Here is a 917,256-nt window from a genome sequence, read left to right as displayed (position 1 = left end):
GGTGCTCGCGGTGCTCGACGCGATGATCGCGCGGCACAACACGGGCCTGATGTTCGTCAGCCACGACCTGCCGCTCGTGATGTCGTTCTGCGATCGCGTCGCGGTGATGTATGCGGGGCGCGTGGTCGAAACCTGCGCCGCGCGCGACCTGCGCGATGCGACGCATCCCTACACGCGCGGGCTGCTCGCGGCGAACCCGCCGCTCGTGAACCCGCCCGACGAACTGCCGGTGCTGCGGCGCGATCCGGCGTGGCTCGACGCCGCTGCGCCCGCGCCGACCGCTCACATACCGCAGGAGGCCGCACGATGATCGACGTCGATCACGCATCGATCCGTTTCCCGACCCGCACGGGTCACGTCGACGCCGTGCGCGATGCCAGCTTCGCGGTACGCGACGGCGAGGTGTTCGGACTCGTCGGCGAATCGGGCTCCGGCAAGTCGACGCTGCTGCGCGCGCTGACCGGCCTCGTGCCGCTCGCGGGCGGCAGCCTGTCGATCGACGGGCGGCCCGTCGGCGGCACGCCCGATCGCGCATTTCGCCGCCACGTGCAGATGGTGTTCCAGGATCCGTACGCGTCGCTGCATCCGCGCTTCACGGTGGACCAGACGCTGCGCGAGCCGCTGTCGATCCACGCGATCGACGACGCCGACGCGCGCATCGCCCGTGCGCTGTCCGAAGTCGGGCTCGGCCCGTCGTTCCGCTTCCGCTATCCGCACCAGCTGTCGGGCGGCCAGCGCCAGCGTGTCGCGATCGCGCGCGCGCTGATTGTCGAGCCGCGCGTGTTGCTGCTCGACGAGCCGACGTCCGCGCTCGACGTGTCGGTGCAGGCCGAAATCCTGAACCTGCTGCGCCGCCTGCATCGCGAACGCAAACTGACGATGATCCTCGTGAGCCACAACCTCGCGGTGATCGGCTTCCTGTGCCAGCGCGTCGCGGTGATGCAGCATGGCGAGATCGTCGAACAGCTGCGGATCGAGGACGTGCGCGCCGGACAGGTCGCACGCGACTACACGCGCACGCTGCTGCGCGCGACCGAAGGCTACCGCCGCCTCGATCCGGTCGCCTGACATGAGTGCGACGCGCGGGCGTGCGATACTCGGCACCCCGTGCGTCGGTGCGCCAGTGCACCGGCGCGCCCGCCGAATGGAACCCTTGCGCGCCGCGCGGGTCCATTTCCTTTCGTCAACAGCTATAGGGAGGCGTTCATGCTGCAATTCATCGAAACCCTGGTGGTCGGGCTCATCGTCGGCCTCCTCGCCCGTGCGCTCAAGCCCGGCGACGACAAAATGGGCATCCTGATGACCGTCGTGCTCGGCGTCGTCGGCTCGCTCGTCGCGGGCTACGTCGGCCGCGCTGCCGGCTGGTATGCGCCGGGCCAGGGCGCCGGCTGGATCGCGTCGATCATCGGCGCGATCGTGCTGCTCGTGATCGTCGGCGCGATGCGCAAGCGCGCGGGCTGACCGCCGCATCGCCCGCGTCGATGCGGAAACGGCCGCTCGTCACACGAGCGGCCGTTTTTCTTTCTGCACCCCGCAATTCGCACCCTCGTCGAATCGTTGAGTTCTCAACGATTCACCTGCAAAACCCCTGTCCGTTGGCCGGATTGCCGCGAGCTTACGCCATCGGCAATACCCTGACTTGCGGCCGCACAAATTTGAGATAAATTGATTGGAGGAATACGGCGTCATTTGCTCGTTGCCGTCATTTCCCGTTCTTTCATTCAAGAGGTCCAATGGAATTGCCGTTTACGCATACAGCATCGCAGCGTTGACGGACTGCCATTCGAGCGGCCCCGCTGCGACGCGCTTCCTCTCTGGAGCCTGTCATGAAGCATCGCCTGTTTGCCGCCTCGTTTGCCCTGGCTGCCTCGCTTCTGGCGTCGTCCTCGTCTTTTGCCGCCGGCGCGTCCGGCGTCGTCCACTTCACCGGCATGATCGTCGAGCCGCCGTGCTCGTTCGCACTCGACACGGCCGACGCCGCACACGCGCACGTGCGCCCCGACTGCCCGCGCCCGGCGAGCGGGCAAGTCGCGTTCGTCGACGCGGCCAGCCTGCGCACGATCAAGACCACGACCTTTACGCAGGCCTCGCGCGCAATCGTTTTACCTGACCGTGCGGGCAACGCGCATGCGCCGATGATCGCCGTCGTGACGTACCAGTAGCGCCTGCTGCAGGAGACGTCGCGCGTCAGTCGCGATGGCAGGCGATCCAGTCGCTGAACGCGCGGATCTTCTGCTGGCTGCCGATGCTCTCCGGATAGACGAAGAAATAGCGGGCGCCGGTCTCGAGCACGATGTCGAACGGCCGTTCGAGCCGGCGCGCGGCGACGTCGTCGTCGACGAGCGTCACGTCGCCGATCGCGACGCCGAAGCCCTGCATCGCCGCATTCGTCGCGAGATCGAGCGTGTCGAAGGTCGGCCCGCGCTCCGCGTCGACGGCGCGTTCGCCCGCGTGATCGAGCCACGCGCGCCAGTCGCGGTGGTCGCGCGTCGGATGCAGCAGCGTATGGTGCGCGAGATCGCCGACCGCATCGAGCGGCACCGCCTGCCGCAGCTCGGGCGCGCACACCGGCGTCAAGCGCTCGTCGAACAGCGGCAGCGCGAACACGCCGGCGCCCGGCGACGTACCGTAGACGACCGCCGCATCGAACGGCTCGGTCGAGAAATCGACGATGTGCTGCCACGCGGTCGTGATCTGCACGTGGAGCTCGGGATGCTCGCCCTGGAAGCGCATGATGCGCGGCAGCATCCAGCGCATCACGCAAGTCGGCACCTTCAGCGCGAGATCGGTGCGCTGCCGCGTGAGCTTCATCGAGATGTCCTCGATCCGCGCGAAGCTCTCGTTGACCACCGGCAGCAATTGCTCGCCCTCCGCCGTCAGCGTGAGGCCCTTCGCGTGCCGCTTGAACAGCGGAAAGCCGTAATGCGCCTCGAGTGTCTGGATCTGCCGGCTTACGGCGCCCTGCGTAAGGCACAGCTGCTCGGCCGCGCGCGTGAAGCTGCGGTGGCGTGCCACCGTCGAGAAGATCTGCAGCGCGTGCAGGGGTGGAAGTCGGCGCATGACGAAGGGGTAGACGGATCGATCGCACCCAACGAAGGCGCGGCAAGACCGCGCGCCGACACCGGCGCGCGCTGATCGACACGATAAGCCAAACGCCGGCTTTACGCGAGGTGCACCGGACGCTCAGGCCGTGGCGGCGAGCGCACCCGTCGCGATGCGCGCCGCCGACGCAACGACGTCCGCACGTGCCGCCGCATCTGCACGCGGCTGCGTGAACGACACGGCCAGCACGATCGGCGCGCGCGACGGCGGCCACAGCACGGCGACGTCGGTCGTCGTGCCGTAGCCGCCGGTGCCGGTCTTGTCCGCGATGCGCCAGCCCGGCGGCACGCCGGCCGCGATTCCGGTCGCGCCGCGCGCGCCGCCGGCCATCCATTCCGTGAGCTGCGCACGCTGCGGCTCGCGCAGCGTATCGCCGAGCAGCAACCGCTGCAGCGTGTCGACCATCGCGACCGGTGTCGACGTATCGCGCTCGTCGCGCGGCGCCGCCTGGTTCAGTTCGGGTTCCCAGCGGTCCAGCCGGAATGCGGTGTCGCCGCTTTCGTGCGCGAACGATGTGACGGCCTGCGGACCGCCGAGCACGCCCATCAGCAGGTTCCCCGCGCCCTTGTCGCCCGACTGCAGCATCGCCGTGCAGAGCTGCGCGATCGTCATCCCCGTGTCGACGTGGCTTTCCGTCACCGGCGAGCCGGCCACGACTTCATAGCGCCGATACAGGATGCGGCGCGGCAGCAGCGACGCGTCGAGCGAGCCGCGCGCGAGTATCGCGGCGGCGGCGACGACCGCGTAGGTGCCGCACAGCGGGAAGCGCTCGCGCGCGTGATGCGCGATGCGCGTGCCGCTCGACGTATCGAGTGCGGCGACGCCGAGCCGGCCGTTCGACGCTTTTTCGAGCGCGGCGAGTTCGGCCTGGGCGGCATGTGCGCGGCCCTGCTCGGCGACGGGTGCCGACGAGCACGCGGCGACGAACGGCGCGGCGACGGCGGCGAGCAACAGCGAGCGGCGTGTCGGAGAGTGTTCCATGGATGAAGGGTGTTCTGTCGGAAACGGTGGCACGAAGCAACATACGTGCGCATCGACGATGCACACGCATTCACGCCGACGGCCGGCTCGCGACGGCATACGCCGCGCATCCCCGAAGACGTCCGTCGGCCCCGCATGCGGCGGGACGCACATGAACAGGCCCTAGCGTAGCAGCGAGCGCCGCCGCGTACCAGCGGCGCGGCCTGCATCACCCTTGCGACGAAGGCAGGTACGGCATCGGATTGACGGGCTTGCCGTCGCGCCGCACTTCGAACAGCAGCGCGACACGCGAGTTGTCGAGGTCGCCCATCTCGGCGATCTCGTCGCCCCGGCGCACGATGTCGCCGGTCTTCACGAGCAGCTTGCGATTGTGCGCATAGGCCGTGAGGAAATCCGCGTTGTGCTGGACGATGATCAGGGTGCCGTAATCGTTCAGGCCGCTACCCGCGTACATTACGCGGCCGTCGGCCGCCGCGCGAACCGGGTCGCCCGGCCGACCGGCGATCTGGATGCCGCGGTTCTGCCCCGGCCGGAACGCGTCGACGATCTTGCCGCGCGCGGGCCACGTGAGCGCCACCGCACCCGTGTGCCGCCTGGTTTCCTTCACGACCTGCCGGTCGCTCGCCGTCGACGCGCTCGCCTGCGCGGCGCCCGCCGCATTGCTCGCGGCGGCCGGCGCGCTGCCATTCGCGCCCGATGCCTGCAACGGCTGCTGGCGAACGATGCGGAGCACCTGCCCCATGCGCAGCCTGCCGCGCCCATCGAGCTTGTTCCAGGTGCGCAGGTCGGCGACGCTGCAGTCGTTCGCGGACGCGATGCCCGACAGCGTGTCGCCGCGTTTCACCACGTACTTCTGCGCGACGAGAATGGGTGCGGGCGGCGGCGTCGCGGGCGTGGCCGCCGGTGCGGCGGCGGGCTGCCCCGACGGCGATCCCGCCAGCGTGTCGCTCGGCGGGACGGACTGCGTGCTGGCACAACCGGCCATGACGAGCACCGCGGCGAGGCCGGACAGCCACGCCGACTTGCGGCAAATCTCGCGCTGTTTCATGGACGATCGACTCCGGTTTGACAATCTTTCAAGCATCTCAAAAACGGAACGGCCGACGTGTAACCGGATGCAAACAATCATGACAAACGATCACGAACCAGGCGCCGGCGGACACTCGTTGCCGGTAATACGGTCAATTTCGGGAAAACTTGACGGTTTCTGGCGCGCGATGCGGAAGAAATTTCGCGATGGGCCGAAATTTCGAATGGGTTTCAATATCGATATAGCCGCATCGGACAGCCGATGCGGCTGCGATGGGCACCTGCTCAACGCAGCCAGTCGACCAGCTCCGCGCAGGCCCACCCGAGCCCGATGCACAGGAACAGCAGGTGCAACGCGATCTTGAACGACACACCCCACGACGAATCGACCCGCATGACAGTCTCCCCCGGTTGATATGCGGCCATGATCCGGCATCGATCCCGCCCCGAAAATGCGGAACCGGCGAACGGGGTCTCAGGCCCAGCCTGAGACCGGTGCGGCGGTTCCTGCTAAGTTATCGGCCATACCAATCCTTACGCGCCCCCACCCCGCCATGCGATTCGACCTGACCGACCTGCGGCTCTTCCTGAACATCTGCGAGGCCGGCACGATCACGGGCGGCGCCGAGCGCACGCACATCACGCTGCAGGCAGCAAGCGAGCGCATTCGCGGGATGGAGGACGAACTCGGCGTGCCGCTGCTGCACCGAAGCAAGTCCGGCGCGCAGGTGACCGACGCCGGCCGCGCGCTCGAGCATCACGCGCGCACGGTGCTGCAGCAGATCGACCACATGCGCGGCGAACTGCAGCAATACGGCCAGGGGCTGCGCGGGCATATCCGCCTGCTCTGCAACACGGCGTCGCTGAGCGAATACCTGCCCGACGCGCTCGCCGCGTACCTGCCGCATCATCCGAAACTGTCGATCAGCGTCGAGGAGCGCTCGAGCCAGGAAATCGTGCACGCGATCCGCAACAAGACGGCCGAGGTCGGCATCGTCGCCGATTCGGTCGGACTCGGCGGGCTCGCGCAGAAGCCATTCCGCGAGGATTGGCTGATCGCGGTCGTGCCGGCCGGGCATCCGCTCGCCGCGCGCGACAAGGTTGCGTTCGACGAGATCGCCGACGCGGATTTCATCGGGCTGACCGACGGCAGCGCGCTGCAGGTCCATCTCGGGGACCAGGCGCGTGCGCTCGGCAAGCGGATCCGCTACCGTGTGCAGCTGAAGAGTTTCGATGCGATCTGCCGCGTGATCGAAAGCGGCGTGGGGATCGGCATCGTGTCGCGCCACGCGGCCGAGCGCGCGATGCAGACGATGGACGTGCGGCTCGTCGAGCTGTCCGACGCGTGGAGCCACCGCAAGCTGACGCTCTGCGCACGATCGTTCGATGCGCTGCCCAAATATACGCAGGCGTTCGTGTCGTATCTGTCGGGCGAAACGGCATCGCGCTGAACACCCGCGCCATCCGCAACCGCCGGGCGATACACGAGGAGGTACCCCGTCATGACGAAACCCGATCTCGCCACGCACTACCGCGCCTACATCGACTGCCTGAACCGCCAGGACTGGCCGGCGCTCGGCCAGTACGTCGCCGACAACGTGATCCACAACGACCGGCCGCTCGGCCTGGCCGGCTACCGCGTGATGCTCGAGCAGGATTTCCGCGACATTCCGGATCTCCATTTCGCGATCCGGCTGCTGGTGTGCGAACCGCCGCGCATCGCGTGCCGGCTTCGCTTCGCGTGTGCGCCGAAAGGGACGTTCATGGGGCTCGCCGTCGACGGCACGCGCATCACGTTCGCCGAGAACGTCATCTACGAATTTCACGACGGCAAGATCCGGCAGGTCTGGTCGGTGATCGACAAGGCGGCGATCGAAGCGCAGCTCTAGCATCGCCGCGGGGCCGCCGCCGGACAGAATCGACAGTCGAGATCCGGCTTGATTCGATTTTAAGGGGTAACGTTTTCTCTTGCATCTCGTCGGAACCGCGCCGTCCGAGCACCTTTCCAACGCTTCCGTCGCTGCCGATATGTCACGCTGCATCGCAGCGAAAATAATAATAAATCGCGGTAATTCCGGCATCAACACCCCATCTTCACGACAGCTGCCGTTTCGGCCATCCGGGTTTTCACCGGCGTCTCCGGCGTGAAAGCGCATTGACATCGAAGCAATCGATGCCTAAATTTGGAAAACGTTTTCCTGCGCCTTCAGCGCGACGCCTTCGTGGCCCGCGCAGGGAGAACGCTTGCCTGCCCGAGTTGCGATTCAAGCCTTCATCACTATTCGAAAACCCGGAGACACAATGCATATGCGCAGCAGATTCGCGCTCGGCGCCGCGCTCAGCGCCCTTTCCGTCCTGTTCGTCAGCGCATGCGGCGGCAACGACGTGACCGCCCCGCCACCCTCGTCGCCCCCGCCGTCGACACCGGCGCTCGCGCCGAACTCGTTGCAGGCGCTCGTCTACGGCGCACCCGACACCAGCGTGCCGGCGGGCACGAGCATTCCGGTCACGATGATGGGCCAGATGCGCGCGCTGTTCGACCTGATCCGGAAGTCGCCCGACTTCACGCAGGTCGTGATGGATCTCGGCGACGGTTCGCCGGTTCACGTGCTCGACACGAACACCGGCGACAAATTCCTTCCCGGCAAGCTCGCGCTCGGCCTGTCGTACATCCTGATCGACATGAAGTCGAAGGGCGACCCGCAATACGCGAGCTATCTGGCGACGTACCAGACGATCACGACCGCGATGATGGCGCAGTCGGGCAGCGACTATGCGTATGCAAATACGTCATGGGGCGAGTACTACTACCTCGTCGCGCTGAACAACCTGAAGGCGCACGGCATGCTCAACGAGGTCTTCAGCGACGCGATGCTCGCGACGCTGCAGCAACGGCTCACCTTCTGCGACATGTTCGGCCCCGATGCAAGCGGCAAGACCAGCACCTGCCCGGCCGCCGGCACGCCGATCGACATTGCGTCGCTCAACACCGCGCAGAATTACTATGCGGTGTCCTACGGAATTGCCGGCCTGCGGCAAAAACTCGGCTGGAGCAATCCGTCGTTCTCGTCGGCGACCGATCCGGCCGTCGCGACGATGGGCGCGCGCGATGCGCTGCTCTACACGTTGACGAACCACATCCGCAAGGATTCGTCGGGCGGGTTCTCCGACGAAGCGTCGAACACGCACACGACCTATTACGACCAGGCGCGCTACGATCGCTACAGCACGCTGCTGATCGGCGAAGTGACCGAGCGCACGTTCGAGATGGGCAACGAGGCGAACCTCACGCCGGAACTGAAGGGCTATCTGCGCAAGTCGGTCGACCTGATCCTGCCGCAGCTGAACGCCGACGGCCAGGGCTTCGACTACGGCCGTTCGATCGGCCCGTACGGCGATTCCGCGTTCATGGAGATCCTGACGGCAGCGGCCAATGCGGGCGTGCTGACCGATCAGGAAAAGCAGATTGCGTACGCGTTCATCTACCGGGCCGCGCGTCGCTTCGACACGTACTGGTACGACCCGTCGCTGCCGACGCCGTCGGTGAACATGTGGGTCAAGGGTCGCGGCACGGACGCCTATCGCGGCAAGCCGCGCGTGATGGGCGAGAATTTCAGCCTGCTGCACCAGTACCTTTACGTGAACGCGTGGTGGAACAAGCTCGGCTTCGGCGGCAAGGCGCCGATGGACGATGCGGCCTACGATACGTGGCTCGACGCGCTGCCGCGCTACACGCTCACCTGGTACAACCAGCCCGGCGATACCGCGCATCCGTACGACGCGGCGCTGCTCACCGTGCGCGACGGCCGCCGCGTCATCAACCTGAATCTCAGCCAGGCGCCCGACTACAACTCGTTCACGCCGTACTACCCGGTGCCGTTCTCCGACAAGCTGATCTACGGGACGACCGATCTGGGCTATGCACTGCTGGTGCCGCAGGTGTCGTACAACGGGAAGACCTACGTTCCCGTCACGTACTACAAGAACCTCAACGTGCAGCAGGCCAACGGCCAGGTGGTCGTGTCGTTCGACACGGCGAAGTTTCGTCTCGCGTCGAAGAACGCGGCGTACACGACCGATCTCGACCTCCAGGTGCATACCGTGCTGACGTTCGCGCACGGCACGATCTCGCGCAGCGACACGCTTGCTTCGGGCACGCTCGCCGGTAACCTGTCGGTCGAGACGGACTTCGCGTCGTTCGCGGACTTCGCGTCGACGCAGGCAAACGGCGACGGCACATCGGTGACGTACGCGAACAGCGCGGCGACCGGCTATGCGGCGTCCGGGTTCGACACCTGCACGCTGTCCGCCTTCGACACGGTCAACGGCGCGACGAACCCGCTGTCGACGACGCCGATCGGCCAGCTGCATTCGAACTTCGCGTGCAAGACCGCGCCGTTCGCGCTCGGTGCGGGCGTCACCCGCACGTTCGGGTGGACGCTGAAGTACGCCGACCCGGCCTGAGCGGCCTGGCCGCCGCTCCGTGAGCGTCCTCGAAGCCGGCGCTCGAAACCGGCTTCGGGGCATTCATGCGCGGCGCGTGTCGGCGATGCCCGCTCACTGCCACGCCGAAGCGGCCATGCAGGCGCCGAGCGCGGTCATCCCGACGAAGAAGCAGCGCTTGAAAGTCTTCTCGCTCATCACGCGCCGCGCATATTGCCCGCCGATCATCCCCGCGAGTGCCGGCACGAGCGCCAGCGCCGATACGCCGAGATCGACCGTCTGCAGCGCGCCCGTCACGCGCAACTGCAGCCCGAGCGCGATCGTCGACGCGGTAAACGAGAGCCCGAGCGCCTGGATCAGGTCATCCTTCGACAGCCGCAGCGCCTGCAGGTACGGCACGGCCGGCACGACGAACACGCCGGTGGCGGCCGTCACGACGCCCGTCAGATAGCCGATCGCCGCCGACAGCCACTTTTCGTGTCGGCCCGGCGCGGGCAATCGCGCGGCGGCGAGCCCCCAGCCGCCGTACGCGACCAGCACGACGCCGAGCGCCGCGTGGGTCCACGCACTGCCGCCCGCGAGCGCGGGCAGCCCGCCCGTCAGCGTGCCGATCGTCAGCCCGGCGAGCAGCGGCCACAGACGCCGCAGCAACGGCCCGAACGACGGGCCGAGCCACAGCTGCCACACATTGGTGATGAACGACGGCACGAGCAGCAGGCTCGCGGCGGCCGACGGCGGCATCGCGAGCGTCAGCAGGCCCATCGCGATCGTCGGCAGCCCGACGCCGATCATGCCCTTGACCGCGCCGGCCAGCAGAAAGACCAGCACGATGATCGTCAGCGTATGGGTTTGCATGGAGGGCGTTCCGTCCGGTTGAAGACGGCGCCGATGATGAACCACCGTCACGCCGCCGGCCATCTGGCTTTGCCTGAGGCTGGCTCGGGCCCACCCGGCGGGCCGCGTCGCCTCATCATCCCGCCATGCCCGCCGTTCAGGCCGCGTGCGTCGGCCCCCGGCCATGCTCGCTGTCGAGGTGCGCCATCTGGGGTGCCGGATAACGCTCGCCGGCAGCCGCCCCGGCGGGAACCGCCGTTTCGATGCGAGTCAGATCATCGACCGTTAGTTGCAACCTAGACGCCTGCAACGCGTCCTGGAGTTGCGTGCGCTTGCGCGCGCCGACCAGCGGCACGATGTCGTCGCCGCGCGACAGCGCCCACGCGATCGCGATCTGCGCCGGGTTGCTGCCCTTTTCGTCGGCAATCGCGCGCAGTGCGTCGACCAGCGCGAGATTGTGCGCGAGGTTCTCGCCCTGAAAGCGCGGGCTGGCCGCGCGGAAGTCGCGCTCACCCTGCCGCGCCGCGCTCCAGCCGCCGCCGAGCAGCCCGCGCGACAGCACACCGTAGGCCGTCACGCCGATCCCGAGTTCGCGACACACGGGCAGGATGTCCGCCTCGATCCCGCGCGACAGCAGCGAGTACTCGATCTGCAGGTCGGCGATCGGCGCGACGGCCGCCGCGCGGCGGATCGTGTCGGCACCCACCTCCGAGAGGCCGATATGGCGCACATGACCGGCCTTCACGAGATCGGCGATCGCGCCGACCGTCTCCTCGATCGGCACCGCCGGATCGACGCGCGCCGGCCGGTAGATGTCGATGTGGTCGGTGCCGAGCCGCTTCAGCGAATACGCGACGAAATTGCGGATCGCCTGCGGCCGCGCGTCGTAGCCGACGAACGCGCCGGCCGGGTCGCGCAGCGCGCCGAATTTCACGCTGATCAGCACCTGGTCGCGCGTGCGGCCGCGCAGCGCGTCGCGGATCAGCATCTCGTTGTCGCCCATCCCGTAGAAGTCGCCCGTATCGAGCAGCGTGATCCCGCTGTCGAGCGCCGCGTGCAGCGTCGCGATGCTTTCGTCGCGATCCGCCGGCCCGTAGAGATCCGACATCCCCATGCAGCCGAGCCCGATCGCCGACACCTGCGGGCCCGTGCGGCCCAGTTGACGCTTGTCCATGTCCGTTTCCTTGCGGTGGTGAGTGAATGAACCGGATTCTGGACGCATCGCGGCGCGCGATAAACGCGAAACGCCCAACCAAATCATTCGACGCTGATTAACAATGGAGCCTGTCCCAATTCGCCCAGGCTTTCGCTCCGCATGGACCATCTGCATGCAATGCGCATCTTTGCGCGCGTCGCCCACCTCGGCAGCTTCACGAAAGCGGCCGAGCAGTTGCAATTGCCGCGCCCGACGGTCAGCAATGCCGTCCAGTATCTGGAAAAACACCTGCGGGTGCGCCTGCTGCAGCGAACCACCCGGCGCGTCGCGCTGACCGCCGAGGGCGCCACCTATTACGAGCGCTGCACGCGGCTGCTGGCCGATCTGGACGATGCCGAGACGCTGTTCGACGACGCCGGCGCCGCGCCGCGCGGCGTGATCCGCGTCGACCTGCCCGAACGCTTCGCCCTGAACAAGGTGATTCCGGCGCTGCCGGATTTCCACGCGCGCTATCCCGACCTGCGCGTCGTGCTGAGCACGACCGACCGCTTCGTCGATCTCATCTCCGACGGCATCGACTGCGCGGTGCGGGTCGGCGTGCTGTCCGACACGTCGCTGGTGGCGCGCCGCGTCGGCGAGATGGCGCAGATCAACTGCGCGTCGCCCGCGTATCTCGCGCGATACGGCACGCCGCGCTCGCCGGACGATTTGCCCGACCATGTCGCGGTCGGCTATTTCTCGAGCCGCACGGGCCGTGAGCTGGACTGGGAATATGCGGACATGGATTCGGGCGCGCTGCAGACGGTGAAGATGCGCAGCGTGGTCGCGGTAAACAGCTCGCAGGCGTATCTCGCGTGCTGCATCGCAGGCCTGGGTCTGATCCAGGTGCCGCGCGACGGGCTCGCGCCGCTGCTCGAGGACGGCTCGCTGGTCGAGGTGCTGCCGGAATGGCATGCCGCGCCGCTGCCGGTGTCGGTCATGTTTCCGAACGGCCGGCATCTGGCGCCGCGCGTGCGGATCTTCGTCGACTGGCTCGCGCAAACGCTCGACGACGCCCACCGGCCAGCATGACGAAAGCCGGCACCGGGGCAATCCGCCCCCGGGCGCCGGCAGGTCAGCGTCAGAACTTGTGGCGGATCGCGGCGCGCACCGCGAACTGGTTCGCCGACGACGACGGGCCGTCCGTCCCGACCACGTAGCCGCCATCGGCGGCGGTGCCGGTCTTGTCGCCGGCGACCTTCTGCCATGCGCCCTGCAGGTAGACGTCGGTGCGCTTGGACAGGCTGTAGTCGGCCATCAGCCCGACGGTGTGGTACTTCGGCTTGAACGAACCGGCCGCGGCGTCGAACTTGCCGTCCGTGTACACGTACTGCGCGCCGAGATAGAAATCGGGCGTGAGCTGGTACTTGCCGTTGATCTCGAAGTTCTGGAACTTGGTCGCGGTCAGCCCGAGGCCCGAGAACGTCGACGCCGGCAGGTAGACGGTCGACACCGGGTTCTTCACGTCGGTCTTGGTATAGACGAAGCCGACCGTCGCCGGGCCGAACGTGTAGTTGATGCCGCCGCCGAAGATGCGCAGGCGGTCGGCGACGAAGTTCGCATCGTCGGCCGCGATCGCGCCCGCGTTGCCGACGCCCGGGCTGTTCGCCTGCAGGTAGGCAGCCGCGACCTGCAACCCGGCCAGCGAATACTGCGCGCCGATGCTGTACTGGCGGTTGGTCGAGAAGCCCGTGCTGTTGCTGAAGCTGTAGGTGCCGCCGAACGACAGCCCGTTCCAGTCGGGGCTCGCATACTTGACCGTGTTGTTGACGCGGAACGAGTTGTCCGTGTTGTCGTTGTCGAACGGGTGCGAGAACAGCGTGCCGCCCCAGTTGCCGTTCGCGGTCAGCGGCGCGAGATAGTCGACGACTGAATCGTACTGGCGGCCGAAGGTCAGCGTGCCGAAGCGCGACGCGCTCAGCCCGACGAACGCCTGGCGGCCGAACATCCGGCCGCCCTGATTGAACCGGCCGTTGTTCACGTCGAAGCCGTTTTCCAGCGTGAAGATCGCCTTCAGCCCGCCGCCCAGGTCCTCGCTGCCCTTCAGGCCCCAGCGACTGCCCTGCGCGTAGCCGCTCGCGAGCTGGTAATTCGTTTTTCCGACCCCGCCTACGTTCACGTTGTTCGTGTAGTTGAAGCCCTCGTCGATCAGGCCGTACAGCGTCACGCTGTCCTGCGCGAAGGCCGGCGCGGCAAAAGCGGCCAGCGCGGCGGCAAAAATGACGTGCTTCTTCATGACGAATCTCCGGAGCCGGGTGCCGGGCAGGCCATGCGCCCGGCGATTGTTCGGTCTGTTTTATAGAGGTGGCCCGCAGGGCGGACTGCGCGGTGTGCGGCCGCGAGGACAAAATGGTGTCACGTCGCAAACCGCCCGTCCATATGGGCGTGGGACCGGCACGCAAAGCGTTGCGCTCGTCCAACTGCCCTGTCCTCGTCATGGCCTGACCAGGCTTGTCGGTAGCGGCTGGCCGGCCCACCATCCGCGTAAACCCGGACGGCGTCACATCGGTGGCACAATGCGCATCCGTTCGTCATTTCTTCACGAAGTCATGCTTCACCCCGATTCATGCGCGGCGGGTGCCGGCCGCGCACGCGGCGCGCGCCGGGAGGCGGCCCGATGACCGCCGCCGCCCGGGCCGGCCGCTACGCCGAGCTCGACTTCTTCCGCGGCCTCGTGCTGCTGGTGATCGTCGTCGACCACATCGGCGGCAGCATCCTGTCGCGCGTGACGCTGCATGCGTACGCGCTGTGCGATGCGGCCGAGGTGTTCGTGTTCCTCGGCGGTTTCGCGACCGCCATCGCGTACAACTCGCTCGCCGAGCGCCACGACGAGGCTGCCGCGCGCCAGCGTTTCATCCGCCGTGCCTTCGAGATCTACCGCGCATTCCTCGTGACGGCCGGCCTGATGCTGCTCATCACCGCCGTGCTGAACGCATTCTCGATCGACGGCCCCAACATGCCGACCAACGATCTCGACGGCCTGCTCCACAAGCCGCTCGCCGCGCTGCGCGACATCCTGCTGTTCCGCCGCCAGCCGTACCTCGCGTCGGTGCTGCCTATGTATGCGTTCTTCGCGCTGCTCGTTCCGCTCGCGCTGCCGCTCGCGCGCACGCAGCCGTGGTTGATGCTCGCGTTCAGCGGCTCGCTCTGGTACGCGGCGCCACACATCGCGCGCTTCTTGCCGACCGTCGAAGGCGCGCCGTGGGACTTCAATCCGTTCGCGTGGCAGTTCCTGTTCGTGCTCGGCGTGATCGCACGCTGCCAGCCCGTCTACCAGACGCTCGCACCGAAACCGCAGGGCTGGCTGCTGACGGCCGTGTCGCTCGCGATCGTCGCGGCCGGCGCGTACTACCGGCTGCGCATCGAGCCGTTCCCGACCGACCCGTCGATCAAGCAGAATCTCGGCGCGCTGCGGCTCGCGAACTTCCTCGCGATCGCGTGGCTCGCAGCCAAGCTCGTGCACCTCGGGTGGATGAAGAAGGTCGCGCATGCAATGCCGTGGATCGGCACGATCGGCCGCCAGGGGCTGCTGTGCTTCGTCGCCGGCACCGGCATCTCGCTCGCGGTCGACTCACTGCTGTACCAGGCGACCGAAGGCTATCTGAACGTGCCGCTCGGCCTGGCCGCCGACGTCGTCGCGATGGGCCTGCTGTATCTCGTCGCGAAGCTCTATGCGCCGCTCGTGTCGCGGCTGCCGTTCCCGTTCCGTCCGCGGTGATGATGCGCCGCGCCGTCATGCGCCGCTGCTACGATAGCGGGCGCCTCTCCTGAAACGGTTCACCATGCGCCGACTCGCCTTTCCGTTCGCCGCCGCCCTGATCGCCGGTGCCATCGCCACCGCCCACGCCACGCCGGGCGGGCCCGCGGTTTCGCCGGTGTCGTCCGCGCCCGCGGCCGCGACCGTCCCGCCCGCGACGATCGCGCCGGCCGCCCAGGAACCCTCGGTCAATCCGGGCAGCAGCGTCGTGCTGCGCGCGTTCCGGTCGGCGTCGCTGAAGCGCGACTGGTCTTACACGGTCTACCTGCCGCCCGGCTACAACCCGGAAGGCGCGCGCTATCCGGTGCTGTACCTGCTGCACGGCAACGCCGGCAACGCAAACGACTGGATCACGCAGGGCCGGCTGCAGGCCACCGCCGACACGCTGATCGAGCGCCGCGAGATCCCGCCCGTCGTGATCGTGATGCCGCAAGGCGGCACCGACTGGTACGTCGACCGCAAGGAGAAGATGCAGAGCGCGTTCCTCAACGACCTGCTGCCGGAAGTCGAAGCGCACTTCGCGGTGTCGAACCAGCGCGCGGGCCGCGCGATCGGCGGCGTGTCGATGGGCGGCTTCGGCGCGCTGCGTTTCTCGCTGCTCGAGCCGGGCCTGTTCTGCGGCGCGATGCTGCTGAGCCCCGCGATCTACGCGAACGAGCCGCCGCTCAATTCCGCCGCACGTTATGTCGGCGTGTTCGGCGACCGGCAGTTCGACCCGCGCGTGTGGCACGAGCTGAACTACCCGGCGCTGATGCGCGGTTATTTCGCGCGCAACTGGCGCGTGCCGATGTTCATCGCGGCGGGCGACGACGACCTGACGATCCAGGCCGAATCGAGCGTGCTGTACACGCACCTGCGCCGCGCGCAGAACCCGGCGGAACTGCGCATCGTCGACGGCGGGCACACGTGGGAAGTGTGGCGCGGGCTGCTCGGTCAGGGGTTGAAGTACGCACTGGAATGCGTGAAATGATGCGGGCCCGAGCGCGGCCCCGCCGTGGCGGGCGGTATGCGCGCGCCGCCGGCCGCCTTGCTTGCGTCAGACTTCCGCAGCGATCGTCCTTGCCATCCGCAGCGCCAGCGCATACCCGGTCAGCGTCGGATTGACCACCGACGAACTCGGATGCACGGCCGTGCTCGCGATGAACAGGTTCGGGTGATCGTGCGTACGGCAATCGCGGTCGACGACCGAATCGGCCGGATCGCTGCCCATGATCGTCGTGCCCATGATGTGCGAACTCGGCACCCACGCATGGATGTCGTTCACGATCTCGGTCGCACCGAACACCCGCTGGAAATCGCGGTAGTCGTCGAGCACTTGCGATGCCGCGCGCAACGCGTAGTCGTACACGTCGTAGTCGGTGCGCGGCGTCGGCAGCCCGAGCGCATCCTTGCGATCGCTCAGCGTCACGCGGTTGCGCGGGTCGGGCAGGATCTCGACGTAGCTGGCGATCTTCAGATAGCGCGCCGCGTCGTGACGGATCCGCGTATCGAGCGCGTCGCCGACGACACCTTGCGCGATCAGCCGCCGCGTGACGACCTCGTTGGGCACCGTGTTGTCGAGGAAATGCCGGATCGCGCCGTGTTCGCGGCGAAACGTGCCGTCGCGCCGCGTATTGATGCTACCCTGCTGCGTCGGGCCGCGCCCGGCCCACACCGGCTCGCGCGCGAGCATCGCGATCGCGCGGCCGGTGTGTCCCATCATGTTGCGGCCGACCTGGTCCGACGAATTCGCGACACCCGACATCAGCAGCAGCTTCGGAATCTCGACGCCATGCGCCGCGAGCACGAAGGTCCGCGCGGTCAGGCGCGTGCTCTTGCCGTCGGGCGTCATGTAATGGATCGCGGCGATCTTGTGATCCTCGCCGCGCTCGATCTTGTAGACGACCGCGTTCGTCAGCAGCCGCGCGCCCTGCGCGACGGCGCGCAGCACCGGGCGATCGCCTGAAAATTGCGCACCGATCGGGCAGATCGGCGCGCAGTTGTTGTTGCCGGCGCAGGTCGGTCGACCCTCGTAGGGCCGCGTCGCGCGCGCGTTGGGTTCGTCGACGAAACGATGACCGATCGTCGCGACCTTGTCCGCGACCTGCTGTGTCAGGTACGACCACGGTTGCTGCCGCATCGGATACGGCTTCGAGCGCGGCGGGAACGGCCCGCCGCCCTGGCCGCTCTGGTCGTCGGTATCCGAGCCCGATACGCCGATCTGCTCTTCGGCGAGCTGATACCACGGCTCGAGTTCGTCATAACCGATCGGCCAGTCGCGCCCCTGGCCGTAGAGGCTGCGCAGCCGGAAATCGTTCGGCAGCATGCGCCACGTCGCCCCTCCCCAGTGCCACGTGGTGCCGCCGACGAGGCGCAGGAACGACGGCTTCTGCAGCACCGGGCCGACGCTGTCGATGTAGCGATCGGAATAGCGCCCAGTGGACGATTTCGGCGCCCACGGCAGGTCCGGATACGGGCCGTTGTAGTCCGACTTGTTGCCGTAGTCGCGGAACGCGCGCACGAGCTCGGCGCGCTTCACCTCCGGCCCCGCCTCGAGCACGATGACGGACTTGCGTTCCTGCGTCAGCGACTGCGCAACGGCGCCGCCCAGGATGCCCGCGCCGATTACGATGACGTCCGCGTCATAGGTACTGCTCATGATTTCGATCCTCGTTCGATAGGCCGGTCAGCCGGCGGCGTCGGTCGGGCGCGCCGTCCAGTACTCGGGGCGCGCGCGGATGTAGGTCGGAATGACCGTGACGTCGGCGGTCGGCTCGAACATCAGCGCGGTTTCGTAGCCGACCATGCGCGCCTGCCCGCCATGGCCGACGCTGCCCGTGTAGAAGGCCTCGATGATGGCCAGCGCGGCGGTGCGCAACTCGGGGGCCGCGACGCCGAGCGTGCGCACGAGAGCGTCGAGCGGCTGCGTGCCCATGTCGATCGCGACGGCGAGCGCGCGCAGCCGCGCGGGAAATTCGCGGTCCTGCGCGACGAGACCGTCGTAGACGGATTGCACATAGCGAGATGGAAGCGTCGAGCGGCGCGTCAGGTAGGCGGCCACACCGGCAAAATCCCGCAGCGGCACGGCCTCTGGCGCAGCCGCTGCACGTGCGATCAGCATGCCGGCAGGCAGTGCGGCGGCAAGCGCCGCGCCGGCCGACAGCTTCACGAAGCGGCGACGCTGCGCGTTCGCGTCGTCGGTCACGTCGAAATCCTTCATCGCGTGCATCTCCTGTCAGTGGGCGGGGGCCGTGCGGATCTTCGCGACATCCGCCGCGCTCACGCGAGTCTTGCCATTGCCGAACCGGTCGCTCAAGTAGTTCACCAAGGTCGCCACTTCGTCATCCTTGAGTTCGGTCTGGAACGCCGGCATGAAATAGTGCGCGGCGCCGTTGTTCACGCTCGCGCCATGCATGACCACCTGCAGCAGGTTCGACGCGGTGGCGGTGCCGACCGCGCTGTTGGCGAACAGCGACGGGAAGAATCCGTCCGCCGTGCCGGCGCCCGTCATCCCGTGACAGCTCGCGCAATGATCGAGGTAGAGCGACGCGCCGGCCGGCGCCGGGCTGCCCATCGCGGCCGCGGCGCGTACCGCGACGTAGTCGTCGGTCTTGCGCCCCTGCGCGGAACGCGGTGCGATATCGGCGCCCTTCGCCGCCGGCACGGTCGACAAATAGGCGGCGATCGCATTCAGATCGCGGTCGCTCATGCGGCTGAAGCTGTGTTCGACCGCTTCCGCCATCGGGCCGGCCGCCTGTGCCTTGCCCGGCACGTTGCCGGTGCGCAGGTACTGGACGATCTGCGCGGTCGTCCACGTGCCAATGCCCGCGTCGCGGTCGCGCGTGATGTTGAACGCCTGCCAGCCCGCGAGCGGCGCGCCGGCGAGATAGCCGGCGCCGGTTTCGTCGTAGGCCAGCTCCTGCATCCCGATGCCGCGCGGCGTATGACAGGTGCCGCAGTGCGCGGCGCCCTGCACCAGGTAGGCGCCGCGATTCCACTCGGCGTCCCGCCCGTGCTTCGGCACATACGCGCCTTCGCGCAGATACAGCGCGTTCCAGATCTTCAGCGGCCAGCGCATGGTCAGCGGCCACGGGAAATCCGGCTGGCGGTTCGGCTGGTGTACCGGCGCGACGCCGTGCATGAAATACGCGTACAGGTTCGCGATGTCGTCGTCGCTGAACTTCGTGTACGACGGATACGGCATTGCCGGATACAGGTTGCCGCCGTCGCGCCGAAGCCCCTTGCGCAGCACGTTCGCGAATTCCTGCTCCGAGTAGTTGCCGATCCCCGTTTGCTTGTCCGGCGTGATGTTGGTCGAGTAGATATCGCCCATCGGCAACGGCATCGCGAGGCCGCCCGCGAACGGCTGCCCTCCCTGGGCCGTATGGCACGCGACGCAGTCGGCCGCGACGGCCAGCGCCTTGCCCGCGGCGACGCGATCCGCGGCCTGCACGGCCGCCGATGCGGGGTTCGTCGCAATAAGGAAAAGCGCGACAAGCGCGGAAAAGCCGGGTAAACGCATGGAAATCGTCCGTGAGAAATCCGGTGAGCAAAGCGGTTTCGGGGAGCCTCGCGATACGGCCCTCTATCTTCCGGAGAAATCGCTCGCGTGGTTTGGCCGCACTATATCATCTTCTGTATCGATACACTAAATCGATACAGAATCAACATTCGCGTAATAATCGGCGGATGCCGGATCAGCGTCGCGGGATTCCGGAAGACGGTCGAACGCCGCGCGGGCGCGGCCGCGCCGATCGACGTCCCGGGCGGGCCGGCACCGATTTCAGCCCAGCGGGACGAAAGAACGGCTCGCATGCCGCGCAGGACAAAGTCCGGGCGGCATGCGGCTCAGCGATGTGATGGAACGTTCGCCCGGGATACGGCACATGCTGCGCAGCATGGCTGGCGCGCGCGACATTTCGGCTCGCGAAAGCGTCGGTTCAATTCCACGCGTGACGCGCCGGCCGCACCCCGTTCAGGTAGTAGTTGCCGACGAGGTGATACTTCCACCGCACCGGATCGTGCAGCGTGTGCGTGCGCGCATTGCGCCAGTGCCGGTCGAGATTGTGCTCGGCGAGCGTCGACTGCGTGCCGGCCAGCTCGAACAGCTTCTCGCCCGCGAGCAGCGCGATCTCGGTCGTGAGCACCTTCGCCTCGCCGACCGCGACCGACGCACGCGCGACATCGTCGTCGGTCACCGTGCCGCGCGCGCCGATCTCGTCGAGCGTGCGCGCCGCGCGTTCGAGCAGCGCTTCCGCCGCATGCAGCTGGATATGCAGACGGCCGATCTCGCGGACGATCAACGGATCGTCGACCGCGCGCTCGACGCCGCTGTCGACCCAGGGCCGCGTGCGCGTGCGCACGAACGTCTCGGTATCGGCGATGGCGGCCCTCGCGATGCCGGCATCGATCGCCGCCTGGATGATCTGCGACAACGGGCCGTTGAGCGTCGGTTCGTCCGATACGCGCTGCGCGTTCAGCACATGCGAAGCCGGCACGCGCACGCCGTCGAGCACCACTGTGCCGCTTGCGGTCGTGCGCTGCCCGAAGCCCGACCAGTCGTCGATCACGGTCAGCCCGGGCGTCGGCTGCGGGACGTACGCGAGCCACGCCTGCCGCGCATGGTCGAGGCCGAGCACCGGCACGTAGTGCGCGAACAGTGCGCCGGTCGAGTAGAACTTCGTGCCGTCGACGAGATAGTCGTCGCCGTCGCGCCGCACGCGCGTCTTCAGGTCGAGCACGTGCTTCGTGCCCTTCTCCGAGAAACCGTTGCCGAAACGCTTGCCGCTGAGGATTTCGGCGAAGAAATGGCGCTTCTGCGCGTCGGTGCCGGTCAGCGCGATCACGTCGACCAGCCCGAAGTGGTTCTGCGGCAACTGCCCGAGCGACGGATCGGCCGCAGAAACGATCTTGATCACCTCGGTGAGCGTCACATGCGATACCCCCGCCCCGCCGTATGCCTTCGGCACCGTGATCGCCCACAGCCCCGACTGCGAGAACCATTCGATCTCGTCGCGCGGCAGCCGGCGCTCGCGATCGCGTTCGGCCGCCCCTTCGGCCAGCCGCTGCGCAAGCACATGCGCGACCGCGATCGCCTGCGCGTCGTCGGCGATTACGCGGGCAACCTGCGGTCCTGCGTCGGCCGGGCGCGCCTGAATCGTCGCACTCGTATCTGACATCGAGCTCTCCTGTCGAATGACGAAAGCACTCAATCTAGCAGCGTCCCGCAAGCCGACAAACCGAGCGATTCTCGTAACGATATTCCTTCGGATAACAAACGACATCGCACGGCACGACGTCCGCCTCCGCGCTTCGGCATCGCAATCGATGCCCGAGCGTCGACACCTCCCGTCGTTGATCCGCGTAATGCGCAGCGACGATAACGATCTGCGAATCCGTTATTGGAATGCGCGCAGCGTGCTTCCTATACTGGCATCCCGATGCAAACGGCCCCGCCCTTCGAGGAACACCGCATGACTTCGTCGCACGCAGATACCGATCTTTCCACCGGCACCGACTACGACGCACTCGCGAGCCGGTTTCGCCCCCTCTTCGAGCGCATCGCCGCCGGCACCGCCGAGCGCGAACGCCGCCGCGAACTGCCGCACGAAGCGATCGGCTGGCTCAAGGCCGCCGGCTTCGGCGCGATACGGCTGCCGGTGCGCGACGGCGGTGCCGGCGCATCGCTGCCGCAGCTGTTCCGGCTGCTGACCGAACTCGCCGCCGCCGATTCCAATCTGCCGCAGGCGTTGCGCGGGCACTTCGCGTTCGTCGAGGATTGGCTGAACGCGCCGCCCGGGCCTCTGCGCACGACGTGGTTCGACCGCTTCGCGAGCGGCCAGCTCGTCGGCAATGCATGGTCGGAAGCCGGCGACGTCCCGCTTGGCCAGACGATCACCAAGGTGTCGGAGCAGAACGGCCGGTTCGTGCTGAACGGCCGCAAGTTCTACAGCACCGGCAGTTTGTTCGCGGACTGGATCGACGTATTCGCTCAGCGCGCGCACGACGGCAGCGACGTGATCGTCGCGGTCGCCACCGCGCAGCCCGGCGTGATCCGCGACGACGACTGGGACGGCTTCGGCCAGACGACGACCGGCAGCGGCACGACACGCTTCGAGAATGCGGCGGTCGACGCCGACAACGTGATCGATTTCGCACGCCGCTTCAAATACCAGACCGCGTTCTACCAGCTGTTCCATGTCGCCACGCTGGCCGGCATCGGCCATGCGATCGTGCGCGATGCGGGCGAACTCGTGCGCAACCGCTCGCGCGTATACAGTCACGGCAACGCAGCGCGCGCCGGCGACGATGCGCAACTTCAGCAGGTGATCGGTGAAATCGCGTCGTGGGCCTATGCGGCCGATGCGCTTGCGCTGCGCGCCGCACAGCCGCTGCAGCAGGCGTACGTCGCACGCTTCGGTGGCGACGATGAGGCTGAACGTGCCGCGAACGTCGCGGCCGAAATCGAATCCGCGCAAAGCCAGCTCGTCGTGTCGGAACTCGTGCTGCGCGCGGCGACACGCCTGTTCGACGCGCTCGGCGCCTCCGCGACGCGCAGTACGACCGCGCTCGATCGTCACTGGCGCAACGCGCGCACGGTGTCGTCGCACAATCCGCTCGTCTACAAGGCGCGGATCGTCGGCGACTGGGTCATCAACGGACGCACCCCGCCGTTCGTCTGGCGCGTCGGCAATGGTGCAAGTGCAGGCGCCGGCACGGAATCGGGAGCCCCACGATGAGCAAGACCATTCGCTTCAACGCGTTCGAGACGAATTGCGTCGGCCATCAGTCGCCCGGCCTGTGGGCGCATCCGCGCGATCGTTCGTGGCAGTACAAGGATCTCGACTACTGGACCGATCTCGCGCGCGTGCTCGAGCGCGGGATCTTCGACGCGATCTTCATCGCGGACGTGATCGGCTATTACGACGTCTACCAGGGCAGCAACTACCACGCGCTGCATCAGGCCGCGCAGATTCCGGTCAACGATCCGCTGCAGCTCGCCGCGCCGATCGCGATGGCGACCGAGCATCTCGGCATCGGCATCACCGCGTCGACGACGTTCGAGCATCCGTACACGTTCGCGCGCCGGCTGTCGACCGCCGACCATCACACGAAGGGCCGGCTCGCGTGGAATATCGTCACGTCGTATCTGGAAAGCGGCGCGAAGAACGTCGGCGACAACGGGCTGCGCACGCACGACGACCGCTATGCGGTCGCGGCCGAATACGTGGAGGTGCTGTACAAGCTGTTCGAAGGCAGCTGGGAAGACGGCGCGGTCGTGCGCGATCGCGACGGCCGCGTGTTCACGCATCCGGAGAAGGTGCACGAGATTGGCCACAAGGGGCGCTTCTTCGACGTGCCCGGTTATCACCTGTGCGAACCGTCGCCGCAGCGCACGCCGGTGCTGTTCCAGGCCGGCGCGTCCGGCCCCGGCAAGGCGTTCGCCGCTCGACACGCCGAATGCGTGTTCGTCGCCGCGCCGACGCGCCCTCAACTCGCGCGCTATGTCGCCGACGTGCGTGCGCAAGCCGCGGCCGCGGGTCGCGACCCGCACGACGTGCTGATCTACAACCTCGTCACCGTGATCGTCGACGAGACCGACGAGAAGGCACAGGCGAAATTCGACGAGTACCGCCGCTATGTCTCGTACGACGGCTCGCTCGTGCTCATGTCCGGCTGGACCGGCATCGATTTCGGCCAGTACGCGCCGACCGATCCCGTCCGGCGCGTCGAGACGAATGCGATCGTGTCGGCCGTCGAGCATCTGGCCGGCGGCGATACCGCATGGACGATCGAGGAACTGGCGGCCTGGGGCGGCATCGGCGGGATGGGGCCCGTATTCGTCGGTTCCGCGCGGACCGTCGCCGACATCCTGCAGGAATGGGTCGCCGCGACCGACGTCGACGGCTTCAATCTCGCGTATGCCGTCGCGCACGAAACCTTCGAGGACATCGTGCGCTACCTGGTGCCGGAGTTGCAGCGGCGCGGTGTCTATCCGACCGAATACGCGCCGGGCACGCTGCGCGAGAAGCTGTTCGGCGGGTCGGCGCGGCTGCCGGACGCGCATCCGGCCGCGCGGTTTCGCGACATCGAACAGGTCAAGCGCGATGCGGAACAGGTGGCCGACTACGCGTGACGGCTGCGCGGCCGGACCGCATTCCCGACGGACGACCGCGTAACCGCCGCACCGGTCGCCCGGCGCACTGCCGCGGCTCGCGCCGCGCCTGTCAGGTCAAAGCCACGTCCCGCCTTGCCGCTCGCTCGGCTCGTCGGCGAGTGCGTCGAAATCGTGAATCCAGTCCAGGTGATGCAGCACGCTGTCGCGCTCGCCGAGCCGCGCATTGCGCGCCTGCGCGGCCGGCCCGTCGGGCAGATGCAGCACGTCGGCCGCGGAAATCGACGCGTACTGCACCTTGCGCGTGCGGCCGCGCCGCAGCCGCTCGTAAGCCTCCTGCGCCTCGCGCCAGTTGCCCGGCCCCGCCTTCGCCAGTTGCGCGGCCAGCACCATCGCGTCCTCGATCGACTGATTCGCGCCCTGCCCGTGATGTGGCACCAGCGCATGCGCGGCATCGCCGATCAGCGTCACGCGCCCGCGGCTCCAGCGGCCGAGCGGCGGCCGGTGGAACAGCCCCCAGCGCTGGCTGATCGGCACCGCGGTGATCATCTGCACCACCGCCGGATGCCAGTCCCCGAACAGGCGCAGTTGCTCGCCCTCCTCCGCCGGCATGACCCAGTCGCGCGACGGCCACGGCGACGGATGACGCTCGACCAGCAGGAAGTTCTGGTCGCCGTTGTCGCCGATCGGATAGTGCAGCAGATGACCGTGCGGCCCGACCCAGAACTGAATGGTCTCGGGATCGGGCAGCAGGTCCATCCGCTCGGCCGGCACCACGCCGCGAAAGCCCGAGCAACCCGAATACAGCACGTCGTCGTAGCCGAGCATCCAGCGTCGCGTGATCGAACGCGCGCCGTCCGCACCGATCACGAGATCGGCGTCGACACGTTCGCCGTTGGCGAAGGTCAGCGTGACGCGTTCCGGATGCTGCGCGAGATCGACGAGCCGATGGCCGAGATGAATCTGCTCGACCCCGACCGCCTTCGACAGAATCGCCTGCAGGTCCGCGCGGTGCACGCCCCAGTACGAGCCGCCGAACTGTCGTCGATAGTCGGGCTCCCCGCGATGATGGCCGATCACCGCGCCGCTGCGTCCGTCGCGATAGACGAGGCCCGGGATCTCCGCGCACACCGCGTCGAAAGCCGGGCGCAATCCCATCCGTTCATAGAAACGCGTCGCGTTGGCCGACAGCGCGACGGCCGCCCCCACCTCGCGCAGCACGTCGGTCTGCTCGTACAGCTGCGCGTCGATGCCCTGTTCGCGCAATGCAAGCGCCAGCGTCAGGCCGCCGATGCCGGCACCGACGATCGCGATCCTCAGTTTCGTCTGCATGATGAACGTGTCTCCGATATTCAAGTAATGCGTGGTCGAGGCGCGCGGCGCGCGTGACCTGCCCGGCGCGCCTGTCGAATGCCTGCGCCGTGTCGGTATTTTCAGCAGGGTCTCGTCATCCCACAATAAAATGCCGGGAATCCGCTTCATCACTGAACGGAATGACCGGAGGCCACGCCGAACCATGGAACTAAGCGAGATCGACCTCAATCTGTTGCTGCTGTTTCAGCGGCTGATGCAGGAAAGGCGCGTGTCGAGCGTCGCCGAGCAGATGAACATGAGCCAGCCGGGCGTCAGCAACGCGCTCGCGAAGCTGCGCCGCCGGCTCGGCGATCCGCTGTTCGTGCGCGGCCCGGGCGGCGTGGTCCCGACGCCGTTCGCGCAGCGCCTGGCCGAACCGGTTGCGCACGCGCTGTCGACGCTGCATGCCGCGCTCAACCCCGAGACCGGGTTCGATCCGCTGCGCGCGTCGCATAAGATGACGATCGGGATGACCGATATCGGCGAAGTCGTGTTTCTGCCCGCGCTGCTCGAACACCTGTCGCGCGCAGCGCCGGGCATCGCGCTCAATACGGTGCGCAACACGAGCGTCAACCTCCGCGACGAGATGGCCGACGGCCGCGTCGATCTCGCGATCGGGCTGTTGCCGCAGCTTCAGGGCGGGTTCTATCAGCGCCGGCTGTTCGATCAGCGCTACGTCTGCCTGTTCCGGCGCGGGCATCCGCTCGAAGACGCGCCGCTGACGGTCGACGCGTGGCGCGACGCCGAGCATCTGGTCGTGGTGTCGGCGGGCACCGGTCACGGGCAGGTCGACGAATGGCTGAAGCGGCGCCGCGTGAAACGCCGCGTGCGGCTGACGGTGCCGCATTTCATGAGCGTCGGCTACATCCTGCAGCGCACCGACCTGATCGCGACCGTGCCGGAACATCTTGCACTGCAGCTCGCGGCGCCGTTTTCGCTGGGCTGGCGCGCGTTGCCGGTCACGCTGCCAGGTGCGCCGATTCACATGCTGTGGCATGCGCGCGTGAATCAGGACGAAGGCAACCGCTGGTTGCGGGAGGTCGTGGTCAGCCTGTTCGCGGAAACCGGAACGCGCGCACGGAAGGCCCCGCCGGCGCGCAGGAAATAGTCGCGCGCGTCGCGAAATTCGGCGTGCGCGGTAGCATGTCGCTTCGACCGGCGCACGGCGAGTGCATCGCGCGGCCGCCGCCGCTTTCCTCACCCAACCCACAGGGAATCAAGCCATGTCTGTCTCGAAGAAGATCGCCGTCGTCACGGGCGCCGGATCCGGCATCGGTCGCGCGGCGGCAATCGCACTCGCGAACGCCGGATATACCGTCGCGCTGATCGGACGCAAGGAAGCATCGCTGCGTGAGACGAAAGAGGCGATCGTCGCCGCCCACGGCGACGCACACGCGTTTCCGGCCGACGTCACCGACGAAGCATCGGTCGAACACGCGTTCGCGCAGATCGCGCGGCAGTTCGGGCGGCTGGACGTCCTCTTCAACAATGCCGGCCGCAACGCGCCGGCCGTTCCGCTCGACGAATACGCGTTCGACGTATGGAACGACGTCGTCGCGACGAACCTGACGGGCGTCTTTCTGTGCGCGCGGGCCGCGTGGCGCGTGATGAAGGCGCAAACGCCGCAGGGTGGCCGGATCATCAACAACGGCTCGATCTCCGCCTATACGCCGCGCCCGAACACGATCGCGTATACGGCCACCAAGCACGCGGTGGCCGGCATCACCAAGTCGCTCGCGCTCGACGGCCGCGCGTACAACATCGCGTGCGGTCAGATCGACATCGGCAACGCGGCGACGTCGCTGACGGATCGCATGACGGAAGGCGTGCTGCAGGCCGATGGACGCATGGCGCCCGAGGCGCGGATGGACGTCACGCACGTCGCGAACGCGGTCGTGCAGATGGCGAATCTTCCGCTGGATACGAACATCCTGAACATGACGATCATGGCGACCACGATGCCGTTCGTGGGGCGCGGGTAACGCGGCGCCCCGCGCGTTTCAGCGGTCGTGATAGATCGCGAGCCAGACGCTCGGCTCGTCGGGATGCGTCCACGCGACGCGATGCCGGCAATGCGGTTCGATCAGCACGTAGTCGCCGGGGCGCATGTCGTGCAGCGTCGCGTCCGCTTCGAACTCGAGCACCGCGGCGCCCGACAGCAGCACCACCCATTCGGCGCGCGAATCGTCATACCAGAACCCGTCGGGGCTCGTGTGCCCCAGTGACACGATCCGCTCGACGTTCAGGCGCGCGCCGGCGACGAGCACATCGACCCGCTCGTCGTTGCCGCGCGTTCCTTCGACATTGAACAGGTTGCCGGTTTGAAGTTGCATGGTTCGACCTCGGGTCGGCCTTCGGCGGAAGGCGGATGACGCCAACTGTAGCGCGAAGGCCGGCGTTGCGGCGAACTTGTTTTGCGGATCCCGGCAAGGCCCGCCTTCACGCCGCCGCCTCGGCGTCGATATCGCGCGCCGTCGGTTCATGGCGCACGATCAACAGGAACACGATCGGCGTGGCCGCGCTGACTGCGACGACCCAGAACATGTCCGTGCCGAGACGGGCCTGCAGGATCGGCAGCACGAACAGCGCGAGCGCCTGGCCGATTCCGCACAGCGAGCGCCCGAAGCCGACCCCCGTGCCGCGGATCGCCGCCGGATAGGACAGCGTGGGATAGATCATCATCTGCGCACCCGGCCCGAAGCCCTCGGCGAACAGCCAGGTGCCGAGCATCAGCAGCACGAGGCCGACCGCGAGTGCGCCATGCGGATGCCCCGCCAGCGCGAGCGCGACGAGTGCGACGAACTGCAGCGCGAAACCCGCGATCGCGACGTGGCGCGACGGATATCGATACGCAAGGCGCATGCCGAGCAAGCCGCCGGTAAACGCGAACAGCACGTTCAGCGCAAGCGACGCCGCGATCGTCTCGAACACGCCGGCGCCGAGAAACTGCGACAGGATCGACGGCAGGAAGAACGCGATCGCCGTGTATTCAAACGGAATGCACAGGTTCATCACGCTGGCGACGATCGTTCGCCCGAGATACGGACGCTGGAACAGCACGCGAATCCGCACGGGCGGCTGGCTCGGCGCACGAGGCACATCGTCCGCTTCATGGGCGTGGATGCCGTACGACTCGCGAAGAATGCGCGCGGCATTGGCCAGATCGCCCTGGTTCGCGGCCCACAACGGCGATTCGTTCATGAAGCGATTCCGGACCAGGATGATGACGAGCGCGGGCACCGCGCCGAAGATCAGCGACGCGCGCCACAGCCATCCCGCATGCTCGGCCGGCAGGAGGAAATACATGCCGAAGATCAGCAGGAAACACACCGACGACGCGACATACCACATCGGGCACCATGCGGCGAGCCGCGACGCCTTGTTGCCGCGGCCGCTGAACTTCGAGAATTCCGCGAGAAAGGCCATCGCGACGGGCAGGTCGATGCCGACCCCGAGCCCCATCACGAAGCGCGCGCCGATCAGCACCCAGACGTTCGACGCGAGGCCGGCCGCGATCGCCGCGATCACGAAGAACAGCATGTCGGCCATGAACACCTGGTAGCGGCCGATCTTGTCGGTCAGCCATCCGCCGATCAGGCTGCCGAAGATCGTGCCGATCATGATCGCCGAGCCGACAAGCCCGGTCAGCGCGGGCGTCAGGCCGAATTCGCGCGAGACGTCGTCGATGCCGTAAGACAGCGTCGTCAGATCGTACGCATCGAGAAACACGCCGCCGAGCGCGAGCAGCACGATCATCCGTGCGTGGCCGACGGAGCTGTCCGTCGAATTGATCAGGCGCGCCACATCGCTCGCCGAGCGAATGGGTGCGGAAACCGGCGTGACAGCGTTCAGGTCGATCGAACTCATCGCATTCCCTTGTTCGCCGCATGGGCGGCGAAGTCTACGTGGAGACAGGAACCCGACACGTGCACACGCGGTCACCATCACAGGACAAGTGGATGCTGGAGCGCCGGCACACATGCATTCGGGTTCCGGAAGCGATGATTCTGTTCTCGCGATCCGGCATTCCCAACCGATATAAATCGATAAATTATTCGGTGTACGTCATAACGTCTTGCGGCCGCATGTCGTGGCCCGCGTCATGCCGGCGGCTGAAAGGCGGCAACCTTGTTCCGGCCGGTCGCCTTTGCGTAGTACAACGCCTCGTCGGCTGCCTTGATCACGGCGTCGGCCTCGGCATCGTGCTCGGGCGTCCAGCTCGCCAGGCCGATACTGGCCGTGACATGCCCGTATTCGCTGCCGGCGTGCTCGAGCGGCAGCTCGTCGATCGCCGCGCGAATCCGCTCGGCAATCTGGGCGGCGCCCGGCTCGGATGTATCGGGCAGCAGCACGACGAATTCCTCTCCGCCATAGCGGGCCGCGGTATCGGCCGGCCGTCGGATGTTCTCGCCGATGCAGCGCGCGACCGCGGCCAGCGCGTCGTCGCCCGCCTGATGGCCGTAGGTATCGTTATAGGCCTTGAAGCGATCGACATCGACGAACAGCAACGAGAAAACCGATCGTGCGCGCCGCGCGCGACGCCATTCGCGATCCAGCACTTCCGCGAAGCTGCGGCGATTGTTCAGGCCGGTGAGACCATCGGTGCGGGCGAGCAGCACGAGTTCCGACTCGGCGCGCATCCGGTGCCGGAGCTGCGTGCCGAGCATGAAGGACACCGCGATGAACGCGGCGCCGAACGTCGCCACCAGCGCGCCGATCGTCACGGCGCGGTGCCGCCATGCCGCATAGATATCCTGCTCCGCTTCCGCGACCATGACGATCAGCGGCAGCTTCGGCAGGTGCCTGAAGTAGTAGAGGCGACGCACGCCGTCGAGCGACGCGGTTTCGGAGAACACGCCCTCACGCGCGGCCTGGAACCGCTTGAACGTCGCGGCCTGGCTGATGTCGCGACCGATGGTGTGGACGTCGTACGGCTGACGCATCACCATCACGCCGTCGTTGCCGATCAGCGAGATCGATCCATGTTGCCCGAGCGACAGGCCGGCAAACAGCTGATGGAAATACTCGAGGTTGACCGCGATGAGCACGATGCCGGCAAACGAGCCGTCGGGGTTCGAGATCCGCCGCGTGAGCCCGATGCTGAGCGAGCCGCCGCGCAGGCGGGACGGGAACGGGTCGCTGACATAGAGCCCTGCATCCGGATTGTCGCGGTGGACGGTGAAGTATTTGCGATCGGCGAAATTGCCGCGGCGCGGCACGTCGCTGGCGGAATCGAGGACGATGTTGCCGCCGGCGTCGAGCACCAGCATCGAACCGAGAAACTGTGCCGTCATCGCGTTATCGAACAGCACCGCGCGCCGCAAGGTCGCCGGTGCAGCCATCACGTCGTGACGTTGAAGCCCGGCGATGACCGCCTGCAGCGACAGGTCGTAGAGTTCGAAATTGCGTTCGATGTCGCGCTCGGCGATCAGGCCCAGATTGCGGGAAGTTTCGCTCGCCCGCTCGAGCGCGTCGTTGCGGCTCTGGAACAACTGCAGCACGCACAGACCCATGAGCGCGCAGGCAATCACGACACCGATCACGACGATCGTCTGGGGCGCCGCCGACCTGAATTGCATGTGTCTCCTCGATGATCACGCTCGTGCGCGGCGCACGACGCGATTACGTCATACTAAATAACGCGCGGTGGCTTATCAAGCGGGGATGCACAGGTCACGGCGCGGCAGTGGCAGCCATGCCGGGTTATTGCGCAACCGGCCCTCACATGTCCGGGTCCGGAATCCTAGCCGACTGGATCACGACCAGCGTATCGCCCGCCTCGATCCGGCACGGCGGATCCTCGTAGAACGAATGGATCTTCCCGCAGCGATCGAGCCCGACGACGATCGCGCCCGGCACGACGTTCGTCATGCAGCCGATCTCGTGCGGCAATGCCTCGCGCTCCAGCAGCGTCGCCCGCCCGCGCGTCGACAGCATGTCGTTCACGAACGGCACGATATAGCGGCTATGCACCGCGTCCGCGAGCAGCAGCGCGCCGATCTTCGTCGACGACACGATCACGTCCGCGCCCGCCTGCCGCAGTTGCCGCTGATACAGGTTCTCCTGGATCCGCACGACGATCTTCGTCTCCGGCGCGATGCTGCGCACCGACAGCGTCAGCAGGATCGCGGTCGGGTCGTCGGTCACCGAGATGATCACGGCCTTCGCCGCGCGCACCTGCGCCTGCTGCAGCAGATCCTCGTGCGCGGGATCGCCAAGCAGCCCGGTCACGCCGAGCGACGTCGCGGCCTCGAGCGCCTGCTGCTGCGCGTCGATCACGATGATCGTCGACGGATCGACGCCGCTTTCGAGCAGCTCGCGCACGGCGATCGACCCCGACAGGCCGTAGCCACATACGACGATATGATCGGACAGCTGCTTCTGCAGGCGTTTCATGCGGAATTCCTCGATGACGCGCTGGATCACGAACTGATATGCCGTGCCCAGGAAGATGAACCAGATGCCGATGCGGATCGGCACGATGAAGAACGCATCGATCAGACGCGCGCGCGCGGTGACCGGCACGATGTCGCCGTAGCCGACCGTCGCGACCGTGACCATCGTGAAGTACACGAGGTCCGCGACGTTCATCGGCGTGCTCTTGGTCGAATCGCGCAGGCCGTCGCGATCGAGATACAGCACGAGAAACGCGAGCACGCACAGCACCATGACCGCGCCGAGACGGAACAGCAGCGTGCGCCGCGGCGACGTCGCCGGACGCGTGAACAGCGTGCGCGCACGCGGCGCCCGCCATGGATCGCGGGTACGACGCAGGCGTGAGCGCAACGAGCGGCGCTTGTCGGAGGGCGTTGCCAACGGGGAATCTCCTGAAGATTGCGGGCTCGATTCTACGACGGGAACACGCGCGCACGTCCGCTACAGCATGCTGCGCGGCCGGACCATCGTCCCGTCGGCGAAACGCCGTGCACGGAATGCCGACAAGTCGAGCGACGGCTCGCCCGTATCGACCCATTCGGCCAGCAGCCGTCCGACGATCGGCCCCATCGCGAAGCCGTGCCCGCAGAAGCCGGTCGCGATCGCGAGCCCGGACGGCGTGCCAGGCGCGTCGATCACCGGAATTCCGTCGGGCACCACGTCGATCAGGCCGGCCCAGGCCTCGACGATCTGCGCGTCCTTCAGCGCGGGAAAGATCGCCTTCAGCTTCGCGAGCGCGCGCGGCGCATGCGCGCGATTCGGCTGCGGCTGCGGATCGCGCGGCTCGATCGCGCCGCCGCCACCGCCGATGCGCGCGCGGACATCCCGCCACGCCGCCGCATTCAGATGCAGCCGGAACTTCTCGCGCTGCGACCAGAACTCCGGCCAGAACAGGCTCAAGCCGCGCAGGTGGCCGAGCGTCAGGTCGACGTCGACCTGCATGTCGTCGGCGAGATTGATCGCACCGTTCCTGCGTTGCCGAATGCCGAGGCCGTGCCCCCAGATCGTCGACGCGGACACGTCGGGCAGCACGTTGGTGCGCATGCAGGTGCCGCGCACGGCCTGCTGCGGCAGCCGGATGCCGACGCCGTCGAGCAGCCGGAAGCTGGTCGCGCCGGCCGCGCAGATCACGCGTCGCGTGCGGATCGTGCCGCGCTCGGTCACGACGCCGACGACCGCGCCGCCGGCGGTCTCGATCGCCGTCACGCCGCAGCCTTCGAAGAAACGCGCGCCGGCTTCGGTCGCGCGCGCCGCGAACGCGGCGGCCACACGGCGCGGCTCGGCCTGCCCGTCGGTCGCCGTATACAACCCGCCGAGCGTGCGCGCTTGCGCCGACAGGCCGGTCACGCGCGCGTCGATTTCCGCGCGTGTCAGCGTGCGCGTGTCGAGCCCGTGTTCGCGTGCGACCGCGAGCCACGCCTGGAACGATGCCCAGTCGTCTTCGTTGTCCGCCATATAGAGGCAACCGCCCTGCCGCCATTCGAGATCGAAGCCGAGCGCCTGCTCGAGCCCTTCCCAGATCCGCATCCCGGCCATCATCAGCGGCACTTCGGCGGACTCGCGGCCCTGCTGCCGCACGAAGCCCCAAGCGCGCGTCGATTGCTGGCCGGCGATGCGCGACTTGTCGAGCACGACGGCCTTCAGGCCGCGCAGGCCGAGGTAATAGGCTGCCGCGCAGCCCATGATGCCGGCGCCGGCGATCACGATGTCGGCTTCTGCCGGAAACGCCGTGTCGGCGTGCGTCAATGTGTCATGCAGCGGATAGGTTGTCGTCATTGTTCTCTGTTGGCGTTGATACGTCCGGCGCATCCATCGACGTTCGCGATGGCATGCACCGGATCATGCGGTCGGGTTCCGGACGGGGCTGGCGAACGTGCGGGACGCGCGATGAACGGACCGGCCGCAGCCCCGCTGCCGGTCGTTTTCCGCTCATCGGCCGTCCCCATTTTTTCGCCTTGACGGCGCTATGTTACCGCGCGATAAACTGTACATCCATACAGTATCGCTGCAGTAAAAATGATCCTCCCCCCATTCGATCCCCCGAAGCTGAACGACCTCACCGAATGGTGGACGAAGTGCACCTACGCAGACGTACAGCGCCTGATACTCGAAGTGCAGCACCTCCGCCTGACGCTGTGGGAACTGAAAGCGCACGTCGCGGATGCGTCGCGCCGGATCCGCGTGCTGGATCCGGCCATGCTCGCGCATGGCTCCGCGCTGCGGCGGCTCGGCTACCTGCTCGACAAGGAGATCGAACGCGCGAATCCGATCGGCCGCACGCGTGACGTGTATGCGCCGTTTTCGGATGAGTGGCGCGCCCGCGAAGCGCTGCGCTGTGCATTGCGTGCGCGTCCCGAGCCCGCGGAAGCCGGCACGCTCCCGCACGCGATTCCGGAATTTCAGCGCGTCACCTGGGCAGAGCTTCGCGATCGCTGGCGTCACCTGAGCGACAAGCAATCGAGCCGGCAGAACATCGAGCAACGCATGGTGCTCGAGATCGCGCGCCAGCGATCCGTGATCCTCGCGCGCGCGAGGAAACTCGTCGATGCCGCGATAGCCGAAGCGGCGGCGGAAGGCACGCAGCTGTTCGCGCTCGATCAACTCAAGCGGTTGCTGTCGGTCGAGCGCGAGGACGGCGAACCGTTCACGTACATGCCGGCGTAGGTCGATCGCATTCGGCCGCCGTCGATCGATGGCCGCGATGGCGCGCGCGTCGATCCATCGGTTCGCACTTCTCAAGAGATGGACACTGGAGGATCGCCGTGTAACCGGCGATCCTGCGGTGCTTCGCCAATGCCATCCACGCCGGGCATTCGGAACGTCCGTCGTGTTTTTCGCGTTGAATGAGCGTGCCCGTCCTGCAGGGGCGAACGACGCGCTACGCGTAGCGGCTCAGCCATTCTTCGGAGAACTTCTTCGCATAGGCGACGGCATCCGCTTCGGTATCGAATTCGCCCAGCTTGCGGAATGCCGCCTCGCGGCTGAAACCCAGCTTCGTGACCTCGACCTGGGCGGCGTACTTGCCGTCCTCCGTCACGCGCGGTTCGCAGTTCATCTCGTACCCGCGCATCACAAATTTCTTCTGCATCGCTTCAACACTATTTTTAGACCGCGAAATCGTAGCACGGGCCCCCGCCGCATTCACGCCCGCCCCCGAAACGGGGCAGCATCGGTTTTTTAGAGTAAACCGTCAAACAATCCGCGTATAAGACGCGACTCCGTCGAGCCCGACGCACGACGTCCTGTAAAAATTTGTCGCCGTCCGAGTGACATGATGCCGCGGTTCCCGGCCATGAATTCGCCCTACTTTGGTGCACTTCTTCGGCAGTGCGGCGCAATTACGCGCGGCCAGACAAGGAATCCTGTCCAGGTCCCTCGCGATCCGTGCCTGAAGGTTGCGAGCGGGGCAGCGGCGCGCGGCACACGCCGCCGGATCGCGCGTAACGTCGTGACACACCTTTCACAGAAACGCACCTTTTGCGACATTGAATGACAGTCGTTTTGCGGTAAAGTTATCTTTTCCGCGCGTGGCCGGTCGGCTCGCCCCTGGACGTCGTCAAGACTGTCCGCCGAGACTGCCGCAAGGCGTCGTTCTGAACGTCACGATCCGTTCCCGTAGCATGACCACTGAAGCAATCACCACGGATTCCCTCGCGGTTGCCGAGCGCGTGCGCGAGCTAATGACTCGCAACGGCATCGGCAAGCGCCAGCAAACCACCGAGCTGTGCCGCATCCTCGACCTGAGCTTTTCGCAGGGTCACCGCAAACTGCGCGGCAGCAGCCCATGGACGCTCGCGCAGATCAAGAAAGTCGCCGAAGCGTACGGCGAGCCCGCCGCTCAACTGTTCGGCGCGCAGACGCTCGACCCCGGCATGGTCGGCGCCTATTCGCAGGAAGCCGTCCTGTACGCCGGTGTCGCCGAAATTCCGTGTACCGCCTGGATCGGCGCGCCGCTCGAAGCCGGCGCGCGCCCCGAGTTCGTCGCGTACGAACAGAACGGCCGCTGGCGCGTGCTGCGCCATACGGGCGTGCTGTACCAGAACGCGTACGACGTGCACAAGATCGAGATCTATCCGCGCCGCGCGGAGAGCGACAAGCTCGTCGTCGCGGTGATCGATCCCGATCGCGTCAGCGCGACCGAGCTGTGTCGCTATCTCGAGCGGCAGGGTTTCGCGACGGCCGCATTCGACGGGCTCGCGCCGTTCGTCGACGCGCTGCAGGGCCAGGCGTTCGACGCGGTCGTCACCGAATGGCTGTTCGACGACGGCACGGCCGCCACCGCGATCAAGGCAGTGCGCACGTCCGACAATCCGGGCGCGCCCATCTTCGTGCTGACGGGCGACCTGCTCACGGGCCGCGCGAGCGAAGCGGACATCAGCGAAGTGATCCGCGCATTCGATGTCGTCTGCTACGAAAAGCCCGCACGCATGGCGATCCTCAGCGCCGATCTCGCGAAGCGGCTCGCACGCGGGTAATTCCCGCACGCACGCCCCTCTTTCGCATGGCCGGCGCCCGCGCGGCGCGGCGGCCGTGAACCGGTTCCTCAGTACAATAGCCGGACCCTGTTCACGACCGGCCTGCGCCGCCCGACTTCATGGCCCGCCTCATTCCCGACGACTGGAAAAACCTCGCCGCCACCGGTGCGGCCGAACGCGAGCGCGAGACGCTTGCCGCCCTCGAACACGCGCTCCCGGACAGCTACACCGTCTATCACGGCGTGCACTGGACGCGTGCCGACCAGGGCTTCTCGGTGTTCGGCGAAGCGGCGTTCGTCGTCGTGAGCCCGGCCGGCCGCGTGCTGCTGATCGAGCAGAAGGCCGGCTTCCTGCGCGAAACGCCGAAGGGGCTCGTGAAGGTCTACCTGCAGAAGGAGCGCAACGTCCCGATCCAGCTCGCGCGCACGCAGGAGACGCTGCACCGGCGGCTGACCGCCGCGCTCGGCGCGGGCGTCTACGGCGTCGAGGCGCTGCTGTACTGCCCCGACTACGCGATCCGCGAGACGGCGATCGCAGGCGTCGCGGCCGACCGCATCGTCGACGCGTCGCGCAAGGCGCAGCTCGCGCAGGTGATCCTGCAGATCCTGCCCGAGCACGACGAACCGTTGCCGAACGCAGCGAAGCTGCATCATTTCCTCGCGGACGAGCTGGCGCTCACGCCCGACACGAGCGCGCTCGTCGGGCAGGCCGGCACGCTCGTCACGCGGCTGTCTGGCGGGCTTGCCGCGTGGGCGCGCCAGCTCGAGTTCACGCCGTTCCGCTTGCGCGTGACGGGCACCGCCGGCTCGGGCAAGACGCAGCTCGCGGTGCAGGCGATGCGCGATGCGGTCGCGGCCGGCAAGCGCGTGCTTTACGTATGCTTCAACCGGCCGCTCGCCGACTACATCGCGCGCATCGCGCCGCCCGGCGCGAAGATCGCGAACTACCATCAGCTGTGCGACTGGGTGGCCCGCGACGGCGGCTATACGCCCGACTTCGACGCGCCCGGCGCGTTCGAGCGGCTCGAGGCGCACTTCGCGGAAGCGCCGGTTCCGGAACGCTGGCGCTTCGATGTGCTGATCGTCGACGAAGGTCAGGATTTCCATGCGCCGTGGGCGGCCGCACTGGAGCGCCTGCTGGCACCGGACGGCGCATGGTGGTGGCTGGAAGATCCGCTGCAGAACCTTTATCTGCGCGAGCCCGTCGCGCTGCCCGGCTGGGTCACGCTGAAGGCGCTGACGAACTACCGCAGCCCGCGCGACCTGCTCGAATTCGTGCGCGACGTCGTCGGCCGCGTCGAGCCGCTCGCGGCCGAACTGCGCTCGGGCAGCCCGTTCGACGGTTCCGATCCGACGGTGTCGTCATACGGGGAAGACGGCGCGGGCGACGCGCTCGCCGACGCGTGCATCGACGCGACCAAGCGCGCGATCACGCACGCGCTGTCGCTCGGCTTCCGCAAGCAGGACATCGCGGTGCTGTCGTATCGCGGTCGCGAAAGCTCGGTGCTCGCGCGGCTCGACCAGCTCGGCCCGCATCGGGTCAAGCGCTTCACGGGCAAGTACGACCTGTTCGGCAACCCTGAATATCGCGAAGGCGACGTGCTGCTCGATTCGATCTATCGCTTCAAGGGGCAATCCGCACCGTGCGTGATCCTCACCGAGATCGACTTCGACACGCTCGATGCGCGCGCGGCCCGCAAGCTGTTCGTCGGTGCGACGCGCGCGACGATGAAGCTGCTGCTCGTCGCGTCGGCGCGCTCGGCCGCGCAACTCACGGGCGGCTGACGCGGCGGGCGGCGGGTGCGCGCGGGACCGACCGCCCCGCCCGCCGCCGCACGTCACGCGACGCGAAACGCCCCCACCGCCCGGCGCAGCCCGTCGGCCTGCTCCTCGAGCGAAGCGGCGGCTGCCGCCGCCTGCTCGACCAGCGCCGCGTTCTGCTGCGACACCTGGTCCATCTGCGACACCGCGCGGTTCACCTGCTCGATCCCGTCGCGCTGCTCGTTCGACGCGGCCGCGATCTCGGTCATGATGCCCGTCACGCGGCCGATCGCCTGCTGGATGTCCTGCATCGTCGCGCCGGCCACGCCGACCAGCCGCGACCCCGTCGCGACACGCTCGACCGACTCGCCGATCAGCGTGCGGATCTCCTTCGCGGCCGACGCCGAGCGCTGCGCGAGCGTGCGCACTTCGCCCGCGACCACGGCGAAGCCGCGGCCTTGCTCGCCCGCGCGCGCGGCTTCGACCGCCGCATTCAGCGCAAGGATGTTGGTCTGGAACGCGATGCCCTCGATCGTGCCGATGATGTCGGCCACCTTCTGCGAGCTCTGGTCGATCTCGTTCATCGTGCCGATCACTTCGCCGACGACCGCCGCGCCGCGCGTCGCGATCTCGCTCGCGTTGTCCGCGCACGCCTGCGCCTCGACCGCGTGATCGGCGTTCTGCTTCACGGTCGCCGTCAGCTCCTCCATGCTCGCGGCCGTCTCCTGCAGCGCGGACGCCTGCTCCTCCGTGCGCTGCGACAGGTCGGTGTTGCCGGCCGCGATCTGGTGCGTCGCGGTCGAGATCGCTTCGGAGCCCTGGCTGACCTGGCGCACCGTATCGGCGAGGCTGCGCTGCATGCCCGTCACGCCCTTGACCAGCTCGGCCATCTCGTCGCGCGACGACCAGCGCACTTCCGACGTCAGGTCGCCGTCCGACAGGCGGCGGAAATGCGACAGCAGACGGTTCACCGGTTGCGTGATCGCGAAATGCAGGCCGATCGCGCAGCCGAGGCACGCGGCGAGACCGAACGCAATGCCGGCGATCGCGCCCGCGCGCATCCAGCCGTAATAGGTCTGCGCGGTGTCGTAGACGTCCTTGCCGCGCGCGGCCTGGTACGCGTCAAGCGCATCGGTCGCCTGCGTGAGCGCGACCGACAGCGGCGGCGCGACCGTCATCAGCAGCCGGTCGGCATCGTCGCGATGTCCCGCGCGAATCGCGTCGATCAACGGCTTCAACGCCTGTCCGATCAGCGCCTGGCGCGCGACGTCGAGCCGCGTCGCGAGCGGGCCTTCGTCGCCGTCGTGCGGCATCGTCGCGTAGGTGCGCCACGCGGCGTCGGCCTTCGCGAGATAGTTCTCGGCCTTGTTGACGAGATCGGGCACTTCCGGCGCCTCAGGATGCAGTAGCGCGCGGTCGAGCGTGGTGCGCACGATCGTCAGGTTCAGGCTCACGGCGGACAACGCGGTCTTCGCGACCAGCTGGCGCGTATAGGCCTCGTCGAGCGCACGGTTCGAGCTCTGCATGCCGGTCAGGCCGATCAGGCCCGAAGCAACGAGCAGCACGGCGACGAGGCCGAGCGTGGAAAAAATCCGCGTACGGATCGAGAAGCGGGAAAACAGGGCGTTCAGGTTCATGACGGGACGTGAGCGGTAAAGAGTGCCGCGGCAATCGGTCCGCGGCACTCTGGATTACGGTTAGCCTGCAAAAAACTTGAGCCCCGCCCGCTGCCGGGCTGAGCGCGATCAATTTTCCGGCCCGCAATCTTCTGTTACCGATGCAACAAATCCAGGTACGGCAGAAATTGACCAGGCAACGAATTGACTCTATATTTCGACCAATTCCCTGCCATGGCAGATATCTCGATGAGAACCAATACCCTCCTTGCCCCACCGGCCGCCGAAGCGGCCCGTCGCGACGCGCCGACCGGGCTGATCGTCGCCGCGCTGCTGCTCGTCATGCTGCTGTCCGCACTGGACCAGACGATCGTATCGACCGCGCTGCCGACCATCGTCGGCGAGCTCGGCGGCCTCGACCAGTTGTCGTGGGTGGTCACGGCGTATTTGCTGTCGTCGACGGTCGTACTGCCGCTGTACGGCAAGCTCGGCGACCTGTACGGCCGCAAGATCGTGCTGCAGGCGGCGATCGTGCTGTTTCTCGCCGGTTCCGCGCTGTGCGGCATGGCACAGGACATGACGCAGCTGATCGTGCTGCGCGCGCTGCAAGGGCTCGGCGGCGGCGGGCTGATGGTCGTCACGATGGCCGCGATCGGCGACCTCGTGCCGCCCGACCGCCGGGCGCGCTATCAGGGGATGTTCGGCGGCGTGTACGGCCTCGCGACGATCGTCGGCCCGCTGCTCGGCGGCTTCCTGGTCGAACATCTGTCGTGGCGCTGGATCTTCACGATCAACCTGCCGCTCGGCTTCGTCGCGCTCGCGGTGATCGGCGTCGCGTTCCGGCCGCACACCGCGCACGTGAAGCACCGGATCGACTATATGGGTGCCGCGTTCCTCGCAACGGCCCTTACCTGCGTGATCCTGTTCACGAGCGAAGGCGGTTCGCTACTGCCGTGGTCGTCGGCGCAGCTGTGGATGACGCTGGTGCTCGGCGTGGTCGCGATCGGCGGCTTCATCTACGAGGAACGGCTTGCGGCCGAGCCGATCATGCCGCTCGAACTGTTCCGCCAGCGCACCTTCGTGCTGATGAGCCTGATCGGCTTCGTCGTCGGCATCGCGCTGTTCGGTTCGGTCACGTTCATTCCGCTCTATCTGCAGGTGGTGAAGGGCTCGACGCCGTCGCAGGCCGGGATGCAGCTGCTGCCGATGATGGGCGGGATGCTCGCGATGTCGGTCGCGAGCGGCCGGCTGATCTCGCGGCTCGGCACGTATCGGCCGTTTCCGATCGCGGGGACGCTGATCGGCGGCATCGCGATGGCGCTGCTGTCGACGCTGACGCTCGACACGCCGCTGCACACGATGTACGCCTACATGGCGCTGCTCGGGATCGGGCTCGGCATGGTGATGCCGGTACTCACGCTCGCCGTGCAGAACACGGTCGAGTTCCGGCACATGGGCGTCGCGACGTCGGGCGCGACGCTGTTCCGCTCGATCGGCGGCTCGCTCGGCGTCGCCGCGTTCGGCGCGCTGTTCTCGCACGGGCTTCAGTCGCGAATCACGCAGGCGCTGCCGGCCGGCACGGAGCTGCCGCCCGCGCTCGGTCCGGCGGTCGTGCACCAGTTGCCGGATGCGGTGCGCGAGGCGTACCTGCATGCGTTCGCCGGGTCGCTGCACGTGGTGTATCTCTCGGCCGCGGGCGTGATCGCGATCGCTTTCGTGCTCGCGTGGTTCGTCGAAAGCGCGCCGCTGCGCAAGCATCACTGATCGGCGGGCACGCAGCGGCACCGTGGCTCCGCCGCCTGTCCGCAGAGCGGCGCTGCGCGGCGACCGTTCACGACGCGCGGTCCGCCGTCACGGCACCAGCACCACCCCACCCGTCGTCTGTCGCGATTCCAGCAAACGATGCGCGTCGGCCGCCTGGTCGAGCGGCAGCCGCGCGCCGATCTCCACGTGCATCCCGCCCGAGAGCCGTTCGAGCGTCGCGCGCGCCGCCTCCCGATACCCCGCCACGTCACGCGCGATGAAGCCCAGTACGCTCGGCCGCGCCAGCGCGATCGAGCGGACCGGGCCCAGTTCATCGAGGTCGATCGTCTGCCGGGCGCCGATCGCGGCAACCTGCCCGATGCTCGCGACCATCCCGAACGGCCGGACCGCACCGAGCGTGCGCGTCAGCACGTCGCCGCCGATCCCGTCGATCGCATAGTCGACGCCCGCGCCGCCGCCGAACGCACGCGCCGCCGCGACGAAATCCTCCTCGCGGTAGTCGACCACCACTTCCGCCCCTCGCGCGCGCACCCGTGCCGCCTTCGTGGCCGAGCCGACCGTGCCGATCACCCGCGCGCCGAGCGCGCGCGCCCACTGCGTCGCCAGCAACCCGACGCCGCCGGCCGCCGCGTGCACGAGGACGGTGTCGCCGGCCCCCACGTGGCGCACGCGGTGCAGCAGCATGTAGACGGTAATGCCTTTCAGTAGCCCGGCCGCGACCGCGTCGTCGCTCACGCCGTCGGGCACGGGCACCACGCGCTCGGCAGGCAGCGTGCGCAGGCTCGCGTAGCTGCCGGTCGGCAGCCCCGCATACGCGACGCGCTGGCCCGGCACCAGCCCCGTCACGCCGGGCCCGACCGCGTCGACCACGCCGGCCGCCTCGACACCCAGCGCGTCCGGCAGTGCCGGCAACGGATGCGCGCCGGTCCTGAAATAGATGTCGACGAAATTCACGCCGACGGCAGTCTGGCGAATCCGCACCTCGCCGGCGCCGGGCGGCGCGACGGGCGCATCGACGCGGCGCAGCACGCCGGCGTCGCCGTAGCGGTCGATCCCGATCCGGGTGGCAGTGGCAGTCTGGGTCATGACGTTCCTCGCAATCGAATGATGTGACACGATCATCTCATCGTGCATAATCGATCGGAATTCCCGTTTCACGCCCATCTACCGTGCAAAATTCGACCGATCCGACGCCGGCGTCCGCGCCGCCGATGAGCTGGGACGACCTCCGCTATTTCCTGGCGGTGATGCGCGGCGGCAGCCTGTCGGCCGCCGCGCGGACGCTGCAAGTCCAGCACTCGACGGTCGCCCGGCGCATCGATGCGCTGGAGTCCGCGCTCGGCATTCGGCTGTTCGACCGGCTGCCACGCGGCTGGCCGCCGACCGACGAAGGCCTGCACCTCGCCGAGCATGCCGCGCGCGTCGAAGCCGACGTGCATGCGTTCGCGCGCGCCGCGCAGGGGGCGGCGGCGCTCGACGGTGTCGTGCGCGTGTCGGCGTCGCCGGTATTCGCGAGCCACTTCCTCGCGCCGCGGCTCGCCCGCGCGCAGCGCGCATGGCCCGCGCTGCGGATCGACCTGATGGGCGAGATGCACGCGGCCAACCTCTACGCGCGCGAAGCCGACCTCGCGGTGCGCCTGTCGCGGCCGAGCGAGCCGGGGCTGGCCGCGCGCCGGCTCGGCACGATGCGCTTCGCGCTGTACGCGTCGCCCGACTGGGCCGCCGCGCCACCCGACACCTGGGCATTCCTCGGCTACGACGACGCACTCGCCCAAATGCCGCAGCAGCAATGGCTCGAACGCTTCGCGGCCGGGCGCCGCTTCGCATTCATCGCCAACGATCTGGCCGCGCTGCATCGTGCATGCGTGGCCGGCGCAGGAGTCGCGTTGCTGCCGCGCTTTCTCGTCGACACGTCGGCGACGGATGCGGACGCGGGCACGCCGGCTGCGGCCGATCCGTCGCTGTCGACTGCCGCCGCGCTCGTCGAGTTGACGTCCGCGCCCCGATGCGATGTCGAGCGCGAGATCTGGCTCGTCGTCCACCCGGACGTGCGGCGCTCGCCGCGCGTGCAGCGCGTCGCGGATGCGATCGCCGACGCGGTTCGCGACGCGGACGGCCATTTGTAGGCGCGGCTTCTCCTGACCGCGCGACGCGACCCATGTCTTTACGGCGCCGCCTCGCGGCCGGCATAGTAACGGTTTCGTCCGCCCGGTCCGCCACCATGTCCGCCGCCCCCGCCTGCGTCGTCCGCGACGCGACCGATACCGATCTCCCCACCATTCACGCGATCTATGCACACCATGTGCGCCACAGCGTCGCGTCGTTCGAGGAGACCCCGCCCGACGTCGACGAACTGCGCGCGCGCCGCGACGCGGTGCTGCGTCACGGGCTGCCCTATCTCGTTGCGGAATGCGACGGCCGCATCGCCGGCTATGCGTACGCGACGCCGTATCGCACGCGCAGCGCGTACCGCCACACGATCGAGGATTCGATCTACATCGACGACGCGCAGCGCGGCCGCGGCATCGGCCGCGCGCTGCTCGCGGCGCTGATCGCGCGGTGCGAGACCGGCCCGTGGCGGCAGATGATCGCGGTGATCGCCGACGGCGGCACCGGCGGCTCGACGTCACTACACCGCGCATTCGGCTTCGAGCCGGCGGGCGTGCTGAAGGCGGTCGGTTTCAAGCACGGCCGCTGGATCGATACCGCGCTGATGCAGCGCGCGCTCGGCGACGGCGCACGCACCCTTCCCGCCTCGCCCGAGCCTGGCGCGTCGCGCTAGAATGGCCGCATGCCAAGACAGACTCCAACCATGCCAGACGAGGCCGCACCGGATTCCCGCAACGAGTACACGGTCGACGAACTCGCACGCGTGTCCGACACGACCGTGCGCAACGTCCGCGCATACCAGGATCGCGGACTGCTCGCGCCGCCCGAGAAGCGCGGGCGCGTCGGCATCTACGACGACACGCACGTCGCGCGCCTGAAGCTGATCAACCACCTGCTCGCGCGCGGCTACACGCTGTCGAACATCCAGGACCTGATCATGGCGATCGACGAAGGCCACGACCTGCGTTCGATCCTCGGCCTGGAAAACGCGATCGGCGGCCGCTGGTCGCACGAACTGCCGAAGACCTATTCGCTCGCGCAGCTCGCGCAGATGTTCGGCCCGCAGACGGCATCGCAACTGTCACGCGTGACCGAACTCGGTCTGCTCGAACGGCGCGGCCTGTCGTTCGTCGCGAAAAGCCCCGCGCTGCTCGAAGCGGCAGCCGCGATGACGAAGGAAGGCATCCCGCCGCGCGAGCTGCTCGACGTGATCAGCCTCGCGCGGCCGCATTTCGACGCGATCGCGCGGCTGCTCGTCGATCTCGTCGTGAAGCGGCTCGACCGCTACGACGCCGGCACGCTGCCGCCGGTCACCGACGTGCCCGCACTCGTCGACGCGATCTGGCGACTGCGTCCGCTTGCGGCCGTGTTCGTCGAAGGCGAGACGAACCGAGCGCTCGAGACGGCGGCAAGCGCCTATCTCGGCGGCCGCGTCGCGACGATCCTCGACAAGAAGCTCAGCGACGAAGCGGCACGACAGACCGGCACGCCCGATCCACAAGGCGACGGCGACAAAGCATAGGACCGCCGCCGTCATATTCATATCGGCAATGCTTCGTTTGCGGGCCCGACCGCCCATGCGACGATTCTTCCGACCGAGCGGCACGCGCCGCTCCCCGAAGACGTTTCGCATGGAGCCTGTTCGATGATTCGTTTCACCCGCTGGATCACCCGCGCCGCTGCGACGGCGCTCGTCGCCGTCGCAGCCACATCCGCGTTCGCGCAGGGCGGCGCCGACAAGGTCGTGCGCATCGGCTACCAGAAGGCCGGCCTGCTGTCGATCATCAAGGCGCAGGGCTCGCTTGAAGCGCGCCTCAAGCCGCTCGGCTACAACGTCCAGTGGTTCGAATTCCCGGCCGGCCCGCAACTGCTCGAGGCACTGAATGCGAACAGCATCGACTTCGGCTATACGGGCGCGCCGCCGCCGGTGTTTGCGCAAGCGGCCGGCGTGCGCTTCGTGTACGTCGGCGCGGAGCCGCCGTCACCGCACAACGAAGCTGTGTTCGTGAAGGCCGATTCGTCGATCCGCTCACTCGCCGACCTGCGCGGCAAGAAGGTCGCGCTGCAGAAGGGTTCGAGCGCGAACTACCTGCTGCTCCAGGCGCTGAAGCAAGCAGGTGTGCGCTACGACGAGATCCGCCCCGTGTACCTGCCGCCCGCCGACGCGCGCGCCGCGTTCGAGAGCGGCAACGTCGACGCGTGGGCCGTCTGGGATCCGTACTACGCCGCCGCGCAGAGTTCGCTGAAGATTCGCACGCTGTCCGACTACACGGGTCTTACGCCCGCGAACAACTTCTACGAGGCGACGCGTGATTTTGCTGAGCAGCATGCCGACGTGATCGGCGCGCTCCTGAAGCAGGCGCGTGAGACGGGGCTGTGGGTCAACGGCCATCCAGCCGAGACGGCCGCGCTGATCGCGCCGAAGGTCGGGCTGCCGTCGCCGCTCGTGGAAACGTGGATCAAGCGCGTGCCGTTCGGTGCGGTGCCGATCGACGAGAAGATCGTCGCGGTGCAGCAGGGAGTGGCCGATGCGTTCTACGCCGCGAAACTGATTCCGCAGAAGCTGAGCGTCGCGGATAACGCGTGGACCGACAAGCGCGTGGCAACGGCTTCGGTGGCGAAGTAACGGGCGGCGCGCACGCATCTGGAAAAGGCCGACGGGTGCCCTGCCCGTCGGCCTTTTTTCGTTCTTCTGGGATTTCAGGGGGAACGTCGGGCGCACTGTCGTGCATTCAGCCATCTTGCAGCACTTTTGAACTGCCATTCGAACGTCGATTCCGCTCGGACAATTGATCTTCTGCGCGTGGTCCGGTGAGGCAGCTACGGACAGCTCGGCTATCGTGCCGATACTTCGCTGCGGGGCGCGACGCGTACTTCCGGGTTCGGCCATGAGTCGTCATTCTCCAGCACAGTCACATGGCGCGTGGACGTCCGCTCCGCACTAGTGTCCTGTTCCGCTGATTCGCGAGCAAAGTCGATGCAGCTTTTCGAGGATGGAATCGGCTGAGGCGGTCCAGACGAACGGTTTGCAGTTTTCGTTGTAGTGGGAAACGAATTGATCGATTCGCTTGACCAGTTGTTTGACCGAGCCGAACGAGCCTCTACGGATCGCTTTGTCGGTGATCAGCGCAAAGAAGCGTTCGACCTGGTTGAGCCACGAACTGTAGGTGGGAATGAAATGCATATGCCAGCGGGGGCGTGCCGCCAGCCACGCCTTGACCTTCGGATGCTTGTGACTGCCGTAGTTGTCGACGATGCAGTGCACGTCGAGTTCGGCTGGCACGGCCTTGTCGATTTCGCGCAGAAACGACAGGAATTCCTGATGTCGATGACGCGGCTTGCAGGTAGCGAGCACGGCGCCATTGAGCACATTCAGGGCGGCAAACAGCGTCGTGGTGCCATGACGGACGTAATCGTGAGTGACGCCTTCAACGTAGCCGAAACCCATCGGCAGCATGGGTTGCGTGCGCTCGAGCGCCTGACATTGGCTCTTCTCGTCCACGCACAGCACCAGAGCGTTCTCCGGCGGACTGAGGTACAAGCCGACCACATCGCGCAGTTTCTCGATGAAGAACTGATCGGTCGAGAGCTTGAAGCTTTCACTTCGGTGCGGCTGCAGACCCAGCAGTTTGAAGTAACGGTGCACGCTCGTCGGCGAGATGGCGGTTTCGGCGGCAATCGTGCGCACGCTCCAGTGAGTGGATCCATCTGCCGGCTTCGTGTGCAGGGTCTTGTGAATCAGTTGGGCCAGCCGTTCGTCGTCGATGGTGCGTGGCTTGCCGGGACGTACTTCGTCGTAGAGTCCGTTGATTCGCTGATCCAGAAACCGCAGACGCCACTTGCCCACCGTGGCACGCGTGAGTTGCAGGCGTTGCGCGATCGCGCTATTGGGCTCGCCGTCAGCCGCCGCCAGCACGATGCGCGCCCGCGAGACCAGCGCAGCCGAAATCGAGCGAGAGCGCGCTATCGACATCAGTTGCGAACGCTCGTCTTCGCTCAGCACCAGTTCCGCCTTCGGTCGTCCCATCACCATGCTGACGTCTCCCGTTCCGTTGACGTCAACATGCTACGCGAACATAGACCAGTTAACAACGGAACGGGACACTAGCAGGCCGTTGAAATACCCCCGCCGATCCGTCACGATGTAGCGAACCCGATCCCAAGGCACGAAAGCAGCATGCGAGGCACCGACAGCTACAACGAATCCCTGTTCAGTACAGTCAGACTGGAGGAGTTCGTACCGCAAACGCATCCGCTGCGCCCGATCCGGACTTGGATGAACGAGGCGCTGTCGAATATGGATGCCAAGTTCTCGGCGATGTACGAAGCGGACATCAAAGGCGGTCGGCCGAGCATTGCGCCGGAGAAGTTGATGCGGGCGATGCTACTTCAGGTGCTATACAGCATTCGCAGCGAGCGGCAACTGGTCGAGCAGATCTCGTACAACCTTTTGTTCCGTTGGTTCGTCGGCCTGTCGATCGAAGACGCGGTGTGGAATCACTCGGTGTTCAGCAAGAACCGGGATCGACTGATCGAGTTCGACGCAGTGACTGACCTGTTCAACGCGACGGTGGAAACGGCGCATAAACGCGGCTTGCTGTCGGGCGAGCACTTCAGTGTGGACGGCACCTTGATCCATGCGTGGGCCAGCCACAAGAGCATCCGGCGCAAGGATGGCGGGGACGATGATCGTCCGCCTGACAATTGGCATGGCGAATCGCGCAGTAATGAAACGCACGAATCGAAGAGCGACGGTGAGAGCCGGCTCTATCGCAAGAGCAATGCCGCGCCAGCCTTGCCGAGTTACCTGGGCCATGTGCTGACGGATAACCGGCACGGTCTGGTCGTGAACGTTCAGGCCAGCGAGGCGAATGGCCGAGCGGAACGCAAAGTGGCGACGGACATGCTGCGCGATGTGTCGGGTTCGGACGTGCGTATTACGGTGGGCGCAGACAAGGCGTACGACACGCGTGGATTTGTGAAGGCCTGCCGCGAATACAACGTGACGCCGCACGTCGCACGCAACACGAAGCGCACCGGCGGAAGTGCAATCGATGGTCGGACGACGCGGCATCTCGGTTACGCGCTGAGCCAGCGCAAACGGAAATGCATCGAACAGTGCTTCGGCTGGGGCAAACGGATCGGGCCGATCCGGCAGGTGATGGTGAGAGGCTTGGAGAAAGTTGATCAGTTGCTCACGCTGACGATGGCGGCCTACAACCTGACGCGGCTGAGAACGCTGGGATTCGTGCGTCCGCAGGGCGCGTAATGCAGGAAATCTGGCGGGAAATACCTTCGCCGGCCGGGCTCTACCGCTGAACCCGGCGTGACGCAACAAAAATTGCCGAGCCGTTGAGCGAATTCATGTCATTTGCGAGAGTGGTCTGAATCCGGTCGATGGGTATTTCAACGGCCTGCTAGCAAACGGCCATTTGGAGGCAACCCGATCCTCTCAGTTGCCGGGAGTCTTACGCTAGCGCGCAGCAGCCGTCCTTTCAGACGGAAAGCCGCTCGCCGGCGCTGCCAACATACGGCTCAAAACTCGCGCTAGTTTTGTCGGTCTCGAGCGCGCTCAAGCTCGCGCATCAACTTATGCATTTCATGTTGTCGCCCGAGATGCCAGTCGGTCATGATGTTGAAGATTCCTCGCGTCCACGAAAACGGTGCCCACCGGAACGGGGCGACGATACGCGGTTGGCGGGCTCGCAGCCCTTTGATGACGGCCTTGGCGACGTCATCCGGTTGTATCGGTCGCCGCAACGGTGCAGGAAACCCTTTTTCAATCAATTTTGTCGCCAGCGCATTTCCGCCAAAGCCGATCTTGGCAATTGCTGTAGCCACCCAACCCGGATAGAGCACGCTCGCGGTGGACCCGGTGACCTGCCCCCTACAAACAGGGCCAGCCGGAGTCTAGTAAAGTTCGTTTTCGGAGAAGAAGACGGACATGAAGAAGCGCTTTACGGAACAGCAAATCATCGGGTTTCTGAAGGAAGCCGAAGCCGGTATGGCGGTCAAGGAACTGTGCAGGAAGTACGGGTTCAGTGACGCGTCGTTCTACACCTGGCGCGCGAAGTTCGGCGGCATGGAAGTCTCGGAAGCCCGCCGGCTCAAGGACCTCGAGGTGGAGAATGCCCGGCTGAAGAAGCTGCTGGCCGAAGCAATGCTCGATATGGAAGCGTTGAAGGTCGTCGTCAAGGGAAAGCCCTGAGCCCGCAAGCCAAACGCGAAGCAGTGTCGGCGATTCGGGAGAAGGTCAATATCTCCGAGCGCCGCGCCTGCCGGCTTGTCGGGCTTTCTCGCAGCGTGCTGCATTACGACGCGAAGCCGGACCACGAGAATGAGCTGCTAGCGGCGCGTCTGGTGGAATTGGCACACGAACGTCGTCGATTCGGCTACCGTCGACTGCACGCCCTGGTGGAGCGCGAAGGCACGCACGCCAATCACAAGCGCATCTATCGCCTGTACCGTGAGGCAGGGCTGGCTGTGCGGCGCCGTCGCAAGCGCCATGGCGTCATGATTGAGCGCGAGCAACTGGCATTGCCGGGCGCGCCCAACGAGGTGTGGTCAATCGATTTCGTGATGGATGCGCTTTCCAACGGCCGTCGCGTGAAGTGCCTGACCGTCGTCGACGACTTCACGAAAGAGGCTGTCGACATCGTCGTCGACCATGGCATCTCAGGCTTGTATGTCGCTCGGGCATTGGACCGTGCAGCTCGCTTCCGTGGCTATCCCAAGGCGGTGCGAACAGACCAGGGACCCGAATTCACGAGCCGCGCGCTTGACCAGTGGGCATATGCGAACGGCGTCACGCTGAAGTTGATTCAGGCGGGCAAGCCAACGCAAAATGCGTACATCGAATCGTTCAACGGCAAGTTCCGCGACGAATGCCTTAACGAGCACTGGTTCACGACGCTCGCGCACGCTCGGGCTGTCATCGCGGCATGGCGTCAGGACTACAACGAGCAAAGGCCGCACAGCGCACTGAACTACCTTGCGCCGTCAGAGTTTGCGGCGAAACACCGGGCAACCGCGGATGCTCCTGCCGCTTTCCAGGAGCTGGTTTAACAGGACTTTGCTAGAAGCCCATTGGCCCTATTGAAGGGGGCAGGTCACCGGTGCCGCCCAGCTCGGCGCGCAGTGAACGCGCGAGCATCTCGACTCCGGCTTTGGACGCTGCGTAAGGTGCGTTGACCATTCCGTTCACGAACGCATAGACCGAAGCGGTGACCAGGACCTGGCCTCGATTGCGCACGATCTCCGGCAATACAGCCTTGATCGTGCGCCAGACACCGAGCAGGTCGACCTCGACGATTCGCTCGAACTCCTGTTCATCACAGCTGTACACGGTGGCGGGCACATCGTGCCATGAGATGCCAGCATTGGCGAACGCAATGTCGAGGCGACCGAATCTATCGACGGCGTGTTGCACGACCGCCTTGGTGGCGGCAGCATCGGTGACGTCGAGCGCCAAGGCGAGCGTGCGCTCGGCGTCAAACTCCGCGGCGAGGCGGTCCACTGAAGCCTGCGTCACATCGGTTAGAACGAGTCGTGCTCCACATGCATGCAACGCACGCGCGGTCGCGGCACCGATGCCGCCCGCAGCACCCGTGATAAGCACGACTTTTCCCTGAAGATCGTAAGCCACTTTGTACTGTTCCTCTGCTATTGAATTTCCATTGCCGCGCAAACGAGGGGCGATGGATGCCGGGCCATCGGCTCCGCTGATCGTGCGAAGCCGATCGATTCCCGCGGCCACAGGATTGCCATTCATTTCGCCGGAGCGTGCGCGGCCGAATCGTTCCAGCCTGTTGCCGACGCCAGACTGATGGCACGTTCAATGTCCTCGCCGCGAAAGCCGGCGCGTTCGACGAAGCTCCTGAAGAAGCCGGGTGCCTTGGCCACTATCGTGTTCATCTTCGGTACGACGATCATGTCCGCGCGGCGCTCAATGCCTGCCACGATTTCCCGCACGACCTGCTCGCGCGGGATCATCTTCCAGAAGCCTTGATCGTTGCCTCCCCACAATGCCCGGCCGGCAGGATCGGCAACGACATCGTCCATCAGGGGCGTCGGGAAGAACGTCGGATGCGCGCTGCCGACCCCGATTCCCAGATGACGAAGCTCCAGACGGATGCTGTCGCACATCGCCCAGACGCCCGCCTTGCTGGCCGTATAGGACGCCTGTAGCGGTGAATGCACAAACGCGGCCATTGACGAAATCGCCAGCATGTACCCGCGCTGTTGCTGGACGAATGGCAAGCCGGCCCGGAACGTACGCCACACGCCGTTGAGGTTGATGTCGATGACACGATCAAAAGCGGCCGGATCGATGGTGGCCATCGGGGCCATGGTGTCAATGCCCGCGTTTGCGATGACCACATCGATTTGACCGAAGTGATCCGCCGCATTCGCCATTGCGGCTTCCAGGCTTTCGAAATCGCGGACGTCGGCGGTCCAGCCAAGAACGTCGGAAGGGTGGCCGAAGCTGCGAGTTTGCGCCGTGAGCCTGTCTGCCTCCAGATCGAAAAGCGCGAGGCGCGCCCCTCGTGCGTGCAGCGCTTCGGCCAAGGCCGATCCCAGACCGCCGGTGGAACCGGTAATGGCCACCACCTTGTTCGCCAGCTTATAAGTCGACATGCGCGCCTCCTTGCTTCGTTGGAATGTGACGGTGGAGGAATGCCAGCTGGTCGGCGACCACCTGTTCGAAGTCCTTGCCCACATAGATGTCGAAGTGGCCTGCCTGATACGCGCGCACTTCCCCTTTGGGGGCGCGCCTGGCATACCGTTTCGTCGGCCCCGCTGGAGCGACGGAGTCGGCTTCGCAAACGCAAAACAGAATCGGACAGGAAATGTCGCCTGCTTTGCGACCGGGGCGGTGCCGAACGATGTTCAGGCCGAAGCGTGCTGTGACCTGATTGCGAAATGCAGTGCCGTCAGGGACAAGCGCGAGATAGCCATCCAGGGCATCCGGTGCGGTCATCAACGCGGCAGAACCGGGCGGACCCGCCGTCGGCACCATCACCGGTGCCCTGCCGACGAGGGATAGCAGTACATCGCATAGAGCGAGCGCGGTAACCTTGAGCGCGCTACGCCAGTTCAACGCGAACAACGACGCGACCCCGTCCGTGAACGGGCATTGCGCGATGGCAGCGGCAACGGTCCGGTCGCGTGCTGCGGAGAGAATCACATGACCGCCGCCGAAGGATGTTCCCCACAGGACCACCTGATCCGGCTGGAGATTGCTGTGCCCGCGTGCAAAAGCGATCGCACCGGACCAGTCCTCCAGTTGACGATCGATATCGAGCAATTGGCGAGGGGAGCCGTCGCTCGCACCGAAATGTCGATAGTCGAACACGAGGCACGCGTAGCCCTCCGCGCAAAAGCGTTGCGCATAGGCGTCGAGCCGCATTTCCTTGATTCCGCCCAGCCCGTGTGCCATCACGATGACAGGAAACGGGCCCCTCCCCGGAGGCTCGTACAGCCAACCACGGCAATGTTCACCGCGGCCGCCAGCCACGAACTCGACACTTCTCCGCCCGGCCATGTGTCCCTCCAAGGTGTAAAATCGTAGATTGAAATCCAATGTTGGAATGCATTCTATGTTTGTAGTTCGTTCCAATTAATGAGGGAAAACCCCGTATGGAATCCAGAACTCAGCGCCGGGCAGCCGCGACCCGCCTGGCGATCGTGCAAGCCGCCGAGACGTTGCTGACGGAGGGCGGACTGGACGCGGTCACGCCTGAAGCGGTTGCGACCCGGGCGGATGTCGCAGTGCAGACGCTCTATAACCGTGTAGGTGGCCGTTCCGCGTTGCTCATTGCCGTGGCGGAGCGCGCGTTGGAAGAAAACCGCGAGTACATGGACGCGGCCTATGCATCCGATGGCGATGTGGAGACGAAACTACGTTGTGTGGCAGCTGCGTACGCGCGGTTCGCCAAGGAGCGCCCGCACCAATTCCGTATCCTTGTCGAGCCACCGAATGAGCCGGAGGCGCTCGCGCGCATTGCTGCCCTGATCAGACAGCAAAACGCCAAATTGGCCGCATTGATCAGCCGAGGTATCGACGAAGGGTGGGTGCATGCAGACGTCGAGCCGGAACACGCCTCGACGGCGCTGTGGGCAATGATGAATGGCGTTATCAGCCTGATGTGGCGCCCCGATAGCCTTCGACTGGATGTCGATCACATCGACGATCTACTGCGTACCGCGATCTCATTGTTGACCGGCGGTATCAAGAGGCGGGGTGATTGACGCTTTGGGCCCAGGGAACTCCGGCGACTGCAAAAGCGTCAAGCAGTTCTCAACTGGTCTGCCGTCAGGCGGCCTTCCAAGGTGCCCGCACGCCAAGGGCTTCGGCTCGGAAGTTGGGAAATTATCACGAACGCGTGAACCGCAGGTAAGGACCCAACTTCCGCCGGTGTGGACGATGACGGAAATGGCCGTTGTACCTCGCAAGCTGCCGTTGATTCAGGCGGTGTCGAAGGGCTGAATTGTGTCGGCAGCGGTCAATTGCTTTTGACCGCAGCCGGTCAGGAAGAGACACTCGCTACAAGTACGGAGATGGTTGACAATGCTTCGTTCAAGAGTTCGATTGCCACGCGTTCGCACATGACGACCGAATCACTAATCTAGCCCGCCCCGAAATGAGACACTCCCTCGGATATCTGCATGAGATTTGGCTATGCCCCAACGGGCACGGACAATCGCTTCCAGCATGCATTCCATATGGACCAGATGGCGACGCAGCACGTGCGCTTAATGAACCCGGAAGTGAATGGGTCTGGACATTCTGGACGCGTTCACATGCCGAGACTATGGCTGTCTACTATGAATTTGTAGGCTACGGAGAATATAGCGTGCAGGCCGATCTTGATCGGCAACCCTATTCACCCGCTGCGTACGAGCGCCAGTCGGCCTACTTGCTTCGAGACGGCTCACTGAGGGCCTCAAGCTCAGAGGTCCGGCGCTGACCGCCAGTGAACAAATGGCGGATACGATGTTCCGCCAAGGAAGGCCAGAAATACTTCCACGACCTGATCGGCCGTGAACCATTCATCTGAGCGCATCGGAAGGTTGCCCGCTCGGAAGACCAGGATCGTGCCGTCAGGGCGTACAGGCGAAGGTTTGTTATGGAAGGCTCTCCATCGTTGCGCGCCGAATTCAAAGCGCTCGATCATACAGCTGGCGCCGCCGCCGGCTACTTGCACGTAATTGCCTGCATCGTCAGTCAATGACGCATAGGAGAGCCTATCCGAACCTTTGTGTGTGAGGCATAAACTGAAGGCCAAGGAGCCACTTTTATGCCACGCAAACGCAAGGAAGAAGTAACGATTGAGCCGGGCAAGGGCTTGAACCTGGACCCGGAACTGATCAAGCAACTGGTGCCCGGGACGCTGGACCGGGCGACGATCAACGAGCAGCTTGCTGCGCTCAAGAAGGCGATCTTCGAGCGCGCACTGGGCGGCGAGTTGGCCCACCACCTCGGCTACGAGAAGGGCGAAGCCAAGCCGGCCGGCAGCACGAACCATCGCAACGGCACCAGCCGCAAGCGCATCGCGACCGACGACGACCTGCTCGACGTCGAGATTCCGCGCGACCGCGCAGGCACCTTCGATCCGGTGCTGATCGCCAAGGGCGAGCGACGCTTCACCGGCTTCGACGACAAGATCATCGCGATGTACGCACGCGGCATGAGCGTGCGGGAGATTCAGGGCTTCCTGCAGGAGATGTACGGCATCGAAGTGTCGCCGGACTTCATCAGCACGGTCACTGACGCGGTGATCGACGAAGTGCGTGAGTGGCAGCAGCGGCCGCTCGAGCCGATGTACCCGGTCGTGTTCTTCGACGCCTTGCGCGTCAAGATCCGCGACGAAGGCGTGGTGCGCAACAAGGCGATCTATCTGGCGCTGGGCGTGCGCCGCGACGGCACGCGGGACGTTCTGGGCCTCTGGATCGAGCAGACCGAGGGGGCCAAGTTCTGGCTGCGGGTGGTGAACGACCTGAAGCTGCGTGGCGTGCAGGACATCCTGATTGCCGTGGTCGATGGCCTGAAGGGCTTCCCGGAAGCGATCAATACGGTGTTCCCGGAAACGACGGTCCAGACCTGCATCGTGCATCTGATCCGGAACTCGCTGGACTTCGCCAGCTGGAAAGACCGGAAATCGGTCGCAGCGGCGCTCAAGGAGGTCTATCGGGCACCGTCGGCCGAAGCGGCCGCCGTGGCGCTGGATGCATTCGACGCGAGCCCGTGGGGTACGAAATACCCACCGATTGCCGCCCTCTGGCGCCGGGCTTGGGATCAGGTGATTCCGTTCTATGCCTTCGCGCCTGACATCCGGAAAATTGTATATACGACCAACGCCATCGAGTCGCTGCACATGCAGCTTCGGAAGATCATCAAGGCGCGCGGCCACTTCCCGTCGGACGAGGCCGCACTCAAACTGATCTGGCTGGCGCTGCGCAACGTCGTTGCCAAGTGGACCGGCTCCCGGCACGATTGGAAGAGCGCGATGACGCAGTTTGCGCTGCTTTACCCGGAGCGATTCAACATCGGAATCTGAGTCTTAACCCGCCTCACACACAAGATTCCGGATACCTCCGCCGTCGCGCCGGCCTGCGAACCCTGTAGCGCGGCCGGGCGGGACAACGTCGATACGCGGCGATGATAGCAAGCCGAAACCTCAACGTTGCCCCGGTTCGACCGGGGCAAACGCATCGGAACAACCGGCGCGGCGGCAGGTGTACCGGCGCCGCATGGCCCGAACCGGCACCGCCGCACCGCCACATCGCCGAACCGTCGCACCGCCACACCGCCACACCGTCGCACCGTCGCACCGTCACCATGCCGCGCCTAGAAGGATTCGCCGGTTTTTACCCGGCCGTTCTTCCGGATAATGGCCAGCAGCCGCGCCCACGACGGCGCGCCGTCCACCGCGGACCACAACAATCCGGAGACACCCGCCTTGATCGCCACGCTTCCCGTCACCTATCGCCGGCTCTGGCCGCTCGCTGTCGCCGCCGCGCTGCTGTACGGACTGTCGCTCGCCGCCGCGCCTTATCCCGGCCAGGCCGCCGCGAAAGCCGCGATGGGCATCCTGTTGCTCGCGGCCGGCAGCACCTGCGCGGCACAGCGCGAACGCGCGTGGCTGTGCGCGGCGCTCGCCACGGCGGTGCTCGGCGACGTACTGCTCGCGCTGCCCGACTGGCCGCTGTCGTTCGTCCTCGGCCTCGGCGCGTTCCTGCTCACTCATCTGTGTTACTGCACGATCTTCGTGCGCTGGCGCGCGCGGCCGCACGGCTGGCGCATCGCGGCGCTGATCGGGCTCTGGATCGCCGCGCCAGCCTTCTACGTGGCCTTCCTTCCGCACCTGGGCGAGTTGCTCGCGCCGGTCGCCGTCTACATGCTCGTGTTGTGCGCGATGGCGAGCTTCGCGCTCGCGGCCCGCACGCGCGGCCCGCTGGTCGCCGTCGGCAGCCTGATCTTCGTGGGCTCCGACACGCTGATCGGCGTCGGACGCTTCCTCGGCGGCTTTCCCGGCATCGACTACCTGATCTGGGGCCTCTACGCGCTCGCGCAGGTCACGATCGTCGCGGGGGTTTTCCATGAGACGGTCGCCCGCTCGATCCGTCCCCGATAGCGTTTCAAACAGGCCGCCGCGCGCCGGCAGCCCCGCCTCTCGCTTCTCCCGCCCTGCCGACGGCCGTTTCCGCGCATCCCGCAATGCGGAAGCCGTCCCGTTCCAAACCCCGCTCAGCCTTTTCCCGCGCGGCTTCTGGCACTTAGAGCGCCGCTTCTAGCCTCTTGCGGTTTCCTGGCTCACCCACTATCGTTACATCAACCAATGTAACATTAAAAAATGAGCCAAATCGGAGACACCCGGATGAATGCTCGCACGTTGCCTTTCGGCCCGCCCGGCCACGACGGCCTGGACGAAACCATCGACATCGCCATCATCGGCACCGGCTTCGCCGGTCTCGGGATGGCCATCCGCCTGCGGCAGACAGGCGTGACCGACTTCGTCGTCCTCGAGAAGGCCGCGTCGGTCGGCGGCACGTGGCGCGACAACCATTACCCCGGGTGTGCCTGCGACGTGCAATCGCACGTCTATTCATTCTCGTTCGCGCCGAACCCGCGCTGGACGCGCATGTTCGCGCCGCAGCCGGAGATCCGCGCATACCTGGAAGACTGCGTGCAACGCTTCGGCGTCGGCCCTCACCTGCGCCTGAACCACGAACTGCAGCGCGCCGAATACGACGAGGCCGCGCAACGCTGGCGCCTCACGTTCGCGAACGGCAAGCGGCTGTCGGCGCGTGTGCTGGTGTCGGGGATGGGCGGGCTGTCGCGCGCCGCGCTGCCGGCGATTCCCGGCGTCGAGCACTTCAAGGGGCGCGCGTTCCATTCGCAGCAGTGGGATCACGACTACGCGCTCGAAGGCAAGCGCGTCGCGGTGATCGGCACCGGCGCGAGCGCGATCCAGTTCGTGCCGCAGATCGCGCCGCGCGTGAAGCAGCTCGCGCTGTTCCAGCGCACGCCGCCGTGGATCATGCCGAAGCCCGACCGCAACCTGACCGGCTTCGAGAAATGGCTGTTCCGCACGCTGCCGTTCACGCAGAAGGCGGTGCGCAGCAGCATCTACTGGATGCTCGAATCGCGCGTGCTCGGCTTCGCGATCCATCCGTCGCTGATGAAGAACGTGCAGAAGCTCGCGTTGCGCCATATCCGCAAGCAGATTCCCGATCCGGAACTGCGCAAGACCGTCACGCCAAACTACACGCTCGGCTGCAAGCGCGTGCTGATCTCGAACGACTACTACCCGGCGCTGTCGCGCAAGAACGTCGACGTGATCACGACCGGCATCGACCACATCGAAGCCGACGCGGTCGTGACGACCGACGGCAAGCGCCATGAAGTCGACTGCCTGATCTACGGCACGGGCTTCCAGGTCGCCGATCCGTATCCGCGCGGCGCGATCATCGGCCGCGGCGGCCTCGACATCGTCGACGCCTGGCGCGACGGCGCGCACGCGTATCTCGGCACGACGCTGCCGGGCTACCCGAACTTCTTCATGATCGTCGGTCCGAACACCGGCCTCGGCCACAACTCGATGGTGTTCATGATCGAGTCGCAGATCGAATACATCCTCGGCGCGCTGCAGGCGATGCGCCGCGAACGTGCAGACGCGATCGAGGTGCGCCCGCTGGTGGAGGCGCAGTTCAACAGCGACCTGCAGGGCCGGCTCAAGAAGGCGATCTGGTCGACGGGCGGCTGCAAGAGCTGGTACCTCGATCCGCGCACCGGCAAGAACACGACGCTGTGGCCGGGCTTCACCTGGCGCTTCCGCCAGGCGACCGCGCACTTCTCGATCGCCGATTACCACGCGTATCGCGCGCCGCACCACGACACGAGCGCGCGGCCCGTCGTCGCGCCCGCCGCTTCCGCATCCACTTCCGCCGAAGCGGCCTGAGTCAGACAAGGAGCCACCGACATGAGAGATTTCGCCAACAAGGTCGCCGCGATCACGGGCGCAGGCTCGGGCATGGGCCGCTCGCTCGCCGTGCAGCTCGCGCAGGCCGGCTGCCACGTGTCGCTCGCCGACAAGAACGGCGTTGGCCTCGCCGAAACCGAGCGGATCGTCCGTACGATCGCGCCGAACGTGCGCGTGTCGACGCGCGTGCTCGACGTCGGCGACCGCGACGCGATGTTCGCGTGGGCGGACGACACCGCGAAGGAACACGGCAAGGTCAACCTGATCTTCAACAACGCGGGCGTCGCGCTGTCGAGCACGATCGAAGGCATGGAATACGGCGATCTCGAGTGGATCGTGAACATCAACTTCTGGGGCGTCGTGCACGGCACGAAGGCGTTCCTGCCGCACCTGAAGGCATCGGGCGACGGTCACGTGATCAACACGTCGAGCATCTTCGGGATCTTCGCGCAGCCGGGGATGAGCGGCTACAACGCGACCAAGTTCGCGGTGCGCGGCTTCACCGAATCGCTGCGGCAGGAACTCGACATGATGAAGTGCGGCGTGTCGGCCACCTGCGTGCATCCGGGCGGCATCCGCACCAACATCGCGCAATCGAGCCGCGTCGCGAAGAACATGGTCGGCTTCATCGTCGAGAGCGAGCAGCAGGGCAAGGACAGCTTCGAGAAGTTCTTCATCACGACCGCCGACGACGCCGCGCGCACGATCCTCGCCGGCGTGCGCAAGAACAAGCGCCGCGTGCTGATCGGCCGCGACGCGAAGGCCGCGGACTGGATGGCGCGCACCCTGCCGGCCGCGTACCAGGCGCTCGTCGTGCTCGCGACGCGCCGCGAGGCCGCGAAGGCGCGCCGAGCGGCCGCGCGCTACGGCGCGCCGGCGGCCACGCCGCTTCACGCCACCTACAACAATGCAGGCAATCAGGGAGGAGAACAATCATGAAGACCCCGAACATGATGCCGGTGCGGCGCGACGTCCGTTTCGCGCTGCCGCCCGAACGCGCGAAGGACTGGCACGTCCAGGGCGTGCCCGTCACGCACTTCATGAACGCGCTGTCGCTGCTGTTCCCGGCCGGCGAGCGCTTCTTCATGGATTCGGTGCGCAACTACCGCGACCGCATCGAGGATCCGGAGCTGAAGAAGCAGGTGCTCGGCTTCATCGGCCAGGAAGCGATGCACACGCGCGAGCACATCGAGTACAACGACCTGCTGCAGTCGTCCGGCCTGCCCGCGCACAAGCTCGACAAGCGGCTGTGGACGATACTCGGCTTCTTCAAGAAGACGCTGCCGCATTCGATGCAGCTCGCGATCACGATCGCGCTCGAGCACTACACGGCGATCCTCGCGAACCAGCTGCTGTCGGGCCACGAACACCGGATCGACGGATCAGTTGAAGGCTATCAGCAGATGTGGATGTGGCACGCGATGGAGGAAACCGAGCACAAGGCGGTGTCGTACGACGTATGGAACGCCGTGATGAAGCCGGGCCTCGGCAGCTACCTGCTGCGCACGGGCACGATGCTGACGACGACGGTATTGTTCTGGGCGATCGTGTTCGACTTCCACGTTCGCCTGATGCGTGCGCACCGTCGCGAACACGGCAGGTTCGGCGGCATGTGGCGCCTCGTGAAGTATCTGTACAGCCCGAGGCACGGCGTGTTCCCGAGCATCGCCCGCGAATGGCTCGACTACTTCCGTCCGGGCTTCCATCCGTGGGACCACGACAACCATCAGTACCTGCAGGAGCTCGACACGCTGCTCGCGAACATCGACGCGACCAACGCGCGCCATGCCGCGCAGGCCGCCCCGCGCCGCGTGCCGCTGCATCCGGTTCCGCAGGCATGACCTCGTGGCGCGCGCACACGAGATGCTGACCGTCCGCTCCGGCGACGTGAAACTCGCCGTCTACGTCAGCGGCCCGCGGCGCGCGCCGCCGCTGATCCTCGTGCACGGTTATCCCGATTCGGCGGCCGTGTGGGCGCCGGTCCGCGCGCGGCTCGCGAAGCGCTATCGCGTGATCGCGTACGACGTGCGCGGCGCCGGCGCATCCGATGCGCCGCGCCACCGCGCGGACTACACACTTGCGCGGCTCGCGGAGGACCTGAAGGCGGTGGCCGACGCGACCTGCGGCAATCGGCCGTTCCATCTGGTCGGCCACGACTGGGGGTCGATCCAGTGCTGGGAGGCCGTGACAGATCCCGCGTTCCGCGGCCGGATCGCGTCCTACACGTCGATCTCCGGCCCGTGCCTCGACCACGTGTTCCGCGCGAAGATGCGGCTCAGGCAGAGCCTGAAGTCGTGGTACATCGCGTTCTTCCACCTGCCGGTCGTGCCGTCGCTGGTCTGGCGCCTCGGCGGCGCCGCGCTGTGGCCGCGCTGGCTGCAGCTGACCGAGCGCGTGCGGCCGGAACGCGACCCCGCGCAGTTGAAGAACGCGCTGAACGGGTTGCAGCTCTACCGCGCGAACTTCCTCGCGCGGGCGAGAAAGCCGCGCGAGCGGTACGCGCAGGCGCCGGTGCAGATCCTCGTGCCGGTGCGCGACCGCTACGTGACGCCCGAGATGTCGGTCGATCTCGATCGCTGGCTCGGCGAGCACGTGCGCGAGGAAATCGACGGCGCGCACTGGATCGTCACGCGCAACCCGGAGCTGATCGCGGCGCGGATCGACCGGTTCGCGGCGGCGCATGAAAGGCCGGCCGTCGCAGCGGCAACGCGAGCGGCGGTTCAGCGCAACGCCGGCAGGCGCTTGAACAGCGTTTCGTAGTCGATCACGAGCCCGTCGGCGTCGATGTCCATTTCCGCCGTGAAATTCCGGAAAATGCCTTCGTAGCGGTAGCGCCGGCCGGGCTCGATGCACGTGTACGCCTGCTTGACCGGCGTCACCTCCAAGTCCGGCGTCGAGATGTATGCGACGTCGATCGGCCGCCGCTCGCCGCGCGCGAGACCGAGGCGGCCGATCGGCAGCGAATTCGTGAACGGCGTCGCCGCGATGTCGATGTCGACGCAACCGTCCAGTTCCGGCAGTGCACGCCCTGAACCGTCGCGCCAGTGCCCGGCGCCGTCGCCGTGCAACGCCAGCGTGCCGCCGCCCATCACCTTGAGCACTGCGTACGTCACGCGCCAGTGCGGATCGCACTCGACGCGATACGCGAGCCCGTATGCGCGGCCGTACCGCTGGCCGACCACCGCGCTTTCGACGACGATGCCGCCGCCACTCCGGTCGAACGTCAGATGTTCGACGCCGTCGCCCTCGAGCGACGCCCAACGCACCGCGCGCATTCCTTCGCCTCCCGGTTGGTCCGATGCCGGGCATCGTCGCACGAATCCCCGCTCGAAGACGTGAGTCACGACGCGTATTTGGGCCAAAAGAACCGACCATTGCCCGAATTCGCGACCGAAACCAACAATTAGCCCGAATACGCCAATGCGCAGCCCCCCGGGCATTCCCCAATTCGGGGCATCCGCCACAAATCCTGACTATCCAGAATTCCCTATTCCGGTGCACGGGATTGTGTCCTATGCTCGCGGCTCGTCCTGCCTTACCGCCGCCATGCCCACCGCCCGCCCTGCCTCGCCGACGATCGACCTGCATACGCTGCTGCGCGGCATCGGGCAGATCGTCCTGCAGGCGAATGCAGTCAGCGGCGCGCTGCTGCTCGCCGCGCTGGCACTGACCGACTTGCGGCTCGCGTCCGCCGCACTGGTCGGCTCTGCCGCCGCCAGCATGACCGCCGTGCTCACGGGCGCCGAGCGCCGCGACGTCGAACAAGGGCTGCACGGCTTCAACGGCGCGCTCGCCGCGCTGATCGCCGTGCTGTTCGCACCTTCTTCGCTCGCCGCCATCGCGCTGGTGCCGGTGGTCTCGATCGGCGCGGCACTCGTGCAGCGCGCGATGCGCGTGCCGCTCGCCCGCTGCCGCCAGTGCCCGTATTCGAGCCCGTGCCTCGTCATCACCGCGCTGTGGCTACCGTTTGTCGCACCGCAGCATGCAAGCAACGCGACGGCAGGTGCCCCCCTTACGTTGCCTTCCATCGCCGACGCGCTGCTTTCGGGCATTGCGCAGATCACCTTCGCGCAAGGCCCATGGGCAGGCATGCTGATCGTCGCCGGCCTCGCCGTCGCGTCGTGCCGCGCGGCCGCATTCGCGCTCGGCGGCGCGATCGTGTCGACCGTGCTGCTGGTCGCGTCCGGCGCGAACGGTGCGTCGTTCGCGGATGGCCTGCTCGGCTTCAACGGCGCGCTCGCCGCGCTCGCGCTGATGTCGCGCGGGCCGCGCGCGGCGTTCGCCGCCGCTGCACTCGCCGCGCTGATGCAGTGGCTCGCGACGCGCGCGGGCGTCCCCGCCTTCACGGCCCCGTTCGCACTCGCGTCGTGGGTCACGGTGCTCCTCGCGCGCCGATTCACCCTCGGAGAACCCGATGTCGTCATTCGCACACCGTCCTGACACCGTGAAGCCCGGCGGCCCGATCTCGGACGCCGAGCACCGGTTGCGCGTCGATCTCGCCGCCGCCTATCGCCTCGTCGCGCTGAACGGCTGGGACGACCTGATCTACACGCATCTGTCCGCGACGGTGCCGGACGAACCCGGGCATTTCCTGATCAACCCGTTCGGCCTCATGTTCGACGAGGTCCGCGCATCGAATCTCGTGAAGATCGACCTGGCCGGCAACCGGATCGGCGACGGAGAACACGCGGTCAACGTGACGGGCTTCGCGCTCCACGCAGCCGTGCATGCCGCGCGGCCGGATGCCGTCTGCGTGATGCATCTGCACAATACGGCGGGCATCGCCGTGTCGATCCAGCGCGACGGGCTGCTGCCCGCGTCGCAGCACGCGCTGCGGTTTCACGGCGATCTCGCGTATCACGACTACGAGGCGCTCGCGTTCTCGCCGGCCGAAGGCGCGCGGCTCACCGCCAGCCTCGGCGCGAAATCCGCGATGCTGCTGCGCAACCACGGCACGCTGACGGTCGGCCGGACCGTTGCCGAGGCGTATGTATTGATGGATACGCTGATCAAGGCCTGCGACATCCAGATACGCGCGCAGGCCGGCGGCGGGCCGCTCGTGCTGCCCGAGCCGGCCGTCGCGGACCGCACAGCCGAGCAGTTGCGCGACGGCGGCGCGATCGAGGGTGAACTGGAATGGCCGGCGCTGCTGCGCCGCCTCGACCGGATCGATCCATCGTATCGCGACTGAACCGACACCATCGCCACGCTCTCTACGAATCGTTCACCCCAACCATCGGAGCATTCAGTCATGCCGACTTTCAATATCCAGTTGTTCGAAGGCCGCACGGTCGAGCAGAAGCGCGCGTTCGTCGAAGCGATCACGCGCGTCACGTGCGAGACGCTCGGTTGCGACCCGGGCTCGGTCGACATCATCCTCGCCGACGTGAAGAAGGAAAACTGGGCGACGGCCGGCAAGCTGTGGAGCGACGAGCGCTGATTCCGGCAACTTCGGCGCCGGTGCAACCTGCCCGGCGACGTGCGTTCGAATCGCGGTGAGATTGCGGGGACATCCGGACGCACGCACCGCACGATGCGGTGCGTCACGGAGACCGCATGATCGACGACAGCCGTATCGCCGCCGCACCTGGCCCGACCGCCCATGCGACGCCGGCTACCGGCGTTGCATGCGGCCTCCCTTCCCTGCCCCGCGTTGTGCGCCCGCACATCGCGCCGTCACGCAACCGGCACATCAATCGGCGCATAATGCCGAACACACGCAGCAGCCAGTGGCCACCCGGGAGACCGCCATGGAAGCGAAGAACGAGGAAGTCGTCGCACACCTGCTCTCCGATGTCGTCGAATTCGCGCGCGGGCGGCTGCCCGAAGCCACGTTCCGGATCGTCGAACCGTTCCTGCGTCATTACTACGATTTCGTCGACGCCGATGATCTGCAGAATCGCGGCATCGCCGACCTCTACGGCGCCGCGATGGCGCACTGGCAGACCGCCCAGAAATTCGTGCCCGGCAGCGAGCGGCTGCGCGTCTACAACCCGATCCTCGAACAGCACGGCTGGCACTCGGACCACACGGTGATCGAGATCGTCAACGACGACATGCCGTTCCTGGTCGATTCGGTGACGATGGCCGTCAATCGCCTGGGGCTCGCGCTGCACTCCGCGCTGCACCCGGTGTTCCGCATCTGGCGCGCCGGCAACGGCGGGATCGAGCGTGTCGACGCCGGTGGCGCGACGCCCGGCGACGACCATTCGCAACTCGCGTCGTTCATTCACTTCGAAGTCGACCGCTGCGGCGACGCCGCGCTGCTCGACACGCTGCGCGACGACATCGCGCGCGTGCTCGGCGATGTGCGCGCGTCGGTCGAGGACTGGCCGAAGATCGTCGACATCGCGCGCGCGACGATCAAGGACATGAAGGCCCGCGAATCCACCGCGGAAGACATCGAGGCGCGCGCGTTCCTCGAGTGGATGGCCGCCGATCACTTCACGTTTCTCGGCCAGCGCGACTACGCGCTCGTGTCCGACGGCACGGGCTTCGGCCTGCGCGGCGTGGAAGGCTCCGGCTTCGGCCTGCTGCGCGAATCGCTGCGCACGCCCGGCGCGCCCGACGTGACGCCGCTGCCGCCGGCCGCCGCCGAGATCGTCACCGGCCCCTGGCCCATCTTCCTGACCAAGGCGAACTCGCGCGCGACCGTGCACCGGCCCGGCTATCTCGACTACGTCGGCGTCAAACTGGTCGGCGCCGACGGCAAGGTGACCGGCGAACGCCGCTTCATCGGGTTGTACACGTCGACGTCGTATTTCGGTTCGTACACCGAAATCCCGATCGTGCGCCGCAAATGCGCGAACATCGTGAAGCGTGCGGGCTTCCTGCCGAAGGGACATCTCGGCAAGTCGCTGGTGACGGTGCTCGAAACCTATCCGCGCGACGAACTGTTCCAGGCCGACGAGGATCAGCTCTACGACATCGCGCTCGGCATCCTGCGCCTGCAGGAACACCAGCGCACGCGCCTGTTCGTGCGGCGCGACCGCTTCGACCGCTTCGTGTCGTGCCTCGCGTTCGTGCCGCGCGACAAGTACAACACCGACCTGCGCCGCCGCATCGCGAAGCTGCTCGTCGACGCGTACAACGGCGTGACCGTCGAGTTCACGCCGCTGCTGTCGGAATCGGCGATCGCACGAATTCATTTCGTCGTCCATGCGGAACCGGGCACGATGCCCGACGTCGACACGCGCGAGCTCGAAACGCGGCTCGTGCAGGTCACGCGCCGCTGGCAGGACGATCTCGCGGACGCGCTGCTCGACGCCTTCGGAGAAGAACAAGGCAACCGCCTGCTGCAGCGCTATGCGGACTCGTTCCCGGCGGGCTATCGCGACGACTACCCGGCGCGCACGGCCGTGCGCGACATCGAGTTGATCGAGCGCGTGAAGGAGTCGGGCCAGCTCGCGATGAACCTGTACCGCCCGATCGAGGCCGAGGCGCGCGCATTCCGCTTCAAGGTGTACCGCGCGGGCGATCCGATCGCGCTGTCGCGCAGCCTGCCGATGCTCGAGCATCTCGGCGTGCGCGTCGACGAGGAGCGGCCGTACCGGATCCAGACGCAGGATGCCGCGCCCGCGTGGGTGCATGACTTCGGCCTCGAACTCGCGGACGATACCGAATTCGACATCGAGCGCGTGAAGGGCCTGTTCGAGGACGCGTTCGACCGGATCTGGACCGGCCGGATCGAGAACGACGACTTCAACCGTCTCGTGTTGCGCGCGCACCTGAGCGCACGCGAGGTCACGATCCTGCGCGCGTATGCGAAATACCTGCGGCAGGTCGGCTCGACGTTCAGCGATGCCTATATCGAGCGCGCGCTGACCGGCAACCCGGCGATCGCACGGCAACTGGTCGAACTGTTCCTGCTGCGCTTCGACCCGGCCACCGGCGGCACGCGCGACGTGCAGGTCGAACACCTGCTGAAGGCGATCGAGACGGCGCTCGACCAGGTGCCGAACCTCGACGAGGACCGGATCCTGCGCCAGTTCCTCGGTGTGATCAACGCGACGGTGCGCACCAACTATTTCCTGCACGACGCGAACGGCGAATCGAAGCCGTACCTGTCGTTCAAGTTCAATCCGGCGAAAGTGCCCGGCCTGCCCGAGCCGAAGCCGATGTTCGAGATCTGGGTGTACTCGCCGCGCGTCGAGGGCGTGCACCTGCGCGGCGGGCGCGTCGCGCGCGGCGGGCTGCGCTGGTCCGACCGTCGCGAGGACTTCCGCACCGAGGTGCTCGGGCTGATGAAGGCGCAGATGGTGAAGAACGTCGTGATCGTGCCGGTCGGCTCGAAAGGCGGCTTCGTCGTGAAGAACCCGCCGCCGCCGAGCGATCGTGAAGCGTGGATGCGCGAGGGCGTCGCGTGCTACCAGACGTTCCTGCGCGGCCTGCTCGACCTGACCGACAATCTCGCCGGCAACGCAATCGTGCCGCCGCCCGACGTGGTGCGGCACGACCCCGACGATCCGTATCTCGTCGTCGCGGCCGACAAGGGCACGGCCACGTTCTCCGACTACGCGAACGCGATCTCTCACGAATACGGCTTCTGGCTCGACGATGCATTCGCGTCCGGCGGCTCCGTCGGCTACGACCACAAGAAGATGGCGATCACCGCGCGCGGCGCATGGGAATCGGTCAAGCGGCACTTCCGCGAGATGGGCATCGACACGCAGACGACCGACTTCACCGTGGTCGGCGTCGGCGACATGTCGGGCGACGTGTTCGGCAACGGAATGCTGCTGTCGCCGCATATCAGGCTCGTCGCGGCGTTCGATCACCGGCACGTGTTCCTCGACCCGAACCCCGATCCGGCGACGAGCTTCGCGGAGCGCCAGCGGATGTTCGCGCTCGAACGCTCGAGCTGGGCCGACTACGACACATCCGTCATCTCGGCAGGCGGCGGCGTCTACCCACGCACCGCGAAGACGATCCCGCTGTCGCCGGCCGTGCAGGCAGCACTCGGCATCGACGCGCACGCGCTGCCGCCGACCGAGCTGATCCGCGCCATCCTGCAGGCGCCTGTCGACCTGCTTTACAACGGCGGCATCGGCACCTACGTGAAGGCCGCGCGCGAAACCCACCAGCAGGTCGGCGATCGCGCGAACGACGCGGTGCGCGTGAACGGCGCGGACCTGCGCTGCAAGGTCGTCGGCGAAGGCGGCAACCTCGGCTGCACGCAGTTCGGCCGCATCGAGTTCGCGCAGCGCGGCGGCCGCATCAACACCGACGCGATCGACAACTCGGCCGGTGTCGATTGTTCGGATCACGAAGTCAACATCAAGATCCTGCTCGGGCTCGTCGTCACCGACGGCGAGATGACCGAGAAGCAGCGCAACGCCCTGCTCGCGGAAATGACCGACGAAGTCGGGCTGCTCGTGTTGCGCGACAACTACTACCAGACGCAGGCGCTGTCGATCGCGGGCCGCTACAGCGTCGATCTGCTCGACGCCGAGGCGCGCCTGATGCGCTGGCTCGAACGCGCGGGCCGCCTGAACCGCGTGATCGAGTTCCTGCCGACCGACGACGAGATCGCCGAACGGCAGGCCGCGAAACAGGGGCTCACGTCGCCGGAGCGCGCGGTGCTCCTCGCCTACAGCAAGATGTGGCTGTACGACGCGCTGCTCGAATCCGACGTGCCCGAGGATCCGCTCGTCGCCGCGATGCTCGTCGACTATTTCCCGAAGCCGCTGCAACAGCGCTTCAGCGAACCGATGCATCGCCACCCGCTGCGCCGCGAGATCCTCGCGACGCACCTGACCAACGCGCTCGTCAACCGGGTCGGCTGCGCGTTCGTGCACCGGCTGATGGAGGAAACCGACGCGAAGCCTGGCGACATCGTGCGCGCCTGCATCATGGCGCGCGACGTGTTCGATCTCGATGCGGTATGGCGCGACATCGACGCACTCGACAACCGCGTCGCCGACGACGTGCAGGCGCGCATGTTCGTCGACGTCGCGCGGCTGCTGGAACGCGCGGCGTTGTGGTTCCTGCGGCAGCTTCAGTCGGGCGCGGTGGCCAACGGCGGCGTCGCCGGACTGATCGCGCGCTGCCGCGACGCGGTGCAGCGCATTGCGCCGCAATTGCCGTCGCTGCTGCCGACCGACGATCTGGAAGCGCTGTCCGAGCGGCAGCGCGTGCTGGTCGATGCCGGCGTCGACAGCGCGCTCGCGGTGCGCGTCGCGAGCGGCGACATCTCCGCCGCGCTGCTCGACATCGCCGAAGTGGCCGCGACCTGCGATCGCAGTCTCGAACTGGTCGCGGGCGTCTACTTCTCGCTCGGCACGCTGCTGAACTACGGGTGGATCGGCGAACGCGCGGCCACGCTGCCGACCCCGACGCACTGGGACATGCTGGCGCGCGCGGCCGCGCTCGCGGAGGTCGCGCGGCTCAAGCGCACGCTCGCCACCAGCGCGCTCGCGGAATCGGCCGACTCGACGGCGCCCGAGACGATCGTCCATGCGTGGCGCGAACGCCGCGACGCCGCGCTGCAGCGCTACGAGCACCTGCTCGCCGACCTGCGCGCGTCGGGCGGCGCGAGCCTCGCGGTGCTGCTCGTGGTCGTGCGCGAGATGGCCGTGCTCGAACGCGCGTGACGGGTGAGCCCGGGTCGCGCCGGGATCACACCGTCGCGACGAGCAGTTCTTCCGCGTTGTCCGGCGGACGCAGACCGTCGCTGCGGTCGGCGAAGTAGCGACGTGCAAGCTCCGCGGCCGACACGTGCCCGGCCCGTGCGAAGCCGGCCTCCGTCGCGAGCGCGCGGATCTCCTCCGGCATGAAGAAGCTGATGAACGGCGTGCCGCTCGCGCGCGCGCCTTTGGCGGCCATTTCGAGCCCCGGCCGCACACTCGAATCTGCAAGCTCGAGCGGCAGCAGGAACGTCATCGCGAACGTCGAACCCGGCGCGAGCGACGCGACTTCGCGCAACGCCGCCGCGTTCGCGTCGCGCGTCAGGTACATGCTGACGCCGGTGGATACGACGACCGCCGGCTTGCCCGGATCGAAGCCAGCGCGCACGAGCGCGTCGCGCCACGACTGCTTCGCTTCGAAATCGAACGGCACGAGCCGCAGCCAGTCCGGCACGCCGAAGCCAAGCTCGGTCAGCCGGCGGCGCTTCCACGCCTGCGGCGCGGGCGGATCGACCTCGAAGACGGTCAGGCACGACGCCATCTCCGGCCGGCGCTGCACGAAGCTGTCGAGGCCCGCGCCGAGGATCACGTACTGGCTCACGCCCCGCGCGGCCTGCTCGATGACGAGATCCTCGATGAAGCGCGCCCGCGCGACGATCGATGCGCGAAACGGCTGCGTGAACCGCGGATCCATGTCGCCGCGCTGATGCCAGCCGGGCGCCGGCGCGAGCAGGCGCAGGCCGACTTCGTCGGCGAGCACGTGCGGCGGCGCATCGAGTTCGACGTGCAGCGCGCGCCACAGCGCGACGCGTTCGGCGGTGCTGTCGGGGGCGTCCCGATGGAGGTCGGTCATCGCCGCGGCCTCACGCGCCCGGCTTGCCCGGCGCCTGCAGGCGCCAGACACGGCCGTCGGGATCGCGCACGGTCATGTCGCGCGTGCCCCAGTGCGTATCCTCGAACGGAGTGACCACGTCGACGATCGGCTGCGGCCGGACCGCCTGCTCGTCGGGCACCTTCAGCACGACCTGCATGTCCGGCGTCTCGCCGGCCGGCACTTCGGCGATGAACAGAAACGGCCCGTCGCCGTTTCTCAGCTGGCCCGAGTTGTGATCGGTTTCGAATTCCAGCGTGAAGCCCAGCGCCTGGAAGAACTTTGCGGACTTGCCCCAGTTGTGCGTCGTGAGGTACACGGCTTCGATTCGCTCGGATGACATGTCATTCCTCCGTGGTGGATGGCCCGCCCCCCGGCTGCGGAGCGGCCAGATACGCGCGCAATGCGTCGGCCACCAGCGCGGACAGCGACTGCTCCGTTTCGATGGCGCGATGCTTGACCTGCCGGATCAGGCTCAGCGGCAGGTACACGTTGAATTGCTTCACTTCTTCGTCGGTCATGTTGGCTAGTATGCTAGCAATCTAGCAAATGTCAATCGGGAGACCAGAACCGGCGGCGCGGCGGACGTCGACGCCCCGCCGCTCGCCATGCCCTTACATCGGGTTCACCCGCGCTGCGATCCGGGTGAACAGCGCGTCGAGATCGAAGCCGCTCGTATCGATGCCGATCGTGTCGCGCAGGCACGCGCCCCACGCGGCCGCGTCGTCGAAGGTGACGGTGCGCCCCGCGCCCGCCGCGTCGCGCACCGTCAGCACGGTGTTGAACAGTGCCGCGCGGCCGTCCGGCAGCACGCGGCACGCGATCAGGTCGTTCACGAAGATCGATTCGGGATAGGTCGACGTGAACCAGTTCGCGGCGTCGTAATCGATCCACTCGGCCGGTTTCAGCGAGAAGCGGTAAGTCGTCTGCCAGCCGTCGGGGATCTCGAACTGCATGTCGAACTCGCCGTCGACTGGCGCGCCGACGATGCGAAACGCGCCGTGCGGCGTCAGCTGCCGCTCGCCCGGCACGAAGCGCAGCGGCGCGGTCAGCGTCGCGCTGCCGAAGCCGATGTCCGCGAGCCACGTCGCGCCATCGAGATCGATGCGCAGCAGCATGTGCGTCTGCGCGGTGACGACCTCGGGCGGCCGCATCCAGCGCACGCGCGCGATCAGCGGCGTCACGCGAAAACCGATCGTCGTAAGCGCGGTGTGGAAGAGCTTGTTGAGTTCGAAGCAGTAGCCGCCGCGGCGGCGCCCGATCACCTTGTCGACGATCGCGGGCAGGTCGAGCGCGACACGCGCTCCGGTCAGCGGATTGAGGTTTTCGAACGGGATCGCCTGCGGGTGCAGCAGATGCAGCCGGCGCAGCACGTCGAGCGTCGGCTCGGCCGGGCCGTCGTAGCCGATGCGGGCGAAGTAGCGCGGGAGGTCGAACGAGTCAGTCATGAACCGGCACCGGGAACGGGAAACGCACAACGATAGCATCGCGCGATATCCCCATGTTGCGCGGGGCCATCCCGGATCGCCGCGCGCCGCCGGCACCGCGGCGCGCGGGGTGCGGCTGCGTTACGGCAGCAGCTTCAGCGCGGACGACGCGACCGCCGGCACCGAAATGCCCTGGCTCGTCGCGAATTGCACGGCCTGGCTGAGCGTCGACGCGAGCGACTGCAACTGGCCCGGCGCGCTCTGCGCGATATACGACGCGGCCTGCATGTTCTGCGGATTCAGGCCCGACTGCAGCAGCGAAGCGGCGCTGGTCGAACCGAGATTGCCCAGCCCCGACTGCAGCTGCGAATACTGCGTGAGGCCCTGGCCAAGCGATGCGAGGCCGTTGCTGAACGCCTGCTTGTCGATCGGGCCGTGGGTCGGGCCGCCGCTCGCGAACGCCTGGCCGAGCGCCTGCGACACCGACTGCTGCGCGCCGCCCATCTGCGACAGCACGGCCGGCGTCAACGCGTTGCCGCCACCGAGCAGGCTGGCGGCCTGCTGCGCCTGCCCGGCCGCGCCGGTGAGCCCCATCGCCGACGCGAGCGACGACTGCCCGGCCAGCACCTGCTGGTTCGCGCCGACGTACGCCTGCATCAGCTGCGCGACGCCGCCCTGCGCGGGTGCGGCCTGTTGCTGCCCGCCGCCGAGCAGCGCCGAGCCGATCGACTGCAGGTCGAGCTGCGCATGCGCGGCGCCGTTGGCGCCCAGCAGGATGCCGAATGCGATGCCCGCCGATGCCAGGTGCTTGCCCGTCGCGCGAATATGCTTCATCTGTTTGCCTCGTACCCGAATGATTGAGGCCAATATTGTCGAAGCGCGTCGCGCGCCGCCGCAACGACTGAAACACATCGAAACGAAATCGCGCGCCGCAGCGGCTTGCAATTGCGCGGCCGTCCCGACTCGCCGTGCGCATTCGTCCGCGATTGCCGCGCGATGTCGGGCACGCGTCCGGATTCGTTCCTTTTCCGCATCAATAGCGCTTGTTCCGGACATCCGCGATCGACGCTGCGGCACGCATCACGCAGCCATCCACGCGGGCAGACGCTGGCCGACCCAGTCGGCCGCCTGCTCGTAGCCACGCGCGAGCTGCAGCACCGCGAGGTCCGCGCGCGGCCGGCCGATCAGCTGCATCCCCATCGGCAGCCCCGCGTCGTTGAAGCCGACCGGCACGCTGATCACCGGGCAGCCGGCCAGCGTCCACGGCACGACCGTTTCCATCCAGCGGTGGTAGGTGTCCATCGCGCGGCCCGCGATTTCCTTCGGCCAGCGCTGCTCGACGTCGAACGGAAACACCTGCGCGGTCGGTGCCGCGATGAAGTCGTAGCGATCGAAGAAGCTCAGCACCGCCTGGTGCCACGAGGTGCGCTCGACGCTCGCGTCGAACACCTCGGCACCCTGCATCGCGAGCAGCCCTTCGACCTCGTAGATCGCCTCGGGCTTGAGCAGCGCGCGCCGTGCCGGATCGCGATAGTGCGCGAGCAGCCCGCCACCGGACAACAGATGTCGATGCGCGAGCCACAGGCGCCAGATGCGCTCGGGGGCGAACGCCGGCAGCGCCGCATCGACGTCGCAGCCGATCTCGCGCAGCGTCGCGAGGCCCGTTTCGCACTGCGCGAGCACGCCCGGCTCCGTTGCGAGATAACCGTTCCAGTCGCCGACCCACGCGATGCGCTCGCCGCGCAGGTCCTTGTCGAGCGGCTTCGCGAACTCGGCCGGATCCTCCGCAAGCGACAGCGGATCGTTCGGGTCGTAGCCGGCCTGGATCGCGAGCAGCTGCGCGACGTCGCCGACCGTGCGGCCCATCGGCCCTTCGATGCCGAGCTGCTGCATGAACACGTCGACGCCCGGCCAGCGCGGCACGCGGCCCTGCGACGGACGGAACCCGTAGATGTTGCAGAACGCGGCCGGATTGCGCAGCGAGCCGCCGAAGTCGCTGCCATCCGCGACCGGCAGCATGCGCGCGGCGAGCGCCGCCGCCGTGCCGCCGCTGCTGCCGCCGGCACTCTTCGTCAGGTCGTACGGATTGCGTGTCGCGCCGTGGATTTCGTTGAACGTATGCGAGCCGAGGCCGAACTCCGGCGTGTTGGTCTTGCCGATGAAGATCGCGCCCGCCGCACGCATTCGACCGACGCCGACCGAATCGCCCTGCGGCACGTTTTCGCGGAAAATCGGCGAGCCGTAGGTCGTCCGCAGCCCTTTGGTCATCGCGAGATCCTTCGGCGCCTGCGGCATCCCGTGCAGCCAGCCGTGATACTCGCCGCGGGCCAGCGCGGCGTCCTTTTCCGCGGCTTCGGCGAGCAGCACGGCGCGATCGCGCAGCGAGATCAGCGCGTTCACCGCGCCGTTCACGCGCTCGATGTGATCGAGATAGGCACGCATCGTCTCGACGCACGACACCGCCTTGCCACGGATCGCCGACGCGAGCTCGCCGGCCGACAGGCGCACGATCGGGTCGATGGTGATGGAAGCGGGAGCGAGAAGCTGCGAGGCGCCGTGCGGCATGCGAGGTCTCCTGGAATCGGAATGGAATGGCTGGCCGCGCGGTGGCGGCAGTCCGTCCCGAACGGCCGGAAGGCGCCGGGAAGGCGCCGGAAAGCGGCCGCGCCGCGGTCGATGCTCTACTCTACGCGACGCCGGATGGCCAACCTCCGATATTTTCCGCCGCGATTCATTGAGGATTCGACTAAATCGGCCTGTGTCGGGCTGCCACTCGTTCGACTGGTGTAAACGTTTATGCGCATAAACTAAAATTTCTTATATTTCTAATAGGCGCAACACGAAGCGGCGGACGTTAACGACATTTTTACGCGGCCGCCAAATCTCTTTAGGTCGCACGATCCGGCGGCGCACTACGCTGGGAACATCTCGACTACGGGGCATTTTCCATGCTCAAACTGCTGGTTCCGGTCGGACATTCGCCTCGCTCGCTGCAGGCGGTTCGCCACGCGACCTTCCTGTATCGCGAACGCTGCGCATCCGAGATCGTGTTGATCAACGTGCAGGCGCCGCTCGAGGCGACGCGGCTCGAGGCGTTTCACCCGCTGTCGAGGCTTCAGTCGATCGAGGACAAGTTCGCGTGCGACGACCTGGCGATGGCGGAGCGGGTGTTGCGGGAAGCCGGTGTCCGATACAGCATCGTGAAGAAGGTCGGGCCGGTGGCCGACACGATCGCGGCCGTCGCGGCCGAGACCGGCTGCGACGAAATCGTCGTCGTCGCGCCGCGGCAGGATCCGTTTCACGCGATGCTGTCGATGTTCCGTCGCAGCGTGATGGATCGGCTCGTGCGGATCTCGAATGTGCCGGTGACGGCAGTGCGATGAACGGTGCGGCGCTTACTTGATGACCTTGCGCCAGAACACCAGATAGGTCGCGGCGGAAGACGCAATCAGCAGAATGGCCCACATCGGCGCGAGACTGATCAGCACGGAAGAGACGTTAAGCATTTGGATTCCTCACTATTTCGATAGCGATGTTCGGCACGTGCCTGTTGCGTTCGGATCCGCTGCGCCCATCGCTTGCGCGCATTGCGTTCCGTTGAAACATGCATTGATGCTATCGCTTTGAGTGCCGGCGCGACCGTCTCACCCTGCCCGTACCCTGACATTCGTCAAACTCGCGTCAATCGCGCGCCGGTGCGGCCGGCCACTGCCCCTTCCGCGTTCGCGCGGCACAAGAACGGGACGCAATTACAACAGGCATGTCGCCGTTTCAGCAGACGTTTACCGGGGGAAGCCCCAAGTGCTTCACGAAACGTGTCCGCGTTACGCTTCGGCAACGAGGAGACGAATCATGAGACGAGTGGTACACATCGCGTTTTTCGCGCTGCTGGCCTACCTGATCGGCGATCGGGCGCTGCTGCACGCGCAAGGCCGCGACGCCAGCCCGATGGCGTGTTCGCAGGGTGCCGAGCAGGTGAAATACGATGCGCTCAGCCGAGGCTTCGGCAACGCGGCCGCCAGCAGCCAGAGCGAGGCGTTCATGTCCGGCTGCCTGGTGACCGGGCGCAGCAATCGGGATGTTGCAATGACTGACCGTTGACGCCGAACGGGCGCCGCCGGACCTGTTGCGCTCATGGCGCGCCCCTGACCCGGAAACGGTCACACCCGGGGCTTTCCGTCTTTTGCATTCCGCACCGCCGGCACTGACGTGCCGCCGACACGCCGTCAATCCGGCGCGCGATGCACCCGTCGAGCGGCCGACGCGGCACGTCTGGCACGCCCCGTCGCCCGCGCCGACGCGTATCGCCGCTGCCGCGCCCTTCGCGCCGCGGACCGGCCGCCCTCGTTCGCGAGCACCCGGTCCGTTTTCTCCCGCAGCCCCGCTTCCCGCACCTCGGCCAAGCCGGTTTTCTGCTGCGCCGCGCTCGGCGTTCGACACGCATCAGCCGACCGGCGCCGCCCGTCCCATGGCCCGGGCACGCCGATTGCGGCTCGGTTGCCCCCTTCCCACGGGCCGCCGACATGAACGACAACGAGTCCCTCGATACCGCGCAGCCTCGTCCGCGCGCGGTAACGTGGCTCCGGCGCCTCGGGCCGGGCCTCGTCACCGGTGCCGCCGACGACGATCCGTCAGGCATCGGAACCTATTCGCAGGCGGGTGCGCAGTTCGGATTCGAACTGCTCTGGTCGCTGCTGCTGACCTATCCGCTGATGACGGCGATCCAGTTGGTCAGCGCGCGCATCGGCCGCGTGACGGGCAAGGGCCTCGCGTCGAATATGCGCGCGCACTACCCGTCATGGCTGCTCTACAGCGCAGTGGCATTGCTGTTGATCGCGAACGTGATCAACATCGCGGCCGACCTGTCGGCGATGGGCGCGGCGGTCAATCTTCTGCTGCATGGCCCTCAGGAACTCTATGTCGTCTGTCTGGGCGGCGTGTCGGCCGCACTGCAGATTTTCGTGCCGTACGACCGCTATGCGCGCCTGCTCAAATGGATCGCGCTGGTCCTGCTCGCGTATGTCGCGGTGGCGCTCATCGTGCCCGTCCATTGGGGCGAGGTCGGCCGCGCGATCGTGTGGCCGCATATCCAGCTGACCGCCGCCTACCTGACCACGGTCATCGCCGTGCTCGGCACCACGATCAGCCCTTATCTGTTTTTTTGGCAGGCGTCGCAGGAAGTCGAGGAACTGCATGCGAAGCCGAACGAGCACGCGTTGCGGCGCGCACCTCGTCAGGCACCCGCGCAGTTGCGACGAATCAACTTCGATACCTGGGTCGGCATGGGCGTATCGAACGTCATTGCGTTCTTCATCACGCTGACCGCAGCGGCCACGCTCAACATGCACCACATCGAAGTGAAGACGTCCGCCGATGCCGCGCGCGCGCTCGAGCCCATTGCCGGGCACTTCGCGTACATGCTGTTTGCGCTCGGAATCGTCGGCACCGGCCTGCTGGCGTTGCCGGTGCTCGCCGGATCGGCCGCGTATGCGGCCTCGGGCAGCTTTCGCTGGCGCAACAGCCTCGCGCTTCGGCTCGGCGTCGCGCCCGAATTCTATGCGGTGATCGCCTTGGCGATCGTGGGCGGCGTCGCGATCACGTTCATGCATTTCGACCCGATCCGCGCGCTCTACTGGAGTGCGGTCATCAACGGCGTGACCGCGGTTCCGATCATGATCGTGATGATGCTGATGGCCGGCAGCCGACGCATCATGGGCAAGTTCGCCGTGACGGGCGCGCTGGCGTGGGGCGGCTGGGCCGCGACGCTCGCGATGGCGATCGCGGCGATGGGGGTGTTCGTGCCGGGGTAAGCCGCATCGGTCACCTGCGCCAGACCGTGCGCACGATCAGCCTGACTCCCGACGAATCACCAGCTCGTTGAACCCGGTCCCTGCATCGGGTTCACGGGAGAAACGATATGCGGGCAACAGCACGAGCAGGATCTCGGCGGTCGTCCGCACCACGCAACCGCTCGCGACGTGTCCGCCCGACACACGGCCGTTCGCGTCGGACACCGACATATGAAGGTGCGCGCCGTCCGGCGAGACCGAACCGGCCAGCGTCAGGATCTCGAGGTCGCCGCGCAGTTCGGTCGGCGCGTCGACACCGGCAAAGCGCAACTGCGCGACGGTCAGGCTGCCGATCCCCTGGATCACGAATGCCGCGTGTGCGTCGAGCCGACACAATGCCTGCTCGATCGATGCGCGCAGATCGTCGCCGGGGGAAAGACGCAAAGGATGGGCTTGCATGGTCGATAACCTGCTGGTGGGCCGGGATGTCGACAAAGCGTACGTTCGACCGGGCCATCCGGCAAGCCGCCTGCCGGATGGTGCATCGCGCCTGCGTCACGGCAACGCGCGGCACGCACATCACACGGTGAATCGCTCGCTCGCGAATTGCGCGTCCGGCACGCCGGCCGCAACGGCAACTCCTCGTGCGCCCTCGACGAGCGGCGGCGGCCCGCATACGTACACATCCGGCAGCACTTCGGCCTGCGCAAGCGCCTCGCGCAACGCATCGACCGGCGTCCCGCGGAACCCGGCCCATGCCGTGGCCGGTCGCCATACGCACAAGTCGATCCGCAGTTGCGGCAACTCGGCCTGCAATCTCTCCAGCTCGTCGAGCATGAACAGTTCGCTTTCCTCATTGACGCCGAAGAACAGCCGTGCGTCGCCCGTCTCCTGATACTCGGCCATGCGCCTGAGCATCGACAGGACCGGCGCAAGCCCCGTGCCGCCCGCGACGAACCAGCGTGGCCGAAGGCTGTCCGCGAACAGGCCGAATCCGCCCATCGGCACGCGCACCGTCAGCGGGTCGCCGTGCTGCGCGCGCTCGCGCAGATAAGCCGAGAACCAGCCGCCCGGACGCAACCGGATCAGGAATTCCAGGCGGCCGCCCCAGTTGCTCGTGTTCGCGAGCGAATATGGGCGGCGCACACCGCTGCCCGGCACCTCCAGTTCCGCGAACTGGCCGGCTTCGAACTCCGCAGCCGCGCCGAACGCGTCGTCGGGCTCGATCTGCAGTTCGACGCGCATCGTGTCGCGCGCGATGGTATCGAGCGCCGCGATCCTCGCGGTGCGCACGGGCACCGGCTGCAGCAGCACCTTGGCGCGGTCGTACGGCGCGGCGACCCGCAGATCGCCGCGCGGCGTCGTACGGCACAGCAACACCGCGCCGGGCTGGCCGGCCGGCAACGCGTCGGCGCTGTGGCCCCGCATCTCGTACGGGCCGTCGACGACGGTCGCCTGACAGGCGCCGCAGCTGCCGCGTCGGCATTGCGACGGCAGCGTGATGTCTGCCTGCGCCGCCGCCGCGAGCAGATCCTGGCCGGGCTCGCAGTCAAAGCCGAACGGCGCGCCGTCGCGCGTCGTGATCTCGATCCGGTAGCTCATCGAACGATCCCGTTCATGCTGCCTTGCGCGCGAGCGCCGCGGCCAGATCCGTGTCTGCCTCACCGATCGGCTGGATCCCGAACTGATCGACCAGCACCGCGAGCACGCCCGGCGTGATGAACGCCGGCAGCGACGGCCCGAGCCGGATGTTGCGGATCCCAAGTGCGAGCAGCGTCAGCAGCACCGCGGCCGCCTTCTGTTCGAACCACGAGATGACGAGCGACAGCGGCAGGTCGTTCACGCCGCATTCGAACGCATCGGCGAGCGCGGTCGCGATCCGGATCGCGGAATAGCTGTCGTTGCACTGCCCGACGTCGAGCAGGCGCGGAATGCCGCCGATATCGCCGAACGCGTGCCGGTTGAACCGGTATTTGTTGCAGCCGAGGGTCATCACGACCGTGTCGTCGGGTGCCTGTTCCGCGAACTCGGTGTAGTAGTTGCGGCCCGGCGCCGCGCCGTCACAACCGCCGATCAGGAAGAAGTGGCGGATCTGCCCTGCCTTCACCGCGTCGATCACCTTGTCCGCGACGCCCAGCACCGCATGCCGGCCAAACCCGACCATGATCGTCTCCTCCGGCGCGGTGGCCGGGAATCCGGGCAGTGCTTGAGCGGCACGAATCAGCATCGAGAAATCGTGATGCTCGAGATGACGCACGCCCGGCCAGCCGACCGGCCCGGTCGTGAAGATCCGCTGCCGGTATTGCGGCAACGGCTCGATGATGCAGTTGGACGTCATCAGGATCGGCCCGGGGAAATGCGCGAAGTCGCTCTGCTGGTCCTGCCACGCGCCCCCGTAGTTGCCGGCCAGATGCGCAAAGGCTTTCAGCGTCGGATACGCGTGAGCCGGCAGCATCTCGCCGTGCGTATAGACCTGGATGCCTGTGCCCGCCGTCTGTTCGAGCAACGCATGCAGATCGCCGAGATCGTGGCCGGACACGAGGATCGCCTTGCCGGCCACCGGCGACACGCGCACGGCGGTCGGCTGTTGCGCACCGAAGCGGCCGGTGTTCGCGTTGTCCAGCAATTCCATCACCGTCAGGTTCAGCCGGCCAAGATCGAGCGCCTGCGCGAGCAGCGCGTTGACGTCGTCGGGATCGCCCGCGAGAAACGCGAGTGCCGCTTCGACGCCCTCGTACACGTCGTCGCGTTCGTAGCCCAGCACCTTCGCATGATGCGCATACGCGCACACGCCCTTCAGCCCGTACAGCACCAGCGCACGCAGCCCGACGATATCGGCACCCACCGTGTCAAGGCCCGCATCGATGCCGACGCGCGCCGCCTGCTTCAGCAAGCCGGCCAGATCGTCCGCCGGCTGCCACGCGGCGGACCCCGTCAGCACCGGCACGGCCGTGCCAGCCGCCCGTGCGTGCGCTTCGCACGCGGCCTTCACACGATCGCGCGTCTGTGCTGCTTCGCGCAGCAGCGCGACGAAGCGCGCCGCATGGAAGTTCACGTTGGTCAGCGTGGTGAACATCGCGTACAGCACGAAGCGGTCGGCCTCACGGTCTGGCTCGCCCATCGTGCGCGCGATCGCGGCGTACTGCGCGATGCCCTTCACCGCATGAACCAGCAGGTCCTGCAGATCGGCCGTCGTCTCGTCCTTGCCGCAGTTGCCCTTCGCCGATGCGCAGCCGGGCCGTGCGCCGGTCCGGTCGGTCTGTTCGCATTGATAGCAAAACACGGTGCTCTCCTTTCTCGATCATGGGGGCGCGGGTCGGCGCGAGCGGCGGTGGGAAGCGTGTTCCGGGCCGCCGGGCGTCTCGCCCGCCTCAAGATGCGTGCTTTATGCATCTTTTTCATGATGTTTCAGCGCGCCTTTCGCTAGCGTGATGCAGGTCAAGAAAGCGCGCGCACGCGGTGGGACAACTTGTCGCTACGACTGCCCGCCGGCCGGCGCCGCGGTTGCCTCGTCGTTTTCATCGTCCGCATAGTCGATGCCCCAATCGCCGTATCGATACCAGTCGTCGCCGAGCAGTTCGCTCGGGTGCTGCGTGCGGCTGGAGCCGTTGCCGCACCGCATCGCATGCGTCGGGCAGTAGTTGTCGCATCCCCAGCAAATCCGCTCCGGATGCACGGGATGCAGCGGAAATTTCTTGGCCATCGTTCGTCATCCTCCCTGTATCGTTGCGTTCGCTACCGTTCGACTCTAAGTCCACCGCGAAACGATGCCGATGCGACATTCGTTCGCACCGGACGCACCGCACTACCCGCGCCGCTCGCTCGCGAGCGCCGAACGCGGTCGCCGGAAAACAAGAAGGCCCGGACGATGTCCGGGCCTTCCACTTCAACCGTTGCGGCCAGCCGCGCTTACGCTTCGAGCGCCTCCAGCACCTTGCCTTTCGTCTCGATCCCGACGAAGTGCACGGTCACCGCCGCGATCAGCGGCACGACGCCGATCAGGTAGAACGCCGGCGCGAGGCTGCCGCCGATGATCGCGTGCGGCACGATCATCGGCGCCGCGAACGACGCAATCTTCAGCCACGCGCTGCCGAGTCCGCAGCCCGACGCACGGATGCTCGTCGGATACTGCTCCGGCGTATAGACGTACGCGGTGATGAACCCCGACGCCATCAGCCCCAGCGACAGCGAGCAGAACACCGCGACGACATACACCGACGCCGCGTGATAGATGCCCGCGAGCGCCAGCGACAGCGCACAGAGCACGAACGACCACACGATCACCGGCTTGCGTCCGAGCTTGTCGACGAGCAGCGCCGACGCAAGCGACCCGAGCACGCCCATCACCGAGCCGATCACCGCGAGATTCAGCGCGAGTTGCAACGGCGCGTGATAGAAGTTCTTGTAGATCGTCGGCAGCCAGGTGGACAGCCCGTACTGGATGAACCCGCAGGTCGCCCAGAGCGTCGCCACCGCAAGCGTGCGCTTGCGATACGCGGCGCTGAACAGGTCGCTCATCCGGCGCTTCGGGTGTTGGCGCACCATCTCGTCATACGCGGCCACCTGCGTGACCGGCGGCAGTTCGCCGCGCACCGACGATTCGAACACACCGACCGCGCGCCCGGCTTCGGGGAGGCGCCCACGCGATGCGAGCCAGCGCGGCGATTCCGGCACGAGATGCGTGAGCACCAGCGCGAGGATCAACGGCAGCCCGCCGACGAAGTACATGATCTCCCAGCCGAACCGCGGCACGAGCCATGCGCCCAGCGCCATCGACACCAGCAAACCGATCGGAAACACGATTTCATACAACAGCACGAAGCGGCCGCGACCGTGCGCACGCGTGATTTCGTTGATGTACGTGGCCGCGACCGGCAGTTCGCCGCCGAGACCGAGCCCCTGCAAAATCCGCAGCAGCACGAACACCTCGAATGTCGGCGCGAAGCCGCACGCAATGCTCGTGATGCCGATCACGGCGGAACTCCACGCGATCGCCTTCACGCGGCCATGCTTCTCGGCGAGCGCGGGGAACAGGAACGCACCGATCAGCTGGCCGATCGCGCCGGACGCGATCAGCATGCCGATCTGCGTCGGCGACAGCCCCCACTTGTGAATCAGCAGCGGCAGCGTCGCCGCGATCGTGATCACGTCGAAGCCGTCGAAGAACGTGGCGGTGCCGATCAGCACGCGCGCACGGATCTGCATCGCGTTGGTCGGAAGCCGCTCGAGCCGCGCGATGATCGCGCCGGGCGTGGAGGCGGCAGCTTCCATCGTGGCCCTGCCGGCCACGACGTTGTCGAAAGTGCTCATGCGGGGGGTCTCCTGGATCGTTCGCCGGTCAGGCAAGCGGTTTGGTCGTGTCCGCCAGGGCTTCCGTATCCACTGCCCGGCCCTGGTTCATCCACTTGCGTGCGAGCTTGAGCTCGCGTGCGTTGTTGACGGCGATGACACCTCTCACATGCCCATCGCCTACGAAAAACAGCGTCGCGCGGCGCGCGGCGAGATCGCCGCGCACGACGAGCTGCGCATCGGCCGGCAGATCGCCGAGGATCTGCAGGTTCACGTCGTACTGATCGGACCAGAACCACGGAATCTCCGCGTACGGCGCGCGCACGCCGAGCACGGCCTTCGCTGCCGCGATCGCCTGGTTCTGCGCGTTCGCCCACGATTCGAGCCGCACGCGCCGCTTCAGCCAGCCGTTGTGATGATTCGCGACGTCACCGCACGCGAAGATCGCCGGGTCGCTGGTCGCACCGAATTCGTCGACCACGATGCCGTCGTCGATCGCCAGGCCCGCGTCGCTCGCCAGCGTCGCGTTCAGCGCGAGGCCGATGCCGGCCACCGCGAAATCGGCGTCGATCGTCGTGCCGTCGGCGAGCGTCGCGCGCACCTTCGACGCGTCGTCCGGTTGCGCGTCGAGCGATGCGAGCGCCGCGCCGAGACGCACGTCGACACCGTTCGCGCGATGCAGGTCGAGCAGGAAGTCCGACACGATCTGCGGCACCGACCGTCCGCACAGACGCGGAGCGCCTTCGACGACGACCGCTTCGACGCCGAGCTTGCGTGCGGTCGCAGCGACTTCGAGGCCGATCCAGCCGCCGCCGATCACGAGCACGCGCCGGCTCGCACGCAGCTTCTCGCCGAGCGCGGCCGCTTCGTCGAGCGTGCGCAGGTAGTGCAGGTTCGGTGTCCTGACGATTGCGTCAGGCAAGCGACGCGACGTGCCGCCAGTCGCGATCACGAGACGGTCGTATTCGATCTCGAGCCCGCTTTCGGTCTTCACCACGCGGCGCGCGCGGTCGATCGACGCCGCGCGTTCCGGCTGCCACGCCTCGACGTTCAGCGCGTCGAATTCGTCGGGACGCACGACGCGTACCGTTTCGATGTCGGCATCGCCGGCCAGCACGGCTTTCGACAGCGGCGGGCGTTCGTACGGCAGGTGCGGCTCGTCGGCGATCATCACGAGGCGGCCCGCGAACCCTTCCGCGCGCAGCGTCTTCAGCACCCAGCCGGCGGCCTGGCCGCCGCCGACCACGACGACCGTGCCCGGCAGGGCCGGCTCCTGCGAGTTCGCTTCGGTCATGATTTGCGCTCCGTCATGAACTTGCCTTCCGGCGCCTTCGCGTCCTTTTGCCGGCGCGTGTTGCCGTCGAGGCCGCCGTCGACGGCCCATTCGGCGAACACGGTCGGGCCAGGTTCGAATTCGCGCGGCTGCCACTCGGGCGTCAGCACGTCTTCGTCCGCGTAGTACTCGATCAGCGCGCCAGCCGGGTTCTGGAAGTACCAGAAATACGCGGACGACACCGGATGACGGCCCGGGCCGAGTTGCGTTTCCCAGCCGCAGCGGTCGATGTGCATGCCGCCGCCGAACACTTCGTGGATGTCCCGCACGGTGAACGCGACGTGGTTCAGGCCGCGCTTGCCGTTCGGCAACGCGAGCAGGAACAGGTCGTGGTGGCCGCCATGCGGCGCGCAACGCATGAACGCGCCGCGGCCCGGATAGCGATCCGACGTCTCGAAGCCGAGCAGCTCGTGATAGAACGTTTCCTGCGCGTCGAGGCAGTTCGTGAAGAACACCACGTGGCCAACCTCGACCGGTTCCGCGCGCGGATAAATCGGGCTCGGCTGGTCGACGCGCAGCGTCTGGCCCCACACGTTCGACGGCGAGCCGGTGATGTCGAGTTCGCGCTTGCGCGTGACTTCGACGCGAATCGCCATGCCGTTCGGATCGATGCAACCCACCGCGTCGTCGTGCGCGTAATAGCCGGGCTGGCCAGCCAGTTTCGTGCGCAGCGCGTCGAGTTCCTGCTTCGTCGCGACACCCCACGTCACCTCGCGCAGCGTCGGACCCGCCTCGAACGCCGGCGGCAGCGACGGATCGTCGGCCTTGACGACCAGCACGGTGCAGCCGTTCAGCGTTTCGAAACGTGCGCGCGTGTCGTCGTGCGCGACTTCCTTCAGCCCCCAGTCGGCGAAAAAGCGCCGGCACGTCGCGAGGTCGTCGACACCGTACGTGATCTGCTCGATACCCAAGATGCTCATTGCGTCATTCCCCTTCGCTCAGTTCGCCCACGGCAGCGGCGCGTCGTTCAGGCCCCAGTAGAGGCTCTTCTGCTGCATGTACTCGCGGATGCCGAGCCGGCCCTTCTCGCGGCCCATCCCGCTCTCCTTCCAGCCCGAGAACGGGGTGGAGATCGAAAACAGCTTGTACGTGTTGATCCAGACGGTGCCCGTCTCGAGCGCGCGCGCAATGCGCCATGCGCGCTTGTAGTCGCGCGTCCAGATGCCGGCGGCAAGGCCGAACACGCTGTCGTTCGCCTGCGCGATCAGCGACGCTTCGTCGTCGAACGGCATCGCGACCAGCACCGGTCCGAAGATTTCTTCCTGGCAGATGCGCGCGGTGTTCGGCAAACCTTCGAGAATCGTCGGCTGGTAGAAGAAGCCGTCCTCGCGCCCGTCGCCCGACGGCCGCTCGCCGCCGCACAGCAGGCGGCCGCCTTCCTCCAGCCCGAGCGCGACGTAGCGCTCCACCGATTCACGATGCTTCGCGGTGATCAGCGGGCCCATCTGCGTGTCGGGCCGCGTCGGGTCGCCCACGCGCAGCTTGCGCGCGCCTTCGACGAGGCGTTGCATGAACGTGTCGTAGATCGCGCGTTGCACGAACAGGCGCGAACCCGCGATGCACGCCTCGCCCGACGAGCTGAAGATGCCGTACAGCACGCCATTGACCGCGTGATCGAGATCGGCGTCGTCGCACACGATCGTCGGCGACTTGCCGCCGAGTTCGAGCGACACGGGCATCAGCTTCTCGGCGGCGATGCGCGCGATGCCGCGGCCCACTTCGGTGCCGCCGGTAAACGACACCTTCTTCACGAGCGGATGGCGCACGAGCACGTCGCCGATCACCGAGCCCTTGCCCGGCAGCACGCTCAGCACGCCCTTCGGCACGCCGGCCTCCTCGCAGATGCGGGCCAGCGCGAGCGACACGAGCGGCGTGACTTCGGCCGGCTTGAGCACCACCGCGTTGCCGCCGGCGAGCGCCGGCGCGAGCTTCTGCGCGTCGGATGCGATCGGCGAATTCCACGGCGTGATCGCCGCGATCACGCCGATCGGCTCGTGCACGCTCATCGTCAGATAGTCGCCGCGCGACGGTGTCAGTTCCTCGTCGAGCGTTTCCAGGCACGCCGCGAAATAGCGGAACGTGTTGGCGGCGCTCGCCACCAGCACGCGCGTCTCGCCGATCGGCTTACCGTTGTCGCGGCGCTGCAGGTTCGCGAGCGCCTCGTGACGCTGCATGATCAGGTCGGCGATCCGGTACAGCACCAGCGCGCGCTGGTGCGGCTTGAGGCCGGCCCAGTCGGCGCGGCGCCACGCGCCGTCGGCGGCCACGACGGCTTCGGCCGCGTCTTCCGCGTTCGCCGTCGATACTTCCATGTTCAGCGACTGGTCGGCCGGGTAGATGCTCGCGTAAGGCGCGCCGCGACCGCGCCGCCACTCGCCGCCGATCAGGATGTCGCCGTTGGGTACGAGGCTCGTATCGAATGGAGTCATGTCACAAGTCCCACTAATCTGTCTCTGCGCAGCCGCCCGCGCCGTGGCGCCGGCGGCCGTTCAATGGCCCGAATGGCTGCGTCGCACGCTCAGATCACGCAGCGGGCCGCGCGGTTGCGCAGCGCGCGGATCGCGCTGTACGCGGTCAACGCGGACGTCTTCGGGTTGTCGGGCAACGGCTTGCCGCTCATTTCGAGCGACATTTCGCCGAATGCGCCGCGTGCGGTAATGCGGTGCACGTTACGCGCGACGGCCGGATCGGCGATCAGGCGCACGCGCGTCGCGTCGAGGCCGAGGCCCGCGAGCGCGACCGTCGCCGCGACGTTCGCGTTCTTCGGATACAGCCGCGCGGCGTCGCGTGCGGTGCCCTCGAAGATGACCTTCTCTTCGGTCATCGCACGCAAGTCGCACAACGCCTCGGCAGGTGTGCCGAGCCAGCCGAGCGGCGGCTTGCGGCCGACGTACAGCACCTCGTCGAGGCCGCCCTGCTTCGCCGACGCCAACGCGTCGATTCCGCCGATCGCGCCGGACAGCAGCGTCAGCGTCGCGTCGCCTTCGTCGGCGGCCTGCGACAGCACGTCGAGCAGCGCAAGGTCGGACAGCGCGCCGATCGATGCGACCGCGCAATCGGTGCCGGCCTTCAGCAGCGGCACGACGTGATCGACGAGCGCGCCGTGGCCCGCGCATTCGAGCGCGAACTCGGGCAGGTGGGCCAGTGCATCGACCGACGATACGACCTCCACCGCGCTTCCGAGCTCACGCTGCACCGCGTCGCGCTGGTGCTCGGGCACGATCACGTGCGCGACGCGCAACGATGCATCGTGCTCGACCGCGTGGTACACGGCCGCACCGATCGCGCCGAAGCCGATCATCGCGATGTCGACGGGCGCATGCCCGTGGGCGTGGTTGTTACGCATACTGCCGCTCCGACGGCGTTTCTTCCTTCTTCACCGGCGGGCCTGCGAACTGCGATGCGAACGAGCCGACCGACAGCATGTCGACCTCGACCATCACCGGCCCTTCCTTCGCCATCCCTTCGCGCACGATCGCTTCGGCCTGGTCGAGCGACGAGATCCGGTAGTGCGTGAGACCGAAACTCGCGCAGAACTGCGCGAAATCCGGCTGGTGCAGTTGCACGAAGCAGCGGCGGCCGCCATAGTGCGCGTCCTGGATGTTGCGGATCACGCCGTAGCACTGGTCGTTCATCAGCACGATCATCACGTTCGCGTTTTCCTGCACGGCCGTCACGAGCTCGCCGACGTTGACCATCAGGCCGCCGTCGCCGACCAGGCAGACCGTCTTCGCCGCCGCGCCGGCCAGTGCCGCGCCGATGCCCATCTGGATGCCCTGGCCGATGCCGCCGCCGAGCGCATGCACGCCAGCGCGCGGTTCGAAGATCTTCAGCAGGCGGTTGCCCCACGTGCTGTTCGAGATCGTCACGTCGCGCACCCAGTTGTAGTCGCGGCCCACCGCGCCCTGCAGCGTATCGACCAGCTTCTTGTAGGGCCCGAGACCTTCCGACACGCTGGCGACGGCCTGCTCGCGTGCCGCCGCGAGATCGCCCGCGAACTGCGGATCGACGGACAGGCGGCCTTCGAGGCGATCGGCCAGCTCGGCCAGCACGCGCTTCGAATCGCCGTGCACGAACAGCTCGTTGCGATAGCCGCGGTTGTCGGCGAGCGCGTCGGCGTCGATGCGGAACAGCGGCTGCGGCAGCGCGAGCTTGTACTTCAGCGTTTCGTTGCCGCGCAGGCGCGAGCCGACCACGACGAGCGCGTCGCAGGTCTTGTAGAACGCTTCGACGGACGCATGCACGTTGAACGCGCCGAGCGTCGCCGGGTGATCCTCCGGCAGCACGCCGCGCCCCTGCACGCTCGTCACGACGCCGAAGCCGACCTTCACCAGGCGTTCGACTTCCGCACGGGCGTGGCGCGCACCGCCGCCGATCCACAACAGCGGACGGCGCTTGGCCGCCAGCGCATCGGCGAGCTTCGCGACGCGTGCGTCGTCGTGCTCGCGCACCGCGACGTGCGCCGGCGCAAGATCTTCCGGCCATTCGATTTCGGCAGCCTGGATGTCGATCGGAATCTCGACCGACACGGGCCCCGTCGGCGCGGTCTGCGCGATGCGCACCGCTTCGCGGATCGTCGGCAGCACGGTCTCGACCGTGCGCACGCGGAACGCGGCCTTCGAGATCGCGTCGAGCATCGTGAGCTGGTCCGGCGCTTCGTGGATGTAGGCGAGATCCTGGTCGAGGTACGGCGTCTCGATCTGCCCCGTGATGTGCAGCAGCGCGGTGCCGGCCGTCAGCGCCTCGACCATCGCACCAGCGGCGTTGCCCGCCGCCGTGCCGGTGCTCGTGAACGCGACGCCGAGGCCGCCCGACACGCGGGCGAGGCCGTCGGCCATGTTCACCGCGCCCGCTTCACCGCGCGCGCCGACATACCGGATGTTGCCGCGCGAGTTGATCGCGTCGAGGATCGGCATGTTGTGGATCGAGATGACACCGAATGCGGTTTTGACGTCGCACTGCTCGAGAAAGGCGGCAATCAGCTCGCCAACCGTGGTTTTTTTAGACATGGCGTGCAAAGCCTCCAGAAACGTCGATATGGCTGCCCGTCGTGTAGGACGACAGATGCGTTGCGAGATAAAAAAGTGCCCAGGCTGCCTCGTCAGGCTTGCCGAAGCGGTTCAGCGGGATGTTCTTCTTGCGGGCGAGCGCGCCCGTCCAGTCCTCCCAGCTTTCGCCGGCCTGCGCCTGCGCTTCGTAGCGGCGGCGCCATTGACCCGACTCGACGATGCCGATCAGGATCGAGTTCACGCGGATGCGCTGCGGCGCGAGTTCGGTCGCGAGCGACTTCACGAGGCTCAGCACACCGGCGCGCGCCGACGACGTCGCGACCATGTGCGGCTCCGGCTGCAGCGCGAGCAGCGAGTTCACGCAGGTGATCGTCGGCGCCTGCGCGTCGCGCAGCAGCGGCAGGAAGGCGCGCGTCGGGCGGATGATGCTGAAGTACTTCAGATCGAGCTCTTCGCGCCATGCGTCGTCGGTCGTGTCCGCGAAGGTCGACACGCGGCCCTGGCCCGCGTTGTTGACCAGCATGTCGGCGCGGCCGAAGCGGTCGGACACGGTCTGCGCGAACGCGGCCACATCGGCTTCGTCGAGCACGTTGCAGCGCACGGCGAGCAGTTGCGCGTCCGGGTATTTCTCGCCGAGCAGCGCTCGCGCGCGCGCGAGGCGTTCGCCGTCGCGGCCGCAAATCGCGACCGACGCGCCGGCCTGCAGGAACCGTTCGGCAGTCGCGAGGCCGATGCCGGACGAACCGCCCGTCACCACCGCCACCTGCCCCGTCAGATCGATCTCAATCATCGGAGTCCTAAAGCCTTCATAAACGTGTGCTCGTCATCCGAGCGGTAATTGAGCCGCCGCGACAGTTCCGCCGCCGCGCGCTGCACCTTGTCGATCAGGCCGTCGGCGATCAGCGCCGCGTCGATCTCCGGCCGAGGCACCGTCACGGTGATGCACGCGACGATCCTCTGCGTGTCGTTGCGCACCGGCGCCGTGACCACCGAAATGCCGCGTTCGAACGACGAGTTGCTGACGCCGTAGCCGCGCAGCGCATCCTCGCGGATCACTTCGTACAGCGCGTCGACCGTCTCCGGCGTCGCGCTCGTCATCCGGTTCAGCGTGCCTTCCGGATACAGCGCGCGCAGCTCATTCAACGACAGGTCGCCCATCAGCACGTGGCCGTGCGTCGTCGCATACGCGGGCAAGCGTGTGCCGACGTTCACGCGAATCGAGCTGAACACCGGCGACTGGCTCTGCGCCTTCGCGACGAACACCACGTCGCGGCCGTCGCGGATCACGATGTGCGTCGTGAAACCGGTCGCGTCGCGCAGGCTCTCGATCACGGGCAGGCCGAGATCGGTCAGCTCGAGCGAGCTCAGGTATTCGAAGCCGAGCCGCAGTACGGCGATGCCGAGCTTGTAGTTTCGATCCTTGTCCGCGCGCTCGAGAAAGCCGAGCGATTCGAGCGTCTGCAGCAGACGGAACACCGTCGTGCGCGGAATGCCGAGCCGCTTGGACAACTCCGGCGCGCCCAGTACCGGCTCGCGCGGCGAGAATTCGGCGAGGATTCGCAAACCGCGTTCGAGGCCCGGCACCACGTAGTTGGCCTCGGACTTCGCGGAGTCCGCATCCTGCTGCTGCAACGGTTCGCTCATTCCAGCCCCTGTTGACGATCGCACTGACGGCAGAACGCGTCGATCAGCGACGAATAAACCCCCGGTGCTTCCACGTAACCCGCATGACCTGCCTGCGGAATCACCTGCAACCCGACGTGCGCTGCCGCGGCGATGCGCTCGCACGCGGCAGGCGGCGTGATCGCGTCGTTTGCGCCGACCGCCACCGCCGTGCGACCGCGAAAGCCGGCGAGATCGGACGCGAGATCGGCGTTCGCGAGCAGATGCGTGGCCTGCGCATAGCCGGCCGGCACGATGCGCGCCATGTTCCAGCGCACCCACGCACGCGCATCCTCGCTCGCGAAGCCCGACAGCATGTTGCCGCTGCGCTGCTCGGCGAGTCCGGCCGGGCCGAGTTCCTCGAGCATGGCAAGGCGTGCATCGCGGCGCGTGTCGCGCGTTTCCGAGGGCGCGCTGCCGTAACCGCCCGCGGGCGAGATCAGCAGCAGGCCGGCGATCCGCGCGGGCATCAGACGGGCCAACCCGCCTGCGACGATCGCGCCGAGCGAATGCCCGACCAGCACGCAGCGTTCGATGCCGAGTGCCTCGAGCCACGCGTTCAGCGACGCCGCGTAATCGGCGGCCGCCGGCGACGCGCCGTGCACGGGGGTCGACACACCGTAGCCGGGCGCATCCCACGCCAGTACGCGTCGCGACGCGCCGAGCGTGTCGAGCTGGCGCACCCACGATGCAGCGCCCGAGCCGATCCCGTGCAGCAGCACGACGGGCAGCGCGTGGCCCGCATGCTGCGCGCCGGCCTCGCGATAACCGATCGTGCCCGCCGCGCCGGCCGCGCAGCGCTGTTCGGGAAACTGCCCGAGCAGCGCGGCGAACGCCGCGGTGCGGTCGCGTTCACGTTTGTCGATGACACTCATTGCTTGCTCCGCCCCGTCTCAGCGCTTGATCTTCGCGAGCGGCGAATCCGGCGGATACGTCGGCGTGATGGGCTTCGGCGAACCGAGCATCACGCACATCAGCGCGTCTTCCTCGCCGATGTTGATTTCCGTGCGATACACGCCCGGCGGCACCGAGATCAGGTCGCGCTCGCCGAGGATCGCTTCCCAGGTCTCGCCGTCGCGCTCGCAGATCACCTTCATCTTGCCGCGCAGCACGAAGAAGATTTCCTCGACGTCGATGTGGATGTGGCTCGGGCCGATGTTGCCGGCCGGGATGACCATCGTCGAAAACGTGAAGTTGCCGGCCGGCACCGTGTTGACGTCCTTCGCGACGCCCGTGCCGCCCGTGCCGACGTAGCGCATCTGCGCACGGCGATACTTCGGGTCGTAGTCGGCCTGGAACTTCAGCGCATCCCAGTCGTAGCGCCGCGTCGCGTAGCGCGCGACACGCCCTTCCATCCAGTCGCCGAAGCTTGCGCCTTCCGGCTGGTCCCACGACTTGCGTTCGAGATCTGCATCCGCCATCGTCCTCTCCTTCATTCAGAGTGAAACTTCAATTCAATTCATTACGAAGCCGCCGTTGACCGGCAGCAGTTGACCCGTCACGAAGCGCGCGCCGTCCGACAGCAGGAACAGCACGGGGCCCGTCACGTCGTCGGGCACCTGCGCGCGCGTCAGCGCGCGGCCCTGCATGTAGAACGCGTGGCGCTCGGCCGGCACGTAGGCCGTCGCCTCGACTTCCGTCAGCCCCGGTGCGATCGCGTTGACCGTCACGCCGTGCGCGCCGAACTCGCGCGCCTGCGCATGCGTCATCGCGATCACGGCGCCCTTGCTCGCGACGTACGCGAGCAGCTTCGGCGCGCCCCAGAGCGCGGTGTCCGATGCGAGGTTCACGATCGCGCCACGGCCCGACTGCGCGAGGTACGGCAGCGCCGCGTTGCTGACGAGCCACACGCCGCGCACGTTCACGTTCATCACGGCGTCCCACGTCGACACGTCGAGTTCCGTCGACAGCTTGCCGCCCGAGTTCGTGATCGCCGCGTTGTTGATCAGCGCGTCGATGCCGCCGAGCGCCGCCGCGCCCTGCGAGACGAACGCGGTGACGCTCGCCGGATCGGCGAGATCGAGTGCGAAGAAATGCGCGACGTGGCCCGCTTCGCCGAGTTGTGCGGCAAGCGCACGGCCTTCGTCGGCCAGCACGTCGCCGAACGCGACCTGCGCGCCCGCGTCGACGAGCGCCGTCACGAACGCCGCGCCGAGCCCGCGCGCGCCGCCCGTGACGAGCACGCGGCGACCCGCGAGCGACACGACCGGAGCGCGCTCAGCCATTTGCCGGCTCCGATGCGGCCTGCGCCTGCGCCGCGCGATGCGCGTCGAGCGCGGAAAGATGCTCCTGCGCACGCGTGCGCAGCATCCGGCGCACGCGCGTCATGCCGACGTCGTGCTGGTACAGGTATTCGTGATCGCGCGCATTCGGCGCGAGGCTTTCGAGGACGTAGCGGTCCTGCTCGAGCACGTCCCAGTGCAGGCCCTCGAGGCGGTTGCGGTACATGAAGCGCCATACGTCGCGCTGCCAGCCGCTGACCTTGCGGGTGCGCCAGAAATAGACCTGGCAGTTGTCGCCGTCGACCGGCGTCGCGAAGCCAATGATCCCGAAGTTGCCGCCCGGGCCGAACTTCTGCTTGTACGGAATCGCGAGGCGCATCCACAGGCAGCCCGTTTCGCCGAGCTCGACCCAGTCGAAGTTCACGTCGCGTTGGCCGATCTTCTCGAACATCAGGCCCGTTTCCGTCTTGCGCACGCGCATGTCGGCCTGCTTGTCGCCTTCGGCCATCGAGTGCGAGGTGGCATGCAGGTACGCGCCGTGCATCGGGTCCATCACGTTGTCGATCGCGTACTGGTAATTGCACTTCCAGTTCGACACGCACAGGAAGTGGCCGTATGCGTCGTCGACCAGTTCCTCGGGCAGGTTCAGCGGCGCCGGCTCGCCGTGCGCTTCGTCGCCGAACCACAGGAAGATCGCGCCGGCCTTCTCTTCGACCGGATAGGACTTCACGCACTTCATGCCTTCGAGCGGACAGTTCGCGACCGCCGGCACGCGATTGACGGTACCGCCGCCGTCGACTTCGATGCCGTGATACCAGCAGGCGATGTTGCCGCCGAGGTTCCAGCCGAGCGACAGGCGCGCGCCGCGGTGCGGGCAGCGATCTTCCAGCGCGTGAACCTTGCCTTCGTGATCGCGCCACAGCACGATCTGCTCGGACAGGCGCGTAAGGCCGACGGGCGCGTTCGACACCTGCCAGCTCGGGGCGACGGGATACCAGTAGTTCTTGATGCCGCGGTCGAGATACGCGCGGACCGGGTCGTGTTGTGTTTCGTGTTGTGCGGGGGACGTCATCAGTGTGCTCCGGATGCGGTTGTCGTCGGGTCGGCGGTCACGCGGTGCGCGCGCTCATTCCGCCAGCGAGGCCATTTCGGCGCGAAAGCGCTCAGGCGTCCACGCCGTGCCGTCCGGCGCGCGAAAGCCGATGCGGTTCAGGCCCGCGACGACATCGTCCAGCTCGGTCGCCCCGCTCTCGAACACGCGTTCGAGCGCGTCGCCGAGGTCGTTTTCATATTGGGTGGGCTCGGCCTTGCGGTTCTGCCAGACCTGGTTCTCGACCTGGCCCGGGATCTCGATCTGCCCCTTGCCGGCGACGTTGTTCGGCTGCGGCGCCACCCACGGCTTCAGGAAGGGATTGAAGTTGACGGTCGCTTCTTTCATGTCATTCCACCTTGATCTGGATTTCCTCGCCGGCCAGCCGCACCGCGTACTGCTTCAGTGCGCGTCCGCCCGGACCCTTCAGGCATTCGCCCGTCTTGATGTCGAACACGGCCTCGTGCAGCGGGCATTCGACAGTGCCTTCGTCGACGAACCCCTGCGTCAGTAGCGCGTATGCATGCGGGCACACGTTCTCGAGCGCATACACCTCGTCGCCGACGCGGTAGATCCCGATTTCGACGCCGTCGGTCCGCTTGAACTCGATCGGCGTGTCTTCCGACAGCGCGCCGGCGTGCCCGGCACAAACCCATTGTTCAGACATCTCACACCTTTCCTTCTGATCGACTCTCGGTTCGCTCCGGATTTGTTCCATATCCGGAACAGCAGTTTATGGATGGTGATTATAGAAGTGACTTTCCGCGAGTAAAACAAAAAGCTGCACGTCCTAGGGAAAACACCGACCGTCGGGTCGGCGCTCACGCGCGCCGACCTCGCCAAACGAATTTTTTTGTTATATGGCGGGGATTTACCGGGTTTACGCGGGCTTCGCGCACCGACACCGGGCATCGGCCCGAAACCCATCCGTCCCGAAAAAATTATTTTTGATCCGGTGCAGGACGCCTCTATACTCCATTCCACCAGAGGCACATTGTTCCTTATATGGAACGCAAGAATGCCCACTCGATGGCGAAAACACGCGACGGCCGGCCGTTCCCGCGCGTGCCGCCACGGCACGTTTTCATCAGGTTGGAGATTCAGGAGATCAAATGGTCAAGCATGCGGTAGCAGCAGCAGTGATCGGATTGGGCGCCGCGTCGGGCGCGTGGGCGCAGAGCAGCGTGGTGCTGTACGGCAGCATGGATGCGGGCGTCGCGTACGTGAACAACGTCGGCGGCCATGCGAAGTGGGCGATGATCCAGGGCAATACGCAGCCCGATCGGTGGGGCCTGAAGGGCAAGGAAGACCTCGGCGACGGCCTGTCGGCGATCTTCCAGCTCGAAAACGGCTTCTATACGAACAACGGCCAGTTCGCGACCGCGAACACGATCTGGAACCGCGCGGCATTCGTCGGCCTCAGCTCGGAACGCTACGGCACGCTGACGCTCGGTCGCCAGACGCCGCTGACGTTCGACTATCTCGATCCGCTCAGCACGGCCTACCTCGCGATGAGCTGGTATGCGTTCCACCCCGGCAACATCGACGGGCTCGCCGCGACCGGCAACGTGCCGTACAACAATTCGGTGAAGTATCGCTCGCCGAGCTTCGCCGGCTTCTCGGCCGCGGCGACGATGGCGCTCGGCAACACGACGAACTTCTCGACCGGCAAGTCGGTCGGCGTCGCGCTGAACTATGCGAACGGGCCGTTCAAGGCGTCCGCCGCGTACTCGAACGAGCATGACCGCTCGATCCTGATCGGCACGACCGGCATCACGTCGTTCCAGGGGCAGAACACCGCGAACGGCTACATCGCGAGCAAGGTCGAGAACATCGGCGCGGGCGCGTCCTACCAGTTCGGCGACTTCCTCGTGCACGGCCTGTACACGCGCACGAAGATGCAGTCGAACGGCTTTTCGGATACGTTCCAGAGCTACGACGCGGGCGTGAACTACCGCAGCAGCGCGTTCAACACGATCGCGGGCGGCGCGGCGACCACGACGCTGGCCGGCCGCCGCTGGACGCAGGTCGAGCTCGGGGACATCTATTCGCTGTCCAAGCGCACGCAGCTGTACGCGAACGTGCTGTACGAGCACGGCTCGGGCGGCGCGAAGGCCGCGTTCTTCACGGCCGGCGCTTCGAGCACCGCGAACCAGGTGATCGTGCTGACCGGCATCCACCATTCGTTCTGAGCGGCGACGGGCGCACGCGTCCGAGGCCGGAAACGAAAAGAGCAGCCCGCGGGCTGCTCTTTTTCATTGGCGATGGATGGATAAAGCCGCACGGCGCGGCGCGTGCGACGGATCAGAACATCGCGACCCGGTGGCGCGCGTGCGCGAACGTCGGGTCGCTTTCGAGCGGCCGGTAGTTCAGGCGCTGCGACAGATCGACCGCCGCACCGCAAACCGCTTCGACGAGCCGCTCCTTCTCGCCGGCCTCGCCGATCTCCGAGCGCGGCACCGTCGCGGTGATCGCCGCGACGATCGCGCCCGAATGGTCGCGCACGGGCGCGGTCACGGCCGAGATGCCGCTCTCGAACGCGGCCTCGCTGACCGCGTAGCCGAGCCGCGCGTAGTGACGCACGCGCTCGTAAAGTTCGTCGACGGTGCCCGGCGTGCGTTCGGTAAATTGTTCGAGCCGCTTTTCCGGATACAGCTGACGCAACGCGTCGCGCGTGAGGTCGCCCATCAGCACGTGCCCGTGCACGGTCGCGTGCGCCGGCAGCCGCGTGCCGACGTGTACCTTCACCGAACCGAACATCGACGTGTTGCTCTGTGCCTTCGCGACGAACACGACGTCGCGCTGGTCGCGGATCAGCAGGTGCGTCGACAGGCCCGTCGCGTCGCGCAGCCGTTCGAGCACGGGTGTGCCGAGATCGGTCAGTTCCAGCGAATTCAGGTATTCGAAGCCGAGCCGCAGCACGCCGACGCCGAGCCGGAAATGGCGGTCGCCGTTCACACGCTCGAGAAAACCGAGCGCCTCGAGCGTCTGCAGCAGGCGGAAGGTGGTCGTGCGCGGGATGCCGATGCGCTTCGACAGCTCGGGCGCGCCGAGCACGGGTTCGCGCGCCGAGAATTCGGCGAGGATCCGCAGCCCGCGTTCGAGGCCCGGCACCAGATACGACGACGCGCCGCCGGACGATTCGTCGTCGCCGGCGCCCTGCTTCGGCGCGTCGTGGTCGACGTCGTCGCCCGCTGTCGCACGCGGCGCGCTTGCCGGCTTCGCCGGCGGTTTCGATGCGCCGCTCATCGTTGGATTGACCCTCTGCACATGGACGGAGTGGAAGCGTTCAAGAAAGACCCGCAATGCTTGATTATGGATTTTCGACCGGACCGGATCAACACGATCCGGCTCATGCGGCCGGCGGCCCGATGCGCCCGACCGGACCGCGGGGCCTTCATATAGCCTGATGCGATCGGAAGGATAACAGCGATAGACAGGACTGCCCATCGGAACGTCGCCGGGTATGACGGCGGCCTGCCGGCAATGCTCGATATGCGTTCGGGTGCGTCGTGCGCGGCATCGGGCGGCATAGTCCCGACCGATGCACGAAAGGAAACGGATGGAAAAGCAGATGGAAATAAACGACCGCGCCGATCCGCGAACGGGATCGGCGCGACGGCGTCAGGCCGTCACGGCGGCGTCGTACTCGACGCGCGCGAGCTGACCGGCGGCATAGGCGTCGGCTTCGCCGCGGAAGCCGTCCGTGCTGAATGCAACGACTTTCACACCGACGCCAGATGCCCGCTTCACCGTCAGCGCCCATTGCCATCCGCCGTCTTGTTCGAAGACGTGCAGCGAGGGTTCGAGGGATGAGTCCAGTACGGTCACGGGTTGTGCTCCTGCCCTGCGCGCCGCATCGGCAACGCGTCGGACATGTCGAAAAGATGCGCCGGCTCGCGGCGCGTTTCAGCTATTCGACAGTCTAGTCAAGGAATGTTGCGACGCACCATCAGGGCTTACACCTGCCTATCAGAACCGGGCGGTCGATGAAATCCACCTGAAATCCTTATGGCACGGGCCTTACGGGCCTATTCCCTCCGCACGCACACAACGTGTGCGGCAACGTGCCGCACGGAAGACCGATGGGCTGGATCGGTTGAAAACGGGTCGCGACCCCAGGTGGCGAACCATCCGATCGGCGCGGCTACGGGCCCGCCTCCGCCGTCACCACCCGCCGGAACGTCAGGTTGACGCGCTCGCCCTGCACGGCCGGCGCCTTCGGCACTCGGTGCTGCCATTCGGCCTGCGTGCGGCCGCGCATCACCAGCAGGCTGCCGTGCGTCAGCCGGTACGCATGCACGACGCCGGTCACACGATGACGCAGGTCGAACACGCGCATCGCGCCGAGGCTCACCGACGCGATCACCGGCGCGTCGCCGAGTTCCGGCTCGTTGTCCGCATGCCAGCCGAGACTGTCCTGCCCGTTGCGATAACGATTGAGCAGCACGCTGTTGAAACGCGCGCCGCAGGTCGCCTCGACCGCGCGCTTCAGGTCGAGCACGGCCGGCGTCCACGGCGCGGGCACGTTGCGGATTCCCGAATACACGTAGACGGCGTCGGGCTCGCCCTGCCACGCGGTGAGCCGCGGCAGCGGAATGCGTCCGCGTGGCGTGCGGATCGTGTCCTGCCGCCACGCGACCTCGTCGATCAGCGCGGCCAGCACGCGATCGGCCTCGGCCGGCGCGAGCCAGTCCGGGTACCAGTCCACGTCGGGCGCGGGCGTATCGGCGAAAAGATCGGGCGTCGACATGTCGGAATCAGGCAGGGGTGAACGATGCGGGCGAACCATGTCTGCATGGTAGCCAACGGCGACGCGCGCCGCCATGCGCTGTCATTCCGGCGCGTCACACGCCCGAGCGCTCGAATCGCCGATTGCGACGCCGGTGCGTTTTCGCGCGCCACGCTAGCATCGCGCCGTGTCGCAGCGCGCCCTTATCCAGGGCGCTGCGTTCTTCCGCCATGCCGGCCGGCGCGACCCGGCCGCTTTCTTTCCGGATCCCATCATGACGACGCTCTCCGATGCCGCCCTCGATCAACTGTTCCGCACCGCGCGCACGCACAACGCGTGGCAGGACAAACCCGTCGACGACGCGCTGCTGCACCGGCTGATCGACCTGACGAAATTCGGCCCGACGTCGGCGAACTCGAGCCCGGCGCGCTTCGTGTTCGTCAAGTCGCCCGAGGCGAAGGCGCGCCTGAAGCCCGCGTTGTCCGAAGGCAATCTCGCGAAGACGATGGCCGCGCCCGTCACCGTGATCGTCGGCATGGACTTCGCGTTCTACGATCACTTGCCGCGCCTCTTTCCGCACGCCGACGCACGGAGCTGGTTCGCCGGCAACGCTGCGCTGATCGAGGCCACCGCATTCCGCAACGCGTCGCTGCAGGGCGCGTACCTGATCCTCGCCGCGCGCGCGCTCGGCCTCGATGCGGGCCCGATGTCGGGCTTCGACGGCGCGAAGGTCGATGCCGAATTCTTCGCGGGCACCGCGATCAAGAGCAATTTCCTCGTGAATCTCGGCTACGGCGACCCGGCCGGCCTGTTCCCGCGCAGCCCGCGCTTCGACTTCGACGATATCGCGCGCATCGAGTGACGCCTCGCTAACCGCCGCGCGTCAGCCGGATCAGCGCGATCTCGGACGGCACGCCGAAGCGGTTCGGCGGCCCCCAGTATCCGGTGCCGCGGCTCGTATAGAGCCACAGATCGCCGAAGCGGCTCAGCCCGCCGATCACCGGCTGCTGCATCCGTACGAACGGCGGCCACGGCAGGAACTGGCCGCCGTGCGTATGCCCCGACAACTGCACGGTAAAACCCGCGCGGCTCGCCGCTTCCGCGCTGCGCGGCTGGTGCGCGAGCAGGATCTTCGTGCCGACGTCGCGCGGCGCGCCCGCCAGCGCCTGCTCGGGGTCGCTGCGATGCGCGGGATCGAACCCGCCGGCGGTGAAGTCGGTCACGCCCGCGAGCACCGCGCGCGCGCCGTCGTGCTCGATCAGCACGTGCTCGTTCAGCAGCACCGTCAGCCCGATGCGCCGGAATTCGTCGATCCACTCGTGCGCACCCGCGTAATACTCGTGGTTGCCCGTCACGAGAAAGCTGCCGTGCCGCGACCGCATGCGGCCGAGCGGCGCCGTATGCTCGCGCAGGCGCTTGACCGAGCCGTCGACCACGTCGCCCGTCACGACGACGAGGTCGGCCTCGAGCGCATTGACCGCGCGCACGATCCGTTCGATATAGGGCCGCTTGATCGTCGGCCCGACGTGGATGTCGGACAGTTGCACGATCGTCAGCCCGTCGAGCGCGGCCGGCAGCCCGTCGACCGGAATCGACACGCGCTTGACCGCCGCCGTGCGGCGCGCGCCGACGAACCCGATCGCGGTGACGAGCACCGCGGCCGCCAGGACGCCGAGCGCCGTGTCGGCTGCAGCGCCGCTCCACGCGCCGTCGTGCCCGAGATGCCGCCACGCGAACACGCCGAGCAGCACGAATTCGCGCAGGAACGTCAGCACGAGCAGCGACGAAAAGAAGCCCATCACGAGCGAGCCGGCCCAGCCGACCAGCGTCGCGGCCCAGCCTTCGTCGAAGCGGCGCGAGAACATGCCGACCGGAATCAGCACGACGAAGCTCGCCAGCACGAGCGCCGCGATCGTGCGCGCCGCCGGCGACGCGAATGCGTCGGGAATGATCCGCATCCCGACGTACAGATGGAACAACACGCCGATTGCAATGAACCGGACAAAGAAACTTCGCATGGAGCGCTCACCTTCGTTGCAATACGGCTTCCGCGAAATCCGTCACACGGGGCCGTGACGCCCCATGCCGCGCTTCGCGCCATACGTACGATGGTACACAGATCCCGGCTACGACGACCGGTCGCGACCACGGGTGGAGGTTTGCGTGGCTTCGGGCGGTGATCGCGCCGTTTCCACGCCGATTCCGCCGCGTCGACACGAGAAATGCAGCGCGCCCTCTTTAATCTGACGATCCTTTACAGTCCGTTAGCAACCCTACACGAGCGCACGCTGGCAGAATCGCGACGATCCGCACGCCGCTTCCGAAACGCGATTCCGGACGGCCCGATATGGCCGCCGGGCCTTTCACGGCCGGCCACGGGGCGTGCCGCACATGCGGGACGGACGGCTGGCGATCCGCATCGTGCTGCTTTATTATCGGCTCCGTATCGCGGAATCGTCGTCGCGGCGGCGAACCGCATTGTGCCGCGCCCGGCATCCACCCCCATCGTCGAGCTCGCCACACCATGAGAAAAACAACGCCGCGCGCGCCCTTGCGCGTCGCCGCCGCCCTGGCGCCCGCCCTGCCGCTCGCGGGCTGCGCATCGCGCAGCGCACCGTCGTACGTGCTGTTCGGCGCGTATTTCCCGCTCTGGCTCGTCAGCGCGATCATCGGCATCGTCGGCGCGATCGTCGCGCACCGCATATTCGTCGCGACCGGCTGGGCCGCCACGGTCCCTTACCAGCTTGCCGTCTGCACCGCGATCGGGCTCGTGGTCGCCGTGATCGTCTGGCTCACCGGCACGGGGCCGTTCGCATGAAGGCCGCCGGAACTGCCCGCCCGTCCATCAAAGGCCGCGCGATCGCGCTCGCGATCGTCGCGCTCGGCATCGCGGCGCTCGCATACGCGTACCACCGCACGACGGCCTACCCGTCCACCGACGACGCGTCGATCGACGCGGACGTCGTGCATGTCGCATCGCCTGTCGGCGGGCGCATCGTGCGGCTCGCGGTGCATGAAAACCAGCGCGTCGCCAAAGGCGACCTGCTGTATGAAATCGATCCGGTGCCATACCGGCTGACGGTTGCGCAGGCGCAGGCCGATCTCGAGCTCGCACGCGCATCGCTCGACACGCGCCGCCGGTCGCTGATCGGCGAGCGCTCGAACGCGGCGGTCGCCGCCGAGCAGGTCAAGCGCGCGACGCAGAACGCCGACCTCGCGACGCGCGACGTGAACCGGCTCGCACCGCTGGCCGCGCAGGGCTACGTCAGCGCGCAGCAGTTCGATCAGGCGAAGGTCCGCCAGCGCGACGCGGCCGTGTCGCTCGCGCAGGCGCAGGAGCAGCAGCGCGCGTCCGCGCAGACGATCGGCGACGACGCCGACGCGATCGCGACGCTGCATGCGCGCGAGGCCGCGCTGGCCCGCGCGCAGCACGCACTCGACGACACGGTCGTGCGCGCCCCGCACGACGGGCTCGTGACGGGCCTGAGCGTGCTCGCCGGCGAAACCCTCGCACCGAACCAGTCGATCTTCACGCTGATCGACGCGAGCGAATGGTTCGCCGTCGGCAATTTCCGCGAGACGTCGCTGAACCGCATCGAGCTCGGCGACTGCGCGACCGTCTATTCGATGATCGACCGCAGCCGCCCGATGACGGGCAAGGTCGTCGGCATCGGCGCGGGCATCGCGGACAGTGCTCGCATCAACCTGCCGCGCTCGCTGCCGATCGTGCAGAACTCGGTGAACTGGGTGCACGTCGCGCAACGCTTCCCCGTGCGCGTGAAGCTCGACGAACCCGACGGCAAGCTCGTGCGCGTCGGCGCCAGTGCGATCGTCGAGGTCCGGCATGGCTCAGCCTGCCGCTGAGGTCCGCTCGCCGGGCCCGCGCGAAGTCCTGCGACTGCTCGCGCCGTTTCCCGGGCGCACGGCGATGGCCGTGCGCGTCGCGCTGATCTGCGCGCTCGTCGTACTGGTGACGAGCGGGTACGGCACGCCGGAGGCCGCGATCTCCGTATACGTCGTGTTCTTCCTGAACCGCGCGGACCGCGTGACGAGCGTCGTGCTCGCGGTCGCGATGCTGCTGCTCGTCACGGTCGTCATCGCGCTCGTGATGGGCGTCGCGATCTTCAGCATCGACTATTCGATCCTCCGCGTCGCGTGCATGGCCGTGCTGTCGGTCGGCCTGCTCTACCTGACGTCGGCAAGCAAGCTGCGCCCGGTCGGCGCGATCCTCGCGATGATCGTCGGCTTCGGGCTCGACCAGCTCGGCCTGGCGCCGTTCGGCGAAGCCGCGACGCGCGCGCTGCTCTATGCGTGGCTGATGGTCGCGATTCCGGTCGGCGTCGCGATCGTCGTCAACCTGGTGATCGCACCGTCGCCGCGCAAGCTCGCGCAGGCGCAGCTCGCGAAACGGCTGCGGCTCGCCGCCCGGCGGCTGCGAGGCGATGACGGCGACAACGCGCGCGCCGCGTTCGACGCGAGCCTGCGCGAAGGCGACAAGCAGTTGCTCACGTGGCTCAAGCTGTCGAAGCTCGAAGGCTCGTCGGCGGCCGTCGACGTCGTCGCGCTGCGGCAGGCCATCGCGTCGAGCACCGCGCTGCTCGTCGCGGTCGCGCTCGCCGACCGCGAACCCGAGGCAACGCTGCCCGACACGTTTGTCGAGCCGATTGCAACGACGCTCGACGACATGGCCGCCATCCTCGAACGCGGCGGCTATCCGGTCGACGTGACGCTCGCGCTGCCGGCAGCCGATACGCTGGCGCCGCTCGCGCGCGTCGTCGCAACGGATCTGCACACGGCGATCACGCATTTCGCGGAACCGGCCTCGAACGACGCGTCGGCCGATACGGCCACCGCCGACACGCCTGCCGAGCCCGCCGCACCGCCTGCGCCGCCCGCCCCCGGCGGCGGCTTCTTCCTGCCCGATGCGCGCACCAATCCCGACCACGTCCGCTATGCGCTGAAAACGACGGTCGCCGCGATGTTCTGCTACCTGCTTTACTCCCAGCTCGACTGGTCGGGCATCCACACCTGCTTCATCACCTGCTACATGGTGTCGCTCGGCTCGACGGCCGAAACGGTCGAGAAGCTGACGCTGCGCATCGCCGGCTGCATCGTCGGCGCGCTGATCGGGACGGCCGCACTCGTGTTCGTCGTGCCGTCGCTGTCGTCGATCGGCGAGCTGATGGCGCTCGTGTTCGCCGGCGCGTGGCTCGCCGCGTGGGTCGCGTTCGGATCGCCGCGCATCGCTTACGCGGGCTTCCAGGTCGCCTTCGCGTTCTTCCTGTGCGTGATCCAGGGCGCGGGCCCCGGCTTCGACCTCACGCTCGCGCGCGATCGCACGATCGGCATCCTGCTCGGCAACGTGGTCGTGTATCTCGTGTTCACGCGCATCTGGCCGGTCAGCATCGGCAAGCATATCGACACGGCGCTTACGGCGCTGCTCGACCAGTGGCGGCGCCTCGCGCAGATCGCGCAGCCGGCCGAGCGGCGCGCACTGGCCGCCGAAGCGTTCGCACGCCACGGCGCGATCGCGCAGGAGCTCGGCCTGATCCATTACGAACCGTCGTGGGTGCGGCCGGCCGCCACGTGGCTCGCCGCGCGACGGCGCGCACTCGCGGAACTCGGCGCGCTCGAAGGCCCGCTGTTCCTGCTCGCCGAACGCGCACCGGGCGACACGGCGATCGGCGATCGGCTCGCACGCGTGGTCGACCTGCGTGACGGCGAAGCCGCGCCTCATGCGGACGCCCCCGCGCCGCCGGCCCCACCGCCGGGCACAGCCCCTGCCGCGCCCATCGACCCCGCACGCGACGCGCTGCTGAACCTGATCGACACGCGGCTCGCGCACATTGCCGACGACGCCCGTCAAGCCACACCGAAGGAGCCTGTTCCCCATGCGCCTACCTGAACCGCCGGCCGCCTCGATCGCCGCCGCCCTCGCGACCGCCGTCGCGCTGGCCGGCTGCGCGACGTCGTCGATCGATCTGGCGCCGGAGGCGTCCGACCGCCCGTGGCAGCCGCAAACATCGGCCGCGGGCGACATCGTGCCGGCACCGCCGCTCACGACCGCGCAAGGCGCGCACGACTACACGCTGCCGGCCACGCCCGCGCTCGCGTCGGTATCGCCGCCTGCCACGCTCGATGCCGCCCATGCGTACACGCTGCCCGAGCTGATCGATCTCGCCGAGTCGGCGAACCCGCTGACGCGCATCGCATGGAACGACGCGCGCAACGCGGCGCTCGCGGTCGGCATCGCGAAGGCCGCGTACCTGCCGAACCTTTCGGCGACCGCGATGGGCGCGTACCAGACGAGCCACGGCTCGACGTCGACGCTCCTCGGCGACGCGTCGAGCAACACGACCGTGCACGGCACGATCTCGGCGCTGTCGCTGCAATGGCTGCTGTTCGATTTCGGCGGCCGCGCGGCGCGCGTCGAAGCGGCCGAGCAGGCGTCGATCGCGTCGAACGTCGCGTTCACGGCCGTGCACCAGCAGGTGATCCACGACGTGACCGTCGCGTATTACCGGTACGAAGCCGCCCGCTCGCGCGCGGCCAGCGCGCAGCAGGGCCTCGCGAACGCGGACGCGATCCTCGCGGCGTCCCGCGCGCGGCTCAAGCATGGCGTCGGGACGGTCGTCGAGCTTGCGCAGGCGACGCAGAACCGTGCGCAGGCGAACCTCGCGCTCGTGCAGGCGAGCGGCACGGAAAGCGACAGCTACCTCGCCCTCGTCTCCGCGCTCGGCATCTCGCCGCTGTCGAAGCCGACGATCGCCGCGCTGCCGAAACGGCCGCTGCCGCCCGCGCTCGGTTCGTCGGTCGACGCGATCGTGTCGGACGCGATCGCGCGCCGCCCCGACCTGCAGGGCGCGTTTGCGCTCGAAAAGGCCAATCGCGCAAAGATCAAGGCTGCGGAAACCGCGTTCATGCCGAAAGTCTTCCTGTCCGCTTCGACGTCGTACGCAAGCGGCGGCACGGCCATCACCGCACTGCCCGCGATCGGCGACCAGGCGCCGACCGTCAACCTGAACGGCAGCCGCTACGGCGGAGGCGTGTTCCTCGGCGTGACGATTCCGCTGTACGACGGCGGCCTGCGCTCGGCGGTGCTGATGCAGGCGCGCAACGACGCGCAAAGCGCGTCCGCGCGCCTCACGCGGACCAAGGAGGAAGCCGTGCGCCAGGTCGTCGCCGCGCAGAACGCGGTGCAGACGAGCCTCGCGTCGCACGACGCGGCCAAGGCGCTCGTCGATGCCGCGCAGACGAGCTACGACGCGGCGCTGACCGCGTACCGCAACGGTGTCGGCTCGGTCACCGATGCGACGATCGCGCAAAGCCAGCTGCTCGCGGCCCGCAACGCGGAAGTCGACAGCTACGCCGGCGCGCTGTCGGCCGCCGCCGCGCTCGCGCTCGCGACAGGGACGATCGGCGCGTCGCAGTAGCCGTCGCCGTGACGCACCGGCCGTTCGCGGCCGGCCACCAGACGGGTTGACGCCTGCGCGGGCGGCCCACTAGAATGCCGCCCATTCTTCCTTCAGGAACCATCGTGGACAGTTGCAGCACTCCGTTGCGTGCGCCGCTTGCCGCCTGAACGCCTGTCCGACGCAGTTCTCCTGCCGCGGCTCGCGTTCCGCGAGCCCGCATGCCATCCGTTTCACACTGAATGACGCATTCGCGCGGTACAGTACCGCGCGATGACGGCCATCGTGCCGCGTTCGGCCTCGCGCCGCCGCGACGCGGGCCGGCATGCGCACTTGGCACGGCAGAACAAACATGACTTTCGATTTCGCACTCCGTCTTTTCACTGCGTTCGCCTGCGGCGTCGCGATCGGCCTCGAACGCCAGATGCGGCAACGCACGGCCGGCCTGCGCACGATCACGCTCGTCGCGAGCGGCGCCTGCCTGTTCGTCACGCTCGGCGTGCTGACCGGCAACGGCGTGGCCGGCGTCACGCAGATCGCCGCGTACGTCGTGTCGGGCGTCGGCTTTCTCGGCGGCGGCGTGATCATGCGCGACAAGGGCTCGATCCAGGGCATCAACACGGCCGCGACGCTGTGGTGCTCGGCCGCCGTCGGCGTACTGGCCGGCTCCGGGCACTTCGTGCCGGCACTGGCCGGCACGGGCGTCGTGCTGCTCACCAACACGGTGCTGCGCGGCGTCAGCCAGGCGATCAACGCAACCCCCGTGTCGAACGCCGACCTCGTGCGCGAATACCAGATCACGGTGATCTGCCTGGACGCCGACGAAGTGCACATCCGCACGCTGCTGTCGAATTCGATGTACGCGAAGCCGCTGTCGTTCCAGAGCCTGACGAGCGAAGACGTGCCCGACCAGCCGGACCGCCTGAAAGTGACGGCGACGCTGAAGCTGCACCCGAAGGATCAGCAGAAGCTCGAGCAGATCGCGAGCCGAATGAGCATGGAGAAGAGCATTTCCAGCGTGAGCTGGACCGCGAAGGAAGCGGAGCCGATGATGGAGTGAGCGGCGGCGGCGGCCGGCGCGGCACGATCGCCCCGCCGCCAGCGCCGGATCAGGGTGTATCGATGAGTCCGGCCGCGATCGCTTTGACGACCGCCTGGACCTTGTTGGTCGCGCCGAGCTTCTCGAGGATGTTGTTCACGTGGAAGTTGACCGTGCGCTCCGAGATGCAGAGGATCTGGCCGATCTCGCATGCGGTCTTGCCTTCGGCCGTCCAGCACAGCACCTCGCGCTCGCGCGCGGTCAGCGTGACGCTCGACTCGGGCGACAGCTTCGGCACCATGAAGCGGCTCATCAGCGAATGCGACAGGTTCGCGAGCCAGTTGGTCTGCAGCGTCAGCATGTTGATCTCGGCCGGCGTGAGCCGGTCCGCGTGACGCGCGATGCTCAACAGCCCGAACGCGCCGCGCGCCGCCCAGCTCGACTGCGCGACGCCCACCGACAGTCCGTAGTCGCGCGCGTCCTGCCACAACGGGCACGGATCGATCCGGTCGACGTCCGGCCAGACGATCATGTTGGTACTGAGCGCGCCGTCGCGAACCGTCGAGTCGATCTCGATGTAGTTCTGGGCCTGATAGTGCGCCATCCAGCCGTCCGGATAAGTATTGAAGATCGCGACGGCCGGCTTCGACACCGGCAGCGGCACGCGAATGCCGTAACAGCAATATTCGAAGCCGAGGCGTTTAGAATAAGCGGCGATCCGCTGGAAGAGCTGCTGCTCGTCTTCCGCGGCGCTGAATTGTTGGTAGGCATCCTGCCAGCGCAGTTCCATTCATTCTCCGACAACGTTACGCTGTCATACCTGTCAGGTGCCAGCGCCGGTTCGGGGCTGATACATTCCGCGCATGACTTCACCTTTGTTGCATCCGGTCCGCGGCCCGTCTCCGGACGGCTACGTGCGCCTGTCCGAAAGCGCACTGGCCGCGCTCGTGCTCGACCACGTCGCAAGCGGCCTCGATGCATCGCTGCTCGCGGAACTACGCGACAGCGCCATCGACGCGCGCCTGGCCGGCTACACCGAATGGCATCGCCCGGCCAGTGCCGGCGTCGCATACCTGACGGTCGGCTGGGACTGGTATCTCGAGCGCGCGACGGGCACGTTCGTGATCGCGGGCGGCGACGTGCGCAGCAACATCATGGCCGTCGACGCCACCGGCGCCGATCTCGGCATGTTCCGCACCGCCGTCGTGCTCGCCGCGCGGCTCGCACACGTCGACTGGCCGGCCGCGGTTGCATCGTCGCTGCTCGGTCGCAACGACGCCTATCATGCCGGTCCCACGCTCCAGTGACAACCGGCCGCGCTTTCCTCTGACATTTCCGTACGACTGGCGCTCTTTATAAGCAAAAGCCGCCCGCATTTCAATCCCGCCGATCAGGAAACCGATACCATCGGTCAAATGGTATCGGCCACCCTCACCCTGTAAGAGTTACTAGTTACCGCCCCCTCGGGACGCGCGCTGTAATGCGTGCATACCAAAGTACAGATCCGAGGACACCATGCGGACCTTCGTTCACGAGGAAGGGCGGTTGCCACACGAACTTGCAGCGGATCTCGGGCGCTATCGGCGCCGCGTGTTCGTCGAACAGCTCGGTTGGGCGCTCCCGTCGGCGAACGAAAGTTTCGAGCGCGACCAGTTCGATCGCGACGATACCGTCTACGTGTTCGCGAGAAACGCCGACGGCGACGTGTGCGGATGTGCGCGCCTGTTGCCCACCACGCGCCCGTATCTGCTGAAGTCGCTGTTCGCCGACCTGATCGCCGACGACGTCGCGCTGCCGGAATCGGCAGCCGTCTGGGAGCTGTCGCGGTTCGCGGCAACCGGCGACGAAGGCGCTCCGGGCAATGCCGAGTGGGCCGTCCGCCCGATGCTCGCCGCGGTCGTCGAATGCGCGGCGCAACTGGGCGCGCGGCAGTTGATCGGCGTGACGTTCGCGAGCATGGAGAGGCTGTTCCGCCGGATCGGCGTGCACGCGCACCGGGCAGGCCCCCCGAAACCGGTGGACGGTCGTCTGGTTGTCGCGTGCTGGATCGACATCGATCCGCAAACGTTTGCCGCACTTGGAATTGAGCCGGGACGGGCTGCCCGGCAGGCCATCGCCGCCTGAGCCGGAACGCGCGTAGTCCGGCCGGGCGGAACCGTAACGAAGGAGAACCACCGTGGACCAGTCTCAGGTCTTTCGCGCGATGATGCCCGGGTTGACGGGTACCGGCGGCGCCCGCATCACAGTCACCTACCCGTCGTTTCCGCGGCCGCTGCCGCTCGTCCGGCTCGATCGCAACGGGCTCGTGTTCCGGGCGGCCGGCGCGGCACCGCTCGTGTGCGGGTTGCCGCGCGCGGCGACGCTACTGGTTGCGGACGAGCCGCTCTGCTCGCTGCGCCTCGTGATCCGCGACGTCGCCGCTATCGGCGACGGCCAGCACGACCTGACGATGCAGCCGTCCGGGGCCACCGGCGACGAACTACTGTGGCACGCGCTGCGCGACCGCGAACCGTACCGGCAGATCGGGCAGCCGCTTGCGCCCGTCGACGCAGCCATGGCGCCGAACGGCGAGCCGCAGGCCGCCGGCGCCACACGGCGTCCGTCGCGCAGTGCGGCGTTCCGTCTGCGCTGCCGCAGCGATGCGCTGTTCTTCGCCGACTGGCTCGAATATCACTTCGACGAGCTGCGCGCGCTGTCGCAACGGCACGGGCCGCAATTGCAGCTCAAGCAGTTGCAGCGGCAAATCACCGACGACGAGGTGGGCGTGCGCTTCGTCTACGACATCGACGGACACGCGACGCGGCACGCACTGACCGACTGCGCGCGCGAGGCCTGCGCGTGGATCGAGATGGAAATGCGCGACAAGTACGCGGTGCCGGTTGCGCAGGAGCGGTTCGGCGCGTTTGCGGCGCATGCATGGGCGGCCGGAATGTGAGCGCGGCAGCGGCTTCGCGGACACAGCCAGGAAAACTCACCGACGTTGCGTTGCACAATTACAACTAGGGCTTGCCAGCCCCCCGGGTTTTCCCTTAAAGTTACATCCGTCTCCTCCATGTCTCCAAACATGGATTCAGCCCGCTCCAGTAGCGGGCTTTTTCTTGCCTGCGATAATTTATCGGGGACACATCATTTCCGCTATCCGCCCATGGTCCGCACACCTGGCCGGCCCCGGACAGCAGTATTGGGATACATCCGTACAGACGCTCGAGGAAGCAGACGGCTACCGGATGGTTGGCGCGCCGGCAGCTTGCTCGCGGTGTGGCATCGAAATCCAGATGAGACAAGGGGCTCCGACGAGCCCCTTGTTTTCGTTACTCGTTTTCTTCGAAGTAATGCCCGAACTTCGCCTGCTTGGTCCGGATGTAACGCTCGTTTTCCTCGCGTACGGGTACCGCAAGCGCCACGCGTTCGCAGACGGGAATGCCGTGCTTCACGAGCGTGTCGAACTTCTTCGGGTTGTTGCTCATCAGTCGCACCGACGTCACACCGAGGATCCGGAGGATCGCTGCGGCCGAGTCGTATTCGCGCGCGTCGTCGGGCAAGCCGAGATCGAGATTCGCCTCGACGGTGTCGCGCCCCTGCTCCTGCAACGCGTATGCACGGATCTTGTTGCTCAGGCCGATGCCGCGCCCTTCGTGACCACGCAGATACAGCAGCACGCCGCGGTCTTCCGCCGCGATGTAACGCAGCGCGAGATCGAGTTGCTCGCCGCAATCGCAGCGGTAGGAGCCGAACACGTCGCCGGTCAGGCATTCGGAATGCAGCCGCGTCAGCACGGACTGCTCGCCGGTGACGTCACCCATCACGAGCGCGAGATGTTCGGCATCGCTGCCCGATACGCGGAATGCGTACGACGTGAACGTACCGTAGCGCGTGGGCAGCGACGCGGTGGCGACGAGTGTCACGCACTCGTCGGCCTGGCCATTGCCCTGCGTGGGCGATTGGGGACGCGAAGACATCATGAATTCAATCGAAACGATCAGGAATGTAGGAGTTGTGTGGATAGTGCGTGCCCGGAGTTTACCGCTAATCTGGAAACGTCACGCGACTGCCGTAGCAGGCCCGGCTATACTGGGCCCATCGGGTGCCGCGCATCACGCCCTGCCTTCCCTGCATCGTCCCGCACACGGAGAAAGCAAATGAGCACGACTGTCGCGCAAATTCTCAAAGCCAAGCCGGATTCCGGCCGCACGATCTACACCGTCACGAAAGCCGATTTCGTCTATGACGCCGTCAAGCTGATGGCGGAAAAGGGAATCGGCGCATTGCTGGTCATGGAGGGCGACGACATCGCAGGCATCGTCACCGAGCGCGACTACGCGCGCAAGATCGTGCTGCAGGACCGTTCGTCGAAGGCCACCCGCGTCGAGGAAATCATGACGGCCAAGGTGCGCTACGTCGAACCTTCGCAATCCACCGACGAGTGCATGGCGCTGATGACCGAACACCGGATGCGCCACCTGCCCGTCCTCCAGGACGGCAAGCTCATCGGCCTGATCTCGATCGGCGACCTCGTGAAGAGTGTGATTGCCGATCAGCAATTCACGATCAGCCAGCTCGAACACTATATCCACGGCACCCCCGCGGTCACGTCCGTCTGACCCATCCCAGCAAAAAAGGCCCAAACGCGCGAGCGTCTGGGCGGAAAAGCCGCCGGAATGCGGCGACGGAGGTTCTGCTCTGCTGACGCAGACGCGCGCGAGTAGCGCGCGTCCCGTCGGTCACATGCTGTGCTCGGGCAGACCCGGGGATGTTCAGTTGCCGAAGTAGACGGAGTTCACGGGATTCGGGGCTTCACGCGTCATGCGGCGGCCCGACTGGCCTGCGCCCGTCGCCACCGCACCATAGCCGCTCGTGTCGGCTTGGGCGAGCATCGGCTGGTTCGGCTGGATGCGTTGTTCAGCGGCCTGGATGTTCTGCGGATATTGCGCATCGCTCGCGAGCGGCTTGTAGCCGTTCTGTTCGAGTTGCACGAGTTCGGCCCGGACCTGGTCGCGGGTCAAGCCCTGCTCGGACTGCGCGAACGATGCGATCGGGGCGGCAAGGACGGATGCAGCGATCGCTGCGTAGATGATCGACTTCATGGTGGACCTCCGAAATATGTTCTCTTTTGGCGTCGCTTCCGGCGGGACTGTCTGAAGCGATGGATCAAGTGTAGTGCTCGCAATACCAAGGGGAAACCCTTGGTTTGAACATACAGCGTTGCATTTTCGGAAAAAATCGACCGGTGTCACCGCGCGAGATCGTCATTACTTAAATCATTTCCACAACAATGCCTGACGAAAGGCCGACAGCCTAATCACCGATCCGGAAGGTTGTGTTGTAGAATCGTAAGGTTTTATTCGCCCGCCGATACCCTATTCACCATGCACGCGCCCACGCCTCACTCGGTTTCGCTGTCCGGCCCGGCCGGCGTGCGTGCGCGCGCCGGCCATCCGGCGCACCCCTGCCTTCGACGCACGGCCCAGGCACCGCTCGCCCCTGCCCGGCGCCTGATCTGACAGCACGGCCTCCTCCCGGAGCCAGGTCAGACAGGCTCCGGGCGATCCCCATAGGCACGCCATGCCTGCCCCTTGCCGATCATTTGGAGAACTGCCATGAAACAACGCCTTTACCAGTTGACCGAACTCGACGTCGCCCGTCTCGAGAAGCACGCCGAACACAACCCGCGCTTCCAGACGATGCTCGACACGCTGCTCGAGCGCGCGGATATCGTACAGCCCGACGCCATCAAGGCGAACGTCGTCACGATGAACTCGCAGATCACGCTGCTCGACGAAGCGTCCCAGGAACAGGCCACCTGGACGATTGTTTATCCGGATGCCGCCAATCTCGAACTCGGACGCCTGAATGTGTTCTCGCCGGTCGGCATGGCGCTGCTGGGCACGCAACGCGGTCAGTTGGTGAAGGTGTTGCAGCCGAGTGGCGTCGAAAAGCTGATGAAGGTCGCGGCGATCGTGTTCCAGCCGGAAGCCAACGGCGAATACACGCGCTGATCCGTCAGTCAGCCGCAACCTGCACGGAATGTAAAAAGCGAGGCCTGTGCCTCGCTTTTTACATCCCGACGATCCAGATTGTCGTCATCGCATTTCACAGGCGAAAAAAAGGCGCCCGAAGGCGCCTTTTTCGATGCTGCGAAGCTGGTTACCCAGCCGTCACGCTTAGAAGCGGTGACGCAGACCAACCGTTGCTGCGGTTTGGTTGATCGACGAGCTTGCCGGCGTCGTGTTGTCGCCGTTGTAGATCGACGTGCCGATCGCGTTGCCCTTCGCACCACGCTGGTACACAGCTTGTGCGTACACGTCCGTGCGCTTCGACAGCGAGTAGTCAGCTTGCACGCCGAACTGGTTCCAGTGCGAGCTGCCACCGTCGACCTTCGTGTTCGTGTACGTGTAAGCTGCGCCCAGGCCGAGAGCCGGCGTCAGGTTGTACTTTGCGTTGACTTCGTAGTTGTCCGTGCGGAACGCGCCGGTCAGGCCCGGGACGTTATCGATACGCGATTGCGTCCATGCAGCACCGACTTGTGCCGGGCCGAATGCGTAGCCAGCACCAGCACCGTACGTACGGATACGGCCTTGCGAAGCAATGTTCGTCGCGCCGTTGGCGTTGGTACCGTCACCGAGGTTGGCTTGCGAGTACGCTGCACCCAGCTTCAGGCCTTGGAACTGGTACGACAGACCGCCGCTGTAAGCACGGTTGTTGCCGAAGTTCTGGTTGTTCGAGAACGAGTACGTGCCGCCGAACTGCAGGCCAGCGTAGTTAGCGCTCGTGAACTTGACCGAGTTGTTCAGTGCGACGTCGCCGTTCGTGCTCAGGCGGTCGTTGTTGCCCGGGTGTGCGAAGTACGTGCCGCCCCACGTGCCCGTTGCCGTCAGCGGCGCCAGGTAGTCTTGCGTTGCGTCGTACTGCTTGCCCAGCGTGACCGTGCCGTACTGGCTCGACAGGCCAACGAATGCTTGACGGTTGAACATGCCGCCGTTGTTGCCCAGCTTGCCGTTACCGATGCCGAAGCCGCTTTCCAACGTGAAGATTGCCTTCAGGCCGCCACCGAGGTCTTCCGAACCACGCAGGCCGAAACGGCTCTGGTCGATACCCGAGCCCATCGACCACAGCGACTTGCCGGCGACGTTGCTTTGGTAGGTGATGCCTGCGTCCAGCACGCCGTACAGCGTGACGCTGCTTTGCGCGTGAGCGACGGTAGCGAACGATGCTGCAGCTGCTGCAACGATCAGAGTCTTGTTCATTCGTGGAGCTCCCTTCTAAAAAGAGGCAGGTCTCGCGACCTTGTTCATAAACGGTCTGCAACCGCCCGGGAACGCCATCGGTCCTTCTGGCCGCGCCCGGATAGTTGCCCGTTTGGGAACCGTGAGTTTAGGGGTGTACCCTAGGGGCGCGATCCGCAAATAAAGAAATAAGCTTTTCCGGAACTAGAAATAATGAAAGTGGGGGAGCGATATAAGTATTTGTTTTAACGTATTTTTTTGACTGATTGACGGATGCTTTTTGGAGGCCCTCATCCCACCATTCTTTCGTGTCATCGTCTTGACGGTTGCATAGAAACAACAAACGGAATCGATGGAACCACGCAAAAACGGTAATTTTTACCCAGATCAGTCTCAAATATTGGGCTTGCTCGCCTAAAACGCTGCGACCGAACTGTAAACACATGCCCGTGTGGCCGTGGCCGACCCTATTGGGCCGTCAGCGTCTGAAGCGTGGGACCGGCGGCCGGCGCCCCGGCTGCCCGCAAGCCGTCGTGACATGCGGTAACAGCCTTGATGACCCCGCGTAACCCGGCCGCAGGACCAGCAGGCCAACGTAAGGCGCCCCGATTACATATTAGATAGAGGACTCGCCATGAATCGGCGTTCGCTGTTGCGCGCCATCGGACTGAACGCCGCCGTCGCCGCCACCGCCGGTTGGCTGCGCCCCGCCTCGGCCCAACCCGCACCGCCCATGCATAGGCCTCCCGGCCCGCCTCCGGCCCCCGGCAGGCCGCCTCATGTCGATCGCCCGGGCTTCGCTGCCAGGCCGTCTCGCGCCGCCTGACCGCGTCAGGGCCGTCGTCCGCCTGCGCGCCGCCGCACACGGCTCGAGCCCGGCCGCACGCGCATCAGGCGACGTCGAGCGCGAGCACCTGTCCGGTCGTCAACACGTCGCCGAACGTGTCCGACAGCGCGGCCAGCGTGGCGCGATGGAGATCGCGGTGCGGCACCGTGCCGCCGTCCGCGACATCGAGGTCGCGCGTCGCGCACGCGTCGTCGACGACGATCACCGCGTAGCCGAGCGGGACGGCATCGCGGGCCGCGCCGGCGACGCACGCATGCGTCATCAGCCCGGTGACGATCAGCGTGTCGATGCCGGCCGCCTTCAGGCGCGCGTCCAGGTCCGTCGTCGGGAACACGCTCACCGACGTCTTCTTCACCACCGCGTGATGCGGCGCCGGCAGCAGGTCCGCATGAAAGCGGAAGCCGTCGCTGCCGTCGGCGAAGAGCGGGCCGCCGGCAGCACCGACGTGCTGGATGTGGAATACCGGGATGCCTGCGCGATCGGCGAACGCGATCACGCGTCGCGCATTGCCCAGCGCGCGCGGTCCTTCCGGAATCGGCAGGCGGCCGCTGAAATACTCGTTCTGGAAATCGATCACCAGCAGCGCGGTGCGGGCGGCGTCGATCGACCTCGGCGCGCTCGCGCCGGCCAGGGTACGGATGGTCGGATGTTGCATGGGTCGCTCTCTACTCAAGGTTGGCACACCGAACGGAACGGCGGCCCGGCACAGCCGCGCCGCCGCACGCGATCAAGGCAGGTTGCAGTCGTGAACCGGCTGCCGTGACCGCGAGGCGCCAGTGTCGGGCCGTGCGACCCTGCGCGACAGCGGACCGCGGGACAACGTCCGACAGGATCGGGCCAACCTGCGCGCAACCGTCCACGACAGCGCGGCTGCCCGCCACGAAAACAACGGATACGTGACGGTCGAGGGCCCGAACGCGCGATAACGCGCGGAGGCGCCCACTCGCTTCTCCCCCACCGCGCCGTGCCCCCGCGGCTCGTCCGTTTGGATGGCACGAAGCGCCAGGTTTGTTGTCATCATGGCCGTCATTCGTCGCATGTCGCATCGAACGGCGCCGCGCACGCTCGCGCCCCCGCCACGGAGACACCATGAACGCCCCCGTCCTCGGCCCCGTCGACCAGATCGGCTATGTGGTTGCCGATCTCGACCGCAGCATCGCGCGCTGGCGCCCGCCACGATGCGGTCCCGTCGTCTGTGTCCCGCGACGTGCGTCTCGACGGCTGCTACCTCGGTGAAGCGGTGACGGTCACGATCGATGTCGGTCTCTCGTATCCCCGCAACCTGCAGATCGAACTGATCCACGTGACGAACGACGCACCGTCGCCGCACCGCGACATGCACGGGCAACCGCTCGCGGGCCTGCATCACGTCGCATGAGCGGTCGACGATCTCGATGCCGCGGTTGCGCAGCTCACGGCGCTTGATCTGCGCGTCGTGTTCGAAGCACGCAACCCGGACACGCGTCTCCCTCCTCGACGACGCCGACGATCCCGGCGTGTGCGTCGAAGTGATCGAACGCGCCAGCATGCGCGACGCGAACGCGCGCGGCATCGCCGAAGCACGCGCACGGGATGTCGCCGATCCGGTCCGCATCATCGACGCGTCGGCCGCCGCATGAGCGGGTTCGCGCGTCCCCTTTCACTCACAGGAGAAAGCACGATGAAACGACTCGAAGGCAAGGTGGCGCTGATCACGGGCGGTGCCCGCGGCCAGGGCGAGGCGGAGGCACGCCGATTCGTCGCCGAAGGCGCACGCGTGGTGATCGCCGACGTTCTGGACGACACCGGACAACGCGTCGCGGCCGAACTCGGCAACGCCGCGCGCTACCAGCATCTCGACGTGACGAACGAAGACGACTGGCACACCGCCGTTCATGCGACGCTCGCGCACTTCGGCCGGCTGGACATCCTCGTGAACAACGCGGCGATCCTGAAGCTCGTGCCGATCGAGTCCTGTTCGCTCGACGACTATCGCAAGGTGATCGACGTGAACCAGGTCGGCTGCTGGCTCGGCATGAAATCGGCACTGGCCGCGCTGAAGGACGCGGGCGGCGGCTCGATCGTCAACGTGTCGTCGACGGCCGGGATGGAAGGTGTGGCCGGCGGCAGCGCGTATGTGGCGAGCAAGTTCGCGGTGCGCGGGATGACGAAGGCCGCCGCGCTCGAGTTCGGCCGCTATGGAATCCGCGTGAACTCGGTCCATCCGGGCGGCATCGACACGGTGATGGCACGCCCGCCGGAATACGCCGATTTCGACCCATCGTCGATCTACAGCGGGCTGCCGATCGCGCGCATCGGCAAACCCGACGAAGTGGCGAGTCTCGTGCTGTTTCTCGCGTCCGACGAATCCGCGTATTGCACGGGCGCGGAATTCATCGTCGACGGCGGGATGCTCGCAGGCAGCACGTTCCACTGATCCGCTGCGGGGTCGACGGACAGGTCAGGCCGCTCATCCGCACCGGCAATCACGGATCCGAAAACGATCATGCCGCCGGCGGCTTTCCCGCGCGGCGGCACGATGGCTACCGAAACGAAGCAGCAAGCGATGCGGCGCTCAATACCCCTTCGGCTGGATCGCCGGCGCGCCGACACCACGCGCCGCCTGCCTGCGGCCGCGCACGAGGAAGCGTCCGTTCGGGCCGTATACACCTTCCGCTTCCGGATGCAGCGTCAGCAACACGAAATACAGCAATCCGCCGACCAGCAGCGACACCGGCACGCTTAGATCGAACTCGCCAGCCAGGTTGCCGAGCGGCCCGACGAACTGGCCCGGCAGGTTCACGAACGACAGCCCGATGAACGCCGCCGGCAGCCACGCGCCCATCGCGCGCAGGTTCCACCCGTGCGTGAACCAGTAGTGGCCGCCGCGCAGCCCGCGGTTGAACACCTGCAGGTCGTCGGCGAGATAGAAGCCGCGACGCGTTACGTAGCCGATCACCATGATCGCCATCCACGGGCAGCTGAACGTGTCGATCAGCGTCGAGAACGTCGCGACGCTTTCGACGAGGTTGAACCAGAAACGGCCGACGAAAATGAATGCGATCGCGATCGTGCCGATCAGCAGCGTCGCACGCACACGATTCAGGAAGCGCGGAAACATGCTCGACACGTCGAGGCCCGTGCCGTACAGCGCGGTCGTGCCGGTCGACATCCCGCCAATGATCGCGATCAGGCACATCGGCAGCAGGAACCAGCGCGGCGACACGGCGAGCAGCCCACCGACGTAGTCGTTCGATGCGATGAACGCGGGCGCCTTCGACGCGATGATCGTCGCGGTCGCCAGGCCGAAGAAGAACGGCACGGAGGTCGCGATCTGCGCAGCGAACACGGCGCCCATCACGCGCCGCTTCGGCGTCTGTTGCGGGATGTAGCGCGCCCAGTCGCCGAGCGTCGACGCGAACGACACAGGGTTGCTCAACGCGACCAGCACCGCGCCGACGAACGCGGCCCAGAAACCTGCACTACCCTGGCTCAGCTTGCCCGCGTAGTTCATGTCGAACATCCCCGCGAACGCGAACAGGCCGGCGACGAACAACAGGCTCGCCGCCCACACGGCGATCTTGTTGACCCACAGCATGAAGCGAAAGCCGTAGATGCAGACGATCAGCACGAGCACCGCGAACACCATGTACGCGGCGCCGAGCGTGAAGCCGTTGACGGGCACGCCGACCATGTTGTGCGCGCCGCCGACGAGCGCGTCGCCCGAGCTCCACACCGCGAGCGAGAAGAACGCAATCGACGTGAGCAGCGCGAGGAACGAACCGACGATCCGGCCGTGGATGCCGAAATGCGCGCCGGACGACACGGGGTCGCTCGTACCGTTGCGCGGACCGAACATGCTCATCGGCGCGAGGATGCAGGTGCCGGCGAGCACGCCGAGCACGATCGCGGCGACGCCCGCCTTGAACGACAGCCCGACCAGCACGGGGAAGCTGCCGAGCACCGATGTGGAAAACGTATTGCAGCCACCGAACAGCAACCGGAACAGATCGATCGGCCGCGCATAGCGCGATGCGTCGGGAATCCGCTCGAAACCGAACGATTCAACTTGCGTAATCCTGCCTTCAGCCATTTGTCTCCAACTCCTCTCGTGCATCGGTACGGCCAGCGACTTCGGTCATACGACACATCGTCATCAATTTGCGGCCACTCTAAACCGGATCGGGCGGCGCAAATATCACGCATTCGAGACGTTTACGACGAAGGAGAACAATGTTTCGCGGCGGGAAATCGTCCGTTTGCCGCGCCGCGCATGCGGTGCGGGCGATTGCGGTGCCGGCGATGCAAGGCAGGTGCGACGGCGAGGCGCGGGGCTGCCGTCAGCGGACACCGGGTCAGCGCTCCGCCCCCTGTTGAACGGCGGGCGGACGACCCGCGCCAGCCTGCCTCGCGGCCCGGCGTGCTACTGCACCGATCGCGCGACCGGCCCCGGTGCGGCCTGCGCCGTTCCCGCCGGCCAGCCTCCCGCGAGCGCTTTGTACAGCACGACCGTCGACGCCGCGCTGCGCATCCGCCCGTCGGCCGCCGCGTCCTGCGCCTGCAGCAGCGTCCGCTGCGCGTCGAGCACTTCGTAATAGTCGATCGCGCCCGCCGAGAAGCGCGCCTGCGCAAGCTGCGCCGCGCGTGCGCTATCGTCCGCCGCCCGCACGAGGTGCGCGGTTTCGTCCCGCGTGCGGGCAACGCGCAGCAGCGCGTTCTCGGTTTCCTCCAGTGCGCCGAGCACGGTCTGCCGGTACTGCGCGAGCTGGCCGGCCGCCTCCGCGTCGCTCGCCGCGATCCGCGCGCGCACGCGGCCGACGTCGAGGAACGACCAGTCGACACCGAGCGCGATCAAGTTCGTGTCGCTGCCCGCACGGAAGAACCCGTAGCTGCTCGTCGCGCTGCCGAGCAGCCCCGACAGCGTAAAGCGCGGAAACAGGTCGGCCGTCGCGACGCCGACCCGCGCGGTCGCCGCGTGCAGCCGTGCCTCGGCAGCCGCGACATCGGGGCGCCTGCGCAGCAGGTCGCCCGGCGTGCCGGGATCGATGTCGGCGGCAAGCGCCGGCAGCGGCACCGGCGTGCCTTTCGATGCGTCGTCGTTCGGGATGTCGAACCGGCCGATCAGCGCATCCGGCGTCTGTCCGGTCAGCACCGCGAGCCGGTGCTCGTCGACGCCGATCGCCGATTCATACACGGCGATCCGCGACATCGTCGATTCGTACTGTGCGCGCGCACGCGCCGCATCGAGCTCGGAACCGCGCCCCGCGCCGACGCGCGCATTGATCAGCGCGAGCGTCTGCTTCTGGTTGTCGGCGTTCTCGCGTGCGATCCGCAACCGCTCCTGCGAGCCGCGCAGATCCACGTACGTGCTCGCGACCTCGCCCGCGATCACGACACGCACCGCGCGTACGTCGGCCGCGCTCGCGGCCGTTTCCGCGCGCTGCGACTCGATCGACCTGCGCACGCGTCCGAACAGGTCCAGTTCCCACGCCGCGTTGATCCCGACATTGGATATCGGCGTATCGCGCTGGCTGCGCGGTGCGCCGAACGCCTGGTCCTTGCTCATTAGTTGGTGGCCGATCTGGCCGCTCGCGGTAATCGTCGGATAGCGGTCGAACGTGGCATGCGACAGCAACGCGTTCGACGCGTCGTAGCGCGAGACGGCGACCTGCAGGTCGTGGTTCGCCGCGAGCGCCGAGTCGATCAGCTGCGTCAGCGCCGGATCGCCGAAACCGCCCCAGAACGTGGCATCGGCAGCAGCCGACGCGTCGGGCGACGTCGCGTCCTGCGTGGCCGGATGCGCGTCGCGTGCGAAGCGCGCGGCAGCCGCCGTGTCTGGCCGTTTGAAATCGGGGCCGACCGCGCACGCGGCGAGCGTCAACGACATCACGAGCGCGGAAAGACGGAAAGCGGCGCTCATCGGCTTTCTCCTTCGAGGGTGCCGTGCTGTTCGCTCCACACGGCCGGCGTGCCGCCCGCGAGCTTGCGGATCGCCACATAGAACACGGGCGTGAGGAACAGCCCGAACAACGTGACGCCGAGCATCCCCGCGAACACGGTGACGCCAGTGGCCGCTCGCACCTCGCTGCCCGCGCCGCTGCCGATCAACAGCGGCACCGCGCCCGCGATGAACGCGACCGACGTCATCACGATCGGCCGCAACCGCAGCCTGCACGCCTCGAGCGCGGCTTCGATCACGCCCTTGCCCTGGATTTCAAGCTCGCGGGCGAACTCGACGATCAGGATCGCGTTCTTGCACGCGAGGCCCATCAGCACGACGAGACCGACCTGCACGAACACGTTGTTGTCGCCGCCGGAAAGCCATACGCCGAACAGCGCCGCGCACATGCATACCGGCACGATCAGGATCACCGCGAGCGGCAGCGTCCAGCTCTCGTACAGCGACGCGAGCACCAGGAACACGAGCATCACCGCGAGCGGGAACACGACGATCGCCGCGTTGCTCTGCGTGACCTGCTGATAGCTGAGGTCGGTCCATTCGAGCGTGATGCCCGGCGGCAGCACGTCCTTCGCGATCTGCTGCAGCTTCGCGATCGCCTGCGACGACGACATCGCCTTCGGGTCCGCGTCGCCGATCAGGTCCGCAGCCGGATAGCCGTTGTAGCGGACGACCGGATCCGGCCCGTACGCGGGCACGACCGTCACCATCGAGCCGATCGGCACCATCTCGCCCTTCGCGTTGCGGGTGCGCAGATTCGCGATGTCGGCGGCCGTCTGCCGGTGACCGGCATCCGCTTGCGCCATCACGCGGTACACGCGGCCAAACAGGTTGAAGTCGTTCACGTACATCGAGCCGAGATAGACCTGCAGCGTGCTGAACAGGTCGGTCAGCGAGACGCCCTGCGCCTTCGCCTTCAACCGGTCGACCTTCATCTCGAGTTGCGGGATGTTCGCCTGGTACGAGCTGACCGGGTAGCTCATCCCCGGCGTCTTCGCGACTGCGGCCTGGAACGCGGTGAGCGCATTCTGCAAGGCGCCGTAGCCCAGCCCGCCGCGATCCTCCAGGTACAGCGAATAGCCCGAGCCGTTGCCGAGGCCCTGGATCGGCGGCGGCATCAGCGCATAGGTAATGCCGCCACCGATGGCCGAAAAGCGCGCGTTCAGGTCCGCGTTGATTTCCGCGGCGCTGCGGTGGCGCTGGTCGAACGGCTTCAGGATCACGTACGAGTTCGTGATGTTCGGCGTGTTCACGCCCTGCAACGCGTTCAGCCCGGCGAACGCCGGCACTATCTCGACACCGTCGGTGCCGAGCGCGACCTTCGTCATCTGCTCGGTCACCTCGCTGGTGCGCGCGAGCGATGCGCCTTCCGGCAACTTCGCGCCCGCGAACAGGTACAGCTTGTCCTGCACGGGGATGAAACCGCCCGGCACCGCGTTGAACAGCAGCGCGGTCGCCGCGAGCAGAACCGCATAGACGGCGAACACCACGCCGCGCCGCTTCAGCGCGCGACCGACGACGCCGTGATAGCGGTCGGAGCTGCGCTCGAAGAAGCGGTTGAACGGATGGAACAGCCAGCCGAATGCGCGGTCGAGCCCACGCGCGAGCGCATCCTTCGGCGTGCCGTGCGGGCGCAGCAGCTTCGCGGCGAGTGCGGGCGACAGCGTCAGCGAATTGATCGCGGAGATCACCGTCGAGATCGCGATCGTCACCGCGAACTGCCTGTAGAACTGGCCGGTCACGCCCGACATGAACGCCATCGGCACGACCACCGCGCACAGCACGAGCGCGATCGCGACGATCGGCCCCGACACCTCGCGCATCGCCTGATGCGCGGCGTCGCGCGGGCTCAGCCCCTGTGCGATGTTGCGCTCGACGTTCTCGACCACCACGATCGCATCGTCGACGACGATCCCGATCGCGAGCACGAGCCCGAACAGCGTCAGCGTGTTGATCGAATAGCCGAGCAGATAGAGCCACGCGAACGTGCCGACCACCGATACCGGCACCGCGACGAGCGGGATGATCGACGCGCGCCACGTCTGCAGGAACAGAACCACGACGAGCACGACCAGCACGACGGCCTCGATCAGCGTGTGCTGCACCGCGCCGATCGATTCACGCACGAACACGGTCGGATCCCACACCGGGCGATACGCGATGCCCGGCGGGAAACGCTTCGACAACTCATCGAACTTCGCATACACGGCCTTCGCGACCTCGAGCGCGTTCGCGCCCGGCGACAGGAAGATGCCGACCACGGCCGAATGCCGGTCGTTGAAATACGATCGCAGCGTGTAGTCGCCCGCGCCGAGCTCGACGCGCGCGACGTCGGATAGCTTCACGACCTGGCCGTCGTCGCCGTTGCGCAGCACGATGTCGCCGAATTCCTGCACCGTGCGCAGCCGGCCGCGCACATTGATCGACAGCAGGAAGTCGTTCTTCTTCGGCGTCGGCTCCGCACCCAGTTGGCCAGCCGATACCTGCACGTTCTGCTCGCGCACCGCGGCGATCACGTCGCTCGCGGTCAGCCCGCGCGATGCCAGCCGGTTCGGGTCGAGCCAGAGCCGCATCGCGTAGTCGCCGGAGCCGTACACGCCGACATCGCCGATGCCGGTCAGGCGCGACAGCTCGTCCTTCACGTTCAACGTCAGGTAGTTGCGCAGGTACAGCGAATCGCGGCTGTTGTCTGGCGAATAGAGGCTCACGTACATCAGCGGCGTCGGCGACTGCTTCTGCGTGGTCACGCCGTACTGGCGCACCTCGTCGGGCAGGCGCGACAGCGCCTGGCTCACGCGGTTCTGCACGCGCACGGCGGCCGTGTCGGGATCGACGCCCTGCAGGAAGGTGACGACGACCTGCAGGCTGCCATCCGAGCCCGCGACCGACTTCATGTACATGATCCCTTCGACGCCGTTGATCGCTTCCTCCAGCGGCTCGGCGACCGATTCGGCGATTTCCTTCGGGTTCGCGCCCGGGTACGTCGCACGCACCACGACGCTCGGCGGCACGACTTCCGGATATTCGCCGGCCGGCAGCATCGGGATCGAGATCAGGCCGAGCGCAAAGATGACGATCGACAGCACGACCGCGAAGATCGGCCGGTCAATGAAGAATCGGGAAAAATCCATCGCAGGGCTCCCGTTATTGCGCGACCGGCGCGCCGGCGTCGGCCGCGGCCTGCATGCCGCTGCCCGGCCCGGTGCCCGCGTCCGCATGCACGGCCAGCGCCTTCGGCTTCACCTGCGCACCTGGATAGTAGATCCGCTGCACGCCGTCGACGACCACGCGATCGCCTGGCTGCAGCCCCTTCTCGACGATCCGCTCGCCGTCCAGCACACGGCCGATCGTCACGTCGCGACGCAGCGCCTTGTCGCCGGCGCCGATCACGTATACGTACTTGCGATCCTGGTCGGTGAGCACCGCCTTGTCGTCGACAAGCAGCGCGTCCTGGTCACGGCCGCTGACGAGCTGTACCCGCGCATAGAGGCCCGGCGTGAACGTGTGGTCCGCGTTCGGCAGCCGCACGCGTGCACGGATCGTGCCGGTTTGCGGATCGAGCCGGTTGTCGAGGAAATCGACGGTGCCCGCGTGCGGGAAGCCCGTCTCGTTCGCCAGGCCCACGCGCACCGGGTCCGCGCCGATCGCCCGATGCTTCCGGTCGGCGCGCCGCGCGTTGTAGCGCAGGTAGCTCTGCTCGTCGCAGTCGAAATAGACGTAGACGGGGTCCTGCGACACGACCGTCGTCAGCAGCGTCTCGTCCGCGCGCGCGAGGTTGCCGGCGGTCGCGATCGCGCGGCCGACTCGCCCGGCGATCGGCGAACGCACTTCGGTGAAGCCGAGATTGAGCTTCGCGTCCGCGACGGCCGCGTCGGCCGCCCGCAGGTCGGCGCGCGCCTGCTCCGCGGTCGAGCGCGCGTTGTCGAGTTCCTCCTGGGAGGTTGCATGCGCATCGATCAGCGTCCGCACGCGCTTGAGCTGTACATCGGCGAGGCTCGCGGCCGCGCGCGCCCGCTGCTGCTGCGCGTTCGCACGGTCGAGCGCGATCCGGTACGGGCGTGGATCGATCTCGAACAGCACCGCGCCCTGCGCGACGAGGTCGCCCTCCTTGTACGCGATGCGCTGCAGGTAGCCGCTCACGCGCGGTCGCAACTCGACCGCGTCGACCGCTTCGACGCGTCCGTTGAATTCGTCCGCGAGGCGGACCGTGCGCGGCGCGACGGTCGTCACGCCGACTTCGGGCAGAGGATGGACCGACGATTCGCCTTTGCCGTCATGACAGCCCGACAACGTCAGCAGCAATGCGCAGGCGGCGCTCAAAGGCGACGTCCTGCCTGGGGATATGAAGAGCATGATGCCTCGCGACGGGTTAAACTGCCGCGTAGCATAAAAGTTGAAGTTAACTTCAAGTCAAGCTTTCCCGGAGGGCGTCATGGGTATCGACGAAACCACGCAATGGCCGCTGATGTCGATCCGCGAAGTAGCCGCGCGCAGCGGCGTGCCGGCGTCGACGCTGCGCTTCTACGAGAAGCGCGGGCTTATCAAGTCGCACCGCAACGGCTCGAGCCATCGTCACTATTCGCGTGCGGTGCTGCGGCTGATCGCGTTCATCGTGTTCGCGCAGAAGATCGGCTATTCGCTCGACGAGATCGCCGAGCAACTCGTGAGCCTGCCGGAAGACACCGCGCCGACGAACAAGGACTGGCAGCGGCTGTCGCGCGGCTGGAAGCAGCGCGTCGCGAACCGGATCGAGGAGTTGCAGCGGCTCTACATCAACCTCGACGAATGCATCGGCTGCGGCTGCCTGTCGCTGAAGCGCTGCAAGCTGACGAACCCGGAAGACCGCGCGGGCCGCAACGGGCCTGGCGCGCGGCGCTGGCTCGGCGATACGCCGCCGGATCTCGACTGATGCGCGCGGCCGGCACCACATTGCCCCCTCACCTCAACCGACACGCCAACCGTTCACCGCGATCGTCGCGCCGGTGACGAACGACGCACGCGGCCCGGCGAGCCACGCGGCGGCGTCCGCGATGTTGTCCGGATGGCCAGCGCGGCCGGCCGGCGTCTGCTCGCGGATGGTCGCCGCGATGGCCGGCGCGACGCCACCGTCGCCGAAGAAGCGCGTCTCGGCGATGTAACCGGGCGCAACCGTATTGACCGTTGCACCGCGCGGCCCGAGTTCGCGCGCGTGCGCGACGGTGAACCCTTCGACGCCGGCCTTCGCCGCCGCGTACTCGTGACGGCGAGCGCGCAGGCGGGCTTCGCGCTGCGCGTGGTCCAGCAGCCGCGCCAGATGCAGACGACGGCCGGGCTGGTCGCGGGCGGCATCGGCGTCGCGCTGATGCCGCGCCTGTTCGCGCCGATGCAGCCGCAAGATATTACGTTATGCGAACTGACTGGCACGTGCAGCCCGCTCGCGTATGAGCTGGCGATCGCGTACCGCACGCCGCCGTCCGCTCGTCGATGCGCTGCGCGAAAGCGCGCAATGCGGTGCACGAACTGGGGCTGATTGCGGCGACGTGACCGCGCGCGTCGCGCGCGCGGCGCTCAATCGCCGAGGATGTTGAGCGCGACCGCGAGCACGGCCTGCCTGAATTCGTACTGCCGCGTGGGCAGCGACGTGAACTCCCGCATCATGTGGCTGTACGACACGGTCATGCCGATCGCGCTCGCGATCATGAAGAACAGCACGTTCGGGTCCGCCGCCCGAATCTCGCCGGCCTCCACCGCTTCTGCCAGCAGCGGGAACATCACCTCGTGGTACGGGCGCACGAGCCGCTCCTGCAGCCGGTCGAGCCGCGCGCCCTCCTCGGTCGCCGCCGTCGAGAAGAACATGCCCATGTCGGGCTCGTCGAATTCGTGATCGACGCACAGCTCGAGCGCGCGCCGTACGCGCTCGCGATGCGGCAGCGACGACGTGCGCAATGCACGCAGCGCGTCGAACATCGGTTGGGCCAGCTCGACGATCTGCTCGACGACCGCCAGCCACAACGTTTCCTTCGTGCCGAAGTGATGGGCGATCAACGCCGCGTCGATGCCCAGCTCGCGCGCGACTTCGCGCACGCTCGTCGCGTCGTAGCCGCGCTTCGCAAACGTGCGGCGCGCGGCGCGCAGTATCACGTCCGGACCGACGGATGCGTCCGCCAGCGGCCGCCCGCGCGTACGCCGCTTCGACGGCGCGCGCTCAGTGACTTCAGCCACGTTTTCCTGCTCCCCTTGAATGGTTCGAATGCCCGCGTTCGGGCCCGGTTTCATTTCCCCGGCATTGGACGGCCGCCCCGCTCCGTTGACACGCGAAGCCGGGAAGCGCTAGGATCATACCTTATTCATCACGTGATGATTTATCCATGACAACCCCTACACGCATCGTCATCGTCGGCGGCGGAATCGCCGGGCTGCAGCTCGCGACCCGTCTGGGCGAGCGCCTCGGCCGGTCCGGGCGGGCGCAGGTCACGGTTGTCGACCGCAGTCCGACGCACATCTGGAAGCCGATGCTGCACACGATCGCGGCCGGTACGCGCGACGTCCAGCAGCAGCAGGTGATCTTTCTCGCCCATGCACGCGACCACGGCTACACGTACCAGCCCGGCGAACTGAAGGGGCTCGATCGCGCACGCCGCCGTGTGCAGCTCGGCGAGATCCGCTCGCAGGACGGCGAACTCGTGCTCGAGGCACGCGAACTCGAATACGACGTGCTGATCCTCGCGCTCGGCAGCCAGGCCAACGATTTCGGCGTACCGGGCGTGCGCGAGCACTGCTACTTCATCGACAGCCAGCAGCAGGCCGAGACCTTCAACGAAGCGTTGCGGATGCGCGTCTTTCGCAGCATCGCGCGCGACGAGCCGTTCCGCGTCGCGATCGTCGGCGCGGGCGCGACCGGCGTGGAACTCGCGGCGGAGCTGAGCCGCCTGCTGGAAGTGGCGCAGGCGTATGGCGACGCGACGGTGCGCGAGCGGCTGCAGCTCACGCTGCTTGAAAGCGGCCCGCGCATCCTCGCCGCGTTTCCGCCGAGGATTTCCGCGTCGGCGCAGCGGCGGCTCGAACAGATCGGCTTTCACGTGCTGACGTCGACCCGCGTCACGTCTGCCGACGCGAACGGCTTCCACTACGGCGACGGTTCGTTCGCCGAAGCGGACCTGATGGTCTGGGCGGCCGGCGTGAAGGCGCCCGATTTCATGCAGGCGCTCGACGGGCTCGATACGAACCGCGCGAACCAGATCGTCGTCGGGCCGACGCTGCAGGCCACGGGCGACGAGCACGTGTTCGCGATCGGCGATTGCGCAAGCCTCTTGCCCGACGGCCATGAACGGCCGCTGCCGCCGACCGCGCAGGTCGCGACGCAGCAGGCCGAGCATCTCGCGAAGCACCTGCCCGCCTGGCTCGACGGCACGCCGATTCCACCGTTCGCGTTCCACGATTTCGGCGCGCTCGTGTCGATCAGCGACTACGACGCGTTCGGCACGCTCGGGCAGTTCGGGTTCTTTCGCGGCGGCTTCATCCAGGGGCGCTTCGCGCAGTTCAGCCACCTGATGCTCTACCGGCGGCACCAGCAGGCGCTGCACGGCTTCTCCAAGGCGACCCTGCTGTGGATCGCCGAACGGATCAACGGCTGCGCGCAGCCGCGCATCCGCCTGTCGTGATGCCGCGTATGGCGGTGTCGCGCAACGTTTCGAGGAAAACTGACATGAACAACCGTTTAGCGCCCTGGCTCGTGACCGTCGCCGCGATCGGCAGCTTCGACATGCCGTCCGTCTCGTGGGGCGTGCCGCGGCGGCGCAGCGTCACGCGCGACCGGCTGCCGTCGTGGGACGCGACGAGCAAGCCGACGATCAGCGTGCTCGAGCGGCCCACGGCCGACACCGTGATGATTTCGTGGCGCGACGCATGCACCGGGCACTACGGTTATCAGAAGTGGCGGCTGTTCACCACGCGCAAGCGCGGCGTGTGCGCGCTGTCGGGGCAGCCGATCGAGATCGGCGACAGCGTCTATGCGCCGCAACTGCTCGGCTCGGCGCCGGGCAACGCCGCCGCGATGGTGCTGGCGGCGTGCATCGACGCGGCCCGCCCCGCCGAAGCGGCCTGAAGACCGGGCATTCGACCCGGGATTGCGCTTCAGGCAGCGGTGACGCGATCCGCGTCGCGGACCGCCTCGTTCATCCGTGCTTCGGCTTCCGCATCCAGTCGTGCCGCATTCGCGTCGGCTTCCGCTTCCGACATCAGCTCACCTTCCCACTTCGCGACCACGGCGCTCGCGATCGAGTTGCCCACCGCGTTCGTGGCCGAGCGGCCCATGTCGAGGAACGTGTCGACACCGAGGATCAGCAGCAGCCCGGCTTCCGGAATGTCGAACTGGTGCAACGTCGCCGCGATCACGACGAGCGACGCGCGCGGCACGCCGGCCATCCCCTTCGACGTCAGCATCAGTACGAGCAGCATCGTGATCTTCGTGCCGAGCGACAGGTGGATGTTGTACGCCTGCGCGATGAACAGCGACGCGAACGTGCAGTACATCATCGAACCGTCCAGGTTGAACGAATACCCCATCGGCATCACGAAGCTCGAGATCTTGCGGCGCACGCCGAAACGGTCGAGCGCGTCGAGGATCTTCGGATACGCGGCCTCGGAGCTGGCCGTCGCGAACGACAGCATGAACGCTTCCTTGATCAACACCAGCAGCTTGAATACGCGACGGCCGAGGAACAGCAGGCCAGCGATCACGAGTGTGCTCCACAGCAGGAACAGGCTCACGTAGAAGTCGCCCATGAACACCGCGAACTTCAGCAGGATCGACAGCCCGTTGATCGCGACGGTCGACGCCATCGCCGCCAGCACCGCGAGCGGCGCGAGCTTCATCACGTAGCCGGTGATCTTCAGCATCACGTGCGCGAGCTGGTCGATCGCGGCGACGAGGATCTTGCCGCGCTCGCCGAGCGCCGCGAGCGCAACGCCGAAGAACATCGAGAACACGACGATCTGCAGGATCTCGTTGTTCGCCATCGCCTCGGCGATCGACTTCGGCACCATGTGACTGACGAAATCCTTCAGCGTGAACTTCGACGTCGCGAGATGCGCGGACGCGCCAATGTCCGGCAGCGGCAGGCCGAGGTTCTCGCCGGGCCGCAGCAGGTTCGCCATCAGCAGGCCCAGCAGCAGCGAGATCAGCGACGCGGTGACGAACCAGCCGAACGCCTTCACGAACACGCGCCCGACCGACGATGCGTCGCCCATGTGCGCGATGCCGACGACGAGCGTCGAGAACACCAGCGGGCCGATCACCATCTTGATCAGCCGCAGGAACACGTCGGACACGAGCGAGATGTAGCCGGCGATCTCGGTCGCCGACTGCTTGTCCGGAAACTGCGTATAGATCATGTAGCCGATGAAGATGCCGGCCGCCATCGCGAGCAGGATCCAGCCTGCCGCAGACATTCGTTTGTTCATAACGGAGCTCGACGCACGGTACGGGAGTGGGAGTAAAAGGCGCGCGCCGGTGCCGTGCCACGATGCGCGCCGCGGGCCGGTCGGACCCGGCATGCCGGGCACCTGCCACGCTCGATCCCGTGGAAGTCCGCGAACGGACGCGCTGTTCGCCGTGCCGGCGTTCGCCCGATCGCGAACGCCGGTTGCAGCCCTTCAGCGCGGCGCGACCGCGATCAGGTCAGTACCCGATCGCCGAACCGGCCGGACGGCGCGGGTCGTTGACGCCGTAAATGTAGCCGACCCGCACGTTGCCGGACACCGACGAATCGTTGCCCGAACTCTGATGGCTCACCGCCTCTGTGCCGGGCAGGCCGACCAGGATCAGTTCCGCGGCGCCCCACGGCGTCTGCTCGACCATCTTGTAGCCCATGTTGCGCAGGATCGCGAGCGTGTCCGGCGAGAGGCCGCGGGTCTCGTAATAGACCTCGTCCGGCAGCCATTGATGATGGACGCGCGGCGCACCAACCGCATCCTGCGGCGTCATCCCGTAGTCGATCACGTTCAGCACGGTCTGCAGCGTGATCGTGATGATCCGCGAGCCGCCCGGCGAGCCGACCACCATGAAGACCTTGCCGTCCTTCTTCACGATCGTCGGCGCCATCGACGACAGCGGGCGCTTGCCGGGCGCGATCGAGTTGCGCGTGCCCTGCACGAGGCCGAACAGGTTCTGCGCGCCGACCTTCACGGTGAAGTCGTCCATCTCGTCGTTCAGGAAGAAGCCCGTGCCCGGTGCGATCACCACGGCGCCGAAGCGGCCGTTGACCGTGTAGGTCGTGGACACCGCGTTGCCGTCGCGGTCGATGATCGAATAATGCGTCGTCTCCGGCTTCTCGTGCACGCCAACGCCCGGCTGCACGTCGACCGAAGCCGTCGCCATGTCGCCGCTGATCTGCTTGCGGATCTCGGCCGCATATTGCTTGCTCGTCAGCTTCGCGACCGGATTGTCGATGAAGTTCGGGTCGCCGAGCAGCGTGTTGCGGTCTTCGTACGCATGACGCATCGCCTCGGTCATGAAATGGACCACCGACGCAGACTGGTAACCCATCTTCCGCAGGTCATAGCCTTCGAGCACGTTCAGCGTCTCGCACATCGTCACGCCGCCCGAGCTCGGCGGCGGCGCCGACACGAACTCGTAGCCGCGATACGTGCAGGTCAGCGGCGTGACGTCCTGCGCGCGATACGACGCGAAATCGGCTGCCGTGATCACGCCGCCGCCGCGCTTCGACGCCGCTTCGACGATCTTCGGGATCTCGCCGTGGTAGAACGCTTCGGGGCCCTGCTCCGCGATACGCTCGAGCGTGCGCGCCAGGTCCTTCTGCACCAGACGGTCGCCCGGCTGCAGCGGCGAGCCGTCCGGACGCAGGAAGATGCGCGCGGCTTCCGGATCCTTCCTGAAGCGCTCGATCGTCGTATCGAGGATGTCCGTATCGCCGCGCGTCAGTACGAAGCCGTCGCGCGCGAGCCGGATCGCCGGCTCCATCACCTGCCTGCGCGTCAGCTTGCCGTACTTGCGCTGCGCGAGGTCGAGGCCCGCGACCGTGCCCGGCACGCCGACCGCGCGATAGCCGTACAGGCTGTCGCCCGGAATCACGTCGCCCTTCGCATCGAGATACATGTTCGCCGATGCCGCGGCCGGCGCCGTCTCGCGGAAGTTGATGAAGCGGTCGCGGCCGTCGGCCAGATGCAGCGTCATGAAGCCGCCGCCGCCGATGTTGCCGCAGCACGGATTGGTCACCGCTTGCGCGTAGCCGACTGCCACGGCGGCGTCCACCGCGTTGCCGCCCGCCTTCAGGATGTCGACGCCGATCTGCGACGCGAAGTGCTGCGACGACACGACCATGCCGTTCTTCGCTTCCACCGCGGGTTCCGACGCGGCGAGCGCGCATGCGCTCATCGCCGACAACAGGGTGAGTACTACGAGCCGCCTCATGACGGGATCCTCCAGACGAGTAACCGGGCCATGCCGGGATGCGTGACTGGCCCGGAGGCTGGTCGGCGCTGTTGATCCGGAATGTAACAAACGATACATTCCGGTGAGGCCGCGATCATAGCATCGGCATTTCTCTGTCAAAACCTAGGGTTATCACTGAATTTTTCGCGAAATTCGACGCTTAGGCCGGCCACCGAATGTTCGTTTCATTACATATATGAATGGTCGACGCGCAGTGCGATGCGTCCCCCTAACCTTCGATCGCATGCGTGTCGCGCGGTGTCGATGGGCTAACATGCGTGGAGTTGCCGGCAGACGCACGTCTGCCGTTTGTCATTCAGCCAATAGAAGGTCGGGGTGCCCGATGGGGACAAGCATCAGGGCGTTGCTGCTATCGCAGATGGATAGCTTCACGCCGTCGGAACAGAAAGTCGCGCATGCACTGCTGGATCGCTATCCGAGCCTCGGGCTCGGGCCGATCGCGAGCTTCGCGAAGCAAGCCGAAGTGAGCGACCCGACCGTGTTTCGCTTCGTCGTGCGGATCGGCTTTCCGAACTACTCGTCGTTCCAGCAGGCGCTGTACGACGAGATCGACACCGCGATGAATTCGCCGCTCGCGCGAATGGATGCGTTCCACTCGGAATCCGGAATGCGCGACAGCCATGCGGCGATCTTTCAGCGGCTCTCGCAAGCGCTCGCCACGACGATCGACGGGCTCGACGCGGCGGCATTCGACGACACGGTGGCGTTGCTGGCCGATCCCGATATCCGCGTTTTGTGCGGCGGCGGCCGCTATACGGCGCCGCTCGCGTCGCTGTTTTCGTTCACGCTCGCCTATGCGCGCCCGCACGTGCAGTACGTCGAGCCGAACGTGAATCTCGCATCGGTGTCGCTGGCCGATATGGGACCAGGCGACGTGCTCGTCATTTTCGATTTTCGCCGCTATCAGAAGGACAGCCTCCGGTTTGCGCAGGCCGCACACCAGCTCGGCGTGCGCGTGCTGCTGATCACCGACGAATGGCGCTCGCCGATCAGCGCGTTCGCCGAGATCGTGCTGCGGATCCAGGGGCGGCCGTTCGCGATGCTGCAGACGAACGTGCCCGCGCTCGCACTCGCCGAGGCGCTCGTGATCGGCGTGACGAACCGGCTTCCTGAACTCGCGCGGCAGCGTATGGAGAAGATCGAAGGGTTGAGTACGGGTGGGGTCGAACGGGAGGCGAATCAGTGGGATTTGCCGGAGTGATGGTTGGGGCCGTGTTCGGACGTTGCGAGCTTTGCCGACACGCCTGCGCCCGGCGCCGCCACCCGCCCTCCCCATCCTGCTTCCGGTTCGCCTCGTCCGTGATCGTAACGTTGCACGCACTGATGACGCGCTTCGCGGTCGCGCTGCTGATATCGCTCTCGCTCACGTAGAGCGGCTGGCCGCCACCGGTATTCTTCCCGCTCGTTGAGCCATGCGTTGCATAGTTGTTCCCGCCATCGCCTACACCGCCGCCCGCACCAACAGGTCGTTGAATTGCTGTCAGGCCGGACGTATTTTCCCCTTGGCTGTTCGGCAGCGAATACGCGGACGCTCGCGCCTGAGCGATTCGCTCAGGCGCATCGTAAGAAGCAGCAGTTGCTGGCCTCGATGTCTGGCGCTCGGTCAAATCAAAGCCAGGGCTGCCTTACCCATCGACGGATCTCAACTCTCCACATCCTCGAGACTGAACACCTCGGTCTTGTCGTTGTACGAGAAGACTTCGCCGTAACGGCCCCAGTCGATCACCGCGTCGAGCGTTTCCTCCGCCGCGTCATCCGACAGGAAATCCTCCAGCTCCTGCTCGAAACGCACGCGCGGCGCGCGATGGCCGGGGCGCTCGTTCAACACCTTCTTGATCCGCGCGGCGAGCGGCACGTGCTTCAGCAGGTGATCCGCGAACATCAGCTTGCGCTCCTGCGTGCCGAATTCCGCGAACACGCGCGCGGGCGGCGTCAGGAACACGTCGCCTTCGCGCACGTCCGCAAAACCGAGGTACTGCAGCACTTCGGCGATCGGAAACAGTTCGTCCACTTCCAGATGCAGCGTGCGTGCGATTTCGGGCATGTCGGCGCGACCGTGATACGGCGCCATCGCGAGCGTCTCGATCAGGCCGGCCATCAGGTTGGTGGACACGCGCGGCATCCAGCTGCCGAGCTCGAGCCCCTTCTTCGTCGCCTCGCCGGTCTGGCGCGCGGTCATCTTCGCGTAGATGTCGTCGACGAGCTTGCGGAAATCGGGATCCAGCCGGTTGCGCGGATGCTTGAACGGCACCTTGATCTCGGCGATCACACGACCCGGGTTCGACGACAGCACGAGAATCCGGTCGCACATGAACACCGCTTCCTCGATGTTGTGCGTGACGATCAGCACCGACTTGATCGGCATCCGGCCTTGCGTCCACAGGTCGAGCAGGTCGGTACGCAGCGTTTCGGCCGTCAGCACGTCGAGTGCCGAGAACGGCTCGTCCATCAGCAGGATCGTCGGGTCGACCACGAGCGCGCGCGCGAAGCCCACGCGCTGACGCATGCCGCCCGACAGCTCACGCGGGTAGGCGTTCTCGAAGCCGTCGAGACCGATCAGGTCGATCGCGGCGAGCGCGCGTTCGCGCCGCTCGCGTGCGCCGACGCCGAGCGCTTCCAGCCCGGCTTCCACGTTCTGCAGCACGGTGAGCCACGGAAACAGCGCGAAGGTCTGGAACACCATCGCGACGCCTTCGGCCGGGCCGGTCAGCGGCTTGCCGAGATAGGTCACTTCACCGCCGGTCGGCTCGATCAGCCCCGCGATGATCCGCAGCAGCGTGGACTTGCCCGAGCCCGAACGGCCGAGCAGCCCGACGATCTCGCCTTCGCGCAGCGACAGGTTCGCGTCGTCGAGCACGAGCAGTTCGCCCTGCGTCTTGTTGAAGCCGCGGCAGACGTGATCCACGCGCAGGATTTCCTCACCGAGGCGCGGCGGCTGAAGCGGCTGGGACGTCTGGGCCGGGGCGTTGATTACGGTCGAATTTTGCATCGCGCTTACTCTCAATCGAGACGGAGCCGGGATTCCGCATAGGCGTACATCGGACGCCACAGCAGGCGGTTGAACAGGGTAACGAACAGGGACATCACCGCGATGCCCAGGATGATCTTCGGGAAGTCGCCGGCGGCGGTCGTCTGTGCGATATACGAGCCGAGGCCGTGCGCGACGACCTTCGTGTCGCCCCACTGCACGAACTCGGACACGATGCTCGCGTTCCACGCGCCGCCCGATGCGGTGATCGCGCCGGTCACGTAATACGGGAAGATGCCGGGCAGGATCGCCTGGCGCCACCACTGCCAGCCGCGGATGCGGAAATTCTTCGTCGCTTCCTTGTAGTCGTTCGGATAGGACATCGCGCCGGCGATCACGTTGAACAGGATGTACCACTGCGTGCCGAGCACGATCAGCGGCGACAGCCAGATGTCCGCGTTCAGATGGAAGTGGACGATCACGATCACGAACACCGGAAACAGCAGGTTCGCCGGAAACGCGGCAAGGAATTGCGCGAGCGGCTGGATCTTCTCGGCCAGCGCGGGGCGCAGCCCGATCAGCACGCCGAGCGGCACCCAGATCACCGAAGCGATCGCGATCAGCACGATCACGCGCAGCAGCGTGATCAGCCCGAGCATCAGCACGTGGCCGACCTCGCTCATCGTCACGCCGGTCGCGACGAAGCTGACGACGCGCCACGCGACGTACGCGGTCAGCACGATCACGAATGCGCCCCACACGATGTCGCCGATGCGCGACGGGCGATGGCTCGCTGCGCCACGCGCGCCGATACCGCCGAACGACGGCACGCGCAGCGGAATCCGCGCGGCCTGCGACAGCAGCCAGCCGGCCGGCACGAGCAACTGATGAATCAGGTGCGTGCGGCGCATCATGTCGAGCAGCCAGGATTGCGGCGCGTCGCCCGACGCGGTGTTCTCCATCCGGAACTTGTCGGCCCATGCGACGAGCGGGCGGAACAGGAACTGGTCATAGGCCAGGATCACGACCGACATCGCAACGATTACCCAGCCGACCGCGCCGATGTTCTTGTCCGAGATGGCTTGCGCGAGGTATGCGCCGATCCCGGGCAGCGTGATGGTCTGGTTGCCGACGGTGATCGCCTCCGACGCCACGACGAAGAACCAGCCGCCCGACATCGACATCATCATGTTCCAGATCAGCCCCGGCATCGAGAACGGCACCTCGAGCTTCCAGAAGCGCTGCCACGACGTCAGGTGGAAGCCGCGCGACACTTCGCTCAGGTCGCGCGGCACCGTGCGCAGCGACTGGTAGAAGCTGAACGTCATGTTCCACGCCTGGCTCGTGAAGATCGCGAAGATCGCCGCGAGCTCGGCCCCGAGCACGCGGCCCGGGAACAGCGCGAGGAAGAACGTCACCGTAAACGAGATATAGCCGAGCACCGGCACCGACTGCAGGATGTCGAGGATCGGGATCAGCACCATGCCGGCGCGGCGGCTTTTCGCGGCGAGCGTGCCGTAGACCAGCGTGAACGCGAGCGACGCGATCATCGCGGCGAGCATCCGCAGCGTGGTGCGCAACGCGTATTCGGGCAGGTTCGACGGATCGAGCGAGATCTTCTGCGTCTGCAGGGTCGCGATCGGCGCCATCGTCTCGTGAAAGCCGACGATCGCCATCGCGAGTATGCCGATCATCAGCGGAAACGCGACCGCATCCCAGCGGTTGGGAAGCACGCGCCACGCGGACGCGTTGGCGGTGCGATTCGGATCGAAGAAGCGGATATCCATCGGTAGCGTCTTGGTCGAATTGAAAATCGATGGGACCGGCCGCGTGCCGCGCGGCCGGGTATGGCATCGGCCGGTGCGGCTCAGAACAGCTTGTGGAGCGCCCAGTACAGTGCCGCCGACTGCGCGACGAAGAGCAGCACGATCGGCAGGACCGAACTTTCCTTGACCAGACCGGGATCCGCGCTCGGGTGAACGCCGACGTGGACGATGCCGCAGGCAACGATCGGAAAGAACGACGCGAGACTGATGGTGCGCGTGCTCCGACCGCCCGCACCGCTGGTTTCCGTTGCCGCGGGATTCGGCATGAGGGGCTCCGGATAGATGATTCGGTGTCGCAGGCTATCGGGCGAACATGACGCAAACGTGACGTGTCACTTACAGGACATTGACGGGCCATCCATCAGCGCTCCATCAGCGATCAGCAAGCATCGAACGCCCGCGTCAGGCCTCGCAAAGAAGCGGGAATAAATCCGTCGCCGCATCGGTATGGAATGCGAAGGCGCCGGCAAACTCCAGGACGATCCGGCCGTCCGGTTCCGTCATACGAATGCGAGGCTTACATGTCTTCATCGACTCCCATCCGCCCGTCGCGCCGCAAGGCCCTGCAATGCATGGCGTTCGGCGGCCTCGGCACGCTGTTTACGCTGTCGGGCGGCATCCTGACACCGTTCGATCTCGCGCTCGCGCAAAGCGGCGCCGCACTCCCCGCGAATGCGGGCCGGCCGCTGTTCGTGCAGATCAGCGACACGCACATCGGCTTCAACAAGGACGCGAATCCCGACGTCGCGGCCACGCTGCGGCAGACGATCGATCTGGTGAACGGGATGCCTGCCGCGCCCGCGCTCGCGATCCATACCGGCGACATCACGCACCTGTCCAAGGCGGAAGAATTCGACCACGCGTCGCAACTGCTGTCCGCGCTGCGCGTGCCCGAGTTGCACACGGTGCCCGGCGAACACGACGTGACCGACGGTTCGGGCGCCGAATATTTCAGCCGGTTCGGCAAGGCTTCCGACAACCGTGGCTACTACAGCTTCGATCACGCGGGCGTGCACTTCGTCGCACTCGTCAACGTGATGCATTTCAAGCCCAACGGGATCGGCAGCTTCGGCGACGAACAGCTCGCGTGGCTCGCGCAGGATCTGAAGGGGCAATCATCGAGCACGCCGATCGTCGTGTTCTCGCACATGCCAATGTGGACCATCTACGAGCCGTGGGGCTGGGGCACCGGCGACGCGCCGCAGACGATGGCGCTGCTGCGCCGCTTCGGCTCGGTCACCGTGCTGAACGGGCACATCCACCAGATCGTGTCGAAGGTCGAGGGCAACGTGACGTTCCACACCGCGCGTTCCACCGCGTTCCCGCAGCCGACCGCCGGCAACGGCCCGGGCCCGGTGCCGCTCACGGTGCCGCGCGACCGGCTGCCCGCGATGCTCGGCGTGACGACCGTCGACTTCGCCGGCCATCCCGTCGCTGCGTCGCTGCACGACACGACGCTGGCCTAATGCCGATACACAAGGAGACCGACATGACCTTCCTGAAGCCCTCGACGCTGACGGCCGCGCTGATCCTGAGCGCGGCCGCCGTCGGCACGCCGCTCGCCGCGTTCGCGCAGACCCCGGCCGGCCCGCTCGTGACGATCCGCAATTTCATGTTTTCGCCGATGTCGACCACGATCAAGGCCGGCACGACGGTCACGTGGAAAAACCTCGACGCGGAGCCGCATACCGTCGTCAACGACGCGGGCATCTTCCACTCGAAAGCGCTCGACCAGGACGAGACCTACTCGTTCCGTTTCGACAAGCCGGGGGTCTACAAGGTGTTCTGCGGGATTCATCCGTACATGAAGGAGACCATCACCGTGGAATGACGCGGCGCGCCGCAGCGCCCCGCGAACATCCGACGCCACGGATGCGGCCCGACGATCGCCTACACTGGTTCCATCCGGCCGGCCCCCGCCGGCCGTCACCGAACACGAGGCAAGCGATGACGGCAAGTCAACCCGCACATCCGAAACTGCCGGGCCAGGTCGTGCTCGTGCTCCAGGGCGGCGGCGCGCTGGGTGCCTACCAGCTCGGCGTATTCGAGGCGATTGAGGCGGCGGGCATTCAGCCCGACTGGGTCATCGGCACGTCGATCGGCGCGATCAACGCGGCGCTGATCGCCGGCAACGCGCCCGGACACCGCGCGCAACGAATGGCCGAATTCTGGCGACACGTCACCGAACGGCCCGCCGTGAACGTGCCGGGCTTCCCGACGAGCTGGGACAAGATCGGCTCGGAACTCGCGGTCATCGGCGCGGGCCTCCCGGGATTCTTCCGGCCGAATCCCGCCGCCTGGCTCGGGCCGCTGGCGCGGGTCGGCGTCGAGCGTGCGTCTTACTACGTGGTCGAGCCGCTGCGCGACACGCTTGCGTCGCTCGTCGATCTCGACCTGCTGAACGCGGGCCGGCCACGACTGACCGTCGGCGCGGTCAACGCGTGCACGGGCACGATGCGTTATTTCGATTCGCGCGACCGGCCGCTCGGCATCGATCATGTGATGAGCTCGGGCGCGCTGCCGCCCGCGTTCCCGGCCGTGCGGGTCGACGGCACGCCCTACTGGGACGGCGGCATCTACTCGAATACGCCGGTCGAGGTCGTGCTGGACGACGCGCCGCGTCGCAGCTCGATCATCTTCTCGGTGCAGATGTGGAATCCGGTCGGGCCGGAGCCGCAAAGCATCTGGCAGGTGTCGGAGCGGCAGAAGGACATCCAGTACGCGAGCCGCACGGACAGCAACATCGCGCGGCAGCAGCAGATTCACCGGCTGCGCCACGTGATCCGGGAACTGGTCATGCGGCTGCCGGAGGCGGAGCGCACGTCGGCCGATGTGAAAGCACTCGCCGCATGGGGCTGCCAGACCACGATGCACGTGATCAAGCTCGCGGCGCCCCGGCTCGACGGCGACGATCAGTGGAAGGACATCGATTTCACACCCGCCGGCATCGCGGCCCGCCGGCAGGCCGGGTTCGACGCGACGATGCAGGCGATCGCCGCGCGGCCCTGGGATCTGCCGATGGACCCGACGGAAGGGCTCAGCGTCTGGAGTCCGGAAGAAAACCGGATCGGCGAGCGGCACAACTGATGCCTGGCGTCGCGCGGCGCCTTCCGCTTACAGCGCGCGCACGATCCCGCCGTCGACGCGAATGTTCTGCCCGGTGATGTAGCCGGCGCCTTCCGACAGCAGGAACGTCACGGTCTGCGCGATCTCCTGCGTCCTGCCGAAGCGGCCGGCCGGAATGCGGGCGACGATCTCGGGCGTCGCCGGCCAGCTGTCGATGAAGCCGGGCAGCACCGAATTGATGCGGATGTTGTCCTTCGCATACCGATCGGCGTACAGCCGCGTGACGGAACTCAGCGCCGCACGCAGCGCGGACGACACCGGCATCGCCTGCTCGGGCGCGTCGGCCGCGAAGCTCGAAATGTTGACCACCGCGCCGCCGCCCTGCTTCAGGAACACGGGCGTCACCCGGCGCAGCACGCGAACGACGTTGAGCACGATCAGGTCGAGCCCTTCGTGCCACTTGTCGTCCTCGATGGCGAGCAGGTCGCCCTTCGGCGGATGCCCGGTGTTGTTGACGACCGCGTCGATGCGGCCGTACTTCGCGAGCGTCCCGTTCACGAAACGCTCGATGTCGGCGTCGTCGGTGACGGATCCCGCCATACCCAAACCGCCGAGTTCCCCGGCAAGCTCGACCGCGCTGCCGGACGGCGACATCAGCGAGACGCGATAACCGTTGCTCGCAAGATCCCGCGCGATCGCCGCGCCCATGCCCTTGCCCGCCGCCGTCACCAATGCCACTTTCTCTACAGTCATGCTGTTCTCCCGAATAGGTCGGCTCAACGCCGCGATCGTCGTCCTGAAGCGCCACTCTAGGACTCTATAATCGCCTTGTCGAACGATGATTTCTCCACACACACTGTAGATTTTCTACTGCATGAAGGCTCTGTCGCGTACCCGTCGCCTCCCGCCGCTCAATGCGCTTCGCGCGTTCGAGGCCGCCGCGCGCCACCTCAATTTCCGGCTGGCCGCCGACGAACTCGGCGTGACCCAGGGCGCGGTGGCGCAGCAGGTCAGGCATCTGGAGGACGTCGTGGAGATTCAGCTGTTCCGGCGGCTGCCCAGGGGGCTGGCGCTGACGCGCGAAGGGCTCGAGTACTTTTCGTCGGTCCAGCGCGCGCTGCAGATAATCGCCGATGCCACGGACGCACTGGGCCAGCGTCCCATGGTCCTGACGGTCAGCACGACGCCGTCGTTCGCGTCGAAGTGGCTGATCCCGCGCCTGTCGGACTTCGGTCGCCTGCACCCCGACATCGAGGTTCGCGTCATCGCCGACGAGCGCCTTGCGTCGTTCCGGGCCGACGGCGTCGACATCGCGATCCGGCTCGGCAAGCCCGCGTTCCCGGCCGGCCTGGTCGCGGAATTGCTGTTTCCACTCGACATCTTCGCCGTCGCCAGCCCGAAACTGCTCGAAAGCGGCCCGCCGATCCGCACACCCGCAGACTTGTCGAAGCATGCGCTGTTGCACGACGCGCACGACCTGTGGCCGGAGTTCATCGAGAAGCTCGGCGGAAAGGGGCAGACCGATCCCACGAAAGGGCCGCGGTTCAGCCAGTCGCTGCTCGCCATCGACGCCGCCGTCGCGGGTCAAGGCATCGCGCTGACCAGCGAGCCGCTCGTCGAACGCGATATCGCGGAAGGCCGGTTGCGCCGCGTGTTCGATTTTTCGTTTCCGATGTCGCTCGGGTTTTACGTCGTCTTTCCGCAGGCCAATGCCGATTCGGAAGCGCTCGAGGCCATGCGCCGTTGGCTGTTCGCGCAATACGGGGGCGCGTGATTCGCTGATGCCACGACCGATGAACAACCCCACTTCCATCAGTGCCTTCGTGCGTATCGTAATTTTCCGATATATGATTCGCCCATCGACGATACCTATTTGCACCGGTTTTCCGGACGAACGCCCCAAACACCACACCCTTCCATGCCGACCGAACTCGACATCGACGCGATCCTGAAAGCGCTTTCGAACCCCGTGCGCCGGGAAATCCTCGTCTGGCTGAAAACGCCGGGCGCGCATTTCCCGGAGCAGACGCTGCCGTACGACCACGGCGTCTGTGCCGGGCAGATCGACGCGCGCTGCGGGCTGTCGCAGTCGACCGTCTCCGCGCACCTCGCGACGCTGCAGCGCGCGGGGCTCGTGACGTCGACGCGGATCGGCCAGTGGGCGTTCTTCCGGCGCAACGAGGCCGTCATCGATGCATTTCTCGACGCCCTGCGCCGTGAACTCTGACCCAGGCCATGCGGGCCGCACGCCGCGCACGACGCGGCGGTAATCCCGCCTTTCTGAAAAGGTTATCTGCCATGCCCATTCTGTTCGATCCCGTTACCCTCGGCGACCTGACCCTGCCGAACCGCGTCGTGATGGCGCCGCTCACCCGTGCCCGCGCAGGCAGCGCGCGCGTGCCCAACGACCTGATGGCCCGCTATTACGCCGAGCGCGCATCGGCCGGCCTCATCATCAGCGAAGCAACCTCGGTCACGCCGCAGGGCGTCGGCTACGCGGACACGCCGGGCATCTGGTCCGACGAGCAGGTGGAAGGCTGGAAGCGCGTGACGCAGGCCGTGCACGCGGCCGGCGGCCGCATCGTGCTGCAGCTCTGGCACGTCGGCCGGATTTCGGACCCGGTGTTCTTGAACGGCGACCTGCCGGTCGCGCCGAGCGCGATCGCCGCCGGCGGTCACGTGAGCCTCGTGCGGCCGCCGCGACCGTTCGTGACGCCGCGCGCGCTCGAACTGGATGAAATTCCGGGCATCGTCGCCGCATACCGCAAGGGCGCTGAAAACGCGAAGAAGGCCGGCTTCGACGGCGTCGAGATCCACGGCGCGAACGGCTACCTGCTCGACCAGTTCCTGCAGGACAGCACCAACCACCGCACCGACGCGTACGGCGGCCCGATCGAGAACCGCGCGCGCCTGCTGCTCGAAGTGGTCGACGCGGCGATCGACGTGTGGGGTGCGGGCCGTGTCGGCGTGCATCTCGCGCCGCGCGGCGACGCGCATACGATGGGCGATTCCGACCCGGCCGCGACGTTCGGTTACGTCGCGCGCGAACTCGGCCGCCGCAAGATCGCGTTCATCTTCACGCGTGAATCGTATTCGGGCGACCAACTGAGCCCGCGTCTGAAGGAGGCGTTCGGCGGCCCGCTGATCGCAAACGAGCAATTCACGCTCGAATCGGCACAGGAAACGCTCGCGAGCGGTCACGCCGACGCGATCGCGTGGGGCAAGCTGTTCATCGCGAACCCGGACCTGCCGCGCCGCCTCGAACTCGGCGCACCGCTGAACAAGCCGGTGCCGGAGACGTTCTACGCCGAAGGCGAAACGGGCTACACCGACTACCCGGCGCTCAGCGACGCGGCCTGACGGGCGGCGACGCGTTCATGCGCGCACGTGAGCGCGCATGAACACGCGCTGCGTCTCGTCGAGCCCGCGTGCCACGTGATGCGCGCGAATCGCGCGCAGCGTGTCGTCGAGCGATGCGTCGTCGATGATGTCGAAGCCGAGGCGCGCGTAGTACGGCGCGTTCCATGGCGCGTCGCGGAACGTCGACAGCACGACCTGTGCGATGCCGTCTTGCGCGGCGCGCGTCATGATCCGTTCGATCAGGCGCGCGCCGATCCGCTGCCCCGCGTGCGACGGCGCGACATCCAGCTCCTCCAGATAAAACCGCCGCGCATCGAGCAGCCGGTAGAACGCAAAGCCCACGCACGTCCCCGCTTCGTCCGTCGCGACATACGCGCGACCGTCGTCGATGCGCATGCGCACGTCGGCCGCATCGGTCGGCTCGCCTTCGGCGATGTCGGGCATGCCGATGTCACGAAAGCGCTGGGCGGCGGCCACTTCCACGGCGGCCATCGCGGCCGCGTCTTCCCGCGTGGCGGGACGAATCCGGATCGATACTGTCATCACGACGAGGTAGGCAGGCGGGAACGGCCGTCACTATAATCGAAACTTCATACGTTTCGAACGCCCTGCCCACGAGGTCCGTCATGACGCTGTCCGCGCTCGCCGTGTTCGCCATCGCCCTGCTCGTCACCGCCGGCACGCCCGGCCCGAGCGTCGCCGCGCTCGTCGCGCGCGTGCTGACGAACGGGGTGCGCGACGTGCTGCCGTTCCTCGCCGCGATGTGGATCGGCGAGGCGCTGTGGCTCACGCTGGCGGTTGCCGGGCTGTCCGCGTTCGCGCGCACGTTCGCGACGGGCCTGCTCGTGCTGAAGTTGCTCGGTGTCGCGTACCTGCTGTTTCTCGCGTGGAAGATGTGGACCGCGCCGACCGACACGAAGGCCGGCGACCTGCCGCGCGGCCAGTCGCCGTGGCGCATGTTCGTCGCGGGCACGCTGGTCACGCTCGGTAACCCGAACGTTAGGCAAAATACATTTACCAAGTAACCGCGTAGAGCCTTAGTTTACGCACCTTCGGACCAGATCGTTCATGTCAGCAGCCAGCCTCGCCGCATTCGCCCTCGCCCTATTCGTCCTCGCCGGCACGCCCGGCCCAAGCGTCGCCGCGCTCGTCGCGCGCGTACTGACGAACGGGTTTCGCGATGTGCTGCCCTTCCTCGCGGCGATGTGGATTGGTGAGGCGATCTGGCTGACGTGCGCGGTCGCGGGTCTGGCCGTCATCGCGCACACGTTCGCGCCCGGCTTCTTCATTTTGAAGATCGCGGGCGTCGCCTACCTGCTGTTCCTCGCGTGGAAGATGTGGACCGCTCCGGGCGACGCGCCGACCGACGATATTCCGCGCGGTCGCTCGGGCTGGCGCATGTTCATGGCCGGCACCCTAGTTACCCTTGGAAATCCCAAGATTGTTCTCTTCTACCTCGCGCTCCTGCCGACCATCATTGACCTGTCGCACGTCACCACGGTTGGCTGGGCCGAGCTCGTCGCCACAATGCTGGCCGTCCTAATCACTGCCGACTGCGCGTGGGCGTTCGTCGCGATTCGCGTGCGCAAGTTCATTCTCACGCGGCGCGCGATCAAGATCGCGAACCGCACCAGTGCCGCCGCGATGGCAGGTGCAGCTATCGCCATCGCCACGCGGTAACTCGCAATGGCGAAGAAACTGAAGGGCAAGGTATACAGCTACCTCCGCTTCTCCGACCCGAAGCAGGCCGCCGGCAGCAGCGCCGAGCGGCAGATGGAGTATGCGTCGCGGTGGGCAGCAGAACACGACATGCAACTCGACGCTGCGCTGTCGTTACGCGACGAGGGGCTCTCGGCGTTCCACCAGCGCCACATCAAGCAAGGCGCGCTTGGGGTCTTTCTGCGGGCAGTCGAAGATGGCCGCATTCAATCAGGCTCCGTGCTGGTCGTTGAAGGCCTTGACCGGCTGAGCCGCGCCGAGCCGATTCAGGCGCAGGCTCAGCTCGCGCAAATCATTAACGCTGGCATCACAGTCGTTACCGCGAGCGACGGCCGCGAGTACAACCGCGAGCGCCTAAAGGCGCAGCCGATGGACCTCGTGTACAGCCTGCTGGTGATGATCCGCGCGCACGAAGAATCGGACACGAAGAGCAAGCGCGTAAAGGCGGCAATCCGCCGGCAATGCGAAGGATGGATAGCCGGGACGTGGCGCGGCATTGTGCGCAATGGGAAAGATCCGCACTGGGTACAGCAGCGGGAAGATGGAGCGTTCGAACTCTATCCCGAACGCGCGCTGGCGATAAGGACGATGATCGATTTGTTTTTCGCTGGCCACGGCGCGATGGAGATCGCACGCATCCTATCGGAGCGCGAGTTGTACGTCAGCAACGCCGGCAACTATTCGACGCACATGTACCGGATCGTCAGGAATCGCGCCCTGATCGGCGAAAAGTCGCTCACTGTGGACGGCGAAGAATTCAGACTATCCGGCTACTACCCTGCCCTCCTGACTGACGAGGAATTTGCGACCCTGCAGGATTCGATGAGCGAACGCGGACGCCGGAAAGGAAAGGGGGAGATTCCGAGCATCGTGACGGGGTTGACGATCACTACATGCGGATATTGTGGCATGGCAGTGGTGTCGCAGAATTCCACGAAGAAGCGCGCCAACGGCTCGGAAATCGTTCGTCGCCTCTCGTGCTCGGGCTCCACGTTCAATGCCGGCTGCCCGGTCGGCGGCACGTGTGACACGGAAACCGTTGAGCGCGCGCTGATGCGCTATTGCTCAGATCAGTTCAACCTGACGCGCCTGCTCGAGGGTGACGATGGGGCAGCACGCCGGGTGACGCAACTCGCCCTAGCACGACAGCGCTACGCCGAAATCGAAGCACAGATCCAACGCATAACTGATGCGCTTCTATCGGATGACGGCGCAGCGCCAGCCGCGTTCATGCGCCGAGCGCGCGAGCTGGAAGAGGAACAAGCAAAGCTGCGCCGGGAAATTGAAGCGCTCGAATATCAAACCGCGGCGAGCAACGCCCACGAGATTCCTGCAGCCGCCGACGCATGGGCGCAACTCGTTGACGGGGTTCTCGCACTCGACTACGACGCGCGCCTGAAAGCGCGTCAGCTCGTTGCGGATACGTTTCGGAAGATTGTGCTGTTCCAGCGCGGCTTCACACCACTCGACGACGCGCCGGCTGATCGGTGGAAGCGCAGTGGCACCATAGGGCTACTGCTTGTCACGAAGCGGGGCGGAATGCGACTGTTGAATATCGATCGAAAGACGGGGCAATGGGAGGCCGAGGATAACCTCGACCTCGCGCCACGCCACGCAGATGAAGTGCCGTTACCTCACGTAGTTCAGGGGATGGAATGATAAGCGCAAGGCTTGTCCAGCAAGGCTCCCACCCCCTGCTGTAGCAAATTTGTAGCACGTAAAAAAGCCCGCCCGCCGCGGGCTTTTTTGCTCCAGAGCATCGGTTCCGCCGCCGAGTTGCAAAGCAAGTTGCAATGTCCGATGATGCAGCAGTACCTGCGCCTTATCTGACAAGGCGTCGATCAGAAAGCTACGCCAAAACCCACGCTCGATATTTCCGGACCGGCCGGTGAACTGACATGAGGCAGGCTTTACTGCTTTTGGTGATCGGTGTGCACCGACTCGTTCGCCGGGATATTGGTTGAGCTCATCGCAGCAACTAATGCGTCCACCTTTTCTCGCAGCGAAGATGGGAGGTTTTTACTGCGGGATAACTGAATCAGCGGGTTTCGCATCGTTTCGAGTTCGCGCCACGCATCGGGACCACTATATTTTATGAGAGCTTCTGCCCTGCCTACCAGGTCGTACATTTCTTCGATGCTGGTGAACTTCGAATCGAAATATCGAGACCCGCTGTTGAAGGTCGTCCGCCGCATAATCCGGATTTCCTTTTGCATATCGGCCAGCATTTCGAACATAACTGTTTCTGCAGAGGCTTCCTTTTCGTTCAATTGCGCGACCTTGAATGTCCCGAAACTCTTTAAGAAGGTCGAATGTTCTTGATCGGTCGTAGCCGCAATATATGTCGCCAGGACTTTCTTAGCTAAGGTTTCTTTGAATGCAACAATGCGCTGGAAGCGAAGATCTCGCGGATACGTGAGGTGTTCGATTACCCCGGTGTCAAACATATAATCCGTTTTATCATCCTTGATGATAACGGTTGGTTTATCGAACGCAAGTCGCATACCCAACTCGAACAGGACGTTAGGATTCTTTCCACTAACGTCACAGACAACGATGTCTGCCTGATAGACGCCTTGGACAATCCTCTTGTGGATTACCCCAACATCGTCAGATTCGCTCACCAAAGCAGTGGTGAATTTAGGCGATTCTATCGTGCTTACCGCATCGATGATGATCGATTTCACTTCCAGCCAATGATCAGCAGGGAGGCCGTCCATCGATGCAATTGGCATCACGATTCCGCATTTCAACGGTTCCGGCTCCGGCTGATTGGTGGGTGCCTCTTTCGTAACGTCTTCCTTGGTCTTGGTCACAATTCCCCCGCGTGTTCTTTATGGCTTGGAGTTGCAAGAATACCCGACAACCTGGCGGGCCTGGTCGCCACATACGCATCTGGACATCGGAAACGAGGGTCATTACGGATGATTACCCGAATGTTGCGGCCAGAAGAAGGCCCCGCGTCGTGCAGGCTTTGCCCACCGTGACCGTGGGAAACTGGCCGAACGGCGAACTTCGCGCTTCGTCGTCACTGCCGCTGGTAAACCCAGGCAGCCAAAGCAACTTTTCCCGGTCACATGAGCATGCAACCCACCGCAGCACCTGCATCCGTCACTCCAATGATGCAGCAATACCTGCGCCTTATCTGACAAGGCTCGGCGCACAAACTTACGCCAAGGCCTACGTTCGCCCTTTTGAGGATCGTCCGCCAACGATCCGGAGTGGTCAGTCTGGGTTGCCGGCCATGAGCGGCCGATCGTCGCTTGTCCGTTTGACAATCTCTTCCAGAGCAATTTCAGTTATCGGTCACAATTGGCTATCGGACGTTTGAAAGACCGCCCCCTCATCGGAAGATGACGGCCATTCCTGCCTCACCATTGATGGCTCCCGACCACTGATGTAGCAAATCCGAAGCACGCGAAAAAGCCCGCTCGCAACGGGCTTTTTCGTAGGCGCGAGTCGGAGTCGACTCAGCCTAAACGGCTTTGCAGGCCGTCACCTCATTCACAAAATCAATATGTTGTGGCAATTGACCATCCACATTGACCGCTCTGCCGCTCGCCTCAACTCTTAAACCCAGCGAAACGTCATCGTATGCAACTACTGCGTGTTCGTCATCAAGCCTCGATAGCGCACCTTTAGATGCCACCGTGCGCGGCGATGAACATGGCGACGGCCGACCGGCAATAGGATTCGATTTCGTTGTCGTCCTCTGCTCTCGCCTCGTCGAAGCGAGCGATAAGCAGCAGATCGCATCCTTTGAAGAGCGCGCCAAACAAGCGGGCGGACCGGTGAGCATCGGGTACGTTCAGAATCGCTTTCGCGTGCAACTGACGCAACACGGCCTCGATTTGGGCGATGACATGGGCGGGCCCGGCTTCGTAATGGAGCTTGCTTAACGACCTTTGATTCGTCTTGTCGGCCAGAACCATGGCTTCGACACTGCGGACGTCCGGACTCAACAGCGTGCGAAGCAGCGATGATCCCACCGCCATGAGCTGATCTTCAGCCGAACCGGCGATGCCTTCGGTAAGGGTCTGCGGTGCAAACTGCTGGCAGTGGGCCGCCATGGCCGCGCTGAACAGCGCCTCCTTGTTCTCGAAGTGCCGATAGATGCTGAGTTTGGATATCTTCGCGCGCTGCGCAACCTTGTCCATGGTCGTCGCTTGAAAACCCAATTCCACAAAGAGTTCGCAGGCAGCGCCGACGATCGTTTGGCGAAGCGCCTCGTTGGCGGGCCGGCCGCGCCGGCCCTGGTTATTTTCGGTCACGACAATTCCAGTACTTGACAGTATTCAAATTTGCACATTACGATACCAAACAGTATCGCAATGTGCAAGCCAAGGGCAGGTTTCCCCGGGCCGCTCGGCGATATCGAGCGGCATTGTCGGGCGGGTCAATGCAGCCTTGGGCAACTGTCTTGCTTATGCCGAAGCCGTGCTCGCTGACCGTCTCAAGCGCGTATCGCCGGACGATATTGCACACCACGCTCGGCCCACCCTCCCTCCACAACACGGAGCCCATCACCATGAATGACGTCATCATCATCGGCGGCAGCTTTGCCGGCCTCGCCGCCGCCCTGCAGCTTGGCCGTGCTCGCCGCAAGGTCACTGTTCTCGATACCGGCCGGCCGCGCAACCGCTTTGCAGGCCACTCGCATGGCCTGCTTGGCCACGATCACAAGCCGCCGCTGGACATCCTGGTCGAGGCGCGGCAGCAACTGGCGCGCTATCCGACGATCAGCCTCGTCAATGCCCGGGCCGAGAGCGTGTCTGGTGCCATCGACGATTTCTGCGTCGTCACTGACGATCACGAAAGCCTGAGGGCGCGCCGCTTGATCCTGAGCTATGGCGTCGCCGACCAGATGCCTGATGTTCCGGGCTTTGCCGAAAGCTGGGGCACGTCCATTGTGCCCTGCCCCTATTGCGACGGCTTTGAAGTTGCCGGCCAGCATTGGGGCCTCGTCTGGTCCAGCCCGCAGTCGTACCAGTCCGCCAAGTTGTTCCGCGATTGGACTGACAAGTTGACTGTCTTCGCCGATGAGCATGACATTGCGCCCGATATCCAGACCGATCTGGCGCGCCGCAACATACCTCTCGTCGATGGCCGGATCATCGAGGTCGCCCACCGGAAAGGCCATATCACCACCGTCAATCTCGATACCGGTCGCAACGTGGCGGTCGACGTCCTGTTCGCCAATCCGCGCAACAAGCCGTCGGCAAGCCTGCATGAATCACTGGGCCTCGCCACGGTGGATACGCCCACCGGCATCGTTCTCAAGGTTGACGAGCGCCGCCAAACCAGCATGCCCGGCATCTACGCCGCTGGCGATCTCGCCACGCCCTTCTTGCCATCGGTTACCCAGGCATCCTCGCAGGGCGCGATGGCGGGCATCTTCGCCCAGCAGTCGATGGTGGTTTGAGAGCACAGATTCCCTTCTCTTGTTGCGTCGCCGCCTTCGAAAAGGTTGGCGTAGATCGACGCGGTGATGGGTGGATCGTCGAGTCAAGGAGATGACATGGCAAAGCAAAGTGCGGATCAGGTGGGTGACTGGAATGGTCAAAGCGGGGAGCGCTGGGTCGCCAACCAGGCCCGGCTCGACGCTCTGGTGGCGGTGTTCGGCCAGGCCGCGATCGAAGCCGCCGCGCCCGCGACGGGCGAGCGCGTGCTAGACATCGGCTGCGGCGCGGGCGCGTCGACTCTGGCTCTGGCAGCCCGCGTCGGCGCGGGGGGCCAAGTGCTGGGCGTGGACATATCCGAACCGCTGATCGACCGAGCGCGCGCGCTGGCGCGACACGATACGCCGGCCCTGTTTCAGGTGGCCGACGCCAGCAGCGCAGAGCTGCCCGAGGGCGCGTTCGATATCCTGTTCTCGCGTTTCGGCGTGATGTTCTTCGACGATCCGACAGCGGCGTTTACCCATATGCGACGCGCACTCCGGCCGGGCGGCCGGGTCGCCTTCGTCTGCTGGCGCGGTGCGGCAGAGAACGATTGGATGCGCCTGCCGGTGGGCGCGCTCAAGGGCATCCTCCCGCCGAGTGCGCTGCCCGATCCCGAAGCGCCCGGCCCGTTTTCGTTCGGCGACCGGGAGCGCGTGGCACGCATCCTGACGACGGCCGGCTTTACCGATATCGCTATCTCGCCCTTCGACGCGGCCGTCCCATTCGGAGAGGGCGAAACACGGGACGCTGCGATCGACGACGCAGTGAAGATGACGCTTGAGGTCGGCCCGCTCTCGCGTGCGCTCGCTGATCAGCCCGACGACATCCGCGCCCGCGCCTCGGCCGCAGTTCGTGCCGCCTTCGCGAGCCTCCCCGGCGAAGGTGCGGTGTTGATCAACGGCGCGGCGTGGGTCGTCATGGCACGAAATCCGGCAAGGTGACAGGGATTAACGGGGGAGACGCCTCCGCTTGGTAGAGCTGGGCGTCGTTGGCCGCTCAGATTGATGTCCCTTCTGGCCACTGAACGAGCGCTCGCCTTGCGACAATCAGATGGCCGGTTGCGAAGCAGAGCCGACGCCTGAGCGGCCTGCCGGCGGCGCATGTGACCGGCAGTTTGTGGCCGAAAAGGGACGGCATCGGAGATCTCGGCCCTGGTATTCCGCCCCGTAGTTCAGGGGGTGGAATGATAAGCACGAGGCTTGTCCAGCAGGGCTTCCGCCCCTTGCTGTAGCGAATCTGTAGCACGCACGATAGCCCACTCGCAGCGGGCTTTCGTGCCTCTGGGCACCCAATTCCACCGTTTGGTTGAAAAGCAACTTGCATCGCCTGATGATGCAGCAGTACCTGCACATTATCTGACAAGGCCCGGCGCACAAAGCTACGCCAAGACCTACGCTCAGGCTTTTCCGGATCAACAGCCTATCGATTAGGCTTCGGTCACATGCATTTCGATGTCGATCGACTTACTTGTTGGCCGCTGCTCGAATCTCTCGGCAAAAGTTCTTCAGAGTTCCAGGGCATTGTTTGCCCGCATTTCGGGCGATCCGCCGCAACCTCTCTGCCGGGACTGTAGTGTCAACATGCCGGACAATGAAGGCGCGGAAAGCTGGGTCCGACACGATCATGGGTTTCAACTGCTGAATGGTGCCCCAGTGATCTGCGAGCAAACGAGTGTTCGATTCGCTGAACCCCTCCGCGACTGCCCCATCGTCACAATTTGCGAACTTTCGAAATTGGCGATGCAACTGCTTCCACGACGTGGCGGCATCAGAAACAGCCTCGGCCTTCCGAGCTTGGTCTGAAGTGCAAACGTTCGGACTGGCGAACGCCGTTGACGAGTAGAAAATGGCCACAAACCATAGTCCGAAGTAGCGACGTGTCGTTTGGAAGGTTGCGGCGTCGACCGACGGAAAGTGGGCGCTTTGCGTCTCATGACCAATCCCGTTCACTCGGAAGCCGCCTCGATGGCCTTTAACATTGTTTGTGGGTCGTCAATTACACTCTCATCCCCGGAAAAACGCGACATCTCCATACGTCCATCGTCGAATACGTCGATCTCGATACGCTCACCTGGCACAGTTATCGAGATCAGAATGGTGTCTGGGCGATGCCGGCCCAATGTATAAAAGAGCCGGCGATCATCGAGGTCTCGAAGCAATTCGTACAAGGCATGCGTCATATGTCCTCCGTCACGGTCCGCAGATAACGACAAAGCCGAAAACGATACGGTAGGTCGATTCGTTCATGTAGGAGTCTGCGGTCGACATATCGAGGAGTTGGGCAGAACGTCCGAAATCCGATCAACGAACCCGCACAGTCACAATCTAAACTGTCGACCGCAATTGGCATGTCGGGGTTAGCACTACGTTGCAGGTTGCGCCCGCAGCGCCATGCCCGCGAGCTAGGACTGACCACGGTCGCTGCCAATTCCCCCCCCTGCACCTGGCCAAACGGCGAACTTCGCCCAGCCGCGTCCGGCCCACTGGTAAACTCTGGCAGCCAAAGCAACTTTTCCCTGTCACATGAGCACGCAACCCGCCGCAGCACCTGCGGCCGCCACTCCAATGATGCAGCAGTACCTGCGGCTTATCTGACAAGGCTTCAGATCAATAGCTACGCCAAGACCTACGCCGGCGCTCTTGTCGAGCGACCGTTAGACATCGAAACCTAATCGATGATGAACGTTCGCCAGCGCCTGTGCGCCGGCAACAACTGACCGAATTCCTCCTTACGAATCAGCTTCGAGGAAATCACTTCGACGGATCAAAACCCTTACCGGGCGCCAGAGGCGACGGTTTATCGACGGAATCAATGTTGCCGGGATCTCGTAAGGGCCTGCGGTGCGGAAATCAGCTGCGTGCAGGATCTGAGCCTGTCCACCGTTGAATTGCACGAACGCTTCGATCGTCGGGTCGTCCCGTATGGCCGCTTTCATGGCATCTTCATCCAACCAGTGTGACGAATAGAGGGTGAATGTCGGTGTATCGACTGGCGGAAGCGCCCGGAAACCAGCGTGAACGAGCCAGTCGAATTGCGCCCGGTCCACCTTGACGATACTGGACGCGCCGTAAAGACCGCTACCACTGCGCGCGAGATGGTCGATCCACCAGTCGTTTTGCCACGGCTCGTAACCGAGCAACGCACCTTCCAGGCGCTCCATGTTCTCGCAGCCGTCGCCCCGCCGGTTGACGTTCTGACGGAAAAATTCCAGCGCTGGGATGCGCCACTCCTCGCCTTTGAGCGTATACAGGATTTGCCCAATTCGACGCGCTGGACGGCCTGGTCGGGCCGGTGCATCAACGATGATTTCGTGCGAGTGCAAGACACCTTGAGCCACATACTCGTCAAAGCGAGCCTTCAGTAGGACCGACGGCCACCATTCGCTGTTGAATTCGATGAACCCGAATGGTTTGCGCCCTTGCACCATCAAAGCCAGCTCGTAACCTGTATGGACAAGGTAAGGGATACGAACACCAGTATCGACATACTTCGAGATGATGGCATCGCGCGAACCATGCTCAAACTCGATCGCAAAGGTGTCGCATACGGCGGCGACCTGTGTTGGCGACAGAAGATAGTAGTCGTCGAGGTCCGCATCCTCGGGGGCGTCCGGGTCGACCAGCCGACGCAGCGCATCCAGGTCGTCGGTTTCGAATCGAACCTCGAGGCACGGATACAGAAGATCCGGATCGATCGCCGACAGAATGAACGGGGTGCTCGGATAGGTCATGGCAGTTTCCGGTGCGTCAGTTCGAAGACTTCGATATACGCCAAATCCTTTGAGCAATGCGAGACTGCCGTGCCGTTGCACGACGCGCGTGCAGATTGTCGACGATCTGCTGGACGATGTCGAATGGCTGCCCGCCCCCATTTTTGAGACTTGACGGCCTCATCTTACTCCGCGATAAACTGTATATCCATACAGTGCTTTGCTCGCATCATGATCTTGCCCCCATTCGACCCTCCTCAGTTTGACGCTATGTCGCAATGGTGGCGCACGTGCACGTATGCCGACGTCCATCGCCTGATCCTCGAAGTGCTACACCTGCGAATTACGCTGCGCGAAATGGGCACTCTTACCGACAACGCCACGAGAATGATCGCGTACCTCGATCGTGCCGACGAGCTGCAATACGCAGCTCCGCTGCGCCGCCTGTCAAACAAGATTGACAAGGAGATCATGCGGGCCGGACGCATGGGCAATCCGCGCGCATCGGTTGCTCCGTTCTCTGACGAGTGGCGCGCTCGCGAAGCCATGAAATGCAGGCTCCACGACATCCCCGGCGAACCCGATCCCGGCTCCGACAAGGCAACAAAGTTGCCTGAATTCCAACGCCTGACATGGGCGGAGCTGCGCGACGCGTGGAGCGCGACTCCCTACAAGAAAAATCGTGCGCTCACGATCGAACAGCGCTTTGTGTTGGAAGTCGTGCACGTCCGCCGGACGCTGCGGCTCATGGAGAAAATGGTCTGCGCCGCCGAGCTGGAATTGAAGAAGAACGGCTATCCCGACTCGTTCGCACTCGACCAGCTCCGCCGCATGATTGACAGCGCTCGCTTCGATTGACGCTGCCGGCCTGCGCCAACCCGTGAACGCGATGCCGGTACGATTGATCGCACCGGCATCGTCGGTTAGAACAGCCCCACCGGCTGCGCCGCGTAATCCCAACTGAAGATGATCAGCTCGTTTCGTTCTGCGGCCCTTCCGCCTCCGCCGACGGTGTACTGGATTGGCACCGTCTCAATATGAAACCCATCAAACACGCTCCGAATGTCGGGATGGTCGTTGAGGCTCACGATAGCGCGTCCCTTGATCGCACGCAGCTTTGCGGCCATCTTCTCGTACTCGCCGAAGGGGAAAGCAACGCCGTACCCCTCCGTCTCGTAGTACGGTGGGTCCAGGTAGAAGAGCGTATGCGGCCGATCGTATCGATCGATGCAGGCCGCCCAATCCAGCCGCTCCACGAACGTGTTCGCGAGCCGCAGGTGTGCCGCTGATAGCTCCTCCTCGATGCGCAACAGGTTCAGGCCGGGCGGCGTTGTCGTCGCGGTGCCGAACGTCTGTCCCTCCAGCTTCCCGCCAAAGCAACTTTTCTGCAGGTAGTAGAACCGTGCCGCACGCTGGATATCGGTAAGGGTTTCCGGGACCGTCTGCTTCAGCCATTCGAACACCTGCCTGCTCGTCAGAGCCCATTTGAACTGGCGCACGAACTCCTCCAGGTGATGCTGTACGACACGGTAGAGGTTGATCAGCTCACCGTTGACGTCGTTGATCACTTCAACCTTTGCCGGAGGGCGCAGAAAGTACAGCGCTGCACCACCCGCGAACACTTCGACGTAGCAGTCATGCGCCGGAAAGCGCGGAATGAGATGGTCTGCAAGACGGCGCTTTCCGCCGATCCAAGGAATGATGGGATTTGCCATTGTGAAAGCCGTTTTTAAACTTGGTGTAGAATCCGGCCCGCCTACGTAGGTAAGCAGGGCCTTGGCTGATTCACTGGCTCAGACAGTGGAAAGGCGACCGGGGCAATGCGCGAACATTTCCCCGGTCGCCCTGTTTCTTTCGAGACCGCCCGGCCTCGATTGCCACGCTACTGCGGCGGATTGGTTTGCGCGTCGCCGATCAAGGCGTCGTAACTGCGCTCGCACTGTTGACCGGCGATGCCGCGCTCGTCAGCGATTCGCGCGAACTCTCCCGCAGCCTCGTCAGTCCGGCCGAGCACGTCGGCAAGCAGATCGAGGGCGTCGCCGGTTGCCGTGCTTCGGGTCGAAGCGGCGGCACGCCGGACGTCGACAACGAGTGCGGCGACTTGCTTGCGCAGGCTGACAGCAGCACCATCGGCAGCAGCCGCATCAGCGACCGCCTGATCACGTTCTTTCGCAGCATCAGTTGCGACCCCCTGTTGTGCCACCAGACGGCGGCGAAATTCATCACGTTCGACCCGCAGCTCGTCGATCTGCTTGGCCTGATCAGAGACCTTGGCGGACTGGTCCGCGTCACGTTGCCCCTTCGAATAGCCTGCCGCTGCTCCGACGATTACACCGACGATGACGGCGAGCCACACACGCGGATCGAACCAAGTCATGCGCCGCTCCGCATCATCGACGCAAGGCGCTTCGCACGATCCCCGACCTGCCGCGCCCACAGGCTGTCGAGCATTTCAGTCGCCGCCCCGTTCCAGTCGCCACGTTGCGCCGCCGCGAGAAATTTGCGAAACCCGAGCAGCTTCCCTTGCATGTTGAACGCCATGTTCATCATCACGCGTTGGCGAACCGGATCGAGCGACGACCACCACGACAGATTGCGATCGAGCCACGCCTCGGTTTCTGCGATGTCGTTCTGGTACATCAGATCGATCTCGTTATCGCGGAACCCCTTGTCGGTCAGATTGCGGCCGATGCCTCCCGATACCTTGCCGACTGTGTCGGTATAGATTCGATAGCGCCGATCCTCATCGCGCGTCAGTTCAGCCTTCAGTTTCGCCCCGTCGTACTTACCCATTCTTGCTTCCCCCAAAAAGTTGCTTTGCCTTCCTACGCAGCAGCACCTCCAGGTACTGCGACCCGACGATGCCGAATGCGCTGCCGATCCCGAGAAGCGCGATCGGCGGCAGATCCGGGATCTGCAATAGCGCAATGCCTGCGACCATCGACGTCGCTGAACCCAACACGGCACGGCCTGCAACGAGCCGGAACGTCAAATGTTCGTTACCCACCAACACCTTCGCGATGCCAATCAAACCGCCCATGATGATCAGCTCCAGAATCGTCTTTTCATGGTCTTGCATCGGTTCCCCTTGCCCGATAAAAAGAAAGGCCGCTCCGGTTTCCCGTGAGCGGCCTTCAAAGAACAGCGCGCGGCGTTACTTCGGCGCCGGCACCACCAGATCGATCTTCTTGCCCTTCTTCTTCCCGTGGCCGACCTTCGCTTTCCCCTTGTTCCCTCCATTCAATGTCACGACCGTGATCCATCCGCGTGATGCGAATGTGTGTTCGACCGACTCGATCAGAAACTCACCGTCCACTCCCTTCTTGAACCCCTTCAGCGCGATCGTCTTCTCGGCCGACAGATCGGCGCGGCCGCGCATCGTAAGGCGACTCGTCGACGTGTGCCGATTGAGCGTCGCCAATCGCGACGTCGCCCCAGCTTTCGCGGCCTCCGGACTCGCGAACGCATGCCGCTCGGTATGCACTGCGGACGCACCTGGCGGCGCATCCGGATTCGGGATCGTGAGATCGATCTTCTTGCCCGTCTTGCGATCGTGCACCTTCGTGCGAACGGCCGCGAAGCTCGCGCGGTCGGGGAAGTTGATGTCATAGTCGAGCAGCGCATCGGGCGTGAGCGTCACGACAGGCAGCGGCTTGCCGCTCGCGCTCTTGCCGCCGCCGCGCGGCAGGACAATCAGCTTGCCGGCCTTGACCGTCGCCGTCGCACCGTACTGGCGAGCCACGCGCGTGATGAAGTGCAGATCGCTCTCGCCGAACTGGTCGATGCGCGGCACGATGACGTCGACGTCGCACGCGGTCGACCACTTGTTACGACGCGCGACGTCGCCGACGATGTCGGCCAGCTTCGCGTTCGACCAGCTCCCGTATCGTTGCGTCTTCGACGTCGCACGCATATTCGCCGGCTTGCCCCGGATCACGACGCTGGCCGGCGGCCCGCGCACGCCGACCTCGTCGACGGCATACTCGCCGAGCATCGCCAGCCCCTGTCCCTCCCACCCGATCGACACCTTCAACGTCGCACCCTTCGGCGGAAACTCGATGCGGCCGTCGCGATCGTCGAGCGTGATCGTGCACTCGTCAGCGTCCAGACCGGGTTTGTCGATCGCCCGGATCTCCAGCACGCGATCCTGAATCACCTTCGTCACATCCGAGCCGTTCGCGATAACCTGAAAAATCGCTTCCATCACACCTCGCTACGTCCAGAGCTGGACCGATTCAACACGCGGCGCATCGAGATCCGGCAGCAGGATCTCGACGCCGGCCGGGAACGGCTGCGGCCGAGCCGCGAGCCCCGGATTCGCCTCGTACACGGCCTCGACCGTTCCTTGCAACGTGCCGTAGTACCGAAAGCAAAGCGTGTCGAGCACGTCGCCGTCAGACGTTCTTAAAGTCTTCGCCATAGCGGCCGAACTCCACCGAGAAAGTTTGCTTGCGCGGAATGCCGTCGACGAGCAGCGCGTCCTGCTCCTCCTCGATCGACTGCAACAGCCACCGGCCGAGCACCTCGCCGTCGCCCGTCGTGAGCTGCACGGGCTTCATGCGTCCGCCGATCGCCCGCAGCCGGTTGATCTGCTTCGTGCCGGCCCCGAGCGAGGGGAACACGACGCCAGACAGCGTGATCGTCTCGCCCCCTTCACTGACCGCCTGCAGCGCCTCCTGTCGGTTCAGCCGCTCCTGCGATGCCACGCGATACCGCGTCGCCCGACGCAACTTGTCGTGAGCGGCCGTCGAAAGATTGAAATGGAACGCGTCGCCCGCGTCGGTCGTCATCGACATCAGGTGCGGCGTGCTCGACGTCGCGCCGTCGACCAGTCCCGACAGCAGCGAGCCGACACCGGTCGACTTGATGACGTCCACCACCGCCGAGTCCTTCAGACCGACCGCCGCGTTGAACTGATTCCATGCCCCGCCGAGTGCTGACTTCACGCTGTCAGCGGCAGCCTGCACAAGGGGGAAATTCGAGCCTTCGACCGCCTTCAAAATCGAGCCGATCGACGCCTGCGTCGCATTGAAACTGCGCAGTACCGTGCCGACCTGCGGGAACAGATCGCCGGCCACCGCCAGCGCGCCCTTCGCGCCCGTCAGCAGCTGGGCTGCGCTGCTCAGATTGCCGGTCGCGAGACGTTGCAGCATGTCGACCGTCGACATGCTCGCCGCGCGATTCCGATCGAATATGCGGACCATCTGCCGCACGCGCTCGGTCGCGATTCCGGCCTGCGTTGCCGCCCCTGTGATCTGTCGGATTACATCCATTCGCCCTCCCGTTACATATGCGGCGAATCGAACATGGCCGTTCGACTGTTCGCCTTGCGTTGGTGCTCGTCCATCATTCGCGTCAACTGCGGACTGACCTGCGCGAGGAACTTGTTAGCCAGGTCCGTATCGCTCGCTTCAATCTTCACGTGGAAGACCGGGGCGAAGGTGTTCTGCTGCTCGATACGCGGCCCCGGTCGAGCTCCAACGCCGGCCGCCCCGTCTGTCGCGAGTGCCTTCGCTTTCGCGAGTGCTGCGACATTCGCTGGCGCCTCGTCCGGCTTGCGATCCAGCACCTTGCGCGAGATCGTGCTGAACAGCTTGTCGCCGGCAAACGTGCCGACGGCACCACCAATCACACCGAGCACCGCCGACCCGATCGGCCCGCCAATGGCCCCGATCATCGCGCCGACCTTCGCGCCCATCACACCTCCGGCAAGGCTGCCCGCGATACCCGCGAAGCGGTTCGCCTTCTCCTTGCTGGTATCGGTGCTCGACGCGACGGCGTACGCTTCCCGCGCCGCGAGACCCAACTTCAGCACCGTGCCCGCGACGGCGAGCTTCCCGGCATACGGCGCGACACGGCCAAACAGAGAACGGCCGGCATTGAAGACTCGACCGAGCCGCCCACCTCGAGCTGCCGCACGACGTGCAGCACGACGTGCACGTCCGCCCCCCATCAGATCGCCCAGACCGCCACCGTCGACGCCCCCGCCGGACATGTTCACGACGAAAACACGCTGCACCCCGCCAGAAGCACCCGCAGCCCCGCCGAGTGCATCGAGCGCCCGGCCCACGACACCACCTGCACCGCCAGCACGCCCCGCAGCCGCTCGACCGCCCCGCGCGAGCAAGGTGCCGCGCGCGATGTCGACCGCGCCCCGGCCAATACTCCAAAGTGCCTTTGCGCCGCGCAGCGCGAGGACAGCACCGGCGACGCCAACGACAGCCGCTGTCGCCTTGGGTGCGCCGTCTGCAACGGACTGGATGCCGCTACCGAGCGCCTTTGCGCCCTCACCGACGCGATCCGTAATCGGACGAAGCGCGTCGCCGATGCTGCGCATCGCGTCATCCCATCGCTGACCGACCTCGCTCCAGATCTGTTTGGACGTCTCGCGTCGCGCCTCCAGATCCTTCTGGATCTCGCCGCTCGCCTGCTGCGCGTTGCGCTTCAGGTTGCTGTACAGCTCCGCGTTCTGCATGTATGCCGTCAGCGCCGCCTTGACCTGCATGTCGTTGAACAGGTCGCCGGTCTTCATCGTCTCGGCGAACGCGGCCATCTGCGCCTGACGCTTGGCCGGGTCCATTTCCGAATTGAACTGCTTCGCCGCCGTCGCGAGCTGCTTCGCCTTGGCCGGGTCGACGCGCTCGATGTATGCGCGTGCGAGCACGAACGACGCTTCCAGCGTCGACCAGCCCTTGCCGATCGCCTCGCGCATCTTTGCCTGATAGTCGACGCCGGCCTTCGCGTAGTTGCGCTCGGTCTCCCCGGAACCGATCTTCGAGAACCAGTTTTTGAGGTTGTTCGCCGCCTCGTCGGAGCTGCCCGCCGTCTTCATCTGCACCTGGAGCATCGCCCCGAGCTGCGTCACCGAGTCTTGTCCCGTGATGCCGATCTTCTTCATCTCGGCGAGCAGCACCGGGAACCATCGCGCCATGTCGACCGATTCGAAAGAGCCTTCCTTGCCGAGATACGCGATCGCCTCCAACGCCTTAGCCATCTGGCTCGGGTCGACGATCTCCGCGTTTTGCTGCAGCGCTTGGATCATCTTCGCGGTCTCGACCGTCGTTGCCCCCTGTCCGATCGAGAACTTCGCGACCAGCGGCGCGAAGTTGAGCGCCCGATCCAGATCCATGCCGCCGGCAACCATCTGGTTGACGGCGTCGGCCAGCTCGTTGCGGCCGATACCGTTCGCCCCGGCGTCGCGCCGGATGCGCACACCCATTGCGGCCTCTTCCTGCGTGCGTGCGATACCGGCCTTGATCGCGATGTCGCGAATGATCGCCTGATAGTTCGCCGCAATCGTCGCTGGCACCGCGACCGCCGCCGTCAGCTTCACTGCATCACCGATCACACCGCGCCCGGCCTCCTGACCGGCTGCCAGCCGCTCGTAGCCTGACGCCTTCAGATCCAGCCCCCGCGTCGTCCGGCCGAGCCGCGCATACGCACGATCGAGCCGGTCGACCTCGATGCCGGCATCACGCAGCGACTTCAGATTGCTATCAAGCTTGCGGCGAATGCCGTCCGCCGCACTGTCGCCCGTCGCGTGCAGCCGGCGGAACTCATCCTGCAGGCGCATCGTCTCGCCGATCTGGCGCTGCCAGAGCCTCGAATCGTTCGCCCGCTTCTTCATCGCGTCGATCTTCGACGACGTGTCGGTAATCGCCTTGCCGAACGTCGCCGACACCGCCCCGCCGATCACGATGCCAAGTGCTAGGTCTTTCGCCATATCGGCCCCTTCAGTCCGTCAGCCACCAGAGCATGTCGTCGACCGTCATCTCGTCGATCGACGTCGGCGACATGCCCAACTCACGCAACAGCCGATTTGCCAGCGCCTTGAGCGTCTTTCGGTCCAGCTTTCCGTACGGATCGAAAGGAATAGTAGGCGTCCTGCACGCGCTCGTAATCGGCCATGTCCATCGCATCGAGATCGCTCGGTGCGATGTCCGCGAGGGACGCAAAGAGGATCAGCTCTTGTTCTTCGGAATCGTTCGGCGCGAGCTTCTGCGCACCACGCATGTCGCGCACCTTCGGCCGGCGCATCGTGAAGGTGTCGCACTCGACACCATTGAGCTTGATCGGATAGTCGAGCTTGACCGTAACCTTGTCCATTGCGGTTCCTGAAATGAAAAATGGCGAGCCGGCGGCTCGCCATTGATTGAGTAAAGTAGCTTTGCTGCTTGATGTGCAACGTGAGCGTCGAATGACGGTCACGCCATGCCGAGCTTCTTGCGAATGTCAGCGAGTTGGTCGACACCGTTGATCACGCGCTTGCACGCGAAAATGTCGATCTCGTGCACGACCGCGCCGTCGATCTCCAGCTTGTAGTAGTCGCACGATACGTTGAACTTCGCATCGACTTTGTCGCCCGGCTTCCATTCGCCCGGATCGACTTCGTAGAGCATGCCGCGCAGATACACAACAACACTCTTCGAGTTGCCGCTGCGATCCTTGAACACAGCGCGAAACACGCCGTTGAACGCCCCCTGATCGACCAGCCCGAAGAACTTCAGCACGTCGTACTCCATCGTCGCCATCGCGAACGACGCTTCGAGCGGTTCCATGCCTTGATCGACCTTGACTGCAGCGTCCATACCAGCCGCGCGGAAGTCGTCCGTCTTGAGTTTCAGCTTCGGCGGCGTCATGCTCGTTGCACGCCCCGCGTAGCTACGGCCGTCGACGAACGTGTTGCAGTTGTACAGAGTTTCCGGAATCATCGCTGCCCCTTAGATCTGGTTATCGAGCACTTCGGTCAGCCACTGGTTCGTGACCTCGAAGCGGAAAATCGGGTTCTCGGCCGGCGGGACATCCGTAAAGCGAATGTTCCAGTACACCTTGCCGTCTTCGAGCTGGCTCGCCGTGTTCAGATTCGGATCCGGGTAGACCTCGAAGTTGATCACTGCACCCTGACGCTTCAAATCGCGCATGAACGCCTGCAGCCCCTCGGTCACGTCGCTGACGTAGGTCGCCGTAATGCCACGGTCGACCGCCCACTTGTGCCCGGCCTGCACCGCATCCATGACGATGTCGAGCGTACGCACACGCGTGACGAACTTCCACTTGGGATCGGCCGACAGCGTGCGATTGCCCCACAAGCGAAAGCCGCCGTCTCGGATGATCGTCGTGATGTTCGCGTTGTTGAGCAGGTTCGCGCGGCACGTCTCGTCGCCGTCGAGATATTCGATCGGGCGCCCCGTTCCCGTGATCTCGACGATCTCCTTGTTCGACGGCGATGCCCAGAAACCGATCTTCGCGTCGGTCTGACAGAACAGACCCGCCGCGTATGCCGACGCCGGCAGCGCAATCTGCGCCTTTGCCGCCGTGTCCCATGCCTTAGCGCCGGGGTCGACCATGTACAGGCGCTTGCTGCCGAAATTCTTCGCGTACGCAATTGCCGCCGCGTCGTCGCTGTTCGGGCCGTCGATCACGGCGACCGCGCGCAGCTTGCCGGCCAGAGAATCAGCGGCTGTCGCAACCGGTTGCTTCGACGTGTGGCCCGGCGCGATCAGCAGACGCGGCTGCGTATTGAAAAGCGACTTTGCGTCGAGCAGCGCTTGCATGCCGGTGCGGACACCGCCTGCAGTGACACCGCCCACAATCGCCGACGTTAGCTGCGCCGCATCGGTGACGGATGCGACGCCGACTGCAACGACGACCGCGCTGCTCTGGGCGTAGATCGCACGGGCCGAGCGGGCGATCGCGCTCTTTTCGCCGAATGCACGCACCGCTTCGCCATAGCTCGTCAGTTGTACAGGTACGTTCGGCTGCGCCAATCCAGCGCCCGGCGTATAGGTGTCGGTCAGGCCAACGACTGACGATGACGGCACCGCGATCGTGCGCGGGCCGCTGTCGACGATGGTCGTCGTGATACCGTGAAAAAACGAAGTCGCTGCCATGCGGATCTCCAGAAATGAAAAAAGCCGCTCGACTGAGCGGCTTACGAAACGGGACAGCGCACGAATGCGCCGGGAAAGTTACTTTGCGTCGACCTCGACGCGCGGCTCGGTACCGCTTGAGCTATCACTGCCGGCAGGCACCTCGGATTCAGCTTCCGGAGCCGTCTCACCGGCCTCCTCGCGACGAGCGGCTTCCTCGGCCTCACGCGCGGCTTTCTCCGCACGCTCCGCCTCGACCTTGGCAAGCAACGCCGCCGGGTCCGGCTCGGCCGGCCACACGACGTCGTTCGGGAACGTCGGCAAATCGACCACGCCGACGAGCGCGACCTGATATGCCGCCCACGCGTCGAACGTCGCCGCTTCGATATCCGACAGCAACCCCGTCACACGCGCGTCGGACTTCCCGAGATTCTGCTGACGCGCTTTCTCCATGCGCGCGTAGAAATCCGCCATCGCGGCTTCGCGTACACGTTCCGCGACGACCTCCTCATCGAGCACCCATACGCCATCTTTCCAGAAGTATTCGTCGGACGGACGCGGCACCTCGGTCAATCCCGCGTCGTCGGGGCTAATACCCGCGACCGTGATCTCGCCCGGCTCGCCCGTATCGGTTCGATACAGGCGGACACCGCGATAGTCCGGCTGCATCATCCATTTGCCGTCCTGCCAGAAAGGCCAGGACCGAGTCGGTACTTCCGGCAGAGGCGTGAGCGTGCAGAAGGCAGGCACGAGATATCGACTCGCATCCATCGGGTCGCGTTCCGCGAGAAAGCTCGCGATATAGCGCCCGGTTTGATTGTCGTATTGATTGCAAAGCATGTTTGACCTCGAATTAATAAGCCCGAATCATGGCGAGCAGCGCAACGTTGCGCGGACGGGTTTCGTTACCGCCATCAGCCGCGACGCTGATCGTGTGCGAGTGCCCCCCGGCCGCGCCGATGCCGACGTTGTGGCCGTGCGTGCCGGCCCCTTCCGTATTGAATTCGTGCGCGTGATCGCCGACACCGACAATGTCCGCGGAATCGCCCACGCCCACTGCCTGCTCAGAACCGCTGCCCGCCGTGTCCGAACCCGTCATCGACCCACCATACGGCGGCCGAAGCATGCGACTAAAGATGCCGTTGTTGTGATTGTGGCCGCCCGCACCACCTGTCCACCCGTGGTGTCCGTGCCAGCCTTGTGTATCGGTCCATGCGGTATGCGAGTGATCGCCGACAGCGGCGGCAGACGCGCCGTGCGCGTGCGAGCGGTTCTGACTGTCCTGCCAGCTCCCGATCTGACGCCGCGCATCGGCACCGCGTGCGTCATCCCAACAGCGAATAAATTCACCACGCAGGTCCGGCAGTCGAAACGTTGTGTTGCCGTCGCCCGTGGAAAAGCAACCGTGCCGGCCCTTTCCCCAGTCGCCGTCCGCGACGATCGCGCCACTCGCCTGCGCGTAGGCCCACAACAGCGGATAGTCAGCCCTCTTCAGCTCAGTACCGTTCAGCTTCAGGAATCCAGCGCGCGGCGCAGTTCGGGCCTCCCATACGATCTGCCCGATCTGCACATTGGCGACTGCCGCCGCAAACCATGCCGACGTGATCAGCTTGTTCGAGTTGTCGCCGGCCGGCGGCGCAGTTGCCGTCACGGTTCCACCGACCTGAAGCAGCGCAGACCCGTTGTCCGCCACGCCACCAATCAGCACGCGACCGGACGAATTGATCGTTACCTTCTCCGTTGCGCCGATCAGAAACGAGTGTCGTCCGGCAAGATACTGAAGGTTCCCCGTCCCATCTGCCGCTGCGTCACCGCCCTTGGCAATAATTCGGGCATCGAAGTCACGCGGCGCACCGGAACTGTGAAAATCGATATAGGGTGTCCCTGCCTCGGTGGTACTGCCCATTTCGATATTTCCCTGCTTCGACGTCAGCGTAACTCGTGATGCGAAAGTTGCGCCCCCTCCGACCCGCAACAGATTCGATCCGTCATCGGCGACATCACCGATCAGTAGCCGTCCGGCCTGATTCAGCAACATTTTCGTTTTGCCGAGAATGTTGAATCCGATCCCGAGTCGACCGCCGGTCGGCGTCGTGTTGTTTGCGTCGGTGGTCGAGTTCAAATACAGGATCTTGCCACCCGCCGTCTGCGAGTACGCATCAATGTAGTTGTCAATCACGCCACCGGGTCCGTTCGGCGCTGCGCCGATACCGATGAATTGAGCCTGATTCCCCGAACGGTACGCGACCATTGCATAGCCGGTCGCATCGGCGACCACCTGAAACCTTCCGGTCTCCCGATCTGCCGCCGACGTGCCAACGATCAGATTTCCCGTCGGGCCGATCTGCGCCCGCGTGAGGCCGAGAATCGTGAATCGAATACCGAGCGCACCGTTCGTCGGAGCCGTGTTTGCGGCATCGGTCGACGCAGCAATGATCAGCGACTTGGCTGCGCCCGGATCGGAATAGCTCGCGAGCGTGTTGTCCTTCGGGCTGCTGCCAATGCCCGCAGCCGCACCAAGCGCCAGGTACTGCCCGCCAATATCAGGCCGCTTCGCGACGACGGCATATCCGATCGCAGGATTCTGGACAAGCATCGTGCTTAAGCCATCATCCGCCGCTCCACCGACCAACCAGCGGCCCTCCGACGTGATGCGACCGCGCTCGGTCTTACCGGCGATAAACGACAGCCATCCTGCTGCACCAAGCGTCATGTTACCGGTCAGCATCGCGATGTACGGCACACCCTGCGTACCGAGCTGCAGGTGCCCATCGGCCGGCGAAAACATCCCGGTATCGGGATCTCTGTCAAACGCAAAGCCGGCATTGTTCGTGTTGTTCGGTGTGATTGCACCGGCTTTGCCGAGCAGCTTACCCTTCAGCGTGTCGCCGGCCTTCGCGACCTTGTCGTTAGCGAGATCACCGATCTTCTTGTCGGCCGCATCGGCACGTGTCGTGAGATCAACAACCTTCTTGTCTGTCGCTTCCGCCCGTGTCCCAAGCCCCGAAGCAACTTTGTCGGCTGCATCCGCGCGGTCCCTCAAGTAGCGCGTGCGGTTGCCAAGTTGCTTGAGTGCGATGTTGTCGACGCCGTCCGGGCCGCCCTGCACCGGGTCCGACGTCTCGAACTGTCGAATTCCCGGCTCCCATTTACTCTCTTCTTTCAAATCGGCCATGTTCCGATTACCCCTCGCGTATATTGACCGTTGCGCGTCGCGACGCCGTTGTGCCGGATTGCGACCTCAGAAAAATCTAGCCACGCCAGCAAGCTGCGCGCCGGCGCGTAGCGCTCTATCGCGCGCTTCAGGCTTTCGCCTTGATCTCGCGTAACTGGCTGCTTCAGCGTCACGACGTACTCGGCCCAAGCGGATGACCTGCCATACAGATATCGACCGTTGCGCTTTACCGAGCCGTCCCGACGCTTAACCTGCCGCCCCTCCTGAATATCGATCGCGCCGAAGCCGAGCCGCCGCACGATCTCGCGGATCGCCCACGGCGTGCCCTTCCTCTGGTAGATCGCCAGCGACGATTTGATCAGCCCTCGGCGTGCGTCTTCAGATTCCGCCAGCTCCCACCCGTCGACTGCGAGCGACCATGCGAGCCACGGCAGGAACGCAGCCGGGCAGCGATCCGCATCCCAGAGCGTCCTGATCACGTCCGGGTCGACACTCGGGCGCATCACCTGCGCGAGCGCCGCTTCCAGAGTCGTCTGGTTTGTTGGCAACAACGCTTCAATCGTCATCTGCCACCTTTGGATTGAGTACGATCGACGTGCACCGCGCGAACTGGTCGATCGCGCATACGACGTCGGCAGCAGGTGCCTTCAGATCGACACGCACGACGCCCGAAGATTTGGGATGCAGCGCTCCCGTCACCGCTGAGCGAGGCATGCCGACGCGTAGCGCTTCGCCTGCCGCGACCGCGATATCCAGATCCTGCCGACGCGCGGCGATCACGACACCCGGATCCGGTCCCTGCCCGACGTACACGTCAGCAACAATCGTGTAATTGACGGGCCGGGCCGCAACGACCAGCAGCGTGTCGTTCAACGGCCGACGATCTTCCGGCGAAAGTGCGCGACGCACTGTGTCGAGCAATGCCGCACTCGCCACGCCACCGTTCGAGTAAGACTTCACGACCACGCGCACCACCCCGCCCTCCGGGCGATCGACGCGCACGTCGGCAACGTCCGGCGACGCGTCCATCGCGAGCGACCGATACGCGCCGAACGGCCCGGCCGTCGACGATCGCTCGATCCCCATCTGTGTGCGCAATCGCAGGCGCTCGTCGCGCTCGCCTGTCTCAGGAATCGGCGGATGCGCCTCAGGATCACCGGGATCAACAATCTCCCTCTGCAAATTCCAGAGCACCGCGAGGTGTTCCAGATCAGCACCCGTTGCGTAGGCCAGCAACACCGCTCTACCGGCGTCATTCACGCGCGCCCGAAACCGAATTTCTTCGTATGCCGCCAATTCCAGCAGTTTCACAACCGGATCGGATTCAAGCGCGGCCGTCCAATCCGGATAGATCCGCTTGAAGTGCGCGAGCTTGCGCTGATACGCTTCCTCGAAGTCCAGCGTTTCGACGAGATCCGGCGGATCAAGCGCCGACAGATCGATTACTGTCATGTCGTCACCTCGAATACAACGTCATCGCCGTTGTACTGCCCGGCGATTCGAAAAGTCACTTTGCCGTCCACCACCGACAGCACGTTGACGCGATCCAGCGCGAGGCGCGGCTCCCACCGGCCGATTGCCCGTGCGGACTCGGCCTGCGCGGCCGATATCCATCCACGCGTGACAGGCAAGTCAACCATCGCCGGGATATCCGAGCCGTAGTCGGGGCGCTCTCGACGGGTTCCCTTGCGTGTGCTCAGAATGTCCGCGACGCTCTGCACCAGATGATCGAGTCCGCCGATCAACCGGCCCGTACGGCGACACATGCCAACCAGCGCGACCATCACACCACCTTCGCCTCAACGCGCCTGAAGTCCGCGTGGTCGTCCATGTACCGGATGTGCGCCGGCTCCGTTACGGTCGCCTTACCCGCCAACACTGCGACTTGAGAGCCATCTGGGAACACAATCACGCGACTGCGATACTCGGTATCGATGTACGTCACTGGTGCTACCGCCCCACCTTGATGCGCGTCTTTCGCCATAACATCCCCCACAAATGAAAAGCCCCGCACTAGGCGGGGCAAAGTAGCTTTTGAGTGAATACGCCGTATCAACGAGGGATTGCCTGGTCGAAGTTTGGTCGTTCGACAGTTTTAATTTCCGAACCATCAAGAGCCAGCTGTACCGTATTACCTTCGTAGTACAGCGCAATGTGCGTCGATGATTGCGCAACGATGTAGCCCCGGGCAACTTCCTTACCACCTTTGACCACCGTCTGACATCTCGCTTGAGATACCCAGCACCCAAGAGAGAAATCGCGCATCTGATCTGTGGCGACTCCGTCACCGGCCAATTCCCCAATTACAGATGGAATTGCCATAACTGTAGGAAAGGACATACCAAGAATCGATCCGATTCCAACAGCCGTCCATATCCAAAAAAGGATAGTAAAGAATCGAAGTGCGATCGGCCAAAGCTTGATCGATCTGGTCGACCCGTCTGCTCGTTTGCTCGCCCGTTCAACTGCCCAAATCAGAGCCTTTTCGATCACGACCCAAGCAACAATACCGATCATGATCACCAACACGGATTCCATTACGTGAATCGTGTGTGCCGTGAGCCAAGCTTGAACACTAGCCACCGTGGTCAATGCGCCGAACAATGACAAAACGAGGTGCTGCGCCTTGTCAATTGGAAATGCACTAGGTTCGATCCAGAATTTCCTTAGATATGCGTTGTAGTATGCGTCGCCGAGCGAATAGGCAATACCCAAAGAAGCAAATCCAACTATCGATACGATTACTGGCCACGGCCAATCAAGTATTGATTTCTGCTTCGGCCGTTGCTCGAGTTGTTGCTCGAGTTGTTGCTCGAGTTGTTGCTCGAGTTGTTGCTCGAGTTGTTGCTCGGTCTGCTGCTCCGGTTGCTGCTCCGGTTGCTGCGCGGGCTGCCGCTCGGGTTGGCGCTCAGACTTTTCCTCAGGTTTCTGTTCCGACTCTACCGTGCTCATGCAAACACCCCGTTCCGTAAATATCGTTTCTAAAATCGGAAGACTGTCGAAGAAAACCTACATCACGCTCCGATATACGGGCAACTGACAATTCTGTCAGCTGTATACTAAATCGGCTTACTAACCAACTCACCATCCCCTTGTTCTCGATGGCTGTGCCGACTGACCGACTTGCCAGCAGCAACAACGTCGTCGCGATATTCAGCACCGCCCGCGATCTTCATCGCGACACCGCCACCCTCGCCTGCCTTGCCCTGCATGCCGCCGTTGAACGTCAGCAGTTGCTCGGTCGTCGTGTTGCCCGTGAACGTCGAGTCCGGCACGTCGGCGAGCAGCTTCGCGCTGCGCAGCCGCGCACCGTCCGCCTTCAGCTCGAACTCCGTTCCGCCGATGCGAAACACGATCCGACCGCCCGCCGGCACCGACAGCACGTATTCGTGGCTCGCATGGTTGTACTGTTCGAACGCACCGTCCGGGTAGTCGGTCGCCGTCTCGTCAGGATTCGACCGACCCGAGCCGCCGTGCTGCTCCGTGTAGTAGCCCGGTGCGACAAACGCACCAGCGAGATCCCCGGACGGTGCCCACAGCGCGACCTCTTCGTCGACGGACGGCGGACGCCACTGCCTGACCTTGCCCGCCGCGCCGGCTTGCCATTTGAGCCAGTCGCTCACCCAATCGCCGACACGCACCTTCACGCGCGGCGGATCGTACGTGACCGCCTCGACGACGGCCGACTGCGTCAGGCACGCCATGCGGCGATCCATCTCGCCAAGCTCGAAGTCGCTCACACGTCACCCCACGCCTTGATCCGCCGGATTCCAGTAACGGCCTTCGTTCCCCGGCCCGGTCTCCGGATCGACGCCCCACAGCACCGTGCGGCCCTTCGCCGGCGGCTCGAACACGTCGCCCAGGTCGAATTCGTGCACCCACTCGACCAGCCAGACGAGATACGTATCCAGCTCGGGCCGGAACGGATCAACGCCCGCCGAGCCTACCTGTTTGCCGGGTGTCACGGGCAGACCCCATGTTGCCCCATGTACCGTTTGCAGCACGCGAGCGGACAGCTCGCGCACCTGCAGCTCGGCATCGGCCACCAGCGGATCGACGATCACGCGGGCCTGCATGCGCGCGATCAGCGGCACGCGCCCGGTACCGTCGTCGTGTCCCGGGTCCAGCTCGGCCAGCTCGATCGCAATGAACGGCGTCTCGATCGCCTTGCCGATCTTCGGATACGCGTGAATCCGTTCGAGATCCGGCAGCTTCGCGCGCAGGCCGCACCCAATGCCGTCATGCAGTTGTTTCAGGTTATCGAGCACGGTTCATCGCCTTCTGCAGTTCATAGTTGACCTCCTGCCGTAGCACCGTCATCAGCCGGGCCTCGCACGCCCGTGCCGCGCGACGAAACGCCGGATCGCCCGTCTGCGACCACTCGACCTTCACGACCTCGAACGGCATACGCGCGTTGCCGATGCGCCGATAAATCGGCCCGTCCGGCTGTGCCGTCGTCTTGCGCCATGCACTCTCGAACAGCGATTTGCCGGCCCGCATGCCGTTCTTCGTGCGCCGAACAGAGCCGAGCCGGTGCGCCTCGATCGGGTTCAATCCGAGCCACACCTTTCCGGTATCCATCGACCGCATGAAGAAGTACATCCGCTGCCTCAGCAGCTTCTGCTGGATACCCGTCGCGTTGCCGACCTCCTTCGCGGTCTGACTTCGGATCCACGCGCCCGTCTTTCGTAGCGTGCGCCGCCATGCCGCCTGCATCGCGGCAGGCGGTAGGCCAGCGAGCGCTTCGAGCGCCCCCTTCACGTCAATCTCGACCTTCAGCAGATCCATCGTCACCTCAGAATCAGGATCGTCCAGCCCGTCCCATCGGGATGCAGCTCGAAGACGCGATTGCGTCCGCTCGGGGTCACGACGATGCTGCCCTCGGTCACATCGACCGCGTCGGCGTCGGTGATATGCAGGACTGGCGCGACGAGCTGCGTGCGCTGCGTGCCGAGATCCGGGCCGAGCCACGGCGACGTGAACATCCCGTCGACGGGCCGACCGTCGATCGTGATATCCACGTCGCCGAGATCACGCAGCACTGCCGCGTCGACGTCCGCGATCAGATCTCGGAACGCCATATCACGCCTTCAGCTTGACGATCGCCTTCGGGCGCGTGCACAGGTGCACCGGGTTCGACTGCGCCTCGATGTCGACGCCCTTGCCGAACTGCGCCAGTTCCTGCTTCGCGTAGTACGGCAGGCCGGTCGTATTGACCGCCTCGACGTAGTCGGCCGGCGCAAAGCGTGTGATGAACAGCTCGGGCACGCCCTCCGGCACCGCGTATGCCTCGTCATCGGCCACATAGCCGATGTCGCCGACGCGACCACGATAGCGCTCGAACGTGCAGCCGCCGAAGTCGAATGCGTCGCGCGCATCGCCGCGAAGCGATGCCGCCATCGCGGTTGCGAGATACGTTTCCTTTACCGTCTTCGCGACGATCAGCTTGTTCCAGAACGCCCGGCCGCAGAGCACGCGCACGCCGGTGTACGTCGTCGCCCCGAGCGCATCCTCGATTGCGTCCTGCACCTCGACGCACTTCACGCGGATTTCCGTGTCGGCCTTGCCCAACTCAAACTGAATCACGGTCTGGTCGATGCCGAAGTACTGGAGCAGGTCGATCAACACGGTCTTGCCGTCGGCGTCGAGCACCGCGCCCTTGATCGCGCCGATGCGGTGGAATTCATGCGTCGCATCGAGCTGGCGGCGCAGCTTCGCCAGACGCCGGTTCACCACGGTCTGCAGTGCCTCCAGCTCCGTTTCGGAGCCGAATGCACGCAGGTTCTGGATCTCGTCGGCCTTCACGAACGCACGCTGCGGCAGGTGCACCGTGTTGAACGGGATCATGCTGCGCTTGCTGCCGACCACGATCGCCGACGGCGAGCCGCGCTCGCCTGCCGAAACCAGCGACAGCGTGTCGCCGTCGCGCTCGATCTGGATCGTCGTCGTGGTGATGCCGTCCTCTTCGAACAGACCGAGCGCACCAACGCGGCCGGGTACGTGCGGCTGGTCATTGATCGCTGCGGTGAGCGACGACAGCGAGAACGCGTCATCTTGAAACAGGGCGATGTCCGCCATACAACCTCCAACAGGAAATGGATACAAAAAAGCCACGCAGTGCGAGGCCTTGGGTGTGCTTCTGGTGGCGTGTGCTGCGATCAGCGAACGATCACATGACGCTCGGCGAGATCGTTACGTCCGGTGGCATCCAGGCCGGTCAGGCGTGAGGCCGCGACCTCGGCAAGCCGCACGATGCCCGTTGCCGAGCGCGGGGCGTCGGATGCCGACAACGGCGCGTACAGCACCGCCGCTGCGACCTCCGATCCGTCGTTCGCCGCCTTGTCGTACGGGGCGTACTCGCCGGTGCTCGTCACGCCGAGCACCTGGCCGGCCGGCAGTGCCGGTCCCGCCTTGACCACGATGTGTTCGCGCGAAATCTGCCCGTTGCCTTCCGACACCAGAAATTCCGCCGTCTGGCTGCCCTGTACCTTCACGTTCGACATGAGTGTTTCCCTCCTCGGGTTTCGTCAAAGTTACTTGCCGCTCTTGCGAGCCGCATAGATGGACGCCGCGCGCGGCGCATTCGTGACCACGGCCGGCTCGTTTTTCGCTGTCGATTGAGCGCGAGGATTGATGTGCGATTGCGACGCGGTCATGCGCTCGAACAGCCGCGCACGTACGTGATCGGGTGTCAGCCCGTCGGCGACGAACTGCGCGGTCAGCTCCGGCACGTTCGCCGCAAGGCAGATTCCGGCGATGTCCGCCGCCTGCTGAATCGCCGCATCGACGGTTGCCCGATCCTTCAGGCCGGTCGCCGTCACGATCGCCTCGGCGCAATGCGACAGGCGCGCATCGCGGCAAGCCGCGAACACGCGCGACGCCAGCGCCGACACGTCAGGCGTCGGCAGCACCGGCTGCGGATCGGGTTGCGGATCGGGTTGCGGGTCAGGCTGCGGCTCGGGCGGCGTATTGGGTGGCGTATCGGGTGGCGTGCCGGGCTGCAGCGGATCAGTCGACTCGTCCTCGTCGACCAGCGCCCGCACGACATCGGGCACCGCCGAGAAGCGCGCGAGCAGCGCCGTCGAGTTGGCCGACGCCGACAGCTTCACCGCCGCCTCGATCGTGTCGCAGAATCCCTTCTCCTTCGCCTGCGCCGCCGTCAGCCACGTCTCGGCATCCATCATGCCCCGGATCTCGTCGACCGACTGCCCGCTCTTGGACGCATACGCGGCGAGGATCCCGTCGCCCGCGTTATCGAGCAGATCGGCAATGCGTCGCAGGTCTTTCGCCTCGCCCGCCGTCACCGTGTGCGCGTTGTGGATCATCAGCAACGCATTCTCCGGCATCACGATCTCGTCGCCGGCCATCGCGATCAGCGATGCGGCCGACGCCGCAACACCATCGACGCGCACCTTCACCTTGCCCTGGTGCCGCCGCAGCGCGTTATAGATCGCGAAGGCGTCGAACACATCGCCGCCCATCGAGTTGATTGCGACTACGATCGTCGAAGCGTTGGCCGCTGCTGCGTCGAGCTGCGTCACGAACATCTGCGCGTCCGTGCCCCAAAACCCGATCTCGTTATAAATCCGGATCTCGACCTCGCCGGCCGCGTTCGCCTGCGCCCGGATGTCCCACCACTTACGATTGCGCTTCATCTCACTCCCCATTCGTGTGCGCGAGCGGATCGGTGTCGTCCGCCGCGTGCGTGTCGTACTGCAACCCCAACCGTTGCGCTCGCTGCTGGTCGGCTGCGTTCTCGTCGTCGACCTGCTCCGGATCCTCGCCCTTCGCGAGAATCGCGCCGGTTCGGCTCGTCAGCCCCGCCCGGATCTCCGCACGCTTGGCCGACACGTCCTGCACCGGGTGGATATACGGCCAGCCCTGCGGCACCCACCGCACGCGCAGGTACTCGCGCCGCGCGCGGTGATAGTTCGGCATCGGCAACGCGCCGGACAGAGCGCATGCGTCGACCCACCAGCACCAGATTCGCCGGCAGAACTGGTGGATGAACACGTTCTGCTGCAGTTGCTCGATCGAGCGTCTGAACTCGTTGAGCAACACGCGCAGCACGCGGTCGCTGACGTCGCGAAGATCGCCGGTCAGCACTTCATACGGCATGCCGACCGACGCGGCTGCAGCCATCAGTTGCTGGCGCATGAACGGCGCGTAGTCGGCCCCCGCACCGGGCGGCGTTGCAAACTTCACATCCTCGCCAGGCGCCAGTTCCTGCATCGCGCCCGGCTCCAGCGACACGACCGGAGAGAAGCCGTCGACGTCGAAGTCAATCGGCGCACCAGAGACCGGATCGCCGAGCGGCCCGACCTCCGCTTGCGGCTTCACGATGAAGCCAGCGAAGAGGTTGCTCACTTCCTGCCGGAACAGCACCGCATCGTCGAAGTTGTCCAGCGAATGCAGCCGCAGCAGCACGGTCGATAGCTCCGGCACGCCGCGTACCTGACCGGGCCGCAATCCGTGGAACACGTGCGCGATTTCGTCGGCGGGCACACGCACCGTCTGCACCGCGTCGCCGGCATAGCGGTTGTATTCGCCCGGATGCCGGCGCAGCAGGTGATACGCGACGCGCTCGCCGTCTTCGTTGAACTCGACGCCATTGATGATCTCGCCGCCTGGAACCAGCTCGTTCTTCGTGACCGGTAGCAGGTCACCTTCGAGCAACTGGATCTGCATCGGCACTGCGAGACCGACATGGGGCGAACGCAGACGGCGGCGCACTAATACCTCGCCATCGCTGAAGAACGCGCGCGCGGCGAGCGTCTGCAAGCCGTACAGGTCGTGGTCGCCGTTCGGATCCAGCTCGCCCGAGCTGTCGTCCCAAAGTTGCTTTTGGGCGCGACGTACGTCCGCATTCGGGTGCTGCGGGTGCGCCTGAATGCCGGTGCCGATCGTGTTCGACACCAGTCGCGAAATCGCTGTCTTCGCCCACGGGTCGTTTCGGATCGCGTCCCGCGCGCGGTGACGCATCAGCGGCAGGTTCTGCACAACCGATGCATTCGGCCCCGCGCTCGATGCCTGCCACGACTTCGCCCGCGCCCCGCGCGTACCCGCCGATTCGTACGCTGCAGCCTTCAGCCGGGTCGGCACGACAAAGCCGCGTTGCGCCAAAGCCGGATACGTGCGACTCATCGCACCCCCTTGCCGGCGTGGCGCAGGCGAATGAGCCGCGACCGGCCGGTCGCGCCATCCAGCGCCCGGATGATCTCGGTTTGCGCGTCGCGCAGCTCGGCAATCGACCGGTAACGCACCTTGCGATCCGCGTACTGGACCTCCAGCTCGCCCTTCGCGATCGCCGACTGAATGCGTTGCAAGTCCGCCATCGTGTATGCCATGTGTTTCTCCTAGCGTCGCTTCAGGTACGTCGAGCGAGCGACACGCCGGCCCTGAATGCGCGAAACCCCGCTCGGTGGCGGGGTTTCGGGTGGTTTCGGTGCCGTCGTGACGACTGCGGTCGGTTCGGCTGACGGTTCGCCCGGCGGATCCGGCGGCCGCTCGAACGGTCGTGCGAGCGGCAACGTCTCGATCACCGGCACCGCGTCGAACAACGACACCTGCGAGATGCGGTGTTGCTCCAGCAACCAATGCTGCTCGGTCAGCAGGTGCGTCTTGAGACTGCGCGCTGCGTGCAGCGCATACACTTCGCAATCCAGCGCTTCGTTACGTGCACCGGCTTTCTTCTGCCAGACCCGCTTGCCGCCGATCCGGCCCGGCACCTTGACCTCGGCCGTGACCTGATTCAAATAGTCCGAGCGCACGTCGCGATACCAGTGCATCCGCCCCGGCCCGTCTCCATCTAACTTCAGCCGGTTGTCGAGGATCAGGTCTTTCGCCTTGCTGACGCCAACCATGAACGGACGCAGGCCGTATTTCGCGGCCTTGCTGTTGTTGCGCGTCGAGTCGATCGACGCCTTCGGTACGCTGAAAATCTCCGCACCGATGTCGGTACTGCCCTTGATCGCCATCACGTTCAGGCCCGCACGTTGCGCGGCCCGTACATACTTGTACACGGCGTCCGACGTGGAGCCGTCCGACGAGTCGATCGACGCCGCGCGGATGCGTACGAGGCCGCCGTTTTCGTGACGGTACGCCTGCGTCAGCAGGTCCGTCAGCGCGCCCCATACGCCGCCGACAAGCGGGTTCTCGCCCTGCTCCAGCACGTTGCCGTGCAGCTCGTCCCACAGCACCAGCCAGCTTTCCTCGCCCCGACCCCATGCGCGGATGACGACCGCAATACGATCGTGCTGCACGTCGACGCCGAACGTCAGCAGCAACCCACGCGACGGCACGGTGAACGACGCGTACGGCAGCGCCCGCTCGGCCAGTCGATCCAGCTCCGGCAAGTCCGACTTGTATTTGTACGGCCGGCCCTGCGTGTTGTTCACGAACGAACGCATCTTCGTGTCGTCGCCCGCGCGCAGCGCCCGCTCGGCGGTCAGCCACTTCTTGACCAACTCGCCCATGCGCGAGCCGGGAAACGGCGACACCAGCTCGTTCAACCGAAAGCCGGCCACACCGTAGAACGGTGCCGTCGCCAGCCACCGGCCACGCCGCACCGCGCGAATGCGCGCGTTGTCGTCCCACAGGCTGCCGCAGTGCGGACAGGTGTAACACGCAGTCTCCGGCTGCGCACGACCGAACACTTCGTGCTCGACCTCGGCCTCCTCCGACCAGGTCACGTTCTCCCACGCCAGTTCATGCTCCTCGCCGCAGTCCGGACACGGCACCAGATAGACACGCTGATCCGACGACTCGAACGCCTGCTGGATCCGCGAGAAGCCGTCAACCGTCGGCGTGCCTCCGAAAATCACTTTGCGACGGCTGTCCGAATAGCTCTTGTTGCGCTCCTCCAGCAGCGTGATCGAGTCACCCTGATCGCGCACGTTGGTGTTCGCGTCGTCCGGTTCCTCGACTGCGACGACCGGGGCCGGCGTCGACTTCACATCATCCGGCGCGTTCGACGTGATGAACTTCAGAAAGCCGCGCGGGAACGTCTTGTGATCCCACAGGTTGTTCTTGTCGCGGCCGGCGTGAACCGGCACCTTGGCAGCGAGGCGAGGCGTCACCTCGACCATCGGCTCGAACTTCTCCAGGTTGAACTTCTTCGCGGACTTCTCTTTCGCGAACATGATGATCATCGGGCACGGGTCGACATCGATACGCCGGCCGATGTAGTTCAGCAGCACGCCGTCCGTCCACGCGACCTGAGCGGATTTCATGCACACGATTTTCTGCACGCGCGGATCGTCGAGCGCCGCGTGCATGCCGAACACCCACGGCGTGATGTTCGGGTTATAGCGGCCGGGACTGGCTGTCGCCTTCGCGCTCATGCGCCGGTACTGACGTGCCCAGTCCGTCGTGCCGATCCGCTCGGGCGGGCGCAACAACAGCGCAATCCGGCGGATCACCGCGTGGACGGTCTGGATCGTATTGAGATAGCTGCTCAAGGCATCCATACATATGCTCGTTCAACCACTCGACGTCGACCTCGACGTCGTACAGTGCGCGCAGCTCCTGCACCAGCTTGTCGGGCAGCGCCAGCAGTTCCGTTTGAAATGCGCCGACCATCTGGCCGAACGCGTGTTCGAGCTGCGCGACATTGACGAGCTGGCCTTTCTTCTCGGCCAGCGTCAGCAATTTGATCTCGCGATCGACGATCTCGGTCTTCGCGCGTTCGGCAACCAGATCGATGCCGGTGCCGCTTGCGCGGCCAGCGGCCATCTCGCGCAGGTGCCGGATATACGCGATGCGAATCGCGTCGATGGTCGCCTGGCGATAGTCGAGCTGGATCTTGTCGACGAACCGGGAAACGGCTGACTGATCCATGTCGAGATGCTCGGCAATCTGTTGTTGGGTCGGCATGAATATGACCCCCTATGGATATTCGACAGTAGAGAAAAAACGCGGGTCTGAGCCCCCGCGTCTGGCGATGCCCGTAGGGTCCCCGCCTGCTCAAAAAATAGGCAGGCCCGCACCGATCGCGACATCGACACTCGCGCCGTCGCCCGCCCGGTCCATCGCGCACACGACACGGTCCATCGCGTCGTCAAACACGAAACACCGCGCTGTAACGCGCCCCATGCTTCGATCTTCATCCCACGTCACCCAGACCTCACGCGGCCCGGCGCTCGTCGACTCGATTCGCATTTCTGCGCCCCAATAGAAAAAGCCCCGACTGCTTTCGCACTCGAGGCTTCTGTACGGACTCGTCCGATTGTTACGCTAAAATCTTTACGGGCAAAAATTGCCCATAACGGAGACCCAATAAATGAGTCAAGATCGACCTACCATTCCGCAACCGACACCTGGCCGTCGGGAACAGGCTAACGTGCCGCCACGTGAAACGCCGAGGCAGCCCACACCATCCCACCCACAGCGGCAGAAATAACCGGAACCAGCACAGCATAGACGCGGACGCGCTCCAAGCGGTCCGCCGCTGCTCCGTTGCGGTCCTGAGCAGCCTTTATTCGCAGCTGTACGTTTTCCAGTTCCACTTCGCGCACTATCTGCAGCGAATACTTCGGAAGGTACAGATTCTTCGGCTCATTTGCAGGAGCTTGAATATTGTCGATGTGAAGACACCGAAGAACCAGTATCGCAGCGACCACCAATAGGCCAAGAGCAAACGCCAATGCTGCTGCCATCAGCCAATGTGCCACGTGCGCATCGAATAGCTTGACGGTATAAGCCGATGCCCCGCCGACGCCAGCGAGAATCACCGTTAGCGTGGTAGTCGCTTCCTTCTTTATTTGTTCAGCGCACTGAATATGGAATTGCAGATTCTCGATTGCCTGCTTTTCCACCCAATCGAGCATTCTGTCCTTCTCTTCGCTCGCCGACTGAAGCCCCGCATCTACGCTCGACATATACCCCTCATGCGAGAAAGCCCCAAGGCTTGCGCACTCAGGGCTTCGGTATTCATTTCGTAAGGGCGAACGCCCTCCCAACAGATCCCGACTGACAGTTATCGTTGTTGGTCGCGGCGCTCCCGCGATTCAGTACGCCTGTCGGGCAATTGTTGCGACACGAGTGTGCGGTCGCTCATTTATCCAGTGACGCGGTAAAGGATGTGCAGAGTTTACGCGATCCGCTCTTGAAATGGAATACGTTTCATCCTCGCAATTGACGACGCAATGTGTCGTACACCGATCCATCTACGGTATCCAAAAGCGCGAGCATGTCGTGAAAGCGCCACGACCAGTTCTTCCGATACTCGTCGAGCGATACGCCGAGCGCATGCGCCCGGCCAGCGTCGTCGACCTGACGCTTGCCGGAACCGGAGCAGTCAGGGCAAATATGCCGGCCCTTCGCAACCGGAGCGGGCAACGCCGCGATCCGGCCCATCCCACCGCAGTCGTCGCACGGTTCGTATTCCCGAAAGACCAGCGGCCCGTTACGCCCTTCGAAGAACGGGATACGCTCCTCCGATGCACACACCTTGCCGCTGCCTCCGCATACATCACACGCGTGCGTTGACGTCGTGACGGCACGCGCGCGACGCACGACGCCACGCCCCTCGCACTCGACACACTGGTCGTTCACCCACTCGTCCAGCAAGCGTAGCGCGAACCGCTCGACGATGTCGGCCTTCGCTCGCTCGACAGCGTGCCCCGCACGTTGATCGCGACGCTCGTCGCGCGAGAGGCCCGTGAACCGCGCACGCTTGAAGCGACCCGACGTCCGAATCATCTGCGCCAACAGCAACGTGGCACGGCGAACCATCGCAGGCGTCGGCAGCGGCCCGGCTTTGATTCGGGCCAGCAAGCTACCGAGATCGTTCGCGAAGGCGAGCGCGCCCAAAGTAACTTTAGGATCGGCAATCGGGTCGGTGAATTGACCACGAACGCTCATCGCAACGCCCACCCGCTCTTTCAAATCGATCATCACTCTCTCCTATTCGTCCTAATGTCCCAATGTCCCAAGGGAAAAGGCTTGCAGGGGTGCGCGCCTGCGACATGCGACATGCGCCGCTCACGTCGCGCATGTCGCACCCCTGCACCCGCGCCCGAGACCGCGCCTTGGGACGTTGGGACATGGGACGCCCATAGCGCGCCAAGACGGGGCAAGTGGCGCGCTTACCGTGTAGGCACAGCGCGCCACGCGATCACAGCGGACTGTCGTCATCACCCGCTGCGACCAGTTCGCGCTCCGCTTCCGGCTCTTGCTCTTCCTTCACGTAGTACCAACCGCGCGATCCGGTCGACTCGCGCTTGCGCACCCACCCGAGCGACTTCAACGCCTTGCCGATGCGGCGCTGCTCTGCCAGCGTCCACTTCGACGTGTCGAGCTTCAGGATGTCCGCGAGGATCTCTTCCATCGTCGTGCGCGACACGAATTCCAGGGCCTTGGCGATCTTGTCCTCGTACACGTCACCTTCGTAGCGCTCCGCCTGCTCGATCTCGAACAGCGGGCGTTCATGCTCTTCGACGTGCCACACAACACCCGTGCGATACAGGTGTACGGCTTCGGCCCAGAGCTGTTCACGAACGGCCACAATGCCATCGATGTCGACCAGACCACCGACACGCAGCGGCCAGTAGCGCCGGTTACCCGACTCGTCCTTCAGGTACGTGTCGAAGTTAACCGAGCCAGCGAACACGCACTGACGCGGTACGTCGGTCGCACGCTTGCCGTAGAAGTTGCGGAACCGGTCGACGGCCGTCGCAAAGAAGCTCTTCACCGCCGATGAGTCGGCCTTGTTCAGCGAGTCCAGTTCGGCCAGCTCGATCACCCACTTGCCGGCCAGCACCGCGTAAGTGTCTTTGTTGCCGATCTGGATCGGCGTATCGGTGAACCACGGAGCGCCGGCCAGCACCTTCAGCGCCGTCGATTTGCGATGCCCTTGCTTGCCTTCGAGGATCAGGACGTTGTCGACCTTGCAGCCCGGCTCCATCACGCGAGCGACGGCCGCGATCATCCACTTCATGAACGCGAGCTGCACATACTCGCTGTCGGCCACGCGCAGGTATGTCGACGGCATCGATCGCACGCGCGATACGCCGTCCCATTTCAGCCCTTCGAGATATTCACGCACGTCATGGAAGTGCGTCGCGTCCGCCACCAACAGCACCGCGTTCATCACGATATCGGTGCGCGTATCGAGGCCGTACCGTTGAGACAACCAGAGAACGGTGCGCTGGTCGTCCATGTCGGTCCACTCACCCGTGACACCCTGCGGGAACGGCGGCGCTTTGCGCTTCATCACACGACCACCGAAGTCGTCCTGCTCGATCACGCCCTGCCACGCCTTGTGGTTCGACAGGATCAGGTGCACGTTCCCGAGCGTCGGCAACAGCCTGCCCTTGTCCGACCGAGCCAGATCCTGCTCCCACGTGTGTGCGCCGCTCTCTGCCTCACTGCCATCCCATTCCGGCTGGTTCGCGGCAGCTGACGTCGCGACGGGTTTCGACGGCGTGACGTCCGCGGGCGACATGTCGACCGTCGCCGGCCGAATCTCTTCGTTCGCTGGCGCGATCACGCGCAAGATTGCCGCCTGCACCTGCGCCCCGACAACCTCGAAGCCCTCTTCGACGTGCAGGTCGTTGAAGTCGGTCAGCTTGCGCTCGCCGCGATTTGCGAACGCCGGATAAACGACGCTGACGTCGTCGACCGTCGCTGCCGCCTCGTACGCCCGTTTCAGTCCCGTGTTCTCGAAACGCTTCCGGCGCTGCGGCATCACGTCGTTACCGTAGCTCACCTCAACGTACGGCACGCCGTTGTCGTCACGACGGCGTGACACGGCAACCATGTACCAGGTGTTCTTCGCCTCGATCCGCACCGGGTCTGCACCAAACACCAGTTCGCCCCGGAAATTGAACTCGTCGGCGAGCCAATCACGCATGCGCTGCTCGATCTTCCAGTCGTCGTCGGCGCAGATCAGTACGTGCACATTCGGGTACGTCGCACGCAAGTAGCGCACGGCCGGGAGGATGCCGCCTGCGTCGAAGCAGACACTGACCGCGAACGCATCGTCGGTCGCCATGCGGATCGAACGCGCGGTCGCGTAGCCTTCGGCGACCAGCACGATCTGATCATCTGCGCCGACCTCGCCGAGCAGAAGCGATGCCCCCTTCTTTTCCATGCCCTTGTTGAAGCGCTTCGCGCCGTCCGGCGTGATCTTCTGCAGGCCGACGAGGCGAGCGTCGTCGCCGTACTGATACATTGGCACGAAGATTGTGCCGTCCGCGTCGAACCGCACGCCTTCGGCCGTGATGTGCTTGCGGTCCAGGTACGCGGACTCGCCATGCTCTGCCGCTCGGCTCCACTGATCGCGCGCGCGGTTCGCGGCGAGCTTCGCCTGTCGTGCATCACGTTCGGCCTGCTCGCGCTCGGCGGCTTCCTGCCGGCGACGTGTCTCGGCGAGCACTTCCTCGCTCAGCGGTGCGCCGCTCCATTCGAATCGCTCGGTGCCCGGATCGTCGCCCGAGAAATGGCCGAACGTACCGCCATAGCCGATAACCGCGCCCTTACTGATGACTTCGCGAAGCTGATACCAATATTTCTTGCGCGGCCCGTACCGGTGATGTTTGCCGTCCGCGACCGGATGGCCGGGAGGCAGGTCGGGATGCCCCGCAGCACGCAATTGCTGAATGATCTGGTCCAGTGTCGCCATACAAAAACTCCCTCGATCAAAGTTACTTTGGCCGCATGTCGCGGCCAGATCACAATCCGTTGAATGGTTCCCGGCTAACTCGCATGCCGAGCGGCCTCCAACTCTGCGAGGCGGCGGTCACGCTCGACCTTGTGAGAAAAGCTTCGCCACGCAGCCCGCCCCGCCGCATAACACTGCCGTCCGCTCGGCGAGCGGCTGTACTGCGATGCGCTGCGTCGCAACGCGCTACTGATTCCGTTCACGTTCACGTGTGTCTCCGGTTATTTGCCGCGCAGTCGACGCCACTCCGCCGACATGAGATCGTCGAACGCGGCAAGGTCCAGCGCGCAGAGACGATCGGTAAGCTGGTCGCGGAACGCATGACGTTCCGCCTTGGTCGCGAGCGCGGCGCATGCGCGCGCAGCTCGCTCGATGAACAAGCGCACGCGCCCGGCTGCGTTCGCTTCCGCAAGAATCGGAGCGAGGCGATCGGGGAACATGGCGAGCAGTTCGGACAGCAAGCGCCCCGCATCGGCGGGGGCGCACTCGAATCGGGATGCGAGCGTCGTGACAGCGCACGCCAATTGCTGCTCGGGCGAGCAAGAGAGGCTGATCTGCTCACGCTCGGGCCGGCAGCACCCCATGCCGGGCTTAAACCGTTCCATGACGACGACGGCGACGCGCGGCGAGGTTGCGAGCAGCGTGAATCAAACGCTGGAACAGACGCTGACCCTTGCGGCCGGTTGCGATGATCTGCTCCGCCCGGCCGTCATCGATGCGCTGTTCCCCAAGAACGCGCGTCACGTCGTCTGCGACGCGGCCGACGTGGGCCTGAAGGTGCAAAGCGGTCGAGACCAGATGCACGTCCACGCCCGGCCCGATGTCGTCATCAGCGCCATGCTCGTCGACGTATTCGGCAACCAGCCCGAAACGCGCATTCAGCGCATGGAGCGCATCGAGCGCGTGCGCCTTTGCCTCAGTCTTTTCCTGCATCCATTCGATCAGCAGCTCGAACATCTCCATCGACAAACGACTGTCGCCAACACCACGCAGGCGCAGGCGAAGTGATTCCGCTGTGATGTTCTTGCCGCGCCGGATCGTGAGGTGGTTCGCCGCGTCGGCGACGCCACCGGGCGTGTTGCGGATGGATGTATAGAGCACGTCGAGCCATTCAGTGCTGTCGTATCGGCAAGTCATGCGCCGCCCCTGCGAAGCATTTTTGAGAAAAATGCGAATGGCGAGCGTGCGAGAATCTCGATCACCTCATCCTTCGCCCACACTTGTTTTTCATCATGGACACAACCACCGTCGCCGCACTCTCGAGCACAATCGGCGCAATCTTCGGCGCCACTTGCGGGGCGATCACGACGCTGATTACCGCTCGGCAGACCGTTCGACAGAGACATCGAGAGCACCTTGTCGAGCGAGCGTATGACGCTGCGCGAGCGGAGCATCTCGCGCACCTTGAAATCGCGAAGATCGAGGGCGAACGCGGGGCCAGTCGACCGATAGCGGCGTTTAGCCGCTACTTGGTCTACCACCTTGTCCTTCTCGACCGGCTCGTCGACCTCAATAAAGCGAAAGAACTTGATGCGAGCACCATTACGAGTGCGCTTGACGATGCAGCGCGTCTTTCGCGCACCGATCGCAAGGGAGACATCCGAGCCGGGGCCGAGCGCGGAACCTGAGAATTGCTGTTCCGCAGCGCAGGGGCTGGAGTACGCATCCAGCCATTCGGTACTGTCGTATCGGCAGGTCATATCGGATCTTTGAGATTGAGCCGCTTTCATGCTGTCGCGGCAGAGTCGCGTCGCTTACGATTCAGCAAGCAACGGTTGGAGCGGACGTCAGCTCTACGCTGTTAGTGCATGGCACGGACGCTTCGGCCTTTACGAAGTAGTCGTAAAGCGCCTGCACGTTGGATACGCGCGGGTCAGCGACTCGGGAAAGCGCGATCTTTGTCAGGGTGTCGTATGGAACGCCCGCTTCCTTTGAGATTCGACGCCACTTGCCCTTGTTTGCTTGAAGCTTCTCGATTACGCATTCCAACCAAGAACCCGCGCACTGACTCATATCGTTCCCCTATTAGGTGCGCCCCGATTTTAAGTCTTATTTGGCTATTTTTCAATCTGAAAGCACGCAGAGGAAAGTAACGAATGTCTAGCCAAATTTGGCAATATCGAGACATGAACAAGATGCCCGCCCGCGAGATCCTCGCGCACAAGCTCACGCGCCTGATGGCCGACCACCCAACGCTCAATACGCAAGGGAAACTTGCTGCGCGCGCGGGGCTTGCGCAGCGCACCGTCGGCCGCATGAAGAACAACGAAGCCGATCCACAACTCGGTCACGTGGAGGCGGTCGCTCACGCGCTCGGCGTATCGCTAGTCAGCTTGATTTCAGATGAAAGCTCACGCGGAAGCGACCTGCAGTACGACACGGACGCGGTTGCGCGCCTCTCCGTCGAAGATCGGAAAAAGATTGAGTCGTACATCGAGTTCGTCCTGAGCGCGAGCGGCGCTGCAGGCAAGCAAGGCGGGGATGCACTGAATATTTCGGAAACGTCGCCAGCGACGAAAGCGCAGGCAGCATCGGTGCGACGGGCAGCTCAACGACCATTATCAAACAAAACGTTGAGCATCAATGATGACCAAAGCCACGCAAACGAGGGAAAACGCGGGCGTCGCTAGCTTGTCCGCATATCGCGAACACAAATTCCACTCGACATCCTGCACACTTTCGGAACCCAATAACGAGCGGGCAGTGGCTGCCCGAGATGCCCTGCTGGGCGAAATCAACTCGCGTAGCTCCCCCGTGATCGCATACGCCGCCGTATTCTTGTCGGAGAACGGCGACATCACCTTGTCCGCTGCTGGCATAGAACCGGAATTCGCTCCCGCGATCCAGTCCGGTATCGATCGCATCAACAGGCGCATCGACGAACACACCGGCCGCAACTCCCGTCAGCGCAATCAAACCGGATTCGCGCGCCTGATCCCCATACTCTCAGCGGCAATCTTCGCCGCTATGTACGTCAACGTTGTGCCGTGGATTGACGTCGCTCTTTCTGCCGCCGGCCAAGTACTGGCGGGACTTGCAGCGAAGCGACGGCCGCCAGAAGACGGGCCGATTTAAGACAAATAAGACGACACCATAGGCGGCCCTTAAATCTCACTCCAGCCACAAATAGTCTTATATGGCTTGACCATTTAAGCCAAATACGACTACTCTCCGGGTTACGCAATGGCGCGTACACCCGGAGACCACCAATGAAGACCACCGATTTGAATGCGGAAACCCGCCAACACTGGCTCCGCGACGAGCAGACGCCCCGCGTCACGCCGTCCGAGCCTGCCCGCCAAAGCAACTTTGAGAAGTCGAAGATCTTCCGCTGGACGGTCGTCGCCGCTCTGCTGTTTGTCGTCGTGAATGTGTTCCAAGACGATCCGGTCGTTGCACCGACGACGGCCTACGTCACCGTCTAGTCCGCCCCGTATCAGCCGGGGCAAGCGGCCCCGGCGTCATGGAGACAACCATGCCGCGATTCAAAGTCACTGCCGAACCCCTCTTCGACGTCGAGCGTCGAGACACCCTCTCGCTGCGCACCATCACGCGATACGACCGCAATCAAAGGCGTCCGTCGACCCCGATCCTGATCGGCAAATACGTAGTCGGACGCCGCCCATTGCCGGACAGCGTACATACCGAGTATTTGATCCTCGACGGCACTGAGATCGCCTGCAGGCAAATCTCGATCCCGGACGAAGACAACTGCTTCAACGCGATCAAGCGCCTGCGTGACGCGAAGCGGGCAGCGGGTCTCATTGAGCCGAAGGCAATCCACAAAAAAGTGAACAAGCGTGACAAGGCGCGCACGACAGCATCGCAGGAGGCTTCGTAATGGACGACCGCACGCAACAGCTCGACTTGACCGCGCCGATCCCAACGGGGAGCGCGAAGGCCGCAGCCGCTGCTGCGGGCGCAACGTCAGCGGACCTGTGGATGGTCCCCTATAGTCAACTTCACTATGACCCGGCGGACAACATTCGCCCGGTTGATCCCGAGTGGGTAGCGCACCTCACTGCACTGATCGTCCAGAACGGGTACGACAAGGGTTCGCCGCTCCACTGCTACGCGCGCAAGGTCGACGGGAAGGATCTGCTTTACGTATACAAGGGGCAGCACCGCTACCTTGCGGCCGGCAAGGCAATCGAAGCTGGCAAGGACGTCGGCAAGATCCCTGTCGTCGTCCGGGACGCCAAGACGGTCAACCGCGCCGAAATGGTGATCGACGGGTATCTCAGCAACGACAGCAAGCGGTCGTCGCCTCTTGATCTGGCTGCCGCCGTCGCCGAGCTGCGCGACATTCACGGCATGACCCTCGCGGCGATCTGTAAGCGCCTGAATGTCACCGACCAAACGGTCCGCGACGTCGGCCTGCTCGAACGCGCCCCGGTTGAACTGCACCAGCTCGTACGCGCCGGTCAATGCACCGGCACGCTTGCGATCGAACAGATTCGCAAGCGTGGTGGCGAGAAGGCCCTCGAACACATCGTCGCCGGCATCTCCAAAGCTGCGGAAGCCGGCAAGTCGAAGGTGACGAAGAAATATCTCGAAGCAGCGCCACTGCTCAATGTACTCCCGGCCCCGGCACCATCGCCCGAGCAGACAACATCTGCAGCCGCCACAGCCGACGCCGTGCCGCTCGCTGCGTCGACGGCCGCGGATGTGACTGTCGCGACGCAGGCGTCGACACTGACAGCCTCGCGCCAAAGCGCCCCCGCCAAAATCAACGACGCGTGCGCAAAGCAACTTTTGCAGGCGCTGCATGCCGTGCTGCACGATCCCGTGTTCGGCAAGCTGTCTCCGGGCACCATTGATGCCGTCCACACGGCGCTAATGCCACTCACGGACCTACTCGATGCACAGCCGGCGCGCACGACGGTCTATCCGATCGCAAGCGCAAACGAGCACGGCGTCTACGCCCCTACGGACGTGATCTCCGCACCGAAACTGAAGAAGACCGGCCGCAGCCCGGCGGAGATACGCGTCGCGATGATTGCGGAAGGCCAGTGGATTTACGGGATGGATTACACGATCGGGGCGGCCGGCGGCGCATCGCCCTGCTCGTACCACGAAGGTATGGCGACGTACCCGACCCGCGTGCAGGCAATTCGCGAGGCTGTGCGCGACTTTACACGCCGCATCGAGGCGAGCCCCACCATGTCGAAGGCGAAGGAAGCCAACAGCGTACGTAAGTGGCTCGACCAGCTGTATGCGATGCCCGACCCCAACTGGACACCAGAAATGGCTCTGGAGACGTGCAAATGACCCCGCGCCCGGCCCTTTCTACCCCACGTCCGCTGCCGCGAAAGCGGGAACATGCGAAGAAGCGCCCGGCTATCGCACTGGCAAGCGTCAACGGCACCGCAATGCAGTCGAACAGCAGCGGGCTAACGCCCGCAAAAGCGATCCAGAAGGACGAAGCGCCGCTCGCGCGGCGCAAATCTATCCAGACAAACGATGCCTTGGCGGATACCCGCCAAGGCAGGCTCGCGCGGCTCGACGCCCTTCGCATCGAGATCCGCACGTTGATCACCGAGATCTCTCACGCGGCCGACGTGGAGCTGCTGGACCTGATGGCCGACGAGATCGGATCGTTCGCTCGCCACAAGGCGGCGCAGGACGCGCGCACCTGGGCAGCAACCGCCGGTATCACGCTGGAAACCGGCTTGATGCAACTCGCCCGCGCACTTCCACAACACAAGGCACAGTGAAATGACCCGACGAAGCAGCCCGTTTGAAGTGTGCGGACTCAAACCAATCAGGCAAGACAGCGAAGGCCCTCTCTTCGACCCCGCAGAAGCGGCCACGATGATTGCGAATTCCATCAACGCAGACACAAACTACTTTCAGCGAAAAACAAAAGATATGAATACCGATTTTGCAAAAGCCGAGTCCGCCACCTGCGATGCGATCGCACTCTTTGAGCGCTCGCTGGCTCGCATGGTCGACGCCGAAAAGCAAGTTGCTGCGTCAACGAAGAAAGCGGCAGGTAGCGTGCGGAAGTCCGCAAACGAACTCGGCGATACGATGCAACGGCTCTTGAAAACGGCGGATATCGACCGCCTCGAACGGTACGCCACTGTTCTCGAGCGTATGGCAGCCGCTATGCAGACCTTGGCCACCTTGGAGATCGACGGCAAGCTCGATCGTATCGTCAGCGCCATTCGATAATCGGGGACCACCATGGAAAACGTCACCAGCAACTACGATGCCCTGCACGCGGCCGCTGAAAAAGCCACCAAGGGAAACTGGATCAACGTCGGAGCATGGGTGGAGAACGAGAGCGACGACCTGAAGGATATCTGCCATTGCCGTCCGAACGGGAACGAAAACTACGAGCAAGCGCTGCTCGACGCCGCCTATATCGCCCTCGCGAACCCAGACACCATCCTTCGGCTTCTCCTTGAACGACGCACCGCGCTCGAGGCGGCAACGCGACCAGCTGCGTCATGCGGGGCTCGCGCTCGCATGATCACGGAGGCCTCCACCATGACCACCGCCGACAAGAGCCGCGCTGATGCGCTGACGATCCGTGAACTGATCGCAAACGACGCATACGCCATGTCGTTCCAGACGATCGGGCAATACCGCACTGCACTTCTCGCCTGCGTCCCTCGCGCTGATGTGGTGGGAGGGGTGCTGTCCGGCGACGCGAGCGAATGCCTGATGGACGTGGTGAGCCATCACCGTGACTTCGTGAACGCGTGCAAAGTGATGCACTTCGAATCGGTAAATGACGACAGTGACGCGTATTGGGAAAAGCAGATTAATGTGCTGAACCGCATGAAAGTGCAGGCGGAACGTGCGCTATCCGAAGCATCCGCAGATACAGTGGCAGCGCCGGCAGACGAGCGTGCGGCGTTCGAGGCGTGGCGAGATAAACACGCGTTCAACATGCAGCATCACGGGCTGGCAACTGAATATGCGTGGAGCGCATGGCAAGCCCGCGCGGCAGCATCGCAGCCCGCAGCGGGGCAAGAGGCGATCCTGCATGAGGGAATGACGCCTGACCAAGACGACACTTACGCCGAAGCGGAATTGGCCCGTGCTGGAGATACAAAATGACGAAGAAGCAACGGAAAAACGAAGCCACGACCGCCGACACTCAGATTGCAGCAGCAATTTCTAGCACGATCAGCGCTGTCAGCTTTCAGGGGCTCAGCATCGAGACTCCGGACGGCAACCCCGCCACGCTCGCCGTTCTCGATCAGAATGGGGACGTGGTCGACGCCGGGCCTGCGGTATCGCGTGCCGTGTGGGAAATCGCGATCAGATCGTATCGAAACTTCCTTTGCGCGCAGGGCTTCCTGCGCGTCAGGACAGTCTCCCCTGACCAACAGACAGCATGACCAGACACGGCGCCGCAAGGCGCCGTTTTCATTACGCGGTTCCAATCAGCACATCAGCGGGAATATGCAGCCCCTCGTGCAGCTTGCGGATCATAGCAAGGCTCAATGCCCGACGCCCGGCGAGCACCTCATACACGCGGTTGGTGTTTCCGATGTAGGGCTGCATGTCGGGGACCGACAGGCCGGCCTGCTCCATCCGAAACTTAATCGCATCGATCGGATTAGGCGCGGCCATCGGAAAGTGCTCGGCCTCGTAGCGCTCGACCAGAATCGCCAGAATCTCCAGTTCGTCGCCCTCCGGCGAGCCAGGTGCGGGGTCCGCATCGACGAGTGCGGACACCGCCTTCAGGGTAGCCTCGTAATCGGCTTCAGTTCGAATCGGGTGAATGTCCATATCGTTACTCCATTTCCACGGTTGCCGCGTCGACTTTGTCGTATTCCGCGTGCGTGCCGACAAACTTCACGTACACCACGCCAATCTGATAAGCCACCGCGACGATCAACCGGAAGTCGTTGCCCTTGATGTTGAACACCACACGGTTCCGGCCGACGAAACTGGCGCTTGCATACTGGTCCTTGATGTTCTGCGGGGTCTTCCAGTTCGCCTTCGCAGCTTCCGAATGCCACGCCAGCAGCGCTTGCTCGGCCTGCGCGTGGCGGGCGATGAAATTCAGCAGGGTTCTTTTGGCAACGATTCGCATGAACATAACTATAGTCCCAAATTGGGACCAATGCAACAGCCACGCTCGCCCAGAGGGCAAAGCAACTTTGTTATTATGTATTTTGCCTAGCGTTCGGCAATCCGAAGATCATGCTCTTCTATCTCGCGCTGTTGCCGACGATCGTCGACCTGACGCATGTCGGTGTCCTCGCGTGGACGGAACTCGTCGGCACGATGCTCGCGGTCCTGATCCTGGCCGACTGCTTCTGGTCGCTGCTCGCTTCGCGAGCGCGTGCGTTCCTCACGTCGGCACGCGCGAAGCGGATCGCGAACCGCACGAGCGCGACGGCAATGGCCGGTGCGGCGGTGGCGATCGCGACGCGCTGAACGCCACGGCCGCACGCGCATCAGCACGACGCCACGTCGTTGCGAAACGGGGCGGACCGCTGCGTCCGCCCGTCAGCGCACAACAGCGCGTTACGGTGTCCCGGCGCTGCAGCAATACGCGAGCAGGAACGTCGCGGTGCCCGGGTCGCCCTGCACGATCGCGCGCATGTCGCCGTTCAGCTTCGCCATCGCTGCCGTCACGTAATCCGGCGCGGGCAGCTTCGCCGTATTGAAGTCGTGTACCGCAACCGCGACCGGCTTGTTGTCCTTCGTCTTCGGCGATGCCAGCGCCCGGTCTTCCGCTGCGAATCGCTGATCGCGCGTGGCGACTGCACCGACCTGCCCCGCGCAATAGCCGTGCGTTCCCGACATGATGTGAATCGTGTGACCGTCACCGCTCAATCCGGACGCGATGGTATTCAATGCCGCTGCGACGTCCCTGACGTTGCACGGGCCGTGAAAGCCCCAGATCTGCACCGCGTTCGGGGTGCCATTCATGATGTTGACGAGCGTTGCCATGACCTCTCTCCTTGCAGTCCTGCGTCGTGGACAGTTCGCGGCGAAGCAGGCTCTACTTTCCACGACGACGTTCATGGGCCGGCGCGATGCCGGGCACACAGTGCCCGTTGCCTCCCGCCGAGTTGAGAAACATCCGGATATCCGCGACGGACTCGATCAAACCGCGCCCGCCACGAACGGTTCAACCTTATCCATCGGCCTCGGTTCGCAACATGGACCGCTCGTCATACATTCGGCAACGTGCCGATCTTCACGGGAAGCGGAGGTCCCGCCACACGCCACGCAAAATCAGGCACAGGTGTACAGCGGGCCGCAGGCCACGTGTCGGCACCGACGCGCAAGATTTCGGTTGCCCAACCTTCCACCAAACGCCCGCCCTGCCAGTCTTCACTAGCACCCCGCCAGCCTGCGCCCATCACCCGGACCGGGCACGTGATCGTTGCATTCAACCAGCGCCCGCACCAACGCCCAGTCATCGTCGTCGCAGAAATCGAGCAGCATCGCGCCATACGAACCACGTTGCTCGCGCAACCGCGCCGCGAGCCGCGCCTGAACCCCCTGCACCCTGCCGTCGCCGCGCGCGACCACCGACGGATTCGCGCCCATCCCCGTACCGCTGCAGAAATTGATCGCCCAGCGGCCGCTTTCCGGCGACGGCATGCCGGCCAGCAGCGCATCGATCACGCGCCACTTGTAGTTGATCGACCCGGCAACGGGCACGCGGTATTCGTCCTGGATCACGAACGCCGCATCGGGATGATCGATCGTGAAGGTCGCGTTGTCGGGCCACGCGGTCAGGTCGATGCCCAGCGGCCGGCTGCTGCGGAACCGCCGCAACAACACCACCGCGCCGCGCACGTCGCCGAGCGCCGGCAGCGCGCCGCCCGCATGCCAGCGCAACCGCGGGTGCCGCGCACGATGCGCGTCGAACGTCGCATCGAAACTGCGCGTGCACGCCTGCGCGGGCCATTCGTCCTTCACCGACATCACGATGCATTCACGCGGATGCGTATCGAGAAAGCGCGTACAGTCCGCGAGCACGTCGTCGAACGACATGCCGAGCGCGATCCCGCCGTGATGGATGTCGAACGCATCGCACCGGTGCCGGCAGCGGATGTCGAGCAGCCGCACGCCGTGCGCGAGCTGCGCGGCGAGCGGTGCGCGCTGCGTGCGCACGAGCGGATCGTCGACCGTATACGCACAGGTGTCATGGCTACCCGGTAGGGTCAGCGTATGCAGCCGCCGCGCGTCGTCGAGCGCCGACATCCAGTCGGCCAGCGGCGTGGAAGCTTCGTATCGCGAAGGGATCATGAATCGATGACTGACAAGGAAAGAAAAACGTGGGTGACCGCGTCGGATGTCGCCGTGCGGGCCGGCGTGTCGCGCTCCGCGGTGTCGCGTGCGTTCTCGCCGACGGCGAGCATCGCACCCGAAACGCGCGAACGCGTGATGGTGGCCGCGCGTGCGCTCGGCTACCAGGTCAACCTGATCGCGCGCGACATGATCACGCAGCGCAGCAGCATGATCGGCGTCGTGACGGCCGGGTTCGTGAATCCGTTCCGCGCGCGGCTTCTGTCGGACCTGATGGCCGCGCTCGGTCAGCGCGCGTTCACGCCGCTTGTCACCAACGCGGATGATCCGCACCAGGTCCGGCAATCGCTCGAACGGCTGCTCAGCTACCGGATCGCGGGCCTCGTGATGACGTCCGCGTCGCCGCCGCTGTCGGTCGCGCGGCAGTATCTCGATCACCGGATTCCCGTCGTGATGATCAATCGCGAAGCGAACCTGCCGGGTGCGGATGTCGTCATCAGCGACAACGCGGCGGGCGCCGCCCATGCCGCGCAACGGCTCGTGCGGGCCGGCGCGCGCCGGCTCGCGTTCGTCGGGCCGCGCACTGCGAGCTACAGCGCACGCGCACGTGCGGATGCGTTCGCGCTGGCGCTGCAACGCGGCGACGCGTTCGATGCGGTATTCGTCAACATGATCGATACGCGCTCCGATACACATGCATGCGGCATCGACGCCGCGCGGCAACTGTTCGCATCCGGTGACCGCCCGGACGGCGTGTTCTGCTCGTCCGACCTGCTCGCGCTCGGCGTGATCGACGCCGCCCGCGGCGCATTCGGCTTGCGCGTGCCCGACGACCTGCGCGTGATCGGCTTCGACGACATCCCCGCCGCCGAATACGACACGTATCGGCTCACGACACTGCGCCAGGACACGCAAGGTCTCGCGCACGCGGCAGTCGACCTGCTCGCCGACCGGATCCAGACGTTCGACGGCGCATCGCGCACGCGCGTCGTGCCGGTTACGCACGTGGTCCGGCACAGCTGCGTATAACGCGTCGCGTCACTTCAGTCCGCCCGCGAAGCCGCGCAGCAGGTAGCGTTGCACGTAGCCTGCGACGGCCAGCGTCGGCAGCGACGCCAGCAACCCCGCGCTCATCAGGTCGCCCCAGTCGATGCCGTTCTCCGTCACGTAGCCGGCGATTGCGAGCGGCAGCGTGAAGCGGCTCGGCGTCGACACGAACAGCAGCGCGATCAGGAACTCGTTCCAGGCGGCGATGAACACGAAGATCGCCGTCGCGATCAACCCCGGCGCGCACAGCGGTAGCACGATCTGCACGAGCCGCCGCGCGAGCCCCGCACCGTCGATGCACGCGGCCTCCTCGTATTCGATCGGCACGTCGCGCACGAACGCGAGCAGCATCCAGATCGCCATCGGCAGCGCGTAGATCTGGTAAGCGAGCATCAGCCCGAGTGTCGAATCGAGCAGATACAGCCGCTTCGCGAGTGCGAACAGCGGCACCGCGATCGTGATCGGCGGCATCAGCTTCAATGCCAGCACGAGCATCAGGAACAGCAAGTCGAGCCGGGCCGGAAACCGCAGCCGCACGAGCGCATACGCGGCAGGAAGCGCGAGCGTCAGCGCGAGCAGCGTCGTGCCGAACCCGACCAGCAGCGAATTGGCGAGCGGCGCGCCGATGCCGTTCGACCAGACCGACGCAAAATGCTCGAGCGTCGGCGCGGCCGGCAAGATCCGCAGCGGATGATCGAGGCGCTCGAGCGTCGGCATGAACGCCGCGCCGGCCATCCACAGGCACGGCAGCAGCAACAGCGCGAGCGCGGCGGCGCGCAGCATCCACGGCACCGCGCGACCGAATGCGGCACGCGTTCGCGCGTGCGCGATGCCCGCGGATCGCGCCGTCATGCGCGCCGCTTGCGAACCGTCTGCCATACGTACCCCGAAACAAGCAGCGCGGACGCCGCGAGCATCAGCACCGACGCGGCACTCGCCGGCCCGACGTTGAAGAAGCGGAAGCCCGTGTCGTAGATGTAGGTCGACAGCGTCTGCGTCGCGTTGCCGGGACCGCCGCCCGTGAGCGCATAGACCTTGTCGAACAGCTTGAACGTGTCGATCGAGCGCAGCAGCAGCGCGAGGCCGATCTGCGGCGCCGCGAGCGGCAGCGTGATGTCGCGCAGGCACTGCCACTCGCTCGCGCCGTCGGTGCGCGCGGCTTCGTACAGCTCCTGCGGGATCGATTGCAGTCCGGCCAGCACGATCAGGAACGCCATCGGCGTCCACTGCCACACGTCGACGAGCGCGAGTGACCACAGCGCGAGATGCGGATCGGACAGCCAGCGCACGCCTTCCATGCCGAACGCGGCGAGCAGCGCGTTGAGGAAGCCGTCGAAATTGAGCCAGTTGCGCCAGATCGCCGAGCACACGAGCGTGGACAGCATCATCGGCAGGATCGCGAGCGGCAGCGCAATGCGCCGCCCCGGAAACGCGCGCACGAACAGCAGCGCGAGACCGAAGCCGAGCGCGACTTCGACGAGCGATGCCGCGATCGTGAAGCGCAGCGTGTTGCCGAAGCCGGCCGAGAACGCGTCGTCGCCGAGCACTGCGCGATAGTTCGCGAGCCCCGCGAATGCGCGGCGGCCTGCCGTGTAGTCGACCTGGCAGAACGAGTCGATCAGCACCTGCGCGACCGGGTACAGCGCGAGCGCGGCCAGCACCAGGAGCGCGGGTCCGAGCAGCGCGACGAACGGCAGGCTGCGGCCGAGGGTTTTCATGCGCGGCTTCCGGATGAAGCGTGGCGGCAAGCCGTCACTTGCCCGCCGCGGCCATCGCCTGCGCGATCTTCTGCTGCGCCTGGCGCAGTGCTGCGTCGGGCGCGGCCTGCCCGGTCAGCGCGAGCTGCAGCTGGTCGCCGAGAATGCTCTCGACCTGCTGCCAGTCCTTCACGCGCGGCCGCGCACGGCCGGCCTCGAGCGCCTTCAGCTGATCGGGATACCAGCGGTACTGGCGCACCAGCGCCGGATCGGCGAACACGCTGCGGCGCGTCGGCGGAATGCCGATCCCGGCGAGGCGCGTTTGCGTGTCGCGCGAACTCAGGTAGACCAGGAAGTCCTGCGCGAGCTTCGCGTGCGGCGCGTCCTTCGGAATACCCATCTGCCAGATGCCGAGCATCGGCGCCGGGCCGGCCGTCTGCCCGGGCGGCGGCTGCAACGCGATCTGCCCGACCACGCGCGACTGCTTCGGATCGTCAAGCGCCGGAATCCACGCCGGCCACACCTCGATCGACTGCGCGGCCGTGCCGCGCTGCAACGCATCGCGCACTTCGGCGGCGCCGTACACGTCGACGTCCTTCGGCGCGGAGGCCTTCAGCGCGAGGAACGTCTTCAGCGCGGCCTGCGACTCGCGCGAATCGATCGTCACGTTGCCGGCACGGTCGAACACGTCGCCGCCATAGGCCCACAGGATCGGCAGGAAGCCCGTCACGACGGGGTTGCCCTTGGTGCCGCGGAACACGACGCCCGACACGCTCTTGTCCGCGCCACCGACGGTCTGCGCGATCTTCAGCACGTCGTCCCAGTTGCGCGGCGGCTGCAGCTTGTATTTCGCGAGCAGATCCTTCCGGTACGCGAACATCTCGACGTTGCCGACGATCGGCAGCGCGTACAGCGCACCCGCCGAGTTGCGGCCCAGCGCGACCGCCGACGGCACGAGATCGGCGTCCGCGAGCGATGCCGGCAGCGGCTTCAGCCAGCCGTTGCCGATGAATTCGGGCGCCCACGTGTCGTCCATCATCACGAGGTCGTACGTGCCGGTTCCTTCGCGCATCGACAGCTTCAGCTTCTGGTACAGGTTCGCGTTCGGCAGCTTGAGCAGCTCGATGTCGGTGCCCGGATGCAGCTTGGTGAAGCCGGCGACGGCGTCGGCGAGCCCCTTGCCATAGATGTCGTCGCGGCCCGCGATGACGAGATCCGCCGCGAAGGCGTGCGAGGCGGCAAGGGACAGCGCAACGGCGGCGGACAGCACGCGCAGGCAGCTCAGCAGGGTCATGTGGTCTCTCTCGATCGGCGTGGTGGCGGGTCGGCCTCGCGTTGCACACGTGTGCAACACGGGCGACGCTTCGGGCGTCCTGAAGCGAACGCCATTGTTCACGTCGATCGTTAAGAATTTGTGGCACGCGGCGGAACCGGCCGGCCATCGCAGCCGGCCGCCCCGACCGCCTCGCCACGCGCGCGCCGTCAGAAGTTCACGCGAATCCCGGCCATCACCGCCAACTGCCGGCTCGAATTGCTGTTCGCAAGCACCGGAATCTGCGCGTAGTTCACCGCATTGCCGTTCGCGTCGGTGCCGAGCCCCGTGCCGCTCGAGATCTGGCCGATCGCGACCGCATACAGCGCGGTGCGCTTCGACAGGCTGTAGTTCGTGCCGACGTTGACCTGATGGAAGCGCGTCGTGCCGCGCCCGTCCGTGTGCGCGGCATTGAAGATGTATGCGACGCCGCCCTGCAGCGCGGGCGTGAACATGTACGTGACGTTCAGCTCGCCGATGTCGAACGTGAACGCCTGCTTGCGCGGCTGCGCGTCGGTCGAGAAATAGCGGCTGTCGCCGAGGCGCGTGTGCGTGTAGGTCAGTGCGACCGTCGCCGCGCCGAGCGTCACCGAGCCGCCCGCGCCGAACGCACGCATCGAGCCGGCGTCCTGGAGCAGGCAGTACATCGCGCCCGGATTGCTGCACGCGAAGTCGCCGATATAGCCGCTCGCGCCGCCGAGCGCGGCGTCGAGCGGCTGGTGCAGGTCGAGATAGCCGACCGAGAACGCGACCGGCGCACGCGTGTAGGTCGCGGCGACCGCATAGCCGCGCTTCGCGGAAAAGTCGCCGGCCTGCCCGCCGAAGCTGAACGTGCCGCCGAACGTCAGGCCGTTGAAGTCGGCGCTGGTGAACTTCACCGCGTTGTTGAAGTTGAACGCGGCGTTCAGGTTGTCGACGTCGCCGAGATGCGAGCCGTACGGCGTCGCCCAGTTGTTGCTCGATACGTATGCGCCGAGCATGTCCGTGTACGAATCGTACTGGCGGCCGAGGCCGAGCGTGCCGATCGAATCCTGGCGCAGCCCGACCCACGCCTGCCGGCTGAACGCGGTGCTGCCCTGCAGCGCCTGCCCGTTCGCGGACAGGAATTGCTGCTCGAGCGAAAACACCGCGTCGAGCCCGCCGCCGAGCGGCTCGGCGCCCTGAAATCCGAAGCGGGACGGCACGAGGTTGCCGCCGCCCATCTGCCATGCGTGGCCGCTGCCGGTGCTGCCGTCGGCGCGCGTGAACTGCTGGTTCGTCGAATAGATGATGCCTGTGTCCACGGTGCCGTACAGCGTCACGCTGCCCGATGTTTGCGCGTGTGCGTTCATGCAGCCCAGCGCGGCCGCGGCCGCGGCCGCTGCCAGTCTTCGTCCGATTTTCATGTCCCGCCCCTCTGATGTCATCGATTCGCAGTGCAGATCGATGGTGTTGTCGATATGGGTGACAGGACTCTATCCAGCGAAAATTCGGGACCCCTATCCCAAATCAGCAAATGATGAAGCGAACGGGCGACACGCGACCGCGCCCGGCAAAACCGGCGCGATGCGCAAACGTCATTCGGGACGCAGGGTCTGCGACGGCAACTCGCCGAACAGGTCGCGATACTCGCGTGCGAAATAGCCAAGATGCGTGAAGCCCCAGCTCGCGGCGGCCTCGCCGACGCCGAGTTGCTGTGCCGAGGTCGTGCGCAGCAGGCGCCGCACCGCATTCAGCCGGATCGTGCGCAGATAGCCAACGGGCGTGACGTCGGCGACGCGCTGGAAGCTCGTCTGCAGGGTGCGGCGGCTGCAGCGCAGCGCGCGGCACAGTTCGAGCACGGTGACGGGTTCCTCGGGCCGGTCGCGCAGGTGTTTCTCGCAACGGCTGACGATATCGCTGTAGGTCGCGTGCGTGATGTCGCGGCGCTCGGCGCCGATGCCCTGGTCGAGCGCATCGAGGAACATGCCGAGCATCGCGTCGCGGAACATCTTGCGGGTGGCCGCATATTCGAGGCAGCCGGGGTTGCGCTGGGCGTCGTCGATCAGCGACGACAGCCGCGCGCCGAGCGCGACGCCTTGCGCGTCCGACAGCCGCGTGACGTGCCGCAGCTTGCGCGCGCCGGCCGCGCCGAACTCGGCTTCGCACAGCTCGTCGATCATGTCCGACGCGGCGCTGATCCCGACGAGCCCCATCCCTTCCGGCGTGTGGAATTCGAAATCCTCGCCGGCGCGCAGCGCGAGCAGCGCATAGCCGTCGACCGGCTGGCCCTGGAACGTGCCGGCGAGCGGCATCGACAGCGGCACCGCGAGCGACGTACGCCCGGCCGGCGCAACGCCGGTTTGCGCGACACGCCGGTTGGTCGTCTCGCGGAAGAAATGGAACTCGTCGTACAGCACCTGCGTGACGGTGCCTCTGAACCGGCCCGGCGTCATCTGGCGGTAGACCTGATGCCAACCCGCGATCGCGAGCCCGTGGTCATGCACGTCTTCGTGTGAGCGTGACTGGAACAGCATCGGCATCTCCGGTGAAACCCTGAATCCGCGTTGCGCCCGCACGGCGCGCAGCGGCATAGCTTACCCCCGCAAAATTCCGCGTAGTGCAGTTTCGAATGCAAGGCAGGCCACCGACAGCTCGGTGGCCTGCTCGCCGGTCAGGCGGACATAGCGCCGAAACGACGGCATCCGGTTCACGATCTCGCTGCCGCCGAACGGCACGACGGCGAGCGTCCAGCGCCCGTCGCGCGCGGCGATTCCGCATTCGGTCAGGTGCAGCGGGCGTAGCGCATCGGCAAGTGACGAATCGGCGACGAGCGCGGCCACCGCCCTCACGAATCCGGGGTCGCATCCCGGCGCAGGCGCGGCCGCGATGCCGGTGCGCCGCAGCCAGCCCGTCTGCAGCACGCGCGCATGGCCCTGCGCGGGCGGGCCGTCGGCACTGATCGACACCTGCACGCTGACCGTATGCATCAGGAACTGACGGTCGACGCGTTCCTCGATGCTCACGCGCACGCCGTTCGGCAGCCGGGCCAGCGGTTCGGCAGCGCCGCGGTGCGCATCGCGCACCGCACCGAGGTCCGCCAGCACGCGCGCGGCGATCGCGCCGGGCCGGTGGCCGGGCGGCGGCGTGTCGGGCGCCGCGCGCCATCGGATGAATGCGAGCCTCACGACGCGACGTGCTCGTTGCGCAGCACTTCCTCGACCGGCACCGGTTTGAACGGATGCCGGCGCTGCACGACCACCGTCCAGAACAGCGCGTACAGCGCGGTGAGCCCGAGCATCGCGCCGAACGGCACGTAGATGTCGCGCGCGTTCATGCCGGGTGGCGTGATGTACCAGATCGCGAGCACGATACCGACGCTCGACACGATCTGCGGCAGCGGGAACAGCGGCGAACGATACGGACGCGGCAGATCCGGGCGACGGATGCGCAGCATCACGACCGACGCGGTGACGAGCAGATACGCGGTGCCCCACGCGCAGGTCGCGGCGAGCACGAGGTGCAGGATACTGTCGAGGTTGCCGTTGATCAGCCACGCATGGAAGATCGGCACGATCGCCGACGCGACGATGCCGACCACCGGCGTCTTGAAGCGCGGATGCAGATACGCGAAGCAGCGCGGCAGCGCGCCGTCGATCGCCATCCCGTACAGGATGCGCGGCAGCCCGGCCATCAGCGTGTTGATCGTCGCGGCGCCCGCGCACAGGAACGCGATACCGAACCACACGCGGCCGAAGGGCCCCAGCACCTGCAGCGCGAACGCGGGGATCGCGCCCGGCGTGTCGAGCAGGTGCGTGAGGCCGTCCGGGCTCACCGGCACGTTCGCAACCTGGCGGCGGATTGCCGCGCCGTACAGGAACATGCAGATCGCGACGCCGACGAGGCCGAGCGCCATCGCGCGCGGGATCGTGCGGCCCGGCGACTTCATTTCCGGCGCGAGCGGCGTGACGAACTCGCAGCCCACGAACATGAACATCGCCATCCCGACCAGCGACAGCACCGCCGGCACCGACGTGCCGACTTCCGAGCCGCCGAACCAGCCGTCGAGATGCACGGCCGGCGCGGCCGCGAGGCCGAGGATGCCGAAGATCATCAGCGACAGCCACATGCCGGCCGTCAGCACGATCTCGAGCTTGCTGAACACCTTGATGCCGATGATGTTGGTGATCGCGAAGGTGACGACGAGGCCGACGCCGACGAGCCAGGAGCTGTTGTGCTTCTCGAACGCGGCGTTCAGCGATTCGAAGTTGACGAGCGCCATGATGCCGCTCAGGATCGTCTCCGCCGTGCCGGCGAACACGTGCACGAGGAAATACGCGGAAATCGTGCCGGTGATCGCCCAGAAGCGGCCGAGCCCGCACGACAGGTAATCGTAAACCGAGCCGGCCGTGGGCAGCATCGCGGCGGCTTCGGAGAAGGTGGTCGCCTGCGCCTGCATCATCACGAACGCGATGATCATCGCGACCGCGAACGCCCAGCCGCCCATTCCGAAGCCCGACGTCGCGGTGAGAATCACCGGGCTCGCCATGATGAGGCCGACGGCGCTCGCCAGCGCGGTCGGAAAACCGACCGCGCCCGCCTTCAGCACCGTGCCGCCGCCTGCTTCAGCCGACTTGCCGGCGGGCGTATCGCCCGCGGCGCCGGTCACTCCAGACCATCCCGACATGTTCGTCTCCTTCCCTTTTTGGGCGGCGCCGGCGCTGCGGCGCCCGCTCCGTTCCGTGCTTCGCGGTCGGCCCGGGGCGGCGCTTCAGCGCGTCGCCACCGGAGCCCCAGTCGATCCAATCCGGATCCGATGTCGAAAAAATACGCAGGCAAAATAATCCGGTCATAGCGCAAATCGGCAAACCGGCGGTGGAGAACGGGTTATCCCGCCCTCCACCGCCGGTTCGGCGTCATGCGATTCCCGCTTTACGGCCTCACGCGAATGGCACGGCCTCGAAGCCCGCCGCGAGCGCGTCGACGATCCGGTCGAGCTGCTCGCGCTGGATCACGAGCGGCGGCGACAGGATGATCTTCGTGCCGACCGGGCGCACCAGCACGCCATGCTCGCGCGCCACTTCCGCGACGGCGTTCGCGTAGCCCGACAGTGGGTCGATCGGCTCGCGAGTCTGCTTGTTCGCGACGAGGTCGAGCGCGAGCATCAGCCCCTTGCCGCGCACCTCGCCGACCGCCGCGAAGCGTTCGGGGAACGACTGCAGCGCTTCAAGCAGATACGCACCCTGCTTCGCCGCGTTCGCCGGCAGGTCTTCCTTCACGACGATGTCGAGGCTCGCGATCGCGGCCGCGCAGGCAACCGGGTGGCCGGCGTACGTGTAGCCGTGCATGATCGCGCCGCCAAAGTCCGCGTTCGCGGCGAACGCGTCCTCGATCCGCGCGTTCACGGCCGTCGCGCCGAGCGGCACGTAACCGGACGAGATCCCTTTCGCGAGACACATGATGTCCGGGCGCACGCCCCAGCCGCGGCTGCCGAACATGCTGCCGCTGCGGCCGAAGCCCGTCACGACTTCGTCGGCGATCAGCAGCACGCCGTAGCGATCGCACACCTCGCGCACGAGCGGCCAGTAGTTGGCCGGCGGCACGATCACGCCGCCCGCGCCCTGCACCGGCTCGGCGATGAACGCGGCGACCGTGTCGGGGCTCTGGAACTGGATCTCGCGCTCCAGCATTTCCGCGCAGATCCGGCCGAGTTCCTCCGGATCCTGCGTGAACGGATTGCGGTACAGCCACGGCGTCTCGACGTGGAAGCAGCCGGGCAGGTTCGGTTCGTAGTTGCGGCGGAACACCGTGTTGCCGTTCACCGACGCGCCGCCGAAGTGCGTGCCGTGATAGCCCTGCTTCAGCGAGATGAACTTGGTGCGATCGGCCTGGCCGCGCACCTTCCAGTACTGGCGTGCGATCTTCAGCGCGGTCTCGATCGAGTCGGAGCCGCCCGAGCTGTACAGCACGCGGCGCATTCCTTCAGGCTCAAGCATGTCGATCAGCTTCTTCGACAGCTCTTCCGCGCGCGGATGCGAGATGCCGTCGAACAGCTGGAAGTATTCGAGTTCATCGAGCTGGCGCACGATCGCATCCTTCACTTCCTGGCGGTTGTGCCCGACGTTCACGTTCCACAGACCCGCGACGCCATCGACCAGCTGCTTGCCGGTTTCGTCGAACACGTAGCAGCCGTCGCCGCGCACGATGCGGATCGGCTTGCGCTGTTTCATTTCGTTCGGGTGCAGCATCGGGTGCCAGAACTTCGCTTCGTTGTAGCTCATTGCAGTCTCCACTTTCGGATCGTTTGAACCGCGATCGCTCGCGTTAGAGGATCGGGGGTCGAGGTTTTCGGGGTGTTCGGAACGGATGCCGCGCGTCAGTGCGCGATGCACACGGATTTGGTTTCGGTGAAGCCTTCGATCGCGTACTGGCCGAACTCGCGGCCGATGCCCGACTGCTTGTAGCCGCCGAACGGCATCGACGGGTCGAGTGGAATGTGACAGTTCACCCACACGGTGCCGGCCTCGATCTGCGGCACGAGATTCATCACGCGCTTCAGGTCGTTGCTCCAGATGCTCGCGGCGAGGCCGTACGGCGACGCGTTCGCGAGGCGCACGGCGTCGGCCGCATCGTCGAACGGCACGACGACGATCACCGGGCCGAACACCTCGTCGCGCACGATCGCGCTGTCGGGATGCGGATCGGCGATCACGGCCGGCTTCACGTAGTAGCCGGGCAGGTCGTCGGCCGGCGTGCCGCCCGCGAGGAACGTGACGCCCGCGCGGCGCGCCCCCTCGATGTGCTGGACGACCTTGTCGCGATGGTGCGCGGAGACGAGCGGGTTGATCTGCGCGGTGGTGTCGAGGCCCGCGCCGAGCTTCATCGACTGCGCGACGCCCGCGAGGCCGTCCGCGAGTTGCGCGAACTTGCTGCGGTGCACGTAGATGCGCGACGCGGCCGCGCACACCTGCCCCTGGTTGAAGAACGCGCCGGCGGCGACGCCGTCGAGCGCCTGCGCGACGTCGACGTCGTCGAGCATCACGATCGGGTTCTTGCCGCCGAGTTCGAGCGAGAAGCGCGTCATGTTCTGCACGGCCGCCGCGCCAACCTGCTTGCCGGTGGCGGTCGAACCCGTAAACGAGATCTTCGCGATCGACGGGTGGCTCGAGAGTGCGGCGCCGCACGTGCGCCCGCCGGTGACGACGTTGAACACGCCGGGCGGCACGCCGGCGTCGAGGGCGAGTTCGGCGAGGCGCAGCGCGGTGAGCGGCGTTTCCGGCGACGGCTTCAGCACGATCGTGCAGCCGGCCGCGAGTGCCGGGATCAGCTTCCACACGGCGATCATCAGCGGGAAATTCCACGGCACGATCGCGGCGACCACGCCGACCGGCTCCTTGCGCGTATAGGCCGTATAGCGCGCGCCGGGCGGGAACGGGATCGACACGTCGAGCGTCTGGCCGGTGATCTTGGTCGCCCAGCCGGCCATGTAGCGCACGTATTCGACGCTCGCGCCGACCTCGATCGCGCGCGACACGTGGATCGACTTGCCCTGGTTCAGCGTTTCGAGCTGCGCGAGCGTTTCGGCATCGGCTTCGATCAGGTCGGCGAGCTTCAGCAGGATGCGCTCGCGGTCGGCCGGGCGCAGCCCGCTCCACACGCGGGTGTCGAATGCATGCTTCGCGCTGGCGACCGCGCGGTCGACGTCGTGCGCGTCGGCATCCGCGACCGTCGCGAGCCGCTCGCCCGTCGCCGGGTCGTACACGTCGAGTCGCGCGGCCGCGTGTGCGGGCTGCATGGCGCCGTCGATGAAAAGGCCGAAATCGCGTGCGACGAAGGTGCGCACGGTGTCGCTGACCGCGACGAAGTGTGTGGTGCTCATGGGCGTCTCGATGATTGTCGTGGCTGGGCCGCGTGCGCTCCGGCATGCGGGTGTCGAACCACTGTATCGACGAGGGATCGCGCCCCGTGAGCGCAAATTGGCAAGCGCGCGGGGGATCGAAACGCGGGTGAGTCGGGAACGGGGAATGGCGGCGTGCGAGCGCCGCGCTATCGTCAGATGAATGGCGCGGGATGCATGCTGGTGCGGATGCGGAAAAACTACAGGAACAACGTGCCGACCAGCTCGGTGCGGTTCGACACGCCGAGCTTGCGGTACATCCGCATCAGATGCGTCTTGACGGTCGGCTGGCCGAGCGCGAGATCGCGCGCGATCTCCTTGTTCGAGCGGCCGTCGCGTACGAGGCGGGCGATCTGTTCCTCGCGGTAGGTCAGCCGCGCCTCGCAATCGATCCGGTGAATCCCGCGCCGTGCGCGCAGCAGCGGGCTCAGCGCGGCTTCGGCAACAGGCTGCAGCCATGCCAGCGCGTCGATCTCGCCCGGTGCGAACCGGCCCGCCGTGCCGTTGCCGACGCCACCGCCCGCTACGCCCTTCCCGAAGCGCAGCAGCGAAAACGCGCCGATCGTCCGGCCCGCGTCGTCGCGCAGCCAGATCTCGACGACGTCGGCAACATCGTGCCGCCGCAGGAAACGGGTCCAGTATGCGGACGCATCGCGTCTTTCCTCAGGCAATTGGGAAGCGAGCGTCACGACCGCGTGGGCGCCTGCCGCGCAGCGCGACGGGTGCAGCGGATCGAGCATCCGGTAGCGCGCGATGTAGGTGCGATGCATCGACTCGGGCATGCCGAACAGCGCGAAATCGGCCGGCTCTCCGCTCAGGTCGAGCCGGTAGAACACGATCGCGGACGGGCTCGCAAACGCGTCGAACGCATCGACGCACGCGCGCAGCGCGCGCTGCCAGTCGGCGGCTTCGTGATCGGCGGGAACGGATGAGGTCGGCATGATGGGAGCGGCCGGCGGCCGCACGCGTCGAAGTTCGGGCCAGCCTACCGGCGCCGAAAATGGGCCGGTGAGCACAAATCGGCAATTCGTCTGCCGGTGCTGGATGGCGGACGCGCCGGCCGTGTTGCGACAACCGAATCGACGTCAGGACATCATGCGCCGCGAGCCCTGCGGTCGACGATGGCCGTCGAGGGTGGCGCGAGACATCGCACGCACCGGCCGTGTCCCGACGACGGAATCCGCGTCGGCAAGGCATGCGCCGTGAGCCGCAGGACCGAGCATGGACGTAGAAGACGGCGCGGAACATCGCGCACGCCGATCGAGCGCGATCGGAACGATCGGCGAGGTTTCCGGAGCGGCCGCGCGGGCGGCCTCGAAACGAAGGCGCGGCACCATGCGCGCCCCGCCCTGTCAGTGAATCTCAGTGCGCATTCGCGGCGAACGTGTCGCAGGCGCTCACTTCACCCGATTCCATCCCGCGCCGCAGCCAGTACACACGCTGCTCGCTGGTGCCGTGCGTGAAGCTCTCCGGCACGACGTAGCCCTGGCCTTGCTGCTGCAACCGATCGTCGCCGATCGCGGCGGCCGCCTTCAGCCCCTGCTCGAAATCGCCTGGCTCCATCAGCCGCTGGTTCGCGCGCTGCGCGTTGTTCGCCCACACGCCGGCGAAGCAGTCGGCCTGTAGTTCCATCCGCACCGACAGCGCGTTCGAGCGCGCTTCGCTCGAACGGCGGCGCGCGGCATCGACCTTGTCGGAAATGCCGAGCAGGTTCTGCACATGATGGCCGACTTCGTGCGCGACCACGTAGGCCTGCGCGAAATCGCCACCCGCGCCGAAGCGCTTGCGCAGTTCGTCGTAGAAGCCGAGATCGATGTACACGTTGTGGTCGCCCGGACAGTAGAACGGCCCCATCGCGGTCTGGCCGGTGCCGCACGCGGTCGGCGTCGAGTTCGTGAACATCACGAGCTTCGGCGGTTGGTACTGCGCATGCAACTGGGTGTTGAAGACGCCCGTCCACGTGCGCTCGATATTGCCGAGCACCTTGCGCGTGAACACCGCGCCGGGATCGTTCGCCGGTGCGCCCTGGTGCTGCGTAGGCGCGGGCTGGGCCTGCTGCTGCCGGCCCTGCAGCGCCGACGCGCCTTCGAGCACGACGCGCGGGTCGATCCCGAAAAAATACGATGCAGCCAGCGCGACCACGATCGTGCCGATGCCGATCGTCGCGCGCCCGCCGCCGAACCCGCCACCGCCGCGTCGATCCTCGACGTTCACGCTTTCTCTTTCGTCGTCCAGCCTCATTGCCGGCTCCTCCCTGTTCCTGTCGATGGTCCGGCCGCGCAATGTGCGACCGGGCGATCAGCCACCGCGCCCTGCGCCATCGGCAGAGCTCATGTATCCGTATCGGTCGCATGCGCACGCCGATCTTGCCGCCTGCCGCTCCGCTTGCACGACGGAATCGGGCGGCCGTCGCGCCCCGCACTGATGGGCGGGCGCGCCCGCGCCATTTTGCCGGGCTTTTGCGACGCATCGCAAAAATACGGAGGATAGAGCGATTCGGCGCCGGACATCGTCAGCTTTTGCAAAATGACCGCGATCCGGCCGGTCCGCCCGGTGCGCGATACCGCCCTCGCCCGTCCGGCCGGTTATGCGTTCATCCTTTCGGCGGATACCGGCGTGCGTCGGCGCCACCTAAAGTGACCGGAAACGACACCTTCCGGAGAACGACATGACGCACCCGCAACCCCGTACGATCGCGATCACCGGCGCAGGCACCGGCATCGGCGCCGCGTGCGCGCGCCGCTTCGCCGCCCGCGGCGATCGCGTCGCGCTGATCGGGCGGCGTCGGGCGCCGCTCGACGCGCTCGCCGCCGAGACGGGCGGCCTCGCGCTCGCCGGCGACGCCGCGAGCACGGCCGACTGGGCGCGTTTCCTGCCTGAGATCGCTGCACGGTTCGGCCCCGTCGACGCGCTCGTCGCATGCGCGGGCGGCCACGGTCTCGGCCGCGCGGATGAAACCGACGACGCGCAATGGCGCGACGCGATGCATGCGAACCTCGACACCGCGTTCGTCAGCGCACGCGCATGCCTGCCCGACCTGATCGCGCGGCGCGGCAGCATCGTGCTGGTCGCGTCGATCGCGGCGCTCGTGGCCGGGCCCGGCGTATGCGGCTATACGGTCGGCAAGCATGCACTGCTCGGGCTCGCGCGTTCGCTCGCACGCGACTACGGGCCGCACGGCGTGCGCGCGAATGCGGTGTGCCCGGGTTGGGTCCGCACGCCGATGGCCGATGCGGAAATGGCGCCGCTGATGTCCGCTCACGGCGACACGCTCGACGGCGCCTATGCGCGCGTCAGTGCCGACGTGCCGCTGCGGCGCGCGGCCGATCCGGACGAGATCGCGGCGGTGTGCGCGTTCCTGGCCTCGCCCGACGCGTCGTTCGTGACCGGCGCGACGCTCGTGGCCGACGGCGGTGCGATGGTCGTCGATGTGCCGACGCTCGCATTCGACAAGCTGTGATGCCTGAAGACACGTAGCCCACGTGACACCGCGTTGCGGGCGGCCGCACAAGGTCGGGCGCGCGTCTTCCGGCACTCGAACGCCCGCCCCCCGCCCCGGCACGCACGGCGCGCGTTCACGCCCCGGAAATCCGCTAACATCGACCGATCCCGCCGCCCCCGCGCGGCACTGCCTCACCGCTCGGAATTCGATGAACATCCGGTTTCTTGAAACCTTCGTCTGGCTCGCGAAGCTGGAGAACTTCCGGCTCACGGCCGAGAAACTGCACACGACGCAGGCGGCCGTGTCGAGCCGCATCGCGTCGCTCGAAGAGGCGTTCGACGTGCGTCTGTTCGACCGCAACACGCGCTCGGCCACGCTCACGCCCGCGGGGCGGCGCATGCTCGCTTACGCGGAGCGAATCGTGCGGCTCGACAGCGAGATGCGGCGCGACATCGACGCGGCGAGCGACGCGGGCCTGATCCGGATCGGCGCGATCGAATCGATCGTTCACAGCTGGTTTCCGGCGCTGATGGCGCAATTGCGCGAACGCTATCCGCGCCTCGACGTCGAAATCACCAGCGATACGACGCTGCACCTGATTCGCCTGTTGAGCACCGACGGCGTCGACCTGATCCTGCAGACCGACCCGGTGCCGGGCCCCGACTTCACGAACCTGCCGCTGTGCGAATTCCCGGTGCGCTGGGCGGCCAGCCCGCGCCTCGGGCTCGGCGGCGAACGGCTCGACATCGCGCGGCTTGCCGCGTATCCGATCATCAGCTTCTCGCGACATTCGGGGCCTCACGCAACGATCGAGCGGCTGTTCGCGGCCGTCGAACGGCCGGCCAGCATCAACTGCATCACGTCGGTCGCCGCGATGATCCGGCTCGTCGCCGACGGCTTCGGCGTGGCCGCGCTGCCGCCCGCGATCATCGGGCGCGAACTGCAGGAAGGCGCGCTCGAACTGCTCGACGTCGAACCCGAATTCCCCGCGCTGCCGCTCGTCGCGTCGTATCGCACGCAGGGCCTGCCGGTCGCCGCGCGCATCGCGGAACTGGCGAGCGAAGTTGCACGCGCGATGCCGGCCGCGTCGAGTCATGCGAAGACGGGCGCATCGGCAAAGGCCGAGGCTGTCGACGAAGCTCCCGTCCGCCCGGCAAGAAAAACCCGGACCGCAACGGCAAAACGCATGCCGGAATCCGCGCCGCCCGCCACCCCGGCGAAACGCCGTCCGCGCCGCTCATAAGAAAACCTGTTCACGGCGAATTTGTTTTCTTGTTGGACGGGCACGGCCCGTCTTCGGGACACTGCGGTTCCTGACACACCCGTCACGAGGAACCCGCCATGACCCGCCTTTCCCTTCCACACGGCCAGCTCTGCGTCTGGACGGACATCGACCCCGCGCACGAAGCCGATTTCAACGCGTGGTACGACCGCGAGCACATGCAGGAGCGTGTCGCGATTCCCGGCTTCACGCATGCGCGACGGTTTCGCGCGACGGACGGCGGCCCGCGCAAGTACCTCGCGCTCTACGTGACGGACACGCTCGACGTGTTCCGCAGCGACGCGTATCGGCGCGCATTCACGCGGCAGACCGCCTGGTCGCTCGCGAACTTCGAACGGATGACGGGCACGCAGCGGCGAGTCGGCGACCTGACGATCGAGGCCGGCGACGGCGAAGGGATGCATCTCGCGCTGTTCGTGCTGCAGCCTGAGCGCATCGACGTGCCGCACCTGCGCGAGCGCTTCGACGCGGTGCTGAGCGAACCCGGCATCCATGCGGCACGGCTGTTCCGCACCGTGCCGGACCTGTCCGCGCCGATCGGCGCCGATGCGGCCGCGCGTCCGGCCGCCGACGCGCTCGTGCTGATCGAGGGCAGCGATGCGGCGGCCACCCGCCGCGTCGCCACCGCCATCGCCGGTCACGACGAAGTGCGCACCTTCGACCTGCTTTGGCGCGCCGCCGCGCCGCCGCCGGCGGCCGGTCGCGATGCCGAAACGAAAGCGGCCGCCGCCGCCCTGCCGGCCTGAATCCCGACTTCGCCACCGGCCGCGTCATCCGTCATCGGCACGCGCGTCATCCCGTCATCCTTCACGACATGCCCGACACCATGAGCACTCTCGCCCAACCCGCCGCCCACGCACCCCGCCGCGTCCGCAACAGCCGACTCGCGACCGCGAGCATGATCGGCACGTCGCTCGAGTGGTACGACTTCACGATCTACAACACGCTCGCCGCGCTCGTCTTCAATCATCTGTTCTTTCCGTCGGTCGATCCGCTGGCCGGCACGATCCTCGCGTTCTCGACCTATGCGGTCGGCTACGTATCGCGCCCGCTCGGCGGCTTCGTGTTCGGCAATCTCGGCGACCGCATCGGCCGCCGTGCGGTGCTGATGCTCACGCTCGTGCTGATGGGCGTCACGACCGCGCTGATGGGCGCGCTGCCGACCTATGCGCAGGCCGGCATCCTGAGCCCGATCCTGCTCGTCGCGCTGCGCTTCGTGCAGGGCGTCGCGCTCGGCGGCGAATGGGCCGGCGCGGTGCTGCTGTCGGTCGAGCACGGCGACCAGAAGCGGCGCGGGCTGTCCGCATCGTGGACGCAGATCGGCCCGTCGTTCGGCACGCTGCTCGGCACCGGCTGCATCGCGCTCGTGACACTGTCGACCACGTCGGGCGACTTCCTGTCGTGGGGCTGGCGCGTGCCGTTCGCGGCCAGCGCGCTGCTGGTCGTGTTCGGTTTCTGGCTGCGGCGCGGCGTCGACGAAACGCCGCAGTTCGAGCAGCTCGCCGAATCGCACGCGACCGCCGAGGTGCCCGTCGCCGACGTGCTGAAGTATCACTGGAAGCGCCTGCTGATCGCGGGCGGGTCGCGGATCGGTTCGGACGTGCTGTACGCGCTGATCGTCGTGTTCACGCTGACCTACGTGACGACCGTGCTGCACCTGTCGCGCCCCGTCGCACTGACGGCCGTGATGATCGGCACGGCGTGCAACGCGCTCGCGGTGCCGTTCTTCGGTGCGCTGTCGGACCGCTTCGGACGCCGCCCCGTGTACCTCGCCGGCGCGATCGCCGGGATCGTGTGGGCGTTCGTGTTCTTCACGATGCTCGATTCGGCGCGGCCGGGTGCGATCGTCGCGGCGGTTGCGATCGGCCTCGTGATCCATGCGGCGATGTACGGCCCGCAAGGCGCGTTCGTCACCGAACAGTTCCCGACACGCGTGCGTTACGCGGGCTCGTCGCTGGCCTACACGCTCGCTGGCATCGTCGGCGGCGGCTTCGCGCCGCTCGTGATCGCGACGCTGTTCCGCGAGACGGGAACGACGACGGCCGTGTCGCTGTACGTCACCGCGTCGCTCGTCGTCACGTCGATCGCGCTGCTGGCCGCGCGCGAGACCGCGCACCGGCCGCTCGCGGATTGAGCTTCCCTGCCGATCGTTTCATTCATTCGCACTTCAAACGGATACCCGCATGCAAGCCCTGTCGTTCAACGTGATGTCCCCGCAAGGTGCGCCCGCTCATGTCGACGTCGAGATCGAACGTGTCGTGATTGCCGGCTGGGCCGGCCGCGATCCGGCCGCGATCCGCGCGCACATCGACGAACTCGCGGCGCTCGGCGTCGCGCCGCCGTCGACCACGCCGTGCTTCTATCGCGTGTCGTCCGCGCTGCTCACGCAGGCGGCGTCGATCGGCGTGCTCGGCGCGCGCTCGGGCGGCGAGATCGAGTGCGTGCTGATCGACAGCCCGGTCGGCACGCTGGTGACGGTCGGTTCCGATCATACGGATCGGGAAGTCGAGGCCTACGGCGTCGCGGTGTCGAAGCAGGTATGCGCGAAACCGCTCGGCCGCGATGCGTGGCGCCATGCGGACGTTGCCGATCACTGGGACGCGATCGAGATGCGTTCATGGTTGATCGGACCCGGCGGAGAACGCGTCGCGTATCAGCACGGCGCCGTCAGCGGGCTGCTTGCGCCCGATGCGCTGTGGCAGCGCTTCGACGACCGTCGCACGATGCCCGCGCGCTGCGCGATGTTCGGCGGCACGGTCGCCGTGCACGGCGCGATCGCGGCGATGGGCGACGGTGACACATTCGAGATGGAACTGCACGATCCGGTGCTCGGGCGCAGCCTCCGGCACCGGTATGCGGTCGAGGTATTGCCGGTCGTCGCGTGACGGCAGGTGGCAGGCGCGCATGCGATCACGGACATGAACCGCATGCGGGCCCGCCATCCGCGTGCGCCGCTCGCCGTCATCGCAAGCAGCCCAGCCCGGCCAGCGCCGCCTCCACCGCGGTATCGAGCGGCGTCATCGGCTCGCGGCCCAGCACCGCCGTCACCCGCGCGTTGTCCATCCGGAGCGGCTCGCGCCACAGATAGCGCATCTCGAGCATCTCGCGCATCGTCGTGACGAACGGTGCCGCGGCCCACACAAGCCACCACGGAAATCGCCGCACCGTCGGCCGCATCCCGTGCCGCTGCGCGACGCGGCGCACGGCCTGCGTCATCTGCGTGCCGTCCGCGTCCCAGTGCCCGCCGAGATGGAAGCGCGCGAACGGCGCCAGCGTGTCGCGTCGCTCGAGCAGCTCGACCATCGTGCGCGCGACGTCCGGCACGTACGCCCATTGATGGCCGACGCCCGGCCGGCCCGGCACGCTGATGGCCGCGACGGGCCGCCCGGCCTTGACGAGCCCCTGCCCGAACCAGTTGTTGCCCGCATGCCCCCCGAAGAAATCGCCGGCCCGCACGATGATCGTCCGGACGCCCTGCGCGGTCGCCGCCTGCAACCGCCGCTCCATCTCGACGCGGATCGCGCCCTTGCGCGTCACCGGATGCTGCGGCGCCTCTTCGCGCAACACGGGAAACGCGTCGGGGCCGTAGTTGTAGATCGTCCCCGGCAGCACGACGGTCGCCTGCGCCGCCGTCGCCGCCGCGATCGTGTTGTCGAGCATCGGCAGCACCTGCGTCGACCAGCTCCGGTAACCGGGCGGGTTCACCGCATGCACGATCACGCTGCAGCCGCGCGCCGCGCGGACCACCGCCTCGCGATCGAGCGCGTCGCCGCGCATCCAGGCGATCCCGTCGCGCTCCACCGTCTCGGCGTCGAGCGCGCGCTTGAGCGCGCGCACCTGCCAGCCGGCATCGCGCAACTGACGCGCGACCTCGCCGCCGATGCCTCCGCTCGCGCCGAGCACGAGTGCCTGTCGTTGCGTTCCGCCTGCGTTTGCCGTCATGGTCGTTCTCCGTGAATGAACCGTTGTCTGCACGCATTCTGGCGCGAGGCCGCCTAGCAAGGAATTGCCGAACATGATGGATTAGCTATACATTTATGTATGGCCATCGATCTGAACTGGGAACGCTACCGCACCTTCCTCGCCGTGTTGACGGAAGGCTCGCTGTCGGGCGCGGCGCGCGCGCTCGGCATCACGCAGCCAACGGCCGGCCGTCATGTCGCGGCGCTCGAGGCCACGTTCGGCCAGACGCTCTTCACGCGCTCGCCGTCGGGGCTGCTGCCGACCGAGGCAGCGCTCGCGCTGCGCGGTCACGCCGAGGCGCTGCGCAGCGCGGCAGCCGCGTTCGAGCGCGCGGCCGCGAGCCACGGCGCGGGCGTGCGCGGCACCGTGCGGATCTCGGCCAGCGACGTGATCGCGGTCGAAGTCCTGCCGCCCATGCTTGCGCAGTTGCGGCGCGATCATCCGGGGCTCGTCATCGAACTGGTGCCGACCGACCGCATCCAGGACGTACTGAACCGCGAGGCCGACATCGCAGTGCGGATGGCGCCGCCCACGCAGGACGCGCTCGTCGCACGGCGCATTGGCGAGATCGACGTCGCGCTGCATGCCCGCGACGACTACCTGGCGCGCAACGGGACGCCATCGTCGACGGACGAACTCGCGCATCACGCGCTGATCGGCTTCGATACGGTGACGCCATTCATCCGCTCGGCAGGACGTGGGATGCCGCTGTGGAAGCGCGATGCGTTCGCGCTGCGCACCGACAGCAATCTCGCGCAGCTCGCGATGATTCGCGCCGGCTACGGGATCGGCTTCTGCCAGAACCGGCTCGCACAGCGCGATGCGCGGCTCGTGCGCGTGCTGCCGGACGGGCCCGCGATGAAACTGGAAACGTGGGTGGTCATGCACGAGGATCTGCGGGCGAGCCCGCGTTGCCGGGCCGTGTTCGATGCACTGGCTACCGGGCTGCGCACGTATGCCGAAGGGACGGCCGACTAGGGCCTGTTCACACTACATAGATTTAAGGATATGCTTCGGAGATGGAAATCTCCGAAGCCCAATTCAAACAGATCGAACATTGCTTGCCGCGACAGCGGGGTAATGTGAGCCTGTCGAACCTGCAAGTGCTCAACGCGATCCTCTATGTTGCCGAGCACGGGTGTAAATGGCGCGGCCTGCCGCCACGTTTTGGCCGCTGGCACACGATCTACACGCGCATGAACCGCTGGTCTCGCAACGGCGTCCTGGACCGAGTGTTCACGGAGTTGCAGCGCGCACAGATCATCCGCGTTCGAATTGAAGCGGTGTCGCTGGATAGCACGATCGTGAAGGTTCATCCTGACGGTACCGGTGCGTTAAAAAAAATGGACCCCAAGCCATCGGCAAATCTCGCGGAGGATGGACAACCAAGATTCATATGGTTGCCGCGGATGCTCGAACAGCCATAACGTTCGCACTGTCTCCCGGTCAGGCCGGCGATGCGCCGCACGGCCGTGCACTGCTCGAACGCCTGGGACCGCCGAATCGACCGCTGCATCTATTGATGGACAAGGCGTACGAAGGAAACGAAACCCGGCAACTCGCGCTCGATCTCGGCTTTATCCCTGTCGTTCCTCCGTTGAGCACGCGCGTCGAGCCTTGGGAGTACGACCGGGAAATGTACAAACGTCGCAACGAAGTCGAGCGGTTGTTTCGCCGGTTGAAGGGCTTTCGTCGCATCTTCTCCCGCTTCGACAAACTCGATTTGATGTTCATTGCTTTTATCAACTTTGCCCTGATCGTCGAAGCCCTGCGCTAGTGTGAACACGACCTAGGCCGCTCCAGCCCGCTGCGCCCGCCAGTCGCCGCGATGCGCTATTCGTGGATCTTGCCGGCGAACAGGATGTCGGCCATGCGCCGCCACGGATTGTCGGGCAGGTCGTAGCAGCGCGGCCCGTCCTCGGACGCCTCGGCCCAGTCGACCATCGCCTCCAGGTACTCGCCGATCGAGCGGTTTTCCCAGCCGAGCGCGGCGGCCCCGAATGGCGACGGCGGCAGGTCGGCGTCGAGCTGGCGCTCCTTGTGCCAGTCATGGCCGAGCACGCGCAGGAAATGGATCAGCGAGCGCTCGTCGACCACCCGCTCCAGCGCGTGCTGCAGCCGCGCCGCCATCTCGCTTTTCAGTTCGTCGTCCATGCGTATCGTTCCCTGCTACGCAACGTTCAGAAAGCTTCCACCTCGCACCAACCGGGGTACGTTTCCTCGACGATGAAGAAATCGTCGAAGTAGACCAGCCCGAGCCGCTCGAGCGACCTCATGCACGCATCGGCCGCGTCGCCGCCGAAGAACGGGCCGAGCGACACCAGCCGGTCGGACTCGTCGAAATAGTCGGCGAAATTGAATTCGCGCATGACCGTGGACAGGTCGACCGCTTTCTGGACCAGCGCCGCGCGCCGAACGACGATCCCGAAATCTCTCGATATTTTCATTGGTGCCGCCCCCGTCGAATACGTGCGTCTGCGCCGACGCGCATGCCTGCGTCACATCAGCAACTGCCGCGACAGCACCTCGCGTGCCTGCGTGACCGTCTCGCGTTCGCCCGGCATCGGCGGCGTCAGCGAGAACACGGCGTCGGGCAGCGCCGGCAGCCGGTATTTCGCGCCGAGCCGCACGAGACCCTCGCCGATCGCCGATGCGCACAGGCAGCCGACGCCGAGCCCCGCCGCCAGCATCGACTGCAGCCCCGCGACGCCCGACGCGCTGTGCACGAGCACATACGGCGCGTGCTGCTCGTCGAGCGAGCGCACGGCGATCTGATGCATCATGCAGTCGTCCGGCAGCAGCACGAGCGGCAACGGCTCGGGCAACTGCTCGGCGAGCGCGGGCGATGCAACCCACGACAGCGGCTCGCGCCGCAGCACCCAGCGCGTATCGGCCGACGCGGGCCGGAACGGCCCGCTCGACAGGTTCATCACGACGCCGAGATCGATCTGTCCGCGCGCATGCGCGGCTTCGATCTCCGCGCTCTTCATCGCGCTCACGTGCAGGCTCAGTTGCGGGTAGCACTCCCGCAACCGCGCGAGCAGGCCCGCGACTTCGTGCGTCCGGTAGTAATCGGTGATCGCGACGCGCAACTCGCCCTTGATCGCCTGGCCGCGCACTTCGTCGAACGCGGCCTCGTTCAGCGCGACGATGCGGCGCGCATGCTGCAGCAAACGTGCGCCGGCCGGTGTCGGCTCCACGCCGCGCTTGCTGCGCACGAACAGCGGCACGCCGGCGCGCGATTCGAGCTTGCGCACCTGCTCGCTCACCGTCGACTGTGACAGATGCAGCAACGGCGCGGCCGCCGTAAGGCTGCCCGCATCCGCCACCGCCGCAAAAGTGCGCAACTGATCCAGGTCGAAACCGCGCATCGCCCTCTCCATCCATCGAATAACCCGATGGATGCTACCACCAATTCCCGCTTTTCCGATTCATCGGCAATCCGCAGAATATGGGTTCAACGGCTCGCACGCGCCCGGTTCAACGGACTTCGACATGCGTTGCAGCCCTCATTCTTCCGGACTTCCGTTCATGACCGACAACACCCTCGCCCCTTGCGCGCCGGCCGGCACGGCCGCCGCGGCACCGCCGCGCAGCCATCACGGCTGGGCGCTCGTGGTCCTGCTGGTCGGCGCCATTCTGCCGCCGCTCGACTACTTCATCGTGAATCTCGCGCTGCCCGCCATCCGCGACGGCATCGGCGCACGACCGTCCGAGCTGCAGCTCGTCGTGTCGGCCTACGCGTGCGCGAACGCGGTCGTGCAGATCACCGGCGGGCGTCTGGGCGACCTGTACGGCCGCAAGCGGATGTTCATGATCGGGATGGCCGGCTTCGTCGTCGCATCGACGCTGTGCGGGCTCGCCGGCAGCGGCGCGGTGCTGGTCGGCGGCCGCGTGCTCCAGGGCCTGTTCGCCGCGGTCCTCGCGCCGCAAGTGCTCGCGACGATCCGCAGCGTGTTCAGCCCGCAGGAGCAGGTGCGCGTGATGGGTTTCTACGGTTTCGTGTTCGGTCTCGCGGCCGTGATCGGCCAACTGGGCGGCGGCGCATTGATCAGCCTCCATCCGTTCGGGCTCGGCTGGCGCGCGATCTTCCTCGTCAACGTGCCGATCGGCGTCTTCGCGCTACTTGGCAGCTGGCGCTTCATCCCGGAAAGCCGGCCGCCACGCGGCCAGCGTATCGACGTGCCCGGCACGGTACTGCTGTCGCTGTTCCTGCTGATGCTCGTCTATCCGCTCACGCACGGACGCGAGGCGGGCTGGCCGCTGTGGATGGTCGCGTGCATCGCCGGGGCGCTGCCGATGCTCGGCGCGCTGCTGGCGGTCGAAGCGCGCCGGATCGCGGGCGGCCGCGATCCGCTGCTCGACGTGCGCCTGCTGCGCAATCCGGTCGTCGTGCTCGGGCTCACGCTCGCGTTCCTGTTCTACATGCTGAGCGCGTTCTTCCTGAGCTACGGGATCTATCTGCAGGGCTGCCTGGACTGGTCGCCACTCGCGTCGGGGCTGGCGATCCTGCCGCTCGGCATCGGCTTCCTCGCGAGCCCGCTGCTGATGCCGCGCCTCGTCGACCGGTTCGGCGGCCATCGCGTGCTCACGCTCGGCTTCGCGATGCTCGCGGCCGGCGTCGCGACCGCCGCCGCACTGGCCGGCGAACACGCGCCCGGCCCGGGCTTTTACGCGGGCATCGCGGCAATCGGCATCGGGCAAGGCCTCGTGCTGCCGTCGGTCGTGCGGATCGTGCTCGCGGAAGTCGACGCGGCGCGCGCCGGGGTCGCATCGGGCATGGTCAGCACGATGCTGCAGATCGGCGCGGCCGTCGGGGCGGCGACACTTGGCGGGCTTTTCTTCGCGCGGCTCGGCGCGCAGCCGGGTGCGCTCGACTACGTACAGGGATTCAGGACGGCGATGTGGGCGCTGACGGTCGTGCTGCTCGTGTGCGTCGCGTTGTCTGCCGCGCTGGGACCGATGCATCGACGCGTGCGCGCCGGTACGTGACGACACGGGTCGGACCACCCATCGCCGGCAGCGAATCGGGGCATGCGCGACCGCTTGCGGGTATCAAGCTCGTTTGTGATGCTTGAGTTGCGCGTGCCGCGCTTCCCATTCGGCCAGCTCGACGCGATAGCGCGCCAGCGCTTCGTCGTACAGGTCGAAAACGCACGGCGAGCAGCCGCTGTTGCAGCAGTCTTCCAGTTCGGGTTGTTCGGGCGGGGTCGGACGCGGATCGTCGGCGAGCGTATCCGCGGAGGCAGGCTTGGTCACGGCTTCAGTCACATGATGTCGAACGCCCAGTATACGGTGATGGTCCGCGGCATGCAGGCCGCCGGCCGTATGCAGCCGTGCAACCTGCTGATCGACATCGCGGCGATCGCGCACATTCCGCGTGCGCGATTTCGCATGCCCTGACGTCGAAATCGAGTGCGATCGCCCGTCAGCCGCTACGCCACGCGACCACTCACCGGAATCGATGCGCCGGTGATCGCCTGCGCGTCAGTCGACAGCAGGAACCCGATCGTCGCGGCGATCTGTTCGGGCCGGACCCAGCGCGTGAAATCCGCATCGGGCATGTCCGCACGGTTCGGCGGCGTGTCGATGATGCTGGGCAACAGCGCATTCACGGTCACGCCGCGATCGAGCAGTTCCGCCGCCAGCGCCTCGGTGAGTCGCGCGACGCCCGCCTTCGCGGCCGCGTACGCGCCCATTCCCGCGCCTGCCTTGGACGCCGCACCCGCGCCGATGTTGACGATGCGGCCCGCCGGGCTCGCCACCAGGTACGGCAGCGCGGCCTTCGACGCATTCAGCGCCGTCTTCACGTTCAGTTCGTACATGCGGTCCCACGTGGCTGCGTCGCCATCGGCGATCGTCTGCCACACGAACGCGCCTGCAATGTTCAGCAGCGCGTCCACCCGGCCGAATTCGCGATTCACGGTGTCAAGCGCGCGTGCAGCTGCCTGCGGATCGACGAGATCGATGCCGCCGAGGCGCAGCGCATCGGCCGGCACGCCGGGCAACGCCTGCGCGTCCGGCGCGCTGCCACGGCCGATCAGCGCGACGCGAGCGCCGCGCTGGCCGAGCCAGGCGGCTGTTGCGACGCCGAGGTGGCCGAATCCGCCGGTGATCGCGACTGCCTTGCCGTTCAGGTCGTGTTCCATCGATGTGCTCTCCAGGGTCGAAGGGGGTTGGATGATACGCGGTTCGGTGCGATGCCGGCCGCGACACGGGCGTGCCCGGCCGGTGTGTCGACAGCGTAGCGCCGTTCACGCTTCCGTGTTTGCTGCGACGGATGCGTCATCATCGACGAGGTCGATCTGTTGATCCGCCGCGGCCGTGCAGGTGCGCACCACACACAGCGGCAGGCCGCCGGGCATAATGCGCGATCACGGCGCGCCGCGCGGTGCACCGTGATCGCGCCGGGTCGTCGAACGACCCGCGCCGTTTCCGTATCGAACCCCGAACCTCAATTCGTCTATCCCATGCAAGTACTCGTCGTTGGCACCGGCAAGCTGGCAACCGAACTGCTCGGCTCGCACCGGCTCGCACCGGCAACCTGTCGCGTGATGGCCTGGTCGGACCCCGCCCGTGGCAACGTCCGTTCGATCGTCGTTCACGCCGGATCCGGCCGCGAGCTGCCTGCCGCGATCGAATTCTGCCGCGCCACGGGGTCGCCGCTCGTCGAGCTGTCCACCGGCTCCGACCTCGAAACCGGATCGCACGACTTCCCCGTCGTGCTCTGTCCGAATACGAACATCCTGATGCTCAAGTTCATGAGCATGCTGGAAACCAGCGGCCATCTCTTTCGCGACTGCCACATCAGCGTGACGGAGTCGCACCAGGCCAGCAAGACGTCCGTGCCCGGCACCGCGGTCGGCGTCGCTCAGTCGCTCGGCGTTCCGGCGCAGGACATCCACTCCGTGCGGGACCCCGCCGAGCAGCGCGACGCCTTGCAGATTCCCGACGATCAGCTCGGCCGCCATGCGTTCCACCGGATCCGCATCGAGGACGGCGCATGCAGCCTGCAATTCGAATCCCGCGTGTACGGCGCGTCGCCTTACGCGGATGGCGTGTCGCGGATCGTCGAGGCCGTCCGGCAGCACGAACTCGAACCTCGCCGGTACTCGATCGTCGAGTTCATTCATAACGGCTGGCTTTAGTAGCGACGGGCGCGACCGGCGCGACGGTGCGCGGGTCGCACCGACTGCGCCCCTGCCGGCCCATTCGACGGCCCTCGTCGCACGATCACGCGCGCGGCCCTTACCCGTCACCCAGCACGGCTCCGCTCTCCGGCAACGTCGCGCCGCCGTCGACGACGATCGTCTGCCCGGTGATGTACCCCGCATCGGCCGACGCGAGAAACAGCATCGCGTTCGCGATGTCCTCGGGCTCGCCCATGCGCGCAAGCGGAATGTCGCGCGCGATCTGCGCGGCGACCGACGCATCGCCGAGATTGCCGGCCGCCGGCGTGCGGATCATCCCCGGCTCGACGCCGTTGACCGTCACGTTGCGGCGCGCGAGTTCAAGCGCCGCCGCGCGAATGAAGCCGTTCACGCCTGCCTTCGACGCCGCGTAGTGCGCGAGCCCCGGATAGACGACGCGCGGCCCGGTCACCGACGACGTGACGAGCAGCCGCCCCGCCCCCGCACGCTCGAATGCCGGCAGCGCGGCCTGCGCGAGCCAGAACAGCGCCGACAGGTTGACCGACAGCGTGCGCTCGAGCAGCGACGCATCGATCTGCTCGAACGGAGTCAGGGGGAAGTACGCGGCGTTATGAACGACGACGTCGAGCCGGCCACCGTCGCGCTCGACCGCCGCGACGAGCGCGACGAGTTCGTCTCGGCTCGCGGCGTCGACGCGATACGCACGCGCAGCGCCGCCCGCGCTGGCAAGCGCGTTCGCCTGCACGGCAGCGGCATCGCCGTTGAGATCGGCCAGCGCGACGAATGCATCGGATTGCGCGAAACGGCGCGCGATTGCCGCGCCGATCCCCTGCGCCGCGCCCGTGACGAGCACGACGCGGCCACTGAAATCCGCACGCAGGCGGCCGCTGCCCGGCACGGCGTTCATCGCTGCGCGTCGCCGGCGAGCGGATGCACGGTTGCGTTCAGCACCTGCGCATGCGCGCCGATCGGGAAGTTCGACAGCATGCCGAAATCGCCGCCCTGGTATCCAAAGATCTTGCCGTCCGTCTTGCGTTGTGCGAGGTCGATCAGCACGACGCCGAGCGTCGGCACCACCTTCTCGCGCCATACGAACAGATACAGCTGCTCGGCGAGCCTGAAGTAATGGCAGCGGTCCACGTCGGCCAGCCCGCCTTCGACGCCCTGCAGACACTGCCATGCGTAGAAGTTCTCGTTCAGGTAGATGTGCTCGTAGCATTCGGTCGGGCTGTAGCGATACATCGTCCGCTTGCCGATCAGTTCGCGCGTGGGCCCGTGCAGCGGGCCCGGCTGCGCATGGCCGCCGAGCGTGCCGTGCCGGAACGTCGCATCGACGCCCGTCAGCGGCAGCCCGCGCGCGACACGCGTGAACGCGTCGACATGCGTTTCGGCTTCGGTCGGCAGCGTGCCGATCACCGACGTCCACACGCCGTCGCCGACGTCGATCACGAGACTGACCGACGTCGCGCGTGCTGCCGGGTCGATGTAGTCGACGAAGTACAGGTCGTCGCGCAGCCGCGTGACACGGCAAGGCGCCCGGCCGCCCGTGTCGGTTGCCGCGTCGCGCCATTGCAGCACGCCCGCTTCGAACGTATAGACGCGCCATGCGCCCGATGCGTCGCCGAGGGCCAGCGACCGCCCGACGAGCTCGTCCACGGGCGCGAGGATGTTCGCGTCCGGCGCGAAGCCGTCCGCGAGCGCGCCCACCTGAATGAATACCGTGTCCTGTCGTTCCACCTGCCGTCTCCCGCGCAGCTTCAGGCCCGGCGGGCCGTGTACGCTGCTCATGTGCACATGGTGCGGGCTGCGCACGCCGCGCGGTATCGGCCAAAAGGATGAAGGGCGCGCGGCGCCGGAACGCGCTAAAGTGCACGTGATCCGCGCCGCTGCCGGCGCGAGGAGCGCCCATGCACCGTGTCACCCATTACCGACGCAGCGATGAAGGCATCGAGGCGATCAGCCTCGAGTCCGACCGCACGTTTCCGCGGCACGCGCACGACGACTTCGGGGTCGGCGTGATCGTCAGCGGCGCGCACCGGTCCTGGAGCGGCCGCGGGCAGGTCGACGCGCTGACCGGCGACGCGATCATGGTCAATCCGGGCGAGATGCACGACGGCATGCCGATCGAAACGGGCACGGGCCGGCGTTGGCGGATGCTGTACCTCGCGCCCGCACTGGTCGCGGGCGTCGCGGCGGAAGAAGGCCTCGGGGACGTCGAGCTCGCACATCCCGCCGTGCGTGACGCGCGGCTCGCGGCCGCGTTCGGGCGGTTGCATGCACGGATCGTCGCAGGAAACGACACGCTGCCGCTCGCCCGCGACGAGGCGCTCGTCACGCTGGTCGCCGGGCTGCTTGCGCGGCACTCGAATCGCGCGCTGCCACCCGCCGGCGTCGCACCGGCGATCCGGGTCGCCCGCGAGCGACTCGATGCGGCGCCCGCCGCACCCGTTTCGCTGGCGGAACTCGCCGGCCTGAGCGGCGTGAGCCGCTTCCAGCTGCTACGCGGATTCGCGCGCGAACTCGGCATCACGCCGCACGCGTATCTGATGCAGTCGCGCACGCGGCTGGCGCGCGCACTGCTCGCGAACGGCCGGCCGATCGCGGATGCCGCGGCCGAAGCCGGTTTTGCCGATCAGAGCCACCTGACGCGCGCGTTCGCACGCCAGTTCGGGATCACGCCGGGACGATTCACGCAGGCAGGCTGAACAGGCCTCGCCGTCGCTGCGCGGCCACCGGTGCGCGACGATGTCGATCGTCGCCGTCCGGCACGTTGGATGGCGACACCACCAGTCAACGGGAGACACCGGACGCATCGTCTTCCCGCTCACCCGCCCCGCTCGCCGACGCCGCTGCAATTTCGTTCAAGACGCCCGTGCCGCCGCACGCGACGATGCGGCACATGAAGACACGACTGATCGGCTATCTCTATCTCGCCGCCGCAATGGCAGGCGTAGGCAGCACCGTCATCGCGAGCCGCCTCGCGGCCGGCGGCCTGCCGCCGTTCGCGGCCACCGCGCTGCGCTTCCTGATCGCAACCCCGCTGCTGTTCGCGCTGATGCGAGCGCAGCGAATGCGATGGCCGCGGGTCTCCACACGCGACGCCGTGCTGCTGGTCGTGCAGGCTGCGGCGGGCGGGGTCGGCTATACGGTGCTGCTGATCATCGGCACGAAGTTGTCGTCGCCCATCGATGCAGGCGTGATGCTCGGCACACTGCCGGCAATGTCGACGCTGATCGCGGCGGTCGTGCTGCGCGAGCGGCAAACGCCGCGCGACTGGGGCGCGGCCGCGCTGGCCACCGCCGGCGTGCTGTTCGTCACGTTCGCGCCCGGCCAGGCCATGCCGTCGCTCCGGACGCTCGCCGGCGACGCGCTGGTGCTGGCCGCCGTCGCTTGCGAGGCCGTGTTCATCCTGCTCAACCGGCGGCTGTCGGCGCCGTTGCCGCCGCTCGCGCTGTCGACGGCGATGTCGGGCCTCGGCTTCGTGCTCGCGCTGGTGCCGGCCGCGTTCGAATGGCACGCGCTGGCGACCGGCTGGAACATCGGCGCGGTGTCGGCGATCGCGTACTACGCGCTGGTGCCGACCGTGCTCGGCTATCTGTGCTGGTACGCGGGTTCGGCTCGCACGAGCGGCACCGAAGCCGCGCTGTTCACGGCGGTCGCGCCGGTCTCGGCCGTGCTGTTCGCGGTCGCGCTGTTCGGCGAGTCGCTGGGCGGCACGCGCGTGCTCGGCATCGCGCTCGTCGTCGCGGGGATGCTGGTGGGTGCGACGCGGCGGCGCGAGCCGCCGGCACGCATCACGTCAGCCGGTTGTCTCGATGGCTAGCCCGTTCGTCGATCGATGGCCATCACCGCCCGCCATCGACGACTGTAGGAATGTTTCCGCACGCGGCAAAATCGTTGCGTACCGTCGCGCAAGATGCAATATTCGCGTGGCCGGGCCATTTGACCACCATCGAACAATAATTCGCATCGCCATGAACAAGAAGGAAGCCAAAACAAGAATCGCGGCGCTGTTGTCCGCGGGCGCGAGGAAAGCCGACGTGCTTGCCGAGCTGGCCGGACAGGGCCTCAAGGATCGCGTGCTCGCGCGCCTGATCGCGTCGCGCCCCGACCCCGAACTGTGCAGGAAAAACAAGGTGCATACCCGGGTCCTGATCGCGCTCGGCATCGCGCAGTTGTTGATCAGCGTCGCACTCGCCTATCTCATCCTGGTGGACGGACTCAACATGGGCGCCGCGGTGCTGTTCCTCGCGTTGACGGTGCCGCTGTCGCTGCTGTTCATCTGGGGCTTCGCGACCCATCGCGTCAGCGCGTATCACGCGTTCATCATTCTGTCGCTGCTGCAAGTGCCGAAGACCATCGCCGATCTCGGCCGCGATCCGTCGACCGCGCTGCCGACCCTCGGCGTGACGGTCATCCTGGTCGGCTACGTCTGGTTCGTCCGCAACCGGCTGTTCCCGGACTTCGGCTGGTTCGCGCCGCGCAAAGTCGAGGGCCGTTACGCGTTCGTGGAAAGCGCCTGACGCCGCCCACCGCACGCCATGAAAAAGGCGCCGGGCCGCCCCGCGATCGCGGGACGGCCCGGCGCCTTCTACATTCCGCAACCCGGTGGCTTACTTCGCCTTCTCGGCTGTGTCGCTAATTGCCTGGCCACCCTTCGAAATGTCCTGTCCCACGCCTGCAACGGTATTGCAACCGGCGAGCGCGGCGGTCACGACCAGCAGCACTGCAGCAATCGTACGCGTCATTCTCATTCTCCTTCGAGTCAACATGCCCGACCGGGCGAATCGTATGCGGCGTGATGCCCTGCGGCTCGCAGGACACGGGGCCTGACCTGATTATACGGAGACCGCCGCCGCGCGCCAGTGTTCGCCGGGCCGGCGTGACGCAGGCCACACGGGCCGTCGCGCACATTTTCCTTGACTTCGGCCGGCCTCGAACTAATATACGCACCGCGTATATTTCTCATCAGGTGCCGCCGATGACCGTTCCCCAGCAAGCCTTCCTGCGCGACGCGATGCGCCGCCTCAACATGACCCGCGAAGCGTTCGCGAACCGCATCGGCGTCAGCCGCCGTGCGCTGGACACGTGGCTGTTGCCCGACGATTCGCAGGAATCGCGCGGCATGCCCGAGATCGTCGAGCGATTCGTGTCGGAAATCGTCGAACGCCCGGCACCGGATGGCGGGGACTATACGCAAAGCGTAGAAAAGCAGGGGCTCGCAAAGCAATTCCTGTTCGAAGGCAAGCCGCAGCTGATTTCCGTGGACCAGTTCTCCCGGGATTCGGTCGAGGCGCTGTTCCGCGTCGCCGACGTGATGCAGCCGATCGCGCGCCGCCACAAGATCTCCCGCGTGCTCGAAGGCGCCGTGCTCGGCAACCTGTTCTTCGAGGCCAGCACGCGCACCCGCGTGTCGTTCGGCGCGGCTTTCTGCCGGCTCGGCGGCTCGGTATGCGACACGACCGGCTTCACATTCTCGTCGATGGCCAAGGGCGAATCGATCTACGACACGAGCCGCGTGATGGCCGGCTACGTCGACGCGCTCGTGATCCGCCACCCGGAGAAAGGCTCGGTTGCGGAGTTCGCGCGCGCGACCAACCTGCCGGTGATCAACGGCGGCGACGGCCCGGGCGAGCACCCGAGCCAGGCGCTCCTCGATCTCTATACGATCCAGCGCGAGTTCTCGCGACTCGGCAAGATCGTCGACGGCGCGCATATCGCGCTCGTCGGCGACCTGAAATACGGCCGCACCGTGCACTCGCTCGTCAAGCTGCTCGCACTGTACCGCGGGCTGAAGTTCACGCTCGTGTCGCCGCCGACGCTCGAAATGCCCGCGTACATCATCGACCAGATCGCGACGAACGGCCACGTGGTCGAGCAGACGAACGACCTCGCGGCCGGGCTGCGCGGCACGGACGTCGTCTACGCGACGCGGATCCAGAAGGAGCGTTTCACCGACGAGTCGTTCGAAGGCTACACGCCGGATTTCCAGATCAACCAGGCGCTCGTCGATTCCGTGTGCAAACCCGACACGCTGATCATGCACCCGCTGCCGCGCGACAGCCGGCCCGGCGCGAACGACCTGTCGGTCGACCTGAACCGCGATCCGCGCCTCGCGATCTTCCGGCAAACCGACAACGGCATTCCGGTGCGGATGGCGATCTTCGCGGTGCTGCTCGGCGTCGAGAATCTGGTTCAACATTCGATGCGCGATGCGACGTGGCGCCCACCGGCTTACCTCGGGCCGGAGGATGCGGTGTTTCACGGGATCGATTGACCCGCATCCAGTGTCGCGCCCATCCGGTCTTGAGACTGCTTCGGCTCAAGGGCCGCGCACAGAAGTAACGCTCACGACGCGCCGCCTTGTACGGCGCGTTTTTCATTTTCGATGCGGATAATGCGGGAGCGGCCGGCCCCCGCGTCAGCTGGCCCGCGGGGTCGATCACGCACAAGCCCGCCGCAGCGAACGGCGCGACGTCGCGTGTGGCCACGATCAAGCCGTTCGCTGCGGCCGTCGTGGCGATAAAGCTATTGGCCGATGCCAGCGCGTTGCCCGTCGCACGAGCCTTCGCACGAAGGCTCGCATATGCTTTGCTGGCTGCATCAGCGAACGCCAGGACCAGGCCGCGAAACAGCGGCATGATGCGCTCCTCGATGCTCTGTTGCAGCCAGTCCCGCCTCCGCCCCTCCGGCGACACCGCCACGCCGCCACGCCGCCACGGCGAATCGCATTTCCGCGAGACCGATTCGACCATCCTGCCCGCCCCGCAAGCGTTCAAACCCTCTGCAACATTCGTCAACACTCTCATCACAAATGCAAACACGAACGCTTCTCATTTACTTATAAATTACATAGAATGCCGCCTGAAACCAAATCGTAATAATTCCCGACGGCGTGCACATTCCCGTGGCGCGTCGTTCCGGGGGCCACACCGCGAGGTCGAAGCGCATCATGAAGTCCCGTCCTGAAGAGCTGAAGCTCGGCAAATTCACCACCCTGTGCAGCGTGCTCGCCGCGAGCCCGGCGTTCGCCGACGGCACGCCGCCGCCCGCACCGGTCAGCACCGAAGGCCATCTCGCGCCGATCGAGGTCCAGGGCAAGACCGAGCACAGCTACAAGGCCGACTTCTCCGCATCCACGAAATTCACCGCGCCGCTCGTCGACACGCCGAAGTCCGTGACCGTGATCCCGCAAGAGCTGATCCAGAACAGCGGTGCGGCGACGCTGACCGAAGCGCTGCGCACCGTGCCGGGCATCACGTTCGGCGCCGGCGAAGGCGGCAACCCGCTCGGCGATCGTCCGTTCATCCGCGGCTACGACACGCAAGGCAGCATGTTCGTCGATGGGTTGCGCGACACGGGCGCGACCACGCGCGAGATCTTCAACACCGAGCGCGTCGAGATCACCAAGGGCTCCGACGGTGCATACGGCGGCCGCGGCGGCGCGGGCGGCAGCATCAACCTGATCACGAAAGCGCCGCACCTCGGGACGACGGCTGCCGCGAGCGCCGGCCTCGGCACCGACCGCTACCGCCGCTTCACCGCCGACGGCAACTGGCAGTTCGCCGATCACGCGGCGTTCCGACTGAACCTGATGAGCCACAACAACGACGTCGCCGGCCGCGACGCCGTCAACAACGAGCGCTGGGGTGTTGCGCCGTCGATCGCGTTCGGTCTCGGCACGCCGACGCGCGTGACCGCGAGCTACTACCACCTGTCGACAGACGACCTGCCCGACGGCGGCATTCCGTACTTCTACACGACGGCGAACAAGCCCGCGAACGTCGACACGATCCATCCGGCGCCCGTCGACCGCCACAACTTCTACGGCCTGATCGACCGCGACTTCCGCAAGACCACGTCGGACATCAGCACGATCAGGATCGAGCACGACATCACGCCGAACCTGACGATGCGCAACACCACGCGCTACACGGAATCGACGCAGGACTACATCTGGACGCAGCCCGACGACAGCCAGGGCAACGTGGTCAACGGCAAGGTCTGGCGCCGCAACAACAACCGCAACAGCTCGATCAACAGCCTCGCGAACCTGACCGAACTGTTCGGCGAATTCCGCACCGGCCCGTTCAAGCACAGCTTCACGACCGGCATCGAGCTGTCGCGCGAATGGGGCAAGCGCGATTCGTACACGGTCGCGACCGACAAGGGCACGATCTGTCAGAAAGGCATCGGCGCGCCGTCCGGCTACAACTGCACGAGCCTGTGGTCGCCGAACCCGAACGATCCGTGGGCCGGTTCCGTCACGCGCAACAACGACTATGCGCATGCGCGAACCACGACCAAGTCGATCTACGGCTTCGACACGATCGAGCTCACGCCGCGCTGGCAAGTCAACGCCGGCGTGCGCGTCGACGACTACTCGACCCGCTTCACCGACACCAGGGCGAACGGCGGCAAGACCTACACGCGCGACGACACGCTCGTGAACTGGCAGGCCGGCGTCGTGTTCAAGCCCGCGCGGAACGGCAGCGTCTACGCGTCGTATGCGACGTCGTCGACGCCGGCCGGCATGCTGCTCGGCGAAGGCAGCGAAACGCAGTCGCTCACGCCCGGTCGCGGCGGCGTCGGGGCGAACGCCGATCAGCTGTCGCCCGAGAAGAACCGCAGCATCGAACTCGGCACGAAGTGGAACGTGCTCGACGACAAGCTGTCGCTGACCGCCGCGCTGTTCCAGATCGACACGACGAACGCGCGCGTGACGCTGCCGAACAACCAGTACGCGATGGTCGGCAACAAGCGCGTGCAGGGTCTCGAACTCGGTGTCGCGGGCCAGATCACGAAGCAGTGGCAGGTGTTCGGCGGCTATACGTACATGAAGAGCGAGCTGCGCGACAACGGCAAGGATGCCGCGAACAACGGCCACCGGTTCCCCAATACGCCGAAGCACAGCCTGACGATGTGGTCGAACTACGACGTGACGCCGAAGTTCACCGTCGGCGGCGGCGCGTTCTACATGTCGGAAGTGTTCGGCGATCCCGCGAACCTGCGTGCGGTGCCGTCGTACTGGCGCTTCGACGCGATGGCGCAATACCGGATCAACAAGAAGCTCGATCTGCAACTGAACGTGAACAATCTGTTCAACCGCACGTATTTCGATCAGGCGTATCCGGCGCACTATGCGTCGATCGCGCCGGGCCGCTCCGCGTTCGTCACGCTGAACGCGCGCTACTGATCGATGGAGACCGTCTCGCTGAAGGCGCTCGCGTCGGTGTCGCCGCGCGCGTTCGCCGACATCCTGGCCGGGCCGCCCGAGCGCGCCGCGGCGTGGGTCGCGGCAGCCGCCGAAAACGGGATCGTCGACGCGCAAGCCGTCTACGGCCAGTACCTGCTCGACGGGCACGGCGTCGCGCGCGATCCGGCCGCCGCATTCGGCTGGTTCCGGCATGCGGCACGAGCCGGTCACCCGATGGCGATGAACATGCTCGGCCGCTGCTACGAGTTCGGCTGGGGTACGGCCGCATGCGCACCGGTGGCCGTGTACTGGTACCGGCTCGCCGCGCAGGCCGGCCTCGACTGGGGCATGTACAACCATGCGACGGCGCTCGCGCTCGGCAACGGCATCGCCGAGGATCGCGCCGCCGCGCTCGACTGGTTTCGCCGCGCCGCTGCGCTCGGCCATGCGAAGTCGATCAACCTGATCGGCGGCTTCTACGAGGACGGCTGGGTCGTGGCCGTCGATGTCGACGCCGCGTTCGACCACTATCGCCGCGCCGCCGAGGCCGGTGATTTTCGCGGCCAGTTCAACTACGCGCGACTGCTCGCCGATCGCGGGCGCGTTGACGAAGCCCTCGTCTGGCTCGCGCGCGTGCCGGCCACCGCCACCCCCGCATTCGTCGCGAAGATGCGCGCGTATCTCGCGTCGTCGCCGCTCGATGCGTTGCGCGTGGCGGCGCTGCAGCTGCCGCCTCATGGCATGGAGTCCGAATCATGATGCTTCATATCCCCGGCGTGCTGACCAAGGCGCAGGTCGCGCAATGCCGCGAAATGCTCGATGCCGTCGACTGGATCGACGGCAACGCAACGTCCGGCACGCAGTCGGCGCTCGCGAAACGCAACCGGCAGTTGCCGGAAGGTTCGCCGGTCGCGCGCGCGGTCGGCGATGCGATCCAGGATGCGCTGGCCCGGCATCCGCTGTTCTTTTCGGCGGCGCTGCCGCTCAAGGTGTTTCCGCCGCTGTTCAATCGCTACGAAGGCGGCGAGGCGTTCGGCACGCATGTCGACAACGCGATCCGGCTGCTGCGCGGTACGGATTTTCGCGTGCGCAGCGACCTGTCGGCGACGTTGTTTCTCGAGGAACCGCACGCGTACGACGGCGGCGAGCTGTGCGTGGAAGATACATATGGCGTGCATCGCGCGAAGCTGCCGGCGGGCGATCTCGTGCTGTATCCGGCGTCGAGCCTGCATCGCGTGACGCCCGTGACGCGCGGGGAACGTGTCGCGTCGTTCTTCTGGATCCAGAGCATGGTGCGCGACGACGGCGATCGCACGCTGCTGTTCCAGCTCGATACGCAGATTCAGGCGTTGTCGGCCGAAAAAGGCGCGAAGGATCCGATGGTCATTTCACTGACGGGGATTTATCACAACCTGTTGAGGAAGTGGGCGGATGCGTAGGGTGGCTTTTCGGTAGAAATTAATGCGCATGCACGCGAGTAGCGCCCGAGCGTTGGCAGCGTAATCGATTACATATCCGACGTTACAAAATCGAGATAGCATGCCCTCCGAATTTGAGCTATGTTCTTATGGTATGACAATTAGACATTATGAATTAGCGCCAATCGGTGGAAATTGCATGATGCCAAAATCCTGCCTGGCGATTTCGGCGTATCCATTTTAAGGAGACGATTATGAACACGGACGTGATCGACGTTTTGGTAGCAATCGACACGGAGGCGATCGTAAAATCGGTTGGATTCGACAATAGCGCCTCCAATCCTTCTACGGTGGATCCCTCGCATGTTTCCATTGCCGGAAGCGGCCAGAGTGCCAAGGATAACAACCTTTCTTTCAACTCACTGGATCCGGTCTATTGGCGGGCCTCTGCAATTGGTCTTGGTGACCCATGCGAAATTTATGATTTCGTCGGCACTGACGAAGTAATCACTCAGCCACAATTAGAGTCGCTTAACGGAACAACGCTCACCCCGAACCCAGAAAACCCGAGTGAGCCAACCGTGAACAACAATATAAAACTATGGCACTGGAAATCTACCGCAGGCCGCAAGGGACAAGCCACATGCGGGATTCGCTTCGTAATAATTGGGCGCGAAGGCCGACAGACCGGTTACTACCAGTGCAATATATCAATCACGACTAGTTGACGGACTGCAGTTCATTCCGTGGCGCTCATTCTTCACCGCGGCGAGGGAGCGCCACTCAATACGATCCATCCACTCATTCGTTCCAACCTGCCTGCACAATCGCGCGAAGTTCCGCCATTTCCCCTGTGGCACGTCGGGTTCGGGTGAGCACCGCGATAGCGGCGTCCGAATTCCTGGCGTTCGCCACGACTCACCGTATCCAGGTCGGGCAGCGCCTTGTTCTGACGGACTCTGCTTGCCCTGTCGAGCGCGTCCCGATCGCGCCGCATCTCCCCGAGCCTCCGAAAGCTCGTGCGCATGCAACTTCGACAATCAGGCATTGCGTTGCCGGTCGCGCGACCGACCGCTTGCGGCGTCGCCCGTCGGCGATCTCCGGTAAAGCCGTGCCACGATTGAAAACGTCGGCCAAGACCGTCCCGCTCGTCGCTTGCATCAGGTCGCCACGCCGATCTAAAATGACCATCGTCAAATGACCATGCTCAGATCATGATGCCGCACGCTCCCGTATCGAAATCCGAATTCAAGGCCCGCGCACTCGAATACTTCCGGCTTGTCGAGGCGTCGGGCGAAAGCCTCATCGTTACCGACCACGGCAAGCCGACGCTGGAAATCCGGCCCTATCACGCGAGCGAAGCCCAGCCATTGGACATGTTGCGCGGCTCGGTCATGCGCTACGACAATCCTCTCGATCCGATTGCGGAAGATGATTGGGAGGCGTCGCGGTGATCGTGCTGGATACGCATGCATTGGTGTGGTGGGTAGCGGGCGATCCGTCGCTCAGCAAGAAGGCCCGCAGCGCAATCGATCGCGCGCGCGGCGAAGGCACGCTCGCCGCGTCCGCGATCTCCGCATGGGAAATCGCGATGCTGGTGCGCAACGAACGCCTCGCGCTGACGATGGACGTCGATGCGTGGCTCGCGACGGTCGCGCAAATCGACGGCATGCGCTTCGTGCCAGTCGACGCCGACATCGCCGCGAAGTCCACCGCCCTGCCCGGCACGTTCCACAAGGATCCGGCCGATCGCATGATCGTCGCCACCGCGCGGCGGCTCGGCGCGCCGCTCGTCACGCGCGACGAAAAGATTCGTGCGTATGCGCACGTGAAGACGCTCTGGTGACCGTCATCTACCCGTCGGCCAAATTCACGCACCGACGGAGCGTGACTTCGGCCGACAGGCGATTCGTCTGACCGAACCGATGGCGACGCTCTTGCGAAACCGTCCGCTATCGATCAACGCACCGCCCCATACCGGTTTCACGCATTACCACGCGAATAGTGGCATTGGCAGCGCTACGACCGCGATTGCCTCGCGATGCAAAGCGAATCGCTCGCCATATCCAGCCCTGTCGAGCACACTCTGCTCGACGAAGCTGCCCGCGGACATTCTTTCCGGCGGCAATGCGCACGCATCGGTAACATCCGCACTTGCCGATCCCCGCCCACTCCCGCACAATCGGCCCACCTGCCTTCCTCCCCCCGCGCCGATGTCCTATGCGTCACTCGCCACCGGCGTCCTGCTCGCCGGCGGTCTCGGTCAACGCTTCGACCCAAGCGGTCTGCACAGCAAGCTGCTCGCGCTGCTTCCCGACGGCACGCCGGTTGCGGTCGCGGCTGCCCGTCGCCTCGCCGCGGCCACGGCCGACGTGATCGCCGTCGTGCGCCCCGGCGCGGAAAAACTCGCGATTCTGCTGAACGAAGCCGGCTGCCAGGTCGTCTACGCGCCCGACGCGATGCGCGGCATGGGCGCGAGCCTCGCAGCCGGCGTCCGCGCGACGCCGGAAGCAACCGGCTGGCTGGTCGCGCTCGGCGACATGCCGTGGATCGCGGCATCTACCTACGAAATGCTCACGCGCGCGCTCGACGCCGATGACGCATCGATCGTCGCCCCCGTCCATCGCGGCGTACGCGGTCATCCGGTCGGCTTCGCCGCGCACCATTACGATGCGCTGGCCGCGCTCGACGGCGATACGGGTGCCCGCGCGTTGTTCGCAAGCACACCGGTCAACCTGCTCGACGTCGACGATCCCGGCATCCTTCGCGACGTCGACACGCCTGCGGATCTGCGCTGACATCGGAACGCACCGGCCGCACCGCACATCGTGGATGCCGGCCTTCGCGCGATCCGGCGCGATACCTGCAGAGGCTCGCATATCGCCGGCAATCCGCATGCCGCTGCGAGAATCCCGCTGCAAACACCCGCCCGATTGCCTATAACGGAGACGAGGCACGCCCGCCGCGCCACCGCCGCCACGCATTACGCGAGTTTCCCATGGACCACACGACCCCGACGCCCGAGCCCCCGGCCGACCCGAACCGCGATCCGGAAGACGATCCGTTGTCGCCACCGCCACCGGGGCATCCTCACGACAACCCGCAGCAACCCGACGGACCGCCGAGCAAGGACCCGGTCTAGCCGGCATCCGCCGGTGCCATCCGACCTGCTCCGACATTCGCCCCGACAAGCGACGGCCACTGCCGTGCGAGTGCCGCCGCTCGCGCCCGCTACCGCGCCGTATACCCGCCGTCGATGGCCAGCGACACGCCGCTGATCATCGACGCCGCGTCGCTGAGCAGGAACAGGATCGGCTCGACCACCTCGTCCGGTTCCGCGAATCGCCCGAGCGGAATCGCCGCGAGCATCGGCGCGCGCTTCTCCGGCTCGCTCCACGCGAACTGCGCCATTGGCGTGAGCGTAACGGTCGGGTTCACGCTGTTCACGCGGATTCCGTGCGCGCCGAGTTCGATGCAGAGCACACGCGTCACCGCATCGAGCGCCGCCTTCGATGCGCAATAGCTCAGATGCGCCGGCAGGCCGACGAGCGCGGCCTGGCTCGATACGTTGACGATACTGCCCCGCGCGCATGCCGCGCCGCGCCCCGCGCGTTCGATCATCTTCCGCGCGACGGCCCGCGCAACCAGCGCCGCGCCGCGCGCATTGACGGCCATCACGCGATCGAAGTGCGCCGCACTCACCTCGAGCGCCGGTTCGAGCGACGCGATCCCCGCGCAATTGACGAGCCCGTCGAACGCATCATGCACGGCGAGCGCCGCATCGATCGCGTGTTCGTCGCCGCCGATATCGATGCGCAAGGTTTCGCATGCGATCTCGCCCGCAAGCGAATCGAGCGCGGCCACATCGCGCCCCGCCGCGACGACCCGCGCACCTGCATAGGCCAGCGCAACCGCGCAAGCGCGCCCGATCCCGCTCGACGCACCGGTGACGAGCACTCGCGCACCGCTGAAATCGAATCGTGTCTTCATGATGATGCGCGCAGTTCGTGCATGATCGGCTTGAGTGCCGGATACAACGCCGTATAAAGCGCGAAGCGCGCCGCATACGCGTTCGCGCGCGCGGCATCGGGACGCGCGCGTTCGACGAGCGTGACCCAGCCGCCCTGCGCGTCGCCGTGCGACACCAGCCCCGCGCCGACGCCCGCGAGCAACGCGGCGCCCATCGCGGCTTCGACGTCCTGCTCGATCGTCCATACCGGAAAACCGGTCACGTCCGCGATGATCTGCATCCATAGCGCCGAATGCGCGGCGCCGCCGACGACGATCAACCGGTCGTCCAGCGCCACCGCGCCGCGCCGGCCGGCCTCGATGTTGTGACGCAGCGCGAACGCGACGCCTTCCAGCACCGCGCGATACAGGTGCGCGCGTGTGTGCGCGAGGCTCAGTCCGACGAATGCACCGCTCGCCTTCGCGTCCCACACCGGGCTGCGTTCGCCCATCAGGTACGGCAGGAACAGCACGCCGTCCGCGCCGGGCGGCACGCTTTCGGCCGCTTCCTCGAGCAGCACGTGCGGGTCGCCGTGCGGCAGCAATCGCGCCGCATCGATCTCCGTATGACAGAACTGATCCCGGAACCACGCGACCGATGCACCGGCCGTGATCGCGCCGCCGAACACGTACAGGTCGCGCTGACCGTTGAACACGTGCGGCATGCTGACGAGCCCGTGCCGCGCATCGACGTGCTGGTTCACGTAGCCCCAGCACATGCTGGTGCCGATCATCGCGACATGCTGGCCGGTGCGCGTCGCACCGGCCGCGAAGGTCGCGACGGCCGCATCCACGCCGCCCGCGACGACCGGCGTGCCGGCCGGCAGGCCGAGCCGTTCCGTCCATTGCGACAGCAGCCCGCCGACGACGTCGGTCGATTCGACGAGCCGCTCGGGCATCATGGTCGCGGGGATGCCGAGCATGTCGAGTGCATCGTCGGACCACTCGCGGCGCGCGACGTCGTACACGCCGCCGATGTTGCCGGCCGAACTGTGCTCGACCGCGACTTCGCCGGTCAACAGATAGATCACGTACGCGTTCGGCGGCAGGAAATAACGCACATTCGCCCACACATCAGGGCGCTGCTCGCGCAGCCACAGCATCTTGGTGAACCCGTAGTAGCTGTCGACGCCGTTGCCTGTGATCACGCGCAGCCGCTCGACGTTCACGTTCTCGTTCACCCAGTCGACCTCCGCGGTCGCGCGCCGGTCCATCCAGATCAGGCACGGGTGCAGCGGCCGCATGTCGCGGTCGACCGGAATGCCGGAGCCGCCGTACAGGCTGCTCACGCACATGGCGCGGATCGCGTCGGCCGGCACGCCGTGCGCGCGCGCGTCGCTCACGCAGCCCGCGATGCAGTCGAGCACCGCATCGAACCACACCTGCGGCCACTGCTCGGCCCACAGCGGGCGCGGCGTGTCGGGCTGGTAGCCGGCCGAACGGCGCGCGACGATCGTGCCATGCCGGTCGACGAGCAGCGCCTTGGTGCTCTGCGTGCCGATGTCGACGCCTATCACGTATTCCATGGTGTCTCCGGTGAGGGATCGCACGAGCCGTCGTTCAACGCGCCGGCTTCAGCAGCACCTTGATCGATTCGGGCGACTTCGCGACGCGGATCGCTTCGTCCCAGTCCTCCAGCGCGAAGCCGTGCGTGACGATGCCTTTCGACGTGACGAGTCCGCGCGCGAGCAGGTCGATCGCGACCGGATAGCAATATGGCCCCAGATGCGCACCGCGCACGTCGAGCTCCTTGCGATCGCCGATGATCGACCAGTCGGCGGTCGTGTCCTCGCCGAACACGCTGAACTCGACGAACCGGCCGAGCTTGCGGATCAGTTCCAGCCCCTGGTTCACGCCGACCGGCGCGCCGGTCGTCTCGATGTACACGTCGCATCCGTAGCCGTCGGTCAGCGCGCGGACGATCTCGCGCGCATCGTCGCGCGTCGGATTGATCGTCACGTCCGCGCCGTATTGCCGCGCGAGTTCGAGCCGCTCGTCGATCAGGTCGATCACGACGAGCTTCTTCGGCGTCTTCAGGTGCGCGACCTGCGTCATCATCAGGCCGAGCGGGCCCGCGCCCGCGATCACCACGACGTCGTCGAGCTGAAGGTCGCCACGGTTCACGGTATGGATCGCGCACGACAGCGGCTCGATGATCGCCGCATCCTCGAGCGACACACCCAGCGGAATCCTGTGCACGATCGCCGTCGGCGGAATGCGCATGTACTCGGCCATCCCGCCGTCGGCGACCTCGCGCTGGAAGCCGAAGATGTTGTGCACCTCGCACATCCAGTATTGGCCCGACTTGCAGTAGCGGCACTTTCCGCACGGCACGATCTGCTCGGCGATCACGCGGTCGCCCAGTGCGACGCCGAAATGCTCGGCCGCGCCGTCGCCGAGCGCTTCCACGTAGCCGAAGAATTCGTGACCGGGAATCACGGGCGCCTTTACCCATGGGCTCGGGCCGCCCCAGAACATTTTCGCGCCCGTGTAGCATTTGCAATCGCTCGCGCAGATCCCGCACGCGACGATGCGGATCACGAGCTCGTTCGCGCCCGCGCGCGGCTTCGCGACCTGCTCGACGCGGTAATCCTCGGGGCCGTGGCAAACCACCGCGGTCATGCGCGGCTGGGCTTCGGGTGTCGTCATGAGTTGTCTCTTCCGTTGATGTTTCGGATGTCTGATGAATGAATCGTTACCGGGACCGTTCGCGGCTTATGTAGATCGCGAGCAGGATGATTCCGCCCTTGATCACGTTCTGCACATACGGGTTCACGCCGATCATGTTCAGCCCGTTGTTGAGCACACCGAGCAGCAACGCACCGACGAGCGTGCCGAGGATCGCGCCGCGCCCGCCGGAGATCGACGTGCCACCCATCACGACGGCCGCGATGGCGTCGAGCTCGAAACCGACGCCGGCGTTCGGCTGCCCGCTCATCAGGCGCCCGGTCAGCACGATCGCGGCAAGCGCCGACGTGAGCCCGGCCAGCATGTAGACGATCAGCTTCACGCGCGCCACGCGCACGCCGGTGAGCCGCGTCGCCTGCTCGTTGCCGCCGATCGCATACACGTAGCGGCCGAACGGCATCCGATCGAGCAGCAGCCATGCGATCGCGTAGACGACCAGCATGATCAGCACCGGCGCCTGGATGCCGAGCACCTTGCCGCTGCCGAAGAACGCGACCCAGTCGGGCAGCCCGTCGATCGGATAGCCGCCCGTATAGATCAGCGCGAGGCCGCGCGCGATGCCCATCGTCGCGAGCGTGACGATGATCGGCGGCATCCCCGCGAACGCAACGAACACGCCATTCAGGAAGCCGAACCCGAAACCCACCGCGATGCCGATCGCGAGCGCGGCGACCGCATTCACGCCGGCCACCATCAACCCGGCCGCCAGCGTGCCGGACAGCGCCATGACCGAGCCGACCGACAGGTCGATCCCGCCGGTCAGGATCACGCAGGTCATGCCGACCGCGATGATCGCGTTGATCGACACTTGCCGCAGCACGTTCTCCAGGTTCGCGGCGGACAGGAAGCTCGGGCTCGCGATCATCATCGCGATGCACACGACGATCAGCCCGACGAGCGGATAGAACAGCGTCGAGTGCCGCAGTTGCGTCCACATCGCGCGCGGCGGCGGCATCTCGCCGGCCGCGGCCGCGAGTGTCGTGGAAGCCGGGGAAGAAGAATCAGGCAAGTTCATGGGTCGCTCCTCGCGTGCCGCCCGTGGCATGGGTCATGACCGTGTCGGGATCGATCTCGTCGCCTTCGAGCGTCGCCTCGATGCGGCCCTGCCGGAACACGGCGACGCGATCGCACATGCCGACGATCTCCGGCAGCTCGGACGAGATCATGATGATGGCGTAGCCGCGCGCGGTGAGTTCGCGCATCAGCCCGTAGATTTCTGCTTTCGCGCCGACGTCGATGCCGCGCGTCGGCTCGTCGAAGATCAGCACCGTCGCATGGTGATTCAGCCACCGCGCGATCACGACCTTCTGCTGGTTGCCGCCCGACAGCGTCGCGACCTCGGTATGGATCGACGGCGCCTTCACGCCGACACGCCGCATCACGTCGTTCGTCGTACGGGCTTCACCGCGGCGATCGATCAGCCAGCGCATCGACCGGTACTTGCCGAGGTTGTTCAGCGAGATGTTGTCGCGAATCGAGAACGACGTGACGAGCCCTTCCGTCTTGCGGCTCTCCGGCAGAAGGCCGATGCCTGCGCGCAGCGCATCGGCCGGATCGGCGAGCTTCGCCGCCGCGCCGCGCACGCGCACGTCCTTGCGGTGCGCGCGCGTCGCGCCGATGATCGCGAGCGCGGTCTCGGTACGGCCGGAACCGACGAGCCCCGCGAAGCCCAGAATCTCGCCCGCATGCAGCGCGAAGCGGTTGACCGGGCCGTCGCGCTCGATCTGCAGCGCGTCGACTTCGAGCACGGCGGGCGCATCGGCGGCGCGCGCCGGCTTCGGCGGGAAGCTGCTTTCGAGCCGGCGTCCGACCATCATCCGCACCAGTTGCTCGACGTCCGTGCGCGCGACGTCGGTGGTCGCGACATACTGACCGTCGCGCAGCACCGTGATGCGATCGCACACCGCGAAAATCTCGTCGAGATGATGCGAGATGAAGATCATCGCGACACCCTGCCGCTTCAGCTCGCGCATGATCGAGAACAGGCGTTCGGCCTCGGCCGGCGTGAGCGTGGCGGTCGGTTCGTCGAGAATCAGGATGCGCGCGTCGAGCGACAGTGCCTTGCCGATCTCGACGAACTGCTGCTGCGCGACCGACAGCGTGCGCAATGGCGCGTCGAGATCGATCGTCACGCCGAGCCGCGCAAAGATGCCGGCCGCGACACGCCGCATCCGCGCACGATCGCGCACACCCCAGCGGGTGCGCAGCTCGCGGCCGAGGAACAGGTTGTCGACGGCATCGAGGTGCGGAATCAGGCTGAATTCCTGGAACACGATGCCGACTCCGGCCTCGACCGCGTCGTGATAACTCGCGAAATGCCGCGCGCTGCCGTCGATCTCGATCGTGCCGGCATCCGGCTGCTGGATCCCGCAGAGGATCTTCATCAGCGTCGACTTGCCAGCCCCGTTCTCGCCGAGCAGCGCATGAATCTCGCCGCGCGCGATTTCGAGGTGAATGTCCGACAGCGCCTTCACGCCCGGAAAGCTTTTCATGATGTGATCGAGCGTCAGTATCGTGTCCATCGGCTTCTCCGTGCGAAGGGCGTCGACCGGGCCGCCGCCCTCCACGTCGCGTTGCGCGTCGCTCACCAGCTGAATCCCTTGGCATTGCCGCGATCGACGACCTTCACGTCGACCGGAATCGCCTTCGGCACCGTCGCGCCCCACTTGCGCGCGATCGCGATGCCGAGCGCGATGCGCACCTGGTCGGCCGGGAACTGCGCGGTCGTCTCGATGAACTTCGAGTTCGGTTTCTGGATCGCCGCGATCGCCTCGGGGGCGCCGTCGACGCTGGTCAGCCTGATGTCCTTGCCCGATCCCTCGATCGCGGCGAGCGCGCCCATCGACCCGCCGTCGTTCACGCTGAAGATGCCCTTCAGGTTCGGATGCGCGGAGATCATGTTCTCCGTCACCGACAAAGCGGTCGCGCGCTCCTGCTTGCCGTTCTGCGTGTCGACCAGCTTCACGTTCGGGAATTTCGCAAGGCCGGCCTTGCATCCGCGCACGCGTTCGAGAATCGGCACGACCGGAATGCCGTCGAGGATCGCCACCTCGCCGCTGCCGCCGATCGCCTTCGCGAGGTATTCGCACGACATCACGCCCGCGTCGTAATTCTTCGAGCCGACGAACGAATCGACCGGGCCGTTCGCGTTCGCGTCGACGGCCACGACCACCGCGCCGGCCTTCTTCGCCTGCGTGATCGCCGACTGGATGCCGGTCGAATCGGTCGGATTCACAAGCAGGATGTCGATCTTCTTCTGCAGCATGTCCTCGACGTCGCTCACCTGCTTGCTGACGTCGTGATGCGCGTCCGTCACGACGACCTGTGCGCCGATCGACGCGGCCGCGTCGTTCAACGCCTTCTGCATCGTCACGAAATACGGGTTGTTCAGCTCCTGGAAAGTCATGCCGATCCGCAGCGGCGCCGCATGCGTGACCATCGGGAACCAGGTTGCGACAGCTGCCGCGGCAACGGCCGCGATGCGGGCGGCGCGGCGGCGGGATGAAGCGAGCGATGCGTGCGTCATGACGGTGTCTCCGGTTATGTGCGGTTTTTTCGTGGGTAAGCGAGCCCCTCGCGACGCGAACGGCGCGATCGGCTGGGTGAAACGGCAAGGAAAGTCAGGCGGGCGAATGCCCGTCGATCATCCGGGCTGCGGTACGAGCCCGAGCGCACCGGACGCGACCACGCGCGGCGGCATCGGATTGCCGGTGGGCGCGGCGTGCAGCGCGAGCTCGCGGCTGCGTGCGTTCAACCGCTGCAGCGCGCGGAATTCGGACGGTGCCATCCCCTTCACCGCGCGGAACTGGCGGTTGAAGTTGGACACGTTGTTGAAGCCGGCCTGGAAACAGATGTCGGTGATGTTCGCGTCGTCGGCGAGCAGCATCTGGCATGCGGATTCGATCCGCAGCCGGTTCACGTACTGGACGAACGGCAACCCGGTATGGCGATGGAACGCGCGCGAGAATGCGCTGACGCTCTGTCCGGTCAATTGCGCGAGATCGGATTCGCGCAGCTCGGATGCGAGGTTCTTGCCGATGTACGACAGCGCGTGGCTGAGCCGCGTCGGCGTCACGTGAGCCTGGTCGTACGCGGGACTCGCGAGCAGCGTGCGTTCGGCCGCGCCGCACAACCGTTCGAGAATCGTCATGAACAGCGCGATGCGACGCATCCCGCGCGCGTTCAGCAGTTCGTCGAACAGCGGTGCGATCGCGGCGCTCGTGTCATCGTCGAAGCCGACGCCGCGCCGCGCGTCGTCGAGCAGCGCCTGCGCGTCGCGGCATTCGGGAAACGCGTCCATGCAGCGGCGCACGAACGACGGATCGAACTGGATCACCAGATTACGGCGCTCAACGGTTTCCCCTTCGGCCATGTCGCTGACCCAGTTGTGCGGCAGGTTCGGGCCGAGCAGCACGAGGTGGCCGGGGCCGAATGAGCCGATGTGGTCGCCGACGAAATACTTGCCGCTCGTCGCGACGATCAGGTGCAGTTCGAATTCGGGATGGAAATGCCAGCGGATCGTGCGGTACGGATAGCCGTGCGACCAGACCTTGAACGACTCGTCGCGTCGCACGTCGACCACTTCCAGATCGGGATGCATCATCCTGGCGTCTCCATTCCCATGTCTCGCTGGCCGGGCCGTTCGGCGGTTCGCCTCGTTCGCCGCGTGAGTCGTGCGGCAACGCGACCGGTCGCATGGGAAGCAATGTAGGTCGATCGCGTGCGCGGCTCCACCAACTTTACGCCTGATTTTCGATACTTTTTTGCAGGTTGCGGGTGGAAACGGACACGAAACGCAAAATTGTGCAGTGCGGCACCCCGCCGACCGAACGCCGGCGGGAAGTACGCACGCGCCGGAGAGCGGCCGCCATGCGGGTCGACGACGGCCGCTGCCTCGGCTACGCCGCCGCGCTTTCCCGCGCGACACGCACCTCGTACGCCTTCAGGTGGTTGTACGCGATCCGCAGCAACGACAACGCATCCGCCGCCCGCGGGTCACGGCGGGCAAGCAGGTCGCCGATCACGTGATCGGCTTCGACCCGCGCGCGGTTTTCGACGTCGCGCAGCATCGATGCGGTCAGCGGCGACGGCGTCAGCACCATCCGCTGCATCCGCTCGACCGCGGCGGGATCGGGCATGTAACCGTTATGCGCGGCGATCGCGCTGCATTCGTCGAGCATCGTCTCGAGCAGGCGGCGGCCGTCCGGCGCGGCGAGAATGTCGCCGATCGAACCGCGAAACAGCGACGTGCTCGCCGCGAGCGTCGCGAGAAACACCCATTTGTCCCACATCCGCGCGGCGATGTCGTCGCTGAGCGTCGCATCGAAACCCGCGCCGCCGAGCACCTCGGCCACCGCGCGCACGCGCGCCGATTCGCCGCCGGCGAGTTCGCCGAACGACAGCCCCGCCGTGTCGTTCAGGTGCACGATCCGCTGCTCGCGATCGAGCGTCGCCGCGATCACGCACAGGCCGCCGAGCACCTGCGCGGCATCGAACCGGTCGCGCAGCACGTCGAGATGGCGCATCCCGTTGAGCATCGGCAGGATCAGCGTCGTCGGCCCGACGAACGGCGCGAACGATGTGATCGCATCGTCGAGGCTGTACGCCTTGCAGCTCAACAGCACCAGGTCGAAGGGCGCGGCCGCGTCGCTCGCGCGCAGCGTCTGCACGTTCGCGAGCGTCAGGTCGCCGCGCGGGCTGCGAATCAGCAGCCCGTCGCGCGCGAGCGCGGCCGCTCGGCCATCGCGCACGAGGAACGTCACATCGCGCCCCGCCGCCGCGAGCCGGCCGCCGAAGTATCCGCCGACCGCGCCGGCTCCCACCACCAGAATTCGCATCGTTGCCTCCTTTCGGGTTCGTTCGACGCCGCCGCCGTTCGCCCGACCGTCGGGGCACGACGCGCAACCGCCATCGCCCGACAGTATAGCGACGCCGAGTATGTATATGCATAGATACCCTTACCGCGCGCGACGGTATCGCGCCGCTGCCGTCTCTAAGGGATTTCCCGCCTACGGCAACGTCCGCTTCATGCCGTCAAAGAATTATCCCGTCACGCCGTTCCGGCGCGCTTGTTCGACCGACCGACCTCACTACCCATGCGCACCCTTTCCCTGAACCAGAAACTCGCCTCGATGATCGTCATCCTGTGGCTCGGCCTGCTCGTGATCGCCGGCGTCGGCGCGTGGCAGACGCGCGCATCGATGATCACGGACCGCCGCGACCAGCTTGCGTCGCTGGTCGCGCAGGCGACGAACGTCGCCGACCACTACTACAAGCTGTCGCAACAGAACGCATTGCCGGAAGCAGACGCGAAGCAGAAGGCGCTCGAGGCAATCGCCGCGATGCGCTACGGCACCGACGGCTACGTCTCGATCAACGATTCGAAGCCGGCGATCGTGATGCATCCGATCAAGACCGAGCTCAACGGCAAGGACATGTCGAATTTCACGGATCCGAACGGCAAGCACCTGTTCGTCGAGATCGTGAAGGCCGGCAACGTGGAGGGCGGCAAGGGTTTCGTCGAATATCTGTGGCCGAAGCCGGGTGCCGACAAGCCGCAGGACAAGACCAGCGCGGTGCAGCGCTTCGCGCCGTGGGACTGGTATCTCGTGACGGGCATGTACACGGACGACGTGCGTTCGGCCGTGCTCGCGAGTGTCGGCCGCTGGCTCGCGATAACGGCCGTGCTCGGCGCGATCTCGACCATCGTGATGGTGCTCGTGCTGAAAAGCGTGCGCGCGAACCTCGGCGGCGAGCTCGAAGTGGCGCTCGACGCCGCGCAGCGCATCGCACAGGGCGACCTGACCGGGCGCGTGAGCGTGAAGCACGACGACCGCGGCAGCCTGCTGCATGCACTGCATACGATGCAGAGCGGGCTGATCGACATGGTGTCGCGCGTGCGCGCGGGCACGGAGAACATCAACGTCGGCGCGAGCGAGATCGCGTCGGGCAACACCGATCTGTCGCAGCGCACCGAGGAACAGGCGGCCGCGCTCGTGCAGACCGCGTCGAGCATGGACCAGATGACCGCGAACGTGAAGCAGAACGCGGACAGCGCCGCCCAGGCCGCGACGCTCGCGGGCCAGGCCGCGCAGGTCGCGACGCGCGGCAGCGAGGTGGTCGACGATGTGGTGCGCACGATGAACGAGATCACCGACCGCTCGCACAAGATCGGCGACATCATCGGCGTGATCGACGGGATCGCGTTCCAGACCAACATCCTCGCGCTGAACGCGGCCGTCGAAGCGGCGCGCGCGGGCGAACAGGGCCGCGGCTTCGCGGTGGTCGCGGCCGAGGTGCGCTCGCTCGCGCAACGCTCGGCGACGGCCGCGAAGGAGATCAAGTCACTGATCGTGTCGTCGAACGAAACCGTCGAGCACGGCGCGTCGCTCGTCACGCACGCGGGCGAGACGATGGCCGAGATCGTGCAGTCGGTGCGGCGCGTGAACGAGATCCTCGACGAGATCAGCCATGCGTCGCGCGAGCAGAGCGCGGGGATCGAGCAGGTCAACCGCGCGGTGGGCGAGATGGACCAGGTCACGCAGCAGAACGCGGCACTCGTCGAGCAAGCCGCGGCCGCCGCGCATTCGCTGCGCGACCAGGCCGAAGCGCTGCGCGACGCCGTCACGCGATTCGCGTTGCCGGCCTGACGTCGCTCCATCCGTCGGCATCCCGCCGGATGCCGACGGATTTCGCCTGACCGGCCGGCAATGCGCGGCCGGCCCCTGCACGACCCAGGCCCCTCTCGCGCTGCTTGCGCGCTTCGTCCACGCTTACCCCGCTCCGCCCGGCCGGCTCATGGCCTTGACACCGCCGAACCCGATCCCGGCTGCCCGCTGGACCAGTTCGATGTCGTTGGTCACGCCGAGTTTCTTCATCGCGCTGATCTTCTGCGCGCTGACGGTCTGCTTGCCCTTGTTCAACCGCTGCGCGATCGTCTTGATCGGCAGGCCGGCCAGATAAAGGCGCATCACCTCGATCTCGCGCGTCGACAGTTTCACCGGCGCCTGGTCGTGCTCGGCGACCGCATCGAGCGCGCGCCGGACGAGCGGCGACTGATAGCGCCCGCCGCTGTAGCTCGAATGGATCGCGGTGACGATGTGACCGACTTCGTCGAACTTGCTGACGAGGCTCGTGCCGCCTTTCGCGAGAATCGAGCGGAAGATCACCGGATTCTCGTTCCCGACGAGCGCGACGACTCCGACGTTCGGGCGCGTGCTGTGCAGCCAGTCGAACAGTGCGAGACCGTCCATCTGCACGTCGCCGCGAATCGGATAGTCGACCAGCACGATGTCGCAGTCGAGGCGGCCGAGCACCTCGATCAGATCGCCCGGGGTCCGGGAGACGCCGACGAGATCGATTGCGCACGCGTCGCCGGCAATGTGCTCCATGCCAGCGAGCGTCAGCGGCGAGTCGTACGCGAAAACAGTGCGAATTCTGAATTTCCCCATGCGCAGTTCCAGAAGGTTCGCCGGGCCGCACGACGCGGAATGCGTGCGCGGCCGGATCGGCATTGAATCGACGTTCAGGATATTTTTATCCCGAACATCATTCTAGGCAGCAACGCGCGGCCAGGATATGGGGCGCCGTCTGAATTGATCCGTGCAGGCGTGATACGAGTTTGATATCGGCGCCGGTCGGCTCGTCCGGCGGCAGCCTGCGGTCGGCCGGACGACCGACGTTGCGGGTCGCGCGGGCCGCACGGACGGCCCGCGGGGTAAAATTGCGGCCTTTGCATGCCACTCCGGGCGACCGGCCAGGGGCAGCGCGCCATTCCCGGCCGCGCGCCCGCCCGTTCGCCGGCTACCCGTACTCCCCGCTTCCCCCATGACCGAATCCGATCTGCAACCCGACGACACCACCATCCACGAAGACGGCCTCTGGCGCGACAACGGCTGGACGGCCCGCATCATCAAGAACGAGGACGACGACGGCTGGGCCGTCGAGATGATCAAGGACGGCGAAGCCGAGCCCGCGCTCGTCGGCCCGTGGACGATGGGTCGCGACAAGAAGAATCCGAAGCCGATGGATGCGAATGCGTTCCGCACGCTGGTGAAGACCGCGACCGAGGTGCTGATGCGACACGAGCAGCAACGCCGTGCGATGCTCCACAAGGAAGTGACGGTGCAGGACGACGCCGGACAGGATGTGTCGGTCACGCTCGACATCGTGCCGGACGAGTTCGAGCCGTATGCGCAACTGAAGGCGTTCGACCCGTACGGCGAGCTGCTGGCCGACGCGAAGGTTTCCGCCGGGTTCAAGCTCAACAAGGCCAGTGCCGCGCGCTGGGTCGAATCGGGCTTCGAACGGCCGGCCTGACGCCACGGACCGGCGCCCGCGCGAGCCCGGGCCGCATGCCGCGCGGGCGCAACCGGCGTCAGCCGTGCAGGCCGTGCGCGGTCATCAGGCGGTACAGCGTCGCGCGCGAGACGCCGAGTTCCGCCGCGACGTCGGCATGCTGGCGCCGATGCCGCAACAGCGTTTCCTCGATCGTGCGCCGCTCGGCCTGGCGGCGCGATTCCACGAGCGTCGGCGGCCGGTGAGACGTGTACTGGCTCAGTTCGAGATCGACGGCCGAGATCAGCGGGCCATTCGTCATCACGACCGCGAAGCGGATCCGGTTGATCAGTTCGCGCACGTTGCCGGGCCATGCATAGTCGTGGATCGCCTCGATCGCGCACGGCATGAAGCCGCGAATCCGGTGCGCGCTGTCGCCGCGATAGCGCCGCAATATGTGGTCGGCAAGCAGCATGATGTCGCGGCCACGCGCGCGCAGCGGCGGCTCGTCGATACGCAACACGCACAGCCGGTAGTACAGGTCCGCACGGAACCGGCCCGCGTGCATCGCGGCCTCGAGATCGACGTGGGTCGCGGACACAATCCGCACATCCACCGGAATCGACGCATACCCGCCGAGCCGCTCGATCTTGCCCTCCTGCAGGAACCGCAGCAGGCTCGCCTGGCTCTCGAACGGCATGTCGCCGATTTCATCGAGGAACAGCGTGCCGCCGTGCGCGGACTCGATGCGGCCGATCTTGCGCTGATGCGCGCCGGTGAACGCGCCGCGTTCATGGCCGAACAGCTCGGCCTGCAGCAGCGTCGCCGGAATCGCCGCGCAATTCACGGCGACGAACGGCGCGTCGGCGCGCGACGAATGCTGGTGGATCGCCGACGCGGTCAACTCCTTGCCGGTGCCGGATTCGCCGGCGATGAACACGGTGGCCTCGGTGTTCGCGACCTTGCGGATCGTCGCGAACAGACGGCGCATCGCGTCGCACGCGCCGATCATCGTACCGCCGGGCGGCGCGGCATCGGCGGCCGGATCGCCTTCCTCCAGTTTCAGCATCCCGTACGCGTGGCCGACGAGATAACTTATCGTCGTATAGGCCGTCGCATTGCGCACGTAGCCGAAGCAGCACTGACGGATCAGGCGCGCGATGGTGGCATCGCGCAGTCGCTCGTCGTCGGCGAGCGCGACCCAGCCGATCCGCGGATCGCGCAGCAGCGCCTCGAACGACGCGACGTCGGGCGACGCGAAGTCGTCGAAATCGACGATGCCCGCATGCAGGCGGTTCGCCTTCACGAGATTGAGTGCGTCCGCAACGGATTTCGCGCGCCACATGTCCCAGCCGCGCGACGCGAGACAGTCGACGAGCCCCGCATCGGGACGCTGCGACAGATACACGAGCGGGCGTGACGGCACGCTATGGAGACGCGGGACCGCGACGAACTGTGGCGTGCACGGGGCCCGTTCATCCTCCTGCGGGCCTGACAGTCTGATTGAGCAGCATTGGTTCACAATGGCCTCGCCGCATGGGGTTGTCTGGCGGAATGGACGGCGCGAAACGGTGCGCGGCAGGCCTCCCTGCCCACGCGCGACGCTGCCGGCATGTCCGCTCGGGAAAGTTTCGTCATCGGCAGAACACGACACGCTGCAGGTAGATCTGCGGTTCGACGACGGGCCGCGCGGTCTGGTTGAGATCCTCGCGATAAGCACGGTAGGTCTTGCCGTTCACCGTCACTTCCGTCGCAGTCGCCGTCTCGATCGTGTTCAGCCCTTTGCGCTGCCAGTCGCTGACCCGCGCCGACGCGGACACGCTCGACTCGCCTGCGATCTTCTGCGTGATCGCGCTGCTGTCGCTCCACGGCTGCGTCTGCATGTCCTCCGCGTGCTGCATCGCGCCGATCGTCTTGCCGGTCGGCGTCGGCCCGGTCTGCGCTTCGAACGGCGCGCCACGACCGTACACCGGCGATTGCCACGACGGTGCGTGTCCTTCCGCCGGCATCATGTAGATCATCTGCGGATCGCCGACCATCATCATCGGCACGCATGCCGTGTTGTCCGAGCGGCCGAGCGTCGTCAGCGCCTGCTGGACGCTCGCGGCATTCGCGAGGGTCTGCTCGCTCAGGATGACAAAGACCGCAGGGTTCTGGAAAACCGACTGCGCGGCGGCTTGTGTGCCGACCAGCATCAGCGCGACCAAAAAGATCCTCATGATTGAGGCCTCCTTGTACCCTCGTCAGGCAAAAAGAGGTGTTGACCTCGGGGAGGGACCAACACCCGTCAAACTTGCGACCTGCGTCGCGCCGCGAATCCCGGCGGCGCCCGCGCCACCGGCATGCCGATCGCACGGGCGCCCTGTCCGCATGATTACGACGACGTGCTCGTCGAGAGGAGGGTCGGCGCCGGCATCACCGGCGCGGCCGGGGCGGCCTGCTGGTCAACCGTGGCCGGCGCCGGATCGGATGCGGCCGGCATGTCGGCGGACGGTGCGGGCGCGGCAGCGGATTCGACGGCTTCCGTCGCCTTCGCGTCGGCGGCCGGCGTGTCGGCAACCGCAGCCGCTGCGGCGGGCTCCGCGGCTTCCGGCGCAGGCGCTTCGGCTGCTGCCTGCGTGGCCGGTTCGGCAGCCTTCGCATCGATCGCCGGCGCTGCTGCGTCGGCGGCCTGCGCCGTAGCGTCGGCCGCAGCCGGTGCGGCTTGCGCAGTGTCCGGCACCTTCGCGTCAACGGCCGGCGTTGCCACGGCTTGCGCTGCGGTGTCGGCTGCAGCCGGCGCGGGTTCCGTCGCCTTGCCGGCGACGGCCGGCGCTGCAACGATCGCGGCAGCGGGCACCGCGCTCATCGCGGCCGGCGCGGCGGCGGGCACGGCGCTCACCGCCGGTGCCGCTGCGGCAACCGGTGCGGCGGCAGGCACGACGGCAGCTGCTTGCGATGCCTTCGCGGCAGCCGCCTGCGTTACGGCAGGCACCGCGCTGACGGCCGGCATCGCGATCGACGGCGCGGGCACCGGCACCGGGATCGGCGCCGTCTGAACCGCGGTCGTCGCCACCGGGCGCGTCTGCACCGGCGCGGCGGCGTCGAGCGGCGGCAGACCCATGCGGCTGCGCACGAGCGGGTCGCGATACTTCACGTCGTCGGCCACGGTCGCTTCGGCGGAGGGCGCCACGTTCGAGCGCGCAAGCGGCGCGGTCGTGCCCGGGCACAGGTGCCCGGTCGCTTCCACCGCGCGCCGGTTCGCATCGCTCTGGCAAAGCAGGGCGAGCGCGACATCGGTCAACCCCATCGCCCGGAATTCACGCGCATCGAGGCGACGCACGCACGCCTGGTCGACCAGGGTCGTGCCGCCGGTCGCGCCGAATCCCGGGAACGACACGCCGACGCTCACCGAACCCATGCAGGTATCGGACAGCGTGGTCGTGAGGCCCGGCGCCTGGATCGCAGGGTTCGTCTTGATCGTCTGGGTGCCCGAGTAGTTGACGTTTTCCGCCGCCTGGGTGTTGTACGGGTTGGTACCGGGCGAGCCGGCCGATTGAAGCGCGCTCACGCTCTGCGGCGTCACGTTCGAGCCGCCGCTCGTGGAAGACGGCACCGTCAAGCTGACCTGCACGTTCGAATTGCCGCTGCTGCGCACGCCACTGCTGCTGGTGGCGTTGCCGCCGCGCGAACTCGTCATGTTCGTGTTCATGCTCGAGCCGCCACCCTGGCTGATCGCCGTGGACGACGTAGAGGACTGCGCGCTTGAAGTCGAGTCGGCTGTCTGCGCTTGGGCACCGATCGTGGCCATCGCGAACATTGCCGCGCATGCCACCCTGATCTTGTTGCTGTTCATTTCAATCTCCGGACGAGGTTCGACCTCCCACCCAGGCAACCGTGTCATTTCCCCTGAATTCCTTCAGCTTTACGTGCTTCCCCGAACTGCTTCCAGCCGCTACCCAGCTGGGACCATGAGCCACCCGACATTCCCTGCCATGCTTGGGAATCCGGTGCGCCGATGGCGCTGCCCGATGAAAGCGTTTGTTGTTGTGACGGGTTGGTTGTAGGGTTTGATGTCTGCAAGTTTGATTGCACGTCCTCGGCAGCACGGTCAGCGCCATATGCCGTCAGAGACGCGAGCATCAGAGCGGCGGCAATCAGTTTCTGCTTCATGCCAACTCCTTACTTGGACAACAGCGCGGGAAAAGAGACCAGCGTCGCTGGGAAACTGGTCCCCCGCACCTGTCTAATGACTGCTTCCGGTCGCGCTCGAACTGCCCAGGCTTCCGCCCGATGCAGACGGCGAGCCGGCCGGACCGGTACTCCACACGGTCGACGAGTTGTAGTGATTCGAACCCGCGATCGCGCCGGACCCACCAGCGCCCGTCAACCCGGTGGCACCCGCGTTGGCGATACCCTGGTCGTTCCCGCCCGAAGCCGTGTAGTGGTTCGCGCCGAGTACGATCGTGGCGGTCACCCCTCCCGAAAGCGCATTCGCGTTCTCGTTCGTAGTGCTGTTTCCACCGTACGAGCCTGCGGCACCGATACCGCCGCCTGCCGCGAACGCGCCTCCGTTCGAGCCCCAGCCGCTGGCCGTCGAAGTCGAGTTGTGATAGGCGGTTGCCGTTCCGGTGGAACCAGCGGGTGTCACGGTACCTCCCGCGCTCGCGCCCGCGACCGAATTCGAATTGCTCGTATAGCTGCCGGAGCCGACCAGTGCCGAACCGGAGACGCCTGCTGCAACGGATTGCGTCTGGTTGGTCGTGGTCGATCCGGCGGCCAGTACGGCCGACGATAGGACGGTAAGCGCTGTCGCTAAAATGACTTTGGCTTTCATAGCAATCCCTTGCCCTGAGAAGGTTCGGCGGTGACGGAGCCGGGTCTGCCCTGATCGGGCGGAACCCGGCATCCGTGCCGCCAGCCAATGACGAACGCTACATGCCGCGGCTTAGTGGTGATACGTCCAGCCGATCGAGCCGGCATTCGCACCGCTGTTGCCGCCCGCTTGTGCGCCGCCAAAGCCGAAGCCGCCCACCGTCGAGGTTTGGGTGTGGTTCGTGTACGAGATCGAACCGCTGCCCGGGCCGCCGGCAATCGCGCCGGCTGCGCCGAGTGCGGAACCCGAATCGGCCGCGCTGAAGTGGCCGAACCCGGCGACCCCGGCCATCGTCGAACCGCCGCTCGACGAGCTGGTGCTCGACACCGTGCCGCTGCCGGCGAACGCTGCACCCGAAACCGCCAGAACTGCTACTGCAATGAGAAGCTTCTTCATGGTCGACTCCATAACGGCGTGGATGGAACAAGCGAGGAAAGCTGCACGCCATCAACTTCCCTACCTTAAGCAATCCTATAAATACGGATCACTATTTAATTACGAAGAATCGGTTCATATCAAAGCCGACACCACGCAATGTTTTTGCCAACCGAATTGTAGTTTCGTATTTTTTGATTATCCGAATTTTTTATAGGTATTTTCGATAAGGCCTATCGATATTTAGTTATCAAAAAACAAATCGTCTCACGCGCCGGAAACAGTCTTTCGACATTCCGGTTTATTTGTCTCGATATTCGCGGCCGCGACGTGCCGGCACATGGCATCCGCTTCCGCGATCGAAAATGCGTGAATAAAGTTTTCCACCGTAAATGCAGCACCGTTGAAAACGTCCGCCCTATCGCGGCGATAACGGGCCTGCAATACAGTCAGGTGGTATCGCTTCTCCCTGAACTACCGATCAAAGATCTTCCGGGCAACCCGGCCGAGGGGTGTTCGAGCTAGTCCAGCCAGCGTCGGCACTTGTCCGGCGCCGTCGATACAGCCCTGCACGGTCGAAGACGAAACGGCATCAAGATGTCCGGCACGAACAACTTGACCCTCTCGGGGGAACTGAATGAAGGCGAGCACCGCTGTCGGCCGGTAGCCGTGCGGAGAGACAGGGTTCCTGGCACGTGCACCGCGCGCAGGCCGTAAGACCGGCAATGGGGATCCCGCGAAGCTGGCACTGCGTCGCGAGTCATGCCCCCATCTGTCCCACTACCCCACTGTTGCGCAAACCACGCGCGGATGATGCTGCTTATGGTCTTCATCGCCGTTCCCCGACTGGCTTATTCACGAGGTGGTCGCCCCCACATCTTTGTCGCATCGCGTCGACCGCTCGCCGATGCGTCCAATGTCGCAAGCGGCATGCCACGCGTTATTCCACCGACGGCTGCGCGCCGCCCGCCGGCGCGGCAATCGGCCATTTCGCGAAAAGTCGCATTTTTTGTTTCAGGAATGTATCGCCGCAACGACCGGCGGACTGCCGCGATCGTCGAACACCGCGATGCAACGCCATGAAAAGACGGACGAATGCCGCCCGTCGAGCGCCGCGCAGCGGGCTCGCGAACGGGTGTTTCAAACTTGCGAAGCGTCATGCCGCGCCCGAAGGGGCGTTCGACGCTCCTGGGCGCCCGAACGGCCCGCCGCGGCTCGTTCGGCGGGGTCGCGCGACCCGAATCAGCCGGAATCAAACCGCTTGGCGGCCGCTTTGCCGAGCCCGTCGCCATGGGCATCGATACGTTTACACGCCGGGATCTTCGGCACAGACATCACACAAATGATTCATCCGTGAAAATACTGACGGGATCACGCATCGTTCATCCGTTCGAACACACGATCAAGAAAGAGAAAATCCGGTGGCTGACCGCCACGCTCGTCACGCCCGACCGGCATTCGCGCAAAACCGGCAGCGCCAATTCACTCCCACTCGACGCGGCCAGTTTTCAATCCTTCCGTTCCCCTTCAAACCCAACTCCCTCATTAAAAATATTTCTTTCAAAACGACGAATCGCATGGCATACGACTAATCATGGAGACATTTTTCAAGCGAAATCGACCATCAATCTCATTATTGAAACATCGTCATTCGCGATTCAATTAATTGCCGAATTCGCGCAGCGCGCCTGATTTTCCGTGTATTTCGCCAGCTCTACTCCCGTTGTTCGACGTTTTTCGCGACACGTCGGCCGTGGCGACGATTCATGCATGAAACAGAAGACACCTGCGTCGCGCGGCCGCGAACGCGAGGCCCTGATGGCACTTGCTCGCGGCCTTCGTGGCATGCCGATTGCCTGATGTCCAGTTCACGTGAGCGTCGCGTCACGTCCCGAAGAAGACGGATGACGGCGCTCTCTTCATAAGCCGCCCGGGGGGAGACGATGAAGCTCGTCAGCGATCGATCGACGTTCGCGTCGTTCAAGCATCAGCGTGGAAGTCAGCGACATCGGAATGCTCGTCGTGGCGTTTCGTCGACATCGGCGCACGCGGCCCGTAGCATGCCGAAACGATGCCTGTATGGCGGGATGGAGCGCGTTCGCGCGTTCTTCGACGAACTCGACTGCGTACTCGTGACGATGCTCGACGACGGAGGCGACCATGAATGACAGGATTTCGATCGGCGCGCCTGCGGTCCCAGGTACCGATCGCGCCGATCTCCAGCACGTGGAGGCCGCCGCGCGGGACATCGCGGCGCACCTGGTTCGATGAACTCCGGCGGTCGCCGTGGCGCCATCCGCTGCTGCTGGCCGTGTTCCACTTCAACGCGCCGGATACGCCCGGCACATGGCCGGCGAACTACGTGCCGGACTGGCGGATCACGCCTGCTTTCCTGCAGACGACCGTCATCGCGAAAGGACCGGCGCCGTGGCTATGTGCCGAGCAATTCCTTCCTGCGCAGATGCACGACGTCGCGCATCGGCGGCGCGCCGAACAGCCGGCTGTATTCGCGACTGAACTGCGACGCGCTTTCATAGCCGACGGTCGCGGCCACGGACCCGACGTCGCCCCCCTGCCGCAGCAATAGCCGCCGCGCCTCGTGCAGCCGCAGCTGCTTCTGATACTGCAGCGGGCTCAGCGTGGTCACGTGCTTGAAGTGGTGGTGTAGCGACGACACGCTCATGTTGACCGCCTGCGCGAGCGTGTCGACGCGCATCGGCTCCGCGTAGTGATCGCGGATCCATTCGATCGCGCGTGCGATCCGGTGCGTCTGGCTGCCGGCAACGGCCATGTGCCGCAGCCGCGTACCCTGCCCGCTCGTCATCAGCCGGTACAGCAGCTCCTTTTCGATCAGCGGCGCGACCACCGGAATGTCGGCCGGCGTTTCGAGCAGCCGCAACAGCCGCAGTGCGGCATCGAGGAGCGGCGGCGTCAGCTCGGCAAGTGCGATGCCCTCGCCTTCGGGGCCGGCATCCGGCTCCGGCAGCCGCATCTCGGCCGCGAGCTCGACGATGCGTTGAGGATCGAGCGTGAGCGACAGGCACAGGTAAGGCGCGTCCGGCGACGCCTGCGTGACGCGCGAGAGAATCGGCAAGTCGATCGACGCGATCAGGCAGTTCCGCGTGTCGTATTCGTAAGCCTGGCCGCCCACGATCACACGCTTCGCGCCCTGCGCGGCGATCACGAGCGCGGCGCGCGACACGCCGCAGCCGAGATCGACCGGATGCCCGTGCCGATGCAGCATCAGCGCGGGCACGGCCGTCGAGTGGGAGCCGTCCGTCGGCGCGAAGCGGGCAATCAGCGATGCCAGTTCGCGCCGCCCGGATTCGCGCGACGCCGCGATTTCGGTCATGTCCATGACGGGTTCCTCGCTTCGTTTCCCTGAACCGCGCGAGCATAGCGAATCGCTTGCCGTCGCGCCGGGGATTTGCAGGATTGTTCAATAAATTTGCAGGATTGGGTAGACGCAAAATTCGCGCGCTCGCGCACACTGCCCGCTAACCGGGCGCATGCCGGGTTTTCCCCATGGAGACATACAAACATGCCTACCTCGTTTGTCCTCAACGGCAAGAGCGTTACGCTCGACGCCGATCCGTCGATGCCCGTCCTCTGGGCGATCCGCGAGCACGCGGGGCTGACCGGCACGAAGTTCGGCTGCGGCATGGCGCAGTGCGGCGCGTGCACCGTCCATCTCGAAGGCCAGGCCGTGCGCTCGTGCGTGCTGCCGCTCGCCGGCATCGCGGGCAAGCACGTCACGACGATCGAAGGCTTGCAGAGCAAGCCCGCGCAGGCCGTGCAGGCCGCCTGGGTGAAGCTGCAGGTGCCGCAGTGCGGCTATTGCCAGTCCGGCCAGATCATGTCGGCCACCGCCTTGCTCGAACAGAATCCGAAGCCGACCGATGCAGACATCGACGCGGCAATGAACGGCAACATCTGCCGCTGTGCGACCTACGCCCGCATCCGGGCCGCGATCCACGACGCGGCAGCGACACTGGGAGCCTGACCATGACGATCGAACTCGAGAATCGCGGGTCGGTGCGACCGTCGCGCCGCACGTTTCTGAAAGCCGCGGGCGCCGCGGCCGCCGTCAGCCTGACGATCGGCTTCGAATGGGCCGGCCTCGGCCGCCGCGCGCTCGCCGCGACGGCACCCGCCGCCGATTTCGCGCCGAACGCATTCCTGCGCATCACGCCCGACGGCGTGGTCACCGTCGTCGCGAAACACGTGGAAATGGGTCAGGGTGCCTACACGGGCATCGCGACGATCGTCGCCGAGGAGCTCGACGCCGACTGGTCGAGCGTACGCGTCGAAAGCGCGCCGGCCGATGCGAAACGCTATGCGAACCTCGCCTTCGGCACGATGCAGGGCACGGGCGGCAGCTCGGCCATGTCGAACTCGTGGCAGCAACTGCGCGAAGCGGGCGGCAAGGCCCGCGCGATGCTCGTGTCGGCCGCGGCGGCGCGCTGGAAGGTGCCGGCCGGCGAGCTGACCACCGCCAACGGCGTGGTCACGCACGAGAAGAGCGGCAAGACGGCCGCCTACGGGACGCTGGTGGCCGACGCGTCGAAGTTGCCGGTGCCCGACAAGGTCACGCTGAAGCAGCCGGCCGACTTCAAGCTGATCGGCCATCGCATTCCGCGCGTCGACGGGTCGGCCAAGTCGAACGGCACCGCGCATTTCACGCTCGACACGACCTTCCCCGGCATGCGCGTCGCGCTGCTGCAGCGCCCGCCGCGCTTCGGCGCGACGGTCAAGTCGTTCGACGCGACGGCCGCGAAGGCCGTGCCGGGCGTGGTGTCGGTCGTGCAGGTGCCGGGCGGCGTCGCGGTCGTCGCGACCGGTTTCTGGGCCGCGAAACAGGGCCGCGACGCGCTGAAGGTCGACTGGGACGAAACGAACGCCGAAAAGCGCGGCTCGGCCGAGATCATGCGCGAGTACCGGCAGCTCGCCGCGAAACCCGGCGCGTCCGCGCGCAAGGACGGCGATGCCGACGCGGCGATCGCGGGTGCCGCGCGCAAGGTCAGCGCGACGTACGAATTCCCGTATCTCGCGCACGCTCCGATGGAGCCGCTCGACGCGGTCGTCAAGCTGACCGCGAACAGCTGCGAGATCTGGGCGGGTGACCAGTTCCAGACGGTCGACCAGGGCAACGCCGCCAGGGTCGCGGGCCTGAAGCCCGAACAGGTGCAGATCCACACGCTGTACGCGGGCGGCAGCTTCGGCCGCCGCGCGAACGCGTGGTCGGACTACGTGGTCGAGGCCGTGTCGATCGCGAAGGCGCTGGGCGCGGACGGCCAGCCGGTCAAGCTGCAGTGGACGCGCGAGGACGACATCCAGGGCGGCTTCTACCGCCCGATGTACTTCCACAAGCTCGACGCGGGGTTGACCGCGGACGGCAAGCTGGTCGGCTGGCGCCACCGGATCGTCGGCCAGTCGATTCTCGCCGGCACGCCGTTCGAGGCGTTCATGGTCAAGAACGGGATCGACGCGACGTCGGTCGAGGGCGCGGCGAACCTGCCGTACGCGGTGCCGAACGTGTCGGTCGAGCTCACGACCACCAAGGTCGGCCTGCCCGTCCTCTGGTGGCGCGTGGTCGGCAGCTCGCACACGGCCTATGCAGTCGAGGCGTTCATCGACGAAGCCGCGCACGCAGCCGGCAAGGATCCGTATCTGTTCCGCCGCGACCTGCTCGCGAAGGAGCCGCGGATGCGCGCGGTGCTCGAGCTGGCCGCGCAGAAGGCCGGCTGGGATCCGGCGAAGCCGCTGCCGAAGGGACGCGGGCGTGGGATCGCGGTGGCCGAGGCATTCAAGAGCTATGTCGCGCAGGTCGCGGAAGTGTCGGTCGACGCCGCCGGCAAGGTGAAGGTCGAACGCGTGGTGTGCGCGGTCGACTGCGGGATCGCGATCAACCCCGACATCGTCGCCGCGCAGATGGAAGGCGGCATCGGCTTCGGGCTCGGTGCGGCGCTGCACAGCGCGATCACGCTGAAGGACGGCCAGGTCGAGCAGCGCAACTTCGACGGCTATCACGTGCTGCGGATGGCGGAGATGCCGAAGGTCGAGGTGCATATCGTGCCGTCGGCCGAGGCACCGACCGGCGTCGGCGAGCCGGGGGTCGCGCCGGTGGGCCCGGCGGTCGCCAACGCGATCTTCGCGGCGACCGGCAAGCGCCATTACGTGTTGCCGTTCGATTCGGGCGACACCGCGAAGGCTTGACCGGCAGGTGAAACGCCGGTCGCGCGGCGGGCGTGTCGCGCGACCGGTTTTCTTTCTTTCCGCTTGGGGCAGGCTCTGGCGTACGGTCCGAAATCGGCAAAAATCCGCCCCAACCCATTGATTCCGCTCTGCAATCCGTCCCAGCAAGGGAGCGTTCGATGCAGGGTTCGCCGTCCGGTCGGCGCGCTGCCTGAACGGCGGGAATTTCCCGCCCCCACGTAACACCGCCCGTAACGCCCGTAACGTTCCCGCCGGATGCTACGTAACAATCCTTCACTGTTGCTCCGACCCTTTCGAAGCCCGCCGCGCGTCCCGCGTTAAAAATTCTTTTAGATTCAAGGCCGGCGTACCTCCAGCCCCGCCCCCGCCGCCCGTCGTCGCCTGACAGTCCATCCCTGGCCCGGAAGTTGCGGTACATGACCCGCAAACACTCCTTTACGGACATGCGAGGGCCAACATGGATTGCAAATACCTGTACATCGACAACATAAAAATCAACTTCGTGCGCCGCACGATCGAAATCGACAACAAAGTCGTCGACGTCACGCCGCGTGAATTCGACGTCGTCGAATTCCTGCTCGACAACATGAACAAGATCGTGCCGCGGCAAGCGATCCAGGAAGCGGTCTGGGGCCGCGAGCTCGGCGTGTCGTCGCGCACGCTCGACACCCACATCTCGCGCATCCGTTCGAAGCTGCAGCTCGATCACGACAAGAACCTGCGGATCATCCCGATCTATGCGGTCGGCTATCGGCTGGTGCTGTTCGGCGCGGCCATGACGCACGTCGAGCGCCATGACGCGGCGCCGATCCTGCGCGCCGCGCCGCAGCAGGCGCTGGCTGCCGACTACGCGTAACGGCTCACCCGCGCGCCGCCCCTGCGCGGCGCGCCGGCAAGGCTCCCCACCGCGCCGCACGTCCGACGTGCGACGCCTCGCGGCCCGGCACGCGTGCCCGCCGCGCCACGACCGCCGCCTCCGGGCGGCGGCCGCATTTGTGCGCGCGACGCGCCGCACGCGGCCACGCCGCCGCGCAGCAGGCTTCGTAGCTCGCCGCCACCCGCGCGGCCGGCGCACGCGCGCGACTACGGATTCTTGCGCGGCACGCGGCCGGCGCCGTCCCTACAATCGACGCAGCAGCCGCGCGCCCCCCGCGCTGCCGGCCACAACAACCCGTCGAACCAACGCCGAATCCGCCCCGATCCCGCCGTGCCTGCGCTGTCCCTGACGAATGCCGACGCCGGCGACGCCGCGAACCGGGCCTCGCCCGCCGCTGCCACCCCGCCCGCCGCGGCGCCCGCCATCCCGCCCTCGCCGGCCGTGGTCGCGCTCGACGCATCGCCCTGGCTGCCGCGCCTGTCCGCCGCCGCCGCGCGCGGGCTGTCGCATGCGTACGGTGCCACGGGCGCGGTCCCGGTCACGCTCGGCGAACACGCGTACGAGGTGCGCTGGCGCGTCGACGCCGAACCGGCCGCCGACGCGCACGCATACCGCTTCGTCATCGGCCCGGCCACCGGCACGCTATGGATCGATCCGGTCGCGGAAAGCGCATGGCTCGACGACGCGGCCGACCCGGCCGTACCGGCCGTGATCCGCGCGGCGCTGCTCGCCGACCTCGTCGCACCGCTTTCGGCCGTGCTGCAGGCCGCGACACGGCAGCGCGTGGAACTGCTGCCGCCGCCGACGAGCGTGCCCGCTTGGCGCAGCGCGCCGGCCGCGCTGCGCTTCGAACTGCGTCGCGCCGACGGCGCATGGCGCTGCCACGGCGCGCTGCTGTTCGATGCACCGGACGCGCTCGCGGTGTTCTTCGCGGCGCCGGCGGCCACGCGGCCGGACACGCGCGCCGCGTATGCAAGCCTGCCGGTGCCGCTGGTATTCGAGATCGGCCGGACCGAGCTGACGATGGCCGAGCTGGCCGACGTCGTCAGTGGCGACATCATCGCGATCGAGCGCTGGCGCGCGCACGAGCAGAACCTGCTGTGCGTCGCGCGGGTGCCGGCCGCGCCGGCGTGGGAGATCACCGGACGGCCGTCGGGCAACCGGCTGACCGTCGAACGAATCAGGGAGATGCCTTTGGAACCGACCCGCACCGACACCCCGCCCGCGACTGCGCAGGATGGGTCGCCCGACGATGCGCCGCGCTCGCTCGACGGCCTCGCGGTCGACCTGCGTTTCGAATTGCCGCCCACGTCGATCCCGCTCGGCGAACTCGGCGCGCTGCAGCCCGGCGCGGTGATCGAACTGCAGCAAGGCATCAACCAGAGCGTGATCCATCTCGTCGCGAACGGGATGCTGATCGGCACCGGCCATCTGATCGCGGTCGGCCAGAAGCTCGGCGTGCGCGTCGTCACGCTGACGCAGCCCGCGCCGCGCGAGCGCTGAACGATGGGCAGCCTGCCGAATCCGGTCGCGCTGATCGCGGTGATCGCCGCGCTCGGCATTGCGCCGTTCGCGGCGCTGATGGTGACGAGCTACACGAAGCTCGTGGTCGTGCTGGGCCTGCTGCGCTCCGCGCTCGGGATCCAGCAGGTGCCGCCGAACCTCGTGCTCAACGGCATCGCGCTGATCCTGTCGCTGTTCATCATGGCGCCGGTCGGCATGTCGATCCGCGACGCGCTGCAGGCACGCCACTTCGACGCATCGGGACAATTGTCGACCGCCGACATCGGTGCGCTCGCCGATGCCGCGCTGCCCCCCGTCAAGGATTTCCTGGTGTCGCATACGCGGCAGCGCGACCGCGAATTCTTCGTGCGCACCGCGACGTCGGTCTGGCCGAAGAACCGCGCGGACGGCATCAAGGACGACGACCTGCTCGTGCTGGTGCCGAGCTTCACGCTCGCCGAGCTGACGAAGGCATTTCAGATCGGTTTCGTGATCTACATCGTGTTCATCGTCGTCGACCTGCTGGTTGCGAACATCCTGCTTGCATTAGGCATGCAGATGATCTCGCCGACGACGATCTCGGTGCCGTTCAAGCTGCTGCTGTTCGTCGCGCTCGACGGCTGGTCGCTGCTCGTGCACGGGCTCGTGCTGTCGTATCGCGTGGCGGGTGCAGGATGAGCGCGCGTGGCCCGCGCGGCGTCGCCGCGATCCTGTGCGCGCTGCTCGCGCTGGCGCTCGCAGGCGCGGGCATGCAGCCGCGCGGCGCGCAGGCGGCAGGCAGCGCCGCAGGCTTCGCGCAGCTCGCGCGCGCCTGCGCACCGAACGTCGATCCCGACACGCTCGCCGCGCTGGTGCGCACCGAATCCGGTTTCAATCCGTATGCGATCGGCGTGGTCGGCGGCCACCTGACGCGCCAGCCCGCGTCGCTCGACGAGGCGCGCGCGACCGCTGGCGAGCTGGCCGCGCGCGGCTTCAGCTACAGCGTCGGCCTCGCTCAGGTTAACGAACGAAACTTCGCGAAATACGGCCTCGACGACACGACGATGTTCGAACCGTGTCGCAACCTGCGGGCAGGCGGCGCGATCCTGACCGAATGCTTCACGCGCTCGTCGAACACCGGCCGCCCCGCGCAGGCCGCGCTGCGCGCGGCGCTGTCGTGCTACTACAGCGGCAACTTCACGACCGGGTTCTCGAGCGGCTATGTGAGCCGCGTCGTCGCGAGCGCGCAGCGCAACGCACGCGAAGGCGGTGTCGAACCGATTCCGGTGGTGCGCGACATGCCGCCACCCGCGCGGCAACGGCGCATGGACGCGGCCGCGACCACGCCGCCCGAACGCGCGCGCAGGCTCGCGTCGCCCGCTGCTTCCGCCGACGCGCCGTCGTGCCATGCGCGACCGGTCGTGATGATGTGCCGCGGATTGTCGGCGAGCCAGGCGAAGCGGCTGTGCGTGCGGTGCCTCGACCAGTGAGCGAGCGCCGAACACCAGCATGACGTGACGCGGCTCGCCGCGTCATCCCGCTTCATGCGGCGCGCTGATGTTCCAGCCACGCCTGGAACATCAGCACCGTCCACAGCTGATGCTGCCAGTTCATCCGGCCCGTCTGGTGCTGGCGCCACAGCCGCTCGACGGCCGCCGCATCGAAGAAGCCCTCGTCGCGCAGCCGCGACGGCTGAAGCAGCGCTTCGGCCCAGTCGCGCAATGCGCCGCGCAGCCAGTGATCGACGGGCGCGCAGAAGCCCTGCTTCGGCCGGTCGATCAGCGACGACGGCACGTACTGGTCCAGCAGCCGGCGCAACAGCGCCTTCGACTGCCCCTCCGGCAACCGCACCGACGCAGGCAGGCGCCACGCGAATTCGACGACGTGATGGTCGAGGAACGGCATGCGCGTCTCGAGGCTGACCGCCATCGCCGCGCGGTCGACCTTCGCGAGAATGTCGGTCGGCAGGTACGTGAGCGTGTCGATCGCCATCGCCTGCTCGGCGAAGCTCAGGTTCGCGGGCCATGCGGACACCGTGTCGAGCGGCGTCGGCGGCTCCTGGCCGCGCAGCGCGATGCGCTCCGGATGATGTACCGACGACATCAGCAGCCGGTACAGCCCGATGCGGCTCTCGGCCGTCATCACGTGGCCGAGCTTGTGCAGCCGGTCGCCGATGCGGGTCGCCGAGTCGCGCGCGTCCACGCCGCCCCATGCGCCCTGCGCAACCGCCGCGAGCTGGTCGGCATGATCGGGGCGCAGCGCATGCAGCGCGGCGGCGATCCGCGCGCGCACCGCCGCCGGCACGCGATGCAGCTTGCGCCACAGGCGCGGCGTCAGGAAGTAGCGCGTATAGCCGCCGAACAGTTCGTCCCCGCCGTCGCCGGACAGGCTCACCTTCACGTGCCGGCGCGTCAGCTCCGACAGGAGGAAGGTCGGAATCTGGGAGGCGTCGGAGAATGGTTCGTCGTAGATCGTCGGCAGCTTCGGCACGACGCCGAGCGCATGGTCGGCCGTCACGTAGAGCTCGGTGTGGCGCGTGCCGAGATGGCGCGCAACCGCCTTCGCGTAACCGGCTTCGTCGTAACCGGCCTCGTGAAAGCCGATCGTGAACGTGTCGACCGGGTTCGCCGACTGCGCCTGCATCAGCGCAACGATCGCCGACGAATCGATACCGCCCGACAGGAACGCGCCGAGCGGCACGTCGGCTTCCATCTGCCGCGCGACGGCCTGCCGCAGGACCGCGTCGAGTTGCCCGACGGCCTCGTCGGCACTGCCCTCGAACGGCTGTTCGCGGCCGGCTTCGATCGCCTGCTCGAGCGTCCAGTACGCGCGCAGGCGCGGCGTATCGCGCGCATGTTCGAACTGGACGAAGGTGCCCGGCGGCAGCTTGCTGATGCCGCGATAGATCGTATGCGGCGCCGGCACGCTCGACTGGCGCAGGTACAGGCACAGCGCGTCGCGATCGATCGTGCCGTCGAAGCCCGGATACCCGCGCAGCGCCTTGAGTTCTGACGCAAACACGAGTGCGTCGCCGATCCGGCCGTAGTAAAGCGGCTTTTCGCCGATCCGGTCGCGCGCGAGCGTCAGCGCCCGCGACGCGCGATTCCACAGCGCGAACGCAAACATGCCGGTCGCGCGCCGCAGCGTCGCCTCGACGCCCCACGCGACGATCGCCGCGATCAGCACCTCGCTGTCGGAGTGGCCGCGCCACGCGGGTGCGCGACCCGCGCGCTCGAGCTCCGCGCGCAACTCGCGATGGTTGTAGATTTCGCCGTTGAAGACCATGACGTGGCGGCCGCATGCGGATGCCATCGGCTGCCGGCCGTGTACCGACAGATCGACAATCGCAAGCCGCCGGTGCCCGAGCGCGATACCAGCCTCCGGGTCGACCCAGAGGCCCTGCCCGTCGGGCCCGCGATGCGCGAGGCTCGCCGTCATTCGCGCGAGCGTGCCGCGCGCTGTCTCCTCATCGCAGGCGACGCTATTCAGAAAGCCGTCGATTCCGCACATTGATTTGTCTGCCCCTGTTGACCTGTTCCGTCAGCGGCGGCGCAATCTCGCAGCCCGCCGCCCGGTTGACGGTCGAGCCATATTACGAAGAAATAAATCAGCAATAATTCATGGGTGAATGTCGGACAAATCCGGAAAAAAAACCGCGTCAAGCCCGACGTGCCATCGGCCCGGCGAGCAGGAAACGGGTCTACATCACGGCGCATCGGCGCATCGTCGAGTCGCGTGCATGCCGGCGTGCCCGACGGATCGTATTCGTCATGCCGCGCCGGTCGCCCACTTCAGCAACTGCGCGACCTCGCGGAAATGCTGCTGCTGGATCGTGCCCTTTTCGGGCGTGCTCTCGTACAGCGCGTGCGCGAGGCCGGCGTTCGCGAGCGTCGGGCGCAGCGCGTCGCGCGCGAGCCGCACGATCCGTTCGGCCGCCTCGCCCTCGCCGCGCGCGAGCACCCACGGCAGCGTCCCGATCCCGCCGTAATAGAGCGCAACCGCGACGCTCGACGAATAGACGACCACCGACGCGAAGCCGATCCGGTCGGGCAGCGACGAGAACTGCGCTTCACGCGCGAGCTGCCGGCGCTTTGCCTCGATGTGCGGATCGCCCTCGTCTTCCTTGTGCTCGCGCCGCACTTCGTCGATCGACATCTTCATCTTCTGATTGAATGCGTGGCGCTGGTGAACGATGTCGATCAGCGCCATCACGATGTAGATCAGCGCGGCCCAGCCGAACAGCAGCATCAGCAGCTTCACGATCAGCGCGAGAATCGACATCGGCCGCGTGAAGCCGGCCTGCACCGACGGGTCGAGCGACTCGACGATCAGCCAGCCGAGCGTCGCGGCGAGCAGCACGGTCTTCAGCAGCATCTTCGCGAGGTTCACGAGGTTGCGCATCGACCACATGTTCTTCAGCCCCTCGGCCGGGTTGAGCCGCGACAGCTGCGGCACGAGCCGGCTCCACGCCATCACGCCGCCCACCTGCACGAAGCCCGCGAGCACGCCGGCCAGCAGCCCGGCCGCGACGATCTGCGCGGACAGCAGCGCCCAGTCGCGCGCGGCGCCGTCGATCAGCACGGCGAGCCGCGCGGACGGATCGGCCGCGCCGGCCGCATCGAACACGAGCCGGAACAGCGCCTGCAGCCGCGCGAACAACGTGCCGAGCCCCACCGCGAGCGCGACGCACACGCCGACGAAGAAGGCCGACGAGATCGTCTCCGCGCTCTTCGGCACGTCGCCCTTCTGGCGCGCCTCGCGCAAGCGCTTCGCGGTCGGCTGCTGGTTCTTCTCGGACATGGGCGCTCCGGTTCCGGCGGGCCGTCACGCGCCGCCGTGCGCGGCGAACAGCGCGCGCAGCAGCGCCATCAGCCCGCTGTCGGGGCTCAGCAGCGCATGCAGCGACGCGTACACCACCGGCAGGAACAGCACCATCATCAGCACCGCGAGCGCGCTCTTCACCGGCTGCGCGAACACGAAGATGTTCAGCTGCGGCACCGCGCGCCCGACGAGACCGATGCCGAGCTCGACGAGCACCAGCACGATGACGACGGGCGCGGCGAGCTTCACCATCCATTCGAAGATCGTGTCGGTCTGCCGCACGACGAAGGTCTCCAGCATCGACGAGAAATCGGGGCCGAGCGAGCCGATCGGCCACCACGCGTACGACTGCGCGAACAGTTGCACCAGCACCTGCAGGCCGCCCGCGGTGACGAACAGCGCGATCGCGACGAAATTGAGGAAGCCCGAGGTCGGGCCGCCCTCGTGCCCGCCCATCGGATCGAAGAACGCGGCGCTGCCACTGCCGGTCTGGAAATCGATCAGGTAGCCGACACCCTGGATCGCGAACAACACCGCGCTGAACGCACCCGCGAGCAGCATGCCGACCACCGCCTCCTTCGCGACGAGCAGGCACCACATCAGGAACGGCAGCGCGGCGACCTGCGCCGGGTCGATCACCGGCGCGACGAACGCGGCGATCACCACCGCGATTCCGTTGCGCACGAGGCCCGTGACGATCTGCTCGTTGAACACCGGCACGACGAACATGACCGGCAGCAGGCGCGGCATCACGTAGAGCAGCGGCCGCAGCGTGCCGGCGATGTCGTTGAAGTTCGCGGCGTGGTCTAGCATCGGCGGTCCGCGGCGGCGGGTGCCGGGTCGGCGGCGGGGGTGGGTGCAGTGTCTGCGGCGGTCGGGTCGGAGGTGTCGGCCGCGTCCGTCGCATCCGCATCCGCCGGCCGCGACACCATCTGCGCATCGAATACGGCGGCCATCTCCGGCTGCTCCGACGCATGCGCCTGCGCATCGCCCGCCCAGACGCCCGCCGTCGCGAAACGCCGCACCGCATGCGCATCCGCAACTTCGTCAGCGTCGCGCTCGACCCGCGCGGCACGCGCCTGCAATGCCTTCTCGCCAGCCTTGTCGAGCTTGTCCTCGGCAGCCTTCGCCTTGCGCGCGGCGCGCTGCAGGTCGGCGAGCGTCGCCTCGTGATCACGATGCACGTGCGCGGCTTCGCTGACCGACGCATTCGCAACGCCGATGTGGCGATCGAACGTGCGGGTGTCGGCCGCGGCGTTCTGCAGCGCGCGCGCCTCGCGCAGGTCGTCGGCGAGCCGCGTCTGGATCGCGGCCTTCGCGGCGACCTGCTGCGCGAGATGCGCGTGCGCGGCATCGAGCGCGCGGCGGCTCTGCGCGGCGATGCCCTGCTGGCGCGCGGCCGCGACGCGCGCGATCTGGCTGCGCATCTCGCGCACGCGCTTCAGGCGCGCAAGCGTCGCGAGCACGAGACGGTCGTCGGCTTCAGACATGGTCGTTCGCGAGTTTCGTCAGCTTTGCGAGCAGCGCGTCGAAACGCACGTCCTCGTGCGAAACCTGCGCGCAGAACGCGCCGATCGCATCGCGCGCGCGCAGCGCGAGATCGCCGAGCCGGTCGCTGCCTTCGCGGTACTCGCCGATCTGCACGAGCAGCTCGATCTCCTGGTACTTCGCGATCAGCTCGCGCACGCGCGCGGCCGATTGCTGATGCGCGCGGCTCGCGACGAGCGGCATCACACGCGACAGGCTCGCGAGCACGTCGATCGCCGGATAGCGGTTCGCGAGCGCGATCTTGCGCGACAGCACGATGTGGCCGTCGAGGATCGAGCGCACTTCCTCGGCGATCGGATCGGATTCCTCATCGCCTTCGACGAGTACCGTGTACAGCGCGGTGATCGAGCCGGTCGCGCCCTGGCCCGCGCGTTCGAGCAGGCGCGGCAGCACGGCGAACGTCGACGGCGGGAAGCTGCGCCGCGTCGGTGGCTCGCCGCTCGCGAGGCCGACCTCGCGCTGCGCGCGCGCGAAGCGCGTCAGCGAATCGACCAGCAGCAGCACGCGCTTGCCCGCATCGCGGAAGTGCTCGGCGATCGCGGTCGCCACGAGCGCGGATTTCACGCGCTCCATCGCGGGACGGTCGGAAGTCGACACGACGACGATCGAGCGCGCGCGCACCTCGGGCGACAGGCTGTGCTCGATGAACTCGCGCACTTCGCGGCCGCGTTCGCCGACCAGCGCGATCACGTTCACGTCGGCTTGCGCACCGCGCGCGATCATCCCGAGCAGCGTGCTCTTGCCGACGCCGGACGGTGCGAAGATGCCGACGCGCTGGCCGATGCCGAGCGTCATCAGGCCGTCGATCACGCGCACGCCGGTCGGAAACGGCGTGTCGATCATCTTGCGCGCAAGCGGGTTCGGCGGGTCCTGCTGCGTCGATACCCACGCGGCACCCGTCACGGGCCCGCGATCGTCGAGCGGCCGGCCGAGGCCGTCCAGCACGCGGCCGAACAGCGCTTCGCCGACCGGGAACACGTGCTCGCGCCCGGACGGCACGACGGTCGTCTCCGGCGACAGCCCGGCCACGTCGCCGAGCGGCGTGAGCAGCGTGGTCTGCCGCGAGAAGCCGACCACTTCGGCGAGCAGCGTCGGCTGGTTCGGCGTCCGCAACTCGCAGATCTCGCCGAGCCGCGCGCGGATGCCGGTCGCGTTGAGGATCTGCCCGACCGCGTGATTGACGCGGCCCTGCACCGACACCGGCGAGAAGAACGCGAGCCCCGCGTCGAGATCGCCGACGAGGCGGCCGCGATCGAACGGCGCCGCATCGTCGTCGCTGTCACCGCCGAACGACTGCGGATCGTCGAGCGGCGCGTTCATCGCGTCGTGCCCTTCAGCGCATCGCGGCGGATCGCCTGGCGCAGCGCGTCGATCTGCAGGTCGAGGCTCGCGTCGATGCGCCCGGACGGCGTCTCGACCGTGCACGCGTGGCGTTCGAGCTGTGCGTCCTCGACGATGCGGATCCTTTGACGATTCGACTGTCCGGCGAACGCGCGGTCGAGCGCGTCGCGCATCTCGTCCTCGCGGCCCGGCGCGACCCGCACGATCAGGAACGCCTCGTCGCGCACGAGCGGCGCGATCCGCGCGAGCGCGGCCTCGTAGAGCTTCTGCGTGCCCATCTCGCCGACGATCGCGCGCACGGCCTTCACGACGATGTCGGCCATCGAATCCTTCATCGACTCCATCGTCCGGGCGGCGGCCAGCGCCTGCGTGTATGCCTGCGCCGCATGCTCGCGCTGCGCGCGGCGCATTCCCTCGTCGTAGCCCGCCGCCTGGCGCTTGTCGAATTCGCGCTGCGCATCGGCGACGATGCGCGCGGCCTCGTCGCGCGCGGTCGCGATCACCGCGGAGGCGTCGAGCAGCGCCGCGTATTCGCGCTCCTTGAGCACCTTGCGCTCCGACAGCAGCTGCAGGTTGTCGCTCGTGATCAGAAAAGCCAGTCCCATGACGCAAGCCTCTCGGGAATCAGAAACAGGAACAGCAATTCGCCGAACTGGTCGCGCTGCGCGCGATTCAGCCAGTACGGCGCTTCGTTGTCGATCGCGCGGTTGAATTTCAGGCGCGCGCGCCGCGCGACCGCGTCGCCGGCCACGCCGATGAAATCCGCGAGCAGTCGCCCGCCGCGCGCACGAATCACCACCGGCAGCGCGGCCGGATCGGCACGCCACGGTTCGAGCGTGTCCGCGAGCGCGCCGAATTCCGGCGCGCGCTCGAGCGCGAACTCCAGCGCGTCGCCGCCTAGCTTCGCCGCGACTTCCGCGCGAATGCGGCGCACGGTCAGCGCGTCGCGCAGCCAGCCGCGATGCAGCAGCAGCCCCGTATACGACGCGAGCTGCTCGAGCGCCGCGCCGGGCAGCAGCGCGAGCCGCGCACACGGATTGGCGACGTCGAAGTCGTGGAGTCCGGCCACGCCGTTCGCATCGAGCAGGTGACGAGCAAGCAGCTTGCGGCCGGCCGGGCCGAACGCGTCGGGCGAGCGATAGCGCGAGGGCCACTCGGCCGGCACGCGCGTCACGTGCAGATAGCGGTCCGGGCGCAGGTTGAATTCGCAGACGAGCGCGTGAAACGCCGCGCGCCGCGCGGGCGGCGGCGGCGCGAGCGGTTGCAGCCACGGCAGCGGCGCGGCATCGGGCCTGGCACCCGGCGGCAGCGCAGCGTGTTCGCTCATGCGCCGTCGCGCGCGCCGTCCGGCGTGCGCAGGCCGCTACCCGACGACGCGGACGCACCGCCGGTCCCGTTCGCCCCGCGCGGCGTGCCGACCAGCCCGGCCAGCCGGGCGCCGAACATCCCGCGCCGCGCGGCCGACAGCGCGATCACCGCGCAGGTCAGCAGGATCAGCACGAACACCAGCCAGCCGAGCGGCGAGCGCAGCCGCAGGACGTCCGACACTGCGCTGCCGATGCCGTCCACGCGCGTCGTGCGCGCGGCGGCCGGCTGCAGGAACAGCGACACGTTGTCGTACTGCAGCCCTTCGATGCTGTGCGCGACGAGATCCTTGACCATCGGCGCCATCGCGCGCAGGTCCACGCCGGGCCGGTAGCGGATGTACACGGCCGCCGACGACGGCTTGATCTTGTCCGCGAGCGGATCGTTCTCCGGAATCACGACCTGCACGCGCGCGACCACCACGCCCTCGATGTCCTGGAGCGTGCGCGACAGGTCCTGCGACACGCCGTACAGATAGCGCACGCGCTCCTCGGCCGGCGTCGACACGAGCCCCTGCTTCTGGAACAGCTCGCCGAGGCTCGCATAGCTCGGCTTCGGCAGCCCGTTCGCCTGTAGCACGGTGAGCGCCGACTGCATGTCGCCGTCCGCGACGCTCACCTGCCATGCGTTGCGATCCGACGTGTCGCGCGCGTCGTTGTCCTTCGACGCGCTGATGCCCGCATCGCCGAGCACGGCGACCATCTGGTTCGCGTCGCGCTCCGACAGGCCGGAGTACAGCTCCTTCTGGCAGCCGGCCAGCAGCGCGAGCAGTCCCGCGAGCAGCGCACGCGCTGCCCGGCTGCGCCACGCATGCATGCGCGGCGTCGAATCGATCGTCGTCATCGTTTGTCCGCTTCAGGGCGCGCGGCCGCTTCAGGCACACGCACCGGGCTTCGTCACTCCTGCGTCTTCAGCACCGTATGCGTGAAGCCGTTCGCCGCCTGCGCGACCGACAGGCTCAACTGGTATTCGGAAATCGTGGTCGTCGCCGTCCACTGGAAATCCATCGCCTTCACCATCGTCATCAGCGGATCGCTGCGGTTGTCCGCCATCGACGTCAGCATCTCGGTGCGATGCTTGTCGATGTTCGCGTACCGCGTGTCGAGATCGTTGCCGTACGTGCGCAACCGCTCGACCAGCGACGCATGATTCGCCTGCGCGGGTGTCGCGGGCGTCATCTGCACCGCCGGCGCCGCATCGGCCGGCGCGCGCGACATCGCGACGCCCGACGCCGACGGCGAGCCCGCGGCGGCACCCGGCTGCATCAGCGCATCGAACTGGCGCACCTGCGCCGGATCGGACGCCGTGCCCGCCTGCTGCACGGCGCCCGCGAGCGCGGCCGCGCCCGGCGGTGCTGCACCTACGCCTGTTACCGACATGATCGTGTCCTCCTTGACCGGCAGCGCCGGAAACGAGCCGGCCGACACGCACGCGCGCCCCGCCAGGCACCCTGCACGGGCTGCCCGGGCATGGGGCGTCGCGCGGCGCGGCCGGCGTCCGGCGTCATGCGCGGCCGGCGGAACTCAGGTGTTGCGCAACCTGGGCGTTCGCCGTCCCTTCCTGCGCGGTCACTGCGTTGCTGGTTTCGAACGTCGCGGTCGACTGCTGGACCTGAAAGTTGATCTTCGTCAGTTCGAGCTGCGTCTTGGTCAGGTCGTCCGCCTGCTGCTGGACCTGGGTCGTGTCGTTCGGACCACCCGTGCTACCGGCTGCTGAGGCACCCATATTTCGCTCCTTTTGCGTGAAGAACGTCATCCACTTTCCGGCGGCGGCCCCATGCCCCGCCAGTGACGTGACGCGCCGCATGCATGCGGCGTGTCGCGTAATGCGCGCACCGCGCGACACGCGATGCGCAAATCCTGTCGCGACGCTAGTGCGCCGCCTCCTTCGATGCACCAGCGGCCGCGACGGCCGGCGCCGCCGGCGCATCCTGCAGCAGCGTCGGGCCCGGCACCGGCTGCGCGACGCCTGCCGCCGCACCGCTCGCGAGCGGCGGCACGGGCGGCGCCGGCGCGCGCTCGGGCGCGCTCGCGGACGGGCCGCCAAGCGGCATCGTGATGCGCTGGCCGTTGCGCTCGAACACGACTGCGTCCGGACCGATCGACACGACGGTCGGCCCCTCCTTCAGCCGCGCGCCTTCGAAATAGCGGCTGCCGTCCGCCATCTCGATGTAGCGCTGGTCGCCGTCGCCCGCGAATACCGTCGTGATCTCCGGAATCCCCGCGACGCCGCCGAGCGTCGTCGCGGTGCGTGGCGCGGCGGCATCGGCGTCGCGCACGTGGTCGACCACCTCGAGCGCCGGACGCGCGTCCTTCATGTAGTTGCGGATGCGCGGCTCGATCTGCGCGCGCTCGGCCGCGCCCGTCAATTCGATCCGGCCGCGGCCGAGATACGCGACCGTCAGCGCCGTGTCGCTGAAATAGGTCTGCGCGGTCGCGACCAGGTCGCTGACCACGTAGATGTTGCCGAGCGCCGCGTTGTCGACGCCCGCGACGATCTGCGCGACGCGTTCGCGCGCGGCCGGATCGCTTACGTAGCCCGACACGATCACGCCGTCGTCGCGCGGCGCGACGGCCAGCTCCGGATACGCGTGCAGCAGTTGCTGCAGCCGGTGCGTGCGCGCGAGCACCGATTCGTGCTGCCACGGCAGGCGCCCGGACCAGGTGACGAAGCCGTAGCCGAGCGCGCCCAGCAGCACGCCGAGCCACAGCGCGACCAGCGCGATCACGAGCCGCCGGCTGCCGAGGCGGCGCAGCCCGCCTGCGAGCCAGCCGAGCCACGCGGCCTCGCGCGCGGTATCCGGCGCACCGGTCTCATCCGGCAGCGCGACGCTCGCCTGCGCGTGCCGCGCGATGCCGAGCCGGATCGAGCCGACCGTCACGACGTCATGCGGCGTCAGCGAGCGACGGCCCGCGCCGAGCGGCTCGTCGTTGAACAGCACCGGCGCCCCGCCGTCGCCGCCGTGGTTCTGCACCGTCACCGCGAGCGCGCCGACCTGCAGGCACACCTGTTTCGCGCCGATCTCGCGATCGGGCAGGATCACTTCGCAGTCGGCCGCGGTGCCGACCCAGTTCGCGCCGCGCGCGAGCGACATCGTGCGGCCGTACATCGGCCCGCTCAGGAAGCACAGGTTCCACGGCGACACGAGCGCGGCCGACCCGGACGCGGCGCCTCCCGCGCCGCCGGGCAATGCGCCGTCGCCGTGCGGATCAATGATGGTCGTCGACATGAGCGGTGGCTCCTGCGGTCGTCGCCACGGGCTGCGCGGCCGAATCCTTCGGCGGCGGCAGCGCAGGCGGGCCGAACTTCGTGCCGGGCAGCGGCGCGGGCGTGAGCGGCACCGCGATGTCGTTGTCCGGCGGACGGTACATCGACGTGCCGTTCGAACCGGCCGGCCCGTCCGCGCCCGGATTCACCGGCGAGCCGTCGGGCGCATACATCGACGCGGTCGTCACCACGCGCGGCGTCAGCAAGTAGAACCGCTCCATGTGGTTACCCGACTTGTCGGTGTACTTGAACAGGTTGCCGATCAGCGGGATGTCGGACAGCCACGGCACGCCGCTCTTGTTCAGCCTCACCTCGTCGTCGTTGAAGCCCGCGATCAGCAGGCTCTTGCCTTCGTCGATCATCGTCTTGGTGACGATGTTGCGCTGCTGGATCACCGGCACGTTCGACACGGCCTGCCCCGGCACGATGTTGCCGTCCTGGATGTCGATCGACATCATCACGCTCTGCGGGTTGCCGGAGACGGCGGCCGCGTTGCGGATCGCCTCGTCGACGATCATCGGCGTCACCTTGATGCTCGTGCCGGTCGTCACGCTGTACAGCGACGAATCCTGGTAGCCCTGCACCTGCACGTAGAACTGCGTCAGGTTCTCGAGAATGGCCTCGGTGTTGTCGAGCGCGAGCACCTTCGGCTTCGATCGCAGCTGCGCCTGCCCCTTCTGCGCGAGCGCGTTCACGCGCGTGAGCAGGTAGTTGCGCAACGAGCCGCCGATCGACGCGGTCAGCGCGATCCCGGTCGGCATGAAGGCGCCCGTCTGCCCGGTTTCCGACGTGCCGATGCCGAACGTCAGCGGCGGATTGCCGGCGCCGTTGAACTGCGTGTTGCCGTTCAGCGGGTTCTGGCCGTTGCCGATCTGCACGTCGCCGTGCGTCGTGTGCAGGCGCCAGTCGATCCCGAGGCTGTCGAGCGAATCCTCGTTGATGTCGATGATCGTCACGTTGATCTCGACGATGCGCGGCCGCTCGTCGAGCTGGTTGATCAGCGACTGGTAGCGGTACATGTTCTCCGGCAGGTCGCGCACGATCACCGCGTTGATCGCCGGATCGGCAACGATCTGCGGCAGCGTGTCGCCACCGCCGCCGCTCGAGAACGGCGAGAAGCCGCCCGCGCTGCTGTCCGCCGCGCCATAGCCGCCCTGGCGCGGGCCGCCGGACATGTCCGGGAAGTCGAGCCGCGGCACCGCGATCGTCAGCCCCGAGCCGAGCTTCACCTGACGCGCGGCCTGCCCGAGCGGCGTGCTCGACGGCAGTTCGCTCGTGCCGCCGCCCCTGCCGAACAGCCGGCGCAGGATCGTCGCGACACCCGGCACCGTCACTTCCTTGCCCGAGCGGTTGATCGTGAAGTCGGACGCCCAGCCGTACCTGAGGCGGAAAGCGCGGATGTCCGCATGCGCGCCGTTCGTCGACGGATCGCCGACCGAGCCGACCGCCTGCCGCACGAGCTCCACGTAGCGGCGCGGGCCGGCCACGTATACGCTGTTCGCGCGGTCGTTGATCACGAGCGTGTAGCGCTTGTCGGGAATCTGCATCGCCTGCAGAGCGCGCCCGATCTCGCCGGCCGCGTTCGGCGGAATCGGGATCATCTGCGTCTGCGACTGGTCGGCCGGGTCGACGTACAGAAACGAGCCGTCGTAGTACCACGTGAGCCCGTAGGTCGAGCAGATCGTGTCGAGCGTCTGCTGCGGCGTGCCCGAGAAGCGGCCGCTGATCACGCCGTCGACCTTCGGGTCGACCACGGCCGTCACGCCCTGCGACGATGCGAGCTCGCGAATGAAGTCACCGATCTTCTTGCCGTTCGCGACGATCGTAAACGGCTTGTTGCGCCAGCGCAGGTCCGCCGCGCGCGCCGGCTGCGCGACCGTCATGCACAGCGATGCCGTGAGCAGCGCGGTCGCGCACATGGCGAGCGCGGCCCGTTGCAGGCGGCGCGGTTGAAACCGGATCGGGGTGACGCGTCGGCGCATCAAAGCACTCCTGTGGAAGAAACGAACATGCGTTCAAGCGCCTGCTGCGCGAAGCGCAGCACCTCGCTGCCGAGCCAGCCCGACAGCAGCACGAGCGCGACCATCACGGCGATCAGCCGCACCGCGATGCCGATATTGGCGTCCTGCACCTGCGTGACCGCTTGCAGGATCGCGACCACGAGGCCGGTGACGGTGGCGATCAGCACGATCGGCAGCGACAGCAGCAGCACCAGCATCAGCGCCTGCCGGGTCAGGTCGAGGATCGTCGAGCTCGTCATTGCGCGACGCCCGGCGCGCGCACGCCGGCGCCCGCGCCGAGCGTGCCGTCGTCGGGCGGATTCTTCACCCAGCCGACCGTATGCAGCTGCACGTCCTCCTCGACCTCCTGGTACGACAGCACCGCGAGTTCGGGCAGCACCGGCTGCAGGATCGTCTTCACGTAGCGACGTGCGCCGAGCGCGACCATCACCGCGAGCCGCGCGGCGCCTTGCGGGTTGCCATGGCCGCCTGCGCCGGCCGCCTGCGCCGACGTCGCGGCCTGCACGATCGCGCGCACCTGTTCGCCGATGTCCTGCTTGATCGCGCTCGACAGCGCGAGGAAATTGCCCTGCTTCGTGCGCATGACCGCGTTCTCGATCCGCTCCTGCAGGTTCTGCTCGAACAGCACGACGCGCAGCTGCCGCGTCGCGCCCGCATGACGATCGGTGATCATCCGGCGCAGGTCGACGCGCACCAGCTCGACCAGCGCGATCACGTCGTCCGGCTCGTTCGGCGCCCACGTGATGAGGCTTTCGAAAATCACGCGCAGGTTGCGGATCGGCACCTGTTCGGCAAGCAGCCGGCGCAGCACCTCGGTCACGCGCTGCAGCGGCACGAGCCGCGTCAGTTCCCCGACGAGTTCGGGATGCTCGCGGCGCACCAGGTGCACGAGCGCTTGCGTTTCCTGGATGCCGATCAGCTCGTCCGCATGCTGGCGCACGATCTGTTCGACGTGCGCGGCGAGCGCGCCTTCGCTCGTCAGCCACTTGCCGTCCGGCGCCGCGCCGTCTGGCTTGATCCACAGCGCGGTCGCGAACGGGCCGAACGCCTCGGCCGGCTGGCGCTCCGAGCGCTCAGGCAGCGGCGCGACGCCGTCCCACAGCAGCCAGCCCGGCTTCAGCGCGCCATGCGCCGCAAGCACGTCCTGCAGATAGATCCGGTACGTGCCGGCCGCTGCGCCCTCGTCGTCGTTCAGCGTGATGCGCGGAAATACCGTACCGATATCCGCGTCGACGCGCGCCTTCGCGCTCGACAGCGCGGTCTGCAGCTGCGCAAGGTTCAGCGTCGTGCGCAGGTCGTCCGACAGCGACACCGCGATCAGCGACGTGACGCCCGCCGCATGCGACACCTTCGCGGGCTGGCCGTCGTCGGTCGCGCCGATGCGGCCCGCGATATGAATCAGGTTGAAGCTCGGCGCGGTCGTCTTGCGCTTCAGCTGCGTGAATGCGAAAGCGCCGAGGCCGAACGCGATCAGCGCGAACGACCACTTCGGAAAACCGGGCACGACGAGGAAGCCGGCCAGCACCAGCGCCGCGATCAGCAGCGCGCGCGGATGTGCGCCGAGCTGCTCGCCCAGTTGTTCGCCGAGCTGGCGCTGCCGCGTGTCGCGCGTCGCGACGCGCGTCGTCACGATGCCGGCCGCGATCGACACCAGCAGCGACGGGATCTGCGACGCCATCCCGTCGCCGACCGTCAGGATCGCGTAACGTTGCAGCGCCTCGCCGATGTCCATGCCGTGCATCAGCGTGCCGACCGCGATGCCCGCGACGATGTTGATGAACGCGATCACGAGGCCCGCGATCGCGTCGCCCTTCACGAACTTCATCGCGCCGTCCATCGCGCCGTGCATCTGCGATTCCTGTTCGAGCTTCTCGCGACGCTCGCGCGCTTCGTCGGCGCTGATGATCCCCGCGCGCAGGTCCGCGTCGATGCTCATCTGCTTGCCCGGCATCGCATCGAGCGAGAAGCGCGCACCGACTTCGGCGACCCGCTCGGAGCCCTTCGCGATCACGATGAACTGCACGACGGCGATCACGAGGAACACCACGCCGCCCACCACGACGTTGTTGCCGACCACGAGCCGGCCGAACGCGTCGATCACGTGGCCCGCGTTCGCGTGTAGCAGGATCAGCTTGCACGACGCGATGTTCAGCGCAAGCCGGAACAGTGTCGTAAACAGCAGCAGCGCGGGAAACGACGAGAAGCTGACCGCGGAAGGCACGTAAGTCGACACCGTCAGCAGCACGACGCTGGCGGCGAGATTCAGCGAGATCATCCCGTCGAGCGCGGCTTGCGGCAGCGGCAGGATGAACAGCGCGACCACCGACACGATGAACGCGGCGAGAAACAGGTCGGCGCGCGGCGATGCCCCGAGACGTCGCCCGGACACGCTGCGGGCGGCGGAAAAGATCCGCTGCCAGTCGCGAGGGAGCGCCTTCGGTTCTGCCATCGTGCCGTCGTCCTGTCGTTGTCGCCGGCGGGCACGGGCCGTCATGCCCCGTGTCGCGCGGACCGTTGAATGGGACGAGTGTAGCGACGCGACACCGCGCAAAAAGGGATGCACCTCGTAGCGGCGCGGCGGTTTTCCGGCGACGATCGGATCCGACTACGAAACCCGGCGGCGCCTGCTCGCGCGCATCGCCGGAACCGCTTCCATCGCGCGGCGGGTGCCGCGCGCGCAGACAGGGTCAGGACTCCAGACGGCGTGCGGCGAGATACGCGAGCTGCGCCCGATTCCGGACGTTGAAGAGTCTTTCGAGCGAACGGATATGGTGACCGACCTTGTGCAGCGACGTGCGCAGCGCGCTCGCGATCTCCTGGTCGGACAGCCCGTGCACGAGGCGCTCGAGCACCTGCTGCTGCTCGTCGCCCAGCGCGAAGCCGCGCATGCGCGCGATGCGCGCCTCGAGAAACGGCAGCGCGACGCGATGCACGGCGAGGCTCACCGCCAGCGCGCCGCCGATCACGCGATCGTCGATCCACTCGGTACCGTGCGCTTCCGACGTCACGTTCACCGCGACGCGCAGGTCGAGCCGCGGCGCCGACAGGCTGAAGATCACGCCGCTGTTCATCGCATGCGCACGCAGATGGCCGGCCAGCGCGAGCACCTTGCGGTCGCCGCTGCCCTGCGCGGACGACTCGATCTCGTCGAGCCGCCACACGACCGGAAAGCCGCTTTGCCGCACTTGCGCGAAACGCGGGTCGCTCTCGTAGAGCATGCCCTCGATATACGGCTGCACGAACGTCGCGGGCGCGAGGTCGCGCAGCAGATGCGCACACAGAATGCGCCGCCCGATCATTTCATATGCGCCGTAACCGAGTGTGCTGAAACCGATTTGCCGCAATCTGGCATGGCATTGGGCGAAATCGACGGGAGCGAGGTCGGATTTACCGGGTGCGATTTGGATGCCGGTAAAAACGTCGCGCTCGATTGCATGAATTTCTTTTGAATAAGCGGCAGCGATATCGGCTTGCGAGAACCACTCGACGCGTGGCGCGTCGTCAGCATATGTCATGAGGAGCCCACCCTTTCCCAATATGTGAACATGCCCCGTCACGATCTGGTCTTTTCTTTATGTTTTTCTGGTCTTCTCTATACCGGTGCGAATATGAACCTTTCGCCCGAATTAGTATTACGGCATATTACGCGCACACAGGCATTTTTGTACAATGCCCCCGCGTTTCGTCAGGATGACGATCGACGCATATCATAAAGATGCTCGATCGCATCGTCGCGAGTGCCGTACACGATACGGCTGCCGCCACGCGATGCGCGTCGATTCCGAGGGATGGCTCATGTCCGATATTGCATTGCAAGAAGAAGCGGTCGCCCCAACGTTGTCCCGTCCGTCGCGGCGGACGGCCGCCTGCACCGACGCGTCGAGAGAACGCACGGTGCAGGTCGTCTGGTGCGACGACATCAAGCGCGGCGACATCGCGCAGCCACACGCGCCGAAGCTTGGCGTCGCCGATACGCTCGCGAACGCGCAGAGCACCGCGGAGCGCAACCGGATCGTCGCAAGCCTGCTGCACCTGACGGGCTTCTCGACGTTCGCGTATTTCGCGCTCGAATTCTCGCGAGAGCGCGTCGAAAGTCTCTACCTCCACGAGGCGTTCACGCCGACCACCTATCGCGGCGACTACGTGAGGCACAACCATCACGACATCGATCCGCGCACGCTTGGCGCGCGCGTCTGCAACATGCCGATCGTGTGGGACCTGCAGCAGCTGCGCCGCGAACACCGCGAGCGCGACGACGCGCCGTGCGTGACGCCGGCAGCGCTCGACGGCTTCCTGCAGACGATGCAGGACGACGGCATGTGCAGCGGCATCATGTATTCGATGGCCGTGCCCGGCACGCGGCTGCACGCTTTCATGAGCTTCACCGCGCCGCGCCGCACGCGCGAATGGATCACGCCGGCGACGATCGAGCAGGCGCTGTCGATCGGGCTGTCGGTGCACAAGTTCGCATCGCCGCAACTGATCGCGACGTCGCGCGAACGCGCGGTGAACGGGCTCACGCCGTTCGAACAGGAACTGCTGCTGGGCATCGCGGAAGGCGCGTCGGACAAGGAGATCGGCCGGCGCCTCGACACCAGCGCGCACAACGTCGACTATCACCTGCGCAAGCTGCGCAAGCGCTTCGGCGTCGCGAACCGGATCCAGCTCACGTACCTGACGTCGAAGCTCGAACTGATCTGACGCGCGCGACGGGCCCGCGTATACGCACATGCCGGCCTCGCGGGCCGGCATGTGCGCACACCTGGCGACGACGCCGTAAGGCGCTACTTCAGCAGCGTCATCTGCACGACCTTGACGATCACGAGGCCGACCGCGATCACCAGATAGCCGCGCATCACGGCCATCCAGACGCGCGTCGCGACCGTCATCTTCTGCGGCTCGAGAGAATCGAGCGGCGGCATGCGCCATGTTTCGCGCAGCGTGCGGTCGATGCTCGGCTCGACGACACGCTTGTTGCGGCGGATCGGCACCGTCGCGAGATAACCGGCAATCGCGAGCACGGTGCCGCCGATCAGCACGTCGACGATCGCTTCGCCGCTGATGTCCGGATACATCACCGATGCGGTCAGGATGATCGACAGCAGCACGAGCACCCAGATCACCGCGCCCGTGAACACGTTCAGCTTCGTGGAGTTGACCCACGGGCCGAGCACCTGACGATCGTTGCAGAGCACGAGCAGGAACACGGTCGCGCTCGGCAGCAGCACACCGGCGAGCGTCTGCACCGCTTCGGTCAGCAGGCCGAGCGGGCTGCCGGGAATCAGCACGAGCGCGGCAGCCGCCGCGACGATGCCGAAGTAGACGAGATAGAAGCCCTTCGCATCGGACACGCCGCGATGCAGCGAATGACGGATCTTGAACACGTCGCCGATCGCGTACGCGGTCGACAGCGACACCGCCGCCGCGCCGATGATGCACGCGTCGAGCAGCGCGACCGCGAACAGCGTCGCGCTCGTGCGGCCCGCATATCTCTCGAGGCCCGCGATCACGCCGCCCGCGTCGGTGAAGCTGCCCACTTCCGGATGGCCGCCGAACAGCGCGGCACTGAAGCCGATCATCGCGACCGCGCCGATCAGCACGAACGCGATGCCGATCCACAGGTCGACCTTCTCGTACTTCATGAAGCGCGGCGTGATGCGCTTGTCGATCACGTAGCTCTGCTGGAAGAACAGCTGCCATGGCGCGACCGTCGTGCCGACAATGCCGATCACGAGCAGCATCACGTCGGACAGCTTCGCGTGCGCGGGCCAGTTCGGCACGAAGAAGTCGCGCGACATCTGCGCCACCGGCGGGTGGATCGACACGAGCACCGGCACGAGCAGCAGGCTCATCACGCACAGCACGATCGCGAACCGCTCGAAGCGCCTGAAGTCGCCGGTACTCACCGCCGCCATCGTCAATGCGGCCGCCACGCAGACGCCCGCAACCTTCGGGAGCCCGAAGAAAGCCAGCACGAACGTGATGCCGATGAACTCGGTGACGATCGTCAGCGCATTGAGCAGGAACAGGTCGATCACGCTGAACGCGCCCCAGAACTTGCCGAAGCGCTCGAAGATCAGGCGCGCATGGCCGACGCCGGTAACGGCGCCGAGGCGCAGCACCATCTCCTGATTCACGTACAGCACCGGCACGAGCAGCAGCAGCGTCCACAGCAGCGTCGTGCCGTAGTTCTGGCCGGCCTGCGTATAGGTGCCGAATGCGCCGGCGTCGTTGTCGCCGACCATCACGATCAGGCCGGGGCCGATGATCGCGAGCAGCGTGCGCAGGCGCGCCCACCACGTCCCGCGCGCGGCGGTGTCGTGATGCGCGATGGTGCCGAGCGCACCGCGGATGTCGCCCAGATGGGCTTCGTCGAGCACGGCGCTGCGTTCGACGGCGATCGGTGGAGAGACGTTCGATGGCGTGGACATGATGAATTCCGTACGGCTGGTTTTTTATACGGCAAGCGTGTGGCCTTGGAATACGCGCGCGGAACGGGTCCGCGCGCGCATGCCGAGACGCGCTCGGCGCTTCTTCAGCGGATCAACGATTTCAGCTGGTTCAGCAAACGGGAGAACACCCGCGGACGGGCGTCGAGCGTCAGCATCGCGTCGTAATGCGGACGCGATTCCGTGACGTGCGGGAGGTTCGACAGCAGAAGGCCGAAGTTCATGGTCTGGCTCCTGGCGGCAACGGCATGCGTGCCGGCCGCTTGGTGGGCGCGGGGCCAGTCCGGGGCCTGAACGACGTGTCAGGCTAGTCGGCCGGCATGTCCCTGCGACCCGTGTTCAAAAGGGTCTGTTGATGCAACGGGCATAAGGGACAACTGTCACTGTCGTTCACGGCGGCTCCTGTGCGGTGTTCCGGAGAACACGGTTGACCGCCGTCAGGCGCGCTCCGCCGTTCGGGTGCATGCGAAACGCATGCGAGAACGCGGCCGCGCGCCGGGCGGCGGCAAAACCGGATGGCGCATGCGAAAACGCATCACGCTAACCGGCGCGAATCAGGGTGCACGTAGGGAGTTGCTGCGGAATACTGCTGCGCGCACCGTTTGCCTGGACGACAAACGGCGGCTTCGATGAGGCGCGGACGTCGGTCGCTCAGGCGGAAATTTCGTTCGAAGATCGACTACTGCAGGCGTCCAAGGCGGCGGCCCCAAGAGTGAAGATGCCGGATTCTATGGACCGGCCGAAACGGAAGTCAACCCTCTGGCATGCGCCGCGGGAAATTTTTTTCCGCCCCCTACACACTGAAAGATTCCCGCCCGGAATGGCGCGCCGCAACCTTTCAACGCGTTGCAGGGCGCGCGCCGCCGATGTGTGCGAGCAACAGTCGCCGCTGCCGCCGGTGGGCGGGCGTGCCGGGCATCGGCCTGCCTGCAGCGCGGCGGCGCTGCCGATGCAACATGCGCAACGCCGCTGCTTTTTGCTTGCACCGCAGCAAAGCTCGCGACTACAATCCGCCCCAATTCATCAAGGGAGTCCCTTCGTGGACACATGCTCCAGTTGCAGTTCGATGCCGGTCCAGGCCGGCCAAGCCATCGCGAGATAGCAGCCAGACGCATGTCATTCGCCGCTAGCTCGCATTCGTCGGGTTAGCGCGCTTCCCCCCGATGCCGGCATAGCCGGCTCGTCCGTCGCACGCTCCGTTACGTTCCAACCGCCGATCGCAGGTCGCGTCATGCACCCGCGCTCGATCACGTCGTCCGGCATGCGCCGGACCGGACGGAGGATCGTCATGTTCTTTCAATCGTTCGCGGCCAGACTCAAGCGACTCATACACGTCGCGTCCGACCGCTTGCTGGTTTCGGGCCTTTCGCCGCTCGCCCACGCGTTCGGCGACTGGCGCGGCAGCGCCCTCGCGCACCTGCCGGCGGCACCGCGCCCGCTCGACTGCGTGCTGATCGGTGCGATGGCCGCCGCCGTCGCGCTCGTCGCGCTGCTCTGCACGGCCGCATCGCGCCTCGGCTTCGCATACGTATGGCGGATCAGCGGCTGGCTGCCGTAACCGGCGGTGCGCAACGCGCGGCATGCCTGCGTGTGGCTGCCCCACCTGCTCCATCGCTTCGCGTTCCCATTTCTTCAGTCAAGCTAATCAATCAAACAACGGAGCCCGCATGAAAAATCGCTTCGAATCCGCACCGCGTACACCGCGCCTCGATGCGCTCGCCGCGTTGCTGCTGTCGCTCGCCGCCGCGCCCGCGCTCGCGCAATCGTCGTCGCCGGCTGCAGCGTCCGCCGCGGCCGAGCTGGCGGCCAGCGTCAGCGACGCCGCACCCGCTGCCGATGCTGCCGCGCCAGCGCCCACCGGTTTCTGGGAGCGCTCGGACCTGCTCGGCAACATGGGCGGCCTGCGCGACGTGCTCGGCGATCACGGCATCACGCTGAACCTGCAGGAAACCAGCGAATACCTGTACAACGCCGCAGGCGGCACGCAACGCGGCGGCGCCTATCAGGGCCTCACGCAATTCGGCTTCAACGTCGATACGGAAAAGGCGATCGGATTGCCGGGCGGCACGTTCAACGTGTCGGCGCTGCAGATCCACGGCACCAACCTCACGCAGCGCTATTTGCAGACGCTGCAGACCGCGACCGGCATCGAGGCGAATTCGACCACGCGGCTGTGGGAGCTCTGGTACCAGCAGGCGTTCCTCGCCGGCAAGGCCGACGTGAGGGTCGGCCAGCAGAGCGTCGACCAGGAATTCATGGTGAGCCAGTACGCGGCGACGTTCATGAACGCGACGTTCGGCTGGCCCGTGCTGCCGTCGACCGACCTGCCGTCCGGCGGCCCCGCGTATCCGCTGTCGTCGCTCGGCGTGCGGCTGCGCTTGAAGCCGGCCGACGCGTGGACCGCGATGGTCGGCGTGTTCGACGGCAACCCGGCCGGCCGCAGCGACGGCGACGCACAGGTGCTGAACGCGCACGGCACCAACTTCAACCTGCGCAGCGGCGCGTTCGTGATCGGCGAACTCCAGTACGCGCTGAACGCGCCGCCGGCCGATCCGAAGGCGCCGCAACCGCTCGGCCTGCCGGGCACGTACAAGCTCGGCTTCTGGTATCAGTCGCAGCACGCGAACGATCCGCGCCTCGGCACCGACGGGCTGTCGCTCGCGAATCCGGCCAGCAACGGAATCCCCGCCACGCATCGCGGCAACTACGGTTTCTATGCGGTCGCGGATCAGATGGTGTGGCGGCCGTCGGCGGACAGCCCGCGTTCGGTCGGCGTGTTCGCACGTGTGATGGGCGCGCCGGGCGATCGCAACGTTGTCGATTTCGCGGCGAATGCGGGCGTGACGCTCAAGGCGCCGTTCAAGGGCCGCGACGACGATACGGCCGGCATCGCGATCGGCTACGCGAAGATCGGCTCGCATGCACGTGCGCTCGACGGCGACACGGGCACGTATACGACGCCCGGCTATCCGGTGCGTCGCGCGGAAACGGTGATCGAGGCGACCTATCAGTACCAGGTCGCACCGTGGTGGCAACTGCAGGCCGACCTGCAGCACTTCTTCCGGCCTGGCGGCGGCATCCCGAACCCGAACCAGGCCGGCGCGCGCATCGGCGACGAAACGGTGGTCGGCGTACGCACGACGATCACGTTCTGACACGCGCGCATGCGACACGGGCCGGACTGCCGCTCGCGCGGCGATCCGGCCCGTGTCCGCTTACGTGCCTGCGTGCAACGCACGCGGCCCGTCACTCGCCATACAGGCCGAGCAGTTTCAGCGTGACGCCGTTGGTCCAGCCGAAGCCGTCCTGCAACGGATATTCGCCGCCACCGCCACCGCCCGCGCCGGCCCCCTCGACCACGTACTTCTCGACGAGCTTGCCTTCGGTCGCATACACATGCTTCACGTCGGCCAGGAAGCGCGTGCCGATGTCCTTCGCGAGCGCCGGTTCGCCGTAGCGGCGCAGTCCGTCGATCGCGATCCACTGCAACGGCGCCCAGCCGTTCGGCGCGTCCCATTGCTGGCCGGTGTTCTCGGTCGTCGTCGCGAGGCCGCCCGGTTGCAGCAGCGTCTTGCGCACCTCGCGCGCGGTCGCCTTCGCACGTTCGGGCCATGCGACACCCGCGAACAGCGGATACAGCGCGGCCGCCGTCACGCCGTCGCGCGGCTTGCGCAACTGCCAGTCGTAGTCGCCGTAATAACCGCGGCGATTCCACAAATAGTGGTTGATCGCCGCCGCGCGCCGCGCCGCCCGGCCGGAAAAATCCGCCACGCACGCGATGTCGCGCGTGACCGCGCAGCCCTTCACGATCGTCGTCTCGAGATGGAACATCAGGCTGTTCAGGTCGACCGGCACGATCGACGTCGTGCGGATCGTCGCGAGCGTCTTGCCGTCGCCGAACCAGCGCGAGCTGTAGTCCCAGCCGCTTTCGGCGCCCGCGCGCAGGTCGCGGTACACCTCGTTCGCGGGGCGATTCGGCACCGCCTTCGCGGTCGTCACGTCCTCGAGATACGACTCGTCGCGCGGCGTGTCGCTCGCGTCCCAGTAGCGGTTCAGCACCGCGCCGTCCGGCATCGCAACCACGTTGCGCGCCGCCTGCCCGCGCGGCGTCGTGGTTTCGCCCTGCATCCAGTACGCATGCTCCTTGCGCAGCGCCGGCAGGTATTTCTGGTAGACCTTGTCACCTTCCGCTTGCGCGGCGAGCGTGACCATGTAGGCGAAGAACGGCGGTTGCGATCGGCTCGCGTAGTACGTGCGGTTGCCGTTCGGGATGTGGCCGATCGTGTCGATCAGATACGCGAAGTTGTCGAGCATGTCGTCGACGAGATCCTCGCGCCCCGACACCTGCAGCCCGAGCATCGTGAAATAGGTATCCCAGTAGTAGCCTTCGCGGAAGCGGCCGCCCGGCACGACGTACGGCTTCGGCATCGCGATCAGCGAGCTGTACGGCGGCACCGTCATGCTGGTGCGCGTGAGCTGCGGCCACAGCCAGTCGATGTGCTGGCGCAGCGTCTGATTCGCGGGTGGCGTGACCCCGCCTTCCGGCGGCGGCGTGAAGTGCTGGTCGACGAACGCCTTCAGCGAGAAGCCCGGCTGCGACTTTTGTTGCTGATACAACTGTACGATCGTCGCCGGATCGGTGTTGGGCGTCGCGTCGACGAAGGTCTTCTGATCGGGATAGATTTGAGCCGTCTGCACCGCGACGAACAAGTCGCCGTAGAGCTGGCTCGGTGGCGGCAGCAGCGTGCCGGAAGCCGGGCTCGCGAGCGTCGCCGTGGCGGGCGTGGCAGGCGCGGCGGACTGGCTGGCCGCCTGCATCGAGGCTTGATTTGCGCTGTCGGCCTGCGCCGCGCAACCGGTGACGGCGAGGTAAGCAACGGCGAGGACTGTGGCCCAGCGCAGACGCGGCGCGGGAACGGACGGATGCGAGGCAGGATGCGATGCGGTCGATGCGGCACGACGTGACGTCATGACGTGTCCCCTCCTTTCGATGATGAATGGTTCGGCAGGGGTCTCGTTCGCGCGTGCGCTCGTCTCGGTGGCCGTCGATCGATGCGCGTCGTTGTATTACGCAGATGAGTTCCGACTGTCGCACGAAACGCGCAACGCACGCAAGTTTCGCGGCGGCCACCGCGAGCGCGCGTCATGTGCCGTGTCACGAATCGCACCCGGCACCGCAGTCGTTCCTTGTTTCACGCGCGGTAACAGGAACGACTGTTGCAACATGCGGAACAACCATTGTCTCGCGTGACGCAACGACCACATTCTGGGCATAATGGCGTCTTTACCGCGCGCCCTGCCCATGTCGCCCGTCTTTCTAGCACCGCTCATTGTTGCCTGTGCGTTGTTCATGGAAAGCGTCGACGCGAACATCATCGTCACCGCACTGCCCGCGATGGCGAGGGACTTCGGGCACAATCCCGTCACACTGAACATTGCGATCACGGCCTACGTGGTCGGCCTCGGCGTATTCATCCCGATCTGCGGATGGCTTGCCGACCGCTTCAGCGCGCGCTCCGTCTTCCGCACCGCGATCGGCATCTTCGTCGCCGGCTCGCTGATGTGCGCGGCTTCCAACTCGCTCGGCGTGCTGACGTTCGCGCGCTTCGTGCAGGGCGTCGGCGGCGCGATGATGGTGCCGGTCGGCCGGATCATCATCTTCCGCGCGGTGCCGCGCTCCGATCTCGTGCGCGCGATGAACTACCTCGCGATTCCCGCGCTGTTCGGGCCGACGCTCGGGCCGCTCGTCGGCGGCTTCATCACGACCTACCTGCACTGGCGGATGATCTTCTTCATCAACGTGCCGATCGGCATCTACGGGATCTACCTCGCCAGCAAGCACATCGCGAACACGCACGAGGCCGATCCCGGCCCGCTCGACTGGTTCGGCTTCCTGCTGTCGGCAAGCGGCGCCGCGCTGCTGCTGATGGGCCTCACGCTGATCGACGGCTCGCTCACGTCGCGCGGCAACGCGCTCCTGATGTGCGTGGCCGGCGCGGTGATGCTCGCGCTCTACGTGCCGTACGCGCGCCGCAAGGCGCGTCCGGTGCTCGACCTCAGTTTCCTGAAGATCCCGACCTATCACGCAAGCGTGGTCGGCGGGTCGCTGTTCCGCATCGGCCTCGGCGCGGTGCCGTTCCTGCTGCCGCTCGCGCTCCAGGAAGGCCTCGGGATGAGCGCGTTCCACTCCGGGCTGATCACCTGCGCATCCGCGCTCGGCGGCGCGGTGAGCCGCTCTACGGCCACGCATACGCTGCGCCGCTTCGGTTTTCGCACGGTGCTGATCTACAACGCCGCGTTCGCCGGGCTCGCGATCGCCGCCTACGGCGTGTTCCATCCGGGCATGGCGACCTGGGCGATCTGGACGATCGTGCTGGTCGGCGGCATCTTCCCCGCGCTGCAGTTCACGAGCCTGAATTCGATGATCTACGCGGATATTTCGCAGGCCGATGCAGGCCGCGCGACGAGCCTGGGCAGTGTCGTGCAGCAGATGTCGCTCGGGCTCGGCGTGACGGTCGCCGGCCTCGTGCTGCACGTGTCGCACTGGCTGCAGGGACATCAGACGATGGTGTGGTCGGATTTCTGGCCCGCGTTCGTCGTGGTCGGGCTGTGTTCGTTCGCGTCGATTCCGATCACGCGACGGCTGCCGCCCGGCGCCGGCGATGAAGTCGCGCGCGGCAAGCGGCAATAAACAGGCTGTCCGGGAAAAGGCTGGCAGCGGAACAACCGGAAAACAAAAAAATCAGCGGACATCCACACGGGGCCGGTGCACAGCCGCATGGATGTCCGCTCAGGGCTCCGGGTCTCTCATTGGGGGTTGAGATTCCCTGATCTGCTTCCTGCGTGCCATGGACATATGTGCGTCGGAAGCCGAATCGTTGCGCGCACATTTCGTCGCGCCATGACTGCACTATAGGGAAAGTCGCGCCGCGCATCTGTCAAGCATTGTCAGAAGCGTCGCGTGCATGCGTCGCACACGTCCGCCGCTTTCGCGCTAAAGTGGTGCCCGACTGCCACCCTCAGCCGCCGTTCCGATGCTTACGCTCTCGCCCGCCGCCGCCCGCGCGCTGCATCTCGCCGCGCAGGGCCTGCTGACCCCGCCCCGCCGCAAGGCCACCAAGGCCGACGTGCTCGACACGATCCGCCGGATGGCGCAGTTGCAGATCGATACCATTCACGTCGTCGCGCGCAGCCCGTATCTCGTGCTGTTCAGCCGCCTCGGCGACTTCGCCCCGCAGTGGCTCGACGAACATCTCGCCGAGGCGCGCCTGTTCGAATACTGGTCGCACGAGGCGTGCTTCCTGCCGGTCGAGCAATTCGGGCTGATGCGCTACAAGATGCTCGATCCGTCGGGAATGGGCTGGAAATACGCGGCTGAATGGCACGAGCAGAATCGCGCGGACATTGACCGCATGCTCGCGCGAATTCGCGACGAAGGCCCTGTGCGGTCGGCGGATTTCATTCGCGAAGACGGCGCGAAGGGCAACGGATGGTGGGACCGCAAGCCCGAGAAAAAGCACCTGGAGGTGCTGTTCACGACCGGCGACCTGATGGTGTCCGAACGCCGCAACTTTCAGCGGATCTACGACGTGCGCGAGCGCGTGCTGCCCGGCTGGGACGATGCACGCGACCTGCCGCCGCACGACGCGGTGCTGCCCGCGCTGCTCGACTACACGTGCCGCGCGCTCGGCGTCGTGCGCGCGGACTGGGTGGCCGATTACTACCGGCTGCCGCGCCGTTCGTACCGCGCGGAGCTCGAGCGGCTCGCGGATGCGGGCGAGCTGATTCCGGTGGAGATCGCGGACTGGAAGGAGCCGGCCTACGTGCATCGCTCGCTCGAAGCGCTGCTGCCGGCCGCCGCGGCCAATACGCTGCGCTCGACCGTCACGACGCTGCTGTCGCCGTTCGATCCGGTGGTGTGGGACCGGCGGCGCGCGTCGACGCTATTCGGGTTCGACTACACGATCGAATGCTATACGCCCGCGCACAAGCGGCGCTACGGCTATTTCTGCCTGCCGGTGCTGCATCGCGGCCGGCTGATCGGGCGCGTCGACGCGAAAGCGCATCGCGCGCTCGGCACGTTCGAATTGAAGGCGGTGCATGTCGAGCCGGGCGTGCGGTTCGGCACGGGGCTCGCGGCCGACGTCGCGAAGGCCGTGAAACGGCTGGCGGCGTGGCATGGGACGCCGGAGGTGACGGTCGCGCACGCGCCGCCCGAATTGTCGAAGGCGCTGGCCGGCGCGTAAGGCCGACGCATAAGGCCAGCGGAGCCGCGCCGCGCGACGGGCAACAGCGACGCGCGCGCCGCTTGCGATTGCGCGGCGGCGCGCCCGTCTGCCGCCACCTGCCACGACTCAGTCGCGCAGTTTGCGAAAGCGCGGGGTGCCGTCCGGCAGGTTCTCGTTGAACATCGCTTCCGGCCGCACCCACAGGCCGCGCGCATGCGGCCACAGATGCTCGTACACCACCACCGATTCCTCGGTTTCGGAATGACGGGCGACGCCGATGTAGCGATACAGCCCGCCCTTGTAGTGACGATGCGTGGCGAGTTGTTCGGCTTCCTGTTCGGTCATGATCTGCTTCCCTTCGGCAAAACGAAAGCGCGTATTGTATGCGCTCGCCGCGCGTCAGCGTTTCGCGTAGATGTCGGGGCAGCGAATCTCCATCAGCCGCTCCGGATTCGCGGACGGCCCGAAGCCGACCGGCCGGTACAGTTCGTGCGCGTCGGTCGTCACGAGCATGATGCGGCGCAGGCTGCGCACCATCGGCTGCGCGAATACGTGGTCGATCAGCGCGCGGCCATAGCCGTTGCCGCGGTCGGCCGGCAAGACGAAGACGTCGCACAGGTACGCGAACGTCGCATGGTCGGTCACGAGCCGCGCGAACCCGACGAGCCGGTCGCCCACGTACGCGCCGAAGCACAGCGATCCGTCGATCGCACGCTCCACGACGTCGCGCGGAATGCCCTGCGACCAGTACGCGTCCCGGTGCAGAAAATCGAAGATCGCGTCGATGTCGAGTTCGCGCTTGTCGGTGGAAAATCTCAGCGTGGCGGGAGTGGCTGCGGGCACGTCGGCTCTCCGGTCGGGTCGGGGGCGGAGCAGCAACGATAGCGCGACTCGACCAGCCGAGGCAACCGAACGCCGCGCGACGCGCTCCGGCGTCTGCCCAACCGTCTCGCCTCGCCGCGGGCAGAACCGATCGCACGAGCCACGCGGCTCGATTCGGTGATATCGTCACCGGCTCAATGAACTCACAGCATCGCTTCATGCCCTATCGACTCATCGCGTTCGACTTCGACGGCACACTCGCCGATTCACTCGACTGCTTTCTCGCGGCGCTGACCGAAGCGTCGCGCATGCACGGCTTTCGCGACGCGACGGCCGACCTGCGCCCGGCGCTACGCGGCATGTCGGCGCGCGAGATCATCCGCGCGCTCGAGGTGCCGATGTGGAAAGTGCCGCGCGTGACGCTCGACATGCGCCGGCTGATGCGGCCACGCATCGCGCACGTGAAGCTGTTCCCGGGTGTCGACACGACCTTCGACGCGCTCGCCGCGCGCGGCATCCGCATCGCGATCGCGACGTCGAACAGCGAGGACATCGTGCGCGACCGGCTCGGCCCGCATGCGAGCCGATGCGTCGATACGTTCGCGTGCGGCATTCCGCTGTTCGGCAAGGCGCGCCGGCTGCGCGCGCTCGTGCGCGAAGCGGGCATGCAGCCCGCCGACGTGCTGTATGTCGGCGACGAAATCCGCGACGCCGAAGCGGCACGCCGCGCGCGGATCGCCTTCCAGGGCGTCTCGTGGGGTTACACGGCCGCCGATGCGTTGCAGGCGCATTGCGCGACGCCATTGCTGCCGCATCTCGACGCCTTGCTCGACCGCGTGTGAGGACGCAGCGCGGATCGCGCGTTCGATTCGGCGGATCGCGAAGCAACCAACGCGCTCTGCCCGCAAGACGATGAAACGCCGATGACACGCGCACACATCGCAGCCATTGCGTGCACGCCGCGCACGCAAAAATTTCCGCCACGATGCGCGCGACAGGTACGCTCTACCTGCCCGCGCGCACACACATCGATTCGTCTTACCAACCGTTACACAAACCACAGCGCGGTTGCACCTGCTACCTGAGCGGTCTCCTAGAATCAGTCGGGCCGGGAAACACTTCGAACGCCGCCGCGGCAGAGCGGCCACCGAGTCCGGCCCGGGCGCGCCCGGTCTCTCGCACAGCTGCGGATCACCCGATCCGCCCGTTAATCAGAGCCCCGATTGAATGGAGGTCCCATGAACCGCTTTCCCCAAATCTCGCGCCTTGCATTGTCTGCCGCTGGCCTGCTTCTCGTCGCCGTGACGGCGACCGCGCAAACCGCGCAACCGGCGCCGGCCGCACCGGCCGCCGCCACGCAAACGCGCATCCACGAAGCCGACCAGACTTTCATCACCGACGGCACGAAAACCGTGTCGACGCAGCACGATGCCGCACGCATCGCCAATTCGCGCACGTCGGACAGCCAGGTGAAGGCGTTCGCGCAGCGCGTGTCGACCGACGACGAGAAGATCATCCAGGCGATGCGCGCGGCCAGCCCGCGCGGCGTCGACGTGCCGGCCAACGACCCCGACACGGCCGTGCTGGACGGCATCAAGAACCTGCGCGGCGCGGAATTCGACAAGGCATACATCGAGCAGGTCGCGCTCGCCGGCCAGCAAAAGACGATCTCGGCATTCCAGGCCGAAATCGCTTCGGGCCGCGACACGAAGCTGAAGGAAGTCGCACGCCAGGCGCTGCCGATCCTGCAGGCGCACTACGCGGACGCGCAGAAGCTCGCCCAGCGTCACCACCTCGCATCGGCACAGTAACGCGATGCCCCACCGCGCATCGCGCGCGGTGCTCCTCTTCCCCGCTTCCCCGCTCGTCGCGTCGCCGTCCCCCTTTCGGCGGCGCGACGCCTGCGCCCCCCGGTTCGCGTTACGTCGCCAGCTTCGCGCGCAACCGCTCGCTCACGTCCGGCCATTCGTCGTCGATGATGCTGAAGCGCACCGAATTGCGCTTGCGGCCGTCGGGCATGATCCGCTCGTGACGCACGATCCCTTCCTGCTTCGCGCCGAGCCGCAGAATCGCCGCGCGTGACTTCTCGTTCAGTTCATCGGTCGTGAACTGCACGCGCACGCAGTGCAGCGTGTCGAACGCGTACGAGAGCAGCAACCATTTCGCCTCGGAATTCGCACGCGTGCGCTGCGCCGATTCGCTCAGCCACGTATGACCGATCTCGAGCTTGCGATTCGTGCGGTCGATCTTCCAGAAACGCGTGCTGCCGATCGCGCGGCCCGACGCGCGATCGACGATCACGAACGGCATCACGGTGCCGGCCGCGCGGCCTTGCAGCGCCGTGTCGATATAGGCGTCGACCGTGTCCTCGCCCGGCACGACCGTGACCTTCAGGTTCCACAACCGACCGTCCGCCGCCGCATCGAGCAACGCTTGCCGGTCGGATGCCTCGAGCGGCCGCAGTACGATGCGCTCGCCGGTGAGCGTCGGTTGTTCGAGGGAAGATGATGCGTCCGTCATGTCCGGTTCCGTTTCCATGAAGATGACGCGGAGGATGACCCACCGCGCAGCGAAACGCCCATCATACGGCCGGCGTCAGCCGGGCAGCGCGGCGAGCCGCTGGCGAATCGCGTGCGCTTCGCCGCGCAGCGCGTCGGCGAATGCGTCGACGAGCAGGCTCTTCGGCCGGTGCTCGGGCACGATCACGCTGACGCGGTACGGAAACGAGCGCGTGAGCGGCCGCACGTGCAGGTCGCGCCCGACGAAATCGAGCGCGGTCAGCGGGTTGACGATCGCGGCGCCGAGCCCCTGCCGCACGAATGCGCACACCGACACGGCCGACGGCGTCTCGACGATCGAACGCGGCGCGACACCGAGCTGCGCGAACGCCTCGTCGATCAGGATCCGGTACGGATCGTTCAGCGACAGGCTCACGAACGGGCGATCGGCGAGATCCGCGAGATCGATCGCGCGTTGCGCGAGCAGCGGATGGCCGTCGGGCAGCACGCATACCTCGTCGACTTCGAGCAACGGCGTGAGGACCGTGCCGGCCGGCGCGATGTCGTGTTCGGTCAGCCCGAGATCGTAGCGCTGCGCGGTCAGCCACTCCTCGAGCACGGGTGACTCCTGCGTCGCGACCGACACGCTGACGCCCGCATGCGCGTCATGGAAACGCCGGCAGGCGCCGGGCAGGATCGCGTGCGAAAACGCCGGCAGCGCGATCACCGACAACTGCCCGTCGCGAAACTCGCGCAGCCGCGCGGCCGTCGCCGCGACGCGCTCGAGCCCCACATACGCGAGCCGCACGTCGTCGAACAGCGTGAGCGCGGCCATCGTCGGCCGCAGCCGCCCGTGCGAGCGCTCGAACAGCGCGAAGCCGATCACCTGCTCCATGCGCGCGAGCTCGCGGCTGATCGTCGGCTGCGACGTATAGAGCATCTCGGCCGCACGCGTCGTGCTGCCGGTGACCATCAGCGCGCGGAAGACCTCGATGTGCCGGTGTGTGAGCATGATGGCCTATATCTAGAATGAATAGATTCTCTAAAAACAGGCATTTTACTGTATAGGCGTTCAGGCGCATCATTCACGCTATCCGTTCATTCGATCCGATTCTTCCGCCATGTCCCTCGATTCCCGCCAGCTCGCGGCGCTCGCGCAGCAATACGGCACCCCGCTGTGGGTGTACGACGCCGACGTCATCCGCGACCGCATCGCCCAACTGCGCCAGTTCGACGTGATCCGCTATGCGCAGAAGGCGAACTCGAACCTGCATATCCTGAAGCTGATGCGCGACGAAGGTGCGTGCGTCGACGCCGTGTCGCTCGGCGAAATCGAGCGCAGCCTCGCGGCCGGGTTCAGTCCCGCCGGCGAACCGGAAGGCGTCGTGTTCACGGCCGACCTGATCGACCGCCCGACGCTCGCGGCCGTGCTGAAGCACGGCGTGACCGTGAACGCCGGCTCGCTCGACATGCTCGCGCGCGTCGGCGAGCATGCGCCCGGCCACCGCGTATGGCTGCGCGTGAACCCGGGCTTCGGCCACGGCCACAGCAACAAGACCAACACCGGCGGCCCGCAGAGCAAGCACGGCATCTGGATCGACGACGTGCCGCGCGCGATCGAGATCGTGCGCCAGTACGGGCTGAAGCTGGTCGGCATCCACATGCATATCGGCTCGGGCGTCGACTACGGCCATCTGTCGCAGGTGTGCGACGCGATGGTCGACCTCGTCACGTCGCTCGGCCACGACATCGAAGCCATCTCCGCCGGCGGCGGGCTGTCGATTCCGTATCGAGACGGCGAGCCGCGCGTCGACGTCGGTCACTACTTCAGCCAGTGGGACGCCGCGCGCAAGCGGATCGAACGGCATCTCGGCCACGCGGTGCGCATCGAGATCGAACCGGGCCGCTTCCTCGTCGCGGAAGCCGGCACGCTCGTCACCGAAGTGCAGGCCGTGAACCACCGGCCGAAGCACGACTTCGTGCTGATCGACGCGGGCTTCAACGACCTGATGCGTCCGTCGATGTACGGCAGCTACCACGCGGTGTCCGTGCACACGCACGACGGCGCGCTGCCTGCCGGCCGGCCGCTCGTCGACATCGCGATCGCAGGGCCGCTGTGCGAGTCGGGCGACGTATTCACGCAGGACGCGGGCGGCGTGGTCACGCACCGCAAGCTCGCGCAGCCGCAGATCGGCGACCTGCTGTTCCTGCACGACGCGGGCGCATACGGCGCATCGATGTCCTCGAACTACAACAGCCGGCCGCTCGCGCCGGAAGTGCTCGTCGATCGCGGCACGCCGCGGCTGATCCGCCGCCGGCAGACGATCGACGAACTGCTTGCGCTCGAAACGTTCGAGTAAAACGCGCCTTCGCGCCGCGTTCGACGCGGCGGACGCCAACGGCCAGGCTTGCCACTACCGGCATGCCTGGCCGTTCTGCTTTTCAGCAATCGTTTCGGGCGCAACCGCTCGGCCACGCCGTAGCACCCGATGCTGCGCACCCCGTACAACCGCAGCAGATCGCATGCAACGTGCTTCACGCATGGAGAAAAACTTTCCACGCCGCGTGGAAAGTCCATGCTTTTTTGGAAGCACTTTCCTTTTTGACAAAACTAAGATTGCCCTCAGTCGTTCAGCATTTGCGTCACCGGACACGCATCGACGATGCAGCCGGTCTACCCCACTCGCAAGCCGCACGGGCACTCATGAACACGATGCTTGAATTCTTCGCCGCGCAACGCTACGCCACCGTGCGCGAACGCATGCCGTAACGCCTCGCGGCACACGGCTCGCGCCGTCTCTCGCCGCACTGTTTCCCGCTTCCCGCCCACGGCGACGCCGCCCGTCGCCGCGGACGCGCTCACCCTGAATTTTCGACAACGACGTTTCGACAACCACCCCGGAGACAACCATGCAGCCCTTCACCCCGACGCTCAAGCAAGGCCTCGCCGCCGCCCTCCTCTGCGTGGCGGCCACCGCATCGCACGCGGCGGACCTGCTCGACACCGTCAAGCAGGCCGGCGTGCTGAAGATCGCGCTCGAAGGCACCTACCCGCCGTTCGACTACCGCAATGCCGAAGGACAACTCGAAGGGTTCGACGTCGACGTCGCGAAGGCCGTCGCCGCACGGCTCGGCGTGAAGCCGCAGTTCGTCACGACCGAATGGAGCGGGATTCTCGCCGGGCTGCAGGCCGGCAAGTTCGACGTGATCGTCAACCAGGTCGCGATCACGCCGTCGCGCCAGCAGGCGCTCGACTTCAGCATGCCGTACGTGTATTCCTCCGCGCAGCTGCTACAGCGCCAGAACGACACGCGTGCGTTCAAGTCGCTCGACGAGCTGAAGGGCAAGAAGGTCGGCGTGACAATGGGCAGCAACTACGTCGATCTCGTGAAGACCGTGCCCGCGATCGATCTGCAGGTCTATCCGGGTACACCGGAAAACCTGCGCGACCTCGCGGCGGGACGTATCGACGCGGCGGTCAACGACCGCCTGATGCTGAGCTATCTGATCAAGAACTCGCACTTGCCGCTGCGCCCCGGTTCCATGCTCGCCGGCGGCGAAGACCGGATGGGGATCCCGTTCCGCAAGGGCAACCCGAAGTTCGCGAAGGCGATCGACGATGCGGTCGCGTCGCTGCAGCAGGACGGCACGCTGAAGAAAATCTCGATGCAGTGGTTCGGCTCGGACACGACGAAACCGATCGCGCAATAACGCAGCCGTCACGCGGCCGCGCACGCGCACGCGCGGGCCGGCCGCCACCTCGGCGCACACGACACACAATCAGGAGACACGCGATGGAAGCACTCGATCTGGTCATTCAAACCCTGCCCGTGATGGTGAAGGGCGCGCTGCTCACGCTGAAGTTCGCGGTGGCGTCGATGGCCCTCGGCCTCGTCGTCGGGCTCGTGGTCGCGATCATGCGGATCGGCAGCAACCGGCTCGCGTCCGGTCTCGCGCAGGGCTACGTCAGCCTGATGCGCGGCACGCCGCTGCTCGTGCAGATGTTCGTCGTCTACTACGGGCTGCCCGATCTCGGCATCACGCTCGATCCGACGACGGCCGGCATCTTCACGCTGACGCTCAACGCCGGCGCTTACCTGTCGGAAAGCATGCGCGGCGCGATCCTCGGCATCGGCCGCGGACAATGGGCGGCCGCGCACAGCCTCGGCCTCACGCACGTGCAGACGCTGCGCTACATCGTCTGCCCTCAGGCGCTGCGCCTCGCGGTGCCGAGCCTCGGCAACACGCTGATCAGCCTGATCAAGGACACGTCGCTCGTGTCCGTCATCACCGTCACCGAGCTGCTGCGCTCGACGCAGGAAGTGATCGCCGCGACGTTTCAACCGCTGCCGCTCTACCTCGCGGCCGCCGCGATCTACTGGGTGCTGAGTACGCTGCTCACGCGGCTGCAGGGCCGCGTCGAGACGCGCCTCTCGCTGCCGTCCACGCATTGAGCATGCGCACCTCGTTCAACCCGAACCTCAACCACGGACAACCATGATTACGCTCGACAACGTTTCCAAGTGGTATGGCAAGCATCAGGTCCTTTCCGAATGCAGCGCGGCGGTATCGAAAGGCGAAGTGGTCGTCGTCTGCGGGCCGTCGGGCTCCGGCAAGTCGACGCTGATCAAGACGATCAACGGCCTCGAGCCATTCCAGAAAGGCAGCATCGTCGTCGACGGCATGCGGCTCGGCGACCCTGCCGCGAAACTCGCGCAACTGCGCGCACGCGTCGGCATGGTGTTCCAGCATTTCGAGCTGTTCCCGCACTTGTCGATCACCGACAACCTGACGCTTGCGCAGGTCAAGGTGCTCGGCCGTCGCAAGGACGAAGCGATCGAGAACGCGATGAAGCTGCTCGATCGCGTCGGCCTGAGGGCGCACGCGCACAAGTATCCGGGGCAGTTGTCGGGCGGACAGCAGCAACGCGTCGCGATTGCACGCGCGCTGTCGATGAACCCCGTCGCGATGCTGTTCGACGAACCGACCTCCGCGCTCGATCCCGAGATGATCAACGAAGTGCTCGACGTGATGGTCGAGCTCGCGCGCGACGGCATGACGATGGTGTGCGTCACGCACGAGATGGGCTTCGCGAGAAAGGTCGCGCATCGCGTGATCTTCATGGACCAGGGCGCGGTGGTCGAGGATGCGGCGAGCGAAGCATTCTTCGCCGCGCCGCGCTCCGAACGCGCGCGCGACTTCCTCGACAAGATCCTGCACTGACCGCGCGACGCCTTCGCTCCGATTTGACCGACTTTCAAAGGATGACATCTTGAACCAACCGCACTCGACCGACACCCTGCTCGCTCACGAAGGCCGCGCGCACGGCCAGCCCGGCTCGCCGGTGAACCCGCCCGTGTATCGCCAGTCGACGCTGCTCTTTCACGGCACCGACGCGCTCGACGCGGTGCGCGGCACGCCGCTCGCGTACGGACGCCACGGCAGCCCGACCACGCGTGCGCTCGAAAAGGCGCTCGCACGCCTCGAAGGCGCGCACGCCGCGCTGCTCACGCCGAGCGGGCTCAGCGCGATCACGACCGCGCTGCTCGCGGTACTGAACCCCGGCGACCATCTGCTGATGGCCGACTCGGTGTACGACCCGACCCGCTCGTTCTGCGACGAGACGCTCGCGCGCCTCGGCATCGAGACGACCTACTACGATCCGTCGATCGGCGCCGGCATCGCGTCGCTGATGCGGCCGAACACGCGCGCGGTCTTTACCGAATCGCCGGGCTCGCTGACCTTCGAGGTGCAGGACATTCCCGCGATCTGCCGCGTCGCGCACCAGCACGATGCGGTCGTGCTGCTCGACAATACGTGGGGCACGCCGCTGAATTTCCGCTCGTTCTCGCATGGCGTCGACGTGTCGATTCACGCGGCGACCAAGTACATCGCCGGACACTCCGACGTGCTGATGGGCGTGATCCTGACAACCGAGGCGCTCGCGCAGAAGGTCACGCGCTGCTACCGGCAGCTCGGGATGACCGTCAGCGGCGACGATGCGTATCTCGCGCTGCGCGGGCTGCGCACGTTGTCGGTGCGCCTCGAACGCCACCAGCGCAACGCGCACGTGCTGACCGAATGGCTCGCGCGGCAGCCGGAAGTCGCGCAGATCCTGTATCCGGCCCGGCCGGGCGATGCCGGCCATGCGTTGTGGCAGCGCGACTTCACGGGCGCGTGCGGCTTGTTCGGCCTGGTGCTGCATCCGCAGCCCGACGATGCCGTGCGCGCACTGCTCGACGGCATGACGTGCTTCGGCATGGGCTACAGCTGGGGCGGCTTCGAAAGCCTGATCATCCCGTCGAATCCGTCGCGCCACCGTACCGCGACGCCATGGCTGGCAGCCGGCCCGCTACTGCGCATCCACGCAGGGCTCGAGCATCCCGACGACATGATCGCCGACCTCGACGCCGGTTTCGCGAGAATGCGTGCCGCCGCGGCCGCGCTCGCGGACGCCTGACATCGGGCGCGTCGCACGCATCTCCCCGCACTCCCGTTTTTTTCAACGTTCGACCACCACTGATAGCGAGGCCATCATGAAAGACACGCTGTTCATTCTCCGCCCGGGTTTCTTCAAGGACTCCGAAGGTCCGTTCTACTGCGGCGATTCGGTTGCCGTCGAAGGGCTGCTGAGCTTCTATCCGCAGTTGCGCGACGCCGTCTCGGTCGAGTACGTCGACGCGCCGCGGCCGCGCCGGCCGATCGTCGCGCTGATCGGCGAGGACAACCAGTCCGCGCCGGTGCTCGTCCTGGGCGACGGGCAGGCGCCGAAGGACGACGCGGTCGGGATTCGCGAACACAACGGCCGCCGCTTCATCGATTCGCCGGTCGATATCCGGCGCTACCTGTCCTCGCAATACGGCGTCGCGCACGTCGCGTAAGCACGCCGGCGCCCGGTGTCGACGGGCGCCGCCGAACGGGGCGCGCGGCCGGCGCGGCCCGTTCGCCGTTTCCGGCACGCACGTCGCCGCGCGCGTGCGACGTACTCGGTCACGCGGCTCGCCGCTACCGATGGCCGGCCGGGCACCCCGCCTCCGGCCCGATGGACTTCAACGCAACGCGACACCGGATGCTGGCACACACCGGGGCCCGCCGCGACCAGCCTCAGCCGGGCGAACTGCAGACGGGCGCGAACGCGAATGCCGCCGGCTCGGACGGCACGTGGCGTGCGAGCCACAATGCGGCCTCGGTCCGGTTGCTCACGCCGATCTGGCGGAACAGCGCATACAGGTGATTCTTGATCGTGCCTTCCGCGACGTTGAGCACGCGGCAGATCTGCTTGTTCGACTTGCCTTCGGCCAGCAGCCGCAGCACGTCGCGCTGGCGCGGCGTGAGACGCTCGAATGCGCGATCGTCCCCGGCCGGCACGCCGCCCGGGCGCGCCTGCGTCGCACCGCCGTCGTTGGGCGGCACGTAGATCGCACCGGCCGCGACCCGGCCGAGCGCGTCCGCGAACTCGTCGGCGCTCGCGTGCCGGTCGATGATGCCGGCCGCCCCCGCCAGCAGCGCATCGGCAATCGTGCGGCGGCACACGGTGGCCACCACGCACAGCCACGGCGCGCCGGCGAACGTCTCGTTCAGCACGCTCGGCCAGCTCGGCCGCGCGGCGTGCTCGTCGCATTCGATCGTGATCGCCTCGACCGTCCCGGGCAGCAACGCGTCGCGCAAGCGCAAAACGTCCTCGGGACGGCGGGCCGACCACACATGCCAGTCGACATCGCGTTTACACAGTACGTCCGCCACGCCCGCGACGAATAACGGCGGGCTATCGATCATCAGAACGTTCATTGCGCGGTTTCCTCGAAATCGGGATGCTCGGTTTAGGTTTTTTTGCTTCCCTACCCGGCGTTTTTTTACCGCTGTTTTACCGGCCGCGCACTAGGCCCGTCGCTCCGTGACGAATGGCCTAATTCGTCCACGCCGCGCGTACCGATGCCCGCCGAGGGCCGGCCAGGGCCGCCGGACGTGACGGACGTCATATTTTGTGAACGTCTTCAATTTCCTAATGTAAATAAAGACAACGAATTTCCGTTGTCTTCAACACGAAGAGGGGTTTATTCATGGACGCGAATTTCATCGGCTCAGTGATTAACGCTTTACCCATGGACCAAATGATCGCCGGCCCGTTAAAGGCGATGATCAGCGCGCAGACGCAGGCCGCGAAGAGCTACGCGGATTTCCTGATGCAGGTCTGCATCCAGGGCGGCAAGGCCGTGGCCGTCCAGTTCGACTACGACGAGACGCTGGTGGACGAAGCCGGCGTGTCGAAGGGCGTCGTGCAGAAGACGATGCGCATCCCGCTGCTCGCGGCGATCGTCCACCCGATCATCGCGATCGAGGAAGGCACGATCGACTTCGAAATGGAGATTACGCAATCGGAGAAGTCGTCGTCGTCGACCGAGGCCGGCGGCGAATTCCAGGCGAAGTTCGGCTGGGGGCCGATCAGCGTCAGCGTGTCCGGGCGTGTGTCGCACAAGGCGGAGCAGACGCGCAGCACCGACACGCGCGCGAAATATTCGATCCATACGCAGGTGAAGCGCCAGTCGCCGCCCGAAGCGCTGATGCGCGTGATCGACTTCCTGACCGAAGCCGCGACCAAGCCGGTCGTCACGGAAGGCAACGCGAAGGCCGTGAAGCCGCTGCCGGCGACGCCGACCGACGGCAAGCTGGTCGGCGATGCGTCGGCGGCGGGCGGCGGCACGGCCGCGCCTGCCGCAGCCGGTTCGGATGCCCAGCAGCCGGCGCACGCGTAAGCGCGCGGGCCGGCCATGTTCAGGCTCTTCAGACGGTCTCGCCGCGTGGACGGCGGGCACGACGACGGGGATACGCGTCCGGGCGGCAGCACAGCCCGGCCGGAACCGGACGCGACGGACCCGCCGCCGGCCGGTGCGGCGGCCGGCCATACCGGGACAGTCTCAGGCACCGGTGCCTCGGCGGCGGTAACCGCCGATCCGGTGCCCCACGTGCCGCTCGAGGCCTCCGGCTCGCCGGCCGGGGCCGCGCCGGGCACGCACGACGCACCGGGCACCGCGGCGCCCGGTGCGTCCGCCGGCGGCCTGCCCCCGGCTCCCCCCGCTCCGCCCGCCCCGCCGGCGCCGCCGGGCACGCCGGCCGACGACGAGCGCCCGCCGCCACGTGGCATCGCGCTCGACGAAATCGCGCGCGGGATGCAGCACGCCGCGGCCGCCGCGAACCAACTGCTTGCGCACCAGTACACGGCCGTGCTCGATCAGTTCTTCGACTTGCGCGACGACGGCCTGCTCGCGCCACGCGAGGTCACGGTCGCGCTCGACGCGGAGCACACGATGCCGGTGCCGCTCGTCGCGCTCGCCACGCCGCGCGGACTCGCGCTCGACCGGATGATCGTGCACCTGACGGTGCGCGGCGACTTCACCGAGGCGTTGCCGGCCGGCGGTGTCTCGGGCGACGACGACCAGCGCGGCCGCTTCTACGTGACGTTCGCGCCGCGCTCCGGGAAGAAGGACGCGCAGGGCAACGCGCGGCAGCGCGACACCGAGCACATCGACATCGAAATGCAGTTCGCGGCGCTGCCGCCGCCCGAAGCGATCATGCGCGTGATCGACGAATACACGCATCGCCTGGTGCCGCGCGCACGGCCGGGCAGCAAGGAGAACGACGATGGCGAACCAGCCTGAACACACCGGTGAGCAAGGCATCGCGCTGATCAAGCAGTTCGAGGGGCTGCGGCTCGCGCGCTATCTCGACGCGGTCGGCAAGCCGACGATCGGCTACGGGCACCTGATCCTGCCGCACGAGCGCTTCACACGACCGCTCACGCCGGCCGAAGCCGAGGCGCTGTTGCGGCGCGACCTGCGCGGCGCCGAGCTGACCCTGCGCAAGCTGCTGCGCGTGCCGGTCACGCAGCAGCAGTTCGATGCGCTGATGTCGTTCGTCTTCAATCTCGGCGCGGGGCGGCTGCGCTCGTCCACGCTGCTGCGCTACCTGAACGCCGGCGCGTGCGCGCGTGCGGCCGACCAGTTCCTCGTCTGGAACAAGGCCGGCGGCAAGCCGCTCGCGGGGCTCACCAAGCGCCGCCAGGCCGAGCGCGCGCTGTTCATGTCGTGAGCGCCGCGGCACCGCACCGGCCGAACGTCACGGGTCGCCGCGCATGTCGTTCGCGCCATTTCGCACGTCGTCGGCTGCCCGTAAGCTGAAACCGTCGCTGAAGTCTTGCCGTATCCGTTCCAGCCGTTCGTCATTCGCCATTCGTTACTCGTCACGACAGGAGTCCCGCATGAAGGTCACTCGCTCGCCCGGCCGCACGACGCCGCCCCGTTCCACCGTTTCGCGCACGCTGCGCCGCGTGCTCGGCGCCGCATGCGTCGCCGTTGCCGCAGTGGCGACGGTCGCGCCGCACGCCGTCGCCGCCCCCGCCGATCCGCTGCCCGCATACGGCGCCGACCTCCAGCGCACGTCGGTGTCGGGGCTGTCGTCCGGCGGCTTCATGGCCGCGCAGTTCGACGTCGCGTTCTCGAGCCGGCTGATCGGCGCGGGCATCGTGGCGGGCGGGCCGTTCTACTGCGCGGGCGTGAACGAGTTGATCCCGCCGGCGGTGGCCGCGACCACGCTGTGCATGCAGCCGATCGGCCCCGCGCCATCCGCGGCCGATGCATGGCGCGCCGCGCGCATGTTCGCGCAGCGCGGCGAGATCGACGATACGGCCGCGCTGCGTGGTCAGCGCATCTACGTGTTCAGCGGCGCGAAGGATACGGTGGTGTCGACGCGCGTCGTCGACCAGACCGCGCGCTTCTACACGCTCGCGCAGGTCCCGGCCGCGAACCTCCAGTACCGCGAATCGCCGGACGCCGGGCATGCGTTCATCACGAACCGCCCCGAAGACAACGCATGCAGCGCGAACGCGAGCCCGTATATCGACAACTGCGGCTTCCAGCAGGCGCACGACATCGTGCGCTGGATCTACGGCACACCTGACAAGCCGCTCAATCCGCCGGCCGCTCAGGCGGGCGGCAAGCTGCTGAAGTTCGATCAGCGCGCGTTCGATCCGCAGCGCGGCGCGTCGCTCGGCGACACGGGCTACGCATACGTACCGGCCGACTGCGAGCGCGTAGCCTGCGCGGTGCACGTGGTGTTCCACGGCTGCGTGCAGAACGTCGCTGCCGTCGGCGAGAAGATGATTCGCGGCGTCGGCTACAACGAGATCGCCGACACGAACCAGCTGATCGTGCTCTATCCGCAGGTCGAAAAATCGGCCGTCAATCCGCTCGGCTGCTGGGATTTCTGGGGCTATACGAGCACCGATCCGCTCCACCCCGGCTTCTACCGCCGCGACGCGCCGCAGATGGCCGCCGTGATGCGGATGGTGCAGCGCCTCGGCGCCGCGCGTCAGTAATCCGCGTATCGGCCGCCATCGCGCCGTCACCGCTCTTTCATCACGAGGAATCGCCATGTTCTCCACGTTCATCGCCCAATGGGAACGCGCGCACGCCGACGCGCTCCAGCAGTTCGGCAAGGTCGCCGCGCAGGCGACCGGCACCGGCTGCACGCCCGGCGGCCCCGCGTGGCGCGCGTTCGCGCACACCGCGCTGCTCGCCGGCCACCGTTACACGGATGCCTGCCAGGCCGCGACCGACGCGTGGTGGCGCGGCCAGCTCGAACGGTTCGCGCCCGGCAGTTCGGCCGCCGCGGTCAAGGAGCTGGCGGCACTGAACGCCGATCTCGCGACACGCGTCACACAGAGCCATCTGCAGCATGCGGGCGCAATGGCCGACGCGGCCGCGCAATATCTCGACGATCTCGGCCGCACGCGCGGTCCCGCCGATGCCGTGATGGCGCTCGGCCGCTTCGCGGGCGACCTTCAGGCCCAGGCGCGTGCACATGCGCTGCACGTCGCGTCGCTCGCGAACGGCGTCGCGCCCGCGCTTGCGCAGTGGGCCGACCGCACGCTGCGCGACGATCGCGGCACGTCCGATCAGGAGCAGGCGTCATGAACATCAAGCTCCGCTTCGTCAATCGCTCGAACGACCGCGGCAACAGCGAGGTCGTGCTGTTCCAGCGCGACGTGATCCCCGATCTCGACGCATTCGCGATCGCGTGGAAGGTGATCCGTTATTGCGGACGCGACTGCTTCCATCCGTTCGACTACTCGACCGACATCGATGTCGCGCTCGGCGACGAGCACGGCAACTTCTCGCCGCGCGTCACGGCGCCCGCCGGCGTGCGCTTCGTGGTCGACGCGCAGCCGACGGGACGCGGCCGGCTCGTGCCCGATCCGGCCGACGCACCGGGCGGCGACATCGAGGTCGTCAACCGGCTGCGGCGCGGCGCCGTGAACGTCAACGCGTTCAGCGCGGGCCGGCTGATCGCGGTGAAGGAAGCGGTCGCGCCCGGGCAGAAGGCCGTGTTTCGCTTCACGCCGACGCTGTGGATCGGCGTGGCGTCGCAGATACAGGAAAGCCGCGCGCTGCACGCGGCGGTGCTATCGAGCGCGAACACGCTTCTGCCGCTGGCGGGCGTCGCCGCGGCCGACATCGTGATGACGGGCGGCGGCACCGGCACCGACGCGCAGCCGTTTGCATTCGCGCTCGAACACATCGTGCGCGCGTAGCGCCGCCAGCCACGGATTGAACCGGCTTGACGGCACGGCTTCGCGGCCGGGCCGGCGGGAAAGGTGTGCGGCAGACCGACTGCCGTCTTTTCAAACTCAAGGAGCAACGACGTGGATATCCAACTGAACCTGATCAACCGCTCGAACGACGCGAACAACTCGAGCGTCGTGATCTTCCAGAAGAACGTGGCGACCGACTTCGACGAACTCGCGATCGCGTGGAAGGTGATCCGCAATTGCGGCCAGGGCGACAACCATCCGTTCAAGTTTCCGATGACGATGAGCGTGAGCGCGAGCGACAGCTGGGGCAACTACATGCCGCAGCAGGTCGCCTCGAACGGCCAGGTGTTCCAGGTCGTGCGCTCGAGCTCGGGCGACGTGCTGCAACTCGGCGGCGACCCGGGCGCGAGCTCCGAGGTGCAGGTGCGCAACGACCTGCCGGCCGGCGCGATCAACGCGACGATCTACAAGGACGGCAGCGCGCTTGCGCGCAAGACGTCCGTCGCGCCGGGCCAGAAGGCGGTGTTCCAGTTCAAGCCGACGATCTGGATCGGCGTCGCATCGCAGATCGAACAGGGTGCGCTGATGAATTCCGCGGTGATCTCCGACATCAACACGGAACTGTCGCTGCTCGGCATCGCGAGCGCCGACATCGTGATGACCGGCGGCGGCCCCGGCCCGCGCTCGATGCCGTTCACGTTCCGGCTGGAAAACGTGGTGATGGCGTAACGGTTCGTGCGCCGGCGATGCACGGCCGGCGCCCATTCAATCAGTTATCCAAATCGAACCAAGGTGACTCATGGACATCAATCTCAACTTCGTCAACCTGTCGAACGACGTCAACAACAGCCAGATCGTGATCTTCCAGAAGAACGTGTCGACCGACTTCGACGAGCTCGCGATCGCGTGGAAGGTCATCACCAACTGCGGGCGCGGCGACAACCATCCGTTCGTGTTCCCGATGCTGACGACCGTCTCCGCGAGCGATGCCGACGGCAACTACATGCCGCAGAAGCGCGCGGACAACGGACAGGTCTTCAACGTGTCGCGTTCGACGTCGGGCAACGTGCTCGCGTTGGCCGGCCCGGCGCCGACGTCGCGCGAGATCCAGCTGCGCAACGACCTGAGCCAGGGGGCGATCACCGCGTCGGTCTTCAAGGACAACCGGCTGCTCGCGCACAAGACGGGCATCGTGCCGGGGCAGAAGGCCGTGTTCGAGTTCAAGCCGACGCTGTGGATCGGCACGGCGTCGCAGATCGAACAGGGCGCGGTGATGAATTCGGCCGTGCTGTCCGACATCAACACCGAACTGTCGCTGCTGGGGATCAAGAGCGCGGACATCGTGATGACGGGCGGCGGCGGCGGCACCACCGCGACCGCGTACCAGTTCCGGCTCGCGAACGTGGTGATGGGGTAAGCCGCAAGCCGCGCCCGCGCGACGGCGAACGGGTGGCACCCGTCACGTCGTCGCGCGCCGGCGCGTCAGCCCGCGCGCTGCACGGGCGCCATCTTCGAGAAGTACTTCGCCCCCGCGACGCAGCCGACAACCACGGCCGTCACGGCGAGCATCGACGGCGGCACCGTCTCGTGCAGCAGCCCGGCCGCGAGCAGGAAACCGAAGAACGGCTGCAGCAACTGAAGCTGGCCGACGCCCGCGATCCCGCCGAGCGCGAGGCCGCGATACCAGAACACGAAGCCGATCAGCATGCTGAACAGCGACACGTACGCGAGCCCCCACAGCGCGGCAGCGTCGACGCCGTCGAACGTCGCGGGCCACGTGAACCACGCGAGCGGCAGCATCACCGGCAGCGACAGCACGAGCGCCCACGAGATCACTTGCCAGCCGCCGAGCTGTCGCGACAGGCGCGCGCCTTCCGCATAACCGAGCCCGCATGCAACGATCGCGGCCAGCATCAGCGCATCGCCCACCACCGACGCACTTCCGCCGTTGCGCAGCGCGAACGCGGCCACCGCCCCGCTGCCGACCAGCGAGAAGATCCAGAATGGCAGCCGCGGCCGTTCGCCGCCACGCCAGACACCGAACAGCGCGGTCGCGAGCGGCAACAGCCCGACGAACACGATCGCATGCGCGGACGTCACGTGCTTGAGCGCGAGCGCCGTCAGCAACGGGAAACCGACCACGACCCCGAGCGCGACGACGACGAGCGACGCGGTCTCGGTACGCGTCGGCCGCTTCTGTTTCAGCGCGACGAGCAGGATCAGGCCGAGCACGCCGGCGATCGTCGCGCGCGCGAACGTGAGGAACAGCGGATCGAGCCCCTGCACCGCGACGCGCGTCGCGGGCAGCGAGCCACTGAAGATGATCACGCCCAGCAGGCCGCTGAGCCATCCGTCGGTCGTCTTTTGCACGGGAAATCCTGATCGGAAAAAGGTGAATGACCGATGATCCGCCGCCCGTGAAAAGCGCGTAAGCTACAGCCCAATACAATTCGGACAAACTGTACTGGACAACCGTCCGTACAGTTCCCTCTCGCCATGAGCCGTTCCATGCAAGCCCCTGCTCCGCCCGCGCCATCGCGAACCCGCGTGGAAACCGTGATGGACACGCTGCGCGCGCGGATCGCGAGCCGCGCGCTGATGCCCGGCGCGCGCGTGCCGTCGATCCGGATGATGGCCGACGCGCTGCACGTGTCGAAATCGACCGTCGTCGACGCATACGAGCGGCTCGCGAGCGAAGGCGTGCTCGTCGCGCGGCGCGGCTCCGGCTTCTACGTGTCCGGGCACGCGCCGCCGCTCGCGCTCGCCGAACTCGGCCCGCGCCTCGATCGCGAACTCGATCCGCTGTGGCTGTCGCGCCAGTCGCTCGAGGCGGCGCCGAGCTCGGTGAAGCCGGGCTGCGGCTGGCTGCCGTCGTCGTGGCTGCCGGACGAAAGCCTGCGACGTGCGCTGCGCGCGGTGTCACGCGACGAAACCGACGCGCTGACTGACTACGCGACGCCGCTCGGGCTGCCCGCGTTGCGCCAGCAGTTGGCGTGGCGGCTCGCGCAGCACGGCGTCCATGCGGAACCCACGCAGATCATGCTGACCGACGGCGGCACGCACGCGCTCGATCTCGTGTGCCGGCTGCTGCTCGAGCCGGGCGACACTGTCGTGCTGGACGATCCGTGCTACTTCAACTTCCAGGCGCTGCTGCGCGCGCATCGCGCGCGCATCGTCAGCGTGCCGTACACGCCGAACGGCCCCGATCTCGCACGCTTCGAGCAGGTGCTTGCCGAGCATCGGCCGCGCCTGTACATCACCAACGCGGCGCTGCACAACCCGACCGGCGCGACGCTCGCGCCGCCGGTCGCGCACCGGCTGCTGACGCTGGCGGCCGAGCACGGCCTGCTGATCGTCGAGGACGACATCTTCGCGGATTTCGAGAGCACGCCCGCACCGCGCCTCGCGGCATTCGACGGGCTGTCGCGCGTCGTGTCGATCGGCAGCTTCTCGAAGACGCTGTCGGCCGCAATCCGCTGCGGCTATGTCGCGGCGCGCCCCGAATGGATCGACGCGCTCGTCGACCTGAAGCTCGCGACGTCGTTCGGCAATGCGCAGATCGGCGCGAACATCGTGCACCGGCTGCTGATCGACGGCACCTACCGGCGCCATCTCGACGGCCTGCGTGCGCAGCTGGCCGATGCGATGGGCGAAACGATCCGGCGGCTCGCGCGCGCCGGGCTCGGGATCTGGACCGAACCGCGCGGCGGCCTGTTCGTATGGGCGGAACTGCCCGACGGGCTCGATGCCGCGCGCGTGGCGCGTCATGCACTCGACCACGATGTGGTGCTCGCGCCCGGCAACGTGTTCAGTGCGTCGCACGGCGCGACGTCGTTCATGCGCTTCAACGTGTCGCGCTGCAAGGGGCCGGCGGTGTTCGATGCGCTGGCGCGGGCGATGGAGGCAACGCGTGCGGCGGAGCGCAGCGGTCGCACACTGGCCGGCGACCGATGAACATCCACGGCGGCGGAGCGCACGAACGCCCCGCCGCCGCCCTCACATTTGCGCCGCGTGCGCCCTCGCCCGCACCTCGGCGAACGTCGTATCGACCAGCATTCTCCCCGTATCGAACACCGTTTCGAGCGCCTCGTCCCATTCGCCTTCCAGCGCGCGATCGTCCCATGCGACCGGCAGCGTCACCGTCCGGTATTCGCCCGTGCGCCGATTGCGCAGCAAGGTGAGCCGCCCCTTCTTCGAGCGCTTGCCCTGATCGGTGACCGGATCCTTGCGGACGTCGTGCCATACGTCGCCACGACGGATCGCCGAACACTTCATCGCGAAGCGCTGCGTATCGCGGTTCACCTGCTGCAGCAGCGCGCCGCCCATGCCAAACACGACGTTGCCGGCCGCATAGCCTGCGTCGTCGAGCGCGGAGAGAATCGCGTCGATCGACAGCTCGTCGACGCCGTCACCCTGGATCACGCGGACATGGTTCAACACGCGCCGTCCCTTGCCGTTCACGGACGAACCGAACGATGCGTCGAGCGCGCGCACGGTCTGCAGCACGATCGCGACGGGGTCGCCCGAATCGGGACGCACGACCAGCGTCGCGCCAGAATCGATCACGGCTTGCCGAAGCTCGCCGCCCCACATCTCGAGTGCGGCGAACAGATCGTAGGAGTCCGATACGACTGACACGATCGCGCCGGGCAGACCGAAGCGGGCGATCATGTTGCGATACGCATCGGCTTCGTGCTCGCGCCCCCAGGACGTGATCGTGCTGTGCTCGGCCGCCGGCACCGAATACGCGGCCATCGGCTCGCGATAGAAGCGGTTCGCGGCCAGCACGCCGAGCACCGTGTCCGAACCCATGAAGCTCACGAGATGCGCGGCGCCGCCGATCGCGGCCGATTCCGCGCTCGATACGCCGCGCGCGCCGAAGTCGTGCAGCTTGAACGGCAGCTGCGCGAGATCGTCGTCGGTCTTCTCGAGAAAGCGTCGGATCGTCTGCCGCAGGTGCCAGCTGCGCGTCGCGACCGTCACCGGGTACCACACGCGCAGCAGCATCGTCTCCAGATACGACGCGAGCCAGAACACCTTCGGGTCGTCGCATTCGACGGTCATCAGCACGTTGTGCACCGGCACGATCGAACCCTCGGGCACCGCGCGAATCTTCACGGGCGGGTAGCCGTCGTAGTGCTCGACGATATGGCGCCAGCCGTCCTCGTTGAACGGCTCGCCATGCACCGCGAAGAAATCGCGGGCGTCGTCGATCATCGCGTGCGTGACGGGCCGGCACAGATATTCCTTCAGCAGCATCTGCAGGCCGAAGAACAGCGTGCGGTCGTAGCGGCCGCCGCGCGACTCGACGTACGAGAACATCGCCTGCGCGTCGGGCGGATATTGCAGGAAGTGGGAAGCCTTGTACGAATCCGTGTTGAGGATCGGATTGGCGAGAACCGCGGCAAAGCCGCCGGGATCGTTTTGCATGGCTAGAGCTCCTCTAGGCCGTTGAAGTGCCGCCGCGTCTGTCGCGACGGACCGGAATCCGGGGAATCAGCGCGTCACAGCTTCCCCAGGAAGTGATACGCGATCTCGAAGTGATCCTCGAACATCACGTTGCGCATCTGCGCGAATTCGTTGAGCGGCACCCAGCGCGCCTTGTCGGCATCGTCGCTGCCCTTCACGCGCGGCAGTTCGCCGGTCGGGAAGTTGAACAGGCACGCGTGCGTGATCGTGCGGCCGCGCAGCGAGCGGGCCGGATGATCGAACACCTGGCGATCCTTGATCGAGCCGCGCAGCACGGGCTCCGGCAGCTTCAGGCCGGTTTCCTCGCGCAATTCGCGGATGCACGCCGCGTCGAGCCGTTCGTCCTGGTTCACGAACCCGCCCGGCAGCGCCCACAGGCCGCGGCCCGGTTCGCTGCGCCGGCGCACGAGCAGGATATGGCCCGAGTGCACGACCACCGCGTCGACCGTCACGAACGTGACCGGATACGGTGCGGCCGACCATGCCTTGCGATACGCGGCGATGAATTCGGCCTCGGCCTTCAGCTGCGCGAATTGCGGCTGCGTGCGGAAATGCTCGAGCCAGCCGAACACGGGTTCCGGCACGGCCCATTGCACGAAGCTGTTGGTGCGTTCTGTGAAATACTGGTCGCGGATTTCGGTGGCGGAGATGTCTTCGGTCGCATCGACGTCGACGAGCTCCCATTGCGGGAACATCCGCAGGTAATACGACGTGGCGTCCTTTTCGTGGCCGATCAGCCCGACCTTGCGCTGCGCGACGTCGCCGAGCGCGGCGGCCACGGCATCCTGCACCCAGCGCACCCAGTCGCCGTCGTTGTACGTCGAATCCTGCACGGGCGCGACCGTCACGCGCTCGCGCTCGGACGGCTCGAGCAGCGAAGCCAGCATCTGGCAGCGCTCGTCGAACGAGAACGGATCCTTGATGGTGCGGGGCTTGTCGGTCGACCCGATCAGCACGCACACGCGCTCGGCCCGGCTCAGTGCCGACTTCAGCACGTTCAGGTGACCACGATGCGGGGGCTGGAAACGACCAATGAAAACGAGCGCGTCGAAGCGCCGGTTCTGTTGCGTACTCATGAGGCTCCCTCAAGAGATTGAAACGCTTCGGGTCTATCCCGAAGGCATGGAATCGATCGTAGGGGAATTCCCGCAGAAGGTCAATCGAGCACGCGCTCGACTTGACGAAGTCTGACGAAACGCGCGCCATTGGCGGGTTACACTCGATTTCATCCCAATCCGCGCCACGGCGCCCGCCATCATGAGGATCTCAGTCAGCCGGACCGTCGGCGTCGATCGCAGACGCCTCTTCACGTGGTCGCAGGACTACGCGCGGCGGCTCGTATGGGACAGCTTCCTCACCGACGCCTATCTGCTCGACGAAACGACGGCCGACGTCGGCGTCGACGCGTTCTGCCGCAGTCAGTCGGGCGCGACGATGGTGTCGCGCTACATCTCGTACCGCCCGCCGCAGGTCGCCGCCGTCGAAATGGTCGAAGGGCCGAAGGTGCTCCAACGCTTCAGCGGCAGCTGGAACTTCACCGAACACACGCCGGGTTCGACCGAAGTGAAATTCACGTACCACTTCCGCGCGCAGCCGTCGTGGCTGCGCTGGCTGCTCGAACCGCTGATCGGCGCGTTCTATCTCGTGCACACGCGCCGGCGCCTCGATTCGTTCAAGCGCTGGGCCGAAGCGGAGGCGTTGCCGCACTGAGTGTCGCTCACGCGATGCCGCGCGCCACCTGCTGCCGGACCTGCGCCTGCGTACCGAGCGCAGCGGCGATCGCATCGACCGCATCGGCCGCGCGTGCCGCGCCGCACATGAACGCATCGACGGCCGCGAAGCGATGCTCGGGCCACGTATGGATCGTGATGTGAGATTCGGCGAGCAGCACGACACCCGTCACGCCATGCTCGCCGCCGAAATGATGAAAGTGCGCACCGATCACGCGCGCGCCTGCCCGTTGCGCTGCTTCGGTCAGGATCGTTTCAAGCCGTGCGGCGTCGCGCAGCAGCGCCGCATCGATGCCGGCCAGGTCGGCCAGCACGTGCGAGCCGAGCATCGCACGCGGCGCGGCGAGACCGTCGCGCGCCGTCATTTGTGCGACCCGTACGACGAGTAGCCGCTGCGCGCCGACGAACTGCCCCAGCCGCTGCCACCCGACCCGCTGCCGCCGAGCGACGCGCAGCTGAACAACGTGACGACGACCAGTCCGTAAAGTCCGTAGAGGATGTAGCGCATTACGCGTTGCCCCCGTCCGACGCGAAACCCTTCCACAGCCATTCAGGCAGCCACAGCACCAGCAGGCCGACCAGCACGTAGACAGTGCGGCCGCTGAACGAGAACAGCGAGCCCATGTTGAAAATCACGAGGAGCGCGCTGAACACCCACGGCAGCGGCGCGAAACTGTGCGGGTGTTTCCCGCCGAACAGGCCCGTCGACGCGGTGGCGCCCGTCGCAGCCGCCGTCGCGAGCGCCGGCGTGCCGAAGCGCTCGGCCAGCGCGCTGCCCGACAGCGGTTGCGCGCGCGACCACACGATCTCCGCGGCGCTGCGCTCGCGCGTCAGCTTGTCCTTCTGCCAGCCGTAATCGATGATCGACGTGCGATCGCCCACCTGCACGCGCCAGTTGAACGCGCCCACCACGTAGACGACCTCCGATTCATACGCATCGCGCAGGCGGTAGGTCTTGCCGCCGTCGGTCACGTCGGACTCGCCGCCGATCGTCGGCCAATGGTCGAGCACTTGCACGCGTTCCCAGCGCCCTTCGCTCTGCACGAGCCACAGGAAGCCGCGCTTCGGGTTCAGCAGCAGGTATTCGTCCCACGTCTCTTCGTCGCCCGGCACGCCGCATCGCATCATGCCGATCACCGTGTACTTCACGCCGTCGAACGTGCCGATTGCACCGAGCTCCAACGCACCCTTCACCGATTCGAGCTTGCGCTGCGCCGCGAATACGGTCTGCTGCTCGGCCGTGCACTGCACGCCAGCATGACAATTGCCGCACACGACGTAATCGGCCACGTTCGGCGCATAAGACAGCGGCGCGCCGCAGCTCGGGCACGCGAACGGCACCATCTCCGCGCCGCGCTTCTCGCGCGTATCGGTCTCGGTATCGCGCAACCCGGTGAACGCGAGCGCGTCGAACTCCAGTGCCTCGCCCGTATAGACGGCGGGGCTCCCGCCGTTCGCATCGGCGTCGGAATAGTCGAAGGTCGCGAACGCGTTGCCGGTGCGCAGGTCGACGACGCGCGCTTCCCAGCCCGCGTCGACGCGGAACGGCAACTCGCCGTCGCCGCCCGTGCAGCGCGCGGTGCGCACGTCGGACACGAGAAACGCGCGGCCGCCGTGGTCGATCCGCATACCCGGTTCCAGCGTGCCGAACGCCGGCCACGCGCCGCCGGATGCGTCGTCGGGCTCGCGCACCGTGACCGCATACTGGCCCGACGCATCCGACAGCCAGCCGAACGCGCCGTCGTCGAACACGACGTACCACTCGCTCCACGCGCCGGCGTCGTAGGTCATCTGGAGGCGGCCGAGCACCGTGAACGCGCGCTTGCCGTAGCGTCCGGCCGTGCCGATCTGGATCGGCGACGCGTCGTCGAACACCGTGGCCAGCTCGCCGATGCGTTCGACGTCGGTGCCACGCTTGAGCAGCGTGCTGCGACAGAACGCGCAGACGGCCATCACCGCGGCCGCCGAGCGAAACTCGACCGGCGCGCCGCACTGGGGGCACGAAGTGCTGAACATGCGCGACGCTTACCGTGTGAGCTTCGCGAGGATTTCCGCCTTCGCGCGCGAATAGTCCTCTTCGGTCACGAGGCCCTTGTCGAGCAACGCCTTCAGTTGTTCGAGACGCTGCACGTAATCGGTTCCTTCGGCCGGCGCGGCCGGCTGCGCGGCGGCGACCGGTGCCGCAACGGGCGCGGGCGGTGCGGCCTGCGCCGGTTGCGCGGCGCCCGCGATCTGGCCGGCCATCGCCTGCCCGATCGCCGCGCCGGCCGCGAGCCCCGCGCCGACGCCCGCGATGCCGCCCGGGTTCTGCGCGGCCAGCGGGATCGCCTGTGCCGTCTGGTATTGCGTCGCGCGGGCGAGATCGCCGGCCATCCCCGCGCCGATCCGCAGGTCGAGCGCCTTCTGCAGCTCGGCCGGCAGCGATACGCTTTCGACCGCGAACGCATCGAGCGCGAGGCCGTAGCGCGTGAACACCGGGACCAGCGCCTCGGCGACGCGTTGCGACAGCAGCGTCTGGTTCGCGGCCATGTCGACGAATGGCACGTCGGCCGAGCCGAACGTCGTGCTCATCGCGGTGACGACCAGGTTGCGCAGCTGCTGTTCGAGATCGTCGACCGTGTACTGCGCGCGCGTGCCGCTCACCTCGCGGTGGAACGCGGCCGCGTCGACGATCCGGTATGAGTAGATGCCGAACGCGCGCAGCTGCACGAAGCCGAATTCGCGATCGCGGATCGTCACCGGCTGCGCGGTGCCCCAGCGCCGCCCGAGCTGCAGCCGCGTGCTGAAGAAGTAGACATCCGACTTGAAAGGCGACTGAAAGAACTTGTCCCAGTTCTTCAGATACGTAAGCACCGGCAGCGTGCGCGTTTCCAGCTTGTACAGGCCGGGCTGGAACACGTCGGCGACCTTGCCTTCGTTGACGAAGATCGCGACCTGCGTTTCGCGCACGGTCAGCTGGCCGCCGTACTGGATCTCCTGGTCTTCCATCGGATAGCGCCAGGCCAGCACGCCGTCGGTGTCTTCCGTCCATTGCAGGACGTCGATGAACTGCTTGCGGATAAACGAACCCAGACTCATGTCGGTCTCCTCGAGCGCGCGTGGCGCGTCAGGTCAGGCAGGCGGCATTGATGATGCCGACGACGAGCGACGCGGTGCCCATCAGGCCGCCCATCGCGACGTTGCGATCCTCGATCGCATGGTTCATGCCGGGAATCAGGCGGGTCAGCACCGCATAGGTGACGAGCTGCACAGCCATCGCGCCGACGGCCCACAGCATGACTTCGCCGAGCGTCGAGTTGTGCGCGATGCTGGAGGCGAGCGTCAGGCAGAAGCCGATCAGCGCACCGCCGAACGACAGCGTCGCGGCCGCGTTGCCGTCGCGGATCAGTGCCAGTTCGTCGAACGGGGTGACCTTCAGGTACACTGCCGCGAACACGAAAAGCAGCACGAACGCCGACAGCAAATGAACCGCATAAAGATAGGCACTATTCATTCTTTTCCTCGGATTTTGTGCTCGGTTCGCCGCCCCCTCGCCGGCCGGCCCATGGCCGGCCGCCCTACGGAAATCCGCGCCAGTATAGCCACATTGACGAGCCCTGCACAACGGACGCGCCATGCTGCATAAGCGCGCGCTCGTCCTGTCGATCCTCGTGCTCGCGTCGTGCGGGCTCGGCTACGAACTGATCAGCAGCGCGCTGTCGAGCTACCTGCTCGGCGATTCGATCCTGCAGTTCTCGTCGGTGATCGGCTGCTACCTGTTCGCGATGGGGATCGGCTCGTGGCTCGCGAAGTTCGTCGAGGATGACGACGTGCTCGACCGCTTCGTCGACATCGAGCTGCTCGTCGGCCTGCTCGGCGGCGTGTCGGCAGCGCTCCTTTTCGTGGTGTTCGCGTGGCTGGCCGCGCCGTTCCGCGCGGCGCTCTACGCGCTCGTGCTCGCGCTCGGCCTGCTGATCGGGATGGAGATCCCGCTCGTGATGCGCGCGTTCCAGCAGCGCCGCCAGGCGTTTCGCCATACCGTCAGCGAGGTGCTGACCTTCGACTATCTCGGCTCGCTCGCCGTGTCGCTGATCTTCCCGCTCGTGCTCGCGCCGCGTCTCGGCCTGTTGCGCACGAGCTTTCTGTTCGGGCTACTGAACGCATTCGTCGCGCTGTGGACCACGCACCTGTTCCGCGACGAGATCCGCAACGTGCGCGGCAAGCTGATGCGCGCGTCGCTCGTGATCGGACTGCTCGTCGCCGGCTTCGCGCTGTCGGACCGCATCACACACTGGGCCGAGCACGGCGTATACGGCGACGAGACGATCTATTCCGAAACGACGCCATACCAGCGCATCGTGCTCACGCAATGGCACGACGACATGCGGCTGTACCTGAACGGCAACCTGCAGTTCTCGTCGCGTGACGAGCATCGCTATCACGAGGCGCTGATCCATCCGACGATCGAGGCGCTGCCGTGGGCGAAACGCGTGCTCGTGCTCGGCGGCGGCGACGGCCTCGCGGTGCGCGAACTGCTCAAGCACCGCAACCTCGAACGGATCACGCTCGTCGATCTCGACCCCGCGATGACGAAGCTGTTCTCGACCTCCGCGCCGCTCGTGAAACTGAACCAGGGCGCACTGAAGGACCCGCGCGTGCAGGTGATCAACGACGACGCGGTGCGCTGGCTCGAATCGAATGCCGACGTCTACGACGCGATCGTCGTCGACTTCCCCGATCCGACCAACTTCGGGCTCGGCCGGCTGTATTCGGTGCCGGTGTTCCGGCTGCTCGCCCGCCACCTGTCGGAAAACGGCTATGCGGTGATCCAGTCGACGTCGCCGTACTTCGCGCCGCACGCGTACTGGACGATCATCGCCACGCTGCACGAAGCCGGGCTCAACACGTGGCCGTACCATTGCTACGTGCCGTCGTTCGGCGACTGGGGCTTCGTGATCGCGGGCAAGCGCCGCGACTTCGCCGTGCCAACGCGCTATTCGGTGCCGACGCGCTGGCTCGACGCGCAGACGGCCGCCGAGATGTTCCATTTCCCGGCCGACATGCCGGCGCTGCCGATGTCGCCGAACGAACTCAACGACCAGCCGCTCGTGCGCCGCTTCGACGACGACTGGAAGCACGTGCTGCGCTGATGGATCGCCGCACGTTCCTCCTCGCGTCCGCGGCCGCGTCGCTCGCCACGTGCGGCCGCACCGGCTGGATCGAGACGACGCCGCGCGTCGGCTACCCCGGCATGCGCGAAGGTCACGCGCTGCGAGATCACGCAGCGCTGCCACCGCCGTCCGGCACGATCGAGACCGACGTCGCGATCCTCGGCGCGGGCGCGGCCGGCCTGTCGTGTGCGTGGCAGCTTGCGCGCGCCGGTCACACGCGCTTCGTCGTGCTCGCCGGCCCCGAATTCGGCGGCAATATGGCCGGCGGCCGCTTCGGCGAGCTCGGCTATCCGAAGGGCGCACACTACCTGCCGCTGCCGTCGCTCGAATCCGCGCATCTGCGCGACATGCTCGCCGATCTCGGCGTGATCGAATCGGCGCCGTTCTCCGCGCACCCCGCATACGACGAACGCGCGCTCGTGCACGCGCCCGACGAACGGCTGTTCATCGCCGGCCAGTGGCAGGACGGCATCGTGCCGACGACCGGCCTCGACGACGCCGCGCTCGCGCAGCAAACACGCTTCTTCGCATACACCGACAGTTTGCGCACCGCGCGCGGCGCGGACGGCCGCAAGGTGTTCTGCATCCCGATCGCTGAATCGTCGCGCGATCCGCGCTGGCGCGCGCTCGACCGGCGTTCGTTCAAACAGTGGCTGCTCGACGAGCGCTACACCGCGAGCGCGCTGCACTGGTACCTGAACTACTGCTGCCGCGACGATTACGGCGCGGGCTACGAGCACGTGTCCGCGTGGGCCGGCCTGCACTACTTCTCGTCGCGCGGCGCTCACGCGAGCGATGCGGGCGACGGCGCGGTGCTGACCTGGCCCGACGGACTGCACACGATGGCGACGAAGCTGAGCGGCTCGATCACCGCGCGCACCGGCTCGAACGCATGGTCGCGGGACGGCTTCGCCGTTCGCGCGACCGAGCGCAACGGCGGCGTCGAGGTGCTGTGCGCGCGCGTCGCCGACGACGGAACGCTGACGACGTTCACGCTGAAGGCGCGGCGGGTCGTCAGCGCGATGCCGCTGTTCGTCGCGGCGCGCGTGTTTCCGCAGCTTCACGCATACGGCTTCGATCCCGTGCGCGACCTGCCGCCGCGCGCGCCGTGGCTCGTGTCCAATTTCCTGCTCGACGGGATGCCGGCCGAGGAAGCCGGCGTGCCGCTCGCATGGGACAACGTGGTCTACGACGGCGCGGGGCTCGGCTATGTCGTGTCGACGCACCAGCTGATCCGGATGTCGCCGCCGACGCGTTCGGTGTTCTCCGCCTATCAGGCGCTGAGCGCGCGCTCGCCGGACGACACGCGTCGCTGGCTCGCGCAGGCGAAACCCGACGCGCTGCGCGAGCAGGCGGCGATCGACCTGCAGGCCGTATACGGACGCGAGCTGTGGAAACATGCGACCGCGCTCGAGATCACCGTGCGTGGCCACGCGATGGCGACGCCCGACGTCGGTTTCCTGAGCCGGCCGGGGCTGCTCGCGCTGCGCGAGGCAGACGGCCCCGTCGTGTTCGCGCATGCGGACCTGTCCGGGCTGTCGCTGTTCGAGGAAGCGTCGTACTGGGGCATGCTCGCCGCCCGGCGCATGCTCGCCTGATTGCCGGCTCGCAACTCCCTGCGGCAGTGGTCATTTCGTCATTGCGGCGCCGCCGGCAACCGCTATAATCGCGCGACATTCCGACTGCATTGAGCAGGCCGACGGTGCGCGCCATGCACGCACCGCATGTCCTCCTCGACAACAATAATGACAAACCGAACCGTTCGACGCCTTCGCCCGTTCGTGCGCGCCGCCGCGCGCATGCTCGCGTGCGCCCCGCTGCTGGGCGTGCCGCCGGCGCTGCATGCGGCCGATGCCGCAAGCCCGGATACGCAACCGGCCTCCGGCCGCTACGTCGTCGTCGACACCGGCCATACGCCGGCCCACCCGGGTGCCACCGGCGCCAGCGGCCGCGTCGAATACCGGTACAACCTCGACCTCTCCACCGCCGTCGCGGAGAAGCTCGCTGCGCACGGCGATCGCGTGCTGCGCACGTCGGCCGACGGCCGCGAGATCGCGCTCGACCAGCGCTCGACGCAGGCGCCCGACGCGAACCTGTTCGTGTCGATCCATCACGATTCGATGCAGCAGCAGTTCATCGACGCGGGGCGGCAACGCGAATTCCGCGGTTTCGCCGTGTTCGTGTCGGAGCGCAATCCGCACTACGCGGAAAGCCTGCGTTGCGCAAAGGCGATCGCCGAGCGGCTGGTCGCGGCCGGCGAACGTCCGTCGCTGTATCACGCGCAGCCGATCAAGGGCGAGAACCGTCCGCTGATCGATCCGCAACTCGGCATCCACCGCTTCGATGATCTCGTCGTGCTGCGCACCGCGCCGATTCCGGCCGTGCTGGTCGAGGCCGGCGTGATCGTCAATCCCGACGAGGAAAAGCGGCTCGCGCAGCGCGAAACGATCCAGCGCCTCGCCACCGCGATCGCGAGCGGGATCGACGTCTGTACGGCGACCAGGTAAAGGTAACGCCCGATGGTTTCAACGGTTTTCACCCAGTGAGGAGGAGTCCCATGAAGAAGAAGAATCTGCTCGTATCCTGCGCGCTGCTTGCGCTCGCCGTGCCGTTCGCCGCGCATGCGGCCGGTTGCGGCAAACCGCGCAGCGCGTTCGACCAGGTGTACTGCAGCAGCAACGAGTTCTCGCAGCTCGACCGGGAACTGAACGACGAGTACGGCCGCGTGCGCAAGCAGTTGAGCGGCGACCAGCAGGCCAAGCTGAAGACGGGCCAGCTCGCGTGGATGAAGCAGCGCGACGACCGCTGCAGCGAAACGCGCGACGACGGCTATCTCGTGAACCTGCAATGCGCGATCGACTTCACGCAATCGCGCCTGTCGTTCCTGCGCGAACGCGAGCGCGAGTGCTCGAGCACGGGGTGTGTGACGGCGAAGCTCGCGGAGTAAGGGCTTTTTCGCATGCCGCGCCGCGAAGCGCTTTGCGGCGCGGCGTGTCGTGCCCTTGCGGTTCCGCCACTTCGGCACCGCGAAAGGAGCGGCGATGCGACTTAAATGCTCTGAAGTCCTCAATGATCTGAACACGATGAAGATCGACATCCGCGCCGCCACGCCCGACGATGCCCCGGCCATCGCCGCCATTCACGTCGCATCGTGGCTGGCCACCTACCCGGGCATCATGCCGGCGTCGTTCCTCGCCGGCCTGTCGGTCGAAAAGCGTACCGCTTCGTGGTGCCACGCGCTCGGCGCAGGACGGCCGCGTGTCGCGCTCGCCGTCGCGAAAAATGGGCCGACGGGCTGGATCGCCTACGGGCCGACGCGCGACACCGACAAGGATCGCACCTGGGGTGAAATCGAAGCGATCTACCTGCATCCATCGCATTGCGGGCAACGCATCGGCGCGGCACTCGTCGACCATGCCTGCCGGGCGCTGCACGACATGGGCCATGAATGGGTGTCGCTGTGGGTGCTGGTCAAGAACCATCGCGCCCGCGCGTTCTACGAACGCGAGGGTTTCGTCGCCGAAGACGACATCAAGACGTTCGAGATCGACGGTGCGCCGATCGACGAAGTGCGCTACTGGCGCGCACTGCCGAAGCGATCGTCATGACGGCATCGCTTCCGCCACCGCAAGCCGCGCCTGCATCAACTGCAGCAACGCGCGAATCTTCGCGTTGACGGAATTGCGGCTCGAATAGGCCGCCAGCAGTTCGAGCGGCGCCGGCGCCATCTCCAGCGGCACGCGCACCAGCCGCCCGGCAGCCAGCTCGGCCGCGCATCCGCGTTCGACGAGAATCGCGAAACCGATCCCGTTCACCGCCGCCAGACCCGCCATTTCCCCGCTATTGACGCGATACCGGCTGGTGACCGGAATCTTGTGAATCCGCCCGTCGCCGTCGGCGAACTGCCACGGCTGCCCTTTCAGCGTGCTCAGCGTCGTGATGCACGGCAACTGCCTGAGCTGCTCCGTCCGCGTCGGCATGCCCGTGCGTTCGATCAGCGACGGCGCAGCCACGACGACGCTCGGCAAGCTGACGAGCGGCCTGACGACGAACGCGCTGTCGTCCAGCCTTCCGCGATTGACGATGATCGACAGGTCGATATCGTCGCGCAGCGTCGGGACGCCCGCGAGGCGCGTGTCGCAATCGATTTCGACACGCGGGTGGCGGCTCGCGAATTCCGCGACGATCGGCCCGAGCATACGCGGCCCGATTTCGCCGGGCACGCATAGCTTCAGCACGCCGCGTAATTCCGTCTGCTGCGAGGTCAGTTCGAATTCAGCATGCGTCAGCGCATCGAGCATCGGCTTTGCGCGCTCGTGCAACAGGCGTCCGGCCTCCGTCATGCGCAAGTGCCGCGTGCTGCGCTCCAGCAGCCGCACGCCGAGCCTCGATTCCAGCTGCGCCACATGGCGGCTCACGTTGGAACCGGGTATCGACAGCACGCGTGCGGCGCCGGCAAAGCTGCCTTCGTCGACGACCGACACGAACACGCGCACCGCGTTCAGATCCAGCTTGCTGCGCATCATTATCCCGTTTCAGGTATCAAAGCTCGCCGTTTTTCGCGGCTTATCCCGTTCGTGACCGTAAATTACGATGTGGATCCAGTCAAGGCGCGGCCGCCGGCACGAATCCGCGCCGACGCGAGCACGCGCACGCACCTACCGGAGCATCAATATGGATATCGCCATTCTCGGCGCCGGCGTGGCCGGCATGAGCACCGCGCTTGCGCTTGCCGGGCACGGACATCGAATACGGGTCTACGAACGCAGGCCGTCCGAGACGACGATGGGCGCCGGCGTCGTCCTATGGCCGAATGCCTGCTTCGTGCTCGAGCAGCTCGGCCTCCTGCCCGACATCGTCGAAGTCAGCGGCCACCTGCGCGCGATGCGGTGCATGGACCGGCATGGCACTCCGTTCAAGCACGTCGATATCGGCGAACTCGACCGACACATGGGTTTTCCGACGCGCGCGATACTGCGGCGCGACCTGCAGGCCGTGCTGGCCCGACACGTCGCGGCACACGACATCGACGTCCGCTTCGGCCACTGTGCAACAGCCATCGACGCCGGCCCCGACGGCCGCGCCGTCGTTCATTTCGACAACAGCGCGACGATCGCCCCCGATCTCGTGATCGGCGCGGACGGCCGCATGAACTCCGTCGCGCGACGCCATGTGGCCGGGGACGCCACACCCGTCTATCAGGGATTCGTCAACTGGATCGGTGTGGCGCACGGCGACGTGCCGCTGGTCGACGACGTGTCGATATTCGACTACTGGGGCCAGCGCGAACGATTCGGCATCGTCGCGCTGGACCGACATCGCATGTACTGGGCGGCGGCCCGGGCCGAGGCCGAATTCGACGACAGTCGCTACGGCGACGATGCAGCGCCGGATGATCCCGGCTCCCTACTCGAACGTCTGTTCGATGGCTGGCCGGCTCCCATCGCGGAGGTGATGCGCGCAACGCCACCCAACACGATCGCGAAGATCCACGTGCACGATCTCGATCCGGTCGATGTATGGCATCGCGGCAATGTGCTGCTGATCGGCGATGCCGCGCACGCGCCACTCCCCACCTCCGGACAGGGCGCATGCCAGGCACTCGAAGACGCGTGGCATCTCGCCCAATGTCTCGACGAGCATGGCAAAGGCAACGGTCGCGGCCTCGACGCCGCACTCGTGGCGTTCACGCTGCGCCGCAGCCGTAAAACCGCGACGATCACGCTGCGCGCACGCGAGTTCGCTCACCGGTTGTTCGGCAACGACATGCACGAAGCCGCGCGACAGGTCGATCCGATCGCCGAAATGGAAGCGCTCGCGAACGCGTGGGGAGCGGGCCTGCCGATGATGCAGGGGCGAGATCGATAAGAGCCGGACACGTCACTCGACGGCGGCAGTCATGCGCGCATGGTCGTCGTCGACATCAAACGCATCGTCACGCGGACATCCCTGCCCCCGTGCGTCCTACAGGAACCACCGATACTCCCGCGCCGCGATCTCGTTGCGAAAATCCAGCTCCTCCTGCCGCTTGTGCTCGCAATACACCATCACGAATTCACTGCCGAGCCCTTCACGCACGGCCGCGTGATCCTGCATCGCCGCGACGGCCGACAGCATCTCCTTCGGAAAATCGATCCCGCTGCCGCGATCGTCGTTCAGCGGCGCGATCGGCTCGATCCGTGCGTCGAGCCCGTGCTCCATCCCGCCGAGGATCGCCGCGAGCACGAGGTACGGATTCGCGTCCGCGCTCGCGAGCCGATGCTCGATCCGCAGATTGCGCGCATCCGATTCCGGAATCCGGATGCACGCGTCGCGATCCTCGAAGCCCCAGCTTGCACGGCTCGCCGCGTTCACCATCGATCCATAGCGCCGGAACGCATTGTGATTCGGCGCGAACACCGGCATGCAGTGCGGCAGCAGCTCGAGGCAGCCGGCCACCGCATGCCGTAGCGGCCGCTGCCCATCCGCGGCGAGCAGGTTGCGGCCCGCGTCGTCGTACAGGCTCACGTGCACATGCATCCCGCTGCCCGGCGCATGCAGATACGGCTTGCCCATGAAGCTCGCGCGATAGCCGTGCTGCAACGCGACGCCGCGCGTGCTGCGGCAGAACAGCGCCGACCAGTCGGCCGCGCGCAACGCGTCGTCGGTATGGCCGAAGTTAATCTCGAACTGGCCGGGCCCGAGCTCCGCCGTGATCACCGTCGCGTCGACGCCCTGCTCGCACGCGGCCTCGACCATCTCGTGCAGCACGTCGGAAAACCGCGACAGGCGTTCGATGTGCATGTTCGGCTGGTCGTCGCGGTCGTCGCTCAAGCGATCGCGCGGATACTGCGGCATCCCGTCCGCGAGCTGCGCGGCGAACAGATAGAACTCGAGCTCGAACGCGACGACCGGCCGGATGCCGCGTGCCGCGAACCGCCGCAGCACGCGGGCCAGCACTTCGCGCGGCTCGAACACGATCGGCGCATCCGTGCCATCGGAGCCGATCAGCATCTGCGCGAGCGGCTTCCGCTCCCAGCGCACCGGCTTCAGCGTGCCGGGAATCAGGCGACGCGGCGCGTCCGGGTCGCCGTCGTTGAAGCAGTAATCGCCGATCTTGTAGAGGCCGCCCTGCGTGCCGAGCAGCACGCAGTTCTGCGGCAGCTTCAGCAGCGAACCCGACGCGACCTTCTCGAGCGCATCGATCGGATAGCGCTTGCCGTAGAAATGGCCCGGCAGGTCGAGACAGATCAGGTCGACATAACGGATCTCGGGATGCGCCTGCCGGAATGCGCGGATTTCATCGACCAGCACGGGAACGACGTCAGCCATGTCTCATCCTTTCCATGTCTTGTATGGCGGTGCCGCAACGCGGCGAACCGGACTCACCGGCATGCGGCACGTCACATGCCCGATATCGGTCAGTACTGCAAACCGGCAACACGGCGAGACGGCCCCTCGGGCCGCCGGCCGACAAACTCAGGTGAACACCCAGATCACGCGCGCCGGGGCATCGCCCAGGTTCGCGTAACGGAACCGCTTGTGCGCGGGAAGCTGGAATGCGTCGTTCGGGCCGAGCGTGATGGGTGTGTCGTCGCCGTCGATCCAGATCGTCAGCTCGCCTTCGAGCACGAAGCCGCCCTGCTCGTCGCTGTCGTCGACGGAGCGCTCGCCGCTGCTCGCCCCGGGCGCGAGATGACTCTCCAGGATCGAGAAGCGCGAACGCATGTTCGGCGACACGAGGATGTCCGTGATGCCGGCCGCGTAATACACGGTGCGCCGCTCGTCGGGCCGTGTGACCCACGGCACGCTGCGCGGTTTGCTGAGGCTGTAGAAATACGTGGTCGGCACGCCGAGCGCCTCGCCGATCGCGGTGAGATCCGCGACCGTCGGGCGCGACAGCCCGCGCTCGACCTGCGATAGAAAGCCGACGGAGCGGCCGATCCGTTCCGCGAGATCGTTGAGCGTGACCTTGCGATGCTTGCGCAGATCGCGGATCAGGATCGCCAGACTTTCTATCTCTTCCTGCTCGTTCATGATGGATTCCGGTGCGTCAGACGGTATCGCGCAAACGGTACCAGGCCTTGCCGATCGCTTCCAGCGGCGCGGCGAGGCGGTCGCCGCCAGGGAAGCGCGGGTTGCGGATGCGCTGGTACAGCGCGAGCAGGCGATCGTCGCCGAGCACGGCGTCGGCGACCGCGCGCGCGCCGGCGAGCGTCGGCAACACACCGTGCCCCGAGAAGCCCTGCAGCCAGAAACGCTGGCCGCGACGGCCGATGTCCGGCGTGCGTCGCATGCTGATGTCGATGTGGCCACCCCACGCGTAGTCGAGCGACACGCCGGCCAGTTGCGGGAACACGCGTTCAAGGTGCGGGCGCGTCGCGGCCGCGATGTCGGCCGGAATCCCGCCGAGATACGTGCAGCCGCCGCCGAACAGCAGGCGATTGTCGGGGCTCAGGCGAAAGTAGTCGGGCACGAACTGGTTGTCGATCACGCAACTGTTGCGCGGCAGCAGCGAGCGTGCGACGTCCGGCGCGAGCGGCGCGGTCGCGACCTGGTAGGTGCCGACCGGCAGCAACCGGCGCGACAGTTCGGGATCGAGCCGGTCGACATACGCGTTGCACGCGAGCACCAGCACGTCCGCGCGCACCTCGCCGTGCGCGGTGCGGGCAACGTGACCGCCCTCGGTCTCGCGAGACTCGAGCACGCGGCTCTGCTCGAAGATGCGGCCGCCGGCCCGTTCGATCGTCTGCGCGAGACCGAGGGCGAGCTTCAGTGGATTCAGATGGCCGGCCTCGGGATCGTGGAGCGCGGCGAGATAGCGCGCGCTGCCGATCCACTCGGGCATCTCGTCCTGCCCGATCACGCGCAGGCGGTCGTAGCCCCAGCGCTGCGCTGCCTCGTCGCGGGCCTGCGCGAGCATCGCGACGCGACGCGGCCGCACCGCGGCCCACAGACTGCCGGGCCGGTAGTCGATGTCGAAGCCGTGCCGCGCGGGCAGTTCGCGCACTTCGGCCGCGGCCCAGCGCATGCTGTCCCAGAGCACGCGCGCGCCGTCGCGGCCGAGCGAATCCTCGAGCGGCTGCATGTCGCACGACCAGCCGAGCAGCGCCTGTCCGCCGTTGCGGCCCGACGCGGCCCACGCGACGCGACTCGCTTCGAGCACGACCACGCGCTTGCCCGCGAGCGCGAGGCGCAATGCCGTATGCAGCCCGCTGAAGCCCGCGCCGACGACCAGTACGTCGGCGTCGACGCGTTCGTCCAGTTCGGGCCGCCGCGAAATCGGCGCCGGATAAGTGCCGGCGTAGTAGCTTGCGACGTGACGGTCGGACTGCATGAACATGCGGATTCCCGTGAAATTTTCATCGCCAAATTTCATGAAAAATTAGCACGACAATTTCACGAGGGCAAGCGGGAGAATGAAGTCTGAGGAAATCCGACGTGACCCTGGAGTCCGAGGTGACCTTACCCCGCCGAGTACACCGTTCGTAAGTTAATGGTCTCGGCGGTTTTCGGTTGATGCAATTGCCCGAATTGGTCCGGCGCCAATTGCCCCAACGCACTATGCGGACGCACCGAGTTGTAGTCGCGCGCCACGCTTCGATTCGCCTGCATACATCGTCGAGACTGACGAACGCATGCTGATTCAAACACTCTTCACGCATTCGGCCGTTGAAGCTCTCGATGTGAGCGTTCTCCACCGGTTTGCCGGGCCGAATGAACTGCGGTTTTACGCCGTGCTCGTGTGCCCAGGCGTCGAGCGCCCTGCTGACGAACTCCGGGCCGTTATCCACCTGAATCAGATTGGGGCGCCGTCCTCGCTGCCGCGACTGCTCGAGCACACGCGTCACGCGAACACCCGTCAGAGAGAAGTCGACCTCGATGTGCGGGCACGCCCGGTTCCACATATCGATGATGGTCAACATTCGAATGCGGCGGCCATGCACCAGCGCGCAGCCGGTGCAACGCCGCCTTGCGAAGCCCCCTAACGCTTCGACGAGCGCCCGCGCGGTGCCGCCTTCGCAGTCGCAATCGGTGAGGCTTGCGTCGACGCCAGTGCCGTCCGCTTGAACCAGGGCGAACCAAGCGTGGCCGCGCTCATGTCAGCCGCAGAGGCGAGCAACAGCGGTGCGAGCTCTTTCAGCCGGGATTCCGGCAAGCGGCTTGTCGGGCCGGCGAGGCTCACGATGCCGACTACTTCGTTCGTCACGGGATTACGCACCGCTGCCGCGATCGACGTCATACCGATCTCGTACGTCTCGATCGCCACGCCGTAGCCGCGCTCGCGCGCACCCTTCAGGTCCTTCAGGAATTGCTGGATGGTCTTCGGCGCGCGCGGCACGTTCTGCGTCTTCGCGCTGAGCCCGCCCTGCTTCGACACCAGCTCGATCGCGCGCTCGTCGGGCAGCGTCGCGAGCCATGCCTGGCCGCTCGCGGTGCAATGCAGCGGCGGCTGGCTGCCCATGTCCGGGTCGTAACGCAGGCCGGATTTCGCACCCTGCGCCTTGCCGACGAACGTGATGTGATCGTCCTCGACCACACCGAGCCGCGCCAGTTCGCCGGACGACTCGGCCAGGCGATCGAGCACCGGCTGGGAAATGTCGAACACCCCGCTCGTCGAAAGGTAGATCAGCGCGAGCGACACCAGCTTCAGCGCCAGCATGTACTCGCCGTGCTCTTCATCCTGACGCACGAACCCTTCATCGATCAGCATCGACAGCAGGCGATGCGTGCCGCTGCGGGGAATGTTCAGCGTATCTGCAATAGTGGCCAGCGGCATGCGGCCACCGTTCTTTGCCAGCAATTCCAGCACTGCGAGCGCACGCTCGAGATTTCCTGCCATGGCGCCTTCTCGTCCGTATGGTGAATGTCAAATAAGAACATAATTCCATACTGGAATTCAAGCGAATTTGCGCGGCGCCGAGACCGTGGCCGCGGCGCCGCGCCCGCCATCAATGGCCGGCCGCCCCGCTCACGGCCACGAACGTGCCGCGATGGCGCGCGCCCTTGAGCAGCACCGCTGCGCCGCCCACGGCCGCCGGCACCGCAAGCGCCGCAAAGACCTGGCCGAAGCTCCAGTTCGCATGGAGCATGGCCGCGCCCAGCATCGCGCCCGCAATGCCGCCGAAACGGCCGACGCCGAGCATCCAGCTGGTCCCGGTGGCCCGCATCTCGGTCGGATAGGAGCCGGCCGCCAGCGCGCAGAAGCCCGTATTCGAACCGTTCATGCAGTAGCCGATGCCGAACGCCAGTACGCAGATCACCGTGAACGGATGGGCCGACACGCCCATGTACCAGGCAAGCGCGCCGCCGGCGAGCACGGTCGCGCCAAGCGCCGCGTGCGGATTGAAACGGTCCATCTGCCACCCGATCAGCAGCGAGCCGACCGTGCCGCCCGCCTGGAACAGCGCGCCGACGATCGCGGCCTCGGCCAGCGAAAACCCGAGCCCGCGGATCAGCGTCGGCAACCAGTTGCCGAGCAGATACACGGTCAGCAAGCCCGCGAAGTAGCAGATCCACAGCATCACCGTGCCGAACGCATGTTCGCGCGACAGAATCGCGCGGACGGGGCTGCGCGCATCGCGCACCGGCTCGGCCGACACGAAGCGCGTGCGCGCGTCGGCAACGCCGGGCTGCACGCGGTTCAGCACGCCGATGAGCCGTGCGCGGCGCTGCTCCGACAGCGCGAGATAGCGCGCGGATTCCGGCAGCCATTTGACGAGGATGGGCACGTACGCAATCGGCAGCACGCCGCCGAGCAACAGAACCGAATGCCAGCCCCACGTTTCAATCAGCCACGCGCTCACGAAGCCGCCGCCTGCCGCACCGAAGGTGAAGCCGCAGAAAACGGCCGTCACCATCAGCGCGCGCCGCCGCGGCGGCGCATATTCGGCCATCAGCGTGGCCGCGTTCGGCATCGACGCGCCCAGGCCGATGCCGGTCAAAAAGCGCAGCACCGTCAGCGACACCACGCCCGTCGCAAACGCCGACGCAATGCTCCAGAGGCCAAAGAACGCCACCGCGCTGACCATCACCGTCTTGCGGCCGAAGCGGTCGGACATCGGGCCGGCCGTGAGCGCGCCGAATGCGAGACCGAGCAGGCCGCCGCTCATTACCGGCCCCAGCGCGTCGCGCGGAATCGACCACGCGCTGGAAATCGACGGCGCGATGAAGCCGATCATCACCGTGTCGAGCCCGTCGAGCATCACGATCAGCATGCACAACAACAGCACGAGCCACTGGAACGCGCCCACCGGCCGCGTATCGAGAAACTGTTGAACGTCGAGCGAGCGCGCGTCTTTCGATTCGCGATCCTGAATAGTCTGCTTCGGCTTTCGGGCCGTCTGCGAGGAAGTCATGCTGATGTCTCCGGAAATGTTGTTCTTGTCGTCGTGTCGAATGCCCGATCCGCGCGCCGGCACGATGCCTGGCGCCGATCGGGCCCGTTGGGTCGCGAAGGCGGCCGGCGTGTGCTCAGGCCGGCACGGCCGCCGCGTCGATCACGGCAACGGTGGCCTCGCGCAAGCGGCGCGCCCGCTCGACGGCCGGCGTCGTCTTCGCCCACGCTTCGTTCGGCACCTCGACGCTCACCGGCAAGTGAGCGGGCAGCGCGCGCAGGATGCCCGCGAGATCGAGCCCGCCCTCGCCCGGCACCATCCGCGCGCAGCGTGCCTGGAACAGCAGCGTATCGACGTCGGTCGGCCGCTCGGCCGGCGCATCGCAGAACTGCACGTAGCCGAAGTACGCGTGCGGCAACGCCCGCAACGCGTCGGGCGACGAACCGGCACGATCGAAGTGGATCGGGTCGACGATCAGCCCGGTGTTGCGTCGGCCGCACGCGTCGACGATGCGCGCCCCGGCGCCGATGTCCTTCACGTCGGTCCACGGCATCGGCTCCAGCGACGGCAACAGGCCGAGCGGCGCGGCCAGGTCGCACAGCCGGCCGAGCCGGTCGATGGTGCGCGCTTCGTCGGGATCGTTGCCGGCCACGAGGACGTAGCGCGCGCCGAGTTCCGCCGCCGTTTCGAGCATCGGCAGGTAGTGCGTCACGTCGGTATCGGGCTTCAGCCGCACGATCTCGACGTCGAGCACGCGCATGCCGGTATCGCGCAGGACCGCGAGCGTTTCGCGCTTGAGCCGCGTATCGCCGATGATCTCGTGGCGAACCTCGGTGTCGGTGGCCGGCAGCAGTCGCAGGCCGACGTAGTCGTAGCCCGCGTCGACGGCGCATTGCACCATCCGCGGCGGACTCAGTTCGAGCACGGTCAGCGCCGACAGCGACAGCGCGCGGGATTGAGGCTGGGTCATATCGTCTCCTTGAGCGTCATGGCGTAACACGCGGCAGGTTCAGCGCAACGGCGAGAACGGCGCGGGCACGCAGATCGTCGACTCCATGGTCGTGAGATGGGCCGGGCCGCCCTTCGGCGGCCAGATGCCGTCCTTGACCGCCTCGGCGCGAATGCGCGAACGCTCGTCCACGCTCGCATACGGCCAGATGTTCAGGAAGCGCGGCGTATCGCCGTCGAGCGCATACATCGCGCCGACCAGCGGCGAGCGCCGGGTGCGCTCCGGCACCGCCTGTTCCCACACATCGATCGTGTGCTGCAGGCTGCCGAGCTTCGTGCCGTACACGCGCATCTCGTAGATGCCGCCGTGCACGGCCGGTTCGATCGGCGGCAGGAACGGGAACAGCGCATAGCTGGCCGTCTTCACGTCGATGATGGATTCGCCGCAGCCGAACGGGTTGCCTTCGAGCAGCATCCGTTTGCGCTCGCCGACGAGCGCGGCCTCCGATTCATAGCCGCGCAGCACCAGCACCTGGCCGAGCGTGCCGATGTCCGAATACCACGCGCCGAGCAGCTTGCCGCCCTGCGGATCGCCGCTGGCCTGAATCCCTTCGAAGACCTGCGCGTTCGCGCCGATCTTCACCGTGAGCGTCACTACGTCATACAGTGTCATTGCATTGTCCTCGAGGATGAATCGATGCCGGCACGCGCGGGTTCGGGCGCGGCGTCGGCGAGAGAAAGGCCGGCGAGATAACCGAACGTCATCGCCGGACCGAGTGTGATGCCGCCGCCGGGATAGCAGCCGCCCATCATGCTGGCCGAATCGTTGCCGACCGCGTAGAGGCCGGCGATGGCCCGGCCGGCTGAGTCGAGCGCGCGTGCATCGCGATCGGTGGCCAGGCCCGCGAACGTGCCAAGGCTGCCGGGCAACAGCTTCACCGCATAGAACGGCCCCGCTTCGATCGGCGCGAGACACGGGTTCGGCTGCCGGTCGGCGTCGCCCTGCACGCGGTTGTACGGCGTCGAGCCCTTGTGAAACGCCGGATCGCAGCCTTGCTTCGCGTACTGGTTGTAGGCCGATACCGTGTCCGCCAGCGAGGCTGCGTCGATTCCGCATTCGCGCGCGAGCGCATCGAGCGTCGCGCCGCGCTTGAGATAGCCGGAGCGCCGGTACGGGCCGGTCGGGAACGGAAACGGCTTCGAGAAACCGAGCCCGTAGCGCCGCTGAAAGCGATGGTCGCAAACGAGCCACGCGCACACTTCTTCACCGGCCGGCGTCGTGTCGAGCAGCGCGGAAATGAAGTCGTGATACGACGACGCCTCGTTCACGAAGCGCTTGCCCGCGCACGTCACCGCGATCACGCCCGGCTTCGCACGCTCGATCAGATGCGGAAACGCGACCGCATCGCCGCCCGGCTGCGGCACCAGCGAGACGGGCGCCCATGCGGCCGGCGCATCGAGCGACCGGTCGAAATGCGCGCCGATCGATTCGCCGAGCCGGATCCCGTCGCCGGTATTGCAACGCGGCGCCGCCGACCAGTGTTCGCGGCCCGACGGCGTATAGGCGAACGTCAGCGCGCGCCGCGCCTGATCGTGCGGGAAACCGCCGCAAGCCAGCACGACGCCGCGCGCCGCGCGCACCTCGTGCACGATGCCGTCGATCGCCACGCGTGCGCCGGTCACGCGTGCGTCGTCGCGCACCAGGCCGATCGCCTTCGCATTCGTGCGCAGGTCGACCCCGCGATCGGCCGCCGATTTCAGCAGGCGCGCGACGAGCGCATTGCCGTTCACCAGATGCATCGAGCGCCCGTAGCGCAACTTGTGCCACCCGAACGCGGCCAGCCGGCGGCCGACATGCAGCGCCGACTTCAGCGAGCGCGTGGCGCGATAGAAATGCGCGAGATCCTGGCCGGACGCGAGCGCCATCCCCTTGAGCGTCGTCACCGACAGCGGCTCGCGCAACCGGTCGATCAGCGGGCCCAGTTCGCGACCGTCGAACGGCATCGCGCAGACCGAGCGCCCGCCCGTGCCGGCACCCGGCGTGGTGTGGAAATCGGGAATGCGGTTGCCGTCGACGAAGCGCACGGCCGTGTTCCGCTCGAAGAATTCGACCATCTCCGGGCCGCGTTCAAGCAGCGCATCGGCCTTCGCCGCATCGAACTGCGCGCCCAGTTCGTTCTTCAGATACGAGCGCGGCACCTCGATGTCCTCGCGAATGCCGGCCCGCGCCGCGAGCGGATTGCGTGGAATCCACATCCATCCGCCCGACCACGCGGTCGTGCCGCCAAACACGGCCTCCTTCTCGGCGACGATCACGCGCAGGCCCTGCGCCGCCGCCGTGACCGCCGCCGCGAGGCCGCCCGCACCGGAGCCCAGTACCAGCACGTCGCAATCGAGTATCGGTTCACGCTTCATGTTCAATCTGCCCGTTCAGTGTCTCCAACGCCGGATGCGAACCGATCGCGACGTCTATGGAATATTCTTTCTAAGTGGAATACTATTCCACTAAATCGGGTTTAGCAAAGACTTTAACGAAAGGGAGGCAGCGCAATGCGAGTACTGGTAACGGGCGGCAGCGGTTTTCTCGGCGCATGGATCATCAGGAGGCTGCTCGCGCGCGGCATGGAATGCGTGAGTTTCGACGTGCGCACGAACCCGCGCCTCGTCGAGGCACTCGCGCCAGAGCGGGCCGCGGCCGTGCAGTGGCGCACCGGCGACATCGCCGACGCGGCCGCCACGGCACGCGCATTCGACGGCTGCGACGCGGCGATCCATCTCGCGGGCATCCTTACGACGGACTGCGCGGCCGATCCCGTGCGCGGCGCGCGAGTCAATCTGGTCGGCACGCTGAACGTATTCGAGGCCGCCCGCGCGTCCGGGCTGCGACGCGTGCTCTATGCGAGCAGCGCCGGCGTATTCGGCCCCGACGACGGCGCCGTGCCGCTACCGCAAACCCACTACGGTGCGTTCAAGCTGGCGTGCGAAGGATCGGCGCGCGCGTACTGGCACGACCACGGGATCGCGAGCGTGGGCTTCCGTCCGCTCGTCGTCTATGGCGCCGGGCGCGAGACCGGATCGAGCGCGGGGCCGAGCCTGGCGTGCCGGGCGGCCGCGCGCGGCGAGCGCTACACGATTCCGTTTACCGGCACGACGGGCCTCGTGTTCGCCGACGACGTCGCCGCCGCCTACGAGGCCGCGCTGCTGGCCGAGATCGACGGCGCGCACGCGTTCACGCTCGCGGGCGAGATCACCCCGGTGAACACGCTGATCGAGCGGATCGCAGCCATCGTGCCGGGTGCGCACCTCGATGCCGGCGGGCCGCCGCTGCCGATCGCGACGGCGTTCCCCGACGACCCCGCGCTCGGGCGCCTGCTGCCCGGCCTGCCGCGGACCGCGCTCGACGACGGCCTGCGGCAGACGGTGGCGTTCTACCGGCGCCAGCGCTAGGCCGGCGCACGCCCCCGCGGCTATGCCGCGACGTCCGCGGGCACAACGCCCGTGCGCGTCGCGGCCGCACGATGCACGGCGAGCGTCGCCGCGAGCGTGCGCGCGGCGTCGTCGGCCGAACAAAGCGGCGCCTCGTCGCCCGCGATCACCGCCGCGAAGTGGCGCAACTGCTCGTGATACGGATCGGCGCCATGCGGCGTGCAGCGCTCGACCGTCAACGGATCGTGCCAGCCCTTCCCGCTGCGGTATTCCCACAGATCGAGTTGCGGCAGCGTGAGCGATGCATCCGTGCCGATCAGGAAATGCGTGTTCACCTGCTGGCGCGGATAGTGCGCGGCCTCGCCCGCCGCGAGATCCCAGTTCCAGGGTGACGCCGCGCAATCGGACACGGCCAGCGTGCCGAGCGCGCCGCTGTCGAAGCGAAGGAGCACGGCGGCCGTGTCTTCCACGTCGAAGCCGCGCACGCGATTGGACGCCTGCGCCTGCACCTCGACGATCTCGCCGAGCAGGAACCGCATGATGTCGATGTCGTGGATCAGGTTGATCAGCACGGGGCCGCCGCCCGCGCGACGGCGCCATTCGACCTCGAAATACGCGTCGGGCTTGTAGAAGGTCGCGAGCGCATTGGCCGCGACCGGCTTGCCGAGCCGCCCCGACTGCACGATCTCTCGCGCGCGCCTCAGGATCGGATTGTGGCGGCGATGGTGGCCGACCAACAGCGGCACGCCGGCTTCGCGTGCGGCGCGTCCCAGCTCGGCTGCCGCCGCGACGCTGTCCGATACCGGCTTCTCGATCAACGCCGGCACGCCGCGCGCGATGCACGCAAGGCCGACCTCCACATGTGTCGCATTCGGCGTCGCGACGATCGCGCCGTCCGGGCGCACCGCGTCGAGCATCGTCGCGTAATCGGCGAACCCGCGTACCCCCTCGGCACGCGCGAACTGTTCGGCCGCCGGCGATGGATCGGCGATCGCCACCACTTCCACCTGCGCGTGCATGCGCGCGCGCTCCACGTGCATCCGCCCGATTGCGCCCGCACCGATCACTGCCAGCCGTCTTCTTCCCATCGCTTCATCTCCGTTGTTCGGGGCGTCCGCATCGCGTCGAGTCGTTCGCATTCCGGACCGACCGGGTGAATACCCCGATTTATTGAAATCTCCTTTGATTGTTGAATGCTATTCCACTTCAAACCATAATTCACGAAAAATTCGACACGTGTCGCGCGGCCTGCCCAAGGACCGCGCGGAATCGACCTTGACCAGGAAACAGGAGGCCAGACACATGACTGACCAGCACGAGCAGAACGACACCCTTTCCAGCCACCCGGCGGACGCGCCCGACAGCCCGGCGTTGTCGCGCCGCGCGTGGCTCGTCACCGCGGGCAAGGCGCTCGCGGGCGGTGCGGCGGCGCTCGCCGCGCCGGCGATCGTGCGCGCGCAGGGCGAGCAGCCGCTGAAGCTGGGCCTGCTGATGGCCAAGCAGGGCGTGTGGACCGAACAGGGCGAGGTGATCGCGAACGGCGTCAAGCTCGCGCTCGACGACGCGGGCAACCAGGCGCGCGGCCGGCGCGTCGATCTCGTCTGGTACGACGAACCGAATCCGCAGTCGGCGCAGCAGAACATGCAGAAGCTCGTCGAGCAGGACAAGGCGATAGCGGTGATCGGCGGCACGAACAGCGGCACGTCGCTGGCGATGTCGTCGGTCGCGTGGCGCACCAAGACGCCCTACATCGCACCGAACGCCGCGGCGCGCGAGCTCACCGGCAGCAGCTGCAACCCGTACACGTTCCGCGTGCTGAGCCCGACGCCCGTCGCGTGCCGCGCGCTCGCGCCGTCGCTGCTCGCGATCGGCAAGAAATGGCACTTCCTCGTCGCGAACTATGCGTACGGGCAGGACATCCAGCGGGCGATGTCGGACTTGCTGAAGCAGTCGGGCGGCTCGATCACCGGCGCCGACGTCACGCCGCTCAACACCACCGATTTCAGCTCGTTCATCCTGAAGATCCGCCAGTCGAAACCCGACGTCGTGCTGCTCGGCCTGCCGGGCGGCGACCTGTCGACGTTCCTGAAGCAATACGCGGAAATGGGCATGAAAGGCCGGATCCCGGTGGCGTGCCCGATCATCGGCGACTCGGATCTGTGGTCGATCAACGCCGATGCGGCGACCGGCTACTACGGCAAGCCGTGGCATTTCAGCTCGCCGGGCCATTCGCCGGAAGAAGTCGCGTTCGTCAGGAAGTACACGGCGAAGTACGGCAAGCCGCCGGCCGACAAGGCCTGGATCGGCTGGTTCACGGCGCGCGCGCTGCTGCAGGCGATCAACCACGCGAAGAGCACGTCCGGAGCGGACATCGTGCAGAGCCTGGAAACCATTCAGCTCACCGACGGCAGCGGCCCCGCGAATTTCCGCCCGTGGGACCACCAGCTGCTGCGGCGCTGGAGCGTGTTCAAGGTGAAGGACCGGATCGCGGACAAATGGGACTGGCTCGACCCGATCTCCGTCGTGCCACAGAACCCCGCCGAGCTCGACCGCCTGTTCGGCACGCGCCAGGAGATCGGCTGCCGGATGGCCGCGCGCTGAACCCGCGCGCCGCCGCTGCGGCGGCGGCGCCCGAATCGACACGGCCCCAAGCGTATCCCGCGCGCGTCGCGGCCCGCCGCTCGCCCGTCACCACGGGGCGCGGCGCGGCGGCGGCGGGCCGCACTCTGGAGTAAGGGCATGGCTGAAATGTTGTTGTCCCAGGTCGCCAACGGACTGGTGCTGGGATTCCTCTATGTATTGCTCGCGATCGGACTGTCGATCATCTGCGGGCTGCTCGGCATCGTGAATTTCGCGCATGGCGCGCTGTTCGCGCTCGGCGCCTATTTCGCGATCGCGCTGTCGACGCAGTTCGGATGGGCCGCCGTCGTGCTCGCGCCGTTGCTCGTCGCGGCGGTGGGCGTGCTGATCGAACTGGTGTTCATCCGACGCCTGTACGGCAAGGAGCCGCTGCTCGGCCTGATCGTCACGTTCGCGCTGTCGCTGCTGCTGACCGCGCTGGTGCGCCTCGTGTGGGGCGCGGGCGGCCTGCCGTTCAGCCCGCCCGAAATGCTCAACGGCTTCCTCGTGTACGGGCCGCTGCTGATCACGAAGTACCGGCTGTTCGTGCTCGCCGCGACGGTCGCGATCCTCGTCGTGCTGTGGTGGTTCATGAACTACACGCCGTACGGGCGGATCCTGCGCGCCGGCAGCCGCGATCCGGAAATGGTCGGGCTGCTCGGCATCAACCTGCCGCGCGTGCTGACCGGCGCCTTCGCGCTCGGCGCACTGCTCGCGGGCGCCGCCGGCGTGCTCGCCGCGCCGCTCGTCACGGTCACGCCGGGGATGGCGACGACCGCCGTGATGCCGGCATTCGTGATCGTGACGATCGGCGGGCTCGGCTCGTTCGCCGGCGCCGTGGTCGCGGGCCTGCTGGTCGGCATCGTGACCGCGCTGGCCGTCCAGTTCTTTCCGGAGGGCTCGTCAGTCGCCATGTACGTGCTGATGGCACTCGTCCTTCTCGTCCGCCCTCGCGGGCTGTTTGGTGAACGCTGGGAGCGCTTCGAGTGAAACCCGACTATCTGACCCGCCACCCTGTCGCGGTGCTGACCACCGCACTCGTCCTCGTGTCGCTCGCGCTCACCGCGACCGGCACGCCGCTCGAGCGCGCGACCCAGATCGCGATCTACACGCTCTACGGAATGGGCGTGAACCTGCTGGTCGCGTACACGGGCCTCGTGCCGTTCGGCGCATCGGTGTTCTTCGGCACGGCCACGTACCTGGTCGCCGTGTCGCTGCTGCGCGTGCTCGGCAACGAGCTGCTCGCGCTCGCGGCCAGCGTGCTCGTGACGACCGTGCTGGCCGCGCTGATCGGCGCGATCGTGTTGCGCCGGCGCGGGCTGTACTTCTCTTTGCTCACCCTCGCCTGTTCGCAGATCGCATTCGAGATCGCGTTCAAGTGGACGGATGTGACCGGCGGCGAAAACGGCCTGCAGAACGTGCCGCGCCCGACTTTCCCGACGACCGTCGGCTTCCACGTGTTCGCGTGCGTGACGGTGATCGCCATCGCGTATCTGCTGTGGCGCCTCGTGCACGCGCCGTTCGGGCGGGCGCTGCAGGCGTTGCGCGACAACGAGCAACGCGCGGCGAGTCTCGGCTACGACACGTATCGGCTCAAGCTGCGTGCGTTCGTGATCTCGGCCGCCGTGATCGGCTACGCAGGCGGCCTGCTGTGCCTGATGCTGCAAGGCGCATACGCGAACAACCTGAGCTGGGAGCACGCGGGCGACAGCCTGTTGATGACTGTGCTCGGCGGCGTCCACCAGTTTCTCGGGCCGCTGTGGGGCGCGATCGCGTTCATCCTGCTCGAGGACAAGCTCAGCAGCCTGACCGAGCACTGGTGGCTGATCTTCGCGCCGATCATCATCGCGTTCGCGTTCTTCTCGCCCGAGGGCATCCACGGCATCGTGCAGCGGTTGCTGCGACGCCCGCGCTGGACCCTCGTGCGCGACACGATTCCCGCGCGTCCCGACACGATCGCGCCGTATCGCGCCGGCGGCATCGACACCGATTCCGACAAGCCCGTGCTGAGCGTGCGCGGGCTGTCGAAACATTTCGGCTCGCTCGTGACCGCCGAACAGATCGACCTCGACGTCCATCCGCGCCGGCTGCACAGCTTCATCGGCCCGAACGGCGCGGGCAAGACCACGTTCTTCAACATGCTGACGGGCGTGCTGTCTCCGACGGCCGGCACGATCACGTTCGACGGCCGGGACGTGACGAAGCTCGCGATGTTCCGCCGCGTGCGGCTCGGCATGAGCCGCTCGTTCCAGATCCTCAGCGTGTTCCGCAACCTCACCGTGTTCGAGAACGTGCGCGTGGCCGTACAGGCCGCGCAGCACGATCGCCTCGGCATGTGGCGCGACGCGCACACGCTCGGCGAACAGAATGCGCTGACCTGGTCGCTGCTCGCGGCGGTCGGGCTGGACGATCGCGCGGCGCACGGCTGCGAAAGCCTGTCGCATGGCGAGCAGCGCCTGCTCGAAATCGCGCTGTCGCTCGCGACCCGCGCGCGCCTGCTGCTGCTCGACGAACCGCTCGCGGGGCTTGCCGAGGCCGATCGCGTGCGCGTGGCGGCGATCATCCGCGAGCTGGCCAACCATCATGCGGTGCTGCTGATCGAGCACGACATCGATCGCGTGCTGACGATCTCCGATCGCGTCAGCGTGCTCCATCGCGGCCGGCTGATCGCGGACGGCTCGCCCGCCGAAGTCGCGCGCCATCCCGAGGTGGTCGAAGCCTATCTCGGCCACGCGAAGGGCGAGCGGCCGGTCGATGCGCGGCTGGCCGCACGACGCGGCGCGCAGCACGAAGAAGCCGCGCCGGCGCGACGCCCGCTGCTGCGCCTCGAAGGCGTGAAGGCCGGTTACACCGGCAACACGATCCTCGACGGCATCGACCTCACGCTCCACGAAGGCGAAGTCATCGCGATCCTCGGCCGCAACGGCGTCGGCAAGACGACGACGTTGCGCGCCGCGACCGGCGTCGCCGAAGTCACGGCCGGGCGCATCGTGTTCGACGGCCACGACATCACCGGGCGCCCCGCGCACGAGATCAATCGCCTCGGGCTCGCGATGGTGCCCGAAGGCCGCCGGCTGTTCCCCAACCTCACGGTTGCCGAGAACCTGCGGCTCGCCGCGCGCAAGGGCGGCGCGAGCGTCGATGAAATGTTCACGCTGTTCCCGCGCCTCGCGGCGCGCAAGGACGCGCGTGCCGAACACCTGTCCGGCGGCGAACGGCAGATGGTGGCGATCGCCCGCGCGCTGATGGCGCCGGCGAAGGCCATCCTGCTCGACGAGCCGTTCGAAGGGCTCGCGCCCGCCGTCGTGCAGGAAGTGCTCGACGCGGTCGTCAAGCTACGCGAGCGCGCGAGCGTCGTGATCGTCGAGCACCAGGCCGACATGGTGCTGCCGATCGCCGATCGCGCATACGTGCTCGTCAACGGTCACGTCGCGCACGAAAGCAGCGCGGTCGCGCTCGAACAGGACCCCGCCACCCAGGCGAAATTGCTCGGCATCGTACACAACGAAGCCGGTTCCACCCAGGAGATGAAAACAGCATGATTGCCCCCTTGACCCCGACCACCCCGGTTTCGCTCGACGAAGGCCTGAGCGGTGCGACCCGTGTCCACTTCATCGTCGGCGATCCGATCGCGCAGGTCCGTTCGCCCAAGGGCGTGACGGCCGCGCTGCGCGAGGCCGGACTCGACGCGCTGGTCGTCCCCGCGCACGTCGCGCCGGACGATCTCGCGGCGTTCTTCGCGGGCATCACGCCGATGCGCAACGTCGACGGCGTGATCATCACGGTGCCGCACAAATTCAGCGCCGCCGGCTTCTGCATGAGCCTGTCCGACGAAGCAGCATTCCTCGGCGCGGCCAATACGCTGCGCCGCACCGCCGACGGTGGCTGGCACGGCGGCATGTTCGACGGCACCGGCTTCGTCGCCGCGCTCGGCGACGCAGGCTGCGACCTGCGCGGCAAGCGCGCGCTGCTGGTCGGCGCGGGCGGCGCAGGCTCGGCGATCGGCCACGCGCTGGTGATGGCGGGCGTCGCGTCGCTCGACGTGCGCGACAACGATGCCGCCCGCACCGCGTCGCTGGTCGACCGGCTGGCGACGCTGCAACGCGGCACGGTGCGCGTCGCCGCCGCGGACGTCGCGCCCGAATCGTTCGACGTGATCGTCAATGCGTCGCCGATGGGGATGCGGGCGGACGATCCGCCGCCCGTCGACGTATCGCGCGTGCCGGCCAATACCTTCGTCGGTGACGTCGTCACGAAGCCGCCGCTCACGCCGTTCATCGAAGCGGCGCGTGCCCGCGGCTGCCGAACCGTCACGGGCACGCAGATGTTCTCGCGAGTCTGCGACCGGATGGTCGCGTTCCTGATCGATACCGCCGCCTGAGCGCGTGCGGGCGGGACGCGAGCGCCGTGCGCGGCGCGCCCCGCCGAATCCCGTTCGCCACCACGGGCAGCGGCCACATCATCGACGCGACCGCCACGCTCGGCGACGGCTTCAACTCGGCGCCGTCGTCCACGCGCAGCCAGTTCGCGGCCGGCGTCGGCATCGTGCACCGCTTCTGAACGTCGCCGCACGCCGCTTCACCTACTTTTTAGAACGCCATTCCACTTTTATATTTATTGGAATAACATTCCATAATTATCGGAGCATCTTCCGCCGCGCGTCGAATCCGGGCGCGCGACGGAACGACATGAAGGAGACGTGGACATGGGTGCGGTGCAACAGGACTGGGACGAGGAAGTGGACCTGCTGGTATTCGGCGCGGGGGCGGCGGGCATGACCGCCGCGCTCGTCGCGCATCACGAGGGGCTTGCGGTCCTCGTCTGCGAAAAAACAGCCGTGGTGGGCGGCATCACGTCCACGTCGGGCGGCACGACGTGGGTGCCGGGCACCCGCCTGAGCGTCGACGCGGGCGTGCCCGACAGCGTCGACGATGCGCGCCGCTTCCTGCAGTCGGTGGTCGGCGCACGCGGCGGCGACGACGCGCGCGATGCCTTCCTGCAGAGCGGCCCCGATGCGATCGACGAGCTCGCGCGCATCAGCGAAGTCAAGTTCGTCGCCGCCGCCGCGCATCCCGATTACGTGAACGGCCCCGGCGCGGCCTATGGCGGGCGGGCGCTCGTGCCCGCGCCGTTCGATGCGCGCGTGCTCGGCCGCGCATTCGCGCGCGTGCGCCCGCCTCGCAAGGAGTTCATGGGGCTCGGCGGGATGATGGTCGCGCGCGCCGACCTCAATGCGCTGCTCGCGCCGTTCGCATCGGCCGCGAACTTCAAACGCACGGTCGCGGTCGTCGGCCGCTATGCGATGGACCGCCTGCGTTTTCCGCGCGGCACGCAGCTCGTAATGGGCAACGCGCTCGCCGCGCGGCTCTATTACAGCCTGCTCAAGCGCCAGGTCGAGATTCGCTTCGACACGCCACTACTCGAACTGGTACGCGACGACGGCCGCGTCACCGGCGCCATCGTCACGACGCCGGACGGCGGCCGCAGGCGAATCGGCGCGCGGCGCGGCGTGGTGCTCGCGACCGGCGGCATCACGCGCCATCCGTCGCTGCGCCAGCAGTTCTTCCCCGCCGCGGCCCGGCCGCTGTCGCTGTCGCCGGCGACGCACACCGGCGACGGCGTCGACCGCGCGCAGCGCGTCGATGCGCGGGTCGAAAACGGCGGCGACAGCCCGGGGCTGTGGATGCCGTGCTCGATTCGCCGTGCCCCGGGCGGCGACGGCGACAGCGTCTGGCCGCACATCATTCTCGATCGCGCGAAACCCGGCCTCATCGCGGTCAACAGCCGCGGCGAGCGCTTCGTCAACGAGTCGGACTCGTATCACGACTTTGTGATGGGCATGCTGCGCGACAGCGGCAACGGGCCCAGCGTGCCGGCCCATCTGATCGTCGATGCGGCGTTCATCCGGACCTATGGCCTCGGCCTGCTGATGCCGGCGCGCAGCGCGGCGCGCATCGCGGCGTTCGAGCGTGCCGGCTATCTGGTCAAGGGCGCGACGCTGGCCGAGCTGGCAGCGAAATTGCAGGTGGATGCGAACGGCTTGGCGCGTACCGTCGCGACCTACAACCGCGACGCCGCCAACGGCGAGGATCCGGCGTTCCAGCGCGGCAGCAGCCCGATGAGCCGCTTCAATGGCGACCCGGCGCAACAGCCGAACCCGTGCATTCGCCCGATCGGCGCCGGGCCCTACTATGCCGTGACCGTATGGCCCGCCGACCTCGCTTGCAGCGCGGGGCTGAGCGGCACGGCGAACGGCGAGGTGGTCGACGTCGACGGGCGCGTGATTCCCGGCCTGTTCGCGTGCGGCAACGATCTCGCGTCGATCTTCCGCGGCACCTATCCGGGCCCCGGCACGACGCTCGGCCCGGCCATCGTATTCGGCTGGCGCATCGCGAAATTCGTCGCGCGACGCGACGCGGGGTCGACGGGCACATCGGCCGCGACCACCGCGCATCGCTCGACCTGCGACAGCGCCCACGGCTGACGAACGCGCCGGCACGGCACGGGCAAGCCGAGCCGGCTCAACCCATCGAGGAGGAATCGTTCATGCAATGCATCGTCAACCGCCACGCGTTGAACATGCCGAAACTGGGGCTCGGCACGTGGCCCATGCTCGGCGACGACTGCACGCGCGCGGTCGCGCTCGCGCTGGAGTCGGGTTATCGGCACCTCGATACCGCGGCCGCGTACGAGAACGAAGCGGCGGTCGGCGAGGCCATCGCGGCGTCGAACGTCCCGCGCGAGCAGATTCACGTGACCAGCAAAGTGTGGTGGGACCAGTTGAGCCCCGAACGCATGCGGAAATCGCTCGACAACACGTTGCGCGCGCTGCGCTCCGACTACGTGGACCTGTTCCTGATCCACTGGCCGGCGCCCGACTGGAATCTTGCCGAGACGATCGACACGCTCGTGTCGTTCAAGGAGCAAGGACGCGCCCGTGCGATCGGCGTCGCGAACTTTCCGCTTCCGCTGTTGCGCGATGTCGTTGAAAACCAGCAGGCACCGCTGGCCGCGATACAGGTCGAGTACCACGTGCTGCTGGGTCAGGCGCGGCTGCTTCAATTCGCGCGCGAGCACGACATGGCGCTGATCGCGTACAGCCCGCTCGCGCGCAACCGCGTGTCGGAGATTCCGGAGCTGCAGCGAATCGCCGACAAGCATCGCGTGCTGCCGACCCAGGTCGCGCTGAAATGGCTGCTTGACCAGCCGAACGTGGCCGCCGTGCCGAAGGCGGCCGGCCAACGCAATCAGCTCGCCAACCTGGCATCGCTCGACGTGGGCCTGGACGACGCCGATCGTGCGCTGATCGGCGGCCTGCCGAAGAACCAGCGCCTCGTCAGCCCGGCGTTCGCGCCGCAGTGGGACCCGGCTGAATGAAGAACCGGGGTGGGGCATTGCGCACGCCCCGAGGTCCGGCGCTCAATGGATTCAGCAACCGGAGTGCAACTCCGTTTCCGAGATTACAGAGTCGCGCCCGTTGATAGGACAGATGCTTTTATCAGGTGAATGGCCAACAAACGGTATGCCGAACCTCCCGTTCTGCTGGCGACTCGAGAGTGATACGGTGAACGCCGAATGGCTGCATCGCGTGCGCTGCCTGCATTCGCAACGGCACGCCGCTCCCGCGCTGTCCAAGCACCAGCCGCGCGACTTCCGCTGCCCACGCTCGCTCTACTCGAGCGAGATCATGTCAACGCGCCGCTCCCGCCAACCCCTCCAGACCACGCACTTCCCGCGTGATCGCCGCCGCAGCGCTCCCCGATCCCGACTAGCGCCAGTTGCGAAATCCGACAACACACTTTCAACCATCCAGACAACAATCGAAGAAAAAAAGGGCGAGCAAAATCCACGGCTCGCCCTTAAAATGCACCGCTTAGTTAATTTCTACAGCTAACCAGGCTGCACGATCAGGATCTGCGAAGCCCGCATCCGCGCATGCATGCAACGCGGCGCCGCCTCCATATGATCGAACAGGGCCGCCCGCTGCGCCCTCTTCCTGCCTTCGATGCAGCCCAGGCGCAACCGGATAGAAGACACTCATGTCCAAGCAATCAACTGCAGGGCCGATTCATGGTTCGGCCCGAATCGGCCTGATCGCCGCGGGATTGGTCTCGCTGCTTCTCGGGCTCTATTTCATCATCGGCGGCGGCATGCTCGTCGCACGCGGCGGTAGCTGGTATTACCTGCTGGCAGGGCTCGCGCTGTGCGCGACCGGCGTCCAGCTCGCCCGCCGTCGCTCCAGCGCGGTCACGATCTACCTCGTCATGCTGATCGCCACGGCGCTGTGGGCCGTCTGGGAAGTCGGCTTCGCGTTCTGGCCACTCAACGCGCGGATCTTCATGTTCTCGATGATCGGCATGCTGCTCGTGACGGTCTGGCCGCTGCTGCGCCGTGCCGAAGGCAAGGCGCCCGCACGAGGCGCCGCATGGGGCATCGCCGCCGTGCTGCTCGCCTGCAACGGCGTGTTCGTCTACGGGATGTTCGTGCCGCACGGCACGTTCGGCACCGAGACGCCCGCGCCGGCGGCGGGCATCGCAGGCACCGAGGACTGGACGGCCTACGGTCACTCGGCCGGCGGCGACCGCTTCGCGGGCTATACGCAGATCAACCGCGACACGGTGAAGAACCTGCAGGTCGCATGGACGTTCCACACCGGCGACACGCCGCTCAGCCCGGACGGCGGCGGTTCGGAAGACCAGGAAACGCCGCTGCAGGTCGGCAAGACGCTGTTCCTGTGCTCGCCGCACAACACGGTGATCGCCGTGGACGCCGCAACCGGCACCGAAAAATGGCGCCATGCGTTTCCGACCAAGACGACGGTCTGGGTGCGCTGCCGCGGCCTCGCCTACTTCGACGCGGACAAGCCGCTCGTGCAGCCGACCGTCGCCGGTTCGACGCCGGTCCTGCCGATCGCCGCGTCCGGCGATGCGGCCGTGTGCCGCCGCCGCATCTTCATGAACACGATCGATGCGAAGCTCGTCGCACTCGATGCCGACACCGGCAAGCTCTGCGACGCATTCGGCGATCACGGCATCGTCGACATGAAGGCCGGCCTCGGTAACGCGAAGAGCCCGCTGTACGAACTCACGTCGGCGCCGACGGTCGCTGGCACAACGGTGGTCACGGGTGGCCGCGTGGCCGACAACGTGTCGCTCGACATGCCCGGCGGCGTGATCCGCGGCTTCGACGTGATGACCGGCAAGATGAAGTGGGCGTTCGATCCGGGCAATCCGGACGATCACGCGGAGCCGGCACCGGGCAAGATCTTCACGCGCTCGACGCCGAACGTGTGGGCGCCGATGACCTATGACGCGACGTCGAACACGATCTACATGCCGGTGGGCAATGCGGCGATCGACCTGTGGGGCGTGAAGCGCACCGCGCTCGACGAGAAGTACGGTGCATCCATCCTCGCGCTCGACGCGACGACGGGCGCGGAAAAGTGGCACTTCCAGACCGTTCACCACGACCTGTGGGACTACGACGTGCCGATGCAGCCGACGCTGATCGACTTCCCGATGGAAGATGGCAAGCGCGTGCCGGCGCTGATCGTCGGCACCAAGATGGGCCAGCTGTTCGTGCTCGATCGCGCGACCGGCAAGCCGCTGACGAAGGTCGTCGAACATCCGGTCAAGACCGCGTCGATTGCGAACGAGCCGTATTCGAAGACCCAACCGCTGTCCGTCGGCATGCCTCAGATCGGCGCGGACGTGCTCAAGGATTCGGACATGTGGGGCGTCACGCCGATCGACCAGTTGATGTGCCGCGTGATCTTCCGCGGCATGCGCTACGACGGCCTTTTCACTGCACCGTACACCGATCGTTCGCTCAGCTTCCCGGGTTCGCTCGGCGGCATGAACTGGGGCGGCCTCTCGTATGATCCGAACGCGGACATGATCTACGTGAACGACATGCGCCTCGGCCTCTGGGTCCATCTGGAAAAGGAAAAGAACCGCAGCGGTACATCCAACGGCAACGAATCGGTGAACGCAGGCATGGGTGCGGTGCCGCTCGGCGGCACGCCATACTCGGTGCTGAAGGACCGTTTCTTCTCGCCGCTCGGCATCCCGTGCCAGAAGCCGCCGTTCGGCAGTCTCACCGCGGTCGACCTGAAAACACGTAGCATCGCATGGCAAGTCCCGCTCGGCACCGTGAAGGACACGCGCCTCTACGGCGTGCCGATGCACATGCCGTCGCCGATCGGCATGCCCACCATCGGCGGCTCGCTCACGACGGGCGGCGGCCTCGTGTTCTTCGCCGCGACGCAGGACTACTACCTGCGCGCGTTCGACAACTCGACGGGCAAGGAAGTGTGGAAGGCGCGTTTGCCGGTGGGAAGCCAGGGCACGCCGATGAGCTATACCCTCAACGGCAAGCAGTACATCGTCATCTCGGCAGGCGGTGCGCGCCAGTCGCCCGATCGAGGCGACTACGTGGTTGCCTACGCATTGCCGGACAACAAGTAAGCGCCTGATTCGACCGGATTGCGTGCGGCGTGGTGCGGCAACACTCGCCGCACCACGCCGCACGCGACGCGTCGCCCCACTGCCGAGGCTGCCCGCCTCCCTTGCCCATGAGTCATTCCCTTCCCGCTTCCCGCCCCCGACGTCACGATGCCGCGTCGGAAAACGGCCGAGCGCGCCGGCCGGCGGCCGGCACACGTGTCGCGCTCCGCATTGGTGTCGCAGCGGCGGCCATTGCCGCGCACGCATCCGTGGTCCATGCACAAAGCAGCGTGACGCTGTACGGTGCGATCGACACGAGCATCGAAATCACGAATCCGGGCTCCGGCTACGTCGCGCGGATGGATTCCGGTGCGTATCGCGGCTCGCGCATCGGCGTGCGCGGCGCCGAGGATATCGGCAACGGCGTAAAGATCCTGTTCGATCTCGAGAACGGCTTCGGCTCGACGGACGGCAGTCAGGCCGTCGCCGGCACGTTGTTCAACCGCCAGGCCTGGATCGGCGTGAGCTCGCGCTACGGCACCGTGCGGATCGGCCGCCAGTATTCGCCGATCTACATCCCGTTCAAGGGGCAGCTCGATGCGTTCGGTGCTGGCACGATCGCGTCGGGCCTCGACAATCTGTCGAAAATCACGCCGTACGCAAGCAACGCGATCACGTACCTTTCACCCGAGGTCCATGGCTTCTCGACCACGATCATGGCGTCGTTGCGCGCGCCAACCGACGGCGACGGCAATGGACTGGCAGGCCACATCGAGACGTTCTCGTGGCATGACGGCCCGCTCCGCATTTCATATGCGCACCAGCAAACCCACGGCAGCGGCGCATTGCGCGCCAACCTCGGCGGCGCCTCCTATGCATTCGGCCCGGTGACCGGCTTCCTGTCGTATTTCAATGGCGACGGCGGAACGCCGCGCTACCACAGCGACGGCGTGTCGGCCTCCGCGCGCTATGCGGTGAGCGCGCGTTTTCGCACGTCGCTGGGGTACACGTGGCTGCGTGACCGATCGGGCGGCGACAACGACGCCGACCAGTTCAGCGCCGCGTGCGAATACGATCTGTCGAAGCGCGTCCTGCTCTATGCAAGCGCGGCCTGGCTGCATAACCGTGGCCAGGCCGCGTTCACGCTGAAAGGCGTGAACGTGATCGGCCTCACGCCGTCGTGGCAGGGGGCGTCGGTGCGCGGAATCCAGTTCGGGATGATCGACCGTTTCTAGAAGCCACCGCCAGTTGCCGCAAGCAAGGCGAGCAACTGATTCGCTGCCTGCAGCGCCTGCACGGACGTGAATCCCGCAAGACGCGTTCCCGGGTTCCCGGGTTCCCGGGTTCCCGAACGGATGCTGCGCGCGATCGCGTCGAGCGTGGCGATCGTATCGACCGACTCCGCTTCGGTGCTGCCGTTCCACTGCTCCCGGCCGAGCCGGACGGCGCGCACGAAGCGCTCGGTTTCCGCGAGAAGGCCGCTGTCGCCCGGCATCACGATGGTTTCCCCCGGCGTCGTGGACGAAACGCCGCGGCGCAGATGAATCTCGGGCGGTCCGTCTTGCGGCGGGCTGTTGAGGAAGGTCGTCTCGAGGATGCCGTCGGTTCCCGTGATCCGCCGTGACGGGGAAACGTCGTGTTGAAGCTGCATGCGATCTGGCCCAGCACGCCGTTCGGCAACGCGAGGCAGGCAGTCACGGTGAGATCGACCTTCGTATCCGATCAGCGCGCAGCGGCACTGAACCGCACCGAATTGGGTGGAGGCGCGTATTCTTGAGAGAATCGAGCCATGAACAAGAAGGCAAGCACGTTTTCCCCGGATGTCCGAGAGCGTGCAGTGCGACTGGTACGCGAGCAGCGTAGCGAACATCCGTCGATGTGAACGGCAGTCGAATCGATTGAACCGATGATCGGCTGCACGCCGCAGACGCTTCTGGATTCGGTCAATTCAGACATGGATGCCCCCGGAAATTTGGTGGGTGAGATTTGGTTCTGGGGACTTGAGGGCACATATCGTCAGATAAATGAAAGCCTCGCCGGTTGCGGGCATGACGCTTGCGCCCGCCCTCAGTATCTTTCTCCATGCGCGGCCGGCGCCGATAATGCGTACGGCAGCGGCCGACGACACCGCACCGAGGCAAGGAGGCTCCCCGCATGACGACGCTGTTCAAGCCGGGCGACCACGTCCGCTGGAATTCCGAAGCCGGTTACGTGACCGGCACGATCATCGCGATCCACACGCAGGATTTCGACTACAAGGGCCATCGCCACCGTGCGTCGCCCGACGATCCGCAATACGAGATCAAGAGCGATCGCACCGACCACATCGCCGCGCATCGCGGGCGCGTGCTCGAACGCATTGCCGACAAGGACGACACGTGACGCTCCCGTTCTACACGATCGGCCATTCGAACCGCACGCTCGACGCGTTTGTCGGGATGCTCGACGCGCTCGATATCGCGCTGCTGGCCGATATCCGGAAGATGACGCGTTCGCGCACCAATCCGCAGTTCAACGAAGCAACGTTCCCCGCCGCACTGGCCGCGGTCGACATCGCGTACGAGCACATCGCGGCACTCGGCGGACTGCGCGGCAAGTCGCGCGGCGTGCCCGACGAGGTCAACGGCTTCTGGACGAACCGCAGCTTCCATCGCTACGCCGACTACGCGCTGTCGCCCGAGTTTCGAACGGGCCTCGACCGGCTGATCGCGCAAGGGCACCGGCAGCGCTGCGCGATCATGTGTTCGGAAGCCGTGTGGTGGCGCTGTCATCGGCGCATCGTGTCCGATTACCTGATTGCGCGCGGCGAAACGGTGCTGCACATCATGGGCCCGAATCGCGTGGAGCCCGCGCGCCTCACGGCCGGCGCGGCGATCCGGGACGACGGGACGACGGGACGATCGTCTATCCGGACGTCGAAGGCGACGCGCCAGCAGACGAAGCCGGCGCGCAGCCGACCGCGTGACGCGTCACCGATCGTGCGCGTGATGCCGTGACGGCATGAAAGCGTGAAGGTGCGCAGGCCCGATGCAACGCCCATGTCGATCGACCGTGCCCGCTGCGCACCCGATACGCTGCACGCTCACCCCGCTTTGCGCCGCCGCGATCCTGCATTACCATCGTGCGTCCACCGCGCGTACGCGCGCGCCCCGCCACCTCTGCACTCCCGCACCGATGCTCGCCCTCATCATCATCGCCGGCCTGTGGGCCGGCCTGCAGAACGCCCTCGCGGGTGGCGGCTCGTTCGTCACGCTGCCCGCGCTGATCGTGTCGGGGATGTCGCCGCTCGCGGCGAACATCACGTCGACGGTCGCGCTGTTCCCCGGCCAGGTCACGACGGGCTGGGCGAGCCGGAACATGGTGCGCGGCGCGGGCAAGCTGTCGTTTCGCGCGCTGTTCGCGATCAGCGTGGTCGGCGGCGCGCTCGGCGGACTGCTGCTGCTGAAAACCCCGTCGTCGATCTTCTCGCACCTCGTGCCGTGGCTCGTGCTGTTCGCGACGGTCGTGTTCGCATGGGGCAGCTTCTTCCGCAAGCCCGGCGCCGGCACGCAGCATCTCGGCCCCGTCACCGCCGCGATCTCGCAATTCCTGATCGCGATCTACGGCGGCTACTTCGGCGGCGGCATCGGGTTCCTGATGATGGCCGCGCTGACGATGGCCGGCCTGTCGCCGCGTCACGCGATGTCGACGAAGAATGCGCTCGCTGGCGTGATGAACGCGTCGGCGGTCGTGCTATTCGTGACCTCGCCGCACCTGCACTGGCGCGAGGCCATCGCGCTCGGCGGCGGCGCGATCGTCGGCGGCCTGCTCGGCGCGTGGGCGCTGCACCGCGTGAACGAGCGCGTGCTGCGGATCGCGATCGTCTGCATCGGCGCCGCGCTGACCGTCGGGCTGTTCGTCAAACCGATCTGACGCACACGCGCCGAGCGCGCGGATGGCACGCACGCCGTCGGTCGCGACGGATTCGCAATCAATGGGCAAGCGGCCGTGCGCCGAGCGCTGGCGGAGTCACGCGCCCGCCTCGATGTCGCGGGCGCTTGCGACAACTTGCGCGCCAAGCGCTTCGATCCTTGCAGGCGAGTGCGTTCAGCCGAACGGCCGCACGCCGATCAGCGGGCCGTGCAGGAACAGCGCAAAGACGGCCCATACGACGAGCCCGGCGACGATCGTCACGGCATCGCCCGACAGCCTGCCCGCCGGATAGCGGACGCCGTCGAGGCGATCGCGCGCGCGCCACACGACGAAATCGACCAGCGACCACACGAAGAATGCGCCGAACAGCACGACCGCGTGCAGCGTGCCGTTCGCGAGCAGGTGCGCGATCGCCCACACCATCACGCCGGCCACCATCGGATGGCCGACGAGCGTCTTGATGCGGTTGCGCGGCACGTAGGACGCGGCGATCAGCACGAATGCGATCGCGGTCAGCATGCCGGTGAGATGGCGAATGCCGACGGGTGACATCCACAGCAGCGTCCCGCCCTGGCGCGCAATCCCGTAACCCCAGACGATCAGCACGAAGCCGACGATCGACACGATCGCATAGGGGCCCTTCCAGCGTTTCTCGCCGATCCGCTCGATGGTCGCGGATCGCCAGCCGTCCGCGACGATCCGAATCGAATGCACACCGAGGAAGATCGCTAAACCGAGAATCAGGACGAGCATCGGCTATCTCCGTCTGGAACGATGAGTTGGGAATCATTCGCGCGGCTTTCGATGCGCCGTTCGCGAGGCCGGCAGCGAGACCGGCTCGGGTTGCGCCGGGCATGGACGCAATCGCGCCGATCATAAACGCCGGGGCCGCCGTTGTGAAGCAGCCGGAACATGCGGTGCGTCAAACCCGGCGCTTGCGTGCACCCGCGGTGGATCGAAAGCAAGGAAAGGAAATGCGCCGACGTACGCTCGGCGCTAGGTGCGCTTGCGTGTCGCTTCCGGTTTCGGCGCCGGCTTCGACGTCGGCCGTGCCTTGCGCTTCGGCGCCCCGGCCAGCAGCGCCGCGCGATATGCGCCGCGACACCAGTCGAACAGCGCGCCCGTGTCCTCGAGCACGTCGGCTGGCGTTTCGTAATAGCCCTCGAGTGCAACGGTGCGCGTGGGACGCTCATACGAGAACGGCCCCATCCCCGCCGCGACGAACGCGGGACGGTTCACGTCGTCGACGCGCAGGAACAGCGACCCGCGCGACATGAAACCGAACATCACGCCGTCGAGCCGCATCGCGGCGCCGCTGAAGAACCGCACGACCTGTACGTTGCCGAGCGGCGCGAGCCGATACGCGATCTCCTCGCCGTGCGCCTTCTCCGATTGCCAGCTCATGCGAGCCCCGTGCAGCGCTGCGTCCACACGTCGAGTTCCGCGTCGTCGAAACCCACGGCCGCCGCGCTCTCGCGGATCTGCCGCCACGTCGCACGATCGACCGGAATGCCGTCCGCGCCGCGCGCGGCGCGGCTCGCCTCCTCCGGCTCGCCGGGCATCCGCACCGGCGCGTCGCCCGCCCGCGGCGACGCCTTCGCCCATTCGACGAACGCATCGGCTTCGCGCTCCGCATCGGCCGCGTCGAACGCGTTCGGATCGATCAGCACCGACAGCATCCCGTTGACGATCGCGCTCGTCTTCTGCAGCGTGCCGCCGTAGGTCGTATGCCCGCCGACCAGCGCGCCGCCGAAGATCTCGCACATCGCCGCCAGCGCGTAACCCTTGTGCAGTCCGAACGGCAGCAGCGAGCCGAACGGCTGCTCGTGCATGACTGCCGGATCGTCGGTCGGCCGGCCGCGATGATCGATCAGCGACCCGGCCGGCACGCGCTTGCGCTGGTTGTATGCCACCCGCGTCTTGCCATACGCGATCGCGCTCGTCGCGAAATCGAGCAGCAGCGGCGGCCGGCCCGCGCGCGGATACGCGGCGCAGAACGGATTCGTGCCGAAACGCGGATCGGTGCCGTGCAGCGGCGCGACGAGCAGGTCGCCCGGCACGTTGACGAAATGGAACGATACGAGCCCCGAGCGCGCGCACTGCTCGGCCCAGTGCCCGATGCGGCCGAGGTGATGGACGTCGCGCAGCCCGATCGCGCAGATGCCCATGCGTCGCGCGCGCTCGATCCCTTCGACCATCGCCTCGAACGCGATCACCTGGCCGAAGCCGCGCCCGCCGTCGATCGTCAGCACCGCGCCGCCGTCGCGAACGATCGACGCGTGCCCGTTCAATTGCAGTTGCCCTTCCCGCCACGACGCCACGTAGTTCGGGATCATCCCGATCCCGTGCGAATCGTGACCCGCCAGATTGGCACCGACCAGATGATCGGCAACGAGCCGCGCCTCGCGCTCGCTGCTGCCGGCCCGCTCCCAGAGTGCCGCGACGAATGCATGCAGCGGTTCGGCGCGCATGCTCAGCGGGTCGGTATCGGAAGTCGGCAGCGCGGTCATCGGCAAGGCTCCGTGAGGTCGGGGTGAATCCGGGTGAATCCGGTCGAATCCGTTCGGGTCGGGCAACGCGAACGCTCAGCGCGCGGACGCGATCACGTCCGCCACCGCCGCGGTCAGCTTCTTCGCGTACGGCACGTGCAGGAACTCGTTCGGGCCGTGCGCATTCGACTTCGGCCCGAGCACGCCGCACACCATGAACTGCGCGGACGGGAAGCCGGCCTGCAGCACGTTCATCAGCGGGATCGTGCCGCCGAGACCCATGTACGCGCAGTCCGCGCCGAAGTGGCGACGCGACGCGGCGTCGAGCGACGACGCGAGCCACGGCGCGAGATCCGGCGCGCTCCAGCCGGTCGCGGCACCCGCGTCCGGCTTGAACGTGACCTTCGCGTTGTACGGCGGATCGAGTTCGAGCAGTTCCTTCAGCTGCTGCACGGCCTGTGCGGCGTCGACGAGCGGCGGCAGGCGCAGCGACAGCTTGAACGCGGTGCGCGGACGCAGCACGTTGCCCGCGTCGGCGAGCGCCGGCAGACCGGCCGCGCCCGTCACGGACAGCGACGGACGCCACGTCGAATTCAGCAGCGCCTCGCGCGGATCGGTCGTGGTCGGCAGCACCGGCTTGCCGTCCGCGCCGCATGCCCACGGCAGCCCCTTCCACACGGCGTCGCCGAGGATCGCGGCGGCCGTGTCGGCTTCGCGTACGCGGCTGTCGGGAATCTCGCAATGGAACACGCCCGGCAGCAGGTTGCCGTTCTTTGCATCTTCCAGGCGCTCGAACAGCTGGCGCATCACGCGGAAGCTCGACGGCGCGATGCCGCCGAAGACGCCGGAGTGCACGCCTTCCTCGAGCACCTCGACCTGCAGGTCGCCGGACACCAGCCCGCGCAGCGACGTCGTGAGCCACATCTGGTCGTAGTTGCCCGCGCCCGAATCGAGGCACACGACGAGCGACACCTGGCCGAGCCGGTCGCGCAGCGCATCGACGTACGGCAGCAGGTCGTAGCTGCCCGACTCCTCGCAGGTCTCGATCAGGCCGACGCAGCGCGGCCGTTCGACGCCCTGCTCGTCGAGCGCGCCGAGCGCCGCGAGGCTCGCGTAGATCGCATAGCCGTCGTCCGCGCCGCCGCGGCCGTACAGCTTGCCGTTCTCGTACTTCGGTGTCCACGGGCCGAGGTCCGCGCGCCAGCCGTCGAATTCGGGCTGCTTGTCGAGGTGGCCGTACAGCAGGATCGTGTCGGTGCTGCCCGAGCGCGTCGCAGGCGTTTCGAAGAAGATCACCGGCGTGCGGCCGGGCAAGCGCACGATCTCGAGCTTCAGGCCTTTCACCGGCTGGCGCTCGGCCCACTGCGCGGCATCGGTGACGACCCGCTCGAGATACCCGCGCTTCGCCCAGTCGGGGTCGAACGCGGGGCTCTTCGCCGGGATCGCGATGTAGTCGGTCAGTGCGTGGAGAATTTCATCGTTCCACTTGCGCTCGACGAAGGTAACGAGCTTGTCATGGTCGAGGACGGGGGTAGTGTCGACGGAGGTCATGGTGGGGTGCCTGGATAGGGCTGACGAAAAACCGGATGATACGCCGATGCCCCCGCCCCAGGGGTGCTTTCCGCGGCCGTATTCAGGGGCCCGTTCGGGCCCGTTTCCCGCAGCGCCTGGCGCGCCCGCTCAAACGGCCTGCGGGAAGGCGGCATCGTCATCGGAATCACCGTTCGGTAAAACAATCACGGGCGCCGGCGAGCGCATTTCGAGCGCTCGATAATAACCGACCAATTCAATCAGGACTTCCCGAGTCATTCAGCCCATAAATTGAATTAACCAGTTCGGCAAAAAACCAATAATCCGTTCGATTTTCACGATACCTCGGCCGCGAACACGCCCCCGATCGGCCCGAGGGCACCGCCCGGCGCCATCCAACCCCATCCGGTCGCACCATGACATTTCATCTTCATCAATGATGATAATCAATATTCAAGATATTAAATTACATCGTTTACTCTTACTCGAATTCAATTAAGAGATAAGATGCTGTCGTTCAATAAAACGACGGACCATTCCGGAATCGTCGACGGGCACCGGGCCGCGCCACCTCAACCGCATCACGATCATTCAAGGAGCCTCGCATGTCCGATGCCAGCTCGTCCTCCTCCCGCTCCACCGTCGCGCCAGCCGCGACCGCCACGCCGAAAATCGGCGTCATCCCCGCCACGCTGATGGTTGCCGGCAACATGATGGGCTCCGGCGTCTTCATGCTGCCCGCGAACCTCGCCGCCACCGGCGGCATCGCGATCTTCGGCTGGCTGATCACCGTCGTCGGCGCCGTGTCGCTCGCGCTGGTGTTCGCGAAGCTCGCGGCAATCGACCCGGCCGCCGGCGGCCCGTATGCGTATGCGCGCAAGTCGTTCGGCCCGTACATCGGCTACCAGACCAATCTGATCTACTGGCTCGCGAACGTGCTCGGCAACGTCGGCCTGGCGGTCGCCGGCCTCGGTTATCTCACGCACTTCTTCCCGATGCTGCGCGACCCGCTGGTATTCGCGCTCGCGCAGATCTTCGTGATCTGGCTGTTCACCTACGCCAACATCCTCGGACCGAACGTGGTCGGCCGCGTGCAGTCGGTCACGACGATCTTCGCGCTCGTGCCGATCCTCGGGATGGCCGTGTTCGGCTGGTTCTGGTTCAGCAAGGACGTCTACTTCGCCGGCTGGAACGTGTCGGGTGCGAGCAGCTTCGGCGCGATCGGCGCGACCTTGAACTTCACGCTATGGGCGTTCATCGGCGTCGAGAGCGCGTCGGTGTCGGCCGGTGTCGTCGAAAACCCGTCGCGCAACGTACCGATCGCGACCGTCGGCGGCGTCGTGCTCGCGGCCGTCTGCTACGTGCTCAGCTCGACCGTGATCATGGGGATGATCCCGAACAAGGCACTGCTCGCGTCGAGCGCGCCGTTCGCGGATGCCGCGCGCCTCGCGCTCGGCGACACCGCCGCGAACGCGGTCGCGATCTGCGCGGCGCTCGGCTGCCTCGGCTCGCTCGCGGGCTGGACGCTGCTGGTCGGCCAGACCGCGAAGGCCGCAGCCGACGACGGTCTGTTCGCCGGCGTGTTTGCCCGCGTCAACTCGAAGAACGTGCCGTCGGCCGGCCTTGCGATCGTCGCGGTCATCATGTCGGTGCAGGTGCTCGCGACGATGTCGCCGAGCGCGAGCGAGCAGTTCGGCAAGATCGCGTCGATCGCCGTGATCATGACGCTCCTGCCATACATCTACTCGTGCATCGCGATCAAGGTGCTCGGCTACGGCAAGATGCCGTCGCACCAGTTCACCTTCTACACGATCGTCGGCCTGATCGGCGCCGTCTACGCGCTGTGGGCGATGGTCGGCTCCGACGGCCAGCAGACGCGCTGGTCGCTGATCTTCGTGATCGCGACGATCGTGTTCTACGAGCTGTCGATCAACCGTCAGCGCGAAATCGAGGAAACCCACATCCATCCGGGCGGCCGCTCGCCGCGCTGGGTGCGCTACCTCGCGCTCGGCGTCACCATCGCCGCGCTCGTCGCGACCTTCTGGATCTCCGTGGGCCGACACACGGCCGACATCCTTCACGCACGCTCGCCGGCCGCGGGCGTCCAGGCAACCCAGCAAACGGGGGAATGACCCATGACCGCTTCCTTGACCCAACCGGCGTTCCGTCGCCTCGGCATGAAGGCGCTGCTCGTGCAGCACGACATCGACGAACGCACGGCCACCGGACGCGCGGCCACCGCGCTCGTCGAAGAATTGCGCACGCGGCTCGTCGACGTCGTGATCGCGACCTCCGCCGACGACGCGCGCGCGGTGGTCGACGCCGATCCGGCGATCCAGTGCCTGCTGCTCAACTGGGAGCTCGGCAACGATCCCGCCCATGCGCCCGCCCAGGCCGTGCTCGACGCGATGCGCGCGCGCAATGCGACGGTGCCGGTGTTCCTGCTCGCGAGCCGTGCGAGCGCAGCCGCGATTCCCGTCGACGCGATGCGCAAGGCCGACGACTTCATCTGGATGCTGGAAGACACCACCGCGTTCATCGGCGGGCGGATCGTCGCCGCGATCGAACGCTACCGCGAAACCGTGCTGCCGCCGATGTTCCGCGCGCTCGCGCAGTTCTCGCGCGTGTACGAATACTCGTGGCACACGCCGGGCCATACGGGCGGCACCGCGTTCCTGAAATCGCCGGTCGGCCGCGCGTACTTCGAATTCTTCGGCGAGGCGCTGTTCCGCTCGGACCTGTCGATCTCGGTCGGCGAACTCGGCTCGCTGCTCGACCACTCCGGTCCGATCGGCGAAAGCGAACGCTACGCGGCGCGCGTGTTCGGCGCGCACCGCACGTATCACGTGACGAACGGCTCGTCGATGTCGAACCGCGTGATCCTGATGGCGAGCGTCACGCGCAACCAGGTCGCACTGTGCGACCGCAACTGCCACAAGTCGGCCGAGCACGCGATGACGATGTCCGGCGCGATTCCGACCTACCTGATCCCGTCACGCAACCATTACGGAATCATCGGGCCGATCATGCCGGAACGGCTCACGGCCGCCGCCGTGCGCCTCGCGATCGACGCGAACCCGCTGGTGCGCGGGCGTGCCGGCATCGATCCGACGCCGGTGCATGCACTGATCACGAACTCGACGTACGACGGCCTCTGCTACAACGTCGCGCGCGTCGAGGAACTGCTCGGCCAGAGCGTCGACCGATTGCATTTCGATGAAGCGTGGTACGGCTATGCGCGCTTCAACCCGATCTACCGCGATCGTCACGCGATGCACGGCGATCCGTCGCAGCACGACGCGAGCAAGCCGACCGTGTTCGCGACGCAGTCGACGCACAAGCTGCTCGCGGCGCTGTCGCAGGCGTCATTCATCCACGTCCGCGACGGCCGCAATCCGATCGAGCATGCACGCTTCAACGAGGCATACATGATGCATGCGTCGACGTCGCCGAACTACGCGATCATCGCGTCGAACGACGTGAGCGCCGCGATGATGGACGGCCCCGGCGGCGAGGCGCTGACGACCGACGCGATCCGCGAGGCCGTGTCGTTCCGCCGGATGCTCGCGCGGCTGCATGCGGAATGCGAGGAGAGCGACGACTGGTTCTTCAACGGCTGGCAGCCGGACACCGTGGTCGATCGCAAGACGGGCCGGCGCGTGCCGTTCCATGAAGCGGACGAAACGCTGCTCGCCACCGATCCGTCGTGCTGGGTGCTGCATCCGGGCGAGACGTGGCACGGCTTCGGCGAGATCGAGGACGACTACTGCATGCTCGATCCGATCAAGGTGTCGATCGTCACGCCGGGCGTCGCGCCGCACGGCGGGCTGATGCCGGTCGGCATTCCGGCGTCGGTCGTCACCGCGTATCTGGACCGGCACGGGATCGTCGTCGAGAAGACGACCGACTTCACGATCCTGTTCCTGTTCTCGATCGGCGTGACGAAGGGCAAGTGGGGCACGCTCGTCAACACGCTGCTCGACTTCAAGCGCGACTACGACGCGAACGCGCCGCTCGAACAGGCGCTGCCGGAACTCGTCGCGCGCTATCCGGACCGCTACGGAAAGCTCGGACTGCGCGATCTGTGCGACCTGATGTTCAGCGCGATGAGCGACCTGAAGACGACCGAGATGATGTCGCGCGGCTTCTCGACGCTGCCGCAGCCCGACTTCAGCCCGGCCGAGGCGTTCGAGCATCTCGTGCACAACGACATCGAGATGCTGGAGCTGTCGGAGATGGAAGGCCGCACCGTCGCGACAGGCGTCGTGCCCTATCCGCCCGGCATTCCGCTGCTGATGCCCGGCGAGAACGCAGGGCCCGCCGACGGCCCGCTGCTCGGCTACCTGAAGGCGCTCGAGCAATACGACCTGCGCTTCCCCGGCTTCACGCACGACACGCACGGCGTCGAAGTCGAAGACGGCGTGTACCGGATCGCGTGCATCAAGAAAACCGCGCGCGACACCAACACGCGCTGAGCATGCGCGCCGCGACGCCGCGCCGGCAGAACGCGGCCGGCGTCGCGACGCGTGACGACTCGCCGGTCATGCCGGCAAGCGATCGACCCACTCGGCGAGCTGCGCTTCGCCTTCTTCGTCGAGCTTGCCCTTCAGTTCGCCGTACCACGGCGCGATCGCATCGGCCGGCTGCGTGGCCTTCAGGATGTCGAGACTGTTCTCGAGGAACGACGAAAAGAACGGAATGCCGCGCATGTAGAGGAAGGTCGAGTCGGTGATGCGCACGTGGCCGTACACGTCGCGCACCCACGCGAGATGCGGCAGCGCCTCGCGCAGGTGGCCGCTTTGCATCAGCGCGGAAATGAAGTTCACGCGCGCGGCGACGTCGGACTGCTCGTGCGTGTCGTGATTGACCTCGGCGGCCTTTTGCATCCACGCCGCGCCGCGCTCCACTTCGCCGCACATCACCGACGTCGTCGCGAGCTGCACCGCGTTGTGCGCGCTCGGCTCGCGGTCGAACAGCGCAAGCCAGTACGGAAACGCTTCCGGATAACGCTCCATCGCCGAGTACGACAGCGCGCACAGGCGCGCCGCATCGGCCAGTCGCTCCGCATGCGGCGCGGCGGCCGCGATCGCGGCGTCGTGCCGGCCGGCCTGGAATGCCTTCAGCGCGGGCGCGAGCTCGGGCGCGATGTCGGGGCCGTTCTGATCGTCCGCGCCTTCGGATGCGTCGGGTGCGTCGTTCGCGGACGGCGCGGGCGTCGCCGCTTCATCACGCGGTTTCTTTCCGAACAGCTTTCCCAGCAGGCCCATGGCGATTGTCCTTGTCGTTGTGATGGATGAATGGCGGCTGGTTGCAGCGGCGCAGGAAGCGCGGCGCGCGTGAACCGGATCGCCGCACGGCGACCGCCATCTTACGCGCGCTCGAAGTCGGCAGGAAGTGAACGGCAACTGGGCGCTGGTGTGGCGAAGCAAGGCGCGACGCTCACGCGTCCGCGGGCCTCACGCCGCGATCCATCCCGCGCCGGTACGCGGCAGGGCTCGTCGCCGCGACGCGCCGGAAGTGCCGGCGCAACGACTCCTCGGAACCGAACCCCGCGCGCGCGGCAATCTGCGCGAGCGACATCCCGGGATGCGCTTCGAGCATGTCCTTCGCGACGTTCACGCGCTCGCGGATCAGCCACGCGAGCGGCGACATCCCCGTCGCGTCCGCGAACTGCCGCTGCAGCGTGCGCGTGCTCATCGCCGCCTGCGCGGCCAGCGACGCGAGCGTGTGCGGCTCGGCCGCATGCGCGCGCATCCAGTCGATCAGCTTCGCGAGCCGGTCGCTGCCGCCCGGGGCGACCGGTCGCGGCACGAACTGCGCCTGGCCGCCGTCGCGATGCGGCGGCAGCACGAGGCGCTGCGCAACCCGGTTCGCAATCGCGCCGCCGTGGTCGCGGCGCACGAGATGCAGCAGCATGTCGAGCCCCGCCGCCGAGCCGGCCGACGTGACGATCGGCCCTTCGTCGACGTACAGCGCGTCGGGATTCACGCGCAGCGCCGGATAGCGCGCCTGCAGGCGCTCGGCGTAGCGCCAGTGCGTCGTGACGGTGAGCCCGTCGAGCACACCAGCCGCCGCAAGCACGAACACGCCCGAGCAGATCGAACAGAGCCGCGCGCCGCGGCGATGCGCGGCACGCAACTTCTTCAGCAGCGGTTCCGGCGGCGGTTCGTCCGGATCGCGCCAGCCGGGAATCACGATGGTGTCCGCGCGATCGAGCATCGCGAGCCGGTACGGCGCGGCGACCGTGATGCCGCCCGCCGCGCGCACGGGGCCCGGCTCGCTCGCGCAGACGGCGAAGCGATACCAGTCGACGCCGAGTTCCGGGCGTTCGAGCGCGAACAGTTCGACCACGCAGCCGAATTCGAAGGTGCAAAGGCGATCGTAGGCGAGCGCGACGACGAGATGATTGTGCATGGCGCGATGTTACCGGAACTTGTCGATCGCGCCACTGCCGCGATGGCCGCCGAACCGCGATACTGCCCTTCATCCCGGCGCATTCCGCGCCGTCTTTCAGGAGCGCGTTTCATGTCTTACGTCACCGACGTCCCCGCCGCCGACAGCGCCGCCGCCCTCGCGCACTTCGAAGCCTCGCTGCGCTTCGAGACCGATTGCTGGGACGTGCACGACGCGCTTGCGTCCGGCTCGCCCGATTTCGTGCTGCTCGACGTCCGGGGGCCGGAACAGTTTGCCGCCGGCCACGTGCCCGGCGCGCGCAACCTGCCGCACCGCAAGATCGTCGCCGGCAAGCTCGCCGACCACCCGGCCGACACGCTGTTCGTCGTCTACTGCGCCGGCCCGCACTGCAACGGTGCCGCGCGCGCGGCCATCCGGCTCGCGCGCCTGGGCCGCCCGGTGAAGTTGATGATCGGCGGAGTCACCGGCTGGCTTGACGAAGGTTTCGCGTTGTGCAACGAAGCGCAACCGGAGGACGTCGCCACGCGCTGATCGTTATTAAAAACGCAACAATCAATTGCCGGCACACGAACGGAAAAAGCGCGACAATCAGCCACATTGCAGTTCGGATGGAGCAGCAACATGGAACACGCAGTCCTGATTCAGATGGCCGGTTCGGTCGCGGCGATCGCGCTCTATTTTCTTCCGGCCATCGTCGCCGACCGGCGCGGCCGGCACGACAGGCTGACGATCGCCATGTTCAACGCCCTGTTCGCGTGGACGGGCATCGGCTGGCTGATGACGCTCTACTGGGCATGCCAGCCGAACCCGCAAACCGACGTCGCGCAAGCCATCCTCGCGAAGCGCCGCGGCATCAGCATGCGGACTTTCTCGACCGGCCTCGTCGAACGCGTGCAGCGCCGCGTCGCCGCCCAGGAGCAATGGGCCGAGAAGCAAGGTTGCCGCTAGGCAGTCCCGCTGTTCCCTTCACTTTGCCTTACCTCGCCGCGCCGAACTTCGGCATCCTGACGTTGGTCGAGGCCCGGTAGTCCCACACGAGCCTGTCGCGCGGCGCCTCACCGCCCGCGCGCAGCCACGCCCCGAAGGCCCCCGCCGTCACCGCCCGCGCGATCCGCTCGCCCGGGCAGCCGTGCGGCCCCGTGCCGAAGCCGAAGTTCGGCCCCGGCGCGCGGCCCGGCAGCAATCGGTCCGGCTCGCGATGCACGGCCGGATCGCGGTTCGCCGCCGCGAGCACGACCAGGATGGCCGCACCGGCATCGACCGTCACGCCTTCGATCGTCGTGCGCGACGCAACGAAGCGGCGCGTGTTCTGCACCGGCGAATCGAATCGACCGACCTCGGCGACGAATGCCTCGAGCATCGCGGCATCCGGCAGCGTGCGTTCGGCACCGGTTGCGTCCCATGCGACCAGCACATTGCCGAGCCACGCCGCCGTCGCCTCGCACGTCTGCGACAGCAACCCGACGAGATTCGCGACGAGCGCGCCGCTCGCGTGCCAACCGGCGGCACCGGCCGCCTGCTGAATCGCCGCTACCCACGAGCCGTCTTGCGCGCGTGTGCGCGCGACACGCTCAGTCATCCGGTCGAGCAGTTGCCGCGCGGCCTCGCTCGCGCGGGCCAGTGCCGCGTCGTCCGACAGCGGCGACAGCGCGGCGACGAAGTCGACGACCAGCGCGGCAATATCGTCGAGCTGCGTGTCGTCGAAGCCGAGCAGATCGGCGACCGCGCAAACGGGCACCGTCAGGCACCACGCGTTCAGCGCATCGGCGTCGTACGGCATGCGCAACCGGCTGCCGGCGAGTTGCGCGGCCCGCTCGCGCAACGCGTCGACGTCGATCGGCGCGCACGCCGCGCGCAGCGCCTGCTTCGGCACGTCGTGCCGCAATGCGCCGTCGTTCATGCGCACCAGCTCGCCGAACAGCGCGCCCGCCGTCGTCCCACGCAATGCGGGCGGTACCGGCGCGTCGAGCGGCCTGACGCGGCACGCCGGGTGACCGAGCACGGCCGTCACGCTCGCCGCCCGGCTCGCGACCCACAGGCCGAGCGAGGCGTCGAACGCGAGCGGCGGACCATCGACGAGCGTCGAGTAGTAAGGGTAGGGATCGCGGTGCGTGACCGCGGCAATCGGATTGGTCGGGTTCATGCGTGCAGTATCGGCGCGCCGGGCCGCCGCATGTTTCAGGTTGACGTGAAATGTCGCGGATGTCGCGCTCGTGCTCATGCCGGCACCGCGGAGTGCTGCGACGCAGCAACCCACGGGCGGCAAGCGGCGCGGCGCCGTGACGGACGTGGCGTCAGGCTGCCGACCGGTAGCGGTGCGCCTGCATGCGCAGGCGGACTCGCCCGGCGGAAATCGCACGCGGTTCGGGCACCACCGTTTCGTGATGAAACATTTCCTGCCGGAAGCGGCCGCCGTCGTCGAACCACTGGCAGATCAGCCAGTCGGCATCGTCGAACACGACCGGCCCGGCATAGGTGACGGTCATGCGCGGCCCACCGGTTTTCAGCGTCACGACATCGCCGACGCGAAAGCCGTTGCTGTGATTTTCTCGGATTTTCATCGCTCTCTCGATTTTTTATATATTCATTTTCCGGCGGCCCGCTGACAGGTCATTCGGATACGCGGCAGATTACCAATCCTATAAATAACCGGCAACTCCCGAATACCCGAAAACATCGACCTGAAAATCGCAACACTACGCGGCACCGATTCGCGTGGCGGGCTTCTGACACCATAATCGGCGCGGCTTGCGCGCCGATTATGGTTAAACAACCGGAGTGCAGAGAATAAACGATGAATTTCGCGCCGTCATCGAACTTCAAATCGGCGGTGGTTTCGATTGATTACTGTCAATCGGTTTCCGGCTGGAAACGTTCCCACGTTTTATCGGCGCTCATTGTTCGAACCGCACGGGCGAATTGTCCGGCGCCGAAAACCAGCGATTGAGGTCGCGTCCCGGCACCGCCGCTTGCGTAAACGTGAATGTGCCGTCGCGCGCCATTTCCGTTGCAGCGCGCAGGAACGCGCCGAATGCGGCCCGCGCCAGCGCGCCGCCGACGCTGACGCGCTTCACGCCGAGCGCCGCGAGCGCCTCGCGGCTCAGCAACCCGCCCTGCAGCCCCATCACGACGTTGACCGGCGCGCCGACCGCGCGCGTGACCGCCGCGATCTCGTCGGGATCGGTCACGCCGGGTGCATAGAGCACGTCGGCGCCCGCGTCGCGGTATGCGACCAGCCGCGCGATCGTGTCGGCAAGGTCGGAGCGGCCGTGCAGATAGTTTTCACAGCGCGCGGTCAGCGTGAACGGAAACCGCAGCGAGCGCGCCGCGTCGACCGCCGCCGCGATGCGCTCGACCGCCACGTCGTGCGGGTAGATCGGCGCGCCGGCACGGCCGGTCGCATCCTCGATCGAGCCGCCCACCGCGCCGGCGTCGGCCGCCAGGCGAATCGTCTCGGCGACCGTGTCCGGCGCGTCGCCGAAGCCGTTCTCGAGATCGGCGCTGACCGGCAGGCCGCCCGCGGCGACGATCTCGGCGATGTGGTCGAGCATTTCGTCGCGATCGATCGCGTTGTCGGGCCGCCCTCGCGAAAAGGCGAAGCCGGCGCTCGTGGTGGCAAGCGCTTCGAAGCCGGCCATCGCGAGCAGCCGGGCGGAACCGGCATCCCACGGGTTCGGGATGATGAAGGCACCGGGCCGCGTGTGCAGCGCGCGGAAGGTTTCGGCTTGGCGAAACTGCACGTTGGAATCGGACATCGAAGTCTCCTCGGAATGGAGACGTCAGCATACGCGCGCGCGGTACCGCGACGGTTCAGGGCGCGCTGAAATATCGACGTGGATGCCGGGGCCTCGCGCGCGGCGCGGTGTGCCGCCGGTCACGCCGCCGCGCGGGGACCGAGCGTCTTCGTCAGGAAAATGCGCGCATGCCCCGTCGGGTAATCCGGCAGCTCGCCGAAACGGACATAGCCGCGCTTTTCGTAGAACGGCCGCGCCTGAAAGTCGAACGTATCGAGCCACGCGCCGTGACAGCCGCGTGCGACTACATCACGTAGGCGCCCTTCGCATGCAGTTCCGCTTCCGTGCGCTCGAGCGCCGTGATCGCATCGCTGCCTTCCAGCGCCAGCAACTGCGCGACCAGCGCCTCGGCCATCGCATGCGCGGCGACCAGCGACGGAAAGAACGACGGGCTGTCGTGCGTGAAGATCAGCTGCGCGTCCGCATGCAGCGCGATCGGCGACACCGCGCTGTCGGTGATCGCGACGATCTTGCTGCCCTGCGCCTTCGCCGCCTGCGCGACACGCGTCGCTTCCGCGGAATACGGCGCGAAACTGATGATCACCGTCACGCTCTGCTTCGCGATCGTGCGCAGCTCCATCTCGAGCGAGCCGGCGACGCCGTTGAGCAACGACACGGTCGGCCGGAACAGCCGGTAGCCGTACACGAATCCGAACGCGACCGGATAGCACGACCGGAACCCCGCGACGTGCACGTGCGACGCCTTGCGGATCAGCTTCGCGGCGTCGGCGAGCGCGTGCTCGTTCTGGGCGGAGGTGGCGGCGAGATTGTGCTGCTGCGCGGCAAGCAGGTCGTGCGCGAGCGACGCCTTCGCGTCGGGCCGCACGAGCGAACGCGCTCGCTGCGTGAGCGGCTCGGGACGCGTGCGCACGCGCGCGACGCACAGGTCGCGCAGCTCGTTCCAGCCGGGGAAACCGAATTGCTGCGCGAGCCGCACGAGCGACGCGGGTTGAACCTGCGCGCGCTGCGCGACCTTGCGCATCGACGAGGTGGCAACCTCGTCGGGATGATCGAGCAGAAATGCAGCGCCCGCCTGGAATTGCGGGCTCAGTTCGGAAAATTGCGCCCGGATCCGGGACGCGAGTTCATCGAAATTGGCAGCCATCTTGGTGAGAACGGGAACCGATCGTCCATGGTATCACCGGCCCCGTGTGCACCGGTGCACCGGTCAGCGCAGCACTTCGACGTGATCGGCGTCGACCTTCACCTTGCCCGACCACTTGCGCTCGAACTCGCCGGTCAGCTTCACTTCGCTCTTGTCGCTGACGGGCTGGCCGGCCGCCCACAGCTTTTTGTCGATCTCGACGCGGATCGTGCCGGTTGCATCGGTGAACTCGTAGTCCTCGCCGCCGGTATGCTTGACGATGCGCCCCTGCAGTTGCACGTGCTGGTCGTCCTTGCCGTTCGCGAGCAGTTCCTTCACGGTCGTCGTGGTCAGCGTGGACGGCCCCGTGTATTCCGCGTAGACGGCGGCGGGCAGCACGGCAAGCGCGACCGCCAGGATTCTCGTCAGGTGTTTCATGATCTCGTTCCTCCAGTTGTTCGAGTACGTCGCGCTCCCGTTGAACGCGACGGCCCGAGATTACGGAGCGTAAGATTAAGCAAACCTGAAGGTCGTCCCCCGCGGCATGCCGTCGCGGCGTTTCGGTGCGCGAACGCACGGAAGCGCCGGTGTTTAAGCTCGGCCTAAGGCACCTGCGCTTATCATGGGAACCCCGGGCGCCACGCCCGCCAACAGACACGAATCCATGCGCGTACTGCTCGTCGAGGACGATCCGCTGATCGGCAGCGGACTCGAACAGGGCCTCAAACAGGAAGGCTTCGCGGTCGACTGGGTCAAGGACGGCGACGCCGCGACGCTCGCGCTGCGCTCGACCGGCTACGGCCTGCTGCTGCTCGACCTCGGGCTGCCGAACCGCGACGGCCTGTCGGTGCTCGCGTCGCTGCGCCGCCGCGACGAAACCCTGCCCGCGATCGTCATCACCGCGCGCGACGGCGTGCCGGACCGCATCGCAGGCCTCGACAGCGGCGCCGACGACTACCTCGTCAAGCCGTTCGTGCTCGAGGAACTGCTCGCGCGCATTCGCGCGGTCAACCGCCGCCACGCGGGGCGCGCGCAGACGACGCTCGCGATCGGCCCGCTGCGCCTCGATCCCGTCAAGCACCTGGTGTGGCTCAACGACGACGAAGTGACGCTGTCGCCGAAGGAATTCGTGCTGCTGCAAGAACTGATGCGCGACCCCGGCGCGGTGATCTCGCGCGAACAGTTCGAGGAACGGCTGTACAGCTGGGGCGAGGAAATCGAGAGCAACGCGGTGCAGGTGCACATCCACAACCTGCGCAAGAAACTCGGCCACGACATGATCCGCACGGTGCGCGGCGTCGGCTACCGGATCGGTGACGGCGCATGACGCGTCTGCAACACGCGATCGCGCGCTGGCGCAGCGCATCGCTGCGGCGGCGCCTGTTGATGTGGCTGCTGCCGGCCGCGTGCGTGATCGGGCTGGTCGCGAGTGCGGGCACCTACTGGGGCGCGCTGCGCGAGCTCGACGATCTCCTCGACGACCAGATGCGCAGCATGTCGAAGCAGATCGTCGTCGGCCCGGACGGCGAACTGTCGTTCCGCAATCACGGCGACGGCAAGCACGACTTCGAGGCCAGCGATCCCGACGCGGTGCTGCTGCAGGTCTGGCGCAACGGCACGCTGGTTTACTCGACCGATCGCAAGTCCGAGCTGCCGCCGCCCGCGCAGACGGGCATCGGGAGCGTCGACGTCGGCGGCCAGCCGTGGCGCACCTACGTGACCGAACGCGGCGGCACGACGATCCGGCTCGCGCAGGCGCGCCATGCGCGCTGGGAAGCGATCGCGGGCATCGCGGTGCACCTGCTGTGGCCGGTGTTCTCGATGCTGCCCGTACTCGCGATCGGGCTGTGGTTCGGCATCGGCGCGGGGCTTCGGCCGCTGCGCACGATCGCATCCGGCCTTAAGCGCAGGAATGCGAACAATCTCGAACCCGTCGACGTCGCGTCGATGCCGAACGAGGTCCGCCCGCTCGCCGAAGCGATCAACGACCTGCTCGCGCGGCTCGACCGCTCGTTCACGCTGCAGCGGCACTTCATCGCCGATGCCGCGCACGAGTTGCGCACGCCGATCATGGGGCTGTCGATCCAGTCGCAATTGCTGCGGCGCGCGTCGACGGCCGACGAGCGCGAGCAGATCCTCGCGCAGATCCAGGCCGGCACGACACGCCTCGGCCACCTCGCCGAGCAGTTGCTGACACTCGCGCGCCTCGAACCGGACGCGCAGGCGTCCGCCGCGGCATCCGCGAGCGTCGATCTCGCCGCGCTGTGCCGCTCGGTGGTCGCCGACCGCACGCGCGTCGCGGATGCGCACCGGATCGACCTCGGCGCGATCGTGGCGTCGCCGGTGATGGCCACGGGCAACATGGACACGTTGCGCGTGCTGCTGAACAACCTCGTCGACAACGCGATCCGCTATGCGGGCGACGGCGCGCGCGTCGACGTGTCCGCGCGCCTCGACGGCGCGACGCCCGTGCTCGAAGTCGCCGACGACGGCCCCGGCATTCCGGAAGCCGAGCGCAAGGACGTATGGGAGCGCTTCTATCGCGGCGAAGGCGCGCAGGCTGCCACGTCGTCGGGCAGCGGGCTCGGCCTGTCGATCGTCAAGCGGATCGCCGAACAGCATCGCGCGACGGTCGCGCTCGGCACGACGCAAGGCGGGCGCGGGCTGACCGTGACGGTGCGTTTTCCCGTGCCGGCCTGACGCTCGCCCGACGGGCGGCTTTTCCACAGATTGTGTTGGCAAGCTTGTGGACAACCGGCCGCTAACGACGACAAGCGATTGATCCGAAAGGGTTTGTCGGTCGTGCGCAGCGAATGCGCCAGACCGCGCCGCACACCCCACGTCCGGACGCGACATCGCGTACCGATCCCCTCTCCTGCCACGCCCGTCCGGCCGTGGCGATCCACGACAAACTTGACAACCAGTTACCCATTACGTAAATTGGTTGTCAATTTATCGCACATCCCGACCATGACGAAATCCGCCAAGCTGACTGCCGTCGCGCTGTCCGTCTTCCGCCTGAACGGCCTGTTGATCGAATGGGGCAATACCTTTGCCGCGCCGCACGGCCTGACCAGCGCGCGCTGGCAGGTGCTGGGCGCCATCTCGATGGCGCCGGAAGCCCCGAACGTCCCGCAGATCGCCGACGCCATGGGCATCACGCGGCAGGCCGTCCTGAAACAGATCAACGTGCTCGTGGAAGAAGGGCTGGTGCAACCGCTGCCGAACCCGACGCACAAGCGCTCTCCGTTGTACGCGCTGACCCCGCGCGGTACCGCTGCCTACCAGGCGGTGGTCGGGCAATGGCAGCAGCATGTCCGCGACATCGCCGGTCAATTCAGTTCGGCCGATCTCGATGCGGCGATTCGCGTGCTGTCGACGATGTCCGGCGCTCATGCGCCGAACGGGCAGGCATGATCGCGCCATCGCCCCAATTACTTGCAGGAGTGCTCCATGCCTCGTTTCAAACCGATGGACCCGGCCTTTCCGATCCAGCAACAGCTCGGCATCGACGCGCAACCCGTCGTCCTCGTCAACGTCTTCACGCTGGATCCGGCCGACGAAGCGGATTTCCTGGCCGTGTGGAAGGACGACGCCGAGTTCATGAAACGGCAGCCCGGATTCATTTCGACCCAGCTTCATCGCGCACTCGGCGACAGTCCGACTTACTTCAACTACGCGATCTGGGAATCGACCGACGCGTTTCGCGCGGCCTTCACGCATCCGGCGTTCGTCGCGAAACTGTCGGCTTATCCGTCGTCCGCCGTCGCGAGCCCCCACCTGTTCCAGAAAGTCGCCGTGGCAGGCGTGTGTACCGCGTGAGCCGATGCGCGAGCCGGTACGACGCACGGTTTGCACGCGGTGCCGCGCCGCGCGATCGCCACGCGGACTTCTCCACAGAAAATGTTGGCAAGCTTGTGGATATCCTGCGCACCGCGACGCTAAGCCCTTGATCCGACGGACTTTGGCACGCGTGATGCAGACGCGGCGCGCGCCGCGCCGTCACATGCGCCGGTTCGCCGCACTTCGCATCACGATGCCACGTCGAGGCGCGCTCGATACACGGCGCGATCGTCGCGCCACTTACCCACAGAAAATGTTGGCAAGCTTGTGGATATCCTGCGCATGCATCGCCTAACCCGTTGATCGGCCAATGATTCATGCGCCGCGCCACGGTTGCGGCAGCGCGCGGTCCGCTCATGCGCGCAATCGGACGATCCGGCGCAACGGCGCGCCCTGAACGCGGCTTGACGTGCGTGCATCCGACGCGTCAGGATCACACGAGCCGCACGCGGCCACGCATCTCGAGACTGCGCGCGGCGTGCGGGCCGTTCGGCCCGCATCGTACAACGACACATCATCCGAGGAAGGCCATGGAACACTTCACCGCAGGGCAGTTGATCGTCTCGCTCGTGCTCGTCGCGATCGTCGTCTATCCGTATGTCCGGATCGTTCGGCGTACCGGGCATTCAGGCTGGTGGATCCTGACGATGTTCGTCCCGGTCCTGAACTTCATCATGTTGTGGGTTTTCGCATTCGCGCGCTGGCCCTCGGTCGACAATCGGCATGGCTGAACATCAAGCGGGCTTGTCCACAGATTGTGTTGGCAAGCATGTGGATAGCCTGCGCATACCGCGATCAAGCGCTTGATCCGAAAGACTTTGTCCGCATCGCTTCGAATGGGGCACGCGGCAGGCAACGTGCCGTTCGCGCATCGTCATGCGATGCGACGAACCGCTTGTCGCGCGCGCCACACCGCTTGTCCACAGATTGTGTTGGCAAGCATGTGGATAGCCTGCGCATACCACGCACAAGCGCTTGATCCGAAAGGTTTTGTCCGTGCCGCTTCAAACCGTGCAGGCAGGCCTGCGGCACGCGAGCGCCGCGCCCGCTGCGCGATGAACGAGCCCGCTCGCGGGCTTGTCCACAATTTTTGTTGGCAAGGATGTGGATATCCTGAGCATGCGTGACCTAAGTCGTTGATCGCACAACGTTTCGACGTGCCGGTCACGCCTGCGGCACGGCGCGCCTCCATCGCTTCGTCCAGCCATCGATGAACGCACGCCGCGCCGCCCGCTCAGGCGAACGTCGCGACCGCGATGCGCGCGGCGGCCGCGATCACGTCGTCCTTCGCCTTCGCATCGGCACGCGCCTGCGTGTAGTACACGACGAGCACGATCGGCGCGCGCGACGGCGGCCAGATCACGCCCGCATCGTTCGTCGTCCCGTAGTCGCCGGTGCCGGTCTTGTCGGCCACCTGCCACCCGGCCGGCACGCCCGCGCGAATCCGCTTGTCGCCGACCTTGTTGCCGCGCAGCCACGCGACGAGCTGCGCACGCTGCGCGGGCGGCAGCGCGTCGCCGAGCGTAAGCACGCGCATGCTCGCGGCCATCGCGTCGGGCGTCGTCGTGTCGCGCAGGTCGCCCGGCAACGCGGTGTTCAGTTCGGTCTCCCAGCGATCGAGCCGGAACGTGTCGTCGCCGATCGAGCGTGCATACGCGGTCACCGCTGCCGGCCCGCCGATCAGCTTCATCGCCAGGTTCGCGGCCGAGTTGTCGCTGTACTGGATCGCCGCCTCGCACAACTCGGCGACGGTCATCCCGGTGCCGACGTGCTTGCCCGACACCGGCGAGTAGTTCACGAGATCGGACTGCGCGATCGTCACGCGCTGCTGCAGCAGCCCCGGGTGCTCGACGCTCTGCGCGAGCACCGCCGCGCTCAACATCGCCTTGAACGTGCTGCAGAACGGGAAGCGTTCGTCCGCGCGATGCCGCGCGTGCCGGCCGCTCGCGGTGTCGATCGCGCACACGCCGAGACGGCCGCCCGCGGCGCGCTCGAGCGCGGCAAACGACGTCGCGGACGAAACGTCCTGCCCCGCGGCCGGCGGTGACGCGCACGCGGCGACGGTCAGGACGAGCGGCGCCGTCGCGGCGGCCAGCAACAGGGTTCGACGTTGCGATGAGTAGGTCATGTCGTGTCTCTCGTGGTGGAATGGATGCGAAACGGCCGGCCGGCGAGACAGCACTATCGTGACTTTACGGTTGCCTGACAAGCAACGATAATTGAGCGCTGACACAAGAAATTCTTATGACTAAGCTCCGCCCTCATCTTCCGCTCAATGCGTTGCGCGCATTCGAATCGTCGGCGCGCCACCTGAACTTCACGCGTGCCGGCCTCGAGCTGAGCGTGACCCAGGCTGCCGTGAGCCAGCAGGTGCGCTCGCTCGAGGAGCGGCTCGGCTGCGCGCTGTTCACGCGGCTGCCGCGCGGCCTCGGGCTCACCGACGAAGGGCGCGCGCTGCTGCCGGTGCTCAGCGACGCATTCAGCCGGATCGAGACCGTGCTCAAGCAATTCGAGGGCGGACGCTTCCACGAGGTGCTGACGCTCGGCGCGGTCGGCACCTTTGCCATAGGCTGGCTAATGCCACGGCTGAAGCGCTTCGGCGACACGCACCCGTTCGTCGAGCTGCGGCTGCGGACCAACAACAACGTCGTCGACCTCGCTGCCGAGGGCCTCGATTTCGCGATCCGCTTCGGGGAAGGCAACTGGCCGGCGACGCGCAACGAGCGGCTGCTTGACGCACCGCTCACCGCGCTGTGCGCGCCGGAGATCGCGCGGCGCCTCGCACGGCCGACCGATCTCGCGAACGAAACGCTGCTGCGCTCGTACCGCACCGACGAATGGCTCGGCTGGTTCGACGCCGCGCAGCTCGAACCGTGGCCAGTGAACGGGCCGGTGTTCGATTCGTCGCGACTGATGGTCGAGGCCGCGATGCAGGGCGCGGGCATCGCGCTCGCGCCGGCCAGCATGTTTGTGCGCGAACTGCAGCTCGGCCTGCTCGCGCGGCCGCTCGACATCGACGTGCGCGCGGGCGGCTACTGGCTCACGTCGCTGAAGTCGAAGCCGCTCACGCCGGCAATGACGCTGTTTCGCGACTGGATCGTCGGGGAAGCGGCCGACGCGGCGCCGGTCGAATGATGAGGCCCTGCTTGTCCACAGATTTTGTTGGCAAGGATGTGGATATCCTGGGTACCCGGGGCCTAACCCGTTGATCGCGCACGAATTACCGCGCCGATGCACGTATCGGGCAGCCCGTGCCATCTGGAGCTTGAACGCAACGGCCGCCGCGCGGCGGATCCTCAACCATCAGGAAGCAATCACGTCAGACTTATCCACAGATTTTGTTGGCAAGCCTGTGGATATTCCACCAATGTGACGCGTAACATCCTGATACAAAAGGGGATTCAGTAGATCGAGCCAGACAGGTCAATGACGCGGCATCGTTTGCGACCTCGCGGCGCGCACCCTGCGCACCGGCACGGGGGCCGGACGGTTCTCCACAGATTGTGTTGGCAAGCTTGTGGATATCCTGCGCACCGGCCGGCTAACTCATTGAGCGCACGGGGTTTTGTGCGCGCCGCGCAAGGTTGTGCAGCACCGGCGCAGGCCGTGCGGCCGACGCCGGCGCTGCCGGTTCATCAATGCCGGTCGAGCCCGCTGCGCAATTCGCTCGCCTTGTCGCGCAGCGCCTCGTATCCGGAGCGCGCATGTTCGGGCAGGTCGGGATCGCCGATCAGCGCGCCGAGCGTTTCGATCAGGCTGAACAGGATGCCCTTCGCCGCGCCAGCCGCGATGCTCTGCGACTCGATCGACTTGTGCAGGTGGTCGACCGCCGCTTCCAGATTCTCGAGCTTCTGCTCGCCGTCGTCGGGCCGTTTATCGGTCGTCATCGTAGGTGCCTCCGCCATCGTTCAAGGGTCATGTCACGATTCTATGCCGCTGCGCGCGGACGTGGCGCGACATCGCGCAACGTCCGTGCAGGCTGCCGCATCATTACAGCACCGCGACCACCTTCACCCGCCCCGGCTGCGCGGCCGCCGCGAACACCTGGCCGTCGACGCGCCGGAACGTCAGCGATACGGTCTCGTCGCCGACCCGCAGTTCGTCGATGCGCAGCCAGTCGACGCCTTCGGGCAGCGTCGGGCGTTCGACACGCACTTCGTGGCGCGCCGCGTCGACGCTCACGCCGAGACAGGCCTGCAGCATCATGAACGGCGCACCGGCCGCCCACGCCTGCGGCAGGCACGCGACCGGATACGCCGTCGGCGGCTCGCCGCGCCGGCGCGGGAACCCGCAGAACAGCTCCGGCAGCCGCATCTCGAAGCTGACCGCGGCTTCGAACAGCGCGCGCAGCAGGTTCACCGCCGCCGTCTTGTCGCCGTAGCGCGCGAGCCCGCGCGCGATCAGCGCATTGTCGTGCGGCCACACCGAACCGTTGTGATAGGCCATCGGATTGAAGCGCGGCTGGCCGGCCGCGAGCGTGCGAATGCCCCAACCCGTCTGGAACAGCGTCGAGCCGAGCACGCTGGCGACCGCCGCGCCGCGCCCGGCGTCGGGCAGTCCGAACGCGAGCAGATGGCCTGCGTTCGACGCCAGCACGCGGCACAAGTCACCGTGACCGTCGAGCGCGATCCCGTAGAACTCGGACTCCGGCATCCAGAACAGTGCCTCGACCTGGTCGCGCAGCGTCTTCGCGCGCAACGCATAGCGCGTCGCGTCAGCCGCGTGTCCGCGCCGGTGCGAGCACATCGACATCGCGTCGAGCGCCGCGCACGCATACGCCTGAACTTCGACGAGCGCGATCGGGCCGTCGGGGAAGCGGCCGTCCGCGTGGAACACCGAATCGTGGCTATCCTTCCAGCCCTGGTTCGCGAGGCCGCGCTCCGACGTGCGCTGGTAATCGAGCAGCCCGTACGGATTGCGGTCGCACTTGTCGATCACCCACTGCGCGGCGCGCTCGAGCGCGGGCCACAGCTCGTCGATCAGCGCATCGTCGCCGGTGTGTTCGACGTACGCCCCCGCGAGCACGAGGAACAGCGGGGTCGTATCGACGCCGCCGTAATACAGCGCGAACGGCACCTCGCCCGTCGCAGCCATCTCGCTGCGGCGGAATTCGTGCATGATCTTGCCGGGCTCCGCATCGCGGAACGCGGACGTCTCGCGCGCCTGGTGCTCCGCGAGAAAGCGCAGCACGCCGCGCGCGAGCGACGGCTGCAGCCACAGCATCTGCAGCGACGTGATCACCGCGTCGCGGCCGAACGGCGTCGAGAACCATGGAATGCCCGCATACGGATACGGCCCGGTGTCGAGCTGCGTCGTGAGCAGCCCGAGATCGGCGAGCGACCGGTCGAGCCATGCGTCGAACAGCGGATTGCTGGTGTTCACGCGCGCCATCGCCTCGCGCCGCGAACGCATCTCGCGATGCACGCCGACGAGCGCGGTGCGCAGCGCGACGCGGCCGCATCCCGGGCCTTCCCCGTCGCGCGCCGGGCCGAGCGTCGCGTCGACGGTCAGGTAGATCGACACGCACGCCTGCGCGGCGATCGTCAGCGTGTAATCGGCGCGATCGACCGAGAGCGCGTCGGGTGCCGGCGAGAAATGCACGGTCACGTTGCGCTCGACCTTGTCGAGGCCGTCGTAACGCAGCCGCACCGCACCGGCGTCGACGCGCGGCGCGGCCACCGTGCCGCGCTTCGGGCGCTGCGTGCCGCGCACTTCGAACATGTCCTTGAAATCCGCCGCGAACGACAGCGACAGCGGCACCTCGGCCTCGCTCGCGCCGTAGTTCGTCAGCGTCAGCGCTTCGTGCAGCACGTCGCCCGCGAGCACGCGCATCCGTTCGATGTGGATCACGCCCTCGGGCGTCTCGCGGCCGCCGAGCGGCGGCAGCGGGCGGTTCGTCAGGTGTGCGGTAAACGACGCGTTGTCCGCGCTCGTCGCGCCCGACAGCAGCGACGGCGCGCGGCCGCCGAAGGTCAAACGCCATGTCGACAGCACGCGCATGTCGTCGACGAACAGGCCGTCGTCATGGCCGCCGATGTCGCCGAGCGCATCGCTGACCACGAATGCGTCGCCGGATTTCAATACGTACTGGTTGTTGCGTGCGAGTGCCTGCGGATCGGCTTCGGGCGCGATGAACGCGGGGCCCGTCGCCTGGGTCGGGGGAACCGGCGCGACTTGCGGCGCCTGCGTCGTGGTGGCTTCGGCGTGATTCGGCATCGATGCTCCTGTGTCGAGGCGCAACGCGCGGTGCGCGTCGCGTGTTTCGCACAGGATAGGCCAGAACCGGGGGGGCGCGCAGCGACGAAAAAGACGCGGTCCCCGCGGCGTTGCCACCGCCGCACCGGGCCGCGCACAGGCACATCAGGCGACGATCAGAACTTCCACAGGATGTTGCCGAGCACCGCGTTGTCACGCACGCCGCTGCCGTACTGGCCGCTGAACGTGAGGCCGAGTGTCAGGCGCTTCGTGATGGTCGCGTCGATGCCCGCTTCGAGCACCGCGCTGTCGCGAGCAATCGGCACGCCCGATACCTGGAACGACGTACCGCCGTTCGCGAAGGTGAACGCCGACGACGGCTGCACATTGCCGAACGCGTGCCGCCAGCCGACCGTCCCGCGCGCGGTGAACGTGCCGAACTGCGACGCGGCACGCACGCCGAGCGTCGAAAAACCGACGTGGGTCGTCTGGCCGCCGGCCCGCAGCGCGGCCGCACCGCCGCTTTCCGTATAGCCATCGGTATGCAGGTTCACGTAGGCAAGACCCGCGAACGGTTCGAGCGCAACCGGCCCGACCGGCAGCGCGTAGCCGACTTCGCCGAACACCTGCGCGGAATTCGCGTCGTAGCCGGCCGAATCGTGGTCGGAGAAGCCCGCGAAGCCCGGATAGCGGTCGCTGTTGATCCGATACCACGTGTACGACGCGCCGCCGCGCACGCCGAGCGCACCGTACTGCGCGCCGCCGTACAGCGACAGGTAGTAGCTGTTGACCGACGCCGACGAACTCAGGTCGTTGTCGAGCGAGCTGTGCGTGACGCCGGCGGCCAGGCCGGCACGCCACTTGTCGTTGAGCGCCATGTCGGCACCGGCGATGAAGCCCGTCATGCTGCGGTTGATCGCCGACGTGTTGCCGTCGCCCGCGAGCCTGCTGCGGCCGCCGAATGCCTGCCCCCAGACAACCGGCTGATAAGGCGTGCCGCCATGGCAGCCGGCCCGCGAGCCGATCCGGCGTTCCGGCGGCAACGTCGGGTCGGTGACACCGGCCGTGTTGTCGCCGCACAGCGCGGCGCCGCCCGACGACAGCGCCGCGAGCGGCCCCGATGCGGGCGCGAGGCCCTGGCGCACGCGATCGGTCACGGCATCGCGCACGTAGCGGCTGTCGAGCAGCAGCATGCTCTTCAGGCTCGCCTGCAGTTCGCCGTCGAGCATCCCGTACGCCCGGCGCGCGGTGGCCGCATCGGTCGTCAGCACCGTGTCGTACAGCGGGTTGCCCGCACCGAGCGCACCGATCGCGGTCGCGACCGCGCGCTGGTTCGGCGTCGTCGCGACATCGGTCAGCGACGTGCCGTTCGCGACCAGTTGCAGGTACACGTGGTCCGGATCGTAGCTGAGCGTCGGCATCAGGAACGCGTAGTTCGAATTCACCTGACTGAACGTGCCCTGCACGCCCGACGACGCGCTGAGGATCGTGTACTTCGTGGTCGGCTGATAGCTGGCCTGGTTCGCGAGCACCTGCACGGTGCCGCCGTTCAGCGTGGCCGTGCCGCTCGCCGCGACGCTGCCCGCCTGCTGCGGCGTGACCGCGACCTGCAGCGTCGAGCCCGGCTGGAACGTGACGTTGCCGGCGACGTTCAGCGCCGCGCCCGGCTGCGACACGGCCGCGAACGCGCCGCTCTGCACGACGAGGCCGCCGACCGTGCCGGTGCCCGTCAGCGTCGCGCCGTTCTGCACGGTCACGGTCGACTGGCCGAGCGAACCGTCGACGGCGAGCGTGCCCGCGGCGACGGTGGTGTGGCCGCTCAGCGTACTGGTGCCAGTCAGCGTCAGCTGTCCGCTGCCGGCCTGGGTCAGCGAGCCGGTGCCGGACAGCACGCTCGCGAGCGTCACGTTGGCGGACTGGTTGAAGATCAGCGCGCCGTTGTCGACGACGTTGCCGACCACGCTGCCCGACGTGCCGCCGTTGCCGAGCTGAAGCGTGCCACCCGCCGCGATCGTCGTGCCGCCCGTGTACGTGTTGCTGCCGGTCAGCGTCTGAATGCCGGTGCCCGCGACCGTCAGGCCGCCGGTGCCGCCGATCACCCCGCCGAACGCGCCGCTGGCGGTTCCGCCCAACGTCAGCGCGTTGCCGCCGAGACTCACGTTGCTGCCGGCCACGCCCGACAGCGCACCGAGCGTTTGCGCACCCGACGCGCCGCTCAGGTCGAGCGTCGCGGCGGTGCCGGCGAGGTTCACCGTGCCGGCCGCCGCCAGGCTGCCGCCCGCCCCGAGCGCCAGCGTGCCCGCGTTGATCGTCGTGCCACCGGTGTACGTGTTCGCGCCCGTCAGCATCGTGGTCGCCGCGCCGTCCTTCACGAGCGCACCCGTGCCGGAGATCGCGCCGCTCAATCCGAGCGCATTGCTGCCGCCGAGCGTCAGCGTCGCGCTCGTGCCGAGAGCGACCGCATTCGTCATCGAGAGGTTTGCGTTCGTATCGAGCGTGGCCGCACCGCCGACGTTCAGCGCGCCGGTACCGAGTGCCGATGCGTTGCCGAGCACCAGGCCGCCACTGTTGAGGCTCGTGCCGCCCGAATAGGTGCTTGCGCCGTTCAGCGTCTGCGTGCCGGTGCCGGCCAGCGTCAGGCTGCCGGTCCCGCCGATCGCACCGCTGAACGTGCCGCTGCCCGTCCCGCCCAGCGTCAGCGCGTTGGCGCCGAGATTCACGTTCGTGCCGCTCACGCCCGACAGCGCGCCGAGCGTTTGCGCACCCGACGCACTGCTCAGATCGAGCGTCGCGCCCGCGTTCGCGAGATTCATCGCGCCGGTCGCCGCCAGGCTGCCGCCCGCCCCGAGCGCCAGCGTGCCCGCATTGATCGTCGTGCCGCCGGTGTACGTGTTCGCGCCCGTCAGCGTCGTGGTCGCCGCGCCGTCCTTCACGAGCGCGCCCGCGCCGGAGATCGCGCCGCTCAATCCGAGCGCGTTGCTGCCGCCGAGCGTCAGCGTTGCGCCCGCGCCGAGATCGACTGCGTTGGTGACCGACAGGTTCGCGTTCGTATCGAGCGTAGCCGTACCGCCGACGTTCAGCGCGCCGGTGCCGAGTGCCGATGCGTTGCCGAGCACCAGGCTGCCACTGTTGAGGTTCGTGCCGCCCGAATAGGTGCTTGCGCCGTTCAGCGTCTGCGTGCCGGTGCCGGCCAGCGTCACGCTGCCGGTGCCGCCGATCGCACCGCTGAACGTGCCGCCGGCCGTCCCGCCCAGCGTCAGCGTATTGGCGCCGAGATTCACGTTCGTGCCCGCCACCCCGTCCAGCGCGCCGATCGACTGCGGCACCGTCGCAGCGCTCAGGTCGAGCGCCGCGCCCGCGTTCGCGAGATTCATCGCGCCGGTCGCCGCCAGGCTGCCGCCCGCGCCGATCGCCAGTGTGCCGGCGTTGATCGTCGTGCCGCCTGTATACGTGTTCGCGCCCGTCAGCGTCGTGGTCGCCGCGCCGGCCTTCACGAGCGCACCCGTGCCGGAGATCACGCCGCCCAGCACGAGTGCGTTGCTGCCGCCCAGTGTGAGCGCCGTGCTCGCGCCGAGATCGATCGCGTTGCCGATCGACAGGTTCGTGGTCGCATCGAGCGTCGCCGGGCCGCCGACGGTCAGCGTGCCGGAACCGAGGGCCGCGGCATTGCCGAGCGCGAGGACGCCGGCGTTCAGCGTCGTGCCGCCCGTGTAGTTGTTCGCGGCGTTCAGCGTCAGCGTCGCCGCGCCGTTCTTCACGAGCCCGCCGCCGCCTGAGATCGTGCCGCCGAGCCCGAGATCGGTGCTGCCGACCAGTGTCAGCGTCGTGCCCGTGGCAACGTTGATGCCGTTCGCGAGCGACACGTTGGCGGTCGCATCGAGCGTCGACGAGCCGTTGACGTTCACCGCGCCCAAGCCCAGCGCCGTGTTGCTGCCGACGGCCAGGTTGCCGCCGTTCAGGTTCGTGCCGCCGGTGTAGACGTTCGTGCCGGTCAGCGATTGCGTTCCGGGGCCCGACAGCGTCACGCTGCCCGCGCCGCCGATCGTGCCCGCGTAGGTCGCATTGATGGTGCCGTTGAGCGTCAGCGAAGTGCTGCCCAGGTTCACGTTCGTGCCGGCCGCTCCCGCCAGCGCGCCGATCGTCCGTGAGCCCGACGCGCCGCTCAGGTCGAACGTCGCACCCGCGCCGGTCAGGTTCACCGTGCCGGTCGCCGCGAGGCTGCCGCCCGTACCGAGCGCGAGCGTGCCGGCGTTGATCGTCGTGTCGCCCGTGTACGTGTTCGTGCCGTTCAGCGTCAGCGTCGCCGCGCCGTCCTTCACGAGGCTGCCGGCGCCGGCGATCGCGCCGGACAGCGCAAGCGCGTTGCTGCCACCGACCGTCAGCGTCGTGCCGGTGGCGAGATTGATCGCGTTGCCGAGCGTCACGTTCGTGCTCGCGTCGAGCGACGCCGCCGCATTGACGTTCAGCGCGCCCGCGCCGAGCGCCGTGTTGCTGCCGACCACCAGGCCGCCGCCGTTCAGGTTCGTGCCCCCCGTATACGTGCTCGCACCCGACATCGTCAGCGTGCCGCCGTCGTTCTTCGTCAGTGTGCCGCTACCCGTCACCGTGCCCGACAGCGTGAGCCCGGTCGCGCCCTGCACCGTCAGCCCGCCCGCGCCGAGATCCACGTTGTTGGCGACGTTCAGCCCGGCCGTGCCCGCCTGCAGCGCGCCGCCAGTGGCCGTGACGGTGCCCGTGCCGAGCGACGCGTTGTCGTTGATGATTGCGACGCCGCCCGCGAGCGTCGCGTCCTGCGCGGTCGATGCGCCGTTGATGGTCCAGTTGCCGCTCGTAACGTCGAGATGATTGAAGTTGATGTAATCGTTGACCGCGATCGTGCCGTTCGCCGTAGCGCCCTGCTGCAGCACCAGCGTGTTGTTGCCGCCCGCGCCGCCGTCGACGACGCCGGTCGCCGCGACGCCGAGCGTGAAGGGGCCGACCGTGATGTTGAACGCGCCGCCCGTGCCGCCCGCCGTATTGACCGACGAGCCGGTGACCGCGGTGAACGTGTTCGTGCTGTTGGCGCCCATCGACACGCCGCCGTTGATCGTGCCGGAGTTGACGAACGTGTTGCCGAGCCCGGGCGTGCCGCTCGAGCCGAGCGACACGCGCCCGGTGATCGTTCCGCTGTTCGACATGTTGACCTGGCCGCCACCGTAAGCGGCAACCACGGGCGCGTCCGCGCCGGACAGCGTCGCACCCACCAGCGGGGTGGAGCCGATCACGCCGGTGTTCGTGATGCTGGAGACGCCGCCCGTGCCGTTCTGGACCGACAGCGCCATGCCCGTCACGCCGCTGATCGCGACGCCGGTCGAGCCCATCATCGTGCCGTTGTTGGTGACGGTCGTGGTGCTCGCCGACGCATTGCCGACCACCGTGCCACTCGACAGCACGCCGAGCCCCGAGCCGAGCGCCGAAGGATCGATCGTGCCGTTGTTGGTCAGCGTGACGCCGCTGCCGGTCAGCGACATCGCGGTGCCGCCGACGCCCAGCAGCACGCCGACGCTCGCGCCGGGATTGACGGTGACGTTCAGGTTGTTGGCGCTGTTTGCATAGCTCGGCGCCAGCGGATTCGCGACGCCCGAGCAGGTCACCGTGGTGCCTGCCGTGCTGCAGGTCGCGTACGCGGGAACGATGCCCGCGCCGGACAATGCCAGAAAAACCCCCGTCGGCAACAGGAATCTCGGAAACGGCTCCCCGCTCTTCTTCGAATGCGCAATGTTCATGCTTCCCCTCGTGATCGGCATGGACGCTGAATCGGACCGGCGACAGCGGAAAATCCGGGACGCAAGCGTGCCCTCCGGCGGTCGCGGAACGACGTCGGTTTATTCGTGGATGAATTATTGGTTAATCGATTCTCGTTTGAGGATGCAAAACTAACCGGATGCCATGATCGTGACCCTTGTTTTTATGCAGCGACTTTCTGGTTGATTTGATTACTGCCCCTGCTTTTGTCAGACAAGGCTATATCAAAAAAACATGGTTTTCCAGTCGATGTTTGGTTATCTGAGAAGGGTCAATAGAATACGTATTTTTTACTTGATGAAATGCGCGAAGTGATGGGTTTCCGCGCATCTCCCGGTCACTCCGTCAAATCCGGCGCGAAGCTGCCGACGGAGCTCGATCCCTGAAAATGCCGATACCTCATAGGCGGCTGATTTTCGCGGTGCAATATAAGTGACGCCTGCGGCAGTCGGTTCGATAATCCGGATCCATTTCATTTGCCAAATTGAAAGCGCGGATTTTCAACATGCTTCCCGACAGTTTCGGATCCGGCCCACGCGAAGGCGGCATTTGGAAATGAAAATGAAAGCCGTAAAATCGACCGAATCCCGGCCGGAACGCCGTGTTATGAAAACAGGCTCATCAGATAAAGCATCGGCCGGAACGACTTGGGCCGTGCATCGGGATCGAGCCACAGGCGCAGCGCATAGATCGCGTATGCGGGCACTTCCCGCCAGCTCGAATAGATATCCCGCCACTGGAAGCTGTGTGGATACGCGGCGAAAATGTTCGCGGGCGCGATGCCGACCCGCTCGAACGCGAGGCGCGCCCGCGCGAGATGGTAATACTGGCTGACGATCAGCACGCGCGACATCCGGTGCGCCTGCATGTACGCGTGCGTGTGCTGCGCGGTCGCGAGCGTGTTGTCGCCCTGGTCGTCGACGGCGATCCGGTCGGCCGGCACGCCGCGCGCGACCAGATAGTCGCGCATCGCGGTCGCCTCGTTCAGCCCGGGGCCGTCGATCGCGCCGCTGACGAGGAACGCCGGGCACTGCCCGGTGCGATAACAGCGCACGCCGACATCGAGCCGCGCCGCAAGCACCGGTTTCGGCGCACCGCCGTCGTCGAGCGCATTGCCGAAGATCACCGCGACGTCGGCCGGCTCGCTCGGCATCCGCATCCCGGTTCCGACGAGCACAACGGCCGCGACAATCCACAAACACGCGAACGCGGCCAGGACACGGCCGATCCGGGCCGCACGGCCCCGCTTGAAACGCTGGTTCAAAGGTATCGGACTCCTGGAGAAGCGTGCCGCCGGTTTGCACGGCACACGGCCCGGCATGCTGCCACGGCGCGCTCGCGCCTGTCCAGGTAACGAGGTCGACACGACGTGCCGAGCGTGTCCGGAGAACCCGGACGACGTTCGGCATGCGGGAGATTCGGGGTTCGAAAGGCCGGCAAGGAACGCCAATGCGCCGGCCCAGCCGGCGTCAATCCACCGGACACGTCGCGAGCCGCCCCTTCGCCTCCCCCGCGCCGCGCACCGCGCAGGTGGCCGGCTCGTCGGCGATCCGCGCAGTCAGTCCGGTCTCGTCGCGCAGCAGGCGTTCGAGGTCGGCGAGCAGCGCGCCGCCGCCCGTGAGCACCACGCCGCGATGCGCGATGTCGGTCAGGAGTTCGGCCGGCGCATTTTCCAGTACCGACTTCACCGCGCCGATCACCTGCTTGAGCGGTGCGGCCAGTGCGTCCGCCACGTCGTGGTTGGACAACTCGATCGACCGCGGCAGGCCGTCCGCGACGCCGCGCCCAATCGCGCGCGTCGACGTGCGCGGCACCGCGCTGGTTGCCGAGCCGATCGTATTCTTCACGCGCTCGGCGGTCTGCTCGCCGAGCAGCACGCCGTACAGGTTGCGCACGTGGTTGACGATCGCCGCGTCGAACTGGTTGCCGCCCACGCGGATCGCCTCGCGGTAGACGATGCCGCCGAGCGCGATCACGGCAACTTCGGTCGTCCCGCCACCGATATCGATCACCATCGAGCCAACCGGCTCGGTCACCGGCAGGCCCGCGCCAAGCCCGGCGGCGAGCGCTTCCTCGATCAGTTCGACGTCCGATACACCGGCCGCGAACGCGGCCTCGCGGATCGCGCGGCGCTCGACCGCCGTCGCGTCCGACGGCACGCACAGCGTGACCTCGACGCGGCGGCCGAAACGCGAACGCGTGCGCGACATGTCGATGAAGCGGCGGATCATCTGCTCGGCGGCGTGCGCATCGGCGATCACGCCGTGCCGCATGGGCCGCACGGCCTCCAGATGCCCCGGCTCACGGCCGAGCAGCGCCTTCGCGCGCTCGCCGACCGCTTCGAGCGTCGGTCGCGCGTCCATCGCGCCGCCCTTGCGAAAGCAGACGACCGACGGCTGGTTCAGCACCACGCCGCGCTCGTGCGTATAAATCCGCGTACTCGCCGTTCCAGGGTCGATCGCAACGGGTTGCGCAAACAACTTTCCGAACAGCGGTGTCGACATATCAAGCCTTTTTTTGAACAAACCGGCCGAAACGGCCAGGCCGCGTCTCCGCGGCGCGCTTTTACCGCCCCATCATGGACTTAGCGGCAAATCGTTCCGGTACTTTAGACAATTCCGATGATTTTTTCGCGACGAGATTGCCGAATGTGTGTTTCGGCAGGTCCGCGGCTACGCACCGGCCTCTCGCGTCGCGCTTGTAAAACACGGTAATCTCTCGGTCTTGCCTGCTCCCGGCAGGCGTCCGACGCCCGATCACGCAAGGTATTCCTCCATGACAGCGACCGCTTTTCCCCGCTGGCTCGGGATGCGCCAACTGGGCGCAACGCTCGTTGCGCTCTGGTGCTGCACCGTTGCCGCGCAGCCCTTGCCGGCAGCCGACACCGCCCCCCGCACCGCGACGGCGGCCGCTTCCGCCGCGCCGGCCGCCCCCGTCACGACGGCCGCGGCCCCCGCCGCCAGGCCCGCGCCGACCTGCAACGCCGACGGCGGTCCGGCCGGCCGGCCGGCGATCGGCCTCGTGCTGTCCGGCGGCGGCGCCCGCGGGTACGCCCACCTGGGCGTGCTGAAAGTGCTCGAGGAGAACCGCATTCCGATCGATTGCATCGCCGGCACCAGCATGGGCGCCGTGGTCGGCGGCCTGTATGCGAGCGGAATGGCCGCCGACGAGATGCAGAAGCAGCTGTCGGAAGTGAACCTGGCCGACATCGCGTTCGACGTGACCGACCGCGCGGACCTGCCGCAAAGCAGCCGCGAGGACGAGCGACTGTACATCAACAGCCTTACACTGGGCTTCGGCAAGAAAGGCGTGAAGGCGCCGGTCGGCCTCGTGCAGGGCAACCGGCTGCAAGCGCTGCTCGCGAACTGGACGGCCGCCGTGCCGACCAATCAGCCGTTCGACCAGTTGCCGATCCCGTATCGCGCGGTCGCAACCGATCTGCAGACGGGCCAGATGGTCGTGCTGGACCGCGGCTCGCTGCCGCTCGCGATCCGCGCGAGCATGGCGATGCCCGGCCTGTTCGCGCCGGCCGAGATCAACGGCCGCGCGCTCGTCGACGGCGGCCTCGTGAGCAACCTGCCGGTCGACACCGCGCGGCAGATGGGTGCGAAGGTCGTGATCGCCGTCGACATCGGCTCGCCGCTGCGCCCGCTGGACGCGCTCGCGTCGCCGGCCGACGTGATGCAGCAGATGGTCGGCATCCTGATTCGCCAGAACGTGACGTTGCAGCGCAAGCAACTCGCCGCGCAGGACGTGCTGCTCACGCCCGACCTCGGCGCGCTCGCGTTCACCGATTTCCAGAACGCGAAGCAGGCGATCGCCGCCGGCGCGGCCGCCGCGACCGCGGCGCTCCCGCGGCTCAGGCACTTCGCGCTCACGCCGGAACAGTACGCGGCCTACCGGTCCGCGCATGCGCAGCCGCTGCCGCCGCCGATCCGCATCACGCGGGTCGAGATCAAGACGACCGGCGGCGTGCCGAAGCGCGTCGTCAGCGACGCGCTGCACGTGAAACCGGGCGACACCTACGATCCGGCAACCGTCAGCCAGGACCTGCTCGGGCTGACGACCGGCGGCAATTTCGAGAGCGTGACGCAGCAGATCGTGAGCCACGGCGACGAGAATGTGCTCGAGATCGATGCGCGGGAGAAATACTGGGGGCCGAATTTCCTGCTGTTCGGCGTCGGGATGTCGAGCAGCTCGACCGACGAGGGCGGCTTCCGCCTGCACATCGGCTACCGGCGGCCGTGGCTCACCGAATCGGGCCTCGAGTTCCGCGCGGACACGACGATCGGCAGCGATCTGCAGTCGGCGCGCGTCGAATTGCGCCAGCCGTTGCCGGCCGCATACGGCTTGTACATTTCGCCCTACGCGGAATATCAGCGTCGCTACGTGAACCTGTACGACAACAGCGGCGAGGTGAAGCTGAATCAGTACTTGATGCAGACGGCGCGCACCGGGCTCGACTTCGGCCTGCCGATCGCCCGGCTCGGCGACTTCCGGATGGGTATCGGCTACGCGACCGGGCACGGCTCGCCGAACTACAACCTGCCGTTCCCGTTCGATGACGGCAGCTCGACGCTGATATGGCCGAGCTTCACGTCGCAGGCGCTGACCGCGCGGGCGCGGCTCGTCATCGATCAGCTCGACGATCCGATGTTCCCGCGCCGCGGCTACTACGGCGAATTCCGTGTCGAACGGTCGCTGTGGTCGCACAACAGCCAGTCCGCGGAGGACCTCGCCGATACGTCGAACACGCCTTACACCGAGCTCTACGGCAAGGCGATGATCGCGCAGCAGTTCGGCCGGCACAGCGTCAGTGCAACGATCGAGGGCGGCAAGAGCATCGGCGGCACCAACCTGATCAACGCGTTCAACTTCACGCTCGGCGGGTTCCAGCATCTGGCCGCGTATGCGGCCGACCAGCTGACCGGCAATGAACTCGCGTACGGTAACGTGACGTACATGAACCAGCTGATGACGTTCAACGCGTCCCCGATCAAGGCGCTGTCGGTCGGCGCCAGCGCGGAAGTCGGCAATGTGTGGTCGAGCGGCGTGAAGGTCGGCGGCGGCACGCTCAAGCAGAGCTACACGTTCTTCACGAGCCTGTCGACCGCATTCGGTCCGCTGTACATGGGTGTCGCGCTCGCGCCGGGCGGCCGGCGCAACATCTACCTGCAGCTCGGCCGCACGTACTGACGGCGCTCAGATCGGCCAGCTGATCTCGAAGCGCGCGCCGCCGAGTTCGACCGGATCGACCACCGCGATCCGGCCGTTGTGCGCGTGGAGCACCTGCCGCGTGATCGCGAGGCCGAGCCCGTAGCCGCCGGTGCGGCGGTCGAGGCGCACGAACGCGTCGAAGATCCGCTCGCGCTCGCTCTCCGGCACGCCCGGGCCGTCGTCCTCGACGAAGATCGCGATGTTGCCGTGCTCGAGCGCGATCCCGACCACGATCCGCGACGCCGCATATTTGCTCGCGTTGCGCAGCAGGTTGCGCATCGCGTACGACATCAGCCGCCGGTCCATCTTCACGCGCAGGTCCGACGCGATCGCGATGCGCGACTCGATCGCGCGCTCCGGATACAGCAGTTGCGCGTCGCTGACCTGGTGCTCGAACCACGCGACCGGCGCGGTCAGTTCGAGGTTCGACTGCAGCGAGCTGTATTCGAGCCGCGCATACGTGAGGCTCATGTCGATCAGCTCCTCGAGCTCGGTCACGTCCTGCGCGATGCTCTCCAGCGCACCGTGGTATTCGGCGGCGGAGCCCGGTTCGCGCAGCATCTCGAGCGCGAAGCGCACGCGCGCGAGCGGCGTGCGCAGCTCGTGCGAGATCCCGTTCGTCAGGTCGCGCTGCGCCGCGATCAGCCGCTCCATGCGCATCGCGAGCGCATTCAGCGTGCGCGCGAGCGGGCCGATGATCACGCTGTGCGACTCCCGCGCGCGCGTGTTGAAGCGGCCGCCGGTGAAGTCGATCGCGCGCTCGCGCACCATCACGAGATCCGACCAGACCGGCCGCATCCACCGATATGCGGCGAGCGCGGGCGCTGCGAACACGAACGCCAGCACGATCCAGATATCGCCCGGCAGCGCGTCGAACGCGTGCCACACGACTTCCGGCGACAGCACGACGCACAGCGCGAGCGCCGGCACGAGCGCGGTCAGCAGCACGAGGCCGAGCAGATGCAGGTAGGTCCGCACGTACAGGCGCGACCAGCTCGGAATGCGGTCGGCGCGCGTGTCGGTCCACGCGCGGCGGAAATGCAGCCAGCGCCATCTGACATAGCGCGGCGCCGAAAGCGGCGCTGCATCGGGGTGCGAACGGGTGCGTCGGATCATCGCGGCTTCCGGCTATCGTGCGATGCGGGGATGCGGCGGCCGACGGCGTCGTGCCGGGCCGGCGTCATTCCCACGCATGCTTGCTGAACTGGTAACCCTTGCTGCGGATCGTCTTGATCCGCTGCGGGTTGCCCGCATCGTCATGCAGCTTGCGGCGCAGCTTCGAGATGCGCCCGTCGATCGTGCGGTCGAGACCGTCGAACTCGACGCCGCGCAGCTGCAGCATCAGGTCGTCACGGCTGACGACTTCTCCCGCATGGCACACCAGCACCCACAGCAGGTCGAACTCGGCCGACGTGAGGTCCGGCGAGCCGCCGCCCGGCAGCACGACCGAACGGTCGGTGCGGTCGATCGAGAACTGGCCGAACGTGTAGCGCTCCGGCTGCGGCGCGGCACCCTCGGCCGCGCGCGCGGGGACGCGGCGCAGTTGCGCCTTGATCCGCGCGAGCAGGATGCGCGGCTCGACCGGCTTGTGCACGTAGTCGTCTGCGCCGAATTCGAGGCCGAGCAGTTCGTCGAACGGCTCGTCGCGCGCCGTCACCATGATGATCACGCCGTCGTACGCCTTGCGCGCCTCGCGGCAGATCTCGAAGCCGTCCTTGCCCGGCAGGTTCACGTCGAGAATGACGAGATCCGGGCGCGTGGACAGGATCGCCGGGACGGCGGCGTCACCGTGCAGCACAGTGTCGACTTCATAGTCGTTCTTGCGCAGGTAGCCGGCGATCAGTGTGGACAGGCGGGTGTCGTCTTCGACGAGCAGGATGCGAAAAGACATGGGCAACGGTCGGATCGTACGGGGAAACCGCGGCGGCGGCAGGCCTGCGCCGGCTGCCGGCCATCGGTCGAAACGTACCGCATGATACTGCGCCCACCGATTGCCCGTTTGAAGATCTGGAGAATAAGGGCGCGATGGTCGCCGCGCTTGACGAATCGGCGCCGAAACGGTTCCATACGGGCTCTCCGAAAACCGGGCCGCGCGCCCGCCCTGCCTCACACACGATGAATTACCAGTCGATCCTCGAACGCATCCATGCCGAACTCGCCCCCTGGATCGGCCAGGGACGTGTCGCCGACTACATTCCCGAGCTCGCTAAAGTGCCCGCCGACAAGTTCGGGATGGCCGTCGTGACGCTGGACGGAAACGTTTACACCGTCGGCGACGCGCAGGAGCGCTTCTCGATCCAGAGCATCTCGAAGCTGTTCGCTTGCACGCTCGCGTTCCAGCTGCTGGGCGATGCGCTGTGGGAGCGGGTCGGCCGCGAGCCGTCCGGCACCGCGTTCAATTCGCTCGTTCAGCTCGAAAGCGAGCGCGGCAAGCCGCGCAACCCGTTCATCAACGCCGGCGCGCTGGTCGTCACCGACGTGCTGTGCCGCCGCTTCGTCAAGGCCGAGACGGCACTCGTCGAGTTCGTGCGGCGGCTGATCGGCGCGACCGACCTCGACTACGATTCGCGCGTCGCGCTGTCGGAACTGCAGCACGCGGAACGCAACCGCGCGATGGCGCATTTCATGGCGAGCTTCGGGAACATGCAGATGCCGCCCGACACGGTGGTGGACGCGTATTGCCGCCAGTGTGCGATCACGATGAACTGCGTCGAGCTTGCGCAAGCGGCGCTGTTTCTCGCGAACGGCGGCGTCGCGCCCGTCACTGGCGAGCGGGTCGTCGATGCGAGTTCGGCGAAGCGGTTGTCGGCGCTGATGTTGACCTGTGGCACCTACGACGCGGCGGGCGACTTCGTTTATCGCGTCGGCTTGCCTGCCAAGAGCGGTGTCGGCGGCGGGATCGTCGCGGTGCTGCCGGGTGACATGGCCGTGTGCGTATGGGCGCCGGGGCTCGATGCGAACGGGAACTCGCTGGCGGGGACGCTGGCGCTGGAATGGTTGACGACTTATACGGGAAGGTCGATTTTTTGAGGTGGCGAGGTTGGGCGCGCGTCGGCTGGCACGACGGCGGCAGGTGAATATCGGCTCGTGCCGGCGCGCTCAACGGGGAATTCGGCTATCGGCAGCAATCGACCGAGGTTGCGTAAAAACGCGTTCGATCACCCAGACTGAGCCAACCCGTTCCGATGAGATGCGACGATGGGGCGTTTTGTCGAAGGCGAAGACCGTAATATTGGTCGCGTCGCGACTGAAATGAGCTTGCACATCCTGTGCCTATAACTTCAGGCGCGTCATCAAGATCCTCAGTTTCGAAAAAGGAATGAACTCGATGAAGCTGGTCGGCGTGTGAGTCCACGTGCCGGCACCGCTGACCGTATTGACCGAGTTCCGGCACGCTTGCATCGGAATGGTTGACGACGTATAACGAGCGATCGATTTTCTGAGACACCGAAATGACTCATGGGAGAGCATCAGTCATGCAACCGGAACACGCTTCAGATCTCGCAACGACTCGCCACGCAAACGCGGAAGGCCGCACGCACACACCGATTCCGCCGATCGTGCCGGCAAAAACCGCACTGGTCGTGATGCACTACCAGACCGACATTCTCGGTCTCTTTCCATCGGTCGCCCCTACCCTGCTCGCCAACACGCGCAAGCTGTGCGATGCAGCCCGGGCGGGCGGCGTCCACGTGTGTTTCGCCAATCTCCGTTTCAGCCCGGGCTATCCGGAAGTCAGTCCACGCAACAAGAACGGGCAAGGGATCAAGCAGCTCGGCCTCTTCGTCGACGACGGCCCATGCCCGGAACTCGGACGGCTGGACCACGAGCCGCTGACCGTCGCGCATCGCGCGAGCGTGTTCTTCCGCACCGACCTGCAGTCACGGCTCGTCGCGCAGGGCATCGACACGCTGATCCTCGTCGGAATTGCGTCGACCGGCGTCGTGCTGTCGTCGGTTGCGCACGCAAGCGATGCGGATTTCCGGCTGTATACGGTGAAGGACTGCTGCTACGACCCGGATCAGGTCGTGCACGAGCATCTGTTCGCGACGGCGTTCGAGACGCGCACGACAGTGCTGTCGCTCGCCGACGCACTGCTGCTGCTCGCATAGACGTGCAACACCCGCGCCACGCCGGCCGGAACGCTTCCGACCGGCGCATCCCGCGCAACTTCGCGCGTTACTTCGCGATATACACGCCCGACGTCGGGCACGTCCCCTGCGTATTCCCGTCCGTCACGAGCGAGGCCGCGCTCGGAAACTGCGTGGTCGCATTCGTCTTGACCGCGATCCACGCTTCCGTGAAATAGCTGACGCCGTTGGTCTTCGTGCACTTCAGCGACACCGCGCTGCGCGTATTGCTGCCGAACGCGCCTTCGAACGCGGACAGCAGCTGGTTGCGCGTCACGGTCCTGCCCGCGTTCGCCTGCAGGAACGCGTTGAACGACGTGTTGCCGAGCCGGCTGACCATGCCGGCCGCCTCGTTCCAGTATGCGTCCGGCGATGCCGAATTCGAGCAGGTGCCATGCTTGAACCATTCGTGCTTGTCGAGGCACGACGCCACGCCCGGCATGTAGGTTGACAGCGTGTTGCGCGTCGCGGTGCTGACCGGATACGCATCCATGCTGCACCACTGGTGCGCGTTGTCGAGATCGACGTCGCTCTGCGGCACGCCGCAGTAGAACGGCTGGTTGCCGTCGTACCTGTTCGGCCACAGGCCGTGCAGCGACAGGCTCGTCGCCGCGTACGTGCCGGCGAGGTTCGTACACTCCGGCGTGTCGTGCGACGCGCAGAAGCCGGGCTCCCACGAAGCCGCGAGCAACAGGTAGTCGTAGCTGGTCTGCGCGACGGCGTGCAGCGAGGCGGATGCGACGGCGAGTGCGGCCGCGGCGCGGGCGAGCGTCTTGAGCATGGCGTTTCCTCGGAAAAGGCTTGCGGTCGCGGGATGCGCCGCAAGATTGTCGAATGTCTGCCCGCGATTGTTGTCCGCGCAACGTGGCATCAATATGAAGGTCGACGAAGGAATTCGTCGCGCAACGCCGAGCCCGTTATCACCGGTACCGATCCCAACGCTCACGTTCCTGCGCCTGCGACGCCGGCCTGCCCTCTCGCCATCTTCATCCTGCGACGGAGCATCCCAGGATGACGGCCTCCCGGCCAGGCAAGCCATACCGCGTCGAGATCGGGAACGGGGGAGCTTCAAACGGGAATCAGGATGCGGAACGCGCTCGCGGCGTTCATTGTTGTTCGCCAGGCAAGTTCCGATAGCCGGCCACGACACCGGATCGTCCGGCGGCGGCGCCTGTCGCGCACGGCGCCTCGTCCGGCGCCGCGCGATTATTTCACCGACGCGGCTTCCGATTCACCCGGTGACAGTGCCGCGCTGTCCTGCGCTCGCCATGCGCGGCGCGACGCCATGATCGCCTTCACGGCCGAGCGCGCGACCTTCCACCACGCGAACGGCCGCGGATCGGCAAGCATGCTGAGCGCGCGCGCATAGTCGAGCGTGAGGCCGGGCGTCCAGGCCATCGTCACCGCACGCTTGCGGATCTGCGCGGCGACCCACAGCTCGGGCGTGAGCAGCAGCCGGATGAATGCGCCCCACCCGGCACGCGTGCCCCTGAGCCGCCACACCGCGCCGTCGAGTGCCGCTTCGAGCGCGTTCGAGACGGTGCTCGAGCAGTTGCGGTGCGTGAGGTTGTACGTGACGGTCTGCCGATACGACGACCAGAATGCGGCCAGCTTCGCCGGATCGTAATTGCGGATCCGCACGCGCACGGTCGACGGACACCACGCTTTCGACTCGGTCGCATAGTCGGGCTGGAACAGGCCCGGCACGTCGTTCTCTCGCGTCGCGCGCAGAATCCGCGTGAATTCGTCCGGAGAACGATCGATTTCCACCGCCGGATAGAGGCTGATGTAGATGCCCTCGGGCGACTCCAGCGCCGCATGGCCAGTGGAGATCACGCCGTTGACGTCCACCGCCGCGATGTAGCGGTCGATCACCGGATAGCGCTGGGCTTCGGCCTTCGACGTGCCGGTCGGCGTCCACACGTGCACGGTCAGCGCGTGCTCGTGGTCGGCCGGCGGGCCGTCCCATTCCGATTGCGTGAAGCGCGGGTTGTCGGGCGCCGCGTCGATGTCGGGCACGATCGACGGCGCCGGCGATGTGACGAACGCGGGATTGCGCGTCAGCCGCCGCACGCGCGCGGCAAGGCTCAGCATGTGCATCCCGCCAAACATCAGCAGCAGGCCGAGGCAATACGGCACGGTACCCACATAGTGGGTCGGATACGGCTGATAGAAGAAGACGGCCAGCAGGATCTCGACGACGCCCCACGCGAATGCAACGTTCCAGCGCCGGTAACGCACCATCCATGCGGACGTGCACTGCAGCAGCCCGTCGACGAGGAACAGCGTGCCGAAGATCATCGACAAGAGGAAGTGGCCGTGATGATGGCCCGCGAACACGAGCCCGGCGGCCACCACGACCGCGATGCCCTTCACGTAGCGCAGGATGCGCTGCCCGCCGACGCCGCTGCCAGCCACCGCGAGCGTCGCGAGCCCCTCGATCAGGAACAGCCAGGCGAACAGTTCGATCGGAAAATGCAGCGCACCGTCGAGCGCGTCGACGAAGATGCCGACGCCCGCGACGACCCACAGCCAGCCCAGCACGGTCAGCCCGCGCGAGCGCGTTCGCAGATATTCGATGCCCAGCAGCAGCAAGACCAGTCGTACCATGGCGCCCTCGTATGTTTTTTCGGGATACGCGCCGGCCACGTGTCCCGCGTCGTGCCGACCGCGCATTCGTGCGATGCGGAAGTCGGAAGCCAGAGCTGACCGGCGCATCATGTTTCAACATGAACAATGACAGCCGGCGCGCTCCGCGTTCGCCGAATAATAAGATATGGAGGAGCCGGTTGAAAGCCTGGCGAAAACAATTCCGGTGAGTCCTGACGCCCGACGTCAAGGTCGTCGTGATCCAGGCATCCCCGGAACAACGGCCGATTGATCCATTTCGCAACGCGGCGCCAGCGCGGCCCGCATCCCGAACGGAGCACGAACATGCGCGCCTCACCGCTTCACACCCCGCCGCTCGGCCCGCAACTCAAGCGTTGGCGCACGCTGCATCGCATGAAGCAGAGCCACGCGGCCGAGTTGTTCGGCGTCGCGCAATCGACGATTTCGCGCTGGGAAGCCGGCATCCAGCAGATGTCGCCCGACGAGCGCGCGATGGCCGAGCGGCTGCTTGCCGCGCGCCTGGATTCAGCGGGCGACCACGCGCTCGCCCGGCTGATCGCGAGCAGCACGGCCCGCATGCATCTCGTGTGCGACCTCACGCACCGCCTGCTCGCCTGCTCGCCATCGCGCGCGGCCGAGTTCTCGCGGCCGCTGCCGACGTTGCTCGGCACATCGCTGTGGCGCTACGCGACGCCGGAAATCGTCCGCATGGAAGCCGCGCTCGACCCGCTTGGCTGGCACGATCGCGCGGGGCCGCCGAGCGTCGAATTCGCGACCGGCGCAAATGCATCGCGCGTCGTGCCGATCCGCGGCAGCACCTGCCGATGGACACGGATGACGCTGTCGGACGGCTCCGCCGCGCGGCTCGTCGAAACGTTGTAGCAAGCGCGGCGCGCATATTTCATGCGTGGACGCATCGCGTGCGCGCGACGTACGCTTGAGGGCTCGAATCAAGCACTTCCCTGCCATGAACCTCGACACGATCCACGCGCGGCTCGATTTCCTGCGCGAAGCCGAATGCCTGAAAGACGTGCTGCGCAGCGGCCATACGTCGACCGGGCGCGCCGAAAGCACGGCCGAACACAGCTGGCGGCTGTGCCTGATGGCGCTCGTGTTTGCCGATGCGCTACCCGACGTCGACACGACGAAGCTGCTGAAGCTGTGCGTCGTCCACGATCTCGGCGAAGCGCTGCACGGCGACATCCCCGCGATCGAGCAGGCCGCGCATCCGGACAAGAACGCACACGAACGCGACGACCTGCTGACGCTGACGGCCGGGCTCGATCGCGTGCTGCGCGACGAGATCGTCGCACTGTGGGACGAATACGAGGCGGCGGCATCACCGGAAGCGCGCGCCGCGAAGGCACTCGACAAGCTCGAAACGATCCTCCAGCACAACCAGGGCAGCAATCCGCCGGATTTCGACTACGCGTTCAATCTCGGCTACGGCCGGCGCTACACCGACGCGGTGCCGCTATTCAGCACGATCCGTGCGATCGTCGACGCGGACACGCAACGCCGGGTCGACGCTCGCGGCAACGGCGCGTAAGCGCGATCTGGCCGAAAACGCGCTACCTGCCGCGCAAGACGCGCTGCGTGATCGACGCGCTCGTGCAGGCGGTGCCGCCGATGATCGAGCGCTGAGCGCAGACGCGCAGAAAGGAAATGGGTCGAAGCCGACGCGCCGCACAGGCGCGTCGGTGCATCACGTCACTTCACGCCGCGCCAAGATCGGCGAGCGGATGTGCGAACAGTTTCCACGGCGACGTCAGGAAATGCCGCACGCGTTCGGCGCGCAGTTCGACGAGCGACGCCGGCGCCCAGCGCGGCTTGCGATCCTTGTCGACGAGGTGCGCGCGCACGCCTTCGCAGAAGTCGCCCTCCTCGATCGCGCGCGCCACGATGCCGAGTTCCATCCGGAACGACTCGGCGAGCGTCATCTGACGGCCGCGCAGCAGCGCTTCGCGCGTCACGCACAGCATCGTCGGCGAATGGCCGGTGAGTGCGTCGAGCGTCGCCTGCAGCCATTGGCGATGCTCGCGCGCCAGCTCGTCGCGTTCAAGCTCCTGCTTCAGCGTCGCGACGATCCGCTCGACGGTCGAGCGCTTGTCGAAGTGACGAACGATCCACGCCATCTGGCTGTCGAGCGCCGAATGCGGCACGACGTTGCACGGCGGCTCGAACACCTTGCGCAGCGCCGGCAGCACGTCGCCGTCCCATCTGACGCTTTCGATGCGCGTCTCGAACGTATCGAGCCACGACGACGGCACGCACAGGTCGGCGAGCTTCGCGGTCAGCGCGTCGGCACCCGACAGCATCGCGCCCGTCAACCCCACGTACAGCTCGAGTTCGACCGGCATGCGCGACAGGAAATGCGTCGCGCCGACGTCCGGCACGAGGCCGATGCGCGTCTCCGGCATCGCGATCTTGCTGCGCTCGGTCGCGACGCGCAGCGCCGCCCCTTGCGCAAGCCCCATTCCGCCGCCCATCGTCACGCCGTCCATCAGCGCCACGACCGGCTTCGGGAACGCATGGATCGCGTAGTCGAGCCGGTATTCGTCGACGAAGAACGGCAGCCACGTCTCGCGCTGCGCGACCATCCGGTGCAGCGCGCGCACGTCGCCGCCCGCGCAGAAGCCCTTCTCGCCCGCGCCGCGCAGCACGACCGCGACGATCTGGTCATCGGTGCGGCACCGTTCGAGGTGTGCGGCCAGCTCGCCGATCATCGAATAGGACAACGCATTGAGCGCGGCCGGCCGGTTCAGCGTAATGAGCGCCACGCGGTTCACCACGCGGAACAGCACCTCCGGCGCGGGTTGCGCGACGCTGTCATGAGTCTTGACCGGCGTGCTCATCGTTGCGGCTCTCCATCGGGTTGCCATTGCGGCGCGCGCTTGCCGAGAAACGCGGCCACGCCTTCGCGCGGATCGTTCGTGTCGAACAGGTCGACGAAGCGTTCGCGCTCGACCGCGAGCGCCGCGCTGCGCGGCACGCCGCGGCGCGCGAGGCCGATCAGTTCCTTGCTGTATGCAATCGCGTGCGGGCTCTGCCGCGCGACGTTGCGCGCGAGCGCCAGCGCCGCATCGCGTGCCGCGCCGCTTTCGACCACGTCCTCGACGAGGCCGATCCTGAGCGCCGTTGCCGCGTCGACGCGCGTGCCGGCCAGGATGATCTTCTTCGCCCAGCCCTCGCCGACGAGCCAGGGCAGTGTCTGCGTGCCGAGCCCGCACGGCAGCAGGCCGACCGACGGTTCGGGCAGCGCCATCTGCGCGTGCGTCTCCGCGATCCGCAGGTCGCACGCGAGTGCGCATTCGAGGCCGCCGCCCATCGCATAGCCGTTGATCGCCGCGATCGTCACGACACGCGCGTCATGCAGCGCCTCGAACGCCGCGCCAAAGCGCGCGGCCATCGCGCGCGCGACCGCGCGGTCGCCGTCGGCGAACGTGTTCAGGTCGGCGCCCGCGCTGAAGAACTTCGGGCCGTCGCCGGTGATCACCAGCGCGCGCATGCGCGGGTTCGCGTTCAGTTCGGCGACGGTTTCCTGCAGTTGCCGCAGCCCGTCGGCGGTAAATGCGTTCGCGGGCGGACGCTTGAGCGTCGCGCACGCGATCGCGCCGTCGTCGACGTAGTCCAGTTCGATCATGAGGCGTCCTTCTTCGTGGCCGGTTGGTACAGGCGGATCACCGCCGAGAAATCGAGTTGCCCGTCGCCGCGGCTGCTCATCGTCTGGTACAGCTGCTGCGCGAGCGCGCCGAGATAGACGGGCTGGCGCGCCTGCTTCGCGGCGTCGTTCGCGAGGCCGAGATCCTTCAGCATCAGGTCGGTGCCGAAGCCGCCGCTGTAGCCGCGCGACGACGGCGCGGTGTCGATCACGCCCGGATACGGGTTGTAGGTGTCCGAGCTCCAGCAACGGCCCGTCGACGTATTGACGATCCCGGCCAGCACCTTCGGGTCGATGCCGAGCGCGACGCCGAGCGACATCGCCTCCGACACGGCCGCCATCGAGATGCCGAGCACGAGGTTGTTGCATACCTTCGCGACCTGCCCCATCCCCGTCGCGCCGCAATGGACGATGTTCTTGCCCATGCCGGCGAGCACGGGCTTCACGCGCTCGAAATCGGCGTCGCTGCCGCCGACCATGAAGGTCAAGGTGCCTGCCGCCGCGCCGCCGGTGCCGCCCGACACGGGCGCATCGACGAACGCGCCGCCGCGCTCGCGCACGAGCGCGCCGAACGCCTGCGCGCTCGCCGGATCGATCGTGCTCGAATCGATCACGGTCGCGCCGGCGCCGAGGCCGGCCAGCACGCCGTTCTCGCCGGCGAGCACCGAGCGCACGTGCGGCGCGGCCGGCAGCATCGTGATGACGAAGGTCGCGCCCGATGCGGCTTCGCGCGGCGACCCGGCCACCTGCGCACCGGCGTCCTGCAGCGCGCGCAATGCGTCGGCGCTCAGGTCGAACGCGTGCACTTCATGGCCAGCCTTCAGGAGGTTCAGCGCCATCGGCCCACCCATGTGGCCCAATCCGATAAATCCGATCTTCATGTTCGTGTCCTCCCCGGCTCAATGCAGCCGGATCGTCGTGTTCACCGGGCCGGCCGTCGTGTCGTCGTCGAACCAGCGCGCGGTGACCGTCTTCGTCTGCGTGTAGAACTGCACGACCTGCTTGCCGTACGGGCCGAGATCGCCGAGCTTCGAGCCGCGCGAGCCTGTGAAGCTGAAGAACGGCACGGGCACCGGAATCGGGATGTTGATGCCGACCTGGCCGACGTCGATCTCGCTCTGGAACTTGCGCGCGGCCGCGCCGCTCTGCGTGAAGATGCCCACGCCGTTGCCCATCGGGTTCGCATTGACGAGCGCGATCGCTTCGTCGAGCGTGTCGACTTCCATCACGACCAGCACCGGCCCGAAGATTTCATGCGTGTAGATCGTCATGTCGGTCTTCACGCCGGAGAAGATCGTCGGCCCGATGAAGTTGCCTTCCTCGAAGCCGGCGACCTTCACGTCGCGGCCGTCGAGTTCGAGCTTCGCGCCTTCCTTGATGCCCGTGTCGATCAGCGACAGGATGCGCGCCTTCGCGCCGCGCGACACCACCGGCCCGACGTCGGTGCCCGCTTCCGAGCCCGCGTTGACCTTCAGTTGCTTCGCCTTCGCGACGATGTCCGGCAGCCACTCGCGCGCGCTGCCGACCAGCACCGCGACGGAGGTCGCCATGCAGCGCTGGCCAGCCGCGCCGAAGCCGGCGCCGACCAGCGCGTTGATCGCCTGCTCGCGGTTCGCGTCGGGCAGCAGGATCGCGTGGTTCTTCGCGCCCATCATCGACTGCACGCGCTTGCCGTGCTGGCAGCCGAGGTTGTACACGTGCGTGCCGACGGCGGTCGAGCCGACGAACGAGATCGCCCTCACGAGCGGATGCGTGCAGATCGCGTCGACCACTTCCTTGCCGCCGTGCACGACGTTCAGCACGCCCTTCGGCACGCCGGCCTCGATCGCCAGTTCGACGAGCGCCATCGTCGACATCGGATCCTGCTCCGACGGCTTCAGCACGAACGTGTTGCCGCACACGATCGCCATCGGGAACATCCACAGCGGAATCATCGCGGGGAAGTTGAACGGCGTGATGCCCGCGCACACGCCGAGCGGCTGGCGCAGTGTGTAGGTGTCGACACCGCCCGCGACGTTCTCCGCGAATTCACCGAGCTGCAGCGTGCCGACCGAGCACGCGTGCTCGACCACTTCGAGGCCGCGGAAGATGTCGCCTTCGGCGTCGGGCAGCGTCTTGCCCTGCTCGGCCGTCAGCGTCTTCGCGATGCGCTGCAGGTTCGCACGCACGAGATCCTGAAACTTCAGCATGATGCGCATGCGCGCGGAAATCGGCGTGTTCTTCCACGTCGCATACGCGGCGTGCGCGGCCTGCACGGCCGCGTCGACTTCCGCGACGGTCGTGAACGGCACGCGCGCGAGGACCTGCTGCGTCGCCGGATTGACGATGTCGCGCCACTCGCTCGTGGTGGACTCGACGAAGGCGCCGTCGATCAGCAGCTTGACCGTCGGCACGTCTTGCCCCGTGCGGGGCGTCGGATTCGCGTTCATCGATGCACTCTCCTTGCAGTGGGCCGTGTCGCGTCATGCAACGCGCGGCCGGTTCAATCGGTGTCGCGGGCGACGGCCGCGACATGCGGCACGCAGCCCACGGCAGGTCATTTCAGTTCGGCGGCGAAATCTTCTTCCCAGTATTCGCCGGGCATCCGCGTGGTTGCATCGTCGCCGCGCTCGATCTCGCGGCGGCGCAGCTCGACGCGGCGGATCTTCCCCGAGATGGTCTTCGGCAGCTCCGCGAACTGCAGGCGCCGGATGCGCTTGTACGGCGCGAGCTTCTCGCGCGAGAAGCGGAAGATCTCCAGCGCGAGCGCGGGACTTTCCTCGTATCCCTGGCGCAGCGTGATGAAGGTCTTCGGCACCGACAGCCGCACCGGGTCCGGGCTCGGCACGACGGCCGCTTCCGCGATCGCCGGATGCTCGATCAGCACGCTTTCGAGTTCGAACGGGCTCAGCCGGTAGTCGGACGACTTGAACACGTCGTCCGCGCGGCCGATGTACACGTAGTAGCCGTCGTCGCCGCGCATCGCGATGTCCGACGTGCGGTAATGGCCGTCGCGCATCGCGTAGGCCGTCGCGTCCGGATTGTTCGCATAGCCGTTCATCAGGCCGACCGGGCGCGTCACGCCCGCGCCGATCGGCAGCGCGACCTCGCCTTCGCTGACGGGCGCGCCGTCCGGGTCGAGCAGCGCGATCCGGTAGCCGGGCAGCGGGCGCCCCATCGAACCGGCGACGACGGGCTGGCCCGGTGTGTTGCCGATCAGGCAGGTCGTCTCGGTCTGGCCGTAGCCGTCGCGAATCGTGATGCCCCACGCCTTCTTCACGCGCTCGATGATCTCGGGATTCAGCGGCTCGCCGGCGCCGACGATCTCGCGCAGCTTCACGTCGAACGACGCGAGCGGCTGCTGCACGAGCATGCGCCACACCGTCGGCGGCGCGCACAGCGTGGTCACCTGGTATTTGACGAGCGCGTCGAGCACGACCTTCGGCTCGAAGCGCGCGTAGTTGAACGCGAACACGCACGCCTGTGCATTCCATGGCGCGAAGAAGCAGCTCCACGCATGCTTCGCCCAGCCCGGCGAGCTGATGTTCCAGTGAATGTCGCCCGGCTGCAGGCCGACCCAGTACATCGTCGACAGGTGCCCGACCGGATAGGTGCGGTGCGTATGCTCGACGAGCTTCGGCTTCGACGTCGTGCCCGACGTGAAGTACAGCAGCATCGGATCGTTCGCGTGCGTGATGGCGTCGGGCTCGAACGCGGCGCTCGCCGCGTAGCCGTCGTTCATCGCGAGCCAGCCCGCGCGCGGCGCGCCGGCGACGATCTTCTGCTTGAGGCCGAGATCGGCCTGTTCGAATTTCGCGGTTTCGTTCTCGTCGACGATCGCGTATTTCGCGCCGCCGATCTGCACGCGATCGCGCACGTCGTCGGCCGACAGTTGCGTGGTCGCGGGCAACACGATCGCGCCGAGCTTCATCGCGGCGAGCATCGCGTCCCACAGTTCGACACGGTTCGGCAGCATCAGCAGGATCCGGTCGCCGCGCACGACGCCGATGCCGCGCAGCCAGTTCGCGACCCGCGACGAGCGCTCGGACATCTGCGCGAACGAATACGGGTCGCCCGTGCCGGTTGCCGCGTCGACGATCCACAGCGCGGGCTTGTCGTTGCCGCGCGCCATCGGGTCGAAGTAGTCGAGCGCCCAGTTGAACGCATCGAGCACCGGCCATTCGAAATCGCGGTACGCGGTTTCGTAGTCGGTGCGATGGCGCAGCAGAAAGTCGCGTGCGTCCAGGAATGCCTGTACCGTCATCGTGTCGTCTCCTGTCTCCTGTCGACGAGAGTCGGCGCTCGAGCGCTGACTCTCGTCCCATGCCTCGTGCGGTCGGTCCAGTGCATGTGCTGCAGCGCATGCCCGGTTCCGTGTCGCGCGGCGCACGGTCACGTCGTTGCGTGCCGCGTTTGCCGCGCTGCCTTCGTGCCCTGCCTGTTTGCCTGCCTGTCTGGTTCTTCGCGTGGTTGTCGGTGGAGCGCGCGTCGCGATTCGGGACTCAAAGCTCTCGCGCGATCACCATCCGCTGCACTTCGCTGGTGCCCTCGTAGATCTGCGTGATGCGCGCGTCGCGATAGTGACGCTCGACTTCGTAATCGACGAGGTAGCCGTAACCGCCGTGGATCTGGATCGCGTCCGAACACACGCGCTCGGCCATCTCGGACGCGAACAGCTTCGCCTGCGATGCTTCGGACAGGCACGGCAGCCCCGCCGTGCGCAGCTTTGCCGCGTGATGCACGAGCAGGCGCGCCGCGTTGATCTGCGTGGCCATGTCGGCCAGCTTCTGCTGGATCGCCTGATGCTCGGCGATCGGCTTGCCGAACTGCACGCGCTCGCGCGCATAGCGGCGCGCCTTGTCGAACGCGGCGCGCGCGATGCCGAGCGCCTGCGCGGCAATGCCGATGCGCCCGCCTTCCAGGTTCGACAGCGCGATCTTCAGCCCTTCGCCGCGATTGCCGAGCAGGTTTTCTTCCGGAATCGCGCAGTTCTCGAACGTGATCGGGCATGTGTCGGATGCGCGGATGCCCATCTTCTTTTCCGGTTTGCCGACGATGAAGCCCGGCGTGTCGGTCGGCACCAGGAACGCGGAAATGCCGCGCTTGCCGGCTTCCGGGTCGGTCATGGCAAAAACGATCGCGACCCCGGCGCGCTGGCCGTTGGTCACGAACTGCTTCGCGCCGTTCAGCACCCACTTGCCGTCGCGCAGTTCCGCCCGCGTACGCAGGTTGTTCGCCTCGGAGCCGGCCTGCGGCTCGGTCAGGCAGAACGCGCCGATGATGCGGCCCGCCGCCATCTCGGCCAGCCAGCGATCCTTCTGCGCGGGCGTACCGAAACCGAGGATCGGCCCGCAGCCAACCGAGTTGTGCACGCTCATCAGCGTCGCGCACGCGGCATCGCCGGCGGCGATTTCCTCTATCGCCAGCGCGTAGGCGACGTAATCCGTATATGCGCCGCCCAGCTCCTGCGGCACGATCATCCCGAGCAGGCCGAGTTCGCCGAGCTGCGCGACGACGGCGTCGGGCAGGTGCGCGTCGTGGTCCCACTGCGCGGCGCTCGGTGCCAGCACCTCGGTGGCAAAAGCACGCGCGGCGTCGCGGATCATCCGCTGGTCTTCGGTGTAAAGCTCGTCCATGGCGCTGCTGTCTCCTGCGGCCGCGTGCGGCGACCGACCTTTCGTTTCGATGCAACAAGTGTAGGCAAGCGCGCGCGACTGTTCGATGCTCGCGCCGCTCATTTACACTGAGCGTTTTTGCCATACCGGCGGCTTCGATGAAGCAGGAAGACAAGGGAACCGTCGCGATCAGCCTCGTCGCCTACAGCGTCGCGCTCGCCACCCGGCGCGGCGTCGCGGCCGAGCCGCTGCTCGCGCAAGCCGGCATCGCGCCCGCGCTGCTCGCACAGCCGCGTGCGCGGGTGTCCGCGCAGCAATACGGGGCGCTGTGGAACGCCATCGCGCGCGCGCTCGACGACGAGTTTTTCGGACAGGATCGCCACCCGATGCGCAGCGGCAGCTTCATCGCGATGAGCCAGGCGGCGCTGTCCGCGAAGGACGGGCTGCACGCGATGGCGCGCGCGGTGAATTTCATGCACTGCGTGCTCGACGACCTGCACGCGGAGCTCGACGCCAACCCGCAGCGCGTGCGGCTGCGCTTTGTGCACCGCAACAGCACCGCGACGCCCGCGATGTTCACGTACGCGACCTATTTCATCATCGTGTACGGGCTCACCTGCTGGTTGATCGGGCGACGCATCCCGCTGCTCCACGCGAGCTTCCGTTGCGACACGCCGCCGGCCGACCACGAATACCCGTCGATGCTGTGCGACGACATGCGGTTCAACCAGCCCGATTCGTATGTCGATTTCGATCCCGAATTCGCCACGCTGCCGGTCGTGCAGAACGCCAGGACGCTGAAAACGTTCCTGCGCAACGCGCCGGCCAGCTTCATCGTCAAGTACCGCAACCCGAACGCGCTCGCGCAACGCGTGCGCACGGTGCTGCGCGGCATGCCGCCCGCCGCGTGGCCCGGCGCCGACGGGATGGCCGCGCGGCTGCACGTGGCCGAGGCGACGCTGCGCCGCAAGCTGCACCAGGAAGGCCACGCGTACCAGTCGATCAAGGACACGCTGCGGCGCGACCTCGCGTTCGAGGCGCTGGCCGATCCGTCGCGGACCATCGCCGACGTCGCGGCGGCCACCGGTTTCGCGGAACCGAGCGCGTTCTACCGCGCGTTTCGCAAATGGAGCGGGCGCAGCCCGGCCGAATACCGGAAAGAAGCGCTCGCGCGCGGCGGCGGCGCCGGCTGAATCAGCGGCGCGCCGCCCCACCTTCGCGCTTTCCGCCGAAACCGCCTAATCTTCAATCATCGGGCCAACGCCCTTTACGCGAGCCGGACGGCGTGCGGCTGCGCGCCACCCGGACGCCCCGATGCGCATTCACCGTCATGGGCCGCCGCCGGCACCTGTATCGCCCGGCGGCCGTCCCCGTCACCCGCTGTCCGCGCGGGTCGCGCGCGCCGCGCTGTTCGCGGCGCTGCTCGTCGTGTGCGCGGCGGTTGCCGCCCCGCCCCCCGCCGCCGCACCCGCGGCCGCGCCGCCGGTGTTCGTGATTCCGGTCAACGGCGCGATCGGGCCGGCCAGCGCCGACTTCATCGTCCGCTCGCTCGAGCGCGCGGCGCGCGAGCACGCGCCGCTCGCGATCCTGCAACTCGATACGCCCGGCGGGCTCGACACGTCGATGCGGCAGATCATCAAGGCGATCCTCGGCTCGCCGGTGCCGGTCGCCGCGTTCGTCGCGCCGGGTGGCGCACGGGCCGCGAGCGCCGGTACCTATATCGTCTACGCGAGCCACATCGCAGCGATGGCGCCCGGCACCAATCTCGGCGCGGCGTCGCCGGTGCAGTTCGGGATCGGCGGTGGCGCGCCGGGGACGCCAGGCGCGCCCCGAGCGCCGCCAGCCGGGGCATCGGGTGCTGCCGGTGCATCCGCGACGCCGGCCGAGCTGCCGAACGATACGCAGTCGACCGAGATCCGCAAGGCGACCCAGGACGCCGCCGCGTACATCCGCGGCCTCGCGCAGTTGCGCGGACGCAATGCCGCATGGGCCGAGCGCGCGGTGCGCGAGGCATTGAGCCTGTCCGCGACCGAGGCGCGCGCGCAGCATGTCGTCGACCTGATCGCGCAGGACCCGGCCGACCTCGCGCGCCAAGTCGACGGTCGCACCGTGACGACGACGGCCGGCACGCTGCACGTCGCGACCGCGCATGCGCCGCTCGTCGTGCTCGCGCCCGACTGGCGCAGCCGCTTCCTGTCGATCATTGCCGATCCGAACGTCGCGCTGATCCTGCTGACGATCGGCATCTACGGTCTCTTCTTCGAATTCGCGAATCCCGGGTTCGTGCTGCCGGGCGTCGCCGGCACCATCTGCCTGCTGATCGGGCTGTTCGCGATGCAATTGCTGCCGATCAGCTATGCGGGCCTCGGGCTCGTACTGCTCGGGCTCGGCTGCCTCGTCGCCGAGGCGTTCCTGCCGACCTTCGGCGTGCTCGGTTTCGGCGGAATCGTGTCATTTACGATCGGCGCATTGATGCTGATCGATACCGACGTGCCCGGCTACGGTATTCCGTGGCCCGTGATCGGCAGCCTCGCGCTCGGCGGCGGGCTGCTCGTCGCGGGCGTGTCGAGCGTCGCGCTGCGCGCGCGGCGGCGGCCGGTCGTGACGGGCGCCGAGGCAATGGTCGGCAGCATCGGCGAAGTGCTCGACGACGGTTTGCAGGCCGACCAGCCGCACGGCGCGGCCGGCCCCGCACCATCGGCCGCGGGCTGGGCGCGCGTGCATGGCGAGCGCTGGCGCGTCGCGAGCAGCGTGCCGCTCGCCGCGGGCTGCCGCGTACGCGTCACCGGTCGCCAGGGGCTGACGCTCACGGTCGCACCGCTCTACGACGTGCCGGCACACGAACAACAACACCAGGGAGCACCGTCATGATGGGCTACACGTTTGGCTTCAGCAGCGTCCTGATCGTCTTCGTCGTGGTGCTCGTCGCATCGTCGATCCGCATCTTTCGCGAGTACGAGCGCGGCGTGGTGTTCATGCTCGGCCGCTTCTGGAAAGTAAAGGGGCCGGGGCTCGTGCTGATCATCCCGATCGTCCAGCAGGTCGTGCGGATCGACCTGCGCACCGTCGTGTTCGACGTGCCGCCGCAGGACGTGATCACGCGCGACAACGTGTCGGTGAAGGTGAATGCGGTCGTGTATTTCCGCGTCGTCGATCCGGAGAAGGCCGTGATCCAGGTCGCGCGCTTCTTCGACGCGACGAGCCAGCTCTCGCAGACGACACTGCGCTCGGTGCTGGGCAAGCACGAGCTCGATGCGCTGCTGGCCGAGCGCGAGCAGCTGAACGCCGACATCCAGAAGACGCTCGACGCGCAAACGGATGCGTGGGGGATCAAGGTGTCGACGGTCGAGATCAAGCACGTCGACCTGAACGAGACGATGGTGCGCGCGATCGCGCGGCAGGCCGAGGCCGAGCGCGAACGGCGCGCGAAGGTGATTCATGCGGAGGGCGAGCTGCAGGCGTCGGAGAAACTGCTGCAGGCCGCGCAGCGGCTCGCGCAGGAGCCGCAGGCGATGCAGCTGCGCTATCTGCAGACGCTGACGACGATTGCGGCGGACAAGAACTCGACGATCGTGTTTCCTCTGCCGATCGATCTGCTGGGGGCGCTGCTGGACCGGTTGGGCTCGCCGCGCGAGCATTGAGTCGCGCGGGCGCCGGCCCGCACGACGCCGCAGCCGCAGCCGCAGCCGCAGCCGCAGCCGCAGCCTCAGCCGCAGCCGCAGCCGCAGCCTCAGCCGCAGCCGATGCCGATGCCGATGCCGACGGCCGCCAGGCCGCGGCGGCCCGGCGCCCGGCCCGCGTCAGGCCAGCAGCTTGCGGTCGGTCTTGCCGTACTTGATCGACTTCTCGTCCGGAATCATCAGGCCCGTGTGCTCGTCGCGGCCCTGCAGCAGGAAGCGGGCGTCCGGGTTGCCGATCTGTTCGGCCGCGAGCTTGCTGTCCGCGCCGATCTCGCCCTTCTTCATCCGGTTGACGATCACGCCGGCCGCGGTGTCCTTGAAGTCGCGCAGCATCCATGCGTCGCCGTCGCTGTCGCCGAACACCAGCAGCGGGCCGTAGCCCTTTTTCGACGCGAGGACGTTGCGGATGCCCACCGTCTTGCCGGGCCCCCAGTTGAAATGCCAGCCGGCCGGATAGGTGCTCGTGTATTTGCCGTCCTGCATGTCGAGCCGCAGGCCGATCACGTTCTCGGGCGCCACGCCGTAGCCATAGTTCGGATTGCCGGCGAATACGCGCACGACATCGTCGAGCGACGCGGTGCTCACGTACACGTCGATGCCATTCGCACGCAGCGTATGCATCACCGCGCGGATTTCCTCGTGAATGCGGATGCCATGGAAATGCGTGTCGGCCACCACGCCGGCCTTGCCAGGCAGCGCCTTCGGGCTTTCGTAACGGACCTTGCGCAGCGCGTCGCCGATACCGTAGTTGTTCGACGCTTCCGCCATCGCCTGCAGCTCGGCGGTCGTCATGTTCTTGTAGAAGTAGATGATCCACTTGTAGCCGACTTCGAGCGGATGCGTGTCGCAAATCGCGTCGTACATGAAGTACAGCTTCGCGCGAAAATCCTTGAACTGATCGGTCTCGCGAATCTCGTCGAGGCGCTTGTCGCCGCCGAGGCCCTTGTAGTTCGCATGGAGCCAGCGGTAGTCGGATTCGACGTCGGCGGCGAGATCCTCCATCGTCACCGGCTTGCCGTCGACGGTCGTGTAGTCCTTCATGAACGCGCCCTTCGGCACGTCCTTCCACATCACATCGACGAACTCGTCCGGTGTCAGTTTGTACTGCAGATGGTTGATCTGGTACATCAGCAACGCCTCTTCGCAGTCGTTCATGATGCACGTGTTGTCCCAGTCGAATACCGCATACGGGCGGCGCTTTCCGTCGTAGCGCGCGCTCGCGACGCCATGCTGGTCGAGCACCGCCTGCAGGCGCGCGGCGTTGAACGGCGACCAGCGGCCCGGGTCCAGCGCGTCCGGCGCGGTTGCGCTCTTCGCGCCGGCCATGCCGGCCTTGAGCATCAGCGGCGTCGCAGCGGCCGCCGCGGCAAGGGTGTTCATGAACTTGCGGCGTTGCATGGTCTCTCTCCGTGGAATTGTCGAATCGGCTTGGGTCATAGCCCCGCGAAGCCGGCAAGGCTTCGAATCGGGGGCGAATGATGTGACGAAATTATTTCGGCAATTTGACAGCGTCTCGCCACGACGCGACGGGGAGTTGATCCGGCACGACATGTCGGGCCTGCGTCGGCACCGCGCGGGGCGCACACCGGCCGGCTCCCCCGCACGGGACACGCGCGCGGCGACAGCCATCCGGCCCCGACCGCCGGAAACCTAGAGCTTCCCCTCCATTTCGGCCTTCATTAGGAGAAGCCCTCACCTCCGCGCCACGTCGAACCGGCTATGATCTTTACATCGATCAATGACACATTAAATGCTGACTGAATAATTCGCCCTGGATCACCGGCGAATGGATTCCGGATCAGCGCCCCAGCCTTGCACAGGCCCCGCGTCGCCGAAGCGCGAACGCGGGCCGTCACATGGAGACGCCTCATGCCCGACCATCCGCTGCCGGAAGTCCATCTCGACGAGCTGCCGCAATTCCGCGCGGTCCAGCAGCTTGCCTATCGCTGCGTCGAGACCGTCGGCGCGATGCTCTATCCCGGCATCACCGAGAAGGAAGCCGCGCGCCTGCTGACCGAATGGCTGCAGGACAACGGCGTGCACGACTGGCTGCACAAGCCGTTCGCATGGTTCGGCGACCGCACCGCGTTCGAAGGCTTCTCCGGCCTGAAGCACATGGGCGGCTTCAACCTCGCGTTCTTCCCGAGCAACCGCCAGCTCGAGACCGACATGCCCGTGATCCTCGACGTCGCGCCGGTGCTCGACGGCATCGTGGCCGACGTCGGCTACGCGCACTGCCTCGGCCACAACCCCATCCTTGAACAGTTGCAGGACGACCTGATGGACCATCGCGACATGATCGTGCGGCTCGTGAAGGAGCGCCGCCCGATGGCCGAGGTCGCGCAGGCGGTGGACGCGCTGTGCCGCCGCCAGGGCGTCGAGCCGCGCCACAAGGCCTATCCGTTCAAGGTGCTCGCGCATCGCGTCGCGAAGATCCACAAGCTGTCGACACCCCGCTTCGTCGCGCGCTTCGGGCTGAACGCGACGCGCAACCTGCTGCTCGACCAGGGCCGCGCGGCGAAGCAGCAAGGCTGGTCGCCGCTGTGGTCGATCGACCGCCGCTCCGAACACGCGCCGGTGCCGGGCCTGTGGGCCGTGGAGCCGCATCTCGGCTTCGCCGGCGTCGGCGCGAAATTCGAGGAACTGCTGGTGATCACCGACGACGACGCGTACTGGCTCGACGACGACCTGCCGCACGTGCGCCGCCGGCAGCGCCGCCAGGCCGAACGCATGCAGGCCGTCGCCTGACACGCACGCGTCTCGCCCTCTTCCCGAATCCCTGAACGACGGACTCACGATGCAGCCTCTTTCCGATGAAGCGCCGCTGGCCCTGTTCGAATCGGTTCACAGCGAGACGGCCGTCGCCTCCGGCGACCTGACGCTCGCGGTCAGGACCTGGGGCGACCCGGCCCGCTCGCCGGTCGTGCTCGTGCACGGCTACCCCGACGACAGCAGCGTCTGGCAGCAGGTCGCGCCGCTGCTCGCGCGCAAGCACTACGTGATCGCCTACGACGTGCGCGGCGCGGGCCTGTCCGGCGCGCCCAAGCGCACGGCCGACTACCACCTCGCGAAGCTGACCGACGACTTCATCGCGGTGATCGACGCGCTCTGCCCCGGCCGCGCGGTGCACCTGATCGCGCACGACTGGGGCTCGATCCAGGGCTGGGAGTTCGTCACGGATCCGCGGCTCGCCGGCCGCATCGCGTCGTACACGTCGTGCTCGGGGCCGTGCCTCGACCACGTCGGCTTCTGGCTGCGCGAACGCGTGCTGCATCCGACGCCCGCGTCGTTAGCCAGGCTCGGCGGGCAGCTCGTGCGCTCGTGGTACGTGTATCTGTTCCATCTGCCGTTCATCCCCGAGCTCGGCTGGCAGCTGTGGCTCGGCCGCGCATGGCCGGGCCTGCTGCGCCGGGTCGAGAAAACCCCCGCCACGCCGCGCGCGACGCAGGCCGACGACGGCGCGCGCGGCGTACGCCTCTATCGCGCGAACTTCATCCGCTGCCTGTTCGCGCCGCGCGAGCGCTACGCGCACGCGCCGGTGCAGACGATCGTGCCGCTCGGCGACAAGTACGTGAGCCCGGCGCTGTCCGAGAACCTGTCGCGCTGGGTGCCGCAGTACTACCGCCGCGAAGTCGCGGCCGGCCACTGGCTGCCGCTCGCCGATCCCGCGCGCTTCGCGGGCCTCGCCGAACAGTTGATCGACGCGGTCGAATCGGGCGACGAGCCGCCCGCGCTCGCGAACGCACGCCGCCGCGCGACCAGCGGCCGATTCAGCGGCAAGGTCGCGGTCGTCACCGGCGCGGGCAGCGGCATCGGCCGCTGCGCGGCACTCGCATTTGCCCGTGAAGGCGCGACCGTCGTCGCGTGCGACATCGATCTCGCGAGCGCCGAGCGCACCGCCCTGCTGCTCGGACTCACCGGCGCGCAGGCGCATGCAAAACGCGTGGACGTCGGCTCCGCCGACGAGATGGAAGCGCTCGCGGCATGGGTCGGCAGCGAACTCGGCGGCGCCGACGTCGTGATCAACAACGCGGGCATCGGCATGGCCGGCGGCATTCTCGACACCAGCGAGCGGCACTGGGAGCGCATCCTGCACGTGAACCTGTGGGGCGTGATCCACGGCTCGCGGTTGTTCGCGCAGCAGATGGCCGCACGCGGCACGGGCGGCCACATCGTCAACACCGCGTCGGCCGCCGCGTTCGGGCCGTCGCGCGACCTGCCCGCGTACGCGACGACGAAGGCCGCCGTGCTGATGCTCAGCGAATGCATGCGCGCGGAACTCGCGGAAAAAGGCATCGGCGTGACGGCCGTCTGCCCCGGCTTCGCGGAAACCGGAATCATGGCGTCGACGCAATACGCGGGCGCCAGCGCACAGGACGAGGCGCGGCTGCGCAAACGCGCGACGAAGCTGTACCAGATGCGCGGCCTGAAGCCGGAAACCGTCGCGCAGGCGATGGTCGACGGCGTGCTGCGCAACCGGCCGGTCGTGGCCGTCGGCACCGAGGCGCACGCGCTGCGCTTCGTCGGCCGCTTCATGCCGTGGCTCGGGCGGGTGCTTGCCCGCGTCAGCATGGCATCGCATTGACGGCGCGGCGCGCCGCACGGAAACGGAGACACAGATGACCTCTACCGCCGACTATCACAAGATCAAGGCCCGGCACGTGAAGTTCGACTTCAGCGACACGCCGATCACCTGGGTGCCAAACGACCCGGGCAGCACGCACATCATCAACACGCTGAACCTGCTGTTCCCGGAGGGCGAACTGTGGTTCTGCCGCGTGTACAACAAGGCACTGCCGAACATCACCGATGCGCGCCTGCGCGACGAAGCCGAAGGCTTCCTGCGCCAGGAAGCCGTGCATTCGCGCTCGCACGGCGGCGTGCTCAAGCATTACTACGACCGGCACGGGATCGACACGAAGCCGTTCACGCAGAAGCTGAACTGGCTGTTTACGCGCGTGCTGGGCGAAGCGCCGTTCGGTCTGAAGATCGGCCATACGCGTTTCTGGCTGCGTCAGCAGCTCGCGGTGATCGCATCGCTCGAACATTTCTTCGGCTATCTCGGCAACTGGGTGCTCAATGCGCACGGGCTCGACGAAGGCCGTGCCGACCCGACGATGGTCGACCTGCTGCGCTGGCACGGCGCGGAGGAAGTCGAACATCGGACCGTCGCGTTCGACATCTACAACCACATGGGCGGCAACTATCCGGAGCGCTGCGTGCACATGGCATTCGTGATCGTGCTGTTGCTCTACTTCATCACGAGCGGCGCGAAATTCATGTACCGGCGAGATCCCGCCGCCGGCCGCTACCCGGGTTTCGTGCTGTCGTGGTGGAAGGGTTCTCGACGCGGGCACCTGCCGTCGTTCTGGAAAGTGATCGGCGCGGCGTTGCGCTATTTCAAGCCGGGCTATACGCCGCACCACGAAGGCTCGACCGAGCAGGCGCTTGCGTATCTGGCGCGCTCGCCGGCCGCGCAAGCGGCCGCGCATGGCGGCAACTGGGGCACGACGAAGGGCGCGTGACCGGGTCCGCAAGCGGGTCCGCGACAGTTTCGGCGGGGCGCCGGCCGAAATGCGTACAATCGCGGCTTCATTTCCCGGAGGTGCCGCGATGGCCATGAAGAAAACCGATCTAGAAAAGAACAAGGCGCTCAAGCTGACGCACGCGATGAAGCAGTCCAGCTCCGCCCGCTTCGGCAAGGCTGCCGAGGACGCAGCGAAGCTCGACCGCCGCGCGCAGCGCAAGCTCGACCAGGAACAGGGTCTCGTGCCGTTCGCGTGCAAGCTGAACGCAGAACTCGTCGAACAGCTGAAGGCACGCGCCGCCACCCATCCGAACGGGATGACCGGCCTGCTGTCCGAACTGCTCGTCAACGGCCTCGCCCAACGCGACGCGTGATCGTCGCAAATCTCGAAAATAGTCGTTGACAACGCCGTACGACATCGACAAACTCGTTCGCATGCCTACGTTCAAGCTCATCGCCATCGCGAATCATTGCCCGGTGAACATTCGAAAGAATGGATCACGGGAGGCGCTTGTGCGTTAGCATCCGAGCAGTACCGCATGTCACACAAGGCCTCACCGGAAACGGATGAGGCCTTTTTGTTCTGGTGCGCGTCATCCGTCCGGCTCAACGAATGGAGCAGACGATGGACCAGGCAAGCCCGTTGTTCGACCGTCCCGATTCGCGCCGCGTCGGTGCGATCGCGTTACCGACCGTCGTGATCCGCTTCGCGGTCGCGCCGCGCACGACACTGACCTGGCGCGCGCCGAGCGATGCGGAAATTCGCGCGCACGGCGCACCGCTTTGGATCACGCGGCCGCCGAGCGTCGACGACTACTGGGTACAACCCGGCGACGTGCTGCGCATCGCGCGCGGCGATCGCATCTGGCTCGGCACCGATGACGACCGGCCGGCCGAAGCGTCGATCACGACGGCGTACGTGAGGCGCGGCGAACGGCTGAGACGCACGCTCGCGCGAATGCAACGTTTGCTCGCCGGACGATGGCGAAGACGGGATTGACGATGCGCGCTCACGCGCGCGGCGGGGATGCCGGAACGCGCGGAATCACCGTATGCGGAAACGGACGCACCCGCGACGCAACGCGTCGCAGGTGCGCATCGAATGACGCGGCACGCACGTGCGTGCCGCGTGCGATCGCGCGCCGTGCGCAACCTTCGCATGCATCACGTGCATCAGGTGCTGGCGGCGAGACGCGGGCCCGTGCTGCGAGGCGTGGAATCGAGGTCGGGGCGTTGCGCCGCCTGCGAGGTCACCCACGGGTCGATGCCTTGCTTTTGCACCTCCTCGAGAAATGACACCCGCGTACGCCAGTAATCCGCCTGTAATTTCGCATCGATGACGCGCTGTTCGGCTGCGAACAGTTCCATGCGCGCCGTCACGAGCATCGATGCAGCGGTTTTTTCCGGCGTGGGGGCGTGCCGCATCGCCCAACGGCTGATCCAGTTCAACATGCTGACCTCCGTGATGACGGGCGAACCCGCATCGGGCAATCGCAACCGGTCGCGCCTGCCCGAATGCGCAACGACCGTCACCGCGCTTCACCGCCCGGCCTGCACGGACTGCGACTCCCCCGCGTCGGCAACATCTGGCCGGCGTGTGCGCGCGGTGTATCTATCCTAGAAAGACTTGCCGGTTAACGCGATGACGTCTTGCAATCTTTTACACAGAAACCACAGTCGGGCTCGCACCGCGAAATGACAGTTGCGGACGCGACGGCTTCGGCGCAGGATAGCCCGATATGTGCAACCGCTAGGACTGGCGAATGACTGCTGCATGCCGCCGCGCACCCGCGCCGGTCATGCGCGCGCTCGCGCACGTATTGCGTCCGTCCTGCGTTCGCCCCTCGTGCGGGCGTGCCATTGCAGTCGCATGCCGTCGCGTTGCGGCAGCCCCCCGCATGTCGATCATGCCGTTGCGCCCGCATCGGCCGACACGGCCCGCCCGTCGTCGAATCGTTTCCATCGTTTCTACCTGCCCGCCTCGTCCGAACCGGTAAAATGCGCGCCTTCCTCGCGCGGCCGGCCTGTCCAGCCGTTCGCGCGAACGCTGCCGATCGTGCCCCGTAACTATATCGTCCGAGCTATCCGCGCTATTACAATCCGCCGATAGCGTCGCAATAGTGGCTGGTTACAGTACGCCGGCCTCGCGCTGCCTTACAACAATTCGGCACGAACAACAAGCAACACGACAACCCGACCGGAGAAACGCCTTCATGGAATCCATCAAGCGGTATTTCGGCTTCGACGAAGCCGGCACCGACTTCCGCACCGAAATACTCGCGGGCGTCACCACGTTCCTGACGATGGCCTACATCATCTTCGTCAACCCCGCGATCCTCGGCGATGCCGGCATGCCCAAGGAATCCGTGTTCGTCGCGACCTGCCTCGTCGCGGCGCTGGCGTCGATGATCATGGGGCTGTACGCGAACTACCCGATCGCCTGCGCGCCCGGCATGGGCCTGAACGCGTATTTCGCGTACACGGTCGTCAAGGGGATGGGCTTCACGTGGCAGGCCGCGCTCGGCGCGGTGTTCATCTCCGGCTGCCTGTTCCTGCTCGTCACGCTGTTCCGCGTGCGCGAGGCGATCGTCAACGGCATTCCGAAATCGCTGCGCATCTCGATCACCGCCGGCATCGGCCTGTTCCTCGGCATCATCTCGCTGAAGACCTCGGGAGTGATCGTCGGCAACCCCGCCACGCTCGTCACGCTCGGCGACCTGCACAAGCACGATACGATCCTCGCGATCATCGGCTTCTTCACGATCGTCACGCTCGACCACCTGCGCGTGCGCGGCGCGATCCTGATCGGCATCATCGGCGTCACGATCCTGTCGTTCTTCTTCGGCGACAACCAGTTCCACGGCGTGTTCTCCGCGCCGCCGTCGATCGACGCGACGCTGTTCAAGCTCGACATCGGCGCCGCGCTGTCGACCGGCATCATCAACGTGATCCTCGTGTTCTTCCTCGTCGAACTGTTCGACGCGACCGGCACGCTGATGGGCGTCGCGAACCGCGCGGGCCTGCTCGTCGAGGGCAAGATGAACCGCCTGAACAAGGCGTTGCTTGCCGACAGCACGGCGATCGTCGCGGGCTCGCTGCTCGGCACGTCGTCGACCACCGCTTACATCGAAAGCGCGTCGGGCGTGCAGGCCGGCGGCCGCACGGGCGTGACGGCGATCACCGTCGCCGTGCTGTTCCTCGCGTGCCTGTTCATCGCGCCGCTCGCCGGCGTCGTGCCGGCCTACGCCACGGCACCGGCACTGCTGTACGTGTCGTGCCTGATGCTGCGCGAGATGGTCGAGGTGCCGTGGGATGATGCGACCGAAGCCGTGCCGGCCGCGCTGACCGCGCTGCTGATGCCGTTCACTTACTCGATCGCGAACGGCGTCGCGTTCGGCTTCATCGCATACGGCGGCCTGAAGCTGCTGACGGGCCAGGCCCGCACGGTCAAGCCGATCGTGTGGATCATCGCGGCCGTGTTCCTGTTCCGCTTCTTCTATCTCGGCAGCGAGTGACGCACGCGCGCCCCTGTGCGCGGCAAGATGAAACGAAAACGCCACCTTCGGGTGGCGTTTTCGTTTTGCTCTCGTTTCGGCTACGCGGGGTGGTGCAAGCGAGCGCCGGTCAAACCTCCGCCTGCCGGAGCACCCAGCGCGCGAAGGTCTGCAACGGCCCCTCGCCCAGTTCCAGCGCCTCGGGCAACACGAGACAGAAGCGCTTGACCACGCCCCGCCCGTCGGGCCAGGGCGCCGCGAGCAACCCTTGCGCGATCTCGGCGTCGACATAGAGGCGCGGCACCAGCGCGACGCCGAGCCCGGCGAGCGCCGCCGCGATCAGCATCGAGTAAAGATCGTAGCGTGCGCCGGCGGCCGGATTGTTCACCGGCAGCCCCGTCTCCTGCACGTACGCCGACCACGCATCAGGCGTCTGGCGCTTGTGCAGGCGCGGCAGCGTGCCCAGCAATACGTCCGGCTGCCCGGCCGCGAGCAGCGACGGATGGCAGACCGGCACCAGCACCTCCTCGCACAACCGGTACGTGTGCATGCCGGCCCAGGCCGGATGCTCGAAGTGAATCGCCGCATCGAAACCGCTGCCGGCCAGCACGAACGGCTCCGCGCGATCGGCGAAATGCACCGTGATGTTCGGATGCTGCGTCTGGAATCCCTTGAGCCGCGGAATCAGCCAGCGCGTCGCGAATGTCGGCGTCACGGCGATATCGACGCTGCCGCCGTCACCGGGCTGCCCCATCATGTACTGGCTGTCGCGCTCGAGCCGGTCCAGCACTTCGCGAACCTGCGCCGCGTAGCGCACGCCGTTCGGCGCCAACCGCACGCGGTTGCCGACCCGCTCGAACAGCGCGACACCCAGGAACGTCTCCAGCCGGCCGATCTGCCGGCTGATCGCGCCTTCCGTCAACGCCAGTTCGTCGGCGGCGCGCGCGAAGCTTCCATGCCGCGCCGCGGCCTCGAATGCCATCAATGCCGAATTGCTCGGAATCCTGCGTCGCGTCACGATTGCTCCCGGTCCGACCGCCGTCGGTCATGGCTTGATCAAATGTCATTGAACGGTGACGAATCATCGTTTTTCTGCCGTCCATCGGCTCATTATCATGACAAAAACTCAACCCGTCGAGCAGCCATCGGCCCCGAAGGCCGCTCGCCCCCGTGGAGAAACCATGATCTATGCCGTTGAATGCAGCATCGCCGAGCCCGCCGTCGAAGCCGAGTGGAACGACTTCTACAGCCGCGTCAAACTGCCGGCGCTCATCTCCGTATCCGGCTTCCGCACGTCGCAACGCTTTCGCGCACTCGGCGGCGACGGCCCCGTCTATCTCGCGCTGCATACGATCGACGGCCCGGACGTGCTGACGTCGGCCGAGTATCGCGACAAGGGCGGCGGCAATTTCGCGCGCTGGCAGCCGCACATCGTCGAGTGGCGCCGCAACGTCTACGACTGCGCGGCCCCCGCGCCGGCCGTCTCCGGCCATCACTGGCTGGCCGTTTGCGACGACCCCACCCCGTTCGCGCGAGCAGCGATCGCAGCCACGGCCATGCATGCGGTCGCGCTGGATCGGCGGCCGGCCGCGCGCTGGCTGGCCGTCCTCACGCACGATCAGGCTCGGCTCGGGTCCGATGCCGCGATCCGGCTCTATGCACCGATGGGTGACCCACTCGTCAGCACACCGACGTCGGCAACCGCACGCTGACCGGAGCCCGACCATGCCCAGCGTCACGATCTTGATTCCCGAGGCGAGCATGCCGGCCAGCACGGCGCTCGACGCGTTGTCGTCGGCCTGCGAGAGGCTCTGCACCGACGTGCTGAGCGCCGCACCCGGCACGGTCCACGTCGCGTACATCCCGGTCCGGCACGGCTGCGGACATCCGGTCAGCGCGGAGATCCGCTTTCGCACCTCGTCATTTCGCACCCCTGAACTGATGGACCGGTTCATGACCGAACTGGATCGCGAGATTCTTCGCCACACCGGATTCGTCGCACGCATCCGCTGCTTCGGCCACGACACCACCCACCTTCACGCCCGACATTGACCCGTGAGCACGCCTGTTCAACTCCCTTCCTTCCCGCGTCGCCAGATCGGCGATTTCACAGTGATCGCGATCAGTGACGGCACGCTGACGGCCGGCCTCGACCTGCTGTCGAACATCGACGTCGACGACGCGACCGGCATCATGCACCGGGCCGGCATACACGCGCCGTCCGACGTCAACATCAACTGCTACGTGATACGCGGGAACGGGCGCACCGTACTCGTCGACACCGGCGCCGGCGGCATCCGGAACTGGGGCGGCCTGCTGCGTCCGTCGCTGTCGCAAGCCGGCATCGATGCACGCGACATCGACACGGTCCTGCTGACGCATGCGCATCCGGATCACATCGGCGGCCTCCTGGACACGGACGGACATCCGGCCTTTCCGCAAGCGGAGGTGCTCATTCACGAACGGGAACGTGCGTTCTGGCTGGACGACGCCATGTACGAGCGGGCAAACGAGCGCGCACGCGTCAATTTCCGGATCGCGCGGCGCACGTTCGACGTGTATCGCGCGCATCTACGCACCATCGAGGCAGGCGACGTGCTGCCCGGTATCGTCGCGGTCCCGCTGCCGGGGCACACGCCCGGCCACACCGGCTATCGCGTCGAATCGCGCGGCGAGCGCCTGCTGATCTGGGGCGATCTCGTGCATTTCGCGCCGATTCAGGTTGCGCGCCCCGACGTGTCGATCGCGTTCGATCACGATCCGTCGCAGGCATCATCGACGCGCGCGGCCACGCTCGCCGAAGTCGCTTCGGATAACTTGCTGATTGCGGGCATGCACCTCGCCGACACGGGCTTCGCACGCATCGCGCGCACGAACGGCCCAACCGGCGGCGCGTATGTGCTTGGCGGGGCGGATTGAGCGAAACGGAACGCGGGCACGCCAGTGCGCCGCACGATGCTCGAATCGCGCCGCGCACCGCTCCGGGCAAGCGCGCTACCGGACGGGCATGCGCCGATATGACACGGGCGCCGGTATCCGGCGCCCGCTCCGTCGCTGCCCGGTCGCCCGGCTCAGCGCCAGTTCGCTTCGTAGAAGCGCACGTAGCCGCTGCGCAGCGTCACGCATTGCGCGCGCGTCTCGGACAGCAACCGCCGTGCGGCCGCCTCGATACGCTCGCGGTGCTGATCGTACGCACCGACCATGTCCTCGAAGCGCGGCGATGCCGCACCGAAATGATCCTCCAGCGCCTCGGCGGTGATCTGACATTGAACGCGCTCGCCATTGACCAGCGCCGTGAAACCAAGCATCAGGTCGCGCCCCGAATATTCGGGCTTCTCATTCGTGAAATGAATCTGCATGGGAGCCGCCTTGTCCGGTAGAAAGCAAATGACCGCGTCCATCGTCCGCTACCGGCCGGACGAAAATTTACGCGGGCTCGCCGGCAGAGGCAGGATCCACGGGGTATGGCGCGGACACCGCATGCCGGTTGCATTCCACTTTAGACGGTTTCGCGCAGGAGGCAAATTTTGCGATGTGCGTCGTTCCGACGCGCATTTTCATCAGACCAGCGCGACATCCGGCACCGTTTGCCGGGCGGCGTCAGTGGGGATCGGTGGGCCAGATGTTCAGTGCGATCGCGGCGGTCGTGGCGCCTACCGCGATCGCGGCCGCTCCGTATTGCACCGCGTCGCTCAGGTCGAACAGCAGACCGTGGATCGCGACGGCGATGCCGCCCAGCATGATGAAGGTGGCGATGGCCGCCAGCACGACTCTCAGTTCCGTCCGAACCATGATGGGTCTCCCGAACGGATGCATGTCACGTCGCATGCATGTTGCGATGCGGAACACGGCGCGTGCGCGTTCCACTTTCATCATTGCATGCGGGCGCTTAAAAGCAAGGGGTTTTTGTACGCAGTCGCACAACGCGTGCGGCGCTTGTATGATGAGGCGATATCGATAGCGGCGGCCCGGGTGGCGGATGGTGCGGCGCAAAGCGTCAAGGCGGGGCGACCGCGAAGCATGGAGCCCCAGTAAGCGCTGAAGCGCCAACTGGGGCCGACAGGAGACAAGACATGCCTCAATCTTTCGTGCTGCCCGCCACCGCGGGCCGCAACGACCTGCTCGCGCAGGCGCATGCCCGTTCGACCGCGATCGGCCTGCGCGCAAACGAGCAACCCGATTTCTCGCCGCTGTCGCGGCTCGCGCTGCGCGAACTGCTCGACACGAACCACGCCTTGTTCGCACACGCGCGCCCGGTGATGGAGAACCTCCACGCGCAGATCGCCGACACGCAAAGCCTCGTGCTGCTCACCGACGCCGACGGCGTGATCCTGCACAGCATCGGCGACGCGGACTTCATCGAAAAGGCGAACCGCGTCGCGCTGTGCACCGGCGTGTCGTGGGCCGAAGGCGCACGCGGCACCAATGCGATCGGCACCGCGCTCGCATCGGGACAGGCGGTCGCCGTGCACGGGTCCGAGCACTTCCTGCGCGCGAACCATATCCTCACCTGCTCGTGTGCGCCGATCATCGACTCGTTCGGCCGCACGCTCGGCACGCTCGACGTGAGCGGCGATCCGCGCGGCTTCAGCTCCCATACGCTCGCGCTCGTGCGGATGTCCGCGCAGCTGATCGAGAACCATCTGTTCGCGAACCAGTGCGCGGAAGCACTGCGGCTGCGCTTCCACGCCCACGAGGACTGCGTCGACTCGCTGTTCGCCGGGCTCGTCGCATTCGGCCCCGACGGCGGACTGATCGCCGCGAACCGCAGCGCGCAATTCCAGCTCGGTGCGACCTTCGATGCGTTGCAGCATCAAGGCTGCGATGCGCTGTTCGGCATGCACTTCGGCCAGCTCGCGCAGCAGGCAGCCCGCGCACCCGGCGCACCGTTCAGCCTCACGCTGTCGACCGGCGTGCGCGTGCTCGCACGCTGCGAATTCGCGGAAGCGCACAAGACGGCCGTCGCCGTCACGCCGCCCGCGCCCGCCGTGCGCATGCGGGCTCCGGACCCCGACGCGATCACGTTCGCGACGCTCGACACCGGCGATGCGCGGATGGCCGCCGTGCTCGAACGCGTCGCGAAGATTCGTGGACGCGATCTGCCGTTGCTGATCCTCGGCCAGACCGGCACCGGCAAGGAATGGCTCGCGCGTGCGCTGCACCAGGCATCGCCGCGCGCGGACGGCCCGTTCGTCGCGGTCAACTGCGCGGCACTGCCGGATTCGCTGATCGAGGCCGAACTGTTCGGTTACGAGGACGGCGCCTTCACCGGTGCGCGCAAGCGCGGCAGCCCCGGCAAGATCGCGCAGGCCGACGGCGGTACGCTGTTTCTCGACGAAATCGGCGACATGCCGCTCGCGCAGCAGGTCAGGCTCATGCGCGTGCTGCAGGAGCGCGCGGTGATGCCGCTCGGCGGCGCACGCGCGGTGCCGGTCGACGTGCGCGTGGTCTGCGCGACCCACCGCGACCTGCGTGCGATGATCGCCGAAGGCACGTTCCGCGAAGACCTGTTCTACCGGATCAACGGGCTCGCGGTCACACTGCCGCCGCTCGCCGCGCGCACCGACCTGCCGACACTGGTCGAGCGGATCCTCGCGCGGCTCGGTCGCAGCGAGCCGATGCCGAGCCGCCTCGCGACCGACGTGCTCGACGCGTTCATGCGGCACCGCTGGCCCGGCAACCTGCGGCAAATGACCAACGTGCTGCGCACGGCCGGCATGCTCGCCGAAGACGAAGCCGAAATCACGCTCGCGCACCTGCCCGACGATTTCTGGCTCGACTGCGACGACACTCCGGCGGCACAGGCCGCACCGGCCGACACGCGCGAAGCGACGACACTGCAGAGCCACCAGGCCGCGGTGATCGACGCGGTGCTCGCGCGGCACGGCGGCAACGTATCGGCAGCCGCGCGGGAGCTTGGGCTCGCGCGCAATACCGTGTACCGCTACCTGCGCCGACACTGACGTCCCGCGCCGGCTGCCCGACGGGCGCCGGCCGCGCCGCCTTCGGGTATGCTTGTCGCTTGCCTTGTCTTGCCGCCGCGCCGGCACCCGCTTCGCCCCATGACCGATCCCGACCACCCGCCTCTCGTACGCATCGAGCCGCTCGGCGCGACGTTCGACGCCCCCGATTCGCTGACGCTGCTCGAGGCCGCCGCGTTCGCGCACGTCAGGCTGCCGCGCTCGTGCCGCAACGGCACGTGCCGAAGCTGCCTGTGCAGGATCGTCAGCGGCAGCGTACGCTATACGATCGAATGGCCGGGTCTGAGCCGCGAGGAAAAGGCCGACGGCTATACGCTGCCGTGCGTGGCCGTAGCGACCTCGGATGTCGTGCTCGACGTGCCCGACGCGGTGATGATCGACTGAACGCGGCGAGCGCGCGTGCGCCGTCCCGCGGCAAGGATGCCCGCCTGGAGAACGTGATGACCCAGTCCACCGATCGCATCGAGAAACAAGCCTTGCTCACCGCGCCGCTGGCGCGCGTCTGGGAAGCCGTCAGCAATGCCGGGGAATTCGGCATCTGGTTCGGCGTGACGTTCGACGGGCCGTTCGTCGCCGACCGGCCGCTGTTCGGCCGCATCACGCCGACGCGCGTCGACGACGACGTCGCCCGGGCACAGGAGCCATATGCCGGCACCGTGTTCGAGATCGTCGTCGATCGCGTCGAGCCGATGCACCGATTCTCCTTTCGCTGGCACCCGTTCGCGATCGATCCGAACTTCGATTACGCGTCCGAGCCGATGACGCTCGTCACGTTCGCACTCGCCGAAGCGAACGGCGGCACGCTGCTGACGATCACCGAAACGGGCTTCGACCAGTTGATCGATGCGCGCCGCGCAAAGGCTCGCGAGGTGAACGATCAAGGCTGGGCCGCGCAGATGACGCTGATCACGAAATATCTCGCGAAGCACGCGTAAGCGTGCCGCGCGTCATGCCCGGTATCCGCGTGCCCGCATGCCCTCGCGGCGGGTGCGTGGCATAATCCGCTCCATCGCCGTTCATACCCCGCCCCGCGCATCGCATGCTGAGCCGTCGTTTCCGGAAGATCGTCAGTCTGATCGGGATGCTCGCCATCCTGATGACAACGCTCGCGCCGACGATCTCGCAGGCGCTGACGACGCAAGACCGCGTCGACTCGCTCCTTGCCGGTTACTGCACGGCCGGGCCGGCGGGCGGCAACCATGCCGGCGATGCGTCGTCGAAAAGCCTGCAGGCCCATCTGCAGGCTTGCGGCTATTGCAGCCTGCTCGCCCATACACCCGCCCTGCCCGCGCCCGAACTGACGTTCGCGGCCAACTTCCACCCGCGCGAGCATCGCGAAGCAACCCGCTTCGAAAGCCTGCGCCGCACGCTGCCGCTCACGGCCGCGCAACCGCGCGCCCCGCCGTTCGCATCCTGATTCGTCGTCACCGCGCGTGATGCCCTTGCGCATCACGCCGTGAGCACGCGCGCCGCGCGTGCATGCCGTGTCACGTTTCGAAGGACGATCTCACATTCGACCGTATTGCTCGGGGCATCGTGCCGCGCGTGCGCTCGCCCGCCTCCGGCGGCCACGCGTGCACGCACGCGCGACCATTCGTCGAATGCATCGTTCTCCTTGTCATTTCCAACCGGATCATCCCGTCATGAAAACCACTGCTTTCATTCGCGGCGCACTCGTCGCACTCGGCTTCGTCGTCGCACAGGCCGCTCACGCGCACGCACACCCGAAAAACCTGGACCCGGCCGCCGACGCCACGCTGTCGAGCGCGCCGCACGCGGTCACGATCGACTTCAGCGAAACGCTCGAACCCGCATTCAGTTCGATCGCCGTCACCGACAGCCATGGACAGTCGGTCATCGACGGGAAAGCCGCCATCGACGCCGGCAACCGGAAGCGGATGCATGTGGAACTGGCGAACCTGACGCCGGGCACGTACACGGTCGCTTGGGTTGCAGTCGCGACCGACGGGCATCGCACGCAGGGCCACTACACGTTCACGCTGAAGTAATGCACACGATGCCCGCGCGGCGATCTTCCCTACCCGATCAGGAACACACTCGATGAAACGCTCGATTCCGACCAGCCTGCTGTTCGCACTGCTGGCGCTGCAGGCGCCCGCCACGTTCGCCGCATCGGCCGTCCAGGCCGATGCCTGCTGGATCCGCACGATGCCGGCGACGGTGCCGTCGTCCGGTTATTTCACGCTGAAGAACGACGGCGACAAGCCCGTCACGCTCACGGGCATCGATACGCCCGCGTTCGGGATGGCGATGATGCACGAAACGCAAACGGCCGGCAGCACCGCGAAAATGGTTCACGTCGAAGCGGTCGACGTGCCCGCGCACGGCACGGTGACGTTCAGGCCGAAGGGCTATCACGTGATGCTGGAGGAACCGCGCCAGCCCGTCGCGCCCGGCGCGAAGGTACCGCTGCGGCTGCATTTCGCCGACGGCGCGACGGTGTCCGTGACCTGCGACGCGAAGGCGCCCTCCTACACCGGCCAGTAACGCCGCAACCGCATCGACCGAAGGAGACGCACATGAGCAAGGAACGCGTGCCGCTGGCCAGCCTGATCGTCCGCTACCGGACGCCGCTGAACGTCGCCGTGTTGATCGCCTGCGGGTTATGGGCGGCGTGGATCGCGTGGATGACGCGGCCTTCGGCGATCGATTCGCCGTCGTCGATCGCCGCATACTGCGTGCGCGACACACGCTGACGCGCCGCGCCGGTTCCGGCGGCGGTCCGCGTCATTTTGGCGTGGCATCATCGCTTCATCCCGACCGCCGGAACCCCCTCCCGGAGCAACGCATGTCCATTCAGACCTGGATGCTGTTTGCCGCCGCCTATCTCGCGACGACGCTGTCGCCAGGCCCCAACGTGCTGCTCGTCATCCGCAACACGGTGCGCTACGGCTCGCGCGGCACCGCCGCGACGATCGCGGGCAACCTCGTCGCACAAGGCGCGGTGGTCATGCTCGTCGCGCTCGGCGTCGGCGCGGTGCTGGCCGCGATGCCGCCGCTATTCATCGCGATGAAGGTCGTCGGCGCCGCGTATCTGATGTTGCTGGGCATCCGGCAACTGCGCGGCGATCGCAACGCACGCTCGCCCGACGGCCGGGGCGCGATCGTCGAGCCCGACCGCAGGAAGCTGTTCCGCGAAGCGCTGTTCGTGTCGGGCAGCAATCCGAAGACGATGATCTTCCTGTCGGCATTCATGCCGCAGTTCATCGCACACGGTCGCCCGCTCGCGATGCAGTTCGTCGTGATGTATGTGACGATCGCATGCACCGTCGTCGTCGTGCACAGCGTCTATTCGTTCGGCGTGCGCCGGCTCCATCGTGGTATCGGCGTCAGCCCGTGGGTACGCGCGGCCAAGCGCGCCAGCGGGCTGCTGTTCGTTGGCCTCGGGATCAAGCTGCTGACCGCACGGCAGGCGTAAGCGTCCGCCCCGGCGATGGCCGGCGCCGCGGCGTGGTCGGAACCGTCAGTCCTTGACGGCCAGCGTGGCCGCAATCTCGCCGAACGACGGCCGTGCGTCGATCTCCTCGTTCAGGCAGGCGGCGGCCAGCGCGTCGAGTACGTGCGAACCTTCCCACGCACGCGGCTCGCATCGCGCCAGCAACTCGCAGAGCAAATGGCCGAACGCCCTGACTTCCAGCCGTTCGAGCCGCGCCGCGCGCACGCGGTCGTTCACGTCGTAGACCGACGCCGCGCCGAAATCGCCGAGCAGCGCGCCGCCCTTGCCGTCGTGCAGGATGTTGTGCGCGTACAGGTCGCCGTGCATGATGCCGCGCGCGTGCAGATGCGCTGCCACCGACGCGATGCCGAGCGCGATCCGCGATGCCTCGGCCGGCGCGAATCGCTCATCGGCCGCATAGACGTCGCGCGTGCAGGACGCAAAGCTCGGCGGCTCGGCGAGGTTCGTCAGCGCCGGATCGACCAGTTCCATCACGAGGCCGTGCGTGCCATCCGGATGGCCGTGCACCTTGCCGATCACCGGAATCATGTTCGGGTGACGCCCGGCGTGCAGGCACGCGGCCATTTCGCAATCGGGCAGCCCGTCGCTCGTCACGGCCCCCTTGAACAGCTTGACCGCGACCGCGCGCGGCGCTTGGCCGTCCACCCGCCACTGCGCGCGATAAATGACACCCGATGCGCCTTCGCCGAGCTTCCGATCGAGGGCGAGCGACGTCCAGTCGATGTCCGCGACGCCCGGCTCGGCCGAAGCCGCCGATTCCGGCGCGGTGCCGAACGGATTGCCCGCGGACGCGAGCCACGCGAGACGCGGCAGACGCAGCAACCAGCCGGGCAGGTCGTCCAGCCGGTTCGCCGACAGCCGCACCAGTTCGAGCGCACGGCACGCGGCCATTTCGGGCGGCAACGCGCGCAGCCGGTTGCCCGCGAGCATCAGCTTCTGCAAGCGCGAACAATCGCCGATCTCGGCGGGTAGCGCGCCGATTTCGTTGTCGGTCAGGATCAGCCAGCGCAGCGCGCGCGGCAGCGAACGGCGCGGCACCGTGCGGATCCGGTTCGCCTTGAAGCCGATCATGTCGAGCTGGGCGCATGTGCCGAGCACCTCGGGAAATTCGGTGAAGCGATTGCCGGACGCGAACAGGATGCGCAGGCGATGCAGCCGCGACAGGTCGTCCGGCAGCGCCGACAGCGCATTGCCGGACAGGTCGAGCACTTCGAGCGTGTCGGCCAGATCGAAGATTTCGCGCGGAAATTCGGTCAGCCCGCACGCGAGCTTGAGTTGCCGGGTGCCCGACAGCTGGCCGGCCTGCAGTTGTTCGAGGGTGGTGGTCACGGGGAGAAAGCGGATGGCAGTAGCGATGGTCGTCGGACCGATCGTCCGAATTCTACCGGGATCGCTTTCACGCATCCGCTCGCCGTGTCACACCCTCTTCACAAACGCGCGATGTAACGCTACAATTCGGCCCCTTGCAGTGCCGACGTGGTGAAATTGGTAGACACGCTATCTTGAGGGGGTAGTGGCGAAAGCTGTGCGAGTTCGAGTCTCGCCGTCGGCACCAAATACGGTTTTTCCGTGTTTCGTGCATTTGCAAAACCCGCGACAGCGCATGGCTTCGCGGGTTTTTTATTGCTTCGGCGATGCGGGACGAAGCGCTCGGTCAGATGGGCGACAAACGTCGACGCCTCGAATCCCGCGCCGATGCCTGCGTTTCCGGCGCGACGACTCGCGTCACAGCATCGGCAACACGGCCCGGATATGCTCGGCGAACGCCGCCGTCAGATGCGACGGCCGTTTCCGGTCGAACCTCAGCGTAATGCCCACCGCCGGCAACGGCGGCAACCGCGGATCGCCGTTGACGATCGCCAGGTCGGTCGGCACGGCCGTCTGCGTCATCACCGCGAACGCCTGCCCCGAGCGCACCAGCGCGATCAGCCCCGCGAGACTGCTGCTCGCATACGCGACGCGGTAATCGCGACCGGCGCGATGCAGCGCGTCGCAGGCCGCGATGTGATCGAGCGTATCGGGATCGGACAGCGCGAGCGGCAGCGGATCGAAATGCGCGGGCTCCAGCCCCGGATAGCCGATCCAGACCAGTTGCTCGCGACGAATGATGTCGTCGTTCGCCCCGTCGTCCGGCAATGAAATCATCGCGAGATCGACCGCGCGCTTCTCGAGCTGTTCGAGCAGCCGCGGCGTCAGCCCGCATACGATTTCGACGATCGCCTGGGGATGCTGGCTCGAAAACTGCCGCAGCAGCGGCGGCAGAAACACCTCCGCGTAATCGTCCGGGCACCCGAACCGGATCGTCCCCGTCAACCCCGTGCCGCACAGGTCGGCCATTGCCTCGTCGTGCTGCCGCAGGATGCGCTGCGCATGCACGAGCAGCCGCTCGCCGGGGTGCGTCAGCACCACGCCGCGGCCGGTGCGCTGGAACAGCGGCTGGTCGACGATATCCTCGAGCCGCTTCATCTGCTGGCTGAGCGCGGACTGCGTCCGGCCGACGCGCGCGGCCGCGCGGCTGAGCGCGCGCACCTCGGCGATCACGACGAACGAACGCAGCAGGTCGATTTCGAGCGAGCGTCCCAAGGTATTAGCCCCCTTTCTACCTTGCATAAGAACTATTCGTTTCCATCAAACCAGACGCGCGCCTAGACTGCAAGCGATCCCTGCCCCCTTGCCCGGAGAAGCCCGATGTCCCTGAACGACGACGCAACCTTCTGGCGCAACGCCAGGCAGCACCTGGTCCGCTACGGCGGCACGTTCGAGCCGATGATCATCGAGCGCGCGAAGGGCAGCTTCGTCTATGACGCCGACGGCCGCGCGATCCTCGATTTCACGTCGGGGCAGATGAGCGCGGTGCTCGGCCACTGCCATCCGGAGATCGTCTCCGTCATCGGCGAATACGCGGGCAAGCTCGATCATCTGTTCAGCGGGATGCTGTCGCGGCCCGTCGTCGACCTCGCGACGCGCCTCGCCGACATCACGCCCGACGGGCTCGACCGCGCGCTGCTGCTCAGCACCGGCGCGGAATCGAACGAAGCGGCGATCCGGATGGCGAAGCTCGTCACCGGCAAGTACGAGATCGTCGGCTTCGCGCAGTCGTGGCACGGGATGACGGGCGCGGCCGCATCGGCCACGTACAGCGCGGGCCGCAAGGGTGTCGGCCCGGCCGCCGTCGGCTCGTTCGCGATTCCGGCGCCATTCACGTACCGGCCGCGCTTCGAGCGCAACGGCGCGTACGACTATCTTGCCGAACTCGACTACGCGTTCGACCTGATCGACCGCCAGTCGAGCGGCAACCTCGCGGCATTCATCGCGGAGCCGATCCTCAGTTCGGGCGGGATCATCGAACTGCCGGACGGCTATATGGCGGCGCTCAAGCGCAAGTGCGAGGCGCGCGGGATGCTGCTGATCCTCGACGAGGCGCAGACGGGCGTCGGACGCACCGGCACGATGTTCGCGTGCCAGCGCGACGGCGTGACGCCCGACATCCTGACGCTGTCGAAAACGCTCGGCGCCGGGCTGCCGCTCGCGGCCATCGTGACGTCCGCGGCGATCGAGGAACGCGCGCACGAACTCGGCTACCTGTTCTATACGACGCACGTGTCGGATCCGCTGCCCGCGGCCGTCGGCCTGCGCGTGCTGGACGTGGTGCAGCGCGACGGGCTCGTCGCACGCGCGAACGTGATGGGCGACCGGCTCAGGCGCGGCCTGCTCGACCTGATGGAGCGGTTCGACTGCATCGGCGACGTGCGCGGGCGCGGGCTGCTGCTCGGCGTCGAGATCGTCAAGGATCGCCGCACGAAAGAGCCGGCGGACGGCCTCGGCGCGAAGATCACGCGCGAGTGCATGAACCTCGGGCTCAGCATGAACATCGTGCAGTTGCCCGGCATGGGCGGCGTGTTCCGGATCGCGCCGCCGCTGACGGTCAGCGAGGACGAGATCGATCTCGGCTTGTCGCTGCTCGGTCAGGCGATCGAACGCGCGCTGTAACGCCGACGCGCGGTAACGCCCTTCTCGGCATCGTGCGATTCGTCGTGCCGGTTCGAGCGACCGGCGCGACGGATTCCCGATCGATCAGCGCATTTCGGCCGCCCACGCTTCGGCATCGGCACCGGCCGGAATGCGCATCGGGCTCGACGGGTCCGTCGCCGCGCGCCACACGGCGTCGGCAACATCCTGCGCATGGGTGATCGGCCCCGACGCATCGAGCATCCTCGCGACGGCCTTTCCGGCGAACTCCGCATACGCCTCGTGTTCGAAGCCATGCATGTGCGCACGCGCGTTGTCGCCGAAACGCGTGTCGGGTGCACGGCCCGGCAGCACGAGATGCGCGCGCACGCCGAACGGTTCGAGTTCGACCGCCATCGATTCGGTGAACGCATTGACCGCCGCCTTGCTGGCCCGGTATGCGCCGACCAGCGGCAACACCTTCAGCGTGACGCTCGACGTGACGTTCACGATCACGCCGGCCCCACGCCGGCGAAACTGCGGCAGCACGGCCTGCGTCACCGCAATCGTGCCGATCGTGTTGGTTTCGAACAGCGCACGCACCGTGTCGAGCGGCGTGAGCTCGGCCGGCGCGGCCGCGCCGAAGCCTGCGTTATTGACGAGCACGTCGATCGGGCCGGCCGCGTCGATGGCGGCGCGGATGCTGTCCACGTTCGTCACGTCGAGCGCCAGCACGCGCAGGCGTTCCGATGGCGGCAGCACGTCCTCGCGCGGTGTGCGCATCGTCGCGACGACCTGCCAGTCGCGGGCCAGGAAATGGCGGGCAATCTCGAGGCCGAAGCCGGAGGAACAGCCGGTGATCAGTACGGTCTTCATGCGAACTCCTGGGATGTGTTGGGCATGTGTCCGTACGATAGATGGCCGGATCCGTATTCGCTACAATCGAAAATCCGATTTTCTTTTGCGAGGGTCCGGCGATGATCGACCCGTTGACCGAAGTCGTGACGCTGCTGCAACCGGGCGCGCGGTACTCCAAGTCGGTTCACGGTGCGAGCCCGTGGTCGATCAACCGCACGGTCGCCGGCGAGCCGTTCTATTGCGCGATCCTCGACGGCGGGTGCCGGATCGCCATCGACGGGCACGCGCCGATCGAGCTGCTGCCCGGCGATTTCGTGCTGATTCCGGCGGCCTACGGCGTCGCGATGTCCAGCCTCGAACCGCCGCCGCCGGGCGTCGAAACCGGGCCGCCGGTCGCACTCGACAACGGCGAATACCGGATCGGCGATCCGGGCAACCCGGTCGACACGCGGATGATGGCCGGCAACTGCAGCTTCGGTTCGCCGGACGCAGCGCTGCTGGTGTCGCTGCTGCCGCAATTCGTGCTCGTGCGCGGCGAACCGCGGCTGACCACGCTCGTGCAACTGGTGCGCGACGAATCGCGCGCGCAGCGGCCCGCGCGCGAGATCGTGCTGGCGCGCCTGCTAGAAGTGCTGCTGATCGAGGCATTGCGGTTCACGACCGAAACGAACGCGTCGCCCGGCCTCGTGCGCGGGCTCGCCGACAATCGACTGGCGGCCGCGATCCGTGGCATGCACGCGCGCCCCGCCTATCCGTGGACGGTCGTCGAACTCGCGAAGGAAGCGGCGCTGTCGCGCTCGACGTTCTTCGAACGCTTCAGCCGCGCGGTCGGCGTCGCGCCGATGGAATACCTGCTCACGTGGCGCATGGCGCTCGCGAAGGACCTGCTCCGCCGCAACGAAGGCCGCATCGCCGAAATCGCGGGGCGTGTCGGCTACAGTTCCGCGAGCACCTTCAGCGTCGCGTTCACGCGGCATGTCGGGCGGCCGCCGGCGCAATATGCGCGTGAAGAGCAGGCGGTGGCGAGCGAAGCATGAACCGCGCATGCACGCCACGCCGCGTGTCGCGACACGCGCCGGGATCCCGCTCCGCTTCTCGCCCGATTGCCGGACGAACGGCCCGCGTTTGCCACCGGCATCACGCGATCTGCGTACACTGCCCGACACGCACCAACGACGCGCGAGGCATTCGATGACGACAGCGGCAAAGGACATCTGCACGACCGACCACTGGCTCGTCGCGCGCCGCGATCAGGAAACCGGCATCGAAAGCCTGCACGCGCATTTCAACGGCCATGCGTACGATGCACACGATCACGACGACATGCTGGTCGGCTTCACCGAACAGGGCGTGCAGCAATTCCAGTGCCGACGGTCGCTGCATACGAGCGTGCCCGGCCGCGCGATCCTGATCGAGCCGGGCGCGATGCACGACGGCCATGCGCCCGAAGCAGGCGGCTTCACCTACGGCATGCTGTACCTGCCGCAAGCATGGGTAGAGCGCGCGGCGCGCCGGCTGAATCTTCCCGGCATGGGTGGCGTCGAGGCCGCTTTCGGCCATACGCTGGTCGACGATCCCACGCTCGTCGACACGATCCGCCAAGCGTTTCTGGCGATCCACGGCAACGAAGGCAGGCTCGCGCGCGACCAGACGCTCGACCGCCTGCTGACGCGGCTCGGCGGCGAACTGCGCGGCCCGATCGCGCTGGAAAGCGGTGTCGTGCCGCCCGCGATCGCGCGCGTGCGCGATCTGCTGCATGCGCAGATGGACGGCAACATCGGGCTCGACGAACTCGCCAGCGTCGCCGGGATCGACCGGTTCCGGCTGACCCGGCTGTTTCAGCGCGCGTTCGGCACGTCGCCGCACGCGTATCTGGTGCGCTTGCGGCTGCGCGCCGCGCGCCGGCTGCTGGCAATCGGCCGCACGCCCGCTCAGGTCGCGGCCGATGTCGGCTTCGCCGACCAGAGCCACCTGGGCCGCTGGTTCCGCCGCGCGTACCGGATCACGCCGGCCGCGTACCGGCAAATGTGCACAAACGTTCCAGACTGATCGCACGCGGCATCCGATCATGAGTGCCCCAATGAGGAGCAAGCATGTTCGATACGAAAGTGGCACTGATCGTGCGCGACGATCTCGCGGCGTGGCAGAAACTCAATGTCGTCGCGTTTCTCGCGACGGGCGTCGCGGCCGGCGCGCCCGATGCGCTCGGCGAACCGTACGAGGATGCGGCGGGCAACCGCTACGGCCGCATGCTCGGCCAGCCGATGCTGGTATTCGCGGCCGACCTGAACGGCCTGCAGGCCGCGCACCGGCATGCGCTGTCGCGCGACGTGAGGATCGTGCCGTACGTGCGCGCGATGTTTTCGACCGGGCACGATGCGGCCAACCGCGCAGTGTTTCGCGCCGAGGATGCGGAGAATCTGGATTTGGTCGGCCTCGCGTTGCACGGGCCGAAGAAGGCTGTGGACAAGGCGGTGAAGGGGCTCGCGTTGCACGCGTAAGCGGGTCGTGCAACGCCGCCGTTTTCGTTCGATTCGCGTTTGGGCCCATGTCGCCGAATTTGCGACGAATGACGCAAATCCGGCGACATTTTTCTTGCAAGATGATGGGCTGCGCCGCCGGCCCGTTGCAGGCCGGCGGCTTTCTCCATCAACCGCCGAGATACGCCTGCTTGATCCGGTCGTTCGCGAGCAGGTTCGCGCCCGTGTCCGCCAGCACCACGCGCCCCGTTTCGAGCACGTAGCCGCGATCGGCCACGCCCAGCGCCTTGTTCGCGTTCTGCTCGACCAGGAACACCGTGACGCCCTCGTCGCGAATCGTCCGGATGATGTCGAAGATCTGCGCGATCACGAGCGGCGCGAGGCCGAGCGTCGGCTCGTCGAGCAGCAGCAAGCGCGGCTTGCTCATCAGCGCACGGCCGATTGCCAGCATCTGCTGCTCGCCGCCCGACATCGTGCCGGCCCGCTGCGCCGCGCGCTCCTTCAGGCGCGGAAACAGCTTGAACACATGCTCGATGCCGTCGTCGATTTCATGACGGCTCGCGAAGAACCCGCCCATCTTCAGGTTCTCGAGCACCGTCAGGCTCGGGAACACGCGGCGCCCTTCCGGCGAGATCGCCATCCCCTGCCGCATGATCTGGTGCGTCGACATCGCGGTGATGTCGTTGCCCTCGAACAGCACGCGGCCCGACGATGCGCGCGGCGTGCCGCACACGGTCATCATCAGCGTCGTCTTGCCAGCGCCGTTGCTGCCGATCAGCGTGACGATCTCGCCCTTGTTCACCTCGATCGACACGCCCGCGAGCGCCTCGACCGCGCCGTAGTGCGTATGGACCTGTTCCAGCTTCAGCATCACTCTTCCCCCAGATACGCCTTGATCACGCGCGGGTCGTTGCGGACCGCTTCCGGCGTGCCGATCACGATCGGCCGGCCGTGCTCCATCACGAGGATGCGGTCCGACACGCCCATCACGAGGCTCATGTCGTGTTCGATCAGCAGCACCGATACGCCGAACTCGTGGCGCAGCTTGTCGATCAGGTGCTGCAACTCGATCTTCTCCTGCGGGTTGAGACCGGCCGCCGGCTCGTCCAGCATCAACAGACGCGGCTCGGTGATCATGCAGCGCGCGATCTCGAGACGCCGCTGGTGCCCGTACGACAGCGTGCCCGCCTGCCGGTTGGCGACCGACGTCAACCCCATCCGGTCGAGCCAGACGGCCGCGCGTTCGAGCGCTTCCTTCTCGGCGCGGCGATACGCGGGCGTCGCGAACAGGCCGTGCAGCATCCCCGACTTCACCTTGCGATGCTGCGCGACGAGCAGGTTCTCGACGACCGTGAGCGACTTGAACAGGCGGATGTTCTGGAACGTGCGCACCAGGCCCTTCAATGCGATCTTGTGGCTCGGCAGCCCGGCGATCGCGTGGCCGTCGAGCACGACGTCGCCGCCGGTCGGCTTGTAGAAACCGCCGACGCAGTTGAACACCGTGGTCTTGCCCGCGCCGTTCGGCCCGATGATCGCGAACACCTCGTTGCGGCGCACGTCGAAATCGATGCCGTCCACCGCGAGCAACCCGCCGAAGCGCATCTGCAGCCCGGCGACCTTCAACAGTTCTGCATTCGCGCTCATTGCGGCAGCTCCACGTGGGGACGGCTCGCGGGCAGCAGGCCCTGCGGACGCCACATCATCATCAACACCATCACCAGACCGAAGATCAGCATCCGGTACTCGGCGAACCCGCGCGCGACTTCCGGCAGCACGGTCAGCAGGATCGCCGCGAGAATCACGCCGAGCTGCGAACCCATCCCGCCGAGCACGACGATCGCGAGGATCAGCGCCGATTCGATGAAGGTGAACGATTCAGGATTCACGAGGCCCTGACGCGCGGCGAAGAACGCGCCGCCGATGCCCGCGAACGCCGCGCCGAGCGTGAACGCCGACAGCTTGATGCGCGTCGGGTTCAGCCCCAGCGAGCGGCATGCGATCTCGTCGTCGCGCAGCGCTTCCCACGCACGCCCCATCGGCATGCGGATCAGGCGGCTCGTCACGAACAGCGTGAAGCCAACCAGTACCAGCGCGATCAGATACAGGAAGATCACCATGTGCTCGCCGCTGTATTCCAGCCCGATCAGTTCATGGAAGGTCTTCGCGCCTTCGACGCTCGCCGAGCGCGCCATCTCGAAGCCGAACACCGTCGGCTTCGGAATGCTCGAGATGCCGTCCGGGCCACCCGTGAGGCCCGTCAGGTTGTTCGCGAGCAGGCGGATGATTTCGCCGAAGCCGAGCGTGACGATCGCGAGATAGTCGCCGCGCAGACGCAACACCGGGAAGCCGAGCAGGAAGCCGAACGTCGCCGAGGCGATCGCCGCGATCGGCAGGCACTCCCAGAACGACAGCCCGAAATACTGGTTCAGCATCGCGTAGGTATAGCCGCCGACCGCGTAGAACCCGACATAGCCGAGATCGAGCAGCCCCGCGAAACCGACCACGATGTTCAGCCCGAGGCCGAGGATCACGTAGATCAGCGCGAGCGTCGCGACGTCCACGGCGCCGCGCGAACCAAAGAACGGCCACACGAGCCCGACCGCGAGCAGCACCCAGATGATCGCGCGCTGCTGCTGCGCGCCCATCGCGGGCATCGCCGGCAGCTTCACCGCGGATTTCGCGCGCACGAGCCACGGCTTGAACAACTGGAACAGGAACACGGCCGCGACCGCGATCCACACCGGGCGCCAGTGCGGCGTGAGCACCACCTGATAGCCGTCGAGCTTCAACTGCAGGCCGAGCACCGGAATCGTGAGGATCGCCGTCAGCAGCGCGGCGGCCGCGGCATTCTTCAGCGCCTGGCCGATCGAGGCATCGGCGGCCGGGCGGCGAACGGAAATGACTTGACTCATCTGCGTCTCCCTCAAACCTTTTCGATGTCCGACTTGCCGAGCAGGCCGGTCGGGCGGAAGAGCAGGATCAGCACGAGCAGGCCGAACGCGACGACGTCCTTGTACTCGGCCGGCATGTAGCCTGCGGCGAAGGTTTCGGCAAGGCCCAGCAGCACGCCGCCGAGCATCGCGCCCGGGATGCTGCCGATCCCGCCCAGCACCGCGGCGGTGAACGCCTTGATGCCGGCGACGAAGCCGATGTACGGATTCAGCTTGCCGATCGTCAGCCCGATCAGCACGCCGCCGACGGCCGCCAGCATCGCGCCGAGCACGAACGTGAACGAGATCACGCGGTTCGTGTCGATGCCGAGCAGGTTCGCCATCTTCATGTCTTCAGCGCATGCGCGGCAGGCACGGCCCATCCGCGAATGCGAGATGAACAGCGTCAGCGCGATCATCAGCACGATCGTCACGCAAACGATCAAGAGACGCGCATACGGAATCGTCACGTCGAAGTCGCCGCCGAGATGGATGTCGAACGCGCCGGAGATCAGGATCGGCACGGCTACGTCGCGCGCGCCCTGGCCGATCTGCACGTAGTTCTGCAGGAAGATCGACATGCCGATCGCGGAGATCAGCGGCACGAGGCGCGGGCCGCCGCGCAGCGGCCGATACGCGACGCGCTCGACCGCGAAACCGTACAGGCCGGTGACGATCACCGACACGATCAGTGCGGCGCCGAGCACGAGCGGCAGCGGATAGCCGGCGGAGATGCCGATGGCAGTCAGGGTCACGAGGCCCACGTACGCGCCGATCATGTAGATCTCGCCGTGGGCGAAGTTGATCATGCCGATGATGCCGTAGACCATCGAGTAGCCGATGGCGATCAGCGCATAGATCGCACCCAGCGTCAGGCCGTTGACCAGCTGCTGGGCGAATTGAGGAAAGAAGTCAGTCATGTGCGGGAAGCTCCCGTTGGCGCTGGGTCGCGTGCCGGCGCCGGATCACGGCGTTCGGCCGCGCGCAACGCACGGTGTCGTCTCGGGCCGCCCGTTGGCCGTGCAACGGCCAAATGCGCACGCACCCTGCCCGGGTGACGGGCAGAGCGGGTGCGCGGGGCGGATACTCCGTTGTTACTTGGCGGCGGTCTTCGTCGCGTCCTTGTGCCACGTGTAGACGACGAACTTGAACGCCTTCAGGTCGCCCTGTGCGTCATACGCGACCTTGCCGATCGGCGTGTCGAACGTCGTCTTGTGCATGTACGCGGCGACCTTCGTCGGGTCGGTCGTCTTTGCGCCGGCAATCGCGTCGGCGATGATCTTCACCGCTGCGTACGACGGCATCTGGAACGGGCCGTTCGGGTCGCGCTTCTTGTCCGCGAAGGCCTTCACCAGCGCCGCGTTGGCCGGGTCGGCCGAGAAGTCGGCCGGCAGCGTGACCAGCATGCCTTCCGAAGCCGGGCCGGCGATCGCCGTCACGTCCTTGTTGCCCACGCCTTCAGGCCCCATGAACGTGGCCTTCACGCCCTGCTCGCGCGCCTGGCGCATCAGCAGGCCCATTTCCGGGTGATAGCCGCCGAAGTAGACGAAATCGACGCCTTGCGACTTCAGCTTCGTGATGATCGCCGAGTAGTCCGAATCGCCGGCGTTGATGCCTTCGAACAGGACGACCGGAATCTTCGCGGCTTCGAGGTCCTTCTTCACCGACGACGCGATGCCCTGGCCGTACGACTGCTTGTCGTGCAGGACGGCGACCTTCTTCGGCTTCACGTTGTTGATGATGTAGTGCGCGGCGGCCGGGCCTTGCTGGTCGTCACGGCCGATCGTGCGGAAGATGAAGTGACGCTTCTTGCCTTCCGTCAGCTGCGGCGCGGTGGCCGACGGCGTGACCATCACGATGCCTTCGTTTTCGTAGATGTCGGATGCGGGGATCGTCGAACCCGAGCACACGTGGCCGATCACGTACTTGATCTTCTGGCTGACGATCTTGTTGGCGACGGCGACGGCCTGCTTCGGTTCGCATGCGTCGTCCATCTGCACGACTTCGAACTTGTTGCCGCCCGCACCGCCGGCCGCATTGATCTGTTCGATCGCGGTCAGCGCGCCGGCCTTCACCATGTCGCCGTACTGGGCGACCGAGCCGCTCATCGGACCAGCGATGGCGATCTTCACGGTTTCCGCTTGCGCGGCGGCGGCGCCGGCGGCGAACAGCACGGCGGCGGCGGAAATGGACGTAAGACGGGACAGCGTCATCTGGGAGCTCCTCGATGTTGTTTAGTCATACGGGCAAAGGCGGCATGACTTGCGCAATCGAACAGCACCCGGGGCGAGGACATGGGACACGCCCGAGACACATGAAGACGGACCTGCGGATGGATGTTGCGTAGCGGGGCCCGGCTCTTGCAGTCCCCAACGGGGACGTCTGGTTCGGAAAGACATCGTGATGCGTCTTGCATTGCGCAAGCGTTTCGCCTGCCCCGCTTGCCAAATCGCTAGTTCGGAGGGATGGTCCGACAGCCGTTGGCAAGGCAGTCGAAATTATATGGGGGTTTTTAAATCGTCTGTCAAAAATGCCGCTTCTATGAGGGAAAACACGGAGAAACTTGGCTCGCGCGAGGTGGCGACTCGGGAGCAACCAAGATGGGCCGAGAACGTTTGCGGTGGGTGCAATCGGGTTGCGATTTTGGGTGAGTTGGTGGGCAGATTCCTTGCCGGGTGTTGGTTTCGGCGATTTGGTGTCACGCGTTGCGTGCTTCTTTGGATGCTTAGGGTCTGATCGCCGAAGATCAATCAACTGATGATTGCGTCGGCGCGCACCGAGTCGGGGCGATTTATCTGTGCGGTCAATCCTTCTTTTTGCCGACATCGACCAGCAAAACGAAAGCAGATTGTGATTTTCATGAAATAATTCGCACTCGCTTCTGCAATCCAGCCAGCCTTCCCGCGAGTCGCCCCCTCCGCGATTCGCAGTTGCTTCAGGGCCGCTTCGACGCTCACACGTCGCCGAGCCGCCAGCCAGTGATCTGCCGTTTTTTCTCGATACATGTCACCTGGTTCGGATCCCGATGAATCACCCTCTCCGTTTTTCTTCCGCCGCCGCGCTTGCTTGTGCGCTTTCCGTTTCCATTGCCGACGCTTCGGGCCGCGATTCGCTGGTCGATCGCCCGGGCAGTGCCAACGTGTTTCGTTCGGAACGTCGGGCCGGGACTACGCATGATGCGCGTGCGGCGCTCACGACGCGCCGCGCGAAGTACGCGGCGCCGGTTGAACGCAATCCGTTCGATACGCCTGATACGCGGCCGTTGCGGGTTTCGGGCGATACGCTCGAGCCGCAGCCTTCGGTCGAACGCGAGCCCGGCGATTCTGTATGGACCTCGAATCGCGTCGCGCTCGGCGCGGGCGGCAGCGATAGCTTCGGTCGCGCGTTGCCACGAGACGAACAGCGCGCGCTGAACTGGAATGAATATCTGAGGGCCAACGGGTCGCAAGCGCCCGGCGGCAGGAATTCGTATGCGCCCAAGCGACCTTTCGATGCCGCGCGCGGTCCGCACGGTGCGCCGAATCCGCACGATCCGTCAGTGCCGCAGCCGGAGACGCGGACGTTCTATGACAACGGCGTGGGTTCGCATTGCACGGCTACCGGCGGTGCGGGCGCGTCGCGGTCATCTTGCAATATTGCTTGGTGAGGCACGGGGCGATCGGCAGCGGCCTCACACAGCAAGTTGCGCAATCTCAGTCTGGTCACGCACGCAAAGCGCACGATGCGCCGCCTCACCTCGGCGAAACCACAATCGCCGCCCGCCGATTCTGCATTCTCCCGGCTGGCGTCCGGTTATCCCCCACCGGATCGCTCTTCCCCTTCCCCACGATCGCAATCCGCTTTCTGTCCAGCCCGACGTCCACAAGCTCGATCGCCACCACCTCTGCCCGCCGCCGGGACAACTCGAGATTGTAGGCAGCCTCCCCCTCCTCGTCGGAGTACCCGTACACCCGCACCCCGTTGATCCCCGCCGACCTCAACGTCCTGCCAATCCGCTCGACGATCCGCCTGACATCCGGCTTGAGGTTATAGCGATCGAAATCGAACAGAATCGGCCCCGACGACCCGAACTCGAACCCCTGCTCGGTCTCCTGGAACCCGACCGACTTCAGCGCCGTGACCTGCGTCTGCGTGAGCCCCCGATGAAGCGGCGGCGTCTTGCATCCGCCAAGCAGCAGGCACAGAAGCACTGCGCCCGCGACGCACATTCGCCCAATGCTCACAGGCAACGAGTCATCCATGATCGCCCCCTTCGTACGCGCCCGCTTCGCGCGCGCTTATTATCCCGCCGCCGCGGCCTCGCCCACGGCGCGAAACGACAGACATCAAACCCGTCCCGCTACGCCCTCCGCCAGCTGCCACGACCCCGGCCGCGCACGCTTGGCGCGGTACATCGCGGCATCCGACGCGCGCAGCAAGCCGCTCGCGTCGGACGCATGATCGGGATACAGCGCAATACCGGCACTCATCATGGTGGCCACCATGCGCCCGTCGGACAGCTCGATCGACGGCACCATGCCGGACAAAATCTCATCGGCGATCTGGCACACGCTGTCCGTATCGCGCACCGCCGTCAGCATCACCGCGAATTCATCGCCGCCCAGCCGCGCGACAAGATCGGTCTCGCGCACCTGCGCGCGCAACCGCGCCGCGATGCCGATCAGCACCGCGTCGCCCGCATCGTGGCCAAGACCGTCATTGATTTCCTTGAAGCGGTCGCAGTCGAGATACAGGACGGCAACTCGCTGCCCCGTCACCACGGCGTCGCAGAGGGCAACCGACAGACGCGACTCGAACTGCACGCGGTTGGGCAGCTCCGTGAGCGCATCGTGCGTCGCCTTGTGTTCGAGCGACGCGTTTTCGTCCCGCAGCGTGTTCTGCCAGTCTTCGAATTCGTCGAGCAATGCATTGAAGTCGTCGCCAAGCTGATTCAGTTCGGCGATCGCCACTGGCTCGACGCGACGCGCGAACGCACGCTCGCGGCGTGCGGCGTGCGCGACGTCGGCCAGCGCGCGCAGCGGCGCAACGATGTTGCGCAACAGACGCTTGGAGCTGACATACGCGCCGATCACGCTGACTGCCAGACAACCGAGAATGCCGCCGATGCCACCGATCAGGAACCCGAAGAACTGGTGCCCCCGGCCACGCACGATGACCTGGCCGATGACGAGGCCGTCGTGCATCACCGCGGCGCTCACTGGCCCGGGCAGCGCCAGCGCGGCGACGCCGCGCTCGAGACGGGCGATCCGGCCTGCGGCGGGCAGTTTCCACGTCGCGAACAACTGGCCTTTGCCATCGGTGACGACCACCTGCGCGACGTCCTCGTCGTTGGCGATCGTCGCGATCGCCTCGTTCGCCGCGACACGGTCGCCGAACACGAGCGCTGCCTCGACCGTGTAACCGAGCGAGCGCGCCAGCAGGTTCAGGTTGTTGCCGGCGTACGCGCGCAACGCGATCACGGCGACGACGATCAGCGACATGGCGGCCATCGCGACCGCGACGAACGCAAGGCGCAAATGCGCGCGGCGCAACACGCTTTGCAGCGTCGAGCGCGATACACGTGAAGGCGAAATGGCGGGCCCCGAACGTGTCATGGCGTCAGCGTCCGCCGCGCGAGATTGAGCACGTTCGGATGCACGCGCACGCCACTGCGCGCGACGGCGTCGAGATTGATGTCGAACGTGACGCGCTCGCCTTCGACCGCGAGACAGAACATGCTGCCCGCAGTGCAGGACGGATCGTGTTCGGCGATGGTCAGCACCGGGCGGCCGACCAGCGCGGTCCTCACCCGCTTTCGCTCTTCGTCTCCGAGCACGCCGAGATACACGACGTCGCATGCGACGCCGAGCGCGGGGTCATCGAAGCGGACCCGCTGCACGTCGAGCACGGTCGAGCCGGCCTGTATCGTGCCGGTCAGGTCGCCCGCGTAGTCTGACCTGCCCGTCACGCACAGATTCAGGCGAACCGGCGTCGTCGGCCAGCGCGTGAAACTGATGATGCCGAGCACGACCTGGCGCACGGCGGAGTCGTGTGACGAAAAGGCGGGACTGGTGGGATTGACGGGTGTCGTGGTGGCGACGAGCCGCACCGTTTCGATCGGCGCGTCGGCATCGCCAGGCGCCCCGGCGAGAACGGAGGGCGCGCCACTCAGCGCGCAAACGATTGCGATGCATGCGTGGCGTAACGTGGCGACTCGGCCGGACCGGCCGGATGCCTTCCGCGCGGCGATTACCGCCGCGCCCGCTGGCGTCGATGCGGCCGCATGATTCTCGGCCGCCGCGCACATACTCGCATCCATGATGGAAACATCTGCTGCAGTCGTTCCCGGCGCTGCCCCTTCCTGCCATGCGCGTGCCGGCACCGTATCACACGCACGATTGCTTCCATCTTAGGTAAATATTCGTATCCCAAACCAGTGGGATACACCCGCGATTCATGTCGGAAAGTATGCGGAATCGGTGCTGTTCGTGACGATGCGACGCCGAAGGATTGGCCAGCGAACAGGACGAACGTGCGAGTCAAACTTCATACGTTCCGCAGGGGTGCGCCAGACTGGTTTCCCCGCGCAACGATGCGACGCCGGTGGAAGTTGCCGCGCGATTCCGTCGCCGGACGCAACGAATCCGTCACGCGATGCTCGACACAACGACGTTTCATTCGCCCCCGGAACGCATACCCGTTCCCGTCCTTCGCGGACATGGCGGGCTCAGACGAGCAGTCGGCAAATTCGATCGAAGCAACCCGTCGCCAGATGCCCCCATCGCCCCGGACGAGGGAGCGCGATTCGCGCATCACCGCGTTCGCGAGTATCCTTGCTGATCATTCGATTGCAGTTCCGCGCACCCGGCCGAAGCGCGCGTCGCCGACGCCGAGTGTCGATCATCAACCGTCTATCTCGTCTTCCCTCATGGACTTCGACGTAATCGTTCTGGGCGCGGGCATCGTCGGCGTCTCCGCCGCGCTGCACCTGCAGGATCGCGGCCGCAAGGTTGCCCTCGTCGACCGCGGCGCGCCCGGCGAAGGCACGAGCTTCGGCAACGCGGGGCTGATCGAGCGCTCGTCGATCGAACCGTATCCGTTCCCGCGCAGCCCGTTCACGCTGATGCGCTATGCGCTCAACCGCTCCACCGATCTCTATTGGCACAGCGCGTCGCTGCCCGCGTTCGCGCCGTGGCTCGCGCGTTTCTGGTGGGAATCGGCGCCGCTGCGTCACGCGGCAGCCGCGCGCGACATGCTGCCGCTGATCGAGCGCTGCATCGTCGAGCACGACGCGCTGATCGCGCGCGCCGGCGCCGGGGAACTGGTGCGCGCCAGCGGCTGGATGGAAGCGTTCCGCACGCCCGCCGCGTTCGAGCGCGCGGTCGCCGATGCGGGACTCACCGCGCGCCGCCACGGGCTCGGCATCACACCGCTCGATGCCGCGGCACTTCGCGCACGGGAGCCGAGCCTCGCTGCAGGCTTCTGCGGCGCGCTGCACTGGCTCGATCCGAAAAGCGTCGTCGATCCGTCCGCGCTCGTCAAAACCTACGCGCAACTCTTCGTGCAAGGCGGCGGCACGCTGCTCACCGGCGACGCCGCGAGCCTGGAGGCGCTGTCGCCCGGCTGGCAGGTCACGACGGACGACGGCAAGATCGCCGCGCCGGCCGTCGTCGTCGCGCTCGGCCCGTGGTCCGACACGGTGTTCGGCAAGTTCGGCTACAAGATTCCGCTGCGCGAGAAGCGCGGCTACCACATGCACTACGCGCCGTCCGAACGCGGCGCGCCGTCGGCGCCGATCGTCGATCGCGAATACGGCTACGTGATCGCGCCGATGCGGCGCGGACTGCGGCTGACCACCGGCGTCGAGATCGCGCGGCGCGGCCTGCCGCCGACGGGCGTGCAGCTCGATCGCGCGGAACGCGTCGCGCGCCCGGTGTTCGGCTTCGGCGAGCGGCTCGACCCGCACCCGTGGCTCGGCTTCCGGCCGTGCACGCCCGACATGCGGCCGGTGATCGGCCCCGCCCCGGCGCATCGCGGGATGTGGTTCTCGTTCGGGCACAACCATCACGGGTTGACGCTCGGCCCCGTCTCCGGCCGCCTGCTGGCCGAGATGATGACCGGCGAGACGCCGTTCACCGATCCGACGCCCTACCGCGCCGACCGCTTCTGATGCCGATCGCCCGCGCTCAGTCGAGGGCGCGGCCGAAGATCCGGATCACTTCGTCGAGATGCTCGGCCATCGCGCGGCGCGCGGCCTCCGGGTCGCGCGCGCGGATTGCATCGAGGATCGCGCGGTGTTCGAGCTCCGACCGATGCGGCATGTCGTTCGGCATGTACAGCGACTGCAGCCGCTGGAACATCAGGTCGTACTTGTGCGCGAGCAGTTGCTTGATCATCAGCGCATACGCGGGGTTGTCGCTGGCTTCCGCGATACGGATATGGAACAGCCGATCGCCCGGATGCGTGAGCGACCCGCTACGGTTGTCTTCCTGGTTGCGCAGGAACGCCTCGTGAATCCCCTCGATCTGCGCGTCCGAGCCGTGTTTCGCGGCGAGCGACGCGGCTTCCGGCTCGATCAGCCGGCGGGCCTGCAACAACGCGAACGGCGGGATTTCAGTATCGAGGTCGACAGCGATACCGAGCTCCGGATCGACCTCGACGATCGAGAACGGCGCGACCGTCGTCTCGATCCGCGGTTGCGGTGCGGTGGCCGCCTCGGGTTGGCGCACCTTCACACCGTCGCCGACGCGCACGCTGACGAGACCGTTCACCTCGAGCGCGATCAACGCCTCGCGCACCGATGTGCGCGACACGCCGAACTGCTCGGCCAGTTCGCGCTCGGGCGGGAGGTAACTGCCCGGCGGGAAGTCGCCCGACTCGATCATCGCGCTGAGCTTGTCGGCGATCTGCTGGTAGAGGCGGCGGTTCTGAATCGGCTGGATGGACATACGTTGATACAGGTAAGCGGTTGCGTTGCGGACGGTCTGACGAATGCCGCACCAGACTGATCGCGCCTATTCTATATGCCGGGCTCCATATCGTCCGGCACCGCATAGCACCGCGCGGCCGTACCGCCCCACAACGCGTCGCGCTCGGCCGCCGACAACCGCGCTTGTGCCCAGCGCTCGACCAGCGACGCCACTTCGTCGTACGACGCCGCGAGCAGACACACGGGCCAGTCCGAACCGAACATCAGCCGCTGCGGGCCAAACGCGTCGAGCGCCGCATCGAGGCATAGTTCGATGTGGCGGATGTCCTGCCCGCGCAGGCCGCGCCGCCAGTCCGTCTCGGTCACGAGCCCCGACAGCTTGCACACGACGTGCGGCATCGCACCCAGTTCGCGCAACGCCGCGCGCCAGCGTGCGAGCGCGGTGTCGTCGCGGTCGAACTCGGCGAGCGCGGGCTTGCCGGCGTGATCCAGCACGAGCCAGTGCGCATCGTTGCGCGCACAGAACGCGCGCACGTCGCGCAACTGACGTTCGAACACGAGCACGTCGTACACGTAACCGTTCGCCTGCAGCCATGCGACACCGCGATTGAACGCGGGATCCGCGACGAACGCGCCGACGTCGGCCTCGTCCTGCAGCAGGTGACGAAAGCCGCGAAGCTTCGGGCTGCGCCATTCTGCGATACGCTCGGCGAGCGCCGGCGCGCCGAGGTCCTCCCAGCCGACTACCGCCGCGATGCGCGCTTCGTCGCGGGCCAGATCGAGCAGGAATGCCGTCTCGTCGCGTCCGACGCGCGCCTGCACCGCGATCGACGCACCGAACGCCTGCGCGCGCATCTGCGGCCACAGCGCGTCGGGCATGTAATCGCGGGCGAGCACGCCCATTCCGGCGCCGATCCATGGAAATTCGGCCGCGCGGTAACGCCAGAAGTGCTGATGAGAATCGATGCGCACTGCGCTCATGGTGTCCTCGCCGTTCGCCGTCGTCCGCCGTGTCACGTCACGTTCAGTCGTACAGCACCGCCGTGATTTTCGGGTCGTCGATGTTGGTCTTGTCGTACCAGTAGAAACCGGTATCGATGACCTTCGGCAGCTTCTCGCCCTTGATCGCCTTCACGGCCGCCTCGACGGTCTTGTAGCCGATCCCGACCGGATTCTGCGTGATCGCGCCGGCCATGATCCCGCTGCGGATCGCATCCTTCTGCTGCTTGCCGGAATCGTATCCGATGATCACGACCTTGCGCTTCATCTCGCGCACGCCGTTCACCACGCCGATCGCCGAGCCTTCGTTGGTGCCGAAAACGCCCTTGAGCTTCGGGTACGCCTGCAGGATCGACTTCGTCACTTCGGTCGACTTCAGCTGGTCGCCCTCGCCGTACTGCACGGTCACGATTCGCACCTTCGGGTGCGCCGATTTCATCCGTTCGAGAAAACCGTCGCGGCGATCGATGCCGGTGCGGCTCGTCTGGTCGTGCGCGACCACGGCCACCTCGCCCTCGTCGCCGATCAGCGCGGCGAGCTTGTCGGCGGCGAGCGCGGCGGCGGCCTTGTTGTTGGTCGCGGCGGTCGTCACCGGGATGTCGCTGTCGACGCCCGAGTCGAACGCGATGACCGGGATCTTCTCGGCCTGCGCCTTCTTCAGGAGCGGTAACGCGGCCTTGCTGTCGAGCGCCGCGAAGCCGAGCGCCGCCGGCTTCTTCGCGATCGCGGCGGACAGCATGTCGATCTGCTTGTCGACCATCGCCTCGGTTTCGGGGCCTTCGAACGTCACCTTCACCTTGTAGTCCTTCGCTGCCTGCATCGCGCCCGCCTTCACGGCCTGCCAGAACTGATGCTGGAAGCCCTTCGAAATCAGCGGGATGTAGGTTTCCTGCGCCTGCGCGCCGGCCGTCACGCCAACGGCGAACGCCAGTCCGACGATCGCGTTCAACACCTTGCTCCTGATCACTTCGCGTCTCCTTGGTTGGTATCGACTGAAATGCCGGACGGGCCGGCGGTGAAGCACATGTGTGTTCGTGCGTGCGTCAGCGGCGCCGCCGGCGCAGGATGTCCACGTAGACGGCGAGGATGATGATCACGCCCGTGACGACCGTCTGCCATTCCTGCGCGACCGACATGATGCGCAGGCCGTTGGTCAGCACGCTCATGATGAACGCGCCGATGATGGTGCCGACGATGCTGCCCGCGCCGCCCGACAGCGACGTGCCGCCGATCACGACGGCCGCGATCGCATCGAGCTCGTAGCCCTGTCCGAGCGCGGGCTGCGCGGAATTCAGCCGCGACGCGATCAGGAGCCCGGCGATCCCGCACACCGCGCCGCTGAACATATAGACGGCGATCTTCCACGCGTCGACGTTCACGCCGGACAGCCGCAGCGCTTCCTCGTTGCTGCCGAGCGCGAACGTGTAGCGGCCGAAGATGGTCCGGTTCAGCACGATCGACGCGCCGGCCGCGACGAGGAACAGGATCAGCACCGCGTTCGGAATCGGCAGTGCGGGAATCAGGCTGCCGATCAGCGAATCCTGCGCAATCGACGTGAAGCCCGGCGTGTCGTTGAAGTAGATCGGCCGCGTGCCCGAGATCACGAGCGACAGCCCCTTGAGCAGCATCATCATCCCGAGCGTCGCGATGAACGGCGGCACCTTCATCTTCGCGATCACGAAACCCGACACACTGCCCGACAACGCGCCGAAGCACAGCGCGGCCAGGATCCCGAGCGGCAGCGGCATGCCCCAGTTCGTCAGCACGACGCCGGCCATCACCGCGCAGAACGTCATCAGGGTGCCGACCGACAGGTCGATGCCCGACGAGATGATCACGTAGGTACACGCGACCGCCAGCACGCCGTTCACGGCGGTGGCCTGCAGGATCGTCACGAGGTTGTCGACTTCGAGGAAGTTCGACGACGCGATGCTGAAGAACACGATCAGCAGCACGAGGCTCGCGAACGCGAGCAGCTTCTGCCGCGCGGCCGGGTTGAAGAAGCGCGACTTCAGGCTCGATGCGGCGGCCGGCGTATCGCCGGAAGCCAGGGGCGGGACGGGATGCGTATCGTTGGACATGGTCGGTAGGCGTATGAATCGGCGTCCGAATCAGGACAAAACGGTCGACTCGCGCTGCGTTGCGAGCTGCATGATCTTTTCCTGCGTGGCGTCGGCCGCGCGCAATTCGCCGGTCACGCGCCCTTCGCACATCACGAGAATCCGGTGGCTCATGCGCAGCACCTCGGGCAACTCCGACGAGATCATCACGATCGCCTTGCCGTCGGCGGCGAGCGCGTCGAGCAGCTTGTAGATCTCGCTTTTCGCGCCGACGTCGATGCCGCGCGTCGGCTCGTCGAAGAACAGGATGTCGCAGTCGCGCAGCAGCCACTTCGCGATCACGATCTTCTGCTGGTTACCGCCCGACAGGAGGCGCGCCGGCTGCGCGACCGACGGCGTGCGGATCGCGAGCTGCCGCACGTACGACTGCGCGGTGTCTCGCATCCCGCGCGCATCGAGGAACATGCCGCGGCGCACGAAGCGCTGCATGCTCGACAGCGCGATGTTGTTCTGCACGTCCATCCCGAGCGCGAGCCCGAAGTGCTTGCGGTCCTCCGACAGATAACCGATCCCGTGCGCGACCGCGTCGGCCGGCGTGCGGATCGTCACGGTCTTGCCGTGCACGCGAATCTCGCCCGCGTCGACCGGGTCCGCGCCGAACACCGCGCGCGCGACCTCGGTGCGGCCCGCACCCATCAGCCCCGCGAAGCCGAGAATCTCGCCGCGCCGCACCGTGAAGCCGACGTCGCGGATCGCGCGGCCGCGCGACAGCCCGCGCACGTCGAGCGCGACCTCGTTGGCCGACGTATCGGGCGGCGTGCGGAACGTCGTATCGAGCTGGCGACCGACCATCATCGCGATGATCGCGTCCATCGATGTGTCCGCCATCGGCACGGTCGCGACGTACTTGCCGTCGCGCATCACCGTCACGCGATCGGCGATCTGGCGCAGCTCGTCCATCTTGTGCGAGATGTAGACGATGCCGACGCCGTGCGCGCGCAGGTCGCCGATGATGCGGAACAGCTCGGCGATCTCCGCGTTGTTCAGCGCGGCGGTCGGCTCGTCCATGATCAGCACGCGCGAGTCGAACGACAGCGCCTTCGCGATCTCGACCATCTGCTGCTTCGCAACCGTCAGCCGGCCGACCTGCGTGCGCGGATCGAGATCGAGCCGCATCCGTTGAAAGATCGCGGCCGCGTCGCGGTTGAGCGTGTCCTCGTCGACGAACACGCCGAAGCGGCCGCGCGGCTCGCGCCCGATGAAGATGTTCTGCGCGACGCTCAGGTGGTTCATCAGGTTCAGCTCCTGATGAATGATGCCGATGCCGAGCGCCTGCGCGGCGCGCGGATCGTCGATCTCCACCGCGCGGCCGTCCATCCGGATCTCGCCTTCGTCCTTCTGATAAACACCCGCGAGAATCTTCATCAACGTCGACTTGCCGGCGCCGTTCTCGCCCATCAGCGCGTGGACTTCGCCGGCATGCAGGTCGAACCGGCAATCGTCGAGCGCCTGCACGCCCGGGAAGCGCTTGCCGATGCCTGTCAGCGCAATCAGCGCGGCGGGTTCGGCGGGCGCGGCGGTCGGGTTCAGATCGGGTTGCATGGCTCGATGGCCTCAGCCGATCGCGCGATCGAGATGCGTATAGCCGCCATCGACGAACAGCCACTGGCCCGTCGTGTGCGACGCGCGCGCCGACAGCAGGAACACGGCCGTGTCGGCGATCTCGTCGGCGGTCGTGAAGCGCTTGCCGAGCGGCACCTTGCCGGCGATTTCCGCGAGCTTCGCTTCGGGGTCGTCGAAACCGGCGATCCAGGTCTGGTAGAGCGGCGTCATCACCTCGGCCGGAATCACGGCGTTCACGCGCACGCCGTCGTCGCGCAATGCGACGGCCCATTCGCGCGTCAGCGCGAGTTGCGCGCCCTTCGATGCGCAATACCCGCTCGTGTTGCCCTGCCCGGTGACGGCCGTCTTCGACGAGATGTTGACGATCGCGCCGCGCGTCGCCTTCAGGTGCGGCACGCAGTAATGCGCCATCACGTAGTAGTGGATCAGGTTGCGTTGGAGCGATGCGACGAACGCGTCGCACCCGGCGTCGAGCCCGACGCTGTCGTTGATGCCCGCGTTGTTGACGAGGCCGTCGATGCGGCCGAAGTGCGCGATGGTTTGCGCGACCGCGTCGCGGCATTGCGCGTCGTCCTGCAGTTCGACCGACACGCACGCGGCGCGCGGCTGTTGCTGCGTGAGGGCGCGCCAGAAGCCGTCGTCCGGCGTGTGGCGCGCGAATACCACCGGAATCGCGCCTTCGCCGGCCAGCCGCATCGAGATCGCGGCGCCGATGCCCGATGCGCCGCCGGTCACGATCACGATCTTGTCTTGCAGATTCAAATCCACTTCGCGTCTCCGTCGTTCATGTTGTCGCCGCGCGGGCCGCGCGCGGTGCATCGCGCGTCGTCGTGCTGCGTGCCGCGTGCTTCAGCCGCGGAATCGATACCGCTCCAGCGATTCGGGCTTCATCTCGATCGAGAAGCCGGGCGCCGTCGGCGGCATGTAGGCCGCGCCGCGCACGACGCACGGCTCGACGAAATGCTCGTGCAGGTGGTCGACGTATTCGGTCACGCGCCCTTCCTTCGTGCCGGCAATACACACGTAGTCGATCATCGACAGATGCTGCACGTATTCGCACAGCCCGACGCCGCCCGCGTGCGGACACACCGCCAGCCCGTATTTCGCGGCCAGCAGCATCACCGCGAGAATCTCGTTGACGCCGCCGAGCCGGCACGCGTCGATCTGCACGATGTCGATCGCGCCGCGCGCGATGAACTGCTTGAACAGCACGCGGTTCTGGCACATCTCGCCGGTCGCGACCTGCACGGGCGCGATCGCGTCGCGGATCTTGCGATGCCCTTCGACGTCGTCGGGGCTCGTCGGCTCCTCGATGAACCACGGTTTCGCGAACGCCAGCTCGCGCACCCAGTCGATCGCTTCGTCCACCTCCCACACCTGGTTCGCGTCGATCATCAGCTTGCGGTCCGGGCCGATCACCTCGCGCGCGATCGTCACGCGACGGATGTCGTGCTCCAGGTTCGCGCCCACCTTCAGCTTCACGTAGTCGAAACCGGCGTCCACCGCCTCGCGGCACAACCGCCGCAGCTTGTCGTCGCTGTAGCCGAGCCAGCCCGCCGACGTCGTGTAGCACGGGTAGCCTTCGCGCTCGAGCGTCGCGATCCGCGCCGCCTTGCCCGGCGCCTGCCGTCGCAGCAGGTCGAGCGCCTCGTCCTGCGTCAGGCAGTCGGTCAGGTAGCGGAAATCGATCGCGCGCACGATCTCCTCGGGGCTCATGTCCGCGACGAGCCGCCACAGCGGCTTGCCCACCGACTTCGCCCACAAATCCCACACCGCGTTGACGACGGCGCCCGTCGCCAGATGGATCGCGCCCTTGTCGGGGCCGATCCAGCGCAACTGGCTGTCCGACGTCACGTGCCGCCAGAAGCGGCCCATGTCCTCGCGGATCCAGTCGAGGTCGAGGCCGACGACGAGGTGACGCATCGCGTCGATCGCCGCGCAGCAGATTTCGTTGCCGCGCCCGATGGTGAACGTGAGCCCGTGGCCTTCGAGCCCGTCGTGGTCGGTTTCCAGCACGACGTAGGCCGCCGAATAATCGGGGTCCGGATTCATCGCATCGGAGCCGTCGAGCTGCTGCGAGGTCGGGAAGCGCACGTCGAGGACGCGCATCGATCGAATGATAGGCATGACGAACGGTCCGTAAAAGGAAATCAGGCCTGCACGGTGCGCTGGCGCTGCTCGCCGAGCCCGTCGATGCCGACCGTGATCACCTGCCCGGCGCGCAGATAGACCGGCGGCTTCTGCCCGAGGCCGACGCCCGGCGGCGTGCCGGTCGAGATCACGTCGCCCGGCTGCAGGCTCATGAAGCGGCTCAGATAGCTGATCAGGTGCGGCACGCGGAACACCATCGTCGCGGTCGTGCCGTTCTGGTAGCGGTGGCCGTCCACCTCGAGCCACAGCCGCAGCGCGTGCGGATCGGGGACTTCGTCGGCCGTCACGAGCCACGGGCCGAGCGGGCCGAACGTGTCGTTGCCCTTGCCCTTGTCCCACGTGCCGCCGCGCTCGAGCTGGTATTCGCGCTCCGACACGTCGTTCACCACGCAGTAGCCGGCGACATGCGACAGCGCGTCGGCTTCGTCGATGTAGCGGCCACCCTGGCCGATCACCACGCCGAGCTCGACTTCCCAGTCGGTCTTCTCCGAGCCGCGCGGAATCTCGACGTCGTCGTTCGGCCCCGAGATCGCGCTCGTCCATTTGCCGAACACGACGGGCTCCTTCGGGACTTCCATCCCGGATTCGGCCGCGTGGTCGGAATAGTTGAGCCCGATGCAGATGAACTTGCCGACGCGGCCGACGCACGCGCCAAGCCGCGGCGTGCCTTCGACGAGCGGCAGCGACGACGGGTCGATGTCACGCAGTCGCGCGAGCGACGCGGGTGCGAGCGCATCGCCTGCGATGTCGTCGATCGCGCCCGACAGGTCGCGAATCCTTCCCTGCGCATCGAGCAGGCCCGGCTTTTCGTGGTGCTTGTCGCCAAATCTCAGCAGTTTCATGTTGTGTGAGGAAACGGAAAGTGAAGAGGAAGACGCGGTCAGTTCGACCAGCCGCCATCGATCAGGTGAATCGCGCCGGTCGTAAACGACGCTTCGTCGGACGCGAGGTACAGCGCGAGCGCGGCCACTTCTTCCGCGGTGCCGATGCGGCCGATCGGCTGGCGCGCGACGAACGCCTGGCGCACCTCGTCGGTCGACACCTGGCGCGTGCGCGCCTGGTCCGCGATCCGCTGCTCCAGCGACGGCGACTCGATCGTGCCCGGGCAGATCGCGTTGCAGCGGATGCCCCGCTCGACGAAATCGGCAGCGACGGCCTTGGTCAGGCCGATCACGGCCGCCTTGGTGGTGCCGTACACGAAGCGGTTCGGCACGCCCTTCACGCTCGACGCGGCCGATGCCATGTTGATGATCGACGCGCCGCCCGCTTCCAGCATCGCCGGCAGCAGCGCGCGGATCAGCCGGTACATCGACGTGACGTTGAGATTCAGCGAGAACGCCCACGCGGCATCGTCGCAATCGAGGATCGAGCCGTGGTGCACGAACCCCGCGCAGTTAAAGAGCACGTCGAACGCGCGCGCCTGCGCGGCGAGTGCCGAAACGTCGCCCGCATCGGTCACGTCGAGCCGCCGCGTGGCCAGCCTGCCGCCGGCGCGTTCGGCGTCGGCCGCGAGTTGCGCGAGCGCAGCCTCGTTGATGTCGGTCGCCAGCACGTCGGCCCCCTCGCTTGCGAACCGCAGCGCGGTCGCGCGGCCGATACCCTGCCCGGCCGCCGTCACCAGCGCGCGCTTGCCCTGCAATCTCATGAGCACCACTCCTGTAGAAGCCGGCCGAGCCGACTGATTGGCACAAAGGACCAAAGGTCCAACCAATCATAGGAAGAGATTCCGGATTTGTCACGATCGCGGGATTCAGTATTTTCCCGAACGGCAGAATCGGGGCGGCGGCGGTGCCCCGGACTTCGGCGACCGTCTTGTTCTGATTCCGGCGATCAACTACTTGTCCCGCAAAGCCAATGTCGGCGGGGGTTTGCGCCGGCCACGGGCGCCTGAGTCGCGCCGACGTCGCGGCGAAACTGACAAAAAAGTCATGTTCCCGTCAGGGTATCAACGGGGGGCGCGCGCGATCATGATGTTGCCGGACCGCGCTTCCCGGACCACCGCACCCCGCCCGTCGCCGATCCCTGACGGGCACCTCCGTCCCCCGCGGTGTCCACGTGACTGAGCGAGCAGACACGGCGGCGCGGGCCGATTTTCCGCCCCGGGCGTTCGCGTCCGGGGCGCTTTTGTCGTTGGTCTTACACGCTTTTGTCGTTGGTTTTTCAAGAAAATGCGCGTCGATTGTTTCTGAATCGGCAAAAGGTAATTTGAGCCAGACAGGATGTTTTTTCCGGTCACAGACGCTTACATTTAGCGCACCACTCATGGAAACCGCTACGGAATCGCCGTCGGGTAGTGACATCCACTGCCACGGCCGAAACCGCACGAGCTTTAGGAAACGGCAAATGAAGGCCTCCAAATCCCTGCCTGTGCTCGATCCCGCCGACGTCCACGTCGAAATTCTGGAACGTTCCGATACGCTGCTCGTCGTTCGCTGGGTCGAACCCGGCCGCTGTCATTACGGCGAACAGCGCTGGCGCCGCCGCTTCGCGCAGCGCACCGGCACCTGTGCGCTGTCGCGCCAGGTCATCCAGCGCGGCGACGAAGTCTTCCGCCCGGCCGAGCGCCCGGCACCGGCGAACGCGGCCGCGATGATCTCCGCCGCCGAAGTGCTGGCCCTGGCCGGCAGCCGGTAACGCGCAACGCGCAACGCGCAAGCCGGCCTAGAACCACCGGTCTAGTTCCCCCGCTTGTCTGCCCCGCCCGCGCGGACTATCGTTACAGCATTCAATGTAACGATAGCGCGTCTTGGCGCACCGGCCACGCCGATGGAGGCAGACATGCATGCATGGAGCGCGCGCCACGTCCCGGCGCAAGGCGGCAAAGTTGCGGTCGTGACCGGCGCCAACAGCGGGCTCGGCTGGCACATCGCGGAAACGCTGGCCGCCAAGGGCGCAACCGTCGTGATGGGCTGCCGCGATGCCGCGCGCGCCACGCAGGCCGCCGATGCGATCCGTCGGTTCCATCCCGCCGCACGAGTCGAAGTCGATCCGCTCGACCTCGCCGATCTCGCGTCGATCCAGCGCTTCGCCGCCGACGTCTCCGACCGCCACGGCCGCGTCGACATCCTCTGCAACAACGCCGGCGTGATGTTCCTGCCGCTGCGGCACACGCACGACGGCTTCGAGATGCAGTTCGGCACCAACCACCTCGGCCATTTCGCGTTGACCGGCCATCTGCTGCCCGCGCTACGCGCCGCGCGGCGCGCGCGGGTCGTGACGATGTCGAGCGGCTTGAACCGCGGCGGCCGGATCCGCGTCGACGACCTTCGGGCCGAGCACCGTTACAACCGTTATCTCGCCTACTGCGACAGCAAGCTCGCCAACCTCGTGTTCGCGATCGAACTGCAGCGCCGCTTCCAGCGCGCGACGTTCGCGGGCATCAGCGTCGCCGCGCATCCCGGCTACGCGGCGACCAATCTGCAGTTCGCGAGCCCCGCGATGGACCGTTCGCCCACGCGCGCCGCGCTGATGCGCACGGCGAACCGTTATCTCGCGCAACCGGCCGACCAGGGTGCGCTTCCCGCGATTCACGCGGCGACGTCGCCCGACCTCACCGGCGGCTCGTACATCGGACCGTCCGGCTGGTTCGAGTCGCGCGGCCTGCCGGCACCGGCAAGCGTGCCGCGCGCGGCACGCGATGTGGCGACCGCCGCGCTGCTGTGGGAGGCCTCCGAAGCCGCGACGGGCGTGCGTTTCCTGAGCTCGGGCGTGGCCGAGGGTCGCCTGCCCGCCACGCCGCTCAACACGTCGGCCGAGACACGTTGAATCGCGCCCTCGCCTCAACATTCATCATACTTATTACACTTACAGAAACGAAAGCTTGGTGAAAGCCTGATTGGACAGCCCACTGTTACCAGTCCGGAAACAATCTATCGTCAAAATCAGCGTTTACCCTCAACCACCCGGTGACTAAGATTTAGTCAATCGCTGCAGACATGGTGTCGAAAGCGAACCCAATAAAACACCGGAGGTCATCATGAAATCGCTCGTTTCCGCAGTCGTTGCCGCTGTCGCCCTGTCCGCTTCGTTCGGCGCTTTCGCACAAAGCACCGTCACCCGCGCACAAGTCCGCAACGAACTGGTCCAGCTCGAACAAGCCGGCTACAAGCCGGGCGTGTCGAGCCCGTACTACCCGAACGACATCCAGTCGGCGGAAGCGCGTGTTCATGGTGCCGACGCCAGCGGCTACGGCGCACAACCGGCTCCGGTCGTCCACTCGGGCGCCCCGGTTGCCGCAGCGTCGTCGAACGCTCGCGACTCGATCTTCTTCGGCCAGTAAGCCGACGCGCCCTGACGGGCGCACCGCGCACGGCGCGACGAAGCTGTACCCGGACGAGCCCCTGATGCGGGCTCGTCTTTTTTTGTGAAACGCATACCTCCGCCGCCCGGCAGCGGGTGGCTTCGCCCGGGCGCGCTGCGTCCGGGCGCTTTTTCCGCGGCGAGGTATGCGTGGCGACGCCGTATGCGCCGGTCAACGCCCCGCGGCTGCCGCAGGCGCCGCACGCGACAGCACGCGCCAGCGCGACAGCAATTCGTCGCGATCGACGTAGCAGCCCTGCAGATGCCGGCGGCCCGTCGACGGATCGAACTCGGTGCGCGCATGCAGCACGCGCCGATTGTCGAATGCCCACATGTCGCCCGCCCGCAGCCGGCGCTGCACCCGGAAACGTGGCTCGCGCGCGAGCCCGAGAAAGCGCCGGTACGCGCGGTAGATGGCCGCGACCGATCCGGCCGGCGCATCGAGCGGCCCGCGCAGGAAATTCGCGACGCGCACTTCCGTCACGTTGCCGCGTGCATCGAGGCCGATCACCGGCGCCGAACAGCGGTAGTCGCTGTTCGCACTCTTGTTCCAGAACTCGAACGGCGTCGAGGCAAGGTGTTCGAAATCGGCCGGATAGTCGCGCCGCAGCGCTTCCGCGAGCGCAAAGCCGTCGAGGAAAATGCTGTCTCCGCCCGCCGCGTCGTTCGCGAGGCAATGCAGGAACTGCACGCCGGGCTGCAATTCACGCGTCGGCAGGTCGGTGTGCGGCGGCAGGTTGAGCGACGTGTAGGCATTGCTGTCCGGTCGCGGCTTCGACTCGACATCGAACAGCACGCCGAAATTGCTTTCGCGGATCAGACCGACACGACGCGCGATCTGGTCGACCCGGCCGCGTTCGGCGGGCACGCCCTCGACGAGCGTCAACCCCGTGCGCTGCAACGCGGCGAGCCATGCGTGCAACGCGCCATCGTCCTCCATCACGTCACGCCACGCGAACACCCCGATCGCCGTCGCATCGTCGCCGGCCCATACGTGCCGCCCGTGTGCGGCCTGGCGTTCCGCGCGCGACGCATCGTCGTATGCATGCGCGCGCAACCATCCCGGCGACCAGGTACTGCGATGCCCGTCGTTCCACTCGACGTGCAGCGCGCCGTCGGTTTCGACATGCACGGCGAGCGCCGACAGATCCTCGCGCGCGTCGGCGATCTCGAACACCTGTTCGCGCGTGAGCGCATGCACGCACGCGGAACACGCGCAGTTGTCGCGCAGCCAGTCGAAGTGAAACGGCGATCGTCGCGTGTCGCTCCACTCGACGTTCACCGCTCCATCGCCAATCGTCGCCGCCGCAATGGCCGCGTCGGCGGAATAGGTCCGCCAGTCCTCGATACGGTGTTGCGCCGCCTGCATCGTTGCCTCCCGGAAACGCCCGCTACGCGTGTGGTGCGAGCAGAAACCCGCCGATCATTCGGTGCATCCGCGCCGCCTGCGGGCTCGTTCCGAGCGCGCGCCAGCAGCCGTGCACCAGCCCCTCTCCCCTCCAGTAACGCGCGGCGCCGCCGGCCGCAAGGATTCGTTCGACATAGACGCGTGCATCGTCGCGCAGCGGATCGTGTTCAGCGCCGATCGCGAGCACGGGCGGCAGCCCGTCGAAGCGCGACGCCGCGAGCGGCACCGATGCACGCAGCAGCGGATCGTCGTTCAATGCGGCTTCATCCGCATCGCCCCAGTACAGCGCGCGATAACGATGGACGTCGTCGAGCGTCAGCATCGGCGCGCGCGCTTCCGTTTCGCGCGCCGGCGATTGCGGTTCGATGCCGAGCATCGGATATACGAGTGCGATCCCGTCGATGCCGCCTTCGCCCGCGTCGCGCAGCGCGGTCGCGACGGCCGCCGCGAGATTGCCGCCCGCGCTGTCGCCCGCGAGTGTCAACGGTCGTGCGCACGAGTCGAATGGCCAGCGGACCGCGTCGCGCGCGGCACGCGTGACGGCCAGGCAATCCTCGAGCGCGGCCGGCGCACGATGCTCGGGCGCGAGCCGGTAGTCGACCGCGATCACGGCAAGCCTAGTGTCGGCCGTCAGTTGCGCCGTGATCAGCGCGTGACTGTCGAGCGAGCCGACGACGAAGCCGCCGCCATGAAAGAACAGCACGGTGCCGCGCGGCTTGCCCTGCGCGGGCGCGTAGCGCCGTAGTGCGATCGCGCGCCCGTCCGGCGCATGCCACACGGCGTCCTGCCGCACGATGCCGGCCGGCAGTTCGGCGGGCGTCCACGCGGCCGCGAAGCGATCGTAGACGCGGCGTTGCTCGACGGGCGAGCGCGCCGCCGCGTCGGCTGGATACCACGCGTCGACGGCCGCAACGAATGCCGCGATTTCCGGTTCGAGCATCGTGTGCGCTCCGCAGTCGACGGTCGAAAGTTGAACGCCGATGCTAGCGACGCGGCGGCAGCCCGATCACGCGGCCCGCATACGCGGGCGCCGCGCAATCGCGCTGCAACGCATGCAGTTCGGCCACGCGCGCGGCGATGTCGTCGTCGAAGGGCGCCGATTTCGCGCCGTCGCGCGTGTCGACGTGCAGCAGCATCTGCTCGCTCGCCGACACCGCGCCGTCATGACCGTCCGCGAACAGCTCGAGATACAGGTGCAGCCGCTTCGCGTCGTGCGCGAACACCCGCGCGTCGACGCGCACGCGCGTGCCTTCCTTGATCTCCTGCAGATAGTTCACGTGCGCCTCGAGCGTGTAGACCGAGCGGCACCGCTCGCGACGCGCGGCGTCGTCGAGGCCGATGCGGTCGAGCAGCGCATCGGTCGCGAAACTGAAGATCAGCAGATAGAACGCGTCGCGCAGGTGGCCGTTGTAGTCGACCCACTCGGGCCGCACGACGTCGTGGTAAATCGTCAGCGGGGTATCGCCGGTCATGTTCGTTCAGTCCTCGAATCGCATCCCGTGCCGCGCCTTCACCGCGGCGATCGCTTTCAGCACCTCGGTGATGCACTCGTCGCGATAGCGTTCGAGTTCCTTGATGCTGCGCGTGCCCTGCTGCTCGCTCGTGCCTTCGACGACGCTATCGATCAGTTCGTCGGTCAGCTTCGGCGCGACCAGCTTGGTCCATGGCAGTTCGAGCGCGGGGCCGAACTGCTGCATGAAGTGTCGCATGCCTGCGTCGCCGCCAGCCAGCGTGTAGGTCAGGAACGTGCCCATGAACGACCAGCGGATGCCCGCGCCGAAACGGATCGCATCGTCGATCTCGCCAGTCGTCGCGACGCCTTCGTTGACCAGATGGAGCGCCTCGCGCCACAGCGCCTCGAGCAGCCGGTCCGCGATGAAGCCCGGCACCTCCTTGCGCACGTGCAGCGGCCGCATGCCGAGGTTGCGATAGATCGCCATCGCCGCCTCGACCGCTTCCGGCGACGTGCGCGCGCCGCCGAGCACCTCGACGAGCGGCAGCAGGTAGACCGGATTGAACGGATGGCCGACCACGCAGCGCTCCGGATGCGTCGCGCGCGCGTAGAAGTCGGTCGGCAGCAGCCCCGATGTCGATGACGCGATGATCGCGTCGGGCTTCGCCGCGCGGCTGATCTGTTCGTGGAGTTCGAGCTTCAGCGCCTCCCGCTCGGGCGCGCTTTCCTGGATGAAGTCCGCGTCGGCGACGCAGGCCTCGATCGTCGACTCGAAGCGCAGCCGCGCGGGATCGGCGCCCGGCGCGAGGCCGACGCGTTCGAGCGCAGGCCACGCATTCGCGACGTTCGCGCGCAACCGCGCCTCGGCGCCCGGCGCCGGGTCCCACACGACCACGTCGAGACCGTGCGCGAGCGCACGGCAAATCCATCCGCTGCCGATCACACCGGTGCCGATCGCGGCGAACGTCTTGATGTCGGTCTTCACTGCCATGTCAACGCATCCTTCAAATCGAGGGAAATCGGACGGCGACCGCGCTCGTGCGCGCCGCCGCATTGAATCGGAATCAGCCTTGAACGCTCACGCGAATTCGGCCACCGCGCGGCGTTCGAGCAGACGCTCGCCGCGCGCCGGCAGGCCGAGCTTGCGACGCCCTTCGGCCGGCGTCAGCACGCGGCCGCCGAGGCGTTCGACGATTTCCCGTGCACGCTCGACGAGCGTGCCGTTGGTCGCATGCACGCCGCGATCGAGCCAGATGTTGTCTTCGAGGCCGACGCGCACATGACCGCCGAGCAGCATCGCCTGCGCGACCATCGGCATCTGCATGCGGCCGATCCCGAAGCCGGCCCAGTGCGCGCCCGGCGGCAGGTTGTCGACCATCGCCTTCATCGTGCCGGTGTCGGCCGGCGCGCCCCACGGAATGCCGAGGCACAGCTGGAACAGTGGCGGATCGTCGAGCAGCCCTTCCTTCAGCAATTGCTTCGCGAACCACAGATGGCCCGTATCGAAGATTTCCAGCTCCGGCTTCACGCCGAGTTCCTGGATGCGCTTCGCGCCGGCGCGCAGTTGCGCGGGCGTCGATACGTAGATGTAGTCGCCGTCGCCGAAATTCAGCGTGCCGCAATCGAGCGTGCAGATTTCCGGCAGCAGTTCCTCGACGTGCGCGAGGCGCGTGAGGCCGCCGACAAGATCTGTGCCCTTGCCGAAGCGCATCGGGTCCTCGCCCGGGCCGATCTCCAGATCGCCGCCCATGCCGGCCGTCAGGTTGATGATCACGTCGACGTCCGCCGAGCGGATCCGGTCGACCACTTCGCGGTACAGGTTCGGGTCGCGGCTGCCGCGGCCCGTCTGCGGATCGCGCACGTGGCAATGCGCAACCGTCGCGCCGGCCTTCGCCGCTTCGATCGCGGCGGCCGCGATTTCCTTCGGCGTGACCGGAATCGCCGGATGCTTGCCGACCGTATCGCCCGCGCCGGTCACCGCGCAGGTGATGATGACTTCGTGGTTCATGCTGAATGCCCTCGCTTGATTCGGTTCGTGTCGCTCGACTTCTGTCGTACTGCAGATTATTTGTCGCTGCGCGCCGCCCGCTTGCGGCGCGCACGGGCCGTTACAGGCCGAGATACGCCTTCACGGCAGGCAGGCCGTCCTTGCCGTCGAACGTCTTGACGCCGGCGAGCCAGGCATCGAGCACCTGCGGATTCTTCTTCAGGTACGCCTTCGCGGCGTCCGCCGGTTTCGTCTTGTTCATCACCGACTGCATCAGCTGGTTCTCGAGCTGCGTCGTGAAGCGCAGGTTCTCGACGAGCTTGCCTGCGTTGGGGCAGCGCGAGATGAAGTCGGGCGCCGTCAGCGTGTACACGCGCGCTTCGCCATAGTTCGGGCCGAAACTCGCATCGCCGCCGGACAGGTAGTTCATGCTGATCTGGATGTTCATCGGATGCGGTTCCCAGCCCAGGAACACGACCCACTTCTTCTCGCGGATCGCGCGCTCGACCGTGACGAGCATCCCGGCTTCGCTCGATTCGACCAGCTTGAAGCCACCGAGACCGTATTGATTCGTGTCGATCATCTTCTGGATCGTCGCGTTCGCGCTGCTGCCCGGTTCGATCCCGTAGATCTTGCCGTCGAGTTCCGCGCGGTGCTTCGCGATGTCCTCGAAACTCTTCAGGCCGGCCTGGTATGCGTAGCTCGGCACCGCGAGCGTCGCCTTCGCACCCGACAGGTTCGGCGGCTCGACCACGTTGATCGACTTGCTGTCGAGGAACGGCTGGAGCTGCTTCTGCTGCACCGGCCACCAGTAGCCGAGCGAGATGTCGAGCTGCTTGCTCTTCAGGCCGGCGAACGAGATCGGCACCGATGCGATTGTCGTCGTCGGCTTGTAGCCGAGCCCTTCGAACACGGTCGAGGCGAGCGCCGTGGTGGACGTGATGTCGGTCCAGCCGATATCCGCGAAGCGTACGTTGCGGCAGGTCGCGGCATCCGTTTCGGCGTGCGCCGCGGTCGCGAATGCGCCGGTCGCCAGCACGGCCGCGACGAACGCGGCGATCTTTGTCGACTTCATGGTTTCTCTCCCGATTGGACCGATGTCCGACGGGTTCGCGGAGTGCGTCCCGGCCTGCATCGTGGGAGTAAAAGTAACGAGCCATATTGGTCGAAAGACGACCGGCGGCGACCTTTTCTTGACTATTTGCGACTATGGGTGAAAACCACTACGCTCGGGCAATGGCTTGTATGGCGGGGGTTTCAGGCGAATTACGGTGAAGATGGGTTTGTCCGGATGCGGCGTAACGGATGCCGACGGAGCGTGCTTCGGCGGCGATGCCGGAGCGGGCGTGGCGCCGATTCCGGCCGGGCGGGTGCGGGCCGGCGCCCGACGCGTTATCGCGGTACCTCGACGTAGGTTTCCCTGCAGATCTCGCGCAGCGCCTGGACGAGCAGATCCCGCGTCGGCGCATGCGATTCGGCGGCGCGGGTAAACAGCGCGATGGGCGGCAGCGTCCAGACCAGCGAGTAAGGCACGATCGCCACGCCGGCGATGCGCACCATTTCTTCCGCGATATCGGTCGGCACGATCGATACGGCGTCGTCGCTCGATGCGATCATTTCGCCGATCAGCTTCGACGAGTAGCTTTCGACGATCGGCACGGGCGGCGCGATGCCGGCCGACAGGAACAGGTCGGTCACCTGCTCCCGCATCGGCGTATGCGGCGCGCCGAGAATCCAGTCCAGCTCGTGCAGCTTCTCCCAGTCGAGCTTCATGCGGGCCAGTTTCGCGGCGAGGCGCCGGCTCGCGATCATCCGGGGCTGCTGCTGGTACAGGACTTCGAAGGAAACCTGTCCCAGATCGACCGCCGACGACGCCCGCCCGACGACGAGATCGACGCTGTGGTCCTTGAGCTGGAGCAGCAGCTGGTCGCTGGTGCCTTCGTGGATCGTCACGGTCAGGCGCCGCTCCATCCGGGATTGCAGCCGCTTGAGCGCCGCCGACAGCATCTGGCCCGAGATAAACGGAATCACGCCGATATGCAGGTGGGCGGCGTGGCCGGCGGCGACCGCCTCCATCTCGCGGGCGAGATGGTCGAGGTCCTTCAGCATCGCCCTGGCGCGCTCGAGCACGACCGAACCGAGCGCGGTCGGCCGCATCCCGCGCGACGAGCGCTCGAACAGCGGCGTGCCGAACATGCTTTCCAGCTCGGACAGCGCGTTCGTCACGGCGGGCTGGCTGCTCGCCATGTGCTCGGCGACGCGCGTGAGCGACCCGTGCTGCTGAATCTGCAGCAACAGCATCAGGTGCCGCATCTTCAGGCGCGCACCGAGCCGCCTGACCACGTCGTTCGCGTCGAATGTCATTGCCGGACCGCCACATCATCATGAAAAAGTGATGGACCGATATTAAAACAGAATCATCTCCTTATGGCCGATCCCTAGAATCACCTCATGGATCGCGTCGGGACTGGCCTGGCGCGCACGCCCGGACCCAAAAACATGAAACAGACAGAGACTCAGCAGCAGGCCGCGTACGACTATCACGAGTTTCCGACCCCGGGGAAGATCTCCGTCGTCGCCAGCAAGCCGCTCGTGACGCAGCGCGATCTCGCGCTCGCCTACACGCCCGGCGTCGCCAGCGTGTGCGAGTCGATCGCCGCCGAGCCGCTGAACGCGCATCGCTTCACGAGCCGCGGGAATCTGGTGGGCGTCATCACCAACGGCACCGCCGTGCTGGGTCTGGGCAACATCGGCGCGCTCGCGTCGAAGCCGGTCATGGAAGGCAAGGCCGTGCTGTTCAAGAAGTTCGCGGGGATCGACGTGTTCGACATCGAGATCAACGAGACCGATCCGGACAAGCTCGTCGACATCATCGCCGGCCTCGAGCCCACCTTCGGCGGGATCAACCTCGAGGACATCAAGGCGCCGGAGTGCTTCACCGTCGAGCGCAAGCTGCGCGAGCGCATGAAGATTCCCGTCTTCCACGACGACCAGCACGGCACCGCCATTACCGTGGCCGCCGCGTTCATCAACGGGCTGAAGGTGGTCGGGAAGTCGATTTCCGAGGTGAAGGTCGTGACGTCGGGCGCCGGTGCCGCGGCGCTGGCCTGTCTGGACCTGCTAGTCGACCTCGGGCTGCCGGTCGCGAACATCTGGGCGACGGATATCGAAGGCGTCGTCTATCGCGGCCGCACCACGCTGATGGATCCGGCCAAGGAACGCTTCGCGCAGGAAACCGACGCGCGCACGCTGTCCGAAGTGATCGGCGGCGCCGACGTGTTCCTCGGGCTGTCGGTCGGCGGCATTCTGAAGCCGGAGATGCTGAAGGCGATGGCCGCGAGGCCGCTGATTCTCGCGCTCGCCAATCCGACGCCGGAAATCTTCCCTGAACTCGCGCATGCGACGCGCGACGACGTCGTGATCGCGACGGGCCGCTCGGATTTCCCGAACCAGGTCAACAACGTTCTCTGCTTCCCGTACATTTTCCGCGGCGCACTGGATGTGGGCGCAACGACGATCACCCGCGAAATGGAAATTGCCGCGGTTCACGCGATTGCCGGCCTCGCGCAGGAAGAGCAGAACGACATCGTCGCGGCAGCCTATGGCGGCGATGAAGTGTCCTTCGGTCCGCAATACCTGATTCCGAAGCCGTTCGATCCGCGCCTGATCGTGCGTATTGCGCCGGCCGTGGCCAGGGCCGCGATCGAAGGCGGTGTGGCGACGCGCCCGCTCGCGGATCTCGACGCGTATGTCGAGCAGTTGCAGCAGTTCGTCTATCACTCGGGCGCGTTCATGAAGCCGCTGTTCGCGACCGCGCGTCAGCTCGTGCGTGACGGCGGCAAGGCACGCATCGTGTTCACCGAGGGCGAAGACGAGCGCGTGCTGCGCGCGGTGCAGGTGATCGTCGACGAGAAGCTCGCGCGTCCGATCCTGGTCGGGCGTCCGGAGGTGCTGCTCGCGCGTATCGAGCGATTCGGCCTGCGCCTGCGTCTCGGTCAGGATGTCGAAGTGACCAATCCGGAATATGACGAACGTTTCCCGCAATACTGGACGACGTATTGGGAATTGCGCTGCCGCGACGGCATCTCGAAGGAAATGGCGCGCGTCGAGATGCGGCGCCGCCTGACGCTGATCGGCGCGATGATGGTGCGGCTCGGCGATGCGGACGGGATGATCTGCGGGACGGTCGGCGAGTATCACAATCACCTGCGGTTCGTGGACGAAGTCATCGGCAAGAAGCCCGGTGCGTCGACCTACGCCGCGATGAACATCCTGCTGCTCAATCAGCGGACGGTCGCGCTGGTCGATACGCATGTCAACGACAACCCGGATGCGGAGCAGATCGCGGAATTCACGATCGCGGCCGCGCGGCAGATGGAGTGGCTGAATCTCTCGCCGAAGGCTGCGTTGCTGTCGCGGTCGAACTTCGGGTCGGGGAGCGCGGCCTCGGGCGTGAAGATGCGCCGAGCGCTCGAAATCATTCGCGCGCATGCGCCGGATATCGAGGCGGATGGCGAAATGCACGGCGACTGTGCGCTCGACGAGGCGCTGCGGTCGCGGCTGCTGCCGATGTCGCCGCTGAAGGGTGCGGCGAACCTGCTCGTGTGTCCGAACGTGGATGCGGGGAATATCGCCTATAACCTGCTCAAGACCGAGGCCGGCAGTAACGTTGCGGTCGGGCCGTTCCTGCTGGGGGTCAATGGGCCGGTGAACATTCTCACGTCCAGTGCGACCGTGCGACGAATCGTGAACATGACGGCGTTGACGGTGATCGAGGCGAATCGCAACGCGGCCGTGTAATTGCAGTTGATGCGGGTCGGCTACGGCCGACCCCGTCGGTCATCGGGCCGTGGTCCGCTGAAAAAACGATATCCGCGATTCAGGCATCAGGATCGTCGGCAAGCGGCGCCAGCTTCGGCAGCCGCCCCTGTTCGCGAGCCATGGCGATGACGGTAACGACTGCGTACATCGACGAACCGCCATCTGGCTGGACCGCTGCAGAAACGAATCGGCCATGACAGGTTCGGTGCCCGCGTTTCGCAAGATCTCCATCAGACGCACGAGATCTACGGATGGAGGGTTTCACCGCGGTTCAGCATGTCGACGAATTCCGCAATTTTACGCGCCCGTGTTTCCGGCTTTTTCGCATTCTGTATCCGGAACAGGATGGCGTAGCGGTTGCGGCTATTCAGGGTTTCAAAGAACGCCTTGGCTTCCAAATTTGCGTTCAACGCAACCTGCAGGTCGTCCGGCACGGTCGAGTTGCCGGCCGACGTATACGCAGCCTTCCAGCGGCCGTCCTGCCGCGCCCTCTCGATCTCGCGCATGCCCGGCGCGCGCATTCTGCCCGCGGCGATCAGCGCTTCGGCCCGGTCTTTGTTGAGTTTGGACCAGATACTTTTTGCGGAGCGTGGAGTGAAGCGTTGTAGCCAGTGCGTCGCGCTCTCGGCCTGCTTTTGGCCATCGATCCAGCCATAGCAGAGCGCGCTTTCCAACGCTTGACCATAGGTGACGGTTCCCTGCGTGGTGCCCTTTTTCGCCAGACGCAGCCATACTCCGCTCGACGTGCCGCCATTTTGCGCTAACCAGCTTTCCCATTCGGTCTGACTGGCAAATGTCAGCGCGCATTCGGTCATGTCACTGTCCTGAATGGTTGAGTATGGGCGTGGGAAACTGTCCGCAGTCCAACAGTGCTTATACGAATAGCAGCGTCCGTGGTGCGATCCAATGCGGGCGTGCAGTCGCCACTATCCGTCGGCTCATTTGGGTCGGAAGCCGCCGCCGAGTCTGGCGGCTTCCGACCTCGGTCGATCGTTCGGATGGCCTCGATCATGTCGAGCGCACCATGCGCCCCACCCTTGGATCGAAAGCGCGCCCTACAGAATCCGTTCCAACGCGCTAGCAAACCTACGGACCGCGGCATCGACGTCATGCAGCTTGTCGAGACCGAACAAGCCAATGCGGAACGTCTTGAAATCCGCCGGCTCATCGCATTGCAGCGGCACACCGGCCGCGATCTGCATGCCGACATCGACGAATTTCTTGCCGGACCGGATGTCGTCATCGTCGGTGTAGCTGACCACGACGCCAGGCGCCTCAAACCCTGGCGCCGCCACGCTCCTGAAACCCTTCTCGGCCAGCAACGCGCGAATCCGCGTGCCGAGTTCGAGCTGTTCCGCCCGCACCTTGTCGAAGCCGTATGCGTCCGTTTCCTTGATCACATCGCGCAGCGTCGCAAGGCTGTCCGTGGGCATCGTCGCGTGGTACGCGAAGCCACCGTTCTCGTAGGCTTCCATGATCTGCAGCCACTTGCGCAGATCGCAGGCAAAACTGGTGCTGGTCGTCGCATCGATGCGCTCGCGAGCGAGCGGGCTGAGCATGACCAGTGCGCAACCCGGCGACGCACTCCAGCCCTTTTGCGGCGCGCTGATCAGCACGTCGACACCGCTCTTCTCCATATCGACCCAGATCGTGCCGGACGCGATGCAATCCAGCACGAACATGCCGCCGACCGCATGCACGGCGTCGGCCACCGCGCGCAGATACGCATCGGGCAACATCATCCCGGAGGCGGTTTCGACGTGCGGAGCGAACACCAGGTCCGGCTTGTGTTCCTGAATCGCGGCGACGACTTCTTCGATCGGGGCCGGCGCAAACGCCGCCTGCCTGCCTGATTCGACGGGACGCGCCTTCAACACGATCGATTCGGACGGAATGCTGCCCATGTCGAAAATCTGCGACCAGCGGAAGCTGAACCAGCCGTTGCGGATGACCAGACACTTCTTGTTCGTCGCGAACTGCCGGGCCACGGCTTCCATGCCGAACGTCCCGCTGCCCGGGACGATGACGGCCGCCTTCGCGTTGTAGACCTTCTTCAGCGCGGCGGAAATATCGCGCATGACGCCCTGAAAGCGCTGCGACATGTGATTGATCGACCGGTCGGTGTACACCACCGAATATTCGAGAAGCCCGTCGCGGTCGACATCGGGAAGTAATCCTGGCACGTTCGCCTCCGGTAAAGGATGAAGCATGGGGTGAGGGGGCGCGGTATTCGTGAGTGGCTACCGCTGCGCCCATGCAAATCTGCATGATTGCCTTGACGACGAACGATTCTAACGAATGCAGTCTGACGTTGGGGATTTGCGTGTTTTGTGCGGTGCACGCACGAAGCCATCATGTGGCGCATGTCTCAGCGCATCCGACCGCGTCGCTTGCAAGACCGGCTCTCGTCGGTTTTCCGGCATTTCCCGTGCTCAAGGCCTGCAGGCAATCGCCTCGATCTCGATCTTGGTACCCACCATGTTCGTCGCCTGCAAGGTCGATCGTGACGGCTTGTTCCCCGGGAAGAACTCCCCATAGACACGATTGAATTCCGCGAAGTCGCGCGCGTCCTCGAGCCAGACGGTGGTTTTCACCACGTCGCCGAGTGTGCATCCCGCCAGCGAGAGTACGTGGGCGACGTTCTTCAATGTCTGACGCGTCTGCGCTTCGATTCCGCCCGCGACGAGGCTCCCGTCTTCGTTTCTCGCCACCTGACCGGATACGAATACCAGATCGCCGGCCTTGGTCGCCAACGACCGGGGCAGGTTTCGTGTGACCGGATTGCGCTCTGCAAAGTATTCGATCGCCATTTGAGCCTCCCACGATCCATCCGGCGCCGGTGTTGGCTTACGAAAACGAGCGTAACGCGGAAATGGCGCGCTGCCAATTCGGTATTCTCGGTCGGCAAGCCGCTACGCACCGCAGCATCCGGTCAACGTCATTCGCATCGCCTGCGCGGCGTGCCCGATCCTCGGCGTCGAGTTGATCCGCGCGTGACGGCGCGGGGATACCGCGCCGCCCCGAATACCGGCAATCCGCCGTGCCCGGTGCCGAATCTCCATCAGCGAAGCCGATCAGTACCGATCCGACACACCGTCGATCCCGCGCTCGTGCAGTGCACGAACCAGCCCGGCACGTACCGTCGCGACATCCGAAAACGCCGGCCGTCGGTGCGAGGCGACTTCGGCGGCGGTATAAGGCTTGAAGCCACGCGGCAGCGCATCGCGGTTCATCGTCGTGAGCACCCAGTTGAGCACGTCGGCGAGTTCCTCGTCGGACAGCGCCGAGTTAGACGCGCCGGGCACGCGCATCACGTACTCGCGCCCCGCCGGCAGATGCGTGAAATAACCGAGCGAATTCGCGAGTGGCGGCACCTTGCCCGGAATGCCGCCGCCTGTCGCCGTGTGGCATCCCATGCAATTGAGCACCCAGTGTTGTCGCGCGAGTGTGGCGTCGGCCACGCCCTCGGCATGTGCGGGTACGGCAATCGCGAATGCCGCGGCAGCGACCGCCAGCATCGTAGACAGGCGGCGTGCCATGAACGCTCCGATCCGCGACGCCTCCACACGCCGGCCGCGACCACGAATGCGCAGGGCATTCAAAGCCCCAGCCCCTTCGTCACGACCGCACGTTGCGCATGAACGGCCGTGCCGTCCATCTCCTTCGCGCGTGCCGCGCGAATGTCGGCCGCCGTGAACGGCTTCGCGTCGCCGTGCTCGTCGTTGAGATCGAATACGACATAGTTGAGCACGTTCGCAATATCGTCATCGCTCGCACTCGCGAACGACGGCATCTTGAAGTTGTAGCGCTTGTCGTGCACCGTGATTTCGCCGAACATCCCGTGCAACAGCGTCGCGACAAGCTGCGCACGGCCCGCATCGGCCGTTGCATACCTGCCCGGGTACTCGGTCAGCGGCGGCGCGAGGCCGTCCTGCCCCTTGCCGCCCGCCTGGTGACACACCGCGCACTGCGCATCGAACAGGCTCTTGCCCGCCGGGTAGTGGACAGCCTGCTGCGCACCGGCGAGACCCGGCCACGCAAAACCCGCAACAGCCGCCACGCACGCGACCACCCTCGTTCCAGCTTGCTTCATTTTCATTGCTTCGCCGCCCCCAGCAGGACCGAAACCGAACAGTGGTAATTCGAATTGCCGTTCGCCATGCACCAGTTGATGTCGTTGTTCAGCGACAGCTTGTACAGCGGCTTCTCGCGCTCATTGCGGTTGCAGAAGCACTTGCCGCACGACGTCTTTCCGCAGCAATCGTTGTACGACACGATGTAGTCCGAACCGTCGTGCGGGTTGCGGCACGTGCCGATCCACGTGATCGGCGACGGCGTCGTGCCCGGCGGGCAACTGCTCGACGTACCGCCGCAGCAGCTGCACAGCCAGCCGTCGATGGCGCAGTATTTCCAGTAATCGCAGCTCATCGGATCGTCGCTCGCGCCCGGCGCGGCAGCACCCGAAGCCGCCGATGCGCCCGACGCTGCATCCGCTGCATATGCGGTGCGATCGACGGGCAAGAGCGGCAGCATCGCCGATCCGACCAGCACCTTGCCGAGCTTCGCCATCGCGCTGCGCCGCGAACTATGCTGAGCGACGCCACGCGCCGACCGCTCGAACCATGAATCAAACAGCCCCATGTGGTTGTTCTCCGTTAACGTTGAAAGAGAGCCGGCCGGTCACGCGTGCTGCGCGTGCCCTTCGTGACCGCCATGGTCAAAATTGCCGTGCACGAACTGCTGCAGCGATGCAACGCCACGCTCCTTCGCTTCGAACAGGCTCTCGAGATGCTCGCGGGTGTTGACGAGACCCTTTGCGCGCACAGAACCGGTGTCGTCGAGCAGCACCGCGTAGGGCAGCTTGCCGATCTGGTACGCGAGTCCCAGCTCCTGCGACAGCACGTACGGGAAACGCGCGAGGTCGTGCTTCTGTGCGAAGCGCGTGTGGTCGTCGAGATCGCCGTCGCTCGCGAGCACGATGTTCACCGGCGTCGATTCGCTCGCTTGCAGCGACGGCAACAGCGGCAGCAGCTTCTTGCAGACCGGGCACGTCGGCGACAGGAAGAACAGCAGCGTCGCCTTGCCCGATGCATCGATACCGCCGACCTTCACCTGCGAGCCCCGAATGTCGGTCAGCTCGAACGTCGGCGCGATCGCGCCGACCGCCGGCCCCTTGTCGATCATCAACGCGCCGGCCGGCATGATCCGTTCGTACAGGATGCCGATCTGACGCACGAGCGCGAGACAGATCGCGCCGAGCGCGAGAACGGCGACCCACAGCAAGGCGGTGGAAACAGTGAGAGCGGTTTGCATCATGAATTCCTCAGGTGGGAAAGGCGCGGCACGTTGGCGAGCAGCACGTCGACGGTGAGCAGCGCGCAGACGATCAGAAGCACGGAAGAGAACAGCGTCAGGTAGTCGAACCACACGATCGCGCGGCTGCCCGGTTCGACGAACGCGATCGCGGCCAGCACGACGAGCAGCAGCACGCGCGCGACATGCAGCCAGCCGATGCCGCGCGGCGCATCCGCGCGCGCGGCGGCAAAACCGGAGCAGCCGCAGTCGATGTCGGTATGGCCGCGCAGGATGTTGATCGTCATGCCGGCCGCGAAGACGAGCAGCAATGCGATCAGGCCGAGCGCGCCGGTCGTGCGCGTATCGGGAAACAGCAGCGCTGCGGCGCAGACGGCTTCCGCGAGCGGAATCGCGAACGCGGCGGGCGCGTTGAGTACCTCAGGCAGCAGGCGATAGCCGGCGAGCGCCTGCCGGAACGCCGCGGGCCGGCGGATCTTGGCGAAGGCGCCTAGCAGCACGACGACGGCAGCGCCAGCCTGCGCGCTGGTGGCAAGTACGGGATCGAGCGTCATCGCGGCCTCACGGGTTCACGAGCAGCGTCGACGTACTGCCGATCTGCTTCTCGACGTGCTGCGGCTTGCCCGTTTGCGCGTCCATCACGGCAAGATCGGACGTGCCCGTCAGCCCGTAGAACAGCGGCTTGTCGTCCTCGCTGACCTGGATCGACACGAGCGGATCGACCTTCAGCTGTGCGAGGTCCCAGCGCGCGACACGCTGTTTCGACTTCAGGTCGTACACCCAGACCTGCGTGCCGGGATCCTTGTGCGTGCCGTCGCCGCCCTTGTGCATCAGCACGTAGTAGCGGTTCTGCTTCACCTGCACGGCCGTCTGCTGCATGCCGCCCGGGCGCCAGCCTTCGGCTCGCTCGGCGTCGGTCAGCAACGACCACGACTTGCCGAACGCCGGCTTGTCGCCGCTGAAGTCGGCGCTGCGCACGTTGCCGTGGTACGTCGTGAACAGATAGCCACCGTGGTAGCGCGACGCGTTGATGAAGGCCGGATCATTGTCGACGTCGATGAATGCATCGGACATCGTGCGCTTCACCTCCTTGCCGTTCGCGTCGAGCGTGACGGTGAGCGCCTTGCCGCTCTCGCACAGCGCGGTGAACCGGTCGTTCCCTGACGGATAGGCGAGCACGCATGCCGCTGTATCGATCTCCGACAGCACCGCCCTCGACACCGCGTCGATCACCGTCACCGACGCGGCCGGCGTGATGTTCGCGACGTACAACCGCTTGCCGTCGGCGCTGAACGCGGTGTTGTACGGCGACGGCACGTGCTGCCCGTGCTTCGCCGGAATCACGATCTCGCCGGTGTGATCGAGTGTCGTGTTGTCGGTCATCTCGACGACGTCGGTGCGCGTGCCGTGCGAGCCGCGCGAGAAATAGGTCGTCGCGATGAAGCTCGTCTTGTGGTCGGGCGAGATCGCGAGGCCGGGCGCGAAGCCGCCATCGATCTGGCCGAGCAGCTTCTTTGCGTCGGCGTCGTACACGAAGATGCGTCCGTCGGTCATCGTCGGCATTGCGATATCGACAACGTACACCTCGTGCGGATGCCACGGCGGCATCTTCTGCACGACCAGTTCCTCGGGCTTTTCTGTCGCGTATGCGCTGCCGGCCCACGCCGCCGCGAACGCCAGCGTCGCCGCGAAAGCCGCGGTGCGTCGCCTTGTTCTCATGTCGCCTCCAGTTGGGATTCACGTTATGTGGGGCGACTGTAGTTCGACAATAAATCCGTTCAGCACCCGGACCGGCAACGCGTGCGTGCCGATTCGGGATATTGGAAAACCGCCTGAAAGGCACCCGCGCTCGATACCTTCCGACCCCTCCAAAACCCCCATGGAAATAGCGCTCATCCGTATTGCACCGACCGTGCGGTCGGTTTAATCTTGCGCGGTCCGAACGACCGCCGGAGGCGCCATGCTCGTGTTTCATCAGATGTTCGACGACGCGGACCGGCATGCCGAGGCGCTGCGCGGCTGGGATCAGCGCTATGACCAGATCGGCTCCGGCTCGTATCGCAGCGCGATCAAGCACGCGGAGTTCGACGGCGTGCAACTGTTCCAGGAAGCGGCGAACGTGCGCATCATCCAGCGCGGACGCCTGCCGACCGGCCATACGGTGCTCGGCATGCCGCTCACCGGCTCGGGAACCTTCGCATTCGGCGATGCGCGCATCGAGCGCGGCACGATCGTACTGGCGCGCGGCGGCTCACCTTTCGAACTCCATTCGCCCGACGACATGTCGCTGATCGGCGTGGTCGTCGATTCCGAGCTGATGCAGCAAATCGAGGATGCCGCCGATGTCCGGCTCGACGAGCGCGCGTTGCGGCGCGGCGTCGCGGATGTGCCGGTCGCCGCACGCGAACGCGCGAGCGTGCAGCTCGCGACGCTGCTCGAACGCGTGCTGTCGGCGCCCGATACGTTCGATACGGCGCCTGCGCAGTCCGGGCTGCGCAGCGATGTCGCGAACGTGCTCGTCGATCTGCTCACGTATCGGATGCCCGAGCCGTCGAATCGTCTGACGCATGCGTGCCATGCCGACATCGTGCGGCGCGTGCACGACTACGTGATCGAGCACCCGGAGGCGCCCGTCGACATCCTGAGCCTGTGCACGCAACTGCGCGTGAGCCGGCGCACGATGCAGAACAGCTTCCAGTCGGTCGCGCAAACCGGCCCGCTGAACTACACGCGCTCGCTACGCCTCGCGCAGGTGCGACGTCTGCTGCTCGACACGCGGCAGTCCGACCTGCCGATCAGCGAAGCGGCCGCGCGCTGGGGCTTCATCCACCTCGGGCATTTTGCGAACGCGTACAAGGCCCAGTTCGGCGAACTGCCTTCGACGACAGCGCGCCGCGCGGTGCGCGGCGCAAAAACGCGCTGAGCACCTGCAAAACCCGCGATAATCGTGCGTTGAACGTTCGGCTTGCGCGAGCCGGGCGCGGCATGCGCGTGCCTGCCCGCTCGCCGTGCCACGTTGCGTCGCGCCCGTACGTGACGACCACCCGATTCCACCCCACGCCCCGATGCCCGAGGATTTCCACTTTCTGTTGCTGCCCGGCTTCTCAGCGCTCGGCTTCATGTCGGCGGTCGAACCGCTGCGCGTCGCGAACCGCTTTCGCACCGAGCTGTACCGCTGGCACGTGATCAGCGCGGACGGCGCGCCCGTCGCCGCGAGCAACGGCATCCCGGTCGCCGCCGAAGCCGCGTACGCGGACGTCGCGCAGGTCGAGACGGTGTTCGTCGTCGCCGGCTTCGATCCGCTGGTGTGCTACGACCGCGCACTCGGCGACTGGCTGCGCCGCCAGAACCGGCACGGCGCGACGCTCGGCGGCATCGACACCGGCAGCTTCGTGCTCGCGGAAGCCGGGCTGTTCGACGCATCGCAAACGCTCACGCTGCACTGGGAAGCGCTTGCCGCGTTCCGCGAACGCTATCCCGGCCTGAACGCGACGCAGGAACTGTTCGAGATCGACGACCGGCGCATCACTTGCGCGGGCGGCACCGCGTCGATCGACATGATGCTCGACCTGATCGGGAGACGGCACGGCGCCGACCTCGCGGCGGCGATCTCCGAGCAGTTCGTCGTCAGCCGCATCCGGCAACGCTCGGACAGCCAGCGGCTCGAGATCGCCGCGCGCTACGGCGTGCACAACCGCAAGCTGATCCAGGTGATCGACATGATGCAGCGGCATATGGAGAGCCCGCTCGGCTCGGACGCGCTTGCGCAGGACGTGTCGATCACGCGGCGCCAGCTCGAACGGCTGTTCAGCGCGACGCTGAACGACACGCCGACGCGCTTCTACCTCAACCTGCGCCTCGATCGCGCCCGCGAGCTCCTACAGCAGACCGACATGAGCATCACGTCGGTCTGCGTCGCATGCGGCTTCGAATCGCCGTCTCATTTCTCGCGCACGTATCGCTCGCGTTTCGGCGTGAGCCCGCGCAGCGACCGCCGCGCGACGCGCTGAGCAGCGCCGCTTTTGCATACAATCCTGCGCGCTATTGCGCGCTTCGACAGCGTTTCCCGTCATTCGATGAACAATTCCGCCGATTGATCGACGGACCGAAGCGGCCTTCGAAAATAAATTGCAATGTCGCCGAAAATATTCTGTAACATACCTCGCAATTAATTAGATATGCAGCCCTAAGGAGATGAGAGCCCGGGCCTGACACACGTCGCGCCACGCAGGCTGCCAAACCGCCATCAATGCCGATCCGAGGGGTATGACATGACGATGCTCGCTTCGCCGTCGCCGCACCTGCCTTCCGTTCGCTTCCCCGCCGCCTTTCCGCTTCAATTCGTTTCGACCTGACGCTTGGTCGTCCTCAGTCAGTCGAATCTCCCTGCACCGCTTTCTCGCACCGGCTCCATCGAGCCGGCGCGTGGGCCGTGTCGTGCCTGCTCGCCACAAGCGCGCGGGCGTGTTCAACCGTTGAGATGAGGATCACGTATGCAGACATCACGCAAAGCATTGCCGCTCGCCCTGGGTCTCGCGCTCGGCTTCGGCATCGTCGGCGGCAGCGCGGCCGATACCAAGGTCGCGAACCCGCAGACGTCGAGCCTGCGCGAAAGCCTGACGCGCGGCGTGGCACCGGCCGCGACCAAGGCCGACACGGCCGCCGGCCAGTTCCGCGCGGACGGCGTCGCCGTCACGCTGTACAACCCCGCGTATCGCGCAAAGAAGGCGGCCGCCACGCCCGCCGCCGCCGCGCGCGATTTCGTCGCATCGCAGGCAACGCAGCTCGGGCTCGACCCAGCCGCGCTCGCAAGCCTCGCGGTGACGTCGGAGCGCGACGACGCCGATTTCACCGTCGTGCGCTTCCAGCAGCAGGCGGCCGGGCTGCCCGTATACGGCAGCGACATCGCGGTGACGGTCGCGAAGGACGGCCGCATCCTGTACGTCGCGAGCAACACGATCAACGGCGTGGTCGCCATCGCGCGCAAGGCGCAGGCCGTCGACCAGCAGCAGGCGCTCGACCGCGCGCGCGCGTATCTCGGCGTCGGCGGCTTCACGAACTTCGACGCGCAGCTCGTCGCGTTCGTCGACAAGGCCGGCACGCATACCGCATGGAAGGTGCGCGGCCGCCCGCAGGATGGCCCGAAGGGCGACTGGGAACTGCTGATCGACGCGGACAGCGGCGAAGTGCTGCGCGCCGAGGACAAGGCGTTCTATGCGACCGACGGCACCGGTTTCGTGTTCCGGCCGGATCCGCTTTCGTCGACGAAGAGCAGCTACGGCAGCACGGGCTACAAGGACAACAACGATGCGGACTCCACGCAGCTCACGGCCTCGCGCGTACGCGTGACGCTGAAGGATCTCGCGCAGTCTAATTCGCGCTACGTGCTGTCCGGCCCGTATGCGTCGTGCGTCGATTTCGATGCGCCGCGCGACAACGCCTGCCCGGCACAGGCCACGCCTACATTCGAGTTCACGCGCGGCAACCTGTACTTCGAGGCGGTGAACACGTACTACCACATCGACACGTTCCTTCGTTACGTGAATCAGACGCTCGGCATCCAGGCGATGCCGTACCAGTACACGGGCGGCGTGCAGTACGACCCGCACGGCGAATCGGGCGACGACAACTCGTCGTACTCGTCGAGCAGCGGCCGGCTCACCTTCGGCCAGGGCGGCGTCGACGATGCGGAAGATGCGGACGTCGTGATCCACGAGCTCGGCCACGGCATCCACGACTGGGTGACCAACGGCGGCCTGTCACAGCAGGAAGGCCTGTCGGAAGGCACCGGCGACTATCTCGCCGCCGCGTACAGCCGCGACTTCAACCAGTGGAGCCCGTCCGACGCGCAGTATCACTGGGTCTACAACTGGGACGGCCACAACGAATACTGGGGCGGCCGCGTGACGAACTGGAACGTCGGGCGCACCTACGCGCAGGCACGCGGCGCCGAGATCCACACGGCCGGCCAGTACTGGGCGTCGTGCAACCTCGTCGCGCGCGACGCGATCGGCGCGCAGGCGATGGACAAGGCGTTCCTGAAGGGCCTGTCGATGACCAACAGCTCGACGAACCAGAAGGCCGCCGCGCAAGCGGTGCTGACAGCCGCCGCCGCGCTCGGCTACAGCAGCGCGCAGCTCACGGCGATCGGCAATGCGTACAACAAGAGTTGCACGTACGGCGTGACCGTGCCGCAGAAGTCGTAATTCCGTAGCAGGCGGGGGGCGTCGCACGACCTGCGGCGCGCCCACTTCCTCGACATCGCCATCCTCACGAGATCGAACATGCCTACTCTGACATTGACCCGCCTGAGCGCCGCGCTGGGCGGCATGCTGCTGACCGCCGCCGCACACGCCACGCCGGTGTGGATCACGCTCGGCGACACCGCTTTCCGCCAGCTTCAACGCATCGATGCGAGCGCGACCGCGCAATACAGCACCACGGTCGACGCCGGCAAGACGGCCGACGGCGCCGCGCGCCGCGAAACCGTGCACGTCGTCGAGATCGACGACGCGCGGCTCGGCGAACTCGCCCACGCGGTACACCATGCGCGCGGCCACGGGCCCGGCTACATCGTGCACGACTCGTTCGACGACGCACGCCTGGCGTTGCAGCCGGTATCCGCGGCGCTCGCGAAACAGGTGGCCGCGACCGCTTACACGGTGTCGAGCGCGCCGCAGATCAAGACCTGGGTGCAGCAACTGCAGGCCAGTAACATCGTCGGCACGATCACATCGATGTCCGGCTTCACGAACCGCTACTACACGACGTCGCACGGCGTCGCCGCATCGGACTGGCTCGCGCTGCAGTGGAAGCAACTGGCCGGCTCGCGCACCGACATCGCCGTCGAGCAGTTCGCGCATACGGGCTTCCCGCAGAAATCCGTGATCCTGACGATTCGCGGCAGCGATCCCGCCGCGGGCACGGTCGTGCTGGGCGGCCACCTCGATTCGACGGTCGGCCGCACGACGGAAAACACGCGCTCGCCCGGCGCCGACGACGATGCGTCCGGCATTGCCAGCCTGACCGAAGCGCTGCGCGTGCTGCTCGCGAACGACTACCGGCCGAAGCGAACGATCAAGTTCGTCGGCTACGCGGCCGAGGAAGCCGGGCTGCTCGGATCGAAGGCGATCGCCAAGCAGTTCCGCACGCAGAATGCGAACGTGGTTGGCGTGCTGCAGCTGGACATGACGAACTACAAGGGCGATCCGAAAGACATCTACCTGATCACCGACTACACGAGCGCCGCGCAGAACACCTACCTGACGAACCTGGCGAAGGCGTATCTGCCGGAACTCGCGATCGGCACGTCGCAATGCGGATATGCCTGTTCGGACCACGCGTCCTGGAATGCGCAGGGTTATCCGGCGTCGTTCCCGTTCGAGGCCGACCAGAACGACAGTCCGTACATCCATACCGTGAACGACACGCTGGAGAATTCGGACCGGCAGGCGAACCACGCGCTGAAGTTCGGCAAGCTGGCGCTCGCGTATGCAGTCGATCTCGGCGGTGACGGCAGCGCGACCGTCAAGCGCTGACGCGACCTCGCCGCCTCGAGCCGCACCGGGCGCGCGCGTCGTGCGCGCCCATTCGAGTGCGTTTCCCGTTCCGGATAGAATCGTCGTTCGATCACTTCCGCAACACGGTGCACATCCATGACCGACCTCCCCCGCTCCGCCGACGATCTCTCGCCCGAGCGCGTCACGACCGCGTTCGACCTGCCCGGCCACACGACCGTCCGTTCGCTCGGCGTCGCGCAGGGCATCATCGTGCGTTCGCGCTCGATCGTCGGCTCGTTCGGTGCGGCGCTGCAGACCATTTTCGGCGGCAACATCACGCTCTATACGTCGCTGTGCGAGAAGGCGCGCGAGCAGGCATTCGACAAGATGCTCGCCGACGCGCGCAAGCTCGGCGCGAACGCAATCGTCGCGATGCGCTACGACTCGACCGAGATCGGGTCGGGCGTGACGGAAGTCATCTGCTACGGCACGGCCGTGCGCGTGACACAGGATGCCTGACGCGCGTCATGCGTCGCGTTCGAGCGACTTCATGTTGGTCAGCTGAGGAAACAGCTTCATCCATGTCAGCGCGACGGCGATCGTCGCCGCGCCGCCGACGACGATCGCGGCCGGCGCGCCCCACCACGCCGCCGTCACCCCCGATTCGAATTCGCCGAGCTGGTTCGACGTACCGATGAACAGCGAGTTGACCGCGCTCACGCGGCCGAGCATGTCGTCGGGCGTACGCAGTTGCACGAGCGACAGGCGCACGACGACGCTCACGACGTCCGACGCACCCAACGCCGCCAGCGCGACGAGCGACACCGCGAAATGCCTCGACAGCCCGAACACGATGGTTGCGATGCCGAACGCGATCACGCCGCCGAACATCGCGCGGCCGGGCCGCCCCTTCAACGGAAAACGCGTGAGCCACAGCGTGCCTGCGAGTGCGCCGACCGCGGGCGCCGCGCGCAACGCGCCCAGCCCCCACGGCCCGACCTGCAGAATGTCGCGCGCATAGATCGGCAGCAGCGCGGTCGCGCCGCCGAACAGCACCGCGAACAGGTCGAGCGACAACGCACCGAGGATCGCCGGTTCGCGCCGGATGAACGCGATACCGGAAAACACCGAGCGCAGCGTGACCGGCTCGCGCGCGGGGGGCGCGCTGCGCAGCGGAATCGTGCCGCTCAGCACCGCCGCCATCGCGAACGCGACGACGCTCGTGCCGAACGCGGCGGGCGCGCCGACGCCATACAGCAGCCCGCCGAACGCCGGCCCGAGAATCTGCGCGGCCTGGTTCGCGGACGTCGATAGCGCGGTCGCGCGCGGCAGGTCGCCGCGCGGCACGACGGCCGGCAGCAGCGACGACACCGACGGCGATTCGAACGCGCGCGCGCTGCCGACGATCGCCGCCAGCGCATACACGCCCGGTGCGGTGAGCCCCCCTTTCGCGGCGCCGAGCAGGAATACGCCGGCGGCCAGCGCCTCGACGCTCTGGCAGATCGTCGCGATGCGCCGGCGATCGTAGCGGTCGGCCACCTGCCCGACGACGAGCGTCAGCGCGAACATCGGCACGAACTGCGCGAGCCCGACGAGACCGAGCGCGAACGCGCTGTGCGTGAGCGCATAGACGTACCAGCCGATCGCGACCGACAGGATCTGGAACGCGAGCGACGACATCACGCGCGTGCCCCAAAAGCGCTGGAACGGTGCGTGGCGGAACAGGTTGGCGGGTAACGGTGCGGTCATCGGAGGGATGTGTGGAAGCGGGCGATCGGCGAGACACGGGGCGCGTCAAACCGCGATGATATCGCCTACCGCCGAAACCTCGTCTCGCGCGCGTCCGCCACGCGCGGCACCGCACCGTGCAAAAAAAAAAGCGCGAACCGCGGTTCGCGCCAAAGAGAGACCTCGCTGAAGACGTCGAATGAACTACCCCACCCCGCTCAGAACGAATGCCGCATCCCGATCCGCACATCGGCCTGCGTCTGCGTCGTCGACGGCGTGAAGCTGTAGCCGATCACCGCATCGACACCCTGCGAAGCACGCAGGTAATCGCCGGAGATGTACACGTCGGTGCGCTTCGACAGCAGGTAGTGCAGGCCGGCCGTGCCCTGGTTCCAGTGGTGGCCTTCGAAGCGCGTGTGCTGGTAGCCCGCGATGAAGCTCAGCGCCGGCGTGAACTGGTACAGGCCGCCGCCTTCGTACACCTGCATGTGCGACGACTGGCCGAAGCCCTTGATCGTCGTGTACGAGAAGTTCGCGTCGAGCGACAGCTTGCCGATCGTGTAGCTCGTGCCGATGCCGAACGTGCCCTGGCTGTCGACGTCCATCGCGGTGTTCGCGAACAGGTCGGTGCGGGCGCCGGTCGCCGGATCGACGGTCACGGTCTGCTGGCCGAGGAACGTATGCGTGCCGATCATCGCGTACGGGTCGAACGCGTAGATGCCGTTCGGGTTGTTCAGGCGCGTGTAAGCGGCGCCGATCGAGAAGTCGCCCTTCGTGTAGCTTGCGCCCGCGCTCCATGCGCTGTTGCGATGGAAGTTGCCGGCAACGTTGCCGAACGAGTACATCGCGCCGAACTTGAAGCCGCTCAGGTCGTTCGACAGGAACTTGACCGAGTTCGGCAGGCGGTCGCCATTGAAACGGTCGAAGTCGCCCTGGTGGATCGCGTAGCCGCTGCCCCATGCCGAGATGTTGTAGATCGACACGAGCTCGTTGGTGATGTCCAGCTGGTTGCCGAACGACAGCGTGCCCCAGTCGTTCTGGAGACCGACATAAGCCTGCCGCCCGAACTCCGCCCCGCCGAAGCCGAGCTGGCCGTTGCCGAGGTGGAACCCGCTCTCGAGCGCGAACACGGCCTTCAGGCCGCCGCCGAGATCTTCCGTGCCCTTCAGGCCGAAGCGGTTCCCGTAGGAAACGCCGTCATCGAACTTGACCACGTGCGAACCGCCCGTGTTGTTCACGTACGTAATGCCCGCATCGAGAATCCCGTATAGCGTCACGCTGCTCTGCGCGTGGCCGATGGCGGGAATACAGGCCGCGCATGCCAGCGCGGCGGCTACGGCAACTTTCTTTTGCTTCATTGTCGACCACCCTCCCTGAACCCTTCGATGGAAAGAACCGTGGCCTGGCGCGCGCAGCAATACGCCGGCTGATTCGAATTCGTTACGTCCGCTGGCTTCGGCATTTCGTTTTCCGCAATAACGCAGCCATTGGCGAAAAATACAAACCCATATTTCAGGTCACCAGTCTGAAGGCGACACCAAATGGTCTTGATGCGACTGGTCGGGAAAACACCGAGACGGGCGGCACGGCAAAAACCGGCCGCCCGGAGGCAGGTCAGCGGGCGTCGAGCGCCGCGCGCACGGCCGGCAGGGCCGGCGTGCCGGATGCGGTCGTCACGCCGTCCAGCCAGCCCTCGACGAGCGCCGGGTCGGCCTTCAGCACATGCTGCGCCGCGAGCGCGGGCGACGTTTTGTTGTCGAGCATGTCCGCGATCATGCGGTTCTCGACGTCCACGGAGAACGTCATCTGCCGGAACAGCCGCGCCAGGTTCGCGCACTGGCCGGCAAAGCCCGGGCGCGTCACCGTGTTGACGGTCGCGCCGCCATAGTTCGGGCCGAAATACGCGTCGCCGCCCGACAGGTAGGTCAAGTGGAACTTCGTGTTCATCAGGTGCGGCTCCCACGCGAGAAAGACGATCCAGCGCTTGTCCCGCACCGCGCGCTCGACCTGCGTGAGCATCCCCGTCTCGCTCGATTCGACGAGCGACCAGTTCGCGGACCCGAGCGCATGGTCGGACAGCATCCGCTTGATGTTCTGGTTCGCGGGCGCGCCGGGCTCGATCCCGTAGATCTTGTCGCCGAAGCGGTCCGCGTAGCGCGCGAGATCGGCGAACGTGTGCACGCCAGCCGCCGCGACGTAGTCGGGCACGGCCAGCGTGAACTTCGCGCCGCTCAGGTTCGCGTGCAACACGTCGATCGACTTCTCGTCGACGAACGGCTTCACGAGCGGCGCCTGCGCGGGCATCCAGTTGCCGAGGAACACGTCGACCTGCCCTTTCTTCAAGCCCTGGTATGTGATCGGCACCGACAGGTTCGCGACGTCCTGCCGGTAGCCGAGCGCCTTCAGCACGACGCCGGCCATCGCGTTAGTCGCGTCGATGTCGGTCCAGCCGGGTGCCGCCATCTTCACGTCGCGACACGTCTGCGGATCGGCGGCGTGTGCGGACTGCATCGCCACCACGCACGCGGCTGCGGCCAGCGCCGTGCCGAGCCTCCGGATTGCTGCATTGCATTGCCGTTTCATGATTCGCTTCCTCCGTCGTTCGTCAATGACCGCGATGCGGTACGTTCAGCGCCCGACGCGCGGAAAGCGCGCCATCGCTTCGAGCGTGTCGAGTTCGATGTGATTGCGCATGTAGCGCTGGCTCGCGTCGGTGAACGGCTGCCAGTCCCATGCCTGGATGCGGCCCTGCGTCGTCGCCGCGTAATGGAACCGACGCCGCCGCTGGCTCGCGCGCACCTGGGCGTCGAGTTCCGGCAGGTTCCAGCGCCGCGCCGCCTCCGCACGGAATGCGGCGAGCACGTCGGCAGCTTCGGGCAGACCGGCCAGATTCGTACGCTCGCGCGGATCGTCGGCGAGGTTGTAGAGCTGGTCGGGGTCGGCCGGGCAATGCACGTACTTCCAGTCGCCGCGGCGGATCATCACGACCGGCGCGACCGCCCCTTCCGCGAGGTATTCGCCCAGCGCGACGTCGTGCGCGCTCGCGCCCCGCAGATGCGGCACGAGGCTCGCGCCGTCGATTGCGTCGGGCCAGCCGCCGGCCGGCGCCGCGCCAGCCAGGTCGACGAGCGTCGGCAGCAGGTCGACGTGCGATACCGGTCCGCGTATGCGCGCGGCGTCGAAGCGGCCCGGCGCGTGGACGATCAACGGCACGCGGCAGCCGCCCTCGAAGAACGTCATCTTGTACCAGAGTCCGCGCTCGCCGAGCATGTCACCGTGGTCGGACGTGACGATCACGATGGTGTCGTCTGCGAACCCGCATTGGTCGAGCGCGGCCAGCACGCTGCCGAACTGCGCGTCGACGTAGGACGTCGCGCCATAGTACGCGCGGCGCGCGGCGCGGATCTGCGCGTCGGTCGGCGGCGTGCGGTCGTTTTCGCAGACGAAGCGCAGCCGCTGCGAATGCGGATCGCTCTCGGCCGCATCGAGCCGCACGGCCGGCATGTCGATCTCGTCATCGCTGTACAGATCCCAGTATTCGCGCGTGATCGCGTACGGATCGTGCGGATGCGTCAGCGAGACGACCATGCAGAACGGCCGCTCGTCGTGCAGGGCCGCACGCTCGCGCGCCACGTCATAGAGCTTCTGCTTCGCCGCGAACGTGACTTCGTCGTCGAAGTCGAGCTGGTTCGTGCGCACGCACGGGCCGGCCTCGAGCACCGAGCTCATGTTGTGATACCAGCTCGGCCGCTCGGTCGGGCGGTCCCAGTCGGGCACCCAGCCGAAGTCGGCGGGATAGATGTCGGTCGTCAGCCGCTCCTCGAAGCCGTGCAGCTGGTCGGGGCCGCAGAAATGCATCTTGCCGGACAGCATCGTGCGGTAGCCGCCCGCGCGCAGGTAGTGCGCGAAGGTCAGCGTTTGCGCCGGCAGTTCGGCGGCGTTATCGTAAGCGCCAATACCCGAAGGCAGCTTGCCGGTCAGCAGCGAGAAGCGCGATGGCGCGCACAGCGGGCTCGCGCAATACGCGGCATCGAACACCACGCCTTGCGAGGCCAGCCGGTCGAGCGTCGGCGTGCGTGCGACGCGATTGCCGTAGGCCGGCAACGCGAACGGCGTCAACTGGTCGGCCATCAGGATCAGGATGTTGGGAGTCGGGTTCGTCATCGGCGGTCGTGGGGAAATCGGTGTTCGAACGGAACGGTGCGACGCCTGGGCAGCGGCGCAGCCAGCATGACGGACGCAGCGTGAAGAAAGTGCCGCGCGCACCGGCCGCGACTGGCTAGAATCGCGGAAGGATCGGCACGGTGCCGTGCCGTCCGAAGCACTATCCCCCGCCCGAATTCGCGCGGGAAGGCGTCCGGCCCTTATGAGGCCATTAGAGAGACTTATGTCGAAATCCGAACCGTTACCGTCGATGCAGGCGCTGCGCGCGTTCGAATCGGCCGCCCGTCTCCAGAGCTTCACGGCCGCCGCGCGCGAGCTCGGCTCGACGCAGCCGGCCGTGAGCCAGCAGGTGTTCCAGCTCGAGGCGGAACTCGGCGTGCCGCTGTTCGAGCGCAGCCCGCGCGGCGTCACGCTGACGAGCGACGGCCAGTGCCTGTACGAAGCCGTGCGGGTGAGCCTCGACACGCTGCGCGGCGCCACCGCGACGCTGCGCGCGCGCCGCGAGCATGGCGCACTCACGATCGTCACGGATTTCGGTTTCGCGACCTACTGGCTGATGCCGCGCCTCGCGGGCCTGAAACGCGTGATGCCGGACGTCGACGTGCGGGTCGTCACGTCACAGGACTTCGACGCGCAGCGCGACCACGCCGACATCGCGATCCTGTTCGGCGATGGCCACTGGCCGTCGTGCACGGCCGCGCGGCTCTTTCCGGAATCCGTCACCCCGGTCTGCTCACCCGCGTTCCGCGCCGCGCACCCGCACGTCGCCCGGCCCGACCACCTGCATGCGCTCCCGCTGCTGCACGTGCAGCCGACGCGCCCCGAACGCTGGCTGTCGTGGGCCGGCTGGTTCGACGCGCACGGCCTCGACGCGCCGGCCGCCGCGCGCGGCGTGACCTTCAACAGCTATGCGCTCGTGATCCATGCTGCGCTGCTCGGCGAGGGTGTCGCGCTCGGCTGGTCGCCGCTCGTCGACGAGCTCGTCGCGTCCGGGCAGCTCGTGAAGCTCGTCGACGCGCCGGTCGTCACGTCGCGCGGCTACTTCCTCGTGCGTCCACCGCAGCGCCCCGAGCCGGACGCGACCCACGTGTTCCGGCGCTGGCTGCTGGATGCGTGCGCACCTGCCTGAACGATCGTCCGGCCGGCCGGAGGATACGCGCCCGACGCAGGCCGTACCGGCTGCGCCCCGCCGCCCGACGCCCGCCGGCGAGCCCGCACATGAAGCGCCGCCCCCGCCCGGCCGCGCTGGCGCGCCGATACCAGCCACACGGCGGGTTGGTTCTATCCGCGCCGAAAACGGCCTGATTTACTTGAGTCTCCCGCTACCCGCGTAGCCTGGCGCCCCGGTGCGCCGCCGCGCGGGTTCGCGCCCCATGACTCCGAGGAACTCCATGACCGCCGACTCACGCCCCGATCAATTCGTCCTGACGCTGTCGTGCCCGAGCGCGGCCGGCCAGGTCGCCGCCGTCGTCGGCTTTCTCGAGCGCCATCGCTGCTACGTCGATGCGCTGAACGTGTTCGACGACGATCTCAGCAACCACTTCTTCGTGCGCTGCGTGTTTCATCCGACGGATGAGACGCTACAGATCGACGCGTTGCGCCAGGAGTTCGGGCCGATCGCGACCGGGCTCGCCGGCGGCGGTGAAGGCGATACGCAATGGGCGATCCACGACGTGAACGCGCGCCCGAAAGTGCTGATCATGGTGTCGAAGCTCGAGCACTGCCTCGCGGACCTGCTGTTCCGCTGGCGGATGGGCGAGCTGAAGATGGACATCGTCGGCATCGTGTCGAACCATCCGGATTTCGAGCCGCTCGCCGCGCAGCACGGGCTGCCGTTCCGCCACTTCCCGATCACGGCCGACACCAAGGCGCAGCAGGAAGCGCAGTGGCTCGACTTCTTCGAATCGAGCGGTGCCGAACTCGTGATCCTCGCGCGCTACATGCAGGTGCTGTCGCAGGAAACCAGCGCGAAGCTCGCGAACCGCGCAATCAACATCCATCACTCGTTCCTGCCCGGCTTCAAGGGCGCGAAGCCGTATCACCAGGCGCATGCACGCGGCGTGAAGCTGATCGGCGCGACCGCGCACTTCGTGACCGACGATCTCGACGAAGGTCCGATCATCGAGCAGGTGGTCGAACGCGTCGATCACGCATTGCGTCCCGAGCAACTGCTCGCGGTCGGCCGCGACGTCGAATGCATCACGCTTGCACGCGCGGTGAAGGCGTTCATCGAACGCCGCGTGTTCCTGAACGGCGACCGGACGGTGGTGTTTCCGTAAGCACATACATTCGGCGCGCAGCCAACAAAAAACCCGACCGGCAGCAACAACCGGTCGGGTTTTTTATCGCCTGACGTTCGACGCTTCGCGCGACGGGTCCGGGTGCGGTGTCCGGATTCGTCACGCGCCGCGCGTGCAGTGGTCAGGTGCTCACTTCACCCACGCGAAGTGGTACGACAGCCAGATCGTGAGGCCCGCGCCGACCAGCGCCGCATACGGCATCAGGTTCAGCCACATCGCGCGCTTCGGCACCTCGAGTTCCATGTCGCGCTGCATCTGCGCGGGGAACCGGCCGCGATCCTGCCAGTAGTGGCGATAGAGAAACACCGGCACGATCAGCAGCATCGCGATCAGCCCGTTGCGCAGCGTGCCTTCGCCCTGCAGGTTCGCACCCGCGCCGACATAGACGAGGTTCGCGTAGCCGCAGATCGAACCGGCGACGAGCAGCCAGGTCGGGCAGCGGAACGGCCGATCCCAGTCGCCGCGATCCATCCGGTGGATCCAGCCGGACTGAAGGTTCAGGAATACGAACAGCATGTAGCAGACGTTCGAGATCGACAGCACCGTCATGTAGTCCGACATCATCAGCAACACGAGGTTGAAGCCGAGATCGGTCCACATCGCCCGCGTGGGCGAGCCGTGCTCGTTCACGTGCGACAGATACTTCGGCAGCCAGCCGTCGACCGATGCCTGGTACAGCGTGCGCGACGAGCCCATCATCGACGTCATCACGATCAGCAGGATCGAGAGCATCAGCATCACGACGACCGCATTCGCGACCCATGCGCCGCCGCCGACGATCTTCGCCATCGCGGCCGCGACGCCGGTGCCGTCGCCGATCGACGGATCGAGCATCGCCTGCGTGCCGAGTGCGCCCTGGAACGCCATCGGCACGAGCGTCATCACGACGAGACACAGCGCGCCCGACCAGAAGATCGCTTTCGCGGTGTCGCGACGCGGATCACGGAATTCACGCGTATAGCAGACGGCCGTCTCGAAGCCGTACGACGCCCAGCCGGCCATGAACATCGCGCCGAGCGCCATCGTGACGCCCTGCCCGTTCCACGACCCGAAGGTCGCGGTCGTGAGGTTGCCTTGCGCATCATGACCGAGCGGCAGCAGCGGAAGCAGGTTCGACATCGGCACGTCGCCGGTGACGAACGGCACGATGCCGACGATCAAGAGCGGCGTGAGCGACGCGATGCCGAGGATGCGCTGCGTGCGTGCCGCCTTCGACGCGCCGCTGTGCTGCAGTTTGAACGTGATGAGAAGCAGAATCGTCGCGATGATGAATGTCGCGTTGATTCGAAGGGAAAGACCCGGCTTGATGAACCCGAGGTCCGCAACCTTGAGCTGCCAGTGCAGCACCGCCGCATCGGCGGGAAAGAGACTCGTGAGGGCATAGCTCGCCGCGAGGCCGCAGCCGAGCGCGAGCATCGGCGACCACGCGAGCCAGTTGCACCACACGGAAACCGGGGCAATCAGCTTGCTGTATCGAACCCAGCCGATCGCGCCATACACCGACGCGCCGCCCGATTTATGGGGAAATAGCCCCGATATTTCCGCATAAGTCGCGCTTTGAATCAGCCCCATCGTGATCGCGGCGATCCAGATCGCCCACGCGGGCTGGCCGATCGTCGCGCATACGCCGCCGATCGTGAACAGCACGCCTGCCGGCACGCCGCTCGTTACCCAGAATGCGTCTTTCCAAGTCAGGCCACGGTGCAGCGTGTGGCCCGTCGAATCATGTGAGATGGTTGCCTCAACTCCACTGGTGCGATTAGCACGCAGTCCTGCCTGACTCATCCAATTCCTCCTCTCGATCAGAGTGAGCACTTCAGCGCTTACTCCGGTCTGATGCAAAGCAGATGATTCCGCACGAGGGCGCTAGTGTAACAACTTACGCGCATCTTTGCAGAATCGGAAAAAGAAAACCGGGATACGGCCGCATGAATCCTCGATTATTTCGGATTCCTTCAGGCCATTCCCGGCGTGTTGTTTTATGATTTCGCGCGACGAACCGCAGCGATCTTACTGTGCGCCTTCAGTCCACGAATTCACGCGGTCCGCATGCGCCGCAATCCATGCATCGGCGGCCGCTTCCGGCTTCGAACCGTTCTGGATCGCGAGCATCACGCTGTCGATCTCGCCCGGCTTCCACTGGAACTTCTTCAGGAACGCGACAACCGGCTTGGCCTTCGTTTCGAGCTGCGGATTCACGACGCTGTCGACGTGCTCCGCGCCGCCGAACACCTTCTTCGGATCCTCGAGGAAGCGCAGCTTCCACTTCGCGAACATCCAGTGCGGCGCCCAGCCGGTCACGATCACCGGCTTGTTCGCGCCGACGGAGCGCGACAGCTCGGCCGTCATCGCACTGCCCGAGCTCGGCATCAGCGTGTAGTTCAGGCCGTAGCTCTTGATCGCTTCGTCGGTCTTGCGCATCACGCCCGCGCCCGCGTCGATGCCGACGATCCGGCCGCCGAAGCTGCTTTTCTCGGCATTCAGATCGTCAATGCTCTTCGCCTTCACGTAGTCGGGGACAATCAGACCGATCTTCGCGTCGGGGAAGTTCGTGCCGAGATCGACAACCTTCGCCTTGTATTCGCTCCAGTAGGAACCGTGCGTGACGGGCAGCCACGCGGACAGCGTCGCGTCGAGGTCGCCGCGTGCCACGCCCTGCCACATGATCCCGGCAGCGACCGGTACGAGCTGGACCTGGTAGCCGAGCTTCTTCTCGATCACGCGGGCCGCGACATTCGAAGTCGCAACGCTGTCGTCCCAGCCCTCGACGTAACCGATCTTCAGCGTGGGCTTCGTATCGGCGAGCGCCGACGCGCTCAGTGCCACCATCGCCGACAGTGCGCCGGTCCACAACAGTTTTCCGAACAACTTCATGGTCGATCTCCTTGAAATGCGCACCGTGCGCGTTGTCTCTCTAGGTTCTTCAACCACAATTCCGCGGTATCGTTGTTTTCCGACGGATGCTTGTCCGGACGCGACGCGACGCCCCCGGACATGCAATGGCTCGTATTGATTATTTGTCGATCACAAGATCAGACAACGGCTTGCTGCAGCACAGCAGCACCATCCCCTGATCGATCTCGCGCTGGCGGATGCCGCCGTTGTGCTTCATCTCGACCTGCCCCGACACGAGCTTGACCTTGCAGGTGCCGCACATGCCCTGCGTGCACGACGCAGGCAGCCGCACGCCCGATTGGCGCGCCGCGTCGAGCACGTGCTGCTCCGAGCCGCACGAAATCTCGCGGTTGCTCTTCGCGAAGCTGACCGTGTACTGCTTCGTCGCGACGTCGGCGCCGTCGGCGGCCGGCACGAGTTCGGCGAGCACGTCGTCGCTCGCGGTCTGCGCGAGCGTTTCGAACGAGAAGCTTTCCTCGTGATACTGCTTGCGATCGAAGCCGGCTTCGTCGAGCAGGTCGCGCACGGCCTTCATGTATGGCGCGGGGCCGCACGTGAAGATCTCGCGCTCCATGAAGTCCGGTGCGATCAGTTTCAGCAGCGGCAGCGTCAGGAAGCCCGTGACGCCCGGCCAGTTGGTGCGTGCACCGACACGCTCGACGACGAACGACGTGCGGAAATTCGTATGGTTCGACGCGATCAGATCGAGTTCGCGCGCGAAGATGATGTCGTCCGGCGTGCGTGCGCTGTGCACGAACAGGATGTCGCGATCCTCTGCAAGATCATGGTGCGCGCGGCTCATCGACATCAGCGGCGTGACGCCCGAACCGGCCGACAGGAACAAATACTTGCGCGCCGGGTGCCGCGCGCACGTGAATTCGCCGGCCGGGCCGAGCACACGCACCGACGCGCCCGGTTGCAGGTTGTCGTGCAGCCAGTTCGACACCTTGCCGCCCGGCACGCGCTTGACCGTGATCGAGATCGTGTGCGGCCGCGCCGGCGACGACGAGATCGTGTAGCACCGGTTGATCGTCTCGCCTTCGATGTCGAGCTCGAGCGTGATGAACTGCCCGGGCTCGAACGAGAACGCACGGCCCTGCGGCGAACGGAAGAAGAAACTCTTCACGTCGTGGGTTTCCTGCCGCACGTGGCAGCACACCAGCGTCTCCTCGACGTCGCTCGTCCAGCGCTCGGGAAGCGCGTTCCAGAACGCCGGGTGCGTAACCCGGCTGTCCGCCGGCTCGAAATTGGCCGCATCTCGCATCATGTGTAACTCCGCTTGCTGTTCCGCTGACTACTACGCGCCGGTCTTTTCGGCGAGCCGGCCGATGTACCAGGCCGAGAATTTTTCGACGAGACCTTCCGTGTACGGCGAATACGGGCCCGGCTCGTACGCGCTGCTGTTCGCACCGCGCTGCGAGAACTCGACGAGCGCGCGATCCTGGTCGTTGGTCGCGTTCCACACGGCCGTCAGGTTCTTCACGTCGTAGTCGATGCCTTCCTTCGCATCCTTGTGCACGAGCCACTTGGTACGTACGAGCGTCTTGCCGGCCGACAGCGGAATCACCGAGAACGTCACGATGTGATCGCTCATGAAGTGGTGCCACGAGTTCGGCTGCGTCCAGAACGACAGGCCACCGAGGTCGGCCTGTTCGAACTTGCCGAGCAGCTTCTTCGACGCGACCTTCGCGTCGAGCGTTTGCGATTCGCCGCTACGGTCGAGCGGCAGGCGCTGCGTGCGGAAGCCCGTCACGTCGAGCAGCTTTTCGATTTCGGCGGACGGCAGGCCCATCTCGGCCCACTCCTTGCCACGGCGCACGCAGGTTTCCGCGAATGCGTCCATGCCTTCGGCGTTCGCGTCGGAGCGCTGGTAGCCGAAGCCGTATTCGTACAGCGAGATCGTCAGCTCGGGATGGTTCGCGACGCAGTGATAGCACTCGCGGTTGTTCTCCATCGTGAGCTTCCAGTTGCCTTCCTCGATGATGTCGATCTGTGCGGCGATCTTCGTGCTCGGGAGATCGTGCGGCAGCAGATACGGCTCCATCTGGGCGCGCAACTGCGCGAAATCGACCGGCGGCTCCTCGGCGAGGCAGATGAAGATCAGCCCCGCGAGGTTCTGCACGTGCACCGACTTCAGGCTGTGCTTGCAGCGATCGAACTGCTCGCCCATGTGCTCGGCGAACATCAGCTGGCCCGTCAGGTTGTAGGTCCAGCTGTGGTACGGGCACACGATGTTGCCGACCGAGCCTTTATCCTCGTTGCACAGGCGCGCGCCGCGGTGGCGGCACACGTTGTGGAACGCGCGGATTTCCATGTCGTCGTCGCGCACGATCAGGATCGAGTCGCCGCCCAGTTCCACGGTCAGGTAGTCGCCCGGCTCGGGAATGTCCGGTTCGACCGCGACCTGGATCCAGTGCTGGTGGAAAATCGCCTCCATGTCGAGGGCGAAAATTTCCTCGCTCGTATAAAACGGCGCCTCGAGGCTGTAACCTTCCTTGCGTCGCTCGATCAGTGCGCGAATGTCTGCCGATACTTTCATCGTTTGCTCCGGATTCCTTGCGTCCCAGTGTGGTTGCCGACAGGCATCAAAATCAGTAGTCGATGAGCTGATGCTCGCGCAAATACGCGAGGATCACTTGTGCTTTTTCGACTGAACTCCCTTCATTTACGACGTTGCCGCCGCGGCTTTCGGTCGTCGTCGCCGACAGCATCCGGGCATGCCCGGAGCGCTTCTCGGCGGCGACCAGCTTTACGGGTTTACGCTCGATCGGGCCAACCTTCCACGCGCTGGCATCTGCATCCGCGCCGGTCGACGTCAGCGCCGGGCGGATCGCCCCGGCCCGCAGCCGCGCATACGCGTAGCGCGGCGCCACGTTGGCGAGCGGATGGACCGCGACGACGGCAGGCAGCGCCGCGTCGACGCGCCGCCGCAACCCTTTCGGCAAGAATTGCCGGACCGCCGCGCGGCCGCCGTCGACCGTCACGTCGACGGCCGAGCCGACGAGCGGATAGCCGAGCGTCGCGGCGACGCGATACGGCAGCATCCCGGTGTCGTACGCGCCCTCGGCGCGGGTGCCGGTCAGCACGAGGTCGTAGCCTTCGACCCGCGCGGCGAGCGCATGCGCGGCATCGTCGCCGTCGTGGCAGGCCAGCACCTCGACCTGCCGCGCACCGAGCGCGAGGTATTCAGCAAGCGCTTCATTCGCGGGGTCTCCCGCATGGAGCACGTCGAGCTGCGCGCGATGCCGCTCCGCGAGCTGACGGCCGACCTCGAGCGCGGCCGCGTCGTTGCGGCTGTAGCGCGCGGTGCCGCTGACCGGGTGCCGGCCCACGGAGACGAGCACCGCGATGCGTTGCAACTGGCGGGGGGCGTTCATGCTGCGACTCCTTCGGATTCACGGGCGCCGACCGCGGTCGGCGATTGTCCGCGCGACGCGCGCGCGGCCTGCACCTGTTCGATCAGCGCGGCGATCGTCGCCTGCGCGTCGCCCACCACCGTCAGGTTCGCGCGCTTGGCGATCGGCGCGCTGCCGTCGAGGTTGACCGCGATCACGTGGCGGCAGTCCTTGATCCCCTGCAAGTGCTGCACCGCGCCCGAGATGCCGAACGCGATGTACACGCTGGCCTCGACCGTCTTGCCGGTCGCGCCCACCTGCTTGTCGCGCGTGAAGTGACCGTTGTCGACCGCGACGCGGCTCGCGCCGATCGCCGCGCCGAATGCGCCGGCGAGCCGCTCGAACGCGCCGATGTCGGACACGCCGTTGCCGGCCGATACGATGAAGTCGGCTTCCTCCAGCGCGACCTGCGCCGCGTCGATTTCCTCGAGGCCGAGATCGCGGTACGGTTGCGCCGCGTCGCCGGCCGGGCGGATGAAGTCGGCGGCCAGACGCTCGCCGGCACCGACGAACGGCAGTTTTGCTTCGACCGCGTTCTGCGCAAGCAGGATCACGTCGGGCAAGCCTCGCGTCGCGAACGCACGGCCAGCCTGCGCATACGCGCCGACGTGCTTCGCGTCGATCTCGACCACGTGGGTCGCGATGCTCGCGCCGGCGGCCGCCGCGTAACGCCGGCCCAGGTCGCCGTCGCCGGTCGCGTTGTCGGGCACGAACACGTGCTTCGGCGCGAGCGCCGCGGCGCAGGCCTGCAATGCTTGCAATTCGCTTTCGGGCGCAAAGGCGCGACGGTCGAAGTCGGCCAGCTCGATCAGCTTGTCGACGCCGAGCTCCGCTGCGTCATCCTTCAGTTCGCCGAACGCCAGCAGCGCGACTTCCGTCTGCGCGTCCGCGAGCACCGCGGCGGCGGCGACCGCCTGACGCGCATGGTCGTCGAGCGCGCCGCGCTCGGTGTGCGCCACCACCAGCATCACGTGCTTCGGGTCCTGCACCGCGCGGCGCGGCTTCGCGGCCGCGGCGCCATGACCGTGCGCGGACCACTGCGTGGCGCTCGCGTCGGCGCTGCCTTCCTCGCCCAGCGTGATGCGCTTCAGGCCCGCGGCCGTGATGATGAACGGCCGGCGCGGATCGATTCGTTTGATCGTGTTCATCGATTCACTCCAGCGAGGCGGCAACGAGTTCGGCCACGTCGAGCACGTCGGGGCGCGGGCCCACGACGCCTTCGAGCATCGCCGTGCAGTTCGGGCATCCGACCGCGACCACGTCCGCGCCAATGGCGCGCGCGTCGGCGATGCGGATGTCGGGAATACGCTGCTTGCCCGGGATGTCGGTCAGCGGCGCGCCGCCGCCACCGCCGCAGCAGCGGCCGCGCATGCCGTTGCGCTCCATCTCGACGACCTTGATGCCGATCGTCTTCAGCAGCTTGCGCGGCGATTCCGTCTCGCCGTTGTAGCGGCCGAGGTAGCACGGGTCGTGATACGTGGTGCGCTTCTCGCGCAGCGCCTCGACGGCCTTCGGCGCGATCTTGCCGCTGTCGGCCAGCTCCGCGAGGTAAGTCGTGTGATGCTTGACCGTCACGCGCAGCCCGAGCGCGCGGTATTCGTTGCGCAGGCTGTGCATCACGTGCGGGTCGGCCGTCACGATCTGCTTGTACGACAGCGAGCCGAGCGTGCCGATCAGGCGCTTCGCCATCTGCTGGAACGTCGCTTCGTCGCCGAGGCGTCGCGCGACGTCGCCGGTGTCGGTCTCGGTCCCGCCGAGCACCGCGTAGTCGACGCCCGCCTTGTTCAGCACCTTCACGAATGCGCGCAGCGTACGCTGGTAACGCATGTCGAACGCACCTTCACCGGCGACGAACAGCACATCGACCGGCTTGCCGGGTTGCGCAACGGGTGCATTCAGGTCGACCGACCAGTCGTAACGTGCAGCCGTGTCGTAGCCGCCCATCGTGCCGGTCTCGCGCAGGTTCGCGAGCACTTCCTGGCCCTTGCCCGGCACCGTGCCATGCACCAGGGTGCGGTTGCGGCGCATGTCGACGATCGCGTCGACGTGCTCGATCAGCATCGGGCACTCCTGCACGCAGGCACGGCAGGTCGTGCACGACCAGAGCGTCTGCTCCTCGATCAGACCGGACACGATCGGGCCGTTCGGCTCGCCGCGATGCTGGCCGACCGCGAGGCCCGGCGTCGGGCTGCCGGCGTACGCGGCGTCGGTGCCGCCCGCCATGCCCACGACGAGATCCTGGATCAGTTTCTTCGGGTTCAGCGGCTGGCCCGATGCGAACGCGGGGCACGCGGCCTCGCACTTGCCGCACTGCACGCACGCGTCGAAGCTCAGCAGCTGGTTCCAGCGGAATTCGACCGGCTTCGCGACGCCATACTCCTCGTGCTCGATGTCCGGCAGCTTCAGCGCGGTCGGCGGCGTGGCCGTGCCGTTGCCCGTGAAGGATTCGCGGGTGGCCGCGAAACGTTCCTGGCGCGGGTGGAATGCGAGGTGCAGCAGGCCGGCGATCGCGTGCTTCATCGGGCCGCCCTTCGCGGCGCCGACGGTCATCGTGAATGCGCCGGCGCCGATCAGCAGCGCGCAGAGCACCGCGAACGCACCCGACATCGCGCCGGCCGGCACGACCATGAACAGCACGAGGCCGAGCGCGAACGAGCCGAGCAGCCAGGGCAGCGCATTCCATGGGCCGCGCGACAGGCGGGCGGGCACGTCCTTGGCCGCGCGGCGGCGCCAGACGAACACCACGCCGACGAGCATCGCGAGGGCCGCGAGGAAGATCAGCTTGTCGAGCCACGGCGAGTAGATCGCCAGGCCGTAGTTGACGAACACCAGCGCGAGCGCGGCGATCGCGCCACCGGCGGTCGCGACGTGGGTCTTCGCGATGTACGGATCGCGGGCAACCACGTGGTGCAGGTCGACGAAATAGCGCTTCGGGATCGCGAACAGGTTCGCGACGCCGAACGAGCCGGGCGCCGTCGCGCGCCCGAGACGCCAGTAGGACGAGCGCTTCGCGACCGCGAACGCGAGCCCCGCCACCGACAGCCACAGCAGTGCGGTAATGAGGAAAGCCGGATTCATCTTTAGAAATCCTTGACGAGACGCAGCGAGTCGTAGATCGCACCGTGGACGTTGTGCATCGAGATGCAGTCGCCGACACGGAACAGCAGGAAGCGGCCGTTGCCCAGTTCTTCCGACAGGCACGGCTGCGGCTCGGCCGCGAACAGCGTGTGCGGATCGATCTGGCCGTGGTTCACCGACTCAGGCTTGAGCTTCCAGTACAGCTCGTCATTCGGCGACGAACCGTTCTCGATCACCACCTGGTCGACCGCGCGCTCTTCCAGTTCCTCGGTGTATTCGTTGCGCAGCACGGCGATCATCTTGCCGTTTTCCTCGTACACGCGATCGAGCATGGTGTTCGGCGTCGGGATCACGCCGAGCGCATACAGGCGGCGATAGAAGATCGGGAACGTCGTGCCGCCACAATCGTCGGCCACCTTCACGTCGGGGGTCACGACCTCGACCTTCGAGCCGCGGCTGGCCATGAAGTCGGCCACGCCGGCGCCCGCATGCGTGCTCACGCCGTCGAACAGCAGCACGTTCTGCTTCGGCTCGACCTTGCCGGTCAGGATGTCCCACGAGCTGACGGCCAACCCTTCGGCCACGCCCCAGGCCGGCACCTGCCACGTGAAGCTCGAGCCGCCGGTCGCGAGCACGACGATGTCCGGCTTCTCGGCCATGATCATCTTCTCGTCGGCGGCGACGCCCAGGCGGCGATCAACGCCCAGGCGCTTGGTTTCCATGTCGAACCAGCGAATGATCCCGGACATCTGTTCGCGCTGCGGCGCCTTCGCGGCGATCATCACCTGGCCGCCCACTTCGGTGTTCTTCTCGAACAGCACCACGTCGTGGCCGCGCAGCTTCGCGACGCGTGCGGCCTCGAGCCCCGCGGGGCCCGCGCCGACCACCACCACCTTGCGCTTCGGGCCGCGCGACTTCTCGATGATGTGCGGCATCGTCGCTTCGCGCGACGTCGCGGCGTTCTGGATGCAGAGCACGTCGAGGCCGTTGTACTGGCGGTCGATGCAGTAGTTCGCGCCGACGCACTGCTTGATTTCGTCTTCCCGGCCGTCGCGAATCTTGATCACCATGTGCGGATCGGCGATCTGCGCGCGCGTCATGCCGACCAGGTCGATCATGCCGGTGGCGAGCAGGCGCTCGGCCTGGCCCGCGTCACGGATGCTCTGCGCGTGCATCACGGGAATCTTCACCACCGACTTGATGCCGGCCGCGAGGTGCACGAACGGCTCCGGCGGCAGCGCCATCGGCGGCATGCAGTTGGCGATCGTGTTGTGCGTGTCGCCGCCCGACCCGACCACGCTCAGGTAGTCGATCAGGCCCGTCTCCGACATCGCCTGCGCGATTTCCTTCAGTGCCTCGTGATCGAGACCGTCCTCGTGGAATTCGTCGCCGCACATCCGCAGGCCGACGCAGAAGTCCTTGCCGACCGCTTCGCGCACGGCCGTCAGCACTTCGATGCCGAAGCGCAGACGGTTTTCGAGGCTGCCGCCCCATTCGTCGGTGCGATGGTTCGAACGCTTGCTCCAGAACTGGTCGATCAGGTGCTGGTGCGCGGCGGAGATCTCGATGCCGTCCATGCCGGCTGCCTTCACGCGCTTCGCGGCCGCCGCGAAGTCGCCGATGATGCGGCGGATTTCCTCGATCTCGATGATCTTCGCATTGCCGCGGTGCACCGGCTCGCGCACGCCCGACGGCGACATCAGATGCGGCCAGTGCTCGCCATGGAACGACGAGCGGCGGCCCATGTGCGTCGCCTGGATCATGATCTTCGCGCCGTGCTTGTGCATCGTGTCGGCCAGGCGCGTGAGCGGGTCGATGATCTTGTCGTTCGACAGGTTCACCGACTTCCACCAGCCCTGCGGGCTGTCGATCGACACGGGGCTCGAGCCGCCGCAGATCGCGAGGCCGACGCCACCCTTCGCCTTCTCTTCGTAATAGCGGATGTAGCGGTCGCCCGGCAGGCCGCCCGGCTCGGCATACACCTCCGCGTGCGCGGTGCTGACGATCCGGTTGCGCAGCGTCAGCTGGTTCAGCTGCATGGGTTTGAACAGGTGGGGATAACGCATCGCAGGCGACCTCTGGCGTTCGAATGTCTCGTGTTGCGGGTGTTGTTGTGTTGCTGTGTCGTGATGTCAGCGCATCAGTGCGCGATCGGCGACACTTCGAAGACGCAGTGGTCGTGGTGCTCGGCCGCACACTGCACTTCCTTCGATTGCGCGCGCGGCGCGCCCTTGCCTTCCGGCGTCGTGTCGTTGACCCAGTCCATCGCGCCGGCGAACCAGCCCGCGAACATGTAGCAGAGCTTGCCTTCCTTGCCCGGCTGCTGGAGCACGAACGACGAGTGGCGCAGCTCGATCTTCGCGCGCGCGCTGGCCGGATCGGCCTCGATGATCGAGAACAGGCCCCAGCCGCGTTGCGACAGGCGCTTCAGGTAGTGCTCGAACACGGCCATGCCGGTCAGCCCGTGCAGCTTCGCCTCCTTGTCGCACCAGTGGTATGCGGACTTGTAGCCGGCCTTGTAGAGGATCTCGGCATACGCCTCTACGCCGAGCGCTTCTTCGACGGCGACGTGGTTGTTCGTGAAGAAGTGGCGCGGCACGTACAGCATCGGCAGCGCGTCGGTGGTCCAGACGCCGGTTTCGGGATCGACGTTGATCGGCAGTTGCGGTTGCATCGTGGTGACTCCGTGAGGAAAAAAGGCCGCGCGGTTCTGGCGCAGGCACGACATCGTCCGCGTGCCCGCGCTGCAAGCGCCGGCACGTCCCGATTGTTCTTGTGTTGAATCGCGGGCGGCGGTTCGGGTCGGCGGGCGCTTACGCGCCCCACACGTCCTTGAACACGCGCACCCAGTTCTCGCCCATGATCTTGCGGATGCGCGACTCCTTCCAGCCGTGGCGTTCCATCGCCGCAGTCAGGTTCGGGAATTCGCCGATCGTGCGGATGCCGTCCGGGTTGATCACCTTGCCGAAGTTCGTCAGCTGGCGATAGCGGCCCTTGTCGTGCGTCAGCATGTCGAAGAATTCCTTCGCGAAATCCTGCGTGAAGTCCGTGCCGATGCCGACCGCGTCTTCGCCGATCAGGTTCACGACGTAGTCGATCGCCTCGATGTAGTCGTCGATGTTCGCCTCGATCCCGCGCTTCAGGAACGGCGCGAACATCGTCACGCCGACGAAGCCGCCGGCGTCGGCGATTTCCTTCAGCTGTGCGTCGCTCTTGTTGCGCGGATGTTCCTTCAGGCCCGACGGCAGGCAGTGCGAGTAGCACACCGGCTTCTTCGAGAACGCGATCGCCTCCGACGACGTGTTGCCGCCCACATGCGACAGGTCGACCATGATGCCGACGCGGTTCATCTCGGTGATCACTTCGCGGCCGAAGTCGGACAGGCCGCCGTCACGCTCGTAGCAGCCCGTGCCGACCAGGTTCTGCGTGTTGTAGCAAAGCTGCACGACACGCACGCCCATGTCGGCGAACGCCTCGATGTAGCCGAGGTTGTCCTCGAATGCGTGCGCGTTCTGGAAGCCGAGGATGATGCCGGTCTTGCCTTCCTTCTTCGCACGGAAGATGTCGTCGGTCGTGCGCACCAGCGTCAGCAGTTCGCCGTTGTCGCGGATCTTCTTCTTCATCACGCCGATGTTGTCGACGGTCTTGGTGAAGTTCTCCCACACCGACACCGTGCAGTTCGCGGCCGTGATGCCACCCTTGCGCATGTCCTCGAACACCGGCTTCTCGAACTTCGAGATGTTCAGTCCGTCGATGATGATGCTGTCCTGATGCAGCGTGCTCATATCTGCCTCTCGCTCAAGTCTCTACTTTTGTGGGGGTCGTCGATCAGTAAATCGGGAAGCGCTCGCAGAGCGCGAAAATCTCGCGGCGCACGCGCTGTTCGGTCGCGTGGTCGCCTTCCGGGTTCGCGCGCAGCGCGTCGAACACTTCGAGAATCAGGCGGCCGACCTCGCGGAACTCCGCGACGCCGAAGCCGCGCGTCGTGCCGGCCGGCGTGCCGAGGCGGATGCCCGACGTGACGGTCGGCTTCTCGGTGTCGAACGGAATGCCGTTCTTGTTGCAGGTGATGCCCGCCCGTTCCAGCGCCTGCTCGACCGGCGCGCCCTTCAGGCCCTTCGGGCGCAGGTCGACCAGCAGCAGGTGGTTGTCGGTGCCGCCGGTGACGAGGTCCACGCCGCCCGCCTTCAGCACTTCGCCAAGCGCCTGAGCGTTCGCGAGCACGTTGTCGATGTAGGTCTTGAAGTCCGCGTGCAGCACTTCGCCGAACGCGACGGCCTTGCCGGCGATCACGTGCATCAGCGGGCCGCCTTGCAGGCCGGGGAACACGGCCGAGTTGATCTTCTTCGCGATCTCTTCGTCGTTGGTCAGCACGAAGCCGCCGCGCGGGCCGCGCAGCGTCTTGTGCGTGGTCGACGTGACGACGTGCGCATGCTCGACCGGGTTCGCATGGCGGCCGGCGGCGATCACGCCCGCGATGTGCGCCATGTCGACCATCAGCTTCGCGCCGACGCTGTCGGCGATCGCACGGAAGCGCGCGAAGTCCAGCGCGCGCGGGTACGCCGAGAAGCCGGCGATGATCAGGTTCGGCTTGTGCTCGTGCGCGAGCGCTTCAACCTGGTCGTAGTCGATACGCATCGTGTCGCGGTTCACGCCGTATTGCACGGCATTGAACCACTTGCCCGACAGCGCCGGCTTGGCGCCGTGCGTCAGGTGGCCGCCGGCGTCCAGCGACATGCCGAGCACGGTGTCGCCCGGCTTCGCCAGCGCGAGCATCACCGACCCGTTCGCCTGCGCGCCCGAGTGCGGCTGCACGTTCGCGTAGCCGGCGTTGAAGATCTGCTTCACGCGCTCGATCGCCAGCGCCTCCACCTCGTCCGCGAATTCGCAGCCGCCGTAGTAACGCTTGCCCGGATAGCCTTCCGCATACTTGTTGGTCAGCACCGAACCCTGCGCCTCCAGCACCGCGCGCGACACGATGTTTTCCGACGCGATCAGCTCGACTTGCGACTGCTGGCGCTCGAGCTCCTTCAGGATGGCGCTGCGCACCGGAGCGTCGCGCTCGGCGAGGGGCTGCGAGAAGAAAGGCTGGGTGTTCGACATAGTGCGTCCGTGACGAAGAATAAAGGGCGTGCAACCGAAGCTCGAGGCCCGCCATACCTGGGTTTCCAGCGCATCCAGTGCAAGGCTGCCGACGGCTCTATTCTTGTCGTTCGGATTTTCGGCGGATTGATGAATTTAGACGCGTTCTTTGCCTTTTCCGCCATGCGCGTCCGTTTTGTACAAGTGACCGGTCGTGCTTTTTCCGATGACGAAGCAAACCGGCGTGTGCGGTTTGTCCACGGACAGGCACTTCGCCGGTGCCTGAGTTGCGCGTCGAGGGTGCAGCGCAGCCCGTTTACGGTGCAGTGCAGCATCCGCCTTCCACCCTTACGACGTATGCAGCTAGGGTTTAGCCGTATGGCACGCTTGTTGCGCTCGCTCACACAATACCGTAGCCCGATCCGTGCCTCTCGGGCCAAAAGCTATTAGAGATTCAAGGAACGCCCCCCATGTCGCCCGACCGCACAGCGTCGCTGTCCCACTTCGCGTTCATGCCTTTACCGAACTTCACGATGATCGCGTTCACCAATGCGATCGAGGTGCTTCGGATGGCGAACTACCTGAGCGGCCAGCCGCTCTATCGCTGGTCGATCATCAGCCCGGAAGGCGGCCCGGTCACGGCGAGCAACGGCCTCACGGTCGACACGGGCCCGGCCGAATGCGTGGGGCAGCCGGATATCGTATTCGTGTGCGGCGGTGTCGACGTGCAACGCGCGACCACGCCCGCCCATCTGTCGACGCTGCGCCGCTTCGCGCGCATGGGACTGCCGCTCGGCAGCCTGTGCACGGGCACCTATGCGCTCGCGAAGTCGGGGCTGCTCGCGGGCTATGCATGCGCGATCCACTGGGAAAACATGTCGGCGCTGAAGGAAGAGTTTCCGGACACGCGCTTCCTGAAGGAACTGTTCGTGGTCGACCGCGACCGCATCACGTGCACGGGCGGCGTCGCGCCGCTCGACATGATGCTGAACCTGATCGCCGCGCGCGTGGGCACCGCGCGCGTCACGCAGATCGCCGAGCAGTTCATCGTCGAACACGTGCGCGACACGAGCGCGCAACAGCGGATGCCGCTCGTCGCGCGGCTCGGCTCGGCGAACAAGTCACTGTTCGAAGTGATCTCGCTGATGGAAAACAACATCGAGGAGCCGCTGTCGCGCGAGGAACTCGCACGACTCGCGAACATGTCGCAGCGCCAGCTGCAGCGGCTGTTCCGCGAGCATCTCGGGATGACGCCCACGCACTATTACCTGACGCTGCGGCTGCGCCGCGCGCGCGAGTTGCTGCTGCAGACCGACATGTCGATCATGCACATCACGATGGCGTGCGGCTTCCAGTCGGCCTGCCACTTCAGCAAGAGCTATCGCGATGCGTTCGGCGTCGCGCCGACGCGCGAGCGCCGCAAGCAGGTCGCACCGCTCGCGCAGGGCGCGGCGGCTGCCGCACCGGCGTTTCCGGCGCATGTGATTCACGCGTGACGCGGGCGTGGCGCGATAAAAAAGGCGGCCTCGAGGCCGCCTTTTTGCTGGGGCTTACGATCCCCACACCTGCATTTCGTCGAGCGAATAACCCCACTGCGTCGCCCGCTTCGTGCCGAACATCCGCACGTAGCGGCCCTGCGCGTTCAGGTTCGGCAGCGTGACGTGACCGTACGACACGCCGTTGTTCGTCGAGTAGACCGTCGAGCTGGCAGCCGCCCGCCGTCGTCGACGAGAAGAACACGTAGTCCGTGCCGCTCACCGGCGCCGGATCCGAGTTGTTGCTCATGCAGTCGCTGATCGGCAGCGCGTTCGGCGTCGACGCTGGATCCGCGGTCTTCGCATACCTCTGGTCGGCACCGCCCGTGTCCTTCCGCCGCGCGTAGAACACCAAGCCGTCGCCGTACTTGACGTAGCTGTGACAGACGAGCTTGCCGGTCAGTGCGGCGGGAAACGACGCCTTGGATTGAGCCGGGGATTGTTGATGCAGGCCGCTTCGGCGGCGCCGCTGAGCAAGTTGAGCGCGAGGCCGGCCACGAGGCCCGCGACGAGGAACTTCGATTTCACGCTGATTGCCTCCGGGTAAGGTAAGGACGCTGCGCACCCGATCCCGCACACATTGCGCGGGCGTCACGGATCCGCCGTCGGGGAGCGTGAAGACCTTATCGATCACGCGTCGGGAATAAGGCTCGCGAAGAATGCCGGTTCGCTGGTCTTAAGAAAGGGATCGGAGTCGGTCGAAAACGTGCGTATCGGCGAGTTGCGGATGAACGATTGGGGCGGGATTGAACGCGACGGACGCCGTGCTACTCTTTTTTCAGCGACGGCCGTGATCGGCCGGAGGCCAGGCATGAAGCGATATGCGGTGCTCGCACAGACGATTGCCGATTCGATCCGGCGCGGCGACCTGTCGGCAGGCCCACGCATGCCGACCGTGCGCTCGGCATGCCGCGCCTATCGTGTAAGTCCTTCCAATGTGTTTCGCGCGTGCTGGTTCATGACCTCGTTCCACAACCCGACCGGCGCGACGCGGCCAGACGAGCGCAAGCGCCGGCTGATCGAACTGCTCGCATCGCACCAGGTGCCGCTGATCGAGGACGACGTGTTCGGAGAACTACATTTCGGCCCGACGCCCACGCGCCCCGCGAAACTGTATGACGACAACGGGCTCGTGCTGCATTGCGGTTCGTTCTCGAAGTGCCTCGCCCCCGGTTTCCGGGTCGGCTGGGTCGCGGCCGGACGTTACGTGAAGCAGATCAGGCAGGTGAAGAACGCGAGCGCGCCGGCGGCGGACGTGCCCGCGCAGATGGCCGTGTCCAGCTATCTGCGCAACGGCGCGTACGACCGCTTCCTGCGCAGGCTCCGGCTCAACCTCGCGGCCCACCAGGCGCAGATGCTCGCGGCCGTTCGCGCGTACTTCCCGGCCGACACCGAGGTGTATGCCCCGCGCGGCGGATATTTCCTGTGGATCGAATTGCCGCCGCACGTGGATGCGATGCAGTTGTTCGGCGACGCGATGGAGAATGGGGTCAGCCTCGCGCCCGGGCCGATCTTTTCGATGACGGGCGCCTTTCACCGCTACGTCCGGCTGAACTATGGCCGACCGTGGACCCCTGCCGTCGAGGACGCGATGCGCACCATCGGAAGGCTCGCGGGGCGGCAACAGCAGACGAGGTAGCAACGATCATGCAAGTCCTGCCCAACCGGAAAGTCCGCACGCGCGACACGCTGCGCGGCGCACTGAACCTGCGTGCCGAGCCGCGCGCCACCGTCAGCCAGCGCTGCCGGCAGTGCGGCTTCATGGCGTTCCGCGCCAGCGAGCAGTGCCCCGTCTGCGGACACGGAGGCTGGCCGTTCGCGCCGCTGCGCCGATCGAACGACGATGCGCCCGCCGCGCAGGCCACGCCCCCGCACGAGGCGCAGCCCGTCCCGACGTGGTCGTCGCGCGTCGCGGCCGCGGTGCGCGGCGCGGCGGTCCAGCGGCCGCGGGCGTCGAGCGCGCCGCTGCTGAGCATCCTGACCCTCGTGATGCTGGTCGGCGGCTATGTGACGTATGACCGGACGTGCCTGGTGGATCCCGTCTGTCGCGGACCGGGCGCGTCGCGCCCGGTGACGGCGTACGCCAGTCTGCATGCGGCTGACGCGCCGACGTTGCCGGTCGGGCCCGCGCCCGCACCCGTCCAGGCAATGCATCCGGCCGAGCGCGCGGCAGTCGACGCCGATCGGCTCGCCGACGCCAACGTCGACACCGACGCCGATCGGTCGAGCAAGGCCGCTCAACCCGGCAATGCGGGCACGCCCGGACACGTGGCAGGACGCCCGATGACGACGCTCGCGCGGCACGCTCCACCGGTTCACGGGCCGGACAGCGCGCGCGGCGGCGGCATTCGCGTCGCCCGCTGGAAAGGCGGTGCCACCGCGACGCGACGCGGGCACGCGATACGCCGCGTGGCCCTGCATACGCGTCATGGTCGGCGCGCGATGGCGAGCGGTGCCGAAACGGCGATGATCTATCGCGGGCATTGAGCGCGCGGCGCACGGCGACCGCAGCCACGCCCACAACGAAAAACGGGCGGCACCGACTCCGGTGCCGCCCGCTTCATGCCCGTCGTTCGTGCGTCAGGCCGCCAGCAAGCCGTGCGGATCGATCACGAATTTGCGCGGCGCGCCGCCGTCGAACTTCTTGTAGCCTTCCGGCGCCTGGTCGAGCGAGATCACTTCGACGTTGACGATCTTCGCGATCGGCAGACGGTCGAACAGGATTGCCTGCATCAGGTTGCGGTTGTACTTGAGCACCGGCGTCTGGCCCGTGAAGAACGAGTGCGACTTCGCCCAGCCGAGGCCGAAGCGGATGCTCAGGCTGCCGTGCTGCGCGGCCTTGTCCTTCGCGCCCGGATCGTCCGTCACGTACAGGCCCGGGATGCCGATCGCGCCGGCCGGCCGCGTGATTTCCATCAGCGAGTTCAGCACCGTCGCAGGCGCTTCCTCGGAATGGCCCGACGAACCGTGGCCGTGCGCCTCGAAGCCGACGCAGTCGACCGCGCAATCGATCTCCGGCACGCCGAGGATCTGCTCGATCTGCTCGCCGAGCGACGCGTCCTTCGACAGGTCGACCGTCTCGAAGCCCATCGCCCGCGCGTGCGCGAGGCGTTCCGCGTTCATGTCGCCGACGATCGTCACCGCTGCGCCGAGCAGGCGCGCCGACGCGGCCGCCGCCATGCCGACCGGGCCCGCACCCGCAATGTAGACCGTCGAGCCCGGCTTCACGCCCGCGCTCACCGCGCCGTGATAGCCGGTCGGAAGAATGTCGGAGAGGCAGGTCAGATCGCGAATCTTCGCCATCGCCTGGTCGCGGTCGGGGAATTTCAGCAGGTTGAAGTCCGCGTACGGCACGAGCACGTACTCGGCCTGGCCGCCGATCCAGCCGCCCATGTCGACGTAGCCGTAAGCGCCGCCGGCACGCGACGGGTTCACGTTCAGGCACACACCCGTATGCGTGTCCTTGCACATCGCGCAGCGGCCGCATGCGACGTTGAACGGCACCGACACGAGATCACCGATCTTCAGCGTCTCGACGTCCGGGCCCACCTCGACCACTTCGCCCGTGATCTCGTGACCGAGCACGAGGCCGACCGGAGCGGTCGTGCGGCCGCGCACCATGTGCTGGTCGGAGCCGCAGATGTTCGTGCTCACCACTTTCAGGATGACACCGTGGCCGATCGCGCGGCCGGTCGGATCAACCATTTTCGGATAATCGATCTTCTGCACTTCGACCTTGCCCGGCCCAAGATAGACGACACCTCGATTGCTGCTCATCGTATTGTCTCCATGTCTCGTTGATGGCGCTGCCGCGCGCCGACGGATGCGGCGCTACGCAACGTGCTGTTCGAGAGTAGTCCCGGAGGTGGGGGCCCCGATGTCTCAAACGCGACATGCGTTTGAACGGTGCCGACATCCATGGCGGAAACACGAAAGTCGGGTCAGGAAAGACGGCCGGAGAGCGCGATCGTGCAAGGCACGGAACGCGTGAGCGCGCGCCCGGCCGATCGGCGCGAGCGGCCCGCCCCGTCGGTCGGGCGCGCGTTACCCGCCCTGATTCTCGCGAACGATCGCGGCGGCCGCCGCTTCCGCGTCGCTCGCCACCCCGTCGTGCACGCGCGTACTGACGGCCGGCGTCGGCGGCTCGCTGTCGAGCGCATGGCCGTCGCGGTTGCGCGTATCGACCGTCGCACGCATCGACAGCCCGACCCGCAGCGGATGCGCGGCCAGATCGTGGGGATCGATCGCGATCACGACCGGCACGCGTTGCACGACCTTGATCCAGTTGCCGGCCGCGTTCTGCGAGGGCAGCATCGAGAACGCGCTGCCGGTGCCGGCCGAGAAGCCCTGCACGCGGCCGCGATAGGTCACGCGCGAGCCGTAGAGATCCGACACGATCTCGACCGGCTGCCCGATGCGCATGTGGCGGATCTGCCCTTCCTTGAAATTTGCCTCGATCCACAACTGGCTGAGCTGCACGATCGACATCAGCGGCACACCGGGCCCGACCTGCTGGCCGACCTGCACAGAACGTTGACCGATCGTGCCGTCGACCGGCGCGACGATCGTCGTGCGCTTCAGGTTCCGGTACGCGAGCTTGAACTGCGCGGCCGCCTGCACGACGGCCGGGCTTTCGTCGACGGGCAACCGGGTGCCGAGCGCGCGCGCCGCATCGAGCTGCGCCTGTGCGGCCGCGAGATTGGCCTGCGCACCGGCGACCGCCGCGCGCGCGCGCGCCAGTTCCTCCGGCGCGACGATCTCGACCGACGCGCCCGAGCGCGCGGCGAGCGCGCGCTGCGCGAGCGACAGGTCGGCCTGACGCGCGGTCACGGCTTCGACGTACATCGTGTTCGAGATCTTCGCGTTCGCGACCTGCCGCACGGCCTGCACGAGTTGCGCCTTCGCCTGTGCGAACGCGACGGACGCCTCGGTGTCGTCGAGCCGCACCAGCGTCTGCCCGGCACGCACGGCCTGCGTATCGGCGACCAGCACGTCGGTCACGGTGCCCGGAATCTGCGCCGCGACCTGCACGATGCTGCCTGCGACGTACGCGTCGTCGGTGTCTTCGTAATAGCGGTCATGCAACAGCCAGAACGCGATCCAGACGAGCGCGGCCAGCAGCACGACCGCGAAGAACAGCGTGAAGCGCTTGCGGCGCGTCGCCCGGCGCGCGTCGAGTGCGGGATCGTTCAGGGCAGCCGGCTGCGCGGCGGTATGAAGGTTGTCGTGGTGCATCAGTCGCTTTGCGTAACGATCAGGCGGTCATGCTGGAACAAGGGGATCGGCGGCATGGCCGACGGGCGCGGCGCTGGATTCACTGCCGCCGTGCGCGCGGAAACGGGGGCGCCGCGAGGCGTCGCGCCGCCGGCCGGCGTGCGGGCCGCGTCGTCGCGTCGTGCAGCCGCCGCATTCGATGCTGCGACGACCTGCGGGACGGCCACGCTCCGCGCACGCGCATCGGTCGACGGCCCCGCCACCGACTGGCTGGTGGTCGCGGTGGCGACCGGTGCGGTCGTGGCGGTCGCAGCCGCCACGGCGGGCGCTGCGGATGTGGCGATCGAAGCACCCCGCTTCGCCGCCCCGCCGCGCGCCCGATGCACGGTCGGCGCCTGCGCGACCGTCGCGCCTGCGTCGAACCCGCCGCCCAGCGCACCGATCAACCCGACACGCAGCGTCCGCTGCCGGCCGAGCAACGCGATCATCTGTGCGCGCTCGTCGATCAACGTGAGATCCGCGACATCGACGTCCTTCTGCATCAGCACGCCGCGCCGATGACGGTCAGTCGCAATCTCCACGATCTTTTGCGCGGCCGCGACCGCGTCCTGCTGCTGCGCGACGAGCGTCTGCGACGTACGCAGAGACGTGACGATCTGCGCGACCTGACCGAGCGCGTCGTCGACGGTCTTGTTGTACAGGCCGATCGCGACGTCGGCCTGCGCGACGTCCGCGCCGAGCTTCGCCTTCAGCCGGCCGCGATCGAATACCGGCAGCGAGATCGCCGGGCCGACGGAGCCGCCAAGCGCGTCGCGCGAGAACAGCGACGCGGGCGTCAGCGCAAACACGCCGCCGAGCGCGACGAGATTCACGTCCGGATAGAACTGCGCGCGTGTCGAATCGGCATTCGCGAACGCGGCCTCGACACGCAGCCGCGCGGCGACGATGTCGGGCCGCCGGCCCAGCAGATCGGCCGGCAGCCGCGCGGGCAGCGCGCCGCCGGCCAATGCGCCGACGCGCGGCCGCCGCAGCGCGAGCCCGCGCTCCGGGCCGCGGCCCGACAGCACACCGAGCTGCAGTTGCGCGAGCTTGATCTGCTCGTCGTTCAGCGCGATCTGCGCGAGCAGCTTGCTGCGCTTGATCGATGCGTCGCTCGCGTCGTACGCGTTGTCGAGCCCGCGCGCGGTACGCTCGCGCAGCACGGCCGTCACGCGCTGGCTGACCTTCAGCTTCTGCTGCAGCAGATCCTGCGTCGCGTACGCCTGGTCGAGCTGGCAGTACACGGTGACGATCGCGACCGCCAGCGTGAGCCGCACCTGCTCGGCCTCGACCCGCGCCGCTTCACGCAGCGACATCAGGCTCTTCGTCGCCGCGCGGTTCTTGCCCCACAGGTCGAGCTGGTAGTTGAGCCCGACGAACACCGACGACGGCGATACGTTCGGATCGCCAAATATCTCGACGGGCACGCGATAGCCGCCGACCGACACGTTGGCGACGTCGTCGCCCGGCTTCGGCATCCGCGCGCGGCTGATCGTTGCGCCGGCCGTGCCCGTCAGCCCCGTCAACGAATCGAACTGCTGAAGCTGCGCCTGCGCGATCCGCAACCGCGCCTGAGCGACCTGCAGGTCGGGATTGTTTTGCGATGCCTCGGCGACCAGCGCGTCGAGCTGCGGATCCTGCAGTTGCTTCACCCAGTCGGGTGCGGGCCACGCACCGTTCACGCCGGGGCCGGCCGTGTGCGCGAGCGCATCGTCGGCCGGCGCGCGCAACGACAGCGACGGCAGGAAACCCGTCGGCACACATCCGCCCAATGCCATCGCCGCCGCCGCGGCGCCGATCAACGCACCGCCCTTCACGCCACGCGCCAGCGCTGCCGCATTTTCTTTCACACGCCGCATCGTTTCCCTCATCCCTGCTGGACGCGCTGCGCACGCGCGGCCAGACGCGGCCGCGTGCGTTCGAGCGGACCGAGCCGGCCGAACAGGCCGTCCGCGATACCGAACAGGATGCCGGCGAGCTTGTCGCGCTTGTCGCGCTCGACGAGCGCGATCTGCACGACCTGCCACACGGTCAGCAGGTTCGGCACGATCGCCACCGGAAAGCGCAGCCCGTACTGCATCCCGAGCTGCACCGCATTGCGTGCGCTGTAGTAGCGCCGTTGCCACGAGTGATTCATCGACGTCATTTCGAAAGGGCCGAACGCGTGACGCTGCTTCGCGCCGATCCGGTGCGGCAGCACCAGCGACGGCACGACGTAGAGCGGCACGTTGCGCGCGAGCGCGCGGAAGCTGTATTCGGTATCGACGTGATCGATGAACAGCGTCTCGTCGAAGCGGCCGAGCACGTCGAACGCGGCGCGCGACACGACGCAGCCCGACGAAATCAGGAACGCACAGCGCTGCAATTGCGCATCGGGATCGACGCGCAGCCGGCGTAACGCGATCCCGTTGGTCGCCAGCTCGGGCAGGAAGCTGCGCGCGTTCTCGTCGAAGATGCGCGGGCCGGCAAGGAATGCGCGCCCCGCGAGCCCCGCGCAGGCGTCGCGCATCGTCGAAAAGTAACCGGCCGGCACCGACGAATCCTGGTCGAACAGCGCGACCGCATCGACGTTGTCGCGAAACAGCGCCGCGAGCCCCGCGTTGTACGCGCCCGCGACTCCGCCGCGATTGCCGTGATGCAGCAGCGCGATGCCGTCGCGCGCGCACAGTTCGCTTGCGCGCGGATCGGGCTGCGGCGTGTTGTCGACGACGAGCAGCGCGTCGCACGCATGCCGCCACGTGCCGAGCGCCGCGAGCTGCGCGTCGGTCGGGTGATACAGGATCACGAGTGCGCCGAGTGTCGTCATGCCGCTCTCCTCAATGTCCGAACGAAGCTGCCGCGCCGCGCTTCGGCCGCGTGAGCCACATCATCGCGGCGAGCACGAGGCAGGTCATGCTCGCCATCCAGAACATGTCGCCCGTCGCCATCATGTACGCCTGTTGCATCACGACCTGGTGCAGCGTGGATAGCTCGCGCACGCCGTCCACGCCCATCGCGTTCAGCGTGTGCACGAAGCGCTGCGTGTTCGCCGACGCGTGCGTGACCGATTGCGACACGACGTCGTAGTGATAAGTCGCACGGTTGTCCCACAGCGTCACGCTCATTGCGGTGCCGAACGCGGCGGACAGCGTGCGCAGGAAGTTCGACAGGCTCGACGCCGCCGCGAGCCGGTCGTCCGGAATGCGCGACAGCGTCGCGGCGGTCAGCGGAATGAAGAAACACGGCAGCCCGATGCCCTGGATCAGCCCGGGCGCGGCGATCTGCGCGAACGTCATCTTCAGCGTGAAATGCGCATCCCATGCGAGCACGGCCGCGAACACGAGGAAGCCGAAGGTCGCGAGCACGCGCGCGTCGAAACGGTGCGCGTGCAGGCCGACGAGAATCGAGAACACGAGCGCGAGCACGCCGAGCGACGCGGTGGCGAGCCCCGCGTGGAATGCGTTGTAGCCCATCACCGCCTGCATCCACAGCGGGAACACGACACCCACCACCGAGAAGCTCATCATCCCGAGCGAGATGATCAGCACGCAGAACGAGAACGTGCGATCGCGAAACAGGCTCAGGTCGACGACCGGATGGGCCTCGCCCGCCTCCCAGATCAGCAGCGACACGATCGCGAGCCCCGCGACCACCGCGAGCGTGACGATCAGCGGCGAATCGAACCAGCCCTTGTCGTGGCCGAGATCGAGCATCGCCTGCAGCGAACCGACGCCGATCACGAGCAGCACGATGCCCGGCACGTCGATCGGGCCGGCCGCGCCACGCTGCGCGTCGGGGCGCAGCATCGCGGTGCAGACCGCGAACGAGAACAGCCCGATCGGCAAATTGATCAGGAAAATCCACGGCCACGAGAAGCTGTCGACGATCCAGCCGCCGACCACCGGCCCGAAGATCGGCGCGAGCAGCACCGTCATCGCCCATAGCGCGAGCGCGACGGTGCGCCTGTCAGGCGGGAACGTGCGCAGCAGGATCGTCTGCGACAGCGGCACCATCGGCCCCGAGCACAGCCCCTGCAGCGCGCGGCAGACCACCAGCACGTGCAGGTCGCGCGCGAGGCCGCACAGCAGCGACGTCAGCGTGAACAGCAGCACCGCGCCGACGAACAGCCGCAGCTCGCCGACGCGCCGCGCGAGCCAGCCGGTCAGCGGCACCGCGATCGCGGCCGCGACCGAATACGAGCTGATCACCCACGTACCCTGGCTGTTCGAGACGCCGAGACTGCCCGAGATCGCGGGCACCGCGACGTTGGTGACGGTCGAGTCGAGCACTTCGATGAAGGTCGCGAGCGACAGCGCGAACGTCAGCAGCGCGAGCCGGGCGCCGCGCACCGGCGGCGCAACGGGTGCGGGTTCGCTCGCGTCGAAGGCGGCGGGCGTGTCCTGAAGCGGCGATGCCGTGCTCATGCGCCCGCCAACGCGACAACGGGCGGCAAGATCGCGCGTCCGCGGCTCGGCACGAAGCGCTCGATGTAATCGGCAGCCGTTTCGCAGCCGTCCGGCGCCGCGTTGATCAGCGCACGCGTGCGTTCCGCATGCAAGGACAATTCGGGTTCATCCAGCACGCGCGCGAGCGCCGCACCGAGACGCACGCCGTCGACCGCACCGTCGACGCGCAAGCCGGCGCCGCTTGCCGCGACGCGCTGCGCGTTGTCGAACTGGTCGTGCGCGAACGGTGTCACGACCTGCGGAATTCCGGCTTCGAACGCGAGCGCCGCCGTACCGATCCCGCCGTGATGCACGAGCGCGCGGCAACGCGGCAGCAGCGTGCGCATCGGCACGAAGCGGCGCACGAGCAGCCGATCGCCGTCCGGCGCCGCATCGTGCGGGCTCAGCAGGATCCCGCGCGCGCCGTTCGCGCGCAGCGCATCCGCCACCGCGCGCGCATACGCCGCATGATCGACGCGTGTCGAACCGGCCGTGAACACGACCGGGGGTTCACCGGCCGCGAGATACGCATCGAGTGCCACATCTTCGTCGGGTGTCGCAATATCGTTGAACAACGGGAAACCGCTTTGTAGGTGATTCGACGGCCAGTCCGGCTGCGGCGGCGCGAACCAGCCGGGAAACAGGCACAGCACGCCGTCGGTCGAATGCAGCCAGCGGCCCAGCACGCGCCGCGCGGGCGCGAGCCCGAGCTCGCGGCGCACCGCGTTGAGCGCGGGGCCGCAGGTGCGATCGAGCACTTGGCGCTCGATCAGCGTCATCAGCGCCGCCTTCACCGGCAGCGGCCAGCGTGCGGGAATCGTCAGGCGCGGGTGCGTCGGCGGGGCATGGGCGGACAGCAGCGTCGACGGCGACACCTGCACCGATACGTACGGCGTGCCGTGCAGTTCCTGCATGAAGCGCGCGGAGAATGCCCACAGCGTGCCGACGAGTACCGTATCGCCATCAGCCAGTGCGCGCAGCGCGTCGTAGTGCGGGCGCAGCGTCGGCGCGATCACCTGCCACAGCGTGCGAAACGACGTGCGCGAATCCCACAGCGCGGGGTTCGCCATCGCGGCCTCGTATTCGGCCGCGGTGCCGATCGGCACGAACGCGAACCCGCAACGGCGCACGATCGCCTCGAACGGCGCGTGCGTGCAGAACACAACGTCGTGGCCGCGCAGCGCGAGCGCACGCGCGACGCCGAGCAGCGGATGCACGTCGCCCGCCGACCCGATCGCGGTCACGATCACCTTCGCCATCGCGCGCCTCGCGGGGTCAATAGAAGCCGGGGATCAGCGCCGCGACCTCGCGGCGGTATTGCGCGTATGCCGGCCCGAAATACCCGGTCAGCCAGCTTTCCTCGACGCGTACCTTGTACGCGAGCGACGCGAACACGAGCGCGACGCCTAGCACGCCGCGCCACTCACCGCCGATCAGTGCGGCGCCGACGAGCGCGATCAGGCAGCCCGTATAGATCGGGTGACGCACGAGCGCGTACGGCCCGGTGCGGACGAGTTCATGGTCTTCCTTCAGCGTGACCGACACGCTCCAGTTCGTGCCGAGATGCAGCCGCGCCCACACGGAGAACAGCAGCCCCGCGACGAGCACCGCGAGCCCGCATTGCGCCTGCAGGCCGAAGCGCTGCCAGTCGGGCACGAGTGCCTGCCACGACGGATCGGGCAGGATGATCAGCGCGCCGCCGACGATCAGCGGAATCGACTGCAGCGTGCGCGAGCGCGACGCCTCCTTGCGCACGGTCGTCTTCACGGCCTGCGACGTCGCGATCCAGTAGGCGAGCCACGCGGCCCAGGGAACGACGATGGCGATGGTCTGAACGATATTCACGGCTGGCCTGCCTCGTGTGAAAGAAAATCCGGATGCGCCCGGTGTGCCCGGTGCGCGACGTGCTGCGTCATGACGACAGCGCCGGCATCGGCGCGGACACGCATGCGTGTGCGGCGCCGAGCGCGATGCCCGCGGCGACGGGCGGCGTGTCGCAGAAGAAGTCGAGCAGCGCCGCGCGCGTGGTTTCGCGCTGCGCGCGGCCTTCGATGTCGAGGAAATGACCGGCGTCGGGAATCGTCGCGAAGCGCGCGCGCGGCACGTGCGTGGCGAGCTGGCGGACATCGGCCGGCGTCGTGTATTCGTCGCGCTCGCCGTTCAGGAACAGCAACTCGCAGCCGATGTTGGAAAACTCGCTCAGGTAGCGCTCCGGCTGCAGCGACAGGATCTGGTCGACGTGGAACGCGACCTGGTCCTGCTCGTCGCGCGGCAAGCGCGTCAGATAGCGGTAGTTGTAGAGCTTCATGATGCGCGGCAGGTAGCGGCCGACCGTATCGTTCAGCAGCTGCGCGGCCTTCAGGTTCTCGCCTGCCGCGATGTGGTCGCGGGCGCGCGTCACGTAGTCGACCATCGCGTCGTTCAGGAACGGCGAGAACGAGCAGATCGCCGCGCGCCGCACGCTCGGGCAGCCGCGCGCGAGCGCGAACAGCGACGCGACACCGCCCCACGACACCGATACGAGGAACGCCGGCGCGAAGCGCTCGACCAGATGCTGGAGAATCGCGGCCTCGTCGTCCTTGGTCAGAATGAAGCAGCCGGGGTTGTGCTGGCGCGACTGCCCCGCATACGGCAGGTCGAAGCAGATCGTGTTCATCCGCTCGCCGAGATACTGGACGGTCTGCCCGAACGATGCGGTCGTCGCGAGCGCGCCGTTGACGAGCATCGCCGTGTCGAACGACGGATCGAACACGTTCCGTTCGACGTAGACCTTCAGACCATTCGGTAGCGGGACCACGTGTTTTTCGGTCGGCATCGTCGTTCTCCGGTGAATGCGGCGTCTCGGCGTCGCGGCATGCTGCAGGTGCGCAATGGCGGGCGCCGGCCCTGTCGCGGTCGTTGGCCGCGCCCATTGCCGACGCACCGCGGGAAAAACCCGCGGCGCCGATTCATTCCTTTTGGTTCGGCGCCATACTAATACGGGCAATATTACTTACTCAAGTCATTCCAACGATCCCCTCTACTCCGCCCGGAAATACGCCGGATTCAATTATATTTTGCATTTTTTATGGTAGGCGGACACGGTCCCGAGTTGACCGCAATCGTTTGCAGTCGAGCCGACAGACAATCGAGCACCAACACTATTTCCTTTAATTTCAAAGCGATATCAAGTTTCAATCGGATGATTGAAACGAATTCCGGAAAATTACCCAAAACGAAACCCGAGACTCGAATTTTAGAATTTCAGAAAATCTCACATAGCTCGACATTCTTTCGACGTGTAATAAATCGATTCAATTAACTTTCGCAACCATTGCGCCGTCTTTTCGGAAATCGTTTTAAACAAACTTCAAGTTATTTAACCTTCTTTCAACGCGTTTTTCCGCACCTGCACAATCGCGGCGACAGCGTCTGCTCGCCCAACCGATCGCTCGATTCACCGTCGGACCCTGTTTTTTTGTTGATTGAACGGTCAATAAAAAACCGATAAGCTGTCGACTTCCAGGAACGGCCCGTCCGGGCGAAGGGGATCGCAATGCCGAAAGTCGGAATGCGGGAGATTCGTCGCGCGCAGTTGATCGACGCGACGCTGCGCTCGATCGACGAGGCCGGCCTCCCCGGCACGACGCTCGCATCGGTCGCGCAGCGCGCGAACATCTCGACGGGTATCGTCAGCCACTACTTCGGCGACAAGGACGGCCTGCTCGAAGCCACGATGCGGCACGTGCTGCGCGATCTGTGGGCGGCCACCACGCGCCGCCGCGTCGCGGCACGCAAGGACCCGCGTTCCCGGCTGCGCGCGATCGTCGCCGCGAACTTCGACGACACGCAGGTCAGCGCACCCGTGATGAAGACCTGGCTCGCGTTCTGGTCGCAGAGCATGCACGACGCGATGCTCAAGCGCCTGCAGCACGTCAACACGCGGCGCCTCCATTCGAACCTGTGCGCGGAATTCGCCAAGGCGTTGCCGCGCGCGAAGGCACGGGAAGCCGCCAGCGGCCTCGCCGCGCTGATCGACGGCCTGTGGCTGCGCGGTGCGCTCGCCGGCGGCCCGATCGACACACGGGCTGCACTGAAGCTCGCCCACAATTACATCGACCTGCTCCTCGCGTCAGACTGACGCGTCACGCAGTCGCCCTCAAGGAGATCCTCATGTCCGTATACGGTTTGCAGCGCCTCTACATCGGCGGCGGTTACGTCGACGCCACCAGCGGCACGACTTTCGACACCTTCGACCCCGCCACCGGCGAACTGCTCGCACAGGTGCAGCAGGCAAGCGCGGCCGACGTCGACCGCGCGGTCGCATCGGCACAGGAAGGCCAGCGCGAGTGGGCCGCGATGACCGCGATGCAGCGCTCGCGCATCCTGCGCCGCGCGGTCGACCTGCTGCGCGAACGCAACGACGAACTCGCGGCGATCGAGACGCGCGACACCGGCAAGCCGATCGGCGAGACGCTCGCGGTCGACATCGTCACGGGCGCGGACGTGATCGAATACTACGCGGGCCTCGCGACCGCGATCGAGGGGCTGCAGGTGCCGCTGCGCGCCGAGTCGTTCGTGTATACGCGCCGCGAGCCGCTCGGCGTGTGCGCGGGCATCGGTGCATGGAACTACCCGATCCAGATCGCGTGCTGGAAGACGGCGCCCGCGCTCGCGGCCGGCAACGCGATGGTGTTCAAGCCGAGCGAAGTCACGCCGCTCACCGCGCTGAAGCTCGCGGAAATCTATACGGAAGCCGGCGTGCCGGCCGGCGTGTTCAACGTCGTGCAGGGTGACGGTTCGGTCGGCGCGCTGCTGACGGGCCATCCGGACATCGCGAAGGTGTCGTTCACCGGCGGCGTCGAGACCGGCAAGAAAGTGATGTCGCTCGCCGGCGCATCGTCGCTGAAGGAAGTGACGATGGAGCTCGGCGGCAAGTCGCCGCTGATCGTGTTCGAGGATGCCGACCTCGACCGCGCCGCCGACATCGCGGTCACCGCCAACTTCTTCAGCTCGGGCCAGGTCTGCACCAACGGCACGCGCGTGTTCGTGCACGGCTCGGTCAAGGACACGTTCACGCAGAAGGTGCTTGAACGCGTGAAGCGCATTCGCGTCGGCAAGCCGACCGATGCCGACACCAACTTCGGCCCGCTCGTGTCGGCCGCGCAGCTCGACAAGGTGCTCGGCTTCATCGAGAGCGGCAAGGCCGAAGGCGCGAAGCTGCTCGCGGGCGGCACGCGCCTGACCGACGGCCACTTCGGCAGCGGCCAGTACGTCGCGCCGACCGTGTTCGGCGACTGCCACGACGACATGAAGATCGTCCGCGAGGAAATCTTCGGGCCGGTGATGAGCATCCTCGATTTCGCATCGGAAGACGAAGTGATTGCCCGCGCGAACGACACGCACTACGGCCTCGCGGCCGGTGTCGTGACCGAGAACCTGTCGCGCGCGCATCGCGCGATCCACCGCCTCGAAGCCGGCATCTGCTGGATCAACACGTGGGGCGAATCGCCGGCCGAGATGCCGGTTGGCGGATACAAGCAATCCGGTGTCGGACGCGAGAACGGCATCACGACGCTCGAGCACTACACTCGAATCAAGTCGGTGCAGGTCGAGCTCGGCCGCTACAACCCGGTGTTTTAAGGATCACGAAAGGAGACTGACCGTCATGACGACACGCGAATACGACTACATCATCTGCGGCGCCGGTTCCGCGGGCAACGTGCTCGCGACGCGCCTGACGGAAGATCCGAACGTCACGGTGCTGCTGCTCGAAGCGGGCGGCCCCGACTACCGCTTCGACTTCCGTACGCAGATGCCGGCGGCACTCGCCTATCCGCTGCAGGGCCGTCGCTACAACTGGGCCTACGAGACCGACCCCGAGCCGCACATGGACAACCGCCGGATGGAATGCGGCCGCGGCAAGGGGCTCGGCGGCTCGTCGCTGATCAACGGGATGTGCTACATCCGCGGCAACGCACTCGACTACGACAACTGGTCGACGCACAAGGGGCTCGAGAACTGGACGTATCTCGACTGCCTGCCGTACTTCAAGAAGGCCGAGACACGCGACGTCGGCCCGAACGACTATCACGGCGGCGACGGCCCCGTGTCGGTCACGACCAGCAAGCCGGGCGTGAACCCGCTGTTCGAGGCGATGGTCGATGCGGGCGTGCAGGCCGGCTATCCGCGCACCGACGACCTGAACGGCTATCAGCAGGAAGGCTTCGGCCCGATGGACCGCACCGTCACGCCGAAGGGCCGCCGCGCGAGCACCGCGCGCGGCTATCTCGACCAGGCGAAGGTGCGGCCGAACCTCGAGATCGTCACGCACGCGCTCGCCGACCGCATCCTGTTCGACGGCAAGCGCGCATCGGGCGTCACGTACCTGCGCGGCAGCGAGCGCGCGACCGCGCATGCGCGCCGCGAAGTGCTCGTGTGCAGCGGCGCGATCGCGTCGCCGCAGCTGCTGCAGCGCTCGGGCGTCGGCCCCGGCGCGTGGCTGAAGGAACTCGACATCCCCGTCGTGCTCGATCTGCCCGGCGTCGGCCAGAACCTGCAGGATCACCTGGAGATGTACATCCAGTACGAGTGCAAGGAGCCGGTGTCGCTGTATCCGGCGCTCAAGTGGTGGAACCAGCCGAAGATCGGCCTCGAGTGGATGCTGAACGGCACCGGCCTCGGCGCGACCAACCACTTCGAGGCGGGCGGCTTCATCCGCACGCGCGACGACGATCCGTGGCCGAACATCCAGTATCACTTCCTGCCCGTCGCGATCAACTACAACGGCTCGAACGCGATCGAGATGCACGGCTTCCAGGCGCACGTCGGCTCGATGCGTTCGCCGAGCCGCGGCCGCGTGAAACTGCGCTCGCGCGATCCGAACGATCATCCGAGCATCCTGTTCAACTACATGGCCGAATCGCTCGACTGGCGCGAGTTCCGCGATGCGATCCGCGCGACACGCGAGATCATGCGGCAGCCCGCGCTCGACCGCTATCGCGGCCGCGAGCTGAACCCGGGTGCCGACTGCAAGAGCGACAAGGAACTCGACGCGTTCGTGCGGGCCCGCGCGGAAACCGCGTTCCATCCGTCGTGCTCGTGCAAGATGGGTTACGACGACATGGCCGTGGTCGACGAGGAAGGCCGCGTGCACGGGCTCGAAGGGCTGCGTGTGGTCGATGCGTCGATCATGCCGATCATCACGACCGGCAACCTGAACGCGCCGACGATCATGATCGCGGAGAAGATCGCCGACAAGATCCGCGGCCGCACGCCGCTGGCACGCGTGGACGTGCCTTACTTCGTCGCGAACGGCGCGATGGCGCGCAATATCGCGAAGGCGGTGCGACAGCCGGAAACGGCGTAACCGCGCGAGCGCCCTCCCCGGGGCGCAGCAGCAACGCACACGGCTCGCCGCGTTCTCGCCGCGAGCCGTTTTTCATTTCATCGGGCGCTCTCGCCGCCCGTACTGAAGCGCTTGATCGCAGCCACCCTCGGCCGCACGCGTTTCGCGCGCACGATCGGATTCGATCGCGACGTCAGGCTCATCGCGCCGCTCAGACGCTCGAACGCGACATCCTCCTTCATCCCGAAGCGACCGACCGCCGGCCACGCGAGCACTTCATCGAGCCACGCCTGCCACGCGTCGCCATGAAAACGCCGCGCGAACTCGCGCACCATGCCCGGCGCCGCGATCACGATGCCCGCCAGCAGGTAATACGCCCAGAAACTGCCCGCACCGACGAGCCGGTCGAGTCGGCACACGAACACCGCCGCGAGCAGGCCGTCGACCGACGCGAGATCGGCACGTCGTTCGCGAATCGCGCGCGCGACGAGATTGTGCCGACCACCATACGCGGCAAAGGAAGCCCCTTTTCCGGCAGCCAGCTCCGCGCAGAACATCGCGAGCGCGGCCATCTCGTCGATGCGGGCGGCATCGTCGCGCGGCCCGCAGATGCGCAGCACGATCGCGTCGATGATCGCGCCGGGCCGCGCGGACGGGTCCACGCACGCGGCCACGACTGCCGCCCGTCGTTCTCTCAGGTTCTTCGCGGGCTGTGCTTCGCCGCTCGCGGGTTGTTTTCGGCCGTCGTGCCCGTCGGCGCCGTCGACACCGCCAGGTTCGACGCCGCCGGCAATGCGCTCCAGCGCGGCCCAGCCGTCGGCGGGATCGTCGAAGGCCCACGCATCGACGACACCGTGCGCTGCTTCGAATACTGCGCGCGATCCCGGGCAGCATCGTTCCGCGTGCGCAAGTTGCCGCGTATTCGGCACGTGGATGCACGCGCCGAGCGGCTCGGTCGCGTCGCACGCGCAACCGCCGCCGTCCATTGCCGTCCACGGTGCGAGTTCGTGGAGGACGGCAAGCGCTTCGTGCGGCAGCGTCACGCCCGTGCGCACGCTGGCCGTACGCGACGACCGCGCGGTCGTTGCGCCAGCGTCGTCCGTCGCCACGCAAGCCGCTGCGTTCAGGTATTCGATCAGGTACTGCAGCCACGCGGCCGTGCGCAGCCGGTCGGGCGTCGCAGCGCGGGCATCGCCATACTTCGCTGGGTCGGTGAGCATGGGTGGTCCGGAATGGTTCTGGCAAATCGAAATGATTGTTCTATGTCCGTCGACGCAGGCGGCACGGTGCGTCGCGCCGGCCCCCCGCGTGGCCACCCGCAACGGATCGCGAAGCAGGCGGCCAGCCGGTCGTCACGCGGAACCACGCGACGACGCGAATGCATCGCGAAACCGGCACGCCCGCCGCGCATCGTTACACGGCCCTCGCCCCTGGCGGGCACCCGGTTCCGATCGCGCGACGCTTACTGCACGTGGAACTTCGGCGACGTGGCGACCGTGCCGCTGACCGTGCAGTCCGGTGTCAGCACCGCGTTGTTGAACGTCAGTGACGAGTTCGGATCGCTCCACGTCGTCACGACCTTGCTCGGCCCGCAGGCGCCGAGCAGCGAAACGGTCACCTTCGCGTTGTTGATCGACAGCTGCGTCGTACTGTCGGCCTGGCCCGTCCAAGGCGATGCGCTGGTCGCGCTGCCGCTGATCAGGCCGCACGTCGCGGCGCCCGTAAACGTCGTCGACGTGATGTTGACGATGCCCGTCGAGGAGATCGTGCCGTTGAACGTCGCGTTGCAGGTCGCGTTGATCGACCCCTTGGCCAGGACAGTGAGGCCCGTCGCGGAGAACGGCTCCCCGTTCGGGTTCATGGCCTGCCCGTCGGCGCGCGAGACGGTCACGGCAAAAGCAGGCGCGGCCGAAACCGCGGTGAATGCCACTGCAGCAACAAGCGATACGATTTTGCGAATGCTCATTTGAACTGCCCCCTCTCTCTTCACAAATGGCGGCATGCCGCCAGGAACGCGACGCCCCGGCCGGATCGGCCCGGCCGCTCGGTCGCAGGAAACCGCCGGCGTACGCAATGCACGCCGGACGGCTCAGAACTTGTAGGAAATCCCGACGAAGGTGATCAGCGGATCGGCCTTCAGCCGCGTGCGCGTGGTCGCGAGCGTCGAACCGTCGGCGGCCTTGATCACAAGCGACGAGTAGGTCTTCAGCGGCATGTAGGTCAGCGTCGCCGTCAGCCCCCAGTGCTTGTCGATCGCATAGCTCGCGCCGACGTTGTAGACCGGCGTGAACGACGACGACGCCTTGCCCTCCACCGACGTCGGCCCCGGCTTGCCGGCGCCGGCCGCGAGCACGCTGCCGAGGTTCTCGTTGATGTCCTTCGCGAAGTTGCCGTTCAGTTCGATGTTGCTGAACCAGCTGTAGGCCACGCCGATCCCGACGAACGGGCGGAACTTCGCTGTCGGTGCATTGAAGTAGTACTGCAGAATGATCGTCGGGCTCCATTGCCGCGCATTCTTCACGGCCGGCTGGTTCGACGGATTGTCCATGTTGACGCTGCCGAGCGACCCGGCCGGGCCCGGCGGCCGGATCACGCCGTGCCCGGTCAGCGTGAACTCGGGTGGCACGCCGAGCACCGACGTCACCGCGATATGGTCGGTGAAGAAGTGCGTGAGCGTGAGGCCGACCGTGTCGGCGTTGTTGACCGTCAGGCTGGTGCCCGGCGACGTGAACGACCCGGGCAGCCGCAGCGGCCCGTTGATCGGCATGCTCGCGAGATTCGTCGTCAGCCCGTTGGTCGAATCCTGCGGCATGATGTGCAGCCACCCCAGCGTCGCGACATTGTCGCCCGCCTGTTGGGCCGATGCGAGCGTCGACACGCCTGCGACGACACTCGCGACAATCAGCTTCTTCATGAAGTCTCCCCCTCATTCCATCCGGGCGCCGCGCAGCCATGCGCGACGCCGCCGTGTCTCCATCCGCGTGTGATCACTGCACGAACGCGCCGACCGTGAAGTACGGATTGCTCGTATCCGCCATGTCGAGGAACCCGAACACGCCGCCCGTGAACACGAACTTGCCGGTCGCCGGCCCGGACGCCGCGTCCGCGTGCACGGTCGTCACGACGCCCGGCACCTTCTGCGTGTAGTCGAGGTTCAGCGCACGCGTGAGCGCGGCCTGGGACGCGTTGAAAGGATCGAGCAGCGTCGCCTGCGCACCGACGAGCGCGGTCGCGCGGTAGTTGAACGCGCTGTCGACGCCCGTGTACTCGCCGTTCTCCGAGCCCTGGGTGATGGCCGTCTGCGGGCTCAGGAACGAGATGCCCGATTCGTCGTCCGCGCTCGGCGGCCCCTGCGTGAGGTCCGCGTTCGCGGCACCCGTGCGGATGAAGACCGGCACGAGCTGATTGCGCAGCTTGCCGACGATCAGGATTCCCCTGCCGCCCTTCGCCGGATCGAGTGCGGCGAGCGTCGGCGGAATCTGCGGCTGGTAGTTCAACGACTGGAACGCCGGTGCGTCCGGGCGCAGCGTGAACGGCTGGTTCACGGTCGCGCTCGATGCGAGCGGCTGCCCGCCGTTCTTCTTGCCGAAGTTGTCAGTCTCGACATAGCTGCCGTCCGCGTTGATCGTCACCTGCTGGTCGAGCGCCACCGGCTGGAAGTTCTGCGACGGCACCTGGTGGTAGCCGAGCTGGTTGTACGTGCCCGCGATCTTCGTCAGGTCGGTTTCGAGCGACGAGAAGCTGATGAACGGGTAGTACGGGAACGTCGTCTTCGGAATCTTGCCCACGCCGATCACGCCGTCGAACTGGATCGTCGCGCCCGGAATCGCACCACCCAGCACGCCCTCACCGAGGAACAGGCGCGCCGGCCGGCTCGGGTCGAGGCTCGCGTTCTGCATCCGGAACGTGCACTGGTTCAGCTTCACGGTCGGCAGGCCCGTTTCGTCGGCCAGCGTGCCGTCGACAACGTTGGCCGGCGCAGTGTCGCGCGTCGGCTGCACCGTGCCGGTGGCCGTCGGCACCGGCGATGCGAGGTAGGTCATCCGGTACGTCATCTTCGTCGTGTCGAGCTGCACCTTCACGAGTTCGCCCGAGCCGGAGCCGCCGATGAACACAGTGTTGTAGTCGATCGTCTGCGGACACAGCCTGACCACCGGCGCGGGCGGCGGGTCGCCGTCGCCACCGCAGGCGACCAGCACGGGCGCGAGCGACGCCGCGGCCATCCAATTCTTCACATTCATAGGAATCCTCTAGAATTTCGATTCACCGGCGGCGACGCGTGCGCCGCCGGTGTTCCGTGTTCAGTCCGCCGTTACTGGACGAACGCGCCGACCGTGAAGAACGGGTTGACCTTGTTGTTGTTGACGACCATCGCGTAGATGTTCCCGGCCGTCACGAGCCAGCCGGTGTCGCCCTTGCTGAAGATCGCCACGTTGCCGTTCGCCCCCTTCGCGTTGAAGTCCTGCGACGCCGTGACCTTGATCTTGCCGGGCGTGGCCTGCGTGTAGTCGAGTGCGAACTGCGACGTGACCGACGACGTCTGCGGGTCGATGAACGCCGCGGTGGCGCCCTGGAACAGCGTCGACGTGTAGTTCGCGGCCATTGTCGATACGGCGGTACCGTCGTTGCAACTGCCGGCCTGCGCCAGGAAGAAGGTGCCGTCGAAGGTGCCGGGCAGATCCGGATGCGGGACGTTGTTGTTGAAGCTCGGCCCCGCCGTCGCGATCGCGAACGTCGCGGTGCTGGGTGCCACGACACCGCACGCGGATGCGCTCGTTGCGCCGATGAAACCGCCCTTCAACGAATTGGCGGAGACGGCCGTCGTCCGCGACAGCATCGAAATCCCCACCTCGGCATCGGCGACCGACGCCAGCAGGTTGCTCGCGTCGATATGCGTGTAGCCCACGCGAATCACGACCGGCACCAGAACGCCGTTCAGCTTGCCGACGATCATGATGCCCTTCGCCTGACTCGGCGCGACGATGACGATTGCCGATCCCTGCCCCGCGAACGGATAGATGAGGGTGCCGCCCGCGTTCGCCACCGCGTGGCTCACGAACACGTTGTCGGACGAGCCGTCCGCGTTCTTGCGCAGCGCCCACGGCGTTCCGGTGGTCTGGCACGAGTAATCGCTGCCTGCCGTGATGGTGCACGAGCCGTCGGCATTGAACGTCTGGTTCCAGTTGACGACGTCGGGTTGCCAGCCGACCGCGCCCGTGCTGCTCTGCGCGCTGCCGCCGACCGGCGACAGGTGGATGCCGAGTTCGTTGTAGTTGCCCGCGACCTTCGAGAAGTCGGTTTCGGTATCGGTGAAGCCGATGAACGGATAGAAATCGAAGGTGCGCGACGGCACGGTGCCGAGCACGATGCCCGGGAACGGCTCGAGACCGGCGAACGCGATCGTCGCGCCCGGAATCCCGCCGCCAACCACCCCGTTGCCGACGAACAGCATCGGCGGATCCGCGCGATTGATCGTCACCGCATACGCGCCGTCGCTCGTCGCGCCGCTGTCGAGCACGAACGCACAGCGGTTCTGCTCGGCGGTCGGCAGATTGGTCGGATGATGGAATGCACCGCTGATCGTCAGGCCCGCGCGCGTGTTGTTGACCTGCCCCGCCGAGGTCGGCACCGACGATTCGATGAACTGCATCTGGTAGGTGAGCTTCGTGGTGTCGAACTTCACCTTCACGTATTCGCCGCTGCCGGCGCCGCCCGTGTAGGTCGTCGTGTAGTCGAGCGAATCCGGACACAGCTTCGTCACGACGGGCGGCGTCGTTTCCGCGCCGCTCGGCCCGCATGCGCTGCCTGAGCACTGCGGCACGTTGATCGGGCCCGGATCGTCGCCGCCGCCGCAACCGGCAACGAACGGCAGCGCCAGCACGGCGCACGACAGGATCGCCTTCCGCCAATCAGGAATGCAAAGCATCAACCCCTCCTTTTGAGGTACGACAGGTCTCGCCCGGATGAGCTGCGTGGCCCACCGGTTGGTATCGCGCCGACGCGACGATGCGCGGCACATGACGATGCGCACGATGTGCGCCGCGTTGCCGGTCACGCAAATGCGATCAGGATCGACGTGGCAGGCAAGCGCAATCCGGCGCCACCGTCATGCGGCACGGCGCCATCGGGGAAATCGAAATGGAATGGGGTGCGTCGCTACCGCGGCAACGCGATGCGATGACGCAGGCAGCGCGCAATGCGCGGCGCGCCCGCATCCGGCGAAAAGCAGGGAAACGGCAGTGCGGCAAGGCCCTCGGATAGGCATGTCATGTATTGGTCTCCGTACGTACGCTTGATTCGTTATCGTGATGCGTCGTTTGTCGAGACTATGATCGGACGATCCGCACAAGTAAATGGATGCAGAGTTCCAAACGTGCCGAACCGCGCGATCCCCGGTGCGAGCAGGGTGTTTGACAGTTTTTCAAACAGCCTTCAATTTATTTGCTCAGACAAATACCGGACCTATATAACGCGCGTTTGAATGTCGGTGCTCCACGTCGCGCAAGGCCCGGCGTGCGAACCGCCGGCGGCACGCACGCATGCTGCGGTGCAACCTCACACGTCGATGATCGCGAGCGTGCCGTGACTGCCCGGCAGCACCGCGTGGCGCAAGCCCGCGGCAGCAAGGTACATCTGCCCGGCTTCGACGACGACCGTTTCCGCGTCGACCTCGAGCATCAGCCTGCCGTCGAGCACCAGCAGCCCTTCGTCGTAGTCGTGCACTTCCGCTTCGTACGGCTGCGCGTCCATGCGCAGCACCTTGATCCGGGCCGGCCCGACTTCGCCGACGATCGTGGATTTCCATGCAACGGCCTGCGCGGCCGCGACGGACTTGAAATCGATCAAGGACATGTGCTTCGCTCCGGGACGTGAGAGGAATGCATTATCGCGAGCGCGGCGCATACCGTCCCGGTACGGCCCGACGGCGTTCGAGCGGCACAGTCGGCATGGTGCCCGCCCCGCTGCCGCGCGCAAGCGCGATCGCCATCCCGTTGCCCGAAAACCGCGCGCATTGTTCGCCCGATTCGAATAAAGCGCCGCTTTATTGAATGACGCGCACACATTTTCCGCAAATCCGACACCGGCATCGCATGACCTTTGCGTCGAAATGCATTTCCATCTTCCGATTGCTAATATGGCGGTCCTGCGATCCCGCACCACAACGCCGTTCGACATGACGCCCGTTCGCCATGCCGCACCCGACACCGGCCGCCTCGCAGCGGCGGCACCGGGCACGCGCGGCGCGCAGCGTCGGACCGACCGGCCGTGCCACCCGTGAGCATGCAACCGATCCTTTCCGTCTCCGACCTCTCCAAGACTTACGCGTCCGGCTTCCAGGCGCTGAAGCACGTGACCCTCGACATCCGCCCCGGCGAGATCTTCGCGCTGCTCGGACCGAACGGCGCTGGCAAGACCACGCTGATCGGCTCGATCTGCGGCATCGTCACGCCGACCGAAGGCCGCGTGACGGTCGGCGGGCACGACATCCGCGATCAATACCGCGCCGCCCGCGAAATGATCGGCCTCGTGCCGCAGGAACTGACGACCGACGCGTTCGAAACCGTCTGGGCGACGGTGTCGTTCAGCCGCGGCCTGTTCGGCAAGGCCCCCGATCCCGCTTACATCGAGAAAACGCTGAAGGCGCTGTCGCTGTGGGACAAGCGCGACAACAAGCTGATGACGCTGTCGGGCGGCATGAAGCGCCGCGTGATGATCGCGAAGGCGCTGTCGCACGAGCCGCGCATCCTGTTCCTCGACGAGCCGACGGCCGGCGTCGACGTCGAGCTGCGCCGCGACATGTGGAAGCTGGTCGACTCTCTGCGCGAAAGCGGCGTGACGATCCTGCTGACCACGCACTACATCGAGGAAGCCGAGGAAATGGCCGACCGGATCGGCATCATCCTCGGCGGCGAGCTCGTGCTCGTCGAAGAGAAGCGCGAGCTGATGCGCAAGCTCGGCAAGAAACAGCTGACGGTGCAGCTCGAGCATCCGCTCGCGACCGTGCCGGGCGAACTCGCCGCGTTCGGGCTAGAACGCGCGGACGACGGCACCGCGCTCGTCTACACGTACGACTCGCAGCGCGACGACGCGAGCATCGCGAAGCTGATCAACGCCCTCGGCTCGGCCGGCATCGGCTTTCGCGACCTGCACACGACGCAGAGCTCGCTCGAGGACATTTTCGTCAGCCTGATCGACAACCGCCGCAACGGCACACAAGGGGCCTGACGCACATGGCGAACTGGAATTTCCACGGCATCCGCGCGATCTACCGCGCCGAAATGGCCCGCACGCGGCGCACGCTGATGCAAAGCATCATCGCGCCGGTGATCTCGACGTCGCTGTATTTCGTCGTGTTCGGCTCCGCGATCGGCTCGCGCATCAGCGACGTGAACGGGATCGGCTACGGGTCGTTCATCGTCCCGGGCCTCGTGATGCTGTCGCTGCTGTCGCAGAGCATCTCGAACGCGTCGTTCGGCATCTACTTCCCGCGCTTCACGGGCACGATCTACGAGATATTGTCCGCGCCCGTGTCGTATTGGGAGATCGTGATCGCGTATGTGGGTGCGGCCGCGTCGAAGTCGTTGCTGCTCGGGTTGATCATTCTCGCGACGGCAGGCCTGTTCGTGCCGCTGCACATCCTGCATCCGTTCTGGATGGTGCTGTTCCTCGTGCTGACGTCGATCACCTTCAGCCTGTTCGGCTTCGTGATCGGCATCTGGGCCGACAGCTTCGAGAAGCTGCAGCTCGTGCCGCTCCTGATCATCACGCCGCTCACGTTCCTCGGCGGCAGCTTCTATTCGGTCGACATGTTGCCGCCCGCGTGGCGCATCGTCACGCTGTTCAACCCGATCGTCTATCTGATCAGCGGCTTCCGCTGGTCGTTCTACGGGCTGGCCGACGTGCACGTGGGGATCAGCCTCGCGGCCACCTCGCTGTTCCTCGCGATCCTGCTCGCGATCGTCGCGTGGATGTTCCGCACCGGCTACAAGCTGAAGAACTGACGCGCCGTGGGGTTGCCCCGGTTCGCGGATCCGGGGCGGCGCTGCTAGACTGGATCGGAAGATCGACTGCCGCCGTCTGCCGCACCGCAACGCGCGGTGCGCGGGCGGCGCGGCTCCCGCCCCCTTCCCTGCGCGAGGATCCCCGATGAGCGCCTCCCGAATCGACGCCGTCCGCGACGGCCTGTTTCGCGCCACGTCCTACGTCGATACGCTGAACCTGAGCTTCAGTCAGTTCTTCGTACGATCGTCGCACGGTGACGTGCTGTGCGTCGAAACGGGCACGCGTTCCAACTTCACGCAACTGAGTGCGGCGCTCGACACCGTCGGCATCGCGCCGTCAATGGTCAGCAACGTGATCGTCCCGCACTTCGAGGCCGACGAAATGGGCGCGCTGCCCGACTTCCTCGCGGCCAATCCGGCGCTCGTCGCGTACGGACATCCGATGTGTACATGGGGGCTTGCCGACGTGTTCGGCGTACGCGCGATTCCGTTGAAGGACGGCGAGCCGACGACGCTCTCGGGCATCGACGTCGTGCCGGTCTTCACGAAGCACGTGCATCAGTGGGACGCGCTCGTCGTGTATCTGCCGGCGTACAAGGCACTGCTGTCGTCGGACATCCTGATGCGCTTCGGCAGGGAGGAGACCGACGACCCGCTGCCGGCAATCCTCGACGCGATCACGCGCTCGGACTACCTCCCGTCGCTCGCGCACCTGGCGAGCGCGCTGCGCCGCATTCAGGCGCTCGATCTCGACATCATTCTGCCGATGCACGGCCCGGCGATCACGCATGACATCGCGCGCGTGATCGCCGGTGTGATTGCCTATTGCGAGGCGGCCGCGGCGTAACGCACGCGCCGCCGTGTGCGGCCGCCCGTCGCCCGTCGCCGGTCAGGCGCCGGTCACGACGAATTCCGCAGCGGCCTTGCTCTGGATCGCGGCCATCACTGCGAGTTCGCGCTTGCTGCGCGGCTCGCCGGATACGACGCCCGTCGCATGCTTGGCCTTCGCGCCGAGCGGGAAGAACACGAACGACGCGCCGGCCGGCGCTTCCGGCTCGGCACGCAGGCGTTTGTTCAGAATCTTCAGGTACTTTTTCTTCGAGACTTCCTTCGTTGCCATGGCGCCCTCCACATGAACGTAATGCTGACCAGCATACCAGTTTTGACCGGGGGCTCCGGCGCGTCGCCGCACGATCGACCCGCACTGGAATCGACCGGGTTGCGCGACTCGCCACGCCGGGCCGCGGCCGGTGCCGGTGTCGTCCGCCTCCGGTTTCACGCGGGCGAATCCTCCACTCCGCACGGCTCGTCCGTTACGCGATGCTGCCCACGGCTGCCGCCTCCTCGTCACCCGTGATCAGAATTGTTTGCGCGCGATGTCGATTCGCGCGCATGTCATGCGTCGTAGTGTCGTAACCGATCGTTTTGCCGTCCGCACGGCAGGCCGATTGCGGATGTTCCCTTTCCCGTTCAAGGAGTAGCGACAATGCGCGTCATGGTGATCGTCAAGGCAACGGCCTTTTCCGAATCGGGCACCATGCCCGATACCGAACTGCTGGCCGCAATGGGCCAGTACAACGAGGCACTCGTGAAGGCCGGCGTGATGCTGGCCGGCGAAGGGCTGCACCCGAGTTCGCGCGGCAAGCGCGTGCATTTCTCCGGCAAGGACCGGACCGTCATCGACGGCCCGTTCGCCGAGACCAAGGAACTGATCGCCGGCTACTGGCTGTGGCAGGTGAATTCGATGGAAGAAGCCGTCGAATGGGTCAAGCGCTGCCCGAATCCGATGCCTACCGAATCGGACATCGAGATCCGCCAGGTCTTCTCGCCCGAGGATTTCGGCGAGGCGTTCACGCCGGAGCTGCAGGAACAGGAAGCACGGCTGCGTGCAGAGATGGAAGGCAAGCGGGACGCATAAGGCTGGCCCGGCCGGGGCGCAGCAGCGCAATCGAAGCGGGTGCCCCGGCCGAATCCTCTGCATAAACGGATTGACGGCGCCTCGCCGTGTAACGTAGCATTTTGATACGTTACACGGCGAGGCCTTGTCGTCATGCATTCCCGTTTTGACCGTTTTCGCGCGACGCCACTCGGCGCGCAGCTCGAAGCCCTGATTACGCAGCCCGCGCGCTATCTCGAATTCGCGGCGCTGTCGCGCGTCGGCGTCGCGGCGATCGGCGCGATCCAGCACGAGATCGCGCACAAGTTCCCCGAAATCGAAGCCGATACGACCGCCCGGCAGTTCTGCGGCGCGATGGTCGCCGACGTGATGCGCCGCCACGGGCACGACGTCGTGCAGGCGCGCGGCCGGATCGGCGGCACGCTGTTCAGCTACGGCGCGGTATTCAGCGCGTTTCCGCTGGTGCTGCCGTTCGCCGACGTCGTCGCCGCGCTGGCCACGATGCCCGACCGGTTCGCCGCGTATGCCGCTCGCGTTCCCGACGCGCTGGCCACGCGCCGCCCCGCCGGCACGGGCTTCTCGCTCGTCGAACATGCGTGCCACCTGCGCGACCTCGACGCGGTGTTCGCCGAACGCATCGATGTCGTTCGCACGCGCGAACTGCCGGTGATCGCGTCCGTCGACGGGACCGCGCTCGCCGCGCAGCGCGACTACCTCGCACAGCCGCTCGACGGCGCGCTCGCCGCGTTCCGCGCCGGCCGCGCCGCGCTGTGCGCGTCGGCCGCGGCGCTGCAACCGTCCGAACGCCAGCGCTGCGGGCTGCGCGACGGCATCCGCCGGATGTCGCTCGACGAACTCGTGCGCGAGCTGCTCGACCACGATCGCACGCACGCGCTCGAACTCGACGAACTGCTCGCCGAATTCGAATTACCGCCCCTTCCGTTGCCGAACGCCCAATGAGCCAGCCCGCTCCGCCCGTCGTCTTCGTTCACGGTTTCATCGGCACATTCGACGAGCCCGGATGGCCAGGCCCGCATCTCGCCCCCGACCTGCTCGGTTACGGCATCCATCGCGACGCGCCGTCCGACGCGATCACGCTCGCCGCGCAAGTCGAGCATGTCCGGCAGGCAATCGACACGCACTTCGGCACGCAGCCGGTCGATATCGTCGGTCACTCCGTCGGCGGCGCGATCGCGATGCTGGTCGCCCACGCGCATCCAGCGCGCGTGCGCCGGATCGTCAACGTCGAAGGCAACTTCACGCTCGACGATGCGTTCTGGTCGGCGTCGGTCGGCCGCATGTCGGCCGTGCAAGCCGACGCGATGCTCGCAGGCCTGCGCGGCGATCCGTTCGGCTGGCTGCGCGGCTCGATCGACGATCCGTCGCCACGCCAGTTCGACGACGCGCGCCGCTGGCTCGCGCATCAGCCGGCGTCGACGCTGCGCGCGACGGGACGCTCGGTCGTCGCGACGACGGGCGCCTCCGATTATCCGCATGCGCTCGCCGAAGTATTCGAGCGCCATCCGGTGTGGCTCGTCGCGGGCGAACGCTCGCGTGCGGGCTGGCACGTGCCGGACTGGGCGCTCGTGCGCTGTGCGGGCTTCGAAACGATCGCCGGTTGCGGGCACCTGATGCCGGCCGAGCAGCCTGGCGCGTTCCTGGAGGCGCTCGCACGCTGCCTCGGCTGACGCGAACGGCCCCGGCCCCGCCACCTGACAATCCGTAGGTTTCGCCGAAATATGGCTGAAAGGGACGGTTGCTAGAGTCGCCGAACAGGGTTTTCCCGATGCGAGGGCTCCATGAATCTGGTACGCGCGTTCTGGCTACTACTGCTGCTCGCCGCCGCGGGCCCGGCCCTCGCCTATCAGGCGCGGGTCGTCGCGATTCCGAGTGCCGCGATGAACCAGACGCTGAAGGCAACCGTCGTGCTACCCGACGACTACGCACGCCTGCGCCACGGCCCGGAACGCGGCGTCGAGCGCTTTCCGGTCGTCTACCTGTTGCACGGCTCCGGCGGCGACCACACGGACTGGACCGCGAACACGCACATCGCGGCACTGGCCGATCGCTACCGCGTGATCCTCGTGATGCCCGACGGCGGACACGAAAGCTGGTACATCGACAGTCCGTTCGACTCGGACAGCCGCTACGAAACCTTCGTCGGCGACGAAGTCGTGTCGTATGTCGACATGCATTTCAGAACGATCGCAACCAAGGGCGCGCGCGCCATCACCGGGCTCAGCATGGGCGGCTTCGGCGCGCTGCGCATCGCGCTCGACCGGTCCGACACGTTCGGCGCGGTCGGCAGCATCAGCGGCGCGGTCGATCCGCGCTGCTGCGAGGACGAACCGGGCATCGACCACGTATTCGGCGACCCCGGCCGCCATCCGTCATTCTGGAACCGCAACGCGATCGTCGAAAACGCGCGCGCGTTCGTCCGCGCACATCTGGACCTGACGATCGACTGCGGCCGCGACGACTCGTTCGTCGGCTCGAACCGCACGCTGCATCAACGACTCGTCGCGCTCGGCGTGCCGCACGACTATGCGGAGCGTCCGGGCGGACATACATGGGACTACTGGGCACACGCGATCCGCTACCAGATGCAGTTCTTCGCGACGTCGTTCCAGCACGGCGGCTACGCGTAGCATCCGGCAGGCGCGACACGGGCGTGTCGCATTTCTCACTCAGCCATACGCGGAAGTGAAGGTAGAAGCCGCGAATCGAGTTCAGTTGCCGTGCGCCGCGTCGGCCCCCACCACGCGATCGAAGAACTCCTGCGCACGCGCCAGTTCGTCGAGCGCGCGATCGAGGCGCGACATCGCACGTGCATATTCGGCCGACGAGACGTCGTCGTCGCTTTCGCCGCGCACCGCGCGAAACGCCTGATCGACGTTGCGCGTCGCTTCGACGAAGCGTTGCGCCGCTTGAGCTTCCCGCGAACAGATGTGGATCGACATCGACACGTCTCCCTCAGGATTGCAGTGTGAAGCAAGCCGACGCCCAGCGTGCGTGGTGCGCATGTCAGCGGCGTGAACGACGGCGAGCAGCCTGTCGGCGCACGAGCCACCGCGCAGCACGCTTCGTCGCGATTGTCTCGCGACGCTTGCCGATCTGCCACGGCGAATTTGCAACCCATTCTTGCGCGCCCCGCGATGGCGGCCACACGCATGCGTGTCATTGCACGCGCATTCAGCAGTCCTGCTTCACGTCACGCACCGCACATGCGCGGCGCGAACGTCATGCGCGCCCGATACGCGGATGCGCGAGACCGCCGAACGCGGCGGCTTCGCCGGGCGACAGATCGAACAGATCGCCGGTGAGCCCGCTCGGATGCTCGGCCGTGGGCCGGCTGCGCAGTCGCGCGACATGCGTGGGCGCGACGTAGGCGGCCGCCGTTTCGATCGGCGGCACGTCGAACAGGTCGCGCGTGACGCCACGCACGGCATCCGTCGGCGAACGGCCGCGCAAGCGCGCGACCAGTTCGACGAAGCGATCGAAATCACCGGCGCGCGTCGCCTTGTTCACCTCGGCGAGATCGCGCGCCTTCAGCACGCACGGCTGCGCGAGTCGCACGAAATACGGTGCTTCGAGTTCGACCGACAGCGCAAGCGGATAGCTCTTGCCAGTTTGCTCCTTCGCGCGCCCGATGCAATCGACCACGGCCGCGCCCTGCGCGACGCCGAGCGGCTTGCCCGTGCTCACGCTGCGCAGGTGGTCGGGGAACACGCGCAGTTGCGTGCCGACCGTCAGTGCGGTGGACGATGCGCAGACGAGTGCGTAGTGCTGTTCGCGGCGCCGGCCCGACGGCAGCGTCGAGCGGCTCGCGATGAAGGTGTGCGCCGGCAGCGGCCGCACCTGGCCGCTTGCGTCGACCCATGCATTCCACAGCAGCGCGTCCTCGCGCCTGCGCTCGCCGGGCCGCGTGCGCGACGCGACCGGCGAAAACAGTGCGAGCAGCGAACCCGTGCGATGCGCGGCGACTTGCGCGCTGCTGCCGAGCGGCTGGTTGATCCCCCACAGAAAACGCCCGCCCCCGAGCCGGCGCTCCCATTCCTTGCGGAGCACGACGGTCGGCAGTTCCTCGCCGGACTCGGTACCGATCTTCGTCCAGCAGAACGTGGGAGGGAGGTGTTTCAGTGTCATCAACTTTCTCGGGATACAGCCTCGCTGGTGACAGCAAGCCCATTCAACAACCGTAACTGTATAGGTATAATGCATCGCATGGAAGCCCCGGACCATGATTTTCCTGTACAAGACCTGTTGCGCCGTCTGATGGCGGACACGCGCTCGTCCAGCGAAATTGCGAGGCTTTCCGGCGTCAGCCAGCCAACCGTGTCGCGCCTTCGGCTGTCGAACGGGCATCGGCTGCGACGCAGCGCGCCATTCAATAAGCTATGCAGTTTCTACGGCGTCGATACCGGCCCGGCGCGCCGCCGGTACAACGACCTGCTGCGCGACGCGATCGTCGACGCGTGGGACGGCTCCGACGAGCACGGGCGGGCGCTGCTGGTCGTGATTCAGGGGTTGAAGGATCTGCAGGCGAAGGCCGACGACGGCTGACCCTCACAGGCGTTCATGAATGGATGCAAGACTGAAAGCATCCTAGCGAGCGGGCGATGGCGAACTCGATTCGTCATCGCCCGTTTTGCATCGGACGACGCGGCGCGAAGCGGCGGCAGACGCGCCGCCAGCACACCACGCGCCCCGCATCGACGACGTCTCAAATATTTTTTACTCACAGTTAAAAAAGTTTGACACGCCGTTTTCACTGAGATAACTTTTGCGCAAGCTTCCGGAAAGCAAACGCGAACCGGCAAGCCATCACAATGCGTGGCGCGGCCGAAACCGCCAATCCGTTTCATTCCGTCGCCGCACGCGCATCGCGTCGTGTTTTTCCGCAGCGCAGCACCGCAGCTCGCAACATCCCCGTTTCATCGAATGATGTCGTTCCGCCTCACCTGGAAGGACGCGCGGCATGCGTACATTTACTTTGCAGTCCTGCATGACATGCAGGCCGAAGCCACGGCTTTCCGGCCGGCGCATGTCGCCGGCGATGTCCCGATGGTGCGGTTTCCTTTTCGTTGCATGCAGTAATCGGCCCGGCCCGCAGGGGGCGTATCGCGGAACGGTCGTATCCACACAATCAAAAGAACGAGGTCGGCAATGCAATTTCATTTCAGAGGATCGCGCCGCGCATGGCTACCCGCGCTCGTTGCAGCCGCGACGCTCGCCGCGTGCGGCGGAGATGACGGCGGCAGCGTGGCGGGCGTGTCCGCGCTCGCGCAAGGTCAAGGGCAAAACCAGGATCAGCAGGGTGACAATGCACCAGGGCGCGCGTCGCCGTCCGGCGTCCCGTACGCGAATCCGGCCAGCGGCGAGCGCTACAAGCCGGTGATCACCAATGGTCAGGTACAGCCGTCGCTATCCGGCGGCACGATCGAGGAAAACGCGTGGGTCGACACGCCCGTCGACTCCGATGGCGACGGCACGCGCGACCGCATTCACGTGCGCATCGTGCGTCCGTCGGAAACCGCCAGCGGCGCACGCACACCGGTCATCGTGCTCGCAAGCCCGTACTATGCGGGGCTCGCCGACAGCCCGAACCACGACGTCGACGTCGAACTCGACGGCACCCCGCATCCGGCCGCCACGGCGGCCGCGGCAGCCACCGGCGCCTCGGCGCGCATCATGGCCGCGGTGCCGCAGACGCGCATGCTGCAGCAGCTCGAGGCGGCCGCGGCCGGCCGTTCGTGGATCGAGGGCTACTTCATTCCGCGCGGCTTCACGATCGTCTATGCGGATTCGCTCGGCACCGCCGGTTCCGACGGCTGCCCGACGATCCTCACGCGCGACGAATCCGTCGCGATGGCGTCGGTGATCCGCTGGCTCGGCCGCGATGCCGCCGCGAAGGATGCGAGCGGCAAGCCGATCGTCGCGAACTGGTCGACGGGCCACGTCGGCATGTACGGCGTGTCGTACGACGGCACGCTGCCGAAGATGGTCGCGAGCCTGCGCACGCGCGGGCTCGACGCGATCGTGCCGATCGCCGGCCTGTCGAACATGTACGGCTACTACCGCTCGGGCGGGCTCGTGCGCGCGCCGGAGGGCTATCAGGGCGAGGACGTCGACGTCTATATCAAGGCACTGCTGACGAACGCGCATCCGGAGCGCTGCACGCACCTGATCGACGAGGCGTTGCAGCAGGAAGACCGCAAGACGGGCGACTATTCGCCGTTCTGGGCCGCGCGCGACATTCCGACTGCGCGCGCGGTCGCGCCGGCACTCGTCGCACAGGGGCTGACCGACGACAACGTGCGCGTCGACCAGTCGACGTCATGGTATCTGGCGATGCGGCGCCAGGGCGTGCCGACGCAACTGTGGCTGCATCGCCTGAAGCACACCGACCCGACCCGCGTGCCGGCGATGGCCGATGCGTGGACTGCCGAGGTGAACCGCTGGTTCACGCGCTACCTGATCGGCGTCGACAACGGCGTCGAACGCGATCCGCGCGCGGTGGTCGAGCAGGCCGACGGCACGCTGCTGAAGGAAGCCGACTGGGCCGCGCGGCACGCCACGCCGGTCGCGTACTTCGCGGGCGGCGACGGCACGGGCACCGGCACGCTGTTGCGGCTGCCGAGCGGCGGTCCGCTCGCGCGCTTCACCGACGATGCGTCGATCCCCGCGCTCACACTGGCGAACGCCGCGACCGGCGAGCATCGCAGCCGCTTCGAGACGGCGCCATTCGCGGCTGCGACGCGCCTGTCCGGCACCGCGACCGCACGCGTGCGGCTGACCTTCACCGGCGTCGCGAACGTGACGGCACTGCTGGTCGACCGCGCACCGGATGGGTCGGCCACGATCGTCACGCGGGCATGGACCGATCCGCGCAATCGCGTGTCGGACTGGTTCTCGCAGCCCGTACTGCCGGGGATGCCGTATGACCTGAAGCTGACGTTCATGCCGCGCGACTACACGCTCGAAGCGGGTCACACGCTCGGCCTCGTCGTGCTGTCGAGCGACAACGAGGCGACACTGCGGCCGACGCCGGGTACGGGTCTCGCGCTCGATCCGGCAGGCACGTCCGTGACGGTGCCGCTGGTTTCGTCCTGAGCCGGCGCGGTCTGGCACGACTGACCGCCACGCGCATGCGATCGGGCGCGATCGCATGCGCATGACGCCGGGTGACACGCATCGAAGGCGCCGCGCGACGATGCTTCACCGTCGCACGGCGCCGTTCTTCGTCGACCACACGATCGCGCCAGCCATGCGACGCCCCGCACGACGAAAGGCCCGCTCGACGGCGAGGCCGGCGAGCACGCCGTAGCAGCCGTCGAGTGCGCCAGCGTTGGTCACGGTGTCGATGTGCGAGCCCATCATCAGCGGCCGCTCGCTGCCGTCGCCGGAGGCGGAACGCAACGTGCCCAAAATGTTGCCGATCCGATCGACCTGAACGTCGAGGTCAAGCTCACGCATCCATTCGACGACGAGCTCGCGCCCGGCCCGCTCGTCGTCCGTCAGCGCGGCACGCGTCAGGCCGATAGCCGGACTTGATGGAGTGAAATGCCATTTCAGCAGGATCGATATTTCGACGCTGCATTCGCGGCCACGACGCAAGGTTCTCTCGTCCTGGCGGGCCGGTTCATCTTCGTGCCGGTGCGTCCTTCATCCCTTCCGCACGCGGCGGCGGCGCCGCTCACACCGGCGTCAGCACCGGCTCCCCCGCGAAATGCCGCGCGGCGTTGTCGAGAAACTGCTGGACCGAACGATCGAGCGCCTCCGGCGACCAGCCGCCCATGTGCGGCGTCAGCACGATATTGTCGAGCGCCGTGAGCGCGCGCGGCGGCTCCGGCTCGCCTTCGTACACGTCGAGCCCGGCGCCCGAGATGCGCCGTTCGCGCAGCGCATCTGCCAACGCAGCGGTATCGACAACGCTGCCGCGCGACACGTTGACGAGAAACCCGCCCGGGCCGAGCGCGTCGAGCACCGTGCGGTCGATCAGATGATGCGTGCCCGCGCCGCCCAGCGTTGCGACGATCAGGAAATCGGCCCATTGCGCGAGCGCCTCGACACGATCGAAATAGCGATACGGAACATCCTTCGCGGAACGGTTGTGATAACCGATCTCGATGTCGAAGCCGGCCGCGCGCCGCGCACACTTCTCGCCGATCTTGCCGAGCCCGACGATACCGAGCTTCTTGCCCGACACGTTCGGCGGCATCGGCAGCGCGTCGCGCCATACGCCGGCGCGGGTGTTCGCATCGAGTTGCACGACGTTGCGCAAGGCCGCCAGCAGCAGCGCGAACGCATGATCGGCGACGCAATCGTCGTTGGTGCCTGCGCCCGTCACCACGGTGATGCCGCGCGCCTTCGCATGCGCGACATCGATGTGCTCGTAGCCCGCGCCGAGCGCGCTGACGAACGTGAGCTGCGGCAGACGATCGATTTCAGCGGCAGTCAAGCCCGTGCTGCCGTTGGTCAACACCGCGCGGATCGTGCTGCCGTGTTCGGCGATCGCGCGCTCGCGTTCATCGGCGAACGGTGCATGATGGACGTCGTATGACGCGGCGATCTGGCGGTGCGCGTCGCCGCGCAGCGCGATAAGGACCAGCAGCTCAGGCTTCATGTCAGCAAATGTCCGCAGGCGGGCGAATGCGTTCCAGTTTAACAACGGCGCGTGACGCGCGCGGGTTATCCCCACGCGCGCTGTGGACGTGCCGCCGCACATGGTTTGCCAAAGCCGACTCAGTCAAGTAACTTTCGGCGTACGTCCCCGTTCTGGAGAATGGCCCCGATGAAGCTCGCCCTGCCCGCCCGAATCCTGGGCCTCGCGTTCGCCGCCGCTTTCGTGGCACCCGGCGCGCACGCCGACACGCCCGTCGTGGTGTCGTCGAAGATCGACACCGAAGGCAACCTGCTCGGCAACGTCATCGCACAGGTGCTGAAGTCCCATGGCATCCCCGTCACCGAAAAGATCGCGCTCGGCACGACGCCGATCGTGCGCAAGGCGCTCACGAGCGGCGAGATCGACATCTACCCGGAATACACGGGCAACGCGGCGTTCTTCTTCAACAAGGCCGACGATCCCCTCTGGAAGAACGCGAGCCAGGGCTACGACACAGCGAAGAAGCTCGACTATGCCGCCAACCATCTCGTCTGGCTCGCGCCGGCGCCCGCGAACAACACGTGGGGCGTCGCCGTGCTCGCGCCGGTCGCGCAAGCGCAGCACCTGAAGACTTTCTCGGATTTCGGCAAGTGGATCGCGGGCGGCGGCAAGCTGAAGCTCGCGGCGTCGGCCGAATTCGTGAACAGCGCGTCCGCGCTGCCGTCGTTCGAGAAGGCCTACGGCTTCAAGCTGAAACCGGATCAGCTCGTCGTGCTGTCGGGCGGCGACACGGCCGCGACGATCAAGGCCGCCGCGAACCAGACCGACGGCGTGAACGCGGCGATGGTGTACGGCACCGACGGCGGGATCGCATCGAGCGGCCTCGTCGTGCTCGACGACGACAAGCACGTGCAGCCCGTCTACGCGCCGACGCCGGTGATTCGCGAAGTCGTGCTCAAAGCGCATCCGCAAATCGCCGAGTACCTGAAGCCGGTGTTCGCAAGCCTCGACCTGAAGACGCTGCAAATGCTGAACGCGCGCATCCAGATCAACGGCGAGCCGGCCGCCGGCGTGGCAAAGAGCTACCTGAAGTCGAAAGGCTTCGTCAAGTGACGGGTCGCGCGGTGGCGTCCGCGCGACACATCGCGCTGGATAAAGTCGGCATCCTGATCGGTGTCCTGACGATCGTCGCGGTGGTCGGCATGCCGTTCATGGTGCTTCGGCCGAACCGGATCGCGGCCGGCACCGGGCTGTCGGCGTTCGCCGCGCTGCCCGCGATGCAGGGGGCCGCGCTCGCCGCATTGTGGGTCGTCGGCGCAATATGGGCGATGACGGGGAGCCGCCCCGCATGGCGGCTCGCGGCGGGCTGCACGTGGCTCGCGACGCTCGCCTACGCGGTCGGCGCCGCGGCGACGCACGTGGTCGCACCCGACGACGTGCTCGCGCGCGTGTCGCCCGCGGCAGGCGTCTGGCTGTTGCTGTTCGCCTGGACGGTGCTGGTCGCCGACGCACTCGCGCGGCTCGCATTCGGCCCGTGGCGCCGCCTCGTCGCACTCGTCGTCGCTATCGCAGCGATATCGGTGCCGCTTGCGACCGGCTGGTGGGACGGCCTGTCCGTGATGCGCGAATACGCGGTGCGCAGCGACGACTTCTGGCGCGAAGCAATCCGGCACGTGTCGCTCGCGGGCGGATCGGTCGCGGCCGCGCTTGTCGCGGGCCTGCCGCTCGGCATCGCGTGTGCGCGGGTCGCACCGGTGCGCACCGTCGTGATGCCGGTGCTCAATGTCGTGCAGACGATCCCGAGTATCGCGGTGTACGGGCTGATGATGGCACCGCTCGGCCTGCTCGCCGCGCACGTGCCGCTCGCGGCCGCGCTCGGCATCCGCGGGATCGGCGTCGCGCCGGCCGTGCTCGCGCTGTTTCTCTACTCGCTGCTGCCGATCGCGTCGAGCGTCGTGGTCGGGCTCGAGCAGGTGCCGCCGCATGTGACCGAAGCGGCTCGCGCGATGGGCATGACGCGCGCGCAGCGGCTGCTGCGCGTCGATCTCGTGCTCGCATTGCCGGTGATTCTGAGCGGCGTGCGCATCGTGCTCGTGCAGAACATCGGGCTGACCGCGGTCGCCGCGCTGATCGGCGGCGGCGGTTTCGGTACCTTCATCTTCCAGGGGATCGGGCAATCGGCCGCCGATCTCGTACTGCTCGGCGCGATCCCGACGATCGCGCTCGCACTGGCGGCCGCCGTCGTGTTCGAAGCCGCGACCACGCTTGCGAAGGGACGTACCGCATGATCGAGATCGAACGCATCGGCAAACGCTTCGGCGACGTCGTCGCCGTCGACGACGTCTCGCTGACGATGAAGCAAGGCACGATCACCGCGCTCGTCGGCGCATCGGGCAGCGGCAAGTCGACGCTGCTGCGGATGATCAACCGGCTGATCGCGCCGACCGCCGGCACGATTCGCATCGATGGCGTCGACACCGCGAGCGTGCCGCCCGAGCAGTTGCGGCGGCGCATTGGCTACGTGATTCAGGGGCACGGCCTGTTTCCGCACTGGAGCGTCGCGCGCAACATCGCGACCGTGCCGCGCCTGCTCGGCTGGCCGGCCGAGCGCATCGACGCGCGCGTGCGCGAACTGCTCGACCTGTTTCATCTTGCTCCGTCCGAGTTCGCGGACAAGCTGCCGCATGAACTGTCGGGCGGCCAGCAGCAGCGCGTCGGCGTCGCGCGTGCGCTCGCGGCCGAGCCCGCGATGCTGCTGATGGACGAGCCGTTCGGCGCGCTCGATCCGATCATCCGCAACAAGGCGCAGGACGACCTGTACGCGCTGCAGCGCCGCCTCGGCATCACGGTCGTGATCGTCACGCACGATATCGAGGAAGCGCTGAAGCTCGGCGACACGATCGCGGTGATGGACGGCGGACGGCTGCTGCAGGTTGCGCCGCCGGCCGAGATTCTCGGCAAGCCGGCCGCGGGTGTCGTCGAGCAGCTCGTCGCCGGCGTCGACCGGCCGCTGCGCCTGCTCGCGCTGACGCCGATCGACGCGGTAGCCGAACCCGGCCATGCCGACGGCGAACCGATCGCCGCGACGCGCACGTTGCGCGACGCGGTGTCCGAGCTGCTGTGGCGCGGAGCGGACGCATTGCCGGTCGACGACGGCAACGGGCACGCTGCGCGCCGCATCACCCTCGATGCGATCCGCGCGCATGCGAGGAAGCCCGCATGACGATGAAGCCCGCGCGTTCGACCCTGCCGCGGCGGTTTCCTGCGTATGTCGCGCGTGCGGCCGCACTTGCGCTGCTGCTCGTGCTGCTGCTGCGCCCCGCATGGCTGCAGGGCGTGTTCGCGCCGTTCGCGGACAACGGCGCGCCGGTCATCTACGATCGTGCGAGCCTGCTCGACCTCACGCTCACGCATCTCGGCACCGTCGCGCTGTCGAGCCTGATCGGCACGCTGGTCGCGGTCGCGGCCGGCATCGCGGTCACGCGGCCGGCCGGCGCGGATTTCCTGCCGGTCGCGCGCAGCGTCGTCGACATCGGCCAGACCTTTCCGCCGGTGGCAGTGCTTGCGCTCGCGGTGCCGGCCGTTGGCTTCGGGCTGAAACCCGTGCTGATCGCACTCGTGTTGTACGGTCTCCTGCCGATTTTCGAGAGCACGATCGCGGGGCTCGAAGACGTGCCGCGCGATGTCGTCGACGCCGCGCGCGGAATGGGGATGAGCGGCTGGCAGCAATTGGTGTCGGTCGAGCTGCCGCTCGCGTTTCCGGTGATCGTGAACGGGATCCGGCTCGCGGTCGTGATCAATCTCGGCACCGCGACGATCGGGTCGACGGTCGCCGCGCGCGGGCTCGGCGATGTGATCATCGCGGGCCTGCAGACGTCGAACACGGCGTTCGTGCTGCAGGGCGGCGTGATCGTCGGGCTGCTCGCGGTGCTGGTCAGTGATGCGATCGGCGCGCTTGCACGGGTGGCGAGCGCGCGGCGGGCGTAGCACGCATCCGCGATCGCGATACGCGTATGAAGTGGGGGACGCGAGAGAAAATCCGGCCGTTCTTCATCCGGACTCCGATACGTGTTCGTGCAACGATCGAGTCCGTGCGAGGCACCCGCCGACAAAAGCCTACATCGCGCTTTCATTCGAGCCCGCGCTCGCACACGCCAGATGATTGGCCGATATACTATGCGCCTCCCATTTCCCCGCACTTCACCATGCGACGACGGTTTCTCTGGCTGATCGTGTTTTCGCTCGGCATCGCGCACCAGGCCTCGGCGCAGCAGGCGCCCGCATTGCCTGCCTCCGCGCCCGAAGCCGCCGCATCCGCGCCGACCGAGGCCGCCGTCCCGCTCGCGAACGATCAGCCCAACGAAGCAAACCGTCGCATCACGTCCTACCTGACGAAGAAATTCGGCGTCGCGAGAGAGCGCGCCGCGAAACTCGCCGATATCGTGAACATGACTGCGACGAAATATTCGCTGCCTCCGGCACTCGTTTACGCCATTATCTCGATCGAATCGCGCTTCCAGGAAAAGGCGCGCGGCCAGCGTGGCGCGACCGGACTGATGCAGGTCGTGCCTTCCGCGCACCGCGGCATGCTGCGCAACGTGAAAGACCTGACCGAGCCGAATGCGAACGTCGAAGCCGGCTCGAAGATTCTGTCGGGCTATGTGCGGGCGGCCGGCGGCAACGTGCAGGCCGGGTTGAAAAGCTACGGCGGATCGAATGCGTATGCGGCGAAGGTGATGCAGCGGGTCGACACGTTCCGCTTCGTGCTCGAACCCGAAGACGGCGCGAAAGGCGCGAACGATACGAACGCGCGCATGATGCCGGTCAGCGATCTGTCGACCGCGGCGCCCGCCGCGAATCGCAACGCGAAGTAAGCGCACCTCACGCTACGCACCGCGCGTACCTGCGTATCCCCCAGCGGCGGGACGCACGACGGCACGTACCGCCGCTCACTCGCGTGCGAAATGCGCGCGCAGAAATTCGATGAAATGCTGCGTTTTCGCGGGCAGCAAACGCGTTTCGGTCATCGCATAGATGGGCACCGGGGTGCCCTCCCATTCCGGTAGCACGCGGCGCAGCCGGCCGGCGACCACGTCGTCGGCCACCACTTCCTCCGGCAACTGGATGATCCCCGCGTCGTGCACGGCCAGTTGCCGGTTCATGCCGACGCTGTTGACGACGAACCGCCCGCCCACCGGCACGTCGACCGTGCGCTCGCCGCGACGCAGCGTCCACGCGCTGACGCGTTGCACGCTCAGACACTGATGGCGCGTCAGGTCGCCTGGTTCGAGCGGCTCGCCCGAACGTTCGAGATAGCGTGGCGACGCATACAGGTTGCTGCGCAGTGTCGCGAGCCGCCGCGCGACGAGCTGCGAATCCGCGGATTCGCCGATGCGGATCGCGACGTCGAACGGCTCGCTCACCAGGTCGACGCGCCGCGACGTCAGCTCGAAATCGAACGTCAGCTTCGGATACCGTTCCGCGAATTCGACGACCAGCGGCGTCAGGTAGATCACCGCGAAATCGACCGGAAACGACGCGCGCAGCACCCCGGACGGTTCGGCCAGCAGTCCGCCGAGCTGTTCGTGCGCGAGCCGCGCCTCGTCGACGATGCGCTTGCAGCGCTCGAAGTAGAGCTGCCCGGCCTCCGTGAGCTCGATCCGGCGCGTCGTGCGATGCAGCAATCGCAGGCCGATCGCCTTTTCCAGCGCGCCGATCCGCCGCGACAACGTCGAATTCGGCATCCCCAGCGTCTGGGCGGCACTACGAAAGCCGTGCGCCTTCACGACCTCCACGAACAGCGCCATGTCGTTCAGCAGTTCCATGCCGACTGCTCCATCAATGGATCAATGATCTCCACGATACCCGGTTTATCTCGAAAAGGAAGCAATGGATGATGCTGACGTGGAGGCGAGGCCGGCGCAACGCGCGCGGCCGCCGCCCGATGCGGCATCGCCCCGGTGGCGCATCCCGAACTTCGATGAGGAAAACGCGATGAAACAACTGTTCGTTCCGGCCCCTACCGATCAGGACACGCCGCAACTGTTCACCCCGGTGCGCGTCGGCCGGGACACGCTCGACAACCGCCTCGTGATGGCGCCGATGACGCGCAGCCGCGCCGCGTTCGACGGTACGCCCGGCGCGTGGGCCGCCGAGTACTACGCGCAGCGCGCGGACCTCGGGCTGATCGTCACAGAGGGCACGCAACCGTCGGCCGACGGCCAGGGCTACCTGACGACGCCGGGTATTTATACCGGCGCACACGTCGCCGGCTGGAAGAGGATCAGCGACGACGTGCATGCGCGCGGCGGCCGCCTGTTCATCCAGCTGATGCACGTGGGCCGCATGTCGCATCCCGACAACACGCCGCACCACCGACAGGGCGTCGCGCCGTCGGCGATCGCGCCGGGCGTGCCGATGTTCACGGCGACGGGCATGCAGGAGATTCCGGCGCCGCGCGCACTGACGACGGCCGAGGTGCGCGACACCGTGAACGACTTCCGCTTCGCCGCGCGACGCGCGATCGAGGCCGGCGCCGACGGCGTCGAGATTCACGGTGCCAACGGGTATCTGGTCCAGCAGTTCTTCGCGCCGAACGCCAACACGCGCACCGACGAATACGGCGGATCGATCGAGAATCGCGCGCGCTTCGCGATCGAAGTCGCTGCCGCGATCGCCGACGAGATCGGCGCGGATCGCACGGCGATCCGCCTGTCGCCCGGCACCACGCTGTGGGGGATCGACGAAGGTCCGGAAAGCGCCGAGCTTTACCGCTACCTGGCGACGCAGCTCGACGCGCTCGGCCTCGCCTATTTGCACGTAATGCATCAGGGCGATGAATCGCTGCTCGCGGACCTGCGTGCGCGCTGGCGCGGCACGCTGATCCTGAACCGCCCGGGGCGCACGCGCGACGCGATCGGTGCCGATGTGGCATCGGGTCTCGCCGATCTCGAAGCGTATGGCCAGATGGTGCTCGCCAATCCGGATTTCGTGACGCGCGTGAAGACGGGCGCGCCGATGAACGACGCGCAGCGCGAGACGTTCTTCGGCGGCGATGCACGCGGATATGTCGACTATCCGGCGCTGAGCGGCGCGGCATAAGCGCTGCAAAGAGAAACGGCGCGTCGTGACTTCGTCATGACGCGCCGCATTCGAACGATACGGGCTGCTGAGCCCGTTACAGCTGCCCCGCCGCCCCCGTCCACCGCAGGTAATCCCCACGCGTCCAGTCGAGCGACACGCCGACGCGCTTCGTCCCCGGCCGGATCTTCGGCTTGTACATCGACAGCGTCAGCGACTCCAACGCGGGCCATTCGCGGAACGACATCACCGCGAGATCGGCGACGAGCGTTTCGAGCAGCCGCGTATGCGGCTTGTGCGACAGGAACGACGCGACGCGTGCACAGTAACCGTCGTAGTCGATCCACTCGCCCTGCTCGCTCGGCTCGCAGCGATACCCGAGCCGCGCATCGATCACGATCGGCTGCGGCGCCTCGTGCTCGTGCGCGTGGATGCCGATCCGCGCGGGCACCTTCAGTTCGTCGACGAACACGCTCCAGCCGCGCCCGCGCAGGCGCGGCGCGTCGATCGCCACGAACGGTTCGTCGAACGGCTTCATGACGCGAGCGGCGCCGCGGCGTCGAGCATGATGCGCACGAAATAGTCGGCGAAGCTGCGACGCAGGACGATCTCGAACGTATCGTCGCCGGTCGGGATCAGCGTGATCGGCGACTTGAAGTAGTGCGACTGCGCACACTGGCCCGGCTTGAGCACGCGCGGATGCAGATCGAGCGGGCAGCCGCGCGCGATCACGTCGCGCACGCGTTCGCCGCTGACCTCGACGACCGTGTAGCCGCTGCCGACGTCGACCGCCGCCGCATACGAACCCTGCACGGCCTCCGCGAGCTGCGCCTCGAGCACGCCCGCCTGCACGGGCCCGTTCGAGCGCACGAGCCACTCGTCGGGACCGAGCCACAGCACGTCGTACTCGGCGCCGCGCGCCACCGTGTTCGGTGCCGACGGCGGCCGGCAACCGACCACGCGCTCGAACGCGCTGACGAATGCCGGGTCGCTCAGCTCGCCGCGCACGTTCACGAGATCGAGGAACGCGCGCTCGCGCAGCATGAACTTCTTCGATGCACGCGCCTGATGCGGCTTCAGCACATCGGCCGCGCCGACGAACGGCGATTCAAGCGTCACGCCCGCGCCCGCCACTTGCGACTGGTTTCTCGTTTCATTCCACATGCTGGCGCACCCCTTCGGTATCGTAGAAAACCGGGCTCGAGATCTTCGCGGTGACGCGCTTGCCGTTGGCCAGCGGAATCACGACGCTCTCGCCCATCTTGTTCAGGCCGCCCTTCACCACCGCCAGCGCGATCGAGCGCTTCAGGATCGGGCTGTAATAACTCGACGTCACGTGGCCGATCATCGGCGTCGGATCGACCGCCGACACCTGCGTGTCCTTCGCGATGATCTGCGCGCCTTCGGGCAGCACGAACTGTTCGTCCTCGGTCAGCAGGCCGACGAACTGCTTGCGGCCTTCCTTCGACGTATCGGAGCGCGACAGCGAACGCTTGCCGAGGAAGTCCTTCGACTTCGCGACGAGCCCGCCCATCCCGAGGTCATACGGCGTGACCGAGCCGTCGGTATCCTGGCCGACGATGATGTAGCCCTTCTCCGCGCGCAGCACGTGCATCGTCTCGGTGCCGTACGGCGTGATGTCGAACTCGGCACCGGCCGCCATCAGCGCTTCCCACACCGCGCGGCCCGCATTGGCCGGCACGTTCACTTCATACGCGAGTTCGCCGGAGAAGCTGATCCGCATCACGCGCGCCTTCACGCCCGCGACGGTGCCGTTCCGGTAGCTCATGAACGGGAACGCGTCGTTGCCGAAGTCGATGTCCTGGCACACCTTCTGCACGACCTTGCGGCTCTTCGGGCCGACCACCGCGAACGTCGCCCAGTGATCGGTGACGGACGCGAGCCGCACCTTCATGTCGGGCCATTCGGTCTGCAGCCAGCGCTCCAGCCACGTGAGCACGCGCGCCGCGCCGCCGGTGGTCGTCGTCATCATGAAATGCTGGTCGGCGAGGCGCACCGTCACGCCGTCGTCGAACACCATCCCGTTTTCGTCGAGCATCAGCCCGTAGCGGCACTTGCCGATCTCGAGCTTGTTCCAGGGGTTCGTGTACATCCAGTTCAGCAGCTTCACTGCATCCGGACCCTGGATGTCGATCTTGCCGAGCGTCGACGCATCGAGGATGCCGACGCTGTTGCGCACCGCCAGGCATTCGCGCTTCACGGCCGCATGCAGGTCCTCGCCGTTCTTCGGGAAATACCACGGCCGCTTCCAGTTGCCGACGTCTTCGAACATCGCACCGTGCTCGACGTGCCATTCGTGCACGGCCGTCTTGCGGATCGGGTCGAGGAAGTCGCCGGTCTCGCGGCCCGCGAACGTACCGAACGACACGGGCGTGTAGTTCGGGCGGAACGTCGTCGTGCCCGTTTCCGGAATCGTCTTGCCCAGCGCCTGCGCGAGGATCGCCATCCCGTTGATGTTGCCGAGCTTGCCCTGGTCGGTGCCGAAGCCCATCGCGGTGTAGCGCTTCACGTGCTCGACCGACTCGAAACCTTCGCGCGCTGCCAGCAGGATGTCGGCGGCCGCCACGTCGTTCTGGAAGTCGACGAACTGCTTCGGCCCGCGTGCGGCGGCCTCGCGGCTGCCGACAAGCCACAACGGCTGCAGCGCGCCTTCGACGGCTTCCGCGACCTGCGGCGCGACGGGGCGCTTCGCGGCCGTGAAGCCCGCTGCCTTCGCCGCTTCGGCGCCCGCGTCGACCGCGAGCCGCAGCGCACGGGCGAGACCGAACTCGCCAGCGGCCGCACCGATGCTCGCTTCCGCCTGCACGGGCTTGCCCGGCAGGAAGCAGGCCTTCTCGTCGTTCCAGCACGCCTTGCCGCCCGACTGCGCGAACAGGTGCAGCACCGGGCTGAAGCCGCCCGACATCGCGACGAGGTCGCACGGCAGCGACTGCAGCTTGCCACCGGTCTGGCCGTTCGTGTAGGACGCGACGTCGACCGACGATACGCGCCACTTACCCGAAGCAGCCGTCACGACTGCACCGCTCATCACCGTCACGCCCTGCCGCTTCGCGGCCGCGGGCAACGCGCCGTTCGACGACGCACGCGAATCGACGACCGTCACCTTCGCGCCGCACGCCTTCAGGTCGAGCGCGGTCTGGTATGCACGGTCGTTGTTCGTGAACACGACCACGTTGCGGCCCGGCAGCACGCCGTAGCGATGCACGTAGGTGGACACCGCGCCGGCGAGCATCACGCCCGGCAGGTCGTTGTTGCCGAACACGATCGGACGCTCGTGCGCGCCGGTCGCGAGGATCACGCGCTTCGCGCGGACCTTCCACAGCAGCTCGCGCGTGCCCTTGCGCATCGACACCGGCTGGTGATCGGTCAGACGCTGCGTGACCGTCACGAGGTTGTGGTCCTGATAACCGAACGCGGTGCTGCGCGACAGGATCGTCACGTCGGGCAGCTTGCGCAGTTCGGCCTCGATCTTCTCGACCCACTGCAGCGCCGGCTTCGCGTCGATTTCCGCGCGGCACGACAGCAGGCTGCCGCCGAGCTCGCGCTGGTCGTCGACCAGGATCACGCGCGCGCCGGCCGTCGCGGCCGCATGCGCGGCGGCGAGGCCCGACGGGCCACCGCCGACCACGAGCACGTCGCAGTGCGCGTAGCATTTGTCGTAGCGATCGGCGTCGAGCACCTCGGGCGCCTTGCCGAGGCCGGCGGCCTCGCGGATCTTCTCCTCGTACTTCGGCCACATGTTGCGCGGCCACATGAAGGTCTTGTAGTAGAACCCGGCCGGCATGAAGCGCGAGAACTTCTGGTTGATCGCGTACTTGTCGTTCTCGAGCGACGGCTCGGCGTTCACGCTCGTCGCGACGAGGCCCTGGTACAGCTCGATCTCGGTCGCGCGCGCGTTCGGCACCGTGTACGGGCCGGTCTCGAGCTGCACGACGGCATTCGGTTCCGCGACGTCCGCCGTCACGATCCCGCGCGGACGGTGGTACTTGAAGCTGCGCGCGACGAAGTGCACGCCGTTCGCGAGCAGCGCGGACGCGAGCGTGTCGCCCTGGAAGCCCTGATACGTGCGGCCGTTGAACGTGAACGTCAGCGGAATCGCGCGATTGATGCGGCCACCGGTGCCGAGGCGGTCTTTCTGGCTCATTTGCTCGTGCCCTCTTCGTGTGCGTTGCCGGCGGCTGCGCCGCCGAACTTTTCGTAGCCCTTGATATCGTAGGTCACCGTGTCGCGCGTGACCTTGAACCAGCGGCGGCAGCCCTGCGTGTGCAGCCACTGCTCGCGGTGGATACCGCGCTTGTTCTCGCGCATGAACACGTATTCGCCCCATTCGCGGTCGGTCATGTTCTCGTTCGCAACCGGGCGCACGATGTCGGCTTCACCGCCGCACGTGAACTCGGATTCGGCGCGCGGCCCGCACCACGGACATTCGATCAGCAACATGTTTCTTTCTCCTCGTTCAGTGCGGGGGTCAGTGCGCGACGGCGGCTGCGCCGTGCTCGTCGATCAGGTGGCCCGTGTAGAAGCGGTCGAGCGCGAACGGCGCGTTCAGCGGATGCGGTTCGTCGCGGGCGATCGTGTGCGCGAACACCCAGCCCGAGCCCGGCGTCGCCTTGAAGCCGCCGGTGCCCCAGCCGCAGTTGAAGTAGAGGCCCTTCACGTCGGTCTTGGTGATGATCGGGCACGCGTCCGGCGACACGTCGACGATGCCGCCCCACTGGCGGTTCATCCGCACGCGCGAGAACACCGGGAACATCTCGACGATCGCCTGCAGCGTGCTTTCGATGATGTGGAAGCTGCCGCGCTGGCCGAAGCCCGTGTACTGGTCGATACCCGCGCCGATCACGAGGTCGCCCTTGTCGGACTGGCTGATGTACGCGTGCACCGCGTTCGACATGATCACCGAGTTGACCACCGGCTTGATCGGCTCGGACACCAGCGCCTGCAGCGGGTGGCTCTCGATCGGCAGGCGCACGCCGGCCATGTCGGCGAGCGTCGTCGTGTTGCCGGCTGCGACCACCGCGACCTTCTTCGCCTTGATGAAACCCTTCACCGTATCGACGCCGACCACCGCGCCGCCTTCGCGACGAATGCCCGTCACCTGGCAGTTCTGGATGATGTCGACGCCGGCGCGGTCGGCGCCGCGGGCGAAGCCCCAGGCCACCGCGTCGTGACGCGCGACGCCCGCACGGCGCTGGATCGATGCGCCGAGCACCGGGTAGCGGCTGTTCAGGTTGATCGTCGGCTCGATTTCCTTGATCTGCGCGGGCGTCAGGAATTCGGCGTCGACGCCGTTCAGGCGGTTCGCGTTCACGCGACGCTCGGTGTCACGCACGTCCTGCAGCGTGTGCGCGAGGTTCATCACGCCGCGCTGGCTGAACATCACGTTGTAGTTGAGGTCCTGCGACAGCCCTTCCCACAGCTTCATCGCCTTCTCGTACAGCGCGGCCGATTCGTCCCACAGATAGTTCGAGCGCACGATCGTCGTGTTGCGCGCGGTGTTGCCGCCGCCGATCCAGCCCTTCTCGAGGATCGCGACGTTCGTGATGCCGTGCTCCTTCGCGAGGTAGTAGGCGGTCGCGAGGCCGTGGCCGCCGCCGCCGACGATCACGACGTCGTATTCCTTCTTCGGTTCCGGGCTCTTCCACTGCTTTTCCCAGTTCTCGTGATACGAGAGGCCGTTGCGGAACAGGCTGAATATCGAGTAGCGGCTCATGTTAGTGATCCTTCGTTAGCATTCGATGACGTTCACGGCAAGACCGCCGCGCGACGTTTCCTTGTATTTCGTCTTCATGTCGGCACCCGTCTCGCGCATCGTCTTGATCACCGAATCGAGCGATACGTAGTGCTGGCCGTTACCCTTGAGCGCCATCCGCGATGCGTTCAGCGCCTTGATCGCGCCCATCGCGTTGCGTTCGATGCACGGAATCTGCACGAGCCCGCCGACCGGATCGCAGGTCATGCCGAGGTTGTGCTCCATCCCGATCTCGGCCGCGTTCTCGACCTGGTCGGGCGTGCCGCCCATCACCGCGGCGAGCGCGGCCGCGGCCATCGAGCACGCGACGCCCACTTCGCCCTGGCAGCCGACTTCCGCGCCCGAGATCGACGCCGTTTCCTTGTAGATGATCCCGATCGCCGCGGCCGTCAGCAGGAATTCGACGATGCCGGCTTCGTTCGAGCCCGGCACGAACTTCACGTAGTAGTGCAGCACCGCGGGGATCACGCCGGCCGCGCCGTTCGTGGGCGCGGTGACGACCCGGCCGCCCGCCGCGTTCTCCTCGTTGACGGCCATCGCATACAGGTTGACCCAGTCGAGCATCGACAGCGGATCGCGCAGCGACTCCTCCGAACGCGCCCGCAGGCGCCCGTTCAGTTCGGCCGCGCGGCGCTTCACGCGCATCGGGCCCGGCAGTTCGCCCTCGACCTTGCAGCCACGCTCGACGCACGCGGCCATCGTGCGCCAGATCGCGAGCAGCCCGGCGCGCACTTCGTCTTCCGGACGCAGCGTGGATTCGTTGCGCAGCATCAGCTCGGCGATCGACAGCCCGTGTTCGCGGCACTGGCGCATCAGGTCGTCGCCCGTGCGGAACGGGTACGGCACTTCGGCCGCAGCACGTACGCCGTTCACGCGATCGCCGTCGCGGTTCACGACGAAGCCGCCGCCGATCGAGTAATACTCCTTCTCGACGAGCAACTGGCCGTGCTCGTCGAACGCCTGGAAGCGCATCCCGTTCGGATGCACGATGCTGGTGCCGCTCATCAGCTTGCGATAGAAGCCGATGTTCTCCTTCTCGTCGAAGCGAATCGTCTGCTTGCCGAGCAGCGCCAGCGACTTCTCCGCGCGGATCGCCGCGAGCCGCGGCTCGATCAGGTCCGGATCGATCGTGTCGGGCAGATGGCCCTCGAGCCCGAGCAGCACCGCCTTGTCCGTGCCGTGGCCCTTGCCCGTTGCACCGAGCGAGCCGTATAGTTCGACCCGCACGCGGCGCACGAAGCCGAGCAGGTTCGCGTCCTCGATGTGCGACGCGAAGCGGCACGCGGCGATCATCGGGCCAACCGTATGCGAGCTGGACGGGCCGATACCGATCTTGAACAGGTCGAACGCGCTGACGTTCATCTGACTTCCTCTGGGTGGGCGTACGTGAAATGTCGTTGGCATCAGTACATCAAAGCGTAAAATTGGCCGATAGAACAAAAACGGCATCGGCGTGGGATAGCGCCGCCAAGCCCCGCGCAGGACGGCCGGAAAGTGCGTTTTGACGATGGTTGGCGACGAAAAACCACAAGTCGGCCGGGGTCCGCGCCAGCCGGCAACCGTGCCCGCGAACAGATTGCAACGAGTGAGACCCGCCTTCCCGGCGTGACGAGATTGACCGCGATGACACCCGACGTACCCGCTTCCCCCCTCGCCGAACCCGCGCCGCAGCGCATCCGTTTCGGCATCGTGCTGCTGCCGAACTTCACGCTCACGGCCTTCTCGGGTTTCGTCGACATGCTGCGGCTGTCGGCCGACGACGGCGACTACAGCAAGCCGGTGCGCTGCGCGTGGAGCGTGATCGGCGAAACGCTGGCGCCGGTGCGCGCGAGTTGCGGGATCCAGATCACGCCGTGGGAAACCTTCGAGAGCGCCGAGCCGTTCGACTACGTCGTCGTGGTCGGCGGCCTGCTGCATTCGGGGCCGCAAGCCGGCCCCGAAACGCTCGACTTCATCCGCCGCGCGGCGACGGGCGGCGCGACGCTCGTCGGGATCTGCACGGGCGTGTTCACGCTGATGCGCGCGAACGTGCTCGACGGCTACCGCACCTGCGTGAGCTGGTTCCACTACTGGGATTTCATCGAGCGCTTCCCGCACGCCGATCCCGACATGCTGATCGCCGATCGCCTGTTCGTGATCGACCGGCGACGGATCACCTGCTCGGGCGGGCGTGCGTCGATCGACGTCGCCGCCGCGGTCCTGCTGCGCCATTTCGATCATGCGACCGTGCAGAAGGCACTGCGCATCCTGCTCGTCGGCGAGATGCAGAAGGGCAATGCGCCGCAGCCGCATCCGCCGGGCCTCGAGCCGGCCACGCACCCGAAGGTCAAGCGCGCGATTCTCCTGATGGAACAGCATGTCGGCCGCGCGCTGCCGCTCGAGGAACTCGCGTGCAAGCTCGACATGTCGACGCGCCAGCTCGAGCGGCTGTTCAAGGCCGAAACGGGCAAGAGCCCGCAGGCGTTCGCGAAACAGGTGCGATTGCGCACGGCCGCCTGGCTGCTGACCAGCTCCGACCGCACCGTCGCCGATATCGCGTCGAGTTGCGGGTTCGCCGACGCATCGCACCTCGGCCGGGAGTTCCGCAAGCAGTTCGGCGTGCCGCCGGCGACCTATCGCGAACGCGGCGGGGACAGCACGGAGGCCGGCGCACCGATGGCGGCTGATCCCGATCCCGTCGAAGACATCGCCGACTGACGGTCGCGCGCGCCGCCGGCGCGCGTCCCCTTTCCTTCCCCTGCCCACGCCTCGACGCCACACACGATCGCGGCAGTTTCAGGTCAACTGGAACCGGTTCCAGTCAATTTCACCGACGTTAGAGCCCATTGACCGAGGGTTATCCCTGATGCTGACGCACCTTCAAATTTGTATGATGACCACATCACCTTACAAACCTGAGCGCCATGTTCGAGAAAATTCCCGCCCGTGCGATGAGCGACCACGTCGCGCAGCAGCTGCTGAAGCAGATCGAAGTCGGCAGTTTCTCGGCCACCGGCAAGCTGCCGACGGAAGCCGTTCTCGCGCAGGAATTCGGCGTGAGCCGCACCGTGATCCGCGAAGCGATCTCGCGGCTGAAGAACGAAGGCGTGGTCGAGCCGCGCCAGGGCAGCGGCGTGTACGTGAACCAGCACGGCGCCATCCGGCCGCTGCGGATCGACTACGCGGAGGCCGTCGAGGCCAGCTCGCTGCCGCACCTTCTCGCGGTGCGCCGCGCGATCGAGGCTGAAGTCGCGGCCGAAGCCGCGCTGCACCACACGGCCGACGACATGGCCGACATCGACGACGCGCTGCGCAAGATCGACGATGCGGTGGCCGAAGGGCGCGACGGCGTCGCGGAAGACGTTGCGTTCCACCGCACGATCGCGGCCGTCACCGGCAACCCGTATTTCCTGAAGACACTGCAGTTCCTGAACCAGTACCTCGAGGCCGGCGTGAAAGTCACGCGGCGCAACGAGGCGACGCGCGAGGATTTCTCGCGGCAGGTGCGCGAGGAACACGCGGCGATCGCCGACGCGATCCGCGCGCGCGACCCGATGGCGGCACGCAACGCGGCGCGCACGCACATGTACAACGCCGCCCGCCGTCTCGCGGAAGCCGGCATCTGCTGATGAACGATTGCTGAATGCGGCGGCCCGGGCCAGACCGGTGCCGTCGTTGTCCCGAACCTCTTCCCGAATCGATCAAGGTTGACCATGTCACGAAATGTTGGAGTCATCGGCCTCGGCGCGATGGGCCTCGGCGTCGCCCGCTCGTTGCTGCGCGCGGGGTTCCGCGTGCATGCATGCGACGTGCGCGACACCGTGCTGCAGGCGTTCGCGGCCGAAGGCGGCGTGCCCTGCGCGAGCCCGGCCGAACTCGGCGCGCGGTGCGACGTCGTCGTCACACTCGTCGTCAATGCCGCGCAGACCGAAACGGTGCTGTTCGGCGAGCACGGCGCGGTCGCGGCGATGAAGCCCGGCGGCGTCGTGATCGCGAGCGCGACCGTCGCACCCGATTTCGCCGTCGCGCTCGGCGCGCGCATCGAGGCCGCGGGCCTGCAAATGCTCGACGCGCCGGTGTCCGGCGGCGCCGCGCGCGCGGCCTCCGGCGAGATGACGATGATGACGTCGGGCCCCGCCGCCGCGTATGCGGCCTGCGACGACGTGCTCGACGCGATCGCCGGCAAGGTGTATCGCCTCGGCGACGCGCACGGCATCGGCTCGAAGGTGAAGATCATCAATCAACTGCTGGCCGGCGTGCACATCGCGGCGGCCGCCGAGGCGATGGCGCTCGGCCTGCGCGAAGGCGTCGATGCCGACGCGCTCTACGACGTGATCACGCACAGCGCCGGCAACTCGTGGATGTTCGAGAACCGCGTGCCGCACATCCTGAACGGCGACTACACGCCGCTGTCCGCCGTCGACATCTTCGTGAAGGACCTCGGCCTCGTGCTCGATACCGCGCGGCGCAGCAAGTTCCCGCTGCCGCTGTCTGCCACCGCGCACCAGATGTTCATGAGCGCGTCGAGCGCCGGCCACGGCGGCGAGGACGATTCCGCCGTGATCAAGACCTTCCCCGGCATCACGCTGCCGCCCGCCCGCTGATTCGAACGACGTTCCTGCCATGACCGCTTCCGCTTCCCGTCCCATGCTCGGCTGCATCGCCGACGATTTCACCGGCGCGACCGATCTCGCGAACATGCTCGTCAAGAGCGGCATGCGTACCGTGCAGACGATCGGCGTGCCCGCCGGCGACGCCGCAATCGACGCCGACGCGATCGTCGTCGCGCTGAAGTCGCGCACGATTCCCGCCGCCGACGCCGTCGCGCAATCGCTCGCCGCCCATGAATGGCTGCGCGCACAGGGTTGCCGGCAATTTTTCTTCAAGTACTGCTCAACGTTCGACTCGACCGACGCGGGCAACATCGGGCCCGTCGCCGATGCGCTGCTCGATGCGGCTGGCGGCGGCTTCGCGATCGCGTGTCCGGCGTTCCCGGAGAACGGGCGCACGATCTTCCGCGGCCATCTGTTCGTCGGCGACGTGCTGCTGAACGAATCCGGCATGGAGAACCACCCGCTCACGCCGATGAAGGAGGCGAACCTCGTGCGCGTGCTGCAGCGGCAAACGAAGTCGCATGTCGGCCTGATCCGCTACGACACGATCGCCCTGGGCGCCGCCGCCGTGCGCGCGCGGATCGAGCAGCTGCGCGCGGAAGGCGCGCGCTTCGCGATCGCCGACGCGTTGTCGGATCGCGACCTCTACGTGCTCGGCGAAGCGTGCACGGACCTGCCGCTCGTCACCGGCGGCTCGGGCGTCGCCCTCGGCCTGCCCGCGAATTTCCGCCGCGCGGATCAACTGCCCGAGCGCGACAACGCAGCCTCGCTGCCGCGCATCGACGGGTTGTCCGCCGTGCTCGCCGGCAGCGCTTCGAAGGCGACCAACGCCCAGGTCGCCGCGTGGCGCGAAAGCCGGCCGAGCTTCCGGATCGACCCGCTCGCGGTCTCGCGCGGCGAACCCGTCGTCGACGCGGTACTGGCATTCGCGCGCTCGCACCTGCCCCAACCCGTGCTGATCTACGCGACCGCGACGCCCGACGAAGTGAAGGCCGTCCAGCAGGCGCTCGGCGTCGAGGCGGCCGGCCAACTCGTCGAGAGCACGCTCGCCGCAATCGCCAGGGGCTTGCGCGACCTCGGCGTGCGCAAGTTCGTCGTTGCCGGCGGCGAGACGTCCGGCGCGGTCGTGCAGGCGCTCGACGTGAAGTCGCTGCAGATCGGTGCGCAAATCGATCCGGGCGTGCCGGCGACGGCCACCATCGACGCGCAGCCGCTCGGCCTCGCGCTGAAATCCGGCAACTTCGGCACGGTGGACTTTTTCGACAAGGCGCTGCGCGCGCTCGACGGAGCCGCATGATGAGCCACGAAGCGAAACTGCGCGAAGAGATCTGCGTCGTCGGCGCGAGCCTGTATGCGCGCGGCCACGCCGTCGGCAGCGCCGGTAACATCAGCGCGCGCCTGGATGACGGCTGGCTGATCACGCCGACCGACGCATGCCTCGGCCGGCTCGACCCGAACGACATCGCGAAGGTCGGCCTGGACGGTCAGCCCGTATCGGGCGGCAAGCCGTCGAAGACGCTCGCGCTGCATCGCGGCATCTACACGCGCAACGCGGAAGCAAACGGCATCGTCCACACGCATTCGACGCACCTGGTCGCGCTGACGCTCGCGGGCGTGTGGCGCGACACCGACGTGCTGCCGCCGATCACGCCGTACTACGTGATGAAGGTCGGCCACATTCCGCTGATCCGCTATCGCCGCCCCGGCGACCCGGCGGTCGCGGCCGAAGTCGCGGCGCTCGCCGACCAGGTGCGCGGCGTGCTGCTCGACCGCCTTGGCCCGGTGATGTGGGGGCAGTCGGTGTCGCACGCGTCGTACGCGCTCGAGGAGCTCGAGGAAACCGCGCGGCTCTGGCTGATGACGAACCCGAAGCCCGAGCCGTTGTCCGACACGGCGCTCGACGAGCTGCGCCAGACCTTCGGCGCACGCTGGTAACGCAACGCATCGCGTCCGGATCACGCAGGACTACGAACCGAGTACCATGCCCGCCGTGTGCGCGGGCCCCTCCATCAGCACACACGACACAATCCGGCGGCGTGCGCGCCGCCGGCACATGACATCCCAGGAGACGACAATGACTGCTCTCGACGCGGCCGCAGGCCGCTCGCCCGCCGCGCCCGCCCAATCGGCCGAACTCGACCGCACCTACAAGAAAGTGTTCTGGCGCATCGTGCCGTTCCTGATGCTCTGCTACGTGGTCGCGTATCTCGACCGCGTCAACGTCGGCTTCGCGAAGCTGCAGATGTCGCAGGACCTCGCGTTCAGCGAAACCGTGTTCGGCCTCGGCGCCGGCATCTTCTTCCTCGGCTACTTCCTGTTCGAGCTGCCGAGCAACATGCTGATGCACCGCATCGGCGCGCGCATCTGGATCGCGCGGATCATGATCACGTGGGGCCTGCTGTCCGCGCTGTTCGCGTTCGTGAAGACGCCGACGCAGTTCTACGTGCTGCGCTTCCTGCTCGGTCTCGCCGAAGCCGGCTTCTATCCGGGCGTGATCCTGTACCTCACGTACTGGTTCCCGTCGCATCGCCGCGCGAAGATCATCGCGGTGTTCATGTCGGCGATCCCGGTGTCGGGCATCTTCGGCAACCCGCTGTCGGGCTGGATCATGGAGCGCTTTCACGGCGGCTCGGGATTCCACGGCTGGCAATGGATGTTCATGATCGAGGCCGTGCCGGCCGTGCTCGTCGGCATCGCGACGATCCTGTATCTCGACAACAGCATCCGCAGCGCGAAATGGCTCGACGAGCGCGAGAAGCAGATCCTCGAGGATGAAATCGCCGCGCAGCCGCAGGAACAGCAGAAACACGGCCATTCGCTGAAGGCCGTGCTCTCCGACCCGCGCATGTGGTGGATGTCGCTGATCTACTTCGCGTTCGTCACCGGCCAGTACGGTCTCACGTTCTGGATGCCGACGCTCGTCAAGTCGACCGGCATCACCGATACGTTGCAGATCGGCCTGCTGTCGGCGATTCCGTTCGTCGTCGCGATCGTCGTGATGAACCTGTTCGGCCACAGCGCGGACAAGCGCCGCGAACGCCGCTGGCACCTGATCGTGCCGGCGCTGATGGGCGCGGTCGGATTTGCGGTCGCCGCGTCGTACTCGCACAATACGGCGGTGTCGATCGTGTTCCTGTCGCTCGCGGCGGGCGGCGTGCTGACCTGCGCTCCGCTGTTCTGGTCGCTGCCGACCGCGTTTCTCGCCGGCTCCGCCGCGGCCGCCGGGATCGCGATCATCAACTCGGTCGGCAACCTCGCCGGGTTCGCGAGCCCGTACGTGATCGGCTACCTGAAGGACGCCACGCACAGCACGGCATCCGGTATGTACGTGCTGGCCGCCATGCTGGTGATCGGCGCGATCGCCGTGTGGCTCACGCCCGCGAAACTCGTGAACCGCTGATCCGTCATTCGACGCGGGGCGCCGTGCGCCCCGCCCCATTCATTCACAGGAACCGCTGCCATGCCCCGCTTCGCCGCCAACCTCTCGATGATGTACACCGAGCACGCGTTCCTCGAACGCTTCGCCGCTGCCTCGTACGACGGCTTCAAGGCCGTCGAGTACCTGTTCCCGTACGACTTCGCCGCCGAGGACATCCGCGCACGCCTCGACGCGCACAACCTCGAGCAGGCGCTGTTCAACGCGCCGCCCGGCGACTGGGCCGCCGGCGAACGCGGGATCGCGTCGCTGCCGGGCCGCGAGGACGAGTTCCGGCGCGGCATCGACCAGGCGCTCGACTATGCGCGCGTGCTCGGCAACAAGAAGCTGCACGTGATGGCCGGGATGGTCGCGCCGGGCGCCGACCGCGCGCGCCATCGCGATACCTACGTGGCAAACCTGCGGCATGCGGCGCAGGCGGCGGACGCGCATGGCATGACGATTCTGATCGAGCCGATCAACCAGCGCGACATGCCCGGCTATTTCCTGAGCCGCCAGGACGATGCGCATGACATCCGCGCGGAAGTCGGCGCGCCGAACCTGAAGGTGCAGTTCGACTGCTATCACTGCCAGATCGTCGAGGGCGACCTTGCGATGAAGCTCAAGCGCGATTTCGCGGGCATCGGCCACATCCAGATCGCCGGCGTGCCCGAGCGTCACGAGCCGGACATCGGCGAACTCAACTACCCGTATCTGTTCGCGCTGATCGACGCGCTCGGCTACGACGGCTGGATCGGCTGCGAGTATCGCCCGAAGGCCGGCACGTCCGAAGGGCTTGGCTGGCTCAAGCCTTATCTGTAATCCAGGCATTTCGAAGAGGGCTCACAACATGAAAGTACTGATCACCGGCGGCGCCGGCTTTCTCGGCCAGCGTCTCGCGCGCAAGCTGCTCGCGCGCGGCGAACTGACCGGCCCCGACGGCCGGACCGGCAAGATCGACGAGTTGGTGCTGCTCGACGTCGTCAAGGGCAGCGATTTCGGCGACGCCCGCGTGACATCGATCGTCGGCGACATCGCCGATCACACGGTGCTCGAAAGCGCGATCGACGCGCAGACGGGCGCGATCTTCCATCTCGCGGCGATCGTCAGCGGGCAGGCCGAAGCCGATTTCGATCTCGGCATGCGGATCAATCTCGACGCGTCGCGCACGCTGCTTGAAGTGTGCCGCGCACGCGGCCATCGTCCGCGCGTCGTGTTCACGAGCTCGGTGGCCGTCTACGGCGGCGTGTTGCCCGACGTCGTGCAGGACGACACCGCGCTGAATCCGCAATCGTCGTACGGCGCGGAAAAGGCGATCGCCGAACTGCTGCTGTGCGACTACGCACGGCGCGGCTTCGTCGACGGCCGCGTGCTGCGGCTGCCGACCATCAGCGTGCGGCCGGGTCGCCCGAACGCGGCCGCGTCGTCGTTCGCGAGCGGTATCATCCGCGAACCGCTGAACGGCGAGGAAAGCGTATGCCCGGTGCCCGGTTCGACGCGGCTGTGGCTGCTGTCGCCGCGCGGCGCGATCGACGCGCTCGTCGCGGGTTGCGAAATCGACAGCGAGAAGCTCGGCAACAAGCGCGTGATCAACCTGCCCGGCCTGTCGGTATCGGTCGACGAAATGATCGCGGCGCTGCGCGAAGTCGCGGGCGACGACATCGTGAAGCTGATTCGCCATGCGCCGGACGAACGCATCGAGAAGATCGTAGGCAGCTGGCCGGGCCGCTGGGACACGGCGCGCGCAGAAGCGCTCGGACTGAAGGGCGACACGTCGTTCGCGGACGTGATCCGCAGCTACATCGCCGACGAGCAGCGTTGATGGCCGCGCCGCCCGGCGGGGCACGCGGCCGCGTCGGCGAGCCGCTTCCCGCCCGGCTGGCAGGCAACGTCGGGCCGCATCAGCGCGGCCCGGCGGACTCCCCGACGGGCATCGATGCGCGCTTCGCCTCGTACGGCGAGCGCGCCGCGCCGGCCGCATGCTGCCATGCCAGCAAGCCCGGCAGATAGAACAGCAAGTCGCGCACGCGCCGCGCGCCGGCGAGCGCCAGGCAAGTCGTCGCGTCGAACCCGAGCAGCCCGCCGATCAGCACGAACCCGCCCTCCTGCACGCCCAATCCGCCCGGCATCAGGAACGCGATGCTGCTCAGGAGCTGGATCAGCGCTTCGATCGCGAGCGCCTGCGCGAATGTAGGATCGGCGCCGAGGAAACGCAGCGCGAGCCAGATTTCCAGCGCATAGCCGACAAATTGCAGCGTCTGCCAGATCGCCAGATAGCGGACGACGATACCCGTCTTTCTCCAGATCATCCGGATCGACTGATCGGTGCGTGCCGATTCGCCGACCAGCGCTACCACCTTGCCGCTCGTGACGCGGTTGACCACGCGCATCGCGCGCTCGAACGGACGCGCGTGCTGAACCAGCGCGAACAGCAGCAACACCGGCACGAGCGCCGCCATGCCGATGGCGAGGCGCGCGGCCACCTGCGCGGCGTCGGACGACACGTGTTCGAGCACGTAGCCGATCGCGACCAGCGCGAACACCAGCTGGCTGATCAGCGTCAGTTGCATGTCCGCGACGAGGCTCGCCACGGCGGTCGCCGGGCGCACGCCCGCCTGCCGCAGCAGGCTGAACGACACGATCTCGCCGCCGATCCGCGCGACCGGCAACAGCCCGTTGATCGATTCGCGGATCCACACGAGCTTGAGCATCGTCGCGAACGACGGCCGGCGCGGGCCACGGATCAGCAGCCGCCAGTCCCACGCATTCGCGAGCATCGGCAGGATGTGGGCCAGCGCGGCGATCAGCAACCCGGCGCCGGCGATCCGCAACCGGTGCAGGATCTCCAGCGGATGTTCGCGCCAGATCAGCCACACCGCAAGCACCAGCCCGGCCAGCGCCGCCGCGCGCCCCACATGCCGCAGCCGTGCGTCGCGACGCGCGGACCGCCGGTCCGCGCCTTCGACATCGAAATGCGTGTCGTGCATCATGATTTCCCTGCCGGCGACAGCAAGCCCTCGCGATCGACGCGAAAGCGCGTGCCGCGCCAGACGACGTGCGACGAGAAGAAGCTCGACACGAACACCAGGAACTGCAGCAGATCGACGAACGGCAGCCAGAGGGCACCGCGCAGCCCGGCACTGGTCGCACGGCTCGTTTTCAGCATCAGCAGCGCCCGCGCGGCGAGCGCCGCGACCGTCAGCCAGCAGGCGGCGCGCGTGCCGCCGGAGAACAGCACGGCCAGCAGCGCGAGCGGCACCGGGTGCATCAGCACCGACCCGGCGTGACCGAGCCGGTCCGCCGCGCGAATCGTGCAGCTCCAGCGCAATTCGTGCGCGTACAGGCTGGCGAAGGTCTCTTCGACACAGGCATGTCCGACGACGAACGACGGGACGACGACCTGCGCGCCGACCTGCCGCACCGCTTCGCCGAGCGCGTGATCCTCGGCCAGGTGATGCGCGAAACGCGCGAGCCCGCCGATGCGTTCGAGCGTTGCGCGCGTGATCGCAATCGTCTGGCCAAAGCACGGACGGGCGCGCCCGATGAAAAGCCCGGTAATGACGCCCGGCAGGAAATGGTAGTTCGTCATCGCGACGGCGACACCGGGCCAGAAGCCCGGCGACGCGATGCCGCGATACACGCTCGTCACGATGCCGACTTCCGGCTGCTGTAGCGCGCCGACGACGGCGCGCAGATAATCGCGCTCGACCAGCACATCGCTGTCAGCGAGACACAGCACCGAATGCTCCGCATGTTCGAGCATGTTGACGAGATTCGCGATCTTGCGGTTCGGCCCGTACAACCGCGCATCGGCAACGACCTTGATGTTCGCGCCCGGATAGCGCGCGCGCAGCGTCTCGACGGCCGCGAGCGCCGAGTCGCCCGCATCGTGCACCCCGAACAGATGCTGTACCGGCCCCGGATAATCCTGGACGAAGAAGCTTTCAAGATGCTGTACGAGATTCCATTCGTCGCCGTGCAGCGGTTTCGCGACGGTGACGCCCGGATAATCGCGGGGCATCACCCGCGCGCGCGAAAAGAACCGGCCGACGAGCACGCTGGCCGTGACAGTGTAGGCAATGCCGAGCAACACGCCCAACCCGCAGGCGATCGACATCGCGCCGGCCAGCGCGTACAGCACATGCAGCAATACCATGCTTCTCCCCAGTGGTGGCCCAGTGACCGCGACGCCCGGGGCCGGAACGCGCGAACACGCGCTCACCCTTACACGCCGCCGTATCGATTCCCGTTGAGCCGGATATGCAGGACGATCAACCAACGGTACGCGCAATCAGATGACACGACTACCGTGCGGCGATCGATTCCGGACACGCGCACATCGCCGCAAACGTCCGCGGCCCTGAACGCCGCGTCGGCCACCTTACGGGCTGACAGGATCGCGGTCGCGACCGCGACGACGGTCCACATGCGGAATGTCATCGTCGTGAAAAACGCTTCGGGTACGCGCAGCGCAAACAACGAAACCAGCACGAAACACTGAATGAACATACCGGCGAGCGCGGCGATCAACAGGTAGGCGCGCCATCGCTCGATCGTCGAGGGTGCCATCAGGAATGAACCTCCCGTGCGGACGGCCCGCATCGATCGTGCGTCGATCGACATGGTCGCGGGTGGACGGGCAAGCGCGTGCCGGACGCGCCGAACCCGGTTCGGGATCAGGGGAAGCGGAGATCGTCCCGAGAAATGTTGTGGGCGATGGTAGCGGGAATGCCGGTGCCGAACCTTAAGCGTTCTTCAGAATCGGGCGATATTTGAGGGAACGCAATTACAATCCGTTGCACGGCGCGCACAGTCGGGCTCGTACAATTGCACGTATCTGCACACGAATCGACCATGCGACTCCTCCTTGTCGAAGACGACGACCTGATCGGCAGCGGCCTCGAAATCAGCCTGAGTCAGGCCGGTTACCAGGTCGACTGGCTGCGCGACGGTCATGCCGCCGCCGCCGCGCTCGCGACGACGCGCTTCGCGCTCGTCGTCCTCGATCTCGGCTTGCCCGGCAAATCGGGAACGGAACTGCTGCGTGCGATGCGGGACGCGGGCGATACCACGCCGGTGCTCGTCCTGACCGCGCGCGGCACCGTGGCCGATCGGGTCCGCGGCCTCGACGATGGCGCCGACGACTATCTCGCGAAACCGTTCGAGCTATCCGAGGTGCTCGCCCGCTGTCGCGCGCTCGTGCGGCGCTCCCAGGGCCGCGCCGGCGACGAGATCGTGTGGCGCGACATCACGATCGACCTGACCACCCAGACGGTGACACGCGATGCCGCGCGCATTGCGCTGACGTCACGCGAATGGACCATCCTCGTTCAGCTCGTCAGTCGTGCGGGCATGCCCCAGTCGCGGGCGCGTCTCGAGGACGGCCTGTATGGATGGCAGGAAGGCATCGAAAGCAATGCGATCGAGGTTCACATCTCGAACCTGCGCAAGAAACTCGGCGCGGAACTGATCCGGACGGTGCGGGGCATCGGCTACGTCGTCGACAAACCATGACCTCGCGCTCGATACGACGCCGCGTTTCGTCGATGGCGCTCGGCTGCGTGACCGTCGTGTGGATCGTCGCCGTGTTCGGAAGCTTCCGGCACGCGACACGCGAGATCGGCGAATGGGAAGACGCCCGTCTCGTCGAGTATGCGTCGCTGCTCGTCGATCTTGCACCGGCCGACCTCGAGCGCCTCGCCCGCTTCCCGCCCGACGCGCGCATCGAACTGGCGCACGGCACGTCGGCCGCGACCCGAGACAACGACGGCGATCGTCAGCCGCGCGACGTGCTGTTCGAAGTCCGCGACGCTCAGAGCAACGTCGTTGCGTCGAGCCTTCCGGTCGACGCCCCCGGCCAGCCCGATGCAGCGGGCCGAAGCGACACCCCCGCAACGATCGTCGTACGCGGCACGCAATGGCGCACGCACACGCTGCGCAACGACGTGTCGGGGCGATGGATACGGGTGATGGAGCCGGCCAACACGCGCAGCGATCTCGCGACGGGCATCGCGCGCGGCATCGTCTGGCCGCTGATCCTCGCGCTCCCGGTGCTGGCGTTGCTGCTCTGGTACCTGATCGGGCGCAGTCTCGCACCGCTGAAAACGCTGTCGACGCAGATCGGCGCGCGCGATGCGCGCTCGCTCGAACCGCTCGCCGTCACGACCGTCCCGGAAGAAGTCCGCACGCTGGTCGACGCGATCGACCGCCTGCTCGCCAGACTGCGGCAATCCATCGTGCGCGAGCGGGCATTCACGTCCGACGCGGCGCACGAACTCAAGACGCCGCTGGCTGCGATCAAGGTGCAGGCCCAGGTGGCGCTCGCGACCGACGATCCGGTGCGCAAGCAGCTCGCCATGCAGCGCGTGGTGCAAGGCGTCGATCGCAGCGCGCGTCTCGCCGAACAGTTGCTGCTGCTCGCGCGACTCGACGAATACGAACGCATTCCGGTGCGCGCCGTCGTCGTCCGCGAACTGGTCGACGCGGCCATCGAGCGACATCTCGCGAAGGCGTCGGATCACTTCATCGACATCGTCGCCACCGGCACGCCCGGGCGAGCGATCCTGGCCGATCCGATCCTGCTCGGCAACCTGCTCGACAATCTGCTCGACAACGCGGTCAAGTACGGCCGGCAAGGTGGCCGCATCGAAATCGACGTACACGACGACGGCACCGCGCAGCGCATCGTCGTGCGCGACGACGGGCCCGGCGTCGCCCCGGGCGAGCACGAGCGGCTCGGTGATCGTTTCTATCGCGGCGTCGGCACGCAGTTGCCCGGCAGCGGACTCGGGCTGTCGATCGTCCAGCGCATCGCGCAATACTTCGGCGGAACCGTGCAGTTCGGGCCCGGCATCGGCGGCCGCGGCCTCGGCGTCACGATCGCGTTGCCGTCGGCTGAATCCTCTCGGATCGATGGCACGCAGGCGTTATCGGGCGAAGTCGCTGCGCGGCCGCACGCTTAACGTCTCGTTAAGGATTCGGCCGTAAAATCCGCCGGAAGATACGGTCCTCATCCGCTTGCCAGGAGCTTTTATGTCTACAACCGCCCGATACGACGCAGTCGCACGCCTTCTTCACTGGCTGATCGTGGCGTTGGTCGTCGCGCAGTATGCAATCGGCTGGACGATGCCCGACGTGCATCGCGATACTCAACCGGTCGGCCTGATCGCCGCGCACCTGATCGTGGGCACCGCGCTGCTTGCCGCAATGGCTTGCCGCGTGCTATGGCGCGTGACGCATCGCCCACCCGCCGACGAACTGTCGCCCGCGATGCGCGCGGTGTCCGGCGCGACGCACTTCGGGCTCTATGCACTGCTGATCGCGGTGCCGTTGCTCGGCTGGATCAATGCGTCGTCGCGCGCATGGGCCGTGACGCTGTTCGGCGTCGTCCCGTTGCCGGCGCTGTCGGCGGCCGGCTCGGGATTCGGGCACGCGATGGGCGATGTGCACGGCATCCTCGCGTGGGCACTGTTCGGCGGCATCTGCCTTCACGTCTCGGCCGCGGTCGCGCATCGTTTCGTCCTGCGCGACAGGGTCATGCAACGGATGATGCTCTGGTAATCTCGCCACCTGCCCCCTTGCGCACCGTCACGGGCAGATACCCCGCAATGGCCGATCGCGCGCTCGCCTGCATCGCGGCTCATCCTGCAATCCACCTGCGCGCCCATCGGAATCGGGCAACGAGCTGATCGCGGCGCCGCGCGAAGCGGCGCGCGATCGACGGCCTCGCCGTCCGCGCAATTCGGCCAGGCCGCGTGCCGCGAACGGCATGCGTATCGCCGTACCGCGAACACGTCGGCCTGAAGACACACACGTACATGTCGACACCTAGTTGTCGGTCTGCACCGGCATGACGGAAGCCGGCGCCGGCGCGGCGGGCAACGCCGCCATCCTCGCCCGATCCTGCTCGGCGAGCTTCGCCAGCGCGGCCTGAATGTCCGCGGGATATTCGCCGTCGTCCCCCTTCGACGGATCGTAGCCCGCCGCTTCCAGACGAATCAGTTCCTCGCGAACCTGGGCGCGTGTGAGCGGCGCATTCGATTGCGCGAATGCAACTTGACCGGATATCACGCCGATCATCATCAGTAGTGCGATACATGTTTTCATCATCAACTCCTTCAATCTTGCGCGCCGATCAACCTTCGTGGATTTCGGGCCGGCCGCGGCAGTCCGCTACGTCAGCTTCCGAAATACGGCGTGCAGAAGCTCTCGGGGCCCACGCACGCGGCCGAACGCGGACGCGACGGCAGTACCGTCGGCCTTCCCGCATCCGAAGTCGCGGCCGGATCGCTGCCGACCGCCGTTTCGGCCTGGTGCCGAGGCATCTGTTCGGCTTGCTGCTGGAACAGCGGGCTCACGTCCGGATACGACGTATCGGTCACGAAGCGCAGCCCGTTGTTTTCGGCGTCGATCAGTTGCTGCCTGACCTGCGCGCGCGTCAGTGCCTGTGCCGACGCTTGCGGCGCGATACCCGCGAGAGAAATCGCCGCCACGGCGGCGGCCACCAGCCAATGCGTGTTCATGTTCCACTCCTTGAGAAGTCAACGAGACGACGTGCTACACCCGTATGACGACGCTGGGTGTCCGTTTATTCCCGGAATGGCGAACCGCTTGTGCCGGACGTTCATCGAGCTGTCATTCTTTCGTCAGCCGGCGTAACCTGACGTAACGCAAGCCCCACCGCGCGTGGGGCAGACTGACGACACCTTGTGGATCGCGCCTCGATCATGTCCGTCGCTTACGACTATGCAGCCGGCCTGCTTCGCGCACTGTTCGACCGTCATATCGACAGCGGTGCCGTGCTCGATTCGGCCATGTTCCCCGACGCCGAGCGATTCGTCCGCGCGTGGCCGGCCATTCGCGCGGAAGCGCTCGCCGTCGCGCGCGACCTGCCGCGCATCCCGCGTTTCCACGAGATCATGCGCGAACAGCACGACATCTCGGCCAACGATGCGCGCGACTGGCGGATGTTCATCATGCAGGCTTACGGCCAGCCGTTCCCGCGCAACCTGTCGCGCTGCCCGACCGTCGCGTCGATCGTCGCGGCGTCGCCGGACGTGTTGTCCGCGTCGCTGTCGTTCCTCGCGCCAGGCAAACACATCCCGCCGCATCGCGGACCGTTTCGCGGCATCCTGCGCGGCTATCTCGTGCTGTCGATGCCGAAGCGCGCCGACGGCACGCCGGCCGCGGTGCTGAAGGTCGACGGTCATGAATACCGGCTCGACGAAGGACATTTCCTGCTGTGGGACGACACGTTCGTGCACGAGGTATGGAACGACAGCGACGAAGTGCGGATCGTGCTGCTGCTCGATATCCGACGGCGCGGGATGCCGCGCTTGCTCACGTGGGTGTCGAATGCGGTGATCGGCGTCGTGCGGCTCGGGATCAGGATTCGCGGGCGGTCGATTCCAGTTTAGCCAACTGCACGGCGCACGCCCTTCGCGGTCAATCCTCGCGCGCGAGACGCGTCAGAACCTCCGCGAGCGCTTGAATCGCGGGTTGCGCGGCGCGCTGCGCCGGGTAGACGAGGTAGTAACCCAGACCGTTGCGCACCACCTCCGGAAACGGCGCGACCAGCGCGCCGGCCGCCAGCCGATCCGCCGCCATGCGCGGATCGCCGATCGCGACGCCGTGTGCGTGAGCCGCGGCCGTCAGCGTCAGTTCGAGCGTATCGAATACGAGCCCGGTTCCCGGGTCGATCTGCGTTGCGCCGACGGCGTCGAGCCAGCATCGCCATTCGTCGCGATTGCGCGCGGGATGCAGCAGCGTCGCATGCGCGAGATCGGCGAACGACTTCAACGACGTGCCTGCGTCGCGCGTGCACATCGGCGTAAGGCACTCGTCGAATAAAGGCACGACCACCATTCCTGGCCAGTTTCCGGTACCGCGCACGACGATGGCATCGAAATCGGCGCCGGTGAAATCCGGTGTGTCGTCTGCCGACGTGTGAATACGTAATTCGGTTCGCGGCAACGCGTGATTGAGGGCCGAGAGCCGCGACAGCAGCCACCGGATCGCGAACGTGGAAGGCAAGCGCAACGTCAGGGTCGGCGCGGAATGCGCATGGGCATGCGCGTGTTGCGCCAGTTGCGCGAGCACGTTGACGGCCACCGTCAGCAACGCGCTGCCTTCCCCGGTCAGCGTCAATCCCGACGGATGACGGACGAACAACGCACATCGGTAGTGCGCTTCCAGTTGCTGCACCTGACGGCTCACCGCACCCTGGGTCCGGCACAGATGCTCGGCGGCCCGGTTGAAACTGCCGAGTTCGGCGGCGGCGACGAACGCCTGGAACGCCGTCAGCGGCGGCAGCGCACGGGTCAGATCCGCCAGCGGATATGCGCGGGCGACATACCCGGGTTGCGGATTATTCGTTTGTTCGGTCATCTCGGCATCGCTATCGTGGTTGAACCGGTTCGCGGCGGCTGTCGCGGCAGGTTCGTCAACAATCAGCGGAGAAATACCATGGTCTCGTCGTCCGACGCACTATACACGCGGCAGGTCGATACCTACCTGAAAGCACTCGAACGCGGCGACGTCGCCGATATCTGCGCGCTGTTCGCGCCGGATGCACGGATATTCTCGCCGTTTCTCGGCTGGATGGCGCCGCGGCCCTTCTTCGAAAAAGTCGCGGCGGCATCCGGACAAAGCCGGATCACGCCGCTCGACATCTGCGTCAGCACGACGGGCGCACGTCGGGCCACCGGCTATTTCGTCTACGACTGGGGACTGAAGGACGGCTCCGAGGTGCGGTTCGAGTGCGTCGACGTCTTCGAATTCGACGACGACGCGCGCATCGAGCGCATGGTCATCATCTACGACACGCATCCGGTGCGAAGTACCGTCGGCGACAAATATGCCTAGCCGGATCATTGCGCGACGCAGCAACGTCGTCGCGCCGCCGGCACGGACGGGGTGGAGAAAGCGTTGAATCACACCATCGGCGGTGTGCGCGACGTCTACAACCGGGCCGAATATGTTGACCAGCGGCGGAAGATGCTGCAGGCGTGGTTGGGCTACATCGACGGGCTGGCGTCGGCGCGCAATCTTGTGGTGTGAGCAGGTACTGGCGCCGGGCCATGGCAAAACCGCTGCCCCTTGTGCGCCCTTCACGACGCAGAATCAGCCGACCTACGCCATGCGCAATATCAGTCCAGGACCCGGCCTAGACTCCCCCCAGCATTACTGACGCACGCCTTTTTTCGCCCCCGGCCAACGAGAATGGCTGTGCGCTGAAATGAATTTTGTACAGTTAGCCGCCCATCTGAACGGCTTTTCAGATCGATCCTATATTCAAATCGCGAGTAATTGCGCACGCTTGTGCCTGGAGAATTTCATGTACGTCCACATGCTGAGAGCCTGCTGCTAGTCATTCCTTCACTAGAGGCAGTAGTTGTAGGTGCTCAGTTCCTGGAGCACCGATGGCAAGCCAAGCACCTGAACCGTCCGCCTCTTCCGCACGTCCCGTCACAGTCGCTCCGCTCAACCAGATCCAACTGGGTGACGTGGCGCTGACCATCGATGCATTTGGCCAATGGCTGCGCGCAATCACCGACGGAGCAGTGACCCTGGATCGCCTGCGCACCGTTGCAGGCAATCTGCCAGCGGTCCGTAACATCCTCAATCTGGCAGACCTGCTGGGCGATATCGTCACCCTCACCACACGCGAGGACCGTGATACCTCGGACTGGGCGATCGCAAGCATCAATCTGATCGGTCTGATGCCGGCCCCGGCCACCGCGCCTGCCCGCATGACGCTGCGACCTGCACTTTTTCTTGCGCGACAGGAACTGACTGGCGAAAAATCCCTGGTCAGCGAGGCCCTGCTCAACACGTTGACGGTCAATCTGAACAGCAGCATTCGGGGCGAGTTGGACGACTTTGTACAGCAGACCCAACAAAGGCTACCCGGTTTGCTGGATGAAGCCGCCACCTTTGGCGAAAGCCTCGTGCTGGATCTCGCCAGCGGTCTGGAGACCCTGACTCAGGCGAACAACGTTGTCGGTACAGCGCCCGGCAAAAGCGAATCAGGGAAGTCGTGGCGCGACCCCTCCGACTCGTTTTCCAACCTCTATGACGCGGCGCTTCAGTTTCAGCGCGATGCCGCAACCACAAGCCAGAGCGCACCGGCACAAAGCCCTTCAACAGAAACGCGCCCCAAGATCGCCGCAAACGCCCAGCTACTGCGCCAGTTCGCCGCGCTCTTGGCCAGCCAGGTACGCGCGCAGGCCAATCCGTCGACGCAAGGTAGTGTCGGGTGGATCGTCGCCGGATTGCATCGGTCGCTCGAAGCGCGAGGGCCGAGCCGTTACCTGGCCGCCAATGTCAAGACCGATACGACGAGCCGGGCTGGATCGCTCCATCCAGGCGAATCACTTGAGGCACGCGTCAAAGAACGCCCGGCCGACCAAGACGCCAACGTGTGCAAGATCGGAGCGCCGTCAGGCACCGGCGGCAGCATCAGCTTTGCCACGGGCAGCGAAACACTCAGCCACACCGACTTCACGCTACCCGGCCCATTTACCATCGCCTGGACGCGTACCTACCGCTCCAGCCTGGGTGCCTTCGACGATGGCGAGCTGGGCGCGCGCTGGATCACGCCATACACCACGCGCTTCGACGTGCGGGGCGAAGGCCTGCGCTACCACGGCGCTGACGGGCGCAGCCACGACTACCCGCTGCCCAAGGTCGGACAGTTCCATGAAGATCGCATCGAGGACCTCACGTTGGTTCGTGTACGCGATCACGAGTTGGTGCTGTGTCGCGGCTACGAACGCCGCGAGACCTACCAGCGCCACGGCGACCGCTACCTGCTGGTGCGGATCGATCTGCGCGGCGGCGCCGGCATGCTGCTCGGCTACGACCACCGCGTTGGCAATCGCGCGGTGCTGTCGGACCTGATCACCTACCAGGACGATCCCAGTCAGCCGCATACCCACCTGGGCACCCTAGTGGACGACGCGGGCCGTATCACCGGCCTGTGGCTGATGGGCGAGCACGAACCCCTGCGCCGCCTCAGCCTGTACCGCTATGACGAAGCGGGCGACCTCACGCTGGCACAGGACGAGAACGCTGCCGCATGGACGTACCAGTACCAGCACCACCTGATCACCCGTTATACCGACCGCACCGGCCGCGGCATGAACCTGGTGTGGCAGGGAGAGGGCGCGGATGCTAAAGCAGTGCGCGAGTGGGCCGACGACGGCAGCTTCGACACCCGCCTGGAATGGGACGAGAACATTCGCCTTACCTACGTGATCGATGCTCACGGCCAGGAGACCCGGCACTACTACGACAGCCTTGGTTACACCTACCGCATTGTTCACCCGGACCAGCGCTCGGAATGGTTCTTCCGGGACAGTGCCAAGAACGTTGTCCAACACATCGACAGCGCAGGTCATGTCAATCGCTTTGCGCATGATGAGAACGGCAACCTGCTCGAGCACATCCGTGCGGACGGCACCACCGTGCATTACGCGTGGGATAGCAAAGACCAGCTCATCAAGATCAGCGACGCCGAAGGCGGTCTCTGGCTGCGCGACTACGATACCCGCGGTCGGCTCACGGAGGCCATCGACCCGCTGGGTAACAAGACCGAGTACGCCTACAACCTGATGGGCCTGCCGATCGGCATCATCGATGCCAGCGGCAAGACCAGGCAGTTCGAGTACAACAGCAGCGGCCAGCTCACTCGCTACGTGGACTGCTCGGCCAAGGCCAGCGAATGGGCCTACGACGCGCTCGGCCAGCTTGTGCAGTTCACCGACGCAGCGGGCCAGGTCACCCGCTACCGCCACGAGGCCGGCCAGCTCGCCGCCATCCGCTACCCGGACGATACCGAAGAACACTTCGAGCGCGACGCCGAAGGCCGGCTGCTAACCCACATCGATGCGCTGGGCCGGCGCACCGAATGGGACTACACCGAGGCCGGGCTGCTGGCCAAGCGGGTGGATGCTGCCGGCCAGTCCCTGCGCTACCAGTGGGACAAGCTCGGCCAACTCACCGCGCTGCGCAACGAGAATGGGCGCGATGCCGAGTTCCACTACGACCCGGTGGGCCGTCTGCTGGCGGAAACCGGCTTCGACGACGCCATCACGCGCTACGAGTACGAGGAGGCGACCGGCAAGCTGGCGCGCGCCATCGACGGGCAGCGCATCATCGCCTACACCTTCGACCCGATGGGCCGCCTCACCGAGCGGCGCGCTGCGCTGCAAACCGGCGACGCGAGTCCGCGCGAGCAGGACTGGCAGATCGAACGCTTTGCCTACGACCTCAACGGCAACCTGGCGCTGGCCAGCAACGCCGACAGCCGCTTGCAATGGTTCCACGACCCAGCCGGCAACCTGGTGCGCGAGCACCAGCACTACACCCGCTTGGGCCAGCCGCTGGTGGGCGTGTGGCAGCACGAATACGATGCGCTGAACCAGCGCATCGCCACCGTGCGCCCGGATGGCCACCGTGTCAGCTGGCTCACCTACGGCAGTGGCCACCTGCTTGCGCTGCAGCTCGACGAGCGCGAGCTGGTCAGCTATGAGCGCGACGACCTGCATCGCGAAGTCGCGCGCCTGCAAGGCAACCGGCTGCTGCAAACGCAGCAGTGGGACGCCATGGGACGCTTGAGGGAGCAGGTGTTGGCGCGCGACACGCCTGCGCCCACACACACCGCAGGTGGCAACCGCCTGCTGGTGCGTCGCTACCGCTACGACGCCAGCGGCCAACTCACCGACATCAACGACACGCGGCGCGGCCAGCTCGCCTACCGCTACGACCCGGTGGGCCGCTTGCTCGAAGCGCAAAGCCGGCTGGGCCACGAGACGTTTGATTTCGACCCGGCCAGCAACCTGATCGACCCGGCCGAGCAGCGCGAAGCCGAGCGCCAGCGCATGCCGCGCATCAAGGCGCTGGACAACCTGCTCAAGCAATACGCAGGCACCCATTACCAGTACGACGCGCGCGGCAACCTCTCCCAGCGCTGGCACAACGGCAAGGAAGGCCGCTTCACCTGGGATCTGTTCGACCGGCTTACGCACTACGAAGACGATTGCCTGAAGGTCGACTACACCTACGACGCCCTCGGCCGGCGCCTGTCCAAGCACAGCCAGGCGCACTACGAGGAAAGAAGCGAAGCGGGGCCACACTGGAACCGCGCCGAGCGTGTGAAACGCAACCGCGAGCTTCAGTGTGGCTTCACGCTGTACGGCTGGGACGGTGACACGCTGGCCTGGGAGAGCAAGATCGCCGACGAGGACGGCTTTGGCGCACGCACCACGCACTACGTCTACGAGCCGGGCAGCTTCGTGCCGGTGGCGCAGGCGGTGCGCGACGACGCCATCGAATTGCTCGACCAGCCCGAGTACGGCGACTACTACCGGCAGGATGAAGACCCGCTGTGGTTGCCGCCGCCGCCCGCACCAGCCATCGACAGCCTGGCGTGGTACCAGTGCGATCACCTCGGCACGCCGCAGGAGCTGACTGATGAGCAGAGCGAGATTGCGTGGAGCGCGGAGTACCGCGCGTGGGGCGTTGCGCAGGAGGCGATCCGCAAGGCCTCGGGGAAGGCATCAATCGCCAATCCCATCCGCTTCCAGGGGCAGTACCATGACCATGAGACGGGGCTGCACTACAACCGGCATCGGTACTATGATCCGCACGGCGCTCGTTATGTAACTAAAGACCTGCTTGGTTTTGCTGGAGGACTCAATCTTTATCTCTACGCGGGCGGGAATCCGCTAACTTCACTTGACCCACTGGGGCTGGACACTGTTGTTATTCATGGTCGAGGCATATTAAGCAATCCGTTTGGCCATGTTGCAATTGGATTTACTGGTCAGGGAGTCTATAGTTTCGGCACTGGAACTCGAGAAGGAAGCAGTGTAACTGATTATCTTGCAAAGCAAGCCAAGTATCGAGATACTACGATATATATAATTAAGACAACGCCAGCGCAAGAGGCTCATATGCTGGATGAAATAAAAAGATACACAGGGAAGCCGCTCCCCGACCCTACTAAAAATCCAGGCGCAGCCGCCCGAGACACATGCGCAACACGAACTCAAAATGCCCTTGAAGCAGGCGGCATTACATCGATTTTTGTTCCATATATGAGCCCTTTCCCCATAGACACCGGGGCAATCGCCCGCAGAAACTCAATATCAATAATCGACATCCCAAAGGGATCGGGAGTTCCTGAAGAAATGTTCATCTTCAACAAATAGCGAGTCCATATGCTCAGGCGTAGAAATATATGGGTCTTTATTGCCTCCATTCTTGGAGGGTGTGACTTTCTCGGAATGAAGAACGAAGCCATCAATAAACACGAGTACTCTATCGTGCAAGCTGTCGAGTATAACTATCGAGATGTTGAGAACAGTGCACCCTACATTCTTCTGCCTGGGGCGCTGCAAACCGAGAGAACGGTCGTCGGCTTTCCGATTAAGGGACAAAACAGAGGGTACGCGATGATTTTGGCAGATGCCATTGGCAATCCTAAAGTAAAAATTTTACCCGATGACGTTCCGTTTTTAGTTACCAAACACGCACTTTCCGAGATACGAGAAAAGACCAAACTCTCCGATGAGGTTGATAAATATCTTGCCACACAGATAGAGCCTCCTGGTCAGATTCAGGATTAATGTACTTGTCTTGATCGGCTGAATGAGTCAGATTTAGTTCTCCGTCGATGGAGAAAGAAGTATCAGTGCGATCACCTTGGCCCACCGCAGGAACTGACGGACGAGCAGAGCGAGATTGCGTGGAGCGCGGAGTACCGTTCTTGGGCGTCGCGTAGGGGGCGATCCGCAAGGCATTGGGGAAGGCACTGATCACCAATCCCATCCGGTTCCAGGGGCAATACCATAACCATGAGTCGGGGCTGCATTACAACCGATGTCGGCATTATGATCCGGAGGCGGCGCGGTATATCAGCCTGGATCCAATTGGCTTACGAGGCGGGCTCAATCTATACGCATACGGCCAAAGTAATCCTGTCGCGCGAGTCGATCCGCTCGGTCTTCAGGCGAGGGGGACAGTTCTCCTTGGGATGGGACATTTATACAAAGCTGATGCGACACCACCGAGACCTGCGCTTGCTCACCATCCTCAAGCAAGACTTCTACTGAATGATATTTCCGACAACTCAATTCCAGCAGATGTACTACGCGGGTGTTTGGCCTGGAGTAAATATCCCTATAGATGCTCCGCAACCCTATTGTTCCGCGGGCTACTATGGCGATGATCCTCTTTCAGATCTTAGGTCGACGGATGATTCCGGCCTTACTTGCAAGGCACGCCCCAAACATTACAATCAATCGTATTCTGTATTTGGAGATAATTCCCGTAAATTTACGCGCACCGCACTGGGAGGACTGTAATGCCGCGCATCGTAAGGTTAAATTTATTTACTACTTTTTTGGCGCCTTCATTTATTTTCTTTATCGCAATGTGCGGGCAACAAACTTACCAGGAAAAATGGCGTAATTGCGTTGAAAGATGCAAAAAGATAGGCATGTTTGGGAAATTAGAGCCAACCCACCCCCAATACGGAAGAAAGATTTCAAATAGCCTTGAATGCCGCTGTTACTAACCACACGACAAAACAAGAAGATGCATCTACAACCGCCATCGCCATTTCATCCTCCAACGCGGCAGACCAACATCGCAAGATCAGATCAAATTGAATATCAGCATAATCTCATATGCCAATATCAAAAAAACTGACACCCGAATTGACCTACTCGGTTTACAGAAAACTGGGCAGCGCCACACGGAATGGGTAATCCGCATCACAACGATACCCGCAAATCCATCAATACCATAAAACTCTACCGACGGAAGCGCATTGGGAGAGATATCCAATTTCCATTGACCCCTTCAGCAAGTCCTCGGCGAATGGGTCAGCGTAAACATAGCATGGACGATGCCTGAATCATATTGCACCGAGGGTTACCATGGCGATGATCCGTTAGAAGATCTTCGCGCGGCTGATAATTATTGATTTAGCCAAAAAGAACGATCAATTTTTCATCAAATAGAAATATATTATAAAACTTACCCACAAAAAAGCAAAAGCTTTCACAAATCAAACTCATGGAAAATTATATCAAGATTATTTTGTATACGGGCTTATCTTTGCTGGTTATGGTATTTGTCGCGACAAAATGCGGCATGTCAAGCTTTCAGGATGTCGGACAGCGATGCATAGATGATTGTGGCAAGCGCGGAATGTTTGGTCGCTTGAATGCTCCTGCTAGTTATTCTCCGCGACATACTGCCCTTAACTATGAGTGCAAATGCTATTAAATTCCACATTAAATTAGCTTACCCAGGATTGCCCGGCGCACTTGTGAAAGAACGCAGGACCACAGTGAGCTGCCCGTGACGTTGGACAGGTAAATTGGGTCGCCACGCTCCTCCGTCTGTGGCGTCAACGAGAAACCCCACCCTGGCGGCGTACTTAACTATGTTACAGATCCTCCCTTCGCATCCAACGCACTTCCGCCAGGACAATGGATGGGGAAAGGGCACTTCCCTTGACAGGAGCCACATAGATACTTCCCTTCAAGATATCACGAGGGTGACGCATTTCAGAATGACAAGGCAATCGATGATTAAAATTTTATACTCCCAAAAAATACAACATTTAAAACGGGAATTTTCAACGAGAGGCACGGACAAGAGGGAATTCATTTCACGAGAAAGGCATTGAAATGAAACGAATGGCGAAGATTTTTTTATATGTTCTTCTTTTTGCTTTGGCGGTGCTGTTTGTCCTGGCAAAATTTAGCGAACCAAACATAAATGAGCGAGAGGGCCAATGCCTCAAGGCTTGTGGCGACCGCGGCATGTTTGGGATCTTGGAGGCACCGTTTCCAAATTCGACTAGGAACACCGTCGCAAATTACACGTGTAAGTGTTATTGAGTATGATCATGGCCGATGGAGGCTTACAGAAGCTGCGGGAGACTGCCGTCAAGAGCGCATGCCTGCTGGAAGTACGGGTGGGATGGCGACACGCTGGCGTGGGAGAGCAAGATCGCCGACGAGGACGGCTTCGGCGCACGCACTACGTCTACGGGCCCGGCAGCTTTGTGCCGGCGACGCAGGCGGTGCGCGAGGAAGCCATCGAATTGCTCGACCAGCCCGAGTACGGCGATTACTACCGGCAGGATGAAGACCCGCTATGGCTGCCCTGCCGCCGCCGCCCGCACCAGCCATCAACAACCTGGCGTGGTACCACTCGGCACGCCGCAGGAACTGACGGACGAGCACAGCGAGATTGCATGGAGCGCGGAGTACCGTGCCTGGGGTGTTGCGCAGGAGGCAATCAGAAAGGCGTCGGGGAAGGCACTGATCGCCAATCCCATCCGCTTCCAGGGGCAGTACCATGACCATGAGTCGGGGCTGCATTACAACCGGTATCGGTACTACGATCCACAGGTGGGGCGGTACATCACACAGGATCCGATTGAGCTGGCCGGTGGCCTGAACGTCTATCAGTACGCATGGAATCCGATAAGCTGGATTGACCCGCTTGGACTTCAGACCGGCCCCGTATTACTCGGGATGGGGAACCTTTATCGCGCGAGTGCGCAGCCACCGCTGCCAACTCTTTCAAGCAACACGTCGATCAAAGGTATCTATGGTGACGTCTCCAATCTCGCGTTCCCTTCTCCCGTCCTTCCAGGGGAATGGGTCGGAGTTAACGTACAGTGGAGTATGCCAACCATCAAACAATATTGTGCGAAGGGATATTTTGGCGACACGCCGCTAGGGATGACTGACAATTCAGGTAGGCAATGCAGACGTCAACCGGATTTTCAAACTCAAAGCATCGTTCCAGAAGGTTGGTCTGATCGTCGCAAATTTACTTGCACGGAGTGGGTTCCGTATGACTCGGCTATTTAAGGATCCTGTATTTTTGATGGTTGCAACCATCGCCACCTTTTGTTTTATTGCAACTTTAGGGACAACTTCGAATCAGGAAACATACAATGAAAAACTGAGACGGTGTGCCGGCATGTGCAAGGAATCAAATCGCTTTGGTCGACTGATTGAGCCTAAGCCGGCTTCTCCGAAATATACGATAGTAGACTACAAATGTGAGTGCTATTAATTAATGATCAAGGGCCGCAGTTGCGCCTCCTTGTAGTTATCGCGGTCGACTGGAATCGGGAGTGATGGCGATCTGCTCCGCCTGCATCACCGCTGGCGCGATCTGCACGACCGGGATGGTGAGTTTCCCGGGTTCGATGTGAACGTGGAACGGTGACGATCCTCTTTCTGATCTTAGGTTAACCGGTGATTCGGGGCTCACTTGCAACGCATGCCCCAAACATTACGATCAATCACATTTTTTGGAGATGATTCTCGCAAACCTACGTTCACAGCGCCGGATGGATTGTGATGAGGCATATTTCAAGGACAAATTTTATAAATTTTTCTACGGCACTTTCTTTAATATTTTTTATTTCAATGTGCGGACGACCAACTTACCAGGAAAGATGGAATCAATGCATGAAAATCTGCAAAAAGAGAGGGGTGCCTGGGAAATTTTAGCCACTTTACCCTCAATATGGGCGGAACATTTCAAATAGCTACGAATGTCGCTTCCACCAATTCCCCGCCGGATCAAGAAGATGCCTCTACAACCGCTATCGCTATTATGCACGCAAAGCGCGCTGACTCATATATAAAAATCCGATCGGATTGAGTGGCAGAATCAATTCCCATGCTTACTTCATAAAAATCCATTGCCCGAATAGATCCACTCAGGCTTCATAAAATACTGACAGCGGCATTTTGAAAAAGCAATCTGAAGTGTCGCGAATCGAATTTTCAGGCTCCTGACGATTTTTCTGATCTTAGGAGCGTTCAGTAGCGCTAGGTGGGTTGAGCGAACCCTTTCACATCAGTGGCTTGAAAAATATGGTCCGATGAGCGCTCCTATTGTTCATCGAGATCCGACACGCCGGCGCACCACGACTACGCGACGTCACCGTTCCGCCGCTGGCGAATCGCCTAAACTACAGACCGTCCCCTCCGCGCGGCTCCTGCCAGCCACTGCCATGGCCCACCTCTTCTTCGCGGCGTCGATCCAGCGCCACATCGACACGCCCGAGCGCGACATCGACGCACGGACGCTCGGCGAAGCGCTTGAAACCGTCTTCGGCGAGCGGCCCCGACTGCGCGGCTATATCGTCGACGACCAGGGTGCGCTGCGAAAGCACCTGTCGGTGTTCATCGACGGCCAGCCGGTACGCGACCGGCAACACTTGTCCGATGCGCTCGGCGATGCCAGCCGCGTCTATGTCGTGCAGGCGCTGTCCGGCGGATAAAGGGACGCATCTCCATCGAAACAAGCGCCCGGTCGGACTTACTGGAGACACCCGACATGAACGATCGACTGCTCGTCGCGACCCGCAAGGGCCTGTTCGTGCTGCACCCCGACGGCAAAGGCGGCTGGTCGCTCGGCGAGCCGCACTTCATCGGCGAACCCGTCAGCATGGCGCTGGCCGACCCGCGCGACGGCACGCTGTATGCGGCGCTCAATCTCGGCCATTTTGGCGTCAAGCTGCATCGCCGGCGCACCGGTGCCGCCGCCTGGGAAGAATGTGCAGTCCCCGTCTATCCACCGCAGCCCGCCGACGCGCCTCGCGCTAACGCCGACACACACGCAGGTGCCGGCGATTCGGATGACGAAGCGCCTGCCCCGCCGCGCCCACCCTGGACGCTTCAGCAGATCTGGTCGCTCGAAGCAGGCGGCGCCGACGAGCCGGGCGTATTGTGGGCAGGCACGATACCGGGCGGACTGTTCCGCTCCGACGACGGCGGCGATTCGTGGGTGCTCAACCACGCGCTATGGAGCCGCCCGGAGCGCGCCGAGTGGTTCGGCGGTGGCTACGATGCAGCCGGCATCCATTCGGTGATGGTCGATCCGCGCGACAGCCGGCACGTGACGATCGGGATTTCGTGCGGCGGCGTCTGGCAGACGTTCGACGGCGGCGCGACCTGGCGCGTCAGCGCCGACGGCATGGAGGCCGACTACATGCCGCCCGAGCGGCGCGGCGAACCCAACGTGCAGGATCCGCACCGTGTCGTCCAGTGCGCGGCCGCTCCCGATGTGCTGTGGACTCAGCATCACTGCGGGATCTTCCGCTCGACCGACGGCGCAGCGCACTGGCAGCGGATCGAAGCGCAGCCGTCGAGCTTCGGCTTCGCGGTCGCCGTGCATCCGGCAGATCCCGACACCGCATGGTTCGTACCGGCGGTGAAGGATGCGTGTCGGATTCCGGTGAACGGCCGGTTCGTCGTCACGCGCACGCGCGACGGCGGCCGCAGCTTCGAGAGCCTGTCGAACGGGCTGCCGCCCGCGCCGGCCTACGACCTCGTGTATCGACACGGGCTTGCGGTGGACGACTCCGGCACGCGTCTCGCGATGGCGTCGACGACGGGAGGGTTATGGACGTCCGGCGACGGCGGTGAAAACTGGCAACAGGTCTCCGCGCATTTGCCGCCGGTGTATTGCGTGCGTTTCGGGTAACGAAGGACCCGAACGCCTCACAGCGGAATGCAGGCGCCGGACCGTTGCTTCACATTCGCGGCGCGATTCGGGCCACCGCCCCACGCGTGCGCGCGATTTCCGCTTCGAGCCACTCGAGAAACCGCCTGACCTGCGGCTCGCGTTCCCGCCCGGGCCGGCATAGCGCGACGAAGCATGCGCCGGCGAGCCGCACCGACGGCTCGATCGGCATCAACGCGCCGCGCTCGACGTGCTCGGCGACCAGCACGGAACTGAGCAGCCCGACACCCTGCCCGTGCAATACCGCCTGCAGCGCGTAATGCTCGTCGTCGTAGTGACGGAACACCGCGCGTTCGAGCCACACGTCCCTGCCCGCCGCACGACACCACGAGGCCCAATCGATCGACACCGGCAGCGGCGTATCCCACACGGTCTCGATCAAATCGAGGCGCTCATCCGAACGATGGGCATCGAACCCGGTAGCCGCATACGCGCCAAAATACTCGTCGATCAGCGCAATCTCGTGCAGTGCCGGAAACGTGCGCGACGTCGCGCGAATCGCGAGATCGATTCGCGCGTCGCGTTCGAGGTCGGCGAGCGTGTTGCCGGTCTCGACCTTGATGTTCAATTGCGGATCGACCTGCCGAAACCAGCCGAGGCGCGGAATCAGCCACATCGCTGCAAACGCCGGTGTAGTCGTCAACACGAGCGTACGCTCGCCGGTCGCTTCGGGCCGCACCGCGTCGAGCCCGCGGCTCAGTGCAAGCAGTGCATCGTGACTCGCGCGAAACAGGCGCTCGCCCTCCTCCGTGAGCCGCACGCCGCTCGCGCCACGTTCGAACAGCAGCACGCCGATCCGGCTTTCGAGCGACTTGATCTGATGCGACACGGCCGCGGGCGTCACGGACAACTCGTCCGCCGCAGCCTTGAACGAGCCGAGCCGCGCCGACGATTCGAATACACGCAATGCGGTCAGGGGAATTTTCGAGAACACGGGGCCTCGCGGGCCGGGTCCGGCCGGGTTGAATTCGATTCAATCGGGGTGAGATTAGGTGAATTGAAGCGCTCGCGCAACGCACGTAGCCTTGCGGGACGTCGTGGCACCGTGCCGCGCAAGCAACCGTCGAGTCACCGTCGAACCGGAGAAACAACGTGCAAGGCCTACCGCGCAGGATCACGCAGGCAGTGCTCTACGAAGCGATCGCCATTTCCTGCATCTCGCCTGCGATCGCGGCGATCTTCAAGCAGGGCCTCGTCTATTCGGGCGCGCTGTCCACAACGATGTCCGCGATCGCGCTGCTGTGGAACATGATCTTCAACGCGCTGTTCGAGCGCTGGGAAGCGTCGCGCCGGCAGCCGAGGCGCACGCTCGCGCGGCGAATCCTGCATGCGACCGGATTCGAGGGCGGGCTGATCTTCATTCTCGTGCCGGTCGTGTCGTGGTGGCTCGACATCTCGTGGTTCGACGCGTTCGTCGTCGACATCGGGCTGTTCGCGTTCTTCTTCTGCTACGCGTTCGTGTTCCAGTGGGCATTCGATCGCCTGTTCGACGTGCCGGCGGCGACGAAGGAATCGTGACGTTCGTTCGCGGCCGGGCGCTTCGCCGATCGGCTCCAGGCCCGAAAACAACGCGGCCCGCCCGCACGATACGGGAGGGCCGCGTTTCATCGCGCCGGCGCGCCGCCTTCAGCGAGCGCGCGGTTCGTCTCGTCGCTCAATGCACGCCGAGATACGCCTTCACCGCCGGCAAACCCGGCTTGCCGTCGATCGTCGTCACGCCCGCGAGCCACTTGTCGAGCGCCTGCGGATTCGCCTTCAGGTACTCGGCCGCCGCCTTGTTCGGATCCTCCTTGTTCATGATCGGCACCATCACGTGATTCTCGATCGTCGTCGTGAACTGCAGGTTCGACACGAACTTCGCGACGTTCGGGCAGCGCTGCGCGTAGTCGGGCGGCGTGGCCGTCAGCACCTTCGCTTCGCCGTAGTTCGGGCCGAACACGTCGTCGCCGCCGCTCAGGTAGTCGATCTTCATCTGCACGTTCATCGGATGCGGTTCCCAGCCCAGGAACACGATCCACTGCTTGTCGCGGATCGCGCGATTCACCTCGACCAGCATCCCGGCCTCGCTCGACTCGACCATCTTGAACTTGCCGAGGCCGAACTGGTTGCCGTCGATCATCTTCTTGATCAGCAGATTGCCGTCGTTGCCCGGTTCGATCCCGTAGATCTTGCCGTTGAGCTTGTCCGCGAACTTCTGGATGTCGGCGAACGACTTCAGGCCGCCCTGGTACACGTAGTCGGGCACCGCGAGCGTGTATTTCGCGCCGGTCAGGTTGGGCGTTGCGAGCACCTTGATCGTGCCGGCCTTCGTGAACGGCTGGATGATCGGATCCATCGTCGGCGACCAGTAGCCGAGGAACACGTCAATCTGCTTGCTCTTGATGCCCGCGAACGTGATCGGCACCGACGCGATCGTCTTGGTCGGCGTGTAGCCGAGCCCCTGCAGCATCGTCGATGCGAGACCAGTGGTGGCCGCGATGTCGGACCAGCCGACGTCCGCGAAGCGCACGTTCTTGCATACGGGCGGGTCGGCCGCATAAACCGCCGACATCGGCGCTGCAATCCCGATCCCGCATGCCGCTGCGATCAATAGGCGCTTCATCTGTCTTCTCCTCAAAGTGACGTCGTTTTTCATGAGTGCGGGATCGAGTGTTGAAACCGCGTGCCGAGATCCCGGCGGCGTCGCGGACCGAATGGCTCGCGCGGGTCGCGTCAGCGCCCCGGCAACCGTCGCTCGTAGCTCGGCGCGTGACCGAATTGCGCGCGATACGCCTTGCTGAAATGACACGGCGAATGGAATCCGCACGTCGTCGTCACGCGCGCGATCGATGCGTCGGTCGTGCGCAGCAGGTCGCGCGCGCGCTTCAGACGCAGCGTCAGGTAATAGTGGGTGGGCGACACATTCAGGTAAACCTTGAACATGCGCTGCAGGTGCCGCTGCGAAAGCCGCACGAGCCGTGCGAGTTCCTCGAGCGAAAGCGGCTCCTCGATGTTCGCCTCCATCAGCCGCACGACCTCGATCAGCTCCGCGCGCGAGAAACCGACGCGCGCATCGACGGGAATCGGCTGCGTGTCGGTCGAACTGCGGATGCGCTCCAGGATGAACTGCTCGGACACCTGCGCGGCGAGCTGCTGGCCGAAGCGCATGCCGACGAGGTTCAGCATCAGGTCGAGCGGCGCGGTGCCGCCGGTGCAGGTGAGCCGGTCGCGATCGACGACGAACAACTCGTCGGCGAACCCCACTTGCGGAAACTCCGCATGCAGCGCGGACAGGTTCTCCCAGTGCACGGTGCAGCGATAGCCGTCGAGCAGACCGCCCGACATCAGCGCATACGCACCTGTGCAGATGCCGCCGAGCGGCAGCCCGCGCTCGGCGAGCGCGACGAGCGTGTCGCGCGCGCCGTCGTCGACCACGTCGCGGATGCGGATCCCGCCGCACACGATCATCACGTCAGGCAGGTTCGTATAGTCGAGCGCCTGGGTCGGCCGCACCGCGATGCCGTTGCTGGCATGCACGGGCGCACCGTCGAGCGAATAGATCGACCACTGGTAGTGGTCGGATCTCCCGACGTAGTTCGCCATCCGAAGCACTTCGACAGCGCTCGAGAACGCGATCATCGAGAAATTCGGCAGCGTCAGGAAGCCGAAATGGGCAAGGGACGAAACCGGTGAAACGCAAGCGGCGGGCACGGCGGCAGCGGCGGCGGACGTCACATCGGGCTCCTGGCGAATTGAGCAGGTTGCACGCAGCCAGCCCCGTGGCAAACGCCACGGAAGCCGGTTTCGAATCAGGGGAGGCGGCCGGAAGGCGAACCGGCCGCCGGTTGCTTACGCTTGCGCGGGCGTGGCCTTCGCGCGGAGCAGTTGCTTCAGGCCGGAGAACAGCGGTGCTTTCACGGTGCCCGGCGCGCGGCCGAAGCTCTCGGTGATACGGTCGAGAATGATCGCGAGCAGCACGACCGACAGACCGCTTTCGAAGCCGAGGCCGATGTCGAGGCGCTGGATACTTGCAAGGACGTCGTTGCCGAGGCCACCCGCGCCGACCATCGATGCGATGATCACCATCGACAGCGCCATCATGATCGTCTGGTTCACGCCCTGCATGATCGACGGCAGCGCGTTCGGGAACTGGACCTTGTACAGCAGCTGCCACGGCGTGCAACCGAATGCCTGGCCGGCTTCGACGATCTCGCGGTTCACGTGACGGATGCCGAGGCTCGTCAGGCGCACGGCCGGCGGCATCGCGAAAATCACCGTCGACAGGATCCCCGGCACGCGGCCGAGACCGAACAGCATCGCGGCCGGAATCAGATACACGAACGCCGGCATCGTCTGCATCAGGTCGAGGATCGGACGCACGATCGCTGCGACCCACTTGCTCTTCGCCGCCCAGACGCCGAGCGGAATGCCGAGCACGAGGCTGACGATCGTCGACGACAGCGTGAGGCCGAGCGTGATGACCGTCTGGTCCCAGAAGCCCGTCGCGAAGATCAGCAGCAGCGACGCGGTGGTGAACAGCGCGAAGCGCCAGCCCACGCGCCACAGACCGACACCGATGAAGATCGCCATCATCAGCCACATCGGGATCGCCTGCAGGCTGTGCTCGATGAATGCGGCGAGGCCCTCGATCGCGCGGCCGATCGTATCGAACGTCGCCGCGTCATGGTCGAGCAAGTAGTGAACGGACTGGTCGACCCAGCTACCGAGCGGAATCATTTCAGACATGGGAGCCTCGCGAGCGCGTGATGGCCTTCAGGATAAGTGCGCGGTCGACCGAGCCGCAGTAGCAGCCGTCGTCGTCGACGACGGGCAGTGCATTCGGGCTCGCGACGACGCGCGCGACGACATGTTCGAGCGACGCATCGCGCCGGATGCTTTCGATCGGCCGCACGGACGGCGTGTCCTGACCGATCGCCTCGCGCGTGACGAAGCCGCGGATCTTGCGGGCGGCGTCCAGCACGAACGCGTATTCGGCGCTGCCGTTCAGCGTCGCCGCGACGTTCGCGGCATCGCACTTCGACATGGTCGGCACGGCGCCCGTCTGCATCAGGTCGCCCGCCGTCAGATAGCGGCTCGTGTCGATGCCGTCGAAGAACGCGCGCACGTAGTCGTCGGCCGGGTTCGCGATGATGTCCTGCGGCGTGCCGACCTGCACGAGCCTGCCGCCTTCCATGATCGCGATGCGGTTGCCGATGCGCAGCGCCTCTTCCAGATCGTGCGACACGAACATGATCGTGCGGCGCTGTTCCTTCTGCAGTTGCAGCAGCACGTCCTGCATTTCGCGGCGCTTGAGCGGATCGAGTGCGGAGAACGCCTCGTCCATGATCATCAGCGACGGATTCACGGCCAGCGCGCGGGCTAGGCCGACGCGCTGCTGCATGCCGCCCGACAGCTCGGACGGCAGCTTGTGCGAGAACGGTGCGAGACCGACCTGCTCGAGCACCTCCATCGCACGGCGTTCGCGTTCCTTCTTGCCGACGCCTGCGACCTCGAGGCCGAACGCGGCATTCGATACCACGGTGCGATGCGGCATCAGCGCGAACGACTGAAACACCATGCTCATGTCCTTGCGGCGCAGCGCCGTCAACGCGGAGCGGCGTGCCGACGCGACGTCGAGCCCGTCGATCAGCACCTTGCCGGCGCTCGGATCGACCAGCCGGTTCACGAGGCGGATCAGCGTGGATTTGCCGGAGCCGGACAGGCCCATCAGCACGAATATTTCGCCTTCCTGCACGTCGAACGATACGTTGTGCACACCGACGACCTGACCGGTACGCTTGAGCACATCATCTTTCGTCGCGCCGGCAGCGAGCATGTCGAGTGCCTGCTGCGGGTTGCTTCCAAATACCTTGCACAGACCTTCGACCACGACCTTGGGGGCATCCATCGAAACCTTCTCCTCGTGTAGCGGGGACTCACGCATCGCATAGCGTGCCTACATAGTTGCCAGAAAAAACCCCGACCTGCCGACGAATTACGACAAACGCTTGCGCAAATACGACACACCCGGCGGCCACGCCACGCGTGGCACGGCGCTCGGCGGCACTCGATTGCGGCGATGCAATACGCGCAAGGCCAATAGTGGCGGGCATCTCGAGCATGACTTGTGCGCAGCAGCGCGACGCGCAAGCGGTGTCGTTTTGCATCAACCCGCGGAGGCCGCGCGTCGCTTTGCGACAATTCCACGTCCGATCGGACGACCTCGTCTGCCCCGTTCGTGCGAAAAGAATGGTCGTACGAAACCCCGCATCGCGAACGTGCGACAGCCACGATTCGCAGCCCGCCCGCAACCCAGAAAATCCCCCATGGCCATTGTGATACATTGCCGGCAAACACGCTGATCGCGACGTCGCCGCGCGCCTTGGGCGTGGCGCTGCGCCGACGGCGTGCGCATGCCGGTTCGCCTGCCGGCCATACTGAAACAGCCTCGATCGAGCCGCGCGCCGATCGAAGGACGATAACGAAATGAGAGAGGGAGCAAGGCGATGAATTGGGCTTTTGCCGCAATCGGTTTCATCGTGGGCGGTATCGCCGCATTGTTCGGGGATTTCTCCGCCGCCAACGGCACGCTGCTCGGCGCGGCGGTGGGGTTCTGCATCGGTCACGCGCTGCAGCAACGCAAGCGCAAGAGCGGCGGCACGATGCCCGACGCATTCGCGATTTACACCAATCCCGCGACACCGCAACCCGCCCCCGTGCCGCTCGCGGATCGCGTCGCGCGCCTCGAAGCGACGGTCGACACGCTCACGCGCGAGCTCGATGTGCTGCGCGGTCAAATCTCGGGCGCGAAGGCCGGTGCCGCCACGACCGGCAGCGCCGCGCAAATGCCACCGGCGACGCCCGCCACCGTCACGCCTTCACCCGCCGCAATGCCGCCGCGGCCGTCCCTGCAGCCGGCCGTCGCGCGCGCCGGCGTGACGCCGTCGACGTCCATCCCGGCTCCCGCACCGGCAGTCGACTCGAGGACGAGCGACGCGACCGCCGCTGCCGGCGCGCCGACGAATCCGCCCGCGACGACTTCGCCATCTGCCCCTCCCGCCCCGCCGAAACCCCGCGAACCCGGCATCGCCGAACGCGCGTTCCGCGCCGCGCGCGACTGGCTGCTCGGCGGCAATACGGTCGTGCGCGTCGGCATCATCGTGCTGTTCTTCGGCGTCGCTTTCCTGCTCAAGTACGCGGCCGACAACAACATGCTGCCGATCGAATTCCGCCTGGCCGGCACGGCACTCGCCGCGGCGGCGCTCCTGGCGATCGGCTGGCGCGTGCGTGCGCGCCGCGCGGCATACGGCCTCGTGCTGCAGGGCGGCGGCATCGGCATCCTGTACCTGACGATCTTCGCCGCGACCAAGCTCTACGCACTGCTGCCGGTCGGCGCGGCGTTCCCGCTGATGGTCGCGGTGTGCGCGCTGAGCGCGTTCCTCGCGGTGAAGCAGAACGCGCTGCCGCTTGCATTCATGGGCAGTGCGGGCGGCTTTCTCGCGCCGGTGCTGCTGTCGACCGGCCACGGCAGCCATGTCGCGCTGTTCAGCTACTACGCATTGCTGAACGCCGGCATCTTCGCGATCGCATGGTTCAAGGCCTGGCGTCCGCTGAACCTGCTCGGTTTCGTGTTCACGTTCACGATCGGCTCGGCGTGGGGCGTGACGGCATACCGCCCCGCGCTGTTCGCGACCACCGAACCGTTCCTGATCCTGTTCTTCCTGATGTATGTCGGCATCGCGCTGCTGTATGCGGTGAAACGCGAACTGGCGCTGCGCCACTACGTGGACGGCACGCTCGTGTTCGGCACCCCGATCGTCGCGACGGCACTGCAGGCGGCGCTCGTGAAGGACATGCCGTTCGGGCTCGCGTGGAGTTCGGTCGCGCTGTCGGCGTTCTACGTCGCGGTCGCCGCATGGCTCGCGCGGCGCCGCGACCGTCTCGCGTTGCTGTTCGAAGCGATGCTCGCGCTGGCGGTGATCTTCGCGACGCTCGCGGTGCCGCTCGCATTTTCGGGCCCGACGACGAGTGCCGCGTGGGCGATCGAAGGCGCGGCGATCGTGTGGGTCGGCGTGCGCGAGAAACGCCTTGCGCCGTTCGGCTTCGGCCTGCTGATGCAGATCGCCGCAGCCGGCGCATTCTTCACGAGCCTGCTCGGGCCGGCCGACACGAACGCGCTGCCGGTGCTCAACAGCCCGTATATCGCGATGCTGCTGATCGCACTCGCCGGGCTGTTCACGGGCTGGTGGCTGCACGGGCGCGACGAGGCGCGCGCGTGGCACGCATGGATGCCGGACGTCGGCGCGGCGGCCGCGGCCTGGGGGCTGCTGTGGTGGCTAAGCGGCGGGCTGCACGAGATCCTCGTCTATGCGAGCCGCCACGTCGATCTGCATGCGGACCGCTTCGTCGTCGACGCGACCGCGCTGTTCGCAGCCGGCACCGCATGGCTTGCACACGTCGGGCGCCGCAAGCTCGCGTGGCCGATCGCCGAATGGCCCGCACTCGCGCTGACGCCGGTGCTCGCGCTGCTCGCATTGCGCGCGTTCGATGCGCACGAGGCACCACTGTCGGGCATGGGCGCGTTCGCGTGGCCGATCGCCGTCATCGCATGCTATGCGCTGTTGCTGCGTCAGTCGCGCGGCACGGCGGCGGCTGGCCCGGTCGCGGGCGCGACGGGCACGTCGGCCGTGGCGGCCGTCCCCGCCCCGGTGATCGCGCCGCTGCACACGCTGATGTTCTGGACGTTGTGCGGACTCTTCTCGCTCGAAGGCTTCTGGCGCCTGCGCGCGTTCGTGCCCGAAGGCGCGTGGAGCTGGAGCGCATGGGCCTACGGCTTCGGCGCGCTGCTTCTGCTGGTTTCGGGCCCCGGCTCCCGCCTGCGCTGGCCCGTCGCCGCGTTCCCGCGTGCGTATCAGGTGTGGGGGGCCGCACCGCTCGCCGCGCTGCTGTGGCTGTGGAGCATCGCCAGCGTGACGAGCGACGGCGATGCGTCGCCGCTGTTCTGGCTGCCGCTGCTCAATCCGCTCGACGTCGCGCAACTGCTGATCTTCGTCGCATTCGCGACCTGGCTGCGCCGCCTGAAGACGCTCGATGTCGTCTGGCATCCACTCGCGGCCGATCTGGCGGCGCTCGCGACCGTGTTCCTGTGGTTCAACGCGCTGCTGCTGCGCACGCTGCATCACCGTTTCCACCTCGCCTACGACATCGACGCCGTGCTGTCGTCGTTCGGCATTCAGCAGGTGTTCATGGTCGGCTGGAGTCTGTTCGCGTTCGCCGGCATGTGGCTGACGCGCCGCGACGGCATCGCGCGCGTGTGTGCGCTCGCGTCCTTGCCGCTGATCGTCGTGATGTGGGTCTGGACCTTCTACGCGAACTTCACGCAGGACGGCGGCAGCTGGGCGCGCGTCCCGCTGCTCAATCCGCTCGACCTCGTGCTCGTAGTGGTCTATGCGCTCGCCGCGTCGTGGTTCGTGCGCGCGCGCAAGCTCGGCTGGTCGTTCGGCAACTACCGCGTCGAGTTGCTCGGCGCGGCCGGCGCAACGGCCTTCCTGTGGCTGAACGCGATCCTGTTGCGCACGCTGCATCACTGGACCGGCGTGCCGTACGCGTTCGATGCAATGGCGGAATCGACGCTCGTGCAGGCGTCGGTTTCCGTGTACTGGACACTCTGCGCGCTCGCGACGATGATCTGGGCCACGCGCCGCGGGTTGCGTCCGCTGTGGTTCGTCGGCGCCGCGCTGCTCGCGCTCACGGTGATCAAGCTGTTCCTGTTCGACCTGTCGCACGTCACCGGCATCGAACGTATCGTGTCGTTCATCGGTATCGGCATCCTGCTGCTGTTGATCGGCTATTTCTCGCCGCTGCCGCCGAAGGCAGCGGCCCAACGGGACGAACACCAACCATGAAACGACTCGCAGCCCTGCTCGGCCTGAGCCTGCTGACGTCGTTCGCGGCGGCCGACGGCACGCCCGGTGCCGAACGCGTTGCCCAACGCTTCTCGCTGGATCTCGACGGCACCGCCGCGTATTACCAGCTGACCGTGCCGCAGGCCGTCTATGCGGCCAGCCGGCGTGACGATCTCGGCGACGTGCGCATCTTCAACGGCAACGGCGAGCCCGTGCCTTACTCGCTCGATGCGCCAGCGGCGGCGGCCGTGCCGCCGTCGCGCACGCCGGTGCACTGGTTCCCGCTGCCGCCGGCGCGCGCCGACGACGGGCACGCACCGCTCGGCGTGTCGGTTGCGCCGGACGGCTCGCTGCGCGCAGCCGTCACCGCGCCGGCGCGCGCGAAGCATGCGGCCGATCTCGTCGACCTGTCGCACGCGGACGGCGAGGTCGACGCACTGCTCGTGCACATGAGCGACGACAGCTACCAGGGGCGTGTCGCGGTCGCGGCGAGCGACGATCTGCGCAGCTGGCGCTCGCTCGGCAGCACGCAATTGCTGAAGGTCGGGCGCGGCGGCGACATGCTGATGCAGGAACGCATCGCGCTCGAAGGCACGGGGCCGCGCTACCTGCGGCTCGACTGGCTCGACGGCGCGCCCTCGATCGCGTCGATCGAGACCGAAACGCGACCGCACGATGCACGCACGGCGGACAGCGCGGCCGTGCCGCGCCAATGGCGCGAAGCCGCGCACGTGCGGGCCGGCAGTGCGCCCGGCGAGTATCTATTCGACACCGACGGCGCTTATCCGGTCGACCGCGTGCGCATCGACCTTCCACAGCCGAATACGGTTGCGCGCGCAACGCTGCAGAGCCGCCCCGACGCGCAAACGCCGTGGCGCGACGTCGCCGGCGGGGTGCTGTTCCGGCTGCAGGGCAAGGGAGGCGAACAGCGCAACCCGCCGCTGGCGTTCGCGTCGAATCCGGATCGCGCGTGGCGAATCGTCGTCGACATGCGCAACGGCGGGCTCGGCGGCGGCCAGCCGTCCGTCGTGGTCGGCTGGCATCCGGCCGCCCTGACCTTCGTCGCGCGCGGCACGCCGCCGTTCACGCTCGGCGTCGGCAATGCGTCGCTGCCGTCGTCGGCCGTGGGCCGCGATGCGCTGCTGGTCGGGATGGCGCCGGAAGTGCGGCCCGCGCGCGTCGGCGCGGCTCTGCCGGTCTCGGCGGCCCCGTCGGAGCCGGCCGCCGATAAGGACGCGATCCGCCGTTACGTGCTGTGGGGGGCGCTGGTCGTTGCGGTCGGCGTGCTCGGCACCATCGCATGGCGCCTCGCGCGCGGCAGCGACACGCACACACGCGACGATTGATACCACGCCGGCACGACGAATCAGGCCGCAGCCGCGCGCTGCGAGGCGTCGCAAGAAGTGGAACGATGGCGCGACGGTGTGCATGCGCATGCGTTCGGCGCCGTCGAACACGTGGCGGCGCTCACCGATCGTTGCGCCCGCAAGCAGTCCGTGACGCGCACGTCCGCGTCGACGCAAGTCGGCACGCGCGAAACCTTGCCCGCGATGCACGAAGCGGGCGCGAGCGCGGCCGGCTCGTCGTTGACATGCCCGGTGACGCGATCCAGACTCGCTGATCCTCAACAGCACCGCGAGCGCCCATGGTCACCTGCTTCCTTCGCTACGTCATCGATCCGTACAAACTCGAGCAGTTCGAAACCTACGGCAAGATGTGGATTCCGCTCGTCGAGCAATTCGGCGGCACGCATCACGGCTACTTCCTGCCTTCCGAAGGCGCCAGCAACATCGCGCTCGCGATGTTCTCGTTCCCGAGCCTCGCCGAATACGAACGCTACCGTGAGCGCTCGAAAACCGATCCCGCCTGCCAGGCCGCGTTCCGGTATGCAGAGGAAACGCGCTGCATCGTCAGCTACGAGCGCAGCTTCTTCCGGCCGGTGTTCGCGTAACGCCGCATAACGCCCGCGCATCGCACCCCCTTTCCGGCGCCGGACGAAAAAAAGCCCCGCCTGCATCCGCGCGGCGGGGCCAACCCATGTCAGTAGAGACATCATGGAGGAGACGGGCCCATCTTATCGAGCGCGGCACGCCGTCCCAACCAAGCATTTCTGCTATCCATCTGCGTCGCCGCGCGCACGCTCGCCCCATGCGCATGGCATATCGATAGAACGAAAAGTCGTTTTCAGAGTGGCGGCGGGGTCGTTACCATCTGGTTTTAAGCCTGTGCTTAGCCGGGCAAGCCATCCCCTAGGAGCGCCCCTTGACTGCATTCGATCAACACCGCCGCCCGTTCGTGGTCGGCATCGGCGGGACCACCCGAGCCGCGTCGTCGACCGAGCGCGCGCTGTCGTTCGCGCTGCGCGGCGCGCAGGCCGCCGGCGCACGCACGCGACTGTTCGACGGCCCGTTCCTGCATACGCTGCCGCACTACGCCCCCGAACACAAGACGCTGACCGACGCGCAGCGAGAACTGATCGACACCGTGCGCGAAGCCGACGCGATCATCATCGCGACGCCCGGCTATCACGGCGGCGTGTCCGGCCTCGTGAAGAACGCGCTCGACACGCTCGAGGAACTGCGCGCCGACGAGCGCCCGTACCTCGACGGCCGCGCGGTCGGCCTGATCGTCACGGCCTACGGCTGGCAGGCCGCCGGCACCGTGCTGATGTCGCTGCGTTCGATCGTCCACGCGCTGCGAGGCTGGCCGACCCCGTTCGGCGCCACCGTGAACACGCTCGAAACGCGCTTCGACAGCGCCGACAGTTGCTCGGATCCGAAGGTCGTCGCGCAGCTCGAAACCGTCGGCTCGCAAGCAGCCGAATTCGCGCTCGCGTTCGCGTCGCATCGCGCGGCCGCGCATGCCGCATCGGTCGACGCGCTCGCCCCCGTGCTGAAGATCGCCAACCAGTAACCCCAGCCTCCCTGCCACCCGCGCCCGGCCGACGACGTTCGCCGCGCGCGGGCGCGCGTGTCCGGCCGTCCGGCGCGCATCGCGACGTCGTCCCGCATGCTTCATGCCGGCTCGCCGCGCCGATAACGATCCGGCCCGCCACGTGATTTGCATTGGCCGAAAGATTGGTTCACGCGTGCCGCGCGTTTTCGTACGCTGAAAGCCCGAACCTTCCATGCGCACGCCATGAACCGCACGATCCGCTACAAGGGCTACGAAGTCGCCCCCGCTGCCGCCCGGCTGCCGAACGGGCTGTTCGCCGCGAACCTGACGATCGAGAAGGCAAGCGGCGGTCCGTCGCCGCGCGCCGTGTCGTTCAACGCGATCGATTTCTTCTTCGAAGAGGAGCACGCGCTGGCGTACGCGTCGCGCTGGGGGCGCCTCTGGGTCGACACGCAGGCCTGAGCGCAGCGCGGGGCGGCTCGAAAATACGCGATTACGAAAGCTATGCAAAAATCTTTCGACTCGTAATCGCATAACAACAGCCATGTCCGACACGCTGCTGAAAGACCATGCAGCGGCAGATCACGCCATGCGCAACTGGACCTTCAAGCACCAGGGTTCGGTCAGGATCGGTTCCGATGCGCACAGGCAGATGTTCTGCCGCATGCTGCTCGATACGCACAACCCGTACAAACCGGCCGTCATCGACTGGCCACCGCTCAAGCCCGACGAACTCAAGCGGCTCACGTCGCTGCCGATCTGGGACATCGCCGTGCAGACCGAAGGCCGCGCGTCGATCCGCGTCGCCACCTTCGCGGCGACCGTCGGCGATCCGCTGTTGCGCCAGGCGCTCGAGATGGACGGCGCCGAGGAGGCACGGCACAAGGTCGTGCTGTCGAAGCTGGTGCAGGCATACGGCATCGAGCTCGCCCCCGAGCCGCCCTATCCGGCACCGAACGACCCCGAGTGGTCGTGGATGGTGACCGGCTTCAGCGAGTGCATCGACAGCTTCTTCGCGTTCGGCCTGTTCCGCTCGGCGCAGCGCTCCGGCTTTTTCCCGCCCGAACTCGTCGACACCTTCGAACCCGTGATCCAGGAGGAAGGCCGGCACATCCTGTTCTTCGTGAACTGGTATGCGTGGTACTGGCGGAGTTTGCCGTGGTGGCGCCGGCCGTGGTTCTTCGCACGGGTTGCGGCCGTGTGGGCGTTCCTGATCCGGGAACGCATCGGCATCGCGCGCGGGATCGATGCGGACGGCGTCGCGCACGACGCGAACTTTCCGGCGACGAGCACCGCCGACATCGGCGATGCGCTCAACCCGCGCGAACTGATCGAACTGTGCCTCAGCGAGAACGACCGGCGGATGGCCGGGTACGACAAACGGCTGCTGCGCCCGATGTTCGTGCCGCGCATAGCGCGCCTCGCGCTGCGATTCCTGAGGAAGTAAGGCTGCGGCGGCAGGTTTCCGGCGTCACCTTGTCCGGGGCGATTTACTGCATCGCCCGGACCGGGTAGCACAACCGCGACGTGCGGCCGCGACCGCCGTCGGCACGGCGGCACACACTGTCGGACGAAAACGAGCCCCCTCCGGCTCGCATCCCGCGTTGGCTGGCGCGACGTCACGCCAGCCAACGCGCGCCCATCCGCCCGGCAGTACTCATCCGACGCTCTTGCACGTCGTCTTTCCTCCCGCGGAATGTGCGCCCTGGCCAGCAAGTTCGCGTCACCGTGGCTCAAATCTGACGTTTCCTGCTCGCTGCTCCCGTTGCCCTCAACCCGCGCGTCTACGACCGTCGTCGTGGACGATCCGGCACGTCGTCCAATTCGCCTCCGAACCCATCACACGAAATACGTCAATAGGGCAGATTCCACTCGGGAATCCCAATGGCTGAGTCAATGCCCCTGTAGCATTTTTTTACAACTTCGCGAAGCCGGCCGCCGGGGAAGGCCCGCCCCACGGGCGAGTGCGTCCGGCGAAATGCGCAAACCAGCATAGCCGGACAATCCTTTCTTCATGTTTTTTTGATTTCCCAGAAAACCCAGTAAATGCAATTAAAAACCCCACCCAAATCTCAAATTAACAAGTTAACAAGACCGTCGAATCCATTCGAGCTAGCACACCATCAAATATTACAATCCAGAAAGGCAAACGTTTGCCGCAAACGTTTGTCGTTTCACTTGTCTTACTTTTTGTGTCTGGCGATGTGTAACGTGACACACACAAATCATTTATATCATTGATTTTTATAGTTTTTTTAGACAAACCACCGAACCAGGAGGCATCCTTCGCTCAACATTCCACGCATTTTTGATTTTCTTACACTCGGATGTATCAAAACCCGATGCATTAACAATTTTTTAACTTTCAAAGCATTCAATTTTTCACTTCTTGTCAATCTCAAAATACCTCCTCAAATAAACTCCGCTCATCAATTTTGAGATTCGCGCGAGCGCACGGCAAATTCATCTAACGAAAGAGACCGGTGTGTGGCGTGCTTATTTGGAGGTAGTAGGACATGAACCGCACATACCGCTCGATCTGGAACGAAGCTCTTGGCGCCTGGGTCGCAGCATCCGAACACGATTCGGCACGGGGCAAGCCGAACAAGTCCGCCGTCGTAAAGGTCGTGGCAACCGTCGCGCTCGTCGCGGGAGCGGCCGCCGGCAACGTTGCGCACGCGCAGTATTCCGCCGGTGGCGGCACGTCGACGGGCACCCAGGCGATTGCCATCGGCGGTTACGGAGGCAGCCAGACAACGGCCAGCGGCGCGACCTCGATCGCGATCGGTGCGAATGCGACGGCCTCCGGCAGCTATTCGCAGGCATTCGGCCAGGCAACGACGGCAACCGGCTCAAGCGCGATCGGCATCGGCTCCGGCGCGAAGGCGCTCAACACGGGCGCGACCGCCGTCGGCAACGACTCGACCGCATCGGGCTCGAGCTCGATCGCGATCGGTGGCGGCAACAGCACGGGCACGGGCGGTGCGGTGGCGGCAGGCACCAACGCGATCGCGCTGGGCCGGTTTTCGAACGTCAACTCGGCGACGACGTCAGGCATCGCAATCGGTTCGAATGCGACCGTCACGTCGGTCGGTACCAACGGCACCGCGCTCGGTTCGGGTGCCACCGCAGCCGGCTCCGGCGCATCCGCCATCGGCAACGGCGCAACGGCAACGGGCACCAACGCGATCGCGCTCGGTGGCACGGCCAACTACGCATCCAGCGTCGCGATCGGTGCAGGCAGCGTGACCGGCGCGGCAGCGCCGACGGGAACGGGCTATCTGACGGGCAGCGCCGCGCCGACGTCGGAAGTGTCGGTCGGCAGCTCGACGGCCCTGCGTCGCATCACGAACGTCGCCGACGGCTCGGCACCGCAGGACGCGGTCACCGTGGCCCAACTCAGCACCGGGATGAGCACGACGACGAGCGCGATCAGCAGCTTGTCGACGTCGGCGTCGACCGGCCTCTCGTCGGCTAATAGCTCGATCAGCTCGCTGTCCACCTCGACCTCGACGGGCATCAACTCGTTGTCCACGGGCCTGAGCTCGACCAAGAGCTCGGTCGCGTCGCTGTCGACCTCCACGTCGACCGGCCTCTCGTCCGCTAATAGCTCGATCAGCTCGCTGTCCACGTCGACCTCGACGGGCATCAACTCGTTGTCCACGGGCCTGAGCTCGACCAACAGCTCGGTCACGTCGCTGTCGTCGTCCACGTCGACTGGCCTCTCGTCCGCCAATAGCTCGATCAGCTCGCTCTCCACGTCGACTTCGACCGGCATCAACTCGTTGTCCACGGGCCTGAGCTCGACCAACAGCTCGGTCACGTCGCTGTCGTCGTCCACGTCGACCGGCCTCTCGTCGGCAACCAGCTCGATCAGCTCGCTCTCCACGTCGACCTCGACCGGCATCAACTCGTTGTCCACGGGTCTCAGCTCGACCAACAGCTCGGTTACGTCGCTGTCGACCTCCACGTCGACCGGCTTGTCGTCGGCGAATAGCTCGATCTCGTCGCTGTCCACGTCGACTTCGACCGGTATCAGCTCGTTGTCGACCGGCCTGAGCTCGACCAACAGCTCGGTTACGTCGCTGTCGTCGTCCACGTCGACCGGCCTCTCGTCGGCAACCAGCTCGATCAGTTCACTGTCCACGTCGACTTCGACCGGCATCAACTCGCTGTCCACGGGCCTCAGCTCGACCAACAGCTCGGTCACGTCGCTGTCGTCGTCCACGTCGACGGGTCTCTCGTCGGCAACTAGCTCGATCAGCTCGCTGTCCACGTCAACTTCGACCGGTATCAGCTCGTTGTCCACGGGCCTCAGCTCGACTAACAGCTCGGTCACATCGCTGTCGTCGTCCACGTCGACCGGTCTCTCGTCGGCTAATAGCTCGATCAGCTCGCTCTCCACGTCGACTTCGACGGGCATCAACTCGCTGTCCACGGGCCTCAGCTCGACCAACAGCTCGGTCACGTCGCTGTCGTCGTCCACGTCGACGGGTCTCTCGTCGGCTAATAGCTCGATCAGCTCGCTCTCCACGTCGACCTCGACGGGTATCAACTCGTTGTCCACGGGCCTCAGCACTGTCACGACCAAGACCGACAATCTGGGCAGCAGCACCGCCGCAGCCCTCGGCGGCGGCGCGAGCTACAACCCGGCAACCGGCACGGTTTCCGCTCCGTCGTACACGACGTACAACACGAACGGCACGACGTCGACCGCCAACAGCGTCGGCTCGGCGATCGACAGCATCAACAGCCAGGGCATCAAGTACTTCCACGCAAATTCGACAGCAGCCGACAGCCAGGCGCTCGGCACCGATTCGGTCGCGATCGGCCCGAATGCCATCGCCAACAACGCCGGCGACGTCGCACTCGGCAGCGGCTCCGTCACTGGAGCGCCCAACGCGACGCCGACGGGTACCGTCGGCGGCGTGACCACCACGTTCGCGGGCGGCAATCCGAGCAGCGTGGTGAGCGTCGGCAATGCGAGCACGGGCACCACGCGTCAAATCACCAATGTCGCGGCAGGCCAAATCACGGCGACCAGCACGGACGCGATCAACGGCTCCCAACTCTTCGCGACCAATTCCATCGTGGATTCGCTGTCGACGACGGTGTCGTCGTCCAGCAGCGCGATCTCGTCGCTGTCGACCGGCATCACTTCGTTGTCGACGGGGCTCAGCTCGACCGATAGCTCGGTGGCTTCGCTGTCGACTTCCACGTCGACCGGCTTGTCGTCGGCGAATAGCTCGATCTCGTCGCTGTCCACGTCGACTTCGACCGGCATTAACTCGTTGTCCACGGGTCTGAGCTCGACCGACAGCTCGGTGGCTTCGCTGTCGACCTCCACGTCGACCGGCCTGTCGTCGGCAACCAGCTCGATTTCGTCGCTGTCCACGGGCATCAGCTCGACCGATAGCTCGGTGGCTTCGCTGTCGACCTCCACGTCGACCGGTCTCTCCTCGGCAACCAGCTCGATCAGCTCGCTGTCCACGTCGACTTCGACCGGCATCAACTCGCTTTCGACCGGCATCAGCTCGTTGTCCACGGGCCTCAGCTCGACCGACAGCTCGGTGGCTTCGCTGTCGACTTCCACGTCGACCGGCCTCTCGTCGGCAACCAGCTCGATTTCGTCGCTGTCCACGTCGACCTCGACCGGCATCAACTCGCTGTCGACCGGCCTCAGCTCGACCGACAGCTCGGTGGCTTCGCTCTCGACCTCCACGTCGACAGGCCTCTCGTCGGCAACCAGCTCGATTTCGTCGCTGTCCACGTCGACCTCGACCGGCATCAGCTCGCTGTCCACGGGCCTCAGCTCGACCGATAGCTCGGTGGCATCGCTGTCGACCTCCACGTCGACCGGCCTCTCGTCGGCAACCAGCTCGATCAGCTCGCTGTCCACGTCGACCTCGACCGGCATCAGCTCGTTGTCCACGGGCCTCAGCTCGACCGATAGCTCGGTCGCATCGCTGTCGACCTCCACGTCGACCGGTCTCTCGTCGGCAACTAGCTCGATCAGCTCGCTGTCCACGTCGACCTCGACCGGTATCAGCTCGTTGTCCACGGGCCTCAGCTCGACCGATAGCTCGGTGGCTTCGCTGTCGACTTCCACGTCGACCGGCCTCTCGTCGGCAACCAGCTCGATCTCGTCGCTGTCCACGTCGACCGCAAGCAGCGTCACGTCGCTGTCCACGGGCCTCAGCTCGACCGACAGCTCGGTGGCTTCGCTCTCGACTTCCACGTCGACGGGTCTCTCGTCGGCAACTAGCTCGATCTCGTCGCTGTCCACGTCGACCTCGACCGGCATCAGCTCGCTGTCCACGGGCCTCAGCTCGACCGATAGCTCGGTCGCATCGCTGTCGACCTCCACGTCGACCGGCCTCTCGTCGGCAACCAGCTCGATCAGCTCGCTGTCCACGTCGACTTCGACCGGCATCAGCTCGTTGTCCACGGGCCTCAGCTCGACCGATAGCTCGGTCGCATCGCTGTCGACTTCCACGTCGACCGGTCTCTCGTCGGCAACTAGCTCGATCAGCTCGCTCTCGACGTCGACCTCGACCGGCATCAGCTCGCTGTCCACGGGCCTCAGCTCGACCGATAGCTCGGTGGCATCGCTGTCGACCTCCACGTCGACCGGCCTCTCGTCGGCAACCAGCTCGATCTCGTCGCTGTCCACGTCGACCTCGACGGGCATCAGCTCGCTGTCCACGGGCCTCAGTTCGACCGATAGCTCGGTGGCTTCGCTGTCGACCTCCACGTCGACCGGCCTCTCGTCGGCAACCAGCTCGATTTCGTCGCTCTCCACGTCGACTTCGACCGGCATCAGCTCGCTGTCCACGGGCCTCAGCTCGACCGACAGCTCGGTGGCATCGCTGTCGACCTCCACGTCGACCGGCCTCTCGTCGGCAACTAGCTCGATCTCGTCGCTGTCCACGTCGACCTCGACCGGCATCAGCTCGCTGTCCACGGGCCTCAGCTCGACCGACAGCTCGGTGGCATCGCTGTCGACCTCCACGTCGACCGGCCTCTCGTCGGCAACCAGCTCGATCAGCTCGCTGTCCACGTCGACTTCGACCGGCATCAGCTCGTTGTCCACGGGCCTCAGCTCGACCGATAGCTCGGTCGCATCGCTGTCGACTTCCACGTCGACCGGCCTCTCGTCGGCAACTAGCTCGATCTCGTCGCTCTCCACGTCGACCTCGACCGGCATCAGCTCGCTGTCCACGGGCCTCAGCTCGACCGATAGCTCGGTGGCATCGCTGTCGACCTCCACGTCGACTGGCCTCTCGTCGGCAACCAGCTCGATCAGCTCGCTGTCCACGTCGACCTCGACCGGCATCAGCTCGTTGTCCACGGGCCTCAGCTCGACCGATAGCTCGGTCGCATCGCTGTCGACCTCCACGTCGACCGGTCTCTCGTCGGCAACTAGCTCGATCAGCTCGCTGTCCACGTCGACCTCGACCGGTATCAGCTCGTTGTCCACGGGCCTCAGCTCGACCGATAGCTCGGTGGCTTCGCTGTCGACTTCCACGTCGACCGGCCTCTCGTCGGCAACCAGCTCGATCTCGTCGCTGTCCACCTCGACCTCGACCGGCATCAGCTCGCTGTCCACGGGCCTCAGCTCGACCGATAGCTCGGTGGCTTCGCTGTCGACTTCCACGTCGACCGGTCTTTCGTCGGCAACCAGCTCGATCTCGTCGCTGTCCACGTCGACTTCGACCGGTATCAGCTCGTTGTCCACCAGCCTCAGCTCGACCAACAGCACGCTCACGTCGCTGTCCACGTCGACCGCAAGCAGCGTCACGTCGCTGTCCACGGGCCTGAGCTCGACCGACAGCTCGGTCGCGTCGCTCTCGACTTCGACGTCCACCGGCCTCTCGTCGGCGACGAGCTCGATCAGCTCGCTGTCGACTTCGACCTCGACCGGCCTGTCGTCGGCAACCAGCTCGATCAGTTCGCTGTCGACTTCCACGTCGACCGGTCTTTCGACGGCCACCAGCACGATCCTGTCGCTGTCCACGTCGACCTCGACGGGCCTGTCGTCGGCAACCAGCTCGATCACGTCGCTGTCCACCTCGACGTCGACCGCGATCGAAGCCGCGAAGACGCACTACTACAGCGTCAACGACAACGGCACGCAGCAAGGCAACTACGCCAACAACGGCGCGACGGGCGTCAACTCGCTCGCAGCCGGCGTGAACGCCAGCGCAGCAGGCGCCAGCAGCGTCGCGGTCGGCGACGGCTCGAACGCGGCATCGACCGGCGCGGTCGCCATCGGCCAGAACGCATCGGCCACCGGCGGCAAGGCGGTGTCGATCGGCTCCGGCAACACGGCGAGCGGCGACGGCGCGGTCGCGATCGGCGACCCGAGCATCGCAACGGGCACCGGCGCAGTGGCGATGGGCGCGAACGACACGGCGACCGGCACCGGCGCAGTGGCGCTCGGCAACGCGAACACGGCCACCGGCAACAGCGCGCTCGCCCTCGGCAACTCGAACCAGGCCACCGCGGACAACACGATCGCGCTGGGCAACCAGGCTGTCGCAAGCGCCACCGGCGCCCAGGCCTACGGTTCGGGTGCGTCGGCCACCGCCGCGGATGCGCTCGCCTTCGGCACGAACGCCACGGCGAACGTCGCGAACTCGATCGCGCTCGGCGCGAACTCGGTCACGGGTACCGCGGTGGGCACGTCGAGCGCCACGATCGGCGGCGTCACGTACTTCTTCGCGGGCACCTCGCCAGTAGGCGTGGTCAGCGTCGGCGACGCAGCCACGGGCGCCACGCGTCAGATCACGAACGTCGCGGCAGGCCAGGTATCGGCCACGAGCACGGACGCGATCAACGGCAGCCAGCTCAACGCGACGAACCAGGCGGTCAACAGCCTGTCCACGTCGACCGCGTCGAACATCTCGTCGCTGTCGACCGGCATCGGTTCGCTGTCCACGGGCCTGAGCTCGACCAACAGCTCACTGACGTCGCTGTCCACGTCGACCTCGACGGCGATCAACTCGCTGTCGACGGGCCTCAGTTCGACGAACAGCAACCTCACGTCGCTGTCCACGTCGACGTCGACCGGCATCGGCTCGCTGTCGACCGGCCTGAGCACGACGAACAGCACGGTGGCCTCGCTGTCGACCGGCGTGACGAATCTCGGCGATCAGGTGAGCCAGTTGTCGACCACGATCAACAACAACAACACGCGATCGTTGAACAGCACCGCCGTCGCGGCCGACATGAACGGCACCGGCTCCGACCGGCCGACGGTCACCGCCGGCTCGAACTCGGTGGCGATCGGCGCGAATTCGAACGACGGCGGCCGTTCGAACGTGGTGTCGGTCGGCAGCGACACGCAGCAGCGCCAGATCACGAACGTCGCGCCGGGTACGCAAGGCACGGACGCGGTGAACGTGAACCAGCTGACGCAGGTGCAGACGACACTGTCGACGGCACTGTCGGGCCAGCAGGCGCAGATCAACTCGCTGGGTTCGCAACTGCAGCAGACCGACCAGATGGCGAAGCAGGGTATCGCGGCCGTCGGCGCGATGGCGTCGATCCCGCAGCTCGATCGCGACGCCAACTTCGGGATGGGTGTCGGCACCGCGTCGTTCCTGGGTCAGAAGGCGATGGCGGTCAACATGCAGGCGCGCATCACGGAGAACCTGAAGGCGTCGATCAACGGCGGCTTCAGCGGCGGTCAGAAGGTGATCGGCGCCGGCATGCTGTACCAGTGGAAGTAACCCGTCGCACCGCCACGCCGCCGGCTCACGAGCCGGACGGCACCGGGCGGCCCCGACGGCAGGACGAGCCCGCCGCACAACGCGTGGCGGGCTTCAGTCAACCCAGGCATTGAGGACGTAATCGTGAACAAACTCGCTCTTGCGCTCGCGCTTTCCGCGACGACCCTCGCCGCGTGCTCGACCGCATCCGGCCCGACCTTCAGCGCATCCGAACTGCAGCCGCGCGACGGCGTGCGCACCTTCCAGGTGGACTGCCACGGCCTGCTGTCCGGCCCGCAGACTTGCATGAAGGCTGCTCGCAAAATCTGCGGCGACCAGCCGGTGCGCACCGTCGACTCGGCCCGTGCGCTGCGCGACGGCTCGGACCCCGCGACGCTCGTATTCCAGTGCGGTGCCGCGCCGGCCGCAGCGGCGTCGGCCGTCGAGCCGGCGCCCGCGCCCGCCGCGGTCGAACATGTGAACCTCGCGGGCGACGCGCTGTTCGCGACGGGCCTGGCCACGCTCACGCCGGCCGCGCGCGCGTCGCTCGACAAACTGCTGAGCGAGCGCGAAGACCGTACGTACACGCAGGTGACGGTCACCGGCCATACGGATTCGGTCGGCAGCGACGCCGCCAATCTCGCGCTGTCGAAGCGCCGCGCGGAAACCGTCGCAAGCTACCTGAAGGCGCACGGGCTGAAAGCGCAGTCCGTATCGGTCACGGGTCGCGGCAGCGCCGACCCGGTCGCGTCCAACGCGACGGCCGAAGGCCGCGCGAGCAACCGCCGCGTCGAGATCTCGCTGCAGCGCTGAGCAGCCGGCCGTCGCGGGCTCGTGCGCCCCCCGCGCCTGCTCGCGACGGCCCTCACCGGCAGGGCGCAGTTGCCCCGCCGGCACCCTGCTGCCCCCGTCGACTCCGCTTCGCCGGGGCCTCGGCTACCGCGCCGGCGGCTATGTCAAAGTTCGTCAGCCCCCTCCACAAAACGGCACCTTCCGTGCCACAATCGCCGCACACAGCTGCCGTGGCGTTCCGCCCGCGTCGCGTGCGGTGCCAGACGCGCCCGACGACATTCCGGAATCCGGCGGCCGCATCGCGATCCACGCCGCTCGACGCGCATTCCAGTGCGCGCCGGCGCGAACGCGACCACGACAATCCACGGCGCGCCGTTTCGCGGCCACGGCCGGACAAACGACGCCGCAGAGGAAACCAACCGGTGACGGACATCAATCAAGCCGCCTCGAGCGGCACCCGCAAGCAACGGCCGGCCGTCGGCATCTCGCTGTTTGCGCGGGACGGCCAGGCGATCTGGGAAAACGGCATTCACCAGAACATCGCGTTCCTCGCGATGATGCTCAAGCGCTCCGATCGCGTCGGCCCCGTCTATTTCCTGAATGGCGGCGACGCCAACGCACTGCCGACCGGCCTCGACCTCGACGGTCTCGACGTGCCGCTCGTGAAGCCAGCCGACGTCACGCACGAACTCGACGTCGTGATCGAGATGGGCGCGCAACTGCCAGTTGAATGGCTCCGGCACATGAAGGCACTCGGCAAGAAGATCGCTGCGTTCTTCTGCGGCCACGTATATGCCGGCGTATGCGAAACGCCGATCTTCGGCAAGCCGTCGGGACACGTTTTCAACGGTGCGCCGTTCGACGAGGTATGGCTGCTGCCGCAGTACGCGAAGACCGGTGCGCCGATGCTGCAAACCCTGTTGCGCGCGCCAGTGCACCTGATGCCGCACATCTGGTCGCCGTACTTCCTCGATCGCCGCATCGCCGCGCTGGCGAGCGAAGGCCTGACGTTCGGCTATCAGCCGGGCCGTCGTCCATGGAATCTCGCCACGCTCGAGCCGAACATCTCGGTCGTGAAGTCGTGCCACTACCCGATGCTCGCGTGCGACGAGTTCTACCGCGCACAACCGGACGCGGTGCAGCATCTGTTCGTCGTCAATTCGATACAGATGAAGGCACATCCGACGTTCGTGCACTTCGCGAACAGCCTCGACCTCGTGCGCCAGCACAAGGCGACGTTCGAGCCGCGCATCGACCTGCCGGGCTTCATGGCGCGCCATGCGGACGCCGTCGTGTCCCACCACTGGGAAAACGCGCAGAACTATCTGTACTACGACGTGCTGTACGGCGGCTATCCGCTGATCCACAACTCGACGCTGCTCGGCGACGCCGGCTACTACTACCCGGATTTCGATTCCGCCGGCGGTGGCCAGGCGCTGCGCGATGCATGGCTGCATCACGACGAGCGGCTCGACGACTATCGTGCGAAAGCCGACCGGCTGCTGCAGTCGGTCTCGATCGATAACCCCGCGAACCTGGACGCGTTCGTCGCGCGCCTGGTCGCCTGAACCGGAGCATACGCATGTCGGACTCCAAAGCCCGTCGAGCGCCCGGTGAGGGCAAGCGTCTCGTCGTCGGCGTATCGCTGTTCGTGCGCGGCGCCGGCCAGTCGCTATGGGAAAACGGCATCTTCCAGAACTGCCTGCTGCTGATCCTGCTGCTACGCCAGTCGCCGCTCGTCGCGGAAGCCGTGATGGTGAACGGCGGCGAACAGCTCGCCGATCCGCAGATGATGCTCGGCGAATGGGACGTGCCGCTGCTGTCGATGGACGAAGCGCTGGAGCGCTGCGACGTGCTGATCGAAATGAGCGCGCAGTTCGGCGCCGACTACCTGCGCGCGTTCAGCGACCGCGGCGGCAAGGTCGTCACGATGCGGGTCGGCAACGACTACGTGATCGACATCGAGCGGGCGATGTTCGACAAGCCGTCGGGCTTCCTGTTCTCGGGCGCGCCGTACGACGCGGTATGGACGATTCCGGAATTCGAGCGCTCATGCCTGCACTATTACCAGACGGGCCTGCGCGCGCCGGTGACGATCGTCCCGCACATCTGGCATCCGATGCTGTTCGACAAGGCACGCGCGACGCTCGGCGCCGGTTTGTCGTTCGGCTACCAACCGGGCAAGCCGCGTTGGCGCGTGACGATGTTCGAGCCGAACATCTGCATGGTGAAGACGAGCATCATCCCGATGCTGGTGACCGAGGAGGCGTATCGCGCGAAGCCCGGATTCCTCGAGTTCGTGCGCGTGTGCAACACGCTGCACCTGAAGGAACACGCGACGTTCGTCCACTTCGCGAAGAGCCTCGACATCGTCAACCACGGGATCACGACGTTCGAAAGCCGCTATGCCGTCTACGAGTTCATGGCCGCCTACGGCGACGCGGTGGTATCGCACACGTGGGAAAACGCGCAGAACTACCTGTACTACGAACTGCTGTACGGCGACTATCCGCTGATCCACAACTCGCCGTTCCTCGGCAAGGCCGGGTATTTCTATCCGGACTTCGATTGCCAGGCCGGCGGCCGCGCGCTGCTGCAGGCGTTCGCCGAGCACGATGCGAACCTCGACGCATACCGCGAGCAATCGAAGCACGTGCTCGACTCGGTCAGCATCTACAACCCCGACAACGTCGCCGCATATTCCGACGCGATCGCCTCGCTCTATCGCGACGCATGACGCGCCGCCTCTTCCGGACTCCGACATGAACGCATACCCGCCCCTCTCCCGTACGAAATGGCTGATCGGCTGCGCCATCGCGTCGATTGCGATCGGTGCGCACGCGCAATCCGGCGGCGAATCGGCCGACGCGCTGCTGCGCGATGCCGATGCGGTCTTCAAACAGCTCGATGCCGGCCAGTACGGCGCGGTGTGGAACGACTCCGCCGCGTTCGTGAAGGCGCACATCAAGCAGGAGCAGTTCGCCCTGGACATGCAGCGCGCGCGCCAGTCGGTCGGCATGGTCAGCCATCGCGGCTGGGCACAGATCACGCGAATTCGCTACTCGAATTCATCGACGACTCCCGACGGGCTTTATGCGAATGTCGACTATGCGACGACGCTCACGACCGGGACGACCGTGTACGAAAAGCTGAGCTTTCGCCTCGACGACGACGGCCGCTGGCACCTGACCGGCTACGTGCCGCGCCAGTCGCAGAACTACACGCCTTGAACCGCGCACCGTCCGCCCGGAGCTGCCGATGAAAATCAATGTCGCGATTACGATGAACGTTCAGCGCGACGCGACGCAGTCGATCTGGTACAACGGCGCGAACCAGCATTGCGTGTACCTGTACATGCTGCTGAAACGCTCGCCGCTGATCGGCGAAGTGTGGCTCGCGCACGACGACGGCATCACCGACTACCCGCAGGCGCTGATGATGGACGCATTCGGCGACGCGCTGCGGCCGCTGTCGTCTATCGTCCACCAGACCGACCTGCTGATCGAGATGAACGCGTTCATCGATCCGTCCCACACGGACGCGGTGCGCCAGCGCGGCGGCAAGTGCGTGTCGTACCGCTTCGGCAATGACTACGTGATCGCGGTCGAGACGATCAACTTCGAGAAGAACAACTGGCGGCCGAACCCGAACCGCGTGCAATTCGACGAGATCTGGACCAACCCGCAGCACATGCACACGTGCGCGGCCTACTTCCAGGCCGTGTATCGCGCACCGGTGATCGAACTGCCGCACATCTGGTCGCCGTACTTCATCGAACGCAGCCTCGACGCCGATCCCGAACTGAAGGCGCGCTTCGGCTACCGCAATCACGGCCCGGCCAAGCGCATCGCGTTCTTCGAACCGAACCTGAACGTCGTGAAGAGTTCGATCGTGCCGATGCTGGCCGCGAACGCGTGCTACGTCGAGCACCCGGAGCTCGTCGAGCACGTGTACATGACCAACACGTTCGACAAGAAGGAAAACGTCGCCTTCAAGCATCTCGCGCTCGGGCTCGAGATGGTGTGCGACGGCAAGGCGACGGCCGACGTGCGCGCGCCGTTCGTCGCGTGGGCCGCGCATCACACCGACATCGTCGTGTCGCACCACTGGGAAAACGGCCTGAACTACCTGCTGTACGACGCGCTATACGGCAACTACCCGCTCGTGCACAACTCGCCGTTCCTGCGCGACGTCGGCTATTACTACCCGGACTTCGAGATCTTCGACGCGGCGCGCGCGATCGCGACCGCCGCGCAAACACACGACGCACGGCTCGACGATTACGCCGCAGCGGCCCGCCGCTGTCTGCAGCAGGTCGACACGCTCGCCGACCACAACGTCCGCGCGTATTCCGAGCAGATCCAGCGCCTGTTCGCCGGGCGCGCACTCGGCTGAGCGCATCCGTCCGCCATCGGCTCATGAAGCAAACCGTCCGCAACTTCGTCGTGATCGATTCGATCCACGGCCCGTTCGTCATCGACCGTCACAACACACGGCAGGCCGACGCGCTGATCAAGACAGGCCGGCCGCACAACCAGGCCGAGCTCGACGCGATCATGCAGGTGATCGACCAGTTGCCCGACGGTGCGATCGCGGTGGACGGCGGGGCGAATGCGGGACTTGTCTGCGTGCCGATCGCGCAGCGCTTGCGCGAACGCGGCGGCCACGTTCATGCGTTCGAGCCGCGGCGCACGCTGTTCCACGCGCTCGGCGGCACCGTCGCGCTCAACCAGATCCAGAACCTCCATCTGCTGAACATGGGGCTCGCGAGCCGCAACGGCACGATGACGGTGCCCGACGTCGACGACGAACGGCCCGCCGACGCCGAACCGGCCGCACATGTCGACGCGCCCGCGGCCGACGGCACGCCGGCCCCGACGGTCAGGCTCGATTCGCTCGGCCTGCCGCGCCTCGATTTCCTGAAGCTCGACATCGACGGAATGGAGATCGACGCGCTGCACGGTGCACGCCAGTCGATCGAAACGCATCTGCCGTGGTGCTGGATCGCATACCGGGACGCGGATGACGCACGCGTCATCGATACGTTCGCCGGCCTCGATTACACGTTCTACCGGCTCGACGGACCGAATCTGCTGTGCGTGCCGAACCCGCGCTGGGATCGGCAGCGCCTGTTCATCTCGGGCGAGCCGATCGGCGGTGCATCCGCTCGCGCACATGACGACGCGAATGCCGTCGCGGCCGCCGAGACCGACCCGCCCGAAACGCACTGGAACCGCGCGCTCGAACACGAGGCACGCTGCGAATGGGGCCATGCGATCGGCCGCTGGCTGTGCGCGCGCGGCCGGGGCCTCGACGACGATGCGATCGCGTTCCAGCTCGCGTCGTGCTACGGCTTCGCCGGCGCGCCCGACGCCGGGCTCGCGGCACTCGAACGCATCGGCGACCCGGCTGCGCTGCCCGATGCGCTGCGCGGGCGTGTCGAACTCGCGCGCTCGGCGCTGCTGCTGCGTGCCGGCCGGCGCGACGAAGCGGCGCGCGCGACCATCGCCAGCGAAAACGTGCTGACCGCCGCGCAGTTCGGGCTGCCGATCGAACGGCTTTACGACGGCCAGCCGCTGCACGGCAAGCGGCTGCTCGTGATCAGCTACGGCGGTGTCGGCGACCAGCTCCAGTACGCACGTTACCTGCATACGCTCGACGCGCTCGGCTGCGCGGCGGTGACGGTCATCGTCCCCGCCGCGCTGGCCAGTCTGATGCGCCATACGTTCCCGCGCATCGAATTCGTCGGCGCGCACGGCGCGTGGGTCGACACATCGCAACTTGCGCACGACTACTGGTGTTCGTTCCTGGTGCTGGCCGCGCAGTTCGGCTATGCGCCTGCACCGGCCGGCGCGCCGGCCGCGTACCTGTCGTGTCCGCCCGAACGGGCGGCCGCCTGGCGCGAACGCGTCGCGCGCGACGGCAACGCACCGGGCACGCGCCGCATCGGCCTCAACTGGCGCGGCCGCGACGAAAGCGATGCGCGCTTCCTGCGCGCGGCCAGCCTGCGCGATCTCGCGCCACTGGCGCGACTGCATGGCCATGCCGCGTACTGCATCAACCGCGACATCGCCGCGCACGCCGAGCCGTCGGATTTGCCGGTCACGTTCCCGCATCACGCGATCGGCGATTTCAGCGATCTGGCCGCGCTGATGCTCGCGATGGATGCCGTGGTCACCACCTGCACCGCGCACATCCACCTGGCCGGCGCGCTGGGTGTGCCCGCGGTCCTGCTGCTGAGCCCGAAAGCCGATGCGCGCTGGGAAACCGGCTCGCGTACCGCGCTGTATCCGGGCATCCGGATCGTGCGCGCCGCGCATCCGGGCCAATGGGACGATGCTGTCGATCGCGCACTGGCGCTCGTGCTCGGGGAATTCGGAAAAGACTGACGGGGGGCTTGGCGGGCGCCGCACGCCCGTGATCGGCGAGCGGTCAGGCGCGGCGCGCGAGCGGACGCCAGGGCGGCACACCGTCGCCGCCGTGCGTGGCAAACAGGCGGCCATGCCGGCGTCCGATCCGCGCGAGCCCGGCGAAACAGCGGAGCGCGGCACGGCTGGCCTGGCCAACGTGCCGAGCGAGGCTGCCGGATACACCGCGCGCAATTGCCGAATCGTCGCCGCAGGCGCCCGCAAACACGCCGGCATAGTAGTGCCGCGCCGCGAGTTCGCGGCCGTCGGCGTCGAGCGACTTCATCCGGTGAATACGGTACGCAACGGCCTTCAGGCCATCGAAATACGGCGCGACGTCGAACCGCGCATCGGTCGATTCGGCGCCGAGCTGCCACAGCATGTCTGCCAGTTCGGCGATCGCGACGAGTTCGCACGCATCGGCCGCCCGTGTGCCCGTTCCATGCCCGGCTTTCGTCGTCGCCATACCCACGCCCCTTTCCGATCCTTCGTTGCCCCGTGCCGGCACGCCGCGCCCGCGCCGCGACGTCATGCGGCGGCCGGTGACCGCCATGTAAAGCGGATGCCCTGTGCCCAGGCGACGCCGGAATCCAGGATGATCTGCCGGTCGATCTCGTTCTCCACGCCTTCGACGACGACGTGCCGCGCGCTCTCGTGCGCGAACGCGATCAGCCGGCGAAACTGGTAGCGCCCGATCGCGTTGCGCTTGATCAGCGACAGGACCGACCTGTCGAGCTTCACGATATCGGGGTTGCCGACCACCAGGTTGTTCAGAGCGCTGAAGCCGACGCCGAAGTCGTCGATCGCGACACGGCACCCGATCTGGCGAAACCGGTTCACGAACGACCGGCCCGCGACGGGATTCAGCGGCCCCGTCTCGGTAATCTCGACGACCAGCCGCGCCGCGACCGACGGCTCGCGCTCGAGCCGCCTGAAAATGGCCAGCCACGCGTCGTCCACCACCGCGCTCATCGCCGCGACGTTGCAGCCGTACACCGCCTTCGGATCGGCACGCAGCGCGTCGATCGTCCGGCCCACCACGAGCCGGTCGAACCAGCGCATCAGCCCGAGCGATTCGAGGCGCGGCAGGAACGCGAGCGGCGGCAACGCCTCGCGCGATCCCCAGCGCAGCCGCGCGAGGCATTCGTGATACAGCACGCCGCCCGACAGGTCGGCGCGGCAGACTGGCTCGCGCGCGAATCCGAGCCGGCTTTCGACGAAACTGCGTACCGACGCAAGGTCGGGGTGATCGTCATGCGCGCCGAACACGAGATCGATCTCGTCCCGATTCGCTACGCTATTCGCCTCAAGGCGAGGTTCGACCGCATTCATCCGGCGCTCCGGCAAATGTCGGACCGCCGACGACGGCCCGCGCTCTCGATTCATATGGCGCGTGCCGACCACGACACGCACCACCGCCTACCCGGCCCATCCTCTTGTTTCGATCTTTTCCGGGAGCGTACTTTTTATTTCGGTGCGCCGTCAAACCCGATATTGTCAACGATATTCAAACACGGAAAATACACCACGCGCACACGTCGGCAACAGTGCGGCAGATTACACAAAATCGCCCGCAAAGCGCCAATCTATATCGTTTATTTTCTCCACCCGCCCGGCGATTCAGATTGCCGCAAGACTCGTTTCAAAAATCGGATGTTTGGTGTTTTGTATGATAAATATCCGTCGACGATATCCTGCCTGGACCCAACGCCGGGATTCGCCGCAACCGTCCGCACGTTGTGCCGCCATGGCTCGGCACGGCGCATTCGGTCTCCGCAGAATTCAATTTGATCGTTTCAAACGATATTGATAATACTCAAATATTAATCAGACCATTTTGAGACGATAATATCGAGTCGAATTATGCGACGGCCATCGATTGAAAGATGTTTAACAATCTTTCCGACTTGTTAACCTTTAAAATAATTTCTGACGGACTTCCCTCGGAGCCGTCAAATTCGTGCCTTAAAAACCGTCGAATCTCCCCGGCTCGACGGTTTCTTTTTTAATGGCATCATTTCTTCAGACATTGCCCGCCGTCAATCCGGATGACGGCATGCGGCAACGCGCAACCTTATGCCGCCGTCGCGCCGATCAGGTTCGCGAGCAGCGCATCGTATTCGGCGACGAGCGCGGGGTTCGCCGACGTATAGCGGCCGAGGATCTCGCGCTGGCGCCGCGTGTAGCCTTGCCAGTCGTCGTCGTGCGTGTGCAGCGCGTGCAACAGCGCTTCCGTGCCCTTCTGCACGTCGTTGTCCGGGTAGTAGTAGCCGAGATCAGGGGCGAGGCTCGCGTTGTGCACAAGCGGATAGCCCTGCCAGCACACGTCGAAATAGAAGTAGTTGAGCGGGTTCGACCATTGATGCGACACCACGATGTCGGTCAGGTCGGCCAGGAACAGCGGCGTGTCGAAACGCCCGACGAAGCTCGCCTTGCCGGCGCGCACGATGTCCAGGTAGTTCATCAGCATCACGAACTCTGGGCTGTCATGCGCGAGCCGGTCGGCGTTAGTCACGTGCGTGAAGCAGATCGCATCGGGATCGCGGCGATACGCTTCGTCGATGATCAGCATCGGGTACACGCAGAACTTCACGACGTTGTGGTTCGGCTCCATCACCGTAAGCCGCTTGCCCGGCTCGCTGCGCGGGCGGTACTCGCCGTGCTCGGGCAACGATGCCGCTCGCGCGTCGAGGAACATCGGATCCCACACGAACGGCACGACGCGCCCCGGGCAGCGGCGCAGCGACTGCAGGAACGGCAGCGACGACGGCGCGATCTGCGGAATCGCCCACACCTCGTCGTAGCCGCGGTTGATGAACAGCGAATCCCACAACCGGCGGCCGAACAGCATCGATTCCATCGCGTTGATGTACTCGACGCCGCAGCAGTAGCTGACGATCTTCGCGCCGCGCGCCTTCAGGTAGGCCGTCTGCGCGGCGTCGATCTGGCCGCCGAGTTCGATCACCACGTCGAGCGCATCCTTCATGTCCGCGAACGCGCGCGTGTCGTACACGGTGCGATCCCACGGCAGCGCGTCGGTCAGCGGCACGTCGGTCGTGTTGACCAGCGTCACGTGGTAGCCATGCGGCGACGCCATCAGCAGCTTCGCGAGAAACAGCGCGTTCTGCTTGATACCGTTGATCCACAGGCTTTCGTCGGGGGTGCGCAGTCCGATCGTGATACCGATGCGCAGGCCGTTCAGGACAGGAGACGTCATCGTCGGCGGGGTGGGAAGTTGAATGGACGCAGTGTAGCGCGGGGCAAGCGGCCGCGCGAGCAATCCGCCAGTCTAGCGGAACGCCGGCCGCCAGACTGTCATGCATGGTCATACGCGGTGCCAACTGCCCGGGTTGGCGACCGGGCGCACCGCACGGGACGCCATGCGCGCCGCCAGCGCCAGATGCGACGAGGCCGGCGCCGCACCGCGAGGCGCCACGTCGGCCCGTGTGCGACGCACGCCCCGGTCAGCCTTCAGCCATCATCAGCAGCTGCGCGCCATCCGCGACCTGGTCGCCGACGCCGTACAGCACTTCGGCGACGACGCCCGCACCCGGCGCGCCGATCGTGTGCTCCATCTTCATCGCTTCCATCACGATCAGCGGCGTGCCGGCCTCGACCTTCTGGCCCGGCTCGACCAGCACCGCGATCACCTTGCCGGGCATCGGCGCAGTGAGGCGGCCGCCGCCATGCTCGGCATCGCCCGCGTGCGCAAGCACGTTCCGCCATTCGAAGGTCTCGGCGACACCCTGCGTGAATACGTGGAAACTGTCGCCGTCGGCATACACGCGGCCGCTGCTGCGCACGCCGTCGAGCGTCACGTCGAAGTCGAGCGGCGTTGCGCCGCGCGTCCACGCGAACGGCTGCGCGGCCGCGTCGCCGGCGGCGAGGCGCGTGCTGCCGCCGTCGTCCTCGTAGGTGACCGTCACGTCCGCTTCGCGTTCGGGCGCATGCCACTCGAGCGTGCGGCGATAGCCGCCGTTCAGCCGCCAGTCCGGCAGCGCACGCCACGGCGACGCGCCTTCCCGTGCGCCCGCGTCGCGTTCGCGCGCGAGCAGCGCCGCACAGGCCAGCGCGAGCGTCGCGCGCGGCGGCTGTTGCGGCGCGAACAGCGCATCGTGGTTGCGCTCGATCAGGCCCGTGTCGAGATCGGCGATCGCGAACGGCTCGCAGGTGACGATCCGCTGCAGGAACGCGGCGTTCGTGTGCAGGCCGACCACCTCGCACGCACGCAGCGCGCGCAGCATCCGGCCGAGCGCTTCCGCGCGGTCCGCGCCGTGCACGATCAGCTTCGCGATCATCGGATCGTAGAACGGCGTGATCGCGTCGCCCTCGCGCACGCCGCTGTCGATGCGCACTGGCGCGCCGATGGCGAACTCGACGCCTTCCGGCAGCCGCAGGTGCTTCAGCGTGCCGGTGGACGGCAGGAAGCCGCGCGCCGGATTCTCCGCATAGAGACGCGCCTCGATCGCATGCCCGTGCACGCGCAGTTCGTCCTGCTGCAGCGGCAGCGGCTCGCCCGATGCCACGCGCAGTTGCCACTCGACGAGATCGAGCCCCGTGACCATCTCGGTGACCGGATGCTCGACCTGCAAGCGCGTGTTCATTTCCATGAAGTAGAACGCTTCGCCCGTCATGATGAATTCGACGGTGCCCGCGCCGACGTAATTCACCGCACGCGCGGCCGCGACAGCCGCCTCGCCCATCGCCTGGCGCACGTCTTCATGCAGCCCCGGCGCCGGCGCTTCCTCGAGCACCTTCTGGTGACGGCGCTGCACCGAGCAGTCGCGGTCGAACAGGTAGACGGTGTTGCCGTGCGTGTCGCCGAACACCTGCACCTCGACGTGACGCGGGCGCGTCAGGTATTTCTCGATCAGCACGCGATCGTTGCCGAAGCTGCTCGCGGCCTCGCGCTGGCACGACGCAAGCGCCGCCGGAAAGTCGTCGGAGCGCTCGACCACGCGCATGCCCTTGCCGCCGCCGCCCGCGCTCGCCTTCAGCAGCACCGGGTAGCCGATTGCGTCGGCTTCGCGATGCAGGTGGGCTGCATCCTGGTCGTCGCCGTGATAGCCGGGCACGAGCGGCACCGCGGCCGCGTGCATCAGCGCCTTCGCGGCGGCCTTCGAACCCATCGCCGCGATCGCGTCGACCGGCGGCCCGATGAACGCGATGCCGGCCGCTTCGCACGCGTGCGCGAAATCCTCGTTCTCCGACAGGAAACCGTAACCCGGGTGGATGGCCTGCGCGCCGGTCGCGCGCGCGGCCTCGATGATGCGCTCGATGCGCAGGTAGCTGTCCGCGGCCGCCGAGCCGCCGATGTGCACGGCTTCGTCGCACGCTGCGACGTGCTTCGCGTTCGCGTCCGCGTCGGAATAGACGGCGACGCTCGCGATCCCGAGACGTTTGCACGTCGCGGCGACGCGGCAGGCGATTTCGCCGCGGTTGGCGATCAGAATCTTGTCGAACATGGCTTCGGTGTCGTCCGGAAAGTTAGGGGCACGCCGTCATTCACGCCACGAAGGCGTGCGTTTCTCGAGGAAGGACGCGATCCCTTCGCGCGCTTCCGCGCCGGCGCGGGTCCGCGCAATCCAGTCGGCGGTCTGGTCGATCAGCGTCGCGTCGAGCGGCCGGCCGGCCACGTCGGCGACGAGCCGCTTGCACGCACGCACCGCATCGGGGCCGTTCGCGACGAGCGTCGCGGCCAGCTTCGCGACCGTTTCGTCGAGCGCCTCGGCCGGCACGGCATCGTGAATGAAGCCGAGCGACGCGGCGCGCGCGCTGTCGAACACTTCGGCCGTCGTGAAGTAGCGACGTGCAGCGCGCTCGCCCATCGCGCGCACGACGTACGGCGCGATCGTTGCCGGAATCAGCCCGAGCCGCGCTTCGGAGAGGCAGAACTTCGCGCCTTCGGCGGCGATCGCGATGTCGGCCGCCGCGACGAGGCCCACGCCGCCCGCATACGCGTCGCCGTGCACGCGCGCGATCACCGGCTTCCCGCAGCGATGGATCGCCTCGAGCATCCGCGCGAGCTTGCGCGCATCGGCATGATTCTCGTCGTCCGAGTAACCGGCCATCTTCTTCATCCAGTTCAGGTCCGCGCCTGCGCAGAACGCCGCGCCTTCCGCCGCGAGCACGACCGCGCGCACGCCGGCGTGCGCATCGAGCCACTCGAACGCGGTGGTGAGCTCGGCGATCGTCGTCTCGTTGAACGCGTTGCGCACGTCGGGCCGCGCGAGCGTGACGGTCGCCACGCGGTTTGCTTCGTTGACCTTGATGGTTTCGTATCGCATCGTCCGCCCCTCGCTCGTTACATCCGGAACACGCCGAAGCGCGTATCGTCGATCGGCGCGTTCATCGACGCGGCAAGGCCGAGGCCCAGCACGTCGCGCGTCTGCGCAGGGTCGATCACACCGTCGTCCCACAGCCGCGCGCTCGCGTAATACGGATGCCCCTGGCGCTCGTACTGGTCGCGGATCGGCTGCTTGAACGCCTCTTCTTCGTCGCTCGACCACGAACCGCCCTTCGCCTCGATGCCGTCGCGGCGCACGGTCGCGAGCACCGACGCGGCCTGCTCGCCGCCCATCACCGAGATCCGCGCGTTCGGCCACATCCACAGGAAACGCGGGCCGAATGCGCGGCCGCACATCCCGTAGTTGCCCGCGCCGAACGAGCCGCCGATGATCACCGTGAACTTCGGCACCTTCGCGTTCGACACGGCCGTCACCATCTTCGCGCCATGGCGCGCGATGCCTTCGTTCTCGTACTTGCGGCCGACCATGAAACCCGTGATGTTCTGCAGGAACACGAGCGGAATCTTGCGCTGGCAGCACAGCTCGATGAAATGCGCGCCCTTCACGGCCGATTCGGAAAACAGGATGCCGTTGTTCGCGACGATCCCGACCGGATGGCCCCAGATGTGCGCGAAGCCCGTGACGAGCGTCGTGCCGAAGCGCGCCTTGAATTCGTCGAACTCCGAATCGTCGACGATGCGCGCGATCACCTCGCGCACGTCGAACGGCTTGCGCGTGTCGACCGGAATCACGCCGTACAGGCTCTTCGCGTCGTAGCGCGGCGGCTTCGGTTCGCGCACCGCCACCGGCGATGCGATCTTCGGCGCGAGATGATCGACGATGTTGCGCGCGATCGACAGCGCATGCGCGTCGTTCTGCGCGAGATGGTCGGCCACGCCCGACAGGCGCGTGTGCACGTCGCCGCCGCCGAGATCCTCCGCGCTCACTTCCTCGCCGGTCGCGGCCTTCACGAGCGGCGGGCCGCCGAGGAAAATCGTGCCCTGGTTCTTCACGATGATCGACTCGTCGCTCATCGCCGGCACATACGCGCCGCCCGCCGTGCACGAGCCCATCACGACCGCGATCTGCGCGATTCCCGCGGCGGACATCGTTGCCTGGTTGAAGAAGATGCGGCCGAAGTGGTCGCGATCGGGAAACACGTCGTCCTGGTTCGGCAGGTTCGCGCCGCCCGAATCGACGAGGTACACGCACGGCAGCCGGTTTTCCGCGGCGATTTCCTGCGCGCGCACGTGCTTCTTGACCGTCATCGGGTAGTAGGTGCCGCCCTTGACCGTCGCGTCGTTGCATACGATCACGCACTCGCGGCCCGCGATCCGGCCGATCCCGGTGATCACGCCCGCGCCTGGCGCGTCGTCGTTGTACATGCCGTTCGCCGCGAGCTGCGACAGCTCGAGGAACGGCGCACCCGTATCGAGCAGCTGCGCGATACGGTCGCGCGGCAGCAGCTTGCCGCGCGACAGATGCTTGTCGCGCGCGGCCTGGCCGCCGCCTTGCGCGAGCTGTTCGATCTTCGCGCGCAGGTCGGCGACGACCGCCTCCAGCGCCGCGGCGTTCGCGCGGAATTCTTCCGAACGCGGGTTCAGTTTCGATTCGATGATCGGCATCGACGGGGCTCCGTTCGCGTGACGTGGGGCGTTACATCGTTTCCGCGAACAGCTCGCGGCCGATCAGCATGCGGCGGATCTCGCTCGTGCCGGCGCCGATCTCGTACAGCTTCGCATCGCGCCACAGACGGCCGACCGGGTATTCGTTGATGTAACCGTTGCCACCGAGAATCTGGATCGCCTCGCCGGCCATCCACGTCGCCTTCTCGGCCGTGTAGAGGATCACGCCCGCGCAATCCTTGCGCACCTGGCGGATGTGGTCGCTGCCCGCCGAGTCGAGATGGCGGCCGACCGCATACAGGTACGCGCGGCACGCCTGGAACGTGGTGTACATGTCGGCGACCTTGCCCTGGATCAGCTGGAATTCGCCGATCGACTGGCCGAACTGCTTGCGGTCGTGGATATACGGCACCACCGCGTCGAGACACGCGGCCATGATGCCCGTCGGGCCGCCCGACAGCACCGCGCGTTCGTAGTCGAGGCCGCTCATCAGCACCTTCACGCCGCCGTTGAGCTGACCGAGGATGTTCTCCTCCGGCACCTCGACGTCCTGGAACACGAGTTCGCCCGTGTGCGATCCGCGCATGCCGAGCTTGTCGAGCTTCTGCGCGACCGAGAAGCCCTTCATCCCCTTCTCGACGATGAACGCGGTGATGCCGCGCGGGCCGGCATCGATGTCCGTCTTCGCGTAGACGACGAGCGTGTCGCAGTCGGGGCCGTTGGTGATCCACATCTTCGTACCGTTGAGCACGTAGCGGTCGCCGCGCTTGTCCGCGCGCAGCTTCATGCTGACGACGTCGGAACCCGCGTTCGGCTCGCTCATCGCGAGCGCGCCGATGTGTTCGCCCGACACGAGCTTCGGCAGATATTTCTGCTTCTGCGCCTCGGTGCCGTTGCGGTGGATCTGGTTCACGCACAGGTTCGAGTGCGCGCCGTACGACAGGCCGATCGACGCCGATGCGCGCGAGATCTCTTCCATCGCGACCATGTGCGCGGTGTAGCCCATGTTCGCGCCGCCGTATTCCTCGGCGACCGTCATGCCGAGCACGCCGAGATCGCCGAACTTCTTCCACAGATCCATCGGAAACTGGTCGGTGCGGTCGACTTCCGCCGCGCGCGGCGTGATTTCCTTGGCCGCGAACGTCGCGACGGCGTCGCGCAGCATCTCGATGTCTTCACCGAGCATGAATTGCACACCGGGCAGGTTGATCATGTCTCCTCCGTCTCCAGAAAGTGGGTCGCACGCGCCGATTTCTGAGTGTCGCTCAAATCGGATCAATGCGTCGATTCATTAAGCCAATACAGCGTAAATTTTGCACAGTTTCGCGCCTCGTCCGGCTTGTCGTCAATAGTTTTTTGAGTGCCACTCAGATATCATTGCAGCATGACAGCCGCTACCGCCGACACCATGACCGCCACCGCCAAAGCCGACCACCCCGAGCCGTCGCGCGCACCTGCCGGGCGCAAGTCCCAGCAGCGCGTGCAGGACATCCTGCGCGCCGGTCGTGAAGTGTTCGCCGAAAAGGGTTACGAGCATGCGACGGCCGCCGAGATCGCGCAGCGCGTCGGCGTATCGGAGGCGACGGTGTTCAGCTACTTCCGCGGCAAGCGCGAGCTGTGCGCGCGCGTGATTGCCGACTGGTATGACGAAATCATTGCCGCGTTCGAACTCGGGATGCCGCAGGAAGCGTCGGTGCAGCAGCAGTTCGCGTTCATCGTGCGCACGCACCTGCGGCTGATGCTGGTGAACGGCACCGGGCTGTGCGCGCTGGTGCTGTCGGAAGGGCGGGCGAAGCAGCATGCGTTGAGCGACGAGCTCACCGCGCTGCAGCGCCGCTACACGGCGCCGCTGATGGACGTACTGGCGCGCGGCCAGGCGGCCGGGCAGGTACGCAGCGACATGCCGCTGAGCCTGCTGCGCTCGATGGTGTTCGGGCCGATCGAGCACGTGCTGTGGGATGCGATCCTCGGGCACCGCAAGCTCGATACGGAAACGACGGCCACCCAGCTCGTGGACATGCTTTGGGCCGCCGTGCAGCCGCCCGCGCCGGAACAAGCGGCGCTCGTGCGCTTCAGGAACGAAGTCGCGGAAGCGGTGCGGCGGCTGGAAGGGGAAGCGTCACGCCCATAATGCAGGCAGGCGGCGCGAAGCTGCTGCCGCCTTGCCGCATCTGCTCTTCCATCGCGCGGAAATCAGCCGCTACGACTCCTCGCCGACCCGCAGCGGCGCACGGCTCTGCTCGTTGTTCAAATGAACGAACTTGCGCAACAGGCGCATCAGTTCCCGCGAATCGTCCTCCCCCATGCCGTCGAACAGGCCGGCGCGCAGTTCCTGCACCGACGGAATCAGGTGCGTGAGCAGCTCGACACCCGCCGGCGTCAGCAACAAGCGCCGCTGACGCCGCGGTAACACTTCGCGAACGATCAATCCTTTCGCTTCGAGCCGGACCGCGAGGTCCGCGGTCGTCGACGTATCGAGCGCCACTCGCTGCGCGAGCGTCACCTGATCGAGCCCCGGACACTCGTAGAGCATCCGCAGGACCGCGTACTGCACGGGCGTCACGTCCCGGCCAAGCTTCTCGTAGAACATCGCAACCGCGATCTGGTGCGCGCGCCGGATCAGGTGCCCGGGTTCGTCGTACAGGTCGAGCGGGAAAGCCGGCGCGTCGGCGGGATTCGTTTTTTCCATGAATGAGTCGATGACATAGGCGGCGCACGCTGTTGCGTGCGCCGACGGCATGGCGCTGCGTCGCGCCATTTCCCGGGAAAACCAGTATACCGCTCGCCTTGCCCTGACCAACATCAATAAGTACACTGAATCTCATTCAGTACACGGAATGAAGAGTTGCCGCGCACCGGCGGCACCGCCCTGAAGGAGACGAAGAACGTGTTTCTCAAGAACGCTTGGTATGTCGCGTGCACGCCCGATGAAATCGACGGCAAGCCGCTGGGCCGCAAGATCTGCAATGAGTCGATGGTGTTCTACCGCGCGGCGGACGGCCGGGTCGCCGCGCTCGAAGACTTCTGCCCGCACCGCGGCGCGCCGCTGTCGCTGGGATTCGTGCGCGACGGCGTGCTCGTGTGCGGCTATCACGGGCTGGAAATGGGCTGCAACGGCAAGACGGCCGGCATGCCGGGCCAGCGCGTCGGCGGCTTTCCGCCGATCCGCAGCTTTCCTGTGGTCGAGCGGTATGGATTCGTCTGGGTGTGGCCCGGCGATGCGTCCGCGGCAGACCCCGACAAGCTGCCCGCGCTCCAGTGGGCCGAAGATCCTGCCTGGGCATACGGCGGCGGCCTGTATCACATCCGTTGCGACTATCGGCTGATGATCGACAACCTGATGGACCTCACGCACGAGACCTACGTGCATGCGACGAGCATCGGCCAGAAGGAAATCGACGAAGCGCCGCCGAAGACGACCGCCAACGGCGACGAAGTCGTCACGAGCCGCTTCATGGAGAACGTGATGCCGCCGCCGTTCTGGCGGATGGCGCTGCGCGGCAACGGGCTGGCCGATGACGTGGCCGTCGACCGCTGGCAGATCTGCCGCTTCACGCCACCGAGCCACGTGATGATCGAAGTGGGCGTCGCGCACGCAGGCCACGGAGGCTACGACGCGCCGGCCGAGCTGAAAGCGTCGTCGATCGTGGTCGACTTCATCACGCCGGAGACGGACACGTCGATCTGGTATTTCTGGGGGATGGCGCGCAACTTCCGGCCCGACGATCACGCGTTGACCGCCGAGATCCGCGACGGTCAGGGCAAGATCTTCGCCGAGGATCTCGAGATGCTCGAGCGCCAGCAACTCAACCTCGAGCAGTGGCCGGGCCGCAAGCTGCTCAAGCTCAACATCGACGCCGGCGGCGTGCTGTCGCGCAAGGTGATCGAGCGGCTGCTCGCCGACGAAAGCGCATCGAGTCCGCAGCGGCCCGTGATTCCGGTCGCGCAGATCAAGGAGGCGTCATGAGCGCCGCGACGCTGACGGTCCGGGTGGCCCGCAAGTGGCAGGAAGCGCGCGACATCTGCGGTTTCGAATTCGTCAGCGATGACGGGTCGCCCCTGCCGCGCTTCGACGCCGGCGCGCATATCGACGTGTATTTGCCGGGCGGGCTCGTGCGCCAGTACTCGCTGTGCAACCACCCCGAACCCGGCGATCGCTACCAGATCGCGGTGCTGCGCGATGCCGAGGGTCGCGGCGGGTCGCGCACGATTCACGATGACGTCCGGCAAGGCGATACCGTACGGATCGGCATCCCGCGCAATCAATTTCCGCTCGCGCCCGACGCGCCGCACCACCTGTTGCTCGCGGGCGGGATCGGCGTCACGCCGATTCTCTGCATGGCGGAACGGCTGTTCTCGTCCGGCACGCCCTTCGCCATGCACTACTGCGCGCGTTCGACCGATCGCATGGCCTTTGTCGAGCGGATCAAAGCAGCCGGGTTCCGCGACCGCGCCCGCTTCCACGTCGACGACGGCGACCCCGCGCAACGCCTCGACCTGCCCGCCGTACTCGCCGCAGCGCCTGACGGCACGCACCTGTACGTATGCGGCCCGCGCGGCTTCATGGACGCGGTGCTGAACGCCGCGCGCGAGCACAACTGGGCCGACGAGCGGCTGCATTACGAGTTCTTCGGCGGCGCGGTTGCGTCGTCCGGCGCGGATCGCGCGTTCCAGGTCCGCATCGCGAGCAGCGGCAAGGTGATCGACGTGCCGGCCGAATGCACGGTCATCGCCGCGCTGGCAGCCAACGGCGTCGATGTGCTCACGTCGTGCGAGCAAGGCGTCTGCGGCACCTGCGTGACGCGTGTGCTCGAAGGCGAGCCCGATCATCGCGATTCGTATCTGACGGAAGCGGAACAAGCGGCCGGCGACCAGTTCATGCCGTGCTGCTCGCGATCGCGAAGCGATCTGCTGGTACTCGACCTGTAGACGGACCGCCCGACACGCGGCGGCCAATCACAATACTGGAGACGATCAATGGAGCAGCCTGCCCGGCCACCCATCAACACAACTCGATTCCCGGTCGACCGATGGTGGGTCGCCGCGCTGTCGTCCGAACTGACGGACAAACCCGTCGCCCGCACGCTGCTCGGCCGCCCGGTCGTGCTGTTCCGGTTGCCGTCCGGGGAAGTCGGTGCGCTGGAAGATCGCTGCTGCCACAAGTCGCTGCCGCTGTCGTGCGGCTCGCTCGAAGCGCGCGGCCTGCGCTGCGGCTATCACGGCCTGCTGTTCGACCGCGACGGCGCCTGCGTGGAGATTCCCGGGCAGGACCGGATTCCGGCAAAGGCGTGTGTGTCGTCGTATCCGGTGCGGGAACAGGACGCGATCGTATGGATCTGGATCGGCGCCGATGCGCACGCCCAACCAACCTGCGCGCCGCCGCGCTATGCGTTCCACACGGATCCGCAATACCGGTTCGGCGGCGGCAACTACCATTACGACGCACCGTATCAGCTGATTCACGACAACCTGATGGATCTGAGCCACCTCGGCTATGTCCACCTGAAAACGATCGGCGGCAATGCGCCACTGCACATGGGCGCGGAGACCCGCGTCAGCAGCGACGGCGACACGGTGACGCTGGTCCGCCGGATGCCGGACTCCGACCCGCCGCCGACCTACACGGCCGCATGGCCGTTCGCGGGCCGGGTCGATCGCTGGCAGGAAATCGAATTCCACGTGTCGCATATCCGGATCTGGACCGGCGCGATGGACGCCGGCACCGGCGACCTGCTCGATCCCGCGCGCGGTGGCTTTCACATGCGCGGCTTCCACGGCATCACGCCAGAGACGGACACCACGACGCACTATTTCTGGACCGTCGCGACCAATCCGCAATACGACGTCGAACGTGTCGCGCAAACGGTCATCGAGCAATCCGCGGCGACGTTCGATGAAGACAAGACCGTGATCGAAGCGCAATACCGGAATCAGCTTCGGTTTCCGGACAGCCACCAGATCGACATTCACGTCGACGCGGGCCCCAATCGCGCGCGGCGCGTGATCCAGCGGCTGCTGCAACAACCCGAACCCGCGTAACCGTCGCGCCGGCGCGACGGTTACGCGAACGACGCCTGACGGTCGCGGCAGGCATTCACCGCGGTTGGCAGACAGCACACGCATTCGCGTTCGCATTCGCCCTGCTCGCCAAAACCGGCTTCGATTTTTTCCAATTCGATTAGTCATACTATTTTTTATGAAGGGTCTTTGACGTGAGTGCAAATATCCGCAATACGATCGACGCATCACCGATGAGCACGTTCCAGACGATGGCGGTCACGGCCTGCGTCGTGCTGAACATGCTCGATGGCTTCGACGTGCTGGCCATCGCGTTTGCCGCGCCGCACCTGGCCGCCGAGTGGAAACTGAGCGGCAAGGAAATCGGCCTGCTGCTGAGCGCGGGGCTCGCCGGCATGGGGATCGGCTCGGTGCTGATCGCGCCGCTCGCTGATCGCATCGGCCGCCGCCGCATCATCCTGTTCTGCCTCGCCGTCATCTCGACCGGGATGCTCGCCTGCGCGGCCACGCACAGCACGCTGCAACTCGCGATCGCACGTGCGTACACGGGGCTCGGCATCGGCGGCATGCTGGCGAGCCTGACCGTCATCAGCGGCGAATACGCATCGAACAAATGGCGCAGCGCCGCGATCGGCATGCAGTCGACCGGTTACGCGATCGGCGCCACCGCCGGCGGGGTCATCGCCGGCTACCTGCTGTCGACGTGGGGATGGCGCAGCGTGTTCGCGTTCGGCGGCATCCTGACCTTGACGGCGATCCCGATGGTGCTCGCACTGCTGCCGGAATCGCTCGACTTCCTGCTGGCACGGCGTCCGGACGACGCGCTGCAGAAAATCAACCGCATCCTCGCGAGAATGAAGCGCACGCCGATCGACGCGCTGCCGGCCGTGACTGCATCCATCGACACGACGAACCCCGCGTCGAGCTGGACGGCCGTGCTGCGCGCGCCGCTCACGCGCCGCACGATCGCGCTGTGGGTCGCGTTCCTTCTCGTGATGGGCAGCTTTTATTTCGTCGTGAGCTGGACGCCGAAGCTGCTGGTCCAGGCCGGGCTGTCGGCATCGCAGGGCGTGACCGGTGGTGTGCTGCTCAACCTCGGCGGCATCGCGGGCGCGTCGCTCTTCAGTTTGCTGTCCACCCGGTTCGGCCTGCGCAACCTGCTTGGCGCGACGCTGTTGCTGGGCGGCGCGCTGATGGTCGTGTTCGGCATGAACACCGGCTCGCTCGGCATCGGGATGACCGTCGGGGTGTTCCTCGGTGCCGTGATCAATGCGTGCGTGGCCGGCATGTATGCGTTGTCGCCGACGCCCTATCCCGCCGAGATCCGTACGACCGGCATCGGTCTCGCGGTCGGCATCGGCCGACTCGGCGCGATCCTGTCGCCGATGACGGTCGGCGCGCTGCTGGACGACGGCTGGTCCGTGTCCCATCTCTATCTCGCGTTCCTCGTGCCGATGGCCGGCGCGGCGATCGCCGTCGCCGTGGCGGGCGGGCGCGCCGCGGCACCGCACCGGCAGCGCGACCCGGCGATCTCGTAACGCGCGACGCCCGCAGTCCTGCCGATATACCCGTCGGCATTCCGGACATTTCCGGGCCTGAAAAATCGATAAGTATATCTACATACTGTTTGGAGACAGCCATGAAAACGAAACTGGGCGTCGTATTCGCGACGGCGATGGCGCTGGCCGGACCGGCCTGTGCGCAAAGCAGCGTCACGCTGTACGGGATCATCGATACCGGCGTGTCCTACTACAACAATGCGGCACACGGCGGGACGTTCACCGGGATGCCGACGCTGACCGGTGAAGTGCCGTCACGCTGGGGCCTGCGAGGCACGGAGGATCTCGGCGGCGGCTACCAGGCGTTCTTCGTGCTCGAAAACGGCTTCCAGCCCGGCACCGGTGCGCTGAACTACGGCGGGCGTCTGTTCGGGCGGCAGGCGAACGTGGGCGTGAACAGTCCCTTCGGCGCGCTGACCCTCGGCCGCCAGATGAACATGTCGATGATCGTGCTGACCAATGCCGACGTGATCGGCCCGTCGATTCATTCGATGGCGGATTTCGACTCGTATCTGCCGAACGCGCGCAGCGACAATGCGATCGGCTACAAGGGCACGTTCCACGGCGTGACGCTCGGCGCGACCTACAGCTTCGGCCGCGACGCGGCCGGGCCGGCGGGACCGTCCGCGACGGGCTGCGGGGGACAGGTGCCCGGCGACATCGTAGCCTGCCGCCAATACACGGCGATGCTCGCCTATGACGCGAGCAATTTCGGGGTCGCCGCATCGCACGACGTGATGCGCGGCGGCGGCGGCGCGCTCGCGCCGCTGAACAATCCGGCGTACACCGACACGCGCGACATCGTCGCCGGCTACGTGAAGATCGGCCCCGCGAAACTCGGCGCCGGCTGGATCCGCCGCAACCTCGCGGCGGCCGCACACCTGCAGGCCGACATCGTGTTCGCCGGCGGCACGTACTACGCGACACCCTACCTCGCGCTCGACCTGCAAGGCGTGCGCTACCTGCAACGCCGCGAAAACAGCGAAGGCGGCACGAACGCCACGCTCTTCGTCGGCCGGGCGAACTATTTCCTGTCGAAGCGGACGACCGTCTATACGTCGGTGGGCTATATGTTCAACAGCACGCTGGCCGCGAACGCGGTCGCCGCCGGCGGGACGGTCGGCACCGGGATGAATCAGCTCGGTGTGATGGCCGGCATCCAGCAGAAGTTCTGATCGCCGGACATCGCCCGTCGATCAATCGGCGAGCCGGCAATGCGAGAGTTTCAACCCGGGCAGCACCGGCGCGTCGATATAGCCTTCGTTCTCGCAACTGAAGCGGAAATTCGCGGACGCCGTGAACGGCTTGATCTCGCCGCCGGGGAATTTCGGTTTCAGCGCGGCCTGGTCGGCCACGTCGAAATGCGTATCGAACTGTTCGCCGTCGGTCGTCAACGCACCGAAGTACGTGCCGCCCGGGTCGCTGCCCATCCGGATCACGGCGCCGACGAACGCGAGGCGCTTGCCGTCGTATTTCGTCTTCGCGGCGGCCATGTCCTGCGTATAGGCCTCGATCACGGTGCCGTAGTGCGCGTCGATCGCGGGCTCGGCGGCCGGCGCGGCGCAGGCGGCCTGGTATACGCCCGCCAGCAGCGCGCATGCGGCCAACGCGGCCGTCATGAACGGCGCGGGAATCTTTTTCATGGGTGGTCTCCCGTCAAGCGTTGTGGTTGAAGTCGTTGACCGAGGCGCGACGCCGGCTGCCCGGCGCCACGCCGGACGATCGTGCTGCTGTTGCTTTATTCGTTCGAATCGCGGAACGCGGCTGCGGTCACTTCACCACCTGCATGGTCGGCGGCGGTGCGAAACATCGCGCTGCACGCGACGTGACAGGAAGATGGCATGGTGCGGCCCCCGGCTCTCATTGAATTTCACTGCGTCTGATTTTGGCCGCTACGGTAGCAGACGACCGAAGACCCGGCAATCGCGATGCACGGTCCATATCGGCCTCGTTACAATTGCAAACGATTCTCATTACATATATCATGCGCGTCCTGCCTCGGCGAATCAGTGAAGCGCCGCGGCCCGCGCCTTCATCCTTAGCACTCCGTCCATTCATCGATTCATGCCATCCCGTCGACCGCCCCGCCGCGCGCGGACCTTGCGTCCGTGGCGCGCGAGCCTGCCTGCCCTGATCACCCTTTGCGTCGCAAGCGGCGCGCATGCGGATGCCGAACCTGCCGCCACGGCCTCGCCGGCCGCGCCCTCGCGCTCGTCGACGCCCGCGCCGCCCGAACGCGAACTGCCGACGATCAGCGTCAGCGCGTCGGCGGCCACCGATCCGACCGTCGGCTACCAGCCGCGCACCAGCAGCGTCGCCGGCGGCGACGATCGTCCGCTCAAGGAGATTCCGCAATCGGTCGCCGTGGTCAGCAGCAGCGTGATGCAGGACCAGCAGGCGCGTTCGCTCGACGACGTGCTCGGCAACATCAGCGGCGTGACGCAGACCAACACGCTCGGCGGCACGCGTGACGCGTTCATCAAGCGCGGCTTCGGCTCGAACAACGACGGTTCCGTGCTCGTCGACGGCGTGCGCACGCCGGTGCTGCACAGCTACCTCGCGACGATCGACCGCGTCGAAGTGCTGAAGGGCCCCGCTTCGCTGCTGTACGGGATGCAGGACCCGGGCGGCGTGATCAACCTCGTCACACGCAAGCCGGAAGAAACATTCGGCGGCTCGATCTCGGCCTCGCGCACGAGCCACGGCGGCAGCGGCGCGCAGTTCGACCTGACCGGCCCGCTCGGCAAGCCGGGCCAGGTCGCGGGCGGCACGCTGGCGTTCCGGCTCACCGGCGAATACGACACGAGCCGCTACTGGCGCAGCTTCGGCCGCCAACGCGATGCGCTGATCGCGCCCGCGCTGTCGTGGCACGACGCGAACACGTCGATCGACGTCAGCTACCAGTACGTCGACTACACGATGCCGTTCGATCGCGGCACCGTGCTCGTGAACGGCCGCCCCGACGATGCGCTGCTCTATCGCCGCTACGAGGAAGCGTGGGCGCAAAGCAGCGGGATCCAGGAAACGCTGCGCGCGCGCATCGAGCACCGCTTCTCCGACGCATGGCGCGTGCGCGCGACCTACGGCTGGGGCCGCGACCGCTACGATCAATACATCACCCGCGCGACCGCCTTCAACAGCACGACCGGCGCGCTATCGCGCACGTCCGACGCCAACCTCGGACGCAACGACTCCGACCAGATCGCGACGCTCGGCCTGCTCGGCAACCTGACGCTCGCGGGAATGAACCACGCGCTCTACATCGGAGGCGAATACGAGCGGCAGCGCAGCTTCCGCGGCGACACGATCCGCGGTACCGCGACCAGGGGCTTCGATCTCTACGATCCCGTATACGGCCTGCTCGCGCCCGGCGGCACGGTAAGCACGAAGCAGAGCGATTCGCTTTCGAAGGTCCATACGTACTCGATGATCGTGCAAGACTCCGTGAAGATCACCGACCGGCTCACCGCGGTCGGCGGGTTGCGCTGGGAGGACTGGCAGCAGGAATCGGGAATGGGGCGGCCGTTCGTGTTCGCCGACCGCTCGCACGGCAACGTGTGGCTGCCGCAGTTCGGGCTCGCCTATGCGCTCACGCCGTCGCTGACCGCGTATGCGAACGTGAGCCGCTCGTTCAAGCCGAACGTCGCGTCGAACGTAGCTGCGCCGCTCGCGCCGGAATTCGGCCGCGTGCTGGAAGCCGGCCTGAAGTTCAACCTGAAGCCCGGCATCACCGGCACGCTCGCGGCCTATCAGATCGACAAGCGCAACGTCGCGGTCACGGTCGGCGACATCACGTCCACGATCGGCACCGCGCGCTCGCGCGGGATCGAACTCGACGTCGCTGGGCAGCTCACGCGCCATCTGAGCCTGATCGGCAGCTACGCGTACACGAACGCGAACGACCGCGACAGCAACACGCCGCTCGTCAACGTCGCGCGCCACACCGGCAGCCTGTTCGCGGTGTACGACACGGCGATCGCGAACCTGCCCGGACGCTGGCGCTTCGGCGGCGGCGCGCGGCTCGTCGGCGCACGGCCCGGCGACACCGCGAACAGCTTCACGCTGCCCGGCTACGTGACCGTCGATGCTTTCGCGGCCTATGAAACGACGATCGGCAAGTTCCCGACACGCATTCAGCTCAACGTGAAGAACCTGCTCGACAAGACCTACTATCCGTCGAGCAACAGCAATCTGATCGTCGCGGTCGGCGAGCCGCGGCTCGTCACGCTGACGACGACGGTGTCGTTCTGAGGTTCTGATGTCCTGATGTGTGCGTGGGCTGGCAGGCAAACAGCGGCCCACGCTCAAAATTGCAACCATCGGGTATGCGCTGAAATGAATTTTGTACAGTTAGCCGCCCATCTAAACGGCTTTTCAGATCGATCCTATATTCAAATCGCGAGTAATTGCGCACGCTTGTGCCTGGAGAATTTCATGTACGTCCACATGCTGAGAGCCTGCTGCTAGTCATTCCTTCACTAGAGGCAGTAGTTGTAGGTGCTCAGTTCCTGGAGCACCGATGGCAAGCCAAGCACCTGAAGCGTCCGCATCTTCCGCACGTCCCGTCACAGTCGCTCCGCTCAACCAGATCCAACTGGGTGACGTGGCGCTGACCATCGATGCATTTGGCCAATGGCTGCGCGCAATCACCGATGGAGCAGTGACCCTGAATCGCCTGCGCACCGTTGCAGGCAATCTGCCAGCGGTCCGTAACATCCTCAATCTGGCAGACCTGCTAGGCGATATCGTCACCCTCACCACACGCGAGGACCGTGATACCTCGGACTGGGCGATCGCGAGCATCAATCTGATCGGTCTGATGCCGGCCCCGGCTACCGCGCCTGCCCGCATGACGCTGCGGCCTGCACTTTTTCTCGCGCGACAGGAACTGACTGGCGAAAAATCCCTGGTCAGCGAGGCCCTGCTCAACACGTTGACGGTCAATCTGAACAGCAGCATTCGGGGCGAGTTGGACGACTTTGTACAGCAGACCCAACAAAGGCTACCCGGTTTACTGGATGAAGCCGCCACCTTTGGCGAAAGCCTCGTGCTGGATCTCGCCAGCGGTCTGGAGACCCTGAGTCAGGCGAACAACGTTGTCGGTACAGCGCCCGGCAAAAGCGAATCAGGGAAGTCGTGGCGCGACCCCTCCGACTTGTTTTCCAACCTCTATGACGCGGCGCTTCAGTTTCAGCGCGATGCCGCAACCACAAGCCAGAGCGCCCCGGCACAAAGCCTTTCAAAAGAAACACGCGCCAAGATCGCCGCAAACGCCCAGCTACTGCGCCAGTTCGCCGCGCTCTTGGCCAGCCAGGTACGAGCGCAAGCCAATCCGTCGACGCAAGGTAGTGTCGGGTGGATCGTCGCCGGATTGCATCGGTCGCTCGAAGCGCGAGGGCCGAGCCGTTACCTGGCCGCCAATGTCAAGACCGATACGACGAGCCGGGCTGGATCGCTCCATCCAGGCGAATCACTTGAGGCACGCGTCAAAGAACGCCCGGCCGACCAAGACGCCAACGTGTGCAAGATCGGAGCGCCGTCAGGCACCGGCGGCAGCATCAGCTTTGCCACGGGCAGCGAAACACTCAGCCACACCGACTTCACGCTACCCGGCCCATTTACCATCGCCTGGACGCGTACCTACCGCTCCAGCCTGGGCGCTTTCGATGATGGCGAGCTGGGCGCGCGCTGGATCACGCCATACACCACGCGCTTCGACGTGCGGGGCGAAGGCCTGCGCTACCACGGCGCCGACGGGCGCAGCCACGACTACCCGCTGCCCAAGGTCGGACAGTTCCATGAAGATCGCATCGAAGACCTCACGCTGGTTCGTGTACGCGATCACGAGTTGGTGCTGTGTCGCGGCTACGAACGTCGTGAGACCTACCAGCGCCACGGCGAGCGCTACCTGCTGGTGCGGATCGAACTGCGCGGCGGCGCCGGCATGCTGCTCGGCTACGACCACCGCGTTGGCAATCGCGCGGTGCTGTCGGACCTGATCACCTACCAGGACGATCCCAGTCAGCCGCATACCCACTTGGGCACGCTGGTGGACGAAGCGGGCCGCATCACCGGCCTGTGGCTGATGGGCGAGCACGAACCCCTGCGCCGCCTGAGCCTGTACCGCTATGACGAAGCGGGCGACCTCACGCTGGCACAAGACGAGAATGCTGCCGTGTGGACCTACCAGTACCAGCACCACCTGATCACCCGTTACACGGACCGCACCGGCCGCGGCATGAACCTGGTGTGGCAGGGCGAGGGCGCGGATGCTAAAGCGGTGCGCGAATGGGCCGACGATGGCAGCTTCGACACCCGCCTGGAGTGGGACGAGAACATCCGCCTTACCTACGTCACCGATGCCCATGGCCAGGAGACCTGGCACTACTACGACCACCTCGGCTACACGTACCGCATCATCCACCCCGATCAGCGTGAGGAATGGCTGTTCCGCGATGAGGCGAAGAACGTCGTCCAGCATATCCACCCGGACGGCAGCGAGGACTGCTACGCCTATGACGAGAACGGCAACCTGCTGGAGCACATCCGCGCGGACGGCACCACCGTGCATTACGCGTGGGATAGCAAAGACCAGCTCATCAAGATCAGCGACGCCGAGGGCGGCCTCTGGCTGCGCGACTACGACACCCGCGGTCGGCTCACGGAGGCCATCGACCCGCTGGGCAACAAGACCGAGTACGCGTACAACCTGATGGGCCTGCCGATCGGCATCACCGATGCCAACGGCAAGACCAGGCAGCTCGAGTACAACAGCAGCGGCCAGCTCACTCGCTACGTGGACTGCTCGGCCAAGGCCAGCGAATGGGCCTACGACGCGCGCGGCCAGCTCATCCAGTTCACCGACGCAGCGGGCCAGGTCACCTGCTACCGCCACGAGGCCGGCCGGCTCGCCGCGATCCGCTACCCGGACGATACAGAAGAGCACTTCGAGCGCGACGCCGAAGGCCGGTTGCTGACTCACATCGATGCGCTGGGCCGGCGCACCGAATGGGACTACACCGAGGCCGGGCTGCTGGCCAAGCGCGTGGACGCCGCTGGCCAGTCCCTGCGCTATCAGTGGGACAAGCTCGGCCAGCTCACCGCGCTGCGCAACGAGAACGGGCGCGATGCCGAGTTCCACTACGACCCGGTGGGCCGTCTGCTGGCGGAAACCGGCTTCGACGGTGCCATCACGCGCTACGAGTACGAGGAGGCGACCGGCAAGCTGGCGCGCGCCATCGACGGGCAGCGCATCACCGCCTACGCCTTCGATCCGATGGGCCGCCTCACCGAGCGGCGCGCTGCGCTGCAAACCGGCGACGCGAGTCCGCGCGAGCAGGACTGGCAGATCGAACGCTTTGCCTACGACCTCAACGGCAACCTGGCACTGGCCAGCAACGCCGACAGCCGCCTGCAATGGTTCCACGACCCGGCCGGCAACCTGGTGCGTGAGCACCAGCACTACACCCGCCTGGGCCAGCCGCTGGTCGGGGTGTGGCAGCACGAATACGACGCACTGAACCAGCGCATCGCCACCGTGCGCCCGGACGGCCACCGCGTCAGCTGGCTCACCTACGGCAGTGGCCACCTGCTGGCGCTGCAGCTCGACGAGCGCGAGCTGGCCAGCTATGAGCGCGACGACCTGCACCGCGAAGTCGCGCGCCTGCAAGGCAACCGCCTGCTGCAAACGCAGCAGTGGGACGCCATGGGACGCTTGAGGGAGCAGGTGCTGGCGCGCGACACACCCGCCCCCACGCACACCGCAGGCGGCAACCGCCTGCTGGTGCGGCGTTACCGCTACGACGCCAGCGGCCAGCTCACCGACATCAACGACACGCGGCGCGGCCAGCTTGCCTACCGCTACGACCCGGTGGGCCGCCTGCTCGAAGCGCAAAGCCGGCTGGGCCACGAGACGTTTGACTTCGACCCGGCCAGCAACCTCATCGACCCGGCCGAGCAGCGCGAAGCCGAGCGCCAGCGCATGCCACGCATCAAGGCGCTGGATAACCTGCTCAAGCAATACGCCGGCACCCATTACCAGTACGACGCGCGCGGCAACCTCACGCAGCGTTGGCACAACGGCAAGGAAGGCCGCTTCACCTGGGATCTGTTCGACCGCCTGACCCACTACGAAGACGAGCGTCTGAAGGTCGACTACACCTACGATGCACTCGGCCGGCGCCTGTCCAAGCACAGCCAGGCGCACTACGAGGAAAGAAGAGAGGCGGGGCCACACTGGAACCGCGCCGAACGTGTGAAACGCAACCGCGAGCTGCAATGCGGCTTCACGCTATACGGCTGGGATGGTGACACGCTGGCCTGGGAAAGCAAGATCGCCGACGAGGATGGCTTTGGTGCGCGCACCACGCACTATGTGTACGAGCCGGGCAGCTTCGTGCCGGTGGCGCAGGCGGTGCGCGACGACGCCATCGAATTGCTCGACCAGCCAGAGTACGGCGACTACTACCGGCAGGATGAAGACCCGCTGTGGTTGCCGCCGCCGCCCGCACCAGCCATCAATAGCCTGGCGTGGTACCAGTGTGATCACCTCGGCACGCCGCAGGAACTGACCGACGAGCACAGCGAGATTGCGTGGAGCGCCGAGTACCGCGCCTGGGGTGTCGCGCAGGAGGCGATCAGGAAGGCGTCGGGGAAGGCACCGATCGCCAACCCCATCCGCTTCCAGGGGCAGTACCATGACCATGAGACGGGGCTGCATTACAACCGGTATCGGTACTATGATCCGGAGGTGGGGCGGTACATCAGTAAGGATCCCATTGGGCTAGCTGGAGGCACCAATGCCTATGACTATGTGAATGGCAATCCGATGATGTATACCGACCCGACTGGTCTAGTTCGCCAGCTTGACCCCAATGGTGCAGAATGTCAGCAACTGAAGAGAAAAATTCAGAACAAGAAGGCGGACATTAATAAACGAATATGTGAAGTAAAGGCCAATCCCGGCAATCTCCCATATTACCCACCACATCCTGGTGCGCGTCCGAGATTGAGCGTGCAAGGGCATGAGGACATCATTCAAGAGTTGAAGGATAGTCTTGCCGATGACGAGGCGTTATATGCTGCAAAATGTGGCGGAGATGGAGGTGGTACGGCGACAGCGCCGGTAACATCCGCCACCTCGGATAACACCGCAGCAAAAGTAACCGGCGCGGCGACGGGAGTTGGGATCGCTTATTGGATAATAAGTGAAAGCCTACGAGTTCTGTTCCCACCACGCAACTTGATTCCGGTGCCGTAATTTCTCGACGGACTCACTAGGAGCTAGCACCCGTTCCGCTCGCTCCTGACCTTAAATAAATTGAGGTTGACATGCTAATCGAATATGTAGAGTTCAGCGACGAATCGTCGCTATCGAAGATGCTGGAAGGATCGGTTCTCAGATATTGCACACTTAAAAATTTTTCGCTTGACGGAAAAAATGTTGATTCTGTTTTTTTGTCGTGCTCCCTGGAAGATTTGAATTGGTACTGGGGGCTATTCAATTGCTGCCTTTTTGTTGACACCAAATTCATTAACTGTGTATTCCGTGGATCTAACTTCGCTGATTGCCGCTTCCTGAATTGTGAATTTTCAGACTGTCGATTTGAGGAGGACAATTTTCATTCGCCATGTAGCTTTGATGGCACCCAATGGTTTGGCGGCAAGGCAGCTAGGTGCAAGGGATTGCCGGAATACGCGTTCCCAGCCCCGTCCCCAAGCCGCTGAGCACATCGCCCCTCAACGCTCGACCTCTAGGTCATGGCTAGAGTTTCACAAAAAGACAGCCGAACTGATAAAACTTCTGGGTACATTCGACCTGGAGATTCCTCTCTTGGCTAGTTATCCCCCCAGGCTGTTATCTCTTAAGGAATCCTGGGTTGGCATGTCGTAACCAGTACTCTCAAGCTTTGACTGACGGTATATCTGCTACCGCTTTAGCTGAGAAGGTCAAGGATGGTTGATAGGGACCAACGATATTATGGATTACATACCGACCACCAAAAGATGCGCGAGCAGCAGCACTACACTCGCCTGAGCCAGCCGCTCGTGAGCGTGCTCCAGCACGAGTACGACGCGCTCAACCAGCGCATCGCCACCGTGCGCCCGGACCGACACCGCGTCAGATTGCTCGCCTATTATCGAGTTTCTCGACCAACCCGAGTACGACGACTCCTACCGGAAGAACGAAGTAATGCTTACGATCCAGACGTGCCGAAAGCTCCGGGAAAGCTAGGAAAGGCCGAAGGTTTTTGCTCACCCAAAGGCGGCGATGACTGGGTTAAATCACCTAAAGGGTGGGGGTGGCGCGACAAGAAAGGCGGCGTTTGGGTCCCTACGGGGCCTGGTGGTGATGCTCATGGAGGACCGCACTGGGATGTTCAATATCCAGAGCGTTATGACAATATCTATCCCGGCGGTCACAGGCGGTGAATTTATTGAGGCTTTAATATGCTGATCAGAATTAGACTAGGTTCTTTTTATTCAAAATGCGACGAAAGCAGGTTGTTCGATGGATTTAATGGCATTTCCGCCATCCGCAGTATCAAGGGGGATGGAAGGGATTTATTATTGGATATCTCGATTAGAGATTTAAGTAGCGATTCAATGCGTGAACTGATTGTGCTTTTGTGGCGCTATAGGATACCCCTTTCACCCTTTCGTCCGCTCGCGAGGAATAAGAGATTTGACTGGCTGAACAATCCAAAAGGGGTTTGGTACAAGAGTATGTTTGCCGGGAAGGAGTAGACAGAAACCCAGACTGGCAAGTGAAGCGATGAGCGAATGGCCGCAAAATCTTGCGGCGCTTCGAGTTCGTAGCGCTATTCGTGAGCTGCGGCGATTGGCATCCTTGGTGCCACCTCTATGATGGACTCTCCCTGCTAACGTTGCTGTACCATGACGACTACTGTTAACGACCTCCGACTTCGGATACGCGCTTTACCGGCTAACCCCAGACGAAAAGAGGTAGCCGAGATTGCGTTTGAGTTAGAGTACCTTTCGTTATTAGTTTCACCACTTCCCAAGGACATATTCTCACTGTATCTGGAGGTGCTATCAAACCCTCTAGTTTTTTCCAAGAATGGCATAGATTACTTCATTTCTGCAATTTATAACGAATTCGAGAAGCTCACCTCCGACCAAGAAAGCACCCTATTAGAATCCATAGTCAATAACTCAAAAGAATATAATAATGAGAAATTGCGATTCTCTGTTGGGGATATGATCGCGAGAAAGTACCCTGTCCAAGTTGCACTGGATGTTTTCCGCCGAATGTGGTTCTCCGGCGAAAAACATTCCCAGACCATTGCTCAATTTGGTGTGGACGTCTTGTCTTTAGTGCTACCCAAAGAAGGACCAGAGCGCAACAAGCTTCGCAAATTCGGTTTGGAAATGGTGCAAAAAGAGAAATAATCATCGATTAACGAACTATCGCCGCAATAGTCAACCCTATCTTCCAAGATACACCGCCATGATCTGCGCTCGCTCATGCCCCAACTCGCGGCTAGTAGCCTGCCAAGCCTGCGCATCCAGCGCGGTTGAGCCGGGGTCAGCGTGCGCGCCGCAGCCCCGCCGGCAGCCGGAGCCTGATTATCCAATCGAGTATGCGAATGGGAAAACAAGTACTTGGCTTGGCGGACATGCCGGCATTTTGGTATACAGCACTACCGAAGTCACGCAATACTATGAGTACGGTCGATACAATCCAAATAACCCAGGCATCATCGGGGCCAAACTTCCAGCGAATTCCGGCAACGTACGACGGGTAAGCACCCCCAATCTGTCTCTCGGCGCGGACGGTCAATCCACTCAAAAGTCACTTGATGTGCTAAGTGAAGCCTTATCAAGGAAGGCAGGAAAAGGCACTAAAACCGAACTCAAATGCAATGTTACGGTGGATGAGAAAAAAGCTGCCGAATACGCTATAGACATTGCCAATAATGTAGATCGAAAATCATATAGCTGGACACCATGGAATACAAATCACTGCAGAACCTTCCCAAGGGATGTATTCAATGCAGGAAGGAATTAGGCGAACCATGAAATCAATCATTTACCATTCTATAGTATTCACATTGTCGACATTATGCGCAATATTCGCATACCTGTTGGTAGATCGTTCCATCAGTCTAAGCTACGCCAACCAAAGCCTCAGCGAGAGCAATGCCGCGTTAAACAGCATAGAGAATCTTCTTGGAGATGCCTGGAAGGGAATGGAGAGAGACACCCTTGTTAAGCGCTTGCAGGCAGAGGCGGCGGCTCGACCAGCCGATTCCATCCTTGTTAAAGAGGAGAAGAATGTCATCTGGTTTGGCGACGTCCGCTTTAATATTGAGAATGGATTTTTGAAAAATATTGGAAATTGACGCATCAGGCCCAAACTGACCGTAAGCGTGCCTCTCCCCTTCCTCGCGGCTCTAGGAAAAGTCAGAGATCTGTTCGACCGCCTCACCCACTACGAAGATGATCGCCTGAAGGTCAACTATACCTACGACGCGCTCGGCCGGCGCCTATACAAGCACAGCCAGGCGCACTACGAGGAAAGAAGGGAAGCGGGGCCACACTGGAACCGCGCCGAGCGCGTGAAGCACAACCGCGAGCTGCAATGCGGTTTCACGTTGTATGGCTGGGATGGCGATACGCTGGCGTGGGAGAGCAAGATCGCCGACGAAGACGGCTTTGGTGCGCGCACCACCCACTACGTCTACGAGCCCAGCAGCTTTGTGCCGGTAGCGCAGGCGGTGCGCGAGGAAGCCGTCGAATTGCTCGACCAGCCCGAGTACGGCGATTACTACCGGCAGGATGAAGACCCGCTATGGCTGCCCTGCCGCCGCCCGCACCAGCCATCAACTGCCTGGCGTGGTATCAGTGCGCTCACCTCGGCACGCTGCAGGAGCTGACTGATGAGCACAGCGAGATTGCGTGGAGTGCGGAGTACCGTGCGTGGGGTGTTGCGCAGGAGGCAATCAGAAAGACCTCGGGGAAGGTGCCGATCGCTAACCCTATCCGGTTCCAGGGGCAGTACCACGACCACGAGACGGGACTGCACTACAACCGGTATCGGTACTATGAGCCGCACGGCGCTAGCCCCCGAATATCTCCGATCCGATATCGCGATTTTCCGTATCGAGCGCGCGTGGCTAGACTGGCGACGCATTCTCGACGCAGCATCGTCGTACGGCAACGCGACACGCCCTCACACAAACGATTCCGGGAGATGAGCCATGTCCGACCGGCATGCGTGCCGAGGCGAGCTCAAGACACTCGGCCTCGTGGCCGGCACCGCGCTGCTCGCCGCCGCGCGCCCGAGGCCTGCACGCTGTGCCACGGCGCGGACGGCCAGGTGCAATCGAGCGGCGGCAAGCCGGTCTTTAGGGCGCTCTAGGGTGCACGCTCGTTCAACTGGGACGCAGGCATGGGCGACATCCGCAACGCGGCCGGCTTCGTGAAGGCCAACATGCCGCTCGGGCTCGGCGGCACGCTGACCGATCAGCAAGCGTGGGACGTCGCGACCTTCATGGACAATCACGAGCGCCCGCAAGCCCCCCCGTTTCACCGGCTCGCTGCAGGACACGCGCGCGAAATGCCACGACACGCCCGACTCGATGTACGGACGCGAGGTGAACGGCCGCGTGCCCGGCGCGCCATGAAACCCTGCTTGCCCAAGCGGCGCGGCATACCTGATCACGGATGCCAGCGATACACGACGAGGCTCGACCCGTTGTAGTTGTCCTTCGTGATCACGTATTCGCCGGTCGAGCGCAGGTACGCACGGATGCCATACATCGAGTCGACGTCGTTGCCGACGTCCATCGCCGACGTGTTCGAATTCGTCAGCGTGGTCACGAGGCTGCCGGTGTTCAGGTCGAACACGTCGACGTTCGGCACCGTGTGCACGTAGCCGACGAACAGGTAGTGGCCTGCCGCCGCCATCGATTTCGGATTCGCGCTCGTCAGGTTGATCGCGACGTTCGGCGTACTCGTGTTGCCGGCCTTCCAGCCGCGATAGACCTCGATGTGCCCGTTCATCGCTGTCCAGTCCCAGCTGCCCGAGATGCCCTGCGCGAGGATCATCGTGTCGCTGTCGGCCTGGTAGATGATTCGTGTGAGCGGCAGCACGGTGCGCGGAATCGGAATCTGCACCGGCTTGCCCCATGTCGGTTTCCCGGTCGCGTCGAAACCCGTCATCGGATAATGCGAAATGTTGTTCGTGCGATCGAGCCCGGCCCACACGTCGCCGTTGTCGTCGAGCGAGAAGCCGGCCGTCACCTGCAGCGTCGTGTTGAACGGCTTGCCGGGGATCGAACCGTCCGGAATCGCGATGTAGCCGCTCGCGCCGTTGAAGTGATAGATGTTGTAGTTGCCCGGATTCTGTCCGGTCGCGACCAGCATCCGCGTGCCGTTCACGAGCGCGAGCTGGCCGAAATGTTGACCGCGCTGGTAGTCGTTCATGTCGAGGCGCGGGTCCTTCGGATAGGTGAACGGATCGATCGTGTTCGCGACGAACGTGCCGCCTGCGGTGCCGGTGTACACGTTGTTGCCGCTGTAGAAGAACGCGCCGTCGGTGGCGGGATCGGGCGCGGCGGCGGCCTCGAAGTTCAGCGCCTGCAGCTTCCATTGCAGCACGCCCGTCGGGCTGTACGAATGGAGGTCGGTGCTGCCATTGCGCCCGAGATCCCAGCCGCCACCCCACGCGTTGTTCAGCACGTACAGGTTGCCTGCCGCGTCCTTGCCCATGCCGGCGACGCGCGTGAAGCGCTTGTCGCCGACCTGCCCCTTGATGCCCGAAGTCGTGTCGAGATACCCGCCGAGCACGCCGAACGTGCCGCGCTGCACGGGCTGGCCCACGAGCGCGTAGATCTTGATGTTCATGTCGGGGCCTTCGTCGCCCACCAGCAACTGCCCGCGCGGCGCATCGAAATACAGCGACGCCGGCCGCGCGCGGGCCGCCATCTGGATCGTGCTCATCGCCGTGCCCGTCGGGCTGAACTGCGCGACGACACCCGCACTCTTGCGCGCGACCCACAGGTTGCCAGCCGCATCGAGCGCCAGCGCACCGGGGCCCGATACGCCGATATCGCGCTGCCACACGCCGTCCGTCGTGTAGACGCGCACGCGGTTACCGTAGAAGTCGCTCACGTACAGCAGGTTGCCGGTCGTCGCGAGGCCCGTGATCACGTCCGCGTACTGGATGCCCGTCCACGTGCTGACAGGAATGCGCAGGTCGCGCTGGTTCGTGCTGCGGTTGTAGCGGCCGACCGAGCCGCTGCCGAACGTGCGGTTGTAGCCGAGCGCGACGAACAGCGAGTTCGCGTTGCCGGTGATCGCGCCACCCTGGAATTCGTCATGGATGCCGATCGTGCCGAGCGTCTGCCCGTTCTGGTAGATCGCGACACCGCCCGCGTTCTCGTCCCAGCGCGACGCCGTATAGATCACGCCCTCGGGCGCGACCCAAAGCGAGCGCGCACCGTTGCCGACGTGCGCGGCGAGCGTGCCGAACGTGTTCGCGAGCCAGTCCGTCGTGTATTGCGCTTGGGCGTGACCGGCCGGTGCCAGCATTGCCATGCACAGCCCAAGCAATGCCGCACGAATTTGTTTCGATAACATGAATGATGCTCCCGGACGATCGTTTTTCGACACTCTAATTCGCCGCGTATGAAATATCGGTGATTTTTTCAAAAATCGATTCAATTTCGCTGCGAATGATTCATTACGTTCCTTTACCGCGCGATGCCGCCTGACTGAAGACGCATCGCTCCGGGCTTCGTATCGCAGCCCCGCCCGACAGCGCTCTTGCGAGCCGCTTTTTCCGGCACTTTATTCCGAAACACCTGACCATAACGCGTCATTTTTTCTGATTCGCGCGCATTGAACTTCCATTGCCGTCGAATCGATTAAATGATTACAAATCGAAATTAAAATGAAAGAGAAAAAATATTGTCCCGTGCGCGCTGCATTGCCGGGAAAATCGTGAATACATGAAATAAGACGACGTCCGGCGGGTTGCCGTTGCCAATGAAGATGCGGATGAGGAGCGGGATGTACCCCGCGTGCGGCGAAGGAGAGGTGGACAGCGATGATGAGGAAGGCCGCGCCCCGGCCGGGCGTGCGGCCGGTTCAGGTCAGCTCGCGCTGTCGAGCGTCGCGCCGCCCCAACCGTCGAGGCACCTGGGCAGCGCATCGACGACGTCGATCACGCGCTGGCAGTGGAACAGACATCGATCAGCAGCGGGCCACGCAACCGGCGGCCCGCATCGAACGCGAGCGGCCGGTCATGCGCGTGACGTCAGAACTTCTGGCGCAGGCCGAGGCTGACGATCGCCTGCGACCGCGAGTCGGACGAGTGGCCGTTCGCCTTGTCCGACACCGATGCGGTAGCGGCCACCGGCCGGCCGAGCGCGTCGAGCGTCGTGCCGGACGCATGCTGATACGCGCCGAGCAGGTACACGCTGGTGCGCTTCGACAGGTCGTAGACCGCGCCGAGCGTGACGTTGTGATACTGCGCGCGGTTGTCGATGCCGTCGACGTCGCTGCCGCGCGTGTAGCTGTAGCCCGCGAACAGCTGCGTCTGCGGCTGCACGTTCCAGCGCGTGAACACGCCCGCGACGTTGAAGGTCGCGTGTCCGTTGAACAGCGACTGGGCACCGCTGCGGTACTGCACGTTGCTGTAGTTCACGCCGACCACGGCCGGGCCGAAGTCGTACGTCGCGCCGGTCGCGATGATCTGCTGCGACTGCGCGCTCGCATAACCTTCGTTGATCGACGAGTTGAACAGGCCGTCGTCGGTGCTCTGCCACTTGCCGGCCGTCGGGTCGGTCGCGCCCGTCTTGCTGTTGTCCGAACGCTCGTAGCCGACGCCCACGCGCAGCGGCCCCGCCGCGTATGCCGCGCCGATGCTCCACGTGTTGCGCTGCTTCATGCTGCCCGGCTGGCTGCCGAAGCCGTACAGCGCGCCGAACGTGAAGCCCGCGTAGTTCGCGCTCGTGTACTTGATCGAACTGTCGACGCGCGCGGTCTGGTCGAGATCGTCGATGTCGCCCGGGTGCGCGCCGAAACCGCCGATGAACGACGACGGGCCGACCGGGCTCACGAAGTCGTCGAGCGACGTGTACTGGCGGCCGAGCGTGACCGTGCCGTAACGGTTGCTGCCGACGCCGACGAAGGCTTGCCGGCCGAACTGGCGACCGCCCTGCCCCGACGTGCCGTTGGTGATGTCCAAGCCGTTCTCGAGCACGAACAGCGCGCGCATCCCGCCGCCGAGATCCTCGGAACCCTTGATGCCCCAGCGGCTGCCGGACAGGTTGCCGGTGGTCAGCCCGACGTTCGAATGCCCTGTATAGGCGCCCGGCGAGCCGACCCGTTCGTTGCTGCGATAGGTCACGCCCGCGTCGACGATGCCGTACAGCGTGACGGAGCTTTGCGCGGATGCGATGCCCGCGTGCGAGAGCAGCAGCGGTGCTGCGATCAGTTGCTTGTTCATGGTTTTTTAGCGTCTCCGGGCGGTGAGCCCGTTGTTCTATGCGAGTAGCGCGTGCGGCCGGAAGCCCCGCCGGCATGCGACGCCGGCCGCGTCCGCACACGGGAACGCGCGCGTGCGATACGCGCGCGCGACGTCGCGGCGAGCATGCCCGCCACGGCCGCCATGGTAGTTGGAACCGGTTCCCATCAACAGCGCAATAATGAAAACAACTTCTTGCCAGAATCGAGATAATCGGCCGTGCAGCGAACGCCGCTGTACAGCGCGACAACGCGCGCCCGATAATCGAGCACCCGCGTTCCACATGGAGCCATCGCCATGCATCAAACGACCTTGCTGATCTTCGCCGCCGTCGCGTTCGTCGGAATCGCGACGCCAGGCCCGACCGTGCTGCTCGCACTGACCAACGGCTCGCGCTACGGCGTGCGCCGCGCGGCCTACGGTTTCGCCGGCGCGATGCTGTCCGACTTCGTGCTGATCGTCGCGGTCGCGCTCGGCCTCGGCGCCCTGCTGATGGCGTCGGCATTGTGGTTCTCGGTGGTGAAATGGCTGGGCGCCGCCTATCTCGCGTATGTCGGCATCCGGCTGCTCACGTCGAAGGGCTCGCTCGACGTCACCGTCGGGCATGGCGGCACGGCGCACGGACGCAACGCGTCGATCTTCGCGAAGAGCTTCCTGACCGCGGTGACCAATCCCAAGGGCTATCTGTTCTTCTCCGCATTCCTGCCGCAGTTCCTCGATCCGTCCGCGCCGCTCGCGCCGCAATACGTCGCGCTCGCGGTCACGTTCGCGCTGCTCGACGGGGCGGTGATGTTCGGCTACGCGCTGCTCGGCGCTCGCGCGGTGCGGCTGCTGAAGCGCTCGGGCGCGCTGTGGCTCGAACGCACGTGCGGCGCGATGCTGCTCGCACTGGCCGGTTCGCTCGCGCTGTACCGGCGTCATGCCGCATAGGCGCGTCGGCATGCGCGCCGCATCGCGCGTGATGAGCGCGCGATGAGGATCGCCGCGCCGCCCCGCTCCGGTTTCCCCGGTCTGTCGCTCCGGGAGCTCGACCGCTCGGGTCTCGACGCATGGTGCGCGTACCTGTCGAGGCGCGACGACGTCCGCCACACGAGCTGGAACCTGCATGCGCGCGACGATCTGCTGCCGCTGTTCGACGGGATCGAGTCGACTCATCCGGATTCGATCCGCCGTCTCGCAATCGTCGACGACGCGTCGGGCGCGCTCACGGGGACGATCGGACTGCATACGGTGTCCACCGCGAACCGCTCGGCCGAGATCGCGTACGACCTCGCACCGTCGCACTGGGGGCGCGGCATCGCGAGCGCGCTGTGCACGAGCGTCACCGCGTGGGCGTTCGCCGAAGGTGGCTTCATGCGCATCCAGGGCGTCGTGCTGAGCAGCAACGCCGCCTCCGCGCGCGTCCTGCAGAAATGCGGCTACCGGTACGAAGGGTTGTTGCGCGCGTACCGGATGGTGCGCGGCGTGCCGGGCGATTTCGCGATGTACGCGCGCATCGCGACCGACTGAAACTCGTCGCGCGTCGCGCGTGTCGCGTCACCGACGCGATTGGACGAACCGCGCCGAATTCGCGACAATCGCCGTTCCCCGCCTCGACTTGCTCACCATGAAAATCGCCGCGCTGTCCGACATCCACGGCAACCTCGCCGCGCTCGACGCGGTGCTCGACGACGTGCGTCGCCGCGGCGCCGACGTGATCGTCAACCTCGGCGACATCGTGTCGGGCGCGCTCCATCCGGCCGAAACGGCCGACCGCCTGATCGCGCTCGACCTGCCAACCATCAAGGGCAATCACGAACGGCAACTGCTGACCGGCGATCGCGACACGATGCGGCTGTCCGATCGCTGGGCGCACGATGCGCTGCGCGACGACCATCGCGCGTGGATCGCCGCGCTACCCGAGCGCCTGACGCTCGACGACGACGTGCTGATGGTGCACGGTACGCCCGCCAGCGACCTCGTCTATTTCCTCGAAACGGTGACGCCCGATGGCTGCCGCGCGGCGACGCCCGATGAAATCGCGCAGCGCGCGGGCGACGCGCCGGCGTCGCTGATCCTGTGCGGCCACACGCATGTGCCGCGCATCGCGAAGCTCGACGACGGCCGTGTGATCGTCAACCCGGGCAGCGTCGGGCTGCAGGCGTACATGGACGATCTACCGCATCCGCACCGGATCGAAACCGGTTCGCCGCATGCGCGCTATGCAACGGTGTCGCGCACGTCGGCCGGCTGGCACGCCGAGTTCCATGCGGTCGAATACGACTGGCATACGGCCGCAGTCACCGCAGCATCGCGCGGCCGCGACGACTGGGCCGTGGCGCTGCGCACCGGCCGGTGCTGACGCGGCGTCACGCCTTGTTCAACCCACTTCGCTTCCTGGAAAACCATCCCGTCATGCCCGTTCCATCGCAACTGCTCTTCCTGCCCGGCGCGTCGGGCAGCACCGCGTTCTGGCAACCGCTCGCGAGCCGCCTCGCGCATCCGGCCGCGCGACGGATCGTCGGCTATCCGGGCTTCGGCGACACGCCGCGCGATTCGACCGTCGACGACTTCGACGGCCTCGTGCGCCATGTGCTGACCGCGATCGACCGGCCGACCGCCGTGATCGCGCAATCGATGGGCGGCGTGATCGCGATGCGCGCGGCGCTCGAACGTTCGGCGCTCGTCACGCACCTGGTGCTGACGGTCACGTCCGGCGGCCTCGACATGCAGGGGCTCGGCGCGCAGGACTGGCGCGCCGCCTTCGCGGAAGCGAACCCCCAGTTGCCCGACTGGTTCCTGACGTTTCGCGCCGACCTGTCGCATGACCTCGGCCGCATCGCGCAGCCGACGCTCCTGCTGTGGGGTGATGACGATCCGATCAGTCCGGTCGCGGCCGGCCGGCGCCTGCTCGAACGGCTGCCCGATGCGCAGCTGCATGTCGTGCCGGGCGGCCGCCACGATCTCGCGGCGATGCATGCGGATACGCTTGCGCCGCTTGTCGACGCGCATTTGCAGCGCGTGTGACGCGGGCCGCTTCGATTCGAAACCCGCAATGCCCTTGACGCCGCATCACGCGGCGTTCGCCAGCGTCAACCGCGCTTCGAGCCCGCCGCCGTCCGGCCGGTTGCGCAACGTGAGCGTGCCGCCCATCGCGAGCGCGAGCTGACGCGCGATCGCGAGGCCGAGGCCCGTGCCGCCCGTCTCGCGATTGCGCGACGTCTCCACGCGCCGGAACGGTTCGAACACCGCGTCGAGCTGATCGTCCGGAATGCCGGGGCCGCGATCGAGCACCGCAATGACCGCGCCGCCGCCCGGTGCCGGTTGCACGTCGATCTCGGCCGCGCCCGCGAACTTCAGCGCGTTGTCGACGAGGTTGCCGACGATCCGGCGCAGCGCCTTCGGCCGCGTGACGAGCGCGAGCGGCCCGCCGCTGTGCAGCGCGACGTCCTGCCCCGCATCCGTGTAGTCGCACACGATGCTGTCGAGCAATGCGTCGAGATCGATGCGGCGCGCGGCCTCTTCCGTGCCGTGCAGCGTGCGCGCATACGCGACGCCTTCCTTCACCAGATGCTCCATCTCGAGCAGATCCTGGCGCAGCTTCGCGCCCTGCGCACCGTCGTCCATCACGTCGACGCGCAGCCGCATCCGCGTGATGGGTGTCTGCAAGTCGTGCGAGATCGACGCGAGAATCTGCATGCGCTCGGCCATGTACTGCGCGATGCGGTCCTGCATCGCGTTGAACGCGCGGGCTGCGCGCGCGACTTCGGACGGGCCGTCCTCGTTCAGGCGTTCGCCCTTCAGGTCGGGGCCGAGCGCGTCGGCCGCCTGCGCGAGCTGCTTCAGCGGCCGCGTCGCGAGCCGCACCGCGAGCCAGCAGCACGCGGCCAGCACCGCGAGCTGCAGCGCGAGCACGACCGGCAGCCAGCCCGACAGCGGCACCGTCGACATCGGGTGGATGTCGATCGTCAGCGGCGAGCCGTCGGTCAGGCGCAGATGCACCTGCAGATGCTCGCGATCGCCGGGGAGCGCGTTCGCGGTCAACGGGTAATCGCCGCCGATGCCGTCCGAGATCGAGCGCTCGACGCGCGCCGAGAGCCGCGCCTCCGGAGGCGTGCCCGTCTGGCCCGGCCCGAGGATGAACGCGTAACTGCGCCGCGCGAGACGCGGCAGCCACGCGGCGCGCTGGTCGGGCGGCAGGTGGTCGAGCAGCGCGACCGAGCTCGCGACCTCGCGCTCGATGTAGCCCATCATCAGGTTGGTGGTCGCCTGGTCGCGCTCGGTCACGGTGAGCCAGAACGACAGCGTCTGCGCGAGCACGAGGCCCACGCACAGGATCAGCGCGAGCCGCGCGAACAGCGAGCGCGGCCAGTGCCACAGCGTGCGCGTGTTCATGCGTCGCCTTCGACCGCGGTCACCGCCGACGAGAACACGTAGCCCTCGTTGCGCAGCGTCTTGATGTAGCGCGGCTCGCGCGCGCCGTCACGCAGGCGCTGCCGCAGCCGGCTCACGAGCAGGTCGATCGACCGGTCGAACGGATCGGACTGCCGGCCCTGCGTGAGGTTGAGCAACTGGTCGCGCGTCAGCACGCGCTGCGGATTGTCGAGGAACACCCGCAGCAGCCGATACTCGGCGCCGCTCAACGCGACCAGCGTGCCTTCGGTGTCGAGCAGGTGACGCCCCGTCGTGTCGAGCCGCCATTCGCCGAACGCCAGCATCGCGGCCGTCTCCGTCACCTGCATGCCGGGCGGCAGCATGCGCGCGCGGCGCAGCACCGAGCGGATCCGCGCGAGCAGTTCGCGCACCGCGAACGGCTTCGCGAGATAGTCGTCGGCGCCCATCTCGAGGCCGATGATGCGATCGGTTTCCTCGCCGCGCGCGGTCAGCATCAGCACCGGCACCGTCCGGAACTTGCCCGCGCGCAGGTCGCGACACAGCGTGAGGCCGTCCTCGCCGGGCATCATCAGATCGAGCACGATCAGGTCGGGCGCGCCGTCGTCGAGCGCGTTGCGCATCTCGCGGCCGTTCGCGGCAAGCGACACGCGCATGCCGTTCTTCTCCAGATAGTCCGCGATCAGTTCGCGGATCGCGCGATCGTCGTCGACGATCAGTACGTGGTCGATCTTGTCCATGAGTCGATGTCGTTGGCGTGATGTTCCGGCTGGCGATGTCCGCTTTTATACCGCATCGCAGGCGCGCGTTTGTATCCCAATGTATCGCGCCGCCGCGACGACACACAACATTGCACAGGCGCGGCTTGCCGGACACACCGCAGATACGTCGGCGCGGCCCAATGACGGCTGTCGAAACCTGTCCGGCCCGCGCACTTGCGCGGCGGCCGGCCGAACCGGAGAACCGTCATGCTGCCCAGATTCAGGACCGCCGCCCTCGTGATCGCCCTCGCCGCCACGGCAGGGCTCGCCGCATTCGCAGGCACTCGCGACGACGCGGGCACGACCACCTCGCTCGCCGGCACGCCGGCGCCCGACTTCACCGGCATCGAGCGCTGGCACAACAGCGCGCCGCTCAAGCTCGATCAGTTGCGCGGCAAGGTCGTGCTGGTCGATTTCTGGACGTACTCGTGCATCAACTGCATTCATACGATCCCGTACGTGAACGACTGGTACCGGAAGTATCGCGACCAGGGGCTCGTCGTGGTCGGCGTGCATACGCCCGAGTATCCGTTCGAACGCGACGCGAAGAACGTCGCCGATGCGATCAAGCGCTTCGGCATCCAGTATCCGGTCGCGCAGGACAACCGCTACGACACCTGGCGTGCGTACGGGAACCAGTACTGGCCCGCGCTGTACCTGATCGACGCGAACGGGAAGGTCGTCTATACGCGGTATGGCGAGGGCGGGTATGACAAGACGGAAGCGGCGATCCGGGGGGCGCTGGCGCAGGCGGGAGAAGGGGCGAAGGGCGCGACGCATACGCAGTAGCGCGCCCCCGTGCGATTCACCGCGACCTATTTCCGCTTCGCATCCGCCTCCGCCAGCATCGCCTCCCCGATCGCGAGATTCCCGTCCGCGATCAGCGCGTCGCCCGCGCCGCGGATATCGTCGACCGCCTTGTTCTGCCCGAGCTTGCGCTTGCCGACGAGCCGCGTGATCTCGATCTGCAGCCCGACGATCGACTGCAGCATCGTGTCGAGATAGTCCTTTGGCGCGTCGGCCATCTTCCAGGGCACCGGCTGCGACGCCTCGTGCGTGCGCGTCAGCCGCGCGACCACGCCGCGCACGAACTTCTCGTCGTCGCGCACCGTGATGCGGCCGTGCGCATGCACGACCACGTAGTTCCACGTTGGCACCTGCCGATGCGCGGCATGCTTGCTCGGGTACCAGTTCGGCGAAATGTACGCGTCGCCGGCGCGGAAGATCACGAGCACGTCGTCGCCGTTCGCGACCGCCTGCCAGACCGGATTCGCACGCGCGACGTGCGCATGCAGTTCGCCGAGGCCGCCGTCGCCCGGCAGCAACTCGAACGGGAGGTGGTTCGCGTCGAGCCCGCTCTTCCCGTGCGTGACCAGGCTGCCGAACGGATGCTGCGCGATCAGTTCGCGCAATGCGTCGGGGTTGGGCTCGTTGAAATCGGCAGGGACGTACATGTCGGCTCCACGGTGGTGCAGGGATTGAAATGGCTCGGGCACTGGCCCGTCATGCGCAGATTGTGACCGCTAACTGGTTTATTCTGTAGAGCCGGTTTCGAACAATTTCAGCAGACCAGAATCATGGCCAGAACCGCCCGGATCGTCGAAATCCCGTCGCTCGGCGTGCTCGACCGCGCGGCCGGCGACCTGAGCCGCCAGCTCGTGCAGGCGTTGCGGGACGCGGTGCGGCGCGGCGACGTGCGGCCCGGCGACACGCTGCCGTCGACGCGGCTGCTCGCGACGTCGCTCCAGGTCGCGCGCGGCACCGTCGTCGACGCGTATGCGCAGCTCGTCGCCGAAGGCTTCCTGGCGGCGCGCGGCGGCGCCGGCACGCGCGTCGCGAACGCGCTCGCCGAGCCCTCTCCGCCGGCCGTCGAACCACCCGCCGCCCGGCGGCGTGCCGCACACGCCGGGCTGCCCGAACCGGCCGCGACGTTCGCGCGGATCGCCCGCGAGTTCCGTCCGTTGCCGGCCGTGCCGTTCGCGATCTCGGTGCCGGTCGGGCTCACCGCACCCGACGACATCTGGCGCCGGCTCGGCAACCGCCTGCGCGCCCGCGGCGCCGGTGCGCCGTCCGGTTATGCGGATCCGCAAGGCGCGCTGCCGCTGCGCGAAGCGATCGCCGATTACGTGCGCCGCTCGCGCTCGGTGCGCTGCAGCGCCGATCAGGTCGTGATCACGAGCGGCACGCAACAGGGGCTGCACCTCGCGAGCCAGGTCCTGCTCGGCCCGAACGATCGCGCGTGGGTCGAGAATCCCGCCTATCGCGGCATCACTGCACTGCTCGAGAGCACCGGGCGGCGTGACGCGATGGTCCGCGTGCCGGTCGACGCGGACGGCATCGACGTCGAGGCCGGCATCCGTCTCGCGCCGAACGCGCGCGCGGCGTTCGTCACGCCGTCGCACCAGTACCCGCTCGGTATGCCGATGAGCATGGCGCGGCGCAACGCGCTGCTCGGCTGGGCGCGCGCGCATCGCGCGTGGGTGGTCGAGGACGACTACGACAGCGAGCTGCGCTACGAAGGCTATCCGTTTCCGTCGCTGCAAGGGCTGGATCCAGAACACGTGATCTATCTCGGCACGTTCAGCAAGATCCTGTTCCCGTCGCTGCGGCTCGGCTACGTGATCGCGCCCGGCGATCTCGTGCCCGCGTTCTGCGGTGCGCGCGTGCTGATGGATCGGCACGCGCCGACCGCCGATCAGCACGTGCTCGCCGCCTTCATCGCGAAAGGGCATCTCGACCGCCACATTCGCCGTGTGCGCGGCGTCTATGCGGAACAGCGCGCGTTACTGATCGACACGCTCGGCGCGCGGCTGCCGCGCGAGCGCGCGTGGGTGCAGCCTGGCGATCAGGGAATGCACGTCGTGCTGTGGCTCGCCGAAGGGATCGACGATCTCGACGTGGTGGCGCGCGCCGCGCAGGCGGGCGTCGCGGTGCGCGCGGTATCGCCGATGTTCGCGCCGGGCACCGCGCGCCCGGGCCTCGTGCTCGGCTTCGGCGGGTTCGATCGCGCACGGATGGAAGCGGCCGCGCAGCGCCTCGCGGATGTGGTCGGCGAAGCGGCCGGCACCGTTTCATCGGAAGAATCGCGGCGACGCATACGACCAAAGGTTGTCCGCGGGAAACAAACGTAATCGTCTGTAAATCCTGCAAGAAAACGGGCTGTTTGGCCACAGGCAACGGTTCGCGGTTTGCTAGGATCGCGCCTTTTCCGCTCGCGCTCCTGCCGCCGTGAATCGCTTCGTGCCGTTTCTTCGAGACCTGTGGCTTCGCTGCCGCGCCGGCGCCCGCTTGCTGGGCGCCGGCGCCTGGCATCGCCTGCGCCATCCGACGCGCCGCGGTGTCGCCCTGACGCTCGCCGCGATACCGGTGCTCGGCCTGCTGGTCCTGCTCGCGTTCGTCCCGTTCACGCCGAGCATCGGCGACATCCGCAAGGCACGCATCGACCGCCCCGCGCGCGTGCTGTCGGCCGACGGTCAGCTGATCGCCGAATTTCGGCCCGTCAATCGCGAATGGGTGCCGCTCAAGCAGATCTCGCCGCACATGGTCGACGCGCTGATCGCGACCGAGGACCACCGCTTCTACGCGCATCACGGCATCGACTGGCGCCGCACGCTCGCGGCCGGGTTGCACACGTTCTCGGGCAGCCGCCAGGGCGGCTCGACGATCACGCAGCAGCTCGCGCGCAACCTGTATCCGGACGAAGTCGGCCGCGCGCCGACGCTCACGCGCAAGGTGAAGGAGCTGATCACGGCATTCAAGATCGAGACGGTGTACAGCAAGGACGAAATTCTCGAGACCTACCTGAACACGGTGCCGTTCCTGTACAACGCGTACGGCGTCGAGATGGCCGCGCGCACCTATTTCGGCAAGTCGGCGGACCAGCTCGACATCGTCGAAAGCGCGACGCTCGTCGGGATGCTGAAGGGCAACAGCTACTACAACCCGGTGCTGAACCCGGAGCGCGCGGTACAGCGCCGCAACATCGTGCTCGCCCGTATGGCGGCAATGGGCATGCTGTCGCCGCGGCAGCTCGCGCAGTTGCAGCGCCGGCCGCTGCGCGTCGACTTCGAGCCGCAGACCGCGCAACCCGGCCCCGCGCCGCACTTCGCGGTGCAGCTGCGCAAGTGGCTGATCGCATGGGCCGACCGCAACAACTACGATCTCTACGCCGACGGCCTCGTCGTGCGCACGACGCTCGATGCGCAGCTGCAGGACATGGCGACGCAAGCGCTGACGCAGCAGACCGATCGCCTGCAGGCAATCGCCGACAGCGCGTGGCACAACCCGTCCGGCTGCGGGCTGCGCAACGACCTGTTCCGCGGCTTCATCCGGCAGACGCCCGACTATCGCGCCGCGCGTGACGCGGGGCTCACCGATGTGGCGGCGCTGAAGCAGCTCGGCGCGAATCGCGCGTTCATCCACGCGTTGTGCGAGCGCAAGACGCAGGTGCAGGCGGGCTTCGTCGCGATCGATCCGCGCAACGGGGCCATTCGCGCGTGGGTCGGCAGCCCCGATTTCGGCAGCGAGCCGTTCGATCACGTCGTGCAGGCGCGACGCCAGCCGGGCTCGACGTTCAAACCGTTCGTCTATGGCGCCGCGTTCGCGGACGGCATGCAGCCCGGCGATACGTTCGTCGATCGCCCCGTCGCAATCCCGATCGGCGCGCACGCGGTGTGGCATCCGACCGATGCCGAGCCGCCGACCGACGCACCGATGACGCTGCGCGACGCGATTGCCCTGTCGCGCAATCGCATCACCGCGCAGGTGATGCAGCGCGAAGGCGCGGCCAGGGTCGCGCAGCTCGCGCGCGCGATGGGCGTGCGCGACAGCGCGCTCGACGCGGTGCCGTCGCTCGCGCTCGGCACGAGCCCCGTCACGCTGAAGGAAATGGTGTCCGCGTACGGGACGATCGCGAACCGTGGCGTGTACGTCGCACCGCAGATGATCACGCGCATCGAGGACCGCGACGGCAAGGTGCTCGCCGCGTTCGGCAGCGCGCCGCCCGAACGCGCGCTGCCGGTGGCCGCAGCGCAGACGCTTGTCGACGTGATGCGCGGCGTCGTCGATTACGGGACCGGTGCCGACATCCGCTCGCGCTACGGGATTCGCGTCGACGTCGCGGGCAAGACCGGCACGACGCAGGACAACACGGACGGCTGGTTCATCCTGATGCATCCGCAACTGGTGGCTGGTGCATGGGTCGGCTTCGACGACGGCAGCGTGACGCTGCGCAGCGACTACTGGGGCGCGGGCGCGCACAGCGCGCTGCCGATCGTCGGCTCGTTCTACGATGCGGCGCTACGTGCGCGCGCGATCGATCCGCACGCGCAGTTTTCGCCAGACTTCCGTCCGCGCAGTGCACCGGCGCCCGCACCGAGGCGGCGTCCGCATCCCGGCCTGTTCGACTGGCTGAAAATCTTCCGCTGAGCACTGTTCGACAACGACGCCTCGTCCTCCCGGACGAAGCGATCCCGGCATGCACCGCCTTCGTCGGAGCGGCCGTCGTCAGTCCGCCGTGTCGCCGCTCTTCGGCAGCTTCGACCAAGCGTTGCGTCCCGGCGCCGGCGACCATGCCGGACGCGTCTTGCGCGCGCTGTCGATCACGACCAGATAGCGGCCGGCGATCGGCGTGATGTCGCGATCGCGGCGCAGCACCCACAACGACTTGCCAGCCTCGACGCGCGCCTGATAGTCGTCGTCGAGAATGCCGTGCCGGTCCAGGAACGTGTTCAGCGAAGCAGGAATGCGCACACAGCCTTTCGAGTGCCGGATGCCGAGCAGCGGCTCGAGGCGATCGGGGTCGGTCGCGTGCATCTGGAAGCGCATCGGCGACTTGCCGCCCTTGCCCCAGCCCCGCTCGCCGTCCACCCAGCCGAAGTCGTAGATGCGCATGTCGCGCATGCCGTAGCCGCGAATGCCGTTGTCGTTCGTCGTGCCTTCCGCGCGGAAGTCCATGTTGTCGGGTGAATGGTGGAACACGCCGAGCGGCGTCAGGAAGTGATCGTATTGGCCGGGCCAGCCGGTGGCGACCGGCGACGCGCCGATCAACAGCCACGCATTGGACGGCGTCGCGCGGAAGTAGATGAACAGCGCCTGCACGTTCGGCGCACGGTCGACGAGCGCAACGTATTCGCCGGCCAGGTCGCCGAGATCCGCATCGGCGAGCGCGTTCTGAAGGCGATCGCCATACGCGCGCTGCTCGCTCGCGGGCACGTTCAGGCGTCGCTTGACTTCCTGCGTGAAGCGCTTGCGCATGTCGATCGCACGCGCGGTTGCGTTCTTCGCCTCCTCGGCCGACAGCGGCGGGTGCCGGCGCGGCGGCGTCGGTGCGGGTGCTTCGGCTTCGCTTGCCGGTGTGCCGGATGCCGCGGAAGCCGCGGAAGCCGGAGAGGCCGCGGACGCAGCGGATGCCGGCGATGCCCCGCTGGCGGGTAACGCATGATGCACGGCGGACGCCGGCGCAGCTTCCGAAGACACATGCGCTGGCGAAGCCGGATGCGTGGCCGAAGCCGATGATGAGGAAAACGTAGCAGTGGCCGGCGGCACGTCGGACGCAGCGAAGGCTGGCCGCGCGACGAGAACGGAGATCGGGAGAGCGGCTGCGAGCCACACATACGTGGCGACTGCCAGGGTACGGCAACGCGGCCTGGACAACCGCCGCGTCAGGTCGGAGAGCATCATGCGATCGAAGCCATCGGCCGATCCGGCCGCCGCACGTTGCAAACGGCGCATCTCCCGCGCGAGCCATCGGCAAGCCGGGGGCACGCATGCGCCCGGCGCCGACGCCTCTTCCCGGTGGAGTCGTTCGCAGTACAACGCGTTCGGTCCAATGGCGGCTAATGAGTCGTCAGGTCTTTCATTCTACCCGCTCGGACACGAATCGGCAGGGCCGAACCCCCGGTTTCGCGGCGGTTTTGCGCTTCGTCACGCTTTGTTTCAACTCGTTGCCGCTTGCTTCGCCGCTGCATGGCAGGTTGCTTCGCTGGGCGTTTCCGGCAACTCGAAGCGCCGGAAATTCACGCGCGTGCCGCATGCGGCACGTGCGTGCGCAACCCGCGCCTACTTCGAAATGGCTTCGAGCGCGATGCCTTTGGTACGCGGCCCCATGAATCCGATCGCGGCCATCACGATCACCATCGCGCCGGCAATGAACGCGAACACGCCGAACGTGCCGAAGCCCTTCAGCACGGCCGCGATCACGAACGACGAGAAGATCGCCGAGAAGCGGCTCCATGAGTAGACGAAGCCCACCGCGCGCGCGCGGATCGACGTCGGGAACAGCTCGGCCTGATAGGCGTGGAAGCTGTACGACATGATGTTGCTCGCGAGCGTGAGGCCGATGCCGAGCACGATCAGGAACGCGCCCACCGTCGTCTGGCTGAACAGCAGCCCGCAGACGACGATCGCCGCCGCCATCGCAACGATCACCGACTTGCGCTCGAAGCGGTCGGCGATCACGAGGCCGATCAGCGGGCCGAGCGGTGCGGCGAGGGCGATCACGCTCGAATACATGAGGCTCGACGTGATCGTGATGCCCTGCTTGATCAGCAGCGTCGGCACCCAGTTCGCGAAGCCGTAGAAGCCGACCGTCTGAAACACGTTGAAGATCGTCATCATGATCGTGCGGCTGCGGTACGGCGGCACCCACATGTCGCGAAAGCTGCCGCGCGGCGGCACCGGCTCGGACGGCGCGGGCGGCGGCAGCGGCCGGCCGTATTCGGCTTCGACCTTCGCCTCGAGCGCGCGCATGATGCGATCGGCTTCGTCGACGCGACCCTGCTGCGCGAGCCAGCGCGGGCTCTCCGGTAGCTCGCGGCGAATCCACCACACAAACAGCGCGCCGTGCGCGCCAATCAGCACAACCCAGCGCCAGCCGTCGAGGCCGAGCGGGGCGTGCGGCACAAGCAGGTACGCGAGGAATGCGACCACCGGCACCGCGACGAACCCGACCGCCTGCTCGCACGCGAACGCGCGGCCGCGGATCTGCTTCGGCACGAGTTCGGAGATGTACGTGCCGATCGTCACCATCTCGACGCCGAGGCCGAGACCGACGACGAAGCGCCAGAAGTTCAATCCGCCTGCCGTATCCTGGAACGCCATCACGACGTTGGCGGCGGTGTACCACAGCAGCGACCACGTGAAGATCGCGCGGCGGCCGAAGCGATCCGCGAGGAAGCCGCATGCGATCGTGCCGATGAAAAGGCCGGAGAACAGCGCGGCGATGAAGCTCGCGACGCCCGTAGTGCCGAACAGGCCGTGCGTCGTCGCGGACAGAATCCCGCTTTTCACGAGGCCCGGCGCGACGTAGCCGCTGTACAGCAGATCGTAGAGTTCGAAGAAGAAGCCGAGGCTCAGCAGCACGACGAGCTTCCAGACGCTGCGGGTCGGCGGCAGGCGATCGAGGCGGGCCGAAATCGAGCCGGCGTCGATGGAAGAGGACGAGGCGGTTGCCTGTGGAAAGCTGTCCGTTGAGACCATCTTGGTCGTGTCTCCTGATCGTGTCGTGTGTTTTGTTGTCCGGCGGCCGGCGGGCCGCCGTCGGGCGATTCGCTGCATTGTACCGGCACGCCGCTCGGGCCGCGTTGCATGGCCAACCGGTTCGGACACCCCACTTTCGCGCCGGCTATTGTGTAAATTGCGTAACGTTCTGTCGGATCTGTAAGGTTCGCCGGCGTCACGACGTTGCGCTGCCGGACTGCGAATGCGACCGTCACGGCCCCACCGGCAAGGGCCCGCGCGGCAATCGCATGCCCGTGCGGGCACCGCTGTACGCGAAAGGCAAGGCGCACGATCGGCAGCGCCGCGGCCGCCATGCCCCGGTAACATGCTACCGGGCCAACTCCCGGCTTCCGGGCGCCTTGCGGCACCCGGCATTGTCGGCAAAACGTAAGCATTCCATGTCCATACAACGACTATCCACGTACGCACGCCGGATCGCGCTGTTCGCACTGCTGCAGTTCGCGGCGATCGCGACCGCGTCGGCATTTCCGACGGCCGCGTCCGCACCGGGCGCGAGCGGCGTCGGCGTCCCCGTGCCGACGATTTCGCTCAGCGACGCCGTTGCGCAACTCAAGCAGATGCAGGTGCAACAGGACCGCATCAAGCAGCAGACGTCGAACGCGACCAACAGCAAGGAGCTCGACGAGCTCGGTGACGCGACCCAGGAACTGAGCGCCGACGTCGACAAGCTGCAGAGCCAGCTCGCGCCGCAGCGCACGCAGGTCCAGGCTCAGCTCGACGTGCTCGGCCCGCCGCCGGCCCCGGGCGCATCGCCCGAAACACCCGCCGTCGCACAGCAGCGGGCGACGCTGAACGCGCGCAAGGCGCAGATCGACGCGGCGCTGAAGCAGGCCGCCGACCAGAAGACCAACCTCGCGAACCTGAACGACCAGTTCTCGAAGCTGCACCGCAGCCTGCTGAAGAACCAGCTCGCGTTCCGTTCCGGCAGCATCTTCGGCGCGCAGTTCTGGCTGCCGCTGTTCCATCTGTCGCCGGACGACGTGCAGCGGCTCGACGATTTCAACGACGAACTGCGCGACATGCTGCGCTCGTCCTGGACACCCGGCCAGCGCGCGCTCACCACGCTGCTGATGATCGCAGCGCTCGCGGTCTGGCTCGGCGGCCGCCGCATCGTCGAACGCGGGCTCGCGTGGTTCTGCCTGAACCGCCTGCCGCCCACCCGGCTGCGCCGCAGTGCGCTGGCGCTGGCCACGGCGTTCTCGACGCTGCTCGCGACCGCGGTCGCCGTCCAGATCCTCTATCTCGCGCTCGCCCGCCACTCCGAGCTCACGTCGTCGATGACCGATCTGTGGGACCAGTTCGCGAAGCTCGCCGTGACCTGCGCGCTGATCGCCGGCCTCGGCCGCGCGTTGCTCTGCACGAAGCATCCGTCGTGGCGGCTGCCCGCGCTCGCCGATCCCGTCGCGCTCGCGATGAAGCCGTTCCCCGGCGTGCTGGCCGCGCTGCTGCTGATGTCTGGCACGCTCGAATCGATCAACCGGATCGTCGATACCAGCCTGTCCGTCACGCTGTTCGGCCGCGGCATCGTCTCGCTCGTCGTCGCGCTGACCGTCGGCGCGTCGATCCTGCGCGCGAATCGCGTACGCAGCGCGCTTGCGGCATCCGGCGAGGCGCCCGAGGATCGCTCGACGCTCGCGGGGCTGATCCATGCGGGCGTCACGCTGGCGATCGTCGTGTCGCTCGGCGCGCTGCTGATCGGCTACATCACGGTCGCACGCTTCATCACCTACGAGCTTGTGTGGTTCGAGATCGTGCTGTGCAGCGTCTACATCATGACGCAGCTGACGCGCGACGCGAGCGAAAGCCTGTTCTCCGCGAACCTGTCGACCGGCAGGCAGATCAAGCACCTGTTCGCGCTCGACGACCGTCATCTCGACCAGGCCCATACCGTCGTGTCCGGCCTCGGCACGAGCCTGCTGATGCTGGTCGCGGCGATCGCGTTGCTGACGGGCGGTTTCGGCACGACGCCGAGCGACCTCCTCGACAGCGCGGTCGCGATGATCGGCGGCCAGCGGCTGCAGAGCCTGAACATCATGCCCGACCGGATCATGAACGCGGTGATCGGGTTCGCGATCGGCTTCTACCTGCTGCGCTCGGTGCGCCGCTGGCTCGACAGCGAGTTCATGCCGGCACTCGGCATGGATGCGGGAATGCGCGTGTCGCTGATCACGCTGTTCACCAACGTCGGCTACGTGCTGCTCGTGCTGATGGCGCTCGGGCTGCTCGGCGTCAGATGGAGCAACCTTGCGTGGATCGTCAGCGCGCTGTCGGTCGGTATCGGTTTCGGCCTGCAGGAGATCGTGAAGAACTTCGTGTCGGGGCTGATCCTGCTGACCGAGCGGCCGGTGAAGGTGGGCGACATGGTCAGCATCGCGGGCGTCGAAGGCGACATCCGCCGCATCAACGTGCGCGCGACCGAGATCCAGCTCAGCGACCGCTCGACCGTGATCGTGCCGAACTCGCAACTGATCTCGCAGAACGTGCGCAACGTGACGATGGGCAACAGCACGCAGGGCGTCGCGACGCTGATGCTCACGTTCCCGCTGAACACCGACCCCGAGCAGGTGCGCGACCTGCTGCTCGACGCGTATCGCGAGCATCCGGCGATTCTCGACAAGCCGGCGCCGTCGGTCACGTTCAGCCAGCTGGCGCCCGACGGGATCACGCTGAGCGTCACGGGCTACGTGGCGAGCCCGCGGATCGCGAGCGCGACGAAGAGCGACCTGCTGTTCGAGATCCTGAAGCAGTTGCGGGCGTCGCAGATCACGCTGTCGACGCCGCAGATGCTGGTCGTGCAGAACATGCCGGCAATCGACGGATCGGCCCCTCACAAATGAATACGTGATCGGGCGGGCGCAGATCGGGCATCGCCGCGCACGCATCGCTGAAAACGACAAGGGCCGGTTACCGCCTTCGCGGCAACCGGCCCTTGTCATTCGAACGTCAACGCGCCCTTGCGGGCCCCTCCGTCAGACGTCGAACTTCACGCCCTGCGCCAACGGCAGCTGACGGCTGTAGTTGATCGTGTTCGTCGCACGGCGCATGTATGCCTTCCACGCATCCGAACCCGACTCGCGGCCGCCGCCCGTTTCCTTCTCACCGCCGAACGCGCCGCCGATCTCCGCGCCGCTCGTGCCGATGTTCACGTTGACGATCCCGCAATCGCTGCCCGCCGACGACATGAACTGCTCGGCCTCGCGCATGTCATTCGTGAAGATCGCCGACGACAGGCCCTGCGGCACCGCATTGTGCACGTCGATCGCGTCCTCGAAGTTGTCGTACACCATCACGTAGAGAATCGGCGCGAACGTCTCGCGCTCGACCACCGCCGATTGCTTCGGCATCCGCACGATGGCCGGACGCACGTAGTACGCATCCGCGTGACCGACATCGATGCGCTCACCGCCCTTCACTTCGCCGCCCTGCTCGCGTGCGTCGGCCAGCGCCTTCTGCATCGCGTCGAACGACGCACGGTCGACCAGCGGGCCGACGAGCGTGCCTTCCTCGAGCGGGCTGCCGACCTTCACCGACGCATAGGCCTTCTCGATGCGCGGCAGCAGCTGGTCGACGACGCTGCGATGCACGATCAGGCGGCGCAGCGTCGTGCAGCGCTGGCCGGCCGTGCCGACCGCCGCGAACGTGACGGCGCGCACCACGAGGTCGAGGTCGGCGCTCGGCGCGACGATCATCCCGTTGTTGCCGCCGAGCTCGAGGATGCCGCGTGCGAGACGCTGGCTCAGCACCTTCGCCACTTCCTGGCCCATCCGCACACTGCCCGTCGCGCTGACGACCGGCACCTTCTTCGACGACGTCAGCACCTCGCCGACATCGCGCATGCCGAGCACCAGCTGGCTCAGGCCCTTCGGCGCGACGCCCGGGTGGGTCTTCTCGAATTCGCGGATCGCCTTCTCGAGCAGCACGTGGCACGCAATCGCGGTGAGCGGCGTCTTCTCCGACGGCTTCCACACGACCGAATCGCCGCACACGAACGCGAGCGCCGCATTCCAGGCCCACACCGCGACCGGGAAGTTGAACGCCGAGATCACGCCGCACACCCCGATCGGGTGCCACGTCTCCATCATCCGGTGACCCGGGCGCTCGGACGCGATCGTCAGGCCGTAAAGCTGGCGCGACAGGCCGACCGCGAAGTCGCAGATGTCGATCATTTCCTGCACTTCGCCGAGCCCTTCCGACGTGATCTTGCCGGCTTCGAGCGTGACGAGGCGGCCGAGTTCGGCCTTGTGCTCGCGCAGCACGTTGCCGAACACGCGCACGAGTTCGCCGCGCACCGGCGCCGGCACCGTGCGCCACTTGAGGAATGCGTCGTGCGCGGCGTCGATCTTGCGCTCGGCGTCGGCGGGCGAGTCGACCGCCAGCGTCGCGAGCGTCGCGCCGTCGAGCGGCGAACGCGCGGTCAGCGCATTGCCTTTCCACTGGGCGAGATCGATGTCGAGCGCAGCAAGAATGTCGTTGAATTGCATCACTTCCTCTTCAGGGACAGATTGATCGGTGCGGCGGCAACGCCGCCCGCGTGATTCGATTGGAGCGCGTTCGCGCGCCCTGTGCAAGCGGATGCGTAGCTCGGCAGGCCCGGTGCGCCGCGTGGCGCATCGCGCGGCGCCGCCACCGGAAACCCGGCCGGACGGCACGCCCCGGCCTCGCGAGGCACGATCCATGAGACACATTGTCGGTGGCCACAAGTCGGGCCGCTATTGATATTAACTCACGACTTCATTCCCAAAACGCAACACCCGGGCAGGACGAGACCGCTTGATTCGGTACGGTCACGGGACCTGTCCGGGGCCAGTGGCCGGGCCATCGGGCCGGTTTCGATGCGCGACAAGTTGATGACAAAGTTGCATCACCCAGTGCGGAAATATCGTTTGCCGCGCATGCGGCCGGCACATACGATCGGTGCGGCGTCGAGGTGCACCGCACCCGGCGCCCCGACGCGCCGCCGATCAGCGGCCGGACGACAGACGAAGGCGACACGCGTCGCGGCCGGTGCACCGGTCGTTCCAGTCGATCCGGACCAAGCCCGCGCAGCAGTGCCGCTGCCCGCCGTGGCGGCCGGCGACGCGTCACGCTTCGTAGCCAAAAAAACAATCCTGGAGACAGCGCCCAGCACCCGCCATGCATTCAGATGCCCGCCCCGACTCGCCCCGTCCGTCCGGCTCGCCGCCCGCGAAGCCGTCCCTCCACCGCGCACTGCAGGCGCGCCATCTGCGGATGATCGCGATCGGCGGCTCGATCGGCACGGGCCTGTTCGTCGCGTCCGGCGCGTCGATCTCGCAAGCCGGCCCCGGTGGCGCGATGCTCGCGTACATGCTGATCGGCCTGATGGTCTACTTCCTGATGACGAGCCTCGGCGAAATGGCCGCGTTCATGCCGGTGTCGGGCTCGTTCGCGACCTACGGCGCGAAATTCGTCGACGAGGGCTTCGGCTTCGCGCTCGGCTGGAACTACTGGTACAGCTGGGCCGTGACGCTCGCGGTCGAACTCGTCGCCGCGCAGCTCGTGATGCACTACTGGTTTCCGCACGTGCCAGGCGTCTGGTGGAGCGCGATCTTCCTCGCGCTGATCTTCGCGCTCAACGCGCTGTCGGTGCGCGGCTTCGGGGAAGCCGAATACTGGTTCGCGCTGATCAAGGTGCTGACGGTGCTCGCGTTCGTTGGCGTCGGCCTGCTGATGATCTTCGGGATCATGCAAGGCGGCCCGAGCGCGGGCTGGGGCAACTTCACGATCGGCGACGCGCCCTTCGTGGGCGGTTGGGCAACGATGCTCGGCGTCGCGATGATCGCGGGCTTCTCGTTCCAGGGCACCGAAATGATCGGCGTCGCGGCCGGCGAATCGGAGAACCCGCGCACGACGATCCCGCGCGCGGTCAGCCAGATCTTCTGGCGCATCCTGCTGTTCTACGTGTTCGCGATCTTCGTGATCGGCGTGCTGATTCCGTACACCGACCCGAGCCTGCTGAAGAGCGACGTCACCGACGTGGGCGTGAGCCCGTTTACGCTCGTGTTCCGCCACGCGGGCCTCGCGTTCGCGGCCGGCGTGATGAACGCGGTGATCCTGACGGCCGTGCTGTCGGCCGGCAACTCGGGCATGTACGCGTCGACGCGGATGCTCTATAACCTCTCGGTCGAAGGCCGCGCGCCGAAGCTGTTCGCGAAGCTGTCGCCGGGCGGCGTGCCGCGCAACGCGCTGTACGCGACGACCGCCGTCGGCGCGCTGTGCTTCCTCACGTCGCTGTTCGGCGACAAAACCGTCTACCTGTGGCTGCTGAACACGTCGGGCATGGCCGGCTTCATCACCTGGCTCGGCATCGCGGTCAGCCACTACCGGTTCCGCAACGGCTTCCTCAAGCAGGGCTATCGGCTCGACCAGCTGCCATACCGGTCGAAGTGGTTTCCGTTCGGCCCGCTGTTCGCATTCGCGTTGTGCGCGGTCGTCGCACTCGGCCAGGACTACCAGGCGTTCCTCGCCGACAGGATCGACTGGGCCGGCATCGCCGCGACCTACATCGGCCTGCCGTTCTTCCTCGCGATCTGGCTCGGCTACGCGCTGGTGCGCAAATGCCGCCTCGTCCGCTACGAGGACATGGAGATCGCGCCGTGGATCGAGCGCAACGCGACGCCCGAAGCGACGGTAAAGGCCAGTACCGGCTATCCGGCCTACGTTGTCGCCCCGCCCAACCCGACGCCGGGCGCCTGACGCCCGGTCGAGCAACGGCCGCCGCCCGACCGCCGCGGCCGTTGCACTGAAAAACCCATTCGACGCGACGCGCGCGTTCAGGCAAGATCGACGCGCGCCGTCCGTTTTTCCGTCGTGACGAATCACCGAAAACGCATGCAGAACTTCTACGAAGCCACCGTTACCCGCCAGCCCTACCCGCAACTGACCGGCACCATCGACACGCAGGTCTGCATCGTCGGCGGCGGCCTCGCCGGCCTGTGCACGGCGCTCGGCCTCGTCGAGCGCGGCGTGCAGGACGTCGTCGTGCTCGACGGAGAGCGGGTCGGCTTCGGCGCATCGGGCCGCAACGGCGGCTTCGTGTTCGGCGGCTACAGCCTCGACAACGCGGACCTGCTGCGCACGCTCGGCCGCGACGAAGGCCGCCGCCTGTACCGGCTCACCGTCGATGCGGTCGACCTGATCCGCGCGCGGATCGCCCGCTACGGGATCGACTGCGACATCGTCGACGAGGGCGTGATGCTCGCGAACTGGTTCGACGATCCATCGCGGCTCGACGGCGTGCGCACGCTGATGAAGCAGGAATTCAACGTCGACTGGGAACCCGTTTCGACGGACGCGCTGCGCGCGCGGCTGAAGACACAGCGCTATTACGGCGGCCTGTTCGAGCCGAACGCGTTTCACTTCCATCCGCTCAAGTACGTGCTCGGCGTCGCGGCGGCCGCATCGCGCGGCGGCGCGCGCGTGTACGAACGCTCGGCCGCGCTCGGCATCGCGCGCGAAGGCGCCGGCTACGTCGTGCGCACGGCGCAGGGCACGGTGCGCGCGAAGGACGTCGTGTTCGCCGGCGGCGGCTATGCGCGCGGCGTGTCGCCGCGCATCGAGCGCGCGGTGCTGCCGATCGCGACCTACGTGATCGCGACCGAACCGCTCGGCACGCGCCTGCCCGACGCGATCGACGCGCCGTACGCGATCTACGATACGCGTTTCGCGTTCGACTACTACCGCCCGCTGAAGGACACGCGCATTCTGTGGGGCGGCCGGATCTCCGTGCTCGACCGCGGCCCCGACGCGATCGCGCGACTGCTGCGACGCGACCTTTTGCGCGTGTATCCGCAGCTCGAAGGCGTGAAGGTCGAATACGCCTGGGGTGGGCTGATGAGCTACGCGCGGCACAAGATGCCGCAGATCGGCCGCGACACGGACGGCGTGTGGCACGCGATCGCATTCGGCGGTCACGGGATGGCGCCCACCACCGTCGCCGGCGAAGCGCTCGCCGCCGCGCTGGCCGGGGAGCGGCCCGTGCCGGAGGGCTTCGCCGCGTTCGGGCTCACGCGCACGTTCGGGCTCGCGGGACTCGCGGCCGCGCAGCTCACGTACACCGCGTACCAGGCCCGCGACGCGCTCGCGTCGTGCCGGCGCTGAGCGGCGGCAGCAGCCGAAACCGCACGGCCGATTAGAACGAAAGGTCGGCCGGGCCGGCATTTCCCGCATGCTAGAATGGATTTTTCATGCCGCCGCGAACCCACAACAAAGTCACATGAAAGCTGGAAGCAAGGCCGCCACGTCCGAAAGCCGCGCACTTGCGACCGATGCGCGGCGCAAATACGATCCCGAGCAAACCAAGCGCAACATCCTCGACGTCGCCACGCAGGAGTTTTCCGCGATGGGCCTCGCCGGTGCGCGCGTCGACGCGATCGCCGAGCGTACGAACACGACGAAGCGGATGCTGTACTACTACTTCGAAAGCAAGGAAGGCCTGTACGAGGCCGTGCTGGAGAAGGTGTACGGCGACATCCGCGCGCTCGAGCAGGAACTGCACGTCGGCGACATGGAGCCGCGCGAAGGCATGCGCCGGCTCGTCGAATTCACGTTCGACTATCACGACAAGCACCGCGACTTCGTCCGCCTCGTGTCGATCGAGAACATCCACGGCGCGAAGTATCTCGAACAGCTGAAGTCGTTCAAGAACCGCAACGTCAGCATCATCAAGACGCTCGAGGAACTGCTCGAGCGCGGTGCGGCGAGCGGCGCCTTCCGCAAGGACATCGACGCGTTCGACCTGCATCTGCTGATCAGCTCGTTCTGCTTCCACCGCGTGTCGAACCGTTATACGTTCGGCGCCGCGTTCGGCCGCGATCCGTCGGCGCCGCGCCTGCGCGCGCGACATCGCGAGACGATCACCGACTCCGTGCTGCGCTACGTCGCCGCGTAGGCGCACCGCGCGATTCCGCCCGAAGGCCGGCCGGCGAGCATTCCACTCGCCGTCCGGCACACCTCCCGAACGTCTCCGCGCCGCCTGCAACCGGCATGGGCCGAGCGCACGCCGCGCACTTCTTCATGCCGCATCACGCCGCGCGTGCGTCGCGGGCGAGTCCGTCTGCACGGTCGACGCCAGCGCGATCCGCGCCTTCTCCTCCGGGCTTCCCGCCACGTAATATTTCTTCGCCCAGCTCGAATCCGGTGCGAGCGCGAGCTGCCGCTGCGCACCGGCGCCATGCCGTTTCGTTTCGATCGACAGCGCCCGCGCGCGGTAGTGCTCGTAGAGCCGCAGGAATTCCGCGAGATAGACCGCCGCGATCCGCGTGTCGCGAATCTCGAGCAGGTTCTCGTCGTTGTACTGCTCGGAGTTGCGGCTCATGTTCGCCGAGCCCGTATAGACGATCGGGTTCGCGCCTTCCGCATCGATCACGATGAACTTGTGGTGGATCACGACCGGCGGATACATCGGCGCCGGCTCGCCCGGAAAGAGGCGCAGCTCCGGCTCGAAACCCTTCGGCACCGATGCCGGCGAAAAATAGGCGGCATCGATCACGTCGCGCCGATCGCGCTGGCGATGGTAAAGCTCGAGGTTCGCGAGCGTCGCCGCATCGAGCGACTGCCCGTCGTGCTGCGCGGCATCGGCCTTCGTCGCGCTACCGACGTTGATGCGGTTCACCAGGCCGAACATCATCAGGCCGCGGTCGCCGGCTGCAAAGCATGCGTCGCGCAGCGCAGCGTCGGTCGGCATGAACAGGCAGAACGACACCGAATGCTTCGCGGCCGCGATCGCGGCGACGATCGTATCGATCTCGGTGCGCTGCCCCGCCGGCTCCGGCGAAAACGCGACGCGCACTTGCGCGCTGCCGATCGTCACCGGCGCCGACCAGCCCGCCGACAATTTCGCCGTCTCCGCGATCGGCGGATTCGCAGCCAGCGCGTGCGCACGCGCGTTGTACAGCGCCGCGAGCGCCGGCGAATCGAATGCGTGCAGCACGTTCGCCTGCTCCGTCAGTCCTTCGGTCGTGAAGTTCGCGGAACCGGTCAGCACGCGCGTGGGCGTCACCGTAGTGACCACATTCGCCGGTGCGTCGGTCACGATGAACTTGTCGTGCATGATGTGCGTCCGGTCGCGCGGCGCGAGCGTCGCGAGGCCCTGCAGCGCGTCGACGGCCGGCTGGTTCGGCGACGGCAGCGGCGGCTTGCCCTTGCGCGCGGTCTCGTGCGCGTCGTAGACGATCGCGAGCGACGCCTCGCCATGTTGCCGTCCGAACGCCTCGAATGCGGGCAGCGCCCACAGCGTGTCCGTCAGATGGTAGACGGCCGACACCGCGCGCGACGCGGGGTCGAGCATCGCCGCGAACACCTGTTCCATGTCGTTCGCGAGCCACGTGCGCAGCTTCAGTGCCTGGTCCGCGCTCGGCGCCGCATCCGGCGCGAGTCCCAGTGCCGCGACCTGCTTCGCGAACGCCTGCGAGCTGACGACCGCACGGTTGAACCACGTACCGACGCCATCCACGACGTGAGCGGGCAACACGATCTCGCACACGCCGGCCTCCGCATCGAGCACCTGCAGGTGCTCCGGCGTGCCGACGACCGGATAGACGTCATAGCGGAATGACGCATCGCGGTCCTGCGGATCGATGCGCGCGTCCCACCACATGAATTTCTGGATCGGCGCCTGGTCGGTCGGTGCGTCGCCCTGCGTGTCGGCGGCCGGGCCGTCGAACGTGAGCCGGTTCGGCAGCCAGCTGTACGGCGCCCGCGTCTTGCCGTCGGCCGCCCAGAAACCGGGCGTGCGCCGGATCGCGAAGCCGAGGAAGTCGGTGCGCGACGCCGCGTCGGGCCAGTCGAAGGCCAGCAGGACCAGGGTCGGAGAAAGATAGCTGCGTACGCTGACGGTCATTCGTTGCTCCTGCCGGGCGGCCCGGTCGAGATGAATGAGTCAGTGTTGACGGTGGTTCTTCCCGTGCGATGACGGTTCGATGAACCTTGTATGTCGGACGCGCGTCAGTCGCACACGAGCAGCTCGATGCCGCGTGCGGTCAGCGCGCGGCGCACGGCCTTGTCCGGCGCGCGCTCGGTGACGAGGTAGCGCGCGGCCGACGTGCCGTTGATCCGCACCGGCGTCACGCGGCCGAACTTCGAATGGTCGGCAACGATGATCGCCGTGCCGGCGGCCGCGATCATCCGGCTGCGCACTTCGGCCGCGAGCCGCGAGTAGTCGGTGCAGTCGCCGTCGGCCGTGATGCCGCCCGCGCCGACGAACGCGAAATCGACATGGTATTGCGCGAGTTGCTGGATCGTATCGAGCCCGAACGTCGCGTCCTCGTCGTCGGACAGTTCGCCGCCGAGCAGCGTCACACGATTGCCGTTGCGCCGCGCGAGCACGAACGCCGTGCGCCAGTCGTTCGTGTAGATCGACAGCCGGTGCCGGTCGGCCAGCGCGAGCGCGACCGCGTGCGGCGTGCTGCCCGAGTCGATCAGCACCGATGCGTCGTCGGGCACGAATTCGGCCGCGCGTCGCCCGATCGTGCGCTTCGCTTCGGCGTTCGCCGCTTCACGCTCGGACAGGCTCGGCTCGCGGCGGTCCGCCGCCAGCGCGCCGCCATGCGTCATCACGAGCAGGCCGCGCGCCGCGAGCGCATTCAGGTCGCGCCGGATCGTCTCGCGCGACACGTCGAGCGAGCGCACGAGTTCGGCTACCGACAGCGCGCCCGATCGTCCGAGTTCCGACAGAATGTATTGATGACGTTGTTCCGCCAGCATCGCAATGCGCCCGAGGCGACTGGTAATGGGTAAGCCGAGCATTGTATTACGGCCGCTTGACCGCCATTTGACGGCGGTGCGGCTGGCGGTCGTCGCGTTTCACGAAAGCGAAATTCTGTATTGCCCGATGCGCGCGAATCGGCACGGCAAGCGGTTGCTACACTTTGCGTTTCGCCGAACGACAAACCATAAAGGGGCTTGGGGAATGTATCGCAAAGGCAGTGTGCTCGAAATCCAGTTTTCGCCAGAACGACTCAACGACGGAGCGGGCGATCCATACTGGATCGACCTGACGCTCGACGAGGCGCGCCGGCTTTACGAACAGCTCGCTGCGCGCTTCGCGACCGACGCGCGCGCGAACCAGCCGCTCGACACGTTCTCGCTCGACTGATCGCCCGTCCTTTCCGCGCGCCACGGCGCGCTTTCATGTCGCAGCACCTTCATTCGGCTGGCCGGTAACGGAATGGCCGGCGCGCCGCCGCGCTCGCGGCACGTCACGCCCACGGCCAACGCGCCGCGCACGGCAACCGCATGCAGCGCGCACGCGCCACGAGCAAGTGCAGAATCCGACAAGACGGCGGCACCGGTTCGACCGATACTGGCCGACTTCACGATTCGTCCGGCCGTATCGCGGCCCGCCACGCATGTTTAACTCGCTCGTCGCCGCGGCGTTCGTCGCGCTGTGGTCCACCGGCTTCATCGTCGCACGGGCAATCAAGCCCTACGCCGATCCGAACCTGTTCCTGCTCGCACGTTTCGCCGGCACGGCCGTGCTGTTCGGCGCGGTGGCGCTCGCCGCGCGCGCGCCGTGGCCGGCCCGCCGCGAATGGCCGCGCCACCTGATCGCGGGCGCGCTGCTGCAAGGCGTCTATCTCGGCGCCAGCTACTGGGCCGTCGCGCAGGGACTGAATGCGGGCGTGATGGCGTTGCTCGGCGCGCTGCAGCCGCTCGCCACCGCCGTGCTCGCAGTGCCGCTGTTCAATGAGCGCCTGCCCGCGCGCGGCTGGCTCGGGATGGCACTCGGGCTCGCCGGCGTCGCGCTCGTGCTCGCGCCAAAGGTCGCGGGCGGCGTCGCGCCGCCACCGGGCGCCGCGCCCGCGTGGTTCGTCGTGGCCGTGTCGATCCTGTCGGTCGGCTCGATCACCGCCGGCTCGCTGTATCAGAAGGGCAAGCTCGCGCAGAACGACCTGCGCACGGCCGTCGCCGTGCAGAACCTCGGCGCGGCGATCGTCGCGGCCGTCTTCGTCGCGTTGCTGCACGAAACGCGCTGGATCGGCGCGCCGGCGCTGTGGATATCGCTCGTGTGGGGCGTCGTGTTCCTGTCCGGCGGCGCGGTCACGATGCTGATGTGGATGCTGCGGCGCGGCAACGCCGCGCGCGCGACGTCGTTGCTGTTCCTCGCGCCGCCGCTCGCCGCCCTGCAGGGCTATCTGCTGTTTGGCGAAACGCTCGCGGCCGTCCAGCTCGCCGGCTTCGGGCTCGCGCTGGCGGGCGTCGTGCTCGCGCGGCGCTGACGCGGACGAGCGAGCGAAAGCAGGAAGCGTCCGTCACCGCGCCCCTTCCATGCATCGAAACGAAGCATCCGCGTGCACGCCGGAGTCGACGCGCCCCGCGCGCTGCCCCATGACGATGCAGCGCGTCTCGCCAATGCAACGCGCGGTCGCCGGATCGCATGCCCGGCGCGGCGCCGGGCCGCGATTGCGCTTATGATGGGCGCCTTGCATTTCGTTCCGGAACCACACTCCATGACATCCGCCGATTACGCCAGCCGCCAACGCGCGATCATCGCCGAACTGAACGTCACCCCGCACTTCGACGTCGATGCCGAGATCGCCCGGCGCGTCGACTTCCTCGCGCAGTACCTTCGTTCGACCGGCCTGCGGACCTACGTGCTCGGCATCAGCGGCGGCGTCGATTCCTCGACGGCCGGACGGCTCGCGCAGCTGGCGGTCGAACGGCTGCGCGCCGACGGCTACGACGCCCGCTTCATCGCGATGCGCTTGCCGAACGGCGTGCAGAACGACGAAGCCGATGCACAGCGCGCGCTCGCGTTCGTGCGCGCGGACGAGACGTTCACGGTCGACGTGAAGCCGGCCGCCGACGCGATGCTCGCATCGCTCGTCGCCTCCGGCCACGCGTTCGAAAACCCGGCACAGCAGGACTTCGTGCACGGCAACATCAAGGCACGCGAGCGCATGATCGCGCAGTACGCGGTCGCCGGCGCGCGACGCGGCATCGTGATCGGCACCGACCACGCGGCCGAATCGCTGATGGGATTCTTCACGAAATTCGGCGATGGCGGCGCGGACGTGCTGCCGCTCGCCGGCCTGAGCAAGCGCCGCGTGCGTGCGGTCGCCCGCGCGCTTGGCGGTGACGAACTGATCGTGATGAAGGTGCCGACGGCCGACCTCGAGGAACTGCGTCCGCTGCGCCCCGACGAGCACGCGTATGGCGTCACCTACGACGAGATCGACGATTTCCTCGAAGGCAAGGCCGTGGCCGACAGCGTGTACGAAACGGTGCTGCGCTTCTACGACGGCTCGCGCCACAAGCGCGCGCTGCCGTACACGCCGTTCGACTGGCCGGCCGCGTAAGCCGGCGCCGTCGCCGCAACACCATGCCGCGCCGCGCGGAACCTGGCGGTTACGCGCGGCACGTGCAAGACGGGCAACACTACGCGTGCCCGCCCGTCTTCTTCGCTTGGAGTGCGCGAATCCGCATCCGCGCGCCCGTATCGCTGACCGTCGCGTCGTACATCGTCGCGAGATCGCGCTTGAGCGCGGTGCGCGAACCGCCGTCGAGATACACCATATGCCCCGACGGATAAAAGCGCGCGGACAGGTTCTGCCGCACCTTCTGATCCTCGAGCGGCATCTGCTGCAGGTCGATCACGGTCTGGTAGAACGGCGTGACGAAATCGTAGAGGCCGTTCGCCGACAGCACCTTCAGGTCGACGTTCAGCGCCATCACCGCGGCGAGATCGCCGGCCGTATAGAGGATCACGTTCCCCTTCGCATCGATGCCCTGCTGCGCGCCGGTCGGATCGATATGGCTGAAGTCCCAGTTCTGGAACGCCTGGTCGTTCAGGTCCGTGAACGCGGAATTCGACGTGAACTTCAACTGCTCGTTCAGGTAGCTGTTCCACATCGCCGTGTAGACACCCGTCACGGCCGTCATCGTCGGGTCGTTGCCGCCCGAGTTCGGATCGATCTTGCCGGCGATGCCCGACGAGATCCCGGTCACGCGGCCGTCGTACGAACCGAGCGCGAGCCCCTGCGCGTGCAGCAGCGTCGTCAGGAACAACGAATTGCCACGCGCGTCGTAGCCCGCGATGTCGAGCCCCCAGGTCTGCAGCGTCGCGGTGTCGACGCCCGTGTAGTCCGACAGCTTCCGCACGGCGGCCGGATCGGCATGCGGCACGTTGCGCAGTGCGCTCAGGTAGTCGGTACGCGCGAACTGCGCGACTTCCTCGACGAACGTGCCGAGATCGGTCGGCGCGGGCGTGACGCCGAGCTTCTTGTGATACCACGCGTCGGCCGCTGCGGTCGGCAGCGCGCCGACCGGGTTGCCGGCCTGCCGGTAGTCGAGGATCGACGACTGCAGCGTGATGCCGTTCAGGTCGACGCCGTCCTCGTGCAGCTTGTACGCGAGCACGCAGCTGCGCGCGGTGCCGTACGACTCGCCGAACAGGTATTTCGGCGAATTCCAGCGGTTGTTCTTCGTCAGGTAGCGCTTGATGAACTGCTTCAGCGAATTCGCGTCCTGGTCGACGCCCCAGAAGTTGCGGTTCTTGTTCGGCGCGACGGCCGCCGAATAGCCGGTGCCGACGGGGTTGATGAACACCAGGTCGCTGTGGTCGATCATGCTGTCCGGATTGTCTTCCATCTGGTACGGCGCAGGCGGCGTGAACCCCGGCATCGAGGTCTTGATGCGCTTCGGCGCGAACGAGCCGAGCAGCACGAACACCGACGACGACCCGGGACCGCCGTTGTAGAAGAACGTGACGGGCCGCGTTTCCTCCTTCGCGCCGTCGGCCGTGAACGCGACGTAGAAGATCTTCGCGGCCGGCTGCGAACTGCTCGGATCGACCGTCACGAGATGGCCGGCTGTCGCCGTGTACGCGAGGCGCTTGCCGTCGATCAGGATCGTGTGGTGCGTGATCGCAGCCGCTTCGGTCGTGTCGGTGACCGAGTCGTCGGGGCCATTGCCGTACGCGACCGGATCGAAGAACGGCTGGTCGCGGCCGTGGCTCAGCGCGACCGGATTGATGGTCGGCGGCACGCCATGCGAATTGTGGTCGCCGTGATGCAGCGGATACACGCCGCCGGAAGATGCGGAATCGATGCCCATCGTGCTGCTCCTGGAGGTGAGAAAAAGGCGCGGGCCGGAAGCCCGCGCCATACGAAAAGCCGTGTACCGCCGCCGTCAGCTCGATGGCTTGCGCGTCAGGATCGCCGCGAGCTGCGCGCCGTTCGGGCTGCCGAGGCCCGTGCACGCATCCCAGCCCTGCGCGGCCGCATACGCGCCGTTCGAGCCGTGCGTGATGTCGCGCAGCGCACCCGGGTTCTTGTACAGCACCGGGTTGACCCAGCCGACGGCCGCACCGCCCGCCGCCGCATTGATCCGTGCGATCAGCGCGGCCCACAGTGGCGCGACCGCGCTCGTGCCGCCCATCACCGTGGCCGTGCCCGCGATCGACACTTCGTAGCCCGTCTGCGGCGACGCATCGCCGGCGACGTCCGGCACGCCGCGCTTCGCGAGCGGTGCGCTGCTGCCATCGGCGCGCGTGACGGTCAGCCCCTGCTGCCACGCCGGCAGGTCGAACAGCGTGCTGACACCGCCCCCGCCCGCGCCGCCGCCGGCCGCCTCGTCGTTCCACGTGACCTCGCTGCGAATGCCCTGCCCGGGCAATGCATCGAGCTGCGTGCCGCCGCAGCCGAGCACATACGGGCTCGATGCGGGGAAGTCGACATGATCGGCGCCGTCCTGCAGCCCGTCGCCCGAGCCGCTGTCACCGGATGCCGCGCACACCGTGATGCCCTGCGCGGCCGCTGCCTGCAGCACGCGGTTGAACGCCTGCGCGGATTGCGCCTGCCAGATCGCCTCCGGGCCGCCCCAGCTGATCGAGATCACCGACGGTTTGTTGGTCCTGTCGCTGACGGCCGCGTTGACGGCCTGGACGAAGCCCGCGTCGCTGTTCGGCGCGAAGTAGACGGCGATCTTCGCGGCCGGCGCGATTGCGCCGGCAATCTCGATGTCGAGGGCGACTTCGCCGTCCGGGCCGCTCGGGTCGCCGGTCGGTGTGTTGCGGCCGGTGCCGACGTTCACGTCGACGAGCGTCGGCGGCGTCTTGATGCCGAGCCCGTGGAAATACTGCTGGATGTCGGCCGCGCGGTAGCCACCGCCGAGCTCGATGATCGCGATGCACTGCCCGGCACCGTCGCCGGCCGGGAAGCCGTACAGCGACGCCAGCTGGATCGGGGTGAACGTGACGCCCGCCGCGCCGCCGCGTGCGGGCTTGAACGGCGGTCGCAGCCGGAAGTGCGGCCGCGCCTGGGGGCGGCTGTCGAGGCCGAGCACGGCCGTGACGACATCGCCGAGATCGTCGGGCAGCGCGATCGGGCCGGAGCGGCCGCGATACTGGCCGATCGACTGATGCTCGAAGCGCTCGAGCTTGACGCTGAACGCGGCTTCGAACTGCTGGATCGTGCCGGACAGGACGACGACGCTTTCAACGGGATCGACGCGATCGACCGTCAGCTGGTGGTGACGCGCGAAGTCCTCGGCCTTGCGAATGTCGTCGGGATTGGCGGAAAAGCGTTGCGCGAAGGTTTCGCGCGACACCGGTTTCGCTTGCGCGTCGCCGGCGGCGAGCTGGTGGACCAACGTATCGAGTTGCCCTTCTTCCTGCCGCCGCAACATGATCGTGACGTGGATGCGTTCTGCCGGATCGCACGGGCCGAGGCACTTGGACTCGGCGACGATTCGGGGTTCACGGTCGGCGTGAAGATGCCTTGCCATGTTCAGACCCTCCTTGGTACCGCGTTGCACGGAACAGCCAGGAAATCGGACATGGCCCGCGGAAGTCGGTTCCGTTCGGTCAGTCGGTTCGCGAATGCGCGAAGTTGAAGGGAGTTTAGATCAGTCAGACGATTTGCGCGCACGCCCTTCTGCGGCGGGACATGGCCACGAAGGCCGGCATTGCACGCGGCCTCTGTCGATCGTCACATCGCTGCCGAGCGGCAGCGATGTGACGATGCGGCTCAATCCATCGACAGCCGCAGCGCGAACCCGATGAGCGCAGCGGAAAACGTCCAGCGCTGGACCGTCTGCGCGAGCGGATGCGCGCGCATCCACGCCGCGATGCGCGACGCGCCGAGCACGCATGCGAGGTCGAAGCACACGCCGGCCGCGACCAGCAGCGCGCCGAGCTCGAACATCTGCCACACGACGGGCCCGGCCTCGGGGCGCACGAACTGCGGTAGCAGCACCGAGCAGAACAGCAGCGCCTTCGGGTTCAGCAGGTTCGTCAGCAGCCCCTTGAAGAACGACTGCCGCAGTTCGCCCGGGGCCGCCTCGTCACCGTCGCCGAGTGTGAACACCGGGGAGCGGAACACCTGGATCGCGACGTACGCGAGATAAAGCGCGCCGCCGTAACGGATCGCCTCGTACAGCCACGGCGCGCTGCGGATCAGCGCCGCGACGCCGCACGCGGAGAGCGTCACGTGCGCGGTGCGCGACAGCGAAAGGCCGGCGGCCGCCGCCATGCCCGGGCGCACGCCGCGGCCGATGCTGGTCTGCAGCACGAGCGCCATGTCGGGCCCGGGCACCGCGTAGATGGCCGCCAGCGCGGCGAGATAAATCAACAGCAAATGCGTGGAAATCATGGTCTGCCCCCGTCCTTCAATGACGATATGTTGCCGCTGAAGGTAGAGGGATTACTGGCCATCTTTGGCTCAGGATTGGCGATTCATAGCGGAATCCGCCACAATCATGGAATCTATGCAAGGATTCCGCCAACATGACCGAACTCGACAAAACCGATCGCGCGATTCTCGCCGCGGTGCAGCGCGACGGCCGCCTGCCGATCGCGCGTCTCGCCGATTCCGTCGGCCTGTCCGAAACGCCGTGCGCGCGGCGCCTGAAACGTCTCGAAAACGACGGCTACATCGAGCGCTACCGCGCGCAGTTGTCACGCCAGGCGCTCGGCTTCGGCGTCGTCGCGTTCGTGCTGGTTCGGTTCGCGACGCACGATCGCAAGGTCGCCGACCGGTTCGAACGGGAAGTGCTCGGCATCGAGCGGATCCTCGCGTGCCACAACGTCGCGGGCACGGCCGACTACCTGCTGCAAGTGGTCGCGCGCGATCTCGACGACTACGGCACGTTCCTGCGCGACTCGCTGCGGATGCTGCCTGGCGTCACGTCGATCGAATCGGCGCTGTCGTTGCGGGAGGTGAAACACGACGCGGGGTTGCCGGTGCCGTGATGCAGACAACGGCTCGCTCCGGCGTGACACTCGTCCACATTGCCGGCGTTGTCCGACCTCGCGCGGCCTCACGCGGCCTCACACGACGTCGGGCGACTGGTGCGCGCGCTCGAGGTCCTCGAGGAACGCCTCGACGAGCGGATCGCCGCGCCCGTCGCGCGCCACGACCATGTGGAACGTGACCTCGTAATGCAGCCGATCCGGGTTGAGCGGCGCAAGAAGCCCCTGCGCGACATACGGCGCCGCGAAGTGCTGCGGCAGGTAGCCGAGGTGATGGCCTGACAGGATCAGCAGCGCGACCGCCTCCATGTTGTCGGCGGTCGCGCTCACGCGATCGGGCGTCGTCGACATCTGCGCCTCCGGCAGCGGATACGAGCGCCAGGCCCATTCGAATCCCGCGACGTCGGCCGGCGTCAGCGCGCCAGCGCGTTCGAACAGCGGATGGCCGCGACCGCAGTACGCGACCTGCCGCTCGATGAACAGCGGCGTGTAATGCAGCGTCGGCACGCGATGCCAGAAGTAGCCAACCGCGATCTGGATCTCGCCGTTCAGCAGTTTCTCCTCGAGATCGCCCGGCGCACGCACCGAGATCGAGAAGCGCACGGCCTCGTCGCGTGTGCGGAACGCGGCGATCGCCTCCGCGATCCGCGCGTTCTGGCTGACCGGCGTATGGCCGATCAGGCCGATACTCAGCGTACCGACCAGCTGGCGGTCCATGTGCCGCGCGGCCATCCCGAATTCGTCGAGCGCGGCGAGCAGCTTGCGGCTCATCGCGTGGAACCGCTCGCCCTTCGGCGTGAGCCGGAAGCCGCTGCGGCCACGCTCGCACAGCCGGTAGCCGAGCCGCGTCTCGAGCGACGACAGTTGCGCGCTGATGGTCGACTGGCCGACGTTCAGCATCGCCTGCGCGGCCGACACGCCGCCCGCATCCGTGACCGCGAGAAACACGCGGATCAACCGCAGATCGAGGGTCGACAGATTCCCCAGCACGCTATTCCCCTTCCATACATCGATGAAAATCGATGTTTACGTCGATATCTTCGCATTCTTCTTTCCCGCCGGACGCGTAAAACTATGCGCCAAGCCGCGTCGAATGATACGGCAACCCCACATCGGAAGAGACAAGCCCATGAACGACCACACCCATTTCCAGCCGCTCGGCGGCAATGAAATGCCGCGCAGCGGCGGCATCGCGACGATGATGCGCCTGCCGTACGTGGCGAGCGCCGAAGGCCTCGACGCGTGTTTCGTCGGCGTGCCGTTCGACCTCGGCACCTCCAATCGCACCGGCGCACGCTTCGGCCCGCGCCAGATCCGCACGGAATCGGTGCTGCTGCGCCCTTACAACATGGCCACGCGCGCCGCGCCGTTCGATTCGCTGCAGATCGCCGACATCGGCGACGTCGCGATCAACCCGTACAACCTGCACGATTCCATCGCGCGCATCGAGACCGCGTACGACGCGATTCTCGCGCACGACTGCAAGCCGATCACGCTCGGCGGCGACCACACGATCGCGCTGCCGATCCTGCGCGCGATCCACCGCAAGCACGGCAAGGTTGCATTGATCCACGTCGATGCACACGCCGACGTGAACGATACGATGATGGGCGAAAAGATCGCGCACGGCACGCCGTTCCGCCGCGCGGTCGAGGAAGGCCTGCTGCATGGCGACAAGGTCACGCAGATCGGCCTGCGCGGCACCGGCTACGCCGCCGAGGATTTCGACTGGTGCCGCGAGCAGGGCTTCCGCGTGGTCCAGGCCGAGGAGTGCTGGAACAAGTCACTCGCGCCGCTGATGGAAGAAGTGCGCGCGCGCATCGGCGACACGCCCGTCTACATCACCTTCGACATCGACGGCATCGACCCGGCCTACGCACCGGGCACCGGCACGCCGGAAATCGCCGGCCTCACGGTGCCGCAGGCGCTCGAGATCATCCGTGGCGCGAAGGGGCTGAATATCGTCGGTTGCGATCTCGTCGAAGTCGCGCCGCCGTACGACCCATTCGGCACCACCGCCCTGCTCGGCGCGAACCTCGCCTACGAGTTGCTGTGCGTGCTGCCCGGCGTCGCGTACCGCGACTGATCCCGGCGCACAACCTATTCAAAATCAGAGGATTCCAGAGGAGCACATAACAGATGGGGACTGCCATCAAGCAACCGAAGCGGGCTGCGCTCGCTTCGTTCGTCGGCACCACGATCGAATGGTACGACTTCTATAGCTACGCGACCGCCGCCGCCATCGTGTTCGGGCCGCTGTTCTTTCCCGGCGAAAGCCGTTTCGTCAGCCTGCTCGCGTCGTTCGGCTCGTTCGCGGTCGGCTTCTTCGCGCGGCCGCTCGGCGGCGTCATGTTCGGCTATCTCGGAGACCGCTTCGGCCGCAAGCGCTCGCTGCTCGCGACGCTGATGCTGATGGCCGTATCGACGGTCGCGATCGGCCTGCTGCCGACCCATGCGCAAGCCGGCGTGATCGCACCGATCCTGCTGGTTCTGATGCGCGTGCTGCAAGGTATCGCCGTCGGCGGCGAATGGGGCGGCGCGGTGCTGCTCGCCGGCGAGCATGCGCCCGAAGGCAAGCGCACGTTCTTCGCGTCGTTCGCGCAGCTCGGCAGCGCGAGCGGCCTGATCCTGTCGATGCTCGCGTTCGGCGCGATCAGCACGCTGTCGAAGGACGACATGATGAGCTGGGGCTGGCGCGTGCCGTTCCTCGCGAGCGCCGTGCTGCTGGCGGTCGGCTTCGTGATCCGCGCGAGCGTGTCCGAGTCGCCCGAGTTCGAGGAAGTCAGGAAGAGCGGCAACACCGCGCAGAACCCGGTGCGCGAGGCACTCAAGTACTGGCCGCTGCTGCTGCTCGCGATCGGCGCGAACGTGTACGGGATCGCCGGCGTGTATTTCAGCAACATCTTCATGATCAGCTATGCGACGCAGTTCCTGTCGCTCGACCGGTCGATGGTGCTGCATTGCATGACGATCGTCGCCGTACTGCAGTTCGTCGTGCAGCTCGCGGCCGCGTTCATCGCGCAGCGCTTCGGCACGACCCGCGTGCTGCTGATCACCGGCGCCTGGGCCGCGATCGTACCGTTCGTGATGCTGCCCCTCGTGCACATGGGCACGCCGCTGTCGATCACCGTCGGCGTCGGCCTCGCGACGCTCGCGGAATCGGGCTACTACTCGGTGGTCGCTGGTTTCGTCAGCGGCATCTTCATCGCGCGCATCCGCTACACGGCGATCTCGATCGCGTACCAAGTGTGCGGCGCGATCGCCGGCGGCCTTACGCCGCTCGTCGCCACGCTGATCGCACAAAACACCGCGCCGCAATGGTGGCCGCTCGCGATCCAGTATACGAGCGCCGCCGTGTTGTCGTCGGTGTGCGTGTGGCTGATCTCGCGCCGCGTCAGCATCGACGATGCCGGCGCGCCCGGCAAGGCGGACGAAGCGCTGCCGCGCGGCGCACGCACAGCGTAACCTCACGCAGCGGGCAGGCGGCATCGCCTGCCCGTTTGCGGTGCGCGTACCGCGGTACGCCGCACTGTCCCCACCCCGCCGAACAAGCGGCCCACACATGCGGGCCGCTTGTTGCCATCCGATCGTCGATCGCGACGGCGTACACCCAGCGTTCGCGCGTTATCGCACCTGGCGGCGCAGCGTCTTTGCGGCGGCGACCATGTTCGTCAGCGCCGGAATCACTTCCGCCCACTGGCGCGTCTTCAGCCCGCAGTCCGGGTTCACCCACAGGCGCTCCACCGGAATCCGCTCGGCCGCCTTCTTCATCAGGCCGACGATGTGATCCTGCGTCGGGATGTTCGGCGAGTGGATGTCGTACACGCCCGGCCCGATCTCGTTCGGATACCTGAAGCTGTCGAACGCGTCGAGCAGCTCCATGTCCGAGCGCGACGTCTCGATCGTGATCACGTCCGCGTCCATGTCGGCGATCGACGCGATGATGTCGTTGAACTCCGAATAGCACATGTGCGTATGGATCTGCGTATCGTCCTGCACGCCGTTCGCGGCGATGCGGAACGACTCTACCGCCCACTGCAGGTACTCGCCCCATTGCGCGCGGCGCAGCGGCAGCCCTTCGCGCAGCGCGGCCTCGTCGATCTGGATCACGCGCACGCCGGCCTTCTCGAGATCGAGCACTTCGTCGCGGATCGCCAGCGCGAGCTGGCAGCACGACACCGAACGCGGCTGGTCGTCGCGCACGAACGACCAGTTCAGGATCGTCACCGGGCCGGTCAGCATGCCCTTCATCGGCTTGCTCGTCAGCGACTGCGCATACGCGATCCATTCGACCGTCATCGCCTTCGGGCGGCTGATGTCGCCGAACAGGATCGGCGGCTTCACGCAGCGCGAACCGTACGACTGCACCCAGCCGAACTGGCTGAATACATAGCCGTCGAGCTGCTCGCCGAAGTATTCGACCATGTCGTTGCGTTCGGCTTCACCGTGCACCAGCACGTCGAGCTCGAGCGACTCCTGCTCGCGCACGCTGCGCTCGATTTCCGCCTGCATCGCCTTGCGATAGCCGGCTTCATCCAGCGCGCCCGCCTTGAACTGGCTACGCGCCAGGCGAATCTCGGCGGTCTGTGGAAACGAGCCAATCGTCGTCGTCGGGAACGCCGGCAGATTCAGGCGCGCCGACTGTTTCAGCGCGCGCTGCGTGTACGGGCTCGCGCGGTTGCCGAGTTGCGCGTCGATACGTGCGATCGCGGCCTTCACCGCCGGGTTGTTCACGCGCGGCGAGCGACGGCGCGCTTCGATCGCGGCGGCGTTCGCGGTGAGCGCGTCGGCCACCTTGTCGCGGCCTTCGTTCAGCGCGGTCGCGAGCACCTTCAGTTCGTCGAGTTTCTGCAGCGCGAACGCAAGCCATGCACGGATCTCCGCATCGAGCTTCTCCTCGCTCGCGAGATCGACCGGCACATGCAGCAGCGAGCACGACGGTGCGAGCCACAAGCGGTCGCCCAGTTGCTTCGCGAGCGGTTCGAGGCAGTCGAGCGTCGCGTTCAGGTCCGTCTTCCAGATGTTGCGGCCGTTGATCACGCCCACCGACAGCACGCGGTCGGCCGGCAGTTCGCGCACGAGCGCGTCGATTTCGTCGCGCGCGTTGATCGCATCGATATGCAAGCCGTCGACCGGCAGCGAGGCCGCGAGCGTCAGGTTGTCCTGAAGCTGGCCGAAGTACGTCGCGAGCAGCAGCTTGATGCGGCGCGTCTCGAGCGTGTCGTACGCGGTGCGCAGCGCCAGGCGCCATTCGGCGTCGAGCTCGGTGACGAGGATCGGTTCGTCGATCTGCACCCATTCGACACCCTGCGCGGTCAGCGTATCGAGCAGCGCGCCATATACCGGCAGCAGCTTCGGCAGCAGCGCAAGGCGATCGGAATCGTCCTTCGCCTTGCCGAGCCACAGATACGTGACGGGGCCGAGAATCACCGGCTTCGCGGCGACGCCCTGCGCCTGCGCTTGCGCCAGTTGCTGGAGCAGGCGCGACGGATCGAGCGAGAAGTTCGTGTCCGCGTGGAACTCCGGCACGATGTAGTGATAGTTCGTGTCGAACCACTTCGTCATTTCACCGGCGGCGACACCGCCGCAGCATGCCGCGTGTTCTTCCGCCGACTGCGCCGAACGGCCGCGCGCGACGCGGAAATAGTTGTCGAGCGCGTCGCCGTGAAAGTCCTGCACGCGCTTCGGCAAGTTGCCGAGCGTGAAACTCATGTCGAGCACCTGATCGTAGAACGCGAAATCGCCGATCGGTACGAGATCGAGGTCGCGCTGGTCGTTCCAGTGGCGCTGGCGAAGTTCGGCGCCGAGGGCCTTCAGTTCGTCGCGCGACGATTCGCCCTTCCAGTAGCGTTCGAGACCGAACTTGAGTTCGCGCTTCGCGCCGATGCGCGGAAAACCGAGGTTGTGTGTCGTAACCATGAAGCTGCCATCCAGAAGAAATTGAAGATCCGGCAGCCATCATAGGGATTTCATCCCATGAAATAAAATGGCATTATTTCATTCATCCATTAAAGTTGTTCATGTATCTGTTGGGTGAACGATCTCCATGCTGGAACGATTCCATCTCGTCGTGATCCGCGAAGTCGAGCGCCAGGGCTCGCTGACCGCGGCCGCCAATGCGCTGCATCTCACGCAATCGGCGCTCAGCCATACCGTCCGGAAAATCGAGCAGCAGCTCGGTACGCCGATCTGGGACCGGGAAGGACGCGGCCTTCGGCTCACGCAGGGCGGGCAGTATCTGCTGAAGCTGGCGAACCGGCTGCTGCCGCAGTTCGAACTCGCCGAGGAGCGGATGAAGCAGTACGCGAAGGGCGAGCGCGGCACGCTGCGCATCGGGATGGAGTGCCATCCGTGCTACCAGTGGCTGCTGAAGGTCGTGTCGCCGTACCTGTCGCGCTGGCCGGACGTCGACGTGGACGTGAAGCAGCGCTTCCAGTTCGGCGGCATCGGCGCGCTGTTCGGCCATGACATCGACGTGCTCGTGACGCCCGACCCGCTCAACAAGCCGGGGCTGCGCTTCGATCCCGTGTTCGATTACGAGCAGGTGCTCGTGGTCGCGGATGCGCATCGGTTCGCGAACGCCGACTACGTGACGCCCGAGCAGCTGACCGACGAGGTCCTGATCACCTATCCGGTCGAAACCGACCGGCTCGACATCTACAACCAGTTCCTGACGCCAGCCGGCATCGTGCCGCGGCGCCACAAGTCGATCGAGACGACCGACATCATGCTGCAGATGGTGGCGAGCGGCCGGGGCGTGGCCGCGCTGCCGAGGTGGCTTGCCGATGAATACGCGGACCGGATGCCGGTCGTGCCGGTCAAGCTCGGCAAGAAGGGCATTGCGAAACAGATCTTCCTCGGCATCCGCGAGGCGGATGCGTCGATCGACTATTTGGCCGCATTCGTCGCGCTGGCGCGCGAATCGACGTGGAGCGCGCCACGCATGCTGCGCTAGCCGCGCTCGCACACTACGCACTGCCGGCAGTCCGCATGTCGGTGCGCAGGCTCGTGTTCACTATAAGGACGACGACGCGAGCCGTGCACGACATGTTGCGTCACGACGTTACGGCACCGCCCCCTTACACATCCGTAAGACCATGATTCGCCATCCGTACTGTCATCAAACTGACTGCTAGCGAAAGCTAGGATCGGACGCGGTTCCTTTACGAGATGCCGTCATGAATCATCCTGCTTCGTCCGCGCCGAACAATTCGGGTTCAGTCGAACGCACCAGGCAGGTCGGATATGCCGTGTTCCTGCTGGTGCTCGCATTCGGCGCCGCGTATATCGCCACGCACCTGATCGCCGATCTGTCGCCGGTCCGCGAAGGGTCGCTGTTCCCGTACCTCATGCTCGGCGCCGCGCTGCTGATCGCGCTCGGCTTCGAATTCGTCAACGGCTTCCACGACACCGCGAACGCAGTGGCCACCGTGATCTATACCCACTCGCTGACGCCCAACGTCGCGGTGATCTGGTCCGGCATGTGGAACTTCCTCGGCGTGATGGTCTCGAGCGGCGCCGTCGCGTTCGGCATCCTGCAGTTGCTGCCGGTCGAACTGATCCTGCAGGTCGGTAGCGGCGCAGGCTTCGCAATGGTGTTCGCGCTGCTGATCGCCGCGATCATGTGGAATCTCGCGACCTGGTATTTCGGGCTACCGTCGTCGAGCTCGCATACGCTGATCGGGTCGATCATCGGCGTCGGTCTGATGAACCAGTTGATGCACGGGCCGTCCGGCACAAGCGGCGTCGACTGGGGCCAGGCGCTCGGTGTCGGCAAGTCGCTGCTGTTCTCGCCGATCGTCGGCTTCCTGTGCGCGGCACTGCTGCTGCTCGTGCTGAAGGCGCTCGTGCGGATTCCCGATCTGTACAAGGAGCCGCCGAAGGATCAGCCGCCGCCGTTCTGGATTCGCTGCCTGCTGATCTTGACCTGCACGGGCGTGTCGTTCGCGCACGGATCGAACGACGGGCAGAAAGGGATGGGCCTCATCATGCTGATCCTGATCGGCACGGTGCCGACCGCGTATGCGCTAAACAAGGCCGTCACGCCAGCCGAAACGCAGACGTTCGTCGCCGTCGCGAACCAGGCTGCCGCGACGTTCGGGAAGTATACGAACGGCGTCGCGCCGTCCGCGAACCCGCGCGCCGACGTCGAACACTACGTGCAGCATCGTGAACTGACGCCCGCCGTGCTGCCTGCCGTGCAACAGCTGTCCACGATGCTCGCGACCGCAGTCGGTACGTCGGGGTCGATGGCGGCGGTGCCGCAACGCGACGTCGACAACGTGCGCAACACGATGTATCTGGTATCCGAAGCGATTCGCCTGATCGAGAAGTCGGGGCAGCCCGCGCTCACCGCCGACGACAAACTCGCCATCGACAACTATCGCAAGCAACTCGACCACGCAACCAAGTTCATTCCGACGTGGGTGAAAGTCGCCGTCGCCATCGCACTTGGCCTCGGCACGATGGTCGGCTGGAAGCGGATCGTCGTGACCGTCGGCGAGAAGATCGGCAAGCAGCATTTGACGTATGGGCAGGGTGCGTCGGCCGAACTCGTCGCGATGCTGACGATCGGTGCCGCCGACGTGTACGGGCTACCCGTGTCGACGACGCACGTGCTGTCGTCGGGCGTTGCGGGCACGATGGCCGCGAACGGATCAGGGCTGCAGTGGAGCACGGTGCGCAGCCTCGTGCTCGCGTGGGTGCTGACGCTGCCCGCGTCGATCGTGCTGGCAGGCGGGCTCTACTGGTTGTTCCGGTCAGTGGCGTGATCGGGCAAACGGTGGGTGGCCGGTGAGAGCCGGTCGCCTGCCGTGGAAGATTTCGCCGTCGCTTCTCCGCTTTTCCGCTTCGACACTTCTCGGGATTGAATGGGTTCTTGCCACGTCCTTGCTTTTTCCGCCTTTCCGGATTGAAGCGCAAGATCTGGAGCGCGCCGGCACACGGGCGCCGCTAGACTGGGTTCATCAACTTTCATCGTGGCTTCAACCGTGCATGCGACGCTTGCGAATATTCCGCGCGAGCGTACGGCGCCACATCGCTGACGAACCGAGGTACGCCCGTGAATATCGCCAATCTGCAACCTGCCGTCGAATCGACGGACATCGCGCAACGCGTCGATACAATCGACTGGCCGACCGTCGATGTCGAGCTCGATCGCTACGGATGTGCGCGAGTATCGGGCCTGATCTCCGCAAGCGAGTGCGCTGCGCTCGCCTCGCTCTATCCGCGGGATGCGCTCTATCGTTCGCGCATCGTGATGGCACGGCACGGCTTCGGGCGCGGCGAATACAAGTACTTTGCGTATCCGCTGCCTGGCGTCGTCGCCGCGCTGCGCACGACGCTCTACCCGCATCTTGCGCCGATCGCCAATCGCTGGAACCAGGCACTCGGGATCGACGTCCGCTATCCGAAAGAGCACCGGGCATTCCTCGATCGCTGCCACGCGGCGGGACAGACACGACCGACGCCGCTGATCCTGCAATACGGTCCCGACGACTACAATTGCCTCCATCAGGACCTGTACGGCGAGCATGTCTTTCCGCTTCAGGTCGCCATCCTGCTGTCGGTACCTGGTCGGGATTTCACGGGCGGCGAGTTCGTGTTGACGGAACAGCGACCACGCATGCAGTCACGCGCGGAAGTGGTGTCGCTGACGCAAGGCGATGCGGTGATCTTCGCCGTCCACGGCAGGCCCGTGCAGGGAACGCGCGGCGTCTATCGCGTCAACCTGCGCCATGGCGTGAGCAGAATCCGAAGCGGCCACCGCCACACGGTCGGCATCATCTTCCATGACGCACAGTGACGGCCTGCGGGGTGCAACGTGATGTTGTCTCGCCATTCGGCATGCGGCATGCGGATGAGTTTGCGCAACAGGCACCGCGCATCATTGCGCAAGGATCGTTGTCTTGTGCCGTGCCGCCACCGCACGGTCTGCGCATCATCGGTGGTAACGGACGACGGGGCGCACTGCACTTCAGACGATCGTCGCCATGACGGATCGACGTTTCGAGTGAGCGACAATAATCTGAAGCCCACACCCGCCGCGACGCCAATGCAAAGAGAAATCCTGCTTACCCGCGGGCCGCATTTGCCCGGAGGTGATCGCCAGCATTGGAAGCCAGCCGGGCATAGCCGGGCAACGTCAGCAGCGCGAGCACGCCCGCCGCAACGAACGCCCAGCGAAAATCGTCGAGCACGTAATGCATACCGGCCGCGTCGCCACGCACCAACGCCGCCAACCGCAGCGACAACGCACCGAATGCAATCCCCATCCCGATCGTCATCTGCTGCGCCGCGCTCCACAGCGTGCTGGCCGCGCTCGTCTGTCGAGCAGGGATGTCCGCATATGCCAGCGTCGCGAGCGTCGTGAACTGCATCGACCGCGTGAGCCCGTAGACGAATACGACGAACAGCGTGACCGCCAGCGGCGTCGACGCTGTCAGCCAGCCACACGCGATCGTGAAGAGACCTGCGATCGTCACGTCGACGAGCGCAACGCGCCGGAAACCGAATCGGTCGAGGATCCACGACGTTCCCGCCTTCATCCCAAGATTGCCAAGCGCGCTCGCGAGCAGCAGCAGGCCGGACTGGAATGGCGACAGCCCGAAGCCGATCTGGAACAGCAGCGGCAGCAAATACGGCACGGCATTGATCGCCATCCGCGTGATGGAGCCGGTGATCACCGTCACCGAGAATGTCGGCACTTTTAGCGTCGAGAAATCGAGCAGCGGATGTGCACAGCGTTGCCCGTGCATCCACACGGCGATGCCGAACAGCACGCTCGCGCCCACCAGAATACCCGCGCGCGTGAAGTCGACGTCCTGCTGGCCAGCCGCTTCGGTACCGATCAGCAGACAGGTCAGCGCAGCGCCTCCCAGCACGAAGCCGACCCAGTCGAGCGGTCGTTGCTCATCGGCACGTGTGTTCCGGACGATCAGCCAGGTACAGACGAGCGCAACAATACCGAACGGGACGTTCAGCAGGAAGATCCATCGCCATGACGCGTAGGTCGTGATGAAGCCGCCGATGGGCGGCCCGACGACCGGCGCGACGATGCCCGGCCACGTGATCGTCGCGATTGCGCGCATCAGCTCGGCCTTCTCGGTGCTGCGAACGACGATCAGCCGTCCGACCGGCACCATCATCGCCCCGCCGACGCCCTGCAGCAGGCGCGCGGCCGTAAACGTCATCACGCCCTCGGACAGCCCGCACAGCACCGACGCGCCGGTAAATACGAAGATGGCGGTGGCAAACACCGTGCGCGAGCCGTAACGATCCGCAATCCAGCCGCTGATCGGGATGAACACCGCGAGCGCCAGCATATAGGCCGTTATCCCGAGGCTGAGCGCGTTCGGACCGACGCCGAACGAGTGACCTGCCCCCTACAAACAGGGCCAGCCGGAGTCTAGTAAAGTTCGTTTTCGGAGAAGAAGACGGACATGAAGAAGCGCTTTACGGAACAGCAAATCATCGGGTTTCTGAAGGAAGCCGAAGCCGGTATGGCGGTCAAGGAACTGTGCAGGAAGTACGGGTTCAGTGACGCGTCGTTCTACACCTGGCGCGCGAAGTTCGGCGGCATGGAAGTCTCGGAAGCCCGCCGGCTCAAGGACCTCGAGGTGGAGAATGCCCGGCTGAAGAAGCTGCTGGCCGAAGCAATGCTCGATATGGAAGCGTTGAAGGTCGTCGTCAAGGGAAAGCCCTGAGCCCGCAAGCCAAACGCGAAGCAGTGTCGGCGATTCGGGAGAAGGTCAATATCTCCGAGCGCCGCGCCTGCCGGCTTGTCGGGCTTTCTCGCAGCGTGCTGCATTACGACGCGAAGCCGGACCACGAGAATGAGCTGCTAGCGGCGCGTCTGGTGGAATTGGCACACGAACGTCGTCGATTCGGCTACCGTCGACTGCACGCCCTGGTGGAGCGCGAAGGCACGCACGCCAATCACAAGCGCATCTATCGCCTGTACCGTGAGGCAGGGCTGGCTGTGCGGCGCCGTCGCAAGCGCCATGGCGTCATGATTGAGCGCGAGCAACTGGCATTGCCGGGCGCGCCCAACGAGGTGTGGTCAATCGATTTCGTGATGGATGCGCTTTCCAACGGCCGTCGCGTGAAGTGCCTGACCGTCGTCGACGACTTCACGAAAGAGGCTGTCGACATCGTCGTCGACCATGGCATCTCAGGCTTGTATGTCGCTCGGGCATTGGACCGTGCAGCTCGCTTCCGTGGCTATCCCAAGGCGGTGCGAACAGACCAGGGACCCGAATTCACGAGCCGCGCGCTTGACCAGTGGGCATATGCGAACGGCGTCACGCTGAAGTTGATTCAGGCGGGCAAGCCAACGCAAAATGCGTACATCGAATCGTTCAACGGCAAGTTCCGCGACGAATGCCTTAACGAGCACTGGTTCACGACGCTCGCGCACGCTCGGGCTGTCATCGCGGCATGGCGTCAGGACTACAACGAGCAAAGGCCGCACAGCGCACTGAACTACCTTGCGCCGTCAGAGTTTGCGGCGAAACACCGGGCAACCGCGGATGCTCCTGCCGCTTTCCAGGAGCTGGTTTAACAGGACTTTGCTAGAAGCCCATTGGCCCTATTGAAGGGGGCAGGTCACGAGCGTGCCATCTGAGGCAGCGCGGTCGCGATCACGGTCGTGTCGAGATACTCCATGAAGAACGTTGCAGCGACCAGATACGGCAAGAAGTCGGTCGTCCTACCACGGTGGGCAGGGCTATTAGTCATGAATGGTGCGGGAAACGAAGTGCGAAGGACACCGGGTGCCGGCTATGGAATCGGGATGGATGGTGATATTACCCTGAGGGGCTGCTGGTCTGCTCTGCCGGGCATGCGCGAATGGACTTTATGCGCATAGATTTTTATGACGATATCGTGCTGCAGTCACCGAATGGCGTACGCGATCAGGTCGGCACGACACGTCGAGGGACGGAAGCATCAATTCGAGCGCATTTTGCTCGAAAGTGACATTTTCCGACGATCATCGATCAATGTCGCTCATCATCGGTCATCACAGCGCCATTGCTAGATGCCAGCTCCAACCGCGTTGCACTCGTCATTCCGCTCGTATTCATTTCCGCCGCTCAAATGCAAAAACCCCCGCCTTTTGGGCGGGGGTTCTTGGCTTAGGGAGCCTGACGATTACCTACTTTCACACGGGAATCCGCACTATCATCGGCGTAGAGTCGTTTCACGGTCCTGTTCGGGATGGGAAGGGGTGGGACCGACTCGCTATGGTCATCAGGCAAAGAGGGTTGTTCTGCTGGCGTGGCCAACAGAACCAATCTGGGAAGAAGCAGTAATTTAGGTTGTGTGTATCACACACGAGAATCCAACCAGTCCGACGCGCTCTGTAGCGCGAGACAGACTTGTTATAGGATCAAGCCTTACGGGCAATTAGTATCAGTTAGCTGAACGCATTACTGCGCTTACACACCTGACCTATCAACGTCCTGGTCTCGAACGACCCTTCAAGGGGATCTAGTCCCCAGGGATATCTCATCTTAAGGCGAGTTTCCCGCTTAGATGCTTTCAGCGGTTATCTCTTCCGAACATAGCTACCCGGCGATGCCACTGGCGTGACAACCGGTACACCAGAGGTTCGTCCACTCCGGTCCTCTCGTACTAGGAGCAGCCCCCTTCAAATATCCAACGCCCACGGCAGATAGGGACCAAACTGTCTCACGACGTTTTAAACCCAGCTCACGTACCTCTTTAAATGGCGAACAGCCATACCCTTGGGACCGGCTACAGCCCCAGGATGAGATGAGCCGACATCGAGGTGCCAAACACCGCCGTCGATATGAACTCTTGGGCGGTATCAGCCTGTTATCCCCAGAGTACCTTTTATCCGTTGAGCGATGGCCCTTCCATACAGAACCACCGGATCACTATGACCTGCTTTCGCACCTGCTCGACTTGTCGGTCTCGCAGTTAAGCACGCTTATGCCATTGCACTATCAGCACGATTTCCGACCGTACCTAGCGTACCTTCGTACTCCTCCGTTACGCTTTGGGAGGAGACCGCCCCAGTCAAACTGCCTACCATGCACTGTCCCCGACCCGGATCACGGGCCAAGGTTAGAACCTCAAACAAACCAGGGTGGTATTTCAAGGACGGCTCCACCGAAACTAGCGTTCCGGTTTCATAGCCTCCCACCTATCCTACACAGATCGGTTCAAAGTCCAATGCAAAGCTACAGTAAAGGTTCATGGGGTCTTTCCGTCTAGCCGCGGGTAGATTGCATCATCACAAACACTTCAACTTCGCTGAGTCTCGGGAGGAGACAGTGTGGCCATCGTTACGCCATTCGTGCAGGTCGGAACTTACCCGACAAGGAATTTCGCTACCTTAGGACCGTTATAGTTACGGCCGCCGTTTACCGGGACTTCAATCAAGAGCTTGCACCCCATCATTTAATCTTCCGGCACCGGGCAGGCGTCACACCCTATACGTCCACTTTCGTGTTTGCAGAGTGCTGTGTTTTTATTAAACAGTCGCAGCCACCAGTTTATTGCAACCCCTTCACCCTCCTGGCGCAGGCCAGTCAAGCTACAAGGGCGTACCTTATCCCGAAGTTACGGTACCAATTTGCCGAGTTCCTTCTCCCGAGTTCTCTCAAGCGCCTTAGAATACTCATCTCGCCCACCTGTGTCGGTTTGCGGTACGGTCATCGTTAGACTGAAGCTTAGAGGCTTTTCTTGGAACCACTTCCAATTGCTTCGCTCCCGAAGAAGCTCGCGCCACACCCTTGAATTACGCACCCGGATTTGCCTAAGTGCCTTCTCCAATGCAGCGACCGGGACTTCCAACACCCGGACAACCTTCCGCGATCCGTCCCCCCATCGCATCTAACAATGGTGCAGGAATATTGACCTGCTTCCCATCAGCTACGCATTTCTGCCTCGCCTTAGGGGCCGACTCACCCTACGCCGATGAACGTTGCGTAGGAAACCTTGGGCTTACGGCGAGGGGGCCTTTCACCCCCTTTATCGCTACTCATGTCAGCATTCGCACTTCCGATACCTCCAGCACCCTTTACAAGGCACCTTCGCAGGCTTACGGAACGCTCTCCTACCATGCGTGCAAAGCACGCATCCGCAGCTTCGGTATATAGCTTAGCCCCGTTACATCTTCCGCGCAGGACGACTCGATCAGTGAGCTATTACGCTTTCTTTAAAGGGTGGCTGCTTCTAAGCCAACCTCCTGACTGTTTTAGCCTTCCCACTTCGTTTCCCACTTAGCTATATTTGGGGACCTTAGCTGGCGGTCTGGGTTGTTTCCCTCTTGACACCGGACGTTAGCACCCGATGTCTGTCTCCCGTGATTGCACTCTTCGGTATTCGGAGTTTGCTATGGCGGGGTAATCTGCAATAGACCCCCCAACCATGACAGTGCTCTACCCCCGAAGGTGAGACACGAGGCACTACCTAAATAGTTTTCGGAGAGAACCAGCTATTTCCAAGTTTGTTTAGCCTTTCACCCCTATCCACAGCTCATCCCCTAACTTTTCAACGTTAGTGGGTTCGGACCTCCAGTACGTGTTACCGCACCTTCATCCTGGCCATGGATAGATCACTTGGTTTCGGGTCTACGCCCAGCAACTGAACGCCCTATTCGGACTCGCTTTCGCTACGCCTGCCCTATACGGTTAAGCTTGCTACTGAACGTAAGTCGCTGACCCATTATACAAAAGGTACGCCGTCACCCCTTACGAGGCTCCGACTGTTTGTATGCATGCGGTTTCAGGATCTATTTCACTCCCCTCCCGGGGTTCTTTTCGCCTTTCCCTCACGGTACTGGTTCACTATCGGTCGATCACGAGTATTTAGCCTTGGAGGATGGTCCCCCCATCTTCAGACAGGATTTCACGTGTCCCGCCCTACTTGTCGCACACCTAGTTCTTTCATACTGTTTTCGCCTACAGGGCTATCACCTGCTATGGCCGCACTTTCCAGAGCGTTCGGCTAACAATACAAATAAAGAGTGCAAGGCTCATCCCATTTCGCTCGCCACTACTTTGGGAATCTCGGTTGATTTCTTTTCCTGCGGTTACTTAGATGTTTCAGTTCACCGCGTTCGCTTCACATGGCCTATGTATTCAGCCATGGATACTCCAAAAGGAGTGGGTTTCCCCATTCGGACATCTACGGATCAAAGCTCGTTTGCCAGCTCCCCGTAGCTTTTCGCAGGCTACCGCGTCCTTCATCGCCTGTGATCGCCAAGGCATCCACCACATGCACTTGTTCGCTTGACCCTATAACGAGTCTGTCTCGTTACAGGTTGAGTTCTCGCGTTGTGCCGTATTCCAAAATCGAGTCGAACATAGAGTTCGAATCATCTTGAGATACATCGATACAATCACAACCCGGATAGTTTCCACGTCCATCTCAAGACGCTTCCGCTATCCAAATTACTTACTTCTTCCAGATTGTTAAAGAACGACAGCCGATACGTACTACGTATCTTCTGACTGGCTCAATCGCCAATGCAAAATTCTCGGTTCAGTGTCTGAACCAAGCCCTTAGCGTTGGTGATTGGTGGAGGCAGACGGGATCGAACCGACGACCCCCTGCTTGCAAAGCAGGTGCTCTCCCAGCTGAGCTATGCCCCCATGAGTACAGATTGCCTCAGGTGTTACCGCCAGACAATGGTGGGTCTGGTTGGATTCGAACCAACGACCCCCGCCTTATCAAGACGGTGCTCTAACCGACTGAGCTACAGACCCCTGAGTCTGTCTTTAAATTTACAGCCGATAAGCGTGAGCGCTCAATTTTGCGAGAAGCTCTGGAAAGGAGGTGATCCAGCCGCACCTTCCGATACGGCTACCTTGTTACGACTTCACCCCAGTCATGAATCCTACCGTGGTGACCGTCCTCCTTGCGGTTAGACTAGCCACTTCTGGTAAAACCCACTCCCATGGTGTGACGGGCGGTGTGTACAAGACCCGGGAACGTATTCACCGCGGCATGCTGATCCGCGATTACTAGCGATTCCAGCTTCATGCACTCGAGTTGCAGAGTGCAATCCGGACTACGATCGGTTTTCTGGGATTAGCTCCCCCTCGCGGGTTGGCAACCCTCTGTTCCGACCATTGTATGACGTGTGAAGCCCTACCCATAAGGGCCATGAGGACTTGACGTCATCCCCACCTTCCTCCGGTTTGTCACCGGCAGTCTCCTTAGAGTGCTCTTGCGTAGCAACTAAGGACAAGGGTTGCGCTCGTTGCGGGACTTAACCCAACATCTCACGACACGAGCTGACGACAGCCATGCAGCACCTGTGCGCCGGTTCTCTTTCGAGCACTCCCACCTCTCAGCAGGATTCCGACCATGTCAAGGGTAGGTAAGGTTTTTCGCGTTGCATCGAATTAATCCACATCATCCACCGCTTGTGCGGGTCCCCGTCAATTCCTTTGAGTTTTAATCTTGCGACCGTACTCCCCAGGCGGTCAACTTCACGCGTTAGCTACGTTACTAAGGAAATGAATCCCCAACAACTAGTTGACATCGTTTAGGGCGTGGACTACCAGGGTATCTAATCCTGTTTGCTCCCCACGCTTTCGTGCATGAGCGTCAGTATTGGCCCAGGGGGCTGCCTTCGCCATCGGTATTCCTCCACATCTCTACGCATTTCACTGCTACACGTGGAATTCTACCCCCCTCTGCCATACTCTAGCCTGCCAGTCACCAATGCAGTTCCCAGGTTGAGCCCGGGGATTTCACATCGGTCTTAGCAAACCGCCTGCGCACGCTTTACGCCCAGTAATTCCGATTAACGCTTGCACCCTACGTATTACCGCGGCTGCTGGCACGTAGTTAGCCGGTGCTTATTCTTCCGGTACCGTCATCCCCCGGCTATATTAGAACCAAGGATTTCTTTCCGGACAAAAGTGCTTTACAACCCGAAGGCCTTCTTCACACACGCGGCATTGCTGGATCAGGCTTTCGCCCATTGTCCAAAATTCCCCACTGCTGCCTCCCGTAGGAGTCTGGGCCGTGTCTCAGTCCCAGTGTGGCTGGTCGTCCTCTCAGACCAGCTACTGATCGTCGCCTTGGTAGGCCTTTACCCCACCAACTAGCTAATCAGCCATCGGCCAACCCTATAGCGCGAGGCCCGAAGGTCCCCCGCTTTCATCCGTAGATCGTATGCGGTATTAATCCGGCTTTCGCCGGGCTATCCCCCACTACAGGACATGTTCCGATGTATTACTCACCCGTTCGCCACTCGCCACCAGGTGCAAGCACCCGTGCTGCCGTTCGACTTGCATGTGTAAGGCATGCCGCCAGCGTTCAATCTGAGCCAGGATCAAACTCTTCAGTTTAAACCTGTTACTGTTTTCGGTTCGGTTAAGAACCGGTCGCTCACTCAAAGCTGACAGGAATATGAATCACTTCATAAACCTGACTTACTTTAGTGTGAGACTCTTGATACTTTCGCTATCTGATCCGAAGATCAGCTCGCTTCCATCAAGCGCCCACACTTATCGGCTGTTAATTTTTAAAGAGCATTTCTGCGAGAAACCTGGCGTTTCTCAGCAGCGCTGCGTTTTCAGCAGCAGAGAAGCGAGATTATGAACCGTCTTTTTCAGTCAGTCAACAACTTTTTGAACTGCTTCGTTGCGACGACCGGGTTCAACTTCGTGTGCGCCGGGGCTCTACAACCGACCCTCCATCGCACCACTTCCCTTCTTCCTCCGCGCCGCGTTTCCGTTAGCGCGAAAGAGGCGTGATTCTAAGCAGCACCCGGCAATCGCGCAAGGGGTTTCGTAAAAAATATAAGGCCCCGCACGCTGCCGTGTACGGGGCCTTATATAGAAGCAGCCGAATCGTCAGGCCACACGCACTTGGCGCGCCACTATCTCCATATAGTGATCGAGACCAGGCGTCACCTTGCCCTCTTCCTTCGCGGTATCGTCCCAGCGGCGCAGACGCAGCGCGTCCTCCGCAAACGGGCGCTGCAGGAATGCCACCGTCTCATCTTCACTGAAGATACCGCCCTGCAACGCGAGGCTACGCACCGAATCCGGCGACAGGCTCTCGAAGTAGCCGACGTCCGTGCGGCACAGGCAACGCTTCGCGTCGACATGCAGCCGGATCGGTTCCAGCACCGCGTCCGAAAACAGCGGCCGCAGGAACGGCAGCACGAAATACTGATGCAGATCGTCGATACCGCGCGCACTCGGCGTCTCGCCCTGTCGATTCAGCAGATGCCCCAGGTCGTGCAGGAACGCGGCCGCAACCAGCACTTCGTCCGCGCCCGCCTCTTCCGCCAGCAATCCGCTTTGCAGGGCATGCTCGAGCTGCGTGACAGGCTCACCGCTATAGGCCACATGGCCGTGCTCGCGATACAGCCCATGAATCTCTTCCACCGTCAGTGCCATCCGCTCACTCCCAAGGCAGCGAAAACGTCTTCAGGTTCGTGAAGCTCTTCATCGCCTCCTGAACGCCTTCCTTGTAACCGAGCCCCGAATCCTTGATCCCGCCGAACGGAGAAAGCTCGATCCGGTATCCGGGCACTTCCCATACATTCACGGTCCCGACGTTCAGCTCGTTCACGAAGCGCACGACGGCCGCCGTGCTGTCCGTACAGACACCCGACGACAGCCCGAATGCCGTCCCGTTGCTGATCCGGATCGCGTCGTCGATCGTGTCGAACGCGATGACGGGCGATACGGGGCCGAAGGTCTCCTCGCGCACGATCGTCATCGACGGATCGACGTTGTCGAGCACGGTCGGCGAATAGAGCGCCCCCCGACGCACGTTCCCGATCAGCAAGCGCGCACCCTGTGCGACCGCCTCGCGGACCCGCGCCTCGAACAGCCGCGCGGCCGCGCCGTCGATCACCGTGCCCATTTCATTCGCGGGATCGAATGGATCGCCATATTTCCATGCACGCGTCTTCTCGACGAGCAACTCGGTGAATGCCGGCGCGATCGAGCGCTGTACCAGGATCCGCTTGACGGCCGTGCAGCGCTGCCCCGAATTCCGGTACGAGCCGAGCACGGCCAGCGATGCGGCACGCTCCAGATCGGCATCGTCAAGGACGATCAGCGGATCGTTGCCGCCGAGCTCCAGCACGATGCGCCGGTAGCCGGCCCGCGCAGCGATCGCCTTGCCGATCGACACGCCGCCCGTGAAGGTAATCAGCGATGCCTGCGGATGCGTGACGAGCTCGTCCGCGATTTCGCGCGGGTCGCCGGTCAGCACCTGCAGCATCGGCTCGGGCAGGCCGGCCTCGTAGAGCAGGTCCGCCAGATAGAACGCCGACAGCGGCACCTTCTCCGACGGCTTCACGATCACGCGGTTGTTGGTCGCGATCGCCGGCGCGATCTTGTGCGCGATCTGATTCATCGGATGATTGAACGGCGTGATCGCGACGATTACGCCGTCGAGCGGCTGTCGCTGCGAAAACACGCGGCGCGCCTTGCCGTGGGGCGTCAGGTCGCAGGAGAAACTTTGCGCGTCGTCGCGCAACGCCTCGACCGACGCGAACTTCAGCACGTCGGCAACGCGGCCGATCTCGTAGCGCGAATCCTGTTTCGACAGCCCCGATTCGAGCGTGATCAGGTCGGATGCTTCCTCGGTACGTTCGCGCAGCAGCGCCGCCGCGCGTTCGAGAATCTGCGAACGCTCGTAACGCGTGAGCGCAGGCCGGTACGCCATCGCGTAGTCGAACGCGGCCCGCACGTCGTCGACGCTCGCCAGCGGCACCGTGCCGACACGCATGCCGGTGTACGGATCGGTAACGTCGAGAACTCGATCCCGCGTCGCACGCGTGCCGCACCAGCGCAGCGCCTCGGCGCGAAAGGCGAGGTGATCCTGTCGGGGATGAGCCATCATGACACGACCCGGTTCAGCACGAAATCGAAGACGTCGAAATTGCGCGGACGACGTGCAGGATCGCCCCGCTCGATCCGACGGTTGAACAGCAACGGCACTTCCTGCTCGGACACGCCGCCGTGCGAACGCAGCGGCACGGTCAGGCCGGACAGGTCGTGTTCGCGCTCGCGCGTGCCGAGCGTCATGTCCCGCCGACCGATCACGACGAGATCGCCGATCCGGTCGGCCGGCAATTCGAAGCGCGCGGCGGCTTCCGCGTTGTCGAGCACGAGCTCGACGCCGTCGATCCCGCCGACGCGCCACATCGCTTCGGTCCGGTCGACGCCGGGTGCCAGGTAGACGGTCGCGAACGAGCCAAGCGCGCCGTGGTGCACGACGTACGGATCGGTGATCGGCAGGATCACGCGCGCGGCCTGCGCGCCGTACCAGCCGTCGAACGCATCCTGCAGATAGATCACATTCGGGCGACCGGTTGCGGGATCGTGCTTCGCGTTCATCCCGTGGTCGGCCGTGAGCCCGATTGCCCAGCCGAGCGCGTCGAGCTCCGCGAGATAGCCGTCCATCATTGCGTAGAACGCGTTTGCGCCGGCACTGCCCGGCTCGCACTTGTGCTGCACGTAATCGGTGGTCGACAGGTACATCAGGTCGACCTGCCGCGTCTGCGCAAGCCGCACGCCGGCCGCGAACACGAATTCGGAAAGCGCCGCGCTATAGACATCCGGCGACGGCAGGCCAACCCAGTCGAGTACGTCGACGATGCCGTTTTCCGCGAGATTCGCCTGCGCGGCCTTCTCCGCGGAAAAGCAGATGCCGTTCATCTGCCAGCCTAGCAACCGGCGCAGCTTGTCCTTCGCCGTCACGACGGCCACCCGCGCGCCGGCGTCGGACGCCGCCGCGAGCAGCGTGCCGGCACGCAGATAGGCCGGGTCGTTCATCATCACTTCGGCGCCGCGCCCGCCGTCGGCGGCCGGATCCCAGAAATAGTTGCCGCAGATCCCGTGGACCGACGGCGGCGCGCCGCAGACGATCGACAGGTTGTTCGGGTTGGTGAAGGTCGGCACGACGCAATCGGCGCGCCACGCCGTGCCTTCCGCGATCATCCGGCCGATGAACGGCGCAACGCCCGCTTCCACCGCACGTTCGAGATAGTCGTACTCGCAGCCGTCGACACAGACGACCACGGTCGGCTCGACCGGCAGCCGGTAGCGCCGGCCGTTGACGTCGACGGAGCGTCCCGCGAGATCCGGCGATGCGCCGTTCGCCGACGCTTCACCCGGATGGCGCAATGCAAACGCGGCGTTCATGATGCCGCCCGCTTGCCGCGCGGCACACGCGCGGCGATCAGCAGCAGCGCCGCGAGCGACGCGCCGAGCATCAGCAGCGACAGCGCAGATGCCGGAAGGTAATAACCACGCTCGACCTGGCCGATCACGACGATCGGCACGGTCGCGAAACCCGGCGGGTAGACGGTCAGCGTCGCGCCGAGCTCGCCGAGCGACAACGCGAAGCCGAGCGCGAGGCTCGCGCGCAGCGCCGGCACCAGTTGCGGCAGCAGCACACGGCGCAGCACCATCGCGGGCGGCGCACCGAGGCTCGCCGCGGCTTCGCGCAGCACGGTCAGCTCCGGGCGCAGCGCGGCGGCCGCGCAGCGATAGCAGAACGGCAGAATCAGCGCGAGCTGCACGAGCACGACGATCGCGGCGGAACTCGACAGGTCGAGCGGCTTCTGGTGATACGCGATCAGCACCGCGAGCCCGAGCACAACGCTCGGCACGCCATTCGGCACCATCACGAGCGCATCGACAACAGCGCCGAGGCCGCGCCGGTCGCGCCCTTCGAGCACGAGTGCAAGCCACAGCCCGAGGATCGTGCCGATCGCCGACACGCCGAAGCCGATCTCGAGGCTCGTCAGCAGCGCGTCGTATTCCGGCGATCCGAGCCGCTCGAACCAGCGCAGGCTGTAGCCGGCCGGCAGGATCGTGCCCGACCACTGCGTCGACACGCTCGACAGTGCAACCACGATGACCGGCAGCACGAACAGCCAGAAGCACGCGAACGCGGCCAGCGCGAGCGCCGCGCGCGACGCATGCTTGAGCAGCGTGTCGCCCCAGCCGATCTGATGGCGCGGCACGGCTTGCCCGATACGGAATTCAGCGGACATCGTTCCCTCCCGTCGCACGCCGGTTTACCCGGCGATAAACCGCGTAAAGCGCCAGCGACAGCGCGAGCATCACGACCGCGCCGGCCGACGCGGTCGGCAGGTCGAGGTCGACGGTCGCGCTGCTGTAGATTGCGACCGGCAGCGTCACGAGCCGCGCGCTGCCGAGCACGAGCAGAATCCCGAATTCGTTCAGCGTCAGCAGGAAGCACAGCACGGTGCCGGCGGCGATGCCCGGCCACGCGATCGGCAGCACGACGCGACGTGCAAGCATCCAGCCCGACGCGCCGAGGCTGCGCGCGGCTTCGATCAGGCGCAGGTCGAGCGTCGCGAACGACGCGAGCGTCGGCCGCACGACGAACGGCGTATAGAACACGGTCTGCGCGAGAATCACGCCGCCGATGCCGAACAGGAAATCGAGCGGCGGACTCTCGAGATGGAACAGGTGCTGCAGCGCGATGCTGATCGAGCCTTGCGAGCCGTACAGGAAGATCAGCGTGAACGCGACGAGGAACGACGGGAACGCGACGTACAGTTCCAGGAAGCGCGTGACGAGCGACGCGCCCGGAAACGGCTTGAAGAACAGCAGCGCGGCCAGCAGCACGCCGAGCACCGATGCGGTGCCGGCACTCGCGAACAGCACGCCGAGCGTCGTCAGCAGCACGTTGCGCGTATCGGGGTTGCCGAAGAACGTCCGGTACGCGGCAAAGCTCAGCCCGTGATCGCCCGATACGCTCAGCAGCACGAGCCGCACCAGCGGATAGACGACGAGCGGGCCGAGCACGACGATCGCGAGCACGGCGAGGTGCAGGTCGCCCATGCGCTTGCGGCGCCGCGCGGCAGCGGCATGCGCGGCGGCCGACGCGAGCACATGCGGCGGCAGGCCGGCTTCAGGGCTCGATAAGGACGACATCGTCTGCCTCGCAATGCAGGGAAACGCGCGCCCCGCGCTCGGGGGCCGCGCCGCGGCCGCGTTGCATCGTGACGCGCACGGGTTCGTCGGGCGCCGCGTCGATCACGACCGCGATCGACAGGTCCGCGCCCTGCCATTCGACGGAAGACACCGTGCCGTGCAGGCCGCCCGCCGCGAGCGGCATCACGGTCAGGCGCTCGGGGCGCACGCACGCGACCTTGTCGCGCACTTCGTGACGCGGATCGCCGAGCGGAAAGATCACGTGCGGCGGCAGCAGGTTCGCCGGGCCGAGATAGCGCGCGACGTAGCCGTCCTGCGGCGCGTCGTACAGTTGTTGCGGCGTGCCGAGCTGCGCGATGCGGCCGTCGCGCATCAGCAGCGCGCGGTCGGACAGCACGAGCGCGTCGTCGCGGTCGTGCGTCACGCAGACGACGGTCAGGTTCGGCAGGCGCTCGTGCAGCGCCTTCAGCTCGCTGCGCACCGACGCGCGCAGGTTGGCGTCGAGCGCCGACAGCGGTTCGTCAAGCAGCAGCACGTCCGGCTCGATCACGAGCGCGCGGGCCAGCGCAACGCGCTGCTGCATCCCGCCCGACAGTTGCGCGGGCAGGTGGTGGCCCGCATCGCCGAGCTGCACGAGCTTCAGCGCGTCGGCGACGCGACGCGTCACTTCGGACGAGGCCATCCCGCGGGCGCGCAGCCCGAATGCGACGTTCTCGAACACCGACAGGTGCGGGAACAGCGCGTAATTCTGGAACAACAGACCGAGATTGCGCTTGTGCGGCGGCGCATGGGTCAGGTCGCGTCCGGCCACGGTCAGCGTGCCGGTCAGGCCGTCGGCCTTCACGAACCCGGCGATGAAGCGCAGCAGCGTGGTCTTGCCGCAGCCGCTCTTGCCGAGCACGGTCAGAAATTCACCGGCGCCGATCGACAGCGACAGATCTTCCAGCACAGTGCGTGCGCCATAGCGCACGCTCAGGTGTTCGATCTGCACACCGCCCGGCGCGCCGGACCGCAGCGTGGCGTGCGGTTCGGCGGCGCCGAATGCGCCGGGATGGGTCAGGGTGGTTTCCACCGGGTTCATCCTCTTGCTCGCTAATACAGGCGGCGTGTGCCGATCACTTCGGCTTGACGACGTCGAGCTGCTTGCCCGAGCTGCCGATCACGTCCTTCTTCCAGCGCTCGATCCACACCGGCTTCTTCGCCATCACCTGGGTCCAGTCGACCGGGATCAGCTTCACGCCCGCGATCGCCTTCTTGACCGCTTCGCCGTTCTTGCCGGCCAGCGGCACGTCGGTGCGGCCCGGGATGCCGTACATGTCCGGCACCTTCGACTGCACTTCCGTCGACATCAGGTAGTCGATCAGCTTCTTGCCGGCGTCCTGGTTCGGGCCGCTCTTGATCAGGCCGATGCCGTACGGCAGCTGGAACGTGGTCGGCTGGTCGCCGTCCTTCGCGGACAGGAAGATCGGCTTGACGGACAGCGCCCCGTGTTCGGCGTCGTCGAGGTCCATCTGCAGGTCGCCGTTCGCGACGCTGATCTCGTTGCGCGACAGCAGCACGTTCAGGTAGCCCGTGCCCTTCGTGTGGAACTTCACGCTCTGCGACAGCTTCGCCAGGTAGTCGAACGCCTTGTCCTCGCCCATCAGCGAGGTCGTCAGGATCAGCACGGCCATCCCGTCGCCGGCCGTGGCCGGGTTCGAGTACGCGACCTTGCCCGCGTAGGCCGGCGACAGCAGGTCGGCGAACGTCTTCGGCTGGTTCTTCACGACGTCCGGGTTGATCGCGAACGAGAAGTAGTTGTTCACGAACGTCGCCCACGTGCCGTCCTCGGCCTTTGCGATCGCCGGCACGTTCTTGTAGTTCACGCTCTGGTACGGCTGCAGCAGGCCCATCTGGCCGGCTTGCTGAATGAACGGCGGCAGCGTGACGATCACGTCGGCCTTCGGGGAATTCTTCTCGATGTTCGCGCGGTTAACGACCTCGCCGCTGCCCGCCGTCACGATGTTGACTTTGACGCCTTCCTTCTTCTCGAAGGCCGGCAGCACATCGCGATAGAGATTCTCGAGACCGTCCGCCGTATACAGCACGACCGCGTTTGCCGCATGTGCGGGCATCGCGGCGCCTTGCAGCAGACCGGCGGCGCAGGCGGCCAGCGCGAGCTTGCGGAACGCGCCGGCAGCGGCGCGCGAGGAATTCTGCAGTGTCATCTCACTTCTCCGTAGGCGGAACACCAAACGGCCGGGGCACGATCCGGCTCCTTTCAGTCGGACAGACCGACAACCGGCCTGCCTCGCTGCCGCGCTGCGGGTGGTCTCGCGCGGCAACCGAAGGATCACAGCGTTCGATGACAACGCCGTGACGAGTGCCACAATTTCCAAAAAATGACACATTTTGCCAATATCATGCAAGTCACCCGGAAATGCCGCCCCGGCGTTTCGCCCGACCTTTGCTGGAGAAAAAGCCATGCCCGACCCGATTCTGCTCACGCCCGGTCCGCTCACCACGTCCGCCACAACACGCCACGCAATGCAACATGACTGGGGCTCGTGGGACGCCGCTTTCAATCAATTGACGGCCAGTGTCTGCGCGGATCTCGTCGCGATCGCGCGCGGCGGCAACGAATACGTGTGCGTGCCGATGCAAGGCAGCGGCACGTTTTCGGTCGAGGCCGCGCTGGGCACGCTCGTGCCGCGCGACGGCGTCGTGCTGGTGCCGGACAACGGCGCGTATTGCGCGCGCATCCTGAAGATCCTCGGCCGGCTCGGCATCGCGGCGATCGCGCTGCCGTTCGATGAGGACGCCGCGGTCGACCCGGCGGCGATCGAAGCCGCGTTCGCGCGCGAGCCACGCATCACGCACGTCGCGCTGGTGCACCTGGAAACGAGCGCCGGCATCCTGAATCCGCTCGACGCGATCGCGGCCGCGTGCCGACGGCACGGCAAGCGGCTGATCGTCGACGCGATGAGTTCATTCGGCGCGTTGCCGATCGCGCTGGCGGACAGCGGAATCGACGCGCTGATCTCGGCAAGCGGGAAATGCCTGGAAGGCGTGCCGGGGATGGGGTTCGCGATCGTGCGGCGCGATGTACTCGACGCGAGCGAAGGCAACTCGCCGTCGCTCGCGCTCGACTTGCATGATCAGCACGCATACCTGCGCAAGACGGGCCAGTGGCGCTTCACGCCGCCGACCCACGTGATCGCCGCGCTGCGCGCCGCGCTCGACCAGTACCTGACCGAAGGCGGCCAGCCGGTGCGCGGTGCGCGCTATGCGGAGAACTGCCAGACCTTGATCGAATCGATGCGCGCGCTCGGCTTCACGCCGTTCCTCGACGCAAGCGTGCAGGCGCCGGTGATCGTCACGTTCCATGCGCCCGACCATCCGGCTTACGATTTCCGCCGCTTCTACGATGCAGTGCGCGACGCGGGCTTCATCCTGTATCCGGGCAAACTGACGCAACTCGAGACGTTCCGCGTCGGCTGCATCGGCGCGATCGGTGCCGGCGACATCCGGCGTGCGGTCGCGGCGATCGCGCAGGCGGTCGAATCGCTCGGGATTGCCGTGCAGCGCGCGTGAGCGCTGACGCATGCCCCGGCCCGCAAGCAGGGACGGCAGAAACAAAAAAGCCCGGCGACCCACAGGTCGCCGGGCGAACGCACCGAGTGTGCGTGGAGCCGGTACTTACAGTTCGATCCGCTTGATGTCGCCGACGACGAAGATATACGACAGCGCACCGATCAGCGCGATCACGCCGATGAACACGAGTGCGCCGACGAACGATCCGGTCGATGCGACGATGAAGCCGACGACGAGCGGCGTGATGATGCCGGCGAGGTTCGCCGCGAAGTTGAAGATGCCGCCGGTCACGCCCAGCAGGCCGTCCGGCGCGATGTCGGACACGAGCGTCCAGCCGAGCGCCGCCATCCCCTGCGCGAAGAATGCGACCGACATGATCGCGATCACGGCTTCGTTGCTCTTCACGTAGTTCGCGAGAATGATCGTCGACGCGAGCAGCAGGCCCGCGATGATCGGCAGCTTGCGCGCGAGGTTCGCGGACTTGCCGCGGCGCAGCAGCCAGTCGGAGAAGATCCCGCCGAACATCACACCGACCGACGCGGCGATGAACGGCATCACCGCGAAGAAGCCGATCTTCAGCCAGCCCATATGGCGCTCGGTCGCGAGATAGGTCGGGAACCAGGTCAGGAAGAACACGAGCGTCGAGTTGCCGGCGAACTGGCCGAGGCAGATACCCGCGAGCTGACGCTTCTTCAGCAGCCGGCCGGCCATCGACCAGCTGAACTTGGCCTGTGCGGGCTTGCCGCTCTTGTCCCCATCCTTGCGCGCGCCGTGCACGAGACCGCCGCCCGCTTCGATGTACGCGAGTTCTTCCGAATTGGCGGCCGGATGGTTGCGCGGCTCGTGATAGAACTTCCACCAGACCAGACCAAACACGATGCCGATCGTGCCGACGACCCAGAACAGCGAGCGCCAGCCGAACGCACCCATCAGCGCGAACAGCACGGGGCTGAAGAACGCGAGACCGATGTACTCGCCCACGGTGTAGGTGCCGGTCGCCATCGCGCGCTCGTTCTGCGGGAACCACGTCGCGACGACCCGGCTGTTGGTCGGGAAACACGGCGCTTCCGTCACGCCGAGACCGAGCCGGCATGCGAGCAACGTCCCGATACCGGGCACGAAGCCCTGCAGCAACGTGCACAGCGACCACAGCGTCATGGACCAGTAATAGGTGATCTTGCTGCCGAAGCGGTCGAGGAACAGCCCGCCGGGCACCTGCATCGCGACGTACGTCCACGAGAATGCCGAGAACATGATGCCCATCACCGCCGCGTTGATGCCAAGCTCCTTGGTGAGCTGCGGCGCAGCCACCCCCAGCACGGTACGGTCGAGATAGTTGATCATCGTGCCGAGCGCGAGCAGCGCGAGGATCTTGTAGCGCGCCGAGGTCCGCCGGACCGTGCCGGCCGCCGCGGGTGCGGCGTTCGTGTGGGTGGTGTGCTGCATGGTCGTCTCCTGGTCTCTTTTTCAGCTAGTCGGTAAAAGGTCAGCGCGCGACGAGCGACTGAAAGTGTTCGAACATTCGCTCGTCGTCCGGCGTGCGTCCGGTGAAGATCTCGAACGCATCGACGGCCTGGTACACGGCCATCCCGCCACCCGGCAGCGTCGCGCAGCCGGCCGCGCGCGCGGCGCGGATCAGTTCGGTTTCGAGCGGGAAATACACGATGTCGGCAACCCACATTCCCGCGCGGAGCAACTCGGCCGGCAGCGGCAGGCCCGGATGCTTGGTCATGCCGGTCGGCGTGGCGTGGATCAGGCCAGTCGCGACATGCATCGCGGCCGCGAGATCGCTGCCCGGTGTAACCCGGGCGGCCGGGAAGCGCTGCTGCAGTTCGCCCGCGAGCGTGGCGGCACGCGTGCCGTCGACGTCGAAGATCGTCAGTTCGGCGGCGCCCATCTGCAGCGCAGCATGCGCGACGGCCGCACCCGCGCCGCCCGCGCCCAGCTGCACGACACGCTCGAGCGACACGTCGGGCAACCCGCGGCGGAACGACTTCGCGAAACCCGACCAGTCGGTGTTGTGGCCGATCCGCTTGCCGTCCTTGAACAGCACGGTGTTCACCGCGCCGAGCGCGCGCGCGTCGTCCGACAGCGAGTCGAGGTGCTCGATCACGCGCTGCTTGCACGGATGCGTGATGTTGAGCCCGTTGTAGCCCATGCGCTGCGCGGCATCGAGCAGTTCCGGCAGCGCGTCGGCGGTCACGCCGAGGACGTCGAGATCGATGCGCCGGTACACGTAGCCGAAACCCTGGCGGAAGCCTTCTTCCTCATGCATCGCGGGCGACAGCGAACCGCCGATGCCCTGGCCGATCAGGCCGATCAGAAAAGACGGGCGGCTCATCGTGCGGCTCCCTGCGCAAAAAGGGTCGACAGGCGCTGCAGCGCGAATACGTAGCCTTCGGTGCCGCAGCCGCAGATCACGGCTTCGGCCACCGCCGACACATACGAGTGGTGACGGAATGCCTCGCGACGATGCACGTTCGAGATATGCACCTCGATCACGGGTTTCGCGATCGCGGACAACGCGTCGGCCAGCGCGACCGACGTGTGCGTATACGCGGCCGGGTTGATCACGATGCCGTGCGTATCGTGACGCGCGGCATGCAGCCAGTCGATCAGCTGGTGCTCGGCGTTCGACTGGCGGAAGTCGATCTCCAGCCCGAGCCCTTCAGCCGCCGTGCGGCAACGCTGCTCGATGTCGGCAAGGGTTTCCGCGCCGTAGATATGGGGCTCGCGGGTCCCCAGCAGATTCAGGTTCGGGCCGTTCAGTACCAGCACCTTGTGCTTGCTCATGGTGTTTCTGCTCCTAAAACAGGGGCGAATCGCTAGCCGACTGCGCCCCTTGACGTCAAGATTTGGCGCTAGTGTGCGCTTGCGCAAGCGCAATGTCTTTTCGGGTTTTCGCTAATTTGTACCATCTAGTTAGTTTGTATAATTCCCCATATTCCCATAGTAAATTCGGGATGTGGCGCCCGCAGGTAATTCAACGACTGGTTCATTCCGGCCCGATCCGGCCGACGCCACGCCCCGCTCATCCGCAGGATTCGCCCATGCAGCGCTCGATCGCCACCGTGTCACTGTCCGGCACGCTCGCCGAGAAGCTCGCCGCCATCCAGGCCGCCGGCTTCGACGGCGTCGAAATCTTCGAGAACGACCTCGTCTACTTCGACGGATCGCCCGCCGACGTGCGGCGCATGGCCACCGATCTCGGCCTCGACATCGTGCTGTTCCAGCCGTTTCGCGACTTCGAGGGCGTGAGCCCGGCCCAGCTCGCCCGCAATCTCGACCGCATCCGCCGCAAGTTCGACGTGATGCACGCGCTCGGCACCGACCGCATCCTGGTGTGCAGCAACGTGTCGCCCGACACGATCGCGGACGATGCTTTGCTGGTCGACCAGCTCGGCGCGCTCGCCGAAGCCGCGCGGCAGGCCGGCGTGGTCGCCGCGTACGAGGCGCTCGCGTGGGGCCGCGTCGTGAACCGGTACAGCCACGCATGGCAGCTCGTGAACGCGGTGAACAGCCCGCATCTCGGCCTCGCGCTCGACAGCTTCCATACGCTGTCGCTCGACGATTCGCCGGACGCGATCGCCGACATCCCCGGCGACCGGATCGCGTTCGTGCAGATCGCCGACGCGCCGAAGCTCGCGATGGACGTGATCGAATGGAGCCGCCACTTCCGCTCGTTCCCCGGTCAGGGCGACTTCGACCTCGCGCGCTTCACGGCCCGCGTGATCGAGTCCGGTTATACGGGGCCGCTGTCGCTCGAGATCTTCAACGACGGCTTCCGCGCTGCGCCGACCGCGATCACGGCCGCCGACGGCCACCGCTCGCTGCTTTATCTGGAAGAGCTGACGCGCGCGCGGCTCGCACAGGACGGCCACGCGCCCGCCGCCGGCCAGCCACTGTTCGCGCCGCCGGCGCCGCCCGCGCACGTCGGGTTCCAGTTCATTGAATTCGCGGTCGACGCGCAGGCGGCGGCCACCGTCGGCGAATGGCTCGGCCGGATGCGGTTCCGGCTCGCGGGCCGTCATCGATCGAAGGACGTGACGCTGTTCCAGCACGGCGCCGCGTCGATCGTGCTGAACGCCGAGCGCGACTCGTTCGCCGACGCGTTCTTCCAGCAGCACGGGTTGTCGCTGTGCGCGTCGGCATTCCGCGTCGACGATGCGAAAGTGGCATTCGAACGCGCGGCCGGCTTCGGCTACGCGCCGTTTTCCGGGCGCGTCGGCCCGAACGAGCGCGTGCTGCCGGGCGTGCAGGCGCCGGACGGCAGCCTCGAATACTTCGTCGACGAGACGCCGAACGCGCCAACGCTGTATGAGTCGGATTTCGTGCTGACCGACATCGACGGCCCGACCGAGGTCGGCCCGCTGACGGGCATCGATCACGTCTGCCTCGCGCTGCCGGCCGACGCGCTCGATACGTGGATCCTGTTCTTCAAGACCGCCTTCGGCTTCGAGGCCGAGCGCAGCTGGCTCGTGCCCGATCCGTACGGCCTGATGCGCAGCCGCGCGGTGCGCAGCGCCGACGGCTCGGTGCGGATCGCGCTGAATGCGTCGGTCGACCGCCATACGGCCGTCGCCGAATCGCTCGAACGCTATCACGGCACGGGGCTGAACCACGTCGCGTTCCGGACCGACGACATCGTGCAGACGGTCGCCACGTTCGCGGCCGACGGCGTGCCGTTCCTGCGGATCCCGCCGAACTATTACGACGATCTCGCCGCGCGCTACGCGCTGCCGGACGAGCTGATCGACACGCTGAGCGCTCACCATCTGCTGTACGACCGCGACGAAAACGGCGGCGAATTCCTGCATGCGTATACGGAACTGGTCGACAACCGCTTCTCGCTCGAAATCGTCGAGCGGCGCGGCGGCTACGACGGCTACGGCGCGGCCAACGCGGCCGTGCGGCTCGCCGCGCAGGCCCAGCGCAGGAAATAAGGGAGCAAGCAAATTTCGCGCAGGGGCGAATCGAACGAGAAAACCACGACGACCCCGCGACGTGCGTCGCGCGGACGCACCGTCGTGGTGAATGCCTCGGCGGTGCCCCGCCCGGCAAGGCAGGCCGCTCGGGGCCGGAAACGGGGCCGGAAGCGGCCGCCCGGCTGGGGTTACATCCCGTAACGCACGCTGCACTGCAGCATCCGCTCGGCCACCGCGGTTTTAAGAATCGCTTAAGTCTTCGACGGCACCATCCGCAACCAGTACCCGATGGTTATCTCGAAAAGGAGGACAGCGATGAGCGCCGTAGAAGCACCCGCGGGCCGCCCGGCCGCGCCCCCTGCAAAGAAGACGATGCTGCGCCGCCTGCTCAGTCATCACGAAATCGCGACGTTGCTCGTGCTGCTGCATGCGCCGATCGGCGCGAACGCCAAAGCCGAATTGCCTGCGCTGCAGGAAGCCGGTCTCGTCGAGATGGTCAGGCTCGACCCCGATACGGCCCCCAGCTTCCGGCTGACCGAAGACGGCACGGCCGTCCTGAAAGGGCTCGGCTACCGCTGAGCCACGGTTTTCACCGCTTCCCCGCATCGCCCCGATCCTTCAGACCCGCCGGCCCGCCTGGCGCGACACTTCACCCTTCCCGATCCTGCAGCATCAGCCGATATTCCGTCGGCGTCATGCCGACCGTCGCCTTGAACTGGCGCGTGAACGCGCTGTGATCCGTATAACCGCATAGCGCCGCGACGTCGGTCACCTTGTCGTGCGTGACGAGCAGCGCCGTGGCCGCGTCGAGCCGCGTTTTCAGCAGCACCTGGCGCGGTGTCAGGTGAAACACCTTGTGGAAGTAGCGTTCGAGCTGCGCGACCGACATCCCGGCCATCTGCGCTAGCTGCTTCAGGTTCAGCGGCTGCACGTAGTGATCCTGGATGTGCTGCACCACGTCGGCGAGCTTGCTGTACGCCGGATGCGACCCCTCGTGCGCCTTCAGGTCGCGCGAGATGCCCGCGAGACCGACCACCTTGCCGGCCGCGTCGCGCAGCGGCTCCTTGCAGGTCAGGCACCAGCCCGGCTGGCGGCCCGGATACAGATGCAGCTCGAGCTGGTCCATCAGCTGCTGGCCGGCGGTGATCGTCGCCATGTCCTGCTCGAAATAGGTCCGGCCGAAGCGGCGCGGAAACACTTCGTCGGTCGTCTTGCCGAGCAGGTCGCGCTTGTCCTTGTAGCCGCAGCGCATCGCCAGCGTGCGGTTGACGAGCGCGTAGCGGCCGTTCGCGTCCTTCACGAAGAATGCAACGTCGGGCAGCGCGTCGAACACCGGCTCGAGCAGGCGGAAGTGCGCGAGCATCGCGCCGAGATCGGCGTTGTCGGGCTGGTAGCGCAGCGTGTCGGACAGGCTCATGGGCGGTGCGGCAAGGAAGGTCGTCATCCCGGCATCTGCGAAGGGAGTGGCTGATGGCGTCGATTATAGGAGCGCGCCCGAGAACACGTCGTGGCGATCTCGGGCAAGCGATCGGGCGGCTCGGTAAACGGCGGTCCGCGCAACGCGCCGCCGATCGGCGACGATTGGCGACGATCGGGTGGCCACATGCGTCGGCGCATCGTACGCCGTGCTGTTGTGCGCGCAACCACTGCGCCGCGCGCTTGCCGGGCGGCGTCGAATTCGCATCGGCCCGCTGCGTGGCGCCGGGCATCGGTCGGCAACGTCGGCGATATCGATGCACCCAACTGACGCCGAGGCAACCTGCGCCGGACCCGCCATCCTAAAAATGCCGGCGCGTCACGTCTTGGCGCGATTGCGCGTTCTACATGACGATTTCGGCATATATCAGGGTTATCGACGATATGCCGAAATCGTCGCCGGTCGCGCACCGAACGCGCAAGACGCGCGCATTTTCGCTATCTAGACTTCGATCAACGGTTACGAGACGACATCCCGCCAACACCACGCACGCCGATTCCGGCATAACCCGCGCGGCGCATGGCACACCCCGCACGGCTGTCGCAAAGGCCTGCAGACCGATACGTCTCGCCCGGTTTACCGCACCGGCCCGCTGGCCGGCGGCGGCCCAACCACGCCATCAAGGGGAAGTGAAAGTGAAGCTGAAGGTATCGCACGTCGCGCTGGCCGCTGCCTGCGCACTGTCGGGCGCACACGCCATCGCCGCCGACGTCGTCAAGATCGGTTTCGCCGCACCGCTGACGGGGCCGCAGTCGAACTACGGCACGGACATGCAGAAGGGCGTGCAACTCGCGATCGCCGATTTCAACGCGACGCATCCGACGATCGGTGGACAGCCGGTCACGTTCCAGCTCGACTCGCAGGACGACCAGGCCGACCCGCGCACCGGCACGACGGTCGCGCAGCGGCTGATCGACGACAACGTCCGCGGCGTCATCGGCCACTTCAACTCGGGCACGAGCATTCCGGCATCCGACCTGTACGATCGCGCGGGGCTGCCGCAAATCTCGATGGCGACGTCGCCGCAGTACACGGCGCGCGGCTACAAGACGACCTACCGGTTGCTGACGAGCGACGCGCAGGCCGGCCGCATCGTCGGCACGTACGCGGTGAAGACGCTGCGCTTCAAGCGCATCGCGATCATCGACGACCGCACGGCGTACGGCCAGGGCATCGCCGACGAATTCGCGAAGGCCGTGCAGGCCGCGGGCGGCACGATCGTCAAGCGCGACTTCACGAACGACAAGGCGCTCGACTTCTCGGCGATCCTGACCAACCTGAAGGGCCTCAACCCCGACGCGATCTTCTACGGCGGCGGCGACGCGCAGTCTTCGCCGATGATCCGCAAGATGCGCCAGCTCGGGATGAAGTCCGCCTTCGTGACCGGCGAGATGTCGCGCTCGCCGACGTTCCTGAAGGTCGGCGGCGACGCGGCCGAAGGCGCGATCGTCTACATGGGCGGGCTGCCGAAGGAAAAGATGCCGGGCTTCGCCGGCTACGCATCGCGCTACAAGGCACGCTTCAATGAAGACGTCATCACCTATTCGCCCTACTCGTACGACGGCACGATCGCGCTGCTCACCGCGATGAAGAACGCGAACTCGACCGACCCGAAGGTCTATACGCCGTATCTCGGCAAGGTGTCGATCAAGGGCGTGTCGGCGCCGAGCATCGCATACGACGCGAAGGGCGACCTGAAGGATGCGCCGGTGACGATCTACAAGGTCGAGCACGGCGCGTTCAAGCCGGTCGATACGATCGCCGGCAACTGATCGCGCAGTCCCTGTCACGTGCGGCGCGGCATGCGGTTCACCCGCCTGCCGCGCCGCGTGCGTTTCGGTTCGACGAAGTCCGAAGCATTCCTCGGCGCGGCACCGCGCGCGCGCATTTCGCGCTCCTGTAGAATCCCCCCACCCGCTTTGACGCTTCGTCTGCGTCGTGCCCCATCCCGGTGCGACGGTGCGTGTCGCGTGCCCCATCCGGCGCTCGGCACACGCTCGACGACGCAAGCCGCGCCTTGCCAGTCCATGCCGATAGCGGGTTCTGGAGACGCAGCACCGACAACAACATTCGAAAACCGATCGTCCTGACCATGCAAGCTTCCGAATTGAGCGGCGTGCCTCGCGCCGCCGAACGCGCGCTCACGCGCAGCGACTATAAAACTCTTGGCCTTGCCGCACTCGGCGGCGCCCTCGAGTTCTACGACTTCATCATCTTCGTGTTCTTCGCACCCGCGATCGGACAGCTGTTCTTCCCGCACGACATTCCCGACTGGCTGCGCCAGCTGCAGACGTTCGGCATCTTCGCGGCCGGTTATCTCGCGCGCCCGCTGGGCGGCGTGATCATGGCGCACTTCGGCGACCTGTTCGGCCGCAAGCGGATGTTCACGCTGAGCGTGCTGATGATGTCGGTGCCGACGCTGCTCATGGGCCTGCTGCCGACCTACGACTCGGTCGGCATCCTCGCGCCGGTGTTGCTGCTGCTGTTCCGCGTGCTGCAAGGCGCGGCGGTCGGCGGCGAAGTGCCGGGCGCATGGGTATTCGTGTCGGAGCACGTGCCGTCGCGCCACATCGGCTATGCGTGCGGCACGCTGACCGCGGGCCTCACGGCCGGCATCCTGCTCGGCTCGCTGGTCGCCGCCGGCATCAACAGCCGTTACTCGGGCGCCGAAGTCACCGCATTCGCCTGGCGCATTCCGTTCCTGCTCGGCGGCGTGTTCGGCCTGTTCTCCGTCTACCTGCGCCGCTGGCTGCACGAGACGCCGGTGTTCGCCGAGATGAAGGCGAAGAAGGCGCTCGCGGCCGAGATTCCGCTGAAGGCCGTGCTGCGCGACCACGGCCGCGCGGTGATCGTGTCGATGCTGCTCACGTGGATGCTGTCGGCGGCGATCGTCGTCGTGATCCTGATGACACCCGCGCTGCTGCAGAAGCAGTTTCACCTGACGCCCGCGACCACGCTGTTCGCGAACAGCGTCGCGACGCTGTGCCTGACGGCCGGCTGCATCACCGCCGGCTCGCTCGCGGGCTGGATCGGCGCGAAGCGCGTGCTCGGCATCGGCGGCCTCGTGCTGGCCGCGTGCTACTACCTGCTGTTCGCGCAGGTCGCGGCCGACGCGTCGACACTGCCGCTGTACTACGGAATTGCCGGCTTCACGGTCGGCACGATCGGTGCGGTGCCGTTCGTGATGGTCAAGAGCTTCCCCGCGGTCGTGCGCTTCTCGGGCATCTCGTTCTCGTACAACGTCGCGTATGCGATCTTCGGCGGCCTGACGCCGGTGATCGTGTCGCTGATGATGAAGTCGAACCCGCTCGCGCCGGTCGTGTACGTCGCGACGATCTGCGTGCTCGGCGCGATCGCCGTGCAGTTCTCGAAGGATGCGAAGGACCTGAAGGACGCACGCTGAACGCCGGCGCGCACGCGTCGGCCGGATGAACAAAGGGCCGAATCCCGCGGCGTGCGGAATTCGGCCCTTTTGTTTTGGTTCAGCGCGGCGCGCGACGTGTGTGCGTCGCGCCGTTCAGCCCGGCTCGACTCAGCGCAGCGCGCCGTACGACGAACTCGGCCGGCGCAGTGCGTCGACGCTCGCGCCGCCCGCACCGGTCACGAACAGCAGCAGGAACCCGCCGGCGATCGCGACGTTCTTCCAGAAGTGGATCACCATTTCGTGCTGGACCGCGGCGTCCGTTGCATCCCAGAAATTGTGGCCCACCATCGCGGTCGCGATCGTATAGAACGCCATCAGCAACGCGAGCGGCTTCACCTTGTAGCCGACGATCAGCAGCAGGCCGCCGAGTGCTTCGATCGTGACGACGACCGGGCCCATCACCTGCGGATAGGGCACGTTCAGCCCATGCAGATAACCGATGAAATCGCTGTAGCCGAGCAGCTTCATCACGCCGCCCCACAAGAACAACGCCGCCAGCGCCAGGCGCGCGAAAAAAATGACGCCGGAATCGACGGAACGCGTCATGCCTCTCTCCTCGTATGCAGTTCGGTCGTCCGCGCGGGGTGTGCCCGTGCGGTTCGGCGCCGCGCGGCCCTGTCGGGCCCGCGGCAAATGGGCCAGCATAGAGGGTCTTTTCGCGGTGTCCAAGAAAAAGGTTGTAGCAAATCTTTACGCTGCGGCGGCGACGCAAGCATGACGCGCCATGAAGAACGACGCCCGGCCGCCGCCGCGAATAAAGGGAACAGGCCCTAACCGGCATCGCTCAACAGCACGCCTTTCTTGAACAGGAAGCAGCCGTAGCCGCGCAGCTCGCCGGTGACGATCACCGCGTACGCCTGTTGCGCGCGCTCGTAGAACGCGAATCGATCGACGCCCGCGAGCGTCACGGCGCGCCCTTCCGCGCGATCGATTTCGGCCTGCACTTCACGCTGCACGGGCGGCACCGCGGCGGGGTCGCCGACCACTTCCATCCGCCATGCGGGCGTATCGACGAACGTGTCGAGCGGCAGCACGGACAGCACCGCGCGCGCGACGCGCGCCGAGTCGGCGCCGTCGATGCGCAGCGCGCGGCCGACCACCGTGTGCTCGGCGACGGACTCCGCGGGAAAATTCGCATCGCAAATCGCCACTTCATCTCCGTGGCCCATCGCGCGCAGCGTGTGCAGGATGTCGGCGTGCAGCAGAGGATCGAGATTCTTCAGCATGTGGGCAAATCTCCGGGATCGGGAACGAATTGCATAAGTTACCCGATCCCGGCGGCCACCGGGCGTGCATCGCTCACGTCACGATACCGCGGCCGGCATTTCGTCGATGAAACCCGTGACCGACTTCAGGCGGCCCGACGCATCGACGGTGCCGAAATCCGAACCCTTCACGATCGCCGCGCCGTCGGGCGACACGAGCGCCCACGAGAAGCGCAGGTGCTGGCCGAAGCCGTCGACGTCGGTCGTGCGGCGGAACCGGAACGCGGGGAAGCGCGCCTGCACCGCGGCGATCATCGTGTCGATGCCCGCGTGGCCGTCGCCGGCCATCAGCGGATCGCGATAGGCCGCGTCGCTCGCGTAGGTCGCATCGATCAGCGCGCGCCGGCGTGCGACGTCGGGCTCGTTCCAGGCGTCGAAATAGCGGTCGATCAGGTCGGCGTGAGCGGACTGGACGGTTTGGGCGGTGTTCATGCGAGGCTCCTAGTCTGGATGAAGGAAGGACAGCGCCGCGGACGTTTCGTGTTCGCGTGCCGCCATCGTCACCGGCCTCGCATGGGCGGTCGATTACGTTCGAGGTAAGGAAATCGCGCCGCCGCAATCAAGAACGGGCGCTCGAAGGCGCCCGCATCGTCTGCCATCGCAACCGCGCGTGTCAGGTCACCGGCGCCGGGTTGAACAGCGTCAGCGCATTCGCGAGCTTCCATTGCTCGGCCCAGGTGCGGCGCTTGCCGCTCGCGACATCGAGCATCAGCCGGAACAGCTCCCAGCCCACGTCCTCGATCGAGGCCGCGCCGGTCGCGATCTGCCCCGCGTCGAGATCCATCAGGTCGTGCCAGCGGCGCGCGAGATCGCTGCGCGTCGCGACCTTGATCACCGGCACCTGCGCGAGGCCGTATGGCGTGCCGCGGCCGGTCGTGAACACGTGCAGGTTCATCCCCGCCGCGAGCTGCAGCGTGCCGCAGATGAAATCGCTCGCGGGCGTCGCCGCGTACAGCAGCCCCTTCTGCCGCGCCCGATCGCCGGGCCGCACGACGCCGGCGATCGGCGCGCTGCCCGACTTCACGATCGAACCCATCGCCTTCTCGACGATGTTCGACAGGCCGCCCTTCTTGTTGCCGGGCGTCGTGTTCGCGCTGCGATCGACACGGCCGCGCTGCAGGTAGCGGTCGTACCAGTCCATCTCGCGGATGATCTCGCGGGCGACGTCCTCGTTCGCCGCGCGCGACGTGAGCTGCGCGACACCATCGCGCACTTCAGTCACTTCCGAGAACATGATCGTCGCGCCCGCGCGCACGAGCAGGTCGGCCGCGAAGCCGACCGCCGGGTTCGCGGTCAGCCCCGAGAATGCATCGCTGCCGCCGCACTGCACGCCGACGACGAGATCGGACGCCGGGCACGTCTCGCGACGGCGGCGGTTCAGCCGCTCGAGGTGCGATTCGGCCATCTTCATGATCGAGTCGATCATCGAGTTGAAGCCGACGTGCGCGGCATCCTGCAGGCACACCACGCCGCCGTTGTCCGTCGCGCCATCGGCCGCCAGCGGAATCGCGCCGGGTGGCAGCAGGCGCTCGGGCTGCAGCTTCTCGCAGCCGAGGCTCACCGTCATCACCTCGCCGCCGAAGTTCGGGTTCAGGCTGATGTTGCGCAGCGTGCGGATCGGGATGTCGGCATCGGGCGCATCGATCGCGACGCCGCAGCCATAGGTGTGCTCGAGCCCGACCACGTCGTCGACATTCGGGTAACGCGGCAGCAGTTCGTCCTTGATCCGCTTCACCGCATGCTCGACGACGCCCGACACGCACTGCACGGTCGTCGTGATCGCGAGGATGTTGCGCGTGCCGACCGAACCGTCCGGATTGCGGAAGCCCTCGAACGTATAGCCTTCGAGCGGCGCCAGCGGCGGCGCGGCACGGGTGGCGAGCGGCAGGTTGTCCAGCCCCGGCGGCTCGGGCATGCGCATCGTGCGCTCGTTGACCCAGCTGCCGCGGCGCAGCTCGGTGAGCGCGTAGCCGATCACGACGTTGTAGCGGACGATCGGGTCGCCGGCCGCAAGGTCGACCAGCGCGACCTTGTGCCCTTGCGGCACGCCTTCGCGCAGGGTCAGGCCGTCGGCGAACGTCGCGCCCTCGGGCAGGCCGCCGTCGTTGACGACGATCGCGACGTTGTCGTCGGGGTGCACGCGGATATAAAGCGGGGAAGCAGTCATCGGAATTCCTGGAAGGCCACCAGTCAAATCGTTAGTCATCATACGACATTCAACACCAACCGGGATGCTGCGTAAACCCTTATCCGGAAAGACCCTAACCCCCGCCCGCCAGCAAATCGCTTGCGTCACCTTTTGCCTCGTTGTACGATGACATACAACGACATCGCCAATATGGCTCGGATGCCGTACCCGACGAACCCAGCACTCGCGCTAGACGGACGACCCAACCATGACTTCACCGCAAGAACTCAAACAGATCATCTCCCACGGCCTGCTGTCGTTTCCGCTGACGGACTTCGACGCGGACGGCAGCTTCCGCCCGACCACCTATGCCGAGCGTCTGGAATGGCTGGCACCTTATGGCGCGACCGCGCTGTTCGCGGCCGGCGGCACCGGTGAATTCTTCTCGCTCACGCAGCGCGAGTATTCGGACGTGATCCGCGTCGCGACGGAAACCTGCAAGGGCAAGGTGCCGATCCTGGCCGGCGCCGGCGGCGCGACGCGCGTCGCGATCGAATACGCGCAGGAAGCCGAGCGCCTCGGCGCGAGCGGCGTGCTGCTGATGCCGCACTACCTGACCGAAGCCAGCCAGGAAGGCATCGCCGAGCACGTCGAGCAGGTGTGCCGCGCGCTGAAGATCGGCGTCGTGGTGTACAACCGCGCGAATTCGAAGCTGAACGCCGACATGCTCGAGCGCCTCGCCGATCGCTGCCCGAACCTGATCGGCTTCAAGGACGGCGTCGGCGAAATCGAGAGCATGGTCACGATCCGCCGCCGCCTCGGCGACCGCTTCGCGTATCTCGGCGGCCTGCCGACGGCCGAAGTCTACGCAGCCGCGTACAAGGCGCTCGGCGTGCCGGTGTACTCGTCGGCCGTGTTCAACTTCATCCCCAAGACGGCGATGGCGTTCTACGAAGCGATCGCGAAGGACGACCACGCAACGGTCGGCCGCCTGATCGACGAATTCTTCCTGCCGTACCTGCAGATCCGCAACCGTCGCGCGGGCTACGCGGTCAGCATCGTGAAGGCGGGCGCGAAGCTCGTCGGCCATGACGCTGGCCCGGTGCGCGCGCCGCTCGTCGACCTCACCGACGCCGAAATGGCCGAACTGGACGTGCTGATCAAGAAGATGGGCCCACAGTAAGCGCGTACGGCCGGCGCGGCGTCTTCGACGGCACCGCGACCGGTTTGTTGCCCGTGTTGCATCGCGGCCGGCACCTGCCGGCCGCGGTCGTTTGCAGCGGCGGCCATGCCACGCATCCCGCCGCGATGCGCGCGGTCACATCTGCGCGATGACGCCGATGATCCGGTGACGCACGTTGCCGAGCTTGATCCGGGTCGCCTCGATCTGCCCTTGCGCGCCCGCACGCACGCGTGCGTTCGACTCGTCACCGAGAATCTGCCGCAGCACGTCGCGATCGACGACCGCATCGAAGAACCGGCCGACCGTGATCGTTGCCGACTGCTTCGCGGCCAGAAGCGCGCTGTTGGCCTGCATCAGCGCTTCGGTGCGCAGGCCCTGGTCGTGTTCGTCGATGCCGCGGCGATGCTCGAGCGCGAACACCAGCGCTTCCATGTCCTGCCGGAAACGGCGCACGGCGAGGCCGAACATGAGCGAATGCGCGTCGGAGCCGGTAACGGGCCGCCCCTGGTTGATGGTCACGTCGAATTCGCTGCCGCCCAGGTCGCGCTGGAATTCCAGCAACGCATTCGCGAGCACGCGCCCTTCGCTGTACTGGCCGATCCGGCTGCGCACCGAATGCGCAACGTCGCCGATCGCCTTCCACAATCCGGCGGCGAACAGGTGGTCGCCGCGCTTGCTGATGTTCATCGGATGGTTCCCGCTTGGAATGTTGTGGTCTCTCAGGCTCGCCTGCGGGCCGTGCGGCCCGAGGCCCCGCTACTGTAGGAGAAATTCCGGTGACGCGGAAGCCATCATGAAAAAAGCGGAGGCAGCCAGCCGGCCGCCCCCGCTTTCATTCCTTCAGCATGCGGCCCGGCTTCGCGCCGCGCCGCCGCACCGTCACTCCGCCTTCCCGTCCCGCAGCCGCGGAATGCCGAGCGGATTGCTTTCCTGCAGCCCCTCCGGCAGCAGGTCGTCCGGGAAATCCTGATAGCACACGGGCCGCAGGAAACGCTCGATCGCGGTCGCGCCGACCGACGTGACGGCCGGGTTCGACGTCGCCGGGAACGGCCCGCCGTGCACCATCGCGTCGCACACTTCGACGCCGGTCGGATAGCCGTTGACGAGCAGGCGCCCGGCCTTGCGTTCGAGGATCGGCAGCAGGCGGCGCGCGAGCGGCTTGTCGTCGGCGTCCATCTGCAGCGTGGCCGTCAGCTGGCCCTCGAGTGCATCGAGCACGCGTGCGACTTCGTCGAGATCACGGCAGCGCACGATCAGCGATGCCGGTCCGAACACTTCGTGGCTGAACGCCGGCTCGGCCAGGAACGCCTGCGCGGCGACTTCGTACAGCGCGCCGCCTGCCTGGCATTCGGTCTGCGCCGCCTCGCCCGCGCCGATTTCGCGCACGCCCGGCAGTTCGGCCAGCGTGGCGCTGCCATTGCGATACGCGTCGGCGATGCCGCGCGTCAGCATCACGCCGGCCGGCTTCTTCGCGAGCGCCTGCGCGGCGACGGACTCGAAGCGATCGAGGTCGGGACCGTCGACCGCCAGCACGAGGCCCGGGTTCGTGCAGAACTGGCCGGTGCCGAGCGTCAGCGAATCGACGAAGCCGGTCGCGATCGCGTCGCCGCGGGCGGCCAGCGCGGCCGGGAACAGCACGACCGGGTTGATGCTGCTCATTTCCGCATAGACAGGAATCGGCTGCGGACGCGCGTTCGCGAGCTGCACGAGCGCCATGCCGCCCTGCCGCGACCCGGTGAAGCCGACGGCCTGCACCGCCGGATGGCTGACGAGCGCCGCGCCGATCACACGGCCGGGGCCGATCAGCAACGAGAACACGCCGGCCGGCATCCCGCATTGCGCCACCGCGGCGCGAATTGCGCGGCCGACCAGCTCGGACGTGCCGAGGTGCGCCTCATGGGCCTTCACGATCACCGGGCAGCCGGCCGCGAGGGCCGACGCGGTATCGCCGCCGGCCACCGAGAACGCAAGCGGGAAGTTGCTCGCGCCGAACACCGCGACGGGCCCGAGCCCGACCTTCTGCAGCCGCAGGTCCGAACGCGGCAGCGGCGTGCGTGCGGGCTGCGCGGGATCGATCGACGCGGCGAGGAAGCGCCCGTCGCGCACGACGCGCGCGAACAGCCGGAGCTGGCCGACAGTGCGGCCGCGCTCGCCCTGCAGCCGCGCGACGGGCAGCCCCGTTTCGGCGTGTGCGCGCTCGATCAGCGCGTCGCCGAGCGCGACGATCTGGTCGGCGATCGCTTCGAGAAACGCCGCGCGGGCCGCGAGCGGCTGCGCGCGGTACGCATCGAAGGCGTCGCGTGCGAGTTCGCACGCGCGCTCGACGTCGGCCTGCGTCGCGACGCCGAAGGCCGGCGCATCGATCCGTGCGCCCTTCGTCGGGTCGAACGCGTGCAAGGTACCGGCCGAGCCGGCTACCGCTTCGGCGCCGATCAGCATCTCTCCAGTCAGTTGCATGGGGTGTGCTCCGTGTTTCGGGAATGATGGTTCATTGTAGCTCAACAGATACGATGTCTGCTGACAGCATTTCATAAATCGTGCCGCCCGTCGATCTTGCCACACCCTGCATGAATCCCTTATTGATTCAGCTTTTGCCCACACTTTGACCAATTTGCATGGCTCCTCGAGGGAAAACCCGAGGTTTCTGAGCGCGACCAACCCTCATAAACTTCCACCCATGTTATACGACGACGTACATTAAAGTGTCCAATCAAACCGCTCCTCGCGATCTTCCGATCGACCTTGCGCGCACCGCGCGCCGCACCGCCGTGCGCTACTGGATCCTGGCGATGCTGTTCGTCGTCACGACGCTCAACTACGCGGACCGCGCGACGCTGTCGATCACCGGCACGCCGATCCGCAAGGCTTTCGGCATCGATCCGGTGACGATGGGCTACATCTTCTCGGCGTTCAGCTGGGCGTACGTGCTCGCGCAATTGCCGAGCGGCTGGCTGCTCGACCGCTTCGGCGCGCGCCGCGTGTATGCGACCAGCATCTTCCTGTGGTCGGCGTTCACGCTGCTGCAAAGCACGATCGGCCTCGGCGGCAGCGCCGCGTTCGCGGTGACCGCGCTGTTCGTGATGCGCTTCGCGGTCGGCATCGCCGAGGCGCCCGCGTTTCCCGCGAACGCGAAGGTCGTCGCGAGCTGGTTCCCGACCGCCGAGCGCGGCACGGCGTCGGCGATCTTCAATGCCGCGCAATATTTCGCGGCGGTGGTTTTCTCGCCGCTGATGGCGTGGCTCACGCATGCGTACGGCTGGCACCACGTGTACCTGTGGCTCGGCCTCGCCGGCATCGCGCTCGCGTTCCTGTGGCTGCGCGTGATGAAGGATCCGGTCGACCATCCGGCGGTGAACCGCGCAGAACTCGAGCACATCGAGCAAGGCGGCGGCCTCGTGCGCACCACGGACCGATCGACCGGGGCGCGCGGCGCCGGCGCGGGAACGGCATCCGGAGGCCGCCGCGTCGCGGGCTGGTACTACGTGCGCCAGCTGCTGTCGAACCGGATGCTGCTCGGCGTCTATCTCGGCCAGTACTGCGTGAACGTGCTCACGTATTTCTTCCTGACGTGGTTCCCCATCTACCTCGTACAGGCGCGCGGAATGTCGCTGCTGAAGGCCGGCTTCATGACGTCGCTGCCGGCGATCTGCGGGTTCCTCGGCGGCGTGCTCGGCGGGATACTGTCGGACATGCTGATCCGCCGCGGCGTGTCGCTGACGCTCGCGCGCAAGATCCCGATCGTCGGCGGAATGCTGCTGTCGATGGTGATCATCGGCTGCAATTACGTCGACAGCGAAGCGCTGGTGATCGTGCTGATGGCCGTGTCGTTCTTCGGCAAGGGAATCGGTTCGCTCGGCTGGGCCGTCGTCGCGGACACCGCGCCGAAGGAAGCAATCGGCCTGTCGGGCAGCCTGTTCAACATGTTCGGCAACACGGCCGGCATCGTCGCGCCGATCGCGATCGGCTACCTGGTCGGCGCGAGCGGCTCGTTCAACGGCGCGCTCGTGTTCGTCGGACTGAACGCGCTCGTCACGGTGCTCAGCTATCTCGTGATCGTGAAGGACATCAAGCGCGTCGAGCTGCGTCATCGCGACGCGTGACCTTCGGCGGGAATGGTGGGAAAACGACGGCGGCCGCGCATGAGCGGCCGCCGTTCTTACATCGCTCAGGCTGCAGAATGGGCGACGCGCAGCATGTCATGCACGCCGGACGTCATCAGCGCGAGAAACGCGAGCAGGCCGACGTAGAAAAGCGCGTAGGTCGTCTTCGTCTCCACCGACGTCGTGTAGTACGCGCGGTTCTCCGGCGCGTCGGGATCGTAGCGCCAGGCACGTTTCAACTGCGGCAGCGCGAGGATCGCCATCACGATCAGGAGCGGGCTCGGCCGATACGCGAACAGCGCGATCAGCACGGGCACGCCCGCAAACCAGATGCGCGGCGACAGCACCGCCGTGATGCGGCCGCCGTCGAACGGCGACAGCGGAATCATGTTGAACAGGTTCAGGAAGAAGCCCGTATAGGCGAGCGCGAGCAGCAGATTGCTGTCGAAGTGCCGCGCGGCCGCGTAGCAGGCCAGCGCGCCGAGCGTGCCGACGAACGGCCCGGCCAGCCCGACGTACGCTTCGGTTTCGGCGTCGTGCGGCATCTCCTTCAGCTGGATCCACGCGCCGACGAACGGAATGAACGTCGGCAGCCCGACGTCGAGCCCGCGCCGCTGCGCGGCCACGTAGTGACCGGCTTCGTGGACCAGCAGCAGCGCAACGAAACCGGCCGCGAAGCGCCACCCGTAGAACAGCGCGTAGACGGCGATCGACGCCAGCATGGTGCCCGCCGACATGAGCACCTTGCCGAGCTTCAGGCCGCCGAAGATCAGCAGCAGCAGCTTCGTCATTCCTTGCGCTCCGTGCCGGACACGGCGGCTGCGTCGGTTGCATCGGCGACGACCGGCACGGCTGCCGGCTTCGGCTTGCGCCCGAAGAAGCGCTTCAGCGCCGCGCCGCCCGCCAGCAGCGCGACCGCGCCGATCTTGAAGAACTTCACGGCGAACGCGCCGATCAGCGCGAGCAGCCCGAGCTTCTTCGCGCCGACGCCGACGATCAGCGCCGCGAGCCCGTACTCGGCGACGTGGTCGGTCGACTTGTTGAAATCGGCATAGCGCTTGCCGTCGTTGAAGCGGATGTTCGCGAGCAGGCCGTCGGCCGAGGCCTTGTACTTCGGCAGATCGGCGAGCGTCGACGCCATCGTCAGCGACAGGTAGCCGTCGCGGCCGAGCACGAGCGTCCGGTAGTTCACGCCGTCGCTCTCCGCGTTCGCGGCCGCACCCTTGTCGCGGATGATCGCGGACCACACGAGCCGGTGCGTGGCGGCGTCGTACGCGGGCGCCTGCGCCCAGCCGACCACCTCGGTCTCGGGCAGCCCGCGCTCCTTGCGCGCCGGGTTGTTTTCCTCGGTGCCGGCCTGCAGGCTCTTCAGCAATTCGTCGGGTTTCCAGTCCTTCGCGTCGTCGTCGCGAATGTAGCCGCTCGGCTCGAAGGACACGACCGAGATCCAGTCGGCGTCCGGGTCCTCGGGCAGCACGAGGCCGACCAGCTTCGATTCGTCGATCGAGTTGCCCATCGAGCGCAGGTAGCGGCCGGCTTCGGCGGCCGGCACGAACGATTCGCCTTCCTTCAGCTTCAGCACGGCTTCGTGCTTGACGTCGATATCGGCCGGCCCGTTCACGACGGCTTTGTTGGCGGCCGCGGCGGCGGCCCTCATTTCGACCTGCGCGGCTTCGGTCTGCGCATGGCCGCTGGTTGCGGCGAGCGCGAGCATCGCCACGCAGGCGACGCGGACGGCGAGTTTTTTCATTGTTGGATTCCCCTGGAATGCCTTGTTGTGAATGTGCGCGGCATCCGGCCCGGGGCGTTGTGGTCGCGGGTCCGGCACCGCCTCTCAGGTGGCACGGGGGCTATGGTATCGCAGCGTCGGGGCCGCGCCGGGCACGAAATGCGGGGGCGGAGGGACGCCTCGGGCGGCCGCGGGCGGAGTCGGCGATGCACACCCGATACACATCGATCCGGAATGCTTACGTCGCAGGTAATGTCCGGGGCACGCGGGATTGCCTATCATCCTCGTCATGAACTCGACCGCCGCCCTTCAATCGCTCCCCCCGTCAGCCGGACGCGCGTCCGGCATCGGCTCGCTGCTGCGCACCTGGCGTCAACGCCGGCGCCTTAGCCAGATGGCCCTCGCGCTGGAGGCCGAGGTGTCCGCGCGGCACCTGAGCTTCGTCGAATCGGGGCGGGCACAGCCGAGCCGGGAGATGGTGCTGCATCTCGCCGAGCGCCTCGACGTGCCGCTGCGCGAGCGCAATGCGCTGCTCGTCGCGGCCGGCTATGCGCCGCTGTTTCGCGAGCGGCCCTTCTCCGATCCGCAGCTCGATGCGGCGCGCCACGCGGTCGAAGCCGTGCTGCGCGGCCACGAGCCCTACCCGGCACTCGCGGTGGATCGCCACTGGACGCTGCTCGCCGCGAACCGGATGCTCGGCGCGCTGGTCGCGCAGGCCGATCCGGCGCTTCTGCAGCCGCCCGTCAACGTGCTGCGCCTGAGCCTGCATCCTGACGGCCTCGCGCCGCAGATCGTCAACTGGCACGAATGGCGCGCGCATATCCTGCACCGGCTGCAACGGCAAATCGACGCGAGCGGCGACCGCACGCTGCACGCGCTGCGCGACGAGCTCGCCGCCTATCCGGCTCCGGCCGGCCAGCCCGACGATTCGCACGCACGCACCGATTTCGCGGATATCGCCGTGCCGCTTCGGCTGCGCACGGCGAGCGGCGAGCTGACGTTCTTCAGCACGACGACGGTGTTCGGCACGCCGGTCGACGTGACGCTGTCGGAACTCGCGATCGAGGCGTTTTTCCCCGCGAATCCGGAAACAGTGGATGCGATGCGGGCGCTGGCGGACGCGCTGCCGGCGCAGTAACGCCACGACAACACCGACCAGGCGGTTTCGACGCATGGATACCTGCGTCGAGTGGACGGCCTGCAAGCGAAGGTCGATGCCGCCTGTCGCGTGAGCAAATGCGTTCGGGCAGCGCCGCCCTCTCCTCGTCACCGGCCCGCCCGTGATCATCGGGCAACCGGCTGCTCGGCACGGGGAATCCCTTGCCGTTTCCTCATGCACACCCCCGAACGAATGTCCGCCGAAACATAGCGTTCAGCGGCTGCGGCAAACATGTGCGCCACTCAAACCCATCAAAATGCGTCGTCGCGACCCGAGCTTCGGATTCGCGAAGTTTTTGACGTAGCCGTGACGACAGCAAGCAAGTAACCGCAATCCGTGCCCGGCTCCCATCGCGTCGAGACCGACGAATGTTCAATTTTGTTAGTAGACCTTTCATTTTTACAGATCGAAAAATCGATGCCTGTCACGAAAGAGACACGAACGAATCGATGCGACCGGGATATCGCGAGCGGAGCCATGCAAACCGCAACACGATTTTTACATCGAGCTCAGGAAAACAAATGAACAAGCATCAACGAGGGTTGGGAAATTCCGTACAACGCGCACCGCGCAAGTCGAAGGTCGCGCTTGCCGTCACGGTCAGCGCAGCCATGGCCGCATTCGCCGTTTCCGCGCCCGCGCGAGCCGACTATGTGCAGAACGGCACGTCGACCGAAACGTCGGCGGGCTGCGTCGGCAACATCGCCATTTCGGGCAGCAGCACGTATCCGGCCGCGGCAACCGGCTGCGACAACATCGCGATCGGCACGGCGGCCGTCGCGAATTCGGGCTCGTCGACCGGCGCCTATAGCGAGACCGTCGCGATCGGCCGCATGGCGGCCGCAACCGGGACGTTCGCGACGGCCGTCGGCGGAAACGCCGTGGCAACCGGGGACCAGGCGACGGCGATCGGGACGGCTTCGAGCGCAGTTGGCACCCAGGCCACGGCGGTCGGTAACGGCGCGATCGCGAACGGCGCCACGGCGTCCGCCTTCGGTCAGGGCGCATTCGCCGTCGACCAGTCGACAGCGGTCGGCCAAAGCGCGAGCGCCACCACGACGTTCTCGACCGCCGTGGGCAAGGGCAGCATTGCAGCGGGCGGTACGGCCCTCGGCTTCCAGGCAAATGCCGGCGCGGCCGATGCGGTCGCGCTCGGTGTCGACAGCTCGGCATCCGCGACGGGCAGCGTCGCCATTGCCCGTGCGACGGCCTCCGCCGTGAACGCGGTCGCCATCGGCGAAGGGGCGAACGCCGCCGACGCGAATTCCGTCGCACTGGGCTCGAATGCGACCACGCGCGCCTATACGACCGTCAACAGCGTGGCGCTCAACGGCGTGACCTACAGCGGCTTCGCGGGCACGCCGGTGGGCGTGGTCAGCGTCGGCAGCGCGGGCGCCGAGCGTCAGATCGTCAACGTCGCGGCCGGAGCAATCAGCGCGACCAGCACGGATGCGGTGAACGGCTCGCAGCTCTTCTCGATCGCCAATCAGGTGTCGACGCTGACGGCGGACCTGGCCAATCTCACGACGACCGTCGGCAAGATCTCGTCCAGCGTCCCGAGCGGCACGGTGACGGACCCGACGGACACCGCGATCGGCCCGAATACGTCGGTCACCGCGGCGAACGGCACAGCGGTCGGCAACGGCTCGAACGTCTCGGGCGACAACGGTACGGCTGTCGGCACGAATTCGAAAGTCACGGCGGCAAACGGAACGGCAATCGGCACGGGCTCGAATGTGTCCGGCACGGACTCGACCGCCATCGGCACGAACAGCCGGGCCACGGCGAACAACGCGGTGGCGCTGGGCGCGAATTCGGTTGCCGATCGGGACAACACGGTGTCGATCGGTTCACCCGGTGCCGAGCGCCAGTTGACCAACGTGGCGGACGGCACCGCGCCGACTGATGGCGTGAACGTGCGCCAATTGAACGGGGCGATCAACTCGGTGCGCGAGGAAATGTCGAAGTACCGCAAGGACGCGAACGCGGGCACGGCGAGCGCGATCGCGATGGCGAACCTGCCGCAAGCCGTGCTGCCTGGCGAGAAGGTCGTCGCGCTCGGCGGCGGCACGTACGGCGGTCAAAGCGCCATGGCGGTCGGCTTGTCCGTTGCGACGACGAAATGGCTCGTCAAAGGCTCGGTCACGACGGCGGTATCGGGTCACGGCTCGTTCGGCGCCGGCGCGGGCGTCGGCTACCGCTGGTAATCGGGCTGCGGCAGCGACGCGTCAGGACGCTGTTCCTGACGCCGGGCGGTCAGCCATCGGCGCCACGGCGCAGATGGCTGACCGTCGTCACGTATACAGCGACGCCTGCGGCAATTCCCCCGTCAACGCGAACCGGCCGACGTCGCGCAGCCGGTAGTCGAGCGGATCGTGCAGCGTATGCGTGCGCGCGTTGCGCCAGAAGCGGTCGAGGCCGAGCGACGCGGCCGTCGCGCGCGCGCCGCACGCATCGAACAGCGCCTCGCCGTTGTCGAGCGCTGCCCGCTGCGCGACGATCTTCGCTTCCGACACCGCGAGCGCCACTTCGGCACGTTCGTCGGCCGTCAGCGCGTCGCGCCGCGCCCACGCGTGCTGCAACGCAATTGCCGCGCGATCGGCCAGCGACGCGGCGGCAACCCCACGCACGCGCATGTCGCCGAAACGCTGCAGCGTGTATGGATCGTCTTCGGCCCGCTCGACGTCCGAGTGAATCCACGGGCGCCCATGCTGCCGCACGTACTCGCGCGCCTCGGCCAGCGCGCCCTCCGCAAGCCCGACGAACAGGTTCGTCAATACGAGTTGCGACACCAGCGTGCGCAGCGTCGCGCGCGGCGTCGGCGGCGTCTCGGACCGGTGCAGTACGTCGTCCGGCGCGAGCGTCACGCCGTCGAAGCGCACGCTGCCGCTGTCGGTCTGGCGCTGGCCGACGGGATCCCAGTCGTCGTTGACGGTGATCCCGTCGCGATCGGTCGGCACGACGCCGAATACGGCGCGGCCCGTTTCCGGATCGTGCGCGGACACGGTCATCCGCTGCGAGCCGCGCGTGCCCGAGCAGAATCCCTTCACGCCGTCGAGCCGGTAGCCGCCGTCCGGCGTCGCGGTCGCCACCAGCCGCGTGTCGAGCGGGTTCACCGCATTGCCCCACCACCAGCGATGCTCGACCGTGCCGCGCAGAAAGCGTTCGCGCTGCGCCGCACTGCCCCACACGTCGACGCTCACCACCTGCAGGATCTGGAACCCGACCAGATGCGCGAGCGCGCTGTCGACGCGCGCGATCCGCCGGATCGTGTCGTAGATCGCGGGCCACTCGGCTTCCTGGCCGCCGAATTCGCGCGGCACCGCGAGCGTCAGCAGGCCTGCGTCGGCGAGCCGCTGCTTCTCGTCGGCCGCATGACCGCCAGCGCGGTCGCGCGCGACGGCCGTCGCACGCAGCGCGTCGATCGCACGCGCCAGCGCATCGGCGCTGATCGCGCGTGCGTCGGCGTCCGGCGCCAGCTTCGCCAGGCTGCCAGGATCGTTCATGCGACGGCTTCCTGTGCAAGCGTTGCGTGCGCAACGGCGTCGTTCGACAGCGGCACCAGCGCGCCGAGTCGGCGGCCGGTCAGCCGCGACAGGATCTCGCGCCGCCAGTCGTCGTAGATCGCGCGGTATTCGGCGATATCGGCACCGAACACGTGCGCGGTATGCGCGTATTCGTCGTGCAGATAACCGTCGAGCCGTGCCTGCGTTTCCTCGTCGGCCGCGATCACGCGATCGATCAGCACGTCGCGCTCGGCGGCCGGCAGCGTCTTCAACCTGTCGAACCACCACTGGACGATCTGCACGCGATGCCACTCCTCGTCCGGGCGAATCCGATTTTCGCCATGCTCGCGCATCGCGCCATCCGCGATGCGGCCGGTCTTGCGCTGGATCCACAGCTTCGCGAGGATGTGCAGTTCGTAATGCCATTCGAACGCGAGAAAGCCCGCGACGTCGCGCACCGCGATATCGCCGATACGTTCCCAGTGCGCGGCGACGAGCCGCTCGACTTCCGGCAGCGGATCGCGGCCGGTCAGTTCGGTCACGCGTTCGCGACCAATCACGGCGTGCGCGCCGTCGTCGCCGAGCTGACGCGACAGGATCAGCTGAAAGTGCGGGTCGTCGCGGAACAGCGTGTCGATCGCCTTCGCGACGACCTGAACGATGAACAGGTCGTGCGACGCCATCTTCGTGTAGTAGTCGGCGACGGCGGCCAGTTCGTCTTCATCGCGCGGCTCGCGCGGCGGTGTCGCCAGCTTGTCCGGGAAGCCGGGACGATGACGTCGCGCGACGTCCAGAAACAGCGCTTCCTCGAATTGTCCGTTCCATTCGCGCGGCGCGCCGGTGGGTAAGGTCATGGGTATCGTTCTCTCAGGGTCTTCAATGAAAAGAGCCGGCGCTCGTGGCGCCGCTCAGGTACGCCGGGTCACGCGTCGGATCAGGCGGTCGCCCGTGATTTGCACGGCCGAAACGAGTGCGATCAGGATCACGATCACTGTCACCATGACGGTGGTGTCGAAGCGCTGATAGCCATAGCGGATCGCGAGATCGCCGAGCCCGCCCGCGCCGACGGCGCCCGCCATCGCGGTCGAGCCGATCAGCGCGACGACGGTGATCGTGAAGCCGCCGAGCATGCCGGGCAGCGCCTCCGGCAGCAGCACGTGCCACACGATGTGACGGCGTTTCGCGCCCATCGCGAGCGCGGCCTCGATCAGCCCGCGATCGACTTCGCGCAGGCTCACCTCGGCAATCCGCGCGAAGAACGGAATCGCGGCGATCGACAGCGGCACGACGGCCGCCCACACGCCGATGGTCGTGCCGATCAGCACGCGCGTGAACGGCAGCAGCGCGACGAGCAGGATGATGAACGGCGTCGAACGGAACACGTTGACGAGCGCGCCGAGCACCGCGTTCACGCCGCGCCGCGCGTAGATGCCGCCGGGCGCGGTCGTCACCAGGATCACCGCGAGCGGGATGCCGATCAGCGCGGCGATCGCGGCCGACGCGGCGACCATCGACAGCGTGTCGCGGATCGCGTCGAGCAATTCCGGCCACCAGAGTTCAAACATAGCCGAGCACCTCCGCGTGGTTCGCGTGGCGGCGCGCGCGTTCGAGCAGTGCCGCGACCGCGCCGCCGCGAGCCGACGACTGGCCGGCGTCATCCGCGCGCGGTGTGGCCGCGATCACGAGCCGCCCCTGCGCATGCCCCTGGATCCGGTCGATCCCGCCGTGCAGGAAACGCACCGAGCCGCCGAGCGCCGCCGCGAGCGCGCCGACGTCCGGCTCGCCGCCGCTCTCGCCCGTATAGCGGACGTCGAGCACCACCTGCGCGCCGTCCGGCAATGCGGCCTGCTCGGGCAACGGCCGCACGCGCGCGGCCAGGTCGGCCGGCAGGTCGTGCACGATCGTGCTGAGCAGCGCACGGGTCGCGCCGTGGCGCGGATCGCCGAACACGCGCCACACGGGGCCCGTTTCGACGACCTCACCCTGTTCGATCACCGCGACCGTGTCGCACACCGCGCGGATCACTTCCATCTCGTGCGTGATCAGCACGATCGTCAGCCCGAGGCGGCGGTTGATGTCGGCAAGCAGCGCGAGGATCGACTGCGTCGTCTCCGGATCGAGCGCCGACGTCGCCTCGTCGCACAGCAGCACCTCGGGATCGTGCACGAGCGAACGGGCAACGCCAACGCGCTGCTTCTGCCCGCCCGACAGGCTGGCAGGATATGCGTCGCGCTTCGCGGTCAGCCCGACGAGTTCGAGCAGCGCCTCGACCTTGCGCACGCGCTCGGCCTTCGGCACGCCGGCGATCTTCAGCGGCAGCGCGACGTTCTCGAACACCGTCTTCGCGGACAGCAGGTTGAAATGCTGGAACACCATGCCGGTGCGACGCCGCAGCGCGACGAGCCCGTCCTCGTCGAGCGCGCCGACATCGACGCCCTGCACGCACACGCGGCCCGAACTCGGCCGTTCGAGGCCGTTCATGAGCCGCAGCAACGTCGACTTGCCTGCACCGCTGCGGCCGATGATCCCGAACACCTCGCCGCGCCGCACGTCGAGCGTCACGTCGCGCAGCGCGGCGGCCTGGCCGCGCGGCGTCGCGAACACCTTGCCGACGTGCGCGAGCGACACGGCGACTCCGTCAGCACGTCCGGCCGCTTCGTCATGCGCCCCATGTGCGTGCGCGCCTGCGCCGGCCCGCACGGCCGACGCCTCGATGAACCCCAGCGTATCGAACAATTGCGTCATCGCTTCGCTCCGTCACGTTCAGGCATGCGCGGGATGCGCGGGTTCGGGCACGGCGGCCGGCCGATGCTGCGCGCCGGTGTGCCACGCCGGCAGGCGCGCACCCGCGCCGAACAGCTTCTCGCGCAGCGTCGGGGCGGGATCGTAGTCTTCCTTGTAGATGCCGCGGTTCTGCAGTTCCGGCACGACCCAGTCGACGAAATCCTCGAACGACTCGGGCATCACGGTGCGCGTCAAATTGAAACCGTCGATGCCCGTCTCGTCGATCCACGACTGCAGTTCGTCCGCGACCTGCGATGGCGAACCGACGATCGGCGCATAGCGACCGCCGAGCGACATCTGTTCGAGCATCCGGCGCACGGTCCACGTGCCGGTCGTGCTCTTGCGCGAGATCGCGTCGACGGCCGACTGGATCGAGTCGGTCTTCACGTACGAGATCGGCTCGTCGAGGCCGTACTTCGCGAAGTCGATGCCGGTCGAGCTCGCGAAATGCGCAAGGCCGGCTTCCGGGCTCGCGTAGCGCCGGTATTCGTCGAATTTCTCGCGCGCGAGAAGTTCGGTCTCGGCAGTGACGACGCTCACGCCGGCGAAAATCCTGATCGACGCCGGATCGCGGCCCTGCCGTGCGGCAGCCGCGCGAATGTCGAGCGCGGCCGCGCGCGCGGCGGCCTTGCTCTGCCCGTTCACGAACACGCATTCCGCATGTCGCCCCGCGAACTCGACGCCGCGCGCGGACGAGCCGGCCTGGTACAGCACCGGCGTGCGCTGCAGCGACGGCTCGCTCAGGTGAATCGCGTCAACCGAATAGAACGGCCCGTCGTGCTTCACGCGCCGCACCTTTCCCGGCTGCGCGAACACGCGCGCGTGCGCATCGCGGATCACCGCGTCGTCGTCCCAGCTCTGTTCCCACAGCTTGTAGACGACCTCCATGTAATCGTCCGCGCGCTCGTAGCGGTCGTCGTGGCCGATCTGCTGCGCGAGGCCCATCCCGCGCGCGGCGCTGTCGAGGTAGCCGGTCACGATGTTCCAGCCGATGCGCCCCTTCGTCAGGTGGTCGAGCGTCGACATGCGGCGCGCGAACAGGTAAGGCGGCTCATAGGTCAGGTTCGCGGTCACGCCGAAGCCGAGATGTTGCGTGACCTGCGCCATCGCGGGCACGAGCAGCAGCGGATCGTTGACGGGCACCTGCACGGATTCGCGCAGCGCGGCGTCCGGGCCGCCGCCGAACACGTCGTACACGCCGACGATGTCCGCGAGAAAGATCCCGTCGAACTTGCCGCGTTCGAGCGTCCTCGCGAGGTCGGCCCAGTAATCGAGATCGGTGTAGTGCGCGGAGCGATCGCGCGGATGCGTCCACAGCCCGTGGTTGATGTGCCCGACGCAGTTCATGTTGAACGCGTTGAGCAGGATCTTCTTGCGGTTCGCCGTCGTCATGTCGCCTCCGTCACCACGCGATCGCGTACAGCGAGCCGAATGCGTTGTCGAGCGCCCGGCGCACCGCCGGCGAGTGCTGGTAGATCGCGATGAACTTGCGGATGCGCGCGTCGTTCGCGCTCTCCGGCCGCACGACCCACTGGATCGCGAAGTTCTTGTTCTCGGTGCCGTCGAACAACAGCGCGCTGTTCGGGTCGGTCGTGCCGGCGAGCTTGATGAAGCTCGGGTAGCCCTGCGCGAGGTCGACGTCGTCGAGCGAGCGCGCGAGCTGCGACGCTTCCAGCGGGATGATCTTCAGGTGCTTCGGGTTGGACACGATATCGTGCGTCGTCGCGCGGTAGTCGGCGCCCGGCTTCAGCGTGATGAGGCCCGCGCGCTGCAGCAGCAACAGCCCGCGCCCGCCGTTCACCGGATCGTTCGCGATCGCGACGCGCGCGCCGTCCTTCAGCTCGTCGAAGCGCTTCACCTTCTTCGAATAGAGGCCGATCTTCATGATCGTGCCGGGCGCGATCGAGATGAAGTTGTAGCCGCCTTGCTTCTTCGCGTTCTCGAGAAACGGGATGTGCTGGAAGTAGTTGACGTCGATGTCCTTGTTCGCGAGCGCCGCGTTCGGCGTATTCCAGTCGGTGAACTCGACGATCCTCACGACCAGGCCCTGCTCCTTCGCCTCCTTGGCGGCAATCTTCAGCGCCTCGATCTGCGGGCTCGTCGAGATGCCGACGTTCAGCGGCGCGGTGTCGGCGCGCGCGCCGTTCAGCAGCGCGACGCCGAGCAGCGCGGCCGCCAGCAGGCGGACCAGGCTGGCCACACGGCCGGCGGAAAAGCGGGCGGAAAAAACGGGATGCAGCATGGAAACCACTCTCCTGTCCAAAGACGGTATCGACGGATGAGCGGCGCCGCGGCGAACGCGCGGGCGCTCTCCGGACAGTCGTCGTCGCATCGGAAAAAGATCAGCCGATGATAGAGAGCGGCGGGAGGGCGGTCTACGAAGCGATTGTGCGAAGAAAATCGCGTGCGGCGATATGGCGAGCGGCGGACATGGCCGGCTGCCCGGGCCGCCGCCAGGCCGAAATTTCGGCCTGCCCGCCGCGCCGATTCCGAAATCTCGGCCATCCCGCCTGGCAAACCCTTTCCGCAGACGAAACAAATCCCTTATGAATCAATGCATTGAAAATATTCCGGCAGGCCGGAATCCTGGCACGGGGGTTGCGTAATAGACGGCACACGATGCCGCGAAGCGATGCAGGCATTCCAAACATCAGGAGACACGTCTTGCAGACCTCTATCCATACCCCGTCCCAACCCGAGCCGATTGCCGCAGCCGGTCCCGCCACGCGCGAGCGCTTCTGGCCGGAAGGCTGGTGGAAGCTGATGGAAATCCGTATCGGCATCATCCCGCTGCCGGTCTACGTGATCCTGTTCGGGCTGATCGTCGGCTTCGCGGTGACGGGCAAGGTGCCCGGCGAGATCTCGATGGCGATCGCCGTGCTCGCGTTCTTCGGCTTCACGTGCGCGGAACTCGGCAAGCGCCTGCCGCTCCTGCGCAACATCGGCGCGGCCGCGATCTTCGCGACCTTCGTGCCGTCGGCGCTCACCTACTACCACGTGCTGCCGAAGCCGGTGCTGAACCTCACCGTCGAGTTCACGAAGTCGACGAACTTCCTGTACCTGTTCATCGCGTCGATCATCGTCGGCAGCATCCTGAGCATGGACCGGCGCGTGCTGATCCAGGGCTTCGTGAAGATCTTCATTCCGCTCGCCGCCGGTTCGGTCGCGGCCGCGATCGTCGGCACGGCGGTCGGCACCGCGCTCGGCCTCGGCGCGCGCCACACGCTCCTGTACATCGTCGTGCCGATCATGGCCGGCGGCGTCGGCGAAGGCGCGATTCCGCTGTCGATCGGCTATTCGGAACTGATGCACCTGCCGCAGGGCGAGATGTTCGCGATGGTGCTGCCGCCGGTGATGCTCGGCAGCCTGACCGCGATCATCCTGTCGGGCGCGCTCGACATGCTCGGCAAGCGCCTGCCGCACCTGACCGGCAACGGCCGCCTGCAGGTCGGCGAAAGCGGCAACATGACGCCCGAGAACGAGGAAATCCGCGGCCACGTCGACGTCACGCACATCGCGGGCGCCGGCATCACGGCGATCACGCTGTACCTCGTCGGCCTGATGGCGCACAAGCTGTTCGGCCTGCCCGCGCCGGTCGCGATGCTGTTCCTCGCGGTGCTGGTGAAGCTCGCGCGCGCGGTGTCGCCGCCGCTGCAGGAAGGCGCATTCGTCGTCTACAAGTTCTTCTCGACCGCCGTCACGTATCCGCTGCTGTTCGCGATCGGCGTCGCGATGACGCCGTGGGACAAGCTGACCGCCGCCTTCACGATCGTCAACGTCGTCACGATCGTGTCGACCGTCGCGACGCTGATGGGCACGGGTTTCGTGGTCGGCCGCCTGCTGAAGATGTACCCTATCGACACCGCAATCGTGAACGCCTGCCACAGCGGGCAAGGCGGCACCGGCGACGTCGCGATCCTGACCGCCGCGAACCGGATGCAGTTGATGCCGTTCGCGCAGATCGCGACGCGCATCGGCGGCGCGATCGTCGTCACGGTGACGCTGATCCTGGTCGCGCACTTCGGATGACGCGCCGCTGCGCGCACCGTCGCGCAGGCTGCTTCGCACGCGCCGCCGCCGGCCTTGCCGGTGCGCGGCGCGCGTCGTTCGGGGCGTCGCTCCGAGGGCCGGTTGCGGACGACCGGTTGCGGACGACCGGTTGCGGGCTTCGATGAGGGCGAACGTGCAGAAGAGCTTCAAGGGAATCCCGTGGTGGGGCTGGGCGTCGGCCGCCGTGCTGTATGTCGGCGTGGCGGGCGCGGCCGTCGATTTTGCGTGGGAACGCGCGATCGACGCGCTCGAGGAAACCGGCGCGCATCGGCTCGACCTGTATGCGTCGAGCCTGAAGAGCGAACTCGGCCGCTTCGAGATCCTGCCCGGCCTGGTCGCCCGTCAGGACGGCGTGCGCGCGCTGCTGCGGGCCGCGCCGCGAGACCGGCCCGCGCTTGCGCACACCGTGAACACGTATCTCGAAGCCGTGAACCGCGACGCGGGCAGCGGTGCCGTCGACGTGATCGACTTGCAGGGCGAAGTGATCGCCGCCAGCAACTGGAACGAGACGATCAGCTTCGTCGGTACCAACGTGTCGTACCGGCCGTACTTCAAGGATGCGCTGGCACACGGCAGCGGCCGCTTCTTCGGAATCGGCACCAACACCGGTGTGCCCGGCGTCTACTTCGCGAGCGCGGTGCGCGACGACGGCGTGCCGATCGGCGCGACGGCCGTGAAGATCAGCGTCGACCCGCTCGAGTCCGCGTGGCGCGCGCCGGGCGTCGCCGCGATGGTGGTCGACGGCAACGGCGTGGTCGTGATCTCGACCGAGCCGGCGTGGAAGTTCACCGCGCTGCGTCCGATCACCGCGCAGCAGCAGCGCGACATCCAGGCGTCGCGGCAATACGCGGGCCGCACGGTCGACGTGCTGCCGTACCGCCACATCGGCGACCGCAGCGCCGCCGCTTGGTTCGGCACGTTCCCCGATCCGCGTCACACCGGCCGCAGCACACGCTATCTCGTGATGTCGCGGCCCGCGCCGCAGGCCGGCGATTCGCTGATGGTGCTGCTCGACATCGCCGGCGCACGGCGCCAGCAGCAGACCGCGTTCTTGTTCGTCACCGGCGCGTTCCTGATCGCCGCGCTGCTGGTCGGCTACGCGATCCAGCGCCGCCGGGCGATCGTCGCGCGGTTGAACGCGCAGGACGCGCTGCGCCGCGCGAACGACCAGCTCGAACTGACCGTCGCGCAGCGCACGGCCGCGCTGACGGCCGCGAACGAGCGGATGCAGCGCGAGATCGTGGAACGCGAACGCACCGAGCAGCGGCTGCGCGATTCGCAGCAGGAAGTCGTGCACGCGGGCAAGCTCGCAGTGCTCGGGCAGATGGCCGCCGGCCTCACGCACGAGCTGAACCAGCCGCTCGTCGCGATCCGCACGCTGTGCGACAACGCGCGCACGTTCTTCGAGCGCGGCCAGCCGGCATCGGCGTACGCCAATCTCGAACGGGTCGGCAAGCTGGTCGACAGCATGGCCGTGCTCACCGGCGAGCTGAAGACCTTCGCGCGCAAGCCCGACGTCGAGCGTGTCGCCGTGTCGCTGAACGAAGCCGTCGCGCACGCGCGGCTCATCTACGATGCGCGGATCCGCGACGAAGGCGTGCAGCTCGAGGTGAACATCGCGCCTGGCACGACGGTGTCCGCGGAGTCGAGCCAGTTGCAGCAGGTGATCGTGAACCTGCTCGGCAACGCGCTCGACGCGGTGCATGACGCGCCCGTGCGGCGCGTCGTGATCGAAGCCGCCAAAGCCGACGATGCGGACGATGCGGACGAAGGCGGCCGCGTGCGCTTCACGGTCGCCGACAGCGGCGCCGGCATCGCGCCCGAGGTGCTGCCGCACCTGTTCGAGCCGTTCGTCACCACCAAGCCGCGCGGCCAGGGCCTCGGCCTCGGCCTCGCGATCACGTCGCGCATCGTCGAGGCGTTCGGCGCGAAGATCGCCGCGACGAACCGCGACGGCGGCGGCGCGCAGTTCACCATCGAATTCGCGGCGGTCACGCCGCAACAAAGGACAGAGCATGGAAGATGAGATTCGCGTGCTGGTCGTCGAGGACGATGAAAACGTCCGGATCGGCGTCGAGCAGGCCGTCGCGCTCGCCGGGTTCCCGGTCGACGCATTCGCGTCGGCGGCCGACGCACTCGCGCACGTCGCGCCCGGCGCACCCGTCGTAATCGTGTCGGACGTGCGGATGCCGGGCATCGACGGGCTGCAGCTGCTCGAACGCGTGATGGCCGTCGATGCGCAGATTCCGGTCGTGCTGATCAGCGGCCACGCCGACATTTCGACGGCCGTCGGCGCAATGCAGGACGGCGCATACGACTTCATCGAGAAGCCGTTCTCGTCGGACGTGATCGCCGGCCGCGTCGCGCGCGCGGTCGAGAAGCGCAGGCTCACGCTCGAGGTGCAGGGGCTGCGCGCGGCGCTCAACAACTGGCAGGGCATCGAGGCGTTCGTGCTCGGCAAGTCGCCCGCGATGGCCGACGTGCGCAAGAAGATCCTGCGCCTCGCCGATACGTCGGTGTCGGTGCTGATCACCGGCGAGACAGGCACCGGCAAGGAGCTGATCGCGCGCAGCCTGCACGACTTCGGCGGCCGGCGCGATGCGCATTTCGTCGCGCTGAATTGCGGCGGCCTGCCCGAGCAGGTGTTCGAGAGCGAGCTGTTCGGCCACGAGGCCGGCGCGTTCACCGGCGCGATCAAGAAGCGCATCGGCAAGATCGAATGGGCGCACGGCGGCACGCTGTTCCTCGACGAGATCGAGACGATGCCGATTCCGCTGCAGATCAAGATGCTGCGCGTGCTGCAGGAGCGCGTGGTCGAGCGGCTCGGCGCGAACGAACTGATTCCGGTCGATTGCCGCGTCGTCGCCGCGTCGAAGGCCGATCTCGCCGAACTCGCGGCCGACGGGCGCTTCCGCGCGGACTTGCTGTATCGGCTCAACGTCGCGCAGATCGAGCTGCCGCCGCTGCGCGAGCGGCGCGAGGACGTGCCGCTGCTGTTCGAGCATTTCGTGCTCGCGGCCGCGCGGCGCTTCGGGCAGCCGGCGCCGGTCGTCACCGCTGCGCAGGTGTCCGAACTGATGACGCACGCGTGGCCCGGCAACGTGCGAGAACTGCAGAACGTGGCCGATCGCTTCGTGCTCGGGCTGACCAGCGACAGCCTGCTGTCGTCCGGCGGCGAACCGGCGGCAGGCGGCACGCTTGCCGAGCAGATGGCGTATTTCGAGCGGATGCTGATCGAGGACGCGCTGCAGCGTCACCACGGCAACGTGGCGGACGCAAGCGTCGCGCTCGGCATGCCGAAGAAGACGCTTTATCACAAGCTGCGCAACCTGCGGATTCCCGCGCGCGGCGACGCGGCTGCCGACGGCGGCGAGTGACGCGAACGAGGATACGCACACCGGCATGGATCGCATCGACATCACCGAACACGGCCGCCTCATTGGCCAAACCCGCGGCCACCTGATCCGCGGCGTCACGCGCGCGCAGAAGACCTTCCGCCCGAGCGACTGGCCCGAACGGCTCGCGGGCGTCATCACGCTGTTCGTCGGCGAGCGGCGGCCCGGCTATCCCTGCGCGCTGTCGCGGCTCGCGATGCCGATCGTCGACGGCGGCGTCAAATGCCTGTTCGTGTCGGACGAATTGCGCGACGTATGCGCCGACGCGTTCGACTTCGCGATGCAGTTCGCCGCCGACAACGATCTTCCCGTCGAGCTTCAGACCGCGCCCGCGCTGGCGGTGCGGTAATGCGCGGGCCGCATTCGGCGGCCCTTCCCCCCGCTTTTTTTCCCGTTCCGATGCGCGCGTGCGCAGGCATCGGCACGTGCTTTCAGCGGCGCAAACAATCGTCACATGATTGGAGACGCCAACACATCCCCACGCTGCGACAAGGGTTTTCAGCCCTGCCATCAATAAAATTGATCGTGACGATGAAAATTATGCGTTTTCCTTGCAGCTTGCCGTGAGGCATAGTTGCGACGTGATGACGCACCCATTGAGTTTTCAGTCATGAACATGCGAATCGAGCCGTCGGTGCTCGCGAACCCCGACCTGCAATTTGCGACGCTTTCGTCGGGCATCAGCCTGCCGTATGTCGAGCGGGGGAGCGGCGCGCCGATGGTGTTCGTGCACGGATCGTTGTGCGACTACCGTTACTGGGATCCGCAACTCGCGTCGCTGTCGGCCCACTACCGCTGCATCGCGCCGAGCCTCAGCCACTACTGGCCGGCCGTCGAAGCGGGCATCCAGGATGACTTCAGCTGGCAGAACCACGTCGACGAGCTCGCCGAATTCATCGACGCACTCGACCTCGGCCCCGTGCATCTCGTCGGCCACTCGCGAGGCGGCAGCGTCGCGTTCAACGTCGCCCGCCAGCATCCGCAGCTCGTCGACACACTCACGCTCGCCGATCCGGGCGGCCCGCTGCAGCAGCCGGGCGTGCGCGAAGCCGCGCTGCCGGCCGCCGCGATCGCACTGCGCACGAAGGCCGTGAACCTGATCGGGCAAGGCGAAGTCGAAGCCGGCCTCGAGATGTTCGTCGATTCGGTCAGCCTGCCCGGCGCATGGAAGAAGAGCACGTCGCGCTTTCGCACGATGGCGATCGACAACGCGAGCACGCTGCCGAAGCAGCTTCAGGATCCGCTGCCCGCGTATTCGCAGCACACGGCGTCGGACATCGCATGCCGCACGCTGCTGATCGACGGCCAGCGCAGCCCGAAGATGTTCCGCAACAACGTCGACACGCTGTCGCAGTGGATCGGCGCTGCGCAACGGCAGACCGTCGCCGGTGCGTCGCACGGAATGAACGCGGCGAGCCCCGCGGTGTTCAACCGTTACGTGCACGAGTTCGTCGCCGCGTAACGCTCGTGGGCGGCATGCGCGCCGCCCGTGACGCCCCTTTCTCATATGATGCGAAGCGATGCGGACTGCCTGCATCGCGTCGCTTCGTCCGCCTCCGCGTCACATGATCGGTTCGGGCTTGCGCGTCACCGCATCAGGCAACCCGAACACGCTGTCGAACGACCAGTTGTACGCGAACGTGAAGATCGGGAAGAACACGATCAGCACCGCGTCGTACAGGAACGCCTGCAGCAGCGACACGCCGAGCCACCACGCGATCAGCGGGATCAGGAACGTCACGAGCGCGACCTGAAAGCCGATCGCGTGCACGACGCGCCGCGCGACGGTGCGCGTCGTTTCCGCACGCCGCCGCTCCCACGCCTCGAATCCCAGGTTGTACAGAAAATTGACGATGACGCCCGTCGTCGAGATCATCACGCCGAGCAGGCCGCTCGTCGTCGCGCTCGCGCCGCTCAGCATGCCGAGCACCGACGACGCGACGAGGATGCCGAGCACCTCGAACATCACGACGTAGACTATGCGTCTCTTCCATCCTTGCATGACCCACCACCTTCCTGTCGAACGAGGTGGCGAGACTACAGCGGGCACTTCGCCCGCAAAAGTCAGGTCCTTCCAATTTTTCTGACAGGAGGCGCGCGTGCTGACCAGCGACCATATCGACATGCTGCTGACGGTCATCGACAAAGGCTCGTTCTCGGCGGCCGCGCGCGCGCTCGGCCGCACACCGTCGGCGGTCAGCATGGCGATCGCGAACCTCGAGGCCGAGCTGGACCTCGTGCTGTTCGACCGCGGCACGCGCGAGCCGACGCCGACGGCCGCGATGGCCGCGCTGCTGCCCGATGCGCGGTCGATCGCCGAACGGTTGCAGGCATTGCGCGCGCATGCGCAGCATCTGTCGGAAGGCGTCGAGGACACGCTGCGGCTCGGCCTCGCGGCGGAGCTCGACGGCGCGCCCGTTGCGCGCGCACTGACCGCCGTCGCCGCGAAATATCCGGCGCTCGCGATCAGCATCGTCTCCGCGCCGCAGGACGCGATCGTCGACGCATTGCATCGCGGCGCGGTCGATCTCTGCGTCGCGTACGGCGGGCTCGATCTTCATCCGCAGGAACAGATCCACGCGCTGTGGACCGAAACGCTGATCGCCGTCGCCGCGCCCGGTCATCCGACGATCGCCGAAGCCGCGCATCCCGGGGCGATCGAGCGGCTGTCGGGATTCCGGCAGATCGTGATCGCGGACCCGGAACGGCCGCTCACCGACGTGCGCCCCGTGATCGGCAACCGCACGTGGAAGGTGACAGACATGGCCACCGCGATCGCGCTCGTGAAGGCCGGGCACGGCTGGGCGAACCTGCCCGACTCGGTGATCGGCCGGTATGTCGCCGACGGCGAACTCGCGCCGCTCGTGTTCGCGAACATCCGCAACGGGCTGCGGCTGCCCGTGTACCTGCGCCGGCCGAAGCACACGGGGCTCGGCAAGGCGGCCAGCGAACTGGTGCGGGCGCTGCGGGCTGAAGACAGTCTCAGCTGAACGGTGCGGCGAATCATCGCCGCGCCGTGGGTCAACGCACGGCGGATCGACCGTTAGTTGCAATCAACGCATCGTCGTTGCCCCGTTGATCGACCGATCCGCGTCGCCGCGGATCGGTTGTTTCGATCGTCGACCAAACACCGGTTTCGGTGACGCATGGCGAACCGCCACGCGCACCGACGCCTCAACGCACGGCGACTTCCTGCTTGGCCGTCGCCGCATCGCCGACCGCCGTCGGCGCCGCGCCCCACCCGCCGCCGAGCGCGCGGATCAGGTTGACGGTCGACACGGCCTGCGCACCGGTCAGCTGGTTCGCCTGCAATTGCGACTGCAGCACCGACCGCTCGCTGTCGATCACGTCAAGATATGCGACCTCGCCCTCCTGATACTGCGTACGCGACAGTGTCGCCGCACGACGCGACGCATTGACGGCCGCATCCTGCGCGCGGATCTGGTCGTCGAGCAGACGCAGATCGGCGAGATTGTCCTCGACCTCGCGGAACGCGACGAGCACCTGCTGCCGGTAGTTCGCGACCTGTTCGTCGTACTGCGCGCGCGCCTGCTGCACGCCGGCCGCACGGCGCCCGCCGTCGAACAGCGGCAGCGTCAGCGCGGTGCCGGCGAACGGCCCGAGCAGGAACGTGCGGCTCGACCACAGGAACAGGTTGCCGAGCGTCGACGCTTCATAGCCGAACGCGCCCGTGATATCGAGCTTCGGGAAATACGCCGACTTCGCGAGGCCGATCCGCGCGTTCGCGGCCGCCATCGCGCGTTCCGCAGCCGACACGTCCGGGCGGCGTTCGAGCAGCGCGGACGGCAGGCCCGCGGGGACCTTCACCGCGACCGGCACGATCGGCGTCTCCTTGAACGCGAAGTCCGCGGGCGCCTTGCCGAGCAGGATCGCGAGCGCATGCTCGGACGCCGCGCGCCGGCGCGCGACGCCGACCGCATCGGCCTGCGCGGTCGCCAGTTCGTTCTTCGCGCGCGACACGTCGAGCTCGCTGATGTCGCCTTCGTCGAAGCGGTGCTGCACGAGCTTCAGCGCCTGGTCGCGCAGTTCGACCGTGCGGCGGTACAGGTCCTGATCCGCGTCGAGCTGGCGCAGTTCGAAGTAGTTCTGCGCGACGTCCGCCTGCAGCGCGAGCTGCACCGAACGGAACAGCGCTTCGCTCTGCGCCTGGTCGGCACGCGACGCCTCGACGTTGCGGCTCACGCGGCCGAACAGGTCGGCCTCGTACGACACCGTGCCCTGCGCGCGCCACAGCGTCGCGTTGGTCGGGCCCGTGCCCTGCGGCTGGAACTGCGACGCCGACGACAGCCCTTCCCGCGTCGGCCCGAACCCGGCGCCGACCTGCGGGAACCACTGCGAGCGCGCGGTGCGGGTCGCCGCGCGCGCTTCCTCGACTCGCGCCGCCGCAGCCTTCAGGTTCTGGTTTGCGGCGAGCGCCTGCGACTCGAGCGAGTCGAGCACCGGATCGCCGAACACCTTCCACCATTCGCCGCGATGCTCGCCGTCCGCCGGTTCGGCGGTCTTCCACGTGCCGGCCTGTTCGCCGGCCGCGAGCGTCGGCGCTTCCTTGAACGCCGCGGGCGTCGACACGTCCGGGCGCTTGTAGTCGGGCCCCACCGCGCACGCGGCGAGCAGCGTCGCGAGCAGGGTGCTCGCGGCCGCCACCTTCGCGAAGCGCATCAGGCCATTCGTGTTGTGCATGTTGTCCATCTTGTTTTCCTCAAGCATCCGATGCCGGCACGCCCGGGGCCGTCACGCCGTAACCGGCCGAGTCCTTGCCCGCGACGTGGATCTTGCCGCCCGCGAGCGTGCGCAGCACGACGTAGAACACCGGCGTCAGCATCAGCCCGAACAGCGTCACGCCGAGCATCCCGAAGAACACCGCGATACCCATCGCATGCCGCATCTCGGAGCCCGCGCCCGTCGACATGACGAGCGGCACGACGCCCATGATGAACGCGATCGACGTCATCAGGATCGGGCGCAGCCGCAGCCGGCTCGCCTCGATCGCGGCCTCGAGCGGCGTCCTGCCGTCATGCTCCAGTTCGCGTGCGAATTCGACGATCAGGATCGCGTTCTTCGCCGACAACCCCACCAGCACCATCAAGCCGATCTGCGTGAAGATGTTGTTGTCGCCCTGCGTGAGCCACACGCCCGTCAGCGCCGACAGAATGCTCATCGGCACGATCAGGATCACCGCGAGCGGCAGCGTCAGGCTTTCATACAACGCGGCGAGCACGAGGAACACGAGCAGCACGCTGATCGGGAACACATACATCGCCGAATCGCCCGCAAGAATCTGCTGGTACGTGAGGTCGGTCCACTCGAACCGCACGCCGCGCGGCAGGGTCTCGTGCGCGATCCGCTCGATCGCGGCCTGCGCCTGACCCGACGAGAAGCCCGGCGCCGGGCCGCCGTTGATGTCGGCCGCCGTGTAGCCGTTGTAGCGCACGACCATTTCCGGGCCGAACGTCGGCGTCACCGTGACGAGCGACGACAGCGGCACCATCTCGCCACGGTCGTTGCGCGTCTTCAACTGCAGGATGTCGTCCGCGCGCTGGCGGAACGGCGCATCGGCCTGCACGCGCACCTGGTACACACGCCCGAAGCGGTTGAAGTCGTTCACGTACAGCGAGCCGAGATACACCTGCATGGTGTTGAACACGTCGGTGACCGGCACGCCAAGCTGCTTCGCCTTCACGCGGTCGAGATCGACGTTGAGCTGCGGCACGTTGATCTGGTAGCTCGTGAACAACGGGCCGAGTTCAGGCGCCTGCTGCGCGCGCTTGATGAAGTCGTTGGTCGCATCCGACAGCTTCGCGTAGCCGACCGCGCCGCGATCCTCGATCTGCATCTTGAACCCGCCGAGCGTGCCGAGGCCCAGCACCGGCGGCGGCGGGAACACCGCGACGAACGAGTCCTTGATCGCACCGTACTGCTGGTTCAGCGCACCGGCGATCGCACCGGCCGACAGCGCCTTGCCATGCCGTTCCGAGAACGGCTTCAGCGTGACGAACACGATGCCCGCGCTCGAGCTGTTGGTGAAGCCGTTCACCGACAGCCCCGGGAACGCGACCGCGCTCTCGACGCCCGGCTGCTTCAGCGCGATCGAGCCCATGTCGCGAATCACCTTCTCGGTGCGGTCGAGCGATGCGCCGTTCGGCAGTTGCGCGAACGCGATCAGGTATTCCTTGTCCTGCGCGGGCACGAAGCCGCCCGGCACGATCTTCGACACGAGCACGGTCGCGCCCACCAGCACGAGGTATACGCCGAGCATCAGCGTCTTGCGCGACAGCACGCCGCGCACGCCGCGGCCGTAGTTCTCCGCGCCGCGATGGAACACCTTGTTGAAGCGCTTGAAGAAGCCGCCGAGCACGCGGTTCATCACGCGCGTGAGCCAGTCCTCCTTGTCGCCATGGCCCTTCAGCAGGATCGCGGACAGCGCCGGCGACAGCGTCAGCGAGTTGAACGCCGAGATCACCGTCGAGATCGCGATCGTCATCGCGAACTGCTTGTAGAACTGGCCGGTCAGGCCCGACATGAACGCGAGCGGCACGAACACGGCGACGAGCGTCAGCGCGATCGCGATGATCGGCCCGCTCACTTCCTGCATCGCCTTGTAGGTCGCCTGCCGTGCGTTCATCCCGCTTTCGATGTTGCGCTCGACGTTCTCGACCACCACGATCGCATCGTCGACCACGATCCCGATCGCGAGCACCATCCCGAACAATGACAACGCGTTGATCGAGTACCCGAACGCGAGCAGCAGCGAGAACGTGCCGATGATCGACACCGGCACCGCGATCAGCGGAATCAGCGATGCGCGCCAGGTCTGCAGGAACACGATCACGACGATCACGACCAGCGCGATCGCTTCGAGCAGCGTGTGCACGACGGCCTTGATCGACGAGCGCACGAACTGCGTCGGGTCATAGACGATCTTGTAGTCGACGCCGGCCGGCATGTCCTGCTTCAGCTCGGCCATCGTCTTGCGCACTTCGTCGGAGATCTGCAGCGAGTTCGCGCCCGGCGACTGGTTGATCGCCATCGCGACGGCCGGCTTGTTGTCGAGCAGCGAGCGCAGTCCGTACTCGGACGCATCCAGCTGGATCCGCGCGATGTCGCGCAAGCGCGTGACGCCGCCGTCCGGCGTCGTCTTCACCACGATGTCGCCGAATTCGTCCTCCGTCTGCAAGCGGCCGCGCGCGTTCACCGACAGCTGCAGCGGCGTGCCGGGCAGCGACGGCGACGCGCCGATCACGCCGGCCGCAACCTGCACGTTCTGCTCGCGGATCGCCTGCACGACGTCCTCCGCGGACAGCCCGCGCTGCGCGACCTTCTGCGGATCGAGCCATATGCGCATCGCGTAGTCGCCCGAACCCCACAGCTGCACCTGGCCGACGCCCTGGATCCGCGACAGGCGATCCTTCACGTTGATCAGCGCGTAGTTGCGCAGATAGGTCATGTCGTAGCGGTTGTCCGGCGAGATCAGGTGGACCACCATCGTCAGCGTCGGCGAGCTCTTCACCGTCGTGATGCCGAGCCGCTGCACGTCTTCCGGCAGGCGCGGCAGCGCCTGGTTCACGCGGTTCTGCACGAGCTGCGTGGCCTTGTCCGGATCGGTGCCCAGCTTGAACGTGACGGTGATCGTCATGTTGCCGTCGCTGTTCGCCTGCGACTGCATGTAGAGCATGTCCTCGACGCCGTTGATCTGCTCCTCGAGCGGCGACGCGACCGTCTCGGCGATCACTTTCGGGTTGGCGCCGGGGTACTGCGCCTTCACGATCACGGAAGGCGGCACGACTTCCGGATACTCCGAAATCGGCAGCAGGAACATCGCGATCACCCCGCCGAGCAGGATGATCACCGATAGGACTCCTGCAAAGATCGGCCGGTCGATAAAGAATTTGGAAATGTTCATGTGTGGCTCTGTCTGGTTGAACGCGGAAACCGTAGCGGCGGGCCGCTTACGATTCCGCCTTCGCCGGTGCGGCCGGCTTCGCGTTATCCGCGAGCGGCGCGGACGGCGCATCGCCGCCCGTCATCGGGACCATGTGCGGTTTCACCTGCTCGCCCGGCCGCACGCGCTGCGTACCGTTCACGATCACGCGGTCGCCGGCGGACAGGCCGCTCACGATCACGCGCCGGTTGCCGTGCTGCAGGCCCTGCTGCACTTCGCGATACGACACGCGGCCCTGCTGGTCGACGACGAACACGAACTTCTTGTCCTGGTCGGTGTTGATCGCCGCGTCGTCGACGAGCAGTGCCTGGTGCGGCGCGCTGCCGCCCACCTTCACGCGTGCGTAGAGGCCCGGGACGAGCGCGCCGTCAGCATTGTCGAAACGCGCGCGCACGCGGATCGTGCCGGACGACGTGTCGAGCCGGTTGTCGACCGAGTCGATCTCGCCGCTGCGCGAGTAGCCGGTTTCATTCGCGAGGCCGAGCTCGACCGGCACCTTGCGGCCGTTACGCGCGCCGTTGATGTATTGCAGGTAGGTCTGCTCGTCCGCGTCGAACGATGCGTAGATCGGCGACACCGACACCAGCGTCGTCAGCGGCGCGGCCGATGCACCGGCCGACACGACGTTGCCGAGCGTGATTTCCGCGCGCGACACGCGGCCCGACACAGGTGCGGTGATGCGCGTATAGCCAAGGTTGATGCGCGCCGTTTCCAGCGCGGCTTCGGCGGCCTTCAGGTTCGCGCTCGCCTCGCGCGCGGCGTTCTGCTTCTCGTCGTAGTCGCGCTTCGCGATCGCGTTGTCGCCGATCAGCCGCTGCGCGCGCTGCCAGTCGCTCTGCGCGTAGCCGTTGCGGGCCTGCGCGGCGGCGAGCTGCGCGGCCGCGCGGTCGGTTTCGGCCTGATACGGGCGCGGGTCGATCACGAACAGCACGTCGCCCTTCTTCACGAGCGCGCCGTCCTTGAAGTTCACCGCGACGATCGTGCCCGACACCTGCGGGCGCACGTCGACTTTCTCGACCGCCTCGAGGCGGCCCGAATAGCTTTGCCAATCAGTGACGGTCTGCGGCACGACGGTCGCGACGTCGACTTCCGGCAGCGGCGCCGCCGCTTTCTCGGGTGCGTTCGCGTTCACGCGCATCGCGCCGAACGTGCCGAGGCCGACGACGGCGAGCGTCACGATCGCCGCTGTCGCGATTCGGGAACGAGAGGTGCGTAGGATGGCCATGTGGATCTCCAATAAGCGTGGATTGGTGTGGTTATTCGGAACGATTCGGCTGGCGCGCCTGGAAGCGGCACTGGAAGAAGCGCACTGCTTCCTCGAGCGCGGCTTCGTGCATCGCGAGCGCCGCGTGCGTGACGTCCGGGTAGCGGATCACCTGCGTGAGCACGCCCGATGAAATCAGGCAGCCCGCATATTTCTCCGCTTCGACGTGCAACACGTCGTTCTGCGCGGTGACGACGAGCGTGGGCGGCAGGCCCGCGAGGCGCACCGATTCGAGCGGTGCCGCGTACGGGTGCATGCGCTGCGCCGCCTGCGGCAGATAGGCGCGATAACAGGCCGCGCATTCCCGCGCGGTGATGTCCGACGAAAGGCGTTCGGCGTCGCCGATGCGCGTCATGCTCGGGTCGAGCATCGGCCCGAACAGCGCCTGCGCGGCGATCGACACTTCACCGCGATCGCGCGCGATGAACGCGAGACAGTTCGCGAGCTGGCCGCCCGCGTCGTGCCCCGCGACGCCGATCTTCTTCGGATTGCCGCCGAACGCGCGGGCGCGCGTCGCGGCCCATACGGCGGCGCGATACGCATCCTCCGGCGCGGCCGGAAAAGGAAAGGCCGGCGCGAGCGAATAATCGACCGACACTACGAGAGCTGGTAAGCGTTCTGCTAAAAAGCGCGCGGCGAAGTCGGCGTCGTCGAGCGTGCCGCGCACGAAACCGCCGCCGTGGAAATAAAGCACTACTGGCAGCCCGGTCTTGTCCGGGCGGCGGTAGAGGCGCAGAACGATGTCCTGCGCGTAGCCGGGGATTTCCACCTCAGCGACCGTCAATGCCGCGCCGGCTCTGGCTTCGGCAGGCAATGCAGCTTTCAGGAATTTGCTGAATTCAGAAGCGTCCATGACGATGCAGCATCCATTTCGAGATGGAACGAATTCTGGGTCCGGCAGACATCGGGATAAATGCCTATAATCCGGCAACACAATTCAACACCCCCGAACAATCCCAGGCTGCTCCGCCTACAAAGCGGCGCAGCCTTGTTGTTCCGGCGGCAAATTAGATTGCGGAGGTTGTGATGGACCGGCTTCAGGCCATGCAGGTGTTTACGCGCGTCGTCGATACGAGCAGCTTCACCAAGGCAGCAGAAACGCTCAGCCTGCCGCGGGCGTCCGTCACGACGATCATCCAGAATCTCGAAGCATTCCTCGGCGTGCGCCTGATGCACCGGACCACGCGCCGGCTGTCGCTGACGCCTGACGGCGCCGCATACTACGAACGCTGCGTGCGGATCCTCGCCGATGTCGAGGAAACCGAAGCAAGCTTCCAGAACAACAACCGGAAGCCGCACGGAAAGTTGCGTATCGACATGCCGGGCTCGATCGGGCGGCTGCTCGTGATCCCGTCGCTGTGCGAATTCCACACACGCTATCCGGACATCGACCTGCAGCTCGGCCTGTCCGATCGGCCGGTCGACCTGCTGCAGGAAGGCGTCGACTGCGTGATCCGCGTCGGTGCGCTGCAGGACTCGTCGCTCGTCGCGCGCCGCGTCGGCCTGTTCGAATGCGTGTCGGTCGCGTCGCCCGCGTATCTCGAGAAGCACGGCGAGCCGCAAGCGATCGAGGACCTGAGCGACCACAGGGCCGTCAACTACTTCTCGAGCCGCACGGGCCGCACGATCGACTGGACCTTCCTCACGGACGGCAAGGAAGTCGAGGTCAAGATGAACGCGATCGTGTCGGTCAACGACGCCGATGCGTACGTGACCTGCGGGCTCGAAGGCTTCGGCCTGATCCAGCCGCCGTTGTTCATGGTGCTGCCGCACCTGCGCGACGGCCGGCTCAAGGAAGTGCTGCCCGGCCTGAAACCGCTGCCGATGCCGATCTCGGTCGTATATCCGCACAGCCGGCACCTGTCGCCGAAGGTGCGCGTGTTCGTCGACTGGATCGCCGAAGTGTTCGACCGCTGCCCGCTGCTGAGCGGCAAGGGCAGCCTCGACGCGACGTGCAGCAAGCGCACGTTCGAGGAAGCCGAGCGTGCACCGGCGCTCGACACGCCGGTCATCAACGAGTGGGTCGCGTAATCGCCTGAACCGCGGCGCGCGGGCTGTCCGGCCCGCGCGCCGTCCCGCCTTCGTGCCGCTTCGGCGTCACCTTCGTGCCACCTTCCTCGCCGCGCACCTCGCCTTTTCCGAATCCGCATCAGACCTTTGCGCCGCGTGCGGCAATCGTCCGCGCACGTCATCGCGCGAGCGGCGGCATACCGCCGCGAGGCCCGCTGCAGGCGGCTGCGGGCGATTTCGACGTCACCCTGACGACATTGCGAATCGCGATTGTTCCTCGAACACGACAAATCAATTCGCGTCTGCCGCATTTATCGCGTCCGAACAGATACCTAGAGTAAACCCTGTCGCGCACCTCGATGCGCATCGAACAGCCCCGTTTGACGGGGCCGGAGCGAGCGCTCAGGCGCCAACTCCGACCAACACAGGAGTTACGTCATGAACCGCCGCCATCTTCTCTCCGCCGTTGCCCTCGCACTCGCCGTGTCCGCACCGGCCTTCGCCGATACGAACACCCCGCACGCCGGCGACTACGGCAACACGTCGTGGTACACGCAGCACGACAACGGCCCGCGCACGCGCGCCGAAGTCAGTGCCGAAGTCGTGCAGGCTCGCCGCGACGGCACGCTGGCCTGGCTGCGCAAGGCGAATTCGTATCCGCAAGGGCTCGAACTCGCGGAAGGCCCGTATCGCTCGATGCCGGAAAGCAACCAGCTCGCAGGCGGGGGCCGCTAAACGTCGGTCAACGTGCAACGCCGCGCAGCGGATGATCCGCCGCGCGGCGCCGCGATACCGCCGTCGAACACTCGATTAGTCAGTTAGTTGCAGGAGTCTGTGATGAACGACCAACTTCCTTCGCCGCTCGATCATTGGGACGACACCACGCCGGTGTGGACGCCGTTCCGTTCCACGCCGCAATCGCATTGACCGTCGCGCCGACGCCTCGTCGACAGCGTCCGGCCGTCAACGGCGCGGCACACCGTCGCGCCATTCGCCCCAGTGCGTGACGATGTCCTGCACGAGCGGGTTGCCGGCGCGATACAGGTTTTCGGTCGCCGGCGCGAAGCCGCCCTGGTCCGCGTAGTTCAGCAGGTTGTCCGCGCTCGTCTGCCCCGCATACGGCCGGTCGAAATCGGAGCCCGTGCGCAGCACCGCGACGCGCGACAGGTCGACCCGCTTCACGCTCGCCGCGCGCTTCAGCGCTTCATACGTCGCGTTGTCTTCCTGCGCGGTCATGCAGTAGGTGCCCTTGCCGTCGGTGAGGATCTTCGTCCACTGACGCGCGCGCTCGCCGATCAGCGTGCCCGAGAACCACGTATTGCCCGATGAGGTGTCGCACTGGATCACCGTCGGCGGCCGGTTCGCCGGCGCATACGTGAACTTCGCGCGCGCGGCCTGAGCCTGCGCGCTGTCGGCAAGCACGACGTTGCGCGACAGCGCATAGGCGGCGTCCGTCAGCTGCGGGTTGAGCTGGAATACTTCGGTGCGGTAGTCGAGCGGCGGCTTGTCGTTCGGGCTCTTGGTATTGATGCCGAGAAAGCCGGTGTTCCAGCCGGCCGGAATCTCGCGCGCATCGAGTTCCCACTGCAGGCTGAAGTCGACCAGATATTTCGACCATGCGGCGGAACCGACCGTGCCTTGCGCGGGGTCGACGCCCGCGATGCCCGACACGAGGAAGTACGTGCGGCGCAGGTCGAAGCGCTGCGAGAACGTGAGCGCCATGATCGTCGCGGAGGCGTTCGCATAGCCCATGCCGGTCGTCACCACGCACACGTCCTGCTTGTTGCAGTGAACGGCCGGGTAGTCGGGCGACAGGCCGGGCACGGTGATGTCGCGCCACGGGCCGAGCCGGTCGAGCCAGGCCTGGCCTTCCGGACCGAACATCGTGATGATCATGACCTTGACCGGGCGGCCCTGTGCACCGGTCTCGGCGAATGCAGCGTTGCCCGCGTCGTTGCCCTGGTTGTCCTGCGCGATCGACGGCGCGGTCGCACAGGCGGCAAGCGAGAATGCAGCGGCGGAAAGGATGGAGCGAGTCAGCATCGGCGTTCCTTGTTTCGGGGATGTTGGGTGAGAACGGCTCTCGGAGACTGCGCGAGGGAGTATAGAACGCGCGTGCGCGAGGAGGAACCCGGCTACGAAACGGGCTGCGGTGTTTGGTCACGCGGTTCTTGAGCGCGTGGTTCGAACGATATCCGACAAAAAATCAGGAATGCCATTCGATTGAGCGACGAGACATTGCCGCTACCGATCGTGACGGACGACGGCACCCGATTCGCTAAAGCTAAACGCGTAGCATCCCCGCGACGCCATAACCGAGCACGACCAGCGCCGCCAGTACATGGCTCGCCACGAGCCATCGCGGCGACTTCACGATGCGCCCGATCGCGCTGCCGCCGAACGCGAACACGAGTTGTCCGACGAGACTGCCGGCAAACACGCACATGGCGCCGAGCAGCCAGTGCCGATGCGCGCCGGCCGCGGCAGTGGCATAGCCATAGAACAGCAGGATGGTCAGCGGATTCGCGAGCGTGACGAGGAACATCGACGTGAACGGGCGCGTGCCCGGCGGCGGGGTGGCGCCATCGAGCGTGCGGCGCCGATCCTTCAACGCCTGCCACAGCATGCGTGCGCCCATTGCGAGCAACACGAGCGCGCCGACGACGCGAAACAGCGGCAGGTACGACGCGAGCGAGCTCGCGAGCAACGCCCCGATCGTGAACGCGACGAGCGCATAGCAGCCGTCGGCAGACGCCACGCCGACCGCCGCGCGAACGCCGCTCGCGATGCCGGCGCGCATCCCGTGGTTCGCGATCATCAGCGCGACGGGCCCGACCGACAGCGCGATCGTCAGCCCGAACAGGAAATCGTTCATCGGTCGTCGATGCCTTCGAGGGAAGGTCTCGATTCTAGCGACCGAAAGCGATCCGCAGTCAGGAAACGCTTCAGGCGACGTCGACGCGCGCGGGGCCGTCCACCATCTCGCCGATCACCGCCGCGCGGTCGAAACCGTCGGCGCGGAAGCATGCGAGCACGTCGTCGACCGCGTCCGGCGCGCACGCGACCAGCAGGCCGCCGGACGTCTGCGGGTCGGTCAGCAGCGCCTGCGCGACCGGCGGCAGCCCGTCGGCGAGCCGCACGTCGGCGCCATACGCGGCCCAGTTGCGGCCCGATGCGCCGGTGAACACGCCGTCGGCGACGAACGCCTCGACGCCCGCCAGCCACGGCAGCGACGCGTAATGCACGCGCGCGGTGAGGTGCGCGCCGCGCGCCAGTTCGAGTGTGTGGCCGAGCAGCCCGAAGCCCGTGACGTCGGTCAGCGCATGCACGCCCGGCAGCGCGGCGAGTTCGGTGCCCGGCCGGTTCAGCTTGGTGGTCGTCGCAACCATCTGCGCGTAGCCCGCGTCGTCGAGCTGGTTCTTCTTCAGCGCGGCCGACAGCACGCCGACGCCGAGCGGCTTGCCGAGCACGAGCACGTCGCCCGCGCGCGCGGCCGCGTTACGCTTCACGCGCGACGGATGCACGACACCGATCGCCGCGAGCCCGTAGATCGGCTCGACCGAATCGATCGAGTGGCCGCCCGCGACCGGAATACCGGCATCCGCGCACACCGATTCGCCGCCGCGCAGCACGGCTGCGATCGTCTCGTGCGGCAGCACGTTGATCGGCATCCCGACCAGCGCGAGCGCGAGAATCGGCTTGCCGCCCATCGCGTAGACGTCGGACAGCGCGTTGGTGGCCGCGATGCGGCCGAAGTCGAACGGGTCGTCGACGATCGGCATGAAGAAGTCCGTGGTCGCGACGATCGCCTGTTCGTCGTTCAGCCGGTAGACGGCCGCGTCGTCCGAGGTTTCGGTGCCGACCAGCAGGTCCGGGAACAGCGCTGGCGGCGTGGCCCGCTTCAGCAGTTCGGACAGCACGCCCGGCGCGATCTTGCAGCCGCAGCCGCCGCCGTGGGACAGGCTCGTGAGGCGCGGAACAGCGGGCGGGGTGAGGGTGGCTTCGGTCATCGTCGGCATCCGGTGAATAACAACGCTCCATTATCGACAATTCCGCGCGAGCGCGCCGGATACCCACATAATTGACGGCGCTTGCCGCTCCCCCTCCCGCCCGCACCTTCGTTCATGGATCACCTGTTCATCGGCCTCGTGCTGTGCTCCGCGTTGCTGCACGCGATCTGGAATGCCTTCCTCCACGTCAGCGAAGACCGGCTCGTCCAGCTCGGCACGATGTCGCTGCCGTATCTCGCGTTCGGCATCGCAGGCGCCGTGCTGCTGCCCGCGCCGGCGCCCGCCGCGTGGCCGTATGTCGCGGCGTCGGCGGTGCTCGAGGTCGCGTACTGCTTCACGCTGGCGCGCGCGTACCGCAACGGCGAGTTCGGGCAGATCTATCCGATCGCGCGCGGGATCTCGCCGCTGCTCGTGTCGGTGCTGGCGCTCGCGATGCTGCACGAGCGGCCGACGCCGTTCGGCTTCGCGGGCATCGCGCTCGTGTCGTTCGGCATCATGTCGCTCGCGCTGCGGCGCGGCTTCCGGTTCTCCGGCGAAGGCGTGCCGTACGCGCTGCTCACGGGCGTGTTCATCGCCGCATATTCGATCTGCGACGGGATCGGCTCGCGCGTGTCCGGCAGCGCGCTCGGCTACATCGCGTGGGTGTACCTGCTGTGGAGCGTCCCGCAGCTCGTGCTCGTCTGCGTGCTGCGCGGCGGCCCGCGCGCGGTGCTCGGCTCGCGCACCGCGCTCAAGCAGGGCGCGATCGCCGGCACGATCTCGCTCGCCGCGTATGCAATCGTGATCCTCGCGTACCGGCACCTGCCGGTCGCGACGGTATCGGCGCTGCGCGAGACGAGCTCGATCTTCGCGGTCGCGATCGGCTGGTTCGTGATGCGCGAGCGGCCCGGTGCGCAGCGGCTCGCCGCATGCGCGCTGGTGGTTGCGGGCGCCGCGTTGATTCGGCTTTGACGTGCGGAAACGACGGGCCGGTACCGCGGAGACACTCATTGGCCAATCTGCCGACGCCCCGCCCCGCAGCACGCGCATGCCGCCGTCCCGTTCTCGTCAGACCGTCGCGACGACCTGGTCGAACGCCCGCTCGTCGATCGCCTCGGCCAGCGTCGCGAACGCCGTCGCGATCTCGTCCTCCGGCACGCACGCATAACCGAGCAGCAAGCCCGACGCCGCACGTTCGCGCTGCGCGTAATAGCCGGACAACGGCCGCACGACGATGTTGCGTTCGAGCGCGGCCTGCGCGACCGCGCGATCGTCGACACCGTCCGGCAGCCGCGTGACGAGATGCAGCCCCGCGTCGCTGCCGAGCGCCTGAAGCGTGTCGCCGTAGCGGCGCGCGACCGCGTCGAGCAGCACCTCGCGGCGCTGCCCGTACAACGTGCGCATCTTGCGGATATGCGACACGAAGTGCCCTTCCGCGATGAACTCCGCGAGCACCGCCTGCTGCAGCAGCTGACCTTCGCGATACAGCTCGGCGCTCGCGGTCGCGAAGCTCTCCGCGAGCGGCTCCGGCGCGACGAGATACCCGACCCGCAACCCCGGGAACAGCGTCTTGCCGAAGCTGCCGACGTAGATCACCTGCCCGGCCGTATCGAGCCCCTGCAGCGACGCGAGCGGCCGGCTGCCGTAACGGAATTCGCTGTCGTAGTCGTCCTCGATGATCCAGCAGCCGTGCTGGCGCGCGTATTCGAGCAGCATCCGGCGCCGCGCGAGGCTCATCACCATCCCGAGTGGATACTGGTGCGACGGCGTGACGAGCATCAGCTTCGGCGGCTCCGCGAGATCGGCGGCCGACGGCGCGATCCCTTCGTCGTCGACCGGAATCGGCCGCGTGGTGAGCCCCGACACGTTCAGCACGCTGCGCACGCCCCAGTAGCACGGGTCCTCGGTCCAGATCGCGTCGCCCGGATCGGTCAGCAGCCGCACCGCGAGGTCAATCGACTGGTGGATCCCGGTCGTGATCACGATTTGCTCGGGCGTGCAGCGCACCGAGCGCGACGTGCGCAGGTAATCGGCCAGCGCCTCGCGCAACAGCGCGAGCCCGCCGCCCGGCGCGTAGGTCAGCAGGTCCGGGCGCAGGCGCCGCCAATACTTGTTGTGCAGCCGCGTCCACACGCGCGCCGGAAAGCGCGACACATCGGGCACGCCCGGCATGAACGCGCCGCCCTGGCGCTTCGACACGCCCGCGCCTTCGACGAGCCGCGTGCCGCGCGAGGACAGCCGTCGCGCGGAAGAAGGCGCCACCGCCGGCCCGGCACCCGCGTCTGCCGGCGCGCCGACGATCTCGTCCGGCGCGCTGTCGGCGACGAACGTGCCGCGCCCCGTCGCCGAGTTCACATAGCCTTCGAGCGCAAGCTGTTCGTAAACCTGCGTAACCGTGTTGCGGGCGATCCCCAGCTCGGCCGCGAGCAGCCGCGACGACGGCACGCGCGTGCCGGCCGGCAGTTCGCGCGACAGGATCGCCTGCTGCAGCAGCCGGTGCAGCTGCCGGTAGATCGGCTGTTCGCCGCCGCGCACGAGGCGCTGCGCCAGCCAGTCCGACAACACGCTTGCGCGCATGATTGGCTCCTGAATATTTATTGAAATGGCTCTGATTGCCAGAGCCAAATGTGATTATAGTCGTCTCCATGGGCTGCCAACGCGGCCGTTTTTTATCCCACCGGACAGAACATCAAGGAGATGACCGTGAAGAATGCCGACCTGCAGGCCCGCAAGAACGCCGCCACCCCGCGCGGCGTCGGCGTGATGTGCGATTTCTACGCAGCCCGCGCCGAAAACGCGGAGCTGTGGGATGTCGAAGGCCGCCGCTTCATCGATTTCGCCGCCGGCATCGCGGTGCTGAACACGGGCCACCGCCACCCGAAGATCGTCAAGGCGATCGCGGATCAGCTGAACAGCTTCACGCACACCGCTTACCAGATCGTCCCGTACGCGTCGTACGTCGAGCTGGCCGAACAGATCAACGCGCGCGCACCGGGCGACTTCCCGAAGAAGACCGCGTTCTTCACGACCGGCGCCGAAGCCGTCGAAAACGCGATCAAGATCGCGCGCGCGGCAACCGGCCGTCCGGGCGTCATCGCGTTCTCGGGCGGCTTCCACGGCCGCACGATGATGGGCATGGCGCTGACCGGCAAGGTCGCCCCGTACAAGCTGAACTTCGGCCCGTTCCCGGGCGACGTGTTCCACGCACCGTACCCGAACGCGCTGCACGGCGTGACGACGGCCGACTCGATCAAGGCGATCGAGATGCTGTTCAAGGCCGACATCGATCCGAAGCGCGTCGCCGCGATCATCTTCGAACCGGTCCAGGGCGAAGGTGGCTTCAACCCGGCGCCGGCCGAGTTCGTGCGCGCGCTGCGCAAGATCTGTAACGAGCACGGCATCCTGCTGATCGCCGACGAAGTCCAGACGGGCTTCGCGCGTACCGGCAAGCTGTTCGCGATGCAGCACTACGACGTGCTGGCCGACCTGATCACGATGGCGAAGAGCCTCGCGGGCGGCATGCCGCTGTCGGGCGTCGTCGGCCGTGCCGACGTGATGGACGCGGCAGCCCCCGGCGGCCTCGGCGGCACGTACGCGGGCAACCCGCTGGCCGTCGCCTCGGCGCATGCGGTGCTCGAGATCATCGACGAAGAGAAGCTGTGCGAACGCGCGACGCAGCTCGGCGACGTGCTGAAGGCGAAGCTGAATTCCCTGCAGGCCGACGTGCCCCAGATCGCCGACGTGCGCGGCCCGGGCGCGATGATCGCGGTCGAGTTCCTGAAGCCGGGTTCGGGCGAGCCTGACGCGGAATTCACGAAGCGCGTGCAGGCGCGTGCGCTCGAGCGCGGGCTGCTGCTGCTCGTGTGCGGCGTGTACTCGAACGTCGTGCGCTTCCTGTTCCCGCTGACGATCCCGCAGGCCGTGTTCGACGAAGCGCTCGTGATCCTCGAGGAAGTGCTGAAGGAAACGGTCGGCGTGCCGGCCTGAGTGCCCGTCCGCTTCAACTGAACGTGCCGCCGCCGTCGTGAAGACGGCGGCGGCCATTTTCATCCGTCCTTATCCGTCCTTTTCAAAGCAGGCGAAGCATATGAGCACTGTTCAGGAAACCCTGGCACTGAAAGACCCGTCGCTGTTCCGTCAGCAGGCGTACGTCAACGGCGAATGGCAAGGCGCGGCGAACGGCGAGTCGTTCGAGGTCCGCAACCCGGCAACCGGCGGCCTGCTCGGCACCGTGCCGGCGATGGGCGCGGCCGAGACGCGCCACGCGATCGAAGCCGCGAACGCCGCATGGCCGGCGTGGCGCAAGAAGACCGCGAAGGAACGCGCGGCGATCCTGCGCAAGTGGCACGACCTGATGATGGAAAACGCCGACGACCTCGCGCTGATCCTGACCACCGAGCAGGGCAAGTCGCTGGCCGAAGCGAAAGGCGAGATCGGCTACGCGGCATCGTTCCTCGAGTGGTTCGCGGAGGAAGGCAAGCGCGTGTACGGCGACACGATCCCGACGCCGGCGAGCGACAAGCGCATCGTCGTGACGAAGGAAGCGATCGGCGTGTGCGCGGCGATCACGCCGTGGAACTTCCCGGCGGCAATGATCACCCGCAAGGTCGGCCCGGCGCTCGCGGCAGGCTGCCCGATCGTCGTGAAGCCGGCGGAAGCCACGCCGTTCTCGGCGCTCGCGATGGCCGTGCTGGCCGAGCGCGCGGGCGTGCCGGCCGGCGTGTTCAGCGTCGTCACGGGCGACCCGAAGGCGATCGGCGGCGAACTGACGTCGAACCCGATCGTGCGCAAGCTGTCGTTTACCGGCTCGACGCCGGTCGGCCGCCTGCTGATGTCGCAATGCGCGGCGACGGTCAAGAAGGTGTCGCTGGAGCTCGGCGGCAACGCACCGTTCATCGTGTTCGACGACGCCGATCTCGATGCGGCCGTGCAGGGCGCGATCGCGTCGAAGTACCGCAACAGCGGCCAGACGTGCGTGTGCACGAACCGCTTCTACGTGCATGAAGCCGTGTACGACCAGTTCGCGCAGAAGCTCGCGGCGGCGGTCGGCCAGTTGAAGGTCGGTCGCGGCACGGAGCCGGGCATCACGCAAGGCCCGCTGATCAACGAAGCGGCCGTGCTGAAGGTCGAGGCGCACATCGAGGATGCGCTCGCGAAGGGCGCGACCGTCGTGACGGGCGGCAAGCGCCATGCGCTCGGCCACGGCTTCTTCGAGCCGACCGTGCTGACGGGCGTCACGCCGGCGATGAAGGTCGCGAAGGAAGAGACGTTCGGGCCGCTCGCGCCGCTGTTCAAGTTCGGCAGCGACGACGAGGTGATCCGCCTCGCGAACGACACCGAGTTCGGTCTCGCCGCGTATTTCTACAGCCGCGACATCGGCCGCGTGTGGAAGGTCGCCGAGGCGCTCGAATACGGGATGGTCGGCGTCAACACGGGCCTGATCTCGAATGAAGTCGCGCCGTTCGGCGGCGTCAAGCAGTCCGGCCTCGGCCGCGAAGGCTCGCACTACGGCATCGACGATTACGTCGTGATCAAGTACCTCTGTCTCGCCGTCTGACGGTTCAGGGCCGGTCGCGTCCGTGACCGGCCCTGACCGCCCGGCCGGAGCCGGGCGGTCACGACGCGGGCCGGCGCCCCCTCTCCGCCGCGCCCGCGTCACCTCCCTCCGCCGCCTTCAACGAAACACGTTCACCGCATCGACGAGTCGCGTCGCCTGCTGCTTCAGGCTTTCCGACGCCGCCGCGCTCTGCTCGACCAGCGCCGCGTTCTGCTGCGTGATGTTGTCCAGATGCACGACCGCCTGATCGACCTGCGCGACGCCCGTGCTCTGCTCGGCCGTCGACGAACTGATCTCCGCGATCAGGTCCGACACACGCTTCACCTGCGTGACGATGTCCTCCATCGTTCTGCCCGCGCCGTCGACGATCCGTGCGCCCGATTCGACCCGCTCGACGCTCGCGCCGATCAGCGTCTTGATCTCCTTTGCCGCGTTCGCGCTGCGCTGCGCGAGCGCCCGGACCTCGCCGGCGACCACCGCGAAGCCTCGCCCCTGATCGCCCGCGCGCGCCGCCTCGACCGCCGCGTTCAGCGCGAGGATGTTGGTCTGGAACGCGATGCCGTCGATCACGCCGATGATGTCGGAAATCTTGCGTGAACTGGCCGTGATGTCGTGCATCGTCGTCACGACCTCGCTCACCGCCTGCCCGCCTCGCTCGGCCGCCTCGCTCGCGGAAACCGACAACTGGTTCGCCTGCAGCGCCGTCTCCGCATTGCTCGACACCGTGGCCGTCATCTCGGCCATCGACGCGGCCGTCTGCTGCACGCTGGTCGACGCCTGCTCGGTACGCGCGCTCAGGTCGTTGTTGCCCTGCGCGATCTCGTTGCTCGCGCGCTGCACGTTGTGCACCTGCTCGCTGACGTCGTCGACGAGCCAGCGGAACATCAGCCCGAGCTGGTTGATCGTGCGCAGCGTCATGCCGATCTCGTCGACGCGGTTCATCGCCACGCCGGTACGGCTCTCGCCGGACGCGACGCGCAATGCCTGGTCGCGCAGCTGCATAAGGGGACGCGCGATCTGCGCATCGAGCCACAGGCCAGCGGCCGCCGACACGCCGGCCGTCGCGGCGGCAAACGCCGCGAGCCCGCCGCCGGCCAGCCCGCATGCCCAGCCCGCGCCGACGACGGCCGGCGCCAGCACGCACAGCGTCGAATGCAGCCGCGCGCGCACCGACATCGTCTGGAACAGCGACGCGACGCGCATCAAGCCGGTCCGGACGATCAGCCCCTTGTGGAACCGGCGATTGCCCGCCTTGCCTTCGCGGAACGCGCGATACAGTGCATCGGCCGCGGCGATCTCGTCGCGCGACGCCTTCGTGCGCACCGACATGTAGCCGGTCGGCTGCCCGTTGCGCATCACCGGCACCGTATTCGAACGGACCCAGTAGTGATCGCCGTTCTTGCGGCGATTCTTAACAAGCGCGGTCCACGGTTCGCCGTTCTTCAGCGTCGCCCACATGTCGGCGAACGCCTCCTTCGGCATATCCGGGTGCCGCACGACGTTGTGCGGCTGGCCTTCGATCTCCTCGGGGGAAAATCCGCTGACCTGGATGAACGCGGCATTCGCGTATTTGATGTAACTGTCCGCGTCGGTGGTCGACATCAGCGTCGCGTCATCGGGGAATTCGAATTCGCGTTGCGTGACAGGCTGGTTATTGCGCATGGTGTGGAGTTCCCGGTTGCGGATCTTGCGTCCGCTTGTGAATTGGATCGAGACCGTACGCATCGCGGTCGTCCCGCATGCGTTCGATCACACTCCTGCGCTTTCGGCAAATCTGCCGAAAACATTATGCCGACCACGGGTAAATATGCATTAATTTCGCACCATCTTGATTCAGCCGAAAATTTTGTTTACAGGTGAATCAAAAAAACCGTCTTATCAAATACTTGGCCGCGAATTGTCTGATTAATGTAAACATATCCTCCGCCCGGATCAGCGAATAAATCCGGTCCCGGAAATGAGAATTCTTCTCGTTCTATATATATTCGAATCGAATCGGAACGCCGGGATTTAACCAGCTCGCCGCGACGGAACGCGCAGGCGCCCGCCCCCGTCGATTATCGAAACACGTTCACCGCATCGACGAGCCGCGTCGCCTGCTGCTTCAGGCTTTCCGACGCCGCCGCGCTCTGCTCGACCAGCGCCGCGTTCTGCTGCGTGATGTTGTCCAGATGCACGACCGCCTGATCGACCTGCGCGACGCCCGTGCTCTGCTCGGCCGTCGACGAGCTGATCTCCGCGATCAGGTCCGACACACGCTTCACCTGCGTGACGATGTCCTCCATCGTTCTGCCCGCATCGTCGACCCGCCGCGCGCCCGACTCGACCCGCTCGACGCTCGCGCCGATCAGCGTCTTGATCTCCTTTGCCGCGTTCGCGCTGCGCTGCGCGAGCGCCCGCACTTCGCCCGCGACCACCGCGAAGCCGCGCCCCTGTTCGCCCGCGCGCGCCGCCTCGACCGCCGCGTTCAGCGCGAGGATGTTGGTCTGGAACGCGATGCCGTCGATCACGCCGATGATGTCGGAAATCTTGCGCGAACTCGCCGTGATGTCGTGCATCGTCGTCACGACCTCGCTCACCGCCTGCCCGCCTCGCTCGGCCGCCTCGCTCGCGGACACGGCGAGCTGGTTCGCCTGCAGCGCGGTCTCGGCATTGCTGTCGACGGTGGCCGTCATCTCGGCCATCGACGCGGCGGTTTCCTGCACGCTCGACGCGGCCTGCTCGGTACGCGCGCTCAGGTCGTTGTTGCCCTGCGCGATCTCGTTGCTCGCGCGCTGCACGTTGTGCACCTGCTCGCTGACGTCGTCGACGAGCCAGCGGAACATCAGCCCGAGCTGGTTGATCGTGCGCAGCGTCATGCCAATCTCGTCGACGCGGTTCATCCGCACGCCGCGGCGGCTTTCGCCGGTCGCGACGTTCAGCGCCTGGTCGTGCAGCCGTTTCAGCGGACGCACGATCTGCGCATCGAGCCACAGGCCAGCGGCCACCGACACGCCGGCCGTCGCGGCGGCAAACGCCGCGAGCCCGCCGCCGGTCAACCCGCATGCCCAGCCCGCGCCAACGACGGCCGACGCCAGCACGCACAACGTCGAATGCACGCGTGCGCGCACCGACATCGTCTGCGGCAGCGACAGGATCCGCATCAACCCGGTCCGGACGATCAGCCCCCTGTGGAACCGGCGATTGCCCGCCTTGCCTTCGCGGAACGCGCGATACAACGCGTCGGCCGCGGCGATCTCGTCGCGCGGCGCCTTCGTGCGCACCGACAGGTAGCCGCGCGGCACGCCGTCGCGCATCACCGGCACCGCGTTCGCGCGCACCCAGTAGTGGTCGCCGTTCCTGCGGCGGTTCTTCACGAGCGCGGTCCACGGTTCGCCGCTCTTCAACGTCGCCCACATGTCGGCGAACGCCTCCTTCGGCATATCCGGGTGGCGCACGACGTTGTGCGGCTGACCGACGAGTTCGTCGTTCGAGAAGCCGCTCACGTATTCGAACGTCGTGTTCGCGTACGTGATGATGCTGTCGGCATCAGTGGTCGACATCAGCGTGACGTCATCGGGAAATTCGAATTCTTGTTGGGTAACAGGTTGGTTGTTGCGCATGCAAGGCTCCGAAAGGCGGATCCGTCTGCGGGATCCGCGCGGCGCGAAAATCACGCTCAGTAGCCGAAAAACGGTTTATCGCTTTACGACGGTCTCGTCCTTACTGTCGGCAATCACCGGGAAATCCTTAGTCCGAAAGCGCATGAAATATCGGATTCCGTCATCGACATGATTTCGATCAAATATTCAAGCGATAATCGCGTCCAGCGCTTCGCGGATACAGCTCGATGCTTGGTGGGATTACGTCACGCGACGCATCGGTTCAGACAACCATTGCACACGGCGAAACGATTCGGCCTGATCGACTCCATTCAGCCGGCATATGAATTCGACGCAATAATCCGGCGATCAATGGAATCGGTCGTGTCGGAATGCGGTGGCGGACATGCCGCTCGGCGCGAGATCATCCGTCATCCGTACGCGCGCGAACGCAGCCCGTGCGTAGAATTTCCGCTCGCTCACCACCACCGCCCGCTCGGAGAACGACATTGCAGAACGCGTCGCCGCCACCCGCCTCGCCGAAGATCCTCGTCAGCATGTGCGTGCTCGGTCACCCCGTCCGTTACAACGGCTCGGCGAAGACCGCCGCGCACGAAACGCTCGCACGATGGCAGCGCGAAGGGCGCCTGGTGCCCGTGTGTCCGGAACTGGCAGGGGGATTGAGCGTGCCGCGTCCGCCCGCCGAAATCGCGGACGGGGAATCAGGGCAACGCGTTCTGTCGGGTGCCGCACGCATCGTCGACGTGCACGGCACCGACGTGACGGCGCCGTTCGTCGACGGCGCGCGCACCGCGCTCGCGCTGGCACGCGCGCACGACTGCCGCTACGCGATCCTGGCGGACGGAAGTCCGTCGTGCGGAAGCAGTTTCATTTACGACGGGAGTTTTGCGGGCCGGCGGCATGCCGGCGCCGGTGTGACGGCGGCGCTGCTGCGCGAGCATGGCATCGAGGTGTTCGCGGACACCGAGATCGACGCGCTCGTCGCACGCCTCGCACAACGATCGCAAGCTGAATGACGATGTGGCCGGCACGTTGATCGCGTGCCAGCCACATCGTCTGGAGAGGGAACCCGGTCAAGCGGCGTGAACCTCGCCGCGTGACCGGATGACGCGATCAGACGCGCTCGATCGCGATCGCGATGCCCTGGCCGACGCCGATGCACATCGTGCACAGCGCGAAGCGGCCGTTGGTGCGATGCAGCTGATACATCGCGGTCGTCACGAGGCGCGCGCCCGACGCGCCGAGCGGATGGCCGAGCGCGATCGCGCCGCCGTTCGGGTTCACGCGAGGATCGTCGTCGGCGACGCCCAGCATGCGCAGCACCGCGAGGCCCTGCGACGCGAACGCTTCGTTCAGCTCGATCACGTCGAACTGGTCGATCGTCATCCCGAGCCGTGCGAGCAGCTTCTGCGTGGCCGGCGCGGGGCCGATACCCATCACGCGCGGCGCGACGCCGGCCGTCGCGATGCCGAGCACGCGTGCGCGCGGCGTCAGGCCGAAGCGCTTCGCAGTGGCTTCGTTCGCGAGCAGCAGCGCGGCGGCGCCGTCGTTGACACCCGACGCGTTGCCGGCCGTCACCGAGCCGTCCGGACGCACGACGCCCTTCAGCTTCGCGAGCGTTTCGAGCGACGTTTCGCGCGGATGCTCGTCACGCGAAAAAACGACCGGATCGCCCTTCTTCTGCGGAATCGTCACCGGGACGATTTCCTCGGCGAGCGTGCCGTCCTGCTGCGCACGCGCGGCCTTCTGCTGGCTGCGCAGCGCGAACAGGTCCTGGTCGGCGCGGCTGATGTTGTAATCGACCGCGACGTTCTCAGCCGTCTCCGGCATCGAATCGACGCCATGCAGTTGTTTCATCAGCGGATTGACGAAGCGCCAGCCGATCGTCGTGTCGTAGATGTCGGCCTGACGCGCAAATGCGCTGGCAGCCTTGCCCATCACGAACGGCGCGCGCGTCATGCTTTCGACGCCGCCCGCCACCATCAGCGCGGCTTCGCCCGATTTGATCGCACGCGCGGCCACACCGACCGCGTCCATTCCGGAACCGCACAGGCGGTTGATCGTCGAACCCGGCACGCCCTCCGGCAGACCCGCGAGCAGCGCGGACATGCGCGCGACGTTGCGGTTGTCCTCGCCGGCCTGGTTCGCGCAGCCGTAGATCACGTCGTCGATCGCCGTCCAGTCGACGTCGCGGTTACGCTCGACGAGTGCCTTGAGCGGCACCGCGCCGAGGTCGTCGGCGCGCACGCCGGACAGCGCGCCGCCGTAACGGCCGATCGGGGTACGAATCGCATCACACAGAAAAGCTTCGGTCATCAGTGTCTCCGGTCTCATGCAAGGCTGGGAAGTGAATGAAACGCGCCCCTTGCATTGCCCGCCGGGATGCGCTTAAATGTTCTATATACGAACATAAGATCGTGTATCGAACGTTCAGCGCATCATAGGGAGTGCGGGGACGACCTGTCAAGCGCCCGGTCCGCAGTGCGGTTGGCGTGTCAGGCCCCATGCGCTATCTTCTCGGCTGCACGACAATCCGACCGTTCATGACAACCGAAGACATCCAGACGAAACCGGGCGACTCCTATGTGCAGTCGTTCGCGCGCGGCCTCGCGGTGATCCGCGCATTCGACGCCCAGCGCCCGGAGCAGACGCTCACCGAGGTCGCCTCGGCCACCGGGCTCACGCGCGCCGGCGCGCGCCGGATCCTGCTGACGCTGCAGACGCTCGGCTATGTCGAGGCCGACGGCCGGCTGTTCCGGCTCACGCCGAAGATCCTCGAACTCGGCTTCGCGTATCTCACGTCGATGCCGTTCTGGAATCTCGCCGATCCGGTCATGGAGCAGCTGTCCGCGCAGATCCACGAAAGCTGCTCGGCCGCCGTGCTCGACCGCACCGAGATCGTCTACGTGCTGCGCGTGCCGACCCGCAAGATCATGACGATCAACCTGTCGATTGGCAGCCGCCTGCCCGCATACTGCACGTCGATGGGCCGTGTGCTGCTGTCCGCGCTCGACGACGCGGCGCTCGACGAAACGCTCGCGCAAAGCGGCATCCGCGCACACACGCCGCGCACGATCACCGATATCGGCGAGCTGAAGGCGACGATCGCACAGGTGCGCCAGCAAGGCTGGGCCGTGGTCGACCAGGAACTCGAAGTGGGCTTGATGTCGATCTCGGCGCCGATCCGCAACCGGCGCGGGCAGGTGATCGCCGCGATGAACATCAGCGGCAACGCGCAGCGGCACACCGCGAAGCAGATGGTGAAGGAGTTTCTCGGGCCGCTGCAGCAGGCCGCGCAGACGGTGTCGGAGCTGGTGGCACGGCGCGGATGAGCGAAGGGGCGCGCGTCGTACCTGAGGGTGGTGCGCGGGCGGTAAGCGCGTATCGCCGCGTGCCGCCCGTCGTGCTGCGCCTCGCTTTGCGTCAGTCCATCGATTCGCGCGCCGTCTCGCGCAGCATCGCGACCGCGATCAGCGACAGCACCACGCATGCGGCCACGTAGCCGGCCGGCGCGAGCTTGCTGCCCGTCGTCTTCACGAGCCAGGTCGCGATCAGCTGCGCGGTGCCGCCGAAGATCGTCACCGCGAGCGCATACGCGATCGAGATGCCCGTCGCGCGCACGTGGCGCGGCAGCGATTCGCACATCAGCGCCATTTCGGATGCCGAACCGAGCGAATAGAACAGCAGCATCAGCGCGGTCAGCGGCAGGATCACCGGCAGCGTCGGATGATGGTTCATCAGCCAGAACGCCGGGAACAGCAGCAGGACCAGCACGCCGCGTCCGACGAAGATCGGCAGGCGCCGGCTGCCGAGGCGGTCCGACAGCCAGCCGAACAGCGGACACGTCACCAGCATCACGCAACCCGACGCCACGCCGACGAACATCGACAGCTTCATCGGCAGCCCGAGCGTATGGATCGCATAGGTCGGCATGTAGAACGTCAGGATGTAGGTCGACACCGTTCCGCCCATCACCGTCAGCATCAGCAGCAGCACCGTGCGCGTGTGCTGCGAGAACAGCTCGCGCAGCACACCGCGTTCGATCCCGTGATGGCTGTCGCCGGGCGCATCGTCCGCGAGCCGGCGGCGCAGATACATGCCGACCGGCGCGATCAGCACGCCCACGAGGAACGGCAGGCGCCAGCCCCAGCCCTCGAGCGCGTCCTTCGTCAGCGTGTTCGACAGCAGCGCCGCGAAGCCCGACCCCATCAGCGCCGCGCCGCCCTGCGTCGCCAGCTGCCAGCTCGCGCGGAACGCGCGGTGCGACGTGCCGCCCTGCTCGATCAGCGTGGACGTCGCCGCGCCGAACTCGCCGCCCTGCGAGAAGCCCTGCATCAGCCGCGCGCAGACGACCAGCAGCGGCGCGGCCACGCCGACCTGCGCGTAGGTCGGCGCGATCGCGATCAGGCCGGTGCCGAGCGCCATCAGCATGATCGTCAGGTTCAGCGCGGCCTTGCGGCCCTTGCGGTCCGCGTAGACGCCGAGCACGACGCTGCCGAGCGGCCGCGTGAAGAAGCCGGCGGCGAACGTCGCGACCGACAGGAGCAGCGACGTGGTCGGATCGCTCGACGGGAAGAACAGCTTGCCGATCAGCACCGCGAAAAAGCCGTACACGGTGAAATCGAAGAACTCCAGCCAGTTGCCGATCACGGCCGCCGCGATCGCGCCGCGCTTCGTGACGGCCGGTGCGCCGCGCGCATCGGTTTCGGCAGCCCCCGTCGACGCGGGGTGCAGCGCGAGATGGTCTTTCTGCATCGTTCGTTTCTCCTCTCAATGCGGCCGGAAGCGCCGGCCGCGCGCCGCCGCCGGGGTTACTGCCCGAGGTATCGCTCGACCAGACGCGTCCAGAACGCCGCGCCGACCGGCAGGTTGCGATCGTTGAAGTCGTACTTCGGGTTGTGCACCATGCAGCCGTCCTCGCCTTCGCCGTTGCCGAGCCGCACGAACGAGCCCGGCCGCTGCTGCAGCATGAACGCGAAATCCTCGCTGCCCATCAGCAGGTCGGCCTGCTCGACCACGTGCGCGTCGCCGACCAGCTCGCGCGCGACCTGCGCGGCGAAATCCGTTTCGGCATCCGTATTGACGACGACCGGATAGCCTTCGATGTACTCGACGTGCGCGGTCGCACCGTAACTCACGGCCTGCGACTCGGCGAGCTCGACGATGCGGCGCTTGAGCAGCGCACGCACGTCGGGGCTGAACGACCGCACGCTGAGTTCGAGGCGCGCGCCGTTCGGGATCACGTTGTTCGCGGTGCCCGCGTGCATCGAGCCGACCGTGACGACCGCCGGCTGCGACGGGTCGACGTTGCGCGCGACGATCGTCTGCAGCGCCATCACGATGCTCGCCGCGACGACCACCGGGTCGACCGTCAGGTGCGGCCGCGCCGCGTGGCCGCCGACGCCCTCGATCGAGATGATCGCCTTGTCGCCGGCCGACATGAACGGGCCGCGCCGCGTAAGGAACACGCCGGGCGCCGCGCCCGGATGGTTGTGCATGCCGAACACCGCATCGCACGGAAAGCGCTCGAACAGGCCGTCGTCGATCATCTTCTTCGCGCCGCTGTCGACGCCGTGCTCTTCCGCCGGCTGGAAATACAGGTGCACGGTGCCGGAGAAGTTGCGCGTCTTCGCGAGGTGTTGCGCGGCGCCGAGCAGCATCGTCGTGTGGCCGTCGTGGCCGCATGCGTGCATCTTGCCGTGCGTGCCGCTCGCGTATGGCAGGCCGGTCGCCTCCAGGATCGGCAGCGCGTCCATGTCCGCACGGATGCCGATGCTGCGCGTGCCGTCGCCGACGCGCAGCGTGCCGACCACCCCCGTCTTGCCGACCCCGCGCGTCACTTGCCAGCCCCATTGCTCGAGCTTGTCCGCGACGAGCGCGGCCGTCTCGTGCTCCTCGTACGCGAGTTCCGGATGATGGTGAATGTGGTGGCGAATCTCGCGCAGCCCGCCGGCGGCGGGCATCAGATCCTCGATTTCGGTGAATCGGACGTCGGTGGTCATCAAGCGGCTCCTGCTGATCGTCAGCGTGTCAGCCGCACGCGAACGGTTGCGTGCGGGAAAGCGAGCCACTATAGCGAGCCGATATCGGTTCAATAAGATGCGGAATTTTTCACCGCGATAAGATTTATTAATCAGGGTTAATACGGGCACGGCGGAGGCCACTTCGCGTCCCGACCTCGTCGACGCTTGTGTGATGACCCTCGCAAACAAGCGCTGCTGGAGATTGCGTCTACCAGCCGCGTGGCCTCGGCACGAAAGGCATGAATTGGCCGAACGATCAAAAGAAAAACGCGGGATGAAAAGAAGTAATTTTCTTTACAATCATGGCCTTGGACCATCACGCAGGGAAGCACGTCATCCCGCGCGCCGACGAACCGATCGGCGGCAAGGTGCGCGGCCGCATCGTCGTGGACGTCAGCGCACGACGCCGGCAACGGCCATCCGTCGATTCGATTCAGGCCGGCGGCTCGTGCGTCGAGACCGCCCGCACCAATTTATCCAGGAGACCTCATGACCGCTGCAGACAACGCGCCCGTCAGCCGCTTTCCCGTGCCGGCACTCGAAGACCTGCCCGACGACATTCGCGAACGGATCGCGGTCGTCCAGGAGAAATCGGGCTTCGTCCCGAACGTATTCCTCACGCTCGCGCATCGCCCGGACGAGTTTCGCGCGTTCATGGCATACCATGATGCGCTGATGGACAAGCCGGGCAACCTCACCAAGGCCGAACGCGAGATGATCGTCGTGGCCACCAGCAGCGTGAACCAGTGTCAGTACTGCGTGATCGCGCACGGCGCGATCCTGCGCATTCGCGCGAAGGATCCGCTGATCGCCGACCAGGTCGCGACAAACTATCGCAAGGCCGACATCACCGCGCGACAGAAGGCGATGCTCGACTTCGCGATGAAGGTTTCGCAGACCGCGCACCAGGTGGGCGAAGCGGACTTCGATGCGCTGAAGTCGCATGGCTTCACCGACGAGGACGCCTGGGACATCGCGGCGATCTCGGCGTTCTTCGGGATGTCGAATCGCATCGCGAACGTGACCAACATGCGGCCCAACGCGGAGTTCTACGCGCTAGGTCGTGTTCACACTAGCGCAGGGCTTCGACGATCAGGGCAAAGTTGATAAAAGCAATGAACATCAAATCGAGTTTGTCGAAGCGGGAGAAGATGCGACGAAAGCCCTTCAACCGGCGAAACAACCGCTCGACTTCGTTGCGACGTTTGTACATTTCCCGGTCGTACTCCCAAGGCTCGACGCGCGTGCTCAACGGAGGAACGACAGGGATAAAGCCGAGATCGAGCGCGAGTTGCCGGGTTTCGTTTCCTTCGTACGCCTTGTCCATCAATAGATGCAGCGGTCGATTCGGCGGTCCCAGGCGTTCGAGCAGTGCACGGCCGTGCGGCGCATCGCCGGCCTGACCGGGAGACAGTGCGAACGTTATGGCTGTTCGAGCATCCGCGGCAACCATATGAATCTTGGTTGTCCATCCTCCGCGAGATTTGCCGATGGCTTGGGGTCCATTTTTTTTAACGCACCGGTACCGTCAGGATGAACCTTCACGATCGTGCTATCCAGCGACACCGCTTCAATTCGAACGCGGATGATCTGTGCGCGCTGCAACTCCGTGAACACTCGGTCCAGGACGCCGTTGCGAGACCAGCGGTTCATGCGCGTGTAGATCGTGTGCCAGCGGCCAAAACGTGGCGGCAGGCCGCGCCATTTACACCCGTGCTCGGCAACATAGAGGATCGCGTTGAGCACTTGCAGGTTCGACAGGCTCACATTACCCCGCTGTCGCGGCAAGCAATGTTCGATCTGTTTGAATTGGGCTTCGGAGATTTCCATCTCCGAAGCATATCCTTAAATCTATGTAGTGTGAACAGGCCCTAGGGCGCTGAGGGCGGCCGGCAACGGCGATCGTGATCGAAGACCGGCGTGCATGCGACCGGGCGTCATCCGGTCGCCGCGCGTCGGCGGGGCGTCGGCGCCGCGCTCGAGCGAACCCGCGCTGCCCCAGCTCCCAGACTTATCCGACCTTCTTCAACGCCTGCAGTCCCTCCGGCAACTTCGCGTCCGGGAACATCGTCGACAGCGTCGTATCGCGCCACCGCGCCGCCTCCTCTGCACGCTGCGCTTCCGCCTGCTCGCACACGAACAGCCCATCGCCGCCGAGCAGCAGACGCATCGGCACGTCGTCGCGACGCGACAACTCGACGATCAGCTTCGCGATCCGCGCCGGATCGCCGACCTCGTGGCCGCCGTACGCGCCGATCAATTCGAGAATCTTCCCGACCGACGGCTGATAGTCGGGCAGCAGGCCGTCGACCTCGCGCTTCGCCTGCGCGGCCCATTCGGTGCGCATCCCGCCCGGCTCCAGCGTGCAGACGCGCACGCCGAACGGCGCGACTTCCTTCGACAGCACGTCGCTGAACCCGCCGACCGCCCACTTCGCGGCCTGATACGCGGACAGCCCGGGCGTCGACGTGCGCCCGCCGACCGACGACACCTGGAAGATGTGGCCCGCGCGCTGCGCACGCATCGTCGGCAGCACCGCGCGCGTCAGGTTGACCACGCCGAACAGGTTCGTTTCGATCTGGTCGCGGAAGTCATCGGCGCCGATCTGCTCGAACGGCGCCGTATGACCGTAGCCCGCGTTGTTCACCAGCACGTCGATGCGGCCGAACGCGTCGCGGGCAGCCGCAACCGCATGCGCGGCTGCCGCTGCGTCGGTCACGTCGAGTTCAATCGGCAGCAGCCGGTCGCCGTACCGTTCTTCCAGATCCGCGAGCCGCGCGGGATCGCGCGCACCGGCCGCCAGACGATCGCCCGCCGCCAGCACCGCTTCCGCGATCGAGCGCCCCAGGCCGCGTGCGGCCCCTGTTACCAGCCAGACTTTCGACATTTTCCACTCCTCGACAAGGTTGAAATCACAAAATGAATGATTACTCACTCATTAATATGGGCGCTGAAACGGTGACTTTCACCGTGCCGCGCCCTGCCTGAAACCGCCTTCCGCCGCGGCGGATGCGCCCGAACCGAACGCGCCGCCAATCACCCGTCTCCCGCCGTCCGCCAGGCCGCCCGCCCGGCGAGCCGTCCACTCATACCGCGTGCAACACGGCCCACAGCGCACGAAACCCCGCTTCCCGGTATCCGTCGGCCAGCGCCGGATCGCGCGCGATCGATTCCATCGCCGTTTCCGCGATCGACGTGAACAGCGCCGCGCAGAACGCGTGCGCATCGTCGGCCTTCAGCCCGCCCGCAGCCGCAACCTGCGCGCGCAGCAGCGAGCTGATCGCGCCGAACCCTTCGGCCCCGGCCGCGCGATGCGCGTCGTCGATGCGGCCACTCACGCCGAGCTGCTGCAGCGCGCGGCGCCCGTCCGGATTCGCGACGCCCCACGACACATAGCCGTTCCACGCATGCCGCATCGCCTGTTCGGCCGGCGCGTGTTCCGGAAACCCGGTCATCATCGCCTCGCGCATGTCGGCCTTCAGGCTCAGGTACAGCGCATTCAGCAGCGCATCTTTGGTCTCGAAATAGGTAAACACCGTGCCTTCCGCGACGCCGGCGAGCCGGGCAATGCGCGCGGTGGTCGCGCTCGCGCCGTCCTCCGCGAGCGCGCGGGCGGCGGCGGCGAGGATGGCGTCGTGCTTGTCGGGACTGCGCGGTCGGGCCACGTTCGATTCCTTTAATGAGTGAGCGCTCAATCATAATTACAACATGCGTGCCATGCAAGCGCTGTTACAACACGGGAACACATACACAATCGATCAAAAGCGTGCACTATTAGCGTTTTCACGTACTGGCGCGCCAACGCACCGGCGCCCGGCGCTTCGACGTTCGTTCCACGCTCACACCGCTTCAGACCGCGATCCACTCATGACGAATAAGCCCAACCAGACCGAAGCCGACCAGCCCGTCGACATGATCATCTTCGGCGGCGGCGGCGACCTGGCCGCCCGCAAGCTGTTGCCCGCGCTGTACATGGCGCACCTGCACTGCAACCTGCCGCCGGAGACGCGCATCATCGCGGTCGGCCGGCGCGACTGGGGCATCGACGGCTATCGCAAGTTCATGGACGAGCAATCGCGCCCGTTCATCGACGACAAGGCGTTCGACGCCGACGCATGGGCCCGCTTCCTCGACCTGTTCAAGTACGTGCTGATCGACGTGAACGCGCCGGAAGACTACGCACGGCTCGCCGACGCGGCGCGCGGCGATGCGATCCGCGTGTTCTACCTGTCGACGTCGCCGGAGCTGTTCACGACGATCTGCGACAACCTGTCGGCCGCGCACCTCGTCGATGCGCGCTCGCGCGTCGTCCTCGAAAAGCCGCTCGGCCACGATCTCGCGTCGGCGCAGGCGATCAACGATGCGGTCGGCAAGCATTTCGCGGAATCGCAGATCTACCGGATCGACCATTACCTCGGCAAGGAAACCGTGCAGAACCTGATGGTGCTGCGCTTCGGCAACCCGATCTTCGGGCCGCTGTGGCAGGCGCCGAGCATCCGCAGCGTGCAGATCACGGTGGCGGAGACGGTCGGCGTCGGCAGCCGCGCGGGCTTCTACGACCATACCGGCGCGCTGCGCGACATGGTGCAGAATCACCTGCTGCAACTGCTGTGCATCGTCGCGATGGAACCGCCGGTGTCGCTCGACCCGGACGCGGTGCGCGACGAGAAGCTGAAGGTGCTGCGCTCGCTGCGGCCGATGGCGCTGTCGGACGTCGCGCGCGACACGGTGCGCGGCCAGTACACGGCCGGCGCGGTCGACGGACAGCCGGTCAAGGGCTATCTCGAGGAGGACAACGTGCCGGCGGACAGCCACGCGGAAACCTTCGTCGCGCTGCGCGCGCACATCAACAACTGGCGCTGGGCGAACGTGCCGTTCTTCCTGCGCACCGGCAAGCGGCTGCAGCGCCGCCAGTCGGAAATCGTGATCGAGTTCGCGGACATGCCGTTCTCGATCATCCCGAGCGGCCCGCGCCACTACAGCAACCGCCTCGTGATCCAGCTCCAGCCGGAAGAGTCGATCCAGTTGCAGATGCTCGCGAAGGAGCCGGGCAGCGGGATGAAGATGGTGCCCGTGAGCCTGAACCTCGACCTGCAGCAGGCGATTCCGGAGCGGCGCGCGGAAGCGTACGAACGGCTGCTGATCGACGTGATCCGCGGCCGCCTCACGCACTTCATGCGCCGCGACGAGCTCGAAGCCGCATGGTCGTGGGTCGAACCGATCCTCGACGGCTGGAAGCAGCTCGGCGATCGCCCGCGCCTCTACACCGCGGGCACGTTCGGACCGGCGGCATCGTCGGCGCTGCTGGCGCGCGACAACATGTCGTGGTCTGAGGAAGCGTAAGCCTTGCACGACGGCGTGCCCGCGGCGCAAGCGCCGTGCGGCACGCCGGGTCACGCCGGCGCCCGAAGCCGGTCCCCCGCTTCCCGTCCAGCGCGCCGCCGCTACAGCGGCCCCATCCACGCAGCCTTGCGCCGCGTCGGCCCATCGCTGCCGCTGCTCCCGCCGCCCAGCACCTCGATCATGTAATCGACGAACGACGCGATCCGCGACGAGATCGCAGTGTTCCGGTAATACACCGCGTTGATCGGCTGCTCGACCTCGAGCGTCTGCCGCGCGAGCACCTGCACGAGCCGGCCGGCCTCGCGATCCTGCGCGGTCATGAAGTCCGACAGGCACACCACGCCCGCCCCCTCCAGCGCGAGCTGCCGCAGCGTCTCGCCGCTCGACGACCAGATGCCGGGCTCGATGCGGCTCGGCTCGCCGTCCGCGCCGAGGATCGGCCACACGTTCAGCGATTCGGGCTGCGTGAAGCCGAGCAGCGTGTGCTTGCCGAGATCCTCCACCTTGCGCGGCTGGCCGTGCGCTTCGATGTACGCGGGGCTCGCGAGGATGCGCAACCGGCTGTTGCCGATCCGCCGGCTGTGCAGCGTCGAATCCTTCAGGCGGCCGATCCGGATCGCGACGTCGGTGCGCCGCTCGAGCAGGTCGATGATCCCCTCGTTGCTGTTCAGCTCCAGCTCGACCTTCGGAAAGCGTTCACGGTAGCCGCGCACGAGCGGCACGATCACATGCAGCATGAACGGTGTCGCGGCGTCGACGCGCAGCCGCCCCGACGGCATCTCGCGCCGCGCGAGCATCTGCTCCTCGGCGTTCTCGACCGATTCGATGATCGCGCGCGCATCCTGCAGGAATGCGCGCCCCTCTTCGGTCAGTTCGAGCCGGCGCGTGGTCCGGCGCAGCAGCGTGGTCTTCAGCTTCTCCTCGAGCCGCGCAAGCGTGCGGCTCGCCGCCGACACGGTGACGTCGAGCTGCTGCGCGGCGGCGGTGATCGAGCCGGTGTCGACCACGGCGGCAAAGGCCTGGAGTTCGTCGAGCGTGATTTTCATTGTTGACCTGAAATCAAAACAATTTGGTTTATAGACCAGTTTTTCAGCAAAAGTAAAGGCGGCACACTGCGATCCATTCTTACTGGAACCTGGATCCCGCCATGCCACTCGCCCTGCTTGCGCTGACCATCAGCGCCTTTGCCATCGGCACGACCGAATTCGTGATCGTCGGGCTGATCCCGACGATCGGCGCCGATCTCGGCGTCAGCCTGCCGTCGGCCGGCCTGCTCGTCAGCCTCTACGCGCTGAGCGTCGCGATCGGCGCGCCGCTCCTCACCGCGCTCACCGGCCGCGTGCCGCGCAAAACGCTGCTCGCCGCGCTGATGGCGCTGTTCACGATCGGCAACCTCGTCGCCTGGCAGGCGCCGGGCTACGAATCGCTGATCGTCGCGCGCGTGCTCACCGGCCTTGCGCACGGCGTGTTCTTCTCGGTCGGCTCGATCATCGCGACCACGCTCGTGCCGAAGGACAAGGCCGCCAGCGCGATCGCGACGATGTTCAGCGGCATGACCGTCGCGTTCGTCGCCGGCATCCCGCTCGGCACCTTCATCGGTCAGCACTTCGGCTGGCGCGCGACGTTCCTGATCGTCGCGCTGTTCGGCCTCGTCGCGTTCCTCGGCGCCGTGGCCTTCGTGCCGCGCGGCCTTCCGCGGACGCCGCCGGCGCCGCTCGCCCGTCAGTTCCGCGTGCTGGCCCAGCCGCGCCTGCTGCTCGTCTATGCGATGACGGCGGTCGGCTACGGCGGCTCGCTGATCGCGTTCACCTACATGGCACCGCTGCTCGAACAGATTGCCGGCTTCACGCCGTCGCAGGTCAGCCTCGTGCTCGTCGGCTACGGCGTGTCGGTCGCGTTCGGCAACGTGTGGGGCGGCAAGCTCGCCGACCGCGTCGGACCGGTCAAGGCGCTCAAGCAGATCTTCCTGCTGCTCGCGATCGTGCTGCTCGCACTGACCTTCACGGTGCACGTGAAGTGGCTCGCGGTGCTGACGATGCTCGCGTGGGGCGCGGTCGCATTCGGCAACGTGCCGGGCCTGCAGGTGTACGTCGTCAAGCAGGCGCGCCACTTCGCGCCGGACGCCACCGACGTTGCATCGGGCTTCAACATCGCCGCGTTCAACCTCGGCGTCGCCGGCGGCTCGTCGCTCGGCGGCCTGATCGTCGCGAACGTCGGCCTCGGCCACACGCCGTGGATCGCCGCCGTCGTCACGCTCGGCGCGTTCGCGCTGACCGCGCTGAGCGGCCGCCTCGATCGCGGCCAGGGCCTGCCCGAACGCACGGCCGAACCCGTCGAACTCGCCCATTGAACGTCACTTTCTGCAGGAGCCGCACAGCATGAACGCATCGACCCAACGTCCGCCGTTCGCCGGCAAGACTTTCGAAGTCCGTTACGACGGCCTCACCGCCCTCAACGCGTATGACGAGGACGGCCTCCACATGCGCTACGAGATCACCGAAGGCGCATACGCCGGCGCGACGGGCGAAGTCGCCTTCACGTGGCAGCACGTCGCCGGCGAGACCTACGCGATCTCGTGGCAGGAAGCCGACCGCGCGACGGTCGTGCACCTCGACGATTTTGCCGCCGGCACGTCGCGCTCGTTCTTCACCGCGTCGTCGCTCGACTTCTACCGGCTCGAAGGCAGCCTGCGCGCGATCTGAACGGAGACGCCCGACCATGTCCACTTCACTCGACAAACTCGCCGAAGGCGGCTTCACCATCGGCATCGAACTGCCGCTCGACAACGACTGGTCGCCGGCCGGCGACGCGAAGCGCCAGCATGACGGCCGCCGCCCCGGCGTGCCCGACCTGGAAATCCACGCGGAGCTCGCGCAACTGGCCGACACGCTCGGCTTCCGCGCGCTCTGGGTGCGCGACGTGCCGGTGTACGACCCGTCGTTCGGCGACGCCGCGCAGGTGTTCGAGACCTTCTCGTATCTCGGCTACCTCGCCGGCATCACGCGCGACATCCTGCTCGGCACGGCGGCCGTCGTGCTGCCGCTGCGCGAACCGCTGCTGACGCTGAAATCGGCCGCGACGATCCAGGAACTGAGCGGCGGCCGCCTGCTGCTCGGCGTCGCGAGCGGCGACCGGCCGGTCGAATATCCGCTGTTCGGCCGCGATTTCGCATCGCGCGGCGCCAACTTCCGCGACCAGATCGCGCTGCTGCGCGACGGCGCGCGCGCTCATCTGCCGCCCGGCCTCGACGTGCTGCCCGCCGCGCGCTCGCCGGTGCCGCTGCTCGTCGCGGGTCTCGCGCAGCAGACGCCCGCATGGATCGGCGAGCACATGGACGGCTGCCTCGCGTATCCGGGCACGCCGGCCGATCACCTGCAGCGCGTCGCGAACTGGCGCGCGGTGGCCGGCAACAAGCCGTACGTGAGCTTCATCCACCTCGACCTCGCGGAAGATCCGCACGAGCCGCTGCAGCGGCACCGCTTCGGCGCGCGCGCCGGACGCATCGCGCTGACGGAGGAACTTGCGGCAATGCGCGCCGCCGGCGTGCAGCACATCGGCCTGCATTTCCGCCGCAACCGCCGCCCGCTCGACGAGACGCTGGCCGAGATCGCGTCGGACGTGCTGCCGGTGTTCCATGCGAATGCCGCGGCCGATGCGAACGCGCTGCCGGGCGCCGCCTGAGGCCGGCACGCCGCCAGCCAGCGGGATCCACGACCGATATTTGACTTGAAATCAAATATTTTTGACCTCTAAAGGCGTTTATCTCATCAGTCCAGGGCGCCAGAATGATTTCCATACCGCAATCGCTCCACCTCTTCCAGGAACACATGATGAGCAACATTCCCGCATTCGGCCTCGGTACCTTCCGCCTGCAAGGCCAGGTCGTCATCGACTCGGTCCGCAACGGCCTCGAGGTCGGCTACCGCGCGATCGACACCGCGCAGATCTACGGCAACGAAGCCGAAGTCGGCGAAGCGATCGCCGCATCGGGCGTGCGCCGCGAAGACCTGTTCCTCACGACGAAGATCTGGGTCGACAACTACGCGCCGGAAAAGCTGGTCGCCAGCCTCGAGGAAAGCCTGCGCAAGCTGCGCACCGACTACGTCGACCTGACGCTGATCCACTGGCCGGCGCCTGAGAGCGGCGTGTCGGTCCAGGCATTCATGACCGCGCTCGCCGACGCGAAGGTGAAGGGTCTCACGCGCCAGATCGGTATCTCGAACTTCAACATCGCACTGACGAAGGAAGCGATCGCGGTGGTCGGCAAGGATGCGATCGCGACGAACCAGATCGAACTGAGTCCGTACCTGCAGAACCGCAAGCTGGTCGAGTTCCTGAACGGCGAAGGCATCCACGTGACGTCGTACATGACGCTCGCATACGGCAAGGTGCTCGGCGACCCGGTGATCGGCGCGATCGCGCAACGTCACGACGCGACGCCGGCGCAGGTCGCGCTGGCCTGGGCCCTGCAGCTCGGCTACTCGGTGATCCCGTCGTCGACGAAGCGCGAAAACCTCGCAAGCAACCTGCTCGCGCAAACGTTGCGCCTGACCGACGAGGACATGGCGCAGATCGCCGCGCTCGAACGCAACGGCCGCGAAGTCGACCCGGCCGGCCTCGCGCCGAAGTGGGACTAGGCCTGTTCCCGCTGATCACAGGCGCTGGCGCCGCCCCCTCAATCGAACCGTCCGCGGCCAGCCGGCCGCGGCACCGACAGGAATCCATCATGACCCAGGACCCGCTTTTCCAACCGCTGCAATTCGGCTCGCTGACACTGCCGAACCGTATCGTGATGCCGCCGATGACGCGTTCGCGCGCCAGCCAGCCCGGCGACGAAGCCAACGAACTGATGGCCGCGTATTACGCGCAGCGCGCGAGCGCGGGCCTGATCGTCAGCGAAGGCACCTACATCGCGCCGCTCGGCAAGGGCTACGCATGGACGCCCGGCATCCACACGCCGTCGCAGGTCGCCGGCTGGCGCAAGGTGACGGACGCCGTCCACGCAGCGCATGGCCGCATCTTCGCGCAGCTCTGGCACGTCGGCCGGCTGAGCCACACGAGCCTGCTCGGCGGCCGGCAACCCGTTTCGTCGTCGCCGCTCCAGGCGAAGGGCGTGAACGTGTTCGTCGCCGGTGAGGACGGCAGCACGCCGGGCTTCGTGCAGGCGTCCGAGCCGCGCGCGTTGTCCGTCGACGAAATCGGCGAGATCGTCGATCAATACCGCGCCGCCGCGCGCAACGCGATCGAAGCCGGTTTCGACGGCGTCGAGCTGCACGGCGCGAACGGCTATCTCGTGAACCAGTTCATCGACTCGAACGCGAACACGCGCACCGACGCGTACGGCGGCTCGCTCGACAACCGGCTGCGCTTCCTGCGCGAAGTCGCGCAGGCGCTGATCGAAGGCACCGGCGACGCGTCGCGCGTCGGCATCCGCCTCGCGCCGCTGACCACGCTGAACGGCTGCGTCGACGACGATCCCGAGACGACCTACCTCGCCGCCGCGAAGCTGCTCGGCGAACTCGGTGTCGGCTACCTGCACATCGCGGAAGCCGACTGGGACGACGCACCGCTGATGCCGGTCGAATTCAAGCAGCAGCTGCGTGCCGCGTTTCCTGGCGTGCTGATCTACGCCGGCGCGTACACCGCCGAGCGCGCGCGGGAAGCGATCGCCGCCGGCTGGGCCGACCTCGTCGCCTTCGGCCGACCGTTCGTCGCGAACCCCGACCTGCCCGAGCGCCTGCGCACCGGCGCGGCGCTCACGCCGCACGACCGCAACACGCTGTTCGGCGGCGGCGCACGGGGCCTGACCGACTATCCGACGCTCGCGCAGGCCGCGGCCTGACCGATCGACAGGAGTCCGACATGAGAATCACGTCCCCTTCCCGCCTGGGTTTCGGCACCGCGCCACTGGGCAACATGTATCGGGACATCCCGAACGAAGAAGCACTGGCCACCGTCGACGCGGCCTGGGAAAGCGGTATCCGCTACTTCGACGCGGCGCCGCTGTATGGCGCCGGCCTCGCCGAGCTGCGCCTCGGTGAAGCGCTCGCCGGCCGGCCGCGCGATGAATATTCGCTCGGCACCAAGGTCGGCCGCCTCGTGCTCGACGAGCACGAGGATGCGTCGCAGCGCGATCTCGGCGAGAAGGGCGGCCTGTTCCGCCATGGCCTGCCGAACAAGATCGTCTACGACTACACGGAAGACGGCACGCTGCGCTCGATCGAAGCGAGCCTCGAGCGGCTGCACACCGACCGCCTCGACACCGTGTGGATCCACGATCCGGCGATCGACTTCCACGGCGAGCGCTGGCTCGACGTGTTCGACGTCGCGATGTCGGGTGCGGCCAAGGCACTCACGCGGCTGCGCGACGAGAAGGTCATCAAGGGCTGGGGCCTCGGCGTGAACCGGATCGAGCCGTGCGAGCTCGCGCTCGAGCGCTCGGATCCGGACGGCTTCCTGCTCGCCGGCCGCTACACGCTGCTCGACCATGCCGGCGCGCTCGAACGGCTGATGCCGGAAAGCGCCGTGCGCAGCCTCGGCATCATCGTCGGCGGCCCGTACAACTCTGGCGTGCTCGCGGGCGGCACCCACTTCGAATACCAGCCGGCCACGCAGGAGATGCTCGATCGCGTCGCGCGCATCCGGCAGATCAGCGAGCAGTTCGGCGTCGATGTCCGCGCGGTGGCGCTGCAGTTCTCGCTCGCGCACCCGGCCGTCGCGGCCGTGATCGCCGGCGCGAGCCGGCCCGAGCGCATCGACGAGAACCTGCGGCTCGCGTCGGCGCCGATTCCGGCAAGCCTGTGGGACGCACTGAAGGCCGAGCGCCTGATCGCGGAACACGCGCCGACACCGGCCGGCGCGGCCTGAGCCGCTTGCGCGCGACCGCCGCGACGAGCGGCCGCGCACATCCATTCCCGTGCAATCGCGGCGGCTATCGCCGCGATTGCCATTTCCGAATTGCAGCCTGCGCAATCGCCGTCTAACGTTCATAAGATCGACTTCGCACGACCGTCACCCGACCTGAAAGGACGCTCCGCCATGCCAAGCCGCTTTCCGAAACGCGACATGCTGCAGGCCCTCGCGGCCCTTTCGTTCGCGGCCTGCACCTTGCCGGCCCATGCCGACGATGCAACCGGTCTCGTGCCGCCCCAGCCGGCCTCGCCCGTGCTGTCGACGACCGCGACCGGCGTGCAGATCTACGCATGCGAATACGACGCCGGGCACCGGCTCGCGTGGGCATTCCAGCGCCCGGAAGCGATGCTGTTCGACGCCACCGGCGCGCTCGTCGTCCGGCACGGCGCGGGGCCGTCGTGGGAATCGCTCGACGGCAGCCGCATCACCGGCAAGAAGCTCGCGGAAACGCCCAGCGCGCACCCGGGCAGCATTGCGCAACTCCTGCTCGCCGCGACGCCGGCAGCGGCCGGCATGCTCGCCGGCGTGCGCTTCATACAGCGGCTCGATACCGTGGGCGGCACGCCGCCGGAGGCGACGCGTGCGACCGAACATGCGATCGGCCGCTTTCCGTATTTCGCGCGATACGTGTTCCTGAAGTAACGCGCGGCGGCATCCCGAAGCGCGCACGCCGCCACCAGGATGCTCACAAGTCCATTTGATCAGTCATCCTGCATTTACCGATCGTATGTCCGGTGTATTCATCGTCATCGATCGGGCCAGGACATGATGCGCGCGCGTCAGCGCGTGCGCATCGACAGCTCGACGTCGCCGCCGAACGGGACCGACAGATAGCCGTTTTCCGGCGCGCGCACGTAGGCGAGGTAGTCGGGACTGTATTGCGCGTTGTCGGCAATGACGAACGCGCCGGGCCGCAGCCGGCGCTCGACCAGCGCGAGCACCTCGGGATACAGCGCCTTCGCGCCGTCGAGCAGCAGCAGGTCGACCGTTTCGGGCAGATCGGCCGCCAGCGTGCGCAGCGCATCGCCTTCACGGATCTCGACGAGATCGGCCAACCCGCCGGCCGCCAGGTTCTCGCGCGCCCGCGCGACCTTCGACGCCTCGAACTCGCTGGTGATCAGCCGGCCGCCGCCGTTGTCGCGCAGCGCGGCCGCGAGGTGCAGCGTCGAGATACCGAACGACATGCCGAATTCGACGATGGCGCGCGCGCCGTTACTGCGCGCGAGCATGTACAGCAGCGTGCCCGTCTCGCGCGACACCGCGAGCGGATAGTCCTTCAGGCGTGCATAGAAATCGGCGTAATCGGTCTTGCTGCGCATCAGCCGCGCGTGCTCGTCGTGCGTCAGGTCCGCGAAGTCCGGGCTCGACGCGGGCGACGATGCGTCGGCTTCGTCGAACAGGCGCGCGAGCAGCGACGCCAGCGGGTCGTGAATCAGGGTGGTCATGCGAATCTCCGGTGTCAGGTTGAGTGCGTCAGGGCGCCCGACTAGAATATGACGAACTATTCAGGTTTTACTATTCGCATTGGCAGACCCGTCATGACCGACCGCCGCAACGCCCCGATCGCCTCGCGCAGACTGCCTCGGCAGGCCCGCTCGACCCAGCTCGTCGATGACGTGCTGCAGGCCGCTATTCAGGTTCTGGCAACCGAAGGCGCGCAGCGCTTCACGATGGCGCGCGTCGCCGAGCGCGCCGGTGTGAGCGTCGGTTCGCTATATCAGTACTTCCCGAACAAGGCGGCCGTGCTGTTCCGGCTGCAGCACGACGAGTGGCGCCAGACGTCCGGGATGCTGCGCGGGATGCTGGAAGATCCGCACAAGACGCCGCCCGCGCGGCTGCGCACGGCCGTCCATGCGTTCATCCGCTCGGAATGCGACGAGGCGCGAATGCGCATCGCGCTCGACGACGCCGCGCCGCTCTATCGCGACACACCCGAGGCGCAGGAAGCGAAGGCCGCCGGCAACCGGATCTTCAGCGCGTTCATGCTCGACGCGCTGCCCGACGCACCGGATGCCACGCGCGCGCTCGCGTGCGAGCTCATCACGAGCACGCTCACGAGTTCCGGCAAGGCGTTTTCGGAAACCGAACGCACGCCGGCCGAAATCGACGCGTACTCGGCCGCGATGGCCGACATGTTCTGCGCGTATCTCGCGCAGCTCGCGCGCGGCTGACGCAACGACGGCGACGACGGCAACGACGCACGCCAGCGCAGCACGCGCGCGGCCCCGGTATCATCCGGACTCACGTTGCGCACGGCGGCGCGGCGCGTCACGCGCGGCCGTATTCACGCACCTGCGCGGCCTCGATGAAAGACATTCGTAATATCCGATGCGTCACCCGCTCCGCCCCGGCCCGCCGATCCAGCATTCGAATAATCGCCTTAACGGATTCGAACTAGGCGTATACACGCGTTCCGCGACGACGAAGCCCCGTTGCACGCCGATATAAGCGCTGCGACATGCGCTGCATGCTCGTCCCCCAATGGGACGTGACGGGCCGTTCGCCTAACCTTCGCTACGGCAAAGCACACGTGACGGGGTCGACTACACCACGCGTCGTACGACGCGACACGCGCGCCCATCGACGCGCGGACGACGACACGAATCGCGCGTGATGCGTCCCCACGACGCTGCCGATAATTTCAACCAGATACGAGACACCCTGACGACGGCCTGCCACGGGCCGTTTCAGCATGCTGATAAAGGAGCAAGCTCATGAGTGATACCCCGGTGCAGCCGACGGTCGGCGTCGGCGCGGAAGAAACGGACTTCGGCACCAAGGGAGTCATCGACCGGTACTTCGGCATTTCGTCGCGCGGCAGCACGCAGCGTCGCGAAATCGTCGCGGGCGTGACCACTTTCCTCGCGATGGTCTATTCCGTGTTCGTCGTGCCCGGCATGTTCGGCAAGGCCGGCTTCGACACGAGCGCGGTATTCGTCGCGGTCTGCCTCACCACCGCCTTCGGTTCGCTGCTGATGGGCCTGTGGGCGAAGCTGCCGATCGCGATCGGCTGCGCGATCTCGCTGACGGCGTTCACGGCGTTCGGCCTCGTGCTCGGCAAGGGCCTGCAGCCGACCGTCGCGCTCGGCGCCGTGTTCCTGATGGGCCTCGTGTTCACGGGCATTTCGGTCACCGGCGTGCGTTCGTGGATCCTGCGCAACCTGCCCGCGGGCGTCGCGCACGGCACCGGCATCGGCATCGGCCTGTTCCTGCTGCTGATCGCGTCGAACGACGTCGGTCTCGTGATCAAGAATCCGGGCGCCGGCCTGCCGGTCTCGCTCGGCCAGATCACCGCGTTCCCGGTCATCATGTCGGTCGTCGGCCTCGCCGCGATCTTCGGGCTCGAGAAGCGTCGCGTGCCCGGCGGCATCCTGCTCGTCGTGGTCGCAATCTCGCTGATCGGCCTCGCGTTCGATCCGGCCGTGAAGTATCGCGGCATCTTCGCGCTGCCGTCGCTGAGCGCACCGGGCCACGCGTCGCTGATCGGCGCGATGGACATCAAGGGCGCGCTGTCGATGGCCGTGCTGCCGAGCGTGCTGGCGCTCGTGATGACCGCCGTGTTCGACGCGACCGGCACGATCCGCGCGGTCGCCGGTCAGGCGGGCCAGCTCGACGAGAACGGCCGCATCATCAACGGCGGCCGCGCGCTGACCGCCGATTCGGTCAGCTCGATCTTCTCCGGCTTCCTCGGCGGTGCGCCGGCCGCGGCCTACATCGAGTCGAGCGTCGGCGTGGCCGCCGGTGCGAAGACGGGCCTCGCGGCCGCAGTGGTCGGCGTGCTGTTCCTGGTCGTGATGTTCTTCTCGCCGCTCGCGGGCCTCGTGCCGTCGTACGCAACGGCCCCCGCGCTGATGTACGTCGGCCTGCTGATGCTCGGCAGCGTGAACAAGCTGCACATGGACGACATGGTCGATGCGATGTCGGGACTCGTGTGCGCGGTATTCATCGTGCTGACCGCGAACATCGTGACCGGCATCATGCTCGGCTTCTCGACGCTCGTGATCGGCCGCATCGCCAGCGGCGAATTCCGCAAGCTCAACGTCGGCACCGTGCTCATCGCGGCCGTGCTCGTCACGTTCTATCTCGGCGGCTGGGCGATCTGACCGCGCATCATGCGCGACGCCGCCGGCACAAGGGCGGCGCGCATCGGGACGATCCCGTCTCCTCCACCATCGTCGTTGATGGTCTCCAGGCCTGGAAACGCATGTTTCCAGGCCTTTTTTGTCGGTGCGGCCGGCTTTGCGGCGCGTCGCGCCGCGAGTGCGCATGCGGTGCTACGATCACGTTTTGTCCCCCGGAACGCCCATGAATCCGTTCGGCATCGTCTCTGAATCAGACACGCGGGCCGCGGCGAGCAAGCCGCCTTTCATCCCGTCGTTCGGCTTCGTCGAAGTTCATGAATCCCGGCCGATCGACGCGCCGCCGTCGCGCATCATCGACGCCGTGGCCGCGCTCGACATGCGCGCCGATCCGGTCATCGATGCGCTGCTTGCCGTGCGCGAATCGCCGGCGGCCATCGCGCGTGCGCTGGCCAACCGCCGCGCCGAAGGCGCACGCGAACGCTTCGGCTTCGATACGTTCACGCTGCTGCATCGCGACGAGACGTCGCTGTCGCTGGGGCTCATCGGACGCTTCTGGCGCCCGACACCCGACGTGCGCACGATCGACGACGCCGAGGCCTTCGTCCGGCACGACGATCCGCGCGATGCGAAGCTGGTGCTGCGGTTCGAGGTCGTCGGACTGTCGTCCGGCACGCGCCTGCTGCGCACCGAAACCTTCGTGCACTGTCCGAGCACGCGCACGCGCCTGCTGTTTCTGCCGTACTGGCTCGCGATCCGGCTCGCGAGCGGCTGGATCCGCCGCCGCACGCTCGCGGCCGTCGAACTGGCGCTTGCCTGACACACCCGGCCGCCACGATATCTTCACGCGGTGCGTCGTAGCGCGGCGCATCGCGACGACGTCACGCCCCGCATGCACCGTCATCTGCAATCCTGATCGGTTCGCCGTCGATCTCGACGAAGAAATGCCGTAGCGTGCCCCGCGGTTTTTGTTCCGCCCGGCGTTCGCCGCCGCGGCGCGCTACCCTATCGATCTTCGCGCCGGCGCCCCAGCCCGCCGCCAGATCCGAACCAATCGATGACCCGCATCCGAAACCACCTGAACATCGCGCAACTCCAGGCGTTCGTCTCCGCCGCGCATCTCAAGAGCCTGCGCGCCGCCGCGCGCGAACTCGGCGTCACGCAGCCCGCGATCACGCATACGATCCGCGAGCTCGAGTCGGCGCTGAACGCGGAACTGCTCGCGCGCAGCGTGCGCGGCGTCGAGCTGACCGCGTGCGGCCATGCGCTGCTGCCGCGCGCCGAGCAGCTGCTCGGCGACATGCGCCGCACCGTCGAGGCCGTCGAGCAGGTGAAAGGCGAGATGTCCGGACGTGTCGCGGTCGGCACGATGCCGTCGATCGCGCTGACCGCGCTGCCGCGCGCGGTCACCGCATTCCGCCAGTCGATGCCGAACGTGAGCCTGCATCTGGTGGAATTGACGGTGCCGGACGCGCTCGCGCAATTGCGCAACGGCACGCTCGACATCGCTGCGATGCACCATGTGCCCGCGCTCGACCGCGATTTCACGCAGGTGCCGCTGCTGTCGACCGAGTTCACCGTCGTGATGCGCGAAGGCCACCCGCTCGCGCACGCGCGCCGGTTAGAGGAACTGCTCGACGCCGAATGGATCGTCACGGTCGGGGCCGAGCAATTCCCGCACAGCGTGATGGTTGGAATGTTCGAGGCGCGCGGGCTGCCGCTGCCGAAGCGCCTGCTGCGCTCGCCGATGTCGTTCGCGGTGACGCTCGGGCTCGTGGCGCGCTCCGACGTGATCGGCTGCTTCACGCGCCCGCTGGCCGCGATGGTGGCGCCGCTCGGGATTCGCACGGCCGACCTCGACGAAAGCATGCCGCACTTCGACCTGTCGATCATCGCGCGCCGCGACCTGCTGCCGACGCCGGCCGTATCGCAATTCGTCACCTGCCTGCAGCGCGCGGTCAACGAAACGCTCGGTTGAATCGTTCCTACGTCTGAAACGGTCGTGCGCCGCACGCATGGCCGTCGGGTCCGGTATCGGGGCATGTCCTAGGCGCCCTGCCGGTATTTTGTCTTGATAATCTTGCGCACGTCGCGCGCCCGCATCGGGCAGCGAAACGGACAGCTCGACGCGAAGCCGCGCCGGGCCGAAGGCTTACGGCGCGGCACAACCGCGCACCCATCGAACAAAACGAGGAGTCACCGAGTGAAAAAGATTCTTGCGGCTGTGACCGTAGCCCTGCTCGCCGTATCGGCCGGCACTGCATACGCGAAGGACTGGACGACCGTGCGCTTCGGCGTCGACGCAAGCTACCCGCCTTTCGAATCGAAAGGCGCTGACGGCAAGGTGGTCGGGTTCGACGTCGACCTCGGCAACGAAATCTGCCGCCGCATGAACGCGAAGTGCGTGTGGATCGAAAACGACTTCGACGGGATGATCCCGGCGCTGAAGGCACGCAAGTTCGACGGCGTCCTGTCGTCGATGTCGATGACGCCGGCGCGCCAGGAACAGATCGCGTTCTCGTCGAAGCTGTTCAACACGCCGACGCGCCTCGTCGCGAAGAAGGGTGCCGGCCTGATGCCGACGGCCGAATCGCTGAAGGGCAAGTCGGTCGGCGTCGAGCAGGGCACGATCCAGGAAACCTACGCGAAGACGTACTGGGCCCCGAAGGGCGTGAACGTCGTGCCTTACCAGAACCAGGACCAGGTCTACGCCGACCTGATCTCCGGCCGTCTGGACGGCGCGCTGCAGGACGCGGTGCAGGCTGAAATCGGCTTCCTGAAGACGCCGCGCGGCGCGAGCTTCGATTTCGCCGGCAAGGACATCGACGATCCGAAGACGCTCGGCAACGGCGCCGGCATCGGCCTGCGCAAGGAAGACACCGACCTGAAGGCGAAGATCGACGGCGCGATCGCCGGCATGCGCAAGGACGGCACGTACGACAAGATCGCGAAGAAGTACTTCGATTTCGACGTGTACGGCAAGTAACACCGCGCAACGCGCGCTTCGCATCCGCGCAGACGGGCTCCACAAGGAGCCCGTTTTTTTTGCCCGCGCGCGACGAAAGACTGCGAGGTATGCATGCACGACGGGCCGCGGCACCGTTATTTTTTATGCAACAACCCGATGATTCGTAAAGGAAATTGACTTGCCCGGCGCGCGGTTTGATAGGTTCGCGCAAGGCAACGTACAATCGATCTTCCACGCATACCGGATCACTCGCGGCTGCGCCGCCCTCCCCTCATCATGCAAACGCAGACCCATCCGCTGATTTCCCCCGCCGTCGGCACCGAACGCCAGATCACGAGCTTCCACTACGGCCCGCGCGGCCAGAAGAAGGTCTACATCCAGTCGTCGCTGCACGCGGACGAACTGCCCGGCATGCTGGTCGCCGCGCTGCTGCGCCGCAAGATCGCCGCGCTCGAGACGGCCGGCAAGCTGCGCGGCGAGGTGATCATCGTCCCGGTGCCGAACCCGATCGGCCTGTCGCAGCATGTGTTCGGCGATCACCTCGGCCGCTTCGAGCTCGGCTCGATGCAGAACTTCAACCGCAATTTCTACGATCTCGCGGCGCTCGTGCTGCCGCGCATCGAAGGCCGCCTGACGAACGACGCGCAGCGCAACCTCGCCGCGGTACGCGCCGCGATGCGCGAGGCGCTGGACGAACAGAAGCCGCGCACCGAGCTCGAATCGCAGCGCCTCGCGCTGCAGAAACTGTCGTTCGACGCCGACATCGTGCTCGACCTGCATTGCGACAGCGACGCGGTGATGCACCTGTATACGAACCCCGATCTGTGGGAAGACGTCGAGCCGCTGTCGCGCTATCTGGACGCGCAGGCGTCGCTGCTCGCGCTGAATTCGGTCGGCAATCCGTTCGACGAGATCCACAGCTTCTGCTGGTCGGATCTGCGCAACCGCTTCGGCGATCGCTTTCCGATCCCGAACGGCGCAATCTCCGTCACGGTCGAACTGCGTAGCGAGCGCGACGTGTCGTACGAACTCGCGGAGAAGGACGCGCAAGCGATCGTCGAATACCTGACCGAGCGCGGCGTCATCGACGGCACGCCGGCGCCGCTGCCGCCGCTCGCGCATCCGGCCACGCCGCTCGCGGGCACCGATCCGCTCGTCGCGCCGGTGTCGGGCGTGATCGTGTTCCGCACGCCAGTCGGCGCGTGGATCGAGGCCGGCCAGGACGTGGCCGACATCGTCGATCCGCTGACCGATCGCGTGATCACGCTGAAGAGCAGCGTGTCGGGCGTGCTGTACGCGCGCCAGATCGTGCGCTTCGCGACCGCCGGGATGGAAGTCGCGCGGATCGCCGGCGCGACGCCGATCCGCACCGGGTCGCTGCTGTCGGCCTGAGCCCCTGAACCCCTGCGCCGCCTGAGTAGCGGCCGGCCCGCGCGCCGCAGCACGGCGCGCCAACGAAATCGCCCGCTTGCGCGGGCGATTTGCTTTTCGGTCTGGCGCGATGCCCGCGACGCGGGCTGGCCACGGCCGACGTTCAGAACGCCGGCACGATCGCACCGCCGAACTTCTGGTCGATGAACTTGCGCACGTCGTCCGATTCATAGGCCGCGACGAGCTTCTTCACCCACGGCTTGTCCCTGTCCTGCGCGCGCACCGCGATCAGGTTCGCATACGGCCCGCGCAGATCCTCGATCGCGATCGCATCCTTCACCGGCGTGAGCCCGGCCTTCACCGCGTAGTCGGTGTTGATCGACGCGGCGTCGAGGTCGGGCAGCGCGCGCGGCAACTGCGCGGCGTCGAGCTCGACGATCCTGATCTTCTTCGGATTCTCGGCGACGTCGAGCGGCGTCGCGTTCACGCCGTTCGTGCCGGCGCCCGCCTTCAGCTTGATCACGCCGTATTTCTGCAGCAGCAGCAGCGCGCGGTTGCCGTTCGACGGATCGTTCTGGATCCCGACCTTCGCGCCCACCGGCAAGTCCTTGAGCGACTTGAGCTTCTTCGAATAGAAGCCCATCGGCGCCGTGTACGTCAGCCCGACGTTGACGATCCTGTAGCCGCGCTGCTTGATCTGGCTGTCGAGAAACGGCTGGTGCTGGAAACCGTTCGCATCGAGGTCGCCCGCGTCGAGCGCCGCGTTCGGCTGCACGTAGTCGTTGAATTCGATGACCTTGATCGCGAGGCCTTCGCGTGCGGCGACTTTCGTCACCTCGGTCCAGATCTGCGCGTCGGGGCCGCTCATCGTGCCGATCTTCAGCGTCTGGGAGTCGGCGTGCGCGCCGGGCGCGGCAAAGGCCAGCGCCGCGGCAAGCGCGCCGAGGCCGGTCAGGATCGAACGTCGCATGGTGTCCTCTTGTCCCGTGTCGTTGTTGAAGCGCGCATCGTGGCACGGGGCCGGAACGGCACCAACCAAGCTTATTTCATGTGCATATTCCGGATCCCGATCGAATCTCAGGCGGAATCGGTATAACTCCGTGCTGTACAACCGGGCAGAATCCAGTGTCGCTTCGGCACCACAGATTCGTCATATGACAAAGCCTGTCACATTCATTACGTGGCCCGCCGATAAAGTTGCGACCGGTCCGTGAAAGCGCCCATAGAGAGCGCCGGAACCGCAACTGGACACGCAATTTACTCGCTCGGAGAATCCTTTGAACAAGAAACTGTTGACCATCGCCATCCTCGCAGCAACGGCTGGCGCGGCACACGCACAAAGCAGCGTGACCCTGTATGGCGTCATCGATGCCGGTATCAGCTACGTGAACCACAGCAAGACCGCGAACGGCGGCAGCGGCAAGCTGTTCAAGTACGACGACGGCGTGGCCCAGGGCAGCCGTTGGGGCCTGCGCGGCACCGAAGACCTCGGTGGCGGCCTGAAGGCAATCTTCGTGCTCGAAAACGGCTTCAACAGCGGCAACGGCACGATCGGCCAGGGTGGCGCGATCTTCGGCCGTCAAGCCTATGTCGGCCTGAGCCAGTCGCAATACGGCACGGTCACGTTCGGCCGCCAGTACTCGTTCTCGACCGACATCCTCGGTTCGAACTACTCGACGGGCGGCAATACGGTCGCGGGTAACTACGCGTACCACGTGAACGACATCGACCAGCTCACGTCGAGCCGCATCAACAACTCGGTGAAGTTCCAGAGCGCGAACTACGCCGGCTTCACGTTCGGCGCGTTGTACGGCTTCTCGAACTCGACCAACTTCGCCGGCGCACCGTCGACGACGACGGGCACCACGACGACGGCCGGTTCGTCGCGCGCATACAGCTTCGGCCTGAACTACGCGAACGGCCCGTTCGCACTCGGCGCCGCATACACGGACATCCGCTTCCCGAGCCAGTCGACGCCGGCATTCTCGACGTCGATCGCGAACATCGCGCTGACGAACATCCGCGACCTGCGCACGTACGGCGTCGGCGGCCGCTACATCTTCGGCCCGGCAACGGCATGGCTGCTCTGGACGCGCACGCAGTTCACCCCGATCGCGGCTGGCGCATCGGGCACGTTCTACAACGCGTATGAAGCAGGCGTGAAGTACGCGATCACGCCGGCCCTGTCGGCAGCAGCGGGCTACACGTACACGAACGCAACGCAAAGCGGCAACTCGGCGCACTGGAACCAGGGCAACCTGGGCCTCGACTACGCGCTCAGCAAGCGTACCGACGTGTACGGCCTGGTTGTCTACCAGAAGGCGTCGGGCAACGGCGTGCAAGCGCAGATCGGTTCGAGCTCGAGCTACTTCAGCACGTCGGGCAACGGTTCGTCGAACCAGCTGGCCGCTCGCGTCGGTATCCGTCACAAGTTCTAAAGCATCCGCTTAACTGTCCGCTCATTTCGCGGACGACGACGGCAAGAAGCGCCCCGCTCCACGCGGGGCGCTTTTTTATGGGCTTTTAAGTTTCGCTTAATTCTGGGCTGAGAGGATGCTCTCACCCCCCCTGTTGGCCGCCTGAGCATCGGCGGCTTTTTTTTTGAGACCCACTACGGCACCGGCATCAACTGCCCACAAGACAGGATCGGAGCCCAAGATGATCGAAGATACCGTTTTCAGCCATCTGCACGCGATTCTGACGCGCCGGCATTCGCTGCCCGTCCAAAGCTGCCGCGTGTCGGTGGAAATGCAGCGCCCGTGGGGCCGCCCGTACCGGCTCGTCGAATGGACGATGCATCTCGACGCGCCCGCGCGACGCCAGATCGTGCCGGCCGAATCGACCGACGAAGAGATCGCCGAGGTCGTCGCGTCGCACGTGCCGGGCCGACTGTACGGCGACGGCCGGCTGCAGTTCTGACTCCCTCCGTTACCCGCCGTTGCCCGCATCGCGGCCGGCCCGCACGCATCGTGCGGCACTCGGTCTCGTTTGACGCGGCAACGAAGTCTGCTACGCTGCGCGTTTTCGTCCACGCAACACACGATGGAAAACGCATTCAACGAACGCGGCGTGATGGTCACGCGCAACGGCCTGTCGGCCGCCGGGCAGGTCTTCCCGCTGCGTGACATCCGCAACGTCGATGTCGTCAAGATCCCGAAGAATCGCCTCGTGCCGTCGCTGATCTCGCTGATCGGCGTGGCCACCGCCGTCGCAGGCGGCATCGGCGCATCGAGCGCCGCGCTGGTCGTCGGCGTGATGCTCGCCGTCGTCGGCTATCTCGCCTGGACCACGCAGGACATCACATACCGGCTGATGGTCGAGATGCCCGACGGCAAGCGCGAAGCGCTGTCCAGCGTCGACGCCGAATTCGTCGAGCGCGTCGCGCAAGTCGTGCGCGATGCACGGACGCCGACGGCCACCGGCTGATTTCCGCTGCGCGCGCCGACCACCTACTATTGAATGAGCGGCACGCCGCCGCGTCGTTCGAGGAGGTCGGCATGAACGCCCAATCGCTGTCCGGCATGCTGCGCGCGCAGGAACTGCTGCTCGTCTCGATGATCCGCGCGCTGCCGCCCGACACACGCAGCGTGCTCGTCGACCTGTACGCCGAACAGCTCGCGTTCGCCGAACAGGCCGGCTTCGAAGGCCACGGCGATCGCGCGACGCACGACGCGTTCATCGCGCATGCGCGCAACCTGCTGATTCGTATCGAATCGCTGGCCTAGGGCCGGCCCGCTTTCACCGCATGTCTCGCCGCGCGGCTCACCCGATCCGCGCCGACGCTGCGCGTCCGCACGCGCCGCTTTTCGCCCTTGAATCGATAATAATTCTCATTTACAACGGCGAAATTATCCATTTCCTGTCAATTCTCCGTTCGCCGCCAGCCGCGCGCGAACGGGCCAGCCAGGTGAACGCGCCACCCCGCCAGCCTTCGAGCTAGTCATCGTCAATGGGAGACCACCTGTGCATTGCTATCCGGCGACGGGCCGCCACCGGTCATGGTGCCGGCGTAGCATGCGCGTATCGTCGCGTCCGTGCGGCAACCTCACTCAATGCTCGACGTCCGCGACACCGAACGTCCGCATTTTCCATCCCAGCCGCACCGCAAGCATGCGCGTCGTGAAGCCCGCCGCCAGCGCGACCACCGACGCCAACCCGGCATCGATGCCGAGATGCTGGATCCCGACGTACAGCGTGCCCGTGAAGAACGCGACGCTCGCATACAGTTCCTCGCGCAGGATCAGCGGCATCTCGTTGCACAGCAGGTCGCGCAGCATCCCGCCGCAGACACCCGTGATCGCGCCGGCCAGCACGACGATGATCGGCGCGGCGCCCGTCGACGCGCCGATATCGCAGCCGATGATCGTGAACGCTGCGAGACCGATCGCGTCGACGGTGACGAACAGCGTCTTCATCCGCGCGACGTGCCGCGCGGCCCATGACGCGACGGTCGCCGCGGCGAGCGTGATCACGAGGTACACGGGATGCGCGATCCAGCCGAGCGGATAGTGGCCGAGCAGCACGTCACGCACCGTGCCGCCACCGAGCGCCGTCACCGCGCCGACGAACGCGAGCCCGAAGCGGTCCATCCCGCGCCGCATGCCCATCAGCGCGCCCGACATCGCCTCCGCGACGATCGCGATCAGATAAAGCGTATGCATCGCGCGCCTCAGTCCTGGGTACGGAACAGGTCGAGCACACGTTCGCGCTCGGCCGCATCGACGGCTGCGGGCATCGGCTCGTCAGGCTTGCCCTTCTCGCCCAATGCATACAGCGCCTCGGAGGCCGGCGCGCCGCCGCACGCGAAGCGGCTGCGGATAAACGGCGGCACGTCCGCCGTGCACGTGCCGCGCGTGTATTCGGCGTACACGAAATCACCGTCGACGAGCGCAACGTCCTGCGGCGGCGTCGCATCGACCGGCGTGCGTCCGTCGACGGCCGTCTTCATGTAGTCGAGCCAGACCGGCAGCGCGAGCGTCGCGCCGGTCGCGCGTCCCATCGGGCGCGGCGTGTCGTAGCCGAGCCACGCGACCGCGACGATCCCCGACGAGTAGCCAGCGAACCAGACGTCCTTCGATCCGTTCGACGTGCCCGTCTTGCCGGCCGCGTCGTCGCGACGCAAGGCGAGCGCGCCACGCGCGGTGCCGGCCTTCACGACGTCGCGCAGCATGCTGTCCATCACGAACGCGTTGCGCGCCGACACGACGCGCGCGCCTTCAGGCGTCGTCGCCTCGTACATCGCGCCGCCGTGACGCTGCTTCACCGACAGGATCAGGCGCGGCTCCATCCGCGTCCCGCCGTTCGCGAACACGCTGTATGCGCTCGCGAGTTCGAGCGGCGTCACCGCGCCCGCGCCGAGCGCGAGCGGCAACGACGCCGGATTGCGCTGCGCGTCGAAACCAAAATGCACCGCGTGCTGCTGCACGTAGCGCGCATCGGCGGCCTGCATCAGGCTGACCGCAACCAGGTTCTTCGAGCGCACGAGCCCGCGCCGCACCGGAATGAAGCCCTCGTAGCGGTTGCCGAAATTGCGTGGGCGCCACGGCCGCGCGCCGGTTTCCTCATGGGTGAGCGTGCGCTGCGTGTCGTCGACCAGCACGCCCGGAAAGTAGCCCTTCTCCAGCGCCGCCGAATAGACGAATGGCTTGAAGCTCGAACCCGGCTGGCGATACGCCTGCAGCGCATGGTCGAACACGTTGCGGTTGAAATCCGCGCCGCCGACGAGCGCGAGCATGTCGCCCGTCGCCGCATCCAGCGACACGAGCGCGCCTTCGAGCCCGTTGCGCGCATCGCGCTTCGTGCCCGGCTGCCGGCTCAGCGTGCGCTGGAGCGCGGCTTCGGCCGCGCGCTGGTCGCGCATCGAGATCGTCGTGGTCACGTCGAGGCCGAGCGTATAGGCGTCGTCGCGAAAGCGCTCGACCATCATCCGGCGCGCGCGCTCCGCGACGTACGGCGCCGCGATGATGCCGGGCGGCGGCGTGGTCGCCAGCGCGATCGGCATGTCGGCCGCGGCGCGATACGTCGCGTCGTCGAGCTCGCCGAGCGCATGCATGCGGCCGAGCACGTAGTTGCGCCGCGCGGTCGCGCGCGCCGGATTGACGACCGGATTGAACGCGGACGGTGCCTTCGGCAATCCGGCGAGCACGGCCGCTTCGCCCGCGCTCAGCGCGTCGAGCGGCTTGCCGAAATACACATTCGCGGCCGCCGCGAACCCATACGCGCGCTCGCCGAGATAGATCTGGTTCATGTAAAGCTCGAGCAGCTTGTCCTTGCTGTACTCGCGCTCGAGCTTGATGGCCATCAGGATCTCGGCAAGCTTGCGGCTCAGCACCTTGTCGCGCGTCAGGTAGAAGTTGCGCGCGACCTGCATCGTGATCGTGCTGCCGCCCTGCCCCGGCTGTCCCGTCACGACGTTCGCGAACGTTGCGCGCGCGAGGCCGCCGATATCGATCGCACCGTGCTGGTAGAACTTCGCGTCCTCGGCCGCGAGCAGCGCGTGCCGCATGAGCGGCGGAATGCGTTCGAGCGGCACGAACTCGCGGCGCTCGACGCCGTACTCGGCCAGCAGCTCGCCATCGCGCGAGAAAATCCGCAGCGGCAGCGCGGGACGATACACGGCCAGGTGCTCGACGGATGGCAGCTGCGTCCAGATGCGGTGGATCGCCCATGCGCCGATGCCCGCGCACGCGAGCGTCAGGCCGACCAGCGCACCCGCGAGCATGCGCCATGCACGGCGCGGCGACGTAGGAGGCGGTGCCGGTGGCGGCGGAAGATTGGCTGGGTGATCGGTCATGCAGGCTCCTTCTTCAATGCGGCGAACGCGGGCGCGCAACAGGCGCCCATCGGTCACGGAAGGCGCGCATTGTCGAAGGGATGCCGGGATACCGGAACATTCTTTAGCCTAAGTTTTGCTAGCTAAATTTTATTTAGGAAGGGTTGCGCGGGCGGCTGTGCCGGGCGAACCGCGCGGCGCACGAGCCAGTTCGCCTGTACCATCGTCCGCATGTTCGACACGTACCTGCGCCAGTGGGACCTCGCTCCCGACGGCGGCCCGATCCTGACCGCGAGCGGCGGCGTGCTGCCCGTCGTCTGGCACGCGCGGCCCGCGATGCTGAAGGTCGCGACCTGCGACGAAGAGCGCCGAGGCAATGCGCTGATGACGTGGTGGAACGGGGATGGCGCCGCGCGCGTGTGGCTGCACGACAGCGACGCGGTGCTGCTCGAACGCGCGCAACCGGCACCCACGCTCATCGGCCTGTCCGTCGCGGGCCACGACGACGATACGATCCGGATCGCATGCCGCGTGGTCGCGCGGCTGCATGCGCATCGCGCACCGGCAACGCCCGAGGTCGTGCCGCTGACCGACTGGTTCCACGCGCTGCTGTCGCACGACACGGGCGATGAAACGCTGCGGCGTTCGGCCGCGACGGCGCACCGGCTGCTGGCCGCGCCGCCCGTCGACGAAGTCGTGCTGCACGGCGACATCCATCACGGCAACGTGCTGCACTTCGGCGATCGCGGCTGGCTGGCGATCGACCCGAAGGGGCTGCGCGGCGACCGCGCGTTCGATTACGCGAATCTCTTCTGCAATCCCGCGCACGACATCGCCGTCGATCCCGCCCGCTTCGCGCGGCGCTGCGCGCTCGTCGCCGAGGCCGCGCAACTCGACCGCCGCAGGTTGCTGCAGTGGATCCTCGCCTGGGCCGGCTTGTCCGCGGTCTGGCTGATGGAGGACGACCTGCCGCCCGATACGCGTGTGCAGGTCGCGAGGATGGCTGCCTCGGCGCTCGACGAGTAGCGTGCGACGGCCGTCACCACTTCGGCTGCATCGCGTAGCGGCGCCCATGAAAAAACCCGCCGGCATGCACCAGCGGGTTTTCGTGTCCGACGTGCGCGACGCTTAGCGCGCCGGATTCAGCGTCAGGTTCATGTGACGGTTCACATCCTTGTACAGCAGGTAACGGAAGCGGCCGGGGCCGCCCGAATAGCATGCCTGCGGGCAGAACGCGCGCAGCCACATGAAGTCGCCCGCTTCCACCTCGACCCAGTCCTGGTTCAGGCGATAGACGGCCTTGCCTTCGAGCACGTACAGGCCGTGCTCCATCACGTGCGTCTCGGCGAACGGAATCACGCCGCCCGGCTCGAACGTCACGATGTTCACGTGCATGTCGTGACGCATGTCGCTCATGTCGACGAAGCGCGTCGTCACCCATGCGCCGTTGGTGCCCGGCATCGGGATCGGCTCGACGTCCTGCTCGTTGGTCACGAACGCTTCCGGCAGCGCAATGCCGTCGACGACCTGGTAGTGCTTGCGGATCCAGTGGAAACGCACGGCGGCATCGCTGACGTTGTGCAGCGTCCAGTCGGCGCCCGGCGGGATGAAGGCGTAGCCGCCCGGCTTCAGCGTGTGCTGCTTGCCTTGCAGCGTCAGTTCGGCCTCGCCTTCGACGACGAACAGCACGGCTTCCGCGTTCTTGTCCTGCTCGGGCTTGTCGCTGCCGCCACCCGGATTCACTTCGACGATGTACTGCGAGAAGGTTTCGGCGAAACCCGACAGCGGACGCGCGATCACCCACAGGCGCGTGTTGGTCCAGAACGGCAGCCAGCTCGTGACGATGTCGCGCATCACACCCTTCGGAATGACCGCGTACGCCTCGGTGAACATCGCACGATCGGTCAGCAGATCGGTCTGCGGCGGATGGCCGCCATGCGGCGCGTAATACGTTGTCTTAGACATAAAGCATCCAGGCAATGGGTTGGTCCGGCCCCGGGTGGCAACGGCAGGCGCGGCACGCGTGTGGGGCACGCATGCGGCGGCGGGACATCGCTGCCGGGGTGGCTTGAAAGCGCGGGCGCCTTCGTTCGGTCGGCCAGGCTTCGCGACGGGCCCGCCCGGTTCAGCGGGCGGGGGCGAGCCATGCTTGCGGGTCCGGCGGCCGGGCCGCGGACACTCGGGGTCATGCGGCGGGGCACGGGGGACGGCACGGTTCGATTCCGTACGCGGGCAGCGCTGACGATAGCGAAGTCGATCCCGATCGACCAATTAAATGTTGCGATGACATCCATTCGATTTCGCACTACCCGCCATTGCGCGCGATGGCCCGTGAACGCGTGCCGCGGACACGTCCGCGCATCAGGGAAATCCTGATGACCGGGCGGCAACGCGTCGATCGACGAGTGCGAAATGAGGATGACCGAACCTGCGCGGCTGCATGTCGATGCAACTGGCGATGTCGTCTACAAGCGGGAAAGGTGAAGCGGGAGAGAGCGTGCCAACCCGTCGAGCGGGGCCGGGCATGGACTGCCGGAGAGGGTGGAGGGCCGCCGGTCTTGCCGGCGACGGCGGCCCGGCTGAGGCCGCCGGACCGGCTGTCGGATCGGGTGCCGACGTGCCGGGCGCGCCGGTGCGCAAGCCGCGCACCGTGCCGCGCCCGCGGCGATCAGTCCCAGTCGCGGTGGTGGCGATGCTTGCGGTGACGATAGCCGCGATCGCCGTGATCGCGTTCGTACGAGCTGCGCGACATGTTGCCGCCCAGCGCCGCGCCTGCGCCACCGCCGACGGCCGCGCCCAGCAGGCCGCCCGTGCGGCCGCCCATTGCGTTGCCGGCTGCGGTGCCTGCGCCGCCGCCGAGGGCGCCGCCGATGATTGCGCCGGTGCGCTCGCGACGGTTCGACGTCACGGCACCACCCGCGCCGCCGCCGATCGCGCCGCCGATGACGGAGCCGGTGCTGCCACCGACCGCGCCACCGACCGCTGCGCCGGCAACCCCGCCGAGCGCGCCGCCAAGCGCATTGTTCAGGTCACCGGCCATTGCCGGCAGTGCGGTCGCGCCGGTCAACGCGGCGACGACGAGAGCGGGGGCGATTTTCTTCCACATTCCCGTATTCTTCCTTGTTCGCAATCTGGTTATCGAAAGTCCGCTCGATACGACGATCTGAATCGATCGACGTCGATGCCGGCATTGTGCCGAATCCCGGACCAATTCATTTCAATGAGCTTGCGGCGAAGAATAGCACCGGTCGAGCCGGCTTGCCGTCGACATTCTGGTAACAAGTTGTTTACCGGAAGAGGACCGGAAAAGGTTGCCGGAAACCGCCGCCAAAGCACGCCGGCAGGGGCTCCGGCCCTGGTCAAGCCCCGTTTTTCGGCAATGCCGAACGTGCCCCGTCGCGCGGGTTCGGACACACGTGGCAACACATCGGAGGCGCGCCGCGAGCCGGCAGCGTCGCCCGGGTCGTTCGGGCCATACGAGGGTCAGTACACACCCGGAATCAGCCGCCAGGTGTGCGCGCAGTACGCGTCGTATTCGGCGCCGAATTGCGCGCGCAGCAGCGCCTCCTCGGAACGGATGCGCGCGACGAGCGGGATCATCGTCAACGCGACGAGCAGCAGCCCGACGCCCGAGCGGAACGCCAACGCCCAGCCGGCCGCATTGACGAGCAGGCCGAGATAGCTCGGGTTGCGGATCCTGCGATAGATGCCGTCCGTCACCAGCGTATGGCCGGGCTGGATCGCGACGAGCCCGCTGAAGCGCTTGCCGAGCACGAACACGGGCCAGATGCGCAGCACGCCGCCCGCGACGTACAGCACGACGCCGATCCAGCGCACCGTGGCGCCGAAGGTCCACACGTCGAGCCGGTCGGTCAGCGCCGGCACATACGCGAGCAGCAACCCGCTGGCGCCGAAGGCCGCGAGCACCCAGCGATTGTCGCGGTTCTCGCGCTCGCCGGCGCTCAGGTTGCCCTCGGTCAACAACGCGACAGCGGCCAGCGCGAGCGTTGCGACGGCGATGACGGTCAGTTGCGGATGCGCGAAGAAGGCGGCAAACCCACCGATGCCGAGCACGGCGAGCCCGAGATAGACGAGCGTGGAGACGCTCGCAGCGATTGCGAACTTGCGCGTAACGGCCATGGCTTGCCTCGCCGGAGGGGGCTTTCCTGTGAAGTATAGGAACCCGGGCGGGCGATGCGCACGCGAGCCGTCATGCGGCGCGCGAGTTTTCCCTGCGAGAGGCGGCGGCGCGTCGAACGACGCGCTCGATCGACGCGCGGGCGGCGCCCGCGGCCGCCGCCCGGTCAGCGAATGCGGAAGTTGCCGCCGATTCCGACGCTGACCGGCGGTGCGTAATAGGCCGGCGCATAGCCGTAGTAGGCCGGCGCGGGCGCGTAGCCGTAAGGCGGCGCGACATAGCAGCCGGACAGGCCGCCGATCAGCGCAAACGTGATGAGAACTTTGTACATGGCTCGATTCCCGGCAAGAAGGACACGTCGCATCGCGCGAAAGCCATGCCGTCGCAGCCCTTGACGGCCGGCACGCAGAGGCAACCGGCGGCAACCGGCCCGTCCTGTCGCCCGATGCAGCAATGCGCGGAGTCTAGCGCCGGAGCCGCCAGGCCGAGTTTCGCGAGCGGTTACACGTGTTACGTGGTGTGACCGCTGAAACAGGTGCGAACGGCGTCGCCGCACGCGCCCGCTGGCGCCGCCCGAATCACGAGCCGTCCATGCGTTACACGAAACGCGCGCGGATACGCTCGGCGAGCGATTCGAGCGTGGCCGCGTCGGCGATGTCGCGCGCGTGCATCCGCAGGTCGACGCCTTCCCAGCGCGGAATCACGTGGAAATGCACGTGCGGGACCGTCTGGCCCGCCGCCGCGCCGTTGAACTGGCCGATGAACACACCGTCCGGCACGAGCGCCGCGCGCACGGCCGCCGCGACGCGCTGCGTCATGCGGATGCCTGCCGCCGCCGCGTCGCCGGACAGCTCGAAGATCTGCGCGGCCGGCTCCTTCGGGATCACGAGCACGTGACCGTCGGCCTGCGGCATGAGATCCATGATCGCGAGCGTTGCGTCGTCTTCGGCGACCTTCACGCACGGCAGTTCGCCGCGCAGGATCCGGGCGAACGGGTTGTTGTTGTCGTAGGACATGGCGTTTTCCGATTTTGCGATTGCGGTTTGACTGGGAACGATGCCGGACGATTATCGGCCGACGGCGGGTCGGATTTCAACTTGTCAGGCGGTGTCGCGATCGCGGTGAACAATGCTTGCCGGCTCGCGTGTCGTGTCGCTCGCCGGGTGGAATATCCGGCCGTCGCCATCCGTTTATTCCGGGTGCGGGTTCGCACGGCAAGACCGCGGATCCGCCCCGGACCGATCCCAACGCGCTGGTGGTCGGCCCGACCGGCCTCGCGTACGCCCCGAACATCGACGTGCCGTATGTCGCGTCCACCGACGACAACACGAATACCGCGACGATCTGGACACTGCGTTCGGACGACAGCAACGCACAATGACGCACCGCGTGGACGGGCCGAATGCGGCCCGTTCGAACCTGCGCGATCGACACATGCGATTCGCACACGCCGGGCACCATGCCGCCTGATCGACGCCGCCCGGCGTCGCCACTCCCGCGATTGCCACCGCTCGCCCGAACCTGCGACACTGCCGGATCGTTGCCGGCCGGCACGCCACCGAGGACGCTCGCGCATGACGATCCCCTTCAAATCGCTGATCCTGCGCGGCGTCGCCGTCGCGCTCGTCGCCGCGCTCGGCTATACCGGCTACATGCTGTCGCGGCTCGCCCCGATCGCGACGGGTTATGCCGCGAAGGCGCTGTGTTCCGGCGTGTTCGTGTCGGGCCGTCCGGCCGCGTCGGTGATCGATGTCGACATCATGGCCGGCGTGCACCCGCTGCTGAAACTGGTGCGCCCGTCGATCGATCCCGAGCATCATCGTGCCGTGGCAACGTTCGCCGGATTCGCGCAACGCGAGGCGGACTTCCGGCCCGGGCTCGGCTGCACGCTCGCGCTCGGGCCGTCGCCCGGCGTGCTGCCGGCGGCGCTGCCGCCCGTCCCCGATCCGCCGCCCGCGCAGGAAGCGACGCCGGCCGCACCGCCCGCCGGCATCGACGCACGCAAGCTGCAGGCCGCGCTCGACCGCGCGTTCGATGAACCCGATCCGGCGCGGCCGCGGCGCACCCGCGCGGTCGTCGTGATGTGGCGCGGCCAGGTCATCGCCGAACGCTATGCGCCCGGCTTCACGGCCGACACGCCGCTGCCCGGCTGGTCGATGACGAAGACCGTCACGGCCGCGCTGGCCGGCATGCTCGTCGCGCAGCACAAGCTGTCGCCGGACGCGTCGGCGCTGCTGCCGGAATGGCGCGACAGCGGCGACCCGCGCGCGGCGATCACGCTCGACGAGCTACTGCGGATGACGAGCGGCCTGCAATTCAACGAGGACTACGACGACCCGCTGTCCGACGTTGCCGTGATGCTGTTTACGCAGCCAGACACCGCGCGCTTCGCGTCGGCCAAGCCGCTCGCCGCGCGGCCCGGCACGCAGTGGTACTACTCGAGCGGCACGAGCGCGATCGTCGCACGTGTGATGCGCGAGGCGATGGGCGGCACCGAGCGCGACTACCTCGCGTTTCCGCGCCGCGCGTTGTTCGCGCCGCTCGGGATGCGCAGCGCCGTGTTCGAACCCGATGCGGCCGGCACGCTCGGCAGCGCGTCGTTCATGTATGCGAGCGCGCGCGACTGGGCGCGCTTCGGGCAGCTTCTGCTGCAGGACGGGGTGTGGGACGGGCAGCGGCGGCTCCCGGAAGGCTGGGTGCGCTACCTGACGCGCGCAACGCCACTGTCGACGCGCGGAGAATTCGGCGCGCATCTATGGGTCAAGGTGCCGGAGCCGTTCAACGATCGCGATCCGCACGCGCGCCCACTGCCCGCCGATGCGTTTCATGCGGTCGGCCATGAAGGCCAGTTCGTGAGCGTGGTGCCGAGCCGCGAGCTGGTGGTCGTGCGGCTCGGTCTGTCGCGGCCGGAATCCGCGTGGAATCACGAGGCGTTTCTCGCGCGCGTGCTCGAGGCCGTACCGGCATCCGGCATGTGACGTGCCGCGGGGAGGCAGCGTTGCAGCGGCAGTCACGCCGCCGCGACGCGCGTGAGATGCAATGCGTTACGGGTTCGCGCTGCCCGCGTACTGCTTGAAGCCCTCGCGCGTCGCCAGACGCTCGATGTAGCGCTTCACCGCCGGGAATTCGGGGTGCTCGAACGGCGTGCCGAACCAGCGGTTCACCGACAGGCCGATCGGAATGTCGGCGAGCGTGAAGTGGTCGCCGGCCACGAACGCGCCGGTCGCCTCGAGCTGCGCGTTCAGTATCTGCATGTGCTTCGTCCAGCCCGCGATCGACTGCGCGATCGCCGCCGGGTCCTGGTGATCGGGCGACTTGCGCACGAGGCCGAGGAACGCACCCACCCACGAACGGTTCAGGTCCGTGCCCTGCCAGTCGATCCACTGGTCGACGCGTGCGCGCGCCCGCGGCTCGGCCGGGTAGAGCGCGTCGCCGCCATAGCGGTTCGCGAGATAGCGAATGATCGTGTTCGACTCCCACAGCACGAAGTCGTCGTCCTTGATGACCGGCACGAGGCCGTTCGGGTTCAGCGCGAGGTAGGTCGGATCGTTGGTCGTGCGAAAGCCCGCGCCCCAGTCTTCCTGTTCGAACGGCAGGTTGAGTTCGGTGCACAGCCACAGCACCTTGCGAACGTTGATGGACGGGATCTTGCCGAGGATGTGCAGCATGCAGGCTCCTTGTGAGGTCGAATGCGAAGCGTTCGGACCGCGCGAAACGGCCCGAACGCGCTCCTGCCGAAGTTATACACGAGCTCACGGGAATCGACAGGCCGTCAGGCGAAATCGCTGCGCGCGGCCCCGCTGCTTCGCTTACACAGGCTTGACCACCATCAGAAAATACACGCTCAGCATCGCGAAGAACGCCGGATAGCCCAGCAGCTCCCAGCGCTTCGCATAACGCCAGTAGCGCGCCGGCAGCTCGGCATCGCCATTCGCATGCGCGAGCTTCGCCATCGCGGCCAGCTCGATCTGGAGCCACACGACCGGCAGCCAGCACGCGCCCGCGACCGCATACAGCACGATCGACGCGATCAGCCACGGCGTCGTCCACGGCCAGCCGGCCGCATGCGCGAGCCACAGCCCGGACGCGGGCTGGAACAGCACGGCCGGCGTCGTGAACCACCAGTCCGCGCGCACCACGAGGCGCGACACCGCGGCGATCGCCGGCACGGAGCACGTGCGGTTCGCGAAGAACAGGTAGAACGCGGTGCCGAAGCCCGTACCGACCATCAGCACCGAGGACAGGATATGCAGCGTCTTGATCACGAGATAGGTGCTCATGCGTGTTCTTCTTCTGAAAAGAGGATCAACAGAATCGCGAGAATCGGCACGTTCTTCAGCACGGGGCCGAACGGCTCGGCGAGCAGGCCAGGCATCGTGGCCGCGATGACGGCCGAATACGCGACGATCAGCGCGCCTTGCGCGGCCCACAGACGGCGGGACGGCGCGGCGACGGTCGCCACGCCGAACGCGAAGTCCAGCGCGCATGCGCCGTAGAGCGCGATCAGCGCGGGCAGTCCGCTCAGGTGGGCGCGGGCGAGCATGGCGAGGCTGTCGTGCCGCGGATGGATGAACGCGCTGGCGACGGCCGTCCAGATCCAGACGATCGCGAGCGCGCCGAGCAGCAGCGGCCGCCGCCACATCGCGAGCGCATCGCAGCGCAGCGCGGCCGCGTTCGCGCCGATGAAATCCCGCACCCCGCGCGGCGGCCGGCCAAGCACGGCCGCGAGTGCGGCGGGATCTCCGGTATTGCCGCCGCGCAGCATCGTCCACGTGTCGCGGGTCAGCATCGCGCCCGGCATCGTGCCGAGCAGCGCGGCCGCCGTGCCGACCAGCGGGCTCGGCAGCGCGACGCGCGCCGCCGGCGGGAAACCCAGCGCGGCGCGATAGACGCTCAGCATCTCGCGATACTCGACTTCGTCGCCACCGACCGCGTCGATGACCGGACGGCCGGCCGCCGGCGCATCGACGAGCCGCGCGACGAGCTCGGCGAGATCGTCGACGTGCACGGGGCGCAGCCGCTGATGGCCGCCCGCAGGCAACACGTGCACGGGGAGGCTCGCGAGCATCCGGAAGAACCGGGCGGACGTGCCGGCGGTTCCGTAGACGAGTGCCGGACGCACGATCCGGTAATCGAGCGGCAGCGTCTGCAGGAAGGTGTCGGCCGCGTGCTTGCTGGCGAAATACGGCGTGTCGCCGCGCTCGACGCCCAGCGCCGAGATCTGGATCACGCGTCGCACGCGGGCACGGCAGCATGCGGTGAAGAGCGCGCAGGGCGCCGCGCGATGCACGGTGTCGAACGTCGCATCACGCCGGTCGGCGATGATCCCGACCGCATTGATCACCACGTCGACGCCATCCAGCCGGGCGAGCCACGCGTCGGGATCGACATCCTTCGCGAAGTCGATCGCGACGTCGTGCGCGCCGACCGCATGCCGCACGCCGCGCAGCACGCGATGGCCGCCGGCCTCGAGCCGCGCGCTCAGCGCCCGCCCGATGAAGCCGTTCGCGCCGCAGACGAGGATGTTCATGTCGCCCTCCGCGATGCGGAATGCCGGCGGATCGGCAGCATGATCTCGTTCATTTTTTCATCCTCTCTGTACAGTTATTTCTGTAAAGACAGAAATATTGAACCCAAAAAAAGCGGGCTGCGTGCCCGCACGTCCGGTGCGCCGCCTACTTCGACGACTTGCGCCTGACCGTCTGGCTGATCTTCGCGCCGATCCCGAGCGCCTTCATCAGCGTATCGGGCTTGAGCCGCAGCATCTCGTCCGACCAGGTCGTGAGCGTCTCGACGAACTGCAGCGTGTCGCGAATGCGCTGTTCGGTTTCGCGGCTCTCGTCGGCGATCTCCGGGCTCGTCAGGCAATCGCGCAGCACCGTGAGCGTCGGTTCGATCTCGCGTTGCCGCCGCCCTTCGACGATCAGCTTGAACAGTTCCCAGATGTCGGTCGACGTCTCGAAGTGGTCGCGGCGATCACCCAGCACGTGCACAACCTTCGCGAGCCGCCACGCCTGCAACTCCTTCAGGCTCGTGCTGACGTTGGAGCGCGCGACGTTGAGCGTCTCGGCGATCTCGTCGGCCGCGACCGGCCTTCCGGTCAGGTACAGCAGCGCGTGAATCTGCGAGACGGTGCGGTTGACGCCCCACCGCGAGCCCATTTCGCCCCAGTGGAGGATGAATCGTTCGGCAATCGGTGTGAGTTCCATGTCGGGAAATTTAGTTTTTTCAGTTATTTCTGTCAAGAGAGAAATAGCTGGCCGCTACGCAAATCGCCGCGTCGATGGTCCGACCCCGCGCAACTGCGAATGCCGTCACCGCCCGCGTTTCCCGCCCTGCCCGCCCGCTTCCATTACAATGCGCGGGATTTTTCCGATTTCAGGCCGTCCCCCGCCTTTCTGAATAGAGGTTTCCATGATCATCAAACCGCGCGTGCGTGGCTTCATCTGCGTGACGACTCATCCGGTCGGCTGCGAAGCCAACGTCAAGGAACAGATCGACTACGTGACTTCGCACGGCCCGATTGCCAACGGCCCGAAGAAGGTGCTCGTGATCGGCGCGTCGACGGGCTATGGCCTCGCCGCCCGGATCTCGGCCGCGTTCGGCTCGGGCGCGGACACGCTGGGCGTGTTCTTCGAGCGCGCCGGCAGCGAAACGAAGCCGGGCACCGCCGGCTGGTACAACAGCGCCGCGTTCGAGAAGTTCGCCGCGCAAAAGGGGCTCTATGCGCGCAGCATCAACGGCGACGCATTCTCCGACAAGGTCAAGCAGATCACGATCGACACCATCAAGCAGGATCTCGGCAAGGTCGACCTGGTCGTCTACAGCCTCGCGGCACCGCGCCGCACGCATCCGAAGACGGGCGAAACGATCAGCTCGACGCTGAAGCCGGTCGGCAAGTCGGTCACGTTCCGCGGCCTCGACACCGACAAGGAAGTGATCCGCGAAGTCTCGCTCGAGCCGGCGACGCAGGAAGAGATCGACGGCACCGTCGCCGTGATGGGCGGCGAGGACTGGCAGATGTGGATCGACGCGCTCGCTGAAGCCGGCGTGCTGGCCGACGGCGCGAAGACGACCGCGTTCACGTATCTCGGCGAGCAGATCACGCACGACATCTACTGGAACGGCTCGATCGGCGAAGCGAAGAAGGATCTCGACAAGAAGGTGCTGTCGATCCGCGACAAGCTGGCCGCGCACGGCGGCGATGCCCGCGTGTCGGTGCTCAAGGCCGTCGTCACGCAGGCAAGCTCGGCGATCCCGATGATGCCGCTCTACCTGTCGCTGCTGTTCAAGGTGATGAAGGAAAAGGGCACGCACGAAGGCTGCATCGAGCAGGTGTACGGGCTCCTGAAGGACAGCATGTACGGCGCGACGCCGCACGTCGACGACGAAGGCCGCCTGCGCGCGGACTACAAGGAGCTCGATCCGCAAGTGCAGGCCAAGGTCGTCGCCATGTGGGACAAGGTGACGAACGAGAATCTGTACGAGATGACCGACTTCGCCGGCTACAAGACCGAGTTCCTGCGCCTGTTCGGCTTCGAGATCGCCGGCGTCGACTACGACGCGGACGTGAACCCGGACGTGAAGATCCCGGGCATCATCGACACCACGGTCTGACGACCGGGCCCGCCGCGCACGACGCGGGGCGGCGGGCCGACTCTCCAGCAGCAAAGCCCGAACGGCGTCACCCCGTGCGGACACGTCCGCCGACAGCGCGGTCGCACTTGCCGTGCGAGCGCGTCGGCAGCGCCATCCGCGGATCGGGCGATCGCGGCCCGCGTTATTCCACCGCCCTTGCGGCATCCCACAGCGGCTGTCCGCCCAGCGCCGCATGCCACGCGCCGAAACGCGCGCGCCACGACTCGAACGGCTCCTTCAGCGGATGACGCGGATCGTCGCTGAGCGCATAGGCCATCCCCTCGATCAGCCAGCGCGGCTTGGTCGCCACCGCGAAGTTGCCGAGCACTTCGGCCTGACGATGATGGATCAGCTCGTGCGCAAGAAAGTAGGTCTGCCAGCCGCGCGGCGCGACGATCACGCCGAAATCCCCGAGCGTCAATGCCGCGCGTTCGCCCAGACCGAACTTGTCGGCACACTCGTGCGTCGAGCAGAACACGACGCGCGGTGCCTCGCGAAACGGGCCCACGGCCGCCGCCGCGCGCGCATAACCGTCACGATAGAGCTGCTGCGCGGCGCCGAACTTCGCGGCATCGTCCGTGCAGATGTCCGCGCTGGGGCACGACACGCCGGGAAGCAGCGCGGGCGCGACGACGCGTAGCGGCTTGACGAGCGCATAGGCGGCAATCGGCACCGCGACGAGCAGGCCCGTGAGGGCGAAGGCGACATGGGAGCGTTTCATCGAGGCGGCGATTCCGTTGGCATGGCGGTGGCGTGTTCCAGCTCGAATATATCGGAGCGGCGCCGGCGCCGTCCGACATTTTTCCGTCCGGCGTCCGGCGTCCGGCCCACGGCCCCGCTCCGCCGCACTGCGCGCCGATCGCGAACCGGAGTGCGATCGCATCCAGCCCGGTTACGCGAGCTGCTTGTGAAAATACGTCGTCGCGCACAATGCGCCGTCGGGCATCAGCGCGAAGTTCGGCACGACGCCGACGCGCTGCCAGCCGGCCCGCTCGTACAGGCGCTCGGCATCGCCGCCCGTCACGGTGTCGAGCACGAGCACGGTCTTGCCGGCATCGCGCGCGGCTTCGTCGGCAGCCGTCAGCAGCCGCGCCGCGATCCCCTGCCGGCGTGCATGGCGCGACACGAGCATCTTCGCGATGTCCGCGCGATGCGGCTGGTTCTCCGGCTGCGCGGTCACGACCTGAACGGTGCCGACGATCCGGCCGGCGACGTCCTCGGCGATGAGCAGGATGCGCTCGCCGCCCGCGACGCCATCGGCGACGCGCGTCCAGAACGCAACGGCGGTCGAACGCTCGATCGGCAACATGAAGCTGACGGACGCGCCACCCTCGACGCAATCGATCAGCACGTCGGCCAGCGCGTCGATGCACGCATGCGCTTCGCTCGCATCGAGGCGGCGCACGGTCACGGGTTCGGTCATACCCTCTCCGGTATATCAGGTGGGGCACGCGTTCGGTCGGCGTGCGCCCGGATCGAATGGAACGCCGGCGTGCGGTCGATGCATGCGCAACGGCGGCCGCTGCAAGGCAACACGGCGCCCGGCCCGATTGGCGCGTGTTACCGCCCCATCATGCTACGCGATGAAAAATCCGGCTGAATCGCCTATGCTTAGCCACATGGCTAACTTTCAACCCGGCATCAGCGACGTATTCCACGCACTCGCCGATCCGACACGCTGCGCGATCGTCGGCGCGCTCGGCAATGGCGGGCGGACCGTTTCGGCACTGGCCGCGCCCTTCGACATGGCGCTGCCGTCGTTCATGAAGCATCTCGCGGTGCTCGAGCGCAGCGGCCTCGTCACGACCCGGAAGACTGGCCGCTCGCGCACCTGCGAGCTGGTCGGCAGCCGGCTGGCGGAGGCCGAGCAGTGGCTCGCCGCGCAGCGCGCGCACTGGGAAGCGCGCTCTGATCGTCTCGTGGAATTCGTCGAACGCCGTCACCAGGAGGAGCAAGCGCATGTCAGCCAGCCACGTCGACCCCGCCGAAGCCCATGACCTCGTCATCACGCGCACGCTGCGCGCGCCGCGCCACGCACTCTGGCGCGCATGGACCGACCCGGAATTGCTGAAGCAATGGTGGTGCCCGAAACCGTGGACCACCGAAGTGCACGCGTTCGACCTGCGCCCGGGCGGCGCCTTCCACACGTTCATGCGCGGCCCCGACGGCGGCACGAGCGACAACCCCGGCTGCTTCCTCGAAATCGTGCCGGAAGCGCGAATCGCATTCACGTCGATGCTCACGGGCGGCTGGCGGCCGCAGGTGCCGTGGCTGGGCTTCACGGCCGTCATCACGATGGCCGACGACGACGCCGGCTGCCGCTACGAGGCGCGCGTGATGCACCCTGATGCCGCCACGCGCGAGCGGCACGAGGCCCTCGGCTTTTTCGATGGCTGGAACATCTGCATCACGCAGCTCGACGAATTCGCGGCCGCGTTGCGCTGAATGCGGCCGCATGCGCGGGCCATTGCATGCGGCTGCGCGCGCGCCTAGGATTCCTGAAGGGAGCATGACGAGACGCCGGCATCCGGCGTGCGCCGTCGTGCGCGTTCCGCGGGAGGCCATATGCTGCACATGCATACGCATTCGACCCGGGTCAGTCGGCACCTGAACGCGCCGCGCGAGTGCGTCTACCGCGCGCTGCTCGATCCGCGCGCCGTCGAACAATGGAAAGTGCCTGACGGCATGACGTGCCGCGTGCACGCATACGACGCGCGCGAAGGCGGCGCGCTGCGCGTGTCGCTGAGCTACGACGCACCTTCGGACGGCACCGGCAAGACCACCGCGCACACCGACACCTATCACGGCCGCTTCGTGACGCTCGTGCCGGACCAGAAGATCGTCGAAATCGACGTGTTCGAAACCGACGATCCGATGCTGCGCGGCGCGATGACGGTCACGATCATGCTGTCCGACGAAGCAGGCGGCACACGCATCGATGCGGTACACGACGGTGTGCCGCCCGGCGTGCCGGCCGCCGACAACGAGGCCGGCTGGCAAATGGCGCTCGCCCGGCTGGCCGCGCTGGTCGAGACGGGCTAGCGCGAGGCGACGGGCGCAGGACGCATCAGCCGAGCCGGTACGCGCGCGTGACGGTCCCGCGGAACAGCGCATCGCGCTCGCTCGGGCCCGCATGCGGGGTCAACCGCTTGAACGCGTTCCAGCCGTTCACGTACGAATACGAACCCTTGTCGACCGGGAAATTGCTCTCGAACATGCAGCGCTCGGCGGCGCAGGCGCGCGCTACGATGCGCAAGCCGTGCGCGACAGTCTCGCCCGATTCGCGGTACCGGATGGCCCCGCCCAGCCATAACCGGCCACGCGCATGCGGCGATGAGGCAGCGCAAAAGGCGGCCGCATGCGACACTGGCCGTCGACGCATGCAGCACGCCGTCGAACGGCGCCGCATATGCAACCGCCGTCCGGACACGCAAGGGAACCCCACGATGAACGCCGCGCGCACCGCCACCTGGTACTTCGATTTCGTTTCGCCGTTCGCGTATCTGCAGCAGGAACGGTTCGACCAATTGCCGCCTGCCGCCGCATACGAGCCGAAGCCGATCGTGCTCGGCGCGCTGCTCGCACACTGGGGCCAGAAGGCGCCGGCCGAGATCGCGGCGAAGCGCATCTTCACGTATCGCCACGCGCAATACCGCGCGGACAAGCTCGGCATTCCGTTCCGGATGCCGCCCGCCCATCCGTTCAACCCGATCCGGCCGCTGCGTCTCGCGATCGCGATGGGCGGCTCGCCCGACGCGATCCGGCGGATCTTCCGCCACATCTGGCGCGACGGCCAGGACGTATCGACACCGGACGGCTTCGCCGCGCTGTGCGAGGCGGTCGGCTTTCCGGAAGGCGTGACGGCCGTCGAAGCCCAACCGGTGAAGGACGCGCTGCGTGCGAACACCGATCAGGCGATCGCGCACGGCGTGTTCGGCGTGCCGACCTTCGAACTCGACGGCGACCTGTTCTGGGGCGACGACGCGACCGACATGTTCGTCGACTGCGCGACGTCGCGCGCGTGGCTCGACTCGCCCGAAGTGCGCCGCATCAGCGCGCTGCCCGAAGGTATCCGGCGCGGTTGACGGCGCGTGTGACGACGCTTGCGTGTCGCGCCCTTCGTCGAGCAGCGGCACGGCTTCGCGCATCATCGCGACGAAGTCCACGAGCAGCGCTTGGGGCGAGCGCGGGGCAACCCCACGCGGCTTGCACATCTTTTCTTTTTATTTTCGTTCGGTGCTTCGCGGCCCGGCGCAGCACGGCAGATCCACGCGGGATGCGACGCGCATTCGGTCATCCGATGCAAGTACGCGATCGCTCACCGGATTATCCAGTTCAACACATTATTTTTCGACGATGCGCAGTGAACGCGCGCGCATCCGTCAGATGATTCGACATGACCGCGCCGCACGGTCATTCCCAATCCGGCCCCATCGGAAAATCGCGTTTTCTAAGGGGAATCCCGGTATTTTTTCCCATTTTCTTCGAAATTACCGGTGACATACTTGCCCCCCATTGCGCTCCCGTGCGAGCGCGCTTCCTGATCCCTGCCGGTCGCGTGTCATGTGCTGCGTGTCCGCCGGGGTCGCAGAACATGAACAATTTCGACACCGCGATCCAGACCTTCCTCACCCACATCACGTTCGGACCGCTGATGAATCACGCGATCCGTGTGATCGCCGGACTCTATACGTTCAAGGGCTTCATCCTCATCCCCGTGCTGTGCTGGCTGTGGTTCCAGCCGGGACCGGAACGCGAACGGCAACGCGAGCTGGTCATCGCGACGGTCGCGAGCGGGCTCGTCGCGCTCGCGTTCGGCCGGCTGCTCGCGAAAGTCCTGCCGTTCCGCGTGCGGCCGATCTACAACCCCGATCTGCACCTGCACTTCCCGTCCGAGGAACTGCGCGCGGCCACGCTGCAGGCGTGGAGTTCGTTTCCGAGCGATCACGCGATGCTGTGGATGGCGATCGCGACAGGCATCTTCATCATCGCGCGCCGGGCCGGCGTGCTCGCGCTGCTGTATGCGGTCGTGTTCATCTGCGTGCCGCGCGCGTATCTCGGCTATCACTATCCCACCGACCTGATCGCCGGTGCCGCGATCGGCATCGCGATCGCGTGGCTGCTGACGCGCGATGCGATTCGATCGCGCTTCGCGCCGCAGGTGCTGGAGGCGATCCGGCGCTTCCCCGCGCCGGCCTATACGCTCGCGTTCCTGCTGTGTTTCGAGCTGATCACGCAGTTCGACGAACTGCTGACGCTCGCGCAGTCGGTCAAGCACACGGCGATGTAACGGGACGGCGCCGCCATGCATCCGCTGCTGTCGTCACGACGCCCAGGCACGCGCTGCCGGCCCTGCGCGGCGGCATCACGCCATGCGCACGCCGCCGGTCAGGTCGCCGCCGCGTCGGCAACCGCGGCCGCGCATGTCAGTCGCGATCGGGCGCGCCGAGCGGGAAGAACGCACGATACGGCCGCGCTTCGTCGACCGCCCGCGCGAACGACGGCCGCGCAAGCAGCCGCTTGCGATACGCGATCACGTTCGCGAACGACGGGTCGATCCGGTGCGTCCAGTCCGCGTAGAACAGGAACGGCGCCGCGCCGCAGTCGGCGAGGCTGAAGCGGTCGCCGGCCGCCCATTCGCGATCGGCCATCGTGCGATCCAGCCACGCATACGACGTTTCGAGCATCGCGCGCGCGTCGGCGACACCCCGCGCATCGCGCTCGTGCGCCGGACGCAGCGCATCGAACACGACCTTCTGCTGCGGCGTCGATACATAGTTGTCGAAGAAGCGATCCATCGTCCGCACTTCCAGCGCCGCGCGCCGGTCGTCGGGCACCAGCCGCACGGGGCCCGGATGGTAGAGGTCGAGGTATTCGACGATGATCGTCGCCTCGATCACGGTGCGGCCCGCGTCGACGAGCACCGGGAAACGCTTCATCGGCCATAGCGCGGCCAGTTCCTGCATCGGCTTCGGATCGTCGTGCGCGAGCACGCGATACGCGAACGGCGTGCCGTTCTCGTACAGCGCGGTCAGCACCTTCTGGCAGTAGGACGAAAAGGGATGGGCGTATAGCGTCGGCGTCATCGCGGGGCTCTCGGGTTTCGGCGCCGCGTCATGCAGCGCCATGTGATCGGATACCTTGACGACGAACGGCGCCTCGCCGATTCGACAGCGGCCCGAACATTTTTTCGTATGCGGTATCGCGCCGTTACGACCGGCCATCCATCACGACGCGACCTTCGCCGCGCCAGCGCAGCATCCCGCCGCCGAGGTTCGCGACCGCATCGAAACCGGCCTTCAGGAGAATCACCGTCGCCTGCGCGGAGCGGCCGCCGGCACGACACACGGTCACGATCGGCCGGTCGTGCGCGAGCTCGCCGGTGCGCGAGGCCAGTTCGCCGAGCGGAATCGGCGTCGCGCCGGGCAGATGGCCGAGCGGGCCCGAGAATTCGTCCGGCTCGCGCACGTCGACGACCTGCACCTCCGGCAGGTGATCTTCGAGCCACTGCGGATCGATTTCCCAGAACCCGGCGAACGTGTAGACGAGCGGCGCCCAGTCGGCCACCGCGTGCGCGTCGGGTGCGTTCGCAGCCACGCCGCACTGCAGATTCGCCGGCACCGCGACGTCGATCTGGCGCGGATGCGCGAGCCCGAGATTGCGCATGTAGCCCGCGAAATCGTCCTCGCTGAGATCGCCGCCGAGGCGCGGGTTGAAGCGCCGCTCCTCGCCGACGCTCGTCACCGTCAGCCCGCGATAGTCGTGCGCGGGATACAGCAGGCAGGCGGCCGGCAGCGTGAACAGCCGGCCGTGCACCGCGCGATACAGCGCGCGCGGGTCGCCCTGCTGGAAATCCGTGCGGCCGGTGCCGCGTATCAGCAGGCAGTCGCCGGTGAACGCCATCGATTCGTCGTCGAGCACGAGACTGATGCAGCCGCTCGTGTGGCCCGGTGTCGCGCGAACGGTAAGGTAGCGCGTGCCGAATGCGCAGCGATCGCCGTCGTTCAGGTAACGGTCGGCGCCCTGCGCGCCGCTCGCGGCCGAAATCGCGATCGCGCTGCCGGTGCGCTGCTTCAGCAGCCACGCACCCGTCACGTGATCGGCGTGCACGTGCGTGTCGACGGTCGCGACGAGCCGTAGCTCGAGCTCGTCGAGCAGTGCCGCGTCGCGGCGCACCTGCTCGAACACGGGATCGATCAGCAGCGCTTCGCGCGATGCGCCGTCGGCAAGGAGGTACGTGTAGGTCGACGATTGCGGGTCGAAGAGTTGCCGGAAGATCATGGCGAAGTCGCTCCGTCGGCTGGGCGTGCGGGTTGTACGGATCGTGCGAAGGGTGCCGGTTGCGACACCCGCCGCGCGGGGCGCGCGTTCATACAGGGTAGTGCAAAACGCGCACACCACCCGCATCGCTGCATGCAGTGAGGTGTCATGCCGCGCCCCGGCCATCGCGCGCGCGGTCTTACGCTACCGCCTGTTCTCGTCTCACGTTCACAGGAATTGCGTCGACATGTCGATGACGATCGATCACAGACAAAGACAGGTAAACATTTGATTTTTAATAATTTGTCTCGCGCCGGTCAAAACGCAGGCTATCTATCTTTTACTGATTTTTATTGAGTTTCCGAACTATCGCTCTTTGTCGCGGGCACAATTCGGTCACTGCATCCCGGACGCATAATCGCACGCGGTTCGAGATCAGACGCGATTACCGCATCTCGATCGCGACTTCGTTGTCTCCGTAGTTTGAGGGATAACCCTTGGCAGTCTCGCCACCTCTGCCGCATCCCGCACACACATACCCGCAAAGCTACTTGCGAGCACCGATGATGCAGCAGTACCTGCGCCTTATCTGACAAGGCTAGGTACACAAAGCTCCGCCAAGACCTACGGCCGCCCTTTTGGGGACGGGCCGTTACCGACCCTAAGCCGCCAATGACTCCCCGCCCGTTGTGCGTCCGCTTTTGAAGTTGAAGCGGCCCGTCCCATGCCAACGCCGAATGATCGAAGGCAGTCGACCGAGCCCTGAGACATTCTTCCCGGTGCGTGGACCGTCAGGGTTTTGTTGGTCAGCCACTTCAATGTCACCTTGCTTTATTCCTCCCAGGAATGACTGTTATCGACGGCGCCTGTCTTCTTCGAAAAAGCGCTGATCTTCATCATTTGCTCACCGTCAACCAACAGGAGCAAAACGATGAGCAACTTCCAAACCTACACGATCGATGACGCACCGGCCGCCTCGAAGGCAAGCCTCGAAGACACGAAGCGCGCCTTTGGCTTCGTCCCCAATCTTCAGGCGCATATGGCGGAATCGTCCGCGCTGCTCGCCGGCTATTCGGCGCTATGGGACCTGTTCTCGAAGAGCACGCTGACACCACACGAACAGCAGGTGGTCTACCTGACCTCGAACTTCGAGAACAACTGCCACTATTGCATGGCCGGTCACAGCACGCTCGCAAAGATGATCAGGATGGATGCAGGTGTGATCGCAGCGCTGCGCGCCGGCACGCCGCTGCCCGATGCAAAACTCGAAGCTTTGCATCGATTCACGACGCTCGTGGTGCGTGAACGGGGCTTCGTCCCCGAAGCCGAAGTCGACGCGTTCCTCGCCGCTGGCTACACCCGTCAGAACGTTCTCGAAGTGATCCTGGGCGTGGCCACCAAGGTGATGAGCAACTACACCAACCACATCGTCCACACCGAACTCGACGCCTTCATGGCCGGTAACGAGTGGACCAAACCTGTCGCTGTCACCGCCTGATCCATTCTCGGGAGCCCGTATGGCTCCGTCCAATCTTGCGCCCAGACTTATCGAGGAACTGCAATGTCCACGTTCGACCGCTATAAAACCGCTTACCCTAACGCTGCGCTGACCCGCACGCCGGAAGGTGTGCTCGAAGTCCGGTTTCATACTGATGGCAAGAAGCTTGTGTTCAATGGCCATACGCATGAGCAGTTCACCGACATGTTTCATCAGATCGGCGAAGATCCGGATAACCGGGTGGTCATCCTGACAGGAAGCGGCGACGCATTCATGGACGCAATCTCTCCGGAAGGTTTCGATTTCTTCACGCCGCGTGGCTACGACAAGATCTTCCGCGAAGGACGCAAGATCCTGATGAACATCCTGGACATCGAAGTCCCGATGATTGCCGCGCTGAACGGCCCCGTCCTGCTGCACTCGGAATACGTCCTGCTGTGCGACATCGTGTTGGCCACGCCCGATACGATCTTCCAGGACATGCCGCACGCCGCGTTCGGCATCGCACCGAATGACGGCGTCCATCTGCTCTGGCCGGAAATGATCGGCAGTATTCGCGGCCGGTACTTCGTGCTCACGCAGCAAAAGCTCGACGCAGCCGAGGCGAAATCGCTTGGCGTCGTCAGTGAGATCGTCCCCGCGGATCAACTGCTGGAGCGCGCGCACACCATCGCATCGACAATCGCGAAACAGCCCCCACTCACCACCAAATACACCCGCATCGGACTGACACAGCGGCTGCGGCGCGTGATCGACGAAGGCATCGGTTACGGCCTGGCCCTCGAAGGTATTACTGCGGCCGAAGTAGCTCGCATGGCCGCCGCGCAAAACGCAGCTTGATTCCCTCATTCGTCAATTGCTCAATTCCTCTCAACGGAGAACACTCATGTCACTTCAGGACAAACTCGACGCTTTCCGGGCCGACTTCAAGGCAGGCAAACCGCCGTTCAACGCACCGCCGGACATTCATCCGGTGATGGAACGCGCCACGGCAGCGCTGATTGCGAGCGGCCAGGCAGCCCGCGCGATCAAGGCTGGCGACCGCGCGCCGCATTTCAACCTCAAAGATCAGGACGGCAACGACGTCTCTTCCGCCGCGCTGCTGGTGAAGGGTCCGCTGGTGGTGACGTTCTATCGCGGCGTCTGGTGTCCGTACTGCAATATCGAATTGCAGGCGATCAACGAAGTGCTGCCACAGATCCAGGCCTACGGCGCAAACGTCGTGGCGGTCTCTCCGCAGACGCCGGTCAACAGCCGCAAATCTGTGCGCACCAACGAACTCGGCTTCCCGGTATTGAGCGACGTGAACGGTCAGACGGGCGCTGACTTCGGCCTGCGCTTCGCGTTGCCCGACTACCTGGTCGAGTTGTACAAAAATCTGAAGAATGACCTGCCCGCATTCAATAACGATCCGAGCTGGACATTACCGATGCCCGCGCGCTACGTCATCGGACAGGATGGGATCGTGCTGTACTCGGAGGTCAACCCGGATTACACGCGTCGTCCCGATCCGTCGGACATGTTCCCGGTTCTGGAAAAGGCGACGGCCAACGCGTGAGCCCTACCGCTCAACGTCTGGCAACTGCCACGCCGCGCCGGAGAACCCGGCGCGGCTTTCCCTTCCTTCTGATCCGTAGAGGATATTAGATGACACAGCGTACATTCCTTATAACCGGCGCGACCAAGGGTATTGGCCTCGCGTTGACAGAACGTCTGATTGCCGAGGGCCACCACGTGGTGGGTCTCGCGCGCGAAGCAAGCGATTTTCCGGGCGAACTGGTCCGTGTCGATCTGGCCGACCGTGCCGCCACCGGTGCGGTGCTCGATGACCTCGTGCCACGTCATCGGTTCGATGGCGTGGTGAACAACGTGGCGTTAGTAAGGCCGCAGCGTCTGGGGCAAGTCGCTCTAAATGATCTCGACGACGTTCTCGCGCTGAATCTTCACCCTGCCGTGCAGACCGTGCAGGCGCTGCTTCCCGGTATGCGGGAACGGGGGTGGGGACGCGTCGTGAACATTTCCAGCCTGACGATTCTCGGCATGACGCAACGCACGGCCTATGCAGCGGCGAAAGCCGCGCTGGTGAGTTTTGCGCGTTCGTGGGCGCTGGAACTGGCGGGCACGGGCATTACGGTGAATGCCGTCGCTCCGGGGCCGACCGAGACCGTGCTGTTTCGCGCGAACAATCCTCCCGGCAGCGAAGGCGAGAAGCGCTATCTGGCCTCGGTGCCGATGGGCCGTTTCGGCCAGCCCCATGAAATAGCCGCGACGATCGGGTTTCTGCTCTCCGATGCCGCCGGTTTCATGACCGGTCAGACGCTTTACGTCGACGGCGGTGCGTCAATCGGCAAGCTCGCTTTCTGAAGGCGCGCTGCCGTTGCCCGTGCCTGCGGCGCCGAGGATCTCTTCCACGAAGGCGACGAACGCCCGCGCCTTCGCACTCACCAGCCGTCCGGCCGGGAATACCGCCCACAGGTCGATCGGGGGCAGTTCCCAGTCGGTCAATACCGCCTGGACCGTGCCGTCGGCGAGTTCCGGCGAGAACATCCATTCCGACGCGATTGCCAGGCCCAGGCCGCCGAGCAAGGTCGTACGCATGCCCTCGGCGGCGCTCACGCTGACGCGCCCCGACACCACCACCGCCACTTCTTTTCCGTGCTGGCTGAACGCCCACGATTCGCCACCGCCTCGCAACGAATACACGATCACCTGATGCTGGCTGAGCTCCGCAGGGGTCTTCGGCACGCCCGTTTCGGCGAGATACGTAGGCGTTCCGACCACCAGCCGACGGCTTTGCGCGATGCGGCGTGCGGTCATCGTCGAATCGTCGAGCGAACCCATCCGCAGCGCCACGTCCACACCTTTTTCGAGCAGGTCGATGGTGCGATCGTCCAGCACGATATCGATCTGCAAGTTCGGGTGCCGGTCCAGAAACGTCTTCAACGCCGGCAGAATGTGCAGCCGCGCGAAGGTCACGGCTGCGCTGATGCGCAGCACGCCGGATAGCCCGGTCGACGCGTCACGCGCGACATGCTCGGCGAGGTCTGCTTCTTCGATTGCGCGCCTCGCGTGCTCGTAGAATCGCTGACCTGCATCGGTGGGCGTCAGGCCGCGCGTCGAGCGCAACAGCAGTCGCACGCCGAGCCGCTCCTCGAGCTGCGCGATCGACTTCGAAACGGCCGGTTGCCCGAGCTTGAGCCGCTTGGCGGCCGCCGAGAACGATCCCGCCTCCACGACGCTGACGTACGTTTCCATTGCCGCCATCCGGTCCATGCTGTTGCTCTCCATGAGGACCGTGAAAGTCCCTGCTGTGGTTGATCTGTGGCCGAGATGTGTTCAGGCGGAAGTCTAGCGCGTCAGAACATCGGGGCTATGAAATTGCCGATGATCGGTCTTTGTCATCTGACTCCCGTTCAAAAAGGGACTTTGCTAGAAGCCCATTGGCCCTATTGAAGGGGGCAGATCAATGATGTACAGGTTGGTACTTTGTTTTCGTAGCAAACACGGTTGGAGTGAACATGCCCGTGATCACGCTGGGTTGCTGAAGCAACCGAATATTTTCAGATGGGGCATGTTCCCGGAAGAGATTCCGGCGTAACGCGCATGCAGGATAAGGCTGGCGACCCGCCAGCGAATAGAAGGTGGTGAGATGCCGTTTCATCTCACGAGCGCAACGGCGACTTCAGACGGAGGCCCTACCGGAAACACGTTATGAAGATACAGACGAAAGTGATCTTGACATAATCGCGCTCATAGAAGCGTGATCCACCGTCGAGACGTACTGCTGCGCCGCCCTCAGGAAATTTGAACAATAACGCGTGGAAAACCCAAAAACCGATCTTCATTGACACCGGGAGTCATATCAGCCGTTCGATCAGTGCTCGCCTCGTTGCCGCGTAACGACGCGCCAGTCTGGTTGTGGATAGCCAGGTGCAAAGCCAACCCACACGCTCGGGCGCCTCTCGCCGTTGCCGTCCTGGGAAGGTAGATCGCGCATTCTATCTCCGCGAATTCGGGGGCCCGATCTCTCCGGCATTTCTGATGCGGCCTCTGATTCTCAAGGCTTGGAATCCCGCGCCAACAGGACGACTGAACTTGCTGGTGCGCGTGTGAACACGTCTGGCGCCAATTGCGAGCGCCTGCATTTCCCCGCCCGCCTGTCTCGTTGTCGATGGCGCCGGGACGAGGCACTGGACGTCAAGAAGCAGTTCGCTATCAGTCAACCTCTGAAAATTTCCGCGACGCACGATTGCCCTGACGCCGCTCCGACACGCGATACGTGCCTGAGCGGGTCAACGGGTTGATGTACGTGATGAAGGCTGATTGCGGGAGACGCAAGGGGGTTGCACCATGAATACAAACATCGGATCAAATTCGACATATGAACGGCGGGCGATTGCGTTGCTCGCACTTGGCTTCGGGCTGGTCGGTCTCGACCGCTGGCTCATTACACCGCTGTTCCCTCAAATGATGCGGGACCTCGGTCTCACCTATCAGGATCTCGGGAACGTCACGGCCGTGCTTGGCCTCGCCTGGGGCGTGTCGGCGATCCTGATGGGACGCTTGTCCGACACGGTCGGCCGACGCAAGATCCTGATACCCGCCATCATCCTGTTTTCGCTGCTGTCGGGGTCTACCGGCCTCGTCGGTGGTGTCGGCGTGCTTATGATGACGCGCGTCCTGATGGGCATTACCGAAGGCGCGTATTGTCCCGCCAGCTTCGCGGCAGGCGACGACGCTTCGCCACCCGTTCGCCGCGGCTTGAACCTTGGCATCATTCAGGGCTGCTTCGCGCTTTTCGGGCTTGGTCTCGGGCCGATCATTGCCACCCAGCTCCTGTCGGTCGTCCCGTCGTGGCGCATCGTGTTTGCCATCGTCGCCGTACCCGGGTTGCTGTTGGCGTTTCTGATGTATCGCACCATTCGCGACCCTGCTCATATCGCGTCGGCAAAGTCGGCACAACGCGTGTCGCAACAAGAGCGCTGGAGTTCAGTGCTCCGTTACGGCAACGTGCGCGTCGGTATGGGTGCCATCTTCTGTGCAATGGCCGGACTGTTCGTTCTCGCGGCCATTACCCCTGTGTATCTGACCGACTTCCGTCACATGCCGACGGCACAGATGGGTTTCGTGATGTCGGGCCTCGGATTTGGCGGATTCGCGGGTCAGATTTTCGTATGCGGTATTTCCGATTCCATCGGTCGCAGGAACGCCGCGAAGATTACCTTTCTCGCCGGATGTGCATCTCTGCTTGCTTTCGCTTATGCGCCGACGATTCCAGCAGTGTTGTTCGCTCTCCTGTTTGTGATCGCGTTCTTCTGCTGCGGTGCGATTTCGTTGATGGCCGGTCCAATTGCGGCGGAAGCCGTTCCCTCGTCGCTGACGTCTTCTGCGGTGGGTGCCGTCGTTGGCGCCGGGGAGATCTTCGGCGGCGGCGTCGCCCCAGCTATTGCAGGCTTTATCGCTCAACACATGGGCCTTCAATCCACGATCCTGTTCGCCTCGATGGCGCTCGGCACCGGCTTTCTGCTCGCCTTTCTGCTGCGGGAAACCGCACCGGGAAAACGAGGTCATGCCCCGACGCACGAAAGCCTGACTGCACAGAAAAGCTGAGTTCCATCGGAGATCTTCGAATGAAAACGCTTCATCGGCCGTCAGCCGCCTTTCTGACCATGGCTGCTCTGGGCAGCGTATCAGCGCATGCTTTTGGCCAATCGAATGTCACCTTGTATGGCATCGTCGATACGGGCCTTGTCTACCAAACCAAGTCCTCCGGCAACGCCGGGGCGTTGAAAGGCGCACTCGATGGTGGGTGGGCGCCCTCGATCTGGGGATTGAAAGGGCAGGAAGACATCGGCGGCGGGACGAAAATCGGGTTCGCGCTCGAGAACGGGTTCTCGACGACGACAGGGCAGTTCGGCAATTCGAACGGCGGTATTTTCGGTCGTCATGCGTATGTGCAGGCAACTGGCGATTTTGGCGACATCAAGGCCGGCCTGCAATTCTCGCCGTTCTTTCTCGCGATCGGCGGCCGTGATCCGCGTGCCATGTCCAACTTCGCGAGCGCATTCACGGAATATCTGGGCAAGATCGGCATCAACGGGATTTTCGACGCCAATTCGTTCGTGTATACGTCGCCGACATTCGGCGGCTTCACCGGCAGTGTTCAGTACGCGCCCGGCGGAGTTGCGGGCAGCAGTGTGAAGGGACGCCGGCTCTCCGGCTCGCTGACCTATGCGGCCGGACCGTTCTCCGCCGACGCGGCGTATTACCAGGCGAAAGACTCGACGACCGGTCAGACCGCCATCGACGGCGCCACGCTCGGCGCGTCATACTCATTCGAATCGGTGACGGGATACGCGCTCGCCATTCGCCTGCGCAATAACGAGGCGCCTGGCAGCCCGAACTATATGACCTATGGCGGCGGGCTCTCGTGGAAACCGTCTGCCCCGATTCTCCTGGACTGCGGGGTGTATTACTCGAAAGACCGATCGGCAAGCGCCAGTCATTCGCTGATGTATTCGGTGGGTGGTATGTACTCGTTGTCGGTGAGGACGTCGCTTTATGCGCAAGTCGCGCTCGTCAACAATCATGGAGGCATGGGAACCGGCGTCGCCGCAAACGGTGACCTCACCAGCATCCCGAACGGCAATACGCTGGCAGCTTCGGTAGGTATTCAACACCGGTTCTAGTCGGAACGGTGTTCAGTTTAATCACAGGTACTCAAATGGCACTAGAACATCCGAAGTACGTTGCGGCAGTCGTTCAGGCTGTTCCCGAATTCCTGAACCTCGACAGGGGGATCGAAAAAACGATCGCCTTGATCGACGAAGCCGGACAAAACGCAGCCGCATTGATTGCATTTCCGGAAACCTGGCTGCCCGGCTATTCGTTCCACGTGTGGCTCGGATCTCCCGCGTGGGCGCTTGGGTCAGGTTTCGTCCAGCGCTATTTCGACAATTCGATGACGTATGACGGTCCGCAAGCCGCAGCCCTGAGGGACGCTGCGGCGCGCAACAAGATTACGGTGGTACTGGGCTTGTCGGAGCGGTGCGGCGGCAGCCTTTATATCGCGCAATGGATCATCGGTCCGGACGGCGCGACTATCGCCACGCGCCGCAAGCTGCGGCCGACGCATGTCGAGCGCACCGTATTCGGCGATGGCGACGGCAGCGATCTGGCCGTGCACGATCTTGACATCGGCCGCGTCGGTGCATTGTGTTGCTGGGAGCACGTTCAGCCCCTGGCCAAGTATGCGATGTATGCGCAGCACGAACAGGTGCACGTCGCGGCCTGGCCGAGTTTCTCCATGTATGAATTCGCGCCAGCCCTCGGCCATGAGGTGAACAACGCGGTCAGCCGGGTTTATGCGGTCGAGGGCTCGTGCTTCGTGCTCGCGCCGTGCGCGGTGATCAGCGAGCAAATGGTCGACATGTTGTGCGACACGGCAGACAAGCGTGCAATGATCCGTGCCGGCGGCGGGCATGCCGTGGCGTATGGGCCGGACGGTGCATCGCTCGTCGAGAAACTGCCGGAAACGGCGGAAGGGTTGCTGTACGTCGACATCGATCTCGCGCGCATCTCGCTCGCGAAGGCGGCAGCGGATCCTGTCGGGCACTACGCGCGCCCCGACGTCTTACGACTCTGGTTCGACAAGCAACCGCGGCGGTGCGTGGAGCATGCCGGCCAGAATGATGCGTCGTGCAGGTCGCAACTGCCGATGCGGGATGGTGCACCGAACGACACCGACGATCGTCAGGACGCCGTCGATTGATGGATTAGCCGGTATTCGCGCGGCGTTTTCATGTAATGAGCACGAAACGCTCGACTGAAATGCGCCGCGCTCGCAAATCCCCAGGTTCCCGCGATCTGCTCGATAGTGCAATTCGCATAGCATTTCAGCGAGAGCCACTGCGCACAGCGCTCCAGTCTGGCGACGAGAATCATCCGGCCGATGGTGGTTTCATCCTGTTGAACGAGGCGATGAAGATAGCGTGCCGACATGCCCAGCGCCGCCGCCGCCATGTCGGCATTCAAATCGGGATTCCGCAGATTGTTCGAGATGAACTGACGCAATTGTTGCAAGTGCATCGAATGAAGATTGGTTCGAGGGCCAGGGCGGACTTGCATCCACTCCGCCAGTAGCCCGCCGACCATATCTGCAGCCGATGTGGAAATTTGCGGCGCGCTGGGAGATCGGGCGAGCCGATCGCGTTCGGCGCACAGCGTTATGAGGTGTTGAGCCACGAGCATGCCAAGGCCTTCCGTGCCGGAGATCGTATGCGCGACGAAGGTGTCTCGAAGCGGGATCCGGTACGTGACCAGCGACATCGGGAACCGTATGCAAATTTGGTCGAACGGCTGGGAGAGCTCCCAGCGAAACGGTCTGCGCGAGTCAAAAAAAACGAGGTCGTAATGTTCGACGGACGCGGAACGTCCGTCCTGAATCAACCTGCCGGCCCCCTGCAGTTGCAGACTGGCAAGGATATAGTCTCCATCCGTGTTGGAGATCGACGCGACATCATGCTCGGCGACGTGCCGCCCACCGGATATTCGCGAGACGCAGACGTCGGCGATCGTCGCGCTTTGTATGTTTCCCGCGAAGTGCGCATCCCGTTCGTGCGATATGACAAGCGGAACGCAGCATTGCGCTGCCGCCTGCTCCCATTTGGCGAGCGATACAAGCGATTCGTTAACGCGACAATTCGCGTTCGAGGTATCAGGCGATCCCATTCTTCGATCTTCCAACGGCAGACGGCTGCGTCACATGATCCATTTTGAGAAATATGGTTCCGCCAATTTCCGGCGTCAATCGGCGATTGTCACCGGAAATTCGTATGACTAACCTCGCCTCGAATCTGCGGATGCGGGAATATGCTGACGGACGACGGCAAGCGCTGCGAACACGACCGTCATCGCCGAGCCCAGCATCAGCAGGTAGCCGGTTCCACCGGTCGCAGTAAACACGGTCGCACCGGCAAATGCGCTGAGAATTGTCCCGAGCCGGCCGAAAGCGAGTGCGGATGCAGTGCCAGTTGCCCGGACGCCGGTCGAATAGACATATGCGCAGAGCGCATACATCGTCGATTGGACGGCGTTGACGAACAGGCCGTGCAGCCCAAGTCCAATGACCAGCAATGTCGTCTGATGCTTCAGGTCGACACCCAGGATCAGCCACGCGCTGACGGCGCCCCCGATGTAGCACAGAAGCAGGGGGCCGCGCGAACCGTAGCGAGCGATTGCCACCGCACACGCGAGTGCGCCGAGCACGCCGCCGAGATTGTAAGCAGTTAATCCGTAGCCCGCGATCGCGACCAACAAGCCCTCGCTTGTCAGCATGGCGGGCAGCCAGCTGAACGCCGCATAGACGGCAAGCAAGCATGCAAAGAATGCGCTCCAGATCGATACCGTATCTCGCGCGCGACCTTCGCGGAACAGGGTCAGGAATCCGGTCTGCTTCTCGGTTTGCTGCTCGCGTGCATCGGTGAACGTGGTGTCGGAGTGGAGTTGACGGCCCATGCGTGCGAGCAGACGCACGAGGTAGGGCCGCCGATGCCGACGGCGCGCGAGGTAGCGGGGCGATTCAGGCAGCATGACGAGCAACACGATGCCCAGGACGAGCTGCAGGATGCCGCCCGCAACGAACAGGCCACGCCATCCGTACGATGGCAATACTTGCCCCGCGAACAATCCGGCGAGCATCCCGCCAAGCGGTACGCAAACGATGGTTGCGGTTACCGCAAGCGTCCGATAACGGGCCGGTGTGAATTCGGCCGTGATGGTCGTCGACGTGGGCAGCGCTCCACCGATACCCAGGCCTGCCAAGAAGCGCAGCATCGCGATGACGGCAATGTTCGGCGCGAACCCGATCGCGCAAGTCGCAGTGCCGAAAATCAGCACGCTCGCGATGACGGCCCAGCGACGCCCGAATCGATCGGCGAACAGGCCTGCCACTGCGCTGCCGATTCCCATGCCGATCAACCCGGCCGCGACGACAGGCGCAAAGGCTCCGCGTGTTACGCCCCATTCCTTGATTAGGACCGGGATCGCAAAGCCGATGATTTGACTGTCGAAGCCGTCCACGACAATGGAAAGCGCTGCAAGGACGACAGCGATTCGCTGTACGAGTGCGTATGGACCGTGATCGAGCGTGTGCCCGATATCGACCGATTCACCGCCGTACAGGCTGGCGCCGCGTGACGAGGTTCGCGTCTCGGACGACGCGGGAAGGGACTGGTCCATTTTGTCTCCTGAGGCGCGCAGCGGGCCCTTGTCTTTGAAATGTCCGCACCGCGGCCGGCTGCGTGGATGTGTTGGCGAATGGTTCAACGACATGCTTGGCGACAGCCGACATGCGCTTCCGTGTCGAGCTGTCGCCCTGATCGACTAACGAGCGCGGGCCTCGACGAGTCGGACGAGGCAGGCCAGGCTGTTCGTATACGGCACCTCCGCACCGACTTTGCTGGCGGCCTCGACAACTGCACCGTTGATCGCTTCGATCTCGGTACGCCGGCCAGCCAGCACGTCCTGCAGCATCGATGGCCGATGCGTGCGATGGTGGGCGAGCGCATCGCGCACATTCGACGCCACGTGCGCCTCATTTGCCGAAATCCCGAACGCACGTGCCACGGCGACAACCTCCGATACGATCTTCAGCGCCAGTACTTCGCCGTCAGCGGTATTCGTCAGCTCGCCGACCATGCATTGCGTCACGGCACACAGACTGTTGAGGGCGGCGTTGAACGCAACCTTCTCCCAGATCGCGGCCCAGACATCGGGATCGACCTTGCATGACAGACCAGCGTCATTCAAAGCGTGGACCGTCTGCTCGAGCGCGCTCGTATGCGCGCCGTTCGCGCTCATCAGCCGGATCGTGCCTTGACCATGTGAGCTGACCGCGCCAGGTTCCGACTTGTCGGCGGGCCACGTGGTCACACCGACCATGACCCGATCGGGCGATGCCGATTGGCTGAGTCGTTCGGCGTTCCCCAAACCGTTTTGCAAGGGAAGGATGGCGGAGTCGGGGCCTAGCGCAGCGCTTGCGGCAGCAAGTGCTGCGCTCGTATGCATCGTCTTCGTGAAGACGACGACGAGGTCGACTGGCCAGGTGGCTTCTTCCGGTTTGAGCGCGACCAGATTGCGCACGATCTGCTCGCCGGAATCGGTCGAAAGCCGCAGGCTGTTGTCGCGAATCGATGCGAGATGAGCGTCGTCGATATCGAGCAGGCTGACCGAATGACCGGCCAGCGCGAGACGGCCGCCAAAGAACGAACCCATTGCGCCGGCGCCCAAAATTGCGATCTGCATGGCGTGCTCCTCGGAACGGGTAGTGGCGGGGGCTGGTCTGCAGGGTGATCCACCGCAAGTCGGTGAACTCCGCGATACCCGAATGGCCGCCGAATCGGCCGAAACCGCTGTCCTTTACGCCGCCGAACGGCATTTGCGCCTCGTCGTGTACCGTCGGCCCGTTGATATGGCAAATGCCCGATTCGATTCGTCGAGCGACGTTCATCGCGCGTGCGCTGTCGCGACTGAACACGGCCGACGCGAGACCATAGGGATTGTCGTTCGCGCAAGCGATCGCGGCTTCCTCGCCGCGCACGCGCACGATCGGCTTCACCGGTCCAAATGATTCGTCGTGGTAAATGCGCATCGCCGGTGTGACGTGATCGAGCAACGTGGCGGGCATGAGGGTGGTGTCAGCCTTTCCGCCATTCACCAGTGTGGCGCCGTGCGCGAGCGCATCGTCGATCAGTGCGTTACAGCGCTCGACCGTGCTCATGTCGACGACCGAGCCGAGAACCACCGGGCCGTTTCGCGGATCGCCGAGCGGCAGCGCACGCGCGCGCACGGCGAGCCGCTCGACGAATTCATCGGCGATCTGTTCGTCGACGATAATGCGCTCGGTCGACATGCAGATTTGCCCCGAATTGGCGAATGCACCGAAGATTGCCGCATCGACCGCAGCGTCAATGTCCGCATCGTCAAGCACGATGAACGGCGCCTTGCCGCCGAGTTCGAGCACTGCCGGTTTCAGATGACGGGCGCATTGTTCCGCGATCAGGCGCCCCACGCGTGTCGAACCCGTGAAGTTGACCCGTCGGACCTTGGGATGGGCGACCAGCGCGTCGACGATACTGGCTGCGTCTGACGGGGCGTTCGTGATGAAATTCACCGTACCGGGCGGCAATCCGGCCTCCTGCATCGCCTCGATGATCAGGCCGTGCGTGGCCGGACAAATCTCCGAGCCCTTCAACACCACCGTGTTGCCGCATGCGAGCGGCAGTGCGATTGCGCGCACACCCAGAATGACGGGAGCGTTCCAGGGCGCGATGCCAAGGACGACGCCCGCCGGTTGGCGCATGCCCATTGCAAGGCTGCCGGGGACGTCCGACGGGATCAGTTCGCCGCCAATTTGCGTGGTCATCGCGGCGGCTTCGAGCAAGCCCTGGGCCGCCAGATGAACGTTGAAGCCGGCCCACAGGCCAGATGCGCCGGTCTCGGATGCCATTGCCGCGGCAAAGTCCTCGGACCTGGCTTCGAGCGCATGGGCCGCAGCCGTCAGCAGTTCGCGCCGCTTGAGCGGACCGAAGCCCGACCAGATCGGGAACGCGCGGGCCGCAGCATCCGCTGCTGCCTCGGCATCTTCGACGGTCGCGGCGGGCGCGCGCGACGCCACCGCACCGTCAAGCGGATTGCGGCGCTCGAACATCGCGCCGCTGCGTGCCATAACTTGCTCACCGTCGATGAGCATCGACACTGTCTTCATCGTTTGTCTCCTGGATTGTTCGGGGGGCGAGGGCGGCTTACGCGACCTCGATTTCGACGAGTGACGGACCGTTCGCCGCGAGCGCGCTTCGTAGCGCGTCGCGCAGGCCGTCGGCGTCGGTCGGGCGCTCGCCCGGGCATCCCATGCCGGCGGCGATCTTCACGAAATCGAGACCGGGCAGGTCGGTACCCTGCACGGGGTCTTGCGGACCGAAGCCGAACACCGGCGCGAAATCCTGTAACGCCGCGTAGCGCGTGTTGTTCAGAATCACGAACGTGATGGGCAAGCGCAGATGTATGGCCGACCAGATCGCCTGGGTCGAGTACATGCTCGAGCCGTCTCCGATCACCGCGATCTCGAGATGGCGGGACTGGTAGGACCGGTGATAGAAGCGGCGGCGGCAGAGCTTGGGCCGCTATTGGCACGCGCTGGCGCAGCCTTGTTGGGCGGGGCGGCAGTGGCGGGAACGGGGAGTCTGTCGGGTGATACACCGCAGGACAAAAGTGACGCAAAGCCAGACGTCCGCGCGATTCCGCGAACCGGCGAAAGCTGCAAGAAATGCCCGCCGGAAGGAGGCCGGCTTCAGCGGATGAATCACGGCGTAAACTGGACGTCGTACCGTTATCAGGCACGCATCACTGGCTTCGCATTCGATACCGCCGAGTGCCGCTGGAGTGACGAGTGGAATTGGCAGAACGTCGATTTCGGAGCCTATCCGAACCTTTGTGTGTGAGGCATAAACTGAAGGCCAAGGAGCCACTTTTATGCCACGCAAACGCAAGGAAGAAGTGATGATAGAACCGGGCAAGGGCTTGAACCTGGACCCGGAACTGATCAAGCAACTGGTGCCCGGGACGCTGGACCGGGCGACGATCAACGAGCAGCTTGCTGCGCTCAAGAAGGCGATCTTCGAGCGCGCACTGGGCGGCGAGTTGGCCCACCACCTCGGCTACGAGAAGGGCGAAGCCAAGCCGGCCGGCAGCACGAACCATCGCAACGGCACCAGCCGCAAGCGCATCGCGACCGACGACGACCTGCTCGACGTCGAGATTCCGCGCGACCGCGCAGGCACCTTCGATCCGGTGCTGATCGCCAAGGGCGAGCGACGCTTCACCGGCTTCGACGACAAGATCATCGCGATGTACGCACGCGGCATGAGCGTGCGGGAGATTCAGGGCTTCCTGCAGGAGATGTACGGCATCGAAGTGTCGCCGGACTTCATCAGCACGGTCACTGACGCGGTGATCGACGAAGTGCGTGAGTGGCAGCAGCGGCCGCTCGAGCCGATGTACCCGGTCGTGTTCTTCGACGCCTTGCGCGTCAAGATCCGCGACGAAGGCGTGGTGCGCAACAAGGCGATCTATCTGGCGCTGGGCGTGCGCCGCGACGGCACGCGGGACGTTCTGGGCCTCTGGATCGAGCAGACCGAGGGGGCCAAGTTCTGGCTGCGGGTGGTGAACGACCTGAAGCTGCGTGGCGTGCAGGACATCCTGATTGCCGTGGTCGATGGCCTGAAGGGCTTCCCGGAAGCGATCAATACGGTGTTCCCGGAAACGACGGTCCAGACCTGCATCGTGCATCTGATCCGGAACTCGCTGGACTTCGCCAGCTGGAAAGACCGGAAATCGGTCGCAGCGGCGCTCAAGGAGGTCTATCGGGCACCGTCGGCCGAAGCGGCCGCCGTGGCGCTGGATGCATTCGACGCGAGCCCGTGGGGTACGAAATACCCACCGATTGCCGCCCTCTGGCGCCGGGCTTGGGATCAGGTGATTCCGTTCTATGCCTTCGCGCCGGACATCCGGAAAATTGTATATACGACCAACGCCATTGAGTCGCTGCACATGCAGCTTCGGAAGATCATCAAAGCGCGCGGCCACTTCCCATCGGACGAGGCCGCGCTCAAGCTGATCTGGCTGGCGCTGCGCAACGTCGTTGCCAAGTGGACCGGCTCCCGGCACGATTGGAAGAGCGCGATGACCCAGTTTGCGCTGCTTTACCCGGAGCGATTCAACATCGGAATCTGAGTCTTAACCCGCCTCACACACAAGATTCCGGATACCTCCCCGTCGCCCCACGGAAATACGCATCGAAGCAGGTTTTCGATGACAAGCCGGGCGTCGGCTGGATGCTGTACCTACCGAAGATCATCACGCAACAACAGGTACCGGAGGCACGCGCCCTTATTCCGGTCGAGGCTTCCGGAAAGCAGACTGGCACGATCGTCGTCAGCGTGATCGATGGCACGTTCTCTGTCGACAATCCCGAGCACGTCGAGGTCGCAAATCGCATCGAGATCCGCCTCGTTGATCAGGATCTCCTGCCGACCTATGCGAGTATTTGACGGAGGTGGGGCTACCGCCCCACCGATCATCTGTCGTTAGAACAGTCCGACAGGCTGCGCCGCGTCATCCCAACTAAAGATGATCAGCTCGTTTCGCTCACCCCCCTTTCCGCCACCAACCGTGTATTGAATTGGCACGGTCTCGATGTGAAACCCGTCGAAAGCACGCCGAATATCCGGATGGTCGTTCAGACTGACGATCGCACGTCCCTTCAGCGATCGAAGATCGCTGCGCCATCTTCTCGTACTCGCCAAACGGGAACTCGATTTGGTTGCCCGGCGCGCATGGATTCATCCAGATCAGGCAAAAGCAGGCAAGTCGATCGGCGTCCCTCTGAACAGCGAGGCGATCGCACTGATACGCAAGCAGATCGGCAAGCACCACCGGTTTGTATTCGTCCGAAACGGCAAGCGGATCACGTCGTGGGATCGAGAGCAATGGCTCGCCGCGTGCGCGCGCGCGAACATCGAGAATTTTCGATTTCACGATGTACGGCACACTTGGGCTAGCTGGCACGCTCAGAGTGGCACACCGCTTGAGCGTCTGAAGGAGTTGGGTGGATGGTCGAGTTACGACATGGTTCTCCGATATGCGCATCTTGCGCCAGACCATCTGGCACATCATGCCGAATCGGTCACAGTTTGGTCCCAAGGTGGGACCGATTTCCATGCCACACTTGATCGTCAAGCATCATGATCGGCCCCAATGCCATGACTACCAAGGCTTCATCGTTTTAAGTATGACAACCTGTCTCGGTCTATGTGATACATGTCGATGACGATCGATCCGAAACAGGCCGCCGCGCTGCTGGCCGTCGCCGACACCGGCAGCTTCGAGCAGGCCGCCGTGCGCCTGCACGTGACCGCATCCGCCGTCACGCAGCGGGTGCGCGCGCTGGAAGCGAGCCTCGGCACGCCGCTCGTGCTGCGCACGCGTCCGTGCCGGCCGACGGTGGCCGGACAGCGCGTGCTGCAGCACCTGCGCCGCGTCGCGCTGCTGCAGGCCGACCTGCAAAGCACGCTCGCGGCCGAGCGCGAATCGCCGATCTCGGTCACGATCGCGCTGAACTCCGACAGCCTCGGCACCTGGTTCCTGCCCGCACTGACGTCGGTGCTCGCGGGCGAGCGCATCCTGTTCGAGCTGATCGTCGAGGATCAGGATCACACGTTCGCGCTGCTCGAAAGCGGGATGGCCGTCGGTTGCGTGACGACCGAGCCGAAACCGATGCGGGGCTGCGTCGCGACGCCGCTGGGCACGATGCGCTACCGGCTGCTCGCGGCCGCCGCGTTCGCCGGGCGCTGGTTCCCGCGCGGCCTGAGCCGCACGAGCGCGCGCGTCGCACCGGTCGTCGCGTATTCGCGGCGCGACACGCTGCAGTCCACGTTCCTCAAGGAGAAATTCGGGTTGCCCGAAGGCGCGTATCCGTGCCATTACGTGCCGGGCACGCACGCGCATTTCGCGGCGGTGCGGCACGGGCTCGGCTACGCGATGGTGCCGGAGCCGCTGATCGGCGGCGCGCCGCTCGACGCGCAGGGGCTCGTCGATCTCGCGCCCATGCATCCGACCGATATCGCGCTGTACTGGCACGCATGGACCGTGCAGTCGCCGACGATGGCGTCGCTGTCCACGCGGGTGGTCGAAGCGGCGCGCCGGCTACTCGCGCCGCTGTCGTGACCAGCGTCGCCGGCACGTCGCCTATACTTTTTTCGTCGGCCTCGCGAACGCGCCGCGCGGCCGATCACGCCCATCCGGCCGTTCCCTTTCCCGTGAGGAGAACATCATGTCCCGCCGCTATATCGATTGCCGTGAGTTTCCCAGCGCGATGCATTGCTCGGTCGCGATTTCCGCCGACTCCGACAACGAACTACTGGAGGCCGCCGTGCAGCATGCGGTCTCGGTGCATCAGCACACCGACAGCGCCGAACTTCGCACGCAGCTGAAAGCACTGTTCCGCGACGGCACGCCGCCCGCCGACATGCCCCGGCACGCGTAGTCCACCGGCACGCCAGATATCGACAGACGGGCCACAGCACCGCCCCGTCGCCTCCCCACTCCCGCTTCGCGCCGCGCCTGCACCCCCGGGCCGGCCGGCGCATTCCACCTTACGCGCGCCGCTGCGCGAAATACGCGCCGACCGCGTCGATGAAGGTATCGATATCCGCGCGCGACACGTCGCAGTGCGTGACGAAGCGCGACGCGTACAGCATCTGCGTGAGGATCCCGCGTTCCTTCAGCCACGCCTCGAGCGGCGCGCAATCGGCTTCGGGGAATTGCGCGAACACCATGTTCGTCGCGTGCGACAGCACCTTCACCGGCTCGATGCGCGCGAGGCCGGCGGCGAGATGCGCGGCGTTCGCGTGATCGTCGGCGAGCCGCTCGACGTTGTGGTCGAGCGCATACAGGCAGGCCGCCGCGAGAATGCCGGACTGCCGCATCCCGCCGCCGAGCACCTTGCGCCAGCGCTGCGCGCGCTCGACCAGCGCGCGATTGCCGACCAGTACCGAACCGACCGGCGCGCCGAGCCCTTTCGAGAAGCAGATCGACACGGTATCGAACGGCGCGCACAGCTCGGCGATCGGGCGGCCCGACGCGACGGCCGCATTGCACACGCGCGCGCCGTCGAGGTGGGTCGCCAGCCCGCGGCTGCGCGCGAGCGCGACGGCTTCCTGCACATAGCCGTCCGGCAATACCTGGCCGCCGATCGTATTTTCGAGCGCGAGCAGGCGCGTGCGGGCGAAGTGGTTGTCGAGCGGCTTGATCGCCGCGGCGATCTTCGCGAGCGGCAACGTGCCGTCCGGCGCATTCTCGATCGGCTGCGGCTGGATGCTGCCGAGCACGGCCGCGCCGCCGCCTTCGTACTTGTAGGTGTGGGCGAGCTGGCCGACGATGTATTCGTCGCCGCGTTCGCAATGCGCCATCAGCGCAGCCAGGTTGCTTTGCGTGCCGCTCGGGAAGAACAGGCCGGCCTCCTTGCCGGCCCGCTCGGCCGCGACCGCCTGCAGGCGCAGCACGGTCGGGTCGTCGCCCCATACGTCGTCGCCGACTTCGGCGGCAGTCATTGCGGCCAGCATCGCCTGGCTCGGACGTGTGACGGTATCGCTGCGTAAATCGATCATCTTCGTGCCCTGAGTGAACGCGGACCGGAACCGATGCGCCCGGCCCTGCCGAAACGAGACTCAGAGTGTACGCAATTCGCGCAGCGCCTGCCGATGCATCGCGCCGCACAAGGAAGCGGCGCGCGATCGTGCGCGCCCGACGCACGATCCCCCCGCGACCGGCACGAAGCGACGCGCCCCGCGCCGGGGCGGGGAGGCCGGCATTCGGGGCGGCATCGTCAATAGCGCGGCGGCGGCGGCTGGACACCCGGCGGCGGCATCGGCGGCGCCGCGCGCTGCGCGCCTCCGACATATCCGCCGCTCATCCCTCCCGGCACCGGCACGCGGTTGCCGGTTGCGTACATGCATTGCAGATACGCGTAGTCGTAGCGGCGCTGGACGTCGTAGGCCGAGCCCTGCGCGGCGCCCGCGCCCACGACGCTACCCGCGAGCAGCCCGGCACCCGCGCCGACGGCCGCGCCGGAGCCGCCGTTGAACGCGGCGCCCGCGGCCGCGCCGAGCGCGGTGCCGACGGCCGCGCTGCCGACCGCGCTCGCGGTGGACGCCTGCCCGGCGCTCACGCCGCCCGATTGCTGGAACGCGTACTGGCGGCAGTTCGCATCGTCGACGCGGAACTGGTCGAACGACTTGCCGGTGCCCGGCAGCGACATCACGCTGGGCCCGGTCGGCACGTACGCGCACGCGCCGAGCAGGCCGGCCAGCGCCAGCACGGCCGGCACGCGCAGCGATCGAATCATGGGGTTCATCGTCGGGCCTCCCTCATTGCGGCCGCGCCGGCACCGATCGCCAGCCCGACTTGCAGGTCTTCACATACGGGTAGTAATGCTTCGACGCGTCGCAGTAGTACCAGACGTCCGCGCCGCCGCCTTGCTGCGGCTGGTCCTTCTCGACGTACTCCGGCGGCGGACCGGGATCGACGGGCACCACGACGACGGGCGGCGGGTAGTAGTACGGCGCCGGAACGACCGGGTAGTAATACGGGTAACCAGGGCCGACGTACACGCCGACCCGGGCGGCATGCGCGACGCCGCCCGTCGCGACGGCCACCGCCGCGACCGCGCCCAGCGCGAGCTTCAATCCATTCACGTCACGTTCTCCGGCAGGACGGTTCGTCGATACGAACCCGACGTATCGAACGCTACGCCGTGCGCGATTCGCCAGCCATTACGGGCGCGGGCGCCAATGTTGCGCGACGTTACCCATGTAACCGGCCCCGTCAGCCAGGGCCCGCCAGCGGGACTGCACGCGTTACGCGCCAACGCGCCGAAACGGACTGGCCACAGGCGGCGGCGCCACGCAGCACGCCGGTTCGCAACGCGCCGTTCCGATGACGCGACGCGCCATATTGACGCACGTGCGACAGACCGCCACGTCACGATCGCGCACGTGGCGACCGGTGTTGTTGATACGAATCAACGATTTATCCCGAAAACGCGCGCGGCGGACTGGACATCTGCGACGAGTTGGCGCATTTCGCGGCGCAATATCGCGGCACATACTCCAGCCAACCCCGATGCCCCGTCGGCCGGGGTCCGCCGGCACCCGCCGGCGGGTATCGTCAGCCTCGGTCAACTGGTATGGACACCGCTTTTTCGGCCCTCGATCTGGCCCGCCTGCAATTCGCGTTCACCGTCTCCTTTCACATCGTCTTCCCGGCGCTGAGCATCGGCCTCGCCAGCTTCATCGCCGTGCTCGAATATCGCTGGCTGAAGACCGGCAAGCAGTACTACAAAACACTCTGCCTGTTCTGGTCGAAGATCTTCGCGGTCGCGTTCGGGATGGGCGTCGTCTCCGGCGTGGTGATGAGCTATCAGTTCGGCACGAACTGGTCGGGCTTCTCGAGCTTCGCCGGCGCCGTCACCGGCCCGCTGCTGATGTACGAGGTGATGACCGCGTTCTTCCTCGAAGCCGGCTTCCTCGGCATCATGCTGTTCGGCTGGAATCGCGTGAGTCCGCGCGCGCACTTCGGCGCGACGCTGATGGTCGCGATCGGCACGCTGATCTCGACGTTCTGGATCCTCGCGTCGAATAGCTGGATGCAGACGCCGCAAGGTTTCGAGATCGTCGACGGCCGCATCGTGCCGACCGACTGGTTCGCGATCATCTTCAACCCGTCGTTCCCGTACCGCCTGTTCCACATGGCGATCGCCGCGTTCATCGTCGCCGCGCTCGTCGTGGCCGCGACGGGCGCCTGGCACCTGCTGAAGGGGCGCCGCGACAAGGGCGTGAAGAAGATGTTCTCGATGGCGCTGTGGCTGCTGCTGGTGCTCGCGCCGCTGCAGGCCGTGATCGGCGACCAGCACGGCATCAACACGCTGAAGCACCAGCCCGCGAAGATCGCCGCGATCGAAGGGCTGTGGGATACCGAAAAGGGCGGCACCGCGCTCAACCTGTTCGGCATTCCGGACATGCAGGCGGAGACCACCCGCTACGCGGTGAAGGTGCCGCATCTCGGCAGCCTGATCCTCACGCACAGCTGGGACGGCGAGATCCGCGGGCTCAAGGACTTCCCGCCCGAGGACCGCCCGAACTCGACGGTCGTGTTCTGGAGCTTCCGGATCATGGTCGGCCTCGGCTTCGCGATGATCGGCCTCGCCGCGCTCGCGTGGCTGCTGCGCCGCCGCGGCACGCTGTATGAATCGAAGTGGTTCCAGCGCTTCGCGCTCGTGATGGGTCCGACCGGCTTCGTGTCGTTGCTCGCGGGCTGGGTGACGACCGAAGCGGGCCGCCAGCCGTGGGTCGTGTATGGCGTGATGCGCACCGCGCAGGCCGTGTCGCCGCTTTCGGTGCAGCAGGTCAGCCTGTCGATGATGACGTTCGTGATCGTGTACTTCCTCGTGTTCGGCACCGGCGTGTATTACATGCTGAAGCTGATGAAGGCCGGCCCCGCGCTGCCCGACGTCAAGCACGACCCGAAACACGACATACCCGACACGCGCCCCGATCACACCGCGCGCCGCCCGATGTCGGCCGTCGACGAGCTGATCGAGACCGTCTGAGCCCACCCCATTCGCAAACGAGAAAACCTATGGACGTCACCGTAATCTGGGCCGCGATCATCGCATTGGGGCTCTTCATGTACGTCGTGCTCGACGGCTTCGACCTCGGCATCGGCATCGTCTTCCCGTTCTTCCCGGACGAGAAGGAACGCGACCTGATGATGAACACCGTCGCGCCCGTGTGGGACGGCAACGAGACGTGGCTCGTGCTCGGCGGCGCCGGGCTGTTCGCGGTGTTCCCGGTCGTCTACTCGACGGTGCTGTCGGCGCTGTACCTGCCGCTGATCTTCATGCTGGTGTGCCTCATCTTCCGCGGCGTGTCGTTCGAGATCCGCGCGAAGGCGCGCCGCACGAAGCAGCTGTGGGATCTCGCGTTCATCGGCGGCTCGGCCGGCGCGACGCTGTTCCAGGGGATCGCGCTCGGCGCGTTCCTGCAGGGCATCGACGTGAAGGACGGCGTGTACGCCGGCGGCGCGTTCGACTGGCTCACGCCGTTCAGCCTGCTGACGGGCCTCGGCCTGATTGTCACGTATGCGCTGCTCGGCTGCTGCTGGCTCGTCGCGAAGACGGAAGGCGACCTGCAACGGCGCCTGCATCGCGTCGTGTGGCCGCTGACCGTCGTGCTGCTCGGCTTCATCGCGGTCGTCAGCCTGTGGACGCCGCTGCAGGATCCGGCCATCGCGCAGCGCTGGTTCGATTCGGGGCTGTTCTGGCGCCTGCTGCCGGTGCCGTTCCTGGTCGCCGGGTGCGCGGTGTGGATGCGTCGCGCGGTGCGCGACCGACACGACATGACGCCGTTCGTGCTCGCGCTGGCGCTCGTGCTGCTCGGCTACGTCGGCTTGCTCGTCACGCTGTTCCCGTATGCGATTCCCCAGACGATGACGATCTGGGAAGCGGCGGCACCGCGTTCGAGCCAGACCTTCACGCTGGTCGGCGCAGCGGTTATCCTCCCGATCATCATCGCCTACACGACGATGGGTTACTGGGTATTCCGAGGCAAGGTGCGCCATGAAGACCAGCATTACTACCACCACTGATTCCGCCGCTCGCCAGCCCGACGCGCCGCGGCCGCGGATGCGCGGCTGGATGTGGTTCGTCGTGCTGTGGGCGGGCGGCGTGCTCGGCGCCGTCACGCTCGGCTATGCGTTCAAGATCTTCATGAACCTGACGCTGTTCGCGGTGAAGTAAGCTGCGCGGCCGCTTCGATCGAACGACGATCGGAGCGGCCGTTTTCATATCGCCGGCCGATGTTTCCGATTCGCCGGCCTCGCCGGCGCCGCGCGCCTCTCCCCTACCGCCGCTCGCGCAGCGCCGCCTCGATCTTGCGATCGGTCTTGTACTGGCTCAGCGCATACACCGACCAGATCGCGGCCGGCAGCCAGCCGATGATCGTGAGCTGCAGGATCAGGCAGATCACACCGGCGATTGGGCGGCCGATCGTGAAGAACTGGAACCACGGCAGCAAGAGGGCAAGCAGCAGACGCATCGGATTTCCTTTTTCTCATCAATGAGGAACAACGTACGCGGCCAATATGGCGCGTCATGCCCCTCATTTCAAGCCGACCTGCTCCGAACCGGACAGCCATCGCGCAACGCGCGCGACGAGCAGGCCCGCTTCGTCGAAACGCTCGACGCCCGCCACCTGCGGCGCGTCGCAGATGCCGAACACCGGCTTGCCCCATTGCAGCCCCAGCGCGATTTCCGACAGCGTGCCGAGACCGCCGCCGACCGCGATCAGGCACACTGACGCGCGCGCGATCAGCGCGTTGCGCGTAATGCCGAGCCCGGTCGGCAGCGCAACGGTCAGATACGGATTCGCGTCCCGCGCATCATCCTCGGGCAGCAGCCCGATCGCACATCCACCCGCGGCCCGCGCGCCGCGCGCGGCGGCCTCCATCACGCCCTGCTTGCCGCCGCCGACGATCGCGATCCCCGTCGCCGCGATCCCGTACGCGATCCGCTCGGCGACGGCGAGCTGCGTGTCCGTCGCGTCGCGCGGCCCGATCACGCCGACCGGCATCCGGTGCGGTTGCGCGCCGCGCTGTCGCTGCGCGAGTTGCGCCAGCGCGGCGCGCGTGTCGTCCGACCATTCAATGACGTCGTTGCCGTGCAAGTCCTTCCCCCAGTGCAAGAACGCAGGTGCAAAGCGCCGTCAGCACGATCGACAGCACGGCGGCCTGCGAGAAATCGGTCTGTCCGTCGGACAGCTTCAGATACATCAGCAGCGGCAGGATGTTGACCTGCGTGCCGGCCAGCGCGAGCGCCGTGCCGTACGTGCCGAGCGCGATCGCACCCACGAGGCACCACGCGGACGCGATCGACGGCCACAGCTCGCGCCACGCGACGTCGAACCACGCGCGCCACGGCCGCGCGCCGAGCGTCAGCGCCGCCTCGAGCGGCCGCCGGTCGAGATTCGCGAGCGCCGGGTAGAGCATCAGCGCGACGCGCGGGATCAGGTAATACGCATAGGCGAACGCGAGCCCCGGCATCGAGTAGATCGCGCCGCCGACCACGGTCGGGTCCGCGCCGAGCGACGCCAGCAGCATCGTCACGAAACCGGCGCGGCCGAACACGAGGATGAAGCCGTACGCGATCACGAGGCCGGAGAAGGCGAGCGGCACGCCGAGCAGCGCGAGCGACCAGCGGCGGCGCGCCGGCGACTGCCCGGCCAGCACGAACGCCACCGGCACGCCAACGGCGACGGACAGCGTGCCGGCGCCGATCGCGAGCGCCAGCGAACGCACGATCGCGTCGGCGACGAGCGGATCGCCGAACACCGCGGCGAAGGCGCGACCGCCGCCTTCGAATGCGGCACCGACGAGCGCGGCGAGCGGCAGCGCGAAGCACACCGCGAACAGCGCGGCCGCCGGCACCGCGCCGTAGCGGCGCAGGACGCCATGCCGCATGGACGAAACCCGCATCGCGCGCCCCTTACTTGCCGAGCGTGGCCTGCGACCAGAGCTGGTCGACTTCGGCCTTGTGCGTCGCGACCTTCGCGACGTCGAGCGGACGCACCTGCGGCGCGTTCGGCAGCTTCGCCGCGACGTCCTGCGCGACCGGCGTGCCGGGCACGGCCGGGCGCACATAGCCCTGCGCGAACAGCCCCTGTCCGACGTCGCTCATCACGAGGTTGAGCCACAACTGCGCGGCGGCCGGATTCGGTCCGTTCTTCACGAGACTCATGGCATACGGCGCCGATACGCTGCCGTCCTGCGGGATCACGACTTCGGCCGCATCGCCCATGCCGTCCGTGTACTTGGCCTTGAGCCCGTCGTTCTCGTAGCCGATCAGGATCGGAATCTCGCCCTTGACGAATTTCGCGTACGGCGTCGTCCCCTCGACGCGCAGCACGTTGCCCGCCTGCTTCAGCTTGCCGAAAAACTCCGCGCCAGGCTTCGGGTTGTCGACGCTGCCGCCGTTCGCATAGGCGGCGGCGAACACGGCGACCTGCCCCTGCCCGGTCGAGCGCGGGTCGAGATAGACGACCGCATTGCGATATTCGGGCTTCAGCAGGTCGGACCAGCGCTGCGGCACGTTCTTCACGAGCTTCTTGTTGACGAGCAACGCGATGTTCAGCGAGTGCACCGCGAACCAGCGGCCGTCGGCCGCGCGAAACACCGTGGGCAGCTTGTCGAAATTGACCGGCTTGAACGGCGCGACGACGTCCTTGGCCGTCGCATCGAGCGCCGACGCCGCGAAGTAGTACGCCGTGTCGGCCTGCGGGCGGCGTCGCGACTTGTCGAGCGCGACGACCGTGGCCGCCGAGCCGATGTCGTTGTACGTGATCTCGACCTTCGGGTAACGCTTGCGGAATTCGGCGAACAGCGACTTCCAGTTCGCCCATTCCGGGCCCGTGTCGAACGACACGACGAGCCCTTCGTCGGCGGCCTTCTCGTACAGCGCATCCTCGCCGGGATACAGCGACGCGGCATGGGCCAACGCCGGCGCGAAGGTCGCGAACGCGCAGAGCGCCAGCAGGCGGCGGCGCGTCGCATGAAGAAAGTGGCGGCGTGCAGACATCGTGATTCTCCGTTGAATGAATAGGTCGCCCGCGCTCACGCGGCGGGCAGCACGAGCAGATGGCGCGGCTCGATCGACACGCAGCGCGCGGGCAGTTCGCGCCCTTCGCCGAGCAGTGCGTCGGTCGCGCCGGCCGGCACGAAGTCGAAGCGCTGTGTCGCGCCGAAGTAGCGCACCTCGCCGACGCGGCCATCGATGCGGTTCGCGACGTCCCCGGGTGGATCGGGTTGCAGGTGTTCCGGCCGGATCAGCACGTCGACCGTGTCGCCCGGCCGGTGCGCCCCCGTCTCCGCGCACAGCGTCGTGAACCGCACGTCGACCGCGCCATGTGCGAGCACACGGCCGCGCAGCAGCGTCGAATGGCCGACGAAACGCGCGACCTGTGCGGTCGCAGGACGCTCGTACAGGTCGCGCGGGGTGCCGGCCTGCAGCATGCGTCCGCCGTCGACGATCGCCACGCGATCGGCCATGCTGAGCGCTTCGTCCTGGTCGTGCGTGACGAGCAGCGTCGTCGCGCCGCAGGCGCGCTGCAGCGCGCGAATCTCGTCGCGCAACTGGTGGCGAATCCCGGCGTCGAGCGCCGCGAGCGGCTCGTCGAGCAGCAGCAGCTTCGGTTCGATCACGAGTGCGCGGGCCAGCGCGACGCGCTGCTGCTGCCCCCCGGACAGCAGCGCCGTGCTGCGATCGGCCTGCGCGGCGAGGCCGACACGTTCGAGCATCTCGAGCGCGCGACGGCGGCGCGGCGCCGCGGCGATGCCGCGCATCTTCAGGCCATAGGCGACGTTGTCGACGACCGACAGGTTCGGAAACAGCGCGTAGTGCTGAAACACCATCCCGACCTCGCGCTGCCACACCGGCACGCCGGCCATGTCGCGGCCGCCGATCGCGATGCGGCCGCGGTAGCCGTCGAGCAGGCCGGCGGCGAGGCGCAGCAGCGTCGATTTGCCGGAGCCGCTGCGGCCCATCACGGCGAGCAGCTCGCCCTGGGCCGCGGACAGCGTGACCGCGTCGACGCCGTGACGGGCGCCCGGATACTGGAAGCTGACGTTTTCGAAATCGAGACTCATGACGGTTTCACTTCAGGCGTTGCACGGTGAAGACGGAGGCGAGCGTCGCGAGCACGGCGAGGACGAGCAGCACGACGGTCGCCGCGCAGGCCATCCCGGACGCGCCGTAGAACGCCTGCAGCAGCACGATCGGATAGTTGCGGTAACGGAAGCCCGCGATGAGGTTCGAGATCTGGAATTCGCCGATCGACAGCGCGGCGACCATCACCAGGCCGGAGAACAGGCTGTGCCGCAGGTTCGGCAGCACGATCGTGAAGAACTGGCGCAGCGGCGTCGCGCCGAGCGTCGCCGCGCATGCCTCGAGATGCGCGAGGCCAAGGTGGCGCAAGTCGCTCAGCAGCGTCTGCAGCAGGTACGGCAGCGTCAGCACGGCGTGCGCGGCGATCATCAGCGGCAGCGTGCCGAGCCACGGCAGCGCATCGCCGCTGAAGATCGCGATGTAGCCGAACCCGAGCGTCAGCGCCGGCACCGCGATCGGCATCAGCATCACGATGCGCGCCGCGAAGCCGCGGCCGGCCAGTGCGCGGTGATGCAGCGCATAGGCGAGCGGCAACGCCAGCACGGCATTGATCGCGCAGCAGGCGAGCGCGACCACGAGGCTCGTGCCGAATGCGCGGGTAAAGCTGCGATTCGCGGCCAGATCGACGAACCAGTGCGACGTGATGCCGGTCGGCAGCAGCGTGTTCGTCCACGACTGGCCGACCGAGCCGATCAGCAGCAGCACGATCGGGAGCGCGAGATACAGCCCGAACACGGCGACGAACGCCCGCAGCAGCAGGCGTCCCGCCATCGCGCGCGGCCGTTTGTTACGACGAATCGGAATAGCTTCGGCAAGGGCCGGAGCGGATGGCGGATGCATGGCGAATCTCGCTGACGGACACGGAACGGGTCACGCAACGCCCGCCGGGCCGGGCCGGAACGCGTTGTCATGACGGACGCAGTGTGCGGATCCGACATGGCATCGTCATGAAAAAAACGTACAACGCCCGCATCGATCTGTGCGCGCAAGGAATAGTTCGCCGTGAAGCACCTGTTTCCCAACGTCGCGGAGCTGCACGCGTTCGCGAGTTCCGTGAAGTACCTGAACTTCTCGTATGCGGCGCGCGAGCTCGGCCTGACGCCGAGCGCGGTCAGCCGGCAGATCGCGAATCTCGAGACGCTGTTCGGCGTGAAGCTGTTCGTGCGCGAGGGGCGCAATCTCGCGCTCACGCGCGCCGGGCAGCTTTATCACGCGCGCGTGATCGGCCCGCTGCGCGAGATCGGCAACGCATCGATCGAATTGCTGAGCGCGCGCGAGGACAGCGACCTGATGACGATCGCAAGCGTGCCGACCTTCACGACGAAGTGGCTGGTGCCGCGCCTCGCGCGCTTTCTGGCCGGCGCGCCGGAGGTCACGCTGAGTTTTCGCCGCCATCTCGCGCACGGCGACGTGTTTCCGTTCGGACTCGACGCAGCAATACGCTATGGCGACGGCGCATGGGAAGGCGTCCGATGCGATTACCTGGACGGCCGCACCTTCGTGCCGGTCTGTTCCGGCGAATTCGCGGCGCGACATGCGCTGCGCACGCCCGCCGACACGGCCGCCGCGCCGCGGCTCGTGCACGAGCAGGCGGAGATCGCGTGGTCCCTCTGGGCGGAGCGCCACCGCGTCGCCCGGATGAACGCGCTCGCGGGGCCGCGCTTCGAACAGTATTCGGTGCTGATCCAGGCCGCGCAAGCCGGGCTCGGGCTCGCGCTCGTGCCGCGCTTCCTGATCGTCGACACGCTCGCGAGCGGCGCGCTCGTCGAACCGTTCGACGCGCCCGTCGACGTCGACGCGCAGGGGCACTACCTGTGCTACGCGCCGGAGCGCCTGGAGACGAGCGCCGCGTTGCGGCGCTTCCGGGAATGGATGCTCGACGAATGCGCGGACCGATGAGCGCGCCCGCCAAGGCCGGGCGCGCCTGGACGGCACGGCGGCGCCCGTAGCACGTCGCCGTACCGCCCCTCACGTTGCGTCAGTGGTCGATGCCGAGCCCCGGCAGCACGTGCGTGTTCTCGGCCACGACCGCGTGCAGCAGCTTCGGATCGGCGCCGAGCAGCCCGAGGATCGTCGGCGCGACCTGCTTCGTGCCGACGAGATCGCTCACGATGCGCGCGCGGTGAAGCCCCGGATACGACACGAGCAGGCCGAGGTGGCTGTCGTCCGGCGCATTGCCGCCGTGCTCCTCGTCCTTCTTCGTGCTCGACGTGTAGATCACGCCCGGATTCGGCTGCACGATGATGTCCGGCGTGCGGCCGTTGGCCGGATCGCCGAATCGTTCGGCCAGCGCCGCGCCGTACAGGATGTACGCCTGCGAGCCGTCCGCGCAGATCCCGGGCGCGTTGCAGCCGAGGTTCGCCTTCAGCGTCCGCACCACGGCCGTGCGCTGGCCGCGGTCGCGCAGCCAGATCAGGCCGACGTCGTCGGTCTGCACGAAGCCCGTGCCGACCAGGCCCGAGCCGTCGTTCAGGTTGCCCGTCGTCGTGTTGTTCTGGCCGAAGTTGCCGTTCGGGTCGAGATAGTTGTTCGCTTCGAGCAGCTTCGTCAGCGTGTCGCCATTCTTCACGAGCTTGGTGTGATCAGTCGGCGACTGGCCGTGCTTCGCCGTGACGATCACCGCCGTCTGCGTGTACAGGTTGCGCTGCTTCAACTCGTTGACGATGCGGCCGATCGAGTTGTCGACGTACGTGATCGCGTTCGCGACCTGGCCGTTCGGCGTGAAGTTCGCGTCGAGATAGCCGCCGCCCTTCGCGACCGGCGCCTTCTGCGCGACGCTGAGCGTCTGGAAGTTGGCGCCGAACAGCGTCGGCACCGGCGCGTTCTTCGTGCCGGTCGAGTCGCGGCCGTCGATCTGGTTGACCAGCGCCTGCACGTGCAGGTTGTCGAAGCGCGCGGTGTGTGAATAGACGTCCGTGTAGTCGGTGTTCGTCGCCGGGTCGATCGAGTTGATCTCGGTACGCATCAGATCGTCGACGCCGGTGCCCGACGGGCCGTTCAGCCAGTCGTAGCCCCACGCGTGCTTGTCGGCCCACGCGGTGTACGCGTTCGGCACGCCGGCCTTGACGGCCTCGAACACCGTGTTGGTCTTCACGTAGTTGTGCGGATAGACCGGCACGCACTGGCCATTGACCTTCGCATGCGGGATCGCCTGCGGGTTGAACGCGCCGCCGCCGTCGAGGTGCACGAGCGCGCCGCCATTGAAGGCATCGATGCCGGTCGTCTCGTCGAACACGACGTTCCAGCCCTGCTTGCCCGAGCAGGTCGTGTCGCTCGGCGCATACAGGTTGCGGTCGTACGACACGTCGTAGAACAGGCCGGCCGTCTTCGGCGAGCCGCCCGTCACGAGCGCCGCGAGGCCCGGGAACGAATCCGACAGGCCCGGTGTATAGGCGTTCGCGTACGTGACGCCGTTTTGCGCGAGCACCGCGATGTTCGGACACGTGTTCGCGCCGATGCAGCGCGCGAGGTCCTGTTCGTGCAGGCCGTCGACGCTGATCAGCAGCACGTGCTTCACGACGCGCCGGCCGCGGCCGGCGTCATTACCCTGACCGTTGCCATCCTGCTGCGCCGCGTAGACACCCGCGCTTGCGAGCGCCAGCGCGCCCGCCATCATCGCCGCCACCTTCCGCTGCTTACCAAGGAAAGACATCATCACCCCACCTCATCGATTGACGTTGAACTGCGTGACCTGCCAACAGGCGAGCAGAATATGGCCGGATCGTGCGGCGCTCCGATGAAGCGGGGCTTTCTGTTTTCTGTCAAACGTAACCAATCGCAAATGACACGACGCCGTCGCAAAGCAAGGCGACCCGGCGCACGCCGCGCCGTACGCACCGGGCCGGTGCATCGTGCGCGCCATCGCCCGCCGCGGCATTTTTTTCGCACTTGGCGCATGACTATTGGCGTGTAATAAAGGGTTTTCCCTGACCCGGAGCACGAGTATGTCGACCCTGGAAGCTCTCCGGTTCGTGCTGGACGATGCACGTACCCCCGAAATCATTCGCCACCACGTCGTCGACGCGTTGCAATACGCGCTGCGCAACTACGGACAAGTGTTTACCGCGAAGGAGGTCGAGTGGCTGACGCAGTGGGACGATGCCCGCCTGCCGCTGGCCGCGAGGAAGGAGCTGGGCAAGCGCGAACCGGCGATCGCCGAGCGCTGAGAGGAAGGCGCGCCGCCGCGCCCGATTGCCGATCGGGCGCGGCGGCGGATGGTGGCGTGACGCGGCTTACTGCAGGCCGAAGTCGACGCGGGTCGTCGCGCCCTTGTCCTCGATGCCCTTCGCATCGAGCTTCGGCGCCACGACGAACATGCGGCTCGAATCGATCTTGCCGTCGAGGTACTGGCGCACGGCCTGCGCGCGCTGCTGCGCGAGCGCGCGCAGCGCGTTGTCGTCGGCCGGCGCGTGATCGGCGAGCGCCTTCTTCATGTCCGCATCGGGCAGCGTCTTCTGCAGGCCGATCAGGTTGCGCGGCTTCTTGAAGTCGGCGGCCTTGTATGCACGCGTCAGGTACTTGGTGTACTCGGCCGGTTCGACCTTCACCGACATCGGATCGATGCTCTCGCCCTGGCCGACCACGTCCTTCAGCTTCTGCTGACGCACCAGCCGCTCGACGTACGCGTCGCGCAGCCCCGGCGTGTCCTTCGCCGGATCGACGCGGCCGATCAGGTCCAGCCGGATCGACGGCTTCTCGGTCAGCATCTTCACGACGGTGTCGAGCTTCCTCTGCTGCGCGTCGGTCAGCGCGTACGAGCCCGGCGCGAACTCGACGTACCCGAGATCCTCGCCGCCGCTGCCGCCGAACGCGTTCGCGAGCAGCGTGAACGGCGACGTCACGGCCTTCGCGATCAAGTTCAGCACCGCGCGCCAGATCAGCCCGCCGATACTGAACTCCGGATTCGACAGCGAGCCCGACACCGGCAGGTTCACGTCGATCTCGCCGCGCGTGTTCTTCAGGAGCGAGATCGCGAGCTTCACGGGCAGCTTCGTCGCCGTGTCGTTCTCGACGTGATCGCCGAACGTGAGCTGGTCGATGAAGATGTGGTTGTTCGCCTTCAACTGGTCATTCGCGAGCTCGTAATGCAGGTCGACGTTGAGCTTGCCCTTCGTGATCGGGTAGCCGGCGTACTTCGCCGAGTACGGCGTCAGGTTGGTCAGCTCGATGTCATGCGCGGTCGCCGTGAGGTCCAGCGCCGGCTTGTCGATCAGCGGGTTCACCGAGCCCTTGATCGAGATCGGCCCGTTGCCCGCGAGATTCGCGGCGACGTCGACCGGCGCGGACGTCGTCGAGTCCGTGCCGAACGCGCCGACCGTCCCCTTGATCGCGACCAGGTTCGCCGTGTAGTTCGGCTTGATGAAGTTGTCGGTGTAGGTCACGCGGCCGTTCTGCAGCACGAGCTGGCCGAAATGCATGCGCACCGGATTCTGCGGCGGCGGCGGGGCCTTCACGGCGACCGTCGCCGATGCGGCGGCCGGCGCGGACGCCTGCTGCACGGCCGCGGCCGGCGGCGTCATGCCCGGCGACAGCGGCACAGGTTCGTTCTTGCTGGCGTCGCGCGTGAGCGACTGCGCGGGGCCCGTCTCCTTCGCGACGACGTCCTTCAGGTTCAGCCGCCCCTGCGCATCGAGCAGCACACGGCCGTAGAAGTTCGAAAAGGTCACGCGCGCGGCGTCGACGTCGGTGCCCTTCTCGTCGTAGTTCACCTTCAGGTTCGACAGCGCGAGCGAGCGCCAGCCGGCGAACGGGTCGGACGTCGCCTTGTCGAGCATCCGCACGTCGACCAGCGCGACATCGCCGCGATAGGTCGCGCGCGGCACGTCCTTCACCTGCGCGAACGTCAGGTTGCCCTGCGCGTTGAGCAGCGCGCTCGCGATGGTCGCGTTCAGCGCGCTGCCGAAGTACGGCTCGAACGCAGCCGCATCGAGGCGGTTGCCGTTGATCTTCAGGCCGAGCTTCAGCGGCTGCGCGGTCACATCGCCCGACACGTTCACCGAGCCCTTGCGGTTCAGCGTCGCCTTCAGCTGAACCGGCAGCGGCTTCGTCATGTCATCGCTGATCTTCTGCACCGACAGGTCAAGCGGCTTGATCGCGAGCTTCACCGGGCGCGGCGTCGACAGGTCCGTGAAGTTCGCGGACGACTCCTTCACGTTCAGCGCGTCGATCCGGTAATGCCACGACGGCGCGGCCGCCTCGGCCTTGCGCGCGACCGTGCGCTTGGGCACCGCCTTCTGCACGGGTTCGGCCAGCGCAGCCAGGTCGATCTTGCCGTCCTTCAGGCGCTTCACGTCGAGCGCGAGCCCGGTCGCATCGACGCTCGCGATTTCCGCCGTGCGCGCGGCGACGTCGACCTTCGCGATCTTCGCGCTCGCGTCGGGCAGCACGATCGCGGGCGCCTTCGCGTCCGGCGTCGCGAGCTTGAGCGACTTCAGGCTCACCGTGCTGTCGGCGACCTGCGCGTCGAGCGGCGTCTTGCCCCAGTCGGCCTTCGCGTTGACGCTGGCGCCGAGCGTGCCGTCGAGCACGCGCGCACGAGTCGCCTCGCCGAGATACGGCTGCAGCGCCGGCAACGCGAGCGCGTCGACCGTCAGCTTCGTGTCGGCCTGCTTCGCCGCCAGGCTGAACGCGCCTTCGGCCTTCACGTCGCCGCCGCGCGACAGCGACGTCGACAGCGTGTATTTCGCGGGCGTCTTGCCCTGCAGCGTGAAGCCGTCGAGCGTCGCGGCGAGCTTCGTCAGCGACATCGCGGTCGGCGTCGCGGGCACGCGGTCGTCGACGTTGATCGTGCCGCCGTCGATCGCGAAATGACGGATCGTCAGGTCGAGCGGCGGCGCTTCCTTCGCGGCGGCTTCGACCTTCGCGCCGCTGGCGGCGTTGGCGACGGCGGCGGTCGATGCGGCGGCGGTCGATGCGGCGGCGGTCGATGCGGCGGCGCCCGATGCGGCCGGCTTGCCCGCGTCGGCCTTCGGCGCGGCGGCCGGCGGGCCGGCCAGCTTCTCGACGTTCAGCACGCCCTGCTTGTCGCGCGCCAGGTCGACGACCGGCTGGTCGAGCCGGATCTCGTCGAAATGCAGCACGTTGCGCAGCGGCTCGAGGCCGGCGGCCGCGACGTGCACGCCGCGCGCGGCGAACAGCGGCGCCGACGCGCGGTCGGTCACCTTCGCGTCGTTGAGATCCACGGTGCCCGACACGCGCAGCGACGGCGTGTCGCCGCTCATCACGAAGTTCAGCGTGAGGTCGCTGCTCAGCAGGCCGCTCGTGACGATCACCGGCAGCTTCGCCGGCGCGTACGAAATCAGCTTCGGCACGTCGAGCCGGTCGAACTTCAGCGCGACTTCCGACTCACGCGACAGCGCGAACGGCTTCGTCTTGCCGTCGATCGCGATCGGGCTGCCGTCGAATCGCGCGCGCAGCTTCGGCTGCACGAAGATGTCGGTCTTCGACGGCAGCGTCGCGATGAACGGAATGCCGAGCGTCCAGTTGTCGACCACGTGCTTTTCGTTCAGCAGGCGGTCGTCGAAGTCGATCCGCCCGTCGTTGACCTGAATGTTCGACACCGAGAAATGGGTCGGCTTGCTTTCGGGTTTGGACGGCGTCGAGAACTTCTCGATCAGATCGGTGAAGTTGAAGCGCTGCGCGTCGTATCGGACGACATGGAAGCGCGGCGAGTCGACGCGCACTTCGTTGACGATCGGCGCGCCGCGGAACAGCGACGACCACGACGGCCGCACGACGAGCTTGCCGATGTCGATGAAGTCGCCCTGGCCGCCGCGCTCGCCGACGTGCACGCCGTCGGCTTCGAGGTTCAGCGTGTAAGGGTTCAGCGCAATGCGCCGGATGGTGGACGGCCGGCCGAGCTGCTGGCTCAGTTGCTGTTCAGCAATGTGACGAATCAGCGGCGGCGCCGCGAAGAATCCGAGCAGTCCGAATAAAACGAGGAAGATCAGCACACCGAGGCCGATGCGCCGGGTCCGGCGCGAGCGTGCCACGCCGCCGAGGGCATGAAGGGTCGAGGATACGGTTTCTTTGTCTGCGCTTGACATGCTTGGATGCCTCGGGAATGGATGCCGGCCCGCGCCGGAAAACCGGCACGGCCGCGCACGCTATCCCGAAAGTATAGGCTCAGGTGGTGACGGAACGACGTTCGGGCGAGGCCGCCGCGCCCGCGCATCGGACAGTGGCGGCGCCCATCGGTTCATTTTCGGACGACGACGGGCGGCATCCACGAGCCGTCGCTCGCCTGCGGCTTCGGTGCGTAGAGTCGCAGCGCGAGCGCGAAATCGGCGCGCGGCGCCGGCAGCCAGTTGGCCGCATGCGTGCCGCCCGGCGACGCCGACACGACCACGTCGATCGAGCCGTCGTGGTTGCGGCGCAAGCGGTCGCGGTCGCCGAGCGAGCGGCGCGCCGAGCCGACATCGGGCAGCGCGCCATTCGTCGCGTACGGCGTGAGCGTCCAGAACCCGCGCACCGGCGGCAGCGCGCCCGGCGCGAAATGCAGCACGTAGCGGTTCGCGCCGTTCAGCGAGTGGCCGTCGCTGTCGACGCGCACGAGCGCGAGCGTCTCGTCGTCGCGCGTCGCGGTGCCGAACTGCGTGTAGGCCGCGTACGCGCGCAGCGCGTAGTCCTGGCCGTACTTGCCGGCCGTGTCGCCGATCCAGCTCCAGCCGTTCGCGCTCAGCAGGTTCGACGGCGGCGTCGCGAGCCGCGCGCGCGCCTCGGCGACGCCGGCCGTCGCGGCGCTCAGGCGATCACCCGTCCACAGCACCGGATAGCCGGCCGTCACACCGATGTCGCCGAGCAATTCGTTCGCGTGCGCGTCGTCGGCCGGTGCCGGGTTGTCTTGCAGCGCCTGCGCGAAGCGCGTGAAGAACGCCTTCGGGTCGAGCGCGGCCACCTGCTCGGCCGGCGTGCCGCCGCTCGCCGCTTCCAACGGCGCGCTGCCCGCATGGACCGCGACCGACGCGCCACGCGTGCTGCCCGTATAGACGGACAGCGGCACCACGCGGATCGCCCGCTGCAGTTTCTTCACATTCGTGAGGTCGCGCCCGCCGCTCGTCTGCAGCCGCACTTCGAGCCACGCGTTGGCCGACGGCACGTCGATACGCAATGCGCCCTTCGGCAGGGTGCCCTGCCAGTCCTTCGCGGCGAAGGCAATCGTTTGCGATCGCGCGGCGCCGCGAGCGCCACGCGCCGCCACGCTCGACGACGACCACAGCACGTTCGTCCACATGTCGAGCGCGCGGGCATCCCAGTAGCGGCCGCGGGTATCCGGCAGCGTCACGATCACCGGCTCGGCACCGACGTCGAGCCAGCCGGTCGAGTCAAGCGTGTCGACGCCCGGCAGCGGCGGGTTGAGCGCGCCGACGGGCGGCAGCGCCTGCGCGTGACGCAGCGTGTTGAGCGGCGCCTGGCCCGGCTGCGCGCTGTCGCCGCCCGTCGCGGCTTCCTTCGCGACGTCCATCAGCACGAGCGGATACGCGTATATGTAGGAGTCGGCCACTTCGGCGCGCATCCAGCCGGTTTTCCGCTGGATCGCGTCCGGTTGCGACGCGCATCCGGACAGCAGCGCCGCCAGGGCCAGCGACGCGCCTGCAGCGCGACGCAGAGAAATTGATTCTCGTAGGTTTTCAATCATTGATTACTGGCCGAATATCGTTCTTGTCAGTCAACGCCTTGTTCGACTCACGATCGGCGAAAGCAAGGCACCCCAGCGTGCCCGGTCGCCGCTTCGCCGGGCGGGCGCTGATGTCAGGCCGGTATCATAGCGCCTAAGGGCATCCCCCAATATGCCGAATATCGGGTGCAGCGGTAGCCGGGCTGTCGTCAGCCAGGAGTTCCATTGATCCGGCCCTTGTCCGGAGCCGCCCGACGCCTGCGCGCGGCAGCATGACGGGCGAGAATGGGTCGGCCGTCGGCACGATCCCGTATTGCATCGCCACCCCTTGACCTTCCCATCATGGGAATGTTGATACTGGAGTCAGTCGCGGCACGAACCGCGCTTTTGGGGAATCCAACATGACTGAATCACTCGCCTCCGCCGACATGCAAACGATCGAACTGACCATCGACGGCATGCATTGCGGCGGCTGCACGGGCCGCGTGCAGCGTGCGCTGGCCACTGTGCCGGGCGTCGTCGATGCCGCGGTCGATCTCGACGCGCATGCGGCGACGGTGACCGCGCAGGACACGGTCGAGCCTGCGCAGCTCATCGCCGCGGTCGATGCCGCCGGCTATCGCGCGGCCGTGCGCGAAGCGGCGGTCGAAGCCGTTGCGTCCGCGCACGTCGAGCACGCGACGCACGCGAACGCCCGGCCCGCAACGGCGGCGACGGCACTGCCCGCGCCCGCCGCCAGCATCGAACTCGACATCGACGGCATGACCTGCGCGTCGTGCGTGTCGCGCGTCGAAAAGGCGCTGGCGAAGGTGCCCGGCGTCACGCGCGCGTCCGTCAACCTCGCCACCGAGCGCGCGACCATCGACGCGGCACCGGACGTTTCCGCGTCGCAACTGGCCGAAGCCGTGCGGCAAGCCGGCTACGACGCGACATGGGTCGCCGCGCCGCCGCCGGCCGCTTCCCGCGATCTCGAATTCGACATCGGCGGCATGACGTGCGCATCCTGCGCCGGCCGCGTCGAAAAGGCGCTGGCCGCCGTGCCTGGCGTCACGCGCGCGTCGGTCAATCTCGCGACCGAACGCGCGTCGGTGCATGGCACCGGCGCGCTCGACGCCACCACGCTGATCGCAGCGGTCACGACGGCCGGTTATCGGGCGTCGCTCGCCGTTGCGCCGGACCCGAGCGCCTCGACCGACGCCGACGCCGACGCCCGCGCCGGCGAACCCGCACAAGCACCCGACGCCCGCAAGCGCCGCGAAGCGATCCGCGAACGCAATCTCGTGATCGGCTCGGCCGTGCTGAGCGTGCCGCTCGTCGTGCCGATGCTCGTCGCGCCGCTCGGCATCGACGCGATGCTGCCCGGCTGGCTGCAGCTCGTGCTCGCGTCGATCGTCCAGTTCGGCTTCGGCGCACGCTTCTACCGCGCCGCCTGGCATGCGGTGAAGGCACGCACCGGCAACATGGACCTGCTCGTCGCGCTCGGCACGTCGGCCGCGTTCGGCCTGAGCCTGTGGATGCTGCTGCGCGACTCCGCGCACCCCGGCCATCTGTATTTCGAGGCATCGGCCGTCATCATCACGCTGGTGCGCTTCGGCAAATGGCTCGAAGCGCGCGCGAAACGCCAGACGACCGAGGCGATCCGCGCGCTGAACGCGCTGCGTCCCGACCGCGCGCGCGTCGTCGAGCACGGTGTCGAACGCGACGTGCCGCTGGCGCAGGTGCGCGTCGGCACGACCGTCAGCATCCGTCCGGGCGAGCGTGTGCCTGTCGACGGCCGGATCGTGTCGGGCCGCTCGCACGTCGACGAATCGCTGATCACCGGCGAAAGCCTGCCGGTGCCGAAAGACGACGGCGATCCGGTCACGGCCGGCTCGATCAACGGCGAAGGCGCGCTCGTCGTGGAAACCACCGCGATCGGCGCGGAAACGACGCTCGCGCGCATCATCCGCCTCGTCGAATCCGCGCAGGCGGAAAAGGCGCCGATCCAGCGGCTCGTCGATCGTGTCAGCGAAGTGTTCGTGCCGGCGATCCTCGGCATCGCCGTGCTGACGCTGGTCGGCTGGCTGATCGCCGGCGCCGGCATCGAAACAGCGATCCTCAACGCGGTCGCGGTGCTCGTCATCGCGTGCCCGTGCGCGCTCGGCCTCGCGACGCCCGCCGCGATCATGGCGGGCACCGGCGTCGCGGCCCGCCATGGCGTCCTGATCAAGGACGCCGAGGCGCTCGAACTCGCGCAGCGCACCACGGTGATCGCGTTCGACAAGACCGGCACGCTGACCGAAGGCAAACCGTCCGTGACGGCATTCGAGGCCGTCGACATCACACGTGAGCAAGCGCTCGCTCTCGCGGCCGCGGTCCAGCGGCAAAGCGACCACCCGCTCGCTCGCGCCGTCGTCGCCGCGCACGATGCGGAGGTCGTGGCCCGCGGCGGCGGCGCGGGTTCGGCCGATGTCGTCGCGGCCGATGCGCGCGCGGTGGCCGGACGCGGCGTCGAGGCGCGCGTTGGCGGTCAGCTTCTCGCACTCGGCAGCACCCGCTGGCGCGACGAACTCGGCATCGTCGTGCCGCCCGCACTCGACGCGCGTGCCGCGGAACTCGAGCGCGCGGGCAATACGATTTCGTGGCTGATGCGTGCCGACGCGCCGCGCGCGCTGCTCGCGCTGATCGCATTCGGCGACACCGTGAAGCCGGGCGCGCGCGAGGCGGTCGCGGCACTGTCGGCGCGTGGCGTCGCGAGCGTACTCGTCACGGGCGACAACCGCGGCAGCGCGGCCGCCGTCGCGGCGGCACTCGGGATCGGCGAAGTGCATGCGCAGGTGCTGCCCGACGACAAGGCGCGCGTGGTGGCCGAACTGAAGCGCACGCACGGCGGAATCGTCGCGATGGTCGGCGACGGGATCAACGACGCGCCCGCGCTCGCCGCGGCCGACGTCGGCATCGCGATGGCGACCGGCGCCGACGTCGCAATGCATACGGCCGGCGTGACGCTGATGCGCGGCGACCCGGCGCTCGTCGCCGATGCGATCGACATCTCGAAGCGGACATATCGGAAGATCCAGCAGAACCTGTTCTGGGCGTTCGTCTACAACCTGATCGGCGTGCCGCTCGCGGCGCTCGGCTGGCTGAATCCGGTGATCGCGGGTGCGGCGATGGCGTTCTCCAGCGTCAGCGTCGTGACGAACGCGCTGCTGCTGAGGAGATGGAAAGGCCGCGCACGCTGATGCGGGCGACGACGGGCGGCGGGTCATCCGACGGAGGGCCGGCGCTTGTCGTATTGGAAATGGCTTGCCGACCGGCGGGGCGCACATTGCATGCGCTGCGTCGGGACCGATCACCGGAAGAAGGCCGGGAAAACGGCAGCGCGCGTCACCGACGCGTGCGCACCGGCCTCAGCTCTGGACGACCGGCTTGATCAGCGTCGTCGTAATCGGCACGAAGCCGCACGCCCGATACAGCGCACGGGCGGCCGTGTTGTGATTGAACACCGACAGCCCGATTTCGGTGACGCCATGACGGCGCGCCTCGGCCTCCAGTGCATCGAGCGCGCGCATGGCCCAGCCCTGGCGGCGCCGGGTCGGGACAATGTCGAGATCGTAGATGAACAGCGTACGGTTCGGCCCTTCGGGCACGATCGCGTACCAGAGGTCGCCGACCGTGTCGCCGCTGGCGGCGTCGATCAGCTGGACGAGCGTCTGGCCGGAGGTGAGCAGGCCGTCGGGCAGCAGCGTATCGAAGCAGGCGCGGGCGCGGTTCGCCGCGTCGTCGGTCGCGTTCTGCCCGGATGACACGAGATCGCGCGCGTAGCCGTCGATGGCGCGCGTGCGGTATGCGTGGAATTCACCGGCCGTCATCGGCCGCATCTGCAGCATGGCCCGGGGGTCGCGAGGGAAGTCGGACTTCCAGTGTAGCGGGACGATCGCACCGGCGCGCGATGCGGCGGTGGAAAACGGGCAGGCAGTGGCGACGAGCGCCGCGCTGAATCAGCGAATCAGCGAATCAGCGAATCAGCGAATCAGCGAATCAGCGACGGTACAGGACGATCGGCACGAGGCTCGCACGACGCACGCGCTCGGCTTCGGCGTGACGCGCAGCGTACGAATATTCCGCGTCGAGCGGCAGGTGCGGGGAGACGAACAGGTCGTCGATCTTTTGCAGCAGGGCAAGAATGAAGCTCATGTGAGACTCCTGACAGATGGCTCTAGGGTTTTCCCTTAGATGGATGCCATTCTAAGGGTTTTCCCTGAACTCCGCCAGCTCACCGCATCAGTTTGCCGCACCCGCGCCACCGCCGATCGACGGTCCGCCCCGACGCGCCTTGTCGTGCCGGGGTTTGCAGATAGGGTCGGACGATTTAATGCGCGCGACGCACACGCTTCGCGGCCGCCGCCTCGCGGTTCGCATTGCGCTGCAGCCGGTCGACCTGCGACAGCATCGCTTCGTGGTGTTCCGCGAGCGTCATCAGCGTTGCCTGCTGCGTCGACAGGTCGGCAGCCAGCCGGTCGATCCGCTGCTGCCGGGCGTCAACTTCCTGTTTCAGGTGCGCGATCTGCCGCGTTTGCAGCATCAGCGCGACGAGCCCCGCGAACACGACGACCGTCAGCGCCAGCAGCAGCCGGTTGACGCGCCGCATCTCGCGATCGGCCGCCTGCTTCATGCCGGCCGTCTCGGCCTGCAGCGCGGCGAGCCGATCCGACAGCGGGCGCAGTTGCGTGTCGGGGTCGATAGCCGACGCGCTCGACGTGGCAGGTTGCGCACGATCCGCCGACGGCTTCGTCACGAACGACGCCGCGGACGCAACGGGCTGCACGAATGGCGAGACCGGCGCGGCGGCTGCCCGCGCGGCGTCACGGGCACTCGCGGCAACTGCGGTAATCGTGGGCTGCGCCGGTTCGGCGGTCGCCGACGGCTCGCTTGATGGTGCAGGATGCGGCGCCGAGGTCACTTCCGACTGCGCGTCGACGGCCACCGCTTCCGGCGCGCCGCGCGCCGCTGCCGCTTCGCGTGCGCCTGCGGCCACACGGCGCTTGCCACCGGAAGCTGCGCGACGCCCCTTCGTGGGCTCGCCGGGCGTCCGCGCTACTTCGTCGCGTGTGGCCGGCACGGCGGCGCCTTCGGGCTCACCGCCCGCTTTCGCCGGTCCGTCGCCGATGACCGCATCGACCGCACCTTCCGCCGCCCCTGCATTCGCCGTCGAACGATCGGCGCGCGTTCCGGCCGTGTCGCCGGCTTCCGCCACACTGCCGGTCTTCACCTGGCTGCCGTCGGTTGCCGGCTCGCCGGCTGCAGTCGCGGCGATACCGTCGGACAGCCGCGCCGCGCCGAGCTTCGTTGCATCGGCATCGGCAGCGGACGCGCGCACGACATCGGCATCGGCCACATCGCCGTTTGCACGCGTCGGCGCAGACTCCGTCGTTTTCGCAACGTCAGGCGCCGGCTCGACCGCCCCGCCGTCGGCGCCCGACGTACCGAACCCATCCAGCGTCGCCTGCCGGCCGGCGTCATCGCCGTCCGCGACGGCGGCCACCGTGTCGGCACCCGCCGCCCCGTCATCGTGCGAGGCCACCGGCCCGCGCGCGGCTGGCTCGAGCACCGGATCGCCGAACAGGTCGAGCGTGCGTTCGTCCCGCGGCGCATCGCCGCCCGTCGCGTTGCCGGAGCGCGCGGTTGCCCTGGCGGCGGTGTCTGCCGCGGCCGCGATGGAACGCGGACGCGAACGGGCCGACGAGCGGTCGGAGCGGGAACGGGAGCGAGGCAGGGAAACGGATTCGGTCATGGAGTCGGATTACAGGCCCGCGAACGCGGAACCGGATGTCGAACGGAATCAGTGACCGGCCATTGTCGCATGACCGATCGCCGATCCGGCCGATCGGATGCCGTCTATTCGTCGCCCGACAACCCGTTGCCTTCCTCGAATCGCGTGACGCACGACAGCCCGCGCAGCTTGTCGCAGATCGCGCGGTATTCGAGATCCGACACGCGCCCGAGCGCGATGCGCACCTCGTCGTGCTCGTCCGTGTCGTCGGCGCGCTGCACGATGAATTGCTTCACGCGCGCGCTGTCGGGGCCGAGGGCCGCGTGCAGCGAATCGAACGTCAGCGCGCCGCCCACCACCGTCAGCGCGAGCTGACGCCGTTGCCGCACCGTGAAGTAGCGCCGCTCGAGCGGCTTGATGCCGGCCAGGATGATCAGGATGATGATCGTCGCGGAAATCGACGCGACGTACAGTCCGCCGCCCACCGCGAGGCCGATCGCGGCGACCGACCACAGGCTCGCGGCGGTCGTCAGCCCGCGCACGATCTCGCCGCGCAGCAGGATCGAGCCCGCGCCGAGGAAACCGATGCCCGACACCACCTGCGCGGCGATCCGCGACGGATCGAGCACGATGTGGTCGCTGCTGCCCAGCACATCGGCGAAACCGAACGCCGACACGATCATGATGAGCGTCGAGCCGACACAGACCAGCATGTGCGTGCGCAGGCCGGCCGCCCACGAAAGGCGCTCCCGCTCGAAGCCGATGACACTGCCGAGCGCGGCCGCGAGAACCAGCCGCATCACGAGTTCCAGGTTGCCGAGCATCCGATTTCTCTCCTGTCTTCTGTTTTGAGGACGGCCGCGCGGAATGGTTTATCCTTGGCCCCGGCCGCGCCGCTCCGCGCCGACTCAATTCGATCCAAGCGCTCAACCCGCCATGTCCGTTCCCGCTTCCGCTTCCGCCCAGGCCGCCCGATTGCGCGACCATTTTGCGCACGTCATCCTGCCGATCTGGCAGGGTTCAGGGTTCGACCAGACGCTGCGGCTACCGTTCGAGGCCGTCGATCCGGCCACCCATGCACCGCTGCCCGTCACCCGTTATCGCGCAATGGCATGCGCGCGGCAACTGTTCGTGTTCGCGCAGGCCGGCCACACCGCGCACGCGGCCACGCTGTTCGACTCGCTGTGCAGCCGCTTCCGCGATCCGCGCCACGGCGGCTGGTTCTACAGCGTCGATGCACAAGGCGCGCCGCTCGACACGACCAAGGACCTTTATACGCATGCGTTCGTCGTGTTCGCGTGCGCCGCATGGCATGCGGCGTCGGGCGACACCGCGGCGCGCACGGTCGCCGAGGACACCGCCGCGCTGATCCAGGACCGCTTCGCGCCACAGCCGGGTGACGCGCTGCTCGACGCCGCGCGTCACGCCGATTTCTCGTCATCGGGCAGCGGCGCGCTGCAGAACCCGTTGATGCACTTGACCGAAGCATGGCTTGCGGCCGCCGATGCATTCGGCGATGCGGCGTTCGACGATGCGCTCCTGCGCACCGCGCAGGCCGTCGAGCGCACGTTCGTCGATACGGCGATCGGCTGCATCGCCGAACTGCCGCTCGGGGCGACCGACAACCGCTTCGAGCCCGGCCATCAGTTCGAATGGTTTTATCTGGTCGATGCGGCCGGCGCGCGTCTCGCGCAAACCGGGCTCCCCGACGCACTCGCGCGCGCGTTCGCATTCGCCGAGCAGCACGGGATCGATCCGCGCACGGGCGCCGTGTGTGCGGCAGTCGACGCGCAAGGCGCATGCATCGACGGCACGCAACGGATCTGGGCGCAGACCGAATACCTGCGCGCGCTCGCCATGCACGGCGGCACGCCGGCCTCCGCGCCGCTCGCGCAGCAGATCGAGCGCTTCGCCGCGCGCTTCCTGCATCCGCGCGGCTGGTTCGAGTGCAAGACGGCCGACGGGCAGGTGTCGCGCGCCGACATGCCGTCGACGACGCCCTACCACCTCGCGACAGCTTACGCGGCGCTGCCCGCCGTTTCGTAACCGGCGTCGGCAAACGACGACGACGCGCGCTCGTCGCGAAGACCGCGAGCCGCGCGCGCGTCGCCCAGTTCGAACACCGACACCGCCTGCATCAGGTGCGCGGTCTGGTCGTTCAGCGACGCGGCCGCCGCCGCGACTTCCTCCACCAGCGCCGCGTTCTGCTGCGTCAACTGGTCCATCTGCGTGACCGCCTGATTGACCTGCTCGATGCCGACGCTCTGCTCGACCGACGCGGCCGTGATCTCCGACATGGTCTGCACGACCCGCGTGATCGACGCCGATACCGTCCGCATCGCGTCGCCCGCCCGTTCGACGAGTTCCGAGCCGCCGTCGATCTGCGTGACCGACTCCTCGATCAGCGCCTTGATCTCCTTCGCCGATTGCGCGCTGCGCTGCGCGAGCGAGCGCACTTCGCCGGCGACCACCGCGAAGCCGCGGCCCTGCTCGCCGGCCCGCGCGGCCTCGACCGCCGCGTTCAGCGCGAGGATGTTGGTCTGGAATGCGATGCCGTCGATCACCGAGATGATCTCCGCGATGCGCCCGGAGCTTTGGGCGATGGCGCGCATCCGGTCGATCACGCTGTCGACCACGCCGCCGCCGTGACGCGTCGCGTCGAGCGCCGCGTCGGCCAGCGCGCTGGCCGCACGCGCGCTGTCGGTGTTCTGGCGAACGGTCGCGGTCAGTTCCTCCATGCTCGCGGCGGTTTCCTCGAGCGACGCGGCCTGGGTGCCCGTGCGCGCGGACAGGTCCGCGTTGCCGCCGGCGATCTCGCCCGCGCCGAGGTGGATCGCATCGGACGCGTGACGCACGGTGCGCACGGTGTCAGCGATGCTCGCCTGCATCGCGGCAAGGCCGCGCAACATCCGGTCGATCTCGAACACGCCGCCTGCCCGCACGGCTTCGTCGAGCCGGCCCAGCGCGATGCGCTCGAAATGGCGGCCGGCTTCGTCCAGCGGCGCGACCACTGCGCGCCGCGCGGCAGCGTAAATCGCCGCGCTCGCCGCGAGCATCGCCGCCAGCAGCACGATGCCGACCCACTTGAACCACTGAATCCCGCTATCGATCGTGGCGAGCGCGTCGCGGCTCGACGCGGCGCCGTAGTCGGCGAAGCGATGCAGCTCGGCGAGGTACGCATCCTGGAAACCCTGTGTCGGCTGGTCGAGGAACGCCTGGATGTTGTCGGCGTCGAGGAACTGCACGAGTTCGCCCAGCGCGCCGCGCAGCGCGCGATAGCGCTCGGCGAGCGCCGCTACGCGCGCACGGTTCGTCGCGTCGACGGCCTGCGCGGCCGTCAGCGCGGAGAACGCCTTGTCCGCTTCGGCAAGCGACGCGCTGGCATGGCGGATGATCTCGTCGGGCTTCGGGCCGCCGCGTACCATCCGCGTGCCCGCGCGCGACAGGTTCACGCGTGCGTCGAGCAGGCGCTCGGTCGCCTGGCTGGCCGCGTCGACCTGCCCGATCGCGACGTTCGACAGATCGTCGACGCCGCTGCGCGTCGATGCGAGCGCCCAGAAGCCGAGTGCCTCGATCGCGAACAGAAAGAGGCAAAACACGGTCAACACGCCGAGCAGACCCGACGCGAGCTTGATTTTTCCGAACATGGGGGGAGATTCCTGGAAAGGCGACGATGGAGCAATGCCCCGGCATTAGCGGCATTTCTTCGTCGGACTTTAGGAATGCGGGTGAGAAGCGGCCGCCCGAGACCCGCCAGTCCCGTCGAATCGCCAGCAAACAAGAACAATGTGCGCGTTCGACGCAATAATCGCGTCGCATCGCGCCGGCCATTGTGCGAAATGCGGACGAATTTCCTTGCTTATCCGCAGCCCCCTTCCTAGAGTTCAGCGCAAGCGGACACGCATTGCGAGGGCAGTCGATGACGGACATCACGGACCACGCGCGCGGCGCATTGCGCGCGCAACCGTTCAGCATGCTGCTGGGCACGGAGCTGATGCATATCGGCGACAACGAGGTGTCGCTGTGCCTGCCCGTGCGGGAAGAGCTGCGGCAGCAGCACGGCTTCGTGCACGGCGGCGTGATCGGCTACCTCGCCGACAACGCGCTGACGTTCGCAGGCGCGCTCGTGCTCGGCCCGCGCGTCATCACCGCCGAATACAAGATCAACTACCTGCGGCCCGCCGTGAACGGCACGCTCGTCGCGCGCGCGAAGGTCGTCTACGCGGGGCGGCACCAGGCGACCTGCCAGTGTCATGTGTTCGTCATCGACGGCGATCACGAGCGGCTCGTCGCGATCGCGCAAGGCACGATCAATCGCGTCGGCGACGGCAAGATGCCGGATGCGCCGGAGGAAACGGCGTGAATTGTCCCGGACGCAAAGGCCATCGGATTACCTGCCGGCGTCGTCCTGACGATCGCGCCCCGTGCCTGTGATGCAACATCGCAACCACCAGCCGCGGCACGCGCGACGCGCACCGTCCGGTTCCATCGCTTCATCGCGGCAGCGATAGACGGCGTCGCGATCACGGCGACCGACTGCGACGTCCAGCACGGTCACTTCCGCTCGATCCGCCCGGCATGCCGGAATTCGAACGGGTCGTGTCGAACCGAATCCGCGGATCGACGCTTCGGCCGACCTATTCCGCGGTGCCCGCTTTCAACGGCAGAAACCGCGGTGCCACGCGCGCCCGAACGTTACCGCTCGCGTCGGTGCGGTAAATCCCGCGCGCCGCATTGTGCGGATGCTCGACCGCGTCGGCCACGCTCAGCACCGGCGCGAAACACACGTCGGTGCCTTCGAGCAGCGCGCGCCAGTGCGCTGACGGCTGCTGCGCGAACACGTCGGCAAAACGCGCCTTCAGCGCCGGCCAGCGTGCGCGATCGTACTGCGACGCCGGATCGATGTCGGTCAACCCGAGCCGCTCGACCAGCAGCGCGTAGAACGGCGGCTCCAGCGCACCGATCGTCACGCATTCGCCGTCCGCGCAGCGATACACGTCGTAAAACGGCGCATCGTGGAAGAGGCTCGGCTGTGTGCCATCGAGCTGCCCGTTCGCGCGCGCCCACAGCGCGAGCGAGCCGAGCATCGACACGATGTCGACGATCGCGCCGTCGACCACGCGCCCCGGGCCGCCGCCGCGCACGTCGAACAGCGCGCAGATGATCCCGAATGCGAGCCCGAGCGCGCCGCCGGCATCGCCGACGACGGTCGGCGGCACGCCCGGCCGGCCGTCGCGCGGCGCGGACAGCGACAGCAACCCCGTCAGCGCGACGTAGTTCAGGTCGTGCCCGGCGGCCGTCGCGAGCGGTCCGTCCTGGCCCCAGCCCGTCATCCGTCCGTACACGAGCTTCGGATTGTCGCGTGCGCAATCGTCCGGGCCGAGACCGAGGCGCTCCATCACACCGGGCCGCAGCCCCTCGATCAGCGCATCGGCCTGCGCGATCAGCGCGAGCGCCGCGTCGCGGCCGGCCGGCGTCTTCAGATCGAGTTCGACGATCGTCTTGCCTTCGCGCAGCAGGTCGCCGTCGCGGCCCTGCAGCGCGTCCGGCGCGCTGGTGCGGCCCGCGGGACGCGCAATCAGCGTGATGCGCGCCCCCATCCCGGCGAGCATCCAGCCCGCGAGCGGGCCGGGGCCGAGGCCTTCGAATTCGACGATGTGGACGCCGGAAAGCGGGACACCAAGCGACATACGATTCTCCTGTCGACCAGCGTTAGCGCTTTAGCGCTTACGCTGGTCCCATGCTTCGCGGTCGACCAGCGTTGGCGCTTTAGCGCTTACGCGGGTCCCATGCTTCGCGGTCGACCAGCGTTGGCGCCTTAGCGCCTACGCTAGCCCCATCCGTTGCGGTCGATCCGCGATGACTCAAGCCAGCGCGCCCCCCGTGCATCATGACCGCAATGCGCTTCAACGCACCGGCACGGTCACCGATGCGACGCTTTGCGTCGCGAATTGCCGTCATCACACGTGCGCCAAACGAAAAATCCCTGCGCAGCAGGTCCGCTTCGCAGGGATCGGTCCGTTTCAGCACTGCAGGGTTGCGCGCGCGAACCGCGACACGCTCAGAACGCATCCCCCGGCACCCGCACCCAGCCTTCCATCAGCACGCGCGCGCTGCGGCTCATGATCGCCTTCGTGACGGTCCATTCGCCATTTTCGAGCCGGGCTTCCGCGCCGACGCGCAGCGTGCCCGATGGATGGCCGAAGCGCACCGCGTTGCGTTCACCGCCGCCCGCCGCCAGGTTGACGAGCGTGCCGGGAATCGCCGCGGCCGTGCCGATCGCGACCGCCGCCGTGCCCATCATCGCGTGGTGCAGCTTGCCCATCGACATCGCGCGCACCAGCAGGTCGACGTCGCCCGCATTCACGCGCTTGCCGCTCGACGCGACGTAATCGGCCGGCTTCGCGACGAACGCGACCTTGGGCGTATGCTGACGCGTCGCGATCTCGTCGAGCGTGTCGATCAGGCCCATGCGCAGCGCGCCATGCGCGCGGATCGTCTCGAACTTCTCGAGCGCCTTCGGGTCGCCGTTGATCGCGTCCTGCAGCTCCGTGCCCGTATAGCCGATCGCCTCGGCCTCGACGAAGATGGTCGGAATCCCCGCGTTGATCATGGTCGCCTTCAGCGTGCCGATGCCCGGCACGACGAGGTCGTCGACGAGGTTGCCGGTCGGGAACATCGAGCCGCCCGAGCCTTCTTCCTCGGCGGCCGGGTCCATGAACTCGAGCTGCACTTCGGCGGCCGGAAACGTGACGCCGTCCAGCTCGAAATCGCCCGTCTCCTGCACCGCGCCGTTCGTGATCGGTACGTGCGCGACGATCGTCTTGCCGATGTTCGCCTGCCAGATACGCACGGTCGCGATGCCGTCGCGCGGCACGCGCGACGCATCGACGAGGCCACCGCTGATCGCGAACGGGCCGACGGCCGCCGACAGGTTGCCGCAGTTGCCGGTCCAGTCGACGAACGCGCGATCGATCGAGACCTGCCCGAACAGGTAGTCGACGTCGTGACCGGGCCGCGTGCTCTTCGACACGATCACCGTCTTGCTGGTCGACGACGATGCGCCGCCCATCCCGTCGATCTGCTTGCCGTACGGATCGGGGCTGCCGATCACGCGCAGCAGCAGCGCGTCGCGTGCGGCGCCCGGCGCCTGCGCGGCGTCCGGCAGATCCTGCAGCCGGAAGAACACGCCCTTGCTGGTGCCGCCGCGGATGTACGTCGCCGGAATCCTGATTTGAGGAATGTGAGCCATGTTTGCGTTGTCCCTGTGTGACCCGGTCAGGCAGCCTGCGACGATTCGAGGAAGTCCTGCGCGAAACGCTGCAGCACGCCGCCCGCGTCGTAGATCGACACCTCCTCGGCCGTATCGAGCCGGCACGTCACCGGCACCTCGACGCGCTCGCCGTTCTTGCGGTGAATCACGAGCGTGAGATCGGCGCGCGGCGTGCGCGCGCCGACCACGTCGAAGGTCTCGGTGCCATCGATGCCGAGCGTTGCGCGATTCGTGCCCGGCTTGAACTCGAGCGGCAACACGCCCATCCCGATCAGGTTCGTGCGGTGGATCCGCTCGAAGCCCTCGGCGACGATCGCCTCGACGCCCGCGAGCCGCACACCCTTCGCGGCCCAGTCGCGCGACGAGCCCTGGCCGTAGTCGGCGCCGGCGACGACGATCAGCGGCTGCTTGCGATTCATGTACGTCTCGATCGCTTCCCACATCCGCATGACCTTGCCCTCGGGCTCGACGCGCGCGAGCGAGCCCTTCTTCACCACGCCGTCGACGACCGCCATCTCGTTGACGAGCGTCGGGTTCGCGAACGTCGCGCGCTGCGCGGTCAGGTGGTCTCCCCGGTGCGTCGCGTACGAGTTGAAGTCTTCTTCCGGCAAGCCCATCTTCGCGAGGTATTCGCCGGCCGCGCTGTTCGCCATGATCGCGTTCGACGGCGACAGGTGGTCGGTCGTGATGTTGTCGCCGAGCACCGCGAGCGGGCGCATGCCCTTGAGCGTGCGCTCGCCGGCCAGCGCGCCTTCCCAGTACGGCGGACGGCGGATGTACGTGCTTTGCGGACGCCAGTCGTACAGCGGCGCCGCACGCTCGCCCGCATCCGCGCTGCGCGCGAACATCGGTTCGTAGACCTTGCGGAACTGCTCGGGCTTCACGCTCGATGCGACGATCGCGTCGATCTCCTCGTCGGTCGGCCAGATGTCCTTCAGCGTGACGGGCTTGCCGTCCTGATCGTGGCCGAGCGCGTCCTTCTCGATGTCGAAGCGAATCGTGCCGGCGATGGCATACGCGACGACGAGCGGCGGCGACGCGAGAAACGCCTGCTTCGCATACGGATGGATGCGGCCGTCGAAATTGCGGTTGCCGGACAGCACGGCCGTCGCGTACAGGTCGCGATCGACGATCTCCTGCTGGATCTTCGGATCGAGCGCGCCCGACATCCCGTTGCAGGTCGTGCACGCGAACGCGACGATGCCGAAGCCGAGCTTCTCGAGTTCCGGCAGCAGGTTCGCTTCTTCCAGATACAGCTCGACCGCCTTCGAGCCCGGCGCGAGCGAGCTCTTCACCCACGGCTTGCGCGTGAGGCCCTTCGCGTTCGCGTTGCGTGCGAGCAGGGCTGCGGCGATCACGTTGCGCGGGTTGCTGGTGTTCGTGCAGCTCGTGATCGCGGCGATGATCACCGCGCCGTCGGGCATCTCGCCCGGCTTCTCTTCCCACTGGCCGGCGATGCCGCGCGCGGCGAGGTCGGATGTCGGCAGCCGCTTGTGCGGGTTCGACGGGCCGGCCATGTTGCGCACCACGCTCGACAGGTCGAACGTCAGCGTGCGCTCGTACTGCGCGCCGTTCAGCGTGTCGGCCCACAGGCCCGCTGCCTTCGCGTAGGTCTCGACGAGCTTCACCTGCTCGTCGCTGCGACCGGTGAGGCGCAGATAGTCGGTCGTCTGGCCGTCGATGAAGAACATCGCGGCCGTCGCGCCGTATTCGGGTGCCATGTTCGAGATCGTCGCACGGTCGCCGAGCGTGAGGCTCGCCGCGCCCGCACCGCGGAATTCCAGGTACGCGCCGACCACCTTTTCCTTGCGCAGGAATTCGGTCAGCGCGAGCACGATATCGGTCGCGGTGATGCCGGGCTGGCGCTTGCCGGTCAGTTCGACGCCGACGATGTCGGGCAGGCGCATCCACGATGCGCGGCCGAGCATCACGTTCTCCGCCTCCAGCCCGCCCACGCCGATCGCGATCACGCCGAGCGCGTCGACGTGCGGCGTGTGGCTGTCGGTGCCGACGCAGGTGTCCGGATACGCCACGCCATCCTGCGCCTGGATCACCGGCGACATCTTCTCCAGGTTGATCTGGTGCATGATGCCGTTGCCCGGCGGGATCACGTCGACGTTCTCGAACGACTGCTTGGTCCATTCGATGAAGTGGAAACGATCCTCGTTGCGGCGATCCTCGATCGCGCGGTTCTTCGCGAACGCGTCCGGATCGAAGCCGCCGCACTCGACGGCGAGCGAGTGGTCGACGATCAGCTGCACGGGCACGACCGGGTTCACCTTCGCCGGGTCGCCGCCGCGCTCGGCGATCGCGTCGCGCAGGCCCGCGAGGTCGACGAGCGCCGTCTGGCCGAGGATGTCGTGGCACACCACGCGCGCCGGAAACCACGGGAAGTCGCGTTCGCGCTTGCGCTCGATGATCTGCTTCAGCGAATCGGCGAGGATTGCCGGATCGCAGCGGCGCACGAGGTTTTCGGCGAGCACGCGCGACGTGTACGGCAGCGTGTCGTACGCGCCGGGGGCGATCGCTTCGACCGCGGCACGCGCGTCGAAGAAGTCCAGCGACGTGCCGGGCAGGGGTTTGCGGTAGGCGGTATTCATGATGTGGGGCGGAAATCGGGGTAAGACGTTCCGCGCGCGCCGGCAACCCGCATCACGGGCGCCGGCGCGAGCGGCAGGCGTTTCAGCGCTTCTCGATCGGCACGAACTGCAGGTCTTCCGGACCCGTGTAGTTCGCGCTCGGGCGGATGATCTTGTTGTCGATGCGCTGCTCGATGATGTGCGCGCTCCAGCCGGACGTGCGCGAGATCACGAACAGCGGCGTGAACATCGCGGTCGGCACGCCCATCATGTGATACGACACGGCGCTGAACCAGTCGAGGTTCGGGAACATCTTCTTCGCTTCCCACATCACCGACTCGAGGCGCTCGGCGATGCCGTACAGCTTCAGGTCGCCCGCTTCCTTCGACAGCTTGTGCGCGACGCCCTTGATCACCTTGTTGCGCGGATCGGAGATTGTGTAGACCGGATGGCCGAAGCCGATCACGACTTCCTTGTTCTCGACGCGGCGGCGGATATCGGCTTCGGCGTCGTCCGGCGAGCTGTAGCGGCTCTGGATTTCATACGCGACTTCGTTCGCGCCGCCATGCTTCGGCCCGCGCAGCGCACCGATCGCGCCGGTGATCGCCGAATAGATGTCCGAGCCCGTGCCCGCGATCACGCGGCCGGTGAACGTCGATGCGTTGAACTCGTGCTCCGCGTACAGGATCAGCGACGTGTGCATCGCGTCGACCCACGACTTCGACGGCGTCTTGCCGTGCAGCAGGTGCAGGAAGTGGCCGCCGATCGAGTCGTCGTCGGTTTCCGTCTCGATGCGCTTGCCGTTGTGCGAGAAGTGATACCAGTACAGCAGCATCGAGCCGAGCGACGCCATCAGGCGGTCGGCGATGTCGCGCGCGCCCGGCAGGTTGTGATCGTCCTTCTCGGGCAGCACGGTGCCGAGCACCGACACGCCGGTGCGCATCACGTCCATCGGGTGGGCCGATGCCGGGATCTGCTCGAGCGCGGCCTTCAGTGCGTTCGGCAGGCCGCGCAGCGCGCGCAGCTTGGTCTTGTACGCGGCCAGTTCGGTCAGGTTCGGCAGCGTGCCGTGCACGAGCAGGTGCGCGATTTCCTCGAACTCGCACGATTCGGCGACGTCGAGAATGTCGTAGCCGCGGTAGTGGAGGTCGTTGCCGGTCTTGCCGACCGTGCACAGCGCCGTGTTGCCGGCCGTCACGCCCGACAGCGCCACCGACTTCTTCGGCTTGAATGCGCCTGCGGCGGCCGGTGCTGCTGCGTCTTTCGTCTCGCTCATGTTTCGATTCTCCAATGGGTATCGGGGTGTCATGTCGGCCGGGCGCGGCGCGGGTGCGCGCGTTCCGGCTTCATGCAAAGCATTCCGGGAACCGTGTCCCGGCGCGCGGGCCGCGTTACTTCTTGCCCTGCGCGAACAGTTCGTCGAGCTTGCGCTCGTATTCGTGATAGCCGAGGAAGTCGTACAGCTCGGCGCGGGTCTGCATGGTCGGCACCGCAGCCTTCTGCGTGCCGTCGCGACGCAACGTCTCGTAGAAGTTCAGCGCGGCCTTGTTCATCGCGCGATAGGCGCCGCAGCAGTACAGCGCGATGTCGACGTTCGCCTCGCGCAACTCGTCGAGCGTGAACAGCGGCGTCGAGCCGAATTCGGTCAGGTTCGCGAGGATCGGCACCTTCACGGCGGCCTTGAAGCGGCGGTAGTCGTCGAGCGTCTTCATCGCTTCCGGGAAGATCATGTCGGCGCCGGCTTCCACGTATGCGATCGCGCGCTCGATCGCGGCGTCGATCCCTTCGGCGGCGGCCGCGTCGGTGCGGGCCATGATCACGAACTGGTCGTCGGTGCGCGCATCGACCGCGGCCTTCACGCGATCGACCATTTCGTCGGTCGGCACGACTTCCTTGCCCGGACGGTGGCCGCAGCGCTTCTGGCCGACCTGGTCCTCGAGGTGGACGGCCGCGACGCCGGCCTTGATGAACGAGCGGACCGTGCGCGCGATGTTGAACGCGCCGCCCCAGCCCGTGTCGATGTCGACCAGCAGCGGCAGGTCGGTCGCGTTGGTGATCCGGTTCGCGTCGATCAGCACGTCTTCCATCGTGCTGATGCCGAGATCGGGGATGCCGAGCGAATTCGCGGCAACGCCGCCACCCGACAGGTAGACGGCCTTGAAGCCGACGGCCTGCGCCATCTTGGCTGCATACGCGGTAATCGCGCCGACCACCTGCAGCGGCTGCTCGGCCGCGACTGCCGCGCGGAATTTCGCGCCGGCGCTCTGAAGATGCGTGTTGCTCATGAACGGCCTCCTGAAGGAATGCCCATCAAATAGCAAGGACCGGGCCAGCTCGCGAAACACCGCTAACCCACTGATTCTTAAGCAACCGGCACGTGCGATGAATCGTCCGGTGATTTCAATTCGGCAATTTCATGTTTCAGAAATGAAATCCCGCGCGCATAATCGGTCGCCATGGACCTCTCCTCGACCAAGCCCGTCGGCCCGGCCGACCGCACCGTTCGCCCGCGCATCTGGGCGATGGGCATCAGCCGCCTGCGCGACCTGTTTCGCGAGATCGCCGGCGAATTCGACGAGCGTGCCGACGTGCGCATCGTCACGCGCGCGTACGAAGATGCGTTGAGCGCGATCGCGGAGGCCGGCACCGCGCGGCCCGACGTGATCGTCGCGGCCGGCTCGAACGGCGGCTTCCTGAAAACGCGTGCGCAGGTGCCGGTCGTGGTCGTGTCGCCGACCGGCTTCGACGTGATGCAGGCGCTCGCGCGCGCACGGCGCGATGCCACGCGGATCGCGCTCGTCAGCGCCGGCGAGACGCCGCCCGAAGTGCGTCGCTTCGTCGCCGCTTACGGCCTCGACGTGCAGTTTGCGTCATATCAGTCCGCGCAGGAAGCGGAAGCCTGCGTGCACGACCTGCACGACCGCGGCATCGAGACGATCGTCGGCCCCGGCCTCGTCACCGATCTCGCGGCGAGCGCCGGCATGGGCGCCGTGTTCCTGTATTCGCACGCGTCGGTGCGCCAGGCGGTCGAGACGGCGCTCGAAGTCGCGTACGCGACGCACGCCGAGGCGTTTCGCCGCCAGCGGCTCGACAACCTGTTGCAGCATCTGCGCGACGGCGTGGTCGCGCTCGATGCGCGCGGTCGCGTCGAAGCCATCAACGAACGGCTCGCGTCGGCGCTCGGGGTCGAACCCGCGGCGGCCGTCGGCCGCGCGCTGGTCGACCTGCGCCCGGAGTTGCGCACGCTGCGCGGCGAGGACGGCGACGCGCTTGCGACCGTGCGCGGCGTGCGCTACGTCGTGCATCGCGGGCCGCTCGTCGATCGCGGCGTGACGTCGGGCAGCGTGCTGACGTTCCAGGAATCGCGCGCGGTCGAACGGCTCGACCGCGCGCTGCGCTCGCAGCCGAACACGCAGCAGTTCGCGGCGCGCTACACGCTCGACGACGTGATCGGCGCGTCCGCGCCGATGGCGCGCGTGCGCGATCTCGTGCGGCGCTACGCGAAATCCGACGCGACCGTCCTCGTGCTCGGCGAAAGCGGCACCGGCAAGGAGATGATCGCGCAGAGCCTGCACGCGCTGTCCGTGCGGCACAGCTATCCGTTCGTCGCGATCAACTGCGGCGCGTTTCCGGAGGCGCTGCTCGAGAGCGAGCTGTTCGGTTACGAGGAAGGCGCGTTCACCGGCGCGCGGCGCGGCGGCAAGACCGGCCTGTTCGAAGCCGCGCACCGCGGCACGCTGTTTCTCGACGAGATCGGCGAAATGCCGCCGTCGCTGCAGAGCCGGCTGCTGCGCGTGCTGCAGGAGCGCGAGGTGATCCGCCTCGGCTCGACCGAGCCGATCCGCATCGACGTGCGCGTGATCGCCGCGACGCACCGCCCGCTGCTCGCGGCCGTCGAGGACGGCACGTTCCGCGCGGACCTGTATTACCGGCTCAACATCCTGAACATTGGCCTGCCGCCGCTGCGCGAGCGCGCCACCGACATTCCGGCGCTCGCGGCCACGCTGCTCGTGCAGGCCGCGCGGCGCGAGCCGCGGCTGGCCGAACGCGTGCGCGAGGTCGGCGATGCGGTGCGCGTGCTCGACGCGACGCAGGCGACGCTCGCTCGCTACCGATGGCCCGGCAACGTGCGGGAACTGCAGAACGTGGTCGAGCGGATCGCGGTGGAACTGGCCGAGGAAGTCGACGCGCATCCGGGCGCCTCATGCGCGGCGCTCACGCCCGATGCGCTGCAGGCGATCGCGCCCGAGTTGTTCGCCGCGCCGCCGGACTCGACCGACACCGACGACGCGCAGACACTCCACGCGCGCCGCCGCCGCGCCGAAGCCGACGAGATCCGCGCGGTGCTCGACGCGTGCGGCGGCGATCGCGATCGCGCGTGCGCGATGCTCGGCATCAGCAAGACGACGCTGTGGCGGAAGCTGTCGGCGAAATAGGTTCGGGCGAGGCAGGAGCGGCAGGTAATGACGCGCCGGACGCGCGCCGCCGTCAATCGGCCTTGTGATAGTGGCGGTAAGCCTTCGCGCGATTCCCGCACGAAGACATCGAGCACCAGCGACGGCTGCCGTTCTTGCTGTCGTCGATGAACAGCCACTGGCATGCGTCGTTCGCGCAGCGCTTGACCTTCGCGAGCCGCGCGCCGCCCAGCAGGTCCGTCGCCGACCACAGCACCGGGCTCAGCAACCTCGCGAACGTCGCGTCCGCTGCCCCGATCCGCCACGCGTAGCCGCCGTCGATCCGCGCGAGCGCGACGCGCGGCGCCGCTTCCGCCAGAAAACCGCCCAGCAGCGCGAGATCGTCGGCTTGCGGCTCGCGCCGCTCGGCCTGCGCGTGAAAGAGCCGATACAGCGCCTCGCGTAACGCGAGCGCGCTCGCCAGCATCGCCGGCTCGCTCTCCTTCTCCTTCACTTGTGCACGACACACGTCGGCCAGGCCGGCCGGCATGCCCGCCTGCTCGCGGCACCATGTGAACAGGTCATCCAGCGTGCCGAAGGTTTCGGTCGGCGCGTCCGCGCCGCGCCAGTACAGCGTGTTCGCGAAATCGATGCTCAGCGTTTCGGACGGTGCCGGAACCAGGCAGTCCGTCGCGACGGAAGGTTGCGTTTTGCTCATGACGCGATCGTATCTAACCACCATGCCGGTTGACAAGCGGCCGGACGCTTTCTAACATAACCAGCATGGTGGTTAAAGAAGGTTTGCTGCACTGACGTCCCCTCTTCAGTTCAAGGAGCCACAGATGATCGATCACCTTTCGTTCGGCGTTGCCCACATCGACCGCAGCCGCGCGTTCTACGACAACACGCTCGGCGCGCTCGGCTACAAGCGGCTGTACAGCGACGACGGATCCCTCGGCTACGGCACCAGCGAACCGGTGCTGTGGTTGCAGCACGCGGCGCGTCCGGTCGTCGCCGATCCCGACTCAGGGTTGCACGTGTCGTTTCGCGCCTCGTCGCCCGTGGAAGTCGACGCGTTCTATCGCGCCGCGCTGCAGCACGGCGGACAGGACAATGGCGGGCCGGGCAAGCGCGAGCACTACGGCCCCGGCTATTACGCGGCGTTCGTCGTCGATCCCGACGGGTATCGGCTCGAAGCCCATTGCGAGCTGGACAACGTCGTCTGATCCGGTTCGCACCGACACGGGTGAAAGACAAGGGCCCGATTCCGCATCGCGCGGAATCGGGCCCTTGTCTTTGCTGCATCGATGTCCGGTTCGCGGCGGCCACCGCGCGCAATCACGCCAGTGGCCGAGCGGGCGGCCGGACGGCGCGGCCGGGTTGCGGTCGATTGCGCCCGCGATCCGGCCCGCGCCGCACACTGGCCTACTGCGCGTCGCGCGTGACCTGCCGTTGCTCGCCCAGCCCCTCGACCCCGAGGCGCACCGTCTGGCCGGCCTTCAGGAACACCGGCGATGGCTTGATGCCCATCCCGACGCCCGGCGGCGTACCGGTCGTGATCACGTCGCCCGGTTGCAGCGTCATGCAGGTCGACAGGTAGGCGATCAGTTGCGCGACGGTGAACACCATCGTGCGCGTGTTGCCGTTCTGGTAGCGGTGGCCGTCGATCTCGAGCCACAGGTCGAGGCGCTGCGGATCGGGCACCTCGTCGCGCGTCACGAGCCACGGGCCGATCGGGCCGAACGTATCGAAGCCCTTGCCCTTGTCCCACTGGCCGCCGCGTTCGATCTGCCACTCGCGCTCGGAGACGTCGTTGACGACGCAATAGCCGGCGACGTAATCCAGCGCACGCGCCTCGTCGACGTCCTTGCAAGTCGCGCCGATCACGACGCCCAGCTCGACTTCCCAGTCCGTCTTCACCGAGCCCTTCGGGATGTCGATGCCGTCGTTCGGGCCGCAGATCGAACTCGTCCATTTGCCGAATACCACCGGCTCCTTCGGTACCGGCATGCCGGCTTCGGCCGCGTGATCGGCATAATTCAGACCAATGCCGATGAACTTGCCGACGCGCCCGACGCACGCGCCAATGCGCGGCTCGCCAGGGACGAGCGGCAGCGTGGCCGAGTCGATCGCGCGCAGGCGCGCGAGCGCGGCGTCGGACAGCGCGTCGCCAGCAAGATCCGGCACGTGCGCGGACAGGTCGCGAATCCGGCCGTCCGCGTCGAGAATACCGGGCTTTTCCTGGCCCGGCGGGCCATAGCGAAGCAGTTTCATCGTGCTCAACCTCTGTTGTCGAATGTGACAGGATACCGGCCGACGCAGCCGTTGACGGCCACTCGCCGGACTGAATGTCGATCGTCGATGACGCGCGTCGGCGCCGCATCCGGCAGGCCAATCGACACGCGAGGCTCGCGCAGGCGCAGCGATCGCGGCGCCGCACCGGAGTGCGGCGCGCATCGAACGGGCGGCCGCCGGTCTGCGCATCGGCGACGACGGCCCGGCATTCGCGACACGTGCCGGCCTGTGCTGTGCCGGCCGGCTTCACGCGCGGCCGCGCCGTCGCTGGCCCGCCGCTCTTTGTACCATCGGCGGCCCGCCGTGAAATGGCGCGCGACGGATACCGACTATTGGTGCGCCCATGGAGGTTGCACCGCAGCATCGGGCCTGCCGAACCTTTCGGCTTTACGCCGAAAGCCGCCGTCCGTCGACACCAAAAGATGAATTGCGAATATTTCTTATGAACCTGTCATCGGGGACGATATGTAATCCGTTCTTGCTGGGTAACGATCGGTAAAATGACGCTGCATTGCACACTGAACGTTTGTTGTTAAGCTCGCGCGGATGGCAGTCACATCCGCATGCGGCTTCACGAATTCGCGTGCAAAGCCGGCCGGCGTGCGTCGCCACCCGATTGGCAATCCCCGGACTTCCTACCCCATGATGCAAACGACCAATAACCCGCTCCCCGGCAGCGACGCACGGGAGTCGATGGGCACAGCCGACCGCTATCGCGCGCCCGCGCTCGACAAGGGTCTCGACATTCTCGAACTCCTGTCGGAACAGAAGGAAGGACTCACCCGCACCGAAATCACGAAGGAACTCGGCCGCAACGCGAGCGAGATCTACCGGATGCTCGAGCGTCTCGTCGCACGCCGCTATGTGATGCGCTCGAGTGGCGGCGACCGTTACACGCTCAGCCTGAAACTGTTCGCGCTCGCGCATCGGCATCCGCCAATGAACCGGCTGATCGCCGAGGCCTTGCCGCTGATGCAGCGCTTTGCCGACGCGGCGGAACAGTCGTGCCACCTGACCGTCTACGATCGCGGCAACCTGCTCGTGATTGCGCAGGTGGACGGCCCCGGCCCATGGGGTGTGTCGGTGCGGCTCGGCTCGCGCGTCGGGCTCGCCGATACGGCGTCGGGGCGCGTGATGCTGTCGTTCCAGGGTGCCGAGCAGCGTGCGCACATGCTGGCCGAGCATCGCAAGGTCAAGGGCGAAACCCCGATGAACGAGCAGGAACTCGCGCATGCGTGCCAGTCCATCCGCCAGTCCGGTTACGTGCGCCAGGACAGCCGCCAGGCATACGGCGTGACCGACCTGAGCGCGCCGATCCTCGGCCCGGCCGGCCATGCGATCGCGGTGCTGACCTGCCCGTACATGCGCCGGATCGACGCGCATATGGCGCCGTCGGTCGAGGTGGTCGTCGTGGGACTGCGCGATACGGCAGGCCAGTTGTCGATGTACCGCGCGGAGACTTGCTGAACGTTGCGGAACGGTCGACCGCGCTGAAGGTGGCAGACCGTTCGGGCGCGGCGGTCGTTCGGTCACACGGCCAGCGGATCGGGCAGGCGGGCGGGCCCGACACCGCGCACGCGGTGTGCGATGCGTGCCGGCCACGCGGGCTCTCGTACCGGCATCCGGCAGACCGTTTCCGGATGCGCGGACGCCGCGCTACGCTAGAATAGCGGCCCTCTCAAAAACGACGACGGCCGGCTGTCGCGGCCGTCGTATCCGATGGATGTCATGGCCAAACTTCTGAACGATCAAGAATTCCAGCGTTTCTCCGAACTTCAGCAGAAGCAGGCGAGCTTCACGATCACGCCCGAGGAAGCGGACGAGCTGCGCGACATCGTCGCGCGCGCGCAGAAGAAGCGCGACGACCGTGCCGAAGCGATGCGCGCGATCGAGAACTACATCGAGCAGTTCGACATCACGCCCGACGAACTCTTCTCGCCCGAGCAGATCGGCGACGCCGCGCGCACCTACGGCCTGATCACGGCCACCAAGAAGGAGCGCACGCTGCCGCCGTCGATCACATTCAACGGCAAACCGTACCAATGGACCAAGACGCTTCCGGACGACGTGCGCGGCGCGCTGTTCGATGCATTTACGTCCGGCGAATCGGTCAAGCGCTTCATCGCGATGCCGAAGGACACCGCGCGTTGCGCCCTGACGATCGCCCGCCTCGAGCGCGAAACCGGCGGCGTTTATGCCGACGCGCACCTCGAAGAACTCGCGATTTCGCGTGACCAGGTGAACGACGCAGCGTCGAAACTTGCTGCATAAATGCCATCGCGGGCACGGTTCATGCGTGCCCGCACCGGCGCGGACGCCGGCAGAAACCCGGGCCGCGCCAGACGGAGCACTGCGTCCGTGGGCTCCCGAAAAGTCTCACCAAAGCATCCCGTAAGCGCTCACCGGAGCATCCCGTAAAAGCTCACCCGAGGTTTCCGGAGACGCTCACCAGCCCCTCCCGAACGTCCTCACCGACGCATCCCGCAGACGCTCCCCCCCTTCCCGGAAAGGCTCACCGGGGCCTCCCGCAAGGGCTCACCGGCAGCTCCCGCGAAGGCTCACCGGGTGCTTCCGTATCGACTCACCCGATTGCTCCCGGAAAAGCTCACTTTCGGCTCCTGAAAAATCTCACCTTTTGTCCGCTTTCAATGCTGGCGGTGCGCAAGGCGGGCGTCAGTGCGCTCGAATATTGCGCCGGAACCGGCGATACGCCGAGGTCACCAGCATACGCAACCGCCCGCCGAGGACGCGGTAACTCGACGAGATCGCCCTTTCCCGCCGGTCGCGAAGCGAGCGTAGTACCGATCCGCACAGTGAGGCGAAAGAGTCGAACGATCTGCATGCCGAACTACAACCGATTCGCTCGGTCGCGGCTGCGCATCACCGACATCGCGCGTTCCGTAGCGGCTGCGCACGACACCACCGAACGTTCAGGCACACTCGCCGGCGCGATTACGGTTGCAGCTTCATCCTGAACCCCACCACGCCGGGCTCCTCCGTCGTCGACACCTCGAAACCGCAGGATTTCGCCAGCGAGATCATCGCGGTGTTCTCGCGCAGCGCCTCGCCGACCATCCACGCGGTGCCGCGCGATCGCGCGTAGTCGATGATACGCGCCATCATCAGCCGCCCGAGCCCCTTGCCCTTCTGATCGGGCCGGACAGCAATCGCGAACTCGGCCGTCTCGTTGTCGGGATCGGCAACCGCGCGCGCCACCGCGAGTGTGTGCGATCGGCCCGATGCGTCGGTGAACGACACGATGAAGGCCATCTCACGGTCGTAGTCGATCTGAGTCATGCGCGCGACTTGCGAATGATCGAAGCTGCGCACGGCACCGAAGAAACGCATCCGCAGATCGTCCGGCGTCATCGCGCCAAGCAACTCGTTGTGCGCTTCTTCGTCTTCCGGACGGATCGGCCGGATCGTCACGGTCTCGCCGCGCCATTCGAGCGTCTGCTCGAGATGGCGCGGATACGGCATGATCGCGAGCCGGCTGCGCCCGGCCGCCAGCGTGATACGCGGCGCGACCACGTATGCCCGGTCGGACAGCACGCGCAGCGTGACCGACATCGCGACGACCTCGCGCACGTCGCAAACAACTTGCGACAGCGCCGTCAGCGCATCGAGCGTGGGTTCGACGGGCGTGCGGCGCGCATAGGGTGAACGCTCCATCACCGCGCGGGCGAGCACCGTATTCAGCGGTGGCAGCCCGTACACGACGAAAGGCGCCGATACGCCGTCGGTCGGCGGCACGGCATAACGAAACACCGGGCCGAAGTTCGAATCGTCGTACATGTCGACTGTGACGTCGACGACTCTGTTGCCCACCGGCGCATCGGCCGGCTCGCCGTGCACGCCGAAGTGCGACAACCAGCGCAACGCTGCTTCGCCGGCCAGTTCATGCTCGCCGGCCTCGACCATCCGTCTGGCCTCGGCCTGCGCGGACGCAACGCACTCGGCCGGCTGCAGCGGCGTGCCCTCGGGCGTCTGCATCAGCAACTGCCGCCCGAGGTTGTAGTCGACGAGCCGTGCGTATGCGCGTGCAAGCCGCTGCGGTGTGGTGTGCACCGGAATGCCGTTCGCGTGCAGTGCGTCGCGCGTCGCCGCGTCGACCGCACCGAAGAAACACGCGAGGATGCCGCGGTGCGCGTACTGCCGCGATTCGATCAGCGTGCGCGCGACCGCGTCGGCCGGCGCGCTGTGGGACGTCGAATGCACGACGAACAGCGTGCCCGTTTGCGGAAACGGCGCGAGCGCCTTGATGGCGGCGCCGAAATGCTCGGGGCGCGCATCGTCGCCGAGCGTCAGCGGATTGCCGGGCCCGCGGAGATGCGGCAGCGCGGCCGCGACCGCCGACGTTGCCTCGGCCGGCCAGTCGACCAGCACGTCGCGCACCTCCGCGACCGCATCGACCGCGAGTTTCGCGACGCCTGCGTCGCTCGTCACGAGTGTGGCCGCGCCGCGCGCGGTGACGCGCCCGACGCCGAGCGTCTCGATCTCGTCGAGCAGATCGTCGAGTGCATCGACGCGCACCATCCCCGCACGCTGGAACGCCGCCGTGTAAAGCGCATCACCGGCATCGGCGCGCCCGGTGCGCAGCGCGAGCACCGGTTTGTTGCGCGCCGCCGCACGCGCTGCCGACATGAACTTGCGCGCGGCACACACGGTGTCGAGCTCGAGCAAGATCGCGCGCGTGCCGGGATCGCTCGCGAGGTAGTCGAGCACATCGCCTGCATCGACGTCGGCCTCGCTACCCAACGCGACGACATGTGAAAAGCCGAGGCCTCGCGCATCGGCCCAGCCGAGTACCGCATTCGTCAGCGCGTTCGATTGCGACACCCAGGCGACGCCACCCGATCGCACCGTATAGGCCGGCGCGCCGAAATGCGCATGCCGCGCGGGCGACAGCACGCCGAGACTGCCGGGCCCGACGATACGGAGCACGAACGGCTTCGCGGCCTTGAGCGTGCGATCGAGCGCGGCGCGGTCGGCGTCGGTGCGCGCCTCACCGACAATCACCGCGACACGCGTGCCGATCTCGCCGAGCTTGCGCACGATGCCGGCCCACGTGGCAGGCGGCGTGCAGATCACGGCGACCGAGGGTGGGGCGGGCAGCCGTTCGACATCGGCCACGACCGAGTACCCGTTCAGCTCGCGATACTTCGGATTGACGGGCCACACGGGCCCCTCGAACGCGCCATCGAGCACGCGCGCCCACACCATCGCACCAATACTGCCCGCGCGCGACGATGCACCGACGACCGCAACGGACCTGGGCTGGAACAACGCATCGAGATGGCGAACGGTCACATCGGCTCCACACGGTAATGAAAAACGACCCGACCGGCACACGAGCCGAATGGCCTTGCGCCGGTCGACGCGAACTCCAAGCATAGGCGAACCCGATGCGGCTGCCTATATGCCAAACGGCCGACTGTGCGACGCGCATCAATGCCCGCAACATGAGCCGGTCACCGCGTCTTTGCAAGACGCAACAGGCGAAGGCGACACGATGCGCCCATCCGGTCGCCGTTTCAAAGGTGAGGATTTACAGGAGGCATGGTGAGCAAGTTCGGGAATTGCAGGGCACGCAGCGCAAGTACGCGAGAGGTGATCGCAATCGGCGGTACGTCTGCACCGCGAAGATCGAGAATGCCAATGCGCGCATGCCGCGAAATTACGGGGTTGTTTACGGGAATTCACGGCAATACCCGGTCGAATCGCGGCGAATTCGCAAAACGATATCCGTTAATCGCGCGGCATCGGTGTTCAACTCGCGGTTTCGAGTCCTGCTGCGACTGCCCAAAAACAAAACGGTGCGACGGCCGCATGGCCGTTCGCACCGTCAGTCAGCGCACGAAAGGTGAGGATTTTCGGGAGTCAGTCCTTGATCAGGAAACGCGCGCGGTTCTTGCCGAGCCATGCCGGCGCCCGCCCGCGGCCACTCCACGTTTCGCCCGTCTTCGGGTTCAGGTACTTCGGCGGCAACGGACGCTTCGGCTTCGCGGCAGCAGCGGCGCCGATCGGTCGAAAACCGAGCTCTTCCGCGGTAATGTCGAATTCCTCGATTTTTGCCCGAATGGCGGCAATCGCGTCGGCAATCGCCTTTTCGCGTTCCTTGTCGATCTTTTGCTGAAGTCTTTCGAGCTGCGCTGTCAGTTGCCTGTAGGTCGCCATATGGATGGGACTCCGTGAGTGTTATTCATGAAAAATAGCCGACTCCAAGCGAATAGAAAAGCGTCTCACCCGATTACGGTCTCTTTATCCGATCATGTCGGGATCAATAGCCGCTTTTCTTCTTGCATGCGAAGAGAAGATTTCGCATTGCGTCATCGGTCGATTGCTGAAGGACGTCGAATTCACCGTTGCAGATGGCTCGGGCATTGTCCGTGCAATTGCTCCAGTCGCTACCGGTGCACTGCACCTGCGTGGTCGGGCGCCCATCCGAAGTGAACAGTGGCGCCCCGCCGCCGCACCCGCCGAGCCCCGCAACGACGGCCAACAATCCGGCCCGACGCCAATGCATTCGAGGCCACCGACAGACCGACGCAAGCATGTGTTTCATTGTTCTTTCCGTCAACCGATTTTTTAATGCCGCGAGTATGCCATGCACCGCCGTCAGTCGTTCAGTCAGGCGCCCGGTCCGGCCGTCCGCGCGTCTTGTACGGCACGGCCCGGTGCGGATCGTCGGTGATGCGAACGAACACCTGCTCGACGTCGGGAAGCGCGCCGAGTTCGCGCTCCAGCGCCTGCCGATCGAATGCCGGATCGGCACACCCTTCGACATAGATAAAGCGCCGCTGCACGGTGATCCACAGGCTCGTGCCCTGCAGACGATCGGTGCCCGCGAAATGCGCTTTCGCCGCCTCGGCAATCGGCGCGTCATACATATACGAATTCGGTTTCGTGCAGCGGTGGGCGAGCCAGCAGGTGGTCCCGCGCTCGACGCGGTAATGCGCGTCGTCTTCCATCTCGGCGCGCGTCATCCACGGGCCGAGCGGCAGCGGGCATTCGGCAAAGCCTCGCGACAGCGCGACGAACGGATCGTTGTACCAGTTGCGTCGCACCGCGGGTGTGTCCGCGTCACCCGCCTGTGCGAGCGAGGACGTCGCCACCAGTACGGCCAGCCATCCGGCAATTGCGATTCGCTTCATCGTCGTCTCCTGTCGGGCACTTCAGCGGTGCCGTTCCTCATGTCCGGGCGCATCCACCGTCGCTTGCTACCGGGCGATCCCGAGCGCCGTCAGTTTCTTGTACAGCGTCGCCCGGCCGATGCCGATGCGCGCGGCCGCTTCGACCACCTTCCCGTCGCATGCCGCAAGCGCGTCGGTCAGAAACTGACGCTCCCACGCGGCCAATGCATCGGTATACGAAACGACCGGCGCACCAGGCGCCCCCGCTGCATCGCCCGCATCCCGGCCGACCGGCGACGGAGCAGCCCGCGTGCCCGCCGGCACGCTATCCGGCACCACGCGCACCGGCCCGAGGAACGGCGCGAGCGCACCCGCGTCGATCACCGAGCGATCCGACAGCATCAGCGCACGCTCGAGCGTGTTGCGCAGCTCGCGTACGTTGCCCGGCCACGGGTACGCGCACAGCATCCGCAGCGCATCGTCGGTCAGTTCGCAGTGCGCAGCACGACCGTGCTGCGCGGCCAGCTCCTCGAGCGTCGCGTAGACGAGCGCCGCGATGTCGGACGCGCGCTCGCGCAACGGCGGCGCATGAATCGTCAGCACATTGAGCCGGTAATAGAGATCCGCGCGAAAGCGGCCGGCCTCGACCAGCGCGGGCAGGTCAGCCGACGTCGCGGCGATGATCCGCACGTCGGCACGCACGATCCGGTTCGAGCCGACCGGTTCGAACTCCTTGTCCTGCAATACGCGCAGCAGCTTGCCCTGCAGCGGCAGCGGCATGTCGCCGATCTCGTCGAGAAACAGCGTGCCGCGATCGGCCAGCTCGAACTTGCCGACGCGTCCCTTGCGATCGGCACCGGTATACGCGCCCGGCGCCGCGCCGAAGAATTCGGTTTCGAGCAGCGTGTCGGGAATCGCGGCCACGTTGACGGTCACGAGCGGCTGGAGCGCGCGCGCCGACGCCGCGTGAATCGCATGCGCGAGCAGTTCCTTGCCGGTGCCCGTCTCGCCGAGCAGCAGCACCGGCGAATCGACCTGTGCGGCGCGCCGCGCCTGCCGCTTGGTTTCGAGGCTTGCGGCGCTCGTGCCGACGAAACTCGCGAACGTGTATTTCGCACGGCGTGCCTGCGCGAGCGAACGCTGCGTCGCGATCAGCTGCTGCTGAAGCTGCGCGTAGCGGGAAAAGATCGGCGTGAGCGTCTTCAACTGGTCGAACAGTGCGAAGCCGATCGCGCCGACCGTCTCGCCCGCCTCGTTCTTCAACGGCAGGCGTGTGACGACGAGCGGCTCGCGGCCCGTCTCCATGATGTCGAGCAGGATCGGCTGTCCGGTCGACACGACCTCACGCATCAGGCTGTTCGGAATCACCGCCTCGCAGTCGAGGCCGACCGCCTGCTGCGGATCGGCGAACCCGAAGCGCGCCGCATAACGCTCGTTCATCCACACCACGCGCGCGTCGCGATCGACGACCACCGTGCCCGCGCTCGAATCCTCGAAAGTCCGAAACAGCGACTCGGCGGCGCGCCGCAGCACATCGCCGTAATTGACGGGCAGGCGGACCCAGTCGTTCATCATCGTGTCGTTGTCTCCGCGTATGCTTGGCCGGATATCTCCGGAACGAGACGCAGTATCTCATTTCGGAGACATCCCGGAATGCCTTGTCCGGGAAAGCCCTGCCCGATTCAGAGGGCGGTCTTGGCGGCCGAATCGTCTCCCGATGGAGACGATTTATGTAGAATCTTCAGACATTGGCCGGCGCGGGCCCGCCAGCCAGCGCCGGATCCACGTCCGGCGGCGCAATCCGACCGATGGCACGAAACCTGCACGAACCTGAGCCGGTTCGCGGCGCGTCCCGCGATCGAACAACAACCAAAGCCATTCCAAGCTATTAGGAGACTCCCTTGTCTTTCGTGATCGTCCTTGCCGCGCTGGCGTTCCTGATGTTCGCCGCGTATCGCGGCTACAGCGTGATCCTGTTCGCGCCGATCGCCGCGCTCGGCGCGGTCCTGCTGATCGAACCCGCCGCCGTCGCACCGGTCTTCTCCGGCATCTTCATGGAGAAAATGGTCGGCTTCGTCAAACTGTATTTCCCGGTCTTCATGCTCGGCGCCGTGTTCGGCAAGGTGATCGAACTGTCCGGATTCTCCGAGTCGATCGTCCATGCCGCGATCCGCTACATCGGCCGTTCGCGTGCGAATGCGGTGATCGTCGCGGTGTGCGCGCTGCTCACCTATGGCGGCGTGTCGCTGTTCGTCGTGGTGTTCGCCGTGTATCCGTTCGCGGCCGAACTCTATCGCCAGAGCAATATTCCGAAGCGGCTGATGCCCGGCGCGATCGCGCTCGGTGCGTTCTCGTTCACGATGGATTCGCTGCCCGGCACGCCGCAGATCCAGAACATCATCCCGACCACGTTCTTCAAGACGACCGCCTGGGCCGCACCCGCGCTCGGCACGATCGGCTCGCTGTTCATCATCATCGTCGGCCTCTCGTATCTGGAATGGCGCCGCCGTTCGGCGATGGCGAAGGGCGAAGGCTACGGCACGTCGCTCGTCAACGAGCCGGAGCGCGTCGAAGCGACGGCACTGCCGCATCCGGCGCTGGCGATCCTGCCGCTGATCCTCGTCGGCGCATCGAACTTCACGTTCACGAAACTGATTCCGCAGTGGTACGGCGCCGCGTCGTACACGGTCGCGCCGGACGTGCTGCCCGGCGTGCACACGCCGGTCACGACGTCGATCAAGACCGTCGTCGCGATCTGGTCAGTCGAGGCCGCGCTGCTGCTCGGCATCGTGCTGGTCGTGCTCACCGCGTTCAAGCGCGTCAGCGACCGCTTCGCGGCCGGTTCGAAGGCCGCCGTCGGCGGCGCGCTGCTCGCCGCGATGAACACGGCGTCGGAATACGGTTTCGGTGGCGTGATCGCCGCGCTGCCGGGCTTCCTCGTCGTCAGCGACGCGCTGAAGAGCATTCCAAACCCGCTGGTGAACGCGGCTGTGTCGGTCAGCTCGCTCGCCGGCATCACCGGTTCGGCGTCGGGCGGCATGAGCATCGCGCTCGCCGCGATGTCGGACCTGTTCATCAAAGGCGCGCAGGCAGCCAACATTCCGATGGACGTGCTGCACCGGGTCGTCGCGATGGCCAGCGGCGGCATGGACACGCTGCCGCACAACGGCGCGGTCATCACGCTGCTCGCGGTCACGGGCCTCACGCACCGCGAGTCGTATCGCGACATCTTCGCGGTCACCGTGATCAAGACGCTCGCGGTGTTCTTCGTGATCGCCGTGTACTACACGACGGGCCTCGTGTAAGCCCCGCATCGGGCGGCGTTCCGAACGCCGCCGCACCTCGTCCGGCCGCATCGCCGCGGCCGGCGCATCTTCCTTCCTCTGCACGCCCGGGCTGAGCGACCGGCCCGGCATCGTCGAAGCAGGCAGCGCAACGCGGGGCGCGACGCGCCGCACCTTCCCGACACCTCCGCGCGCAAACCGGGGCGGATCGCCGGGGTTCTCATCCGCCGGTTCGTCCCCCGCCCGACCGGAGCCGCTCGGCGCTACCTCGCCGCACGGCCCGGACGGCCCGACGCCCGTCACGCACCGCCATCCGGCACCGTCCACGTCCACGTCCACGTCCACGTCCACGTCCACGTCCACCATCCATTGTTACGGGCGGCAGAACACTGAGTTAGGCGCGACCGCATTTTTCGCGCGCGTGGCCGGGCCTACACTGCTTTCAACCGCCGCCGCTCCGTCGAACGAAGGCCGGCTGCACAGCTGGAAACATGGAGGTCACGATCATGAAGCGCCTGATTCACGCAGTTGCCGTTGCCCTGGCCGTATCCGCGCCGCTCGCCGCGCAAGCGCAGTCGAACCCGCCGCTTACGCGCGCGCAGGTTCACGCCGAAGTGAAGGCGCTCAAGCAGGCCGGCTTCCAGCCGAGCGATTGGTTCTACCCGGCCAGCATCGTTTCCGCCGAAGCGAAGATCGCCCATCAGCAGCGTGCCGGGTATGGCAGCGACCAAGGTGCATCGTCGGAGTCGAGCCACTAATCGCCGTCACGACGCGGCCGTCCCGTCCGGCCGCTTCCGCGCAAGCCATCACGCCTTCACCGGCTCGATCAGTTTCGCGCATGCCGCTGCCTGCGGATCGCCCGCAGGCAACTTCGCGCACACCCCGTCGAACTGCTTCACGACCGACCTGACCGACGCATCGTGCGCGCCGCCGCCGCGCCAGCGATTCAGTTGCGTGACGACCTTGGTCAGCGCGCGCAGGTTCGCCCCATAAAACGCATCCTTGGTCTTGCCGGCCTGCGCGAGCACGCTCGCGGCGATCGCTTCGATCCGCGCCGAATCGTCCGGCGCCAGCGCGACCGCATTCGCGAAATAGGTCGCGCCCCAGCGCAGCTTCGTCGCCGGGCCGCTCGCCGAGTCGTACGCCTTCCGGTACCAGTCAAGCGCCGCGGCCTTGTCGCCGCGCGCCTTCGCATTCGCCGCCAGTCCCGACATGAAGTAGTACGGCGTCGGCGAACGCGGCAACTCGGCCTTCAGCAAGACGTCGGATTCGTCGTACAGCCCGGCGTCGGTCAGCGTGTCCGCCGCTTCGCTGACGAGCGCCTGCCGCTCGTACGCGTTCGCGGCGCCCTGCACCGATGCCGCGATCTGCTTGCGTGCGGTATCGACCAGCGCCGGCGCGGCGAGCGGCGCGCCGTCGTGCGCGTCGCCGCGCGCGAGCAGCACGCGGCCGTGCAGCGCCATCAGGCGGTCGATCGACGACAGCGTCGTATCGGTCGACAGGCGCGCGAGCGCCGTGTCGTACGCGCCGCGCAGCTTCGTGCGCTGCGCGGCGTCGGCGCCGAGGTACGCGACCACGCGCGCGGGCGCTGCGACGAGCACGTCCGAATCGGCGCGCGCCAGCGCCGGCTCGCGCAGCACCGCGCGCAGCGCGTCGACGAGCGCCGCCTTGTCGAGCGCGCCGGCCTGCGCGGGACCGTCCGATGCCGCCACCACCGCCGACTTCAGCGCGAACCGCGCGGCGTCCGCCTTCGCGCCGGCCGCACGCGCACGTTGCGACAGCGTCTGCAGCGTCACCGCGACACGGTCGGACGGCACCGGCAGCGCGCCGTCGGTGTCCCAGGAATAGTCGGCCAGCAGATGCCATTCGGCCGGCGTCAGCGCCGCGCCGTTGTTCAGCGCGGTCGCGAGCGTCTGTCGCACCGGATGCGCGGCCGTCATCCCGAGCGACAGCGCCTGCATGTAGCGTTCGAGATCGGCCTCGCCCGGCAGCCGCGTCACTTCGGTGCCGTCCGGGCGGAACAGGATCATCGTCGGATAGCCGTGCACCTTGAAGCGCTCGCCGAGCTTCTGCGCGCTTTCGGTATCGCCGTCGAGATGTACGGGCACGAAGAACGACGAGCGGGTCTTGAACGCCTGCTGGCTGAAGATCGTCGACTTCACCTGGTTGCACGACGGACACCACACGGCGCCCCAGTACAGCAGCAGCGGCTTGCCGGTGCGCTTCGCGAGCGCGAACGCGGCATCGACGTCGCCCTGCTGCCACGCGATGCCGGGCGGCAGATGCGCGCCGTCGGGCGATGCGTTCGCCACCGGGGCGCCCGCGGGCGCGGCAGCGGCAAGCGCCGCACTGGCGGCAGCGAACAGGCAGGCGGCGGTGAGATTGCGAAGAGCCGTTTTCATCGAAGCGGGTTCCGTTGAACAAGACGGTTTCAGGGAGATGCCGCGCACGCAACGAGGGCCGTGAAGCGATGACGATGAGGCCGGCCGACATGCAGCGCCGCGCATGCATCGATACGGAAAAGCGAAGCCGGCCGCAGCGACCGGCGAATCGTTCGACGATACGACGGGTACAACCGAAGGAAAACGAACGAATTCTCGATTGAATATGACGCGCGGCGTCGCGGCCGCGTGCCGTCACGTCCGCGACGGCCGGTCCTTCACTGCGGCGCCTTGATCCGGGCCATGTGATACACGGACGCATGCACGCCGTCGCGCAACGCGTAATCCGGCGATTCGCCCTCGATGCGGAAACCGTGTTTCTCGTAAAGCGCGATCGCCGCGTGGTTGTCGGTGAACACGGTCAGCTCGAGACGCGTGATGTTCAGCCAGTTCTCCGCGAGATCGATCGCGGCCGCGAGCAGCCGGTCGCCGATGCCGCGCCCGTGACGGGCCGCGTCGACCATCATGCCGAGCGCCGCCGCGTGGCGCCGGCGCGGATTCGGCTCGGGATGCAGGCCGAGATGGCCGACCACCGTGCCGTCGATTTCGGCAACGAGGCTCACGCCGTGCTCGCGCACGTTGTCGAGCCGCTTCTGCCATTTTTCGAGCGACGGAAACAGCTGCTGCAACGTATTCATGTACACCGCGGGATGCGCGGCAATCTGTCGGATCGCGTCGACGTCGTGCGTCTCGCTGTGCCGGATCGTGATATCGGTCATGGGTGGGCCGGTTCCGAAATGTCGCGCCGAAGGCGCGGGCTGCGCAGGCGCGCAGCAACGCATCGAGCTTAGCCGATTTCACGCATTTGAAACACGGGTGTCACGCCGTTGCACGTCAGGTTGTATCCGCAACGAAGCGCGCTCGCGCGATCCCCGCCAATCCGGAAAATTCTGACCGGTCACGCGCGCGGCGATCGGTAATTTCTTACTGTTTTCAACCTCGCATCGCGCTCGAACGAATCGTTGCGCACGCAACGTCATGTGCGCGACATGCGATGTCATTTCTTCATCACGTCGACGTCATGTCGCCTCCCTAGACTGGGCGCCGCTCCAGTCCGGCGCGCGCCGGTCCGGTGTGTGCCGACACCTGCCCCGCGCATCACGAGCGCGCGGCACGCAGGATCGCGACGGCGGCCGCGCCATCCGCGCGACGTCGCGCATCGCGCATCGCACATCGCCGCGATACGCGTCCGATGCCCCGAACGCGCACGGATCGCCGATCGTCCCGGGGCGCGACGATGCCCGGTCACCGCCAGACGAACTCGCGAACGCTCCCACCCTCACAGGATCCAAACGCCATGACGTCACGCCGCAAATTCCTTCAGCAGACCGCCGGTTCCGGCCTCGCCGCCGCCGCGCTGTCCGCGTTTCCGCCGAGCATCCGCCGCGCGCTCGCCATTCCCGCCTTCCACCAAACGGGGACCATCAAGGACGTCAAGCACGTCGTGTTGCTGATGATGGAAAACCGCGCGTTCGACGGCTACTTCGGCACGTTCAAGGGCGTGCGCGGTTACGGCGACCGCTTCGCGGTGCCGTCGCCGAACGGCCGCGACGTGTTCTACCAGACCTACACGAAAGCGACACCCGCGACCACCTTCACGCCGTACCACCTCGACGCGAGCCAGGGCAACGCGCAGCGCGCGGGCGGCACGCCGCATACGTGGGCCGACGCGCAGGCCGCGTGGGACCACGGCCGGATGAACCGCTGGCCCGACGCGAAGACGCCGCTGTCGATGGGCTATTACGACGCGGCCGAGGTGCCGTTCCAGCGCGCGCTCGCCGACGCGTTCACGCTCTGCGACCACTATCACTGCGGGATGCACACGGGCACCATCGCGAACCGGCTGTTCTTCTGGAGCGGCACCAACGGCCCGAACGGCATCAGCCCGACCGACGGCAGCCGCGTGAAGGTCGCCGCGCTGAACAACCAGTTCAACGGCGGCAACGACATCGGCCCGTCGAGCCAGGGCTGGACGTGGACGACCTACGCCGACCGGCTGCAGCAGGCCGGCGTGAACTGGAAGGTCTACCAGAGCCTGATCGACAATTTCGGCTGCAACGAGATGATGAGCTTCCGCCACTGGCGCGCGGCCATCGAGCAGATGCCGGCCGCACGCCGGCCCGCGTACGTCGCGTCGACGGACATCACGCAGCCGGTGACGGCGGCCGGCGCGTTCTACGATCCGGCGATCGACGATCCGTTGAGCCCGCTCGCGAAGGGCTTCGGCAACACGATGCCGTACGGCTTTCTCGAAACGTTCCGCGACGACATCCGCAACGGCAAGCTCCCCGAGGTGTCGTGGATCATCCCGCCGTCCGCGTACAGCGAGCACCCGGGGCCGTCGAGCCCCGCTCAGGGCGCGTGGTACGTGCAGGCCGTGCTCGACGCACTGACCGCGAATCCGGACGTGTGGAGCAAGACCGTCCTGCTGATCAACTATGACGAGAACGACGGCTTCTTCGACCACATGCCGTCGCCGGCCGTGCCGTCGCGCAACGCGGACGGCTCGCTCGCGGGCGGCCATACGCTGGCGGCTGCCGACGTCGCCGTCGAGTACCACGACTTCGCGCCGGCCACGTCGAGCCAGCCGGCGGCCGACGGCCGGCCGTACGGGCCGGGCCCGCGCGTGCCGATGTGGGTCGTGTCGCCGTGGAGCCGCGGCGGCTGGGTCAACTCGCAGGTGTTCGACCATACGTCGACGCTGCTTTTCCTCGAGAAGCGCTTCGGCGTCGTCGAGCCGCAGATCAGCGCATATCGCCGCGCGGTGTGCGGCGACCTGACGAGCGCGTTCAACTTCCGCGCGCCGAACGACGAACCGCTGCCGACGCTCGCGGGCCGCACGACGAAAAGCCAGGTCGACGCGCTGAGCACCGCGCAGCAGGCCGCGCCGAAGATCACGCCGCCGGCCACGCCGTCGCCGCCTGCACAGGCCACCGGCGTGCGCCCGTCGCGCGCGTTGCCGTACGAGCTGCATGCGAGCGCGCAGGTCGATCCCGGCAAGGGCACCGTCACGCTGAAGTTCGCGAACACGGGCCGCGCGGCCGCGGTGTTCCACGTCTACGACAAGCTGCATCTCGACCGCGTGCCGCGCCGCTACGTCGTCGAACCAGGCAAGGCGCTGCGCGGCGACTGGGCGGCGCTGGCCGACGACGGCGGCAAATATGACCTGTGGGTGCTCGGCCCGAACGGCTATCACCGCCGCTTCACCGGCGATCTGGCCCGGCTGACCGGCGCACGCGCGCCGCATCCGGAAATCCGGGTCGGCTATGCGGGCGCGAGCGGCAACCTGCATCTGCGGCTGCGCAACGACGGCGGCAGCACGGTGCGCTTCACGGTGAAGTCGAACAAGGTGTACGGCCAGTTGTCCGGCCGCGGCGCGACCGACGATCGCGGGCACGGCAACGACACGGGCACGACGTGGACCGTCGCGGTACACGCCGGCGGCCAGTCGGAACTGCACTGGAACCTCGACTCGACCGGCCACTGGTACGACTTCGTCGTCACCGCCGACAGCGACGCGAGCTTCTCGCGCCGCGTGGCCGGCCGCGTCGAAACGGGTCGCCACTCAGTCAGCGACCCGGCGATGGGGTTCGCCGACCGCTTCTGACGGCACCTGCGCCCGCCCGGCCCGAGCACCGGCCGGGCGCCTGGCGCGGCGCGGTCCGATCCGGCTGAAACGCCCGCCCGGCGCGGCTCAAACATCAGAAGGATAGGTGGTGCAGCCCTCATTTCATGTCCACGAAAATGCTCCGTGTTGCGGCCCGTTCGCGTTAAACTTCGTCAAGCTGCATTCAACAACGACATCTTCGCCAATCTGGCACACACGACACGAGGATAGGTTCGATGCGCACTACCGGCTCATCCGGGGCAATGACCCTGCTCACCGAACACGACCCGGCCGACGGCCGCGAACTGCGCTCGCTCAGGCTCGAATCGACCGCCGACGGCAAGAGCGTGCTGCTGATCGAGATCGACGAACGCAAGCCCGGCATTCACCGCGAGGTCCGCTACGAGATCACGCCGGCCGAGCTGATCGCCGCGATCCGCTCGCACGGCGCCGAGCTGCCCGGAGAAAACCACGGCGCCGCCTCGCTCGCCCGCTCCTCTTCCTGATGTCTGACGGTGAGCCACGTGCAACGCACTGGCTCACCGTTCTGTCCGCATTTCCCTGCCGCCGTCAGGCGCTTTCCGTCATTCCCCTCCGCCCGGTTGAAAATGGCCGATAATCAGCCAATCCGCGCATCTTCCTCACGCGCTTCCTTTTCGGCCAGCCGTCATGCTCCGTGACCTCGTCGCCCAATACGGGCCGCTTCTCGTCTTCGCCAATGTACTCGCGGCGGCCATCGGCCTGCCCGTGCCGGCGATGCCGACGCTCGTGCTGTTCGGTGCGATGGCCGCGATGCATCCGGCGATGATCGGCTCGCAGCTCTTGACGGTGCTGGCGCTGTCGGTCCTCGGCGCGCTGATCGGCGACACCGCGTGGTACGTCGCCGGGCGGCGCTACGGCGGCACGACGCTCAAGACGATCTGCCGGCTGTCGCTGTCGCGCGATACCTGCGTGAGGAAAACCGAACGCTTCTTCGGCCGCTACGGCGTGCGCGTGCTCGCGGTCGCCCGCTTCATTCCGGGGCTGTCGCTCGTGTCGGTGCCGATGGCCGGCGCGCTCGGCACGCGCTATCGCACGTTCGCCGGCTACGATGCGCTCGGCGCCGCGCTGTGGACGACCGTCGGGCTCGTCGCGGGGCTCGTGTTCTACCGGCAGATCGACTGGCTGTTCGCCGGCGCGAGCCGGCTCGGCCGCGCGGTGCTGCTGGTGATCGTCGCGCTGCTGGCCGTCTATGCTGCCGTGCGCTGGATGCGCCGCCGCGCGCTGATCCGCCAGCTCGCGAGCGCGCGGATCGGCGTCGACGAGCTCGACCTGCTGCTGCGCGATGCGGCCGCGCCGGTGGTGCTCGACGTGCGTTCGCCCGAGCACCGCAAGCTCGACCCGTTCACGATTCCCGGTGCGCAATTCGCGGACGAGCGGCACATCGAGGACATCGTTGCGCGCTACCCGTTCTCGCAGAAGTTCGTCGTGTATTGCTCGTGCCCGAACGAAGTGACGGCCGCGCTGATGGCAAAGCGCCTGCTCGATGCAGGCTTCACCGATGCGCTGCCGCTGCGCGGCGGCCTCGACGCCTGGCGCGACACGGGCCGCCAGCTCACGTCGCTGGTGGAAGACATCCCCGCCGCGAACGATCCGGTGGCGGGGTTGCAAAAGCCGGCCTGATCGAGCTGATCGCAGGCCGGCCGCGCGAGACGAACAGTTTCGAAGGGGGCGTTGCGCCCCCCTTCGATCAGAACGCGTGCAGCGGCACGTTCACGACCAGGCGGTATTCCTTGTTGGTCGCGTCCGAGTAGTGCGCGGAACCGTTGTGCCACATCGCGATGAACGTGACCTTCGTGTCCTTCAGCTTGCCGCTCTGGAACGTGTACGACGGGATGAAGCCGAACTCGTGGTGACGGCCCTGCACCGGTGCGCCGTTGCTCCAGTAGATGCTCGACTTGCTCGGATCCGCCGCCGCGCCCGCGCTCGCATCCGCGCCCCAGCCCGTCACGCCCCATACCATCGCCTTGAAGCCCGGCAGGCCCGCTTCCTTGCCATAGAACGTGTAACGCAGCTGCAGCGACTTTTCGTGCGGCGCGTTGTAGTCGACGTCCATCGAGTTGGTCAGGAAGATGCCGTTGGTTTCATTGAGGTAGTCGAAGAACTGGTCGCCGAGCACTTGCTGATAACCGAGCAGCAGTTCGTGCGGACCGTGTTGCGCGGCCAGCGACAGGCTGTACGCGTTGTTGTTGATCTTGCCCTGCAGCGCGTCGCCCGTATCGTGCGTCGAGTAAACGTTACCAAAGCCGGTCCACTTGATCGACTTCACATCGCCGATGCTGTGCTTCACCGACGCGTAGTACTGGTGCCACACGTCATCGGCCTGGTTTGCGTACAGCGCGACTTCGCCGTTCTCCGAATAGTCCCACGTGCCGCCGACGTAGGTCAGGCGATTGATGCGCGTGCCGCCATACTGCGTCGTGAGGTTGGTGAGCGTCGTATGGCCGCGCGCATCGGTCTTCGTGAAGCTGCCGGCCTCGAGCATCACGTTCTTGAATTCGTTGCTGACGATCGTCGCGCCGAGAAACGTCGGCGGCAGCGCGCGATTGTCATGCTGCTCCATGAACGGGTTGTCGACGGCCTGCAGACCGTACTTGACCACCGTGTTCGAGATGCGCGCCTTCACGTCGTAGACGCCCGGATAGGCCCACGCGAGCTGGTTCGAACCGCCGCCACCCTTCGCGATGTGCACCATGCTGCCGGCGCCGGCGCCGCCGTCGAGCTTCAGCGCCGCATACAGCGACGCGTCGAAGCCGATGCCGATCAGGCCGGTCGTGTAGCCCGACTCGAAGTTTGCCATCGCGCCCTGAACCCACGCGTGACGATGCGGTCCGCCCTTGTTGTCCAGCGTGTCCGCATAGTTGCGGAACAGGAAGTTCAGGTGGCTGTCGGCAATGAAGCCGTTCGACTTCGACTGCGCCGAAGGCTCATCGGGCGGCGTGACGGTCTGGTTCGCCTCGGCGTTGATAATGGCGTTCGGGGTCGTTGCCTGCGCAACCGACGTGCTTGCGCCGGCGGACGGCGCGGCCTGCGCGACCGTCAGCGGTGCGGGGGCCGCGTCGTCGGCGTGCGCGACACCGCTCAGCGATACGCCGGCAAGCGCAGGCAAGCCCCATGCAAGCAGCATCTTCGATGCCGTCCCGATCGTCTTTTGCTTTTTCATCGTCATTCTCGTCTTGTGTTGATGTCGTCCACGCCGGTTGCGATCCGCTTCCAGCCCCCCGGCGAGCCCGATTAAGGACGCGCCTTTACCCGCGACGCGAAGATCGTTCGCGCCGCACCCTACCCCTGTTGACCTGCCTGGTTATGTTTGCTGCGTCACTTCACGCCGCCACGCCCGCCCGGATGCACGCGACACGCGCCGCCGAGCCGTGCCGCACTTCCGGCAGCGGCACGTCCTGCGCACACGCGTCGATCGCGACCGGGCAGCGCGTGCGAAACGCGCAGCCGGACGGCGGGTTGAGCGGCGACGGCATCTCGCCCGCCAGCAGCATCGGACGGCGAGCACGCTCGCGCGCCGGCTCCGGCGTCGGCGCCGCATCGAGCAGCGCCTTCGTGTACGGGTGCTGCGGCACGCCGTACACGTCATGCCGCGTGCCGAACTCCATCACGCGGCCGAGATACATCACGAGCACGCGCTGGCTGATGGCCTTCACCACCGCCAGGTCGTGCGCGACGAACAGATAGGACAACGACAGTTCGCGTTGCAGATCGCGCAGCAGGTTCACGATCTGCGCCTGGATCGACACGTCGAGTGCCGATACGGGCTCATCGCAGATCACGAGCTTCGGCTCGCCGATCAACGCGCGCGCGATACCGACGCGCTGGCACTGTCCGCCCGAAAATTCGTGGGGGTAGCGCAGCAGGTGATGCGCGTTCAGGCCGACACGCTCGAGCATCGTGACCACGCGGCGCCGCACTTCGGCGCGGCCAAGGCCGGCGTGGTGCGTGACGAGCGGCTCCGCAACGATCTGTTCGATCGTCATGCGCGGATCGAGCGACGCGAGCGGATCCTGGAAGATCATCTGCACTTCGCGCCGCATCGCGGTGCCGCGCAGGTGATCGGGCGCGACGGCTTCGCCGCGCCAGCGCACCGTGCCTGCCGTCATCGGCACGAGGCCGATCAGCGCACGCGCGAGCGTCGACTTCCCGCAGCCCGACTCGCCGACGAGCCCGACCGTCTCGCCGCGCTTCACGTCGAACGACACGCCGTCGACCGCGCGCAGCGTGCCCTTGGGCGACCACGAATAGCCGCCGAGCGGCACGCGGAAATGCACCTTCAGATCCTCGACGGACAGCAGCGTGTCGCCCGTCGCGCCGGCATTGCGGCGTTCATCGACGCTCATCGCAGACCTCCCGTCAGATCGGCCAGCGGCCGGTGGCACGCGCGCACCGCGCCCGCGACGCCATAGGTTTCGAGCGCGGGGCGCGCGGCACCGCAGCGCGCCTCCGCATACGTGCAGCGTTTCGCGAACGCGCAGCCGGCCGGTGCGGTGCCGGGCATCGGCGGATTGCCGGGAATCGCGACGAGCGGCGCATCGTCGGCGTCGGTCAGGCGCGGCAGCGCGTTGAGCAGACCGATCGTGTACGGATGCGACGGCGCCGCGAAGATCGATTCGGCCGGCGCGTATTCGACGGTTCGGCCCGCATACATGACCATCACGTCGTCCGCGAGGCCTGCGACCACGCCCATGTCGTGCGTGATCAGCACGATCGCGGTGCCGCGCTCGCGGTTCAGCTCGCGCAGCAGATCGATGATCTGCGCCTGCACGGTCACGTCGAGCGCGGTGGTCGGCTCGTCGGCGATCAGGATTTCCGGCTCGGACAGGAGCGCCATCGCGATCATCACGCGCTGGCGCATGCCGCCGGAAAATTCGTGCGGATACATGCGGATGCGGCGCGCCGCATCCGGAATGCGCACCGACTCGAGCGCCTCGACCGCGCGCCTGGTCGCCTCCTTGCGCGACAGCTTGCGATGGAGTTGCAGCGTCTCGGTCATCTGCCGCTCGATCGTCAGGAACGGATTGAGCGACGTCATCGGATCCTGGAAGATCATCGCGATCCGGTCGCCGCGCACCGCGTTCAGCGCGCGTGTATCCATCTCGAGCAGGTTGTCGCCGCGATAGCGCGCGGCGCCCGTCGTCGTGCCGTTGCCGGCCAGGAGGCCGAGCAGCGCCATCACGGTCTGGCTCTTGCCCGAGCCCGATTCGCCGACGATGCCGAGCGTCTTGCCGGCTTCGAGCGAGAACGACACGCCGCTCACGGCGTCGATCGGCGGCGCGTCCTTGCGCGTGAAGCGCACGCCGAGGTTGTCGACTTCGAGTAATGCAGTCATCTCAGCGATCCTTCGGGTCGAGCGCGTCACGCAGGCCGTCGCCAACGAAGTTCACGCAGTAGAGCGTCACGCACAGCATGACGGCCGGAGCCAGCAGCAGCCACGGCATCGATTCGAGTTTCTGCGCGCCGTCCTGGATCAGCACGCCCCAGCTCGTCATGGGTTCCTGCACGCCGAGGCCGAGGAACGACAGCACCGATTCGGTCAGCACGATGTTCGGCACCGAAACAGTTGCATACACAACGACAACGCCAAGCAGGTTCGGCACGACGTGGCGCACCACGATCGATGCCGGCGACACGCCGATCGCGCGCGCCGCGTCGACGAACTCGCGGTTGCGCAGCGACAGCGTCTGTCCGCGCACGACGCGCGCCATGTCGATCCACGAGAACGCGCTGATGGTCAGCACGACCAGCATGAACGAGCGGCCGAACAGGGTCATCATCAGGATCGCGATCAGCAGGTACGGGATCGCGTACATCATGTCGACGACGCGCATCATCGCGGAGTCGACACGGCCGCCCGCAAAACCGGCGGTCGCGCCCCACGCGACGCCGAACAGGCCGGACACCAGCGTGCCGAGCAGGCCGACCTCGATCGACACGCGGCCGCCGATCAGCGTGCGCACGAGCAGGTCGCGGCCGAGTTCGTCGGTGCCGAACCAGTGCTGGTTCGCGAGCGTCGGCGGCAGGCTGATCGCGCCCCAGTCGCTCGCGGCGGGATCGGCGGCGAGCAGCCACGGGCCGACGAAACACGCGAGCGTGATGAGCGCGAGCAGCACGAGGCTGAACACGGCCGCGCGGTTGTGAAGGAAGCGTGCGAACGCGAGCGCGAGCGGCGAGCGCGAACGCGGCGGCGAATCGGTCTGCACGGGCAGACCGACGACGGGAGTAGTCGGAGTCATCGCGGTGCCTCGCTCAATAACGGATGCGCGGATCGAGCCACGCATACGCGAGGTCGACCAGCAGGTTGAACAGCACCGCGCAGACGGTGGTCAGCACGACGAGGCCGAGTACCAGCGTGTAGTCGCGGTTGATCGCGCCGTTCACGACGAGCTGCCCGAGCCCCGGCAGCGCGAACACCGATTCGGTGACGACGGCCGCCGTGATCGACGTGATGCAGACCGTGCCGAACAGCGACACGACCGGCATCAGCGCGGGCTTGAGCGCGTGACGCAGCACGATGGTCGAGCCCGGCAGGCCCTTCGCGCGCGCGGTGCGGATGTAGTTGCTCGACAGCGTCTCGATCATCGAGCCGCGCATCACGCGTGCGAGCAGCGACACGTTGATGAAGGTCAGCAGCACGATCGGCAGCAGGCGGTACTGCCAGCCGCCGTCGCCCCAGCCACCGGCCGGCAGCCAGCCGTTGCCGGCCGACGTCTTCAAGAGGATCGCGAAGATCCACACCAGCACCGGCCCGAGCACGAAAGGCGGCACGACGTTGCCGAAGTTGCCGATCAGCATCACGAAGCGATCGATCACGCTGTCGCGGCGAACGGCCGCGACGGTACCCAGCAGCACGCCGAACACGATCGAGATCGGGATCGACACCCCGCCCACGCCGAGACTTACGGGCAGCGCCTTCTTCACGAGATCGTTCACCGACCAGTCGACGTAACGGAACGACGGGCCGAGATCGCCTTGCAGCAGCGAACCGAGATACAGCAGGTACTGCTTCCACAGCGGCTCGTCGAGGTGGTACTTCGCGTTCAGGTTCGCGAGCGTCGCCGCGGACAGCTGCTTCTCCGTATCGAACGGACCGCCGGGCGTGAAGTGCAGCAGCAGGTAGCAGACGGTGATGACGGCGAGAATCGTCGGCACCGCCCACAACGTGCGTCTCAATGCGTAGGCCAGCATGATCGCTCCGCTCAGTGCTTGATCAGGTACATGTCCTGCGAAGCACGCATGTCGATCACGTTCTTCAGCGAGTAGCCGCCCACGTAGGGCTTCACGAGACGGTCGGCCGAGTACTGGAACAGCGGCACCATCGGCGTGTCGTTCATTGCCGTGTCATGCGCCTGCGTGAGCAGCGCGGCGCGGGCCTTGTCGTCGAGCTTCTGGTTGCCGTCGTCGACGAGCGTGTCGACCTGCTTGTTGCAGTAGCCGACGGTGTTCTGCGAGCTGCCGCAACGGATCAGGTCGAAGAAGGTCATCGCGTCGTTGTAGTCGGCGAACCAGCCGTCGCGCGCGATCTGCACCTTGCCGTCATGCCGTTCCTTCATCAGCACCTTGAACTCGACGTTCTCGAGCTTCGTGTTGATGCCGAGCTTCGTCCGCCATTCCGATGCGGTGAACAGCGCGACCTTCTTGTGCAGGTCGTTGGTGTTGTACGTGAGCGTGAACGACAGCGGCTTCGCGTCCGAGTAGCCGGCCTGCTTCAGCAGGTCCTTCGCGGTCGAGATGCGCTTGGCCATCGGCCACGACGCCCACTCCGGCGTGAACGGCTGCACGCCCTTCGTGCCGTTCGGCATCAGGCCGTACATCGGCTTCTCGCCCGCCTGCGTGAGCTTCGACGTCAGCACGTCGCGATCGATCACCATCGACAGCGCCTGGCGCACGCGCTTGTCCTTGAGCGCCGCATCGCTGTTGTTCAGGTAGTAGTAATAGGTCGCGAGCTGCAGGCCCGGGCGCAGTTCGCCGCCGAACTGCTTGCTGACCTGCTGGAAGATGCCCGACGGGATCGAGTAGCTGTAGTCGATCTGGCCGGCCTGGTACATGCGCATCGCCGTTTCGTCGCTTTCGATCGGCAGGTACGTGACCTTGTTGATCACGACCTTCGGCGCGTTCCAGTACTTCGCGTCCTTCGAGATCACGATGCGGTTGTTCGGCTGCCAGTCGACGAGCTGGTACGCGCCGTTGCTGACGATGTTGCCCGGGCGCGTCCATGCGTCGCCGAACTTCGCGACGGTGTCCTTGTTCACCGGCGCGAGCGGCACCATCGCGGTCAGTTCGGGGAAGAACGCGACGGGCACGTCGGTCGTCACTTCCAGTGTGTACGGGTCGACCGCGCGCACGCCGAGCGTCGTCGGCGCGGCCTTGCCGGCGATGATGTCCTTCGAGTTCTTCACGAACTCGACGAGGATCGTGTACTTCGAGCCCGTCTTCGGATCGACGAGGCGCTGCCACGCATAGACGAAGTCGGCGGCCGTCACCGGCTGGCCGTTGCTCCACTTCGCATCGTGGCGCAGCTTGAAGATCCACGTCTGCGGCGACTTGCGCTCCCACGACTGCGCGACGCCCGGCACGACCTGGCCGGCTGCATCGATGCGGGCGAGGCCTTCGAACAGGTCGAGGCCGATCGTGTTGCCGGTCCACGACTCGATGTGCGCCGGATCGAGCGACTCGACTTCGGCGGGCACCTGGCGCGTCAGGTCCTGTTGAGGAGCGAGCGCGACGTTCGACGGAACGGTCACGGCGTGAGCGGCGGGCGTCGTCAGGGCGAGCGCGGCCAGCACGGCCGACATGGCATGCAAGGATTTCATCGTGGCGGTCTTGAGAAGGTTGTTCGGTGAGCGATGCGCGGCGAATGCCGCGGTTACGCTTGAGACGCTGACGGGTACAGCGGTTGAGGAGGCCCGTGATTCTCGTATTGCATCTTAGTATTCCTTACGTTTCTTTCGACAGGTATTCCGTCTCCGAAACGAAGGAATACCTGTGCGTTAGAACAGCCGCGGCGTACCGACCCAGACCACCACCGACTCGATCTTCGCGGTGTTGACCCAGCTGTGCGGGACCGTCGACTGATAATGCGAACTGTCGCCGGCCTGCAGGACGAACGTCTTGCCTTCCAGCGTCAGCGACACTTCCCCTTCAATCACGTACAGGAACTCCTCTCCTGCATGTGTCGTCACTTCCGACCGCTTCTGCCCCGGCGGCATCCGCACGAGGATCGCCTCGAGCTGACGCCCTTCGGTCACGTTGGTCAGCCTCGCGAACAGGTTCGCCGAATCGGCGAATCCGAAGAAGCGCAACTGATCGCCTCTGCAGACCGAGCGTTCCTCGCTCGGCGTATCCACGAAGTACTGCACCGTCACGCCGAGCGCCTGTGCGATACCGGCCAGCGACGTCAGCGACGGCGACGCCAGCCCGCGTTCGACTTGAGACAGAAACGGCTTCGAAATCCCCGCGGCGGTAGCGGTGTCGTCGAGCGTGCGCTTGAGTCGTTGGCGCAACGCGCGGATCTTGCTGCCCAGTGCTGCGGCAGCGTCTGCCGACTGCGAGTTTTCAGTGGGGGGAACCATAGCAGGCCGAAAAGTGGTCGTCAAAAAATGTTTGATGGAAAGTAACTAAGTTAGATCGATTTGGCTTAGTCTTCGGGTTCGCACACGTCTTCGGTGTTGAGCCCGGTGCACTAAACAGGGCACGAAGCGAGCGAAACGACGCGCTATCTTGCCAGACTCGCCCGCTTCACAGGCAAGCTGCAAGCGGCTCTCCGGGAATTTGCGGAGAACGGGCGCGATTCTTACAAATAGATGATGAGACAAATATTCCTGAAAGCTGCTGCCATATCGGGAGTTTCCCTGAGTGGCGCGGACCTGACGCACCGGACCGGCAAACGTTACCATTCGCGCGCCGGTCGGGGTCGTGCACCGCCTTGCCTGGCGGCGTCCGACCCCGGCCCGGGCTAACCGCCAGACTGCTCCATCGCCGACGCAAAGCCTACCCGGCCATAGTGCTCCGGCGCCAGTTCGACCCCAAGGCGACGCGCGATCCGCGCCGTCCGTTTCAAACGAGATTGATGATGCACGCACCTGTTTCACAGACCCGATCGTTTACGACGGTCTTCCTTATCGAAATGTGGGAGCGCTTCGGCTACTACGGCATGGCCGCGCTCCTGGTCCTCTTCATGGTCGACCGGCTCGGTTTCACCGACAGCCATGCGAACCTGACCTGGGGCGCGTTCACCGCGCTCGTCTACGCGTCCCCGTCGATCGGCGGCTGGATCGGCGACAAGGTGCTCGGCGCCCGTCGCACGATGATCATCGGCGCGGCCGTGCTGTGCGCCGGCTACCTGATGCTGGCGGTGCCGAACGACGCGCTGGCATACATGTATGCGTCGCTCGGCGTGATCGTCGTCGGCAACGGCCTGTTCAAGGCCAACGCGGCGAACCTCGTGCGCCGCATCTATGAAGGCGACGATGCGCGCATCGACAGCGCGTTCACGATCTACTACATGGCGGTCAACATCGGCTCGACCGTGTCGATGCTCGCGACGCCATGGATCAAGGATCACTGGGGCTGGCACACCGCGTTCGCGGTCTGCTGCGCCGGGATGCTGCTCGCGATCCTGAACTTCATGCTGATGCACCGCACGCTCGCGCACATCGGCTCGCAGCCCGACGACGAGCCGATCCGCTGGAAGCGCCTCGGCGGCGTGGCGGCAGGCGGCGTCGCGCTCGCGCTGGTTACGCTGTACGTGCTGCAACACAAGCAGCTCGCGGTCGCGAGCGTGTGGACGGCCGCATTCGCAATCCTGGCGATCTTCGCGTACATGATCGCGAAGTCGGAGCGTTCGGAGCGCGCGGGCCTGATCGCGGCGCTCGTACTGATCGGCCAGGTGATCCTGTTCTTCATCTTCTACGTGCAGATGTCGACATCGCTGACGCTGTTCGCGCTGCGCAACGTCGATCCGCGCTTCATCCTGTTCGGCACGACGCTGTTCACGTGGAGCGCCGCGCAGTTCCAGGCGCTGAACCCGATCTGGATCATGATGCTGAGCCCGGTGCTCGTGTGGATCTACAACGCGGTGTCGAAGAGCGGCCGTGACCTGCCGGTCGCGGCGAAGTATGCACTCGGCTTCGGTGCCGTGGCTGCCGGCTATCTGGTGTTCACGATCAGCGGCCGCTACGCGGTGGACGGTCGCGTGTCGTCGTGGTTCATGGTGTGGGGCTACGGCCTCTACTCGCTCGGCGAACTGCTGGTGAGCGGGCTCGGCCTCGCGATGATCGCCCGCTACGTGCCGGCGCGCATGAGCGGCTTCATGATGGGCGCGTATTTCGTCGCGACGGGTGTGTCGCAGTATCTGGGCAGCGTCGTCGCGAACTTCGCGCAGATGCCGTCGCACGACCTGCCGGCCACCGAATCGTTGCCGCTCTACCTGTCGCTGTTCGAGAAGCTCGGCTGGCTCGCCGCGATCGGCATGCTGCTCGCACTTCTGCTGCTGCCGATGATGAACCGCCTGTCGCGTCAGCATCAGCGCTGCGCGGAAGAGCGCCGCGAGGAAGAAGCGGTTCAGGCGCAGGCGATGGCCTCGGCGCAGTAAGTACTATCCCTCGGCGTGCGGCCTGCACGCCACATTCTCCCGCCAGCGCGGCCAGCACGTCCTACACTGGTTGCAACGGCGCATCCGCTCCGTCGCGATGCGCACTGGCGGGAGAAGATCATGAAAAGCAAAACGACTCGGCTCTTGAGGATACTGTCGGACATCCGGCACGCGCAGCGCTGCACCGCATTGCGCGCCGCCCGGGCCGCGGCCGAAGCCGACGCGGTGCTCGCGGAGCAGGACGATCCGACGTCCGACGAACGCGACGACGCTGAATCCGACGACGCGACCGCCGTCCCCCGCTCCCGCATCGGCTCACCTCACTGACCGCACCGACGCCGCGCGGCGCGCTGCGTGCCGCCTCCGTGCTTCCGCGTTGCCCGCGCTTCCGCGTTGCCCGTGCTTTCGCGTTGCCCGTGCTTTCGCGTTGCCCGTGCTTTCGCGTTGCCCGTGCTTTCGCGTTGCCCGTGCTTTCGCGCCGCTCATGCGGCCGCGCCGCGCCAGCGCGCGAACCACCTTCCCGAACCCGCCACGGCCATCATCAGCCCGATCGCGGATGCGTCGGCCGCGAGACCCACGCCGATATGCCGCAGCTCGGCGCCGTTCGCGACCGGATGCAGCAGCGAATCGATGACGAGCGAGATCGCCGCACCCGCGACGAAGCAGATCAGGCCGCGCCGGCCGACCGCGACGACGGGCTGCACGGCCTGCGCGATGCGCGCGATCCAGCCGCGGCGCACGCAATCGGCCATCAGCCACGCGATCGCGGCGAAGCTCACGATACGCGGCAGCGCGAGATCGCGCTTGAGCACGCCTTCCGGCACCGGCAGCCCTGAGAACAGCTTGTAGCTCGCGCAACCGAGTACGATCGCGCACGCGACGCCGGTCGCCGCGGCGCCCCAGCGACCGAGCGCGACATGCCGGTAGAACGGCTGGCAGCGCGCGAGCACGCCGGCGACGAACATCAGTTGCCATGCAAACGGGTTGAAGCTCCAGCGGAACCCATCGGTATCCAGCAGCTCGGGGCCGAGCCAGCCGGCCGCGACCCACGACGTCGCGCTGAACGCGACGAGCAGCCACGGATGCCGACGCGCGAACGGCACGATCACCGGCGACGCCAGCGCGAACAGCACGTACATCGGCAGCACCGACGCGAGATACGGCTGGCGCTGGAACGTGAGCAGCTCGGCCGCGCCCGTGAGCGGCGACGCGAGCATCACGCTGACGTCGTCGAGCGCGAGGTTGGGCGCGTCGATCCCGTAATGGTCGAGCACGGCGGACACGACGAGCATCAGCGTCGACGTCGCGAGAAACGCGCGATAGATCTGCATCGCGCGCCGCACGAACCGCTGCTGCGCGGCGCGCGCGCCGTGCCGGTCGGCGATCGCGCCGTATGCGCTCGCGGTAGCGAAGCCGCCGAGGAACACGAACACCTCGGCTGCGTCGCACAGCGCGAATGCGTGGAGTGTCACGCGCGACAGCATGCTCGCGCCAATGTGATCGACGACGATCATCAGCAGCACGATGCCGCGGAAGAAATCGACTTCGATCAGGCGGCCGCCGCGCGCCGGCGGCACCGAGACGGCGGGCGGCAGGCTCAACGACATGGCCGCACCTGCGCGACGCCGGTGCGGCACGCACCGGCGGAGGATTCGGAAGGGAGAAGGCGAACGCGATCAGCGGCGATGCGCGTATGCTCGCATCGCGCCAACCCGGCCGGCCCGGCACGGAGATGACCGTTCATGGAAAAGCCGCATACGAAGAGAAGACGGTCAGGTCAGTCTAGCGGCCGGTCGGGGGATACCCTAAGTAACAAAGTGCAACGGAATCTTCTGTTCGATTACAGGCGTGACGTCGGCGATGCAAAGCTGGCAAGGCCGCCAGCCGGACGTCAGCGCGATGCCAGTTCGACGCCAGCATCGCGAGATTCGACGCAACGAACACGCGATGCGCGGCACGTTCGTTGCCGCGGTCGCGCCGCCGAGCGACGGCGCTCAGCCGCGCATGGGCAAGCGCCGCATCAGCATCGCGCTGTGCCACGCGGTCAGCGCGACGGCGGCCCAGATCGGCCCGTACGTCGCGAGCTGCGCGACGCTCAGTGTCTCGCCGAGCAGCAGCAGCGACACCGCGACGAGCAGCACCGGCTCGACGTAGCCGAGGATCCCGAACAGCGCCATCGGCAGCATCCGGCTCGCCTTCAGGTAGCTCGCGAGCGCGAGCGTGCTGAGCACGCCGAGCCCCGGCAGCAGCATGGCCCACAGCAGCGGGTGGCTGGCGACCGGCGTCGCACTTGCCGACACCATCGCGAGCGCGACCGGGCACAGTAGCGCGATCTCGAGCGCGAACGCGGCGAGCGAATCGGCGTTGATCCGGCGACGCAGCACGAAATACGGCGGATAGCCGAGCGCGACGACGAGCGTCGGCCACGCGAACGCGCGCGTCGCCCACACCTCGTGCGCGACGCCGAGCGCCGCGCACGCGACCGCTGCCCATTGCAGCGGATCGAGGCGTTCGTGATAGTAGAAACGGCCGACGAGCACCATCGTCAGCGGCAGCAGGAAATAGCCGAGCGACACTTCGAGCATGCGCCCGTGCAGCGGCGCCCACAGGAACAACCACAGCTGCAGGCCGAGCAGCGCCGCGCTCGCCGGCAGCGCGATCAGCAGGCGCCAGTCGCGCACGCTGCGCCGCACGAGTTCGACGAGCGCCGGCCAGCGGCCGCGCAGCGCGATCAGCGCGAGCGCGCCCGGTGCGGTCCACAATATGCGCCACGCGAAGATGTCGAGCCCCGTGAGCGGCGCGAGCAGTTTCGCGTAGGCGGACATCAGCGCGAACAGCGTCGACGCCAGCACCGACAGCATGATGCCGCGCCCGGCCTCCGGATACCCCGTCATGTTGTTTTCGCCTTACTGCTGCTGGAAGCGCTCGAAACGCTTTTCGATCGGACGCTCCTCGAACGTGACCTCGGTCACGCGTGCGGACGGCGGCCCGTGACGCAGCCACGCGAGCATCCGGTCGATCTGCGCGCCGGGGCCCTGGATCATCGCCTCGACGCTGCCGTCCTCGAGATTCGCGACCCAGCCGCGCAGCTTCAGCGCGTGCGCCTCGCGCACCGTCGCGTGACGGAAGCCAACGCCCTGCACGACGCCGCGTACCCGCACGTAGTAGGTCTCGATCCGTTCGTCCAGTTCATTACGGCTCATCGCGTCGCCCTCCCGTAGCATTCAAGCCCGGCATTGTAGTCGCGTCGGCCGCTTCGCACACGTGCCCGGCAAGCCGGCCTCACGCGGCGGCCGTCGCCCGCTGCGGCCGCCGTGCGGCGCTCGCGTCGCCGGGCGCGCCGACCACGTACAATCTCGCCGACGCACAACCGCCGCGCCGCCCGCGCGCGGCCCTGAAGGAAACGCATGACTGATACCTCCCGCGATCTCGTTCTCGTCACCGGCGCGTCCGGTTTCGTCGGCTCGGCCGTCGCACGCATCGCGCAGCAGAAGGGCTATGCGGTGCGCGTGCTGGTGCGCCCGACCAGCCCGCGCACGAACGTCGCGGATCTCGACGCCGAGATCGTCACCGGCGACATGCGCGACGAGACGTCGATGCGCGCCGCGCTGCGCGGCGTGCGCTACCTGCTGCACGTGGCGGCCGACTACCGGCTGTGGGCGCCGGATCCGGACGAGATCGAGCGCGCGAACCTCGAGGGCGCGGTCGCGACGATGCGCGCCGCGCGTGCCGAAGGCGTCGAGCGGATCGTCTACACGAGCAGCGTCGCGACGCTGAAGGTCACGAGCGCAGGCGATCCGTCCGACGAAAACCGCCCGCTGACCGCCGAGCAGGCGATCGGCGTGTACAAGCGCAGCAAGGTGCTGGCCGAGCGCGCGGTCGAGCGGATGATCGCCGACGAAGGGCTGCCGGCCGTGATCGTCAACCCGTCGACGCCGATCGGCCCGCGCGACGTGAAGCCGACGCCGACCGGCCGCATCATCGTCGAGGCCGCGCTCGGCAAGATTCCCGCGTTCGTCGATACCGGCCTGAACCTCGTGCACGTCGACGACGTCGCGCACGGCCACTTCCTCGCGCTCGAGCGCGGCCGCGTCGGCGAGCGCTACATCCTCGGCGGCGAGAACCTGCCGCTGCAGCAGATGCTGACCGACATCGCGCAGATGACGAACCGCAAGGCGCCGACGATCGCGCTGCCGCGCTGGCCGCTCTATCCGCTCGCGGTCGGTGCGGAGGCCGTCGCGAAGTTCACGAAGAAGGAGCCGTTCGTGACCGTCGACGGCTTGCGCATGTCGAAGAACAAGATGTATTTCACGTCCGCGAAGGCCGAACGCGAGCTCGGCTACCGCGCACGTCCGTACCGCGAAGGACTGCGCGATGCGCTGGACTGGTTCGCCTCGGCGGGCTACCTGAAGTAACACAAAGCGGCGTGCGTCACGCCGCTTTGCGCACTTTGTTACACGTCGCTGACGGACCGGCACCGGCGCAGCGGTTAAAATCGCGGGTCTTACGCAGAGAAGACACGCATGAACCTGAACGAACAGATCGATTCGCTCAACGCGGGCGTCGATCGGCTCCTCCACGATCACCATGCCGCGCAGCAGGCGGCACGCAGCGCGGAAGCGTTCGCGCGCGCCGCCGCCGCGGAAGCCCAGGCCGCAGCCGAACGTCACGCCGCCGCCGAGACCGAAGCACTGGCCGCCGCGCAGCGCCACACTGCCGCAGCCGCCGACGCCGAGGCCGCGCAGCAGCGCCACGCCGACGCCACCGCCGAGGCCGAAGCCGCCGCCCAACGCCACATCGAATCCGCCGCACAGGCCGAGGCCGCTGCCCAGCGGCACGCCGAGGCGACCGCGCTGACCGAAGCGCTCGCGCAGCGTCATGCGGATGCCGAAGCCGCGTCGCAGCGTCATGCGGCCGCGATCGCCGAAGCCGAGGCCGCCGCGCAGCGTCATCACGCCGCCGCGACCGAAGCGGATGCAGCCGCGCAACGTCATGCAGCGGCCACCACGGAAGCCGAAGCCGCCGCGAAGCGCCACGCAGCCGCGATCGCCGAGACCGAGGCACTCGCGCAACGTCACACGCAGGCGATCGCCGAGGCCGAGGCGCTCGCGCAACGTCACATGCAGGCGATCGCCGAAGCGGAAGCCGCCGCGCAGCGCCATGTCGAGGCAACCGCCGAAGCACAAGCCGTCACGCTGCGTCACACCGAAGCGATCGCGCAAGCCGACGCGGCCGCGCAACGCCACGCGGCGGCGACTGCCGAGGCCGAGGCCGTCGCGCAACGCCACGCCGAAGCGATCGCACAGGCCGAAGCGGCCGCCGAGCGTCACGCGAAGGCGATCGCCGACGCGGAAGCGCTGGTCGAAGCCGTCGTGAAGGACGCCGCGACGAACGCGGCGGTTGTGGCAGCCACCCCGGCCGTCGCGGCTGAAGTCGCCGAACCGGTTGTCGAATCCGCTGTCGAGCCGGGGGCGGACGCAGCTGCGGCAGCGTCCGCCGAGGCCGGCACCGCCGTCGTCGCGCCGGCCGCCTGCACCGCAATCGAAGTCGCCCCCGCTGCCGAAACAGCGGACGCCGCCGCGGACAAGCCGACGTTGCACGTCGCTCGCCCGTCGCAGAACGAACTGACGCTGACCGTCAACGGCCAGTCGATCACGCTGCACCCGGAGCAGCTCGGCCAACTGATCGAGGAACTCGCGCATGCGCGCGCGTCGATGCAGCCGGAACCGCCGCCGGGCATCCCGGCCGGCTGGCGCTTCGTGACGACGAAGAACCCGATGATGGCCGTGCAGAAGCAGTCGAACGGCGACCGCCTGCTGGTCGCGCGCCACACCGGCTACGGCTGGGTGCCGTTCACGTTCTCGCCGGACGTCGTGATCCAGATGTACATGATGCTGACGCAGCGATAAGCACGCGTGGCGACGCCGTAAACGACAAAGCCCGATCGACTCACAACCGATCGGGCTTTTTGCTTTCCGGAATCCGGCGGAACGACCGGCATCCGCCGGCGCCTGTCAGCGCTCCACCGGCGCCTGCACGCGCGCCTTCCACTGGCCGCCCTTGCCGCGCCAGTAGCGCCACGCCGACGCGAACGTCGCGCCGACGTAGAACAGCGCGACGAGCGGCAGCGCTGGCGCCCACAGAGGCGAGCGGCGGTAGTAGCGCAGCATCGGCGCATAGGCGGTGCACATCGACGCCCATGCGAGCCACGCCGGCCAGGCGCGCGCGCCGTACGCGAGCGCGGCGACGGGCGGAACGAGGTAGATGATCGTCATGCCGAGCAGCGTGCCGGCGAGCAGCAGCGGTGAATAGTGGAGCTGCGTGAACGCGGTGCGCGCGATCATGTTCCAGATGTCGCGCCAGCTGTCGTACGGACGCAGCGACACGCTGCGGTCGGCCAGATCGAGCCGGATCGGATGCCGGCCGCTGCCGCGATGCTTGATCTGCGCGGCAAGGCTGCAATCGTCGATCAGCGCGCCGCGGATCGATTCGATGCCGCCCGCCTCCTCGAGCGCGCTGCGCTTGACCAGCATGCAGCCGCCCGCGGCGCCGGCCGTCCGGTTGCGCGGATTGTTGATCCACGAGAACGGATAGAGCTTCGCGAAGAAGAACACGAACGCCGGAATCAGCGCCTTTTCCCAGAAAGAATCGCAGCGCAGCCGTACCATCAGCGATACCAGATCGCGCTGTTCGGCCTGCGCGCGCGTGACGAGCTGGGCGACGGCGTCTGGCGGATGGCCGATGTCGGCATCGGTCAGCAGCAGATAGTCGGCCGGCAGCCCGAGCGTGCGCACCGCGGCGATGCCCTGCGACTGCGCCCACACCTTGCCCGACCAGCCGGCCGGCAGTGGCTTCGCGGCCAGCACCGTCAGGCGGTCGGCGCGGTTGATCGCGAGCGCGGCGGCGCGCGCCGCGTCGGCGGTGCCGTCGTCGCTGTGGTCGTCGACAATGATCAGATGAAAGTCGCCCGGATAATCCTGCTCGAGCAGCGACGTCGCCGCGCGGGCGATCACGTCTGCCTCGTTGCGCGCCGGCACGACCGCGACCACGGCCGGCCAGCCGGCCTGGGCCGCGGCACCGCGCGCCTCGGGCGGCAGCGCCCGCGCGGCGCGCGCGCGCCAGAAGCCCCCACGCGCAACGAGCAGCACGATCCAGATCAGCAGTGACAGGCCGGACACCAGGAACGTAATTGCCAGCATCATCGGCACGCCTCCTGCCGGATGCCGGCGCGAACGGCACCGGATCGTCCGGCCATAATCAGGGCCGGAGTGAAAACACCCATGACCGCATCGGCGGCAGGGCAATATGCGTAAGAATCGACGGTCATCGAATGGCCTTGAAATGAGCGCGACGCCGGGCAGCCGGACAGGCTGCCCGCGAAACCGCGCAGTTTACCGGGTTCCGCGACCGCGAGCGCCGACGCGGCTCTGCGACGAATGCAACACGGCCGATACGGCACCAGAGCAAGGACGGCGCGATAGGGTTAAAATGCGCGATTAATTCGGGGTTCCGGGGCCTGGCCTGGCCGGTTCGTTTCCTGCCTTCATAACATCAAGCCGGGGCGAGCGAGCAGTGCCAGCTCCTCGAACCCCGGCGTCTGTCGTCGGAGTTCGCTCACTTATGCGAGTCATCCTTGCCCAGCCCCGCGGCTTTTGTGCGGGGGTTGTCCGTGCGATCGAGATCGTCGATCGCGCGCTGCAACAGCACGGCGCGCCGGTCTATGTGCGTCATGAGATCGTGCATAACCGGCATGTCGTCGAAAACCTGCGTAATAAAGGGGCACGATTCGTTGAGGAGCTCGACGAGGTGCCGCATGGCGCCGTGGCGATCTTCAGCGCGCACGGTGTCGCCCAGACGGTCGAACGCGACGCCGAAACGCGCGGGCTCGACGTGCTGGACGCCACCTGCCCGCTCGTCACGAAAGTGCACGTGCAGGGCCGCCAGTACGTCGCGGCGGGCCGCCGGCTGATCCTGATCGGCCATGCGGGCCATCCGGAAGTCGAGGGCACGATCGGCCAGATTCCGGCCGAGGTGATCCTCGTGCAAAGCGAGGCAGAAGTCGCTACGCTGACGCTGCCGATCGATACGCCGGTCGCGTACGTCACGCAGACGACGCTGTCGGTCGACGACACGCGCGGCATCATCGAAGCGCTGCAGCGCCGGTTCACCGACATCGTCGGCCCGGACACGCGCGACATCTGCTACGCAACGCAGAACCGCCAGGCCGCCGTGCGCGAGTTGAGCAGCCAGGTCGACGTGCTGCTGGTCGTCGGTGCGACGAACAGCTCGAACTCGAACCGCCTGCGCGAGATCGGCACCGAAAGCGGTGTGCCGAGCTATCTCGTCGCCGACGGCTCGGAAGTGAAGCCCGAATGGTTCGCGGGCGTGCAGACGGTCGGCCTGACCGCCGGCGCGTCGGCGCCCGAGGAAATGGTTGAGGATGTAATCGGCGCGCTGCGCGCGCTGGGGCCCGTCGATGTCACGACGATGA

At 66.6% G+C, this 917,256-nt stretch carries 820 protein-coding genes, 3 tRNA genes, 3 rRNA genes and 21 pseudogenes (2 of these 847 running past the window's edge); 388 read left to right on the top strand and 459 right to left on the bottom strand.

Annotated features, from left to right (window positions below; all coding sequences use genetic code 11):
* The 4 genes from WS66_RS04865 to WS66_RS04850 all read left to right on the top strand — a co-directional run.
* Positions 1-310 carry the 3' portion of an ABC transporter ATP-binding protein gene (locus WS66_RS04865; RefSeq protein ID WP_059607174.1) on the top strand. It extends 605 nt beyond the left edge of the window, so only the last 310 of its 915 coding nucleotides appear in the window; the start codon falls outside the window, past its left edge; the stop codon is at positions 308-310.
* On the top strand, positions 307-1,068 hold the full coding sequence (locus WS66_RS04860; protein WP_059607172.1) for an ABC transporter ATP-binding protein: 762 nt from the start codon (positions 307-309) through the stop codon (positions 1,066-1,068). The genes WS66_RS04865 and WS66_RS04860 overlap by 4 nt, the downstream gene beginning before the upstream one ends.
* Before the next feature lie 138 nt (positions 1,069-1,206).
* Positions 1,207-1,461, top strand: coding sequence for a GlsB/YeaQ/YmgE family stress response membrane protein (locus WS66_RS04855; protein ID WP_059607170.1), 255 nt, complete (start codon positions 1,207-1,209; stop codon positions 1,459-1,461).
* Positions 1,462-1,826: 365 nt separating this feature from the next.
* A complete protein-coding gene (locus WS66_RS04850) occupies positions 1,827-2,162 on the top strand; it encodes a hypothetical protein (protein ID WP_059607169.1) in 336 nt (111 codons plus the stop codon).
* 25 nt (positions 2,163-2,187) lie between these two features.
* Here WS66_RS04850 and WS66_RS04845 read toward each other — a convergent pair whose 3' ends face one another.
* The 3 genes from WS66_RS04845 to WS66_RS04835 all read right to left on the bottom strand — a co-directional run bounded on the left by WS66_RS04845 (position 2,188) and on the right by WS66_RS04835 (position 5,131).
* Positions 2,188-3,060, bottom strand: coding sequence for a LysR substrate-binding domain-containing protein (locus WS66_RS04845; RefSeq protein ID WP_059607168.1), 873 nt, complete (start codon positions 3,058-3,060; stop codon positions 2,188-2,190).
* Positions 3,061-3,183: 123 nt separating this feature from the next.
* Positions 3,184-4,083 carry a class A beta-lactamase gene (gene bla, locus WS66_RS04840; protein WP_059607166.1) on the bottom strand — a complete coding sequence of 300 codons (900 nt, stop codon included), beginning with the start codon at positions 4,081-4,083 and terminating at the stop codon, positions 3,184-3,186.
* A gap of 208 nt (positions 4,084-4,291) precedes the next feature.
* Positions 4,292-5,131, bottom strand: a complete 840-nt coding sequence (locus WS66_RS04835) for a peptidoglycan DD-metalloendopeptidase family protein (protein ID WP_059607164.1) — start codon at positions 5,129-5,131, stop codon at positions 4,292-4,294.
* A gap of 535 nt (positions 5,132-5,666) precedes the next feature.
* Between WS66_RS04835 and WS66_RS04830 the strand changes: the two genes are divergently transcribed.
* From WS66_RS04830 to WS66_RS04820, 3 genes are all read left to right on the top strand, one after another.
* Positions 5,667-6,563 carry a LysR substrate-binding domain-containing protein gene (locus tag WS66_RS04830; RefSeq protein ID WP_059607162.1) on the top strand — a complete coding sequence of 299 codons (897 nt, stop codon included), beginning with the start codon at positions 5,667-5,669 and terminating at the stop codon, positions 6,561-6,563.
* Between the two features lie 51 nt (positions 6,564-6,614).
* Positions 6,615-7,001, top strand: coding sequence for an ester cyclase (locus WS66_RS04825; protein ID WP_059607160.1), 387 nt, complete (start codon positions 6,615-6,617; stop codon positions 6,999-7,001).
* A 412-nt stretch (positions 7,002-7,413) separates the two neighbouring features.
* Positions 7,414-9,576 carry a hypothetical protein gene (locus WS66_RS04820; RefSeq protein ID WP_059607158.1) on the top strand — a complete coding sequence of 721 codons (2,163 nt, stop codon included), beginning with the start codon at positions 7,414-7,416 and terminating at the stop codon, positions 9,574-9,576.
* A gap of 93 nt (positions 9,577-9,669) precedes the next feature.
* Here the strand turns inward: WS66_RS04820 and WS66_RS04815 are convergent, their stop codons facing one another.
* Together WS66_RS04815 and WS66_RS04810 are read right to left on the bottom strand one after the other, a co-directional pair.
* A complete protein-coding gene (locus WS66_RS04815) occupies positions 9,670-10,410 on the bottom strand; it encodes a sulfite exporter TauE/SafE family protein (RefSeq protein ID WP_059607157.1) in 741 nt (246 codons plus the stop codon).
* Between the two features lie 136 nt (positions 10,411-10,546).
* Complete coding sequence (locus WS66_RS04810; protein ID WP_059607155.1) at positions 10,547-11,563, bottom strand: aldo/keto reductase; 1,017 nt, start codon at positions 11,561-11,563, stop codon at positions 10,547-10,549.
* A 141-nt stretch (positions 11,564-11,704) separates the two neighbouring features.
* On the opposite strand from WS66_RS04810, the gene WS66_RS04805 reads away from it, so the two are divergent.
* A complete protein-coding gene (locus WS66_RS04805) occupies positions 11,705-12,616 on the top strand; it encodes a LysR family transcriptional regulator (protein ID WP_059607152.1) in 912 nt (303 codons plus the stop codon).
* A 49-nt stretch (positions 12,617-12,665) separates the two neighbouring features.
* On the opposite strand, the gene WS66_RS04800 is transcribed toward WS66_RS04805, so the two are convergent.
* Positions 12,666-13,820, bottom strand: a complete 1,155-nt coding sequence (locus WS66_RS04800) for a porin (protein WP_059607150.1) — start codon at positions 13,818-13,820, stop codon at positions 12,666-12,668.
* Positions 13,821-14,201: 381 nt separating this feature from the next.
* Between WS66_RS04800 and WS66_RS04790 the strand changes: the two genes are divergently transcribed.
* Positions 14,202-15,302, top strand: coding sequence for an OpgC domain-containing protein (locus WS66_RS04790; RefSeq protein WP_059607315.1), 1,101 nt, complete (start codon positions 14,202-14,204; stop codon positions 15,300-15,302).
* Positions 15,303-15,366: 64 nt separating this feature from the next.
* Complete coding sequence (locus WS66_RS04785) at positions 15,367-16,311, top strand: alpha/beta hydrolase (RefSeq protein ID WP_059607148.1); 945 nt, start codon at positions 15,367-15,369, stop codon at positions 16,309-16,311.
* A 66-nt stretch (positions 16,312-16,377) separates the two neighbouring features.
* On the opposite strand, the gene WS66_RS04780 is transcribed toward WS66_RS04785, so the two are convergent.
* The 4 genes from WS66_RS04780 to WS66_RS04765 form a co-directional block, all read right to left on the bottom strand.
* The gene (locus WS66_RS04780; protein WP_059607147.1) at positions 16,378-17,979 is read right to left on the bottom strand and encodes a GMC family oxidoreductase; all 1,602 of its coding nucleotides are present in this window, start codon (positions 17,977-17,979) and stop codon (positions 16,378-16,380) included.
* A 27-nt stretch (positions 17,980-18,006) separates the two neighbouring features.
* Positions 18,007-18,540: a sugar dehydrogenase complex small subunit gene (locus WS66_RS04775; RefSeq protein ID WP_059607313.1), complete on the bottom strand. Its 534-nt coding sequence runs from the start codon at positions 18,538-18,540 to the stop codon at positions 18,007-18,009.
* Between the two features lie 15 nt (positions 18,541-18,555).
* Positions 18,556-19,842: a cytochrome c gene (locus tag WS66_RS04770; RefSeq protein WP_059607145.1), complete on the bottom strand. Its 1,287-nt coding sequence runs from the start codon at positions 19,840-19,842 to the stop codon at positions 18,556-18,558.
* Positions 19,843-20,260: 418 nt separating this feature from the next.
* On the bottom strand, positions 20,261-21,499 hold the full coding sequence (locus tag WS66_RS04765; protein WP_059607143.1) for an SfnB family sulfur acquisition oxidoreductase: 1,239 nt from the start codon (positions 21,497-21,499) through the stop codon (positions 20,261-20,263).
* 294 nt (positions 21,500-21,793) lie between these two features.
* On the opposite strand from WS66_RS04765, the gene WS66_RS04760 reads away from it, so the two are divergent.
* Together WS66_RS04760 and WS66_RS04755 are read left to right on the top strand one after the other, a co-directional pair.
* On the top strand, positions 21,794-23,059 hold the full coding sequence (locus WS66_RS04760) for an acyl-CoA dehydrogenase family protein (protein ID WP_059607142.1): 1,266 nt from the start codon (positions 21,794-21,796) through the stop codon (positions 23,057-23,059).
* Entirely contained in the window at positions 23,056-24,456 is a 1,401-nt protein-coding gene (locus WS66_RS04755; RefSeq protein WP_059607140.1) for an LLM class flavin-dependent oxidoreductase, read from the top strand. Before WS66_RS04760 ends, WS66_RS04755 begins: the two co-directional genes overlap by 4 nt.
* Positions 24,457-24,552: 96 nt before the next feature.
* Here the strand turns inward: WS66_RS04755 and WS66_RS04750 are convergent, their stop codons facing one another.
* Complete coding sequence (locus WS66_RS04750) at positions 24,553-25,767, bottom strand: FAD-dependent monooxygenase (protein WP_059607138.1); 1,215 nt, start codon at positions 25,765-25,767, stop codon at positions 24,553-24,555.
* Between the two features lie 184 nt (positions 25,768-25,951).
* Between WS66_RS04750 and WS66_RS04745 the strand changes: the two genes are divergently transcribed.
* Both WS66_RS04745 and WS66_RS04740 read left to right on the top strand, forming a co-directional pair.
* Positions 25,952-26,896: a LysR family transcriptional regulator gene (locus tag WS66_RS04745; RefSeq protein WP_059607137.1), complete on the top strand. Its 945-nt coding sequence runs from the start codon at positions 25,952-25,954 to the stop codon at positions 26,894-26,896.
* A gap of 115 nt (positions 26,897-27,011) precedes the next feature.
* Positions 27,012-27,770, top strand: a complete 759-nt coding sequence (locus WS66_RS04740) for an SDR family oxidoreductase (RefSeq protein WP_059607135.1) — start codon at positions 27,012-27,014, stop codon at positions 27,768-27,770.
* Positions 27,771-27,788: 18 nt separating this feature from the next.
* Here the strand turns inward: WS66_RS04740 and WS66_RS04735 are convergent, their stop codons facing one another.
* The 5 genes from WS66_RS04735 to WS66_RS04715 all read right to left on the bottom strand — a co-directional run bounded on the left by WS66_RS04735 (position 27,789) and on the right by WS66_RS04715 (position 33,999).
* The gene (locus WS66_RS04735; protein WP_059607132.1) at positions 27,789-28,121 is read right to left on the bottom strand and encodes a cupin domain-containing protein; all 333 of its coding nucleotides are present in this window, start codon (positions 28,119-28,121) and stop codon (positions 27,789-27,791) included.
* Positions 28,122-28,227: 106 nt separating this feature from the next.
* Entirely contained in the window at positions 28,228-29,655 is a 1,428-nt protein-coding gene (locus tag WS66_RS04730) for an MFS transporter (protein ID WP_059607130.1), read from the bottom strand.
* Between the two features lie 233 nt (positions 29,656-29,888).
* The gene (locus WS66_RS04725; protein WP_059607128.1) at positions 29,889-31,367 is read right to left on the bottom strand and encodes a sensor domain-containing diguanylate cyclase; all 1,479 of its coding nucleotides are present in this window, start codon (positions 31,365-31,367) and stop codon (positions 29,889-29,891) included.
* 142 nt (positions 31,368-31,509) lie between these two features.
* Entirely contained in the window at positions 31,510-32,604 is a 1,095-nt protein-coding gene (locus WS66_RS04720; RefSeq protein WP_059607126.1) for a potassium channel family protein, read from the bottom strand.
* A 60-nt stretch (positions 32,605-32,664) separates the two neighbouring features.
* Positions 32,665-33,999, bottom strand: a complete 1,335-nt coding sequence (locus tag WS66_RS04715; protein ID WP_059607124.1) for an NAD(P)/FAD-dependent oxidoreductase — start codon at positions 33,997-33,999, stop codon at positions 32,665-32,667.
* A gap of 240 nt (positions 34,000-34,239) precedes the next feature.
* On the opposite strand from WS66_RS04715, the gene WS66_RS04710 reads away from it, so the two are divergent.
* Positions 34,240-34,887 (top strand): hypothetical protein, encoded by a 648-nt coding sequence (locus WS66_RS04710; RefSeq protein ID WP_059607122.1) that lies wholly within the window; start codon positions 34,240-34,242, stop codon positions 34,885-34,887.
* 214 nt (positions 34,888-35,101) lie between these two features.
* Here WS66_RS04710 and WS66_RS04705 read toward each other — a convergent pair whose 3' ends face one another.
* Entirely contained in the window at positions 35,102-35,311 is a 210-nt protein-coding gene (locus tag WS66_RS04705) for a hypothetical protein (protein ID WP_059464641.1), read from the bottom strand.
* 532 nt (positions 35,312-35,843) lie between these two features.
* Between WS66_RS04705 and WS66_RS04700 the strand changes: the two genes are divergently transcribed.
* Complete coding sequence (locus WS66_RS04700) at positions 35,844-36,698, top strand: helix-turn-helix domain-containing protein (RefSeq protein WP_059607120.1); 855 nt, start codon at positions 35,844-35,846, stop codon at positions 36,696-36,698.
* 119 nt (positions 36,699-36,817) lie between these two features.
* Positions 36,818-38,482 (top strand): ATP-binding domain-containing protein, encoded by a 1,665-nt coding sequence (locus WS66_RS04695; protein ID WP_059607118.1) that lies wholly within the window; start codon positions 36,818-36,820, stop codon positions 38,480-38,482.
* Positions 38,483-38,535: 53 nt separating this feature from the next.
* On the opposite strand, the gene WS66_RS04690 is transcribed toward WS66_RS04695, so the two are convergent.
* Entirely contained in the window at positions 38,536-40,095 is a 1,560-nt protein-coding gene (locus tag WS66_RS04690) for a methyl-accepting chemotaxis protein (protein ID WP_059607116.1), read from the bottom strand.
* A gap of 228 nt (positions 40,096-40,323) precedes the next feature.
* Here WS66_RS04690 and WS66_RS04685 point away from each other — a divergent pair, with 228 nt between their 5' ends.
* On the top strand, positions 40,324-41,838 hold the full coding sequence (locus tag WS66_RS04685; protein WP_059607311.1) for an MDR family MFS transporter: 1,515 nt from the start codon (positions 40,324-40,326) through the stop codon (positions 41,836-41,838).
* Between the two features lie 87 nt (positions 41,839-41,925).
* Here WS66_RS04685 and WS66_RS04680 read toward each other — a convergent pair whose 3' ends face one another.
* Positions 41,926-42,924 carry a quinone oxidoreductase family protein gene (locus WS66_RS04680; RefSeq protein WP_059607306.1) on the bottom strand — a complete coding sequence of 333 codons (999 nt, stop codon included), beginning with the start codon at positions 42,922-42,924 and terminating at the stop codon, positions 41,926-41,928.
* Positions 42,925-43,049: 125 nt separating this feature from the next.
* Here WS66_RS04680 and WS66_RS04675 point away from each other — a divergent pair, with 125 nt between their 5' ends.
* The 4 genes from WS66_RS04675 (at position 43,050) to WS66_RS04660 (ending at position 46,573) form a co-directional block, all read left to right on the top strand.
* The gene (locus WS66_RS04675) at positions 43,050-43,964 is read left to right on the top strand and encodes a LysR family transcriptional regulator (protein WP_059607309.1); all 915 of its coding nucleotides are present in this window, start codon (positions 43,050-43,052) and stop codon (positions 43,962-43,964) included.
* Between the two features lie 95 nt (positions 43,965-44,059).
* The gene (locus WS66_RS04670) at positions 44,060-44,620 is read left to right on the top strand and encodes a GNAT family N-acetyltransferase (RefSeq protein ID WP_059607114.1); all 561 of its coding nucleotides are present in this window, start codon (positions 44,060-44,062) and stop codon (positions 44,618-44,620) included.
* A gap of 9 nt (positions 44,621-44,629) precedes the next feature.
* The gene (locus WS66_RS04665) at positions 44,630-45,469 is read left to right on the top strand and encodes a MerR family transcriptional regulator (protein ID WP_059607111.1); all 840 of its coding nucleotides are present in this window, start codon (positions 44,630-44,632) and stop codon (positions 45,467-45,469) included.
* A gap of 123 nt (positions 45,470-45,592) precedes the next feature.
* Positions 45,593-46,573: a sulfonate ABC transporter substrate-binding protein gene (locus WS66_RS04660; RefSeq protein ID WP_059607110.1), complete on the top strand. Its 981-nt coding sequence runs from the start codon at positions 45,593-45,595 to the stop codon at positions 46,571-46,573.
* Positions 46,574-46,888: 315 nt separating this feature from the next.
* Here the strand turns inward: WS66_RS04660 and WS66_RS04655 are convergent, their stop codons facing one another.
* The gene (locus WS66_RS04655) at positions 46,889-47,980 is read right to left on the bottom strand and encodes an IS630 family transposase (RefSeq protein WP_108064618.1); all 1,092 of its coding nucleotides are present in this window, start codon (positions 47,978-47,980) and stop codon (positions 46,889-46,891) included.
* A gap of 144 nt (positions 47,981-48,124) precedes the next feature.
* Here WS66_RS04655 and WS66_RS04650 point away from each other — a divergent pair, with 144 nt between their 5' ends.
* Positions 48,125-49,216 (top strand): IS5 family transposase, encoded by a 1,092-nt coding sequence (locus WS66_RS04650; protein WP_108064617.1) that lies wholly within the window; start codon positions 48,125-48,127, stop codon positions 49,214-49,216.
* A gap of 278 nt (positions 49,217-49,494) precedes the next feature.
* On the opposite strand, the gene WS66_RS04645 is transcribed toward WS66_RS04650, so the two are convergent.
* The gene (locus tag WS66_RS04645; protein WP_236872922.1) at positions 49,495-49,806 is read right to left on the bottom strand and encodes an oxidoreductase; all 312 of its coding nucleotides are present in this window, start codon (positions 49,804-49,806) and stop codon (positions 49,495-49,497) included.
* Positions 49,807-49,891: 85 nt separating this feature from the next.
* On the opposite strand from WS66_RS04645, the gene WS66_RS04640 reads away from it, so the two are divergent.
* Positions 49,892-51,012, top strand: a protein-coding gene (locus WS66_RS04640) for an IS3-like element IS407 family transposase (protein WP_108064606.1) whose coding sequence is annotated in 2 segments (ribosomal slippage) — positions 49,892-50,150 and positions 50,150-51,012 — 1,122 coding nt in all. Because the reading frame shifts where the segments join, the coding sequence is not laid out codon by codon here.
* 10 nt (positions 51,013-51,022) lie between these two features.
* Here WS66_RS04640 and WS66_RS04635 read toward each other — a convergent pair.
* Genes WS66_RS04635 through WS66_RS04625 form a run of 3 tightly spaced genes read right to left on the bottom strand, consistent with a single transcriptional unit; the run spans position 51,023 to position 53,491 of the window.
* A complete protein-coding gene (locus WS66_RS04635; protein WP_059600996.1) occupies positions 51,023-51,718 on the bottom strand; it encodes an SDR family NAD(P)-dependent oxidoreductase in 696 nt (231 codons plus the stop codon).
* Positions 51,715-52,584, bottom strand: coding sequence for an SDR family NAD(P)-dependent oxidoreductase (locus tag WS66_RS04630; protein ID WP_059600994.1), 870 nt, complete (start codon positions 52,582-52,584; stop codon positions 51,715-51,717). Before WS66_RS04630 ends, WS66_RS04635 begins: the two co-directional genes overlap by 4 nt.
* Positions 52,571-53,491 carry an alpha/beta hydrolase gene (locus WS66_RS04625; protein ID WP_059600993.1) on the bottom strand — a complete coding sequence of 307 codons (921 nt, stop codon included), beginning with the start codon at positions 53,489-53,491 and terminating at the stop codon, positions 52,571-52,573. The genes WS66_RS04630 and WS66_RS04625 overlap by 14 nt, the downstream gene beginning before the upstream one ends.
* A 95-nt stretch (positions 53,492-53,586) precedes the next feature.
* Between WS66_RS04625 and WS66_RS04620 the strand changes: the two genes are divergently transcribed.
* Positions 53,587-54,198, top strand: coding sequence for a TetR/AcrR family transcriptional regulator (locus WS66_RS04620; protein WP_059600991.1), 612 nt, complete (start codon positions 53,587-53,589; stop codon positions 54,196-54,198).
* Positions 54,199-54,899: 701 nt separating this feature from the next.
* Here the strand turns inward: WS66_RS04620 and WS66_RS04610 are convergent.
* The gene (locus tag WS66_RS04610; protein ID WP_236872921.1) at positions 54,900-55,124 is read right to left on the bottom strand and encodes a hypothetical protein; all 225 of its coding nucleotides are present in this window, start codon (positions 55,122-55,124) and stop codon (positions 54,900-54,902) included.
* A 123-nt stretch (positions 55,125-55,247) separates the two neighbouring features.
* Here WS66_RS04610 and WS66_RS04605 point away from each other — a divergent pair, with 123 nt between their 5' ends.
* Positions 55,248-56,507, top strand: coding sequence for an IS256 family transposase (locus tag WS66_RS04605; RefSeq protein WP_108064616.1), 1,260 nt, complete (start codon positions 55,248-55,250; stop codon positions 56,505-56,507).
* A gap of 290 nt (positions 56,508-56,797) precedes the next feature.
* Here WS66_RS04605 and WS66_RS34650 read toward each other — a convergent pair whose 3' ends face one another.
* Positions 56,798-56,920 (bottom strand): hypothetical protein, encoded by a 123-nt coding sequence (locus tag WS66_RS34650; RefSeq protein WP_257792074.1) that lies wholly within the window; start codon positions 56,918-56,920, stop codon positions 56,798-56,800.
* Here WS66_RS34650 and WS66_RS04595 point away from each other — a divergent pair.
* The 5 genes from WS66_RS04595 (at position 56,910) to WS66_RS04575 (ending at position 62,192) form a co-directional block, all read left to right on the top strand.
* Positions 56,910-57,584, top strand: a complete 675-nt coding sequence (locus WS66_RS04595; RefSeq protein ID WP_059608501.1) for a lysoplasmalogenase — start codon at positions 56,910-56,912, stop codon at positions 57,582-57,584. The two genes, WS66_RS34650 and WS66_RS04595, sit on opposite strands and share 11 nt — an antisense overlap.
* Positions 57,585-57,827: 243 nt before the next feature.
* Positions 57,828-59,411 (top strand): flavin-containing monooxygenase, encoded by a 1,584-nt coding sequence (locus tag WS66_RS04590; protein ID WP_059608441.1) that lies wholly within the window; start codon positions 57,828-57,830, stop codon positions 59,409-59,411.
* Positions 59,412-59,432: 21 nt separating this feature from the next.
* Positions 59,433-60,371 (top strand): SDR family NAD(P)-dependent oxidoreductase, encoded by a 939-nt coding sequence (locus WS66_RS04585; RefSeq protein WP_059608442.1) that lies wholly within the window; start codon positions 59,433-59,435, stop codon positions 60,369-60,371.
* Complete coding sequence (locus tag WS66_RS04580) at positions 60,368-61,273, top strand: metal-dependent hydrolase (protein WP_059608443.1); 906 nt, start codon at positions 60,368-60,370, stop codon at positions 61,271-61,273. Before WS66_RS04585 ends, WS66_RS04580 begins: the two co-directional genes overlap by 4 nt.
* A gap of 4 nt (positions 61,274-61,277) precedes the next feature.
* A complete protein-coding gene (locus WS66_RS04575; RefSeq protein WP_059608502.1) occupies positions 61,278-62,192 on the top strand; it encodes an alpha/beta fold hydrolase in 915 nt (304 codons plus the stop codon).
* Here the strand turns inward: WS66_RS04575 and WS66_RS04570 are convergent.
* Positions 62,153-62,707, bottom strand: a complete 555-nt coding sequence (locus WS66_RS04570; protein WP_059608444.1) for a putative glycolipid-binding domain-containing protein — start codon at positions 62,705-62,707, stop codon at positions 62,153-62,155. The genes WS66_RS04575 and WS66_RS04570 overlap by 40 nt on opposite strands.
* Positions 62,708-62,978: 271 nt before the next feature.
* Between WS66_RS04570 and WS66_RS04565 the strand changes: the two genes are divergently transcribed.
* The 4 genes from WS66_RS04565 to WS66_RS04550 all read left to right on the top strand — a co-directional run bounded on the left by WS66_RS04565 (position 62,979) and on the right by WS66_RS04550 (position 70,024).
* Positions 62,979-63,872: an urea transporter gene (locus WS66_RS04565; RefSeq protein WP_059608445.1), complete on the top strand. Its 894-nt coding sequence runs from the start codon at positions 62,979-62,981 to the stop codon at positions 63,870-63,872.
* A complete protein-coding gene (locus WS66_RS04560; protein WP_059608446.1) occupies positions 63,847-64,623 on the top strand; it encodes a class II aldolase/adducin family protein in 777 nt (258 codons plus the stop codon). The genes WS66_RS04565 and WS66_RS04560 overlap by 26 nt, the downstream gene beginning before the upstream one ends.
* Before the next feature lie 60 nt (positions 64,624-64,683).
* The gene (locus WS66_RS04555) at positions 64,684-64,872 is read left to right on the top strand and encodes a 4-oxalocrotonate tautomerase (protein ID WP_014898956.1); all 189 of its coding nucleotides are present in this window, start codon (positions 64,684-64,686) and stop codon (positions 64,870-64,872) included.
* 310 nt (positions 64,873-65,182) lie between these two features.
* Positions 65,183-70,024, top strand: coding sequence for an NAD-glutamate dehydrogenase (locus tag WS66_RS04550; protein WP_059608447.1), 4,842 nt, complete (start codon positions 65,183-65,185; stop codon positions 70,022-70,024).
* A gap of 25 nt (positions 70,025-70,049) precedes the next feature.
* On the opposite strand, the gene WS66_RS04545 is transcribed toward WS66_RS04550, so the two are convergent.
* The 6 genes from WS66_RS04545 to WS66_RS04515 form a co-directional block, all read right to left on the bottom strand.
* Positions 70,050-70,910, bottom strand: coding sequence for a class I SAM-dependent methyltransferase (locus WS66_RS04545; RefSeq protein ID WP_059608448.1), 861 nt, complete (start codon positions 70,908-70,910; stop codon positions 70,050-70,052).
* A gap of 10 nt (positions 70,911-70,920) precedes the next feature.
* Positions 70,921-71,271 (bottom strand): VOC family protein, encoded by a 351-nt coding sequence (locus WS66_RS04540; RefSeq protein WP_059608449.1) that lies wholly within the window; start codon positions 71,269-71,271, stop codon positions 70,921-70,923.
* Between the two features lies 1 nt (position 71,272).
* Positions 71,273-71,449, bottom strand: coding sequence for a ribbon-helix-helix domain-containing protein (locus tag WS66_RS04535; RefSeq protein ID WP_059608450.1), 177 nt, complete (start codon positions 71,447-71,449; stop codon positions 71,273-71,275).
* 93 nt (positions 71,450-71,542) lie between these two features.
* Positions 71,543-72,376, bottom strand: coding sequence for an arylamine N-acetyltransferase family protein (locus WS66_RS04530; protein ID WP_059608451.1), 834 nt, complete (start codon positions 72,374-72,376; stop codon positions 71,543-71,545).
* 120 nt (positions 72,377-72,496) lie between these two features.
* On the bottom strand, positions 72,497-73,189 hold the full coding sequence (locus WS66_RS04525; protein ID WP_059608452.1) for a hypothetical protein: 693 nt from the start codon (positions 73,187-73,189) through the stop codon (positions 72,497-72,499).
* Positions 73,190-73,435: 246 nt separating this feature from the next.
* The gene (locus tag WS66_RS04515; RefSeq protein ID WP_059608453.1) at positions 73,436-74,920 is read right to left on the bottom strand and encodes an amidase; all 1,485 of its coding nucleotides are present in this window, start codon (positions 74,918-74,920) and stop codon (positions 73,436-73,438) included.
* A 383-nt stretch (positions 74,921-75,303) separates the two neighbouring features.
* Between WS66_RS04515 and WS66_RS04510 the strand changes: the two genes are divergently transcribed.
* The 3 genes from WS66_RS04510 to WS66_RS04500 all read left to right on the top strand — a co-directional run bounded on the left by WS66_RS04510 (position 75,304) and on the right by WS66_RS04500 (position 78,165).
* Positions 75,304-75,738: a universal stress protein gene (locus tag WS66_RS04510; protein WP_059608454.1), complete on the top strand. Its 435-nt coding sequence runs from the start codon at positions 75,304-75,306 to the stop codon at positions 75,736-75,738.
* A gap of 469 nt (positions 75,739-76,207) precedes the next feature.
* A complete protein-coding gene (locus WS66_RS04505; RefSeq protein WP_059608455.1) occupies positions 76,208-76,456 on the top strand; it encodes a hypothetical protein in 249 nt (82 codons plus the stop codon).
* Positions 76,457-76,878: 422 nt separating this feature from the next.
* The gene (locus WS66_RS04500) at positions 76,879-78,165 is read left to right on the top strand and encodes an NRAMP family divalent metal transporter (protein ID WP_059608456.1); all 1,287 of its coding nucleotides are present in this window, start codon (positions 76,879-76,881) and stop codon (positions 78,163-78,165) included.
* A gap of 36 nt (positions 78,166-78,201) precedes the next feature.
* On the opposite strand, the gene WS66_RS04495 is transcribed toward WS66_RS04500, so the two are convergent.
* The 18 genes from WS66_RS04495 to WS66_RS04410 form a co-directional block, all read right to left on the bottom strand.
* Positions 78,202-78,603: a PPC domain-containing DNA-binding protein gene (locus WS66_RS04495; RefSeq protein WP_059608457.1), complete on the bottom strand. Its 402-nt coding sequence runs from the start codon at positions 78,601-78,603 to the stop codon at positions 78,202-78,204.
* A gap of 120 nt (positions 78,604-78,723) precedes the next feature.
* Positions 78,724-79,746, bottom strand: a complete 1,023-nt coding sequence (locus WS66_RS04490; RefSeq protein ID WP_059608458.1) for a 2Fe-2S iron-sulfur cluster-binding protein — start codon at positions 79,744-79,746, stop codon at positions 78,724-78,726.
* Between the two features lie 13 nt (positions 79,747-79,759).
* Positions 79,760-81,427, bottom strand: a complete 1,668-nt coding sequence (gene hcp, locus WS66_RS04485; RefSeq protein ID WP_059608459.1) for a hydroxylamine reductase — start codon at positions 81,425-81,427, stop codon at positions 79,760-79,762.
* Between the two features lie 192 nt (positions 81,428-81,619).
* Positions 81,620-81,847 carry a DUF3079 domain-containing protein gene (locus tag WS66_RS04480; protein WP_059608460.1) on the bottom strand — a complete coding sequence of 76 codons (228 nt, stop codon included), beginning with the start codon at positions 81,845-81,847 and terminating at the stop codon, positions 81,620-81,622.
* A gap of 206 nt (positions 81,848-82,053) precedes the next feature.
* Positions 82,054-83,454, bottom strand: a complete 1,401-nt coding sequence (locus tag WS66_RS04475) for an MFS transporter (RefSeq protein WP_059608461.1) — start codon at positions 83,452-83,454, stop codon at positions 82,054-82,056.
* Between the two features lie 28 nt (positions 83,455-83,482).
* Entirely contained in the window at positions 83,483-84,727 is a 1,245-nt protein-coding gene (locus WS66_RS04470) for an NAD(P)/FAD-dependent oxidoreductase (RefSeq protein ID WP_059608462.1), read from the bottom strand.
* Entirely contained in the window at positions 84,724-85,686 is a 963-nt protein-coding gene (locus WS66_RS04465) for a VOC family protein (RefSeq protein ID WP_059608463.1), read from the bottom strand. Before WS66_RS04465 ends, WS66_RS04470 begins: the two co-directional genes overlap by 4 nt.
* Before the next feature lie 18 nt (positions 85,687-85,704).
* Positions 85,705-87,195, bottom strand: coding sequence for an aldehyde dehydrogenase (locus tag WS66_RS04460; RefSeq protein ID WP_059608464.1), 1,491 nt, complete (start codon positions 87,193-87,195; stop codon positions 85,705-85,707).
* 89 nt (positions 87,196-87,284) lie between these two features.
* Positions 87,285-88,112, bottom strand: coding sequence for an aspartate dehydrogenase (locus WS66_RS04455; protein WP_059608465.1), 828 nt, complete (start codon positions 88,110-88,112; stop codon positions 87,285-87,287).
* Positions 88,105-89,775, bottom strand: a complete 1,671-nt coding sequence (locus WS66_RS04450; RefSeq protein ID WP_059608466.1) for a thiamine pyrophosphate-binding protein — start codon at positions 89,773-89,775, stop codon at positions 88,105-88,107. The genes WS66_RS04455 and WS66_RS04450 overlap by 8 nt, the downstream gene beginning before the upstream one ends.
* On the bottom strand, positions 89,768-90,565 hold the full coding sequence (locus tag WS66_RS04445; protein ID WP_059608467.1) for an SDR family oxidoreductase: 798 nt from the start codon (positions 90,563-90,565) through the stop codon (positions 89,768-89,770). Before WS66_RS04445 ends, WS66_RS04450 begins: the two co-directional genes overlap by 8 nt.
* Positions 90,562-91,419, bottom strand: a complete 858-nt coding sequence (locus WS66_RS04440; protein WP_059608468.1) for an IclR family transcriptional regulator — start codon at positions 91,417-91,419, stop codon at positions 90,562-90,564. The genes WS66_RS04445 and WS66_RS04440 overlap by 4 nt, the downstream gene beginning before the upstream one ends.
* Entirely contained in the window at positions 91,416-92,312 is an 897-nt protein-coding gene (locus tag WS66_RS04435) for an alpha/beta fold hydrolase (protein ID WP_059608469.1), read from the bottom strand. Before WS66_RS04435 ends, WS66_RS04440 begins: the two co-directional genes overlap by 4 nt.
* An 18-nt stretch (positions 92,313-92,330) precedes the next feature.
* On the bottom strand, positions 92,331-92,858 hold the full coding sequence (locus WS66_RS04430) for a cupin domain-containing protein (protein ID WP_009692519.1): 528 nt from the start codon (positions 92,856-92,858) through the stop codon (positions 92,331-92,333).
* A gap of 33 nt (positions 92,859-92,891) precedes the next feature.
* Positions 92,892-93,662 carry an SDR family oxidoreductase gene (locus WS66_RS04425; protein ID WP_059608470.1) on the bottom strand — a complete coding sequence of 257 codons (771 nt, stop codon included), beginning with the start codon at positions 93,660-93,662 and terminating at the stop codon, positions 92,892-92,894.
* The gene (locus WS66_RS04420) at positions 93,655-94,731 is read right to left on the bottom strand and encodes an aromatic ring-hydroxylating dioxygenase subunit alpha (RefSeq protein WP_059608471.1); all 1,077 of its coding nucleotides are present in this window, start codon (positions 94,729-94,731) and stop codon (positions 93,655-93,657) included. Before WS66_RS04420 ends, WS66_RS04425 begins: the two co-directional genes overlap by 8 nt.
* 54 nt (positions 94,732-94,785) lie before the next feature.
* Entirely contained in the window at positions 94,786-95,097 is a 312-nt protein-coding gene (locus tag WS66_RS04415) for a recombinase-like helix-turn-helix domain-containing protein (protein WP_059608472.1), read from the bottom strand.
* A 1-nt stretch (position 95,098) separates the two neighbouring features.
* The gene (locus tag WS66_RS04410) at positions 95,099-95,416 is read right to left on the bottom strand and encodes a non-heme iron oxygenase ferredoxin subunit (RefSeq protein WP_006758060.1); all 318 of its coding nucleotides are present in this window, start codon (positions 95,414-95,416) and stop codon (positions 95,099-95,101) included.
* Between the two features lie 445 nt (positions 95,417-95,861).
* On the opposite strand from WS66_RS04410, the gene WS66_RS04405 reads away from it, so the two are divergent.
* Complete coding sequence (locus tag WS66_RS04405; protein WP_059608473.1) at positions 95,862-96,941, top strand: porin; 1,080 nt, start codon at positions 95,862-95,864, stop codon at positions 96,939-96,941.
* 112 nt (positions 96,942-97,053) lie between these two features.
* Here the strand turns inward: WS66_RS04405 and WS66_RS04400 are convergent, their stop codons facing one another.
* From WS66_RS04400 to WS66_RS04390, 3 genes are all read right to left on the bottom strand, one after another.
* Positions 97,054-97,998: an IclR family transcriptional regulator gene (locus WS66_RS04400; RefSeq protein ID WP_059608474.1), complete on the bottom strand. Its 945-nt coding sequence runs from the start codon at positions 97,996-97,998 to the stop codon at positions 97,054-97,056.
* 375 nt (positions 97,999-98,373) lie between these two features.
* On the bottom strand, positions 98,374-98,580 hold the full coding sequence (locus WS66_RS04395; protein WP_059608475.1) for a hypothetical protein: 207 nt from the start codon (positions 98,578-98,580) through the stop codon (positions 98,374-98,376).
* Between the two features lie 316 nt (positions 98,581-98,896).
* Positions 98,897-99,502: an alpha-ketoglutarate-dependent dioxygenase AlkB family protein gene (locus WS66_RS04390; protein ID WP_059608476.1), complete on the bottom strand. Its 606-nt coding sequence runs from the start codon at positions 99,500-99,502 to the stop codon at positions 98,897-98,899.
* A 253-nt stretch (positions 99,503-99,755) separates the two neighbouring features.
* Here WS66_RS04390 and WS66_RS04385 point away from each other — a divergent pair, with 253 nt between their 5' ends.
* Positions 99,756-100,343: a malonic semialdehyde reductase gene (locus WS66_RS04385; RefSeq protein ID WP_059608503.1), complete on the top strand. Its 588-nt coding sequence runs from the start codon at positions 99,756-99,758 to the stop codon at positions 100,341-100,343.
* 7 nt (positions 100,344-100,350) lie between these two features.
* Here WS66_RS04385 and WS66_RS04380 read toward each other — a convergent pair whose 3' ends face one another.
* Positions 100,351-101,499: a metallophosphoesterase gene (locus WS66_RS04380; RefSeq protein ID WP_059608477.1), complete on the bottom strand. Its 1,149-nt coding sequence runs from the start codon at positions 101,497-101,499 to the stop codon at positions 100,351-100,353.
* 506 nt (positions 101,500-102,005) lie between these two features.
* Between WS66_RS04380 and WS66_RS04370 the strand changes: the two genes are divergently transcribed.
* From WS66_RS04370 to WS66_RS04345, 5 genes are all read left to right on the top strand, one after another.
* Complete coding sequence (locus tag WS66_RS04370) at positions 102,006-102,299, top strand: hypothetical protein (RefSeq protein ID WP_059608478.1); 294 nt, start codon at positions 102,006-102,008, stop codon at positions 102,297-102,299.
* A complete protein-coding gene (gene mdtN / locus WS66_RS04365) occupies positions 102,296-103,345 on the top strand; it encodes a multidrug transporter subunit MdtN (RefSeq protein ID WP_059608479.1) in 1,050 nt (349 codons plus the stop codon). Before WS66_RS04370 ends, mdtN begins: the two co-directional genes overlap by 4 nt.
* Positions 103,326-105,386, top strand: a complete 2,061-nt coding sequence (locus WS66_RS04360; RefSeq protein WP_059608480.1) for an FUSC family protein — start codon at positions 103,326-103,328, stop codon at positions 105,384-105,386. Before mdtN ends, WS66_RS04360 begins: the two co-directional genes overlap by 20 nt.
* On the top strand, positions 105,373-106,914 hold the full coding sequence (locus tag WS66_RS04355; RefSeq protein ID WP_059608481.1) for a TolC family protein: 1,542 nt from the start codon (positions 105,373-105,375) through the stop codon (positions 106,912-106,914). The genes WS66_RS04360 and WS66_RS04355 overlap by 14 nt, the downstream gene beginning before the upstream one ends.
* Positions 106,915-107,245: 331 nt before the next feature.
* Entirely contained in the window at positions 107,246-107,953 is a 708-nt protein-coding gene (locus WS66_RS04345; RefSeq protein WP_059608483.1) for an MgtC/SapB family protein, read from the top strand.
* 49 nt (positions 107,954-108,002) lie between these two features.
* On the opposite strand, the gene WS66_RS04340 is transcribed toward WS66_RS04345, so the two are convergent.
* Positions 108,003-108,722 (bottom strand): autoinducer binding domain-containing protein, encoded by a 720-nt coding sequence (locus WS66_RS04340; RefSeq protein WP_059526503.1) that lies wholly within the window; start codon positions 108,720-108,722, stop codon positions 108,003-108,005.
* Between the two features lie 73 nt (positions 108,723-108,795).
* On the opposite strand from WS66_RS04340, the gene WS66_RS04335 reads away from it, so the two are divergent.
* From WS66_RS04335 to WS66_RS04325, 3 genes are all read left to right on the top strand, one after another.
* Positions 108,796-109,239, top strand: a complete 444-nt coding sequence (locus WS66_RS04335; protein WP_059608484.1) for a DUF4902 domain-containing protein — start codon at positions 108,796-108,798, stop codon at positions 109,237-109,239.
* A 208-nt stretch (positions 109,240-109,447) separates the two neighbouring features.
* On the top strand, positions 109,448-110,056 hold the full coding sequence (locus WS66_RS04330) for an acyl-homoserine-lactone synthase (RefSeq protein WP_059608485.1): 609 nt from the start codon (positions 109,448-109,450) through the stop codon (positions 110,054-110,056).
* A gap of 52 nt (positions 110,057-110,108) precedes the next feature.
* Positions 110,109-110,867 carry a hypothetical protein gene (locus WS66_RS04325; protein ID WP_179955247.1) on the top strand — a complete coding sequence of 253 codons (759 nt, stop codon included), beginning with the start codon at positions 110,109-110,111 and terminating at the stop codon, positions 110,865-110,867.
* A gap of 376 nt (positions 110,868-111,243) precedes the next feature.
* Here WS66_RS04325 and ribA read toward each other — a convergent pair whose 3' ends face one another.
* Positions 111,244-111,894, bottom strand: a complete 651-nt coding sequence (gene ribA, locus WS66_RS04320; protein WP_059468449.1) for a GTP cyclohydrolase II — start codon at positions 111,892-111,894, stop codon at positions 111,244-111,246.
* Positions 111,895-112,071: 177 nt separating this feature from the next.
* On the opposite strand from ribA, the gene WS66_RS04315 reads away from it, so the two are divergent.
* On the top strand, positions 112,072-112,533 hold the full coding sequence (locus WS66_RS04315; RefSeq protein WP_059608487.1) for a CBS domain-containing protein: 462 nt from the start codon (positions 112,072-112,074) through the stop codon (positions 112,531-112,533).
* Positions 112,534-112,686: 153 nt separating this feature from the next.
* Here the strand turns inward: WS66_RS04315 and WS66_RS04310 are convergent, their stop codons facing one another.
* Positions 112,687-113,016, bottom strand: a complete 330-nt coding sequence (locus WS66_RS04310; protein ID WP_059468447.1) for a DUF4148 domain-containing protein — start codon at positions 113,014-113,016, stop codon at positions 112,687-112,689.
* Positions 113,017-113,529: 513 nt separating this feature from the next.
* Between WS66_RS04310 and WS66_RS04305 the strand changes: the two genes are divergently transcribed.
* Positions 113,530-113,928 (top strand): GreA/GreB family elongation factor, encoded by a 399-nt coding sequence (locus WS66_RS04305; protein WP_059608488.1) that lies wholly within the window; start codon positions 113,530-113,532, stop codon positions 113,926-113,928.
* A gap of 165 nt (positions 113,929-114,093) precedes the next feature.
* Here WS66_RS04305 and WS66_RS04300 read toward each other — a convergent pair whose 3' ends face one another.
* A complete protein-coding gene (locus WS66_RS04300; protein WP_059594819.1) occupies positions 114,094-115,176 on the bottom strand; it encodes a porin in 1,083 nt (360 codons plus the stop codon).
* Positions 115,177-115,789: 613 nt separating this feature from the next.
* Between WS66_RS04300 and WS66_RS34310 the strand changes: the two are divergent.
* A pseudogene (locus WS66_RS34310) lies at positions 115,790-115,972 on the top strand (hypothetical protein); the annotation flags it as partial.
* A 73-nt stretch (positions 115,973-116,045) separates the two neighbouring features.
* Here WS66_RS34310 and WS66_RS04285 read toward each other — a convergent pair.
* A complete protein-coding gene (locus tag WS66_RS04285; RefSeq protein WP_059608489.1) occupies positions 116,046-116,657 on the bottom strand; it encodes a cysteine hydrolase family protein in 612 nt (203 codons plus the stop codon).
* A 540-nt stretch (positions 116,658-117,197) separates the two neighbouring features.
* Here WS66_RS04285 and WS66_RS34305 point away from each other — a divergent pair.
* The 3 genes from WS66_RS34305 to WS66_RS04275 all read left to right on the top strand — a co-directional run bounded on the left by WS66_RS34305 (position 117,198) and on the right by WS66_RS04275 (position 118,418).
* Positions 117,198-117,380 carry a hypothetical protein gene (locus WS66_RS34305; protein ID WP_236872920.1) on the top strand — a complete coding sequence of 61 codons (183 nt, stop codon included), beginning with the start codon at positions 117,198-117,200 and terminating at the stop codon, positions 117,378-117,380.
* 118 nt (positions 117,381-117,498) lie between these two features.
* On the top strand, positions 117,499-117,621 hold the full coding sequence (locus tag WS66_RS34645; protein WP_257792073.1) for a hypothetical protein: 123 nt from the start codon (positions 117,499-117,501) through the stop codon (positions 117,619-117,621).
* Positions 117,622-117,662: 41 nt separating this feature from the next.
* Positions 117,663-118,418: a glucose 1-dehydrogenase gene (locus tag WS66_RS04275; RefSeq protein ID WP_059608490.1), complete on the top strand. Its 756-nt coding sequence runs from the start codon at positions 117,663-117,665 to the stop codon at positions 118,416-118,418.
* A gap of 138 nt (positions 118,419-118,556) precedes the next feature.
* On the opposite strand, the gene WS66_RS04270 is transcribed toward WS66_RS04275, so the two are convergent.
* The 4 genes from WS66_RS04270 to WS66_RS04255 all read right to left on the bottom strand — a co-directional run bounded on the left by WS66_RS04270 (position 118,557) and on the right by WS66_RS04255 (position 126,293).
* Complete coding sequence (locus WS66_RS04270; RefSeq protein WP_236872919.1) at positions 118,557-120,074, bottom strand: purine-cytosine permease family protein; 1,518 nt, start codon at positions 120,072-120,074, stop codon at positions 118,557-118,559.
* 330 nt (positions 120,075-120,404) lie between these two features.
* On the bottom strand, positions 120,405-121,901 hold the full coding sequence (locus tag WS66_RS04265; RefSeq protein ID WP_059608492.1) for an efflux transporter outer membrane subunit: 1,497 nt from the start codon (positions 121,899-121,901) through the stop codon (positions 120,405-120,407).
* Positions 121,898-125,071, bottom strand: a complete 3,174-nt coding sequence (locus WS66_RS04260; protein WP_059608504.1) for an efflux RND transporter permease subunit — start codon at positions 125,069-125,071, stop codon at positions 121,898-121,900. The genes WS66_RS04265 and WS66_RS04260 overlap by 4 nt, the downstream gene beginning before the upstream one ends.
* 13 nt (positions 125,072-125,084) lie before the next feature.
* Positions 125,085-126,293, bottom strand: coding sequence for an efflux RND transporter periplasmic adaptor subunit (locus WS66_RS04255; RefSeq protein ID WP_059608493.1), 1,209 nt, complete (start codon positions 126,291-126,293; stop codon positions 125,085-125,087).
* Between the two features lie 79 nt (positions 126,294-126,372).
* On the opposite strand from WS66_RS04255, the gene soxR reads away from it, so the two are divergent.
* Positions 126,373-126,849 carry a redox-sensitive transcriptional activator SoxR gene (soxR, locus tag WS66_RS04250; RefSeq protein ID WP_059608494.1) on the top strand — a complete coding sequence of 159 codons (477 nt, stop codon included), beginning with the start codon at positions 126,373-126,375 and terminating at the stop codon, positions 126,847-126,849.
* Between the two features lie 33 nt (positions 126,850-126,882).
* Here soxR and WS66_RS04245 read toward each other — a convergent pair.
* Positions 126,883-127,173, bottom strand: a pseudogene (locus WS66_RS04245) (SDR family oxidoreductase); the annotation flags it as partial.
* Between the two features lie 3 nt (positions 127,174-127,176).
* On the opposite strand from WS66_RS04245, the pseudogene WS66_RS34300 reads away from it, so the two are divergent.
* Positions 127,177-127,463: pseudogene (locus WS66_RS34300) on the top strand (LysR substrate-binding domain-containing protein); the annotation flags it as partial.
* Positions 127,464-127,487: 24 nt separating this feature from the next.
* Here WS66_RS34300 and WS66_RS04235 read toward each other — a convergent pair.
* Complete coding sequence (locus tag WS66_RS04235; protein WP_059608495.1) at positions 127,488-128,141, bottom strand: TetR/AcrR family transcriptional regulator; 654 nt, start codon at positions 128,139-128,141, stop codon at positions 127,488-127,490.
* Between the two features lie 146 nt (positions 128,142-128,287).
* Between WS66_RS04235 and WS66_RS04230 the strand changes: the two genes are divergently transcribed.
* Positions 128,288-129,580, top strand: a complete 1,293-nt coding sequence (locus WS66_RS04230; RefSeq protein ID WP_059608496.1) for an NAD(P)/FAD-dependent oxidoreductase — start codon at positions 128,288-128,290, stop codon at positions 129,578-129,580.
* Positions 129,581-129,624: 44 nt separating this feature from the next.
* Positions 129,625-130,023, top strand: coding sequence for a DUF3331 domain-containing protein (locus tag WS66_RS04225; RefSeq protein WP_059608497.1), 399 nt, complete (start codon positions 129,625-129,627; stop codon positions 130,021-130,023).
* A 29-nt stretch (positions 130,024-130,052) separates the two neighbouring features.
* On the opposite strand, the gene WS66_RS04220 is transcribed toward WS66_RS04225, so the two are convergent.
* Together WS66_RS04220 and ggt are read right to left on the bottom strand one after the other, a co-directional pair.
* Positions 130,053-131,381, bottom strand: a complete 1,329-nt coding sequence (locus WS66_RS04220) for a dicarboxylate/amino acid:cation symporter (protein ID WP_059608498.1) — start codon at positions 131,379-131,381, stop codon at positions 130,053-130,055.
* A 217-nt stretch (positions 131,382-131,598) separates the two neighbouring features.
* Positions 131,599-133,350 carry a gamma-glutamyltransferase gene (ggt, locus tag WS66_RS04215; RefSeq protein WP_059608499.1) on the bottom strand — a complete coding sequence of 584 codons (1,752 nt, stop codon included), beginning with the start codon at positions 133,348-133,350 and terminating at the stop codon, positions 131,599-131,601.
* Between the two features lie 364 nt (positions 133,351-133,714).
* Here ggt and WS66_RS04210 point away from each other — a divergent pair, with 364 nt between their 5' ends.
* Positions 133,715-134,593 (top strand): MurR/RpiR family transcriptional regulator, encoded by an 879-nt coding sequence (locus WS66_RS04210; RefSeq protein ID WP_059608500.1) that lies wholly within the window; start codon positions 133,715-133,717, stop codon positions 134,591-134,593.
* 441 nt (positions 134,594-135,034) lie between these two features.
* Here the strand turns inward: WS66_RS04210 and WS66_RS04200 are convergent, their stop codons facing one another.
* The 3 genes from WS66_RS04200 to WS66_RS04190 all read right to left on the bottom strand — a co-directional run bounded on the left by WS66_RS04200 (position 135,035) and on the right by WS66_RS04190 (position 138,452).
* Positions 135,035-136,381 (bottom strand): ABC transporter ATP-binding protein, encoded by a 1,347-nt coding sequence (locus tag WS66_RS04200; RefSeq protein ID WP_108064614.1) that lies wholly within the window; start codon positions 136,379-136,381, stop codon positions 135,035-135,037.
* A gap of 11 nt (positions 136,382-136,392) precedes the next feature.
* Entirely contained in the window at positions 136,393-138,147 is a 1,755-nt protein-coding gene (locus WS66_RS04195) for an ABC transporter permease (protein WP_059599232.1), read from the bottom strand.
* A gap of 80 nt (positions 138,148-138,227) precedes the next feature.
* Positions 138,228-138,452: a hypothetical protein gene (locus tag WS66_RS04190; protein ID WP_059599231.1), complete on the bottom strand. Its 225-nt coding sequence runs from the start codon at positions 138,450-138,452 to the stop codon at positions 138,228-138,230.
* Positions 138,453-138,707: 255 nt separating this feature from the next.
* On the opposite strand from WS66_RS04190, the gene WS66_RS04185 reads away from it, so the two are divergent.
* The 3 genes from WS66_RS04185 (at position 138,708) to WS66_RS04175 (ending at position 141,273) form a co-directional block, all read left to right on the top strand.
* Positions 138,708-139,652, top strand: coding sequence for a metallophosphoesterase family protein (locus WS66_RS04185; RefSeq protein ID WP_059599230.1), 945 nt, complete (start codon positions 138,708-138,710; stop codon positions 139,650-139,652).
* Positions 139,653-139,675: 23 nt separating this feature from the next.
* A complete protein-coding gene (locus WS66_RS04180) occupies positions 139,676-140,017 on the top strand; it encodes a cupredoxin domain-containing protein (protein WP_059599243.1) in 342 nt (113 codons plus the stop codon).
* A gap of 116 nt (positions 140,018-140,133) precedes the next feature.
* Positions 140,134-141,273: a patatin-like phospholipase family protein gene (locus tag WS66_RS04175; protein WP_059599242.1), complete on the top strand. Its 1,140-nt coding sequence runs from the start codon at positions 140,134-140,136 to the stop codon at positions 141,271-141,273.
* A 27-nt stretch (positions 141,274-141,300) separates the two neighbouring features.
* On the opposite strand, the gene WS66_RS04170 is transcribed toward WS66_RS04175, so the two are convergent.
* Positions 141,301-142,005 (bottom strand): SDR family oxidoreductase, encoded by a 705-nt coding sequence (locus WS66_RS04170; RefSeq protein ID WP_059599229.1) that lies wholly within the window; start codon positions 142,003-142,005, stop codon positions 141,301-141,303.
* 121 nt (positions 142,006-142,126) lie between these two features.
* On the opposite strand from WS66_RS04170, the gene gcvA reads away from it, so the two are divergent.
* The 3 genes from gcvA (at position 142,127) to WS66_RS04155 (ending at position 144,612) form a co-directional block, all read left to right on the top strand.
* Positions 142,127-143,026 carry a transcriptional regulator GcvA gene (gcvA, locus tag WS66_RS04165; protein ID WP_059599228.1) on the top strand — a complete coding sequence of 300 codons (900 nt, stop codon included), beginning with the start codon at positions 142,127-142,129 and terminating at the stop codon, positions 143,024-143,026.
* Between the two features lie 144 nt (positions 143,027-143,170).
* Positions 143,171-143,479 (top strand): ArsR/SmtB family transcription factor, encoded by a 309-nt coding sequence (locus WS66_RS04160; protein WP_059449595.1) that lies wholly within the window; start codon positions 143,171-143,173, stop codon positions 143,477-143,479.
* A 71-nt stretch (positions 143,480-143,550) separates the two neighbouring features.
* Entirely contained in the window at positions 143,551-144,612 is a 1,062-nt protein-coding gene (locus tag WS66_RS04155; RefSeq protein ID WP_059599227.1) for an alkene reductase, read from the top strand.
* Positions 144,613-144,627: 15 nt separating this feature from the next.
* On the opposite strand, the gene WS66_RS04150 is transcribed toward WS66_RS04155, so the two are convergent.
* A complete protein-coding gene (locus tag WS66_RS04150; protein WP_059599226.1) occupies positions 144,628-145,155 on the bottom strand; it encodes a GNAT family N-acetyltransferase in 528 nt (175 codons plus the stop codon).
* Positions 145,156-145,238: 83 nt separating this feature from the next.
* Between WS66_RS04150 and WS66_RS04145 the strand changes: the two are divergent.
* The 3 genes and pseudogenes from WS66_RS04145 to WS66_RS04135 all read left to right on the top strand — a co-directional run.
* A pseudogene (locus WS66_RS04145) lies at positions 145,239-145,613 on the top strand (LysE family translocator); the annotation flags it as partial.
* A 67-nt stretch (positions 145,614-145,680) separates the two neighbouring features.
* Positions 145,681-146,292 carry a LysE family translocator gene (locus WS66_RS04140; RefSeq protein ID WP_059599225.1) on the top strand — a complete coding sequence of 204 codons (612 nt, stop codon included), beginning with the start codon at positions 145,681-145,683 and terminating at the stop codon, positions 146,290-146,292.
* 6 nt (positions 146,293-146,298) lie between these two features.
* The gene (locus tag WS66_RS04135) at positions 146,299-147,990 is read left to right on the top strand and encodes a recombinase family protein (protein ID WP_059599224.1); all 1,692 of its coding nucleotides are present in this window, start codon (positions 146,299-146,301) and stop codon (positions 147,988-147,990) included.
* Between the two features lie 251 nt (positions 147,991-148,241).
* Here the strand turns inward: WS66_RS04135 and WS66_RS04130 are convergent, their stop codons facing one another.
* Together WS66_RS04130 and WS66_RS04125 are read right to left on the bottom strand one after the other, a co-directional pair.
* Complete coding sequence (locus tag WS66_RS04130; RefSeq protein WP_159086513.1) at positions 148,242-149,147, bottom strand: hypothetical protein; 906 nt, start codon at positions 149,145-149,147, stop codon at positions 148,242-148,244.
* A gap of 822 nt (positions 149,148-149,969) precedes the next feature.
* Positions 149,970-150,602, bottom strand: a complete 633-nt coding sequence (locus WS66_RS04125; RefSeq protein ID WP_059599222.1) for a TetR/AcrR family transcriptional regulator — start codon at positions 150,600-150,602, stop codon at positions 149,970-149,972.
* 257 nt (positions 150,603-150,859) lie between these two features.
* On the opposite strand from WS66_RS04125, the gene WS66_RS04115 reads away from it, so the two are divergent.
* Entirely contained in the window at positions 150,860-151,753 is an 894-nt protein-coding gene (locus WS66_RS04115; RefSeq protein ID WP_059599241.1) for an NAD(P)/FAD-dependent oxidoreductase, read from the top strand.
* Between the two features lie 96 nt (positions 151,754-151,849).
* Positions 151,850-152,713 carry a class I SAM-dependent methyltransferase gene (locus WS66_RS04110; protein WP_059599221.1) on the top strand — a complete coding sequence of 288 codons (864 nt, stop codon included), beginning with the start codon at positions 151,850-151,852 and terminating at the stop codon, positions 152,711-152,713.
* Positions 152,714-153,717: 1,004 nt separating this feature from the next.
* Here WS66_RS04110 and WS66_RS04105 read toward each other — a convergent pair.
* Positions 153,718-153,951: a hypothetical protein gene (locus WS66_RS04105; RefSeq protein WP_059599220.1), complete on the bottom strand. Its 234-nt coding sequence runs from the start codon at positions 153,949-153,951 to the stop codon at positions 153,718-153,720.
* Between the two features lie 549 nt (positions 153,952-154,500).
* Positions 154,501-155,502: a hypothetical protein gene (locus WS66_RS34295; RefSeq protein ID WP_236872918.1), complete on the bottom strand. Its 1,002-nt coding sequence runs from the start codon at positions 155,500-155,502 to the stop codon at positions 154,501-154,503.
* A gap of 210 nt (positions 155,503-155,712) precedes the next feature.
* On the opposite strand from WS66_RS34295, the gene WS66_RS04095 reads away from it, so the two are divergent.
* On the top strand, positions 155,713-156,339 hold the full coding sequence (locus WS66_RS04095; protein WP_159086512.1) for a hypothetical protein: 627 nt from the start codon (positions 155,713-155,715) through the stop codon (positions 156,337-156,339).
* A 65-nt stretch (positions 156,340-156,404) separates the two neighbouring features.
* Here the strand turns inward: WS66_RS04095 and WS66_RS04090 are convergent, their stop codons facing one another.
* The 34 genes from WS66_RS04090 to WS66_RS03915 all read right to left on the bottom strand — a co-directional run bounded on the left by WS66_RS04090 (position 156,405) and on the right by WS66_RS03915 (position 186,918).
* Positions 156,405-157,196, bottom strand: a complete 792-nt coding sequence (locus WS66_RS04090) for a DNA adenine methylase (protein WP_059599219.1) — start codon at positions 157,194-157,196, stop codon at positions 156,405-156,407.
* Between the two features lie 167 nt (positions 157,197-157,363).
* The gene (locus WS66_RS04085) at positions 157,364-157,858 is read right to left on the bottom strand and encodes a DUF2514 family protein (RefSeq protein WP_059599218.1); all 495 of its coding nucleotides are present in this window, start codon (positions 157,856-157,858) and stop codon (positions 157,364-157,366) included.
* Positions 157,855-158,274: a glycoside hydrolase family protein gene (locus WS66_RS04080; protein ID WP_059599217.1), complete on the bottom strand. Its 420-nt coding sequence runs from the start codon at positions 158,272-158,274 to the stop codon at positions 157,855-157,857. Before WS66_RS04080 ends, WS66_RS04085 begins: the two co-directional genes overlap by 4 nt.
* Positions 158,267-158,560: a phage holin family protein gene (locus WS66_RS04075; RefSeq protein WP_059599216.1), complete on the bottom strand. Its 294-nt coding sequence runs from the start codon at positions 158,558-158,560 to the stop codon at positions 158,267-158,269. Before WS66_RS04075 ends, WS66_RS04080 begins: the two co-directional genes overlap by 8 nt.
* Before the next feature lie 75 nt (positions 158,561-158,635).
* Positions 158,636-159,685 (bottom strand): phage late control D family protein, encoded by a 1,050-nt coding sequence (locus WS66_RS04070; RefSeq protein WP_059599215.1) that lies wholly within the window; start codon positions 159,683-159,685, stop codon positions 158,636-158,638.
* Positions 159,686-159,694: 9 nt separating this feature from the next.
* Positions 159,695-159,901 carry a tail protein X gene (locus WS66_RS04065; RefSeq protein ID WP_059599239.1) on the bottom strand — a complete coding sequence of 69 codons (207 nt, stop codon included), beginning with the start codon at positions 159,899-159,901 and terminating at the stop codon, positions 159,695-159,697.
* Complete coding sequence (locus WS66_RS04060; RefSeq protein ID WP_059599214.1) at positions 159,876-160,754, bottom strand: phage tail protein; 879 nt, start codon at positions 160,752-160,754, stop codon at positions 159,876-159,878. The genes WS66_RS04065 and WS66_RS04060 overlap by 26 nt, the downstream gene beginning before the upstream one ends.
* 11 nt (positions 160,755-160,765) lie before the next feature.
* Entirely contained in the window at positions 160,766-163,204 is a 2,439-nt protein-coding gene (locus tag WS66_RS04055; RefSeq protein WP_059599213.1) for a phage tail tape measure protein, read from the bottom strand.
* 80 nt (positions 163,205-163,284) lie between these two features.
* Positions 163,285-163,587, bottom strand: coding sequence for a phage tail assembly protein (locus WS66_RS04050; protein ID WP_059599212.1), 303 nt, complete (start codon positions 163,585-163,587; stop codon positions 163,285-163,287).
* Positions 163,588-163,685: 98 nt separating this feature from the next.
* Positions 163,686-164,192: a phage major tail tube protein gene (locus WS66_RS04045; protein WP_059599211.1), complete on the bottom strand. Its 507-nt coding sequence runs from the start codon at positions 164,190-164,192 to the stop codon at positions 163,686-163,688.
* Between the two features lie 9 nt (positions 164,193-164,201).
* On the bottom strand, positions 164,202-165,371 hold the full coding sequence (locus WS66_RS04040) for a phage tail sheath subtilisin-like domain-containing protein (RefSeq protein WP_059599210.1): 1,170 nt from the start codon (positions 165,369-165,371) through the stop codon (positions 164,202-164,204).
* Between the two features lie 78 nt (positions 165,372-165,449).
* Complete coding sequence (locus WS66_RS04035) at positions 165,450-166,190, bottom strand: tail fiber assembly protein (protein WP_059599209.1); 741 nt, start codon at positions 166,188-166,190, stop codon at positions 165,450-165,452.
* 13 nt (positions 166,191-166,203) lie between these two features.
* The gene (locus tag WS66_RS34290; RefSeq protein WP_236872917.1) at positions 166,204-168,525 is read right to left on the bottom strand and encodes a phage tail protein; all 2,322 of its coding nucleotides are present in this window, start codon (positions 168,523-168,525) and stop codon (positions 166,204-166,206) included.
* Positions 168,513-169,091 (bottom strand): phage tail protein I, encoded by a 579-nt coding sequence (locus tag WS66_RS04025; protein ID WP_059599208.1) that lies wholly within the window; start codon positions 169,089-169,091, stop codon positions 168,513-168,515. Before WS66_RS04025 ends, WS66_RS34290 begins: the two co-directional genes overlap by 13 nt.
* A complete protein-coding gene (locus tag WS66_RS04020; protein ID WP_059599207.1) occupies positions 169,081-169,977 on the bottom strand; it encodes a baseplate assembly protein in 897 nt (298 codons plus the stop codon). The genes WS66_RS04025 and WS66_RS04020 overlap by 11 nt, the downstream gene beginning before the upstream one ends.
* Positions 169,974-170,309: a GPW/gp25 family protein gene (locus tag WS66_RS04015; RefSeq protein ID WP_059599206.1), complete on the bottom strand. Its 336-nt coding sequence runs from the start codon at positions 170,307-170,309 to the stop codon at positions 169,974-169,976. The genes WS66_RS04020 and WS66_RS04015 overlap by 4 nt, the downstream gene beginning before the upstream one ends.
* Positions 170,310-170,577: 268 nt before the next feature.
* Positions 170,578-171,477 carry a hypothetical protein gene (locus tag WS66_RS33540; RefSeq protein WP_159086511.1) on the bottom strand — a complete coding sequence of 300 codons (900 nt, stop codon included), beginning with the start codon at positions 171,475-171,477 and terminating at the stop codon, positions 170,578-170,580.
* A 107-nt stretch (positions 171,478-171,584) separates the two neighbouring features.
* Positions 171,585-172,265: a phage baseplate assembly protein V gene (locus tag WS66_RS04000; protein WP_059599203.1), complete on the bottom strand. Its 681-nt coding sequence runs from the start codon at positions 172,263-172,265 to the stop codon at positions 171,585-171,587.
* A 3-nt stretch (positions 172,266-172,268) separates the two neighbouring features.
* On the bottom strand, positions 172,269-172,793 hold the full coding sequence (locus tag WS66_RS03995) for a hypothetical protein (RefSeq protein ID WP_059599202.1): 525 nt from the start codon (positions 172,791-172,793) through the stop codon (positions 172,269-172,271).
* On the bottom strand, positions 172,783-173,313 hold the full coding sequence (locus WS66_RS03990; RefSeq protein ID WP_059599201.1) for a phage tail protein: 531 nt from the start codon (positions 173,311-173,313) through the stop codon (positions 172,783-172,785). Before WS66_RS03990 ends, WS66_RS03995 begins: the two co-directional genes overlap by 11 nt.
* A 2-nt stretch (positions 173,314-173,315) precedes the next feature.
* The gene (locus tag WS66_RS03985) at positions 173,316-173,606 is read right to left on the bottom strand and encodes a head-tail joining protein (protein WP_059599200.1); all 291 of its coding nucleotides are present in this window, start codon (positions 173,604-173,606) and stop codon (positions 173,316-173,318) included.
* Position 173,607: 1 nt separating this feature from the next.
* Complete coding sequence (locus WS66_RS03980; protein ID WP_059599199.1) at positions 173,608-174,603, bottom strand: major capsid protein; 996 nt, start codon at positions 174,601-174,603, stop codon at positions 173,608-173,610.
* 80 nt (positions 174,604-174,683) lie between these two features.
* Complete coding sequence (locus WS66_RS03975; protein ID WP_059599198.1) at positions 174,684-175,028, bottom strand: head decoration protein; 345 nt, start codon at positions 175,026-175,028, stop codon at positions 174,684-174,686.
* A 30-nt stretch (positions 175,029-175,058) separates the two neighbouring features.
* Complete coding sequence (locus WS66_RS03970) at positions 175,059-176,180, bottom strand: head maturation protease, ClpP-related (protein ID WP_059599197.1); 1,122 nt, start codon at positions 176,178-176,180, stop codon at positions 175,059-175,061.
* Between the two features lies 1 nt (position 176,181).
* Positions 176,182-177,669, bottom strand: coding sequence for a phage portal protein (locus WS66_RS03965; RefSeq protein ID WP_059599196.1), 1,488 nt, complete (start codon positions 177,667-177,669; stop codon positions 176,182-176,184).
* Positions 177,666-177,872: a phage head-tail joining protein gene (locus WS66_RS03960; RefSeq protein WP_011657129.1), complete on the bottom strand. Its 207-nt coding sequence runs from the start codon at positions 177,870-177,872 to the stop codon at positions 177,666-177,668. The genes WS66_RS03965 and WS66_RS03960 overlap by 4 nt, the downstream gene beginning before the upstream one ends.
* A 9-nt stretch (positions 177,873-177,881) precedes the next feature.
* Complete coding sequence (locus WS66_RS03955; RefSeq protein WP_335672051.1) at positions 177,882-179,945, bottom strand: phage terminase large subunit family protein; 2,064 nt, start codon at positions 179,943-179,945, stop codon at positions 177,882-177,884.
* Positions 179,830-180,399: a MarR family transcriptional regulator gene (locus tag WS66_RS03950; protein ID WP_179955246.1), complete on the bottom strand. Its 570-nt coding sequence runs from the start codon at positions 180,397-180,399 to the stop codon at positions 179,830-179,832. Before WS66_RS03950 ends, WS66_RS03955 begins: the two co-directional genes overlap by 116 nt.
* Positions 180,400-180,860: 461 nt before the next feature.
* Positions 180,861-181,403 carry a hypothetical protein gene (locus WS66_RS03940; RefSeq protein WP_059599192.1) on the bottom strand — a complete coding sequence of 181 codons (543 nt, stop codon included), beginning with the start codon at positions 181,401-181,403 and terminating at the stop codon, positions 180,861-180,863.
* A 244-nt stretch (positions 181,404-181,647) separates the two neighbouring features.
* A complete protein-coding gene (locus WS66_RS03935; protein WP_059599191.1) occupies positions 181,648-182,421 on the bottom strand; it encodes a zinc finger-like domain-containing protein in 774 nt (257 codons plus the stop codon).
* Positions 182,422-182,641: 220 nt separating this feature from the next.
* Positions 182,642-185,149, bottom strand: a complete 2,508-nt coding sequence (locus WS66_RS03930) for a VapE domain-containing protein (protein WP_059599190.1) — start codon at positions 185,147-185,149, stop codon at positions 182,642-182,644.
* 260 nt (positions 185,150-185,409) lie between these two features.
* The gene (locus WS66_RS03925) at positions 185,410-185,793 is read right to left on the bottom strand and encodes a hypothetical protein (protein ID WP_059599189.1); all 384 of its coding nucleotides are present in this window, start codon (positions 185,791-185,793) and stop codon (positions 185,410-185,412) included.
* Complete coding sequence (locus tag WS66_RS03920; protein ID WP_059599188.1) at positions 185,780-186,325, bottom strand: hypothetical protein; 546 nt, start codon at positions 186,323-186,325, stop codon at positions 185,780-185,782. Before WS66_RS03920 ends, WS66_RS03925 begins: the two co-directional genes overlap by 14 nt.
* The gene (locus WS66_RS03915; protein ID WP_108064612.1) at positions 186,322-186,918 is read right to left on the bottom strand and encodes a hypothetical protein; all 597 of its coding nucleotides are present in this window, start codon (positions 186,916-186,918) and stop codon (positions 186,322-186,324) included. The genes WS66_RS03920 and WS66_RS03915 overlap by 4 nt, the downstream gene beginning before the upstream one ends.
* 366 nt (positions 186,919-187,284) lie before the next feature.
* On the opposite strand from WS66_RS03915, the gene WS66_RS03905 reads away from it, so the two are divergent.
* The 9 genes from WS66_RS03905 (at position 187,285) to WS66_RS03865 (ending at position 192,543) form a co-directional block, all read left to right on the top strand.
* Positions 187,285-187,818 carry a helix-turn-helix domain-containing protein gene (locus WS66_RS03905; RefSeq protein WP_236872916.1) on the top strand — a complete coding sequence of 178 codons (534 nt, stop codon included), beginning with the start codon at positions 187,285-187,287 and terminating at the stop codon, positions 187,816-187,818.
* Positions 187,772-188,263 carry a hypothetical protein gene (locus WS66_RS03900; protein WP_162499691.1) on the top strand — a complete coding sequence of 164 codons (492 nt, stop codon included), beginning with the start codon at positions 187,772-187,774 and terminating at the stop codon, positions 188,261-188,263. The genes WS66_RS03905 and WS66_RS03900 overlap by 47 nt, the downstream gene beginning before the upstream one ends.
* 134 nt (positions 188,264-188,397) lie before the next feature.
* On the top strand, positions 188,398-188,613 hold the full coding sequence (locus WS66_RS03895; RefSeq protein WP_059599184.1) for a hypothetical protein: 216 nt from the start codon (positions 188,398-188,400) through the stop codon (positions 188,611-188,613).
* Positions 188,614-188,663: 50 nt separating this feature from the next.
* Complete coding sequence (locus WS66_RS03890) at positions 188,664-189,029, top strand: hypothetical protein (RefSeq protein ID WP_059599238.1); 366 nt, start codon at positions 188,664-188,666, stop codon at positions 189,027-189,029.
* The gene (locus tag WS66_RS03885) at positions 189,029-190,459 is read left to right on the top strand and encodes a ParB/RepB/Spo0J family partition protein (RefSeq protein ID WP_059599183.1); all 1,431 of its coding nucleotides are present in this window, start codon (positions 189,029-189,031) and stop codon (positions 190,457-190,459) included. The genes WS66_RS03890 and WS66_RS03885 overlap by 1 nt, the downstream gene beginning before the upstream one ends.
* Positions 190,456-190,905: a hypothetical protein gene (locus WS66_RS03880; RefSeq protein ID WP_236872915.1), complete on the top strand. Its 450-nt coding sequence runs from the start codon at positions 190,456-190,458 to the stop codon at positions 190,903-190,905. The genes WS66_RS03885 and WS66_RS03880 overlap by 4 nt, the downstream gene beginning before the upstream one ends.
* A 1-nt stretch (position 190,906) precedes the next feature.
* Complete coding sequence (locus tag WS66_RS03875) at positions 190,907-191,365, top strand: hypothetical protein (RefSeq protein ID WP_059599181.1); 459 nt, start codon at positions 190,907-190,909, stop codon at positions 191,363-191,365.
* A 12-nt stretch (positions 191,366-191,377) separates the two neighbouring features.
* On the top strand, positions 191,378-192,259 hold the full coding sequence (locus WS66_RS03870; protein ID WP_059599180.1) for an ead/Ea22-like family protein: 882 nt from the start codon (positions 191,378-191,380) through the stop codon (positions 192,257-192,259).
* On the top strand, positions 192,256-192,543 hold the full coding sequence (locus WS66_RS03865; protein WP_059599179.1) for a hypothetical protein: 288 nt from the start codon (positions 192,256-192,258) through the stop codon (positions 192,541-192,543). Before WS66_RS03870 ends, WS66_RS03865 begins: the two co-directional genes overlap by 4 nt.
* 31 nt (positions 192,544-192,574) lie before the next feature.
* On the opposite strand, the gene WS66_RS03860 is transcribed toward WS66_RS03865, so the two are convergent.
* Positions 192,575-192,937: a helix-turn-helix domain-containing protein gene (locus WS66_RS03860; protein ID WP_059599178.1), complete on the bottom strand. Its 363-nt coding sequence runs from the start codon at positions 192,935-192,937 to the stop codon at positions 192,575-192,577.
* 4 nt (positions 192,938-192,941) lie between these two features.
* The gene (locus WS66_RS03855; RefSeq protein ID WP_059599237.1) at positions 192,942-193,244 is read right to left on the bottom strand and encodes a type II toxin-antitoxin system HigB family toxin; all 303 of its coding nucleotides are present in this window, start codon (positions 193,242-193,244) and stop codon (positions 192,942-192,944) included.
* Between the two features lie 86 nt (positions 193,245-193,330).
* On the opposite strand from WS66_RS03855, the pseudogene WS66_RS03850 reads away from it, so the two are divergent.
* Positions 193,331-193,591 (top strand): annotated as a pseudogene (locus WS66_RS03850) (LysE family transporter); the annotation flags it as partial.
* 90 nt (positions 193,592-193,681) lie between these two features.
* Here WS66_RS03850 and WS66_RS03845 read toward each other — a convergent pair.
* Both WS66_RS03845 and WS66_RS03840 read right to left on the bottom strand, forming a co-directional pair.
* Positions 193,682-194,110, bottom strand: a complete 429-nt coding sequence (locus WS66_RS03845) for a hypothetical protein (RefSeq protein ID WP_059599177.1) — start codon at positions 194,108-194,110, stop codon at positions 193,682-193,684.
* A 390-nt stretch (positions 194,111-194,500) separates the two neighbouring features.
* Positions 194,501-195,421 carry a phosphatidylinositol-specific phospholipase C gene (locus tag WS66_RS03840; protein WP_159086509.1) on the bottom strand — a complete coding sequence of 307 codons (921 nt, stop codon included), beginning with the start codon at positions 195,419-195,421 and terminating at the stop codon, positions 194,501-194,503.
* A gap of 6 nt (positions 195,422-195,427) precedes the next feature.
* Between WS66_RS03840 and WS66_RS03835 the strand changes: the two genes are divergently transcribed.
* Positions 195,428-196,450 carry a LacI family DNA-binding transcriptional regulator gene (locus tag WS66_RS03835; RefSeq protein ID WP_059599176.1) on the top strand — a complete coding sequence of 341 codons (1,023 nt, stop codon included), beginning with the start codon at positions 195,428-195,430 and terminating at the stop codon, positions 196,448-196,450.
* Between the two features lie 9 nt (positions 196,451-196,459).
* On the opposite strand, the gene WS66_RS03830 is transcribed toward WS66_RS03835, so the two are convergent.
* The 11 genes from WS66_RS03830 to ypfJ all read right to left on the bottom strand — a co-directional run bounded on the left by WS66_RS03830 (position 196,460) and on the right by ypfJ (position 209,573).
* Entirely contained in the window at positions 196,460-197,320 is an 861-nt protein-coding gene (locus WS66_RS03830; RefSeq protein WP_059599235.1) for a carbohydrate ABC transporter permease, read from the bottom strand.
* Positions 197,317-198,186 (bottom strand): carbohydrate ABC transporter permease, encoded by an 870-nt coding sequence (locus tag WS66_RS03825; RefSeq protein WP_059599175.1) that lies wholly within the window; start codon positions 198,184-198,186, stop codon positions 197,317-197,319. The genes WS66_RS03830 and WS66_RS03825 overlap by 4 nt, the downstream gene beginning before the upstream one ends.
* Positions 198,187-198,220: 34 nt before the next feature.
* A complete protein-coding gene (locus tag WS66_RS03820; protein ID WP_059599174.1) occupies positions 198,221-199,459 on the bottom strand; it encodes an ABC transporter substrate-binding protein in 1,239 nt (412 codons plus the stop codon).
* A 188-nt stretch (positions 199,460-199,647) separates the two neighbouring features.
* Positions 199,648-200,862 (bottom strand): porin, encoded by a 1,215-nt coding sequence (locus WS66_RS03815; RefSeq protein WP_059599173.1) that lies wholly within the window; start codon positions 200,860-200,862, stop codon positions 199,648-199,650.
* 171 nt (positions 200,863-201,033) lie between these two features.
* The gene (locus WS66_RS03810; protein WP_059599234.1) at positions 201,034-201,972 is read right to left on the bottom strand and encodes a helix-turn-helix domain-containing protein; all 939 of its coding nucleotides are present in this window, start codon (positions 201,970-201,972) and stop codon (positions 201,034-201,036) included.
* A gap of 60 nt (positions 201,973-202,032) precedes the next feature.
* The gene (locus WS66_RS03805; protein WP_059599172.1) at positions 202,033-202,623 is read right to left on the bottom strand and encodes a DUF3156 family protein; all 591 of its coding nucleotides are present in this window, start codon (positions 202,621-202,623) and stop codon (positions 202,033-202,035) included.
* Positions 202,620-204,122 (bottom strand): APC family permease, encoded by a 1,503-nt coding sequence (locus WS66_RS03800; protein ID WP_059599171.1) that lies wholly within the window; start codon positions 204,120-204,122, stop codon positions 202,620-202,622. Before WS66_RS03800 ends, WS66_RS03805 begins: the two co-directional genes overlap by 4 nt.
* A gap of 253 nt (positions 204,123-204,375) precedes the next feature.
* Positions 204,376-205,716 (bottom strand): aspartate aminotransferase family protein, encoded by a 1,341-nt coding sequence (locus tag WS66_RS03795; RefSeq protein WP_059599170.1) that lies wholly within the window; start codon positions 205,714-205,716, stop codon positions 204,376-204,378.
* A gap of 95 nt (positions 205,717-205,811) precedes the next feature.
* On the bottom strand, positions 205,812-207,314 hold the full coding sequence (locus WS66_RS03790) for an aldehyde dehydrogenase family protein (protein ID WP_059599169.1): 1,503 nt from the start codon (positions 207,312-207,314) through the stop codon (positions 205,812-205,814).
* A 218-nt stretch (positions 207,315-207,532) separates the two neighbouring features.
* Positions 207,533-208,273: a helix-turn-helix transcriptional regulator gene (locus WS66_RS03785; RefSeq protein WP_059599168.1), complete on the bottom strand. Its 741-nt coding sequence runs from the start codon at positions 208,271-208,273 to the stop codon at positions 207,533-207,535.
* A gap of 421 nt (positions 208,274-208,694) precedes the next feature.
* Entirely contained in the window at positions 208,695-209,573 is an 879-nt protein-coding gene (gene ypfJ / locus WS66_RS03780) for a KPN_02809 family neutral zinc metallopeptidase (protein ID WP_059599167.1), read from the bottom strand.
* Between the two features lie 427 nt (positions 209,574-210,000).
* Between ypfJ and WS66_RS03770 the strand changes: the two genes are divergently transcribed.
* From WS66_RS03770 to WS66_RS03750, 5 genes are all read left to right on the top strand, one after another.
* The gene (locus WS66_RS03770; protein ID WP_059599165.1) at positions 210,001-210,792 is read left to right on the top strand and encodes an SDR family NAD(P)-dependent oxidoreductase; all 792 of its coding nucleotides are present in this window, start codon (positions 210,001-210,003) and stop codon (positions 210,790-210,792) included.
* 190 nt (positions 210,793-210,982) lie between these two features.
* Positions 210,983-212,017, top strand: a complete 1,035-nt coding sequence (locus WS66_RS03765) for a LysR family transcriptional regulator (RefSeq protein ID WP_059599164.1) — start codon at positions 210,983-210,985, stop codon at positions 212,015-212,017.
* Positions 212,018-212,115: 98 nt separating this feature from the next.
* Complete coding sequence (locus WS66_RS03760; protein WP_059599163.1) at positions 212,116-212,802, top strand: DUF4286 family protein; 687 nt, start codon at positions 212,116-212,118, stop codon at positions 212,800-212,802.
* A 68-nt stretch (positions 212,803-212,870) separates the two neighbouring features.
* On the top strand, positions 212,871-214,190 hold the full coding sequence (locus WS66_RS03755; protein ID WP_059599233.1) for an MFS transporter: 1,320 nt from the start codon (positions 212,871-212,873) through the stop codon (positions 214,188-214,190).
* Positions 214,191-214,239: 49 nt separating this feature from the next.
* Positions 214,240-214,941, top strand: coding sequence for a DUF2848 domain-containing protein (locus tag WS66_RS03750; protein WP_059599162.1), 702 nt, complete (start codon positions 214,240-214,242; stop codon positions 214,939-214,941).
* A 76-nt stretch (positions 214,942-215,017) separates the two neighbouring features.
* On the opposite strand, the gene WS66_RS03745 is transcribed toward WS66_RS03750, so the two are convergent.
* Positions 215,018-215,998, bottom strand: a complete 981-nt coding sequence (locus tag WS66_RS03745) for an NAD-dependent epimerase/dehydratase family protein (protein ID WP_059599161.1) — start codon at positions 215,996-215,998, stop codon at positions 215,018-215,020.
* 99 nt (positions 215,999-216,097) lie between these two features.
* Here WS66_RS03745 and WS66_RS03740 point away from each other — a divergent pair, with 99 nt between their 5' ends.
* Both WS66_RS03740 and WS66_RS03735 read left to right on the top strand, forming a co-directional pair.
* Positions 216,098-216,997 (top strand): LysR family transcriptional regulator, encoded by a 900-nt coding sequence (locus WS66_RS03740; protein WP_059599160.1) that lies wholly within the window; start codon positions 216,098-216,100, stop codon positions 216,995-216,997.
* A 41-nt stretch (positions 216,998-217,038) separates the two neighbouring features.
* A protein-coding gene (locus WS66_RS03735) for an IS5 family transposase (RefSeq protein WP_108064602.1) occupies positions 217,039-217,796 on the top strand; the annotation gives its coding sequence in 2 pieces (ribosomal slippage) (positions 217,039-217,354 and positions 217,354-217,796; 759 coding nt in all).
* Between the two features lie 56 nt (positions 217,797-217,852).
* Here the strand turns inward: WS66_RS03735 and WS66_RS03730 are convergent.
* Genes WS66_RS03730 through WS66_RS03720 form a run of 3 tightly spaced genes read right to left on the bottom strand, consistent with a single transcriptional unit; the run spans position 217,853 to position 219,390 of the window.
* Complete coding sequence (locus WS66_RS03730; RefSeq protein WP_059600048.1) at positions 217,853-218,173, bottom strand: DUF7660 family protein; 321 nt, start codon at positions 218,171-218,173, stop codon at positions 217,853-217,855.
* Between the two features lie 26 nt (positions 218,174-218,199).
* Positions 218,200-218,466 (bottom strand): hypothetical protein, encoded by a 267-nt coding sequence (locus tag WS66_RS03725; protein WP_059600049.1) that lies wholly within the window; start codon positions 218,464-218,466, stop codon positions 218,200-218,202.
* Between the two features lie 51 nt (positions 218,467-218,517).
* Positions 218,518-219,390: a LysR family transcriptional regulator gene (locus tag WS66_RS03720; RefSeq protein WP_059509127.1), complete on the bottom strand. Its 873-nt coding sequence runs from the start codon at positions 219,388-219,390 to the stop codon at positions 218,518-218,520.
* 160 nt (positions 219,391-219,550) lie between these two features.
* On the opposite strand from WS66_RS03720, the gene WS66_RS03715 reads away from it, so the two are divergent.
* On the top strand, positions 219,551-221,011 hold the full coding sequence (locus WS66_RS03715; RefSeq protein WP_059600050.1) for an MFS transporter: 1,461 nt from the start codon (positions 219,551-219,553) through the stop codon (positions 221,009-221,011).
* A 63-nt stretch (positions 221,012-221,074) separates the two neighbouring features.
* Here WS66_RS03715 and WS66_RS03710 read toward each other — a convergent pair whose 3' ends face one another.
* Positions 221,075-221,278: an oxidoreductase-like domain-containing protein gene (locus tag WS66_RS03710; RefSeq protein WP_059600306.1), complete on the bottom strand. Its 204-nt coding sequence runs from the start codon at positions 221,276-221,278 to the stop codon at positions 221,075-221,077.
* Positions 221,279-221,454: 176 nt separating this feature from the next.
* The gene (locus WS66_RS03705; protein WP_059600051.1) at positions 221,455-222,168 is read right to left on the bottom strand and encodes an SDR family NAD(P)-dependent oxidoreductase; all 714 of its coding nucleotides are present in this window, start codon (positions 222,166-222,168) and stop codon (positions 221,455-221,457) included.
* 321 nt (positions 222,169-222,489) lie between these two features.
* Here WS66_RS03705 and WS66_RS03700 point away from each other — a divergent pair, with 321 nt between their 5' ends.
* On the top strand, positions 222,490-223,167 hold the full coding sequence (locus WS66_RS03700) for a dihydrodipicolinate reductase C-terminal domain-containing protein (RefSeq protein ID WP_059600052.1): 678 nt from the start codon (positions 222,490-222,492) through the stop codon (positions 223,165-223,167).
* Between the two features lie 100 nt (positions 223,168-223,267).
* On the opposite strand, the gene WS66_RS03695 is transcribed toward WS66_RS03700, so the two are convergent.
* Complete coding sequence (locus WS66_RS03695; protein ID WP_059600053.1) at positions 223,268-224,077, bottom strand: SDR family oxidoreductase; 810 nt, start codon at positions 224,075-224,077, stop codon at positions 223,268-223,270.
* A complete protein-coding gene (locus WS66_RS03690) occupies positions 224,074-224,907 on the bottom strand; it encodes a molybdenum cofactor biosynthesis F family protein (RefSeq protein ID WP_059600307.1) in 834 nt (277 codons plus the stop codon). Before WS66_RS03690 ends, WS66_RS03695 begins: the two co-directional genes overlap by 4 nt.
* Before the next feature lie 170 nt (positions 224,908-225,077).
* Between WS66_RS03690 and WS66_RS03685 the strand changes: the two genes are divergently transcribed.
* From WS66_RS03685 to WS66_RS03675, 3 genes are all read left to right on the top strand, one after another.
* On the top strand, positions 225,078-225,875 hold the full coding sequence (locus tag WS66_RS03685; protein WP_059600054.1) for an AraC family transcriptional regulator: 798 nt from the start codon (positions 225,078-225,080) through the stop codon (positions 225,873-225,875).
* A gap of 194 nt (positions 225,876-226,069) precedes the next feature.
* A complete protein-coding gene (locus WS66_RS03680) occupies positions 226,070-226,993 on the top strand; it encodes a DMT family transporter (protein WP_059600308.1) in 924 nt (307 codons plus the stop codon).
* A 151-nt stretch (positions 226,994-227,144) separates the two neighbouring features.
* Entirely contained in the window at positions 227,145-227,693 is a 549-nt protein-coding gene (locus WS66_RS03675; protein WP_059600055.1) for a hypothetical protein, read from the top strand.
* Positions 227,694-227,783: 90 nt separating this feature from the next.
* Here WS66_RS03675 and WS66_RS03670 read toward each other — a convergent pair whose 3' ends face one another.
* A complete protein-coding gene (locus WS66_RS03670) occupies positions 227,784-227,918 on the bottom strand; it encodes an entericidin A/B family lipoprotein (RefSeq protein WP_006752948.1) in 135 nt (44 codons plus the stop codon).
* 233 nt (positions 227,919-228,151) lie between these two features.
* Between WS66_RS03670 and WS66_RS03665 the strand changes: the two genes are divergently transcribed.
* From WS66_RS03665 to WS66_RS34020, 9 genes are all read left to right on the top strand, one after another.
* Complete coding sequence (locus tag WS66_RS03665) at positions 228,152-229,447, top strand: aspartate carbamoyltransferase (RefSeq protein ID WP_059600056.1); 1,296 nt, start codon at positions 228,152-228,154, stop codon at positions 229,445-229,447.
* A gap of 675 nt (positions 229,448-230,122) precedes the next feature.
* Complete coding sequence (locus tag WS66_RS03655) at positions 230,123-232,366, top strand: TonB-dependent receptor (RefSeq protein ID WP_059600057.1); 2,244 nt, start codon at positions 230,123-230,125, stop codon at positions 232,364-232,366.
* A gap of 3 nt (positions 232,367-232,369) precedes the next feature.
* The gene (locus WS66_RS03650; protein WP_059600058.1) at positions 232,370-233,125 is read left to right on the top strand and encodes a tetratricopeptide repeat protein; all 756 of its coding nucleotides are present in this window, start codon (positions 232,370-232,372) and stop codon (positions 233,123-233,125) included.
* On the top strand, positions 233,122-233,805 hold the full coding sequence (locus tag WS66_RS03645; RefSeq protein ID WP_059600059.1) for a Fe2+-dependent dioxygenase: 684 nt from the start codon (positions 233,122-233,124) through the stop codon (positions 233,803-233,805). Before WS66_RS03650 ends, WS66_RS03645 begins: the two co-directional genes overlap by 4 nt.
* A 233-nt stretch (positions 233,806-234,038) precedes the next feature.
* The gene (locus WS66_RS03640; RefSeq protein ID WP_082728873.1) at positions 234,039-234,512 is read left to right on the top strand and encodes an AidA/PixA family protein; all 474 of its coding nucleotides are present in this window, start codon (positions 234,039-234,041) and stop codon (positions 234,510-234,512) included.
* A gap of 486 nt (positions 234,513-234,998) precedes the next feature.
* Entirely contained in the window at positions 234,999-235,238 is a 240-nt protein-coding gene (locus tag WS66_RS03635; RefSeq protein WP_082728874.1) for a type II toxin-antitoxin system Phd/YefM family antitoxin, read from the top strand.
* Entirely contained in the window at positions 235,235-235,630 is a 396-nt protein-coding gene (locus tag WS66_RS03630) for a type II toxin-antitoxin system VapC family toxin (protein WP_006759143.1), read from the top strand. The genes WS66_RS03635 and WS66_RS03630 overlap by 4 nt, the downstream gene beginning before the upstream one ends.
* A gap of 367 nt (positions 235,631-235,997) precedes the next feature.
* Positions 235,998-236,582: a nucleotidyltransferase family protein gene (locus WS66_RS03625; protein ID WP_059600060.1), complete on the top strand. Its 585-nt coding sequence runs from the start codon at positions 235,998-236,000 to the stop codon at positions 236,580-236,582.
* 200 nt (positions 236,583-236,782) lie between these two features.
* Positions 236,783-236,926: a hypothetical protein gene (locus tag WS66_RS34020; RefSeq protein WP_179955245.1), complete on the top strand. Its 144-nt coding sequence runs from the start codon at positions 236,783-236,785 to the stop codon at positions 236,924-236,926.
* An 89-nt stretch (positions 236,927-237,015) separates the two neighbouring features.
* On the opposite strand, the gene WS66_RS03620 is transcribed toward WS66_RS34020, so the two are convergent.
* The 8 genes from WS66_RS03620 to panE form a co-directional block, all read right to left on the bottom strand.
* The gene (locus WS66_RS03620; RefSeq protein ID WP_059600061.1) at positions 237,016-237,774 is read right to left on the bottom strand and encodes an SDR family oxidoreductase; all 759 of its coding nucleotides are present in this window, start codon (positions 237,772-237,774) and stop codon (positions 237,016-237,018) included.
* A complete protein-coding gene (locus WS66_RS03615) occupies positions 237,771-239,318 on the bottom strand; it encodes an FGGY-family carbohydrate kinase (RefSeq protein WP_059600062.1) in 1,548 nt (515 codons plus the stop codon). The genes WS66_RS03620 and WS66_RS03615 overlap by 4 nt, the downstream gene beginning before the upstream one ends.
* Before the next feature lie 34 nt (positions 239,319-239,352).
* A complete protein-coding gene (locus WS66_RS03610; protein WP_059600063.1) occupies positions 239,353-240,441 on the bottom strand; it encodes an alcohol dehydrogenase catalytic domain-containing protein in 1,089 nt (362 codons plus the stop codon).
* A gap of 46 nt (positions 240,442-240,487) precedes the next feature.
* Complete coding sequence (locus WS66_RS03605) at positions 240,488-241,495, bottom strand: ABC transporter permease (protein WP_059600064.1); 1,008 nt, start codon at positions 241,493-241,495, stop codon at positions 240,488-240,490.
* Positions 241,482-243,002 carry a sugar ABC transporter ATP-binding protein gene (locus WS66_RS03600; RefSeq protein WP_059600310.1) on the bottom strand — a complete coding sequence of 507 codons (1,521 nt, stop codon included), beginning with the start codon at positions 243,000-243,002 and terminating at the stop codon, positions 241,482-241,484. The genes WS66_RS03605 and WS66_RS03600 overlap by 14 nt, the downstream gene beginning before the upstream one ends.
* A gap of 62 nt (positions 243,003-243,064) precedes the next feature.
* Positions 243,065-244,006: a substrate-binding domain-containing protein gene (locus WS66_RS03595; protein WP_059600065.1), complete on the bottom strand. Its 942-nt coding sequence runs from the start codon at positions 244,004-244,006 to the stop codon at positions 243,065-243,067.
* A 117-nt stretch (positions 244,007-244,123) separates the two neighbouring features.
* Positions 244,124-245,083, bottom strand: a complete 960-nt coding sequence (locus WS66_RS03590; RefSeq protein WP_059600066.1) for an AraC family transcriptional regulator — start codon at positions 245,081-245,083, stop codon at positions 244,124-244,126.
* Positions 245,084-245,378: 295 nt separating this feature from the next.
* Complete coding sequence (gene panE / locus WS66_RS03585) at positions 245,379-246,317, bottom strand: 2-dehydropantoate 2-reductase (protein ID WP_059600067.1); 939 nt, start codon at positions 246,315-246,317, stop codon at positions 245,379-245,381.
* Positions 246,318-246,575: 258 nt separating this feature from the next.
* Here panE and WS66_RS03580 point away from each other — a divergent pair, with 258 nt between their 5' ends.
* The gene (locus tag WS66_RS03580; RefSeq protein WP_059600068.1) at positions 246,576-248,129 is read left to right on the top strand and encodes a methyl-accepting chemotaxis protein; all 1,554 of its coding nucleotides are present in this window, start codon (positions 246,576-246,578) and stop codon (positions 248,127-248,129) included.
* 123 nt (positions 248,130-248,252) lie between these two features.
* Here the strand turns inward: WS66_RS03580 and WS66_RS03575 are convergent, their stop codons facing one another.
* A complete protein-coding gene (locus tag WS66_RS03575) occupies positions 248,253-248,930 on the bottom strand; it encodes a response regulator transcription factor (protein ID WP_059600311.1) in 678 nt (225 codons plus the stop codon).
* A gap of 376 nt (positions 248,931-249,306) precedes the next feature.
* On the opposite strand from WS66_RS03575, the gene WS66_RS03570 reads away from it, so the two are divergent.
* Positions 249,307-249,798 (top strand): hypothetical protein, encoded by a 492-nt coding sequence (locus tag WS66_RS03570; RefSeq protein WP_059600069.1) that lies wholly within the window; start codon positions 249,307-249,309, stop codon positions 249,796-249,798.
* A gap of 58 nt (positions 249,799-249,856) precedes the next feature.
* Here the strand turns inward: WS66_RS03570 and WS66_RS03565 are convergent, their stop codons facing one another.
* The 6 genes from WS66_RS03565 to WS66_RS03540 all read right to left on the bottom strand — a co-directional run bounded on the left by WS66_RS03565 (position 249,857) and on the right by WS66_RS03540 (position 255,007).
* Complete coding sequence (locus WS66_RS03565; RefSeq protein ID WP_059600070.1) at positions 249,857-251,278, bottom strand: sigma-54 dependent transcriptional regulator; 1,422 nt, start codon at positions 251,276-251,278, stop codon at positions 249,857-249,859.
* Between the two features lie 112 nt (positions 251,279-251,390).
* Positions 251,391-251,975, bottom strand: a complete 585-nt coding sequence (locus WS66_RS03560; RefSeq protein ID WP_059600071.1) for a hypothetical protein — start codon at positions 251,973-251,975, stop codon at positions 251,391-251,393.
* Positions 251,976-252,130: 155 nt separating this feature from the next.
* Complete coding sequence (locus WS66_RS03555; protein WP_059600072.1) at positions 252,131-253,591, bottom strand: hypothetical protein; 1,461 nt, start codon at positions 253,589-253,591, stop codon at positions 252,131-252,133.
* Positions 253,592-253,635: 44 nt separating this feature from the next.
* Positions 253,636-253,908: a hypothetical protein gene (locus tag WS66_RS03550; RefSeq protein WP_082728875.1), complete on the bottom strand. Its 273-nt coding sequence runs from the start codon at positions 253,906-253,908 to the stop codon at positions 253,636-253,638.
* A gap of 73 nt (positions 253,909-253,981) precedes the next feature.
* Positions 253,982-254,572 carry a hypothetical protein gene (locus WS66_RS03545; RefSeq protein WP_082728876.1) on the bottom strand — a complete coding sequence of 197 codons (591 nt, stop codon included), beginning with the start codon at positions 254,570-254,572 and terminating at the stop codon, positions 253,982-253,984.
* Positions 254,573-254,683: 111 nt separating this feature from the next.
* Positions 254,684-255,007, bottom strand: coding sequence for a hypothetical protein (locus tag WS66_RS03540; RefSeq protein WP_059600312.1), 324 nt, complete (start codon positions 255,005-255,007; stop codon positions 254,684-254,686).
* A 1,137-nt stretch (positions 255,008-256,144) separates the two neighbouring features.
* Here WS66_RS03540 and WS66_RS33535 point away from each other — a divergent pair.
* A complete protein-coding gene (locus tag WS66_RS33535) occupies positions 256,145-256,678 on the top strand; it encodes a hypothetical protein (protein ID WP_159086508.1) in 534 nt (177 codons plus the stop codon).
* A gap of 739 nt (positions 256,679-257,417) precedes the next feature.
* Here the strand turns inward: WS66_RS33535 and WS66_RS03525 are convergent.
* A complete protein-coding gene (locus WS66_RS03525) occupies positions 257,418-258,344 on the bottom strand; it encodes an AraC family transcriptional regulator (RefSeq protein ID WP_059600073.1) in 927 nt (308 codons plus the stop codon).
* 183 nt (positions 258,345-258,527) lie between these two features.
* Here WS66_RS03525 and WS66_RS03520 point away from each other — a divergent pair, with 183 nt between their 5' ends.
* The 6 genes from WS66_RS03520 (at position 258,528) to WS66_RS03495 (ending at position 265,051) form a co-directional block, all read left to right on the top strand.
* Entirely contained in the window at positions 258,528-258,989 is a 462-nt protein-coding gene (locus tag WS66_RS03520; protein ID WP_059600074.1) for a (2Fe-2S)-binding protein, read from the top strand.
* 2 nt (positions 258,990-258,991) lie between these two features.
* Positions 258,992-261,202: a xanthine dehydrogenase family protein molybdopterin-binding subunit gene (locus WS66_RS03515; protein ID WP_059600075.1), complete on the top strand. Its 2,211-nt coding sequence runs from the start codon at positions 258,992-258,994 to the stop codon at positions 261,200-261,202.
* Between the two features lie 457 nt (positions 261,203-261,659).
* The gene (locus WS66_RS03510; RefSeq protein ID WP_059526731.1) at positions 261,660-262,058 is read left to right on the top strand and encodes a winged helix-turn-helix domain-containing protein; all 399 of its coding nucleotides are present in this window, start codon (positions 261,660-261,662) and stop codon (positions 262,056-262,058) included.
* A gap of 351 nt (positions 262,059-262,409) precedes the next feature.
* Positions 262,410-263,582: a type III secretion system cytoplasmic ring protein SctQ gene (gene sctQ / locus WS66_RS03505; protein ID WP_059600076.1), complete on the top strand. Its 1,173-nt coding sequence runs from the start codon at positions 262,410-262,412 to the stop codon at positions 263,580-263,582.
* A 3-nt stretch (positions 263,583-263,585) separates the two neighbouring features.
* Positions 263,586-264,260, top strand: a complete 675-nt coding sequence (gene sctR, locus WS66_RS03500) for a type III secretion system export apparatus subunit SctR (protein WP_044847619.1) — start codon at positions 263,586-263,588, stop codon at positions 264,258-264,260.
* Complete coding sequence (locus WS66_RS03495) at positions 264,257-265,051, top strand: lytic transglycosylase domain-containing protein (RefSeq protein WP_059600077.1); 795 nt, start codon at positions 264,257-264,259, stop codon at positions 265,049-265,051. The genes sctR and WS66_RS03495 overlap by 4 nt, the downstream gene beginning before the upstream one ends.
* A 52-nt stretch (positions 265,052-265,103) precedes the next feature.
* Here WS66_RS03495 and asnB read toward each other — a convergent pair whose 3' ends face one another.
* The 15 genes from asnB to WS66_RS03420 all read right to left on the bottom strand — a co-directional run bounded on the left by asnB (position 265,104) and on the right by WS66_RS03420 (position 281,439).
* Complete coding sequence (gene asnB / locus WS66_RS03490; protein WP_059600078.1) at positions 265,104-267,071, bottom strand: asparagine synthase (glutamine-hydrolyzing); 1,968 nt, start codon at positions 267,069-267,071, stop codon at positions 265,104-265,106.
* Between the two features lie 258 nt (positions 267,072-267,329).
* On the bottom strand, positions 267,330-268,361 hold the full coding sequence (locus WS66_RS03485; protein WP_059600079.1) for an EscU/YscU/HrcU family type III secretion system export apparatus switch protein: 1,032 nt from the start codon (positions 268,359-268,361) through the stop codon (positions 267,330-267,332).
* Positions 268,362-268,385: 24 nt separating this feature from the next.
* The gene (sctT, locus tag WS66_RS03480; RefSeq protein ID WP_059600080.1) at positions 268,386-269,195 is read right to left on the bottom strand and encodes a type III secretion system export apparatus subunit SctT; all 810 of its coding nucleotides are present in this window, start codon (positions 269,193-269,195) and stop codon (positions 268,386-268,388) included.
* Entirely contained in the window at positions 269,189-269,872 is a 684-nt protein-coding gene (locus tag WS66_RS03475) for a hypothetical protein (RefSeq protein WP_059600081.1), read from the bottom strand. Before WS66_RS03475 ends, sctT begins: the two co-directional genes overlap by 7 nt.
* The gene (gene sctN / locus WS66_RS03470) at positions 269,865-271,250 is read right to left on the bottom strand and encodes a type III secretion system ATPase SctN (protein ID WP_059600082.1); all 1,386 of its coding nucleotides are present in this window, start codon (positions 271,248-271,250) and stop codon (positions 269,865-269,867) included. The genes WS66_RS03475 and sctN overlap by 8 nt, the downstream gene beginning before the upstream one ends.
* On the bottom strand, positions 271,247-271,876 hold the full coding sequence (gene sctL, locus WS66_RS03465; protein ID WP_059600083.1) for a type III secretion system stator protein SctL: 630 nt from the start codon (positions 271,874-271,876) through the stop codon (positions 271,247-271,249). The genes sctN and sctL overlap by 4 nt, the downstream gene beginning before the upstream one ends.
* Positions 271,858-272,598, bottom strand: coding sequence for a SctK family type III secretion system sorting platform protein (locus WS66_RS03460; protein WP_059600084.1), 741 nt, complete (start codon positions 272,596-272,598; stop codon positions 271,858-271,860). The genes sctL and WS66_RS03460 overlap by 19 nt, the downstream gene beginning before the upstream one ends.
* Entirely contained in the window at positions 272,595-273,479 is an 885-nt protein-coding gene (gene sctJ, locus WS66_RS03455; protein ID WP_059600085.1) for a type III secretion system inner membrane ring lipoprotein SctJ, read from the bottom strand. Before sctJ ends, WS66_RS03460 begins: the two co-directional genes overlap by 4 nt.
* Positions 273,480-273,532: 53 nt before the next feature.
* Complete coding sequence (locus WS66_RS03450) at positions 273,533-274,015, bottom strand: hypothetical protein (RefSeq protein WP_059600313.1); 483 nt, start codon at positions 274,013-274,015, stop codon at positions 273,533-273,535.
* A gap of 124 nt (positions 274,016-274,139) precedes the next feature.
* Positions 274,140-274,361: a hypothetical protein gene (locus tag WS66_RS03445; protein WP_040141234.1), complete on the bottom strand. Its 222-nt coding sequence runs from the start codon at positions 274,359-274,361 to the stop codon at positions 274,140-274,142.
* A gap of 145 nt (positions 274,362-274,506) precedes the next feature.
* Positions 274,507-275,865: a type III secretion system inner membrane ring subunit SctD gene (sctD, locus tag WS66_RS03440; RefSeq protein ID WP_059600086.1), complete on the bottom strand. Its 1,359-nt coding sequence runs from the start codon at positions 275,863-275,865 to the stop codon at positions 274,507-274,509.
* Complete coding sequence (gene sctC, locus WS66_RS03435) at positions 275,846-277,885, bottom strand: type III secretion system outer membrane ring subunit SctC (RefSeq protein WP_059600087.1); 2,040 nt, start codon at positions 277,883-277,885, stop codon at positions 275,846-275,848. The genes sctD and sctC overlap by 20 nt, the downstream gene beginning before the upstream one ends.
* The gene (sctS, locus tag WS66_RS03430; RefSeq protein ID WP_006751731.1) at positions 277,885-278,163 is read right to left on the bottom strand and encodes a type III secretion system export apparatus subunit SctS; all 279 of its coding nucleotides are present in this window, start codon (positions 278,161-278,163) and stop codon (positions 277,885-277,887) included. Before sctS ends, sctC begins: the two co-directional genes overlap by 1 nt.
* A complete protein-coding gene (sctV, locus tag WS66_RS03425; protein ID WP_059600314.1) occupies positions 278,160-280,373 on the bottom strand; it encodes a type III secretion system export apparatus subunit SctV in 2,214 nt (737 codons plus the stop codon). The genes sctS and sctV overlap by 4 nt, the downstream gene beginning before the upstream one ends.
* Positions 280,374-280,611: 238 nt before the next feature.
* Positions 280,612-281,439: a helix-turn-helix transcriptional regulator gene (locus WS66_RS03420; protein ID WP_059600088.1), complete on the bottom strand. Its 828-nt coding sequence runs from the start codon at positions 281,437-281,439 to the stop codon at positions 280,612-280,614.
* 280 nt (positions 281,440-281,719) lie between these two features.
* On the opposite strand from WS66_RS03420, the gene WS66_RS03415 reads away from it, so the two are divergent.
* Positions 281,720-282,625 carry a helix-turn-helix transcriptional regulator gene (locus tag WS66_RS03415; protein ID WP_059600315.1) on the top strand — a complete coding sequence of 302 codons (906 nt, stop codon included), beginning with the start codon at positions 281,720-281,722 and terminating at the stop codon, positions 282,623-282,625.
* Positions 282,626-282,708: 83 nt separating this feature from the next.
* On the opposite strand, the gene WS66_RS03410 is transcribed toward WS66_RS03415, so the two are convergent.
* A complete protein-coding gene (locus WS66_RS03410; protein WP_059600089.1) occupies positions 282,709-284,355 on the bottom strand; it encodes an NRAMP family divalent metal transporter in 1,647 nt (548 codons plus the stop codon).
* Between the two features lie 104 nt (positions 284,356-284,459).
* Positions 284,460-284,597, bottom strand: coding sequence for a hypothetical protein (locus tag WS66_RS34015; protein WP_170296434.1), 138 nt, complete (start codon positions 284,595-284,597; stop codon positions 284,460-284,462).
* A gap of 1,064 nt (positions 284,598-285,661) precedes the next feature.
* On the opposite strand from WS66_RS34015, the gene WS66_RS03405 reads away from it, so the two are divergent.
* Together WS66_RS03405 and WS66_RS03400 are read left to right on the top strand one after the other, a co-directional pair.
* On the top strand, positions 285,662-285,931 hold the full coding sequence (locus WS66_RS03405; RefSeq protein ID WP_059600316.1) for a hypothetical protein: 270 nt from the start codon (positions 285,662-285,664) through the stop codon (positions 285,929-285,931).
* Positions 285,932-286,040: 109 nt separating this feature from the next.
* Positions 286,041-287,528: a carbohydrate porin gene (locus WS66_RS03400; protein ID WP_059600090.1), complete on the top strand. Its 1,488-nt coding sequence runs from the start codon at positions 286,041-286,043 to the stop codon at positions 287,526-287,528.
* Between the two features lie 91 nt (positions 287,529-287,619).
* On the opposite strand, the gene treA is transcribed toward WS66_RS03400, so the two are convergent.
* The gene (treA, locus tag WS66_RS03395) at positions 287,620-289,344 is read right to left on the bottom strand and encodes an alpha,alpha-trehalase TreA (protein WP_059600091.1); all 1,725 of its coding nucleotides are present in this window, start codon (positions 289,342-289,344) and stop codon (positions 287,620-287,622) included.
* 331 nt (positions 289,345-289,675) lie between these two features.
* On the opposite strand from treA, the gene WS66_RS03385 reads away from it, so the two are divergent.
* Positions 289,676-291,064: an MFS transporter gene (locus WS66_RS03385; protein ID WP_059600092.1), complete on the top strand. Its 1,389-nt coding sequence runs from the start codon at positions 289,676-289,678 to the stop codon at positions 291,062-291,064.
* A 343-nt stretch (positions 291,065-291,407) separates the two neighbouring features.
* Positions 291,408-292,619, top strand: coding sequence for a winged helix-turn-helix domain-containing protein (locus WS66_RS03380; protein ID WP_059600093.1), 1,212 nt, complete (start codon positions 291,408-291,410; stop codon positions 292,617-292,619).
* A 108-nt stretch (positions 292,620-292,727) separates the two neighbouring features.
* Here WS66_RS03380 and WS66_RS03375 read toward each other — a convergent pair whose 3' ends face one another.
* The gene (locus WS66_RS03375; RefSeq protein ID WP_006751720.1) at positions 292,728-292,946 is read right to left on the bottom strand and encodes a DUF1653 domain-containing protein; all 219 of its coding nucleotides are present in this window, start codon (positions 292,944-292,946) and stop codon (positions 292,728-292,730) included.
* Between the two features lie 54 nt (positions 292,947-293,000).
* Positions 293,001-293,444, bottom strand: coding sequence for a GNAT family N-acetyltransferase (locus tag WS66_RS03370; RefSeq protein ID WP_059600094.1), 444 nt, complete (start codon positions 293,442-293,444; stop codon positions 293,001-293,003).
* 197 nt (positions 293,445-293,641) lie between these two features.
* Between WS66_RS03370 and WS66_RS03365 the strand changes: the two genes are divergently transcribed.
* Positions 293,642-294,265: an HAD hydrolase-like protein gene (locus WS66_RS03365; RefSeq protein WP_059600317.1), complete on the top strand. Its 624-nt coding sequence runs from the start codon at positions 293,642-293,644 to the stop codon at positions 294,263-294,265.
* 396 nt (positions 294,266-294,661) lie between these two features.
* Positions 294,662-295,234, top strand: a complete 573-nt coding sequence (locus WS66_RS03360) for a DUF4142 domain-containing protein (protein WP_059600095.1) — start codon at positions 294,662-294,664, stop codon at positions 295,232-295,234.
* 109 nt (positions 295,235-295,343) lie between these two features.
* Here the strand turns inward: WS66_RS03360 and WS66_RS03355 are convergent, their stop codons facing one another.
* Both WS66_RS03355 and WS66_RS03350 read right to left on the bottom strand, forming a co-directional pair.
* Entirely contained in the window at positions 295,344-295,943 is a 600-nt protein-coding gene (locus WS66_RS03355) for a GNAT family N-acetyltransferase (RefSeq protein WP_059600318.1), read from the bottom strand.
* Between the two features lie 75 nt (positions 295,944-296,018).
* Positions 296,019-296,933, bottom strand: coding sequence for a LysR family transcriptional regulator (locus WS66_RS03350; protein ID WP_059600096.1), 915 nt, complete (start codon positions 296,931-296,933; stop codon positions 296,019-296,021).
* 109 nt (positions 296,934-297,042) lie between these two features.
* Here WS66_RS03350 and lysA point away from each other — a divergent pair, with 109 nt between their 5' ends.
* The 6 genes from lysA (at position 297,043) to WS66_RS03320 (ending at position 302,802) form a co-directional block, all read left to right on the top strand.
* Complete coding sequence (gene lysA, locus WS66_RS03345) at positions 297,043-298,281, top strand: diaminopimelate decarboxylase (RefSeq protein ID WP_059600097.1); 1,239 nt, start codon at positions 297,043-297,045, stop codon at positions 298,279-298,281.
* Between the two features lie 550 nt (positions 298,282-298,831).
* Complete coding sequence (locus WS66_RS03340) at positions 298,832-299,632, top strand: transporter substrate-binding domain-containing protein (RefSeq protein ID WP_059600098.1); 801 nt, start codon at positions 298,832-298,834, stop codon at positions 299,630-299,632.
* Positions 299,633-299,715: 83 nt separating this feature from the next.
* Positions 299,716-300,375 carry an amino acid ABC transporter permease gene (locus WS66_RS03335; protein ID WP_059600099.1) on the top strand — a complete coding sequence of 220 codons (660 nt, stop codon included), beginning with the start codon at positions 299,716-299,718 and terminating at the stop codon, positions 300,373-300,375.
* A gap of 43 nt (positions 300,376-300,418) precedes the next feature.
* The gene (locus tag WS66_RS03330) at positions 300,419-301,144 is read left to right on the top strand and encodes an amino acid ABC transporter ATP-binding protein (protein WP_059468348.1); all 726 of its coding nucleotides are present in this window, start codon (positions 300,419-300,421) and stop codon (positions 301,142-301,144) included.
* Positions 301,145-301,193: 49 nt separating this feature from the next.
* Positions 301,194-302,381, top strand: a complete 1,188-nt coding sequence (gene metC / locus WS66_RS03325) for a cystathionine beta-lyase (RefSeq protein WP_059600100.1) — start codon at positions 301,194-301,196, stop codon at positions 302,379-302,381.
* 76 nt (positions 302,382-302,457) lie between these two features.
* Positions 302,458-302,802 (top strand): DUF3088 domain-containing protein, encoded by a 345-nt coding sequence (locus WS66_RS03320; protein WP_059600101.1) that lies wholly within the window; start codon positions 302,458-302,460, stop codon positions 302,800-302,802.
* 223 nt (positions 302,803-303,025) lie between these two features.
* Here the strand turns inward: WS66_RS03320 and WS66_RS03315 are convergent, their stop codons facing one another.
* On the bottom strand, positions 303,026-303,709 hold the full coding sequence (locus WS66_RS03315) for a helix-turn-helix transcriptional regulator (protein ID WP_059600102.1): 684 nt from the start codon (positions 303,707-303,709) through the stop codon (positions 303,026-303,028).
* 272 nt (positions 303,710-303,981) lie between these two features.
* Between WS66_RS03315 and WS66_RS03310 the strand changes: the two genes are divergently transcribed.
* The 8 genes from WS66_RS03310 to WS66_RS03275 all read left to right on the top strand — a co-directional run bounded on the left by WS66_RS03310 (position 303,982) and on the right by WS66_RS03275 (position 309,924).
* Positions 303,982-304,674, top strand: a complete 693-nt coding sequence (locus WS66_RS03310) for a DUF2589 domain-containing protein (RefSeq protein WP_059600103.1) — start codon at positions 303,982-303,984, stop codon at positions 304,672-304,674.
* Positions 304,675-304,884: 210 nt separating this feature from the next.
* Positions 304,885-305,577, top strand: a complete 693-nt coding sequence (locus WS66_RS03305) for a DUF2589 domain-containing protein (protein WP_236872912.1) — start codon at positions 304,885-304,887, stop codon at positions 305,575-305,577.
* Complete coding sequence (locus WS66_RS03300; RefSeq protein WP_059600104.1) at positions 305,561-306,007, top strand: lysozyme; 447 nt, start codon at positions 305,561-305,563, stop codon at positions 306,005-306,007. Before WS66_RS03305 ends, WS66_RS03300 begins: the two co-directional genes overlap by 17 nt.
* A 169-nt stretch (positions 306,008-306,176) precedes the next feature.
* Positions 306,177-307,292, top strand: coding sequence for an extracellular catalytic domain type 2 short-chain-length polyhydroxyalkanoate depolymerase (locus WS66_RS03295; protein WP_059600105.1), 1,116 nt, complete (start codon positions 306,177-306,179; stop codon positions 307,290-307,292).
* A 55-nt stretch (positions 307,293-307,347) separates the two neighbouring features.
* Complete coding sequence (locus WS66_RS03290) at positions 307,348-307,890, top strand: hypothetical protein (RefSeq protein WP_059600106.1); 543 nt, start codon at positions 307,348-307,350, stop codon at positions 307,888-307,890.
* Positions 307,887-308,507: a hypothetical protein gene (locus tag WS66_RS03285; protein WP_059600107.1), complete on the top strand. Its 621-nt coding sequence runs from the start codon at positions 307,887-307,889 to the stop codon at positions 308,505-308,507. Before WS66_RS03290 ends, WS66_RS03285 begins: the two co-directional genes overlap by 4 nt.
* Positions 308,508-308,618: 111 nt before the next feature.
* On the top strand, positions 308,619-309,236 hold the full coding sequence (locus WS66_RS03280) for a hypothetical protein (protein ID WP_059600108.1): 618 nt from the start codon (positions 308,619-308,621) through the stop codon (positions 309,234-309,236).
* Positions 309,237-309,306: 70 nt separating this feature from the next.
* Positions 309,307-309,924, top strand: coding sequence for a hypothetical protein (locus WS66_RS03275; protein ID WP_059600109.1), 618 nt, complete (start codon positions 309,307-309,309; stop codon positions 309,922-309,924).
* Between the two features lie 65 nt (positions 309,925-309,989).
* On the opposite strand, the gene WS66_RS03270 is transcribed toward WS66_RS03275, so the two are convergent.
* On the bottom strand, positions 309,990-310,877 hold the full coding sequence (locus tag WS66_RS03270) for a DMT family transporter (protein WP_059600110.1): 888 nt from the start codon (positions 310,875-310,877) through the stop codon (positions 309,990-309,992).
* 126 nt (positions 310,878-311,003) lie between these two features.
* On the opposite strand from WS66_RS03270, the gene WS66_RS03265 reads away from it, so the two are divergent.
* Entirely contained in the window at positions 311,004-312,461 is a 1,458-nt protein-coding gene (locus WS66_RS03265) for an aminotransferase-like domain-containing protein (protein WP_059600111.1), read from the top strand.
* Between the two features lie 42 nt (positions 312,462-312,503).
* Here the strand turns inward: WS66_RS03265 and WS66_RS03260 are convergent, their stop codons facing one another.
* Positions 312,504-313,937 (bottom strand): nicotinate phosphoribosyltransferase, encoded by a 1,434-nt coding sequence (locus WS66_RS03260; protein WP_059600112.1) that lies wholly within the window; start codon positions 313,935-313,937, stop codon positions 312,504-312,506.
* 74 nt (positions 313,938-314,011) lie between these two features.
* Positions 314,012-315,052, bottom strand: a complete 1,041-nt coding sequence (locus WS66_RS03255; protein WP_059600113.1) for a bifunctional nicotinamide-nucleotide adenylyltransferase/Nudix hydroxylase — start codon at positions 315,050-315,052, stop codon at positions 314,012-314,014.
* Positions 315,053-315,233: 181 nt separating this feature from the next.
* Between WS66_RS03255 and WS66_RS03250 the strand changes: the two genes are divergently transcribed.
* Positions 315,234-315,686, top strand: coding sequence for a type II toxin-antitoxin system RatA family toxin (locus tag WS66_RS03250; protein ID WP_059600114.1), 453 nt, complete (start codon positions 315,234-315,236; stop codon positions 315,684-315,686).
* Between the two features lie 7 nt (positions 315,687-315,693).
* On the opposite strand, the gene speD is transcribed toward WS66_RS03250, so the two are convergent.
* The 5 genes from speD to WS66_RS03230 are packed head-to-tail and all read right to left on the bottom strand — an operon-like array spanning position 315,694 to position 319,199.
* The gene (speD, locus tag WS66_RS03245) at positions 315,694-316,071 is read right to left on the bottom strand and encodes an adenosylmethionine decarboxylase (protein ID WP_059600115.1); all 378 of its coding nucleotides are present in this window, start codon (positions 316,069-316,071) and stop codon (positions 315,694-315,696) included.
* Positions 316,068-316,214: a hypothetical protein gene (locus WS66_RS34010; protein ID WP_014898738.1), complete on the bottom strand. Its 147-nt coding sequence runs from the start codon at positions 316,212-316,214 to the stop codon at positions 316,068-316,070. The genes speD and WS66_RS34010 overlap by 4 nt, the downstream gene beginning before the upstream one ends.
* Positions 316,214-317,722 (bottom strand): DUF4178 domain-containing protein, encoded by a 1,509-nt coding sequence (locus tag WS66_RS03240; protein ID WP_059600116.1) that lies wholly within the window; start codon positions 317,720-317,722, stop codon positions 316,214-316,216. Before WS66_RS03240 ends, WS66_RS34010 begins: the two co-directional genes overlap by 1 nt.
* 9 nt (positions 317,723-317,731) lie before the next feature.
* Entirely contained in the window at positions 317,732-318,784 is a 1,053-nt protein-coding gene (locus WS66_RS03235) for an SPFH domain-containing protein (protein WP_059600117.1), read from the bottom strand.
* Between the two features lie 28 nt (positions 318,785-318,812).
* On the bottom strand, positions 318,813-319,199 hold the full coding sequence (locus WS66_RS03230) for a DUF350 domain-containing protein (RefSeq protein ID WP_059600118.1): 387 nt from the start codon (positions 319,197-319,199) through the stop codon (positions 318,813-318,815).
* Between the two features lie 121 nt (positions 319,200-319,320).
* Here WS66_RS03230 and WS66_RS03225 point away from each other — a divergent pair, with 121 nt between their 5' ends.
* From WS66_RS03225 to WS66_RS03205, 5 genes are all read left to right on the top strand, one after another.
* Positions 319,321-320,835, top strand: coding sequence for a polyamine aminopropyltransferase (locus WS66_RS03225; protein WP_059600119.1), 1,515 nt, complete (start codon positions 319,321-319,323; stop codon positions 320,833-320,835).
* Positions 320,835-322,454 carry an NAD(P)-binding protein gene (locus tag WS66_RS03220; RefSeq protein ID WP_059600120.1) on the top strand — a complete coding sequence of 540 codons (1,620 nt, stop codon included), beginning with the start codon at positions 320,835-320,837 and terminating at the stop codon, positions 322,452-322,454. The genes WS66_RS03225 and WS66_RS03220 overlap by 1 nt, the downstream gene beginning before the upstream one ends.
* Before the next feature lie 147 nt (positions 322,455-322,601).
* Complete coding sequence (locus WS66_RS03215) at positions 322,602-323,363, top strand: N-acetylmuramoyl-L-alanine amidase family protein (protein ID WP_059600121.1); 762 nt, start codon at positions 322,602-322,604, stop codon at positions 323,361-323,363.
* A 50-nt stretch (positions 323,364-323,413) separates the two neighbouring features.
* Complete coding sequence (locus WS66_RS03210) at positions 323,414-323,803, top strand: lysozyme inhibitor LprI family protein (protein WP_059600122.1); 390 nt, start codon at positions 323,414-323,416, stop codon at positions 323,801-323,803.
* A gap of 136 nt (positions 323,804-323,939) precedes the next feature.
* Entirely contained in the window at positions 323,940-324,464 is a 525-nt protein-coding gene (locus WS66_RS03205) for a GNAT family N-acetyltransferase (protein ID WP_257792072.1), read from the top strand.
* On the opposite strand, the gene WS66_RS03200 is transcribed toward WS66_RS03205, so the two are convergent.
* Entirely contained in the window at positions 324,459-325,379 is a 921-nt protein-coding gene (locus WS66_RS03200) for a LysR family transcriptional regulator (protein WP_059600320.1), read from the bottom strand. The two genes, WS66_RS03205 and WS66_RS03200, sit on opposite strands and share 6 nt — an antisense overlap.
* Before the next feature lie 151 nt (positions 325,380-325,530).
* On the opposite strand from WS66_RS03200, the gene WS66_RS03195 reads away from it, so the two are divergent.
* Positions 325,531-326,724: an FAD-dependent oxidoreductase gene (locus WS66_RS03195; RefSeq protein WP_059600123.1), complete on the top strand. Its 1,194-nt coding sequence runs from the start codon at positions 325,531-325,533 to the stop codon at positions 326,722-326,724.
* A gap of 96 nt (positions 326,725-326,820) precedes the next feature.
* On the opposite strand, the gene WS66_RS03190 is transcribed toward WS66_RS03195, so the two are convergent.
* The 9 genes from WS66_RS03190 to WS66_RS03150 form a co-directional block, all read right to left on the bottom strand.
* A complete protein-coding gene (locus WS66_RS03190) occupies positions 326,821-328,167 on the bottom strand; it encodes a glutamine synthetase family protein (protein WP_059600124.1) in 1,347 nt (448 codons plus the stop codon).
* A 147-nt stretch (positions 328,168-328,314) separates the two neighbouring features.
* Entirely contained in the window at positions 328,315-328,872 is a 558-nt protein-coding gene (locus WS66_RS03185; RefSeq protein WP_059600125.1) for a helix-turn-helix domain-containing protein, read from the bottom strand.
* A gap of 16 nt (positions 328,873-328,888) precedes the next feature.
* Positions 328,889-330,178 (bottom strand): NAD(P)/FAD-dependent oxidoreductase, encoded by a 1,290-nt coding sequence (locus tag WS66_RS03180; protein WP_059600322.1) that lies wholly within the window; start codon positions 330,176-330,178, stop codon positions 328,889-328,891.
* A gap of 19 nt (positions 330,179-330,197) precedes the next feature.
* Complete coding sequence (locus WS66_RS34845) at positions 330,198-330,743, bottom strand: integrase core domain-containing protein (protein ID WP_442859291.1); 546 nt, start codon at positions 330,741-330,743, stop codon at positions 330,198-330,200.
* Between the two features lie 77 nt (positions 330,744-330,820).
* Positions 330,821-331,678, bottom strand: coding sequence for an IclR family transcriptional regulator (locus tag WS66_RS03170; protein WP_059600127.1), 858 nt, complete (start codon positions 331,676-331,678; stop codon positions 330,821-330,823).
* 109 nt (positions 331,679-331,787) lie between these two features.
* Positions 331,788-333,194 carry an MFS transporter gene (locus WS66_RS03165; RefSeq protein WP_082728884.1) on the bottom strand — a complete coding sequence of 469 codons (1,407 nt, stop codon included), beginning with the start codon at positions 333,192-333,194 and terminating at the stop codon, positions 331,788-331,790.
* A 115-nt stretch (positions 333,195-333,309) separates the two neighbouring features.
* On the bottom strand, positions 333,310-334,143 hold the full coding sequence (locus WS66_RS03160) for a sugar phosphate isomerase/epimerase family protein (protein ID WP_059600128.1): 834 nt from the start codon (positions 334,141-334,143) through the stop codon (positions 333,310-333,312).
* Positions 334,144-334,182: 39 nt separating this feature from the next.
* Positions 334,183-334,794, bottom strand: coding sequence for an NIPSNAP family protein (locus WS66_RS03155; protein ID WP_059600129.1), 612 nt, complete (start codon positions 334,792-334,794; stop codon positions 334,183-334,185).
* Entirely contained in the window at positions 334,791-336,536 is a 1,746-nt protein-coding gene (locus WS66_RS03150; RefSeq protein ID WP_059600130.1) for an FAD-dependent oxidoreductase, read from the bottom strand. Before WS66_RS03150 ends, WS66_RS03155 begins: the two co-directional genes overlap by 4 nt.
* A gap of 135 nt (positions 336,537-336,671) precedes the next feature.
* On the opposite strand from WS66_RS03150, the gene WS66_RS03145 reads away from it, so the two are divergent.
* Entirely contained in the window at positions 336,672-337,568 is an 897-nt protein-coding gene (locus WS66_RS03145; protein WP_059600131.1) for an NAD-dependent epimerase/dehydratase family protein, read from the top strand.
* Positions 337,569-337,588: 20 nt separating this feature from the next.
* Here WS66_RS03145 and WS66_RS03140 read toward each other — a convergent pair whose 3' ends face one another.
* Positions 337,589-338,635 carry a Gfo/Idh/MocA family oxidoreductase gene (locus WS66_RS03140; RefSeq protein WP_059600324.1) on the bottom strand — a complete coding sequence of 349 codons (1,047 nt, stop codon included), beginning with the start codon at positions 338,633-338,635 and terminating at the stop codon, positions 337,589-337,591.
* Between the two features lie 214 nt (positions 338,636-338,849).
* Here WS66_RS03140 and WS66_RS03130 point away from each other — a divergent pair, with 214 nt between their 5' ends.
* The 10 genes from WS66_RS03130 (at position 338,850) to WS66_RS03095 (ending at position 351,846) form a co-directional block, all read left to right on the top strand.
* The gene (locus tag WS66_RS03130) at positions 338,850-340,148 is read left to right on the top strand and encodes an ABC transporter substrate-binding protein (protein ID WP_059600132.1); all 1,299 of its coding nucleotides are present in this window, start codon (positions 338,850-338,852) and stop codon (positions 340,146-340,148) included.
* 138 nt (positions 340,149-340,286) lie between these two features.
* The gene (locus tag WS66_RS03125; RefSeq protein WP_059600133.1) at positions 340,287-341,156 is read left to right on the top strand and encodes a branched-chain amino acid ABC transporter permease; all 870 of its coding nucleotides are present in this window, start codon (positions 340,287-340,289) and stop codon (positions 341,154-341,156) included.
* Complete coding sequence (locus WS66_RS03120) at positions 341,153-343,708, top strand: branched-chain amino acid ABC transporter ATP-binding protein/permease (RefSeq protein WP_059600134.1); 2,556 nt, start codon at positions 341,153-341,155, stop codon at positions 343,706-343,708. Before WS66_RS03125 ends, WS66_RS03120 begins: the two co-directional genes overlap by 4 nt.
* Positions 343,705-344,547: a shikimate dehydrogenase family protein gene (locus tag WS66_RS03115; protein WP_059600135.1), complete on the top strand. Its 843-nt coding sequence runs from the start codon at positions 343,705-343,707 to the stop codon at positions 344,545-344,547. Before WS66_RS03120 ends, WS66_RS03115 begins: the two co-directional genes overlap by 4 nt.
* A gap of 26 nt (positions 344,548-344,573) precedes the next feature.
* Positions 344,574-344,726, top strand: a complete 153-nt coding sequence (locus tag WS66_RS33530; protein WP_159086507.1) for a hypothetical protein — start codon at positions 344,574-344,576, stop codon at positions 344,724-344,726.
* 145 nt (positions 344,727-344,871) lie between these two features.
* Positions 344,872-346,650 (top strand): FAD-binding protein, encoded by a 1,779-nt coding sequence (locus WS66_RS03110; protein WP_082728885.1) that lies wholly within the window; start codon positions 344,872-344,874, stop codon positions 346,648-346,650.
* Between the two features lie 62 nt (positions 346,651-346,712).
* On the top strand, positions 346,713-347,543 hold the full coding sequence (locus WS66_RS03105; protein WP_059600137.1) for an aldo/keto reductase: 831 nt from the start codon (positions 346,713-346,715) through the stop codon (positions 347,541-347,543).
* A 187-nt stretch (positions 347,544-347,730) separates the two neighbouring features.
* On the top strand, positions 347,731-348,060 hold the full coding sequence (locus WS66_RS33525; protein WP_159086506.1) for a hypothetical protein: 330 nt from the start codon (positions 347,731-347,733) through the stop codon (positions 348,058-348,060).
* 145 nt (positions 348,061-348,205) lie between these two features.
* Positions 348,206-350,632 carry a membrane-bound PQQ-dependent dehydrogenase, glucose/quinate/shikimate family gene (locus tag WS66_RS03100; protein WP_059600138.1) on the top strand — a complete coding sequence of 809 codons (2,427 nt, stop codon included), beginning with the start codon at positions 348,206-348,208 and terminating at the stop codon, positions 350,630-350,632.
* A gap of 107 nt (positions 350,633-350,739) precedes the next feature.
* Positions 350,740-351,846, top strand: a complete 1,107-nt coding sequence (locus WS66_RS03095) for a porin (protein WP_082728880.1) — start codon at positions 350,740-350,742, stop codon at positions 351,844-351,846.
* Here WS66_RS03095 and WS66_RS03090 read toward each other — a convergent pair.
* Positions 351,843-352,262 carry a hypothetical protein gene (locus WS66_RS03090; RefSeq protein WP_059600139.1) on the bottom strand — a complete coding sequence of 140 codons (420 nt, stop codon included), beginning with the start codon at positions 352,260-352,262 and terminating at the stop codon, positions 351,843-351,845. The two genes, WS66_RS03095 and WS66_RS03090, sit on opposite strands and share 4 nt — an antisense overlap.
* 503 nt (positions 352,263-352,765) lie before the next feature.
* Between WS66_RS03090 and WS66_RS03085 the strand changes: the two genes are divergently transcribed.
* From WS66_RS03085 to WS66_RS03075, 3 genes and pseudogenes are all read left to right on the top strand, one after another.
* Entirely contained in the window at positions 352,766-352,993 is a 228-nt protein-coding gene (locus WS66_RS03085; RefSeq protein WP_059600140.1) for a DUF2945 domain-containing protein, read from the top strand.
* A pseudogene (locus WS66_RS03080) lies at positions 352,990-353,576 on the top strand (DUF488 domain-containing protein). The gene WS66_RS03085 and the pseudogene WS66_RS03080 overlap by 4 nt, the downstream one beginning before the upstream one ends.
* Before the next feature lie 209 nt (positions 353,577-353,785).
* Entirely contained in the window at positions 353,786-354,523 is a 738-nt protein-coding gene (locus tag WS66_RS03075; protein WP_059600141.1) for a sulfite exporter TauE/SafE family protein, read from the top strand.
* A 174-nt stretch (positions 354,524-354,697) separates the two neighbouring features.
* Here WS66_RS03075 and WS66_RS03070 read toward each other — a convergent pair whose 3' ends face one another.
* The 4 genes from WS66_RS03070 to WS66_RS03055 form a co-directional block, all read right to left on the bottom strand.
* Positions 354,698-355,276 (bottom strand): NnrU family protein, encoded by a 579-nt coding sequence (locus tag WS66_RS03070; RefSeq protein WP_059600142.1) that lies wholly within the window; start codon positions 355,274-355,276, stop codon positions 354,698-354,700.
* Positions 355,277-355,519: 243 nt separating this feature from the next.
* Positions 355,520-355,927, bottom strand: a complete 408-nt coding sequence (locus WS66_RS03065) for a TfoX/Sxy family protein (RefSeq protein WP_059600326.1) — start codon at positions 355,925-355,927, stop codon at positions 355,520-355,522.
* Positions 355,924-357,033 carry a malate/lactate/ureidoglycolate dehydrogenase gene (locus WS66_RS03060; RefSeq protein ID WP_059600143.1) on the bottom strand — a complete coding sequence of 370 codons (1,110 nt, stop codon included), beginning with the start codon at positions 357,031-357,033 and terminating at the stop codon, positions 355,924-355,926. Before WS66_RS03060 ends, WS66_RS03065 begins: the two co-directional genes overlap by 4 nt.
* Positions 357,034-357,108: 75 nt before the next feature.
* Positions 357,109-358,563 carry a M20 family metallopeptidase gene (locus tag WS66_RS03055; protein WP_059600144.1) on the bottom strand — a complete coding sequence of 485 codons (1,455 nt, stop codon included), beginning with the start codon at positions 358,561-358,563 and terminating at the stop codon, positions 357,109-357,111.
* A gap of 584 nt (positions 358,564-359,147) precedes the next feature.
* Between WS66_RS03055 and adiC the strand changes: the two genes are divergently transcribed.
* Both adiC and WS66_RS03045 read left to right on the top strand, forming a co-directional pair.
* Positions 359,148-360,674 (top strand): arginine/agmatine antiporter, encoded by a 1,527-nt coding sequence (gene adiC / locus WS66_RS03050; RefSeq protein ID WP_059600145.1) that lies wholly within the window; start codon positions 359,148-359,150, stop codon positions 360,672-360,674.
* Between the two features lie 3 nt (positions 360,675-360,677).
* Positions 360,678-363,017, top strand: coding sequence for an Orn/Lys/Arg decarboxylase N-terminal domain-containing protein (locus WS66_RS03045; RefSeq protein WP_059600146.1), 2,340 nt, complete (start codon positions 360,678-360,680; stop codon positions 363,015-363,017).
* 66 nt (positions 363,018-363,083) lie between these two features.
* On the opposite strand, the gene WS66_RS03040 is transcribed toward WS66_RS03045, so the two are convergent.
* Positions 363,084-363,809 carry a hypothetical protein gene (locus tag WS66_RS03040; protein ID WP_059600147.1) on the bottom strand — a complete coding sequence of 242 codons (726 nt, stop codon included), beginning with the start codon at positions 363,807-363,809 and terminating at the stop codon, positions 363,084-363,086.
* A 172-nt stretch (positions 363,810-363,981) separates the two neighbouring features.
* Entirely contained in the window at positions 363,982-364,956 is a 975-nt protein-coding gene (gene ftrA / locus WS66_RS03035) for a transcriptional regulator FtrA (RefSeq protein WP_059600148.1), read from the bottom strand.
* A 111-nt stretch (positions 364,957-365,067) separates the two neighbouring features.
* Here ftrA and WS66_RS03030 point away from each other — a divergent pair, with 111 nt between their 5' ends.
* Together WS66_RS03030 and WS66_RS03025 are read left to right on the top strand one after the other, a co-directional pair.
* On the top strand, positions 365,068-365,487 hold the full coding sequence (locus tag WS66_RS03030; RefSeq protein ID WP_059600149.1) for a rhodanese-like domain-containing protein: 420 nt from the start codon (positions 365,068-365,070) through the stop codon (positions 365,485-365,487).
* 90 nt (positions 365,488-365,577) lie between these two features.
* The gene (locus tag WS66_RS03025; RefSeq protein WP_059600150.1) at positions 365,578-365,904 is read left to right on the top strand and encodes a superinfection immunity protein; all 327 of its coding nucleotides are present in this window, start codon (positions 365,578-365,580) and stop codon (positions 365,902-365,904) included.
* A gap of 28 nt (positions 365,905-365,932) precedes the next feature.
* Here the strand turns inward: WS66_RS03025 and WS66_RS03020 are convergent, their stop codons facing one another.
* The 6 genes and pseudogenes from WS66_RS03020 to WS66_RS02995 form a co-directional block, all read right to left on the bottom strand.
* On the bottom strand, positions 365,933-367,099 hold the full coding sequence (locus WS66_RS03020) for a cytochrome P450 (protein WP_059600327.1): 1,167 nt from the start codon (positions 367,097-367,099) through the stop codon (positions 365,933-365,935).
* 151 nt (positions 367,100-367,250) lie between these two features.
* Entirely contained in the window at positions 367,251-367,517 is a 267-nt protein-coding gene (locus WS66_RS03015; protein ID WP_059600151.1) for a YodC family protein, read from the bottom strand.
* Positions 367,518-367,850: 333 nt separating this feature from the next.
* Positions 367,851-368,711 (bottom strand): isocitrate lyase/PEP mutase family protein, encoded by an 861-nt coding sequence (locus WS66_RS03010; protein ID WP_059600152.1) that lies wholly within the window; start codon positions 368,709-368,711, stop codon positions 367,851-367,853.
* 119 nt (positions 368,712-368,830) lie between these two features.
* A pseudogene (locus tag WS66_RS34275) lies at positions 368,831-369,046 on the bottom strand (GNAT family N-acetyltransferase); the annotation flags it as partial.
* On the bottom strand, positions 368,995-369,855 hold the full coding sequence (locus WS66_RS03000; RefSeq protein WP_059600153.1) for a MurR/RpiR family transcriptional regulator: 861 nt from the start codon (positions 369,853-369,855) through the stop codon (positions 368,995-368,997). The gene WS66_RS03000 and the pseudogene WS66_RS34275, both read right to left, overlap by 52 nt.
* A 63-nt stretch (positions 369,856-369,918) precedes the next feature.
* Positions 369,919-370,272, bottom strand: a complete 354-nt coding sequence (locus tag WS66_RS02995) for a YgiW/YdeI family stress tolerance OB fold protein (RefSeq protein ID WP_059600154.1) — start codon at positions 370,270-370,272, stop codon at positions 369,919-369,921.
* A 226-nt stretch (positions 370,273-370,498) separates the two neighbouring features.
* Between WS66_RS02995 and WS66_RS02990 the strand changes: the two genes are divergently transcribed.
* The 5 genes from WS66_RS02990 (at position 370,499) to WS66_RS02970 (ending at position 374,408) form a co-directional block, all read left to right on the top strand.
* Entirely contained in the window at positions 370,499-371,161 is a 663-nt protein-coding gene (locus WS66_RS02990) for a response regulator (protein WP_059600155.1), read from the top strand.
* Positions 371,158-372,534, top strand: a complete 1,377-nt coding sequence (locus WS66_RS02985; protein ID WP_059600156.1) for an ATP-binding protein — start codon at positions 371,158-371,160, stop codon at positions 372,532-372,534. The genes WS66_RS02990 and WS66_RS02985 overlap by 4 nt, the downstream gene beginning before the upstream one ends.
* 270 nt (positions 372,535-372,804) lie before the next feature.
* On the top strand, positions 372,805-373,251 hold the full coding sequence (locus WS66_RS02980; RefSeq protein ID WP_059600157.1) for a MarR family winged helix-turn-helix transcriptional regulator: 447 nt from the start codon (positions 372,805-372,807) through the stop codon (positions 373,249-373,251).
* A 36-nt stretch (positions 373,252-373,287) separates the two neighbouring features.
* Positions 373,288-373,656, top strand: a complete 369-nt coding sequence (locus WS66_RS02975) for an antibiotic biosynthesis monooxygenase family protein (protein WP_059600158.1) — start codon at positions 373,288-373,290, stop codon at positions 373,654-373,656.
* Positions 373,657-374,207: 551 nt separating this feature from the next.
* Positions 374,208-374,408 (top strand): DUF805 domain-containing protein, encoded by a 201-nt coding sequence (locus tag WS66_RS02970; protein WP_059600159.1) that lies wholly within the window; start codon positions 374,208-374,210, stop codon positions 374,406-374,408.
* 503 nt (positions 374,409-374,911) lie between these two features.
* On the opposite strand, the gene blaPEN-bcc is transcribed toward WS66_RS02970, so the two are convergent.
* Positions 374,912-375,805 carry a PEN family class A beta-lactamase, Bcc-type gene (gene blaPEN-bcc, locus WS66_RS02965; protein ID WP_059600160.1) on the bottom strand — a complete coding sequence of 298 codons (894 nt, stop codon included), beginning with the start codon at positions 375,803-375,805 and terminating at the stop codon, positions 374,912-374,914.
* 116 nt (positions 375,806-375,921) lie between these two features.
* Here blaPEN-bcc and penR point away from each other — a divergent pair, with 116 nt between their 5' ends.
* Positions 375,922-376,812, top strand: coding sequence for a beta-lactamase transcriptional regulator PenR (gene penR, locus WS66_RS02960; RefSeq protein WP_059600161.1), 891 nt, complete (start codon positions 375,922-375,924; stop codon positions 376,810-376,812).
* 500 nt (positions 376,813-377,312) lie between these two features.
* Here the strand turns inward: penR and WS66_RS02955 are convergent, their stop codons facing one another.
* The 5 genes from WS66_RS02955 to WS66_RS02935 all read right to left on the bottom strand — a co-directional run bounded on the left by WS66_RS02955 (position 377,313) and on the right by WS66_RS02935 (position 388,160).
* A complete protein-coding gene (locus WS66_RS02955) occupies positions 377,313-377,564 on the bottom strand; it encodes a hypothetical protein (protein ID WP_059600328.1) in 252 nt (83 codons plus the stop codon).
* 103 nt (positions 377,565-377,667) lie between these two features.
* Entirely contained in the window at positions 377,668-379,893 is a 2,226-nt protein-coding gene (locus tag WS66_RS02950) for an amylo-alpha-1,6-glucosidase (RefSeq protein WP_059600162.1), read from the bottom strand.
* A 155-nt stretch (positions 379,894-380,048) separates the two neighbouring features.
* On the bottom strand, positions 380,049-385,637 hold the full coding sequence (locus WS66_RS02945) for an autotransporter domain-containing protein (protein WP_059600163.1): 5,589 nt from the start codon (positions 385,635-385,637) through the stop codon (positions 380,049-380,051).
* Between the two features lie 623 nt (positions 385,638-386,260).
* Positions 386,261-386,920: a YdcF family protein gene (locus WS66_RS02940; protein ID WP_059600164.1), complete on the bottom strand. Its 660-nt coding sequence runs from the start codon at positions 386,918-386,920 to the stop codon at positions 386,261-386,263.
* 205 nt (positions 386,921-387,125) lie between these two features.
* Positions 387,126-388,160, bottom strand: a complete 1,035-nt coding sequence (locus WS66_RS02935) for a rod shape-determining protein (RefSeq protein ID WP_059600165.1) — start codon at positions 388,158-388,160, stop codon at positions 387,126-387,128.
* 271 nt (positions 388,161-388,431) lie between these two features.
* Between WS66_RS02935 and WS66_RS02930 the strand changes: the two genes are divergently transcribed.
* Complete coding sequence (locus WS66_RS02930; RefSeq protein WP_059600166.1) at positions 388,432-390,852, top strand: patatin-like phospholipase family protein; 2,421 nt, start codon at positions 388,432-388,434, stop codon at positions 390,850-390,852.
* Between the two features lie 6 nt (positions 390,853-390,858).
* On the opposite strand, the gene WS66_RS02925 is transcribed toward WS66_RS02930, so the two are convergent.
* Together WS66_RS02925 and WS66_RS02920 are read right to left on the bottom strand one after the other, a co-directional pair.
* A complete protein-coding gene (locus WS66_RS02925; protein WP_059600167.1) occupies positions 390,859-391,989 on the bottom strand; it encodes an ATP-binding protein in 1,131 nt (376 codons plus the stop codon).
* Positions 391,990-392,053: 64 nt separating this feature from the next.
* Positions 392,054-392,764: a response regulator gene (locus tag WS66_RS02920; RefSeq protein ID WP_059600168.1), complete on the bottom strand. Its 711-nt coding sequence runs from the start codon at positions 392,762-392,764 to the stop codon at positions 392,054-392,056.
* A gap of 224 nt (positions 392,765-392,988) precedes the next feature.
* Here WS66_RS02920 and WS66_RS02915 point away from each other — a divergent pair, with 224 nt between their 5' ends.
* Positions 392,989-393,903 carry a glutaminase gene (locus WS66_RS02915; protein WP_059600329.1) on the top strand — a complete coding sequence of 305 codons (915 nt, stop codon included), beginning with the start codon at positions 392,989-392,991 and terminating at the stop codon, positions 393,901-393,903.
* Positions 393,904-394,349: 446 nt separating this feature from the next.
* Positions 394,350-394,985, top strand: coding sequence for an isochorismatase family cysteine hydrolase (locus WS66_RS02910; protein WP_059600169.1), 636 nt, complete (start codon positions 394,350-394,352; stop codon positions 394,983-394,985).
* Positions 394,986-395,052: 67 nt separating this feature from the next.
* On the opposite strand, the gene WS66_RS02905 is transcribed toward WS66_RS02910, so the two are convergent.
* Together WS66_RS02905 and WS66_RS02900 are read right to left on the bottom strand one after the other, a co-directional pair.
* Positions 395,053-395,784, bottom strand: coding sequence for a ribonuclease T2 (locus WS66_RS02905; RefSeq protein ID WP_059600170.1), 732 nt, complete (start codon positions 395,782-395,784; stop codon positions 395,053-395,055).
* Positions 395,785-396,209: 425 nt separating this feature from the next.
* Complete coding sequence (locus WS66_RS02900; protein WP_059600330.1) at positions 396,210-397,613, bottom strand: HdeD family acid-resistance protein; 1,404 nt, start codon at positions 397,611-397,613, stop codon at positions 396,210-396,212.
* A 324-nt stretch (positions 397,614-397,937) separates the two neighbouring features.
* Here WS66_RS02900 and WS66_RS02895 point away from each other — a divergent pair, with 324 nt between their 5' ends.
* The 3 genes and pseudogenes from WS66_RS02895 to WS66_RS34270 form a co-directional block, all read left to right on the top strand.
* Positions 397,938-398,495 (top strand): helix-turn-helix domain-containing protein, encoded by a 558-nt coding sequence (locus tag WS66_RS02895; RefSeq protein ID WP_059600331.1) that lies wholly within the window; start codon positions 397,938-397,940, stop codon positions 398,493-398,495.
* Positions 398,496-398,580: 85 nt separating this feature from the next.
* A complete protein-coding gene (locus tag WS66_RS02890) occupies positions 398,581-399,162 on the top strand; it encodes an HD domain-containing protein (protein WP_059600171.1) in 582 nt (193 codons plus the stop codon).
* Positions 399,159-399,257, top strand: a pseudogene (locus tag WS66_RS34270) (LysR family transcriptional regulator); the annotation flags it as partial. The gene WS66_RS02890 and the pseudogene WS66_RS34270, both read left to right, overlap by 4 nt.
* 71 nt (positions 399,258-399,328) lie before the next feature.
* Here the strand turns inward: WS66_RS34270 and WS66_RS02880 are convergent.
* The 6 genes from WS66_RS02880 to WS66_RS02855 form a co-directional block, all read right to left on the bottom strand.
* Positions 399,329-400,468: an enoyl-CoA hydratase/isomerase family protein gene (locus WS66_RS02880; protein WP_059600172.1), complete on the bottom strand. Its 1,140-nt coding sequence runs from the start codon at positions 400,466-400,468 to the stop codon at positions 399,329-399,331.
* Positions 400,465-401,256 (bottom strand): enoyl-CoA hydratase, encoded by a 792-nt coding sequence (locus tag WS66_RS02875; protein WP_059600173.1) that lies wholly within the window; start codon positions 401,254-401,256, stop codon positions 400,465-400,467. The genes WS66_RS02880 and WS66_RS02875 overlap by 4 nt, the downstream gene beginning before the upstream one ends.
* On the bottom strand, positions 401,253-402,155 hold the full coding sequence (gene mmsB / locus WS66_RS02870; protein WP_059600174.1) for a 3-hydroxyisobutyrate dehydrogenase: 903 nt from the start codon (positions 402,153-402,155) through the stop codon (positions 401,253-401,255). Before mmsB ends, WS66_RS02875 begins: the two co-directional genes overlap by 4 nt.
* 18 nt (positions 402,156-402,173) lie before the next feature.
* Positions 402,174-403,703 carry a CoA-acylating methylmalonate-semialdehyde dehydrogenase gene (locus tag WS66_RS02865; RefSeq protein WP_059600175.1) on the bottom strand — a complete coding sequence of 510 codons (1,530 nt, stop codon included), beginning with the start codon at positions 403,701-403,703 and terminating at the stop codon, positions 402,174-402,176.
* 107 nt (positions 403,704-403,810) lie between these two features.
* Positions 403,811-405,517 carry an AMP-binding protein gene (locus tag WS66_RS02860; RefSeq protein ID WP_059600176.1) on the bottom strand — a complete coding sequence of 569 codons (1,707 nt, stop codon included), beginning with the start codon at positions 405,515-405,517 and terminating at the stop codon, positions 403,811-403,813.
* Between the two features lie 238 nt (positions 405,518-405,755).
* Positions 405,756-406,889: an acyl-CoA dehydrogenase family protein gene (locus tag WS66_RS02855; RefSeq protein WP_059600332.1), complete on the bottom strand. Its 1,134-nt coding sequence runs from the start codon at positions 406,887-406,889 to the stop codon at positions 405,756-405,758.
* 137 nt (positions 406,890-407,026) lie between these two features.
* Between WS66_RS02855 and WS66_RS02850 the strand changes: the two genes are divergently transcribed.
* The 3 genes from WS66_RS02850 to WS66_RS02840 all read left to right on the top strand — a co-directional run bounded on the left by WS66_RS02850 (position 407,027) and on the right by WS66_RS02840 (position 410,509).
* A complete protein-coding gene (locus WS66_RS02850; RefSeq protein ID WP_059600177.1) occupies positions 407,027-408,061 on the top strand; it encodes an AraC family transcriptional regulator in 1,035 nt (344 codons plus the stop codon).
* Positions 408,062-408,182: 121 nt separating this feature from the next.
* Complete coding sequence (locus WS66_RS02845) at positions 408,183-409,739, top strand: NfeD family protein (protein ID WP_059600178.1); 1,557 nt, start codon at positions 408,183-408,185, stop codon at positions 409,737-409,739.
* A complete protein-coding gene (locus WS66_RS02840; protein WP_059600179.1) occupies positions 409,736-410,509 on the top strand; it encodes a slipin family protein in 774 nt (257 codons plus the stop codon). The genes WS66_RS02845 and WS66_RS02840 overlap by 4 nt, the downstream gene beginning before the upstream one ends.
* Positions 410,510-410,668: 159 nt before the next feature.
* Here the strand turns inward: WS66_RS02840 and WS66_RS02835 are convergent, their stop codons facing one another.
* Entirely contained in the window at positions 410,669-411,946 is a 1,278-nt protein-coding gene (locus WS66_RS02835) for a haloacid dehalogenase-like hydrolase (RefSeq protein WP_059600180.1), read from the bottom strand.
* 471 nt (positions 411,947-412,417) lie between these two features.
* Here WS66_RS02835 and WS66_RS02830 point away from each other — a divergent pair, with 471 nt between their 5' ends.
* From WS66_RS02830 to WS66_RS02810, 5 genes are all read left to right on the top strand, one after another.
* Positions 412,418-413,296, top strand: coding sequence for a M24 family metallopeptidase (locus WS66_RS02830; RefSeq protein ID WP_059600181.1), 879 nt, complete (start codon positions 412,418-412,420; stop codon positions 413,294-413,296).
* A gap of 49 nt (positions 413,297-413,345) precedes the next feature.
* The gene (locus WS66_RS02825; RefSeq protein ID WP_059600182.1) at positions 413,346-415,133 is read left to right on the top strand and encodes an SDR family oxidoreductase; all 1,788 of its coding nucleotides are present in this window, start codon (positions 413,346-413,348) and stop codon (positions 415,131-415,133) included.
* Between the two features lie 34 nt (positions 415,134-415,167).
* A complete protein-coding gene (locus tag WS66_RS02820; RefSeq protein WP_059600183.1) occupies positions 415,168-416,073 on the top strand; it encodes a metal-dependent hydrolase in 906 nt (301 codons plus the stop codon).
* A gap of 88 nt (positions 416,074-416,161) precedes the next feature.
* Complete coding sequence (locus WS66_RS02815) at positions 416,162-416,449, top strand: hypothetical protein (protein ID WP_059600184.1); 288 nt, start codon at positions 416,162-416,164, stop codon at positions 416,447-416,449.
* A gap of 251 nt (positions 416,450-416,700) precedes the next feature.
* The gene (locus WS66_RS02810; protein ID WP_059600333.1) at positions 416,701-417,075 is read left to right on the top strand and encodes a DUF2917 domain-containing protein; all 375 of its coding nucleotides are present in this window, start codon (positions 416,701-416,703) and stop codon (positions 417,073-417,075) included.
* A 173-nt stretch (positions 417,076-417,248) separates the two neighbouring features.
* On the opposite strand, the gene WS66_RS02805 is transcribed toward WS66_RS02810, so the two are convergent.
* On the bottom strand, positions 417,249-417,527 hold the full coding sequence (locus WS66_RS02805) for a hypothetical protein (RefSeq protein ID WP_006480752.1): 279 nt from the start codon (positions 417,525-417,527) through the stop codon (positions 417,249-417,251).
* Between the two features lie 761 nt (positions 417,528-418,288).
* On the opposite strand from WS66_RS02805, the gene WS66_RS02800 reads away from it, so the two are divergent.
* A complete protein-coding gene (locus WS66_RS02800; protein ID WP_059600185.1) occupies positions 418,289-419,590 on the top strand; it encodes an NCS2 family permease in 1,302 nt (433 codons plus the stop codon).
* A gap of 109 nt (positions 419,591-419,699) precedes the next feature.
* Here the strand turns inward: WS66_RS02800 and WS66_RS02795 are convergent, their stop codons facing one another.
* Positions 419,700-420,551 carry a LysR substrate-binding domain-containing protein gene (locus tag WS66_RS02795; protein ID WP_059600186.1) on the bottom strand — a complete coding sequence of 284 codons (852 nt, stop codon included), beginning with the start codon at positions 420,549-420,551 and terminating at the stop codon, positions 419,700-419,702.
* A gap of 199 nt (positions 420,552-420,750) precedes the next feature.
* Between WS66_RS02795 and WS66_RS02790 the strand changes: the two genes are divergently transcribed.
* Genes WS66_RS02790 through WS66_RS02780 form a run of 3 tightly spaced genes read left to right on the top strand, consistent with a single transcriptional unit; the run spans position 420,751 to position 422,488 of the window.
* Entirely contained in the window at positions 420,751-421,281 is a 531-nt protein-coding gene (locus tag WS66_RS02790; RefSeq protein WP_059600187.1) for a hypothetical protein, read from the top strand.
* 13 nt (positions 421,282-421,294) lie between these two features.
* The gene (locus WS66_RS02785) at positions 421,295-421,621 is read left to right on the top strand and encodes a hypothetical protein (RefSeq protein WP_059600188.1); all 327 of its coding nucleotides are present in this window, start codon (positions 421,295-421,297) and stop codon (positions 421,619-421,621) included.
* A gap of 3 nt (positions 421,622-421,624) precedes the next feature.
* Entirely contained in the window at positions 421,625-422,488 is an 864-nt protein-coding gene (locus WS66_RS02780) for an MBL fold metallo-hydrolase (RefSeq protein ID WP_059600189.1), read from the top strand.
* A 152-nt stretch (positions 422,489-422,640) separates the two neighbouring features.
* Here WS66_RS02780 and WS66_RS02775 read toward each other — a convergent pair whose 3' ends face one another.
* Positions 422,641-422,928, bottom strand: a complete 288-nt coding sequence (locus WS66_RS02775; RefSeq protein ID WP_014898618.1) for a DUF1488 domain-containing protein — start codon at positions 422,926-422,928, stop codon at positions 422,641-422,643.
* Between the two features lie 241 nt (positions 422,929-423,169).
* Positions 423,170-423,361, bottom strand: coding sequence for a DUF2964 family protein (locus WS66_RS02770; RefSeq protein ID WP_059527249.1), 192 nt, complete (start codon positions 423,359-423,361; stop codon positions 423,170-423,172).
* Positions 423,362-423,642: 281 nt separating this feature from the next.
* On the opposite strand from WS66_RS02770, the gene WS66_RS02765 reads away from it, so the two are divergent.
* The 8 genes from WS66_RS02765 (at position 423,643) to WS66_RS02735 (ending at position 428,989) form a co-directional block, all read left to right on the top strand.
* The gene (locus WS66_RS02765) at positions 423,643-425,532 is read left to right on the top strand and encodes a sigma-54-dependent Fis family transcriptional regulator (protein WP_059600190.1); all 1,890 of its coding nucleotides are present in this window, start codon (positions 423,643-423,645) and stop codon (positions 425,530-425,532) included.
* Between the two features lie 99 nt (positions 425,533-425,631).
* Positions 425,632-425,934: a 2Fe-2S iron-sulfur cluster-binding protein gene (locus tag WS66_RS02760; protein WP_059527056.1), complete on the top strand. Its 303-nt coding sequence runs from the start codon at positions 425,632-425,634 to the stop codon at positions 425,932-425,934.
* A gap of 56 nt (positions 425,935-425,990) precedes the next feature.
* Complete coding sequence (locus WS66_RS02755) at positions 425,991-426,485, top strand: SRPBCC family protein (RefSeq protein WP_059600191.1); 495 nt, start codon at positions 425,991-425,993, stop codon at positions 426,483-426,485.
* A 104-nt stretch (positions 426,486-426,589) separates the two neighbouring features.
* On the top strand, positions 426,590-426,967 hold the full coding sequence (locus tag WS66_RS02750) for a DUF2946 domain-containing protein (protein ID WP_059600192.1): 378 nt from the start codon (positions 426,590-426,592) through the stop codon (positions 426,965-426,967).
* Between the two features lie 226 nt (positions 426,968-427,193).
* Positions 427,194-427,559 carry a copper homeostasis periplasmic binding protein CopC gene (gene copC, locus WS66_RS02745; RefSeq protein WP_059600193.1) on the top strand — a complete coding sequence of 122 codons (366 nt, stop codon included), beginning with the start codon at positions 427,194-427,196 and terminating at the stop codon, positions 427,557-427,559.
* 52 nt (positions 427,560-427,611) lie between these two features.
* Positions 427,612-428,058 (top strand): copper chaperone PCu(A)C, encoded by a 447-nt coding sequence (locus tag WS66_RS02740; RefSeq protein WP_059600194.1) that lies wholly within the window; start codon positions 427,612-427,614, stop codon positions 428,056-428,058.
* 32 nt (positions 428,059-428,090) lie between these two features.
* Positions 428,091-428,267 carry a hypothetical protein gene (locus WS66_RS34005; RefSeq protein WP_170296371.1) on the top strand — a complete coding sequence of 59 codons (177 nt, stop codon included), beginning with the start codon at positions 428,091-428,093 and terminating at the stop codon, positions 428,265-428,267.
* A 92-nt stretch (positions 428,268-428,359) separates the two neighbouring features.
* On the top strand, positions 428,360-428,989 hold the full coding sequence (locus WS66_RS02735; protein WP_059600195.1) for a LysE family translocator: 630 nt from the start codon (positions 428,360-428,362) through the stop codon (positions 428,987-428,989).
* A gap of 45 nt (positions 428,990-429,034) precedes the next feature.
* Here the strand turns inward: WS66_RS02735 and WS66_RS02730 are convergent, their stop codons facing one another.
* Positions 429,035-430,357, bottom strand: a complete 1,323-nt coding sequence (locus tag WS66_RS02730) for a leucine-rich repeat-containing protein kinase family protein (RefSeq protein WP_059600196.1) — start codon at positions 430,355-430,357, stop codon at positions 429,035-429,037.
* Between the two features lie 141 nt (positions 430,358-430,498).
* Between WS66_RS02730 and WS66_RS02725 the strand changes: the two genes are divergently transcribed.
* Positions 430,499-430,583: transfer RNA gene (locus WS66_RS02725), tRNA-Leu, on the top strand.
* 170 nt (positions 430,584-430,753) lie between these two features.
* On the opposite strand, the gene WS66_RS02720 is transcribed toward WS66_RS02725, so the two are convergent.
* Positions 430,754-431,638: a LysR family transcriptional regulator gene (locus WS66_RS02720; protein ID WP_059600197.1), complete on the bottom strand. Its 885-nt coding sequence runs from the start codon at positions 431,636-431,638 to the stop codon at positions 430,754-430,756.
* A 78-nt stretch (positions 431,639-431,716) separates the two neighbouring features.
* On the opposite strand from WS66_RS02720, the gene WS66_RS02715 reads away from it, so the two are divergent.
* The gene (locus WS66_RS02715) at positions 431,717-433,018 is read left to right on the top strand and encodes an aspartate aminotransferase family protein (protein ID WP_059600198.1); all 1,302 of its coding nucleotides are present in this window, start codon (positions 431,717-431,719) and stop codon (positions 433,016-433,018) included.
* Positions 433,019-433,102: 84 nt separating this feature from the next.
* On the opposite strand, the gene WS66_RS02710 is transcribed toward WS66_RS02715, so the two are convergent.
* On the bottom strand, positions 433,103-433,852 hold the full coding sequence (locus tag WS66_RS02710) for an SDR family oxidoreductase (protein ID WP_059600199.1): 750 nt from the start codon (positions 433,850-433,852) through the stop codon (positions 433,103-433,105).
* A gap of 41 nt (positions 433,853-433,893) precedes the next feature.
* On the opposite strand from WS66_RS02710, the gene WS66_RS02705 reads away from it, so the two are divergent.
* The 3 genes from WS66_RS02705 to WS66_RS02695 all read left to right on the top strand — a co-directional run bounded on the left by WS66_RS02705 (position 433,894) and on the right by WS66_RS02695 (position 436,335).
* A complete protein-coding gene (locus tag WS66_RS02705; protein ID WP_059600200.1) occupies positions 433,894-434,871 on the top strand; it encodes an AraC family transcriptional regulator in 978 nt (325 codons plus the stop codon).
* 154 nt (positions 434,872-435,025) lie between these two features.
* A complete protein-coding gene (locus WS66_RS02700) occupies positions 435,026-435,883 on the top strand; it encodes an AraC family transcriptional regulator (RefSeq protein WP_059600201.1) in 858 nt (285 codons plus the stop codon).
* Positions 435,884-435,927: 44 nt separating this feature from the next.
* Positions 435,928-436,335: a DUF2000 family protein gene (locus WS66_RS02695; protein ID WP_059600202.1), complete on the top strand. Its 408-nt coding sequence runs from the start codon at positions 435,928-435,930 to the stop codon at positions 436,333-436,335.
* 148 nt (positions 436,336-436,483) lie between these two features.
* On the opposite strand, the gene WS66_RS02690 is transcribed toward WS66_RS02695, so the two are convergent.
* The 9 genes from WS66_RS02690 to WS66_RS02650 all read right to left on the bottom strand — a co-directional run bounded on the left by WS66_RS02690 (position 436,484) and on the right by WS66_RS02650 (position 445,542).
* Positions 436,484-437,185 (bottom strand): ABC transporter ATP-binding protein, encoded by a 702-nt coding sequence (locus WS66_RS02690; protein WP_006484776.1) that lies wholly within the window; start codon positions 437,183-437,185, stop codon positions 436,484-436,486.
* Positions 437,185-437,958 (bottom strand): high-affinity branched-chain amino acid ABC transporter ATP-binding protein LivG, encoded by a 774-nt coding sequence (livG, locus tag WS66_RS02685; protein WP_059600203.1) that lies wholly within the window; start codon positions 437,956-437,958, stop codon positions 437,185-437,187. The genes WS66_RS02690 and livG overlap by 1 nt, the downstream gene beginning before the upstream one ends.
* A complete protein-coding gene (locus WS66_RS02680; protein ID WP_059600204.1) occupies positions 437,955-439,226 on the bottom strand; it encodes a high-affinity branched-chain amino acid ABC transporter permease LivM in 1,272 nt (423 codons plus the stop codon). Before WS66_RS02680 ends, livG begins: the two co-directional genes overlap by 4 nt.
* 11 nt (positions 439,227-439,237) lie before the next feature.
* Entirely contained in the window at positions 439,238-440,164 is a 927-nt protein-coding gene (gene livH, locus WS66_RS02675) for a high-affinity branched-chain amino acid ABC transporter permease LivH (protein WP_059600205.1), read from the bottom strand.
* A 174-nt stretch (positions 440,165-440,338) separates the two neighbouring features.
* The gene (locus WS66_RS02670; RefSeq protein ID WP_059534285.1) at positions 440,339-441,457 is read right to left on the bottom strand and encodes a branched-chain amino acid ABC transporter substrate-binding protein; all 1,119 of its coding nucleotides are present in this window, start codon (positions 441,455-441,457) and stop codon (positions 440,339-440,341) included.
* 740 nt (positions 441,458-442,197) lie between these two features.
* The gene (locus tag WS66_RS33520) at positions 442,198-442,755 is read right to left on the bottom strand and encodes a hypothetical protein (RefSeq protein WP_159086505.1); all 558 of its coding nucleotides are present in this window, start codon (positions 442,753-442,755) and stop codon (positions 442,198-442,200) included.
* A 220-nt stretch (positions 442,756-442,975) separates the two neighbouring features.
* Positions 442,976-443,485: an OmpA family protein gene (locus WS66_RS02660; RefSeq protein WP_059600207.1), complete on the bottom strand. Its 510-nt coding sequence runs from the start codon at positions 443,483-443,485 to the stop codon at positions 442,976-442,978.
* A gap of 84 nt (positions 443,486-443,569) precedes the next feature.
* A complete protein-coding gene (locus WS66_RS02655; RefSeq protein WP_059600208.1) occupies positions 443,570-444,838 on the bottom strand; it encodes a diguanylate cyclase domain-containing protein in 1,269 nt (422 codons plus the stop codon).
* Entirely contained in the window at positions 444,835-445,542 is a 708-nt protein-coding gene (locus tag WS66_RS02650) for a YfiR family protein (protein ID WP_059600209.1), read from the bottom strand. The genes WS66_RS02655 and WS66_RS02650 overlap by 4 nt, the downstream gene beginning before the upstream one ends.
* Before the next feature lie 609 nt (positions 445,543-446,151).
* Here WS66_RS02650 and WS66_RS02645 point away from each other — a divergent pair.
* Positions 446,152-447,393, top strand: a complete 1,242-nt coding sequence (locus tag WS66_RS02645; protein ID WP_059600210.1) for an NAD(P)/FAD-dependent oxidoreductase — start codon at positions 446,152-446,154, stop codon at positions 447,391-447,393.
* Positions 447,394-447,409: 16 nt separating this feature from the next.
* On the opposite strand, the gene WS66_RS02640 is transcribed toward WS66_RS02645, so the two are convergent.
* The 9 genes from WS66_RS02640 to WS66_RS02600 all read right to left on the bottom strand — a co-directional run bounded on the left by WS66_RS02640 (position 447,410) and on the right by WS66_RS02600 (position 456,630).
* Positions 447,410-448,171 carry a FadR/GntR family transcriptional regulator gene (locus WS66_RS02640; protein ID WP_059600211.1) on the bottom strand — a complete coding sequence of 254 codons (762 nt, stop codon included), beginning with the start codon at positions 448,169-448,171 and terminating at the stop codon, positions 447,410-447,412.
* A 71-nt stretch (positions 448,172-448,242) separates the two neighbouring features.
* Positions 448,243-449,133: an amidohydrolase family protein gene (locus WS66_RS02635; RefSeq protein ID WP_059600334.1), complete on the bottom strand. Its 891-nt coding sequence runs from the start codon at positions 449,131-449,133 to the stop codon at positions 448,243-448,245.
* A 43-nt stretch (positions 449,134-449,176) separates the two neighbouring features.
* Positions 449,177-450,118, bottom strand: a complete 942-nt coding sequence (locus tag WS66_RS02630; RefSeq protein ID WP_059600212.1) for an ABC transporter substrate-binding protein — start codon at positions 450,116-450,118, stop codon at positions 449,177-449,179.
* Between the two features lie 76 nt (positions 450,119-450,194).
* Positions 450,195-451,232: an ABC transporter permease gene (locus WS66_RS02625; protein WP_059600213.1), complete on the bottom strand. Its 1,038-nt coding sequence runs from the start codon at positions 451,230-451,232 to the stop codon at positions 450,195-450,197.
* A gap of 30 nt (positions 451,233-451,262) precedes the next feature.
* The gene (locus WS66_RS02620) at positions 451,263-452,813 is read right to left on the bottom strand and encodes a sugar ABC transporter ATP-binding protein (RefSeq protein WP_059600214.1); all 1,551 of its coding nucleotides are present in this window, start codon (positions 452,811-452,813) and stop codon (positions 451,263-451,265) included.
* A 12-nt stretch (positions 452,814-452,825) separates the two neighbouring features.
* The gene (locus tag WS66_RS02615; RefSeq protein ID WP_059600215.1) at positions 452,826-453,602 is read right to left on the bottom strand and encodes an SDR family oxidoreductase; all 777 of its coding nucleotides are present in this window, start codon (positions 453,600-453,602) and stop codon (positions 452,826-452,828) included.
* Between the two features lie 81 nt (positions 453,603-453,683).
* The gene (locus WS66_RS02610) at positions 453,684-454,961 is read right to left on the bottom strand and encodes an L-fuconate dehydratase (RefSeq protein WP_059600216.1); all 1,278 of its coding nucleotides are present in this window, start codon (positions 454,959-454,961) and stop codon (positions 453,684-453,686) included.
* A 23-nt stretch (positions 454,962-454,984) separates the two neighbouring features.
* Positions 454,985-455,827, bottom strand: coding sequence for an ureidoglycolate lyase (locus tag WS66_RS02605; protein ID WP_059600217.1), 843 nt, complete (start codon positions 455,825-455,827; stop codon positions 454,985-454,987).
* A 38-nt stretch (positions 455,828-455,865) separates the two neighbouring features.
* Positions 455,866-456,630: an SDR family oxidoreductase gene (locus WS66_RS02600; RefSeq protein WP_059600218.1), complete on the bottom strand. Its 765-nt coding sequence runs from the start codon at positions 456,628-456,630 to the stop codon at positions 455,866-455,868.
* Between the two features lie 698 nt (positions 456,631-457,328).
* Between WS66_RS02600 and WS66_RS02595 the strand changes: the two genes are divergently transcribed.
* From WS66_RS02595 to WS66_RS02585, 3 genes are all read left to right on the top strand, one after another.
* Positions 457,329-457,619 carry a DUF3331 domain-containing protein gene (locus WS66_RS02595; RefSeq protein WP_044847789.1) on the top strand — a complete coding sequence of 97 codons (291 nt, stop codon included), beginning with the start codon at positions 457,329-457,331 and terminating at the stop codon, positions 457,617-457,619.
* Positions 457,620-457,763: 144 nt separating this feature from the next.
* Entirely contained in the window at positions 457,764-458,750 is a 987-nt protein-coding gene (locus WS66_RS02590) for an oxidoreductase (RefSeq protein ID WP_059600335.1), read from the top strand.
* Positions 458,751-458,961: 211 nt separating this feature from the next.
* Positions 458,962-459,264 (top strand): DUF4148 domain-containing protein, encoded by a 303-nt coding sequence (locus WS66_RS02585; protein ID WP_059600219.1) that lies wholly within the window; start codon positions 458,962-458,964, stop codon positions 459,262-459,264.
* A gap of 192 nt (positions 459,265-459,456) precedes the next feature.
* Here the strand turns inward: WS66_RS02585 and WS66_RS02580 are convergent, their stop codons facing one another.
* The 7 genes from WS66_RS02580 to WS66_RS02550 all read right to left on the bottom strand — a co-directional run bounded on the left by WS66_RS02580 (position 459,457) and on the right by WS66_RS02550 (position 466,496).
* Positions 459,457-460,653: a TauD/TfdA family dioxygenase gene (locus WS66_RS02580; protein ID WP_059600220.1), complete on the bottom strand. Its 1,197-nt coding sequence runs from the start codon at positions 460,651-460,653 to the stop codon at positions 459,457-459,459.
* A gap of 22 nt (positions 460,654-460,675) precedes the next feature.
* Positions 460,676-461,632 carry an alpha/beta hydrolase gene (locus WS66_RS02575; protein WP_059600221.1) on the bottom strand — a complete coding sequence of 319 codons (957 nt, stop codon included), beginning with the start codon at positions 461,630-461,632 and terminating at the stop codon, positions 460,676-460,678.
* Between the two features lie 43 nt (positions 461,633-461,675).
* A complete protein-coding gene (locus tag WS66_RS02570) occupies positions 461,676-462,164 on the bottom strand; it encodes a thioesterase family protein (protein ID WP_059600222.1) in 489 nt (162 codons plus the stop codon).
* Positions 462,165-462,170: 6 nt separating this feature from the next.
* Positions 462,171-463,136 (bottom strand): L-carnitine dehydrogenase, encoded by a 966-nt coding sequence (locus WS66_RS02565; protein WP_059600223.1) that lies wholly within the window; start codon positions 463,134-463,136, stop codon positions 462,171-462,173.
* A gap of 87 nt (positions 463,137-463,223) precedes the next feature.
* Positions 463,224-464,153 (bottom strand): 3-keto-5-aminohexanoate cleavage protein, encoded by a 930-nt coding sequence (locus tag WS66_RS02560; protein WP_006484708.1) that lies wholly within the window; start codon positions 464,151-464,153, stop codon positions 463,224-463,226.
* A 100-nt stretch (positions 464,154-464,253) separates the two neighbouring features.
* Positions 464,254-465,207 (bottom strand): choline ABC transporter substrate-binding protein, encoded by a 954-nt coding sequence (locus tag WS66_RS02555; RefSeq protein WP_059600224.1) that lies wholly within the window; start codon positions 465,205-465,207, stop codon positions 464,254-464,256.
* Between the two features lie 317 nt (positions 465,208-465,524).
* Positions 465,525-466,496 carry a LysR substrate-binding domain-containing protein gene (locus tag WS66_RS02550; RefSeq protein ID WP_059600225.1) on the bottom strand — a complete coding sequence of 324 codons (972 nt, stop codon included), beginning with the start codon at positions 466,494-466,496 and terminating at the stop codon, positions 465,525-465,527.
* Positions 466,497-466,631: 135 nt separating this feature from the next.
* Here WS66_RS02550 and WS66_RS02545 point away from each other — a divergent pair, with 135 nt between their 5' ends.
* A complete protein-coding gene (locus WS66_RS02545) occupies positions 466,632-468,932 on the top strand; it encodes an NADP-dependent malic enzyme (protein WP_059600336.1) in 2,301 nt (766 codons plus the stop codon).
* 266 nt (positions 468,933-469,198) lie between these two features.
* Here WS66_RS02545 and WS66_RS02540 read toward each other — a convergent pair whose 3' ends face one another.
* The 9 genes from WS66_RS02540 to WS66_RS02500 all read right to left on the bottom strand — a co-directional run bounded on the left by WS66_RS02540 (position 469,199) and on the right by WS66_RS02500 (position 475,985).
* Positions 469,199-469,768 carry a YdeI/OmpD-associated family protein gene (locus WS66_RS02540; protein ID WP_059600226.1) on the bottom strand — a complete coding sequence of 190 codons (570 nt, stop codon included), beginning with the start codon at positions 469,766-469,768 and terminating at the stop codon, positions 469,199-469,201.
* 240 nt (positions 469,769-470,008) lie between these two features.
* Positions 470,009-471,136, bottom strand: coding sequence for an aminotransferase class V-fold PLP-dependent enzyme (locus WS66_RS02535; protein WP_059600227.1), 1,128 nt, complete (start codon positions 471,134-471,136; stop codon positions 470,009-470,011).
* A 249-nt stretch (positions 471,137-471,385) separates the two neighbouring features.
* Positions 471,386-471,763: a RidA family protein gene (locus WS66_RS02530; protein ID WP_059600228.1), complete on the bottom strand. Its 378-nt coding sequence runs from the start codon at positions 471,761-471,763 to the stop codon at positions 471,386-471,388.
* Positions 471,764-472,027: 264 nt separating this feature from the next.
* Entirely contained in the window at positions 472,028-472,555 is a 528-nt protein-coding gene (locus WS66_RS02525; protein WP_442859290.1) for a c-type cytochrome, read from the bottom strand.
* Complete coding sequence (locus WS66_RS02520; RefSeq protein ID WP_059600229.1) at positions 472,552-473,052, bottom strand: c-type cytochrome; 501 nt, start codon at positions 473,050-473,052, stop codon at positions 472,552-472,554. The genes WS66_RS02525 and WS66_RS02520 overlap by 4 nt, the downstream gene beginning before the upstream one ends.
* On the bottom strand, positions 473,049-473,594 hold the full coding sequence (locus WS66_RS02515; protein WP_059534225.1) for a methylamine dehydrogenase light chain: 546 nt from the start codon (positions 473,592-473,594) through the stop codon (positions 473,049-473,051). Before WS66_RS02515 ends, WS66_RS02520 begins: the two co-directional genes overlap by 4 nt.
* 39 nt (positions 473,595-473,633) lie before the next feature.
* The gene (gene mauD / locus WS66_RS02510) at positions 473,634-474,269 is read right to left on the bottom strand and encodes a methylamine dehydrogenase accessory protein MauD (protein ID WP_059600230.1); all 636 of its coding nucleotides are present in this window, start codon (positions 474,267-474,269) and stop codon (positions 473,634-473,636) included.
* A complete protein-coding gene (locus WS66_RS02505) occupies positions 474,266-474,820 on the bottom strand; it encodes a MauE/DoxX family redox-associated membrane protein (RefSeq protein ID WP_059600231.1) in 555 nt (184 codons plus the stop codon). Before WS66_RS02505 ends, mauD begins: the two co-directional genes overlap by 4 nt.
* Before the next feature lie 7 nt (positions 474,821-474,827).
* Positions 474,828-475,985, bottom strand: a complete 1,158-nt coding sequence (locus WS66_RS02500) for an amine dehydrogenase large subunit (protein ID WP_059600232.1) — start codon at positions 475,983-475,985, stop codon at positions 474,828-474,830.
* Between the two features lie 241 nt (positions 475,986-476,226).
* Here WS66_RS02500 and WS66_RS02495 point away from each other — a divergent pair, with 241 nt between their 5' ends.
* From WS66_RS02495 to WS66_RS02475, 5 genes are all read left to right on the top strand, one after another.
* Positions 476,227-477,189 carry a helix-turn-helix domain-containing protein gene (locus WS66_RS02495; protein ID WP_059600233.1) on the top strand — a complete coding sequence of 321 codons (963 nt, stop codon included), beginning with the start codon at positions 476,227-476,229 and terminating at the stop codon, positions 477,187-477,189.
* 142 nt (positions 477,190-477,331) lie between these two features.
* Positions 477,332-478,276: a GlxA family transcriptional regulator gene (locus WS66_RS02490; RefSeq protein ID WP_059600234.1), complete on the top strand. Its 945-nt coding sequence runs from the start codon at positions 477,332-477,334 to the stop codon at positions 478,274-478,276.
* Positions 478,277-478,759: 483 nt separating this feature from the next.
* Positions 478,760-480,472, top strand: a complete 1,713-nt coding sequence (locus WS66_RS02485) for a M36 family metallopeptidase (RefSeq protein WP_059600235.1) — start codon at positions 478,760-478,762, stop codon at positions 480,470-480,472.
* A gap of 78 nt (positions 480,473-480,550) precedes the next feature.
* Positions 480,551-481,804, top strand: a complete 1,254-nt coding sequence (locus WS66_RS02480) for a M20/M25/M40 family metallo-hydrolase (RefSeq protein ID WP_059600236.1) — start codon at positions 480,551-480,553, stop codon at positions 481,802-481,804.
* Positions 481,805-481,921: 117 nt separating this feature from the next.
* On the top strand, positions 481,922-482,284 hold the full coding sequence (locus tag WS66_RS02475) for a YbjQ family protein (RefSeq protein ID WP_059600237.1): 363 nt from the start codon (positions 481,922-481,924) through the stop codon (positions 482,282-482,284).
* A gap of 6 nt (positions 482,285-482,290) precedes the next feature.
* On the opposite strand, the gene WS66_RS02470 is transcribed toward WS66_RS02475, so the two are convergent.
* From WS66_RS02470 to betC, 4 genes are all read right to left on the bottom strand, one after another.
* A complete protein-coding gene (locus WS66_RS02470) occupies positions 482,291-483,514 on the bottom strand; it encodes an MFS transporter (protein ID WP_059600238.1) in 1,224 nt (407 codons plus the stop codon).
* 197 nt (positions 483,515-483,711) lie between these two features.
* Entirely contained in the window at positions 483,712-484,851 is a 1,140-nt protein-coding gene (locus WS66_RS02465; RefSeq protein WP_059534205.1) for a porin, read from the bottom strand.
* Positions 484,852-485,107: 256 nt separating this feature from the next.
* A complete protein-coding gene (gene choX, locus WS66_RS02460) occupies positions 485,108-486,076 on the bottom strand; it encodes a choline ABC transporter substrate-binding protein (protein ID WP_059600239.1) in 969 nt (322 codons plus the stop codon).
* A 45-nt stretch (positions 486,077-486,121) separates the two neighbouring features.
* Positions 486,122-487,657, bottom strand: coding sequence for a choline-sulfatase (gene betC / locus WS66_RS02455; RefSeq protein WP_059600240.1), 1,536 nt, complete (start codon positions 487,655-487,657; stop codon positions 486,122-486,124).
* A gap of 202 nt (positions 487,658-487,859) precedes the next feature.
* Between betC and WS66_RS02445 the strand changes: the two genes are divergently transcribed.
* Positions 487,860-488,786 carry a choline sulfate utilization transcriptional regulator gene (locus WS66_RS02445; protein WP_082728881.1) on the top strand — a complete coding sequence of 309 codons (927 nt, stop codon included), beginning with the start codon at positions 487,860-487,862 and terminating at the stop codon, positions 488,784-488,786.
* Between the two features lie 262 nt (positions 488,787-489,048).
* On the top strand, positions 489,049-489,936 hold the full coding sequence (gene purU / locus WS66_RS02440; RefSeq protein ID WP_059600242.1) for a formyltetrahydrofolate deformylase: 888 nt from the start codon (positions 489,049-489,051) through the stop codon (positions 489,934-489,936).
* A gap of 150 nt (positions 489,937-490,086) precedes the next feature.
* Here the strand turns inward: purU and WS66_RS02435 are convergent, their stop codons facing one another.
* The 11 genes from WS66_RS02435 to WS66_RS02385 all read right to left on the bottom strand — a co-directional run bounded on the left by WS66_RS02435 (position 490,087) and on the right by WS66_RS02385 (position 504,428).
* Positions 490,087-491,742: an APC family permease gene (locus tag WS66_RS02435; protein WP_059600243.1), complete on the bottom strand. Its 1,656-nt coding sequence runs from the start codon at positions 491,740-491,742 to the stop codon at positions 490,087-490,089.
* Between the two features lie 225 nt (positions 491,743-491,967).
* The gene (locus tag WS66_RS02430; protein ID WP_059600244.1) at positions 491,968-492,831 is read right to left on the bottom strand and encodes a glycine betaine ABC transporter substrate-binding protein; all 864 of its coding nucleotides are present in this window, start codon (positions 492,829-492,831) and stop codon (positions 491,968-491,970) included.
* Between the two features lie 139 nt (positions 492,832-492,970).
* Positions 492,971-494,119 carry a hybrid-cluster NAD(P)-dependent oxidoreductase gene (locus WS66_RS02425; protein WP_059600245.1) on the bottom strand — a complete coding sequence of 383 codons (1,149 nt, stop codon included), beginning with the start codon at positions 494,117-494,119 and terminating at the stop codon, positions 492,971-492,973.
* 30 nt (positions 494,120-494,149) lie between these two features.
* On the bottom strand, positions 494,150-495,391 hold the full coding sequence (locus WS66_RS02420; protein WP_059600246.1) for an aromatic ring-hydroxylating oxygenase subunit alpha: 1,242 nt from the start codon (positions 495,389-495,391) through the stop codon (positions 494,150-494,152).
* Between the two features lie 52 nt (positions 495,392-495,443).
* The gene (locus tag WS66_RS02415) at positions 495,444-496,229 is read right to left on the bottom strand and encodes an electron transfer flavoprotein subunit beta/FixA family protein (RefSeq protein ID WP_059600247.1); all 786 of its coding nucleotides are present in this window, start codon (positions 496,227-496,229) and stop codon (positions 495,444-495,446) included.
* Positions 496,226-497,395: an electron transfer flavoprotein subunit alpha/FixB family protein gene (locus tag WS66_RS02410; RefSeq protein ID WP_059600248.1), complete on the bottom strand. Its 1,170-nt coding sequence runs from the start codon at positions 497,393-497,395 to the stop codon at positions 496,226-496,228. Before WS66_RS02410 ends, WS66_RS02415 begins: the two co-directional genes overlap by 4 nt.
* 4 nt (positions 497,396-497,399) lie before the next feature.
* Complete coding sequence (locus WS66_RS02405) at positions 497,400-499,325, bottom strand: (Fe-S)-binding protein (protein ID WP_059600249.1); 1,926 nt, start codon at positions 499,323-499,325, stop codon at positions 497,400-497,402.
* 2 nt (positions 499,326-499,327) lie between these two features.
* A complete protein-coding gene (locus WS66_RS02400; RefSeq protein ID WP_059600250.1) occupies positions 499,328-501,391 on the bottom strand; it encodes an NADH:flavin oxidoreductase in 2,064 nt (687 codons plus the stop codon).
* Between the two features lie 74 nt (positions 501,392-501,465).
* A complete protein-coding gene (locus WS66_RS02395) occupies positions 501,466-501,999 on the bottom strand; it encodes a DUF5943 domain-containing protein (protein WP_059600251.1) in 534 nt (177 codons plus the stop codon).
* Between the two features lie 139 nt (positions 502,000-502,138).
* A complete protein-coding gene (locus WS66_RS02390) occupies positions 502,139-503,110 on the bottom strand; it encodes a dipeptidase (protein ID WP_034186088.1) in 972 nt (323 codons plus the stop codon).
* A gap of 43 nt (positions 503,111-503,153) precedes the next feature.
* On the bottom strand, positions 503,154-504,428 hold the full coding sequence (locus tag WS66_RS02385) for a serine hydroxymethyltransferase (RefSeq protein ID WP_059600252.1): 1,275 nt from the start codon (positions 504,426-504,428) through the stop codon (positions 503,154-503,156).
* 449 nt (positions 504,429-504,877) lie between these two features.
* On the opposite strand from WS66_RS02385, the gene WS66_RS02375 reads away from it, so the two are divergent.
* Positions 504,878-505,903: a GlxA family transcriptional regulator gene (locus WS66_RS02375; protein ID WP_059600253.1), complete on the top strand. Its 1,026-nt coding sequence runs from the start codon at positions 504,878-504,880 to the stop codon at positions 505,901-505,903.
* 54 nt (positions 505,904-505,957) lie between these two features.
* On the opposite strand, the pseudogene WS66_RS02370 reads toward WS66_RS02375, so the two are convergent.
* Positions 505,958-506,470, bottom strand: a pseudogene (locus WS66_RS02370) (hypothetical protein).
* 415 nt (positions 506,471-506,885) lie between these two features.
* Between WS66_RS02370 and WS66_RS02365 the strand changes: the two are divergent.
* Positions 506,886-507,581, top strand: a pseudogene (locus WS66_RS02365) (aminotransferase-like domain-containing protein); the annotation flags it as partial.
* Between the two features lie 8 nt (positions 507,582-507,589).
* Positions 507,590-508,429, top strand: a complete 840-nt coding sequence (locus tag WS66_RS33515; protein ID WP_059600255.1) for a hypothetical protein — start codon at positions 507,590-507,592, stop codon at positions 508,427-508,429.
* A 93-nt stretch (positions 508,430-508,522) separates the two neighbouring features.
* On the opposite strand, the gene fdhA is transcribed toward WS66_RS33515, so the two are convergent.
* From fdhA to WS66_RS02320, 8 genes are all read right to left on the bottom strand, one after another.
* The gene (gene fdhA, locus WS66_RS02355) at positions 508,523-509,719 is read right to left on the bottom strand and encodes a formaldehyde dehydrogenase, glutathione-independent (protein WP_059600256.1); all 1,197 of its coding nucleotides are present in this window, start codon (positions 509,717-509,719) and stop codon (positions 508,523-508,525) included.
* 267 nt (positions 509,720-509,986) lie between these two features.
* Positions 509,987-511,177, bottom strand: coding sequence for an HlyD family secretion protein (locus tag WS66_RS02350; RefSeq protein ID WP_059600257.1), 1,191 nt, complete (start codon positions 511,175-511,177; stop codon positions 509,987-509,989).
* On the bottom strand, positions 511,177-513,054 hold the full coding sequence (locus WS66_RS02345; protein ID WP_059600258.1) for an efflux transporter outer membrane subunit: 1,878 nt from the start codon (positions 513,052-513,054) through the stop codon (positions 511,177-511,179). Before WS66_RS02345 ends, WS66_RS02350 begins: the two co-directional genes overlap by 1 nt.
* Before the next feature lie 8 nt (positions 513,055-513,062).
* Positions 513,063-514,001, bottom strand: coding sequence for a glycosyltransferase family 2 protein (locus tag WS66_RS02340; RefSeq protein WP_059600259.1), 939 nt, complete (start codon positions 513,999-514,001; stop codon positions 513,063-513,065).
* A 10-nt stretch (positions 514,002-514,011) separates the two neighbouring features.
* Positions 514,012-515,598 (bottom strand): DHA2 family efflux MFS transporter permease subunit, encoded by a 1,587-nt coding sequence (locus WS66_RS02335; protein WP_059600260.1) that lies wholly within the window; start codon positions 515,596-515,598, stop codon positions 514,012-514,014.
* A complete protein-coding gene (locus WS66_RS02330) occupies positions 515,595-516,878 on the bottom strand; it encodes a glycosyltransferase (RefSeq protein ID WP_059600261.1) in 1,284 nt (427 codons plus the stop codon). Before WS66_RS02330 ends, WS66_RS02335 begins: the two co-directional genes overlap by 4 nt.
* A gap of 16 nt (positions 516,879-516,894) precedes the next feature.
* Entirely contained in the window at positions 516,895-517,464 is a 570-nt protein-coding gene (locus WS66_RS02325; RefSeq protein WP_059600262.1) for a methyltransferase family protein, read from the bottom strand.
* A 67-nt stretch (positions 517,465-517,531) separates the two neighbouring features.
* A complete protein-coding gene (locus tag WS66_RS02320) occupies positions 517,532-518,434 on the bottom strand; it encodes an alpha/beta fold hydrolase (protein ID WP_059600263.1) in 903 nt (300 codons plus the stop codon).
* A gap of 720 nt (positions 518,435-519,154) precedes the next feature.
* Between WS66_RS02320 and betI the strand changes: the two genes are divergently transcribed.
* The 3 genes from betI to betA are packed head-to-tail and all read left to right on the top strand — an operon-like array spanning position 519,155 to position 522,967.
* The gene (gene betI / locus WS66_RS02315) at positions 519,155-519,739 is read left to right on the top strand and encodes a transcriptional regulator BetI (RefSeq protein ID WP_059534154.1); all 585 of its coding nucleotides are present in this window, start codon (positions 519,155-519,157) and stop codon (positions 519,737-519,739) included.
* 32 nt (positions 519,740-519,771) lie between these two features.
* Positions 519,772-521,241, top strand: coding sequence for a betaine-aldehyde dehydrogenase (betB, locus tag WS66_RS02310; RefSeq protein WP_059600264.1), 1,470 nt, complete (start codon positions 519,772-519,774; stop codon positions 521,239-521,241).
* Between the two features lie 25 nt (positions 521,242-521,266).
* Positions 521,267-522,967, top strand: coding sequence for a choline dehydrogenase (gene betA, locus WS66_RS02305; protein ID WP_059600265.1), 1,701 nt, complete (start codon positions 521,267-521,269; stop codon positions 522,965-522,967).
* Between the two features lie 77 nt (positions 522,968-523,044).
* Here betA and WS66_RS02300 read toward each other — a convergent pair whose 3' ends face one another.
* The 6 genes from WS66_RS02300 to WS66_RS02275 form a co-directional block, all read right to left on the bottom strand.
* The gene (locus WS66_RS02300; RefSeq protein ID WP_059600266.1) at positions 523,045-524,166 is read right to left on the bottom strand and encodes a hypothetical protein; all 1,122 of its coding nucleotides are present in this window, start codon (positions 524,164-524,166) and stop codon (positions 523,045-523,047) included.
* 242 nt (positions 524,167-524,408) lie between these two features.
* Positions 524,409-524,912 (bottom strand): hypothetical protein, encoded by a 504-nt coding sequence (locus WS66_RS02295; protein ID WP_059534146.1) that lies wholly within the window; start codon positions 524,910-524,912, stop codon positions 524,409-524,411.
* Positions 524,913-525,035: 123 nt separating this feature from the next.
* Complete coding sequence (locus WS66_RS02290) at positions 525,036-525,860, bottom strand: OmpW/AlkL family protein (protein WP_059600267.1); 825 nt, start codon at positions 525,858-525,860, stop codon at positions 525,036-525,038.
* 73 nt (positions 525,861-525,933) lie between these two features.
* The gene (locus WS66_RS02285; protein WP_059600268.1) at positions 525,934-527,187 is read right to left on the bottom strand and encodes a DUF2957 domain-containing protein; all 1,254 of its coding nucleotides are present in this window, start codon (positions 527,185-527,187) and stop codon (positions 525,934-525,936) included.
* Positions 527,188-527,258: 71 nt separating this feature from the next.
* Positions 527,259-528,872: a DUF2957 domain-containing protein gene (locus WS66_RS02280; RefSeq protein WP_059600269.1), complete on the bottom strand. Its 1,614-nt coding sequence runs from the start codon at positions 528,870-528,872 to the stop codon at positions 527,259-527,261.
* A gap of 629 nt (positions 528,873-529,501) precedes the next feature.
* Positions 529,502-529,798: a cupin domain-containing protein gene (locus WS66_RS02275; RefSeq protein WP_059600270.1), complete on the bottom strand. Its 297-nt coding sequence runs from the start codon at positions 529,796-529,798 to the stop codon at positions 529,502-529,504.
* Between the two features lie 429 nt (positions 529,799-530,227).
* Between WS66_RS02275 and WS66_RS02265 the strand changes: the two genes are divergently transcribed.
* From WS66_RS02265 to WS66_RS02255, 3 genes are all read left to right on the top strand, one after another.
* A complete protein-coding gene (locus WS66_RS02265; protein ID WP_059600271.1) occupies positions 530,228-531,172 on the top strand; it encodes an ABC transporter ATP-binding protein in 945 nt (314 codons plus the stop codon).
* A 5-nt stretch (positions 531,173-531,177) separates the two neighbouring features.
* Positions 531,178-531,948 carry an ABC transporter permease gene (locus WS66_RS02260; protein WP_059534134.1) on the top strand — a complete coding sequence of 257 codons (771 nt, stop codon included), beginning with the start codon at positions 531,178-531,180 and terminating at the stop codon, positions 531,946-531,948.
* Between the two features lie 145 nt (positions 531,949-532,093).
* Positions 532,094-532,795, top strand: a complete 702-nt coding sequence (locus WS66_RS02255) for an MBL fold metallo-hydrolase (protein ID WP_059600272.1) — start codon at positions 532,094-532,096, stop codon at positions 532,793-532,795.
* Between the two features lie 42 nt (positions 532,796-532,837).
* Here WS66_RS02255 and WS66_RS02250 read toward each other — a convergent pair whose 3' ends face one another.
* A complete protein-coding gene (locus tag WS66_RS02250) occupies positions 532,838-533,068 on the bottom strand; it encodes a hypothetical protein (protein ID WP_059600273.1) in 231 nt (76 codons plus the stop codon).
* Positions 533,069-533,434: 366 nt separating this feature from the next.
* Between WS66_RS02250 and WS66_RS02245 the strand changes: the two genes are divergently transcribed.
* The 4 genes from WS66_RS02245 (at position 533,435) to WS66_RS02230 (ending at position 536,493) form a co-directional block, all read left to right on the top strand.
* Positions 533,435-533,866: a YciI family protein gene (locus WS66_RS02245; RefSeq protein WP_059600274.1), complete on the top strand. Its 432-nt coding sequence runs from the start codon at positions 533,435-533,437 to the stop codon at positions 533,864-533,866.
* 132 nt (positions 533,867-533,998) lie between these two features.
* On the top strand, positions 533,999-534,805 hold the full coding sequence (locus WS66_RS02240; protein ID WP_059600275.1) for a DinB family protein: 807 nt from the start codon (positions 533,999-534,001) through the stop codon (positions 534,803-534,805).
* Positions 534,802-535,533 (top strand): alpha/beta fold hydrolase, encoded by a 732-nt coding sequence (locus tag WS66_RS02235; protein WP_059600276.1) that lies wholly within the window; start codon positions 534,802-534,804, stop codon positions 535,531-535,533. The genes WS66_RS02240 and WS66_RS02235 overlap by 4 nt, the downstream gene beginning before the upstream one ends.
* Before the next feature lie 111 nt (positions 535,534-535,644).
* Positions 535,645-536,493, top strand: coding sequence for an alpha/beta hydrolase (locus WS66_RS02230; RefSeq protein WP_059600277.1), 849 nt, complete (start codon positions 535,645-535,647; stop codon positions 536,491-536,493).
* A gap of 81 nt (positions 536,494-536,574) precedes the next feature.
* Here the strand turns inward: WS66_RS02230 and WS66_RS02225 are convergent, their stop codons facing one another.
* Both WS66_RS02225 and WS66_RS02220 read right to left on the bottom strand, forming a co-directional pair.
* Positions 536,575-536,805, bottom strand: coding sequence for a hypothetical protein (locus tag WS66_RS02225; RefSeq protein WP_059600278.1), 231 nt, complete (start codon positions 536,803-536,805; stop codon positions 536,575-536,577).
* 280 nt (positions 536,806-537,085) lie between these two features.
* On the bottom strand, positions 537,086-537,991 hold the full coding sequence (locus WS66_RS02220; protein ID WP_059600279.1) for a hypothetical protein: 906 nt from the start codon (positions 537,989-537,991) through the stop codon (positions 537,086-537,088).
* A 78-nt stretch (positions 537,992-538,069) separates the two neighbouring features.
* On the opposite strand from WS66_RS02220, the gene WS66_RS02215 reads away from it, so the two are divergent.
* Together WS66_RS02215 and WS66_RS02210 are read left to right on the top strand one after the other, a co-directional pair.
* Positions 538,070-538,408: a helix-turn-helix domain-containing protein gene (locus WS66_RS02215; protein ID WP_044844401.1), complete on the top strand. Its 339-nt coding sequence runs from the start codon at positions 538,070-538,072 to the stop codon at positions 538,406-538,408.
* Positions 538,409-539,011: 603 nt separating this feature from the next.
* Positions 539,012-540,958 (top strand): Xaa-Pro dipeptidyl-peptidase, encoded by a 1,947-nt coding sequence (locus WS66_RS02210; RefSeq protein WP_059600280.1) that lies wholly within the window; start codon positions 539,012-539,014, stop codon positions 540,956-540,958.
* A gap of 156 nt (positions 540,959-541,114) precedes the next feature.
* Here the strand turns inward: WS66_RS02210 and WS66_RS02205 are convergent.
* Positions 541,115-541,384 (bottom strand): annotated as a pseudogene (locus WS66_RS02205) (M28 family peptidase); the annotation flags it as partial.
* 157 nt (positions 541,385-541,541) lie between these two features.
* The gene (locus WS66_RS02200) at positions 541,542-542,471 is read right to left on the bottom strand and encodes a 2-hydroxyacid dehydrogenase (protein WP_059600282.1); all 930 of its coding nucleotides are present in this window, start codon (positions 542,469-542,471) and stop codon (positions 541,542-541,544) included.
* Between the two features lie 168 nt (positions 542,472-542,639).
* Here WS66_RS02200 and osmF point away from each other — a divergent pair, with 168 nt between their 5' ends.
* The 5 genes from osmF (at position 542,640) to WS66_RS02175 (ending at position 547,324) form a co-directional block, all read left to right on the top strand.
* Positions 542,640-543,563, top strand: a complete 924-nt coding sequence (osmF, locus tag WS66_RS02195) for a glycine betaine ABC transporter substrate-binding protein OsmF (protein WP_059600283.1) — start codon at positions 542,640-542,642, stop codon at positions 543,561-543,563.
* Positions 543,560-544,738, top strand: a complete 1,179-nt coding sequence (locus tag WS66_RS02190) for an ABC transporter permease (RefSeq protein WP_059600284.1) — start codon at positions 543,560-543,562, stop codon at positions 544,736-544,738. The genes osmF and WS66_RS02190 overlap by 4 nt, the downstream gene beginning before the upstream one ends.
* The gene (locus WS66_RS02185) at positions 544,735-545,673 is read left to right on the top strand and encodes an ABC transporter ATP-binding protein (protein WP_059600285.1); all 939 of its coding nucleotides are present in this window, start codon (positions 544,735-544,737) and stop codon (positions 545,671-545,673) included. The genes WS66_RS02190 and WS66_RS02185 overlap by 4 nt, the downstream gene beginning before the upstream one ends.
* Positions 545,670-546,437, top strand: coding sequence for an ABC transporter permease (locus tag WS66_RS02180; RefSeq protein WP_108064608.1), 768 nt, complete (start codon positions 545,670-545,672; stop codon positions 546,435-546,437). Before WS66_RS02185 ends, WS66_RS02180 begins: the two co-directional genes overlap by 4 nt.
* A gap of 218 nt (positions 546,438-546,655) precedes the next feature.
* Entirely contained in the window at positions 546,656-547,324 is a 669-nt protein-coding gene (locus WS66_RS02175; RefSeq protein ID WP_059600286.1) for a lytic transglycosylase domain-containing protein, read from the top strand.
* A gap of 75 nt (positions 547,325-547,399) precedes the next feature.
* Here the strand turns inward: WS66_RS02175 and WS66_RS02170 are convergent, their stop codons facing one another.
* Positions 547,400-548,275, bottom strand: a complete 876-nt coding sequence (locus tag WS66_RS02170; RefSeq protein ID WP_059600287.1) for a LysR family transcriptional regulator — start codon at positions 548,273-548,275, stop codon at positions 547,400-547,402.
* 169 nt (positions 548,276-548,444) lie between these two features.
* Here WS66_RS02170 and WS66_RS02165 point away from each other — a divergent pair, with 169 nt between their 5' ends.
* Positions 548,445-549,551 carry an alkene reductase gene (locus WS66_RS02165; RefSeq protein WP_059600339.1) on the top strand — a complete coding sequence of 369 codons (1,107 nt, stop codon included), beginning with the start codon at positions 548,445-548,447 and terminating at the stop codon, positions 549,549-549,551.
* 76 nt (positions 549,552-549,627) lie between these two features.
* Here WS66_RS02165 and WS66_RS02160 read toward each other — a convergent pair whose 3' ends face one another.
* From WS66_RS02160 to WS66_RS02135, 6 genes are read right to left on the bottom strand one after another with little or no spacing between them, the layout of a single operon-like run.
* Positions 549,628-550,068, bottom strand: a complete 441-nt coding sequence (locus WS66_RS02160; RefSeq protein WP_059452158.1) for a dihydroneopterin aldolase — start codon at positions 550,066-550,068, stop codon at positions 549,628-549,630.
* The gene (locus WS66_RS02155; RefSeq protein ID WP_059600288.1) at positions 550,065-550,694 is read right to left on the bottom strand and encodes a sarcosine oxidase subunit gamma; all 630 of its coding nucleotides are present in this window, start codon (positions 550,692-550,694) and stop codon (positions 550,065-550,067) included. The genes WS66_RS02160 and WS66_RS02155 overlap by 4 nt, the downstream gene beginning before the upstream one ends.
* Positions 550,684-553,695: a sarcosine oxidase subunit alpha family protein gene (locus WS66_RS02150; RefSeq protein ID WP_059600289.1), complete on the bottom strand. Its 3,012-nt coding sequence runs from the start codon at positions 553,693-553,695 to the stop codon at positions 550,684-550,686. The genes WS66_RS02155 and WS66_RS02150 overlap by 11 nt, the downstream gene beginning before the upstream one ends.
* Positions 553,692-553,991: a sarcosine oxidase subunit delta gene (locus WS66_RS02145; protein WP_059534095.1), complete on the bottom strand. Its 300-nt coding sequence runs from the start codon at positions 553,989-553,991 to the stop codon at positions 553,692-553,694. The genes WS66_RS02150 and WS66_RS02145 overlap by 4 nt, the downstream gene beginning before the upstream one ends.
* A gap of 28 nt (positions 553,992-554,019) precedes the next feature.
* Entirely contained in the window at positions 554,020-555,264 is a 1,245-nt protein-coding gene (locus tag WS66_RS02140) for a sarcosine oxidase subunit beta family protein (protein ID WP_006480591.1), read from the bottom strand.
* Positions 555,265-555,279: 15 nt separating this feature from the next.
* A complete protein-coding gene (locus tag WS66_RS02135) occupies positions 555,280-556,665 on the bottom strand; it encodes an L-serine ammonia-lyase (protein ID WP_059600290.1) in 1,386 nt (461 codons plus the stop codon).
* A 261-nt stretch (positions 556,666-556,926) separates the two neighbouring features.
* Here WS66_RS02135 and WS66_RS02130 point away from each other — a divergent pair, with 261 nt between their 5' ends.
* From WS66_RS02130 to denD, 8 genes are all read left to right on the top strand, one after another.
* On the top strand, positions 556,927-558,000 hold the full coding sequence (locus tag WS66_RS02130) for a GlxA family transcriptional regulator (RefSeq protein WP_059600291.1): 1,074 nt from the start codon (positions 556,927-556,929) through the stop codon (positions 557,998-558,000).
* A 206-nt stretch (positions 558,001-558,206) separates the two neighbouring features.
* Positions 558,207-558,911 (top strand): FadR/GntR family transcriptional regulator, encoded by a 705-nt coding sequence (locus WS66_RS02125; RefSeq protein ID WP_059452152.1) that lies wholly within the window; start codon positions 558,207-558,209, stop codon positions 558,909-558,911.
* A gap of 84 nt (positions 558,912-558,995) precedes the next feature.
* Positions 558,996-559,886: an L-threonate dehydrogenase gene (gene ltnD, locus WS66_RS02120; RefSeq protein WP_059600292.1), complete on the top strand. Its 891-nt coding sequence runs from the start codon at positions 558,996-558,998 to the stop codon at positions 559,884-559,886.
* 19 nt (positions 559,887-559,905) lie between these two features.
* The gene (gene otnK, locus WS66_RS02115; protein ID WP_059600293.1) at positions 559,906-561,192 is read left to right on the top strand and encodes a 3-oxo-tetronate kinase; all 1,287 of its coding nucleotides are present in this window, start codon (positions 559,906-559,908) and stop codon (positions 561,190-561,192) included.
* Entirely contained in the window at positions 561,192-561,830 is a 639-nt protein-coding gene (gene otnC, locus WS66_RS02110) for a 3-oxo-tetronate 4-phosphate decarboxylase (protein WP_059600340.1), read from the top strand. The genes otnK and otnC overlap by 1 nt, the downstream gene beginning before the upstream one ends.
* A 139-nt stretch (positions 561,831-561,969) precedes the next feature.
* Complete coding sequence (locus tag WS66_RS02105) at positions 561,970-563,295, top strand: MFS transporter (protein WP_059600294.1); 1,326 nt, start codon at positions 561,970-561,972, stop codon at positions 563,293-563,295.
* Between the two features lie 60 nt (positions 563,296-563,355).
* Positions 563,356-564,132 (top strand): 2-oxo-tetronate isomerase, encoded by a 777-nt coding sequence (gene otnI, locus WS66_RS02100; RefSeq protein ID WP_059600295.1) that lies wholly within the window; start codon positions 563,356-563,358, stop codon positions 564,130-564,132.
* Positions 564,133-564,160: 28 nt separating this feature from the next.
* Positions 564,161-565,132, top strand: coding sequence for a D-erythronate dehydrogenase (denD, locus tag WS66_RS02095; RefSeq protein WP_059600296.1), 972 nt, complete (start codon positions 564,161-564,163; stop codon positions 565,130-565,132).
* 79 nt (positions 565,133-565,211) lie between these two features.
* On the opposite strand, the gene WS66_RS02090 is transcribed toward denD, so the two are convergent.
* The 3 genes from WS66_RS02090 to WS66_RS02080 all read right to left on the bottom strand — a co-directional run bounded on the left by WS66_RS02090 (position 565,212) and on the right by WS66_RS02080 (position 567,933).
* Positions 565,212-566,300, bottom strand: coding sequence for a lysylphosphatidylglycerol synthase domain-containing protein (locus WS66_RS02090; RefSeq protein ID WP_059600297.1), 1,089 nt, complete (start codon positions 566,298-566,300; stop codon positions 565,212-565,214).
* Positions 566,297-567,466 carry a bacteriohopanetetrol glucosamine biosynthesis glycosyltransferase HpnI gene (hpnI, locus tag WS66_RS02085; protein ID WP_059600298.1) on the bottom strand — a complete coding sequence of 390 codons (1,170 nt, stop codon included), beginning with the start codon at positions 567,464-567,466 and terminating at the stop codon, positions 566,297-566,299. Before hpnI ends, WS66_RS02090 begins: the two co-directional genes overlap by 4 nt.
* A 68-nt stretch (positions 567,467-567,534) precedes the next feature.
* The gene (locus WS66_RS02080; protein ID WP_159086504.1) at positions 567,535-567,933 is read right to left on the bottom strand and encodes a hypothetical protein; all 399 of its coding nucleotides are present in this window, start codon (positions 567,931-567,933) and stop codon (positions 567,535-567,537) included.
* 231 nt (positions 567,934-568,164) lie between these two features.
* Here WS66_RS02080 and WS66_RS02075 point away from each other — a divergent pair, with 231 nt between their 5' ends.
* The 3 genes from WS66_RS02075 (at position 568,165) to WS66_RS02065 (ending at position 570,870) form a co-directional block, all read left to right on the top strand.
* On the top strand, positions 568,165-568,824 hold the full coding sequence (locus WS66_RS02075) for a response regulator (RefSeq protein WP_059600300.1): 660 nt from the start codon (positions 568,165-568,167) through the stop codon (positions 568,822-568,824).
* Positions 568,821-570,272, top strand: a complete 1,452-nt coding sequence (locus WS66_RS02070) for an ATP-binding protein (RefSeq protein WP_082728882.1) — start codon at positions 568,821-568,823, stop codon at positions 570,270-570,272. The genes WS66_RS02075 and WS66_RS02070 overlap by 4 nt, the downstream gene beginning before the upstream one ends.
* Before the next feature lie 70 nt (positions 570,273-570,342).
* The gene (locus tag WS66_RS02065) at positions 570,343-570,870 is read left to right on the top strand and encodes a cytochrome b (protein ID WP_059600301.1); all 528 of its coding nucleotides are present in this window, start codon (positions 570,343-570,345) and stop codon (positions 570,868-570,870) included.
* Positions 570,871-571,137: 267 nt separating this feature from the next.
* Here WS66_RS02065 and WS66_RS02060 read toward each other — a convergent pair whose 3' ends face one another.
* Positions 571,138-571,416: a DUF4148 domain-containing protein gene (locus WS66_RS02060; RefSeq protein WP_059600341.1), complete on the bottom strand. Its 279-nt coding sequence runs from the start codon at positions 571,414-571,416 to the stop codon at positions 571,138-571,140.
* 71 nt (positions 571,417-571,487) lie between these two features.
* Entirely contained in the window at positions 571,488-571,832 is a 345-nt protein-coding gene (locus tag WS66_RS02055; RefSeq protein ID WP_059600302.1) for a DUF4148 domain-containing protein, read from the bottom strand.
* Between the two features lie 204 nt (positions 571,833-572,036).
* Here WS66_RS02055 and WS66_RS02050 point away from each other — a divergent pair, with 204 nt between their 5' ends.
* Entirely contained in the window at positions 572,037-572,726 is a 690-nt protein-coding gene (locus tag WS66_RS02050) for an aspartyl/asparaginyl beta-hydroxylase domain-containing protein (protein WP_059600303.1), read from the top strand.
* Between the two features lie 28 nt (positions 572,727-572,754).
* Here the strand turns inward: WS66_RS02050 and WS66_RS02045 are convergent, their stop codons facing one another.
* On the bottom strand, positions 572,755-573,696 hold the full coding sequence (locus tag WS66_RS02045; RefSeq protein WP_059600304.1) for a LysR substrate-binding domain-containing protein: 942 nt from the start codon (positions 573,694-573,696) through the stop codon (positions 572,755-572,757).
* Between the two features lie 78 nt (positions 573,697-573,774).
* On the opposite strand from WS66_RS02045, the gene WS66_RS02040 reads away from it, so the two are divergent.
* From WS66_RS02040 to WS66_RS02005, 9 genes are all read left to right on the top strand, one after another.
* Positions 573,775-574,173: a nuclear transport factor 2 family protein gene (locus WS66_RS02040; protein WP_059600305.1), complete on the top strand. Its 399-nt coding sequence runs from the start codon at positions 573,775-573,777 to the stop codon at positions 574,171-574,173.
* Positions 574,174-574,236: 63 nt separating this feature from the next.
* Positions 574,237-574,368: a hypothetical protein gene (locus WS66_RS34640; protein ID WP_257792071.1), complete on the top strand. Its 132-nt coding sequence runs from the start codon at positions 574,237-574,239 to the stop codon at positions 574,366-574,368.
* 362 nt (positions 574,369-574,730) lie between these two features.
* Positions 574,731-579,524: an RHS repeat-associated core domain-containing protein gene (locus tag WS66_RS02030; RefSeq protein ID WP_218928983.1), complete on the top strand. Its 4,794-nt coding sequence runs from the start codon at positions 574,731-574,733 to the stop codon at positions 579,522-579,524.
* A 75-nt stretch (positions 579,525-579,599) separates the two neighbouring features.
* Complete coding sequence (locus WS66_RS33510) at positions 579,600-579,941, top strand: hypothetical protein (RefSeq protein ID WP_159086503.1); 342 nt, start codon at positions 579,600-579,602, stop codon at positions 579,939-579,941.
* Positions 579,942-579,959: 18 nt separating this feature from the next.
* Positions 579,960-580,130 carry an RHS domain-containing protein gene (locus WS66_RS34840; protein ID WP_082728792.1) on the top strand — a complete coding sequence of 57 codons (171 nt, stop codon included), beginning with the start codon at positions 579,960-579,962 and terminating at the stop codon, positions 580,128-580,130.
* Positions 580,115-580,543, top strand: a complete 429-nt coding sequence (locus WS66_RS34835) for an RHS repeat-associated core domain-containing protein (RefSeq protein WP_159086502.1) — start codon at positions 580,115-580,117, stop codon at positions 580,541-580,543. The genes WS66_RS34840 and WS66_RS34835 overlap by 16 nt, the downstream gene beginning before the upstream one ends.
* Before the next feature lie 1,930 nt (positions 580,544-582,473).
* Positions 582,474-583,211, top strand: a complete 738-nt coding sequence (locus WS66_RS34730) for an RHS repeat-associated core domain-containing protein (protein WP_269467501.1) — start codon at positions 582,474-582,476, stop codon at positions 583,209-583,211.
* A gap of 1,160 nt (positions 583,212-584,371) precedes the next feature.
* Complete coding sequence (locus tag WS66_RS02010) at positions 584,372-584,641, top strand: MoaD/ThiS family protein (protein ID WP_059598857.1); 270 nt, start codon at positions 584,372-584,374, stop codon at positions 584,639-584,641.
* A gap of 56 nt (positions 584,642-584,697) precedes the next feature.
* Entirely contained in the window at positions 584,698-585,846 is a 1,149-nt protein-coding gene (locus WS66_RS02005; RefSeq protein WP_059598858.1) for a WD40/YVTN/BNR-like repeat-containing protein, read from the top strand.
* A 49-nt stretch (positions 585,847-585,895) separates the two neighbouring features.
* Here WS66_RS02005 and WS66_RS02000 read toward each other — a convergent pair whose 3' ends face one another.
* Entirely contained in the window at positions 585,896-586,819 is a 924-nt protein-coding gene (locus WS66_RS02000; RefSeq protein ID WP_059598859.1) for a LysR substrate-binding domain-containing protein, read from the bottom strand.
* A 158-nt stretch (positions 586,820-586,977) separates the two neighbouring features.
* Between WS66_RS02000 and WS66_RS01995 the strand changes: the two genes are divergently transcribed.
* Positions 586,978-587,403, top strand: coding sequence for a PACE efflux transporter (locus WS66_RS01995; RefSeq protein WP_059598860.1), 426 nt, complete (start codon positions 586,978-586,980; stop codon positions 587,401-587,403).
* A gap of 136 nt (positions 587,404-587,539) precedes the next feature.
* Here the strand turns inward: WS66_RS01995 and WS66_RS01990 are convergent, their stop codons facing one another.
* The 4 genes and pseudogenes from WS66_RS01990 to WS66_RS01975 all read right to left on the bottom strand — a co-directional run.
* Entirely contained in the window at positions 587,540-588,487 is a 948-nt protein-coding gene (locus WS66_RS01990; protein ID WP_059534053.1) for a choline ABC transporter substrate-binding protein, read from the bottom strand.
* Positions 588,488-588,597: 110 nt separating this feature from the next.
* Complete coding sequence (locus WS66_RS01985; RefSeq protein ID WP_059598861.1) at positions 588,598-589,599, bottom strand: GlxA family transcriptional regulator; 1,002 nt, start codon at positions 589,597-589,599, stop codon at positions 588,598-588,600.
* A 114-nt stretch (positions 589,600-589,713) separates the two neighbouring features.
* Complete coding sequence (gene choW, locus WS66_RS01980) at positions 589,714-590,610, bottom strand: choline ABC transporter permease subunit (RefSeq protein WP_059598862.1); 897 nt, start codon at positions 590,608-590,610, stop codon at positions 589,714-589,716.
* A pseudogene (locus tag WS66_RS01975) lies at positions 590,603-591,894 on the bottom strand (quaternary amine ABC transporter ATP-binding protein); the annotation flags it as partial. The gene choW and the pseudogene WS66_RS01975, both read right to left, overlap by 8 nt.
* Before the next feature lie 476 nt (positions 591,895-592,370).
* Between WS66_RS01975 and WS66_RS01970 the strand changes: the two are divergent.
* The 7 genes from WS66_RS01970 (at position 592,371) to WS66_RS01940 (ending at position 608,398) form a co-directional block, all read left to right on the top strand.
* A complete protein-coding gene (locus WS66_RS01970) occupies positions 592,371-595,769 on the top strand; it encodes a DUF2339 domain-containing protein (RefSeq protein ID WP_059598864.1) in 3,399 nt (1,132 codons plus the stop codon).
* Entirely contained in the window at positions 595,766-597,115 is a 1,350-nt protein-coding gene (locus WS66_RS01965; RefSeq protein ID WP_059598865.1) for a DUF3999 domain-containing protein, read from the top strand. Before WS66_RS01970 ends, WS66_RS01965 begins: the two co-directional genes overlap by 4 nt.
* Positions 597,116-597,414: 299 nt before the next feature.
* Entirely contained in the window at positions 597,415-597,720 is a 306-nt protein-coding gene (locus tag WS66_RS01960) for an NIPSNAP family protein (protein ID WP_059598866.1), read from the top strand.
* Positions 597,721-598,031: 311 nt separating this feature from the next.
* Positions 598,032-598,682: an NADPH-dependent FMN reductase gene (locus WS66_RS01955; RefSeq protein ID WP_059598867.1), complete on the top strand. Its 651-nt coding sequence runs from the start codon at positions 598,032-598,034 to the stop codon at positions 598,680-598,682.
* A 225-nt stretch (positions 598,683-598,907) separates the two neighbouring features.
* Complete coding sequence (locus WS66_RS01950; RefSeq protein ID WP_059598868.1) at positions 598,908-599,126, top strand: hypothetical protein; 219 nt, start codon at positions 598,908-598,910, stop codon at positions 599,124-599,126.
* Positions 599,127-599,208: 82 nt separating this feature from the next.
* Positions 599,209-600,111: a hypothetical protein gene (locus WS66_RS01945; protein ID WP_059598869.1), complete on the top strand. Its 903-nt coding sequence runs from the start codon at positions 599,209-599,211 to the stop codon at positions 600,109-600,111.
* A gap of 1,069 nt (positions 600,112-601,180) precedes the next feature.
* Positions 601,181-608,398 carry an ESPR-type extended signal peptide-containing protein gene (locus WS66_RS01940; RefSeq protein ID WP_108064660.1) on the top strand — a complete coding sequence of 2,406 codons (7,218 nt, stop codon included), beginning with the start codon at positions 601,181-601,183 and terminating at the stop codon, positions 608,396-608,398.
* On the opposite strand, the gene WS66_RS33505 is transcribed toward WS66_RS01940, so the two are convergent.
* Complete coding sequence (locus WS66_RS33505; protein ID WP_159086501.1) at positions 608,356-608,508, bottom strand: hypothetical protein; 153 nt, start codon at positions 608,506-608,508, stop codon at positions 608,356-608,358. The two genes, WS66_RS01940 and WS66_RS33505, sit on opposite strands and share 43 nt — an antisense overlap.
* Before the next feature lie 13 nt (positions 608,509-608,521).
* Here WS66_RS33505 and WS66_RS01935 point away from each other — a divergent pair, with 13 nt between their 5' ends.
* From WS66_RS01935 to WS66_RS01910, 6 genes are all read left to right on the top strand, one after another.
* The gene (locus tag WS66_RS01935) at positions 608,522-609,190 is read left to right on the top strand and encodes an OmpA family protein (protein WP_059599730.1); all 669 of its coding nucleotides are present in this window, start codon (positions 608,522-608,524) and stop codon (positions 609,188-609,190) included.
* Between the two features lie 401 nt (positions 609,191-609,591).
* Positions 609,592-610,737 (top strand): DUF2827 domain-containing protein, encoded by a 1,146-nt coding sequence (locus tag WS66_RS01930; protein ID WP_059599734.1) that lies wholly within the window; start codon positions 609,592-609,594, stop codon positions 610,735-610,737.
* A 14-nt stretch (positions 610,738-610,751) separates the two neighbouring features.
* The gene (locus WS66_RS01925) at positions 610,752-611,906 is read left to right on the top strand and encodes a DUF2827 domain-containing protein (protein ID WP_059599729.1); all 1,155 of its coding nucleotides are present in this window, start codon (positions 610,752-610,754) and stop codon (positions 611,904-611,906) included.
* Positions 611,907-611,931: 25 nt separating this feature from the next.
* Positions 611,932-612,399 (top strand): DUF4019 domain-containing protein, encoded by a 468-nt coding sequence (locus WS66_RS01920; protein WP_059599728.1) that lies wholly within the window; start codon positions 611,932-611,934, stop codon positions 612,397-612,399.
* A 28-nt stretch (positions 612,400-612,427) separates the two neighbouring features.
* Positions 612,428-613,564, top strand: a complete 1,137-nt coding sequence (locus WS66_RS01915; RefSeq protein WP_059599727.1) for a DUF2827 family protein — start codon at positions 612,428-612,430, stop codon at positions 613,562-613,564.
* 23 nt (positions 613,565-613,587) lie between these two features.
* On the top strand, positions 613,588-615,558 hold the full coding sequence (locus WS66_RS01910; protein WP_059599726.1) for an FkbM family methyltransferase: 1,971 nt from the start codon (positions 613,588-613,590) through the stop codon (positions 615,556-615,558).
* 43 nt (positions 615,559-615,601) lie between these two features.
* Here the strand turns inward: WS66_RS01910 and WS66_RS01905 are convergent, their stop codons facing one another.
* Positions 615,602-616,042, bottom strand: a complete 441-nt coding sequence (locus tag WS66_RS01905) for a hypothetical protein (protein WP_082728857.1) — start codon at positions 616,040-616,042, stop codon at positions 615,602-615,604.
* A gap of 62 nt (positions 616,043-616,104) precedes the next feature.
* Positions 616,105-616,908 (bottom strand): EAL domain-containing protein, encoded by an 804-nt coding sequence (locus WS66_RS01900; protein ID WP_059599725.1) that lies wholly within the window; start codon positions 616,906-616,908, stop codon positions 616,105-616,107.
* On the opposite strand from WS66_RS01900, the gene WS66_RS33955 reads away from it, so the two are divergent.
* Positions 616,831-617,367 (top strand): hypothetical protein, encoded by a 537-nt coding sequence (locus tag WS66_RS33955; protein ID WP_162499690.1) that lies wholly within the window; start codon positions 616,831-616,833, stop codon positions 617,365-617,367. The genes WS66_RS01900 and WS66_RS33955 overlap by 78 nt on opposite strands.
* A 283-nt stretch (positions 617,368-617,650) precedes the next feature.
* On the opposite strand, the gene WS66_RS01895 is transcribed toward WS66_RS33955, so the two are convergent.
* From WS66_RS01895 to WS66_RS01875, 5 genes are all read right to left on the bottom strand, one after another.
* Positions 617,651-618,793, bottom strand: a complete 1,143-nt coding sequence (locus tag WS66_RS01895) for a DUF2827 domain-containing protein (RefSeq protein WP_059599724.1) — start codon at positions 618,791-618,793, stop codon at positions 617,651-617,653.
* A 247-nt stretch (positions 618,794-619,040) separates the two neighbouring features.
* Positions 619,041-621,041: an acetyl-CoA carboxylase biotin carboxylase subunit gene (locus WS66_RS01890; RefSeq protein ID WP_059599723.1), complete on the bottom strand. Its 2,001-nt coding sequence runs from the start codon at positions 621,039-621,041 to the stop codon at positions 619,041-619,043.
* Positions 621,042-621,077: 36 nt separating this feature from the next.
* Positions 621,078-621,863: an enoyl-CoA hydratase/isomerase family protein gene (locus WS66_RS01885; protein ID WP_059599722.1), complete on the bottom strand. Its 786-nt coding sequence runs from the start codon at positions 621,861-621,863 to the stop codon at positions 621,078-621,080.
* Positions 621,864-621,880: 17 nt separating this feature from the next.
* Positions 621,881-623,488: a carboxyl transferase domain-containing protein gene (locus tag WS66_RS01880; RefSeq protein ID WP_059599721.1), complete on the bottom strand. Its 1,608-nt coding sequence runs from the start codon at positions 623,486-623,488 to the stop codon at positions 621,881-621,883.
* A gap of 31 nt (positions 623,489-623,519) precedes the next feature.
* Positions 623,520-624,701 carry an isovaleryl-CoA dehydrogenase gene (locus WS66_RS01875; RefSeq protein WP_059599720.1) on the bottom strand — a complete coding sequence of 394 codons (1,182 nt, stop codon included), beginning with the start codon at positions 624,699-624,701 and terminating at the stop codon, positions 623,520-623,522.
* Positions 624,702-624,872: 171 nt separating this feature from the next.
* On the opposite strand from WS66_RS01875, the gene WS66_RS01870 reads away from it, so the two are divergent.
* A complete protein-coding gene (locus WS66_RS01870; protein ID WP_059599719.1) occupies positions 624,873-625,619 on the top strand; it encodes a TetR/AcrR family transcriptional regulator in 747 nt (248 codons plus the stop codon).
* A gap of 69 nt (positions 625,620-625,688) precedes the next feature.
* Here WS66_RS01870 and WS66_RS01865 read toward each other — a convergent pair whose 3' ends face one another.
* Entirely contained in the window at positions 625,689-626,177 is a 489-nt protein-coding gene (locus tag WS66_RS01865; protein WP_059532660.1) for a MarR family winged helix-turn-helix transcriptional regulator, read from the bottom strand.
* Positions 626,178-626,375: 198 nt separating this feature from the next.
* Between WS66_RS01865 and WS66_RS01860 the strand changes: the two genes are divergently transcribed.
* The 5 genes from WS66_RS01860 to WS66_RS01840 all read left to right on the top strand — a co-directional run bounded on the left by WS66_RS01860 (position 626,376) and on the right by WS66_RS01840 (position 632,240).
* On the top strand, positions 626,376-627,455 hold the full coding sequence (locus tag WS66_RS01860) for an aromatic ring-hydroxylating dioxygenase subunit alpha (protein ID WP_059599732.1): 1,080 nt from the start codon (positions 626,376-626,378) through the stop codon (positions 627,453-627,455).
* Positions 627,452-628,417, top strand: coding sequence for a PDR/VanB family oxidoreductase (locus tag WS66_RS01855; protein WP_059599718.1), 966 nt, complete (start codon positions 627,452-627,454; stop codon positions 628,415-628,417). Before WS66_RS01860 ends, WS66_RS01855 begins: the two co-directional genes overlap by 4 nt.
* Before the next feature lie 48 nt (positions 628,418-628,465).
* Positions 628,466-629,527, top strand: coding sequence for a Rieske 2Fe-2S domain-containing protein (locus WS66_RS01850; protein ID WP_059599717.1), 1,062 nt, complete (start codon positions 628,466-628,468; stop codon positions 629,525-629,527).
* A gap of 173 nt (positions 629,528-629,700) precedes the next feature.
* Positions 629,701-631,044, top strand: coding sequence for an MFS transporter (locus WS66_RS01845; protein ID WP_059599716.1), 1,344 nt, complete (start codon positions 629,701-629,703; stop codon positions 631,042-631,044).
* A 101-nt stretch (positions 631,045-631,145) separates the two neighbouring features.
* Positions 631,146-632,240, top strand: coding sequence for a porin (locus WS66_RS01840; protein WP_059599715.1), 1,095 nt, complete (start codon positions 631,146-631,148; stop codon positions 632,238-632,240).
* A gap of 21 nt (positions 632,241-632,261) precedes the next feature.
* On the opposite strand, the gene WS66_RS01835 is transcribed toward WS66_RS01840, so the two are convergent.
* Positions 632,262-632,708, bottom strand: a complete 447-nt coding sequence (locus WS66_RS01835; protein ID WP_059599714.1) for a hypothetical protein — start codon at positions 632,706-632,708, stop codon at positions 632,262-632,264.
* A gap of 421 nt (positions 632,709-633,129) precedes the next feature.
* Here WS66_RS01835 and WS66_RS01830 point away from each other — a divergent pair, with 421 nt between their 5' ends.
* The 10 genes and pseudogenes from WS66_RS01830 to WS66_RS34255 form a co-directional block, all read left to right on the top strand.
* The gene (locus tag WS66_RS01830; RefSeq protein WP_059599713.1) at positions 633,130-635,316 is read left to right on the top strand and encodes a TonB-dependent siderophore receptor; all 2,187 of its coding nucleotides are present in this window, start codon (positions 633,130-633,132) and stop codon (positions 635,314-635,316) included.
* Between the two features lie 268 nt (positions 635,317-635,584).
* Entirely contained in the window at positions 635,585-640,324 is a 4,740-nt protein-coding gene (locus tag WS66_RS01825; protein WP_108064607.1) for an RHS repeat-associated core domain-containing protein, read from the top strand.
* A gap of 71 nt (positions 640,325-640,395) precedes the next feature.
* On the top strand, positions 640,396-640,791 hold the full coding sequence (locus tag WS66_RS34830) for a pentapeptide repeat-containing protein (RefSeq protein WP_082728777.1): 396 nt from the start codon (positions 640,396-640,398) through the stop codon (positions 640,789-640,791).
* Positions 640,792-641,019: 228 nt separating this feature from the next.
* Positions 641,020-641,496 (top strand): polymorphic toxin type 37 domain-containing protein, encoded by a 477-nt coding sequence (locus tag WS66_RS34825; RefSeq protein WP_082728778.1) that lies wholly within the window; start codon positions 641,020-641,022, stop codon positions 641,494-641,496.
* Between the two features lie 465 nt (positions 641,497-641,961).
* Positions 641,962-642,477: a hypothetical protein gene (locus WS66_RS33500; protein WP_159086500.1), complete on the top strand. Its 516-nt coding sequence runs from the start codon at positions 641,962-641,964 to the stop codon at positions 642,475-642,477.
* Between the two features lie 58 nt (positions 642,478-642,535).
* Positions 642,536-643,096, top strand: coding sequence for a hypothetical protein (locus tag WS66_RS34820; protein ID WP_437340726.1), 561 nt, complete (start codon positions 642,536-642,538; stop codon positions 643,094-643,096).
* A gap of 7 nt (positions 643,097-643,103) precedes the next feature.
* A complete protein-coding gene (locus WS66_RS01805) occupies positions 643,104-643,430 on the top strand; it encodes an Imm58 family immunity protein (protein ID WP_059598709.1) in 327 nt (108 codons plus the stop codon).
* A gap of 27 nt (positions 643,431-643,457) precedes the next feature.
* Positions 643,458-643,964 (top strand): hypothetical protein, encoded by a 507-nt coding sequence (locus tag WS66_RS01800; RefSeq protein ID WP_059598710.1) that lies wholly within the window; start codon positions 643,458-643,460, stop codon positions 643,962-643,964.
* A pseudogene (locus WS66_RS34815) lies at positions 643,880-644,086 on the top strand (RHS domain-containing protein); the annotation flags it as partial. The gene WS66_RS01800 and the pseudogene WS66_RS34815, both read left to right, overlap by 85 nt.
* A gap of 291 nt (positions 644,087-644,377) precedes the next feature.
* A pseudogene (locus tag WS66_RS34255) lies at positions 644,378-644,714 on the top strand (c-type cytochrome); the annotation flags it as partial.
* Between the two features lie 34 nt (positions 644,715-644,748).
* Here WS66_RS34255 and WS66_RS01785 read toward each other — a convergent pair.
* Positions 644,749-646,671 (bottom strand): SMP-30/gluconolactonase/LRE family protein, encoded by a 1,923-nt coding sequence (locus WS66_RS01785; protein ID WP_059598711.1) that lies wholly within the window; start codon positions 646,669-646,671, stop codon positions 644,749-644,751.
* A 679-nt stretch (positions 646,672-647,350) separates the two neighbouring features.
* The gene (locus tag WS66_RS01775) at positions 647,351-648,544 is read right to left on the bottom strand and encodes a porin (RefSeq protein ID WP_059598712.1); all 1,194 of its coding nucleotides are present in this window, start codon (positions 648,542-648,544) and stop codon (positions 647,351-647,353) included.
* A gap of 315 nt (positions 648,545-648,859) precedes the next feature.
* Here WS66_RS01775 and WS66_RS01765 point away from each other — a divergent pair, with 315 nt between their 5' ends.
* The 4 genes from WS66_RS01765 (at position 648,860) to WS66_RS01750 (ending at position 651,568) form a co-directional block, all read left to right on the top strand.
* The gene (locus WS66_RS01765) at positions 648,860-649,492 is read left to right on the top strand and encodes a LysE family translocator (RefSeq protein WP_059598713.1); all 633 of its coding nucleotides are present in this window, start codon (positions 648,860-648,862) and stop codon (positions 649,490-649,492) included.
* A 42-nt stretch (positions 649,493-649,534) separates the two neighbouring features.
* Positions 649,535-650,071, top strand: coding sequence for a GNAT family N-acetyltransferase (locus WS66_RS01760; RefSeq protein WP_059598714.1), 537 nt, complete (start codon positions 649,535-649,537; stop codon positions 650,069-650,071).
* Between the two features lie 97 nt (positions 650,072-650,168).
* Positions 650,169-650,903, top strand: a complete 735-nt coding sequence (locus tag WS66_RS01755) for a metallophosphoesterase family protein (protein WP_059598739.1) — start codon at positions 650,169-650,171, stop codon at positions 650,901-650,903.
* A gap of 53 nt (positions 650,904-650,956) precedes the next feature.
* Positions 650,957-651,568 carry an alpha/beta fold hydrolase gene (locus WS66_RS01750; protein ID WP_059598715.1) on the top strand — a complete coding sequence of 204 codons (612 nt, stop codon included), beginning with the start codon at positions 650,957-650,959 and terminating at the stop codon, positions 651,566-651,568.
* 45 nt (positions 651,569-651,613) lie between these two features.
* On the opposite strand, the gene WS66_RS01745 is transcribed toward WS66_RS01750, so the two are convergent.
* A complete protein-coding gene (locus tag WS66_RS01745; protein ID WP_059598716.1) occupies positions 651,614-652,936 on the bottom strand; it encodes an ATP-binding protein in 1,323 nt (440 codons plus the stop codon).
* Entirely contained in the window at positions 652,933-653,673 is a 741-nt protein-coding gene (locus WS66_RS01740; RefSeq protein WP_059532572.1) for a response regulator, read from the bottom strand. The genes WS66_RS01745 and WS66_RS01740 overlap by 4 nt, the downstream gene beginning before the upstream one ends.
* Before the next feature lie 228 nt (positions 653,674-653,901).
* Between WS66_RS01740 and WS66_RS01730 the strand changes: the two genes are divergently transcribed.
* Entirely contained in the window at positions 653,902-654,483 is a 582-nt protein-coding gene (locus WS66_RS01730) for a thioredoxin family protein (RefSeq protein WP_059598717.1), read from the top strand.
* Between the two features lie 26 nt (positions 654,484-654,509).
* Here WS66_RS01730 and WS66_RS01725 read toward each other — a convergent pair whose 3' ends face one another.
* On the bottom strand, positions 654,510-655,148 hold the full coding sequence (locus tag WS66_RS01725) for an FMN-binding negative transcriptional regulator (protein ID WP_059598718.1): 639 nt from the start codon (positions 655,146-655,148) through the stop codon (positions 654,510-654,512).
* A gap of 123 nt (positions 655,149-655,271) precedes the next feature.
* On the opposite strand from WS66_RS01725, the gene pdxR (WS66_RS01720) reads away from it, so the two are divergent.
* Both pdxR (WS66_RS01720) and WS66_RS01715 read left to right on the top strand, forming a co-directional pair.
* Positions 655,272-656,825: a MocR-like pyridoxine biosynthesis transcription factor PdxR gene (pdxR, locus tag WS66_RS01720; RefSeq protein ID WP_059598719.1), complete on the top strand. Its 1,554-nt coding sequence runs from the start codon at positions 655,272-655,274 to the stop codon at positions 656,823-656,825.
* 97 nt (positions 656,826-656,922) lie between these two features.
* Positions 656,923-659,121: a penicillin-binding protein 1A gene (locus tag WS66_RS01715; RefSeq protein ID WP_059598720.1), complete on the top strand. Its 2,199-nt coding sequence runs from the start codon at positions 656,923-656,925 to the stop codon at positions 659,119-659,121.
* Positions 659,122-659,199: 78 nt separating this feature from the next.
* Here the strand turns inward: WS66_RS01715 and WS66_RS01710 are convergent, their stop codons facing one another.
* Together WS66_RS01710 and WS66_RS01705 are read right to left on the bottom strand one after the other, a co-directional pair.
* Positions 659,200-660,426 carry a hypothetical protein gene (locus WS66_RS01710; protein WP_059598721.1) on the bottom strand — a complete coding sequence of 409 codons (1,227 nt, stop codon included), beginning with the start codon at positions 660,424-660,426 and terminating at the stop codon, positions 659,200-659,202.
* 327 nt (positions 660,427-660,753) lie between these two features.
* A complete protein-coding gene (locus WS66_RS01705; RefSeq protein WP_059598722.1) occupies positions 660,754-662,172 on the bottom strand; it encodes an MFS transporter in 1,419 nt (472 codons plus the stop codon).
* Positions 662,173-662,591: 419 nt separating this feature from the next.
* Here WS66_RS01705 and WS66_RS01700 point away from each other — a divergent pair, with 419 nt between their 5' ends.
* Positions 662,592-665,051, top strand: a complete 2,460-nt coding sequence (locus WS66_RS01700; RefSeq protein ID WP_059598723.1) for a DUF3772 domain-containing protein — start codon at positions 662,592-662,594, stop codon at positions 665,049-665,051.
* 132 nt (positions 665,052-665,183) lie between these two features.
* Here the strand turns inward: WS66_RS01700 and amaB are convergent, their stop codons facing one another.
* A complete protein-coding gene (amaB, locus tag WS66_RS01695) occupies positions 665,184-666,695 on the bottom strand; it encodes an L-piperidine-6-carboxylate dehydrogenase (RefSeq protein ID WP_059598724.1) in 1,512 nt (503 codons plus the stop codon).
* Between the two features lie 652 nt (positions 666,696-667,347).
* On the opposite strand from amaB, the gene WS66_RS01690 reads away from it, so the two are divergent.
* The 3 genes from WS66_RS01690 (at position 667,348) to WS66_RS01680 (ending at position 671,122) form a co-directional block, all read left to right on the top strand.
* On the top strand, positions 667,348-668,928 hold the full coding sequence (locus tag WS66_RS01690) for an amino acid permease (protein WP_059598725.1): 1,581 nt from the start codon (positions 667,348-667,350) through the stop codon (positions 668,926-668,928).
* Positions 668,929-669,063: 135 nt separating this feature from the next.
* The gene (locus WS66_RS01685; RefSeq protein ID WP_059598726.1) at positions 669,064-670,332 is read left to right on the top strand and encodes an NAD(P)/FAD-dependent oxidoreductase; all 1,269 of its coding nucleotides are present in this window, start codon (positions 669,064-669,066) and stop codon (positions 670,330-670,332) included.
* Between the two features lie 115 nt (positions 670,333-670,447).
* Positions 670,448-671,122, top strand: coding sequence for a TetR family transcriptional regulator (locus WS66_RS01680; RefSeq protein WP_059464545.1), 675 nt, complete (start codon positions 670,448-670,450; stop codon positions 671,120-671,122).
* Positions 671,123-671,245: 123 nt separating this feature from the next.
* Here WS66_RS01680 and WS66_RS01675 read toward each other — a convergent pair whose 3' ends face one another.
* Both WS66_RS01675 and WS66_RS01670 read right to left on the bottom strand, forming a co-directional pair.
* On the bottom strand, positions 671,246-673,072 hold the full coding sequence (locus WS66_RS01675) for a phospholipase D-like domain-containing protein (protein ID WP_059598727.1): 1,827 nt from the start codon (positions 673,070-673,072) through the stop codon (positions 671,246-671,248).
* 104 nt (positions 673,073-673,176) lie between these two features.
* Positions 673,177-673,935, bottom strand: coding sequence for a DeoR/GlpR family DNA-binding transcription regulator (locus tag WS66_RS01670; RefSeq protein WP_059598728.1), 759 nt, complete (start codon positions 673,933-673,935; stop codon positions 673,177-673,179).
* A gap of 205 nt (positions 673,936-674,140) precedes the next feature.
* Between WS66_RS01670 and WS66_RS01665 the strand changes: the two genes are divergently transcribed.
* From WS66_RS01665 to nadE, 3 genes are all read left to right on the top strand, one after another.
* Entirely contained in the window at positions 674,141-674,326 is a 186-nt protein-coding gene (locus tag WS66_RS01665; protein ID WP_006752380.1) for a hypothetical protein, read from the top strand.
* 253 nt (positions 674,327-674,579) lie between these two features.
* Complete coding sequence (locus tag WS66_RS01660; protein WP_059598729.1) at positions 674,580-675,449, top strand: DMT family transporter; 870 nt, start codon at positions 674,580-674,582, stop codon at positions 675,447-675,449.
* A gap of 231 nt (positions 675,450-675,680) precedes the next feature.
* A complete protein-coding gene (gene nadE, locus WS66_RS01655; RefSeq protein WP_059598730.1) occupies positions 675,681-676,529 on the top strand; it encodes an ammonia-dependent NAD(+) synthetase in 849 nt (282 codons plus the stop codon).
* A gap of 79 nt (positions 676,530-676,608) precedes the next feature.
* Here the strand turns inward: nadE and WS66_RS01650 are convergent, their stop codons facing one another.
* From WS66_RS01650 to WS66_RS01640, 3 genes are all read right to left on the bottom strand, one after another.
* Positions 676,609-678,285 (bottom strand): S10 family peptidase, encoded by a 1,677-nt coding sequence (locus WS66_RS01650; protein WP_059598731.1) that lies wholly within the window; start codon positions 678,283-678,285, stop codon positions 676,609-676,611.
* A 75-nt stretch (positions 678,286-678,360) separates the two neighbouring features.
* Entirely contained in the window at positions 678,361-679,956 is a 1,596-nt protein-coding gene (locus WS66_RS01645) for a S53 family peptidase (protein WP_059598732.1), read from the bottom strand.
* Between the two features lie 242 nt (positions 679,957-680,198).
* On the bottom strand, positions 680,199-680,822 hold the full coding sequence (locus WS66_RS01640) for a LysE family translocator (protein WP_059598733.1): 624 nt from the start codon (positions 680,820-680,822) through the stop codon (positions 680,199-680,201).
* A 134-nt stretch (positions 680,823-680,956) separates the two neighbouring features.
* Between WS66_RS01640 and WS66_RS01635 the strand changes: the two genes are divergently transcribed.
* The gene (locus WS66_RS01635; protein WP_044848788.1) at positions 680,957-681,421 is read left to right on the top strand and encodes an Lrp/AsnC family transcriptional regulator; all 465 of its coding nucleotides are present in this window, start codon (positions 680,957-680,959) and stop codon (positions 681,419-681,421) included.
* 78 nt (positions 681,422-681,499) lie between these two features.
* Here the strand turns inward: WS66_RS01635 and WS66_RS01630 are convergent, their stop codons facing one another.
* Positions 681,500-682,411, bottom strand: coding sequence for a LysR family transcriptional regulator (locus tag WS66_RS01630; RefSeq protein ID WP_059598734.1), 912 nt, complete (start codon positions 682,409-682,411; stop codon positions 681,500-681,502).
* A gap of 139 nt (positions 682,412-682,550) precedes the next feature.
* On the opposite strand from WS66_RS01630, the gene speB reads away from it, so the two are divergent.
* Both speB and WS66_RS01620 read left to right on the top strand, forming a co-directional pair.
* A complete protein-coding gene (gene speB / locus WS66_RS01625; protein WP_059598735.1) occupies positions 682,551-683,507 on the top strand; it encodes an agmatinase in 957 nt (318 codons plus the stop codon).
* Between the two features lie 53 nt (positions 683,508-683,560).
* Entirely contained in the window at positions 683,561-684,886 is a 1,326-nt protein-coding gene (locus WS66_RS01620) for an MFS transporter (RefSeq protein WP_059464556.1), read from the top strand.
* A gap of 159 nt (positions 684,887-685,045) precedes the next feature.
* Here WS66_RS01620 and metE read toward each other — a convergent pair whose 3' ends face one another.
* Positions 685,046-687,340, bottom strand: coding sequence for a 5-methyltetrahydropteroyltriglutamate--homocysteine S-methyltransferase (metE, locus tag WS66_RS01615; protein ID WP_059598736.1), 2,295 nt, complete (start codon positions 687,338-687,340; stop codon positions 685,046-685,048).
* Positions 687,341-687,467: 127 nt separating this feature from the next.
* On the opposite strand from metE, the gene WS66_RS01610 reads away from it, so the two are divergent.
* From WS66_RS01610 to WS66_RS01600, 3 genes are all read left to right on the top strand, one after another.
* Complete coding sequence (locus WS66_RS01610; RefSeq protein ID WP_059532643.1) at positions 687,468-688,376, top strand: LysR family transcriptional regulator; 909 nt, start codon at positions 687,468-687,470, stop codon at positions 688,374-688,376.
* Positions 688,377-688,599: 223 nt separating this feature from the next.
* Positions 688,600-690,192, top strand: a complete 1,593-nt coding sequence (locus WS66_RS01605) for an inorganic phosphate transporter (RefSeq protein ID WP_059598737.1) — start codon at positions 688,600-688,602, stop codon at positions 690,190-690,192.
* Positions 690,193-690,482: 290 nt separating this feature from the next.
* On the top strand, positions 690,483-691,226 hold the full coding sequence (locus WS66_RS01600; protein WP_059598738.1) for a 2OG-Fe(II) oxygenase: 744 nt from the start codon (positions 690,483-690,485) through the stop codon (positions 691,224-691,226).
* Between the two features lie 268 nt (positions 691,227-691,494).
* Here the strand turns inward: WS66_RS01600 and WS66_RS01595 are convergent.
* Positions 691,495-692,796: pseudogene (locus WS66_RS01595) on the bottom strand (MFS transporter); the annotation flags it as partial.
* A 66-nt stretch (positions 692,797-692,862) separates the two neighbouring features.
* On the opposite strand from WS66_RS01595, the gene WS66_RS01590 reads away from it, so the two are divergent.
* A protein-coding gene (locus WS66_RS01590; RefSeq protein WP_108064606.1) for an IS3-like element IS407 family transposase occupies positions 692,863-693,983 on the top strand; the annotation gives its coding sequence in 2 pieces (ribosomal slippage) (positions 692,863-693,121 and positions 693,121-693,983; 1,122 coding nt in all).
* A gap of 44 nt (positions 693,984-694,027) precedes the next feature.
* Here WS66_RS01590 and WS66_RS34635 read toward each other — a convergent pair.
* The 13 genes from WS66_RS34635 to phnS form a co-directional block, all read right to left on the bottom strand.
* On the bottom strand, positions 694,028-694,159 hold the full coding sequence (locus WS66_RS34635; protein WP_257792070.1) for a hypothetical protein: 132 nt from the start codon (positions 694,157-694,159) through the stop codon (positions 694,028-694,030).
* A gap of 405 nt (positions 694,160-694,564) precedes the next feature.
* Positions 694,565-694,677: ribosomal RNA gene (gene rrf, locus WS66_RS01585) — 5S ribosomal RNA — on the bottom strand.
* A 130-nt stretch (positions 694,678-694,807) separates the two neighbouring features.
* Positions 694,808-697,689: ribosomal RNA gene (locus WS66_RS01580) — 23S ribosomal RNA — on the bottom strand.
* Between the two features lie 281 nt (positions 697,690-697,970).
* Positions 697,971-698,046: transfer RNA gene (locus tag WS66_RS01570), tRNA-Ala, on the bottom strand.
* A gap of 37 nt (positions 698,047-698,083) precedes the next feature.
* Positions 698,084-698,160 (bottom strand) — tRNA-Ile (locus tag WS66_RS01565).
* A gap of 63 nt (positions 698,161-698,223) precedes the next feature.
* Positions 698,224-699,756: ribosomal RNA gene (locus WS66_RS01560) — 16S ribosomal RNA — on the bottom strand.
* The 16S, 23S and 5S rRNA genes sit together here with 2 tRNA genes alongside, the layout of an rRNA operon.
* Before the next feature lie 507 nt (positions 699,757-700,263).
* The gene (locus WS66_RS01550) at positions 700,264-700,815 is read right to left on the bottom strand and encodes a phosphonate degradation HD-domain oxygenase (protein WP_059599129.1); all 552 of its coding nucleotides are present in this window, start codon (positions 700,813-700,815) and stop codon (positions 700,264-700,266) included.
* A gap of 4 nt (positions 700,816-700,819) precedes the next feature.
* Positions 700,820-702,274, bottom strand: a complete 1,455-nt coding sequence (gene phnY / locus WS66_RS01545) for a phosphonoacetaldehyde dehydrogenase (protein ID WP_059599128.1) — start codon at positions 702,272-702,274, stop codon at positions 700,820-700,822.
* Complete coding sequence (gene phnA / locus WS66_RS01540) at positions 702,271-703,578, bottom strand: phosphonoacetate hydrolase (protein WP_059599127.1); 1,308 nt, start codon at positions 703,576-703,578, stop codon at positions 702,271-702,273. The genes phnY and phnA overlap by 4 nt, the downstream gene beginning before the upstream one ends.
* Positions 703,575-704,435, bottom strand: a complete 861-nt coding sequence (phnV, locus tag WS66_RS01535) for a 2-aminoethylphosphonate ABC transport system, membrane component PhnV (protein WP_059599126.1) — start codon at positions 704,433-704,435, stop codon at positions 703,575-703,577. Before phnV ends, phnA begins: the two co-directional genes overlap by 4 nt.
* Positions 704,425-705,345, bottom strand: a complete 921-nt coding sequence (phnU, locus tag WS66_RS01530) for a 2-aminoethylphosphonate ABC transporter permease subunit (RefSeq protein ID WP_059599125.1) — start codon at positions 705,343-705,345, stop codon at positions 704,425-704,427. The genes phnV and phnU overlap by 11 nt, the downstream gene beginning before the upstream one ends.
* A complete protein-coding gene (gene phnT, locus WS66_RS01525; protein ID WP_059599124.1) occupies positions 705,323-706,426 on the bottom strand; it encodes a 2-aminoethylphosphonate ABC transport system ATP-binding subunit PhnT in 1,104 nt (367 codons plus the stop codon). The genes phnU and phnT overlap by 23 nt, the downstream gene beginning before the upstream one ends.
* A 34-nt stretch (positions 706,427-706,460) precedes the next feature.
* Complete coding sequence (gene phnS / locus WS66_RS01520; protein ID WP_059599123.1) at positions 706,461-707,552, bottom strand: 2-aminoethylphosphonate ABC transporter substrate-binding protein; 1,092 nt, start codon at positions 707,550-707,552, stop codon at positions 706,461-706,463.
* 256 nt (positions 707,553-707,808) lie between these two features.
* Between phnS and WS66_RS01510 the strand changes: the two genes are divergently transcribed.
* Positions 707,809-708,918 carry a 2-aminoethylphosphonate--pyruvate transaminase gene (locus tag WS66_RS01510; protein ID WP_059599122.1) on the top strand — a complete coding sequence of 370 codons (1,110 nt, stop codon included), beginning with the start codon at positions 707,809-707,811 and terminating at the stop codon, positions 708,916-708,918.
* Positions 708,919-709,023: 105 nt separating this feature from the next.
* Here WS66_RS01510 and WS66_RS01505 read toward each other — a convergent pair whose 3' ends face one another.
* Genes WS66_RS01505 through aroQ form a run of 3 tightly spaced genes read right to left on the bottom strand, consistent with a single transcriptional unit; the run spans position 709,024 to position 711,711 of the window.
* Complete coding sequence (locus WS66_RS01505; RefSeq protein WP_059599121.1) at positions 709,024-710,364, bottom strand: MFS transporter; 1,341 nt, start codon at positions 710,362-710,364, stop codon at positions 709,024-709,026.
* Positions 710,365-710,404: 40 nt separating this feature from the next.
* Positions 710,405-711,259 carry a shikimate dehydrogenase gene (locus WS66_RS01500; RefSeq protein WP_059599120.1) on the bottom strand — a complete coding sequence of 285 codons (855 nt, stop codon included), beginning with the start codon at positions 711,257-711,259 and terminating at the stop codon, positions 710,405-710,407.
* On the bottom strand, positions 711,256-711,711 hold the full coding sequence (gene aroQ / locus WS66_RS01495) for a type II 3-dehydroquinate dehydratase (protein WP_059599119.1): 456 nt from the start codon (positions 711,709-711,711) through the stop codon (positions 711,256-711,258). The genes WS66_RS01500 and aroQ overlap by 4 nt, the downstream gene beginning before the upstream one ends.
* A gap of 257 nt (positions 711,712-711,968) precedes the next feature.
* Here aroQ and WS66_RS01490 point away from each other — a divergent pair, with 257 nt between their 5' ends.
* Both WS66_RS01490 and WS66_RS01485 read left to right on the top strand, forming a co-directional pair.
* Entirely contained in the window at positions 711,969-713,861 is a 1,893-nt protein-coding gene (locus tag WS66_RS01490) for a bifunctional sugar phosphate isomerase/epimerase/4-hydroxyphenylpyruvate dioxygenase family protein (RefSeq protein WP_059599118.1), read from the top strand.
* 297 nt (positions 713,862-714,158) lie between these two features.
* Positions 714,159-714,422, top strand: coding sequence for a hypothetical protein (locus tag WS66_RS01485; RefSeq protein ID WP_059599117.1), 264 nt, complete (start codon positions 714,159-714,161; stop codon positions 714,420-714,422).
* Between the two features lie 70 nt (positions 714,423-714,492).
* Here WS66_RS01485 and WS66_RS01480 read toward each other — a convergent pair whose 3' ends face one another.
* Positions 714,493-715,287: an AraC family transcriptional regulator gene (locus WS66_RS01480; RefSeq protein ID WP_059599116.1), complete on the bottom strand. Its 795-nt coding sequence runs from the start codon at positions 715,285-715,287 to the stop codon at positions 714,493-714,495.
* Between the two features lie 668 nt (positions 715,288-715,955).
* Between WS66_RS01480 and WS66_RS01470 the strand changes: the two genes are divergently transcribed.
* The gene (locus WS66_RS01470) at positions 715,956-717,092 is read left to right on the top strand and encodes a branched-chain amino acid ABC transporter substrate-binding protein (RefSeq protein WP_059599114.1); all 1,137 of its coding nucleotides are present in this window, start codon (positions 715,956-715,958) and stop codon (positions 717,090-717,092) included.
* A gap of 320 nt (positions 717,093-717,412) precedes the next feature.
* Complete coding sequence (locus tag WS66_RS01465) at positions 717,413-718,723, top strand: MFS transporter (protein ID WP_059599113.1); 1,311 nt, start codon at positions 717,413-717,415, stop codon at positions 718,721-718,723.
* A gap of 129 nt (positions 718,724-718,852) precedes the next feature.
* Here WS66_RS01465 and WS66_RS01460 read toward each other — a convergent pair whose 3' ends face one another.
* From WS66_RS01460 to garD, 4 genes are all read right to left on the bottom strand, one after another.
* On the bottom strand, positions 718,853-719,290 hold the full coding sequence (locus WS66_RS01460; protein ID WP_059599112.1) for a DoxX family protein: 438 nt from the start codon (positions 719,288-719,290) through the stop codon (positions 718,853-718,855).
* A 224-nt stretch (positions 719,291-719,514) separates the two neighbouring features.
* Entirely contained in the window at positions 719,515-719,970 is a 456-nt protein-coding gene (locus WS66_RS01455) for an RbsD/FucU family protein (protein ID WP_059599111.1), read from the bottom strand.
* A gap of 78 nt (positions 719,971-720,048) precedes the next feature.
* Entirely contained in the window at positions 720,049-720,441 is a 393-nt protein-coding gene (locus WS66_RS01450) for a nuclear transport factor 2 family protein (protein ID WP_059599110.1), read from the bottom strand.
* A 181-nt stretch (positions 720,442-720,622) separates the two neighbouring features.
* Positions 720,623-722,176, bottom strand: a complete 1,554-nt coding sequence (garD, locus tag WS66_RS01445) for a galactarate dehydratase (RefSeq protein WP_059599109.1) — start codon at positions 722,174-722,176, stop codon at positions 720,623-720,625.
* Between the two features lie 229 nt (positions 722,177-722,405).
* Here garD and kdgD point away from each other — a divergent pair, with 229 nt between their 5' ends.
* Positions 722,406-723,320, top strand: a complete 915-nt coding sequence (gene kdgD / locus WS66_RS01440) for a 5-dehydro-4-deoxyglucarate dehydratase (protein WP_059599108.1) — start codon at positions 722,406-722,408, stop codon at positions 723,318-723,320.
* 135 nt (positions 723,321-723,455) lie between these two features.
* Here kdgD and WS66_RS01435 read toward each other — a convergent pair whose 3' ends face one another.
* The gene (locus tag WS66_RS01435) at positions 723,456-724,007 is read right to left on the bottom strand and encodes a hypothetical protein (protein ID WP_059599107.1); all 552 of its coding nucleotides are present in this window, start codon (positions 724,005-724,007) and stop codon (positions 723,456-723,458) included.
* 192 nt (positions 724,008-724,199) lie between these two features.
* Positions 724,200-725,777: an aldehyde dehydrogenase (NADP(+)) gene (locus tag WS66_RS01430; protein WP_059599106.1), complete on the bottom strand. Its 1,578-nt coding sequence runs from the start codon at positions 725,775-725,777 to the stop codon at positions 724,200-724,202.
* 245 nt (positions 725,778-726,022) lie between these two features.
* On the opposite strand from WS66_RS01430, the gene WS66_RS01425 reads away from it, so the two are divergent.
* Entirely contained in the window at positions 726,023-727,420 is a 1,398-nt protein-coding gene (locus WS66_RS01425; protein ID WP_059599105.1) for an MFS transporter, read from the top strand.
* 65 nt (positions 727,421-727,485) lie between these two features.
* On the opposite strand, the gene WS66_RS01420 is transcribed toward WS66_RS01425, so the two are convergent.
* Together WS66_RS01420 and WS66_RS01415 are read right to left on the bottom strand one after the other, a co-directional pair.
* Positions 727,486-728,211, bottom strand: a complete 726-nt coding sequence (locus WS66_RS01420) for a site-2 protease family protein (protein WP_059599104.1) — start codon at positions 728,209-728,211, stop codon at positions 727,486-727,488.
* Positions 728,208-729,170, bottom strand: coding sequence for a DUF2167 domain-containing protein (locus WS66_RS01415; RefSeq protein WP_059599103.1), 963 nt, complete (start codon positions 729,168-729,170; stop codon positions 728,208-728,210). Before WS66_RS01415 ends, WS66_RS01420 begins: the two co-directional genes overlap by 4 nt.
* A gap of 268 nt (positions 729,171-729,438) precedes the next feature.
* Here WS66_RS01415 and WS66_RS01410 point away from each other — a divergent pair, with 268 nt between their 5' ends.
* Together WS66_RS01410 and WS66_RS01405 are read left to right on the top strand one after the other, a co-directional pair.
* Positions 729,439-730,287 carry a helix-turn-helix domain-containing protein gene (locus WS66_RS01410; RefSeq protein ID WP_059599102.1) on the top strand — a complete coding sequence of 283 codons (849 nt, stop codon included), beginning with the start codon at positions 729,439-729,441 and terminating at the stop codon, positions 730,285-730,287.
* Between the two features lie 542 nt (positions 730,288-730,829).
* A complete protein-coding gene (locus WS66_RS01405; RefSeq protein WP_059599101.1) occupies positions 730,830-732,515 on the top strand; it encodes a YadA family autotransporter adhesin in 1,686 nt (561 codons plus the stop codon).
* Positions 732,516-732,602: 87 nt separating this feature from the next.
* Here the strand turns inward: WS66_RS01405 and WS66_RS01400 are convergent, their stop codons facing one another.
* From WS66_RS01400 to WS66_RS01375, 6 genes are read right to left on the bottom strand one after another with little or no spacing between them, the layout of a single operon-like run.
* Positions 732,603-733,814 (bottom strand): acyl-CoA dehydrogenase family protein, encoded by a 1,212-nt coding sequence (locus WS66_RS01400; protein WP_059599100.1) that lies wholly within the window; start codon positions 733,812-733,814, stop codon positions 732,603-732,605.
* The gene (locus tag WS66_RS01395; RefSeq protein WP_059599099.1) at positions 733,811-734,668 is read right to left on the bottom strand and encodes a hypothetical protein; all 858 of its coding nucleotides are present in this window, start codon (positions 734,666-734,668) and stop codon (positions 733,811-733,813) included. Before WS66_RS01395 ends, WS66_RS01400 begins: the two co-directional genes overlap by 4 nt.
* Positions 734,669-734,722: 54 nt before the next feature.
* Positions 734,723-735,379: a methionine ABC transporter permease gene (locus WS66_RS01390; RefSeq protein WP_059599098.1), complete on the bottom strand. Its 657-nt coding sequence runs from the start codon at positions 735,377-735,379 to the stop codon at positions 734,723-734,725.
* Entirely contained in the window at positions 735,372-736,559 is a 1,188-nt protein-coding gene (locus tag WS66_RS01385; RefSeq protein WP_059599097.1) for a methionine ABC transporter ATP-binding protein, read from the bottom strand. The genes WS66_RS01390 and WS66_RS01385 overlap by 8 nt, the downstream gene beginning before the upstream one ends.
* Positions 736,560-736,577: 18 nt before the next feature.
* A complete protein-coding gene (locus WS66_RS01380; protein ID WP_059599096.1) occupies positions 736,578-737,990 on the bottom strand; it encodes an LLM class flavin-dependent oxidoreductase in 1,413 nt (470 codons plus the stop codon).
* Positions 737,991-738,000: 10 nt separating this feature from the next.
* The gene (locus WS66_RS01375; RefSeq protein ID WP_059599095.1) at positions 738,001-738,840 is read right to left on the bottom strand and encodes a MetQ/NlpA family ABC transporter substrate-binding protein; all 840 of its coding nucleotides are present in this window, start codon (positions 738,838-738,840) and stop codon (positions 738,001-738,003) included.
* Positions 738,841-739,262: 422 nt separating this feature from the next.
* On the opposite strand from WS66_RS01375, the gene WS66_RS01370 reads away from it, so the two are divergent.
* The 5 genes from WS66_RS01370 to WS66_RS01350 all read left to right on the top strand — a co-directional run bounded on the left by WS66_RS01370 (position 739,263) and on the right by WS66_RS01350 (position 745,505).
* The gene (locus tag WS66_RS01370) at positions 739,263-740,627 is read left to right on the top strand and encodes a 2-hydroxycarboxylate transporter family protein (RefSeq protein WP_059599094.1); all 1,365 of its coding nucleotides are present in this window, start codon (positions 739,263-739,265) and stop codon (positions 740,625-740,627) included.
* Between the two features lie 142 nt (positions 740,628-740,769).
* Complete coding sequence (locus tag WS66_RS01365) at positions 740,770-742,674, top strand: sensor histidine kinase (RefSeq protein WP_059599093.1); 1,905 nt, start codon at positions 740,770-740,772, stop codon at positions 742,672-742,674.
* On the top strand, positions 742,664-744,025 hold the full coding sequence (locus WS66_RS01360) for a sigma-54-dependent transcriptional regulator (protein WP_059599092.1): 1,362 nt from the start codon (positions 742,664-742,666) through the stop codon (positions 744,023-744,025). Before WS66_RS01365 ends, WS66_RS01360 begins: the two co-directional genes overlap by 11 nt.
* A gap of 25 nt (positions 744,026-744,050) precedes the next feature.
* Entirely contained in the window at positions 744,051-744,392 is a 342-nt protein-coding gene (locus WS66_RS01355; RefSeq protein ID WP_059599091.1) for a DUF3579 domain-containing protein, read from the top strand.
* Between the two features lie 261 nt (positions 744,393-744,653).
* Positions 744,654-745,505 (top strand): alpha/beta fold hydrolase, encoded by an 852-nt coding sequence (locus WS66_RS01350; RefSeq protein ID WP_059599090.1) that lies wholly within the window; start codon positions 744,654-744,656, stop codon positions 745,503-745,505.
* Between the two features lie 99 nt (positions 745,506-745,604).
* On the opposite strand, the gene WS66_RS01345 is transcribed toward WS66_RS01350, so the two are convergent.
* Positions 745,605-746,045 carry a PACE efflux transporter gene (locus tag WS66_RS01345; protein WP_059599089.1) on the bottom strand — a complete coding sequence of 147 codons (441 nt, stop codon included), beginning with the start codon at positions 746,043-746,045 and terminating at the stop codon, positions 745,605-745,607.
* A gap of 97 nt (positions 746,046-746,142) precedes the next feature.
* On the opposite strand from WS66_RS01345, the gene WS66_RS01340 reads away from it, so the two are divergent.
* Entirely contained in the window at positions 746,143-747,033 is an 891-nt protein-coding gene (locus tag WS66_RS01340) for a LysR family transcriptional regulator (RefSeq protein WP_059599088.1), read from the top strand.
* 184 nt (positions 747,034-747,217) lie between these two features.
* On the opposite strand, the gene opcM is transcribed toward WS66_RS01340, so the two are convergent.
* Genes opcM through WS66_RS01320 form a run of 4 tightly spaced genes read right to left on the bottom strand, consistent with a single transcriptional unit; the run spans position 747,218 to position 754,120 of the window.
* Complete coding sequence (gene opcM, locus WS66_RS01335) at positions 747,218-748,753, bottom strand: multidrug efflux transporter outer membrane subunit OpcM (RefSeq protein WP_059599132.1); 1,536 nt, start codon at positions 748,751-748,753, stop codon at positions 747,218-747,220.
* A 10-nt stretch (positions 748,754-748,763) separates the two neighbouring features.
* Positions 748,764-751,964, bottom strand: coding sequence for a multidrug efflux RND transporter permease subunit CeoB (gene ceoB, locus WS66_RS01330; RefSeq protein ID WP_059599087.1), 3,201 nt, complete (start codon positions 751,962-751,964; stop codon positions 748,764-748,766).
* A gap of 46 nt (positions 751,965-752,010) precedes the next feature.
* Positions 752,011-753,228, bottom strand: coding sequence for a multidrug efflux RND transporter periplasmic adaptor subunit CeoA (gene ceoA, locus WS66_RS01325; RefSeq protein WP_059528484.1), 1,218 nt, complete (start codon positions 753,226-753,228; stop codon positions 752,011-752,013).
* 31 nt (positions 753,229-753,259) lie between these two features.
* A complete protein-coding gene (locus WS66_RS01320) occupies positions 753,260-754,120 on the bottom strand; it encodes an alpha/beta hydrolase (RefSeq protein WP_059599086.1) in 861 nt (286 codons plus the stop codon).
* Positions 754,121-754,293: 173 nt separating this feature from the next.
* Between WS66_RS01320 and ceoR the strand changes: the two genes are divergently transcribed.
* Both ceoR and WS66_RS01310 read left to right on the top strand, forming a co-directional pair.
* Complete coding sequence (ceoR, locus tag WS66_RS01315; RefSeq protein WP_059599085.1) at positions 754,294-755,298, top strand: putative multidrug efflux transcriptional regulator CeoR; 1,005 nt, start codon at positions 754,294-754,296, stop codon at positions 755,296-755,298.
* Between the two features lie 417 nt (positions 755,299-755,715).
* Positions 755,716-756,012 carry a DUF4148 domain-containing protein gene (locus WS66_RS01310; RefSeq protein ID WP_059599084.1) on the top strand — a complete coding sequence of 99 codons (297 nt, stop codon included), beginning with the start codon at positions 755,716-755,718 and terminating at the stop codon, positions 756,010-756,012.
* Between the two features lie 228 nt (positions 756,013-756,240).
* Here the strand turns inward: WS66_RS01310 and WS66_RS01305 are convergent, their stop codons facing one another.
* From WS66_RS01305 to selD, 3 genes are all read right to left on the bottom strand, one after another.
* Positions 756,241-757,320 carry a purine-nucleoside phosphorylase gene (locus tag WS66_RS01305; protein ID WP_059599083.1) on the bottom strand — a complete coding sequence of 360 codons (1,080 nt, stop codon included), beginning with the start codon at positions 757,318-757,320 and terminating at the stop codon, positions 756,241-756,243.
* Between the two features lie 241 nt (positions 757,321-757,561).
* Complete coding sequence (locus WS66_RS01300) at positions 757,562-758,152, bottom strand: LysE family translocator (protein WP_059599082.1); 591 nt, start codon at positions 758,150-758,152, stop codon at positions 757,562-757,564.
* Between the two features lie 70 nt (positions 758,153-758,222).
* Positions 758,223-759,287 (bottom strand): selenide, water dikinase SelD, encoded by a 1,065-nt coding sequence (selD, locus tag WS66_RS01295; protein WP_082728817.1) that lies wholly within the window; start codon positions 759,285-759,287, stop codon positions 758,223-758,225.
* A gap of 114 nt (positions 759,288-759,401) precedes the next feature.
* Here selD and WS66_RS01290 point away from each other — a divergent pair, with 114 nt between their 5' ends.
* The gene (locus WS66_RS01290; RefSeq protein ID WP_059599080.1) at positions 759,402-760,238 is read left to right on the top strand and encodes a DMT family transporter; all 837 of its coding nucleotides are present in this window, start codon (positions 759,402-759,404) and stop codon (positions 760,236-760,238) included.
* 96 nt (positions 760,239-760,334) lie between these two features.
* Here the strand turns inward: WS66_RS01290 and pdxR (WS66_RS01285) are convergent, their stop codons facing one another.
* Complete coding sequence (pdxR, locus tag WS66_RS01285) at positions 760,335-761,843, bottom strand: MocR-like pyridoxine biosynthesis transcription factor PdxR (RefSeq protein WP_059599079.1); 1,509 nt, start codon at positions 761,841-761,843, stop codon at positions 760,335-760,337.
* 126 nt (positions 761,844-761,969) lie between these two features.
* Here pdxR (WS66_RS01285) and WS66_RS01280 point away from each other — a divergent pair, with 126 nt between their 5' ends.
* Together WS66_RS01280 and gabD are read left to right on the top strand one after the other, a co-directional pair.
* Positions 761,970-763,253, top strand: a complete 1,284-nt coding sequence (locus tag WS66_RS01280; RefSeq protein ID WP_108064657.1) for a 4-aminobutyrate--2-oxoglutarate transaminase — start codon at positions 761,970-761,972, stop codon at positions 763,251-763,253.
* Positions 763,254-763,353: 100 nt separating this feature from the next.
* A complete protein-coding gene (gene gabD, locus WS66_RS01275; RefSeq protein WP_059599077.1) occupies positions 763,354-764,823 on the top strand; it encodes an NADP-dependent succinate-semialdehyde dehydrogenase in 1,470 nt (489 codons plus the stop codon).
* Positions 764,824-764,940: 117 nt separating this feature from the next.
* Here gabD and WS66_RS01270 read toward each other — a convergent pair whose 3' ends face one another.
* Complete coding sequence (locus WS66_RS01270; RefSeq protein WP_059599131.1) at positions 764,941-766,485, bottom strand: methyl-accepting chemotaxis protein; 1,545 nt, start codon at positions 766,483-766,485, stop codon at positions 764,941-764,943.
* 395 nt (positions 766,486-766,880) lie between these two features.
* Positions 766,881-768,425 (bottom strand): methyl-accepting chemotaxis protein, encoded by a 1,545-nt coding sequence (locus tag WS66_RS01265; protein ID WP_059599076.1) that lies wholly within the window; start codon positions 768,423-768,425, stop codon positions 766,881-766,883.
* A 536-nt stretch (positions 768,426-768,961) separates the two neighbouring features.
* Here WS66_RS01265 and WS66_RS01260 point away from each other — a divergent pair.
* On the top strand, positions 768,962-769,441 hold the full coding sequence (locus WS66_RS01260; RefSeq protein WP_409360416.1) for a DUF523 domain-containing protein: 480 nt from the start codon (positions 768,962-768,964) through the stop codon (positions 769,439-769,441).
* 97 nt (positions 769,442-769,538) lie between these two features.
* Here WS66_RS01260 and pcaF read toward each other — a convergent pair whose 3' ends face one another.
* Positions 769,539-770,741 (bottom strand): 3-oxoadipyl-CoA thiolase, encoded by a 1,203-nt coding sequence (gene pcaF, locus WS66_RS01255; RefSeq protein WP_059599074.1) that lies wholly within the window; start codon positions 770,739-770,741, stop codon positions 769,539-769,541.
* Between the two features lie 227 nt (positions 770,742-770,968).
* On the opposite strand from pcaF, the gene WS66_RS01250 reads away from it, so the two are divergent.
* Positions 770,969-771,757 (top strand): IclR family transcriptional regulator, encoded by a 789-nt coding sequence (locus WS66_RS01250; protein ID WP_059599073.1) that lies wholly within the window; start codon positions 770,969-770,971, stop codon positions 771,755-771,757.
* Between the two features lie 91 nt (positions 771,758-771,848).
* Here the strand turns inward: WS66_RS01250 and WS66_RS01245 are convergent, their stop codons facing one another.
* Both WS66_RS01245 and WS66_RS01240 read right to left on the bottom strand, forming a co-directional pair.
* Positions 771,849-773,180 (bottom strand): MFS transporter, encoded by a 1,332-nt coding sequence (locus WS66_RS01245; protein WP_059599072.1) that lies wholly within the window; start codon positions 773,178-773,180, stop codon positions 771,849-771,851.
* A gap of 56 nt (positions 773,181-773,236) precedes the next feature.
* A complete protein-coding gene (locus tag WS66_RS01240; RefSeq protein WP_059599130.1) occupies positions 773,237-774,427 on the bottom strand; it encodes a M20 aminoacylase family protein in 1,191 nt (396 codons plus the stop codon).
* Between the two features lie 510 nt (positions 774,428-774,937).
* Here WS66_RS01240 and WS66_RS01235 point away from each other — a divergent pair.
* A complete protein-coding gene (locus WS66_RS01235) occupies positions 774,938-775,555 on the top strand; it encodes a peroxidase-related enzyme (protein ID WP_059599071.1) in 618 nt (205 codons plus the stop codon).
* On the opposite strand, the gene WS66_RS01230 is transcribed toward WS66_RS01235, so the two are convergent.
* From WS66_RS01230 to WS66_RS01220, 3 genes are all read right to left on the bottom strand, one after another.
* A protein-coding gene (locus WS66_RS01230; protein WP_108064602.1) for an IS5 family transposase occupies positions 775,521-776,278 on the bottom strand; the annotation gives its coding sequence in 2 pieces (ribosomal slippage) (positions 775,521-775,963 and positions 775,963-776,278; 759 coding nt in all). The genes WS66_RS01235 and WS66_RS01230 overlap by 35 nt on opposite strands.
* A 181-nt stretch (positions 776,279-776,459) precedes the next feature.
* Positions 776,460-777,335, bottom strand: a complete 876-nt coding sequence (locus WS66_RS01225) for an SDR family NAD(P)-dependent oxidoreductase (protein ID WP_059608116.1) — start codon at positions 777,333-777,335, stop codon at positions 776,460-776,462.
* A gap of 199 nt (positions 777,336-777,534) precedes the next feature.
* Positions 777,535-778,113: a TetR/AcrR family transcriptional regulator gene (locus tag WS66_RS01220; RefSeq protein ID WP_059608115.1), complete on the bottom strand. Its 579-nt coding sequence runs from the start codon at positions 778,111-778,113 to the stop codon at positions 777,535-777,537.
* Positions 778,114-778,315: 202 nt separating this feature from the next.
* Between WS66_RS01220 and zwf the strand changes: the two genes are divergently transcribed.
* Positions 778,316-779,791, top strand: a complete 1,476-nt coding sequence (gene zwf, locus WS66_RS01215) for a glucose-6-phosphate dehydrogenase (protein WP_059528548.1) — start codon at positions 778,316-778,318, stop codon at positions 779,789-779,791.
* A gap of 101 nt (positions 779,792-779,892) precedes the next feature.
* Here the strand turns inward: zwf and WS66_RS01210 are convergent, their stop codons facing one another.
* A complete protein-coding gene (locus WS66_RS01210; RefSeq protein WP_059608114.1) occupies positions 779,893-780,837 on the bottom strand; it encodes a LysR family transcriptional regulator in 945 nt (314 codons plus the stop codon).
* Between the two features lie 101 nt (positions 780,838-780,938).
* Here WS66_RS01210 and WS66_RS01205 point away from each other — a divergent pair, with 101 nt between their 5' ends.
* The 7 genes from WS66_RS01205 (at position 780,939) to WS66_RS01175 (ending at position 787,345) form a co-directional block, all read left to right on the top strand.
* Positions 780,939-782,141 (top strand): MFS transporter, encoded by a 1,203-nt coding sequence (locus WS66_RS01205; RefSeq protein ID WP_059528553.1) that lies wholly within the window; start codon positions 780,939-780,941, stop codon positions 782,139-782,141.
* Positions 782,142-782,169: 28 nt separating this feature from the next.
* Positions 782,170-782,493, top strand: a complete 324-nt coding sequence (locus WS66_RS01200; RefSeq protein WP_059608113.1) for a MoaF-related domain-containing protein — start codon at positions 782,170-782,172, stop codon at positions 782,491-782,493.
* 16 nt (positions 782,494-782,509) lie between these two features.
* On the top strand, positions 782,510-783,472 hold the full coding sequence (locus WS66_RS01195; RefSeq protein WP_059608112.1) for an LLM class oxidoreductase: 963 nt from the start codon (positions 782,510-782,512) through the stop codon (positions 783,470-783,472).
* 149 nt (positions 783,473-783,621) lie between these two features.
* Positions 783,622-784,428, top strand: a complete 807-nt coding sequence (dkgB, locus tag WS66_RS01190; RefSeq protein ID WP_059608122.1) for a 2,5-didehydrogluconate reductase DkgB — start codon at positions 783,622-783,624, stop codon at positions 784,426-784,428.
* Between the two features lie 89 nt (positions 784,429-784,517).
* Entirely contained in the window at positions 784,518-785,633 is a 1,116-nt protein-coding gene (locus WS66_RS01185; RefSeq protein WP_059608111.1) for an alkene reductase, read from the top strand.
* 20 nt (positions 785,634-785,653) lie between these two features.
* A complete protein-coding gene (locus WS66_RS01180; protein ID WP_059608110.1) occupies positions 785,654-786,658 on the top strand; it encodes an aldo/keto reductase in 1,005 nt (334 codons plus the stop codon).
* A gap of 171 nt (positions 786,659-786,829) precedes the next feature.
* On the top strand, positions 786,830-787,345 hold the full coding sequence (locus WS66_RS01175) for a DUF3455 domain-containing protein (protein WP_059608109.1): 516 nt from the start codon (positions 786,830-786,832) through the stop codon (positions 787,343-787,345).
* A 137-nt stretch (positions 787,346-787,482) separates the two neighbouring features.
* Here the strand turns inward: WS66_RS01175 and WS66_RS01170 are convergent, their stop codons facing one another.
* On the bottom strand, positions 787,483-788,148 hold the full coding sequence (locus WS66_RS01170) for an O-methyltransferase (protein ID WP_059608108.1): 666 nt from the start codon (positions 788,146-788,148) through the stop codon (positions 787,483-787,485).
* Positions 788,149-788,196: 48 nt separating this feature from the next.
* Here WS66_RS01170 and WS66_RS01165 point away from each other — a divergent pair, with 48 nt between their 5' ends.
* The 6 genes from WS66_RS01165 to WS66_RS01140 all read left to right on the top strand — a co-directional run bounded on the left by WS66_RS01165 (position 788,197) and on the right by WS66_RS01140 (position 795,142).
* A complete protein-coding gene (locus tag WS66_RS01165) occupies positions 788,197-788,874 on the top strand; it encodes a TetR family transcriptional regulator (protein WP_059608107.1) in 678 nt (225 codons plus the stop codon).
* A 543-nt stretch (positions 788,875-789,417) separates the two neighbouring features.
* Entirely contained in the window at positions 789,418-790,806 is a 1,389-nt protein-coding gene (locus WS66_RS01160; protein WP_059608106.1) for an NCS2 family permease, read from the top strand.
* 202 nt (positions 790,807-791,008) lie between these two features.
* On the top strand, positions 791,009-791,602 hold the full coding sequence (locus WS66_RS01155; RefSeq protein WP_059608105.1) for a DUF2867 domain-containing protein: 594 nt from the start codon (positions 791,009-791,011) through the stop codon (positions 791,600-791,602).
* 237 nt (positions 791,603-791,839) lie between these two features.
* A complete protein-coding gene (locus tag WS66_RS01150; RefSeq protein WP_059608104.1) occupies positions 791,840-792,760 on the top strand; it encodes a LysR family transcriptional regulator in 921 nt (306 codons plus the stop codon).
* 225 nt (positions 792,761-792,985) lie between these two features.
* Positions 792,986-793,768, top strand: a complete 783-nt coding sequence (locus WS66_RS01145; RefSeq protein ID WP_059528597.1) for an ABC transporter substrate-binding protein — start codon at positions 792,986-792,988, stop codon at positions 793,766-793,768.
* A 258-nt stretch (positions 793,769-794,026) separates the two neighbouring features.
* On the top strand, positions 794,027-795,142 hold the full coding sequence (locus tag WS66_RS01140; RefSeq protein ID WP_059608103.1) for a succinylglutamate desuccinylase/aspartoacylase family protein: 1,116 nt from the start codon (positions 794,027-794,029) through the stop codon (positions 795,140-795,142).
* Between the two features lie 142 nt (positions 795,143-795,284).
* Here WS66_RS01140 and WS66_RS01135 read toward each other — a convergent pair whose 3' ends face one another.
* A complete protein-coding gene (locus WS66_RS01135) occupies positions 795,285-796,091 on the bottom strand; it encodes a MetQ/NlpA family ABC transporter substrate-binding protein (protein WP_059608102.1) in 807 nt (268 codons plus the stop codon).
* 307 nt (positions 796,092-796,398) lie between these two features.
* Here WS66_RS01135 and WS66_RS01130 point away from each other — a divergent pair, with 307 nt between their 5' ends.
* From WS66_RS01130 to WS66_RS01115, 4 genes are all read left to right on the top strand, one after another.
* The gene (locus tag WS66_RS01130) at positions 796,399-797,559 is read left to right on the top strand and encodes a porin (RefSeq protein ID WP_059608101.1); all 1,161 of its coding nucleotides are present in this window, start codon (positions 796,399-796,401) and stop codon (positions 797,557-797,559) included.
* Positions 797,560-797,779: 220 nt separating this feature from the next.
* Positions 797,780-798,040 (top strand): DUF2866 domain-containing protein, encoded by a 261-nt coding sequence (locus WS66_RS01125; RefSeq protein ID WP_059528608.1) that lies wholly within the window; start codon positions 797,780-797,782, stop codon positions 798,038-798,040.
* A 123-nt stretch (positions 798,041-798,163) separates the two neighbouring features.
* Positions 798,164-798,547, top strand: a complete 384-nt coding sequence (locus WS66_RS01120; RefSeq protein ID WP_059608100.1) for a DUF6232 family protein — start codon at positions 798,164-798,166, stop codon at positions 798,545-798,547.
* Positions 798,548-798,618: 71 nt separating this feature from the next.
* Positions 798,619-798,846: a hypothetical protein gene (locus tag WS66_RS01115; RefSeq protein WP_059608121.1), complete on the top strand. Its 228-nt coding sequence runs from the start codon at positions 798,619-798,621 to the stop codon at positions 798,844-798,846.
* Between the two features lie 324 nt (positions 798,847-799,170).
* Here WS66_RS01115 and WS66_RS01110 read toward each other — a convergent pair whose 3' ends face one another.
* The gene (locus tag WS66_RS01110) at positions 799,171-799,782 is read right to left on the bottom strand and encodes a trimeric intracellular cation channel family protein (RefSeq protein WP_059608099.1); all 612 of its coding nucleotides are present in this window, start codon (positions 799,780-799,782) and stop codon (positions 799,171-799,173) included.
* 8 nt (positions 799,783-799,790) lie between these two features.
* The gene (locus WS66_RS01105) at positions 799,791-801,914 is read right to left on the bottom strand and encodes a penicillin-binding protein 1A (RefSeq protein WP_059608098.1); all 2,124 of its coding nucleotides are present in this window, start codon (positions 801,912-801,914) and stop codon (positions 799,791-799,793) included.
* A 210-nt stretch (positions 801,915-802,124) separates the two neighbouring features.
* Here WS66_RS01105 and WS66_RS01100 point away from each other — a divergent pair, with 210 nt between their 5' ends.
* Positions 802,125-802,919 carry an aminoglycoside phosphotransferase family protein gene (locus WS66_RS01100; protein ID WP_059608097.1) on the top strand — a complete coding sequence of 265 codons (795 nt, stop codon included), beginning with the start codon at positions 802,125-802,127 and terminating at the stop codon, positions 802,917-802,919.
* A gap of 102 nt (positions 802,920-803,021) precedes the next feature.
* Here the strand turns inward: WS66_RS01100 and WS66_RS01095 are convergent, their stop codons facing one another.
* From WS66_RS01095 to WS66_RS01080, 5 genes are all read right to left on the bottom strand, one after another.
* Positions 803,022-803,858 carry a bifunctional allantoicase/(S)-ureidoglycine aminohydrolase gene (locus tag WS66_RS01095; protein WP_059608096.1) on the bottom strand — a complete coding sequence of 279 codons (837 nt, stop codon included), beginning with the start codon at positions 803,856-803,858 and terminating at the stop codon, positions 803,022-803,024.
* A 703-nt stretch (positions 803,859-804,561) separates the two neighbouring features.
* On the bottom strand, positions 804,562-804,999 hold the full coding sequence (locus WS66_RS01090) for a hypothetical protein (RefSeq protein WP_059608095.1): 438 nt from the start codon (positions 804,997-804,999) through the stop codon (positions 804,562-804,564).
* 377 nt (positions 805,000-805,376) lie between these two features.
* Positions 805,377-806,033, bottom strand: coding sequence for a methyltransferase family protein (locus tag WS66_RS01085; RefSeq protein WP_059608094.1), 657 nt, complete (start codon positions 806,031-806,033; stop codon positions 805,377-805,379).
* Positions 806,034-806,197: 164 nt separating this feature from the next.
* A complete protein-coding gene (locus WS66_RS34000; RefSeq protein WP_006760791.1) occupies positions 806,198-806,362 on the bottom strand; it encodes a hypothetical protein in 165 nt (54 codons plus the stop codon).
* 265 nt (positions 806,363-806,627) lie between these two features.
* Positions 806,628-807,047, bottom strand: a complete 420-nt coding sequence (locus tag WS66_RS01080) for an HIT family protein (protein ID WP_059608093.1) — start codon at positions 807,045-807,047, stop codon at positions 806,628-806,630.
* 116 nt (positions 807,048-807,163) lie between these two features.
* Between WS66_RS01080 and WS66_RS01075 the strand changes: the two genes are divergently transcribed.
* Positions 807,164-807,412 carry a hypothetical protein gene (locus tag WS66_RS01075; RefSeq protein ID WP_159086499.1) on the top strand — a complete coding sequence of 83 codons (249 nt, stop codon included), beginning with the start codon at positions 807,164-807,166 and terminating at the stop codon, positions 807,410-807,412.
* A 193-nt stretch (positions 807,413-807,605) separates the two neighbouring features.
* A complete protein-coding gene (locus WS66_RS01070; protein ID WP_059608092.1) occupies positions 807,606-809,009 on the top strand; it encodes a serine hydrolase domain-containing protein in 1,404 nt (467 codons plus the stop codon).
* 66 nt (positions 809,010-809,075) lie between these two features.
* Here WS66_RS01070 and WS66_RS01065 read toward each other — a convergent pair whose 3' ends face one another.
* The 4 genes from WS66_RS01065 to WS66_RS01050 all read right to left on the bottom strand — a co-directional run bounded on the left by WS66_RS01065 (position 809,076) and on the right by WS66_RS01050 (position 812,240).
* Positions 809,076-809,699, bottom strand: a complete 624-nt coding sequence (locus WS66_RS01065) for a glutathione S-transferase family protein (protein WP_059608091.1) — start codon at positions 809,697-809,699, stop codon at positions 809,076-809,078.
* A gap of 141 nt (positions 809,700-809,840) precedes the next feature.
* Positions 809,841-810,311, bottom strand: a complete 471-nt coding sequence (locus WS66_RS01060) for a DUF2269 family protein (protein WP_059608090.1) — start codon at positions 810,309-810,311, stop codon at positions 809,841-809,843.
* Positions 810,308-811,561, bottom strand: coding sequence for an SDR family oxidoreductase (locus WS66_RS01055; protein ID WP_059608089.1), 1,254 nt, complete (start codon positions 811,559-811,561; stop codon positions 810,308-810,310). Before WS66_RS01055 ends, WS66_RS01060 begins: the two co-directional genes overlap by 4 nt.
* 145 nt (positions 811,562-811,706) lie before the next feature.
* A complete protein-coding gene (locus WS66_RS01050; protein ID WP_059608088.1) occupies positions 811,707-812,240 on the bottom strand; it encodes a GbsR/MarR family transcriptional regulator in 534 nt (177 codons plus the stop codon).
* Positions 812,241-812,445: 205 nt separating this feature from the next.
* Between WS66_RS01050 and fabV the strand changes: the two genes are divergently transcribed.
* Entirely contained in the window at positions 812,446-813,648 is a 1,203-nt protein-coding gene (gene fabV, locus WS66_RS01045) for an enoyl-ACP reductase FabV (protein ID WP_059608087.1), read from the top strand.
* A gap of 163 nt (positions 813,649-813,811) precedes the next feature.
* Here fabV and WS66_RS01040 read toward each other — a convergent pair whose 3' ends face one another.
* Both WS66_RS01040 and WS66_RS01035 read right to left on the bottom strand, forming a co-directional pair.
* The gene (locus WS66_RS01040; protein WP_059608086.1) at positions 813,812-814,390 is read right to left on the bottom strand and encodes a hypothetical protein; all 579 of its coding nucleotides are present in this window, start codon (positions 814,388-814,390) and stop codon (positions 813,812-813,814) included.
* Positions 814,391-814,561: 171 nt separating this feature from the next.
* Positions 814,562-815,092 (bottom strand): GNAT family N-acetyltransferase, encoded by a 531-nt coding sequence (locus tag WS66_RS01035; protein WP_059608085.1) that lies wholly within the window; start codon positions 815,090-815,092, stop codon positions 814,562-814,564.
* A 196-nt stretch (positions 815,093-815,288) separates the two neighbouring features.
* On the opposite strand from WS66_RS01035, the gene WS66_RS01030 reads away from it, so the two are divergent.
* From WS66_RS01030 to WS66_RS01020, 3 genes are all read left to right on the top strand, one after another.
* Positions 815,289-815,666, top strand: coding sequence for an ArsR/SmtB family transcription factor (locus WS66_RS01030; RefSeq protein WP_059608084.1), 378 nt, complete (start codon positions 815,289-815,291; stop codon positions 815,664-815,666).
* Positions 815,629-816,114 (top strand): SRPBCC family protein, encoded by a 486-nt coding sequence (locus WS66_RS01025; protein WP_059608083.1) that lies wholly within the window; start codon positions 815,629-815,631, stop codon positions 816,112-816,114. The genes WS66_RS01030 and WS66_RS01025 overlap by 38 nt, the downstream gene beginning before the upstream one ends.
* Positions 816,115-816,234: 120 nt before the next feature.
* Complete coding sequence (locus WS66_RS01020) at positions 816,235-816,711, top strand: SRPBCC family protein (RefSeq protein WP_059608082.1); 477 nt, start codon at positions 816,235-816,237, stop codon at positions 816,709-816,711.
* Between the two features lie 25 nt (positions 816,712-816,736).
* Here the strand turns inward: WS66_RS01020 and WS66_RS34735 are convergent.
* Positions 816,737-816,952: pseudogene (locus WS66_RS34735) on the bottom strand (amidohydrolase family protein); the annotation flags it as partial.
* 163 nt (positions 816,953-817,115) lie between these two features.
* Here WS66_RS34735 and WS66_RS01005 point away from each other — a divergent pair.
* The 3 genes from WS66_RS01005 to WS66_RS00995 all read left to right on the top strand — a co-directional run bounded on the left by WS66_RS01005 (position 817,116) and on the right by WS66_RS00995 (position 818,959).
* Complete coding sequence (locus tag WS66_RS01005) at positions 817,116-817,754, top strand: 2-hydroxychromene-2-carboxylate isomerase (protein ID WP_059608120.1); 639 nt, start codon at positions 817,116-817,118, stop codon at positions 817,752-817,754.
* Positions 817,755-817,772: 18 nt separating this feature from the next.
* Positions 817,773-818,036 (top strand): hypothetical protein, encoded by a 264-nt coding sequence (locus tag WS66_RS01000; protein ID WP_059608080.1) that lies wholly within the window; start codon positions 817,773-817,775, stop codon positions 818,034-818,036.
* Between the two features lie 227 nt (positions 818,037-818,263).
* Positions 818,264-818,959 carry a phosphatase PAP2 family protein gene (locus WS66_RS00995; RefSeq protein ID WP_059608079.1) on the top strand — a complete coding sequence of 232 codons (696 nt, stop codon included), beginning with the start codon at positions 818,264-818,266 and terminating at the stop codon, positions 818,957-818,959.
* Between the two features lie 136 nt (positions 818,960-819,095).
* On the opposite strand, the gene WS66_RS00990 is transcribed toward WS66_RS00995, so the two are convergent.
* Both WS66_RS00990 and WS66_RS00985 read right to left on the bottom strand, forming a co-directional pair.
* Positions 819,096-819,755 (bottom strand): glutathione S-transferase family protein, encoded by a 660-nt coding sequence (locus WS66_RS00990; RefSeq protein ID WP_059608119.1) that lies wholly within the window; start codon positions 819,753-819,755, stop codon positions 819,096-819,098.
* 124 nt (positions 819,756-819,879) lie between these two features.
* Positions 819,880-820,950 (bottom strand): rhodanese-like domain-containing protein, encoded by a 1,071-nt coding sequence (locus WS66_RS00985; RefSeq protein ID WP_059608078.1) that lies wholly within the window; start codon positions 820,948-820,950, stop codon positions 819,880-819,882.
* Positions 820,951-821,860: 910 nt separating this feature from the next.
* Here WS66_RS00985 and WS66_RS00980 point away from each other — a divergent pair.
* From WS66_RS00980 to WS66_RS00965, 4 genes are all read left to right on the top strand, one after another.
* Positions 821,861-822,427: a carboxymuconolactone decarboxylase family protein gene (locus WS66_RS00980; protein WP_059608077.1), complete on the top strand. Its 567-nt coding sequence runs from the start codon at positions 821,861-821,863 to the stop codon at positions 822,425-822,427.
* A 63-nt stretch (positions 822,428-822,490) separates the two neighbouring features.
* Positions 822,491-823,267 (top strand): enoyl-CoA hydratase/isomerase family protein, encoded by a 777-nt coding sequence (locus tag WS66_RS00975; protein WP_059608076.1) that lies wholly within the window; start codon positions 822,491-822,493, stop codon positions 823,265-823,267.
* 46 nt (positions 823,268-823,313) lie between these two features.
* The gene (locus WS66_RS00970; RefSeq protein WP_059608075.1) at positions 823,314-823,985 is read left to right on the top strand and encodes a peroxiredoxin-like family protein; all 672 of its coding nucleotides are present in this window, start codon (positions 823,314-823,316) and stop codon (positions 823,983-823,985) included.
* A gap of 89 nt (positions 823,986-824,074) precedes the next feature.
* Entirely contained in the window at positions 824,075-824,791 is a 717-nt protein-coding gene (locus tag WS66_RS00965) for an SDR family oxidoreductase (protein ID WP_059608074.1), read from the top strand.
* On the opposite strand, the gene WS66_RS00960 is transcribed toward WS66_RS00965, so the two are convergent.
* Complete coding sequence (locus WS66_RS00960; protein WP_059608118.1) at positions 824,768-825,700, bottom strand: LysR family transcriptional regulator; 933 nt, start codon at positions 825,698-825,700, stop codon at positions 824,768-824,770. The genes WS66_RS00965 and WS66_RS00960 overlap by 24 nt on opposite strands.
* Positions 825,701-826,777: 1,077 nt before the next feature.
* On the opposite strand from WS66_RS00960, the gene WS66_RS00955 reads away from it, so the two are divergent.
* From WS66_RS00955 to WS66_RS00945, 3 genes are read left to right on the top strand one after another with little or no spacing between them, the layout of a single operon-like run.
* Positions 826,778-828,037, top strand: coding sequence for an MFS transporter (locus WS66_RS00955; protein WP_059608073.1), 1,260 nt, complete (start codon positions 826,778-826,780; stop codon positions 828,035-828,037).
* Between the two features lie 20 nt (positions 828,038-828,057).
* On the top strand, positions 828,058-829,116 hold the full coding sequence (locus WS66_RS00950; RefSeq protein ID WP_082729081.1) for a porin: 1,059 nt from the start codon (positions 828,058-828,060) through the stop codon (positions 829,114-829,116).
* Between the two features lie 35 nt (positions 829,117-829,151).
* On the top strand, positions 829,152-830,198 hold the full coding sequence (locus tag WS66_RS00945; protein ID WP_082729080.1) for a carbon-nitrogen hydrolase family protein: 1,047 nt from the start codon (positions 829,152-829,154) through the stop codon (positions 830,196-830,198).
* Here the strand turns inward: WS66_RS00945 and WS66_RS00940 are convergent.
* The 5 genes and pseudogenes from WS66_RS00940 to WS66_RS00920 all read right to left on the bottom strand — a co-directional run.
* A complete protein-coding gene (locus WS66_RS00940; RefSeq protein ID WP_059608071.1) occupies positions 830,180-831,157 on the bottom strand; it encodes a helix-turn-helix domain-containing protein in 978 nt (325 codons plus the stop codon). The two genes, WS66_RS00945 and WS66_RS00940, sit on opposite strands and share 19 nt — an antisense overlap.
* A 108-nt stretch (positions 831,158-831,265) precedes the next feature.
* Positions 831,266-832,666: an MFS transporter gene (locus tag WS66_RS00935; protein WP_082729079.1), complete on the bottom strand. Its 1,401-nt coding sequence runs from the start codon at positions 832,664-832,666 to the stop codon at positions 831,266-831,268.
* 144 nt (positions 832,667-832,810) lie between these two features.
* A complete protein-coding gene (locus tag WS66_RS00930; RefSeq protein ID WP_059608070.1) occupies positions 832,811-833,731 on the bottom strand; it encodes a ketopantoate reductase family protein in 921 nt (306 codons plus the stop codon).
* 13 nt (positions 833,732-833,744) lie between these two features.
* Positions 833,745-835,193 (bottom strand): annotated as a pseudogene (locus WS66_RS00925) (aldehyde dehydrogenase); the annotation flags it as partial.
* 37 nt (positions 835,194-835,230) lie between these two features.
* Positions 835,231-835,548: pseudogene (locus tag WS66_RS00920) on the bottom strand (thiamine pyrophosphate-dependent enzyme); the annotation flags it as partial.
* A gap of 6 nt (positions 835,549-835,554) precedes the next feature.
* Here WS66_RS00920 and WS66_RS00915 point away from each other — a divergent pair.
* From WS66_RS00915 to WS66_RS00905, 3 genes and pseudogenes are all read left to right on the top strand, one after another.
* Positions 835,555-835,923: pseudogene (locus WS66_RS00915) on the top strand (Tox-REase-5 domain-containing protein); the annotation flags it as partial.
* A 34-nt stretch (positions 835,924-835,957) separates the two neighbouring features.
* Positions 835,958-837,217 carry an IS256 family transposase gene (locus WS66_RS00910; RefSeq protein WP_108064601.1) on the top strand — a complete coding sequence of 420 codons (1,260 nt, stop codon included), beginning with the start codon at positions 835,958-835,960 and terminating at the stop codon, positions 837,215-837,217.
* 56 nt (positions 837,218-837,273) lie between these two features.
* Positions 837,274-837,534 (top strand): annotated as a pseudogene (locus tag WS66_RS00905) (immunity 52 family protein); the annotation flags it as partial.
* A gap of 36 nt (positions 837,535-837,570) precedes the next feature.
* Here WS66_RS00905 and WS66_RS34185 read toward each other — a convergent pair.
* Positions 837,571-837,811: pseudogene (locus WS66_RS34185) on the bottom strand (DNA methyltransferase); the annotation flags it as partial.
* On the opposite strand from WS66_RS34185, the gene WS66_RS00895 reads away from it, so the two are divergent.
* From WS66_RS00895 to WS66_RS00885, 3 genes are all read left to right on the top strand, one after another.
* Positions 837,803-838,231, top strand: coding sequence for a site-specific integrase (locus WS66_RS00895; RefSeq protein ID WP_236872910.1), 429 nt, complete (start codon positions 837,803-837,805; stop codon positions 838,229-838,231). The pseudogene WS66_RS34185 and the gene WS66_RS00895 sit on opposite strands and share 9 nt — an antisense overlap.
* Before the next feature lie 72 nt (positions 838,232-838,303).
* Positions 838,304-839,209 carry an HTH-type transcriptional regulator ArgP gene (locus tag WS66_RS00890; protein WP_059598957.1) on the top strand — a complete coding sequence of 302 codons (906 nt, stop codon included), beginning with the start codon at positions 838,304-838,306 and terminating at the stop codon, positions 839,207-839,209.
* A gap of 106 nt (positions 839,210-839,315) precedes the next feature.
* Entirely contained in the window at positions 839,316-839,528 is a 213-nt protein-coding gene (locus WS66_RS00885; protein ID WP_059598956.1) for a DUF1059 domain-containing protein, read from the top strand.
* Between the two features lie 109 nt (positions 839,529-839,637).
* Here WS66_RS00885 and ltaE read toward each other — a convergent pair whose 3' ends face one another.
* The 3 genes from ltaE to WS66_RS00870 form a co-directional block, all read right to left on the bottom strand.
* A complete protein-coding gene (gene ltaE / locus WS66_RS00880; RefSeq protein ID WP_059598955.1) occupies positions 839,638-840,651 on the bottom strand; it encodes a low-specificity L-threonine aldolase in 1,014 nt (337 codons plus the stop codon).
* A gap of 218 nt (positions 840,652-840,869) precedes the next feature.
* The gene (locus WS66_RS00875) at positions 840,870-841,397 is read right to left on the bottom strand and encodes a YMGG-like glycine zipper-containing protein (RefSeq protein ID WP_059598954.1); all 528 of its coding nucleotides are present in this window, start codon (positions 841,395-841,397) and stop codon (positions 840,870-840,872) included.
* Positions 841,398-841,410: 13 nt separating this feature from the next.
* The gene (locus WS66_RS00870) at positions 841,411-841,737 is read right to left on the bottom strand and encodes a hypothetical protein (protein WP_059598953.1); all 327 of its coding nucleotides are present in this window, start codon (positions 841,735-841,737) and stop codon (positions 841,411-841,413) included.
* 491 nt (positions 841,738-842,228) lie between these two features.
* Here WS66_RS00870 and WS66_RS00865 point away from each other — a divergent pair, with 491 nt between their 5' ends.
* Genes WS66_RS00865 through WS66_RS00855 form a run of 3 tightly spaced genes read left to right on the top strand, consistent with a single transcriptional unit; the run spans position 842,229 to position 844,838 of the window.
* The gene (locus WS66_RS00865) at positions 842,229-843,650 is read left to right on the top strand and encodes a cytochrome ubiquinol oxidase subunit I (RefSeq protein ID WP_059598952.1); all 1,422 of its coding nucleotides are present in this window, start codon (positions 842,229-842,231) and stop codon (positions 843,648-843,650) included.
* Positions 843,651-843,679: 29 nt separating this feature from the next.
* Complete coding sequence (gene cydB, locus WS66_RS00860) at positions 843,680-844,687, top strand: cytochrome d ubiquinol oxidase subunit II (RefSeq protein ID WP_059598951.1); 1,008 nt, start codon at positions 843,680-843,682, stop codon at positions 844,685-844,687.
* Positions 844,659-844,838: a hypothetical protein gene (locus WS66_RS00855; protein WP_059598950.1), complete on the top strand. Its 180-nt coding sequence runs from the start codon at positions 844,659-844,661 to the stop codon at positions 844,836-844,838. Before cydB ends, WS66_RS00855 begins: the two co-directional genes overlap by 29 nt.
* Positions 844,839-844,941: 103 nt before the next feature.
* Here WS66_RS00855 and WS66_RS00850 read toward each other — a convergent pair whose 3' ends face one another.
* The 6 genes from WS66_RS00850 to WS66_RS00825 all read right to left on the bottom strand — a co-directional run bounded on the left by WS66_RS00850 (position 844,942) and on the right by WS66_RS00825 (position 849,596).
* The gene (locus WS66_RS00850; protein ID WP_044848494.1) at positions 844,942-845,136 is read right to left on the bottom strand and encodes a YqaE/Pmp3 family membrane protein; all 195 of its coding nucleotides are present in this window, start codon (positions 845,134-845,136) and stop codon (positions 844,942-844,944) included.
* A gap of 63 nt (positions 845,137-845,199) precedes the next feature.
* Entirely contained in the window at positions 845,200-845,670 is a 471-nt protein-coding gene (locus tag WS66_RS00845; RefSeq protein ID WP_420868020.1) for a lysine decarboxylase, read from the bottom strand.
* A 70-nt stretch (positions 845,671-845,740) separates the two neighbouring features.
* Positions 845,741-846,571 (bottom strand): ABC transporter permease, encoded by an 831-nt coding sequence (locus tag WS66_RS00840; RefSeq protein ID WP_059598948.1) that lies wholly within the window; start codon positions 846,569-846,571, stop codon positions 845,741-845,743.
* 10 nt (positions 846,572-846,581) lie between these two features.
* Positions 846,582-847,670, bottom strand: a complete 1,089-nt coding sequence (locus tag WS66_RS00835; protein WP_059598947.1) for an extracellular solute-binding protein — start codon at positions 847,668-847,670, stop codon at positions 846,582-846,584.
* 35 nt (positions 847,671-847,705) lie between these two features.
* Positions 847,706-848,737: an ABC transporter ATP-binding protein gene (locus WS66_RS00830; protein WP_059598946.1), complete on the bottom strand. Its 1,032-nt coding sequence runs from the start codon at positions 848,735-848,737 to the stop codon at positions 847,706-847,708.
* Between the two features lie 7 nt (positions 848,738-848,744).
* The gene (locus WS66_RS00825) at positions 848,745-849,596 is read right to left on the bottom strand and encodes an ABC transporter permease (protein ID WP_059598945.1); all 852 of its coding nucleotides are present in this window, start codon (positions 849,594-849,596) and stop codon (positions 848,745-848,747) included.
* 162 nt (positions 849,597-849,758) lie between these two features.
* On the opposite strand from WS66_RS00825, the gene WS66_RS00820 reads away from it, so the two are divergent.
* On the top strand, positions 849,759-850,655 hold the full coding sequence (locus WS66_RS00820; protein ID WP_059598944.1) for a LysR substrate-binding domain-containing protein: 897 nt from the start codon (positions 849,759-849,761) through the stop codon (positions 850,653-850,655).
* 79 nt (positions 850,656-850,734) lie between these two features.
* Here WS66_RS00820 and WS66_RS00815 read toward each other — a convergent pair whose 3' ends face one another.
* Complete coding sequence (locus WS66_RS00815; RefSeq protein ID WP_059598943.1) at positions 850,735-852,411, bottom strand: alkaline phosphatase family protein; 1,677 nt, start codon at positions 852,409-852,411, stop codon at positions 850,735-850,737.
* 289 nt (positions 852,412-852,700) lie between these two features.
* On the opposite strand from WS66_RS00815, the gene WS66_RS00810 reads away from it, so the two are divergent.
* Positions 852,701-852,922 carry a hypothetical protein gene (locus tag WS66_RS00810; protein ID WP_059598942.1) on the top strand — a complete coding sequence of 74 codons (222 nt, stop codon included), beginning with the start codon at positions 852,701-852,703 and terminating at the stop codon, positions 852,920-852,922.
* A gap of 66 nt (positions 852,923-852,988) precedes the next feature.
* Here the strand turns inward: WS66_RS00810 and WS66_RS00805 are convergent, their stop codons facing one another.
* Both WS66_RS00805 and WS66_RS00800 read right to left on the bottom strand, forming a co-directional pair.
* Positions 852,989-856,801, bottom strand: coding sequence for a DUF748 domain-containing protein (locus WS66_RS00805; RefSeq protein WP_059598941.1), 3,813 nt, complete (start codon positions 856,799-856,801; stop codon positions 852,989-852,991).
* A gap of 152 nt (positions 856,802-856,953) precedes the next feature.
* Positions 856,954-858,393, bottom strand: coding sequence for a DUF1254 domain-containing protein (locus WS66_RS00800; RefSeq protein WP_059598940.1), 1,440 nt, complete (start codon positions 858,391-858,393; stop codon positions 856,954-856,956).
* Between the two features lie 380 nt (positions 858,394-858,773).
* Between WS66_RS00800 and WS66_RS00795 the strand changes: the two genes are divergently transcribed.
* Positions 858,774-861,593 carry a heavy metal translocating P-type ATPase gene (locus tag WS66_RS00795; protein ID WP_082728802.1) on the top strand — a complete coding sequence of 940 codons (2,820 nt, stop codon included), beginning with the start codon at positions 858,774-858,776 and terminating at the stop codon, positions 861,591-861,593.
* A gap of 168 nt (positions 861,594-861,761) precedes the next feature.
* On the opposite strand, the gene WS66_RS00790 is transcribed toward WS66_RS00795, so the two are convergent.
* The 4 genes from WS66_RS00790 to WS66_RS00780 all read right to left on the bottom strand — a co-directional run bounded on the left by WS66_RS00790 (position 861,762) and on the right by WS66_RS00780 (position 864,948).
* Positions 861,762-862,241: a GNAT family N-acetyltransferase gene (locus WS66_RS00790; RefSeq protein ID WP_059598939.1), complete on the bottom strand. Its 480-nt coding sequence runs from the start codon at positions 862,239-862,241 to the stop codon at positions 861,762-861,764.
* Between the two features lie 151 nt (positions 862,242-862,392).
* Entirely contained in the window at positions 862,393-862,548 is a 156-nt protein-coding gene (locus tag WS66_RS33995; protein ID WP_170296432.1) for a hypothetical protein, read from the bottom strand.
* Between the two features lie 175 nt (positions 862,549-862,723).
* A complete protein-coding gene (locus WS66_RS00785; protein ID WP_059598938.1) occupies positions 862,724-864,145 on the bottom strand; it encodes a hypothetical protein in 1,422 nt (473 codons plus the stop codon).
* Between the two features lie 104 nt (positions 864,146-864,249).
* Positions 864,250-864,948 carry an MgtC/SapB family protein gene (locus WS66_RS00780; RefSeq protein WP_059598937.1) on the bottom strand — a complete coding sequence of 233 codons (699 nt, stop codon included), beginning with the start codon at positions 864,946-864,948 and terminating at the stop codon, positions 864,250-864,252.
* Between the two features lie 112 nt (positions 864,949-865,060).
* Between WS66_RS00780 and WS66_RS00775 the strand changes: the two genes are divergently transcribed.
* Positions 865,061-866,170 carry an AGE family epimerase/isomerase gene (locus tag WS66_RS00775; RefSeq protein ID WP_059598936.1) on the top strand — a complete coding sequence of 370 codons (1,110 nt, stop codon included), beginning with the start codon at positions 865,061-865,063 and terminating at the stop codon, positions 866,168-866,170.
* Here WS66_RS00775 and WS66_RS00770 read toward each other — a convergent pair.
* Positions 866,143-867,771 carry a methyl-accepting chemotaxis protein gene (locus tag WS66_RS00770; RefSeq protein ID WP_059598935.1) on the bottom strand — a complete coding sequence of 543 codons (1,629 nt, stop codon included), beginning with the start codon at positions 867,769-867,771 and terminating at the stop codon, positions 866,143-866,145. The two genes, WS66_RS00775 and WS66_RS00770, sit on opposite strands and share 28 nt — an antisense overlap.
* 272 nt (positions 867,772-868,043) lie before the next feature.
* On the opposite strand from WS66_RS00770, the gene WS66_RS00765 reads away from it, so the two are divergent.
* Entirely contained in the window at positions 868,044-868,487 is a 444-nt protein-coding gene (locus WS66_RS00765) for a PaaI family thioesterase (protein WP_059467287.1), read from the top strand.
* A gap of 274 nt (positions 868,488-868,761) precedes the next feature.
* Here the strand turns inward: WS66_RS00765 and WS66_RS00760 are convergent, their stop codons facing one another.
* The 5 genes from WS66_RS00760 to prpB form a co-directional block, all read right to left on the bottom strand.
* Complete coding sequence (locus WS66_RS00760) at positions 868,762-869,814, bottom strand: CaiB/BaiF CoA transferase family protein (RefSeq protein WP_059598934.1); 1,053 nt, start codon at positions 869,812-869,814, stop codon at positions 868,762-868,764.
* 371 nt (positions 869,815-870,185) lie between these two features.
* Entirely contained in the window at positions 870,186-871,376 is a 1,191-nt protein-coding gene (prpF, locus tag WS66_RS00750) for a 2-methylaconitate cis-trans isomerase PrpF (protein WP_059598933.1), read from the bottom strand.
* A gap of 26 nt (positions 871,377-871,402) precedes the next feature.
* Positions 871,403-873,997, bottom strand: a complete 2,595-nt coding sequence (gene acnD / locus WS66_RS00745; protein WP_059598932.1) for a Fe/S-dependent 2-methylisocitrate dehydratase AcnD — start codon at positions 873,995-873,997, stop codon at positions 871,403-871,405.
* Positions 873,998-874,079: 82 nt separating this feature from the next.
* Complete coding sequence (prpC, locus tag WS66_RS00740; protein WP_059598931.1) at positions 874,080-875,252, bottom strand: bifunctional 2-methylcitrate synthase/citrate synthase; 1,173 nt, start codon at positions 875,250-875,252, stop codon at positions 874,080-874,082.
* Between the two features lie 115 nt (positions 875,253-875,367).
* On the bottom strand, positions 875,368-876,261 hold the full coding sequence (gene prpB, locus WS66_RS00735; protein WP_059598930.1) for a methylisocitrate lyase: 894 nt from the start codon (positions 876,259-876,261) through the stop codon (positions 875,368-875,370).
* A gap of 171 nt (positions 876,262-876,432) precedes the next feature.
* Between prpB and prpR the strand changes: the two genes are divergently transcribed.
* Complete coding sequence (prpR, locus tag WS66_RS00730) at positions 876,433-878,412, top strand: propionate catabolism operon regulatory protein PrpR (RefSeq protein WP_059598929.1); 1,980 nt, start codon at positions 876,433-876,435, stop codon at positions 878,410-878,412.
* A gap of 52 nt (positions 878,413-878,464) precedes the next feature.
* Here the strand turns inward: prpR and WS66_RS00725 are convergent, their stop codons facing one another.
* Positions 878,465-879,112, bottom strand: a complete 648-nt coding sequence (locus WS66_RS00725) for a CGNR zinc finger domain-containing protein (protein WP_059598928.1) — start codon at positions 879,110-879,112, stop codon at positions 878,465-878,467.
* A 100-nt stretch (positions 879,113-879,212) separates the two neighbouring features.
* On the opposite strand from WS66_RS00725, the gene WS66_RS00720 reads away from it, so the two are divergent.
* The gene (locus WS66_RS00720) at positions 879,213-879,596 is read left to right on the top strand and encodes a VOC family protein (protein ID WP_059508454.1); all 384 of its coding nucleotides are present in this window, start codon (positions 879,213-879,215) and stop codon (positions 879,594-879,596) included.
* Between the two features lie 199 nt (positions 879,597-879,795).
* On the opposite strand, the gene WS66_RS00715 is transcribed toward WS66_RS00720, so the two are convergent.
* The gene (locus tag WS66_RS00715) at positions 879,796-880,644 is read right to left on the bottom strand and encodes an ureidoglycolate lyase (RefSeq protein WP_059598927.1); all 849 of its coding nucleotides are present in this window, start codon (positions 880,642-880,644) and stop codon (positions 879,796-879,798) included.
* Positions 880,645-881,310: 666 nt separating this feature from the next.
* Here WS66_RS00715 and WS66_RS00705 point away from each other — a divergent pair.
* Together WS66_RS00705 and WS66_RS00700 are read left to right on the top strand one after the other, a co-directional pair.
* The gene (locus WS66_RS00705) at positions 881,311-882,132 is read left to right on the top strand and encodes an IclR family transcriptional regulator (RefSeq protein ID WP_059598963.1); all 822 of its coding nucleotides are present in this window, start codon (positions 881,311-881,313) and stop codon (positions 882,130-882,132) included.
* A 252-nt stretch (positions 882,133-882,384) separates the two neighbouring features.
* Positions 882,385-882,936: a hypothetical protein gene (locus tag WS66_RS00700; RefSeq protein WP_059598926.1), complete on the top strand. Its 552-nt coding sequence runs from the start codon at positions 882,385-882,387 to the stop codon at positions 882,934-882,936.
* Positions 882,937-883,617: 681 nt separating this feature from the next.
* Here the strand turns inward: WS66_RS00700 and WS66_RS00695 are convergent.
* The 5 genes from WS66_RS00695 to WS66_RS00675 form a co-directional block, all read right to left on the bottom strand.
* Positions 883,618-885,975, bottom strand: coding sequence for a GNAT family N-acetyltransferase (locus WS66_RS00695; RefSeq protein ID WP_059598925.1), 2,358 nt, complete (start codon positions 885,973-885,975; stop codon positions 883,618-883,620).
* Positions 885,976-886,545: 570 nt separating this feature from the next.
* Complete coding sequence (locus WS66_RS00690) at positions 886,546-886,842, bottom strand: H-NS histone family protein (RefSeq protein ID WP_059467298.1); 297 nt, start codon at positions 886,840-886,842, stop codon at positions 886,546-886,548.
* A 103-nt stretch (positions 886,843-886,945) separates the two neighbouring features.
* Positions 886,946-887,230 carry a hypothetical protein gene (locus tag WS66_RS34250; protein WP_236872909.1) on the bottom strand — a complete coding sequence of 95 codons (285 nt, stop codon included), beginning with the start codon at positions 887,228-887,230 and terminating at the stop codon, positions 886,946-886,948.
* A 61-nt stretch (positions 887,231-887,291) separates the two neighbouring features.
* Positions 887,292-887,819: a BON domain-containing protein gene (locus WS66_RS00680; protein WP_059598924.1), complete on the bottom strand. Its 528-nt coding sequence runs from the start codon at positions 887,817-887,819 to the stop codon at positions 887,292-887,294.
* A 66-nt stretch (positions 887,820-887,885) separates the two neighbouring features.
* The gene (locus tag WS66_RS00675) at positions 887,886-889,373 is read right to left on the bottom strand and encodes a sigma-54 interaction domain-containing protein (protein WP_059598923.1); all 1,488 of its coding nucleotides are present in this window, start codon (positions 889,371-889,373) and stop codon (positions 887,886-887,888) included.
* A gap of 326 nt (positions 889,374-889,699) precedes the next feature.
* Between WS66_RS00675 and WS66_RS00670 the strand changes: the two genes are divergently transcribed.
* The gene (locus WS66_RS00670) at positions 889,700-891,103 is read left to right on the top strand and encodes a GntP family permease (RefSeq protein WP_059598922.1); all 1,404 of its coding nucleotides are present in this window, start codon (positions 889,700-889,702) and stop codon (positions 891,101-891,103) included.
* A gap of 485 nt (positions 891,104-891,588) precedes the next feature.
* A complete protein-coding gene (locus WS66_RS00665; protein ID WP_059598962.1) occupies positions 891,589-891,840 on the top strand; it encodes a DUF4148 domain-containing protein in 252 nt (83 codons plus the stop codon).
* A gap of 48 nt (positions 891,841-891,888) precedes the next feature.
* Here the strand turns inward: WS66_RS00665 and WS66_RS00660 are convergent, their stop codons facing one another.
* Both WS66_RS00660 and WS66_RS00655 read right to left on the bottom strand, forming a co-directional pair.
* Positions 891,889-893,484 (bottom strand): thioredoxin family protein, encoded by a 1,596-nt coding sequence (locus WS66_RS00660; protein WP_059598921.1) that lies wholly within the window; start codon positions 893,482-893,484, stop codon positions 891,889-891,891.
* 257 nt (positions 893,485-893,741) lie between these two features.
* Entirely contained in the window at positions 893,742-894,242 is a 501-nt protein-coding gene (locus tag WS66_RS00655; RefSeq protein WP_059598920.1) for a GNAT family N-acetyltransferase, read from the bottom strand.
* 578 nt (positions 894,243-894,820) lie between these two features.
* Here WS66_RS00655 and WS66_RS00645 point away from each other — a divergent pair.
* The 3 genes from WS66_RS00645 to WS66_RS00630 all read left to right on the top strand — a co-directional run bounded on the left by WS66_RS00645 (position 894,821) and on the right by WS66_RS00630 (position 898,792).
* A complete protein-coding gene (locus WS66_RS00645; protein ID WP_059598919.1) occupies positions 894,821-897,130 on the top strand; it encodes a phosphocholine-specific phospholipase C in 2,310 nt (769 codons plus the stop codon).
* A gap of 236 nt (positions 897,131-897,366) precedes the next feature.
* Positions 897,367-897,636, top strand: a complete 270-nt coding sequence (locus tag WS66_RS00640) for a hypothetical protein (protein WP_059598918.1) — start codon at positions 897,367-897,369, stop codon at positions 897,634-897,636.
* A 163-nt stretch (positions 897,637-897,799) separates the two neighbouring features.
* Positions 897,800-898,792: a DedA family protein/thiosulfate sulfurtransferase GlpE gene (locus WS66_RS00630; protein ID WP_059598917.1), complete on the top strand. Its 993-nt coding sequence runs from the start codon at positions 897,800-897,802 to the stop codon at positions 898,790-898,792.
* A gap of 67 nt (positions 898,793-898,859) precedes the next feature.
* Here WS66_RS00630 and WS66_RS00625 read toward each other — a convergent pair whose 3' ends face one another.
* From WS66_RS00625 to WS66_RS00595, 7 genes are all read right to left on the bottom strand, one after another.
* The gene (locus tag WS66_RS00625) at positions 898,860-900,332 is read right to left on the bottom strand and encodes an OprD family porin (protein WP_059598961.1); all 1,473 of its coding nucleotides are present in this window, start codon (positions 900,330-900,332) and stop codon (positions 898,860-898,862) included.
* Positions 900,333-900,492: 160 nt separating this feature from the next.
* Positions 900,493-901,515 carry an ABC transporter ATP-binding protein gene (locus WS66_RS00620; protein WP_059598916.1) on the bottom strand — a complete coding sequence of 341 codons (1,023 nt, stop codon included), beginning with the start codon at positions 901,513-901,515 and terminating at the stop codon, positions 900,493-900,495.
* A complete protein-coding gene (locus tag WS66_RS00615; protein WP_059598915.1) occupies positions 901,512-902,504 on the bottom strand; it encodes an ABC transporter ATP-binding protein in 993 nt (330 codons plus the stop codon). Before WS66_RS00615 ends, WS66_RS00620 begins: the two co-directional genes overlap by 4 nt.
* 1 nt (position 902,505) lies before the next feature.
* A complete protein-coding gene (locus tag WS66_RS00610) occupies positions 902,506-903,408 on the bottom strand; it encodes an ABC transporter permease (RefSeq protein ID WP_059598914.1) in 903 nt (300 codons plus the stop codon).
* A 13-nt stretch (positions 903,409-903,421) separates the two neighbouring features.
* Positions 903,422-904,360, bottom strand: a complete 939-nt coding sequence (locus WS66_RS00605; protein ID WP_059598913.1) for an ABC transporter permease subunit — start codon at positions 904,358-904,360, stop codon at positions 903,422-903,424.
* Between the two features lie 11 nt (positions 904,361-904,371).
* Entirely contained in the window at positions 904,372-905,985 is a 1,614-nt protein-coding gene (locus tag WS66_RS00600) for a peptide ABC transporter substrate-binding protein (RefSeq protein ID WP_059598912.1), read from the bottom strand.
* Positions 905,986-906,162: 177 nt separating this feature from the next.
* Entirely contained in the window at positions 906,163-906,744 is a 582-nt protein-coding gene (locus WS66_RS00595; RefSeq protein WP_059448921.1) for a cupin domain-containing protein, read from the bottom strand.
* A gap of 497 nt (positions 906,745-907,241) precedes the next feature.
* Here WS66_RS00595 and WS66_RS00585 point away from each other — a divergent pair, with 497 nt between their 5' ends.
* A complete protein-coding gene (locus tag WS66_RS00585; RefSeq protein ID WP_059598911.1) occupies positions 907,242-908,765 on the top strand; it encodes a peptide MFS transporter in 1,524 nt (507 codons plus the stop codon).
* 120 nt (positions 908,766-908,885) lie between these two features.
* Positions 908,886-909,092 (top strand): hypothetical protein, encoded by a 207-nt coding sequence (locus WS66_RS00580; RefSeq protein WP_059598910.1) that lies wholly within the window; start codon positions 908,886-908,888, stop codon positions 909,090-909,092.
* Between the two features lie 155 nt (positions 909,093-909,247).
* On the opposite strand, the gene WS66_RS00575 is transcribed toward WS66_RS00580, so the two are convergent.
* The 3 genes from WS66_RS00575 to WS66_RS00565 form a co-directional block, all read right to left on the bottom strand.
* Positions 909,248-910,372 carry an OpgC domain-containing protein gene (locus tag WS66_RS00575; protein WP_059598909.1) on the bottom strand — a complete coding sequence of 375 codons (1,125 nt, stop codon included), beginning with the start codon at positions 910,370-910,372 and terminating at the stop codon, positions 909,248-909,250.
* Between the two features lie 387 nt (positions 910,373-910,759).
* Complete coding sequence (rarD, locus tag WS66_RS00570; RefSeq protein WP_059598908.1) at positions 910,760-911,659, bottom strand: EamA family transporter RarD; 900 nt, start codon at positions 911,657-911,659, stop codon at positions 910,760-910,762.
* Positions 911,660-911,671: 12 nt separating this feature from the next.
* Positions 911,672-911,968 (bottom strand): acylphosphatase, encoded by a 297-nt coding sequence (locus tag WS66_RS00565; protein ID WP_012367074.1) that lies wholly within the window; start codon positions 911,966-911,968, stop codon positions 911,672-911,674.
* 204 nt (positions 911,969-912,172) lie between these two features.
* On the opposite strand from WS66_RS00565, the gene hpnA reads away from it, so the two are divergent.
* Positions 912,173-913,180, top strand: coding sequence for a hopanoid-associated sugar epimerase (gene hpnA, locus WS66_RS00555; protein ID WP_059598907.1), 1,008 nt, complete (start codon positions 912,173-912,175; stop codon positions 913,178-913,180).
* A gap of 108 nt (positions 913,181-913,288) precedes the next feature.
* Positions 913,289-914,674 carry a hypothetical protein gene (locus WS66_RS00550; protein ID WP_059598906.1) on the top strand — a complete coding sequence of 462 codons (1,386 nt, stop codon included), beginning with the start codon at positions 913,289-913,291 and terminating at the stop codon, positions 914,672-914,674.
* Positions 914,675-914,779: 105 nt separating this feature from the next.
* On the opposite strand, the gene WS66_RS00545 is transcribed toward WS66_RS00550, so the two are convergent.
* A complete protein-coding gene (locus tag WS66_RS00545; RefSeq protein WP_059598905.1) occupies positions 914,780-915,967 on the bottom strand; it encodes a glycosyltransferase in 1,188 nt (395 codons plus the stop codon).
* A 418-nt stretch (positions 915,968-916,385) separates the two neighbouring features.
* Between WS66_RS00545 and ispH the strand changes: the two genes are divergently transcribed.
* Positions 916,386-917,256, top strand: partial view of a 4-hydroxy-3-methylbut-2-enyl diphosphate reductase gene (ispH, locus tag WS66_RS00535; RefSeq protein ID WP_059598904.1) — the 5' portion only. 71 nt of this gene lie beyond the right edge of the window; the window shows 871 of its 942 coding nt (coding positions 1-871); its start codon is at positions 916,386-916,388; the stop codon falls past the right edge of the window.

The sequence above is a fragment of the Burkholderia sp. LA-2-3-30-S1-D2 genome, from assembly GCF_001523915.2.
Lineage (GTDB): Bacteria > Pseudomonadota > Gammaproteobacteria > Burkholderiales > Burkholderiaceae > Burkholderia > Burkholderia diffusa.
Note: the sequence above shows the minus strand (reverse complement) of the source record. Positions and strands in the feature narration are given on the sequence as shown.

Bases quoted from the DNA above. Each gene is read 5' to 3' on its own strand.
- mmsB (WP_059600174.1), bottom strand. From the start codon at position 402,155: ATGAAGATCGGATTTATCGGATTGGGCCACATGGGTGGGCCGATGGCG.
- WS66_RS01375 (WP_059599095.1), bottom strand. From the start codon at position 738,840: ATGCTGCATCCCGTTTTTTCCGCCCGCTTTTCCGCCGGCCGTGTGGCC.
- WS66_RS04195 (WP_059599232.1), bottom strand. From the start codon at position 138,147: ATGGATATCCGCTTCTTCGATCCGAATCGCACCGCCAACGCGTCCGCG.
- WS66_RS02650 (WP_059600209.1), bottom strand. From the start codon at position 445,542: ATGGATGCGAGTATGTGCGCGGCGGCCGAGAATCATGCGGCCGCATCG.
- WS66_RS02430 (WP_059600244.1), bottom strand. From the start codon at position 492,831: ATGAAGTTGTTCGGAAAACTGTTGTGGACCGGCGCACTGTCGGCGATG.
- WS66_RS03620 (WP_059600061.1), bottom strand. From the start codon at position 237,774: ATGAAGACACGATTCGATTTCAGCGGTGCGCGAGTGCTCGTCACCGGT.
- WS66_RS01350 (WP_059599090.1), top strand. From the start codon at position 744,654: ATGAACATGCGAATCGAGCCGTCGGTGCTCGCGAACCCCGACCTGCAA.
- WS66_RS03155 (WP_059600129.1), bottom strand. From the start codon at position 334,794: ATGACACTGTATGACGTAGTGACGCTCACGGTGAAGATCGGCGCGAAC.
- WS66_RS03380 (WP_059600093.1), top strand. From the start codon at position 291,408: ATGCTTACGCTCTCGCCCGCCGCCGCCCGCGCGCTGCATCTCGCCGCG.
- WS66_RS02260 (WP_059534134.1), top strand. From the start codon at position 531,178: ATGGCGAACTGGAATTTCCACGGCATCCGCGCGATCTACCGCGCCGAA.
- WS66_RS03365 (WP_059600317.1), top strand. From the start codon at position 293,642: ATGCCCTATCGACTCATCGCGTTCGACTTCGACGGCACACTCGCCGAT.
- WS66_RS00770 (WP_059598935.1), bottom strand. From the start codon at position 867,771: ATGTTCGGAAAAATCAAGCTCGCGTCGGGTCTGCTCGGCGTGTTGACC.
- WS66_RS01210 (WP_059608114.1), bottom strand. From the start codon at position 780,837: ATGAAAATCACGCTCGACGAACTCCAGGCCTTTGCCGCCGTGGTCGAC.
- WS66_RS00790 (WP_059598939.1), bottom strand. From the start codon at position 862,241: ATGCTGCAGATGCGGCCGATGACGGCCGGTGAATTCCACGCATACCGC.
- WS66_RS02840 (WP_059600179.1), top strand. From the start codon at position 409,736: ATGATGGGCTACACGTTTGGCTTCAGCAGCGTCCTGATCGTCTTCGTC.
- WS66_RS03145 (WP_059600131.1), top strand. From the start codon at position 336,672: ATGCGAGTACTGGTAACGGGCGGCAGCGGTTTTCTCGGCGCATGGATC.
- WS66_RS04505 (WP_059608455.1), top strand. From the start codon at position 76,208: ATGAGACGAGTGGTACACATCGCGTTTTTCGCGCTGCTGGCCTACCTG.
- denD (WP_059600296.1), top strand. From the start codon at position 564,161: ATGAAAGTACTGATCACCGGCGGCGCCGGCTTTCTCGGCCAGCGTCTC.
- WS66_RS00960 (WP_059608118.1), bottom strand. From the start codon at position 825,700: ATGGACCGGATGGCGGCAATGGAAACGTACGTCAGCGTCGTGGAGGCG.
- WS66_RS01605 (WP_059598737.1), top strand. From the start codon at position 688,600: ATGAATCATCCTGCTTCGTCCGCGCCGAACAATTCGGGTTCAGTCGAA.
- WS66_RS04730 (WP_059607130.1), bottom strand. From the start codon at position 29,655: ATGAGTTCGATCGACCTGAACGCTGTCACGCCGGTTTCCGCACCCATT.
- phnA (WP_059599127.1), bottom strand. From the start codon at position 703,578: ATGAACGCCGCGTTTGCATTGCGCCATCCGGGTGAAGCGTCGGCGAAC.
- WS66_RS04110 (WP_059599221.1), top strand. From the start codon at position 151,850: ATGGCAAAGCAAAGTGCGGATCAGGTGGGTGACTGGAATGGTCAAAGC.
- WS66_RS03300 (WP_059600104.1), top strand. From the start codon at position 305,561: ATGGCGAACCAGCCTGAACACACCGGTGAGCAAGGCATCGCGCTGATC.
- WS66_RS03310 (WP_059600103.1), top strand. From the start codon at position 303,982: ATGGACGCGAATTTCATCGGCTCAGTGATTAACGCTTTACCCATGGAC.
- WS66_RS00600 (WP_059598912.1), bottom strand. From the start codon at position 905,985: ATGAAATCCTTGCATGCCATGTCGGCCGTGCTGGCCGCGCTCGCCCTG.
- WS66_RS04755 (WP_059607140.1), top strand. From the start codon at position 23,056: ATGAGCAAGACCATTCGCTTCAACGCGTTCGAGACGAATTGCGTCGGC.
- WS66_RS03665 (WP_059600056.1), top strand. From the start codon at position 228,152: ATGACCGTTCCCCAGCAAGCCTTCCTGCGCGACGCGATGCGCCGCCTC.
- WS66_RS00990 (WP_059608119.1), bottom strand. From the start codon at position 819,755: ATGACGCCGACGCTATACGCCCATCCCTTTTCGTCCTACTGCCAGAAG.
- prpC (WP_059598931.1), bottom strand. From the start codon at position 875,252: ATGAGCGAGACGAAAGACGCAGCAGCACCGGCCGCCGCAGGCGCATTC.
- WS66_RS04735 (WP_059607132.1), bottom strand. From the start codon at position 28,121: ATGCAACTTCAAACCGGCAACCTGTTCAATGTCGAAGGAACGCGCGGC.
- osmF (WP_059600283.1), top strand. From the start codon at position 542,640: ATGAAGCTCGCCCTGCCCGCCCGAATCCTGGGCCTCGCGTTCGCCGCC.
- WS66_RS03165 (WP_082728884.1), bottom strand. From the start codon at position 333,194: ATGACTTCCTCGCAGACGGCCCGAAAGCCGAAGCAGACTATTCAGGAT.
- WS66_RS04300 (WP_059594819.1), bottom strand. From the start codon at position 115,176: ATGAACAAGACTCTGATCGTTGCAGCAGCTGCAGCATCGTTCGCTACC.
- WS66_RS02065 (WP_059600301.1), top strand. From the start codon at position 570,343: ATGTCTACAACCGCCCGATACGACGCAGTCGCACGCCTTCTTCACTGG.
- WS66_RS02320 (WP_059600263.1), bottom strand. From the start codon at position 518,434: ATGCCGACCGAAAAACACGTGGTCCCGCTACCGAATGGTCTGAAGGTC.
- phnV (WP_059599126.1), bottom strand. From the start codon at position 704,435: ATGTCCGCTGAATTCCGTATCGGGCAAGCCGTGCCGCGCCATCAGATC.
- WS66_RS00845 (WP_420868020.1), bottom strand. From the start codon at position 845,670: ATGCCGGTCGGCGTGATCGGGCCGCGCGACGCGACGGACACGCAGCTC.
- WS66_RS03935 (WP_059599191.1), bottom strand. From the start codon at position 182,421: ATGATCGATTTGAAAGAGCGGGTGGGCGTTGCGATGAGCGTTCGTGGT.
- WS66_RS03445 (WP_040141234.1), bottom strand. From the start codon at position 274,361: ATGGGTGCCTCAGCAGCCGGTAGCACGGGTGGTCCGAACGACACGACC.
- WS66_RS04070 (WP_059599215.1), bottom strand. From the start codon at position 159,685: ATGGAAGCGATTTTTCAGGTTATCGCGAACGGCTCGGATGTGACGAAG.
- WS66_RS04625 (WP_059600993.1), bottom strand. From the start codon at position 53,491: ATGGCCGGGCGGAGAAGTGTCGAGTTCGTGGCTGGCGGCCGCGGTGAA.
- WS66_RS01775 (WP_059598712.1), bottom strand. From the start codon at position 648,544: ATGAACAAGCAACTGATCGCAGCACCGCTGCTGCTCTCGCACGCGGGC.
- WS66_RS02245 (WP_059600274.1), top strand. From the start codon at position 533,435: ATGCGCGTCATGGTGATCGTCAAGGCAACGGCCTTTTCCGAATCGGGC.
- WS66_RS04015 (WP_059599206.1), bottom strand. From the start codon at position 170,309: ATGGTCGCGCTGGTTGGCATGTGTCGCCGTACGGGCCGGTTGATCGGC.
- WS66_RS02955 (WP_059600328.1), bottom strand. From the start codon at position 377,564: ATGACGACCGATAAACGGCCCGACGACGGCGAGCAGAAGCTCGAGAAT.
- WS66_RS03575 (WP_059600311.1), bottom strand. From the start codon at position 248,930: ATGGGGAAATTCAGAATTCGCACTGTTTTCGCGTACGACTCGCCGCTG.
- WS66_RS01205 (WP_059528553.1), top strand. From the start codon at position 780,939: ATGCCACTCGCCCTGCTTGCGCTGACCATCAGCGCCTTTGCCATCGGC.
- WS66_RS04555 (WP_014898956.1), top strand. From the start codon at position 64,684: ATGCCGACTTTCAATATCCAGTTGTTCGAAGGCCGCACGGTCGAGCAG.
- WS66_RS01945 (WP_059598869.1), top strand. From the start codon at position 599,209: ATGTCCGACACGCTGCTGAAAGACCATGCAGCGGCAGATCACGCCATG.
- WS66_RS02290 (WP_059600267.1), bottom strand. From the start codon at position 525,860: ATGAAGAAGCTGATTGTCGCGAGTGTCGTCGCAGGCGTGTCGACGCTC.
- WS66_RS04450 (WP_059608466.1), bottom strand. From the start codon at position 89,775: ATGTCTAAAAAAACCACGGTTGGCGAGCTGATTGCCGCCTTTCTCGAG.
- WS66_RS04660 (WP_059607110.1), top strand. From the start codon at position 45,593: ATGATTCGTTTCACCCGCTGGATCACCCGCGCCGCTGCGACGGCGCTC.
- mdtN (WP_059608479.1), top strand. From the start codon at position 102,296: ATGAAGGCCGCCGGAACTGCCCGCCCGTCCATCAAAGGCCGCGCGATC.
- WS66_RS04185 (WP_059599230.1), top strand. From the start codon at position 138,708: ATGTCTTCATCGACTCCCATCCGCCCGTCGCGCCGCAAGGCCCTGCAA.
- WS66_RS02790 (WP_059600187.1), top strand. From the start codon at position 420,751: ATGATCTATGCCGTTGAATGCAGCATCGCCGAGCCCGCCGTCGAAGCC.
- WS66_RS01550 (WP_059599129.1), bottom strand. From the start codon at position 700,815: ATGGCACTGACGGTGGAAGAGATTCATGGGCTGTATCGCGAGCACGGC.
- WS66_RS02610 (WP_059600216.1), bottom strand. From the start codon at position 454,961: ATGCCTATCATTCGATCGATGCGCGTCCTCGACGTGCGCTTCCCGACC.
- choX (WP_059600239.1), bottom strand. From the start codon at position 486,076: ATGAAACGGCAATGCAATGCAGCAATCCGGAGGCTCGGCACGGCGCTG.
- WS66_RS04155 (WP_059599227.1), top strand. From the start codon at position 143,551: ATGCCCATTCTGTTCGATCCCGTTACCCTCGGCGACCTGACCCTGCCG.
- WS66_RS34015 (WP_170296434.1), bottom strand. From the start codon at position 284,597: ATGAACTTCGGCCTTCTGCTGTCGAACCTCCCGCACGTCACGGAATCG.
- WS66_RS34830 (WP_082728777.1), top strand. From the start codon at position 640,396: ATGCTAATCGAATATGTAGAGTTCAGCGACGAATCGTCGCTATCGAAG.
- WS66_RS00565 (WP_012367074.1), bottom strand. From the start codon at position 911,968: ATGAGCCGTAATGAACTGGACGAACGGATCGAGACCTACTACGTGCGG.
- WS66_RS01165 (WP_059608107.1), top strand. From the start codon at position 788,197: ATGACGAACTATTCAGGTTTTACTATTCGCATTGGCAGACCCGTCATG.
- WS66_RS03420 (WP_059600088.1), bottom strand. From the start codon at position 281,439: ATGACATATGCTGACGACGCGCCACGCGTCGAGTGGTTCTCGCAAGCC.
- WS66_RS34290 (WP_236872917.1), bottom strand. From the start codon at position 168,525: ATGGCCGATTTGAAAGAAGAGAGTAAATGGGAGCCGGGAATTCGACAG.
- WS66_RS04510 (WP_059608454.1), top strand. From the start codon at position 75,304: ATGCTCAAACTGCTGGTTCCGGTCGGACATTCGCCTCGCTCGCTGCAG.
- sctJ (WP_059600085.1), bottom strand. From the start codon at position 273,479: ATGACGACGATCGATTCGACGCCGCGCATGCATGCGTGGCGCAGCCGG.
- WS66_RS01710 (WP_059598721.1), bottom strand. From the start codon at position 660,426: ATGCGCCGTTTGCAACGTGCGGCGGCCGGATCGGCCGATGGCTTCGAT.
- WS66_RS03350 (WP_059600096.1), bottom strand. From the start codon at position 296,933: ATGCTCACACACCGGCACATCGAGGTCTTCCGCGCGCTGATGGTCACC.
- WS66_RS04390 (WP_059608476.1), bottom strand. From the start codon at position 99,502: ATGTCGACGCCCGATCTTTTCGCCGATACGCCCGCGCCCGACGTGGAC.
- WS66_RS02975 (WP_059600158.1), top strand. From the start codon at position 373,288: ATGCCTCGTTTCAAACCGATGGACCCGGCCTTTCCGATCCAGCAACAG.
- WS66_RS04225 (WP_059608497.1), top strand. From the start codon at position 129,625: ATGAACAACCGTTTAGCGCCCTGGCTCGTGACCGTCGCCGCGATCGGC.
- WS66_RS02800 (WP_059600185.1), top strand. From the start codon at position 418,289: ATGGAATCCATCAAGCGGTATTTCGGCTTCGACGAAGCCGGCACCGAC.
- ceoB (WP_059599087.1), bottom strand. From the start codon at position 751,964: ATGAACATTTCCAAATTCTTTATCGACCGGCCGATCTTTGCAGGAGTC.
- WS66_RS03020 (WP_059600327.1), bottom strand. From the start codon at position 367,099: ATGAACCCGACCAATCCGATTGCCGCGGTCACGCACCGCGATCCCTAC.
- WS66_RS34010 (WP_014898738.1), bottom strand. From the start codon at position 316,214: ATGCGCTACATCCTCTACGGACTTTACGGACTGGTCGTCGTCACGTTG.
- WS66_RS00615 (WP_059598915.1), bottom strand. From the start codon at position 902,504: ATGACTGCATTACTCGAAGTCGACAACCTCGGCGTGCGCTTCACGCGC.
- WS66_RS03785 (WP_059599168.1), bottom strand. From the start codon at position 208,273: ATGCCGACCTCATCCGTTCCCGCCGATCACGAAGCCGCCGACTGGCAG.
- WS66_RS02075 (WP_059600300.1), top strand. From the start codon at position 568,165: ATGCGACTCCTCCTTGTCGAAGACGACGACCTGATCGGCAGCGGCCTC.
- WS66_RS01435 (WP_059599107.1), bottom strand. From the start codon at position 724,007: ATGAACATCAGCAAGCGCGGCGACCACCTGTTCGCCGCCGGATTGTGG.
- WS66_RS04775 (WP_059607313.1), bottom strand. From the start codon at position 18,540: ATGAAGGATTTCGACGTGACCGACGACGCGAACGCGCAGCGTCGCCGC.
- WS66_RS34825 (WP_082728778.1), top strand. From the start codon at position 641,020: ATGGTTGATAGGGACCAACGATATTATGGATTACATACCGACCACCAA.
- WS66_RS02575 (WP_059600221.1), bottom strand. From the start codon at position 461,632: ATGCTCGAACCGGAAATCGCGGCATTCGTTGCGGCCGTCGACGCGTGG.
- WS66_RS04790 (WP_059607315.1), top strand. From the start codon at position 14,202: ATGACCGCCGCCGCCCGGGCCGGCCGCTACGCCGAGCTCGACTTCTTC.
- WS66_RS02720 (WP_059600197.1), bottom strand. From the start codon at position 431,638: ATGCAAGGTAGAAAGGGGGCTAATACCTTGGGACGCTCGCTCGAAATC.
- WS66_RS01300 (WP_059599082.1), bottom strand. From the start codon at position 758,152: ATGAACGATTTCCTGTTCGGGCTGACGATCGCGCTGTCGGTCGGGCCC.
- WS66_RS04315 (WP_059608487.1), top strand. From the start codon at position 112,072: ATGAGCACGACTGTCGCGCAAATTCTCAAAGCCAAGCCGGATTCCGGC.
- WS66_RS04495 (WP_059608457.1), bottom strand. From the start codon at position 78,603: ATGCAAGCCCATCCTTTGCGTCTTTCCCCCGGCGACGATCTGCGCGCA.
- WS66_RS02045 (WP_059600304.1), bottom strand. From the start codon at position 573,696: ATGACCGAACAAACGAATAATCCGCAACCCGGGTATGTCGCCCGCGCA.
- WS66_RS03140 (WP_059600324.1), bottom strand. From the start codon at position 338,635: ATGGGAAGAAGACGGCTGGCAGTGATCGGTGCGGGCGCAATCGGGCGG.
- WS66_RS01265 (WP_059599076.1), bottom strand. From the start codon at position 768,425: ATGCGCAACAACCAACCTGTTACCCAACAAGAATTCGAATTTCCCGAT.
- garD (WP_059599109.1), bottom strand. From the start codon at position 722,176: ATGACTGCTTCCCCGCTTTATATCCGCGTGCACCCCGACGACAACGTC.
- WS66_RS03115 (WP_059600135.1), top strand. From the start codon at position 343,705: ATGATTGCCCCCTTGACCCCGACCACCCCGGTTTCGCTCGACGAAGGC.
- WS66_RS02880 (WP_059600172.1), bottom strand. From the start codon at position 400,468: ATGAGCACGCCGGTCAAGACTCATGACAGCGTCGCGCAACCCGCGCCG.
- WS66_RS02700 (WP_059600201.1), top strand. From the start codon at position 435,026: ATGACGACAGCGGCAAAGGACATCTGCACGACCGACCACTGGCTCGTC.
- WS66_RS01460 (WP_059599112.1), bottom strand. From the start codon at position 719,290: ATGACGCGTTCCGTCGATTCCGGCGTCATTTTTTTCGCGCGCCTGGCG.
- WS66_RS02520 (WP_059600229.1), bottom strand. From the start codon at position 473,052: ATGAAAATGAAGCAAGCTGGAACGAGGGTGGTCGCGTGCGTGGCGGCT.
- WS66_RS02985 (WP_059600156.1), top strand. From the start codon at position 371,158: ATGACGCGTCTGCAACACGCGATCGCGCGCTGGCGCAGCGCATCGCTG.
- penR (WP_059600161.1), top strand. From the start codon at position 375,922: ATGACTAAGCTCCGCCCTCATCTTCCGCTCAATGCGTTGCGCGCATTC.
- WS66_RS02010 (WP_059598857.1), top strand. From the start codon at position 584,372: ATGGCCCACCTCTTCTTCGCGGCGTCGATCCAGCGCCACATCGACACG.
- WS66_RS04670 (WP_059607114.1), top strand. From the start codon at position 44,060: ATGTCCGCCGCCCCCGCCTGCGTCGTCCGCGACGCGACCGATACCGAT.
- WS66_RS02775 (WP_014898618.1), bottom strand. From the start codon at position 422,928: ATGCAGATTCATTTCACGAATGAGAAGCCCGAATATTCGGGGCGCGAC.
- WS66_RS02105 (WP_059600294.1), top strand. From the start codon at position 561,970: ATGACTGCTCTCGACGCGGCCGCAGGCCGCTCGCCCGCCGCGCCCGCC.
- WS66_RS34250 (WP_236872909.1), bottom strand. From the start codon at position 887,230: ATGAAACACATGCTTGCGTCGGTCTGTCGGTGGCCTCGAATGCATTGG.
- WS66_RS04055 (WP_059599213.1), bottom strand. From the start codon at position 163,204: ATGGCGAAAGACCTAGCACTTGGCATCGTGATCGGCGGGGCGGTGTCG.
- WS66_RS02030 (WP_218928983.1), top strand. From the start codon at position 574,731: ATGGCAAGCCAAGCACCTGAACCGTCCGCCTCTTCCGCACGTCCCGTC.
- WS66_RS00775 (WP_059598936.1), top strand. From the start codon at position 865,061: ATGTCCGTTCCCGCTTCCGCTTCCGCCCAGGCCGCCCGATTGCGCGAC.
- WS66_RS03320 (WP_059600101.1), top strand. From the start codon at position 302,458: ATGAAAGACACGCTGTTCATTCTCCGCCCGGGTTTCTTCAAGGACTCC.
- WS66_RS02895 (WP_059600331.1), top strand. From the start codon at position 397,938: ATGCGCGCCTCACCGCTTCACACCCCGCCGCTCGGCCCGCAACTCAAG.
- WS66_RS03595 (WP_059600065.1), bottom strand. From the start codon at position 244,006: ATGACGCACGCATCGCTCGCTTCATCCCGCCGCCGCGCCGCCCGCATC.
- WS66_RS04190 (WP_059599231.1), bottom strand. From the start codon at position 138,452: ATGCCGAATCCCGCGGCAACGGAAACCAGCGGTGCGGGCGGTCGGAGC.
- prpB (WP_059598930.1), bottom strand. From the start codon at position 876,261: ATGAGCAACACGCATCTTCAGAGCGCCGGCGCGAAATTCCGCGCGGCA.
- WS66_RS03100 (WP_059600138.1), top strand. From the start codon at position 348,206: ATGTCCAAGCAATCAACTGCAGGGCCGATTCATGGTTCGGCCCGAATC.
- WS66_RS04765 (WP_059607143.1), bottom strand. From the start codon at position 21,499: ATGTCAGATACGAGTGCGACGATTCAGGCGCGCCCGGCCGACGCAGGA.
- WS66_RS03065 (WP_059600326.1), bottom strand. From the start codon at position 355,927: ATGAGCTGGCAATCGGAGAAGGCGCACGGCGAGGAGATCGCGTATCGG.
- WS66_RS02755 (WP_059600191.1), top strand. From the start codon at position 425,991: ATGACCCAGTCCACCGATCGCATCGAGAAACAAGCCTTGCTCACCGCG.
- WS66_RS04345 (WP_059608483.1), top strand. From the start codon at position 107,246: ATGACTTTCGATTTCGCACTCCGTCTTTTCACTGCGTTCGCCTGCGGC.
- WS66_RS04835 (WP_059607164.1), bottom strand. From the start codon at position 5,131: ATGAAACAGCGCGAGATTTGCCGCAAGTCGGCGTGGCTGTCCGGCCTC.
- WS66_RS33510 (WP_159086503.1), top strand. From the start codon at position 579,600: ATGAAGAACGAAGCCATCAATAAACACGAGTACTCTATCGTGCAAGCT.
- WS66_RS03200 (WP_059600320.1), bottom strand. From the start codon at position 325,379: ATGCGCAGCAAGCTGGATCTGAACGCGGTGCGCGTGTTCGTGTCGGTC.
- WS66_RS00985 (WP_059608078.1), bottom strand. From the start codon at position 820,950: ATGATCTTCCGGCAACTCTTCGACCCGCAATCGTCGACCTACACGTAC.
- WS66_RS00815 (WP_059598943.1), bottom strand. From the start codon at position 852,411: ATGATGTCTTTCCTTGGTAAGCAGCGGAAGGTGGCGGCGATGATGGCG.
- WS66_RS00715 (WP_059598927.1), bottom strand. From the start codon at position 880,644: ATGAAACTGCTTCGCTATGGCCCGCCGGGCCAGGAAAAGCCCGGTATT.
- WS66_RS01650 (WP_059598731.1), bottom strand. From the start codon at position 678,285: ATGGGCATCGATTCCGCATCTTCCGGCGGCGTGTATCCGCTGCATCAC.
- WS66_RS00830 (WP_059598946.1), bottom strand. From the start codon at position 848,737: ATGAGTCTCGATTTCGAAAACGTCAGCTTCCAGTATCCGGGCGCCCGT.
- WS66_RS02770 (WP_059527249.1), bottom strand. From the start codon at position 423,361: ATGGTTCGGACGGAACTGAGAGTCGTGCTGGCGGCCATCGCCACCTTC.
- WS66_RS03570 (WP_059600069.1), top strand. From the start codon at position 249,307: ATGACCGAATCCGATCTGCAACCCGACGACACCACCATCCACGAAGAC.
- WS66_RS01070 (WP_059608092.1), top strand. From the start codon at position 807,606: ATGACGATCCCCTTCAAATCGCTGATCCTGCGCGGCGTCGCCGTCGCG.
- WS66_RS03555 (WP_059600072.1), bottom strand. From the start codon at position 253,591: ATGAACAGCAACAAGATCAGGGTGGCATGCGCGGCAATGTTCGCGATG.
- WS66_RS01745 (WP_059598716.1), bottom strand. From the start codon at position 652,936: ATGAACACGCGCACGCTGTGGCACTGGCCGCGCTCGCTGTTCGCGCGG.
- WS66_RS03810 (WP_059599234.1), bottom strand. From the start codon at position 201,972: ATGCTGTTCCAGTCACGCTCACACGAAGACGTGCATGACCACGGGCTC.
- WS66_RS04800 (WP_059607150.1), bottom strand. From the start codon at position 13,820: ATGAAGAAGCACGTCATTTTTGCCGCCGCGCTGGCCGCTTTTGCCGCG.
- WS66_RS01700 (WP_059598723.1), top strand. From the start codon at position 662,592: ATGTCCATACAACGACTATCCACGTACGCACGCCGGATCGCGCTGTTC.
- WS66_RS02140 (WP_006480591.1), bottom strand. From the start codon at position 555,264: ATGAGCCGCTACTCGATATTCAGCCTGTTCCGCAACGGCCTCTCGTAT.
- WS66_RS02375 (WP_059600253.1), top strand. From the start codon at position 504,878: ATGTCGCCCGACCGCACAGCGTCGCTGTCCCACTTCGCGTTCATGCCT.
- WS66_RS04305 (WP_059608488.1), top strand. From the start codon at position 113,530: ATGAAACAACGCCTTTACCAGTTGACCGAACTCGACGTCGCCCGTCTC.
- panE (WP_059600067.1), bottom strand. From the start codon at position 246,317: ATGCGAATTCTGGTGGTGGGAGCCGGCGCGGTCGGCGGATACTTCGGC.
- WS66_RS04545 (WP_059608448.1), bottom strand. From the start codon at position 70,910: ATGACCGACCTCCATCGGGACGCCCCCGACAGCACCGCCGAACGCGTC.
- WS66_RS00575 (WP_059598909.1), bottom strand. From the start codon at position 910,372: ATGTCGTTGAGCCTGCCGCCCGCCGTCTCGGTGCCGCCGGCGCGCGGC.
- WS66_RS00865 (WP_059598952.1), top strand. From the start codon at position 842,229: ATGGACACCGCTTTTTCGGCCCTCGATCTGGCCCGCCTGCAATTCGCG.
- WS66_RS01020 (WP_059608082.1), top strand. From the start codon at position 816,235: ATGCTGCACATGCATACGCATTCGACCCGGGTCAGTCGGCACCTGAAC.
- WS66_RS02580 (WP_059600220.1), bottom strand. From the start codon at position 460,653: ATGCAGGCGGCGCAACACCGTATCGAGGACTGGCGGACCTATTCCGCC.
- WS66_RS00680 (WP_059598924.1), bottom strand. From the start codon at position 887,819: ATGAAGCGAATCGCAATTGCCGGATGGCTGGCCGTACTGGTGGCGACG.
- WS66_RS01110 (WP_059608099.1), bottom strand. From the start codon at position 799,782: ATGCATACGCTTTATCTGATCGCGATCGTCGCGGAGGCGATGTCGGGC.
- WS66_RS00885 (WP_059598956.1), top strand. From the start codon at position 839,316: ATGTCCCGCCGCTATATCGATTGCCGTGAGTTTCCCAGCGCGATGCAT.
- WS66_RS04685 (WP_059607311.1), top strand. From the start codon at position 40,324: ATGAGAACCAATACCCTCCTTGCCCCACCGGCCGCCGAAGCGGCCCGT.
- WS66_RS02445 (WP_082728881.1), top strand. From the start codon at position 487,860: ATGAGGCCATTAGAGAGACTTATGTCGAAATCCGAACCGTTACCGTCG.
- WS66_RS01905 (WP_082728857.1), bottom strand. From the start codon at position 616,042: ATGGCGACGACGAAAGCCGGGCATGGAACGGGCACACGGGCGGCCGAT.
- WS66_RS02690 (WP_006484776.1), bottom strand. From the start codon at position 437,185: ATGCTGAAGCTGGAACAGGTCCATACGCACTACGGCGCGGTCGAGGCG.
- WS66_RS03915 (WP_108064612.1), bottom strand. From the start codon at position 186,918: ATGAAAGCGGCTCAATCTCAAAGATCCGATATGACCTGCCGATACGAC.
- WS66_RS02620 (WP_059600214.1), bottom strand. From the start codon at position 452,813: ATGCAACCCGATCTGAACCCGACCGCCGCGCCCGCCGAACCCGCCGCG.
- WS66_RS00705 (WP_059598963.1), top strand. From the start codon at position 881,311: ATGCAAACGACCAATAACCCGCTCCCCGGCAGCGACGCACGGGAGTCG.
- WS66_RS00805 (WP_059598941.1), bottom strand. From the start codon at position 856,801: ATGTCAAGCGCAGACAAAGAAACCGTATCCTCGACCCTTCATGCCCTC.
- WS66_RS04255 (WP_059608493.1), bottom strand. From the start codon at position 126,293: ATGCTCTTCATATCCCCAGGCAGGACGTCGCCTTTGAGCGCCGCCTGC.
- WS66_RS02585 (WP_059600219.1), top strand. From the start codon at position 458,962: ATGAAATCGCTCGTTTCCGCAGTCGTTGCCGCTGTCGCCCTGTCCGCT.
- WS66_RS04380 (WP_059608477.1), bottom strand. From the start codon at position 101,499: ATGCGAAGTTTCTTTGTCCGGTTCATTGCAATCGGCGTGTTGTTCCAT.
- WS66_RS02470 (WP_059600238.1), bottom strand. From the start codon at position 483,514: ATGACCGCACCGTTACCCGCCAACCTGTTCCGCCACGCACCGTTCCAG.
- WS66_RS01245 (WP_059599072.1), bottom strand. From the start codon at position 773,180: ATGCAGAAAGACCATCTCGCGCTGCACCCCGCGTCGACGGGGGCTGCC.
- WS66_RS01170 (WP_059608108.1), bottom strand. From the start codon at position 788,148: ATGACCACCCTGATTCACGACCCGCTGGCGTCGCTGCTCGCGCGCCTG.
- WS66_RS02905 (WP_059600170.1), bottom strand. From the start codon at position 395,784: ATGCTCAAGACGCTCGCCCGCGCCGCGGCCGCACTCGCCGTCGCATCC.
- WS66_RS02910 (WP_059600169.1), top strand. From the start codon at position 394,350: ATGCAACCGGAACACGCTTCAGATCTCGCAACGACTCGCCACGCAAAC.
- WS66_RS04075 (WP_059599216.1), bottom strand. From the start codon at position 158,560: ATGCAAGACCATGAAAAGACGATTCTGGAGCTGATCATCATGGGCGGT.
- ceoA (WP_059528484.1), bottom strand. From the start codon at position 753,228: ATGGCCATCCTACGCACCTCTCGTTCCCGAATCGCGACAGCGGCGATC.
- WS66_RS04150 (WP_059599226.1), bottom strand. From the start codon at position 145,155: ATGACAGTATCGATCCGGATTCGTCCCGCCACGCGGGAAGACGCGGCC.
- WS66_RS01505 (WP_059599121.1), bottom strand. From the start codon at position 710,364: ATGCAGCACACCACCCACACGAACGCCGCACCCGCGGCGGCCGGCACG.
- WS66_RS02740 (WP_059600194.1), top strand. From the start codon at position 427,612: ATGAAACGCTCGATTCCGACCAGCCTGCTGTTCGCACTGCTGGCGCTG.
- WS66_RS03025 (WP_059600150.1), top strand. From the start codon at position 365,578: ATGGAACACGCAGTCCTGATTCAGATGGCCGGTTCGGTCGCGGCGATC.
- WS66_RS01180 (WP_059608110.1), top strand. From the start codon at position 785,654: ATGAGAATCACGTCCCCTTCCCGCCTGGGTTTCGGCACCGCGCCACTG.
- WS66_RS03190 (WP_059600124.1), bottom strand. From the start codon at position 328,167: ATGGCTGACGTCGTTCCCGTGCTGGTCGATGAAATCCGCGCATTCCGG.
- WS66_RS02135 (WP_059600290.1), bottom strand. From the start codon at position 556,665: ATGAACGTCAGCGCGTTCGACCTGTTCAAGATCGGTATCGGCCCGTCC.
- WS66_RS03655 (WP_059600057.1), top strand. From the start codon at position 230,123: ATGAAGTCCCGTCCTGAAGAGCTGAAGCTCGGCAAATTCACCACCCTG.
- WS66_RS03235 (WP_059600117.1), bottom strand. From the start codon at position 318,784: ATGAGTCTGGGTTCGTTTATCCGCAAGCAGTTCATCGACGTCCTGCAA.
- WS66_RS02695 (WP_059600202.1), top strand. From the start codon at position 435,928: ATGTTCGATACGAAAGTGGCACTGATCGTGCGCGACGATCTCGCGGCG.
- WS66_RS03220 (WP_059600120.1), top strand. From the start codon at position 320,835: ATGGATCGCCGCACGTTCCTCCTCGCGTCCGCGGCCGCGTCGCTCGCC.
- WS66_RS00965 (WP_059608074.1), top strand. From the start codon at position 824,075: ATGACACAGCGTACATTCCTTATAACCGGCGCGACCAAGGGTATTGGC.
- WS66_RS01870 (WP_059599719.1), top strand. From the start codon at position 624,873: ATGACAGCCGCTACCGCCGACACCATGACCGCCACCGCCAAAGCCGAC.
- WS66_RS00890 (WP_059598957.1), top strand. From the start codon at position 838,304: ATGTCGATGACGATCGATCCGAAACAGGCCGCCGCGCTGCTGGCCGTC.
- WS66_RS04440 (WP_059608468.1), bottom strand. From the start codon at position 91,419: ATGAGCGAACCGTTGCAGCAGCAGGATGCGGACTCCGCGAAGTCCGAG.
- WS66_RS03985 (WP_059599200.1), bottom strand. From the start codon at position 173,606: ATGGCGTTCCGAGATCTGATCGCGGACGTCGACGCGGCAGTGCTGCGT.
- WS66_RS34295 (WP_236872918.1), bottom strand. From the start codon at position 155,502: ATGACCTATCCGAGCACCCCGTTCATTCTGTCGGCGATCGATCCGGAT.
- WS66_RS01865 (WP_059532660.1), bottom strand. From the start codon at position 626,177: ATGGAAAAAACGAATCCCGCCGACGCGCCGGCTTTCCCGCTCGACCTG.
- WS66_RS04565 (WP_059608445.1), top strand. From the start codon at position 62,979: ATGCCCACCGCCCGCCCTGCCTCGCCGACGATCGACCTGCATACGCTG.
- speD (WP_059600115.1), bottom strand. From the start codon at position 316,071: ATGACGGCGCGCGACGGTCTCGCCGCGCCGCGTGCGATGCTCGGCTCG.
- WS66_RS03525 (WP_059600073.1), bottom strand. From the start codon at position 258,344: ATGGACATGACCGAAATCGCGGCGTCGCGCGAATCCGGGCGGCGCGAA.
- WS66_RS02645 (WP_059600210.1), top strand. From the start codon at position 446,152: ATGGACTTCGACGTAATCGTTCTGGGCGCGGGCATCGTCGGCGTCTCC.
- treA (WP_059600091.1), bottom strand. From the start codon at position 289,344: ATGACGTCACGTCGTGCCGCATCGACCGCATCGCATCCTGCCTCGCAT.
- WS66_RS03030 (WP_059600149.1), top strand. From the start codon at position 365,068: ATGTCTTACGTCACCGACGTCCCCGCCGCCGACAGCGCCGCCGCCCTC.
- WS66_RS03730 (WP_059600048.1), bottom strand. From the start codon at position 218,173: ATGGACGACGAACTGAAAAGCGAGATGGCGGCGCGGCTGCAGCACGCG.
- WS66_RS04630 (WP_059600994.1), bottom strand. From the start codon at position 52,584: ATGTCGACTTATAAGCTGGCGAACAAGGTGGTGGCCATTACCGGTTCC.
- WS66_RS00800 (WP_059598940.1), bottom strand. From the start codon at position 858,393: ATGATTGAAAACCTACGAGAATCAATTTCTCTGCGTCGCGCTGCAGGC.
- WS66_RS03615 (WP_059600062.1), bottom strand. From the start codon at position 239,318: ATGGAATACGTGATAGGCGTCGACATCGGCACGCAGAGCACCAAGGCG.
- WS66_RS04040 (WP_059599210.1), bottom strand. From the start codon at position 165,371: ATGGCAGCGACTTCGTTTTTTCACGGTATCACGACGACCATCGTCGAC.
- aroQ (WP_059599119.1), bottom strand. From the start codon at position 711,711: ATGAGCAAGCACAAGGTGCTGGTACTGAACGGCCCGAACCTGAATCTG.
- WS66_RS03940 (WP_059599192.1), bottom strand. From the start codon at position 181,403: ATGTCGAGCGTAGATGCGGGGCTTCAGTCGGCGAGCGAAGAGAAGGAC.
- WS66_RS02340 (WP_059600259.1), bottom strand. From the start codon at position 514,001: ATGACGACACTCGGCGCACTCGTGATCCTGTATCACCCGACCGACGCG.
- WS66_RS00585 (WP_059598911.1), top strand. From the start codon at position 907,242: ATGATGCACGCACCTGTTTCACAGACCCGATCGTTTACGACGGTCTTC.
- WS66_RS04115 (WP_059599241.1), top strand. From the start codon at position 150,860: ATGAATGACGTCATCATCATCGGCGGCAGCTTTGCCGGCCTCGCCGCC.
- WS66_RS00945 (WP_082729080.1), top strand. From the start codon at position 829,152: ATGGCACTAGAACATCCGAAGTACGTTGCGGCAGTCGTTCAGGCTGTT.
- WS66_RS04270 (WP_236872919.1), bottom strand. From the start codon at position 120,074: ATGGCTGAAGGCAGGATTACGCAAGTTGAATCGTTCGGTTTCGAGCGG.
- WS66_RS00930 (WP_059608070.1), bottom strand. From the start codon at position 833,731: ATGCAGATCGCAATTTTGGGCGCCGGCGCAATGGGTTCGTTCTTTGGC.
- WS66_RS02735 (WP_059600195.1), top strand. From the start codon at position 428,360: ATGTCCATTCAGACCTGGATGCTGTTTGCCGCCGCCTATCTCGCGACG.
- WS66_RS02395 (WP_059600251.1), bottom strand. From the start codon at position 501,999: ATGCAACCGCAACTGCCGATCAACGTCGATCCCGAAACCGGCGTCTGG.
- WS66_RS04160 (WP_059449595.1), top strand. From the start codon at position 143,171: ATGCCGACCGAACTCGACATCGACGCGATCCTGAAAGCGCTTTCGAAC.
- WS66_RS04330 (WP_059608485.1), top strand. From the start codon at position 109,448: ATGCGGACCTTCGTTCACGAGGAAGGGCGGTTGCCACACGAACTTGCA.
- WS66_RS03580 (WP_059600068.1), top strand. From the start codon at position 246,576: ATGCGCACCCTTTCCCTGAACCAGAAACTCGCCTCGATGATCGTCATC.
- WS66_RS02530 (WP_059600228.1), bottom strand. From the start codon at position 471,763: ATGGCGATCGAATACTTTGCAGAGCGCAATCCGGTCACACGAAACCTG.
- WS66_RS04460 (WP_059608464.1), bottom strand. From the start codon at position 87,195: ATGACTCCATTCGATACGAGCCTCGTACCCAACGGCGACATCCTGATC.
- WS66_RS04700 (WP_059607120.1), top strand. From the start codon at position 35,844: ATGACCACTGAAGCAATCACCACGGATTCCCTCGCGGTTGCCGAGCGC.
- ypfJ (WP_059599167.1), bottom strand. From the start codon at position 209,573: ATGAGGCTGGACGACGAAAGAGAAAGCGTGAACGTCGAGGATCGACGC.
- WS66_RS01965 (WP_059598865.1), top strand. From the start codon at position 595,766: ATGAAACGACTCGCAGCCCTGCTCGGCCTGAGCCTGCTGACGTCGTTC.
- WS66_RS04360 (WP_059608480.1), top strand. From the start codon at position 103,326: ATGGCTCAGCCTGCCGCTGAGGTCCGCTCGCCGGGCCCGCGCGAAGTC.
- WS66_RS03225 (WP_059600119.1), top strand. From the start codon at position 319,321: ATGCTGCATAAGCGCGCGCTCGTCCTGTCGATCCTCGTGCTCGCGTCG.
- WS66_RS01310 (WP_059599084.1), top strand. From the start codon at position 755,716: ATGAACCGCCGCCATCTTCTCTCCGCCGTTGCCCTCGCACTCGCCGTG.
- WS66_RS04650 (WP_108064617.1), top strand. From the start codon at position 48,125: ATGCGAGGCACCGACAGCTACAACGAATCCCTGTTCAGTACAGTCAGA.
- WS66_RS02635 (WP_059600334.1), bottom strand. From the start codon at position 449,133: ATGAGCGCAGTGCGCATCGATTCTCATCAGCACTTCTGGCGTTACCGC.
- WS66_RS03965 (WP_059599196.1), bottom strand. From the start codon at position 177,669: ATGAGTCGCACGTATCCGGCTTTGGCGCAACGCGGCTTTGTCGTGCCG.
- WS66_RS01670 (WP_059598728.1), bottom strand. From the start codon at position 673,935: ATGCTGGCGGAACAACGTCATCAATACATTCTGTCGGAACTCGGACGA.
- WS66_RS04830 (WP_059607162.1), top strand. From the start codon at position 5,667: ATGCGATTCGACCTGACCGACCTGCGGCTCTTCCTGAACATCTGCGAG.
- WS66_RS02845 (WP_059600178.1), top strand. From the start codon at position 408,183: ATGCGCATTCACCGTCATGGGCCGCCGCCGGCACCTGTATCGCCCGGC.
- WS66_RS04710 (WP_059607122.1), top strand. From the start codon at position 34,240: ATGATCCTCCCCCCATTCGATCCCCCGAAGCTGAACGACCTCACCGAA.
- WS66_RS03285 (WP_059600107.1), top strand. From the start codon at position 307,887: ATGAACATCAAGCTCCGCTTCGTCAATCGCTCGAACGACCGCGGCAAC.
- WS66_RS01290 (WP_059599080.1), top strand. From the start codon at position 759,402: ATGGATCACCTGTTCATCGGCCTCGTGCTGTGCTCCGCGTTGCTGCAC.
- WS66_RS04785 (WP_059607148.1), top strand. From the start codon at position 15,367: ATGCGCCGACTCGCCTTTCCGTTCGCCGCCGCCCTGATCGCCGGTGCC.
- WS66_RS04695 (WP_059607118.1), top strand. From the start codon at position 36,818: ATGGCCCGCCTCATTCCCGACGACTGGAAAAACCTCGCCGCCACCGGT.
- WS66_RS02225 (WP_059600278.1), bottom strand. From the start codon at position 536,805: ATGTCGATCCACATCTGTTCGCGGGAAGCTCAAGCGGCGCAACGCTTC.
- WS66_RS02815 (WP_059600184.1), top strand. From the start codon at position 416,162: ATGGCCATGAAGAAAACCGATCTAGAAAAGAACAAGGCGCTCAAGCTG.
- WS66_RS02335 (WP_059600260.1), bottom strand. From the start codon at position 515,598: ATGAGCACGGCATCGCCGCTTCAGGACACGCCCGCCGCCTTCGACGCG.
- WS66_RS00950 (WP_082729081.1), top strand. From the start codon at position 828,058: ATGAAAACGCTTCATCGGCCGTCAGCCGCCTTTCTGACCATGGCTGCT.
- WS66_RS02990 (WP_059600155.1), top strand. From the start codon at position 370,499: ATGCGCGTACTGCTCGTCGAGGACGATCCGCTGATCGGCAGCGGACTC.
- WS66_RS01990 (WP_059534053.1), bottom strand. From the start codon at position 588,487: ATGAAGCGCCTATTGATCGCAGCGGCATGCGGGATCGGGATTGCAGCG.
- sctV (WP_059600314.1), bottom strand. From the start codon at position 280,373: ATGGCAGAACCGAAGGCGCTCCCTCGCGACTGGCAGCGGATCTTTTCC.
- WS66_RS01345 (WP_059599089.1), bottom strand. From the start codon at position 746,045: ATGCAAGGATGGAAGAGACGCATAGTCTACGTCGTGATGTTCGAGGTG.
- WS66_RS01750 (WP_059598715.1), top strand. From the start codon at position 650,957: ATGCCCGTTCCATCGCAACTGCTCTTCCTGCCCGGCGCGTCGGGCAGC.
- WS66_RS01970 (WP_059598864.1), top strand. From the start codon at position 592,371: ATGAATTGGGCTTTTGCCGCAATCGGTTTCATCGTGGGCGGTATCGCC.
- blaPEN-bcc (WP_059600160.1), bottom strand. From the start codon at position 375,805: ATGACCTACTCATCGCAACGTCGAACCCTGTTGCTGGCCGCCGCGACG.
- WS66_RS02150 (WP_059600289.1), bottom strand. From the start codon at position 553,695: ATGAGCCAGAAAGACCGCCTCGGCACCGGTGGCCGCATCAATCGCGCG.
- WS66_RS01500 (WP_059599120.1), bottom strand. From the start codon at position 711,259: ATGAGCCGCCCGTCTTTTCTGATCGGCCTGATCGGCCAGGGCATCGGC.
- WS66_RS01175 (WP_059608109.1), top strand. From the start codon at position 786,830: ATGCCAAGCCGCTTTCCGAAACGCGACATGCTGCAGGCCCTCGCGGCC.
- WS66_RS01635 (WP_044848788.1), top strand. From the start codon at position 680,957: ATGACCGAACTCGACAAAACCGATCGCGCGATTCTCGCCGCGGTGCAG.
- WS66_RS04080 (WP_059599217.1), bottom strand. From the start codon at position 158,274: ATGGGTAAGTACGACGGGGCGAAACTGAAGGCTGAACTGACGCGCGAT.
- betB (WP_059600264.1), top strand. From the start codon at position 519,772: ATGTCCGTATACGGTTTGCAGCGCCTCTACATCGGCGGCGGTTACGTC.
- prpF (WP_059598933.1), bottom strand. From the start codon at position 871,376: ATGGCTCACATTCCTCAAATCAGGATTCCGGCGACGTACATCCGCGGC.
- WS66_RS02595 (WP_044847789.1), top strand. From the start codon at position 457,329: ATGAAGGCCTCCAAATCCCTGCCTGTGCTCGATCCCGCCGACGTCCAC.
- WS66_RS02925 (WP_059600167.1), bottom strand. From the start codon at position 391,989: ATGATCCGACGCACCCGTTCGCACCCCGATGCAGCGCCGCTTTCGGCG.
- WS66_RS01850 (WP_059599717.1), top strand. From the start codon at position 628,466: ATGGAGCAGCCTGCCCGGCCACCCATCAACACAACTCGATTCCCGGTC.
- WS66_RS02945 (WP_059600163.1), bottom strand. From the start codon at position 385,637: ATGAACATTGCGCATTCGAAGAAGAGCGGGGAGCCGTTTCCGAGATTC.
- WS66_RS03600 (WP_059600310.1), bottom strand. From the start codon at position 243,002: ATGGACACGATACTGACGCTCGATCACATCATGAAAAGCTTTCCGGGC.
- WS66_RS00855 (WP_059598950.1), top strand. From the start codon at position 844,659: ATGAAGACCAGCATTACTACCACCACTGATTCCGCCGCTCGCCAGCCC.
- WS66_RS02785 (WP_059600188.1), top strand. From the start codon at position 421,295: ATGCCCAGCGTCACGATCTTGATTCCCGAGGCGAGCATGCCGGCCAGC.
- WS66_RS03315 (WP_059600102.1), bottom strand. From the start codon at position 303,709: ATGAACGTTCTGATGATCGATAGCCCGCCGTTATTCGTCGCGGGCGTG.
- cydB (WP_059598951.1), top strand. From the start codon at position 843,680: ATGGACGTCACCGTAATCTGGGCCGCGATCATCGCATTGGGGCTCTTC.
- WS66_RS02850 (WP_059600177.1), top strand. From the start codon at position 407,027: ATGAAGCAGGAAGACAAGGGAACCGTCGCGATCAGCCTCGTCGCCTAC.
- WS66_RS00840 (WP_059598948.1), bottom strand. From the start codon at position 846,571: ATGCGGGTTTCGTCCATGCGGCATGGCGTCCTGCGCCGCTACGGCGCG.
- WS66_RS34845 (WP_442859291.1), bottom strand. From the start codon at position 330,743: ATGTGGAACCGGGCGTGCCCGCACATCGAGGTCGACTTCTCTCTGACG.
- WS66_RS02865 (WP_059600175.1), bottom strand. From the start codon at position 403,703: ATGAACGCGAATCCGACGCCCCGCACGGGGCAAGACGTGCCGACGGTC.
- betA (WP_059600265.1), top strand. From the start codon at position 521,267: ATGACGACACGCGAATACGACTACATCATCTGCGGCGCCGGTTCCGCG.
- mauD (WP_059600230.1), bottom strand. From the start codon at position 474,269: ATGATGCAAACCGCTCTCACTGTTTCCACCGCCTTGCTGTGGGTCGCC.
- WS66_RS02250 (WP_059600273.1), bottom strand. From the start codon at position 533,068: ATGGCAACGAAGGAAGTCTCGAAGAAAAAGTACCTGAAGATTCTGAAC.
- ggt (WP_059608499.1), bottom strand. From the start codon at position 133,350: ATGAGGCGGCTCGTAGTACTCACCCTGTTGTCGGCGATGAGCGCATGC.
- WS66_RS02235 (WP_059600276.1), top strand. From the start codon at position 534,802: ATGAGCCAGCCCGCTCCGCCCGTCGTCTTCGTTCACGGTTTCATCGGC.
- WS66_RS03885 (WP_059599183.1), top strand. From the start codon at position 189,029: ATGGACGACCGCACGCAACAGCTCGACTTGACCGCGCCGATCCCAACG.
- WS66_RS03550 (WP_082728875.1), bottom strand. From the start codon at position 253,908: ATGAAGCAGAAACTGATTGCCGCCGCTCTGATGCTCGCGTCTCTGACG.
- WS66_RS03835 (WP_059599176.1), top strand. From the start codon at position 195,428: ATGACTGACAAGGAAAGAAAAACGTGGGTGACCGCGTCGGATGTCGCC.
- WS66_RS01960 (WP_059598866.1), top strand. From the start codon at position 597,415: ATGGTCACCTGCTTCCTTCGCTACGTCATCGATCCGTACAAACTCGAG.
- WS66_RS02835 (WP_059600180.1), bottom strand. From the start codon at position 411,946: ATGCAACGCCGCAAGTTCATGAACACCCTTGCCGCGGCGGCCGCTGCG.
- WS66_RS04405 (WP_059608473.1), top strand. From the start codon at position 95,862: ATGGTCAAGCATGCGGTAGCAGCAGCAGTGATCGGATTGGGCGCCGCG.
- WS66_RS04455 (WP_059608465.1), bottom strand. From the start codon at position 88,112: ATGCGTAACAACCACGCCCACGGGCATGCGCCCGTCGACATCGCGATG.
- WS66_RS00995 (WP_059608079.1), top strand. From the start codon at position 818,264: ATGAACAATTTCGACACCGCGATCCAGACCTTCCTCACCCACATCACG.
- WS66_RS03590 (WP_059600066.1), bottom strand. From the start codon at position 245,083: ATGATGCATCCCGATCTGGAAGTGGTCGACGTGCGACGCGACGAGTCG.
- WS66_RS03260 (WP_059600112.1), bottom strand. From the start codon at position 313,937: ATGCAAAACGATCCCGGCGGCTTTGCCGCGGTTCTCGCCAATCCGATC.
- WS66_RS00640 (WP_059598918.1), top strand. From the start codon at position 897,367: ATGCGCACTACCGGCTCATCCGGGGCAATGACCCTGCTCACCGAACAC.
- WS66_RS02950 (WP_059600162.1), bottom strand. From the start codon at position 379,893: ATGCCGAATCACGCCGAAGCCACCACGACGCAGGCGCCGCAAGTCGCG.
- WS66_RS03130 (WP_059600132.1), top strand. From the start codon at position 338,850: ATGACTGACCAGCACGAGCAGAACGACACCCTTTCCAGCCACCCGGCG.
- WS66_RS02425 (WP_059600245.1), bottom strand. From the start codon at position 494,119: ATGATGCGAGATGCGGCCAATTTCGAGCCGGCGGACAGCCGGGTTACG.
- WS66_RS04635 (WP_059600996.1), bottom strand. From the start codon at position 51,718: ATGAATGGCAATCCTGTGGCCGCGGGAATCGATCGGCTTCGCACGATC.
- selD (WP_082728817.1), bottom strand. From the start codon at position 759,287: ATGACCGAAGCCACCCTCACCCCGCCCGCTGTTCCGCGCCTCACGAGC.
- WS66_RS03650 (WP_059600058.1), top strand. From the start codon at position 232,370: ATGGAGACCGTCTCGCTGAAGGCGCTCGCGTCGGTGTCGCCGCGCGCG.
- WS66_RS02215 (WP_044844401.1), top strand. From the start codon at position 538,070: ATGGAAGCCCCGGACCATGATTTTCCTGTACAAGACCTGTTGCGCCGT.
- WS66_RS02750 (WP_059600192.1), top strand. From the start codon at position 426,590: ATGCTGAGCCGTCGTTTCCGGAAGATCGTCAGTCTGATCGGGATGCTC.
- gabD (WP_059599077.1), top strand. From the start codon at position 763,354: ATGAGCACTGTTCAGGAAACCCTGGCACTGAAAGACCCGTCGCTGTTC.
- WS66_RS02875 (WP_059600173.1), bottom strand. From the start codon at position 401,256: ATGATCGAACTGGACTACGTCGACGACGGCGCGATCGCGTGCGCGACG.
- WS66_RS02265 (WP_059600271.1), top strand. From the start codon at position 530,228: ATGCAACCGATCCTTTCCGTCTCCGACCTCTCCAAGACTTACGCGTCC.
- WS66_RS04180 (WP_059599243.1), top strand. From the start codon at position 139,676: ATGACCTTCCTGAAGCCCTCGACGCTGACGGCCGCGCTGATCCTGAGC.
- WS66_RS01050 (WP_059608088.1), bottom strand. From the start codon at position 812,240: ATGGAACTCACACCGATTGCCGAACGATTCATCCTCCACTGGGGCGAA.
- phnY (WP_059599128.1), bottom strand. From the start codon at position 702,274: ATGATGGCTCATCCCCGACAGGATCACCTCGCCTTTCGCGCCGAGGCG.
- WS66_RS02570 (WP_059600222.1), bottom strand. From the start codon at position 462,164: ATGACCGGCGATACCCCGCTGACGATTTACCACGACGTCGTGCGGCCC.
- WS66_RS01090 (WP_059608095.1), bottom strand. From the start codon at position 804,999: ATGTGGAAGAAAATCGCCCCCGCTCTCGTCGTCGCCGCGTTGACCGGC.
- WS66_RS04260 (WP_059608504.1), bottom strand. From the start codon at position 125,071: ATGGATTTTTCCCGATTCTTCATTGACCGGCCGATCTTCGCGGTCGTG.
- WS66_RS04805 (WP_059607152.1), top strand. From the start codon at position 11,705: ATGGACCATCTGCATGCAATGCGCATCTTTGCGCGCGTCGCCCACCTC.
- WS66_RS02810 (WP_059600333.1), top strand. From the start codon at position 416,701: ATGGACCAGGCAAGCCCGTTGTTCGACCGTCCCGATTCGCGCCGCGTC.
- WS66_RS03460 (WP_059600084.1), bottom strand. From the start codon at position 272,598: ATGAGCGAACACGCTGCGCTGCCGCCGGGTGCCAGGCCCGATGCCGCG.
- WS66_RS03720 (WP_059509127.1), bottom strand. From the start codon at position 219,390: ATGCGCGGTTTCGACCTGGATCAGTTGCGCACTTTTGCGGCGGTGGCG.
- WS66_RS02050 (WP_059600303.1), top strand. From the start codon at position 572,037: ATGTCCGTCGCTTACGACTATGCAGCCGGCCTGCTTCGCGCACTGTTC.
- WS66_RS02855 (WP_059600332.1), bottom strand. From the start codon at position 406,889: ATGGACGAGCTTTACACCGAAGACCAGCGGATGATCCGCGACGCCGCG.
- WS66_RS02125 (WP_059452152.1), top strand. From the start codon at position 558,207: ATGTTCGAGAAAATTCCCGCCCGTGCGATGAGCGACCACGTCGCGCAG.
- WS66_RS01420 (WP_059599104.1), bottom strand. From the start codon at position 728,211: ATGACGAAGCTGCTGCTGCTGATCTTCGGCGGCCTGAAGCTCGGCAAG.
- WS66_RS03540 (WP_059600312.1), bottom strand. From the start codon at position 255,007: ATGAAGAAGCTTCTCATTGCAGTAGCAGTTCTGGCGGTTTCGGGTGCA.
- WS66_RS01240 (WP_059599130.1), bottom strand. From the start codon at position 774,427: ATGACCACCGACGTCCGATTCACCGAAATCGAGGATCTGATGCCCGCC.
- WS66_RS02220 (WP_059600279.1), bottom strand. From the start codon at position 537,991: ATGACACTGAAACACCTCCCTCCCACGTTCTGCTGGACGAAGATCGGT.
- WS66_RS02060 (WP_059600341.1), bottom strand. From the start codon at position 571,416: ATGAAAACATGTATCGCACTACTGATGATGATCGGCGTGATATCCGGT.
- WS66_RS04105 (WP_059599220.1), bottom strand. From the start codon at position 153,951: ATGACGCATGCCTTGTACGAATTGCTTCGAGACCTCGATGATCGCCGG.
- WS66_RS00875 (WP_059598954.1), bottom strand. From the start codon at position 841,397: ATGAACCCCATGATTCGATCGCTGCGCGTGCCGGCCGTGCTGGCGCTG.
- WS66_RS01950 (WP_059598868.1), top strand. From the start codon at position 598,908: ATGAACCGCACGATCCGCTACAAGGGCTACGAAGTCGCCCCCGCTGCC.
- WS66_RS02145 (WP_059534095.1), bottom strand. From the start codon at position 553,991: ATGTTGCTGATCGAATGTCCGTGGTGCGGGCCGCGCGCCGAATCCGAG.
- ltaE (WP_059598955.1), bottom strand. From the start codon at position 840,651: ATGATCGATTTACGCAGCGATACCGTCACACGTCCGAGCCAGGCGATG.
- WS66_RS02130 (WP_059600291.1), top strand. From the start codon at position 556,927: ATGACACCCGACGTACCCGCTTCCCCCCTCGCCGAACCCGCGCCGCAG.
- WS66_RS02660 (WP_059600207.1), bottom strand. From the start codon at position 443,485: ATGGATGACTCGTTGCCTGTGAGCATTGGGCGAATGTGCGTCGCGGGC.
- WS66_RS02415 (WP_059600247.1), bottom strand. From the start codon at position 496,229: ATGAACGCCCCCCGCCAGTTGCAACGCATCGCGGTGCTCGTCTCCGTG.
- WS66_RS03275 (WP_059600109.1), top strand. From the start codon at position 309,307: ATGGACATCAATCTCAACTTCGTCAACCTGTCGAACGACGTCAACAAC.
- WS66_RS01185 (WP_059608111.1), top strand. From the start codon at position 784,518: ATGACCCAGGACCCGCTTTTCCAACCGCTGCAATTCGGCTCGCTGACA.
- WS66_RS01465 (WP_059599113.1), top strand. From the start codon at position 717,413: ATGCAAGCTTCCGAATTGAGCGGCGTGCCTCGCGCCGCCGAACGCGCG.
- WS66_RS02670 (WP_059534285.1), bottom strand. From the start codon at position 441,457: ATGACGCTGTCCCGTCTTACGTCCATTTCCGCCGCCGCCGTGCTGTTC.
- WS66_RS01855 (WP_059599718.1), top strand. From the start codon at position 627,452: ATGAGCGCCGCGACGCTGACGGTCCGGGTGGCCCGCAAGTGGCAGGAA.
- WS66_RS01450 (WP_059599110.1), bottom strand. From the start codon at position 720,441: ATGAACACCGCCCAAACCGTCCAGTCCGCTCACGCCGACCTGATCGAC.
- WS66_RS04515 (WP_059608453.1), bottom strand. From the start codon at position 74,920: ATGCCGCACGGCGCCTCGCAGCTTCTCGCTCCCGCTTCCATCACCATC.
- WS66_RS01725 (WP_059598718.1), bottom strand. From the start codon at position 655,148: ATGTACGTCCCTGCCGATTTCAACGAGCCCAACCCCGACGCATTGCGC.
- WS66_RS02465 (WP_059534205.1), bottom strand. From the start codon at position 484,851: ATGAAGCAAAAGAAAGTTGCCGTAGCCGCCGCGCTGGCATGCGCGGCC.
- WS66_RS03685 (WP_059600054.1), top strand. From the start codon at position 225,078: ATGCACCGTGTCACCCATTACCGACGCAGCGATGAAGGCATCGAGGCG.
- WS66_RS02300 (WP_059600266.1), bottom strand. From the start codon at position 524,166: ATGCTCACCGACCCAGCGAAGTATGGCGATGCCCGCGCTGCGACGCCC.
- WS66_RS01880 (WP_059599721.1), bottom strand. From the start codon at position 623,488: ATGCCGATCATCGAATCGAAACTGAACCCGCGTTCGGAAGAATTCCGC.
- WS66_RS01835 (WP_059599714.1), bottom strand. From the start codon at position 632,708: ATGAAAAAGATTCCCGCGCCGTTCATGACGGCCGCGTTGGCCGCATGC.
- WS66_RS04580 (WP_059608443.1), top strand. From the start codon at position 60,368: ATGAAGACCCCGAACATGATGCCGGTGCGGCGCGACGTCCGTTTCGCG.
- WS66_RS04750 (WP_059607138.1), bottom strand. From the start codon at position 25,767: ATGCAGACGAAACTGAGGATCGCGATCGTCGGTGCCGGCATCGGCGGC.
- WS66_RS03340 (WP_059600098.1), top strand. From the start codon at position 298,832: ATGCAGCCCTTCACCCCGACGCTCAAGCAAGGCCTCGCCGCCGCCCTC.
- WS66_RS01920 (WP_059599728.1), top strand. From the start codon at position 611,932: ATGAACGCATACCCGCCCCTCTCCCGTACGAAATGGCTGATCGGCTGC.
- WS66_RS04855 (WP_059607170.1), top strand. From the start codon at position 1,207: ATGCTGCAATTCATCGAAACCCTGGTGGTCGGGCTCATCGTCGGCCTC.
- WS66_RS03975 (WP_059599198.1), bottom strand. From the start codon at position 175,028: ATGTCGAACGTGAAGGTACAGGGCAGCCAGACGGCGGAATTTCTGGTG.
- WS66_RS00785 (WP_059598938.1), bottom strand. From the start codon at position 864,145: ATGACCGAATCCGTTTCCCTGCCTCGCTCCCGTTCCCGCTCCGACCGC.
- WS66_RS02405 (WP_059600249.1), bottom strand. From the start codon at position 499,325: ATGAATCCGGCTTTCCTCATTACCGCACTGCTGTGGCTGTCGGTGGCG.
- WS66_RS02680 (WP_059600204.1), bottom strand. From the start codon at position 439,226: ATGAGTCAAGTCATTTCCGTTCGCCGCCCGGCCGCCGATGCCTCGATC.
- WS66_RS01160 (WP_059608106.1), top strand. From the start codon at position 789,418: ATGAGTGATACCCCGGTGCAGCCGACGGTCGGCGTCGGCGCGGAAGAA.
- betC (WP_059600240.1), bottom strand. From the start codon at position 487,657: ATGACGAACCCGACTCCCAACATCCTGATCCTGATGGCCGACCAGTTG.
- WS66_RS03215 (WP_059600121.1), top strand. From the start codon at position 322,602: ATGACAAACCGAACCGTTCGACGCCTTCGCCCGTTCGTGCGCGCCGCC.
- WS66_RS03635 (WP_082728874.1), top strand. From the start codon at position 234,999: ATGATGCCGCACGCTCCCGTATCGAAATCCGAATTCAAGGCCCGCGCA.
- fabV (WP_059608087.1), top strand. From the start codon at position 812,446: ATGATCATCAAACCGCGCGTGCGTGGCTTCATCTGCGTGACGACTCAT.
- WS66_RS00620 (WP_059598916.1), bottom strand. From the start codon at position 901,515: ATGAGCGTCGATGAACGCCGCAATGCCGGCGCGACGGGCGACACGCTG.
- WS66_RS04355 (WP_059608481.1), top strand. From the start codon at position 105,373: ATGCGCCTACCTGAACCGCCGGCCGCCTCGATCGCCGCCGCCCTCGCG.
- dkgB (WP_059608122.1), top strand. From the start codon at position 783,622: ATGAGCAACATTCCCGCATTCGGCCTCGGTACCTTCCGCCTGCAAGGC.
- WS66_RS03820 (WP_059599174.1), bottom strand. From the start codon at position 199,459: ATGACCCTGCTGAGCTGCCTGCGCGTGCTGTCCGCCGCCGTTGCGCTG.
- WS66_RS01105 (WP_059608098.1), bottom strand. From the start codon at position 801,914: ATGACCGATCACCCAGCCAATCTTCCGCCGCCACCGGCACCGCCTCCT.
- WS66_RS01065 (WP_059608091.1), bottom strand. From the start codon at position 809,699: ATGCTGCACATCCTCGGCAAGATCCCGTCCATCAACGTTCGCAAGGTG.
- WS66_RS00675 (WP_059598923.1), bottom strand. From the start codon at position 889,373: ATGATGAACGACTGGGTCCGCCTGCCCGTCAATTACGGCGATGTGCTG.
- WS66_RS02900 (WP_059600330.1), bottom strand. From the start codon at position 397,613: ATGGTACGACTGGTCTTGCTGCTGCTGGGCATCGAATATCTGCGAACG.
- WS66_RS04200 (WP_108064614.1), bottom strand. From the start codon at position 136,381: ATGCAAAATTCGACCGTAATCAACGCCCCGGCCCAGACGTCCCAGCCG.
- WS66_RS02490 (WP_059600234.1), top strand. From the start codon at position 477,332: ATGCCCGAGGATTTCCACTTTCTGTTGCTGCCCGGCTTCTCAGCGCTC.
- WS66_RS04540 (WP_059608449.1), bottom strand. From the start codon at position 71,271: ATGTCATCCGAGCGAATCGAAGCCGTGTACCTCACGACGCACAACTGG.
- WS66_RS01270 (WP_059599131.1), bottom strand. From the start codon at position 766,485: ATGCGCAATAACCAGCCTGTCACGCAACGCGAATTCGAATTCCCCGAT.
- WS66_RS04095 (WP_159086512.1), top strand. From the start codon at position 155,713: ATGATCTTGCCCCCATTCGACCCTCCTCAGTTTGACGCTATGTCGCAA.
- WS66_RS03645 (WP_059600059.1), top strand. From the start codon at position 233,122: ATGATGCTTCATATCCCCGGCGTGCTGACCAAGGCGCAGGTCGCGCAA.
- WS66_RS04860 (WP_059607172.1), top strand. From the start codon at position 307: ATGATCGACGTCGATCACGCATCGATCCGTTTCCCGACCCGCACGGGT.
- WS66_RS04370 (WP_059608478.1), top strand. From the start codon at position 102,006: ATGAGAAAAACAACGCCGCGCGCGCCCTTGCGCGTCGCCGCCGCCCTG.
- WS66_RS04820 (WP_059607158.1), top strand. From the start codon at position 7,414: ATGCATATGCGCAGCAGATTCGCGCTCGGCGCCGCGCTCAGCGCCCTT.
- WS66_RS04610 (WP_236872921.1), bottom strand. From the start codon at position 55,124: ATGATCGAGCGCTTTGAATTCGGCGCGCAACGATGGAGAGCCTTCCAT.
- WS66_RS02485 (WP_059600235.1), top strand. From the start codon at position 478,760: ATGCAGACATCACGCAAAGCATTGCCGCTCGCCCTGGGTCTCGCGCTC.
- WS66_RS00550 (WP_059598906.1), top strand. From the start codon at position 913,289: ATGAACCTGAACGAACAGATCGATTCGCTCAACGCGGGCGTCGATCGG.
- WS66_RS04525 (WP_059608452.1), bottom strand. From the start codon at position 73,189: ATGAAGCATATTCGCGCGACGGGCAAGCACCTGGCATCGGCGGGCATC.
- WS66_RS01155 (WP_059608105.1), top strand. From the start codon at position 791,009: ATGAATCCGTTCGGCATCGTCTCTGAATCAGACACGCGGGCCGCGGCG.
- WS66_RS03240 (WP_059600116.1), bottom strand. From the start codon at position 317,722: ATGTTCAGCACTTCGTGCCCCCAGTGCGGCGCGCCGGTCGAGTTTCGC.
- WS66_RS01665 (WP_006752380.1), top strand. From the start codon at position 674,141: ATGTATCGCAAAGGCAGTGTGCTCGAAATCCAGTTTTCGCCAGAACGA.
- WS66_RS04690 (WP_059607116.1), bottom strand. From the start codon at position 40,095: ATGAACCTGAACGCCCTGTTTTCCCGCTTCTCGATCCGTACGCGGATT.
- WS66_RS04020 (WP_059599207.1), bottom strand. From the start codon at position 169,977: ATGACAGTAATCGATCTGTCGGCGCTTGATCCGCCGGATCTCGTCGAA.
- WS66_RS02345 (WP_059600258.1), bottom strand. From the start codon at position 513,054: ATGCGGCGTGTGAAAGAAAATGCGGCAGCGCTGGCGCGTGGCGTGAAG.
- WS66_RS00595 (WP_059448921.1), bottom strand. From the start codon at position 906,744: ATGGTTCCCCCCACTGAAAACTCGCAGTCGGCAGACGCTGCCGCAGCA.
- WS66_RS04220 (WP_059608498.1), bottom strand. From the start codon at position 131,381: ATGAACAAACGAATGTCTGCGGCAGGCTGGATCCTGCTCGCGATGGCG.
- WS66_RS34820 (WP_437340726.1), top strand. From the start codon at position 642,536: ATGATCTGCGCTCGCTCATGCCCCAACTCGCGGCTAGTAGCCTGCCAA.
- fdhA (WP_059600256.1), bottom strand. From the start codon at position 509,719: ATGAGCAGCAATCGAGGTGTCGTCTATCTTGGGCCGGGCAAGGTCGAA.
- WS66_RS04060 (WP_059599214.1), bottom strand. From the start codon at position 160,754: ATGGATGTAATCCGACAGATCACAGGGGCGGCAACGCAGGCCGGAATC.
- WS66_RS03295 (WP_059600105.1), top strand. From the start codon at position 306,177: ATGAAGGTCACTCGCTCGCCCGGCCGCACGACGCCGCCCCGTTCCACC.
- WS66_RS01510 (WP_059599122.1), top strand. From the start codon at position 707,809: ATGCCCGACCCGATTCTGCTCACGCCCGGTCCGCTCACCACGTCCGCC.
- phnU (WP_059599125.1), bottom strand. From the start codon at position 705,345: ATGTCGTCCTTATCGAGCCCTGAAGCCGGCCTGCCGCCGCATGTGCTC.
- WS66_RS04745 (WP_059607137.1), top strand. From the start codon at position 25,952: ATGGAACTAAGCGAGATCGACCTCAATCTGTTGCTGCTGTTTCAGCGG.
- WS66_RS03825 (WP_059599175.1), bottom strand. From the start codon at position 198,186: ATGAAAACCCTCGGCCGCAGCCTGCCGTTCGTCGCGCTGCTCGGACCC.
- WS66_RS33535 (WP_159086508.1), top strand. From the start codon at position 256,145: ATGCCGCGCCCGAAGGGGCGTTCGACGCTCCTGGGCGCCCGAACGGCC.
- WS66_RS01730 (WP_059598717.1), top strand. From the start codon at position 653,902: ATGCTGCCCAGATTCAGGACCGCCGCCCTCGTGATCGCCCTCGCCGCC.
- WS66_RS02500 (WP_059600232.1), bottom strand. From the start codon at position 475,985: ATGAGAACAAGGCGACGCACCGCGGCTTTCGCGGCGACGCTGGCGTTC.
- WS66_RS01485 (WP_059599117.1), top strand. From the start codon at position 714,159: ATGAGCGCCGTAGAAGCACCCGCGGGCCGCCCGGCCGCGCCCCCTGCA.
- WS66_RS01685 (WP_059598726.1), top strand. From the start codon at position 669,064: ATGCAGAACTTCTACGAAGCCACCGTTACCCGCCAGCCCTACCCGCAA.
- WS66_RS02765 (WP_059600190.1), top strand. From the start codon at position 423,643: ATGCCTCAATCTTTCGTGCTGCCCGCCACCGCGGGCCGCAACGACCTG.
- WS66_RS04825 (WP_059607160.1), top strand. From the start codon at position 6,615: ATGACGAAACCCGATCTCGCCACGCACTACCGCGCCTACATCGACTGC.
- sctT (WP_059600080.1), bottom strand. From the start codon at position 269,195: ATGCTAGACCACGCCGCGAACTTCAACGACATCGCCGGCACGCTGCGG.
- WS66_RS02935 (WP_059600165.1), bottom strand. From the start codon at position 388,160: ATGTCGACACCGCTGTTCGGAAAGTTGTTTGCGCAACCCGTTGCGATC.
- WS66_RS00605 (WP_059598913.1), bottom strand. From the start codon at position 904,360: ATGCTGGCCTACGCATTGAGACGCACGTTGTGGGCGGTGCCGACGATT.
- WS66_RS03160 (WP_059600128.1), bottom strand. From the start codon at position 334,143: ATGACCCAGCCTCAATCCCGCGCGCTGTCGCTGTCGGCGCTGACCGTG.
- WS66_RS01755 (WP_059598739.1), top strand. From the start codon at position 650,169: ATGAAAATCGCCGCGCTGTCCGACATCCACGGCAACCTCGCCGCGCTC.
- WS66_RS02830 (WP_059600181.1), top strand. From the start codon at position 412,418: ATGCCCGACCATCCGCTGCCGGAAGTCCATCTCGACGAGCTGCCGCAA.
- WS66_RS01005 (WP_059608120.1), top strand. From the start codon at position 817,116: ATGAACGCCGCGCGCACCGCCACCTGGTACTTCGATTTCGTTTCGCCG.
- WS66_RS03790 (WP_059599169.1), bottom strand. From the start codon at position 207,314: ATGAGCACCACACACTTCGTCGCGGTCAGCGACACCGTGCGCACCTTC.
- WS66_RS04500 (WP_059608456.1), top strand. From the start codon at position 76,879: ATGAACGACAACGAGTCCCTCGATACCGCGCAGCCTCGTCCGCGCGCG.
- WS66_RS00835 (WP_059598947.1), bottom strand. From the start codon at position 847,670: ATGTCTGCACGCCGCCACTTTCTTCATGCGACGCGCCGCCGCCTGCTG.
- betI (WP_059534154.1), top strand. From the start codon at position 519,155: ATGCCGAAAGTCGGAATGCGGGAGATTCGTCGCGCGCAGTTGATCGAC.
- WS66_RS02390 (WP_034186088.1), bottom strand. From the start codon at position 503,110: ATGAGCACGCTGCATCAGGACAGCATCATCATCGACGGACTGAACATC.
- WS66_RS01785 (WP_059598711.1), bottom strand. From the start codon at position 646,671: ATGTTATCGAAACAAATTCGTGCGGCATTGCTTGGGCTGTGCATGGCA.
- WS66_RS01900 (WP_059599725.1), bottom strand. From the start codon at position 616,908: ATGAATGCGGTCGAACCTCGCCTTGAGGCGAATAGCGTAGCGAATCGG.
- WS66_RS02230 (WP_059600277.1), top strand. From the start codon at position 535,645: ATGAATCTGGTACGCGCGTTCTGGCTACTACTGCTGCTCGCCGCCGCG.
- WS66_RS01410 (WP_059599102.1), top strand. From the start codon at position 729,439: ATGAACTCGACCGCCGCCCTTCAATCGCTCCCCCCGTCAGCCGGACGC.
- WS66_RS03510 (WP_059526731.1), top strand. From the start codon at position 261,660: ATGGATTGCAAATACCTGTACATCGACAACATAAAAATCAACTTCGTG.
- WS66_RS02160 (WP_059452158.1), bottom strand. From the start codon at position 550,068: ATGAAGCCGTTCGACGAACCGTTCGTGGCGATCGACGCGCCGCGCCTG.
- WS66_RS02710 (WP_059600199.1), bottom strand. From the start codon at position 433,852: ATGAAGACCGTACTGATCACCGGCTGTTCCTCCGGCTTCGGCCTCGAG.
- WS66_RS02350 (WP_059600257.1), bottom strand. From the start codon at position 511,177: ATGCACCACGACAACCTTCATACCGCCGCGCAGCCGGCTGCCCTGAAC.
- WS66_RS01360 (WP_059599092.1), top strand. From the start codon at position 742,664: ATGGAAGATGAGATTCGCGTGCTGGTCGTCGAGGACGATGAAAACGTC.
- WS66_RS03335 (WP_059600099.1), top strand. From the start codon at position 299,716: ATGGAAGCACTCGATCTGGTCATTCAAACCCTGCCCGTGATGGTGAAG.
- WS66_RS02560 (WP_006484708.1), bottom strand. From the start codon at position 464,153: ATGAACCACGAAGTCATCATCACCTGCGCGGTGACCGGCGCGGGCGAT.
- WS66_RS04415 (WP_059608472.1), bottom strand. From the start codon at position 95,097: ATGAAAGAAGCGACCGTCAACTTCAATCCCTTCCTGAAGCCGTGGGTG.
- WS66_RS02070 (WP_082728882.1), top strand. From the start codon at position 568,821: ATGACCTCGCGCTCGATACGACGCCGCGTTTCGTCGATGGCGCTCGGC.
- WS66_RS01640 (WP_059598733.1), bottom strand. From the start codon at position 680,822: ATGATTTCCACGCATTTGCTGTTGATTTATCTCGCCGCGCTGGCGGCC.
- WS66_RS00975 (WP_059608076.1), top strand. From the start codon at position 822,491: ATGTCCACGTTCGACCGCTATAAAACCGCTTACCCTAACGCTGCGCTG.
- WS66_RS03105 (WP_059600137.1), top strand. From the start codon at position 346,713: ATGCAATGCATCGTCAACCGCCACGCGTTGAACATGCCGAAACTGGGG.
- WS66_RS04400 (WP_059608474.1), bottom strand. From the start codon at position 97,998: ATGAGCGGCGCATCGAAACCGCCGGCGAAGCCGGCAAGCGCGCCGCGT.
- WS66_RS33505 (WP_159086501.1), bottom strand. From the start codon at position 608,508: ATGCCTGGGTTGACTGAAGCCCGCCACGCGTTGTGCGGCGGGCTCGTC.
- WS66_RS03170 (WP_059600127.1), bottom strand. From the start codon at position 331,678: ATGGCAGGAAATCTCGAGCGTGCGCTCGCAGTGCTGGAATTGCTGGCA.
- WS66_RS02565 (WP_059600223.1), bottom strand. From the start codon at position 463,136: ATGGCAGTGAAGACCGACATCAAGACGTTCGCCGCGATCGGCACCGGT.
- WS66_RS03075 (WP_059600141.1), top strand. From the start codon at position 353,786: ATGCTCGCCCTCATCATCATCGCCGGCCTGTGGGCCGGCCTGCAGAAC.
- WS66_RS00955 (WP_059608073.1), top strand. From the start codon at position 826,778: ATGAATACAAACATCGGATCAAATTCGACATATGAACGGCGGGCGATT.
- WS66_RS00825 (WP_059598945.1), bottom strand. From the start codon at position 849,596: ATGCATCCGCCATCCGCTCCGGCCCTTGCCGAAGCTATTCCGATTCGT.
- WS66_RS02545 (WP_059600336.1), top strand. From the start codon at position 466,632: ATGAAACAGACAGAGACTCAGCAGCAGGCCGCGTACGACTATCACGAG.
- WS66_RS04605 (WP_108064616.1), top strand. From the start codon at position 55,248: ATGCCACGCAAACGCAAGGAAGAAGTAACGATTGAGCCGGGCAAGGGC.
- WS66_RS03415 (WP_059600315.1), top strand. From the start codon at position 281,720: ATGTCCGATATTGCATTGCAAGAAGAAGCGGTCGCCCCAACGTTGTCC.
- WS66_RS00970 (WP_059608075.1), top strand. From the start codon at position 823,314: ATGTCACTTCAGGACAAACTCGACGCTTTCCGGGCCGACTTCAAGGCA.
- WS66_RS02705 (WP_059600200.1), top strand. From the start codon at position 433,894: ATGGCCGGATCCGTATTCGCTACAATCGAAAATCCGATTTTCTTTTGC.
- WS66_RS04410 (WP_006758060.1), bottom strand. From the start codon at position 95,416: ATGTCTGAACAATGGGTTTGTGCCGGGCACGCCGGCGCGCTGTCGGAA.
- WS66_RS03870 (WP_059599180.1), top strand. From the start codon at position 191,378: ATGGAAAACGTCACCAGCAACTACGATGCCCTGCACGCGGCCGCTGAA.
- WS66_RS33515 (WP_059600255.1), top strand. From the start codon at position 507,590: ATGCAAGTCCTGCCCAACCGGAAAGTCCGCACGCGCGACACGCTGCGC.
- WS66_RS00655 (WP_059598920.1), bottom strand. From the start codon at position 894,242: ATGACCGATATCACGATCCGGCACAGCGAGACGCACGACGTCGACGCG.
- WS66_RS02505 (WP_059600231.1), bottom strand. From the start codon at position 474,820: ATGACGCTCGATCCCGTACTTGCCACCAGCGCGCAGGCTGGCGCTGCC.
- WS66_RS01125 (WP_059528608.1), top strand. From the start codon at position 797,780: ATGATCGAAGATACCGTTTTCAGCCATCTGCACGCGATTCTGACGCGC.
- WS66_RS03765 (WP_059599164.1), top strand. From the start codon at position 210,983: ATGAACATCCGGTTTCTTGAAACCTTCGTCTGGCTCGCGAAGCTGGAG.
- WS66_RS01195 (WP_059608112.1), top strand. From the start codon at position 782,510: ATGTCCACTTCACTCGACAAACTCGCCGAAGGCGGCTTCACCATCGGC.
- WS66_RS00645 (WP_059598919.1), top strand. From the start codon at position 894,821: ATGACGTCACGCCGCAAATTCCTTCAGCAGACCGCCGGTTCCGGCCTC.
- WS66_RS02715 (WP_059600198.1), top strand. From the start codon at position 431,717: ATGTCCCTGAACGACGACGCAACCTTCTGGCGCAACGCCAGGCAGCAC.
- WS66_RS02175 (WP_059600286.1), top strand. From the start codon at position 546,656: ATGCGACGACGGTTTCTCTGGCTGATCGTGTTTTCGCTCGGCATCGCG.
- WS66_RS01405 (WP_059599101.1), top strand. From the start codon at position 730,830: ATGAACAAGCATCAACGAGGGTTGGGAAATTCCGTACAACGCGCACCG.
- WS66_RS00610 (WP_059598914.1), bottom strand. From the start codon at position 903,408: ATGACTCCGACTACTCCCGTCGTCGGTCTGCCCGTGCAGACCGATTCG.
- WS66_RS01875 (WP_059599720.1), bottom strand. From the start codon at position 624,701: ATGATCAACCTGCCCGGTGTGCAATTCATGCTCGGTGAAGACATCGAG.
- WS66_RS01645 (WP_059598732.1), bottom strand. From the start codon at position 679,956: ATGGCAAGGCATCTTCACGCCGACCGTGAACCCCGAATCGTCGCCGAG.
- WS66_RS01740 (WP_059532572.1), bottom strand. From the start codon at position 653,673: ATGGACAAGATCGACCACGTACTGATCGTCGACGACGATCGCGCGATC.
- WS66_RS03800 (WP_059599171.1), bottom strand. From the start codon at position 204,122: ATGTCGGGATGGTCTGGAGTGACCGGCGCCGCGGGCGATACGCCCGCC.
- WS66_RS03330 (WP_059468348.1), top strand. From the start codon at position 300,419: ATGATTACGCTCGACAACGTTTCCAAGTGGTATGGCAAGCATCAGGTC.
- WS66_RS34635 (WP_257792070.1), bottom strand. From the start codon at position 694,159: ATGACTAATAGCCCTGCCCACCGTGGTAGGACGACCGACTTCTTGCCG.
- WS66_RS02240 (WP_059600275.1), top strand. From the start codon at position 533,999: ATGCATTCCCGTTTTGACCGTTTTCGCGCGACGCCACTCGGCGCGCAG.
- WS66_RS03900 (WP_162499691.1), top strand. From the start codon at position 187,772: ATGATGACCAAAGCCACGCAAACGAGGGAAAACGCGGGCGTCGCTAGC.
- phnT (WP_059599124.1), bottom strand. From the start codon at position 706,426: ATGAACCCGGTGGAAACCACCCTGACCCATCCCGGCGCATTCGGCGCC.
- WS66_RS00545 (WP_059598905.1), bottom strand. From the start codon at position 915,967: ATGATGCTGGCAATTACGTTCCTGGTGTCCGGCCTGTCACTGCTGATC.
- rarD (WP_059598908.1), bottom strand. From the start codon at position 911,659: ATGACGGGGTATCCGGAGGCCGGGCGCGGCATCATGCTGTCGGTGCTG.
- purU (WP_059600242.1), top strand. From the start codon at position 489,049: ATGACCGCCGACTCACGCCCCGATCAATTCGTCCTGACGCTGTCGTGC.
- WS66_RS04770 (WP_059607145.1), bottom strand. From the start codon at position 19,842: ATGCGTTTACCCGGCTTTTCCGCGCTTGTCGCGCTTTTCCTTATTGCG.
- WS66_RS03855 (WP_059599237.1), bottom strand. From the start codon at position 193,244: ATGCGAATCGTTGCCAAAAGAACCCTGCTGAATTTCATCGCCCGCCAC.
- WS66_RS01840 (WP_059599715.1), top strand. From the start codon at position 631,146: ATGAAAACGAAACTGGGCGTCGTATTCGCGACGGCGATGGCGCTGGCC.
- WS66_RS01415 (WP_059599103.1), bottom strand. From the start codon at position 729,170: ATGAAAAAACTCGCCGTCCGCGTCGCCTGCGTGGCGATGCTCGCGCTC.
- WS66_RS03000 (WP_059600153.1), bottom strand. From the start codon at position 369,855: ATGGCTGCCAATTTCGATGAACTCGCGTCCCGGATCCGGGCGCAATTT.
- WS66_RS03695 (WP_059600053.1), bottom strand. From the start codon at position 224,077: ATGAACGCCGTGCCGGGCAGCGGCCGCCTGCGTGCGGATTTCAGTGGC.
- WS66_RS03905 (WP_236872916.1), top strand. From the start codon at position 187,285: ATGTCTAGCCAAATTTGGCAATATCGAGACATGAACAAGATGCCCGCC.
- WS66_RS03205 (WP_257792072.1), top strand. From the start codon at position 323,940: ATGAAGATCGACATCCGCGCCGCCACGCCCGACGATGCCCCGGCCATC.
- WS66_RS04815 (WP_059607157.1), bottom strand. From the start codon at position 10,410: ATGCAAACCCATACGCTGACGATCATCGTGCTGGTCTTTCTGCTGGCC.
- WS66_RS01355 (WP_059599091.1), top strand. From the start codon at position 744,051: ATGGATCGCATCGACATCACCGAACACGGCCGCCTCATTGGCCAAACC.
- WS66_RS03755 (WP_059599233.1), top strand. From the start codon at position 212,871: ATGCCCGACACCATGAGCACTCTCGCCCAACCCGCCGCCCACGCACCC.
- pdxR (WP_059599079.1), bottom strand. From the start codon at position 761,843: ATGCGCGCAAGCGTGTTGTCGGACTGGCTGGCGCAGCGCCTCGTGCGC.
- WS66_RS02495 (WP_059600233.1), top strand. From the start codon at position 476,227: ATGCTCGTGTTTCATCAGATGTTCGACGACGCGGACCGGCATGCCGAG.
- WS66_RS01885 (WP_059599722.1), bottom strand. From the start codon at position 621,863: ATGCGATACGAAACCATCAAGGTCAACGAAGCAAACCGCGTGGCGACC.
- WS66_RS02995 (WP_059600154.1), bottom strand. From the start codon at position 370,272: ATGAAACACCTGACGAGAATCCTGGCGGTCGCGCTTGCCGTGCTGCCC.
- WS66_RS03760 (WP_059599163.1), top strand. From the start codon at position 212,116: ATGACCCGCCTTTCCCTTCCACACGGCCAGCTCTGCGTCTGGACGGAC.
- WS66_RS02435 (WP_059600243.1), bottom strand. From the start codon at position 491,742: ATGAGTCAGGCAGGACTGCGTGCTAATCGCACCAGTGGAGTTGAGGCA.
- WS66_RS02640 (WP_059600211.1), bottom strand. From the start codon at position 448,171: ATGTCCATCCAGCCGATTCAGAACCGCCGCCTCTACCAGCAGATCGCC.
- WS66_RS03410 (WP_059600089.1), bottom strand. From the start codon at position 284,355: ATGTCCACGCCATCGAACGTCTCTCCACCGATCGCCGTCGAACGCAGC.
- WS66_RS00630 (WP_059598917.1), top strand. From the start codon at position 897,800: ATGCTCCGTGACCTCGTCGCCCAATACGGGCCGCTTCTCGTCTTCGCC.
- WS66_RS03640 (WP_082728873.1), top strand. From the start codon at position 234,039: ATGAACACGGACGTGATCGACGTTTTGGTAGCAATCGACACGGAGGCG.
- WS66_RS03185 (WP_059600125.1), bottom strand. From the start codon at position 328,872: ATGAACGAGCAGGAAGAGATAGAAAGTCTGGCGATCCTGATCCGCGAT.
- WS66_RS01620 (WP_059464556.1), top strand. From the start codon at position 683,561: ATGGGGACTGCCATCAAGCAACCGAAGCGGGCTGCGCTCGCTTCGTTC.
- WS66_RS01120 (WP_059608100.1), top strand. From the start codon at position 798,164: ATGGAAAACGCATTCAACGAACGCGGCGTGATGGTCACGCGCAACGGC.
- bla (WP_059607166.1), bottom strand. From the start codon at position 4,083: ATGGAACACTCTCCGACACGCCGCTCGCTGTTGCTCGCCGCCGTCGCC.
- WS66_RS03740 (WP_059599160.1), top strand. From the start codon at position 216,098: ATGGCCATCGATCTGAACTGGGAACGCTACCGCACCTTCCTCGCCGTG.
- WS66_RS02590 (WP_059600335.1), top strand. From the start codon at position 457,764: ATGCATGCATGGAGCGCGCGCCACGTCCCGGCGCAAGGCGGCAAAGTT.
- sctN (WP_059600082.1), bottom strand. From the start codon at position 271,250: ATGAACGCGCCGCTCGACGATCCGCAGTCGTTCGGCGGTGACAGCGAC.
- WS66_RS01135 (WP_059608102.1), bottom strand. From the start codon at position 796,091: ATGCGACGTTCGATCCTGACCGGCCTCGGCGCGCTTGCCGCGGCGCTG.
- WS66_RS01400 (WP_059599100.1), bottom strand. From the start codon at position 733,814: ATGAACGATCCTGGCAGCCTGGCGAAGCTGGCGCCGGACGCCGACGCA.
- WS66_RS04845 (WP_059607168.1), bottom strand. From the start codon at position 3,060: ATGCGCCGACTTCCACCCCTGCACGCGCTGCAGATCTTCTCGACGGTG.
- WS66_RS04090 (WP_059599219.1), bottom strand. From the start codon at position 157,196: ATGGCAAATCCCATCATTCCTTGGATCGGCGGAAAGCGCCGTCTTGCA.
- WS66_RS03845 (WP_059599177.1), bottom strand. From the start codon at position 194,110: ATGGCAACGCTCGTCAACATCATGAATGGCACCCCGAACGCGGTGCAG.
- WS66_RS03090 (WP_059600139.1), bottom strand. From the start codon at position 352,262: ATGCAGCTTCAACACGACGTTTCCCCGTCACGGCGGATCACGGGAACC.
- WS66_RS34020 (WP_179955245.1), top strand. From the start codon at position 236,783: ATGGACCACACGACCCCGACGCCCGAGCCCCCGGCCGACCCGAACCGC.
- choW (WP_059598862.1), bottom strand. From the start codon at position 590,610: ATGTCTGAAATGATTCCGCTCGGTAGCTGGGTCGACCAGTCCGTTCAC.
- WS66_RS01940 (WP_108064660.1), top strand. From the start codon at position 601,181: ATGAACCGCACATACCGCTCGATCTGGAACGAAGCTCTTGGCGCCTGG.
- WS66_RS03950 (WP_179955246.1), bottom strand. From the start codon at position 180,399: ATGCCGACCCAACAACAGATTGCCGAGCATCTCGACATGGATCAGTCA.
- WS66_RS03610 (WP_059600063.1), bottom strand. From the start codon at position 240,441: ATGACGACACCCGAAGCCCAGCCGCGCATGACCGCGGTGGTTTGCCAC.
- WS66_RS02795 (WP_059600186.1), bottom strand. From the start codon at position 420,551: ATGGCATTCGAGGCCGCGGCGCGGCATGGAAGCTTCGCGCGCGCCGCC.
- zwf (WP_059528548.1), top strand. From the start codon at position 778,316: ATGACGAATAAGCCCAACCAGACCGAAGCCGACCAGCCCGTCGACATG.
- WS66_RS02080 (WP_159086504.1), bottom strand. From the start codon at position 567,933: ATGTCGATCGACGCACGATCGATGCGGGCCGTCCGCACGGGAGGTTCA.
- WS66_RS03890 (WP_059599238.1), top strand. From the start codon at position 188,664: ATGCCGCGATTCAAAGTCACTGCCGAACCCCTCTTCGACGTCGAGCGT.
- WS66_RS03675 (WP_059600055.1), top strand. From the start codon at position 227,145: ATGAACAAGAAGGAAGCCAAAACAAGAATCGCGGCGCTGTTGTCCGCG.
- WS66_RS01690 (WP_059598725.1), top strand. From the start codon at position 667,348: ATGCATTCAGATGCCCGCCCCGACTCGCCCCGTCCGTCCGGCTCGCCG.
- WS66_RS04065 (WP_059599239.1), bottom strand. From the start codon at position 159,901: ATGGCGAAGACTTTAAGAACGTCTGACGGCGACGTGCTCGACACGCTT.
- WS66_RS03015 (WP_059600151.1), bottom strand. From the start codon at position 367,517: ATGAAAATCCGAGAAAATCACAGCAACGGCTTTCGCGTCGGCGATGTC.
- WS66_RS04535 (WP_059608450.1), bottom strand. From the start codon at position 71,449: ATGACCGACGAAGAAGTGAAGCAATTCAACGTGTACCTGCCGCTGAGC.
- WS66_RS02980 (WP_059600157.1), top strand. From the start codon at position 372,805: ATGACGAAATCCGCCAAGCTGACTGCCGTCGCGCTGTCCGTCTTCCGC.
- WS66_RS02155 (WP_059600288.1), bottom strand. From the start codon at position 550,694: ATGTGGAATGAAACGAGAAACCAGTCGCAAGTGGCGGGCGCGGGCGTG.
- WS66_RS03265 (WP_059600111.1), top strand. From the start codon at position 311,004: ATGAGCCGTTCCATGCAAGCCCCTGCTCCGCCCGCGCCATCGCGAACC.
- pdxR (WP_059598719.1), top strand. From the start codon at position 655,272: ATGGCCAGAACCGCCCGGATCGTCGAAATCCCGTCGCTCGGCGTGCTC.
- otnC (WP_059600340.1), top strand. From the start codon at position 561,192: ATGAGCCACGAAGCGAAACTGCGCGAAGAGATCTGCGTCGTCGGCGCG.
- WS66_RS02805 (WP_006480752.1), bottom strand. From the start codon at position 417,527: ATGTTGAACTGGATCAGCCGTTGGGCGATGCGGCACGCCCCCACGCCG.
- WS66_RS04810 (WP_059607155.1), bottom strand. From the start codon at position 11,563: ATGGACAAGCGTCAACTGGGCCGCACGGGCCCGCAGGTGTCGGCGATC.
- WS66_RS02915 (WP_059600329.1), top strand. From the start codon at position 392,989: ATGAATTACCAGTCGATCCTCGAACGCATCCATGCCGAACTCGCCCCC.
- WS66_RS03150 (WP_059600130.1), bottom strand. From the start codon at position 336,536: ATGAAGCGTGAACCGATACTCGATTGCGACGTGCTGGTACTGGGCTCC.
- WS66_RS03925 (WP_059599189.1), bottom strand. From the start codon at position 185,793: ATGGAACGGTTTAAGCCCGGCATGGGGTGCTGCCGGCCCGAGCGTGAG.
- WS66_RS02655 (WP_059600208.1), bottom strand. From the start codon at position 444,838: ATGACACGTTCGGGGCCCGCCATTTCGCCTTCACGTGTATCGCGCTCG.
- WS66_RS04585 (WP_059608442.1), top strand. From the start codon at position 59,433: ATGAGAGATTTCGCCAACAAGGTCGCCGCGATCACGGGCGCAGGCTCG.
- WS66_RS03815 (WP_059599173.1), bottom strand. From the start codon at position 200,862: ATGAAAATCGGACGAAGACTGGCAGCGGCCGCGGCCGCGGCCGCGCTG.
- WS66_RS03875 (WP_059599181.1), top strand. From the start codon at position 190,907: ATGACCCGACGAAGCAGCCCGTTTGAAGTGTGCGGACTCAAACCAATC.
- WS66_RS04445 (WP_059608467.1), bottom strand. From the start codon at position 90,565: ATGATTGAGATCGATCTGACGGGGCAGGTGGCGGTGGTGACGGGCGGT.
- WS66_RS04135 (WP_059599224.1), top strand. From the start codon at position 146,299: ATGGCGAAGAAACTGAAGGGCAAGGTATACAGCTACCTCCGCTTCTCC.
- WS66_RS33540 (WP_159086511.1), bottom strand. From the start codon at position 171,477: ATGAGCACGGTAGAGTCGGAACAGAAACCTGAGGAAAAGTCTGAGCGC.
- WS66_RS04530 (WP_059608451.1), bottom strand. From the start codon at position 72,376: ATGACTGACTCGTTCGACCTCCCGCGCTACTTCGCCCGCATCGGCTAC.
- WS66_RS34000 (WP_006760791.1), bottom strand. From the start codon at position 806,362: ATGTACAAAGTTCTCATCACGTTTGCGCTGATCGGCGGCCTGTCCGGC.
- WS66_RS04425 (WP_059608470.1), bottom strand. From the start codon at position 93,662: ATGGCTGAGCGCGCTCCGGTCGTGTCGCTCGCGGGTCGCCGCGTGCTC.
- WS66_RS03605 (WP_059600064.1), bottom strand. From the start codon at position 241,495: ATGAACTTGCCTGATTCTTCTTCCCCGGCTTCCACGACACTCGCGGCC.
- WS66_RS01825 (WP_108064607.1), top strand. From the start codon at position 635,585: ATGGCAAGCCAAGCACCTGAAGCGTCCGCATCTTCCGCACGTCCCGTC.
- WS66_RS03195 (WP_059600123.1), top strand. From the start codon at position 325,531: ATGGATATCGCCATTCTCGGCGCCGGCGTGGCCGGCATGAGCACCGCG.
- amaB (WP_059598724.1), bottom strand. From the start codon at position 666,695: ATGCAATTCAACGACATTCTTGCTGCGCTCGACATCGATCTCGCCCAG.
- WS66_RS01760 (WP_059598714.1), top strand. From the start codon at position 649,535: ATGAGGATCGCCGCGCCGCCCCGCTCCGGTTTCCCCGGTCTGTCGCTC.
- WS66_RS04655 (WP_108064618.1), bottom strand. From the start codon at position 47,980: ATGGTGATGGGACGACCGAAGGCGGAACTGGTGCTGAGCGAAGACGAG.
- WS66_RS04170 (WP_059599229.1), bottom strand. From the start codon at position 142,005: ATGACTGTAGAGAAAGTGGCATTGGTGACGGCGGCGGGCAAGGGCATG.
- WS66_RS01395 (WP_059599099.1), bottom strand. From the start codon at position 734,668: ATGACCTTACCCACCGGCGCGCCGCGCGAATGGAACGGACAATTCGAG.
- WS66_RS04705 (WP_059464641.1), bottom strand. From the start codon at position 35,311: ATGCAGAAGAAATTTGTGATGCGCGGGTACGAGATGAACTGCGAACCG.
- WS66_RS01250 (WP_059599073.1), top strand. From the start codon at position 770,969: ATGACAACCGAAGACATCCAGACGAAACCGGGCGACTCCTATGTGCAG.
- phnS (WP_059599123.1), bottom strand. From the start codon at position 707,552: ATGACACTGCAGAATTCCTCGCGCGCCGCTGCCGGCGCGTTCCGCAAG.
- WS66_RS01085 (WP_059608094.1), bottom strand. From the start codon at position 806,033: ATGGCCGTTACGCGCAAGTTCGCAATCGCTGCGAGCGTCTCCACGCTC.
- lysA (WP_059600097.1), top strand. From the start codon at position 297,043: ATGTCCCTCGATTCCCGCCAGCTCGCGGCGCTCGCGCAGCAATACGGC.
- WS66_RS04675 (WP_059607309.1), top strand. From the start codon at position 43,050: ATGAGCTGGGACGACCTCCGCTATTTCCTGGCGGTGATGCGCGGCGGC.
- WS66_RS01610 (WP_059532643.1), top strand. From the start codon at position 687,468: ATGCTGGAACGATTCCATCTCGTCGTGATCCGCGAAGTCGAGCGCCAG.
- WS66_RS01140 (WP_059608103.1), top strand. From the start codon at position 794,027: ATGCAAACGCAGACCCATCCGCTGATTTCCCCCGCCGTCGGCACCGAA.
- WS66_RS01910 (WP_059599726.1), top strand. From the start codon at position 613,588: ATGAAGCAAACCGTCCGCAACTTCGTCGTGATCGATTCGATCCACGGC.
- opcM (WP_059599132.1), bottom strand. From the start codon at position 748,753: ATGGACAACATGCACAACACGAATGGCCTGATGCGCTTCGCGAAGGTG.
- WS66_RS01455 (WP_059599111.1), bottom strand. From the start codon at position 719,970: ATGCTGAAGAATCTCGATCCTCTGCTGCACGCCGACATCCTGCACACG.
- WS66_RS03865 (WP_059599179.1), top strand. From the start codon at position 192,256: ATGACGAAGAAGCAACGGAAAAACGAAGCCACGACCGCCGACACTCAG.
- WS66_RS02090 (WP_059600297.1), bottom strand. From the start codon at position 566,300: ATGATGCACGACACGCATTTCGATGTCGAAGGCGCGGACCGGCGGTCC.
- WS66_RS34730 (WP_269467501.1), top strand. From the start codon at position 582,474: ATGAAGACCCGCTATGGCTGCCCTGCCGCCGCCGCCCGCACCAGCCAT.
- WS66_RS04335 (WP_059608484.1), top strand. From the start codon at position 108,796: ATGACTTCACCTTTGTTGCATCCGGTCCGCGGCCCGTCTCCGGACGGC.
- WS66_RS02255 (WP_059600272.1), top strand. From the start codon at position 532,094: ATGAGCGCCTCCCGAATCGACGCCGTCCGCGACGGCCTGTTTCGCGCC.
- WS66_RS03545 (WP_082728876.1), bottom strand. From the start codon at position 254,572: ATGAAAGCCAAAGTCATTTTAGCGACAGCGCTTACCGTCCTATCGTCG.
- WS66_RS00780 (WP_059598937.1), bottom strand. From the start codon at position 864,948: ATGCTCGGCAACCTGGAACTCGTGATGCGGCTGGTTCTCGCGGCCGCG.
- WS66_RS04475 (WP_059608461.1), bottom strand. From the start codon at position 83,454: ATGAGCACTTTCGACAACGTCGTGGCCGGCAGGGCCACGATGGAAGCT.
- WS66_RS01025 (WP_059608083.1), top strand. From the start codon at position 815,629: ATGTCAGCCAGCCACGTCGACCCCGCCGAAGCCCATGACCTCGTCATC.
- WS66_RS01390 (WP_059599098.1), bottom strand. From the start codon at position 735,379: ATGTTTGAACTCTGGTGGCCGGAATTGCTCGACGCGATCCGCGACACG.
- copC (WP_059600193.1), top strand. From the start codon at position 427,194: ATGAAAACCACTGCTTTCATTCGCGGCGCACTCGTCGCACTCGGCTTC.
- WS66_RS02480 (WP_059600236.1), top strand. From the start codon at position 480,551: ATGCCTACTCTGACATTGACCCGCCTGAGCGCCGCGCTGGGCGGCATG.
- WS66_RS00690 (WP_059467298.1), bottom strand. From the start codon at position 886,842: ATGGCGACCTACAGGCAACTGACAGCGCAGCTCGAAAGACTTCAGCAA.
- WS66_RS04725 (WP_059607128.1), bottom strand. From the start codon at position 31,367: ATGCAATTCAGGTCGGCGGCGCCCCAGACGATCGTCGTGATCGGTGTC.
- otnK (WP_059600293.1), top strand. From the start codon at position 559,906: ATGACCGCTTCCGCTTCCCGTCCCATGCTCGGCTGCATCGCCGACGAT.
- WS66_RS03085 (WP_059600140.1), top strand. From the start codon at position 352,766: ATGACGACGCTGTTCAAGCCGGGCGACCACGTCCGCTGGAATTCCGAA.
- WS66_RS03980 (WP_059599199.1), bottom strand. From the start codon at position 174,603: ATGGCGGACATCGCCCTGTTTCAAGATGACGCGTTCTCGCTGTCGTCG.
- WS66_RS01480 (WP_059599116.1), bottom strand. From the start codon at position 715,287: ATGACGACCTTCCTTGCCGCACCGCCCATGAGCCTGTCCGACACGCTG.
- ribA (WP_059468449.1), bottom strand. From the start codon at position 111,894: ATGATGTCTTCGCGTCCCCAATCGCCCACGCAGGGCAATGGCCAGGCC.
- WS66_RS03255 (WP_059600113.1), bottom strand. From the start codon at position 315,052: ATGAGTACGCAACAGAACCGGCGCTTCGACGCGCTCGTTTTCATTGGT.
- WS66_RS00665 (WP_059598962.1), top strand. From the start codon at position 891,589: ATGAAGCGCCTGATTCACGCAGTTGCCGTTGCCCTGGCCGTATCCGCG.
- WS66_RS03830 (WP_059599235.1), bottom strand. From the start codon at position 197,320: ATGACGGCGCGATCCGCGGGCATCGCGCACGCGCGAACGCGTGCCGCA.
- nadE (WP_059598730.1), top strand. From the start codon at position 675,681: ATGACATCCGCCGATTACGCCAGCCGCCAACGCGCGATCATCGCCGAA.
- WS66_RS03745 (WP_059599161.1), bottom strand. From the start codon at position 215,998: ATGACGGCAAACGCAGGCGGAACGCAACGACAGGCACTCGTGCTCGGC.
- hpnA (WP_059598907.1), top strand. From the start codon at position 912,173: ATGACTGATACCTCCCGCGATCTCGTTCTCGTCACCGGCGCGTCCGGT.
- WS66_RS00580 (WP_059598910.1), top strand. From the start codon at position 908,886: ATGAAAAGCAAAACGACTCGGCTCTTGAGGATACTGTCGGACATCCGG.
- sctL (WP_059600083.1), bottom strand. From the start codon at position 271,876: ATGGGACTGGCTTTTCTGATCACGAGCGACAACCTGCAGCTGCTGTCG.
- WS66_RS01705 (WP_059598722.1), bottom strand. From the start codon at position 662,172: ATGGTCTCAACGGACAGCTTTCCACAGGCAACCGCCTCGTCCTCTTCC.
- WS66_RS04780 (WP_059607147.1), bottom strand. From the start codon at position 17,979: ATGAGCAGTACCTATGACGCGGACGTCATCGTAATCGGCGCGGGCATC.
- WS66_RS01890 (WP_059599723.1), bottom strand. From the start codon at position 621,041: ATGTTCGACAAGATTCTGATCGCCAACCGCGGCGAAATCGCCTGCCGC.
- WS66_RS02280 (WP_059600269.1), bottom strand. From the start codon at position 528,872: ATGCTTTGCATTCCTGATTGGCGGAAGGCGATCCTGTCGTGCGCCGTG.
- WS66_RS02285 (WP_059600268.1), bottom strand. From the start codon at position 527,187: ATGAATGTGAAGAATTGGATGGCCGCGGCGTCGCTCGCGCCCGTGCTG.
- WS66_RS02180 (WP_108064608.1), top strand. From the start codon at position 545,670: ATGACGATGAAGCCCGCGCGTTCGACCCTGCCGCGGCGGTTTCCTGCG.
- WS66_RS33995 (WP_170296432.1), bottom strand. From the start codon at position 862,548: ATGAGCTTCATTCTTGCCCTGCTGCAAAAGATCGACGACCTGTTCGTC.
- WS66_RS03475 (WP_059600081.1), bottom strand. From the start codon at position 269,872: ATGTCTGAAGCCGACGACCGTCTCGTGCTCGCGACGCTTGCGCGCCTG.
- WS66_RS04550 (WP_059608447.1), top strand. From the start codon at position 65,183: ATGGAAGCGAAGAACGAGGAAGTCGTCGCACACCTGCTCTCCGATGTC.
- WS66_RS03110 (WP_082728885.1), top strand. From the start codon at position 344,872: ATGGGTGCGGTGCAACAGGACTGGGACGAGGAAGTGGACCTGCTGGTA.
- WS66_RS03970 (WP_059599197.1), bottom strand. From the start codon at position 176,180: ATGAAGCGCAATCGTAAGTGGTGGGACATCCGGGCGCAGGCGAACGCG.
- ceoR (WP_059599085.1), top strand. From the start codon at position 754,294: ATGGACCGGCTTCAGGCCATGCAGGTGTTTACGCGCGTCGTCGATACG.
- WS66_RS00980 (WP_059608077.1), top strand. From the start codon at position 821,861: ATGAGCAACTTCCAAACCTACACGATCGATGACGCACCGGCCGCCTCG.
- WS66_RS02420 (WP_059600246.1), bottom strand. From the start codon at position 495,391: ATGAAAGTATCGGCAGACATTCGCGCACTGATCGAGCGACGCAAGGAA.
- WS66_RS01430 (WP_059599106.1), bottom strand. From the start codon at position 725,777: ATGCAACTGACTGGAGAGATGCTGATCGGCGCCGAAGCGGTAGCCGGC.
- WS66_RS02820 (WP_059600183.1), top strand. From the start codon at position 415,168: ATGACCTCTACCGCCGACTATCACAAGATCAAGGCCCGGCACGTGAAG.
- WS66_RS04850 (WP_059607169.1), top strand. From the start codon at position 1,827: ATGAAGCATCGCCTGTTTGCCGCCTCGTTTGCCCTGGCTGCCTCGCTT.
- sctC (WP_059600087.1), bottom strand. From the start codon at position 277,885: ATGCGCCGACGCGTCACCCCGATCCGGTTTCAACCGCGCCGCCTGCAA.
- WS66_RS00625 (WP_059598961.1), bottom strand. From the start codon at position 900,332: ATGAAAAAGCAAAAGACGATCGGGACGGCATCGAAGATGCTGCTTGCA.
- WS66_RS03210 (WP_059600122.1), top strand. From the start codon at position 323,414: ATGAAGAAGAAGAATCTGCTCGTATCCTGCGCGCTGCTTGCGCTCGCC.
- WS66_RS01490 (WP_059599118.1), top strand. From the start codon at position 711,969: ATGCAGCGCTCGATCGCCACCGTGTCACTGTCCGGCACGCTCGCCGAG.
- WS66_RS02400 (WP_059600250.1), bottom strand. From the start codon at position 501,391: ATGCGTTATCCCCACCTGTTCAAACCCATGCAGCTGAACCAGCTGACG.
- WS66_RS03920 (WP_059599188.1), bottom strand. From the start codon at position 186,325: ATGACTTGCCGATACGACAGCACTGAATGGCTCGACGTGCTCTATACA.
- WS66_RS04420 (WP_059608471.1), bottom strand. From the start codon at position 94,731: ATGACGTCCCCCGCACAACACGAAACACAACACGACCCGGTCCGCGCG.
- WS66_RS04025 (WP_059599208.1), bottom strand. From the start codon at position 169,091: ATGACGATTGAAGCGTTGTTGCCAACAAACCAGACGACTCTGGAAGCG.
- WS66_RS03045 (WP_059600146.1), top strand. From the start codon at position 360,678: ATGACCGCTTCCTTGACCCAACCGGCGTTCCGTCGCCTCGGCATGAAG.
- WS66_RS02275 (WP_059600270.1), bottom strand. From the start codon at position 529,798: ATGTCCTTGATCGATTTCAAGTCCGTCGCGGCCGCGCAGGCCGTTGCA.
- WS66_RS04085 (WP_059599218.1), bottom strand. From the start codon at position 157,858: ATGACTTGGTTCGATCCGCGTGTGTGGCTCGCCGTCATCGTCGGTGTA.
- WS66_RS03795 (WP_059599170.1), bottom strand. From the start codon at position 205,716: ATGAGCTACAACGAAGCGAAGTTCTGGCACCCGATGCTGCACCCGAAC.
- WS66_RS03055 (WP_059600144.1), bottom strand. From the start codon at position 358,563: ATGACCTCCGTCGACACTACCCCCGTCCTCGACCATGACAAGCTCGTT.
- WS66_RS00660 (WP_059598921.1), bottom strand. From the start codon at position 893,484: ATGAAAACGGCTCTTCGCAATCTCACCGCCGCCTGCCTGTTCGCTGCC.
- gcvA (WP_059599228.1), top strand. From the start codon at position 142,127: ATGAAGGCTCTGTCGCGTACCCGTCGCCTCCCGCCGCTCAATGCGCTT.
- WS66_RS03485 (WP_059600079.1), bottom strand. From the start codon at position 268,361: ATGTCCGAGAAGAACCAGCAGCCGACCGCGAAGCGCTTGCGCGAGGCG.
- WS66_RS03385 (WP_059600092.1), top strand. From the start codon at position 289,676: ATGTCGCCCGTCTTTCTAGCACCGCTCATTGTTGCCTGTGCGTTGTTC.
- WS66_RS02055 (WP_059600302.1), bottom strand. From the start codon at position 571,832: ATGAACACGCATTGGCTGGTGGCCGCCGCCGTGGCGGCGATTTCTCTC.
- WS66_RS04140 (WP_059599225.1), top strand. From the start codon at position 145,681: ATGTCAGCAGCCAGCCTCGCCGCATTCGCCCTCGCCCTATTCGTCCTC.
- WS66_RS03960 (WP_011657129.1), bottom strand. From the start codon at position 177,872: ATGGCATACACGATGGCGGACTTGCAACGCATTCAGTCGGCGATCGCG.
- WS66_RS02475 (WP_059600237.1), top strand. From the start codon at position 481,922: ATGACCGACCTCCCCCGCTCCGCCGACGATCTCTCGCCCGAGCGCGTC.
- WS66_RS03680 (WP_059600308.1), top strand. From the start codon at position 226,070: ATGAAGACACGACTGATCGGCTATCTCTATCTCGCCGCCGCAATGGCA.
- WS66_RS01080 (WP_059608093.1), bottom strand. From the start codon at position 807,047: ATGTCCTACGACAACAACAACCCGTTCGCCCGGATCCTGCGCGGCGAA.
- WS66_RS03405 (WP_059600316.1), top strand. From the start codon at position 285,662: ATGTTCTTTCAATCGTTCGCGGCCAGACTCAAGCGACTCATACACGTC.
- WS66_RS01895 (WP_059599724.1), bottom strand. From the start codon at position 618,793: ATGACGTCTCCTGTCCTGAACGGCCTGCGCATCGGTATCACGATCGGA.
- WS66_RS02550 (WP_059600225.1), bottom strand. From the start codon at position 466,496: ATGACATTCGACGCGAACGACGTGGTCAGGCGGCTCGGTGCGCGCCTG.
- WS66_RS04560 (WP_059608446.1), top strand. From the start codon at position 63,847: ATGTCGTCATTCGCACACCGTCCTGACACCGTGAAGCCCGGCGGCCCG.
- WS66_RS04035 (WP_059599209.1), bottom strand. From the start codon at position 166,190: ATGCTTTGCAATCAATACGACAATCAAACCGGGCGCTATATCGCGAGC.
- WS66_RS03625 (WP_059600060.1), top strand. From the start codon at position 235,998: ATGTCCTATGCGTCACTCGCCACCGGCGTCCTGCTCGCCGGCGGTCTC.
- prpR (WP_059598929.1), top strand. From the start codon at position 876,433: ATGGACCTCTCCTCGACCAAGCCCGTCGGCCCGGCCGACCGCACCGTT.
- sctR (WP_044847619.1), top strand. From the start codon at position 263,586: ATGGGCAGCCTGCCGAATCCGGTCGCGCTGATCGCGGTGATCGCCGCG.
- WS66_RS03895 (WP_059599184.1), top strand. From the start codon at position 188,398: ATGAAGACCACCGATTTGAATGCGGAAACCCGCCAACACTGGCTCCGC.
- adiC (WP_059600145.1), top strand. From the start codon at position 359,148: ATGTCCGATGCCAGCTCGTCCTCCTCCCGCTCCACCGTCGCGCCAGCC.
- WS66_RS03750 (WP_059599162.1), top strand. From the start codon at position 214,240: ATGCAAGCCCTGTCGTTCAACGTGATGTCCCCGCAAGGTGCGCCCGCT.
- WS66_RS02970 (WP_059600159.1), top strand. From the start codon at position 374,208: ATGGAACACTTCACCGCAGGGCAGTTGATCGTCTCGCTCGTGCTCGTC.
- acnD (WP_059598932.1), bottom strand. From the start codon at position 873,997: ATGAATACCGCCTACCGCAAACCCCTGCCCGGCACGTCGCTGGACTTC.
- WS66_RS02920 (WP_059600168.1), bottom strand. From the start codon at position 392,764: ATGTCTTTTCGCATCCTGCTCGTCGAAGACGACACCCGCCTGTCCACA.
- metE (WP_059598736.1), bottom strand. From the start codon at position 687,340: ATGGTTACGACACACAACCTCGGTTTTCCGCGCATCGGCGCGAAGCGC.
- WS66_RS02210 (WP_059600280.1), top strand. From the start codon at position 539,012: ATGCAATTTCATTTCAGAGGATCGCGCCGCGCATGGCTACCCGCGCTC.
- pcaF (WP_059599074.1), bottom strand. From the start codon at position 770,741: ATGACCGAAGCTTTTCTGTGTGATGCGATTCGTACCCCGATCGGCCGT.
- WS66_RS01095 (WP_059608096.1), bottom strand. From the start codon at position 803,858: ATGTCTAAGACAACGTATTACGCGCCGCATGGCGGCCATCCGCCGCAG.
- WS66_RS00765 (WP_059467287.1), top strand. From the start codon at position 868,044: ATGACGGACATCACGGACCACGCGCGCGGCGCATTGCGCGCGCAACCG.
- WS66_RS01055 (WP_059608089.1), bottom strand. From the start codon at position 811,561: ATGAACATCCTCGTCTGCGGCGCGAACGGCTTCATCGGGCGGGCGCTG.
- WS66_RS04570 (WP_059608444.1), bottom strand. From the start codon at position 62,707: ATGCGCGCGGTGCGTTGGGCGTCGCTCGAGGGCGACGGCGTCGAACAT.
- WS66_RS33500 (WP_159086500.1), top strand. From the start codon at position 641,962: ATGACGACTACTGTTAACGACCTCCGACTTCGGATACGCGCTTTACCG.
- WS66_RS03060 (WP_059600143.1), bottom strand. From the start codon at position 357,033: ATGACCGCGCTGCCGACTTCCGATACCGACCCGCTGAGCATGCGCGCC.
- speB (WP_059598735.1), top strand. From the start codon at position 682,551: ATGAACGACCACACCCATTTCCAGCCGCTCGGCGGCAATGAAATGCCG.
- WS66_RS00850 (WP_044848494.1), bottom strand. From the start codon at position 845,136: ATGCGTCTGCTGCTTGCCCTCTTGCTGCCGTGGTTCCAGTTCTTCACG.
- WS66_RS00910 (WP_108064601.1), top strand. From the start codon at position 835,958: ATGCCACGCAAACGCAAGGAAGAAGTGATGATAGAACCGGGCAAGGGC.
- WS66_RS02295 (WP_059534146.1), bottom strand. From the start codon at position 524,912: ATGAGCATTCGCAAAATCGTATCGCTTGTTGCTGCAGTGGCATTCACC.
- WS66_RS03880 (WP_236872915.1), top strand. From the start codon at position 190,456: ATGACCCCGCGCCCGGCCCTTTCTACCCCACGTCCGCTGCCGCGAAAG.
- WS66_RS01060 (WP_059608090.1), bottom strand. From the start codon at position 810,311: ATGAGCACCTATCTCGTGATCAAGACGCTGCATATCCTGTCCTCGGTG.
- WS66_RS03930 (WP_059599190.1), bottom strand. From the start codon at position 185,149: ATGGCGACACTGGACCAGATCATTCAGCAATTGCGTGCTGCGGGGCAT.
- sctS (WP_006751731.1), bottom strand. From the start codon at position 278,163: ATGACGAGCTCGACGATCCTCGACCTGACCCGGCAGGCGCTGATGCTG.
- WS66_RS01675 (WP_059598727.1), bottom strand. From the start codon at position 673,072: ATGACCGTCAGCGTACGCAGCTATCTTTCTCCGACCCTGGTCCTGCTG.
- WS66_RS03230 (WP_059600118.1), bottom strand. From the start codon at position 319,199: ATGAATAGTGCCTATCTTTATGCGGTTCATTTGCTGTCGGCGTTCGTG.
- WS66_RS03360 (WP_059600095.1), top strand. From the start codon at position 294,662: ATGAACCGCTTTCCCCAAATCTCGCGCCTTGCATTGTCTGCCGCTGGC.
- WS66_RS02890 (WP_059600171.1), top strand. From the start codon at position 398,581: ATGAACCTCGACACGATCCACGCGCGGCTCGATTTCCTGCGCGAAGCC.
- WS66_RS34005 (WP_170296371.1), top strand. From the start codon at position 428,091: ATGAGCAAGGAACGCGTGCCGCTGGCCAGCCTGATCGTCCGCTACCGG.
- WS66_RS03990 (WP_059599201.1), bottom strand. From the start codon at position 173,313: ATGGATCTGCTGAAGGTCGAGATTGACGTGAAGGGGGCGCTCGAAGCG.
- WS66_RS01035 (WP_059608085.1), bottom strand. From the start codon at position 815,092: ATGACCGAACCCGTGACCGTGCGCCGCCTCGATGCGAGCGAAGCGCAT.
- WS66_RS01040 (WP_059608086.1), bottom strand. From the start codon at position 814,390: ATGAAACGCTCCCATGTCGCCTTCGCCCTCACGGGCCTGCTCGTCGCG.
- WS66_RS01925 (WP_059599729.1), top strand. From the start codon at position 610,752: ATGTCGGACTCCAAAGCCCGTCGAGCGCCCGGTGAGGGCAAGCGTCTC.
- WS66_RS02385 (WP_059600252.1), bottom strand. From the start codon at position 504,428: ATGTCGAACACCCAGCCTTTCTTCTCGCAGCCCCTCGCCGAGCGCGAC.
- sctD (WP_059600086.1), bottom strand. From the start codon at position 275,865: ATGTCGACGACCATCATTGATCCGCACGGCGACGGCGCATTGCCCGGC.
- WS66_RS01380 (WP_059599096.1), bottom strand. From the start codon at position 737,990: ATGACGACGGCGAACCGCAAGAAGATCCTGCTCAACGCGTTCAACATG.
- WS66_RS01235 (WP_059599071.1), top strand. From the start codon at position 774,938: ATGACCGCTGCAGACAACGCGCCCGTCAGCCGCTTTCCCGTGCCGGCA.
- WS66_RS02330 (WP_059600261.1), bottom strand. From the start codon at position 516,878: ATGGCGAAGGTGATCGTGACCGCGATCGGGTCGGCGGGCGACGTGCAT.
- WS66_RS00725 (WP_059598928.1), bottom strand. From the start codon at position 879,112: ATGGTGGTTAGATACGATCGCGTCATGAGCAAAACGCAACCTTCCGTC.
- WS66_RS03560 (WP_059600071.1), bottom strand. From the start codon at position 251,975: ATGAGGATCTTTTTGGTCGCGCTGATGCTGGTCGGCACACAAGCCGCC.
- WS66_RS02200 (WP_059600282.1), bottom strand. From the start codon at position 542,471: ATGAAGCCTGAGCTGCTGGTCCTTATCGCGCTGCGCGGCGACGCGCAC.
- WS66_RS04430 (WP_009692519.1), bottom strand. From the start codon at position 92,858: ATGGCGGATGCAGATCTCGAACGCAAGTCGTGGGACCAGCCGGAAGGC.
- WS66_RS02600 (WP_059600218.1), bottom strand. From the start codon at position 456,630: ATGAGATTGCAGGGCAAGCGCGCGCTGGTGACGGCGGCCGGGCAGGGT.
- WS66_RS03095 (WP_082728880.1), top strand. From the start codon at position 350,740: ATGAGTCATTCCCTTCCCGCTTCCCGCCCCCGACGTCACGATGCCGCG.
- WS66_RS02555 (WP_059600224.1), bottom strand. From the start codon at position 465,207: ATGAAGTCGACAAAGATCGCCGCGTTCGTCGCGGCCGTGCTGGCGACC.
- WS66_RS04465 (WP_059608463.1), bottom strand. From the start codon at position 85,686: ATGAGCATCTTGGGTATCGAGCAGATCACGTACGGTGTCGACGACCTC.
- WS66_RS04620 (WP_059600991.1), top strand. From the start codon at position 53,587: ATGGAATCCAGAACTCAGCGCCGGGCAGCCGCGACCCGCCTGGCGATC.
- WS66_RS01305 (WP_059599083.1), bottom strand. From the start codon at position 757,320: ATGCTGACTCGCTCCATCCTTTCCGCCGCTGCATTCTCGCTTGCCGCC.
- WS66_RS02005 (WP_059598858.1), top strand. From the start codon at position 584,698: ATGAACGATCGACTGCTCGTCGCGACCCGCAAGGGCCTGTTCGTGCTG.
- WS66_RS04340 (WP_059526503.1), bottom strand. From the start codon at position 108,722: ATGGAACTGCGCTGGCAGGATGCCTACCAACAATTCAGCGCCGCGGAA.
- WS66_RS01365 (WP_059599093.1), top strand. From the start codon at position 740,770: ATGAGGGCGAACGTGCAGAAGAGCTTCAAGGGAATCCCGTGGTGGGGC.
- WS66_RS03125 (WP_059600133.1), top strand. From the start codon at position 340,287: ATGGCTGAAATGTTGTTGTCCCAGGTCGCCAACGGACTGGTGCTGGGA.
- WS66_RS00760 (WP_059598934.1), bottom strand. From the start codon at position 869,814: ATGTCGCTTGGTGTCCCGCTTTCCGGCGTCCACATCGTCGAATTCGAA.
- WS66_RS03450 (WP_059600313.1), bottom strand. From the start codon at position 274,015: ATGTCGGTAACAGGCGTAGGTGCAGCACCGCCGGGCGCGGCCGCGCTC.
- WS66_RS01830 (WP_059599713.1), top strand. From the start codon at position 633,130: ATGCCATCCCGTCGACCGCCCCGCCGCGCGCGGACCTTGCGTCCGTGG.
- WS66_RS03040 (WP_059600147.1), bottom strand. From the start codon at position 363,809: ATGGGCCTGCTGGGAAAGCTGTTCGGAAAGAAACCGCGTGATGAAGCG.
- WS66_RS04175 (WP_059599242.1), top strand. From the start codon at position 140,134: ATGACGGCAAGTCAACCCGCACATCCGAAACTGCCGGGCCAGGTCGTG.
- WS66_RS04385 (WP_059608503.1), top strand. From the start codon at position 99,756: ATGACGACGCTCTCCGATGCCGCCCTCGATCAACTGTTCCGCACCGCG.
- WS66_RS03355 (WP_059600318.1), bottom strand. From the start codon at position 295,943: ATGACGGACGCATCATCTTCCCTCGAACAACCGACGCTCACCGGCGAG.
- WS66_RS00700 (WP_059598926.1), top strand. From the start codon at position 882,385: ATGGATGTCATGGCCAAACTTCTGAACGATCAAGAATTCCAGCGTTTC.
- WS66_RS01260 (WP_409360416.1), top strand. From the start codon at position 768,962: ATGTGCGTGCTCGGTCACCCCGTCCGTTACAACGGCTCGGCGAAGACC.
- WS66_RS03840 (WP_159086509.1), bottom strand. From the start codon at position 195,421: ATGATCCCTTCGCGATACGAAGCTTCCACGCCGCTGGCCGACTGGATG.
- WS66_RS03400 (WP_059600090.1), top strand. From the start codon at position 286,041: ATGAAAAATCGCTTCGAATCCGCACCGCGTACACCGCGCCTCGATGCG.
- WS66_RS03070 (WP_059600142.1), bottom strand. From the start codon at position 355,276: ATGCTCGTCCTGATTCTCGGTTTAGCGATCTTCCTCGGTGTGCATTCG.
- WS66_RS04715 (WP_059607124.1), bottom strand. From the start codon at position 33,999: ATGACGACAACCTATCCGCTGCATGACACATTGACGCACGCCGACACG.
- WS66_RS00940 (WP_059608071.1), bottom strand. From the start codon at position 831,157: ATGGGATCGCCTGATACCTCGAACGCGAATTGTCGCGTTAACGAATCG.
- WS66_RS01150 (WP_059608104.1), top strand. From the start codon at position 791,840: ATGACCCGCATCCGAAACCACCTGAACATCGCGCAACTCCAGGCGTTC.
- WS66_RS04480 (WP_059608460.1), bottom strand. From the start codon at position 81,847: ATGGCCAAGAAATTTCCGCTGCATCCCGTGCATCCGGAGCGGATTTGC.
- WS66_RS01915 (WP_059599727.1), top strand. From the start codon at position 612,428: ATGAAAATCAATGTCGCGATTACGATGAACGTTCAGCGCGACGCGACG.
- WS66_RS02760 (WP_059527056.1), top strand. From the start codon at position 425,632: ATGACCGATCCCGACCACCCGCCTCTCGTACGCATCGAGCCGCTCGGC.
- WS66_RS01320 (WP_059599086.1), bottom strand. From the start codon at position 754,120: ATGGACGCTTCTGAATTCAGCAAATTCCTGAAAGCTGCATTGCCTGCC.
- WS66_RS04045 (WP_059599211.1), bottom strand. From the start codon at position 164,192: ATGATTCCGGAAACTCTGTACAACTGCAACACGTTCGTCGACGGCCGT.
- WS66_RS04050 (WP_059599212.1), bottom strand. From the start codon at position 163,587: ATGGACAAGGTTACGGTCAAGCTCGACTATCCGATCAAGCTCAATGGT.
- WS66_RS02825 (WP_059600182.1), top strand. From the start codon at position 413,346: ATGCAGCCTCTTTCCGATGAAGCGCCGCTGGCCCTGTTCGAATCGGTT.
- WS66_RS01200 (WP_059608113.1), top strand. From the start codon at position 782,170: ATGAACGCATCGACCCAACGTCCGCCGTTCGCCGGCAAGACTTTCGAA.
- WS66_RS04285 (WP_059608489.1), bottom strand. From the start codon at position 116,657: ATGCAACATCCGACCATCCGTACCCTGGCCGGCGCGAGCGCGCCGAGG.
- WS66_RS02930 (WP_059600166.1), top strand. From the start codon at position 388,432: ATGACAGCGACCGCTTTTCCCCGCTGGCTCGGGATGCGCCAACTGGGC.
- WS66_RS04310 (WP_059468447.1), bottom strand. From the start codon at position 113,016: ATGAAGTCGATCATCTACGCAGCGATCGCTGCATCCGTCCTTGCCGCC.
- WS66_RS02185 (WP_059600285.1), top strand. From the start codon at position 544,735: ATGATCGAGATCGAACGCATCGGCAAACGCTTCGGCGACGTCGTCGCC.
- WS66_RS04210 (WP_059608500.1), top strand. From the start codon at position 133,715: ATGGGGACAAGCATCAGGGCGTTGCTGCTATCGCAGATGGATAGCTTC.
- WS66_RS03670 (WP_006752948.1), bottom strand. From the start codon at position 227,918: ATGACGCGTACGATTGCTGCAGTGCTGCTGGTCGTGACCGCCGCGCTC.
- WS66_RS03860 (WP_059599178.1), bottom strand. From the start codon at position 192,937: ATGGACATTCACCCGATTCGAACTGAAGCCGATTACGAGGCTACCCTG.
- WS66_RS01385 (WP_059599097.1), bottom strand. From the start codon at position 736,559: ATGACGCAATTGTTCGATACGCTGGGGTTCATCGAGGCGTCGGCCGTG.
- livG (WP_059600203.1), bottom strand. From the start codon at position 437,958: ATGAGCGCGAATGCAGAACTGTTGAAGGTCGCCGGGCTGCAGATGCGC.
- WS66_RS03715 (WP_059600050.1), top strand. From the start codon at position 219,551: ATGACCGACAACACCCTCGCCCCTTGCGCGCCGGCCGGCACGGCCGCC.
- WS66_RS01680 (WP_059464545.1), top strand. From the start codon at position 670,448: ATGAAAGCTGGAAGCAAGGCCGCCACGTCCGAAAGCCGCGCACTTGCG.
- asnB (WP_059600078.1), bottom strand. From the start codon at position 267,071: ATGTGCGGAATCGACGGCTTTCTGAATAGCGTCGCCTGCGATGAGGAG.
- WS66_RS04665 (WP_059607111.1), top strand. From the start codon at position 44,630: ATGCCAAGACAGACTCCAACCATGCCAGACGAGGCCGCACCGGATTCC.
- WS66_RS01660 (WP_059598729.1), top strand. From the start codon at position 674,580: ATGTTTAACTCGCTCGTCGCCGCGGCGTTCGTCGCGCTGTGGTCCACC.
- WS66_RS02625 (WP_059600213.1), bottom strand. From the start codon at position 451,232: ATGTCCAACGATACGCATCCCGTCCCGCCCCTGGCTTCCGGCGATACG.
- WS66_RS04590 (WP_059608441.1), top strand. From the start codon at position 57,828: ATGAATGCTCGCACGTTGCCTTTCGGCCCGCCCGGCCACGACGGCCTG.
- WS66_RS04680 (WP_059607306.1), bottom strand. From the start codon at position 42,924: ATGACCCAGACTGCCACTGCCACCCGGATCGGGATCGACCGCTACGGC.
- WS66_RS03495 (WP_059600077.1), top strand. From the start codon at position 264,257: ATGAGCGCGCGTGGCCCGCGCGGCGTCGCCGCGATCCTGTGCGCGCTG.
- WS66_RS04740 (WP_059607135.1), top strand. From the start codon at position 27,012: ATGTCTGTCTCGAAGAAGATCGCCGTCGTCACGGGCGCCGGATCCGGC.
- WS66_RS04470 (WP_059608462.1), bottom strand. From the start codon at position 84,727: ATGACCGAAGCGAACTCGCAGGAGCCGGCCCTGCCGGGCACGGTCGTC.
- WS66_RS02515 (WP_059534225.1), bottom strand. From the start codon at position 473,594: ATGGGGCTGTTTGATTCATGGTTCGAGCGGTCGGCGCGTGGCGTCGCT.
- WS66_RS00720 (WP_059508454.1), top strand. From the start codon at position 879,213: ATGATCGATCACCTTTCGTTCGGCGTTGCCCACATCGACCGCAGCCGC.
- WS66_RS02860 (WP_059600176.1), bottom strand. From the start codon at position 405,517: ATGACGGTACAGGCATTCCTGGACGCACGCGACTTTCTGCTGCGCCAT.
- WS66_RS03375 (WP_006751720.1), bottom strand. From the start codon at position 292,946: ATGACCGAACAGGAAGCCGAACAACTCGCCACGCATCGTCACTACAAG.
- WS66_RS04490 (WP_059608458.1), bottom strand. From the start codon at position 79,746: ATGAGCTACCGGATCGAGATCACGACGCGCGACGGCGCGCCGTTCGGC.
- WS66_RS02410 (WP_059600248.1), bottom strand. From the start codon at position 497,395: ATGAACACGATCAAACGAATCGATCCGCGCCGGCCGTTCATCATCACG.
- WS66_RS03180 (WP_059600322.1), bottom strand. From the start codon at position 330,178: ATGTTCATGCAGTCCGACCGTCACGTCGCAAGCTACTACGCCGGCACT.
- WS66_RS04275 (WP_059608490.1), top strand. From the start codon at position 117,663: ATGAAACGACTCGAAGGCAAGGTGGCGCTGATCACGGGCGGTGCCCGC.
- ltnD (WP_059600292.1), top strand. From the start codon at position 558,996: ATGTCACGAAATGTTGGAGTCATCGGCCTCGGCGCGATGGGCCTCGGC.
- WS66_RS00795 (WP_082728802.1), top strand. From the start codon at position 858,774: ATGACTGAATCACTCGCCTCCGCCGACATGCAAACGATCGAACTGACC.
- WS66_RS01765 (WP_059598713.1), top strand. From the start codon at position 648,860: ATGCATCAAACGACCTTGCTGATCTTCGCCGCCGTCGCGTTCGTCGGA.
- WS66_RS03250 (WP_059600114.1), top strand. From the start codon at position 315,234: ATGAGGATCTCAGTCAGCCGGACCGTCGGCGTCGATCGCAGACGCCTC.
- WS66_RS03010 (WP_059600152.1), bottom strand. From the start codon at position 368,711: ATGTCCGATTCCAACGTGCAGTTTCGCCAAGCCGAAACCTTCCGCGCG.
- WS66_RS02165 (WP_059600339.1), top strand. From the start codon at position 548,445: ATGAAACAACTGTTCGTTCCGGCCCCTACCGATCAGGACACGCCGCAA.
- WS66_RS01030 (WP_059608084.1), top strand. From the start codon at position 815,289: ATGGCTAACTTTCAACCCGGCATCAGCGACGTATTCCACGCACTCGCC.
- livH (WP_059600205.1), bottom strand. From the start codon at position 440,164: ATGACTGACTTCTTTCCTCAATTCGCCCAGCAGCTGGTCAACGGCCTG.
- WS66_RS01805 (WP_059598709.1), top strand. From the start codon at position 643,104: ATGAAATCAATCATTTACCATTCTATAGTATTCACATTGTCGACATTA.
- WS66_RS04760 (WP_059607142.1), top strand. From the start codon at position 21,794: ATGACTTCGTCGCACGCAGATACCGATCTTTCCACCGGCACCGACTAC.
- WS66_RS04230 (WP_059608496.1), top strand. From the start codon at position 128,288: ATGACAACCCCTACACGCATCGTCATCGTCGGCGGCGGAATCGCCGGG.
- soxR (WP_059608494.1), top strand. From the start codon at position 126,373: ATGGGTATCGACGAAACCACGCAATGGCCGCTGATGTCGATCCGCGAA.
- WS66_RS03770 (WP_059599165.1), top strand. From the start codon at position 210,001: ATGACGCACCCGCAACCCCGTACGATCGCGATCACCGGCGCAGGCACC.
- WS66_RS03705 (WP_059600051.1), bottom strand. From the start codon at position 222,168: ATGGAACACGACCTGAACGGCAAGGCAGTCGCGATCACCGGCGGATTC.
- WS66_RS02040 (WP_059600305.1), top strand. From the start codon at position 573,775: ATGGTCTCGTCGTCCGACGCACTATACACGCGGCAGGTCGATACCTAC.
- WS66_RS01115 (WP_059608121.1), top strand. From the start codon at position 798,619: ATGAACGCCCAATCGCTGTCCGGCATGCTGCGCGCGCAGGAACTGCTG.
- WS66_RS03700 (WP_059600052.1), top strand. From the start codon at position 222,490: ATGCAAGTACTCGTCGTTGGCACCGGCAAGCTGGCAACCGAACTGCTC.
- WS66_RS03520 (WP_059600074.1), top strand. From the start codon at position 258,528: ATGCCTACCTCGTTTGTCCTCAACGGCAAGAGCGTTACGCTCGACGCC.
- WS66_RS04435 (WP_059608469.1), bottom strand. From the start codon at position 92,312: ATGAGTGTCATCGACAAACGTGAACGCGACCGCACCGCGGCGTTCGCC.
- WS66_RS33955 (WP_162499690.1), top strand. From the start codon at position 616,831: ATGCGCGCCGAACACGAGATCGATCTCGTCCCGATTCGCTACGCTATT.
- ftrA (WP_059600148.1), bottom strand. From the start codon at position 364,956: ATGCACAATCATCTCGTCGTCGCGCTCGCCTACGATCGCCTTTGCACC.
- WS66_RS03290 (WP_059600106.1), top strand. From the start codon at position 307,348: ATGTTCTCCACGTTCATCGCCCAATGGGAACGCGCGCACGCCGACGCG.
- hpnI (WP_059600298.1), bottom strand. From the start codon at position 567,466: ATGGTATTGCTGCATGTGCTGTACGCGCTGGCCGGCGCGATGTCGATC.
- WS66_RS02605 (WP_059600217.1), bottom strand. From the start codon at position 455,827: ATGAAACTGCTGAGATTTGGCGACAAGCACCACGAAAAGCCGGGCCTG.
- WS66_RS03725 (WP_059600049.1), bottom strand. From the start codon at position 218,466: ATGAAAATATCGAGAGATTTCGGGATCGTCGTTCGGCGCGCGGCGCTG.
- kdgD (WP_059599108.1), top strand. From the start codon at position 722,406: ATGACTTCACCGCAAGAACTCAAACAGATCATCTCCCACGGCCTGCTG.
- WS66_RS03515 (WP_059600075.1), top strand. From the start codon at position 258,992: ATGACGATCGAACTCGAGAATCGCGGGTCGGTGCGACCGTCGCGCCGC.
- WS66_RS00935 (WP_082729079.1), bottom strand. From the start codon at position 832,666: ATGGACCAGTCCCTTCCCGCGTCGTCCGAGACGCGAACCTCGTCACGC.
- WS66_RS02170 (WP_059600287.1), bottom strand. From the start codon at position 548,275: ATGGAACTGCTGAACGACATGGCGCTGTTCGTGGAGGTCGTGAAGGCG.
- WS66_RS02540 (WP_059600226.1), bottom strand. From the start codon at position 469,768: ATGACCGAATGCGCGCTGACATTTGCCAGTCAGACCGAATGGGAAAGC.
- WS66_RS01100 (WP_059608097.1), top strand. From the start codon at position 802,125: ATGTTCGACACGTACCTGCGCCAGTGGGACCTCGCTCCCGACGGCGGC.
- WS66_RS00810 (WP_059598942.1), top strand. From the start codon at position 852,701: ATGTCGACCCTGGAAGCTCTCCGGTTCGTGCTGGACGATGCACGTACC.
- WS66_RS04265 (WP_059608492.1), bottom strand. From the start codon at position 121,901: ATGAGCGCCGCTTTCCGTCTTTCCGCGCTCGTGATGTCGTTGACGCTC.
- WS66_RS01225 (WP_059608116.1), bottom strand. From the start codon at position 777,335: ATGTCGAAAGTCTGGCTGGTAACAGGGGCCGCACGCGGCCTGGGGCGC.
- otnI (WP_059600295.1), top strand. From the start codon at position 563,356: ATGCCCCGCTTCGCCGCCAACCTCTCGATGATGTACACCGAGCACGCG.